At 38.7% G+C, this 901,716-nt stretch carries 761 protein-coding genes, 10 tRNA genes, 1 other RNA gene, 1 pseudogene and 1 riboswitch; of the genes and pseudogenes, 365 read left to right on the forward strand and 408 right to left on the reverse strand.

Going from position 1 to position 901,716, the window contains the following annotated elements; translation table 11 throughout:
• Positions 1-91: 91 nt before the first annotated feature.
• Entirely contained in the window at positions 92-1,213 is a 1,122-nt protein-coding gene (locus CLV48_RS00930) for a Gfo/Idh/MocA family protein (protein WP_106565368.1), read from the forward strand.
• A 186-nt stretch (positions 1,214-1,399) separates the two neighbouring features.
• Here CLV48_RS00930 and CLV48_RS20455 read toward each other — a convergent pair whose 3' ends face one another.
• From CLV48_RS20455 to CLV48_RS00985, 12 genes are all read right to left on the reverse strand, one after another.
• Positions 1,400-1,555, reverse strand: coding sequence for a hypothetical protein (locus CLV48_RS20455; RefSeq protein ID WP_170068972.1), 156 nt, complete (start codon positions 1,553-1,555; stop codon positions 1,400-1,402).
• Between the two features lie 267 nt (positions 1,556-1,822).
• Positions 1,823-3,586 (reverse strand): CocE/NonD family hydrolase, encoded by a 1,764-nt coding sequence (locus CLV48_RS00935; RefSeq protein WP_146140055.1) that lies wholly within the window; start codon positions 3,584-3,586, stop codon positions 1,823-1,825.
• A gap of 236 nt (positions 3,587-3,822) precedes the next feature.
• Positions 3,823-4,383 carry a YdeI/OmpD-associated family protein gene (locus tag CLV48_RS00940; protein WP_106565370.1) on the reverse strand — a complete coding sequence of 187 codons (561 nt, stop codon included), beginning with the start codon at positions 4,381-4,383 and terminating at the stop codon, positions 3,823-3,825.
• A gap of 4 nt (positions 4,384-4,387) precedes the next feature.
• Positions 4,388-5,548 carry an MFS transporter gene (locus tag CLV48_RS00945; protein WP_106565371.1) on the reverse strand — a complete coding sequence of 387 codons (1,161 nt, stop codon included), beginning with the start codon at positions 5,546-5,548 and terminating at the stop codon, positions 4,388-4,390.
• A 31-nt stretch (positions 5,549-5,579) separates the two neighbouring features.
• On the reverse strand, positions 5,580-7,235 hold the full coding sequence (locus CLV48_RS00950) for an amidase (protein ID WP_106565372.1): 1,656 nt from the start codon (positions 7,233-7,235) through the stop codon (positions 5,580-5,582).
• Between the two features lie 733 nt (positions 7,236-7,968).
• Positions 7,969-9,369, reverse strand: coding sequence for an aldehyde dehydrogenase family protein (locus tag CLV48_RS00955; protein WP_106565373.1), 1,401 nt, complete (start codon positions 9,367-9,369; stop codon positions 7,969-7,971).
• A complete protein-coding gene (locus CLV48_RS00960) occupies positions 9,366-11,006 on the reverse strand; it encodes an acetolactate synthase large subunit (protein ID WP_106566068.1) in 1,641 nt (546 codons plus the stop codon). The genes CLV48_RS00955 and CLV48_RS00960 overlap by 4 nt, the downstream gene beginning before the upstream one ends.
• A 94-nt stretch (positions 11,007-11,100) precedes the next feature.
• Entirely contained in the window at positions 11,101-11,931 is an 831-nt protein-coding gene (locus CLV48_RS00965; RefSeq protein WP_106565374.1) for a fumarylacetoacetate hydrolase family protein, read from the reverse strand.
• Positions 11,932-11,973: 42 nt separating this feature from the next.
• Entirely contained in the window at positions 11,974-13,224 is a 1,251-nt protein-coding gene (locus CLV48_RS00970; RefSeq protein ID WP_106565375.1) for a BamA/TamA family outer membrane protein, read from the reverse strand.
• A 187-nt stretch (positions 13,225-13,411) separates the two neighbouring features.
• Positions 13,412-13,969: a porin family protein gene (locus CLV48_RS00975; protein WP_106565376.1), complete on the reverse strand. Its 558-nt coding sequence runs from the start codon at positions 13,967-13,969 to the stop codon at positions 13,412-13,414.
• A 137-nt stretch (positions 13,970-14,106) separates the two neighbouring features.
• A complete protein-coding gene (locus tag CLV48_RS00980; protein ID WP_106565377.1) occupies positions 14,107-16,257 on the reverse strand; it encodes a tetratricopeptide repeat-containing sensor histidine kinase in 2,151 nt (716 codons plus the stop codon).
• Between the two features lie 62 nt (positions 16,258-16,319).
• Positions 16,320-16,814 carry a hypothetical protein gene (locus tag CLV48_RS00985; protein ID WP_245889444.1) on the reverse strand — a complete coding sequence of 165 codons (495 nt, stop codon included), beginning with the start codon at positions 16,812-16,814 and terminating at the stop codon, positions 16,320-16,322.
• Positions 16,815-17,160: 346 nt separating this feature from the next.
• Here CLV48_RS00985 and CLV48_RS00990 point away from each other — a divergent pair, with 346 nt between their 5' ends.
• From CLV48_RS00990 to CLV48_RS01020, 7 genes are all read left to right on the forward strand, one after another.
• A complete protein-coding gene (locus CLV48_RS00990) occupies positions 17,161-17,715 on the forward strand; it encodes a hypothetical protein (protein ID WP_106565379.1) in 555 nt (184 codons plus the stop codon).
• Positions 17,716-17,725: 10 nt separating this feature from the next.
• The gene (locus tag CLV48_RS00995) at positions 17,726-18,691 is read left to right on the forward strand and encodes an NAD(P)-dependent alcohol dehydrogenase (protein WP_211299873.1); all 966 of its coding nucleotides are present in this window, start codon (positions 17,726-17,728) and stop codon (positions 18,689-18,691) included.
• A 24-nt stretch (positions 18,692-18,715) separates the two neighbouring features.
• Positions 18,716-19,270 (forward strand): methyltransferase domain-containing protein, encoded by a 555-nt coding sequence (locus CLV48_RS01000; protein ID WP_106566070.1) that lies wholly within the window; start codon positions 18,716-18,718, stop codon positions 19,268-19,270.
• A gap of 142 nt (positions 19,271-19,412) precedes the next feature.
• A complete protein-coding gene (locus CLV48_RS01005; protein WP_245889445.1) occupies positions 19,413-21,191 on the forward strand; it encodes a PQQ-dependent sugar dehydrogenase in 1,779 nt (592 codons plus the stop codon).
• Between the two features lies 1 nt (position 21,192).
• Complete coding sequence (locus CLV48_RS01010) at positions 21,193-21,963, forward strand: carbohydrate-binding family 9-like protein (RefSeq protein WP_106565381.1); 771 nt, start codon at positions 21,193-21,195, stop codon at positions 21,961-21,963.
• Between the two features lie 231 nt (positions 21,964-22,194).
• A complete protein-coding gene (locus tag CLV48_RS01015; RefSeq protein WP_106565382.1) occupies positions 22,195-23,415 on the forward strand; it encodes a PLP-dependent transferase in 1,221 nt (406 codons plus the stop codon).
• A 16-nt stretch (positions 23,416-23,431) separates the two neighbouring features.
• The gene (locus CLV48_RS01020) at positions 23,432-24,682 is read left to right on the forward strand and encodes an amidohydrolase/deacetylase family metallohydrolase (RefSeq protein WP_106565383.1); all 1,251 of its coding nucleotides are present in this window, start codon (positions 23,432-23,434) and stop codon (positions 24,680-24,682) included.
• Positions 24,683-24,695: 13 nt separating this feature from the next.
• Here the strand turns inward: CLV48_RS01020 and CLV48_RS01025 are convergent, their stop codons facing one another.
• On the reverse strand, positions 24,696-25,157 hold the full coding sequence (locus CLV48_RS01025; RefSeq protein ID WP_106566071.1) for a RidA family protein: 462 nt from the start codon (positions 25,155-25,157) through the stop codon (positions 24,696-24,698).
• Positions 25,158-25,394: 237 nt separating this feature from the next.
• Between CLV48_RS01025 and CLV48_RS01030 the strand changes: the two genes are divergently transcribed.
• Together CLV48_RS01030 and CLV48_RS01035 are read left to right on the forward strand one after the other, a co-directional pair.
• The gene (locus tag CLV48_RS01030; protein ID WP_106565384.1) at positions 25,395-26,315 is read left to right on the forward strand and encodes an SMP-30/gluconolactonase/LRE family protein; all 921 of its coding nucleotides are present in this window, start codon (positions 25,395-25,397) and stop codon (positions 26,313-26,315) included.
• A gap of 22 nt (positions 26,316-26,337) precedes the next feature.
• Positions 26,338-26,805 carry a DoxX family protein gene (locus tag CLV48_RS01035; RefSeq protein ID WP_106565385.1) on the forward strand — a complete coding sequence of 156 codons (468 nt, stop codon included), beginning with the start codon at positions 26,338-26,340 and terminating at the stop codon, positions 26,803-26,805.
• A gap of 121 nt (positions 26,806-26,926) precedes the next feature.
• On the opposite strand, the gene CLV48_RS01040 is transcribed toward CLV48_RS01035, so the two are convergent.
• The 3 genes from CLV48_RS01040 to CLV48_RS01050 form a co-directional block, all read right to left on the reverse strand.
• A complete protein-coding gene (locus CLV48_RS01040; RefSeq protein WP_106565386.1) occupies positions 26,927-27,295 on the reverse strand; it encodes an iron chaperone in 369 nt (122 codons plus the stop codon).
• A gap of 204 nt (positions 27,296-27,499) precedes the next feature.
• Positions 27,500-29,206, reverse strand: a complete 1,707-nt coding sequence (locus CLV48_RS01045; RefSeq protein ID WP_106565387.1) for an amidohydrolase — start codon at positions 29,204-29,206, stop codon at positions 27,500-27,502.
• A gap of 86 nt (positions 29,207-29,292) precedes the next feature.
• Positions 29,293-30,162, reverse strand: coding sequence for a TraB/GumN family protein (locus CLV48_RS01050; RefSeq protein ID WP_106565388.1), 870 nt, complete (start codon positions 30,160-30,162; stop codon positions 29,293-29,295).
• A 419-nt stretch (positions 30,163-30,581) separates the two neighbouring features.
• Here CLV48_RS01050 and CLV48_RS01055 point away from each other — a divergent pair, with 419 nt between their 5' ends.
• On the forward strand, positions 30,582-32,273 hold the full coding sequence (locus CLV48_RS01055) for a bifunctional metallophosphatase/5'-nucleotidase (protein WP_106565389.1): 1,692 nt from the start codon (positions 30,582-30,584) through the stop codon (positions 32,271-32,273).
• Positions 32,274-32,345: 72 nt separating this feature from the next.
• Here CLV48_RS01055 and CLV48_RS01060 read toward each other — a convergent pair whose 3' ends face one another.
• The 3 genes from CLV48_RS01060 to CLV48_RS01070 all read right to left on the reverse strand — a co-directional run bounded on the left by CLV48_RS01060 (position 32,346) and on the right by CLV48_RS01070 (position 34,237).
• Positions 32,346-33,149 carry a universal stress protein gene (locus CLV48_RS01060; RefSeq protein ID WP_106566072.1) on the reverse strand — a complete coding sequence of 268 codons (804 nt, stop codon included), beginning with the start codon at positions 33,147-33,149 and terminating at the stop codon, positions 32,346-32,348.
• Between the two features lie 76 nt (positions 33,150-33,225).
• A complete protein-coding gene (locus CLV48_RS01065) occupies positions 33,226-33,834 on the reverse strand; it encodes a class I SAM-dependent methyltransferase (protein ID WP_106565390.1) in 609 nt (202 codons plus the stop codon).
• Positions 33,835-33,898: 64 nt separating this feature from the next.
• Positions 33,899-34,237 carry an antibiotic biosynthesis monooxygenase family protein gene (locus CLV48_RS01070; protein ID WP_106565391.1) on the reverse strand — a complete coding sequence of 113 codons (339 nt, stop codon included), beginning with the start codon at positions 34,235-34,237 and terminating at the stop codon, positions 33,899-33,901.
• A gap of 61 nt (positions 34,238-34,298) precedes the next feature.
• Between CLV48_RS01070 and CLV48_RS01075 the strand changes: the two genes are divergently transcribed.
• Positions 34,299-35,339 (forward strand): acyloxyacyl hydrolase, encoded by a 1,041-nt coding sequence (locus CLV48_RS01075; protein ID WP_106566073.1) that lies wholly within the window; start codon positions 34,299-34,301, stop codon positions 35,337-35,339.
• A gap of 16 nt (positions 35,340-35,355) precedes the next feature.
• On the opposite strand, the gene CLV48_RS01080 is transcribed toward CLV48_RS01075, so the two are convergent.
• From CLV48_RS01080 to CLV48_RS01105, 6 genes are all read right to left on the reverse strand, one after another.
• Positions 35,356-35,664, reverse strand: coding sequence for a rhodanese-like domain-containing protein (locus CLV48_RS01080; protein ID WP_106565392.1), 309 nt, complete (start codon positions 35,662-35,664; stop codon positions 35,356-35,358).
• 4 nt (positions 35,665-35,668) lie between these two features.
• Complete coding sequence (locus CLV48_RS01085) at positions 35,669-37,507, reverse strand: T9SS type A sorting domain-containing protein (RefSeq protein WP_106565393.1); 1,839 nt, start codon at positions 37,505-37,507, stop codon at positions 35,669-35,671.
• Positions 37,507-38,280 carry a PASTA domain-containing protein gene (locus tag CLV48_RS01090; protein ID WP_106565394.1) on the reverse strand — a complete coding sequence of 258 codons (774 nt, stop codon included), beginning with the start codon at positions 38,278-38,280 and terminating at the stop codon, positions 37,507-37,509. Before CLV48_RS01090 ends, CLV48_RS01085 begins: the two co-directional genes overlap by 1 nt.
• A gap of 167 nt (positions 38,281-38,447) precedes the next feature.
• A complete protein-coding gene (locus tag CLV48_RS01095; RefSeq protein WP_106565395.1) occupies positions 38,448-41,498 on the reverse strand; it encodes a M43 family zinc metalloprotease in 3,051 nt (1,016 codons plus the stop codon).
• A gap of 10 nt (positions 41,499-41,508) precedes the next feature.
• Positions 41,509-41,757 carry a NifU family protein gene (locus tag CLV48_RS01100; protein WP_106565396.1) on the reverse strand — a complete coding sequence of 83 codons (249 nt, stop codon included), beginning with the start codon at positions 41,755-41,757 and terminating at the stop codon, positions 41,509-41,511.
• A 10-nt stretch (positions 41,758-41,767) separates the two neighbouring features.
• On the reverse strand, positions 41,768-42,862 hold the full coding sequence (locus tag CLV48_RS01105; RefSeq protein ID WP_106565397.1) for an Mrp/NBP35 family ATP-binding protein: 1,095 nt from the start codon (positions 42,860-42,862) through the stop codon (positions 41,768-41,770).
• Positions 42,863-43,037: 175 nt separating this feature from the next.
• Between CLV48_RS01105 and dnaG the strand changes: the two genes are divergently transcribed.
• The 6 genes from dnaG to CLV48_RS01135 all read left to right on the forward strand — a co-directional run bounded on the left by dnaG (position 43,038) and on the right by CLV48_RS01135 (position 50,720).
• A complete protein-coding gene (dnaG, locus tag CLV48_RS01110; protein ID WP_106565398.1) occupies positions 43,038-44,975 on the forward strand; it encodes a DNA primase in 1,938 nt (645 codons plus the stop codon).
• 82 nt (positions 44,976-45,057) lie between these two features.
• Positions 45,058-46,275 carry a bifunctional 3,4-dihydroxy-2-butanone-4-phosphate synthase/GTP cyclohydrolase II gene (locus CLV48_RS01115; protein WP_106565399.1) on the forward strand — a complete coding sequence of 406 codons (1,218 nt, stop codon included), beginning with the start codon at positions 45,058-45,060 and terminating at the stop codon, positions 46,273-46,275.
• Between the two features lie 105 nt (positions 46,276-46,380).
• Positions 46,381-47,016 carry a hypothetical protein gene (locus tag CLV48_RS01120; protein ID WP_106566074.1) on the forward strand — a complete coding sequence of 212 codons (636 nt, stop codon included), beginning with the start codon at positions 46,381-46,383 and terminating at the stop codon, positions 47,014-47,016.
• A gap of 4 nt (positions 47,017-47,020) precedes the next feature.
• On the forward strand, positions 47,021-47,803 hold the full coding sequence (gene surE / locus CLV48_RS01125; RefSeq protein ID WP_106565400.1) for a 5'/3'-nucleotidase SurE: 783 nt from the start codon (positions 47,021-47,023) through the stop codon (positions 47,801-47,803).
• A 168-nt stretch (positions 47,804-47,971) separates the two neighbouring features.
• Entirely contained in the window at positions 47,972-48,709 is a 738-nt protein-coding gene (locus tag CLV48_RS01130) for a hypothetical protein (protein ID WP_106565401.1), read from the forward strand.
• Positions 48,710-48,812: 103 nt separating this feature from the next.
• Positions 48,813-50,720: an ATP-binding protein gene (locus tag CLV48_RS01135; RefSeq protein ID WP_211299875.1), complete on the forward strand. Its 1,908-nt coding sequence runs from the start codon at positions 48,813-48,815 to the stop codon at positions 50,718-50,720.
• Here the strand turns inward: CLV48_RS01135 and CLV48_RS01140 are convergent.
• The 4 genes from CLV48_RS01140 to CLV48_RS01155 all read right to left on the reverse strand — a co-directional run bounded on the left by CLV48_RS01140 (position 50,668) and on the right by CLV48_RS01155 (position 56,644).
• Positions 50,668-51,546: a type 2 periplasmic-binding domain-containing protein gene (locus CLV48_RS01140; protein WP_106565403.1), complete on the reverse strand. Its 879-nt coding sequence runs from the start codon at positions 51,544-51,546 to the stop codon at positions 50,668-50,670. The two genes, CLV48_RS01135 and CLV48_RS01140, sit on opposite strands and share 53 nt — an antisense overlap.
• Positions 51,547-51,621: 75 nt before the next feature.
• A complete protein-coding gene (locus CLV48_RS01145; RefSeq protein ID WP_106565404.1) occupies positions 51,622-52,956 on the reverse strand; it encodes an MFS transporter in 1,335 nt (444 codons plus the stop codon).
• 23 nt (positions 52,957-52,979) lie between these two features.
• Positions 52,980-55,406 carry a glycoside hydrolase family 31 protein gene (locus CLV48_RS01150; RefSeq protein WP_106565405.1) on the reverse strand — a complete coding sequence of 809 codons (2,427 nt, stop codon included), beginning with the start codon at positions 55,404-55,406 and terminating at the stop codon, positions 52,980-52,982.
• Between the two features lie 203 nt (positions 55,407-55,609).
• Entirely contained in the window at positions 55,610-56,644 is a 1,035-nt protein-coding gene (locus CLV48_RS01155; protein WP_106565406.1) for a LacI family DNA-binding transcriptional regulator, read from the reverse strand.
• 347 nt (positions 56,645-56,991) lie between these two features.
• Between CLV48_RS01155 and CLV48_RS01160 the strand changes: the two genes are divergently transcribed.
• From CLV48_RS01160 to CLV48_RS01175, 4 genes are all read left to right on the forward strand, one after another.
• Positions 56,992-58,062 (forward strand): SusE domain-containing protein, encoded by a 1,071-nt coding sequence (locus tag CLV48_RS01160; protein WP_245889446.1) that lies wholly within the window; start codon positions 56,992-56,994, stop codon positions 58,060-58,062.
• A gap of 73 nt (positions 58,063-58,135) precedes the next feature.
• On the forward strand, positions 58,136-60,925 hold the full coding sequence (locus CLV48_RS01165) for a DUF4961 domain-containing protein (RefSeq protein WP_106565407.1): 2,790 nt from the start codon (positions 58,136-58,138) through the stop codon (positions 60,923-60,925).
• An 18-nt stretch (positions 60,926-60,943) separates the two neighbouring features.
• A complete protein-coding gene (gene fbaA, locus CLV48_RS01170) occupies positions 60,944-62,005 on the forward strand; it encodes a class II fructose-bisphosphate aldolase (protein WP_106565408.1) in 1,062 nt (353 codons plus the stop codon).
• Between the two features lie 72 nt (positions 62,006-62,077).
• Entirely contained in the window at positions 62,078-63,628 is a 1,551-nt protein-coding gene (locus CLV48_RS01175; protein ID WP_106565409.1) for an alpha-amylase family glycosyl hydrolase, read from the forward strand.
• A gap of 24 nt (positions 63,629-63,652) precedes the next feature.
• Here CLV48_RS01175 and pfkA read toward each other — a convergent pair whose 3' ends face one another.
• Both pfkA and CLV48_RS01185 read right to left on the reverse strand, forming a co-directional pair.
• Positions 63,653-64,639 (reverse strand): 6-phosphofructokinase, encoded by a 987-nt coding sequence (gene pfkA / locus CLV48_RS01180; RefSeq protein WP_106565410.1) that lies wholly within the window; start codon positions 64,637-64,639, stop codon positions 63,653-63,655.
• A complete protein-coding gene (locus CLV48_RS01185; RefSeq protein WP_106565411.1) occupies positions 64,640-65,020 on the reverse strand; it encodes a methylglyoxal synthase in 381 nt (126 codons plus the stop codon). It abuts the gene before it with no gap.
• A gap of 219 nt (positions 65,021-65,239) precedes the next feature.
• On the opposite strand from CLV48_RS01185, the gene mscL reads away from it, so the two are divergent.
• Entirely contained in the window at positions 65,240-65,656 is a 417-nt protein-coding gene (gene mscL / locus CLV48_RS01190; RefSeq protein ID WP_106565412.1) for a large-conductance mechanosensitive channel protein MscL, read from the forward strand.
• A gap of 29 nt (positions 65,657-65,685) precedes the next feature.
• On the opposite strand, the gene CLV48_RS01195 is transcribed toward mscL, so the two are convergent.
• The 8 genes from CLV48_RS01195 to CLV48_RS01235 form a co-directional block, all read right to left on the reverse strand.
• Positions 65,686-66,144 (reverse strand): Spy/CpxP family protein refolding chaperone, encoded by a 459-nt coding sequence (locus tag CLV48_RS01195; protein ID WP_106565413.1) that lies wholly within the window; start codon positions 66,142-66,144, stop codon positions 65,686-65,688.
• A gap of 10 nt (positions 66,145-66,154) precedes the next feature.
• Positions 66,155-66,532, reverse strand: a complete 378-nt coding sequence (locus CLV48_RS01200; RefSeq protein ID WP_245889447.1) for a hypothetical protein — start codon at positions 66,530-66,532, stop codon at positions 66,155-66,157.
• 34 nt (positions 66,533-66,566) lie between these two features.
• A complete protein-coding gene (locus tag CLV48_RS01205; protein ID WP_106566077.1) occupies positions 66,567-67,115 on the reverse strand; it encodes an RNA polymerase sigma factor in 549 nt (182 codons plus the stop codon).
• Positions 67,116-67,202: 87 nt separating this feature from the next.
• Positions 67,203-68,126, reverse strand: a complete 924-nt coding sequence (locus CLV48_RS01210; RefSeq protein ID WP_106565414.1) for a universal stress protein — start codon at positions 68,124-68,126, stop codon at positions 67,203-67,205.
• A gap of 551 nt (positions 68,127-68,677) precedes the next feature.
• Entirely contained in the window at positions 68,678-70,156 is a 1,479-nt protein-coding gene (locus CLV48_RS01220) for a lipopolysaccharide biosynthesis protein (RefSeq protein WP_106565416.1), read from the reverse strand.
• 127 nt (positions 70,157-70,283) lie between these two features.
• On the reverse strand, positions 70,284-71,129 hold the full coding sequence (locus CLV48_RS01225; RefSeq protein ID WP_106566078.1) for an FkbM family methyltransferase: 846 nt from the start codon (positions 71,127-71,129) through the stop codon (positions 70,284-70,286).
• A 20-nt stretch (positions 71,130-71,149) separates the two neighbouring features.
• On the reverse strand, positions 71,150-72,199 hold the full coding sequence (locus CLV48_RS01230) for a glycosyltransferase family 4 protein (RefSeq protein ID WP_106565417.1): 1,050 nt from the start codon (positions 72,197-72,199) through the stop codon (positions 71,150-71,152).
• Positions 72,196-74,625, reverse strand: coding sequence for a hypothetical protein (locus CLV48_RS01235; RefSeq protein WP_106565418.1), 2,430 nt, complete (start codon positions 74,623-74,625; stop codon positions 72,196-72,198). Before CLV48_RS01235 ends, CLV48_RS01230 begins: the two co-directional genes overlap by 4 nt.
• Before the next feature lie 211 nt (positions 74,626-74,836).
• Between CLV48_RS01235 and ffh the strand changes: the two genes are divergently transcribed.
• Positions 74,837-76,174, forward strand: a complete 1,338-nt coding sequence (gene ffh / locus CLV48_RS01240) for a signal recognition particle protein (RefSeq protein WP_106565419.1) — start codon at positions 74,837-74,839, stop codon at positions 76,172-76,174.
• Positions 76,175-76,266: 92 nt separating this feature from the next.
• Here the strand turns inward: ffh and dprA are convergent, their stop codons facing one another.
• The 3 genes from dprA to CLV48_RS01255 all read right to left on the reverse strand — a co-directional run bounded on the left by dprA (position 76,267) and on the right by CLV48_RS01255 (position 78,216).
• A complete protein-coding gene (gene dprA, locus CLV48_RS01245) occupies positions 76,267-77,388 on the reverse strand; it encodes a DNA-processing protein DprA (RefSeq protein ID WP_106565420.1) in 1,122 nt (373 codons plus the stop codon).
• Positions 77,366-77,722, reverse strand: coding sequence for a MerR family transcriptional regulator (locus CLV48_RS01250; protein WP_106565421.1), 357 nt, complete (start codon positions 77,720-77,722; stop codon positions 77,366-77,368). Before CLV48_RS01250 ends, dprA begins: the two co-directional genes overlap by 23 nt.
• A gap of 161 nt (positions 77,723-77,883) precedes the next feature.
• The gene (locus tag CLV48_RS01255) at positions 77,884-78,216 is read right to left on the reverse strand and encodes an L-rhamnose mutarotase (RefSeq protein ID WP_106565422.1); all 333 of its coding nucleotides are present in this window, start codon (positions 78,214-78,216) and stop codon (positions 77,884-77,886) included.
• 86 nt (positions 78,217-78,302) lie between these two features.
• Here CLV48_RS01255 and CLV48_RS01260 point away from each other — a divergent pair, with 86 nt between their 5' ends.
• The 3 genes from CLV48_RS01260 to galE all read left to right on the forward strand — a co-directional run bounded on the left by CLV48_RS01260 (position 78,303) and on the right by galE (position 85,785).
• Positions 78,303-81,467, forward strand: coding sequence for a PKD domain-containing protein (locus CLV48_RS01260; RefSeq protein ID WP_245889448.1), 3,165 nt, complete (start codon positions 78,303-78,305; stop codon positions 81,465-81,467).
• A gap of 118 nt (positions 81,468-81,585) precedes the next feature.
• A complete protein-coding gene (locus CLV48_RS01265) occupies positions 81,586-84,732 on the forward strand; it encodes a T9SS type B sorting domain-containing protein (RefSeq protein WP_106565424.1) in 3,147 nt (1,048 codons plus the stop codon).
• Positions 84,733-84,765: 33 nt separating this feature from the next.
• A complete protein-coding gene (gene galE, locus CLV48_RS01270) occupies positions 84,766-85,785 on the forward strand; it encodes a UDP-glucose 4-epimerase GalE (RefSeq protein ID WP_106565425.1) in 1,020 nt (339 codons plus the stop codon).
• On the opposite strand, the gene CLV48_RS01275 is transcribed toward galE, so the two are convergent.
• The 12 genes from CLV48_RS01275 to CLV48_RS01330 all read right to left on the reverse strand — a co-directional run bounded on the left by CLV48_RS01275 (position 85,739) and on the right by CLV48_RS01330 (position 98,640).
• On the reverse strand, positions 85,739-87,418 hold the full coding sequence (locus CLV48_RS01275) for a glycoside hydrolase family 99-like domain-containing protein (protein ID WP_106565426.1): 1,680 nt from the start codon (positions 87,416-87,418) through the stop codon (positions 85,739-85,741). The genes galE and CLV48_RS01275 overlap by 47 nt on opposite strands.
• Before the next feature lie 101 nt (positions 87,419-87,519).
• Positions 87,520-88,488, reverse strand: a complete 969-nt coding sequence (locus CLV48_RS01280) for a transketolase family protein (protein ID WP_106565427.1) — start codon at positions 88,486-88,488, stop codon at positions 87,520-87,522.
• A gap of 1 nt (position 88,489) precedes the next feature.
• The gene (locus CLV48_RS01285; protein ID WP_106565428.1) at positions 88,490-89,341 is read right to left on the reverse strand and encodes a transketolase; all 852 of its coding nucleotides are present in this window, start codon (positions 89,339-89,341) and stop codon (positions 88,490-88,492) included.
• A 10-nt stretch (positions 89,342-89,351) separates the two neighbouring features.
• Positions 89,352-89,801, reverse strand: coding sequence for a thioredoxin-dependent thiol peroxidase (gene bcp / locus CLV48_RS01290; RefSeq protein ID WP_106565429.1), 450 nt, complete (start codon positions 89,799-89,801; stop codon positions 89,352-89,354).
• A gap of 26 nt (positions 89,802-89,827) precedes the next feature.
• On the reverse strand, positions 89,828-91,672 hold the full coding sequence (locus CLV48_RS01295) for a M23 family metallopeptidase (RefSeq protein ID WP_106565430.1): 1,845 nt from the start codon (positions 91,670-91,672) through the stop codon (positions 89,828-89,830).
• Positions 91,659-92,270 (reverse strand): fumarylacetoacetate hydrolase family protein, encoded by a 612-nt coding sequence (locus tag CLV48_RS01300; RefSeq protein WP_106565431.1) that lies wholly within the window; start codon positions 92,268-92,270, stop codon positions 91,659-91,661. Before CLV48_RS01300 ends, CLV48_RS01295 begins: the two co-directional genes overlap by 14 nt.
• Before the next feature lie 41 nt (positions 92,271-92,311).
• Positions 92,312-92,758, reverse strand: a complete 447-nt coding sequence (locus CLV48_RS01305) for a molybdenum cofactor biosynthesis protein MoaE (protein ID WP_106565432.1) — start codon at positions 92,756-92,758, stop codon at positions 92,312-92,314.
• 5 nt (positions 92,759-92,763) lie between these two features.
• Positions 92,764-93,846 carry a HesA/MoeB/ThiF family protein gene (locus CLV48_RS01310; protein WP_106565433.1) on the reverse strand — a complete coding sequence of 361 codons (1,083 nt, stop codon included), beginning with the start codon at positions 93,844-93,846 and terminating at the stop codon, positions 92,764-92,766.
• A gap of 1 nt (position 93,847) precedes the next feature.
• Positions 93,848-94,123, reverse strand: a complete 276-nt coding sequence (locus CLV48_RS01315) for a MoaD/ThiS family protein (RefSeq protein WP_245889449.1) — start codon at positions 94,121-94,123, stop codon at positions 93,848-93,850.
• A 64-nt stretch (positions 94,124-94,187) separates the two neighbouring features.
• On the reverse strand, positions 94,188-94,922 hold the full coding sequence (locus CLV48_RS01320; protein WP_106565435.1) for a sulfite exporter TauE/SafE family protein: 735 nt from the start codon (positions 94,920-94,922) through the stop codon (positions 94,188-94,190).
• Between the two features lie 60 nt (positions 94,923-94,982).
• A complete protein-coding gene (gene moaA / locus CLV48_RS01325; protein ID WP_106565436.1) occupies positions 94,983-95,963 on the reverse strand; it encodes a GTP 3',8-cyclase MoaA in 981 nt (326 codons plus the stop codon).
• A 193-nt stretch (positions 95,964-96,156) separates the two neighbouring features.
• Positions 96,157-98,640 (reverse strand): S9 family peptidase, encoded by a 2,484-nt coding sequence (locus tag CLV48_RS01330; RefSeq protein WP_106565437.1) that lies wholly within the window; start codon positions 98,638-98,640, stop codon positions 96,157-96,159.
• Between the two features lie 287 nt (positions 98,641-98,927).
• Between CLV48_RS01330 and CLV48_RS01335 the strand changes: the two genes are divergently transcribed.
• The 6 genes from CLV48_RS01335 (at position 98,928) to CLV48_RS20815 (ending at position 106,435) form a co-directional block, all read left to right on the forward strand.
• A complete protein-coding gene (locus tag CLV48_RS01335) occupies positions 98,928-100,538 on the forward strand; it encodes a DUF7133 domain-containing protein (RefSeq protein WP_106565438.1) in 1,611 nt (536 codons plus the stop codon).
• 109 nt (positions 100,539-100,647) lie between these two features.
• Positions 100,648-102,132, forward strand: a complete 1,485-nt coding sequence (locus tag CLV48_RS01340) for a S10 family peptidase (RefSeq protein WP_106565439.1) — start codon at positions 100,648-100,650, stop codon at positions 102,130-102,132.
• Between the two features lie 340 nt (positions 102,133-102,472).
• Positions 102,473-103,207 carry a LytR/AlgR family response regulator transcription factor gene (locus CLV48_RS01345; RefSeq protein WP_106565440.1) on the forward strand — a complete coding sequence of 245 codons (735 nt, stop codon included), beginning with the start codon at positions 102,473-102,475 and terminating at the stop codon, positions 103,205-103,207.
• A 124-nt stretch (positions 103,208-103,331) separates the two neighbouring features.
• Positions 103,332-103,754: an energy transducer TonB gene (locus CLV48_RS01350; protein ID WP_106565441.1), complete on the forward strand. Its 423-nt coding sequence runs from the start codon at positions 103,332-103,334 to the stop codon at positions 103,752-103,754.
• 221 nt (positions 103,755-103,975) lie between these two features.
• Complete coding sequence (locus CLV48_RS01355; RefSeq protein ID WP_106565442.1) at positions 103,976-106,192, forward strand: tetratricopeptide repeat protein; 2,217 nt, start codon at positions 103,976-103,978, stop codon at positions 106,190-106,192.
• Positions 106,193-106,306: 114 nt separating this feature from the next.
• Positions 106,307-106,435, forward strand: a complete 129-nt coding sequence (locus CLV48_RS20815) for a hypothetical protein (RefSeq protein WP_281261097.1) — start codon at positions 106,307-106,309, stop codon at positions 106,433-106,435.
• Positions 106,436-106,656: 221 nt separating this feature from the next.
• On the opposite strand, the gene CLV48_RS01360 is transcribed toward CLV48_RS20815, so the two are convergent.
• The 15 genes from CLV48_RS01360 to CLV48_RS01430 form a co-directional block, all read right to left on the reverse strand.
• On the reverse strand, positions 106,657-107,451 hold the full coding sequence (locus CLV48_RS01360; protein WP_106566079.1) for a 2-oxo acid dehydrogenase subunit E2: 795 nt from the start codon (positions 107,449-107,451) through the stop codon (positions 106,657-106,659).
• Positions 107,452-107,559: 108 nt separating this feature from the next.
• Complete coding sequence (locus CLV48_RS01365; RefSeq protein WP_106565443.1) at positions 107,560-110,784, reverse strand: type I restriction endonuclease subunit R; 3,225 nt, start codon at positions 110,782-110,784, stop codon at positions 107,560-107,562.
• Complete coding sequence (locus tag CLV48_RS01370; RefSeq protein WP_106565444.1) at positions 110,781-111,182, reverse strand: type II toxin-antitoxin system VapC family toxin; 402 nt, start codon at positions 111,180-111,182, stop codon at positions 110,781-110,783. Before CLV48_RS01370 ends, CLV48_RS01365 begins: the two co-directional genes overlap by 4 nt.
• A complete protein-coding gene (locus CLV48_RS01375) occupies positions 111,164-111,439 on the reverse strand; it encodes a hypothetical protein (RefSeq protein WP_106565445.1) in 276 nt (91 codons plus the stop codon). The genes CLV48_RS01370 and CLV48_RS01375 overlap by 19 nt, the downstream gene beginning before the upstream one ends.
• Before the next feature lie 4 nt (positions 111,440-111,443).
• Complete coding sequence (locus CLV48_RS01380) at positions 111,444-113,354, reverse strand: DUF4209 domain-containing protein (RefSeq protein ID WP_106565446.1); 1,911 nt, start codon at positions 113,352-113,354, stop codon at positions 111,444-111,446.
• Between the two features lie 399 nt (positions 113,355-113,753).
• On the reverse strand, positions 113,754-114,869 hold the full coding sequence (locus CLV48_RS01385) for a restriction endonuclease subunit S (protein WP_106565447.1): 1,116 nt from the start codon (positions 114,867-114,869) through the stop codon (positions 113,754-113,756).
• Positions 114,866-115,735 carry a virulence RhuM family protein gene (locus CLV48_RS01390; protein ID WP_106565448.1) on the reverse strand — a complete coding sequence of 290 codons (870 nt, stop codon included), beginning with the start codon at positions 115,733-115,735 and terminating at the stop codon, positions 114,866-114,868. Before CLV48_RS01390 ends, CLV48_RS01385 begins: the two co-directional genes overlap by 4 nt.
• The gene (locus tag CLV48_RS01395; RefSeq protein WP_106565449.1) at positions 115,728-117,275 is read right to left on the reverse strand and encodes a class I SAM-dependent DNA methyltransferase; all 1,548 of its coding nucleotides are present in this window, start codon (positions 117,273-117,275) and stop codon (positions 115,728-115,730) included. Before CLV48_RS01395 ends, CLV48_RS01390 begins: the two co-directional genes overlap by 8 nt.
• 10 nt (positions 117,276-117,285) lie before the next feature.
• Complete coding sequence (locus CLV48_RS01400; protein ID WP_106565450.1) at positions 117,286-118,125, reverse strand: agmatine deiminase family protein; 840 nt, start codon at positions 118,123-118,125, stop codon at positions 117,286-117,288.
• A complete protein-coding gene (locus tag CLV48_RS01405; protein ID WP_106565451.1) occupies positions 118,122-118,544 on the reverse strand; it encodes an HNH endonuclease signature motif containing protein in 423 nt (140 codons plus the stop codon). Before CLV48_RS01405 ends, CLV48_RS01400 begins: the two co-directional genes overlap by 4 nt.
• A gap of 172 nt (positions 118,545-118,716) precedes the next feature.
• Complete coding sequence (locus CLV48_RS01410; protein ID WP_106565452.1) at positions 118,717-120,462, reverse strand: DUF262 domain-containing protein; 1,746 nt, start codon at positions 120,460-120,462, stop codon at positions 118,717-118,719.
• 208 nt (positions 120,463-120,670) lie between these two features.
• Positions 120,671-121,282 (reverse strand): hypothetical protein, encoded by a 612-nt coding sequence (locus CLV48_RS01415; RefSeq protein ID WP_106565453.1) that lies wholly within the window; start codon positions 121,280-121,282, stop codon positions 120,671-120,673.
• Positions 121,263-121,607 carry an STAS-like domain-containing protein gene (locus CLV48_RS01420; protein ID WP_106565454.1) on the reverse strand — a complete coding sequence of 115 codons (345 nt, stop codon included), beginning with the start codon at positions 121,605-121,607 and terminating at the stop codon, positions 121,263-121,265. The genes CLV48_RS01415 and CLV48_RS01420 overlap by 20 nt, the downstream gene beginning before the upstream one ends.
• Positions 121,594-122,688 (reverse strand): hypothetical protein, encoded by a 1,095-nt coding sequence (locus CLV48_RS01425; protein ID WP_146140056.1) that lies wholly within the window; start codon positions 122,686-122,688, stop codon positions 121,594-121,596. The genes CLV48_RS01420 and CLV48_RS01425 overlap by 14 nt, the downstream gene beginning before the upstream one ends.
• A gap of 327 nt (positions 122,689-123,015) precedes the next feature.
• Entirely contained in the window at positions 123,016-124,473 is a 1,458-nt protein-coding gene (locus tag CLV48_RS01430) for a Gfo/Idh/MocA family protein (RefSeq protein ID WP_106565456.1), read from the reverse strand.
• A 221-nt stretch (positions 124,474-124,694) separates the two neighbouring features.
• Between CLV48_RS01430 and CLV48_RS01435 the strand changes: the two genes are divergently transcribed.
• The 4 genes from CLV48_RS01435 (at position 124,695) to CLV48_RS01450 (ending at position 131,929) form a co-directional block, all read left to right on the forward strand.
• A complete protein-coding gene (locus tag CLV48_RS01435; RefSeq protein ID WP_106565457.1) occupies positions 124,695-126,302 on the forward strand; it encodes a beta-N-acetylhexosaminidase in 1,608 nt (535 codons plus the stop codon).
• A 435-nt stretch (positions 126,303-126,737) separates the two neighbouring features.
• Complete coding sequence (locus tag CLV48_RS01440; RefSeq protein ID WP_106565458.1) at positions 126,738-128,084, forward strand: alanine/glycine:cation symporter family protein; 1,347 nt, start codon at positions 126,738-126,740, stop codon at positions 128,082-128,084.
• Positions 128,085-128,567: 483 nt separating this feature from the next.
• A complete protein-coding gene (locus CLV48_RS01445) occupies positions 128,568-129,668 on the forward strand; it encodes a glycerate kinase (RefSeq protein ID WP_106565459.1) in 1,101 nt (366 codons plus the stop codon).
• Between the two features lie 248 nt (positions 129,669-129,916).
• Entirely contained in the window at positions 129,917-131,929 is a 2,013-nt protein-coding gene (locus CLV48_RS01450) for an alpha amylase C-terminal domain-containing protein (RefSeq protein ID WP_106565460.1), read from the forward strand.
• Between the two features lie 235 nt (positions 131,930-132,164).
• Here the strand turns inward: CLV48_RS01450 and CLV48_RS01455 are convergent, their stop codons facing one another.
• Positions 132,165-133,037, reverse strand: coding sequence for an alpha/beta fold hydrolase (locus CLV48_RS01455; protein WP_170068973.1), 873 nt, complete (start codon positions 133,035-133,037; stop codon positions 132,165-132,167).
• A 417-nt stretch (positions 133,038-133,454) separates the two neighbouring features.
• Between CLV48_RS01455 and CLV48_RS01460 the strand changes: the two genes are divergently transcribed.
• Both CLV48_RS01460 and CLV48_RS01465 read left to right on the forward strand, forming a co-directional pair.
• Complete coding sequence (locus CLV48_RS01460) at positions 133,455-134,540, forward strand: sensor histidine kinase (RefSeq protein WP_106565462.1); 1,086 nt, start codon at positions 133,455-133,457, stop codon at positions 134,538-134,540.
• A 3-nt stretch (positions 134,541-134,543) separates the two neighbouring features.
• Positions 134,544-135,242 carry a LytR/AlgR family response regulator transcription factor gene (locus tag CLV48_RS01465; protein ID WP_106565463.1) on the forward strand — a complete coding sequence of 233 codons (699 nt, stop codon included), beginning with the start codon at positions 134,544-134,546 and terminating at the stop codon, positions 135,240-135,242.
• A gap of 101 nt (positions 135,243-135,343) precedes the next feature.
• Here CLV48_RS01465 and uxuA read toward each other — a convergent pair whose 3' ends face one another.
• The 3 genes from uxuA to uxaC form a co-directional block, all read right to left on the reverse strand.
• Positions 135,344-136,522 carry a mannonate dehydratase gene (uxuA, locus tag CLV48_RS01470; RefSeq protein ID WP_106565464.1) on the reverse strand — a complete coding sequence of 393 codons (1,179 nt, stop codon included), beginning with the start codon at positions 136,520-136,522 and terminating at the stop codon, positions 135,344-135,346.
• Positions 136,523-136,654: 132 nt separating this feature from the next.
• Positions 136,655-137,467, reverse strand: a complete 813-nt coding sequence (locus tag CLV48_RS01475) for an SDR family oxidoreductase (protein ID WP_106565465.1) — start codon at positions 137,465-137,467, stop codon at positions 136,655-136,657.
• Complete coding sequence (uxaC, locus tag CLV48_RS01480; RefSeq protein WP_106565466.1) at positions 137,464-138,891, reverse strand: glucuronate isomerase; 1,428 nt, start codon at positions 138,889-138,891, stop codon at positions 137,464-137,466. The genes CLV48_RS01475 and uxaC overlap by 4 nt, the downstream gene beginning before the upstream one ends.
• Before the next feature lie 205 nt (positions 138,892-139,096).
• Here uxaC and CLV48_RS01485 point away from each other — a divergent pair, with 205 nt between their 5' ends.
• Positions 139,097-140,113, forward strand: coding sequence for a LacI family DNA-binding transcriptional regulator (locus CLV48_RS01485; RefSeq protein WP_106565467.1), 1,017 nt, complete (start codon positions 139,097-139,099; stop codon positions 140,111-140,113).
• A 262-nt stretch (positions 140,114-140,375) separates the two neighbouring features.
• On the opposite strand, the gene CLV48_RS01490 is transcribed toward CLV48_RS01485, so the two are convergent.
• Together CLV48_RS01490 and CLV48_RS01495 are read right to left on the reverse strand one after the other, a co-directional pair.
• A complete protein-coding gene (locus tag CLV48_RS01490) occupies positions 140,376-141,725 on the reverse strand; it encodes a Gfo/Idh/MocA family protein (protein ID WP_106565468.1) in 1,350 nt (449 codons plus the stop codon).
• A 12-nt stretch (positions 141,726-141,737) separates the two neighbouring features.
• Entirely contained in the window at positions 141,738-143,126 is a 1,389-nt protein-coding gene (locus CLV48_RS01495; protein ID WP_106565469.1) for a 3-keto-disaccharide hydrolase, read from the reverse strand.
• Positions 143,127-143,422: 296 nt separating this feature from the next.
• Here CLV48_RS01495 and CLV48_RS01500 point away from each other — a divergent pair, with 296 nt between their 5' ends.
• The 8 genes from CLV48_RS01500 to CLV48_RS01535 all read left to right on the forward strand — a co-directional run bounded on the left by CLV48_RS01500 (position 143,423) and on the right by CLV48_RS01535 (position 152,545).
• On the forward strand, positions 143,423-146,146 hold the full coding sequence (locus tag CLV48_RS01500; RefSeq protein WP_245889450.1) for a glycoside hydrolase family 2 protein: 2,724 nt from the start codon (positions 143,423-143,425) through the stop codon (positions 146,144-146,146).
• Between the two features lie 33 nt (positions 146,147-146,179).
• Entirely contained in the window at positions 146,180-148,009 is a 1,830-nt protein-coding gene (locus CLV48_RS01505) for a glycoside hydrolase family 2 protein (protein WP_106565470.1), read from the forward strand.
• Positions 148,010-148,151: 142 nt separating this feature from the next.
• Positions 148,152-148,547: a heme-binding domain-containing protein gene (locus CLV48_RS01510; protein WP_106565471.1), complete on the forward strand. Its 396-nt coding sequence runs from the start codon at positions 148,152-148,154 to the stop codon at positions 148,545-148,547.
• Positions 148,547-149,032, forward strand: a complete 486-nt coding sequence (locus CLV48_RS01515) for a heme-binding domain-containing protein (protein WP_106565472.1) — start codon at positions 148,547-148,549, stop codon at positions 149,030-149,032. Before CLV48_RS01510 ends, CLV48_RS01515 begins: the two co-directional genes overlap by 1 nt.
• Before the next feature lie 21 nt (positions 149,033-149,053).
• Entirely contained in the window at positions 149,054-149,437 is a 384-nt protein-coding gene (locus tag CLV48_RS01520) for a hypothetical protein (RefSeq protein WP_106565473.1), read from the forward strand.
• Positions 149,438-149,563: 126 nt separating this feature from the next.
• Complete coding sequence (locus tag CLV48_RS01525; protein ID WP_245889451.1) at positions 149,564-150,316, forward strand: N-acetylmuramoyl-L-alanine amidase-like domain-containing protein; 753 nt, start codon at positions 149,564-149,566, stop codon at positions 150,314-150,316.
• 450 nt (positions 150,317-150,766) lie between these two features.
• Entirely contained in the window at positions 150,767-150,991 is a 225-nt protein-coding gene (locus CLV48_RS01530; RefSeq protein WP_106566082.1) for a CDGSH iron-sulfur domain-containing protein, read from the forward strand.
• A gap of 114 nt (positions 150,992-151,105) precedes the next feature.
• Positions 151,106-152,545, forward strand: a complete 1,440-nt coding sequence (locus CLV48_RS01535) for a DUF1593 domain-containing protein (protein ID WP_106565474.1) — start codon at positions 151,106-151,108, stop codon at positions 152,543-152,545.
• 24 nt (positions 152,546-152,569) lie between these two features.
• Here CLV48_RS01535 and CLV48_RS01540 read toward each other — a convergent pair whose 3' ends face one another.
• The 4 genes from CLV48_RS01540 to CLV48_RS01555 are packed head-to-tail and all read right to left on the reverse strand — an operon-like array spanning position 152,570 to position 156,473.
• Positions 152,570-153,448, reverse strand: a complete 879-nt coding sequence (locus CLV48_RS01540; RefSeq protein WP_106566083.1) for a 3-hydroxyacyl-CoA dehydrogenase — start codon at positions 153,446-153,448, stop codon at positions 152,570-152,572.
• A 4-nt stretch (positions 153,449-153,452) separates the two neighbouring features.
• A complete protein-coding gene (locus CLV48_RS01545; protein WP_106565475.1) occupies positions 153,453-154,487 on the reverse strand; it encodes a phosphotransferase family protein in 1,035 nt (344 codons plus the stop codon).
• Entirely contained in the window at positions 154,484-155,692 is a 1,209-nt protein-coding gene (locus tag CLV48_RS01550) for an acyl-CoA dehydrogenase family protein (RefSeq protein WP_106565476.1), read from the reverse strand. Before CLV48_RS01550 ends, CLV48_RS01545 begins: the two co-directional genes overlap by 4 nt.
• A gap of 13 nt (positions 155,693-155,705) precedes the next feature.
• A complete protein-coding gene (locus tag CLV48_RS01555) occupies positions 155,706-156,473 on the reverse strand; it encodes an SDR family NAD(P)-dependent oxidoreductase (protein WP_106566084.1) in 768 nt (255 codons plus the stop codon).
• A 137-nt stretch (positions 156,474-156,610) separates the two neighbouring features.
• Between CLV48_RS01555 and CLV48_RS01560 the strand changes: the two genes are divergently transcribed.
• Positions 156,611-157,579, forward strand: a complete 969-nt coding sequence (locus CLV48_RS01560; protein WP_106565477.1) for a zinc-dependent alcohol dehydrogenase family protein — start codon at positions 156,611-156,613, stop codon at positions 157,577-157,579.
• A gap of 180 nt (positions 157,580-157,759) precedes the next feature.
• On the opposite strand, the gene CLV48_RS01565 is transcribed toward CLV48_RS01560, so the two are convergent.
• From CLV48_RS01565 to tyrS, 3 genes are all read right to left on the reverse strand, one after another.
• Entirely contained in the window at positions 157,760-158,461 is a 702-nt protein-coding gene (locus CLV48_RS01565; protein WP_106565478.1) for a TetR/AcrR family transcriptional regulator, read from the reverse strand.
• 108 nt (positions 158,462-158,569) lie between these two features.
• Entirely contained in the window at positions 158,570-159,223 is a 654-nt protein-coding gene (locus CLV48_RS01570; RefSeq protein ID WP_106565479.1) for a hypothetical protein, read from the reverse strand.
• Positions 159,224-159,387: 164 nt separating this feature from the next.
• Positions 159,388-160,680 carry a tyrosine--tRNA ligase gene (tyrS, locus tag CLV48_RS01575; RefSeq protein ID WP_106565480.1) on the reverse strand — a complete coding sequence of 431 codons (1,293 nt, stop codon included), beginning with the start codon at positions 160,678-160,680 and terminating at the stop codon, positions 159,388-159,390.
• 200 nt (positions 160,681-160,880) lie between these two features.
• Between tyrS and CLV48_RS01580 the strand changes: the two genes are divergently transcribed.
• The 3 genes from CLV48_RS01580 (at position 160,881) to CLV48_RS01590 (ending at position 166,029) form a co-directional block, all read left to right on the forward strand.
• Positions 160,881-162,632: an ABC transporter ATP-binding protein gene (locus tag CLV48_RS01580; protein ID WP_106565481.1), complete on the forward strand. Its 1,752-nt coding sequence runs from the start codon at positions 160,881-160,883 to the stop codon at positions 162,630-162,632.
• A 349-nt stretch (positions 162,633-162,981) separates the two neighbouring features.
• On the forward strand, positions 162,982-164,832 hold the full coding sequence (locus CLV48_RS01585) for a glutamate-cysteine ligase family protein (RefSeq protein ID WP_106565482.1): 1,851 nt from the start codon (positions 162,982-162,984) through the stop codon (positions 164,830-164,832).
• Between the two features lie 3 nt (positions 164,833-164,835).
• On the forward strand, positions 164,836-166,029 hold the full coding sequence (locus tag CLV48_RS01590) for a succinylglutamate desuccinylase/aspartoacylase family protein (protein WP_106565483.1): 1,194 nt from the start codon (positions 164,836-164,838) through the stop codon (positions 166,027-166,029).
• A gap of 90 nt (positions 166,030-166,119) precedes the next feature.
• On the opposite strand, the gene CLV48_RS01595 is transcribed toward CLV48_RS01590, so the two are convergent.
• From CLV48_RS01595 to CLV48_RS01620, 6 genes are all read right to left on the reverse strand, one after another.
• Complete coding sequence (locus CLV48_RS01595) at positions 166,120-167,898, reverse strand: acyl-CoA dehydrogenase family protein (RefSeq protein ID WP_106565484.1); 1,779 nt, start codon at positions 167,896-167,898, stop codon at positions 166,120-166,122.
• A gap of 167 nt (positions 167,899-168,065) precedes the next feature.
• The gene (locus tag CLV48_RS01600) at positions 168,066-168,617 is read right to left on the reverse strand and encodes a DinB family protein (RefSeq protein ID WP_106565485.1); all 552 of its coding nucleotides are present in this window, start codon (positions 168,615-168,617) and stop codon (positions 168,066-168,068) included.
• Between the two features lie 81 nt (positions 168,618-168,698).
• Positions 168,699-169,949: a neutral/alkaline non-lysosomal ceramidase N-terminal domain-containing protein gene (locus tag CLV48_RS01605; protein WP_106566085.1), complete on the reverse strand. Its 1,251-nt coding sequence runs from the start codon at positions 169,947-169,949 to the stop codon at positions 168,699-168,701.
• 253 nt (positions 169,950-170,202) lie between these two features.
• Entirely contained in the window at positions 170,203-171,225 is a 1,023-nt protein-coding gene (gene mgrA, locus CLV48_RS01610; protein WP_106565486.1) for an L-glyceraldehyde 3-phosphate reductase, read from the reverse strand.
• Between the two features lie 82 nt (positions 171,226-171,307).
• Positions 171,308-172,639, reverse strand: coding sequence for a YfcC family protein (locus tag CLV48_RS01615; protein WP_106565487.1), 1,332 nt, complete (start codon positions 172,637-172,639; stop codon positions 171,308-171,310).
• The gene (locus tag CLV48_RS01620; protein ID WP_106566086.1) at positions 172,636-173,403 is read right to left on the reverse strand and encodes an outer membrane protein assembly factor BamD; all 768 of its coding nucleotides are present in this window, start codon (positions 173,401-173,403) and stop codon (positions 172,636-172,638) included. The genes CLV48_RS01615 and CLV48_RS01620 overlap by 4 nt, the downstream gene beginning before the upstream one ends.
• Positions 173,404-173,563: 160 nt before the next feature.
• Between CLV48_RS01620 and CLV48_RS01625 the strand changes: the two genes are divergently transcribed.
• On the forward strand, positions 173,564-174,583 hold the full coding sequence (locus CLV48_RS01625) for an alpha/beta hydrolase (protein WP_106565488.1): 1,020 nt from the start codon (positions 173,564-173,566) through the stop codon (positions 174,581-174,583).
• Complete coding sequence (locus tag CLV48_RS01630) at positions 174,573-175,826, forward strand: DNA recombination protein RmuC (RefSeq protein WP_106565489.1); 1,254 nt, start codon at positions 174,573-174,575, stop codon at positions 175,824-175,826. Before CLV48_RS01625 ends, CLV48_RS01630 begins: the two co-directional genes overlap by 11 nt.
• Positions 175,827-175,938: 112 nt before the next feature.
• Here CLV48_RS01630 and CLV48_RS01635 read toward each other — a convergent pair whose 3' ends face one another.
• The gene (locus CLV48_RS01635) at positions 175,939-177,033 is read right to left on the reverse strand and encodes a hypothetical protein (RefSeq protein WP_146140057.1); all 1,095 of its coding nucleotides are present in this window, start codon (positions 177,031-177,033) and stop codon (positions 175,939-175,941) included.
• Positions 177,034-177,220: 187 nt separating this feature from the next.
• On the opposite strand from CLV48_RS01635, the gene CLV48_RS01640 reads away from it, so the two are divergent.
• From CLV48_RS01640 to CLV48_RS01650, 3 genes are all read left to right on the forward strand, one after another.
• Positions 177,221-177,850, forward strand: a complete 630-nt coding sequence (locus CLV48_RS01640) for a tetratricopeptide repeat protein (protein WP_106566087.1) — start codon at positions 177,221-177,223, stop codon at positions 177,848-177,850.
• A gap of 107 nt (positions 177,851-177,957) precedes the next feature.
• Entirely contained in the window at positions 177,958-179,298 is a 1,341-nt protein-coding gene (gene trkA / locus CLV48_RS01645) for a Trk system potassium transporter TrkA (RefSeq protein WP_106565491.1), read from the forward strand.
• A gap of 3 nt (positions 179,299-179,301) precedes the next feature.
• A complete protein-coding gene (locus tag CLV48_RS01650; RefSeq protein ID WP_106565492.1) occupies positions 179,302-180,753 on the forward strand; it encodes a TrkH family potassium uptake protein in 1,452 nt (483 codons plus the stop codon).
• Positions 180,754-180,926: 173 nt separating this feature from the next.
• Here CLV48_RS01650 and CLV48_RS01655 read toward each other — a convergent pair whose 3' ends face one another.
• On the reverse strand, positions 180,927-183,380 hold the full coding sequence (locus CLV48_RS01655; RefSeq protein ID WP_106565493.1) for a ligase-associated DNA damage response DEXH box helicase: 2,454 nt from the start codon (positions 183,378-183,380) through the stop codon (positions 180,927-180,929).
• A complete protein-coding gene (locus CLV48_RS01660; protein WP_106565494.1) occupies positions 183,370-184,962 on the reverse strand; it encodes an ATP-dependent DNA ligase in 1,593 nt (530 codons plus the stop codon). The genes CLV48_RS01655 and CLV48_RS01660 overlap by 11 nt, the downstream gene beginning before the upstream one ends.
• A 139-nt stretch (positions 184,963-185,101) precedes the next feature.
• On the opposite strand from CLV48_RS01660, the gene CLV48_RS01665 reads away from it, so the two are divergent.
• Entirely contained in the window at positions 185,102-185,614 is a 513-nt protein-coding gene (locus CLV48_RS01665; protein ID WP_106565495.1) for a hypothetical protein, read from the forward strand.
• 63 nt (positions 185,615-185,677) lie between these two features.
• Here the strand turns inward: CLV48_RS01665 and CLV48_RS01670 are convergent, their stop codons facing one another.
• The 3 genes from CLV48_RS01670 to CLV48_RS01680 all read right to left on the reverse strand — a co-directional run bounded on the left by CLV48_RS01670 (position 185,678) and on the right by CLV48_RS01680 (position 189,140).
• Positions 185,678-186,121 carry a hypothetical protein gene (locus CLV48_RS01670; protein WP_106565496.1) on the reverse strand — a complete coding sequence of 148 codons (444 nt, stop codon included), beginning with the start codon at positions 186,119-186,121 and terminating at the stop codon, positions 185,678-185,680.
• A 64-nt stretch (positions 186,122-186,185) separates the two neighbouring features.
• A complete protein-coding gene (locus CLV48_RS01675; RefSeq protein ID WP_245889452.1) occupies positions 186,186-186,821 on the reverse strand; it encodes a hypothetical protein in 636 nt (211 codons plus the stop codon).
• 15 nt (positions 186,822-186,836) lie between these two features.
• Entirely contained in the window at positions 186,837-189,140 is a 2,304-nt protein-coding gene (locus tag CLV48_RS01680; RefSeq protein ID WP_106565497.1) for a TonB-dependent receptor, read from the reverse strand.
• A 513-nt stretch (positions 189,141-189,653) separates the two neighbouring features.
• Between CLV48_RS01680 and CLV48_RS01685 the strand changes: the two genes are divergently transcribed.
• Positions 189,654-190,880: a S8 family serine peptidase gene (locus tag CLV48_RS01685; protein WP_106565498.1), complete on the forward strand. Its 1,227-nt coding sequence runs from the start codon at positions 189,654-189,656 to the stop codon at positions 190,878-190,880.
• A 54-nt stretch (positions 190,881-190,934) separates the two neighbouring features.
• On the opposite strand, the gene CLV48_RS01690 is transcribed toward CLV48_RS01685, so the two are convergent.
• Positions 190,935-191,156: a DUF3820 family protein gene (locus CLV48_RS01690; RefSeq protein WP_106565499.1), complete on the reverse strand. Its 222-nt coding sequence runs from the start codon at positions 191,154-191,156 to the stop codon at positions 190,935-190,937.
• A gap of 45 nt (positions 191,157-191,201) precedes the next feature.
• Here CLV48_RS01690 and CLV48_RS01695 point away from each other — a divergent pair, with 45 nt between their 5' ends.
• Positions 191,202-192,611: an alpha/beta hydrolase family protein gene (locus tag CLV48_RS01695; protein ID WP_106565500.1), complete on the forward strand. Its 1,410-nt coding sequence runs from the start codon at positions 191,202-191,204 to the stop codon at positions 192,609-192,611.
• Positions 192,612-192,659: 48 nt separating this feature from the next.
• Here CLV48_RS01695 and ggt read toward each other — a convergent pair whose 3' ends face one another.
• The 3 genes from ggt to CLV48_RS01710 all read right to left on the reverse strand — a co-directional run bounded on the left by ggt (position 192,660) and on the right by CLV48_RS01710 (position 197,154).
• Entirely contained in the window at positions 192,660-194,375 is a 1,716-nt protein-coding gene (ggt, locus tag CLV48_RS01700; RefSeq protein WP_106565501.1) for a gamma-glutamyltransferase, read from the reverse strand.
• Between the two features lies 1 nt (position 194,376).
• Positions 194,377-196,737: a S9 family peptidase gene (locus CLV48_RS01705; protein ID WP_106565502.1), complete on the reverse strand. Its 2,361-nt coding sequence runs from the start codon at positions 196,735-196,737 to the stop codon at positions 194,377-194,379.
• Positions 196,738-196,821: 84 nt separating this feature from the next.
• Positions 196,822-197,154, reverse strand: coding sequence for an Hpt domain-containing protein (locus CLV48_RS01710; protein WP_106565503.1), 333 nt, complete (start codon positions 197,152-197,154; stop codon positions 196,822-196,824).
• A 378-nt stretch (positions 197,155-197,532) separates the two neighbouring features.
• Between CLV48_RS01710 and CLV48_RS01715 the strand changes: the two genes are divergently transcribed.
• Together CLV48_RS01715 and CLV48_RS01720 are read left to right on the forward strand one after the other, a co-directional pair.
• Complete coding sequence (locus CLV48_RS01715) at positions 197,533-197,991, forward strand: DUF2452 domain-containing protein (protein ID WP_106565504.1); 459 nt, start codon at positions 197,533-197,535, stop codon at positions 197,989-197,991.
• A 9-nt stretch (positions 197,992-198,000) separates the two neighbouring features.
• Positions 198,001-198,645: a DUF7255 family protein gene (locus CLV48_RS01720; protein WP_106565505.1), complete on the forward strand. Its 645-nt coding sequence runs from the start codon at positions 198,001-198,003 to the stop codon at positions 198,643-198,645.
• Between the two features lie 56 nt (positions 198,646-198,701).
• On the opposite strand, the gene CLV48_RS01725 is transcribed toward CLV48_RS01720, so the two are convergent.
• A complete protein-coding gene (locus CLV48_RS01725) occupies positions 198,702-199,319 on the reverse strand; it encodes a deoxynucleoside kinase (protein ID WP_106565506.1) in 618 nt (205 codons plus the stop codon).
• A 70-nt stretch (positions 199,320-199,389) separates the two neighbouring features.
• Positions 199,390-200,283: a 3-hydroxyacyl-CoA dehydrogenase family protein gene (locus tag CLV48_RS01730; protein WP_106566089.1), complete on the reverse strand. Its 894-nt coding sequence runs from the start codon at positions 200,281-200,283 to the stop codon at positions 199,390-199,392.
• Positions 200,284-200,433: 150 nt separating this feature from the next.
• On the opposite strand from CLV48_RS01730, the gene CLV48_RS01735 reads away from it, so the two are divergent.
• A complete protein-coding gene (locus CLV48_RS01735) occupies positions 200,434-201,261 on the forward strand; it encodes a CvfB family protein (RefSeq protein ID WP_106565507.1) in 828 nt (275 codons plus the stop codon).
• Here the strand turns inward: CLV48_RS01735 and CLV48_RS01740 are convergent.
• On the reverse strand, positions 201,258-201,617 hold the full coding sequence (locus tag CLV48_RS01740) for an arsenate reductase family protein (RefSeq protein ID WP_106565508.1): 360 nt from the start codon (positions 201,615-201,617) through the stop codon (positions 201,258-201,260). The genes CLV48_RS01735 and CLV48_RS01740 overlap by 4 nt on opposite strands.
• A gap of 208 nt (positions 201,618-201,825) precedes the next feature.
• On the opposite strand from CLV48_RS01740, the gene CLV48_RS01745 reads away from it, so the two are divergent.
• Positions 201,826-202,212: a YkgJ family cysteine cluster protein gene (locus CLV48_RS01745; RefSeq protein WP_331527610.1), complete on the forward strand. Its 387-nt coding sequence runs from the start codon at positions 201,826-201,828 to the stop codon at positions 202,210-202,212.
• A gap of 48 nt (positions 202,213-202,260) precedes the next feature.
• Complete coding sequence (locus tag CLV48_RS01750; protein ID WP_106565510.1) at positions 202,261-203,187, forward strand: ROK family protein; 927 nt, start codon at positions 202,261-202,263, stop codon at positions 203,185-203,187.
• Between the two features lie 104 nt (positions 203,188-203,291).
• Here the strand turns inward: CLV48_RS01750 and CLV48_RS01755 are convergent, their stop codons facing one another.
• Positions 203,292-203,681, reverse strand: a complete 390-nt coding sequence (locus CLV48_RS01755) for a hypothetical protein (RefSeq protein WP_170068974.1) — start codon at positions 203,679-203,681, stop codon at positions 203,292-203,294.
• Positions 203,682-203,991: 310 nt separating this feature from the next.
• On the opposite strand from CLV48_RS01755, the gene CLV48_RS01760 reads away from it, so the two are divergent.
• From CLV48_RS01760 to CLV48_RS01770, 3 genes are all read left to right on the forward strand, one after another.
• Positions 203,992-204,486: a DNA topoisomerase IV gene (locus CLV48_RS01760; RefSeq protein ID WP_106565512.1), complete on the forward strand. Its 495-nt coding sequence runs from the start codon at positions 203,992-203,994 to the stop codon at positions 204,484-204,486.
• Positions 204,487-204,528: 42 nt separating this feature from the next.
• Entirely contained in the window at positions 204,529-206,433 is a 1,905-nt protein-coding gene (locus CLV48_RS01765; RefSeq protein ID WP_106565513.1) for a DNA topoisomerase IV subunit B, read from the forward strand.
• Between the two features lie 124 nt (positions 206,434-206,557).
• Positions 206,558-209,170, forward strand: coding sequence for a DNA gyrase/topoisomerase IV subunit A (locus tag CLV48_RS01770; protein WP_106565514.1), 2,613 nt, complete (start codon positions 206,558-206,560; stop codon positions 209,168-209,170).
• A gap of 46 nt (positions 209,171-209,216) precedes the next feature.
• Here CLV48_RS01770 and smc read toward each other — a convergent pair whose 3' ends face one another.
• Entirely contained in the window at positions 209,217-212,756 is a 3,540-nt protein-coding gene (smc, locus tag CLV48_RS01775; RefSeq protein ID WP_106565515.1) for a chromosome segregation protein SMC, read from the reverse strand.
• A 111-nt stretch (positions 212,757-212,867) separates the two neighbouring features.
• Between smc and CLV48_RS01780 the strand changes: the two genes are divergently transcribed.
• The 5 genes from CLV48_RS01780 (at position 212,868) to CLV48_RS01800 (ending at position 216,445) form a co-directional block, all read left to right on the forward strand.
• Positions 212,868-213,401 (forward strand): hypothetical protein, encoded by a 534-nt coding sequence (locus tag CLV48_RS01780; protein ID WP_106565516.1) that lies wholly within the window; start codon positions 212,868-212,870, stop codon positions 213,399-213,401.
• Between the two features lie 126 nt (positions 213,402-213,527).
• Positions 213,528-214,016, forward strand: coding sequence for a QcrA and Rieske domain-containing protein (locus tag CLV48_RS01785; RefSeq protein WP_106565517.1), 489 nt, complete (start codon positions 213,528-213,530; stop codon positions 214,014-214,016).
• On the forward strand, positions 214,013-214,564 hold the full coding sequence (locus CLV48_RS01790; RefSeq protein ID WP_106565518.1) for a YceI family protein: 552 nt from the start codon (positions 214,013-214,015) through the stop codon (positions 214,562-214,564). Before CLV48_RS01785 ends, CLV48_RS01790 begins: the two co-directional genes overlap by 4 nt.
• 11 nt (positions 214,565-214,575) lie before the next feature.
• Positions 214,576-215,451 carry a DUF5777 family beta-barrel protein gene (locus tag CLV48_RS01795; RefSeq protein ID WP_106566090.1) on the forward strand — a complete coding sequence of 292 codons (876 nt, stop codon included), beginning with the start codon at positions 214,576-214,578 and terminating at the stop codon, positions 215,449-215,451.
• Positions 215,452-215,527: 76 nt separating this feature from the next.
• Positions 215,528-216,445 carry a helix-turn-helix transcriptional regulator gene (locus CLV48_RS01800; RefSeq protein WP_106565519.1) on the forward strand — a complete coding sequence of 306 codons (918 nt, stop codon included), beginning with the start codon at positions 215,528-215,530 and terminating at the stop codon, positions 216,443-216,445.
• Between the two features lie 256 nt (positions 216,446-216,701).
• On the opposite strand, the gene CLV48_RS01805 is transcribed toward CLV48_RS01800, so the two are convergent.
• Genes CLV48_RS01805 through pxpA form a run of 4 tightly spaced genes read right to left on the reverse strand, consistent with a single transcriptional unit; the run spans position 216,702 to position 220,548 of the window.
• Positions 216,702-218,216, reverse strand: a complete 1,515-nt coding sequence (locus CLV48_RS01805; RefSeq protein ID WP_106565520.1) for a DUF4301 family protein — start codon at positions 218,214-218,216, stop codon at positions 216,702-216,704.
• A gap of 34 nt (positions 218,217-218,250) precedes the next feature.
• Complete coding sequence (locus tag CLV48_RS01810; protein ID WP_106565521.1) at positions 218,251-219,120, reverse strand: 5-oxoprolinase subunit C family protein; 870 nt, start codon at positions 219,118-219,120, stop codon at positions 218,251-218,253.
• On the reverse strand, positions 219,113-219,823 hold the full coding sequence (pxpB, locus tag CLV48_RS01815; protein ID WP_106565522.1) for a 5-oxoprolinase subunit PxpB: 711 nt from the start codon (positions 219,821-219,823) through the stop codon (positions 219,113-219,115). Before pxpB ends, CLV48_RS01810 begins: the two co-directional genes overlap by 8 nt.
• A gap of 2 nt (positions 219,824-219,825) precedes the next feature.
• Positions 219,826-220,548: a 5-oxoprolinase subunit PxpA gene (gene pxpA / locus CLV48_RS01820; protein ID WP_106565523.1), complete on the reverse strand. Its 723-nt coding sequence runs from the start codon at positions 220,546-220,548 to the stop codon at positions 219,826-219,828.
• A gap of 88 nt (positions 220,549-220,636) precedes the next feature.
• Between pxpA and CLV48_RS01825 the strand changes: the two genes are divergently transcribed.
• The 7 genes from CLV48_RS01825 to CLV48_RS01855 all read left to right on the forward strand — a co-directional run bounded on the left by CLV48_RS01825 (position 220,637) and on the right by CLV48_RS01855 (position 230,153).
• The gene (locus CLV48_RS01825) at positions 220,637-221,152 is read left to right on the forward strand and encodes an acyl-CoA thioesterase (RefSeq protein WP_106565524.1); all 516 of its coding nucleotides are present in this window, start codon (positions 220,637-220,639) and stop codon (positions 221,150-221,152) included.
• Positions 221,153-221,523: 371 nt separating this feature from the next.
• On the forward strand, positions 221,524-222,105 hold the full coding sequence (locus tag CLV48_RS01830) for a DUF3244 domain-containing protein (protein WP_106565525.1): 582 nt from the start codon (positions 221,524-221,526) through the stop codon (positions 222,103-222,105).
• A gap of 143 nt (positions 222,106-222,248) precedes the next feature.
• Positions 222,249-223,787, forward strand: coding sequence for a M20/M25/M40 family metallo-hydrolase (locus CLV48_RS01835; RefSeq protein ID WP_106565526.1), 1,539 nt, complete (start codon positions 222,249-222,251; stop codon positions 223,785-223,787).
• 175 nt (positions 223,788-223,962) lie between these two features.
• Positions 223,963-225,120: an acyl-CoA dehydrogenase family protein gene (locus CLV48_RS01840; RefSeq protein ID WP_106565527.1), complete on the forward strand. Its 1,158-nt coding sequence runs from the start codon at positions 223,963-223,965 to the stop codon at positions 225,118-225,120.
• A gap of 136 nt (positions 225,121-225,256) precedes the next feature.
• Positions 225,257-226,942, forward strand: a complete 1,686-nt coding sequence (locus tag CLV48_RS01845; RefSeq protein ID WP_106565528.1) for an AMP-binding protein — start codon at positions 225,257-225,259, stop codon at positions 226,940-226,942.
• A gap of 220 nt (positions 226,943-227,162) precedes the next feature.
• Positions 227,163-228,764, forward strand: coding sequence for a GMC family oxidoreductase (locus CLV48_RS01850; protein WP_106565529.1), 1,602 nt, complete (start codon positions 227,163-227,165; stop codon positions 228,762-228,764).
• A 27-nt stretch (positions 228,765-228,791) separates the two neighbouring features.
• Complete coding sequence (locus CLV48_RS01855; protein WP_106565530.1) at positions 228,792-230,153, forward strand: AGE family epimerase/isomerase; 1,362 nt, start codon at positions 228,792-228,794, stop codon at positions 230,151-230,153.
• A 403-nt stretch (positions 230,154-230,556) separates the two neighbouring features.
• On the opposite strand, the gene CLV48_RS01860 is transcribed toward CLV48_RS01855, so the two are convergent.
• Positions 230,557-230,970 carry a nuclear transport factor 2 family protein gene (locus CLV48_RS01860; protein WP_245889453.1) on the reverse strand — a complete coding sequence of 138 codons (414 nt, stop codon included), beginning with the start codon at positions 230,968-230,970 and terminating at the stop codon, positions 230,557-230,559.
• A complete protein-coding gene (locus CLV48_RS01865; protein ID WP_106565532.1) occupies positions 230,963-231,400 on the reverse strand; it encodes a DUF6526 family protein in 438 nt (145 codons plus the stop codon). The genes CLV48_RS01860 and CLV48_RS01865 overlap by 8 nt, the downstream gene beginning before the upstream one ends.
• 145 nt (positions 231,401-231,545) lie before the next feature.
• On the opposite strand from CLV48_RS01865, the gene CLV48_RS01870 reads away from it, so the two are divergent.
• Complete coding sequence (locus CLV48_RS01870) at positions 231,546-232,859, forward strand: polysaccharide deacetylase family protein (protein ID WP_211299876.1); 1,314 nt, start codon at positions 231,546-231,548, stop codon at positions 232,857-232,859.
• Positions 232,860-232,919: 60 nt separating this feature from the next.
• Positions 232,920-233,345 (forward strand): hypothetical protein, encoded by a 426-nt coding sequence (locus CLV48_RS01875; protein WP_106565533.1) that lies wholly within the window; start codon positions 232,920-232,922, stop codon positions 233,343-233,345.
• Between the two features lie 355 nt (positions 233,346-233,700).
• Here the strand turns inward: CLV48_RS01875 and trpS are convergent, their stop codons facing one another.
• Positions 233,701-234,675 carry a tryptophan--tRNA ligase gene (gene trpS, locus CLV48_RS01880; protein WP_106565534.1) on the reverse strand — a complete coding sequence of 325 codons (975 nt, stop codon included), beginning with the start codon at positions 234,673-234,675 and terminating at the stop codon, positions 233,701-233,703.
• 73 nt (positions 234,676-234,748) lie between these two features.
• On the opposite strand from trpS, the gene CLV48_RS01885 reads away from it, so the two are divergent.
• The 3 genes from CLV48_RS01885 to CLV48_RS01895 all read left to right on the forward strand — a co-directional run bounded on the left by CLV48_RS01885 (position 234,749) and on the right by CLV48_RS01895 (position 236,955).
• On the forward strand, positions 234,749-235,840 hold the full coding sequence (locus CLV48_RS01885; protein ID WP_106565535.1) for a DUF1573 domain-containing protein: 1,092 nt from the start codon (positions 234,749-234,751) through the stop codon (positions 235,838-235,840).
• Positions 235,841-235,965: 125 nt separating this feature from the next.
• Positions 235,966-236,223: a YtxH domain-containing protein gene (locus CLV48_RS01890; protein ID WP_106565536.1), complete on the forward strand. Its 258-nt coding sequence runs from the start codon at positions 235,966-235,968 to the stop codon at positions 236,221-236,223.
• Between the two features lie 177 nt (positions 236,224-236,400).
• Positions 236,401-236,955 (forward strand): hypothetical protein, encoded by a 555-nt coding sequence (locus CLV48_RS01895; RefSeq protein WP_106565537.1) that lies wholly within the window; start codon positions 236,401-236,403, stop codon positions 236,953-236,955.
• A gap of 13 nt (positions 236,956-236,968) precedes the next feature.
• On the opposite strand, the gene CLV48_RS01900 is transcribed toward CLV48_RS01895, so the two are convergent.
• Both CLV48_RS01900 and CLV48_RS01905 read right to left on the reverse strand, forming a co-directional pair.
• Positions 236,969-237,601, reverse strand: coding sequence for a response regulator transcription factor (locus tag CLV48_RS01900; protein WP_106565538.1), 633 nt, complete (start codon positions 237,599-237,601; stop codon positions 236,969-236,971).
• 1 nt (position 237,602) lies between these two features.
• Entirely contained in the window at positions 237,603-239,426 is a 1,824-nt protein-coding gene (locus CLV48_RS01905) for a sensor histidine kinase (RefSeq protein WP_106565539.1), read from the reverse strand.
• Between the two features lie 256 nt (positions 239,427-239,682).
• Here CLV48_RS01905 and CLV48_RS01910 point away from each other — a divergent pair, with 256 nt between their 5' ends.
• The 3 genes from CLV48_RS01910 to CLV48_RS01920 all read left to right on the forward strand — a co-directional run bounded on the left by CLV48_RS01910 (position 239,683) and on the right by CLV48_RS01920 (position 246,450).
• Positions 239,683-240,129 carry a hypothetical protein gene (locus tag CLV48_RS01910; protein ID WP_146140058.1) on the forward strand — a complete coding sequence of 149 codons (447 nt, stop codon included), beginning with the start codon at positions 239,683-239,685 and terminating at the stop codon, positions 240,127-240,129.
• A 379-nt stretch (positions 240,130-240,508) separates the two neighbouring features.
• Entirely contained in the window at positions 240,509-245,428 is a 4,920-nt protein-coding gene (locus tag CLV48_RS01915; RefSeq protein WP_106565541.1) for a PKD domain-containing protein, read from the forward strand.
• The gene (locus CLV48_RS01920; RefSeq protein ID WP_106565542.1) at positions 245,425-246,450 is read left to right on the forward strand and encodes a PorP/SprF family type IX secretion system membrane protein; all 1,026 of its coding nucleotides are present in this window, start codon (positions 245,425-245,427) and stop codon (positions 246,448-246,450) included. Before CLV48_RS01915 ends, CLV48_RS01920 begins: the two co-directional genes overlap by 4 nt.
• Before the next feature lie 551 nt (positions 246,451-247,001).
• Here the strand turns inward: CLV48_RS01920 and CLV48_RS01925 are convergent.
• Positions 247,002-248,210 (reverse strand): acyl-CoA dehydrogenase family protein, encoded by a 1,209-nt coding sequence (locus CLV48_RS01925; RefSeq protein WP_106565543.1) that lies wholly within the window; start codon positions 248,208-248,210, stop codon positions 247,002-247,004.
• A gap of 291 nt (positions 248,211-248,501) precedes the next feature.
• Between CLV48_RS01925 and CLV48_RS01930 the strand changes: the two genes are divergently transcribed.
• Both CLV48_RS01930 and CLV48_RS01935 read left to right on the forward strand, forming a co-directional pair.
• Positions 248,502-249,464, forward strand: coding sequence for a tryptophan 2,3-dioxygenase family protein (locus tag CLV48_RS01930; RefSeq protein WP_106565544.1), 963 nt, complete (start codon positions 248,502-248,504; stop codon positions 249,462-249,464).
• A 272-nt stretch (positions 249,465-249,736) separates the two neighbouring features.
• Entirely contained in the window at positions 249,737-251,320 is a 1,584-nt protein-coding gene (locus CLV48_RS01935; protein ID WP_106565545.1) for an NAD(P)/FAD-dependent oxidoreductase, read from the forward strand.
• A 323-nt stretch (positions 251,321-251,643) separates the two neighbouring features.
• Here the strand turns inward: CLV48_RS01935 and CLV48_RS01940 are convergent, their stop codons facing one another.
• A complete protein-coding gene (locus tag CLV48_RS01940; RefSeq protein WP_106565546.1) occupies positions 251,644-252,843 on the reverse strand; it encodes a Gfo/Idh/MocA family protein in 1,200 nt (399 codons plus the stop codon).
• 195 nt (positions 252,844-253,038) lie between these two features.
• On the opposite strand from CLV48_RS01940, the gene CLV48_RS01945 reads away from it, so the two are divergent.
• A complete protein-coding gene (locus tag CLV48_RS01945) occupies positions 253,039-254,403 on the forward strand; it encodes an exonuclease domain-containing protein (protein ID WP_106565547.1) in 1,365 nt (454 codons plus the stop codon).
• 3 nt (positions 254,404-254,406) lie between these two features.
• Here the strand turns inward: CLV48_RS01945 and CLV48_RS01950 are convergent, their stop codons facing one another.
• The 3 genes from CLV48_RS01950 to CLV48_RS01960 form a co-directional block, all read right to left on the reverse strand.
• A complete protein-coding gene (locus CLV48_RS01950) occupies positions 254,407-255,795 on the reverse strand; it encodes a glycoside hydrolase family 30 protein (RefSeq protein WP_106565548.1) in 1,389 nt (462 codons plus the stop codon).
• Between the two features lie 127 nt (positions 255,796-255,922).
• Positions 255,923-257,149, reverse strand: coding sequence for an Nramp family divalent metal transporter (locus tag CLV48_RS01955; protein WP_106565549.1), 1,227 nt, complete (start codon positions 257,147-257,149; stop codon positions 255,923-255,925).
• Positions 257,146-258,243, reverse strand: coding sequence for a DUF2891 domain-containing protein (locus tag CLV48_RS01960; protein ID WP_106565550.1), 1,098 nt, complete (start codon positions 258,241-258,243; stop codon positions 257,146-257,148). Before CLV48_RS01960 ends, CLV48_RS01955 begins: the two co-directional genes overlap by 4 nt.
• 130 nt (positions 258,244-258,373) lie before the next feature.
• On the opposite strand from CLV48_RS01960, the gene CLV48_RS01965 reads away from it, so the two are divergent.
• The 3 genes from CLV48_RS01965 to CLV48_RS01975 are packed head-to-tail and all read left to right on the forward strand — an operon-like array spanning position 258,374 to position 261,512.
• Positions 258,374-259,912, forward strand: a complete 1,539-nt coding sequence (locus CLV48_RS01965; protein ID WP_106565551.1) for a helicase HerA-like domain-containing protein — start codon at positions 258,374-258,376, stop codon at positions 259,910-259,912.
• A 16-nt stretch (positions 259,913-259,928) separates the two neighbouring features.
• Positions 259,929-261,134, forward strand: a complete 1,206-nt coding sequence (locus CLV48_RS01970; protein WP_106565552.1) for a BaiN/RdsA family NAD(P)/FAD-dependent oxidoreductase — start codon at positions 259,929-259,931, stop codon at positions 261,132-261,134.
• 9 nt (positions 261,135-261,143) lie between these two features.
• Positions 261,144-261,512, forward strand: a complete 369-nt coding sequence (locus tag CLV48_RS01975; RefSeq protein ID WP_106565553.1) for a hypothetical protein — start codon at positions 261,144-261,146, stop codon at positions 261,510-261,512.
• Positions 261,513-261,522: 10 nt separating this feature from the next.
• On the opposite strand, the gene gap is transcribed toward CLV48_RS01975, so the two are convergent.
• Positions 261,523-262,512 carry a type I glyceraldehyde-3-phosphate dehydrogenase gene (gene gap, locus CLV48_RS01980; RefSeq protein WP_106565554.1) on the reverse strand — a complete coding sequence of 330 codons (990 nt, stop codon included), beginning with the start codon at positions 262,510-262,512 and terminating at the stop codon, positions 261,523-261,525.
• Between the two features lie 195 nt (positions 262,513-262,707).
• On the opposite strand from gap, the gene CLV48_RS01985 reads away from it, so the two are divergent.
• Both CLV48_RS01985 and CLV48_RS01990 read left to right on the forward strand, forming a co-directional pair.
• A tRNA-Glu gene (locus tag CLV48_RS01985) sits at positions 262,708-262,779 on the forward strand.
• 44 nt (positions 262,780-262,823) lie between these two features.
• Positions 262,824-262,895: transfer RNA gene (locus CLV48_RS01990), tRNA-Glu, on the forward strand.
• Positions 262,896-263,010: 115 nt separating this feature from the next.
• On the opposite strand, the gene CLV48_RS01995 is transcribed toward CLV48_RS01990, so the two are convergent.
• Both CLV48_RS01995 and CLV48_RS02000 read right to left on the reverse strand, forming a co-directional pair.
• The gene (locus tag CLV48_RS01995; RefSeq protein ID WP_106565555.1) at positions 263,011-265,215 is read right to left on the reverse strand and encodes a B12-binding domain-containing radical SAM protein; all 2,205 of its coding nucleotides are present in this window, start codon (positions 265,213-265,215) and stop codon (positions 263,011-263,013) included.
• A gap of 144 nt (positions 265,216-265,359) precedes the next feature.
• Entirely contained in the window at positions 265,360-267,900 is a 2,541-nt protein-coding gene (locus CLV48_RS02000; protein ID WP_106565556.1) for a M14 metallopeptidase family protein, read from the reverse strand.
• Between the two features lie 125 nt (positions 267,901-268,025).
• Here CLV48_RS02000 and CLV48_RS02005 point away from each other — a divergent pair, with 125 nt between their 5' ends.
• Positions 268,026-268,784: a 3-keto-disaccharide hydrolase gene (locus CLV48_RS02005; RefSeq protein WP_106565557.1), complete on the forward strand. Its 759-nt coding sequence runs from the start codon at positions 268,026-268,028 to the stop codon at positions 268,782-268,784.
• Positions 268,785-269,045: 261 nt separating this feature from the next.
• On the opposite strand, the gene CLV48_RS02010 is transcribed toward CLV48_RS02005, so the two are convergent.
• Positions 269,046-269,702: an ROK family protein gene (locus CLV48_RS02010; RefSeq protein WP_106566092.1), complete on the reverse strand. Its 657-nt coding sequence runs from the start codon at positions 269,700-269,702 to the stop codon at positions 269,046-269,048.
• Positions 269,703-270,083: 381 nt separating this feature from the next.
• Between CLV48_RS02010 and CLV48_RS02015 the strand changes: the two genes are divergently transcribed.
• From CLV48_RS02015 to CLV48_RS02065, 11 genes are all read left to right on the forward strand, one after another.
• Positions 270,084-270,566 carry a CAP domain-containing protein gene (locus CLV48_RS02015; protein ID WP_245889455.1) on the forward strand — a complete coding sequence of 161 codons (483 nt, stop codon included), beginning with the start codon at positions 270,084-270,086 and terminating at the stop codon, positions 270,564-270,566.
• A 164-nt stretch (positions 270,567-270,730) separates the two neighbouring features.
• Entirely contained in the window at positions 270,731-271,348 is a 618-nt protein-coding gene (locus CLV48_RS02020; RefSeq protein ID WP_106565559.1) for a sigma-70 family RNA polymerase sigma factor, read from the forward strand.
• Positions 271,349-271,589: 241 nt separating this feature from the next.
• The gene (locus CLV48_RS02025) at positions 271,590-272,570 is read left to right on the forward strand and encodes a FecR family protein (RefSeq protein ID WP_106565560.1); all 981 of its coding nucleotides are present in this window, start codon (positions 271,590-271,592) and stop codon (positions 272,568-272,570) included.
• A gap of 525 nt (positions 272,571-273,095) precedes the next feature.
• On the forward strand, positions 273,096-276,173 hold the full coding sequence (locus tag CLV48_RS02030) for a SusC/RagA family TonB-linked outer membrane protein (protein ID WP_211299895.1): 3,078 nt from the start codon (positions 273,096-273,098) through the stop codon (positions 276,171-276,173).
• A 12-nt stretch (positions 276,174-276,185) separates the two neighbouring features.
• Positions 276,186-277,706, forward strand: a complete 1,521-nt coding sequence (locus CLV48_RS02035) for a SusD/RagB family nutrient-binding outer membrane lipoprotein (RefSeq protein ID WP_106565561.1) — start codon at positions 276,186-276,188, stop codon at positions 277,704-277,706.
• A gap of 176 nt (positions 277,707-277,882) precedes the next feature.
• Positions 277,883-278,734: an RraA family protein gene (locus CLV48_RS02040; RefSeq protein ID WP_425430708.1), complete on the forward strand. Its 852-nt coding sequence runs from the start codon at positions 277,883-277,885 to the stop codon at positions 278,732-278,734.
• Between the two features lie 55 nt (positions 278,735-278,789).
• Positions 278,790-280,070: a mandelate racemase/muconate lactonizing enzyme family protein gene (locus CLV48_RS02045; protein ID WP_106565562.1), complete on the forward strand. Its 1,281-nt coding sequence runs from the start codon at positions 278,790-278,792 to the stop codon at positions 280,068-280,070.
• 51 nt (positions 280,071-280,121) lie between these two features.
• Positions 280,122-281,054 carry an RraA family protein gene (locus CLV48_RS02050; protein ID WP_106566095.1) on the forward strand — a complete coding sequence of 311 codons (933 nt, stop codon included), beginning with the start codon at positions 280,122-280,124 and terminating at the stop codon, positions 281,052-281,054.
• A gap of 65 nt (positions 281,055-281,119) precedes the next feature.
• Positions 281,120-282,604, forward strand: a complete 1,485-nt coding sequence (locus CLV48_RS02055; protein ID WP_106565563.1) for a mandelate racemase/muconate lactonizing enzyme family protein — start codon at positions 281,120-281,122, stop codon at positions 282,602-282,604.
• Between the two features lie 120 nt (positions 282,605-282,724).
• Complete coding sequence (locus tag CLV48_RS02060) at positions 282,725-283,801, forward strand: bile acid:sodium symporter family protein (RefSeq protein WP_245889458.1); 1,077 nt, start codon at positions 282,725-282,727, stop codon at positions 283,799-283,801.
• Between the two features lie 24 nt (positions 283,802-283,825).
• Complete coding sequence (locus CLV48_RS02065) at positions 283,826-284,269, forward strand: nuclear transport factor 2 family protein (protein ID WP_106565565.1); 444 nt, start codon at positions 283,826-283,828, stop codon at positions 284,267-284,269.
• A 402-nt stretch (positions 284,270-284,671) separates the two neighbouring features.
• On the opposite strand, the gene CLV48_RS02070 is transcribed toward CLV48_RS02065, so the two are convergent.
• The 5 genes from CLV48_RS02070 to CLV48_RS02095 form a co-directional block, all read right to left on the reverse strand.
• Positions 284,672-287,422 carry a TonB-dependent receptor gene (locus CLV48_RS02070; protein WP_106565566.1) on the reverse strand — a complete coding sequence of 917 codons (2,751 nt, stop codon included), beginning with the start codon at positions 287,420-287,422 and terminating at the stop codon, positions 284,672-284,674.
• Positions 287,423-287,701: 279 nt separating this feature from the next.
• The gene (locus tag CLV48_RS02080) at positions 287,702-289,498 is read right to left on the reverse strand and encodes an SLC13 family permease (protein WP_106565568.1); all 1,797 of its coding nucleotides are present in this window, start codon (positions 289,496-289,498) and stop codon (positions 287,702-287,704) included.
• A 575-nt stretch (positions 289,499-290,073) separates the two neighbouring features.
• Entirely contained in the window at positions 290,074-291,456 is a 1,383-nt protein-coding gene (gene mnmE / locus CLV48_RS02085) for a tRNA uridine-5-carboxymethylaminomethyl(34) synthesis GTPase MnmE (RefSeq protein ID WP_106565569.1), read from the reverse strand.
• Positions 291,457-291,459: 3 nt separating this feature from the next.
• Positions 291,460-291,909, reverse strand: a complete 450-nt coding sequence (locus CLV48_RS02090; protein WP_106565570.1) for a thioredoxin family protein — start codon at positions 291,907-291,909, stop codon at positions 291,460-291,462.
• Between the two features lie 151 nt (positions 291,910-292,060).
• Positions 292,061-292,723, reverse strand: coding sequence for a metal-dependent transcriptional regulator (locus CLV48_RS02095; protein ID WP_106565571.1), 663 nt, complete (start codon positions 292,721-292,723; stop codon positions 292,061-292,063).
• Positions 292,724-293,243: 520 nt separating this feature from the next.
• On the opposite strand from CLV48_RS02095, the gene CLV48_RS02100 reads away from it, so the two are divergent.
• Positions 293,244-294,200, forward strand: a complete 957-nt coding sequence (locus CLV48_RS02100; RefSeq protein ID WP_106565572.1) for a hypothetical protein — start codon at positions 293,244-293,246, stop codon at positions 294,198-294,200.
• A gap of 133 nt (positions 294,201-294,333) precedes the next feature.
• Here the strand turns inward: CLV48_RS02100 and CLV48_RS02105 are convergent, their stop codons facing one another.
• Positions 294,334-295,458, reverse strand: coding sequence for a glycosyltransferase (locus CLV48_RS02105; RefSeq protein ID WP_106565573.1), 1,125 nt, complete (start codon positions 295,456-295,458; stop codon positions 294,334-294,336).
• Between the two features lie 33 nt (positions 295,459-295,491).
• Between CLV48_RS02105 and CLV48_RS02110 the strand changes: the two genes are divergently transcribed.
• Positions 295,492-296,307: a 2,3,4,5-tetrahydropyridine-2,6-dicarboxylate N-succinyltransferase gene (locus CLV48_RS02110; RefSeq protein WP_106566096.1), complete on the forward strand. Its 816-nt coding sequence runs from the start codon at positions 295,492-295,494 to the stop codon at positions 296,305-296,307.
• Between the two features lie 12 nt (positions 296,308-296,319).
• The gene (locus CLV48_RS02115) at positions 296,320-296,922 is read left to right on the forward strand and encodes a tetratricopeptide repeat protein (RefSeq protein ID WP_106565574.1); all 603 of its coding nucleotides are present in this window, start codon (positions 296,320-296,322) and stop codon (positions 296,920-296,922) included.
• Positions 296,923-297,207: 285 nt separating this feature from the next.
• On the opposite strand, the gene CLV48_RS02120 is transcribed toward CLV48_RS02115, so the two are convergent.
• The 3 genes from CLV48_RS02120 to topA all read right to left on the reverse strand — a co-directional run bounded on the left by CLV48_RS02120 (position 297,208) and on the right by topA (position 301,746).
• On the reverse strand, positions 297,208-298,545 hold the full coding sequence (locus tag CLV48_RS02120) for a flavin-containing monooxygenase (RefSeq protein ID WP_106565575.1): 1,338 nt from the start codon (positions 298,543-298,545) through the stop codon (positions 297,208-297,210).
• Positions 298,538-299,236, reverse strand: coding sequence for an SIR2 family NAD-dependent protein deacylase (locus CLV48_RS02125; RefSeq protein WP_106565576.1), 699 nt, complete (start codon positions 299,234-299,236; stop codon positions 298,538-298,540). The genes CLV48_RS02120 and CLV48_RS02125 overlap by 8 nt, the downstream gene beginning before the upstream one ends.
• Positions 299,237-299,424: 188 nt before the next feature.
• On the reverse strand, positions 299,425-301,746 hold the full coding sequence (gene topA, locus CLV48_RS02130) for a type I DNA topoisomerase (protein ID WP_106565577.1): 2,322 nt from the start codon (positions 301,744-301,746) through the stop codon (positions 299,425-299,427).
• Positions 301,747-301,897: 151 nt separating this feature from the next.
• Here topA and CLV48_RS02135 point away from each other — a divergent pair, with 151 nt between their 5' ends.
• Positions 301,898-302,380 carry a SixA phosphatase family protein gene (locus tag CLV48_RS02135; RefSeq protein ID WP_106565578.1) on the forward strand — a complete coding sequence of 161 codons (483 nt, stop codon included), beginning with the start codon at positions 301,898-301,900 and terminating at the stop codon, positions 302,378-302,380.
• Positions 302,381-302,607: 227 nt separating this feature from the next.
• Positions 302,608-303,675, forward strand: a complete 1,068-nt coding sequence (locus CLV48_RS02140; RefSeq protein WP_106566097.1) for an agmatinase family protein — start codon at positions 302,608-302,610, stop codon at positions 303,673-303,675.
• A 65-nt stretch (positions 303,676-303,740) separates the two neighbouring features.
• On the opposite strand, the gene CLV48_RS02145 is transcribed toward CLV48_RS02140, so the two are convergent.
• From CLV48_RS02145 to CLV48_RS02155, 3 genes are all read right to left on the reverse strand, one after another.
• A complete protein-coding gene (locus CLV48_RS02145) occupies positions 303,741-306,023 on the reverse strand; it encodes a M56 family metallopeptidase (protein ID WP_106565579.1) in 2,283 nt (760 codons plus the stop codon).
• Between the two features lie 3 nt (positions 306,024-306,026).
• Positions 306,027-306,392: a BlaI/MecI/CopY family transcriptional regulator gene (locus CLV48_RS02150; protein WP_106565580.1), complete on the reverse strand. Its 366-nt coding sequence runs from the start codon at positions 306,390-306,392 to the stop codon at positions 306,027-306,029.
• A gap of 211 nt (positions 306,393-306,603) precedes the next feature.
• The gene (locus CLV48_RS02155; protein WP_106565581.1) at positions 306,604-307,353 is read right to left on the reverse strand and encodes an acyl-CoA desaturase; all 750 of its coding nucleotides are present in this window, start codon (positions 307,351-307,353) and stop codon (positions 306,604-306,606) included.
• A gap of 162 nt (positions 307,354-307,515) precedes the next feature.
• On the opposite strand from CLV48_RS02155, the gene CLV48_RS02160 reads away from it, so the two are divergent.
• On the forward strand, positions 307,516-307,875 hold the full coding sequence (locus tag CLV48_RS02160; RefSeq protein ID WP_106565582.1) for a phage holin family protein: 360 nt from the start codon (positions 307,516-307,518) through the stop codon (positions 307,873-307,875).
• A gap of 7 nt (positions 307,876-307,882) precedes the next feature.
• Here the strand turns inward: CLV48_RS02160 and CLV48_RS02165 are convergent, their stop codons facing one another.
• Complete coding sequence (locus tag CLV48_RS02165) at positions 307,883-308,344, reverse strand: AlbA family DNA-binding domain-containing protein (RefSeq protein WP_245889459.1); 462 nt, start codon at positions 308,342-308,344, stop codon at positions 307,883-307,885.
• A gap of 86 nt (positions 308,345-308,430) precedes the next feature.
• On the opposite strand from CLV48_RS02165, the gene CLV48_RS02170 reads away from it, so the two are divergent.
• The 6 genes from CLV48_RS02170 to CLV48_RS02195 all read left to right on the forward strand — a co-directional run bounded on the left by CLV48_RS02170 (position 308,431) and on the right by CLV48_RS02195 (position 313,938).
• Entirely contained in the window at positions 308,431-308,991 is a 561-nt protein-coding gene (locus CLV48_RS02170) for a hypothetical protein (protein WP_106565583.1), read from the forward strand.
• A 259-nt stretch (positions 308,992-309,250) separates the two neighbouring features.
• Complete coding sequence (locus tag CLV48_RS02175; protein ID WP_106565584.1) at positions 309,251-310,153, forward strand: histone deacetylase family protein; 903 nt, start codon at positions 309,251-309,253, stop codon at positions 310,151-310,153.
• A 5-nt stretch (positions 310,154-310,158) separates the two neighbouring features.
• Positions 310,159-310,395 (forward strand): hypothetical protein, encoded by a 237-nt coding sequence (locus CLV48_RS02180; RefSeq protein WP_245889460.1) that lies wholly within the window; start codon positions 310,159-310,161, stop codon positions 310,393-310,395.
• 88 nt (positions 310,396-310,483) lie between these two features.
• The gene (locus tag CLV48_RS02185) at positions 310,484-311,092 is read left to right on the forward strand and encodes an OmpH/Skp family outer membrane protein (RefSeq protein WP_106565586.1); all 609 of its coding nucleotides are present in this window, start codon (positions 310,484-310,486) and stop codon (positions 311,090-311,092) included.
• Positions 311,093-311,191: 99 nt separating this feature from the next.
• Positions 311,192-312,163 (forward strand): deoxyhypusine synthase family protein, encoded by a 972-nt coding sequence (locus CLV48_RS02190; RefSeq protein ID WP_106565587.1) that lies wholly within the window; start codon positions 311,192-311,194, stop codon positions 312,161-312,163.
• A 2-nt stretch (positions 312,164-312,165) separates the two neighbouring features.
• A complete protein-coding gene (locus CLV48_RS02195) occupies positions 312,166-313,938 on the forward strand; it encodes an OmpA family protein (protein ID WP_106565588.1) in 1,773 nt (590 codons plus the stop codon).
• Positions 313,939-313,989: 51 nt separating this feature from the next.
• Here CLV48_RS02195 and CLV48_RS02200 read toward each other — a convergent pair whose 3' ends face one another.
• The 3 genes from CLV48_RS02200 to CLV48_RS02210 are packed head-to-tail and all read right to left on the reverse strand — an operon-like array spanning position 313,990 to position 317,652.
• Positions 313,990-314,904: a carbohydrate kinase family protein gene (locus tag CLV48_RS02200; protein WP_106565589.1), complete on the reverse strand. Its 915-nt coding sequence runs from the start codon at positions 314,902-314,904 to the stop codon at positions 313,990-313,992.
• Position 314,905: 1 nt separating this feature from the next.
• On the reverse strand, positions 314,906-316,078 hold the full coding sequence (locus CLV48_RS02205; protein ID WP_106565590.1) for a glycoside hydrolase 100 family protein: 1,173 nt from the start codon (positions 316,076-316,078) through the stop codon (positions 314,906-314,908).
• Positions 316,063-317,652 (reverse strand): sodium:solute symporter, encoded by a 1,590-nt coding sequence (locus CLV48_RS02210; protein ID WP_106565591.1) that lies wholly within the window; start codon positions 317,650-317,652, stop codon positions 316,063-316,065. Before CLV48_RS02210 ends, CLV48_RS02205 begins: the two co-directional genes overlap by 16 nt.
• A gap of 203 nt (positions 317,653-317,855) precedes the next feature.
• On the opposite strand from CLV48_RS02210, the gene CLV48_RS02215 reads away from it, so the two are divergent.
• The 4 genes from CLV48_RS02215 (at position 317,856) to CLV48_RS02230 (ending at position 320,206) form a co-directional block, all read left to right on the forward strand.
• Complete coding sequence (locus CLV48_RS02215) at positions 317,856-318,899, forward strand: LacI family DNA-binding transcriptional regulator (protein ID WP_106566099.1); 1,044 nt, start codon at positions 317,856-317,858, stop codon at positions 318,897-318,899.
• 82 nt (positions 318,900-318,981) lie between these two features.
• The gene (locus tag CLV48_RS02220) at positions 318,982-319,200 is read left to right on the forward strand and encodes a hypothetical protein (protein ID WP_106565592.1); all 219 of its coding nucleotides are present in this window, start codon (positions 318,982-318,984) and stop codon (positions 319,198-319,200) included.
• A 72-nt stretch (positions 319,201-319,272) separates the two neighbouring features.
• A complete protein-coding gene (locus CLV48_RS02225) occupies positions 319,273-319,398 on the forward strand; it encodes a 30S ribosomal protein THX (protein WP_106565593.1) in 126 nt (41 codons plus the stop codon).
• Between the two features lie 112 nt (positions 319,399-319,510).
• Positions 319,511-320,206 (forward strand): TrmH family RNA methyltransferase, encoded by a 696-nt coding sequence (locus CLV48_RS02230; RefSeq protein ID WP_106565594.1) that lies wholly within the window; start codon positions 319,511-319,513, stop codon positions 320,204-320,206.
• Positions 320,207-320,265: 59 nt separating this feature from the next.
• Here CLV48_RS02230 and CLV48_RS02235 read toward each other — a convergent pair whose 3' ends face one another.
• From CLV48_RS02235 to CLV48_RS02245, 3 genes are all read right to left on the reverse strand, one after another.
• On the reverse strand, positions 320,266-322,143 hold the full coding sequence (locus tag CLV48_RS02235; RefSeq protein WP_106565595.1) for a CocE/NonD family hydrolase: 1,878 nt from the start codon (positions 322,141-322,143) through the stop codon (positions 320,266-320,268).
• 89 nt (positions 322,144-322,232) lie between these two features.
• Positions 322,233-322,841, reverse strand: coding sequence for a hypothetical protein (locus CLV48_RS02240; RefSeq protein ID WP_106565596.1), 609 nt, complete (start codon positions 322,839-322,841; stop codon positions 322,233-322,235).
• A gap of 218 nt (positions 322,842-323,059) precedes the next feature.
• Positions 323,060-323,770 (reverse strand): hypothetical protein, encoded by a 711-nt coding sequence (locus CLV48_RS02245; protein WP_106565597.1) that lies wholly within the window; start codon positions 323,768-323,770, stop codon positions 323,060-323,062.
• Between the two features lie 69 nt (positions 323,771-323,839).
• Here CLV48_RS02245 and CLV48_RS02250 point away from each other — a divergent pair, with 69 nt between their 5' ends.
• A complete protein-coding gene (locus tag CLV48_RS02250; RefSeq protein ID WP_106565598.1) occupies positions 323,840-324,367 on the forward strand; it encodes a HEAT repeat domain-containing protein in 528 nt (175 codons plus the stop codon).
• A 38-nt stretch (positions 324,368-324,405) separates the two neighbouring features.
• On the forward strand, positions 324,406-325,026 hold the full coding sequence (locus CLV48_RS02255; RefSeq protein WP_106565599.1) for a hypothetical protein: 621 nt from the start codon (positions 324,406-324,408) through the stop codon (positions 325,024-325,026).
• Between the two features lie 6 nt (positions 325,027-325,032).
• Here the strand turns inward: CLV48_RS02255 and hrpB are convergent, their stop codons facing one another.
• The 3 genes from hrpB to CLV48_RS02270 all read right to left on the reverse strand — a co-directional run bounded on the left by hrpB (position 325,033) and on the right by CLV48_RS02270 (position 329,599).
• Entirely contained in the window at positions 325,033-327,513 is a 2,481-nt protein-coding gene (hrpB, locus tag CLV48_RS02260) for an ATP-dependent helicase HrpB (RefSeq protein WP_106565600.1), read from the reverse strand.
• A 211-nt stretch (positions 327,514-327,724) separates the two neighbouring features.
• Positions 327,725-328,873, reverse strand: a complete 1,149-nt coding sequence (locus CLV48_RS02265) for a Gfo/Idh/MocA family protein (RefSeq protein ID WP_106565601.1) — start codon at positions 328,871-328,873, stop codon at positions 327,725-327,727.
• Between the two features lie 213 nt (positions 328,874-329,086).
• Entirely contained in the window at positions 329,087-329,599 is a 513-nt protein-coding gene (locus CLV48_RS02270; protein ID WP_170068975.1) for a hypothetical protein, read from the reverse strand.
• A gap of 385 nt (positions 329,600-329,984) precedes the next feature.
• Between CLV48_RS02270 and CLV48_RS02275 the strand changes: the two genes are divergently transcribed.
• Both CLV48_RS02275 and CLV48_RS02280 read left to right on the forward strand, forming a co-directional pair.
• A complete protein-coding gene (locus CLV48_RS02275; protein WP_106565603.1) occupies positions 329,985-330,443 on the forward strand; it encodes a (2Fe-2S)-binding protein in 459 nt (152 codons plus the stop codon).
• 2 nt (positions 330,444-330,445) lie between these two features.
• Positions 330,446-332,605, forward strand: coding sequence for a xanthine dehydrogenase family protein molybdopterin-binding subunit (locus CLV48_RS02280; RefSeq protein WP_106566100.1), 2,160 nt, complete (start codon positions 330,446-330,448; stop codon positions 332,603-332,605).
• A gap of 151 nt (positions 332,606-332,756) precedes the next feature.
• Here the strand turns inward: CLV48_RS02280 and CLV48_RS02285 are convergent, their stop codons facing one another.
• Positions 332,757-333,152, reverse strand: coding sequence for a hypothetical protein (locus CLV48_RS02285; protein ID WP_245889461.1), 396 nt, complete (start codon positions 333,150-333,152; stop codon positions 332,757-332,759).
• Positions 333,153-333,202: 50 nt separating this feature from the next.
• Between CLV48_RS02285 and CLV48_RS02290 the strand changes: the two genes are divergently transcribed.
• Positions 333,203-334,351 (forward strand): cysteine desulfurase family protein, encoded by a 1,149-nt coding sequence (locus CLV48_RS02290; protein ID WP_106566102.1) that lies wholly within the window; start codon positions 333,203-333,205, stop codon positions 334,349-334,351.
• Here CLV48_RS02290 and CLV48_RS02295 read toward each other — a convergent pair.
• Together CLV48_RS02295 and CLV48_RS02300 are read right to left on the reverse strand one after the other, a co-directional pair.
• The gene (locus CLV48_RS02295; RefSeq protein ID WP_106565604.1) at positions 334,327-334,959 is read right to left on the reverse strand and encodes a nucleotidyltransferase family protein; all 633 of its coding nucleotides are present in this window, start codon (positions 334,957-334,959) and stop codon (positions 334,327-334,329) included. The genes CLV48_RS02290 and CLV48_RS02295 overlap by 25 nt on opposite strands.
• Complete coding sequence (locus CLV48_RS02300) at positions 334,946-336,067, reverse strand: XdhC family protein (RefSeq protein WP_106565605.1); 1,122 nt, start codon at positions 336,065-336,067, stop codon at positions 334,946-334,948. The genes CLV48_RS02295 and CLV48_RS02300 overlap by 14 nt, the downstream gene beginning before the upstream one ends.
• A 201-nt stretch (positions 336,068-336,268) precedes the next feature.
• Here CLV48_RS02300 and CLV48_RS02305 point away from each other — a divergent pair, with 201 nt between their 5' ends.
• The 4 genes from CLV48_RS02305 (at position 336,269) to CLV48_RS02320 (ending at position 340,140) form a co-directional block, all read left to right on the forward strand.
• Positions 336,269-336,724, forward strand: coding sequence for a cold-shock protein (locus tag CLV48_RS02305; protein WP_106565606.1), 456 nt, complete (start codon positions 336,269-336,271; stop codon positions 336,722-336,724).
• 81 nt (positions 336,725-336,805) lie between these two features.
• Positions 336,806-337,282, forward strand: coding sequence for a hypothetical protein (locus CLV48_RS02310; protein WP_106565607.1), 477 nt, complete (start codon positions 336,806-336,808; stop codon positions 337,280-337,282).
• Between the two features lie 95 nt (positions 337,283-337,377).
• A complete protein-coding gene (locus CLV48_RS02315; RefSeq protein WP_106565608.1) occupies positions 337,378-338,511 on the forward strand; it encodes a DUF922 domain-containing protein in 1,134 nt (377 codons plus the stop codon).
• A 162-nt stretch (positions 338,512-338,673) separates the two neighbouring features.
• Entirely contained in the window at positions 338,674-340,140 is a 1,467-nt protein-coding gene (locus tag CLV48_RS02320; protein ID WP_106565609.1) for an SLC13 family permease, read from the forward strand.
• A 13-nt stretch (positions 340,141-340,153) separates the two neighbouring features.
• Here CLV48_RS02320 and arfB read toward each other — a convergent pair whose 3' ends face one another.
• From arfB to CLV48_RS02350, 6 genes are all read right to left on the reverse strand, one after another.
• Positions 340,154-340,570, reverse strand: a complete 417-nt coding sequence (arfB, locus tag CLV48_RS02325) for an alternative ribosome rescue aminoacyl-tRNA hydrolase ArfB (protein WP_106565610.1) — start codon at positions 340,568-340,570, stop codon at positions 340,154-340,156.
• Positions 340,571-340,580: 10 nt separating this feature from the next.
• On the reverse strand, positions 340,581-341,573 hold the full coding sequence (locus tag CLV48_RS02330; protein ID WP_106565611.1) for an MlaD family protein: 993 nt from the start codon (positions 341,571-341,573) through the stop codon (positions 340,581-340,583).
• 2 nt (positions 341,574-341,575) lie between these two features.
• A complete protein-coding gene (locus tag CLV48_RS02335) occupies positions 341,576-342,316 on the reverse strand; it encodes an ABC transporter ATP-binding protein (RefSeq protein WP_106565612.1) in 741 nt (246 codons plus the stop codon).
• Positions 342,317-342,318: 2 nt separating this feature from the next.
• The gene (locus CLV48_RS02340) at positions 342,319-343,089 is read right to left on the reverse strand and encodes an MlaE family ABC transporter permease (RefSeq protein WP_106565613.1); all 771 of its coding nucleotides are present in this window, start codon (positions 343,087-343,089) and stop codon (positions 342,319-342,321) included.
• Between the two features lie 94 nt (positions 343,090-343,183).
• Positions 343,184-345,997: a formylglycine-generating enzyme family protein gene (locus CLV48_RS02345; protein ID WP_106565614.1), complete on the reverse strand. Its 2,814-nt coding sequence runs from the start codon at positions 345,995-345,997 to the stop codon at positions 343,184-343,186.
• A gap of 192 nt (positions 345,998-346,189) precedes the next feature.
• Positions 346,190-348,871, reverse strand: a complete 2,682-nt coding sequence (locus CLV48_RS02350; RefSeq protein WP_106565615.1) for an amylo-alpha-1,6-glucosidase — start codon at positions 348,869-348,871, stop codon at positions 346,190-346,192.
• A gap of 120 nt (positions 348,872-348,991) precedes the next feature.
• Between CLV48_RS02350 and CLV48_RS02355 the strand changes: the two genes are divergently transcribed.
• Positions 348,992-349,495, forward strand: a complete 504-nt coding sequence (locus CLV48_RS02355; RefSeq protein WP_106565616.1) for a GNAT family N-acetyltransferase — start codon at positions 348,992-348,994, stop codon at positions 349,493-349,495.
• 274 nt (positions 349,496-349,769) lie between these two features.
• Here CLV48_RS02355 and trmB read toward each other — a convergent pair whose 3' ends face one another.
• From trmB to holA, 9 genes are all read right to left on the reverse strand, one after another.
• Positions 349,770-350,450, reverse strand: coding sequence for a tRNA (guanosine(46)-N7)-methyltransferase TrmB (gene trmB, locus CLV48_RS02360; protein WP_106565617.1), 681 nt, complete (start codon positions 350,448-350,450; stop codon positions 349,770-349,772).
• Positions 350,451-350,452: 2 nt separating this feature from the next.
• Positions 350,453-351,742, reverse strand: coding sequence for a bifunctional folylpolyglutamate synthase/dihydrofolate synthase (locus tag CLV48_RS02365; RefSeq protein ID WP_106565618.1), 1,290 nt, complete (start codon positions 351,740-351,742; stop codon positions 350,453-350,455).
• Between the two features lie 4 nt (positions 351,743-351,746).
• Positions 351,747-352,706, reverse strand: coding sequence for an energy transducer TonB (locus CLV48_RS02370; RefSeq protein WP_106565619.1), 960 nt, complete (start codon positions 352,704-352,706; stop codon positions 351,747-351,749).
• Positions 352,707-352,708: 2 nt separating this feature from the next.
• Entirely contained in the window at positions 352,709-353,101 is a 393-nt protein-coding gene (locus tag CLV48_RS02375) for an ExbD/TolR family protein (RefSeq protein ID WP_106565620.1), read from the reverse strand.
• 2 nt (positions 353,102-353,103) lie between these two features.
• Positions 353,104-353,793 (reverse strand): MotA/TolQ/ExbB proton channel family protein, encoded by a 690-nt coding sequence (locus tag CLV48_RS02380; RefSeq protein ID WP_106565621.1) that lies wholly within the window; start codon positions 353,791-353,793, stop codon positions 353,104-353,106.
• 1 nt (position 353,794) lies between these two features.
• Positions 353,795-354,559: an SPOR domain-containing protein gene (locus CLV48_RS02385; protein ID WP_106565622.1), complete on the reverse strand. Its 765-nt coding sequence runs from the start codon at positions 354,557-354,559 to the stop codon at positions 353,795-353,797.
• A gap of 94 nt (positions 354,560-354,653) precedes the next feature.
• Positions 354,654-356,342 (reverse strand): TonB-dependent receptor, encoded by a 1,689-nt coding sequence (locus CLV48_RS02390; protein WP_245889462.1) that lies wholly within the window; start codon positions 356,340-356,342, stop codon positions 354,654-354,656.
• An 11-nt stretch (positions 356,343-356,353) separates the two neighbouring features.
• Positions 356,354-359,341: a tetratricopeptide repeat protein gene (locus tag CLV48_RS02395; RefSeq protein ID WP_106565624.1), complete on the reverse strand. Its 2,988-nt coding sequence runs from the start codon at positions 359,339-359,341 to the stop codon at positions 356,354-356,356.
• A 16-nt stretch (positions 359,342-359,357) separates the two neighbouring features.
• Entirely contained in the window at positions 359,358-360,380 is a 1,023-nt protein-coding gene (gene holA, locus CLV48_RS02400) for a DNA polymerase III subunit delta (protein ID WP_106565625.1), read from the reverse strand.
• Positions 360,381-360,509: 129 nt separating this feature from the next.
• Here holA and CLV48_RS02405 point away from each other — a divergent pair, with 129 nt between their 5' ends.
• Positions 360,510-361,235, forward strand: a complete 726-nt coding sequence (locus CLV48_RS02405) for a tetratricopeptide repeat protein (protein ID WP_106565626.1) — start codon at positions 360,510-360,512, stop codon at positions 361,233-361,235.
• Here the strand turns inward: CLV48_RS02405 and CLV48_RS02410 are convergent.
• Positions 361,232-362,074, reverse strand: a complete 843-nt coding sequence (locus CLV48_RS02410; RefSeq protein WP_106565627.1) for a universal stress protein — start codon at positions 362,072-362,074, stop codon at positions 361,232-361,234. The two genes, CLV48_RS02405 and CLV48_RS02410, sit on opposite strands and share 4 nt — an antisense overlap.
• Before the next feature lie 11 nt (positions 362,075-362,085).
• Positions 362,086-363,006 (reverse strand): 2-hydroxyacid dehydrogenase, encoded by a 921-nt coding sequence (locus CLV48_RS02415; RefSeq protein WP_106565628.1) that lies wholly within the window; start codon positions 363,004-363,006, stop codon positions 362,086-362,088.
• A 158-nt stretch (positions 363,007-363,164) separates the two neighbouring features.
• On the opposite strand from CLV48_RS02415, the gene CLV48_RS02420 reads away from it, so the two are divergent.
• Both CLV48_RS02420 and serA read left to right on the forward strand, forming a co-directional pair.
• Positions 363,165-364,016: a DUF2911 domain-containing protein gene (locus CLV48_RS02420; protein WP_106565629.1), complete on the forward strand. Its 852-nt coding sequence runs from the start codon at positions 363,165-363,167 to the stop codon at positions 364,014-364,016.
• 261 nt (positions 364,017-364,277) lie between these two features.
• The gene (gene serA, locus CLV48_RS02425; RefSeq protein ID WP_106565630.1) at positions 364,278-366,170 is read left to right on the forward strand and encodes a phosphoglycerate dehydrogenase; all 1,893 of its coding nucleotides are present in this window, start codon (positions 364,278-364,280) and stop codon (positions 366,168-366,170) included.
• Positions 366,171-366,271: 101 nt separating this feature from the next.
• Here the strand turns inward: serA and CLV48_RS02430 are convergent, their stop codons facing one another.
• Complete coding sequence (locus CLV48_RS02430) at positions 366,272-369,091, reverse strand: TonB-dependent receptor family protein (RefSeq protein WP_211299877.1); 2,820 nt, start codon at positions 369,089-369,091, stop codon at positions 366,272-366,274.
• 57 nt (positions 369,092-369,148) lie between these two features.
• A complete protein-coding gene (locus CLV48_RS02435; RefSeq protein WP_106565631.1) occupies positions 369,149-369,892 on the reverse strand; it encodes a GLPGLI family protein in 744 nt (247 codons plus the stop codon).
• A 128-nt stretch (positions 369,893-370,020) separates the two neighbouring features.
• On the opposite strand from CLV48_RS02435, the gene CLV48_RS02440 reads away from it, so the two are divergent.
• Together CLV48_RS02440 and CLV48_RS02445 are read left to right on the forward strand one after the other, a co-directional pair.
• Positions 370,021-371,475 (forward strand): sensor histidine kinase, encoded by a 1,455-nt coding sequence (locus tag CLV48_RS02440; protein ID WP_106565632.1) that lies wholly within the window; start codon positions 370,021-370,023, stop codon positions 371,473-371,475.
• Positions 371,472-372,152, forward strand: a complete 681-nt coding sequence (locus CLV48_RS02445; RefSeq protein ID WP_106565633.1) for a response regulator transcription factor — start codon at positions 371,472-371,474, stop codon at positions 372,150-372,152. The genes CLV48_RS02440 and CLV48_RS02445 overlap by 4 nt, the downstream gene beginning before the upstream one ends.
• Before the next feature lie 11 nt (positions 372,153-372,163).
• Here the strand turns inward: CLV48_RS02445 and CLV48_RS02450 are convergent, their stop codons facing one another.
• Both CLV48_RS02450 and CLV48_RS02455 read right to left on the reverse strand, forming a co-directional pair.
• The gene (locus tag CLV48_RS02450; RefSeq protein ID WP_106565634.1) at positions 372,164-373,159 is read right to left on the reverse strand and encodes a bile acid:sodium symporter family protein; all 996 of its coding nucleotides are present in this window, start codon (positions 373,157-373,159) and stop codon (positions 372,164-372,166) included.
• Positions 373,152-373,928 carry a TrmH family RNA methyltransferase gene (locus CLV48_RS02455; RefSeq protein ID WP_106565635.1) on the reverse strand — a complete coding sequence of 259 codons (777 nt, stop codon included), beginning with the start codon at positions 373,926-373,928 and terminating at the stop codon, positions 373,152-373,154. The genes CLV48_RS02450 and CLV48_RS02455 overlap by 8 nt, the downstream gene beginning before the upstream one ends.
• Positions 373,929-373,952: 24 nt before the next feature.
• Here CLV48_RS02455 and tamL point away from each other — a divergent pair, with 24 nt between their 5' ends.
• On the forward strand, positions 373,953-376,364 hold the full coding sequence (gene tamL / locus CLV48_RS02460; RefSeq protein ID WP_211299878.1) for a translocation and assembly module lipoprotein TamL: 2,412 nt from the start codon (positions 373,953-373,955) through the stop codon (positions 376,362-376,364).
• Between the two features lie 16 nt (positions 376,365-376,380).
• On the forward strand, positions 376,381-376,674 hold the full coding sequence (locus CLV48_RS02465; protein WP_106565637.1) for a hypothetical protein: 294 nt from the start codon (positions 376,381-376,383) through the stop codon (positions 376,672-376,674).
• Between the two features lie 43 nt (positions 376,675-376,717).
• On the opposite strand, the gene CLV48_RS02470 is transcribed toward CLV48_RS02465, so the two are convergent.
• The 4 genes from CLV48_RS02470 to CLV48_RS02485 all read right to left on the reverse strand — a co-directional run bounded on the left by CLV48_RS02470 (position 376,718) and on the right by CLV48_RS02485 (position 381,311).
• Positions 376,718-377,629 carry a YihY/virulence factor BrkB family protein gene (locus CLV48_RS02470; RefSeq protein WP_106565638.1) on the reverse strand — a complete coding sequence of 304 codons (912 nt, stop codon included), beginning with the start codon at positions 377,627-377,629 and terminating at the stop codon, positions 376,718-376,720.
• A 3-nt stretch (positions 377,630-377,632) separates the two neighbouring features.
• Positions 377,633-378,589, reverse strand: coding sequence for an aldo/keto reductase (locus CLV48_RS02475; RefSeq protein WP_106565639.1), 957 nt, complete (start codon positions 378,587-378,589; stop codon positions 377,633-377,635).
• 79 nt (positions 378,590-378,668) lie between these two features.
• Positions 378,669-380,057, reverse strand: coding sequence for an NAD-dependent epimerase/dehydratase family protein (locus CLV48_RS02480; RefSeq protein ID WP_106565640.1), 1,389 nt, complete (start codon positions 380,055-380,057; stop codon positions 378,669-378,671).
• Positions 380,058-381,311: an NAD(P)/FAD-dependent oxidoreductase gene (locus tag CLV48_RS02485; protein WP_106565641.1), complete on the reverse strand. Its 1,254-nt coding sequence runs from the start codon at positions 381,309-381,311 to the stop codon at positions 380,058-380,060.
• Between the two features lie 158 nt (positions 381,312-381,469).
• On the opposite strand from CLV48_RS02485, the gene CLV48_RS02490 reads away from it, so the two are divergent.
• Complete coding sequence (locus tag CLV48_RS02490) at positions 381,470-382,696, forward strand: serine hydrolase domain-containing protein (RefSeq protein ID WP_106565642.1); 1,227 nt, start codon at positions 381,470-381,472, stop codon at positions 382,694-382,696.
• 7 nt (positions 382,697-382,703) lie between these two features.
• Here CLV48_RS02490 and CLV48_RS02495 read toward each other — a convergent pair whose 3' ends face one another.
• The 3 genes from CLV48_RS02495 to CLV48_RS02505 all read right to left on the reverse strand — a co-directional run bounded on the left by CLV48_RS02495 (position 382,704) and on the right by CLV48_RS02505 (position 384,832).
• Positions 382,704-383,759, reverse strand: a complete 1,056-nt coding sequence (locus CLV48_RS02495; RefSeq protein ID WP_211299879.1) for a formylglycine-generating enzyme family protein — start codon at positions 383,757-383,759, stop codon at positions 382,704-382,706.
• Positions 383,760-383,791: 32 nt separating this feature from the next.
• Positions 383,792-384,196 carry a hypothetical protein gene (locus CLV48_RS02500; protein ID WP_106565644.1) on the reverse strand — a complete coding sequence of 135 codons (405 nt, stop codon included), beginning with the start codon at positions 384,194-384,196 and terminating at the stop codon, positions 383,792-383,794.
• An 87-nt stretch (positions 384,197-384,283) separates the two neighbouring features.
• Positions 384,284-384,832 (reverse strand): ferritin, encoded by a 549-nt coding sequence (locus tag CLV48_RS02505; protein WP_106566104.1) that lies wholly within the window; start codon positions 384,830-384,832, stop codon positions 384,284-384,286.
• Positions 384,833-385,054: 222 nt separating this feature from the next.
• Between CLV48_RS02505 and CLV48_RS02510 the strand changes: the two genes are divergently transcribed.
• Positions 385,055-386,395 carry a Gfo/Idh/MocA family protein gene (locus CLV48_RS02510; RefSeq protein WP_106565645.1) on the forward strand — a complete coding sequence of 447 codons (1,341 nt, stop codon included), beginning with the start codon at positions 385,055-385,057 and terminating at the stop codon, positions 386,393-386,395.
• A gap of 62 nt (positions 386,396-386,457) precedes the next feature.
• Here CLV48_RS02510 and CLV48_RS02515 read toward each other — a convergent pair whose 3' ends face one another.
• Positions 386,458-387,021: a GNAT family N-acetyltransferase gene (locus tag CLV48_RS02515; protein ID WP_106565646.1), complete on the reverse strand. Its 564-nt coding sequence runs from the start codon at positions 387,019-387,021 to the stop codon at positions 386,458-386,460.
• Positions 387,021-388,145 (reverse strand): pyridoxal phosphate-dependent aminotransferase, encoded by a 1,125-nt coding sequence (locus CLV48_RS02520; protein WP_106565647.1) that lies wholly within the window; start codon positions 388,143-388,145, stop codon positions 387,021-387,023. The genes CLV48_RS02515 and CLV48_RS02520 overlap by 1 nt, the downstream gene beginning before the upstream one ends.
• A gap of 216 nt (positions 388,146-388,361) precedes the next feature.
• Between CLV48_RS02520 and CLV48_RS02530 the strand changes: the two genes are divergently transcribed.
• Positions 388,362-389,153, forward strand: a complete 792-nt coding sequence (locus tag CLV48_RS02530; RefSeq protein WP_106565649.1) for a hypothetical protein — start codon at positions 388,362-388,364, stop codon at positions 389,151-389,153.
• Positions 389,154-389,273: 120 nt separating this feature from the next.
• On the opposite strand, the gene CLV48_RS02535 is transcribed toward CLV48_RS02530, so the two are convergent.
• Together CLV48_RS02535 and CLV48_RS02540 are read right to left on the reverse strand one after the other, a co-directional pair.
• Entirely contained in the window at positions 389,274-391,118 is a 1,845-nt protein-coding gene (locus tag CLV48_RS02535; RefSeq protein ID WP_106565650.1) for a gamma-glutamyltransferase family protein, read from the reverse strand.
• A gap of 3 nt (positions 391,119-391,121) precedes the next feature.
• Positions 391,122-392,174 (reverse strand): carboxypeptidase-like regulatory domain-containing protein, encoded by a 1,053-nt coding sequence (locus CLV48_RS02540; RefSeq protein ID WP_106565651.1) that lies wholly within the window; start codon positions 392,172-392,174, stop codon positions 391,122-391,124.
• A gap of 297 nt (positions 392,175-392,471) precedes the next feature.
• Between CLV48_RS02540 and CLV48_RS02545 the strand changes: the two genes are divergently transcribed.
• Entirely contained in the window at positions 392,472-393,800 is a 1,329-nt protein-coding gene (locus CLV48_RS02545; RefSeq protein ID WP_106565652.1) for a DEAD/DEAH box helicase, read from the forward strand.
• A gap of 28 nt (positions 393,801-393,828) precedes the next feature.
• Here the strand turns inward: CLV48_RS02545 and CLV48_RS02550 are convergent, their stop codons facing one another.
• A complete protein-coding gene (locus CLV48_RS02550) occupies positions 393,829-394,800 on the reverse strand; it encodes a PorP/SprF family type IX secretion system membrane protein (RefSeq protein ID WP_106565653.1) in 972 nt (323 codons plus the stop codon).
• 10 nt (positions 394,801-394,810) lie between these two features.
• On the reverse strand, positions 394,811-399,142 hold the full coding sequence (locus tag CLV48_RS02555) for a T9SS type B sorting domain-containing protein (RefSeq protein ID WP_170068976.1): 4,332 nt from the start codon (positions 399,140-399,142) through the stop codon (positions 394,811-394,813).
• A gap of 630 nt (positions 399,143-399,772) precedes the next feature.
• On the opposite strand from CLV48_RS02555, the gene CLV48_RS02560 reads away from it, so the two are divergent.
• Together CLV48_RS02560 and CLV48_RS02565 are read left to right on the forward strand one after the other, a co-directional pair.
• A complete protein-coding gene (locus tag CLV48_RS02560) occupies positions 399,773-400,447 on the forward strand; it encodes an alpha/beta hydrolase family protein (RefSeq protein WP_106566105.1) in 675 nt (224 codons plus the stop codon).
• A gap of 27 nt (positions 400,448-400,474) precedes the next feature.
• Positions 400,475-401,122, forward strand: a complete 648-nt coding sequence (locus CLV48_RS02565) for a phosphoribosyltransferase (RefSeq protein ID WP_106565655.1) — start codon at positions 400,475-400,477, stop codon at positions 401,120-401,122.
• A 163-nt stretch (positions 401,123-401,285) separates the two neighbouring features.
• On the opposite strand, the gene CLV48_RS02570 is transcribed toward CLV48_RS02565, so the two are convergent.
• From CLV48_RS02570 to CLV48_RS02600, 7 genes are all read right to left on the reverse strand, one after another.
• Positions 401,286-403,829 (reverse strand): glycogen/starch/alpha-glucan phosphorylase, encoded by a 2,544-nt coding sequence (locus CLV48_RS02570; protein ID WP_106566106.1) that lies wholly within the window; start codon positions 403,827-403,829, stop codon positions 401,286-401,288.
• Positions 403,830-404,157: 328 nt separating this feature from the next.
• A complete protein-coding gene (locus CLV48_RS02575; RefSeq protein WP_245889463.1) occupies positions 404,158-404,910 on the reverse strand; it encodes a DUF2490 domain-containing protein in 753 nt (250 codons plus the stop codon).
• 74 nt (positions 404,911-404,984) lie between these two features.
• Positions 404,985-406,280, reverse strand: a complete 1,296-nt coding sequence (locus CLV48_RS02580) for a TRAP transporter large permease (protein WP_106565656.1) — start codon at positions 406,278-406,280, stop codon at positions 404,985-404,987.
• A gap of 6 nt (positions 406,281-406,286) precedes the next feature.
• Entirely contained in the window at positions 406,287-406,769 is a 483-nt protein-coding gene (locus tag CLV48_RS02585; RefSeq protein WP_106565657.1) for a TRAP transporter small permease, read from the reverse strand.
• A 53-nt stretch (positions 406,770-406,822) separates the two neighbouring features.
• Positions 406,823-407,854 (reverse strand): TRAP transporter substrate-binding protein, encoded by a 1,032-nt coding sequence (locus CLV48_RS02590; RefSeq protein ID WP_106565658.1) that lies wholly within the window; start codon positions 407,852-407,854, stop codon positions 406,823-406,825.
• Positions 407,851-408,507 (reverse strand): beta/alpha barrel domain-containing protein, encoded by a 657-nt coding sequence (locus CLV48_RS02595; RefSeq protein WP_106565659.1) that lies wholly within the window; start codon positions 408,505-408,507, stop codon positions 407,851-407,853. Before CLV48_RS02595 ends, CLV48_RS02590 begins: the two co-directional genes overlap by 4 nt.
• 27 nt (positions 408,508-408,534) lie before the next feature.
• The gene (locus CLV48_RS02600) at positions 408,535-409,530 is read right to left on the reverse strand and encodes a sugar kinase (protein ID WP_106565660.1); all 996 of its coding nucleotides are present in this window, start codon (positions 409,528-409,530) and stop codon (positions 408,535-408,537) included.
• A gap of 117 nt (positions 409,531-409,647) precedes the next feature.
• Between CLV48_RS02600 and CLV48_RS02605 the strand changes: the two genes are divergently transcribed.
• A complete protein-coding gene (locus tag CLV48_RS02605) occupies positions 409,648-411,288 on the forward strand; it encodes a UxaA family hydrolase (protein WP_106565661.1) in 1,641 nt (546 codons plus the stop codon).
• 10 nt (positions 411,289-411,298) lie between these two features.
• Here CLV48_RS02605 and CLV48_RS02610 read toward each other — a convergent pair whose 3' ends face one another.
• Genes CLV48_RS02610 through CLV48_RS02620 form a run of 3 tightly spaced genes read right to left on the reverse strand, consistent with a single transcriptional unit; the run spans position 411,299 to position 413,663 of the window.
• A complete protein-coding gene (locus CLV48_RS02610; RefSeq protein ID WP_106565662.1) occupies positions 411,299-412,324 on the reverse strand; it encodes a Gfo/Idh/MocA family protein in 1,026 nt (341 codons plus the stop codon).
• Positions 412,321-413,343: a 3-dehydro-L-gulonate 2-dehydrogenase gene (gene yiaK, locus CLV48_RS02615; protein ID WP_245889464.1), complete on the reverse strand. Its 1,023-nt coding sequence runs from the start codon at positions 413,341-413,343 to the stop codon at positions 412,321-412,323. The genes CLV48_RS02610 and yiaK overlap by 4 nt, the downstream gene beginning before the upstream one ends.
• A 17-nt stretch (positions 413,344-413,360) precedes the next feature.
• The gene (locus CLV48_RS02620) at positions 413,361-413,663 is read right to left on the reverse strand and encodes a DUF1330 domain-containing protein (RefSeq protein ID WP_106565663.1); all 303 of its coding nucleotides are present in this window, start codon (positions 413,661-413,663) and stop codon (positions 413,361-413,363) included.
• Positions 413,664-413,775: 112 nt separating this feature from the next.
• On the opposite strand from CLV48_RS02620, the gene CLV48_RS02625 reads away from it, so the two are divergent.
• From CLV48_RS02625 to CLV48_RS02635, 3 genes are all read left to right on the forward strand, one after another.
• Positions 413,776-414,234: a hypothetical protein gene (locus CLV48_RS02625; protein WP_106565664.1), complete on the forward strand. Its 459-nt coding sequence runs from the start codon at positions 413,776-413,778 to the stop codon at positions 414,232-414,234.
• A gap of 454 nt (positions 414,235-414,688) precedes the next feature.
• A complete protein-coding gene (locus tag CLV48_RS02630) occupies positions 414,689-422,749 on the forward strand; it encodes a T9SS type B sorting domain-containing protein (protein WP_106565665.1) in 8,061 nt (2,686 codons plus the stop codon).
• 33 nt (positions 422,750-422,782) lie between these two features.
• Entirely contained in the window at positions 422,783-423,808 is a 1,026-nt protein-coding gene (locus CLV48_RS02635; RefSeq protein WP_106565666.1) for a PorP/SprF family type IX secretion system membrane protein, read from the forward strand.
• On the opposite strand, the gene CLV48_RS02640 is transcribed toward CLV48_RS02635, so the two are convergent.
• From CLV48_RS02640 to CLV48_RS02655, 4 genes are all read right to left on the reverse strand, one after another.
• On the reverse strand, positions 423,805-424,569 hold the full coding sequence (locus CLV48_RS02640) for a DUF2490 domain-containing protein (RefSeq protein ID WP_106565667.1): 765 nt from the start codon (positions 424,567-424,569) through the stop codon (positions 423,805-423,807). The two genes, CLV48_RS02635 and CLV48_RS02640, sit on opposite strands and share 4 nt — an antisense overlap.
• 88 nt (positions 424,570-424,657) lie before the next feature.
• Entirely contained in the window at positions 424,658-425,269 is a 612-nt protein-coding gene (gene pncA / locus CLV48_RS02645) for a bifunctional nicotinamidase/pyrazinamidase (protein ID WP_106565668.1), read from the reverse strand.
• 11 nt (positions 425,270-425,280) lie between these two features.
• A complete protein-coding gene (gene prs, locus CLV48_RS02650; RefSeq protein ID WP_106565669.1) occupies positions 425,281-426,207 on the reverse strand; it encodes a ribose-phosphate diphosphokinase in 927 nt (308 codons plus the stop codon).
• On the reverse strand, positions 426,197-427,678 hold the full coding sequence (locus tag CLV48_RS02655) for a nicotinate phosphoribosyltransferase (RefSeq protein WP_106565670.1): 1,482 nt from the start codon (positions 427,676-427,678) through the stop codon (positions 426,197-426,199). The genes prs and CLV48_RS02655 overlap by 11 nt, the downstream gene beginning before the upstream one ends.
• A 271-nt stretch (positions 427,679-427,949) precedes the next feature.
• Between CLV48_RS02655 and CLV48_RS02660 the strand changes: the two genes are divergently transcribed.
• Complete coding sequence (locus tag CLV48_RS02660) at positions 427,950-428,726, forward strand: hypothetical protein (RefSeq protein ID WP_106565671.1); 777 nt, start codon at positions 427,950-427,952, stop codon at positions 428,724-428,726.
• Positions 428,727-428,804: 78 nt separating this feature from the next.
• On the opposite strand, the gene CLV48_RS02665 is transcribed toward CLV48_RS02660, so the two are convergent.
• Both CLV48_RS02665 and CLV48_RS02670 read right to left on the reverse strand, forming a co-directional pair.
• Positions 428,805-429,611, reverse strand: a complete 807-nt coding sequence (locus tag CLV48_RS02665) for a DMT family transporter (RefSeq protein WP_106565672.1) — start codon at positions 429,609-429,611, stop codon at positions 428,805-428,807.
• 117 nt (positions 429,612-429,728) lie between these two features.
• Positions 429,729-430,406, reverse strand: a complete 678-nt coding sequence (locus tag CLV48_RS02670) for an ABC transporter ATP-binding protein (RefSeq protein ID WP_106565673.1) — start codon at positions 430,404-430,406, stop codon at positions 429,729-429,731.
• A gap of 138 nt (positions 430,407-430,544) precedes the next feature.
• Between CLV48_RS02670 and sucC the strand changes: the two genes are divergently transcribed.
• The 3 genes from sucC (at position 430,545) to CLV48_RS02685 (ending at position 432,846) form a co-directional block, all read left to right on the forward strand.
• Complete coding sequence (sucC, locus tag CLV48_RS02675; RefSeq protein WP_106565674.1) at positions 430,545-431,756, forward strand: ADP-forming succinate--CoA ligase subunit beta; 1,212 nt, start codon at positions 430,545-430,547, stop codon at positions 431,754-431,756.
• 37 nt (positions 431,757-431,793) lie between these two features.
• Positions 431,794-431,867: transfer RNA gene (locus tag CLV48_RS02680), tRNA-Arg, on the forward strand.
• Between the two features lie 142 nt (positions 431,868-432,009).
• Positions 432,010-432,846, forward strand: coding sequence for a universal stress protein (locus CLV48_RS02685; protein WP_106565675.1), 837 nt, complete (start codon positions 432,010-432,012; stop codon positions 432,844-432,846).
• A 197-nt stretch (positions 432,847-433,043) separates the two neighbouring features.
• Here CLV48_RS02685 and CLV48_RS02690 read toward each other — a convergent pair whose 3' ends face one another.
• Entirely contained in the window at positions 433,044-433,943 is a 900-nt protein-coding gene (locus CLV48_RS02690) for a DUF3078 domain-containing protein (RefSeq protein ID WP_106565676.1), read from the reverse strand.
• Between the two features lie 168 nt (positions 433,944-434,111).
• On the opposite strand from CLV48_RS02690, the gene CLV48_RS02695 reads away from it, so the two are divergent.
• The 6 genes from CLV48_RS02695 to CLV48_RS20460 all read left to right on the forward strand — a co-directional run bounded on the left by CLV48_RS02695 (position 434,112) and on the right by CLV48_RS20460 (position 436,566).
• Positions 434,112-434,669 carry a DUF4136 domain-containing protein gene (locus CLV48_RS02695; protein ID WP_245889465.1) on the forward strand — a complete coding sequence of 186 codons (558 nt, stop codon included), beginning with the start codon at positions 434,112-434,114 and terminating at the stop codon, positions 434,667-434,669.
• 12 nt (positions 434,670-434,681) lie between these two features.
• Positions 434,682-434,999, forward strand: coding sequence for an Mpo1-like protein (locus tag CLV48_RS02700; protein WP_106565678.1), 318 nt, complete (start codon positions 434,682-434,684; stop codon positions 434,997-434,999).
• Positions 435,000-435,096: 97 nt separating this feature from the next.
• A complete protein-coding gene (locus CLV48_RS02705) occupies positions 435,097-435,453 on the forward strand; it encodes a response regulator (RefSeq protein WP_106565679.1) in 357 nt (118 codons plus the stop codon).
• A gap of 83 nt (positions 435,454-435,536) precedes the next feature.
• Positions 435,537-436,022: a hypothetical protein gene (locus CLV48_RS02710; RefSeq protein ID WP_106566109.1), complete on the forward strand. Its 486-nt coding sequence runs from the start codon at positions 435,537-435,539 to the stop codon at positions 436,020-436,022.
• Between the two features lie 68 nt (positions 436,023-436,090).
• Positions 436,091-436,294 carry a hypothetical protein gene (locus CLV48_RS02715; protein ID WP_106565680.1) on the forward strand — a complete coding sequence of 68 codons (204 nt, stop codon included), beginning with the start codon at positions 436,091-436,093 and terminating at the stop codon, positions 436,292-436,294.
• 122 nt (positions 436,295-436,416) lie between these two features.
• Positions 436,417-436,566 carry a hypothetical protein gene (locus CLV48_RS20460; protein WP_170068977.1) on the forward strand — a complete coding sequence of 50 codons (150 nt, stop codon included), beginning with the start codon at positions 436,417-436,419 and terminating at the stop codon, positions 436,564-436,566.
• Between the two features lie 46 nt (positions 436,567-436,612).
• On the opposite strand, the gene CLV48_RS02720 is transcribed toward CLV48_RS20460, so the two are convergent.
• Positions 436,613-438,115: a peptide MFS transporter gene (locus CLV48_RS02720; RefSeq protein ID WP_106566110.1), complete on the reverse strand. Its 1,503-nt coding sequence runs from the start codon at positions 438,113-438,115 to the stop codon at positions 436,613-436,615.
• Between the two features lie 379 nt (positions 438,116-438,494).
• Between CLV48_RS02720 and pckA the strand changes: the two genes are divergently transcribed.
• Positions 438,495-440,096, forward strand: a complete 1,602-nt coding sequence (pckA, locus tag CLV48_RS02725) for a phosphoenolpyruvate carboxykinase (ATP) (RefSeq protein WP_106565681.1) — start codon at positions 438,495-438,497, stop codon at positions 440,094-440,096.
• A gap of 116 nt (positions 440,097-440,212) precedes the next feature.
• On the forward strand, positions 440,213-440,650 hold the full coding sequence (locus tag CLV48_RS02730) for a peptidylprolyl isomerase (protein WP_106565682.1): 438 nt from the start codon (positions 440,213-440,215) through the stop codon (positions 440,648-440,650).
• A 70-nt stretch (positions 440,651-440,720) separates the two neighbouring features.
• On the opposite strand, the gene CLV48_RS02735 is transcribed toward CLV48_RS02730, so the two are convergent.
• The 4 genes from CLV48_RS02735 to CLV48_RS02750 all read right to left on the reverse strand — a co-directional run bounded on the left by CLV48_RS02735 (position 440,721) and on the right by CLV48_RS02750 (position 444,445).
• Positions 440,721-442,007, reverse strand: coding sequence for a NupC/NupG family nucleoside CNT transporter (locus CLV48_RS02735; RefSeq protein ID WP_106565683.1), 1,287 nt, complete (start codon positions 442,005-442,007; stop codon positions 440,721-440,723).
• An 84-nt stretch (positions 442,008-442,091) separates the two neighbouring features.
• The gene (locus CLV48_RS02740) at positions 442,092-442,694 is read right to left on the reverse strand and encodes a bifunctional nuclease family protein (protein WP_106565684.1); all 603 of its coding nucleotides are present in this window, start codon (positions 442,692-442,694) and stop codon (positions 442,092-442,094) included.
• Between the two features lie 9 nt (positions 442,695-442,703).
• Positions 442,704-443,672 carry an electron transfer flavoprotein subunit alpha/FixB family protein gene (locus CLV48_RS02745; protein ID WP_106565685.1) on the reverse strand — a complete coding sequence of 323 codons (969 nt, stop codon included), beginning with the start codon at positions 443,670-443,672 and terminating at the stop codon, positions 442,704-442,706.
• A 35-nt stretch (positions 443,673-443,707) separates the two neighbouring features.
• On the reverse strand, positions 443,708-444,445 hold the full coding sequence (locus CLV48_RS02750; RefSeq protein ID WP_106565686.1) for an electron transfer flavoprotein subunit beta/FixA family protein: 738 nt from the start codon (positions 444,443-444,445) through the stop codon (positions 443,708-443,710).
• Between the two features lie 73 nt (positions 444,446-444,518).
• Between CLV48_RS02750 and CLV48_RS02755 the strand changes: the two genes are divergently transcribed.
• Positions 444,519-444,854, forward strand: a complete 336-nt coding sequence (locus CLV48_RS02755; protein ID WP_106565687.1) for a tetratricopeptide repeat protein — start codon at positions 444,519-444,521, stop codon at positions 444,852-444,854.
• Positions 444,855-444,908: 54 nt separating this feature from the next.
• Here CLV48_RS02755 and CLV48_RS02760 read toward each other — a convergent pair whose 3' ends face one another.
• Both CLV48_RS02760 and dnaB read right to left on the reverse strand, forming a co-directional pair.
• On the reverse strand, positions 444,909-445,907 hold the full coding sequence (locus CLV48_RS02760; RefSeq protein ID WP_106565688.1) for a quinone oxidoreductase family protein: 999 nt from the start codon (positions 445,905-445,907) through the stop codon (positions 444,909-444,911).
• A 52-nt stretch (positions 445,908-445,959) separates the two neighbouring features.
• On the reverse strand, positions 445,960-447,546 hold the full coding sequence (gene dnaB / locus CLV48_RS02765; protein ID WP_106565689.1) for a replicative DNA helicase: 1,587 nt from the start codon (positions 447,544-447,546) through the stop codon (positions 445,960-445,962).
• Between the two features lie 261 nt (positions 447,547-447,807).
• On the opposite strand from dnaB, the gene CLV48_RS02770 reads away from it, so the two are divergent.
• Together CLV48_RS02770 and CLV48_RS02775 are read left to right on the forward strand one after the other, a co-directional pair.
• Positions 447,808-449,181: a UDP-N-acetylmuramate--L-alanine ligase gene (locus CLV48_RS02770; RefSeq protein ID WP_106565690.1), complete on the forward strand. Its 1,374-nt coding sequence runs from the start codon at positions 447,808-447,810 to the stop codon at positions 449,179-449,181.
• Positions 449,181-449,987, forward strand: a complete 807-nt coding sequence (locus tag CLV48_RS02775) for a 3'-5' exonuclease (protein ID WP_106565691.1) — start codon at positions 449,181-449,183, stop codon at positions 449,985-449,987. Before CLV48_RS02770 ends, CLV48_RS02775 begins: the two co-directional genes overlap by 1 nt.
• A gap of 287 nt (positions 449,988-450,274) precedes the next feature.
• Here the strand turns inward: CLV48_RS02775 and CLV48_RS02780 are convergent, their stop codons facing one another.
• The 3 genes from CLV48_RS02780 to CLV48_RS02790 all read right to left on the reverse strand — a co-directional run bounded on the left by CLV48_RS02780 (position 450,275) and on the right by CLV48_RS02790 (position 452,769).
• A complete protein-coding gene (locus CLV48_RS02780; RefSeq protein ID WP_106565692.1) occupies positions 450,275-451,222 on the reverse strand; it encodes an alpha/beta hydrolase in 948 nt (315 codons plus the stop codon).
• Complete coding sequence (locus CLV48_RS02785) at positions 451,201-451,764, reverse strand: hypothetical protein (RefSeq protein WP_106565693.1); 564 nt, start codon at positions 451,762-451,764, stop codon at positions 451,201-451,203. The genes CLV48_RS02780 and CLV48_RS02785 overlap by 22 nt, the downstream gene beginning before the upstream one ends.
• Before the next feature lie 201 nt (positions 451,765-451,965).
• Positions 451,966-452,769: a M48 family metallopeptidase gene (locus tag CLV48_RS02790; protein ID WP_106565694.1), complete on the reverse strand. Its 804-nt coding sequence runs from the start codon at positions 452,767-452,769 to the stop codon at positions 451,966-451,968.
• Positions 452,770-452,868: 99 nt separating this feature from the next.
• On the opposite strand from CLV48_RS02790, the gene CLV48_RS02795 reads away from it, so the two are divergent.
• Complete coding sequence (locus CLV48_RS02795) at positions 452,869-453,348, forward strand: DUF4442 domain-containing protein (protein ID WP_106565695.1); 480 nt, start codon at positions 452,869-452,871, stop codon at positions 453,346-453,348.
• A 385-nt stretch (positions 453,349-453,733) separates the two neighbouring features.
• On the opposite strand, the gene CLV48_RS02800 is transcribed toward CLV48_RS02795, so the two are convergent.
• On the reverse strand, positions 453,734-454,528 hold the full coding sequence (locus CLV48_RS02800; RefSeq protein ID WP_245889466.1) for a hypothetical protein: 795 nt from the start codon (positions 454,526-454,528) through the stop codon (positions 453,734-453,736).
• 119 nt (positions 454,529-454,647) lie between these two features.
• On the opposite strand from CLV48_RS02800, the gene CLV48_RS02805 reads away from it, so the two are divergent.
• On the forward strand, positions 454,648-455,541 hold the full coding sequence (locus CLV48_RS02805; protein WP_106566112.1) for a glutamate--tRNA ligase family protein: 894 nt from the start codon (positions 454,648-454,650) through the stop codon (positions 455,539-455,541).
• Between the two features lie 13 nt (positions 455,542-455,554).
• Here CLV48_RS02805 and CLV48_RS02810 read toward each other — a convergent pair whose 3' ends face one another.
• The 5 genes from CLV48_RS02810 to CLV48_RS02830 form a co-directional block, all read right to left on the reverse strand.
• On the reverse strand, positions 455,555-456,937 hold the full coding sequence (locus CLV48_RS02810) for a TolC family protein (protein ID WP_106565696.1): 1,383 nt from the start codon (positions 456,935-456,937) through the stop codon (positions 455,555-455,557).
• A 3-nt stretch (positions 456,938-456,940) separates the two neighbouring features.
• Positions 456,941-458,293 carry an HlyD family secretion protein gene (locus CLV48_RS02815; RefSeq protein ID WP_106565697.1) on the reverse strand — a complete coding sequence of 451 codons (1,353 nt, stop codon included), beginning with the start codon at positions 458,291-458,293 and terminating at the stop codon, positions 456,941-456,943.
• An 11-nt stretch (positions 458,294-458,304) separates the two neighbouring features.
• On the reverse strand, positions 458,305-460,005 hold the full coding sequence (locus CLV48_RS02820; RefSeq protein ID WP_106565698.1) for a peptidase domain-containing ABC transporter: 1,701 nt from the start codon (positions 460,003-460,005) through the stop codon (positions 458,305-458,307).
• Positions 459,995-460,675, reverse strand: coding sequence for a TetR/AcrR family transcriptional regulator (locus CLV48_RS02825; RefSeq protein WP_106565699.1), 681 nt, complete (start codon positions 460,673-460,675; stop codon positions 459,995-459,997). The genes CLV48_RS02820 and CLV48_RS02825 overlap by 11 nt, the downstream gene beginning before the upstream one ends.
• 222 nt (positions 460,676-460,897) lie before the next feature.
• Entirely contained in the window at positions 460,898-462,547 is a 1,650-nt protein-coding gene (locus CLV48_RS02830; protein WP_106565700.1) for a M28 family metallopeptidase, read from the reverse strand.
• A gap of 128 nt (positions 462,548-462,675) precedes the next feature.
• Between CLV48_RS02830 and CLV48_RS02835 the strand changes: the two genes are divergently transcribed.
• A complete protein-coding gene (locus tag CLV48_RS02835) occupies positions 462,676-463,710 on the forward strand; it encodes an alpha/beta hydrolase (protein WP_106565701.1) in 1,035 nt (344 codons plus the stop codon).
• On the opposite strand, the gene CLV48_RS02840 is transcribed toward CLV48_RS02835, so the two are convergent.
• A complete protein-coding gene (locus CLV48_RS02840) occupies positions 463,707-464,612 on the reverse strand; it encodes a DUF1684 domain-containing protein (protein WP_106566113.1) in 906 nt (301 codons plus the stop codon). The genes CLV48_RS02835 and CLV48_RS02840 overlap by 4 nt on opposite strands.
• A gap of 126 nt (positions 464,613-464,738) precedes the next feature.
• On the opposite strand from CLV48_RS02840, the gene CLV48_RS02845 reads away from it, so the two are divergent.
• The 5 genes from CLV48_RS02845 to CLV48_RS02865 all read left to right on the forward strand — a co-directional run bounded on the left by CLV48_RS02845 (position 464,739) and on the right by CLV48_RS02865 (position 470,479).
• The gene (locus CLV48_RS02845) at positions 464,739-465,497 is read left to right on the forward strand and encodes a 3-keto-disaccharide hydrolase (RefSeq protein ID WP_106566114.1); all 759 of its coding nucleotides are present in this window, start codon (positions 464,739-464,741) and stop codon (positions 465,495-465,497) included.
• A gap of 75 nt (positions 465,498-465,572) precedes the next feature.
• Positions 465,573-467,186, forward strand: a complete 1,614-nt coding sequence (locus tag CLV48_RS02850) for an ABC-F family ATP-binding cassette domain-containing protein (protein ID WP_106565702.1) — start codon at positions 465,573-465,575, stop codon at positions 467,184-467,186.
• 190 nt (positions 467,187-467,376) lie between these two features.
• On the forward strand, positions 467,377-468,789 hold the full coding sequence (locus CLV48_RS02855) for a high affinity choline transporter 1 (protein ID WP_106565703.1): 1,413 nt from the start codon (positions 467,377-467,379) through the stop codon (positions 468,787-468,789).
• Positions 468,758-469,939, forward strand: coding sequence for a class I SAM-dependent rRNA methyltransferase (locus CLV48_RS02860; protein WP_106565704.1), 1,182 nt, complete (start codon positions 468,758-468,760; stop codon positions 469,937-469,939). Before CLV48_RS02855 ends, CLV48_RS02860 begins: the two co-directional genes overlap by 32 nt.
• 105 nt (positions 469,940-470,044) lie before the next feature.
• Positions 470,045-470,479: a hypothetical protein gene (locus CLV48_RS02865; RefSeq protein ID WP_106565705.1), complete on the forward strand. Its 435-nt coding sequence runs from the start codon at positions 470,045-470,047 to the stop codon at positions 470,477-470,479.
• A gap of 233 nt (positions 470,480-470,712) precedes the next feature.
• Here CLV48_RS02865 and CLV48_RS02870 read toward each other — a convergent pair whose 3' ends face one another.
• The 3 genes from CLV48_RS02870 to CLV48_RS02880 form a co-directional block, all read right to left on the reverse strand.
• The gene (locus CLV48_RS02870; protein ID WP_106565706.1) at positions 470,713-473,841 is read right to left on the reverse strand and encodes an AsmA family protein; all 3,129 of its coding nucleotides are present in this window, start codon (positions 473,839-473,841) and stop codon (positions 470,713-470,715) included.
• 73 nt (positions 473,842-473,914) lie between these two features.
• Positions 473,915-475,336 (reverse strand): sulfatase family protein, encoded by a 1,422-nt coding sequence (locus CLV48_RS02875; protein WP_106565707.1) that lies wholly within the window; start codon positions 475,334-475,336, stop codon positions 473,915-473,917.
• A 178-nt stretch (positions 475,337-475,514) separates the two neighbouring features.
• Positions 475,515-476,612: a 6-phosphofructokinase gene (locus CLV48_RS02880; RefSeq protein WP_106565708.1), complete on the reverse strand. Its 1,098-nt coding sequence runs from the start codon at positions 476,610-476,612 to the stop codon at positions 475,515-475,517.
• A gap of 264 nt (positions 476,613-476,876) precedes the next feature.
• Between CLV48_RS02880 and mnmA the strand changes: the two genes are divergently transcribed.
• The gene (mnmA, locus tag CLV48_RS02885; protein WP_106566115.1) at positions 476,877-478,088 is read left to right on the forward strand and encodes a tRNA 2-thiouridine(34) synthase MnmA; all 1,212 of its coding nucleotides are present in this window, start codon (positions 476,877-476,879) and stop codon (positions 478,086-478,088) included.
• An 11-nt stretch (positions 478,089-478,099) separates the two neighbouring features.
• Entirely contained in the window at positions 478,100-478,813 is a 714-nt protein-coding gene (locus CLV48_RS02890) for a pseudouridine synthase (protein WP_106565709.1), read from the forward strand.
• Here the strand turns inward: CLV48_RS02890 and CLV48_RS02895 are convergent.
• Positions 478,800-479,525 (reverse strand): hypothetical protein, encoded by a 726-nt coding sequence (locus CLV48_RS02895; protein WP_106565710.1) that lies wholly within the window; start codon positions 479,523-479,525, stop codon positions 478,800-478,802. The genes CLV48_RS02890 and CLV48_RS02895 overlap by 14 nt on opposite strands.
• A gap of 116 nt (positions 479,526-479,641) precedes the next feature.
• Between CLV48_RS02895 and CLV48_RS02900 the strand changes: the two genes are divergently transcribed.
• A complete protein-coding gene (locus CLV48_RS02900) occupies positions 479,642-481,126 on the forward strand; it encodes a M28 family peptidase (RefSeq protein ID WP_106565711.1) in 1,485 nt (494 codons plus the stop codon).
• 15 nt (positions 481,127-481,141) lie between these two features.
• Here the strand turns inward: CLV48_RS02900 and CLV48_RS02905 are convergent, their stop codons facing one another.
• Entirely contained in the window at positions 481,142-482,005 is an 864-nt protein-coding gene (locus CLV48_RS02905) for a bile acid:sodium symporter family protein (RefSeq protein ID WP_106565712.1), read from the reverse strand.
• A 169-nt stretch (positions 482,006-482,174) separates the two neighbouring features.
• Between CLV48_RS02905 and CLV48_RS02910 the strand changes: the two genes are divergently transcribed.
• The gene (locus tag CLV48_RS02910) at positions 482,175-482,762 is read left to right on the forward strand and encodes a hypothetical protein (protein WP_146140061.1); all 588 of its coding nucleotides are present in this window, start codon (positions 482,175-482,177) and stop codon (positions 482,760-482,762) included.
• 1 nt (position 482,763) lies between these two features.
• Here the strand turns inward: CLV48_RS02910 and CLV48_RS02915 are convergent, their stop codons facing one another.
• The 9 genes from CLV48_RS02915 to CLV48_RS02955 form a co-directional block, all read right to left on the reverse strand.
• Positions 482,764-483,324: a 1-acyl-sn-glycerol-3-phosphate acyltransferase gene (locus CLV48_RS02915; RefSeq protein ID WP_106565714.1), complete on the reverse strand. Its 561-nt coding sequence runs from the start codon at positions 483,322-483,324 to the stop codon at positions 482,764-482,766.
• Positions 483,321-484,121, reverse strand: coding sequence for a patatin-like phospholipase family protein (locus CLV48_RS02920; RefSeq protein ID WP_106565715.1), 801 nt, complete (start codon positions 484,119-484,121; stop codon positions 483,321-483,323). The genes CLV48_RS02915 and CLV48_RS02920 overlap by 4 nt, the downstream gene beginning before the upstream one ends.
• Positions 484,108-484,956, reverse strand: a complete 849-nt coding sequence (locus CLV48_RS02925) for an MBL fold metallo-hydrolase (RefSeq protein WP_106565716.1) — start codon at positions 484,954-484,956, stop codon at positions 484,108-484,110. The genes CLV48_RS02920 and CLV48_RS02925 overlap by 14 nt, the downstream gene beginning before the upstream one ends.
• 87 nt (positions 484,957-485,043) lie before the next feature.
• A complete protein-coding gene (locus CLV48_RS02930) occupies positions 485,044-485,991 on the reverse strand; it encodes an acetyl-CoA carboxylase carboxyltransferase subunit alpha (RefSeq protein ID WP_106565717.1) in 948 nt (315 codons plus the stop codon).
• A gap of 230 nt (positions 485,992-486,221) precedes the next feature.
• Positions 486,222-486,295 (reverse strand) — tRNA-Asp (locus tag CLV48_RS02935).
• Positions 486,296-486,346: 51 nt separating this feature from the next.
• Positions 486,347-486,420 (reverse strand) — tRNA-Asp (locus tag CLV48_RS02940).
• Between the two features lie 72 nt (positions 486,421-486,492).
• Positions 486,493-486,565 (reverse strand) — tRNA-Thr (locus CLV48_RS02945).
• A 123-nt stretch (positions 486,566-486,688) separates the two neighbouring features.
• A complete protein-coding gene (locus CLV48_RS02950; protein ID WP_106565718.1) occupies positions 486,689-488,545 on the reverse strand; it encodes a DUF349 domain-containing protein in 1,857 nt (618 codons plus the stop codon).
• 51 nt (positions 488,546-488,596) lie between these two features.
• Positions 488,597-489,166: a YqgE/AlgH family protein gene (locus CLV48_RS02955; RefSeq protein ID WP_106565719.1), complete on the reverse strand. Its 570-nt coding sequence runs from the start codon at positions 489,164-489,166 to the stop codon at positions 488,597-488,599.
• An 87-nt stretch (positions 489,167-489,253) separates the two neighbouring features.
• Here CLV48_RS02955 and pdxH point away from each other — a divergent pair, with 87 nt between their 5' ends.
• Entirely contained in the window at positions 489,254-489,889 is a 636-nt protein-coding gene (pdxH, locus tag CLV48_RS02960; protein WP_106565720.1) for a pyridoxamine 5'-phosphate oxidase, read from the forward strand.
• 34 nt (positions 489,890-489,923) lie between these two features.
• Here the strand turns inward: pdxH and bshB1 are convergent, their stop codons facing one another.
• The 8 genes from bshB1 to CLV48_RS03000 all read right to left on the reverse strand — a co-directional run bounded on the left by bshB1 (position 489,924) and on the right by CLV48_RS03000 (position 498,693).
• Positions 489,924-490,649, reverse strand: a complete 726-nt coding sequence (gene bshB1 / locus CLV48_RS02965; RefSeq protein ID WP_106565721.1) for a bacillithiol biosynthesis deacetylase BshB1 — start codon at positions 490,647-490,649, stop codon at positions 489,924-489,926.
• Positions 490,650-490,654: 5 nt separating this feature from the next.
• Positions 490,655-491,701, reverse strand: coding sequence for a M23 family metallopeptidase (locus CLV48_RS02970; protein ID WP_106565722.1), 1,047 nt, complete (start codon positions 491,699-491,701; stop codon positions 490,655-490,657).
• Positions 491,702-491,710: 9 nt separating this feature from the next.
• On the reverse strand, positions 491,711-492,655 hold the full coding sequence (trxB, locus tag CLV48_RS02975; protein WP_106565723.1) for a thioredoxin-disulfide reductase: 945 nt from the start codon (positions 492,653-492,655) through the stop codon (positions 491,711-491,713).
• Positions 492,656-492,854: 199 nt separating this feature from the next.
• Positions 492,855-493,718 (reverse strand): sigma-70 family RNA polymerase sigma factor, encoded by an 864-nt coding sequence (locus CLV48_RS02980; RefSeq protein ID WP_009036261.1) that lies wholly within the window; start codon positions 493,716-493,718, stop codon positions 492,855-492,857.
• A gap of 88 nt (positions 493,719-493,806) precedes the next feature.
• On the reverse strand, positions 493,807-495,948 hold the full coding sequence (pnp, locus tag CLV48_RS02985; protein WP_106565724.1) for a polyribonucleotide nucleotidyltransferase: 2,142 nt from the start codon (positions 495,946-495,948) through the stop codon (positions 493,807-493,809).
• A gap of 107 nt (positions 495,949-496,055) precedes the next feature.
• Positions 496,056-496,331 (reverse strand): 30S ribosomal protein S15, encoded by a 276-nt coding sequence (gene rpsO / locus CLV48_RS02990; RefSeq protein WP_106565725.1) that lies wholly within the window; start codon positions 496,329-496,331, stop codon positions 496,056-496,058.
• A 72-nt stretch (positions 496,332-496,403) separates the two neighbouring features.
• Entirely contained in the window at positions 496,404-498,221 is a 1,818-nt protein-coding gene (locus tag CLV48_RS02995; protein WP_106565726.1) for an LptF/LptG family permease, read from the reverse strand.
• A 76-nt stretch (positions 498,222-498,297) separates the two neighbouring features.
• Positions 498,298-498,693 carry an START-like domain-containing protein gene (locus tag CLV48_RS03000; RefSeq protein WP_106565727.1) on the reverse strand — a complete coding sequence of 132 codons (396 nt, stop codon included), beginning with the start codon at positions 498,691-498,693 and terminating at the stop codon, positions 498,298-498,300.
• Positions 498,694-498,784: 91 nt separating this feature from the next.
• On the opposite strand from CLV48_RS03000, the gene CLV48_RS03005 reads away from it, so the two are divergent.
• The 3 genes from CLV48_RS03005 (at position 498,785) to CLV48_RS03015 (ending at position 499,393) form a co-directional block, all read left to right on the forward strand.
• Positions 498,785-498,858 (forward strand) — tRNA-Met (locus CLV48_RS03005).
• 43 nt (positions 498,859-498,901) lie between these two features.
• Entirely contained in the window at positions 498,902-499,156 is a 255-nt protein-coding gene (locus CLV48_RS03010; protein WP_106565728.1) for a GIY-YIG nuclease family protein, read from the forward strand.
• Positions 499,157-499,252: 96 nt separating this feature from the next.
• Positions 499,253-499,393: a GIY-YIG nuclease family protein gene (locus tag CLV48_RS03015; protein ID WP_106565729.1), complete on the forward strand. Its 141-nt coding sequence runs from the start codon at positions 499,253-499,255 to the stop codon at positions 499,391-499,393.
• Between the two features lie 131 nt (positions 499,394-499,524).
• Here CLV48_RS03015 and rplT read toward each other — a convergent pair whose 3' ends face one another.
• The 4 genes from rplT to thrS form a co-directional block, all read right to left on the reverse strand.
• Entirely contained in the window at positions 499,525-499,869 is a 345-nt protein-coding gene (gene rplT, locus CLV48_RS03020; protein ID WP_106565730.1) for a 50S ribosomal protein L20, read from the reverse strand.
• 99 nt (positions 499,870-499,968) lie between these two features.
• Positions 499,969-500,166 carry a 50S ribosomal protein L35 gene (gene rpmI, locus CLV48_RS03025; protein ID WP_009185920.1) on the reverse strand — a complete coding sequence of 66 codons (198 nt, stop codon included), beginning with the start codon at positions 500,164-500,166 and terminating at the stop codon, positions 499,969-499,971.
• Positions 500,167-500,188: 22 nt separating this feature from the next.
• Positions 500,189-500,740, reverse strand: a complete 552-nt coding sequence (gene infC, locus CLV48_RS03030; RefSeq protein WP_106565731.1) for a translation initiation factor IF-3 — start codon at positions 500,738-500,740, stop codon at positions 500,189-500,191.
• An 85-nt stretch (positions 500,741-500,825) separates the two neighbouring features.
• Positions 500,826-502,775, reverse strand: a complete 1,950-nt coding sequence (gene thrS, locus CLV48_RS03035) for a threonine--tRNA ligase (protein ID WP_106565732.1) — start codon at positions 502,773-502,775, stop codon at positions 500,826-500,828.
• 248 nt (positions 502,776-503,023) lie between these two features.
• On the opposite strand from thrS, the gene lhgO reads away from it, so the two are divergent.
• Positions 503,024-504,226, forward strand: coding sequence for an L-2-hydroxyglutarate oxidase (gene lhgO / locus CLV48_RS03040; RefSeq protein WP_106565733.1), 1,203 nt, complete (start codon positions 503,024-503,026; stop codon positions 504,224-504,226).
• Positions 504,227-504,343: 117 nt separating this feature from the next.
• Complete coding sequence (locus CLV48_RS03045; RefSeq protein WP_106565734.1) at positions 504,344-505,129, forward strand: cation efflux transmembrane domain-containing protein; 786 nt, start codon at positions 504,344-504,346, stop codon at positions 505,127-505,129.
• On the opposite strand, the gene CLV48_RS03050 is transcribed toward CLV48_RS03045, so the two are convergent.
• Positions 505,126-506,088: a YheT family hydrolase gene (locus tag CLV48_RS03050; protein ID WP_106565735.1), complete on the reverse strand. Its 963-nt coding sequence runs from the start codon at positions 506,086-506,088 to the stop codon at positions 505,126-505,128. The genes CLV48_RS03045 and CLV48_RS03050 overlap by 4 nt on opposite strands.
• Positions 506,089-506,179: 91 nt before the next feature.
• Between CLV48_RS03050 and CLV48_RS03055 the strand changes: the two genes are divergently transcribed.
• Positions 506,180-507,523, forward strand: a complete 1,344-nt coding sequence (locus CLV48_RS03055; RefSeq protein WP_106565736.1) for an amidohydrolase — start codon at positions 506,180-506,182, stop codon at positions 507,521-507,523.
• 127 nt (positions 507,524-507,650) lie between these two features.
• Here CLV48_RS03055 and CLV48_RS03060 read toward each other — a convergent pair whose 3' ends face one another.
• The gene (locus CLV48_RS03060) at positions 507,651-508,244 is read right to left on the reverse strand and encodes a DUF6134 family protein (RefSeq protein WP_106565737.1); all 594 of its coding nucleotides are present in this window, start codon (positions 508,242-508,244) and stop codon (positions 507,651-507,653) included.
• Positions 508,245-508,392: 148 nt separating this feature from the next.
• Between CLV48_RS03060 and CLV48_RS03065 the strand changes: the two genes are divergently transcribed.
• A complete protein-coding gene (locus tag CLV48_RS03065) occupies positions 508,393-509,028 on the forward strand; it encodes a peroxiredoxin (protein ID WP_106565738.1) in 636 nt (211 codons plus the stop codon).
• A gap of 140 nt (positions 509,029-509,168) precedes the next feature.
• The gene (locus CLV48_RS03070; protein WP_106565739.1) at positions 509,169-510,248 is read left to right on the forward strand and encodes a 3-oxoacyl-ACP synthase III family protein; all 1,080 of its coding nucleotides are present in this window, start codon (positions 509,169-509,171) and stop codon (positions 510,246-510,248) included.
• Positions 510,249-510,382: 134 nt separating this feature from the next.
• Here CLV48_RS03070 and CLV48_RS03075 read toward each other — a convergent pair whose 3' ends face one another.
• Entirely contained in the window at positions 510,383-511,171 is a 789-nt protein-coding gene (locus CLV48_RS03075) for a PhzF family phenazine biosynthesis protein (RefSeq protein WP_106565740.1), read from the reverse strand.
• A 113-nt stretch (positions 511,172-511,284) separates the two neighbouring features.
• Between CLV48_RS03075 and CLV48_RS03080 the strand changes: the two genes are divergently transcribed.
• Positions 511,285-512,709, forward strand: a complete 1,425-nt coding sequence (locus CLV48_RS03080) for a tagaturonate reductase (protein WP_106565741.1) — start codon at positions 511,285-511,287, stop codon at positions 512,707-512,709.
• 115 nt (positions 512,710-512,824) lie between these two features.
• On the opposite strand, the gene CLV48_RS03085 is transcribed toward CLV48_RS03080, so the two are convergent.
• Positions 512,825-516,049, reverse strand: a complete 3,225-nt coding sequence (locus tag CLV48_RS03085) for a S41 family peptidase (protein ID WP_106566116.1) — start codon at positions 516,047-516,049, stop codon at positions 512,825-512,827.
• Between the two features lie 487 nt (positions 516,050-516,536).
• Positions 516,537-516,610, reverse strand: a tRNA-Ile gene (locus CLV48_RS03090).
• 153 nt (positions 516,611-516,763) lie between these two features.
• Here CLV48_RS03090 and CLV48_RS03095 point away from each other — a divergent pair.
• Positions 516,764-517,393 carry an HAD family hydrolase gene (locus CLV48_RS03095; protein WP_106565742.1) on the forward strand — a complete coding sequence of 210 codons (630 nt, stop codon included), beginning with the start codon at positions 516,764-516,766 and terminating at the stop codon, positions 517,391-517,393.
• 15 nt (positions 517,394-517,408) lie between these two features.
• On the forward strand, positions 517,409-518,524 hold the full coding sequence (locus CLV48_RS03100; protein ID WP_106565743.1) for a site-2 protease family protein: 1,116 nt from the start codon (positions 517,409-517,411) through the stop codon (positions 518,522-518,524).
• 52 nt (positions 518,525-518,576) lie between these two features.
• Here the strand turns inward: CLV48_RS03100 and CLV48_RS03105 are convergent, their stop codons facing one another.
• Complete coding sequence (locus tag CLV48_RS03105; protein WP_106565744.1) at positions 518,577-519,773, reverse strand: esterase; 1,197 nt, start codon at positions 519,771-519,773, stop codon at positions 518,577-518,579.
• 98 nt (positions 519,774-519,871) lie between these two features.
• On the reverse strand, positions 519,872-523,189 hold the full coding sequence (locus CLV48_RS03110; protein ID WP_106566117.1) for a VCBS repeat-containing protein: 3,318 nt from the start codon (positions 523,187-523,189) through the stop codon (positions 519,872-519,874).
• A gap of 182 nt (positions 523,190-523,371) precedes the next feature.
• Here CLV48_RS03110 and CLV48_RS03115 point away from each other — a divergent pair, with 182 nt between their 5' ends.
• Complete coding sequence (locus tag CLV48_RS03115; RefSeq protein WP_106565745.1) at positions 523,372-524,892, forward strand: outer membrane protein assembly factor BamB family protein; 1,521 nt, start codon at positions 523,372-523,374, stop codon at positions 524,890-524,892.
• Between the two features lie 47 nt (positions 524,893-524,939).
• Here the strand turns inward: CLV48_RS03115 and CLV48_RS03120 are convergent, their stop codons facing one another.
• Positions 524,940-526,544, reverse strand: coding sequence for a SusD/RagB family nutrient-binding outer membrane lipoprotein (locus CLV48_RS03120; RefSeq protein ID WP_106565746.1), 1,605 nt, complete (start codon positions 526,542-526,544; stop codon positions 524,940-524,942).
• A gap of 17 nt (positions 526,545-526,561) precedes the next feature.
• The gene (locus CLV48_RS03125; RefSeq protein ID WP_106565747.1) at positions 526,562-529,789 is read right to left on the reverse strand and encodes a SusC/RagA family TonB-linked outer membrane protein; all 3,228 of its coding nucleotides are present in this window, start codon (positions 529,787-529,789) and stop codon (positions 526,562-526,564) included.
• 811 nt (positions 529,790-530,600) lie between these two features.
• Between CLV48_RS03125 and CLV48_RS03130 the strand changes: the two genes are divergently transcribed.
• The gene (locus tag CLV48_RS03130) at positions 530,601-533,024 is read left to right on the forward strand and encodes an ABC transporter permease (protein WP_106565748.1); all 2,424 of its coding nucleotides are present in this window, start codon (positions 530,601-530,603) and stop codon (positions 533,022-533,024) included.
• 158 nt (positions 533,025-533,182) lie between these two features.
• Here the strand turns inward: CLV48_RS03130 and CLV48_RS03135 are convergent, their stop codons facing one another.
• The 16 genes from CLV48_RS03135 to CLV48_RS03210 form a co-directional block, all read right to left on the reverse strand.
• The gene (locus CLV48_RS03135) at positions 533,183-534,532 is read right to left on the reverse strand and encodes a TolC family protein (RefSeq protein ID WP_106566118.1); all 1,350 of its coding nucleotides are present in this window, start codon (positions 534,530-534,532) and stop codon (positions 533,183-533,185) included.
• Between the two features lie 2 nt (positions 534,533-534,534).
• On the reverse strand, positions 534,535-535,212 hold the full coding sequence (locus tag CLV48_RS03140) for an ABC transporter ATP-binding protein (protein WP_106566119.1): 678 nt from the start codon (positions 535,210-535,212) through the stop codon (positions 534,535-534,537).
• 182 nt (positions 535,213-535,394) lie between these two features.
• Positions 535,395-537,851 carry an ABC transporter permease gene (locus CLV48_RS03145; protein ID WP_106565749.1) on the reverse strand — a complete coding sequence of 819 codons (2,457 nt, stop codon included), beginning with the start codon at positions 537,849-537,851 and terminating at the stop codon, positions 535,395-535,397.
• Between the two features lie 352 nt (positions 537,852-538,203).
• A complete protein-coding gene (gene map, locus CLV48_RS03150; RefSeq protein WP_106565750.1) occupies positions 538,204-538,968 on the reverse strand; it encodes a type I methionyl aminopeptidase in 765 nt (254 codons plus the stop codon).
• A gap of 33 nt (positions 538,969-539,001) precedes the next feature.
• The gene (locus tag CLV48_RS03155) at positions 539,002-541,407 is read right to left on the reverse strand and encodes an ABC transporter permease (protein WP_106565751.1); all 2,406 of its coding nucleotides are present in this window, start codon (positions 541,405-541,407) and stop codon (positions 539,002-539,004) included.
• A 323-nt stretch (positions 541,408-541,730) separates the two neighbouring features.
• The gene (locus CLV48_RS03160; RefSeq protein ID WP_106565752.1) at positions 541,731-544,142 is read right to left on the reverse strand and encodes an ABC transporter permease; all 2,412 of its coding nucleotides are present in this window, start codon (positions 544,140-544,142) and stop codon (positions 541,731-541,733) included.
• A gap of 287 nt (positions 544,143-544,429) precedes the next feature.
• Positions 544,430-544,822 (reverse strand): GNAT family N-acetyltransferase, encoded by a 393-nt coding sequence (locus CLV48_RS03165; protein WP_106565753.1) that lies wholly within the window; start codon positions 544,820-544,822, stop codon positions 544,430-544,432.
• A 27-nt stretch (positions 544,823-544,849) separates the two neighbouring features.
• On the reverse strand, positions 544,850-545,314 hold the full coding sequence (locus CLV48_RS03170) for a RidA family protein (RefSeq protein WP_106565754.1): 465 nt from the start codon (positions 545,312-545,314) through the stop codon (positions 544,850-544,852).
• A gap of 70 nt (positions 545,315-545,384) precedes the next feature.
• A complete protein-coding gene (locus CLV48_RS03175; protein ID WP_106565755.1) occupies positions 545,385-547,772 on the reverse strand; it encodes an ABC transporter permease in 2,388 nt (795 codons plus the stop codon).
• Positions 547,773-548,262: 490 nt separating this feature from the next.
• Positions 548,263-550,689, reverse strand: a complete 2,427-nt coding sequence (locus CLV48_RS03180; RefSeq protein ID WP_106565756.1) for an ABC transporter permease — start codon at positions 550,687-550,689, stop codon at positions 548,263-548,265.
• A 236-nt stretch (positions 550,690-550,925) separates the two neighbouring features.
• Entirely contained in the window at positions 550,926-553,325 is a 2,400-nt protein-coding gene (locus CLV48_RS03185) for an FtsX-like permease family protein (protein ID WP_106565757.1), read from the reverse strand.
• Between the two features lie 213 nt (positions 553,326-553,538).
• Complete coding sequence (locus CLV48_RS03190) at positions 553,539-553,979, reverse strand: response regulator (protein ID WP_106565758.1); 441 nt, start codon at positions 553,977-553,979, stop codon at positions 553,539-553,541.
• A gap of 311 nt (positions 553,980-554,290) precedes the next feature.
• On the reverse strand, positions 554,291-556,657 hold the full coding sequence (locus tag CLV48_RS03195; RefSeq protein ID WP_106565759.1) for an ABC transporter permease: 2,367 nt from the start codon (positions 556,655-556,657) through the stop codon (positions 554,291-554,293).
• 309 nt (positions 556,658-556,966) lie between these two features.
• Positions 556,967-557,665 carry an ABC transporter ATP-binding protein gene (locus tag CLV48_RS03200; protein WP_106565760.1) on the reverse strand — a complete coding sequence of 233 codons (699 nt, stop codon included), beginning with the start codon at positions 557,663-557,665 and terminating at the stop codon, positions 556,967-556,969.
• Positions 557,666-557,842: 177 nt separating this feature from the next.
• On the reverse strand, positions 557,843-558,655 hold the full coding sequence (locus tag CLV48_RS03205) for a glucose 1-dehydrogenase (RefSeq protein WP_106565761.1): 813 nt from the start codon (positions 558,653-558,655) through the stop codon (positions 557,843-557,845).
• A 176-nt stretch (positions 558,656-558,831) separates the two neighbouring features.
• Positions 558,832-560,082: an efflux RND transporter periplasmic adaptor subunit gene (locus tag CLV48_RS03210; protein ID WP_106565762.1), complete on the reverse strand. Its 1,251-nt coding sequence runs from the start codon at positions 560,080-560,082 to the stop codon at positions 558,832-558,834.
• Between the two features lie 375 nt (positions 560,083-560,457).
• On the opposite strand from CLV48_RS03210, the gene CLV48_RS03215 reads away from it, so the two are divergent.
• From CLV48_RS03215 to CLV48_RS03225, 3 genes are read left to right on the forward strand one after another with little or no spacing between them, the layout of a single operon-like run.
• Positions 560,458-561,846 (forward strand): sigma-54-dependent transcriptional regulator, encoded by a 1,389-nt coding sequence (locus tag CLV48_RS03215; protein ID WP_106565763.1) that lies wholly within the window; start codon positions 560,458-560,460, stop codon positions 561,844-561,846.
• Positions 561,836-563,191 carry a sensor histidine kinase gene (locus CLV48_RS03220; protein ID WP_106565764.1) on the forward strand — a complete coding sequence of 452 codons (1,356 nt, stop codon included), beginning with the start codon at positions 561,836-561,838 and terminating at the stop codon, positions 563,189-563,191. The genes CLV48_RS03215 and CLV48_RS03220 overlap by 11 nt, the downstream gene beginning before the upstream one ends.
• Positions 563,192-563,233: 42 nt before the next feature.
• Positions 563,234-563,794: a GNAT family N-acetyltransferase gene (locus tag CLV48_RS03225; protein WP_106565765.1), complete on the forward strand. Its 561-nt coding sequence runs from the start codon at positions 563,234-563,236 to the stop codon at positions 563,792-563,794.
• 51 nt (positions 563,795-563,845) lie between these two features.
• Here the strand turns inward: CLV48_RS03225 and CLV48_RS03230 are convergent, their stop codons facing one another.
• Positions 563,846-565,573: a tetratricopeptide repeat protein gene (locus CLV48_RS03230; RefSeq protein ID WP_106565766.1), complete on the reverse strand. Its 1,728-nt coding sequence runs from the start codon at positions 565,571-565,573 to the stop codon at positions 563,846-563,848.
• Positions 565,574-565,899: 326 nt separating this feature from the next.
• The gene (locus CLV48_RS03235) at positions 565,900-566,430 is read right to left on the reverse strand and encodes a hypothetical protein (protein ID WP_106565767.1); all 531 of its coding nucleotides are present in this window, start codon (positions 566,428-566,430) and stop codon (positions 565,900-565,902) included.
• A gap of 332 nt (positions 566,431-566,762) precedes the next feature.
• Here CLV48_RS03235 and CLV48_RS03245 point away from each other — a divergent pair, with 332 nt between their 5' ends.
• Together CLV48_RS03245 and CLV48_RS03250 are read left to right on the forward strand one after the other, a co-directional pair.
• Positions 566,763-568,055, forward strand: a complete 1,293-nt coding sequence (locus tag CLV48_RS03245; RefSeq protein ID WP_106565769.1) for a hypothetical protein — start codon at positions 566,763-566,765, stop codon at positions 568,053-568,055.
• A 168-nt stretch (positions 568,056-568,223) separates the two neighbouring features.
• On the forward strand, positions 568,224-568,517 hold the full coding sequence (locus CLV48_RS03250) for a Bor family protein (RefSeq protein ID WP_106565770.1): 294 nt from the start codon (positions 568,224-568,226) through the stop codon (positions 568,515-568,517).
• Positions 568,518-569,116: 599 nt separating this feature from the next.
• On the opposite strand, the gene CLV48_RS03260 is transcribed toward CLV48_RS03250, so the two are convergent.
• Positions 569,117-569,980: a phosphate/phosphite/phosphonate ABC transporter substrate-binding protein gene (locus CLV48_RS03260; RefSeq protein WP_170068978.1), complete on the reverse strand. Its 864-nt coding sequence runs from the start codon at positions 569,978-569,980 to the stop codon at positions 569,117-569,119.
• A 103-nt stretch (positions 569,981-570,083) separates the two neighbouring features.
• Complete coding sequence (locus CLV48_RS03265) at positions 570,084-570,755, reverse strand: hemerythrin domain-containing protein (protein ID WP_146140062.1); 672 nt, start codon at positions 570,753-570,755, stop codon at positions 570,084-570,086.
• A gap of 158 nt (positions 570,756-570,913) precedes the next feature.
• Between CLV48_RS03265 and CLV48_RS03270 the strand changes: the two genes are divergently transcribed.
• From CLV48_RS03270 to CLV48_RS03280, 3 genes are all read left to right on the forward strand, one after another.
• Positions 570,914-571,633, forward strand: coding sequence for a hypothetical protein (locus tag CLV48_RS03270; protein ID WP_106565774.1), 720 nt, complete (start codon positions 570,914-570,916; stop codon positions 571,631-571,633).
• Position 571,634: 1 nt separating this feature from the next.
• Positions 571,635-572,651 carry an FAD:protein FMN transferase gene (locus tag CLV48_RS03275; RefSeq protein WP_170068979.1) on the forward strand — a complete coding sequence of 339 codons (1,017 nt, stop codon included), beginning with the start codon at positions 571,635-571,637 and terminating at the stop codon, positions 572,649-572,651.
• Positions 572,652-572,880: 229 nt separating this feature from the next.
• Positions 572,881-573,330, forward strand: coding sequence for a DUF4345 domain-containing protein (locus CLV48_RS03280; protein ID WP_106565776.1), 450 nt, complete (start codon positions 572,881-572,883; stop codon positions 573,328-573,330).
• A gap of 197 nt (positions 573,331-573,527) precedes the next feature.
• On the opposite strand, the gene CLV48_RS03285 is transcribed toward CLV48_RS03280, so the two are convergent.
• From CLV48_RS03285 to CLV48_RS03320, 8 genes are all read right to left on the reverse strand, one after another.
• Positions 573,528-574,706 carry a serine hydrolase domain-containing protein gene (locus CLV48_RS03285; protein ID WP_106565777.1) on the reverse strand — a complete coding sequence of 393 codons (1,179 nt, stop codon included), beginning with the start codon at positions 574,704-574,706 and terminating at the stop codon, positions 573,528-573,530.
• A gap of 7 nt (positions 574,707-574,713) precedes the next feature.
• Positions 574,714-575,334: a hypothetical protein gene (locus CLV48_RS03290; protein WP_106565778.1), complete on the reverse strand. Its 621-nt coding sequence runs from the start codon at positions 575,332-575,334 to the stop codon at positions 574,714-574,716.
• Positions 575,335-575,432: 98 nt separating this feature from the next.
• On the reverse strand, positions 575,433-576,260 hold the full coding sequence (locus CLV48_RS03295) for a LytR/AlgR family response regulator transcription factor (RefSeq protein ID WP_106565779.1): 828 nt from the start codon (positions 576,258-576,260) through the stop codon (positions 575,433-575,435).
• Between the two features lie 228 nt (positions 576,261-576,488).
• On the reverse strand, positions 576,489-577,298 hold the full coding sequence (locus CLV48_RS03300; RefSeq protein ID WP_106565780.1) for an SH3 domain-containing protein: 810 nt from the start codon (positions 577,296-577,298) through the stop codon (positions 576,489-576,491).
• Positions 577,299-577,513: 215 nt separating this feature from the next.
• Entirely contained in the window at positions 577,514-579,085 is a 1,572-nt protein-coding gene (locus CLV48_RS03305) for a S41 family peptidase (protein ID WP_106565781.1), read from the reverse strand.
• A 261-nt stretch (positions 579,086-579,346) separates the two neighbouring features.
• Positions 579,347-579,874, reverse strand: a complete 528-nt coding sequence (locus CLV48_RS03310; protein WP_106565782.1) for a dihydrofolate reductase family protein — start codon at positions 579,872-579,874, stop codon at positions 579,347-579,349.
• 39 nt (positions 579,875-579,913) lie between these two features.
• Positions 579,914-580,369 carry a DoxX family protein gene (locus CLV48_RS03315; RefSeq protein ID WP_106565783.1) on the reverse strand — a complete coding sequence of 152 codons (456 nt, stop codon included), beginning with the start codon at positions 580,367-580,369 and terminating at the stop codon, positions 579,914-579,916.
• 66 nt (positions 580,370-580,435) lie between these two features.
• Positions 580,436-582,403: a hypothetical protein gene (locus CLV48_RS03320; RefSeq protein ID WP_146140063.1), complete on the reverse strand. Its 1,968-nt coding sequence runs from the start codon at positions 582,401-582,403 to the stop codon at positions 580,436-580,438.
• 281 nt (positions 582,404-582,684) lie between these two features.
• Between CLV48_RS03320 and CLV48_RS03325 the strand changes: the two genes are divergently transcribed.
• On the forward strand, positions 582,685-585,684 hold the full coding sequence (locus CLV48_RS03325; RefSeq protein ID WP_106565785.1) for a sensor histidine kinase: 3,000 nt from the start codon (positions 582,685-582,687) through the stop codon (positions 585,682-585,684).
• A gap of 67 nt (positions 585,685-585,751) precedes the next feature.
• Here the strand turns inward: CLV48_RS03325 and katG are convergent, their stop codons facing one another.
• Complete coding sequence (gene katG / locus CLV48_RS03330) at positions 585,752-587,953, reverse strand: catalase/peroxidase HPI (protein ID WP_106565786.1); 2,202 nt, start codon at positions 587,951-587,953, stop codon at positions 585,752-585,754.
• 333 nt (positions 587,954-588,286) lie between these two features.
• On the opposite strand from katG, the gene CLV48_RS03335 reads away from it, so the two are divergent.
• The 7 genes from CLV48_RS03335 to CLV48_RS03365 all read left to right on the forward strand — a co-directional run bounded on the left by CLV48_RS03335 (position 588,287) and on the right by CLV48_RS03365 (position 593,477).
• Positions 588,287-588,919, forward strand: a complete 633-nt coding sequence (locus CLV48_RS03335) for a response regulator (protein WP_106565787.1) — start codon at positions 588,287-588,289, stop codon at positions 588,917-588,919.
• A gap of 86 nt (positions 588,920-589,005) precedes the next feature.
• Entirely contained in the window at positions 589,006-589,443 is a 438-nt protein-coding gene (locus CLV48_RS03340) for a GNAT family N-acetyltransferase (RefSeq protein WP_106565788.1), read from the forward strand.
• Between the two features lie 396 nt (positions 589,444-589,839).
• Positions 589,840-590,409 carry an RNA polymerase sigma factor gene (locus CLV48_RS03345; protein ID WP_106565789.1) on the forward strand — a complete coding sequence of 190 codons (570 nt, stop codon included), beginning with the start codon at positions 589,840-589,842 and terminating at the stop codon, positions 590,407-590,409.
• Positions 590,410-590,443: 34 nt separating this feature from the next.
• Complete coding sequence (locus tag CLV48_RS03350) at positions 590,444-590,842, forward strand: VOC family protein (RefSeq protein ID WP_106565790.1); 399 nt, start codon at positions 590,444-590,446, stop codon at positions 590,840-590,842.
• Positions 590,843-590,896: 54 nt separating this feature from the next.
• The gene (locus CLV48_RS03355; RefSeq protein ID WP_106565791.1) at positions 590,897-592,051 is read left to right on the forward strand and encodes a hypothetical protein; all 1,155 of its coding nucleotides are present in this window, start codon (positions 590,897-590,899) and stop codon (positions 592,049-592,051) included.
• Positions 592,052-592,181: 130 nt separating this feature from the next.
• Positions 592,182-592,817, forward strand: a complete 636-nt coding sequence (locus tag CLV48_RS03360; RefSeq protein WP_106565792.1) for a protein-L-isoaspartate(D-aspartate) O-methyltransferase — start codon at positions 592,182-592,184, stop codon at positions 592,815-592,817.
• A gap of 174 nt (positions 592,818-592,991) precedes the next feature.
• Positions 592,992-593,477: a thermonuclease family protein gene (locus tag CLV48_RS03365; RefSeq protein ID WP_106565793.1), complete on the forward strand. Its 486-nt coding sequence runs from the start codon at positions 592,992-592,994 to the stop codon at positions 593,475-593,477.
• Between the two features lie 165 nt (positions 593,478-593,642).
• On the opposite strand, the gene CLV48_RS03370 is transcribed toward CLV48_RS03365, so the two are convergent.
• From CLV48_RS03370 to CLV48_RS03385, 4 genes are all read right to left on the reverse strand, one after another.
• The gene (locus CLV48_RS03370) at positions 593,643-594,359 is read right to left on the reverse strand and encodes an SDR family oxidoreductase (protein ID WP_106566120.1); all 717 of its coding nucleotides are present in this window, start codon (positions 594,357-594,359) and stop codon (positions 593,643-593,645) included.
• Between the two features lie 339 nt (positions 594,360-594,698).
• Positions 594,699-595,952: a DUF819 family protein gene (locus CLV48_RS03375; RefSeq protein ID WP_106565794.1), complete on the reverse strand. Its 1,254-nt coding sequence runs from the start codon at positions 595,950-595,952 to the stop codon at positions 594,699-594,701.
• 46 nt (positions 595,953-595,998) lie between these two features.
• Positions 595,999-596,640: an NUDIX hydrolase gene (locus tag CLV48_RS03380; protein WP_106565795.1), complete on the reverse strand. Its 642-nt coding sequence runs from the start codon at positions 596,638-596,640 to the stop codon at positions 595,999-596,001.
• On the reverse strand, positions 596,640-597,296 hold the full coding sequence (locus tag CLV48_RS03385; RefSeq protein WP_106565796.1) for a bifunctional isocitrate dehydrogenase kinase/phosphatase: 657 nt from the start codon (positions 597,294-597,296) through the stop codon (positions 596,640-596,642). Before CLV48_RS03385 ends, CLV48_RS03380 begins: the two co-directional genes overlap by 1 nt.
• A 369-nt stretch (positions 597,297-597,665) precedes the next feature.
• Here CLV48_RS03385 and aceK point away from each other — a divergent pair, with 369 nt between their 5' ends.
• Positions 597,666-599,393, forward strand: a complete 1,728-nt coding sequence (gene aceK, locus CLV48_RS03390; RefSeq protein WP_106565797.1) for a bifunctional isocitrate dehydrogenase kinase/phosphatase — start codon at positions 597,666-597,668, stop codon at positions 599,391-599,393.
• 20 nt (positions 599,394-599,413) lie between these two features.
• Here aceK and CLV48_RS03395 read toward each other — a convergent pair whose 3' ends face one another.
• From CLV48_RS03395 to CLV48_RS03405, 3 genes are all read right to left on the reverse strand, one after another.
• Positions 599,414-601,123 (reverse strand): GMC oxidoreductase, encoded by a 1,710-nt coding sequence (locus tag CLV48_RS03395; protein WP_106565798.1) that lies wholly within the window; start codon positions 601,121-601,123, stop codon positions 599,414-599,416.
• Positions 601,124-601,126: 3 nt separating this feature from the next.
• On the reverse strand, positions 601,127-601,666 hold the full coding sequence (locus CLV48_RS03400) for a gluconate 2-dehydrogenase subunit 3 family protein (protein WP_106566121.1): 540 nt from the start codon (positions 601,664-601,666) through the stop codon (positions 601,127-601,129).
• 139 nt (positions 601,667-601,805) lie between these two features.
• A complete protein-coding gene (locus tag CLV48_RS03405) occupies positions 601,806-602,363 on the reverse strand; it encodes a fasciclin domain-containing protein (protein ID WP_106565799.1) in 558 nt (185 codons plus the stop codon).
• Positions 602,364-602,610: 247 nt separating this feature from the next.
• Between CLV48_RS03405 and nrfH the strand changes: the two genes are divergently transcribed.
• The 4 genes from nrfH to CLV48_RS03425 are packed head-to-tail and all read left to right on the forward strand — an operon-like array spanning position 602,611 to position 609,266.
• Complete coding sequence (nrfH, locus tag CLV48_RS03410) at positions 602,611-603,240, forward strand: cytochrome c nitrite reductase small subunit (RefSeq protein WP_106565800.1); 630 nt, start codon at positions 602,611-602,613, stop codon at positions 603,238-603,240.
• 27 nt (positions 603,241-603,267) lie between these two features.
• Positions 603,268-604,761, forward strand: a complete 1,494-nt coding sequence (gene nrfA / locus CLV48_RS03415) for an ammonia-forming cytochrome c nitrite reductase (protein ID WP_106565801.1) — start codon at positions 603,268-603,270, stop codon at positions 604,759-604,761.
• 13 nt (positions 604,762-604,774) lie between these two features.
• On the forward strand, positions 604,775-606,100 hold the full coding sequence (locus CLV48_RS03420) for an alginate export family protein (protein ID WP_106565802.1): 1,326 nt from the start codon (positions 604,775-604,777) through the stop codon (positions 606,098-606,100).
• Between the two features lies 1 nt (position 606,101).
• A complete protein-coding gene (locus CLV48_RS03425) occupies positions 606,102-609,266 on the forward strand; it encodes a cytochrome c biogenesis protein CcsA (protein ID WP_106565803.1) in 3,165 nt (1,054 codons plus the stop codon).
• Here CLV48_RS03425 and CLV48_RS03430 read toward each other — a convergent pair.
• Positions 609,263-609,700 (reverse strand): RrF2 family transcriptional regulator, encoded by a 438-nt coding sequence (locus CLV48_RS03430; RefSeq protein WP_106565804.1) that lies wholly within the window; start codon positions 609,698-609,700, stop codon positions 609,263-609,265. The two genes, CLV48_RS03425 and CLV48_RS03430, sit on opposite strands and share 4 nt — an antisense overlap.
• Positions 609,701-609,876: 176 nt before the next feature.
• On the opposite strand from CLV48_RS03430, the gene CLV48_RS03435 reads away from it, so the two are divergent.
• The 9 genes from CLV48_RS03435 to CLV48_RS03475 are packed head-to-tail and all read left to right on the forward strand — an operon-like array spanning position 609,877 to position 618,795.
• Entirely contained in the window at positions 609,877-610,308 is a 432-nt protein-coding gene (locus CLV48_RS03435; RefSeq protein ID WP_106565805.1) for an RrF2 family transcriptional regulator, read from the forward strand.
• A gap of 41 nt (positions 610,309-610,349) precedes the next feature.
• Positions 610,350-611,069 (forward strand): iron-sulfur cluster repair di-iron protein, encoded by a 720-nt coding sequence (gene ric, locus CLV48_RS03440; RefSeq protein WP_106565806.1) that lies wholly within the window; start codon positions 610,350-610,352, stop codon positions 611,067-611,069.
• Positions 611,062-612,894, forward strand: a complete 1,833-nt coding sequence (locus tag CLV48_RS03445; RefSeq protein WP_245889468.1) for a c-type cytochrome — start codon at positions 611,062-611,064, stop codon at positions 612,892-612,894. The genes ric and CLV48_RS03445 overlap by 8 nt, the downstream gene beginning before the upstream one ends.
• Before the next feature lie 23 nt (positions 612,895-612,917).
• Complete coding sequence (gene nosZ / locus CLV48_RS03450; RefSeq protein WP_106565807.1) at positions 612,918-614,882, forward strand: Sec-dependent nitrous-oxide reductase; 1,965 nt, start codon at positions 612,918-612,920, stop codon at positions 614,880-614,882.
• Positions 614,883-614,937: 55 nt separating this feature from the next.
• Complete coding sequence (locus CLV48_RS03455) at positions 614,938-615,528, forward strand: hypothetical protein (RefSeq protein WP_106565808.1); 591 nt, start codon at positions 614,938-614,940, stop codon at positions 615,526-615,528.
• 51 nt (positions 615,529-615,579) lie between these two features.
• Positions 615,580-616,014, forward strand: a complete 435-nt coding sequence (locus CLV48_RS03460) for a nitrous oxide reductase accessory protein NosL (RefSeq protein ID WP_106566123.1) — start codon at positions 615,580-615,582, stop codon at positions 616,012-616,014.
• A 58-nt stretch (positions 616,015-616,072) separates the two neighbouring features.
• A complete protein-coding gene (locus CLV48_RS03465) occupies positions 616,073-617,317 on the forward strand; it encodes a nitrous oxide reductase family maturation protein NosD (RefSeq protein WP_106565809.1) in 1,245 nt (414 codons plus the stop codon).
• On the forward strand, positions 617,292-618,035 hold the full coding sequence (locus CLV48_RS03470) for an ABC transporter ATP-binding protein (protein WP_106565810.1): 744 nt from the start codon (positions 617,292-617,294) through the stop codon (positions 618,033-618,035). Before CLV48_RS03465 ends, CLV48_RS03470 begins: the two co-directional genes overlap by 26 nt.
• Positions 618,028-618,795, forward strand: a complete 768-nt coding sequence (locus CLV48_RS03475) for an ABC transporter permease subunit (RefSeq protein WP_106565811.1) — start codon at positions 618,028-618,030, stop codon at positions 618,793-618,795. Before CLV48_RS03470 ends, CLV48_RS03475 begins: the two co-directional genes overlap by 8 nt.
• A 313-nt stretch (positions 618,796-619,108) precedes the next feature.
• On the opposite strand, the gene CLV48_RS03485 is transcribed toward CLV48_RS03475, so the two are convergent.
• From CLV48_RS03485 to CLV48_RS03495, 3 genes are all read right to left on the reverse strand, one after another.
• Entirely contained in the window at positions 619,109-619,375 is a 267-nt protein-coding gene (locus CLV48_RS03485; protein WP_146140064.1) for a hypothetical protein, read from the reverse strand.
• Between the two features lie 108 nt (positions 619,376-619,483).
• Positions 619,484-620,593: a hypothetical protein gene (locus CLV48_RS03490; RefSeq protein WP_106565814.1), complete on the reverse strand. Its 1,110-nt coding sequence runs from the start codon at positions 620,591-620,593 to the stop codon at positions 619,484-619,486.
• Between the two features lie 153 nt (positions 620,594-620,746).
• Positions 620,747-622,534 carry a hypothetical protein gene (locus tag CLV48_RS03495; RefSeq protein ID WP_106565815.1) on the reverse strand — a complete coding sequence of 596 codons (1,788 nt, stop codon included), beginning with the start codon at positions 622,532-622,534 and terminating at the stop codon, positions 620,747-620,749.
• Positions 622,535-622,794: 260 nt separating this feature from the next.
• Between CLV48_RS03495 and CLV48_RS03500 the strand changes: the two genes are divergently transcribed.
• Positions 622,795-622,983: a hypothetical protein gene (locus CLV48_RS03500; protein ID WP_106565816.1), complete on the forward strand. Its 189-nt coding sequence runs from the start codon at positions 622,795-622,797 to the stop codon at positions 622,981-622,983.
• Positions 622,984-623,019: 36 nt separating this feature from the next.
• Here the strand turns inward: CLV48_RS03500 and CLV48_RS03505 are convergent, their stop codons facing one another.
• Positions 623,020-623,613 (reverse strand): uracil-DNA glycosylase family protein, encoded by a 594-nt coding sequence (locus CLV48_RS03505; RefSeq protein ID WP_245889469.1) that lies wholly within the window; start codon positions 623,611-623,613, stop codon positions 623,020-623,022.
• 220 nt (positions 623,614-623,833) lie between these two features.
• On the opposite strand from CLV48_RS03505, the gene CLV48_RS03510 reads away from it, so the two are divergent.
• Genes CLV48_RS03510 through CLV48_RS03520 form a run of 3 tightly spaced genes read left to right on the forward strand, consistent with a single transcriptional unit; the run spans position 623,834 to position 626,806 of the window.
• The gene (locus CLV48_RS03510) at positions 623,834-625,936 is read left to right on the forward strand and encodes a ribonucleoside triphosphate reductase (protein WP_106565817.1); all 2,103 of its coding nucleotides are present in this window, start codon (positions 623,834-623,836) and stop codon (positions 625,934-625,936) included.
• A 2-nt stretch (positions 625,937-625,938) separates the two neighbouring features.
• Positions 625,939-626,136, forward strand: coding sequence for an anaerobic ribonucleoside-triphosphate reductase (gene nrdD / locus CLV48_RS20860; RefSeq protein WP_106565818.1), 198 nt, complete (start codon positions 625,939-625,941; stop codon positions 626,134-626,136).
• Positions 626,084-626,806, forward strand: coding sequence for an anaerobic ribonucleoside-triphosphate reductase activating protein (locus CLV48_RS03520; RefSeq protein ID WP_106565819.1), 723 nt, complete (start codon positions 626,084-626,086; stop codon positions 626,804-626,806). The genes nrdD and CLV48_RS03520 overlap by 53 nt, the downstream gene beginning before the upstream one ends.
• Before the next feature lie 49 nt (positions 626,807-626,855).
• Here CLV48_RS03520 and CLV48_RS03525 read toward each other — a convergent pair whose 3' ends face one another.
• The 10 genes from CLV48_RS03525 to CLV48_RS03570 form a co-directional block, all read right to left on the reverse strand.
• Positions 626,856-627,320 carry an OsmC family protein gene (locus tag CLV48_RS03525; RefSeq protein ID WP_245889470.1) on the reverse strand — a complete coding sequence of 155 codons (465 nt, stop codon included), beginning with the start codon at positions 627,318-627,320 and terminating at the stop codon, positions 626,856-626,858.
• 7 nt (positions 627,321-627,327) lie between these two features.
• Positions 627,328-629,670 (reverse strand): nitric-oxide reductase large subunit, encoded by a 2,343-nt coding sequence (locus CLV48_RS03530; protein ID WP_106565821.1) that lies wholly within the window; start codon positions 629,668-629,670, stop codon positions 627,328-627,330.
• A 71-nt stretch (positions 629,671-629,741) separates the two neighbouring features.
• On the reverse strand, positions 629,742-630,179 hold the full coding sequence (locus tag CLV48_RS03535) for an RrF2 family transcriptional regulator (protein WP_106565822.1): 438 nt from the start codon (positions 630,177-630,179) through the stop codon (positions 629,742-629,744).
• 75 nt (positions 630,180-630,254) lie between these two features.
• Entirely contained in the window at positions 630,255-630,500 is a 246-nt protein-coding gene (locus CLV48_RS03540) for a hypothetical protein (protein WP_106565823.1), read from the reverse strand.
• Position 630,501: 1 nt separating this feature from the next.
• The gene (locus CLV48_RS03545) at positions 630,502-631,089 is read right to left on the reverse strand and encodes a cytochrome c oxidase subunit 3 (RefSeq protein WP_106565824.1); all 588 of its coding nucleotides are present in this window, start codon (positions 631,087-631,089) and stop codon (positions 630,502-630,504) included.
• Complete coding sequence (locus CLV48_RS03550; protein ID WP_106565825.1) at positions 631,080-632,045, reverse strand: DUF438 domain-containing protein; 966 nt, start codon at positions 632,043-632,045, stop codon at positions 631,080-631,082. The genes CLV48_RS03545 and CLV48_RS03550 overlap by 10 nt, the downstream gene beginning before the upstream one ends.
• A 1-nt stretch (position 632,046) precedes the next feature.
• Entirely contained in the window at positions 632,047-633,813 is a 1,767-nt protein-coding gene (locus CLV48_RS03555) for a nitric oxide reductase activation protein NorD (protein WP_106566125.1), read from the reverse strand.
• Positions 633,814-633,986: 173 nt separating this feature from the next.
• Positions 633,987-634,766: a CbbQ/NirQ/NorQ/GpvN family protein gene (locus CLV48_RS03560; RefSeq protein WP_106565826.1), complete on the reverse strand. Its 780-nt coding sequence runs from the start codon at positions 634,764-634,766 to the stop codon at positions 633,987-633,989.
• Between the two features lie 131 nt (positions 634,767-634,897).
• Positions 634,898-636,253, reverse strand: a complete 1,356-nt coding sequence (locus CLV48_RS03565; protein ID WP_106565827.1) for a cbb3-type cytochrome c oxidase subunit I — start codon at positions 636,251-636,253, stop codon at positions 634,898-634,900.
• Between the two features lie 4 nt (positions 636,254-636,257).
• Positions 636,258-636,698: a c-type cytochrome gene (locus CLV48_RS03570; protein ID WP_106565828.1), complete on the reverse strand. Its 441-nt coding sequence runs from the start codon at positions 636,696-636,698 to the stop codon at positions 636,258-636,260.
• 218 nt (positions 636,699-636,916) lie between these two features.
• Between CLV48_RS03570 and CLV48_RS03575 the strand changes: the two genes are divergently transcribed.
• The 4 genes from CLV48_RS03575 to CLV48_RS03590 all read left to right on the forward strand — a co-directional run bounded on the left by CLV48_RS03575 (position 636,917) and on the right by CLV48_RS03590 (position 640,631).
• Positions 636,917-637,609 (forward strand): Crp/Fnr family transcriptional regulator, encoded by a 693-nt coding sequence (locus CLV48_RS03575; protein ID WP_106565829.1) that lies wholly within the window; start codon positions 636,917-636,919, stop codon positions 637,607-637,609.
• A gap of 162 nt (positions 637,610-637,771) precedes the next feature.
• On the forward strand, positions 637,772-639,250 hold the full coding sequence (nirK, locus tag CLV48_RS03580; protein WP_245889472.1) for a copper-containing nitrite reductase: 1,479 nt from the start codon (positions 637,772-637,774) through the stop codon (positions 639,248-639,250).
• Positions 639,247-640,011, forward strand: a complete 765-nt coding sequence (locus tag CLV48_RS03585; protein ID WP_106565830.1) for a formylglycine-generating enzyme family protein — start codon at positions 639,247-639,249, stop codon at positions 640,009-640,011. Before nirK ends, CLV48_RS03585 begins: the two co-directional genes overlap by 4 nt.
• A 29-nt stretch (positions 640,012-640,040) precedes the next feature.
• The gene (locus CLV48_RS03590) at positions 640,041-640,631 is read left to right on the forward strand and encodes an SCO family protein (protein WP_106565831.1); all 591 of its coding nucleotides are present in this window, start codon (positions 640,041-640,043) and stop codon (positions 640,629-640,631) included.
• Positions 640,632-640,725: 94 nt separating this feature from the next.
• Here CLV48_RS03590 and CLV48_RS03595 read toward each other — a convergent pair whose 3' ends face one another.
• The 3 genes from CLV48_RS03595 to nadA all read right to left on the reverse strand — a co-directional run bounded on the left by CLV48_RS03595 (position 640,726) and on the right by nadA (position 643,261).
• The gene (locus CLV48_RS03595; RefSeq protein ID WP_106565832.1) at positions 640,726-641,763 is read right to left on the reverse strand and encodes a COX15/CtaA family protein; all 1,038 of its coding nucleotides are present in this window, start codon (positions 641,761-641,763) and stop codon (positions 640,726-640,728) included.
• Positions 641,744-642,151: a 6-pyruvoyl trahydropterin synthase family protein gene (locus CLV48_RS03600; RefSeq protein ID WP_106566127.1), complete on the reverse strand. Its 408-nt coding sequence runs from the start codon at positions 642,149-642,151 to the stop codon at positions 641,744-641,746. The genes CLV48_RS03595 and CLV48_RS03600 overlap by 20 nt, the downstream gene beginning before the upstream one ends.
• A 162-nt stretch (positions 642,152-642,313) precedes the next feature.
• Entirely contained in the window at positions 642,314-643,261 is a 948-nt protein-coding gene (gene nadA / locus CLV48_RS03605; protein WP_106565833.1) for a quinolinate synthase NadA, read from the reverse strand.
• 198 nt (positions 643,262-643,459) lie between these two features.
• Here nadA and CLV48_RS03610 point away from each other — a divergent pair, with 198 nt between their 5' ends.
• From CLV48_RS03610 to CLV48_RS03670, 12 genes are all read left to right on the forward strand, one after another.
• Positions 643,460-644,800: an MFS transporter gene (locus CLV48_RS03610; RefSeq protein ID WP_106565834.1), complete on the forward strand. Its 1,341-nt coding sequence runs from the start codon at positions 643,460-643,462 to the stop codon at positions 644,798-644,800.
• A 31-nt stretch (positions 644,801-644,831) separates the two neighbouring features.
• On the forward strand, positions 644,832-645,887 hold the full coding sequence (locus CLV48_RS03615) for an MFS transporter (RefSeq protein ID WP_106565835.1): 1,056 nt from the start codon (positions 644,832-644,834) through the stop codon (positions 645,885-645,887).
• Between the two features lie 11 nt (positions 645,888-645,898).
• Positions 645,899-648,115 carry a molybdopterin oxidoreductase family protein gene (locus CLV48_RS03620; RefSeq protein ID WP_106565836.1) on the forward strand — a complete coding sequence of 739 codons (2,217 nt, stop codon included), beginning with the start codon at positions 645,899-645,901 and terminating at the stop codon, positions 648,113-648,115.
• 20 nt (positions 648,116-648,135) lie between these two features.
• Positions 648,136-648,705 carry a 4Fe-4S dicluster domain-containing protein gene (locus tag CLV48_RS03625; protein WP_106565837.1) on the forward strand — a complete coding sequence of 190 codons (570 nt, stop codon included), beginning with the start codon at positions 648,136-648,138 and terminating at the stop codon, positions 648,703-648,705.
• 12 nt (positions 648,706-648,717) lie between these two features.
• A complete protein-coding gene (locus CLV48_RS03630) occupies positions 648,718-649,230 on the forward strand; it encodes a QcrA and Rieske domain-containing protein (protein WP_106565838.1) in 513 nt (170 codons plus the stop codon).
• Positions 649,231-649,235: 5 nt separating this feature from the next.
• Positions 649,236-649,490 carry a DUF6755 family protein gene (locus CLV48_RS03635; protein WP_106565839.1) on the forward strand — a complete coding sequence of 85 codons (255 nt, stop codon included), beginning with the start codon at positions 649,236-649,238 and terminating at the stop codon, positions 649,488-649,490.
• Positions 649,491-649,606: 116 nt separating this feature from the next.
• Positions 649,607-650,785: a molybdopterin molybdotransferase MoeA gene (locus CLV48_RS03640; RefSeq protein WP_106565840.1), complete on the forward strand. Its 1,179-nt coding sequence runs from the start codon at positions 649,607-649,609 to the stop codon at positions 650,783-650,785.
• Between the two features lie 178 nt (positions 650,786-650,963).
• Positions 650,964-651,560, forward strand: a complete 597-nt coding sequence (mobA, locus tag CLV48_RS03645; RefSeq protein WP_106565841.1) for a molybdenum cofactor guanylyltransferase — start codon at positions 650,964-650,966, stop codon at positions 651,558-651,560.
• Positions 651,561-651,596: 36 nt separating this feature from the next.
• Entirely contained in the window at positions 651,597-653,099 is a 1,503-nt protein-coding gene (locus CLV48_RS03650; RefSeq protein ID WP_106565842.1) for an MFS transporter, read from the forward strand.
• A gap of 213 nt (positions 653,100-653,312) precedes the next feature.
• The gene (gene moaCB, locus CLV48_RS03655; protein WP_106565843.1) at positions 653,313-654,230 is read left to right on the forward strand and encodes a bifunctional molybdenum cofactor biosynthesis protein MoaC/MoaB; all 918 of its coding nucleotides are present in this window, start codon (positions 653,313-653,315) and stop codon (positions 654,228-654,230) included.
• A 401-nt stretch (positions 654,231-654,631) separates the two neighbouring features.
• Entirely contained in the window at positions 654,632-655,246 is a 615-nt protein-coding gene (locus CLV48_RS03665; protein ID WP_106566128.1) for a class I SAM-dependent methyltransferase, read from the forward strand.
• 131 nt (positions 655,247-655,377) lie between these two features.
• Entirely contained in the window at positions 655,378-656,781 is a 1,404-nt protein-coding gene (locus CLV48_RS03670; RefSeq protein WP_106565845.1) for an MBL fold metallo-hydrolase, read from the forward strand.
• Positions 656,782-656,955: 174 nt separating this feature from the next.
• Here the strand turns inward: CLV48_RS03670 and CLV48_RS03675 are convergent, their stop codons facing one another.
• The 4 genes from CLV48_RS03675 to CLV48_RS03690 are packed head-to-tail and all read right to left on the reverse strand — an operon-like array spanning position 656,956 to position 664,681.
• Positions 656,956-658,077: a glycoside hydrolase family 16 protein gene (locus tag CLV48_RS03675; RefSeq protein ID WP_245889473.1), complete on the reverse strand. Its 1,122-nt coding sequence runs from the start codon at positions 658,075-658,077 to the stop codon at positions 656,956-656,958.
• A gap of 10 nt (positions 658,078-658,087) precedes the next feature.
• Positions 658,088-660,118: a PKD domain-containing protein gene (locus tag CLV48_RS03680; RefSeq protein WP_106566130.1), complete on the reverse strand. Its 2,031-nt coding sequence runs from the start codon at positions 660,116-660,118 to the stop codon at positions 658,088-658,090.
• Positions 660,119-660,128: 10 nt separating this feature from the next.
• Entirely contained in the window at positions 660,129-661,595 is a 1,467-nt protein-coding gene (locus CLV48_RS03685) for a RagB/SusD family nutrient uptake outer membrane protein (RefSeq protein WP_106565846.1), read from the reverse strand.
• Positions 661,596-661,600: 5 nt separating this feature from the next.
• Positions 661,601-664,681, reverse strand: coding sequence for a SusC/RagA family TonB-linked outer membrane protein (locus tag CLV48_RS03690; RefSeq protein ID WP_106566131.1), 3,081 nt, complete (start codon positions 664,679-664,681; stop codon positions 661,601-661,603).
• Between the two features lie 250 nt (positions 664,682-664,931).
• On the opposite strand from CLV48_RS03690, the gene CLV48_RS03695 reads away from it, so the two are divergent.
• Positions 664,932-667,805: a ligand-binding sensor domain-containing protein gene (locus CLV48_RS03695; RefSeq protein WP_106565847.1), complete on the forward strand. Its 2,874-nt coding sequence runs from the start codon at positions 664,932-664,934 to the stop codon at positions 667,803-667,805.
• Positions 667,806-668,253: 448 nt separating this feature from the next.
• Positions 668,254-668,637 (forward strand): GreA/GreB family elongation factor, encoded by a 384-nt coding sequence (locus CLV48_RS03700; protein ID WP_106565848.1) that lies wholly within the window; start codon positions 668,254-668,256, stop codon positions 668,635-668,637.
• 268 nt (positions 668,638-668,905) lie between these two features.
• On the opposite strand, the gene CLV48_RS03705 is transcribed toward CLV48_RS03700, so the two are convergent.
• The 3 genes from CLV48_RS03705 to CLV48_RS03715 form a co-directional block, all read right to left on the reverse strand.
• The gene (locus tag CLV48_RS03705; protein ID WP_106565849.1) at positions 668,906-669,337 is read right to left on the reverse strand and encodes an SRPBCC domain-containing protein; all 432 of its coding nucleotides are present in this window, start codon (positions 669,335-669,337) and stop codon (positions 668,906-668,908) included.
• A gap of 70 nt (positions 669,338-669,407) precedes the next feature.
• Complete coding sequence (locus CLV48_RS03710; protein ID WP_106565850.1) at positions 669,408-669,986, reverse strand: Crp/Fnr family transcriptional regulator; 579 nt, start codon at positions 669,984-669,986, stop codon at positions 669,408-669,410.
• A gap of 373 nt (positions 669,987-670,359) precedes the next feature.
• Positions 670,360-671,367, reverse strand: a complete 1,008-nt coding sequence (locus tag CLV48_RS03715) for a Gfo/Idh/MocA family protein (protein WP_106566132.1) — start codon at positions 671,365-671,367, stop codon at positions 670,360-670,362.
• 189 nt (positions 671,368-671,556) lie between these two features.
• Between CLV48_RS03715 and CLV48_RS03720 the strand changes: the two genes are divergently transcribed.
• The 4 genes from CLV48_RS03720 to CLV48_RS03735 all read left to right on the forward strand — a co-directional run bounded on the left by CLV48_RS03720 (position 671,557) and on the right by CLV48_RS03735 (position 675,331).
• Complete coding sequence (locus tag CLV48_RS03720) at positions 671,557-672,081, forward strand: YfiT family bacillithiol transferase (RefSeq protein ID WP_106565851.1); 525 nt, start codon at positions 671,557-671,559, stop codon at positions 672,079-672,081.
• A 55-nt stretch (positions 672,082-672,136) separates the two neighbouring features.
• The gene (locus CLV48_RS03725; protein WP_106565852.1) at positions 672,137-672,985 is read left to right on the forward strand and encodes a hydroxymethylglutaryl-CoA lyase; all 849 of its coding nucleotides are present in this window, start codon (positions 672,137-672,139) and stop codon (positions 672,983-672,985) included.
• A gap of 78 nt (positions 672,986-673,063) precedes the next feature.
• A complete protein-coding gene (locus CLV48_RS03730) occupies positions 673,064-673,621 on the forward strand; it encodes a PepSY-associated TM helix domain-containing protein (protein ID WP_106565853.1) in 558 nt (185 codons plus the stop codon).
• Positions 673,622-673,687: 66 nt separating this feature from the next.
• Positions 673,688-675,331 carry a Na/Pi cotransporter family protein gene (locus tag CLV48_RS03735; protein ID WP_106565854.1) on the forward strand — a complete coding sequence of 548 codons (1,644 nt, stop codon included), beginning with the start codon at positions 673,688-673,690 and terminating at the stop codon, positions 675,329-675,331.
• Between the two features lie 273 nt (positions 675,332-675,604).
• Here the strand turns inward: CLV48_RS03735 and CLV48_RS03740 are convergent, their stop codons facing one another.
• Entirely contained in the window at positions 675,605-676,432 is an 828-nt protein-coding gene (locus CLV48_RS03740) for a universal stress protein (RefSeq protein ID WP_106565855.1), read from the reverse strand.
• Positions 676,433-676,593: 161 nt separating this feature from the next.
• On the opposite strand from CLV48_RS03740, the gene CLV48_RS03745 reads away from it, so the two are divergent.
• Both CLV48_RS03745 and CLV48_RS03750 read left to right on the forward strand, forming a co-directional pair.
• On the forward strand, positions 676,594-677,355 hold the full coding sequence (locus CLV48_RS03745) for an SDR family NAD(P)-dependent oxidoreductase (RefSeq protein ID WP_106565856.1): 762 nt from the start codon (positions 676,594-676,596) through the stop codon (positions 677,353-677,355).
• Between the two features lie 115 nt (positions 677,356-677,470).
• The gene (locus CLV48_RS03750; RefSeq protein ID WP_106565857.1) at positions 677,471-678,127 is read left to right on the forward strand and encodes a Crp/Fnr family transcriptional regulator; all 657 of its coding nucleotides are present in this window, start codon (positions 677,471-677,473) and stop codon (positions 678,125-678,127) included.
• A 185-nt stretch (positions 678,128-678,312) separates the two neighbouring features.
• Here CLV48_RS03750 and CLV48_RS03755 read toward each other — a convergent pair whose 3' ends face one another.
• The 3 genes from CLV48_RS03755 to CLV48_RS03765 all read right to left on the reverse strand — a co-directional run bounded on the left by CLV48_RS03755 (position 678,313) and on the right by CLV48_RS03765 (position 682,256).
• Positions 678,313-678,930, reverse strand: a complete 618-nt coding sequence (locus tag CLV48_RS03755) for a carbonic anhydrase (RefSeq protein ID WP_106565858.1) — start codon at positions 678,928-678,930, stop codon at positions 678,313-678,315.
• Complete coding sequence (locus CLV48_RS03760) at positions 678,930-680,681, reverse strand: SulP family inorganic anion transporter (protein ID WP_106565859.1); 1,752 nt, start codon at positions 680,679-680,681, stop codon at positions 678,930-678,932. Before CLV48_RS03760 ends, CLV48_RS03755 begins: the two co-directional genes overlap by 1 nt.
• Before the next feature lie 375 nt (positions 680,682-681,056).
• Complete coding sequence (locus tag CLV48_RS03765; RefSeq protein ID WP_106565860.1) at positions 681,057-682,256, reverse strand: exo-beta-N-acetylmuramidase NamZ family protein; 1,200 nt, start codon at positions 682,254-682,256, stop codon at positions 681,057-681,059.
• Positions 682,257-682,296: 40 nt separating this feature from the next.
• On the opposite strand from CLV48_RS03765, the gene CLV48_RS03770 reads away from it, so the two are divergent.
• Positions 682,297-683,514: an ABC transporter permease gene (locus CLV48_RS03770; protein ID WP_106565861.1), complete on the forward strand. Its 1,218-nt coding sequence runs from the start codon at positions 682,297-682,299 to the stop codon at positions 683,512-683,514.
• Here CLV48_RS03770 and CLV48_RS03775 read toward each other — a convergent pair.
• Complete coding sequence (locus CLV48_RS03775; RefSeq protein ID WP_106565862.1) at positions 683,498-684,244, reverse strand: polyprenol monophosphomannose synthase; 747 nt, start codon at positions 684,242-684,244, stop codon at positions 683,498-683,500. The genes CLV48_RS03770 and CLV48_RS03775 overlap by 17 nt on opposite strands.
• A gap of 103 nt (positions 684,245-684,347) precedes the next feature.
• On the opposite strand from CLV48_RS03775, the gene CLV48_RS03780 reads away from it, so the two are divergent.
• The gene (locus tag CLV48_RS03780) at positions 684,348-685,232 is read left to right on the forward strand and encodes an ATP-grasp domain-containing protein (RefSeq protein ID WP_106566133.1); all 885 of its coding nucleotides are present in this window, start codon (positions 684,348-684,350) and stop codon (positions 685,230-685,232) included.
• A 541-nt stretch (positions 685,233-685,773) separates the two neighbouring features.
• On the opposite strand, the gene CLV48_RS03785 is transcribed toward CLV48_RS03780, so the two are convergent.
• From CLV48_RS03785 to priA, 6 genes are all read right to left on the reverse strand, one after another.
• Complete coding sequence (locus tag CLV48_RS03785; RefSeq protein WP_106565863.1) at positions 685,774-686,559, reverse strand: tetratricopeptide repeat protein; 786 nt, start codon at positions 686,557-686,559, stop codon at positions 685,774-685,776.
• Between the two features lie 251 nt (positions 686,560-686,810).
• A complete protein-coding gene (gene hisB, locus CLV48_RS03790; protein ID WP_106565864.1) occupies positions 686,811-687,905 on the reverse strand; it encodes a bifunctional histidinol-phosphatase/imidazoleglycerol-phosphate dehydratase HisB in 1,095 nt (364 codons plus the stop codon).
• 3 nt (positions 687,906-687,908) lie between these two features.
• Complete coding sequence (hisC, locus tag CLV48_RS03795) at positions 687,909-688,976, reverse strand: histidinol-phosphate transaminase (protein ID WP_106565865.1); 1,068 nt, start codon at positions 688,974-688,976, stop codon at positions 687,909-687,911.
• The gene (gene hisD, locus CLV48_RS03800) at positions 688,976-690,268 is read right to left on the reverse strand and encodes a histidinol dehydrogenase (RefSeq protein ID WP_106565866.1); all 1,293 of its coding nucleotides are present in this window, start codon (positions 690,266-690,268) and stop codon (positions 688,976-688,978) included. Before hisD ends, hisC begins: the two co-directional genes overlap by 1 nt.
• 284 nt (positions 690,269-690,552) lie before the next feature.
• A complete protein-coding gene (gene hisG, locus CLV48_RS03805; protein WP_106565867.1) occupies positions 690,553-691,413 on the reverse strand; it encodes an ATP phosphoribosyltransferase in 861 nt (286 codons plus the stop codon).
• A 247-nt stretch (positions 691,414-691,660) separates the two neighbouring features.
• Positions 691,661-694,180, reverse strand: a complete 2,520-nt coding sequence (gene priA, locus CLV48_RS03810) for a replication restart helicase PriA (protein WP_106565868.1) — start codon at positions 694,178-694,180, stop codon at positions 691,661-691,663.
• Positions 694,181-694,427: 247 nt separating this feature from the next.
• Here priA and CLV48_RS03815 point away from each other — a divergent pair, with 247 nt between their 5' ends.
• The gene (locus CLV48_RS03815; protein WP_106565869.1) at positions 694,428-695,474 is read left to right on the forward strand and encodes a S66 peptidase family protein; all 1,047 of its coding nucleotides are present in this window, start codon (positions 694,428-694,430) and stop codon (positions 695,472-695,474) included.
• 90 nt (positions 695,475-695,564) lie between these two features.
• Positions 695,565-696,188 carry an SGNH/GDSL hydrolase family protein gene (locus CLV48_RS03820; protein ID WP_245889474.1) on the forward strand — a complete coding sequence of 208 codons (624 nt, stop codon included), beginning with the start codon at positions 695,565-695,567 and terminating at the stop codon, positions 696,186-696,188.
• Between the two features lie 42 nt (positions 696,189-696,230).
• On the opposite strand, the gene CLV48_RS03825 is transcribed toward CLV48_RS03820, so the two are convergent.
• Both CLV48_RS03825 and CLV48_RS03830 read right to left on the reverse strand, forming a co-directional pair.
• Entirely contained in the window at positions 696,231-696,626 is a 396-nt protein-coding gene (locus CLV48_RS03825; RefSeq protein ID WP_106565871.1) for a DUF1573 domain-containing protein, read from the reverse strand.
• Between the two features lie 29 nt (positions 696,627-696,655).
• Positions 696,656-698,095 (reverse strand): ATP-dependent DNA helicase, encoded by a 1,440-nt coding sequence (locus CLV48_RS03830; protein WP_211299880.1) that lies wholly within the window; start codon positions 698,093-698,095, stop codon positions 696,656-696,658.
• Between the two features lie 23 nt (positions 698,096-698,118).
• Here CLV48_RS03830 and CLV48_RS03835 point away from each other — a divergent pair, with 23 nt between their 5' ends.
• The 4 genes from CLV48_RS03835 to coaD all read left to right on the forward strand — a co-directional run bounded on the left by CLV48_RS03835 (position 698,119) and on the right by coaD (position 700,641).
• Positions 698,119-698,622 carry an NUDIX domain-containing protein gene (locus CLV48_RS03835; protein ID WP_106565872.1) on the forward strand — a complete coding sequence of 168 codons (504 nt, stop codon included), beginning with the start codon at positions 698,119-698,121 and terminating at the stop codon, positions 698,620-698,622.
• Between the two features lie 52 nt (positions 698,623-698,674).
• On the forward strand, positions 698,675-699,256 hold the full coding sequence (locus tag CLV48_RS03840; RefSeq protein ID WP_106565873.1) for a hypothetical protein: 582 nt from the start codon (positions 698,675-698,677) through the stop codon (positions 699,254-699,256).
• Between the two features lie 26 nt (positions 699,257-699,282).
• Positions 699,283-700,092 (forward strand): DUF3822 family protein, encoded by an 810-nt coding sequence (locus CLV48_RS03845; protein WP_245889475.1) that lies wholly within the window; start codon positions 699,283-699,285, stop codon positions 700,090-700,092.
• Between the two features lie 93 nt (positions 700,093-700,185).
• Positions 700,186-700,641 (forward strand): pantetheine-phosphate adenylyltransferase, encoded by a 456-nt coding sequence (gene coaD, locus CLV48_RS03850; protein ID WP_106565875.1) that lies wholly within the window; start codon positions 700,186-700,188, stop codon positions 700,639-700,641.
• Here coaD and CLV48_RS03855 read toward each other — a convergent pair.
• Positions 700,629-701,315 (reverse strand): NUDIX hydrolase, encoded by a 687-nt coding sequence (locus tag CLV48_RS03855; protein WP_106565876.1) that lies wholly within the window; start codon positions 701,313-701,315, stop codon positions 700,629-700,631. The genes coaD and CLV48_RS03855 overlap by 13 nt on opposite strands.
• 104 nt (positions 701,316-701,419) lie before the next feature.
• Here CLV48_RS03855 and pyrE point away from each other — a divergent pair, with 104 nt between their 5' ends.
• Positions 701,420-702,073 (forward strand): orotate phosphoribosyltransferase, encoded by a 654-nt coding sequence (pyrE, locus tag CLV48_RS03860; protein WP_106565877.1) that lies wholly within the window; start codon positions 701,420-701,422, stop codon positions 702,071-702,073.
• Between the two features lie 78 nt (positions 702,074-702,151).
• Here the strand turns inward: pyrE and rfbB are convergent, their stop codons facing one another.
• The 4 genes from rfbB to CLV48_RS03880 all read right to left on the reverse strand — a co-directional run bounded on the left by rfbB (position 702,152) and on the right by CLV48_RS03880 (position 706,737).
• Positions 702,152-703,204, reverse strand: a complete 1,053-nt coding sequence (gene rfbB, locus CLV48_RS03865) for a dTDP-glucose 4,6-dehydratase (protein ID WP_106565878.1) — start codon at positions 703,202-703,204, stop codon at positions 702,152-702,154.
• Between the two features lie 57 nt (positions 703,205-703,261).
• A complete protein-coding gene (locus CLV48_RS03870; RefSeq protein WP_106565879.1) occupies positions 703,262-704,314 on the reverse strand; it encodes an NAD-dependent epimerase in 1,053 nt (350 codons plus the stop codon).
• A gap of 69 nt (positions 704,315-704,383) precedes the next feature.
• Complete coding sequence (locus tag CLV48_RS03875; RefSeq protein WP_106565880.1) at positions 704,384-705,538, reverse strand: glycosyltransferase family 4 protein; 1,155 nt, start codon at positions 705,536-705,538, stop codon at positions 704,384-704,386.
• A 68-nt stretch (positions 705,539-705,606) separates the two neighbouring features.
• Positions 705,607-706,737, reverse strand: a complete 1,131-nt coding sequence (locus CLV48_RS03880; RefSeq protein ID WP_106565881.1) for an aldose epimerase family protein — start codon at positions 706,735-706,737, stop codon at positions 705,607-705,609.
• A 128-nt stretch (positions 706,738-706,865) separates the two neighbouring features.
• On the opposite strand from CLV48_RS03880, the gene CLV48_RS03885 reads away from it, so the two are divergent.
• Positions 706,866-707,711 (forward strand): OmpA family protein, encoded by an 846-nt coding sequence (locus CLV48_RS03885; protein ID WP_106565882.1) that lies wholly within the window; start codon positions 706,866-706,868, stop codon positions 707,709-707,711.
• Between the two features lie 127 nt (positions 707,712-707,838).
• Here CLV48_RS03885 and CLV48_RS03890 read toward each other — a convergent pair whose 3' ends face one another.
• Entirely contained in the window at positions 707,839-709,281 is a 1,443-nt protein-coding gene (locus CLV48_RS03890; protein ID WP_106565883.1) for a PhoPQ-activated pathogenicity-related family protein, read from the reverse strand.
• Positions 709,282-709,374: 93 nt separating this feature from the next.
• Positions 709,375-712,089 (reverse strand): M14 family metallopeptidase, encoded by a 2,715-nt coding sequence (locus tag CLV48_RS03895; RefSeq protein WP_106565884.1) that lies wholly within the window; start codon positions 712,087-712,089, stop codon positions 709,375-709,377.
• A gap of 190 nt (positions 712,090-712,279) precedes the next feature.
• Between CLV48_RS03895 and CLV48_RS03900 the strand changes: the two genes are divergently transcribed.
• Positions 712,280-713,143, forward strand: coding sequence for a dienelactone hydrolase family protein (locus CLV48_RS03900; RefSeq protein WP_106565885.1), 864 nt, complete (start codon positions 712,280-712,282; stop codon positions 713,141-713,143).
• 111 nt (positions 713,144-713,254) lie between these two features.
• On the opposite strand, the gene CLV48_RS03905 is transcribed toward CLV48_RS03900, so the two are convergent.
• Both CLV48_RS03905 and CLV48_RS03910 read right to left on the reverse strand, forming a co-directional pair.
• The gene (locus CLV48_RS03905; RefSeq protein ID WP_106565886.1) at positions 713,255-715,951 is read right to left on the reverse strand and encodes a PQQ-dependent sugar dehydrogenase; all 2,697 of its coding nucleotides are present in this window, start codon (positions 715,949-715,951) and stop codon (positions 713,255-713,257) included.
• 106 nt (positions 715,952-716,057) lie between these two features.
• On the reverse strand, positions 716,058-716,636 hold the full coding sequence (locus tag CLV48_RS03910) for an outer membrane beta-barrel protein (RefSeq protein ID WP_106565887.1): 579 nt from the start codon (positions 716,634-716,636) through the stop codon (positions 716,058-716,060).
• A 234-nt stretch (positions 716,637-716,870) separates the two neighbouring features.
• Here CLV48_RS03910 and msrB point away from each other — a divergent pair, with 234 nt between their 5' ends.
• Positions 716,871-717,971, forward strand: coding sequence for a peptide-methionine (R)-S-oxide reductase MsrB (gene msrB / locus CLV48_RS03920; protein WP_106566135.1), 1,101 nt, complete (start codon positions 716,871-716,873; stop codon positions 717,969-717,971).
• A 138-nt stretch (positions 717,972-718,109) separates the two neighbouring features.
• Here the strand turns inward: msrB and CLV48_RS03925 are convergent, their stop codons facing one another.
• Positions 718,110-718,715: an alpha-ketoglutarate-dependent dioxygenase AlkB family protein gene (locus tag CLV48_RS03925; protein ID WP_245889476.1), complete on the reverse strand. Its 606-nt coding sequence runs from the start codon at positions 718,713-718,715 to the stop codon at positions 718,110-718,112.
• A 127-nt stretch (positions 718,716-718,842) separates the two neighbouring features.
• On the opposite strand from CLV48_RS03925, the gene CLV48_RS03930 reads away from it, so the two are divergent.
• Positions 718,843-719,253: a hypothetical protein gene (locus tag CLV48_RS03930; RefSeq protein WP_106565889.1), complete on the forward strand. Its 411-nt coding sequence runs from the start codon at positions 718,843-718,845 to the stop codon at positions 719,251-719,253.
• A 208-nt stretch (positions 719,254-719,461) separates the two neighbouring features.
• Here CLV48_RS03930 and CLV48_RS03935 read toward each other — a convergent pair whose 3' ends face one another.
• On the reverse strand, positions 719,462-719,887 hold the full coding sequence (locus CLV48_RS03935) for a Dabb family protein (RefSeq protein ID WP_106565890.1): 426 nt from the start codon (positions 719,885-719,887) through the stop codon (positions 719,462-719,464).
• Positions 719,888-719,995: 108 nt separating this feature from the next.
• Here CLV48_RS03935 and CLV48_RS03940 point away from each other — a divergent pair, with 108 nt between their 5' ends.
• Positions 719,996-722,425 carry a penicillin acylase family protein gene (locus tag CLV48_RS03940; RefSeq protein ID WP_245889477.1) on the forward strand — a complete coding sequence of 810 codons (2,430 nt, stop codon included), beginning with the start codon at positions 719,996-719,998 and terminating at the stop codon, positions 722,423-722,425.
• A 367-nt stretch (positions 722,426-722,792) separates the two neighbouring features.
• Here the strand turns inward: CLV48_RS03940 and CLV48_RS03945 are convergent, their stop codons facing one another.
• The 7 genes from CLV48_RS03945 to CLV48_RS03975 all read right to left on the reverse strand — a co-directional run bounded on the left by CLV48_RS03945 (position 722,793) and on the right by CLV48_RS03975 (position 728,255).
• Entirely contained in the window at positions 722,793-723,128 is a 336-nt protein-coding gene (locus CLV48_RS03945) for a rhodanese-like domain-containing protein (protein ID WP_106565892.1), read from the reverse strand.
• A gap of 345 nt (positions 723,129-723,473) precedes the next feature.
• Positions 723,474-723,722 (reverse strand): hypothetical protein, encoded by a 249-nt coding sequence (locus CLV48_RS03950; RefSeq protein ID WP_106565893.1) that lies wholly within the window; start codon positions 723,720-723,722, stop codon positions 723,474-723,476.
• On the reverse strand, positions 723,722-724,660 hold the full coding sequence (locus CLV48_RS03955; protein WP_106565894.1) for a sterol desaturase family protein: 939 nt from the start codon (positions 724,658-724,660) through the stop codon (positions 723,722-723,724). The genes CLV48_RS03950 and CLV48_RS03955 overlap by 1 nt, the downstream gene beginning before the upstream one ends.
• Positions 724,661-724,741: 81 nt before the next feature.
• Complete coding sequence (locus tag CLV48_RS03960) at positions 724,742-725,047, reverse strand: rhodanese-like domain-containing protein (protein ID WP_106565895.1); 306 nt, start codon at positions 725,045-725,047, stop codon at positions 724,742-724,744.
• Between the two features lie 90 nt (positions 725,048-725,137).
• Positions 725,138-726,223 carry a DNA polymerase IV gene (dinB, locus tag CLV48_RS03965; protein WP_106565896.1) on the reverse strand — a complete coding sequence of 362 codons (1,086 nt, stop codon included), beginning with the start codon at positions 726,221-726,223 and terminating at the stop codon, positions 725,138-725,140.
• Positions 726,202-727,467, reverse strand: coding sequence for an anthranilate synthase component I family protein (locus CLV48_RS03970; protein ID WP_106565897.1), 1,266 nt, complete (start codon positions 727,465-727,467; stop codon positions 726,202-726,204). The genes dinB and CLV48_RS03970 overlap by 22 nt, the downstream gene beginning before the upstream one ends.
• Positions 727,468-727,538: 71 nt before the next feature.
• Entirely contained in the window at positions 727,539-728,255 is a 717-nt protein-coding gene (locus CLV48_RS03975; protein WP_106565898.1) for a YceI family protein, read from the reverse strand.
• A gap of 140 nt (positions 728,256-728,395) precedes the next feature.
• Here CLV48_RS03975 and CLV48_RS03980 point away from each other — a divergent pair, with 140 nt between their 5' ends.
• The 6 genes from CLV48_RS03980 to CLV48_RS04005 all read left to right on the forward strand — a co-directional run bounded on the left by CLV48_RS03980 (position 728,396) and on the right by CLV48_RS04005 (position 734,147).
• Positions 728,396-728,905 carry a gamma carbonic anhydrase family protein gene (locus CLV48_RS03980; protein WP_106565899.1) on the forward strand — a complete coding sequence of 170 codons (510 nt, stop codon included), beginning with the start codon at positions 728,396-728,398 and terminating at the stop codon, positions 728,903-728,905.
• 165 nt (positions 728,906-729,070) lie between these two features.
• Positions 729,071-729,784: an esterase family protein gene (locus CLV48_RS03985; protein WP_106565900.1), complete on the forward strand. Its 714-nt coding sequence runs from the start codon at positions 729,071-729,073 to the stop codon at positions 729,782-729,784.
• A 14-nt stretch (positions 729,785-729,798) separates the two neighbouring features.
• Positions 729,799-730,755 carry an ATP-grasp domain-containing protein gene (locus CLV48_RS03990; protein WP_106565901.1) on the forward strand — a complete coding sequence of 319 codons (957 nt, stop codon included), beginning with the start codon at positions 729,799-729,801 and terminating at the stop codon, positions 730,753-730,755.
• Positions 730,756-730,757: 2 nt separating this feature from the next.
• Positions 730,758-731,864, forward strand: a complete 1,107-nt coding sequence (locus CLV48_RS03995; RefSeq protein WP_106565902.1) for a carboxylate-amine ligase — start codon at positions 730,758-730,760, stop codon at positions 731,862-731,864.
• Positions 731,865-732,115: 251 nt separating this feature from the next.
• Entirely contained in the window at positions 732,116-732,943 is an 828-nt protein-coding gene (locus CLV48_RS04000) for a type 1 glutamine amidotransferase (protein ID WP_245889478.1), read from the forward strand.
• 10 nt (positions 732,944-732,953) lie between these two features.
• Positions 732,954-734,147: a hypothetical protein gene (locus CLV48_RS04005; protein ID WP_106565904.1), complete on the forward strand. Its 1,194-nt coding sequence runs from the start codon at positions 732,954-732,956 to the stop codon at positions 734,145-734,147.
• 48 nt (positions 734,148-734,195) lie between these two features.
• Here the strand turns inward: CLV48_RS04005 and CLV48_RS04010 are convergent, their stop codons facing one another.
• Positions 734,196-734,489: a hypothetical protein gene (locus CLV48_RS04010; RefSeq protein WP_106565905.1), complete on the reverse strand. Its 294-nt coding sequence runs from the start codon at positions 734,487-734,489 to the stop codon at positions 734,196-734,198.
• Between the two features lie 142 nt (positions 734,490-734,631).
• On the opposite strand from CLV48_RS04010, the gene ffs reads away from it, so the two are divergent.
• The 10 genes from ffs to secG all read left to right on the forward strand — a co-directional run bounded on the left by ffs (position 734,632) and on the right by secG (position 742,848).
• An RNA gene (ffs, locus tag CLV48_RS04015) (signal recognition particle sRNA small type) lies at positions 734,632-734,718 on the forward strand.
• An 87-nt stretch (positions 734,719-734,805) separates the two neighbouring features.
• The gene (gene fsa, locus CLV48_RS04020) at positions 734,806-735,465 is read left to right on the forward strand and encodes a fructose-6-phosphate aldolase (protein WP_106565906.1); all 660 of its coding nucleotides are present in this window, start codon (positions 734,806-734,808) and stop codon (positions 735,463-735,465) included.
• Between the two features lie 117 nt (positions 735,466-735,582).
• A complete protein-coding gene (locus CLV48_RS04025) occupies positions 735,583-735,786 on the forward strand; it encodes a fructose-6-phosphate aldolase (protein ID WP_106565907.1) in 204 nt (67 codons plus the stop codon).
• A gap of 2 nt (positions 735,787-735,788) precedes the next feature.
• Positions 735,789-736,502, forward strand: coding sequence for a cell division ATP-binding protein FtsE (locus CLV48_RS04030; protein ID WP_106565908.1), 714 nt, complete (start codon positions 735,789-735,791; stop codon positions 736,500-736,502).
• A 101-nt stretch (positions 736,503-736,603) separates the two neighbouring features.
• A complete protein-coding gene (locus CLV48_RS04035; RefSeq protein ID WP_106565909.1) occupies positions 736,604-738,004 on the forward strand; it encodes a S41 family peptidase in 1,401 nt (466 codons plus the stop codon).
• 171 nt (positions 738,005-738,175) lie between these two features.
• Positions 738,176-739,639 (forward strand): tRNA (N6-isopentenyl adenosine(37)-C2)-methylthiotransferase MiaB, encoded by a 1,464-nt coding sequence (gene miaB, locus CLV48_RS04040; RefSeq protein WP_106565910.1) that lies wholly within the window; start codon positions 738,176-738,178, stop codon positions 739,637-739,639.
• A gap of 15 nt (positions 739,640-739,654) precedes the next feature.
• Entirely contained in the window at positions 739,655-740,938 is a 1,284-nt protein-coding gene (locus CLV48_RS04045) for a sigma-54 interaction domain-containing protein (protein WP_106565911.1), read from the forward strand.
• Positions 740,925-741,467 (forward strand): LPS assembly lipoprotein LptE, encoded by a 543-nt coding sequence (gene lptE / locus CLV48_RS04050; RefSeq protein ID WP_106565912.1) that lies wholly within the window; start codon positions 740,925-740,927, stop codon positions 741,465-741,467. The genes CLV48_RS04045 and lptE overlap by 14 nt, the downstream gene beginning before the upstream one ends.
• Before the next feature lie 37 nt (positions 741,468-741,504).
• The gene (locus CLV48_RS04055; protein WP_106565913.1) at positions 741,505-742,470 is read left to right on the forward strand and encodes a hypothetical protein; all 966 of its coding nucleotides are present in this window, start codon (positions 741,505-741,507) and stop codon (positions 742,468-742,470) included.
• Positions 742,471-742,473: 3 nt separating this feature from the next.
• Positions 742,474-742,848: a preprotein translocase subunit SecG gene (gene secG / locus CLV48_RS04060; protein WP_106565914.1), complete on the forward strand. Its 375-nt coding sequence runs from the start codon at positions 742,474-742,476 to the stop codon at positions 742,846-742,848.
• A gap of 55 nt (positions 742,849-742,903) precedes the next feature.
• On the opposite strand, the gene CLV48_RS04065 is transcribed toward secG, so the two are convergent.
• Positions 742,904-743,611, reverse strand: coding sequence for a hypothetical protein (locus CLV48_RS04065; protein ID WP_106565915.1), 708 nt, complete (start codon positions 743,609-743,611; stop codon positions 742,904-742,906).
• A 218-nt stretch (positions 743,612-743,829) separates the two neighbouring features.
• Here CLV48_RS04065 and CLV48_RS04070 point away from each other — a divergent pair, with 218 nt between their 5' ends.
• The 6 genes from CLV48_RS04070 to CLV48_RS04095 all read left to right on the forward strand — a co-directional run bounded on the left by CLV48_RS04070 (position 743,830) and on the right by CLV48_RS04095 (position 749,760).
• On the forward strand, positions 743,830-744,108 hold the full coding sequence (locus CLV48_RS04070; protein ID WP_106565916.1) for a co-chaperone GroES: 279 nt from the start codon (positions 743,830-743,832) through the stop codon (positions 744,106-744,108).
• 42 nt (positions 744,109-744,150) lie between these two features.
• Positions 744,151-745,779 carry a chaperonin GroEL gene (gene groL, locus CLV48_RS04075; protein ID WP_106565917.1) on the forward strand — a complete coding sequence of 543 codons (1,629 nt, stop codon included), beginning with the start codon at positions 744,151-744,153 and terminating at the stop codon, positions 745,777-745,779.
• Positions 745,780-745,968: 189 nt separating this feature from the next.
• Positions 745,969-746,343: a response regulator gene (locus CLV48_RS04080; protein ID WP_106566137.1), complete on the forward strand. Its 375-nt coding sequence runs from the start codon at positions 745,969-745,971 to the stop codon at positions 746,341-746,343.
• Positions 746,340-747,350: a magnesium/cobalt transporter CorA gene (corA, locus tag CLV48_RS04085; RefSeq protein ID WP_331528701.1), complete on the forward strand. Its 1,011-nt coding sequence runs from the start codon at positions 746,340-746,342 to the stop codon at positions 747,348-747,350. Before CLV48_RS04080 ends, corA begins: the two co-directional genes overlap by 4 nt.
• Positions 747,351-747,452: 102 nt before the next feature.
• The gene (gene proB, locus CLV48_RS04090) at positions 747,453-748,526 is read left to right on the forward strand and encodes a glutamate 5-kinase (RefSeq protein WP_106565919.1); all 1,074 of its coding nucleotides are present in this window, start codon (positions 747,453-747,455) and stop codon (positions 748,524-748,526) included.
• Positions 748,519-749,760 (forward strand): glutamate-5-semialdehyde dehydrogenase, encoded by a 1,242-nt coding sequence (locus tag CLV48_RS04095; RefSeq protein ID WP_106565920.1) that lies wholly within the window; start codon positions 748,519-748,521, stop codon positions 749,758-749,760. Before proB ends, CLV48_RS04095 begins: the two co-directional genes overlap by 8 nt.
• Before the next feature lie 480 nt (positions 749,761-750,240).
• Here CLV48_RS04095 and CLV48_RS04105 read toward each other — a convergent pair whose 3' ends face one another.
• Positions 750,241-750,612 (reverse strand): DUF2237 family protein, encoded by a 372-nt coding sequence (locus tag CLV48_RS04105; protein ID WP_106565922.1) that lies wholly within the window; start codon positions 750,610-750,612, stop codon positions 750,241-750,243.
• A gap of 6 nt (positions 750,613-750,618) precedes the next feature.
• Complete coding sequence (locus CLV48_RS20980; protein WP_106565923.1) at positions 750,619-750,987, reverse strand: DoxX family protein; 369 nt, start codon at positions 750,985-750,987, stop codon at positions 750,619-750,621.
• Positions 750,988-751,193: 206 nt separating this feature from the next.
• Between CLV48_RS20980 and CLV48_RS04115 the strand changes: the two genes are divergently transcribed.
• Positions 751,194-752,594: an alkaline phosphatase gene (locus CLV48_RS04115; protein ID WP_106565924.1), complete on the forward strand. Its 1,401-nt coding sequence runs from the start codon at positions 751,194-751,196 to the stop codon at positions 752,592-752,594.
• Positions 752,595-752,851: 257 nt separating this feature from the next.
• On the opposite strand, the gene CLV48_RS04120 is transcribed toward CLV48_RS04115, so the two are convergent.
• On the reverse strand, positions 752,852-753,244 hold the full coding sequence (locus CLV48_RS04120; protein ID WP_106565925.1) for a DUF983 domain-containing protein: 393 nt from the start codon (positions 753,242-753,244) through the stop codon (positions 752,852-752,854).
• A 129-nt stretch (positions 753,245-753,373) separates the two neighbouring features.
• Here CLV48_RS04120 and CLV48_RS04125 point away from each other — a divergent pair, with 129 nt between their 5' ends.
• Positions 753,374-753,751, forward strand: a complete 378-nt coding sequence (locus CLV48_RS04125; RefSeq protein ID WP_106565926.1) for a hypothetical protein — start codon at positions 753,374-753,376, stop codon at positions 753,749-753,751.
• A 260-nt stretch (positions 753,752-754,011) separates the two neighbouring features.
• Positions 754,012-754,905, forward strand: a complete 894-nt coding sequence (locus CLV48_RS04130; RefSeq protein ID WP_106565927.1) for an HAEPLYID family protein — start codon at positions 754,012-754,014, stop codon at positions 754,903-754,905.
• Positions 754,906-754,935: 30 nt separating this feature from the next.
• Here the strand turns inward: CLV48_RS04130 and CLV48_RS04135 are convergent, their stop codons facing one another.
• The 10 genes from CLV48_RS04135 to CLV48_RS04180 form a co-directional block, all read right to left on the reverse strand.
• Positions 754,936-755,175 (reverse strand): hypothetical protein, encoded by a 240-nt coding sequence (locus CLV48_RS04135; RefSeq protein WP_106565928.1) that lies wholly within the window; start codon positions 755,173-755,175, stop codon positions 754,936-754,938.
• A gap of 3 nt (positions 755,176-755,178) precedes the next feature.
• The gene (locus CLV48_RS04140; RefSeq protein ID WP_106565929.1) at positions 755,179-755,616 is read right to left on the reverse strand and encodes a hypothetical protein; all 438 of its coding nucleotides are present in this window, start codon (positions 755,614-755,616) and stop codon (positions 755,179-755,181) included.
• Positions 755,609-756,112, reverse strand: coding sequence for a DUF4920 domain-containing protein (locus CLV48_RS04145; protein WP_106566138.1), 504 nt, complete (start codon positions 756,110-756,112; stop codon positions 755,609-755,611). The genes CLV48_RS04140 and CLV48_RS04145 overlap by 8 nt, the downstream gene beginning before the upstream one ends.
• A 62-nt stretch (positions 756,113-756,174) precedes the next feature.
• Complete coding sequence (gene msrA / locus CLV48_RS04150) at positions 756,175-756,828, reverse strand: peptide-methionine (S)-S-oxide reductase MsrA (RefSeq protein WP_106565930.1); 654 nt, start codon at positions 756,826-756,828, stop codon at positions 756,175-756,177.
• 45 nt (positions 756,829-756,873) lie between these two features.
• A complete protein-coding gene (locus CLV48_RS04155) occupies positions 756,874-757,131 on the reverse strand; it encodes a DUF3253 domain-containing protein (protein ID WP_106565931.1) in 258 nt (85 codons plus the stop codon).
• A 53-nt stretch (positions 757,132-757,184) separates the two neighbouring features.
• Positions 757,185-757,541 (reverse strand): response regulator transcription factor, encoded by a 357-nt coding sequence (locus tag CLV48_RS04160; RefSeq protein ID WP_106565932.1) that lies wholly within the window; start codon positions 757,539-757,541, stop codon positions 757,185-757,187.
• Positions 757,542-757,741: 200 nt separating this feature from the next.
• Positions 757,742-759,016 (reverse strand): YaiO family outer membrane beta-barrel protein, encoded by a 1,275-nt coding sequence (locus CLV48_RS04165; RefSeq protein ID WP_106565933.1) that lies wholly within the window; start codon positions 759,014-759,016, stop codon positions 757,742-757,744.
• 2 nt (positions 759,017-759,018) lie between these two features.
• On the reverse strand, positions 759,019-760,440 hold the full coding sequence (locus tag CLV48_RS04170) for a glycosyltransferase family 2 protein (protein ID WP_106565934.1): 1,422 nt from the start codon (positions 760,438-760,440) through the stop codon (positions 759,019-759,021).
• Positions 760,440-761,576 carry a HEAT repeat domain-containing protein gene (locus CLV48_RS04175; protein WP_211299881.1) on the reverse strand — a complete coding sequence of 379 codons (1,137 nt, stop codon included), beginning with the start codon at positions 761,574-761,576 and terminating at the stop codon, positions 760,440-760,442. Before CLV48_RS04175 ends, CLV48_RS04170 begins: the two co-directional genes overlap by 1 nt.
• 75 nt (positions 761,577-761,651) lie before the next feature.
• The gene (locus tag CLV48_RS04180; protein WP_106565936.1) at positions 761,652-762,014 is read right to left on the reverse strand and encodes a response regulator transcription factor; all 363 of its coding nucleotides are present in this window, start codon (positions 762,012-762,014) and stop codon (positions 761,652-761,654) included.
• Between the two features lie 246 nt (positions 762,015-762,260).
• On the opposite strand from CLV48_RS04180, the gene CLV48_RS04185 reads away from it, so the two are divergent.
• Genes CLV48_RS04185 through CLV48_RS04200 form a run of 4 tightly spaced genes read left to right on the forward strand, consistent with a single transcriptional unit; the run spans position 762,261 to position 767,070 of the window.
• On the forward strand, positions 762,261-763,958 hold the full coding sequence (locus tag CLV48_RS04185) for an amidohydrolase family protein (protein ID WP_106565937.1): 1,698 nt from the start codon (positions 762,261-762,263) through the stop codon (positions 763,956-763,958).
• 12 nt (positions 763,959-763,970) lie between these two features.
• Entirely contained in the window at positions 763,971-765,353 is a 1,383-nt protein-coding gene (locus CLV48_RS04190) for an amidohydrolase family protein (protein WP_106565938.1), read from the forward strand.
• Positions 765,354-765,391: 38 nt separating this feature from the next.
• Complete coding sequence (locus tag CLV48_RS04195) at positions 765,392-766,684, forward strand: amidohydrolase family protein (protein ID WP_414734310.1); 1,293 nt, start codon at positions 765,392-765,394, stop codon at positions 766,682-766,684.
• 59 nt (positions 766,685-766,743) lie between these two features.
• Complete coding sequence (locus tag CLV48_RS04200) at positions 766,744-767,070, forward strand: YbjQ family protein (protein ID WP_106565940.1); 327 nt, start codon at positions 766,744-766,746, stop codon at positions 767,068-767,070.
• On the opposite strand, the gene CLV48_RS04205 is transcribed toward CLV48_RS04200, so the two are convergent.
• On the reverse strand, positions 767,063-768,058 hold the full coding sequence (locus CLV48_RS04205) for a DUF4097 family beta strand repeat-containing protein (RefSeq protein WP_106565941.1): 996 nt from the start codon (positions 768,056-768,058) through the stop codon (positions 767,063-767,065). The genes CLV48_RS04200 and CLV48_RS04205 overlap by 8 nt on opposite strands.
• A 154-nt stretch (positions 768,059-768,212) precedes the next feature.
• Positions 768,213-768,322, forward strand: a riboswitch (SAM riboswitch).
• Positions 768,323-768,497: 175 nt separating this feature from the next.
• Between CLV48_RS04205 and CLV48_RS04210 the strand changes: the two genes are divergently transcribed.
• From CLV48_RS04210 to CLV48_RS04220, 3 genes are all read left to right on the forward strand, one after another.
• Positions 768,498-769,802, forward strand: coding sequence for an O-acetylhomoserine aminocarboxypropyltransferase/cysteine synthase family protein (locus CLV48_RS04210; protein ID WP_106565942.1), 1,305 nt, complete (start codon positions 768,498-768,500; stop codon positions 769,800-769,802).
• A gap of 97 nt (positions 769,803-769,899) precedes the next feature.
• On the forward strand, positions 769,900-770,961 hold the full coding sequence (locus CLV48_RS04215; RefSeq protein WP_106565943.1) for a homoserine O-acetyltransferase family protein: 1,062 nt from the start codon (positions 769,900-769,902) through the stop codon (positions 770,959-770,961).
• Between the two features lie 4 nt (positions 770,962-770,965).
• Positions 770,966-771,355 carry a VOC family protein gene (locus CLV48_RS04220; RefSeq protein WP_106565944.1) on the forward strand — a complete coding sequence of 130 codons (390 nt, stop codon included), beginning with the start codon at positions 770,966-770,968 and terminating at the stop codon, positions 771,353-771,355.
• A gap of 7 nt (positions 771,356-771,362) precedes the next feature.
• Here the strand turns inward: CLV48_RS04220 and CLV48_RS04225 are convergent, their stop codons facing one another.
• Positions 771,363-771,800 (reverse strand): DUF2147 domain-containing protein, encoded by a 438-nt coding sequence (locus tag CLV48_RS04225; protein ID WP_106565945.1) that lies wholly within the window; start codon positions 771,798-771,800, stop codon positions 771,363-771,365.
• An 85-nt stretch (positions 771,801-771,885) separates the two neighbouring features.
• Here CLV48_RS04225 and pdeM point away from each other — a divergent pair, with 85 nt between their 5' ends.
• From pdeM to CLV48_RS04265, 8 genes are all read left to right on the forward strand, one after another.
• On the forward strand, positions 771,886-772,584 hold the full coding sequence (pdeM, locus tag CLV48_RS04230) for a ligase-associated DNA damage response endonuclease PdeM (RefSeq protein ID WP_245889480.1): 699 nt from the start codon (positions 771,886-771,888) through the stop codon (positions 772,582-772,584).
• A 51-nt stretch (positions 772,585-772,635) separates the two neighbouring features.
• Positions 772,636-773,526, forward strand: coding sequence for a cell division protein FtsX (locus CLV48_RS04235; protein WP_106565947.1), 891 nt, complete (start codon positions 772,636-772,638; stop codon positions 773,524-773,526).
• 2 nt (positions 773,527-773,528) lie between these two features.
• Complete coding sequence (locus CLV48_RS04240) at positions 773,529-773,738, forward strand: DUF3098 domain-containing protein (protein ID WP_106565948.1); 210 nt, start codon at positions 773,529-773,531, stop codon at positions 773,736-773,738.
• A 3-nt stretch (positions 773,739-773,741) separates the two neighbouring features.
• Positions 773,742-774,536 carry an undecaprenyl-diphosphate phosphatase gene (locus CLV48_RS04245; RefSeq protein ID WP_106565949.1) on the forward strand — a complete coding sequence of 265 codons (795 nt, stop codon included), beginning with the start codon at positions 773,742-773,744 and terminating at the stop codon, positions 774,534-774,536.
• Position 774,537: 1 nt separating this feature from the next.
• Positions 774,538-775,224: a tRNA pseudouridine(55) synthase TruB gene (gene truB / locus CLV48_RS04250; protein ID WP_106565950.1), complete on the forward strand. Its 687-nt coding sequence runs from the start codon at positions 774,538-774,540 to the stop codon at positions 775,222-775,224.
• A complete protein-coding gene (locus CLV48_RS04255; protein WP_106565951.1) occupies positions 775,211-776,140 on the forward strand; it encodes a bifunctional riboflavin kinase/FAD synthetase in 930 nt (309 codons plus the stop codon). Before truB ends, CLV48_RS04255 begins: the two co-directional genes overlap by 14 nt.
• A gap of 23 nt (positions 776,141-776,163) precedes the next feature.
• Entirely contained in the window at positions 776,164-776,865 is a 702-nt protein-coding gene (locus tag CLV48_RS04260) for a CoA transferase subunit A (protein ID WP_106565952.1), read from the forward strand.
• A gap of 231 nt (positions 776,866-777,096) precedes the next feature.
• Positions 777,097-777,756 (forward strand): 3-oxoacid CoA-transferase subunit B, encoded by a 660-nt coding sequence (locus CLV48_RS04265; RefSeq protein WP_106566139.1) that lies wholly within the window; start codon positions 777,097-777,099, stop codon positions 777,754-777,756.
• Positions 777,757-777,915: 159 nt separating this feature from the next.
• Here CLV48_RS04265 and purL read toward each other — a convergent pair whose 3' ends face one another.
• The 3 genes from purL to CLV48_RS04280 form a co-directional block, all read right to left on the reverse strand.
• Positions 777,916-781,596, reverse strand: a complete 3,681-nt coding sequence (gene purL, locus CLV48_RS04270; protein WP_106565953.1) for a phosphoribosylformylglycinamidine synthase — start codon at positions 781,594-781,596, stop codon at positions 777,916-777,918.
• Between the two features lie 114 nt (positions 781,597-781,710).
• On the reverse strand, positions 781,711-782,334 hold the full coding sequence (locus CLV48_RS04275; protein ID WP_106565954.1) for a LysE family translocator: 624 nt from the start codon (positions 782,332-782,334) through the stop codon (positions 781,711-781,713).
• Positions 782,331-783,881: a GH3 family acyl-acid amido synthetase gene (locus CLV48_RS04280; protein WP_106566140.1), complete on the reverse strand. Its 1,551-nt coding sequence runs from the start codon at positions 783,879-783,881 to the stop codon at positions 782,331-782,333. The genes CLV48_RS04275 and CLV48_RS04280 overlap by 4 nt, the downstream gene beginning before the upstream one ends.
• A 47-nt stretch (positions 783,882-783,928) precedes the next feature.
• Here CLV48_RS04280 and CLV48_RS04285 point away from each other — a divergent pair, with 47 nt between their 5' ends.
• The 12 genes from CLV48_RS04285 to lepB all read left to right on the forward strand — a co-directional run bounded on the left by CLV48_RS04285 (position 783,929) and on the right by lepB (position 795,429).
• A complete protein-coding gene (locus CLV48_RS04285) occupies positions 783,929-784,603 on the forward strand; it encodes a YggS family pyridoxal phosphate-dependent enzyme (RefSeq protein WP_106565955.1) in 675 nt (224 codons plus the stop codon).
• A gap of 1 nt (position 784,604) precedes the next feature.
• Entirely contained in the window at positions 784,605-784,988 is a 384-nt protein-coding gene (locus tag CLV48_RS04290; RefSeq protein ID WP_106565956.1) for a DUF423 domain-containing protein, read from the forward strand.
• Entirely contained in the window at positions 784,985-786,283 is a 1,299-nt protein-coding gene (locus CLV48_RS04295) for a D-alanyl-D-alanine carboxypeptidase (RefSeq protein ID WP_106565957.1), read from the forward strand. The genes CLV48_RS04290 and CLV48_RS04295 overlap by 4 nt, the downstream gene beginning before the upstream one ends.
• 41 nt (positions 786,284-786,324) lie before the next feature.
• Positions 786,325-786,705 carry a PH domain-containing protein gene (locus CLV48_RS04300; RefSeq protein ID WP_106565958.1) on the forward strand — a complete coding sequence of 127 codons (381 nt, stop codon included), beginning with the start codon at positions 786,325-786,327 and terminating at the stop codon, positions 786,703-786,705.
• A gap of 169 nt (positions 786,706-786,874) precedes the next feature.
• The gene (locus CLV48_RS04305; protein WP_106566141.1) at positions 786,875-788,494 is read left to right on the forward strand and encodes a CTP synthase; all 1,620 of its coding nucleotides are present in this window, start codon (positions 786,875-786,877) and stop codon (positions 788,492-788,494) included.
• A 103-nt stretch (positions 788,495-788,597) separates the two neighbouring features.
• Positions 788,598-790,406 (forward strand): membrane protein insertase YidC, encoded by a 1,809-nt coding sequence (gene yidC / locus CLV48_RS04310; RefSeq protein WP_106565959.1) that lies wholly within the window; start codon positions 788,598-788,600, stop codon positions 790,404-790,406.
• A gap of 204 nt (positions 790,407-790,610) precedes the next feature.
• On the forward strand, positions 790,611-791,294 hold the full coding sequence (locus tag CLV48_RS04315) for a metal-dependent hydrolase (RefSeq protein WP_211299882.1): 684 nt from the start codon (positions 790,611-790,613) through the stop codon (positions 791,292-791,294).
• Positions 791,295-791,302: 8 nt separating this feature from the next.
• Positions 791,303-792,082 carry a ParA family protein gene (locus CLV48_RS04320; protein ID WP_106565960.1) on the forward strand — a complete coding sequence of 260 codons (780 nt, stop codon included), beginning with the start codon at positions 791,303-791,305 and terminating at the stop codon, positions 792,080-792,082.
• Between the two features lie 10 nt (positions 792,083-792,092).
• Positions 792,093-793,010: a ParB/RepB/Spo0J family partition protein gene (locus tag CLV48_RS04325; protein WP_106565961.1), complete on the forward strand. Its 918-nt coding sequence runs from the start codon at positions 792,093-792,095 to the stop codon at positions 793,008-793,010.
• 52 nt (positions 793,011-793,062) lie between these two features.
• Positions 793,063-793,614 carry a DUF5683 domain-containing protein gene (locus tag CLV48_RS04330; protein WP_106566143.1) on the forward strand — a complete coding sequence of 184 codons (552 nt, stop codon included), beginning with the start codon at positions 793,063-793,065 and terminating at the stop codon, positions 793,612-793,614.
• Between the two features lies 1 nt (position 793,615).
• The gene (gene dapB, locus CLV48_RS04335; RefSeq protein ID WP_106565962.1) at positions 793,616-794,338 is read left to right on the forward strand and encodes a 4-hydroxy-tetrahydrodipicolinate reductase; all 723 of its coding nucleotides are present in this window, start codon (positions 793,616-793,618) and stop codon (positions 794,336-794,338) included.
• A gap of 14 nt (positions 794,339-794,352) precedes the next feature.
• On the forward strand, positions 794,353-795,429 hold the full coding sequence (gene lepB / locus CLV48_RS04340; RefSeq protein ID WP_106565963.1) for a signal peptidase I: 1,077 nt from the start codon (positions 794,353-794,355) through the stop codon (positions 795,427-795,429).
• Positions 795,430-795,466: 37 nt separating this feature from the next.
• Here the strand turns inward: lepB and ung are convergent, their stop codons facing one another.
• Positions 795,467-796,129 carry a uracil-DNA glycosylase gene (gene ung, locus CLV48_RS04345; RefSeq protein WP_106565964.1) on the reverse strand — a complete coding sequence of 221 codons (663 nt, stop codon included), beginning with the start codon at positions 796,127-796,129 and terminating at the stop codon, positions 795,467-795,469.
• A 75-nt stretch (positions 796,130-796,204) separates the two neighbouring features.
• On the opposite strand from ung, the gene apaG reads away from it, so the two are divergent.
• Both apaG and CLV48_RS04355 read left to right on the forward strand, forming a co-directional pair.
• Positions 796,205-796,591: a Co2+/Mg2+ efflux protein ApaG gene (apaG, locus tag CLV48_RS04350; RefSeq protein WP_106565965.1), complete on the forward strand. Its 387-nt coding sequence runs from the start codon at positions 796,205-796,207 to the stop codon at positions 796,589-796,591.
• A 49-nt stretch (positions 796,592-796,640) separates the two neighbouring features.
• Positions 796,641-797,375, forward strand: a complete 735-nt coding sequence (locus CLV48_RS04355; RefSeq protein ID WP_245889481.1) for a class I SAM-dependent methyltransferase — start codon at positions 796,641-796,643, stop codon at positions 797,373-797,375.
• On the opposite strand, the gene CLV48_RS04360 is transcribed toward CLV48_RS04355, so the two are convergent.
• Positions 797,372-797,953 (reverse strand): class I SAM-dependent methyltransferase, encoded by a 582-nt coding sequence (locus tag CLV48_RS04360; RefSeq protein WP_106565967.1) that lies wholly within the window; start codon positions 797,951-797,953, stop codon positions 797,372-797,374. The genes CLV48_RS04355 and CLV48_RS04360 overlap by 4 nt on opposite strands.
• Positions 797,954-797,996: 43 nt before the next feature.
• Here CLV48_RS04360 and CLV48_RS04365 point away from each other — a divergent pair, with 43 nt between their 5' ends.
• The 4 genes from CLV48_RS04365 (at position 797,997) to rplI (ending at position 800,155) form a co-directional block, all read left to right on the forward strand.
• Complete coding sequence (locus CLV48_RS04365; RefSeq protein WP_106565968.1) at positions 797,997-798,914, forward strand: hypothetical protein; 918 nt, start codon at positions 797,997-797,999, stop codon at positions 798,912-798,914.
• Between the two features lie 135 nt (positions 798,915-799,049).
• A complete protein-coding gene (rpsF, locus tag CLV48_RS04370; RefSeq protein WP_106565969.1) occupies positions 799,050-799,418 on the forward strand; it encodes a 30S ribosomal protein S6 in 369 nt (122 codons plus the stop codon).
• Entirely contained in the window at positions 799,418-799,669 is a 252-nt protein-coding gene (rpsR, locus tag CLV48_RS04375; protein ID WP_106565970.1) for a 30S ribosomal protein S18, read from the forward strand. The genes rpsF and rpsR overlap by 1 nt, the downstream gene beginning before the upstream one ends.
• 42 nt (positions 799,670-799,711) lie before the next feature.
• Entirely contained in the window at positions 799,712-800,155 is a 444-nt protein-coding gene (gene rplI, locus CLV48_RS04380) for a 50S ribosomal protein L9 (RefSeq protein WP_106565971.1), read from the forward strand.
• Positions 800,156-800,251: 96 nt separating this feature from the next.
• Here the strand turns inward: rplI and CLV48_RS04385 are convergent, their stop codons facing one another.
• On the reverse strand, positions 800,252-800,500 hold the full coding sequence (locus CLV48_RS04385; protein ID WP_106565972.1) for a hypothetical protein: 249 nt from the start codon (positions 800,498-800,500) through the stop codon (positions 800,252-800,254).
• A 187-nt stretch (positions 800,501-800,687) separates the two neighbouring features.
• Between CLV48_RS04385 and trhA the strand changes: the two genes are divergently transcribed.
• Both trhA and CLV48_RS04395 read left to right on the forward strand, forming a co-directional pair.
• The gene (gene trhA, locus CLV48_RS04390; protein WP_106565973.1) at positions 800,688-801,332 is read left to right on the forward strand and encodes a PAQR family membrane homeostasis protein TrhA; all 645 of its coding nucleotides are present in this window, start codon (positions 800,688-800,690) and stop codon (positions 801,330-801,332) included.
• Between the two features lie 122 nt (positions 801,333-801,454).
• Positions 801,455-801,527: transfer RNA gene (locus CLV48_RS04395), tRNA-Gln, on the forward strand.
• An 87-nt stretch (positions 801,528-801,614) separates the two neighbouring features.
• Here the strand turns inward: CLV48_RS04395 and CLV48_RS04400 are convergent.
• A complete protein-coding gene (locus CLV48_RS04400) occupies positions 801,615-801,899 on the reverse strand; it encodes an InlB B-repeat-containing protein (protein ID WP_106565974.1) in 285 nt (94 codons plus the stop codon).
• A gap of 393 nt (positions 801,900-802,292) precedes the next feature.
• Here CLV48_RS04400 and CLV48_RS04405 point away from each other — a divergent pair, with 393 nt between their 5' ends.
• From CLV48_RS04405 to CLV48_RS04420, 4 genes are all read left to right on the forward strand, one after another.
• Complete coding sequence (locus CLV48_RS04405) at positions 802,293-806,831, forward strand: endonuclease/exonuclease/phosphatase family protein (RefSeq protein ID WP_106565975.1); 4,539 nt, start codon at positions 802,293-802,295, stop codon at positions 806,829-806,831.
• Between the two features lie 102 nt (positions 806,832-806,933).
• Positions 806,934-808,079: a 1-acyl-sn-glycerol-3-phosphate acyltransferase gene (locus CLV48_RS04410; RefSeq protein WP_106566144.1), complete on the forward strand. Its 1,146-nt coding sequence runs from the start codon at positions 806,934-806,936 to the stop codon at positions 808,077-808,079.
• Positions 808,080-808,098: 19 nt separating this feature from the next.
• On the forward strand, positions 808,099-808,680 hold the full coding sequence (locus CLV48_RS04415) for a peptidylprolyl isomerase (protein WP_106565976.1): 582 nt from the start codon (positions 808,099-808,101) through the stop codon (positions 808,678-808,680).
• Between the two features lie 10 nt (positions 808,681-808,690).
• Complete coding sequence (locus CLV48_RS04420; RefSeq protein WP_106565977.1) at positions 808,691-809,761, forward strand: Gfo/Idh/MocA family protein; 1,071 nt, start codon at positions 808,691-808,693, stop codon at positions 809,759-809,761.
• A gap of 10 nt (positions 809,762-809,771) precedes the next feature.
• On the opposite strand, the gene CLV48_RS04425 is transcribed toward CLV48_RS04420, so the two are convergent.
• Positions 809,772-810,554, reverse strand: a complete 783-nt coding sequence (locus tag CLV48_RS04425; RefSeq protein WP_106565978.1) for a hypothetical protein — start codon at positions 810,552-810,554, stop codon at positions 809,772-809,774.
• A gap of 382 nt (positions 810,555-810,936) precedes the next feature.
• On the opposite strand from CLV48_RS04425, the gene CLV48_RS20865 reads away from it, so the two are divergent.
• Complete coding sequence (locus tag CLV48_RS20865; protein ID WP_106565979.1) at positions 810,937-814,356, forward strand: thrombospondin type 3 repeat-containing protein; 3,420 nt, start codon at positions 810,937-810,939, stop codon at positions 814,354-814,356.
• Position 814,357: 1 nt separating this feature from the next.
• Entirely contained in the window at positions 814,358-815,389 is a 1,032-nt protein-coding gene (locus tag CLV48_RS04435; protein WP_106565980.1) for a PorP/SprF family type IX secretion system membrane protein, read from the forward strand.
• Positions 815,390-815,489: 100 nt separating this feature from the next.
• On the opposite strand, the gene CLV48_RS04440 is transcribed toward CLV48_RS04435, so the two are convergent.
• Positions 815,490-816,365 (reverse strand): AraC family transcriptional regulator, encoded by an 876-nt coding sequence (locus CLV48_RS04440; protein ID WP_106565981.1) that lies wholly within the window; start codon positions 816,363-816,365, stop codon positions 815,490-815,492.
• 285 nt (positions 816,366-816,650) lie between these two features.
• Between CLV48_RS04440 and CLV48_RS04445 the strand changes: the two genes are divergently transcribed.
• From CLV48_RS04445 to fucP, 5 genes are all read left to right on the forward strand, one after another.
• Positions 816,651-817,412, forward strand: coding sequence for an SDR family NAD(P)-dependent oxidoreductase (locus tag CLV48_RS04445; RefSeq protein WP_106565982.1), 762 nt, complete (start codon positions 816,651-816,653; stop codon positions 817,410-817,412).
• Positions 817,413-817,451: 39 nt separating this feature from the next.
• Complete coding sequence (locus CLV48_RS04450) at positions 817,452-818,324, forward strand: fumarylacetoacetate hydrolase family protein (RefSeq protein ID WP_106565983.1); 873 nt, start codon at positions 817,452-817,454, stop codon at positions 818,322-818,324.
• 19 nt (positions 818,325-818,343) lie between these two features.
• Complete coding sequence (locus CLV48_RS04455; protein WP_106565984.1) at positions 818,344-819,174, forward strand: amidohydrolase family protein; 831 nt, start codon at positions 818,344-818,346, stop codon at positions 819,172-819,174.
• Between the two features lie 17 nt (positions 819,175-819,191).
• Positions 819,192-819,980 carry an L-fucose dehydrogenase gene (locus tag CLV48_RS04460; protein ID WP_106565985.1) on the forward strand — a complete coding sequence of 263 codons (789 nt, stop codon included), beginning with the start codon at positions 819,192-819,194 and terminating at the stop codon, positions 819,978-819,980.
• A gap of 79 nt (positions 819,981-820,059) precedes the next feature.
• A complete protein-coding gene (gene fucP, locus CLV48_RS04465; protein WP_106565986.1) occupies positions 820,060-821,367 on the forward strand; it encodes an L-fucose:H+ symporter permease in 1,308 nt (435 codons plus the stop codon).
• Here the strand turns inward: fucP and CLV48_RS04470 are convergent.
• The 9 genes from CLV48_RS04470 to CLV48_RS04510 all read right to left on the reverse strand — a co-directional run bounded on the left by CLV48_RS04470 (position 821,357) and on the right by CLV48_RS04510 (position 829,883).
• On the reverse strand, positions 821,357-821,770 hold the full coding sequence (locus CLV48_RS04470) for an NUDIX hydrolase (RefSeq protein ID WP_106565987.1): 414 nt from the start codon (positions 821,768-821,770) through the stop codon (positions 821,357-821,359). The two genes, fucP and CLV48_RS04470, sit on opposite strands and share 11 nt — an antisense overlap.
• Positions 821,771-821,791: 21 nt before the next feature.
• Positions 821,792-822,814 carry a DUF21 domain-containing protein gene (locus CLV48_RS04475; protein WP_106565988.1) on the reverse strand — a complete coding sequence of 341 codons (1,023 nt, stop codon included), beginning with the start codon at positions 822,812-822,814 and terminating at the stop codon, positions 821,792-821,794.
• An 82-nt stretch (positions 822,815-822,896) separates the two neighbouring features.
• Positions 822,897-823,940: a maleylacetate reductase gene (locus CLV48_RS04480; RefSeq protein WP_106565989.1), complete on the reverse strand. Its 1,044-nt coding sequence runs from the start codon at positions 823,938-823,940 to the stop codon at positions 822,897-822,899.
• A gap of 27 nt (positions 823,941-823,967) precedes the next feature.
• Positions 823,968-825,176: a 3-oxoadipyl-CoA thiolase gene (gene pcaF / locus CLV48_RS04485; RefSeq protein ID WP_106565990.1), complete on the reverse strand. Its 1,209-nt coding sequence runs from the start codon at positions 825,174-825,176 to the stop codon at positions 823,968-823,970.
• Positions 825,173-825,946, reverse strand: a complete 774-nt coding sequence (locus CLV48_RS04490) for a CoA-transferase subunit beta (protein WP_106565991.1) — start codon at positions 825,944-825,946, stop codon at positions 825,173-825,175. Before CLV48_RS04490 ends, pcaF begins: the two co-directional genes overlap by 4 nt.
• A 21-nt stretch (positions 825,947-825,967) precedes the next feature.
• Positions 825,968-826,798 (reverse strand): CoA transferase subunit A, encoded by an 831-nt coding sequence (locus CLV48_RS04495; RefSeq protein ID WP_106565992.1) that lies wholly within the window; start codon positions 826,796-826,798, stop codon positions 825,968-825,970.
• A gap of 81 nt (positions 826,799-826,879) precedes the next feature.
• The gene (locus tag CLV48_RS04500; protein ID WP_106565993.1) at positions 826,880-827,857 is read right to left on the reverse strand and encodes a VOC family protein; all 978 of its coding nucleotides are present in this window, start codon (positions 827,855-827,857) and stop codon (positions 826,880-826,882) included.
• A gap of 118 nt (positions 827,858-827,975) precedes the next feature.
• Positions 827,976-828,560, reverse strand: coding sequence for a Crp/Fnr family transcriptional regulator (locus CLV48_RS04505; protein WP_106565994.1), 585 nt, complete (start codon positions 828,558-828,560; stop codon positions 827,976-827,978).
• A 39-nt stretch (positions 828,561-828,599) separates the two neighbouring features.
• Positions 828,600-829,883, reverse strand: coding sequence for an MATE family efflux transporter (locus CLV48_RS04510; protein WP_342748286.1), 1,284 nt, complete (start codon positions 829,881-829,883; stop codon positions 828,600-828,602).
• Between the two features lie 387 nt (positions 829,884-830,270).
• Here CLV48_RS04510 and CLV48_RS04515 point away from each other — a divergent pair.
• From CLV48_RS04515 to CLV48_RS20885, 5 genes and pseudogenes are all read left to right on the forward strand, one after another.
• Positions 830,271-830,573 (forward strand): annotated as a pseudogene (locus tag CLV48_RS04515) (arsenosugar biosynthesis-associated peroxidase-like protein).
• Between the two features lie 389 nt (positions 830,574-830,962).
• Positions 830,963-831,187, forward strand: coding sequence for a hypothetical protein (locus CLV48_RS20370; RefSeq protein ID WP_146140065.1), 225 nt, complete (start codon positions 830,963-830,965; stop codon positions 831,185-831,187).
• Positions 831,188-831,442: 255 nt separating this feature from the next.
• Complete coding sequence (locus CLV48_RS04520) at positions 831,443-832,453, forward strand: hypothetical protein (protein WP_245889482.1); 1,011 nt, start codon at positions 831,443-831,445, stop codon at positions 832,451-832,453.
• Positions 832,454-832,455: 2 nt separating this feature from the next.
• Positions 832,456-833,667 carry a hypothetical protein gene (locus CLV48_RS04525; RefSeq protein ID WP_106565995.1) on the forward strand — a complete coding sequence of 404 codons (1,212 nt, stop codon included), beginning with the start codon at positions 832,456-832,458 and terminating at the stop codon, positions 833,665-833,667.
• Between the two features lie 111 nt (positions 833,668-833,778).
• Positions 833,779-833,985 carry a hypothetical protein gene (locus CLV48_RS20885; RefSeq protein ID WP_425430709.1) on the forward strand — a complete coding sequence of 69 codons (207 nt, stop codon included), beginning with the start codon at positions 833,779-833,781 and terminating at the stop codon, positions 833,983-833,985.
• Between the two features lie 575 nt (positions 833,986-834,560).
• On the opposite strand, the gene CLV48_RS04535 is transcribed toward CLV48_RS20885, so the two are convergent.
• A complete protein-coding gene (locus CLV48_RS04535) occupies positions 834,561-835,952 on the reverse strand; it encodes an MATE family efflux transporter (protein ID WP_106565997.1) in 1,392 nt (463 codons plus the stop codon).
• A gap of 294 nt (positions 835,953-836,246) precedes the next feature.
• Here CLV48_RS04535 and CLV48_RS04540 point away from each other — a divergent pair, with 294 nt between their 5' ends.
• From CLV48_RS04540 to CLV48_RS04565, 6 genes are all read left to right on the forward strand, one after another.
• The gene (locus tag CLV48_RS04540; RefSeq protein WP_106565998.1) at positions 836,247-836,579 is read left to right on the forward strand and encodes an arsenosugar biosynthesis-associated peroxidase-like protein; all 333 of its coding nucleotides are present in this window, start codon (positions 836,247-836,249) and stop codon (positions 836,577-836,579) included.
• Complete coding sequence (arsS, locus tag CLV48_RS04545) at positions 836,579-837,622, forward strand: arsenosugar biosynthesis radical SAM (seleno)protein ArsS (protein ID WP_106565999.1); 1,044 nt, start codon at positions 836,579-836,581, stop codon at positions 837,620-837,622. The genes CLV48_RS04540 and arsS overlap by 1 nt, the downstream gene beginning before the upstream one ends.
• A complete protein-coding gene (locus CLV48_RS04550; protein WP_106566000.1) occupies positions 837,622-838,230 on the forward strand; it encodes a TIGR04282 family arsenosugar biosynthesis glycosyltransferase in 609 nt (202 codons plus the stop codon). Before arsS ends, CLV48_RS04550 begins: the two co-directional genes overlap by 1 nt.
• A gap of 142 nt (positions 838,231-838,372) precedes the next feature.
• A complete protein-coding gene (locus CLV48_RS04555) occupies positions 838,373-838,612 on the forward strand; it encodes an acyl carrier protein (RefSeq protein WP_106566001.1) in 240 nt (79 codons plus the stop codon).
• A 119-nt stretch (positions 838,613-838,731) separates the two neighbouring features.
• A tRNA-Pro gene (locus CLV48_RS04560) sits at positions 838,732-838,805 on the forward strand.
• Positions 838,806-839,046: 241 nt separating this feature from the next.
• Complete coding sequence (locus CLV48_RS04565; RefSeq protein WP_106566002.1) at positions 839,047-839,463, forward strand: CBS domain-containing protein; 417 nt, start codon at positions 839,047-839,049, stop codon at positions 839,461-839,463.
• A gap of 8 nt (positions 839,464-839,471) precedes the next feature.
• Here the strand turns inward: CLV48_RS04565 and CLV48_RS04570 are convergent, their stop codons facing one another.
• From CLV48_RS04570 to CLV48_RS04590, 5 genes are all read right to left on the reverse strand, one after another.
• A complete protein-coding gene (locus tag CLV48_RS04570; RefSeq protein ID WP_106566003.1) occupies positions 839,472-839,711 on the reverse strand; it encodes a hypothetical protein in 240 nt (79 codons plus the stop codon).
• Between the two features lie 119 nt (positions 839,712-839,830).
• The gene (locus CLV48_RS04575) at positions 839,831-840,229 is read right to left on the reverse strand and encodes a DUF4174 domain-containing protein (protein ID WP_106566004.1); all 399 of its coding nucleotides are present in this window, start codon (positions 840,227-840,229) and stop codon (positions 839,831-839,833) included.
• Between the two features lie 81 nt (positions 840,230-840,310).
• Positions 840,311-841,561 carry a metallophosphoesterase gene (locus CLV48_RS04580; protein WP_106566005.1) on the reverse strand — a complete coding sequence of 417 codons (1,251 nt, stop codon included), beginning with the start codon at positions 841,559-841,561 and terminating at the stop codon, positions 840,311-840,313.
• A gap of 145 nt (positions 841,562-841,706) precedes the next feature.
• Positions 841,707-843,767 (reverse strand): methionine--tRNA ligase, encoded by a 2,061-nt coding sequence (gene metG / locus CLV48_RS04585; protein WP_106566146.1) that lies wholly within the window; start codon positions 843,765-843,767, stop codon positions 841,707-841,709.
• Between the two features lie 38 nt (positions 843,768-843,805).
• Positions 843,806-844,438 carry a TetR/AcrR family transcriptional regulator gene (locus CLV48_RS04590; protein WP_106566006.1) on the reverse strand — a complete coding sequence of 211 codons (633 nt, stop codon included), beginning with the start codon at positions 844,436-844,438 and terminating at the stop codon, positions 843,806-843,808.
• A gap of 146 nt (positions 844,439-844,584) precedes the next feature.
• On the opposite strand from CLV48_RS04590, the gene ligA reads away from it, so the two are divergent.
• From ligA to xseB, 5 genes are all read left to right on the forward strand, one after another.
• On the forward strand, positions 844,585-847,041 hold the full coding sequence (ligA, locus tag CLV48_RS04595; RefSeq protein WP_106566007.1) for an NAD-dependent DNA ligase LigA: 2,457 nt from the start codon (positions 844,585-844,587) through the stop codon (positions 847,039-847,041).
• Between the two features lie 2 nt (positions 847,042-847,043).
• Positions 847,044-847,547 carry a DUF6913 domain-containing protein gene (locus CLV48_RS04600; protein ID WP_106566008.1) on the forward strand — a complete coding sequence of 168 codons (504 nt, stop codon included), beginning with the start codon at positions 847,044-847,046 and terminating at the stop codon, positions 847,545-847,547.
• Positions 847,541-848,398: a 4-hydroxy-tetrahydrodipicolinate synthase gene (gene dapA / locus CLV48_RS04605; protein WP_106566009.1), complete on the forward strand. Its 858-nt coding sequence runs from the start codon at positions 847,541-847,543 to the stop codon at positions 848,396-848,398. Before CLV48_RS04600 ends, dapA begins: the two co-directional genes overlap by 7 nt.
• Before the next feature lie 101 nt (positions 848,399-848,499).
• Positions 848,500-849,816, forward strand: a complete 1,317-nt coding sequence (gene xseA, locus CLV48_RS04610) for an exodeoxyribonuclease VII large subunit (RefSeq protein WP_106566147.1) — start codon at positions 848,500-848,502, stop codon at positions 849,814-849,816.
• Positions 849,806-850,009 carry an exodeoxyribonuclease VII small subunit gene (xseB, locus tag CLV48_RS04615; RefSeq protein WP_106566010.1) on the forward strand — a complete coding sequence of 68 codons (204 nt, stop codon included), beginning with the start codon at positions 849,806-849,808 and terminating at the stop codon, positions 850,007-850,009. Before xseA ends, xseB begins: the two co-directional genes overlap by 11 nt.
• 180 nt (positions 850,010-850,189) lie before the next feature.
• Here the strand turns inward: xseB and CLV48_RS04620 are convergent, their stop codons facing one another.
• The 5 genes from CLV48_RS04620 to CLV48_RS04640 form a co-directional block, all read right to left on the reverse strand.
• Positions 850,190-850,690, reverse strand: coding sequence for a UpxY family transcription antiterminator (locus tag CLV48_RS04620; RefSeq protein WP_106566011.1), 501 nt, complete (start codon positions 850,688-850,690; stop codon positions 850,190-850,192).
• Between the two features lie 175 nt (positions 850,691-850,865).
• A complete protein-coding gene (locus tag CLV48_RS04625) occupies positions 850,866-854,264 on the reverse strand; it encodes an efflux RND transporter permease subunit (protein ID WP_414734297.1) in 3,399 nt (1,132 codons plus the stop codon).
• Positions 854,265-854,278: 14 nt separating this feature from the next.
• The gene (locus tag CLV48_RS04630) at positions 854,279-855,406 is read right to left on the reverse strand and encodes an efflux RND transporter periplasmic adaptor subunit (RefSeq protein WP_106566013.1); all 1,128 of its coding nucleotides are present in this window, start codon (positions 855,404-855,406) and stop codon (positions 854,279-854,281) included.
• A 31-nt stretch (positions 855,407-855,437) separates the two neighbouring features.
• Positions 855,438-856,778 carry a TolC family protein gene (locus CLV48_RS04635; RefSeq protein ID WP_245889483.1) on the reverse strand — a complete coding sequence of 447 codons (1,341 nt, stop codon included), beginning with the start codon at positions 856,776-856,778 and terminating at the stop codon, positions 855,438-855,440.
• Position 856,779: 1 nt separating this feature from the next.
• Complete coding sequence (locus tag CLV48_RS04640; protein WP_106566148.1) at positions 856,780-857,400, reverse strand: TetR/AcrR family transcriptional regulator; 621 nt, start codon at positions 857,398-857,400, stop codon at positions 856,780-856,782.
• 224 nt (positions 857,401-857,624) lie between these two features.
• On the opposite strand from CLV48_RS04640, the gene CLV48_RS04645 reads away from it, so the two are divergent.
• Positions 857,625-858,428, forward strand: coding sequence for an alpha/beta fold hydrolase (locus CLV48_RS04645; RefSeq protein WP_106566015.1), 804 nt, complete (start codon positions 857,625-857,627; stop codon positions 858,426-858,428).
• Positions 858,429-858,474: 46 nt separating this feature from the next.
• On the opposite strand, the gene CLV48_RS04650 is transcribed toward CLV48_RS04645, so the two are convergent.
• The 7 genes from CLV48_RS04650 to CLV48_RS04680 form a co-directional block, all read right to left on the reverse strand.
• A complete protein-coding gene (locus CLV48_RS04650; protein WP_106566016.1) occupies positions 858,475-859,893 on the reverse strand; it encodes a Glu/Leu/Phe/Val family dehydrogenase in 1,419 nt (472 codons plus the stop codon).
• A 213-nt stretch (positions 859,894-860,106) separates the two neighbouring features.
• Positions 860,107-861,210: a serine hydrolase domain-containing protein gene (locus tag CLV48_RS04655; RefSeq protein WP_106566017.1), complete on the reverse strand. Its 1,104-nt coding sequence runs from the start codon at positions 861,208-861,210 to the stop codon at positions 860,107-860,109.
• A gap of 128 nt (positions 861,211-861,338) precedes the next feature.
• Positions 861,339-862,022 carry an ABC transporter ATP-binding protein gene (locus CLV48_RS04660; protein ID WP_106566018.1) on the reverse strand — a complete coding sequence of 228 codons (684 nt, stop codon included), beginning with the start codon at positions 862,020-862,022 and terminating at the stop codon, positions 861,339-861,341.
• A gap of 1 nt (position 862,023) precedes the next feature.
• Positions 862,024-863,283: an ABC transporter permease gene (locus CLV48_RS04665; RefSeq protein ID WP_106566019.1), complete on the reverse strand. Its 1,260-nt coding sequence runs from the start codon at positions 863,281-863,283 to the stop codon at positions 862,024-862,026.
• Positions 863,280-864,365, reverse strand: coding sequence for an efflux RND transporter periplasmic adaptor subunit (locus tag CLV48_RS04670; RefSeq protein ID WP_106566020.1), 1,086 nt, complete (start codon positions 864,363-864,365; stop codon positions 863,280-863,282). The genes CLV48_RS04665 and CLV48_RS04670 overlap by 4 nt, the downstream gene beginning before the upstream one ends.
• Before the next feature lie 242 nt (positions 864,366-864,607).
• The gene (locus tag CLV48_RS04675; protein ID WP_106566021.1) at positions 864,608-865,606 is read right to left on the reverse strand and encodes a fasciclin domain-containing protein; all 999 of its coding nucleotides are present in this window, start codon (positions 865,604-865,606) and stop codon (positions 864,608-864,610) included.
• A gap of 171 nt (positions 865,607-865,777) precedes the next feature.
• On the reverse strand, positions 865,778-868,306 hold the full coding sequence (locus CLV48_RS04680) for a family 20 glycosylhydrolase (protein ID WP_106566022.1): 2,529 nt from the start codon (positions 868,304-868,306) through the stop codon (positions 865,778-865,780).
• Between the two features lie 168 nt (positions 868,307-868,474).
• On the opposite strand from CLV48_RS04680, the gene CLV48_RS04685 reads away from it, so the two are divergent.
• The gene (locus CLV48_RS04685; RefSeq protein WP_106566023.1) at positions 868,475-869,623 is read left to right on the forward strand and encodes an acyltransferase family protein; all 1,149 of its coding nucleotides are present in this window, start codon (positions 868,475-868,477) and stop codon (positions 869,621-869,623) included.
• Positions 869,624-869,630: 7 nt separating this feature from the next.
• Here the strand turns inward: CLV48_RS04685 and CLV48_RS04690 are convergent, their stop codons facing one another.
• Positions 869,631-872,399: a putative LPS assembly protein LptD gene (locus CLV48_RS04690; protein ID WP_106566024.1), complete on the reverse strand. Its 2,769-nt coding sequence runs from the start codon at positions 872,397-872,399 to the stop codon at positions 869,631-869,633.
• A gap of 66 nt (positions 872,400-872,465) precedes the next feature.
• Between CLV48_RS04690 and CLV48_RS04695 the strand changes: the two genes are divergently transcribed.
• Positions 872,466-873,266: an N-acetylmuramoyl-L-alanine amidase family protein gene (locus CLV48_RS04695; RefSeq protein WP_106566025.1), complete on the forward strand. Its 801-nt coding sequence runs from the start codon at positions 872,466-872,468 to the stop codon at positions 873,264-873,266.
• Positions 873,267-873,556: 290 nt separating this feature from the next.
• Here the strand turns inward: CLV48_RS04695 and CLV48_RS04700 are convergent, their stop codons facing one another.
• A complete protein-coding gene (locus tag CLV48_RS04700; RefSeq protein ID WP_106566026.1) occupies positions 873,557-874,150 on the reverse strand; it encodes a riboflavin synthase in 594 nt (197 codons plus the stop codon).
• 115 nt (positions 874,151-874,265) lie between these two features.
• Between CLV48_RS04700 and CLV48_RS04705 the strand changes: the two genes are divergently transcribed.
• From CLV48_RS04705 to CLV48_RS04715, 3 genes are all read left to right on the forward strand, one after another.
• Positions 874,266-874,922: a protein-L-isoaspartate(D-aspartate) O-methyltransferase gene (locus CLV48_RS04705; protein ID WP_106566027.1), complete on the forward strand. Its 657-nt coding sequence runs from the start codon at positions 874,266-874,268 to the stop codon at positions 874,920-874,922.
• An 81-nt stretch (positions 874,923-875,003) separates the two neighbouring features.
• Positions 875,004-875,540, forward strand: coding sequence for an acyl-CoA thioesterase (locus tag CLV48_RS04710; RefSeq protein ID WP_106566028.1), 537 nt, complete (start codon positions 875,004-875,006; stop codon positions 875,538-875,540).
• Between the two features lie 10 nt (positions 875,541-875,550).
• Positions 875,551-876,309, forward strand: a complete 759-nt coding sequence (locus CLV48_RS04715; protein ID WP_106566029.1) for a hypothetical protein — start codon at positions 875,551-875,553, stop codon at positions 876,307-876,309.
• Here the strand turns inward: CLV48_RS04715 and CLV48_RS04720 are convergent, their stop codons facing one another.
• Positions 876,310-876,750: a hypothetical protein gene (locus CLV48_RS04720; RefSeq protein WP_106566030.1), complete on the reverse strand. Its 441-nt coding sequence runs from the start codon at positions 876,748-876,750 to the stop codon at positions 876,310-876,312.
• A gap of 249 nt (positions 876,751-876,999) precedes the next feature.
• Complete coding sequence (ppsA, locus tag CLV48_RS04725; protein WP_106566031.1) at positions 877,000-879,375, reverse strand: phosphoenolpyruvate synthase; 2,376 nt, start codon at positions 879,373-879,375, stop codon at positions 877,000-877,002.
• Positions 879,376-879,532: 157 nt separating this feature from the next.
• Here ppsA and CLV48_RS04730 point away from each other — a divergent pair, with 157 nt between their 5' ends.
• From CLV48_RS04730 to CLV48_RS04755, 6 genes are read left to right on the forward strand one after another with little or no spacing between them, the layout of a single operon-like run.
• Positions 879,533-880,024 carry a hypothetical protein gene (locus CLV48_RS04730; protein WP_245889484.1) on the forward strand — a complete coding sequence of 164 codons (492 nt, stop codon included), beginning with the start codon at positions 879,533-879,535 and terminating at the stop codon, positions 880,022-880,024.
• Positions 880,021-881,439, forward strand: coding sequence for a CCA tRNA nucleotidyltransferase (locus CLV48_RS04735; protein WP_106566032.1), 1,419 nt, complete (start codon positions 880,021-880,023; stop codon positions 881,437-881,439). Before CLV48_RS04730 ends, CLV48_RS04735 begins: the two co-directional genes overlap by 4 nt.
• A gap of 8 nt (positions 881,440-881,447) precedes the next feature.
• A complete protein-coding gene (locus CLV48_RS04740; RefSeq protein WP_106566033.1) occupies positions 881,448-882,161 on the forward strand; it encodes a tetratricopeptide repeat protein in 714 nt (237 codons plus the stop codon).
• A gap of 10 nt (positions 882,162-882,171) precedes the next feature.
• A complete protein-coding gene (locus tag CLV48_RS04745; protein ID WP_146140066.1) occupies positions 882,172-882,729 on the forward strand; it encodes a hypothetical protein in 558 nt (185 codons plus the stop codon).
• 1 nt (position 882,730) lies between these two features.
• Positions 882,731-883,057, forward strand: coding sequence for a DUF3817 domain-containing protein (locus CLV48_RS04750; protein ID WP_106566035.1), 327 nt, complete (start codon positions 882,731-882,733; stop codon positions 883,055-883,057).
• 15 nt (positions 883,058-883,072) lie between these two features.
• On the forward strand, positions 883,073-884,095 hold the full coding sequence (locus CLV48_RS04755; protein WP_106566036.1) for a hypothetical protein: 1,023 nt from the start codon (positions 883,073-883,075) through the stop codon (positions 884,093-884,095).
• Between the two features lie 127 nt (positions 884,096-884,222).
• Here the strand turns inward: CLV48_RS04755 and CLV48_RS04760 are convergent, their stop codons facing one another.
• The 7 genes from CLV48_RS04760 to alaS form a co-directional block, all read right to left on the reverse strand.
• On the reverse strand, positions 884,223-886,682 hold the full coding sequence (locus CLV48_RS04760) for a leucine-rich repeat domain-containing protein (RefSeq protein ID WP_106566037.1): 2,460 nt from the start codon (positions 886,680-886,682) through the stop codon (positions 884,223-884,225).
• Positions 886,669-887,508 (reverse strand): hypothetical protein, encoded by an 840-nt coding sequence (locus CLV48_RS04765; RefSeq protein ID WP_106566038.1) that lies wholly within the window; start codon positions 887,506-887,508, stop codon positions 886,669-886,671. Before CLV48_RS04765 ends, CLV48_RS04760 begins: the two co-directional genes overlap by 14 nt.
• The gene (locus CLV48_RS04770; RefSeq protein WP_106566039.1) at positions 887,505-888,083 is read right to left on the reverse strand and encodes a hypothetical protein; all 579 of its coding nucleotides are present in this window, start codon (positions 888,081-888,083) and stop codon (positions 887,505-887,507) included. Before CLV48_RS04770 ends, CLV48_RS04765 begins: the two co-directional genes overlap by 4 nt.
• Before the next feature lie 21 nt (positions 888,084-888,104).
• Positions 888,105-888,575: a nucleoid-structuring protein H-NS gene (locus CLV48_RS04775; protein ID WP_106566040.1), complete on the reverse strand. Its 471-nt coding sequence runs from the start codon at positions 888,573-888,575 to the stop codon at positions 888,105-888,107.
• A 268-nt stretch (positions 888,576-888,843) separates the two neighbouring features.
• The gene (locus CLV48_RS04780) at positions 888,844-889,962 is read right to left on the reverse strand and encodes a TlpA disulfide reductase family protein (RefSeq protein WP_106566041.1); all 1,119 of its coding nucleotides are present in this window, start codon (positions 889,960-889,962) and stop codon (positions 888,844-888,846) included.
• 1 nt (position 889,963) lies between these two features.
• A complete protein-coding gene (gene gatB, locus CLV48_RS04785; protein WP_106566150.1) occupies positions 889,964-891,424 on the reverse strand; it encodes an Asp-tRNA(Asn)/Glu-tRNA(Gln) amidotransferase subunit GatB in 1,461 nt (486 codons plus the stop codon).
• Between the two features lie 76 nt (positions 891,425-891,500).
• Positions 891,501-894,131, reverse strand: coding sequence for an alanine--tRNA ligase (alaS, locus tag CLV48_RS04790; protein WP_106566042.1), 2,631 nt, complete (start codon positions 894,129-894,131; stop codon positions 891,501-891,503).
• Between the two features lie 121 nt (positions 894,132-894,252).
• On the opposite strand from alaS, the gene CLV48_RS04795 reads away from it, so the two are divergent.
• Positions 894,253-895,230, forward strand: coding sequence for a M23 family metallopeptidase (locus CLV48_RS04795; protein ID WP_106566043.1), 978 nt, complete (start codon positions 894,253-894,255; stop codon positions 895,228-895,230).
• A gap of 287 nt (positions 895,231-895,517) precedes the next feature.
• On the opposite strand, the gene CLV48_RS04800 is transcribed toward CLV48_RS04795, so the two are convergent.
• The 3 genes from CLV48_RS04800 to CLV48_RS04810 all read right to left on the reverse strand — a co-directional run bounded on the left by CLV48_RS04800 (position 895,518) and on the right by CLV48_RS04810 (position 900,837).
• Positions 895,518-896,048 (reverse strand): bactofilin family protein, encoded by a 531-nt coding sequence (locus tag CLV48_RS04800; RefSeq protein WP_106566044.1) that lies wholly within the window; start codon positions 896,046-896,048, stop codon positions 895,518-895,520.
• Positions 896,049-896,051: 3 nt separating this feature from the next.
• A complete protein-coding gene (locus CLV48_RS04805; RefSeq protein WP_106566045.1) occupies positions 896,052-897,080 on the reverse strand; it encodes a ParM/StbA family protein in 1,029 nt (342 codons plus the stop codon).
• 517 nt (positions 897,081-897,597) lie between these two features.
• On the reverse strand, positions 897,598-900,837 hold the full coding sequence (locus CLV48_RS04810; RefSeq protein WP_106566046.1) for a UvrD-helicase domain-containing protein: 3,240 nt from the start codon (positions 900,835-900,837) through the stop codon (positions 897,598-897,600).
• Between the two features lie 114 nt (positions 900,838-900,951).
• Here CLV48_RS04810 and CLV48_RS04815 point away from each other — a divergent pair, with 114 nt between their 5' ends.
• Positions 900,952-901,395, forward strand: a complete 444-nt coding sequence (locus CLV48_RS04815; protein ID WP_106566047.1) for a DUF6508 domain-containing protein — start codon at positions 900,952-900,954, stop codon at positions 901,393-901,395.
• Positions 901,396-901,716: the final 321 nt, after the last annotated feature.

The following is a 901,716-nucleotide window of genomic DNA, read 5'->3' on the forward strand; positions in this document are numbered from 1 at the left end:
ATTTGGAGTTCGAAGGTAAATAAATAAAGGTAAAATGGTTAAATTAGTAAATGATTATCAAAATTAATCTCAAACCCAAAAAACCTATCTTATGCATTCCAGAAGAGATTTTCTACAAAAATTAACAGCTACTGCCTTAAGTTTTCCCTTGGTATCCGGTGTTAGTACTGAGGTGTTTGCCCATTCCAAAGAAGTCCACCAAAATGAAAAAGTACTTAAAGTGGCTATTATGGGACTTGGTAGTTATGCCAATAGGGTTGCAGATGCAATGAAAGATTGCAAAAGGGCTAAGATAACAGGAGTGATCAGTGGTACACCTTCAAAGGTCAAAGATTGGCAGACCAGGTTCAATATTCCTGATAAAAATTGTTACAATTACGACAACTTTGATGCAATTAAAAATAACCCGGATATTGACGCAGTGTACATCATTACGCCTAATGCCCAACATCATCCTCAAACTCTCAGGGTAGCTGCGGCCGGTAAACATGTGATCTGTGAAAAGCCCATGTCTATTAATGCCAAAGAAGGGAAAGAAATGATTGAAGCCTGTAAAAAGGCAGAGGTTCATCTATTAATCGGTTACCGAATGCACTTTGAAGCCAATACTTTAGAAATTGTAAGGATGCAAAGGGAAGGGGAATTGGGTAAAATCCGGTTCTTCCAAGGTTTGAGTGGCTTTAGGATTGGTGATCCCACCCAATGGAGATTGAACAGGGAGTTAGCAGGAGGAGGTGCCATGATGGACATTGGAATATATGCTATAAATGGATCAAGGTATATGATAGGAGAGGATCCTTTTTGGGTGACTGCCCAAGAGGTCAAAACCGATCCTGTTAAATTTAAAGAGGGTGTTGACGAGACTATTACATTCCAGCTTGGTTTCCCTTCAGGGGCTATTGCTTCCTGCCTATCTACCTATAATATGAATTATCTGGATAAATTTTTCCTGAACGGAGACAATGGATTTGCGGAAATGCAGCCATCCACCGGATATGGTCCCATCCGTAGCTGGACGAACAAGGGGCGTTTGGATTTGCCCCATGTGACCCATCAGACCACTCAAATGGAAGAAATGGCTGCCATCATATTAGATGGTAAAAAAGCAGTCATTCCAGTTGATGGAGAAGAAGGATGGAAGGATATGGTTATTATTGATGCAATTTTTGAATCCCTCAGGACAGGTAATAAAGTAGAAATTAAATATGCTTAACTTAGGAAAAGGGATTTCAAAAGTTGGAACTGACATATCCTTTGAGGTATCTGAAACCTTAAAGTTGTATTGTTTTTGACTCAATAAATTATTACCTCCCAATAGTCGCTTGATAATAGTAAATAAGCATTATTCCCCAAAGACCTGCTGGAATACCCTGTGGTGTTCTTGCAGGTCTTTTTCGCTTTAAAGGGCCATTCGGATAGTGCGTTCATAATGGAGTTTAGAGGCTAATGCTGCATATTTATGGAAGGCGATTTTGGTGGCTTCGGCGATAGGATATCTGAAAATACCCGTAGATGCCTTGAAGTAAAATGCAATTCCTGCCCTTTTTCTCAGCAATTCTCAGGGCATTGCGACAGCAATTGGCCAACAGTTTGGCGAAAGAAGCCTTTTTATAGTCTTTGATGCTTGTTACTGGAAATGGTGGCAAGAGAATTGGTGAGGACATTGTCAGATTAAAACCACTTTTGGTCTCAAATTAGAAATAAGCCTGTATTAAGAGGGGGGATAGGAGCACAAAGATTTATTGATAAGGAAATGCTATTAAATAGAAGAAATATTCAAGGCAATATATGTTGATTTTGAACGGATCCTGAGAGGATTTTTTTAATTTGGAATAATGGGAAGATCAATAAACGATACGTTCATTTTGTTCCTGTATATACTTATTATCGGAGTTCCTTCTTCTGGAACACGATCAAACGTGTCTTTATCTGCTCCTGAAATGGCAACCCTGATAGAATGTCCTTTCTTTATCAAAATAGATGTTGGCCATAACTTTAAGCTGATTTCCTGGATTTGATCCACTGGCATAGGAGATGCATCAGATTCACGAAATGAATGGTAGGGGATACCTTCAAACATATCATTTGATGATAGTTTGCGGTTTTCAAGCAAAAGACCACCTTCAGTTAAATATCTACTTCTACCCTGTTGATCTACATCTTCTAGGTAAACAAATAATGCTCCCTCCTGATGTGTGGAAGAAAGCTGGAGGGTAATAAAAGGTGTTCCTGTTATTTGAAGATCTTCCTTTAGTGGCTCACTGGTATAAGTCAGCATCATAGAATCTGCATGATTTCTATTATCTAAATTCAGGATGGGTTTTCCTAATTGCGTAGCCCATCGGTTATTGGTTCCAGTACTGACTTCAAAGTTGACTTTATATTGATCTTCACCTGAATCATCAGCTGAGGCTATAAGTTTCAATGTGCCATTACTTCCCAAGTAATATTTCAATCTTTTTTGCCCTTTAGGAGGCCAAACATCAGATTCTTTAAATGCTTCTTCACCAAAATTGTAATACCTGATAGTCGGCCAATTTTCAACTCCAACTTGCTTACCTTTCAGGTGGAAATCAAAAAAGTCCAATTGCATTTGCATTTGTTCCCGGACAGAAGGTTCAGGGGAGATCAATTGATCCGAAACTTTAAATGGACTTGCATGGTAGGCACCACCATGTGAGGTAGGCTTCATGATGACTTTTTGGGGATTTGTGAAATGTTCCAACCTAAGTAAGCTTCCTTCCGCAGTACCAGCATCCAGCCAGCTGGTAAGTACTAACATGGGGACTTTAGATTCCTGGATTTCTTTTTTCCAGAAAAGTGGATCGCTTTCTTCATAGGTGAATTCGGCAAATTTAGAATCTCTAAATCTTGCTTTAGTTGCTGATTCCAAAACAATGGGATTGTTTGAATGCTCTTTAATCGCTTCAGTGGGAACGAATTCAGTTACACGTCTTACACTAGCTCCTAAATTTTCGGAGGAGTTTTGATCCATCCAGTTGACCATCTGACTCCATTGTGAAATGAATCCTGTTGCCAACATGCCATAAGGCCTTATTGGACTTTCAAATACATTAAAATCTGACCAACCAATCACTACTGCCTTAATGGCCATATGTCCAGTAGCACATAACAATTCAGCCGTAGTACCTGAATATGACCCTCCAAATGCTCCAATATTTCCGTCCGACCAATCTTGCTTTACCATCCAATCTACCACATGATAGGCATCTTTTACTTCGGTGGGAGTATATTCACCAGTCCTGATACCATAAGAAGCACCCGTACCTCTTACATCAACTTTGGCCAGGATATAGTCATTTTCGAGGAATAACTTATCAATTCTTCTAAGCGAGGGTTTAGGCTTACCTGTTTGTGGATCTTCACTACCCCTCCAATACCTTGTAAATTCAAACAAAACTGGAAGTTTTTGACCTTGATAGTTTTCAGGAAAATATACATCCACTGCCAATCGGACTCCATCTTCAGCAGGGACATAAAAAGATTTGAAATGCTCTGATTGACTTAAGCAGAATTGATAGGATGAAAGAAAAATTAATAACAGGGAAAGTTTTATTGTCCTCATTTCTATTTGTGATCTTTTTTTGAATATCCTATTGTTAAGAGAATTGGGTATATTATTCCAAGTGATTAAAATATCTAATTCCTGGCCCAAAATTTTTTTCAATTCCAACACATTTATTGACAGAGACAAACAAGGCTTGTCTGGTCTAGGTTTTGGTAAAATGAAAAGCTGAATCCAAAGTACGGGTTGCTATGTTTACTGAAATAGTCGTTTAGTAAATTTTCAACTTTATCATTCTATTTTTTATACTTGTCATTGAGTCCCTTTCCTTCAAGGATCATTGGACGGACCTTTGCCAAGCGCTCAATTTGTGTTTGTTCTCTTTTCGCTCCGCCAATATGTTCTGCATATTCCTTTTGCTTACCCGGGGTAAGTTTGTCAAATGCTGTTTTAAGCAGCGCATCTGATTCCAGGGCTTTTTCCAGAAATTCAGGCATTTCAAATTGCCCAGGCTTGGCCGGTACCAGCTTAATTCCCGCTTTTTCGTTTTCAATAGCCTCTTTGATATAAGCGGATACTGAAGCTTCGTCAATTTCCTCCATTGAATTGAACCTCCATTGTCGAAGTGACTTGGTTTTTCCTTCTTGGGCATTTATAAAAACTCCCTTGGGATCTTTCATAAAAACCCCATTGTAAAACCAAATTCCAACATAATTCTTGAAAGGGGCAATACCCATTACATTCTTTCCTTTGTAGGTGTACACATCAATTCCCCATTTGATGCTATGCTCTAATTCAGTTTGTTCTGCCAAAGATTTTAAAAGGGAGATTTCCTCTGCCCAAGATGACTTATCCATAACTTCATTTCAATTTTTCTTTAACAAAATAAAACAATCCAAAAACAGGTCCTAATCCCAGAACGAGAAAAAGAAAACGATTAGGAACCATAAAATTCAGAAAGTTTAATAGTTGTATACTGAGAACAGATATTCCAAATCCAATAGAATTTACAATTGTCAGAGCTGTACCTCGGTTCATTTCAGGTGAGTTTTGAGCTACCAAGGTTGAAAACATAGGTGAATCAGCGGTTACGGATAAACCCCAAATCATAAGGAATAATAAAAATACCACAGGATAGGGTTGTGACAGAATCAAAGGAGACAAGAAACAACAAATTCCCGATATAGCCAATGCGAATTTGGCTATTTGACCGGGATGGAATTTTTCGGATAGATAGCCTCCCATAGCACAGGATAATCCCCCTAATCCGATAATGGCAAAACTGATAAAGGAAATGTTCAATTCCTGCCCATGTAGTTTACCAAAATATTGGATGAATACTGGTAAAAAAGCCCAAAATGCATATAGTTCCCACATGTGGCCAAAATAGCCCAAGGCTGCAGTCCGGAATGATCTGACCTGAAATATTTTGAAAAAGACTGTGAAATCAAAGGTTTGACTGGGTTTGCGAAAAGGGCCATTTGGTACCAATATCCAAATCATTAGTCCTCCAATAACTGATAAAGTAGAAGTGGTATACAGCACGATTCGCCAAGGTAATTCATCGGAAATACTCCTTACTAAATGGGGAAAGGCAGTTCCTAATACCAAAGCACCAACCAATAAACCCAGAGATTTTCCTAAACCTTTTTGGAAATAATCAGAAGCGATTTTCATACCCACAGGATAAATTCCAGCCAGAAAAAAACCTGTCCCAAATCTTAAAAATAGAATTTGAATTCCAGTCAACCCTTTTAGGCTGATAGCAATATTAAACACTGAGGCGAGAATAGCGCTGGACAGGAATACATTGGAAGGAGAAAACTTATCTGCTATTGTAAAAATAGCAAATATCAAAGTGCCTGAAATAAAGCCTAGCTGTACTGCTGAAGTGATATTTCCCAAAAAGGCTGAGGCCAGGTTCAGTTCTGCTGCCATATCTCCAAGTACCGCATTACCTGCGAACCATAAGGAAGTACACAGAAACTGGGCGATGACAATAATGGGAAGAACATGCTTCATATTTATAGCATAAGTTAATTTTTTTGAATGATTATTTCACCGAAAGGGGAACTAGACCATGGTATTTATATGCTTCTTGGTAAATACTGGCCAAACTAACCAACTTATCTTCTCCAAAATAATTACCAATCAATGTGAGGCTGGTAGGTCTGCCTTTATCGTCAAATCCATTGGGAAGGCTAAGTGCCGGATGCCCGGTTAGGTTGGTCATTAGTAATTGATTTCCTGCATAAGTAGGTGAAAGAACCAGATCAAATTCCTTTATAAGGTCATGAAAATCCTGGATAAGCAGTGTCCTGTGCCTGTTGGCCTGCAAATATTCCACAGCAGGAATAAATCTAGATTGGCGGAGAGAATTGGCACGTGAACCTTCATGTTGCTCTTCAAGTTGATCCACTGTACCAGAGCGAACAAGTTCATCAAAAAAAGCCCCTGATTCAGCTCTTAAAATGATATCAAATACTTCAAAGGGGAAATTCTGTGGAATAGAAATTGGAATGGGGTTAATCCCTATTTTTTTCAACTCATCCAAGGTTCTTTGGTTATTATGGCCAGAAGAAGAACTATCCTTCTCAAAAAGCTCGTGGAAATAAGCGACTTTTAGTTGAGTGATATCTAACTTGTTCAAGGGTTTAAATGCTGCAGCTTTTGTTGTTCTATCTTTTGGATCCACCCCACGGATATAATCAAAAACCAAGGCACAGTCTTCTGCAGAACGACAGATTGGGCCAACTTTATCCATTGACCAGGAGAGTACCATAAATCCATGTTTGCTGACAGCACCAAAAGTGGGCCTTAAACCCGTACTTCCTGTGCGTGTGGAAGGGGCGATGATCGAACCCAATGTTTCTGTGCCAATAGAAAAAGCAACCAAACCAGCTGCAGTTGCTGCTCCTGAACCTGCTGAAGAGCCTGTGGCCCCTTGATCCAAATCCCAAGGGTTCTTGGTTTTACCGCCAAACCAAACATCCCCTCTTGCTAGACTACCTGAGACCAGTTTGCCAAGTAGGACTGCCCCTGCATCTTCCAGTTTTTTTGCTACGGTAGCTATTTCATCAATTACTTGGTTTTGGAATGGTGCAGCGCCCCATGTTGTAGGATAACCCGGGACAGCAGCTAGGTCTTTAATGCCATAAGGAATGCCGTGCAATGGACCTCTGTAAAGGCCTTTGGATAATTCATCATCTGCTTTTTGTGCCTGCTGTAAGGCCAGATCCTCAGTAATTGTTACAAAACTCAAGAGTTTAGGATCATGCTTTTGAATGCGGTTAAGGTACAATTTTGTCAGGTCAGTAGCACTGATTTTCCTTGTATAGATTAATCCCGCCAGATCTAAAAGAGGATAAAAAGCGAGTTCATCAGGGTTATCAGGCAAAACAGCCCCTTCATTTATTTTCCAAGGATTCAGACCTTCATCTTTTTTGATTACAACATCATTAGGTATTGGATCAAAAATCAAAGCTGGACTGATGGAATTGTCCAGGGGGAATTTGCGCATGCTTTCATAACCTTTAAGATTATTATTCAAATAATCCAGCATGGTAGCTATGGTTTCATTTTCGAACCTGATTCCCAGAAGTTCCTGAGCTGCCTTTACCTTTTTTCTAGTAATTTTCCCCGTAGTTTTGGCCAGGGTAAATCCAAAAATGATTCCTATGACAAGGATCAACCATCCGTGTTTTTTCATGTTTTCAAAATAGAAAAAAAGCTTGGATTGATTACTTGTTTTGAGGTAATTGGGAAGGATTCTTTTTTGGAAGGGGATTAGGGGGTATAGGACTTGAGGAGGGTAGTACAATGTACCAAGTGCCTTGAGGCAAGATGCAAGAGACTAGAAGCAGGAATCAAGTCAGGATTTCGGAAGTGGAAAGGGTGATTTCGGAAGGTGGATTTCCAAAATCCAATATCGGTCTTTATATTTCTCACATTATAAAAATCCAGCTTCTCGAAAAATTTTAATTTCGTGAAGCGATACAGCAGATTTTTAATCTGCAATCCATGTAAAATGAAATAATATTGAAATAACCTTTGAGTACGATGTGGCGCACTCAAAGGTTATTACCATTTCCTAATTCCATCCTTCACTGTTCCCCAGCTCCAACATCTGACATTTCGTCCTGCCCTTAACTTTGTGGTTTAAAATCATGCGTTGCGTTTTTAGATTTCTCCTTCGCACCAATGACAAAAAGCCATTTCTCGCGGCGATCGCTGCTCCCGCTGCGTGAAACCTTTTGTTATTTTATGATCTGAAAATGCAAAATTTTAAAATTTCGAAATGACCAGGTGAAGCCTTAGAACTTTTTGACCTGCTGAATTTTTTAAAGGCTCTTTTTAATGAAATTCTTAAATCCGAACGGTTCAAAATCCTAAGGTTTAAGAATCAATACCTAATTCCGAAATCCGATTTCAGACTTCGTGCTTTACAAGTGCTTACTTTTCACCACCATCAACTTCTCCCTTGTCATTTCATGCATGGAATAGGGGATGCCGCCTAGTCCTTCTCCTGAAGCATCACGTCCACCAAATGGCATCCAATCCACTCGGAAAGCAGTATGGTCATTGACCATAACAGCAGTAGCATTGAGTTTCTGTACTGTGTCCAATGCAATGTCCAGATCTTTGGTGAAAACAGCAGCCTGAAAATGATAGGGTAGAGAATTGGCCTGCTCAATGGCTTTTTCCCTTTCCCGATAGGGATATACACAAACTACCGGCCCAAAAATCTCTTCCTGGGACACCTTCACATTTTGGGGAGGGTTGTAAATTACAGTTGGTTCATAACAGGTGTCAGAAAGGCGCTTTCCGCCACAAAGGATTTCTCCTCCATTTTTCTTGGCTTCATTGACCCAATCTTCAACCCGGTCCACTTCTTTTGGCAAAATCAGGGGACCAACTTCCGTTTTTTCATCTAAGGGATTACCGACAATTAGCTTTTCTGCCAATTTCGCCATTTCTCCGGCTACTTTTCTGGCTAAACTTTCATGTACAAATACCTTTTGCACGGAAACACATACCTGACCAGCGTGATAAAAACCCCCTTTTACCAGAGCAGGAATCATTTCATTCAATTGGGCATCTGCTTCTACTATCACCGGGGCAGCTCCGCCGTGTTCCAGGGCGCATCGCGTCCCCGGGGCCAATTTGGATTTCAGGTACCATCCTATTTTTGCCGAACCAATAAATGATAAATAATTGACCCTCTTGTCAGTGACCAGTTTTTCTGCTTCCTCATTATCGATGATAAGGGCCTGTACCCAATCTTCCGGCACACCGGCTTCCTTGAGGAGTCCAACAAAAGACAAACAAGAAAGCGGCGTAGTGGATGCAGGCTTAACAATTACAGGGCATCCTGCCGCAAAAGCAGTTACTGTTTGATGTACAATTAAATTTAATGGGTGATTGAAGGCTGAAATTGATGCTACAACTCCTATGGGCTCTCTTGTTGTAAATGCGATCCTGTTCACTGAAGCTTGGGTTAATCCCATGGGAATTTGCTTTCCTGTTAGCCTTCCGATTTCCTCAGCAGCAATCTTGACACCATTGATGGCACGTAAAACTTCGACCTTGGAGTCCAAATATGGTTTTCCTCCTTCTGCTGCAGCAGTTTTGGTCAGGGATTCCACCCTGGATTCCATAAGCTTTTGAACTTTCTCCAATATTTCAATTCTTTTATACGCAGGAATCCATTGCTTTCGGTCTAAAAATAAGGCATATGCTTTTTGAAGAGCATTTTCTACCTCTTTCTCACCCGCCATTGGAATTTCTTTTATCAAACTTTTATCAAAAGGTGAAAAGACTTTCAATGTTTTCTTTTCGCTCATAGTTTTTGTGCTTTTTCTTTCAACATAACATTTAATATCGGATGATTCAAAGAATAATCCACTGCTAGGTCGATGAGTTTTACGCCATCTGTACTTAGACAGTTTTGTAGAATATCCTGAAAATCCTGATCAGAAACTGGTCTGAAACCTTTGGCTCCATAACTTTCCGCATATTTGACAAAATCAGGATTTTGATAATCTAAACCGAAATTGTCAAATCCCATATCTTCCTGTTTCCACTTGATCATGCCATAAGCTTGGTCATTGAGCACAATGACAGTAAGGTCTAAGCCTAGTCTTACAGCGGTTTCCATTTCCTGGGAGTTCATCATAAAACCACCATCTCCACACACAGCCACTACTTTTCTGTCAGGATAAAGCATATTGACCATCATGGCAGATGGTAATCCTGCGCCCATACTTGCCAAGGCATTATCCAGTAGTAAGGTATTGGGTTGGTGACAGGTGTAATTCCTTGCAAACCAAATTTTGTATATCCCATTGTCCAAAGTGATGATATCTTCGGAGGCCAAATACTTACGGAGGAGGTTTACCAACCTTTGGGGGAGCATGGGAAAGCGTTGGTCTTCGAAGTATTTGCTAAGATGGCCATGAACATGGGATTTTACTTTTCCGAAAAATTCAAAATCCCAATCTTTTTGGGGATGGATTTTTTGGGAAAGCCTTCTGACAGTTTGGGTAATATCGCCCACTACATTTAATTGAGGGAAGTAGACAGGATCAACTTCAGCTGGTGAGAAGTTGATATGGATGACTTTTTTTCCTCCTTTTTTCATAAAAAATGGAGGTTTTTCGATAACATCATGCCCCACGTTGATGATCAGATCCGCTGCATCAATTCCAGTATGGATAAAGTCATTGGAAGACAGAGCTGCTGTACCCAAATATCTATTGTGCCTTTCATCTATAACTCCTTTTCCCATCTGGGTAGTGAAAAAATAGATACCTGTTCGATCCACAAATTCCCTTAGTGCCTGACAGGTTATTTTTCTATTGGCACCTGCACCGATCAAAAGCAGGGGCATCTTTGCCTGATGGATCATTTCCACTGCGGCATCTATGGCCTTATCATCTGCTTTGGGAATGAGATGCCCAATGGGTTCAAATAGATCTTCGGGACAATCTTCTTGGGCAATGTCCTCAGGAAATTCTAAATGGACGGCCCCAGGTTTTTCTTCAATTGCCAATCGGAAGGCTTCTCGGATCTGGGATGCTATATTATTCGCATTGACGATTTGTTTGGTGTATTTGGTAATTGGCCTCAACATATCTACCACGTCAATAATCTGAAACCTGGCTTGCTTACTTTTCTTAATAGGTTTTTGACCTGTGATCATCAACATGGGCATGCCTCCCAATTGGGCATATGCTGCAGGGGTTACGAGATTAGTGGCACCTGGTCCCAAGGTAGATAGGCATACTCCGGGTTTTCCGGTCAGTCTTCCATATGTGGCAGCCATAAAACCGGCACCTTGTTCGTGCCGGGTTATGATAAGTCTGATTTTTGAATTTTTAAGGGACTGAAGTAAATCCAGGTTTTCTTCACCTGGTACGGCGAAGATGAATGCTACTCCTTCTTTTTCCAATGCTTTGACAAATAGGTCTGATGCTTTCATAAAATCAATTTTGGTTAGAAAAAAAAACATGGATATATTATTACAACCACAAAAAAACCAAAATGATTTACTTGAAGTCCATTTTATGGACTTTTCAGCCTATAACTACCTTATTGGTAAGTTTTCCAATTCCGTCAATTTCAATATGGATAATGTCATCAGCTTGCAACGTGAAACTGTCATCTGGAACAAGGCAAGTCCCTGTCATAAGGTAGACTCCTTTTGGAAAACTCATTTCTCTGGTCAGGTATTCAGCCAGTTCTCCATGTTTCCGTTTCATCTGGTTGATTGAAATCTGACCTTCAAATACTGTTTTCCAGTTCCTTTCGATTTTCATGTAAATTTTGGTATCAGGATCAATGGGTTCTTTGGGGATCCAAAGGCAGGGACCAATAGCTGCTGAGTAATCATAGCATTTTGCCTGCGGAAGGTAGAGGGGGTTTTCGCCTTCTATATCGCGGGAACTCATGTCATTTCCAATGGTATAGCCTACTATCTCTTTGTCCTTGTTGATAAATAGGGTAAGCTCTGGTTCAGGAACATTCCATTTGGAATCTTTGCGAATGTTCACTTGACCGCCGGGATTTGCTACCCTGTAATGGGTGGATTTGAAAAATAATTCAGGTCTTTCGGCATCATAAACTTTGGAATAAAAAACTGCTGCGCCACTTTCTTTGGATTCCTCCATTCTAGCTTCTTTACTTCGCATGTAAGTGACTCCTGCTGCCCAAATTTCCTGAGTGCCTATGGGAGCTTTTAGGTCCTTTGCTTCCCAAATGACCTCATTAAATGGGTTTATTTCTTCCTGTAGTTTTTTGTACAGGTTGCTTTGATTGACCAAATGATCCCAATCCTGCGTTTGGGCAATATAATGTTTGCCTTCGTGCGCTATGATGATTTTGTTTGCTGATCTGTAAAGTTTCATGAAAATAGGTTATATAGGTTCAGCATCGAAAGTACTAAATTATCAAAACATTTCATTCACATTAAGGAATATTCCTGAGGCTCCCCGAACCCCAAATCCATAATCAAGAGCAATATTGATCCGTTTTTTGGGTAAAACCATGTAACGCAAACCAAGACCATAGCCCAATTGGAAGTGACTGAACAAATTGATGTCTTCAGTTCGGCTGCTAGCGGTACTGCTATTCGCAAATATGACTCCACCAAACCTCTCCTTGTTTTTTTGAAGCGGAAATCTCCACTCTAGTTCGGTGTAAACCACATCTTCACCTCTGAACCTGCCTTGGGTATAAGCCCTTCCGGATCGGGCAAACATGTCCCAGCCAACAGCTGGCAAAAACATATAAGGTACTTCTCCATTGGTAACTGACCAGGCATAAGTCCACAAGGCCAGTAAATTCCTTGGTCTTTCTTTGCTTAACCTAAAGTAATCCCTGTACTCTAACCATAAGGTACCACTGTTGCTCGTACTGCCCAGAATTTCTGAAAACCCCCTCCAGGAAGCAAAGAGGTATTGACCTTTATAAGGATTGGCCACATTGTCTCTACTGTCATAAACTGCATTTAACGAAACCCCAGATTGTTTGTACCTTTTAGTAGGTAAACCTTTTTCCCTTTGAAACACTTCATGAAATGTCAGTTCTTGTGGAGACGCTTCAAGGTTAAGGCTTTTATCATCAATTTTGAACATTTGGTCATAATGGTACCCAAGACCGTAGAAAAACCGGGAGTTCTGCAATCTTTTCATGGCAATTCCATATAATCGGAGATGTCTGAAAAATATCATCTCTTTTTTAAGATCACCTGATTCCCTGCTAACACTGCCAGATTCCCAAGGTCTTTCCCAGATTTTAGTTCCTAGGCCATAGGTAGGTTGATTGTTAATATTGAACCTGAAATCGGTCAAAATAGTGTAAGAATCATCTTTCAAAAAAGCATTAGACCTAAGGGAAGTATAAAGCTGTCTTTTGGTTGTAACCAGCCCTAAGCCTAGGGCAGTTGACATACTTGTGGTTTCGGGATTGCCCATGGTCCAGGAAAATGCCGGTGCTACACCTATAATCAAACCAGAGGTGGGATCTCCAGCTATCGCTGGCAAGGGAATGATCGAAACTTTCCTTTCTCTTTTTGATATTGACGTGTCTGCGGGTTTTTCATGATCTTGGGCAATAGCCCAATAAAAATTTAAAAGAAAGGTCAGTAATGAAATTAAAACAGTTTTTTTGGGAAAAATTCTGGAAATCTTCGATTTCATACCTTGTGAATTAACAAAATTTGCTAAATAATTTGCTAAACCACAAGTTATCACTAATAATTCGAATTTTTATTCTGAAAGACCAGTAATTTTTAGTGCTTTGGAAAATAAAAAAATGGGAGCTTCGCCTTCACAAAGCTCCCGTTTTTTCACTTCACCTATATGTTTCGATAATTTGCTTTGGATTTTAGAACCTCAGACCTGCCGAAAGCTGGATGACGGAGTTTTTTACATTAGCGTCCGGTTTTACATCGGTCAATCCAAGGTTGTATCTCCCCTGAACAAATAGAGGTCCAAATAGGTGTAAAGTTACACCACCGGCAAGGGCAAAATCAAAGGTTTTTGAATCTGATATGTTGACATTTTCGGTTTCACTTAATAAAAATGAAGCTTGAGGGCCAAAATCAATACTGAATTTGTCAGGAATAAGGTAAACCCTGGCTAGTACTGGAATGGATAAGTAGCCTAATTTGTTCTCAATATCATTGCCAATTCCAGATAAGGTGGAGCCTTTGGTTGAATATAATAGCTCTGGTTGGAGGGAAAGAGTTTCAAAGAGGTTAAGCTCCACAAATGCGCCAGCATGAAAATTTGTAATGCTGTTGAAGTCATATCCATCAAATCCACTTCCCGTGTAATTTGAGAAACTTGGACCTCCTTTGATTCCGAAATGAAGACCTTGGGCAAATGTGTTCATGGAAAATAGCATGCCCAGGAAAGCGGTGAGAATGAGTGTCTTTTTCATAGCTAATGTTGGTTAAATGATACAAAATCCCTGATTTAGGGAATAAACAGGTAGTTAATTGAAAATTGTTTTTAACTTATTCAATTAATTTATCAAGCATCATGCCAGAAGAATTAGACCTTATGTTGCATTTTGTTTTAGTCTTCAATAAATGCAGGTAGTGAAAAATAAAAAACACTTCCTTTGTTCTGCTCACTTTCTACCCAAATTTTCCCTCCATTTTCTTCAATGTAAAGTTGGGTCAGGTTTAGCCCTAGACCAGTACCCTGTTCCCCCGATGTTCCTCTTTTGCTTTTTACCAGATCGGATTGGAAGAGTTGATCTGCCTCTTGTTGATTCATTCCTATTCCCTCATCTTTTACCGAAATGATAATCATCCCATCTTTTTCTAATGATTTCAGGGTAATTGTTCCATTGATTTTGCTGTATTTGATTGCATTACTTAGCAGGTTTCGCAATATCAAATCCAAATGGTTTGGATCTACCAAAACCAAAGTTCCAATTGGGATTTGGTTTCTAAAGTTCAGGTTTTTCTGTCTTAGCAAAGTGGAATTAAAGCTTTCAATTTCAATTACTTTTTCTGATAATGAAGTAGGTACAGGAACTGATTTTACCATATTCATCTGACTGATGGACCACCTGAGCAAATTGTTCAGGGTTTCCATAATCGCACCTACATTTTTATAGAGTTCCGGAACCAGCCCTTTGAACTCATTATCATCCAATCTGTTCTGTCTGTAAAGACCAAGTAGCATAAATAGACTGGCTAGTGGTCCTCTCAAGTCATGTCCTATAATACTGAACAGCTTTGCCTTGACCTGATTGGCTTTTTCTAATTCTTGGGTTTTTATTTCCAGAAGTTGTTTTGCTTTTTTCTGCTTTCGATAGTTTTGGTAAAGAATTCCAGCTATAAGGATGATTCCAAATAATGCCAATAATAAAAGCCTCTTTTGAAAATTTTGCCTTTGCAATTCTTTTTCATTTTCCAGTTCTAAGGCCTTTTGTTCTGCCTGAATGATTGCCAATTTCTTGTCATATTCATATTCTGCTTCAATCCTTGCCGTTTTCCTCTCGATTTCCTGATTGAAGACGCTGTCTGCATACTCTTGGAAGAGTTGATTATGGTGTAATGCAGCCCGATAATCACCCAAAGCTTCGAAGTTTTTGCTCAACAGTCCATTGAGGTCCCTTAATTCAGCTTTGGAGTCCAATTGTTTTGCCAAGTCTATTCCTTCTTTGGCAAGCTTAATGGATTCTTTGTAGTTTTTTAATACGTACTGGATTTGTGATAAGCTTGTTATGCTCAAGAGCATTCCCCTTTTGTTTCCGATCTCTTCATCAATTCTTTGGGATTGAAGGAAAAGCTTCATAGCTTTTTCCGTCTGTCCAAGATCCTCATAGATGCTGGCAAGGTTGTTGATTGCAGCAGAAATCCCTTCTTTTTCACCTATTTTCTCTGAAATGTTCAGGGATTTCTCCAATGCTTCTATGGCTTTGTCAAATTCTTTTTTTCTCTGGTACAAACTGCCAATATTGTTGAGGGTAGTGGCCATTCCCTGAGAATCTTCCGTTTTTTCTTTTATTGCAAGAGATTGCATGTAATAAGACAAGGCTTCGTCCCATTTGTCTTGTTTTTCATAAATCAGTGCAATATTATTGTATACAAATGATATGCCTAGGGAATCATGAAGGGATTCAGAAATCCTAAGGGCTTTTAAGTTGGTCTCTAAGGCTGCCACATAATTGTCCCTGAAATAATGGATAGAGGCGATGTTCTTCAGTGTGGAAGCAGTGCCTTTTTGATCTCCAATTTTTTCCTTTATTTCCAGCGACTTTTCATAAAACTCCAATGCCTGTTGATATTCCCCCAATCGGTTGTACACATTGGCAAGGTTATTATATCCGGATGCAAGCCCCTTATGATCCATTAATTTTTCCCGTTCTACAATGGAGGCACGGTAATATTGAATGGCCTCTTCTGAGTTCCCCAGGTAATAAGCAATGTTCCCAAGGTTATGCAGACATTCGCCGTATTTTTCAAGCTTATTTACCAACAAAAAATTCTCACTAGCTACCTTATGGTATAAAAGTGAACGTTGGAAATCACGCTCTTGATAGTAGGTCATGGCGATTTCAAATTGCAATTGTGCTATTTTTTCAAGGTTTTTAGGCCTTTGATTTTGTAGGACATCCAATACATTGAATAAAGAATCAGTCTGCCCTTTCACTATTAACTGAGCAGAAATATTGATGCAAAAAATAAACAATAAGAATGCTTTTCCTGGCATGATTAAACTTTGCTACAATGATAAGCAATCAAATAGAATTAGTTGAGAAAAAATTTTAAAGCTTAAGGAGATATTTTAAATCTTTGGTCCCGGAAAATGTAACTGTTGCCATTGTCTAAAGCTACAATGACATCAAAAATAAGCTCCAATGCAGAAATTGGCTTTTGATTGAATCTCAAATGTATTCTTACTTGCTCTTGAAACCGGTGCTCTCTTTTTAAAAAATTCTCAATTGTTTCCATTTGCTGAAAATTGGAAGTTGCTAAAAATTTATCAGTAATATCATCAGCATCTTTTAAGAACATCCCTTCTGTAATTTGGATATCCTTTCTGTTGATTATTTTAAGATTTGTCAACTTTTCTATGGAGATTTTCTCTCCTGAACTACAGTTGGCCATAACATCGGGGAAAAAATAGGTTGTTTGGGGAATTGTTCTTTTTGTTTCACTTACCTTCTTAAAGTCAGAAGCCCAAATGCCAAGATATATGCTCTGGTAAAAATAAAACACCTCTGGATCAAGCGGTACATTGGTTTCTGATCTGAAAACTGTTTCCATTGAAAGCTGGGTTATTGAAAAATTTTCAGGTTCAAAAACAGGAAAGCAGCCGCAGGGTCCATCACATGGCTGATCCACACAGGAAATAATAGGTAGAATGCCTGTAAATAGCAATAGTAAAACAACAGTGAATAACTTACATTTCATTTCTAAATACCCAGGTGTGGTAAATATTTATTTTACAGTTAGTTAACCTCATTTTCAAATGAAAGTTTTTAAAGTTAAGAAATGAATTTTAACTTATACCAAATTAGAAAGAGTATGCTGAATGCAAATACCTGAAAGTCAGATTAATTGGAATTAGGTTTCCATAGCTTTTAGTTTTTTTACAACTTAATCGTTCACTATGAAAAAATATATCCTATCCACACTGTTGATAACAGTGATTTTATTTCTATACGGAGGACTGGCCCAAATGCTTCCTTGGGGAATACCAAGTACCCAAGTGATTACTGCTCAATCTGGTGAGCAAACAGAGGCTTTTCAGGCTCCGCAGGAGAAAAAAATGGAACCGGGCTCACTTACAACTGAAAAATTTGATGAAGTCATGGTTGGGAAAATATCAACCTTGACTACAGATAAATCTTTTTCTTGGATCATAAGTGCTCCGGTTTCCCGATATAATGCAGGAACCTATTTTGCTTTAGAATTATTGACCCAATTATTGGTAGCGATATGTTTAAACCTTCTCCTTTTTCTTACCATACAGATGCAGCTTTCAAAAAGAATTTTATTTATGCTTGTAGCAGCTACTGCGGTGGTTACAAGTATTATAGGGCAACAATTAAATTGGTGGGCAATGCCTGCAATTTATGGACTTGGAGTAGGAATTAACCTGATTATCAGCTGGACGTTAGCGTATTATATTTCAGCCAGATGGATTATCAAATCGGAACAATAAATTTCTATTAATGAAAGCTGCCGTCCGACATCAATATGGAAGTCCTGATTTAATCAAGATTGAAGAAATGCCCCAACCATTACCAAAGCCTCATGAAGTTTTGATAAGGGTACTTGCCACTACTGTAAACAGGACAGATTGTAGCGTACTGAGTGGAGAGCCGTATATATTTAGATTTTTTGTAGGTTGGCCTAGACCTAGGACAGCTATCCTTGGGACAGATTTTGCAGGAATAGTAGAAAGAGTAGGTAGCCAGGTAACAAAGTTCAAGGTGGGTGATAGAGTATGGGGATTTGATGACAATGGTTTACCCTCTCAGGCGGAATATTTGGCTTATGGGGAGAATAAAAATATTTTACCCATTGCTGAAGGAGTTTCTTTTCATGAGGCTGCAGCATGCGCGGAAGGAGCACATTATGCGGTTAATTTCCTCAGATATTTCAAATTAAAACCTGATTCAAAAGTCTTGGTCAATGGTGCAACTGGAGGGATTGGTTCGGCAATGGTCCAACTATTAAAACATCAAGGTCTTTTCGTAACTGCTACGGCCAATACCAAAAACTTGGAATTGATCCGAGCTTTGGGAGTGGACCGTGTGATTGACTATGAAAAACAGGATTTTACTAAATTAGATGAAAAATTTGATGTGATATTTGACGCGGTAGGTAAAAGCACTTTTTATAAATGTAAAGAGATTCTGGAAGAAAATGGGTCTTATTTATCATCTGAATTAGGAGAGGGGATAGAGAACTTATATTTACCTTTTTTAACTAAAATAAAAGGAGGGAAAAGGGTGATTTTTCCATTCCCAATAGATATTAAAGGCAGCATGAATGTAATTCAAAAAGTAGTAATTGAAGGCGGTTTCCGACCTGTTATTGAAAAAGTTTTTACTTTGGATAAAGCCAGAGAAGCTTATCAATATGTAGCTTCGGGAAGGAAGACCGGAAATGTAGTATTAGATTTGGGTTCTTGAAAAGATTACATGAGCAATGAAATCATGAATAAATCTGTAAAATATTTTCTTTTGGCCTTTTTATTTTCATGGTTAAGCTTTAGGTCTAATGCCCAAGATACTTCTGCGGGCTTTGCTGATTTGGTTCCCTTTGTTACTACTCCATGGGAGGTTATTGAGGCTATGCTGGATATGGCCAAAATTACCAAGGATGATTATATTATAGATCTGGGTTCTGGAGATGGGAGAATTCCAATATCAGCAGCCAAAAAATTCGGTGCCAAAGGGCTTGGTATTGAAATAGATAAGGATTTGGTCAGCGATGCATTTGATTTGGCAAAAAAGGAGGGGGTGGATCATTTGGTTGACTTTAAGCAAGGGGACTTGTTTGAATTGGATTTCAGCAAGGCCACTGTACTTACCTTATACCTTTTTCCGGATATCAATTTGAAATTGAGGCCTAAAATATGGGGAATGCCATCCGGTACTCGGGTGATTTCTCATCGTTTTGACATGGGAGATTGGGAACCCACTGAGACTAGGACCATTGAATTAGCGGATGGAAAGAGGCATACTGTTTTTTTGTGGATTGTGAATTGAAATTTTTGGGTTGGATATTTTTTTAATGTGAGGAATTTTTGATAAATGGAAGTTATATTATTTTTAAAAATATTACATTTCAATAATTAAATTCTTTGGAATATAATATTTCAGAAATTATCAATATATAATTGGCCGGTTTATGAGATTTTGTCAGGGTCTTGTTTTCATGTTCCTTAGAGGAATAATTTACTTAATGGGATATTGTCTCTGCATTACTTTTTTATTTTCCTGTACTCAATACCAAAAACTTCCACCGGGAGATATAGAAAATGCGGGTCTTTTTTTACCAGATGGATTTGAGGCATTAGTTGTAGTGGACAGTATTGGTAGGGCCAGGCATTTGGCAGTGAGTGAGGCAGGTGATATCTATGTTAAACTTAGGGTTCCTGATAATGAGGGAAGGGGTCTGGTAGTCTTGAGAGATACAAGCAAAGACGGGAAAGCAGATATTATAGAATATTTTGGAGGGTATCCGGATACAGGTAATTATGGCACAGCCATGCGGATTTACAACGGTTATCTTTATTTCAGCACAGCTGGAGAGGTGTACAGGTATAAAATGGATCCCAATTCATTACTGCCCATAGGAGACCCTGAATTGATTGTAGTGGATGATTATAAGAATGCAACATATGGATATGAGCATATTGCCAAGCCCATAGCTTTTGACGGTAAAGGCAATATGTATGTGTCTTTCGGGTCTCCAGGGGATATTTGTCAGGAGTTTAACCGAAGACCTGGTTCACCCGGCATGGATCCCTGTCCACAATTGGAATGGCATGCTGGGATATGGAAATTTGATGCCAATAAGTTGAACCAAACCCAGGAAATGGGGCAAAGGTATGCAACAGGAATCAGGTCAGTGGTGGCAATGGATTGGAACTTTGAGGAGGATGAATTATATGTTGTCCAACATGGAAGGGATGACCTGAATAAATCCTGGCCACAATTTTTCTCGCCATGGCAAAGTGCTGTGTTACCTTCAGAAGAGTTTTTTAGGGTAAAAGAAGGAACCGATGGAGGTTGGCCTTATTACTACTATGACCATATTGAGGGAAAGAAAAAACTAAACCCTGAATATGGTGGTGACGGGAAAATTCTGGGAGATGCCCATTTGGTGGAACAGCCATTGATAGCATTTCCCGGCCATTTTGCACCCAATGACCTTCATTTTTATAGAGGAGATCAATTTCCGGAAAGATATAAAAATGGCGCTTTTGTAGCATTCCATGGATCAACAATAAGAGGGCCCTATCCTCAGGGAGGTTATTTTGTTGCCTTTGTTCCTTTTGAAAAAGGTAAGCCATCGGGGTCTTGGGAGGTTTTTGCCGATGGGTTTGCCGGATTGGATACCATAGTGAATACCGGGGATGCCTTAGCAAGACCTATGGGCATTGCTATGGGGCCGGATGGTTCACTTTATATTTCGGAAAGTGTTAAGGGTAAAATTTGGCGAATCATGTACAAGGGCAAAAAATCTAAATTTGGGGATGATGCATTGGCTAAATTGGAGGAAAGGAAAAGAACCAGAACCAATATCAAAGACCCGGATGAAAAATTGGATAATGTAGAGATAGGGATGGTAGAAGCCGGAGAAAAAATATATAATTTATATTGCAGTACCTGCCATCAAAAAGACGGAAAAGGAGATGGGAACCGATTTCCTCCAATCACTGAATCGAAAATGGTCAATGGGAGGAGTAAAACATTGATTGAATTGATATTAAAGGGGATGGAAGGCCCTGTCACCATTCAGGGTTTGGCTTACAATAGTGTTATGCCTGCCCATGATTTTTTAAACAATGCTGAAATTTCATCATTGCTAACCTATATCCGTAAAAATTTTGGAAATGATTCTCCCAGCATATCAGCATTAGAGGTAGGAAAAGTCAGGGAAGAATTAAGAAATAAATTATGAAATGGAAGGGAGAGCAAAAAAATTATACTATTTAATTCTATTAGGGATTTTTTCTCTTTCATTTTCTTACCCATCTGTATATGATTCAAGAGCCGGCAAAATGGGGGCTGTAGAGGAATATTTTATCCATAAGCTAGAGGGTGATTTATTGATCGATGGGAATTGGGATAAACCACAATGGCATAAAGCAGATGCCATTCATATTTTGAATAATATGGGGCAGGATCCCGGTTTTTTTCCTAAAACCCAAGCCAAATTATTATATGATGAGGATCATTTATATGGAATTTTTCAAGTCATGGATAAATATGTAAAAAGTGTGGTGGAGGATATCAATGGTCCAGTTTATACTGATTCTTGTGTGGAATTCTTTTTTTCGCCTGATGAAAACAATCCCCTTTATTATTTCAATCTCGAAATCAATTGCGGAGGGGTAGCACTGATGCAATTTTCCACAGAACCTCATAAAAAGTTTAAGTACCTATTACCTTCTGATATTGAAAAAATCGAAATCGCCCATTCCCTTCCAAAAAAAGTATTTCCAGAGATACAGGATGAAGTTGTTTGGACCATAGAATTTAAAATGCCTTTGAATATGCTGTCAGGTTATTCAAAGATCAGTGATCCGAAACCAGGTGTGGTATGGAAAGGCAATTTTTACAAGACCGCTACATTTACCAGTAATCCCCATTACATTACCTGGTCGTATGTTGATCGTCCCAAACCTGACTTTCATTTGCCACAATTCTTTGGTACATTGATTTTTCAATAACTCAATTTTTAAAATTCAGCAATCTTTATCCTTAAATCAAGAAAACTTTATTTTATATTTTTTTCAAAATAATATTATGAGAATATGATCAATATTGTGTAAATGGGATTATAATGTTCGCAGTGGTTTGCGGAATATTTTTTAAAAAATTAGATTTAACAAATTTAATTCCAATCCCTAATCCGATGAATCAAATCCTCTAGGCAGTTTGATTCTAAAAATATACACTATATGATCAACAGGAGAACGCTATTAAAAAGACTTTCTGCTTTGCCTTTTGTTGGGGCATTTGTCGGATCAGGAATTCCAATTGCCCCTGGGTTAGCGCATCCAATTTCACTCCCTAAAAGAGATCTTATCAAGGAACTTGGATTGAGGACATTTATTAATGCAGCTGGAACTTATACCGCCATGACGGCCTCCTTAATGCCCGAAGAAGTGATGGAAACCATTCAGGCTTCTTCCAAGGAATTTATCATGCTGGATGAGGTACAGGATAAAGTGGGGGAGAAAATCGCAGCACTTTGCCATGCAGAGGCAGCAACAGTCACTTCAGGGTGTTGGTCTGCCATGGTGTTGGGTCTAGCAGGGGTATTGACTGGAGCAGATAAAGAAAAAATAGCCCAGCTTCCCAATCTGAAAGGGATGAAATCACAAGTTTTAGTGCAAAAAACTCATAATGTGGCTTATGTACATGCCCTGACCAATACAGGGGTGAAATTGGTTGAAGTGGAAACCGCAGAGGATGTAGAAAAAGCCATTAATGAGCAAACCGCGATGATGTGGTTTCTGAATTACACTGCCCCGGAAGGAAAAATCCAACATGAAGAATGGGTGGCTTTAGGGAAAAAGCATAACATTCCAACCATGATTGATATTGCCGCAGATGTACCGCCGGTAGAGAATCTTTGGAAGTTCAATGATATGGGGTTTGACATGGTCTGTATTTCTGGAGGGAAAGCGATGAAAGGGCCTCAAAGTGCAGGCATACTGATGGGAAGGAAGCATATCATTGAAGCAGCAAGATTAAGTGCCCCTCCAAGAGGAAATACCATTGGAAGGGGGATGAAAGTGAACAAAGAGGAAATCCTTGGAATGTATGTGGCATTGGAGAAGTATATCAATACCGACCATGAAAAAGAATGGAAATCCTGGGAGAATAAAGTGGCATATATTGCCAATATAGTCAGCAAAGTAATCTCGGTAACTACTTCAGTATCTGTTCCTCCTGTAGCCAACCATACACCTTTCCTTAAAATTACTTGGGATCCGAAGGTGATTGGTCTGACTAGAGTACAGATGCAGGAAAAACTCAGGTTCGGAACTCCTTCCATTGAAGTTATTGGCAATGGAGATCATGAAATTAGCCTGACTGTTTTTATGTTGAGACCGGATGAAGAAAAAATAGTTGCTAGGAGAATTCAAGAAGAATTAATAGCTGCAAAAATCTAACATTTAACTTAGTGTCATGATGAGAATATTACTCAAAACATTGTTGTTGTTTTTTCTTATTGGAAGTGTTCATGCCCAAAATTATCAGTTGGTAATAAAAGGAGGACATCTGATTGATCCAAAGAACAATATTGATGAACTTATGGATATTGCTATTGAGGAAGGGAAAGTAGTCAAAGTAGCCAAAAATATAGACCCAAAAAATGCCAGGCAAGTGGTTAGAGCAAATGGTTTATTGGTGGTACCAGGCTTGATAGACATCCATGGGCATAATTTTTATGGCACCAGACCCAATAGCTACTTGAGTGATGGATTAGTGGCAGTGGATCCTGATAGCTTTACTTTCAGGACAGGAGTGACCACTATTGTCGATTGTGGTGGTCCGGGATGGAAAAATTTTCATATTTTCAAACAGAACATCATTGATCATTCCAAAACCAGAGTTTTGGCCTTCATGAATATTGTAGGTGAAGGCATGCGGGGCGGAGCCTATGAACAGGATACTTCCGATATGAATGCTGTTCTTACAGCGCAGACTGCTTTGAATTTCAAGGAACATGTGGTTGGATTCAAAGTTGCCCATTATGCCAAAAGAGATTGGATTCCTGTGGACAGGGCAGTTGAGGCAGGAAATATTGCAAACATGCCTGTGATCATTGATTTTGGAGGATCTATGGCTTTTGCCCCCTTGAGGTTAAGGGAATTGTTTTTCGATCATTTAAGACCAGGGGACATCTATACCCATGTTTTTGCAGAATTAGGAGGTGCCAGGGAACCCGTGGTAGATTATCAGACCCGTCAATTCAAACCATTTGTAAGGGAAGCTCAGGAGCGAGGGATTATTTTCGATGTTGGATATGGAGGGGCAAGTTTTGATTTCAGGCAGGCGATTCCTGCTTTGGAAGCCGGTTTTTATCCCAATACCATCAGTACTGACCTACATAAGGGAAGTATGAATGCCGCCATGAAAGATATGCTCAATGTAATGAGTACCTTTATGGCCATGGGAATGGAGATTCCACAGATTATCGAAGCCAGTACTTGGTCGCCAGCCAAGGCCATTAAAAGAGAAGAATTAGGGCACCTTTCAGAAGGTGCCATTGCTGATGTAGCGCTAATTCATGTCAGGGAAGGTCAATTTGGGGTATGGGACAAAAACGGGTACAAACTTGAAACCGATAAACGTTTTGAATGTGAAATGACCATTAAAGATGGGGAAATTGTATTCAGTGTCAATGGTTTAAGTGAGCCGGTTGTAGTCAAATAATCCTGACCCAATTTTAGATGTATGCTATACAATCCATTTCTACCAAAGAATCTCCAGGAACTCCGCCATAAGTGGCAACAGTAGTCCTTACAGGTGGTTTTTTACCGAATCTACCTTTATACACTTCATTCATTCCCTTATAATCATTCAGATCATGAAGGTAGACATTTACTTTCAGCACTTTTTCCATGGATGAACCTGCCTTTATCAGTTCCTTTTCAAGTTCTTTAAGTACGTGGTCTGTATGTGCTTTGATATCCCCATCAAAATGGGCACCTTTTCCTGCGACAAATATCATGTTTCCCAGTTTGGTGGAACCTGAAAACAAAGGAATGTCCTGATCCTGAACGACATTGAACACCTCTTTTTCAGGAGTATTATCAGGTTCTGCTTTTGCTACCATTCCGATTCCGGCAAATCCTGCCAATGAGGCAATCAATTTTTTCAAAGAGGTTCTTCTTTTAAGTTTTTCCATAATCTTGGGCTGATTTAAAGTTTGATAAACAAAACTGAATATATGGTTTTGATCCAACTACTGCAAATAAAAGATAGGGGGATGTCAAGTTATTCAAAGTAATTGTTCTATTTTTTCCATATTCGGAAAATTCTTAGTTTTTGGAGAGCAGAAAGCTTAAGATCTGTTTCAGAAAATATTTATCAGGGAATTATTCTTATATTAAGACATCTATCTTCACCAAAAAAATCTTAACCCATGTGCCGTCTTTTATTGAGTTTGTTTTTAATAATTTTTATCGGTTCCTGTAAAAATAGGGCAAAGGATCAGCAAACAACTGACTTAGGATATTCAGAATCAGAGGAATTATATATTGCAAAGCCTTTTACCCAAAACAGTCAGTTTACCAATGGTATTGAAGGACCTGCCGTTGATTCAAATGGAATATTGTATGTGGTCAATTTTGAAAATGAGGGTACTATTGGACAGGTAAATCAGGGTGGGGTGGCTTCTTTATTTATTGATCTTCCCGAGGGTAGCACAGGGAACGGGATACGCTTCGATAGCAAAGGCAATATGTTGATCGCTGACTATACGGGCCATAATATTCTGAAAGTAAATATGGAGAGTAAGGCCATTTCCGTGCATGCCCACAATGGTCAAATGAACCAGCCTAATGATATTGCCATCATGGATAATGATATTCTTTTTGCAAGTGATCCTGACTGGAAAAACAGTACTGGTCAGCTCTGGAGGATAGATGCAGATGGAAGTACTCACCTTTTAGAAAAGAATATGGGTACCACCAATGGGGTAGAGGTGAGTCCTGACAATCGAAAGCTTTATGTGAACGAATCTGTCCAAAGGAAAGTTTGGGTATATGACTTATCAGAAAAAGGTGATATCAGCAATAAAAGGCTCTTGATCCAGTTCGATGATTTTGGAATGGACGGCATGAGGTCGGATATTAATGGTAATTTATACATCACCCGACATGGGAAAGGAACTGTGGTGAAAGTTTCTCCTGAAGGTGAAATACTTCTGGAAATAGCTGTTTCAGGCAAAAAACCATCAAACATAGCCTTTGGCGGGAATGATGGGAAAACTGCTTTTGTAACCTTACAGGATAATGGAAATATAGATTATTTCCGGATTGATGCTCCAGGTAGGGAGTTTTAATAAAGAAAATATAGATTAAAAGATGAAAGCATTTTTTTATTGGTTATTCAGTACATATTCTACAGGCAAAAAGTTGGATTTCGGACTGTTGTTGCTTAGGTTATTCTTTGCTTTGCCTTTGACCATTAGACATGGATGGCCCACCCTTTTCCAATGGTGGAAAGGAGAGATCAGTTACCCTGACCCATTGGGATTAGGAGAAAACCTGACCATGCTGATTATGGGAAGCATAGAAGCATTTTGTGCTACTTTTGTTGTATTGGGCTTGTTTACCCGTATTTCTGCCTTTTTTGTAGCTGCAGGATTTACAGTTGCAGTACTTGTAGTACATGGTACAGATACATTCGCAGTCAAAGAACTGGCCTATATGTATATGGCAGGATTTTGGTCGGTATTTTTTTTAGGTTCAGGAAAATACGCTTTAGATTTTCTGATTTTTGGGAAAAGCCAAGGTAAAAGGCTATTAAAATTTCAAACCGACAATGCTTAAACTGATTCCCACGTAACTCATTCCATCTGTAAATATATTTTGCTCCTGTTGATCCCAGTAATTTAGGATCCCATTTCCTCAGGTTGGGCTTTCTTTAGGGTGGTTTCAATTGCTAGAATCTTCATTTTTTAGGTTTTCTGCTTTTATTTTCTTCTAGCCTAAATTGAACAATATCGGAAATCAAATTATATGGGATTGGTTTATCCAAGGGAAATTGTAATGTTCCTTTTCCTGTTTTGAATGATTCAACTTCCTTCTTGAAGGCCTCAATTCCTGAAGGGGCTGGATAAAATCCTATGTGTTTCTTGTAGGCCGCGAAATGGACAAGATTTCCATGCATTTTAAAGGTAGGGATACCGTAATTGATGGATTCCGTGGCCTCCGGTGCTGCTTCTCTTACCGTTTCCCTTATCTTTTGAAGTATCCTTTTGGTCTCACTGGGAAAAGCATTGATATAGTCATCTATGGTTTCGAAAGTGTTTTTTTCCATGGGGTTGAGCCAAGTATGCTTTGTAGTTTATTGGAGACCATATCTTTTTGTTTTCAAGATACGAAAAAATCAAAGCTTCAAAATACAAGCCCAAAAGTTCAAAATCAAAACATTAAGTTTAGAAAGTCAAGTTTTGGAAAAAGTCAATCTTTAAAAATTTAACCTGCCAGGTTTCTGAAACCTGGCAGGTATTCCTAAAATTTATTACTCAGCTTTATATACAATTTTTCCACCCACTACCGTCATGGCCACTTTGGTCTGAAGGATTTCATTTTCCGGAATTTCCATGATGTTTCGTTCAAAAATGGTAAAATCAGCTGCTTTTCCCACTTCTATGGATCCTTTGTAAGCTTCTTCAAACTCTGAAAATGCCCCATCCAAAGTATAGGATTTCAAAGCCTGTTCCCTAGTCATTTTCTGATCCGGTTCATAACCTCCTTCTGGAGTCATTTTTAAGGTTTTTCTGGTCACAGAAGCATAGAATGAAGGGATGGGATCCAAAGGTTCCACCGGGGCATCTGTTCCATTGGAAATTACGGCACCGGATTGTAGTAATTTTTGCCATACATAGGCCCCGTCTTTTATCCTTTTGGCCCCTAATCTGCCAATTGCCCAAGGCCTGTCTGAACTCAAATGGATGGCCTGAATAGCGGCAATTACGCCCATTTCTCCAAATCTGCTGATATCATCGGGATGCAGGTGTTGGGCATGTTCGATCCTAAAGCGGTGATCTGTTACATTTGGGAATTTAGCAAATGCCGCCTCGTAACGGTCCAAAACTTCCCTGTTGGTCCGGTCACCGATGGCATGGGAGCATACCTGAAAACCCAATTCCAAACCTTTTTCCGAAACTTCACTCACCAATGCCATAGGCATGGTCTCATGTCCTCTATGGCCCGGTTTATCTTCGTAGTCCTCCAGCAGCCAAGCACCCCAGGGTCCCAATGCCCCATCCATATTCAGTTTGATGGATCGGACGGTTACCATATGATCTGGATCTATTTTCGGCCCTCTTTTGTACCATTCCTGCAATAAATCAGGCTGGCGGCTACTCAGCATAATGTACATCCTGGAAGTCAGACGACCTTCATTTTTGAATTTTTCTACTAGATCGATCACATCCTGACCGCTTCCGGCATCATGGAAGGAAGTGATTCCCTTTTCAGCAAGTTCCTGTAAAGCCAATTCAAGGGCTTTTTCTCTTCTTTCAGGGGTGTCAACAGGAATCAATTTGCTCACCAGATAGGATGCTCTCTCGACCAGTACTCCTGTAGGATTGCCCAGTTCATCTCTTAGCACTTCCCCGCCTTCTACTACCTGTCTTGGATTTTCACTTCCCAGGGGCGTGATGCCTGCCAATTCCATGGCTTTTTGGTTGACGAAAGAGGCATGTCCTGAGGCATGGGCAAGATAAACTGGATTATTGGGGGTTACCGCACTGAGCTGATCATGGGTTTGGAATCCTTTCACGGTATTATCCGGCATTTTAATCCACTTGTCCTGATGCCAGCCTCTTCCGGTAATCCATTCTCCCGGCTCTGCTTTAGCAGCTGCCTCAGCTACCTTTTCTATCAGTTCATCATAGGTTTGGACGTACATCAGGTCGATTTCCAGTTTGTTGTATCCAATTCCCATCAAGTGGGCATGGGATTCAATAAACCCTGGAGTCATGGTCTTTCCTTTCAGATCGATGACTTCGGTTTGCTTTCCGATATACTCTTTGATTTCTTCTGAGGTTCCGACGGCCAGAATTAAACCGTCCTTTACTGCAACAGCTTCCGCCATAGGATTAATCTCATTTACTGTGTAGATTATCCCATTAATAAATACTTGGTCTGCTGATTTCTTGTTTCCTGAAACACAGGAATAAAAGAACAAACCGAGCAGGATGATAACATTGATATTTTTCATGGATTTTATATTCTGATTCGAAACTAAAAGAATTGAGTTGCTGGTGCAAAACCATTCGTGTAATCAATTCTTTTAGGATTAGGTATTTATTTTATGGCCTCTACATCGTAACCCGCATTCCGTAACAATGCGATTACACCCGTTTCAGATGCTAGATGACCTGAACCCACAGCGATGAATGTGGTTTGCTCTTTCATTAATTCTTCAATAATGGGTATCCAATTTTTATTCCTTTCATCTAATAGGATATCTTGGTAATTCTTAAAAAGATCACTTGATGCTATGATTTGGTACAACTTCTCGATGTCTTCTTCCAGATAAGCATTCACCAAAGTCTTAAACTCTTCAATTCCTTCATTTTCCATAACCATTTTACCCAGATCATTTAATTGCTCTTTAATTGGAATCTGATCAAAAATACCAATCTGGGCTGAAACAGATTCTAAGCCCACTATTGGTGTTTTTTCTTCTTGGGCTTTTTGGATAAAGAACATTTCATAAGAGCTTACCTGCTCACATGGTAACAATTTGGTCATGATCATGCTGGAAAGAACAAATGGTTTCATAATTCCCATTTGTTCAAGACCTACCCCAAATGAAGCTTTTAGAAATTCATCCACCGCAATTTGGTGATCGGGCTCAAATTCATCCTTAATGTTCAAAAAATCTTTATTTACCGATAAGCGTTGCATGTCAATCATAGCATTTGGATCGGTTAGATCTATTTCCAAAGCAATTCTTTTTGAATTTGAAAGTGCGTTTAATACCCTTTCATCCATTTTGAACTGATCTTCACAGATCAGGTGAATCGTTCCAAATAAGTAAGATTCTTTATCCAGACCGTTTCCACTTATTTTCCATAAAAGTGACTTTTCTTCACTTGTCTGTGCAAAAAGTGGTAAAGGTAGATATAAAAAAAGAAGAAAATAATGTAAAATCTTGAGTTGAATTTTCATAAGAATTGAATTAAGATTATAGGCAAATTAGTTATTTTTTATGGAAATGGAAACGATTTGTTGAATTGTCATTTTAGTAAATATGTAGTTCAGTAATGATACCTGTAATCATTATAAATGCGGTTTTTAACCACACCTATATTTATTGATATTGGAAATTCATTCTAATTTACAGGTAAACTCCTTGAAATTCAGTTAATGGTATGATTGCGGATAATCATATCAGTTAACTGCCATTCTCCATTCAGCCTGTAATAAAAGTCACATTAGGAAAACATTAAATCTGTGATATTTGAAACAGTAATTAAATTACCCTAAAACCAGACCTAAATAAAAATCCTCCTTTTTGACAAAGAAGCGTATTTTAAGTTACTGGTTTTCAGTTCTATTTCTCTGCACTTAACCCAATTTAACCAGCAATGAATACATCAAAAAGAGAATTTCTAAAAAAAATTGGAGCCCTGGGGGCAAGCACTGGCTTTTTTGCATCGAATCCGCTCGTGTCCTTGGCAAATTCAGATAATGAAAAAATAGACTTTGGGGCAGAGCCAAAAAAGAAATTTAAAGTAAGTATTTTACAGACAACGGATGTGCATTGTCAGATACATCCTCATGATGAACTCTTTTGGGAAGATGGGCAGGTTGTTTTCCGAAAAGCTGGAGGATATGCCAATTTACATTCTTTTATACAGCAAGAAAGAGCTAAGGCTGAATATTCTTTCCTCATAGATACTGGAGATATGTTTCAGGGCTCTTTGTTATCAGTAAAAACAAAAGGAAAAGCTATAGTACCTATCTTAAACAGTATGGCTTATGACCTATATCTGCCCGGCAATTGGGAAGTGGTATATAATAAAGGTCCAATGCAGGAATTGATGGGTGCTTTATTTGGTAATAAAGTTTGTGCTAACATGTACCATGATCTAGGAGATGGTAAACGTGGAAATTTGATGTTTCCTCCCTATTACATTTGGCAGATTAATGGATTGAAATTAGGATTCATTGGTTACAATGACCATTTGGTTCCAAAAAGACAATCTCCGGGCTATAGTGAAGGCATCATTTTTGCCAAGCCTGAAGAGAACCTAGCCTATTTTGTGGATGTTTTAAAAAATCAGGAGAAATGTGCATTTGTTGCTGTTTTATCCCATACGGGTCTTTCTCAGGAAATAGCACTTTCCAACCATCCTTTCTGTGAAGGAGTAGATTATATTTTGGGTGCTGATACCCATGAAAGGGTTAGAAAACCTATACAGGGAAAGTATGCAAAAGTTGTTCAGCCAGGAGCTTTTGGTTCTTTTTTAGGTAAATTGGAATTGTCATTTGATAATGGCAAGTTAGTAGATGAGCACTATGAACTCCTTGAAATACCTGGAGAAAAAATAAAACCCTCTCCAAGAATTACCAAAGTTATAGAAGAGGTAGAAGCCCCATTTAGAAATGAAATCAACAAAGTGGTTGGCTATAGTACAATTCCTTTGTATAGGTACTTCGTCATTGAAAATCCAATTGATACCATGGTACTTGACGCATTGAATTGGAAAATGCCTGAAATAGATATTGTGCTTTCAAATGGTTTTAGATTCTGTCCCCCACTTACCAGTCGGGATGAAACCGGTAATGTACCAATAACAAGAGGATTTATTTATGATATGTTACCGGTCGATTCTTTGGTCCGTAGGGGAGAAGTCACTGGGCAGCAGCTATGGGACTGGATGGAAGGTGAGCTCAACAATGTATTTGCGTCCGATGCCTCCAAGAGATTTGGAGGTTGGGTCACTAAATTCAAGGGAATGGAAGTCAGGTTCTATGCATTCGGAGAAGAAGGCAAGAGGATTCAGAGCATGACGATCAAGGGTCAAGCTGTGGATAGGAATAAAACCTACTCTATTTCTGCATGCGAACGTGAGGGAGATCCTGCAGATGTAGTTTGCAGGATCAACAACGTGAAAAATGTAAAAACTGCACAATTCAGCTTACATCAGGTCATGTTGGGTTATTTGGCTGAAAACTCACCTGTAACACCTTCCCCAAGAAGCGCAGCCGTTGCTTTGGACGCACCAGCTACATTGCTGACACAAGTTCATGGAGTGGATTATGAGTTTAGATAACTTAAATATTTGAAAAAAGGGTATTGGCTTTGATGTAAAAGACAATACCCTTTTTTATTTTAATGATAACCCTCATTTAATGACCAATAAAGGAACATGAGTATGATAAGCCATTTCCAGACTCTCACTTCGGTTAAATAGGTATTCAAAGAAAGTCTTGTCTTTACAAAACATCACCAACATAGCATCTTCATTTTCATTCAGGTAAGATTGAAGTCCAACTCCGACTTCCTTGGCCGGAATTGTTTTGAAATTCATTTTCAAATTAGGGTGCTCTTCTTTGAGGAATGCTTCAAGCCCTTTGATTTCCATATTTTTTTCGAAGTTATCTTCCACTTTAACATGAAAGAACTCATATGGTAAATTCAAGCCTTCAGTTAGTTCAAATAGCTTTCTAAAGTATTTTTCATCTTCATTTTGAAGCTCTAAACCAACTGAAATTTTTTTGATTTTTTCCCAACTTGCCATTTCAGGAACGGCTAGGATTGGCACTTTGCACTCTTTGATTACATGACCAGTGTTAGAACCCACCAATGCTTTTTTGATCCCGCTGGCGCCTTGTGTACCCATCACTACCAGATTATAATCTTCCCTGTGGGCAAGGGAGGTGGTCACAGAGGCAACTGTACCTTGTAAAAGCTTGTAGTCAACATTTAAACCTTCTTTTTTACCCGACTCAGTAGCTTTTTTTAGCTCATTTTTTGCATCTTCTTCTATTTGCCCCAATATTTCAGTTGACTGTGCTGCGAAGTCATATACTGCATAAATAGCATATAGAAGTGTTATGGATGCTTTTTTCAATTTGGCTATTTTATAGGCCAAATCCAATGCATTATTCGCATTCTCGGAGAAGTCGATGGGGACAAGGATTTTCATGGGTTTTATGGATGTTTTCATTGATGCTATGAAGCTTCAATTTACTCAAGAAAAACCAATTATAACCTGATCTTTATCAGTTTGATGGCTGTTTTTTTCCTATTAATCGGATAACATGCGCCTCTCCAGAATGTCCTTTTCCTTCTTTTAGGAGGATCGGACCGTCAAATTCATATTGCCAATTCAGGTTAGGAAAACTGGATTTGAGTTCCTCTAGTGAATAAAGCATTTCAAGATTCTTGGGTCCGCCTGATTGAAAGTTCAATTGGGGCTTTCCAAAGCCTTCCAAAATCAACAGACCATTTTCTTTCAATGCCAGCACAAATCTTTGATGAACTTTATCCCGTATTGTTAAAGGCAAATGAAAATAGATCATTGCAATGACATCAAAACTCTTGGCTTCAGGAAGATAATCCTCAACATTACATACATGGTATTTTATGTGCAGATTCGCTTTTTCTGCCTTTTCCAAGGTGTGTTTTTGAGCAATTTGACTTTGATCCAAAGCTGTCACTTCCCATCCATTTGAAGCAGCGAAAAAGGCATTTCTTCCTTCACCTTCACCTGGCAATAGTATTTTGCCTTTCTTTAGTTTATACAATTGATCCTTAAGAAATTCATTAGGTAGTTCTCCATACAGATCAGGCGAACTTGAGAATTTTTCATCCCAAAACTTACTATCCATTGACTTGTAATTATTTTTTACAAAGCAAATAAAAAGTCTAAACCCGCCCCATAACAAAAGTCACTTATCCTCCGGGTATTTCAAATTCCGATTGAAATTCATAATCCCTTTCAACCAAACAAACTCTTGTTTTAAAGAATTTGTACCAAAGGGATTTACCTTTCTCTTGGGCTATTTGGTGCTCTGCATCCATTTTCCATTTTTTGATAGCTGCTAAACTGGTCCAATAACTGACTGTGATTCCAAGGCCCTCTCTGGCTGATTCATGACCTAAATAACCTTCCTGAAGTTGTGCCAGTTCAACCATACGGTTCGCAGTATCAAGGTAATCTTCTTTTATTTCTGTACGTATACTGGTAAATATGACAGCATAGTAAGGTGGATTAGGAGTTTTAGCGATCATAATATGCTTGAAAATGTGGAATGAAAAGAAGAAATCTGAATCAAAATTATCCTTTAAGTTAGTGAAAAAGTTGGTTATTATTTACTGTTCTTTTTTTCTAATTTCTAACACTTTTGGGCAAGAAATCAAAAGATTTGGGCTGGATTCAGGTTATGGATTCATTATCAGTCATTCCCAGGCACTTAAGCCATTATCTCAAAGTAATCCGATCGGAGTATCCCTACATTACCAAAGAATGAACCTGTCCCAGAAAAGCTGGAATGCATGTAATTGTTTTCATTATTTGGGGCTTCAATTAAGTTACCATAATTTTCAAAATCCTGAGGTACTAGGATATGCAGTAAGTATTACGGGTACCTTTGAACCAATCCTTTGGCAAAAAAAATCTAGGACATTCAGTATGGTGACTGGGCTTGGCCCCAGCTTTTTGTCCAAAGTATATGATGAGGCCAACAATCCTGATAACATTTTTTTCAGCACTCCTATTAGTTTTCTTTTGTTTTTGAGTCCTAAACTGGAATATACCTTAAAAGATAATCTTGGACTACACTTGGCATTTGCATATAATCATATTTCCAATGGTGGTCAAAGTCAACCTAATAAAGGAATGAATTACCCTATGCTTGGGCTGGGATTATCCCATTTTTTTATTAAATCACCTTTCCCCGTTTATGGTAAAGAATCCATTTCACAAGATTGGACTTTTTATTTGGAGACAGGGCTTTCTACCAGAGAAGGGGAGGAGGGAAGAGCGCCTAATTTCTCTGTTGCTTTGGCATTAAAGAAACCCTTAAGCAATATTAATGGCATTGGAGCGGGCATAGAAATTAACAAAGACTATTCTTTGGAAGTAGAAAAAAACAGGTGGGAAGCCTTGATGCCAGCTCCATTTATTTCCCACCATTTTTTATTTGGAAAATTTGATTTTAATCAGAGAATGGCATGGTACACCAATAAGCCCGATAACTATCATGATTTTAGATTTTATCAGAGATATGTTTTGAGCTATTTACTTACCCGGCACTTAACCCTTGGAGTAGGACTTAAGGCACATGGGCATGTAGCAGAGCACATGGATCTAAGATTTGGATGGAGTTTTTAAATAAAAAAAAGGAGGCTTAATCCTCCTCTTCCATTTGTCTATAAGCCAAAATACCTCCAAGGAGATTTCGGACTTTTGTAAAGCCTTTGGTCTCCAGAAATTTTTTAGCATTCCCACTTCTGGAACCTGATCTGCATTGAAGCACTATTTCTTTGTCTTTATATGCCTCCAGTTCATCGAGTTCATAAGGAAGTTGACCTAAGGGGATATTGATCGCACCTAGGTTATCTTCTTCATATTCCCATTCTTCCCGTACATCAATGAAGACAAAATCTTCTTTATTCTGAAGCTTTTCTCTAAGTTCTGATACGTTTATATCTTCCATATTTTTATTTTACAAGTATGCGGATTGATTTTTGTTCTTCTCCTTTTCGGATATTAAGGAGGTATATTCCTCTTTGAAGTCCTGCAAAGTTAATCATTTTACTTTCATCTTTTCCCATTTCAACTGGAAGATTGAGAGCCCTGCCATAAGGATCCAATACTGTAAAATCATCCATTTCTCCTTCCAAAATCAACCAATCCGTAACCGGATTAGGATAAACTTTAAATCCAGCATTAGTTTCAATTTGTTCCTCGACTATTGGATTTTCGGTCAAATGGACTCTTATCATTAAAGAACCTTTAACAATATTGTTTTGCTGCCAACTTCCAGAAACATTAAAAAACACCTCACTACCATTATCATATGTTTTGTCCAGCCCCACATAAATAAAATCATTGGTGAACTGCATAAAACCTACGAAGAATGTATCATCTACCCTTACATTTTCCTCCAGTTCAAAATAAGCAAAATCATTCAAGTTATCTTTTTCTGGTATAAATATTTCCTTGGTATAGACTGGTTGATTGCTTAAGTTATTCCAAATCATCAGATCTACAATAGAGTTGAACTGATTGAAATTGGTAAAATTAATACTGATGCCTTTGACATAGGCAGGTTCAGAAACTTCAAACCTGTTGGCCAACATCCCATTTCTCTGGTTGATTCCGGCTGAGTAGTCTACTAATCCATCATCATAAGCAAAAAAATCCCGTATAGGAACGATTGTTTTTACAGTATCATTAACTCTTAAATCAACATTTCTGAATATGACACTGTCACCATTGATTACTTGGAATAGGAAACGGTCTCCAGAACTGATATAAGTAATAAGTTCAAGATCAGACTCTTGGGGCGGTAGGGGAATTGTGCCGAAATTATTGCTTGTAAAGCGCCTTCTTTCATTAGCCAACGGGACAGGATTAAATGGTGTGTTATCATTGATCCTCCTTATGGTAGCACCTGTAGTAAGATTTTTGAGAACCACGCTGTATTCCATAGCGCGAAACCTGTTTTCCAGATTTTTAAATTCATTAGAAATATTCTGCCAAATGTTAGGAGGGCTCCTTCTCAGTTCTGCCAAAGGGATCGCAGTATATTTGCCAAATGGCCTGCTGTTGGTCTGGGTTAATGCCCTATCGGGAACGAAAAGATTATTTGAATTCCTGTTTTTATTGAGATAAATATAATCCAATAACCATGAATCAAATGGACCTGAAGATCTTCCACTTACCTGGAACCTGAATTGGAAATTTTCGTGGTGAAAAGATTCAGATACTTGTATGATTTCTTGTGTAAAAAATAACTGCTCTGCTGTCAGATCTCCGGACACTGTCCACACTTGTTCCCAGATACCATTCTTATTTAGAAAAAATAATGTTAAATCATCATTGAAATCAGGCATCTCTGCTTTACCGCCTGGCTGCCAATGAAAACTCAAGAATACTGTATTTGATTCTTGAGGACTCAGGTTAGATAGGTTTATTGGTTGAGAAGTAATCCTGTCATTGAGGCCTTGCTGCACTAGTACATTGGAATATGGTCTCCCTCTTTCATCCACTCCGTCCATAAGTAAAACTCCTAAACTAGGTGGAGCATTGCCTATGGTAAATGATTGGGTAGCTCCTTCATTTATCCATTTTTTTGAATCGATCCCTGACTTAGAAAAATCATCCCAAAAAGGAAGTGGAAGTGATTCCTGCATCAACCTTTCTGAGATATTTCCTGTTTCTTGGAAATGTTTTTGTGGCGTTGGCAAAACTTGGAATTGCCCAAAAGAAACTTCTGGCAAAGCCCAAAATACACCAACCAAAAAAAATAAAAATATGACTTTTGTATTATGCATTAAAAACGGGAAATGTTTTTTATGTCTGAAATCCAGATATCAATAGGTTCTCCGGTTTTTACCTCAGCCCCTGGTGGTGGAATCTGCCTTAGAATTAAACCTGCTGGCACGGAATCTGTCTCAATATAATTGATTCTTCCCAGTCTCAAACCTGAGCCTAAAATAAGAAATTCTGCATCAACTTCATCCATTCCAATGAGATTTGGAACATCCAATATCTGATTTCCTAACCCATCGCCTACCACCAGGTCAATTTGTGAACCTTTTGGGATTTCAAATCCTTCAGGAATGTTCCTACCTCTATAACGCTGTTCTAAAACTACATTGATTCCTATATCTGGAACATAAATGATTTCTCCTCTTACCAATCCCATGTTTCCAAGTGTTTCCTGCGCATTTTTCAACAATGTATTTACAAGGTTTGGCATTCGGACAATTGGTGCATTCTGGGAATTCAAGGTAACATATATTTTTCTTCCCTGCTTTACTTTACTACCAGCCCTTGGATTTTGCTTTAAAACAGATAATGGTTTTAATTCTGCATTATATCCACTGTCCAGCGTCACCTCAAACTGCAAATCCCTTGCACCTAGGTAAGCTTCCAATTGATTATATTCGAATCCTTCCAGATCAGGGACACTCACTGTTTGACCATGATTGGTATAAATGGGAAGAAATATTTTTAAAAATAAGAAAGATAAAATAAGGATGGCAGCAAAAACCAAAACCAAATGTGTGATTATTTTTTTGGCGGAAATTTTAATTTCGCTCATATTGAATTTGTTTTTTTATTGCTTCAACGTATAAAGGTATGATTAATTTGATTTGCAAACTTAATACTTTCATCAGACTGCAACCAAACTGCTATTTATTTTAAAAAAAAATATACCGGAATTAAAAAAAGTAATTCCGGTACATAGAATTTAACTTTTAACCAATACTAATACAGAATCAACTTTCTTGTCTCTGTAATAGATTGACTGGTTATTCTTACAACAAACAGGCCTTTTGAGAAATTTTCAGCGCTGAAGGTGTAGGTTTGATTCAAAGTATTTGGATAATCTACATCATGAACAAGTGCCCCTGTAGCGGAAATTATCTGAATATTGACTGTCTCAAATCTTGGTAAATTGAACACAATATTGAACAAACCATTAGCAGGGTTTGGATAAATTCTGGTATTTCCAAGGCCAGGATCAACCGGTTCTGGATTAGCAGACAAGAACAGTTCTACATTGTTAAGGTAAACAGGATCAATATTTTCATTGGCCCCCTCAAGAACAAATGCAACCCGGACCATTGCCCTGTTTCTACCTGCAAATGCTGTTAAGTTTACGTAATCTCTTTGGTATTCTGAAGGATTATTTGGATTTACCTGACCATTTGGAACAGTGATAAGGTCACTACCTGATTTGCTGAAAACCTGCTGATAGGTAAGTCCTCCATCAGAACTTGCCAATACTCTTAAGGTAGTCCCAGGGGAAATAGTGCCACCGGCAGCCCTATCAAAGAATAATGCGGCCTGACTACTAGATGTCAGATCAAACATTGGTGAACCTAACCAATAGGTGTTGTTTTCAGTCCCTGTTATCAACCTAACTACATTTTGGGAAACTCCAGTTTGTAGAGGAGATAATTCCCAAGAAGTTCCATTTGTTTGTGGATTAATACTAACCCAAGGACTAAGACTGAAAGTATTGTTGAAATTTTGCCTCCAAGGAGAACGAATAAGTTCCTGATTAATGATAAAATATCTGTCAAGGTTAATATCGGGCCTCGGGTTTTGGTCAAAATTTGGGAATTCTAAGCGGTAAGTTAACCTATTACTTCCATTGCTAGAGGAGGACCTTGGAAGGTTGATTAAAGTACTGTCCCCCGGCAATAAATTTTGGCCTCTTGCCAAAAATGATTGTTGAGGGGCATTGTTGGAACTCCTTCTGAATACAAATCCAGATATAGCCAAATTCCCTGTATTCACCAACATGATAGACTCTTGGTCGTGATTTCCAGTAGAAATAGGGGTTGGTTTGATAAGTTCAGTCAACTTAAGATCATATCGGAATGTTTCTTGTGGAAATATTTCTATGTCCTTTAGATAAATGTTATTTCCAAAGCCATTCCTAGAAATGAATGCCAACCTTACTGACCCAAACTCCGCAAATTTGGACAGGTTTACAATTTCTCTCCTGAATTGATCCTCCCTTGATGGAATAAATTCATTTAAGGTAGGTTCAGAAGTTTGAAGAAATACCCTGTCCTTACTATATGGCGCATTTACTATTTCAAAGGTGTTTCCGCAATCAGTTGAAATGGCCACATAGAGGAAATCTCCAAAACCTTGGATATTGTATGGAGCATATGCCATTTTAAACGATAGCTGAGCATTTGGGAATGCTGACAGGTTGATTTGTGGAGATATCAAAAAATCAAGTTGGCCACTTGCATCATATTCATAATGCTGAATCCGTATGACTTCTTGGGAAGTTCCGCTAATATTCAATGCTACTTTTTCCCAAGTAAGACTGTTGTCAGGGTTGTCCACCACCCATTCATTACCAAAAGAATCCATTCTAAAACTATAAGGCAGTGTTATTTGTGCCTGAAGTACAGGATTAGAACTGACAGTATTATTTGTTGGATTTCCGTCTGCTGTCTGATTGACTTCAACAATATTGACTACAAAATTATTATTGGTATTATTTAGAGTAATAGGGTTGAATCTTACAATTTGAGTATCACCTGTTCCCAGATCCAAAGTCAAGTTGAGCCTTTGAAGCAGGGCTCCATTATTTCTGATTTCAATAGCAGCAGAACTGATACGGTTGTTACCAGCATTGAAAACCTGAACCTCAGGAACAGTCTGAACATCACAGATGAAGTTCTGCGGATTGATCAACCTTTCAATGCCAAGGTCATTAGCAACTAATATAGGTTCCCTAGTGGCACGGTTATTTACCAATGAAGCTCGGCGAGGGCTATTTTCCAAGACTATCTGCATCCTTTCTGTCTGCCCAATAGTAAATAGGTTCATACAGATGTCAGTTGTATAATCCATGTAGTTTTCGACCATATCCCTGCTTCCGCAAGTTACCCTTGGTGTAGAACGACAAATATTATTGGGACCATCCTGATTAGGAGTGTCGTTTACAAAGTCATCTACGTTACAATCTCCATCCCCCCAAATATGTCTAAGTCCAAGGAAATGTCCCACCTCATGGGTTAGGGTTCTTCCTCTTGAACCTGCTACTGCAGAACCTCCTTGACCAAAATAGCGGTAATCTACAGTTACACCATCCGTTTCTCTAGAGCTGGCGGGAAAATTAAGACCCGGTAAATTTGAAACTGGGAAACTTGCATAACCGATAAAGGGAGAAACCAACGGTACAACCCAAATATTTAGATACTCCTCCGGAGGCCAAAGTGCAATTTGTCCCAAAAGACTTGCATCATTGGGATCATAAGTGTTTTTTGGCCCCTGCACCCTGTTGATACCATCAGTAGGGAGGCCCCTTGGGTCCTGTTTAGCAAGTACAAATTCGATTTGTGTATCTGCTGCTACAGATTGGAATTCCGCTGGAGTTTGATTGATGTCTGGGTTAGTCCTTCTGAAATCCTCGTTCAGTGTTCGGATTTGTGATTGGATCTGAGATAGTGGAATATTGACTCCGACTCCGATTGCCGTTCCAGTATGAATCACATGGACAACCACTGGAATTACCTTAACAGATTCCTCTGTCCTGAATTGTGCAGCGGGCTTGGATCTTAGTTCTTTTACTTTTCCCTGCATCCATGATTCAAAATATTCTTTGCTTCCATAAATGCCCAACTGTTCTTCCTGCATCTGTTCAAGATGCGTAGCAGCACATTTTTCATCATGTATATGCTGGAAAGTCTTTCCAAAGAAATTTTGTGAAAAAATGTGGGAAACCGATAAAAAGAACAATAGGGGTATTAAAAAACATACCCTCTTTTGGAAAGTAAAATTTCTCATGCTAATCAATTTATACTACAGCGACATTCACGGCTTCCACTTTGATGATTTCAGGCACATCCCTTTTAATAGCTTCTTCCACTCCAGCCTTTAAAGTCATCGTTGACATTGGACAAGAACTGCATGTACCTGTCAGTTCAAGTTTTAAAACCATATCTGAAGTTACTTCTACAATTTTTACATTGCCTCCATCAGCTTCTAAATAAGGCCTTATGTTATTTAAAGCCCTTTCAATTCTATCTATTAACTCCATTTCCATGTTCTTTCTATCAAATATTTACCTGAACCACTTCTGTTTTGCTCATTGCTGCATTTCTAATGGCCACTTGTCTCGCAACATTTTCAGCCAATAATGAAAATGCTTCTTGAGTGATACCAGACTTTAAAACTGCCGGATAACCTGTATCACCACTTTCCCTGATACTTTGCACAATTGGAATTTCTCCTAAAAAGGGAACTCCGAATTTCTCTGCTAACCTCTGCCCCCCTTCTTTGCCAAATAAGTAATATTTATTGTTTGGCAATTCTTCCGGAGTAAAATAAGCCATATTTTCCACAACACCTAGAACAGGTACGTTAATTTGTGGCTGCTTAAACATACTGAGTCCTTTTGTCGCATCTGCAAGGGCAACCTTCTGTGGGGTTGTTACAATTACTGCTCCTGTCACCGGGACTGTTTGAACCATAGTGAGATGGATATCTGAGGTACCGGGAGGCAGGTCAATTAACAAATAATCCAACTCTCCCCAATTAACATCCCTTATAAATTGCTTAAGTGCTGAACTGGCCATAGGGCCTCTCCAAACTACAGCAGCATCAGCAGGAGTCAGAAATCCTATAGACATCAGCTTTACGCCATACTGTTCAATGGGTTCTATCACATTTTTTCCATCCAATTGTCTTACAGCTGGCTGTTCCCCTTCCACATTAAACATAGTGGGAATTGAAGGTCCTGAAATATCAGCATCAATCAGACCTACTTTTGCCCCAGATTTTGCCAAGGCTACTGCTAGGTTGCTGGATGTAGTAGATTTGCCCACTCCTCCTTTTCCAGAAGCAATGGCAATTATATTTTTGACTTTAGGCAACATAGGCGCATTGTCCCTTGCTGTTGTCACATTAGATGTCATAAAGATATCCAACTCAATATCCGAACCCAATTCCTCTTCTAATGCTTCAACACAATTGTTTTTTATAACTTCCTTCAAGGGACAGGCTGGTGTTGTCAGGACAACTTTGAAGCTGATTTTATTTCCTTCTATCTGTAGCCCTTGAATCATTCCCAAACTCACCAAGTCCTTTTTAAGATCTGGGTCATCAACTCTGGAAAGGGCTTTCAATACTATTTCTTTACTTATTGACATATCTCTGGATTATTGCCCGCAATTTAGTTTATAAATATTCTAAATAAAAAGGGCATTTTAAAGATAATAGTTTCCCAAAATTTAGAAACTTGCAATTAGGGTAAATAGTTTCGATAACCCTTTCCAAAGAAATATACTTCAATACTTTTATATTTGAGACTTGATGTGATTGATTATGGTTATAAGCAGAGCGACAACCGAGAAAGTAAGAGATAGGGCCGATATTGAAGAAATTGTAAGTGATTATGTTCCGCTGAAGAAAAAAGGTCAAAATTTATGGGCGTGTTGTCCTTTCCATAATGAAAAATCACCTTCATTTTCTGTCTCACCGGCCAAGCAGATATATAAATGTTTTGGATGTGGCAAAGCCGGTGATCCAATTCAGTTTGTGATGGATATTGAAGGTATCGGCTTTAATGAAGCGATTAGACAATTGGCTAAGAAATACGGGATAGAAATTGAGGAAGAGAAAAATGTAACTCCTGAAGAACTTCAAGCCTACAATGAAAGAGAGAGTTTATACATTGTATTAAATTATGCCAAGGATTTTTTTGTAAATAATCTGGATACAGAAGAAGGGAAGTCCATCGGTCTTAGTTACTTCAAAGAAAGGGGATTTGATAGGCAAACAATTGAAAAGTTTGACTTAGGATATGCCTTGGATGGCTGGGACCACCTTCTTCAGTCAGCAAAGAAAGCAGGCCATTCTGAAGAATTATTGTTGAAATCAGGATTAATTCTTCAAAAGGAAGGTGATGCTTCGCGTTATTATGATAGGTTCCGGGGGAGAGTGACATTTACCATCCATAACCTTTCTGGAAAAGCCATTGGTTTTGGTGCCAGAATTCTTACTCAAGATAAAAAGCAACCAAAATATATCAACTCTCCTGAGACAGAAGTTTATCATAAGAGTGATATACTTTATGGGATTTTTCAGGCCAAAAAATCAATAAGAGAAAAGGATAATTGTTACTTGGTAGAGGGATACACAGATGTCATTTCCCTTCATTTGGCCGGGATTGAAAATGTGGTGGCCTCTTCAGGTACCTCTCTAACAGAAAATCAAATCAAACTGATCAAAAGGTTTACGGATAATATTACCGTATTGTATGATGGTGATGCCGCTGGTATCCGGGCTTCTTTGAGGGGTATTGATATGATTTTGGAGGGAGGACTTAATGTAAAGGCTGTTGTTTTTCCAGAAGGTGAAGACCCTGACAGTTATGCTCGAAAGGTTGGTTCTTCAGCTTTCCAATCTTATTTAGAAAATAATTCCCAGGATTTTATCTCGTTTAAAATTAGTCTTTTTGCCGAAGAGGCTGCCAAGGATCCCATCAAACAGGCAGATTTGGTTAAGCAAGTTGTTGCAAGCATTGGAAAAATCCCGGACCCTATCATTCGGACAGTCTACATCCAGCAATCAGCACGCCTGTTGCATATGGAAGAAGAAATCATCCAGGCGGAGCTTAATAAAATTTTCTTAAAGGAACAAAAAGACCTGTTTTTTAAAGAGCAAAGGGATCAGGAGGCCAGTTTTATAGAAGACCTTTTGCCAACAAAGGAACAACCTACAACCAATTCCAAACTGATAGAAATACAGGAAAGGGAAATGTTGAGGCTCTTGGTCAATTATGGATTTGAGATGGTCTCTGAGGAACTCCATGTTTGTCAATATTTACTTCAGGAAACAGGGGATCTGAACTTTCATATCCCTGTTTATGAAAGGATTCTTAATATTTACAAAGAAGCACTTTCGGAGGGGATTCTTCCTCAACCAGAATATTTCCTTTCACATTCGGACCCAGAAGTAAAGAAGGAGGTAATCAATTTGATTACAAGAAAATATGAACTCTCTAACCTATGGGAAAGTCGTTTTCAGATTTTTACACATCATGAAGCGGATGATTTGGCCAAAACGGTATATGATAGTATTCTCCATTTGAAAAAAAGAGTGCTGAAAAAATTGTTGGAAGAGGCAAAAGTCAAAATAAAAGAAGCTGAAGAGGAAAAAGCCGATGAAAGTATCATTACTGAAAGATTGTCCATTTACATGGAATTGAAAAAATACCAGGTAGAAATAGATAAGCAGCTCGGAATTGTAATCAGTTATTAAACCAAACTTTCAACTGTTTTTTACTGTTTTCCTCAATAAAGGATGTAATTTTACCTCGACTAAACCCAAGTATTGAAATAAAATGTCAAATGAAATTAAGTTGGATTCCATTGAGGATGCCATTGAAGCCATAAAAAAAGGTGAGGTAATTATAGTAGTGGACGATGAAGACCGTGAAAATGAAGGGGATTTTATTTGTGCTGCGGAAATGGTAACACCTGAAATTATCAACTTCATGGCAACACATGGCCGAGGCCTTATCTGTGCACCTCTCATTGAGGATCGCTGTGAACAACTGGGTTTGGAGCTCATGGTTGGACAAAATACTGCGGCTTATGAAACCCCATTTACAGTTTCTGTGGATTTGATAGGTCACGGTTGTACGACCGGAATTTCTGCCAGTGATAGGGCAAAAACCATCAGGGCATTAATTGATGATAGTATACATCCAGATGAATTGGGCAAGCCTGGGCATATTTTTCCTCTTAAGGCTAAGAGGGGAGGAGTGCTCCGTAGGGCTGGACATACAGAAGCTGCTATTGATTTTGCCAGGCAGGCAGGCCTATCCCCTGCAGGTGTATTAGTGGAAATCATGAATGAAGACGGTACTATGGCACGGCTACCTGATCTGGTAAAAGTAGCAGAAAGGTTTCAGTTAAAGTTGGTTTCAATTAAGGACCTCATTGCCTACAGACTTAAAAATGAATCGCTGATCAAAAGAGAAATCGGTGTAGAGATGCCTACCTCTTGGGGTAATTTTGACCTGATTGCCTTTAAACAAACCAATACCGATGACATCCATATGGCTTTGATCAAAGGAACTTGGGAAAAAGATGAGCCTGTAATGGTAAGGGTACATTCTTCATGCGTAACAGGGGATATTTTCGGTTCTTGTAGGTGTGATTGTGGACCCCAGTTACACAAAGCCATGGAAATGGTAGAAAAAGAAGGAAAAGGAGTGGTCCTATACATGAATCAGGAAGGAAGAGGTATTGGTTTGATCAATAAACTCAAGGCCTATAAGCTTCAGGAACAGGGTTTGGATACCGTTCAGGCCAACCTTGCATTAGGCCTTCCTATGGATAAGCGTGATTATGGAGTAGGAGCACAGATTATCAGAGACCTTGGTATTTCCAAGATCAGGTTGATTTCTAATAATCCAACCAAACGTGTTGGATTAATTGGGTATGGACTGGAAATTGTAGAGCAGATTCCTATTGAAATAGCTCCCAATCCCCATAATGAAAATTACCTTAAAACCAAGCGGGATAAAATGGGGCATTCCATTTTGAAAAAATAAAAGCCCCTAGGATAAAGGAGATGGAAAATCAATTATCTTAGATTCAAATCAACAAAAAAAAAGAATTCACGTTATCATGAGGAGAGTTAAACAGTAGAACTTATGATGTACAGGGTATTTGTTTCCATATTGACGACTTTCCTGAGCCTTTCTTCTGTTTTGGCTCAAGGAAATCAATTTCCGTCTCAGGTTTGGCACCAAGGTCAGATCATAACAATGAACGGTCAGGTTTATCGTGGTCTGGTGAAATATGATTTAGAAAATAATCTTGTTCAACTACAGGATAATGGAATAACCACATTTGGATCCTCCAATGTTTCCCAGTTTGAAATTTTTGATGAAGTATATGGAGGTATTAGGTCATTTTACACTTTACCTTATTCAATGGCGGGTGATTACGATACCCCTATGTTTTTTGAGATTTTGACGGAGGGAGATGAAATAGTCCTTTTGTGTAGAGAACAAATCGTCATTGATAATAGAGGAATGGGAATGTATGGACCTATGGCGATGAATCCTTTATGGGGGCCTCCTATTGGTGGTATTTACAAACTGGCTTTCAATTATTATTTCATCAAAGACGGGAAGCTTCAAAAGTACTCCTTAAAGAAAAAAGAACTTCTGGATATCTTGGGAGATAGAGCTGACGAAATAAACCTTTTTATGAGGAAGAACAGACTTTCCCATGATAAAAGGGGTGATTTACTACGAATCACTGCCTACTACAATCAGATAAAATAATTTTATGGCAAAAAAACCATTGATTTTGGTGTCCAATGATGATGGGATCACCTCAAAAGGTATTAGGGTTTTGGTTAATATCATGAAGCAGTTGGGTGAAGTAGTAGTGGTTGCACCAGACAGCCCTCAGTCAGGTATGGGGCATGCTATTACTATTGGGGAGACCCTCCGCCTCTATGAAGAGGATATTTTTGAGGATGTTTTGGCATTCAAATCAAGTGGTACACCTGCAGATTGTGTGAAATTGGCTAAGCACTATGTTTTGAAAGACAGAAGGCCTGATTTGGTGGTCTCTGGAATAAATCATGGAAGCAACACTTCCATTTCAGTTTTATATTCAGGAACAATGTCCGCAGCTATCGAGGGCGCTTTAGAGGGACTTCCATCAATTGGCTTTAGTCTTTGCGATTACTCTTCCAAAGCTGACTTCAGCCATGTGGAAGAATATGTATTCAAAATTTCCCAACAAGTATTGAATAATGGGATTGCCAAAGGTGTTGCACTTAATGTGAATTTTCCGCCAAAAAGGAATGAAGCTATAAAAGGGGTAAAGGTCTGCCGTCAGGCCCATGCCAAATGGCAGGAAGAATTCTCTGAACGGTACGATCCCAATGGCAGGAAATATTTCTGGATGGCCGGCAATTTTGTAAATTTTGACAAAGGAGAAGATAATGATGAATGGGCAATAGCCAATAATTATATTTCAATTGTTCCCTGCCAATATGACTTGACAGCCCATCATGCAATTACCCAAATCAATGAAGACTGGGATTGGTCATCTCTATAAAAAATAAATCTTTGAATAAGCTTAATTGAACCTGATTAAATCTCAGGTTTTTTTAATTTTACAAAGAAAAATTTTAAAATAATTTGTATATTTTTTTAGTTTTTGATTAGATTTATCCATCGATTTTGACTTTATAATCTGGTGATTAACAAATTTTTAACAGAATTCATGGGGAAATTAATTTATTTTACTTTGATATGCTTTTTACTGCATGCTTGTTTTATTGAACAAGAGAATGGGGATGCAATTGAGCTGTCAAAAGAAATTTTGGAATTTCCGATTTTGAAATCTGGCCCTAATCCTGTGGATTATTTAATTGTATTTCCCGAATATCAGATGACGTTTCGAAATGACCTAGTAGGAAGTACAAGACTGAGGATAAATGAAGTGAATAATATATTGAGCAAACACCGTTTGGACCCTGAAATTGTTGATCACGTTTATGCTCTTGCTTGGTCTGACTTTTCCGGTGGAATCAAACCGGACAGATTACCAGATTTTTTTACTGGTCAAAAGGTTAGTTACATTAAACAGGATCGAAAAAGTGAACCTGGATCTCTTCCCAAATTATATAAAACTCATGATGAAGAGGGGCCTATTCTAAGCACACAAATGTTGCCTTGGAGTGTTTCAAGGTTTGGAAATCTATTCCCATTTATGGTTTCTGCTTTGGAACATGGATACAGATTTGATTCTTTTTCAAATTTGGGAAATACGGTCAAACATTCCGAATCTTTAGTAAATATCAAGTCCAAAGGGATCAATAATAAGCGTTTGAATTACTCAGAAATTTCCAAGCCTGATCACCATACTACGGGTAATAGGGGATTGTGCGAAATGGAGAGAGATGGCCACGTTTTGAATCATTCCTTTCATGATAATCATTATTTTATAGCGTTTAATTAATAAATTACATTTAGATATTTTTTTAAAAAGTATTATGTTTCGAGTTTTGTTTTTTTTGAATTGCTTAGTTTTAAGTCAATTGGTTGTCTATGGCCAATCTGACATGGAATTAGACAGCCTAAAATTTCAAATAGAAGCCCCTGAATCAAGAAGCAAGGTAGAGGTTCTGAACAGGCTTTCATTTTTATTAAGAGAACAGAATATCACAGAATCCTATGAATATGCAACCTTCGCTGAGCAATTGGCTATTTCTGAAGGCGATAGTATTAACCTTGGAAGGGCTAAAGCCAATTTGGGTTGGATTTTTTATCGTACAGGTGTTTGGGATAAAGCTTTCCGGTATTCAAGAGATGCATTTCTGATCAGTTTCAGGATTAAGGACAAGCAAGGAATGGCAATGTCTTTAAACAATTTGGGGGTGATTTATTACAAACAAAAAAACTACCAGGAAGCGATAAAAAAGTTTAGGGAGGCATATCAAATCGGGTTTGAAATTGAAGACCCTTATGTCATCATAAGAAGTTTCAATAATCTGGCGCTAAACTTTTTGGCAACTAATGAATTGGATTCTGCTTATAATTATGCATATCGTGCTCTTGAAATAAATGATAAGTATAACTCAGTTTACTATAACAGTTTTATTTATCGGGTAATAGGAGATATACAGGCTGCCAAAGGGTCAATTGATGATGCGTTGGCAACATATGATTTTGCCCTGCTGACAGATACCCATCACAGGTTGGAATCATTTGAAGCTTCAATACTGAATCGAAAAGGTAAGGCTTACAGGTTGTTGGGGCAATTTGAAATGGCTGCAGAATATTTGGAAAAGAGCAAGGAAATTTCAATAATCAAAAACTACCAGGAAGAGTTGGCCAATAGCTATAAGAATTTGGCATTGACTTATGAGGCATTGAACAAATTGGACCTGGCTTTTCATAATCAAATGGCTTATAATAAGCTGAGTGAATTATTGGAAGAAAAGGTCAATAAGGACCGGTTAGCTTTGATTTCTGCCATGTTTGAAGTAGAGAAGACAGATGCCGAATTAAGATACCTTCGCGCTGAAAATGATTTCAAAGAACTGCAAATCAAAAGTTTTAAAACTTATAACAACATTTATGTTTTCGGGACTTTGATATTGGGAATCCTTTTTATATGGTTGTTTGCTTTACATAAGAAAACCAAATCTATCAATTTAGCGCTGGTGATCAACCAAAACAAAGTCAACCAGCAAAAAGAGGAATTGGAAAAACAATCAAAAGATTTGGAAAGGTCTAATAAGTTAAAGAATAGGTTATTTTCTATCCTTGGCCATGATCTCAAAGCACCTGTAGCCCAATTACAGGGAGTCCTTGGACTTATGAATGATAATTCCTTAAGTAGGGAAGAGTTTAATGAGATTTCCTATGTATTGAAGAGGAATGTTGATGGTCTGTTTGTTACTTTAGATAATATTCTTAGTTGGTCGCGTGCCCAAATGGATGGTTTTAAGCTACATTTGAGGCCAACCTCCTGTTTATCAACAATAAACCAATGTATTGAATTGCTACAACAACATGCATCAGGTAAGGGGCTTGAATTCAATGTAAATGTGGGAAAAGAAACTAAAGTTTGGGTTGACCATGATCTTTTTCAAATTATTCTTAGGAACCTAATCAGCAATGCCATTAAATACTCCAAAAAAAATTCTTTTATAGATGTTTTTGCTTTGGAGGAAGAGGATTGTGTAATAATAAAAGTCAAGGATTATGGCATGGGTATGTCTAAGGAGATGCTAGATCAGATTAGAAACCAGAAATTCTCACTCATGGAATCCAGTAAGGGAACAGACAATGAAAGAGGTACAGGACTTGGAGTAAACCTTTGTAAAGAATTTACCAATATGATGGGAGGCACCATTCATTTTGAAAGCGCCCGCAACATTGGGACTACTGTAACTTTGAAATTCAGAAAAGTTATGTTGGTAGAAGATTCACAAGAGATTCATCCACGAAAATATTTGGTTTAATTTCTACATTCTTGATGATTTGGAGTTTTTGTAGGGTTTCAATTACCTTTTTCAAATCCGTAGAATTCATATTATTGTCTTCTGCCCAGTAAACACTTCTCATCCATGCTGCAATATCATCCTTTCCAATACCATAAAATTCACTGATTTTCCTTCCTGCCTCTGGCTCGGTTTTCAATAGCCTCGCTTCTTTATAAACCAGATCCCTTATTCTTCTGATTGTTTCACTTTTTGTGTTTAAAGCGTTCTCAGAAGCTGCCATCACAAAGCATGGCCATGGAGTAGGTATTTCACTTATTCTTTTAAATAATCCTTGATCAACCAAAGGTTTGGTTGTGAATTTTTCCCATAAAAATAACTTTGGTTCAGGATTTTCAAATGATTTTTTGGCACCTTCAAGGTTACCAATTTCTTCAAATTTGATTTGATTGGGTTTCCAGCCTTCTCTCTCAGCCAATAGGAACGCCATAAGGTGAGAACCTGATCCAAACCTACTGATCAAAAATGTTTGATTTTTTAATTCTGAGAGCTGATCGATTAGGCAAAGAGATGAGGTGTGTATTCCCCAGGTCAATGGACTTTTTACATACCAGCCAATAATTTTTCCAGGATTCCCCTCAATTTTGTCCTTAATAAAACTTTCTGTAAGGATAAGTGCAATGTCCACTTCACCATTGCGGAGGGCTTTATTCATTGCTCCTGAACCTTTTGACTCGTTGTGCCATACCAACTCAATGCCTTCATTCAGAAGAGGCTGCCTTTCAATTAATTTTATCCATGGAAAATTAAAATGTTCAGGCACTCCTACAATGTTGATCTTATTCATATTCTCTCCTTTATCAAACAAAAATACCGCTTATTTTGGGTAAGCGGTATTGGTTTTTTAAGTTTCTGGACAAAATCATCCATCATGGGTAGCTGCTCTGTTGGTAATCAAAAGATTGGATAAACCAGCAATGATCAAGGATGTGCCTGCCAACAACATGGTAAATATCACTTCTTCCCCAAAAAGGAATTTATACATAATATTGATCCCGCCTATTGCAGCTACAATTTGTGGAATTACAATAAACATATTGAATATCCCCATATAAACCCCCATTTGATTGGGATTGACTGAGCTGGAGAGCATAGCGTATGGCATGGAAAGGATACTGGCCCAAGCAATACCAACCAAAGCAAAGCAAAGATGTAGCATCCATACCTCAGAAATAAAGTAAATAAGTATAAAACCTACCCCACCAGCAATTAAACTAAACATATGTACCAGCTTCCTATTGATCTTCACTTTGGAAGTTATAAAAGCCAGTACCAGGGCAAAAATCATAGAAACTAAGCCATAAGTGCCTAGGTAATTTCCAACACTGTCTGCTGCATTATTGTATTCGATTGATGAAGTATCTGTGGCTTGGAATACATGCTCTGTAATAGCCGGAGTAGCAAAGCTCCACATGGTGAAAAATGCAAACCATGAGAAAAACTGTACGATCCCTAGTTTCAACATTACTTCGGGCATGTTTGCTATATTTCGGAATATTTCTGTGAAACCGGCAAAGAAACCTTTATTTTCTTCTTTTACTTTATTGAATGCCTTGAGGTCAGCTGGTGGATATTCTTCTGTAGTGAGAATAGTGTAAAGGATTGATGAAAAAAGGACTACAGCACCAATAGCAAACGCAAATTTAACTGAATCTGGTACTACACCTGGTTCTGCTGTATTGGGAATACCTATCTGTGTCATGAACCATGGGAGATTACTGGCAATCCATGTTCCTATTCCTATTATTAAAGTCTGAACTACAAAACCAAATGACCTTTGGCTATCAGGAAGCTTATCTGCAACCAAGGCCCTGAATGGTTCCATGCTGATGTTTATGGAAGCATCCAAAACCCAAAGTGAACCTGCTGCAATCCAAAGTGCACTTGAATATGGAGCAAAAAATAATGCCAAAGTAGATAAAATAGCACCTATAAGAAAGAATGGCCGTCTCCTTCCAAACTTTGGATGCCATGTTCTATCGCTCAGATAACCAACTATCGGCTGAACTATGAGTCCTGTCAATGGAGCTGCAATCCATAACATGGGAATGGTGTCTTTTTCAGCTCCAAGGGTTTGAAAAATCCTGGACATAAATCCTCCTTGCAAGGCAAATCCGAACTGGATTCCTAGAAATCCGAAACTCATATTCCAGATCTGCCAAAAGCTGAGTTTGGGTTTGTTTTGATCTTCAGACATTATTTTGGGTGGATTAAATTTTATTAAGGAAGATTGATTTGGAAAGCGGATTCAAAATTTGGAATGGTGACACAAGCAGTATTTTTTGCTACATGATAAGGATGTGAATGTTCAGGAAGAGGATCGAAGTCAGTCAACTTTCCAAGAAAAGCCACATCTTCTTTTTCTACCGGAAGTTTTTCCCCATTTAAAAGGATTTCTTTTGGATCCACTCCATGAATGTATAGCTTGATCTGATTAAATTTTGATTTAAAACTACCTAATGGAGAATCAAAAACAAGTTTTTTCTCATCTGCAGACCATTGAATCATCCTTTTGTAATATTGGCCATTCTGATAGCTTAAGCTTAACCCATCATCTTCATAATATAAGGACCCATTGTCCTCTTTGCCATAATAAAAATGAAGATTTAATATTCCATCAGTATTTTCTCCAGTATGGGAAATGTCGGATTGAAGTGCCAATATGGAGCCGGCTTTCACATAAACAGGTAGGTAACTTGTCGGACAGTCCTGATAAATTACTTGATTACCATGAAAAGTTTTACTGTCAAATAAATAATACCATTCTCCTTTAGGAAGGTAGACTTTTGTGATTTCTTTATAGCTTTCAACTGGAGCTACCAATAAAGAATTACAGAAAATATATTGGTTTTGAAATGCGGAGTCAAAAATCAAATGGTCGTGAGAATAGTCAATAGCTAAGCTTTTTGCCACGGGAATTCCATCCAGGCTGCTCTTATAAAAGGCACTGTAAATGGTTGGAAGAAGTCGATATCGGAGTTTCATATAATTCCTGGAAATCTCCTCAACCTCCTCTCCAAATGCCCAAGGTTCCGCATCATTGCTGTTGATCATGGAATGTGCCCGAAATAAAGGAGCAAATGCCGCAATACTTATCCATCTAGCAAAAAGTCCCTTGCTTGGTTCACCTGCAAATCCACCCACATCATATCCTGCAAAGGAAATTCCACTCAAGCCAAGGCTATTGACCAATCGGATCCCGGCAAGCATATGGTCATCACTGGACACATTATCACCGGTCCAAGCTGCTGCATAGCGTTGCACACCTGAAAAACCTGAACGGGTAAGTATAAATGGCCTCTCTTTAGGATTGTGCATTAAACTTCCCTCCATGGCACTTCTTGCCATCTGCATTCCATAAACATTTCGCGCCTTTCTGTGGCTAACCTGCTCACCTTCATAATGAAAATCGATCAAATTGGGTGTGAACTGACCCCAAGATGCGGGCTCATTCATATCAGTCCAAAAACCGACAACTCCAGCCTCATTATAAAACTGCATTTTTTCTGCCCACCAAGTTCTCGTCTCAGGTTTGGTAAAATCAGGAAAAGCACACCAGCCCGGCCATACCTGTCCCTCATAAATTTCTCCGTCAGGGTAGGTTACAAATAGATTTTTTTCTTTTCCTTCATCAAAAGGATGATAACCTTTGTCTGTTTTAATTCCTGGGTCCATGATTACCACCACCCTGAATCCTTTTTCCCTTAACTGTCTGATCATGGATTTTGGGTCAGAGAATTTTTCAAAGTCGAAAGTAAAGACTTTGTACTTTTCCATATGATGGATATCCAGATATATCACATCAGCGGGCATATCCCTGTTTCGGAAATTATTTGCTAAAGTAATTACTTCTGAATCAGGATAATAAGAGTATCGACATTGCTGAAAACCAAGTGACCAAATCGGTGGCATGAGCATCCTGCCTGTCAATTTGGTATATGCTTCGATAATTTTTGAGACATTGTCTTCATAAAAAAAATAATAGTCCAAGTCTCCATCTTCAGCACTGTAATAGATAAAACGTTTGTTGGATGCTCCAAAATTGAAGACTGTTTTATGGGTATTATCGAAAAAAATCCCATAGGCCAGTTCATTGTGCAGTCCTATGTAAAATGGGATAGACATGTACAGAGGATCATCATTGACCCCGTAAGCAAAATAATCAGTATTCCAATTGGTATATGCTTTACCAAATCGATTGAGATTGCCTGTTTTCTCTCCCAAACCTATAAATTTTTCATCCTTTTGGATTTTTTTATAGTTAGTGACCTCTGTGCCCAGCCACGAAACAGCAAATGCGCTATCGTCTTGGTTGATTATTTTACCTTCCAATGTTTTGAAAGTTAGGCTATATGGTCTCAAATTGACTTGAATTTCCATATTTTCAGTGATAAGAAGTATAGAATCTGAAGTCTCCTTGATCTGAAATCTAGGATTCTGGGGTTCTAGTATCACTGAATATGGGTTAGGTGAAAAAGTATCTTGGTCGCTTACCTGAATTCTTACTGTATGCTTATCATAAATCGAGAGGCAAAAATTAGCCTGTTCAGTATGACCTTTTAACCCTAAATTGGTCTTTTCCCAATATTGCACATTGCCTATGGCAATATTTCTTTTGCCACTGCCCTTTTTAATCAGTGTAGTCATTGTTAGTTCAACAGTTTTATGCTAAGAAAATCAGGCTAAAGCCATATATAAGGCTAATTTAGAAAGTAAAGTCAAAGTAAAAAATCATTCAGAAAGTGGAACAGTTGTACATGCTTCAGGTTATTTGGATAAGTTGTTGGAATTTTAAAAATTATGGCATATTCAAACGTTTGCACAAAAAAATGAAATTTCTTCAAAATAATTCAGGAATTTTTTAAAGAAGATTTCCTGATCAGCAATTCCGTATCCAGGACAAGATCCTCCATATTCAATGGGTTTATCACTTTGTTGTTGATCATTTCCAAAAGGATTTGTGTTGCTTTTTCACCAATTTTTGAGCCTGGTTGCATGACAGATGTTAAGGGAGGATCAATCATTGAGGCGAACTGCCAATTGGAGAAGCCTACGACGCCTACTTCCTCAGGGATTTTTAATCCTAATGACTTAACAGCCAACATAGCTCCTGCTGCGACAATATCGTGATGGGCAAAAATTGCATCAGGCCTGTTATCAGCATCCTTAAATAACTGCACACAACTTTCAAAGCTTTCTTTTTCGTTGGCAATTGGACATTCCACAATAAGTTTCTCATCAACTGGAATTCCTGCTTCATTTAGGGCAGCCAGATAGCCCTCTTTTCTTTTTTTACTTATTGTGAGGTTGGAAGGTCCTGCTAAGTGTAAAATCTTCCTATATCCTTGGTCAATTAAATGTTTTGTAGCTTGATATCCACCATTGAAATCATTAACGGTGACATTTACTGTATTTTCAATATTAGGGGTTCTGTCAAAGAAAACTATTGGCAACTCCATTTCCATTAACTTGATGAAATGAGAAAAGTCAGTGGTTTCTTTTGAATAACTTACCAAAAGTCCGTCAATTTGATTGGAAAGCATAGTTTCAACACTGCTTATCTCCCTTTCTAGTTTTTCGTTGGTTTGACATAAAATTACATTGTAGCCATTTTTATAAGCTACTTCTTCTATTCCCGAAATAACAGTTGAAAAAAAGAAATGTACCACCTCTGGAATCACTACACCGATAGTAAAAGATTTACTTTTCCTCAAACTCAAAGCGACAGCATTTGGTCGGTAATTTAATTTCTCGGCCATCTCCTTTACGCGCTTTTTTGTCTCATCGCTTATTCCAGGATAGTCCTTTAACGCACGTGAAACAGTGGATGAAGACACATTTAGTTCTCTTGCAATATCCTTAATTGTCGCTTGTGCTAATTTCATAAAAATTATCTTTTTCTAAGAATTTAAATATAAATCAAATTACGTCTATTTTCTGCAAATCATTGTTGATTTTTTTCTTAACGAGCCATTAGAAAATCCCAGTATTTGTATAAATCCTACTTAAAATAAGATTTATGCACACGTTTGCGGTGACGTTTGCAAAGTTTTTTTTAATATTTTGTTTTAAGAATATTTGATTAAATAAGGTGCTTGTAGTATTATCATAGAGTATTTTGTGTAGGAGTGGGTGCGTTAATTTTAATTTTCATGATTTGAATTGTGATTTTACAAGTATTAATAGAAAAAAACAATAACAACAATTTGATGAAACAATAAATACCAAAACAATGATGAGATTACTTTCAAAATTAACCCTGGTAGGATTATTACTACCGCTTATTTGGTCTTGCAGTGCAATAGATGAGCCACCAATTATTCCACAACTTCCTGCGACAATTGCATCAGCCCCCAGTTCAATTACTTTAATAGGTGAGGATGAGGAAGAGGTTGTAGTATTTAATGTAAATCCAGCAGATTTCGGTACACCAATGGAAGTAACTTATATTATCCAAATGGACCGTCCTGGAAATAATTTTGCCAATGCTGCAGATCTTGGATCCTCTACTTCCACTACAGTAGAAGTAAAAGCTGCCGATATAAACAGGAGAGCTGTGTCAAGAGGTATAATTGCAGGAGAAGCAGGACCTATGGAATTCAGGGTTAGAGCTGTCCCTTCCCGTTCACTATCTGCCCTTGAGGGAGCAGCTGTAACTATTAACGTGACAACATTTGCCGACCCTGTGGCATTGAGAAATCTTTTCTTAGTGGGAGAAGCTACTGCCAGAGGTTGGAACAACAATGACAATAATCCAGCACTTTTCAGGGACCCTGAAAATCCTGATTTATTTGTTTATTCTGGATTTTTTAATGCCGGAGGATTCAAGGTATTAGAGAATCTGGGAGCGTGGCAGCCTCAGTATGGTACCAATGATGGAACTTCTATTGCCGTAAACCCAGGAAATGGTTCTGATCCGGATGTGTTCAATGTACCTGCTGCTGGATACTATACGTTTACTTTTGACCTTGCTGCAGAGACCTTCTCATTGGTCCCAATAGCCAATGTGCCCGCTGTATTCGGAACTGTTGGCATTATCGGAAGTGCAACTGCAAATGGATGGGATGCAAGTACAGCAATGAACCAGCTAGCGTTTGACAAACACATTTATTATCTGACGGCCACCTTGTCGAATGGAGAAATGAAATTCAGAGCAGACAATGACTGGGCGGTTAACTGGGGCTCAAATACTGCTATTAGTGGCAGAGCTACCCAAGATGGTCCAAATATCCCTGTTGAAGCCGGAACTTTCAAAATCTGGTTTAACTCCCTAGATGGCAGATATGTCAAAATAGACCAATAATTCCTTCAGCAAAAAGGTGAAATGGGCTGCTTGAAAAAGTAGCCCTTTTCATTGAATTTATCTTAATTAAGTAATGAAAAAAATTATCTTCCTTCTTTCCTTTTTTTTAGTTGTTTGTTTTACAGCTATTGCTCAGGTTACTACTGTACCGGGTTTTCCAAGGGCTGATAGTAAAGTCAAAATCATTTATGATGCCACTAAAGGTACTACCGGTTTACAGGGTGTCAATCAAGTTTATATCCATATTGGGGCGGTCACTTCAGGACCCACATCCACTACATGGTCAATTGTCCCAACCCAATGGGGCGTAGATGATCCAAAAGCAAAAATGAAAAAAGTGGAAGGTCAAGATAATCTATGGGAATATGAATTGACCCCAAATGAATTTTTTAACCCTCCAGCAGGGCAGACTATTTTTAGATTGGGAATGGTATTCCGTAATGTAGATGGAACCAGAGAAGGTAAAACCGATACCAATCAGGATTTTTTCATCAATTTAAGCCAAGGATTTCAGGTATTTTTCCAAAGTCCAAGTAACAACACTACGCTTTTGGAATTAGGTGAATCTCAGGAAATCAGGATAGTTTCTTCTGAACCTTCAGATTTAAGCCTTTCTGTAAATGGGACTGTAGTCGCTTCAGCAGGCAATGTGGAAGCACTTCCTTACACATTTACAGCAACCAATGAAGGTGACTTTTCACTTCAGGCAATTGCCAAATCTGGAGAAGAAGAGAGTACAGCAGAAATTACTATTTCTGTGGTGGGACCTAGTCCTCAGGAAGCACTACCAGTAGGAGCAAAAAAAGGCATCAATTATATCTCAGATTCTGAAGTGATTTTGGTTTTGGAAGCACCTAGAAAAAAGAATGCTTTTGTGATCGGTGATTTCAATGATTGGGAAATCAGGTCAGAATTTCAAATGAAACAAACCCCTGATAAAGAACTATTTTGGTATCACTTAAAAGAACTTAACCCTGGCCAAGAGTATATTTTTCAATATCTTATAGATGGAAGTTTAAGAATTGGTGATCCCTATGCAGATAAGACCTCTGATCCTTTCCATGATAATGAAATTATCCAACAAAACAGGTATCCCGGATTGAAACCATATCCACAGGGCAAGACAGAGTTTCAGGCAACATTCTTACAGACTGCGCAGCAACCTTATGAATGGAAGCACTTGAATTACAATAAACCTGCACCCGAAGAACTGGTTGTATATGAATTGTTGGTCAGGGATTTCGATGACAGGCGTACGTTCAAAGCAGTAACTGAAAGGTTGGATTATCTGAAAGAACTTGGTATCAATGCCATTGAATTGATGCCTGTAAAAGAATTTGAAGGAAATATTTCCTGGGGATACAATCCTTCTTTCTTTTTTGCGGTGGATAAATTTTATGGTCCTAAAAATCATCTCAAAGAACTGATTGATGAAGCACATAAACGTGATATGGTTATAATTTTGGATATGGTGCTTAATCATGCTTTTGGACAAAGTCCTTTCGTACGTTTGTATAATGACGGTGATTTTGGTGCGCCAACAGAGGACAATCCCTGGCTTAATAGGGTAGCCAAACACCCATTCAATGTAGGTTATGATTTTAACCATGAAAGTCCATATACAAAAGCATTTGTGGATTCTGTCAATAACTATTGGTTAACTGAATACAAAGTAGATGGTTTCAGATTTGATTTAAGTAAAGGATTTACCCAAGTCAATTCGGGTGATAATGTGGGTTTGTGGAGTCAAAGAGATGAATCCAGGATTGTCATTTGGAAAAATATTTATGACCAGATTAAAAAGAATCATCCTGATGCATATGTGATTTTAGAACATTTTGCTGATAACTCTGAGGAAAGGGAATTGGCAGATTATGGTATGATGTTTTGGGGAAATCTTAATTTTGATTTTAGAGAAATGGCGAAAGGTGGTTCAAGAAATTTTGATTGGGGCTACTATCAGACCAGGGGCTGGTCAAAAAACAATCTTGTATCTTATATGGAAAGTCATGATGAGGAAAGGACCATGTGGGAGTCCCTTACTTGGGGCCAGACTTCTCCTTTAAATATCAGAAATCTCAAAAATGCCGTCAACCGGAATCAACTGATGGCTGCCTTTTTCTTTGCAATACCGGGACCAAAAATGTTATGGCAGTTTGAAGAATTTGGATATGACCTTGAGCTAAATAATGACCGCTTAGGTATCAAGCCAACAAGGTGGAATTATCTTGATAATCCGGACAGACTTCGGCTTTGGAGGTTATATAAAGCCATGATCCATCTGAAGAAAGAACATAATGCTTTCAATAAACCTGAAAATGCCATCTTGAATTTATCACAAAACCTTAAATCAATACGATTGGTGGATGGTGATTTTCAAGTGCTTCTGTTTGGGAATTTTGGACTTACAGATATCAACAATGCTAACCTGAATTTTCCAAATCCCGGCAAATGGTACAATTATTTTACTGGAGAAGAAATAGAAGTAACAGGTAATTCAAAGTCATTCCGTTTGAGGGCAAATGAGTTTTTCTTATTTACCAATAAGCCACTGGAGAAGCCTACTGGAGAGATTTTGATGGAAGACTTGATTACTTCAATAGGTCCTGAAGAAATAAACCCTTCAGCATTTAAAATTTATCCGGTTCCTGCCAGTAATTATATCTGGATCAGCTTGCCTTCTGAATACAATGAATTCAATTATAGGGTGATGGATGTTACAGGGAAAGTGCTGATAGAGAGCGTTTATACAGGTCAGGACAATATTTTGCAAGTGGATGTAAAGGATTTTAAGGCAGGTCTTTATATCTTTGAAATCTTTGATAACCGTCAGGTGGTCAGGAAAAGATTCCTAAAACAGTAATAACCTATTAAAAACATCATGAAATTCAAACCAGGAGTTAAATTCGGAGAAGAACTCAAAGACCTATTGGATTATGCGAAAGAGAGCGAGTTTGCAATGCCCGCAGTCAATGTAATCAATACCAGCACTGTCAATGCTGTATTGGAAACAGCCAAGAAAGTTAATTCACCAGTTATCATACAGTTTTCCAATGGAGGTGCTCAGTTTTATGCCGGCAAAGGTGCGGGCAATGAAAACCAAAAAGGAGCAATTCACGGCGGAATTTCAGGAGCCTTGCATGTACACAGGATGGCCGAAGCTTATGGCGTTCCAGTGATTTTGCATACTGATCATTGTGCCAAAAAGCTCCTACCTTGGATAGATGGTCTTTTGGAAGAAGGAAAGGCATATTATGCTGCATACAAAAAGCCCCTGTTCAGCTCCCATATGTTAGACCTTTCGGAAGAACCTGTTGAGGAAAATATTGAAATTTCTGTTGAGTATTTCAAAAAAATGAAAGCCCTTGAAATGGGAATTGAGATTGAATTGGGCATAACGGGCGGAGAAGAAGATGGAGTGGACAATACAGACGTGGACAGCTCAAGATTATATACCCAACCGGAAGAGGTGGCTTATGCTTATGAACACTTGAAGCAGGTAGGTGATTTGTTCACTGTGGCAGCTTCTTTTGGAAATGTTCATGGTGTGTATAAGCCTGGAAATGTAAGCCTTAAACCAGTTATCCTCAAAAACTCCCAGGATTACATTGCCAAGAAATTTGGTACAGGGCCGAAGCCGGTTTATTTCGTATTTCATGGAGGTTCTGGTTCTACCCAGGAAGAAATCAGAGAAGCTAACAGCTACGGTTCTATCAAAATGAATATTGATACTGATCAGCAGTGGGCATTCTGGGAGGGTGTTAAGAATTATTACCAAGCCAATGAAGCTTATCTACAAAGCCAATTAGGTAATCCAGAAGGTTCCGATAGCCCTAATAAAAAATATTATGACCCAAGAGTATGGCTTCGCAAAGGTGAAGAAAGCTTTATCAAAAGGCTTGAACTGGCCTTTGATATGTTGAATGCCATTGGAAGAAATTGATCATAGACTTTCATTATCATTGAAAAAGTCACTGTGTTGGTGACTTTTTCCTTTTCTAAATTAAGTTTGAATATGAAGTACCATTTTGCATCTATTATTGTCTTGTTAACCACTTTAGTTTCCTGTTCAGGTAAAAAAGCAGGGGAGGTTGAAAACCATTGGCCCTACGCCGGAATTACCTATGAAATTTTCATTCAATCTTTTTATGATTCAGACGGGGATGGAATTGGAGATTTCAACGGGGTTACAAAAAAGCTAGACCATGTCAAAGAATTGGGAGCAAATGCAATTTGGTTTATGCCTATTATGCCTTCACCAAGTTATCACAAATATGATGTAACGGATTATAAAGCTGTCCATCCGGATTACGGTACCATGGAGGATTTTAAGAATCTGATTAAGGAAGCTCATAAAAAGGACATTAAGATAGTTATTGACCTAATTATTAACCATACCAGCAGTGAACATCCTTGGTTTTTGGAGTCCAAAAGTAGCAGAGAAAATCCTTACCGGGATTATTATGTATGGGCGCAAAAGGATACCATTGCTGACTTTATCAACAAAAAAACAATAACTTTAGACAGTGACAATATCCGCCAATGGCATGATCCGGGATTTGGGGAGGATTTTTATTATGGATTTTTTTATGGTGGTATGCCGGACCTTAATTTTGATAATCCCAAAGTAAGAGAAGAAATTTATGAAATTGGAAGGTTTTGGCTTGAAGAAGTAGGGGTGGATGGTTTTAGATTAGATGCAGCAAAGCATATTTTTCCTGATGACAGACCCGAAGACAACCATGCTTTTTGGAAGGAATTCAGACAAAAAATGCAGGCAATTAAATCAGATGTCTATCTAGTAGGGGAGGTGTACGATAGAAAGGAGGTTGTGGCACCGTATTTACCTGGGCTCCCTGCATTATTTAATTTCGATTTCCACTATACCCTGATTGAGGCTTACCAGAAGGAAGATGGGATGTTGTTGGCCAAAAAGCAGAAAGAAGTCTTGGATTTTTATTTGGACATTACAAAAGACTTTATTGATGCGACTTTTTCTTCTAATCATGACCAACAAAGATTATTGAATTCACTTGACCAAAATCCAAGGAAAATGAAGCAGGCAATCAACATTCTGATGACGATGCCCGGTGCACCCTATCTTTACTATGGAGAGGAGATAGGTATGTTGGGATTGAAGCCTGATGAACATATTAGAGAGCCTTTTCTTTGGGACATCAAAGCCAATGATAAAGGGAGGGCATCATGGATAGATCCTGTTCATTCCATTGATGATATGGTAACCCCATTAGCCATTCAAAAATCAATGAGCACGAGTTATTTCAATCATTATAAAGAAATTATAAAATTAAGGAATAGCAATAGAGCACTTGCCCTTGGAAATTTGGAATTGTATGAGGGAGAGCTGGCCCAACCACTGATGGCATATTTCAGAAGCCATAAAGATCAGGCAGTTTTTGTAGCTCATAATTTAAGCGATGTGGAACAAAGCCTCGAAATTCCTGAAGAATATCAAAAAGTCCTTTACACATTTGGGTCTGCGGATTTACAAGATCAAAAAGTAAAATTGCCAGCATATTCAACCATAGTTATTGAAAGACAATAAAAAAGGAGGCCTTGGCCTCCTTTTTTATGTTGAAAGAATTCTTACAACTCTGAAATCATCTTCGTCTACTTCTTTGCTGCCTACAATCGCTTTAGCGATAGGAGTATAGACTACTTTGTTATTGATGACACCGGCCATCACATCGTATTTGCCCTGTAGTAGGCCTTCTACAGCGGCTACGCCCAATTTGCTTGCCAATACCCGGTCTAAAGCAGATGGAGCGCCTCCGCGCTGCAAATGACCCAAAATGGTCACTTTTATATCGTAATAGGGAAGTTGCTTTTTGATTTTTTCAGCAATTTCAGCTGCACCGCCACTTTTTCCCCCTTCGGCAACAATGACAATATTGGATTGTTTCATGGCCTTGGTTCTGGCTTGTAATCTTTCCACCAATTTTTCAATCGGCATTTTTTTCTCTGGAATTAAGGTGGCCGCTGCAGCACTGCCTATTCCGGCATTGATGGCGATAAATCCTGCATCTCGGCCCATCACCTCTACAAAAAAAAGCCTATCATGTGAAGTAGCTGTATCTCTGATTTTATCAATAGCCTCAATTGCCGTATTGCATGCTGTGTCAAACCCTACTGTTAGGTCAGTTCCTGCCAGGTCATTATCAATGGTTCCAGGAATACCGACAGCTGGTATACCATATTCTTTATAGAACAAGTGGGCACCTGTAAGCGATCCGTCTCCACCTATAATTACTAATGCGTCAATTCCGTGTTTTTTTAGATTTTCGTAGGCTTTTTTCCTTCCTTCCTGTGTACGGAATTCCGCACTGCGTGCAGATTTTAGGAAGGTTCCACCTCTTTCAAGGACATGGCTGATATGTTTGGATTCCAGTTTTTTGATTTCATTCTGGATCATCCCCTCATAGCCCCTATAGACACCATACATTTCCAGATTATAATAAAAGCCTGCTCTTACCACAGCCCGAATAGCAGCATTCATTCCCGGCGCATCTCCACCTGAAGTCAATACCGCAATTCTTTTTATTGTCTTTACTTCCATTTAAGATTTCAGTCTTGAGGTTAATTGTTGAAACATCAAACCCGCTGCTGCAGGATTTGTTGCAAGGGGGATATTGTGTACATCACAGATACGCATCAACATCTGTACATCAGGCTCATGAGGATGCTTATCCAAAGGATCCCTAAAAAAAATGACCATGTCCAGTTCTTTTTGAGCTGCCATTGAAGCAATCTGTGCATCTCCACCCAGTGGTCCGGAAAGCAGTCTTTGCACTTTAAAGCCTGCTTTTTCTATATGGGAACCCGTAGTGCCTGTTGCAACCAGTTCAATATCAGAATGGTTGAGCTGTTCCTTAAATCCACTCAAAAAGTGGACCATATCGGCCTTTTTACCGTCATGGGCGATTAAGGCTATTTTCATCTTGTCTTTAATAGGTTTGAATGCGAAAGTTATAAAATTTTGGAGATTTCCCGATGGTGATTGATGTTTTATCCTATTTTCCTCCAAAAGAAGTATTAAAAATCAGGGAGTCCGCAAAATCAGCGGATTTTGGTTTTTATTGAAAAAATGAAACAATTAGTAAATATTTTGATCCAATTTGTTTATTTTCAGACATAAATCATCAACTAAACACAAGCTATGGGATTATTAAAAGAATTTAAGGAATTCGCTGTCAAGGGCAATGTAGTTGACCTTGCGGTCGCTGTTATCATTGGCGGTGCTTTCGGGAAAATCGTTTCCTCCTTTGTGAACGATATTATTATGCCTCCATTAGGAGTATTATTGGGTGGGGTAGACTTCAAAGACCTTTCTTTGACCATCCGGGATGCATATACCACTGATGCTGGAGAACAAATGGCGGCTGTAGTGCTTAGCTACGGTAATTTTATCCAAAATGTAGTGGACTTCCTGATTATCGCTTTCGTGATTTTTATGGCGATAAAAGGAATGAATACCATGAAAAAGAAGAAAGAAGAAGCTCCGGCAGCTCCTCCGGCTCCTCCAAAGTCAGAAGTATTGTTAGAGGAAATCAGAGACCTTTTGAAAAACAAGTAATGAAAAAAAGCAGCGTAAAGCTGCTTTTTTTAGTTTTTATTACTTTCTCCTCTGTCTCTTCCCTGTTGCATTCTGTAAACATGCCTTGTGAAATCACGGTTTGCTCCACCCAACTTTACTGCCTGTGAAGGGCTGATTACCTGAATGATCTCATTCATAAAGCGTTTTTCCCGATTTAAGAGCTTTTCCTGGAGCTCAAATCTTTTGTTGATCAGTTCTTTTGCTTTTTCATCATCTATTTCCCTTCCTGCTTGTCTGTTCAACATGGAAAGCTCCTCCATCATGGATTTTCTTTCTTCCTGATATTGATTAAAGATCGGCCAGAATTTTTCTGCCTGCGAAGCTTTAAGGTCCAATCTGTTCGTAATAAATGCTATACGGGCTGCCTCAAATTTCTCTTGATCGTATTGCTGGTTGCCTCTTTGTGCCATGCTAAGTGAAGCAAAGCATAGGAAAAAGGCCAGGATTAGGATTGTAAGTTTCTTCATCAAAATTGAATTAATACCAAATATCTTCTTCAGGATCGGTTTCAGCCCAATCAAAGCTGCCCCATTCAGTAGCGATAATTTCATCTAATATAGAATTGGGATTGTCTGCCAGTAAAAGTATATCTTCCGCCTGCCAGTACTCAGTGTCTATGTATAAATCAATCTCCTGACTTATCATCAAGTCCATTGGATCAACCTGAGAGGTCTGGGATATAAATACCCATAATCCCAAACCCAGTATGAACACTGCTGCAGCGGCATATTTCAAAGGTTTAGAAAACCATACGGATTTCCGGCTTTCATACCTTTCCAAAATCCTATCAGGCAATTTATCAAAATAGCCTTCAGGTACTAGGTGGATTTCTTTTTTATTCAATTTTTCCATCATTCTTGTTGGTTAGACAGTATAAAATCCAAATGGTTTATTCTGATTTGATTTCCTGTTCTATTTTTTTTGCGGCATGGTGGTAGGAAGCTTTAAGTGACCCGACGCTGGTATCCGTGATTTTGCTTATTTCCTCGTAGCTCAGGTCTTCGAAATACTTCAGGTTAAAGACCAATCTTTGCTTTTCAGGCAGGTTGAGGATTGCTTTGTGAAGTTTTTTTTCGATCATATCTCCGTCTATCAGGGGTGAACTGTCAAGATATTGTTTCATGACTTCCTCGTGGTCTTCAATCTGGAAGAAAAACCTTTTTTTCTTTTGTTGCAAAAAATTCAGGCTTTCATTGGTTGCTATCCTGTACAACCAGGTAAATAGAGAGGAATGGCCCTGAAATTTATGGATATTCTTAAATGCTTTGATGAAAGTGATCTGGGTCAGATCATCTGCATCTTCATGGATAATGACCATTTTTCGGATGACACCATATACTTTTTTCTGAAACCTCTCCACCAAAAGCCTGAAACCCTTGTCTTTTGTGGTTGGGTCATTGATCAGTGCTAAAAGTTCCAGTTCGCTTATTGGTGTCATTAAGTGTTTAGACAAGACTGGTGAGTAATGGTTTAATTCAAAAATCAGAAAAGAAATTGATGAAAAAAAAGCGGGCATTCAGCCCGCTTAAATTTCAAGGATATAATCCAGAATTCCTGCATTCTTCCCCTTAGGTCTTGTGACCAAAAGAGGGAATTCGTCATTAAGTTGGATCAATCGCTCAGCCATACTTCCAATAAATAGGGCAGTGGCAGCTGTTCTCCCCTTAGCTCCAATGATTATGGCATCGGCATTGATTTCCTTTGCTTTGGCAAGGATATCTTCTACTGGATCATCGTCTTCATCCTGGGTATAAACAGGAAGGATGTGAATGTTTTTGGTGTCGATTTTACGGATAAATTTTTTGAAATTGATTTCGGCATGCATCTTCATGATAGAAGTAAACTCTTCATAACTCTTGCCTGTAAAATGGTAACCCGAAGGTACTGTAAAGACATTCTGACATACGATTTCTGTGTTTTTTCCGTACTTTTCGGCAATAAGGATTGCTTCCTCCATGGCATCTTTGGAGTAATCCGAAAAATCAGAAGGAACCAAAAGCCTGTCAATTTTTGGCACAGCATTCTCTGGAATGATCAATAGCGAACAGCTTGCTCTTCTGGCTAAGCGCTGTGAGATGACCCCGGTGCCGGGTAAGTTAACCTTCCTGCCCACAATGATCATGTCTGCCGACTTTTCATGGGCCAGTTTTAGGATTTTTTTAGATAATTGCCCTTCTTTTACAATGTAGGAAAACTCAATATCACTGACTGCTCCAAAGGTCTTTTCTACTACCTCCTTCATTTGGCCTTTCCTTTCCTCCACCATATTTTCAATAAGATTGGGGAATTCACTGAGGACCTCTTTGGGGATATTAAGGTTTCGAATAACATTAGTAAAATAAATTTTTTTGGTCTGATTAGCCTTGGCTATAAAAGAAGCAAACCTGACAAGGGTTTCATCCAAGGAGGTTTGATCCAGACAAACAATTAATTTTTTGATTTGATACATTTTATTAATGCCTTTTGGTACTGCAAAATTAATGATAATTGGGCTGAGAAGTTGAAATTTTTAGAATATTATTTTGTGCCGTCCGTATAATTTTTTCAATAATTGATTTTTTATTCTGTTGTTTCCGATATTTTGACAAACAAATCTTTCGGCTTCGTTTTTGAATTCCCTCAAATTGTTTAACTGCTTCTCAAACCTCCATAAAATTACTGTTAGGATTATTACAACAAAATCTTTTTTGGCAAGTGGGGTATAAGCTAGTTGGAAGGTTTGAAATTCAAGGACTCCCATAAACCATTTTATTCTCCCCAAAATGATCAACTTTTCCCTGAATAAATCCGTATATTTGCGCAAAGGCTCGGGTCGCTGACATGTTCCAACTTCACAATTAAAAAACAATTCCGAGTGAAGCCCTTTCCAAAAACAGGCCTCATCCCTTTCTGATAACCTGTCAGTTTTGGGACCTCGTATCTTAGGATTCAGGATAACAGTGGAAGTTTGCGGTCTTCAGGCAGCTCAAATCTTGTCTATAAAGAGGTTTGGCAACAACTCTAAGGCCTGAGCCCTTTTATTTTTTGTATCAACTCATTTTGACTTTTTTCAGCAATTTTAAACCCATATACTCCACCAATATAAAGTATTGTGATCAGTGCCGAACGAACAATCAGATCCCAAAAACCTGCATCCATCCACACCAACGAATAATATTGAGCTACGAAAACAAAGATTCCCAAGACAATTATTTTTAAAACATCCCATGTGAAAGGATCGAGATTCAACCTGATTTTTACATAATAATATTTGATAATATTGTACGATCCCATTGCCAGGAAAGAGGCTATGGCAGCCCCTTCAATACCATAAATTGGAATAAGCCATAAATTCAAAACAATGACTATGATGCTCATGACCATAGTGGCAGTGATGTTGAAAACATAATACCTTGAATAAACAATTATTTCTCCGTTTATTGAGAAAAGGATATCGATGATTTTCCCCAATCCAATCCAAAACACTACCCATTTTCCTGTTTCATAAACTTCTTTGTTTGGTATGAAGTGATAAAGGTTATTGATGTTGGCCCAGATACCTAGAAACAATAAAAGGCAAATCAATAATTGGTGAACTGCTACCTGCTTGTAAAGTCGATCGATTTTATCTATTTCATTTTTTGCGAAGTATTCAGCTACCACAGGCATCACTACCTGGGATACAGCCCTTCTTGGCATTTCAATAACAATGGCTATGGCAAAACCAATGCTGTAAATTGCATTGGCATCCAATCCCAACATGGATGCAACCATAAGACTGTCAATTTTCATGATCAAAAGTGATCCCGTGGTTCCAAGGAGGGTAATCAGGCTATATTGTAAAAACTCATTGATAAAACCTCTTGGGAAGATTTTAAAATCAAAGTTTATTTTGAAAATACCCAATCGGATCATGTAAATCATCATGCCCAAAAGTGTTGCTAGGTAAATCAAAGCAAGACTCCAAATCAATTGTTCAAATTGTATCCAATTCAAAAAATACAATAGAACAATGATCGAAACCAATATCCTCAAAAATACTTCCCTGAAAAAAGTCGGAACTGCAATTTCAAGAAATGACCTACTAAAAGCATCCAAAATTGAATTCAGCACTGAAAAAAGCATCAGAACCAAAACCACTCCAAAAAAATCGATCACTTCTGGTGAATTCGCTGCAAATGCGAGAATAAGGTAATGCTTGAAAAGCCAAAATAGTATGGCTACAAGAAAAGCTCCTACCAAGCTTAGCAATAGGCTCATTGTGAAAAATGAAAACTGATGGTCCCTGATTTTTGGATAGAATCTGGTAATCCCATTTCCCAGCCCCAATTGCGCAAAAGGAACCAAAATGAGGGCCATATCCTGGACCGTCCTGAACAATCCAAGTTGGTTCGGGTCCAACACATATGGAAGAAGCCAAAGCACATTAAAGTAACCTATCAAAACCCCCAGGTAGGAAGAAAAGGTGGTTAGGATACTCTGCTTGGCAATTATTCTCATAGGCAACAAAAATATAAAGATACTTGGATTAATATGTATATCCGTAATTTCCCCAGTTCTTCAATACCATATTGTTAGATTCAATCAGGACTTAGGGTTAGTTTCAATAGTTTCGGTTACATCGAGGTCAATTTTTTTGGTAGGCCAGGACATTACAAAAATTATTTCGGATCAGTTCTATGGACTTTAATTTTCCGCGTAAACCAATTTGTTTAAAAGAATATCCATAACCCTTTAGAAATTCCAAAATTTCATCCGCTTCATAGCCTGCTGATTGGCAAGCCTCTTTGTTGATTTCAATAATCAGGGTAGGCTTAAATTTGGAAATGCTTTTAGTTGCCCCTTTTAATACTTGAAGCTCAGCACCTTCTACATCTATTTTTATTAAGTCAACCCGGGAAGGCTGAAGTTTTTCCAATTGATTATCTAAGGTATCCAGTTCAATTTTCTGGATTAAAAAAGTGTGTTCTGGACTTGGGAAAATGGTATTGACGCCTTCATTACTACCCTCTTTTCCATAAAGGTTTATTTCTCCAGGATTATCTGATAAACCCAACTGAATCGCCTCAATGGTGTTTTTGTAGCTTGGATTCAGGGAGATATTCACCTTTAACTGGGAGAAAATTTCATCCATAGGTTCAAAAGCCAATACTTTACCACTTGCAGTGGTTTTTCTTGCAGCCCATAATGCATATTCTCCCTGATTGGCTCCAATATCAATAAAAGTTTTTCCTTTTTTGAGGAATTTTTCAAGTACAAATATGGGGCGCCAATCATGGGCACCTCTCCAATAAATGGAAGAACCCATACTTTTGGAGATATCCACTTTCATATTTATTCCTCTAAAGCTGAACGTTCTCCATTCCTTTTCTTTGTATGCTTTTGCGAAAAGGCCTTTCAAGAATTGTACTAAAAAGTAACCTCCTGGAATGATATATAGCCTCCTTGAAAATGCCGCTGCAATTCTTTCCATGTTCCTGATTTGAATCATTTCTAATAGGGAAGTACTGAAAATAATTGTTCCTTTCTCCTTCTGAGACTATAGCGCTCAATTATTCTCTGTCTAACCATATCTGTATCATTACTTGATATTGGCATTGGAATCCTCCTTTTCATGGTTTTTTCAAGCTTATTAAGATCCCTTATTGGGATAACTTCTCCATTGTCTCCCACAATTTCTGGAAGAATATTTACCTTGCTGACTATAGGAATACATCCACAAAGCATGGCTTCACAGAGCGCACAGCCAAATCCCTCAAAACTGGAAAGCTGAAAATAATAACTGTGCCTTAAAAATTCGGATTTTAGCTTTTCATGGGGTAATTTCCCCAAGAATTTTAAGTTTTCGGGAACTTCAAGGCCTTTCGGATTATCCATTCCTACGATGGTAAATTGACAGTCTTTTAATCTTTTGGCAAGTTCAACTATTAAATCACCACCTTTTAAAATAAACTGGGAGGGAGATAAAACACTGATAAATGATTTTTGGTGACGTTGTTCAGTTTTTTTCCCTTGCCAGAAAGTTTCGTCAAAGCCATTATGAATTACCTTATATGCAGTTGTTAATTTGGGAAAATGAAATAATACTCCGTTTCCAATAGGTTTTCCGTTATCTAGAAAATTGTTTTCACTACTGACCAAAGATTCGCTTACCGGCAGTAATAAGCTTGCCCATTCATAGGATTTTTTACAGAACCATTTCAAAAGAGGAATTCTTAAACTGCCATAATTTAATTGGGGAATGGAAGCACAATCTGTTCCATGTAGCACGATATAGACTGGTTTATTGAAAATCTTTCCCAAAAGTGCAGGGAAAAAAGACCAATATCCACCAAAGTGAACAAAGATAATCTTCACTTCATTGATCCGGGATAAGAGGTGCAAGAACTGGGCTATTAAATAAAACGGTGCCAATTCTTTCCTTGTCCAGTTGTAGGTATTGATAATCAAGTCATACCTTTCAGTCAATATTTTGATATCCTGAAGTACAAAAGACTGGAAAGATGGAGTTACAAAAAAAACCTTTGGCTTCCTGGATTTCATGTTTCTATTTTAGCCTGGTAAAAGCTATATCCAAGTCCTATGATTAATAGTGCAGAAATCAAATATTGCATGATTACTACTATGATTTTGGTTTTGAAATAGGACTCAGGTTCAAATTGCATAATGACTGTGGAAATTCCCTGGGGAACCTCAATACCTCTCAGTAGGTAATTGGTCCTGATAATGGAAGCATTATTCCCATTGATGCTTGCTTTCCAGCCTTTAGGGTAAAATACCTCAGAAAACACAACCAGACCACCTTCCGTTGCATCTACTTCATATTCCAAGAGATAGGGTTTTCTATTGATCAATTTTACCGTACCTCTACCGGTTTTTTGCTTTCCAAATTCGGATTCATTTACGGTTGCTGTGAATTTTGTGTCAATACTTGCGACCAAATTGATTTCCTCATCATTAGTAATCACATTTTTTATTTCAGAAGGGAACCAGGCCACCCCATTGGCCTCAGGGTTTAAGAAAACAGCATTTTCTCCTCTTCCTGCCATTAGGTATTTGGTGTTTAGCATGTTGAGGGCATTCAGCCCCTTCCAGTCGAACTCACCTTCTTGGGCTTTTTGAATGAAGGCCTGCATTTCGGGCCCCAATACATTTTCAATTAATTCCTGATAGCGCTTCATCTTGGCACCATGATATCCTCCAATACTGTTATGGTAATAACTTATCCTGGCATCATTAAAAGGATTATCAATGTTCAATACCCTGTAATAATCTTTGTCCTGGAGTATTTTTTCATCAGCTGGTGTAATGGAGAAAAATTGTTCAGATGGATTGTATTGCATAGCATCATCTCCCAAATACCTTCTGTTGACAGTCCAAAGGTCAATAATAAGCATTACTGCCATACCCAAAGCTGCTAATTGTAGGGATAACCTTTTGGTTAAAGCTGCCCAAATTAGTCCCGCAGATAGCACAATTAGTAAAATAGATTTTAAAGCACTGCTTTTTAACATGGTTTTCCTGTCTTCCATTAGGGCATCTGCCAGCCAATCAGGGAAGTTGCTGTCAATGGGTGCTCTAAAGCTGAACATTCCAGCAAATAGCCAGAAAAATGCAGCAAGCCCTGCTGTAGTACCCAGGGCGATCAATAAGTTTTTGTTGAAATTGTCTTTTAAATTGGATTTAAAAAGATTTTCAAGACCTAATACTCCCAATACCGGTATGGCAAATAAAGCCATGGACAGGGCCATGGTTACCGCTCTGAATTTGTTGTAACCAGGCAAAAAATCAAACAGAGTATAATTGAACCATTCTAGGTTCTTTCCCCAGGCTAGTAAAAGTGACAGAACTGTAATGCTGAGGAAAATTGATTTCTGTCTTTTGGGAGTGTAAAGAATGCCTAAAACAAAAAGAAATACCATAATGGCTCCTCCGTATATTGGGCCACCGGTTCCGGGTTGATCTCCCCAATACGTTCTCGCGTTCTTTACAAAATCTCTGGTCTGTGCCGCATCAATTCCATTTGATCTAAGGGCTTGTTCTGTTTTAGAGTTATCTGGTAATGCCTCTGTACTGCCTCCCCCATAAAGGTATGGTACAAGTAGGGTCAAGGTCTCTAATTTACCCTGAGACCAATTGAATGCATAATCCTTGTCCAAGCCTGATGAAGTTACTTGTGCCGAACCCAAATTTCCAGGTCCTCGGGTAGAATAGGGGCTATATTCCAACACGGTCATGAATCTGCTAAGGTTTGCGCCTACAGCTATGATCAAACCTATTATCAAAATGCCCAGTGCTTTTGCAAAAGCTCCAAAAAGCTTTGATTTATAAACATGGACCAATTCTCCAATACCATAAATCAACACTACCAAAACTGTGTAATAGGTAATCTGCAGGTGGTTAAATTTCAACTGAAGCATCAACCCAAATGCAAAAAGGGCCAAGCCAATTAAGTACTTTCTTTGGAAAGTAAGATGGATTCCCGCAAGGATGAAAGGTATAAGACAGATGGCCCAGATTTTAGCATTATGTCCTGCATCCAGACTGATCAAATGGAAGGTGTTAAAAGCAAAGGCAATTGAACCTAGGATTGAAAATTCAGGCCTGACTTTGAAACTCAAAAGTAGGATATACATGGCCACCATGCCAAAAAACAGGGAATTGACAGGATGGGGAAGACCTAGGGTGATAATTTTGGTTAATGTATTGGTGATGTCACCCGGAACTTCAAAACTCACCAAATAGGCCGGCATACCACTGAACATTCTCGAGGCCCAAAGCGCCTCATCTCCGGTTTCTTTCCTGTAGTCCAGGATTTCTTTTGAAGCGCCTTCCCATTGGAGGATATCGTATTGGAATATAATTTTCCCATCGAAGATTACTGGGGAAAAATAAAGTACAACTACCAGGTAAAAAAAGACAATACCAACCAAATGGGGCAAAATATCTTTCTTGAAATTGATCTGCATTTTTCTCGTTGCATTTTAAAGTCAGTCCGCAAATTAGGAATAAAAGGGAAAAGCATGGCCGAAAAAATCCAAATTGTATTTTCAAACACAAAAATTTCAGGAAAGGATTGGGAAAAAACCGAAGAGGTCAGGTCCCCAAAGTTCATTATGTATGCAGACATTCCGCAATAACCAAATTAATTCCTATTTTTGCCTCAAATAGAATGCAGGCATGTTTGATAATCTTAGTTTAAAATTAGATAGAGCTTTTAAGACCCTCAAGGGTACCGGTAAAATCACCGAAATCAATGTGGCCACTACTGTAAAGGAAATCCGTAGGGCCCTGATTGATGCGGACGTGAATTATAAAGTTGCCAAGGAAGTAACTGATACCATCAAAGAACAGGCATTGGGCAGGGACGTGTTGATAGCGGTATCACCAGGCCAGTTGTTGGTAAAGATCACACAGGAGGAGTTGACCAAATTGATGGGTGGATCGAAAGTGGATGTAAACATCAAAGGAGATCCAGCGGTGATTTTGATTTCGGGTTTGCAGGGTTCGGGTAAGACTACTTTTTCTGGTAAGTTTGCCAATTTATTGAAAAAACAAGGCAGACAGGTTCTATTGGCAGCTTGTGATATTTACCGACCTGCTGCGATCGACCAGTTGAAAGTATTGGGAGAGCAGATCGGAGTGGAAGTATATGCTGAGCCCGAAAATAAGAATGCCCTTGAAATTGCCAGTAGGGCAGTAGAATATGCCAAGAAAAACGGTAAGAAGATAGTCATCATCGATACTGCGGGCCGTTTGGCAGTTGACGAGCAGATGATGAAGGAAATTGAAGCCCTCAAAAAGGCCCTCAATCCTTCGGAGACGCTTTTTGTAGTGGACTCCATGACTGGTCAGGATGCAGTCAATACAGCCAAAACATTTGATGAAAGACTGAATTTTGATGGTGTAGTATTGACCAAATTGGATGGTGATACCCGTGGTGGTGCGGCCATTTCTATCCGTCACGTAGTCAATAAGCCGATCAAATTTATTTCTACAGGTGAAAAAATGGAAAACATTGATGTTTTCCACCCTGATAGGATGGCCCAGAGAATCTTGGGCATGGGAGACGTGATCTCTTTGGTAGAGCGTGCCCAACAGACATTTGACGAAGATGAAGCCAAGCGTATCAATGCCAAGATCCGTAAAAACCAGTTCAATTTTGACGATTTCCTTTCCCAACTGGAGCAGATCAAGAAAATGGGTAACATCAAGGATCTTGTGGGGATGATTCCGGGCATGGGCAAGGCCATGAAAGGATTGGATATAGATGACGACTCTTTCAAACCTATTGAAGCCATTATCAGAAGTATGACCCCTGCTGAAAGGGAGGATCCGGATATCATTGACGGAAACAGAAGAAAGAGAATTGCCAACGGCAGCGGAAGAAGTATTACAGAAGTCAATAACCTAATGAAGCAGTTTGCCGATATGCGAAAGCTGATGAAGCAGATGAATAAAATGGGCGGTGCCAAAAAGGCCATTGGAAATATGATTCCTGGAATGGGAAGAAGGTAAAGAATGGACCAGGTAAAATTTGGAAGGAGGATTTCATGAGGGTACAAGGATGTGACTCGGAAACAATTGACATCAAGTTTTCCTGATGGAAATTAAGGGCTTTTTAGCTTATATCTTTTTCCAGGTAAAGACTGTATATATCCCTCAAATTCAAGGTTTAATAACCTGATAGCTAAAGTGGAAACAGATGTATCGAGCAGCAATGCCATCGTATCTATTTCCACTTCTTTTTTTGTCTGCAAGAGGAGGATGATTTCCTGGTCTTCCTGTTCAAATTTGGAAAGGTCCCAAGTAAGGGATGCATTGTCTTTAAGGGAATGTTTGGACCAGGAAAGGCATTCTTCCAGGTCTTTGGGACCTGTATAAATAGAAGCTTTCATGCTTCTGATCAAATTATTGCATCCTTCACTGAAGGGTGCCTGAAGATTGCCCGGTACTGCCAAAACCTCTTTGTTGTAGCTGTAGGCAATTTCAGCGGTAATCAATGCCCCCCCTTTTTTAGCCGCTTCCACAACTATCAGGGCATCTGAAAGTCCGGCTATGACCCTGTTTCTTTTAGGGAAATTGGTGGGATGCATGATGGTACCTGGGGAAAATTCACTCAAAAGTCCTCCTTCTTCAAGCATGCTTTGTGCGGTTGCTTTGTGTGCTGAAGGATAGATTTGATCCACTGAGGAGCCCAAAACGGCAATTGTGGGAAGATTATGGTTGAGTGCATTTCGGTGTGCTTCAATGTCTACCCCGTAAGCCAATCCACTGATTACCGTAGGCTGATAGGGGGCAAGGTCTTCAATGATCTTTTTGGTGATGGCTTTACCATATTCCGTAATATTCCGGGTACCTACGATTCCAATCGTTCTTGCAGGATTGAAATTGATATTTCCTTTATAAAAAAGTACAACAGGACAGTCTTCCAACCCCTTTAATCTTAGCGGAAAATTTTTGTCTGAAAAAGTTACAATTTCGATGTTTTTTTTCCGGCAGGCATGAATGACGTCTTCGGCAGACTTCAGGTACTCCTGTTTATTGGCCCTAAATGAAAGCAGCTTAGGACTGATCCTGGGGATTTTAGCAGCTTTGCCGGCGGGCATTTCAAAGAAGTTTTTGGCAGAACCTGCATAACCCACGATATTCCTACAGATGGCAGGGCCTATTTGTGGTATAAAGTTGAGCGCTATTTCATATACCAGATCATCTTTCTCCTGGACCAACATGCATTTTGTCTCTAATTTCGATTAAAAAACGTTTGATTTGATGAAGCCTGTCCACCATACTTGCTTTGTCAAAAACTTGTTCCTCATCTTTTTTGATCACTTCCTGAGCACCTTGAAGCGTATATCCCTTTACCTTCACCAATTGGTAGATGTAGCGGATTTTTTCAATGTCATCTTTGGTAAACCTCCTGTTGCCCTTTTTATCCTTTTTGGGTTTGATGATGTCAAATTCACCCTCCCAATACCGAATGAGTGATGGGGCTACCTTAAACATACTGGCTACTTCGCCTATGGAGTAATACTTTTTCTCAATTTCTCTTTCTTTGTATGGCACGGCTTTCGGTTTTAGGTTTCAGTGTTCAGTTCAAATTTGGTTCCAATCTTCAAAAATTAAAGGATTATCTAAATTTACTTTGCCTTTTTCAAGAAGTAAACTGTTTTTTAATCGATTAATTTTAAATCACTGATAATCAGGCTTATATTTTCTTCCTTCTTTTATTTTTCTGTATGGAATATTCTTTTCATCAATTGCCATTTTTCACCGGATTTTGAACCAGGTAAGGCCTGTTGATAGGTGGACATTAAATTTTCCCATTGCTGTACTATCGGGCTATTGGCATCTATTTCATTTTTCCTTTCGAAAGAAAAGGAAGCATCTGTATCCATGATCAAAAACAGGCGGTTTTCCCATCGGAAAATTTCCATGGATAGGATTCCTGCTTCTTTGAAGCTGTCCAAAATTTCAGGCCAAACAGCTTGGTGGTGCTTCTCATATTCTTCGATAAGATTTGGATCATTTTTCAAATCCAGTGCTAAACAATATCTCATAAACTAAAATATTTGCGCAATAATTGGACTTTAGTGTAATTTTTAAAACATTTTTCAAAATAGGTTTTTATATTGAATAGTTAACCTTGCCTGATTTATTCATGCCTGAAAATTTTACTCGGTACTTCTTTTTCCTTTTCTTCCTTTTCCTGGGTCAGGCAAATAACAGTTTCGCCCAGCTCTCTACGGTAGGAAGGGAATTCTGGCTGGGATTTATGGAGAATAACCGGGTACAGAATTTTAATAACCCTGCCAACTCAGCTTTGGATTTTGGGATTGTTTTGATTACAGCTGCAGAACCTGCTATTGGGGTTATTCAATATGGCGGAAGGCAGGTTAACTTTAACTTACAGCAGGGAGAGCAGTTTTTTTATAAAATTACAGACCAGGATATGCTTCACCGGAGTACAGGCATTGTGGAGAGTAAAGGTGTATATGTACAATCCAGTGGGAATGTTTCAGTTTACGCTTTTAATGAACGTGCCAGGTCGGCAGATGGAACAGTAGTTTTGCCGATACCTTCATTGGGAAAGGATTATTTTGTAGTGTCACACTTTGAAACCATGACAGCTCCCACAGGTCTTCCTTATTTCCCGAATGTTAACGATGAAAGTTTGTTTTTAATAGTAGGAGTGGAAGACAATACACGCATTGAAGTCGTGCCCTCAGCATTTACTTTAAATGGAAATGCTGCAAACACACCATTTTATATCAACTTGAATGCAGGGCAATCCTATCAGGTAAAGGCAAAAGCTGATCTTACCGGTTCTAGGGTTCGTGTAGTCGGGGATAATATTGATGATTGTAAAAATATCGCAGTTTTTGGAGGGAATAAATGGACCAGCGTAGGTAATTGTGGGGGGGCTAATGATCACCTGTTTCAACAACTCTATCCTACAAAAACATGGGGGACAGATTACCTGCATATTTCTTTAGCAGGTAGGACATCTGGAGAACTTGTTAAAGTAATGGCATCTGAAAATAATACCCAAGTGATGGTTGATGGTCAACTTGTTGGCTCAATTGATGCTGGTAAATTCTTGACATTTGATTTTGAATCAGATGTTGTAAAGAGAATACAGTCAGATAAGCCTTCCTCGGTCACAGTCTTTTCCAAAAGCCAGGAATGCAATAAGCCTGGTTCCCCTTTATTTCAGGATGGAGATCCCTTTATGATCAGTTATAGTCCAACTCAACAGCTTCTTAGGTCCGTAACTTTCAATGCCATCCAATTACCTGTGGTGACTGCCCATTATGTAAATATAATTGTCAAAACAACTTCTACCGGAACTACAAGGCTTGATGGACAGAACATAGGTAATCGATTTACGCCTTTTCCCCAACAGGCTGAGTTTTCCTATGCCAGAATTCCAATCAATCAGGGAGTTCATAGCCTTTCCAACCCAGATGGCTTTATTGCTTATGTTTATGGATTTGGGGACGTGGAATCCTATGGTTATGCGGCAGGAGCTAGTTTAGATAATCTTAACTTCGAAGTTGAACCACTTTATGAATTTGATATTGAGGGGGATAAAGTAGCATGCTTAAATCAAAATGCTAAGTGGCAAATTTTTCCAGAGAATGAAATCTTCACTTATTTTCTTTGGGATTTTGGGGATGGAACTGGGCTGAAAGAGGGAAAAGAGGTAGAGCATATTTTTACTCAAAAAGGGGAATATGAGGTAAAGGTCATTGCTTCTGTTAGCCAAACGAGCTGTGACCTTCAGGAAGAAGTAGTCTTCAAGGTAGAAGTGACTGATGTTGGAGGAGAGATCATTGGCCCCACTTCAGTTTGTCCAGATGTGGAAGAAATAACCTATAATTTTAAATCTTCAGATACATTCCAAAAGGTGGACTGGCGACAAGTAGGAGGTGAGGTCATTGCTAAGGACGATAAACAAGGTTCCATTACGATTCGATGGGGAGAGGCCAATCCCAATGCAGCAATATATGCTATACCCTATACTACAGAAGGCTGCCCATTGGAAGAGATTGAGCTCCGAGTTATTATCAATCCAGTAATTCAATCAATCATACCTCAGGGGCAAAAACAGGTCTGCTTTGAACCTGAAGGAGAATATGAATACACAGTTTCCAATGCAATGAATTTCAGGGCTTATGAATGGTTTGTAGAAAATGGGACTTTCATAGGGGATTCTGAAGGATCAAAAGTAAAAATTAAATGGGATTCCCCTGGTGTGACAGGAAGGGTTTGGTACAAAGAATACAGCCTGATTGATGAATCCTGTGAAGGGGAATCACCAAGATTGGAAGTCACCGTCAATCAGGCATTTATTATGCAAAGCCCGGAAAAAACAGATGTTTCCTGTTATGGCGGAAATGATGGTCAAATTTTTTTAAACATCGAGGGGGGCGTCCTTCCTTACAAATTTGAGTGGAGTCATGATGCATCTTTGAATGCTCCCAGAGCCATTGGATTAAAAGCAGGGACATACAACGTAAAGGTAATTGATGGTTTTGGTTGTGAAATATTGGCTGAGGAGGTTGAAATCAGACAACCACAAACATTGCAAATTTCATCTATTGAGACTTTTGGTACCACATGTTTTGGAAAGGCAGATGGAAGAGCAGTGCTTTCAATCCAAGGAGGAACAGCACCTTATTTTATTAATTACCAAGATGCAATTTTTAATGAAAATTTAATTTTCTTGGAAAACTTGGAGGGGAAACAGTATTCACTTAAACTAAAAGATAGTAAAGGATGCTTTCTGAATTTGGAATTTGGGATTGATTCCCCTTTACCTGCACAATTGGAAATTACACAAACCCGCTCCAGTTGCCCCGGCCAGTCTAATGGTGAATTAATGGTCATTCCTTCCCTGGGCTTCACACCATTGCATTACCGTTGGGATTATGATGGTGGTCAGGGGCAATTACTTTCCGGTCTCCCCAAAGGAATATATCAGGTAATCGCAACCGATGCCAATGGATGTGAGGCTATCGGGACTTCTGAGGTTAGGGAAACTCCGCCGGTGGTTAGGATGCCTACTGGTTTCAAGTTAGGAGAAGATTTATTTATGGGGATATCAAATTGTGACCTCAGATTTAACCTTTCAATTTTCAGTAGGTGGGGCCAACTGGTCTATAACGGGATTGAAGGCTGGGACGGTAAAATCGATGGAGAAAATGCTCCAATGGGAACCTATTCGTATTTATTCCAATATAATTTTCTACTGGATGGAGAGGTAATAACAATGGAAAAAAGAGGTGTATTTACAATAATTCAGTGAGTTTATAACCTTTTGGTTAGACAAAAGCTTATTTAATATAATTGCTTTAGCCATTGGTTCTTAAATTCTCAAACTTGTAGAATTATTGTAAATTGTACTTGGTATTTTGATATTAAAAATGCGTCGGTCCAGTCAAATTATTTTAGGTTTCTTTTATTGGCTTTTGGCTTGGTGCCTTATTTCACCTGCCCATGCGCAACTCAGTACAATTGGTAGAGAGTTTTTTGTTGGCTTTATGGAAAACCATCGCGTAGTTCCCAATAGAATTGATCAGGCCACTATAATAATTTCTGCAGAAGAGGACGCCGATGGTTTCATCCAATATGTTAATAATACCATTAATTTTTCAATAAAAGCCGGGCAACAATTTGTTTATGATTTCCCACAAGACGGATTGGATATTATCCACAGAACTTCCAGAAGGGTGGAGAACAAATCTGTTTATATCCAATCCAATGGAAATATCTCTGTACATGCCTTCAATTTTAGAGAACGAAGTGCAGATGGAACAGTAGTACTTCCGCTTTCTTCAATAGGAAAAGATTACTGGGTTACTGCCCATTATGAGCAGTTTGCGCAAGGAACCAATCCAGGAAGCAACCAAAATTTTGAAAGTACTTTATTAATATTGGCAACAGAAGACGACACAAGAATTGAAATTTTGCTTTCTGCATTAAGTGTCGACCCCATACCTGTTCCTCCAGGTTCTACCTTGACTGTTGACCTAAAGAAAGGAGAAAGTTATCAGATCAAGGCTGTCGGTGACCTGACTGGTACTAGAGTGAGAGTAATTGGATCAACCGATGGGGATTGTAAAAATATAGCAGTTTTTGGTGGCAATAAAATGACCTCAATTGGCAGTGACTGCAATGATGCAACCACAGGGGATCACTTGTTCCAGCAGATTTACCCCACCTATTCCTGGGGTAGTGAGTATATACATATTCCTTTGGCCGGCCGGACTTCAGGTGAAATGGTCAAAGTGTTGGCCTCTGAAAACAACACCAAGGTATTTGTCAATGGTCAGGAAAGGGCTACATTAAATGCAGGCAGATTTACTACATTTTCTTTTGGAAAAGATGAATTGGCCAATATCACATCAAATAAACCCATAGCTGTCACAACTTTTGCAAAAAGTTATCGCTGTAATGAGCAACTTGGGCCTGGTGCTGGAGACGGGGATCCAACGATGATTACTTTAAGTCCAAATTCCCAACTTATCAAAAAGACCGTTTTTTCATCTGTAAAAGTGGTGGGTATAGTTGAACATTTTGTCAATATCATCACCCTATCTAGCGCTGCTGCTCAGACTATTTTGGATGGATTGAATATAGGTAACCAGTTTCTTCCTGTTCCAGGGAATACCGCATATGCTTATGCCAGGGTCAAATTGAGTGAAAGCAGCCATACCTTAACCAATCCGGTGGGAATAATTGCATATGCATATGGTTCCGGTTTTATTGAATCTTATGGTTATTCAGCCGGAGCCAGCCTCAATAACCTCAATTTTGAAACTGAAGTAGCCTATGATTTTGAAGTCATAGGGGATAAGGTGGCATGTTTAGGTGAAGTTGGCTCGTGGACAGTAATTCCAAGAGATCCTAAATTTGAAATATTTGAATGGACATTTGGTACTGGTGCTGAAGTAAAGGAAGGTCGTACTGTTGACCATTTGTTTGAAAAACCCGGAAAATATCAAATTAAAATCGTAGCCCTGACAGGTACCCGTAGCTGTGATCAGATTGAAGAAACCTTTTTCGAGGTTGAGGTTTTGGAGACCAAAGGGGAAATTACCGGGCCTGATACTGTCTGCCCCGACATTGATGAGGCATTATATGTTTTTGATAATGCAATCAATACCAAAAAGGTAATCTGGTTAATTGAAGGTGGTGAAATTATTCCGAAAGATGATTATTCCGTTAAGGTGAAATGGGGCAGTTTTAATCCAGATGCCAAAGTGATTGCAATCCCTTTAACAGAAGAAGGATGCCAGGGAAAACCCATTGAATACAAGGTAATCATCAATGAAGCAATTAACCCTGGCTTAGCCAAAGGTCAAAGTCAGATTTGTTTTGAACCGGGAGCTACCTATTCCTATCAAGTCAAAGATCAAGTTTCTAACAGACAATATAAATGGTTTGTAGAAGGAGGACAAATTTTATCCCAAGACAACAAAGAAACTGTTGAGGTTCAATGGGGAGGCATTGGAAGCACTGGAAGCATTTGGTATGAAGAATTCAGTGAAATCAATCCTTCCTGTGCCGGTATCTCTCAAAAATTACAGGTTTTTGTGAATCCTCCCTTAACTGTTTCAGTGGCTGAAATTACAAATTTTATCTGTCCGGGTTCTAATAATGGAAAAATCAAATTGGCTATTTCGGGGGGCACCGGGAATTATATCTATCAATGGTCTCATGACCCAAACTGGAATTTTGACTCTGCCGATGGGTTGGAGGCAGGAATATACGGACTAGTGATCAAAGATTCCGGAGGTTGTACAATCACCTTGGATTCATTGGAAATTAAGAATTCAGAACCAATGCAGCTTTTAGGGATGCCAAATGTTAGAAACGCAGGATGTTTTGACAGCAAAGACGGAGAAATTTATTTTAGGATTGGAGGTGGATTTGGCAATTTTAGGACAGATATGGAGAATGCCCTCGTCTTGGGAAAAGATATTCAAATTTTAGGATTGGAAAGAGGGGATTATTTGGTTACAGTTTATGATGAAAGCGGATGTTCTCTAAAAATCCCCTTTACCATTGAATCACCACCTGCGTTGGTTGTGGACTTTGAAATAGTAAATTTCGCATGTTCTGGTTTACCCAACGGGATTTTGGATGCAATACCATCAGGTGGGGTGCTCCCATACAGCATTAGCTGGGCTTGGGACGGTTCTAATAATCCCAGGCTAATCGATGTTCCATCTGGATTTTACCCGATTTCTGTGACTGATGCCAATGGATGTCAGACGCAAGGTCTTGGTCAAATGAAGGAAGGGGTGCCCCAGTTACGCATGCCAACAGGTTTTAAACCATCAGATGGCTTCTTTTTGGGTGTGAGTAACTGTGAAGTGGAATTCAAATTGTTCATCTATGATAAATGGGGTGAATTGATTTATCAAGGTAACCAAGGTTGGGACGGCACATTAAAAGGTCAGGAAGCTCCTTTGGGTTCATATTCCTATATGATTGAGTACATTTTTAGAAAAGATGGGCAAATCCAATCCAAACAACAGCGTGGGGTATTTACATTAATCCGTTAAATACCTTATTATTGTGCTTTAATTATTTAAAACATGAGGCAAATTTTGATTACGGGTGGAGCTGGTTATATAGGTTCCCATACCGCAGTATCATTAGTAAACGCTGGTTTTGAGCCGGTTATCGTTGATAATTTTTCAAATTCAGACCAATCTGTACTTAGTGGATTAAAACGGATTTTGGGCCAGGATCTACTTTGCTATGAAGGAGATTGCAATGATAGGGCACTGATGGAAAAGATTTTTCAAGAGAATAACTTTGAAGGAGTAATCCATTTTGCAGCCTATAAGGCGGTGGGTGAGAGTACAAAATTTCCTTTGAAATATTATAATAATAATCTTAACTCACTGATTATCCTTCTCGAGACAATGTCCAGTTTCGGTGTAAAGGACTTGGTTTTTTCATCCAGTTGTACGGTATATGGTCAGCCAGATGAATTGCCAGTAAAGGAAAGCACTCCTAGAAAAGAGGCAGAAAGTCCTTATGGAAATACCAAAAAAATCTGTGAGGATATGCTCAGGGACTACATCAAAAGCGGAGTGAATTCAAGGATTATTTCTTTGCGCTACTTCAACCCAGTCGGTGCGCATCCAAGTGGGGAAATTGGCGAATTACCTTTAGGGGTTCCCAATAACCTGGTGCCTTTTATAACTCAAACTGCAGCAGGAATAAGGGAAAAACTCACTGTATTTGGAAATGATTACAATACACCTGATGGAAGTTGTGTAAGGGATTATATCCATGTGATGGATTTGGCAAATGCCCATGTTAAGGCCCTTGAATACCTTTTTAAGCAAGGAGAAAATTTTTATGACCTGTTTAATGTGGGAACAGGAAATGGCAATACAGTACTTGAAGTAATCCAAACCTTTGAAAAAGTAAGTGGAAGCTCTTTGAATTATCATATAGGTCCAAGAAGACCTGGGGACATAGAAAAGGTATGGGCAAACACAGACAAAATCAATAATGTACTTGGATGGCAGGCCATTTATAGCCTTGAAGATTCTCTTAGGGATTCTTGGAACTGGCAACAGAAACTAGGGGAGAAGGGTTAAAACCCATTCTCCTTTCCAAAAAAACCTCCTTGATGGCTTCCAGATAAGAAAATCCATGTCCTTCAGTAGGTTCAATATGATTTCCTTCCAAATATTCATTCCAGCAGCATATCATGATGGTGCTTCCATTACTCGATTGATATTTTTCAGATAGCTTTTTGGCATCTTCCAATTTTGCTTTGAATGTAGCTTTATTGCTGTGCACCCTATCTTTTTCGGGTTCAGATGGGAATCCAGTTGTCTGTGGCCAAGTGCCACCTGCAGGTCTATAATCCCAACCCATAGCCACAGGAACCTGATATTCAAAATTGGGATCATTTTTGTAGAATTCACTCCATCTGTTCCAGTGACTTTGGTAGGTTCGTCTCATATCATTGAAGCTCCTGTTTTCTAGTGATAAAAAGTTGTGATATACATAAGCAGTAAGTCCTTCGAATCCCATTCCTTTGAGCCTTGGGACATAATTTTGGAAAAGCAAGCGGTTGACATATTGCCCACCCCTCCAAATTTCCTTTGAATTATTTGCACGCCATTGCGTTGGCATACCGTACTGCCTTTCACGTGGTAACATGGCCCCGGAGGCTACTGCAATAAATTTAATTCCCTTAAGGCCATTTCTTACTGCAATTACTTTTGACCTGTCAAGTAATTCCCGCATAGTAATCCCATAAAATGCAGCCCTTGATTCTGTATCCTGGGGAAAATAAATATATACAATGGGCCTGCCGTCTTCGGACTTGAGGTAGTCACTTCTCTTAAAGTATTTGTCTATCCACAACTGGGTAATTTTTTCATGAACTTTAAGATAAAGTGCTTTATCCGGTTTTTCTCCCTCATAATTTCTACCTGCACTTATACTTTCCGGAGATCCTATATCGATCCATAATCTCCATCGGTCATCGCTGTCATCGCACCAGTTGATGGCCCATTTCATTTGTTTTTCTGGAGGCAGTTTTTCATTTTCCTGCAAAAGAACTGTCAATTGTTCATTCCACTCTTCCAATCCCGGAACTGCCACTCTTCCATCTCTATTAGGATCAATTTGCCAGCCTTCAGGATAATAGAGAGTAGATTGAGGGCCAAAATAGCGGTGATAATAATAATGTCTTCCAAAAAACCAATTATAGGCAAAAAAGTCTATGCCATAGCTTTTCATATACTCCAACTGCTTTCTGGCTACTTGAGGGTCATCTCTTTTATAAAATCCTCCTAAGCTAGGATGCGGCTTCCTATCCAAAAAAGGACCCTCATAAGGATATCGGTTATCATAAACTCTACCTCTTGGTCCCCAAACCGCAGTATTTTTAATACTGGAACAATCTTCTAATCCCATGAGGCAAGACCAAAAGCTGTCAATATCCCTATTCGGGTCAGGGGATGTGTTCCAGGAAGGCATAAAATATACACCAACCAACTGATCTTTGATTGTATTATCGTTGGTCTGTCTTGCAGCTATTACTTCTGTTTCAATATCAGTAATTTTAATTTCTTCTTCAGCTTTATTATTTGGATCTGTAGGCAATTCTACTATTCTCTCCTTTGAAGATTGTATTTTACTGGACTTTTCTTCACAAGCTAAAGGGTCAAGAATAAAAATCAGGAAAAGTATCAAAGGGGGAGAAAATAGCTTCATGACTGATTATTTTTTTGTGAAACAAAAAGGAACGAAGATCAAATATAAAAAAACCGTGATGGAATATCCACCACGGCCTTGTAAATTATTTGAAAGATCAATTACTTTCTAGCGATTGCTTTCTTGGCAGCCTTCACAATATTTTCAGCATTGAGGCCGTATTTTTCCAATAACTGCGTTGGGGTACCAGATTCACCAAAGGAATCATTAACACCAATATATTCCAAAGGAGCCGGATAATTCCTTGCCAAAACCTGGGCGATGCTATCCCCAAGTCCTCCATTCACCTGGTGTTCTTCTGCGGAAACGGCACAACCTGTTTTTTGAACAGAATTCAGAATTGCTTCCTCATCCAAAGGTTTGATAGTGTGGATGTTGATCACTTCGGCAGATATACCTTCTTCCCTAAGCATTGCTTCTGCCACAACAGCTTCCCACACCAAGTGACCGTTTGCAAAGATGGTTACATCTTTACCCTCGATCATCTTTACAGCTTTGCCAATTTCAAATTTCTGGTCAGCAGGGGTAAATACTGGCCAACTTGGGCGGCCAAATCTCAAATAAGCTGGTCCAACATGGTCTACAAGTGCCAAGGTAGCTGCTTTGGTTTGATTGTAATCACATGGCACAATCACAGTCATATGTGGCAACATTTTCATCATGCCCACATCTTCCAGGATCTGGTGGGTAGCACCATCTTCTCCCAGAGTAAGTCCGGCATGCGATGCACAGATTTTTACATTTTTATCAGAATAGGCCACAGATTGACGGATCTGATCATAGACCCTTCCAGTGGAGAAGTTGGCAAAAGTACCTGTAAAAGGAATTTTACCTCCAATAGTCATCCCTGCAGCCAATCCGATCATATTGGCTTCGGCAATACCTACCTGAAAAAATCTTTCAGGGAATTCTTTCTCAAAAGCACCCATTTTCAGGGAACCGATTAAGTCAGCACATAGCCCCACTACATTGGGATTTTTTCTGCCTGCTTCCAATAAACCATCTCCGAAACCAGAACGGGTGTCTTTTTTTTCTGTGTATGTGAATTTTAAGTCCAAGGTTTTTTCCATCTTAATAGTCTCCTAATGTTTCTTCTAATTGTCCCAACGCATTTGCTAACTGCTCATCGTTCGGAGCCACTCCATGCCACTTATGTGTACCTACCATGAAGTCTACTCCGTATCCCATTTCTGTATAAAGAAGAATTAAGACAGGTTTACCTTTTCCGGTAAGGTCTTTAGCTTTTGACAATCCGTCCAAAACTGCTTCCATATCATTGCCTTTTTGGATATCGATCACCTCCCAGCCGAAAGCCTCATATTTGGCTCTCAGGTTTTTCAGGTCCATTACCTTTGCGGTAGGACCATCTATCTGCTGTCCATTGTAATCTATCGCTGCTATCAGGTTGTCCACTTTGTGGTGGGCAGCATACATGGCTGCTTCCCATACCTGACCTTCTTGTTGTTCCCCATCACCCATCATCACATAGACAAGTTTATTGTCCTGATTCAATTTCTTGACCTGGGCAGCACCGATAGCCACGGAGAGGCCCTGACCAAGGGAACCTGAGGCAATTCTTATTCCTGGTAGTCCTTCATGGGTGGCAGGATGTCCCTGCAGCCTGGAGTTGATTTTACGGAAAGTACCCAATTCATCTGTGCTGAAGTACCCGGTTCTTGCCAATACACTGTACCAAAGGGCCGATACGTGTCCATTGGATAAAAAGAACAAATCTTCGCCTTTAGCATCCATTTCGAATTTATTGTTGTGTTCCATTTCTTTGAAAAACAGGGCCACAAAATATTCCGTCAGGCCTAAAGCTGCGCCGGGGTGTCCTGATTGGACAGCATGAACCATCCTAAGGCAATCCCTTCTTACTTGAGAACAGATTTTTTTGAGTTGATCGATTGATTGATTTTCCATTGGATTGGAATTATTTGAGAATTTGATTTGTGTGCGCTTTGGTATCAACTTTTTCAATGATTTCTTCCAAATTTCCATTTTCATCAATGATGAAGGTAGTTCGGGCAGTGCCCATGTATTTCCTTCCGTACATGGATTTTTCTACCCAGGTACCATATGCTTCATGAACTTTGTGGTCCACATCGGCAATGAGTGAAAATGGAAGATTTTGTTTTTCAATGAATTTTTGGTGGGATTTCTCCGAGTCAGAGCTTACGCCAAGTACTACATAGCCTGCTTTTTGTAAGGCTTCGTAATTGTCCCTTAAATTACATGCCTGTGCCGTACATCCCGGTGTATTGTCTTTGGGGTAAAAATAGAGAACAACTTTTTTGCCTCTGAAATCACTTAATTTAATAGAATTCCCGTTTTGGTCTTTGGATTCAAAATCCGGTGCTGCTTTACCTAATTCTAATGACATTTTTTTTTAAATTTAAGGTGGATAAATTATCTAATGGTAGTGCTATACCGGGCTTCATTTCCGGCCATATCACGTACTTTCAATAAAACTTCTCCTTTGAAAGGTTGTTTATCCAACTTCTCTGACCAGATCAAATTTGACTTGTGCTCATAGCGCATCAGTACCCATTTGCCATCAACCCAAGCCTCAAAATCCCTAATTCCTGATTTTTCATCCTTGATTACAAAGCGAATTTCCTCGGAATTCACCCTTGTAGGCTGAATACTGGGAGGCACCCTGTCTTCATCGAGTACAAAAGTACCAAAATTTCTGGTTTTGAAACGGATATCTCCTGATTCCCAATCACCACCAACAAAAGTTTTTCGTCCATTAGCTGCTTGAAAATAGACATGAGTGTAATTCTGGTCACCTGAATAGCTTGGGTTTTTCCAAACTACTTCCATATTGGACTGCAAATACTCGTTTGGACTATTGATACTGATTGCATATTCCTTATGATCAACCCTCAAGAATAGATCATCCAACAAGGTGTTTTCCCAAAACTGGATTTCAATATGATTGTTGGCAAAATATAACTCCTCATTGAAAGGTATTTTCTTTATGACTTTTGGAATAACTAACTCTGTACAAATATCCAATGAATCAGGAATCCCGTAATTCATGTCCCATAAATAGGTCCTAACGCCACCTGAAGAGTATGCCGGAGGTAAATCCATCACGAAACCATTAACAAAAACTTTTGCCACAGAACCAAAATAGGAAGGGCCTGCTTCTAAGACCATCACTTCCCTTTCATACCTAATATTTGTCTTCTGGTGTAATGTTTTGCTAGCTGTTTCAAGAAATAGGGGAGATTCCTCACCTTCTACCTGGAATTCCAAGGCCCTGCTGTTTCCAAAGTAATCTTTCATCATTACCCGAAATTGTTTTTTCTCTCCGGAAAGGGCAGAAACTGCTCCTGATTGCAGAGAATCAGGTTCGTAAATCTTCAAAGGATTGTTTGGATGAAGGTAAAGTCTTGTAAAGCGGTTTTGGTAGGTATGGGTAAGAAAAAAACGCCCTTTTTCAAAATCTACATGGTTAATGTCCACCCGGAAAACAGGCTTTTGGTCTTCCAATAATTCATAAACGGCTACACCAAAAATATTGCTCACATCATCCATTCGGTCAATGGCATAGACTTCAACTCCGACTTTCCCACTGATTTTAATGGGGGATTTCAATACATATCGGTTGCCCTCTAATACAGGGGTAAATTCCTGTCTTTGAAACTTTCCGTTTACTCTGGAATCCAAATCCATTGGTCTTAATGCCACCCTGAAAAGAACAGGGGCTGAATTATCCACTATTTCCTTGAACCTAAACTGAAAAGGATCAATGGCCCTTTCAAGGGAATCCCTGATTTCGAAGTGCAGATGAGGACCTCCAGAACTTCCGGTATTTCCACCATTACCGATTATTTCGCCTCTTTTAATTGGGATTATGCCGGCTTCAGGAAACAATTCAAGCTCATTTTTTTGTGCTTTATAAATTTCCTGCTTTAAATATTGATGGATTTTGGGAGAGAAATTGCGGAGGTGGGCATAAACAGAAGATTGGCCATTGGGATGTTTGATATAAACCACATTGCCATAGCCATAAGTGGAAAGCTTGACGCGGTATACATATCCATCTGCAATGGATAAGATAGGTTCTCCATCTACACCTCCGATTTTCACATCTATCCCGGAATGGAAATGATTTGGCCTTATTTCAGAAAAATTTCCGGCCAATAAATTCCTTTGTCCGGGCTTGACTGGAAAAAGATATTCCTGGGCAAATAAGGTAATGGGGAAAAGAAGAAATAGCAGGAAGAGCTTATTTGACTTCAAAATCCAATAGTTTTTTATCTCCGATAAATCCTTCCAAACGATCCCCTATACTGACTTTTCCCACTCCTGCTGGCGTTCCCGTAAAAATCAGATCGCCTTTCTTCAAAGTAAAAAACTTAGACACATATTCAATGATGGTTCCAAAATCGAAGAGCATCATGGAAGTATTGCCTTTTTGTCTTAATTCCCCATTGATCAAAAGGTGGAAATCAATGTTTTTAAAGTCATTAAATGTATCCGTTGGCAGGAATTCGCCAACTGGTGCCGAACCGTTAAATGCTTTTGCAATTTCCCAAGGCAGCCCTTTTGATTTACACTTGTCCTGTAGGTCCCTTGCAGTAAAGTCGATCCCTAAACCAATTTCATCAAAATACCTGCTTGCAAACTGTTTTTGGATATATTTTCCTTCTTTACAAACTTTAAGCACCAGTTCCACTTCATGGTGGATATTCTGGGAAAAATCAGGGTGATAAAAAGCTGCACCATTTTTTAAAATTGCTGTGTCGGGCTTTAAAAACACAACAGGTTCACTTGGGCGCTCGTTTTTAAGTTCTTCAATATGTTCGGCATAATTCCTGCCAATGGCTATAATTTTCATATTATTAATGATCGTTCCTAAGTCACAAAGAAAATCAATTTTTACTGGTTTTCCTTCCAGACAGCTTTTTCATTATCCACCAATTCTTGGCCCCAAACTGGTAATTCTTTTTTGATTCTTTCTACCAGTTCCTCACAACTTTCAATTGCAGCTTTGCGGTGTTTGGAGGAGGTAAATACAAATAGGCAGATTTCCCCAACTTTGACTTCACCCAAACTGTGATAAATGTGCATGCATGTGAGTGGGTACTTGGCAAAAATTTCTTCTCTGATTTCAAATGCCTTTTCCAATGCCATTTCTTCATAGGCGCTATAGGCAATAGCCCTGACTTTGCCTCCTTCTTTTTCATCGGCTCGGACTTGACCTAGGAAAATGCTATGCCCCCCAATATCTGTTTTGCTACTGTGATTGGCAATGGACTGCGCAATTTTCTCGGGAGAGATTGGGCCTTCTACGAATATATTCTTGGGTTTTCGCTGCTTTTCCATGGATTTTAATTTAATGGTGATTCAGGAGATTCAATACCTCCCAGAATAGAATAAATATTTTTCCCTATAAACTTCTTTTTTAAATCCCTTGCCATTCGCAGACTCCTTATTCCTGATTGGCAAAAGAGGAAAATCGACTCTGCCTTTTCTATCTCTGATGAAATCTCATAGGAGTTTGAAACAGGCATGCTGAAGTATTTGTATCCTAAAAGTTTTGGGGTTTCATGTGGTTCTCTTACATCAATAAGTATATGTTGTGGATTGTTTTTCAATTCCCGAAGTGCGTCGTTCCAACTTACACCTTCTTCTGCATCACAGAAGAAGGCATAATTCCTGGAAGCAAGTTCTTCTGGACTCTCGGGGATCAAAGACATTGTATTTTCATTTTTGCTCAATTCAATCTGATAGGTTTGCTGGGTCAGAAGGTTATAATAAAGCATTTTATCGACCAAGTTATTACCATAACCTGTCAGAAATTTGATGGTCTCTGCCGCCTGAATGGTACCTATAATACCAGGGAGAACACCCAGAACTCCTGTTTCACTGCAATTCGGAATATCATTTTCTTTTGGGGGCTCAGGATAAAGGTCCCGGTAGTTGATCGCATATTTATAGGCATTGAAAATCGCTACTTGTCCTTCATTTTGATATATGGCCGCAAAAACCAGCGGTTTGCCCAAAAGCACACAGGTATCATTGACCAGATACCTTGTGGCGAAATTATCTGAACCGTCCACTATTATATCATATTGGCTGATCCAAGAAACAGCATTTGATGGGCTAATGAACTCAGGAATAGTATGGATCTGAATATCGCTGTATTTGGATTTAAGGTAATGGGCTGCTGCTTCTGCTTTGTTGATACCGATTTCTGCTTCTCCAAAAATTACCTGCCTATTCAGGTTACTTTCGGATACTGTATCCCCGTCCATGATGGCAATATTTCCTATGCCGGCTGCCGCCAGGTAAAGAATATTAGGACAGCCTAAGCCTCCCGCACCAATGACCAATACCTTGGCCTTTTTTAGTTTTGATTGTGCTTCAGGGCCAAAACCCGGTAAAATGACCTGTCTGGAAAATCTGCTCATATCAACCTCCGGAAAATGGGGGTAATAATGCAACTTCAGCTTCGTTGGGAATAGGGCTATCTCCTTTGACTTGCTTTCTGTTGACCGAAATGCTGAACTTGGTGTCCTTGATTTCCGGATATTGCTGAAACAAGTAACCTTTTAATACCTCTGTGCTGGGAATTCCCTCCAATTCCAACTCTGATGTTTTTAACTTTTCTGCTATCATGCCAAAAGCCAAAACTTTAAATTTATGCTCTACACTTCCCATACTGTTATCAAATTGCGGTTTGCTCAATCTGTTTTCTATTTCAATTTTATCAAACTAAAAGGAATAAACCAATTGTTTTTACATCAACGCATCAATCTAGGATTAATTTAACCGCAGCTACCAAAAGGACCAATGCCAATAATTTTTTGACCATAGGTGCCTGGAATTTGGAGGCTCCCCAATAACCGCCCAACCCACCGCCAATGATAGTCATTGGCATTACGATCCAAAGTTGAGGATCAATGGAAATAGAAAAACCACCTGCTCCCAAAAAACCACTCACAGAATTTACAAAAATGAACAGGGCAGAAATGGCCGCCGTTTCTTTGATATCAGCCCATCCAAGCAACAAAAGGATAGGGGATAAGATGATACCTCCACCTATTCCTATCAACCCGGAGACCAACCCGATTATCAATCCTAATAAACCAACCAGCCACCAATGCTTTTGGATTACAACCGACTTGGCTTTAGGAAGAACTTGGAAGAACTTTAGGATTGGGAAAATCAACAAAATTCCAAGGATTCTTTTGTACCAAAGTGTGTCTACCAATATGGTTCCGCCCAAGTATGCTGCAGGAACAGAAAAAGCTACCAACAAAAGAAAAAGCCGAAGGGGAAATACTGATGCCTTTCGGAATGACAGGAAAGCCAACATGGAGACAAACATGTTCATGATCAGTGCAGTTGGCCGGATCTGTTCGGGGGCAAAACCCATAAGCGCAAGAATCATTAAATAGGAACTCGCTCCACCATGGCCAACTGAAGCATATAAAAAAGCAATCGTAGGAAGTAAAAGGTAAAGGATTAAGTCATTGAATTCCATTAAAATATAAGGTGATTTTTAAAGATTTGATTCAATATTTAATATTGTTTTGGAAATGGATCAGCCCCCGATTTTTATCATGCTACGGTTTTCAATTTCCTCTGCTTTGGTTTTTTGATATTCAGAAGTGAATTGACCTCCGAGAATGGCATGTTTACGCTTCACAGAAAGTTTGATGAGCGGTAAGATGTCTTTTCCCTGTCTCAAAGTCCCTAAAAGATCCATTTCTTCTTTCCCAAAAAGGCAGTTTTTCATTTTACCATCAGCTGTAATTCTCAATCGGTTACAATCCCCGCAAAAATGCTCACTCATAGTGGTAATGAAGGCAAAGGTTCCCTCATGTCCAGGTACTTTATATTTCTTTGCAGTAGCATGGGGTTCATCCCTGAGTTTGACCACCTCAAATTTATCTTTGACCATTTCCAGCATCTGACTGGCAGTAATCACCTTGTCCACTTTCCAGTGGTTGCCTGCAAAAGGCATAAATTCAATGAATCTCACATGTAGTGGATATTTTTTGGTCAAAGCCACAAAATCCAGGATTTCATTTTCTATGATGCCATTCAAAGCCACAGCATTGATTTTAATTCGGAAGCCTTCTTGGAGCAACAAAAGAATATTGGTCCAAACCTGATCAAATTGATCCCTTTTCGTCAATTTATAAAAAGTGTTCCTGTTCAAAGAGTCCAAACTTACATTGAGAGTGCGCATCCCCACTTCCTTCATCAATGCTATATGTTTGTGTACCAAAATGCCATTGGTAGTCATGGTCAATTCAGTAGGGTATCTGGAAAGTTTTTTTAGGATTTCGGGAAATTCTTTCCTCACCAAAGGTTCACCACCCGTTAACCTGATTTTCTTTATCCCTTGATCCACAAAAATCCCTGCAATTTGGTCAATTTCTTCAGTGGACATTAATCTGGAGTGGGGGAGAACTTCTATTTCTTCATTGGGCATGCAATAAGCACAACGGAAATTACAACTGTCTGTCAGGGATATCCTGAGATAGTCATGGATTCTGTTGTGTTGGTCTTTTAGCATGTCCGGGATTATTGTTTACTTGAATATTGCAAATATCGGGTAATTTCTCCGGTATTTTTGAACAGTGTTGGGATTTTCAAAATTAAAGGATTTTTGAACACTTATATTTCATAATTAAAAGGGTCTTGAAAAAAAGAAGCTGTCCCCAAATTAGAAGACAGCATCTGTAATTTTTATAACTCAATTTATAAGGCTATCGGGTCTGGGGTTTTTCCCTTTGTATTTCCATCATATCCACAGGCTGAGGGGAATTGTCACCCAACAAGTGCTGGACAAAATAGTCCCCCATTCTCCAAAAGAAGTATTCGGTCATATCTCCAAATCCATGTCTTTGGCTTGGAAGAATGATGAAGTCAAAACGCTTGTTGGCTTTGATCAAAGCATTGGCCATGCGGATGGTATTGGCAGGATGCACATTATTGTCCACGTCTCCTGTTACCAAAAGCAACCTTCCTTTGAGGTTTTTGGCGATGTCCGGATTCTTTTCGATCTGGTAAACAAAAGTAGTATCTCCTTTAGGGCTGATGACTTCTTTTACTCCATGGTGTTTCTCTGACCACCAGCGGTTGTAGATGTTGTTTTCATGGTTTCCTGCTGAAGAAACGGCCACTTTAAAGAAATCAGGATAGACCAACATCGCTGCAGTGGACATAAAACCACCACCGGAATGGCCATGGATTCCCACCTTGGATTTATCGATAAAGGAATGCCTGTCGGCCAACTGTTCCACAGTTGCTTTTTTGTCTGCCAGGCCATAATCTCTTAGGTTTCCATAGCCATAATTATGGTACCATTTCGAACGGGCAGGATGGCCGCCTCTATTGCCTATGGTCACCACCACAAAACCGAACTGCGCCAATCGGTCAATCCTGTCCATTGCCCTGCCAAAAGATTTATTTACGGCTTCGGTCTGAGGTCCGGGATAGACATATTGAATGATCGGGTATTTTTTGGTGCTGTCAAAGTCAAAAGGAAGGTACATTACTCCATAGAGATCTGTGATGCCATCATCTGCTTTTACTTTGTAGGGTTGCGGGAATTTGTATCCTGCGGCAAAAAGCGAACCCAGATCTGCCGTTTCCAGGTCCATCACTTTTCTTCCCATATTGTCAAACAGGGCAGAGGCAGGAACAGTGTTGACCCTACTGAAGTTATTGACAAAGAAAGTGGCTTTGTCATTCATGGAAACTTCATGATTGAAATCCCCGGGATTGAGCAATGTGATGGGGCCGCCATTCAAGCTTACTTTATATAAGTGTAGGTAGTAAGGGTCTTCCCCTTTTTCTTTTCCATTGGCAGTGAAATACAAGACCCTGGTTTTTTCATCTACCCTTTCAATGTTTTCTGAATGGAATGGACCTGAGGTAAGCTGTCTTTTAAGCTGCCCATTGGTGCCATAGAGGTAATAATGTCCCCATCCATCCCTTTCTGACCAATGGATCATTTCGGTTCCATTATTGATGATTTCAGGTTTTTGGATATCGATGTAAGTATTGCTTCTCTCTTCTACGATGACCTCTTTCTTGCCTTCTTTGATATTCCAGCGACCGATATCAATACGCTTTAAATCTCTGGAAGTAATGGAGAAATAGAAGAAGTTGTTATCTCCCAACCATTTTAACGGTTTGAAGTCATCATCTCTATTGGAAGCCGGGATACTTTCAGACCAAAGTCCAATGGTCTGGTCTTTGAAAGTGGCCACTTCCAATTTGGAAAGTTTGTTGGAATCAAAGGAATAGTGGTAAAGCTCAGCAGTTGGCTGCTCTTTTTCTCCCGGCATGGCATACTTATAGGTTTCCAAAGTCGGTCTTGGATCTCTGGTGTTATGGATTACCCAAAGGTCTTTTACCTTTCTGGAGTCGGAGCGGGTTAATACAAACTGCTTGGAGTCCTGGGACCAGAGCACATTGGCTCTTTTTCTTTTGTCTTTATTTTTTTCCTCTTCTTCGTTGTCTTCACCCCGGCCCCAACCTCCGTAGGAGTAGTCTTTTTCACCATCTGTTGTCATTTGATATTCTACGATGGTGCTGTCCTTTTCATCCTTTACCGCTTTAAGGAAGTTTTCCTTGTCCATCCAATAGAGGTTATCATATTTCGCAAATACCACCTTGGAAGAATCGGGAGAGATATTGGCCCAGGACAACCTTTTGGCTTCTTCTTCAGGGTCCTTGATTTCTGTGAGGGTCTGGGTGTTTAAATTGTAGCGGAAAACAAAGGTTTTCTTTTCCAATGAGTCCTTGGCGCTCCTGTTTTTTGCTTTGATTTCTTCCCAGTCTTTTTTAAGAACGTCTTGGGTGCTTTTTACCTTGAATTCGATGGTGTTTTCATCTTCCAGAAATTTGAGATTGGAAATATCCAGATGTTGTCCATCAAAAGGATCTTTGACTACTTTGGTGATTTCTGCTGCCAAGCGGTCATTGTCGAAAAGTTTGGCCTTGGTTTTGGTGGCAGGGTTGACGATGTACCAGTTTTTGCCTTCAGTGGTTTCGTATTCATACCAGAATCGGTCTGATTTTTTCAGCCAATGGGCATCTACCGAAGTGCTGAAAATCATCTTTTTCAGTTTGTCGGGGGAAAACCGCGCAGCGAGTTCATAATTTCCTTTGGTTGGGACTTCCTGGGCAATTAGACTTCCCAAGCTCATCCAGCAAATAAGTAAGAGGTAAACTTTCTTCATAACTCAAAATTATATTGGTCCCGAAACTATCATTTTGATCCTTTAAAGGGCAACCGTTTGTGGAAATATGTCAAAACTTATTGTGAAATTCTGGAATTTTTGGTGGGTTAATCTCGAATGAACTTTTTTGAATTAAAGTGGTTTTTGGAGTCATAAATTTTTAAATTGACAAAATATGACAATTAAAATTTTAAGATAACTGATAAAAGTTGTCTAAAATTTTATGGGTAAGGTTTGTCCTTTTAGTTGTGTAAAGAGATTGTTGATATCCCCAAAAGCTATTTCCAATGAAAACCAACCCAAGTTTGATTTACTCTAAACTATGTTTACTACCACTGCTATCAATCCTTTTGTTGGCCTGTGCCAATCCGAAAAAAGAAAAAGATACAGTATTATATCAGGAGATTTTCCCTGTTTATGGACCTTACCGCGTCATAGCCCTTCCCATAAATAAAGGAGTTAAGGTGCTTAATCCTGTTTTTATTACCTCTGGTCCCGATGGAAAAATTTTTGCTTCAAACCAGACCGGAGAAATTTATAGTTTAGTAGATTCAGATGGAGATGGATTGGAAGATGAGGCATCGCTGTATTTCGATGTATCAGACTTGGGATTGAGGTCCCCGAGTTCAATTATTTTTAAAGGTGACACAGCATTTGTGGGGACAAGTCAATTGATTCTTGGGTTATTAGATAGGAATAAGGATGGAAAAGCAGATAGTAGTTGGGTGGTTTTTGATCAGATTCCATTTAGCCATCATCCCTATGAATGGACAACAGGTTTATGTTTTGGGGAAGATGGAAAATTGTATTTCAATCTTACAACTGATTCCTGGAATGATGGGGCTTCTCCTGACCCAAGAGGACTGAGAGGGAGTATCTTGAGGGTTACCACAGACGGCAAAAACTTTGAGCAGTTGGCCACAGGAATCCGGTCTGTTCCAAGCATGGCCTTTCATTCCTCAGGCAATCTGTTTTTTGTGGACAATGAAGGTGGTGGCAATCCAAGTGAGGAGTTGAACATACTGCAAGCGGGTGCTTTTTATGGGCATAATCCTAGAAAATATAACAATCCTAAACAATCTACAGGACCAGCATTTTCCTTAAAAACCGAACTTGCGCCTTCCGGCATTGTATTCAATTCCAGTTCAAATGATTTTGGAGGAACTTCTGGTGATTTATTTGTAGCTTTTTATGGTCCAGGTGAAAGATGGAACAGGGGCGGGGTAGGAAGGGTTAGGATTACTCATCTAGAGGATGGAGACCTTCAATTTGAAGAATTTCCAGTAGTGGATATTCCCAAACTATCTTCTTTGACTTTTTCTGAAAAGGGAGAATTGTACCTTGCCCAGCACGGAGTTTCCGATTACTGGTATAATCCAACTCAGCAAAAATCAGGAGGTTTTTACAAATTGGTTTTAGATCCAGCAATAAGTTATTTGACAGAAAAGCCACATGTTAACCAAACGGAGGATTTTAAATCTGATAATTTATTACTTGGAAAACAGCTTTATGCAGAATTGGCTTGTTTGGCTTGCCATTCCACAAATGGAGAAATGGAGTTATTAGGTCCAAATCTCAAAGACATTGGGATAAAATTGACAAGAGCGGAAATTTTGGATGAAATCAGTTATCCGTCCAACATTATCAAACCAAGTATGGTAGGGGTAAAAGTTTTTAAAAAAGATGGTCAGATTTTATTGGGAAGGCCTGTGAGCATTGATGCTGATACAATTGCATTGATGCTTATAGGGAACTATGTAGTAAGCATTCCCCGGTTGGAAATCCAAAAGACCGAAAATCTCGAAAAATCCTTAATGTATGAAGGCTTACTGACAGGTTTGAAAGACGAAGAAATCCAGGCTCTTTTGGATTACCTTATTCATCTGAGCAATGATTGATGGGTTAAGGTTTTTCCCATTTATCATGCGCAAAGATGCTCTTAAATAAATACCGATTATTCCTGTTTCGAATGGATTAAATTCGGTTTCGAATATGCAAATGATCACTATGAGAAAAAACTTACTTACTTTATTCATTTTGGCTTTCAGCATCCTGATGGTTCAGGCGCAGGAAACCAGAGAAATCAAGGTTGAATCAGCATCGGTTACCAATGGTTCAGTCACCATCAAAGGCAACCGCGTTCCTTATAAAGCCACTGCAGGCACCATGCCGGTATGGAATGGGGACGGCAAAGCTGTCGCTACTTTATTTTATACCTATTATGAAAGGACAGATGTGACAGATAAAAGTACCCGTCCATTGGTTTTTTCCTTTAACGGAGGACCTGGTTCAGGCTCCCTTTGGATGCACCTGGCCTATACAGGTCCTTATGTGCTGAACATCGATGATGAAGGTTATCCTTTGCAGCCCTATGGTGTGAAGCAAAACCCTCATTCTATTTTGGATGTTGCCGATATCGTTTACATCGATCCGGTGAACACGGGTTACTCCAGAATAGTGGATAAAGAAACCCCGAGATCTACCTTTTTTGGTATCAACTCTGATGTGAAGTATCTGGCTGATTGGGTGAAATCCTTTGTAACAAGACAGAACAGATGGCAATCTCCTAAATATTTGATCGGAGAAAGCTATGGAACCACGAGGGTTTCCGGTTTGGCATACGAACTCCAAAATTCCCACTGGATGTACCTGAATGGGGTTATTTTGGTATCTCCAACAGGTCTGGGCCTTGACAGAAGTGGTCCTGTGGCCAAGGCCAATTACCTTCCTTATTATGCAGCTACTGCCTGGTACCACAAAGTACTACCAGCAGACCTTCAGGGCAAGGATTTGGATGCCATCCTCCCTGAAGTGGAAAAATATACTTTGGAAACTGTATTGCCTGCAATAGCCAAAGGTGGTGCATTGGACCCGGCAGAGAGAAAGGCCATTGCCAAAAAGATGGCTTATTATTCAGGAATCAGCGAAGACGTTTTCCTTCAGCATGCCCTTGCTGTTCCTACCAGTTTCTTCTGGAAAGAATTGATGCGTGATAAGGGATTGACTGTTGGTAGATTGGACAGCCGATACAGGGGCATTGACCAGACAGATGCAGGTGATAGATATGATTATGATCCTGCCTTGACCGCCTGGAACCATGCTTTCTCTCCAGCGATGAATTACTATGCCAAAAACATCCTGAAGTACGAGACTGACCTGACTTATTACTTATTCGGTCCTGTACATCCATGGGACAGAAGTAATGACAATACAGGCAACCAATTGGCACAGGCCATGTTGCAAAACCCTTACCTGCATGTGATGACCCAGTCCGGGTATTTTGATGGTGGCACAGACTATTTCAATGCCAAATACAACATGTGGCAGATGGACCCTGCTGGCAAATTGCAGGACAGGATGAGCTTCAAAGGTTACAGAAGCGGTCACATGATGTACCTAAGAGCAGAAGACCTGGCCAACTCCAACGAAGATGTGAGGCAGTTTATCCTTAAGACCATACCAGCTAAGGATAAGCCGGCGAAGTACTGGTAAAAGTGAGGCGAGAGATTAGACACAAGACACAAGACTCAAGACACAAGAGCTAAGAAGGTTCTGACATAACCTGTTTTGAGCATCGGGAAGACAAGAAGGATATAAGCTAAAGCGAAATAAATAGAAGTTAGAAATCGGATTTCGAAAGTCGAAAGTCAGAGAAAGAACCAAGAAGGAGTTAAGGCAAAGAGGATTTCATTAAGTTGGAGTTCTAATTTGCTTTAGCTCCTTTTTTTATTGCTTTGTTTTGATTTTGTTTGGTAAAAACTAAATTGTGTTTGATTTGTTGAAGATAGGGGTAGATCCTTACTTTGCACTTGTTGTTTAATTCCCCAAAAAAGTGAGTAGAATAAAAATTTTGATCGTTGAAGATGAGTTGGTCATCGCGGAAGACCTTAAGGATGTTTTAGAAGACTTGGGCTATGAGGTTTGTGGTATTGCCATCAGTGCGAGGGAAGCCTTGGCCATGATAGAAGAAAAATTACCGGATATTGCCTTACTGGATATTCAGATCAAGGGAGGAAAAGACGGCATAGATCTCGCAGCAGAAATCAATGAGCAGTATCACCTGCCATTTATCATGCTGACTTCACACGCCGACCTGCAAACCATCAACAGGGCCAAGGAGGTCAACCCCTATGGCTATCTTGTCAAACCTTTCAACGAAAAGGAAATATTGGCCGGTATTGAATTGGCCTTGTCCAACTTTGCAAAGAGACATTCCAAAAAGGAAAATCAGGAAAGTCCGGAAGATTTTGTGCTCAAAGACAGTTTGTTTATCAGGACCAACGGCATGTTGGTCAAACTCAAACTTCAGGACATCACTTATCTGGAAGCAGACGCGAATTATACCCAAGTACATACCAAAGATAGGAAATTCGTAATCCGGTCCACTTTGAAAGAACTGGAAGTGAAACTGGATGCCAACCGTTTTGTACGGGTCCACAAATCTTTCTTGATCAATCTGGAAGAGATTGAAGGGATTCAAGCAGAATCTGTACACATCGCAGGAAAAGAAATCCCTATCAGCAGGAACCAATACAGCTGGTTGCTGCATCAGATCAAAATGTTATAAGACAGATTGACATTTTTTGGCACTTCTTTCACAATTGGTGTTCGTTCTTCCCTGAGGTAAATTGAAGAACCGTTATTGTAGCTAGATTCATTCATTAGTTTTGACAACCAAAAACAAATGAATCATGAAAACTACAGCAACATTATTAGTATTGGTCTTATTGACATCTTTTTCAGCATTTTCTCAGGTTGAAAATCTCATCGCAAAAAACAGTTCCGAAAAGACGATGGAGATTAAATTAAGGGAGATGGAACTGCCTGCATTTGTTGGTGGACAGGAAGCCATGGCGACTTTTATCAAATCAGAGATCAAGTATCCTGAACTGGCATTCAAACAAGGTCTGGAAGGAACAATTTTGGTGAATTTCAGAATTTCCAAAGAAGGTAAGATACTGAACCCTTATGTTTCCCAAGGGATTCATCCCAATTTGGATGAAGAAGCTTTGCGGTTGGTGGAAAATATGCCCGACTGGATTCCGGCCAGACAAAACGGGGAACCAAGGGAAGTGGCCTATCAAATTCCCGTTAGGTTTGCCTTAAGAAATTGAATTTTTTTTGCATAAGCTTTTTAAACTACTAACTGCCTTTTGGTTCAAAGGGCAGTTTTTTATGTTTAAGAATTTGGCACTTACAAACAAAAACAGGATATAGACATAGCCTATTGGATTTATATTCCTATATTTAAATAAACATCAGGCTAATAATCTATTTTGATAAAGTAAAGTGGAATTTTCCCAAGACTCCTTTTAAGCCCATTAAATCCAAATCAATGAAATTTAGAATTCAAAGTTTATTACTGTTAGCAGGCATTTTCCTTTCAAACATGGTTCATTCCCAGCAAAGTACCTTGGTGAAAGACTCTTTGTCATATTATGAAAAATCATTTTGGTCACAAGTTGGGAAAAAGGATATTGAAAAGGCCAAGGAGACATTGTATTACATTCAGGAAACATTAGGGGAGGATTTAGATCCAAAGGTTTTTGATTTTTTTACCCGTACCATAAAGAGGGAAAAAGAAATTCCTTTTCCTGAAATTATGGCAATCACCCACAGGTGCCTGGGATTGCTGGAATTTTATAGGGGAGAAGTAAAAGCCTCAAAAGAAGCTTTTATGTGGGCCAAATCTTATTATAATCGGGCAGAATTGCTGAATCATGCAGCCGGAATGGCCATGAACATCGGTGTAATGCAAGAAAAGATGGGTTACTACGATTCAGCAATAATTAATTACCGCGAGGCTTTGCCCATTTTTGAAAAATTTGAAGATATACCTTCTTTGGCCAGTGTCTATGAGAATATCGGTTGGGCATATTACAGGCAATCCCTAAATATCCCTGCTTTAGATAATTTTTTAAAAACTGAATCCTTGTTAAGCAGTTTCTTGGATTCTATGGAAATCAGATGGGTTGGTTTCTACTTGAATAAATCTAAGATACTGAAAGAATTGAACCGACAAAACGAAGGATTACAGGATCTCCTTAAAGCACTCAGTATAGCAGAACATAATGGGAATCACAATTTGATAGCCAAAACTAATAGAGGATTGGCAGAGGTATATGAGTTAAGAGGGGAATCTGGGAAACAGTACAAAGCATTGATGACAGCAAAATATTATTTCATCAACAATCAAAATCTTCTTGAAGTTGCTGATCTGAATTACGCTATTGCAAGTTTTCATTCTTTAAATGGGAACTTAGATTCTGCAGTCTATTATGTCCAAAAAAGCCTAAGTTTTTATGAACCCAACGGATTTATGGAGGAAATGGGTCTTTCACATGGACTTTTGGGAAATGTGGAATTTAAAAAAGGAAATTATAATTCAGCTATTCAATATTTCCAAAAGTCCCTTGATCAAATTCCAAAAGAAAGTACCCAGTTATATGCCGGTTACCTATTTAATATAGGTTATGCTTTCAATAAACTTGGCAATTTTAATTCAGCCATGGACTATTTGGAAAAAGCTTTGGCTATGAGGTTAGAAATCAATGACTTGGCTGGAATAGCTGAATCTTACCAAGGATTGGCAGAAGCCTATAGTCGAAAAGGGGATTACAAAAGTGCATTTGATTTCCTGACGCTTTACCAATCATATAAAGATTCTGTCTTCAATGAAACTAAGAACAGACAGTTGGCAGAATTGGAAACGCAATATGAAACAAGTAAAAAAGATCAGGCCATAGCTGTCTTGGAACAGGAGAAAGAAATCCAAAACCTCCTTTCCCAAAAGCAAAAGGCACAGATTTACTTGAGTGTTGCCGGGCTGGTGATTTTGTTTGGGGTGTCTGGTTTGTTTTTTAGACAGTCCATTATCAGAAAGAAACATAATCAGGAATTGGAAATCAAGAACGGGGAAATCGCCAAGCAAAATGCAGAGCGTGAACTGCTGCTCAAGGAAATCCATCACCGTGTAAAAAATAACCTTCAGATCATTTCAAGTCTTTTGAGCATGCAGACCAGGAGTCTAAAGGATGACAAAATGAAGGATGCTATGAAGGAGAGTCAAAGTAGGGTCAAGACCATGGCCCTGATCCACGAAAAGCTATACCAGTATGAGAATCTTTCTAAGATCAACATGCAGGAATACATGCAGCAGCTGAGTGACTTTTTGACACAGACCTACAGATCGGAGAAGCATATCCAGGTCAATGTTGCCGCAGAGGATATCAGTCTTGATATGGACATGGCGATCCCATTGGGTTTGATCACCAATGAACTCATTTCCAATTCCCTCAAGTATGCTTTTGAAGACAAGGATTTTGGTGAGATCGATATTATTTTTTCACAAAAGGAGACAGGAGCTTACAAACTTTTGATAAAAGATACCGGTAAGGGCCTGGATGAAAATCTGGATATAGACAACACCAAATCTTTGGGCTTGAAACTGGTAAGAACACTGACCAGGCAGATCAATGGAAAGCTCAAAATTATTCACCACCCCGGAGCAAGTTTTGAAATTGAATTTGCTGAGCAGGATCTGGCAGCTTGATCTGTTTGGAAGACTTTAGCCTTTAATATCCCGACATGTTTTTCAAAAAGTGAACTGAAGCGCATTCCTCAAAAGCACCGCTATCTTGTCCATTGGGTTGCTGGTCCCGGCCTTTTGAAAAAGTTGGAGATCCTTGAAGAAAGCTATGATGTGGTCATCTATGGGGCCACATCTTCAGGTATTTCAGGAACTGACATCTTGGTAGATTTAAAGCTTAAGAGTATGAAAATGCTGATTTTTTAAAGCTTGTGGGTTTAAATGGCAGTTTCTGATAATCTAGGCTGGTCCCGGGTAGTTTGACCCCGAAGGGGTCATCTATTTGTAGCATCAACGCGCTTGCTATAAACATGCGACCCCGATGGGGTCGAATAGAAAAAACAGCTCTTTAGGGTCTTGATGCCCGCATCAATTCCAATTTTCTTTGTGTCTTAGTGCCTTCGTGGCCAAATACTTCGTCCCTTTGCCTATCCATATAAATTCAATCCTCTTTCAATATTCTTACTCAACTCGGCAATAAACCTGGCCATAGGGGCACCATCCATGACATCATGGTCCATGAGTATGGACATTTTTAGGATTTCCCGGATGATGATTTGATCATTATATACGACAGGCTGCTTTACAGTGGAACTTACGCCGAAACAAACAGGATGGATAGATATCGGAATAAACCAACCCTTCACATCTCCCATCATGCCCAGTGAGGTAAAACTTACATTTCCCATTTTTTGGAAGGCCAGTTTAGGTGTGTTCAATAAATACCTCCAAAACAACCTTCTTAAAAATCCCGGGAGTTTATAATACAAGCGTTCTGATTTTTGCCGTTTTCGGTGCAGGACAATATCCTTATCTGTTAAGGGCTTCAACTTGGCATCCTGGATGAGTTTGCTGATCGCTTCAATGCTTAATTCCTGGGCTTTTTCAAGCAAGAGCGGAATAGGCACTTTTGACCCATTGATTTCTTTCTCCACCAGGATCGAGATATTGATGTCCTCAAAGATGATTTGTTTGTTTTTTCCGATGAGGTAGGAACTAGCCCTATCATGTTTTTGGAGGGTCTGGGCAATAACCGCAAGCAACCAGGCACTGAAAGAAATCTGCTCTTGATGTACTTTGTTGTATTCAGCTATTTTCTTTCTGCTTTCACTTACATCCAATTCAATCAATCCGGTGACATGGTGTTTCTGTTTCCCGATTTCGCAAATGTCCATAGTAGCCAATCGGGAATCGGGAAATTGTTGGATCCGGTATTTGGACATGGTGGAATGGAGTTTGATTATGTCAAAATACCAAAAAATGAGAAAAAACATATCGTTTTCTCCAAAGTAAGAAAACTGATAAAATCATTCAAAATTAAAAGCAGTAGATCAGGCTGCGGTCAATTCATTGGCAATCATCTCTGCCTGCTTCAATACGGTATCGGTAGCCAACATCTGCATGTCAGGTGGATAACCGTATTTTCTCAACAAGCGCTTGACGGCAACTTTCAGTTTGGCTTTGACGCTTTCCTTTATCTGCCAGTCTATAGAGGCATTTTGCCGGATCGTCTCAGTAAGTACGACGGCAAGTTCCCTGAGTTTTTCCTGCTGCATCAATTCAATGGCACTGTCATTATTGGCTACGGCAGTGTAAAAAGCATACTCATAATCCGTTAGGCCCATTTGCTTGGCCTCATTGTCCATCTCCATTATGTCTTTGCTCAAGTGGATCAGTTCATCAATCACCTCCGCAGCGGTCAGGATTTTGTTGTGGTATTTTTTGATGGAGTTTTCCAGCATTTCCAGAAAGGAACGGCTCTTGACGAGGTTCTTTTTGGCCCTGGCTTTGATCTCATCGTTCAGCAACTTCTTCAACACTTCCAAGGCAACATTCTTGTGTTCCATCCCTTTCAGTTCCATCAGGAATTCTTCCGAAAGGATGGATATATCAGGCTTCTTGATGCCTGCAGCATCAAATACATCGATCACTTGCTCGGAAACCAAAGCTTTGTCAATGACCTGTCGGATAGTGGTTTCAATTTCTTCATCTGTCTTTCCTGAACCTGTTCCGTCAAACTTTGCCAACCTTGCTTTTACTGCTTGGAAAAACGAAACTTCGTCTTTTGCATCCATTGCTTGGTCATGCGGAATGGCAATAGCAAAGGCTTTTGATAGTGCAGTTACTTCGTTGATGTATCTTTTCTTTCCATCTTCCAAACCTAAAATATGTTCTTCTGCCGAAAGAATCATAGAGAGTTTCTTTGAAGTGTCGGCTTCAAAATAGGTTTCATACTCAAAGCCGTGATATATCTGAGAAACAACTTCGAGTTTCTCCAGCATCAGCTGAACAGCCTGTTCCTGCATGATGGTAGGATCGCCCTTGCCCCCGGCATCGGAATAAAAGGCCAATGCCTTCTTCAAATCCGCTGCTATTCCCAAATAATCCACGATCAAACCACCGGGCTTGTCTTTATACACCCGGTTGACACGGGCAATTGCCTGCATAAGGTTATGCCCTTTCATGGGTTTATCAATGTAAAGGGTATGCATGCTGGGGGCATCAAAACCCGTGAGCCACATATCGCGGACGATGACCAACTGCAATTCATCATCCGGATTTTTCATCCGATCGGCCAAAAGCCTTCGCTGTTCCTTGCTGGTATGGTGTTTGGAGATTTTTGGACCATCGGAGGATGCGGAAGTCATGACCACTTTGATCACTCCCTTATTCAGGTCATCCGAATGCCATTCGGGTTTGAGCTGGATGATGGCTTCGTACAGGTCCGCTGCTATCCTGCGGCTCATGGAAACAATCATTCCTTTGCCTTCAAATACTTCCTGTCTTTGGCTGAAATGTTCAACGATATCTTTGGCAATATTTTGAATACGGTTTTCACTTCCGACCAAGGCCTCCAATTGCGTCCACTTGGCTTTGGCTTTTTGGGTATTGGTCAGGTCTTCCTGATCCAGTTCATCATCCAGATCTTCCACCAACTGCTTTCCTTCTTCGCTCAGATTCACTTTGGCCAAGCGGCTTTCGTAGAAAATCCGAACCGTAGCCCCATCCTCTACGGCTTGGGCGATATCGTAAATGTCCACATAGTTTCCAAAAACGGCCGGTGTATTGACATCAATGCTTTCGATTGGTGTGCCGGTAAAACCCAAATAGGTGGCATTGGGCAGGGCATCCCTCATGTATTTCGCAAAGCCGTACACGATTTTTTTGCCCACCACATTTCCCAGACTGTCTTTGGCATCAATGGTCTTGGGCCTGAAACCGTACTGCGTTCTATGGGCCTCATCAGCGATCACCACAATGTTTTCCCTTTCGGAAAGCAACTCATAAACATTTCCTTCTTCGGGCTGGAATTTCTGGATGGTGGTAAAGACCACGCCTCCTGAACCCACTTTCAACAGCTCTTTTAAATGCTCCCGATCTGCTGCCTGTACAGGTTCCTGCCTGAGCAACTGCTTGGAGGCAGCAAAGGTGTCAAAGAGCTGATCATCCAGGTCATTACGGTCGGTAATCACCAGGATGGTGGGATTTTCCATCAGAAGCACAATTTTCCCTGTGTAGAAAACCATAGACAGGGATTTGCCACTGCCCTGGGTATGCCAGACTACCCCGCCTTTGCGGTCTCCCAATGCCTGCTTGCTGACACCCGGCAGTCCATAAGTCTCCGGTGGTTCGGCCACCATGCTCAGGTTTTCACCTGCTTCGCTGGCATAACCCGCTGCCCTAAGGGTGGACTCCACGGCCCGGTTCACGGCATAGTACTGATGGTAGGCGGCTATTTTCTTTACTGTGAATATAGAGGTAATCCCATCTTTATCTTCCCTACTGCTTTTTTCAAAAACAATGAAATGCCGGATCAGATCGATTAGGGTTTCCTTGTTCAGCATGCCCTTGATCAGGGTTTCCAATTGGCTGACCAAATGGGAAGCTTCTATCTTGCCGTCAGCGGATTTCCAGGCCATAAAACGGCTGAAACCCGAAGAAATGGAACCTGCTTTGGCTTCCAGTCCATCAGAAATCACCACAAAAGCATTAAAAGTAAACAGGCTGGGGATGCTGGCTTTATAGGTTTCTACCTGCTTGAAAGCAGCATGTACCGTGGTATTTTCATCTGCTGCATTTTTCAGTTCGATCACTACCAAGGGTATTCCATTTACAAAGAGAATCACATCGGGTCTTTTGTTCGTCCCATTTTCGATGATGGTAAACTGATTGGCAACGATAAATTCATTGTTGTGGGGATTTTTGAAATCAATCAGCCAGACCCTGTCCCCGCGCTCATCTCCATCGATACGCTTATAAATGGGAATGCCTTCCGTCAGCAGGCGGTGAAAGGTTTCATTGTTGTTCAGCAGGTCTGGTGAGGCAATGCGCTGTATTTCCTTGATGGCTTCTGCCTGTGCATCTGGGGGGAGCTGGGGATTGATTTTTCTGATGGCCCTTTCCAGTCGGCCGATCAATAAGACCTGCTCAAAAGAATCCCTTTCCGGATTTTCTGAATCCGGGGCAATACCTGGAGCATAGATATATGCATAACCCAGCTTTTCCAGCAGTTCTATGGCATAAGACTCAATGATATTTTCTCTGAGACGGGTCATGGTTGCAAATCTGTCTTTGGGTTAAGGTACCTCAACCCTAATGCTTCTACCTTCCGGAAGTCTTTATCATTGTCTGCAATTAGAGTCAAATCATTCGTAATCGCAGTAGCGGCAATCAGTGCATCGGGAATTTTGATTTTTAATTTCCTCCGTATTTCGATAGTCGTATTAATCACGGAATGATCAATCCCAAGCACTTCGGCTGCTGAAACAAAATCATTCAAAATACTAACCTCTTTAGCATTACTTTCCCAAACTAATAGTTCAATTTGGGTAATACAGGAAATAATACATTCCCTATCTAATATCCGATCAAGAAACTGAAGTGATTCAATTGGAAATGATTCGTTTAAAAACTTAATTACAGCGCTTGTGTCAATTAAAAATTTCCTTTCCATTCACTTCGTAACTCTTCTAGTCTTTTATCTATTAGTTCCTCTTTTAGTTTTTCCATTTTTCCTCTAAGTGCGGATATTTTGGGCTTTTGGTAAGGAGCCTTGAAAAATTCTATATCTAGGGAACTTGGCTTAACATACATCGAAGATTCATCAATTCTAATCATTATAGAATTTACATTAAGAGGTAAGCCAGTTGGAAACCAAGATTTCAGACCGTAAGGTGTAACTGGTTCATTGACTATTGTTTCTGTTTCCATGGTTTCAATCCCTCCTGATGAATTTATACTTTGTTAATTTAAGAATTATGCAAAGCAAAACTATAACAAATCCCAAACTATATTCATCAGCGTCCAATAAACTATGCGCAACTTTATTGCGTAGATTGTATCCTGATTTTGATGTCATCACATACTTGATTAAGAATCGATCATCTTCATCAAAGTTTGTCTTTTGATTTGGACTTCCTTCTGGTATGTGTGCTAAATCTGCCAATAGGTCGTCCAAAAGTTTTTCCATTGCAATAGAATCCTTAAACTTGAATGTTGGGATACCAAGCCGCTCGACGAAGTAACGAATCAAACCTTCAATTTTCAAGGTTAAGCTATCTATAACTGTTACGAAATCGGGATTGTATGTATTGTCGACCCGGTATTTTTCCATCTCATCAAAGAAATACTTGATTGGTGGTTTCAAAGTATCGATTGGTTTGATTTTCACTTCTTGTCCATAATATATTCTTTCTATTTCTTCGTTAATCCATGTCGATTCAAGATGGCTTAGGATAGATTCAAAGCTTAATTTTTTGGCATGAAATGCCTCCATAAAAAATCTAACTAATGTCTGGGTCCCGATTTGGAAGTTGAATCCATAAGTTGTTAAAAAGTTGTGTTCAATTTTCTCAGCCTCTGAAGTAAATCGCTCAATAGTATTTCCAAACTTATCCAATACAACAGTCGGGATAAGGGATAAAAAAACACTTTTGCTTGCACTATCCAATGCCATTTGACGTGTCATTTCCAATGAAGGGTACCAAGGGGACCTGATTAGTAAACCTATGATCTCATATTCATTTGACATAGTGACGGATTCTTTAATCCGTCTCAAAAGGTCATCTGTCGCTTCACTTCCAATTTTTTGACTGAATTTTCCGAGTTTAAATTTCCCTCTTAGGTTTGCATATTTTTGTTGTAGTCTATCTAAGTCCGATTTGGATTTCAATTTCTTGAATAGCCTAATCGAATCCTCAATAAGGGAAACAGCTGAGTTATTCCCAGCTTTGTCAGCCTCGTCAGCCAATTCTTCGTAAAGAATGGCTTTTTTCTTTAAGGGAACATCTGTGGATTTTTCCAGCTTTTTTTGGAGACCAATACAAATGGTCAATAAAGAAATAGACCCCCATTTGTCATTGATTTTCAGGAATTCGGCTGCCTCAAGGCACCTATCGATCACCTTGTCAAAGTCTGAGTTAGTTTTTTTGAACGCATTAAAGTCCTTTAGAATAATTCCGGCCAGATCTGAAACGACCCTCAATGTGCCTGGTTTTCTAACTTCCCAATCATTAAGCGTGTCTAAAATGTAATTTACTATTTGTTGTAATTCGTCTTCAAGCCTTGCTTCGATAGCTATTTTAAGAGCCTTTTCGACTGCATCAAAAAAATATAAGGTATAGCCTTTTGGATTTTCCAGTGAACTAACCTCTTCAAAATATCTTTTGGCTAGATCAAATAGATTCTGAAATAATTGTTTCTTAAAAGTTCTATGCTTTGAAAATTCTGTCATTTTGCCAAAGTATACCAGTAACCCATACTCAGCTTTGGCATATTGGTTCATGCAATTTCTAAATCTTTCCTCGAAGTATTTAAATTCGTCAATCGTATAAGCAGATACATTAGGCCAATAGAAAGGAACAACACTTCCATTTTCCAGTGTCTGTGTCCCGCTTAATTGCCAACTAAGGCCACCAATTTTCCCATTCTCGGGTTCATTTTTATAATCAAAGGATTTTTGAATAGAAAAAGCTTCCCTTTCGAGTTCGGAAATTTTGGCATCTTCCTTTTTTGTCTCAAAGAGATGGTTACTTAGTTGTTTCAATATATCACGTATTTCCCCTTCTTTTGACTTATCAAAGTCAGAAAGGTCGAGAATATCATAAAATTCTTGCAGACTGTTCATATACACTCAATATAATTCATTTCTGATAGCGCTGTGAAAAAAGTAATCCCTAGTTGTTCTTAAACTAATTTCTGGTCAAGTTTAAAACCTATTTTTTTATCGATATCAACCCTTCATAATACACCCATGCAAATTTCCCGTCTTTGCCTACAAAGTTGGAGGCGATAGGATGGTGCACGACGGAATCGACTTCTTCCCAAGCATAAATGTAGCCTAGACGCTGCTGGCGACTCCACGGTTGGAATCTTCGCTGTATTCAAATCCATGATCGATAAGAATCTGATTCAGTGCTGAAAAGCTGATAACAATCCCTTGTCCGTAAAGCGCCACTACAAGCTTTCAGATTAGATCATACTTGTCGTTTCCAGTTGTGTTTTTCATAGTTCTTTTTGTTAATGGTTAGTGTTTTTTCTGGTGCTCGACCCTCACCTCCCCACTCATCAACTTCGGCAACAAGGTATCTCGTAAGGCTGTGAGGGTGCGGATTTGGGTTTGGTTTGATTTGATTTTTTGAAATAAGGGTTCAACTTCTTTGTTAAAATTCTTTACTCTTTCAAGTGATGGAATAGAAAAGGTAATACTTCTTAAACTTCCTAATGAAATGTATTCTTGAGTGCTCCCACTCCGATTTTCAAAAATAAATTCATTCCCTAAATCTGATTTGAGCCATAATACAGTATAGTATTTCCAAAGTGCATTTTGTGATGTTTTGAATAGTCCTATATTCTTTATTGCATAATCAATTTCATTTGATTGTTCTAAATAAATAATTCCAATTGTTCCAATCATTGAAAAAAGTATATCATCTGTATCAACTTTGCTTCTCTTATTGATTTGTTCAAAATCTTCTTCTGAAATAAAGTAAGCGCTATTAAAATCAATCGAGTGTTTTGATAGATGCTTTGATGTTATCAATTTTTTGCCAAATGCTTTTTGTTTAGGAGAATCGTGAGTACCATCCCTTATCTCAAATAAATCAGTTATTTTAACTTCCTCCCACTCCTCCTTCGCCTCTTCCACAAACCATTGTCTAAACAGTGTTTCCGCCATTTTTTCCAAGGTGGCGTTTTGGCGGTGCAGCAGGTCTATTTTGTCGTCTAAACTGCTGAGTACGGAGGCAATGGCGGTTTGAATTTCGGGATTATAGCAAATTGAAAACTCTAAGGAATTAAGTAAAGTTTGAGTAACAAGAGGATGGCTTGAACCACCTGCCCATTGATTCAAATCATTATACTTTAAAAAGAAGTAAAGAAACTTTGCATTATTTTTTCCTTTAGGTTTTGCAGATAAAGCATTATCTGAAATCCAAATTGGTCTATTTTCATAATATACTGCACCACAATAAGCCCCAACTCTACCAATTACAATAGTTTCTCCAGAGTAGTTATAGTCATCACCATAACCTAAGATTCCATTTCCACCATAAATTGGAATGTTGCCTTGATTTTTAGGTTTTACTTTTCCATTTCCAAAATCAAGAACTTCCTGTAATTTCATTTCTTTCCACTCACTCATTTTCTTCCTCCCTTATTTAATTTCACCAATACCTCATTTACCAAAGAATCCATCTTCGAAAAAGCAAACCACTTCTTACCTAAGTCCTTGAGCGAGGCACCAAAATGGTACAGTTCTCTTTCATCGATAATCAGAAATCGGTCGTGGGCTTCTTTAAACTCCTTAGCGTTAATCTCTGAGTACTGGCTGTTGTGCTTTTGAAGGTCCAGTTGGATCTGTTTGGTAATCGCCTTGGTGTAAATGGTAGCACTTACCTTTTCGCCACGCTTCGCTAACAGGGTCAGGACCGTTTCATCCACATAGTTATCAATTAGGATAATGCTGCTTTTTGCCGTTTTGATCAAATCAGCCACAAACACATAGGCATCAAATACCTGCCCATTGAAGAAGATACCTTGGGTGGGAGGCAAGGTAGCATGAATCTGAAGTTCCACTTTCTCGATTCTGTTTACCACTTCCTGCATGCTCTTTTCTAGAAGTTCTACCCTGTTATTTACAGCATACCCTTTCAGCAAATAGGATTTCAGCACTTGATTCGCCCAGATTCTGAATTGTGTGCCTCTCTTCGAATTGACCCGATAGCCTACCGAAATAATAACATCCAAACTATAATGCTGAAGGTCTCTGCTTATCATACGCTTGCCTTCCTTTCGAACTGTTCGGAAATTCCGAACAGTTGCCCCTTCTTCCAATTCGCCAGATTCGAAAATATGCTTAATATGCTCGCTGATATTGGCCTTGCTGCTTTCGAATAGTTCAATTATTTGTTGCTGTGTGAGCCATACCGTTTCATCCTCAATACGCACATCAATATGCGTACTGCCAGCATCAGGCTGATAAAACACTATTTCGTTTTGACTATTCAATGGGCATCTTAATTTTAGCGAGATTCTCTGCTATTATCTTATTCAATTGCGCTTCTTCTTGCAATTGAGCTTTCAACTCTGCTTTTAAACTGGCAAAGCGTTCAGCAAAATTGAAGTCGTCTTCTTCATCAGGTAAGCCCACATACCTGCCTGGAGTAAGGACATAGTCAAGTGCTGCTACCTTGCTGATCGGTGCAGCAGCACAAAAGCCAGGGATGTCTTCATACTGTCCATCCGTATTTCGCCAATTGTGGTAAGTCTCTGCTATTTTTTGGATATCCTCCGCAGAAAGTTCACGGGTCCTGCGGTTGATCAGATGGCCCAAGTTCCTGGCATCGATAAAGAGGATTTCGTTGCTTCTGTCCCTAAAACCTGAGCCATTGCCTTTTCTGTTGCGGTTCATAAACCACAAGCAGGCAGGAATCTGGGTGTTCAAAAACAACTTGGCCGGAAGGTTGACGATGCAGTCTATCAGTCTCGCTTCCACAAGGGCTTTTCTGATTTCTCCTTCACCAGAGGATTTGGAGGTCAGGGCGCCTTTGGCCAAGACCACACCTGCCTGACCATTGGGAGCCAGATGGTATATAAAATGCTGCATCCAGGCAAAATTGGCATTCCCGGTAGGAGGGGTGCCGTACTGCCACCGGCCATCAGTCCTCAGCAAATCCCCGCCCCAGTCACTTACATTGAAGGGAGGATTGGCAATGATATAATCAGCTTTTAGGTCTTTATGGGCATTGTTCAGGAAAGAGCCTTCATTGTTCCATTTTACCTGGGAACTGTCAATTCCCCGGATGGCCAGGTTCATCTTGGCCAATCTCCAAGTGGTCTGATTGCTTTCCTGACCATAGATGGAAATGTCGTTGACCTTTCCGGCATGGCTGTCCACAAATTTCAAGCTCTGTACGAACATCCCACCGGAACCACAACAGGGGTCAAATACCCGGCCTTTGTATGGCTCCAGCATTTCAACCAATAATTCTACAACGCTTCTTGGCGTATAGAACTGTCCGCCTTTCTTGCCTTCCGCCAGGGCAAACTCTCCCAAAAAGTATTCGAATACATGCCCCAAAATATCCGCACTTCTGGCTTTGGCATCTCCCAAGGCGATATTGCCCACCAGGTCTATCAGTTCCCCCAAACTGGTAGGATCCAGATTCTGCCGGGCAAAGACTTTGGGTAGCACGCCTTTGAGGGAAGCGTTTTCCTTCTCTATGGCATCCATGGCCTCATCCACAAACTTCCCGATTTCGGGTTGCTTGGCACGGGCCTGTAGGTAAGACCAGCGGGCTTCCTTGGGTACGAAGAAGACATTTTCCGCTTTGTATTCATCCCGGTCCTCAGGATCTGCGCCCATGGCTGCCTCTGCTTCCAGCTTGGCATAGAGCTCTTCAAAAGCATCCGAAATGTATTTCAGGAAGATCAGGCCCAATACAATATGCTTGTATTCAGCGGCATCTATGTTCTTACGCAGCTTGTCCGCCGCTTTCCATAACTGTTTCTCTAAAGGTTCTTCCTGGGTTGGTTTTTGTTTTGGCATATTGTTTTCTTTATACTTTAATATTCCATGTCAAGCAGTTAATTACTCCATTGTGCTTTGCTGGATCATTACTTGTTATGGTAATTATTTCTTTATCTGGGAATAATTCCTTTGACTTTTCAATTGCTTTTTGATCTGTCTCTTTCCCAAAAATTGGTAAAAATAGGTGCTTTTCCAATTCAAGGTAATTAAGGTAAAGTCCTGCGGCATCATTATCATCTTCATTGTCGTAAGGGTCGAAAGGAAAAGTTGTCCATTTCAGTCCTGAATTATGCAATGCTCCCAAAAAGTCAATATAATCCTTTTGCTCTTCATTACTGAAATCATTAATTAAAACTTTGTCTTTGCTGATAAACCTCGCCATTCCGTCAATGTGTCCAAGCCAATCACCTTTCTCGACTGGAACTAAAAAAATATCATCCACTTCAAGCAAGTTTTTAAGTTGTTCGATAAGTAGAAGTTCCGGTATATTTTGGTTCTCTGTAAATACCTTGGTAGTCATTAGCACTTTGTCATCCCATCTTGAAATGTTTCCTCCATCGATAACTATGTCTGATTTTATGGTTTGAATTCCAATGGCTTCACAAATTGAATCTACGTCTGAAATTGTCCTTGACCATTTTTTTGTTGAAATCAAATAGTCTGGCTTGTAGGTAAATCTAATAAACCTTTTCTCTGACACTTGAATTGGCATATAATCAACTGCCCAAACATCCTTGGTATTTGGAAGAACCCCAAATGGGATTTTTGCTTGCTCGAGTTTGGATACAAATTCTTTTGTAAACGCCGGATATTTGGTAGAGAGCGTGTCCGCTATGAATACAAAATTTGTTTGGCCGTCTCTAATCATTTCTTTTTGTTCAATAATTTTCTCAAATAGCCAACACGGTCTCTTTGAAACCCTTTGTATTCGTCCCCGTGAAAAACATCACTTTTGTCATTGTTGCAGAAATAACAGCATAACACGCAATTGTCAAGTGAATAATTGTCTTTTGGCTTTAGTCGGTCAATTTCCAACCACATTCCACGGCTTTGTCCACGGCCAAGAATACCGTTTTGAGGAAATCGGTTTGATTTTAAAATTCCTGTCACCACAATCTCTTGGCACTCCTCTTCCTGAAGTCCGCAGAAATGACACTTTTTTTCTTTCGAGTTATACCAATTTTTGAATTCTTCAAAGTCAACAAAGTCGCTTAATCCTTTTTGCTTTCTTCTTGAAAAGTCAGATTTAAGTTTGTCTTCTGGTTTTGGATTGTATTTGAACTCCATGGTGTCTTTTTAAATATTTTCAAACGTTTACTGAGCATCCGCAGTAGAGGATCAATACATCATAGCAAAAGATATCGTGATTTATTCGAGGTAGAATAATCGATTAACCACAGCCTGTACCGGACTTTCGTGGTCTCTCGACATTGAATCAAAAGCCAGTTCGTGCTTGCGTTTACTCTTTTTTTAGCAGGTTTTTCTGTTTCAGAAAATCAATAAAATGATTCAATATATTTTCAGTTCTGGCAATTATGTCTTGCTCTGTAAAATCAACTTTGTTATTTGCCAAACTCACTAGTTCAGAAATAATAGACCCTGCTTTATGTTGTCCTTTATCGTTAGTGAAACCTTTATAATATTTGATTTTGTCACTAAATCTGTAATCAGATGCTCTTATATTAATTTTGTCTTCAAGTAAAGACTTGTTACCAATTGCTTCTAGATATTTGGTATTGCTTAACGACTTGTCATTTTCTTGTCGTTTTTTTGGAAAAATATGCTCAATGTCAAAATTTGTATTGAGAGTAGGGATCTCTTGTTGGTCGTTTATAAATGCCCACCAAGTTAACATTGACCTAGTTATTGGTCTTCCGTTTTTAAATTCAAAATTACTGATTGCTGTTCGTAATGTGTGTTCGTCAAATTTATGTTCATCAAAGCTGACTGAATTATTTGTTACAATATTTATCATCTCAGCATAGACAGGGGTTCTTAATGCGTTAACGCCGGGATTTGTAAAAGCAAATGCCCACACAAATCCGATTGTTTTATTTAAAAATTCATCTAAGCTTTTTTCCTCTAATTGCTCGTTCTCTTTTTTGTTTTTTAGAAAATAAACCGACAAAAAATAAGTCCACATTCCATTTGGTGCGGAGTTTAGAATGAATAATTTTCTTAAAATATTAGGTGAAAATCTTTCCGAATTTTGGTTGTATACATCATGCCAAAAATCCACAAGAATTTTGAGATTTGGCAAGGTTTCATCTTGTTTGAGAATAGCGTATTTTCCTTTTTCATAGAACTTACGTAATGCTTCTGTTGTACTTGATTTTACGCCCTGTTTTGCTCGAACAAAATACATATATCTGGTAAAAAGTTCGTCCATGGGTGTTCCATTCAATGGTTTGAAAATTCTACCAGAAATTTCTTCAAGTTCTTTCCATTGTTCGATAAAACTATCCTTTTGATTCTTTGTGCTGTAATGTTTGTAAAATTGTGCTTTGAATATATCAGCATCAGATAAAGGCAATCCTCTGTCATTTAATGTTGAAAATATTCTCAAAGCTGTATCCTGCGACTCAGCCTCTATCGGCAATAGAATACAATTCCCTAAAATCCTTGCAGGCAAGTAGGCAAAATAGGAGGGATATTCGCTTAAAAAGTTGTCTATTTTTTCTTGAAAAAAACGATAGTTTTTAGCATAGTTACTCTTTTGATCCCGGTTTACAATACCTGTTTTGAGGATTTCTAAAAATTCATCTTTGTCATTATCCGTTGCTACTTCCGAATCAATTTTAAGAACATTTAGATTAGGTTGTCCAAATTCATTTGTTTTCCATAAACATTGGGCTATTCTTTCACGAGTGCTTTTTGAGTTCTCGTCTTGCATATTGCCAAACTTTGCATAAAAAGCTCGCAATAGCAACATCAAAGTAGTTAAACGTTGCTGTCCATCAATTACTTCCTTTTTATTCTTTTCGTTTTCAAAAGTTACTATTGAACCCAAAAAATATTCTTCATTGCTGTCAAATTTATCGCAATTGTTATCGGGAAATGCAAATGTAAAAATGTCATCCCAAAGTGTTTGGCATTGTCCTTCTTCCCAAGCATAAGGTCTTTGATAATCTGGGATAAGGAAGTCAGATTTTTTATCTGAAAAAAGCAACATGATTGTTTTTTGGTCTACATTTAGTTTTGACATATCGATCTTTTTCTTTTTAAATATATTTTTATCCTGAGTGTAGTTTTCTTTTTCGTTAAAATTTTGGTGTTTGCCGCATTGGGGTATTTAAGAGTCTCGCACGTGCGGGATCAATCATCTACAAACTTTTATAGCAGCCATTCACTTAATTAAAATCAAAACCGCCACCTTTAGGTAGGTGCTATTTGGCCGGTGGCTTTTTCATTTTTCATTTTTTATTTATATCAATCTGTAATTCAAGTAATAAATCTTTCAATGTATCAAATTTTACTTCTAACTGCGAAATGCGTTCTTTATTAAAATGTATGATGCTATCTTTAATTTCAATTGGTAAATCTTTTGAATTTAGTTGCTCATCAGTAATTGAAGGGGTGTTGGTCAATGTATTTCTTATGTCAGATAAAATTAGCCTTAGCCGGTCTTTTAAGTCAACATTTATATTAAAATGGCACTTATCGACAATCTTGTAAATAGAGTTTAGTGCGGTATTTATTCTTTTTAAAGATGATGATGCTTCAGATATATGAATTCGACCACTATTTGATTCTAATTGTAAGGATGCTGCAATGTCATAAATATTACCTACTCTGGTAATGATAAGGTCTTTTTCAACTCTATGGTCATTGTTCTTCTTTTCAAAAACAGTTGTGATTAATATCGCTAACCAAGCTGTTACTACTAAGGTCAAGATGTATGAAATATCAATTGTCTTAGAAATTTCAAAATAAGGGACTTCAATAAATCTTGTCAAAACATAACCGAAAGCTATTAATGAAATGTAAATAAACCCTTTAATTAGATTATTTCTTAGATTCTTCATAAGCGTCTTTTAAATAATCATTTACGTCATCAATCAAATAATCTTCTTCGTTCGAGATAATGGTCATTAGTTCCAAAATTCTTTGATATGATAAATCATGTATCCTTATTAATCCACCAAAAGATTCTTCTAGAAATGAAGTACCATAACCAGCAGTCCCATCCAAGTCAACTTCAAAATGAAGGTTTTTTTCTAGTGCTTCAGAAACTTTTGGAAATAGTACTTGTTGACGAAATAATTCTCCCGAAAACTTTCCTTCGTGAATGTATCTTGGTCCAGGAGTTGGGCTAAAATCTTCAAGAACACTTATTTTAATTTTCTCCATAACAATTTAAATTTTCTTTGTTTAACTCCCAATAAACGAAAGTGCCACTAAAAGATTTTGGCATAATTGTAAACAAATCTTTATCAAGACTTGCATGAACATCATTTGTAATAATATTCAAATTACTGATTTGATTTCTTTCTCTGACTTTATTTATACCAGGAAGCCCTTTCCCATGATAAGGTTTCCCTGTTGCTGTTCGGTGAAGTGTACCATCCATTATAAGTTTTAGTAATTCTGCATTATTACCAAATTTCACTCTTTCTTTAAGCTTGTCTACAATTCCAAAGAACTTGCTCCCATGTCGTTTATTGTTTAAACTCGTAAAAACACCTACCCCAAAATCAATAAAAGCAAAACTGACTTTCTTATTATGCTTGTCATGATGTACCGAAAGCCACCAATGTTTTTCGCCTTTTCTGCTATCGTCTGCATGGTTATTTGTATTAAGCATTAGCTCAATTAAAGTTCTTTGAACTCCTTGACATCTCCTTTCTGTACCCCAAATTGTTTTGCTTGCATTTTTAATAAGTTCGTTTCCAAGTTCAGAGTCAACATCTTTCCAAGCATGAGTAACTATTGAACTGTTTTGTCCAAGCTGATACCTATCTTCATTTCTAAAATTTTGGAACAAATATTTTAAAAATTTAGATTCGTCTAAGATTCTTCTAGCGTTCCCATTATCTGGGAAATCTCCATTAAAATCAATTTTGGATGCTTTAAATCGAACCATAATCGAAAGTAATACAACTATTGCATCGTATGTGATTATTTTTACATCTTTTAAAACAACAAAAACTTTTTTCTTTTCATCAAAATGGCTTTTTAACTGCGAAATAAATTCAACAACACCTTCTGAATTATCAATGAAAGAGAAGTTTTCAGGAGCATGAATTCTTTTATAATCTTTGTATGGTTCTTCAAATTTTCTCTTATAAGTTCTTGCTGGTTTACTTACACCTAAGTCAGCTTTGTTCTTAAGTTTTCTGTACTTTTTAAAAATTAATCGACTTTTAAGAGATCGTTTGGCTCTTCTCAAATTATTAATAGAATATTTTCTTGTTGAGTATAATTTTTTCAATTGTCCTTATTTATTAAGCTTACTGCCATTTGACTTATAAATTTTAAAACCTGGAAATACTAATAGGCAACTTGCAACTAAGTCAGTCCCCTCCAAAACTAACATTTCCCAAATTACCAAAAAATACCTTATACAGGGTATTTTTCACCAGAATGAAGGTAAAAAAGGGGTTCTGAAAGGGGCTGAGATAGAAGGGATGGGCTGCCATGAAGGGAATAAAAAAAGCCCGAAGCGTGGGGGCTAAGGGCTGCTGCATTGTACCAAGTACCAAGTACAAAGTACCAAGAAGGGTTCTATTGACGAGGTTTTAAAGAATGAAGTGAGTGGTTACAAACTCCAACCTTCCCTGTACTCCCTTTTTACAAACTGATTGGCGGGTTCAAAGTTGATGACTTTCATATTGGGACCGTCCCAAACCAGCTGAATGCCTCTACCGGGATAGTTGAAGCGGTTGGAACCGTCATTTCTTGGTTCTCTGTAATCATAGCTGCGGATGGCCAGGTTGCCCATCAGCACAGATTCGGTCAGGGGCCCTGCTACGGAGAAAGGTGAACTCAAACGCTCGAATTCTTTGCTGCCATAACCGGCAATACAGGCTTCTACCCAGTTGTTATAATGTCCGCTAGCTCCTCCGGGAACGCGGTACTCGGTCTGGGGAACACTGACTTCTTTGGTTCTGGAAGTGGGAAGAAGCTGTGGATTTGCACCATAAGTGCCGCACATCATCTTGCCTTTAGTACCTTCGATTATCACCCCATTGCCGCCATCGCCCATCACCTCATTCGGTCCCAGTTCATCCGGCCTGCTGGGCTGTATGCCCCCGTCCATCCAGTGGAACTGCAGGTCTTCCTTGCCTTCCCGCTTAAACCTTAGGGTAATATGGGAAGAAGGTGGGCAACTTTCTGGGAAGTACCCTCTTTGGAATTCACCTACATAGACGGAACCTACACTGCATTCTGCTGCAACAGGATAGTTCAAGTTGAGGACCCTAAAAGGAGCTTCCATGTTATGACAGGCCATATCACCCAAGGCACCTGTACCATAATCCCACCATCCTCTCCAGTTGAAAGGATGGAGGTTGTCTACATATTCCCTGTAAGGTGCTACCCCAAGCCATAGGTCCCAATCAAGGTTGGCAGGAGGGGTTGCAGGTGTTGTCGGCCATGGAATGCCCTGAGGCCATACAGGACGATCTGTCCAGCAATACACCCGGGTAGCTTCCCCAATCAGTCCCGCATTGTACCATTCTACCATTTGGCGCACGCCGTCACCTGAAGAACCTTGGTTTCCCATCTGGGTGACTACTTTATACTTCTTCTCTGCCTCTGTCAGCATCCTGGCCTCATAAATGTTATGGGTCAGGGGTTTTTGGACATACACATGTTTGCCTAATTGCATGGCCGCCATTGCCTGAACAGCATGCATATGGTCGGGAGTGGAAATAGTTACTGCATCAATACTTTTGTGCTCTTTTTCAAGCATAATCCTATAATCTTTGTAGAATTTGGCTTTTGGGTGGGCTTCTACACTGCTTTTTGCACGTAAATCATCAACATCACATAAGGCCACAAAATCTGCCTTTCCTGATGAAAAAACACCCCTTACATCCCCTGCACCCATACCACCTACACCTATGCCGGCAACTCTTAAGCGGTCAGAAGGGGCAATGAATCCTGGTCCGCCCAGTACATGCCTTGGTACAAAATAAAATCCAGCCAACGCAGTGGCTGAAGCTTTGATAAAATCCCTTCTAGGATTGCTGGAAGTATTCTCCTTTTTTTTCATTAGGATAGTGGTTTGTTATTATAAGTTGGGAAAATTCCTGATCATTATATAAAAAAATGAACTGGAAAAGGCCCAAGGAAACGATTTTGGAAAGATGGAAGATTTAAATGATAAATGGAAACGGTAAAAGGTTTTTTTAACTTTTCGATAAATAGCACAGGCTTGATTAAAAAAATTAAGTAAGTTTGAAGTCTGACTTAGACCCTAAAAAAGTTTTGACTATGAAGCAATTAAGAAACATGCTATTACTGGTATTGATGGCTATTTTATGCTTTTCCTGTGGTAAAAAGCAAGAGGTGGTTCCTATTGACAAACACAGCATCATACCTGTTCCCGTATCTGTAGCTGCTGAATCCGGCAGTTTTACCTTGAGCAATAAAACAACCATCGTCCTACAATCTGATCCTGCACAGGTACAGATGGTAGCAGAGTATCTGAAGTCTTCTATTGGAGAATTTACCGGACTGGATTTGGTCATTGGTCAAGATGATAAAGACAATGCTATTGTTTTGAGTTTGGATGGTGGCGCTTCTCCCCATGAGGAAGGATACAGCTTAAGCATTTCTGACAAGAAAATATTGATTGCAGCTCCTGCTCCTGAAGGTCTTTTTTATGGCATTCAGACCTTGAAGCAATTGATTCCTGCCCATGGGGGTAGTGCCAAAGGTTCCAACAACCAGTTTTTGATTCCTTCAGGTACTGTACAGGATCATCCTGAATATGCCTACAGGGGCATGATGTTGGATGCGGCCAGACATTTCTTCACTGTAGAGGAGGTGAAAAAACTGATCGACCAAATTGCAGTTTACAAGATCAACCATTTGCACCTACACCTATCCGATGATCAGGGTTGGAGAATTGAGATCAAATCCTGGCCCTTATTGACCACTATTGGTGGTGCCAATCAAGTTGGAGGGGGCAAGGGAGGTTTCTACACCCAGGAAGATTACAAAGAGATCGTAAGCTATGCCCAGAGCAGGTTTATCACCATTGTTCCTGAGATCGATATGCCTGGACATACCAATTCCGCTTTGAATGCTTATGGTATCCTGAATCCGGGTATTACTGTTCCTGAAAAAACGGCCGTAGCCATAGACAGAAAGGCATTGGGTTTGGAAGATGATCCAGATGCGACGCCTTATCATACCGGTATTGAGGTGGGTTTCTCCACTTTGGATACCGACAGTCCTGTCACTTATAAATTTATTGAAGATGTGATCCGTGAAATTTCTGAAATGACTCCTGGTCCTTATTTCCATATTGGTGGGGATGAGTCACATGTAACAGAGATGAAAGACTATATTCCTTTTATTGAAAAGGCACAGTCTATCGTTAGTAAATATGGTAAGAAGAGCTTGGGTTGGGATGAGGTGGCTCATGCCAAGTTGCTTCCCACATCAGTAGCCCAGTATTGGGCCAAGGCAGAGAATGCCATCCTGGCCATCGAGCAGGGGGCTCAAGTTTTGATTTCCCCTGCGGTTAAAGCCTATTTGGACATGCAGTATGATTCTACGACGCATTTGGGCTTGCATTGGGCGGCTTATATTGAGTTGGATGAAGCTTACAACTGGGATCCTACCGAGTTGGAAGAACAGATAAGAAGGGAAAATATCCTGGGCGTGGAAGCACCCCTTTGGACTGAGACCATCATCACTTATGCGGATATAGAGTACATGGTATTTCCCAGATTGGCAGCTATTGCTGAGATAGCCTGGTCTCCAAAGTCAGCCCGAAACTGGGAAGATTTTAGGAGGAGGATTGTATGGCATGGTCAGCGATGGGAAGCCCAAGGGAAGAATTTCTACCGGTCACCAATGGTGGAATGGTAGGTTGGAGAGGTTAGAAGCGAGAGATTAGACTCCAGACTCAAGATACAAGAAATAAGACTTAAGAAGAATCTAAATTCAACAGAAATTTAGTACCTATCCGAAAAGCTGACCGTATGATGGTTGGCTTTTCGGATATTTTTTTTTAAAATGGTTGGAGGTGATGAATGAAAAGCAGCTAGAAATAGACCTCTCTCTCCGTTAGATTGACAAGGTTAGGCTTTTAGCAAAAGCTGCCCTTAAACTATTTAAAGGAAGTGTTCATTTTCTGCCCATTGGAATCTCATTCCTGGTACTTAGTACTTGGAACAATTTATACCTCCAATTTGTAGGAACTTCTTTTTTAATTTAAAGAATCCCTAAGGCATCAAATTACCCATCCCATTTGTCTTTTACCAAAATTGCCATTAATATGCTGTTTCATTTGAAATATGATTCATGGGACAATATATCATTGACTTTAGTAATTGGATTTGGGATACACCAATGTTGGTTTTGCTGATGGGAGGTGGCTTTATTTTATTTGCATATTCCGGTTTTTTGCCTTTCCGTCATTTTGGACATGCCCTTAAAGTTGTCAGCGGGAAATATGACGATCAAAATCTTCCCGGTCAGATTTCTTCCCGTCAGGCGTTGTCTGCAGCTATTGCGGCCACTGTAGGGCTGGGCAATATATCAGGAGTGGCAATTGCTATCAATATGGGAGGTCCGGGAGCAATTTTTTGGATGTGGGTTTCCGCCTTTGTAGGCATGGCTACTAAATATTTCACCTGTTCCCTGGCCATCATGTATCGTGGAATAGATACCGATGGGGTCGTTCAAGGTGGTCCAATGTATGTGATTGAAGAGGGTATGGGTAAAAAATGGAAACCCTTAGCCATTTTGTTTTCTGTGGCAGGTGTTTTGGGCCTTCTCGCCATTTTTCAGGCCAATCAGTTAACAGCTGTACTGCGTTCTGTACTATTGCTCCCAAACGGTTTGGACCATGGGGATACCACCAAATGGATACTTGGTATTTCCATGATGTTGATCGTGGCGGTAGTGATATTGGGAGGAATAAAAAGGATTGCAGCTGTTGCATCCAAACTGGTTCCTTTTATGGTGCTGCTATATTTTGCAACTGTTATGATCATCATGTTCAAATTTTTCGATCAGATTCCGCACATGCTCTGGTTGATCGTGGAAGATGCCTTTACAGGAAATGCAGTTATGGGCGGGGCTGTGGGGGCTGTTATGGTCATCGGAGCAAGAAGAGCAGCTTTTTCAAATGAGGCAGGCATTGGTACAGCCCCTATGGTTCACGGAGCTTCCAAAAACAATGAACCGGTTAGAGAGGGGTTGATTGCCATGTTGGGACCATTTATCGATACTGTGGTAGTATGTACATTGACGGCTTTGGTTATTTTGTTGACAGGTGTTTGGGAAAGCACCGAAAATGATGGAGTGAGGTTGACGCTTTCAGCTTTTGAAATCGGTTTGCCTGGGATAGGAAAATACCTTTTGATGGTGGCTGTATTGGTTTTTGCACTTTCCACTATGTTCACTTACTCTTATTATGGACACAAATGCTTCAATTACCTCTTTGGAGCTGACAAAGCAAAATATTACAATTACTTCTACCTGATAACCATTGTGGCAGGTGCTGTTGTTTCTTTGGAAGTAGTAGTAAGTTTTATTGATGGCATGTATGCCATTATGGCCATTCCAACTATGATTTCCACGATTTACTTGGCGCCCAAAGTGAAGGCAGCTACGAAGGAGTATTTTGGAAGGATGAAAGGGTAGAAATTTCGGAAGTGGGAAGGCGGATTTCTGAAGTTTTGAACCATTAAGTTTTCATTAAGAGCCAAGGCAAAAGTAAAAATTAAAAGGAGGGAGTCTTTATAAGTTTGAGTTCCTCAGTTCTTTAAAAGATCGGTTCTTTTGACCGCTAAGCATAATATGGGCAAATAAGAAATAGGGTTAATTCATTCATCAGGGTTGAACTGAATAGGGCTTCTCCTTGTCACCTCGATTCCAAGAGCTGTACGGGAGAGACAACTGAAGCAACGATTGATTGGATTTCTCTCTTCTACCAATGACAAATAGCCATTTCTCGCAGCGATCTCAGCAACTGCGATGCATCCCACTGCGTGAAACCTTTTGTCTATTAATGATCTGTAAATGCTGAATTTAAAAATTTCGGAATGACAAGGATAGGCTTTCTTTTAAACTATTCTGATATTTTTTTGGCATTAAATTTAGAAATTATAAAAACGCTTAATTCAAATGAAAATCCTGATATCCCCCAATGCATTTAAAGGAACCATAGAGGCGGATGAGGCGGCGGAGATCATCCGAGGGGCAATTATGGGTGTTTATCCAAATGCGGAAACAGCGGTATTGCCCATTGCAGATGGGGGAGATGGTACCTGTTATTTATTGGGAAAAGCCTTGGGCTTGGAATCTGAGGAGATCTGGGTGCTGAATGCATTGGGCAGGTCTGTCAAGGGGTATTTCTTTTATGATACCAATAGCAAAACCGCTTACCTGGATGTTTCAACGGTTTCAGGAATCAAACACCTCCAAACCGCAGAAAGAAATCCATGGGTGGCCAGTACCTACGGGACAGGACAATTGATTCAAGCTGCCATCAAAGCAGGTGCCAATCATATTGTTTTAGGACTGGGCGGTTCGGCCACGGTGGATTTGGGAATAGGGATATTAGCTGCATTAGGATTTGGTTTTTTAAATGAAAAAGGCAGGGAAACTCCTTTGTTCTCGGATACATTTTTGGATAAAATAAATCATATCCAAAGACCAGTGCATTCATTAGACATCCGTTTTACCTGTCTTTGTGATGTTAACCATACATTTTGGGGATCAAAAGGAGCCATACCAGTATTCGGCCCACAAAAAGGTTTGTCTCCTTATGAAATTCCCAACTTGGAAAAAACCTGTGAGGGTGTTTTGGCGCTTTTATCTCAAAAAGCCAAGAAAGAGGTCCTGGATCAAAAAGGGTTTGGTGCTGCTGGAGGAATTGCTTACGGGCTTTCTTTCTTTTTTGACACAGAAATTCAAATGGGGGCCCAGTGGTTCTTTGAAAAAGTTGGCATGGAAGAAAAGGTTAAATGGGCGGATCTGGTGATTACCGGTGAGGGAAAGTATGACCACCAATCTGCAGGAGGAAAGGGGAGTTACGAGCTATTACAGTTATGTAAGCAAGCAGACAAGCCTTGTTATTTAATTACCGCAGGAGATGATTTTGAGGGTTCGGGTTTCAAAAAAGTGCTGGTTTTACCAGATCTGGATTTTTCAAGTGCTGATTTTCGACATAAGGCAAAGGAGAACCTAAGGAAATCGATTGTAGAACTAAGCACCGATGAATGATGATGAACGCAGAAGAAGGTCCAAGGCAAAAGTAAAAAGTGGAATCCGAAATGTTTGGGAGATGGTTTTTGGACTAATGTAGGTTGAATTCTTTTTTTATAAAGTTTAGACCAGGGAAGGATACTACGCAGTTAGCCCATGGGTATAATGGAAAGTATTTGGTAAAACAACATGCAAAATTAACTTACTTGTAGTTCTGTGATGTGATTTATTTTTTATCTTTAAATCTAACTAACTGCAGATTTTTTGTGGAAAATCAGAAAATTTTAGCCTTGGCCAAGGAAGAAGACTGGCTAAAGGATTATTCAGAAGATATTTATGAAAGGTACCTGAGGTACAAATATACCCTTCAGGACATTGAACAAGGCTATGGAAGCATTTTGGAATTTGCCCGGGCACATGAATACTATGGGGTAAATTTTGATCCCCTCCGCAATGGCTGGATTTATAGGGAGTGGGCTCCTAAAGCGTATAATCTATTCCTGATGGGAGATTTCAATGGCTGGAACAGGTACAGCCATCCCATGAAAAAGAACCATAGAGGGGATTGGGAGATATTTTTACCCTTTGACGAATACAAAGAACGATTTACTCATGGTTCTAAAATCAAAGTGAATGTAGAAGCGAAAAACGGAGCCTTGGACCGGATTCCCGCCTACATCAGAAGGGTGGTGCAGGATGAAAAGACGCATGATTTTGCCGGGCAACTTTGGTTTCCCACTAAGCCTTTTGTATGGACAGACCATGCTTTTGATCCTTCTGAAAATCTGATGCAGCCCCTGATTTATGAATGCCATGTGGGTATGGCCCAGGAAAAAGCAGGTGTGGGAACCTATATTGAATTTGCAGAAGAAATCTTGCCTAGGATCAAAAAAGCAGGTTACAATACCATACAGATTATGGCCATTATGGAACACCCCTATTATGGCTCATTTGGTTACCATGTATCCAATTTCTTCAGTCCATCTTCACGATTTGGAACTCCGGAAGAACTCAAATTCCTGATCAATAAAGCCCATGAAATGGGAATTTCGGTCATTATGGACCTTGTGCATTCCCATGCGGTCAAAAATGTCCTCGAAGGATTAAACGAATTTGATGGTTCTGAGCATCAGTATTTCCATCCAGGGGGAAGAGGTTACCATGAAGGTTGGGATTCCAAATTGTTTGATTATGGTAAAAAAGAAGTAAGGCAATTTTTGCTTTCCAATGTAAGATATTGGATGGAGGAATTCCATTTTGATGGATTCCGTTGGGATGGGGTTACTTCCATGCTTTACCTGCATCATGGCCATGTATCTTTTGACAATCCTGCCAAATATTTCAGGGATGGGGTAGACTGGGATGCAGTGATTTATTTGCAATTGGCCAATAAACTTATCCATGATTTTTCCAGACAGGCATTGTCTATTGCAGAAGAAGTAAGTGGTATGCCTGGATTGTGCAGGAGACACGAAGAAGGTGGTTTGGGTTTTGATTTTCGCTTGGGTATGGGTATTCCGGATTTTTGGATCAAAACACTTAAGCATAAACCTGATGAACATTGGGATATGTTTGAAATGTGGCATGAACTAAGCAACAGGCCCAAGAAAGAAAGAACCATTGCCTATGCGGAATCCCATGATCAGGCCCTAGTGGGGGATAAATCCATTGCTTTCTGGCTAATGGATAAGGAAATGTACACAAGCATGACTAAACTGCAGACAAGCCTTGTGGTGGATAGGGGTGTGGCCCTGCACAAGATGATCCGGCTGATAACCATTGCATTGGGAGGTGAAGGTTATATGAATTTTATAGGAAATGAGTTTGGGCATCCTGAATGGGTGGATTTCCCTCGTGAGGGAAATGACTGGAGTTATCAATATGCCCGAAGACAATGGTCTTTAGTAGATACAGAACACTTGCGCTACCATGATCTGAATGAATGGGATAGGGATATGGTTGAAACAGTCAAAAAACACTTTGTATTGGTGGCACCTCATGCGGAGCAGCTGTTTTTGGATCCTGACAAAAAAGTACTGGTTTTCTTTCGAGCTAATCTCATTTTTGCATTTAACTTTCATGTTTCAGAATCCTATTTTGGATTGGAATTTGAAGTGCCAGAGGCTGGACAATATCAAATAATCCTGAATTCAGACAATAAGCAATATGGAGGATTTGATAGGGTATGCGATCAGTTTGATTACCCTACTGACAAAAAAAATAAAATCAAATTGTATTTACCTAATAGGACTGCCCTGGTTCTAAAAAAAATACAATAAGTAAAAAGGGCCCCAAAAGGGCCCATTATACACAATGACTTTCATCAACTAAACTAAAAGAGAAAAGCCGTACTCTCCGTATGAGCAGTAGGAAAATCTCCTGTCATTGCATGCTATTACATGTTTTTAACGGGAGACATCCTTTAAGGTTTATGAAACTTGATCTTTCCTTAATTTTTTCTGATGAGCGGTGAATGGCAGGTTAAACCATCATTCACCTCATTTTTTGTCCCCATTATTCGGACAGAAACTTTTCTACTTGTTCATAGAACCACTCCGGTTCATCGTAGAAAATGAAATGGTAGGCTGATGAAGCCATTTCCAGTCTGGCAGCAGGGATTAAATTGATTTGATTAAGGAAGTTTGTGCTAATTGCTTCTTTGGTAAAACCATACTGTCCATAAGCTGCCCAGGAACCCAAAACCAATGTCGGAGTTCTGATTTTGCTCATTAAAGGACGAATATCAGTTGTGAACATTTCAGTATAAGCCTGCCCGACCACTTCGGGATGGCTGTTGAGGCCCATTTTAACCACTTTTTCATGTTTGTCCTTATTGCGGATCATTCCGGCAACAATCATTTCCTGATTGGCTTTAGTTTGGCCATCACTCATTTGTCTCATTCCTACTTTCATTTGATCCGCCATATTTTGAGCTACTTCTGGGGTAATCCCTGGCATTTGAGCTGCTGGAAAATAAGGAATGCCATCGACTGAGATGATGCGAGAAAGCAGTTCCTGCTCAACTGCCCCAATCCATAATCCCAAAAACCCACCCATACTATGACCGACAAATACTGCATTCTGAAGAGAATTATTTTTGATGTATGCAATGATCTCATCCCGGATTTGGGTAAGATAATGAGGGGATTCAATCTTTTCGTTGTTTCCAAATCCTTTGATGGATACCAAATGAAATTGGTACCGATCTTTGTAATTCTGTACAAATTCATCCCAAACAGAGGAATCACACGACATGCCATGTACTAGGATAAGGGGTCTTCCTTTTCCTACAACCTCAACATTGACCATGGCTGTGCTGGCATTTACAATTTGTAAGCTGCATGCAAAAAGAATTACAAGCAAGTAGTTGAATACTGATGTTTTCATGGTTTTTAGCTTTTGTTTGCTCCAAAGTTGGATGAACCATTTCATAGGGAAAAGTTTTGTTGACCAATTGCAAACCTTTTCTGACCAATTGGATCAGGGAAATGAAAAATTCCGAAAAATAGGTTCCTGGGTTTTTTTCAGCTTAATTCCTTTAATACTTGGAAATTATTCCCCTTGGTCAGGATATCCTTACAATTGGTCAATCGATCTTTAATCTTAGGCCCTGAGAATGTAAATTGTTACTTCTGATTTGCATGATTATTTTCCAATGCCAATCAATTAATTAATAGTACGGCAAAATTTCCAAAGTTCCGATTAGCCAAGGAGTTTTCAATTTGGACCTTAGTCAACTTTAGAAAAGTTGCAAACACCCTATTAGCTATTGAAAAGATATTCAAATTTTATCTAGGTTTGATTATGACATCCAATTCTTCAAATGAGGCAGTGAAAAACTTATCCTGGTATGCCATGGGACAGAAAGTGGCTAATGTTTTTGCCAAAAAGTATGTTTACCATCCCCTCTTTTGGCTCTTCTATTTTGTATTCTTTTACAATGCATACAATAAATTGTATGAGGACAAGGTATTCCTTATCGTCCTAATTTTTCTTTATGGTATTTCCCATTTTGGTTTGTATTACATCTTTCAGTATAGTTCACTAAAAAATTGGTTGAAAAACAAAAGATTTTGGCTTGTACCTGTGGTATTTGGATTTTTCGCAATTGTCTTTGGGCTCCTCAATTTTCTGTTTATTTCACTAATTTTTGACAAAGATCTCAACCAAGTATTCCAGGCATCTACGTGGTCAATAATAATTTACATGATTACTTCCAATATATTTACTCCGGTAATATTTTTGGGATTAAAAGCACAAAAAGAAGTGCGGAAATCGAGAATTCTGGAAGAGAAAAAGGAAAAGGAGAGGATAAAAGACGAGCTGCATTATTTAAAATCCCAAGTAAATCCCCATTTCCTTTTCAATACCATCAATTCCATCTATGTTTTGATCAAAATAGATCCTGACAAAGCCTCTGAGACCCTGATTAAACTGTCCAACCTATTGCGGTCCCAACTTTATGAATTTTCTGCTGAAAGGATAGACATCCAAAAGGAATTGGAGTACCTTGAAAACTATATTGAACTGGAAAAAATCCGTAAAGGTGAACGGCTCGATTTTAAATTAGAGAAAGAGGGAGACCTACAAGGCTTTCAGATAGCACCTTTGGTTTTGATACCATTTTTGGAGAATTGTTTCAAACACCTCTCCACTCACTTGGACCGGCACAATCTGATCCGGGTAAAGATTAAACGAATTGGGAACACACTTGAAGCGGAATTTTTCAATACTACGGAACAATTGTCCCAAGATCAAAAAAATCCTATTGGTGGTCTAGGGCTGGGCAATATCCGGAGAAGACTTGAGTTGGTTTATCCGGATCAATATAAGTTGAGTATCAAAAAAGGGGAGGGGGATTTCAGGGTTAATTTGAAAATTAATTTTTAACACATGAGAATAAGGACTGTTATCGTAGAGGATGAACCTTTGGCAAGAGAGGGCCTTAAGAGTTATATCAGAGAAATTGAAGTATTGGATTTGTTGGGAGCATGTGAAAATGCACTTGAAGCCAATACTGTCATTGCCAATGAAAAGCCCGATTTAATTTTCCTGGATATTCAGATGCCCAAGATTACGGGTATTGAATTTTTAAAAAGCCTGACCAATCCGCCTTTGGTAATTTTAACTACAGCTTATCCTAATTATGCCCTGGAAGGCTATGAGTTGGATGTGGTGGATTATTTGGTGAAGCCTTATCCTTTTGACCGCTTCCTCAAGGCTGTCAATAAGGCCAGGGAAAAATTAGCCCACAAGCAGCAAATTCTGGTTATCAAGGAACCGCGCGATTTTATCTATGTCAAAGTGGACAATGCTTTAAAAAGGGTCAACCTGGAAGATATTTTATTGGTGGAAGGAATGGAAAATTATGTAAAAATCTATACCCCTTCAGAAAAGTTGATTTCCCTTATGACTTTGAAAAGTATGGAAGAATCCCTTCCTAACGAAAACTTCCTCCGGGTGCATAAAACCTATATCATTGCCAAAAATAAGGTCCTGGGTATAATGGGAAATGAACTGGATATGGGCATCAAAAAAGTACCTTTTTCCAGAAACAGGAGGAATGAAATCATACGGATTTTGACAGGTTAAGGCTAATTCCTGAAAAAATAAACCCCATATTTCCATAATTCATAAGCATGCTACAGGTGAAAAGGGAAATATGGGGAAAATGATTTTTAGAAAGGCATGATTTATACCACACCCGCATAAATCAGACCAGCCTCTACACCTCTAATTTCTGCCAGTCCCTTTAATCTACCTATTGCAGTATAACCTGGGTTAACAATAGGTTTGGATATATCATCCAACATTTGATGGCCATGGTCAGGCCGCATGGGAATGGAAATTCCTCTTCTTTTTTGGACTTTCAGAATTTCATGGATTACTGCCTCCATGGGTACATCCCCTTCCAGGTGATTGTCCTCAAAAAAATTCCCTTCAGCATCTCTGGTAGTAGCTCTAAGGTGAATAAAGTGAATATAGTCCCCAAATTTCTCTACCATGGCAGGTAGGTCATTGTCTTCCCTTACGCCGTAAGAACCTGTGCAAAAAGTAAATCCATTATTGGGACTGCCATTGTCTGAAATCATCCTTTGCATATCCTCAGCTGTGCTTACTACCCGAGGTAGTCCAAAAATATCGAATGGAGGGTCATCGGGATGGATACACATTTTAACTCTATTTTGTTCAGCTACAGGTAAAATCTCATCCAAGAATTTCCTCAAGTGATCGGCTAACTCTTTGTGACCTATACCTTTGTAAGTGTCTAAGGCTTTTTGGAATTCTTCCAAGGTATAGCCTTCTTCAGAGCCAGGAAGCCCTTTAAGGATGTTGTCCTGCACCCTTTTGAGGTCTTCTTGGGAAGCATTATCAAAGAATTCTTTGGCTCTTTGAATTTCTTTTTGGGAATAGGCCCTTTCAGCCCCAGGTCTCTTAAGGATAAAAAGATCAAAGGCAATAACTTCTTTTTTTTCAAACCGCAATGCCTTGGCACCATTCGGTAAGTTCCATGCCAACTCAGTGCGTGTCCAGTCCAATATGGGCATGAAATTGTAACAAATGATGCGAACTCCTTCGGCAGCCAGGTTGGCAATAGTCTGCTTATAATTTTCAATATATTCCTGGTATTTTCCAGTTCGGGTTTTGATGTTTTCATGTACAGGGACAGACTCTACAACAGACCAGCTTAGACCAGCAGCTTCGATGATGTCTTTCCTTAATTTGATCTCTTCCCTGGACCAAACGTCACCATTGGGAATATGATGCAATGCAGAAACAATTCCTGTAGCACCAGCTTGTCGGATATCTGCCAAACTAACAGGGTCCTTGGGACCATACCAGCGCATGGTCTGCTCCATTTTGTATATCATGGGAATGTGTTAAGTTAATTAGTGGATTAGGTAATAAGTTATTGATTAATTGGTTGTAATGGTTTCTCTGTACAATTAGTTCAAGGTTCAATGTTCATAGTGCTTTGTACAAAGTTGAGCTGTTTTCCATTCTCAAACTCCAGAATATGCTGAAAACCCCCCATCTACCGGAATGATTGTGCCGGTTACAAAACGGGAAGCGTCAGAACATAACCACTGCAAAGTTCCCATGAGATCATCAGGATTGCCAAACCTGCCCATTGGGGTATGTTGTATGATTTGCTGGCCACGCTGGGTGAGTTTTCCATCAATTTCGGTCAGAAGGCTTCGGTTTTGCTCTGTTAGGAAAAAACCGGGAGCAATTGCATTTACTCTGAAATCCGGCCCATGTTTGTGGTTGAGTTCCACGGCCAACCATTTGGTCAGGTTGTCAATGGCTGCTTTAGCCGAAGCATAACCTGCCACGCGTGTCATTGGCCTGCTGGCTGCCATGGAAGAAATGTTAATGATATTTCCTGAACCATTAGCCAGCATCAGGGGCAAGAAATGTTTGGTAGGAAGAAAGGTGCCCTGGTAATTCAGATCCATAACTTTTTTCATGGCATCAGCTGAAAGATCAGCTATTGTTTGATCTGGCCTTACTACAGCTTCCGGCATATTGCCACCTGCCAGATTAATTAAAATATCTATTTTTTTGTACCTTTTTTGAATTTGAGCCGCTGCTTGGATTAAATGGTTTTCAGAAGTGACATCTGCAAGGAATGCATCAGCTTTTCCACCTAGTTCTCTGATTTCTTCGACAAGATGTTCAATTTTGGATGCAGTCCTCCCGATGATAATGATTTGTGCTCCTTCTCTGGCAAGGTGTTGTGATATTGTAGTTCCCAGAACTCCGGTGGCACCTGTAATAATTATTTTTTTATTTTTTACGGAGAATAATTTCATGATTGATTGGGGAATTGAAAATAATCCTTGGCATTATGATAGCAGATATCCTGGATAATTTTACCTATCCATTTTTCATCTTGGGGAAGCATGCCTTTTTGGATATCCTTGCCGAACAAGTTACAAAGTATTCTGCGAAAATACTCATGCCTTGGAAAGGAAAGGAAGCTCCTGGAATCAGTCAACATGCCTACGAAGGTGGCAATCAGCCCCATATTGGACAATATGTTCATTTGAGCTTCCATGCCGTCTTTCTGGTCCAAAAACCACCAGCCTGATCCGAATTGAACTTTTCCTCTTATGCTGCCATCATTGAAATTCCCGCACATGGTTGCAAAGACCTCATTATCACCTGGGTTAAGGTTATAAAGTACGGTTTTGCTGAGTTGGTCAGTACTGTCCAGTTCATTCAGAAATGCAGAAAGTCCCAAAGCCTGAGGATAATCTCCAATGGAATCGAATCCTGTATCTGGACCTATTTTTTTGAACATCCTGCTGTTATTGTTACGCATAGCTCCAAGGTGGAACTGCTGGGTCCAACCTTTGGCATGGTACATTTTGCAAAGTTCCAAAAGGGTTTTGAACTTAAAAAAGGCAACTTCCTCTTTGTCCAAAAGCAATCCGGAAAGTACTTTTTTAAACAGGATGTGCAGATCAAATGGTGCATTGCTGAAATAATAGATTTGTTCTAGGCCATGATCAGATAACCTGCAGCCATTTTGGTGAAAATAATCAATACGTTGTTTCAATGCTTCTAATAAATCATCATAAGAGTTGATGTTTATTTTTGAAACAACCTCCAGTTTTTGGAGGTAATGCCTATAACTTGCCGGATTTTCCACTGCAAAAGATTTGTCCGGTCTGAATGCAGGAAACAAGCCAAAGTTTCCAGGATTTGTGTTATAAGCTTGGTGATGTTCCAAACTGTCTGTAGGATCATCTGTAGTACATACCACTTCCACCTTCATTTTTTCCAGCAATGCGCGGGAACTGAAATCGGGACTGTTGGTCTTTGCAGAGGTGATCTCATATATTTCTTTAGCATTATTTCCATTAAGAAGATCATTAATGCCAAAATACCGTTTCAGTTCTAAGTGTGTCCAATGGTACAATGGATTTCTAACTGTAAAGGGAACTGATTCCCCCCATTTTTGGAATTTTTCCTCGTCACTACCATTTCCTGTTATATAGACCTCATTAACTCCTAAAGTTCGCATCGCCCTCCATTTGTAATGGTCTCCAGCTAACCAAATCTGGGTTGTATTTTCAAATACTTTATTTGTGGCAATTTGATCAGGCGGAAGGTGGTTATGGTAATCTATGATTGGTAAAGATTTGGCATATTCATGATAAAGGGTTTTTGCAAATTCATTTTCCAATAGAAAATCTTCATCCAAAAAGGGTTTATTGTTGGTTGCTGACATAACTGAAATAGGTTAACAGGCTAATCAAGCTTAATTTTAAGGATTAAAATGGAGTTTTTGAACCCATCCTTCATATTTAATTGTGGAATCGTTTCCGTGATTTATACTTTCAAATCTGACCACCTTCGGTTACTGAAATTTAAATTTCTTATATTTCCGAATGTTTGAAAGAGTTAAAGAATAAAACCTTTTCGGACCGCAGAAAATGACCAAGATCAATATCAAGTATTTAGCGGAAAAACTGAACATGGCACCATCCACTGTCTCAAGGGCTTTGAATGATAGCTATGAAATCAGTAAGGCTACCAAAGAGAAGGTGATGGCATTGGCCAAGGAGTTGAATTATCAGCCTAATCCTTACGCAAGGAGCCTCAGGGCTCATAGAAGCAAAACCATTGGAGTCATTATTCCGGAGCGGATCAACAATTTTTTTGCACAGGTCATTGATGGGATTGAGGAGATTACACAACAGTACGGTTACCATCTTTTGGTTTATAATTCCCATGAAGACGTTGAACAAGAGAAGAAAATCATATCTTATCTACTTGGAGGCAGGGTCGATGCTATTGTGATGTCTGTTTCAAGTCAGACCAGTAGCACGGAGCATTTGGAGCAGGTCCTCCGGCAAGGTATTCCTATTATTTTCTTCGATAGAATAGCTCAAAATATACCTACTACGAAATTCATTACCAATGATTACCAAAGTGGATTTGATGCTACCATGCACTTGATACAAAGTGGCTGCAGGAAAATTTATTTTTTACTCCTCTCCAAGGAAATCACTATCGGCAAAGAGAGGCTAAGGGGATATTTAGATGCCATAAAGGCCTCAAATCTTCCATTTTTGGAGAATTGGGTTATTCAATGTTATCAGGAAGAAAAGAAAAATTTGGAGTTAATCAAATCTTTCCTTTATCCTATGGACCGGCCTGATGGAATTTTGTCTTCAGTAGAAAAATTGGCCATTTCTGCTTATCATGCTATTAAACAGACCAAACTTCGGATCCCTGAGGATATCAAATTGATAACTTTTTCCAATTTGAAAATAGCAGATCTAATGAACCCGCCTCTCTCCACTATTTCCCAACCTGCTTATGAAATCGGTCGGGAATGTGCCAAATTGCTAATGAATAACCTTAACAAATCCAAACAGATTTCCATTGAAGACAAAGTAATTACTATTCCTTCAGTAATCCATGTTAGGTCTTCTTCTTGCTCTTGAGGGTTAAGGGATGGGTATTTGACGGGTATTTATATTTTAACTTTGCTGAACACCAATCAATTGATTGACCAAAAAGGCTGTTTATTGAAACTAAAAAAAGCTGTCCATAATGACAGCTTTTTCCATTTAATAGGTTTGAGGAATTATTTACTAAAGTCAATAATTGAAAGTGCTAATTTATTGATTTATTGTGAGATATGTTGACTGTATTTCGACAAATTTTAATTGAATATTTGCAATCTTTACCAAAACCTCCTTCTTTTTATAGTTTTGGTTCCCAGCCTTTTTCATATACTCTGGACCAAAGCTCCATACCTTTCCTGTTGTAGATATGTCCATTAGCAGGGTTGCAGTCGAAATTTTCACCGATCCTATAGGAAATATTGGCCAAATGACAGAGTAAGGTAGAAACTGCTCCTTCTTCAATGGTTGAATTCTGTTTTTCCTTGCCTCTTATAGCTTCAAAGAAATTTACCACGTGATCTGTGGTATTATCTCCACCACCACCTAAATTAGTGCTGCCTTCTTCACCACGGGATTTGACTTCCCGGATTAATTTGCCGCTTTTATCATAGAGTCTGTATAACGACCGGTTGACAAATACAGAACCTTCTGTACCATAGATTACTGTGCCCCTGTCAGCACCATAAGTCAGGTATCCATTGCGGCTCTGCCCATCCCATACAATGGTTTTATCTCCTTCAAATTTATATGTTGCATACATGGTATCATACATGGTCCAGCCATCATCCTGAAAATGGTATTTTCCAGCATCCACACTTACATGGCTAGGGAATTCCACTTGCAGGGCCCATCTTGCCACATCAAGTTCATGTGTGGCATTGTTACCGGTTTCGGCCGTGCCATAATCCCATCCATACCAGTGCCAGTTATAGTCCCAGGTATCATGTGTATATTTTCGCCTTGGTGCGGGTCCTTGGAACAATTCCCAGTCTAGACCTGCAGGAGGGGCCTGTTCCACTTGATTGGGCACCCTGCCGCGGTTATTAATATAAAAGGCTACTGCTCTGTAAGGCTTCCCGATCACTCCACCATGAATTTCTTTGATAATTTCTATGGTATGGTAAGAAGATCTCTGCTGATTGCCCATTTGAATTACCTTCTTGTATTTATTTTTAAAATCAACTAGTAATTCCCCTTCTCTTGGATTGTGACTACAGGGTTTTTCCACATAGACGTGCTTTCCTGCTGCCACAGCCAACCAAGTCCCCGGTGCATGCCAATGGTCAGGAGTAGCATTGATCAGTACATCGATTTCTTTGTTTTCGATGACTTTCAGAATACTGTTTTCCAATTTGGGCTTGTAATCAATATGCATAGCAAAACTGGCTGCCCCTTTGATCCTCTGGGATTCCATTACATCGCAGAGCGTATGCAATCTTACATTACTTTCCTTCCTTGCGATAGGTGCATAAAAAGCCCCTAATCTCCTTCCCAATCCCGCTATAGCCACATTCATGCGTTCATTGGCACCAATGATATTTCCATAACTTTTGGCAGAGAAACCTAATGCGCCAAGGGAAGACATTCCTACTGTGGCTAAAGTAGACTTTTTTAAAAATTCCCTGCGCTTATTCAAATCTTTGTCCATATGTTTTGGGTTTTATTGTAATGTTTTGATTTTGATGTTTTTGAACTGTACCTCATCCCCATGATCTTGGAGTAGGATATGTCCTTCAGGTGCCTCCCCAAATTTTTCCCAAATTTTGTATTTACTCTCGGCTACCAATGCCCTGTACTCATCGGAACCTCTAACAAACTCCACCACCTTTACGCCATTGAGGTAATGCTCTACTCTATTGTCCGGATAGACTACCACACGGCCTTTGTTCCATTCACCAGGTCCTTTGACAAAGCGAGGTGTTTTGTTGGCTTTTATCAGATCATAAAGTGATGAAAGGGTACGGTTTCCTTCTCTGCCCATTTTGGCATCGGGATGTTGGTTGTCATCCAGAATCTGATATTCGAGACCTATAGCAGAACCTGTATTTCCTTCACTCAAGGTAACAAAATATTTGACACCGGAATTGGCCCCTTCTGAAAATTTAAAATCAAAGGCCAGATCAAATGCTCTGAATTTCTCTTCTGTTACAATATCCCCATAACTCATGGACTCACTTCCGTCAGATGCCTGAATGGTAAGTATACCATCCTTTACTTTCCAGCCTTCTGATGGAAATTCTTCCTTGTAAGCCGCTTTCCACCCATCGGTATTTACGCCGTTGAACAGCAGTCTCCACCCTTGAGACTTCTCAAAATCAGTGAGTTGATTCAAAGTTGTATTTACAACAAATACATCTCCTGTAAATGGTTGAGGTACAAGATTCTCAGTTTGAATGCGAACATTCCTGAAGTAGGTCTTATTGCCCTCATCTTCAGCATTATATATACTGTGCACCTGCAGGCCAATGAGACCCTTGCTGTCCATATCATCAACTACATAGGTCACTTCTTGTCCATTGATCCATGTTTTGATTTCATTACCTATAGCTTCAATGCGGTAATGGTTCCATTCTCCCATTTTGAAAGCAGATTTGGCAGCAGGATTTAAGTCCAATGGATACAACCAACCTCTCCTTGCTTCATCATATAGTCCTCCGGACCAGGCACGAGGTGTAGGGTCAGCTTCAATTTGGTAACCATAAACCAAACCTTGTCCATCTCGTGCATTGGGATCAATCTGACCCCTTGCCATTACACCTGAATTGCTGCTCAAGTTTTCAATTTTCAATTCAAGTTCCAGGATAAAATCCGTGTAATCCTGTTCGGTGACCAAGAAAGTGTTTGGAGTATTGGCTTTGGCATATCCAATGATTTCTCCCTCTTTTACTTCAAATTCAGCAGCTCCCCCTACAACTTTCCAGCCATCGAGATTCTCTCCATTGAATAAATTGATCCAAGCATCCTCTTGCTTCTCTTTCGTTTGTGACTGACATGAGAAGGATAAGGTGAGTAGGCTAAAGATGAAATAGACGAAATTTTGTGGTTTCATTTTTTGGGTTTTAAGTGTTTTTAATTTACAGATGTGTTGAAATTCTTTATTTCGCCCAAATTTTCAAGTGAGAAATGGCTATACTTACGAAATCGATTTCGGATTTTACCCATTTTCAGTTCCAAAATCCTTAAATAGGAATTATCTTGATAAAAATAATCAATCCTTTGATCACCAGTTAATTTCACTTTACTATGATGTGTGAAGGCAGCCCTGAAATGAATAAGTTATTGTCATGCTTAATTATTTATTTTTTCCTTTTTAACACCTCAATTGGTTATGCCCAAAATTCAAATTTGTATCAAAGAATTTACCTATCGGGAAAGGATGTATCTACTGCGGTAGACTGGGATTTTATGGTAGATGGAGGAAGGAGAGCAGGAGAATGGGCAAAGATTCCTGTTCCTTCCAACTGGGAATTGCACGGTTTTGGAACCTATAATTATGGCCATGACCATAATAATAAAGATAGGGTTTTAGGTAAAGAAAGAGGCTTCTACAAATATGAATTCGATGTTCCGGACTCTTGGAAGGGGCAAATGGTTAAGTTGGTTTTTGAAGGTGCCATGACAGATACAGAAGTGAGGGTGAATGGAAAAAGTGCAGGTGAGTTATTTCAAGGTGGATTTTATAGGTTTAGTTTTGAAATTAGTAAGCTCCTCAATTTTGGTCAAAAAAACAGGTTAGAGGTAGTAGTGGCCAAACACTCGGCCAATGCTTCTGTAAATAGGGCAGAACGGGAGGCTGATTATTGGATATTCGGAGGTATTTACCGACCGGTTTATCTTGAAGTCTTGCCAAAGATTCATTTTGAGCGAATTGCAGTCAATCCACATGCTGATGGCAAATTTGAAGCAATAGTATTGCTCAATGATTACCTGAATGGTGGTGTTCTGGAGGTTGAGCTATTTGAATTGGAAAGCAAGAAGACCCTTGGTACTTTACAAGTTCCTGTTAAAGAAAAAGAAATAAACATTCAGGGTGAGTTTGTAGGCATCCAATCCTGGAATCCAGAATCACCCAAATTGTATGAGGCTGTATTCAGGTTGAAAGACAATAAACAGGCCCTTTTTGAAAAATCAGAAAGAATTGGTTTCCGAACGGTTGAACTGCGAGAGCAGGACGGTATCTATGTTAATGGCAAAAGGGTAATATTTAAAGGGGTAAACAGGCATTCTTTTTACCCAAATTCTGGAAGGGCTTTATCAGACGTGAACCATCTAGAGGATATCCTTTTGATGAAGGAAATGAATATGAATGCAGTGCGGATGTCCCACTATCCTCCAGATGAAAGGTTTTTGGATTTGTGCGACTCCTTAGGGCTTTTTGTATTGAATGAAGTGGCTGGTTGGCAACAGGGCTATGATACTCTCATTGGTCCCAAAGTGATCAAGGCAACTGTTTGGAAAGATGCTAATCACCCTTCTGTGATCATCTGGGACCATGGGAATGAGGGTGGCTGGGATTTTCAAAATGAAAAATGGTTTCATCATTATGATATCCAAAAACGCCCTGTTATTTACCCTTGGCTGATCAGAAATGGAGTAGATACCCATCATTATTTTCACTACAATGCAGGTGTTCAAAGATTGACCCATGGTCAAACACCATTTTTTCCAACTGAATTCATGCATGGGCTATATGATGGGGGCCATGGTGCAGGTTTAGAGGATTATTGGAGAGACTTTATGAGAAATCCTGTTTCTTCAGGTGGTTTTTTATGGGTATTTGCTGATGAGGCAGTGGTACGGACTGATAGGGATGGACAGCTTGATGCAGATGGAAACCATGCACCTGATGGTATTTTAGGGCCATACAAAGAAAAAGAAGGAAGTTTTTATACCATCAAAAATATATGGTCCCCTATTCAGATTAGCCCATTGGTGATCAATAGGCATTTTGATGGGAACATTTGGATAGAAAATCAATATATCTATTCCTCTTTGAAAAATTGCCAACTTGAATGGAGCTTTCACCAAATCAGGGATTTCGATAGTATGGATAAGCTGGATGAAGGAAAAATTAGCTTACCTGACATTCTTCCCGGAGAAAAGAAAATGGTAAAATTACCCATATCAACCCAAAATATGCAGGCGGACTTTATAAAACTTACTGCATATGACCGTAATGGAAATGAACTGTATAGTTGGAGCAGGGCAATTCCTGATGCCACAGCATTTGCAGCGCGTTTTAAATCTACAGGTATTCCAAAGGCTGATATGACTGTGGTAAATGAGAAGAATGATCGATTGCATATAAAGGCCGGTAAAATGGAATTTGAATTTGATTTGATTGATGGTCAATTGAAGAGGGTAGTGAAAAACGGAAAGGATCTTTCCTTTAAAGATGGTCCTATTCCTGTGGGAGTAGCTTCACATGTAGAAAAGGTAAAATGGGAAATGGATAATGAGGGAAATATCATCATTAGAAATCAGTACAGCTCCTTTCCAAAGAATAGTTTATGGAAAGTTAAGCCTGATGGGGCCTTGTATTTTGAAGCTGATGGGCCTTTGCTAAATGGTCAGCTACTTGACTATTTGGGATTTTCTTTTGGTTACCCTGAAGAAAAGGTAATTGGGGTAAAATGGATTGGAAATGGTCCTTATAGGGTATGGAGAAACAGGCAAAAAGGTGTAGAGTTCGGGCTTTGGGAGAAGGCCTACAACAATACCATTACGGGTTATAGCTATGATAATCTTGTTTATCCAGAATTCAAAGGCTACCATGCCAACATTTATGCCATGCAGTTAATTACAGAAGAAGGGAAAATTCAATTCGTCTCTGAAAGTCCGGGTATGTATTTTAAGCTTTATAACCCAGAAAATTCTCCCTTTGCTACCAATGGTGTCCGACCAGAAATGCCTTTAGGAGATATCAGTTTCTTACATCAGATCAGCCCCATCGGAAATAAATTTGCAGGTCCGGAAACCATGGGTCCAACAGGAAACAAAATCAGGGCAATAAGCCATAGTGGAGATCAGGCCTTTGCCATTAAATTGCTCATAACTTTCGAAGATTAAAAAAATTCTAAACCTAGTTATAACCGAATTCTTATGAAAAAAATCCTCTTTGGAATTTTATTGATGCTTTCGCTAGGCTCAATAGCCGAGGCACAAGAATTAAACACTGATCCAATATTAAGCCCTTGGTCAGAAAAAGTAGATCCTGCCAAGCCACTTCCGGAATATCCAAGACCCCAAATGATTAGGGAATCCTGGAGTAATTTGAATGGGTCTTGGGATTATGCCATTTTGGAAAAAGGTAGTCCCGCTCCAAATAGGTTTCAGGGAAAAATTACTGTGCCTTATCCGGTGGAATCATACCTGTCCGGTGTATTGAAGCCTGTTGGTTCTGAACAGGAATTATGGTATAAAAGGGAACTTCAGATTCCCAAGGCACAAAGGAAAGGAAGGGTGCTATTGCACTTTGGTGCAGTAGACTGGGAGGCAGAGGTATTTATCAATGGAAAGTCCGTAGGAAAACACCAGGGGGGGTATGATCCTTTTTCTTTTGATATCACTACTTATTTGAATCCCGGTCAAAGCCAGGATTTGATGGTAAGGGTCTGGGATCCAACGGACCAAGGCCCTCAGCCCAGAGGCAAACAGGTCAATAGGCCCAGAGGGATATGGTATACTCCAGTGACTGGTATATGGCAGACCGTATGGTTGGAATATGTACCTGAAAATTATATTGCAGGCTTGAAAATCAGTCCAGATTGGGACAATGGTACTTTTGAAATCCTTCCTGATGTGCATCTTGGTCAAGGAGAATATAAAATGACAGTCAGTGCAACGGACAAGGGAAAATTGGTTGGAAAAGCTGAGGCTAATCTTGGTCAGTCCATTAAATTGAAAATTAATGAGCCCAAATCATGGTCTCCCGATAATCCTCATTTGTATGATATTCAAGTCAGGTTAATGAAAGGGAATAGGAAAGTGGATGAAGTCAGGTCCTATGGTGCATTGAGAAAAATAGCTATCAGTTATGATGAAAACGGCATGCAGCGCATGGCATTAAATGGGGAAACACTTTTTCAGTATGGTCCATTGGACCAAGGCTGGTGGCCGGATGGACTGTACACTGCTCCTACAGATGAGGCATTATTGTTCGATATTGAAAAGACCAAAGAATTAGGCTTCAATATGATCAGGAAACATGTTAAAGTTGAACCTGCCAGATGGTATTATCATTGTGACAGAGTCGGAATCTTGGTATGGCAAGATATGCCCAGTGGGGACATGGGGAATGTATGGGAACCCAAACCTGGAATCTACAGAAAAGGAATGGATAAAGATAGAAGTGTGGAATCAGAGGCTATTTTCAGGAAAGAATGGAAGGCAATTATTGATGCATTTTACCATTTCCCATCCATTGTAGTTTGGGTCCCATTTAATGAGGCCTGGGGTCAGTTCAAAACCAAAGAAATCACTGAATGGACTAAGAGTTATGATCCCAGCCGCTTGGTAAACTCTGCTTCTGGAGGCAATTTTGAACTGGAGGGAAATAAATTGGTAGGAGATATTTTTGATGTCCATAATTACCCTGACCCGGTCATGCCGTCTCCTGAATTATTTGGAAAAATCAATATTCTCACTTTAGGTGAATTTGGGGGATTGGGCTTACCTATAGAGGGACATACCTGGCAGGAAAAGGACAATTGGGGATACCAGAGCTTCAAAAATGAAGAGGAGTTATGGACGAGATATCAGAGATTGATCGGGGATCTCAAATTGCTGATCCCCAAAGGGCTTGCAGCTGCGGTTTACACGCAGACTACCGATGTGGAAGTCGAAGTCAATGGACTGATGACCTATGACCGGAAAGTCATCAAATTCCCTGCTGAAGTAATGAAAAGGCTGCATCAAACTTTATATGATTAATGGAATTAAGGTATCAAAGACTTTATTTGGTCTCAATTAATAATTCCAAAATATTAAAATGCAATGATCAAATCATGTATTACTAGTTGCGAATTCCCAATAAATTGTTGAAATTTCATCTTTAACCAAAATCAATAGCACCATGAAAAAACTACTTCTTCTTCCTGTATTGGCACTTGTTGCTTTCTTCTTTTTGCATGCCAAAGTGAAAGACAATATATCTATAGATGTTAAGCCAGATGTTTTGGAAGATCAGATCCCATCACATGTCAAAGCAGTAATTGACCAAAAATGTTATGGATGTCACAATGCAGATTCTAAAAATGAAAAGGGAAAGGAAAAATTGGATTGGGATGATTTTGAGGCATCAAGAAAAGCCAAACAATTAGCAACAATGGCCAAAATCAATGAAGCATTAATTAAGGGCGATATGCCTCCGGCCAAATTCCTTGAGAACAAGCCAGAGGGTAAATTGTCCAAAGAGGAACTTGAAACTTTATTGGATTGGAGTGCTGGTAAAAAGAAATCCCCCAAATAATGAAAAGATTAACGTATATCCTGGGCTTTTTGGCTTTGGTTTTATTAGGAATTCAACTCGTTCCCAATGAATTGCCAGAAGTTCAGATTTACAATACGGGTGACCTAATTCAATCAGGACTTGTAAGTGAAGATGTGGCTGGTTTATTAAAGACTTCCTGTTACGATTGTCATAGCAATGAAACTGTATATCCTTGGTATTCCAAAGTGGCCCCAACCTCTTGGTTGGTTGCCAAGGATGTCCGAGAGGGGAGGGAGGAACTTAATTTTTCTTATTGGGCAGAAATGGACCTAATGAAACAATTGGGGAAATTGGATGATATTGCTGAAGCAGTGGAAAATGGTAAAATGCCGATGGAAATTTATGTTTGGATGCATAAATCAGCGAAACTTACAGATGCCCAACGCGAATTGATTGTGGCTTGGGCTGAAGGGGCAATGGATACATTGGTTGAAGAAGGGGAAGAGGATTTTGAATTTGAATAAAAATGAAATGGTCCAAAAAAGATGAAAAAGTTTCAATTTCTAGTTGTATTTGTGGGATTTTACATGGCCGTAAATAGTGCCAATGCACAATCCGGAACTATAGAAGCAGATATTGATAAATTATTGGTTTTACAAATTCAAAGCCAAATGAATTTGAATGATGCTACTTTTAGAAATAAAGGAAATGAGTCCATTAAGGAAATGTCAAGATTTCAAAAAGGTACATTGGTTGAATCGGATATTGTCGCTGAGGATTTGGAGATTGTTGAACCTACCCATTATCCCATGCCTTTCAAAAACCTAAATGGAAATTATAAGATGCAAATATATATTCCTGATAGTTCTATCAATTATACGATACAGATCAAAGAATTGGGACTAAGGTTTGATGGTTTTAAAAAATAGAGCATATTGATTCCCAATTCCAAAATAAAATCCCGGGCATCTATGCGAATTCTTATCCTTTTTTTACTATTTACTCCATTTCTGGTTAGTTCTCAGACAGTATGCTCATTAGAAAGTAGCCTGCGTTTGAATCAAATTCTGAAGGAATTGTCCCAAAAGGATCATTCAGAAAAGTCTATCAATGCCCTTAATCTGGAAATAGGCAAGTGGTTTCTTGGTACTCCATATGTGGAAAAGACATTGGAAATTCCAGGGGAGGAAAAACTTGTTATAGACTTTCAGGGGCTTGACTGTACAACTTATCTGGAAACTGTAGTTACTTTAAGTAGATTGGTGAAATATGGCAATCTTAATTTTGAGGATTACGAGAAAGAATTGGAGTTTCTAAGGTATAGGGATGGAAGCAATACAGGTTATCCTTCCCGTTTGCATTATTTTTCCGAGTGGATTTATGAAAACCAAAAGAAAGGGATTTTGGATGACATTACGGCTGAAATTGGGGGTAAACCTTATGCCAATAAACCTTCCTTCATGTCTTCCAATCCGCAATATTATCCCCAATTGAGTAACGCAGAATACTTGTCTCTTATCAGAGAGACTGAAAAGGAAATTGGAGTAAGAGATTATTATTACATTCCAAAGGAAGAAATTCAAAAGCTGGAGAACAAGATCAAACCTGGAGACCTTATCGCCATCACTGCTGCCAGAAATGACCTGGATATGGTGCATGTGGGTTTTGCTGTAGAAAAAAACGGCAGGGTACATCTGATGCATGCTAGCTCGGGATCGATGAAGGTGGAAATTTCCGAAAAACCCTTGAGTGAATATCTTGCTGGTTTTAGAGCTCAATCTGGAGTTATGGTTTGTAGGTTTAGATAAGGAACGAATAGAAAGAAGAATTTGGGAGGTTTGAAACCATTTTACTGTGTTTTCAACAAAGGGCTTTTGAAATGCTGAATTTATAACTCAATTTTTTGAAAATTTAAATTAGGCCAAACATCCAAATATCCATTTCCTTTAGAAAGAGTTCCGAACTGATTTTAATTATCATGATTGTCCGCTTTCTTGCCAGTAGAATCATCACAATAGAATAAACCTACGATTTCAAACCAATATCAATGTATAACTTGTCCGCCGAGGTGGATCCAATATCTATTAATTTCAGGTTGATTCAAGACCCAATTTAAATTGGTTACTGATCTAATTGCGGATATACATATTCATTATTTTAGGTCAGTAATAGTAGATGTTCAAGTTTCAAACTATTTAGATTTCATCTCTTTTTTACGTATGTTCGTTGCTTTCAAAATTATTCAAACCGAAAAAAATATGGCGAACACAAAAATCACTGTTAATCCCAATGGTTCACTCAAGATTGAAGGGGATTTTGAAATAGTGGATAATCAAGGTAATGTTTATGGCTTACAGGGAAGGACTACTCTTGGACTCTGCCGCTGCGGGCAATCTAAAAACAAACCTTTTTGCGATGGATCTCATAGAGGTAATTTTGAACATGAGGCAATAGCATTCGATTTGCCTCCCAAAAAAGTCTGATAATTGCTCAATAACTCATTCAATCCCGGCCAAAACCTTACATTTTGGCCGGGATTATTTTTTTGAATTCGTTTGTCTTTAGGCTATATTGATTTACAATTAGATTCCGGCACCATGAAAAAAATATTCATTTTAGTCCTTTTTTCTTTAGGTTTTCCCCTTTTTTGCCCGCAAGCCATTGCTCAGGATAAATACCGGGTAGTAATCTTAAGCGATATGACCCATGATGATGGAAATTCCCTCATAAGGTACCTATACTATTCACCCTATTTTGATACGGAAGCCATTATAGTAACCCAGCAGCTTCCTGATTTTAATTTCAACCAAGATGGTCCTTGGGAAAAAGTGAATAGAATTTTGGAGGCATATAAAGAAGAATTTCCCCAATTGTTAAAACATGATCCTGATTTCCCTACTTACAATTCCTTAAAAAGCATTACCAAGAGGGGTAGGGGAGCTCTTCCAATTATCTGGCTGACCAATGAAAAGAAATTTGCTTCAGAAATTGCTGGAAGGTATGTTGAAGCATCATGGGGAGATATCCGATTCCATGATTGGATTGGAGAAGGACTTAACCCTAATGGAGAATCTAAAGATTCTGAAGGTTCAGAATTCCTCATGCATATTTTTGAAAAAGAAGATGACAGGCCAATCTTTGTGCAAATGTGGGGAGGTCCTATCACCTTTGTCCAGGCACTCTACAGGTTCACGCAAAAACATGGCCAAGAGAAATACAAACAGCTTTTAGGGAAACTCCATGTATATGGAATCCTACTCCAGGATATTACTTTTGATTATCTGATTGATCTAAATGATGTACAGGCTTTAAAATGTGCCAATTTGGGTACAGTTGTTTCAACTTTTGAAGGAGAAAGGGCAGAGGTAGGGTGGCTGTTACATGATGCTGGGCACTTTTGGAAGTACCTGCGGGTTATGGAACAAAGAGAAGTGAATGGACATGGTCCCATGTCTGAAATTTATGATCACGGAGGGGAGGGGGACAGTCCTGCATTTTTATATCTTTTGAGCGGTGTATTGGGATTAAATGATCCTTTGGAACCAACACAGGGTAGTTGGGGCAGCAGGTTCCAACCTATGGGAAAAGGCTTCCCCAATGGATACTTTCATACTTGTGGCCTGGATCAAATGGAATTGGAACGCTGGATTCCTGATGCAAAAAATTCATTTTTGAACAGACTGCAATATTCTTTGAAGGAGCCAAATGAAGTGAACCATGAGCCCGTGGTTATAGTAAATGGAATAAGAGACAATAAACCCCTTGTTATTTCCGGTTTTCCCGGTAATGTCTTGGTACTGGATGCAGCTGAATCCTTTGATCCTGATGGGGATGAATTGGAATTTCATTGGTTTTTATATCCAGAGGCCTCCAGTTACAGGGGAAAAATTCAATTTTCAGAACCAAATTCCAATACCTTACAAATTGAAATCCCAAAAGACATATCAGATCAGGAAGTCCATTTGATTTTGGAAGTAAAGGATAATGGTGCTCCAAGATTGGTAGGATACAAAAGATTAATTCTTAAAGGTATTTAGGAATTTTTATACCAAACGCTGGAATCACAGCAGGAAATCTTCACTCCGAAAAGCAGGGTTGGGATATTTATAAAATCCTTCTCCTGACTTTTCACCAAGTTTCCCTTTATCAATGTAGGCTTTCAAAAGGGCAGCAAATCGCTGCGAAGCTTGATCAGGAAGTTTATTGGTAACATGCCAAGCAGTATCCAACCCTATTGAATCCAAAATCCCAAAAGGTCCCATATGCATGTGGAAGTTGACCATCCAGGATTTGTCAATATCTTCTATAGAGGCCACTTCACCCGTTAAAAGCTTCCCGGCAGCACCAATAAATGCCATGAGCATGCTGTTAAAAAGATATCCTGGATTTTCTTTTTTTACCACTACAGGTACTTGTTCCAGACTTTTTCCAAACTCCATCAGGACAGGAATCAGTGAAGGATCCGTTCCAGGGTGGGGCATAATGTCCACTACTTTGGAATAAAATACATCATGAAAATGGAACGCACAAAATCTCTCAGGCCGACCGGATATTTCTGCAAACATGGACGGTAAAAGAAAAGAGGTATTTGTCGTAAAAATAGTTTTTTCCGGTGCAATTTTACCAAATTGGTCCCATACTGCATACTTAATCTCCGGATCCTCCGTAACACTTTCATTGATGATATCAGCATCCCAAATGGCTACATTGGGATTGTCTGTAAAGGTAATTGCAGCTATTGCATTCATGCCGGCTACATCATCCAGGCCTGAATTATTCGCCAGTTGCCTGACAATTTTCTGCATCAGCTTTTGGGAATTTTCCAATGCTTTAGGTTGAATGTCAAAAATGGCAACCTGATAACCTGACAGGCCAGCCTGAAGGGCAACGCGGGTACCCAAGGTACCGGCACCTAAAATGCAGACTCTTTTAATTTTCATCAGTTCAAATTTTATGGGTTTTGATACTTTTAAAAGCTGTTTTACCACATGCTTGCACGACATGGATCAATCCGGAAAACCGTGGATCCTGTGCAAAACCTAAGGTAAATCTCTTATAAATCTGTTGGGCAATCACACCCACTTTAAAAACTCCAAAGACATAATAAAACAACATGTTGGAAAGATTCAAATTGCTGTTTTGTGAATAATAATCAATTACTTTTTCTCTACTAAAATTACCAAGCGGATAGGCAAGGTTAAACATCTTTAAAATTTCGGGATCTCCTTCCTCTGCCCAATATGCCAAACTAGTACCTAAATCCATCAAGGGATCTCCAACCGTAGCCATTTCCCAGTCCAATACCGCCTTTATTTTTGGGTTTATAGGACCATCTAAGATCAGGTTGTCATATTTATAATCATTGTGTATAAAGGCGATCTGTTGGGAATCAGGTATATTTCCTTTTAGCCAGTCTGATACTGCCTCCATTTCCTTAATCTCATCTGTTTTGGCGTTAAAATATCGGTCTGACCATCCAAAAACCTGCCTAGTCACATAACCATCTGGTTTCCCTAATTCCAACAAACCTGAATCTTTCAGTTCAAGTTGATGCAAGGCCAAAAGTCCATCCACTGTATTTTTGCTTAATTTAGCAAAAAAATCCGAACTTAGATTCATTCCTTCTGGAATTTTGTTTCTCAGAATCAAGCCATTTACTTTTTCCATTAGGAAGAATGGTACACCGATCACTCCTTCATCTTCACAACAAAGAATTGGCTTTGGAATTTTCTCATATCCGGCTTTTTGAAGTGCTTGGAGAACTCTAAATTCCCTCACCATGTCATGGGCCTTACTGATTTTAAGCCCTAGTGGTGGTCTCCTTAAAACAAATTCTCCATCGGGAGAGGTAATCAGGTATGTCAAATTGGAATATCCCCCCTTGAATTGTGTGATGACTGTTGAATTTGGGTCAAGGTTCAATTTAGAAGTGAGAAAAGGAAAGATTCCTTCTAGCCCTTTAGGCGCTGTATTGATCATGAGCCAGCGAATTGTTTGAGTATTCTTTTAGCTAATACGGACTTATGTACTTCATCCGGCCCATCATAAATTCTAGCTCCCCGCTCATGTCGGTACCAAAATGAAAGCAGGGTATCATCTGTGATTCCCAGTCCTCCATGTACCTGAATCGCACGATCCAAAGTGTTCATCAGTACATCCGAAACAAAAAATTTTATGGTCGAAATATCCTCTTTGGCCGCTTTGGCACCTTCCTCATCTATTTTCTGGGCGGTGGCCAGGACCATCAATCTAGAAGCTTTGACCGAGGCTACAGATTCAGCAATCCAATTTTGGATTGTTTGTTGACTGGCTAGGGGTTTTCCCGGATCCAGCATCCTGGTCAAGGCCCTTCTGCACATAAGTTCAATGGCCCTTTCACAGATACCTATCCAACGCATGCAATGATGGATTCTTCCTGGTCCCAATCTTTCTTGGGCCAAAGCAAAACCCTGTCCTTCTTGACCTATGAGATTGCTTGCAGGTACTCGGCAATTGATAAACTTTACTTCTCCATGTGACATGTAATCTTCACCAATATCTCCCATAATTGGAATGTTCCTTACCAGCTTGAAGCCAGGATTGTCCAATGGGACTAAAATCATGCTGGCCCTTTGGTATGGGTTGGAATTTTCTGGGTCAGTAATTGCCATAACAATGGTAAATGCTGCTCCATCAGCAGAGGAGGTAAACCATTTGTGTCCATTGATTATGTATTCATCTCCCACTTTCACTGCAGTGGTAGATAAATGTACAGGGTTGCTCCCTGCATTTTCCGGCTCTGTCATGGCAAAGCAACTCCTGATTTCTCCTTTCTGAAGTGGTTTGAGGTATTTTTCTTTTAGTTCCTTACTGGCAAACTGATGCATGAGCTCCATATTCCCGATATCCGGAGCCTGGCAGTTGAAAACATAATGCCCAATCGGGCTTTTACCCAATATTTCCGATATCCTGCCGAATTCCTGCAAGCTTAATCCCAGTCCACCTTCCTCTTTGGATAAATGAGGGGCGAATAATCCCTCTTTTTTCGCTATTTCCCTTAAAGCCTGAAGCTCAGGAAGTGAAGCCTTGAAACTCCCGTAAACAGCTTTTAATTCTAAAGGATAAATATATTGCTTCAAAAACTCATCATATCGTGCCAGTAAGGCAATGAATGTTGCACTTGTTTTATTTTGGGTCAATTCCATTGCATGCTATGATTTAAATAGTAAATCCACCGTCAGCTGTCAGTACGGTTCCTGTAGTGTATGAAGAGGCAGGAGAGGCCAGGTAAAGCGCTGCTGCACCGATTTCCTCACTTGTACCGACACGCTTAATGGCCAAGGCCTTCATCATGTGGGCCATAATTTTGTCATTACTCCAGAGGGCTTCAGAGAACTTGGTTTTGATCAGGCCTGGGCAGATTGCATTCACCCGGATCTTGTGATCTCCCCATTCCTTTGCAAAAACTTTTGTCATAGATATCAAAGCTGCCTTGCTGACAGAATAGATTCCCAAACCCGGTTCAGGAGATATTCCTCCAATGGAGGAAATATTGATTACGGAAGCATGGGATGATTCTCTTAGATAAGGAAAACAAAGTTTCATCAATTGGAATGGTGCCTTGACATTGATATCCATAATTTTATCATAAGCTTCTAAGGAAGTATCATGGGCTGGTCCGAAAACAGGATTGGAGGCTGCATTATTTACCAATACGTCAATAGTTCCGTATAGGGAAACTGTTTTATTCACCAACTCTTCCAGTTCTTCCGTTTTTCCAACATTACAGGCTATACCTGTAATTTCATAGCCTTTTGCTCTAAGCTGAGTAGCCATTTCATCCAAAGATTCCTGCTTTCTGCTGCTGATAACAACTTTGGCCCCAGCAGCAGCAAATGTCTCAGCAATGCTCAATCCTATGCCTTTGCTTGCCCCTGTAATCAGGGCAACTTTGCCCATTAATGAGAATAATGTTGAAAGATCCATGTTGATGCTTGATATAAGTTCCTTAACAAGAATAAGGATTTTAGTTTTCATTGCCAATCTATTGACGAGAAATGTTATGCATACCGAGTATTTTTTTTTAACTTCCAATCTGAAAATTTTAATCAAAACCAAGAAGAATGAAGCAGGTAGTTTTTTACAAAACCGGATTGCCAAAAGAAGTTTTGCAGCTTGAAGAAGCTCCCATGCCAGAACCAAAGGCGCATGAAGTTAGGATCAAGGTGACAGCAAGAAATATTAACCCTTCTGATATCATGTTTATCAGAGGGATGTATGGGATTACACCAAAATTACCGAGCTCTGCTGGTTTTGAGGCTGTGGGCATAGTGGATAAAAGTGATCAAAAAGGTAGCATAGCAGTGGGGACAAAAGTAATTTTCACGACAATAGGTACTTGGAAAGAGTATGTCTGTGTTCCATCCAATATGGTGATTCCAAGTCCTCCGGGTATGCCAGATGAGGTAGCTTGTCAGGCTTTTGTCAATCCCTTGACTGCTTATGGCATGTTAGAAAGCAGTGGATTGAAGGATGGGCAATGGTTGCTAGTCACAGCAGCGGCCTCAGCTTATGGGAAACTGGTCATCCAAATGGCAAAACAAAAGGGAATCAAAGTAGCCTGTACAGTAAGAAGGGATGAGCAAAAAGAACTATTAGAAAAATTAGGAGCTGACCTGGTGATCAATACAGAAAGGGAAAAACTCCAGAAAGTGATTCTGGAACAAACACAGGAAGGGGTGGACGTAGTATTTGATGCCGTAGGAGGGGTTTTAGGCGCAAGGGCTTTGGCTAGCTTGAAAACTGGAGGCAAGATGATGGTCTTTGGTTTATTGAGTCTAGAGAATATTCCATTGAATTCCGGTCTGTTGATCTTTAAAAATATTAAAGTTGAAGGATTTTGGCTGACCACCTGGATGGCAGGATTAAGTCCGGAATCTACTCAGATAGCATTTAGAACTGTTTTTACCCATTTACTCTCCCAAAAAGTCAAAGTGGATGTTGAAGCAACTTTCCGCTTAGAAAAATTCGGGGAAGCTTTGGAAGCTTATGAGAAGGAAGGCAGGAATGGGAAAATTATTTTGACTTCCTGATTAAGTGAATAGGGGTTGTTATTAGCTGCTACTAATCCACAGTCATCTTTTAATATCTTACTTTGGGCAAAATTTTAGGAAAAGACACAAAAAAGTTTTCATGCAGAGATCGCTGCGGTTTCGCTGCGTACTCTGCGTGAAATAAATTTTCATTCTTTTTTTAAATGCCAAAATCTAATCCTAAAACAAAGAGGCCTGGACTGCCTGTGGTTTTTGCGCCTGAATAGTTCCTTTGAGCATATCCTGCATAAGCTTTAAAAAGCCCGGTTTCCAATTGTCCAAATGTATTTTGACCTCCTTTTCCTCAAAAGCTACGGGTCCGGTGAGTCTTTCATAACCTATGATCATTGACCAAATGGTATAAAAAGTAACCTCAAGCTGCAATTCGGGACGGATACTTCCGTCCTTGATACCCTGAGAAACCATTTGGATACCCAGCTTGCCGCAGTCATGGTGGATGTCCAGTAATTTTTGAAAATGTTCACTTTCCAAGATTAATGGGTGGATTTGCTGTCTTCCAGATTCTTGGGTATAAAGCTGCATAATTCCCATAAAATTGAGAATTGCGTCGTTGTACATGCGATTGGCTTGGGCAAATTTGATGTAATCCGAGGCAAGGTCGGTGAGCATTTGAAGTCCTGTTCTACCTTTTTGCTTGAAAATGTCCCTAAAAACTCCTTTCAACTCATCAAAAGCTTTTTTGGTAACTGCCATGTAAAGATCTTCTTTGTTTTTGAAGTAAAAATAGCTTAAGCCTTTGCTTATTCCGGCCGTTTTTGCTACTTCATCCATAGTGGTGGCAGCATATCCTTTTTCGGTAAACAGTTTGATGGCTACCTCTAAAATTAACTTGGTTTTTTTTTCTCTTACAGAACTTGGCATAATCAGACAATATTTTGACTGAGGGTCAAATATATTAAACGGCAGCCAAAATTTCATTTAACACCGTTTCAAAAAATCAGAAAATTCTACAGATCAATTAGAAATTTTTTAATCTTTCATGCAGGAATATAGTTGACTCCACTTTTCCTCTCCGAGTACTCCCTTTAGATCAACGACTGTTTCCCTGATACAAGGCTTTATAATTTCAATATGTTTTTTTCTGAGATCTTCAATGCTGGTTTTGAATGTTTCCCGTATGGCTAACATCCCTTGATGGAATTGTTCTCTACTGATTTCTTGTTTCATTAACTTTTCCAGCAGATCCAATCTCCTTTTTTCCATGGCTGCAATAATCTCCACCATATCTTTTCTAAGTAATTGAAAAGCCTCCATCCTGCATTGTGCCATATTAAGCAGTAGCAATCGTATTTCTCTCTTTTGTGTTTCTGTGAAATCCAGTCTAATTAAACAGGAAATCAATTTACTTCTTTCAATTATACTTTCATGTTCATGGCTATTGCTATGGCTTTCTAATTGTTTTGCAAATTCAACCTCTGCTTGTTCCGGGGATGTCCTGAACCCAAAAGGTTTTGTTTCGTCCCCACCTTGGATTTCAAGGCTGATGATTTCTTCAGCCAAAATACCGGTTATGTTATCAATCTCTTGGTTGATTTTGCTTTGCAAGCCGTCTTTTTCCTGACAGGCCAAGATCAGGAAAAAAATTCCTGTCAGGATGGTCCAGCTTTTCAAATGTTTCTTCATGATGATCCAGGCAGATTTACCTAAAAATAACGATAAAAAAATGAAATATTGATGAAAAAAATATAAAAAATCACCCCATTCAGTTCTTTTTCAAACTTCCTGATTCATCTAGAGCAAAATGATGTTCAGAAAGTTGAAGATGCTAATGGGGTGATCTATCAACTTTACTTTATAGAGATAATGAAATATTGCTTTTTTCCTTTCTGTACCAAAAGGTATTTGTTCTGAAGTAAAGTATAATTATTGGAAGCATTTGGGTCACTTACTTTTTCTTTGTTGATAGCAACTCCACCTCCCTGAATCATTTTTCTTGCTTCGCCTTTGGAAGGGAATATCAGACCTTGTGATTTTTCTGACAGGAGATCCAATACATTCCCAATATTCATATATTCCTCCCTATCTATCTGGACTTGAGGCACACCATCAAATACCTGGAGAAAAGTCCTTTCATCCAAAGCAGCCAAGTCCTCAGTGGATGACTTACCAAATAGAATTTCTGAGGCCTTGACAGCCATTTCATATTCCTGTTCACCATGGATCATGGTGGTGACTTGTTTGGCAATCTCTTTCTGTAAAATCCTTAAATGTGGCGCCTCTTGGTGTTGCTTCTCCAAAATTTCTATCGAATTTTTGTCCAAAAGTGTGAAGATCCTAATGTATTTCGAAGCATCTTCATCCGACACGTTCAACCAGAATTGGTAAAATGCATAAGGGGATGTTTTATCTGGATCTAGCCATACCGACCCGCTTTCTGTTTTTCCAAACTTAGAGCCATCAGCTTTGGTGATCAAAGGTACAGTCAGGGCAAAAGCAGAACCTCCTTCCATTTTTCGGATAAGTTCTGTTCCTGTGACAATATTACCCCACTGATCAGAACCTCCAAGCTGAATGCTTACCCCTTTATTTTTCCAAAGATGAAAAAAATCGTAGCCTTGGATCAATTGATAAGAAAATTCAGTAAAGGAAAGTCCACTTCCTTCTTCCAGCCTTCTTTTCACAGAATCTTTGGCCATCATATAGTTGACAGTGATGTATTTTCCTACATCCCGGATAAATTCCAGGAAGGAAAATTGAGACATCCAATCATAATTATTGACCAATTCAGCTTTATTGGTAGTGCCTTCCTTAAAATTCAGAAACTTGGATAACTGTTTTTTAAGGCATTCCACATTATGGTCCAGTGTGGCCTTATCCAAAAGATTTCTCTCAGCTGATTTAAAGCTGGGATCACCGATCATTCCTGTCGCTCCACCAACCAGGGCAAATGGTTTATGGCCTGAACGCTGAAAGTGCAACAAAGTCATCACCCCGACCAAATGTCCAATATGCAATGAATCTGCAGTGGGATCAAAGCCCAGATAAGCAGAACGCATTCCATCATTAAGGTGCTGTTCCAATTCTGGGGTCATATCCTGGAGCATTCCCCTCCATCGCAGTTCATCAATAAAGTTATTCATGTGTATCTCTTGTTTTCAAAGCTGCAAATATAGGTTTTAGTGGATAGAGTATAAAAAGATTCAGGCAATTTAGAAAAATAGTGACCTAGAATGACCTATAGGTAAGTATTGCTAATCCTTTTCCTAAAAATCTTCGATTTTGTTTGTTAAGCACGAACTAAAGGGAAGCTAAATGATGTTTATCTTCATATTTTTAATACATGGCAACCAAAAAAAACAAGGAAAACAGGGTCACTATGGCCCATGTTTTCAAAACCATCATCTGGCCTAGAAGGAGACATTTGTTTTTAGGCTTATTTCTCATCATTATTTCAAGGCTTTCGGGTTTGGTCTTACCAGGTGCAAGTAAATTTTTGATTGATGATGTGATTCCTTCAGGGGATTTAAATCTTTTGAAATGGCTTGTTCTTGGAGTAGTGGCTGCTATTGTGGTTCAGGCAACAACTTCCTATGCCCTTACCCAGATTCTGAGTGTAGAAGCCCAGCACCTTATTGCCAAATTGAGGGCAAAGGTGCAAAAGCATATTATACAATTGCCCATACGCTTTTTTGACAATACCAAGACAGGGGAATTGGTCTCCAGGATTATGACTGATGTAGAGGGGGTTAGAAATTTAGTAGGGACTGGATTTGCCCAAATGATAGGAGGGATCTTAACTGCCATCATTTCATTGGCGCTTCTTATCTATATCAGCCCTTTGATGACCCTTTATGTGCTAGTCCCGGTGATTATCTTTGGTTTGATTTCGCTTAAAGCTTTTGGGAAAATCCGTCCGATTTTTAGAGAAAGAGGAAAAATCAATGCAGAAGTAACGGGTAGATTGACTGAGACTCTTGGAGGTATCCGGGTAATTAAAGGATTCAATGCGGAAGATCAGGAAATCAAGACCTTTGAAAGTGGGGTAGAGCGTTTGTTTTTGAATGTTAAGGCAAGTTTGACGGCCACTAGTTTTGTGACCTCTGCTGCTACATTTTTATTGGGGCTTGCTTCGGCCGGTATCATGGGAATTGGTGGTTACATGATTATGGAGGATCAAATGACCTTTGGTGATTTTCTTGCATTTACCCTTTATCTGGGGTTTATGATTGCTCCCATTCTCCAAATGAGCAATATAGGTAGTCAGTTAACAGAAGCCTTTGCAGGTTTGGATAGGACAGAGGAAATCATGAATATGCCATTGGAGAGTGATGCGAAGGAAAGGACAATTGAATTGAAAGATATTAAAGGTGATGTCCGTTTTGATCAGGTTTCTTTTGCTTATGAAGAAGGCAAAGAAGTTGTTAAAGGAATTACCTTTCATGCAGCAGAAGGCTCTGTCACTGCGTTGGTCGGTACTTCAGGGTCCGGAAAAACAACCATTGCAGGACTGGCAGCTTCTTTTTTAAATCCTGATACTGGCCGAATAACCGTAGATGGTGTGGATTTGAAAAATATTACCCTTGAGAGCTATCGTTCTCAATTGGGGGTAGTATTGCAGGATGACTTTTTGTTTGAAGGTACAATCAGGGAAAACATCCTTTTTCCACGTCCGAATTCTACTGAAGAAAAGCTAATCCAGGCGGTCAAAGCTGCTCATGTAAATGAATTTACAGACAGGTTTGAAGAAGGCTTGGACACTTTGATAGGAGAGCGCGGTGTTAAACTTTCAGGTGGTCAAAGGCAACGAATTGCCATAGCAAGAGCCATTTTGGCAGATCCAAGAATCCTGGTATTGGATGAGGCCACTTCTAATCTGGATACTGAAAGCGAATCCATGATCCAGGCAAGTTTGAAGGAACTGATGAAAAGCAGGACCACTTTTGTCATTGCTCACCGTTTGAGTACCATCAGGCAGGCTGATCAGATTTTGGTGATTGAGCAGGGTGAAATAGTTGAACATGGCAAACATGAGGAGCTGATTGAAAAACAAGGAAGGTATTATCAGTTGTACACCTATCAAGCAAGGATTTAGAAAAGCCTGAAAACACAAGCAGGATGGAACCATTATTGATTTAGGAATTTTAGTGGTTCATTAAGGCAGTTACTTAATATGCAGATATCGTATTACACTGTCAGGGTTTTAATCCCTTTACTGTAAAATCAGGTTTATATCGCGTCAAATGCTACCTTGGTTAGGCCCAGCCTGAAGTGCTATTCCCTAGGATTTTTTGGAGGTAAAACTTTTGGTTTGAATGAAAAAAAAGTTTTTAATAAAAACAGGACATGAGAGCTAAAACCGACTACAATTAGTTGACATCCTGATTCCTGTCATGTTTTAATAGCCTCATTATCATTATTTTTCTCATGCTAAAATTATGTGCATGGGAACACTAAATGTCACCAGATTATCAGGTAGGAAGGCGAAAGCAAATTATTTTCACCATTTGATCAGGGATTTGGAAGCCTTGGACAACATGGTGGAAAGCGGGCTGATTGAAAAGTCACCTATACGAATTGGTGCAGAGCAGGAATTTTTTATTGTAAAGAATGATTTTTTGCCCAACAATAATTCCCTTAAACTATTAGAGGCCATTAATGACCCTCATTTTACTACTGAAATTGGGAATTTCAATCTAGAGATCAATTTGGATCCTATCCATTTAGGAGGCGATTGCTTTTCCAGCTTACATCAAAAACTTTCTAATCTGTTGGATTTGGCAAAAAAAGAAGCAGCCAAAGAGGAGTCAAAAATCATCTTGACTGGAATCTTGCCTACATTGGCCCATACCAATATTGGACTTCAAAACATGACTCCCTTTCAAAGGTATTATGTATTGAATGAAGCAGCCAGGGAATCCAGGGCTCAGGATTTCATGATCCATATTAAAGGGGTGGACGAATTGAATCTTTTGCATGATTCAGTGATGTTGGAAAGCTGCAATACCAGCTGGCAAATGCACCTTCAGGTAGATCCTGATGAATTCATTGACATGTTCAATTGGTCACAGGCTATTGCTGGTCCGGTTCTGGCTGCCTGTTGTAACTCACCTTTGCTATTTGGAAGGGAACTTTGGAGTGAAACAAGGATAGCCCTATTTTCCCAAAGTGTAGATATACGGACCAATTCATTCCTTTTGAATGATAGTCAGTCTAGGGTGAGTTTTGAAGATAAATGGCAAAGGGGAACTGTTTCCGATATTTTTAAAGATAATATTTCCAGGTTTAGAAGTTTGCTTACTTCAGAATTTGATCTGGATAGTGTGGAGATGTTGAAACTTGGGCAGATTCCCAAACTGAAGGCACTTAACCTGCATAATGGAACAGTGTACCGTTGGAACAGGGCATGCTATGGAGTTGGAGATGGACAACCTCATTTGAGGATAGAAAACAGGTATATACCATCTGGACCTACTGTGATAGATCAGGTTGCGAATTTTGCCTTTTGGGTAGGATTGATGAAAGGAAGGACTTCCGAATTTGAGGACATTCAGGACCGTTGGGATTTTAAAGATATCAAGGCAAATTTTTACAAGGCTGCCCGATATGGAATGGCGACCCAATTTGTATGGGACAATAGGCTTGTTTCCTGTCAGGAACTACTTTTGGATACATTTATTCCCATGGCAAAAAGAGGTTTGAAATTGGCTGGTATCGTTGAGAAAGACATTGCTAAATATCTGAAAGTGATAGAAAATAGAATCCAAGGAAGAAATGGGGCGGTTTGGACAGTGGAAAGTTACAGAAACCTGCTTAAGGCAAAGAAAAAAAATGAGGCTAGACAAGTATTGACAGCCCATATGTATATCAATCAGGAAAAGAATATACCTGTATCTGAATGGGAAATCCTGGAACCTGATACGACATCAAATTTCAATATTCAAAAATTGGTTAGCCACGTGATGAGTACAGATATCTTTTCAGTTGAAGGAAAAGATCCCATTGAATTGGTTGTCAATATGATGCGATGGAACAAAATCCATCACATGCCAGTGGTAAAAGGGGACAAAGAATTGATAGGATTGCTTTCTTGGTCTGATGTTCAAAAATACCTGGATAGTCCAAAAGAAATTCAACTTTGTGTAAAGGGAGTGATGAAAAAAGAAGTTAAAGTCATCGGTCCTGAAAGCACCCTACAAGAAGCGAGGGATTTGATGGCAAAATATCAGATCAATGGCCTTCCGGTAGTAATAGAAAACAAGTTAATTGGTATGGTTACTTCCAATGATATTTAGATAATGGATATACCTTGTGAAAAAGGAAAAACTTCTAACCTAAAGAATAGGCTGATTGGACATATTCAGGGATATGCTCAAGGCCCAATTGTTTTGTTCTTTGCCGCTATTCATGGGAACGAACCCGCTGGGGTCATTGCTTTGCAAAAAATATTCATAGAACTTGAACACAGAAAAGCTGAAATCAAAGGCGATATTTATGGTATAATTGGAAATCTAAATGCTTTGAATGCTGGTCAAAGATTTATAGATGAAGATCTGAACAGGATTTGGACCAAAAATAGAATTGATCAATTGGATAAGAAAGCCAATTTACTTGATGAGGAAACGGAAATGCAGAATGTTTGGAATCTGATTCAGGATATTCTTCAAAATGCCAATGGTCCTGTTTATTTTATTGATTTCCATACTACTTCAAGTAAAACTAGTCCCTTTATCACCATCAATGATTCACTAAACAACAGGAAGTTTGCCCTTCAATATCCTGTACCTATAATTCTTGGAATAGAGGAATACCTGGATGGTACAATGCTCAATTATATCAACCAAAAAGGTTATGTGGCTATTGGTTTTGAAGGAGGGCAGAATCAGGAAGAAAAGTCAATAGCACATTTTGAAGCCTTTATTTACCTTACTTTAAACTTTGCAGGATTGATCAAAAAGCTAAGTTTTCCTTTTTTTGATCAATATTATGATTTTTTGGATAATAGTACAGGTTCCCTCCGCAAGGTTTTTGAAATTGTTTATCTTCATAAAATCAATGTTTGGGACCGCTTTATGATGTATGGGGGCTTTGAAAGTTTTCAGGTAATCCGCCAAGGAATGGATTTGGCCATTCACAATGATCAAATCGTTAAGGCACCTTATGCTGGACGTATTTTCATGCCATTGTATCAAAGTCAGGGCAATGATGGCTTTTTTATCATTCAAAAAATTCCATTTTTTGCCCTGAATCTCTCTTCATTTTTAAGGAAATTGAAAGTAGATAATCTATTGACTTTGCTGCCTGGAGTAAGGTGGGAAGTGAGGGATAAAATGATATTAAAGGTCAATTCTAGGACAGCCCGTTTTCTTACCAAACCATTTTTTCATTTATTGGGATATAGGGTCAGGCTACAGGAAGGGGATTATTTAAAATTATCCAATAGAGAACGTGTGGCGAAGAAAAAGATGTACCGAAAAGAGAAATGGTATTGAATGACTTTTTGAATTCATTTAAAACAACCAATCATTCTAATGTCATTGAGCTTTCCATATATTATTGGGCAGTATTTTAATCAATGAATTCTAAAACCACTCTTCATGCATATCCAGGGTAGGCATATCTGGGGAAACCAAACGTTTTCCTAGCGCATCCATTTTGACCAGTTCATATTCAAAGAAATACCTGAGACACATAATTTTCCCTTGATAAAATGACTTTTCAGGATTTCCTTTGTCCAATTGTTCTTGTGCGATTATGGCCTGCTTTAGCCATTGCCAGGCTATAGTCAGGATACCGTTATATTCCAGGTAAAGGCTGGCATCTGCTAAGAATTCCTCTGTTTTTATTCCGGCTTTTGATAAGAGATGGGCCGTAGTCTGTTGAGCCTTGCCCAAATATTTTTCAAGTGTATCTGCATATGAAATCAAGCTGTTTATTTCCCTAGCATCCAAGATTGTAGTTGCTATTTCTTTACCAAACAAGTGCAGGGCTTTTCCTCCTTTCATCAAAACTTTCCTTCCCAATAAATCAAGTCCGTGAATACCTGTTGTACCTTCGTGGATAGGGTGGATCCTTGCTTCTCTATAATATTGTTCAATGGGAAAATCTGTAGTGTAACCCGCACCCCCTAAAATTTGCAGCGCAGCAGAAGTACTGAGGCAACACATTTCAGAGGGATAGGATTTGGCAATTGGAGTCAAGAAATCCAGTAGAAGGGCAGCTTGCTCTTTTTCCGGTTCTTCAGCAGCATGGGCAATGTCACTCAATTTGCTGCAATAAAGCAACAAAGCCAATGAACCTTCAGTAATTGCTTTCTGAAAAAGCAGCATGCGCTTTACATCGGCGTGTTGAATGATAGGGATTTGGGGTTTTGAAAGGTCTTTTTCTCCAATTTTTCTACCCTGTGGCCTTTCTTTGGCATAAGCCAATGAGGCTTGGTAGGCTGCTGTGGCAATGGCTGTTGCATTCAGGCCGACACCTATCCGTGCTTCATTCATCATCTGGAACATGTAGGAAAGTCCATTGTGGGGTTCACCTACCAAAAAACCTTCGCTGCCATTATTGGAACCGATCATCAAGTGTACAATAGGGGCTCCTTTGTAACCCATTTTGTGATAAATACCTTCGGTCAAAACATCATTAGATTCACCGCATGGAATTCGTTTTTGAGGAACTACAAAAAGGGAAATACCTTTGACACCTGCTGGTGCGCCATGGATTCGTGCCAGCATGAGGTGGATGATATTTTCGCAGGCATCATGGTCTCCACAGGATATGTATACCTTTTGGCCTTTGATCAGGTAAACCCCTTCTTTTTCAGTTGGATACGCAGTAGTGCTGATGTCCGATAAAGAAGATCCCGCATCAGGTTCGGTCAGGGCCATAGTTCCCTGCCATTTTCCAGTATACATATTGGGGGTAAATTTTTCAATAAGTTCCTTATTTCCAAAAGTCCTTATCAGGTTGGCCGCACCAGTTGTTAAAAAAGGATATACTGAGGCTGAATAATTAGCGGCTTGAAAAATAAAGCCAGAGGCCATATGCAAGGTGGTTGGAAGCTGTTGGCCACCTTCATCATAGGGGAAGGTGGCATTGATCCATCCATTTTCACCAAATTGACGGATGATTGTTTTCATACCCTCATGGACTTTGATTTTACCGTCGACCAATTTTGGTTCCTTCCTGTCCATTTCTGTCAATATGGGTTTGAGGTAATTTTCAGCTATTTGGTCAGCTGCTTCAAGTACCATATTAAAAACTTCTTTTGTATGGTCATGGAAATAGGTATGTCTGGTAAGTTCCATTACCAGAAGATTTTCAAACAACTGAAATTCAAGGTCTCTTTTGGAATAAAATGGCATAATGAATATTTCTTTATCCTAATGTTAAACAGAACTGGTCAAAAGGTAAAATGAAATAAAAAGTCATCAGTGAAGAAAGGGCCTCTAAAATTGAACACAACCTAATCTAATATTGAATGCTCATTTTCAACTTTTGTGCCTCTTTAAATCACCGGTTAGACAATATATTATTTTTTTATTTTTTCAAGGACAGCAAGTGCCTGATTTAGGTGCCGTTTTTCATGGGCAATTACAATATCCATTGCCTGTGGCAAGGAATAAACTATTAGCTTGTTGGCAGGAGAATGGATAATGGTCTCTTTCTCTATATAAGGCTCCAATTCTTTGATCCAGTTTTTCAATTCTTCTTGATGATCCAAAAATTTCTCTATGATATCATTTTCCCCTTCATTGATCCTTGGTTCCCAAAGGGGAAATGTCCGTATTTTCTTTTTTCCTCCGTCTGAAACCGAGGTGTAGATCATATTTCCAAAGAGTTTTGTAAAAAATTTGAATTTGCCTATAAAAGCCCCTACAAAAGTTTGGTCTATCAATTGCCTGAAAATCGGAAAATAGCTGCTGTTAACTTTGATCAGATGATCCAGATTTTCTGCAATACTCCAGGATTTGCTATCGGGTTTTGTAAAAAGGATCTTATTATCAAGTCCGCCAAATACCTCCCTGATTTCCTCACTTAGTTTATCCAGTTCAATAATCCATTCTTTAAGCTTGATTTCCATAAGTGGTTTTTTATAAATTTCCGAACAGCTTCGATCTTTTGCCTTTTAAGTCAAAGGTTTTTTCTAAAATGCAATTAATTTTTATTGATTAATTGCTAATTCTTCCAAGTTAAGCATGAGCATATGTCCTGTGGATTTACCTAAAGACATTCTGGTAAGGTATTGGGCATGTGGTAGGCTTAAATCTTCAAAATATTCAGGTTTTACAATATAGCCCAAAGCGTCCTGAGCAAGACCCAAAACGAATTTGGGACCTTCAGGCATTTTAGATTTAGTGTTTAACCCATAAATGGGAGCAGTTTCTCCTGGGTGTGTTGCAAATGTTGCTTCCCCAATAGCAAACCAAGCCACTTCCGTTTCTACTACATCAGAAATGGTTCTAGGGATAATTCCAACTGCTGCCAATTGTTTCCAAACATCATTTTCTACCGGAAGATTAACTTTTTTATTGCGGAACTTCAATGATGTAGACTGGAGACTTCTTCCTTTTCTTAAAGCTGAAACTGCTACATTTGCCAATCCTTTGCCTCTATCCAGTACTTCTTCATAGGAAATGCCTTTGTCAATAGGCTGAATCCATCCACCAATGGCCCCTTGAAGGAAAAGGTGTTCACCGCCCAATTCAGATTCCATTTGCCTGTAAAATCCTGCAACATAATCAGCTGAGACTTTATCATAGACGGCATCCAAGTAGGTTGGATGGCAGGAAAAATTGGTAAGCGTTAAAATATTCTGATTTTTTTTATCCAAAAACTGTAAAACCGTCACAGATCGGTCAATTTCCTCCTCACAAATATTGGCAACCCATTCATGTCCAAATTCCGTGATTCCATATTTAACGGAAGATTTTTCCAATTTGGACGCAGCTAATTGGATTTGTTCAGCAGTTGTTTTTACTAAAAAGTCCATGTAATCCTTGTCTACACCACTCTGCGAATAGTCCTCACCCCACAATCCAACTACATCCGGACCGCTATGGGTATGCGTAGAAATGAGGACGATATTGTTGGCAGAAAGTGGAATTCCTAAATCCATTTCAGCTACTTTTTCTCTGATTTTCAACAAATCCTGATAGAGCAAACCAATACAGTCTAAGGTGATTAAGGCAAAACTTTCCTTTCCGTCAAAAAATACCGCTGCCTTAACATACAAACTATCCAATACTCCTGTAAACTTTCTGTTTTGCTTGTCGCCTGCAATAAATGAACCTAGAGGAGGATTTATAACAGCTTTTGAAACTCCAACTTTTAGTTCAATACTTTCATTAATTGTACTGGGACCACAAGTACAAAGAGAGAAAATGAGAATTATTGAAAAGAGGTATTTATTCATTGAGAGGGATGCATAAGGAATAGTGAATCCATGAATTATTTTGCCCACAACTTGTCCTGAAAGTCAGAAAAAGTTACAAAAGGATACAAAAGTGGTAGCATAAATCAATTCAACTCCTTTAAGATAGTTCACAAAGAAAGTTTAACAATTTTTGGGTTGTTATTCCCTACTTCAGCTTCTGTTTCCTTTTGTAGCTCAATATAAACTTTTCATAGATTAGACCATCTATCTTTTCACTGAATTTTTATCAACACTACTGGTTTTTCAAAATTGCTTCTATGGCCTCCAATTCATTTTTGGAAAAATGGAGGTTTTCTAAAGCTTTGACATTATCGGCAAGTTGCTCAGCCTTGCTTACACCCACCAGTACGGTTGTAATTCTTTCGTCTTTAAGTAGCCAAGCAATAGCCATCTGTGCAAGGCTCTGTCCGCGTTTTTCGGCGATACCATTCAATGCCTTAACTTTAGCCAAAACCAATTCAGAAATTTGTTCTTTTTTCAGATAACGGCCGTCTTTTGCCAATCTACTGTCTTCTGGGATTCCCTTAAGGTATTTGTCGGTCAGCACACCCTGTTCCAATGGTGAAAAGGCAATGGAACCTATTCCTTCATCTCCCAATACATCCAATAATCCATTTTCAACCCAGCGGTCAAACATACTGTACCTAGGTTGATGGATCAGTAGGGGGGTACCCATAGATTTTAGAATTTGTGAAGCCCTTAACGTATCCTCTGCTGAATACTGGGAAATCCCCACATATAAGGCTTTTCCGGACCGGACTATTTGATCCAAAGCGCCCATGGTTTCTTCGAGTGGAGTTCCAGGATCTGGTCTATGGTGGTAAAAGATGTCCACATAATCCAAGCCCATTCTTTTTAAACTCTGATCCAAAGATGCAATCAGGTATTTTCGGGAACCAAGATTTCCATAAGGGCCTGGCCACATATCCCAACCTGCTTTGGTAGAAATGATAAGTTCATCCCTGTAAGATCTGAAATCCTTTTCCATGATTCTTCCGAATGTTTCTTCAGCAGAGCCATATGGAGGACCATAATTATTTGCCAGATCAAAGTGTGTGATACCAAAATCAAAAGCTTTTCTTAAGATATTCCGTGCATTTTTAAAATCTGCATTATGCCCAAAATTATGCCAAAGGCCTAATGAAATTTGTGGAAGTAAAATCCCGCTTTTTCCGCACCTCCTGAAAGGCATTTGATCATAACGGGCCTCATTGGCTACATAAGGTGGCAAGGGTTGGTGGTCGTTGATACGCATAGGTTACTTAGGTTGAAATTTCTTGAAGCTTTGAATTTAATCAATGATTCAGGAAGAATAAACCTTTCGAAAAAATTCTTTCTCAAAGAAGGAAAATGCCCCCAATAACTGAAATTGCGGCAATTATAAAAATCATCAAAATTGGTTTCCAGGCATATTGAATCCAGTCCTTATAAGAAATACCAGCAGCGGCCAAAATGGCCATTAAGCCCCCATTGCTTGGCGTGACCATGTCCATGATACCGGCACCATATTGGTAGGCCAACACCACTACTTGTCTGGACATTCCGATCAGGTCTGCTAAAGGTGTGAGTAATGGCATAGTAAGTACTGCTTGGCCCGAGGTACTAGGAACAGGTATATGTAGTATGGCCTGGGCAATCATCATCCCAAAAGCAGAAAGGCCTAATGGTAAGCCTTCCAAGGGATTAAAAAGGGCATAGATTATGGTATCTATGATTTGTCCTTCCTGAAGGACCAGATAGATACTTCTGGCCAGTCCTACAATGATTCCAGCAAAGACCAGCTCCGCAAAACCTTCGGAATACGCTTTTGCTGTACCATTGATGCCAAGTTTTCCGATAATTCCAGCAGTCAAACCCATGGCAAAAAAGATGGCCGACATTTCATTATAATCCCAATCCCAATTACTTAGGCCATATATCATTATCCCAAAAGTGAGTGCAACCAAAATCAGGATTAAAGAATGTGACTTGGACATTTTATCAGGGACCTCTTCAGTTGGGCTTTCTTGATGCTCCGGGTTTTTACCTGTTTGAATAACATAGACTATCCAAAATCCAAGAGCTATCAACATAAAAACCATTCTGTATAATCCTGCTGAAAAAAGCGGGACCTCTGCAAAATTCTGAGCTATAAGTACCGAAAATGGATTGGAAGGACCAAATGCACCACCTATAAGGGCAGATCCTAATGAAATAGCTACACCGGCTATCGGAGTGTATCCTACTTTCCGGCTCAGGATCATCAATACCGGTACCATAGCAATGATTTCTTCCTGTAAACCGTTCAATGCTCCAGCTGTAGCGAATAAAATCCCAACCAGTGCTAATAAATAGGCTTTGGCATTTTTGAAACGATGGATCAGGCTTTCGAGGCCTGATTGAAAAGCTCCTGTTTTGTCCACCACATAGAAAGCCCCACCAATGATCAGGATCAGCACTACCACCTCAGCACCTTCAATGATGCCCTCAGGTACGCTCAGAAACATTTTTCCAAGACTTACAGGTTTGTTTTCTATTACTTTGTAACTTCCTTCTACCACCACATCCCGGCCTGTTTTTTGATCCAATACCCTGTCGAAAGAACCTGCAGGAATTAAGTAGGTCAACATTGTTGCCAATACAACAAATGAAAGCATAATGATCATGGGATGGGGAAAGGAGAATCTCATGGATGTTGTAGCCTTTTCATTTTTTCAAAAACCAGGGACATGTGTCTTGGGCCTGCTTGATGGTTACATAATTCCTCAGAGCTAACAAATCCATTGCCCTGACAGGTCCTACAATCAGAAAATTCTTTGAGATTCCCATTACATACCGGGCAACTATGTTTTCCTTGTCCTTTACATTTATCGCATTCGTAATATTCTGTCAGATTGAAAACATTTCTTTTGGTCAGCAGCCCTTTTCCAAAACATTTGTTGCAGCCTACTAGCCCTCTTCCCTTGCAGAGACTGCAGTCTTGAAGCAATTGTTTTTTGCCATCGCAGGTAGGGCAATCCTGGATTCTATAGCCTTGGTTGTTGCAATATTGACAATCCAGAATCGCTTTGATAGGGGCTTCTAATTTCTTTTCTAATTCTTTGGCCTTATCAAAATTCGGAGCGTTTCGGCCATTGATCTGAAGATATCTTTTTATGAAGTTAAGGCTATTGTCAAATTGTCCAAGTTCATAAAGCGTAACTGCAAAATGATAAGGCATTTCAGGTGATATAGGCAATCCACTTTCCACAATCTGTCGGAAATAGGCATTTGCTTCCTCATAATTACCCTTTTCCATTTCAGCCAATGCATTGGTATAAAGTCGGGAAGATCCGCCTAATGCAGGCCGAACCTGTGCACTTAGCTCTGAAAAGCCGCAGAGTAAAAAAAATACACCAAGAAATACCAGTTTAATATTTGAGCCTATATTTTTGATTGTAATGATTAATTCCATTTTTGTTTTATTCCCTTGGAAAAGTAAGGAGCTTTGATGGAATTCACAAGTAGGCTTGTATTTGGAAAAGTAAATGGATGTGAAAATCCAATAAAACAGTCTTAAAAAACGCAAGGAATTCAATATGCATAAAAATCGATTTTTAACTTAAATTGGAAAGATGAAAAATGTATTCCTCATAATAATCAAATTTATTGGTGTCCTCCTTTCGCTCCTTTTGGTTTTATTGGCCTTGGTTTACAGAGCCGATATTTCTCCTGAAAAATTAATGAGCAATTATACGGATAAGCATTCCCATTTTATCAATGTAAATGGATTAGGTATCCACGTCAAAGTGAAAGGAGAAGGAGAGCCTATTTTCTTGATTCATGGGAGCTTTTCTTCCCTGCATACTTGGGAAGAATGGGAGAAGGAACTCAGTCAGTATTTCATGACTGTTTCCATGGACCTTCCTGGTCACGGAATGACTGGCCCGGACCCAAAGAGAGCCTATGGAATCGGGGATTATGCTGATTTATTGTTTGGAATAGCCGATGAACTTGGAATAGACGAATTTCACATAGCTGGTAACAGTATGGGGGGCGGAGTTGCTTTAAAAATGGCCTCAGATCATCCCGGAAGAATTCTTAGCCTCAATTTGATAGATTCAAGTGGTGCTTCAATGCAATCCCCATCAAAAGGGGAATCTCATACACCCAGGTCAAATAGTTCAGGAGCATGGATTTTTAAGGTTGCCCAAAACCCCTTAATTAATAAATTACTTTTGAAATGTACTCCAAAATTACTGTTCAAATGGAACATGCAGCAGGTTTATTTTGATGATGCTAAAATTACTGATGAAAAAGTCACCCGATACTATGAAATGTTGAGGAGAGAAGGGAACAGAAAGGCTACTTTAGACCGATTGACTGGCCGAAAAACCTATAATATAGAATATGAGAAACTCAATATGCCTGTTTTGATTATGTGGGGTGCACAGGATAATTGGATTCCTTTGGCTCAGGGAGAAAGATTACATCAAGCTATTCCCGGATCCATCCTAAAAGTCTTTGAGAATGCGGGACATGTCCCTATGGAAGAAATTCCGACGGAAACTGTCCTAGAATACCTCCGTTTTTTAGGTATACAGGTTGATGTGGATTATCTTTCACCTCCTAAATTCTTCAGTTATGTCCATTGACTTTATCATTGTAGCCATTCTCGTTTTGCAATCTGTGCTTATCCTGTATCTTTTGGCCCAAGTTCAAAAGAAAAATTCAGCCTCTACTGAGCATAGCAGTGAATTAAGGGAATTGCGTTTGGTAATAGAAAAGCAGATGCAGTCCAACCGAACTGAAATCCAACAAGGGCTCCTGCAGCAATTTGCTTTGGTAATGGAATCGCTAAGGGCCAATTCCAAAGATCAATTGGAGGCTTTAAAGGATTTTGGCCGAATTTTCCGAGAAAATGTTCAGGAGTTCAATACATTGCAAAGGGAGAAGTTCCAGGACTTGGTCAATAGACAGGAACGCATGCTGCAATCTACTGAGGAAAGATTGGAAAAGATGCGTGAAACGGTCGATGAAAAATTGCAAAAAACATTGGAGACCAGAATAGGTCAGTCATTCGAACTGGTAAACAAACAGTTAATGGATGTCCAAAAAGGATTGGGTGAAATGCAGACCTTGGCCACAGGAGTAGGGGATTTAAAGCGGGTATTGAGTAATGTGAAAAGCAGAGGAGTTATGGGAGAGTACCAGTTGCAGGGTATTTTGGAAAATGTGCTTTCACCAGATCAATATGCATATAATGTGGCAGTAAAGAAAGGTCAATTGGAAAGGGTAGAATATGCTATAAAAATGCCTGGTAACCAAGAAGATGGTCCGGTTTATTTACCCATAGATGCCAAATTTCCTCAAGAGACATATTACCGCTTATTGGATGCGTATGATACTGGTGACAAGGTGCTTGTAGAGACAGCTCGGCAAGACCTTTTCAAAGCGATCAGGAAGGCCGCACAGGATATCAGTCAAAAGTATCTACATCCTCCTCATACCACTGATTTTGCTTTACTTTTCCTTCCTATGGAAAGTTTATATGCTGAAGTCGTCCGGGATGCTCACTTGGCCCAATCTTTACAAAGGGATTTTAAGATAGTTATTACAGGTCCTACTACACTGGCGGCCATGCTCAATAGCCTCCAAATGGGTTTTAGGACCCTTGCTATTCAGCAAAGGAGTTCTGAAGTTTGGAAGGTATTGGGGGCTGTAAAAACAGAATTCAGTAAGTTTGGGGACTTGATCAGCAAAGCCCAGAAAAAGATTTCAGAGGCCCATAACGATCTAGATCATTTGGTAGGAACACGGACTAGGATGATTCAAAGAAAGTTAAAGGAAGTAGAAGAGCTACCTGAAGAAGAGGGAAAGCAGTTTTTGGAAAGTTAAAGGCACAAAAAATTCCCAAAGGTTTTGGCCTTAGGGAATTTAAATAATTGTTTACAATACTTTTTTTGAATCCTCTTTTGAAGAAGGGTATGCTGTCGCTGAATTGGTCTTTTTAGAATAAAAGTCCCTTTGCTTTTATTTCGTAAACACCACCTTTTTCTAAAGCGACAAAAATTCTATCTGTTTCGTTCTCTGTGACAACGATCATATCAAACACTCCTCCATAATCAACTCCAGGAAACTTCTTAGTAGTCCATGTTTTACCTTGATCTTTTGAATAGTAGAGCTCAAGATCTTGTTTATCAGGCGTTTTAATCCACTTAGATGCATAAACTAACTTTGGGTCTTGGTCACTTAATCCTATTCCCATGAAAAAATGGGATTCCTCATGTCTCTCAATCAAAGTCTCCCAAGTATTCCCGTTATCAGTGGATTTCGACAATTCACCTTCCCATCCTACATAAATTGTCTGTGGACTGAGTTTATCAAATATTACTTTTTTAACCACCGTGGGATTTGGTACCAGATCATACCATTCATTTACCAAAGTTTCATCTTTAATATGTGCCAAATACCCATTTTCCAATGCTCCCTGGCCTCCAAGCCAAATTTCATTAGGCTTGACAGGATTTACAAATACCTTACCAAAATTGGCAAAGCTTTGCCAGTTCCCCCATATGGGAATCCAGGTTTTTCCTTTATCTGTGGACTGTGCCAGAACCATTCTCCCGAATCCATAAATGATATTTTCTTGGGTTGGATGCCTTTCAAAATCTACAAGTTCTTCAATTTCCTCACCGCCAAAATTGTTTTCCAGAATTTGCCATGTAAGTCCTCCATCCTTAGTTATCCAAAGCTGTGGGGATGCATTTATTTTAGGATCAATGTTTCTATAGGATATGAGGATTTCCTGATCAGAAAACACAACAGCATCCTCTATATTTTTGCCCTTAAGAGCAATATTTTTAAATTTTTCCTTAGATTTTAAATCCTTCACATAGAAGCCATTTGAGGCACATGCGTATAACTTGTCATCTTTTTTGATCAAATTATTGATTCTGGGGCCTTCAAGTCCCAAAAACTCAATGCTGAAGTTGTCATCAATTACCCTCACTGGATTCGAATCTTCTGAACATGAGAAAATAATTAAAAAGATCAAAGAAGGGATTATAGTAGACAATAATTGTGATAAAAGGTTTTTTTTCATAAAACTAATTGGTTTAGTGTTTTTGCTAAGACGGAACACATTGGAAAATGCTACAATGGTTCCGGAAAATTTTATAATCACTTTCTTTTACCTTTGGGATTTTGATAAAAAAAAATACTTTAGTGCTTTAAAAATCAAAAATATGCGTTGCAAGGTATTACCAGTTTTATCATTTTTTTTATTCCTTATGAATTTTACCAACCTTATTGCACAGGAAACTTTTGAAGTTGAAATTGAAGTAAGGGAAAACTCTTTTGTAATCAATAACACCGCTGTGGATATGATTCAAAAAGGACAATATGCTTCTGCTGCGAGGATATTGGAAAAAGTATTAGACGATGATCCTTCTTACCATGCCGCATATTTAAATTTTTACCGTGCGGGGAGCAACGTAGAAGAGAAAAAGGAAAAAGTCATTCAAGTCCTTCGGAAAGGATTACAGATCTTCAAGGAAGATGATGAAATGGCCTATTACTTGGGCAATTTACTTCAAAAGCAAAACAGATTAAAAGAGGCTATTGAAGCATATTCTGATGCCATCAACTTCAGCAAAATTAATGGGGAAGATTATCCATTGGTATGGGCTTATTATTTCAACCGTGGCAATTGTTACCTAAAAAGTAATCAGCATAGCAAAGCAATTCCTGATTACAATTACGCCCTTCAATTGAGTCCTGGTAATCCGGATATACTGACCAATAGGGGATTTTGTCATTACAAAACAAATAATAGGTCTGAAGCCTGTGCTGATTGGTATATGGCAAAGGAACTGGGAAGTTCCAGTACAGCCAGGTATATTCAATCTTTTTGTCAATAATTTTAAGATTTTTTTTGACTATCGAATTAAAACATCCTACCTTTTGAGCGATTTAAGTCTCAGCTTTTTTGATTGTACTTTAAATCTGATCAGTATCTATAACGCAAATGAATATTGTTATAGCAGGTGCCGGTGACATGGGATACCACTTGGCCGAGCATCTCAGTTTTGAAAATCAGGACATTACCCTTGTTGATTTCGACAAGGACGTTTTGGATAATGTCTCTTCCCACCTTGATGTAATGACCATCCTGGGTGATGCCACCTCACTTGAAATCCTTAAAAATGCCAATGTTAGGGATGCGGAGATGTTTATGGCTGTCACCACTTCTGAAAAAAGTAATATCGTAGCTGCGGTTTTGGCTAAGCAATTGGGTGCTAAAAGGGTGATTGCAAGGGTAAGGAACCATGATTATCTGAAGCCGGAACATGAAGTTTTCTTTAAGAATTTAGGAATTGATAATATCATTTCTCCAAGCATGCTTTGCAGTGGGGAAATTTACCGTATGATCAAAAACTCGACTTTCACAGATGTTTTTGAATTTGAAGGCGGCAAGTTGAATGTGGTAGGTTTGACTTTGGACCAATACTGTACTTTGGTCAATAAGAAGATTGCGGATATGAAACATGATCCGATTTTTGAGGACATCAAAATCATAGCAATAGTCAGGGATCAGATTACGATTATCCCTAGGGGCAATACAGTCATTCGGAACAATGACCATGTATTTTTTATTTCAAACAAAAAAGCTGTCTCTTCCATCATTGAGCTTTTGGGACAGCAGAAAGTGATCATTAAAAATATCATGATCATCGGTGGTGATGATATGGCCTATACAACAGCTCTAAAACTAGAGAATGAATATAGGGTAACCTTAGTACACAGAGATAAGGAACGATGTAAATGGCTTTCTGAGAGATTGAACCATACTTTGGTCATCAATGGGGATTATAAAAATATTGAATTGTTGATTGAAGAAGGATTGGAGAAAATGGAAGCATTTATTTCACTCACAGAATCTTCAGAAACCAACATTATTACTTCACTAAGCGCCAAAAACCATGGTGTTTACAAGGCCATTGCCCATGTGGATACAAGGGAATATATCCATATCTCACACAGTATAGGTGTCGATTCCCTAATCAATAAAAAATTAGTTGCTGCCAATCAGGTTTCCCGCTATTTACGCAAAGGCAAAGTTGAGGCCGTTTCGGGTATTTATGGAGTGGATGCTGAAATCATCCAATATATGATTACTAAAAATAACCGGGTAACAAAGCATCCATTGAGGGATTTACATTTTCCAGAAACTGCAATTGTAGCTGGAGTGATCAGAGGAGAGGAAGTTTATATTCCAAACGGTAATTTTACATTATCACTCAATGACAAAGTGATAGTCTTGGCGCTTCCTGCCGCCAAAGCTTCACTTGAAAAATTCTTTCATTGATTTATGATCCATTTCAAAGCTATCGGTAAAGTAATGGGGGCCCTTTTGATGCTTTTTGCATTGATGATGCTTCCCGGTGCCGGATTTGCCTATTATTTTGACACGGGGGACTTTGATGCGCTGTTACAATCTTCACTGATAACCTTTAGTTTTGGGTCCATAATGTTTTTTTCTTTTTCTAGGCAGGACCAGAATATAAGAAAAAGGGAAGGTTACCTTATAGTTTCTGTAAGCTGGTTACTGATGAGTATTTTTGGAATGATCCCTTATTTATTAAGCGATCTTTCCTTTGGAATAAGTGATGCAATTTTTGAAACAATTTCGGGCCTTACGACTACTGGCGCTACGATTATTAATGATATCGAAGCTGCTCCTAAAGGTATCTTATTTTGGCGATCCATGACCCAATGGATTGGTGGATTGGGTATTATTGTGCTGACTGTTGCCATATTTCCACTTTTGGGTATTGGTGGTATTGAGCTGTTTGTGGCGGAGTCACCAGGCCCAACTTCTGACAAGCTGCATCCCAGGATTCAAGAGACTGCCAAGCGATTATGGTATGTCTATATGGGCTTGACTATATTGGCAGGGGTGTTGTATTATATTGGAGGAATGACTTTTTATGATGCTGTCAACCATGCGTTAACGACTTTGGCGACAGGTGGATTTTCTACCAAAAACGCCAGTCTAGCTCATTTTACTTCACCATTTATCCATTATACTGCCATTATTTTCATGATTTTGGCAGGTACCAACTTTACTGTCATTTATTTTGGGTTGACCGGTAAATTTGCAAAGGTCTGGAAATCTGATGAGTTCAGAACTTATATCAGCGTACTGCTGATTTTAGCCTTGGGCCTTTCCGCACCTGTAATTTATTATTCCGGACAGGGTGTAGAAAAGGCATTTCGGGATACCTTGTTTCAGGTCGTTTCATTAGTGACAACAACCGGCTACGTTACCGCTGATTATACTTCATATCATTCAGGCCTTACAATGGTGTTCTTCATGTTATTGTTTTTCGGGGCATCAGCAGGGTCTACCAGTGGCGGGATTAAGTTTATCAGACACCTGGCATTTTTCAAAAACTCATGGCTGGAATTCAAAAGGATAGTACATCCCAGAGCTGTCGTACCTTTAAAAATAAACGGAGATCGGGTAACAGGTAAAATCATAACACATATCATGAACTTTCTCCTGATTTATCTTATGATTTTTACCATCAGCTCCATCATAGTATCCCTAATGGGTTATGATCTTTTGACCTCATTTGGAGCAGTTGCCACCAGTTTGGGAAATGTGGGACCTGCTATTGGAAGGGTTGGACCTATGGACAATTTCGCTTTCTTTGATCCATTTACAAAAATTTTCCTCTCTTTTATCATGCTGTTGGGTAGGTTGGAGTTGTTTACCATTTTGGTGCTTTTTACCCCTTATTTCTGGAGGGCTAACTAATCTGAGCCATTAGGAATTAAACATAATAGGAATAAACTCACTAATACAGGTTTGATTAAAAGTTTTATAGATCTCTAATCTAATCTTTTGCCTTCTTTTGATACTATAGGGGTTCAATGAAATAGTATTTCAATGTCCCACCAAGCCGAACGTTAATTTGCTAATTTTTTGGATTAACCATCTACCATATGTGCTTTCATCTTGGCAATCCTTTCCTCCAGAGACTCTGATGAAAGCTGTGCCCTCAACCTGTCTACCATGATAGGAAAAGAAAATGGGGTAAACTGTCCCGGTTTTTTAAGCACTATCTTTTGTCTATTGATTTTCCTGATGGCTTCAAGAACTTTGTCTCTTTCCATTTGCATATCCAAAACTTCTCTATGAGCCTGTTTAAGGAGGAGATTGTCGGGGTCATAATCCTCAAAAACGCCATATAAAATACCAGAATTGGCCTGAAGGTGTCTAAATTTCATGGGTTTTCCCGGATAACCTTGAAAGATCAAGCCTGATATAGTGGCTATATCCCGGAATTTTCTTTTACTCATTTCACTTTCATTGATGCAGGCAAGAATATCTTCCTCCAAGTTAACTTCTGAAAATAAATCCTCTTCCAAGAGTTCTTCTATTGGTATTGCTTGATCCGATAGCAGTTCAAATCCATAATCATTCATGGCTATACTCAGGGTCAATGAATAAGAAACTGAGATTCGATATGCCACCAATGCCCCTAAAACCTCATGGACCATTCTTCCTTCAAAAGGGAAAAAGAAAATATGGTGACCCTCTCTTGAAATGTTTTTTTCAATTAAAAAGGTGTGTTGATCAGGAATAATGGATAATTTTTGTTGTAGGTCCAAGAGCGGTGAAATAAATATGGATTCTTCAGACTCATAAATTCCATTGACGGCTTTTTCCAAAATTTCCCTGATTTTTCCGGAGAGCTTGGAGGTTAGGGATATCCTTCCGCCCATGTAGGAGGGAGTATTGCTACTTTTTTTATTGGAAAGTTGTACGTATGCGTTCATATCTTTAATTCCGATAAATTCAAGATTTCTTCCAGAAAAAAAGAAGCGGTCTCCCTGCCTTAACCGGGAAAGGAAATATTCCTCAATTAAACCCAAATAAGTTCCGTTTTTGAATTTCACTTTCAACATGGGGTCACTTACTATCGTACCCATCGAAAGCCTATGCCTCATAGCTGTTTTTTTGTCTTTGACTTTGTAGATTTTATCTTCAGCCAACTCAACTTTGGCAAATTCCTCATAACCACTTAAAGAACTTCCTCCTTCAGTAATAAATGACATTACCCATTGAAATTCCACAGGACTTATATCCTGAAATGCATGTGTGTTTTTTATCAGTCTAAAGGTTTCATCTTCCCTAAAACCATCACCCACAGCCAAAGTAACGAGAAACTGTATCAGCACATCATAAGTCAGGGTAGGGGAATGGATATTTTCAATTTCTCCCGTTTGTAAAGCATCACGAAGAGCCGCAGCTTCCACTATCTCCAAAGAATTGGTAGGTACAAAATAGATCTCACTGGGCAGGCCTGGTTGATGCCCAGAACGACCTGCCCTTTGGACAAATCTTGCAACGCCCTTAGGACTGCCAATTTGAATTACTGCATCAACTGGCCTAAAGTCAACACCCAGGTCGAGTGATGAAGTGCAGACTACTAATTTCAATTTACCTGAATGTAGGGCTTCTTCCACCCAGGTCCTGACATTTTGGTCCAACGAGCCGTGGTGTATGGCTACCAAGCCCGCCCAGTCAGGCCTTCTTTCCATGATATGGTGGTACCATATTTCACTTTGCGCGCGGGTATTGGTAAAAAGCAGCACTGATCTGTGATTTTCTATAATAGGCAAGACCTTATCTATCAATTTTATCCCAAGATGTCCTGACCAAGGGTACTTTTCTAATTCATCAGGAAATACAGTATGGAGTAAAATATTTTTATCTACCTCTGCCCGAATGATATGAATTGGTAAATTCTTTCCAAGGAGAATTCGGCATGCTTCATCCAAATTTCCTATAGTGGCAGAAATACCCCAGAGCTTAAAATTTTTGGAGCTGACCTGTCTGATATAGGATACGGCCAATTGAACTTGAATTCCCCTTTTATTTCCTACAAGCTCATGCCATTCATCAATTACAATGGCTTTAAGATTGGCAAATTGTTGATGATGGCCCTTTTGTGCCAAAAGTATATGCAAGGTTTCAGGTGTTGTTACAAGGCATTCAGGAGGATTTTTTTTCTGGGAAATCCTGTCTTTATTGTCTGTGTCTCCATTTCTAACCGAAACCTTCCAGGGCAGTCCAATCGCTATGCAGACCTCCTGCATAGCCTTTTGGATATCTTGGGCAAGTGCTCTTAATGGAGTTACCCAAATCAATTGGATTCCGTTTTTTTTAGGTTTTTGCCAGTCTTCGGGATTATTTTGGATATATTCCAGAATGACCGGAAACCAAAGGGCAAAAGTTTTCCCACTTCCAGTTGGAGCATTTAGGAGCCCTGATTTGCCATTAAGGTAATCATTCCAAGTATTGACCTGAAATTCAAAAGGTTTCCAGCCTTTTTGTGCAAAATATTGATAAGCTAAAGAGAACTCCCTATTTTCCATAGACTTCTAGTAAATCTTTTAAATCAATCAGGGTGTTAGCTTCTTCAATGGATTTGTCTTTTCTCCATCTTTTGATCCTAGGAAACCTCAGGGCTATTCCGGATTTATGCCTAGAGCTCTCTTGGATACCTTCGAAGGCTATTTCAAACACCAGTCCAGGTTTAACCGTTCTCACTGGTCCGAACCTTTCTTGGGTATTTTGCTTCACATACTTGTCCACTTCTCTGATTTCAGCATCAGTAAGGCCGGAATAGGCTTTGGTGAATGGGATTAATTTTCCATTATCCCAAACAGCCAAGGTATAATCTGTAAACAAATCTGCCCTTCTTCCATGCCCCTTTTGGGCATAAACCATAACGCCGTCAATGGTGAGGGGTTCAATTTTCCATTTCCACCAATTCCCTCTTTTCCGTCCAACCTCATAGGCAGAGTCTTTATGCTTTAGCATAAAGCCTTCAGCCATCATCTTTCTGGAATGTTTATGTATTTTTTGAAGTTGGTTCCAAGAACCGGATTCAACCAAGGGAGAAAGCCTTAAATTATTATGGCAAACGGTATAAGAGAGTTCTTCTAAAAGTGCTCGCCGGGTTTTTATTGGTAAAGCCCTGATATCCTTTCCATCAATTTCCAATAAATCATAGGCAATAAAACTCACAGGTGCTTCCATGAGGATCTTTTTTGTGAGATTTTTCCTGCCAATTCTGGTTTGCAGTAGGGAAAAAGGAAGAGGCTTATCCTTATCAAAACATAAAATTTCTCCATCCAGGACTGAACCCTCTGGCAATGTTAAAGCCATTTCAGTTAATTCAGGAAATTTGTCAGTGACAAGCTCTTCTCCTCTTGACCAAATGTATATTTCACCGTTTCTCTTGATCAATTGACCCCTGATGCCATCCCATTTCCATTCAATTTGCCAAGCGGATACCTCACCTAATTCCTCAAATTCTTTATCCAAAGAATGCGCTAAATAAAATGGGTAAGGTCTGGATAAATCATCAGAAAGATTTTTGGACAGTATTAATGAATTAAAATTGCTTGAAGATGGATCCCAATCGCCCATAATCCTGTGCGCAACTTCTGTTTTTTCCATTCCAAAAGCATCAGCAACTGCTTGAGTTACCAGATTTTGGCTGACACCGATGCGGAATCCTCCTGTAATTATTTTTGTAAAAACAAAAAGTTCCTCTTTATCCAATACTTTCCAGACCTGCATGATTTTCTCCTTCTTTTCCAGTTCATTCATCTTGTCTAAGGACTGGAGAAAATTTATCCAATAAGCAAGTGACCTATCTTGACTTTCTGTGGTTAAAGGAAGTAAAAGGGACAGGGTTTCGGCCAAGTCACCAACAGTTTGATAAGATTCTTCGAATAGCCAGTCAGGAATGCCAGACCACTCACAGGCCCACACCCTCAACAGTTTGGTATTGACCTGCCTTTTAGGTCTTTTATGGGTAAACAGTGCCAATGTCCAAAGCTTATCTTCATCTGGAGCAGATAAAAAATAGCGTTTCAAGGCCTCCAGTTTGTCAGAGGTTTTGTTGCTTTGATCAAGCTCTTGAAACAATTGGGCAAATGATCTCATATTGTCTATCCGGTAATGGATTAAGTAAAATTAGGATATTCTTACTTGGTTCAGTCCCGATCATTTATATTTGCTTATATTGAAAAAGAATTGAACAAGTTGGCCTGAATGGGCGTAATAAAGAGAAAACAAAGCTGATATGAAAAAGTTGGCAATTTTATTTGTAATGGTTATAGCTATTTATTCTTGTCAACAGGAGGAAAATTCCGATTATACCGGAAATGAAATATCTTATAACCTGTACCAAGGATCTGAATTTGCTTATACAGGTACTGTATTGGTCAAGGAGTTGAAAAATGGAGACCTTGAATTGAGTTTAAAATTATCTGGAGCAAAGGGGGATTCTGAATATTATTTTCCTGCTCACCTGCACTTTGGAGCTTATGATAACTTGGATTCTCCAATTGCTTATCTGCTTAATCCTGTTGATATCAGGAAGCTGGAAAGTGTAACAGTTTTAGGACAATTGTCTAATGGGAATAAATTAAACTTTAATGATTTTATAGCTTTTAATGGGCACATTAAAATTCATCTTGCTGATTCCGGACCCGAATATCAGGTCATTTTATCAGTTGGAAATGTAGGTAGCAATGACAATAGCGTTGAGGCTTTCAAATTGGAAAATATGACCATGTGCTCACCTTATTATTAATTAAAAAAAAGTATGCATAGAAAAAGGCCTTTCATTGATGTGAAAGGCCTTTTTTTGTGTTGTTCAATTATCTTCTGATTCATCCATTACTTTGGGAGCCAGTAAGTATTTCATTTTTTCTGCTATTTCTTCAATTTCTGCATGCATAACTTTTTGGTATTCCAGATGTTCTGCATCTGAAAATTGTTTCATTGGATTGTGTACATGATACTTTCTATGTTCCCCTTCATGATCATGGTCATGGGAATGTTCAAACCCGGGGACTTCAATGATGTCCTTGTCCCAGATTTTTAACTCTTCCTTAATTTCAGAATAATCGATTTCTCCTTCTTTAAGGGATTTCTCCAAATCCATGATTTCTTCTCTAATATCCAAGGATTTTTGGTGGATCTGATTAGCTTCTATGAGCTCTGCAGTAATATCCCTATGCTCATGTTTATGGCCGGAACAAAAGGAAAATAATGCCGAAGCAAGCAAAAGCAATGATGGTGCGATAAGTCTCCTCATGATAATTATATTTTGAGGAGCTAAATATAAAAAAAGGCTACCAGAAATGGCAGCCTTTTTAAAATTATGGATTCAATACCAATGGGAAAGTAATATCAAGATCTGTTTCACCCCCTGCTAATACAAAATCCTGCCAATTTGGATTAGTGGCTCCATTGAAGTTTTTATTATGGTCATGGCGTAATACCAATCTGAACTGGGCATTGTTAAATCCTGGAGCAGGATTGACCTGAACATATCCTTTCAATCCTATTGGATTTCCATTTTTATCAGCGTCAGCATAGGTATAAGTAAGGATCGGTGAGCCAACAAAGGCAGTTCCCAGAAAGTAAAACTGATGTTCATCTGCCTCTTCAATTATTTCTTCGGTAATATCCTCATTTTCAATACTGTTGAAAAGTTCAATTTCTAACAAGTACCTCTTCCCAACTGCCAACTGAATAGTTTCTATTGTTGGGTTGTTTCCCAGTTCAAGGCCTTGGGGATCTGATGCTTTAAATTCAAATGGATTTCCTATCGGGTTATTGCTATTGTCCACTTCGGTGAAGATCAGGGTCACGTCAGTGATGATTTCCTGCTCTTTTTCAATTTCTGGATCATCACTTGTACAAGAGGCCATCACGAATACAAAAGAAGCCAACAAAACTAGTAAGAATCTGTAATTGTGGTTTTTCATGGTAATAGATTTTAGTTGTAACATTGATATTTATTTGGTTTAAAATTCATAATTGAGCTTAATGAATAAATTTCTTCCAATTTCATCAGTGAAGTATCTGAATCTGTTCATATAATCCCTGTAAGATTGATCAAAGAGATTTAATACTTGAATACCTAAGTTCAAATGATTGTCCTTGATTTGGAATGATTTATTTATTCCAAGATTCCAAATGGAATAGGCACTGGGTGCAGGTGCAAAGTCAAAATCCGGTTCCCGATTTTGCCTTGCTACAAAAAGATTGCTGATTGTGATTTTAGGGCTATTTGATCCCTTCATTTTTTGAAATAAGAAACTCAGTCCATTTTCGGTCCTATCAGCAGGAATAAAAGGTAGATTTCCTTCATTTAAGAGGTCATTAGCTCTGATTAATGAACTCCTGGAGAAAAATTCAAATGACTTAGAAATTTCCCATTTTACACTTAAATCAGACCCATAGAGAAGTACATCTGTTTGAAGGTATTCAAAGACATTAAAAGTACCCCTCAAAGAGACAAATTGTTCTTCCCTTGGAGCAAGGAAAATAAAGTTATTGATTCTATTGATATAGCCTGTAAATTCAGCAATGAAATTACCCCTCTCAAAATTCAGTGAATTCAACCATTTAAACGACTTCTCACTGACAAAATCTGGATTTCCTAATTCAATAGCAGCCAGTCCATGGTGTAGACCTTGGGAGAAAAGTTCGTTAACATTGGGTGGCCTCCAAGCTGTGGCGAAATTGGTACTGAAAGTCCAATTTCTGTCGAATGCGTAAACGCCTCCAAGGAATGTGCTGAAGTTTTGAAAGTTCAGGTTATATTCTTCCAATTCTCTATTTACAAACCTGGCCGATTGAAGATTTCTGAAATCATACCTCAATCCACCTTCAATTTCTATCGGTCCTTTGGTGAATTTTTCAATGGCAAAGATCCCAAAATTCCACATATCAAAATTGGGGATGAGGGGAGTAACACCTGTCCCCGGAATATTGGAATTTGCCTGTTGCATCATGCTGAAGCCTATAGAACCATCCCAATTTTTACCTGTCTGATGGGTAAAATTAAAGTCCAAGGTATTGGTAAACAATTCCATGTCCAAAGAGGGACGATTATTCAATTCACCTCTTCTCCTGTCAAATTCCTGTCGGTGATTTCTCTGAAGCGCATATTGCAAATTGAGCTTGACTCCTTCATTCAAATGATAATGAGCTTTGAGTTTGAATAATTGATGGTCAACCTCCTGTTTGGGATTGTCAATTTTATAAGCAAAATCAGCCTCTCTAAACGGTCTGCCATTTGCAATAATGCTTTCAAGGTCACTTAAATTACCAGTATGGGAGTCGCTCAAAATGCCAATTGTTGATTGAAAATGACTAAAATAAGCCTCTGCTCCGAGTTTGTTGCTGCTGTATCCTAAGGCACCTGAAAAATTAAATTCCTTAATTCCGGTATTATCTAACATATAGTCAGGAGTTTGGATATTACCAGCTAATTTGGATGAGGTCTGTACTCTATATCCCAATCCCTTGATTTTTTCAGAGCCACCCTGGACCATTGCTGCTGCATTTATACCACGTCCATTTGAAAATCCTACCAGATCAAATTCACCTTTAAATTCTGGTTTCAAAGGTAGGGGAGCAGGATTGACTAGAATTACACCCCCCATTGCCTCAGGACCAAATCTTACCGTTTCAGCACCTTTGACCACAGCTATTTCTTTAGCCAAAAAAGGATCTATTTCAGGAGCATGTTCTGCACCCCATTGTTGCCCTTCCAGTCTTACCCCATTGTTCATGATAAGTATCCTGTTACTATGAAGTCCATGAATAACGGGCTTTTGAATACTTTGTCCAGTGGAGTAAGATGTAATGCCTGGAATTCTTCTAAGTACTTCTCCCAAATTCTTTCCTCTACTTTCCCTCAAAAATTCTCCATAAATAGAGGATATAGCGTTTGATGTAAGTAAAGCATCTTGGTGACCGTGGATGTCAATTCCCTCTAATCTTAAATCCTCTGCGGCTAATCTAAAAGTGATATTGAGATTAGAAATTACATCTATGGTATCAATTTTTTCTTTATGACCTATATATTGGATTTTTATGATGATTCTTTCCTGGCACAACCCAGAGATCCTGAAATTTCCTTGAGAATCACTGATTGTACCTTTTTCCTGATTTGCAATCCAAATAAATGCTCCTTCTATAGGTTCATTGTTCTCCAAATGGACAACCTTACCCCTTAAGATATGATTGCATAAATCTTGGGCGGTGGCAATTTGGAACAAGCTAAAATATATGATACTATTAAGTAAAAACCTTGTCATTTTTGAAACTATGTTGCAAATATATATCAGCCAAAGCAAAGCACAAAAAAATTTGCAACATTGTTTCATTTAATGAGAATTGCAACCAATTTGATTCATTACTTAATCTAATGTAATATCATGATTATTAAGAATGTAGTGATCGGGATAAATCTCATTCAAAGACATAATGGGAGCTTTTTTGTGTATTAAGGTTCTGTAACAAGGATTAAGGTTAAGCTTATTTTGAATTTTCTTAATGAAATAATTAATCCTTTAGAAGGCCAAGTCATTTGAGTATTTTTTGTAAACTAAAGTATAGTGATCCACAAGAAGGTAGTGACAAAAATTTCTAATTTAGGATCAGAAAAAATACCAGTTTAATCCATTCATTATCAGTAACAAAACTAAAAAATGTTTAAATAAAGTGTGTAAAAAGTCGTTTAAAATGCTTGCAAAATTAATTTTTTTGGATTTCATTAGTAGAACCAAATATAATTTTGGTTAATGTTTAACCACTAAATACAATTATTCATGCTTAAAAAGTTTTACAAATTTATTGCAAAACCAGCTTTTGCTTTTGGATTGGCGGTTGCAGTAATTACAGTATCCTGTCAGGAAAATCAGGAAGTTGCAAAAATGGATTTGGAAGATCAATTTATCCGTTATCAAAATGGTGATGTTATTCCTGGAAGTTTTATCGTTGTGCTAAATCCTGATGGCATTACTTTTAGAAAGGATGGTAGCTATGAAGGCAATCAGGCTGCTTTGAGAACTGTTGCTAACAGTTTGCTTGCTAAATACAGGATTTCAGAGGATAGGTTAGGGTATGTATATGGTACCGTTTTAGATGGATTTTCAGTAAAGTTAAGTTCTGCAGAGTTTGATGCATTAAAAAATGACCCAGCCGTGAAATTCATAGAGAATGACAGGATAATTTCCATTGCCCAAGGTAACAGGCCTGGAGGTGGCGGAGGTGGAAGTGGTTCCACTGGACAGGAGACGCCTTGGGGTATCACCAGAGTAGGTGGGTTTGTAAATTACACCGGCAATAATTTAGCCTGGGTTTTGGATACAGGTATTGAATTGACTCATCCTGATCTCAATGTCAGCACTTCAGATGGATTTACTGCATTTACCACTGGAAGAGATGCAAATTTTAATGATCTGAACGGTCACGGGACTCACGTAGCTGGAACAATAGCTGCCATCAATAATAATATTGGCGTGGTTGGTGTCGCAGCTGGAGCACCTGTAGTACCTGTTAAAGTCCTTGATGCCAGAGGTTCTGGTTCTTATTCTGGAGTCATAGCAGGCGTCAATTGGGTTGGATCAAAAGGAAAGTCTGGTGATGTGGCCAACATGTCCTTAGGAGGACCAGTCTCACAAGCTCTAGACGATGCAGTTTTAGCTGCTTCAAATAAAGGTATTAAGTTTGTTTTGGCAGCAGGAAACAGCAGTACTAATGCTAATAATTCTTCTCCTGCGAGAGTGAACGGAGAAAATATTTGGACAATTTCTGCGATGAATAGTTCTGATGTATTTGCTTCTTTCTCCAACTTTGGAAATCCACCGGTAGATTACTGTGCTCCTGGAGTAGCTATTCGCTCTACTTGGCTGAGTGGGGGCTATAATTCAATAAGCGGAACCTCCATGGCAGCACCTCATGCAGCTGGTGTGCTCTTGCTTGGAAATGCAAAAACTTCAGGATTTGTCCTAAATGATCCTGATGGCAATCCTGACCCAATAATCAGCAGATAAAAACTATAATAAAGTTTGATTCAAGTAGGCTGTTTCCTTGTTTGGGAACAGCCTTTATCTTTTTTTCATTGCTTTTAAATCAATTAAAATCCCTTCTAATCCATTGATTCTTATTTCATAAAGGGTGTTTAGCCACATGCCCAGTTTACCTTCTGGAAAACCCTGCCTATGCATCCAAACCAGGTAGTGTTCTGGAATATCGCATAATAATCTCCCTTTGTATTTTCCAAAAGGCATGGTTTTGGTTACTAAATCCATTAAAATTTCCCTATCCATATTTCAAAGTAAATCATAATTTAGCATGGTATTAATATTTCAAACATGAAAAAACTATCAGTAACTGTTCTGCTTTCAATTTTCCTGAATTCGTTTACCTTTTCTCAAAGCTTAAACGGTATTTGGGAAGGGGAATTACAGGTTATTGGACAAAATCTTCCCTTGATATTTAATTTTCAACAAGTTGAGAATGAATGGACCGGAACTATGGATAGCCCGAAACAAGGAGCCAAAGGAATAGCACTCTCAAAAGTTTTGTTTGATGGATTAATGTTACATTTTGAGGTAGGAAATGGAGTTATAATTTTTGATGGACTCTTTGTTGGAGAAAATATCCAGGGAACATTCAAACAGTCAGGAATGAATTTGCCTCTGGATCTGAAAAGGTCCAATAAAACCCTACCTGAAGAAAAAGAGCTTAAGAGACCCCAAACTCCCAAACCTCCTTACAATTATGAGTCAATTGAAATTGGGTTTTCCAATCAAATAGGGGATCAATTAAAGGGTACTATTACGAAACCCTCTGGAAAAGGACCATTTCCAGCAGTGATTTTGATAAGCGGTTCGGGGCCTCAAAATAGGAATTCAGAGATTTTTGGACATGAGCCCTTTTGGGTTATAGCGAACCATTTAAGTCAAAATGGGACTGTAGTGCTGAGATATGATGAAAGGGGCGTAGGGGAGTCTCAGGGGGACTTTTCAAATGCTACTTCCAGTGATTTTTTTAAAGATGCACAAGAAGCAATAAGGCATTTGAAATCATTTGATTTTGTAGATAAAGGCAAGGTAGGAGTAATAGGACACAGTGAGGGAGGACTAATTGCATGGATGATGGCCGCAGAGGCTGAAAATTTGGGGCTTCGATTCTCTATTTCTTTGGCCGGTCCTGTAGTTCCGATAACTGACTTGATGAGAAAGCAAACAGAAGATGTCTCCAGATCAGCAGGAAATCCTAGAGAATTGGTCGAACAACAGGTAAGTATTAATTCACGCTACTACCAAATGATTAAAGAAAGTAAGGACATTGTTGATGCCAAATCCAAGGTGAAAGACCTGATCGAATCTGAGTTTGCAAATTATGAGCTTTCACCTGAGATGAAGCAACAACAGGTCAACACACTTACTCAGGCTTTGGAAAAAAGCTTGAATCCTTGGTTTTTTTATTTTATCCGTACTGATCCAGAATTATATATTAGGCAAATTCGGATTCCGGTAATGGCTGCTTTTGGAGGTAAGGATATCCAGGTGAATGCTGCACAGAATGGTAACCGGCTTTTGGAACTTTTCGAAGGGAAAGATGAATATTTGGACCTAAAAGTTTACCCGGAGCTTAATCACCTCTTTCAAACGGCTTATACTGGTTCTATAACGGAATATGCAGAAATTGAAGAAACTTTTAATGAAAATGTTTTAAGGGATATTTCAGATTTTATTTTGAATCTAAAAAATAAGTAAATAGTCTTCGGAAAACCAAAAAACATGGTTTTCCGAAGCCATTTAATTTTAAAATCCTACAGCTGCATCGTCTCCTCTTCGGTCAGCTCCCCCTTCAAGTTTCTTATTGGGCATCACTAAAATAGCATCTACTTTTCCAAGTATCGGCGTGTAACCTTCATTGATGATATATCCTTTATTTTTTAATTCCTTGAGTACTTCCGATGAAAAACCTTCTGGTTCGAAGTTAATCAAATCGGGAAGCCACTGGTGATGAAATCTTGGAGCATCTACTGCTTCCTGCATGGTCATGCCAAACTCCACCACATTTAAAATAGTTTGCAAAACAGAGGTGATGATTGTAGAACCACCAGGTGTACCTACGACCATCAAGAGTTTGTTATCCTTTTCTACAATTGTTGGGGTCATGGAACTCAACATCCGTTTTCCGGGTGCTATGCTGTTTGCTTCTGCTCCAATAAGTCCAAACATATTCGGGATTCCAATTTTGGCACTGAAATCATCCATTTCATTGTTTAGAAAGAAACCAAGCTCATCACTGTATAATTTAGAGCCGTAAGCTCCATTTAATGTGGTCGTGACGGCTGCTGCATTACCAAATTGGTCCACGATTGAATAATGGGTAGTTTCGTCACTTTCTGCAAACTGGATCATTCCTCTTGAAATCTCTGAAGAAAGTGTAGCCTTTTCCGGATTGAAATTTGCCATTCTTTCATTCAGGTAATCTTTATCGAGAAGTGCTTCAATGGGAATCTCAACAAAGTCCGGATCGCCCAGGTAATAATTCCTATCTGCATAAGCCCTCCTTTCAGCTTCTGTCAATACCTGAATATAATTTGGCGTGTTATGGCCCATAGACTTCAAATCAAAAGGCTCTAACATTCCCAGGATCTGGGCAAGCGTAATCCCTCCAGAACTTGGTGGAGCCATGGAGATAAGTTGGTAATTTTTATAACCAAAACGTATAGGCTGCCTCCATTTGGCTTCATATTGCTCAAGGTCTTCCAATGTGATTATTCCGCCATTTGCCTGAATAAAGGCAACAAGTTTATGCGCTGTTTCCCCCTTGTAAAATTCATCTCGTCCATTTTTGGAGATTCTTCTAAAGGTTTCAGCCAGTGCTGGATATTTAATGGTATCACCAGCTTTGAACTCTTGTGCAAAAAGGGTTTTTTCTCCGCTTATTTTGATGATATCAGCCCTGTTATTTGCCAATCTTTTTTCTTGGTTTTCGGTTACAACCACTCCCTTTTCGGCCAATTCTATCACAGGTGCCAGAATTTCTTCTATGGGCAATGAGCCAAGTTTTCTGTGCACTTCAAAAACTCCGGCAATTGTTCCCGGAACCCCAACAGCTAATGCGCCCAATGTGCTTAGTCCTGGAATAACCTCCCCGTTTTCATCCAGATACATATCCCTACTAGCAGCTAAAGGAGCTTTTTCCCGATAGTCAATTGATCCAGTAGAGCCGTCGTTTAGTCTGTAAACCATAAATCCACCACCACCAATGTTTCCTGCAAATGGGAATGCCACAGCCAATGCCAATTCGGTAGCCACCATGGCATCAAAGGCATTGCCACCTTTCTCCATCATTTGTAAGCCAATCCTCGATGCCTCTTCTCTGGCAGAAACAACCATGGCTTTATCAGCAATCAGACCTCTTCCATCTTCAGAGATGAGCTCTTTTTGCTTGCAGGATTGGAAAATCAACAACAGGGTAAGAGAGATCCTAATGAAAGGATTCAACTTTCTAAGTTTATCCATATCAATCGATTAAAGTATCATTGAAGAGTTTCAATATCCTTTTATATTCATCTGTCCAGCTGCTGGGCTCTACAAATCCATGGTCTTCTACAGGATACACAGCCATTTCCCAATTTTCTTTACCCAATTCTATCAATCGTTGGGCTAACCTCACCACATCCTGGAAATGTACATTTACATCCAGCATCCCATGGGCAATCAATAAATGTCCTTTGAGTCCTTCTGCAAAATAAATCGGAGAGGATCTTTTATAAGCTATCGGATCATTAAATGGCTCATTGAGAATGTTGGAAGTATAAGGATGGTTGTAATGTGCCCAGTCAGTCACAGATCTTAAGGCTGCTCCGGATTTGAAGGTTTCGGGAGCATTAAATAAAGCCATAAGGGTGATAAATCCACCATAACTTCCCCCGTAAATCCCAACCCTTGAAGCATCCACACCATGTTCTTTGACCAGGTATTTTGCGCCATCCACTTGGTCTGAAAGGTCCTTTCCTCCCATATGTCGGTATATTCCAGTTCTCCAGTCTCTACCATATCCTGCGGAACCCCTATAATCAATATCTAAAACTGTATAACCTAAATCTGCCAAAAGGTTATGGAACATATACTCCCTAAAATAGGAAGACCACCATTTATGTACATTTTGTAGATATCCAGCACCATGAACAAAGATTACAGCTGCACCATTCTTTTTGGCAGGATCAGGTAGGTAAAGTCTGGCATGAACCATTTTACCATCTTCTGCCATAAATTGCACCAGTTCAGGATCTCTCCAGGAATAAGCTTTGAAAGCTTCGCTTTGACCATCTGTCAATTGCTTAGGGCTGGCATTGGGAAGATTTTCCTGCAGATAGATTTCCCAAGGTTTATTGCTGTAAGAGAAAAGAATAGCAAGGTATTTTTCATCAGGAGATAGCGCAACATCATTGTTTCCTGTCATAGTTGTCAGTTTCTCCATTTTACCTCCCATTAAGGGCATCATATAATAATGCCTTTCTCCTAGGTGTACTTCAGAAGTACTGAGGTACCAGAATTTTCCATTGTTTGAAATTTTGGGATCAAAAACCTCAAAATTTCCCTTTGTAAGCTGTTTCTTTTGCCCATTACTTACATCCAATATATAAAGGTGGGAATAACCGGATTCTTCAGATTGGAAATAAATGTGCTTATTATCGGGAAGCCAACCGAAAGTGCCTCCGCCCATGCTCCAACCTATTCCTGGCCCTGCAATCCATGCTTCATCCCGCTGTCTGTCCAGATTTTTCAAGGTTCCCTTTTCAAGATCTAAAAGTGATATCCAGCGGTCTTTATTGTCTACCGAACGGATATTTACCACAGCATACTTGCCATCTTTTGAAAAATAAGGGCCTGAAGGAATTACCTCTCTATTTTTTGATTCCCACTTTTGATTGGGATAATCCTTAACATAATCTGGTAAATCTTTGATTCCTTCTAAATTATCTGTATTTAAAAGATAGACGGTATCTTTTTGGATGTTGTAAATAGCAAGCTCGATTTTACTTGGTTTGTCACCAACTTTTGATCTAGTATTGAGATTGGTGGTATATCCAGAGGTATGGGTATAATCTGGGACTAGAGTACCTTTGTTGTCTACTCTGGTTATCAGGTTAAAAGTAACATAGCTTCCATCAGGTGAAACAGTAAGGTTGCTCAATTGCTTGTTGCCCAGATAAAATGTAAAAGGTTCTTTTGGGGTAATCGTTTTATTATATAAATCGCTTGCTTTCTTTGTTTCTTCCCTTTGCCTTACTACTTCAAGTAGTTTTAAATTGTCTTCTTTCAACCAGTTTTCCCTCTCTTCAGATTTTTCTGATTTTTGTTCCGGTTTTGATCCGGGAACAATTCGGGTAATCTTTGACAAACTGCTGGTTGACCTATTCAAAACATAAATATTGTTGTTGGACTGGAAAGCAATTTTGTTTTCATCATTAAGAAATTTGGCATTGGAAATTCTATCTCCAAAAGAAACAAGAGTTGTTCTTTGCCCTGTGTTTTTATCAAATAGTATCAGGTCGCCATTAGAAGCATATAATTTTAAGTTCTTGCTAAGGTTACTGTCGGCATAGCTGGGAATAATGTTTCTTTTTTCCTCGATACCTACTTTTTCAATTTTATCGGGGCTTTTGATATTAATTTTGTACAAAGAATCCGATGGATTTCCCTCGGGGTTGTAACTGAAGTAAATGACTTCTCCTTTATCATCCCAACTGATATTGGATGGAAATACTCCCATCCATTTGGGATCTTGCATGATTTTTTCGACGGTAAGAGACTGGGCAAATAATAACCCTTCTAGAAATAAAAGAGATACCAGGAATAGAAATTTAAGAACTCTCATATCAAATGGTTTTTTTTCAAATATGGATCTAAAAAAAATAATTGGACAGAAAAAAATTATGTAAGGAAAAAAAATCGTGTATCTCTATAAATTCTTTAAAAAATGAGTCAGTTCCTGTTCTATAATCTGAACTTGATCGAGAAGTTTATTATAAATTGGTCTTGAATTTTCGAGGTCGGATTCAATTTTTTCCAAAAGCTTCCTGGATTCTACAGCGCCAACATAGCTCATACTTGGCTTTGCTTTATGACACTTTTTCTTGATGGTGGCAAAATCTTCGGAGTTGTAAAATTCATCCAGATATTTTAGATCATGAAGATTGGTATCAATGATGATCTGCACCATTTCCTGTAACATTTCCTTGTCATCGTCTCCAAAATATTGAATAATTGTTTGTGGGCTGATCAGTTTGTACATAAAAATCTATTTTAGCATAAATTCTGCATTATTTATGCAAATTTATGCATTTCAAATAAATAAAAAAAATGCCTTTGGGCTTTTGATGAAATATTAATTTAGTGCTGTTTGGTGGATTAGTAGTATTGACCATTTCCAACATTTTTATTCAAAGAATTCAATATTAATTTTGCCACAAGTCAAACCGTATTTAGTTGTTCTTTGTTAGAGTAGGACAAAAGTATATGAATAAAAACAAACTTGTATTTATAATCTTGGCAGCCATCTTTATGTTGGCAATGCTTTGGATAGGAATAGATATTTCAAAGAGGACTACATTTCCTGGTTCTAAGGGAAATTTGAAGGAAAGGATGGTTCCAACCGAACAAAATAATTAAGATGACGAAGACCCGTAAAATAGATGTCAATCTGATAGATCTCGAAAGAATGAAGGAGAAGACCACAGACATCCCTGGTCTTTTACCTTATTCACATCAGACAGGAAGTGCCATTATTAAACCCGAAGATAAGGGCAAAATTACGGGAAGGGCTGTAGCTGCCATGCATTCACAAACTGATATGCAAATGGCCCAAATATATCAACAGATGCAATTACTGGCCGATCAGGCTAAAGCCATTCAGAAAAGGGTAGAGGTATCCGAAAGGATATACCAGGCCTCCATAAGTTTTGAGCCTTTAATTAACCACCATTACTTTTTATATGAAAAAGAAGATGGAAACGATTTTATGAGCATGGTCGCGCCAGAAGAATGGGGGAGAAAAAAGAGATATTCAAAATTCATTGCGGAGATTAAACTCCTTGCAGACCATACCTGGGAAATAGTCAGAGAGTTTTAATATCATTGCATGCATTTACTTAAAGTCAATCATTTATATGAAATATTGAAATCCAGCGATTTAGAGGTGGATTTTGAATTTGTTTTAGATGTAAATCCTACATTTCTAATTGGCAAAGGGGATATTTTAATCAATGAAGTTTTTGATGCCTTAGGAGGAAAAGGTGTCCGTCCTTTGCTTGAAAAACTGAAATTCGATTTCAAAGTCAACAGGTATGTTTTTATCTATGATGATGAGGTACATTTTAACAGGTACAGATTGGCTACTTTGAAGACATCCACTTATGAGGCATTTTCTTTTCCTTGGTTGGATACCTATAAAAGATTGTGCAGAATTTATGAAAAAGAATGCCAAAAAGCTGGTATGCAGGAAAGAATCTGGTTTGGTCCTCCAATTGGTGAAAAAGTGTTTGGTAAATCTGAAGAGCCTGGGGACCTATCCGGTAATGGGTCTTCTGGTTGGAAGCTAAACGCTTATAATGATGCACAATATGACTTATTAAGTAGGCTTCACGGTTACAAATTAATCAGGATACCTATGTATGAAAATCTCATGATATCAGGAAGTCTTAAGAAAATTGATGAGCTACTCCTCAATACGAATGAGACCAGCAAACAGGCAATTATAAATTGGATTAAGAGAAAAATCCAATAAAAAAGCTGCCCGGTTTACTTAACCTTAGGCAGCTTACAATTTATTAAGGTCAAAATTCAGGCAAACAAACCGTAGATTTCCCTGTCAACTCTTTCTACAATTGAAGAAAAATCCTCTTGGTATGCCACAAAGTCTAATTCATTGACATCAATAATCAGAAGTTTTCCTTTATCATATTCGGCAATCCAGTCTTCATAGTGGGAATTCAAGTTCTTTAGATAATCGATCCTTATGGCATTTTCATAATGTCTCCCTCTTTTTTCTATTTGGCCCACCAGTTTGGGTATATCGGCTTTGAGGTAGATCAATAAATCCGGGGCTTCCACATAACTTATCATAGAATGAAAGAGATTGAGGTAATTGTCATAATCTCTGTTTGAAATAAGCTGGGATTTATGAAGGTTTGCCGCAAATATATAGGCATCTTCATAAATGGTTCTATCCTGAATTACAGAATGCCCGCTTTCCCTAATTCTTTTTATCTGGTTGAATCTGCTATTGAGAAAATATACCTGCAAGTGAAAAGACCATCGCTTCATGTCCTCGTAAAAATCGGCCAAATAAGGATTGTTTTCCACCGCTTCCAATTCGGCAGTCCAGCCATAGTGTTTGGCGAGTTTAATGGCAAGCGTTGTCTTTCCACTCCCGATATTTCCAGATACTGCTATATGCATAAAATTATTGTATTGTATTGATAATCAATTATTAAGTATTGATTATTTAAAGTGTTAATTTAAAGGAATTTTACTTTCTGTTGAATTGTGGGGAAACAGTAAATTCTTTTACTCCTGGGGTATATTTATAAAATCCTTCCCCTGTTTTTACTCCCTTGAAGCCAGCTTCTACCATATTGACCAACAACGGACATGGTGCATATTTTGGATTTCCAAAACCATCATGTAAGACTCTTAGAATAGATAGACAAACATCAAGGCCTATAAAGTCTGCTAATTGCAAGGGGCCCATTGGATGGGCCATCCCAAGTTTCATTACTGTGTCAATTTCTTCTACACCTGCTACACTTTCATATAAGGTATAAATGGCTTCATTGATCATAGGCATAAGGATCCTGTTTGCTACGAAACCAGGATAATCATTTACCTCAACAGGAATTTTATCCAACTTTTTGGAAAGGTCCATGATTTTATCTGTAACTTCTTCAGAGGTGGCGTATCCCCTGATCACTTCTACCAATTTCATGACCGGAACGGGATTCATGAAATGCATACCAATGACTTTGTCCGGTCTGGAAGTAGCTGCAGCAATTTTGGTAATAGATATAGAAGAAGTATTAGTAGCTAAAATGGTCTCTTCCTTACATAATTCATCCAATTGTTTAAAAAGGTCCAATTTGATGGAAAGGTTTTCAGTTGCTGCCTCAATAACCAGATCAGCAATTTCAACCCCTTCCTTTAAGGAGGTGAATGTCTTAATTTTACTCAAAGCAGTATTTTTATCTTCCTCTGAAAGGGTTCCTTTGGTGACCTGCCTGTCCATATTTTTAGAAATAGTGGCCAATGCTTTATCTAATGCAGGCTGGTTGATATCCACTAGGGAAACTTTATATCCGTTTTGTGCAAACACATGAGCTATTCCATTGCCCATTGTGCCTGAGCCTATTACAGTAATATTATTCATGTTGATTTGGGTTAAGTATTCTGATGATAACAAAATTTCTGAAAAAATTTCCATTAAATCATGGACTTTTAATCAGTATTAATGCCCAAATCTAATTTGAATGGAAAGGAAATCCAATTCCTAATGACATAATTTAGTTACCTTTGTTTCATGAAAGAATTGGGTTTAGTGAGCAGTTTGCTCATCAATAGATTTTCTCCAAACGGAGCTTATCTTTCCTTGCATGACGGAGGAGAAGTTTTACTTCCTAAAGGTTACCTAAAGGGAACCGAAAAAGAAGGTGAAGAAATAGATGTTTTTGTCTATACAGACAGTGAAGATAGACCTGTGGCCGTCACTAACCGTCCAAATGCCCTTTTGGATGAGTTTGCAGTAATGGAAGTAAGAGAAATTACCAAATTTGGAGCTTTTATGGATTGGGGGTTGCCCAAAGATTTATTTGTACCCAAGGCAGAAATGGGAAAGCCTATGGTAAAAGGTGAAAAATACTTGGTCAGGGTATGTAAAGATTATAAGACCAACAGACTGATTGGGGTCAGTAAATACGAGGATTTCTTGATTAAGGATACAAGGGGATTTGAAAAAGGGCAGGAAACAGAAGTATTGGTTTTTGATGAGACAGATCTTGGATTTAAGGTATTGATTGAAGGAAGTTTTGAGGGACTACTTTACAAAAATGAGATTTTCACTGCGATTCAGATAGGGGATAAGGCAAGAGCATTTATAAAAAAAGTGAGGGAAGATGGGAAGATTGACCTTCAACTACTTCCAGAGGGTAGGGAAAAATATGAAGAAGGGGCAGAAAAAATCCTGGAAGTTTTAAAAGTCCGGAAGTTTTTGCCCCTTCACGATAAATCATCCCCTGAAGCCATTAAAGAATTACTGGGAATGAGTAAAAAGCACTTTAAACAATCTATTGGTCAACTCTACAAAGCAAGAAAAATTCTCATCAAAGAAAACGGAATTGAATTGGCCTAATCCAGTTCCAATACCATGTTAGGTGTAGTACACAAAACAGCTTTATTCTTTTTGATGGCAATTGGTGCTTTGATAAGATGAGGATATTTGGAAAGTATAAGCAACCAGCTTTCATCATCCCATGTTTTACCGGCAATTTTTTCCTGGTAATCAGGATGTGCGCGGTTCAACAGGTCTTTTGCCCTAAGGTTCAGCTTCTCAAGAATGGATCTCCATCCGGTGAGGGTGATATGCTCCTTCTCAATGTTGATTTCATTAACATGGTTGGCTATTGAGCGGGCATAGGCCCTCATTTGCTTATCCACGCTATGTGCTGGATTGTAGTAGAAGAACAATTCATTTGGATGTGATTTCATAACGGTCTGGTTTAGTGTATTGTAATATAGTAAAATTACAATTTAAATCAAAATATAAGTTGCTGTAAGAAGCATATTTTGAAAGATTAATACAGTATTATTGACAATGGACTTAGAAAGTTTCAATAAAGAGGCAAAAACAGAATATTCTGCTAATAAAAAACTGTTGCAACGGTTAAAGAAAGTCAAAAGCAAGGTTTTGGATAGTATGTTTGAAAATGCTCATAATGAGAAATTTAAAAAGATTAATTGCCTTGAATGTGCCAATTGTTGTAAGACTACAAGCCCAATATTCTTACAAACTGATATTGACAGGTTGGCCAAAGTATTCAGAATGAAAAGTTCAGAATTCATGGAATCCTATTTGCACAGGGATGAAGATGGGGATTATGTATTAAATGTTTCACCTTGTCCATTTCTAAATGGGGACAATACCTGCTTGGTGTATGAAGAAAGACCAAAAGCCTGTAGGGAATATCCTCATACCAACAGAAAAAATATGCATGGAATATTGGCCCTCTCGCTTAAAAATACATTGGTATGTCCTGCCGTTCTTGAAATATTTCAAGACTTTGGCAAAGATTTTAGGAAGTAAAGAAATCTCTTTGCTATTTTAGGGCATTAAACCTATTGAAGAAAAACCATGAATAAAGAAGATCAACATTTTTTGGGTGTGGATGTAGGAGGAACCCATTTAAAAATTGGGTTAGTAAACAAAAAGGGAGAAATAATTTCTTTTGAAAAAATAGATACAGCTCCTTATAGAGATGATCCCAGAGGATTTAATCCATTGTTTATTGAATGTATTGGAAAAATACTTGGTAAATATCCCGAAGTACAAAAAGTAGGTATAGGGCTGCCAGGTTTGATTTCAAAGGATCGATACACTACTTTGGAAATACCAGCTATACCAGCTCTAAACGGCTTTAACCTTAAAGGAGAGCTTAAAAAAGCCTATAATCACATTTCCTTTTATTTAGAAAATGATGCTGCTGCCGCTGCTTTAGGAGAGTACCGGTATGGAAAAAACAATCCTCCTGAAAATTTCCTTTTTATCACCATGGGTACAGGTATAGGTAGTGCGCTTGTTTTGGATGGTGAAATTTTCAAAGGTTCCAGAGGAAACGCCATGGAAATGGGGCATATGCTTTCAAGAGGAAATGAAGAGCTGGAAAAGTTGATTGGAAGAAATGGCATTTTAAGGATTTTGGAAAGATTTATAAAAGCTTATCCCAGATTGGTTGCGGATTTGGAAAACAAAGAGCTCGGAACCCATTTGTTGGTAGATACAGCTAGGGCAGGGAATGAAATCTCACTTATGGTTTTTGAAGAGGTGGGAAGAATATTGGGTGAAGCCATTGTTTCCACAATCCGTGTGTTGGATGTAACCAACGTCTATTTTGGTGGGGGTATCTCTGCAGGTTTGGAGTTTATGATGCCTGCCCTGGACAAAACAGTTAGGCAGTATCTGTCTCCTTATTATGTCAAGGACCTACAACTCATGAAAGCTTCCCTTGAAAATAATGCAGGAACTCTTGGAGCTGCTGCCCTTTGTTTTTCAAAAGAATAAAGTCAAAATTGCCACTTTGAAGAGGTGGCAATTTTTTTTCACCCATTTCAAATTTAAATTTCAGGGAACCCTAAATTATTGAAAGAGGATCTAAATAATGATTCTCAGGGGTCAAGCGTAGTGACCGTGACTTCGCTTACCTTACTGATTGCATTTAACCTGAAAATTAACTTTAGTGGTTCTTTGTTTATTGTTCCGGAATTGCATTCAGGACCCGGCTCTATGAAATAGATAAAGAATGTCTGACTTCTGTCTGCCAATTCTACCTTGTCAGGCCTTCCAAAAGTTTTGATAAGCACTTGGTTATTTTTTCCCAGAAAATCATTTTTCACCTCCCTGAATTGCTCAATTTCATTTAGTCTTAAACCCTTGCAGCCATTCCTGTCATTTTTCCACAAATCCGTATCAATACCATCAATCTCCATTTTTTGGGAACATTGGAAGAAGAATATAAATAGTAAACTGTATATCAGGTAATGTTTTCTAATAGGCATTTTTTACTTTATCAAGATTGGGGTATAATTTAAAGTACAAAGTAAAGACTGTCTTTTGGATTGATGAAACACTTCCTTACAAATAGTTTTTTTATTGATTCACTCATGCCAAGAACAGTTTTGGATCTGCCAAAAACAGCATCTCATCCACCGTTTGAAAAAAAACAATTTACAAATCATCCTAACATTCAATGGTTTTGGGCCGTCTTTGACTAAGCTACCTGATTAAAACTCAAATTGGACCAAACAGTTTCAATTGTGTATGCCTTTTAATATTTATATTAGCGGCCGTAAAATTAGCAATAAGACTATGTATTATCGTTTCGGAAAAGCATTCCATTTCCTTTCAGTCCTGTTCTTCCTTGTTTCATTTTTGTATATTTATTCAGCTTTACCAGATTTGGTTACCTATGAATTGAATGAGGAGGGATTGAGTGAAAAATTTATAAGTAAGAGTACTTTTTTCTATTCTGGAATAATATTCTTTTTGATCATGAACCTTATTCTGATCACCCCAGGAAAAATGATTGAAAATCAAAGCACACCAAATCTCAAAAGGCTGTTTCCTATGGGAGATCAATTTAGAGATTACATTTTGACTTGGATTTACAGTTTTGTGGGGGTAATAAATGTCTCTTTATCCATTCTGGGCTTGTTTATTCACAGCATCAACAATCAGAATGAAATTGCTTCGGGTGATTTTGCCTTTTTCTTTTATCTGGTACCAATATTTTTTGTAGTTTGGATTGTTGGACTGTTTTGGATTATAATAAAAAAATTCAAGTCGATTCAAAATCAAGGCTAATAATTATTTGAAAATCAGTTTGTAAAAATATTCTATTAATAAATGGCAGAAAACGTACAATATACCGAGGACAGCATTAAATCATTGGATTGGAGGGAGCATATTCGGTTGAGGCCAGGTATGTATATTGGTAAATTGGGGGATGGAAGCGCTCAGGATGATGGTATTTATGTACTTGTAAAAGAGGTGGTAGATAATAGTATCGACGAGCATATGATGGGACATGGCCGTACGATAGACATCAAAATTTCTGAGCATAGAGTTGAAGTCAGAGATTATGGTAGGGGAATTCCCTTGGGAAAAGTGATTGATTGTGTTTCAAAGATCAATACTGGAGGAAAATATGATTCCGGAGCTTTCCAAAAATCTGTGGGACTTAACGGGGTGGGTACCAAAGCTGTCAATGCTTTATCTGAGTATTTCAAAGTGCAATCATTCCGAGATGGTGAAACCAAAGTGGCAGAATTTGAAAGGGGAGTCTTGATTGAGGACAGGAAACTCGAAAAATCATCAGAAAGAAATGGTACAAAGGTGACATTTTCTCCTGACGCTTCAATTTTCAAGAATTACCATTTCATTCCTGAATATCTTGAAAACCAAATTTGGAATTATGCTTTTTTGAATGCCGGACTTACCATTAATTTCAACGGTAAAAAGTACTTTTCGGAAAAAGGGCTTTATGACCTTTTGATTAGAAAGGTGGATGAGGACAGTATCCGTTATCCCATTATCCATCTAAAAGGTCATGAAATTGAAATAGCGCTTACCCATTCCAACCAGTATGGAGAGGAATATTATTCCTTCGTCAATGGTCAGTTTACAACCCAAGGAGGTACCCATTTGGCAGCCTTTAGGGAAGCTATCGTAAAAACGATAAGGGAGTTTTATAAAAAAGACTATGATGCTTCGGACATCAGGTCTTCGATTGTTGGAGCAATTGCAGTTAGGGTCCAGGAGCCAGTCTTTGAATCCCAGACCAAAACCAAATTGGGTTCCCAGAATGTCGGTCCTGATGGTCCCACATTGAGGACTTTTGTTAATGATTTTGTAAAAACAGAGCTTGACAATTACCTACATAAAAATCCAGCAGTAGCAGATGCGCTGCTAAAGCGTATCCTTCAATCTGAAAGGGAAAGGAAAGAAATTTCCGGCATCAAAAAGCTGGCAAATGAAAGAGCGAAAAAAGCCAATCTTCACAATAAAAAGCTCAGGGACTGCCGGGTGCATTATGATGATCCCAAAGGGGATGATGAAATGAAAAACAGGACCATGCTTTTTATTACCGAGGGTGATTCTGCATCTGGTTCCATTACCAAATCCAGGGATGTGCAGACCCAAGCGGTATTTTCCCTTAGAGGAAAACCGCTTAACTGCTTCGGCATGACCAAAAAAGTGGTATATGAAAATGAAGAGTTTAACCTCCTCCAACATGCCCTGAATATTGAAGATGGGATAGAAGGTTTGAGGTACAGAAAAATAGTCATTGCTACTGATGCTGATGTGGACGGTATGCACATCAGACTCTTGATTATGACTTACTTCCTTCAATTCTTTCCTGATTTGGTTAAAAATGGGCATCTATTTATACTGGATACACCATTGTTTAGGGTCAGGAATAAAAAGGAAACCATTTATTGCTATACCGATGAAGAGAGACAAAGAGCCATACATAAACTGGGCAAAACCGCAGAAATAACCCGATTCAAAGGTTTGGGTGAAATTTCTCCGGAAGAATTTGGAAAATTCATTGGAGAAGATATCCGATTGGATCCCATTATTTTGAGTAAAGAAACTAAAATTGCTGATTTGCTTAATTTCTATATGGGGAAAAATACCCCTGACCGTCAGAACTTTATCATTGACAATTTGAAAATTGAAAAGGATATTGTTTTTGATGATCCTGCTAAGAAGGAAGGAGGAGAAACCGAAGAAAGTGAAGCAGCATAACCCAAAAGGAAGTAGGGCTAGATTGGTATTACCAAGTTTCCAGGCCTAATAATCAATTTGAATAGATCATTTTAAGCAGAGGGAAATAGAATTAATTATTCTCTCTATAAGTATAGCACATTGCATGAGTGATAAAGATACAACAAACGCTGAGGACAAAGACGAGAGTTTGCATGATTCCATCCCGGTAACAGGGATGTATAAAGACTGGTTCTTGGATTATGCTTCATATGTGATTTTGGAAAGGGCTGTACCCGCCATTGAGGATGGATTGAAACCGGTGCAAAGAAGGATCCTTCATGCTATGAAGGAGATGGATGATGGTAGGTTCAACAAAGTGGCCAATATCATCGGGCAGTCCATGCAGTACCACCCTCATGGGGATGCTTCCATAGGTGATGCCATAGTTAATCTTGGGCAAAAAGATCTTTTGATCGAAACACAAGGCAACTGGGGAGATATCCGTACTGGAGATTCAGCTGCGGCTGCGAGATATATTGAAGCCAGACTATCAAAATTCGCCTTAGAGGTAGTCTTTAACCCTCAGACAACTGACTGGCAGTTGTCCTATGATGGCAGAAAACGGGAACCGGTGACACTTCCGGTCAAATTCCCCTTACTTTTGGCCCAAGGTGTTGAAGGTATAGCTGTAGGGCTATCTACCAAAATCCTTCCCCATAACTTCATTGAGCTGATTGATGGATCCATTGCAATCCTTAAAGGAGAGAAAACCAATATCCTTCCTGATTTCCCAACAGGAGGACTTGCTGATTTCTCCGAGTACAATGAAGGTTTGAGAGGGGGTAGAATTAAAGTTAGAGCAAGAATTGAAGAGGAGGATAATAAAACTCTAATAATTAAGGATATACCATTTGGCACAACCACCAACTCCTTGATCGATTCCATTATCAAAGCCAATGATAAAGGGAAAATCAAGATCAAAAAAGTGATAGATAACACAGCAAAGGATGTTGAAATCCAGATCCAGCTGGCACCAGGACAATCTCCTGACATGACCATAGATGCTTTGTATGCATTTACAGATTGTGAAGTCAGTATATCTCCCAATGCCTGTGTGATTATCAACGAAAAGCCAGTTTTCCTCTCAGTTAATGAAATTCTGGAATACAATACCCAACAGACAAAAACTTTACTGAAAAGGGAATTGGAAATCAGAAAAGGGGAGTTGATGGAAAAGTTGCTATTCTCTTCGCTTGAAAAGATTTTTATTGAGAACAGAATTTACCGTGATATTGAGGAATGTGAGACTTGGGACGCGGTTATTGAGACCATCGATAGAGGTTTAGACCCTTTCAAACCTGATTTTTACAGGGAAATTACCACAGATGATATCATTCGTTTGACTGAAATAAAAATTAAAAGAATTTCCAAATTTGATTCTTTCAAAGCGGATGAATTGATGCGTAAACTTCAGGAAGAACTCAAAGAAGTCAATCATAACCTGAAGCACTTGACTGATTTCGCTGTCAAGTACTACGAAAATCTATTGGCCAAATATGGCAAAGGAAGGGAAAGAAAGACAGAAATCAGGACTTTTGATACCATTGAAGCAACGGTAGTTGCTGCCAATAATGCCAAACTATACGTTAACAGATCAGATGGTTTCGTAGGATATGGTCTCAAAAAAGATGAGTTTGTCTGTGATTGCTCAGACCTGGATGACATTATAGTTTTTCGAAGAGATGGAAAGTGCGTGGTCACCAAAATTCAGGAAAAAGGCTTCGTTGGCAAAGACATCATTCATGTCGGAGTATTCCGTAAGGGTGATGAACGAATGGTTTACAACCTGATATACTTAGATGGTACATCGGGCAGAGCTATGGTGAAAAGATTCCAGGTTCTTGGAGTAACAAGGGATAGGGAATATGACCTTACCAAAGGCACCAAAGGCTCAAAAGTGATGTATTTGACTGCTAATCCCAATGGAGAAGCAGAGATAGTAACTGTCTATCTTACCCAGGGTGCTAAAGCCAGAATTAAAGTATTTGATTTTGATTTTAGTACAATTGAAATCAAGGGAAGATCTGCAGGAGGTAATATTCTTACCAAATACCCAGTAAGAAAAATCCAGCTCAAGATGGAAGGTGTATCAACATTAGGTGGCTTGGATGTATTCTATGATGCTTCAATTGGGAGGTTAAATACAGACCAAAGAGGAACATGGATTGGCAATTTCTTGGGTGAAGACCGAATAATTGTCTTTTACAAAAATGGGGATTATGAGTTGACATCCTTTGAACTGACCAATCGCTATGAAGCAAACGATGTGCTTTTGATTGAAAAATTTAACCCAGAGAAAGTAATTTCTTTGGTTTATTTTGATGGTGCCAGTAAGAACTATTTTGTCAAAAGATTCCTCATTGAGACTACCACCATCAATAAGAAATTCAATGTGATTTCTGATCATAAGCAATCCAAACTACTGGTCGTATCCACAGAAAAACAACCTCAGATCAAAGTCAAAGTAGCCAAAGGAAAAGAACAGGAAGAACTGGAGTTTGACTTAGACATGCTTATTGATATCAAAGGGTGGAAAGCTATTGGAAATAAACTAACATCGCACCAAGTACTGGAAGTAAGCTTATTAGATAGCAAACCTAAAGTAGAACAGCAATCTGAACCTGAAGAAAATGACTCTGATCAGGATATAGAAATTGGCTCTACTGTATCTTTTAAAATCCAGAAAGACGAAGACGAACAGTTAGGTTTGTTTTAAATTTTCAACAATTCATACGATGACTTAAAGTCATCGTATGAATTATTTAGGCTAACTCTCTCAAATCTACCGGAACTACTCTTGATATACCGGCTTCAATCATAGTAATCCCATAAATGATATCTGTGCTGGCCATTGTACGCTTGTTGTGGGTTACAATGATAAATTGGGATTCTTTTGAAAAAGTCTGGATGATATTGTTGAACTTATCAATATTGGCATCGTCCAATGGTGCATCAACTTCATCGAAAATACAGAATGGAGCTGGTTTCAAAAGGTAAATGGAAAAGAGTAGGGAGGTTGCTGTTAAAGTTTTTTCACCACCAGATAATTGGTTAATGGTCAACGGCCTTTTGCCCTTTGGTTTTGCCATAATTTCAATTGGGCTTTCCAATGGGTTCTCCGGATCCACCAACTTGAGGTCACAATCATCTTCAGCGGTAAACAGGGAGCGGAATACTTTGACAAAGTTTTCCTTTATCTTGTCAAAAGCATCCAAAAAAGTTTCTTTGGCAACCTGATCAATTTCTTCGATAGTTTCCAACAATGAATTTTTGGCTTTGATAAGGTCTTCTTTTTGATCTTGGATAAAGGAATGTCTTTGCTTGATTTCATCATAAGCTTCCATCGCCATAGGATTGATAGGTCCTATTTTTTCCAGTCTTTCCTTTGCTTTGGATACAATCTCCCTGATTTCGGACTCACTTAACTCTAGATAAGCTTGGTCCAGATCAGGGTTTTCTTCCATTAGCTGATCAAGGTCAATTTCAAATTCAACGCTAAGTCTTTCCTTAAGACTGGCTAATTTCAATTTTACCTCATTCATGGACTGTTGCATCTCCTGGATCAAACTATCCAAGGCCTCCTTGGATTTTTGGAGTTCACGGATCTGCTTGTCATTATCATCAATTTCACCCCTGCAGGCATAGTATTCTTTTTCGGCCTCATTCACACCCCTTTCAATCAATTCTTTCTCAGCATAGAGCTCAATAAGCTCATCATCCTTGATTTCATTATTTTCCAAGAGGGTCTTTATTTCCTGGTCGATTCCACTGAGTTCTTGTTGGGATTTTTCAATCCTTTCCTTACTGCTTTCAAAAGCTGTTTGCTTGAACTCAATTTCTTGGTCCAAGGAGTGGACCCTGTTCAATTGCTGATGGTAAAGGATATTTTCCTGGTTGAATGCCGCTGATTTTTGGCTAAGCATATCGCTTTCGGATTGGAGCCTGATATTGACCTCTTCCAATTCCCTTTCCAGCTGTTCAAATACAACTTTTACCTCTTCCAATTCTGGAGTAATAGTTTCCAAACTGAACTGAAGGGTCTCAATCCTATCCAAAATATCCTCGCGTTTGTTTGCATTGGAAGATAGCAATTCACTCAGCTGTTCTTTTTTAGTCCTTACAGAGACGTATTCCTGATTGATTTCTGAGATTTCCTGTTGTAATTTTTCAATGGATGCTTTAAATGAAACCTCTTTCAATTTAAGCAGATCACTCAATTTGTTATCCAGATTGGCACGTGTAGAGGAAACTTTCTTGTTCAGTTCTTTGATTTCTTTTTCCAGCTTTTCTAGATTTTTCGCTCTACCAATCCTTTTTCCTTCAAATAGTCCCACCGAACCACCTGAAATACTGAATTTCCTTTTGGTAAACTTGCCGCTTTCTGTTATAAAGATGGCATTTTGGTCTTTAGGAAAATCCTGATACTCTCCTCGAATGATATAAACATCATCCAATATGAAACCTATAAGTCTGGCGTATTTTTCATCATATTCGATGATTTCAGTAGCAGGGATTGCATTGGGAAATAATTTGGTCTGTGAAGGCTGAAAGCTTTTAAAGTGTTCCAATACAAAGAAATTGGCTTTTCCACGGGCTGCATCACTCAAAAGGTTGACAGCAGCGATGGCCTGTGCTTCTGTATCCACTACATAATAGTTCATGTAGTTTTCCAGATAATTCTCAATTGTTACCCTGTACTTCTCCTCTGTGGTCAAAATGTCCGAAAGCAAAGGAGTATCTTTAGCCCAATTGGGACTCTTTTTGAGGAATTTGATGGCTTCAGGAAAGCCTTCGAGGTTTTCTACCAGGGATTTGGTGAGGTTGAACTCATTCTGCTTGGCATCCAGCTTTCGGGAGTTTTGGGTTACTTCTTCCCTGATCATTTCAATGATTCGATTTGCATCCTCGATTTTATTGAGCTGATCTTCTTCTTTGGCTTTTAACACACCCAATTCTGCATTCTTTGCATCTAATTCCTCTTTAAGTAGGAACATTTTATCTTCAAATTCAGCCAAATTGGATTCCTGACTGCTATCATCTGAAGCAGTTTTTTCCAACTCCTGTTTTAAGGTTGAGAGCTGTATTTGTTTGATTTCAAGTTCTTTGGTAAGTTGGTATAAGCGGTCTTTTTTGATAGTATAATCCCTTGAAAGCGTTTTTTGACTTTCCTGAATATGGACCTGCTCGGCTTTTTGAGCTTCGTAAGCAATCCTCAGTTCCTCTACAATGATTTCCTTTTCATTCAGAATTTTGCTCGCAGATTCTTTTTCCTGTTCTAATGACCTAATGCTGAATCCGGCTCTGTCATTGGATTTTCTATCTGCATCTATCTGTTCCCTGAGCTTTTGTGACCTATCCTCCAAAAACCTCAGTCTTTCATTTTTGATTTTTTTATCACTTTCAAACTGACGGATTTTATTCACATGTTCATTGAGGGTTTTTTGCCTGGAAGCCAATAACTTTTCCTTATTGATCAGTTCAGTTTTATTTTCCTCGAGTTGTGCTTCTTTCTGGGCAATTTTAGTGTTAATGCCCAATTTTCTATCTTGCTCTTCCTGGATTTTTTGATTGAGTCCTATTAGGTTGTCTGAATGCTTGCCAACCGAGCGCTTTGCCAAATTAATACTGGCCTCTTTGTATTCTTTTTTAATTTCAAAATACTTAGCGGTCTGTTTGGCCTGTTTTTCAAGACTTTTTAGGTTTTTATCAATTTCAAAAAGTACATCTTCTACGCGGTCCAGATCTGCATCTGTGTCCTCCAGTTTTCGAAGCGTTTCTCTCTTGCGTGTTTTAAATTTGGAAATCCCTGCCGCCTCTTCAAATAATTCTCTGCGGGAATTGTTTTTATCATTAAGCAGCTCATCGATCATTTTCAGCTCGATAATGGCGTAACTATTCGAATTAATTCCCGTATCCATGAAAAGATTTGTGATGTCCTTTAGACGGCATACAACGCCATTTAAAAGATATTCACTTTCCCCGCTTCTATAGTAGCGGCGGGTAATGGTAACATGGGTATATTCTGTGGGCAAGAGGTTTTTGGTATTCTCAAAGGTCAAAGACACTTCTGCCATATTGGTAGGCTTACGGTTTTTGGTGCCGTTGAAAATGACATTTTCCATTTTATCGGATCGTAACATGCGGGATTTCTGTTCTCCCAAAACCCATCGGATAGCATCCACAACGTTGGATTTGCCACATCCATTGGGCCCAACCACGCCAGTGATTCCTTTATCAAAATGGATAACCATTCTGTCCCCAAAACTCTTAAACCCTTTTATCTCAAGCTTACTAAGCAGCATCCTACAACCTTTGAAATTGAATAACGAACAAAATTAACCTATTTCAGAAATTTACCAAGGATTGGTAGGAGATGGCTTTTTTAGTTATCTTGCAATTAAAATAAATACAAAGTGGACGCAGGAAATATTATCTATTTAGTCGCAATCATCATTTATTTCATTTACACAGCTTTGAAAAAAGGAAAGCCGGAAGGTGAAATTGAAAAACCTGCTGTACCAAATGAGCAACAGGAACAAAGGAGACCTGTTTCTTTTGAAGACTTACTGAAAGAAATTAGGTCAGGTCAACAGCAATTGGAAAGAGACCTTCAGCAAACTGGTCAGGGAAAGGCAGCTGAGGAAAAACCTGTTGCTCAGATGACTTCAGCTGAAAAACCGTTAGGCAATTGTCCACAAAAAATCAAGCAGCCCAAAGCTTATGAACAGTTTCAGGGGGAAATATCTGAGAGGGAAATGCCAAAACTGAGAACCCTGAACGAGCAAATATCCCTTGAGGCATCCTTAGAGGGCATAAAATCTTCTTTGAAATCTGAAACTCTGGAAAAAGTCAAAAAGGAAAATAGGTACCGTCAATTGCTTAAAGATCCCCGATCTGTAAAAGATGCAGTTATTTTAAGTGAGGTTTTGACAAAGAAATATTTTTGATTTCAGCATTTTTACGGTTTGTTTTTAAATTTTTACAACTGATTTCCGAATTAAAACAATTTTTTGTTCGTTGAAGTTTATAGCATGTGTTGCAAAACAAATGTTTGTGCTATAAAACTTTACATTATGGAAACATCGGAAAAGGTTATCATGGGCACGCTATCTTCTGATAGGAGGGTTTTTTTAAAAAAATCAGGTGCCTTAGCAGTCGTATCATTCTTTGGAATTGGTTTCTTTACATCCTGTTCTGATGAGGACCAAAGACCTGGCTTGCCTCAGGCCCCAAGCACAGGTATAAGTGTTCAGGGAAATCAGGTCTTGGTTAATCTTGATGAGGCAACAGCATTGAATAATACTGGTGGTTGGGCCCTAGTCCCTGCCGCAAAAGTACTAATTGTCAATATTGGTAATAACCGATTCAATGCTCTAACTTCGGTATGTACACATAATAATTGCGACAGAAATTGGACTTTCTCTAATAATGTCTTCACCTGTACATGTCATGGTTCAAGATTTAATACGGATGGTTCGGTGGTAAATGGTCCTGCAATAAGACCTTTGGTCAGCTATCCGACTACAATTGATGGTAGAACTCTTATTGTTGATTTTGGATGAAAGCCCAGGTTATTTTTTGCCTTCTTTTTTTCCTTGCTTTGATAAGGCAACCTCTTGATGCCCAACAATTCGTCACAGACAATGGTAAGGTGACATTTATTTCGAAAGCTTCTTTAAGTGAATTTGAAGGCAAATCTAATCTCCTTCAAGGTGTTGTTGATTTGGATAAGAATCTTTTGGATTTTTACCTGGACTTGAACACAATAAAAACAGGTATTGGATTAAGAGATAGGCATATGAGGGAAAATTATTTGGAAACCAAAAAGTTCCCTTTTGCTGAATTTTCTGGAAAGATCCAGGATATACCAACATTAGAAATAGGTCAGGAAAAATCCGTTAGGGCGAAAGGTAAATTCAAAATTCATGGGGTTGAAAGGGAAATTGAAGTACCCGGAAAATTAAAAAAGTTAAATGAACAGGAATTGAGCCTTTCCGCTGATTTTAAAGTGCTGCTTAGTGATTACAATATATCCATCCCCAAGGTTATGTTTTATGAACTTGCAGAGGAACAGATCGTAATTATTGATGCTGTTCTGAAAAAGAAATAAAAATGCTGAAAATGGATAAGAAGATATTATTGACACTATTCCTTATTTGTTGGATATCTATGTCTTTTGCCCAGTTGGAAAGAAAATTGGCCAATGAATCACAGACAGTAGATTTGATTTTTCACGCGCCAAGAAACATCAATTTGCTAACAGTGGAGCCACTTGATAACAACACCCTACATTTTTCAATCATGCATACATTTGGGACTCTTGATGGTGGCCTCCAAAATCTTTTTGGACTGGATAATGGTGCTGTAATCCAATTAAGTTTTGAATACGCATTTAACGAAAATTTTTCTTTAGGTGCTACCAGACAGAGTAGGGATAAAGTTTACAACCTTTACAGTAGGTACCACTTATTGAAGCAAACACACGATGATAAAATACCTTTCTCATTATCATTTATGGCCGGTGCCGGAGTAAATACTGCGGACTACAGGTTTTTGCAAAATGATAATCCAAGTTTTAGTGAAAGGAGCAGTTTTGCCTTTCAGGTAATGGCCGGAAGGAGATTCACGGAAAAACTAAGTCTGCAACTGTCTCCAATGATGGCTTATTTTGTTGATCCTAACCCCATTTTTTTAATTGAAGGGGATCAAAATCTATATCTGGCTCTTGGCTTCAGCGGTAAATATAAAATCAGTGGAAAAAGCTCACTGACTATGCAGTGGATTCCAAATCTGAATAATGATCTTAGAAACAATATCGGCTTTGGTATTGACCTTGAGGCTGGCGGCCATGTATTCCAGATGTATTTTGTAACCTCCCAATTGCTCAATGAGCAATATCTATTGGCTGGGGGAAATGGTGCCCCAGGAGATCAGTTTAGGTTAGGTTTTAATGTCAATAGGGTTTTTGCTACAGGAAAAAAGAAATCTACTTGGTGAAATTATAAGACATTTTGTGTCATTTGTTTTCTGAGCCAAACAGAAATTACTTATCTTTTGCCAATTGATTCACAAAATGGCAAAATCTAACAGCATAGAACAGCAGAAAATCTTACGTGTTTTCAGATTGATCAACTTACTGAGAGGAAATATCGGTAAGCCGGTTCATAAGTTGGCAGACTCATTGGATACAGATCCAAGGACAATATACAGGTATTTTAAATTATTGGAAGCATTGGGATTTGAAATCGAAAAAAAGCATTCCAAATTTAGGATAGTTGACCGAATAGAAAATCCAGAGTCTTTTTCATTTGGTACTTTCAGTGATGAAGAGATCCAATTTTTGAATCAATTAATCGGTAAATCCAGCAAGAAAAACTTATTAAAAGAATCTATACTCCAAAAAATCAACATCAGATCTGATTTTCGCCAAAGCGTAGATCAATTGTTCAATGCCAAACTTGGAATTTCAGTAGATCTTTTATCCAAAGCTATCAAGGATGAAAATCAGGTAATTTTACATGATTATTATTCTCTGAGTTCTGATTCAGTATCAGATAGGCTGATTGAACCTGTAGCATTCAACACCAATTTTGATTTCATTTATGCCCTGGAAGTAGAAAGCAAGGAGATGAAACTGTTCAAGATTGAAAGGATAGGAGAGGTGGTATTGACTTCCAAACCTTTCAAATTCCAATCCCTTCATCAACCCCTGGAGCAAGGGCTGTTTGGATTTTCAGGCAAAAGCCAGTTTCCTGTTCATCTCAAATTAAGCAAAAAAGCTTTCCAATTGATGATGGAGGAATATCCTGACGCCAAACCCTTTACCTATACCAAAAACAGAAATCAGTATTATTTTGAAGGAAAAATTCCTCAGCTTCCAGGTTTGGCAAGATTCATTTTAGGACTTCCCGGAGAAATCAAGGTTTTGGAAGGAGAGGAGTTGAAGGATTATCTTCGGGAGCAGTTAAAAAAAGCAGAGAGTTTTTTCTAAATGCATTTTTCTAGAAAATACAAAGAGGCTGTCTCCTAAGTCAATGTTTTAATTCATTGCCCAAATTTTATTTGGCGATTAATCAGTGGAACTTTGTGTCTTAGAGCCTTTGTTGCATTTTATGTCTCAAAGACTCTAAGTCACAGTAGGATTGATTCTTAAACAGATTTTTGTTTCGGTAAAAAATCTGAAAATCTATTTATAAGACAGCCTCTTTGTTATTTGCTCTAGTCGCATTACTTCAGCAATACATTTTTCAGTTCTGATGTTCATTTCTCAATAGGTCATTGACAGTTTTGACCGGATTGAAAGTAATCAAGGGAACCTCTACAAATATGGTATTCCATCCTGCCATGGAACCGTTCCATAGACCGGGTAATTCAAGGGCTTTGAGATCTCTTCCGCTCTTTGATTTTTCGGTAATAAATCCAGTTCTCATATCCCTGAATTTCAGAAGGTCGAATTTTTGGCCTTTGTAATCTTTTGTAGCACATACCAAATCCACAGGATTGAAATGGGTGGAAGACAGCAATATTTCTTTTTGTTTGCTATCTGAAAGGTCTATTTGAGCCGTTTCTGCAATCTGTAAGGAAAGTGAGCCATCATCATCTTTTACCCAAAACGGTCCACCTCCTGGTTCTCCCGTATTTTTAACCATGCCACATACCCTAAGTGGACGGTTCAGTTTTCCATGTAAATAGCAGGCCTTCTCATCCAAGCTCATGGCGTTATAATTTTCTGGTAATTTGCCATGGCAATCATGGGTATATATCGTTTCGGCGAGTTTTACGGCAGATTCATTCTTGGTAGAATCTAGGCGTATTAGGGCCTCAAAAACCTTTTCCTGAACATCAAGCAATAATGCGCCAATGGCTATTTTATAATCTTTTGTAGTTGATTTAAGGTGATCTGGAACAACATTGTCAATATTTTTGATAAAAATAATATCTCCATCTATCTCATTCAGGTTTTCCAATAGTGCTCCGTGTCCAGCCGGTCTAAAGAGTATAGAACCGTCATCTTCCACAAAAGGCGTATTGTCCATATTTACAGCAATAGTATCAGTGGATTTTTTTTGTTGGGAATAAGTAACTTCAAATTTAATACCCAATTCTTTTTCCAATTTTGGTTGTATTGATGCAACCTCTTCTTTGAACTTTGCTTCATGCTCTGGGGAGACAGTAAAATGGAGTCTGACAGTATTTCCAGACCCTAATGCATAGAGGTAACCTTCTACGAAATGCTCATAGGTAGGGGTCCGATCGTGATCTGTATAGTGATGGAATTTTAGAAGCCCCTTTGGAAGCTGTCCATATCCCAAACCTTTTTCCTCAAGCAAATAACTGATGATCAATTGGTATTGGTTGTCGCTCAATGCTTTGGCTAGGCTAGAACCGGATTTTTTGAGGCATAAATCTAAATCCATGGAAAAGGCAAATCGTTCAAGGTTTTGAATGAATTTCTGAATAAATGGACTTTTTGAAATATCCCCATCACTTTCCAGAAATGAAAAAAGGTCTTTGAACATTCGGGATGCAGCTCCACTGGCAGGAACGAATTTTACAATTTTCTTGCTGTTGATTTTTGTAGGATAGGTGTCCTGATAATATCTGATTTCAGAGTCTGAGAAAACTTTTATGCCATTACCAATGGTGGCAGCTTCTACAATTGGAAGGAAGGGGAAACCTTCCTCGAAATTTTTTAACTGTTCTATTACATTCTTAAGGGACATGCCCTGCGCTGTAATCTGCTTTTCAAGCTCCTTATTCATGGTTAAAGTGATTTTTATTTAAAACCTTAATATATCATAAAATGCTAAATTTTATTTTGTCGCCTGATCTTTTTTGACTTAAAACATTCAGGGATACATTGTCCACCTGTAAAATCCTAGGATAGCCGCCAGTGACTTGGGCATCCCGCATTAAAATAATCAAGTTTCCACCAGGGGTAAGCTGTATGGTTCCTGGATAAACCGGAGCTGTCAAAATCTGGGGTAAATCATTGGAAATCTCTTCCTTGAGTTGGTAAGCCATCCTGTTGATCAGTTCAGACACTGTAAAAGATTTTTTTAGGATGCGGTTTTGCAGCAATTTCGGCAATAAATGCCATTCGGGGCCCGGGAAAACCTGAATGAGGTGATTTCCAAACCAATCGGATCTTACCTTTGCTTTTGGTTCTACTGAGGGATAGAACCTTTCCTCTTCTGACAGGTAGCAAATGGAATCGTTTTTTTTGATTTTAAACCTTGGCGTAATTTGGGGATACCAACTTTTGCTACCGGCTATATATTCCGTTTCAAAGCCTCCTTGTATTCCCATATAAAGCCATTGACCTTTTCTGAAATTTTTGATTTTGATTACATCCTCTTCCTGGATTTCTAAGATCTGTCCATTTTTTATTGATTTTTTTTTATTCCACAAGATATCCGCCTCTGCTCCTGCAAAAACTATTCTGGTAGGCCTTTCAAAGACCATCTCGGGTCCCAGATTTGACATTTCCAGAACAGCAGATCCTTTTGGGTTTTGTAATAAAAAGTTAACCTGCTCCAGAGAATAACGGTCCATTGCCCCTGAATAAGGGATTCCATATTGGGCCAGGTTAAAACGCCCAAGATCTTGAACGCTGGTCATAAGGCCAGGTTGGATAAAATGGATATAGGAGGGTATTTTAATCATGTTTTAGCTCATATTTTCCATTCTGAACCTGAAATTTAATTTTCTTATATGTTTCCAGATCAATGACTTTGAACCGGATGGAGTCGCCAACCTGTGCAAAAACAGGTGGTTTTTTTTGAATATCGAACAGGGGTAATGGGCAGGAACCTATTGCATTCCATCCACCCGGACTTTCTTGTGGATAAATTCCCGTTTGCTGTCCTCCAATGGCTACAGTACCTTCTTGAATCAATCTTTCAGGTCTTTCTTTCCGCTTGGTGTACAAATTGGGATTTAGGCCACCTAGGTACATAAAGCCGGGCAAAAAGCCATAAAAGTGAATTGTATAGACACTTTCACTGTGCATTTGGATGATTTCTTCAGTCTTTAGTTTGTGGATTTTTGCCAGTAGTTCAAGGTCTTTTCCATATTCACCACCATACAGCACAGGAAGGGTCCATGTTTTGGTTGGATAATCATCCGGTCCAGCTGGAATCCTTTTAAACTCTTCGATTAATTCTTGGCAATCCTCTTCGGAAATCTCCTCTTGAAGCTTTAATGAAAGGGTGTGGTATCCTTTTCGGATTTCCTTAATACCTTCCCCATATTCCTTCTCCAAATATTGCTGTACCTTGATTAAAGCCTTCAAGATTTCCTCCGAAATCAAGGGAGGCCAAATAAATTCTACTAATTTGCTGTGGGTTCTAAAAAAACGTATCTCCATACTTAAAAGGTAAGGTTTTTTCTTAGGCTTTTCAATATTTCAAGAGCATTCGGATTATCGCCGTGTATGCATATGGTGTCTGCCTTTACAGGTATTTCCATCCCTTCGATAGTTTTTATCCTTCTATTTGTCACCATATTTTGCACATGCGCCAATGCCATGGATGGATCTGTAATCACAGCATTGGGATGGCTTCTGGAAACCAAACTGTAGTCTTGATGATAATTTCTGTCTGCAAAAACCTCCAACATGATAGGAATTCCTTTTTCAGTGGCAATTTTCTCAAGTATGGAGTGAGGAGGGCAATAAAGGATTATGTTTGGGAAATCAAACATCACCAAATCCACCAACATTTCTGCCAGTTCGTGGTTTTTTGCTGCCTCATTATACAAGGCACCATGTGGTTTGATATGATGCATGGAATAATTCAGGTCATTGGTGATTTTTAGGAAACTGGATATTTGTTTAAATAAGCTTTCTTTAAGACTGACGGTAGAAATGTCTAAGACCAACCTGCCGAAATTTTCCCGATCTGGATAAGAAGGATGAGCACCAACCTTTACCTTGTATTTTTTGGCTATTGAAATTGTAGCTGCCATACTTTCCTTATCACCGGCATGACCTCCACATGCTATATTGCAGCTTTGAATCAATGGCATGATTAAGACATCATTATCCAAACCCTCCCCTAAGTCACAATTGAAATTTAGATTTAATTTGTCCATCAAATGCTAATTTATCCAATAGCTTGGAATTTTGAATTCTAAATCGAATCTTTTAATTTGAATTACATTAGTTAAAATTTATCCAGCCATGTTTGAATACAATCCGGAAAAACATTATTCCAAAGAGACTGAAAGTAGGGTAGTAATCCGATTTCAGGACTGTGATCCACTTCAGCATCTTAACAATGCCAAATACTTTGACTATTTTTTCAATGCAAGAGAAGATCAGGTTCCCAAACTCTATGGCTTGGAAATGATAGATATGATCCATAAATACAAAGCAGCATGGGTAGTGTACAACCACAATATTTCCTATGTCCGGCCAGCAAGGGTGGGGGAATGGGTTCGTATCATGAGCCGGCTACTATGGTTTAACCACAATACTGTTGTTCTCGAGTATTACATGACAGATGATTCCAAAAAAGAACTTAAAACAGTCCTTTGGACGACCATGCGTTATGTGACCATCAAAGAAGGAAAATCAACTGAGCATTCTGGAGCTGTTTTGGATTTTCTAAAAGCCACATCAGAAAATCTGGATATCTCCAATATGACCATTACGGATAGGGTTAAGTCTCTGAAACAAAAACTCTTGGAGATATAAATTGACCGTATTAATACAGAACCTGTGCGGTAGCGTACAGGTTATTTTTTTAAGGTTCATTTTTTTATTGGGACTTTAGAAAAAGTAAAATTTTTTTTCAAAAAAATTCACAGAGATCATGCAACCTTTAATGTTCCTGGAAATTTAAGTACTGGCTGATAAATTGTATGGTTAATGAACACTTTTATTGAGCGTTGTTCGCTCATGCTACAATTTTTTCAATAATCCTTCATGGATTTTAATGCCCCTTTTAAGTTCCAAATCCCTCATGAGATGAATTTTTGCCCTAAGTCAAGGCATGTGGAAAATTATTTTTTTGAATTGGTACAGATGATGGGTATAAGAAAGTACCAACTTAAATAACCACAAATATGAAAAAGATTTTAACAATGGCATTGATCGCTACACTAGGCATGAGCGGTATGGCCTTCGCAGCAAACGAAAGTGTTGAAGCATTGACAGAAGTCAGTAATAGCAACAACAGAATTAAGGTAATCCTAAAAGAAGGATTGGGTAAAGTTAATTTAGTAGTCTCAGATCTTGAGGGGAAAAAACTTCATCAACAAACTATTTTTGTAAAAAATGATGTGATGGTTCCTTATAACTTGTCTGAACTTCCAGTAGGAAAGTATCAATTGAAAGTTGAATCAGCTTCTAAAGGATTGAATTCTGATGTAGCCATTTATGAAGTTGAGAGAAAGCTGACAAAAGAGGAATTACCCTTAATGGCCTACAGGAAGGATTTGGATCAGGATTCTTTCAAACTGACAGTTATAGGTCTTGAAGAACCGGGAGTCACCGTGGAACTTAAAGACAAAAGGGGAAATATGATTTTTGAAGAAAAAATTATGGAAAAAGGAGCATTCTCAAAAATTTATTCCATGAAAAACATGAAAGCTGATGAAGTTTCCGTTCATGTGACAGATTTTAGAGGAAGGAGCAAGGCCTTTTAATTTTCTCATAAACTATAATAATTACTATACCCCGGCCAAATGCCGGGGTATTTTTTTGAGGTCTTTTATACCAACGGCATGAATTCTTTGAGTTAGTTTTAGATTTTTGGGATCATAAGCTGATTAAACTAAATGTATGTAATATGAGGAGTATAAAATTTAAAATTCCGGCTTTTGTTTTTCTGTGGATTGTAATAGTTTCTATTTCTTGGGCACAGGAAAAATTGGACCTGGATATGGTTTACCGTATTAAAACCGAAGGTATTGGTAATTCCCAAATTCAGGACCTTTCTTTTTATTTAACGGATTTTTTGGGACCTAGGCTTTCAGGTTCCACCAATTTGAGAAATTCCAGAAATTGGACTGCTGAAAAGTTCAAAGAATGGGGTCTTAGCAATGTCAGAATTGATTCTTATGGGGATTTTGGAAGAGGTTGGAATGTGAAGAAATCCTACATTGCCATGAAGGCACCTTATTATGCACAGATCATAGGCTATCCAAAAGCATGGACTAATGGAACCAATGGTTTTATTGAAGAAGAAGTTATGCTCTTGGAAATCAATACAGATGCAGATTTTGAGAAATACAAGGGCAAATTGAAAGGAAAAGTAGTCATGACACCAGCCAATCTGGAAAGCAATCCGGCCTTTGAACCGGAAGCCAGAAGGTTGACCGAATCTGATTTAGAGGACAGAAAAAATATTACAATTGGAGGGAGAACTGGAAGGTATACACCTGAGATGCTTGCCCAGCTTCGGGCGCAACGTTCCCTTGACCAAATGCTCAATGAGTTTTTATTGGCTGAAGGGGTTGGACTTAGAATAACTGGTACCAGGGGAAATTTTGGAACAGTTTTTCACACCAGGGCAGGATCTTATAGTACTGAGAAAGTTCCAACCGTACCAGAGCTTGAAATTGCTTCAGAGCATTATGGCAGGATTTATAGATTAATCAAAAAAGGAATACCTGTGAAAATTGAAGCCGAGGTAGAGGTGGAATGGTTGGATGATGATTATAAGGGATATAATGTTTTGGCCGAGATACCAGGCACAGATAAAAATCTTCGCTCTGAAATAGTCCTTTTAGGAGCTCATTTAGATAGCTGGCATGCCGGTACAGGCGGGAACGATAATGCCGCTGGTGTTGCAGTGATGATGGAAGCCATTAGGATTTTGAAGGCTTTGGGAATACAGCCAAAGAGAACTATCCGAATAGCTCTTTGGGGTGAAGAGGAACAAGGACTCTATGGATCAAGAGGATATGTTCAGAAATATGTTGCAGATAGAAACAGCAAAGAGAAAAAAGCAGAATGGGATAAGATTTCCGCTTATTATAATCTGGACAACGGTTCTGGAAAAATCCGTGGAATTTACTTGGAAGGAAATGATATGTTAGTTCCAATCTTCGAGGAATGGTTCAAACCTTTCCATGAAATGGGAGCCAAAACTATAACCAGAAGGAATACAGGATCAACGGACCATGTTCCTTTTGATGCAGTGGGAATACCTGGTTTCCAATTTATCCAAGATCCTATTGATTACGGAAGAGGATACCATACCAATATGGATGTTTATGAAAGGATGCAGTTTTCTGATATGACCCAAGCTGCTGTAATCATTGCTGCAATTGTGTATCATACTGCACAAAGGGAAGAGAAATTGCCAAGGAAACCTTGGAATTGATAGCTTAATTCAAATAAAAAAAAGGGGAGAGGTTCCCCTTTTTCTTTTCTTTTATTTTTTAGCTTCCAAATTTTTATTGGTATAACAGGATGTTATTTTTAATTTTATCCCAAACTTTATCCATATCCGGTTGGTCAACAGGATTTAATTTTGAATTGATATAAACCCAAATAAAATGTATTCTGTAATCCGTACAATATTCAATGAGGAACATGAGATGTTCCGTCAATCTTTAAAAGATTTCATTGCCAAAGAAATCACTCCCCACAATGCTGAATGGGAAAAAAATAAAATGGTTTCCCGTGAATCATGGAAAAAACTGGGTGAAAACGGTTTCCTATGTATACAAGCTCCTGAAGAATATGGTGGATTGGATATTCATGATTTTAGGTATAACGCCATTTTTGTAGAAGAATTAGGTTTAAGTGGATGTTCGGGACCTGCGATTGGCTATCCACTCCACAATGATATTGTTTTTCCTTATATCCTTCATTATGGTACTGAGGCCGCCAAAAAGAAATACATTCCAGGTATGATCAACGGTGATCTTATTTCTGCAGTGGCCATGACAGAACCAGGAGCAGGAAGTGACCTTCAGGCTATTCGTTCTACTGCTGTGGACAAAGGAGACCACTATGTTATTAATGGTTCAAAAACTTTCATTACCAATGGTTTTCTGGCCGATGTTGTTGTAGTAGCAGCTAAAACCGATCCTACCCAGGGAGCAAAGGGAATCAGTTTATTCATTGTAGATAAGAATATGGAAGGATTTTCTAAAGGTGTTCCTTTTGATAAAGTAGGATTGCATGCACAGGATACCTGTGAGCTTTTCTTTGAAGATGTAAGTGTTCCGAAGGAGAATCTTTTAGGCAATATAGGTGAAGGATTTAAATATTTGATGACCGAACTTGCCCAAGAAAGGTTAATTGTAGGTTTAGCGGCTGTGGCCTTGGCAGAATCTGCATTCCTTTCCACACTGGATTACGTTCAGCAGCGGAAAGCATTTGGAAAAAGCATTTCTGATTTTCAAAATACCAGGTTCAAATTGGCAGAGATGGGAGCTAAATTGGAACAGGGAAGGATTTATGCCGATCAATTGGTCATGCTCCACAATGACAAAAAAGTGGATTCTGCAATGGCTTCATCAGCCAAATACCTTTTGACCGAACTTCAGTGCTGGGTATCAGATGAGTGTGTTCAGCTCCATGGTGGTTATGGTTACATGTGGGAATATCCAGTTGCAAGGGCTTTTGCAGACGCAAGAGTTCAAAGAATTTATGCTGGTACCAACGAAATTATGAAGGAATTGATCGTTAGAAAATTATTAAGCTAAATAGCTGTTTGATTGTTTTAAAAACCACTTTTCAAGTCATGGAAAGTGGTTTTTTGTTTTTTGAAACAAACAATTATGCTTTATATTTAGTCCAGTTAATAACATTGAATCCAAAATCAACCTAAAATAAAAGCTTATGCATAATTTTCCCTGGTTTAAATTTTACCCATCTGAAGTAGATCCCGAAGTAAATGTGTCAGCCTACAGTTCTGTGGTTAACCTTTTTGAAGAGAGCGTTAAAAAATTTGGCAATGCCATTGCATATGAATGCATGGGCAAAACTATCACATTTAATGAAGTGGATACCCTTTCCAAAAAATTCGCCTCGTATCTTCAAAATGAGCTGAATATGAAAAAGGGGGACAGAGTTGCCATTCAAATGCCAAACTGTCTTCAATATCCTGTGGCTTTATTTGGAACATTGAGGGCAGGAATGGTGGTAGTTAACACCAACCCCCTGTATACACCCAGGGAAATGAAGCATCAGTTTGAAGATGCCGGGGTGGATGCCATAGTTATAGTAGCCAATTTTGCCAACAACTTGGAAAAAATCAGACATGAGATCCCCGCTAAACATGTAATAATAACTGAACTTGGGGATATGTTGGGTGGCTTGAAAGGAAGCATTGTGAATTTTGTGGTCAAATACATAAAAAAAATGGTTCCTGCTTATAACCTTCCAAGAGCAATTTCTTGGAAAAGTATGATGGCAGCGGCAAATGCCTCCAAATTCAAGAGAACTGAAATGACTTTGGCTGATACTGCATTCCTTCAATATACAGGAGGTACTACCGGAGTTTCAAAAGGTGCTGAACTTACCCATGGTAATATTGTAGCAAATATGCAGCAAATATCTGCTTGGATGAAGCCCAAATTAAAAGAAAGCGAAGAAATTGTTATTACAGCTTTGCCGCTTTACCACATTTTTGCACTAACAGTCAATTGCCTTGCAATGATGAAAATTGGAGCTCATAACGTTTTGATAACCAATCCTAGAGATATGCCTGGCTTCATCAAAGAATTAAAAAATCATAAGTTTACAGTAATTACAGGTGTCAATACCTTGTTCAATGGACTACTCAATCAGGAGGCATTTGCAAAAATTGATTTCAGTACCTTGAAAATAGCAGTAGGTGGCGGTATGGCGGTACAGAAAGCCACTGCTGAAAAATGGGAGAAAGTGACCGGAACACCTCTTGCTGAAGGTTATGGGCTTACTGAGACTTCCCCTGTAGCTGTATGTAACCCCATCGATGGAACCGAAAGGATAGGCACCATTGGTATTCCAATCCCGAATACAGATGTGAAAGTTATTGATGATAATGGGAATGATCTTCCTGCAGGGGAAAAAGGTGAACTTTGTATCAAGGGACCCCAGGTAATGAGGGGATATTGGAATAGGCCGGACGAGACTGCAAAAGTTATGGATGGGGAATGGTTCAAAACCGGTGATATTGCTGTTATCGATGAGGATGGATTTGTGAAAATAGTTGACAGGAAGAAAGAAATGATTCTTGTCTCAGGTTTCAATGTTTATCCCAATGAAGTAGAGAATGCAATTGCGATGCATCCCAAAGTACTTGAAACAGGAGTGATTGGAATGCCGGATGATAAATCTACTGAAAAGGTAGTAGCTTATGTCGTGCCTAAAGACAAATCTGTCACTGCAGAGGAAATTATAGCACATTGCCGAAATGAGCTGACCAATTACAAAGTCCCAAGAGAAGTTTACTTTGCAGAAGAATTACCAAAAACAAATGTTGGAAAAATTCTAAGAAGGAAAATCAAGGAAATGCACGAAAAATCAATTGGAAAGGGATAAATCCCTAAGGCTAAATATTTCTTGACAAAATTAATTTCAATTTGTGTCGCGTTTTAATGCCCTATGATCTTATTTTCATGGGGCATTTTTTTGTTTACAAAATTACCAAATAGGTACATTTTTGGCTTTTTGACCAATTTTAAGGAGATAATAATAAGGTATTGGTAAATAAATCCATTCATTATCACTATTTTAAGTGTGTCTAAACCAATTTGTCCTTATGATTTTTGACTTTATCATTATCGGTGCCGGTTCAGCAGGCTGCGTGCTGGCTAATAGGCTTTCCGAGAACCCAAGGCATACTGTTTTATTGATAGAAGCCGGTGAGAAAGATTCCAAACCGGAGATACAAATCCCTGGAGCTTATTCCCAATTAAACCGTTCTGATGTGGATTGGGCATTTTGGACAGAGCCTCAATCAGTACTAGGAGGCAGAAAACTTTATATTCCCCGAGGAAAAGTATTGGGAGGAAGCAGCAGTACAAATGCTATGGCCTATGTTAGGGGAAACAGTGAAGATTTCAATGAATGGGCTGCTCTTGGAAATTCAGGTTGGTCTTACGATGAAGTATTGCCATACTTTATCAAATCAGAACATAATGAAGACTTTCAAGGTAAATATTATGGCAAAAATGGCCCTCTTCATGTGGCTTATTCCAGGCAGCCCCATCCCTTAGGAAAGGTCTTTATTCAAGCCTGTGAAGAGCAAGGGATACCACATAATGAAGAATATAACGGTGCTGAACAGTTTGGAACTTCCATGCTTCAGTTTACCATCAAAAATAATATAAGGCACAGCACCGCGGCAGCATACCTAAAGCCTGTTCTCAACAGAAAAAACCTAACAGTCAAAACCTCAACACATGTTTCGAGAATTCTTCTTGAAAACAAAAAGGCTATAGGAGTTGAAGTGATATTGAAAAATGGAACAAAGAAAGTTTATACCTGTAATAAAGAAATTATACTCAGTGCTGGCGCCATCCAATCTCCTCAGATTTTGATGCTTTCAGGAATTGGAGATGAACCTTACCTCAAATCCTTGGGAATTGAAAGTAGACATCACCTTCCTGGTGTGGGTCAAAATTTGATTGATCATGTATGGTCCGGCCTTACGGCATGGGTAAATGTACCTACCAATAATGATGTACTCAGGCCGATGAATAAAATTTTGGCATTACTCCAACATTTACTATTCAAAAAAGGCCCATTGGGAAACAGCCCTTTGACTGCCAATGCATTTCTGGCAAGTAATGGAGCGCTGAAGAGGCCTGACCTTCAGTTTCATTTTGCTCCTTCAGGTGTCAAAGAGGATTACAGTACGGATATTCATGATATAGCAACCTATCCCCATAAAAGCGGAATAGGGATAATGGTTATCCTGATCAGGCCCGAAAGCAGGGGATTTGTTGGCTTAAGGTCTTCAGATGCCTTAGATGCACCACTCATTCAGCCCAATTTTCTTTCGGATAAAAGGGACCTAGAAGTGCTTAAAAATGGTCTGCTAAAAGCCAAAGATGTTTTGGAATCCAAACATTTTTTTAAATATCATCAAGGTAAAATTGCCTTTCCCTATAAGTTTGATGAAGAAAGTTTGGAAGAGCATATTAAAAAGAGCCTTGAAACGCTCTATCATCCTGTTGGTACCTGTAAAATGGGAAAGGATAAAATGGCAGTAGTGGATAACCGATTGAAAGTCCATGGAATTGAAAACTTGAGAGTAGCTGATGCTTCGATTATGCCAAGTATCATTTCGGGCAATACCAATGCAGCCTGCATCATGATAGGTGAAAAATCTGCAGCTATGATATTAGAAGACCAGTGATTAATTTATATACCTAATGCATATCAAATGAAAAAATTCCTAGTCCTCCCCTTGATTCTAACCGTTTTATCTATAAACGGATGTAATGCGCCCAAGAAAACTGAATCAGAATACAAACAGCTGAAAACAGAATTTGAAACTTCTTTAAAGGAAAATTTATTGGATACTTGGTATCCAAAAGCTGTAGATTGGGAATCAGGTGGGTATTTCAGTGATTTCACTTATGATTTTCAATTGAAAGAAAGTTCTCAGGAGAAAATGATTGTCACGCAGGCCAGGCACCTTTGGTCCAATTCCAAAGCATCTCTTAGGTATCCAGAGGAGGAGCATTTTAAATTTGGGGCAGAACATGGATTTAAGTTCCTAAAGGAAATAATGTGGGATAAAGAAAATGGTGGCTTCTTTCAATTGGTAGATAGGAACGGAAACCCTTTATTGGAAAAATCTCCTTTGAAAACAGCATATGGTATGAGCTTTGGCATATATGCCCTTGCAGCATATTTTGAAGCTACAGGTGACTCAGCCGGTCTTGATTTGGCAATTGAAGCATTCCACTGGTTGGAGAGTCATAGTCATGACCCAATACACAAAGGATATTTCCAGCACTTGGATCAAAAAGGGAATAGGATTCTGAGATCTGAAGATACCCCTTCCACCTCGGATTTGGGTTACAAGGACCAAAATAGCAGTATTCATCTTTTGGAGGCATTCACAGAACTATATCATGTTTGGAAAGATCCTTTGTTGAAAGAAAGGCTTGAAGAGATGCTCTTATTGGTTAGAGATGTAATACCAAATGAAAGGGGATACTTGGTCCTGTTTTTTGAGCATGATTGGACTCCGGTATCATTTATGCAATTTGATCGGGAAACTGTTCTTCGTCATAAGAGTTTGGACCATGTTTCTTTTGGTCATGATGTTGAAACTGGCTTTCTACTTTTAGAAAGTGCCCATGCGTTAGGTTGGGGAGATGATCCAAAAACTCTTGCTCAATCCAAGAAAATGATTGACCATGCGCTTAATTTTGGCTGGGATGTTGAAACAGGAGGGTTCTATGACGAGGGTTATTATTTTTTGGGCAAAGAAACTCCTGAAATCATTAAAGATTCTAAGAACTGGTGGGCTCAGGCAGAAGGGATGAATGCACTTTTGGTGATGTCAACTTATTTTCCAGATGATCCTATGGATTATTTTGGCAAATTCCGCCAGCATTGGGATTTTATTCAGAAATTCCTAATTGATCATGACCACGGAGATTGGTATCCGGGTAGTATCGATAAACAACCTCAAATGAAAACGGCCGATAAAGGCCATATCTGGAAAGCCAATTATCATCAGTTTCGGGCAATGGCACATACCATAAAAGTCTTGGGTGATCTTCAGGAGTGATTTGAAAAACTTGGAAATTTGTGAAATTAGTGTGATTCTTGCCTGAATCAGGCAGGAGTGGGTTCTTCATTTGTGTTCATCATCACCCATCGGTAGTTCCTGCTCGAAAATCGTGTCAATTCATGAGCGTTGAGCTCATGTTTTTTTAATTCATTATCTCATGACCGGTTCCTAAAAAATCATGGATCAAATCTTCATTTCAGTGCTCATATTAGAAAATATTATGTGAAATTAATGACTTCTTTATCACACAACGGTGTTTCAATCCCCCAGACTTCTACTATAATTACTGCCCTAAGCCCCAGCGCCAATTGCCTTACGTACTTCCATATTTCCAATTTTAACCTTTTTCCCTGGCTCTTATTCCAGCCTTTATATCCGTACCTGAACTCTTCTTCTTAGACTATTGCCCATCCCTGATAAAATACACTTCAGCAATTTTTCCCTCTTTGATTTTGTAAATGGCAATTGCTTTTATGGGGGGCTCTTCTTTACTGATAGTCACCTCTTCCTGATCGATTACGGTATTTCCCATCACCATCCGGTTAACCAATTTACAATGCAAATCAGGCGTACGGGAAAACATACGACCATAAAGACCGTACATTTCATCTCGGCCCTGATAAAGCAATTGATCTGGGAAGTTGAACACCTTCACATCATCTGCATAAGGAATTACAAAGGCTTCAATATCCCGGTTGTTGTACGCGTCTAACTGCTCCTGGGCCAGTCTTTCCGCAATTTTTTCTATATTTTCCTGAGCAGTCACAGTTCCGATGATTAATAAAAACAAAGCACAAATTAAATATCTAAACACGTCTTCTGTCCTCCTGCCAGTTTTCGATAGATTTTTTGATTTCTTTGGACCGCATACCTTCCTTAATAGCCCTTTCGATCAAATGTAGTAATTCCTTGTCCCCAGCAAAGCGTAAAGCAACGATTTGGGATAAACGTAACTTTCTTTCTTTTTCGCGGAAAGAAGTACCTGTTAACTCAAAATATCGCTGCCGCATTTCCATTCTAATTATTCGATCTTGATTTTTAAGCGCATAAATCCTCGTAAGTATAGGGATCAAAAATAGGATAACTGCTCCTGTAAATTGATAAATTTGCTCTTCTAATCCAATACCAGTCGATAATGCAGAAAATAGATTTATTATTGACCAGATCAGATACAACAAGGTCAAAGGTGTAATTACAAAGTGATGAAAGGGATAATAACGGGAATGGTTTTTATAATTCTGCATAAGCAATAAATAGTTTTCAATCTCAATTTAAATCAAAACTCTCCATCTGTCAAAAAGATTACAAATAGGGCTAATTTTTTTATAATTTCAAGAATTTAAAGATTCACCTTCAAAAATAAATGCTCACCCTTAACGGCCAAAGATTATGAAATCCTTTATCCAGCTGTTCTTAATAATGCTATTCCCTTTTACACTTGCTGCCCAAGAACTCAAATTCTCAACCGAAATCCTCAAATGGCCAAATGGTAAGAAGGCAGCCATTTCCATGACTTATGATGATGGAACCTATAATCAGTTTAAAATAGCGCTTCCCATCATGGAAGAATTTGATATGAGGGGTACATTTTATATCAACACAGGAGAAATACCAGGGCATAAACAGGAAGCCCGATTTTTGGGAAGGAATCCTATGGAAATTATCTCCGAAACTGCTCAAATACCCACTTCTGAGGAAAATCTATTTGAAAGAGCGAGTTTAATCCGGTTTTTAGATATGCCTGGAGCCGTTTCCTATCATGATAGGGCAGGGGCGGCATTTGAGCAGGGTAGAAAGGAAACAGCCTTTCAGTTGATCGATGAAGGATTTGCAAAGGCAAGGGAATGGAATGTTACAAAATTGAAAGCGCCTCAGATCATCGACGGACCTATGATTGGCTGGGAAGAACTGAAAACCTATGCAGCAAGGGGTCATGAATTTGGAGTCCATACCATTTCCCATCCCAGGTTGGCGGTATTGGATGAAGAAAACCTGTTGTTTGAACTGGAAAAATGTGCAGAAGATATAGAAAGGGAACTTGGAAGAAAATTTTTGTTTTCAGCTGAGTGCCCCTTTGGGACTGAAAATGAAAGGGTAATGGAATATGCTTTACACTTGTTTCCCGCTACCCGAAACAGGATGCCTGAAACTTGGCTGGAAGAAATCAACAGGTCTGGAAGATTTGATCCCAAAAATGACTATGGTACTGAATATGTACAATGGCAGCGTGGGCCATTATCCCAAACGAGTCCAGAACTGATGAATTCTTGGGTGGATGACATTTTGACTAGGGATGACACTTGGCTGGTATTGGTATTTCATGGAATAGAAGGAATTGGATGGGAGGCGATACCTGAGTCACGGATCAAGGATTATTTCCAATATATTGCCTCCAAATCAGAGGATTTATGGGTATCCACTTTTGCTGATGTAACCAAATATTTGAGACAAAGAATGTCCTCAAAGATTCAATTAAAAGCAAGCCCTGGATCTTTGGAAATTAGTCTTCAATCCAACCTTGATCCTTACTGGTATGATCAAGTTTTGTATTTAAAGACTTATTTACCAGATTCTTGGACAAATGTACAAATATTACAGGGAGGGGAATTAAGTGGATTTGAATTGGGAAAGGATGTGAATGGGAAGTTTGTTTCTTACCCTTATTTTCCCCAAAAGGGAAATGTTATAATTCATTCCCAGTAACAAGGGTTTTTGGAATGAGAGCTTAGAATTTCTACCTTCGTATTTTAACTTATAACTGAAATGGATTACAACAAACTGGAAGAAGACCTGGCAGCGATTGTAGAAAAGAGAATTGCACTGAGTAAAATTTCATATGATCACGCCTCTTATGATGATATTGAGGAAGAAATGCATGATTTGGAAGATGACTTCAACGATGAATATGGAGATGAATTAGAAGCAATTCTTGAAAAAATTTATGCACAATTGAAATCAGATAATGAAGTTTTGCTTCCTTCTGCTTACTTGGCTAATGAATATCATACTATGATGCCAGATGCCTCTGGAAAAGTCACTTATGAAGTTATCGGCAAGGAAGGAGTACCGGTAGAGTCTGAACAATTTGACAAAATGGATGTCCGCCTGGTTTTGGTTCCCAATCCGGCAAGGTTTGTCTTGCAGATCAATGGAAAATCGATGAAAGATCTTTGGGTAGCAAAGAAATAGACCTTATTTTATCAATGGCAAAAATGTAGCTCACCCTGAGATTTTAAAATGTTTACATTTTCCGAATTGGAATGTCATCATGTTTCCAACGTCATTCTGAGTTATTAAAATTTGGCATTTAAAGATCATAAAATGACAAAAGGTTTCACGCAGCGATCACCGCGAGAAATGGCGATTTGTCATTTGTAGGCGCAGCCTGCTGAATAGAAAGCCTGCCCCATTGCATTGTAGGGGATCTCCACTATTTTTGGAGACCCCCCGACAAGATCGGAGCAGGCTTTCGCTTTGCTCAGGGTGAGGGGTCCGGTAATTTGTTTTGGTTTTCATTGTGTTTCTGATCAACCAAAACAACAATTTATAAAAAGCCCAATTTTTCTCTGACCTTATGGAGGATATCCTTGGCAATTACACGGGCTTTTGCTTCCCCTTCTGCCAATTTTGCTTCCAGTTCATGAGGGTGTGACATAAAGTAATCAAATAAGCGTCTTTCTTCAGCATATTTGGATAAAATCAGGTCCAGGAATTCTTTTTTAGCATGTCCATAGCCAAAGTTCCCTTCCAGATATTTGGATCTGAGCGCTGCAGTTTTTTCAGGACTTGCCACTAACGAATACAATTTGTACACATTACAGGCGTCTGGATCTTTGGGTTCTTCCAAAGGGGTAGAATCTGTTACTATGCTGTTGATGTTTTTCTTAAGTTCTTTTTCTGGCAGGAAAATATCAATGTAATTGTTATAGGATTTGCTCATTTTTTGGCCATCTGTGCCTGGAATGATCATCACCTCTTCTGAAATTCTCGCTTCAGGAATGGTCAAAATATCTTCTTCCACTTTGTGGTTGAAGGAGCTTGCAATATCCCGGGTAATTTCAAGGTGCTGCAATTGATCTTTTCCTACAGGAACAATATTTGCAGAATACAAAAGAATATCAGCAGCCATCAGTACAGGATAAGTAAATAATCCAGCATTGACATCCGCCAAACGGTCAGATTTGTCCTTGAAGCTATGGGCATTGGCCAACATAGGAAAGGGAGTGAAACAGCTTAAATACCAAGTGAGTTCAGCTACCTCAGGAATCATTGATTGTCGGTAGAACACTGTTTTGTTGATATCAAGACCAAAAGCCAACCAGGCAGCAGCAACAGCCAGGGTGTTTTCCTTTCTCAGTTCCCCATCTTTAATAGTAGTCAGGGAGTGGAAATCTGCAATAAAAATAAAAGACTCATTATTATCTTTTTTGGTGAGCTCTATCGCCGGTACGATAGCGCCAAGTATGTTCCCAAGATGGGGTCTGCCCGAACTCTGTATTCCTGTTAGTACTCTCGCCATTCCTAATTAATTTTTCGCGCAAAATAAATAAATAAAGGTACAATTCGCTTAAAATTTCACGTTATTTGCCCATATGAAGCAGTACATTTATTTATTAATCTTAATTCCGTTTTTTATCGCACTGAGTTTACCACTTGAAGCTCAGAATATTGACAGAAAGTTATTGACCTGGGAACAAAAAACCATTCATATTGGAGCTGTATTGGAAGAAAAGGGCCCTGTTGAAACTACTTTTTATGCTTTGAATAGTAACAGAGAAGGCATCATAATTACAGATGTGATTACTGACTGTGGCTGTACTACAGTGGATTACAGCAAAGATACACTTCATCAAGAACAAATCGCATCTGTACAAGTAAGGTTTGATCCTGACCATAGAGGAGGTGAATTTTCAAAAGTTATTATTGTCAGGACGAATCAGGATATTTATGGAGACACACTTTACCTTGAAGGAATCAACATGCCAGTGGCGGAAAACGTTGAAATGGCTTATCCAATTAGGAAAGGACAGTTAGGATTTAGGCTACCGGGTATCAATCTGGGAAATGTTTTTACCAATGAACCAAAAATCAGATATGTAGAGGTCCATAACTTTGGAAAAGAAGAATTTTCATTTTCTGATATGCAGCCTCAACTACCTGATTATTTGACTTTTCGGCTTGAACCTGAACGGATTCCATCAGGTCAAAGGGGAGTATTGGTAGTAAATTATGATGGGCAAAAGAAAAATGACTTAGGTTTTTTTGATGAGAATATAAAGTTAAACCTTAGCGAAGGTGAAGAATTGGAATTGAGAATCATTGCAGTAGTTTATGAGTATTTTGCACCAATCCCGAAGAGCATGGAAAATATAGTGCCCCGGTTAACTCTCTCCGAAAATGAAGTGGATTTAAAGGAGGTTTCGGCAGGGAGAAAAGTACAAAGAAACATTACTCTCAGCAATCAGGGACAAGATGATTTGGTGATAAGAAAAATCACAGGAAACTGTGATTGTCTATCCTTTAACTTATCTAATAAAATGATTAGACAAGGAGCAAGAGCAAATTTAGAGTTTGAATTTGATACCAAGGGTAGAAGGGGTATAGATCATAAGCATATTACAATATTCAGTAATGACCCTATCAATCCCGTAAGGACAATTACCATAAAAAGTAATATAAAATAAAACTGAATGGTTGTTATTTTCGTACAAATGGTATAGAAGTTGATAGATAATAACTGGTATCAGATCCTATGTGTACTCTGAATCCCACATCTTTACTTAATTGTTCACTTTAAAAATTAACAACTATGAACGCTACAAAATTTATTCTAGGTGCTTTAGTTGGCGCTGCAGTAGGTATTCAAATCGGCATTTTAGTTGCCCCGGATAAGGGTGAAAATACAAGGAAAAAAATCACCAAAAAGGGCGGCGAATATATGGATGATTTAAGTGTTAGACTTAATGGTTTTTTTGATAATATGACCAAAAAGGTTTCCGATGTCAGTGATGAGGTAGATAAATTGGCCAAAAAAGCAAAAGCTGAGGTCAATAAAGTTACCCATTGATCTTTGAATATGTTCAAGAAGGGAGGCAAAAGCCTCCCTTTTTTATTTTGCTATCGGAGATAAGGTTAGATTTTGGGAATAATGTTTAAAAAATACCCCGAATAGGGTATTTTTCCCAGTCAAAATTATGGTTACTTTAGATGCTTCATATTCTAAAGATTATTCCCTATTTGAACTATGTTTTCAGAAATTGTATTGCCATCTTCGGAATTAGCTGATTTTGTCAAGGGCTATTATTTAGTCAATGTAGAAAACAATGATGAAGAAGCCTGTTTGAATACCTTTGAAACTGGGATATCCTTAGGTGTTCCCTTAGGAAGGCCTTTTTTCTATTATGCAGGCAAAACTTTGGATGAGTTTGAAGAAGTGCCCTACAAAATTTTTGATAAGCCCTTACTTTTTTGGGATAGTAAATCAATTGAATGTTTCAGTGTTCTAGGCAATGCTAGGGCTGTTTTTATCGTTTTGACAGACTTAGGAATAGAAATGTTTTTAAATGAAAGACAACTGGTTTGCTCAGAATCCGTCTTCCCAATCAACAGAATAGGTATTCCGATATTCAATTTGATTGTTAAAAGGAAATTACGCCTCAATCATGATAATTTTGAAGGAATAAAGATAATTGAGGATGAATTAATCCGATTTTTTAAAAGATTTTCCAAAGATGGTAGCACAGATGGTAAAATGGAAATTGAACAAAACGACAATGGAGGTTTTCCATTTGTTTCCTAATTTGAGGAACATTTCAGGTTTTGTTTTTTGCCATAAGCGCTGCCAATTGAGCTGTATTATTTAACCCAAGTTTTTGAAGTACATTTCTTCTATGGGTATTAACAGTAAACTGGCTCAAGAACAGCTTTTTAGAAATTTCCTGAGAGGTATAACCTTCAGTAATCAGGTAGGCAATCTGTTTTTCCCTACTGCTTAAAATGGAAAGCTTTTCATCCTCAGAATTGGAAATGGGCCCCTTTTTAAGTGTTTTTCGCGATGGAATATAAGGTCTGCCCAACAAAACTTCATCTATTGCTAAAAACAGCTCATTTTTATCAATGGTTTTTGGAAGAAAACCCATGATTCCAAAGGATTTGCAAATTTCAATTAAATCGGGATGGTCTTCCATAGTTAGAAAAATAATTTTCACCTCAGGTCTTTTTTCGATCATTTTCTGAGCAAGATTTAGACCTTTCCCGTCAGGTAGAAAGTAATCCAATAACACTAATTCCGGTTTTTTTTCAAGAAATAACTTCCAACCATCATTTAGATTTCCGGTATTACCCAAATAATTGATTTTTTGGTTTTCTTTTAACATGGAGCGTAGCCCCTGAAGAAAGATCATATGGTCATCAATATGGATCAATCCTACTTTTTTAGCTGTCATTTTAATTGGATTCGACGGGTAATTGTATGATGATGGTTGTTCCGTTTGGATTGGAATCCAGGTTAAATTGCCCCTTTAGGTATGCTACCCTGTTTTTAATATTGGATATTCCGATTCCTCTATGCTTATTTTCCAAATCTATACCTATTCCGTCATCTTCTACTATAAGCTCCAATATATTCCCTTTTTGGATAATTTGTAGCATAATTTCTTTTGCCTGTGCATGTTTTAACACATTCTGGAGTAATTCACTACATATTCTATATACCATCAAAGCCAAATTGGAAGGTATAGGCGTTTTTATCTTATAATAAAAATTTGTTTTGATGGCATGGTTTTCTTCAATAAACCTGAGCCTGTTTTTTAAAATTGTCTCAAGTCCAAGTTCATTTAAATGTGAAGGAGCAAGGTCATGGCTCAGGGCTCTGGATTCTTTGATGCTTTCTTTTACCAAACTTTTGAGTTTATCCAAATTCTGGGCCTGATCTATATCCTGTGAAAGTCTATCTGCCAGTATGTAAATACTGGCTAGCTGGCCTCCTAAACTATCATGTAAGTCACGTCCAATGCGGGTTCTTTCTTCCTCCTGCACTTGGATCAACTGATCTGCCAGTTCTTTTTCTTTTTGGATAATTTGAAGGCCAAGTTTTTCCTTTTCTCTTTTAAAATCAGCCGTCCTGCTCGCAAAGGCTGCAGTTATAAAAATTGTTTCACCCAATAATGAAAATGCACCTCCAAAATCAAAAATAAAACTGGATGTTCCAAAATATACACCATAATGGTTCAGCTGTGTGAAAATGCTGAAAAGTACCATAATGGATATACCAGCTAGATAATAACCAGCGTAGGGCACTTTATTTTGAATTTGACGGATAAGATATGCCAAAACCAGGAAAACCAATAAAATGGAAAGGCCAAAAGTCAGCTTCAGGAAAAAGATTTTGTCCTGAACAGGTAGTTCTAATTCGTTAATAGATAGTGTTTCCCAAATGAGAAGAAGATGTATGGCAATAAGGATCCATATACTCCACACGAGTATACTTTTTTTATTTTGGGGAGGGAAAAACCTTAATACTAAAATCAAGAAGAACATATTGGTCATAAGATTGAAAAAAGGCCGGGATTTTCCTGCCCATCCAATAGATTCTGGCCACAGAAACTGGAAACCAAGTCCCCAATGGCTGATATACCAAAGCATAATGCTGATAATAAAAAGTGCATAAAATAGAGCTCCTGATTCTTTAAGCTGAAAAGCCGTAAATACTGCAAAAATCAGGATGATGATCATCCAACCTAAGATAAAGCCCAGAAGCAGGTTTTCTAAAATAGTATTATTTACAAATTCTAACTCACTCATGATGCTAGGTTGTAAAATATTGGTTTCTCCCGACTTGTCCACCAAAAGCAGGATTTCCAATTTTTGTCCAGGGTCAATTTTTAAAGGTACTATTAGGTCTCTGTTGATAATAGGCCTTTCATAGAATGGATGTCGGTCTCCCAATATCAACTCTGGATAGTCATTATTGTCAAAGTAGACTTTCAAAAGGTTGATATGGGGATTTTTCAGGGTAAGATAATAATTGACTTCAGTGTTACTATTGTTCTCAAACTCTGTATAAATCCACCAAGGAGTAGGGCTTATTCCTTTATTAATAGGCCCAGAACTCTGAGGAAGTGAATCCATAGCCTGCCAGATAAAATTGGCATTCTCACCATGATAAGGTATTGATTTGTAGGTTAAGCTATCGTCATAGGTACTGTTGCATGATAAAAAAAAATAAGCTAAGAATATAAGGGTCAGGAATTCTTTAAAATTTTTAAGCATTTTTACCAAACAAGATTGGTTTAGGGAATTTGTACCTAATTAGGCACTAATATAAGAAGTAATTCTTTTGAAAAATACCCATTTTATGGTATTTAAAGTACAGCTAATTATCACTAATTTTAACACTTCAATATTCCTTATTCCCAGCCAATAAATGACCGGTCAAGACTTTTTATTAACCTCCTCTGATTTAAGCGAATTCGTAACAGGGTTTTTGCATTTTAAAGGAGAATATAAAAGCCCTTATCAAATTCCAATGTATGAAAATAGCTTATGCATAGGAGTTCCTTTGGGAAAACCTTTTGACCTGTATTTGGGAGGTAATGATTTAAATGATGAATCCATTTATATTGAATCTTTTGACAAGCCTTATGTGATCAATGCACTCGAGGGAGTACATCATATTTGGGTAAGTGGAAATATTAGTTTAGTCATCCCTGTTTTTACCGCTAAAGGGACTGAAATACTGCTTCAGAACTTTGTTATCCATCCTAATCAAAATATCTATCCCTTATCAAGAAACGGACTGCCAATTTTTAACCTCTTGGTCAGAAAGCAGCTTCGCGGCATACAAAGTGACCAGGAGGGTTTGGAAATTGTGGATAAGGAATTAGCGAGGTTTTTTAAGAAGTATATGTCCAAAGAACCGCATTCCAATAATGAAAATGAAAGGATCTTGGGAGAGGAAAAAGAGGTGTTATAACTAAATCTGGAGATAGAAATTCATCTTTTCAAATGTTAAGACAATGTGGCCAGATGGACAGCATTCAGAATTAGGCATTTGTAATTGGAAATCCATATTGTTATCTGAATGAAAAAATTTCTCAAAAAACGCCAGCACTTTGGTAAATAGGTTTCATTGTAATTTTTTCTAGTTAAAATTAGCTTTTGTTAAAAAAAACAAATTACTATACTTGAAATACAGATTTTTTTGTTTTAATTGTATTTTCGTCTATTAATGTAGATATTCTTGTTTTTATTTCGATTAACCTAATGAAAAGCCTTTGTATAGTTTCAATTTCCCCAAGCCTTGGCTGTGCTTTACAAACTTGTTGCTTATTAGGTAATTTGTTTTACTTAAAATGGAAATTAGAAAATCATTAATTTTTAGTTTTTTAGCCTTGGTTTTTATCCTGACAATATTCAGGTTAACCGCTATTGTCGGTACCTCAGGCTATATTTTCCCAAAAATAGCAGAGGAAGATCCTGTTGCTGATTTTACATTTGATCCTGAAGTCCTATGTGCCGATCAGGCCATAAAATTCACCAATACTTCAACAGGAGATAGTCTCAGCTATGAATGGAATTTTGGAGATGGTAAAACTTCAACTTTAAAAGATCCTAGCCATATTTTTTCAACAGTAGCAGGAGGAGGAACTCAAACCTTCAATGTAAAGCTTACAATAAAAGACAAAAGGGATAGTGTGAGATCCATTACAAAATCTGTCACAGTAAATCAGGTCCCATCTATGGCTGTAGGTTCTGATAAGGGTAGCGTCGATTTTGAAAACCTTTCTTATTTTATTCTTTGCGAAAACAGTTCTTCTGTTTTTACTTTTTATAACAATTCCACAACAAGAAGTACCAACGTCTTATATGAAATTGATTGGGGTGATGGATCAACACCATTTAGTGATTCAGATTGGACAGAGCTTTCCCATGAATACGATAGAGGCATTTATGATATCACTTACACCATTACTTCAGCCAATGGCTGTAAATTCACTAAAAAATATGGGGTTTTTGTAGGAGGAAATCCAGCTGTAGGCTTAGGTAATCCGGGAAACACCAATGTTTGTGTGGGGTCACAACTTACCTTTCCTATCACGGGTACTGAAAATAACCCTGAGGGAACCCGTTATTTTGTGTTCTTTTCTGATGATTTCAACAATCCCCAAATTTTTGAACATCCTGCTCCTCCAACGGTTACACATACTTTCGGGAGTGGTTCTTGTAGTTTTTTTGCAGATGGTTTCAATAACTCTTTTTCAGTGAGGATTATTGCAGTCAATCCCTGTTCTTCATCTGCAGCTACAGTAGTGCCCATATACGTATCTGAAAATCCAAACCCGTTGATTGATCTTCCCAAAGATCCAGTTTGTAAGGATGTTGCCGTTCAGATCAGAAATAGAAAAGAGGAAGGAAAAGAAGTGGCGACTAATGGGCAATGTTCAGACCCAAGGTTTGTCTGGGAAATTTCCCCGGCCACAGGATGGGTATTGGATGGTGGAAGCTTGGGCACCATTAACAATCCAAGCTCCCCTAATTCCTGGGTATCTGGGACAGAGTTTATTTTCCCAAGATTCACTGAAGCAGGTACATACACGATCAAATTGACAACGGGAAATAGGTGCGGAATCAAATTTAAAGAAGAAACCATTTGTGTAATTCCGGAGCCTGTTCCTGATTTTCAATTGGACAATATTTTGGTGTGCGCTCCCGATATCGTGGAAGCCACCAATACTTCAAATGTCCTTGGGGCATGTGATCTTGACTTTTTCCAATGGTCAGTGGCCTATAATGGGGGCAATTGTGGCCCGGGGGCTGATTGGAAATTCGCTGAAGGAAATGCGCAATCTCCCAATGCAAAATTTGAATTTATCAATCCTGGAAGATATACCATTACCTTGACTGCCTCTACCTCCTGCGGTACTTTCTCAAAAAGTCAAGAAGTGGTGGTCTCTACACCTCCAATAGTTGAAATCAACAATATCCAAGATCTTTGTGTCAATGGATCAATTAGTCCAAGTGCTAATGTAAGGGCCTGCGATGATGGGCAAATCAGCTACAAATGGACTTTTGAAGGAGGAATCCCCAGCTCTTCCGAAGAGGAGGTTCCAGGACAAATTTTATTTGATAGCCCTGGAGAAAAAATCATTACCCTGGAAGTAAGCTCTTCCTGTGGAACAACGATAAAAACACAGTCCATCAATGTCAACCCACTTCCTCAAGTAGATGCAGGTGCGGACATTGAGATTTGTGAAGGGGAATCACTTACTTTAAATGGGACAGTCTTGCCGGTGGGAAATTACAATTTTCAATGGACAGCTGATCCTGTTTCAAATATTATTGGTGCAAATACCTTAACGCCAACAATATCTCCCCGGGTGAATACCACCTACACCCTGAGGGCAAGAAATACAGTGACAGGCTGTGAGGAATTTGACCAGATAACAGTAACTGTGATACCTGCCCCGGTGGTGGTTTTTGATATTCCCAATCAGGTAATCTGTTCGGGGGAAAGCACTTTGCCTGTCAATATTTTCTCAGATCCAACAGGAGAGCAAATAAAATGGACCGTCAATGGAAACGGAATTGCCGGCCTGAACATTTCAGAAGGGGAGAACCTTATACCCTCTTTTACCTTGGTAAATACCTCCAACTCAGCAATTGAGTTGGTATTCACTGCCCAGATTGTCAAAGAAGATGCAGGAAACTGTACTTTGACTCCAGGAACTTATGTTATTACCGTAAAACCGGAACCTTCCTTTAAAGATGAGACTTTAGAAATATGCAGTGAACAGGACTTTTCTTACATTCCAGAAGGATTTGTTCCCGGCACTACTTTTCTATGGACATCAGCAGCACCTAATGGAATCATTGGAAACACCAATAATACCACAGTCCAACAAGCGGCTGTGACTGATAAACTGATCAATGAGACCAATGTTCCTTTAGAGCTGTTATATACCATCACACCCTTCCTTGGCGGTTGTTCCGGTGATCCCTTTCAGTTGAGTGTGACAGTATTGCCATCACCAGTTGTTGATTTTTCAATACCAGATCAGATCATTTGCACTGGTGGATTCACCGAAGAAGTAATTATCAGTTCAGATGTAGAAACAGCCCAATTTACCTGGACAGCCATAGCCAATGGAGCATTAGGCGTCATCCCTTCTGGTGTAGGCAATCTGATACCTGTCCAACAGATTATCAATCCAAGCCAGAATCCAATTATTGTTAGATTTGAGGTCTTTGGTAGCGTATCAGGTGAAAACAGCTGTGCGGGCCTGCCTAAAATTTACCGAATTACAGTCAACCCTTCTATTTCCCTGGTTTCTGAGGTTTCTGATTATTCCGGATTTCAAATCAGCTGTACAGGGGCAAATGATGGTTTTATCCGATTGAATCCAAGGGGAGGTAGTGGTAATTATACCTTTACCTGGACTGGACCAAATGGGTTCAAATCCAATCAAAAAGATATCAACAATTTACCTCCAGGTAATTACAGTGTATTGATCGAAGACGAATTTGGGTGTAGTCTGGAAAAGGATTTTACTTTGGTAGAACCCAGTCCTTTAGCTGCCGAATTGGCTTCCACCAGGGATATATTTTGTTCTGGAGAGTCAACTGGTCAGATTTTCATCAAAGTTTCAGGTGGAGTCTCAGCATTTCCTTACCAATTTAACTGGTTTAGAAATGGACAGCCTTTCAATGCCACAGGACAGAATTTAATAGACGTTCCATCAGGAATTTATGAAGTTGAGATAGCTGACCGGAATGGATGTGTGATTGCTCTTGGACCGATTGAACTCATCCAACCTGAACTCCCATTGGTGATTGGTTTTGAAAAAACAGATATTTCCTGCTATGATGCCAATGACGGATTTATCAAACTGGATATTCAGGGAGGGGTTCCTCCTTTCCGAATAGCATGGAACAATAATTCCACAAGGGATGAATTGAATAATTTGGGGCCTGGTAACTATACGGTACAGGTAAGTGATCAGGCAGGATGTGTGAAGACCCAAACCATTATCATAGAGGACGCACCACTTTTCAGAATTCTTCCTGAAGTGAGGCAAATCTCCTGTTTTGGTAAAAAAGATGGATATATAAAATTGAATTTCGAAGGGGGAGTGGGTAAGCCCATCGTCTTGTGGAATAATGGGGAGGATCGAAATGAGTTATTTAACCTAGGTCCGGGCACTTATAGTGTTTTGATAAAAGATGAAACAGACTGTGAGATCCGCAGCACATTCAACATAGTAGAACCGGCAGAATTGCTGATAGAGCCACAGATATTTGATGCCATCGATTGTATTAATCCTCAAAGTGGATCCATCAATTTAGGAATTTCAGGAGGTAGGCCACCCTACACTTATGTTTGGAGCAATGGTCAAACTTCCTCTAATCTCACAAATATTCCTGCAGGCCAATACAATGTGGTAGTAAGAGATGCTTCCGGATGTGAAATCAAAGGAACATTTGAAGTAAAAAGACCGGCACCATTAGCCATTACCTCAGTAAGGAGAACCTTTATTGCCTGTGATCCCCGTCTGATTGAAGAAGAAATTCAGGTCAGTATTTCAGGAGGAGTTGCCCCTTATAGAATTAACTGGTCAGGTGGAAAAGTCTCACAAAACGGTCAGGTCATGAACACAACCAAGGCAGGTTTATATACGGTACAAATCACCGATGGGGCAGGATGTACAACTACACAGTCTTATGAAGTCAAAAACTTAGATGTGCTTCCTGATTTAGCCATTCAGTCTCTGGCATTTGATCAGTATAAATCTTACTTGGTGAACTTTGAAATCCAATTCTGGAACAGGTCATTCGGTGAGATAGCTGGGTATTATTGGGATTTTGGGGATGGTAATTTCAGTACGGAGGAAAATCCTAAACATTCCTATTTAAAAGAAGGAGAATATGAAGTGATACTTAAAGTCACTGATATATATGGTTGTGTTTCAGAGGTAAAAAGTAGGATAAAAGTTTTTGACTATTTTCTGGTTATGCCCAATGCTTTTACTCCCAATGGTGATGGAGTCAATGATTATTTCTTTCCAAGATTTATCAATATCGCTTCATTGGAATTTTGGGTATTAAATAAATGGGGGGAGACAATATTCTACACGGACGACAAAGACTCCAAAGGATGGGACGGTACAGTTGGGGGCAAAGAAGTCCCAGCTGGAAACTACTTGTACAAGTTGAGCTTTAAGACACTTGATGGGAGAAAGCAGGATAAAACAGAGGTATTCTTATTACTCAAATGATAAAAAATTCACAAATCATTTTATTCGTCTTGTATTTCCTTTGTTCCGCAGTATTCGGGCAGGATTTCCATTATTCCCAGTTTTATGCAGCTCCTTTGTATTTGAACCCTGCAATGGCCGGTAGTACGGAACTCTCTAGGGTGGGTATCAATTACCGAAAACAATGGCCTGGCCTTGCCCATGATTTCAATTCCTATTCCGCATATTTGGATCACTATAGTTATGACCTAAGAAGTGGAATGGGTATAGCTGTGAACAGTTTTCAGGAATCCAATATGAGAATCAATACTTCTGATGTTTCCTTTTTTTATGCCTATAACCTAAGGTTGTCCGAATCCATGAATTTCAGGATGGGTAGCCAAGTTGGGATATTCAGAAGAAGCACGGCTTTGGATAACATCCTATTTGGTGATCAGATAGACTTGTTCAATAGAACGGTGAATCCCACTTCCATTGATGATATTCCAAATTTTGAACCTTATACCTACCTGGATATTTCTTTTGGAGGATTGCTTACAGGAGAGACCTTTTGGTTGGGGGCATCAGCCCACCATGTCAACCGGCCTAATCTCAGTTTTTTTCCGGACAATGAAATCGGTTACCTTCCCGTTAAATGGAGTGTGCACGGTGGTTATACCATTCCTTTGGGAACAAATGATTACTTCGGTTCCAAATTTGACAATCAGGTTTCTATATTGCTCAATTATAAAAACCAGGGGCCTTTTCGGCAGTTGGACATAGGTTCACAGTTTATGTACAAAAATGTGATTTCAGGAATCGGTTATAGGGGTATTCCAGGGGTGAGGAGTATGCCCAACCAGGACTCCATTATTTTCCTATTGGGTTTGGCCTTGGAAAATGGTATGGTTATCGGTTACAGTTATGATTTCATGATTTCTAATGTAGGTACACAGACCAGGGGAGCCCATGAAATTTCTTTGCGCTACCAATTTTTGATGGGCGATCCCAGAAAAAGAAACCAGAGAAGCAGGGTCTTGCGCTGTTTTGATTATATGATGTAATTTTTTGCTTTTAGGGTTGTAGTTTTTGTAATGCTTATGGCTGATCCAAAGGATGAGGCTGTCCTCGAGTTTGTCAATGTTGCCATAGTTCGCCTTCAATTGTATGTGGGGAGTAGTTTCCATAGTTCTAATTGTTGTAATGGGTCAGCATCGCAGTACGATGGTTATCATTTTTGTCGTAGTTGTCTTGGTTATCCCTTGAAACTTTTATCATTTAAACACTTTTCACTTAGATACAAGTAGATCTAAAAAACTATAATCTGATTTTTTATCACAACTTGTCCCGGATTCGGGAGAGAAACATAGCCCCACATAGTTATCCCTGATATCAACCGCCTGATTTTAAACACAAAGGATTGGTAATGGGTCACCTATGTTTTCTATGATCATTATGTGGTTATATATTTTTTTCACCACAAAGAAAAATAGATCAAATTGTTCTCCCGGGTTTGATCAATCTTATTTCTGAACAACAGTCAAAAAAAAGACCACCGAGGTTTCAAAAACCTCAGCGGTTCCAGTCTTATTTCTTGAGTCTTGTGTCTTAAGTCTTACTTAAACGCCGGAATACCCGTAATTTCATGACCCAAAATCAACAAATGTATATCATGGGTACCCTCATAAGTCACCACAGATTCAAGGTTCATCATATGTCTCATAATTGGATATTCGCCGGTGATACCCATACCACCATGGATCTGTCTGGCCTCCCTCGCAATTTCTAAAGCCATAGCCACATTGTTTCGTTTGGCCATGGAAATCTGAACAGTAGTAGCTTTGCCTTCATTCATCATTAAACCCAGTTTCCAGTTTAATAATTGTGCCTTAGTAATTTCGGTAAGCATTTCAGCCAGTTTTTTCTGGATCAATTGGAATGATCCGATGGGTTTGTCAAATTGAATCCTTTCCATGGCATATCTTCTGGCAGAATCGTAGCAGTCCATGGCCGCTCCCACAGCTCCCCAAGCAATACCATAACGGGCTGAATCCAGGCACATCATTGGAGCACCCAAACCGTTTTTTCCAGGCAAAAGATTCTCTTTTGGCACTTTTACATTGTCAAATACCAATTCACCAGTAGCTGATGCCCTTAGCGACCATTTACCATGGGTTTCTGGGGTAGAGAAACCTTCCATGCCTCTTTCCACAATCAAACCATGAATTCTTCCTGCTTCATTCTTGGCCCAAACCACAGCGATATCTGCTTTTGGAGAATTGGAAATCCACATTTTGGCACCGTTCAACAAGTAGTGGTCACCCATATCCTTGAAATTAGTCACCATCCCTGAAGGATTTGAACCAAAGTCAGGTTCAGTCAAGCCAAAGCAACCCAGCATTTCTCCGGATGCCAGTTTGGGGAGGTATTTTCTTTTTTGTTCCTCAGAACCAAATTTGTAAATAGGGTACATTACCAGGGAGCCCTGTACTGAAGCTGTAGAACGCATGCCTGAATCACCTCTTTCGATCTCTTGCATGATAAGGCCATAAGCAATGTAGTCCAAACCACCACCGCCATATTCTGCAGGTATCTGTGGACCAAAAGCACCCACATCTCCAAACTTCTTTACGATTTCATAGGGAAAATGGGCTTTTTGCGCCCAGCCTTCGATATAAGGACTGATTTCTTTTTTAACAAACTCCCTGATCGAAGAACGGATCAATTTATGCTCCTCGGACAATAGATCGTCCACACCATAAAAATCAACCCCCTCAAAAAGGTCCTGTTTCATTGATTTCTGCACTTCGGAAGTATGCGCCATAACTGTTTTGGTTTATTGCTAATTAAAACGGATTTTTACAGCTTGTAAACCATATTATGAATTAGTTTTCGTAGTCAGGGCTGGCCACACAAAAAAATCAGTCACTTTAGAGATTAAGCCATAGCAATGCTATACCGGATTCGAAATGTGAAGAATTAAAACAAATGATTTTTATGTGTTTTCAGCATGTCTTAGAATTTCTAATGCATATTTTGGGTTTATTCTGTATTCCTGCCTGAAATAAATAAGATCCCACTTAAAAAACTACCTTATCGCGTAAAAAATTAGCATATGAGCCCAGCACATTACCCAAAAGACGTAATAGAGAAAATAGAGCTGCTTCAAGAGAAATTTAAAGCATCCGGACAGGATCTTTCTTCTTATTTGGAAGGTCTATTATATGCGGATTATATGACCTATTGGGATTATATCAATCTGGATATTCTTCTTTCCCTTCAACAACCAAGGACCTCATTCAAAGATGAAAAGATTTTTATTATCTACCACCAGATTACTGAGCTGTATTTTAATTTGATCATTTGGGAGCTGGAACAGATTGCAGATAAGAAACCAATTGATGCCAAATTTTTTAAGGAAAGGTTGGATAGGGTGATCATGTACTTTGACCAGCTGATATCATCCTTTGCTGTCATGTGGAAAGGCATGGAAAGAGAGCAATTTTTGAAGTTCCGAATGTCCTTATTGCCTTCCAGTGGTTTTCAAAGTGCCCAATATAGAGTTATTGAACTTCAGTCAACTGATGTGCATCAACTAATTCACATCGATAAAAGAGAGGATCTGATGGGAGAAAGGGATCCAGATGTGATTTTTGACAACCTCTATTGGCAGCATGGTGCTAAGGAATTAGCCACAGGGGAAAAGACTTTAACATTGAAATCATTTGAGAAAAAATACAGTAAAGATCTGAAGGAGCTGATTGAAGTCTACCATAACAAAAATATCTGGAGGAAATACCTGGAATGTTTAGACAAAGACGAGGAATTAAAGCAAATGTTAAGGTCATTAGATTTGAAGGCCAATGTATTTTGGCCTTTGGCCCATTACAAATCTGCTGTCAGGTACCTTCAAAGAGACCCAGTGGATATTGCCGCTACAGGAGGGACAAACTGGCAGAAATACCTGCCTCCAAGGTTCCAAAAAGTCATTTTCTTTCCCGAACTTTGGAGCCAGAAAGAAATGGATGAGTGGGGCAAAGGATGGGTGGTGAAGGAAGTGTTTGGGAATGAGGAATGAGGAAAGTCGGATTTCGGATTTCGGAGGTGGGAAGTGGAAATTTTGAACTATTGAGAAGTTAAGGGAATTAAGGGTTTCATCAAGTACTTGGTGTTGTCCGGTGTTTTTAGTTCGGGACGATAAAGCCTGAGATTGCAGCTCCAATGAATAAACTTCCTTTATTCCTTCATGTTGAAACTTTCGAAATCTTATGTCTTGAGTCTTGAATCTTGAGTCTAGTATCTAATCTCTAGCATCTCGCTTTTAAATTTTAAGGATAAATACCTTACCTAATGAAAAAAGAACTGCAATTACAGCTGAGCCCTGAAGAGGCTTATGATGAAGTAATGTTCCAACAAGTGGCGCTGAAAAAAGCTGGTTTATCCGCTGATAATGTTCAGGCTATTGCCCGACAGACCAAAAGATCCATTGATGCCCGAGGAAGACAGGTTAGGGTCAATGTCACTGCTGAGATTTTTGTCAATGAACCGCTGACACCACTTTTACAAACCCCTAAGGCCTATCAAAACGTTTCGAATAAGGAGCAATTGATCATAGTAGGAGCAGGTCCTGCGGGTCTTTTCGCAGCACTCCGTGCTATAGAGCTTGGCATCAAACCTATAGTGATCGAAAGGGGAAAGGATGTGCGGGCAAGAAGAAGGGATTTAGCTGCCATCAACAAAGAACATATTGTCAATCCTGAATCCAACTATTGTTTTGGAGAAGGGGGAGCAGGCACATATTCAGATGGAAAATTATACACCCGCTCCAAAAAAAGGGGAGATATCAGAAGAATCATGGAGATATTTGTTGCCCATGGTGCAACAGAAGATATTCTAGTGGACGGACATCCCCATATTGGAACCAATAAACTCCCCAAGTTAGTAGCTGAACTCAGGGAAAGTATCCTCCTGGCAGGAGGAGAGGTTCTCTTTGAAACCAAGGTGGTAGATTTCATTTTGGAAGCTAATGAGATGAAGGGAGTGGTGACCCAAGATGGCGAAAAGATCAAAGGCATTGGGGTAATTTTGGCCACAGGACATTCAGCAAGGGATATTTTCCACTTGCTCAAACACAGAGGTATCCTGATAGAAGCTAAGCCTTTCGCATTAGGTGTAAGAATTGAACATAGCCAAAATTTAATTGACAGGATTCAATACCATTGCGAGGTGGATAGGGGACCTTATTTGCCTGCCTCCTCTTATGCTTTAGTACAGCAGACTTATTTTCAGGGTAAACAACGCGGAGTCTTTTCCTTTTGTATGTGCCCGGGAGGTTTTATTGTACCAGCAGCCACCTCACCTGGAGAAATTGTGGTCAATGGAATGAGCCCCAGTAGGAGGGACAGTAAATTTGCAAATTCTGGTATGGTTGCAGCAGTTGAATTGGATGATTTACCTCATTATCAGAAATATGGTCCTTTGGCGGCAATGATGTTTCAATCAGATGTGGAACAAATAGCCTGGAAATTGGGGGGCGAGTCCCAAACTGCTCCTGCCCAACGCATGATGGATTTTGTCAATAAAAAGGTTAGCGGTTCTCTTTTGGACACATCTTATCAACCTGGATTGAAGTCAGTAGATATGTATGAAGTTTTGCCAAATTTTATAGCAGAGAGATTGAGGCAGGGCTTCCTGGCTTTTGGTAAAACAATGAAGGGTTATCTAACCAATGATGCTCAGATTATAGGTGTAGAAAGCAGAACTTCTTCTCCTGTTAGGATTCCAAGAGACAGGGAGAGTTTTGAACACCCACAAGTGAAAAGACTTTATCCATGCGCTGAAGGTGCAGGTTATGCCGGGGGTATTGTATCCGCAGCCATGGATGGTGAAAGATGTGCGGAAAAATTGATTGCTCAGTATGTAAAATCTGTTTAAAAAAATCTTTGATTTTATTTTTGGTTTTAGTGGATGTTGAATGAAATCACTTTTGAGAGGATTTCAAAAGCAACATAGATATATAAAAATTTAAATTCTGGAGGATTATCAATAAAAAATACCACTTTTGTGGTATTTTTTATTGATGGTGAATTACCGATATTTACGTCAGTGTTTGTGCTTTGAATAAGCTATTTAAACAACATAGAGAGAACCAGCACTTTTTTTGAACTTACACTTGAAACTACCGGATCCATTTAGGATCCGGTTTTTCGTTAATGGCCAGCAATGTTTACATAACTTTATTTCTAATGCAATACGTTTCAAACCAAATCAAACTCTGGTTTCCAGTTCATTATTTTTCCTGTATAAATTGATTGATTGGCCAATGCAACTGTGATAGCAGTCTTACCACCGTTTATTGTGTTAGAATGGGGGAGTTCATTTTCTGTCAAACAACGGTAAAAATCCTCCAAGGCATAATAAGAACCATCCTTCGTTGGTTGATCCAGGATTTTTATACCTTTTTTGTCATTTGACCATGATAACCTTGTAGCACCAGAAACTCCGTCTACTTCTTCCAAGTGGGTTTTGGTGTCCGGCTCGGGATAAAAAATTCCTTCATTGGTAAGTAAGGATATCATTCCCTGACTTCCTTTTATTTTAAAGGAATAACCTTCATGCTGATTGGCGCATGTAGCCCCAAAATTTCCAACCATTCCCACATCCTCATAACGTAGAGTTACTTGTACATTATCGAAAGTTTCTCTCCCATCCTTATAATGGTCAATACCACCTACTCCGTAAATAGTACTAGGACGGGTTTCAAAAGCCCAATGTATGAAATCGATCTGATGGGAAAGCAATTCAGCCACAAGACCACCTGAATATTCCCTATACATTCTCCAATTGATCTTTCTTTCCAATTCAGTATTAGGTACTGGTCTTCTCCAATTATTGTTTCGGTCCCATCTGGCTTCAATTTGTGTCACATCCCCCAACCAGCCATTTTGAATCATCTCTTTTACCCTAAAATAAAGAGGGGAGTAGCGGTATTGATGGCCGATTTGTATTACTTGTTTTGCAAATTTTTTCTTTAAAGCATTAAGCTCCATAGCTTGATCCACATTGAATACCATGGTTTTTTCCAGAAAGAGATGCTTCCCTGAATCCAATACTGCCTTTGCATGTTCAAAGTGAAGGTAAAGCGGAGTGGCAACCAGAATGATATCCAAGTCCTTTTGGTCTAATAATTTCCTGAAATCCTGATAAAACTGAATACCATTGGGGTAATTTTTCCGGGCGTTTTCCAATCTTAATGGAAGATCATCACAGATAGCTTTTACAACAAATTTATCAGGCATTTGGCGTAAAACCTGGTGTAATCCTGAGCCCCTGTCTCCATATCCTAATATGCCGATCTGATAAACTTTATCCTTTTGCCATGCAGAAAGATTGGTAAAAGGTAATACTGTGCCTGCAGATAATAGGGAACTCAATTTGACGAAATCTCTTCTTTTCAAGGTTTATAGGTCGTTTTAGGTTAATTTTTTGTAATTTATTAAAAGTTTTGATTCTGTTATATTTCCTATTGATAAGCGCTAAAAATTGGAACAAGAAAGGAAATATTGTACAAAATAAGACATTTACTGACACTATTTTTCTACAGGAATGTTTTATTCGGAAAGCTTCTTTAAACTTGCTCCTGAATAATTAAAATGGAATTTGTAATCGTAGATATAGAAACCACAGGTGGGAATCCCAATCAGGGAGGGATAACCGAAATAGCTGCTATAGTTTCTGATGGACATAAAGTGCTTGACAAATTCCATACTTTGATCAACCCTCAAAGATTTATTCCCAATTTTATAACTGGATTGACTGGCATCAACCAAGAGATGGTGGAATCTGCCCCGACATTTGGGGAAATAGCTGAAGAGTTTTATGATTTTCTAAAGGGAAGAGTTTTTGTAGCCCACAATGTTAATTTTGATTACACCTTTATCAGGGAAGCTTTTAAGGTATGTGGACTGGACTTCAATGTTCCCAAACTGTGTACGGTTAGACTTAGCAGAAAAGCATTTCCGGGTTTAGGTTCCTATGGTCTGGGAAGGATTTGTGAGAAGCTTTCTATAACAATCAGTGCAAGACATAGGGCATTTGGAGATGCGGAAGCTACCGAACTCCTTTTTAGGAGGATTTATCAATATCAAAGTGAAATAATTCTCCAAAGTCTTAAAAAAGGAAATGGCGAAAGTTTCCTGCCTCCCCACATTACCCAAGAAAGGTATCAACAAATACCTGAAGCTACCGGGGTTTATTTTTTCCATGACAAAAATGGACAGGTCATCTATGTAGGAAAAGCACTGAATATCAAAAGCAGGTTTAAAAGTCATTTCTCGGGTAACTCCCGGGAAAAAATACTGCTCAAATCTGAAATTAATGATATCACTTGGGTATTGACAGGTTCAGAATTCCTTGCCTACCTATTGGAAACCCTGGAAATTAAAAGGATTTGGCCAAAATACAACAGGGCTTTGAAATACCAAAGCAGTAATTGGGCTTTGTTTCAATATGAAGATAGCCAAGGTTTTATACGGTTTCAGGTCAGTAAAAATAATAGTAAAATTCAAAATCTACTTGAATTTGATTCCCATTCGGAAGCTTGGAAGTATATCATGGAGCAAACTGAGCATTTTGAACTTTGCCCGAAATTGACTGGAATTCAAAAAACTGCCATGGAGTGTTATGATCATCAAATCAACAAATGTCTAGGTGCCTGCTGTGGCAAGGAAAAGGTAGAAGTATATAATAAAAGGGCCCAGAAATTTATTGACTCAATTCAATCAGAAAAAGGCAGTGTACTTATCAAAGAAAAAGGAAGATCGGTGAATGAAACCTGTGCATTGCTATTTGAGAATGGGATCCTTGCAGCATATGGATTTATTTCCCAAGAGGAGTATTTAGAAAACAATGAAGAAATCCTGAATAGATTGGAAAGGGTGAAACACATCCCGGAAACCAAGTACATTTTAAGGGCATTTTTACCCAAAATCCATTTCCGCAATATTATTCCTCTCTAATTCTCATTCAATCAAAAGGCTGATTACAGCACCAGGAGCTATTTGCAATGCAGCAGAATGTCCAGCATAGCTAACATTGAAATCCCTGTTTTCTTTGCTCTCATTTAGTATGATCAAAATTACCCCCCCATCTGGCCTTAAAAAGGCTACATTTGGAAGACCTTCAATCTCAGTAGAATCAATCCTTTTTGACCCTTGGTCAACGAATTTAGAAGCATGGGCCAAAATATAATAAGCAGGGTTTCTCGTAACTTCATCCCCATCTATGGTTATCCCACCTAAGCATTGACTGCAACCACCTCTATCAGTAAATGGCCTTAAATCAGGTGATGAACTTAGATTCCATTCCAAGACGGTCTTAGCCCAATTCTTAGTTGCTCCAATGATCAGATTCTTCACATGCCATACCAAGTCTCCTGCTAAATTCCCAGGTGCGCCAATCCATTGTTCTGTGAAATAAATATTTTTATCAGGATGTGCCCTGTGAACCTCTGAGAGTGCTTCTATCTTTCCGCCATATAAATGAAAGGCAGAACCATCTATCCATTTTTTTGCATCAGGATCATCCAAAATGCTGATAGGGTAATCAGGCCTGTCTGCATTGTGATCATAAATAATTATTTTAGTAGATATACCATGCTCCTTGAATTTTGGCCCCAAATGGTTTTTTATAAAATAACCTTGTTCTTCGGGAAGCATCAAGAGGCTGGGATTGTTACCTGGATGTAGAGGCTCATTTTGAACAGTTACTGCATCGATTATTATTCCTTCGTCCTCCATCTGTTTGATGTATTTGACAAAATAGAGGGCGTATGCATCATAATTTTCAGAAAGCAATTTACCACCACGTGTGTCTTTGTTGTCTTTCATCCAAGCAGGCGGAGACCAGGGAGAAGCCATTAATTTTATTTCAGGATTGATATCCAAAATTTCCTTCAGTATCGGAATTACATCATCTCGATCAGGCCCTAAATCGAATTTTTCCAGTTCCGGATCAATTTCTCCCTCTTCCAGGTCATGGTAAGAAAAAACAGTTTCATTTAAATCGGAAGCGGCAACTGATAATCTCAAATAATTGATACGGATACTATTTTCACCTGAACCAAAAAGTTCTTCCAAAATTGCTTTTCTCCCTTCTTCACTCATTCCTAATAAATGGATGGCTGATCCTTGGGTCAAAGTAAACCCGAAGCCATCCATTTCTTGATATTGCATTTCCGGATTAATTTCAATCACTGTTCCTGACGGGGCTGAATTGGAAAAGGAGACTTTATCCTGTTCCTGGAATAATATTCCACCTGTTGGATCGGTTAACCAAATTCTGGATTCAAATCCTACTTGGGTACATGCAGTGAACAAAAATGCGGCAAAGAGCAGAAATGGATTTTTCATTGGAAACTGAAATGATAAAGCAAAGGAAAATTAAACAAAATTTCCATTGTTTTTTAAAAATGTCCATAATTATAGGATGGATTAAATTTTCATAAGCAATAAAAAAAATTCATCCTTTACTTTTCGTTTAGATCAGTCCAAATACCTTAAGAATACTCAATATACCTAACAAAAGGGTAATCAACCAAATGATCCCACTGAGCAGATTGAGTTTAATCGAATTTTCTAAGCCTTTCATTAGTGCCTTTTTGTTAACCAGCCATATAACATATCCTGAAAGCAGCGGTAGAAGTATCCCATTGGCCAATTGTGCCAAAGTAATGAGTTGAATAGGCCGAATTCCCAAAGAAGAAAAAATCAAACCCAAGCCCAATACTACACCTATGCTGCACCTCATGGCCCATCCTTTAATGTTACTGGACCAACCGAAACATTCTGTAATGACCATTGAAGCAGCCAAAGGAGCAGTAATTGCCGAGGTTATTCCTGCTCCAAAAAGACCAAAAGCAATAAAATACTTAGCCAAATTACCTCCCAGAAGAGGTTCCAGGCCTTTTGCCAAGTCCACTGCATTATTGACTTCAAAAGCTTTTCCTGCTACACCTGTCACTACTATTGCCATAGAAACTAAGCCGCCCAGAATAACTGCAATGAGCGTATCCATACGAACATATTTTAAATCATCTAATTTTTGCCACTTTTTTGCAACCAAACCTGAATGTAAAAATAAGTTGTAAGGAACCACAGTGGTCCCGATGAGTGCAACAACTGTAATTACATGATCAATTTGAATCCTTGGCATAAATCCACCCATAATGGCATAAAAATTTGGACGGACTAAAAACGCACTGATTACAAAAGCCAAACTCATTAATATTACCAATGCGGTCAAGAACCTAGTAATTAGGACATAGCTTCCACTGAACAAGAGGATAAGCGCCATTACACCGATCAATAGGTTGAGGGGGTTGAACTGTAACTTGCCTATTTCAAAAACAGGAAGATTAATAAAAATTTCAGCCCCTAAAGCTCCTCCGCTTATATTTCCTGCTTCATAGGCAGCATTTCCGAGGACAATGGCAAAAAGGACCAGTGAAATTGAAAAGATTCGCCAACCTGATTTTTGTATGGTATTTGAAATATTTGCTGCCAATCCTCTTTGGGTGATCAAGCCAATCCTTGCAGCCATTTCCTGCAATACGATCGTTGTAATAATTGAAAGTCCAAGTGCCCAAAGCAAATCATAACCGAAATTAACACCGGCTAGCGTACATACAGTTACTGTTCCCGGCCCGATAAAAGCTGCAGCAACCAAAGGTCCGGGGCCCAGGTATTTCTTCCAGTCCTTTTTCATGGTGCCTGTTGTAAGGCATAAATAGCAAAAGATCCCAACCAATGGGTTCCCTCATAGTTGTCGTCAACGATGGAAGGCAAAGAATATGAAACATGTGCATTGGCTACCTCCATCAAATGACCATAATCAACCGGGAAATCCTTAATAAGTCCATACAATACCCAAGCCCTTGAAAAATTCAATCCATCTAAATGGACCAATTTGCCATCAGTCCTGTCACTTACTCTCCCAGGTTCGAGTTGAAAATCAGGTTTTGACAATTCAGGCATAAAGCGATTCAGCCAATCCAGAAATTCAGTGGGTTCCATGACTTTCCGCATGATATCCAACTCCTGAAAGCAAGGCGATAGAAAATCAAATCCACTGGGTTCCCAAGTAAGCGGGCAATTAGTATCAGCCTTGAACCATTCCATGGATCTGGTTTTGATTAGGTTTTTTAATTCTTCATTTTGGACTGTGACAGCATAATCGTAGGCCAATGAAAGCCCAAAAGCAATATTGGTATGTTCTCCAACCCTAATAGGATAAATGAGTTTGGGCAAAAACTCAAGGTATTTTTCCACCATCAAATCTGTCAAAGGTTGCAGGTTATTTTCTAATTCCCTTGCCAATGGATCCTCCCATAAGTGGATTTCCTCTGCCAATTTTAGTACCCATGCCCATCCATAAGTCCTTTCAAAACTGCTGTTTTGTGGAGCAAAGAAATATGCTACTTCAGCCTTAATGTTTTCTCTACTCATGTTTTCAAGTAGTTTTTGCCTGATTTCATCTTTCTTTTCCAAATCTGGAAATTGCCTCAGTAGACTTACCAGCATCCAATGGCCATGTACACTTGAATGCCAGTCAAAACATCCATAAAAAGAAGGATGGAGAGCCCTGGGACCTTTAAGATAAGATTCATTTTCAAGTGTTTGGTTTAGTTTATTTGGATACTCTTCCTGCATGCAATGCAAGGGCAACGCTGCCAACCTGTTTGCTTCTGCTAAGGTCAATTCAATGGCTTTATTTTGGGTCGCGGGTGAAGGTTCATTGGCAGTACTTTTGCAAGCAAGCATCAGAATAAATACAAGGGAAAGGTATTGGTAATTTTTCATAATGGAAAACCGGACAAAACTTGCTCAAGATAAATTGAAAAATCTTGAATCTAAAAGGAAAATTTGTTGAGCAGGAATGGATTTGTTTCATTAATTTGTAATGTAATGTTTCGCTAAAACCATTTTTGTCATGGCCAAAATCGATGAATTTAAATCCCATATCGAACAGGGATACACTTTCAAAGGGGATTCCATTATTCTTGGTACAGCGGTTTTGGACCAAGAACCAATACCACATGCCCAAATCCATATTCCTCTCAAAACACTTAACCGCCATGGACTGATTGCTGGAGCTACAGGTACAGGAAAGACCGTAACCCTACAGGTCTTTGCAGAGCAATTGTCAATGAACGGAATTCCTTGCGTACTGATGGATCTTAAGGGAGACTTATCAGGTCTTGCGATGCCAGGAAAATTGAATAGCATCATTGAAAAAAGATGTGAATTGATCGGTATTCCTTATGAACCTTCCGGTTTGCCTGTTGAACTCATGTCTATCAGTGGAGAGAAAGGTGTTAAACTTAAAGCTACAATTTCAGAGTTTGGGCCCGTTTTGATTTCACAGATTTTGGAACTTAATGATACACAGAGAGGTGTAATTGCTTTGGTTTTTAGGTATTGTGATATGCATCATTTGCCTTTGCTTGACCTTAAAGACTTGAAAAAAGTTCTCCAATATGTCATCAACGAGGGTAAGGAAGATATTCAAAAAGAGTTTGGCGCTGTATCATCCGCTACTGTTAATACTATTTTGCGAAAAATCATTGAGTTGGAGCAACAGGGTGCGGAGTGCTTTTTTGGAGAACTTTCCTTTGATGTGAATGACTTTGTGAGGACTTCAAATGGCAAAGGAGTTTTGTCTATTATCCGATTGACCGATATTCAGAACAGGCCTAAATTATTTTCAACCTTTATGCTCTCCTTATTATCAGAGATCTATGAAACATTTCCAGAGGAAGGTGATTCAGGTAAACCTAAACTTTGTCTGTTCATAGATGAGGCCCATTTGGTATTTTCAAATGCGTCCAAAGATTTGATTGACAAAATTGAGGCCATTGTCAAATTGATAAGATCCAAAGGAGTAGGGGTTTATTTTTGTACCCAGACGCCCACTGATATTCCTGAAAAGGTGCTTGGACAGCTCGGATTGAAAATTCAGCATGCCTTAAGGGCATTTACGGCAAAAGACAGAACTGCAATCAAAAAAACAGCCGAAAATTATCCCATCACCTCATTTTACAACACATCGGAAATATTGACTTCAATGGGTATTGGGGAAGCTTTAGTAACAGTGCTGAATGAAAAGGGCATCCCAACTCCCTTGGCTCATACATTGCTCAGGTCACCTATTACCAGAATGAATATCCTAAGTCAAGAAGAGATTGAAGAGTTGGTCAATAATTCATTCCTTGTAAAAAAGTACAATGTTGAAATTGATAGAAAGAGCGCTTTTGAAATTTTGGATGAAAAAATTACCAGGGCTGAAATTGATTCAGAAAAAGAAAAAGATGCTCATCCTTCACAAAGAAAGAGTCATGGGAGACCTCCAAAAGAAACCTCTATATTTGAAGAGTTGAGCAAAAACACAATGGTAAGGCAAATTGGAAGGACAATTTTCCGGGAATTGAGCCGAGGTATCATGGGTGGATTAACAGGCAAAAGGAAATAAAGGACCCAGTTCAAATATGAAAATAGGAGTCATAGGTGCAGGAGCAGCCGGATATTTTTCAGCTATCCATGCTGCATTGGCAGGTGCTGAGGTTTTTATCTTGGAAAAAACATCCAAACCGCTGGCAAAAGTAAAAATTTCCGGAGGAGGAAGATGCAATGTAACCCATGCGGCTTTTGAAAACTCAAATTTGGTGAAGAATTACCCAAGAGGAGAGAAGTTTCTGAAGAGGGTTTTTAAATATTTTTCAGTCAAAGATACCATAGATTGGTTTGAGGGCAGGGGTGTATCTCTAAAGGTAGAAAGGGACGGTAGGATGTTTCCTGTATCAGATGATTCCCAATCCATAATTGATGCTTTACAAATAGCTGCTTATGAGTTTGGGGTAAAAGTTTTGCTTAATCATGGTGTAGAAAAAATTCAAAAGAAAGGAGATTATTTTGAAGTTTTGACAAAAGAAAAACCCTTTCAATTTGACAGGATTATAATTTGTAGTGGGGGAGCTCCCAAGGCTGAAAGTTTTGGATTTATAAAGGATTTAGGCCATAGTATTGTTGATCCTATTCCCTCTTTATTTACTTTTAATACACCCCAGGAACCTATTAGGAAACTCATGGGAATAGCTGTTCCTGATGCTTTGGTAAGATTAGAAGGCACTAAATTGGCATATAAAGGACCGGTATTGATTACTCATTGGGGACTCAGTGGCCCTGCAGTACTTAAATTATCTGCATTTGGAGCCAAATGGCTTTATGATCAAAAATATGAAGCCAAGGCACATGTACGTTGGAACCAACATTGGACCGAGGATCAACTTATTCGGGATTTACAAAAATTCCGGAATGACCATCCCAAGAAAAAAATCACTGGCAGTCCATTGTTCAGTTTACCTGCAAGGCTTTGGCTCCACCTTTGTGAACAAGCAGAAATATCGACAGAAACTGTCTGGCAAAATTTGCCAAAAAAACAATTCCATAAATTAGTTCAAAATCTTTTTTCCTATATTGTAGCCGTGAAAGGAAAAACAACATTCAAAGAGGAATTCGTGACGGCCGGAGGTGTAAATTTGGATGGGGTGAATTCCGAGACCATGGAAAGTAAACTGGTAAGAGGTTTGTTTTTCGCCGGAGAAGTGCTGGATATTGATGGAATCACAGGAGGCTTTAACTTTCAGGCTGCTTGGAGTACGGGATATCTGGCCGGCATAAATGCAAGTGAATAAATTTTGAGCATGTACAATACGCCGCCTGTTAATTTTGATAAGATCCATGAAATGACTGATGGTGATGCTGACTTCAAGGCTGAGTTGGTATCTGCCATTTATACTTCATTGGTGGAGTTAAGGAATACTTATATAGAGGGGGCTTCTCTGGAAGATGAAAATACGATTCAGGAAATCCGCCATAAGGTCAAGCCTTCCCTTGTGATGTTTGAAATCAACCCATTGAACGATATACTTTCAGAAGGAAAAGATATCATTGAGTCCCATGGATTTGGACCCGAATTCTTAGTGCATTTTGAGAAATTTTTGGATGCTGTTCAGGAAGCTATAGATTTCCTGGAACCTCAATTCAATAAGACTGAAGGTACAGAAGAATAAGTGCCGCTACTTATTTTGATACCAAATCAACCAATCTATTGGAGTAACCTGCTTCGTTATCGTACCAACCCACAATTTTCACCAAGTTTCCTTTAGCTGAAGTAAGTCCCGAATCAAATATGCAGGAATGTGGATTGCCAATAATATCAATGGATACAATTGGATCTTCAACATACTCAATAATACCCTTCATTTCATTTTCAGCACTTTTTCGGAATACATGATTTACCTCCTCTGTACTGGTCTCTCGTTTAAGTACTACGATAAGGTCAGTTAAAGAACCATCCGGCACAGGCACACGCATAGCAGAGGCTTCAATTTTTCCTTTTAGGTGGGGTAAAACTATTTCCATGGCTTTTGCAGCATGGGTAGTGGTAGGTATAATGGAATACGCTGCTGCCCTAGCCCTTCTCAGATCCCTATGTGGGGCATCATGAAGATTTTGGTCATTGGTATATGAATGCACAGTAGATACAAATCCCTTCTCTATGCCAAAATGTTCATCCAACAACTTGACCATTGGTGCCAGACAATTAGTGGTACAGGAAGCATTGGAAATGATGTTTTCTTGACCCGTCAATATATGGTCATTAACACCAAGGACAATGGTAGGAACATCCTCGTCTTTGGCCGGTGCAGTAATTATAACCTTTTTGGCTCCGGCTTTAAGATGCCCTGAGGCAGAAGATTTGTCTGTGAATTTACCAGTAGATTCCAATACGATATCTACTTCCATATCAGACCATGGAATGTTTGAAGGTTCCTTCTCAGCAAAAATTCTTATTTTTTTTCCCCTGATAATAATATGTCCATCTTCAACACTTACCTTGTGGGGGTATTTTCCATGGACAGAATCATATTGTAGAAGATGCGCAAGCGTTTTTGGATCTGTAAGGTCGTTTACTGCTACCAGGTCTATACCTTCTTTTTCCAAAAGTAATTTGACTGTCAATCGGCCAATGCGTCCGCATCCATTTACCGCGACACGTTTATTCTTCATGTAGTTGGTTAGTCTTGTTTAATAAAAAGCGAAATTAAGAATTTGTTTGGCAAAGACTAAAAATATTTTTTTCTGCTAATTTTCAGCAATTTGGATGAGAGTACCAAATATTTTTTTGTCAGTTTTTGGATTGTAGATTTAACCAGCTATATTTGCATCACCGTTTCGAAAACGGGTTACCCCAAACTTAAAAATGGTCGATTCGTCTAGGGGTTAGGACGCATCCCTTTCACGGATGAAACACGGGTTCGATTCCCGTATCGACTACTGAAAACACTGGAAAACTTTCAGTGTTTTCTTTTTGAAATAGAGGTCGATTCGTCTAGGGGTTAGGACGCATCCCTTTCACGGATGAAACACGGGTTCGATTCCCGTATCGACTACAACAAATTGATGTTTTTCATCGTTCGGATTGCTTTGCAGCATGATGAATTTGTTTTATGGTTGTTAGTGGTTAAAGTGAGTGAAAACCCAGTCTTCTAGGCTGGGTTTTTCATTTTACACCAATACCAATCCTTCTTCCTCAAGTGACCTCCAGTCCAACGAATTGAAAAATTTTAAGAAATCTCCCCGGCCAGAGTTTTCAAAGATTTCTTTTAATTGAGACATGGTCATTTCCTTTTTATCTTTTGAAGGCTGGAGCAATGGAAGTGTCTCTAAGAGCCATTGCGCTTCATTTTCTGACAATTTAATTTGTGAACTACCGCTTTTGTGTTCAAAAATCAGTTTATAACCCTCTTTTAATTTACCCTTTTTTTGAAAACTATAAGTTATCAGTTCCGGCTTACTGCCTAGCCATATTACTTTGGCATTGGGTTTAAATACCATTGGGGGCTCATCCTGTAAGGCTTTGTAAATAAAATTAGCGGGTACACTGGTTTTAGGTATTCTGAAATCAAACCATTCCTGCAAGGGGAAATCGATACAGATTCCATGCATATAGTTGAATAGGGCTTTTTTGAGTCCTGAACTGAATTGATCATGATCTGTACCCAATGGATCATCATGGCTCAGGTCATTGTCTGCAAAATCACCTGGCTCAGGACCAGTTCTTACTACTTGATATGCTTTAGGGTCCAAACCTATTGGTGCATGAGAGGTCATGGCAAATAGATGCCAAAATCCAGATTGTAGGACATGATTGGCAAATAGCTGCCTTACCATTTCAAGGCTATCAATAGTTTCATTGGCAGTTTGTGTGGGAAAACCATACATAAGATACGCATGAACCATGATACCCGCTTCTGTAAAATTTCTGGCAACCCTAGCCACTTGAGCTACTGTCACACCTTTTTGCATCAATTCAAGAAGCCGATCAGAAGCCACTTCCAATCCACCTGAAACAGCTATACAACCTGAGGCCTTTAACAGACGGCAAAGATCTCTGGAAAAGCGTTCTTCAAAACGAATATTTGTCCACCAACTGATTTTAATTTTCCTTTTTAGGATTTCTATTGCCAATTCCCGCATGAGAGCAGGTGGAGCAGCCTCATCCACAAAATGGAAGCCCGTTTCACCTGTTTGGGCTATAAGCTCCTCAATTCGGTCACAGATGATGGATGCACTTACAGGTTCATAGTTTTTAATGTAATCAAGTGTTATATCACAAAAAGTACATTTTTTCCAGTAACAACCATGGGCCATAGTCAGCTTATTCCATCTTCCATCTGACCAAAGACGGTGCATGGGATTGGCAATTTCAATTACAGAAAGGTATTGTTTCAAAGGTAAACCTGTGTAATCAGGTGTACCTGTTTTACTGAACGGGATATCGCTTTCCTTGGATCCGTTATAATAGTTGACCTTTCCATCTTGAATCGCGAATGTCCGCTTTAGTTGATGGATTTCCCTCGTGCCTTCCAAATATTCCAATAGACAGGTCAAAGGTCTTTCTCCATCATCCAATGTGATAAAATCAACATATTGGAAAACCCTGGTTTCTTTCAGAGATCTTAATTCAGTATTGGGATAGCCTCCGCCCATGGCAACTTTGACTTGGGGATAATGCTTTTTGATATAACCACCACAGCGAAGCGCACCGTACAAATTACCAGGAAATGGGACCGAAAGACAAATTAGGATTGGATTGGTTTGGACAATTTCTTTTTCCAGCTCTTCAATTAAATACCGATCAATAAAAGATGGTTCAGATTGTAATGCATTATGTAGCGGATCAAAAGATACTGCTGATCTACCTAGACGCTCTGCATACCTGCTAAATCCAAAATGGGGATCTAATATCTCCTGTATGAAATCAGCTAAATCTTCCAAATACAATGTCGCTAAATGTCTTGCCTTATCCTGAATTCCCATAGTGCCAAATGCCCATTCGAGATCATCAAGTTGATCAAACCTGGATGCTTGGGGCAAAAAATCACCTTCACAAATTATATATGCCAAGGTGGGATTTTCAAATTGAAGAAATTTAATGACCGGATCAATTGTTTCAATATATTCTTCCTTTAGTTTGAATATTCTTATTGCATTGGAACTGATTTTCTTTAAAGTATGCTTTTCAGCTTCTGAAAACAATTCAATAAGTCCCGGTTTTGAAAAAATTCTCAAAATTACATTAATCCCTAAATCAGCTTGAAAAGCGGATTTACCCAAAGTGTTGAGGTAACCTTTGATGTAGGCAGTTGCAGGATAGGGGGTATTCAGCTGGGTAAATGGTGGGGTAAGAAGGAGTATGGATTTGGACACTTGATTACTATTTTCTCACAAATTTGGTGATTTTTTGTCGAGAAGCGGGAATTTCAAAGGCAAAAGTAAAAAGTGAGGTTCGGCTTTTTACTTTTGCCATCAGAAATTCTTCGATATTCGTTTTGTGTTTACTTTCAAATTAACCTACATTTTATCAGCAAAGAAGAGGGCATTTAGGAACAGTTTATTAGTTCCAAACCAAGTTCCCCTGAAATTAGGATTATCGATAAAATGGATTACCCTTCCTTGGCCCACTTGGGATACAATAACACTGGCACTTTGCTTTATTTTTTCCAAATTTGCCTTGGAAATATATCCTCCAAGGAGTGGGTCTGCTGTATATCTAACTGGTGTCTGGTACTTGTTTTTGGAAGGTTTTAAAAATATGGAGGAATTTCTGTAAACAGGAAGCTCTGTATTCCGGTAACCAAAGCCCAAAGGATGTGTAATATCCAATCGTGTCAAATAAACACTGCCTCCAATGGCCTGAGCACCTTCAAAATCTCTTCGGGAAGCAAAAGGAATAAATTCAGGCCCTTGTTCTTGGTCAGCTGAAAGAAATTCCTCTTTTATAATTTCCTGAGATTGAAGCCATTGAATTGCTGTCCGTAATGAAATGATCGTTCCCCCTCGGTTTAACCAATCTTTCAAATGATTGATTTGACTTCCGCTCAAAATATTGTAGAATCCAGAAGGTAGGATTAAGGTATTAAAATCATGCAAATTTACCCTATTGAATGAACTGATATCCATTTTGGTAATTGGCATCCCGACCTTAGTATCCAGTAGATGCCATATTTCTCCTGCTTCATATTGAGAGGTCCCATTGCCTATCAGCATAATAACTTTGGGTTTCCTGACAGCAGTGACATTGTTGCTTCCTAAGTCAATTCCTTTGAGGCTAAAACCGGTTTTTGTAGCAAAAACATCTTGACCACTTGATGTTGCGGCCTGTTGCAAATGTTTCCTTAATTCTTCGGATGACATTTTTTGAAATGCAGTTGGTATAATCAAAGATCCTGCGGGAAATTCTTTGTTGCCACTATCAGTGGCCGAGGTAAATGGAAGGGAGGTTACTTCCACGTGGATCCCTGCATTCTGAATCTGGTGTAAGAATTTCGGGGCAAAATAATCTGACCAATCCAGAATGTAAGCAACATAGTTTTCTGGAGCAGGAAAATGAAGTTTTGTGTTCTCTAAAGTAACAATTTCTTTGGTGGCTGAAAAATTAGTCTGGCCGGCATAAGGAAGTCCATAGGCAAGTGCCATAGTCCATGAGGAGGCATCGTAGAAAATTGAATCTGAAAATTCTGTGACCCTTTCAAACATGCTCCTGACCATTCTGTATTGGGGCTGAGAGGTAGGGACTACCCATGATTTTCCTTTCTTAAAGGATTTTCCTTCTAAATTCTGATCCCTGTCATTTTCGTAAACTTTAATTTTATGGTCTAATAACAACTGAAGAAATAATCTGTTCCGGGATGCATCGAATTCATCTCCAAAGATATAGGACTTCACTTTTTCTTTACCTGCTTCAGTTAGAGCTGTCTGGAAAAATTCCCGAAGATATCGGTGCATATATTCTCTTTCTTTCACCCCCGCTTCCATTGTAGCTATGGAAGTTTTTAATTGGTTGCGGATTGTAAAGGCAAAAGTAATATCACCCCTCTGTGAACTTTGGATATGACCTCGGGAAGAAGCCTGTTCAAAAACCAAGCCCAGACCACCCTGTATATCCGGATAGGTTGAGCCATAACCAGGGTAGGAATTGTCAAAGACTTCTTTTGTCCAATATAGACTTCCTATTTCATCTAAGGCTTTGGCGAAATAAGTAGCAAATTTGTTGTTTATTTCCTCATAATTTTTTCTTGGGACTACAGGGTTTTCACTACCAAAAGGCTTGGTTGGTTCAAAGAAGTAAGTACTATTGGTGCCCATTTCGTGAAAATCACCTACCACATTGGGATACCAGGTATGATACCAGTCGATTTTTGACTGTAGTTCAATTTGTGCCAATGGAAGCCAGTCCCTATTAAGATCAAACCAGTAATGGTTAACCCGGCCGGAAGGCCAGATTTCATTGTGCTCTCTGTCTAAAGGATCGGACACAGGTGGATTTCCTTTATGCATATTGGCCCAATTGGTATGTCTATCCCTGCCATCAGGATTGATGGCTGGATCTATCATTACAATAGCATTTTCTCTGATTTCTCTGGCTTTTTCTGACTGAGAAGCCAGTAACCAATAAGCAGTTAAAATAGCTGCTTCACCTCCAGAGGGTTCATTGCCATGAACACTGTATGCCAAATTTATAATAGCTGGCATCCTTGAGACATCCGGTAATGGCTTTTGAGGATCCACGAGTTGCAAATGATTGAGCCTGACTTTTTCAAGGTTTTGAATATTATCTGAATTACTGATAACAAGCACCACTAATGGTCTTAATTGGTGACTTTGGCCAATAACCTGAAGCTCTGCCATAGAAGAACTATGTGCAAGTTTTTCAAAATATGCAATTAGCTTGTCATAACGGGTATGCCATTCACCGATTTCGTAGCCAAGAAATTCTTTGGGACTTGGTATAGCAGGGTCAAATTGTTCTCCAGGAAATAAATAATCTTGTTGTGCTTCCAATTGACCAAATGTCAGTAAGGCAAATAACAAGTAGAGTAGGGGTCTCTTCATAAGGAATTAAATTTCCTGAAATTATCATTTTTGTGAAGCCTGAGAAAATGAAAATACATCAACGGCTTTTGAATACATGGGAATTGAATTAATTTGGGCTAACAATTTATAAACCAAATAAACCTATGAAGACAATTTTAAAAAGTTTTTCGGTGCTTGTCCTGGCATTGGGAGCTTCTCCTCTTTTGGCCCAGCAAACAGAATTTAAATTACCACCCCAAGCCACTGAATTTTATGAGCCTGTAGTCAGAAAAGTAACTCCAGGGAAAGAAAATAGTATGGCTCCTTCTGATGCCATCATCCTGTTTGACGGAACAAGTCTCAGCAACTTTGTAAGTTCCAGGACAGGTCAAAATCCAGAATGGACAGTTCAAAATGGGGCCATGACTGTTGCACCTGGAAAAGGTGATATCCAAACTAAAATGGGCTTTGGGGATATGCAATTACATATAGAGTGGACTGCTCCAATAGTAATTAAAGGGGAAGGTCAAGGAAGAGGTAACTCTGGAATATTTTTAATGTCCCATTATGAAGTTCAGGTATTGGACTCATACGAAAGCAAGACCTATGTCAATGGGCAGGCAGCCAGTATTTACAAACAGCATCCTCCTTTGGTCAATGCCATGAAGGCTCCAGGAGAATGGAATACATATGATATTTACTTCACTGCCCCTAGATTCAATGCGGATGGTATGTTGGTTTCTCCAGCAAGGGTGACAGTTGTTCACAATGGCATCTTGGTCCAGAACAATGTAGAAATCAAAGGGCCTACAGAATATATAGGTATTCCCAATTATAAGGCCCATCCCAATGAATTACCAATCAAACTTCAGGATCATGGGGATTTGGTAAGTTTTAGAAATATTTGGGTTAGAAAGCTTTAATAAGACTAGATTTTATCTATCAAAAATTGCAGATCTAAAATCTGAAATTTAGTTACAACATAGTTATTAAGAACAATAGAAATAAGAAAGAGGCTACCTTATCTAAGGACAGCCTCTTTTTTTATAAATGTTCCGTTAGGCTAAAGTATTCATTATGCCTTTGAAAATAAAGCCTAGATTTAAAACTCTTAATTTGAAAAAATGTTTAAAATGTCCCCTTACAGCATTGGATAGATTAGTTCAAGGTTGGGGCAATCAATACTAAAGGTTGAATCTCCATAGCTTAAAACCACCTTCATATGCCAATTGATTATTTCCTAACCTACATCCACCGGGAACATTGGTGATATATTTTGATTTACCTCCACCCAATACTATATCATCCGGAAGAAATGCGTCTTTGAACCGGGATACTACAATATGTACATGTTTTTGCCATTTTTCCTGTCCCAAATTTTCAAGACCCCTTAAACCTAGGTAATCTTCAAAGGTTCCTTTACGATAGGTCAGATGTGCCAATTCCATAGGCAAAACTCTTCCGTCAACTACAATTGCAGAACCAAGTCCTGTTCCAAAACCCAAAAACAACAGCACTCCCTTACCTGAATAGGATCCTAGAGCCTGCATAGCCGCATCATTTATGATTTTAACCGGCTTTCCAAATGCTTTTCCAAAATCAAATCCCTTCCATCCAGGACCCAAATTTTTTGGTTCAGTAATGACAGTTCCGCTTTTAATTATACCGGGAAAACCTATGGATACCACATCATAATCCCAATCTTTTGTCAATTCCAGAACCCCATCCACCATTTTTTGAGGAGTCATTTCAGGGCCTGAAGGAAATTTTCTTCTTTCTTCAGGTCCTTCCACCTTGGCTTTGATATTCGTTCCGCCTACGTCTATGGTTAGTATTTTCAAAATTTCATCAGTTGGATCAAGTCCCCAATTTATAAAAATGCACCCGGCCTGCAAATAACTATTGTTTGAATGTACTTAAAATTTGGTGCATGATTCAATTTATGGAAAATTTTAAAATCCTTTTCAGTTTTGTGATGAAATGAAAAAAAATGTCAATGTAATACAGAATAATCATGTAATAAATGATTTATAGGAAAAATATAAAACTGATAGAATAAAAATTTTAGAATAATATTTGTTTTATCGAAATAATGGCACTATTTTAGCTCAACTTATTCACCCACAATTTTTTTCTTTTAGAATTGAGGAGTTCTAATTGAGAGTAATTAAAGTAAGTTTATGAGAATCACCCATTTATTCAAAAAGCAGGCGCTATTTTACATGGCAGGGATCATTTGTACCATGAGCGCCTGCGTTGAAATTCCCGAAACACTTGAAAAAGTTGAACCAGAAATCGGTTTGCTTACCCTTGAATTCGATCATCAAAAATTACTTACACATTTAAATGAAGTAAGAACCAAGGGTTGTGTCTGTGGCGATAGGGAAATGCCGCCTGTATCTCCTTTGAATTGGAACAACTTACTGGCAAAAGCCGCCCAAAAACACTCCAATGACATGTATCAGAATAATTTTTTTAATCATATAGGTTCAGATAATTCTACATTGGAAATCAGGGTCAATCAAAGTGGATATAAATGGCGTTCCCTTGGAGAAAATATTGCCAGAGGAAATATGGACGAGATAAGAGCCGTTCAGTCATGGAAAGATAGTCCGTCCCATTGCCAGCTCATGATGGATGCTGATTTTTTGGAAGTTGGAGTGGGTAAAAAAGGTGTTTTTTGGACTATGGTCCTAGCAAAATAATTAGAGTATCCAAAAAATATCAAATCATTGGACTGTCATTTTTAGGTTCAATATTCTGTTGTTTTCTTCATTTGAGAATTTTTATATTTTATTTTAACTTTTTTGTAGAAGATTAATTGATTTTTTTCTTACTTTTTACTTATTTAATTGCACATTAACCCAGAATGAAAAGAGCAAGCCTTCACAATACCGAACAATTGGTGAAATGCCTCCGAAGTGGCTGTGAAAAAAGCTATACAGAACTCTTCAACTATTTTTATCCCAAGATCATCAATACTGCTAAAAAATTTGGGCTACCTGAAGAAGAAGCTAAGGAAATGGCTCAGGAAATATTCTTAAATATTTGGAAGAGTAGAGATAACCTTAAGCCGGAATTGTCTTTTAATGCTTATTTACTTACCATATTGAAATCAAAACTTTACCAAAAAGCTAAAAGTGAGGTGCTTAAAGCTAAATATGAGAAATATGCATTGAATCACTTTGAGGTAAGTTTCAACAGTACAGACAATCAGATTGATTATGAAGAATTGGAAAAAATATCCAATGATGTAATTGAAAAACTTCCCAGCCAGCAAAAAGAGATTTTTTTCATGAGAACTATCAAGCATGTTTCTTCTGGAGAAATTTCAGACCAATTGGGTTTGTCAAAAAGGACAGTTGAAAACCATTTTTATCTGGCAACAAAAACTATTAAGAATGAACTTGAGAAACGCTTTAGATTACCTTTAAAGCCTCTCCATATCGAGGTTGCTTTTTTAATGTTCTTACCCTGGGTATTCTAAAGCATTATAACCAAAACCACTTGTATTCTGGTGGATTTTTTCCTTATTCAATGTACTTCAAAAAAAATCTTAGGTATAATCTCAGCCAATTTAATTTACATAGATCAATTATGAATTTTGAAAATTGACTTAACAGCAATTTTTAATTTTAATTTAATTGAGTTAAAAAATTTAATTTTTTTTCAAGATCATATTGAGTAAAATAATATGCTGAATACTATATATAACAAAGTAAGATTATATGAAGTATTCTCAGTGGGACTATATTAATTTTATACAGGGGAAAATGGACAGCGAAAAAGCTGCTTCATTTAAAAAATGGATGGCTACTGAAGAAGGGGAGCATACTTTTCACAAATGGGTAGAAGAGGAGTGGAAAAAAGAATGTAACGATTATGAGGATCTCCAAGTTGTTGACAAAAAAGAATCAAAGTTTGTATATCTAAATAGTAGCAAAAGAATTGAATGGAGACTTTGGGCAGCATTTATCTCAATTTTTTTAATTGCCAGTTTACTTTTATTCAATGGGAGAGAAGGAAATCTTCCAGAAGAATATAAGACAGAGATTAAAATTACAGAAGTTCTTAAGTATGCTCCAAAAGGACAAAAAACAAGAATAAAGCTTCCTGATGGCTCTTATGTATATCTCAATTCAGAGAGTAGCATTACCTATCTGACTGATTTTTCGGATAACAGGACCATTTTTTTAAAAGGGGAGGCCTTTTTTGAAGTAAAGTCTGATCCGCTTAAACCATTTACAGTAATTACTGGCCCCATATCGACAAGGGCTTTAGGTACTAGTTTCAATATCAATGCTTATGAAGAGCAGTTGGATATTCAAGTCGCACTTGCCACAGGCAAAATTAAAGTTAGTAATGAGGTAAATGGCCAAGAGTTGTTGGTTGACCCAGGAGAGGGGATTGATTTTCATCGACATACAGACATGATGTCCAAGGAAAAAGTAGATATCCAAAAGGTTTTGAATTGGAAAAATGGAATTCTTCAATTTGAAAAAGTTCCATTTCCACAGGTCATCAAAACTTTAGAAAGATGGTATGGGGTGGATTTTGAAGTCAAGAATCAAAAGGAAATGCCTCAATATAAGTGTTCAGGAACTTTTGAGCCCAATGAATACCTCAGCAATGTCTTATCTGTTCTGGCTTATTCAGTGGATTTCTCTTATACATTACAAGGAAAAAAAGTAATTCTGGAATTTAAATGATCTGCCTATGAAACATCCATAAATGAAAAAACTTAGCAAACCATATACCCAAGCTCTCAAACCTAACAATTACTTGGGAATACCATAATTATTTGTTTGTACCACTTATCAACCCAAAATATGAAACCTAACATTTACCAAACAATGATTATGGTCTTCAAATGGGCAACTTGCTTTGCCCTTTTCCTGACCATAAGTCTTCAAGCAACAGCCAGTAAAAGTGAATCGGTCCAGATAAAAAGTATTGATGAAGTAATCATTAAACTCGATATCAGGGAAGGAAACATTGAAGAGATCCTTAAAACTATTGAAGAAAAGACAGAATTCAGCTTTTTTTACACAGACAAGAATATCAAAGATGAACAGCGCCTAATGATCAGCAAAACGCGTGGCACAGTCGCTGAATTTTTAACTGAGGTAGCCAGTCAAAAGCAATTACATTTTAAACAAGTCAACCATGTAATCAGTGTCCGTTCCACTTCCGAAAATTTCAATGCTAATCGAATAGATGTAGAAATCAAGGAAATGAATGTAGAGATCCGCGGAAAAGTAATCAGCGCTTCTGGAGAGACAATACCAGGTGTGGCCATATCCGTTTTGGGAACTACATTAGGAACCGTCACTGATATTGATGGAAATTATAGAATTTCTGTTCCGGAGGGCTCAACCCTAGTGTTTTCCTATATTGGATATGCTACGCAACGCATTGCAATAGGTAACAGAACAGTTATTGACGTTATCCTGGAGCAGGAAACACAGGCTTTGGAAGAGGTAGTAATCGCTGCACTTGGAATCCAAAAAACTTCAAGGAGTATTGGTTATTCAGCTACCAACGTTGGATCTGATGATGTGACCATCAATAGAACGCCAAACTTCATGAATGCGCTTCAAGGTAAAATCGCCGGTGTAAATATTTCATCCCTAGGAACCGGTCCAGGTGGTACTTCAAAAGTAAGGATAAGAGGGCAGTCCTCTATTGCAGGTCAGAATAACCCATTGATTGTAGTTAATGGTATTCCTATTGATAATACCAACTTTGGAACAAGACCTGGTAATCAGGGTGCTGATAATGCTTTTGGCCAAAGAGGCGGCGGAGTAACCGCTGATGGAGGTGACGGTCTTAGCAGTATCAACCCAGATGATATTGAAAGTATGACTGTATTAAAAGGTGCCGCAGCTTCTGCCCTTTATGGATCAAGGGCAAAAGATGGGGTTATCATGATTAATACAAAATCCAAAGGAACAGCAAAGGGCATCGGTGTTACCTATAACATTAACCATACCATCGAGCAGCCTTTGGACTTTACAGATTATCAGTATGAATATGGACAAGGAGAGTTTGGAGTAAGACCTACCACTCCCAATCCTACTTCTGGCCAATGGTCCTTCGGTGAAAGATTTGCTCCTGGTATGACACAGGTATTGTTTGATGGGGTAGTAGTTCCCTACGAGCCTGTAAGAAACAGAATTAGAGATTTCTTCAGAAATGGACAAAACACGACAAATACCATATCCTTAGCTACCAATAATGATAAAGGTGGAATGAGTTTCTCGTTTGCGGATTTGAACAGTAAGGGGATTGTTCCAAACAATACATTCAATAGAAAGACTTTTAATTTTGGTTTTACCCATGATTTCAGCAAGAAACTGAGCTTTAGAGGTAATATCAATTATTCTATCGAGAAAAATAATAACCCTCCCAATATTGCCGATCAGGACAATTCAATTCCAACAGCAATCTATAATATGGCCAATTCCATGCCATTGGACGTGCTTAGGGAGAATGCCTTTGATGCCAATGGAAATGAGGCTGTTTATTCAAGGTTCCGAAACAGAACCAATCCTTATTTTACACTTGAAAGACAATTCAATGAAATCAAAAGGGATAGGATTTTTGGAAATATAGCAGCAGTTTATAGGTTCACAGATTGGCTTTATATTCAGGGAAGGGTAGGCCAGGATTATTGGTCCAGAACCCAAAAAGTTAATAATTTCCCGACTGGACAAGCTTCAAGGGCAGCAGCTCCTGCAGGTTTTGTGAATGGTGTACTTACCCAGGAAGCCCGTAATTTCAGAGAAATAAATGCTGATTTTATCCTATCGGCCAATAAAGAGTTTGGAGATTTTGCTGTGGATGCCAATGTTGGTGGAAATTATATGAAAAGGGAATCTGAACTTCATAGTACTCAGGTAACCGATTTTGTAATTAGAAATTTGTACACAGTTCAAAATGGTAGGGCCAAAGACCCTATTTATGATAGAGTAGAAAGGGGTGTTAATTCACTTTTTGCATTTGCTGAATTTTCTTATAAGAAATTCCTTTATATCAACGGTACTATAAGGAACGATTGGTTTTCAACCCTTTCTCCGGAAAACAGAAGCATACTTTATCCTTCCGTATCGACAAGCTGGGTTTTCACTGAGAATACTGGAAGCAATGACTGGTTTAATTTTGGAAAACTTAGGTTAGCATATGCGGAGGTGGGTAGTGATTCTGATGTTGCGCCTTATTCCAATGTCCTTTTCTATGGAATTAATGCCAACCTTTTCAATGGACAGCCTGTAGGTCAGCCTATAGGAAGTACACTTCCTAACCCTAATCTTAAACCCATGAGGGTAGCAGAGACTGAAGTAGGTCTCGAAATGAAATTGTTGCAGGGTAGGTTGATGGTTGATTTGGCGGCATACAATAAAATCACTAATGATCAGATTGTAACTGCCCAGATTTCTGATGCATCTGGCTTTATCAATACATCCATCAACAGTGGAAGCAGCCGTAATAGAGGTGTGGAAATGTTGATTACCGGCGTACCTGTAGAAGTTGGAAATTTCACTTGGGAATCCTCCTTTAATGTAGCTTACAATAAAACTTTGGTATTGAGTCTATTGACAGATAATCCAGGTGAAAGGATTACAGTAGGCACGCACGTTTTCAACGGTGAATTAAGGCAGGTAGTAGGAAAAGAAATGGGTCAGGTGACAGGATTTGGTTTCTTGAGGAATGACCAGGGTCAGAAAATATTTGGTGCCAATGGACTTCCATTGAGAACCCCAGATATGGTTGAATTTGGAAGTGCCCTTCCAAGATGGATAGGTGGATTTACCAACTCATTCAATTACAAAGGGCTGAATTTCTCCTTCCTAATTGACTTTAGACTGGGAGGTGTAATGATTTCCGGTACCAACTTCAATGCTGTACGACATGGTTTACATAAGATGACTTTGGAAGGACGTGAAGGAGGTGTTGTAGGTCAAGGAGTCAATCAAGCAGGAGAACCAAATACTGTTGTGGCTCCAGTCCAATCCTATTGGGAAATCGTAAGGTCACAAGGTTTGGTGGAACCGGTAGTATATGATGGAGGATTTTGGAAACTAAGACAGGTTACAGCAGGATATGACTTTACCAAATTCATTCCTGAAAGATGGCCTGTTTCTGGTGTCAGGTTAAATTTAGTTGCCAATAACGTTCTCATGCTGAAAAAATGGGTGGATAATATTGATCCAGAATCATTTGGATATACTTCAGATAACCTTGTAGGTATGGAAGCAACAGGTTTGCCTACTACAAGAGGATTAGGTTTCAACCTTAATGTCAAATTCTAAAACAGCATAATCATGAAAACGATATTCAAATATTTGTGGATAGTGCTTTTCCTAGGATACAGCACTTCTTGTGATCAAAATTTTGATGATCTCAATACCAACAGGGTAGCTGCCACGGCCATAGATGAAATGTTTCAGATCAACCAGGCAATCATTTCCTCAGCACCTTCTTCATTTGGTATTTTGGTTTATGAAGTTGGGGCGGTCCAACAGGTAATTTCTCCTAATTCAGGTGTACTTACCGGAGCCAATTTTAATCAGGATAACAGAAGTTCTACCCAATCTAATTGGCAACAGTATTATAGAAATGTCATTAAAAATACCAAAGATGCTTTGACCAGGATTGAGAATAACCCGGCAAGAAGTAATCTCACTCAAATGGCAAGGATCATACAGGCCTATGCGTTTATGGTGTTGACTGATACTTATGGATCTATACCTTACAGACAAGCAGGTGCGGGATTTAGTGGACAGGTATTCTTTCCGGCATATGATACCCAGGAATTTATTTACACTGACATTATCAAAGAATTAGAGGAAGCTTCTGCTGCACTTAATGCTTCTGGAAGAAGGGAAACTGCTGATGTTTTATTTGCCGGGGATGTTGAAAAATGGAGAAAATTCGGGTATTCTCTTCTGCTTCGTGCAGGTATGAGAATCGGTAAAGCAAACCCTTCATTGGCTCAACAGACAGTAGCTAAAGCTTTTGCAGGAGGGGTGATCTTAACTAACGCTGATAATGCCGCAATCAGGCACGATGCCAACTACTTAAATCCAGCTGGAAACACCCTCAATGCGACTGAGGCTGCAAATTTTTACCTGACAGAACCATTTGTCAATTTCCTCAAAAACACCAGTGACCCAAGATTACGTTCCATAGCAGTGAGATATGTAGGAGCCACTTCTGGACCTACACAAACAGTCGAAAGGCAAAGCTTTGATCCTGCTATACAAATCGGTATGCCTATGGGTAATGACAATGCAGGTGCGGTAAGGGCAGCTGCAGATAGGGGACTGGCTAGTTTCTATGATTTCAGCCAGGTAGACAGAAGGAGGATGATGAAATTGACATCGCCGACTTTTATTGTTACTGCCTCACAAAACCTCCTGTTATTAGCTGAAGCAAGACAGCTTGGATGGATTAATGCCGGAACTGTTGAGGGTTATTATAATGCAGGAGTCAGAGAACACATGCTTCAAATGGCTTCTTATGACGCTAATATGGCAATTGCAACCTCTGCTATTGATTCATATCTGGCAGCCAATCCATTCAATTCTGCCACTGCGCTCAGACAGATCAATGAGCAATACTGGATTTCTTCCTTTATGAATGGCCCAGAGGCATTTGCCAACTTCAGAAGAAGTGGATTCCCAGTATTGGCCCCTAATCCTTTCCCTGGAAGAGAGGTTCTCTTCATCAACAGGCTTACCTACCCCAACTCGGAAATATCTGTCAATGAAGATAACGTAAACGCCGCAATCAGTGCCCAAGGGCCTGATAACTTGGAAACCCGTGTATGGTGGCATAAATAAAATTGATTTCATACAGGTTTGGGTTTTTCCCAAACCTGTATTTCACAAATTTCCTATTTAACCTAACAACTTAAACCATGATGAATTTTACAATTCTCTGGAGGGTAAATTGCCTCCTGTGTACCTTCTTTTTCTTTTCTCTAACGCTTATTGCCCAGCAAATTTCCAAGGAAGAAATGTTGTTTTTGACTCAAGAGTGGAAGGGAGAAAGGTATGAAGATGGTAGGCCAAAAGTTCCTGATGGGATACTGGAAAGGATGAAGTCGGTGACTCACGAAGAAGCTTGGGCTGTAATGCGCAATGCGGGCTATAAATACCAATATGCAGATGGCTGGCAGGTTATCAATCCTGACAGTGTCCTGGTAGGAAGGGCTGTTACTGCAACCTTTATGCCGGGCAGACCTGATATCCATACTGCCATAGATGAAAGAGGAAAAAAAGAAGGTAAAAGAGGCCAAAACACTTGGCCAGTTGATATATTAATCAAAGATGACGTTTATGTGGCAGATCAGTTTGGGATTCACCTGAATGGACCAACCATTGGTGATAATGTAGGCAATGCCATATTTTCCAAAACCGGTAAAGGAATTGTTTACGATGGTGCCCTAAGAGATATCGTTGGCCTGAAAGAAATAGGGTCATTTACATCATTTTTTACCAGTTATCACCCTTCTCATCACAATCAACAGGGTGATTTAAATACGATGTTGATCGGAATCAATAAACCTACGAGGATTAAACAGGTGACCGTAATGGCAGGTGATGTGGTCTTGGGTAGAGATGGAGGAGTTTCATTTATACCCCCACATTTAGCCGAAAGGGTAGTAGTGACTTCTGAAATTGTGCGACTAAGAGACATGTTTGGCCACGAAAGAATTAAAGCAGGTATTTATACTGCAGGCCAAATTGACACAAGGTGGGCAGACGAGATAGAAAGAGATTTCTCACAATGGTTAAATGACCACATAGATGAATTGCCTGTTCCAAGAGAACAGATTCAAGAGATATTGAAAAACAGGACCTGGTAATCTAAACATCTCATACTTTAAAACCTATTCCCGAATAACGATTAAATTCAATCATATGGATTCTACAAAAAATTCAAGAAGATCATTTTTAAGAAAGGGTTTAACCGCAGGTTTGACCGGTGGTCTCTTACTTTCTCAAATGGAAACTTCTTTGGCTTCTGCAGTTGAAAGGCAGAACCCATATTCCAATCCTTCCGACCTTAAAATCACAGATATTAAATGCGGTTATGTAAGGGGTGCTTTGTACGTTAAAATATATACGAACCAAGATGTTTGGGGCTGTGGAGAAGCTGTTGATGCAATTCATGGAACATACCATTTGGTCAAAAGATTGGGCAACCAAATCAAAGGGCAAAGCCCATTAAACCCGAACCGATTGGCAGAACAGCTGAGAAAAGGGGCATTCTTCGGAGGAGCTCAATCTGGAGTATTTGTTGCTGTTTTAACAGCCATTGAAACTGCACTCTGGGATATTACCGGAAAAGTTTTTGGAGTTCCAGTTTATCAGCTTTTGGGTGGAAAATTCAGAGATAAAATCAGGGTTTATTGCGATACTGCCCTATATACTTCGACTAACCCTACGCCCAATGATTACGCTGTTGCGGCAAAAGATGCTGTGAAAAGAGGTTACAATGCCGTAAAGTTTGACGTAGATGATGGCAGGGACCCCAATAAATATGACAGATTCAACTGGACAGCAAGCCCTGCAGAGATTGATAGAATGTATAGTGCTATTGCCGCGGTCAGGGAGGCTGTAGGTCCCAGAATTGATATTTGTGTAGATATGCATGGCAGGTATGATGCTGTTACCGGTCTTAAAATGGCCAAAATGTATGAACCTTTGAATCTTATGTGGTTGGAAGAACCTATTCCTGCAGATAATCCTGAGGTTTACAAATCCATTACCTCTCAGACATCTACACCAATATGCACAGGTGAGAATATATACCTGGCATATGGATTTACCAGGCTTCTATCTGAATCAGCTGTGGATATTATTATGCCTGATATTCAAAAAGCGGGAGGATTAGGTGAAGCACAGAGAATCGCCAATCTGGCCAATCTTTACTATGTACCATTTTCCCCACACATGGTGGCTTCTTTTTTAGGTGCTATGGCTGCATGTCATGTTTGTGCTTCTGTCCCCAATTTCCAGATTCTGGAATGGCAGATCTATATGGATACAGACCAATTGTGGAAAGATATAGTCACTTATGATGGTCCAAGGACTGAGAATAGTTTTATTACAGTTTCCGAAAAGCCAGGTATAGGCGTCGAAATTAATGAGGAAGGAATGAAAAAATATGCCGTACCAGGAGTGCCTTTCTTTGAATAATAGAAGCTTCTTAAAGTAATTTAATTATTGTTATACATGAAATTCACAGTTATGATACAAAAAATTATCGCTTTCACCTTTGCCTTGGCATTATCAACCCAATTGTTGATTGCACAGCAAATTTCCCCAACAGCAGACCAAATTAAAATGCTCACTTCTCAATGGACAGGGGAAAGGTTTCCGGATGGCAGACCAAAAGTTTCAGATTCCTTATTGAAAAGATTAGGAAATGTTTCAATGGAAGAGGCATGGGGCTATCTTAGAAATAAAGGCTACCACAATCAATTCGAAAATGACTGGATTATTATCGATGACGATAGGGTAATGACAGGAAGGGCAGTAACTGCACAATATATGCCCTTACGTCCTGATATGAACGATTTGGTTAGGGAAATTGGAAAAAATGAAGGCAGGGTCCAGGCAGGAGGCACCAATTCATGGCCAATAGATGTGCTTGTTGAAGGAGATGTCTATGTCGCTGACAGTTATGCCAAAATTGTGGATGGAACCTTAATTGGAGACAATTTAGGGAATGCGATTTATGCCAAATCAAAGAGAGGAGTAGTCTTTTATGGCTCTGTAAGGGATATGGCCGGTCTGTCTGAAATAGATGGTTTCAATGGTTGGATCAAAGGACATGATCCCTCATTTATCCAGCAAATGATGCTGACTACCATTAATTATCCAATAAGGATCGGTAGGGCTTCAGTACTTCCAGGTGATGCAGTTCTGGCCAATAAATACGGGGTTATTTTTATCCCAGCGCATTTATTAGCTGATCTTGTCATCAATGCAGAGTTTATCATGCTCAGGGACCAATTTGGAATCCAAAGGTTAAAAGAAGGAAAATATACAGCAGGTGAAATTGACAGCCGTTGGTCTGAACCAATAGTCAAAGATTTTCTGGATTGGGTCAACAAAAAGAAAGATCTTCCTATGTCCCGACAAGAACTTGACAATTTCTTAAAAGATAGAAACTGGTAATCAAATTCAGCCATTAATTCCTATCAAAATACATTCAACCCATTTAACAATAACTACAGATAACCATGAAATCTTATTTAAAACAAGTAATTGAAGACAATAAAAAAAGGGAACAGCAATATGCAATCGAAAGACAGGCAGAAATCGATAATCCTAAAACCCTGGATAACAGAAGAGATTTTTTGAAAAAAACTGCCCTAGGAGGAATTTCTTTATCTGCATTGATGGGACTTTCTCTAAGTGATACCTTGGCAGAAACCACTTCAAATGTCAACCGCCTTTCTAACCCCTCTGATCTAAAAATCACAGATATGAGGTATTGTGTGACTTCCGTTCTTGGACGAACTGCGATAATCAGGATTGACACTAACCAAGGAATATACGGTTTAGGTGAAGTAAGGGACGGAGCAGATCCTAGATATGCCCTCATGTTGAAGAGTAGGATTTTAGGAGAAAATCCCTGCAATGTGGAAAGGGTTTTTAAAATTATCAAACAATTTGGAGGGCAAGGAAGGCAAGCTGGAGGAGTCTGTGGGGTTGAAATGGCACTTTGGGATTTATGCGGTAAAGCTTATAATGTTCCAGCGTGGCAATTGCTAGGGGGAAGGTACAGGGATAAAGTCAGGTTATATGCAGATACACCTGAGGGCAATAATCCAAAAGAGCAACAAGAAAGAATTAAGTATAGGACAGAAGTCCAAGGTTATACCTGGTTGAAAATGGATGTTTCGATCAGGGATATCATCAATATCCCCGGCTGCCTGGTAAACCCTGAAATAATGAAACAAGGATCCAACGCCTACCAAGGTGGCTATATGTCCTATTCAAATACTAAGCACCCCTTTACAGGTATTCAGATAACCGAAAAGGGTTTGGAAGAACTTGCAAAAAGGGTAGAAGCAGTGAGGAATATGGTTGGTTGGGAGATCCCAATTTCAACTGATCATTATGGCCATATAGATATGAATAACTGTATCCGTTTGGGCAAAGCTTTAGAAAAATACAGGTTGGCATGGCTAGAAGATATGGTTCCTTGGCAATATTGGCAACAGCACAAAACCATAACGGAAGCTTTGGAAACTCCAACATTAACAGGGGAAGACATTTATTTATTGGAAAATTTTAAAGACCTCATCCATAATCATGCTGTGGATATCGTCCATCCTGATCTTGCCAGTTCAGGAGGTCTATTGGAAACCAAAAGGATAGGTGACTATGCTGAAGAATTTGGAATTGCTATGGCTATGCACCAGGCGGGTACACCGGTTTCCTTCATGGCCAATGTGCACTGTGCTGCTGCAACCCAAAACTTCCTTTCTTTGGAGCACCACTCCGTGGATCTTCCATGGTGGGAAGATATGGTCAAAACAACATGGGGTGGTAAAATGATCGAAAAGGGCTATGCCAATGTACCCTTGACAGCGCCTGGCCTTGGTATTGAATTGAACGACGAAGTCGTCAAACAACACTTGAACAAATCAGATACAAGTTACTTCGAACCTACCACTGAATGGGATGAAAAACGTTCCTGGGACCGTACCTGGAGTTAAGAAAATGAAAATCCCGGGTATGTTTTTATCCGGGATTTTCTTCAAACAAACCCTAGATAGACCCTATATATTTGGGTAATAAGAAATAATCCTTCTCCGAATTATTAATGGATAATCAAATTGAAAAATAAATTATATCTCTCCGCTTCAGTTTTTGCACTTGTTTTCCTTGGATTGGCATCCATCATGTGGTGGCTAAAGGGCCTTCCTTCTTCTGGACCATTTTGGGTTGCTTTCCTGATCAGTTTAGCAATAGGCATCAGGTCAAGAAAAAATCTTCGGGGATATTCATACACCGTTTTCATTTTTGCGGCAGTGACTGCTTCCATGTTTTATCCTGACAATTTTGTACAGGTTGGGGAATATAAATTGAGTGGACTGATTGTTCCATTGCTACAGATCATTATGTTCGGTATGGGAACATCCATGAGTATTTCGGATTTCAAAGGAGTCGTCAAAATGCCAAAGGGCGTATTGATAGGAGTGCTGTGCCAGTTTTCTATTATGCCTCTTATTGGTTACTCCCTGGCTAAACTCAGTGGATTTCCCCCTGAAATTGCAGCCGGTATGATTCTGATTGGTTGTTCACCCAGTGGCATGGCTTCCAATGTAATGAGTTACCTGGCCAAAGCAAACCTTGCCCTTTCTATTACCATTACGGCCATCACCACTATGTTGGCACCTTTTGTGACACCGGTATTGATGGGCTTTTTAGCAGGGGAGTTTGTTGAAGTGAATGTTTGGAAAATGATGCTGGACATAGTCAAAATTGTAATTATCCCAATAGGGGCCGGATTGGTATTCAATAAGTTTTTCAGTGGTAAAGCCAAATGGCTTGATGATGCCATGCCTTTGGTTTCCATGATTGGAATAGCATTGATCATTGTTATTATTACGGCTGCCGGAAGAGATAGCCTTTTGGACATTGGCCTTCTCTTAATCTTCTTTGTCGTTTTACATAATCTCGCAGGATATACTTTGGGTTATTGGGCAGCTAAATTATTTAGAATGGATGAAAGTGATTGCAGGACCATTGCCCTAGAGGTCGGAATGCAAAATGCCGGACTGGCTTCAGGTATAGCCAAGGAAATGGCCAGAATAGCAACCGTTGGACTTGCTCCTGCGGTTTTTGGACCTTTAATGAATATTACAGGTTCAATACTGGCCTCTTATTGGCATAGAAAACCCGTCAAATAAAAATTATAAACCTAATTTCAAAAGATGAAGACATACATTATCCTCCTATTAACCTTGCTGTTTGGTCTGTCAAATTATCTGGGGCCAAATGCTATAGATAAAGATTCCAAGAATTTAGAAAGTGTTGTTGAACAGCTTTTCAATGCCATGATGAAAGCAGATAGGGGGGTATTAGAGAGCTTATTATCTGATGATTTAAGTTATGGACATTCCTCTGGAATTATTCAGAACAGGTCTGAATTCATTGAGGAAATAATGTCCGGTAAACCTATCAAACTGACTGAAATAAAAGCTGAAAACCAAACCATCACTGTTTCTGGAAATACAGCTGTGGTCCGGCATATTTTTACAGCAAATGGAAAAAATGTTGCAGGAGAGGTTAATCCCATCCGTATCGGGAATTGTTTGGTTTGGAAAAAGGAAAAAGGCAGCTGGAAACTATTTGTAAGGCAAGCTTATAGGCTTTGACTCTTATCCATTTGCACCAAGTACAAAGAACCAGGTACTTTCAGTTATGGATGTATTAGATTGTTGATTCAGGAATAAGCGAAAGGTATAAAGTTAAATTTTTGAAATTTTTGGATTGCTTTCCTAATCAACCTATAAGCTAAGCAAGCAATAAAGAATTATACTTGAAAAAGTAAAATCAAACTGATTTCCGCAATTGGATATTTTTGAGATGTTTTAAAGTCCCTTAGGACCGATATGTAACAGCCTGGGACCATATTTCCCGGGCAAAGGTTCCATAATTATTTAATGAGGTCTGAAGAAAGACAGTCTATTTTTAATTCAAATTGTAATCAAAGCGTACTTGCCATATCTCTGGAAATCGTTCATTGATTGACTTAAAAGGAATGATTTACAAACCAATCAATTCTCGGAATACATATCACTGTATGTTTTTTCATCCATGCCTTTACTGAACCTTCTAAGGTTGTAGGTAAAGCTAACCATAACATACTGTTGAAGTACATTGGATTGGAAATCTTCTACAAATGTTTCTGTGATATTCCTCCTTACATTGGCATTTTGACCGAGCAGGTCATACGCCATTATAGAGATTTCACCCCTTTGGTTGTTGAAGATTTTTTTGCCCACACTCATATTGACTAGGGTAAAATTGTTATCAAAACCTTCAGCCAGACCACTATTGATCTGGTGGTTAAGGTCAAGCCTATAAATAATTCCATTCCAGATAATCCAGTTGAAATTCACTCTCATCCTTTGTTGGAAAAATTCTGAGTTTAGATTGGAATTGAGAGTATTGCGGACATTATTGAAAGAAGATCTGGACCAGATATTGAAATCAACATTCTCGCTGATACTACTGCTAAGATTAAAACCGGTACTGAAACGGTTGGAATTGTTAAATCCAATTTGATCATTGATTTGTCCGGGGCGCTGAGTAATTCCCAGACCTGCATTGATATTGAAATTTGATTTGATAAAACTTAAAGGAAAACCATAGCTCAACCAAGATCTCAAATCTGTAAACCCATCTAAATTAACGGGTCTATTCAACTGTGACCCTTGTTGAAGTACCACACCTTGCGCTACTTCTACAGGCTCTTCTGCAATCAAAATACTGTTAGCAATAAAATTATTTGTCAGTCGTCCCTGCGCAAAAATGAACCAGTTTCTATCCTTGTCAGGATTATTTCCCCTAAATCTCATCCTTACCTGGTTGGTATATGCCTGATCCAGTTCTGGATTTCCTGTTCTCAATTGCAACGGGTTGTTATTATTGATGGCCTGTTGTAGCTGACCCACTTGAGGTTCATTTGTCCAAGTATCATAATCCAATTGGATATTGGTTTTAGGCGAAAATTTATATTCCAGTCGGGCAGTAGGCAAGGCGTTTTGGAAACGTCTGTTCAACTCTTCAGTGACAGGGAAAAACTGATCATTTTTTAAACTTGCATCCTGAAATTCCAATTCTGTCTGAATCTTTAATTTTTCAGTTTGAAACTGATAACCCAATTCAAATTGTTGCGTAAGGTAATTGCTCAAGAAGGAGTTACTTAGTGCTGTATCCAAAGCTAAATGGTCTGGACCTCCTGCTTCAGAAAGGACATTATAAAGCAATTGTTCAGAGTCATTTTTTCTGTTTCCTACGGAATACTCCAATTCCATCTGACTTTTATTTCCTAATGGCTCGGTGTAGGAAAATCTTGTGTTCCAAGAATTTCCTATACGGTCTCTAAACGTATTCTGATTCAAATTTTCAATGTTCTCTCCATCTTGTTCGAAGAAAGTATTGACGGCATTTCTTTCAGAATTATCAATATTCCACCCTTGTGTCAAATTCAATCTTGCGGTAAAGGTCCTACCCGGCTTATTGAATTTATGACTGTAAAAGAATCTATTGAAGAGGTCAAAGTCCTCATACCTTCCAATTCTGCTATTTTCTACAGTATTGATTAAGCTGATACCATTTGACGTTTCACCGAAGAAACCTGAGTTTTCATTTTCAAACCTTGCAGAAAACCTCGGGATGTATAAAATCCTGTTCCTTTCATTGAGATTGTATTCAAGGCGAAGATTTGCTTGGTGACGACGGTTTATTCTGCTGTCTTTACTGATTTCTGTGTAAAACTTATTGGATTGATCAGTAGTCACAAAATCACGGAACCTGCTTTCAATGCCTAAATTTTCTGTCACTGTGTACACATAACTTCCAGTAACTTTAATTTTTTCACCCCACACATCAGTATAATTGGCACCGATGAGATTGGTTGTGATAATACCCTGTTGGGGAGACTCATTGGTCTGAACGTTTGGATCACTGGAGTAATTGAGAATATTGATATTGTTACTCAAACCGGTAATTGTCAATCGAGTGTCTTCATCGAAAATGTTGATACTTGTTCCTCCTAAGTAGCGTTCATCAGAACCATATCCGGCTGTTGTTTTCCCAAACTGCCCCTTTCTTCGATTAGGTTTGGTGATGATATTGATGGTTTTTAGCCTTTCACCATCATCAAAACCGCTTAACTGAGCTTTTTCTGACTTTTGGTCAAAAATCTCAATACTTTGGATCATTTCTGCAGGAATATTTTGCAAAGCAGCTGTCACATCATTGCCAAAAAATGGCTTACCATCAACCAAGATCTGAGCGATATTTTCTCCTTGTGCCTGAAGGACTCCATTTTCTGAACTGATTCCAGGGAGTTTTTCAATTAAAGCCTGGGCACTTGCATCCCTCATGGTTTTGAATGCATCCGCATTGAATTGGGTAGTATCTCCTTTTTGCATTCCAGTGGATCTACGTGCTTCTATTACTACCTCACTTAAATCTGTGGCTACTTCACTGATGAATATTTTACCTAAATCTACGTTGGAACTTGCCTGGATAGACTGAAAAAAGTCTTTATATCCCATGAATTGAATTTTAAGTAAGTATTCACCCCTTTTTATGCCTGTTAATTCAAAACGCCCATCTATATCGGTAACTGTTCCACCAACTTGGGAAGAATCATTAAGAGACAAAAGTAAAATATTTACAAAAGGTAAAGATTCATTTTTGCCTTCCTCAAAAACAGATCCTTTGACTGAAAAGCCTTGGGCAAACATTTGTTTTTGAATCCCAAAAAGAAGTACAAAAAAGAAAAGGTATTTCATTGATTTTATTTGATTGAACTTTTGATTGAACAGGTGCTTCCTAGATTGCCATCTATCATAGCATACCTTATAAAAACAAAGAAAAGCCCATTTAAATTTAAGCAGGGTGATTATTTGCTGAATGGTCTAAATTTTCAAAGAACAGTCCTAAATGGCGTTTTTTTGAAAATTAATTTTCGGTCCAAAAAGGATAAGAAAATATACTGAATTGATAGATGTAAAATCAAAAGGCCATCTTATCAGTCATAAATAAAAAAATAAGCAAGAAAAATAATATCCTTACAGGTAAAATAGATAAAATACCAGAACAGTTAACACCAGAAATACCATTGTCATTCCGCTGCCTGCTCTGATATAATCTTTATTTTTATAACCGCCGGTTGACATCATCAGTGCATTGACCTGATGGGTGGGAAGAACAAAGGAATTGGAGACACTTACTGCAGCTAACAAAGTCAATGGTCTTGGGTCAAGGCCGGCAATTTCGGCCATTCCGATTACCAATGGGGCCAAAACAACTACAGCCCCTACATTGGACATAAAGAGGGAAAAGACAGTTGCAAGGACAGAAATGGCAATGACAAGCAGGAGAGGGGATTGTCCTTCGATCAGGCCCATCACGTTTTCAGCCAGAAAATATGCAGCACCTGTTTTTTGCATGGCAATACCCAATGGAATTAGTCCTGCAAGAAGAAAAACTACTTTCCAGTCTATGGATTCGTAAGCCTGTTGAATTGTGATAACCCTTGATAATATCATGGCCAATGCTCCAGTCAAAAATGCAAGGGCTATGGGAACGCCAACAAATGTCAAGAAAATACCCAATGCAAAACTAGCCACAGCAGGAATGGTTTTTGATTGGTTTTTAGGTTCCACTTCAATTGGTGTAGCAACTATAAAATCCGACCCATCTTTTAAGCTTCTAATATGATCCCAAAGTCCATAAACAATCAGCGTATCTCCCAGTTGGAAAATATGATCTGAGAAATCTCCCTTGATTTCCTCCCCATTATGGAAGACTATAAGTGGTTCTAGTCCAAATCTCCTTCTGAATCCATATTCCCTAAGGCTTTTGCCTATAATTTCTGAACTGGCTGGAAAAATGACTTCAGCAAATCCTGAGTCTTCAGGCTTATCAAGTCTACTGAAGATAGCAGGAGCAATTTCTTCTTTAAGTCCAAACGCTTCACCCATTGCTTTCACATCTTTTTCTCTCCCCAATAGTGCCATAATTTGGCCCACTTGGAAGGCAGTTTCCCTCCAAGGGGCATAAATGATATCCTGCCCTTTGGAAATTGCTATAATATTCAGCTGGAAATTCTTCCAGATTCCTGAAGTTTCAGCAGTCATGCCTACCAAAGGACTACCTTCCTCTATGGATAAATACCAGATATTTTTAGATAAACGGAGGGTTTCCATCAATTTTTCCTGGGAGGATTTTTTGATTCCTGCACCGCTGACCTTTGGGAGTACTACTTTGCCCAAAATGAAAAAGTAAAGGATACCGGCAATCAAGAGCACGGCACCAATAGGCGTTACAGCAAATAACCCATAAGGCTCAAGGTCAGCAGCTGTCAGTAAATCATTGATTAGGATAAGGTGTCCTGAACCCACCATTGTGAGAGATCCACCCAAAATGGCTGCAAAGCCCAAAGGCATAACCAATTGGGATACTGGAATTTTAGTCTTCCTTGAAATTTCAATTGTGCCCGGTAGAAAGAGTGCAGCAGCACCAATATTTTGCATAAATGCAGAAAGTGTGCCCACGGCTGATGAAATCAGGCCAATAATCTTGTTCTTATCATTCCCTACTTTTCGAAGTATAAATTCCGAAAACTTCTCCATGACCCCTGTTGTGGTAATACCATAACCCAAAATCATTACAGCGATCATTGAAATTACCGCATTACTTGAAAAGCCTTTCAGCATTTCATCAGTGGTAAGAATACCCGACCAGCCTAAGGCCAACATGGTAATGATAGCCACCACGTCGATTCTGAAAATTTCAAAGACCATCATGATGACCGTAGTCACCAAAATGCCCAAAACTATGATTACCTGAATATCTAATTCCATGAAGAAAATTTAAGGAAATTTAAGCTAAGTTAGCATTTGATTGGATTTTGAGTTTGTGCGAAATGTCACAATCCAAAAGAAAGTCTGTCAGATTATTCTTAAGTTTTTAAACAACTCCAAACCAAATTTACTTTTCTAGATAGTTATTTTTCCTCTAATTTACGATTTTAATAAAAAGTGTAATTTCTGGTTAATTAAAGTACATTCCGTAATTAATATTCAGTTTGCATATATTTTTTCCGCTGAAACATCATCAATGTTAGGACTGAGCATGGATTCTAGTTTTCATAGTTTGATGCTAGGGGAGAAGGTGTGCTCTTGATCCAGATTGTCATTACCTTAACCAATGTGCTATGATTTCAATTGCTGATGAATTCTTGGTCAAAGGGCCTGATAAAAAATAAAGCAGGTACTTTCTTTATTTCTTGGGGGTAATGGCCAAATTTAACTTTGGACCAAGCCAAATTCCTTCAGCTCTTGATTATATTATTATAGTTAATAAATATGTTCCCTGGTTTTTTTTTGATTTTGAAACTTATATGAATGGCTCACCTTTAAAATGAATTATTCATTCTTTACTTCCCGATACAGAACTTACTAAAGATATTCGCCAATAAATCGTCGGTGGTAATCTCCCCTGTGATTTCACCGAGGTAGTGAAGGGATCTACGGATATCCATGGCGAGGAAATCATTGGTAATGTGATTGTCCAAACCGGTCAAAACATCGAGCAGGGACTGACGGGTTTTTACCAAGGAATCGTAATGCCGGATATTGGTGACAATGGTATTCCCTGTTCTGAACTTGTCCAAATTCACCATTTCCAGAATCCTGTTTCGCAAGAGTTCAAGGTTTTCCTTTTGACCTGCAGAGATGAAAATAGTGTCAGGATATTTCTCTTTTAATTCATTGATAAAATGAGGATTAGCCTTGTCTATCTTATTCCCTACTTTAATAAAAGGAACACCCAGGTTTTCCAGTTTATTGATATCCCTATTGATCTCCACCATGTCTGTATCAGTCAGGTCAAAGAGGTAAAGGATCAAGGAAGCAGTCTTCATTTTTTCCTGTGTACGGCTGACCCCGATAGCTTCAATCGTGTCGGTGGTTTCTCTAAGCCCGGCCGTATCAATAAACCTGAAGATGACTCCTCCTATATTGATTTCATCCTCGATAAAGTCACGGGTAGTTCCTGCGATGTCGGAGACAATCGCCTTCTCTTCATTGAGCAAAGCATTCAATAGCGTAGACTTACCCGCATTGGGTTTGCCGGCGATTACGGTTGGCACACCGTTTTTAATCACATTACCCAGATCAAAAGAACCAATCAGTTGCTCGATTACCCGCAACAGCTGTTCAACCAAAATCCTTAAATCATCCCTGCTGGCAAACTCCACATCTTCTTCCGTGAAATCCAGTTCCAGTTCGATCATGGAGGCAAAGTGTATCAACTCAGCCCTCAACTTTGAAATCTCCCCACTGAAACCACCACGCATTTGGTTCATGGCTGCCTGATGGGAAGCCTCGGAATCGGAATGGATCAGGTCAGCCACTGCTTCTGCCTGAGCAAGATCAAACTGACCGTTGAGAAATGCCCTTTGGGTAAATTCCCCAGGTTTGGCCGGACGTGCCCCGTGTTTGATCAGAAGTTTGATCACCTGATTGACAATATAGGAAGAGCCATGGGTGGATATTTCCACCACATTTTCCTTGGTAAAGGATTTTGGTGCAATAAAAAGAGATACCAATACTTCATCGATTATCCTTTCCCCATCTCGGATGGTTCCGAAGTGAATGGTATGTGTAGGCTGTTTTTCCAGGTCTTTACCTTTAAAAACCTCATTGGTAATTTTTATTGCGTCTTTACCAGAAATCCTTACCACTGCAATGGCGCCAACACCTTGGGGTGTAGCCAATGCAATGATAGTATCTTCTTTTTCGTGAAGGGTGAAGTTCATTTATTACTTGCCAAATTTATCTAGAATACCTGTAAGTCCAGTAAGGAAAGGCTCAGGTTGCCTATAACCAGGATATTGGGTTATATTCTCCATGGTGGCATCCATGATGATGAAATTAGGGTATGACCTTACCCTCATAGTCGCAGCCATAGTTGCTTCTGTATATTCCTTGCCTCTGAACATGAATTTCCTTTTTGTGTTTTCTGCATTCATCTTCACCGCATAGAAATTTTCATTGATATAGGCCACTACTTTAGGATCAGTAAAAGTTTCTTTGTCCATTTTTTTGCACCAGCCGCACCAGTCGGTATATACATCCACAAAAACCATTTTAGGGTTTTCCTGGGTTTTTGCAGCAGCCTCTTCAAAAGTCATCCAATTGATTTTGCTTTGGGCCATTGCCATACCTCCGAGTAAAAGGAGTAAAAATGTAAGTGGTATTAATCTTTTCATTGAATTTGGGTTAAAGCTACATAAGTTAAAAACGACTATAATTTATTTCAAGTTCACTGGGTTTCAAAATCTATTCCAATTTAAAGAAGCTAGAAACAAGACTTTAAACATATCAAGTATCTTGACTCTTAAGTCTTGAGTCTTCCTTCAACTAAAGCATCACCAGCACATTTCCCGCAACATCTTTTGACATAAAAATTGTCTTCTTATTATCGACAAGGATTTCAACAGAACCGTCAAATTCAACTTTCTCCAGCAATTTGATTCTTGCTCCGATGTAAGCACCAACTTTATCCAAATAGCGTAAAAATGCTGCACTGCTGTCTTTCACTGCGACAATCTGACCGGTGGTATTGACTTCTAGATCCGAAAGAGCTACTCTTGGCCTGGCCCGGACATCACCAAATTCGTCTGGAATAGGATCACCATGAGGATCAAATTTTGGAAAACCAAGGTATTCATCCAGTCTTTGGATCAGAAGCTTGGACCTGATGTGCTCCAATTCATCTGCTACTTCATGAACCTCATCCCAGGAGAACCGAAGTTTTTCTACCAAAAATACTTCCCATAGCCGGTGCTTACGGATCGTTTGTAAAGCCAGTTTTTTTCCTGTCTCTGTGATATTTACTCCATAGTATTTTCGGTACTCAATTACTTCCTTTTCCCCCAATCTGCGAAGCATATCAGAGACCGAGGCAGGCTTGGTCTTCATTTTAAAAGAAATGTCATTGGTGGATACACTTCTCTTGCCACCTTCAGAAATATGATAAATCACTTTGAGGTAACTTTCCTCAGCAGGGGTCAATTGTTTCATTCATTAAGCTTTTGGCAAAGATAACTTTTTTAGACAAATCAAAAAATAATTTATATAAAGGCTAAAAAGGATGTGGATAACTGTTTTATTGATGTGATTTCCTTTTTAGGTTACCCTAAAAAATATTTAAGCACAATCTTATATTGGACAAATATTACTAGATTTCAGGTGTTTAATTCAATATTATCTGCCCAATATTGAATAGCAATGAAAAGTATTCAAGTTTCCAGCAAGAGAATTCCAGTTTCCATTAACAAATTCTGCTGGATAATCAGAAGTGCTCTTTTATTCCAAAGAAAATTAGTTTTCTGAAGCAATATCAATTTTTTGATTTTTAAAAATTTTAGCCCTCAGAAACCCTGAACAGGACAATCAAAATATTGATTTTCATATTGTTAAAAAAGTTTCTTTGATTTTTTAAATCATGTTTTTTGTAGTTTAAAATATTTTTTTTGCATTTCATTGCATGAATGAATCATTTCACTTTATATTTGCCGCATAAACAATCATTATTAGATAAATGAAAAATAAATTCTTTAAAAGTCCGATGAAGTCCTTAATGGCAATGTTCTTGGTTTTATTTGCTGTAGCATGTAACCAAATGGAAGATGTTCAACCATCTTTAGAAAATGAATTAATAATTAACTCCAACTCAAGTTTATTTGAGTTTAATGAATCCATTGGTGCTCCAATTTTTTGGGAGGGAATGAGAGGACCTGTCAAAGGTGGGAATTTGGAATGTTCAGATCTTCCAAACAGTTATGCTTTTACCACAGGAAGAAACAATTATGATCCGGTTACAGGCACATTTGAAAAACCTTGGCCGGCTGGCTTTACTGTAAATGTAATTAACAACAAGTTTGTGGAATGGTCTTACACTGCACCTGATGCCAATTCTTGCTTAGGAACAATGGCCGTGATTGTTAAAGGTGGTCCAGGTCATAATGTATATACCATCAATGGTGCAACTTCTGGATCCGGACTTACGGCACCTTTGGTAGGCAAGGGCAATATTGCAGACCTGAGTAACCTTACTTTTTGCTACAATTTAGTCCCTTGCCAAGATGAAGCAGAATGTGAAAATGATACGGCTTTTGCTGGTGAAAGTGGTCAAATGCTAAATAATAAGGGATGGTACTATTTAATGACTTTGGATCATAATTATTCCGCTACTAACACACTTTGGGCCGGACAAAATAAAGCAGCTGGTACTGTTAGCATTCATCCTAAAAATGGAAATTCCAACATCCTTGTAGTTGAAATTAACCTTGCAGCTGGATTCACACTTCAGACAGGTGATAATTGGTATGTACATGGTTATACATCAGCACCATCAGAAAGACCAAAAGGAGGTCAGCAAGGCAGTGCTGTAACCTGGAGTAAAGGAGAAGCATCAAGCGCACCTATTACAGTTGAGGTTAACAGAAACAGCGCAACAATCTTTGCTGTGCATGTTAACGTGAAAGAATGTAAATAACCTGTTTCAAAACTTTACTTAAAATAGGCTGTCCCGATTATAAGGACAGCTTATTTAATTTATAATGCTTAATAATCAAGAATACTGCAATACAAGCCATAAACTATTATTTTTTACCTGCATAGCCTTGTTTTCATTTTGGATTGAGTATTTTTTGAATCTGAGTCAAAAATCTTTTTTCTTCACTGGGCCAAGTCAATTCATATGTGCTCTTTCCATTGAAATAGGATTTACTTAAAAAATTTCTGAAGTGATTTTGGGCATTTTGAAGATCTTTAAAGTCTATTTCCATTCCTCCTCCATATTGGTCAACTAATTCCCTCCATTTCGTATTTGGACTAAAAATCACCGGTTTGCCCAATGCAAGGCATTCATAAAGTTTGCTGGGAATTTTAGGACTGATGCTGGGAATTTGATGATAGGGCAACAGCACAATATCAGACGTACCATAAGCGCCTAAAATCCTTTCATAGGAAATGGGTTGATAGGAAATTTCTAATTCAATTCCCTTTATTCCTTTCGACATTTCAATAAGCTTCTCCCTATAAGTAGAAATGGGGCAATGGCCTATGATTAGTAGAGAAATTTCGGGAAAGGTATGTTGTAGTATTATAAACCATTGCAAGGCTTCCCTTATTCCATAGACCTCGGTGATGGTTCCAGAAATCAAAAAGCGTAATTTGGGAAGATTTAAACGCTTATTGGGAATGATTTCTGGGACATAACCATAAAATTTATTTTCAAGAATTGTATTGGGATGAAAGGCTGGCTTTTCGTAAATATAACATTGTTCAGAAAATATAAAATGTTCAAAATAACCTTTTCCAAAATATTCAATAACCTGAATCAGGGTTTTTGCAAACCATTTTCTAATCCCTTGTGAAGTTCGGTTATATGAAATGTTTAAAGTATAATTTTCCTGAACATCATATACCAATTTGCCTCCAAATAAGAATTTACATAAAACAGCAGCTGGAATGAATTCCCAGGTACAAATGATGCAAAGTCTGGGTCTTTCATTTCTATATACTTTGTAAAAAACATACGAGGCCAAAATTCTGGAAAGCCCTTTCCTTTTTTCTAAAAAGAGAGGATGAAACTTTATATTTTTTTCATCATCCTCATTTTTTATTGAAAATCCTATGATGTTTATCAGGTATTTATTTGTTTCACGCAGTGAAAGTCCAAACCTATAATATGCCCTTGGATCTTTAAGGGGTTTTAGCGTAGAAGCTATCAAAACAGGAATGGAATGCATGGATATTAAGTTAACATGAATATGACCAAAAATATGGAATTACAATCTATTATTGAAAATGCCTGGGAAAACAGGGAACTCTTAAAAGAAAAGGACGTTGAAATCGCCATTAAAACCGTAATCAGTGATCTCGATAGCGGAACTTTGAGAGTGGCGCAGCCATTAGAGAACGGACAATGGAAGGTCAATGACTGGGTAAAAAAAGCTGTAATTCTTTATTTCCCAATCCAAAAAATGCATACAATTGAGGTCGGTCCTTTCGAATTTCATGATAAAATGGCACTGAAAACAAATTATGCCAAACAAGGTGTAAGGGTTGTTCCTCATGCTGTAGCCCGCTATGGTGCATACCTAGCAAGCGGCGTAGTTATGATGCCATCTTATGTAAATATCGGTGCTTATGTAGATAGTGGCACGATGGTTGATACATGGGCAACAGTCGGTTCTTGTGCTCAGATTGGAAAAAATGTCCACCTCAGTGGGGGTGTAGGTATAGGTGGTGTTTTGGAACCTGTACAGGCTGCTCCCGTAATAGTAGAAGATGGTGCATTTATCGGTTCAAGGGCCATTATCGTTGAAGGGGTAAGGATAGGCAAAGAGGCGGTAATTGGAGCAGGTGTAACATTGACAGCCAGTTCCAAAATTATAGATGTTACAGGTTCGGAGCCTAAGGAATACAAGGGTTATGTACCCGAAAGGTCTGTAGTAATTCCAGGCTCATTGACCAAAAAATTCCCTGCAGGTGAATTTCAGGTTCCTTGTGCACTAATTATTGGACAAAGAAAGGCTTCAACTGATCTTAAAACTTCCTTGAACGATGCATTAAGAGAAAATAATGTAGCCGTTTAAAAATAATTGATAATGAGAGTAATTCAGTGGGGTTTTGCCTCCCTTATAGGCATTATGTTCTTATTTTCTTGTTCTAATAAGGAATACAATAAAGGCGATGCTTTTTTCACCCAGGGAGCTTATGAAGAAGCCATAGCAGCATACGATGGATTTCTGGCATCTAACCCTAGAAATGTCAAAGCCCTTTATAATAGAGGTAGGGCCTATGAAGAGTTGGGTCAGTTTGAAAATGCAGAAAGAGATTTTCTAAACGCATTGGAACAGGACAGAAAAAATACACAAATTCTTTTAAGTCTTTCAAATATTTACCAAAAACAAAAGAGGCACAGTAATGCTTTACTTTATGCAGAATATGCAGTAGAAGTTCCGGGGGCACCTGCTATGGCTTATTTCATGAAAGGAAGGGCAATGCACCAATTGGGTAATACCAATGAGGCTTACAAGGAATACAGTACTGCCATCAAAATGGATAAGGATTTTGGAATGGCCTATTATTATAGAGGAATGCTTAAATTAGCGACCGACAGAAAAAAATCCGGTTGTGATGATCTAAGGGCTGCCTTAAAACTGAATTACAATGAGGCCAATGAAGCCATCAATAAATATTGCAACTAAAAAAGGCCGGAAATTCCGGCCTTTTTTTTTTAAACATAAACTGGATTTTCCAAATGGAAATGCCTTTGCAGTGCACTAAAAACTTTTTCAATAAAATCCCGCAAATATTTTCTAAATTTTAAAGCAACACTATAAGCCAATTGCCATAACTATCTTATTATCAATAATCTAATTAAAAAGATACGTTATAAGTAAAGGGCTCCATTTGAGCATATTCGAACAAAATAATCAAAACAAGATATCGGTTTCATAAAAACTTTTTGCTTCTTCCAATTTTCTCTACTCTTACCCCACTTTAAAGTTTACATCTTCTTTCAATGATTTTTTTGAAACATAATCTTTGGGCAGATGTTTTAACAAATCCTTCTTGAACTTATGAAAATCTACAGTTATGGTATGCCTGGGAGTGGAAATTTGATGATAGTGTGGTTTTTTCACTTCCAGTTCACACAATTCCTCTATGTTTTTAGGCCTGGACCATTTCCCTGCCAACTCTCTGGCCATTATTTTTGACTGAAGTTCAGCACCAGGCCAAATACAGCCCAAAGGCTGGAACATCCCAATAAAATATAGGTTTCTATACTTGGGATGGAACATTTTTAAGTAAAGGGGTACGGGACCGGATTGATAATTTATAAAATCCTTATCAAAGAATGGATGGGACAGGTAATATCCGGTACAGGCGATAATGCTATCGTATTCTTCTTCCAGGCCATTTTCGAAAATCACTTTCTTTCCTTCAAATCTTTTGATATCCAATCTTGGCTTGACTTTACCATGACGGATTTTATACAAAAGTTCATCATTGATTGTAGGATGTGTTTCTCCAAATTTAGTCTCAACCTTCCTTAGACCATAAAGGGAATTATCTCCTACCATGATATTGAGCAACAGGTCAAAGAAATAACTTCTGATCTTCAATGGGATCCAAGAACTTCTTTCTCCGATTTTATCGGAAGGTTTGCCAAAAAAGAATTTAGGAATTATCCTATATCCTCTTCTCCAGGAAATTGCAGTCATTTCACTTACCCTGCTGGTTTCTACTGCTACATCGCAAGCAGAATTACCTCCTCCAATGACCAAAACCCTTTTTCCTTCAAAGGGGGCGGCTTTTTTGAAAGAATGAGAATGAAGGAATTCTCCTGTAAAATTTCCGGGATATTCAGGCCATCTTGGATTCCAGTGGTGACCATTACATACTACCAGATCCGAAAAAATCTCTGTATTTCTGATTCCAGCTGATTCTGTCGTAACTTCCCATTTTCCTTCATTTATCCATTTGCAATGGATAATAAGCGTATTGAAACGGATATGTGGATACAAATTGAATTTGCTGGCATAAGCCTGGAAATATCTTCTCAGTTCATTATGGGAAGGATAATCAGAGGTCAGCGGGTCAAAATCATCGAATGTAAAATCCTCATATTGTGATAAAGTTTTGGAGCTGATAATATGGGTGGTCTCAAAAACACTGGAATGAGATTCATTATCACTGTAGATCCAATTACCCCCAACGTCTGAATTTATATCATAGGCCACAGCGTCCAGTCCTTGATCTAAGAGATTTTTCAAGGCCGTTATTCCGGAAGGCCCTGTACCAATGACGGCAATTTTTTTAGACATAATTTAATCTGATTTCCTCGGACATGATTTTCGTTCCCACAGATGCGGGAGCCTCAATTTTTTTTAAATTTCCAATGAACCCCGTTTCGGGTACTTTAACATCAATGATGTATTTGCAGATAGATTGCTTGGCGTATTGAATCAATCCTGCAGCAGGGTAGACCAATAGGGAAGTTCCAATCACTACAAAAATATCTGCCTCCATAGCGGCATCAATGGCAGGCTCCATCATAGGCACCATTTCCCCGAACCACACGATAAAGGGTCTGAGTTGACTCCCTTTTTCACATTTGTCTCCAATATTGATTTCCCAACCATCCATTTCGTATACCAGAGAGGGATCCAAGGTACTTTGGGATTTCAGAATCTCTCCATGCAGATGGATGATTTTAGAGGAACCTGCCTTTTCATGTAAATTATCAATATTTTGGGTAATTATTGTAACATCAAAATGTTCCTCTAACCTGGCCAATTCCAGGTGAGCTTCATTGGGTTGGCAGTTCAATACCTGTTTTCTCCTTTGGTTGTAAAAATCCAAGACCAATTTCCTATTTTTTCTCCAACCTTCCGGTGAAGCCACTTCCATGATGTCATGTCCTTCCCACAATCCCCCAGCATCACGGAAAGTACTTATTCCACTCTCGGCAGAGATGCCTGCTCCGGTCAAAACAACTAGTTTCCTTTTATTCATCGGTATTTTGCCAATGATCTAAAGGTAACAAATCAGCATTTTTTACCCAAAATTTTTTACTTTCAAAAAATTAGTTTGTAAGCTGAAAAATAGATGAATATTAAATGAACTTTTCATCATTGATGTAAAAAATTCATTGTATGCTCCTAGATTTATACTTGGAGCTTGAATTATTTAAGTCGTATAATTTATGCTTTCTTTTTAATGAACTTTCCCTTTTTCTTATCCTGCGGATTCTCAATGATTTCAATGGTTTCAGCATAAGTTAAGCTTTCAGCTTCTTTACCCTTTGGAATCTTGAAATTGTTTTTGCCAAACTTGATGTAAGGACCCCAGCGTCCATTCAAAATTTGGATTTCAGGATTTTCTTCAAAGGTTTTGATATGCTTTTTCTCATCTGCATCCCTTTTTTCTTCGATGAGTTGAATTGCCTCACTTTCAGTTATGGCCAGTGGATCCTGACCTTTTTTAAGGGAAACAAACTTTCCGTCATGCCGCACATAGGGACCAAATTTACCAACCCCTACCACCATCTTCTTTCCTTCAAATTCACCGACTTCCCTTGGAAGCTTAAACAGATCCAAGGCCTCATCCAGGGTAATATTTTCTATGAATTGCCCCTTTTTCATACTTGCAAACTGCTTTTCTTCATCCTCCTGATCACCAATTTGAACAAGAGGACCAAATCTTCCTAATCGTGCAATTACAGGTTTGCCGGTTTTGGGATCTTTGCCCAATTCCCTAGAACTGTTGATTTCAGCTCTTGCCACATTAGCAGTTTCCTCTACCCGGACATGGAATTTACCATAGAAATTCTCAATCATATCCTGCCAGTCCTGACCTCCCTGGGCGATATCATCAAATTCTTTTTCTACTTTGGCAGTGAAGGAAAAATCAATAATATTTGGAAAGTGTTCAACCAGAAAATCATTGACCACCATGGCAATATTGGTAGGGAACAATTTGTTTTTATCTGCACCAGTGATTTCTGTTTTTTCCACTTTCGAAAATCCCTCTTTGGTGATTTTCATTTCAAGATACTTTCTTTCTGTACCTTCTTTCGATTCTTTTATTACATATTCCCTTTTCTGAATGGTAGAAATTGTAGGAGCATAGGTTGAAGGTCGTCCAATACCCATTTCTTCCAATTTTTTTACTAATGATGCTTCCGTGTACCTCGGTGCTGGTCGGGAGAAAGTTTCCCTTCCTTTCATTTCAATCAAAGGAAGGACTTGACCTATAAAAAGAGGAGGGAGCAATCCTTTATTTCCATTTTCTTCATCATCCTGCTCATCATCTGTGCTCTCCAGATAGACTTTAAGAAAACCTTCAAACTTGACAACCTCACCAGTGGCAGAAAGTTTTTCAGGGGTAGTGGAAATTCCGATATTGACAACGGTCTTTTCTAATTTGGCATCTGCCATTTGAGAAGCTATTGCCCTTTTCCAGATCAATTCATACAGCCTTTGTTCATTTCTGTCGCCCGAGACTTCACTTTTGGAAAAATCTGTCGGCCTAATTGCTTCGTGTGCTTCCTGTGCACCTTCCGTTTTATTGGCGTATTTCCTTGGTTGGTGAAAATCAGATCCAAATGCAGATATAATTTCATTTTTTGCAGCCTGCATGGCTTCCTCTGAGAGATTGACACTGTCCGTTCTCATATAGGTAATTTTACCTGCTTCGTAAAGCTTTTGGGCGACGGACATGGTCTGGGCTACAGAAAAATACAATTTACGGCTGGCCTCCTGTTGCAGTGTTGAAGTAGTAAATGGAGGTGCGGGCGATTTTTTACCTGGCTTGGTTTCCAGATTTTCAATCTCAAATTTTGCCCCAAGACACTTTTTAAGGAATACTTCAGCCTCATCTTTGGTTTCAAATTTCTTAGGAAGTTCAGCTACGAGGGTTTTTCCTTCAACATCAAAGTGGGCCGTAATACGGAAAGAAGATTTGGATTTAAACTTTTCTATTTCTCTTTCCCTTTCCACGATTAATCTAACCGCTACGGACTGAACTCTTCCTGCTGAAAGGCCAGTTTTTATTTTTTTCCAAAGAATTGGAGAAAGCTCAAAACCTACCAATCGGTCAAGAATCCTTCTTGCCTGCTGGGCATTGACCAGGTCTATGTCAATTTTTCTTGGGTTCTGTATGGCTTTGACGATCGCATTTTTAGTAATTTCCCTAAATACGATTCTCTTTGTATTCTCTTCGTTTAGTTTCAGCACTTCTTTGAGGTGCCAGGAAATAGCTTCCCCTTCACGGTCATCGTCACTTGCCAGATATATGGTCTCAGCGTCTTTTGCCAAACTTTTTAACTGCTTGATCACTTCTTTTTTATCGGGAGTAACCTCATAAGTTGGTTTAAACCTGTTTTGGATATCAATGGCCTTATCACCTTTGGGAAGGTCACGGACATGTCCGTAGCTGGAAGCAACTTTAAAGTCTTTTCCTAAATAACCTTCTATAGTTTTGGCCTTGGCAGGCGACTCTACGATCACTAATTTTTTTGACATAAACGCTGAAATTTAAAGAATGGCCAACTAACACCATCCAAATAAAAACCTAAAAATAGATGGCTAAATATTCCTTTCCAAATTTAGATGTATTTCATCTGATCTTTGGAAAGATATTTTGTAGGTTTACTCTCTCCAATATTTACCAAAAGTGGATACAAAGAAAATTTTATACCTGCTCCGACATGGAGAAGCTGAACCTGGTATGGGCCAAGTAGGGGACTTTGACCGAAAGCTTACTGAACAGGGTAAAAACCAATTGATGAGATTGGCCAAGGAGCTTGCCAGGCGAAAACTTCATTTTGATCTAACTGTTTGCAGCAGTGCCAAGCGAACTTTGGAAACAGCAGAAATCATGGCTTCTGAGATTCCATGTAAAGGCACTTGGTATTCACCTGAATTATATGAAGCTGATCCCAAAATTATCTTACAGGTAATCAATCAGACTGAACGTAATTTCAAAAACTTGATGCTCATCGGCCACAATCCTGGTATTTCAGCAGTGGCAACCTTTTTGAGTGGAGACCCGTACCTCAATATGAAACCAGGCATGTTGGTCATATTGGAAATTTATCTTGATGATTGGGCTTCTGTTGGACAGAATACTGCAAGCTTAATAGAAATCATGCAATAAAAATTCAGTAAAGTTTTTAGCTTCTACCAGTCCATTGAAAGCCGGTTAACTTATCATTAATCACCCTATGATAAAATTTATAAATTTGTGAGCATATTTTCTTACATATCCCAAAATTGAACAAAAATTGCTGGGATGGCTCTGAAAGATCACTTGAAAACTTTTCTCCAAAAAGATATTTCAACATTACTCCTTCAGAAAAATCCAGCTCCTTTTATTATTTACATATGACTTTAAAGCACAGAATTATCGAATCATTTAACCCCAATGGGGTAAGTTCTCAGGAAGGTATTTTTGGATTGCCTTTTGATGAGGAAACAGCTGACCTAATACTGATCCCTGTACCTTGGGAAGTAACAGTTTCCTATTCTCCTGGTACGGCTGAAGGCCCTGAAGCCATATTAAATGCTTCCTACCAGGTTGACCTTTATCAGGATGATATACATGATGCATGGAAAATGGGCATTCATATGCTTCCAATTCCAGAAGAAATAGCTACGCTAAGCAGTAACTACAGGATTTTATCCAGGAATTATATTGAATGGCTGGAAGCAGGTTCCCCGGAGGAAGATTTGGAAAGATTTGCTGCTGTACCGGATATCATCAATAAAGCCTGTGCTGAAATGAATGATTGGGTATATGCACAAGCCAAAAAATACCGTACAATGGGTAAGTTGGTTGCTTTGGTAGGAGGAGATCACAGTACTCCACTGGGTTTAATCAAAGCGCTTAGTGAAGAATATACAAGTTTTGGAATCCTACAAATTGACGCACATGCAGATCTTCGTAAGGCCTATGAGAACTTTGAATTTTCACATGCTTCTATCTCTTACAATGCGCTAAAACTGCCACAAATCAGTAAATTGATCCAAGTAGGTATCCGCGATTATTGCCAAGATGAAGCCATTATGGCCAAAGAAAATAATAGGATATATACTTTTTATGACAAAGACATCAAAGAGGAGATGTTTGAAGGCAAAGCATGGAAAATCATCTGTGATGATATAGTGGAGCAGTTACCTCAGGATTTATATATTACCATTGATATTGACGGTCTTGATCCCAAATTATGCCCAAATACAGGAACACCGGTAGCTGGTGGTTTTGAAATGGAACAAGTATTATATCTGATGAAACAGGTGGTTAAAGCCGGGAAAAAAATTGTAGGGTTTGACCTTGTAGAAGTGGCTCCAGGACCTGAAGGGGATGAATGGAATGGGAATGTGGGAGCAAGGGTACTTTACAGAATGGCCAATCTATTTGGCGTGTCCCAGGGAAAACTTAACCTTAAATAAACAAAATAGGCTGTCTTAGGGAGCATGGGTCATTCAATAGTTCCAGCCTAAGACAGCCGCAAATTCTAATTCTTGGTATTGATTAAAATGACACCATTTGTTGCTTTTTCAGCGTTTTCAGGAAACATTTCCAAAGCCCTTTCTCCTTTTACGATTTCCATGCTTTTAATTTGATTAGGCTTTATATCCTTTTCAGGGTTGAAGTCAGGTAATGCCACCCCATCAATCACAAAAAGCACATCATTATGGGATTGCTGCCTAAATTTCACACCATGCTCCGTATTTACTGTCCAATTCGCAACAGCACCTTTAAGGCTTGGCCTTGGTTCTTCAGAATTGTACCCATGTTGGACTTCCATGGAAGAATTGGAATTTTTAGAAGTTTGTGCCATTCCTGATAGCTGGGGACCAGCCTCTTTTTCTGGAAGCTTGAACCTTACAGGCAAGCGCATTCTTACATTCACCGCTTGACCTTTTTGGTAACCAGGTATCCAGTCCGGACTTTCGCTGACTACCCTCAAGGCTTCTTGATCTAATCCAAAACCTACACCTCTCAAGATTTCCGGATTTTCAACTTTGCCATCCTTATTGATGACAAAAACAAGGTAAACAGTTCCCTCAATTCCATTCAGACGGGCAGATTCAGGGTAGGAGAGGTTGTTCCTTATATAATTGTTCCAGGCCTCAAAACCCCCTCTGAATTCAGGGGAATTTTCAACCACATCAAATACCTCCTGGTCATCATAAAATTTAGGTTGAAGCTGATTTCTTTGCGCATTGGAGCGGAAAAATTCATGGGCTTCAGTTTTGGCCACGGGCTTTTCAGGGTAAAAAGCAAAGGAAATGGAGTTGATCATGGCAACCGGTTTCCCGTTTTTCTTTGCAGGCAACCAGATATCACTTATTCCCTCAAATGCTTTGAGTACCTTTTCATCCAATCCAGCTCCAAAACTGGTTTTGATAACAGGCTGGGAAATTTCACCCGTTTCATTAATTACAAATTCTACCTCAAGAATTCCTCCAAGGCCAAGTTCAAGTTCCTTTTGAGGGCTTTCAATTCCTTTTAGGAAATTTCCATACCATCCCTCCATTCCCTGTTTTGGCCTGGCAGGTTCATCTACCTGATAGCGCTTCAGTGCATTGTCATATTGTTTTAAATGAACGGAAGTATTCCTAAGGGACTTGATCAATCCCCGGACTTTAATGTATTCTTCATCAGAATGGATATTGGAAAACTCATACAGTAATTCTCCGATCTGGGCTTGAAGCTGCCCGTTTTCAAGTTTACCTATCAATTCATAATGAACCGGATTTGGGAACTTTTTAACCTTTACATTCACATCCAGAGAATCCTGCGAGGATATCAGCTGTGAATGTATCTCATCTAAATTGGCAGTAATATTACTTACAATCAGACCTAATCCATTTTCTGTTTTCATGGATACCAGTCCCATCAATACCAGGGACATAGGTATAATCATCAGGATTTTTAACCAATTTACTTTTGCTGTATTTTTCATCATTAAGATACGTTTAAGGGTTGTTGATCTCACGAAATAATTACCGATAGGAAGATCTATTCCCTTAAATGCCATCTTGACAATCAGTTTTGGATAAATTTCTTTATTGGAAACTTTGGCCAGTACTTGATCATCTGCAAGAAATTCATGGACATCCACCAGTGCAGACCGCAACAGGTAGATGCCCGGATTGAACCAAAAAACGGTACACAATATCTGATAATAAAGGAGGTCATAAGAATGTCCCTGTCTTATATGTTCAATTTCATGTCTAAGGATCTGTTCCCTTTCCTCATTGCCCAGATTTTGGGTATCATCCCAAAATAATTTGTTGAAATGGGAAAAGAAAGGCGCTAATCCAAAGGTTGGGATCAGAAAGTAATTGTTTTTCAGGTTGTAAGTAGCCTGGTACCAACCCTTTTCTTTGAGGAATCGAAGCTGTAAAAATATCCAGAATAACCTGAAAAGTAACAGAAAAACAATCAGCAGATAGGCCAAAAAAGCATAATCTACCAAACCCCAAAGCAAAGGCAATTTAGTACTTTGCACTATCACTTCAGGAAGGCCATAAGTTGCAGCAATGTTATCGGACGCTTCCTGCAAAAAAAGCGCCCGATAAAATTGTGTTTGCTCTAAGGATATATCCGGCTTTGCAAAATTAACAGGGATTCTTACCAAAGGTAAGATCAATGCTAGCAAAGGGCTTATCAGAAGATAAATCCGAGTAAAATTCAGTGCTTTCTCATTTCTTAGGAAGATCCAATAGATCCCAAAGAAAATCAACATGCAGAATGTACTCTGCCAGATATAATCCAAAAAAACAGCCATAGGCTATTTTTTCACGTCTTCTTTCACCTCATTCAGAATCTTTTCGATTTCCTTCATATCAAGATTTTTATCTTTTGCGAAGAAAGAGGCCAATTTTGAAAATGAATTGCTGAAATAACCGGAAAGTAGGTTTTTGATGGAGAAACTTCTGTATTCGTCTTTGGACACAATAGGGAAGTACTCATGCGATTTTCCGTAAGCCTTATGGCTTACAAAGCCTTTTCTTTCAAGGATACGCACGATAGTGGATACCGTGTTATAAGCCGGTTTCGGCTCGGACATTTTTTCTAGGATATCTTTGACAAAACCTTTCTCGATATCCCATAGGATCTGCATGATTTGCTCTTCTGCTCTGGTTAATTCTCTCATAATGGTGTTTAAGTTTAAATTCGTTTCCAACTTATCAATTTAGTTTGTTAATTCCAAACATTTGGAATAAATCTTTCTATCGGTAACGGTAAATATAATACTATTAAATTAGTCTAACAACAAAAAACTTATTTTATTTTAATTTTTTAGGTGGTTTTGCAACAAAAAAAACCTGCAGGAAGCAGGCTTTTTAAACAGAATTTTATCGTACTCAGCTGGTCCTAAGTTTAATTATACCGCTGGCATGAAGTAATTTTACAATCGGATAGGTTGGGTCAAATTCATACCATTTTACAGCAAAATTAGGTCTGTTTGGCAGCTTATGGTGATTATTTTGAAATAATTCACCTAACATCAATACATCCAGCAAGAGACTGTTTTTGGATTTATCATTGTTATCAAAATTGGCATAACCATATTTATGTCCGCTCCAGTTCACAATAGCACCATGAACTGGCCCCATCAAAAAATGTATGGGTAAAAGAAAATACATCCACCAATGTGTACCAGCCAATTCAAACACCGAAATGCTAAGGACGTAAACCAAAACATAGAAAACTCCCCATCCGAATCTTGCAGCCATTGAGTCGGCAAAAAGGTCAAATTTTCCCCAATCTGGAACATCTTTAGAAAATCTTTCTTCCGGCTTCAATTTGAAAGTAAAGTAGTCATTATAAATATTTTTTGTTTTCCACATCATGGTGAAAAGGTTTTCGGTATGATGTGGACTGTGCGGGTCCTTTGGTGTATCACTGTATGCATGATGCATCCTGTGCAAAATGGCATATGCTCTTGGAGATAGATAAGAACTGCCCTGACAAATCCAAGTAAAGATGTAAAAGAACCTTTCCCAAAATTTTGTCATTGAAAACATTTGATGGGCTGCATATCTGTGTAGGAAGAAACTTTGGCAAAACAAAGAGAAATACCAATGCAGCAAGAAGAATACAATTAGAATCACTTCAGTTAAGATTTTAATAATGGTAACTCCACAAAGATAATTGTCAGGCTCGAAAAATCGAACCAAACTTTTGAAATATGTCCATAAAAAATCCGATTACCGGAGAATACATTATATATTTGGAATAGGTGGAAAATTTTTAATTCAAAAAATAACTATAATATGAGCAAATCCAGAGATACCATAAATACCCTATTGCAACTCGTATTGGCAGGAGTTGCAGTTTTGATCGCACAATATATTATTCCGGGAGTTCACGTTGAAAGTTTCCTCACCGCCTTAGTGGTGGCTGCCTTGATAGCATTGTTGAACATCACAGTCAAGCCTCTTTTAATCCTGTTAACTATACCGATCACCATTTTGACTTTGGGTCTTTTTCTTTTGGCACTTAATGCAATTTTGATCTTGATTGCAGCGGCAATCATTCCGGGATTTACAGTAGACGGCTTTTGGTGGGCTCTGTTATTTGGACTTATCCTTGGCTTGATCAATTCGCTTCTTGGAGTTTCTTTGGGTGAATAATAAAGAATCAGCCTGGCACGGATTTATCCCTTATCCTGATGTATTTTGTCAAAGTACCATCCGGATTCCGGTATTTATGTTCTAAAGAAGAAACTGCAATTTCTATGATCAAAACATGAGTTTCCTCATCTAATTCCAAATCATCTATGCGGTCAATCTCATAAACTCCATATGAAAACTCAACAGGAGGACTGCAATATTCCCTATTTGCCTTTTCGATCATAAATAATTCTTCTTCCGGATCAATTCCTGTAATTTTTTTTTGATCTGAAATTCCAATTGCTATTTTTCCGCCTTTTGTATTTGCAAATGCCACCATAGTTTTAGCTATTCTTGAAGATTTATTTATATTTTGCTTAAAATCAAGAACTTCACCTTCCTCGGCTTTCAAAAGGGAATCTATAAATTCATTGTCTTTTTTAAAGTCCATCATTTTTTTTTTCAACAAAACCTTGTAAATTAATTCCAAGTAAAAAACACAATTTTTTGTTTTTACCGTTTTCAAATTAACTATAAGAATTGTATGTTGTGTTTTAATTGACAGAACTAAATAATATGAAATATCAAAACGAAGGATTTGATCCAGAAAATATTGAAGCCCTAAAGAAAGAACTGGCTGCCTCCAAAAAAACTTACAAAATCATCGAGGGTGAAGATAATAACGATGAATTTGTAAATTTTTACTTTATTGGAATGTATGAAGGCAAAGAAGTTATTTATGATGCTGCCTTATACACCCTTCGTTTGCACCATTCATCTGAACTTTATGAATTAGCGGAGCATGAAGCAGCTAAAAAGTTCCCGAATTTTAAAGGAATCAAATATGAAGAAGATGAGAACGGGAATTTAAAACCGCTTAGCAGTGAAGAAGAAGAAATTGGCTGGTTTATCACTGAAATCATCATGGAAATGGAAGAAGATGAGTCCGTCAAGGTTCAGGAGTTTGTAGATATTGATACCAACCATGATTATGGTTTAGGTTTAGACGCGGCCCTCAATCTGGATTATATTGATGAAAAGGTCATAGCTAAATTTGTCAAGGATTTCAATGATGATACTTTGGCGCTGGACGATACCTTATATAGTTTTCAATCTGAAGAGGAGGAGGATGCCTAAATCCAAAAAAAATCATTTTATGATTGTCCGCTTTCATGCCAGTAGAATATTCACAATAGAATAAACCTACTATTTCAAACCAATATCAATGAATAACTTGTCCGCCGAGGCGGATCCAATATCTATTAATATCAGGTTGATTTAAGACCCAATTTGAATTGGTTACTGGTCTAATTGCGGATATACATAAAACATTTTAATATTACACTAACAATTCAACACTGCGCTTGTTATTTTTAGCAAGCGTTTTTTTATAGCTATGTTAAAAATTGCCTGGTCACCAAAGTATTGCCATCCTTTACCTGAGGGGCATAGATTTCCCATGGAAAAGTATAATCTTCTACCTGAGCAGTTACTTTATGAAGGGACCGTTAAGGATGAGAATTTCTTTATTCCTGAAGCTTTATCCAAAGATTGGATAATCAATACCCACAAATTAAGCTATCTGGAGAAATTGGAACAATTGTCACTCAGCAAATCTGAAATCAGAAAAACCGGTTTTCCATTAAGTAAAGAGCTTGTAGACAGAGAAATCCATATTATGCACGGCTCAGTTAATGCAGCCCTTTTTGCTTTGGAAAACGGTGTGGCTATGAATATAGCCGGAGGCACACATCATGCATTTTCAGATAGGGGAGAGGGTTTCTGCCTTTTAAATGACATTGCCATTACTGCCAATTATCTACTTGACAATAAGCTTGCCCAAAAGATATTGGTAGTAGACTTAGATGTTCATCAGGGTAATGGAACGGCTAAAATTTTTCAGTCAGAACCCAAAGTCTTTACTTTCAGTATGCATGGCGCTGATAATTACCCCATGCACAAAGAAAAATCAGATCTGGATATTGGGCTACCCGATAAAATAGGTGATCTGGAATACCTAGCTATCCTTGACCAACATCTAGAGTCCCTGATAGATAATGTAGAACCAGAATTCATTATCTTTCAATCTGGGGTGGATGTTCTTGCTTCCGATAAACTGGGCAGGCTTGGTTTGAGCCTACAAGGTTGCAAAGAAAGAGATAAGAAAGTTTTGGAAGCAGCAAAGAGACATAATATACCCATCATGTGTTGTATGGGTGGGGGGTATTCCCATAAAATAAGCCAAATTGTTGAAGCGCATGCCAATACTTTTAGATTGGCACAGGATATATTCTTTTAGAAATTATGAAAAAAAAGTTGAAGAAAAAGTGGTTAATCTTTTCGGTTGGAGGTATACTACTTATGGGCATTGGTCTTAGTTTTTTAGGAGAGGCTACTATCCTTAAATGGGACGAAGTTGGATTTCTGTTATGGTTTGGACTTGGAACCTTTGCGTTGGCCATTTTTTTTGCAGGACTGTCGCTCTTTGGGCAGGCAGTAGTATTTAAAAGTAAGCTTGATCAAAAAAAAAGAAAGCGTTAACGCAATTTAACAGTTGGGAAGGTCAGTAAAATTTGTGGTTTCGATACTTTGTTTATCTTTGCGCAAAGTTGAAAAATAAGTCATAATCGTGAAAAAATTAGCTAAAGTATTAGGTTTTTTAGGTGTCACTGCGATAACCTTAGCATCATGCAACCAACAAGGTCAGTCTTCCAATAGCAACTCCGGTTCGGAGTCAGCAGCTGAAGTCAGTATAACAGATTTGAAAATTGCTTATGTTTTGACAGACTCTGTCATTTCAAAGTTTGATTTCTACAAAGAAAAATCTGAAGAGATCACCGAAAAAGGAAGAAAGTTTGAAAGTGACCTGAATAGTAGGGCAAGAGGGTTTGAACAGGAAGTTGCCAACTTTGAACAAACTGCATCTTCTATGACAATGAACCAGGCCAGGGCAAAGCAGGAAGAACTTGTTAGGAAAGAAAGAAACCTAATGACTTACAGAGACAATCTTATGCAGGAGCTTTCTGCAGATGAGTCAAAACTGTATGCTGATGTATATGATAAGGTACAAGAATACCTGACACAATATGCTGAAGAGAAAGAACTGGAATTGATCCTTTCCTATACAAGAGGAGGAGCTATATGGTACTCTAAGAAAGCATTGGATATTACAGAAGATGTAATTGCAGGTTTGAATAAAAAATATGCTGATGATAAGAAATCAGCTGAGAAGAAATAAAATTACTTTTAAAATTTGCAAGAAAGCCCTGTCTCCTCAGGGCTTTTTTCATTTAAGATAAATTGGTACTTTTGCACCTCGTCAAAAAACAGTCCTATCATGAAAATCACAGAATTTTTAAAACATAACTACAGGCATTTCAATGCTGCTGCCTTAATTGATGCAGCAGAAGGTTATAAAGCACATTTGGACAATAATGGCAAAATGATGATTACTCTTGCTGGAGCTATGTCCACGGCTGAACTTGGTATTTCCCTGGCAGAAATGATCCGTCAGGATAAAGTTCAGATCATTTCCTGCACAGGTGCGAACCTCGAAGAAGATGTTTTTAATTTGGTTGCACATAATTATTATGAAAGAATTCCAAATTATAGAGACCTTTCGCCAGAACAGGAACAAGATTTGCTTGATCGTCATATGAATAGGGTAACTGATACCTGTATTCCTGAAATGGAAGCCATGAGAAGGATCGAAAACGTGATCCTGGAAGAATGGATGAAGGCAGACCAAGCTGGAGAAAGTTATTTCCCACATGAGTTTTTCTATAAAATCCTACTTTCAGGCAAACTGGATGAATCCTTCCAAATTGACCCAAAAAACTCCTGGCTATTGGAAGCAGCCAAAAAAAATCTACCAATGGTAGTGCCAGGTTGGGAAGACTCCACATTGGGCAACATGTATGCCGGTCACGTGATTGCTGGGGACATTAAAAATGTTCATACCGTGAGAAGTGGCATTGAGTACATGATCTTCTTGGCAGAATGGTATACCAATAATGCTAAAGATGAGAGCACTGTAGGTTTCTTCCAGATCGGGGGTGGTATTGCAGGAGATTTTCCTATTTGCGTTGTGCCGATGTTGCATCAGGATCTGCAACGAGATAATGTTCCACTTTGGGGGTATTTCTGTCAGATTTCAGATTCCACTACTTCCTATGGTTCTTATTCCGGAGCAGTTCCCAATGAAAAAATTACTTGGGGTAAACTAGGTTTGGAAACACCAAAGTATATCATTGAATCTGATGCGACCATCGTAGCACCATTAGTGTTTGCTATTGTATTGGATCAATAATAATGAAAGTTAAAAAACCCTTACATAAAGCAAGCAGCATCCTACTGCTTGCTTTTTCAGTTTTTATTACAGCCAAAGCCCAGGAAATCAGGCCTTTTTCTGATATAAATACGCCATACAATGAATCTCACGCTGTAAAGTCCCCCAATGGAGACTTGTATTTTTCTGTTGGCCATCATCCCGAAAATACCGGCGGCTCATTGGATCATGGAGATATTTGGATCAGTCAGCCAAACTTAAATGGGCGGTGGAGTAAACCTTTAAGGATTAAAGCGCTCTCTACTTCGGGAAATGATGTTGTTGTTGGTTTTCCAGATGCTTCAAATATTCTGATTTACCACGATGGTCAACAAATTCCACAGGGAATACATTTGTACACAAAGATTGGCAACAGTTGGAATTATGTGAAAAAATTGCCCATTTCTGATTTTAAAACACAGTCTTCACAATTTAGCGGAAGACTTTCTGAAGATGGAAAAATAATCATTTTGTCCCTTCAGAAAGAAGGTGGATTCGGAAATGAGGATCTATATGTCACATTCAAAAAATCAGATACTGAATGGTCCAGTCCGTTAAATTTAGGTCCTATGATTAATACTTTTGGACAGGAACAGACACCATACCTCTCAGAAGATAATTCCACAATTTATTTTTCTTCCAACTTCAAAGCCAATGGAAGAGGAAAGGAGATTTATTTTTCCAGAAGGCTTGATGATAGTTGGAGCAATTGGAGTCAACCGAGAGAACTCAGTAAAGCCAATAGCATTGGGTCAGAGTCGAATTATGCAAAAATATTCAAGGAAGAAAATATTGCTGTTTTTACAACAACAACCAATTCTGAAGGAATGGGTGATTTCATGCTGATTAGCTTTGAAAATTTGGTACTTGAAGAAACTGACAGCTTATCTTTTGTTGAGGAAACCATAGAACAGGTCATTTCGCCACAAGAAGTAATTGCCGAAAATGGCGCTATGGTTCTGACAATTGAAAATTTGAAAAAGGCAGACACTTTGTCTATTTCCAATAGGCATACTGTCCAACAGGAAATTCTAAATTCCCGTGAAGAACAAATCTCTAATTATAGGGAAGATATAGTAAAATCCGATCCTGAAAAAATAGTTGAACAAAGTTCAAAAAAAGATTCGGTCTCAACCGAAATTATGGACAATAAAGTCAATCGGGGAGAAGATTTGAACAAAGTTCAGATCATGGATAAAATCAATAAGGAACCCGTAGAGTACCTAATCACCATTGCAGATGAGCAGGTAAAAAAGGTCCTGAAAAACCAGGATGAAATGCAGGAAGAGTGGGAAAAATGGAATTGGAACTATATAGAAATATCAGCAAGAGGGTATATTCCCAATAGTTTGACCGTTGAGGAGTGGCAGCAGTTGAACAACAATACCCTAGAAATGGTACCCGCCAAAGCAGGAGCTAGATGGGTTTTGAAAAAAATACAGTTTGCACGCAGCTCTGCTGAATTTGCAGATGAAGGAACAATCCAAGAGCTTGACCTTTTGGTCAATTTCATGCAAGAAAATGAGTTGGTGAAAATTAGACTAGAAGGTCATACAGATAATGCAGGGGATCCTGTATTGAACAAGGAACTTTCATTAGCCAGGGCTTCAAAAATCAGATCTTACCTGACCATGAAAGGAATTGATTTTGAAAGGATACGGATTACAGGATGGGGAGGTTCCAAGCCGATAGCCGACAATTCAACTGAAACTGGGAGAGAAATAAACAGACGTGTTGAAATGTATATAGAAAGATAATTAAACGAAACCACTACCTTTTTTCCTTGAAATTTAAGCTATGATTATGGATTAAATGTCTACTTTATCGGGCATGGGTCCATCCAAAGATAATTTGAGTGCTGCCATTTTGGAAGCGTTTTTCAGACATTGAACCCAACTTTTACCATCTAGCCAGGCTGAAAGGAAGCCTGACCAATAAGCATCACCTGCACCTGTAGCATCTCCCATTATTTTTACCTCTTCAGCAGGAATCTCTATTTTTTCACCATCTGCTATCCAAATTTTGCTTCCTTTTTTCCCTAATGTAAAACAGACCAACTTAGCACCCCAGTCCAAGATCTGCTGCATGGCATTTTCTGGGGATATTGCCCTTTTGAAAATCCTATCTGCATCGTCTTGGCTCATTTTTACAAAAGGGGATAGGGAGCAATAATTTTCCATCACGTGCATAGCTTCCATATGGTCTGGCCATATTGCTGGAGCATAATTAAGATCTATACTTAATTGTAAACCAAAATTTGCAGCTCTGTCGGCGGCTTCCATGATCGCCCTTTGGGCAGGTTGACGGCTCAATGCAAAACATGTCGTATGATAGAGTTTGGCTTGCCTTAACACTTCGTCGGGAATGTCTTCAGGAAAAATATAATGGTCTGCTTCCCTGTAAGCAATAAAATCCGGTGTTCCTTCCGTTCTTGACAACAAAACCAATGAAGTAGGAAAGTCTTCTCTTTCTTTTATACCAGAACTATCCAGTCCTACCTTTTTCAATTCATGTATTAAATATTTTCCCATTCCGTCATTCCCTACACTGGATATCAAATGCACTTTTTTTCCCAATCGGGTAAGGTTTGCTCCCAAATTTGCAGGACTTCCTCCCTGAAACCTTCTAAATGAATGGGTTCTAAAAATCTCTTCTCTATATTCATGGCCTATCAGGTCCACCAGCAATTCTCCTATGACTATGACGTCTATATTTTTATCCATTTCAATCCAATAAATAAAATCCTTTAGTAATGGTATGCTCTAAAAGCAGTTGCCCAGCTGCACTCCAGGTACAAGAGGGAACGCCACAAGGTTCGTATGATCTTCCGTGAAAACATTCATTGAATTCCCAATCATTTTTTCTATTCAGCCCTTTGTTCAACTCCAAGATCCCTTCAGCTTCGGTTTTTCCTTTTGAAAAGTACATGGCCAATCCCCAAAATCCATTGACCATAGGCCAGACGCCTCCATTATGGAATTCATAGGGCTTATTCCTAAATTCAAAGCGATAATTTTCCTCAAGCAATTTAAAATCGGGATTATCTTGGTGGATGACAGGGGCAAATGCAGGAACACAGCCCCCTAGGTTGCGCAAACCCCAATCCAAGCAACCCACAGGATCCGGATGGATCTTGAATAAAATTGCCAAAGCATTTCCCAAGGCATCAAAATAAGGTTGGTAACCGGCAGGATGAAAAGAAGCAGATAAAAAAGGTTTCTCACCCTGTCGTTCAATGAGTTTCCTTTTTGCCATCGGATGAATCCCGGATTTGATCCAAGTTTTGTTCAGATAATAATTTTCATAAATGGCCATTTTGACCGCTTCAGCTTTATCCAGCCAATCCTGTCTTTCTAAGATTTGCCCGGTAAGTTTGAGCGCTGCATATCTAAGCACCTGATCATAAAGCACATAGCCATGCAAGACATATTCATCTGCCCAATCTCCTGCCAAAGGCACATAAATCAGGTTTTTGTTATTGTATTCCCAAGCCTGATAAAGCGAATGTATCCTGTTGATATTCTCCTTGAAATTTTCGATGATGGAATAATCTCCTGTAAATTTAGAATAAAGGCTCAATCCGATCAGCCACCAGCTTCCGGTATCAGCTCTACCGGCAAGGCCTCCGTAACTCACTTTGGATTCTTGGACATCTACATTGGAAGGAACATTTCCATAGGGACTGATATGCTTGCCCAAGGTCAGTAGGGTTCTTTTAAAAGTCTCTATCAAATCCTGTTCCCGACTTGCTAAAGCAGCTAAACCACAGATTACTCCATCCCTAGCCCATATCCTTTGGTAATTATCTGTAGGTAGGGTAGAGGCCAAAAAACCCATTTTATGGGAGGCCTTCCTCAGTAATTCCAAAGCTTTATCATTCGCTATCTGTAAATCCATACGATGATGAAAGTAATGATGAGAAGAAATACAGATAGGACCCTGTAGTTTTTATACCAAGGCAATAAGCGTAATGAGGCTGTTTCATCTGTATATATTTTATTTTTCCAGGTATAATCCTGAATTTTTTCATCAGAAGGAGGAGAACCAGCCAAACTCACCACAACATAAATAACAGAACAGATCAAAAACAATAAAGGTGCTGTATGAAGGAAATGCCATTGCGATATCGCTGAATTGGGCATACTCACTTTCAAAGAAATCAATATAGCTGCAATAAGGAACCCTGAAATCAATGCGAAAAATGCACCATCTGCATTACCTCTCTTCCAGAACATTCCCCATATAAAGACTACCACCACGGGAGGAGCAATTAAACCCACAACCATTTGAAGGTATTTAAAAAGAGAATCAAACTTTTCAATTTGCGGAGTCCACGCAGCCGCCAATAGCACCAAAATTATTGTTGAAATCTGACCTACCCTGACCAACTGTTTGCTGCTTAGGCCAGGTCTGAGGTTTTTAACAAAATCCATGGTTATTAAGGTGGATGCTGAATTTAATGTGGCACTGATACTAGATGACATGGCAGCCAATAAGCCTGCGATCAGAAGTCCTACCAATCCGGCCGGTAAAAGGTTAAATACCAATTGAGGAAAAACTGTATCAGGATTATCCAGATCAGGAAAGAGGACTCTGGCCATGGTACCAGGCAATACCATGAAAAACAATACGGGTAATTTAAGTAGGCCAGCAAATAATGCTCCCCAACGGCCATGGTTAAGGTCTTTTGCCGTCAGAACCCTCTGCACCATAAACTGATTGTTGGCCCAAAAGTAGAATCCCAATAGTGGAACCCCAAAGATAAGTCCTGTCCAAGGAACAGAAGGATCGTCAATCGGCCTGATTAAACTTACCATATCAGGAGGAGTAATCGCCATCACATTTTCCCATCCACCAACTTGTTGAAAGGTTACATACGTAAGAATGAGGGAACCCGCCAGTAAAAGTATGGCTTGAATTACTTCTGTATGCACTACTGATGAAAGTCCTCCGGGAATGGTATAAGCTGCTGCTGCAAAAGCCAAAATCATAATGATCAGAGTCATACTTACATCAGGAAAAACCATTTTAAGTATAAGGCTTCCGGCATATAGCCCTGCGGCTGTTTCAATAAGGACATTGCCGATAAGTGTAATCAAAGAAAAGTAGTACCTGCTTCTCCTATCATATCTTCTCTCCAAAAATTCTGGCATAGTAAATACCCCAGACCTTAAGTAAAATGGCAAGAAGAAAATGCTGAAAAAAACCAAGATCACAGCAGCCATCCATTCGTAGTTGTATACAGAAATTCCAGTGCTATAAGCATCACCAGCCAGCCCGATCAATGTTGTGCTTGAGATGTTTGCTGCAAAAAGGGATATGCCCACAATTGGCCAGGTCATACTCCGACCAGCTAAGAAATATTCCTCAGAGCTTTGCCGCTTGGCATGGTAAAGCCCATAGAAAATCATACCGACCAGGTAAATAATCATTATGGAAAGGTCGATACCATTTACCAATTCTAAATTCATTGGGTTATATGGGTTATAGGTTGGTGGTTTTTAAACATGATAAATAAACCTAAAAAATAGTTTCAGTCCAATAAGAAAAAAATTTCAAACGATTGTGCAATCCTTTGCAGGCACACTATTTAGAATGATTACAATTTAAAATGAAGTTTTTTGATTAGATTAGCATGGCTTTTAAATCCTTGATTGCCCATATAAGCTGTTTTATGACGGAAAAAAGAAAACTTACTTTATTGGATATTGCCAATGAGCTGAATATATCTGTTTCTACAGTTTCCCGGGCTTTAAAATCCCATCCGGATATTGCGGAAGAAACAATAAGAATGGTTAAAGAATTTGCGGAAAAGCATAATTATGTACCCAATGCTTTGGCAGTAAATTTTAGAAAGAATAAGACCTATAATATTGGACTGATTGTTCCTGAACTTGTGCATCATTTTTTTTCTACCGTGATTTCTGGGGCCATAGATTGTGCCAAGAAAAGTGGATATAATGTATTGGTCAGTCAATCAAATGATAAATTGGAAGATGAAGTTGTTGCCTGTAAAACCATGCTTGCAAGTAGTGTAGATGGCTTATTGATATCAATTTCCAACGAAACAGTAGAAGGAGAACATATAAAAGCGTTTATCGATGAGGGAAAACCTGTCATACAGTTTGACAAAATTTCAGACCTCCTTGATACACCAAAGGTTATCGTAGATGATTTTGAAGGAGCCTATAAGGCCGTAAGCCATCTAATTGACCAGGGTTATAAGAAGATCGCCCATATCAGAGGCCGCTTGGAAGTAAAAAACGCCAATGAACGTGCAAAAGGATACAAAAAGGCCCTTGAAGACAGGGGATTGGAATTTGATCCGGACTGGGTAAAAGTCTGTACTTTGATCAATGAGCAAGAAGGATATGATTTTGCAAAGGATTTACTGAATAGTAAGAATCCCCCGGATGCCATTTTTTGTATCACGGACTTGGTCGCATTGGGAGTGCTGAAATACCTCAAAGAAATTTCTGTTCAAATCCCAAAAGAAATGGGGGTATTTGGTTTCAGCAACTGGAAATTGGCAGAAATCGTCAATCCAGGCCTTAGCTCTGTAGATCAACATGGTTACCAAATGGGAGAAACAGCCGCAAAATTGCTTATTACTTTTCTGGAAAATAAAAATGAATTTATTAATGATACCTTAGAGTTAAAGACAGATTTGGTGATCAGGGGCTCTTCTTTACGTTTTGAAAATCATGCGAATCAGTAATTTCAATCCTGAATAAAAAATCCATGACCTTTCCATAAGTTAATAAAGCATTTTGCTATATTTACCTTATACATTCTGGTGTATGGAAACTCTCTTTTCATTGATATTGCTGACTGTTTTTTATGGCATGTTGATCCTTGCCATTTTCCCTGAAAAGTATTTTAGAAAACTTAGTCATTTCAACCACCATAAGCGTGTTCCAGATTATTTAAAAGTTTCCTTGTCCACACCAATTTTCTTTTCCTTTTTGATGGGATATACCCTTGCTGCTACCATGCTTTATTTCTTCCAGGGTATTTGAGTTGACATCATTGAAACGATTTTTTAAATTGCTTTACCTAAATTCATTTAATAACCAAAAAAGTTTAAAAAAATGGGAAAAGGAGATATTAAATCAAAAAAAGGAAAAATAAGCAAGGGTACTTTTGGTGCCAGCAGGCCTAAAAAAGAAAATAATAAAATCGCCAGAAAGCTAAAATTAGGCCTTTCTAAAAAATAGTCAACCCTAAAAATTCTCAAAAACGGTTGGTAATGAAATGCACTGCCAACCGTTTTACATTTTTTCACAAAGAAATTTTTTAAATAATTACAGGTTTTACGCAATTTTGATCATGGAAAAAATTGAGTATGAATTTTTGGAATATCTAAAGGGATATATTACCCCGCACAAAATCAAACTCATAGACAAAATTTTGAACCAAAGGACCAGGTATTTTACTGTAATCCTTGAAAATATTTTCAAACCCCATAACGCCTCTGCTGTTTTAAGAACGGCAGACTGTTTTGGAATACAGGACATCCATATCATAGAAAAGGAAAATTCTTATAAAATCAATCCTTATGTCACGAGGGGTGCATCTCAATGGGTTGACATTTTTAAATATGAGAACACCAATGGAACTGCTGTGAAAGATTGTTTCAGGAATTTGAAAAGCAAAGGATATCAGATTTTAGCCACTAGTCCAAGAGCTGAAAGCTTATCCATTCATGACTTAATTCCTGATAAAAAAATTGCCCTGGTATTTGGGAATGAACATGAAGGGGTAAGTGAAGAGGTTATTGCTGAAGCAGATGGTTTGGTCCATATACCCATGTACGGATTTACTGAAAGTTTCAACATTTCAGTTTCTGCTTCCATCTTTCTTTTTGATTTGCTTAGAAAAGCTCAATCACTTGAAATTCCTGATATTTTTCTATCCCCGATCGAAAAAGATGTTTTAAGGTCCAAATGGTACAGGGGCCTTGTCAATCAAGTGGAAATCCACGAAAGGGAATTTTATAAAAAGAAAGAAAAAGAGATTCAATAAAATTCTAAAAAATGGCCTTCATTTAACTATGAGGGCCATTTTTTAAACATTGAGTTGTATTATTTCTTTATTATTGGCAAGCTGATGCTGCTTGGATATCTACTTGAATGGTGGATATTATTGGTAGCGACAATACCCTCGGTTTCATCATAATTATTCCCACCTGTATTCATATTCCTGTCAAACCTTGGGAAATTAGAGGATGAAATTTCAATCCTAATCCTATGCCCCTTTTCGAAATAGTTTGAAGTGGACATAGGAGTCAAATTGACTTCGTATACTTTTCCTTTTTCCATAAAAACCTCTTTATCATATCCTTCTCTATATCTTACTCGCTGAATAGTCTCATCCAAATTGTAAGCCCTTCCATCAGGATAGACATCGATCAATTTAATGGTGAGGTCCGTATCTTTTACATCAGATGAAAGAAAAAGTTTTGCTTCAATAAAACCGCTCACTTCAATACCTTGTGCCAAAGGCTCTGAGGTATATACCAGAATATCATCTCTTAATTCCATTTCTTGTTGGTCGAAAGAACCGCCCTGCACTGCATTTCCAGTACAGCATACATTTCCTCCGTAGGAATTGACCGGATCCATGGGATCATATTGGAAAGTATCAGGATTGTCCTTTCCTGGTCTTTTGGTGGTTAGGACTCCGTTACCCAATCTACTATTGGCTTTTCCTTTACTATCCAGGTAATAAGTTAACATTTGGGCTTCTTTGGGAGGCCAGGTATCTGAAGATTGCCATTTATTGGAACCCATGGTAAAATACCGGACTTTCGGCATTTTTTGGATGATTTCGCTTTCCTCACCTTTTAGCCAGTAATCAAACCAAGCATAAGTCAGTTCATCATAAGGTAATCTGGCATCACCCATGCTTCTTTCCCCTACAATGGTATTTTCAGTTGCCCTGGTAAAAGCACAGTGTAGGGTAGGGGCAATGACCAAATACTGGTTGTCTCTTATTTTAGGGTCCTTGGCATTGGCTATGATATGATTGTACATGGCCAAATTGGGAGTAGAAGCAACATCATACCAGGATACAAACCAAAATGCCGGTTTCTCAAATTCCATGTCATCGTGGAATAAGCCACCTTCATACCATTTAGGGTCATTTGGCTTCCTGGTAATCATTTCCTCATAAATTCCCTGAGGACCATTCACATTTTTGATGATGTCCTGAACCGGTAAATGGCTTAGCCCCTGTGCCCAGTCAACTCTTGGATATCTCGGGGCCATATCATAGAAACGTTGAAGTCTAATTAAGTCTTTTTGTTCTAAGCCTTCTGGAAGTTTGGGGGCCAAAGGATCGTGTTGGGTACCATAAAGCCATGCGGTGAACAACATTTGGCCAGCACCACCTCTGTACCAATTTCCCTGTTCATACAAATTTCCAATTCTTCCTACTCCTGCTCCGTAGGCTTGTGGGACCAAAGCAGTATGGGCAGGATGGTTCAATGATGCAACTGCCATTTGCCATTCAGCAGTGGAAGAGCAGCCGATAGTGCCTATTTTTCCGTTGCTCCAAGACTGTTTGGACATCCATTCAAAGGCATCATAGCCATCGGTTAAAGGGACACCTAAGATATCCCATTCTCCTTCTGAAAAAAATCTTCCCCTTTCATTTTGGACAACATAGGCATAACCGTTTTTAACAGCCTCTAAGGCAGTCTGTAGGGTTCTTGTAACCAATTCACCATCCCTGTAGCTATTGAAATTATAAGGAGTACGGGAAAAAATGATAGGAACAGGTTTGTCCGATTTAGGCCTATAAATATCAGTGGCCAAGCGGACACCATCCCTCATTGGCATCATTACTTTCTGATCGATGATAGCAATTTCTTCCAGCTGTTGGAGTATGTTTTTTTCCTGCGCAAAGCTTTCTGCAAAAACAAACAGAAACAGAAGTAAAATCAAATTCAGCTTTTTCATAGTGAGGTTCTAGTTTTTGTGATAAATCAATTTAATCCAAAAACCATAACCCTCACTAAAATTTTATTTAAATGGAAAAAATCTGATTTCTACCTATTGTTGAACTGAAAAGTGTTCTTGAATTTATCCCCAAAAGTTTCATTATTCTTCTTCCTTTTGGCCCTTCTCTTTTTTCTCCATTTCTTATCCTGCTCCTTACTTTTGACCAAAACTGTTCTGGCCGAAATACCAACCTGACCTCTGAAAAATTCTTCCCTTCCTGCAAAGTTTACATTGGGTTTATAATCCAAAGAAAACACAGTATTGGCAACTGTAAGCTCAAGCCCTCCAATAATATCAAGCCCCATAGTAGAATTTCCATAAGTATGGATGATTTCCTTGGTTTCTTTGTCCTTAACATAACTTTCTTCCCATCCTGCGGATAATCCACCTCCATAATAATAATTCAACCTTTTGGAAATAATCGGACGGTGCCTGGCCATCAAAAGGTGACCGGTAGTATTCCTATCAAAATCAGTCTGAAGAATTCCCTCCAAGGTAAGATGACTCATAATCCTTTGTTTTCCAGTAAAGCCAATGGTTCTACTGTAGTCATTACTCCCCATTCGTAAACCTAAAGAAGTGGCATACCTTTGGCCAAATGAAAAATAAGATAAACCCATTAAGAAATAGGTTAGAAACATAAATCGTTTGATCATAATTTTTGTGATGGTTTGTTGATTGGTTCAAAAGATGATCCTATTAAAAATCAAGACCCTAAACCATTTGTTTATCCTGCTCAATTTTTGTTCCAAAAATCCATAATTTAAACTATTGACCAAAAGTCAAAAAACCTTCTGGGAGGCATTCAATGCAATTTTTTAAGTTTATCTTCGAAAAAGGAAATTTGAATTCCAAAAAACACTAAACATAAAAATTACCAATCATCCTCAATTTTTTTTTCACTATTCCCCATTCTTGATAAAAATTCATCCAATAAGCCAGTTCCCTCAGGAAATACAGTCAACTGGTTTTTCTCCAAAAAAATTTTTGTCAACTTCAAGTTTTCCAATGTTGGAGTCGCTATATGTTTAGGTATTTTAAAAATCCGTGAATCTTTTTTATCCAAAAGTAGCCTATTGCTTTCACTGAACAAATAAGGTACTAAGGTCTCTGAGCAACTTATCCCAATTTGGTCGACAGGATATGTTTTGATGTAAAGGTTTACCCTTTCTGTTATATTTTTAAAAAAAATCTCTGTCTCTGCTAACCTTACCCTAGAACCTGCTCTGGATTTTCCTTTGGTTTTGAGGTGTTTAATTTGGCTTTTGCCTTGCTTCTTTCTAACCATATAAGCCCTGAATACTTTATGGTCCAGTATTTCATGATTCTGAACCATTGCTACAGAGGCCATGCCAGAACGTATGAGTATAATCAGGTAATTTACAAACTCAGGTTCAGAAAGGACTTTTGTATCAATCTTAAATTCCAAGTTGGTTGAGAGTCTGAAAGCAACCAGTTTATTGTAATTGGAATTGTAAAAAACCAATTTCCTTTTTTTGTGAGAATACTCAGGATCCAATCCTTTGTCCTTGAGAAAATTGAAAAACAATATCATCCAATCATCCTCAAATAAATGCTTTTCCATCAAACATTTCGTTAAATTGACAAATAATGGTCCTATTTTTGTGTAAAGATAGCAACTTCATTAAAAATCATGTCCACAGAAATCCAGGGACTCATTCATAAAATGTGTAATAAAGACGAGGCAGAGGCCTATGTCTTTGCTGACCAATTGGCCAAAATAGGAACGGAAGAAGTTCTTAAGGAGCTTTTGATTATCCTTAAATCAGGGGATATGGACAATGCTTTTTTAGCAGCAAGAGCCTTAAGTCAATTAAATGAAAATCAATTGGCATTGGATGAGTTGTTAGAAGTAATTCACGATAAGAAAAACCAACATCAAAATGGCGGTCTGGTACAAATGTTGGGAGGTTTCGATCTCTCAGATAAGTTCGTGGATATTTTTAGAATTTTTCTTTTTGGGAATTTTAAGGCCTCCTTATTTGCAAAGGAATATCTGGATACCGTGGAGTTTGAAATCAGTCCAAGGGTACTGAAAAAAGTGGAAAAGCATTGGAACCACTATTTAAACAATTCCAACCCAAATGATGATCATGAAAAGATTAAAAGATCTGAAGCCGAGGAGATTATAAAGGAAATAAAGGAATTACTGAAAGATTAAAAAAATAACCTATTGGGGGATTTCCCTGTTAATAGTATATGGAATTCAAAGATGTCATATTGCTTCATGAGGATTTTCTTGCCGACTTTGGTTTTAGGCTTGATAATAGATCTCTTCACTATGTAAAAGAAATCCCTCAAGGAAAGCAAATGGTATTTTTTCACCATACCCAACACGAAGATGGTTCTTATCTAGAATACCATTTGGGAATAAGATTGGATCATGTAGAAAACATTGTCCATCGTTTTCTGCCTTCCTTAGGGGATTACAAAGAAAGAAGTATTACATTGGTCGAAACCATGGACCGAATAGATGGAAAGATGCCCAGGAGGTTTTTGGTAGAAAATGATCTGGAAATCAATGGTGTAATAAGGGAAGTAGAAGGGTTTTTAGTAAAAAAAGGTTTTCGGTTTCTTGATCAACTTTCTTCTGGAAAGGCTTTGGAGGAATATTTCAATGAAGATCCTGATACTCCTATTCTGACACAGAATTTTACTTATAGATCTGCTAGGGGTATCACCTTGACTAAGTTATTCAATCCAAAAAACTACGAAAGGAACAAAAAAACATATTTGAATATGCTGAATGAGAAGCAAGTTACTCCTTTTACACTTGCCTGCTTTATCAACTTATTGGATTTCCTTGAAAACCTTAAGTAAGGACTATTATTCCCTTTTTACTCCCCTCACTGCTTCAGCTTTAAATGGGTCTTCTGGCCAATAATGCTTTGGATACCTTCTTTTTAGTTCCTTTTTTACTTCATGGTATGTTTTATCCCAGAAACTTCTTAGGTCTGAAGTTACTTGGACCGGCTTATATCCGGGAGACAGCAAGTGCATAAGTAGAGGAGTTTTTCCCCCATTTACTTTTGGAGTATCCAACAAACCAAATACTTCTTGTAACCTCACGGCCAATATAGGAACATCTCCATCATTTCGGTATTGTATTTTTATTTGACTTCCACTAGGAACCTTTATTTTTTCAGGAGCTAAGAATTCCAAAGAATTCTGAAGGGAATAATCAAGACTATGAAGTAAAATTGAACTTAAGTCAAGTTTTTTAAAATCCTCATTCTTCTTGATTTCAGAAAGGTACGGCAGTAGCCAATCTTGGGGTTTTTGGATCAAAAGTTCTGGACTCCAATCAGGCCATGACTGATCAGGATTCCAAATTCTTAAAGAAGAAACCCTATAAATCAATTGAAGCACTGAATCGGAAAAATCCAATAGATGCAATCCATCAGCTTTGACAGCCTTGAGAAGAGCATTGTTTTTTTCTTCTAAAGTCAAGTCAGTCAAAGGTTCTGATCTGAGAATGATTCCTCCAATAGCCAAATACTTTTGAGCAATCAAACCACCTTTTTTCATTTCCCAGACTACTTGTCTTTTTTCCTTCACCATACTTTTCAGGTCTTTGGGATTCAAGGGTGAAGCAAGAAATATCTTCCCCAAATCATCCCGCGCATCAATGTGGGAAACTGCTAACCATGGTTCATGGGCCAGCTCGTCTTTATGGTCCATCATAGCCATTTTCCCATTTGAAAGTTGGAATCTTGCATTGTTACCTGGTCTGGCATGTGCGATCCTTTCAGGGTAGGCATAGGCTATCAATAAGCCTGTTTCATAGGGATCTATACTTGAATTATCCGGTTCAATTCGGAATACTTTCCGGTATTGTTTAGCTACTTTTTCAATTTTATTTAAGCCTTTGATCGAAAGGTTCTCTTTCCTGGCTCTTCTTAGCGCCTCTATTCTAAGATTGATATCCACACCTGATGTCGGCTCCAATGGGTCCCTTTCTTCCATTAAAGCAGCTAAGTCAGTACCCAATCCAATTTTACCATTTGCTTCTGCCATCAAGAGCATATGGGCAATCCTGGGATGGGCAGGAATCTGGTGGATCCTGATGCCGTGGGCAGTAATTTTCCCATCCTTTATAGCGTCTATTTTTTCCAGTAGATCCAAAGCCTGCATGACAGCACCTTGGGGAGGAGGAGAGAGCCAAGTCAGTTTTTTAACATCTTTTATACCCCATTTGAGCAAATCCAAAACCAAAAAACTCAAATCAGCTTCCAAAATCTCAGGAGTTCTAAATTCATCCAGTCCTTGATGAGTGGCTTTAGACCACATTCTATAGCAAAATCCAGGTCCTAATCTTCCTGCCCGTCCTGCTCTTTGGTCTGCAGAATCCTTAGATATACGGATGGTTTCAAGTTTGCTTAGTCCGGATCTTGGATTGAACTTAGAAGTTTTTCCCAGGCCCGAATCCACCGCTATGCTTACTCCTTCTATTGTAAGGCTGGTTTCAGCAATTGATGTGGAGAGCACTACTTTTCTTTTTCCGGACCTATTGGGCAATATCGCTTGTTTTTGTGCCAAAGGAGACAGTTGTCCATATAGAGGATGGATAGAAAAATCAGGTAGTTTTTTGCGGAGAATCGCTTCTGTTTTCTTGATTTCAGCTTGGCCAGGAAGAAATACCAAGATATCTCCTTTATGTGCTATTGCTGCTTTCAGAACAATAGATGCGACCTGTTCGGAAAGGAAATACTGGTCATAATCTCCAGTATATTGGATTTCTACCGGAAAAGCCTTTCCCTCACTTTTTACAATAGAAGCTTTCAATAGTTCTGCCAATTGGGGTAAGTCCAAAGTAGCAGACATGACCAAAATTCTTAAATCTGGTCTCAGAACTTGTTGGACCTCCCTACACAAAGCCATTGCCAAGTCTGCATGGATATTTCGCTCATGAAATTCATCAAAAATTACCAATCCTACATCTTCCAATGCATTGTCCTGTTGCATCATTCGGGTTAATATTCCCTCAGTCAATACCTCCAACCTGGTTGCAGAAGAAACTATACTTTCAAACCTGATCCTATACCCGACAGTCTGCCCAACTTCTTCCCCCAATAATTCCGCCATCCTATAAGCAATAGATTTGGCAGCTAACCTCCGTGGTTCTAGAATAAGGATTTTTTTCCCCTGGAGGAAATCCTCTTCTAACAATGTAATGGGAAGTATTGTGCTTTTTCCTGCGCCTGGAGGTGCATTGACAATTACTGTATTCTCCTGTGATAGAAGAGATAATATTTCAGGGATAACCTGAACAATTGGCAGATTGATATTTTGGTATGGAAAAGACAAGGCTTAAGATTCTTTGATCCAAAATTAAAAGAAATACCACCGCATGATGTTATTCAAGGGTGGTATCTCAAAAATTCAATTTTTTTGAAACGATTCTCTTTTTGGCAATTTAACCTTTCATTATTCTATGATTTCTTTTACAATAAACCAATAATAATGAATAGGATATTTTCATCAAGGATTGAAAATGAATCCCTGCTATGTGTTCTATTTAAATTTTTACCCAAGCCTGCTTTCTATGGCTTTCAATGATCCTTTCACAGATGAGCAATTCCCTGTAACCATCTTCAAAAGTTGGGAATGACGGATTTTCTGGCTGTTTTCCTTCTCTTACAGCTGCATAAACTTCCTTAAACATTTGTTTGGAAGTATCAGGAAATCCTTCATTATGCCCACCTGGGAAACTGATCAGACCTGCTGCATCTCTATGGAATAGGGAAGGATCTTTCATGAGGTGATGATTGGCAGTTTCCCTTTTACCGATCCAAAGCTCATTAGGTCTTTCCGAACACCATTCAAAATTAGATTTAGAACCGGCTATCTCAATATTAAGCCTGTTTTTTCTACCTGCATTGACCTGGGATACAGTGACAGAACCTTTATTGCCATTATCAAATCTCAACATTACAGTCGCATGGTCTTCGGTATTAATAGGTACTTCTTCATAGTCAGAAGCCTGCAGCATTTTCCCTGAATAGGTTTCTATTGCTTTTAAAGGTTTGAGACGGGTTTTATGGACGGTAGAAAAATCTGCCATTACCTCTGTCACTTTCAGTCCAGTCACATATTCTGTCAAATCCAGCAAATGTGATCCGATATCGGCTATTGCTCTGGAATCCCCTGATTTATCCGGTTCCAATCTCCAGTTATAATCTGTGTTAAGGAATAACCAATCCTGAAGGTAAGAGCCCATAATGCTGTAAATGTCACCCAATTCTCCATTTTCCCTCATATTTTTCATTTGACGCACCATTGGATAGTACCTTAGGTTAAAGTGAACAGCATTTACTAAACCCTTTTCTTTGGCGATAGAAACCAATTCTTCCGCTTCCTCAATTTTTGTGGCTAATGGTTTCTCACAGACCACATGTTTTCCTGCAAGTAAAGCAGCTTTGGATTGGGAGTAATGCAAAAAATTTGGGGTACATATATGAACCACATCTATACTTGCATCTTTCAGCATTTCTTCAAAAGTATAAGCATGGGGTATTCCCAATAATGCTGCTTTTTCTTTGGCCAGTTCAATGTTAACTTCACAAAGTGCTGATACTTCGATATTTGGTAATCTCCTTAAGGCTTCCAAGTGGGCAGGTCCAATAAATCCTGTTCCAACGATGGCAGCTTTGATCTTTTTTGTCATAGGTTTTTTGGTTTGATGATCAATTAATGAATGATTAAAGATAGGTGCTTGATTCGGAATTTAAAAAAGGGACCCATCAAAAATATACTTTTGCCAACAAAGGCCATTCAAAATAAAAAAACCTGATCGGAACAGTCCGACAGGTTTTTAGAGAGAACACAAAAAATCAAACGTCAGTCAGAAAAAACTTAAATTCAAATCAATTCGGTCTATTTAAAATACAAAAACAAAAAGTGATAAAAATCCACAGGAAATGCCGACAACTTTAAAAATGATTCCTGTATATATTGTCAAATTGTGGGTGATTTCAGACGATGAGTTATCAAACCATACCATTCCATTTTCGTCTTTATGAAAAAACTCATAAATACTTGTTTCTATCTGAAACTTCGTTGCTATCAATAAGCAAATGAATGCAAATATCAACTGAGTTAAGATCAACTGAATTTTGTTTGGAGAACCAAAGAAGGGAAAATTAAATCCTATCGAAGCATTTTGAGAAGAAACCCCCGGGTTCTGAATTAATTCTTCATCAATAAAATAAAACGCTTCGTTTGTAGCAAAATAATCTTCTGTAGATTCCACTTCAATGTAAGCTATCCTCTCTTCCTCATTTAAAGCTTGAGTTTCATGATATTTTAACTGTAACATGACAACTGAAGCTACCAATGCTACTAAAAACAGTAGGGCAAAGGTCAAATTCGAATAGTTCTTCAAATTGTTCATATTTAATTTTAGAGTTCGTTTGGTGCTTTCTGCACAATCGAAATAATGCATAAAAAATCTATTATCAAAATTTTTATTATAAAAAAACTTACAAAACAAAATTTTATTAACGATCTTGTTTTTTGTGTATATGAAATTTTCAAAAAACGATTTCATTAGGTGGTATCTTCGTCTATAGTCCTTTGGGGAGCAAATCTTCCGTGGAAAGTCAAACTTAATTTTGTATCTATTCATAGAGGTCTGATTAGAGGAAGGAAGGTCTAAACAGCAGTCCATTTAAATAATTCAACAACTGCTTATCAAAATACAATGCAATTTCTGTGCTGAATGTTTAGATCATGGGTAATTTTTGTTTAACTTAAAGCAAAAAATTACATTTCATAAGATGGCTAATTATAAACTTAAAATCAACGGAGAAACTTTTCAGGTTGATGTGGAAGATGATACACCATTACTATGGGTATTGAGGGATCATCTCGGCCTGGTAGGGACTAAGTTTTCCTGTGGAATCGCGCAGTGTGGATCCTGTACCGTTCATGTCAATGGTGAGGCAACATACTCTTGTACTTTACCGGTATCAAGCATTGGATCGAGTGAAGTGACTACCATTGAAGGTTTATCTAAAAACGGAGACCATCCTGTACAAAAAGCTTGGGAAGAAATTGATGTGGCCCAATGTGGGTATTGCCAGGCAGGGCAGATTATGAATGCAGCTGCATTTTTGAAAAAGAATCCCAAACCTACCTTGGAAGAAATTGAAAATGCAATGAACAGGAACCTTTGCAGATGCGGCACTTATCATAAAATCAGGGAAGCAGTAGCCCTTGCAGCTAAAATGAAATGATCATGGAGAAGCTATTAAAAACTAACAGAAGGGATTTCCTTAAGGTGGCGGCCACTGCTAGTGGTGGTTTATTTATTGGCTTTTATTGGTCAGGATGTGATTCTCCCAAGATGAAAGTACTGACTGATGAAGAAGTATTGTCACAGGCATTTGAATTCAATGCATATCTCTCAATCTCACCAAGCGGTGACATCGTCATTTATTCGCCCAATCCAGAATTAGGGCAGAATATCATGACTTCTTTTCCTATGATAGTTGCGGAGGAATTAGATGCCGATTGGACTAAAGTAAGAGTTTTCCAGGCTCCTTTGGACAATGAAAAATTTGACAGACAATTGACCGGGGGTTCTGGCGCAATGCCACATTCCTGGGAAAGACTCCGGAAGGCGGGAGCCACGGCCCGGCACCTTTTATTGACTGTTGCTGCTACTAACCTTGGCGTTTCAATTGATGAACTTAGCGCTGAAAAAAGTGCAGTTTACCATAATGGTAAAAAGAAATTTGAATACGGAGAACTTGTAGCAGAGGCAGCTAAGTTGACTGCGCCTGATGAGGTGAAACTAAAGGATCCAAAAGACTTCAAAATCATTGGAACTCCTGTAAAAAATGTGGTTAACAAGGAAATGTTTACCGGAAAGCCCTTATATGGACTTGATTTTTACAGAGAGGGTATGGTACATGCTATGATCCAACGCCCTCCATTTGGTATGAAAATCAAATCAGTGGATGATTCAGGTGCAAGGTCAGTTTCAGGAGTGACTGATGTTGTAGTATTCAAAAACAATGTTGCTGTGGTGGGCAACTCTACCTGGCCGTTGATTAAGGCAAAAAGACAGCTTAAGATTGAATATGAGCCGGATGGTGCAGTAGAAAGTAGCTTTGACCATGACCGGATCATGAAAGACCTTTTGGATAGCAAAAATGCACAGGTCATGAGAAAAGATGGTGATGTTGAAGCTGCATTCAAAACTGCTGCACAGGTGATTACAAGTGAGTACCAATGTCCATTCCTGTCACATTCACCTATGGAACCTCAAAACTTCTTTGCCCATGTAAAAGGGGATAAAGTTGAGCTTGTTGGTCCTACACAGACTCCAGACCGGGCAAGGATGGAAACTGCTCAGTTGCTTGGTATCCCTACTGAAAATATCACGGTCGAAATTACCAGGCTTGGAGGTGGATTTGGAAGAAGACTTAGGGCGGATTTCGTAGTAGAAGCTGCAGAGCTGTCCAAAATATTGGATAAACCAGTTAAAGTAAGTTGGACCAGAGAAGATGACATGACAGGTGGAGCTTACAGGCCTGCTGTTAGGTACAGGTTTCAAGCAGCTCTGGATGACAAAGGTAATATGATTGCCTATAGGCTGAGAGGAGCTGGCATCAATGCAGGTAACTCAACCCGTGAAAACAATTTCCCTTCAGGTTCGATAGACAATTTATTAATAGAAAATATAGAACATAAATCCCCAATAACAACCAATGCCTGGAGAGCCCCAATTACCAATTTCTTGGCCTATGCAGAGCAATCTTTCTTGGACGAAGTGGCACTGGCAGCCAAAAAGGATCCTGTTAAATTTAGATTGGAACTTTTGGAAAGAGCCAAAAAGAATCCAGTCGGAGAAATTCATTATGATATTGACAGAATGAAAGCTGTGATAGAGACTGCAGCGGAAAAATCCAATTGGGGCAAGAACAAAGATGTAATGCAGGGCTTCAGTGTCTATTTTTCACATAGATCATATGTTGCCCAAGTAGCCGATATCATCATGGAAGGTGGCCAACCTGTTTTGAAGAAAATTACAGCTGCTACAGATTGTGGTATTGTAGTTCATCCAACTGGGGCCAATCAACAAGTTCGTGGCGGAATAGTTGATGGTATGGGGCATGCTATGTTTACCAATATGACCTTTGAAAATGGGCTTCCAAAACAAAGAAATTTTGACACCTATAGGTTGATCAGGATGAAGGAAGTCCCTGAAATTGATGTACATTATGTAGACAGTGGCTATGACCCTACAGGACTTGGAGAACCAGCACTTCCTCCAACAGGTGGTGCCATTGCCAATGCAATTTTTGCCGCAACAGGCAGAAGGTTAAGAAGTCAGCCATTTATAGAACAAAAAGAATTTTCAGATATTAAATTGCAGATAAGAAGGACATAAGTTGCTTTCATCCAATATTACCTAGAGGCTGTCTCATAAAAAGGGACAGCCTATTTTTTGTCCTTGCAGGAAGGAATCTGAATCAAATTTCTTATTGGTAAATTTCAAGACCTTTATTTGGCTTACGATACAGCCTCTTAACTTTTTAAGCTTAAATCTCATCCATTTCCCTTTCCGGCCAATAAGGGCCTATAAGAATGAGCTGAGCATCCTCCGGAATAATTTTAAAAGTCAATTCCATTTGTTCTTTCTCATTTTCATGGATATTGAGGCAGGCATTGAAAAACACAAGGTCAAATTCTACCTGCAGTTTACCGGTTAATTTTTCTGTAAAAACAGGTGGATTTGAAACGGTTACATTTTCTGCCACAGCACCTTGCTTCTTGAAGTAATAGGAAAGAAAAATTCCCAGCTCTTTGGTATTGGACTCCAACAATTGCAATAGAGATGCTTTCGTATAAGTTGGCCCAGTATGTTCGTCAATTCTTAATTTCCAGCTTTCTTGCATAAACAAATTTACCCAAATCAGCCGAATATCCATTTTCATTTGTGGGATTAAATCTTTGCCCTTACCTTGGATTTAGAAAAAAGGAACAAATGAATTATCCCATTTACATGGATTACAATGCCACCACGCCATGTTTGGAGGAGGTGGTGCAGGCCATGTTGCCATTTTTTTCGCAACACTTTGGCAATGCTGCCAGTAAAAGCCATGCTTATGGCTGGATGGCTGAAAATGCGATTGAAAATGCCCGAGAACAGGTTGCTGACCTGATAGGTGCCAAAAGCAAGGAAATTATATTCACATCTGGTGCAACAGAAGCCATCAACTTAGCCATAAAAGGTATTTTTGAAGTTTTTAAAGGAAAAAAACAACATTATATCACCTGCCAAACAGAACATAAAGCAGTATTGGACACCTTCAAAAGTTTAGAAAAAGAAGGTGCAGAAATCAGCTATCTTTCTGTAAATCAATATGGAGAGATAGATCTAGAGGAAGTGATGTCAAGCATTCAGGAACATACCAAAATGATAGCATTGATGTGGGGAAATAATGAAACAGGCCTACTCCATCCAATGGATGATATCATAAGGATTGCCAATGAGAAAAACATCATCTTATTAACTGATGCTGTTCAGACTGTAGGGAAAATTCCTGTAAATGTATCCGGTATCCATATGATGGCATTTTCGTCACATAAATTTTATGGACCAAAGGGAGTAGGAGCCTTATACATCCGGCACAATCATCCTCTTCCAAAACCATTTCCCTTGATAGTAGGTGGTGGCCATGAAAAAGGTTACAGAAGTGGCACCCTCAATGTTCCCGGAATCGTTGGAATGGGAAAAGCCGCAGAAATTCAGCAAAAGTCTATTGAAAGTGACATGGACCGTTTATTACTTCTTAGAAATAAACTCGAAATCAACCTTTTAAAAATATCGGGGACAAAATTGAACGGAAGTCAAAAAAAGCGATTACCTCATGTGACCAATATATCATTTGAGGGGGTAGAAGGGGAGGAGTTGCTTCGGGCTGTAAATAAAAAAGTGGCTGTAAGCTCAGGATCCGCCTGTACCAGCATTTCACCAAAGCCTTCACATGTCCTTTCAGCTATGGGCCTTGATTCAGACTTAGGTAGGGCATCTATCCGCTTTAGCTTAGGTAAATTCAGCACAGAAAAAGAAATTGAAGACTGCGTTTCCCATGTGCAGCAAATCATTCAGGAACTCAGGAATAAATCCTGATCATCTTTGATTTTCAACAGTTTTTGATAATCTTCTTCAGTATCAATATCGAAAGTCCCTAGTGGAAAATCAATTTTCGCCACATCTTCCAAATTCGAAAATATGATTTTTTTAGCACCCTCTTTATTGTCCAATGCCAAAAGTTCAGGAAAATATTTTTGATCGAATAAAGCAGGAACTCCTAGGGTATCACCATAAGAACTGGTAATTATACCCTTTTGACCCAATTGAAATTGGTCAATTAGCTTATTGATCAAGGCACTGTCAGCAAAAGGTTGATCTGAAAGCATTATTATGACAGCTTCTATTTGATATTTTTCAATCAAATAGGATAGACCTATTTTCATGCTTCCTGACATCCCGCTTTTCCAATCCGGGTTATAGATGACTGAATCTTGGTCAAGATTCAGTTTTTTTTGAATTACACCAGCGTTAGCCCCAAGGACTGATATAATATGGTCAGAATTAGAAGTTTTCGCATGGAACATGGATATTTCCAAAAGTGTTTTTCCCTTAAAGGCCAGTAATTGTTTGGCACGTCCCAATCTGGCAGATTCTCCAGCGGCCAATAAAACAATCCCAATATTTTTGCGCTTATCTAAACTCATCGTGAATTGGTCCTGATTTATCTCTAAGGTGCATAATAGATTTCCTGGATAGGACAGCCTTAATTTCCGCCAAAATAGAAAGTGCAATTTCTTCAGAACCTTCTGCACCTATATCAAGACCCATTGGCCCATAAATATTTTCTGAATTTGGTTGCATTCCCTGATTTTCCAGCCTTTCAAGCAATTTCATAGATTTCTTTTTCGGCCCAAGGATACCTATATATGGTAGAGGATGCTGAATCAACCTTGATAATACTACGGCTTCATATTCAAAGTTATGTGTCATCAAGAGTGCTACGGTATGCTCATCCCATTCCAGATTTAGAATAACTTCATCTGCTGGACCTACGAGAATTTTATCAGCTGAAGGAAATCTACTGCCATTTGCATGATTTTTGCGCCCATCAATCAACCATAATTCCCATCCCATTAAATGCGCCATTTTGGCTAAAGGAATTGTATCATTTCCAGCCCCAAATAAAAGTAATCTTAAAGGTGCCTTAATGACTTCATAAAAAACAAAAAGATCATCAAAATCCGGATAATGTTTTATCTGATTTACTCCCCGTTCTATGAAATCCATGGACTCTTGCTGAATGGCCTGTCTCAGCTCATTGTTGAAATCCATGGCATTTCCAATTTCTAAGTCATCTTTGAAAAGTAACTTAGTTCCAATTTGTTCTTCTCTGGATTTTTTAAGTGAGAATACCGTGACCAATAGAGATGTTTTTCGATCAGCAAGTGCTTTTTTCAATAATTCAATCGGATTGTTATGATCCCCGGCAAGTATTGGCTCGATTAGGACTTGAATTATGCCATTACAACCCAGGCCTATTCCAAATTTTTGGTCATCTTCATCCGTTGTATCATAGGTAACAACCATGGATTTTTGCTGAAAAATTACAGATTGTGCCTTCCTTAAAGCGTCACCTTCCAGACATCCTCCCGAAATTGCGCCTGTCAAATCACCATCCTCTGTTACCAGCATCCTTGCACCGGGTCTCCTGTAAGCAGAACCATCCACTTTAACAACCGTGGCAAGCGCTGTTTTTTTGGAAATTTCTACACTGTTTTGGTATGCCTGAATAATCTGATGCAATTCTTTCATGTGGATGAATTTTAGATACTAAGCTAATTAATTTTCCAAATCGGAGAATAATTGCTTTGATAAATGGCCACATAAAGTTAAGGAGCAAGTGCAAACTATTTCTTCTTCAAGTTTTGCCTGATGGATTATTTTATAAAAGATTCTATAAAGAATGGCTCAAAAAATAGGAAAAATACCCAGAATGTGGGAATATTGTAAAATATGACAAAATCTAGGGAAACATTCAACAAAAAAGAAAAAGAGAAGCTTAGGGCAAAAAAGAAGCAAGAGAAAAAAGACCGAAAAGATGCGAGACATTCTGATGTTGAAAAATCTTCAAGTTTTGAAGATATGATCGCTTATGTCGACGAATTCGGAAATATTACTTCAACTCCTCCTGATCCAAGTAAAAAGCAAGTTATCGATGCAGATAGTATCCACATAGGGGTTCCGAAAGCCAAATCAAATGCTGAAGAAATTTCCTATAGGACTGGAAAAGTTTCTTTTTTCAATAGCTCAAAAGGCTATGGCTTCATAAAAGATGAACAAACGCAAGAAAGTTTATTTGTGCATATGAGCGGATGTATTGATGAAATCAAGGAAAATGACAAAGTAACTTTTCAAACTGAAAAAACGCCAAAAGGCATAAGTGCTATTGAGGTGAAAATCCTTAAATAGCGTAATCAGATCGGTTTCTTCCAAAAAAATATCAAGTTTTTCCGATCATTTTATCTTGAAATAATAGGCTGATTCAATATAATGCAGATTCCCTCATTAGCAGTTATAAAAAAAGAGCTGAGTTATCTGGATAAATCCGAACTGACTAATTTGATACTTGAACTCAGCAAATTCAGCAGAGACAATAAAGGCTTTCTATTTTTTAAATTGGTTGAGCGGGATCAACCGGAACTTTTTGCAGAAATGGTAAAGGAAGAATTAGATCTGGCTTTTATGGATGCCAACCTAAAAAACTACCATTTAGCAAAAAGAGCCGCTCAATCAATACGCAGAAAGCTCAACAAAAGCCTAAAACTTAACAAGAACAAGGAAGTACAGGTAGAATTAATCCTGCATTTCTGTCGGCAAATGAAGCAATATGGTTTCCTGGGTTTACGACATCCGGTCATTGATAACCTATATAAAGGTCAATTAGGTAAAATAGAAAAACTTATTGAAAAACTTCATGAAGATCTTCAATATGATTTTCGGGTTCAGCTAGAAAAACTGATGCATTAGGTCTGAAGAGAAGAGGGGAGGGCAGCTGACAAAAGGATCCATTGCCAATTTATATCACAGCCAATAAAAGCCTTTTACAATTGATTGATAACCTTATGAAAAACTTTGCAGTATATAAATCTGTGAGGAAAGCCATTTTCCTTCTGTTTATATGCAGCATTTTTCATCAAGTTTCCAGGGGACAACAATTGACTGTTGATTTGATTGCCAGTGGAAAACCTATTGAGCAAACAACTTACCAGATCACTGAGGTGATCGATTTACGGATCAATAAAAATCAGATAGGGGAAGTATTTCAATTCAATGAAAGAAAGGGGAAAGTAGTCCTAAAAAACAGCCTTGGGACATCTGCTTTGAGCTTCTTTCAAAAGAATGTTAGGCCTTATCAGAAAGAGGTCATCAAAATCCAAGCACGGGTTTATGATTTTAACTTAAGTGAAAGTAAAGCTTATGATTCAAATATATATAATGGTGATATTCAATTAATTATAGGTTTTTACAAAATTGGAAGTTTTGAACCAATTCATTTGGTAGATTATTCAGGATCAGTCCAATACCGTAGATCTGCCAACAGGTTGGAAATGATTGAAAGTACCATTAGCAGAATTTTCAGGAGTAGTTTGGAATATTTCGATGCCTGGATCAGAATGCAGGTAATGGATAACCCCAATCTGGCAAGGGTTGTAAGATTAGAGATTATTGACAAAGCAAAAGAAAGTAATAAGGATACGGTATATTATTCACCAAATCGGCCTTTAGAATGGGCTGATTTCAAAGATAGGCCAAATTCTGGAAGCAGGTATAATGCGAGTATATTCACGAGTTTTTCAATTCAGGGTAAATCACTGGTTGAAGCTGGAACAATTGTTCAGAACTTGGAAATTGACGTTTATATGTTGCCGGATCAGTCTTGGGTAAGAAATCAGAATGATTATGCCTTAAATCATGAACAAAGACATTTTGATGTGGCCAGGATTGCTGCAGATCGATTGGTGGACAAGTTAAAATCAATAGAACTGGATCCTGATTGGTATGAGGCAACAATAAATGATGAATTTTTGAATGCATACCGTGAAATGAACAGGCTACAGGAGATTTATGACAAGCAGACCAGGCATGGTATGGATACAATGGAACAAGAACGATGGAACAAGCTCCTGGATGAAGCTTTATCAGGGAATTGGACTGGAATCAATCAAGTTTTAAGTTCAAAGGACAAAGGGAAATGAGTCATTTTTTTGTTATATAATTTACATTATGTTAAATAGAATTGCCTTACTTACAAATCATGTCTTAACCATTAACCAAAGGCACTATAATATTACGCTCCCTCCAGAAAGCATTTGATTTTGCAGAAATTTTTGATAAGCTTAGCGTAGAACAATTTCTCTATGTCCCTGAACCGTACTGCTTTTCTAGGAAGAGTCACTGGCCCTCTTTTATTCTTGATAATTTTAATTTTTCTAAGGCCACAGGGACTTAGTGAATCCGGCATTGCTATGTTGGCAGTGACAGCATGGATTGCTATATGGTGGATAACTGAAGCTATTCCCATAGCCGCTACGGCTTTATTGCCTTTAGTTCTATTGCCTTCCCTAGGAGCATTACCCATGAGCAACACGGCTTCCTCCTATTCACATCCCATGGTATTGTTGTACATGGGAGGTTTTATGATAGCTATGGCCATTGAAAAATGGAATTTGCATAAAAGAATCGCACTTAATACTATATACTTAATAGGAACTAATATCCAAAGAATCATACTTGGATTCATGATTGCTACAGCTTTTTTATCTATGTGGATCTCAAATACAGCTACCTCCTTGATGATGTTGCCCATTGCTTTGGCAGTTGTTACACAACTTTCCCCTCAAACTGGCAACAAACCCTCAGAACCAAACAAAATCGGTAAAGCACTTATGCTTGGAATCGCCTATGCTGCTTCCATCGGTGGTGTCGCCACCCTGATAGGTACACCCACAAATATTATTCTTGCTGGGGTAGTGAAAGAATTGTATGGTTATGAGATAAGCTTTAATCAGTGGTTATTATTTGGATTTCCTATTGCCTTTATCCTCCTGCTTGTTTGTTGGCTTTATTTGGTTCGATTCGCCTACCCTTTTGATAAATCTTTTTCCATTTCCAGTGGAAAAGAGGAAATTGAAAAGCAACTCCTCTTGCTTGGCCCCATGACAATAGAAGAAAAGCGGGTTTCCTGGGTTTTTGGAATGGTAAGCTTTGCATGGATCAGCCGGACCTTTCTCATACAGGAATTCATTCCTGCATTGGATGATACCATGATTGCCATTGCCGGTGTAGTGATTTTATTTGTAATTCCTTCCTCCGACCGGAAAACTAAATTACTAGACTGGAAGACAGCTGAAAAAATCCCTTGGGGAATTTTAATATTATTTGGTGGCGGCTTATCTCTTGCTGAGGGTTTCAAAGTTACAGGTCTGGCATCCTGGATCGGCAATCAGTTTGTTTTCTTAGATTTCATTGCATTTGGCCTGTTTTTATTGATCATCATTGCTGCAGTAAACTTTTTGACTGAAATCACTTCCAATGTAGCTACTGCTTCGATGATACTCCCAATTTTAGCAGCAGTTTCATATTCCATGGGTGTACATCCATTCGGTCTAATGTTTGGTGCTACTTTGGCTTCAAGCTGTGCATTTATGCTTCCTGTGGCCACTCCACCAAATGCAGTGGTATTTGGTTCTGGTTACTTGAGTATTCCTGATATGTTTAAAGCGGGTTTATGGATGAATCTGCTTTCTATTCTGATTATCACCCTATTTACTTATTTTATACTTCCCCTGCTTTGGGATTTGAATTTGAATAGCTATCCCTTTTGATAATTTTAAAAAATCACCACTCCCCTTTTCTTTCTTTTTTCTTTTGTGACAATGCTTTTTTGTCAGAAATCCTTTTTTCTATAGCTGATTTGCTTGGTTTACTGGCTTTTCTGATCTTTTTTTTCTCAAAGGCCTTCCGGATAAGATCATGAAATTTTCTGATTGCGATACCTTTGTTTTGTATCTGACTCCTTTTTTCTTGTGCATGGATAATCAGATTCCCCTGATTATCCAACTTATTTGACAATTTTGTATTCAAAATTGCCTTTTTTTCATCGTCTAGTACTGTAGAGTTGCCAACATTAAAAATCAACGAAACTTTGGTATTGGTTTTGTTTACATGCTGTCCCCCTGGTCCCGAGCTCCTGCTCAATTTAAATTCTAATTCAGGTACAAGCAACCCTTCATTTATTATTTGGTTAATATTCATTCCTGCTTACTTAATTGGAGGGATTGATTTTAGCATCTCTCCTTTGCTGTTTTTCCTGTTTTCTAAAGTAACCTCTCAATAGAAAACTGTGTTTCAAAGCTTCCATATTTTCGTTAAGACCTACAGTACTCTCTTCCACATTGATGACAATATTTCTTATTGACTCTCTTACAGCTGAATCCTGAAGTACCAAGCCCGCAGTCCCTTTTCCTGACTCAAGATCCGAAAGAATATGTTTTATTTCCATTGCAATTTCCGTTGCCTGTTGGCTGACATCCACCAAATGTTCAATGGATTTTGCAAAATTCTCAGCCATTACTGAATCCTTAAATACCTTATTGACCAGCCCATCACCTTTTTCCAATGAGGAAATCATTGATTTTCCTGACTTTGCCATTGCCGCTGCATTGGTTCCTGCAATTCTAATCTGATTAATTGATAGTTTAATTTCTTCTGTCATATTTGAATCAGATAGTAATTTCCAAAGCTCTTGACTATTATTCAACTTTTCCGCAACTGAGGCTAGGTTTGAAAAAGTTTTTTCTAAGTGGCCACCTGTACTTTCTAATTTATGCAATAATTCATCTGTATCTATTCCTCTTTGGGCATATATGGTATCTCCCTCAGAAATATTATCTGCAAAACCAGGTTGGGATACAATCTGAATAATTTTATTCCCCATTAGTCCGTCTGTATTAATAGTAGTCAAGACATTCTTTTTGATAAAAGGCTTCATGTTGTTATGGATCAATAAACTTATATAGATGGAGGAATCATTTTCCATCTGAATGGATTTTACTGTCCCTACATTCATGCCCTTGAACCGAACATTATTTCCCGGTACGAGTCCGCTGACATTATCAACCACAGCTATTACGGAAAATGTTGACCCGAATAAATTCTGATTTTTCCCGATCATATACAGGGTAAAAACAAGAAATAAGATTCCAGCAATGACCAACATACCAAGCTTGGTATTGTCTAACACTTTTTTTGTTTTCATGGCTAATCGAAAAACTCTTTAACTTTTGGATCAGTGTTGAGATGAAGGCTTTCAAAGGTTCCAGAAACGTAATTTTTTCCATCAATCAACATGATTATCCTATTTGAAATCATTTTGATACAATTCAGGTCGTGAGAAATCACTATGGATGTTGCATTGTACTTTTTTTGAACATCCAACATCAACTGGCTAATTTCCCTACCGGTGATGGGATCCAATCCAGTTGTGGGTTCATCGTAAAGGATCACCTTTGGCCTAAGAATCAATGTCCTTGCCAAAGCAATCCTTTTTCTCATTCCTCCTGACAACTCCGCTGGCATCATGTTGATGGTATGGGAAAGTCCTACATCTTCCAATGCCTCTATTACCGCAGCTTCAGCTTTATCGGCCCTTTCTTCCTTCGACCAATGTCTTCTTAATGGAAATTCTAGGTTTTCTCTTACAGTCATTGAGTCATACAAGGCATTGCTCTGGAAAAGAAATCCCACTTTGGCACGCAATTCATCAAGCTTATCCTGCTCTAAATCATCAATGTTCTGTCCCAAAACATTGATGTTTCCTGAGTCTCCATCAATTAACTTTATGATGCATTTGATCAGAACTGATTTCCCTGACCCTGACTTCCCTAATATCACCAAGTTTTCACCTGAGTTCACTTCCATGGAAAAGTCTTTTAGCACATGATTGGGACCAAAAGACTTATTCAATTTTTCCACAACAATTACCGGTTCTCCGTTTTCCATGATCAAGTCAATCCTAATAAATCAGTAACCTGTACAGCAATCAGATCCAAAATAAAGACCAGCAAAGAAGCTACGATAACTGCCGTTGTAGCAGATCTACCTACTCCTTCTGTACCTTTTTGCGAATTGTACCCTTTGTAACACCCTACTATTCCTATTGCAAAACCAAAGAAAAAAGTCTTGATCAGGGATGGTAAAACATCACCAAAACTCAATGCATCAAATACCTGAAACCAATATAAATTCCAACTCACATGTCCTCTGATATTGACACCTAAATAGCCACCATACAGAGAAACAGCATTTCCAACACTGGAAAGTACCGGCACCATCAAGGTCGTAGCCCATACTCTCGTAACAACTAAGTACTTGAAAGGATTGGTTCCTGATACCTCCATGGCGTCAATCTGTTCTGTTACCCTCATTGAACCCAATTCAGCTCCCATACCTGAACCAATCTTACCTGCACAGATCAACGCAACGATTACCGGGGAAATTTCCCTTACAAGTGACACAGAAACCATGGCAGGGAGTAAGGATTCAGCTCCAAATTCCAACAATGTAGGCCTAGACTGGATTGTGAGAACTAATCCAATGATAAAAGCAGTAATTCCAACTAAAGTAAGCGTTTTATAACCAACCCAAAAACACTGATTCAGAAACACTTCCCATTCTTGATTTGGTTTGGAAGCTTCCTTAAAAAAACGAGAGGTGAACCTGCTGATTTCACCGGCTTCTTTCAAAAAAGGGCTTTCAATTTTGAAAATATCCATTCTTCCTCTAAAATCTATTTATCAAATTTCCAATTTAGATGGGATATAAGTCCCAACCTTAATCAAGAAAAAATATGATTAAAGTCATGATTTTTCAATGTAAATCGGCAACACAACGAAATCCGACAGTTTCATTTCTTTCAAATCCGGGAGACACCCTCAAAAGCATTTGCCTATAATGCGTTTCTCTTGGCCCTCCTTGGACGTACCACCAACTTGATGAGGGTCTAAAATAGCTGCCTCCTTTTAACAAAAGAATTTGGTTGGTACCATTGTCGTAAAGATCTGCAGTCAATTGCCAAACAGAACCTGTGAGATCTTCCAATCCCCAAGGATTTTGACCTTTAGGATAGCTGCCAACAGGCTCTAATTCCCCGTTTCCAAGATTGCAATATTCAGGATCAAGACCTTCCAAGTGCTCCACCGTAAGTGTATTGGTCACATATTCCAGCCTTTTCTTAACTTTCTGGACCGGATCCCAAGGCCAATCTCTTCCATCCCCTGCAGAAGCAGCATATTGCCATTCAGCTTCGGTAGGCAATCTTTTCCCTGCCCATGCAGCATACGCCTTTGCATCTTCCCAACTCACATTTACCACAGGAAAATTTTCTTTACCAATAGGAATTATTCCCTTTTCCCAATGGGCAAGAAAACGATGCTCATCAGCTGGTTGATACCCAGTAGCCTCCAGGAATGCTTTGAACTGCTGGTTAGTCACAGGATGCTTGTCCATCAAAAATGCTTGCATTTTCAACTCCTTAGGAAAACCTTGTACAGGGTAAGGAATAAATTGATCTCCTTGGGAGACTTTCATTACGAAAGTTCCACCTGGAATTTTGACCATTTCTTTTGGAATTTGATGCTTTGATATGGTTTTTTCAATTGTAGAAATCAAGCGTGGAATTCCAAACTCCATTTCTACTACTTTTACATCCAGCAATTCTTCATTTTCAAAAAGTTGGATCACCAATTTTCCTTCATAACCAGAAAATTCTTTTTTTATATCCAACTGTTGATTCCCACTAGGCAAACTGACATAAGCCTTCCCATATTCGGGTAAACCAGCCCAAACCCTGACTTCAGATCCTGAGTTTGATCTAATGTTTAGCTTATTTTGATCTAATTCAACAATCAGTATTTCAGGAATATATAGAATAGAACCCACTGCACCTTCATTATTGGTACCCAACCATTTTTTATTGAATGATTCCAAATTTACCGGAACAAAAAACCTGCCTTCAAGCTCCTCAATAAGGATTTCCTCATGATTCCAAATGTCAACATAATGCCAACCTGGATATGGTCTTTCGACTTCAAAAAGCCTGTCTTGAAATCCTTCTGGTTTTAGGCTAAAAATAGAATAGAGAATTTTGTCATGCTTTACCCATCGATTGACATAAATGCCATCTTCTAAAGTAGGATACAGAGGAGTAAAATCATAAGATATGAAACTACTATGATTTTCCCGCAAAATCCTTAAGGTCCGGCCAAAAAATCTGTAATCTTCTTCAACCCACTCAGGCCATCCTGGACGGAAAACATTCAATTCAGTCCCATATCCATTAAAAAAAGACAGGGCGTATTCCCTTCTGATCCTGTCAAATGCAAGTTCCGCCACCCTGAATATTGCAAAATCAGGTTTAATGAATTTATTTAGGTTTAACAAAGGTGGATAATATAAAGCATTATGGACCCTACCAGTTACAATGCCTGGCATATCTTTGGGAACTGCCATACCTTCACTATACATCACCACTCCGGTGCTTACCGCATCCGCTGCTTCTTGCAATTCTTTACTTGAACTTCCCTTTGTATCCAATACTACACCATTGGCACGGCTGGATCGGAGCAAATCAGCCATTCCATCCAAATGGCCCTCCAATCTTGTACTTTCATCCCATGGATTATAGGCGATAAAAAATTTTGTACCAAGTTTATTGAGACTGTCTGATACTGCAGCCAACTGGGCCAAGCCTCCAGGTAAATCCCGGTATAAATCCCATTGATTTCTTTGATCCAACCCTAACATTGGCCAAGTTGGCCATATACCAATCACATCATTTCCTCCAAAAAGATCCTTATTTTTATGCTCGAACTGGAATAAGCTAAAATCCTGTTTTTCAGTATTATAAAATTTATTATCCCAAGCCATTAATAAATGCATCGCATACGATTTCCTTATCCAATGCAGATCCTCCCTTTGATAGATATTATTATCAAAAGTTTTTAAGTCATATAGATATTTTTCCTGAAAAATTTTCTTGAGTCCGTCCTGCCATTCCGTACCTTGGAAAGCATCAATATAAATTCTATAAGTTACCGAACTATTCGGTGGAAGCAGTGTTTCGAACCTTCTCCTTAAAGCACTTTCCCAATATTTTCTTCTGGCCAAAGCAGCAAAGCCTCCTTGGCTAAGCTGTATACTTCCATAACCTAACTCCCAGGCATTATCTGGCAGAATAACATTGACAGGTTCAAGGCCTGGTCTGAAAAGCTGGGATCTGGAAAGTGGATGCTTACCTTTTCCTGTAATGTAAAAATGATCAGGTCCTTCTCCAAATGGTACAAGGTTTTCTAGGGTCAAAGTATCTTTTGAATGGTTTTCAAATCTCAAAATAGCAGTCAAATGCTCTGGCCCTTGAACCATACTGTCCAAGATGATTTCAAAATTCCCCTTGTATAAATTTTTATTGTCTTTTGGTATAAACTCATTGGAAAACAAAGTTTTACCATCTAGAACAATTGAAAACAGCGGTTTAGGCTCTTCCAATTGAACATTGTTCAATTTATAAACTACTAAATCATTGCTTATCAACCATCCATTGTCCTGGGCTACCAAGTGTAAGGAAATAAAGCTGCAGCAGGAAGCAAAAAGAAGGAAAGATGAGAAGAGTCTAAATTTGGTCATTTGCTCGTTTTTCAATTCTTATTCGGATATTAATTATCAGACAGTTCTTATTAATTAAAGTTGATAAACAGCTTAAAAGAGAAAGAATTATCTGTCTCTATTGAAAGACCAAGTATCATTTGATTGGCCATATTTTATCATTTGCTAGCTTAGTCCAAAATTTCCATCTCAAACCAGAGCCCAGTGAATGTTTCATTTCTTATTTTTATCCATTAGCATTCTATTGATTATTCCTGCCCATATATAGGTTTTGTGGTAACCAGCCCAATCTTCATCAGGACTATAAAATTCCCATAGATTATGGTTTCTTTTTAACTGTGAGATCATAATAGATGCTATTTTTTCAGTGAGCTCTTCAGCTTCCTGATGGTATCCGTAATCCTTTAGACCGCGAAAAATAAGGTAATTCCATTCTACCCAAACTGGGCCATTCCAGTATCCTTTATCGTTGTAATAGGAATCTTTAGCTGAAAGAGATGGTATTCCATTTTTTCTCCAAAATTGGTCTGGGTCGGTTAATTTCTGAACCAACCGCATTGCTTTTTCTTGGTCAGCTACACCTGCCCAAAGTGGTAAAAAACCAATGATTTCATCCCTTTTGAGATCATTATCCTTGTTGAAAGTAAAGGAATTGTCAGATTTGTTTACGTTATAATAAAAACCGTTCTTTTCATCCCAAAATACCTGATTGATAAGGGCCGTTCTTTTTTCATAGTCTTCTCGCCACTGTGATGCCTCTTTATACAATCCTAACACAGATGCCATTTTCTCCAATGCCTTGGCTTCCATAACCATCATACAATTAAGGTCTATTGACTCAAAATTGGAAGGCCACCCCACTTCGTCCCAAACAGCAACTGAAGCATCCCTGACAGACTCCAATATGGCATGTCCTCCCCATTCCAATAACCCATCACCATCTGAATCCCTCTCACTGATGTAGAAATTGTAGAATTTCTTGCTGGAAGCATACATCTCTTTCAAAAACTCCTTATCCTGAGTAATGCTGAAAATTTCCCAGTTCAACCAAGAGTACCATGGGGCAGATGATGTCAATTGTCCATTATACTCAATAATTTCATCCAAATAAGATCCTGAACGGTAATTGATATACCCGTTTTCATATTGTCTTTGGGAATATACCCTCTGTGAATTCATGGCAGATTCCGGATCCAAGTATGCATAGGCCAGCATGGTAATGCTTTCATGAAACACCTGACCGCCATGACCCCATCCCCAAGTAGGCTCTCTTGAAAAAACATAATAATTATGCTGACTTCTTCCTTCAGGCGGATACATTACCTGTCGCATCATGTTCCAAGCACTTTTATACAACAAAAGCATTTCCTGGTCGGTATAGGGTATAGCAGGTACTTTTGAAAATAGATCTTGGTTGAACTTCCAAATAGGCTCAAAACCAAGGGTTAAGTATCTTGAAATATTGTCAAATTCATTATTTGACTCACGTTCAACGCTATTGATCATCCTCCCTACCCTAATTATCTTTGATGACTTTGAACTTAATTCAAATGGTATTACAGCTGCAATTACCTTATGGTGCTCTTGCTTATTTAACATGTTATTAGTCTTAAGCCATGTAGTAAAATCTGAAGATTGAAAATTGAAAACTTCTTCAGAATGTATGCCAACAAAATCACCTACTGGCAAGATTACATAGCCATTATAACCTCTCTTGGGTTTAGATTCATCAAAATATTCAGTATTTTGAACTTCGGTCAAAAACTCATAATTCCCATTTCCTGGGTATGTTCTTTTATAAATTTTATAGGCTTTGGCTCTGGCCAATTTCTCCCAGCTAATATGAATACCGGTAGAACTAAGTGTGCTTTTTATTCCCCTTACATATTCAAAAGATATATCCTCTTTTGCTATAAAATCTATTCGCTGATTGGGTTGGGGTGAAAATTCTTTTAAACTATCCCCTACTTGCCGTTTTAGATTAAAATAAGTAAACGACAGGTCTTTAATTACAAAATCTTTAGGAAAATTACCCAATTCCAATCTAAATAAACCTGCATGGTCTATACTTGGAAGCGGATTACTCCAGATAGGAGAATTCTCCGTCAGTATAAATCTGTCATCATTGGAAGATTGTACCAATAACCGGCAATCTACACCACTTTCCAACAATCTTTCTCCATTTTTATATGCCCTTCCATAAACCTGATGTTGACTATTTCGGCTTAAGTCAAATTCAAATGCCGGCCGGAAAGCTTCCCCCGAAACAGATGAGAATGTCCCCCATTTTTCTATTTTTTCAGAAAAAAACCAGGTATTCTGAAGACTGTCTCTGTAAGGGATTTTTTGGTTTAATGACCATGAGTCTGGATACTTCTCATGAAAAAATGCTATCTCCTGTTCTCCTGGTTGGCTTACCTCCCTAAAAGCTCTGTATGAATTAGAAACAAAAGGTATAATTTCCATATTTACAGCCTTTTTCCCATGATTGATGAATTCAAATTCCTGGATAGCAATCCTTGAAGAATAAATCAAGAATGTGCCTTTTACCTCCATTCCTTCTTTGGGAAAGCAGGAAAATGAAACGATATCTGGAAAACTTTCATGTATTTGAGGTGCTTGGAAATATTCATTTATATTTTGGACCAATTGACCGTCAATTCTAAAAACTAATCCCAAAGAACCACCTTTCTGGGAGTAAAAAGTGAGCGGCTTGTCAGGATTATCATATTGGAATTCATACCCTTGATCGATCAAAAATTCAGACCTTTCCATAGCAGCGGCATAGGTGGTGTAAATAGCAGCTTTACTCCCCCAGGAATTTTCTACTTCAGGGTCTTTAGTTTCACAACTGGCAAGGATTAGGATAAAAATCCAGAATAAGACCAATTTCATTTGTTTAGGAGTTTTAGTATTCTAAAAATTAAGGAAAAAGGACCTAAAAACCAATTGTGAAAAAAGCATGAAAAAGAATTCAGGAATTGATTAGTTTCGGGAGGTAAATAGCATTTCAATATGATCACAATTAAGGAAGCTTCTCTTTCAGAATTGAAAAAAGTAAGGGATATCGCTTTAAAGACATGGCCCCTGACTTTTGCTAATATCCTTACTCCCGAACAAATCGATTACATGTTAAATTGGATGTATCAATTGGATGCTCTCACACAACAGGTTATTAAAAAGAAACATATCTTTTTGCTTGCAGAAGAAGGTGACAGAAGTCTGGGTTTTTGCTCCTATGAATTACATGCAAAAAGCCCTTCAAAAACTAAAATCCACAAGATTTATATCCTCCCTGAAGCTCAGGGAAAAGGTGTTGGGAAAAAGCTTATCCAGGAAGTAGCTCTAATTGCGAAAAAAAATGGAGATAACCATTTGTTCCTGAATGTAAATAAATACAATCAATCTGCTATTGACTTCTATTCAAAAATTGGTTTTTATGAAGATTTCAAGGAAGTCATTGATATTGGTAATGGATTTGTCATGGATGATGTGGTGATGGAATTGAAAATTTCCTAATTCCCTCAACAGGGATGCGGTAAATGTTCTATCCCCTTCAAATTTTGGATAAAATACAAATCATCGATAAGGCGCAATTACCAAATTATTAGGTACACTACCCAAGCCCAGAAATCCAAAAAAACTGGCTGGGCCAATTTATCAAAACTTGGAAATTCTTGGAATAAAAGAAACCAGTCCCATTGTCTACAACCATTACATCCTGATTGATTCTAAATCTTCAAAGCGCCTACTTCAAAGAGGTAAAGATCACTGAAGCTAAATCCCTTCATTTTTAATCCCCATCTTTACCGATCGCTTTAAACCGAAATTTCAGGTATTTGATTTTCTCCCCTTTTTCACTGAAGAGTTTTTCATATTTTGTTTTAATACCATGATGCTCATCTTTCCAGGAAGATGCATAAAAATCAAAGGTGTGAAAGATGATTTCGCAATCTTCCCTCTGCCTTACGATATCCAATGTATAATCAAATAGCCCTGTATTATCAGTTTTAAAATGAACAATCCCATCCCCCTTGATCAATGGCTTATACATATCCAAAAATCTGGGAGAGGTCAATCTTCTTTTCTCATCTCCATCTCTTGGGAATGGATCAGGAAAGGTGATCCATAATTCAGAAATTTCTCCCTTTTCAAAAAACTTATCCAAAACCTGTATTTGAGTCCTCAAAAAAGCCACATTATTCAAACCTTCCGCAATGGCTATGGTGCTTCCTTTCCAGATACGGGCTCCTTTGATATCTACTCCGATGAAGTTTTTTTCAGGATATGTGCCTGCCAGCCCAACCGTAAACTCTCCCCTTCCACAGGCCAATTCAACTACAATTGGATGATTATTTCCGAACTGAAAATTGTTCCATTGGCCTTTTATCTTCTCAAAAATCTCTTTTCCAGGCTGGACTACATTTCTGTTCTCTTCGTTCTCTTTGAACCTTTGCAGTTTCTTTCTGCTCATGTTTATAAATCCTTGATTTCGGCGACCACAAAGGTACTACCTCCAATGAAAATTAAGTCCTCTTTACCTGCCTTTTTCTTTGCCCAGGAAATGGCTTCGTTCACATCATGAATAACAATGCCCTCCAACCCGACTTCCTTTGCCTTACTTGAAAGCTCTTGAGCTGGCATTGCTCTTGGAATATCGGCTTGACAAAAAACATATTGGGCAACTTTGGGAAGCAAATTCAGAATCTTGGAAACATCCTTATCATTGACCATACCAATAACCATAATTAACTGATTATAAGAATATTCTCTTATTTGATTTAGAATATACTTTATACCATCTTCATTATGTCCTGTATCACAAATGATCCAAGGAGCATTGCCCAAAACCTGCCATCTTCCTTTTAGGCCTGTGTTTTTAATTACTTGGGCTAAGCCTTGGGATGTATGTTCATCTGTAATTTGATATCCTTTTCCTTTAAGAATTTCTATTGCTTGAAGGATTCCAGGAAGATTATTTTTTTGATAATTACCTAAAAGTTCAAACTCAAGATTCCTCATTTGACCTTTATGCTCTACTTCATAAAGTCTTTTATTATCAACAGTTTGCCCTATGGGTCTGATTTTATAATCGTTTTCTGCAAAAAATATAGGGGCATGTTGGGCCTTCGCTATCTTCTCAAAAATCTTTGTTGTCTCTATCTGTTTCGTACTGATCACTACAGGGGTATCTTTTTTGATGATTCCTGCTTTTTCACCTGCAATTTTTTCCAAAGTATCGCCTAGAAATTGCATATGATCAAATCCAATATTAGTGATCACAGACAGTTCTGGATTAATGACATTGGTACTGTCTAATCTACCACCCATCCCTACTTCAATGACTGCAATGTCAACCTCTTGTTTGGCAAAATACCAAAAAGCCATAGCTACTGTCATCTCAAAAAAGCTCGGCCTAAGCATTTCCAAAAAAGCTTTATTATTCAATACAAAATCAATGACAACCTGCTCTGGAATTTCTGCTCCATTGATTTTGATGCGTTCGGTAAACGATTTGAGGTGAGGTGAAGTATATAAGCCTACCTTATACCCTGCTTCCATCAAAACAGAACAAAGGGAATGGGAAGTACTGCCCTTGCCATTTGTCCCTGCTACATGTATACTTTTGAATTTTTTTTGAGGCTGCCCTAAGTGTTCACATAAAGCATGGGTGTTGGATAGGTCCTTTTTAAAGGCTGCAGCACCCACACGCTGGAACATGGGCAAAGCATTGAACAGAAAGTCCAATGTTTCCTGATAAGTCATGAACTTAGTCTACCTTGATGATAAAAGTGATTTTTCCAGTTGAATAATCTGCCGTTGCAGCTCCTGCTTGTCTTCTGAAATTGATCTGATTAACGACAGTCCTATAGTATGCAAGTACTTCGTTGGAGACATTGTACTCTAAAGGTACTGCCTGAACGATCCTGCCATTATCGTCTACAGTAATTCTAAAAACAATCCTTCCATTTCGGGTAGAAACATTATCTCTAATATTTGGCCTGGAAGCAAAATCCCAACCGGCCAATTCCAAATTGTAACCTGAAGCCGGACCCGGGGCTCCAGTTCCTGTACCTGATCCCATCAAAGCACGACCATCGACCGTACCTGTTGGCCTGCCCTCATCCCCTTTTTGAGTCGAGCTACCTTGAGCTGAACCTTGTGCAGGTTGGGTTCCGGTACCTGTTGTTCCTCCTGCTCCAAAAATGGCCCTTTGATCAATTTTGGGTTTTTCTTCAGCTTTAGTAGTAGTTTTTTCTGCTTCTCCTGTTGCAGGTTGTGTCACTGTAGTGGTCTCCTTTTTCGTAGGAGTTGGCTCTTTTACTGCTGGCGTAGGATTTTCACTTGCCTTTAGCGTACTAGGTAGCTTAGACTGGGACTCATACGTGTTTTTAGAAGGAGTTGTCCTAGGCTTTGCCGCTTCAGTTTTTGGCTGAGTGACAGGCACACTTGATTCGGTTGGTCTTGGCGCCTGATCTCCCGGGGCGGGGGCCTCCGTATTATTGGTTTGTACTTCGGAAGGCGGAGCAGTAGTTTGGTTATTGCCACTGCCGACATCAGTGAAACCAAGATTTAGTTCCATGCCGTATTTAGGCAATGGAGGTATTTGTTCCCTCCATACTACGATAAAATATATAGCCAAAAGCACCAATATATTTACTATAATGGTGATTATAAGCGCCTTTCTTTTATTTTCGCTTTCTTGGCTATCAATTTCCCAAATTTGCATAATTATTTGTATGGTTTTGTGGCTATAGAAACATTTGCCTCCAAACCAGCGGCTATACCACCTATTTCAACCAGAAATTCCACTGGTACCTCTTTGTCGATATGCAGCACAACCTGACCTTTTTTGTCCTGTAACAATGCTGTCAGTTCAGTTTTTATCTGATCCCTCGATACCACTCTATCATTAACGGAAAACTTGAGGTCCTTGGTTACAGTTACCGTAATTTCCTGCATGACTATGTCAGAAGTCTCACTTGATGGAAGGTTGACAGGTAGTCCTGATGGGGTGATAAAAGAAGAAGTCAACATGAAGAATATCAATAATAAGAAAATGATATCCGTCATTGAAGACATGCTGAATGCAGCATCAACTTTATGTTTTGACTGTAAGCCCATTCTTATTTATCCTGTAATAAGTCAATGAATTCCACGGAAGTATATTCCATACTATGGATCAATTTAGATACCTGGGTAACCAAATAGTTATAACCTAGATAAGCTACAATACCCACAACCAGACCTGTGGCAGTTGTAATCATCGCTTCATAGATACCGGTAGAAAGCAATTTAGGAGAAACCATTCCTTCTTCCTGGGCCACTCCTATAAAGGCCCTGATCATACCAGCTACTGTTCCCAAGAAACCAATCATTGGGGCAGCACCGGCCACTGTAGCCAATAGACCAAGATTTTTCTCCAATTTGTAGATCTCTATTTTTCCTACATTTTCAATGGAAACTTCAATATTTTTCAAAGGACTTCCAATCCTTTCAAGGCCTTTGGCTATCATATTTGCCACGGGGGTGTTTTCTCCCTGGCAAAGCATCCTGGCCTGGTCGATTTTTCCACCTTGAACAAGAATCTTTATCTGATCCATTAAATGTTTGGGCGATTTGGATGCCTTCCTAAGGGTGATCAATTTTTCTACAAAGATGAAGATCGCCAATACAAATAATATGTAAAGGGGAATCATCATGTAACCTCCTTTGATCATTAAATCCAATAAGCCAATGCTTTGTCTACCTGGCTCCATCACTGCTAGCGTATCGGCCATCATTTGGCCATCTGTACTGATTTGCGTTAGAATCATATTAATATTTCAAAATCCAAATTGATTCACCAAACTCTGCCTTACTTTTTTCCATTGCTGTCAAAGCATCTGCGAAAACAGGAAATTGGCTAATTGATACTCGATAATTTGCATTGTCTCCAAACGGATATATCACCCAAACATCGGCATTGTTTTTTAGTAAAGACTCTGCCTGTTCCAAAGCGACTTTCTGTGAAGGAGTACTCGATACAATAATAAAATAACGAACTGAAGCTCCTCTTTCTGTTATCCTGTGAACAGTTCCTGGCCCTAAAACCGATGGAGAAGGTTGTTCTTGAACAAATTCAGGGATTGTTTCCACCGGCTTATCCTCTGTTTCTGTGACTCCAATTACTTCCTCGACTTCATCTCCCTCAACCAAAAGGTCAAGATCCGCTCCACTTTCTTCAGCCTTTTCAACCAATTCTACCCTAGATGGCATTTGTTTTTGTTTTTCACCCTCAGGTAAAAAGTACAAGAAATATGCCATAGCTGATAAGATGATCAAAATCAACATGACCAGAGAAAATTGTAAAGGAACCTGGCTCCGCTTTCTTGTTGCTATTGGAGTTGGACCAGCTGTTTGTTTTTCTATTTTAATTGGGTTTTTTGAAGGAATTTCAGGTTGCTTTGGCTCTTCCACTTTTTGGTTAAGGGCTCTTGCTTTGCTTTCCTCTTTTGCCTTCAATGGCGTAATTTCAACAAAAGGAAAGCCATAATCGCTTTCATTTTGCTCAGAAAACTTTTCTTTTTTTTCTTCCGCCATAATTTCCTTTTCTATTTCATCACGAAACTATAAGATTTGATCCAAATGACAAACGGTATTAAAATATGTATGGATAAAACTTTGATAATATTTCTTAAAATTTGAAAGTTACTCCTAAAATTCCCTGGATTCCCCTTACAGGATAATTCAGAAACCGCTGGTTATTCCTATTTAAGAGGTTATTACCAACAGCAAAAGCTGAAAATCTTTCTGTAATCTGGTAATCTGCTTTAATCTGCAAATCTAAAATTGCAGGCAATTGAACCAAGTTGGTTTCTTCAGGTCCAAAATTCACTAAACCCTGAATACCCCCCATCAAATTTGCATTGAACTGGAGGAGCAATCGTTCCATGGGCATAAAATTGTTATTGATCGAAACCTCCCATTCAGGACGCATAAATGCCGCACCTAAAGTACTGGTATTGTAATAGTAATAATTAGCAGATGCTATCAATCTATAAGTATTGGCTATATGCCAGCCTATTTTAGCGTTGTAGTTAACCAACCGTGTATCATCATCATAGACCATATTAAATCTTAAAGTGTCTGAAGGGTTGTTGATGAAAAAGTGCATGTTGGTAAATTTCCCAAAAGCCAAACCCGCCTCATAAGTAAGTTCATCATTTAAAACTCCTTTAATTCCGGCTTTGGCCTTATAATTTTGAATGGTGTTCAACAAACGCTCACTTGGACCCAGAAAAGGGTTTTCCTGAACAAAATCAAAATAAGTCTTTCTTATAACATCTCCCTCAAATCCGGCGTATATTCCAAACTCATCAGCCAACATATAATGAGCATCTATTTGAGGGAAAAGATGGAAATCTGACTTTTTGTTCAGTGCTTCGTCATTTTCAAAAACTATATTCGCACCCGCCTTGATATAAATTCCTGATTTTTTGTATTGTACAAATGGATTGATGCGGAAATAATTTCTTTTAATGTTCTCATAAAACTCATCCTTTGGAGAAGTCAGGGACATATCCATATGGATTCCAGTGCTTAAATCATCATCAAACCAAAAATCCCCATATGCCTTTAGGCCCAATTCATTCTCTCTGGCTTCAAACTGATCATTGAAAGTCCTGACAAACATGCCTACATCATAATTGAAATTGTCCATTTTCTCAATGTTCTGAATTCCGCCTCGGAGCTTGAAGTTGTTCAATGTGTTTTGATTAGGGACATAATCAGCCAAAAATTCATTGGTTGGATCATAACCATAAAACTTAAACTGATGCCTATCATAATCAACTCCCCCATATAATTGGAAAAAATCCTTAAAAAGGCTTCCATCCAATTTTACCTGTGTAAAGTTCTCTGCCGAATTGCTGCCATCTATAGGTCCTGTGTAAAAACCTTCATGCTTGACCTTTACACCGAAATTATATTCCTCTTCTTCCCAGTTATTATATCTTGCTTCCAAAATTGGAGCAGAATAATTACCATACCCAAGTCTTACAAAGCCTGGAAAAAGTTCTTCTTGCTTTCTGGGCCATTGCTTTTGAGCTGCCTCAGGTCTGATAAATTCAGGAGGCAGAGAAAGAAAATAAGGCTGAACAGTATAATTGAAAGTACTACTGGATTTAGGAGTGGGCAAAACCGGAATCCTTTCAAATTTTCTTGGCTGTTTCGGTAATGTCAACACCCTATCTTTTCTGATAATAAACTCCTGGTCCCTTACTTCTCCAGCCTGTTGAGCTAAAAGTCCTGATTGATATCCAGAGAAAGCAAAAACCAAAAAGATTTTGGCTGTATGGATCAATGATTTTTTAATGTTTACCATATCCCTGAATATTATTTTATACTTGATAATTTTTCTTGTGCCATTCTTCTGATTTCTTGGTTAGTAGATCTCTCTACAATTGATTCCAATGTAGCTTTGGCCTGGAATTCTTCTCCCAGCTTCAAGTAATTTTCAGCAAGGAGAATAAAGCTTCTTCCGTACCAATAGTCATAGCTGCTGTAAGGTCCTGAGAAGTCAAAAATTATGTCATTACTTTGGTTGAAATTACCCTTTTTATGGACGGACTCCGCAAGTAAAAAGAGTCCTTCTGCTCCTTGTACTGATTTATATTCATTGATCAGGCTTCGTAATGTTTCCTCAGCCTGATTAACCTGATTGGATCTTTGGTATGCTTTGGCCTTAAGAAGCAATGCTTCAGGAATGGCATCGCCTGTGACGCTTCCCAAGGCAATCACCCTATCTGCATAAACCAAGGAAGAATCAAATCTGGACGTTTGAAAATGTGCCTGCATCAACCCATTCAATGCTTCATACTCTTCAATTTGGTTTCTTGCATTACGGGCGGATTCCCTGAGATACGGCAAAGCTTTTTGGAAATTTTTATTCTCCATTTCGATTGCCGCGATACGTTGAACAGCTCTAAGTCTTTGAGGAGAGGCTCTTTCCCTGTCTATTTGGTAAAAGTATTCCAATGCCCTTTCTTTTCTTCCAGCCCTATAATGTGATTCTCCAATAAAAAAGACTGCTTCTGATCTATTTGAAGCCTGTGGATAATTTCTCAGATAGTCTTCAAAGGCCTTAATGGATTGCTCCCATGAATTGGAGAAATAAAGGGACTTTGCAGACTCAAATTCCAGATTTTGAAGGCTTCTATTGTCTGGATTAGCGCTTCTATACCTGGAGGCATGTTGTGAGAATTCAGCAGACCTGCCCTGTAATGCCAAAGATTCCTGAAGCCCGACCAAAGCAGCCTGAGCATTGGTGGAATTAGGATGGTTCTCTAGAATCTTTTTATAGTCGTCTATAGTGGCATTATAATTCTGTAATGAGAAATTGGCCACAGCTCTTCCTTCCAATGCAAACGGAATAAAGGGGCTGTTTGGTCGGGTATTGATCAATCTGGTAAAACCATCTCTGGCCTCAGCATAGTTCGTTTCCTCCATATTGATCTGTGCCTTTTGGAATATGGCATCCTCCAAATACAAGCTGTTTGGATAATTATTGATCAGCATGTTCATCTGCTGAATGGCTTCATTGTTCCTATTTTGAAAATTGAACACTACCCCACTTCTGAAATGCGCATAATCTATGTAATCACTTCTTTCTCTAATTGCTCTTTGGAAAATATTCTGGGCATCTGTGAATTTTTTCTGAACATAATATGTGTCCCCCAAACGGATCAGTGCCTCATCATAATTTTCTTTGTCGGGCCTTCCCTGTAAGCGGTCTACATAATTCCTGAACTGCACTTCAGCCCTTGCATATTGTTCGGAGTTGAAAAGTGCATAGCCCAAACCATAATAGGATTTGATCAAATAGGGGTCATTCGCTCTTGGCCTACTGGCCTGAACTGCTTCATATGCCCGGATAGCCTGATTGAGATCACCTTTTCCGGCAAAGTTTTCTCCTTTCCAAAAATGCACCTGTACTACCAGATCACGGTCAATCGGAGTCGATAGAGACTTATCAAAATAGGTAGTGGCTAGGTCATGTTTTTTGTCTCTGTAATAAACAATCCCCTGATAAAAAGTGACTTTTTGGTAAGCTTCCCTGATCCTATCAGACTTTCTAGGCATTTTTTCAATATGCTCAATAGCCCTTAGGTAATTATTGGTATTGATCAGGGCATCTGTAAGCAGTCCCTCTGCTTCTCTTGCGTACCTGCCGTTGGGATAATTGTTCAAGTAGGTATCCAGGGCATTTACTGCATCCTGAAAGCTTCCCCTTTCCAGATTCACTTTGGCATAATTGATCAAGGCATCTTCCTTGATTGACCTGTTGGCGTCACTTTTAAAAGCAGCATTAAAACTATTGGACGCAAATTGAATATTGTTCAATTTCAAGTAGGCATGTCCAAGATAATAACTTGATACTTGGCCGATCTCGTCATTATCTACTGCCGATACTTTCAGGTAATCTGTAGCCCGTTGAAAATTTTGGATTTCAAACTGGGCTATACCTGCTTTATAGATTTGAGCACGGGTAAGTTCCCCTCTTCTTGCATTGACGAAGGCATCATAATTAGCAGCTGCTTTTGAAAAATTTCTTTTTTCGAAATAAGCCTCCGCCAAGTAAAGGTGTATTTCTTCCCTCCTGTCCAAATTTCTCATATTGGCCAGAACAGGTTCCGCATAATTGATCAGATCATCTACCTGGCCTTGTTTATAGTAAGCGCCGGCAAGCATGTAAGGTACTTTGTTGGCATAAAAGGCTGATTTGTCCGCTTCTTTAAAATCAGTTATTGCGAGTGGAAAGTTGTTCTGTTCCATCGCTATAAATCCGGCATAATAATGCGCATCAAACTTATATTGGTTGTTTTGCTGTTTGACGGCATTGAAGTAACGGATTGCATTATTATTATCCTTTAATTGGAAAAAAGCATAACCGATTTTGAAATTTACTTCAGAGCCCTTTTCAAAATCCACCTTACTGAGGTTCACTTTCTGAAATGCCCTAATGGATTCTCTATAATTCCTCTTTTCAAAAAAGAATTCACCTAATAAAAAAGCTGCCTGATTGGTGGTTGGATGATCTGGATACTTCCTCATGAAATAATATACCAGATCAGATGCTGCCGGATCCTCTATTTTGAGAGCAGAAACAGCATGTAAAAAATCAGCCTGCACCTGAGGCTCGTTATCCAAATCCTCCATCCTGAATTTATCGAATTCATATTTGGAAGCACTGAATAAGTTTTTATTATAAATTTCAAAATTATCGTCAAGCTCTTTGTATTTGCTTGTTTGGTACAGACTGGATTGTCCGTAACCTGATATGCTGATGCCGGTAAGCAATAGCAGGTAAAGGCTTTTTTTCATAGTTAAAAGCAACTGTTTAATGCATGATTTTAAATATCATTTCACGAAGTATTTCTGCCTCATCCATCCCGCCTGACTCTACACCTTTTGATCGTAAATCAGCTTCCTGAATATAGCCAAAACAATCAATAACCTTGCCTAAATGGTAGTTTTTTGCCGCTGTTTTATAATCTTTTAAAAAATAAGGGTTTATCCCTAAGATTTTGGCTAATTCTGCCTCGCCCAGGTTAGCATTTGAATTTACTAAAGCTATTTTGGAAAAATAGTTGAATATCAAAATAATCATAGGAATCAGAGGATTGCTTTTTGGATTTTGGGCGAAATAATGGATAATTTTGTTTGCCTTGACCACATCCCTAAAACCTATAGCATTCAGCAATTCGAAGTTGTTATATTCCTTATTGATACCCACATATTTTTGAATATGGTCTTTGGTAAGGGTGGTAGGTTCGGTAAAATTGATGAAAATTTTCGCCAGTTCATTGACGATAACTTCAAGGTTGTTCCCAATACTGTCAGCCAGGAATGAGGAGGTTCTGGAATCAATTACATGGTTCTGGGATTTAACATAAGCCTCAATCCATGCCGGCAATTGATAATCTTTGATTTTCTCTGAATTGACCAATACAGCTTTTTTATCCAATTCCTTTGCCAAAGGCTTTCTACCATCAAGCTTTTTATACTTATGGGCAAATACAAGAATAGTACTTGGAAGTGGATTTTGGAGGTAATTTAGCAAAAGCGTATCTACTTCATCTTTGCCTAAATTTGGAATATTCTGAGCTTCTTTTACTATGACTACCTGCCGGTCAGCCATCATAGGAAATCTCCTGGCATTACTCAGTATCACATTCATAGGCGCTTCTTTTCCATACATCAGAACCTGATTGAAACCTTTTTCATGTTCTGAAATGGCGTTCTTCTCAATGAAGTTACTGATCTGATCAATGAAAAATGGCTCCTCTCCCTGTAAAAAATAAACCGGGGCATACTTGCCACTTTTTAGATCCTTGAGTACATCTTCTGCTTTACTGGCCATATTCCTGATTTAGTTTCAAAGATATAAAGAATTCAAATTCCCAAAAGAAATTACAATTTTGGCCTGCATTATTTTTTAAACTTTATCCCCTTTATTTTTGTATAAAATAAAACTGAAATCCAATTCAAAGTGAGCAATTTTGATATTTCTATTCAATTCTTCAAAGAAGGGAAATTTGAAGAAGCATTAGTCCAGATCAATAGCTGTATTGACGAAGACGTATCAAATCCGGAATTATATTTCTTTAGGGCCAGAGTACAAAGTAGGTTGGGAAACCTTGAATCTGCCCTGGAAGACTTTGATTACCTTGTAAATAGAGAACCATATAATCCAAATTACATTAGCGATCGGGCAGTTGTCCTTCACCTTTTAAAGAGAAATGAGGAAGCTTTAGATGAATTTGACAGGGCACTGAACCTTGAACCGTTCAATGCCTATAGGTATTCAAGCCGTGCTTACTTCAAAGATAGAATCGGGGATCTTAAAGGTGCCATTGAAGATTATGAAAAAGCAATAGAACTTGATCCTGAAGATGCTGTATCCTATAACAATAAAGGTTTGGTAGAAGAAAAATTGGGATATAAAGAAAAATCACAAAGAAGCTTCAAAAAAGCCGATGATCTTATTGGGTACAAGTCTGTACCCACCAATAAAGTTCCTGAAGAAATAACAGAAAAAGGAGAATTTCCTAGGATAGGGAACTCTTCACAAAATTCTGAAAAGAGCATATCAGGCTTTGAAAAACTTACATTTTCCAAATATCTGCAAACCTTAAAAAATGTGTTTACCGATAAAAGTACTCGTCATGAATTCTTGAATTTTATCAAGGCAGGTTTCAAAAAAAGGGCTGATTAAGCCCTTTTTAATACTAAAAATGGTTTATTGATAAAATATGACATTTTTCTGGAAAGATTCTTGGTAAACACCTGTTCAAACCATGTTTTCTTCTTTGTTAATGTCACAAGAATATCTCCTTTCGCTATAATCAAATAATTTTCAAGTCCAAGACCTGGTTCATCCCGGTAGGATTTCAAAACAAAGTTTACTTTTTCATACTTGATGAAAGGCTGGATTTCCTGAACCATTAATTGGTGAAGCCCTTTGTCTATGGTTTTTTCCCGTGAACTAACGTGAACTATGTCTATTTCACTTTCAAAAAATTTAGCCATCTCCACGACTTTCTGTATAGCTATTTTATCCTCTTCTAAATAATCTGTTGCATACACAAATTTTCTTGGAGGCTTAAAATAAACCCTCCTGGGAATTATCATCACATCAATTTCGGATTTTTCAATTATTTTACTGCTTCTTGTACCAATATAATTTTGTTTGAACTCATTGACACCTTCTGTGCCCATAATAATGAGGTCAATTTTATTCTCTTCAGCAAAATTCAAAATTGTTTTAACTGTCTTTCCTTCCGAAATAATAGCTCTACAGGAATGTAAACCTTTCTGAATACTTTCTTCTGTAACAGTCTTCACAAGAGAATCTAACTTCTTTTGAATAAATGAATACTGGTCGATGGCCTTAACATCACCAACAGAAAGTTTTTGATAATCCTCCTTGTCCGGAACATGAAACAATATCAGTTCAGCCCCATATTTTTCCCCTAATTTGGCAGCATATTCAATAGCATTCAGGGAACATTCCGAAAAGTCAGTTGGGCAAAGAATCTTAAAATTATTGACCATATTATTAGAGATTAATATCCTTTATTTCTGTCAATTTTATTAACCAATGGCTGATTGTTCAACATTCGATGGTAATTTTCAACAATTTGCGGTGCAGCCGCCTCAGGATTGGTCACGCTTGCTATGTGTGGGGTAATGGTAATTTCTTCTCTTTCCCAAAAAGGATGGTCTTCAGGTAATGGTTCCTGCTGGAACACATCCAACAATGCACCTGAAATAAAACCTTCATCTAAAGCTTTCAATAAATCCATTTCCACTAAATGCTTCCCTCTAGCAACATTGATCAAATAAGTGCCTTTTTTACATCTCCTGAAAAAATCTATATTCAAGATCCCTTCTGTTTCGGGAGTAAGCGGCAACATACAAACCAAAACATTGATGCTTTTTAAAAATTCATCTGTCCGACTTCTGTCAAAATATGGATACCCGGAATTTTCTTTAATGGTATTTCCGAGTCCTGCAACTGAAATTCCCATAAATTGTAGTTTTTCAATCACATCACCGCCCAACTCACCTACTCCCATTACCCCAACAGAAATGGGAAGCTCGGGATTTGACATATCCCATACTCTTCTATTTTTATCACTTTTGTACCTGTCTATCTGCCTGTGCAGATTCAAAACTCCCATAATCACATAATTGGTCATGGAAAATGTAAGTTTGGAATCCACTATCCTTGTGATAGGCAGGTTATGGGGAATACTTTTATCTGAAAGAATATGGTCTACTCCTGCCCCCATTGAACAAACCAATTTAAGGTTAGGAAACCTGTCCAAAATTCCTTTGGGATGTTGCCATAAAATTACTGCCTCAACATTATTATCATCAGAAATATCAGGATAAACCTGAATCCTTATTTTCTGATCTATTTTTTTTATATTTTCGACCCAAACTGTAACATCCCTACCAGGTGAAATAATTGCAATACCCATTGCGTTTGTTTTAAATCAACAATTAATTATTCTTAAGAACGATCAATATAATTAGTTGGTTCGGTTTCTTCAATGACTACTAAAACAAATTTATGAGAACCATTTAAAATTCAAAAAAATTATTGTAAATAACATAAATTTATTAACAAAAAACAGAAATGAAAAACAAAACCATCTTATTCACTTTCATTGTAATGCTTTTCGGATTACCAGAAATAATGGCTCAGCAAATCCAAATGCCACAAGCGAGTCCAGCCGCTCAGATCAGTCAGAAAGTTGGACTGACTGATGTAAGCATTGAATATAGTAGGCCAAGTATGAAAGGAAGGAAAATATTTGGAGAGCTGGTCCCCTATGGTCAGGTATGGAGAACAGGAGCAAATGCTGCCACTATTTTAACTTTTTCAACAGATGTAAAAGTGGAAGGCAGAAATCTTCCTGCTGGAAGTTATGCAATTTATTCAATTCCAGGCAAATCAAGCTGGACCATTATCTTGTCTAAAAATACAAAATTGTGGGGAGCTGTTGGGTATGATGCCTCTGATGATGTAATGAGATTCTCTGTTAAACCTGGAAAAACAGGTCAAAAATATGAAACTATGGAAATTAATTTCATAGACATTACCGATACTGGAGCCTCAATAGCAATGAAATGGGAAAATACCAGAGTAAAATTCAGAATTGAAACGGAAGTGGATGGCATTGTTATGGCACAGATCAAGGAATTGGTAATTGACCGGGAGCCCCAAAATCCAGGTCTTTATTATCAGGCTGCAAACTATTATTTTACAAATAACAAAGACATCCCCAAGTCTTATGAATGGATCAAAAAATCTGTAGATGCTGACCCAAAATACTGGACAATGCACTTAAAAGCTAAAATTGAACTGGCATTGGGAATGAAAAAGGATGCAATTGAAAGTGCACAAAAATCTATGGAAATGGCTAGAGAAGCTAAAAACCCAGATTATGTTGGATTAAATGAAAGATTGATCAAATCCATCAAATAATTTCTTGTAAATGCCTAAATCGAAAGAGTGGTTTAATTAAACCACTTTTTTTTATGCCAATCGGCTAATCATCACCTTTTTAAGGACTGCTGGAAAATTTATTTTATGAAAAATAGATTAGATTATTTGGGTTTAAACGTAATTCAATCGATTTCCTTTCATAAGTGCCAAAAATCACAAAATGATTTTATTCAATAAATGGGTTTATTTTTTAATAATATTATAATTTTGAGGAGACAAGATTAAAAATCAGCAATAGAAATGCCCCACAATAAAAAATTCATTATTGATTTTGACAGTACATTTACCCAGGTCGAAGCATTGGACGTGTTGGGTGAAATTAGCTTGAAAAATGACCCGAAGAGAAATGAGAAGTTAAAGGCCATCAAAGATATTACCGATATGGGAATGGATGGCTCTCTTAATTTCAGAGAAAGTTTGGAAAGAAGGCTTGCAATCTTGGAAGCAAGTAAGTCCCAGATAACAGAACTTATTGATGCGCTCAAACCTAAGGTATCCAAATCTTTCAAAAGAAATAAAGAATTTTTGCATGAACATGCTGATGATATCATTATAATTTCCAATGGTTTCCGAGATTTCATTACTCCAATAGTAAGTGAATATGGCATCAAACCAGAAAATGTTTATGCCAATGAATTCATTTACAATGATTCAGGTAAAATTGTTGATTTCAATAGGGACAATGTACTATCCAACAATGGGGGGAAATCTGAAACAATCAAAAGACTTAATTTAGAAGGAGATATCTATGTCATAGGAGATGGATACACGGATTATGAAATCAAAGCCTCTGGACTTGCCAATAAATTCTATGCTTTCACCGAAAATGTGGAAAGGGCAAAAGTTACAGCCAAAGCAGACCATATTGCCCCTAGTTTAGATGAAATCCTATATGTCAATAAAATGAATAAAAAATTTTCCTACCCAAAAAGCCGAATCAATGTACTCCTTTTAGAAAATGTTCATCCTATTGGAATTGAACTGATGAAACATGAAGGATACAATGTCGAAGTGATATCATCTGCCCTTTCCGAAGACGAGCTGGCTGAAAAAATAAAGAATGTTAGCATTTTAGGAATCCGTTCAAAAACCAATGTCACTAAAAAAGTTCTAGAAAATGCTAATAGACTTATTTCAATTGGAGCTTTTTGTATTGGAACTAATCAGATTGACCTTGAAACCTGCACAGAAAAAGGTATAGCTGTTTTCAATGCACCTTTTAGCAATACCAGATCAGTTGTTGAAATGGCCATAGCTGAAATTATTTTCCTGATGCGCAACTTCCATGATAAAAGTTTGGGAATGCACCAAGGCAAATGGGACAAATCTGCAAGCGGAAGTTTTGAAATCAGAGGAAAAAAACTGGGGATTATAGGCTACGGAAATATAGGTGCCCAATTATCTGTACTAGCAGAAAACATGGGCATGGATGTTTACTATTATGATGTCATAGAGAAACTCGCTTTGGGTAATGCCACCAAACTGGATTCTTTGGATGAACTTTTGCTTACATGTGATGTGATCAGCCTCCATGTCGATGGAAGGAAGGAAAATAAAAACCTGATCAATGAATCTAAAATTGCATTGATGAAGAAAGGGGCTTACTTACTAAACCTCAGTAGAGGTCATGTGGTAGATATTAAAGCCTTGAAAAATGCCCTTGAAAGTGGTCATTTGGCCGGTGCTGCGGTAGATGTGTTTCCGGAAGAACCAAAAAACAATGATGAGCCATTTGTATCCGAATTAGTCGGGACCAGAAATACCATTCTTACACCGCATATTGGAGGATCAACCTTAGAAGCGCAACAGAACATTGCCCGCTTTGTCCCAGGAAAAATCATGGATTATATCAATACCGGAAATACCTTTAACTCTGTGAATTTCCCCAATATTCAATTGCCATTCCTTCAAAATGCCCATAGGTTGATCCATTTGCATCATAATGAACCAGGGGTCCTAGCAAAAATTAACCAATGCCTGGCCAAACATGAGATCAATATTGTAGGACAGTACCTCAAAACCAACGAAAAAATAGGGTATGTCATCACAGATATTGACAAAGCTTATTCTCCTGAAATCATTGATGTTATGAAAAAAATCCCAGGAACCATTAGGTTTAGGGTTTTATATTAACAAAGCATTTTAAAATATGGCAGGGATAATTCCCTGCCATTCGCTTCAAAAACACCATCCCTGAAGTCCGATATCTTTTTAAGAGAAATTGAAATCATTTTTCAATTCATCATCCGAAATGTTCTCATCCCTGAACCTGGCCGCGATAAGTTATTCATAGGGTTAAGGTTACTATTGAGTTTATAAGTAAAACTTAACATTACAATTCTTCCAAGGTTATTGGTGACAGTTTGTTCAATAAAATTTACATCTGCTCTTTGTGATACGCCTATATTTTGGTTAAGTAAATTCTGACCAGACAGTCGGATTTCTCCTTTGTTTGATTTGAGTATGAACCTGCTAATAGCTAAATTCAACAAAGGAATTGACTCGTTGAAATCTGTAGTCCTTGAATTGTACTTGAGGTAATTAAAATTGCCTGTAAAGCTGTATTGTTTGAGAAAATTGACCCCTAGTTCTGCATTATAAGTTTGGTTAAAAAATAACTGATTTTGCAGTGGACTGAAATCATAGGCTGTTTCCTGGCGACTGATATTAGCAGACAGGCCAAGATTTACAAACTCCTTCCAATTGTAATCGTACCTGATATTTCCTCCAAAATTTTTGATACGAATGATATCCTCAAGGTCATTGATCATGTTATAACCCTGGTTGTATAATAAATTTGGTCCAATATTGAATCGGCTATTAAGTGGTTTGATTGGAAAACCTAAGTTTAAATTTGTATTGGCCATCAAACTGTTTCTTACATTCATCGGGGTAATTGTTCTGACCAATCTCTCATCAATATTTTGAGAATTTACAATTGCATTTTCCGTGAAATTCAAAAAAGCACTGGCAAAAAGATTAATGAATCTACCCACGTCAAAACTATTATAATTTATTCTCCAGCTATGAACATATGCAGGTCTCAATTCTGGATTGCCTACATAGATATTAAGGGGATCGGCATTATTAATTACCGGCTGCAATTGTTCAATACTGGGTTCAGTAACCGAAGTTTGATAATTGAACATTAGATTTTTAGAATTGCTAAATCCATAATTCATTCTCAGACTAGGTAAAAAGTTCTCAAAATTGTTTTTGATGATCTCATCAAAAAGCAGTAATTCCCCATTTAACCTTGTAGCCTGCAAGGCGACACCTGCTACGAGGTTATACTTCCCAGAATTATAAGAAATATTGGCACCAGGCCTATGATAGGTATAGACAGAATTGAATTTGTTACTTAGAGACTGATTAAATACCCTATTTTCTCCTTCCACATCATAGACTTCCCTGTCCACTTCATTCAGGTTTTGTCTGAAATTATATACCAATTCCAAATACTTCCTGCCACCCAATGGCTCTGTATAGGAAAAGTTTCCTCCATAATTGTATGTGATATTCCTTTGGAAGTTGTCTTGCCTTATAATTTCCAATGCCGGTCTGCTTCCAAAGAATTCATTTTCTGCATAAAGATTTCCCACATAATCTCCTTCATTATAGCCAAAAATCAGATTGGAAGACAAGGTTCTACCGGGTTTGGAAAAACGGTGCCTGATCAATAATTCAGTGTTGAGTTGGAAATTATCTCCTCTGGTGAAATTGCTTCTTTCTCCCCTGTTCAATAAATTACCATCTCCATCTCTATTCGTACTTGTACTGTTCACCAAGCGGTCTGTAAAAGTATATTGTCCATTTGTGGTAGACCTTAAGGAATTTAAGCTGTCTATTTTATGGTCAATAATCAGGTTCAATCGGTGATTGGAAGACAAATTATCCTGATAACTGTTTTCATTGAAACCTATATCGCCATTTGGAAAGAAATTTAACCTATCCGTATTCTGTGTTATTATATGGTCAAGTTTATTGAAAAAATAACTACTCCTCATTTGGGTCTTTTTATTGAAATCCTTGTTCAGGTTGGTTCCAAATGCATTACTGTTCATCACACCATTTATTCTTTGACCGTTGTTCAATGGAATTGCAGGTTGCGCTCCCCCAGGACCTCCTACATTTATCCTTACCATTCCTCCAGCTGCACTTGCTATACTTTGTAAGCCACCTTGAAAATTGATGTAATCATCTATTGAAAATCCCTGTTCGTTTGTATTGTTTGACATTCCCAAAAATGAAAGTTGTTGCTTATCTGAAAACTTATTGAGATTTCCTCTTAAGCTATATCTGTCATCTGTACCAATTCCACCTGTAACATTTCCAAAATACCCCCTTTTATGACTATCCTTAAGCTTGAGATTGATGGTTTTTTCTCTTTGTCCATCATCTATACCTGTAAAAAGCGATTGCTCTGACCGGCGGTCAAGAATCTGGACTTTGTCAATAGCTTCTGCCAAAAGGTTTTTTGTGGCAAGTTTGGGATCATTTCCAAAAAACTCCTTGCCATCAATCAAAACTCTCCTTACAGTTTCACCCTGTGCTTTGATATTACCCTCAGAATCAATTTCCACTCCAGGAAGCCTTTTTAGCAATTCTTCAACATTGGCGTTAGGCATGGTTTTAAAAGACCCTGCATTAAACTCAATGGTATCTTTCTTAATCGTTACAGGGGCTATAGCTTCAACTGTAAATTCATCCAAGTCGGCTGTTTTTTCATTAAGAGCTATTTCCCCCAAAGCCATTAAAACAGAAGCATTAGGTTTTTGGATAAGTTTTGAGAAAGTAGAAAACCCCACAAAAGACACTTGGATCAGCAACTCTTCCTCTTTCAGATTTTTAATCTCAAAATTTCCGGTTGGATTGCTCACCCCAAATGTCACCAAAGTAGAATCTTTAGGATCTAAAATGGTTATTGTAGCTGATGGTAATGCTTTCCCATCCTTATCCTTAACAGTTCCTGACACCGACCATCTATTGGTCTGGGCAGACACTTGAACACAGGTCAAAAATATTACTAAAATTGCTAAGAATATCTTGTGCATGCTTTTCGAACTTGAAAATCGGTATCTAATTTTGTTTTTTGTTTCTTGTTTCCGAGTTTAATTCCTGATCATCATCCTAAATCCACCTTGCCCACTTTGAGCCCCCATTTTTTCCATTTGTTCCTGTACCATCGCTCTATAATCCTCCTCCGTTATTTCTTGTCCCCCTTTTGGAAGTCTAAGTTCATTTTTCTTCAGTGCTCTCAAGTCGATTTTATTTGCTGTGATGATGATATCATCCGTATTGATACTTACTTCCAGGATTAATCCAGGTAATCCATTAAAACTTTCGGGTCCTATGGGTAAGCGGATTTCTTCTGTATACCAAGCCATTATTTCCCTATTATTCTCATCAGTATAAAAGGCGTTTTTACAAAGCATGCCATGAATCTCTTTCGAATCCTGACCCAATTTCCAAGGAATCCTTGCAATTTCTTTTTGAATAATGTATTTCTTACCCATGAACTCTCTCAATTGTGTCGTGATTTCTTGGGACCTGTCAACATGTATTTCATTTTGTAAAACCATTCGCATCATCCTAGGTCCTCCTGCTCCCGGCCCCTGGTCAAAAGGATTTTCATCGATTGGTACAGGCTTATAAAGACTCTCCTCGCCGCTAAAGACCAAGAGATTTTCTGTGACGTTGAATTCAGGAACCATTTTTTTCATTTCCTCCTGTTCTGCAGGAATTCTTTTGTGTACATTGACTTTAGTGGAATATGTAATCACACCTTGCTCAACTTGCTGAGAAATGAATGCCAAGGAGGCACATACAAACATGGCTAAAAGATATTTTTTCATGATTTTGGAATTTTATTTGCCCAAAAGTAGAATAAGAAAATTTAAAAGCAGGTTAAGCAACCTGAATACAAGGTTAATTAAGGTTAATGGCTGAAAGCAAAGGAAAATAAACCCTTTATATTTGTCCTATGCAGCGAAAAAACCTCCGTTACTTGATACTTATGGTTTCCAGTGTCCTGACGATACTGGTGTTGCAGTTTTTTTGGCTTAAATCTGTTTACCAAGATTATAAGACTAGTCTAAAACAGGAGGCCACCTTATTGTTTGCAAATACAGTCACTGACATGTTGGATTCATTGGTGTTGCGCAAAATGACTCCTGTTTTTATCTCCGGTTTACCGGATTCGGCTTTTGTCACCCCTTTGAAAATAGAAAAAAAAACCGCCCAGGATACGATAAGGGCTTTTAGGATTGAAATCAGACAGGAGGAAAACCAAGCAGGGACCAAAGGCCAGGTCAATAGGCAGATTCAGGTGATTTCAAGCGGTGAAAAGATACCCATTGATTCTATAAGGGCAGTGGTTAGGCCCCTTATGTTAGGTCTAGATAGTTTGGGAGAGGGAAAAAAGTTTACTTTCAGAATGAATGAAGAATCTTTGTCCCCCGAAGAAATAGAAAGCACATTCAATGAAGCACTTATTGCAAGAGGATATGAAGTTAATGCCAAGGTTAGAAAATACCATGTGGAAGAGCCGATTGCCCAGCTGCCCAAAAATGTCATCAATTTAGAGGAAATAAGAATTCCATTTGGGGTTAGAATTCAAGGTTACCTCGATCATTACCATGTATTCCTTTACAAGAAAATGCTCGTACCTTCCCTATTTGCCCTCTTGGTAATTCTTTTTATCAGTTGGTCCATGTTGGCCATGTACAGGAACATGCTCAAGCAACAAAGGCTCAATCTTTTAAAAAATGATATTATCAGCAACATTACCCATGAATTGAAAACCCCAGTGGCAACAGTAGCCATTGTTTTGGAATCACTGGAGAATTTTGGAAGCCAACAAAAAGAAGACTTAAGGAAAGAATATATTCAGATTGCAAAAAACGAACTGAAACGACTGACCAAGATGGCAGAAAACATCCTTACTTCCAGTCTTTTGGAAAAAGACCAAAAAGTAAGTTTTAAATCCCTTGAATTGGATGTGCTGCTGGAGGAAAAAATCCAGTCTTTCAAACCAATTTTGGACCATCAAAATTTTGAATTTCAATACCTGAAAGAAGGGAGTGATTTTTCTATTAAAGGTGATTGGGAAAAACTGGGACTCGTCATCTTCAATTTACTTGACAATGCTGTCAAATACAGTAAAGGTGAAAAAAATATTAAAGTAAAACTGAACCAATCGGGAGGAAAAATCAACCTTCAGATTCAAGACAAGGGCATAGGCATTCCGGAAGCTTACCAAAAAGAAATATTTGAAAAATTCATCAGGGTACCTCAAGAAGATGTACATGATGTAAAAGGATATGGATTGGGTCTGGCACAAGTGAGAGAGATACTTCAATTACATAAAGGAAAAATTTCACTTGAATCTAAGGAAGGGCAAGGATCGGTTTTCACCATTCAATTCCAAAAATTATGACCAAGATCTTATATGTAGAAGATGAGCCCGCTTTGGGCAAAATCGTGAAAGAAAGTCTTCAAAGTAGAAATTACGACGTCATCATGGTGGAGGATGGCTTGAGTGCACTTAAAATATTCCCTAATTCCCAAGCCGACATCTGCGTATTGGACATTATGCTTCCCAAAATGGATGGGTATACATTGGCCGCTGGAATCAGAAAGCATTCCCCACAAATTCCCATATTATTTCTGACTGCAAAAAGTCAAGTCGAAGATGTACTAAAAGGATTTCAATCAGGCGGTAATGACTATCTAAAGAAACCTTTTAGTTTGGAAGAATTAATAGCAAGAATTGAAAATCTATTAATTTTGACCAACAGTCAAAAAAATAACCAAAAGCTTGAAATTCCATTTGGGAAGTTCATTTTTAACCCATCCCGTTATGAATTAAAGGAACCAAATGGTGAAATCAGAAGATTATCTCATAAAGAAGCAGGAATTTTGACCATATTGTTGGAGAATCCCAATCAGACCACTGAAAGGAAGAAAATACTTATGCAATTATGGGGAGATGACAGCTATTTCAATTCCAGAAACCTGGATGTTTACATCACTAAGCTGAGGGACTACCTGAAAGCAGATCGGCAAGTGGAAATTATCACGATCAAAGGAATAGGTTATTATTTTTCTATTTAATAGAAAGTATTTTAGTTCTTTTCCATTTTCTTCTCCCCCATCCGTTGTGCCAATGCCGAACCTGCCATCAATTGCAGTGCATGATAAATCATCAATGGCAATAAAATCACACCAAAAACCACCGGATCAGGAAACATCACTCTGCCCATTACAGCTCCCTGAACCAGGGATTTTTTACTTCCACAAAACATAACTGTAGTGGTGTCTTCACGGGAAAAGCGGAATCCTTTTGAAATAAAGTACATCAGGACAAGCATGAATCCAAAAAATGCCAACATCAAGAAACTCAGTCCAAATAGTTCAGCATTGGTATGACCTGAGAACATGTCTTCAGCAAAAGACTCAGCAAATGCTGTAAAAACTATAAGAAGAATGATACCCTGATCGAAATTTTTCAAAGTTTTCTGGTTCTTTTCTACAAAACCAATCAACTGTTTATGTAATAACAAACCAATAATCACAGGAAACAGTACCTGAAGACTCAATTTGAAAAAAGTGTCAGTTAGGTCAAAAGAAACCGAAGTCTCAGGAAGCATAATATCCATCCAGATTGGGGTAATAAAGATGCCTACCATACTGGAAATGCTGGCGTTAAAAATGGCTGCCGGCAGATTTCCTCCTGCAATGGAAACCATCACCACAGATGATGACACCGTGGAGGGTAAAGCAGCCAAATAAAAGGTTCCCAGCCAAAGGTAATTGCCTTCTTCTCCAAAAAGACCGTAAAAGATTAAAACTACAATTGGAAAAACAAAGAAAGTAGTGGCTTGCACCACAATATGTAATTTCCAATTGGCTAGCCCTTCCCATAATTTCTGCGGGCTTAATTTCACCCCATAGAAGAAGAATATAAAAGAAATCCCGGCTCCGGTAATTCCCTTCAAAGGAAGAGGGCTGTCTGAAGTTCCCCATTCAGGAAAAAACTTTGCTAAAAAAATCATCGCTATCAACAAAAAGAAAAATGTATTTAATCCAACCCTGCCGAGGTTATTTCTCAGATTAGCCATTTTGTCCTTTAATTTTTGATTGAATATGGGCTTGTCTTCTCATATTATCACAGATAACTGAAGTAGCAATCGCTACATTTAACGATTCTGCATGACCAAATTTTGGAATTGAAATTTTCTGGCTGACAAATCTGCTTACCTCTTGGCTGATCCCATTCGATTCATTACCCATTAAAATGATACCGCCTTGACCAAAATTAACATTGTAAATATTCTCACCTTCCAAAAAAGCTCCATAAATAGGATAATTCCCTTTTGAGAAAAATCCTTCCAAATCTGTATAGTAGGTGATCACCCTCGTAAAACTACCCATGCTAGCATGTAGCACTTTGGGATTGTAGATATCAGCTGATTCATTGGAAATCAATAATTTTTTTATCCCATACCAGTCTGCTATTCGGATTATTGAACCAAGATTTCCAGGATCTCTGATATCATCCAAAGCTATTGCCCATTCATTTGATTTTAATTCAAAAGATATGTTTTCCTTTATTTTTGCTACGGCTAAAGCACTATCGTTGGATTGGAAAGTCCCTGCACTTTCCAGTTCTTTTTGACTAACTTCTACTAGATTAACACCTGAACTTGGAATAAGCTGGTGGTATTCCCTGGCAAATTTCTCTGTGAATAAAAGATGGGTCACTTCAAAATCAGACTGAAGCAATTCCGTTACATTTTTGGAGCCTTCGACAAAAAAAGCCTTTTCCTCCCTACGGAATTTTTTCTGTTGCAAGGATTTAATAAACTTAAGCGTATTTTTGCTTAACATTCGGATAATTTCGGAGTAGTGAACATGTCCAAATATATAAACTTTCTTTTTCTGCTGATTTTAATTTCTTCCTGTTCTTTGACAAAAGGACTGAAAGAAGGAGAATATTTACTTTATGACATTGATGTCAAAGGTAATAAGCTGACCAATAAAAATGACCTGTTAAATCTGGCAAAGCAGGAACCCAATACCAGAATTCCACTACTCAATACTTCCATTGGAGTAACTTTATACAGATTTGGGGAATCAACTTATGACAGTATCAAACCGTTGAAAAAAAAAGCCAGGTATGAGAAAGAAAGGCTTGAATTACTTCGGATAGAATCAGATTCCGGAGGATTTACAAAAAATCAGAGGAAAAGGCTGATTAAAGTCAATAGTATCATTAGCTCCCTAAATAAGAAAATCGAGTTTGGTAATTTTTTTATGAGAACTGGAAATCCCAGGGTCGTTTTGGATTACACCAAAACAGAAGAAAGCAGGAGACAAATGGCCAATTACCTTTTGAACAATGGCTTTTTTGAGGCAGAAACTGATTTTGAGGTTCATACTAGAAAAAAAAAAGCTTATTTAACTTATCTGATTGTTGAAAACAGTCCTTATCTAGTGGATACTTTTTATACCCGGTCTGACGATGAAAACATCTACCTGATCCTGCAAAACCATAAGACAAAATCACAGATTAAACCTTCCAACCGCTACGACCAATCAGCCATTACCCGGGAAAGGCAAAGGGTTGAGGATATTCTTAAAGAAAATGGTTATTATACCTTTTCCAGATCCTACATAGAATATAATGTCTATAAAGATACCTTAGAAAAAAAAGTTGACATTGAACAAGTAATCAGAAAACCGATTTTTGCTGAAAAACATCAGGTATTTTTTCTGGATTCGGTTTATTTTTCCATTGATCCGCCTTCTACCGAATTATACGATGAGGGTAAGAAAAGTACCTTCAGGGATGTTAATTTTGAAGTTTATGAAGATAAATATTCAGAAAAAGTCATAGCCTCGAGGATTTTTTTGAATAAGGGAGATCTCTATAATAGAACGGATGTAATTGAAACACAAAGGCAATTGGCCAACCTTGATTTGTTCAGGTTTGTGAACATTGCTTTTGATACCTTAGGCAATGTACTTAGACCAAAAATCTACACCCAACCAAATCAGAAATACTTGGTTACCAACCAGTTGGGAGCGAGTATTACAGAACAAGTCCCTGGTCCTTTTTTCAGCCATTCCTTGAGAAACAGAAACCTATTTAGGGGTGCTGAAATCTTTGAATTTTTCTTCCGGGCTGGTTTGGAAGGTGTGGTATCAGCCACTAATGAAGGTGGGGTATTTCGAAGCCGGGAATTGAATACTTCAGCATCAGTTATATTTCCACAGTTTTTATTTCCATTCAATAAAAGTTCACTTCAAAAATTTGGCCGATACAATCCCAATACAAGGACTTTGATTGGTTACAATTATGTCAACAGACCTGAATATATAAGGGAAAGTGTCAATGGAATCATTGCATACAACTGGAATACCAGGAACCTAAAACAACAATACACATTCAATGTACTAGATGCCAATTTTATCCGATCCAATCTAAATAGGGATTTCAGGGCACTTCTGGAAGATTTACAAAATCAAGGTAACAACCTGATCAATTCATTCCTACCATCTTACGTGAGCAGTATTTCTGGACAGGTTATCATCAATTTCAATCAATATGGGCTTTTCCAAAGGAACAGAGCTTCTTTGTGGAGGATATTTCTCGAAAGTGGAGGAACAACGCTGAATTTTTTCAGTGAAGACTTTATTAACAATCGAAACTTGGCCTATTTCCAGTTCTTAAAATTCCAATCAGATTTTAGAAGATATATTCCAATTACTAACAACCAAACTTTTGCCTATAGACTAAATTTAGGATTGGCCAGGCCTTATGGCATCAGTAACGGTATCCTTCCCTATGAGAAGTATTTTTTTGCCGGAGGTAGTACAGGAATCAGGGCTTGGCAACCCAGACGATTAGGACCTGGTTCCTTTACCCCTGAAACTTTGGAGAATGGGGCTTTTGATTATAGATTTGAACAACCTGCCGATATTTTATTTGAAGGCATGTTTGAACTTCGTTCAAAATTATATGGATACTTTGATGGGGTATTTTTTATAGACTTGGGCAATAGCTGGACTTTTCAGGAAGACCTAACGCGACCTGGGGCTAATTTTGAATTTAACAGATTTTGGAGAGAAATTGCTGTGGGTACAGGTATAGGTTTAAGGATGGATTTCGATTTCCTCGTTTTCAGGTTAGATATGGGTGTCAAAGCTGTTGATCCTGCCAGACCACTTGGGGAAAGGTTTATTTTAGATGATTTTTTCAGAAATTTCCTTGGCTCCAGAGGTCAAACTGTATTCAATATAGGGATTGGCTATCCCTTTTAACTTAAATCTTATCACCATGGAATTTGATAGTTTCCTTCAATCAGTAAAACAGCAAAAAAAACCGGCCAATTTAAGTAGCCAATTAGAAGCTTTGTGGTATGATGGTATTGGCAATTGGAAAAAAGCTCATGATTTGGCTGACGGACCGGCAGATCAACTTTCTGCCAGAGTTCATGCCTACCTACATCGAAAAGAGGGTGATCAATGGAATGCGGATTATTGGTACAGGAGATCAGGAGAAACTAGACCCTCTTGCAGCCTTCAAGAGGAATGGGAATTATTGGTCAGAAGGATTCTTGATATCCAATAGCGTAAACCTAGCATTACTTCTTCCTAATTATTTTCAATTCAGATTAATTTGAGTCAAGTTCTTTAAGCTCTACTTTTACAGCTTGTGGAAGTGGTACCACACCACCTCCTATATGCTCTGCCAAATAATAGGTTAATTGACCACCAAAAAGGAAAATAACCAAAGAATAATATATCCATACCAAGAGTACAGCCAAAGAGCCCGCTGCACCATAGGTAGTACCCAGGTCACTGTTACCTATGTAAAGGCTGATCAGGTACTTGCCAATTCCAAAAAGTACCATAGTAATGATGGCTCCCAGCCAGGTGTCTCTCCATCTTACCCTTGCATCCGGTAATATTTTGAACATAAGAGCAAATATTATTACCAGAACCAATTGTGTTACTGCGAAGTTAATCAAAGCAAAAAGTTGAATGTTAATTTCAACTATATACTCAGTCAAATACTCACTGACTATAAGCAATGCCGCTTCCAAGATCAGGGAAGCTATCATAACTAGACCGATGGAACCAACCAATAGAAATCCGAGAAGCCTATTTACAACATATTTTAGAATGCCTTTTTTGGGTTTTGCTTTTATGTGCCAGATATGGTTGATGGCATTTTGAATGCTTATAAAAACTGTTGTGGCACTGAAGGCCAAAATCAAAAATGCGATTATGTAAGCAATTCCAAAATCTGGACTGGTAATATAATTTCCAAGGATTTCCTCTAAGGTTACACGGCTTTCCTGCCCTGCCATTGCCTCTACCTGTGACAATATTTCATCCTTCATTTTTGATTGGCTTAAAAACGTTGCTCCAAAATTGAGCAATAAAAGCAAAAGTGCCGGTAGGCTGAAAATAGTATAGAAAGCAGTTGCTGCTGCTAAATTTATGGATTCCCCATTCGAGAAATCAATGATGCTGTCTTTTAAAATTTTTAATAAACTGTATTTATTGTATTTCTCCAACATGGCTTACTCTTGTTCCCATAGGTCACTCAAACGGTAAGGACTGATAGCACCCGTAAAGAAGGAACCGCTAACGTACCGAAATGATGTACCAATTTGCGAAAGGGCCTTCATATCCTGAGTGGAAAGTCGAATGTCCATTGCGGCAAGATTTTGGGAAATCCTTTCTTTATTCACGGATTTAGGAATTACAGCAATGCCTCTTGTCAAAGAATAAGCAATTAAAACTTGAGCTGGGCTCAGGCCGGTTCTGTCTGCAATTTCCCGAACTATTTTATTTTCCAATAGACTGGGCTCATCGGGCATTTTGATGGAGGCTGATCTGTCTCCTGAACCTAATGGGGAGTAAGCTGTGAGTAAAATACCGTTCTTATTACAAAAATCAACTAGCTTATTCTGTGGCAAGAAAGGATGTAATTCAACTTGGTTCATTTCAGGGGCTAAAGATGCCGATTTCATTATTTCGGTCAATTTTGAAATATTAAAATTGGAAACCCCAATATGCTTGGTAAGCCCTGCATTAATACAATGCTCCATGCCTTCCCATGTCTGAGAAAGTGGAACATCGCTATAGGTATAATACTCCTCTCTGGTCTGGGCAAATCCGACACCATGCTTAAAACTCACAGGCCAATGTATCAGATATAAATCCAAATAATCCAGTTTCAAATCTCTAAGAGTTTTCTTCAAAGCAGGCTGAACATCCTCTAATCTATGACAACTGTTCCAGAGTTTGGAGGTAATGAAGATTTCCTCCCTTTTTACCATATTATCTTTAAATGCTTTTTCTAACGCAATGCCCACTTCTTTTTCATTATCATATATGGCTGCACAATCGATATGCCTGTAACCTGATTCGATGGCCCACAAAACTGCTTGATAAACCTCTCCAGGCTTGGATTTCCAAGTTCCTAAACCTATGATAGGCATTTTATCTCCATTTTTAAAAGTCAGAGCATTCATTTTGGTACAGAATTATTAATTAAGGTAATTTTATCAACCATTGCTTGAAGTAAATTTACGATCATTTAGTGAGAGATTTTTAAACGTCCGATTTATATTTTTCAAGGTATTTTTTAAACTGGTCCATTACCCATAAATGCAGCCTTGCCTGGGTATTGACATATAAATACCAAGGTAATCTTGGTACAAATTCATGGATGGCAGAAATCATATATTTTCCTCCAAGCACTTCCCTGAATTCCAGCCAACCGTAATCAAAGCGCTTGACCAGCCATCCTCCACTGATATAGAACAACTGCCTTTTTATATCACTACGATCAGGAATCCAAGTGAGTTGTAACATTGGATTTTTAATTGCCAATAAATAAAACCCTATGGCTCCTCTTTTATTTTCTTTGGCATGAATCAAAAATCTGAAAAAAGTAGGCAACCATACTTTATAGCGATTGGCTACCCAAAGCGCGCTACGGTGCCTGGTATTTGGAAAGCGTTGAATACTTCGAACGGTGTTCTCGATTGCCTTTTCAGATTTGAATTTCGGAATATTTGGCAATGTATTGGCAGGATATAAAGCTTGCCTGACACTTTCTTCGAAGTTTAGATAAGTTAACTCCTTTAAATTGAATTTTAAATTTTCAGATACGGTAAGTGTGTGCTTTAGACTTTCGACTAAAGGGGCAACCAACTTAGCAGGAGTTTTGCCAAAATAACTCACCCAAAGTTTGGATAGTCCAATTGAGAAAAAAGGTACTGACAAAATCAAGCGCTTTTTACCCATCACCTTGGCTGTAATTTCAAGCATACTTTTGTATGTCAGTACTTCAGGTGCACCCAATTCCAGTGATCTGTCATATAATAATTCATTTCCAATAGAGGCATCCAATATCGTCAAGGTATCCCTAAGAGAAATTGCCTGGGTCTGGGAAAGTGTCCATTTTGGACATATAAGGACAGGAAGTCTTTCAATAAGATGATGGATCATCTCAAATGAAGATCCTCCGGGACCTACTATTATTCCTGCTCTGAGACTTGTAACTGGTACACCACTGGACGACAGGGCCTCTTCCACCTCAAGCCTACTCCGTAAGTGGACGGACATCTTTTGGATCCCTAATTCCTTTGGAAGGATACCACCCAAATACAATATCTGTTTGATTCTGTTAGCGGCCGCTGCACGGGCAAAATTGTCTGCCAACAAAAGGTCTGTATCTTCAAATGAGCCTTGGTTAAGACGGGTAGATGCACTCATAGAGTGGATCAGGTATACCGCATAATCCACTCCCTTAAGAGCTTCTATGGTGGAGGTGATGGAAAAAAGCTCAACTTTTCTCCAATCCACATCTGGATCTGAGTTTTCTGCGGCCTCTCTCCTGCTGAGTGCAATGATCTTGTACTTGTCCTTGAACTGGTGTATAAACCACCTTCCTATATAGCCCCCGGCTCCTGCTATGGCAACCGTTTTTTTCAATTAATAGGTAGGTTGAAGACTTAAAATGACCGCTTCAGCCGCTTTTCGGCCCGCTGTCATGGCAGCATTGATCGAACCGTTCAACAAATAATCTCCTGCCAAGAAGACACCATCCTGAATTTTGGTGTTTCCGGAAGGAAGGCTGTATCCCATATCCTCCACTTGTGGAAGCGCTTCCTCGATCTCATAAGTTTGCAAATGCTCGAAATATTCCGCTTTGATTTTTGTGAGTGCTGAAAGCTCTATGGCGATCAATTTTGCAAGTTTATCATCTACCTCCACAGGTTTGGTAATGGATACGGATAAGAGGGCCTTGTTATTTTTTGAATAAGCTTTACTTACATCAGTCATAAAGACCAGGTTATTGGTCAAAAACTGATCATCTGTGACCAAGGCAATTTTTGGCTGGGCAATAAAAGAATGGCTCAATGAAAAATAAAGGTTTACGACTTTTCTGGAAGGCTTAAACTGACCTTGAAGCTGCGTCAAAATCTTATCTGGCCTGGTAGCAATGATAATGGCGTCAGCCTCCAAATCCTCCCCTGTTACCAGATGGATTTTTCTACCCTCCACCTTTTTGACGGGAGCATTGAATCTAAATTGACTTTTAGTCAATTTGCTTTTCAACTCATCTGGTATGGCCTGCATGCCATTTTCAGGTACAGCAGCATGTCCTAGAGAAAACATTTTGAAGACAAATTTGAACATCCTCGAGGAAGTGCTTAATTCATTTTCCAGAAAGATTCCTTTGAAAAACGGTAGGAAGAAATTATTGATTATTTTTTCCGAAAACCCAAAATCTTTCAAGAACTGAAGTGTTGTGGTGGAAGGCTCTGAAAAAATTTCTTCCTCTGTTTTTTGCTTAAGCATTTGGGTCAACTGATAAATTTTGATTTTATCCATCAATGTTCCAACAGGAGAAAAAGCCATGTTGATCAATTTAGAGGGATGTCTCAATGGATCATCAATGATAAATGAATTTCCAGGTTGGAGAATTATAGCCCCTGGATCAAAATACTTCAAATTCAAAGCCTGAAAATCAAGATACCGCTGTGCTTCAGGATAAGCGGTCAACAAAACCTGAAAACCTCTGTCCAATAAAAAGCCCTTGAATTCATCTGTCCTAACCCTTCCTCCCACTCTATCTGATGCTTCCAAAATGATTGGACTAAATCCGGCTCTTTCCAATTCATAAGCGGCAATCAGGCCAGAAATGCCTGCTCCAATGATGTAAATCTTCTGATCGTTCTTCATAATTTTTAGGTGTAACAATTAGACCAATTCCAATCAAAATTGTTTATCAGTGAATTTAATTTTTATTCCTGACCAATTAAATTTTAATTGAGGTTAATCCTGTAATATTTATTTTATGGGCATTACAAAAGACTACCTTGTATATAAAATTTGAGAACATGAGAAGAATCGTTGCAATTTGTCTTTTTTCTGCACTGCTACTGATTGTTGACAATTCAATGGCACAGAGGCATTACTTCCCAACATCAGGAGAATGGGCGGAGAAAAAACCCCAAGAACTCAATATTAACTCCCAAAAATTACAAGAGGCAATAGCTTTCGCTATTAATGAGGAAAGTGAATCGGATAAAAACCTCAAATTAGCTCATTATCAGAGTTCATTTGGAAGAGAACCCTTTGGTTATCCTGTAGGCCCAATGAAAGACCGTGGTCCGGCCACAGGATTGATCATCTACAAAGGTTACATAATAGGAAAATGGGGAGATCCTCATAGAGTTGACCTGACATTCAGTGTAGCAAAAAGTTTTTTATCCACAACGGTTGGCCTGGCTTATGATAAAGGACTCATAAAAAGTGAAAAAGACCTGGTTTATCCTTACATGGCTCCAATTATTCCCTATGAACCACATAAATTGAGCGTAAACAAATCAGATCATCTCAATGAGGAAGATGTATTTGAACTTTTTGGTACTCCCCACAATAGGAAAATTACCTGGGAACATCTACTTCAACAGACTTCAGATTGGGAAGGAAGCATATGGGGTAAGCCTGATTGGGCGGATAGACCGCAAGGCAGCTCGGAGAATTGGATAAAAAGGGATAGAAATGAACCGGGCACTGTGTACAAGTATAACGATACCAGAGTCAATGTACTGGCTTTGGCTATATTGAATGTGTGGAGAAAACCTCTTCCTCAAGTCTTAAAAGAACATATCATGGATGAAATTGGAGCAAGTCCTACTTGGCGTTGGACAGGATATGAGAACTCCTACATTGTGCTCGATGGCCAAATTGTACAATCAGTGAGCGGTGGTTCACATTGGGGAGGCGGACTTTTTATCAATGCTTATGACCAGGCTAGATTTGGTTACCTCACTTTGAGGAAAGGCAACTGGAATGGAAAACAACTGATTTCAGAAGAATGGATCAAAAAATCCAGGACTCCTACTGCCGTTCAGACCAATTATGGTTACATGAATTATTTTCTCAACACCGACAAAAAAGAAATTCCATCAGCACCTGAATCAGCTTTTTTCCATTTAGGGGCTGGGACAAACATGATATATGTTGACGAGGAAAATGACCTTATCATAGTCACCCGTTGGATCAAAAATGAAAAAAAGGCAGCGTTAGTTAAAATGATACTGGAAAGCCTTCCTAAATAATTGAATCTTATTCAAAATCCTTAACACAGCGGAACCCTATATTTGAGGTTCCGCTGTCATATGCCTGACTATGTCTGGCCGATGGCCTATAGTTGATACAATAATCATCAGCGCATAAATAAGAACCACCTTTAATGACTTTTTCCATTGCATACGGATTTGAGGGATTGTAGCAAAGATTGATACTGGAATCCAATGGAGGGGCATTTCCTGCAATTCTATTGAGTTTGATGGCATCATACCAATCTGAGGTCAATTCCCATACGTTGCCAATCATATCATAAAGGCCAAAATCATTGGGGGGAAAACTTTTTACAGGAGAAGTTCCTGAAAAGCCATCTTCTGCGATATTGTTATTTGGAAATTTACCCTGAAAAGTATTTGCCATAAATTTTCCAGCAGGTCTGAAATCATCGCCCCAAGCATATCGCTGGTGAACCCTAGCTGCCTTTGCAGCATATTCCCATTCTGTCTCAGTAGGTAATCTTTTTCCTGCCCATTTTGCATAAGCCTCTGCGTCCTCATAAGCCACATGTACTACAGGATGGTCTTCTCTGCCTTCAATACTGCTTCCCGGTCCTTCTGGATGTTTCCAATTTGCTCCCGTGACCCATTGCCACCATTGGCTGATATCGTGAAGAGGCACAGCATGGGAAGGAGGTAAAAATACAAGAGAGCCTGGTTGTAAGTCTTCATCTTTAGGTTTTGGGGAATCAGGTGGCAATTGCTTTTTGAGTTCCTCCCAGTCAACCGGTCTTTCCGCTACCGTAACGTAGCCTGTTGCCTTTACAAATTCTGAAAACTGAGCGTTGGTCACTTCTGTTTCATCCATCCAAAAACCCGTCACCTGCCTTTTAACCGCTGGTTTTTCTACCGCATAGGCCTCAGATTCATTAGTCCCCATGAAAAAAGATCCAGATGGAATCAAAATCATTCCATTTTCTTTTTTTATCTCCCTGATATCAACAATATCTGTAATTTGGTCATTATTTTCCTTTCGGCAAGCGACCAGCAAAATGACAAATAGAAAAAGTAGGCTTATAGGTTTAAAATTGGGTATCATGTCATCGGGCTTCATTGATAGTCTTTAATTAGTTACTTTTTTGGAAATGGAGCTGTAATTTTTTCCCTTACCATCTCTTTGAGAGACTCCCCTACCAGAATGACCGCCCCCAACATCAACAAAACATCTTTTATAACATGTAGAAATATAAAATTCCAAGGTACATTGGCAGATAGATCAGTGACCAACAATAAGATGGCTGAGGCCAAGAAAAACAAAAAAGTACCAATCCCTCCAATAATTCCGGTTTTTGCATTTCGGTAATGTAAAAGAGAAAGACCTGGTATAATAACCAGTACTGCCATTAAAATAGCCATCCAAAGTCTATCTTTATCCAATTGAAAGGATAATAAGACTATTGACCACATGTAAAAAGCAATACCAATTCTAAATAACAATTTTCCAAAAAACTCAATTTTCAAAATTCTATTGACCATGGCTCCTTTTTTTTGTTAAAACTATGAAAAAAATTGGGCACAAAAAAAGCGGTCTTTCAACCGCTCTCCTTGTAAGTCCTACAATCACTATGCACCTGAAGCATCTGCTGTGGTAGCATGCAGTTTGCCTAATTCCTGATCAATAGTCCATAGACCAATGCCAGCTTCACCAATAATATCAAAGAGTTCAAGTGCCCTTCTGGCCAAAGTCTCCTCTTCCCTTTGCTCAGTTACATACCATTGCATGAAACTGAATGTGGCAAAATCTTTCACTGAGAAGGCGTGGTCCACAATGGCATTAATTGATTTGGTTACTTTGATTTCATGTTCCAAAATCAATTCAAATACCTCCCTTAATGAATTAAAATGGTGTCTTATACCGGTAATTTCAGGTTGAATGGCATGACCTCCAGCTTCATTGATGTAGTGGAATATTTTCATCATATGCATACGTTCTTCGTCAGCATGGGTATACAAATACTTTGAAGCATTTTCATAACCCATCATTTGGCACCAAGATGCCATGGACAGGTAGTATGCTGACGACTTGCCCTCCATTTCAATCTGTTGGTTGAGCAGTTGTTCTGTATCATGCAGGAGAGATCTCTTAAGTGTTACGATTTCTTTACCTTTCATATCTTTTTCTTTTTTATTTTCGATGTCATTGATTACACTATCTGACTTTCGCCAGACTGATATATACAAAAATAACCAAATCACCGATTTATTTAAAAGAATTTGCAAGAGTATGGCATATTTGGAATTGGTATAAGTAAAATTCTAAAATGACAGCCATATTTATTGTTTGAAATTGCGATATTTAGAGTTTACATTAAAAACCTTTAAACCTGAATCCAAATGACCTCAAGAAGAAAATTTATCCAAACCAGCCTTTTGGCGGGTGCCGGTCTCAGCATTCCTGGAATGGTAGAAGCCGAAAGCCTAAGAAAACTTGCCAATAAAATCGCTCCTTCTGATCAACTCAATTTTGCTGTCATAGGATGTAAAGGTATGGGCTGGTCCAACATGAATGCCCACCTCAAAATCCCCAATGTCAATTGTGTTGCACTAGCAGATATTGACCAAAGTGTACTTGACCAGCGTTCAATTGATGTAGAAAAGTTACGGGGCAAAAAGCCTAAAGTCTACAAAGACTATAGAAGGTTACTGGAAGATAAAAACATTGATGTGGTTATTGTTGGTACACCTGACCATTGGCATTGTCTTAACATGGTGGACAGCCTTTCTGCAGGAAAGCATGTGTATGTTGAAAAACCAATAGCAAATACCATTGAAGAATGTAATCTCATGGTAAAAGCAAAGCAAAGGTATGGCAAAATGGTTCAGGTGGGTCAATGGCAAAGAAGTGGTTCCCAATATGCTGAAGCCATAGATTATGTGAGATCAGGAAAATTGGGACAGATCAGGTTGGTTAAAACCTGGGCATACCAAGGTTGGATGAAACCTGTACCTAAATTGCAAGATGTGCCAGTGCCAACAGGTGTGGACTACGATATGTGGTTGGGTCCTGCACCAAAACGCCCTTTTAATGAAAACCGTTTCCATTTTAATTTTAGATGGTTTTGGGATTATGCAGGGGGACTGATGACGGACTGGGGTGTGCATGAAATTGATATTGCCCTATATGCCATGGGAGTAACAGCTCCAAAATCAGTTATGGCATCAGGTGGAAAATTTGCTTACCCTGACGATGCATCTGAAACGCCGGATACCCTACAGACTGTTTATGAATATGAAGGATTCAACATGCTCTGGGAACATGCCACTGGAATTGATGGTGGTAATTATGGCACCACTGAAGGCATCGCATTTATCGGAAACAATGGTACTTTGGTAGTGAATAGGGGTGGTTGGAAAGTAATCCCAGAAACTGAAACCCGTGATGGTCAGAGGGTAAATAAAATCGAAGAAGTTCCCCATACCAGACCTAATGGCAATGCTTTAGAATTGCATGCACAGGGTTTTGTCAATGCCATCATGAAGAACGATGCTTCTCTTTTAACCTGCGGGATTGAAACAGGAAGTATAGCTGCCATCAATGCACAAATGGGGAATATTGCATATAAAACCGGGAAAAAGATCTATTGGGATGCAGGTAAAGGGCAATTTACTGATGCAGAAGCAAATGCCCTTATGAAAGCACAATATCATAATGGCTGGAAGCTGCCAAAAGTGTAAGGCGATATAATTAAATTGTCCAAAAAAGGGTGTAAGATCTATAGATCTTACACCCTTTTTGTTTACCAATCATTTTCTCTCTTAACAAAAGGCCACTCATTTTTGAGTATACTGTAAAAAATTGTATCTCTTCTTCTTCCCTTTGTCATCAAAGTATGACTTCTCAGGACACCTTCTTCTATGGCATTTATATTTTTAAGTGCTTTCCGTGCAGGTATGTTCAGCACATCAGTTTTAAACTCTACCCGCTCCATATCAAGTTTTTCAAAACAATAAGAAAGCATAAGCTTCTTCATCCTTTGATTATATCCAAGTCCTTGATATTCAAGTGAAATCCAGGTCCAGCCTATTTCTATTCGCTGATCTCGTTTTGATAGATTACCAAAGGCTGATGATCCGATGATCGTATTTATTGCCTTATCTATCAAGACAAATTGAAGCCTTTGTTTGGTTAAAGCAGGAAAGATCCAATCATTGAAATCTTCAGGGTTGCTAAGGTCATAAGTGAAATATTTCCACAGTTCTGGAAATGAAGCCAATTCCATCAGTCTTGAAATATCGTTTTCTTCCAATGGCCTCAGGAGAACTTGATCATCTTCCAAAATAAGATTGAAATCCAATTCCATCAGCCCAAAGTCTCCAATAATGCTTTATTGAAAAACGCAACTTCCTCCAATGTCCCCGTACTGACTCTGCACCAATCATTAAAAGGGGGAAAAGGCCTACCAATAATAACACCCTTTTTAGCCATTATTTCAGCAAGTTTTCTCACATCCTGTTTGGCATGGAAGAAAACAAAGTTGGCTTGTGAAGGTAAGTATTCCAAATCCAGCTGATTCAATGTGGATTCTATCATTTTCCTTGCTTCAAGGTTTTTCTGTAAGCTGAATTTATAGAATTCTTCATCATTTAGGGCTGCTTTTCCAGCTTCAATGGCCATTACATTGGTATTGGCCACAACCCTTTCATTAAGTGCTGCTGCTATATCTGGTTTGGCAACCAGATAACCCAAGCGTATTCCGGCCAAACCATATACTTTGGATAGAGTCCGGGAAACTATTACATTTTTCCCCTTTTTGACCAGTTCCACCATAGAAGGATAGTTGGGGTCTTCAATGTAATCATAATAGGCTTCATCACTGAATACTATGGTCTTTTCGCTTACCGTATCGCAGAAGTCCAAAACTTTCTGGGCAGGAAGTAATTTCCCTGTAGGATTATTGGGATTACATAGGAATACCAACTTCGTCTTTGAAGAAACCCTTTTTTCGATCTCTTCCAGGTCATAATCCATGTTTTTATCCAAAGGCACCCAATTGATATCTGCTCCCCAAATTTTGGCATATTCCATCATAGATAAGAATGTTGGCAAACCTGAAATGATCTCCTCTCCTCTCCCTGCGTAAGTTATACCTGTTATCTTTAATCCTTCTGTTGATCCTGAGACCAATACAATATGATCAGGACTTACTCCCTCCTTTTTTGCAATCATTTCTCTGAGAGGGGCATTGTAAACCCAAGGATAGCGACATCCAAGGTCAAAGTTATCCATCATAGCTTTCCTGACTATGGCAGACGGTCCATAAGGATTCTCATTAGATCCCAACCTGATGGGAGTATTGAAAGGTCTGGGATTAAACTTTTCAATCTCTTCAGCAGATAATCTTCCTATCGTAGCGGCCCCGGTCAGCATGGTCAGCCCACCAAAAAGGGAAGCACTTTTAAGCCATTCTCTTCTAGATAAACTCATATTGCATATTTTTCCAAAATCTAGCAAGTATTGGGCTTTTATCAAAGGTAAAATTTATAAGAAGGAATCCTGTCGTAATATGGTCTCTACAAATACCATTTTGCCAAATTGAAAATAGAACATTAAAATGAGGTCTAAAAATTATATTTTTTGAAATTTTGTTTGTAAATTTTAAAAGTTTCATTTTGGTTTTCTCACTTAATAAACATAACCCCTATGAAAAAGATCCTATTAATCGTCGCTGTATTTGGGATGGTCTTATCCGTTGTATACGGCCAACAATCCAGGTATCTGGTATTTGAGTTTATCAAGGTGGAGTCCAATCAGACTTATGATTTTATTGAATATAAGGAATTTATGGAAAAGCTTTATCAAGGAGCTGTAAATGATAAAAGGATTACGGGATGGGACTTTTGGTCTTTGCAGTCTGGAGCAGATCCAAGTGAATTTCAATACATTACAATCACCTATTACAAGGACCCTGTTTCCATGATGAATGGATTACAAGAAGAAGATCTTGTACGGTATGGAATGATTGCCCATCCCCATTTAACTGAAAAACAAGTCCGGGAAAAACTTAATGCTGCCTACAATTGTATGGACCTGGCACAAAGATCATACATGCAGGAAATTGCCCATTCACTTGACAATTTTCAGTTTAAAAAAGGCACCCTCGCTTCTTTCGATCTTATGAAAGCAGTTGAAGGAAGGTTTCAGGAATATGAGAAAGCTGAAAAGGAAGTATTTCTTCCAATCCACCAAAACAGGATAGAAAAAGGATTGATGGGACATTGGAGTTTGCTTAGGACGGCACTTCCCTTTGGCAGCGAGGCCAAATCCACACACCTTACCATAAATGTTTACAAAGACTATGTGCAGTTTTTCAATGCCCAGGAATATGAAGATATGGAATCAACAGCAGAGCAAAGAGCAGCCGTAGAAAAGGGCTTAAAATCCAGAGACCAAAAATGGGTTTATTTGGCAACTTTGGAGAATGCCATCAGATAAAACAAAAGAGGCTGTCCGTTGAATGGACAGCCTCTTTTATATTCAGTGTGATTTGGCCCAAATTTCATTTCCCAAATCTCAATCCTTTCAATTTAATTTTGGAACACCGGCTATTGTGTTTTACCAACCAATACCATAATCTTCCCCATGGTTACTTGAGCCTCCCCAAAAGCTATTGTGCTTCCAATCAAACCAAATGGCATTCAAGGGACCTGAAGTTCTATCCAGGTAATTGATTTTATAGCCTCTCCTTTCCAAGTCTTTTCTTACCCAAGAAGGTACTGCGGTATTCAATGTAATTGAACCTGGTTTGGATTCATGTGCACCAAATGAAGACTGCATCTGGTAATTATGGATATTGGCAGCCTCTGTTGCTTCTTGTACTGTCATTTCAAATTCCACTATATTTAAAAATAACTGTAATAAGTCTTGATCTTGGGTATCCCCTCCCTGCACTGCAAAAGACAAAAATGGTTTACCGTCTTTTAGTGCCATGCTTGGTGTTAAAGTAACTCTAGGCCTCTTTCCTGGTTCCAATACATTGAATGGGTTCAAATTTTCATCCAATACAAAACTTTGCATCCTTTGGCTCAGTCCAATTCCCGTATTGCCAGCAATAGCCGCTGGAATCCATCCGCCAGAGGGCGTTATTGAAACTACCCATCCTTCTTTATCAGCTGCCTGAATAGAGGTTGTTCCTGACTGAAATTGTTTCAGGAATGGATCTTCCGGGCCTTGAATTGGAAGTTCCGGCTGATAATAGGACAATGCATTTTTCCGCTTCTCCAATAAATGTAAAAATGGATTTTTACCGTTTTGAAAGGGATAAGGGTCTCCAGGACCAATTTCAGGATCATTTTTATCGCCAATAAGTTTTGCTCTTTCTTTTGCATATGCTTTTGAAAGTAAGCCTTTCATTGGACTTTTTGGGCTAAAATCCGGATCACCATAGTAAAAGTCCCTATCCGCAAAAGCAAGATTCATGGCCTGATAAACGGTATTGATATAATTGGCAGAATTGTACCCCATTGACTTCAGGTCAAAATTCTCCAGAATATTCAAAGCCTGTAACAAAACAGGGCCCTGTGTCCATTCCTGAAGTTTATACACTTCTATTCCTTTATAATTGGTACTCAATGGCTCTTCAATTTTAACTTTCCATTTGGCTAGGTCATCCATGGTAAAAAGCCCTCCCTGTTCACGGGTACCTCTAACAATTTCCTCTGCGATATCTCCTTTATAAAACCTGTCATAAGCTGCATAAATTGCCTCTTTTCTCGATTTTCCCTGAGCTAAAGCTTCTCTTTCAATTTCTACCAATTTCTTCAAAGTCTGATAGAGATCTTCCTGAACAAAAATTTCACCTGCATGAGGTGCTTCCCGCTCCTGTCCTAAATGGGGTAAAAATACTTTTTTAGAATAAGGCCATTCCTTGATCAAATCTTTACGGCTTTCTATCATATTGGCAGTCTGGGCTTCGATAGGATAGCCTTTGGCCATTTCCATAGCAGGTGTCAGGACCTGCTCCAAACTCATGGTACCATATTCCGCCAACATGGTCATCAGCCCTCCCGGTGTACCTGGAGTGGTGGCGGCTAAAGGACCGAACTCGGGAGGATATTGCAGGTTCCTTTCCTTGAAAAACTCAACAGTAGCCCCCGTAGGTGCTATACCCATTGCATTAATGGCTATGACCTGTTTGGTATTGGGATTATAGATCAGGGCTTGGGTCTCCCCTCCCCAACTCAGTACATCCCACATGGTGCAAACCGCAGCAAGCATTGCACAGGATGCATCAACTGCATTGCCTCCCTGTGCAAAAATCATAGCACCGGCAGTTGCTCCCAGCGGCTTTCCTGTAATGGCCATCCAATGTTTGCCATGCAAGGGGGGTTTTTGTGTACTTTGTGCGAATGTTTCTATTAGTAGAAACCCGACAAATAGCACTAAGATTATTCTTTTCATAATTTAGTTTTCTATGAATTTCGGAATTAGACTTTCAAAACCATCAAACTTACTGTTGTATTGGGTGAAAATGGTAAAATAACCTGATGGTTGGCGAATATTGACAGAGTTGGTTTTGACAAATTGTTCCAATTCCGCTCCACTTTCACCAAAGATTTTGAAGAATTTCCTTTTTTCTTTTGGTATATGTATTATTTCTCGTTCCTTAAGGTAATAATAAACATTCCTTTTAATGATTTGGTCATTCCTTTCTCCGATCATTAATGCCTGATTGTAATTAGAAGGCTTGATTACCGCTTCAGTTCTCCTTAATAAAGGCATTTGACCATCCACAAGGACTTCAAAAAAACCTGAAATAGGAGATCCATCTTCCCTAAAGTCCATTCCGTTGACAAAATATCTGGGAATATTATGTTCACTGTCTATCCAAACAATATTTTGAACCCTAAAACCCGGTATCACAGTGACCTGTTCAGAGCTTTCATCCCTCATCTCAAAATTATTGGAACTGATATTATACCGGACAAAATAGCCCTCCAAAATTTCCATATCCTTGTAAAGTAAAATTGAGGCCTTATTCCACTTTGTATCCAAATAGAAATTTCCAATTAAGCGTTTGGGCTCAGGAGGAATTCCATAAACTTGATTACCCCCCAAAAAATTTGGCCTTCTTGAAAACAGTTCTGCAATATTTGTAGCTCTGATTGTCTTTTGTAAAGCCATGTCCTCTGGATTTTCGAAGCCTGTTGGAAATAACTTAATAATACCCAAGTCCAAATCAGTTCTTACATTGATTTGGGCCTGATAGGACTGATATCCAACAATATTGATATTAAGGACAAAGCGATCCGGATACACGTTTTCAATCAAAAAATTTCCTGCTTCTTTAGAAACAGCAGAATAGGCAGTTTCACGAATGGTAATTACTGCACCTTTAACGTATTGGTCACTAAGTCCATCTTTGATTATCCCTGTAATCGAAAACCTTTCTTGAGCGAATAAGCCTCTCGAGCAACAGAATACAAACAAGGGAATTAAAAATTTTAATTTAACCATAACTAGATATACCTCTTTCCAAAATAAATCATTTTCTTTGGTTTTTAATGATTACTAGAAAATATTTGAATAAAATCCGCGCTGTAATTGCGGTATAACGGGAACAATTAATCTTCATCAAGTTTTTTTTAAAAGGCCTCCTACAGTATGGTTTTGGCAACAATTCCTTATATTTAGGCAATATTCTTGATTCTATATTCCGATACGGTCGGCTAAAAGAAAAAACACCTATTTTGGTCTTTTGCAATTTTAATAGAATTACGTAGCAATTGACACTCAAACATTAATTTTAAAAAATTGGATTTCAATCAATTTAATTTCGAACCATCTCTTAAAGAAGGGCTGGATGCCATGGGATTTGAAAAGCCCACACCTATTCAAGAGGCTGCCATTCCAATAATCATGAAAGGAAGGGACATCATAGCTTGTGCCCAAACAGGTACCGGCAAGACTGCTGCATTTATTCTTCCCGTTCTAAATAAAATTGCAAAATCACAAACTTCGGGGCTAAATACCCTAGTTTTGGCACCAACGAGGGAATTAGCCATTCAAATTGACCAACAGATACAAGGCTTTTCTTACTTTTTGGGGGTAAGCTCCATCCCTGTATATGGTGGTGGAGACGGAATTGTCTGGGAACAACAAAGAAAGGCACTAGAGACAGGGACAGAAATAATAGTGGCTACGCCTGGAAGATTGATCGCTCTACTTTCCAGCGGTAAAATCAATTTTGACAAAATTCAACATCTAATCTTGGATGAAGCAGACAGAATGCTGGATATGGGTTTCTCTGATGATATCCTAAAAATTGTCAATTATTTACCCAAAAAGCGTCAGACCATTCTTTTTTCTGCAACGATGCCCCCGAAAATCAGGCAGTTCTCCAAGAAACTTTTGCATGAGCCTGAAGAAATTAGCTTGGCTATTGGAAAAACTGCTGAGGGAATAAGCCAATCCGCATACCTGGTCTATGACCATCAAAAAGAAGAACTGGTAAAGCATATCCTTTCCCAGAAAAATTATGAAGCAGTAATCATATTTGCTTCAACTAAAGAAAAGGTTAAAAGCTTGTTTAAGACTTTGAAAAAGTCTTTTCAGGTGGAATCTTTTCATTCTGATCTGGAACAAGCAGAAAGGGAAGAAATTATGTCCAGATTCAAAAATAAATCCCTGAAAATCCTTATCGGTACTGATATCATATCACGGGGAATTGATGTAGTTGGCATTGAACTGGTAATCAACTTTGATACCCCTAATGATCCTGAAGATTATGTGCACAGGGTAGGTAGAACGGCCCGTGCTGACAGTAAAGGTGAAGCAATTACCTTTATCAATGAAAAGGATAGAAATAAATTTCGAAGAATTGAGGCCCTAATTGGGCTGGAAATTCAAAAAGTTCCATTACCGGAAGGATTTGATCAAGGTCTAAATTATCACACAGAAAATATAGGCGGAGTCAAATCCAAAAAAAAGAAAAACAAAAATACCAATAAACCTCAATTTCAGAACAAAAAACGGGAAGGAGAAAGTATGACTCCGACCAAAACTGAAAGTAAAATCAAAATTGTAGATTCAGCCGGTGATAATGTTTCAAAATTCAAAAAAAGAGCAAATTTTAAGGAATAAATAAATCCTTAATTTTAAGTCACAATGCTCAGAACCACCTGGGGTTTTTGATCCTTGACCCTCTTTTACTCAGATAATAACCCACTGAAATTTCATGGGAATCATTTCTGAAATTTTGGAGGGAATTTAGGTTTTGATCATAGGCATAACCCAGTCTAAGATCTTCAGTCACAAATACCTCCAAAATAACAGCAATTGCGTTTCTATTATTCAATTGAATCTCTGAATTATCATTTCCTAGCCTCAAATTGGACCGATAGCTGGCTCCTAGCCAAAGACGTTCATAAAAAAGTAACATGGCATTGAGGTCATAACTTATAGGCATTCCTTCTACATATTTGACCAAAATGCTCGGCTTTAAACTCAATACATCAGTCATGGGGAGCATGGCACCTGTGGTAAAATAATAGTGGATATCATGAAGTGCCAATGAAATATCCTCTCTCTCAAAAGCTTTCCTTCCTATAAGATTAAATGCGCTAATTCCTGCATAAAAACCCCATGAATGAAAAAACAGTCCTGAATTCAAATTGGGTGTAAATAAGTTCTGGTTATCAAAATTTAAATCAGGATCCAAGGGATTTACCGGTAATAAATCACTCCCATCAAGAGTATATTGATTGGCACCGGCACTTATACCAAGACTTAGATAACTATCCTCACCAGTTCTTATCCTATAGGCATATGACAATAATCCTGAATTAGTTTTGGTAGGGCCTATCTGATCACTCAACAAAGAAACACCAAATCCCATTAACCCACCGTTGGCACTAAAATCTGCTGTCATAGAAAAAGTTTTGGGTGCTCCAGGAAGATTAATCCACTGACTACGAAAGGTACTCTGAATGTAACCTTGACTTTTATAACCTGCATATGCTGGATTGATATGCAATCCATTGAACATATATTGGCTAAATTGTGGCAATTGCTGGGAAAATGAAAGATTTGGAATTCCCGTCAGAATCAAAAAGCATAATGATATATAAAAAAGATTTTTCATATTTTACAGATTATTTTTTGACCACCTGAATCCAACCCTTAAAGTCATGGTTTACTCCAAACCGATCGACTGTTCTTAAAATGTAAAAGTATGTCCCGGGTACTATACCATTAGCGTCCCAATTGTTACGGTAATTCTCCGCACGGAAAATTTCATCACCGAATCTATTGAGGATTACAAGTTCATTCTTTTCAAATCTGTTGATACCAACAATTTCAAATGTGTCATTAAAACCGTTTCCATTGGGGGTAAAAACATTAGGTATGAAGAAGGGATTAATTGCATTGATATCGGTAGCACTATTATTTTCCAAGTTTAATTCTAACTCCTCTGCAGAAACAGTGACATTATTGATCAGCGCTAAAGGTCTAGAGCCCTGTATATTATCTGGTAAAACACTTAATTTAATTTCAAAAACTGCTTTGGCAGGTAGTTCTGAAACTCTCCAAATTAACTTATTGCCTTGTTGCTCAAAATCCACCTGAAAGTTTGGTATTGAGCTTTGAGTCTCTTGTGATTCGAAACTGATACCCTCCGGCAGAAGGTCTTCAATTATCAGGTTAGTTGCATCAGTAATTCCCAAATTGGAAACAGTGATGAAATAATCAAAAACCTCTGACCCCCATATTTTTATGGCATTTGAAGTCTTTTCAATGGCCAAATCTACTTCACCAATTGCCAAAACAGTAACAAAGGCCGTACTACAGTTTTTTGGATCTTTTGCGTCACAGATATTATAAATAAGAATATATTCGCCAGATGGGGTATTCGGTGCCAAGGTAATTGTAGCGTCCTGGTTTAAAGTCAATTCCGGATTTCCACTGAGCCAGTTTAAAATGACTTCAGTTGGCTTAACAGGTTCTCCATCTATAGAATCATTTGCCAAAACATTTCCAAAAGTTGCACCTGTAATTCCGTTAAAAGGCCCATAAATATCATCATTTGCTACAATGGTAGAAACTTGGACGACCACAGTAATTGTCGCAGAATCACAAATATCCGGATCTGAAGAAGCACAAATGGAATAAACCAATACGTATGTTCCAGGATCTGTATTAGATGCAACATCTACACTTCCATCAGGATTTAGCACAACTTTGGGTTCAACTGAATTCTCAGAATTAATAAATGGCACAGGGTTGATCACCTTGTTACCATTTGCAGAAATAATTACATCTTCCGGATTTAGCGGTTCTCCATTAATTAGGTCATTATCCAAAATATTAATCAGGTTAGCCGCTCCACTTACCCCTCCTACATCCTGAACAATATCATCAATAGCTTCAAGAGTGATGGTTTCATTTTCTACAATCACAGTTACCAATGCAGCTTTACAGTTTTCCGGATTTGCTCCTTTTTCACAAATGGTATACTGAATTTCATATGAACCACTACTTATATTTCCTACCAAAATATTTCCTGTAACAGGATCGATGGTTACATCGGGGTTAGATGGTACCACAGATGATATGGATACTTGATCCAAAGTTAATTCCAGTCCGTTAATAGTGTCAGGCCCATTCCCATTATCTTCCAATACATTGCCTGCATTTGGATTATTAGAGGCAGTATTTACCACATCATCGTTTGCCACAATTAAATTATGGACCTCCACAGTTACATTAGCTGTAGCGCATCTGGTGTCTTTTGGATCGGTCCCTGACTCACAAATCGTATAGGAAATCGTATACTTACCACTACTTACATTTCCTACTAAAATATTACCTGTAGTGGGGTCTATGGTAACCTCAGGCTTGGAGGGAACCACAGAGGAAATATTGACTTGACTTATAGTCAAGTCAATGCTATTGAAAGTATCCGGTCCATTCCCATTGTCTTCCAATACATTGCCGGCATTTTGATTGTTTGAAGTAGTTTTAATTAAGTCATCCTTTGCAGCAATTACATTTATTACCTCAACAGTAACTGTAGCTGTGGAGCAAGTGGTTTCACTTGGATCTGTACCTGCCTCACAAATACTATAGGAAATCGTATACCTACCACTGCATACATTTCCTACTAAAATATTACCTGTAGTGGGGTCTATGGTAACCTCAGGGTTGGAGGGAACCACAGAGGAAATATTTACTTGACTTATAGTCAAGTCAATGCCATTGAAAGTATCCGGTCCATTCCCATTGTCATTAAATACATTACCGGCATTTTGATTGTTAGAAGTAGTATTAATTAAATCATCCTTAGCTGAAATTATATTTAAGACCTCTACAGTCACAATAGCTGTGGAGCAAGTGGTTTCACTAGGATCTGTACCTGCTTCACAAATAGTGTAAGAAATTGTGTATATACCACTGCTTACATTACCTACTGAAATATTTCCTGTGGAAGGATCTATTGTGACCTGCGGATCTGAAGATTCTATAGATTCTATGGTTATTTGATTTATTGTCAAAGGAACACCATTAAATGTATCAGGTCCATTTCCATTGTCTTCCAATACATTCCCGGCATTTTGATTGTTGGCCGTGGCGCTAACCAAATCATCCTTAGCAATAACAAAGTTCCGAACTTCAACTGTAACTGTGGCTGTGGAACAATTGGTTTCTGTAGGATCAGTACCTGACTCACAGATCAAGTACTCAATTTGATAGGAGCCTACCGGTACATCCCCTACCATAATATTACCCGTTTCAACATCTATTGTTACCAAAGGATTTGAAGATGTCACCTCCTTTATTATTACCGAAGCAATGGTGACTTTTTCTCCATTTAAAATATCAGGTCCATTTCCGTTATCTTCAAAAACATTTCCAATATTGGTATTATTGGACGAACCGATTACAGAATCATCATTGGCAATTAATTGGTTTTGGACCAGTACAGTAATAGTTGCTGAGGTGCAATTGGAATTTTCGGGTTCTGTTCCTACTTCACAGATGGTATATGTAATGGTGTAGGTGCCACTTGGTACATTTCCTACAGTTATCACTCCAGTATTGGTGTCTATTGTAACCAATGAATTGGAAGGGATAACATTGGTAATATTTACATCATCAATATTTAAAGGAAGGTTATTGATAAGGTCATTACTTATTGCATTACCTGCATTGGAATTATTTGCTGCAGAGTTTACAGTTAAATCATTGGCAGCAAGAATATTTATGGGGCGTACCCTAAATATGGAAATATTGTTTTCCAAATTGGGATCATTTGAATTTGGAGAAATTTCAGCAGTATTCGTATAATCCCCAGTTGGGTTTACCTGAACACTAATTATCAAATTCTCAACATCCCCATAATTAAAAGACCCAATGTTCCAAATTCCAGTGTTTTGATTGTAAGTTCCTTTTGAAGCAGTTGCACTTACAAAAGTAAATCCTGAAGGCAATAAATCTGAGACCTGAACTCCAGTAGTATTTAAAGTTCCATTATTAATGGCTTGAATATTAAATTCAATTAGATCTCCATAATCAGGAGTAGGATTATTGGCAACTTTTCTTACACTCAAATCTGTAGATTCTGCCCTTATCAAAAAAACTTTTCCATCACCATGATTGACAGAAGCTCCTGCATACCTGATAGAAGTTATATAAGAACCTAAGGGTGCTACTTGATCTAACCTAAAAAGGGCTATCCCTATATTTCCATTGTTGGCATTAACCCTACCTGATCTCCAATAATCAGCACCAAATGCCGGCGGACCAAATGCTGGGCCTACAATTGATGGACCAGGTCTAGCAAAAAATCTTCCTAATACAACTTCTGGCCCTCCATAAAATTCCGATCCTACCACCTCTATGTAAATACAGCTATTCGCACTTCTTGTTGATATAGCAATTATTCCATCATGATTGACTGCTTGGATATCATCATAAAAGATAGTTTGGACTTGGGTATCAGAGATCAAAGTAGCTTCAAAATTTGAACAAATATTTCTACCGTTACCATCTGATTCAAAAATAAAGTTCAGATTCGTACTGGAAAACATAGACAATGCGTTAGCATTCCAAGAAGGGCTATCACTGCCATTCACAATTACTACTCCATTTTCAACAAGTCTATTTTGAATATGGCCATTTGGTCCAATTCTAGTTAATTCATACCTTGATGGAACAGAAATCTTATTATATACTTTTTCATCCACTGTAACAGACACCAAATTGGCAGGTGAAGTTGTTGTCGGCTGGGGTCCCTCCCACTGAAAAGTTACTCCGGAAATGATACTAGGAGGCTGTTCCTGGGCAATTGATTCCTGACCAAACAAGGACACAAAAAAAACAAGGAATAAACTGATTTTTAAAAATTTAAATAGGATTCCTTCTCTTACACCTTTTTGCAATAGAGGATTCCTACACAAAAACTTAAATTTATCTGTGTAATTCATGATACAAAAAAGTTCCTCACCAAAAAAACCCTTTTTCAAAATTGCTGAATTTTTATAAGGCTTAATGGATAGATACTTTTCTTTGATAAAAAAGATAAATAAAATCATTTTTACTTTCAGTATGGATTTCAAGCCTGGTCCAAAGAGAAAAATATGGCATAAATGTAATAATATTTCTTTTATTTAATTAAAATTTCATTTTAAAATTTTTTTGTCCTAAAAAAAGGGTTTTTTCCAAAGTATCTTTTGTTATGTTTTTTGTAATTAGTAGACACTTTTTTAACTCTTGCAACTTTTTAGCCCAATCTACAATGATTAAACAATTGCAAACTAAATCTATTTTTTTTAGTCAGATCGGTTATAAAACCTGATTATCCTCCTCAAATTTTTAAAAGATCAAAGGCCATTAACTTTTGAAAAGGCCTTATTTATGTAATGAATCAATATGCTCCAAAGTAAAAAATTTTAAAATCGTCCAGCTAAACCGGGCCCAAAATTCCAAAGGACAAATCCAAAAATAACTGTAATTATAAAGGCAATTTGTTGGACTAAATGATGCATTTCATCAATGAAATCTTTAAATTTATGTACCCTAATAATTTTCATTTTTTTAATGAAACAGTACAAATTATGTTGAAGGAACTGCAAAAAATATATTTTGGCCATACCTTCTTAGAAGGAGAACTTATCATTCCTGATAATTGCAAAGGCCTGGTTATTTTTTCACATGGTAGCGGTAGCGGAAGATTTAGCCCAAGAAACAATTTTGTAGCCCAGTATTTAAATAAATTAAGTTTGGGGACCTTTCTTTTTGACCTTTTGACAAAAGAAGAAGCTTTGGATTATACGATAAGATTTGATATTCCAATTCTTACGGCAAGATTAATAAAGGTTACTAAATACCTCCTTAAGTTTACAATGATTAAACGCTTACCAATTTGTTTTTTTGGTGGCAGTACCGGAGCCACATCAGCTATGATTGCTTCAATTTCTTTGCCCAATAAGATCGCAGCAATTGTGTCAAGAGGAGGTAGACTAGACCTTACTTATGAACAATTACCCCTTGTTGATGCTCCCTCACTTCTCATTGTAGGTGAATTCGACGAAGACATATTGGAAATTAATAGGAAGGCAATCGATTTACTTCAAGTTCCAAAAAAATTGGAAATAGTTTCTGGAGCTTCACATCTATTCGAAGAAGCAGGTACCTTGGAACAAGTTGCAGAATTGGCGGGAGAATGGTTCCTTAGATATACTGGACAGCAATCGGATCTTAAAAATCAGATGTCAAAAAATACTGATTAGCAACAAAAACTTACTCAATCCTTAAGGATGTTCAAAAACAGAAAAGATGCTGCCTTACAATTGGCCAAAGCACTTGAAAAATACAAAGGAGACGATCCACTTGTCTTAGGTATTCCGCGTGGTGGTGCAGAAACTGCCTATTATGTGGCTCAAGGATTACAAGCTGAAATGGGACTTGTAATAAGCAGAAAACTTGGGCATCCCCAAAATCCGGAGTTTGCCATAGGCGCAATTGCTGAAGATGGAAGCATTTATTTGTCGCCCTATGCCAGTTCTGATGTTTCTGAACTGGAACTCGAAAAAATAAAAAAAGAACAACAGGCAGAAATAAATAGTAGAATACAAAGATTCCGGAATGGAAAGCCCCTTCCAGAATTGAAGAACCGTACGGTTATAATTGTGGATGATGGGATTGCAACTGGTTCAACCTTAATGGCTACTATCATGCTTTGCAGAAATAAAATGGCAAAAAAAATTGTGGTAGGAACTCCTGTATCCAGTAGAGAAATGGCAACTAAACTTCAATCCTTGGTGGATGATTCCATCATTTTAGAAGTTCCTTACCCTTACCATGCAGTATCTCAGGTATATGGGGAGTTTAACAACCTCGAGGACCAGGAAGCAGTAAAGTTTTTGCTGGCTTGGGAAAAAGACAAGGATAAAAAATCAAAATAGGGAAACTAGATTAAGGTAAACACAATTCACCATAAGATCTTTTTTGAATCTTATCCCAATCCCGGCCATTACTTAAAAAGCAGGTTTGGATGAAAACCAATTAAGGAATTGGTCTTAAACCTGCTTCTTTAAAAGTCCTTTCCAAATAGTTTTAAAAGGAAAGTTAGTCTTTTACATCCAAGTGTACTGATACCGATTTTACTTTCCAGATGTCATCGCAATATTCCCTGATGCTTCTATCACTAGAAAATTTACCCATTCTTGCAGTATTCAAAATGGACATTTTTGCCCATGATTTCTTATCCTGAAATGCTAAAGCTGCTTTTTCCTGGCAAGTTACATAGGAAGTGAAGTCAGCCAATACCATAAAAGGATCATGGTAAAGCAGGTTATCAACGAGGTCTTTAAAAATTGTATCATCCAAATGAGAAAAATAACCAGAAGCTATTTGGTCAATGGCCATTTTAAGTTCTTCATTTTCCAAATAATAACCATAAGGATTGTAACCTTCTTTTTTCTTTTTAGCTACTTCTTCAGCTGTCAGCCCAAATAAAAAGAAATTCTCCTCTCCCACTACTTCTCTGATTTCAACATTTGCTCCATCCAAAGTACCTATTGTTAGGGCCCCGTTCATTGATAATTTCATATTTCCGGTTCCTGAAGCTTCTTTCCCTGCTGTTGAAATCTGAATGGAAAGATCTGCCGCAGGATAGATAACCTGCGCATTGCTGACGTTATAATTAGGGTAAAAGACCACTTTCAATCTATCTCTCACATCCGGATCATTGTTTACAATTTCCCCTACTGAATTGATGAGTTTGATAATCAGTTTAGCCATTTTGTAGCCTGGTGCGGCCTTTCCGGCATAAATGAAGGTCCTGGGCACAATTTCGATATCTGGATTCTTTTTAATCCTATTGTACAATGCAATGACATGAAGGATGTTTAGGTGTTGTCTTTTATACTCATGTATCCTCTTTACATGAACATCAAACAAGGAATCCGGATTGATTTTAATTCCTGTTTTGTTCAGAATTCTATTACAAAGAATTTTTTTCATCTCATATTTCACACCCATCCACGCAAGTTGGAATTCTGGATCATCAGCAAAGGCTTCCAACTGTTTGAGTTCCTCTAAATGTTTGATCCAAGACTCACCGATTTTGCTGGAAATCAAAGAGGTCAACTTTGGGTTACTCAAAACCAGCCATCTCCTAGGAGTTACGCCATTGGTTTTGTTGCTGAATTTTTCGGGGCAGAGAGCATACCAATCTTTTAATACGGTACTCTTCAATAAATCTGTATGTAAAGCCGCTACCCCATTAATAGCAAAGCTACCTGCACAGGCAAGGTTAGCCATTTTAATAAATTTTCTAGGCCCTTCTCCAATTATAGATAGGCTATTGATTTTGTTATTATTCCCAAATACTTTTATGGTAACTTCATCCAAAAACCTCCTATTGATTTCATAAATTAGTTCCAGATGTCTTGGCAATACCGAACCAAAAAGCTCTAAATCCCAAGTCTCCAAAGCCTCTGGCAATAAGGTGTGATTGGTATAAGCAAAAGTCCTTGTAGTTACTCTCCAAGCATCTACCCATTCCAGGTCATATTCATCCACCAACAAACGCATCATCTCTGCAATTGCAATTGCTGGATGTGTATCATTTAATTGGATTGCAAAATTCACATTGAAATCTTCGATTTTGTCTCCCTGTCTCAAGTGAATACCTATCATATCCTGAAGGGAACAGGAAACAAAAAAATATTGCTGCTGCAATCTTAGAATTTTTCCACTTACAGTTTCATCATTTGGATAAAGAACCTTGCTGATATTTTCACAGACGATCTTTTGGTTTACAGCATTATTGTAATTACCAGAATTAAAAGATTGAAAATCAAAAGATTTTGGTGCTTCAGATTTCCAAAGGCGAAGCGTATTGGTAGTATTTACTTTATAGCCCAAAATTGGTGTATCATAAGCAACCCCCTTAACAGTCAATTCAGGAATCCAGTTGCTTCTAAATTTGCCATCCCGATCTATATAATGTTGGACATATCCTCCTAATTTGACTTCATAATTCAGTTCCCTTCTCGCTATTTCCCAAGGATTACCACGTCTTAGCCAATTGTCGGTATCTTCCACTTGCCAACCATTCCTTATCTCCTGTTCAAAAATTCCGAATTGATATCTTATTCCATAGCCAATGGCAGGAACTTCAAGTGTGGCCAAAGAGTCCATATAACAAGCGGCTAATCTTCCAAGCCCACCATTTCCAAGGCCTGGTTCAACTTCTTTATCGAGTAACCATTGAAGATTAATTCCCAATTCTTGGGTTGCTTGCTCTACTTCCTTATAAATTCCTAAATTGATCAAGTTATTGGCAAGGTGTGGCCCCAATAGGTATTCAGCTGACAGGTAGGATACTATCCTGTGCCTCCCATCTAAATACTGCTTAACGGAAGCTACCCACCTTTGAAGCAAACGATCCCTCACAGCATAAGCAAGTGACATATAATAATCATTTCGGGTAGCTATTTCAGGGTATTTGCCTTGAACATAAAAAAGATTGTTAAAGATGGCTTTTTTCAATGCCTCTACACTTAATCCTGTTCTTGCATCTTCTGATTGTGATAATTGCTTTGGGGTACTATCCTCCAATTTCTCCTTTTGTACAGTAGTATCCTTTATATTCTTATTTTCCATTGTTCTCGTAAAATGCCTTGTTAAGGGTTTGAATTTAAATAAAAGAACAGGCATTAAAAACCTCATACTTAAATATAAGGCAATAAATGCCCTATCATCCATTAAGGCTGTAAAATCAAATTGTTGATTTTACCAAAATAGTTAATATGTATATCCGCAATTAGACCAGTAACCAATTTAAATTGGGTCTTAAATCAACTTGATATTAATAGATATTGGATCCGCCTCGGCGGACAAGTTATTCATTGATATTGGTTTGAAATCGTAAGTTTATTCTAAAGTGATGATTCAACTGTCAAGAAGGCTGACAATCATGAAATTGAAACAATTAAATTTTATCGGCAGGAAATTCTCTGAGAAAATGTCTTTTAAAGTCTTTGAATCGGTAATTCAAATTGATCCAAAGCACAAAACCATGGAGAACCCTGACCTGCTCTGATGAAGTACTTTGGAATCGGAAATGATAACCGGGTGAAATAGTACTGGCCCCTCTTTGAATCCCGGTCAACATAAAAATCCTGTGTTCAAATGGAATATCTACAAATGATGGACCTGTCGTCAATAAGGTCTCATTGACCATACTTAAGGAAAATGTTGATTGGAGTCTTACGGATTGTCCAATATTATATCTTATAGCAGAATTAAACCTAAAGCGGTGGTTAAAATCATATGCATCCAATAATGAATTATTATCAAATTGGTTTCTGAACCTTCCATCATACCTGAATCTAAAACTCACATTATAGGGTCGCTTACTTGGAAATCTATAAATCATCTGAACCCAAGGTCTTTTTTCTGGACGTATCAATTTTCCTTGGGAATATGGGGTGGTCAATCCCAAATTTGCATATCCTGCCGTAAAATTTAACTTCTCACTTGGAGTATGGTATGTCAAGCCAGACCTTACTATAATAAAGAGTTCAGGTACATAATGTGAATCTATCCACAGAGACCACCGATCGGCAATCTGGCCTGAAGTCATCAATCCCCACCAGGATTCTGACCTATATTGAATCTGTCCTTTAGAATGTAAAGGAACAGTTACTAAAACCAAGAATGTCAGAAAGGATCTTCTAATCAAAACAAAGCATTAATCTAAACTAAAGATAAGATTAAACATTGAATTCAAAAGCCGATATTTTAATGGAGTTATTTCTATAAACCAAATAACCTCGGCAACCATAAAGTCAATCCCGGCCAAAGCGTCACTACAATCAATCCTAAAATCATCGCAATGAAGAATGGAACCAATGGCTTGATTGCTTTTTGGATGCTCATCTGAGCTACCTGCACTCCCAGAAAAAGCACAGATCCTACCGGAGGAGTACACAGACCTATACAGAGGTTCAAAATCATTATAATTCCAAAATGCACAGGATCAACTCCAAGTGAAGTCACTACCGGTAAAAAGATCGGAGTGAAAATCAAGACTGCAGGAGTCATATCCATAAATATTCCTACAAATAACAAAAGCAAGTTGATGATGATCAAGATGACAAAAATGTTGTCACTTAGGGAAAGTAAGACATTACTTATGGATTGGGGTATATCTTCACTAGACATCACCCAGGACATACTCATTGAAGTAGCCACCAGTAGTAATACCACAGCTGTGGTCTCGGAGGATTTCAATAAAATTGCAGGCAAATCTTTTAGCTTTAGCTCTTTATAAATTAAGGACAAGCCCAATGTATAGATTACTGCAATGGCTGAAGCCTCAGTAGCAGTAAAAACTCCACCAACTATCCCCCCAATTACGATAAAAAGTAATAGTAACGCTGGAAATGCTCTTACAGATTTTTGAAACAATTCCCTGAAAGAGCTAAGCTCTCCCTGGGGCAGTTTGTGTTTTTTGATAAAAATCGCTGCTGTCAACATCAGCACCAAACCGATAAAGATTCCGGGTAAATAGCCGGCCACAAAGAGTGCGGCAATTGAAACTCCACCTGAAGCCAGAGAATAAACAATCAGAATATTAGACGGGGGAATAATCAAACCGGTAGTAGAAGATGTTATATTAACTGCTGCCCCCAATCCTTTGGGGTAACCTTCCTGATCCATTCTTTTACCCAAGATACCTCCAATGGCAGAGACTGCTGCGGCAGCAGAACCAGCAATTGCCCCAAATAACATTGCAGCTATAACATTGACATACAATAAGCCACCTGGCAGTTTGCCGGTCATTGCTTTTGCCATTTCAATAAGCCTATTGGCTATTCCTCCTCTGTTCATGATTTCACCAGCCAAAACAAAAAATGGAATGGCCAATAAGGCAAAACTATCCAATCCTGTTCCCATCCTCTGGGCAATTGTAGTAGCAGAAGGTATGGCTGCAACGGATACCAATAATGTCAAAAAACTAGAAATTCCCAAGCTCCAAGCCACGGGTACCCCAATACCCATCAAGGTAATGAAGGATAAAATCAAAATGATAATGCTGATATATTCCATGTGCTATTAGGCTTTAAGCAATGATATTTGTTGTCTAATCTGATAAATCTGGTAGTATGATATGAGTAGTCCGCTAAAAGGAATGATGCTGTAGACATAGGCTAAAGGCAACTGTAGTGTAGCGGATTTTTGCTTTAAGATATAGGTGATATAAACCAAGTTACTTCCTCCTAAAACCATCACCAATACAGAAAAGGCTAATACCAGGCTATAAATGAAGATCATCAATCGCGCCTTGGATTTTCCGACTAGTTTTTGAGGTAAAATATCGATAGCCAAATGTTGGTCTTGACCCGCTACATAAGCAGCTCCCAACATTCCCAGCCAGATCAACATGTATCTGGAAAGTTCATCGGTAAATGAACTTGGGTTTTGAAAAATGTAACGGGAAACAACCTGCCAGGTCACATTTAGCACCATGATTCCCATTAATACAATGAGCAAGTAGCTCACAATTTTATCCAAATTTGATTTGAAGGATACTTTCATTCCTAGATTTTAAGATTTTTCAAACAATTGAACTATCCAAGCCACCATACCAATTAATTTAATTCCTTTTTTTCTCCTGCCTTTCTAATTTCCTCAATAATGGCATATAAATCAGGTTGGCTAAATTTAAAATTGTCATACATTACTTCTACTGCCTGACGGAATCCTGTTTGGTCTGGATAAGTTATTCTCACCCCTGCTTTTTCCATTTCCTTTAATGATAATTCGACCGATTCTGCCCAGAGTTTATATTGATACTCTGCAGATTCATCAGCCGCTTCTTGAATCCACTGCTTTTCTTCTTCATCCAGACTGTCCCATACTTTTGTGCTGATAACTACCACATCGGGGATAGCCGTATGCTCATTAATTGAATAAAATTTGCAGACTTCGTAATGCCTTGATGTATAAAGACTTGGCGGATTATTTTCAGCTGCATCCACTATACCCTGCTGTAAAGCTGTATAAAGTTCCCCATAGGAAATTGGAGTGGGTGAACCACCAAAACTTTTGATCATATTGGTAGCCATATTACTTTCCAATACCCGGATTTTTAATCCTTTCAAATCATCAGGAGAATCGACAGGTTTAGTCTTAGAATAAAATGACCTTTTTCCTGCATCATAATAACATAGTCCCCTTAACCAATATTCCTCACTTTCCAAAAGCAATTTTTTACCTATAGAGCCTTTAAGAACTTTTTCCCTGTGCTCATCATCATTGAAAAGATAAGGCATAGATAAAACCTGCATGGCTGGTGCAAAACTTTCCAAGGTCGCTGAAGATACCTTGGTCATTCCCAAACTGCCGATCTGTAACAATTCGACAAGTTCCCTTTCAGTACCCAATTGTTGATTAGGATAAACTTTTACAATCATCCTTCCTTGGGATTTTTCGGATATCTTATCTGCCATATAAACCATTGCCTCATGGACAGGATGCGTTACCCCCAAGCCATGTCCCATTTTAATAATCCTAATTCCTCCAGGACCTTGGCAGGTAGTAAATAGTAGAAGTGCTAAAAACCCAAAGGCCAATCTTTGGATCAGTTTCCCCGAATGTTTATTAACTGGGATTTTGATCATTTTCTTAAGTTTTGGATAATGGATAAAGATTTCTCAATATTCGTCTTCAATCCAGAAAAATCACCTTTTTCAAGGGCCTTAACATCAAATAATTGGGAGCCCATCCCTACACAATGAATCCCAGATTTAAACCAATTTTTGAGATTATCTTCGTTGGGCTCAACCCCACCTGTGGCCATCAGTTTGATATCCGGAATGACGGACAATACCGCCTTAATAAAAGCAGGCCCTAGCACATTCCCAGGAAAAATTTTGATCAGACTAGATCCCATTTTTTTGCCCAGATTTACTTCAGTTACTGTTGCACAGCCCGGAACATAAAAGATTCCCCTGGATTGACAGAATTCGGCAACATCTGTCACCATTGCAGGGGATATGATAAAATCAGCTCCTGCATTTTGAAACCTTTTGGCATCTGAAACTTCAAAGATGGTTCCAATCCCAAGCATCAGATCAGGATATTTTTCAGCATAGATTTTAAGTGATTTAAATACTTCGAAAGCATTATTGTGCCTATTGGTATATTCAAAAACCCTTATTCCAGAATCATAAGCTGCATCCAGTACGGATTTAGCCAATTCCAGGTCATGATGGGTAAAAAGCGGAACCAGTCCGCATTGAACAACTTTGTTCAAAATAATTTGGTGATCCATGGCTTATAGGTTTGATTATTAGCGACTTTACCTTAAAAGTTTTCCCACATTTTTATCATTCATCAAGTCAAGAATTTCATCCAACTTGACCAAATTCGCATCTCCGGGAATACTATGTTTCAACACCGTAGCAGCAGTGGCAAATTCCAGGGCTTCTTGATCATTCATATGCATCAATCCATAAATCAATCCAGCAAGGTAAGCATCCCCTCCTCCTACCCTGTCAACAATATGGGTGACTTCATATGACTTTGAATTAAGCACTTCTGTTCCATTCCAAAGCACCCCATGGAGATTATTATGGGAGGCAGAAACAGATTCTCTTTTGGTCTTGGTTATATACTTGATTTGAGGGTAATATTTTTTGGCTTCATAACAACATGTGATCCAGTCATCTTCCTGTATATCCATACAATTTTCGAAGTCTGTTTTTCCTGCTACGACCACATTTGTATAGCGAATTAATTCTGGCATTATATCCAATGGTCCCTTTCCATATTGCCAAAGGTTTCTTCGGTAATTGATATCTCCACTAACTGTTACCCCTTTTTTATTTGCTACTTTTAATGCATCCAATAAAAGATCTGCAGCCTGTTGGGAAATGGCAGGGGTAATCCCTGTCCAATGGAACCAATCGGCTTTATCTAAGACCTGATCCCAATCAATTTCTCCTCCGTCCCAAATTGAGAAAGCAGAGTCAAACCTATCATATATTATTTTTGATGAACGCTGCATGGCCCCATTTTCCAAAAAATAAAGCCCCATCCTACCTTCCTTTAAATATACTTGATCAGTCTCCAAACCCATTCTCCTCAAGTAAGCTCTAGCGGCTAGTCCAAAATCATTATCCGGAAAAGCAGTAACATGTGAGGCTTGCATCCCTAACTGGGCCAAAGAAATTGCTACGTTTGCTTCTGCTCCACCGTATGTAAGATGATAAGTATCCGCTTGTAGGAATCTTTCATAGCCAGGCGTATTGAAACGCATCATAACTTCGCCGATTGTGATAATTTTTTTGCTCATTTGACAAAATATATTCAAACCTGAAAATAAACACTTAAATTTTCATTTGCAGTATGGAACTACATACTTTATGCAAACGATTTCAAAAAAATAATTTAAAAATTTAGCCAAAGGAAGATGAAAACTCTCCAAATCCACGAAAATGACAATGTTTTGGTGGCATTGACCGATATTCAAAATGAAGAAATTATTTACCACAATGGAGTTAAAATTGTGACAAAACAGTTTATACCGGCCAAGCATAAATTCACCATAGAGGATATAGGTTTAGGTGAGCACATCCTTATGTACGGGGTAATAGTGGGCAAAGCTAAAACCAACCTAGAAAGAGGAACACTAATAACTACAAGTAATATAGGGCATGAAACCAGTGGATTTGGGAAAAAGCTTAAACAAATTCAATGGAAAGCTCCCAATATTGAAAAATACCGACACAGGAGTTTTATGGGCTACCATAGAGCAGATGGTCAAGTAGGAACAGCAAATTACTGGTTGGTTATTCCACTTGTTTTCTGCGAAAATAGAAATGTGGATATTATCCGGCAGGCTTTTGAGCAGGAATTGGGTTATGGTAAAACAAATCCCTATAAAAACCTGGTAAAACAAATGAAATCCCTCTATCAGAATGGAAGATTAGAAAGGATTGCTGATTTGACAACGGATCTAATCCAAGATAATTCGGAGGAAAAATTATTCAAAAACATTGATGGAATTAAATTTTTGACACATCAGGGAGGCTGTGGTGGAACAAGGCAAGATTCGGAAAGTCTTTGCGCATTGTTTGCAGGATACATTCATAATCCAAATGTTGCAGGAGCTACTATCCTAAGTCTTGGATGTCAAAATGCACAATTCCAGATATTACAGGAAAAATTGAAACTATTGGATCCCCAAAATACCAAACCATTGATATTCTTAGAGCAACAAAAGGAAGGAACAGAGTCCCAATTACTTTCCCAAGCTATCAAAAGAACATTTTTGGCATTAATAGAAGCCAATAAAATTGAACGTGAGTCAAGTTCATTGGATAAACTCACAATTGGTTTGGAATGTGGAGGTTCTGATGGATTTTCTGGAATTTCGGCCAACCCTGCTGTTGGGCATATTTCTGACCTAATTACAGCATTGGGTGGCAAAACCATCCTTTCCGAATTTCCGGAATTATGTGGAGTAGAACAAGAATTAATCAACAGGTGCCAAGATGAAGAATCAGCTGAAAAATTTGCTGATTTGATGCAAGCGTATTCCAATGCAGCGATTTCAGTTGGTTCGGGCTTTGATATGAATCCATCACCAGGAAACATTAAAGATGGGCTGATTACAGATGCAATCAAATCAGCCGGTGCTGCTAAGAAAGGTGGTACTTCTCCTATTTCTGATGTATTGGATTATACCGAATATGTGACAAAGCCTGGCCTGAATCTATTATGCACCCCTGGAAATGATGTAGAAAGTACCACTGCAATGGCGGGATCTGGGGCAAATATTATATTATTCACCACTGGATTGGGTACTCCGACAGGAAATCCCATTTCCCCAGTCATTAAAATTTCATCCAACACAGCATTGGCACAAAAGATGCCTGATATAATAGATGTAGATGCCGGAGGTATTATTTCGGGAGAAAAAAGCATTACTTCCTGCGGTGAAGAAATTTTGGAATACATCATTGGGGTAGCTTCCGGGCAAATCAAAACAAAATCAGACAGGCTGGATCAGAATGATTTTATTCCTTGGAAACGTGGGGTTTCATTATGATGATTGGGAATTAATAAAATATTGGTTCATTGGTTTTTGATGACTTATAAATTGTCAAAATCAATTCCAAAGATTTTCGAGCAGTTAGCCCATTTACAAGAGGTTCCCTATCTAGAAGAATAGCGGATACTATATCACGGTATTGCTCAAGGTGCAATTGAAAACCTATAGCCATGGGATCTGAAGAACCTGAAACAATTGAAAAATCTGGGGAAGAAACCTGCAAATCTTCACCTTTGATATTCCATGCAATTAATTTTCCGGCTTCCAAAATAACACTTCCCAAGCTTCCATAAATCTCTAATCTCTCCGGATAACCTGGATACAAAGCTGTGGAGGCAGTGATACTACCCAATGCCCCATTTTTGAAATTCAAAACTGCAGCCCCTATATCTTCCCCTTCTATAGTATGATAAATTGAATCAATTTTCCCAAATACCATTTTTACATCACCCATTATATCCAAAAGTAAATCTATAGTATGAATACCCTGGTTGATAAAAGCACCGCCCCCATCTCCTGACAATGTCCCTTTCCAATTGCTGGAATTATAGTATTCTTCTGTTCTGTACCAATTGATATGGGCATTCCCCATTAATAATTTTCCTAATTTTCCATCATTTACTGCTTGTTTCAATTTTATGTAATCCTGGCTAAATCGGTTTTGAAATATTACACCACATTTAACACCTGAGCTTTTGCAGGAATTAATGATTAAGTCGGCTTTTTCCAAAGTCACTTCAATGGGCTTCTCAATAAGAACATGTTTTCCGGCTTTTGCAGCAACCAAGGCATATTCCATATGGTGACCGCTTGGAGTGCATATTACCACTAAATCCAATCCTGGGATAGACAGAAAGGCATCAAGGTCAGTATAAACCTTGGTTCCAAAAGTTTGTTCTGCTTCTTTTGCATTGGCCTGGGAATAAGCCATTAAACCTAACAATTGGCCATTTTCAAGAAGATTTATTGCTTGGATATGTTTCCCTGTAATTATCCCAGTCCCAATAATTCCTATACCTACCTTTTCTTTCATTCAGATTCAACAATTATTTTATTCCAAACTTCCTGATCTACAGGAATACCCAATTCCAAATTTTTCCTCCTTAACTCCGCTATTTTCTCACCTGGAAACCTGATTTCCTTACCCTGAAAAACCGTTGAACTTTTTAAATCCTGGATTATTTGGTCTAGTTTCTGTTCAGACCAAGAATTGAAGCCGAGCAATACCGGGTCAAGGCAAAGAAACACCTGTGATAGATCAAATTCAAATCCACTTTTCCCAACTTCATGGGTAGCTGCTCCTCCTGATAAAATGCTGGCAATCATGTCCAATAACAGTGAAATACCAGCTCCTTTCCAAAGACCGACTGGTAAAGCAAGCTCATTGGAAATAATTTCGGCAGGAGATTTGGTTAAATTTCCTTGTTGATCAAATCCCGCTTCATAGGGCATTTCCTCTCCTTTTCGTAAATAAGTGTTCATTTTTCCATAAGAAAACTGAGACATGGCCATATCTAAAAGAATTATTCCATTGGCTCTGGGAATTGCAATTACCAAAGGGTTATTCCCTAATTTTGGCTCCTTTCCTCCCCATGCCGGCATATTGGGTTTGGTGTTCGTAAAGCAAATACCAACCACCCCGGACTCTGCTGCCTGCAGCCCAAAATTGCCAGCTCTCATCCAATGATTGGTATGTTGAAGAGCTACCAACCCTACACCAAATTTTTTTGAAAGTTCAATTGACCTAGCCATTGCAAAATGGGCATTTAAAGGTCCAGGTCCAAAATTCCCGTTCCACCTTTCAAATACAAGCTGTTGAAAAATACATTCAGGAACAGCATTAGGAATAATCTTGCCCTTTTTTATCATATTCAAAAATACAGGAAACCTATCCAGACCGTGGGAAGGAACACCTTCCAAACTGGCCCTTAAAAACAATTCAGCGCAGAGGTCTGCTCTATCCTCAGTAAAATCAAGTCTTCTCAAATTTTCAAGAAGTTTGATTTTCACTGTTTCATAGGGAATCCTGATTTCCATTTTTGAATTATCCATGTTCAGGTATTTGAACCCTATTGGCCAATAGGAAATAGGCTTTCAACAACTAGCATCTTTGAATTGGCAGCTTGGTACCTAATATTCTTTGCTATAGTATATTCTGGGGACGCCCACCAATCTTTAGCTGCCTGAATATCGGGAAATTCTAAAATTACCAACCTTTGAGGATTCCAATCCCCCTCAAGAGATTCAGTCTGAGCCCCTCTTACGACAAACCTACCTCCATATTTCAAAATGGTAGCTAATGTATGCTTTTTATATTCCTCGTAAAGTTCGGGATTGTGGATACTTACTTCCACCAAAACTAATGCAGCCATTGTATTTATCTAAGGGTTGAAATTCCAATGTATAAATAAATGAAAATAATTTTGGGATACAAAAAATTAATGGGATGCTTCTCTTGATTTGATTTTCCATTTTCTTTGCATTATGGAATTTCAAGAAGACATCAAACAGCAATTATTTATAGCAGCTCAAGATCTAATGAAAAAGCAAATTCAGGATCTGCAGAAACAATTGGCAGATCTTCAGGAATCTTCTGAATCAGAAGAGAAAAGTTCTGCTGGAGATAAATATGAGACGCACCAGGAAATGCTCAACCAATCAAGGGACATGCTGGAAAAAAGCCTTTCCAAAAGCAAAATGCTTTTGGGTCAATTAAACGCTGTTCCTGTTAAAGGAACTGATACTGTTCAAGAAGGTGCCTTAGTAAAACTTCCAATTGGAACTTTATGGATATCTATACCACTGGGTAAAGTCAGTCTAAATGGATCGGATTATCAATTGGTTTCAAAGGATTCACCCTTGGTAACAGCATTATGGAACTTAAAAAAAGGTGATTCATATGAATTCAGAGGTAAAAAAGAAGCCATAATCCAAATTATTTAGGAAAAATTTAAAGTATACTGCTATACAACACTCCATTTTTTCAATCAACATTAACGAAACTGTCTCAACCTTGAGGCAGTTTTTTTATGTAAGTGAATCTGGTTTTAAACGGTTTTTGTTGACTAATGTTTTAGATTTTTTTTAATTTTTTTGTGCTTACAAATAGCTCAGTTTCAACAATAAATTATTCGGAATAGTGAAATAAAAGATTTTATTTTCTAATTGTATTTTTTGTTTTTACAATTTTATTCTATTTATTAATCAATATTCCGTTTTAACAGCAATGAAAATAATGTTTATGTGAAAAACATAAAATATTATACTAAAACATGAAATACTGAATTTTATGCATAGGTTACAATAATTGCGATAAAAACTGAAAGTCTTAAGAGGCTAATCATCCAGTAAGGAGGAAAACTTTAGAAGTATCAACGTTTTTAAAAGTAAAACTAATATGAGAAAACTTTATTGGCATTTTTACATTGCTGTTTTGGGAATGCTTTGTTTGGTTGCTTTTACAAATGAAACCAAAGCCCAGCTCATCGTTCAGGACTCTTTTTTTTCTGAATGTAGAAGATCAGTAGAGTTCAGGGTGTCCGGAGGTGTTGCACCATATACTTATAGATGGTTTTTTGAAGGTGAATTAATTCAAACTGACAGTAATTTAGCAGGTTCGCAGAGTACATTGCTATCCCAGGCCCAAGCAGGAAATTATACGGTTATAGCAACTGATAATTTGGGAAGGACCTTAACGCGACATTATTCTTTTTTAGGCGTTTCCAATTTTTCATTGAATGTAGACATTTTAAGACGAGAGCAATGTGGTGAAATAACAACAGCAGTCATTACCGGTAATATAGATGGTGGATTGGCACCTTATACCATTAGGTTCATCGATCTAGATGGAAATGTGGTCAGAACTGTCAATAATTTTCCAGGGGGTCCATTGACAGTTGAAGGGATAAGGGCAGGTGAATATGTGGTGGAAGTAGAGGATGCCAATTTATGCCTTGAACTGACCAATATTGAAATACCTCCGGTAGAGCAGATTAGTTTTCAATCTTCTATTGGAATTGGCACTTTCCCAGAGACTTGTGAGGGAAATGGTGGCATTTCATTTAATCTTACAGGTTTTGAAGGTGAAGTTAGGTTTAGAATCATAGAAAGGAGAGGAAATAACAACAATAATAATAGACCGGTAACGGATTGGATTGTAGCTCCAGGTGGAGTAATCAATTATGATCAATTACCAGCAGGAAATTATATTTTAGAAGTGATTGATTTATATAGAAATCAATCATGCCCTGCCCGATTGAATTTTACAATCAATAAAGAAGTTCTCCTGGATATAAAAGCAACTGCTACAAATGTAAGCTGTGTCGGAGGCAACAATGGAACAATTACAGTCAGGGCAGATCGGGTTTTTATGAATTATCCTTTCCCTCCCCAAAACTTTAATGTTACCATAACCGGACCTAACAATTCAGTAATTGTCAACAATGTTTCAGTACCGATAGGTGCCAATTCTGGTCAACAGACCTGGACAGGTTTTGGGCCGGGAACATATACCATTAGTGTAAGTCATGGAGGTGTCAATTATCCTGTTTGTACACAGGTAATGACAGTAAGAATCGACGCACCAAATTCTCCATTGAGCCTTAACACTACTGCTAATAATGTAACCTGCTTTGGAGCAAACGATGGAAGAGCCAGTGTAAATCCTTCTGGAGGTTGGGGAAATTATACCTATTTGTGGAGTAATGGAGCAACTACCCAGACTGTCACTGGTCTTGCACCAGGTAATTACAGTGTAACAGTTACAGATAGGGAAGGTTGTACGGCAGTAGCAAATGTTACGATAACAGGGCCTCCGGCAGCTCTAACAGCCAATATAACAGGTGTAGTAGACTTAACCTGTGTGGGTTCCAATGATGGAAGAGCCACTGTAACCAACGTAGCAGGAGGATGGGGAAATTATACTTATTTATGGAGTAATGGCGAAACCACTGCTACTGCATTTAATCTTCCAGCAGGTCAAAGCACCGTGAGGGTTAGGGATTCTGGGGGCTGTGAGCTTGTACTACCTGTAAGTATTGGAGTCCCTCCTTCTCCTCAAGTAACTTCAACTCCTGTAAGCCCTACCTGTTTTGGCGCATCGGATGGAAGTCTTAGAATCCAAATTTCAGATCCTTCAAATACTTACTCAGTTACTCTTAATGGTGTAGTTAGGGTTGGGAATGATGTACTTTTCAATAACTTACCGGCAGGAAACTATGTCGTTAACATAGCTTACGAAGGTGGGAAGTGCGTAATTAATCACCAAGCCACGATAGGCAGTCCTTCTGAAATCAGATTCAATGATAATAATCTTAACATCAATCACGTGCTTTGCCATGGCAATGCCAATGGCTCAATCACAGGGTTGAGAGTTAACGGGGGTACGGGAACACTTACTTATCAATGGCAAATCAGATCTGGGAATAATTTCGTAAATATTCCTGGTCAGACAGGATTGAATATATCAAATTTATCTGGAGGTACTTATAGAATTGTGGTAAGGGATGCAAATAATTGCGAGGTTACTAGACAATTTACTATTAACGAACCTGGACCTCTTGCAGTAAGCGCCCCAATTATTACAAATGTAAATTGTTATGGTGAAGCTACTGGAGCCATATCATTTACAATTTCGGGAGGAACTGCCCCTTACACCTACCGTCTCAATGGAGGTAGTCCTACTACTGCCACTTCAAATACTGTTACCATATCAGGATTAGCCGCATCCAATAATAATTTTATAGAAGTAAGGGATGCTAATAACTGTCAGGTTCCTAATATTAATTTCAATATTACCTCATTACCACAAATCACTGTAACTAATACAAATGTTACAACTGAAACCTGTACTGGACAAAATAATGGATCAATTCAAATCAGTGTAAGTGGTGGAAGTGGTTCATTAGGGGTTCAATGGTTCAGAGCAGGAAATTTTTCAACGGTATTATCCAATAACACAACGCTTAGCAATAGAGGCCCCGGGGAATATGTAGCAAGGGTGTTCGATGTGTCCAATCCTAATTGCTTTATTTTACACAATGTTACAATTCCTCCCACACCTGAGTTGACCATCCAACTGAATGGTCAACCTACCAATGTATTATGTTTTGGGGAATCTACAGGTGCAATAAATGTAACAGCAAGTGGAGGAACTGGAGCACTGACATACAGATGGACTGGTCCTAATGGATTTACTTCCAATGCCCAAAATATTTCTAATGCACCTGCTGGCCAATATAATGTAAGGGTTACTGATGCGAATGGCTGTTTCAAAGAAATAAACAATATTCTGATAAGCCAACCTGCATCAGGAATCCAAATCAATGTATTGAATGCTATTGAACCAACTTGCCATGATGCTACAGATGGAAGAATTGAAATTCAAGCTGGAGGAGGAAATCCTGGATATAATTATTCTTGGTTTAGAGACAATGGTTCAGGAGTATTAAATGCTGTGGGTTCAAACTCCCCTACCTTGGCAAATATCGGTTCGGGTACTTACATAGTTAGGGTTACTGATGCCAATAACTGTACAAGAGAACAAAGTATTAGCCTACTTGCGCCTGATCCCATTCAGGTCAGAGTCGTCAATGTAGAAGATGTCACTTGTCATGGAAGAAATAATGGAAAAATCTTTATTGAGGTTACAGGTGGCACAGGTTTATATTTCTATAACTGGGATCATGGTTTTATAAATCAAAACCCAACTAACCTCAGTCCAGGCACATATTCAGTTACGGTCAGAGATTCCAATGGCTGTTTGGCTAGGTTGGAAAACATTGTAATTGAAGAGCCTGATCCACTGGAAATCAATTTAATAAATACCGTAACGCCTTCCTGTCTTTACAATGATGGTTCGATTGAAGTAGAATTTACAGGAGCACTACCGGGAGCGGGAACCAGCAGATGGTATAATGTAGAAACTGGAGACTTAATTGCCCAAAACACTTCATTGGTAAATGGATTGACTCCTGGATTTTATAGGGTCGAATACAGTAGCGGAGCATCCTGTACTGTTACTAAAATTATCCGATTAGACGGTCCTCCTTCTAAATTGAAGTTGGTTACTAATTCTGATGATGCAAGCTGCCCAGCTGATTTTGGAGTACTTAGTTTTACAGCCACAGGTGGTGTCCCTGGTTATACTTTCCAGATATTTTTAGGGGGGATTTGGCAAAATATCACAAATTCTATTGTATCGAACCTTTCCGTTGGTAATTATGATATTAGGGTGACAGATAGTGCAGGTTGTGTAGATACTGGAAGCATTACAATCAACCAAACGGATCCACCTTTTTACACTACAGAAGTGATCCAAGATGTTTCTTGTTTCAATGGAAATGATGGGATTATTTCATTTGGTTTATTTGGCAATTCTGAAGGAATCAATGTACAATGGTTTAGAAGAATTTCATCAGGAAATGGTATTCCTATACCTAGTTCGGATCTGAACAATCTGGTAGCCGGCACTTACTATTTTGAATTGGAATATGCCAGCGGCTGTATAATAACTTCAGAAGAATTTATCATCAACCAACCCCCACAAATTGTCACTGTTCCCCTTGCTGTTCAGCCACTTTGTGGAGATGAAAGAGGTTCTTTCAGTCTGACTGTTAATGGTGGAAAACCTGGGAAGACTATTCAAATTAATTCCATCAATGGATTTAGCAGAACCTTTGCAAATGAAAATACCGGTGTATTCAATTTTGATAATTTACCTCATGGCGAATACACATGGACAGTTGAAGATCCCGGTTGTGGAATAACTTCCGGTACATTCACCATCAATCAAATAATAAAACCCACATTTACTGTAGAATCACAAAATATAAGCTGTTTTGGAGGAAATAATGGAGTAATTAATATTACAAATACCACATTGCATCCAGGAAGAAGTTTTACAGTCTTTATCAACAATGTTTCCCAAGGTTCAAATACTTCATTTACCAACCTGGCGCCTGGAAATTATCAGGTAAGAATCATAGATAATTTTGGTTGTCTTTCTGATCCTGTATTGGTTCAAATTACCGGACCTGACAGGCCATTGGAAATTATCAATTTTACCAAAGAAAATGGTGAATGTTTTGGCACCCCAACTGGAAGGATTTCTTTTGGAATAAATGGCGGTGTACCTCTTTACAGGGCGTTATTGACTAATACAGAAGGATTTTCTACAGAATTGAATAACCTGGACAGAAATAATACTTATGAGTTCACAAATCTGGTTGCTGGACAGTATACCTTGCTAATTTTTGATCAGGAAAATATCTGTCAGGTTTCTAGGAGTTTCACAATTACCCAACCTGATTTGGTGGCTGTGACCCATATAAGCCCACCAATAGCATGTGAGCCAAATCTAACATTCATACGTCTTAATATTACAGGCGGGAAACAACCGCATAGCATCACTTGGGAAAGGTTTAATTACTCTACTTCCATTTGGGAATTGATTCCTTTCAATGGATTAGTTCTGGAGAATGTAGGAGCGGGATTGTACAGGTATACAGTTGAAGATGCAAATGCTTGCTCTTCTATAACTGAAGATGTATTGATTACACCCCCACCTGCATTTGAATTAACCTTTGCAAAAGGAGAAATCCTTTGTCATGGAGGAAATACAATTGTACAACTTACAGCGACTTTTGGTACAGCGGATAATTTCACCTATTTCGTTAACGGCAATCAGATTTTTGGCAACCAATTCATTGCTATTGCAGGGACCTATACAGCTTATGCAATCAATAATGCCTCCGGTTGCCGTTCTGAAGATGTAGTAATCCAAATTGATCAACCTGCATCACCATTGACTCTTCAAGGATTTAATTCTCAGAATCTTACATGTTATGATTCCAATAATGGTAGAATTGCATTTACCTTGGTCGGTGGTACTGCACCTTATACCATTACCTTCCAAGGACAAACTTATTCCGGAAATGATGGTGAGGAAATTGTATTCGAAAATTTAGCTGCCAATATCAACTATAGCTTCACCGCAGTAGATGCCAATGGTTGTCCGGTATTGATCCCATCCAGGACACTAACCCAACCTACACCGATTCAGGTAAATGTCACCAATACTACCATTAACTGTGCTGGCAATCTTGCCCGCATTAATCTACAGGTGACAGGAGGACAAGCTCCTTATCAAATAGATTGGGCTTATTCAACAGATGGGGTTAATTTCACTCCAAACCCAAGCTTTGAAAATGCTACTCAATTAAACAACTTAATTGGAGGATATTACAGATATACCATTACAGATCAAGGCTGTGATCCTATAGAAGATGTTGTGTTTATCCATAGTCCATTACCAATCCAAGTTGTCCCTGAAGTCATTGATGTATCCTGTTATGGGGATAGAACCGGTGAAATCCACTTGAATATTACAGGTGGAACTGGGGCATACAGTATTCAATGGAGTAATGGAAGAATAGGTAGTTCAATCACAGGACTAGCAGCTGGAACCTACACAGTTTTCATTGTGGATCAAAATTCTTGTGTGGCATCCAGAACTTACACCATTACCCAGCCAGAGTCTCCAATTGAAGTTGAAGCTGACTTCGAAACTTTCTTCTGCAATTTTGATGATGAAATATTCCTGGATATCAATGTAAGAGGTGGAACTGCTCCATATACATTTGCTTGGTCTAATGGTGCTACTACACAAAATCTTGTGGGAATTGAACCAGGATTGTATACTGTAACAATTACTGACGCTGCAGGTTGTCAAGTTCAGAGAACTTATGAAATTCCACCTAGAATATTGCCATTCGAAGTTGAACTTACTGCCAGTCAGGTACTTTGCTCCCCTGGAGAAAGAGTTCAAGTCTCCGCGAATGTCACTGGTGGTACAGGTCCATATACTTATTTATGGAATACTGGCGCGACAACTCCAACCATTTCAAACTTAGGTCCTGGTATTTATACTGTAACAGTAACAGATGCCAATGGATGTCGTGCCAGAGAGTCTATTGAAGTTCTTCCTGCACCAAATTGGAGATTGAATCTTGAGGCCCTGAATCCTGTTTCCTGTTTTGGGGGTAATGATGGTTCCATTCAATTGTCACTGTCAAATGCAAGAGAACCAGTAAGTATAAGATGGAGTCATGGAGTCGTCGATCAACTCTTTGCAGGTAACCTAAGGGCAGGTACCTATTCTGTAGAAATCACAGATGCTTTGGGATGTATCATTACATCTACTTTCAATGTTAGGGAGCCAGAAATCCTCAATATGAATGAAGTGGTTGAAAACAGTCAATGTGCTGGTTCCAATAACGGAAGTATTTCCTTGAATGTAACTGGTGGAAGTGCTCCATATACTTTCCGTTGGTCCCATGGTCCAAACAGTAGAAATTTGAGAAATCTTGGCCCGGGAACTTATTCAGTAGTGGTTACTGACCGAAACGGATGTTCAACCGCAGCATCTTATACAATACTGGAACCGGATCCTCTTGAAATGACAAGTGATTTTTCTGAAGAGCTAGCATGCCATGGAGACAGACATGGTTATATCAATGTAGGAATTACTGGCGGAATTCAACCTTATGATATTGTTTGGGCAGATAATCCAACTCTTAAAAGTCTTTCAAGAAGGGACCTTCCTGCAGGTGCTTATACCCTTCGCATTACAGATGATAATGGTTGTTCTGTCGAAAGGACATTTAATATCGGTGAACCGGAAAGATTAAGAGTAGATATTCAAACTTCATATATAGTAGATTGTGAAAACAAGGAATTGGTAGGAGTTGCCTATGCTGAAATCACAGGAGGTAAAGGAAATTACCAAATCGTCTGGAATACAGGTGAAACGAATGTGAGGGAAATTCTCTTTAATCAAGATGGAGAAATCTCGGTGATGGTGACGGATGAAAATGGTTGTATGGATGAAGCATTTGTAATGGTAGAAATGCCACTTGCATTTTCAGATGCTGATTTCATTTACTCCATCATTGCTTTGGGCCAGGAAGGAGAAATCCTGGTTGGTGATGAGGTTCAATTCATAGATAGAACCCAAGGAAATGTCATAGCATGGGAATGGAACTTTGGAGATGGTAACACCAGCAATGAACAAAACCCAGTCCATGTCTATACCAAACCTGGAAAGTATACCATCACATTGATGACTTTCGATGCATTGGGCTGTGTGTCAGAGACAAGCATAGAGGTAGAGGTCATTGCATCCTACAGGATTATGGTTCCAAATGCATTTACTCCAAATGGTGATGGACTCAATGATACCTTCATACCAAAAATGAGGGGTATCGATGAGTTTGAAATGCATATTTTCAATAAATGGGGAGAATTGGTTTATTCCACTTTCACTAGAGACGATTCAGGTTGGGATGGAACTCTGAATGGAGTCTTAAGTCCAAATGGAAATTATGTTTATAAAATTGTCTTCAAGGCCAATGATGGAACCAAGGGAAGCCAAACCGGAGTATTTACACTGGTCCATTAAATAGCAATAATTTTTAGGTTAAAATAGTCAACTATGAAAAGATTTGGTTTATTTCTTATAGGGATTTTTAGCAGTATTGGAGTCTTGGCTCAAGACTTCCAATATTCCCAATTTTATGCAGCCCCTTTATACCTGAATCCGGCTTTTACAGGGGCATCGGACCTTACCCGTGTGGGTATGAATTACAGAAATCAGTGGCCTGGTTTGGATCACTCTTTCAATACCTATTCGGCATATATTGATCATTTTATGTTTGATATAAATTCTGGAATAGGATTGATATTTAACGGAAGCATGGAAAGTAAAGCACGGCTCAACCAAAATGAAATAGGATTACTCTACTCCTATCGGGTTAAACTTGGCCATGAATCTTTCCTGAGAGTGGGTGGTCAGGTAAGCTATGTGGCACGGGATGCCTATTTTGGTGACCTAATTTTTGGCTCCCAAATGGATATAAACAGAGGAACTATTGGACCAGACAGTGGTGAAGGTTTACCAGAGGATTTCAGGCATAGGTTCGCTGACTATAATTTTGGAATGCTATTCCATACCCAGATATATTGGTTAGGTGTGTCTGCACATCATTTGACCCAACCTAATGTTTCTTTCATCGAGGATAATATCAGTAAGCTGCCAATGAGGCTTTCCGCACATGGGGGATTGAAAATTGATCTTGGTGAAGGGTCAATCAACAACTATTTCAGCAACTCCAGACAGGAAAGGTCAGCATTCATTGCTTTTAACTATAAACACCAAGATCCTTTTAACCAATTGGATATAGGAACCCAGTTTTTTATCCAGCCTTTGGTCCTGGGTGTTTGGTACAGGGGATTCCCGGTCAAATATGCCTTACCAAATAATGAATCCATTGTAGGTTTGATAGGCTTTACTTTGGAAAGTGGTCTGGATATTGGCTATAGTTATGATTTCACTGTTTCCAAAATGGCTTTAAGACAATCTGGAGGTGCACATGAGATTTCAATCCGATATTCCTTTTTGTTTGGAGATCCCAATCAAAGAAATAGAAGAAGCACTATTATCCCTTGTTTTAGATTCTAAAAGTTAAAATAAGTGTTGATGATATAGCCCTTATTTCCCTGAAACACATTCTTTCCTTCAACCAATCTGCCTAATTGTACAATCTGGTTAAAATAGCCCCCTTCAATCCTCAAAAGATCTGAGAAGCGATAACCTGTCAACAATCCGATCCTGTTCTGATCAAAAACATTTTGGTTGACATTCTTTCCAAAGCCTATCAATATTTCATCATAGGCAGCTAAGTAATGGGTTCCGTTAGTGATTATTTTACCGTTCAATGGATAATCTATGCGGACCATATTCCTTGCCCTGTTGAGATAATTATATTTGTCAGGCTTATCAAGTGTTTTGCTACTGAAAGAACCAATCCACCTTTGTTCCAGCATAAAGCGGTAAGTGATTTGAAAACGTCCGATAGGATTGGTCAAAGTCAGCATTTGATAAGTCCTGTGCTCTGGAAACTCCATCCCTAAACTATTCAATGGAATCTGGCCGTAACTGTAAGTATCTGCGAATAAATATCCAACCCTTGCTACTGCATTCTGATGCAATTTAATATTAAGTCCAGTTCTGTATAAATCCTGCTGAGGATTGGTAATAAAGCCCGTCCTCCTCCATTGAAATTCTCCATGGAATGAGAAGGTTTGGTTGATTTTATAATTAAGAAAAAAAGCATGCCAACCTATCTGATTATTGTCACTCAATCTATTGTTTTGTGCAAAACTCATGCTATTGAGGAGAAATAGAGAAAGGAAAATTATTGGAAATGTGGAAGTTTTCATGATTTCAGGCTTCAAACTATCAACTAAAATTTTGACAAATTTAGCTCTATAGACTTTTTTGAAATGTATTTTAAATCACAATTCCAAATTAAAGGTCTGATGCCTTTAGTATTGTTGCACCGGCATTTTTCATCTGTTCGATGGCCATTTCAAAATCTCCCGGTTGCAAATTAACAGCCCTCGTCGCATCAGCAATAAGATTGACCTTGAATCCTTCCTCCAGTCCATCCAAAACAGTGAACTTTACGCAATAGTCTGTTGCCAAACCACAAACAAATATTTCAGCTATACCTTGGGATTTAAGAAAAGATGACAGCCCCGTATCTCCTTGGCGGTTATTATCAAAAAAACCGCTATATGAATCTACAAGAGGGTTGGTTCCTTTTTGAAATACAGCCCGCCAATGCTTTTTTGATAAATGCGGATGAAAATCTGCTCCAGATGAACCTTGAACACAATGCACAGGCCAAAGTATTTGTTGAATACCATTCAAATCAATGAACTCCCCAATTTCTTTCCCGTGGTGATTGGACGCAAAACTCCCATGGTCTTTGGGATGCCAGTCTTGAGTAGCTACAATGAAATCAAATTTTTGCTGAATTGAATTAATGATGGGCACAATTTGATCACCTTCTTTTACTGCCAGTGCACCACCAGGGATAAAATCATTTTGAACATCAACAATTACTAATGCTTTCATATTTAAGTTAGTTATGATACCAAAGACTTTAACTGTGCCACTATCAATGGGGCTATACTTTCAACTCTAAGAAAGCCATCTTGCAGGGCAATGCTGTTAGGATGGGTATCTGTGGAAATAACCTTTTCTATCACGCCTGAATCCTGAATCCTTTTTAGGGCATTGTCTGTAAATAATCCGTGTGTGCTGATGGTATATATTTTTTTTGCTCCTGCTGCTTTGTAGGCTTTTGCGGCATTGATCAAAGAACCTCCAGTCCTGACCATATCATCATATATGACCACATCTTTGCCCTCAACATCCGCTGATATGCTGGTGACTTCTGTTTTTTCCCCTGAAATTCTTCTTTTGAAAACAAAGGCTGCGTTTACGCCCATTTCATTGGCGAGCGATTCCACCCACTTAGCCCTTCCGGCATCTGTACAGGCCATGACAAAACCATCATCCGCCAATTCCCTGGCAGCATTGATAATAATTGGCTTACAATACACATGATTGATCAAAACCTGGCCTTCAAAATAATGTGGAATACCTTCAGAATGAAGGTCAAAAAACATAAAATTGTTCCCTAAACTTGTTCTAGGCAGGGAAGAAAACATCACCGCCCTTGATTTTGCAGTCACCACCTCTCCCATGTTAACAGCCCTTTCCATAGTAGAATACCCAAAATATGGAAAGACAAGATGAATGGACTTAGCGCCGTATTTGATAAGGGCATATGCCAAATCATAAATTTCCAAAGTATCCCCATCTGAAATTGTTCCTCCAATCAGAACCACTTCTTTTCCATTGACAGAAGTCAATATGCGCTGATACCTTTCTCCATCAGGAAATAACCTAAGTTCTATTTCACCTCTATCAAAATCCCCCAATGCTACAACTTTGTCTAATAAATACGCATAAGAAGGAATGCTGAATATTATCTTTTTATGCTCCATCGTAATTTTTCATTTTGAATACCAATTGGGTTCTGAGCTCATATAGTTTTTCTTCCAGCCCCACTGGATATATATGGGGATTAACAAAGCGCTTATGGGCTTTGTCAAATAAGGCAAGATTTCTTTCTGAATTTTTCTTTATCTGATGGATGTCCGGACTTTCATACACTTTTTGTCCATTGATAAAGATTGGCTTGAGTAAAAATTCCTCATCTAATCCGATTGTATTGATTTTCTTTCTTTTCGTTGGATCTACAGGATCAATGATAATATATTGGGCAGAAGTAAGGTCCTCCCCTTCCAGGTAAATCATATCTGCAATAGCTTTTCCATTTTTGGAAAACCTGATAGCATTTTGAATTCCGGGTATATTGATTTTGATAGATTGTTGGGAAACTTTCACTTTGGGTTCCCATTCACCTTTATCGTTTTTGATTGCAGCCAACTTATATACCGCACCCAGGGCAGGTTGGTCATATGCAGTTACCAGCTTGGTCCCTACTCCCCAAACATTGATTGAAGCTTCCTGCATTTTAAGAGAGGTAATGATTTGCTCATCCAGGTCATTAGATGCCACAATTTTGACATCTGGAAAACCTGCTGCATCTAACATTTCCCGGGCAATGTTACTGTAATAGGCCAAATCCCCTGAGTCAATTCTAACACCAATCATTTCTTTTCCGCTTTCCCGGAGCAGTTTACCCACTTCAATGGCATTCCTGACCCCGTTGATGGTATCGTAGGTATCTACCAAGAAAACACATTTATCGGGGAAAGCCTCGGCATAAGCTTTAAATGCCTCCAGTTCTGTATCGAATGACATGATCCAACTGTGTGCATGTGTCCCAGAAACCGGAATTCCAAATAATTTGCCAGCCATAACATTGCTGGTAGAAGCGCAGCCTCCAATGTAAGCTGCCCTACTGGCCGCCAATGCACCATCTATTCCCTGGGCTCTTCTTAATCCAAACTCAAGTACAGCATCACCTTTAGCCGCATATACAATTCTCGCTGCTTTGGTTGCGATAAGCGTCTGAAAATTGATAATATTAAGCAATGGTGTCTCTAATAACTGGCATTGGACAAGAGGGCCTTTAATCCTAAGTAATGGTAAATGGGGAAAAACAACCGTACCTTCTTCAACAGCTTCCATATCACAGGAGAACTCCATACTTTGAAGATAATCAATAAATGCAGGTTCAAATGTAGCTGATCCATCAGCATTTCGCATCTCTTTCAGGTACTTCAGATCGTCCTGCTCAAATTTAAAATTACTACAGAAATCAATGATATAATCCAGACCAGCAGCTAAGGTATATCCCCCCTGAAAAGGATTTTTTCTGAAGAATAAATTAAAAACTGCTTCTTCTTCCGCTTTACCTGATTTCCAGTAAGCATAAGCCATAGTTAACTGGTAAAAATCTGTCAAAAGGGTTAGTGAGCCTCGATAAAGATCTTTGGTGATTTTCATTTCTTGCTAAAGTAAAAGTCAAAATTAAGGGATTAGCCTGGTTTGTATCAAAGAATCCTAAAAACCTTTATCAAACTTTGGCAAATAGTTTATTCGCCATTCAGTTTTGCGAAGTTCTGAGAGTAAAAAATACCAAAATTTCAGATTTATGCTACAAAGTTTGGACTATTAACCCAATCGAAGGTAAGAATTTTAGTTTGGGTAAATTTTTTGCTTAACAGGTATTACTGAACATTAATCAAAAATTATCAACCAACTTAACTAAGAAATTATGAAAAAATCCACAATGATCAATTTACTCGCGGTGGCTACTGGAATGTTACTTCTGTTTTCCTGTACTTATGAAACTGAAGTGCCATTACCAGGAACTGTCAGCGTAGATGTTGAATTTGCTATAGTCGAAGATGACATTCCAACCTCTAATGCGAGAGTATTGGAAGCGCTATTCATTGAAGAGGCTACCATGAATGTGAGAAAATTAGACGTTAAAGTACTGGGTAGATTGCCAGTTGGGTCTGATATTGATCGTAACTTTTCCTATGATTTTCCAGATCTGAGGCCTATTATTTACCGCAATACACCAGAGGGTCATGAAATCAATCTTGTCATGCCAAGAGCAGTTTATAGGCAAGTCATGTTTGATTTGGAGATTGAAAGTAATGAAACGTCTCCTGCGGCTTCTTTATCAGGTACCTTTAGTGCCGGTTCACTCCAAGATGTTCCAGTAAAATTTGAGTTTTGGGACCAAAGTTTCCAAGTCGATGGCAAACTTGAAGCAAAAGACAGCAATAATGTACTGGAATTTGACCAGGTACAAGAGGCCACATTAATGGTTGAGCTATATGCTAAAAACTGGTTTAAGGATGTTGGGATGGAGAGAATAGAACAAGCAGAAATGGTGGATGGTGTTATTCTCATCAATCCTGAGCACAATGTTGAAATTTATGAAATAGTGAAATCCAAGATTTATGAACTTGCAAAAGGGCAGCTCATGATCAGGATTCAGCAGAAAGGAAAACCAAATAAACCAGGGAATTCCGGTAAATAAGAATAACTCGCCTCTGCCATCTTTTTAAAAGACTTTAAAATTGTTTTTTGGGTTAGCGATAATGGCAGGGGCGATTATTTACTTTTTGGAGGCCACATTTAAAAGTACACCCGCCAATACCAATAGCATACCGGAAAAAGTGATCAGGGTAAATGTCTCCTCAAAAATAAAAAACCCAAATCCTAATGCATAGACAATCCCCAAATAACTTAGGCTCGCCACATTCGATAATTGGGAATTTTGATAAGCCAGAGTCATAAAATATTGGGCGAATTGGGTCAATATGCCAACGGCCAACAAAATCAACCAATCCCAACCAACAGGCATTACCCAAACAAAATAGGACACTATGGACACTATTGGAACAGTGATTAAGGGAAAGTAAAACATAATGACCAAGGGATGCTCCCTATTGTTTATTTTACGTATAAGGTTGTATGCTAAGCCCATAGCCATAGCTCCAATCAAACCAATTCCTAAATCTATTGCTGAAATCCTAGGGTCAAACCCCTCAATGATAACAACCCCCGTAAATGACAATCCAAAGAATAAGAACTGGATAGGCCTTACTTTCTCTTTAACTATGAAAATTCCCAAAATAGTTGTAAAAACAGGAGCCAAATAATTAATGGTCACTGCCGAAGCAAGGGGAATAGATTGAAGGTTGTAAAAAAATGAAATCAGACCTATAGAACCGACCATTCCTCTCAATACGAGCAGTTTCTTATGCGTTCCAAAAACAGGGACATTTGATTTTTTAAGTAAAAAATAAGTTAAGATCAAACTGAATACAGACCTGAAAAGAATAATTTCAATAGCTGGAATATGTGACACCAGCTTTACAGATACATTCATCAGGGAAAAAAGTACCCCTGCCAGCAACATGTGTTGAATACTGCGATTTGACAAGTCATTAAGAGTTTAATCCGGCTGGATGGTGCATATTGTAATCCCAGGAAAATAAATTGTAATGTTGATAAATTAAACGAAAGCAGTACTTCTTTATTTAACCTGTATATTTCTGTCCATGGACAAAATAGTTCCATCTTGCATGGTAAGGGTTCTGTCAGCCATTTTTGCCAGCTCTTGGTTATGGGTAACAATAACGAAAGTCTGTCCAAAATTTTCCCTTAAAGTAAAAAAAAGCTCATGGAGGGATTGCGCATTATGAGAATCCAGGTTTCCGCTTGGTTCATCTGCAAATATTATTTTTGGATCATTGATCAGGGCTCTTGCCACTGCGACCCTTTGCTGTTCACCTCCGGAAAGTTCTGAAGGCTTATGGCCTAATCTGCCTGAAAAACCCAGGAGATCGGCCAATTCTGCTGCTCTTTTTCTTAAAGCTGTATCAGACTTTTGGGCAATTAAACCAGGAATGATGATGTTTTCTTCTGCAGTAAACTCAGGAAGCAAATTATGAAACTGAAAAATAAATCCAATTTGGGAATTTCTGAAATCCGCCAATTTATCTCCTTTTAATTTAGAAATAAGTGTTTCATCTATCCAGACATCACCTTTGTCCGCTTGATCAAGTGTACCGAGGATATGCAAAAGTGTACTTTTCCCTGCACCGGAAGCTCCCACAATTGAAACTACTTCATTTTTAAATATTTCCACATCTACTCCTTTGAGTACATGTAAGTCTCCGTAGAATTTTTGAATTCCTTTTGCCTTCAGCATGCTTCTATTCTTTGCCTGCTAATTTAATTACCTCTTGTATAAAAAGGTTCAAAAATGGGATATATTTCCCAAAAAGAGCAATGCTTGACTTGAAAAATCAAACACAAGCACTTAACTTCGGGCAAAAATTTCACAAGGATGAATATACACGAATATCAAGCAAAAGAACTTTTGAAAGGCTATGGTGTTAGAATTCAGGAAGGTATCGTTGCAGATACCCCCGAAGCAGCACTTGAAGCAGCAAAAAAACTGAATGCAGAAACCGGAACTTCCTGGTATGTGATCAAAGCCCAAATCCACGCTGGAGGCAGAGGTAAGGGTAAAGTCAAAGAAACGGATTCCAATGGTGTAGTTTTAGCCAAAAAGCTTGAAGATGTCCCTGAAAAAGCAAAAAACATCCTTGGAGGAACTTTGGTGACCATCCAAACTGGCGCTGAAGGAAAAAAAGTAAATAAGATATTGGTAGCTGAGGATGTTTATTATCCTGGAGCTTCCGAACCAAAAGAATATTACCTATCCATCCTATTGGACAGAGCTAAAGGATCTAATGTCATAATGGCTTCTACTGAAGGTGGTATGGATATAGAGGAAGTCGCTGAAAAGCACCCTGAGAAAATCATCAAAGAATGGGTTGATCCAAAAATTGGCTTACAGGGATTCCAGGCAAGAAAGGTTGCATTCAAGCTTGGTTTGGAAGGTAATGCATTTAAAGAAATGGTAAAATTTATAACGTCTCTTTACAATGCTTATATCGGATCAGATGCTTCTCAATTTGAAATCAATCCGGTATTAAAAACTTCTGATGACAAGATTCTTGCTGTAGATGCCAAAGTAAATTTGGACGACAACGCATTGTACAGACACAAAGATCTGGCTGATCTCAGAGACCTTGCAGAAGAGGACCCATTGGAAGTGGAAGCTGGAAAATCTGGCTTGAATTACGTCAAACTGGACGGAAATGTGGGTTGTATGGTAAATGGTGCGGGTCTTGCTATGGCTACCATGGATATGATCAAATTATCAGGTGGAGAACCAGCCAACTTCCTTGACGTAGGAGGTGGAGCCAATGCCACAACTGTTGAAGCTGGCTTCCGAATTATCTTACAAGATCCAAACGTAAAAGCTATTTTAATTAACGTTTTTGGTGGTATTGTAAGATGTGACAGGATTGCCAATGGTGTCGTTGAAGCATATAAATCAATCGGTAATATCCCAGTTCCAATCATTGTAAGACTTCAGGGAACAAATGCTGAGGAAGGAGCAAGAATCATCGATGAATCTGGATTAAAAGTTTCTTCAGCCATCACTTTGAAGGAAGCAGCGGAGAAAGTTAGGGCCGCCATTTCATAAATAAATCTGACCGGCTCATCACGGGCCGTTCATTACCGCACCTGTAGTTCAACTGGATAGAATATCGGATTTCGGCTCCGAGGGTTGAGGGTTCGAATCCTTCCGGGTGCACAAGAAGCCTTTTGCTTTTGCAAAGGGCTTTTTTATTTCTAACTAGCTGATTTTTATCATGTTTTTTGATGATTCGGGATAGTATATATTTTTTCAAACTACTCTACCTTTATATAAATAAACAACCAAACCCCTGACAGTCATGAAAAAGATACTTGTTCCTACCGATTTTTCTACCTGTGCCAAAGCAGCTGAAAATTATGCTTTCATGTTGGCAAAAAAAATACAGGCAGAACTGATATTTATCCATGTCGTGATTACACCTGTGGACTGGACAAAATTGACAAAAGAGCAGGAGAACTTCTTCCCTGATACCAAGATTGCCATATCAAAAGCTAAAGACCAGTTGAACGAATTGGTTGATCAAGCAGAAAATGAAGGCCTTTCTGCAAGGAAAATATTGGTTTACAATGATGGAAATGAAAAAATCCACAAGTATGTAGGGGCTGAACAAATTGATTTGGTTGTTATGGGTTCCCATGGACAATATGGATTCAGAGACCATATTCTGGGTACCAATACATATAGTATGTTAAGAAGGGCTGACGTCCCAGTTTTTGTAATCAAAGAAAATAATCCTAAAGTAGAGTTGGAAAACCTTGTATTTGCGACCAACTTCAATGAAGAAACCGGCGAATCTTTTAGGACTGTAGAGAAGCTATCTGAACTTTTCGGCATAAAACTAAAAGTACTATTTGTGAATACTCCAACCTACTTTATGGAAACCAATGACATCATGAATATTGGAAAATCTTATTTAAAGGATTTCGGTAATTATGCATACGATATACATATCATTGATGCATTCAAAGAGGAAAGAGGAATATTACAATTTGCCGAAAAATCGAAAGCAGATGGAATTGCCTTGGTTACCTCAGGTAAATCAGATTTAATCCAATATTTCTCACCAAGTGTAACTGAAAACCTTATCACAATGACAGATTTACCTGTCATTAGTATTAGAAAAAGTAAAATTTAAAGCTTTAAATAATTCCCGTGAACAAAAAAACAACCAATTCTTTGGTTGTTTTTTTTATGCTAAATAAAAAAGCAGGAGAAAATCCCCTGCCCTTTATATGAAAACTAAACCAACTATTATTTAACTACCACAATTGAAACAAAAATAGCACATAAAAACAAAATTCAAAATATTTTAAAAAATTCCTCTGCCAACACCTACTTTTTATTACCTACTTTATACAAAATTCCCAATGCAAGTGCCTGGCTGAATTGGATATTGGTATCCATATCAATGTCATACACATTGATACTTGTAAAAGTCACATCTACATACTTGGTTATTTTGGCAACTAAGGTTAGATCCAACCTATGGTCAATGGTTTTGAATGCCAAAGTCTCATAATTGGCAAACATTTGGTACCTGGTATTCAGGGTAAGATTTTCCCCAAGGCTCTTGCTATAGGTCATAAATAGTTGAAAAGCCAGCCATTCTGTCCTTACCTTACTCCCAATAGGCACCCCATAGTTAGTAGGTACATTATCCGCTATGGAAGGATCAGAAACAAATGTAAGTCTAGGGGAAAAGGGTGCTAATCTTAAATTAAATTCATCATTAGGAATATATTCAAAACCTAAGCCAGTGGTAAGAAAAGCGGGTGAAAAAAATCCAGAAATCCGTAGCGGATCATCCCCAGAATAATCAAACCCATCAGTAAATTGGGTTATGAAATTCAAGGAAGCAAAATACCCCCACTTTTCTGAAAATTTATATCCTGCTTTTGAATCAAAAAAAATCCGGTCATTGGATTTTCTTAAGTCCTGACCTTCATTTCTAACTAATCCATAGATCAATTCAAGCTGGTTGGTCCAGGAATATTTACCTTTCCGGTAGTTTGACTTTCCTGTAACCAATGTGCCAAATGCAACAGAATTGACACCTCCTGCTTTCCAGTTACCGCTAAAGGCTGCTTGATTGAAATTAAAGCCTACACTTAACTCTGAATCCCAAAACTTGATTTCCTTGATGCTTGAAGGAACTGTATCTTGTTGAGCTTCTTCTTGTGCAAAACTGAAATTGAAGACAAAAAGTAAACAAAACGTAAATATTTTTTTCATAATAATATGGGTTTAGAATAAAAACTGATCTAATATAATTTTTTATTGGAACAAAATTACTGTCCGATTTTAAGTAAAAAGTCAATTTAGCTAGTTTGGAAAACATTTTCTAATATAGTTACCGTTATTAGAAATAGATCATTATCCGAATGCCTAATGAAAACTAACATGCAAAGGTTCCAAATTATTGGTATGCTCATTTTGTTCACTTCTTGTAGCTCCATTGAAATATTCAAAGAAAAAACGGAGTTTAAGCCTTATAAAAGATACCAGAATTTTGTAATATTAAACAATGAGGTAGGGCTAAAGGGATTCAATGACGATTTTCTAAATGCTATGGTAGGCGATGGCTTAAAAGTAGCACTAGAGAAAACAGGTATGAATTATGAAACAAACAATCCTGATTTAGTAGTCAGGTTTACCTCGAATGAAGACCTTAGGCAGCGTGAAGTATTTAACAATATGTATCCTATGTGGGGTTGGAGGGTTTGGGATCCATTTATGTTTGATCCCAGGTTCAATAACCGGCAAATGTACTCGACCAGAAATTATGAACTACTTCAATTGATCGTTGATTTCATTGATCCCAAAAATGACAAGATTTTAATGCAACTAACGGCAGTATCAGAGGTACATCAATCCCGTGAAAAGAAAAAGAAACTGGAAAAATCCGTTGAAAAAATCGTGGAAACTTATGTTACCCATATGGACTATAACTTACCTTAACCCAACCTGATTATGGAAAACAATTTCAAAAGCTTAAAAGAGTTTTATCCCTTTTACTTATCGGAGCATCAGAACCCAACAAGCAGGAAATTACACTTTATTGGAACTGCATTACTATTTGTTATTTTGGCCACAGCTATATTTTTTGATAATTATTGGTATCTATGGCTATTGCCTGTGATTGGTTATGGATTTGCATGGGTTGGTCATTTCTTTTTTGAAAAAAACAAACCAGCCACATTTAAACATCCATTTTACAGTCTTGCCTCCGACTTTGTTTTATTTTTTCAACTCCTTAGTGGAAAGGAAAAATTTAATCCAAAAAAATAAGTATGAAATGCAAAAAAAGAGATTTAAAGTGTTGTAAATAAATTTTTATCCATTACCTTTGTTAAGATAAACTAATAGTCTTAGCCCTATAACCCAAATGGTAAGGATAGTTCTTATAGATGATGATCCGATAAGTACCTTTGTTACGGAAAAATTAATTTCCAAGAACATCAAGGTTCCTTTTCAGATTTACAAATACAGTAATGCCATCAACGCATTGAAAGAGATTCCTGAAATTGAACCTAATTATCTTTTTTTGGACCTCAATATGCCTGAAATGACAGGATGGGATTTCCTTGAAGAGTTTCACCCTGAAAATAACAGTCCTGAAGTTTATATTCTAAGCAGTTCGGTTGATGAAAGGGACATAGACAAGGCAAGTAACTATTCATTGGTAAAAAAATACCTTTCAAAACCACTGGTTAAAAAATATATCAAGACCATCTTCCATTGATGGACTTTTTTTTTACTTTACTTTTTATTAATTTGGTTAAACACCCAGCTAAAACATTTTGTTAAATGCCAAATGAATTTATTATGGCTAAAGTTTCGGCAGAATTGATTGCAGCATTCAGAAAGACAATCTTCAAATTAAAAAACAATGCACCTTATCAATGGGGTCATATGGGTGCGTGTAATTGTGGCAACCTTGCTCAGCAAATTACGCAACTATCCAAGGCAGAAATCCATCAATATGCGATGGAAAAACATGGTGACTGGAATGATCAATTAATTGATTATTGTCCGACTTCAGGTTATCCTATGGATTTGATGATTTCAAAAATGCTTGAAGCTGGCTTGACCATAGATGAGTTAAAACACCTCGAGAAGTTATCTGATCCAAAAGTTTTGTCACATATCCCTACAGAAAAAAGACTGCTTATAAAGAAAAATAATAAAGAGGATGTAATTCTTTATCTTGAGACTTGGACCTTAGTCCTTGAAAATGAATGGTTAAAACAATTCGACCAAAAACTGATGGAAATTGAAGAAAAAAATATCAGTTCAAAGGTATTTGCATAAAGATTAATTTTACCGTATTTAGCAACATAATCCAATTATAATCTTGCACCATTAATTTAAATCACGCTATGGAGGATTTTGATGACGATTTTGAAGAATTCGATGACTTCGAGGATGAAGATGAGTTCGCTGATGAATTTCAAGATGAGGTATATGATATCGATGAAGAAAGCGAATTGATTGATGAAAATTTCATGGACTTCGAGGAGGAAGATTTTGATGACGATTTCGATGACGATGACTTCGAAGAATTTGATGACGAAATCGACTAAATCTTAAAACGGGAAAGCAGGTGCATCTTGGATTAACCTGCTTTTTTTTATTTCCGATTTTGAAGCCTAACCGTTCTGGCTTATATTGCGTAAAAATTTAGAAGAACCAAAAATTCAATTATATGACTTTATTAGAAATCTTCAGTGCTCCTATCGCTTCTGGCGCGCAGTTGTTCTTGTTGATCGTTTGTATCCTTGTTGGCTTGGGTGCGGGATTAAGTGCTATGGATTTTAGGAATACTACACCTCCAAAAGAATCAAAAGAAAAATAACAAAAAAGAGGTCCAAAAGACCTCTTTTTTGTTTGTATCCACTTTGTCAGTGAACATTTCCCATAAGTTTTCTAATAGGTTTGCTCAATAAGAGTAACAACACACCTGCACCCACAGCAGTATATACGATCATCAAATATTGATCTGGCATCTGTGCCAGAGCTTCCTCCGTACCTCCGCTTGCTTCTCCAGCTACCAATCCTGCAATAAGATTACCTAAGGAGATAGATAAAAACCATATGCCCATCATTTGGCCCCCATATTTTGCAGGAGCAAGTTTCGTAACCAAACTCAAGCCTACTGGGCTTAAACTCAATTCACCAAATGTATGCAACATATAGGTGAAAATTAACCAAGTGGGTGCTGCATACTCTCCTGAAGCAGCAATTTTAGCTGCAAAATACATGACCAAAAAACCTATTCCCAAAAGCAATAGTCCCATCGTGAATTTCAAAGGCGAACTAGGTTCCAGATTTCTCCTACCTAACCAAACCCAAAGCGCTCCAAAAAATGGAGCAAATAAGATGATAAACATAGAATTGACCGATTGGAAATAGCCTGCGGGGATTTCCCAACCAAAAAAGCTCCTATCTGTGAACCGCTCTGCAAACAAATTCAATGTAGAGCCTGCTTGTTCAAATCCCGACCAAAATAAAGCGGAGAAAATAAATAATATTGCAATTACCCCTACCTTCTTTCTTTCATCGGAATTCAACCCTCCAAATAAGATTACATATCCCAAATACACAAATGCCACTATGGCGATAATTGTACCGGAGGCTCCTGCGATTGCTCCCACATTGATCGGTACAAAACCCATAAAGAAAATAGCTAGAACAAATAGTACAATTGTACTAATTCCCAATAGATTTTTTTTCAGACTCTCTCTCTCTTTAATATCTTTTTCGGTAATTAAAGGAATTTCATCCCCAAATCCTTCCAAATTATTTCCTGTGAGTTTGTATTGAATCAATCCAAAAATCATCCCCAAACCTGCTAATCCAAATCCCAAATGCCAATCAAATGTCGCTAAGGTACTGCAAGCAATCGGAGCAATCAATGCTCCAATATTGATACCCATGTAAAAAATAGAAAAACCAGCATCCCGCTTTGAACTTCCAGCAGGATAAAGCTGACCGACTATAGAACTGATATTTGGCTTCAATAAGCCCGTACCTAAGGCAATAAGAATCAATCCAATAAAAAATGAATTGGTATCCAATGCAGACAAGCTATCCTTAGGCTCTACCGCTCCTCCAAAAAACAATTGCGCTAAGCCGGGTAGTGCCATGGTAAAATGACCAAGTGCAATGATAATTCCCCCATACCAAACCGATTTCTTTAGACCAAATAACCTGTCAGCAAACCAGCCTCCTGGCAAAGCAAATAAATAGACTCCCATAGTGTAAAGTCCATAGATAGCTCCTGAAGTTTTATCATCAAAACCTAAACCACCATCAACTATGGCAGATGTCATAAAAAGAATCAATAAGGCTCTCATCCCATAGTAGCTGAACCTTTCCCACATTTCTGTAAAAAAAAGGGTCATTAACCCTTTAGGATGACCAAATAAAGTGGGTCCAGGGAATAGATCTATTCCTCCTGCCCCTAAGTTATTACCTAGATTTTTTTCCAAAACTCGATTAGTTTATTGAGTGATTAATTCAAACATAAACACAATGATAACAGAATTTTCCAAATTCTTCAGCATCAAAAGCCCTTGCGAATAGGAGAAAAAAATTGAGATTTTTAAGTTTCACCTATTTTTTTATGCATAGATACAGATAATACATTTATCTATATTAATTTACCAATAAAAATTTCCGTAATCGATTGAATTAACAAAAAATGGCACTTTCTATTGCTTATCAATTTTATAAATACCTATCTTTGGGCCAGAATTTAAACCCAAAAGAAACACGATTCTTATGTTAGATCTTGAAATCAAGCCAGATAAAAAGTCTTTATCTGATCTAGGTATCCATACAGCCAAAAATATTTTTTGGAATCTAAGTCCTGCAGAATTGATTGAACATGCATTGGCAAACAAAGAGGGGGTTCTAACTGACACTGGTGCCCTTATGGCAGACACTGGAACTTTTACAGGCCGTTCTCCAAAAGACAGATTTATCGTCAAAGACAGTAAAACTGAAGATAGTGTTTGGTGGGGAGATATCAATATCCCTTTTGATGAGGCAAAATTTGATCGGCTTTACATAAAAATGACCGATTTCCTCAAAGGCAAAAATTTATATGTTAGGGAAGCATTTGCAGGGGCAGACACCAAGTACAGGCTTAATTTAAAAGTCATTAATACTTTAGCTTGGCATAACCTTTTCTGTTATAACATGTTTTTAAGGCCGCATGAAGAGGATCTTGAAGATTTCGAAACGGACTTTACTATTATCTGTGCCCCAGAGTTCCAAGCTGATCCAGAGGTGGATGGCACTAGACAATCCAATTTTGCCATTATCAATTTATCGAAGAGAATTCTGCTTATAGGTGGAACTGCCTATGCAGGGGAAATGAAGAAGGGGATTTTCTCCGTACTAAATTACCTGTTACCCTTTGAGCATGGTGTACTTTCCATGCACTGCTCAGCAAACGTTGGAAAGGAAGGCGATACAGCTGTCTTCTTTGGGCTTTCAGGAACAGGGAAGACAACATTATCAGCAGATCCAAACCGGTCTTTGATCGGAGATGATGAACATGGATGGAATGAAGATTCCATTTTTAATTTTGAAGGTGGTTGCTATGCAAAAGTAATCGACCTAAGTAAGGAAAAAGAACCAGAAATTTGGGATGCAATCAAATTTGGCGCAATCGTAGAAAACACAAGGTTCATTCCCGGTACCCGGACGGTGGATTATGCTAACAAAGAAGTTACAGAAAACACAAGAACCTCCTATCCAATTCATCATATCAATAATGCCCTAGTTCCTTCAAAAGCAGGAATTCCTAAAAACATTTTTTTTCTAACCGCGGATGCATTCGGGGTAATTCCGCCAATATCCAAATTAAATAAAAGCCAGGCCATGTACCACTTTATTTCTGGTTATACTGCCAAAGTAGCTGGAACTGAAGTAGGTGTTACCGAGCCCAAAACCACATTCTCTGCCTGTTTTGGTGCTGCATTTTTACCCTTGAATCCTATTGAATATGCCAGGTTATTTGGAGAGAAAATGGAAAAACATCAGGTGAATGTCTGGCTGATCAATACAGGTTGGACAGGTGGCCCATATGGTATTGGACATAGGATGAAACTTAAATACACTAGGGCTATGATTGGGGCTGCTTTGGACGGTAAGCTTGATCATGTAAATTACCGTACACACAGTGTTTTTGGAGTAAGTATCCCTGAAAATTGTCCAAACGTACCAGATGAAGTCTTAAGTCCAAGAGCAACTTGGACTGATAAAGAGGCTTACGACAAAAAAGCAAGGGAATTGGGAGCTGCTTTTATCCATAATTTTGAGAAGTTTAAAGATTTTGCCACTGAGGATATCCTTGCAGGTGCTCCAAAATGGTAACGAAAACCCTTTCGAGGACATATAAACCCAAATGAAAAGGAGTGCAAGCACTCCTTTTTCCTTTTTGGATTGGATAGAAAAGAGAGGATTTATTACTTTTGGACAAATTTACATTTATGAAAACAGCAGAAATACATACCGAAAAGGGCATGATGAAAGTGGAATTCTTTGAAAAGGATGCCCCAAAAACAGTTGATAACTTTATTTCTTTAGCTAAAAAAGGATTTTATGATGGACTTACTTTCCATAGAGTTATACCTAACTTTGTGATTCAGGGAGGTTGCCCAATCGGAAATGGTACAGGTGGTCCTGGTTACAAAATAGATTGTGAATTAGATGGGGAGAACCAATTCCATGACAAAGGAGTTTTATCCATGGCTCATGCAGGCAGAAATACTGGAGGATCTCAGTTTTTTATCTGTCACAATAGGGAGAACACCAAGCACCTGGATAGAAGGCATACCTGCTTTGGTAAAGTTGTGGAAGGCCTTGATGTGATCGATCAAATCAGACAAGGTGATGTTATTGAAAAAATACTAGTACTGGAAGATTAATCCTTTTAAGCACCAAAATAAAATAGCCCATACTGAATTTTCAATATGGGCTATTTTTTGTCTCTTGGCCTTAATCGACCAGCATTCCAGCAATGGTAGCAGTCATAAGACAGGCTATTGTAGCAGCGAGAAGCGCTCTCATACCCAATTTGGAGAGGTTTCCTTGTTGATTTGGAGCTATACTTCCTATTCCTCCAACTTGAATAGCTATTGAGCTGAAATTTGAAAACCCACACAAAGCATATGTGGCTATTACTACAGCCTTTGGTGACAAAGCATCGGCAGCCTTCATATCTGCCAGGCTCAAATACGCGACAAATTCATTGATTACCGTTTTTTGACCTAATAAAGAACCGACCTGCAAGGTTTCTCTCCACTCCACCCCAATTACCCAAGCAAAAACTCTGAAAATTTGTCCTAGAATATACTCTAATGAAAATCCATCGAACTGCCCATCAGTAGAGGCTACCACAAGGGCGTTTAATCCTGAATATTCTCCAATTAGACCGGAAAGTATAAAATTTAACGCAGCAATCACTGCTATAAATGCAAGCAGCATCCCTCCTACATTCAATGCAAGCTTCAAACCCTCAGAAGCACCAATCGACATCGCATCAATCAGATTAACCCCCATGTTTTCCTGGCTAACTTCTAGTTTGTCATTGAAAACCACTTTGTCCTGCTCTGGTATCATGATTTTGGACATCACAATTGCAGCGGGAGCATTCATGATACTTGCGCCTAATAAATATGCCGCAAACCTACTCTGTTCCTCAAGACTATCTCCTCCCAAAAATGCCACATAGCCCGCCAATACACCTCCTGCAATGGTGGCCATCCCCCCTGTCATCAAGCACATCAGTTCTGATCTTGACATGGTTGGAATAAATGGTCTGACAAGCAAAGGTGCCTCAGTCTGTCCAAGAAATATATTTCCGGCAGCAGAAAGACTTTCAGGACCAGAAAGTCTCATGGTCCTGGACATTACCCATGCAATCCCAAATACAATCTTCTGTAAAATACCTAGGTAGTACAATCCTGCAGAGACAGTAGAAAAGAAAATAATTGTGGGCAGTACTTTGAATGCGAAAATAAATCCAAATGTATCAGTAGCGAGATCCCCGAAAATGAACAAAGCGCCATCCTCTGAAAAACTCAATAATTTTACAAATGCCCTGCTGATTGTGGCAAATACCTTGGCTACAAAATCAACTTTAGTGATCATAAAACCAAATATGGCCTGAAGAATAACCCCAATACCAACCAATCTCCAATCCACCGCCCTTTTATTGGCAGAAAAAATCAATGCAAAAGCCAAAAGTAAAACAATTCCTATTAAGCCCCTGAAGTAATCCATTGAGAATAAATATGTGCTTTTTAAATTATTACTATTTTGTCAACATCAACAAAAAAAGCCTGGCTCATTACCAGGCTTCCTTGGTCAGTTTCTCCTGTTGATTTCATCCCTAATCCTGGCCGCCTTTTCATAATCTTCATTATTAATGGCTTTTTCCAATAGTTGATTCAACTTGTCCAAACTGTAATCCTTAAGAGTATCAGACGATTTGGAAGAAGATTGAGCAGCTTTTTTTGGTGGAGAAGGCTTTTCATATTCTTTCCTCTCGTCTTCTTCTATATATTCTGTCGAAAATTCTTCCATAACCCTAGATGCACAATAAATAGGTGCATCAAATCTCACTGCTATGGCGATGGCATCAGATGGCCTCGCATCAATTTCAACTGTTTTCGTACCAGTTTTACAAACTATATTGGCATAGTAAACCCCTTCTCTCATATCTGAAATCAAAATATGATTGATGGTGAAATTGAAATTCCCTGCAAAAGATTTGAACAGATCGTGGGTCATAGGCCTATTGGGAATGATCTTCTCTATTTCAATGGCAATAGCTTGAGCCTCAAACATTCCAATTACAATTGGTAAACGTCTGTTGCCACCCACTTCACCCATCACCAAGGTAAATGACCCTGATTGTGAATGATTAGATGATAATCCCAAAATCTCTAATTCAACAGTTTGGTCCACTGGATAAAATTATTTTAATGCTTTTACTGCTTCGGTTAATTTTGGCAAAACTTCAAAAGCATCACCTACGATCCCATAATCAGCTGCTTTGAAAAACGGAGCATCCGCATCCTTATTGATCACCACAATGCACTTTGAAGAATTAACACCTGCAAGATGTTGAATAGCCCCCGAAATTCCAACAGCTATATACAAAGATGGGGCAACTTTTACACCCGTTTGACCAACATGCTCATGATGAGGTCTCCATCCTATGTCAGAAACCGGTTTAGAACAACCTGTGGCAGCCCCTAATTCTTTTGCCAAGTCCTCAATCATACCCCAGTTTTCAGGTCCTTTCATTCCCCTACCCCCTGAAACGACAATATCTGCCTCCGGTAATAATACATCACCTTTAGCCTTATCTGTAGAAGTGATCTTAGTGGCAAAATTTTCAGCATGGATGTCCAAAGTCACTGTTTCAACTGCTGCATCCGATCCATCAGTTTTTAGGTCAACTGCATTTTTCTTTACTGCCAATATTTTATGCTCTTTGTTTACGATGGTTTCTGCAAAAGCTTTACCTGTGTAAATACTTCTTTTCACTTTGTAACCTGAAGCTGTAACAGGCAATTCGACCACATTGGAAACCAATCCAGCATTTAATTTTACAGCCAATCTTGCAGCGACTGCATCTCCCAAAGAAGACTTAGCCAGAATCAAGGTTTTAGCACCAACTTTCCCGTAAACTTGGGCCAGTGCTTCCGAATGGGCCTGAATAATTCCTGCATTCAGCTTTTCATCATTTACATGCACAACCTTTGATGCTCCGGCATGACCAACTTTGACAAGTTCCTCTTGGGCTACGCTTCCCAATGCAACTGCGATTACCTCACCTTCACCTTGTTTATCTGAAAGAGCTTTGGCATAAGATACCGCTTCCAAACTGTTTTTTTTAACGGAACCATCCGCATGTTCTATATAAACTAATACTGACATATAATTCTGATTTTTAGAAGTTTAAAAACAATTAATTAAAGTACTTTTGCTTCATTTTTAAGCAGTTTCACCAATTCAGCCACATTGTCCTTGTCAATAAGCTTGACGGCACCTTTGGCTGGCGGCAATTGGTAGGTCGTCACATTAGTGGCAGTTTCATCAGAAACAGGCTCAAGTACCTGCAAAGGTTTGGTCCTTGCTGACATAATGCCACGCATATTTGGTATTTTCCATTCCGCTATTGGTTCTTGACAACCAGCAATCAAAGGCAACTTAGCTTCAAGGTATTCTTTACCGCCTTCAATCTCTCTGGCCATTTTAACGGTGTCTCCATCAATCTCTAATTTCATAACGGGGGAGATAGAAGGAATGCCTAGCATTTCACCTACCATTCCATGGACCATACCTCCATTAAAATCAATGGATTCTCTTCCCATCATGATCAGGTCATAATTGTTTTGCTTGGCAATGGCTGCAATTTGGTTGGCTACAAATAACGAGTCTTTTGGGAAAGCATTGATTCTTATGGCATCATCCGCCCCAATCGCCAAAGCCTTTCTAAGAGTTGGTTCAGTTTCAGCTTCACCTACGTTCAACACTGTTAAGCTAGCTCCCAACTGCTCTTTCAGTTCCACTGCTCTGGCCAATGCATAATCATCATAAGGTCCAATGATGAACTGTACACCATTTTTATCAAATTTAGTATTATTTTCAGTAAACTGGATTTTAGAAGTTGTATCCGGCACGTGGGTTATACAAACAAGAATTTTCATGTATAAATATTTAGGTTATTTATTTTTAAATTGCGTGAATTTAGTAATTGAATGATAATTAAAAAAAGAATTTATGAGCAAATTGTCCCGCATTGAGATGTTACAATCGTTTGCAGAACAAGAGCCTGAAAACCCTTTTAACTGGTATGCCTTAGCCTTAGAATACCAAAATTCATACCCCGAAAATGCAGCCAATCTATTTCATAAACTATTAAAAGAGCACAAAGGTTACCTGCCCACTTATTATCATGCGGCACACTTTTTTGCAGAATATGGCGACCTTGATTTGGCAAAAACTATATACGAAGAGGGAATTGTATTGGCAGAACAAGAAAAACAGGAAAAAACATTAAGGGAATTGAAAAACAGCTATCAGAATTTTCTTTTTGAGAATGATTTAGGTGATTAGGGATAAAGTCAAAAATTTTTCGGATAAAATTGACTGACCTTAAACCTAAGAACGCTAGATTTTAATTACAATTTTCCCTAATTGCTGACCTGCTTTCATACGATCAAATGCTTTTTCAGCTTCCTCTAGACTAAAAACACGATCCACCAAAGGACGGATTTTATTTTGATTTACGAAAGAAAGCATTTCTGCAAAATCTTTATCACTGCCCATAGTACTTCCAATTAGTTTAATCTGATTCCAAAATACTTTCCTGGCATTGAAACCATCGGGATTTCCTTTAGTCGCTCCATAAAAAACAATCCTACCACCTGGCTTTACCACGTGGATGAGGTTATTGATGGTATCACCCATGGCACTGTCAATAATCAAATCAAACCCACCGGTTTTCTGAAGAGCAGCTTCAGCCCAATCCTCATTTTTGTAGTTAAAACCCTTTTTAACACCAAGCTGGAGGGCAGAAGCTATCTTATCATCACTGCTACTGCTTACAAATACTTCTCCACCTTTGGCTAAAGCATATTGGACTGCAAATTGGGCTACACCGCCACCAAAACCTGTTACCAATACCTTTTCTCCTTTTTGCAAACCTCCTTGAACCATCAAAGCCCTAAACGCAGTAAGGCCTCCTAATGGCAATGCGGCAGCTTCCTCCCAACTCATAAAAGAAGGTTTTGGAAAAATTCTAGAAAAATCAACATTTACAAATTCAGTTAGGGTACCATGCCCGGGCATACCTAATATCTGAAAATCCTTGCTCTGCACTTTTTCACTTTCACCCCAATTCAAAGCCGGATTGATGATCACTTCTCTACCTAACCACTCATTCAATCCTTGATGGGCAACTTCTGATACAATTCCTGCTCCATCAGAACCTAAAATTACACCGTCTTTTAAATTTGGATAAAGACCCTGCCTACACCATTCATCCCTGTGGTTCAAGGCGGCAGCTTTGATTTGCACCCTAACCTGATCTGTTCCCAATTGAGGTACCGGAAGATCAGCAAGCTCAATTTTACTTTCAGTTTCTCTATTTAAAACAATAGCTTTCAATGTCTTATAATTATATTTTCAACATAACAATTATATCTTTTTCCCTGAGAATTTAGAATGGGGCAGGATCATTACTACCCAATCCTCCTGGGAAGGAATCATCAAAATCTCCCCCATTGGCTTTGCTTTGCAACCGTATCGTGTTCCCGGAATCAAAATTCTGGGCACTTCCTCCACTTGGAAATTTGCTTCCATAAAGCGCATCCTGAGCCTTGTAAGGCACATTCAATTCCAGATCAGCAAATTTCGTGTATTTTCCAATAAACCTTAGCTTCACATTTTCCAATGAACCATTTCTATGCTTAGCAATGATCACTTCACCTACACCCATGGTAGAGTTACCGTCCTCATCCTCAGTAATCCCGTAATATTCAGGGCGGTACAGGAACATTACCATATCTGCATCCTGTTCAATAGCCCCAGACTCCCTCAAATCTGAGAGTTGTGGGCGCTTATCTCCTCCCCTTGTCTCTACGGCCCTCGATAGCTGGGAAAGTGCTATAACTGGGATATTCAATTCTTTGGCAATTTTTTTCAATGCCCTGGATATACTTGCAATTTCTTGTTCCCTGTTTCCCCCTCCCCCAGATTTGGAATCACCAGACATCAGCTGAAGGTAATCAATCACTACCATCTGAATATCATGTTGGGCTTTAAGCTTACGGCATTTGGCCCTTAATTCAAGTATTGAAAGTGCAGGGGTATCATCAACAAAGAGCGGTGCTTTTGAAAGTTTAGCTGTCTTATGCACCAATTGTTCCCACTCATAATCTGCAAGGTTACCTTTTTTGATTTTTTCTGAATCCAGCTCAGCCTCAGATGAAATCAACCTGTTTACCAACTGAACTGAAGACATTTCCAATGAAAAAATGGCAACAGGTCTGCTGTGATCCACTGCTGCATTTCTCAATACCGACAAAACAAAAGCAGTTTTTCCCATGGCAGGCCGGGCTGCGATAATCACCAAGTCAGATTTTTGCCAACCAGATGTAACCCTATCCAATGCTGTAAAACCACTTGGAACACCTGTTAATCCATCTTTTTGGCCTTTTTTGGCTTCCAACTCCATTATTGCCTCCTTCATTATGGAGCGCATATCTGCATAATTCTTCCTGATATTTTTTTCGGATATCTCAAAAAGTGACTGTTCCATTTTATCCAAAAGCTCAAATACATCTGTAGTATCTTCAAAAGCATCCTTTTGGATTTCGGAAGCAATGCTGATCATCTCCCTTTTCATGGCCTGTTCGGTTATGATCCTGGCATGGAATTCAATATTTGCCGCCGAGGAAACTTTGGATGTTAACTCAGTAATAAAAAAAGCACCCCCGGCAAGTTCCAATTGTCCTTTTTTCCTTAACTGATTGGTTACAGTAAGCAAATCAATTGGCTGTGAATCAGAAAACAGATCTAAAATGGATGTATAAATAACCTTATGGGCTTCTTTGTAAAAACTTTCCGGTTTAAGAATGTCAACCACCGTGGTCAGTGCATCTTTTTCAAGCATCAACGCACCCAAAACCGCCTCTTCTAAATCAATCGCTTGGGGAGGTAATTTCCCCAGCCCGGCTCCAAGGTTTAGGTCCGGTTTTTTTCTTCCAAAATTTCTGTTAGTAGGACTTGGTTTATTATCTGCCATAAAAACAAATGTACATCCTTTGACCTTAACTTTTTGAACAATTTATTCACTTGATATCCACATTTTAGATTTGATTTCTGAAAATCAACCTTTTACTTCAAAAGGTTTCAAAAATGACAAATCAACTTTCTGGGATTGAACAATTCCTTTGAAATTCTCATATATGGTACTTAAGGATTATTCAATCAACACTAAAAAATAAAAGGTTAATGGTTTTTGGATTGAAGCTGTTTAGTACTTTTGAATGTTTGAAATATAGTTATGTCCAAAAAGTATCATTTTATCGCCATAGGCGGGGCAGTCATGCACAATTTAGCATTGGCTCTTTTGGCCAAGGGTTATGAAGTAAGCGGTTCAGATGATGAAATCTATGAACCCTCAAAAAGCAGGTTAAGAAATGCCGGCATACTGCCAAAAGAAAAGGGCTGGTTCCCAGAAAAAATCCATTCTGAGTTAGATGGTATCATCTTGGGAATGCATGCAAGAATTGACAATCCGGAATTAATCCGGGCAAAAGAATTAAATATTCCTGTATATTCTTTTCCGGAATTCATCTACAACCAAAGCCAAAATAAGCAAAGAGTAGTAATTTCCGGAAGCCATGGCAAAACTACCATTACTTCCATGATTCTCCATGTTCTTCAATCTCTGGATATGGAATTTGATTACTTGGTCGGTGCACAAATAGAGGGTTTTGATTTAATGGTTAAACTATCGGAAGCCCCTGTAATCATCATTGAAGGAGACGAATACCTCACTTCTCCACTGGACAGAAGGCCAAAATTTTTTCATTATCATCACCATATCCTACTGATGAGCGGTATAGCATGGGATCATTTCAATGTGTTCCCTACATTTGAAAACTACAAAACCCAATTTGAAGAGTTGATAAAAATTACCCCAAAAGGCGGAACTTTTATTTACTGCGAAAATGATCCTGAGGTAAATGATTTAGCAAAAAATATTTCTCTTAAACAGGTGGATTTGATACCCTATACCAACCATGAATATTTTGTTGAAAATAGTAAAACCTTACTAAAAACAAATTTTGGAGACATTCCCATTGAGATATTTGGAAATCATAACCTCCAAAATCTCCAGGGAGCACTTGAAATCTGCAGAAAATTAGGGGTAGAGGACCAAGATTTTTATAAAGCCATACAAAATTTTAAAGGAGCAGCAAAAAGACAGGAAATCCTGGCTCAAGCAAATGACCGCATCTTCTTTAGAGATTTTGCCCATGCCCCTTCAAAACTTAAAGCCACTGTCAATGCAGTCAAAAACCAATTCCCAGACCGAAGACTGATTGCAGTTCAGGAATTACATACTTACAGTTCCCTTAACAAGGATTTTGTTCATAATTATGCCCACACTTTTGATGAGGCAGATATTGCAATTATCTATTTAAACCCAAAAGCCGTATCTTTGAAGAAACTTGAACTTATGGATGATTCAACCCTAAGGGAGGGATTCAAACGTGAAGACTTGAAAATTTTCACCGATAGTTCACAATTAAAATCCTTTTTGGAAGAACAGGACTTTAAGGATACGAATCTATTATTAATGAGTTCCGGGAACTATGATGATATGGATTTAACTATTTTAAAATCAAAACTCAATAAAAATCATTTCTAATGAATTTAAATTTAAGAACACCCATCGCCTTTTTTGACCTCGAATCCACAGGAACCAATATCGCTACAGATAGAATTGTGGAAATTTCTATTTTGAAGGTTTATCCTGATGGGAAAGAAGAAATAAAAACCACACTTGTAAATCCAACCATTCCGATTCCAAAGGAAACTTCTGTAATCCATGGGATTTATGATAAAGACGTTAAAGATGCGCCAACATTTAAATCACTTTCCAAGGAATTGCATCAATTTTTGCTTGGAGCTGATCTGGCAGGATTCAATGTATTGAAGTTTGATATTCCATTACTGGTAGAGGAGTTTTTAAGAGCTGGAATTGATTTCGATATTGATAAAAGGAATATTCTTGATGCCCAAAAAATCTTCCATATGATGGAAAAAAGAAATCTGGCTGCGGCTTACAAATTCTATTGTGGAAAAAATCTCGAAAATGCCCATAGTGCTGAGGCTGATACACTTGCCACTTATGAAGTATTTAAAGCACAGATTGAGAAATATGTAGGAGAAGAAGCTGAGGACCTTTTGGGAAATAAATTGGGAATCTTTGAGAATGACATGAAAAAAATCCACATGATTCTCAACGAAAAAATGGTAGATCTGGCAGGAAGATTCATTTTTAATGAAAAAGGAGAAGAATGCTTTAATTTTGGAAAACACAAAGGAAAAACCATAGAGGCCGTACTAAAAGAAGAGCCCTCCTATTACGATTGGATGATGAAGGGGGATTTCCCTTTGGATACCAAAAGAAAATTTACCCAGGTTAAACTCCGGGCTTTCAATCAGCGATAAATAATATTTTCAGGAAAAAACTACTGTCCATTTAAAAATTGACGGACTAATCATTTATATATATATCTGAAATGATGCCAGTAATCATTATATATGCGGCGTCTAAACATACTGATAATTATTGATTTAGGATCCGACTATGCCGACAAGTTCTTCATTCATATTGATTCTAATTTACAGGTAAGTTCTATGACTTTCAGGTAGTGGTTTGATGGCTGATAACCTTAATCCATTATGGATTGCTCATTTATTCTTTAATAAATAGGTATAGTTGCGACACTAATGCCCTAATTAACTTTGGACACAAAATCTTCAAAGGCAGTGATCTGATTAACTCTGTCCTTGGGTTGTATGCTTGGCCGTAAATTTAACCGGGTGAAAACATGAAGATCTGAATCTATCATTTCAATTTCAACCGGAGCTCCATTACTTGATTTCATACCTTTATAAATCAAAACCGCGCTTACAGGATCTGCTGTTGGATCTTTGATTGATTTGTAAACTTTGACAGAACAATTTGGGGGAAGATTAACTCCATTTTCGAGTTGCTTTCTAACTCTTGTCAATATTTTGTTCAGTTCCTGAAGGGTTTCCTGAGGCCTAAAATGATACCAATATTTATCCTCCTCAGAGGTATTATCAGCTTCTATGTAACCAATAATAGGCCCTACTAAAGGTACCAATGACAAAATTTTAGATGAAGGAATGATAATGGGATCGACCAATAATATATTTCTTGGAATCACTTTACCATGAAAAAAATTTGAATGAACCAGGTCAATTAGCAGTGTACAACTGGTTGATGAACCTATAAAATTGATATTTGAATATCCTGCGGCCATCAATCGCTCATATTCTTCTTTGATAGATTTTTGCCAATCCCTCCAAGACGCTTGTTTAAATTCCTCATAAGTCCTTCCATGACCTCCCAATAAAACAATGGAAAGAAAATAATCAGTAGTATTTCCTGACCAAGACCTGAATTCCTCCCACTCATATGTGGAAGCACTGTAACCATGCATTAATATAAAAACAGGTTTGGAGGCCTCTTCAGGAGTAGGATTAGGTTTGGAAAGTGAAAGCAGGTAATCTTCCGGTTTGTCCAATGAAGGGTCAAAAATTAACTTGCCATCCATCATGGCATCTGTGATATCAGGAGTGGTGTCACAAGAGACTAAAATAATTAGGAAACAAATTCCAACTAAAAACTGGCTTATTTTTTTAAAATTGTCCATGATACCGTTGTTTGTGTAAATAATGGATAGATTGTTCCTGCGCCCTTAGTCCCGTCACCTGTGGTCAAATTATAACCAAAACCTAGAATTACTTTTACAGGTTGCTTCTTGTTTGCATACATCAATCCAATTTCAGGTGAAAGCAAAATAGAAGAATTGGGCAACATGTCGAAAATTGAAGATTCGTAGTCTGCTATAAAGTATCCCAGATTCATTCTTGTCATGGGCCTGAGTGCCTTTTCCTTCTTGAAGAACCATGAAGACGAGAACAGAAAATTGTCCTGCTTGATCGCATTTGAATTAAGGGCTGTTCCCAACCTGCTACTAGCATAGGAAATTCCAAAATAAAGTTGATCCGGTTTGAGGTTTTTGTGCGAAAATTGAGCAGAAATTCCGTTTTCCCAATAAAGGTTGAGTGTTTTTTGGACTCGTATACCTACATCCAATATAGATTCCTGAGCAAACAATTGCAAAGGAGGAAGGAATGAGAGAAAAGATAAAACTAAAAAAAATACAAGTTTTGGCATTTTTGGGCTTTTCATATTTTACCTCCTATGTGCTGTTTCAATTCCTAATAAATCTACTTAATATTTAAACTTGCATAAAATTTCCAAGACAAAATATTTACTGCAAAAAGCTGAAAAATTTAGAATTTCTTTTAGAAACAAAATCAACACGCATAAAAAAAGCGCAGTATCAAGTCTGCGCTTTTTTTATGCGTGTTATTAATTGAAACAATTGATTTAGCGTTTAGTACTTCTTTCATAATATTCCAATGCCTTTGGCATTTGTTTTTGAAGCTCTTCTTTTCGCTTGCCCGGACCTGGGTGTGTAGATAAAAACTCCGGTGGAGCTCCGTTTCTGCCTTCACTCATCCTGTCCCAAAAGCCTGGAGCCACCCTAGGGTCATATCCTGCCATGGCCATAAAATTCAATCCCAACTGATCAGCTTCCAATTCATGCCTTCTGGAGAATTTCAGCATGCCTAATTGCCCACCTACACCAAAAGCCTGAAGGAATATACTTTGGGTCAAAGAAGGGTTTTGCCCCATAGCCGCCTGTGCACCACCTAATAAGCCATTCAACAAAAGTCCATTGGACATCCTCTCTCTACCATGATTGGCAATGGCATGCGCTACTTCATGCCCCATTACCACTGCCACTCCGGCTTCATCTTGACAGATTGGCAAAATACCAGTGTAGAAAGCCACCTTTCCACCAGGCATACACCAAGCATTGACAATATCATCCTGAATTAAATTAAACTCCCAAGCGAAACCCTCCAATTGTTTTTCATATCCCTGCTCCCTCATATACCTGTCAACTGCTTCTGCAATTCTTTTTCCTACCCTGACCACCATTTGTCCCTGATCCGTATTAGTGACTATTTTATTCTCCTTTAAAACCTGAGAATACTGTTCATATGCCAATGGTAACAATTCCTCATTGCTTACTAAAGCCAATTGATTCCTTCCGCTCATAGGAACTTTAGCACAGGAATAAATTACCAACCCTAGTGCTATTAAAAAGATTATTTTTTTCAACATAACTTTCAAATTTTACCCGAATTTGACCAAAAAAGATGCCATTTCAAATGACCTAATTACTTTTTTATTATTTTAATTGTCAGATAACAATGTAATACTATGAATCCTGAAGCTAGAAAATATCAAAAAAGAATGAGCAGCCCCATCATTTTTTGGTTGGCCATGTTATTTAAATTACCCTCTGCAGTTTTTTGGAGATTGAAAATCAAAAGTTTAACTCTTGAAAAATGCGAAGTCACCATCCCTTATTTTTGGAGATCCCAAAATCCATTTCAATCCATCTATTTTGCTGCTTTAGCAGGTGCAGCTGAATTAAGTACTGGAGCCCTTTGTCAATTAGCCATGGCTGGAAAAGGAAAATTCAGTATGCTGGTAGTGGATTTTAGGGCAGAATACCATAAAAAGGCCAATGATACAACTACCTTTTTATGTGATCAAGGCGCTGAACTGAACAAACTGATAGAAGGCCTTGCTCCTGATGAAAATGAAAAATTGACTATGGTCTCTACCGGAACAAATTCAAAGGGGGAGTTAGTAGCTAAATTTTATGTAACCTGGTCCTTTAAAAGGAAATCATAAAGAAAACTTTATATATCTATAAAATCATTTAATTGCTAAAAATGGGCATTAGGGCAACTTTTGCTGTATTTGACAGGTATAAATGTTCAAAAAGTAGTGATAAATGAACATTAATGATATTAAGTCCTGGTCCCAAAAATTTTCCGCTAGAATCATTGGGCTGTTTTGGAATTCATGGGAGTCCAGGCACCATTTATATTTTGTAACAATCCCAGTTGATGATTGTAATTCAAAATCTTTTAGTAGATAAAAGAAGTTTGCTTTATCCCCCAAATTTGAACTTGGGTTTAGCGATTTATTTTGCTGGTTGCCTTTTGTTTAGGTTAAAGGCCATCCGATGTTCGGATGGCTTTACTATTTTTTTGTTTCCTAATTAATCCATTTTTCAGTTGCCTCTTCTCTTTCGAAAATCCTGAGATTTGATATGTTCATTCTGAATATCTTCCTTTCTGTATTTAGTCCGTTGATTTAAAAAATCAGTAAGCATTTCATAGACCTTCTCTGAATTCAGATCCAAAAATTGATGGTCTAAATTTTGAAGATTAAACTCAACAATTAAGTCATCTAAATCCCTTTCAGTAAGGTTGTACTCTATTTTCAGTGTCTGCATTATTGAGTCTGATTGTATGAGATCCAGATAATCCTTTTGCCTTTCCTTTATAGCCATTTTGCGGGCATATTCCCGTTTCTGCCTTTCTGATCTCATGAAATAGGAAATGGGGCCATCTAAAGTTAATCCTGGCATCATTCCGTTTTGTTCGGAAGTTCCACCGTAAATTTTTCCCGGACCTGAAGACCTATTGCTGATCGGTCTCAAATTGGACATATTTCCCAGATTAAAAGGGATGGACGTCCTTTCACTATATAAATCGAATCGCGGAAGTGTCCTGGCATCCAAATAGATTTCTGTTAAAAAATGCTTATCCTCTCCCACAATGACTGTTTTAGGAATATAATAATTTCTTGAAATCAGTAGACTATCTCCTTTATTTCCAAATACCCGAAAGTATCCCCTCTCATTGGTCAGGCTGCTGTCCTTGGTTTGGAGATTGATTACCCAAACCTTATCAAGAAAATTCTTATCCAAACCATCAATGATATTACCGGTAACCACTTGTCCGAAAACCGGAAAGGAATTTATTGCCAAAAACAGTGATAATATAGAAAGGTGTTTATTCACAATCCGAAATTAATGACAACTTAATTCCTTTAAAATTCCGGAGAGTTAAAAATTATTAATGGGAATTGGGCCAAATGTTAAAACCTTTCATTGAATTGATTAATTTCCCAATGAAATTTATGAGTATCAGCAGTTACAATCCAATTTATTCTCTAACGCGATTTGCACCTACTCCCAGTGGATATCTTCATTTGGGAAATATATTTTCCTTTTTGACCACCTTTAAGATTGCAAAAACACATCATGCCAAAATCCTATTAAGGATAGATGACATGGACAGGGAAAGGGTCAGGAAGGAATATATTCAGGATATTTTTGACACTTTGGATTTCCTGGAAATCCCATATGATCTAGGACCAAAAAATCTCAAACACTTTGAAAGTGAATATGCTCAAAAAAATAGGATGGAGTTGTATTTGGATGCCTTAGAAACCTTAAAAAAAACCGGAAAATTATTTGCCTGTAACTGTAGTAGAAAAAAAATCCTGGATTTGAATCCAAATGGTTATTATTCAGGTTACTGCAGAGATAGATTCCTGGGTTTTAATAAAAAGAATATAGCCTGGAGATTTTGTGTGGATGCTAGGGAAAGTATATCATTCATGGATATTGAAGCTGGAATTACAGAAGGAAATCTTCCTGAAATTCTGGCGGACTTTATTGTAAGGAGAAAGGATGGTCTTCCTGCATATCAATTAAGCTCTGTGGTTGATGATCTTTATTTTGGAGTTGACCTTATAGTAAGAGGTAAGGACCTCTTGGGATCGACAATGACACAAGTTCATCTTTCTAAATTTTTATCAAATAATAGCTTTGGACAAATAGGATTTTTCCACCATTCTTTGATTAGAAAGGCTGATGGACAAAAGCTCTCAAAATCTGCTGGAGATACCTCTGTACAATTTTTAAGAAAGTCCGGTAAAAAAAAGGAAGATATTTTTGAAATGATAGGAAAACGGATGGGACAAGATACACCCATCCGTGGGTTACAGGATTTTATTTTATTGAGTTAAAATATATTGAGGTTTATTCCTCAAAACCTAAACCGGCAGCATTCAACATTTTGGCATAGGCAGTCTTTCTCTTTGCTGCCAGCTCATTGAGAGTAACTTGAGCATTAAATAAACTAACCTCCCTGGCATTGACAAGGAATAATGAACTTTCCCCAACCTCAAATCGCATCATTTCACCATCAAGCAGGCGCTGCAGTCCACTGACATTTCTGAAGAATACTTTCAATTGCTCATCTACTGTTTCATAATTGTAGATTTCACTTTCAAGTTTGTTTTTAAGTTGAACAAACTTCAGGTCCCTTTCATAATTTTTAAAATCCAATTTGGCCTTGGTCAAACCAAGACTTCCCCTTTCTTTTCTCAAAAACATGGGCATAGCAAAGGTGAAGCCCATCTTATAATTGTTTTCAAGGAATGGGGAGACCATCAAAGGATTGAAGGTTTCAGTAAGGAAGTTATAATTAAACCTCAGGACTGGTTTCAGCATTTCGGCTTTAAACCTCCTTTCCACCTCAGTACTTGCAATATCAAAGTCTTTCAACTGCAATTCTGGATGCTGAAAAACGTAAGTTCTCAAAGACTCTTTGCTATAATCAAACAGCATCTCCTCAAGTACATTCTCGGGAAATATCCCTTCTATTAAATCCATGGGATCTTCTTCTTGATCCCATAAAAATGTATTAAGGTACTGGGTAGATTTAAAGAAATTAATTTGAGCATTTTGAAATCTGTACAAACGATCCATTACCTGAGTATAAGCCTCAACTGTATCGATGGCAGGAAAATCACCTTGGATAAAACTCTCCTTTACCATTTCAAATCTTTGTTCGGCCAATCTCAGCCCCTCTTCAAAAACCTTAAGATTGTTGTAATCAGCTGCCCATTTCCAATAGGCATCAGTGGCATCAAGGTAAAGGTCGTTAAGGATTTGAATCCTTTCTGCCTTTGTTGCATCTCTAAAGATCTGTGCTTGTCTCAATGCAGCCCTTCTGTTGTCTATGAAAAGACCTTGACCTATATTCACTGAAGCACCTAGTGCCACAAGCCCATCAGCCGGTACTGTTTGTTCAGGGTTGAGGAAAACACCTGTATTCTGTTCGACAATACCCTTCAGCTCAACACCTCCCCAGGTTGGTATCCCAATACCTGCCTGACGAGTATCGTAATACTCAGTGTTTTTGAACTTCTTAGTACTGTAATCAGCGAATATTTTTGGATCAAATCCACCACGGGCAGCAAGTAATTCCTGTTCCCCAAATCGGAGGTTCACATCTGCCAATTTGGCCACGGGGTGGTTACCTCTCACCCAATCCAGGTAAGTCTCAAAAGTCAAACTTTCTTGAGCCCAAACGGAAGTGGATACCAATAAACCAATAATTATAAAATATACTCTCATCGGTTATTTTTTCTTACTGTTTTCAGCTTTTTCCCTGGATGTGTAATAATCAGGTGGGAAACCGTTGAGCTGACGCCACAATTCATACCAAAGCGGTACATCATTGAGAAGTGCAATGCCATCTGCTCCGGAGCCTATTCTTAATTTATCCGGCCATGGTTTGTCTTCCGGATCCTCTACAACCAATATCCTATATTTCCCGTTAGGCCCTGCAAAATTATCAATGGCATGTACCACTCCTCCAAAAGTACCGTTTGTGATTTGAGGCCAACCCGAAAATACAATTGCAGGCCAACCATCAAAAATAAACCTTACTTTGTTACCCAATCGGATCAGTGGAAAATCAACAGGCTCAACGAACATCTCAACAGCTAATTGGGCGTTTCCAGGTAAAATACTGATAATCTCTGCACCTTCCTTGATCGTCTCTCCTATACCGACTTGAATGGCACGCGTTATGTATCCTTCCTGAGGAGCAAGAATATACCTGTAACCTGTTCTTACCTCATAGTTGGAGTATTGATTTTCAAGTTTGGTAGCTGTAGCTTCAGCATCAAACTGTGAAGACATGGACTCATACATATCTGCTGAAGCTTTTGCCATTCTATCCCTGAAATCATTGTCAATGGCATTCAACTCAATCTGTGCTGCTATATGCGCATTGATACTTTGTAAAAGTCTATTTTCTGCAGCTATCAGATTCGCCTGAACTTCCTGGAACCTTAATTGTCTTTGTTCAAAATCAGTCAGGGAACGTAAACCTTCCTTATATAATTTTTCAGCCCTGCCCAACTGCTCCTCACCAATTTTGAAATTCACCTTGGCCTGTTCAAACTTAATGCTGTCAGAAGTTACCTGAAGCATTGCCATTTGAAGTCGGTTTTCTGCCTGTTCTCTTCTCAACTTGTTATTTTCCCTTAGTGCACCAATCTGGATTTCCAAGGATTTCACTTTTTCAGAATAAGACTTTGCTGCCATTGTTTTGGCATCCACCTGAAGTTTAGTTCTTTCCAAAAGCCTGGGATCGAAATAATCATCCTTTATTTCAGAAACTAGCAAAACAGTATCTCCTTTTTGCACATAATCTCCTTCAGCCACATACCACCTTTCAATCCTTCCTGCAATGATCGAATGTACAGTTTGAGGTCGCTGGTCAGGCCTTAGGGCCGTCACAAATCCTTTAGATCTTATGTTTTGAGTCCATGGTAAAAACAAAAACAAAAACGCACAAACTAAAAACCAAATAAGAATTTTAATTCGCTTCCTGCTTTCGTTTTTTGGAAAACTCATTCCCAAACTCTTGTAACCCTGAAAGGAAGTTTTGTCCCCGATTTTATTTTTTGAAATATCTATCATAGGGTATGGGATTAATTCATTTTACTTTTCAAATACACTTCACTGCTTCCATCAAATACCACCCGGCCTTCATCCAATGCAATGACCCTTGAGAATTTCTTGATTATTTCAGGATCTTCCGAAACCATCAACAAAGTCCAGGTGCCTGATAAAAGGTAATTGATGTAAGTTTCCTTTTCTTTTTCATCAAAGCATGAAAACAGGTCTTCCAATAAAAGGGCTTTAGGATGGTTTACCAAGCATCTCGCCAAGATGATCTTGCTGATAACAGATTTACTGAGATTTTTACCCTCTGGCATGAGGACTGTATCCCAGTCTTCAGGTAACTGATATATATATTCCTTCAATCCTACCAGCTCAATAATCTCTCTGACCTGTTTGTCAATTACATCCTTTTTTAAGGTAATATTATCATAGATAGATCCATGGAATATGGATTGATGGGAAAGACTATCACCAATATAGCTTCTTAACCTATCCAAATTCATTGTATCAATAGGTAAGCCATTTACGATAATTCTCCCTCTATAATCAGAGAATAATCCAGCCATAAGATACATCAAAGTACTTTTCCCACTTCCGCTTTTACCAGTTAGAATTACCTTCTCTCCTGAATTGATCTGGAAAGTAACATCTTTCAATATGTCAAAACTTGTGTCTTTTGATTTGAAAGAAAGATCCCTAATTTCAAATTCAAGGCTCTGTTTGTTAGTAGTTAGAGACTTTTCTGTTCCTTCTTGTCTCTCCATTGGAAGGTCCATAATCTGACCCATTTTTTCTGTAGCTGTAAGTGTATCATAAACTGAATCCAAAGAAAGGATCACTTTCTCCACTGAGCTCACCATCAAAATAATTACTACCTCTGCTGCAATAAACTGACCTATACTGATCTGGTCATTGATCAAAAGTACACTACCTACAACCAAAAGAACGGTTACAATCAATGCCTTAAACACAATCATTACCTTATACTGGAGCACAAGAACAGCAAAATGCTTATTTCTGTAATCCACATAGGACTGGAGCAACTTATCAATAGTATAAAAAGGCAACTTGGAATTTCCAGCTAATTTGAAAGTTGCCATTGTCCTACCAATTTCTTCCAACCAATAGGCTGTTTTATATTTCTGTGTAGAAACTTTGAGATTGGTTTCCATCCCTTTAGGACTGGTATAGTAAAAAATCAAAATAACCATTGCCAACAATATCACACTGAATATCAAAAAGAAAACGTTGTATAATGCCAACAGGACCATTCCAAAGAATATCTGAACCGTGGCAAAAGAAAAGTCAATCAAAATTTTTGATATCCCCTTCTGTAGGTTAACCGCATCAAAAAACCTATTGACCAATTCAGGGGTATGCTTCCACTGAAGCTCATCCATTTTCAATCTTGGCAACCTGTAAGCAAAACTGAATGCAGATTTGGTAAATACCCTTTGCTCTAGTTTCTCTGTAAGGTATAACTGGGAAATCTGCAAAAATCCCCCAAAAGTAATTCCTATGGCCACTACCAATACCATGATCAACCATGCTGTACTTACCCTACCCCCAAGGACAAAGTTAACAATGGCCTGTATTCCTAGTGGATAAATCAATGAAACTCCACCGTTCAGAAATGAGTAAAAGTATATGGCATAAACTTCCTTTTTTTCTTCTTCAAGAAATTTGAAAAACCTTCTTAAAGGTGTAAGTGCGACGTCAATTTTCATTTTCTATGGTTTTGAAAACTAATTGGTTAAAAAAATCAATTCTTTTTTCATCTCCCGGTTGATGCTCTGTAAGTCCAGGTAAATGCCTGGAATAATATGACTGCATCATACTAGATTCCATTACTGTTGAAACCAATGTTTTGGGAAATTGAAATCTTGGATTGATTTCAAGTATTATTTCTGCAATTCTTTCTCCGAGTTTGTGGTAATGATTGAAAAAACCCTTTTGATATTCTTCATCTACCTCTTTTGTCATTATGGCCTTGGTAGCTTCATCCGTCAACAACCTTCGAAGGGCAAGAGGATCAATAAAATCATTTTTGGTAAAAATTGGTCCATGTACTAGGATTCTAATTGCAATCTCCAATTTCCTCCTAGGATCAGCCATATTTGCTGTTCCGAAAATAAGGTTCTGTTGAACATAGCCCCAATACCAAGAAGTAAGGTACAACAACAATTTATGCTTATTCTCAAAATATCTGTAGACAGCAGATTCAGTACATCCGATTTTAGTTGAGAGCTTTTTGAAAGTGAAATTTTCAAAGCCCAATTCTATCATCATTTCAATGCTATTGGTGATAATTCCTCTCCCCAAATCTGAGCTAAAAGGGTCTTTAAGGAAAATATCCTCATTGACGTCTACCCTTGATTTTTGTAAGATACTCTCCATTTGTGAATGATAAACACACTCTGAACGGTAGAACTTCACAAAAAGTTTAGAATATTATATAAAAAGTTTGTAATACTCTCAAATAAAATCCCCTAGAAACAAAAAGGACAAACCTCCCTTTGTAAGAGACAGAAAATAATCTATTTAATCAATTTTGGAAAATTTTCTTAAAAACCAAAGAGGCTGTCCAATATTTACTGGACAGCCTCTTTTTTAATGCATTTACTTCTTCATGTAAGCTTCTCTGATTGCTTTAAATTCAGATCCTTCTTTCCAACTTGGCCAAACATCTTGATTTACCAATCTCTTACCAATTGAAAAGTACAATTGAATTTCATCAATTGCAGCATCAAGATCCCATTCGCCAGGAACATATTCATCCGAAGGTTTGTGGTAATGGTTCATCGTAAAATCCATCTGTTTCTGCAAACCATATGCTTTACCTTTTTCTATATGATCGATTCCAGTCCCAAAATACAAGGCGGGGATACCTATTTTGGCAAAATTAAAATGGTCAGACCTGTAATAATAACCTGCTGACGGCGTAGGTTCTGGAGCGCTGTATCTTCCAACTTTTTGAAGTTCACTTTCCAGCAAATCCTCCAGTTCGGATTGTCCAACACCAATTACTGAAACATCTTTCATTTTACCGATATGATTGACCCCGTCAATGTTAATATTAGCTATTGTTTTTTCTTTCGGAAAAATTGGATTCTCTGCATAGTATGCAGACCCCCAAAGACCTTGTTCTTCTGCAGTGACAGCCAATAACACTACAGATCTTTCAGGCTTGCTTGCCATGAATGCCTTTCCCAATGCCATCAAAGCCGCAATTCCACTTGCATTGTCCAAAGCACCATTGTAAATACTATCTCCTTTTTCATCCGGCTTACCAATTCCCAAGTGGTCCCAATGTGCAGAGTAAATTAAGTATTCATTTGGTCTTTTTGTCCCTTCCACCATAGCTACGGCATTTTTGGACATGGCATACTTAACTTCAACATCCAAACTACTGCTGGCTTTTAAACCTAATGGTAAAGGTTTAAATTCTTTGGATTTTGCAGAACTCATTACATCTTCGGCATTCACTCCGGCCATTCCAAAAAGTTGTTTTGCAATAGGAAGTGTTACCCATCCCTCAAAAACCGGCCTATATTTTTCCAGCCCTCTTGAATCCAAATAGAGTTTAGACGAATTCCATCCATTTTGCACAACATTAAAACCATATCCCGCTGGTTCGGTGTCATGAATAATAAGAACACCTAAAGCACCCTGTCTTGCAGCTTCTTCAAATTTATAAGTCCACCGACCATAATATGTCATCGTATTCCCTCTAAATAAATCTTCACCTGAACTCCCAAATCCGGGATCATTGACCATGACCAAAACTATTTTCCCTTCTACCTCCAGATTTTCATAATCGTTCCAGCCATATTCAGGGGCAACAATTCCATATCCTGCAAAAATGATTTCAGCATCCTCAAAATTTAAATATGAATCTGTCCGCTGGGTCCATAATACATAATCGTCGAAACCCTTTAAATTTACCTCATTGGTAGCAGATTTGATTGTCATTTGGGAGGCAGGTCTACTAGTGATCGACATCATGGGGACATCTTGGAAATAACTGTCTCCATTTCCTGGTTTTAAACCAATTTTTTTGAATTCCTCTTCGAGATAATTCAAGGTTAAAGTTTCCCCTTCTGTGAAAGGCATCCTCCCCAAAAACTCATCTGAAGAAAGAGCAATTACATGGGGCTCAAAATCTGAAACTTTAATCTGATAGTCTTCTTTTATTTTTTCTGAACAGGCGTAGGCCAATAAAGAAAAAGCCAGAACCACTGAAATTTTTTGATAGCTGAATTTTTCCATTTTTCTTCACATGATTTTGCCAAAAATAAAAAAATTATCCTTATCCCCACATCTCTTAATAATGGAGTGCTGATGGAAAGGGTTTTTGACTGAGAAACGTTATTTTTACATATTCAAGATCTGAATAAATGAAAACTATACTGAGAGTTTTATTAACTACTGCAATCATTGTAGCTATTATTTACATGTTTGGCCCCAAAGCAAAAATACAAACTTTGGATGGGGAATATCCAATTGTCCCAACTAGGATGATGGAATTAGAGACTTATATCAAGAGTAAAGAGGATACCGTTTTTGGTTTGAAACCTGGTAACCAGGCCAAGATTATTTGGGCTGATAGTACAAAAAAAAGCAAAACCACCTATTCTATCGTATATATTCATGGATTTGGAGCCAGTGAAATGGAAGGATCTCCAGTCAACAGGGAAGTTGCACGTTATTTCAATGCCAACTTGTATTTGGTACGGCTTCCGGAACATGGGATCAAGAGACCGGATGCCATGCGTTACATGACAGCCCAAAAGCTAGTTGACGAGGTTAGAGAGGCATACATGATAGGAAAAAGTTTGGGTGATTCTGTTATAGTGATGGGTACATCTATGGGAGGAGCTCTTTCCTTGATACTTGCATCGGAAAGTCCAGACATGAAGGCTTTGGTGCTTTACTCTCCTGCGATTCGTGAAGGCGGTGATGCATTGGAACAATTTTTTAGACCGTGGTCAAAATATATAGCTGAAAAATTCCTCTATGAAAATGGTGTTAGGTCTACACCAAGGGAAGGAGACAAAGCAAAATATTGGTCAGAGGAGTACCATGTCAATGGATTTGAAAGTCTGGCTGTTTTACTAAGAAGCAAGATGAATGTAGGCACATTTAAGAGAATAAGCATACCGGTTTTTTTGGGATACTATTTCAAAAATGATCAGGAACAGGATTTTGTCGTTTCTGTACCAAAAATGCTTGAAATGTATGACCAGTTGGCCACAAAGGATAACATGAAAAGGAAAATAGCATTTCCTGAAACCGGCGACCATGTCATTGCCTCAAGTATAACTTCAAAAGATTGGGAATCAGTGCTTAGGGAAACGATCAACTTTCTTGAAAAAGTTGCAGGTGTTAAAGTTCCAGAAAAAAATGAAGAATTAATTGAAGAAGAAGCCTAATGGTCTCCAAAATTCTTATGCCCAGCAGTAATTGCTAGATCAAGTATATTTTGCCTAGGGGGAAGCGGACAAGTAGCATGGGGTGTATAGACACAAGGTGGGTTATAGGCTTTGTTGAAATCCAGAATGATCTTACCTGTGGCATCGGCCTTTTTCACATACATATAGCGGCCTCCTCCGTAAGTCTCCCTCCCGCTGGTAGCATCTGCAAAAATCAAAAATAATTCTTCATCTTCTTCATTTCCTAATGCATCAATTTTATATGTAGATCCATCATATACAAATTTTATAGAGCCTGGAGAGAGATTTGGAGTGGTTTGTCCTATAACATTGGTGATCATAATTTCTTTTGGTGGATTATTAGGAACAAATTCAGCAATTATTCTCCAAGATATATCAACAGGATAACGGTCTACTCCTTCAAATTTTTTGATTGCCTGAGCTTCAAAGTCCCTTAATCTCAAACCATAAGCATCGGCCCTTTTGATAATAACCCAATTTAAACTCTGAAAACTGAGTGCTTCAGAAATTCCTTGATCTTGATCAAAAATTAAGGTTTTTCCATTCACTTCTCCCGCCTTAGATGTAACCCCATCAATATTAGGGGTAAAAAATACTTTTCCATCCTTCAGTTCAAATGTGCCTATTTCATCAGGAAAAATGTCTGATTCCAGCTTCAAATTCATATCAATCCCTGAACCAAATGAATTCAATCCCTCCTCCAGCCAATAAAGTCCGATCAAGTTCAACCATCCTGTTTCTGACCTGAGAGATGCCATTTGATTTTCATGCCATTGATTGATTTCTTCTAAGTGTTCCTGAGTACTGATATTCTCGGATTTGGAGGAACAGGAAATAGAAAAAATGACAAATAGGCTGATTAATGCTGAAATATTTTTCATTTGATTCATAATAGGAAAACAAAAATAATGGCTTTGTGGAAATTTTTTAATGAAAATTACATGATCAGTATCCAATACAATCGAATAATTTGCTTATTTGGGTCAGTTCACCATAAAACAATTGTAATGAAAAATCTGGTAATCCTCTCAGTTCTTCTATTCCTGAATTCCAGCATTCTTGCCCAAATTGGAGTTGGGGCCAAAAAACCTGCTAATGCTCAAATGTTATTTGATGGAAGTAGGGAAATGTTAGATGAAAAATGGACCTATTGGGAAGGTCCTCGACTGAAAGCTTCACTTCCAATCAAGTGGCAAATAGTAATTGACCCGGTAGATAGAGGATATGCAATGAACAGCAATGACCCTGCTGCTGCCGGGGGCTTATATGGGGCTGCAGATATTATCACCAAACAGGAGTTCAGAGATTTTAGATTACATGTTGAATTTTTGGTTCAAAATGAAGGTGGAAACTCAGGAGTATATCTCCAAAACAGGTATGAAATCCAGATTTTGGACGGGGATTATGGCTTACATGGTATGGCTGCCATCATCAATGAACACCTTCCTACCATTCAGGCATACAACGGAACAGGCAAGTGGAATGCGTATGACATCACCTTCAGGGCGGCAAGATTTAAAAACGGGAAACTGACTGAAAAAGCAAGGGTTACTGTCTATTTCAATGGCAAAAAAATCCATGAAAACAAAGAAATCCAACAAGTATGGGGAGGTCCTAATTCTGGGCAGGATGGTGGAAATGATGGAGGAAAAGGAATTACGGATAGGCCTGGAGGAATTAAGCTACAGGCCGAAGGCCATGATGTCCTTTACAGGAATATTTGGATTAAGGAGTTAAAAATTAAAAATCCCAAAACGGATTTTTAAATCTAAGGAAATGGAAACCTAAATAGATTAATAAAGATTTAGCTATCTTTGCAGCTTCAAAAATTAGAGCAATCCATGATTTCAGTAGATAATCTCTCCCTAAAGTTCGGTAAAAGGACCTTATTTGAAGATGTAAATTTAAAATTCACTCCTGGCAACTGTTATGGTGTTATCGGTGCCAATGGAGCAGGAAAATCCACCTTTCTAAAAATCCTTTCCGGAGAACAGGACAGTACCACTGGCAGTATCAATATTACCCCAGGTCAAAGGATGGCTGTTTTGAAACAAAATCACTTCGAATTTGATGAATTTGATGTGCTCAAAACAGTGGTCATGGGGCATAAAAAACTATATGCCATCATGGAAGAAAAAGATGCTATCTACATGAAAGCTGACTTCTCTGAAGAAGATGGTATCAGAGCTTCCGAATTGGAAGCTGAATTTGCTGAAATGGATGGTTGGAATGCAGAATCTGATGCTGCAGCACTTCTTTCTGGTTTGGGAATTTCTGAAAACTTACATTATCTGCAGATGAAAGAACTTGCGGGTAATCAAAAAGTTAGGGTACTCCTTGCCCAAGCCCTATTTGGAAATCCCGACATCCTAATTCTTGACGAACCAACGAATGACCTGGATACTGAAACCATCAGTTGGTTGGAAGATTTTTTGGTGAATTTCAAAAACCTAGTTATTGTTGTATCACATGACCGTCACTTTTTGGATGCCGTATCCACCCATATAGTTGATATCGACTTCGGAAAAATCAGAATCTATTCAGGAAACTATACTTTCTGGTATGAATCTTCGCAATTGGCAGCCAAGCAAAAATCTGATCAGAACAAGAAGGTTGAGGAAAAAAGAAAAGAACTTCAGGAGTTTATTGCTAGATTCTCTGCCAATGTGGCCAAATCCAAACAGGCTACTGCCAGGAAGAAAATGTTGGAAAAACTCAATGTAGATGAAATCCAACCATCCACACGGAAATATCCCGGAATCATTTTCAAGCCTGAAAGAGAAGCGGGAGATCAGATTTTTATGACTGAAGGCCTTGAATTGAAGGATGAAAACGCTGTCTATTTCACTGATGTTAACCTAATGGTAGACAAAGGTGACAAAGTAGCCTTTATCTCTAAAACCAAACAGGCAGTTACTAAATTCTTCCAAACGATTATGGAGGATATTCCGGTACAAAAAGGCAGTTTCAAATGGGGAGTAACCATAAACAAAGCCTATTTACCAAATGACAATTCCAGGTATTTTCAGACAGAGCTGAACCTGATCGATTGGTTAAGGCAATATTCCAGCAATCAGGAAGAAGCATATGTTAGAACCTTCCTTGGCAGAATGTTATTTACAGGAGAAGAAACATTGAAGAAAGCTTCGGTACTATCTGGAGGTGAAAAGGTAAGATGTATGATTTCCAGAATGATGCTCCAAAACCCCAATCTCTTAGTAATGGATGAACCAACTAATCACTTAGATCTGGAATCCATTACAGCTTTCAACAATGCCATTATTGAATTTAATGGAACGGTTCTTTTGTCTTCTTATGACCATGCTTTTGTTCAATCTTCTGCCAACAGGATCATTGAATTTACCCCAAAAGGGACAATTGATAGAAGAATGAGTTATGATGATTACTTGGAATCTGAGGAAATCAAGGCTTTGAGGGAGAAAATGTATAATTAGACTCAAGACTTAAGAATTAAGACTCAAGATTGATGTACCATGTACTAAATACATTTGATTCTTATTTCTTGCTTGCTTTTAAGCTCTAGCTTCTCGTCTCAAGCTTCTTATTTCTTATGTCCTTTGTCTTATGTCTTTTGTCTTATGTCTTATGTCTTATGTCTCGCCTCTAACCTAAACACAAAAGAACTTGCTTCTCACAGCAATCATAATCTATATCCTGATTACCGTAGCGATAGGTGCCTGGTCGTCCAAACTGGTCAAAAATTCCAATGACTTTGTTTTGGCGGGTAGGCAGTTACCGCTTTTTTTGTCTGCCTCTGCCCTATTTGCCACTTGGTTTGGATCTGAAACTATATTTGGTGCTTCTTCGGAATATTTGGACCATGGATTACAGGGAGTCATAGAAGATCCATTTGGAGGAGCCCTTTGCCTGATTTTATTTGGCGTATTTTACCTCAAACCCATGTACCGCATGAATGTGCTTACGATTGGGGATGTTTATAAAAAGATTTTTGGTAAAAGAGTTGAGTTTTTTGCCTCCATTTTTATGGTTCCTGTATATTTTGGATATGTAGCCGCTCAGTTGGTTGCATTATCTTTGATTTTCACCTCTGTAGCTGAAATTAGTATAGCCCAAGGAATTATCATATCAGCAGCAATTGTTGTATTTTACACATTTTTAGGTGGAATGTGGGCCATTTCTATTACGGACTTCATCCAAACTACTTTGATTGTGATAGGATTGGTTTGGGTAACTGTCCTTGTGGTTGAAAAAGCAGGTGGGATAATGCCAATTCTTGAATCGGCTCCAGAAGGAAGTTTCCAATTTTTCCCTGATCCGGATAAAATTTCCTGGTTGAATTATTTAGGAGCATGGATTATTCTGGGCTTGGGAAGCATTCCCAGTCAGGACATTTACCAGAGGGTCATGGCTTCCAAATCTGAAAAAATAGCAGTGCAATCGACTTATTTAGCTGGAATTTTTTATGTCACCATTGGATTACTTCCTTTGTTTATTGCATTAGGCGCCAAGCACTTATATCCTGAGATATACCTTGAGAACAAACAGTTATTATTGCCTCAAATGGTCTTGCTCCATAGTGGGGTTCATGTACAGATATTGTTTTTTGGAGCTTTAATTTCAGCCATCATGAGTACTACAAGCTCAGGATTATTGGCACCTTCTGCAATCGTTTCTGAAAATTTGATCCGCCCTTATTTTGGTAATCGATTGAGTGACAAACATTTTCTTTGGATTTTAAGACTCAATATTATTTGCATTGCGATTATTGCTACCATAATGGCACAATGGAAGACAAATATTTATGAATTGGTAGCCAATGCCTCTATTTTGATGCTGGTTTCCTTATTTGTTCCACTTACAGCTGGGCTTTATTGGAAAAAAGCATCTGAAATGGGCGCCATCATGTCCATTGTTTTCGGAATGATTACCTATCTTGGCCTCTTGCTTTCCGATTTACCCTATTATCCACATTTACCCGCATTGGGAGTCAGTGCAGTAGCCATGATTCTTGGTTCCGTATTATTTCCAGTAAACTCTAAAAACCATGTCAACTTATCAAAAAATAAAGCTTCATAAAGGAAAAGAGGTTTCCATATTGAGAAAGCACCATTGGGTTTTTTCTGGTGCCATTGCTAATAAAGATGAAAGCTTTGAAAATGGAGAACTGGTTGAGGTAGTTGACCATAAAGGTAATTTCCTGGGAATAGGACATTTTCAACACGGATCCATTATGGTTCGTCTGATAACTTTTGAAAATGAAAAAATCAATATTGAATTTTGGATTAAAAAACTTAAAGCTGCATACCAAGTCAGGGAAAGTTTAGGTTTGACCAATAACCCAATGACAAATGTATTTAGACTGGTGCATGGGGAAGGTGATGGTTTGCCAGGTTTAATAATTGATTATTATAACGGTACTGCAGTAGTTCAGACCCATCATATTGGCATGTTCCGTCATGTAAAGGATATTGCAAATGCTCTTCAAAGTGTTTTTGGCAATCAGTTACATGCTGTCTATGATAAAAGTGCAGAAACCTTACCAAAAAACATTGGAGTTGAAAACAGATTGGTTTGGGGTGAACCCCAGACAAATCTTGTCCTTGAATACGGCTGTCAATTTGAAATAGACTGGGAAAAAGGGCAAAAAACCGGATTTTTTGTAGACCAAAGGGAAAACAGAAATTTATTGGGTTTATATAGTAAGGGGAAAAAAGTATTGAATTCATTTTGCTATTCAGGCGGATTTTCAGTCGCTGCACTGAAAGCAGGCGCCATTGAGGTGCATTCAGTGGATATTTCCGCCAAAGCAATTGACCTTACTGATAAAAATGTAAACCTCAATGAAGGTTTTGGTGGTAAGCATTCTTCTACCGTAGCAGATGTGGTGAAATACATCCGTGAAATTGACAATGATTTTGATATCATAGTACTGGATCCTCCTGCCTTCGCTAAAAATATCAAAGCAAGGCATAATGCGGTTCAAGGCTACAAAAGGTTAAATGCCGAGGCTTTGAAAAAAATTAAACCCGGTGGAATATTATTTACATTTTCCTGCTCACAAGTGGTAGACAAACAGCTTTTTGCACATACAATTACCGCGGCAGCCTTAGAAACAGGGCGAAATGTCCGAATCCTTCATTACCTATCCCAACCAGCTGATCATCCGGTTAACATTTATCATACTGAAACAGAATATTTAAAAGGGCTTGTACTTTATGTTGACTAATTCCAAAATAATTTGAAATTAACATGCTGCCAATTTCAAATTCTAGAGTTGAAATTTGGAAAATGATCAGATATATAGCTTACTTTAAACAAAAAAATTCAAAACATGTACATTGGACTGAAACATCTTCACTCTGGACTGGCCTACTTGGCTCTTGCCGCATTGGCAATTGTGTTTATTTATGCGCTGATTGGTGCCCTGAGCAATAGGGAATTTACTGAAAAAGACAGAAAATTCGCGCTCATCGCTTTTATACTTTCACATGTTCAGCTGTTGATTGGCCTTATCCTTTATTTTGTTAGTCCCTTAGGGTTTACTTTACTTAAAGGAGGAGGAGCTATGTCAGACAGTACTGCTAGGCTTACAGCCCTGGAACATCCATTGATAAATATTTTGGCCATTGTAGTCATTACAATAGGGTACTCAAGAGCAAAGAAATTTAGTGAAAGCCGTGCAAAATTCAGATCTATCTACATGCTATATGCCATTGGCCTAGTTTTGATCATAAGTAGAATACCATGGTCCAATTGGATAGGTTAAAAACAATTAAAAAATTAATATGTATATCCGCAATTAGACCAGTAACCAATTTAAATTGGGTCTTAAATCAACCTGATATTAATAGATATTGGATCCGCCTCGGGAGACAAGTTATTCATTGATATTGGTTTGAAATCTTAGGTTTATTCTATTGTGATTATTCTACTGGCATGAAAGCGGACAATCATAAAAATTAAAAAACCGCCCTAGATTATAAAGGCGGTTTTTTAATTTCATTTGGCCCTACCCAATCCTATCTGGTAATTATCAGGTGATCCTTTCATATTGACATTGACAAAACGCACCCTTTTATCCGCATCTCTATAAACAATAGCATCCTCTCTGTCCGGATCAATTTCATCTTTACTTTTTCCACCAAATAGAGACCTAAAACCTACCTGAGTGACAAGTCCTAATGGAATTCTGATAAAATATTCCATATTCATATCCAAGCTCTGTTTTCCTGAAAGCTCAATAAAACCTAGGCTGGAATTGATATTCATCCTAGGTATATTCAATACCCCTTCCTTTAACTCAAAAGTATTGGACAAAGTGTCGAAACGAACGTTGTTCAGGTTTCTGTCTTTAAAAAATTCCCCCATTGCTTGGAGCGGTGCAAATCTTACCAATCTTCCTTGATATACTGTAAGTTCCATCTTAGCCTCAGATTTTTCGATGATCGGAGTAAGATCCGGATATACCAAAAACTTACTGACTATTGTACCTGACACCAAGCCATGCAGATTTTCATTGATCAAATAATCCTGCCCAAAATTTTCAAATTTGAACATCAACTTATCCAAGTCCAGCTTATCGGCCACCATGGTGCTATGGAAATAAATTTGATTTGGGTCAGAACCATTGAAGTACCCTTTGATTCCCAATGTGCCTTTGGCTGCCATCAGCCCCAAGGTATCCAAATAAATATAATGTTCAGGATTGGTTCTGGCATTTAACGTAACATTTTCCAACCAAAAAGAATGATAATTGAGTTTCGCCACTTTGGCGGAAAAGTCCATATCGGTAAAAGGGACTTGAAAAATGTTAAAAGTATCTTCGTGATTGCTTGGCTTGTCTAAACCTTCAAATCCCATTAAAGCATCTAAATCCAATCTATTAGACATCAAAGAAAAGTAATTCTTAAGCGTATTTCTTTCTTTAACAGAACCTAAATAATAGCCCATTTGGATATTGAAATCCGAAATACCCAATTGTCCCTGAAAGTTTTCCAAGGTGAGATAATCATTTTCAAAGTGCAACCTTCCATTAAACTTTTCAAGCCTTAAAGGATGCAATTTCATTTTTCCTTCCAGATGGTTCAACCAAAGATCCGCTGACTGAAAAACGCCATTATAGATTAATTCCAATTTACCTTTAAGCTTCAACTTATCAATTTCTTCATTCTGATAATCAGCAGGTAAATAATTTTCACCTGCATAAGAAAGAAGATCATGGATTGCAAGGTGGTTGGACACTAGGTCAAAATCAAAAATACTTTTTCCATGGGGAGTTTCCTGGAACCACTTGGAATAATTCTGAAGCTTTCCAGAAAAATGGAAGTCCGTTTTATCGATCTCTCCGGTAAAGTCGATCACAGCCAAATCATTGTCTCCAATGATCACATCTGCATGAAAATCATGAAAAGCGTGCGGATAATTCTTTAATCTTGCATGAAAATCTTCAATAAAAAATTCTCCCTTTGGCAAATATTGGTAATGCTTTAATTCCTTACCTGTTGACTCAAAAGCTAATTTGATTTCAAAATCAGAAATCACTTCTTTCCAAGCAGTTGAATCAGTTTGAAAAATCTCCTCTAGATCTATTTTGGAAGATTTGGCACTTAAATCTGCTTTTACTTTCTTGTCCTCTCCATGAAATATTGCAGGGAAATTGTGTACTTTACCTTTAATGGAGAAATCAGATCCTGCTACTCCAAAATTAGCTTTTTCAAGTAATAGATCTCCCTGAACCAAAGACGCATAGATGTTTGCATTTTTGATAGGATGAGGAAAGTCCGGTAGTTTAAAATTGAAATTATTGACTATCAGTTCACTTTTAATACTCTTATCTATTCCTGTAATTCCGGAAACTTCCAGATCTACAAGTTCATTGAAATCCATATTGACAATAACTTGACCACTGATGCCCTGTAGACCCTCTAATTCAAAAAATTCACCCAAAAATCCCAGATCGAGGTCTGCATTTAAATTGATATCTATATATGGATTTAGAAAATCCCTTATGATTAATTTCCCTTGAAATATCCCTTGTTCAGGTCTGGCATTGAAATTCAGTAATTGAAACTCAGAAGTTCTAAGGTTTCTTTCCTCTCCATTGGTATAAAATGCCGAAAACCTCAAATCTTCAACTTTCTTTTCTTTTGAAGGATTCAAAAAATAAGCATTATCACATCCAAACTCCAACCCAATGGAAGGTACTTGGCCCTCTCCCAAATTCCCTTTAATTCTTCCCTGAAAATAAACATCCCCCTCATTCTTATATTTCCTCAAATATTCACCGGTTTCTTGTGGTAAAAAGGCTGCAATCAGATTGAAATCAGGCTTTTCTCCATCAATCTTGAGGTCCATAATGAGCATTTCATCAAAGTCTATTGAACCTGTCAGGTTCAATAAGGCCCCCTCTACAGCCAATTTTGATCTCTCCAGTGTAAGCAGATCTTGATTTTGATCAAAATCCAAAGCAATATCAAGATCTAAATGCTTATTTGAAAAAAAAGTAGCTTTTCCATCAACTTCAAAATCAAAAATCAATTTGCTCAAAAGCCTTGCATGTAAATGGTCATTTTCAATTTTAAATGCAGACTCGGCAAGGCCAATATGGAAATAATAGGTATTCAGATGTTCCAAATCTTCATATTTAACTTCTACATCAGAAAGAATGATAGATGCTAAATCTAATTGAAGATCTGCTTCTTCTTCACCGTTATCTTCCATTCCTTTAGCTGTCAATAGGTTAATTTTGCCATCAGGAAATCTGACAATATTCAAATCAGCTTTTGAAATTTTTATCGAACTGATAATATTGTTTCCCCTTAGGATATCCCATATCCTAAAACCAACATAAACATCTTCAGCATAATATATAGTATCGTTATTTGACACTTTATCTCCAAAAAAAACTACATTTTCCAAATCAATCGATATATAAGGAAAATTGGCAAATGGGGCTATGTGAGAGTCCTTAACAGACAGTTCTCCAACAAAATTCTTATTCAGTGATGCAATCACATTCTGAGTTATCCCTTTCTGATTTTTATAAACTGTAAAAATGGCGGCTAAACCAACCGTTAAAAAAACTGCAAACAAGATGAAAGCAATGCTTAATGCTTTTTTGTACTTCATAAAATCGATATTTGATAACTTTCCCTAGCAAATACCAGGCTAAAACAATTGGTAAACAGCTAAAATAATCAAATTATAACACTTTTCCGGGTTTTCTAGTATTCCTTCCCTCTATTCCAACTAGGGCATTTCCCAAATCTTCCCTTGCAATTATAGCCAGATCTATCATTTTTTCCAGAATTTCAGGTTTTTCATGAATAAGGTTAAGTTTTTCAGAAGGATCACTTGGAATATGATACAACTCCATGTGTTCAATTTCCATCATCCTATATTGCAAAGGAATTCCATCATTTTTAGGCTCCTGTCCTGATTTAAGGGAGCGGTATTGATGGGGAAAAATTAACTTCCAATCCCCCATTACCATTGCCTGTAATTCATTTCTGTTGTAATAAATAAAATAAGCATCTTGGGGTGATTGGTTATGGCTATCCAAAAACATCCCTCCAATATCTTTCCCATCAATGGGCAGTTTGGGAAGATTTCCACCAACGATTTTGGCCAAAGTAGGTAGAATATCTATACTCATAGCAGGATGAGGTTGTACCAAGCCAGCCTCCCAATGATTTTTCCAATGAAAAATCGCTGGTATTTTTACTCCTCCATCCCATGAAGTACCTTTGCCTTCTCTCAAAGGATAAGCGGATCCAGCGTGTTCTGAATAAGAAATCCACGGACCATTGTCTGACAGGAAGATAACGATGGTATTTTCCTCAAGATCTAATTTTTTAAGGGTCTCCATGATTTGCCCTACTGACCAATCGATCTCCATAATTACATCCCCATAAAGGCCTTTTTTTGATTTACCTTTGAATTTATCAGAAACAAACAAAGGGACATGTGGCATTGGATGGGCCAGATAGAGAAAAAAGGGATTATTCTTATTTCTCTTGATAAAATCAATTGACTTATCAGTAAATAATGTGGTGAACATGCTTTGGTCAGACCATACCGTATCAATTATTTTATCTCCTGAATACAAGGTTAAGGGTGGATAATAATCTTTGTTTTCGGGATGATTAGGCCACATATCATTTGAGTAAGGAATGCCGAAGAATTCATCAAAACCCTGATGCAATGGAAGAAAATCTGGATGATGCCCTAAATGCCATTTGCCAAAAATTGCAGTCGCATAACCCATAGGTTTCAAAATTTCAGCAATCGTTTCTTCTTCAAGATGGAGTCCATGGCTACTGGTATGGTCCAAAGCACCATGGATTCCCAGTCGGTTCGGATAAGTTCCTGTCAGTAATGCTGCTCTTGATGCAGAACATACAGCCTGAGCCACATAAAAATTAGTGAATTGGACGCCACCTGCAGCCAAAAGGTCCAAATTAGGGGTTTCAATTTCAGAGCCAAATACCCCAACATCATTATATCCTTGGTCATCAGTAAAAATAATTATGATATTCGGGGATTTACTATTCAAAGTCGTTTCCTTCTTTGAACAGTTAAAAAGTAAAAAGGGCATCATTATCAACAGTAGGTTCCTGATCATTTTGAAAATCTTTTTGTTTCAATCTCACTAATTTTATGAGGATAAAGTTTAATGTTAATAAGCCTTTGAATTTTAAAATATTTCATCAATTGAGTATGTCTTAGGGTATAGGCATGCACCAAATGGTAATTTACATTGCTGCAAAACCACAAAGGTCATTTTCCATGGCCATATTGAATCAATCCCCAAATGAAATCCCCAAACCTTTAGCTCCTTTTACCAAAAAGCTGTCAGGTTTAATGGATTTGTTTCCTTTTGTGGCCTCTTCCAATGGAACAGATACAAACTCATTATTCTTGAATGCAGCCATTTTCCCGAATTCCCCATGCAATATCATTTCAAAAGACTTCACCCCCAATAAAGAAGCCAAAACCCTATCAAATGCAGTAGGGATGCCTCCTCTCTGAACATGACCTAGAACAGTTTCCCGTATTTCTGCTTTTATACCTGCCTGCTTAAGCTGTTGGGAAAGCTCGAAAGCTACTCCTCCCAATTTAATGTGACGTGATCCTTCTTCTCCTTTGGAGGCTGTTACTGTTCCTCCCAAAGGTTTGGCTCCTTCAGCAATGACAATATTCACAAAGCCTCTACCCTTTTCATACCGGCTTTCAATCTTCTTAACCAATTTCTCAATTTGATATGGGATTTCAGGGATTAGACAGATTTCTGCTCCTCCTGCAATGGCTGTGTGTACAGCAATCCAACCAGCATCTCTGCCCATTACCTCCATGATCATCACCCTATGGTGGCTTTCAGCAGTAGTGACCAACTTATCAAAACTGTCTGTTGCTATTTGTACTGCAGTCTGGAAGCCAAAAGTCAAATCTGTTGCTTCCAAGTCATTGTCTATTGTTTTGGGTACACCGACGATTGGAATTCCATGGTCAAACAATGCCTTGGATATCTTCTGTGAGCCATCCCCACCAATACTGATCACAGCATCAAAACCATGGAATCTGATTTTATCAGCCAATTCTTTGGTTCGGTCTTCAAAGACTATATTCCCGCTTTCATCCTTGACAGGAAAATGCAAAGGATCGGCTTTGTTGGTTGTTTTCAGAATGGTACCGCCTCTTACATGGATACCTGCTACCTTGGTTCGGTTGAGCTTAACGATCCTAAATGGTTCAAACCATACTCCATTAAATGCTTCCATACTCCCATAAACCTCCCATTCCTTCGTTTTTTTGGCCCTCTTGTAAATCCCACGTATGACAGCATTTAATCCTGGACAGTCCCCTCCACCTGTAGCAATCAAAAGTTTTTTCTTTTTCATAAACAGTTTAACTCTTTATGCAACTTACAAAAATTTCAAGCTTTAATCAGAAGGAATGGTGAGTTTTTAGGCCAAGTTTATTGTCCATTTGGAAATATTGATAGTCTTTATTGATCCTTGATTAATCCATTCTTTACACTGGCAATTGCGGAATTCTTCAAAAAATAAAAATTGATCTGCTAACTTTGTGAACCAATTGGCTTACACTGGCTGTTGGAAAGGTGAAACCTCATGGACCTTGAACCCATGAATAATTTCAAAATTATGGAAAACAAAAAAAGGGTAGTTGTAGGACTATCAGGAGGAGTGGATTCCTCCGTAGCAGCTTTTTTACTGAAAGAACAAGGTTACGAAGTCATCGGCATGTTTATGAAGAACTGGCACGATGAATCAGTAACCATCTCCAATGAATGTCCCTGGATGGAGGACAGCACAGATGCCATGCTTGTTGCAGAGAAACTTGGGATACCTTTTCAAGCCATTGATCTGAGTGAAGAGTATAGAGAAAGGATAGTGGATTACATGTTTGCTGAATATGAAGCAGGACGGACACCCAATCCAGATATTCTATGTAATAGAGAAATCAAGTTCGATATATTTCTTAAAGCGGCCCAGAAACTCAAAGCCGACTATGTGGCGACAGGACATTATTGCCAGAAAGGAAGTATAGAAAAGGAGGGAAAAATCATTTACAGACTTTTAGCTGGTTCTGACCAAAACAAGGATCAAAGCTACTTTTTATGTCAATTGAATCAAGATCAATTGGCCAAAGCCTTGTTTCCTATTGGACATCTCCAAAAATCAGAAGTCAGAAGGATCGCCAAAGAACAAGATCTCATTACTGCTGACAAAAAGGATAGTCAGGGATTATGCTTTATTGGAAAAGTAAGACTTCCAGAATTTTTGCAACAACAATTGAAACCAAGAAAGGGAAAAATCATTGTCATTCCCAATGATTTGGAAATTTTCAAAAGGCAGAAATTACCGGCCGGATTCAGTGTAGAAGATTATGATGAAGAAATTTTAGATAATATTTGTCTGCCTATACACTATCAGGAATCCGAAGGAAAACTAATTGGGGAACATAATGGTGCCCATTATTTTACAGTTGGCCAAAGAAAAGGTCTTCAAGTGGGTGGTACAGGAAAACCTTTGTTTGTAATAGCTACTGATACCCAAGAGAACAACATTTATACGGGTTTGGGAGAAGAGCATCCGGGACTGAACAGGCAAGGGCTTTTTGTTCCTAAAAAAGATGTACATTGGATACGGGAAGATTTGAAGTTAGAAATTGGGGAGACAGCACGTTATAAAGCCAGAATCAGATATAGACAACCTTTGACCTGGGCCACTTTGATCATGAAAGAAAAAGGATTGTATGTCCTGTTTGATGAAGCACAACGGGGAATTGCATCAGGTCAATTTGTTGCTTGGTATGAAGAAACCGAAAGCATTGGTTCAGGTGTAATATTTTAATCTTTGCAATCTTGAAACCATTACTGGAAATTATTTTTGAAGATGAATATTTCATTGCCATCAACAAACCTGCAGGCGTACTGGTACACCGAACACATCTGGCAAAAGAAGAGGAAACCTTACTTGCTGTTCAATTATTAAGAGATCAGATTGGACAGCACGTTTCTCCTTTACACCGGATTGACCGACCCACATCCGGCGTTCTGCTATTTGGAAAAAATTCAGAATCTACTTCTCTTCTACAACCTTTGTTTCCTACAAAACAAGTCAAGAAATTTTATCTTAGCCTTGTAAGGGGACATATGGAAGACCATGGTATTATTGATCACCCTCTGAGGAAAAAACTGCACGGAGAATTACAGGAAGCTACAACTGAATTTTGGACTTTAAGTCAAACAGAAATCCCATTTGCTTCCTCAGCAAGGTACCCTAGCAGTAGGTATTCTCTAATCAAAGTATATCCGCATACTGGTAGAATGCACCAAATAAGAAGGCATATGGCACATGCAAGGCATTATGTCATTGGAGACAATACCCACGGAGATAACAAACAAAACACCTTTTTTCGTAATAAATTTGGGCTATATAATATGCTTTTGCATGCATGGCAACTTGAATTTATTCATCCCATAACTAATCAAAAAATTACTATAGAAGCTGAACTGCCTGATTATTTCATTAAGATCTTGGAAGAAATATCAATTTGCCTTCCTAATTCAAATTAATTCCCAGGACTAGTCCAATCCAAGGTTTCTTTTGGTAAACCCAATACCTTGAATTATTATCTAAGAGCATATCATAACCCAATCCAACACCCAAATTAAGGTAATTAAAGGCAAAACTGAAGGCAATTCCATTCGACCATGTAATTCCGTCATATTCATAAGCAATCTGATCATTTGTGACCCAAGGATTGACAGAAGTAGAACCTAGCCCAGTAAATAAACCTATTGTAAGTCCATAATGTCTTGTTACCCTTTCGAATGCTCCAAAGGGGTTTTGTTTGTAGCCCAATGAATACCAATCAGATCTATACCCAAAATAAAGAGAGGCATTGAGATTGGTGTTCAACTGAGGAGGAATTCCAGCAGTCCTTCCTCTAAACTTAAAGGGGATTGAAATTAGATCTACATCAAAGGAATTTGTCTGAAAAACTTCATCGTTCAATTTTACTGCCCAACGTTCTTGGGGAAATGAGAGGTATGACCTATTTATCGTATCAAGAAAATAAACATTGTTTTTCCTATTTAGGGGAAAGACAAATAAAAAGTCCTGTTCGTTGTCAAGATAGACCCATTCTTTTTTTCCGTCAAAAATTTTAGATCTGTATATTCCATCTTCAATGAGAAATGTATTGAAATCCTTTTGTGATTTACAGGATAAAAAAGCTGGAGAAGCCAATACCACTATAAAAAACCACTTTAAACTTGTTTTCATATTGAGTTTACAAACTTTAGTATGCTTTAAAGACAGGATATTACCATTGGACTATTCCTTCAATACGAATTATTACAATAATTCATATATTAGAAAGTTAACTATTAAAATTCGAAATGAAAATCAAAGGTAGCCTCTTATTCTTGACCGCTTTATTAAGTATTTCTGCATTCTGCCAAAACGGGAAGGATGCTATAGAAAAGAATTTCAACGAAAGGGAAAGTATTTCACATTTCAGGTATTTGGCTTCCGATGAACTTATGGGTAGAGACCCCATCAGGCCTGAAATTGATGCAGCAGCAAGATATATTGCAGAACAGTTTTGGAAGTATGGAGCAAAAGAGATTCCAGGAGCCAATGCTTATTATCAACATATCCCGTTTAGGTTGTCCACCCCTCCTACCAAAGGTGAAATCACTATTGGCAATAAGACATTTACCCATGGAAGCGACATGCTGGTTTTAGATGGTTCTTCATTAGTAGGAACATATGAGTTGATCGTTCTTGGTTATGGTTTATCAGAGGATTATGCTGGCAAAAATGTAAAGGGTAAAATCGTGGTTACTAATGTAGGGGCACCAAATAGATTGAGTCCAGCGGATTTATTTGCTGTTGGACGTGAAAAAATGGCCTTGGCAAAATCAAATGGCGCTGTGGCTTTGATGGAAATGTATAATGTACCAACAGCACCTTGGAATTTTGCAGTGAGTTTCCTAAACAGAAGACAATTGACAATTGACGAAACAAAGGAAGCTAACAGTCTTCCATATATTTGGATTAATGATTTAAAAAATGTGAACATTAATGCTATTGGCCAAGGAAATTCCAATACTGCGACAATTCAAATTCTGGGAAAAGTCAATAAAAATATTATAGGTAAGAATGTAATAGCCATCATTGAGGGAACTGACCCAGTACTGAAGCAGGAATATATCATGCTTTCCGCACACTATGATCATATTGGGGTGGGAAGACCAAATGCTGATGGAGATTCCATTTATAATGGTGCAAGAGATAATGCTGTGGGCACCGTAGCAGTCATCAATGCGGCGAGGTATTTCGCTGAAAATCCTCCCAAAAGGTCAGTTCTATTGTGCGCTTGGACTGCAGAAGAAAAAGGCTTGCTGGGAAGTGCCTATTTTTCTGAGAACCCATTAATTCCACTGAAACAGATCATTTACAACCTAAATATCGATAATGCAGGATATAATGACACTTCGGTAGTGACCGTTGTGGGTCTTGGAAGAACTACTGCCGACCACCTGATTTCAGAGGCAACAGCTGCCTTTGGTTTGGAGTCCATTACTGATCCTTCACCTGAACAAGGGCTATATGACCGCTCTGACAATGTTAACTTTGCCAGAAAAGGTATTCCAGCTCCAACATTCAGCCTTGGATTCAGGGCCTTTGATGAAGAAATCAGCAGATATTATCACCAAGCCTCAGACCATGTTGATGATTTTGATATGGACTATGCTGCCAAATACTGGAAAAGCTACATCCTTGCAGCTGAAAAAATCGCTAATTGGAAAGAAAGGCCCGAATGGAATGCTGGTGACAAATATGAAAATGCAGGAAAATCCTTATACGGAACCAATTAACAAAAAAATCCCACCTTATGAAGAGTGGGATTTTTTGTTTGTAATAAAAATTATCAAAGTCGCTGTCATAAACATGATCAAACTATAAATCGCAATGGGAATGGTCATTTCAGAGTTTTTAAGCAAAGTGGCTGCAATCATGATACCTAAAGTCCCATTTTGAATTCCAGACTCGATAGCTATTGTTAACCTTTGCCTTTTAGGCAATATGAATATGCCGGCAAGAAAATAGCCTACAAGTAGGGTTAAGATATTCAGGAATAACATTACTGGACCAGAAATTATAAAAAACGAAACAATAGATTCCCGTTCTTTAAAAATCGCCGCAACAATTATTAGAGTAAAGAAAATAGCAGAAGCAATCCTTACTGGCCTATCTGCCTTTAAAGAAAGAGCAGGAAATCTTTTCTTCAAAAACATACCTATAGAAACAGGTACAATTGTAACCCCCATTATTTGAATGATCGTTTCCCCGACTGGAAGTATAACACTACCCTCTTCTCCAAAATAGGAAATTGCTAAATTTACTATCAATGGGATGGTTATAATGGTAATAAAAGAAGTAACAGCTGTCAAACTTATGGATAGTGCAATATCACCTTTGGAAAGGTGGGTGATCAGGTTGGAAGTCGGCCCACCCGGACAGGCAGCCAGGATCATAACTCCAACTGCCAATGCACCACTCAGCCCAAATAACTGCACTAGCGCAAAACCAAATATCGGCAAAAGAATTAGTTGGTTGAACAGCCCAATAATTGCAGCTTTGGGGTATAAAAATATTATTTTGAAATCTTTAATAGTAAGTGATAAGCCCATTCCAAGCATGATAAATGCAAGGGCTAAGGGTAAAAATACAGCGGTTAGGATACTATCTTGCATAAAACTTTTTCTTGATTGTTAATTATTCAATTCATCCTTATGATAAATGCCATTGAAATTATTATTAGCATTAAATATAACCAAAATCCGTTTTTTGGTTTAAAAAATCAAAAATGAAATCAAACACAAGCGTTCTTACTAACGTTACATTGCATACAAATACCTTAAGATGGTCCGTATTTACATCATATCAATACTTTTTCTTTTGTTGGGGTGTTCAGATAACAACGACATGCTCCCTTCGGGATCTCAGCTCCTAAAAAATTCCGATTTTTCAGCTAACCCAGATAACGTTTCTCCATGGGTGGCCATTTCTTCCCCTGGGTTCAATTTGGGTGTGAGCGGAGAAGTTTTCAAGAATGGTTCAAGATCAGTTTTTATAGAAAACATTGATAGTTTAAATCAAAATACAGGAAACTGGAAGCAAAGCTACACAGGACCAGCACCTAGAGCAGGTAGAACATTAAGAATGAGGGCATTTCTAAAGGGAGAAAATATTAACCTAAGAGGACCTGGAAGCAATATTTATATTTCAATGCGCGCATTCCCTGTCCAGGACAGCAGAGGAAGTTCTTTGGGGAGATTTATAAGTTCACAAGACAGAATTCTTGTTACCGGAACCTTTGATTGGAGACCAATCGAACTTGTATTGAACAATGCTCCGGAAGAAATAGACTTTATCACAGTATACCTTGTTATGGGTCCAAGAGTAACAGGAAGGGTCTATTTTGATGATGTGACTTTGACAGTAGATTAAATCAGAGAATACCTTTTTCAGGATATTTTCCGGTTACAGTTCTCCCAAAAGCCTTCATTTCCTCAATTTGTTCTTCCATTTCCCCATTAGGATAAATTACCGGCCCTATGCCTGCTTCTTTCTTTTTGTAATCAAGATATCCAATAACTACAGGTACCCCTGCAGCCAATGCGATATGATAAAAACCTGTTTTCCATTTGGGAGCATGACTTCTTGTACCTTCAGGAGTCACCATTATGACCAATTCATCAGTTTCCTTCAACATATTGGTCATTGCCTCTGTGTAAGTCTGTTTTTTTCCTCCGGGAATCCTCTTTCTGTCAATGGCAATACCGCCCAGATTTTTAATTAACCATCCCAAAGGCCCAACCATCACTTCCTTTTTGATGGTAAATTTTACAGGTATGTCCATCAGGAAAAAAGCTGCCCTTGCATAAAGTAAATCCCAATTACTGGTATGTGGTATAGCTATCAATACTGCTTTTTTCAACCCTTTGGGCCAAGCAGCATTAAGGCTCCAGCCGGCTATCCAAAACACAAATCTTGACAATAATTTCATCATACTTTTTGCTTTTGTTTTTTAATAGTTAATTCTTTTAACTCAGGGTTTTCAATTATAAAAGTTGATGCAGCTTCATATCCACTTTGAAAAATTTCCCTGGCCTTTTTTATATCAAAAACACCAAATTTTGCCAATCCCTTTGGTTCGATGAAAAAATCACATTTATCTTTTCGGCTGTAAACATTGTAATTCATTGACATGATAATACTTCTCTCTATCAGTCCTTTGATATTTTTTATATTGTGCTCAACAGGAAGGTGATTACAATTTACCCCAATGACAACATCACATACACCATCCAGAGGCTCTACTGGTAAATTGTTCAAAATACCTCCATCCAGATAATAATGTTTGTCAATGGCTATCGGGTCAAACATTCCAGGAATGCAAGAAGAAGCCATGATTGGTCGGATCAATTCTCCTTCAGAAAAATAGACTACTTTTGCCCTTTTAATATCTGTTGCAGCCACTGTCAATGGAATTTTAAGTGACTCAAAAGAATTTTCCGGTAAATATTTCTTAAAAAGTTCCTCCAATGTCTCCATTTTGAGTATTCCTGTCCAGCTTATCGCAGGCCTGAGGAATTTAAAATAGTTGGTTTTAAGGATGATCTCCAAAATTTCTTCAGGGTCGTATCCTCTCGCATATAATGCACCTGCGATGGCACCTGCACTGCTCCCGCTTATTCTATTGGGATAAATACCATATTGGTTCAGTGCTTTTAATACGCCAAGATGGGAAATGCCTCTGACGCCTCCTCCAGAAAGCGCAATACCTATTTTTCTATCCAAGCTCATTCAAAGAAAAGGTTTGGTCTAATCTAACACCTTTTTCTGTCATCTTTAAAGTACAACATTCATGAATTGGATCATGCTCAAAAAAAATAATATATTGATTGGTTACTGCTTCCTCTAGAAATTGCTTTTTCTCTTCTAATGTTACCAATGGCCTGGTATCATAACCCATAACATAGGGCAAAGGAATATGACCTGTGGATGGCAATAAATCTGCTGCAAAAACTATAGTATTTCCCTTATATTTTATCTTAGGAATCATTTGCTTATCCGTGTGACCATCTACAGTAAAAAATTCAAAATCCTCAGAAAGTTTCTTTTCTTCCAAATCCAGGAAATTCAACTGTCCACTTTGCTCCATTGGAAAAATATTTTCTTTGAGAAATGATGCTTTCTCTCTTGCATTGGGTACAGTCGCCCATTCCCAATGTTCTCTATTTGTCCAATATGTGGCATTTTTAAAGGTCATTTCCAGTTGTGAGGATTGACCATTTTTATACCTTACTCCTCCCCCACAATGATCAAAATGCAAATGGGTAAGAAAATTGTCTGTTATATCGTTTGTTGAGAAACCCTTTTTTTCCAAAGAATTAACGAGTGAATCTTCCCCGTAAAGGTAATAATTGGAAAAGAACTTTGCATCCTGCTTATCCCCAATGCCATTATCAATTAAAATAAGCCTATCTCTTGACTCTACTAAAAGACAACGCATGGCCCATGAACACAGGTTGTTTTCATCAGCAGGGTTGGTTTTTGACCAAAGTACTTTTGGAACCACACCAAACATGGCCCCACCATCCAACTTAAAAAAACCAGTATTGATTACATGTAACTTCATTTTACGGAATTATAAAATAAAACCCATAATCACATACAATACAAAATTGCCTGCATGCGATTATGGGAGAATAGAAAATGGTTGATTCTATTCAACAAAAACTCCCATTGAACAGAATTTATCAATTCTTTGCTCTATGCGTTTTTCTGGTTTAATCTTATCTAATTCTTTCAAAGCTTCCAAAATGGTAGTTTTAAGGGCTCTGGACATTGCCTTCATATCCTTATGTGCACCACCAAGTGGTTCCTGGATAATTCCATCCACTAGTCCATTGGTTTGCATATCTGTTGCAGTAAGCTTGAGAGCTTCGGCAGCTTGCTCCTTATAGTCCCAACTCCTCCAAAGTATGGACGAACAGGACTCAGGAGAAATTACCGAATACCAGGTATTTTCCAACATATACACTCTATCCCCTATGGCAATTCCAAGTGCACCACCTGATGCCCCCTCACCAATTATAATACATATTACAGGAACTTTCAGCATGAACATTTCTCTTAGGTTCTTAGCAATTGCCTCACCTTGCCCTCTTTCTTCTGCTTCAAGACCAGGAAAAGCCCCAGGAGTATCAATTAAGGTAACTATTGGCTTCCCGAATTTCTCGGCCATTTTCATCAACCTTAATGCTTTTCTATACCCTTCAGGGTTGGCCATCCCAAAATTTCTTTCTTGCCTTTGCTTGGTATTTCTGCCTTTTTGCTGACCAATAAACATCACAGTCCTTCCATCAATATCGCCTAATCCACCGATCATGGCCTTATCATCTTTCACTGTTCTATCACCATGAAGTTCAATAAAATCGTTGGTGATTTCATAAATATAATCCAAGGCATAAGGCCTATCTGCATGCCTTGATAGCTGAACACGCTGCCATCTGGTCAAGTTCTGGAAAGTCTCTTTTTTCAAAGTCTGAATTTTTTCTTCCAATGACTGAATATCGGTAGATAAATCTAAATTCCTACCTTTTGCCAAATCTTTCATTTCCTGAAGTTTAAGCTCCAAATCAGCAATTGGTTTTTCGAATTCTAGTAACATACTTGTTTTTTTTGACTAAGGCAAAGATAAAAATAATCTGAGGAAGAAAAATTTTTTATTTGATGGAGGTATTTCAAAACGTAAATACTTGTGTGGAAGATAGTGCTTCTCGAGCCTCTTCTAAGAATCTGAAGACACTCCAAGGTAAAAAGTCCAGTCTGTTTCAGATTCAATGATGTATCCGAAATAGGCCATAAAACAAAAAACCTCAGCTTTTAACTGAGGTTTTGCGGAATGGACGGGACTCGAACCCGCGACCTCCTGCGTGACAGGCAGGCATTCTAACCAGCTGAACTACCACTCCAATCAAATGGTTATTAATATTGTTAAAATTATCACTTTTGATAATTATGTGCGGAATGGACGGGACTCGAACCCGCGACCTCCTGCGTGACAGGCAGGCATTCTAACCAGCTGAACTACCACTCCTAATATTGTGATTCAAGTTATTAAGATGATTTCAGTAACAAATAAATCATTTTAACAAAGATAATAAAAAAGAGCCCCCTGCCGGGATCGAACCAGCGACCTACTGATTACAAGTCAGTTGCTCTACCAGCTGAGCTAAGGAGGCTTTTTATTTCTTTCAGACCTTTTGCTGAAATCGTGGTGCAAATATAGAGGGATAGATTAATCGTGCAAAAGGTTTTCCAAAAAAAATAAGGGAATATTTACTATCCCCTTATTTATGAGTGCATTAAAATTCACGAAGGATTGAAAGCTTTTTCTTCAACTTTTCAATTTCCTTCTCCGCCTTCTGAATTTTTTCATCAAACTGGTCTTTCAGCTTATCTGCTGTTTTGGAAGAAGCAAAAAACTCCAGGTTATTTTTCCATAAAGTGATATTGTTTTCAAGATCTGAGATCTGTTTCCTTATGCCATGCTCCTTTTTATTAAGCACTCTGTTACTGTTAGGATCAGCCTGAAGCTTATTCAAGTTAAGTCTAAACAAGAATTCTTCCTTATCACCTCCTTCAATCCCAAGCTTGTTGATATAGACATCTACGGATTCATTGAACTTGGCAAGGATATCTTTCATGTTTTTTCTAGGTACAAAACCTATGGAATTGAACTCTGCAATATATTTTTCAAGATTTGATTCTGTTAAATCAGATCCTGACGCTTCATTTAATATTTTTTTGCAAAGTTCCTCTTTGGCTTTGAGATTATGTTCAAATTCCTGATTGACCTGCTTATTGGCATTTCTTCTGTTTTCAAAAAAGGTATCACAAGCTGATTTAAACCTATTGTAAAGGTCATCTCTAACTTTTTCAGGAGTTGGACCTATTTTTTTCCATTCCTGCTGTAATCCAATCAATTTATTGGCAGTATCCTGCCAATCGGAACTTTTCATTAACTCCTCTGCCTTTGCAATCAGTTCTTCGGCTTTGTTTTTATTTTGAAGTCTGATCTCATCCAATTCTTTAAAAAACTGATTCTTGTTGTGGAAAAAATGCTTGAATAGACCCCAGAACTTTTTATTCACTTCTTTACCAAACTCTCTTGGTACTGGACCAGCAGCCTCCCACTCTTTTTGAATAGCCAGAATATCTTTGGTCTTTGCATTCCAATCTTTGATTTTCGATGCAGAGAAGTCCTTAAATTCACTCAATTTTACAATAAGTGCTTCTTTAAGCTGAAGATTTTGCTTAAAAACTTCTTTTTGACCTTCATAAAACTCTTTCCTTTTGTCATAAATAGCATCGGAAGCAGTTTTGAATTTCTGCCATAAGGGCTCTTGCTCTTCCCGTGGTACTGGACCTATATGCTTAAACTCTTCGTGTAACTCATTAAGGGATTTGATTGCTTCTTTCAGGTCATCTACTTTAATTAAAGCCTCTGCTTTTTCAACCAACTCTCTTTTATGTTCGAGGTTCTTTTTTCGGTCAAGTTCTTTCAGTTCAAAATAAATACTTCTATTATCATAGAATCTATCCATTAATGCATTATAGGAGGCCCAAAGATTTCTGTTCTGAGAACTCGGTACTGGTCCTATGCTTTTCCATTCTTCCTGGATTTGCTTGATGGTATTAATACTATGTGTAGTTTCTTCCCCATCAACCAATTCCCGAAGCTTATCTAAGATCTGGTTTTTTGCAATGAGATTCTTTTCCTTTTGTCTTTCCTGCTCTTTTAAAAATTGTGATTTCTTTTCTCTGAAATCATTGTATTGAGCAAAGAATATCTTATCATCATCAGAAGTCCTGTACTGGAAGTCATCTGCAGTACCGCCATTTTTCAAAAATTCTTTGAGAGCTTCATCTTTTTCTTTACCAAAAATTTCATCAAAATGGGCTTTAATATCATTGACCAAATTTTCAATTTTAAGGTATTTACCAGTAGAAGTGAGTTCTTTGAGTGCAGTTATCAACTCTCTTTTAGAGTAATTTGAATAATCTATCTCCTCATGTTCTTCATCTTCGGAATGACTTGAATCTTCCTCTTCTGAAGTATGATCACTTTTAAGGTTAGTTTCTTCTTTACCTTCAGCCAATGGTTGATTGTCGGCCTTGGTCACCTCATCCTTTTCAGGCATTTCCATCTCTTTGTCCATAATTATCCTGTACTTTAAATCAGCTTACCTAACAAAAGTAATAAATTGAATTTAATTTAATCTTGGGTCAATTGGATAATTTGCCAATTGCTGGAATTCTCCTCCCATATTTTTCAAAATAATCCTCCATAATTCCTCAGGTGAAGCTCTAAAAACACTTTCTGCATCGGCAGTATCGCAAACTATCCAAGTATTCTCTTCCAATTCATCTTCCAATTGGCCCGAAGCCCAACCGGAATAACCTATAAAGAACCTGATTTTACTTTCCTCAATCTTCCCAAGCTTAAGTAATTCCAAAAACTCATCAAAATCCCCTCCCCACCAAAGGTCTTCCCTCAATTGGATACTTGTATCAAATAAACAATCTCCACTGTAAATGAAATGAAGTGTATTTTGTTCTACCGGCCCCCCCACATATACCTCACATTCCAAAGGGTTAATATTATCAATTAATTCATTCAATTTTAGAATTGAAAGCTTGTTTAAGACTAACCCAAAAGATCCATTTTCATTGTTCTCACATATCAATACCACAGACCTGACAAAATTCTCGTCCTGCAAAAATGGCTCAGAAATCAAAAGATCTCCTGCTTTAACAGATTTGTTCATTTTATTTTCCATGTTGAAACAATACATTTGCGCTTAATTTATAGCTAAATTTTTTAAATACAATAAGTATGATAATTTTATAACAAAAAGTTTAAGGAGATGAAAATTTCAGACATTCGTATAGATTATTCTTTGAAGTCATTGGATATTTCAGATGTTCAGACTTCACCAATTGAGCAATTCAAAAAATGGTTTAATGAGGCAATTGACTCTAAAGTACTGGAAGTCAATGCTATGACACTTTCTACAATAAAGGAAAATGGCCGACCTAACTCAAGAGTGGTGTTATTAAAAGGTGTGGATTCAGGATTTGTGTTTTTTACGAATTACAAGAGCGCAAAAGGTCGGGAACTAGACCATCAACCTTATGTTGCTTTAAATTTTTATTGGGCAGAGCTTGAGAGACAAATTAGAATTTTGGGAAGGATAGAGAAAGTAAGCGAAAAGGAATCCGATGAATATTTTCATTCTAGACCTTATGCCAGTCAAATTGGAGCATGGGTTTCTCCACAAAGTGAACCCATTCCTAACCGGGATATTTTGGTACAAAAAGAAGAAGAGGTTAAAGAGAAATTTAGTCCTGAAACTATCAAGAGACCAGAACATTGGGGAGGATACAGAGTAATCCCTGATGAATTGGAATTTTGGCAAGGGCGACCAAGTAGGTTACATGATAGGATACATTACCAATTAGATAAATCAGGTAACTGGATTATAAACAGATTAGCTCCATAAAGTATAATTCCCGCAAACAAGCGGGAATTTTACTTTATTTCAAATCAAAAAGGTCATCTACTCCTACCATACGTTCAACAGTAAATCCTTCTCCGTATTTGACCATAATGCTATGTCCAAATTCCTGGGCCCTAGCTTCAATAAAACCTAAAAACCCTTCAGACGAAATAAAACTCTCAGGCTCTTTACTGTTAGGGTCATAAAACTGGGATTTAAATGCCTTGATGCTTTGAATTTTCTTATCCCAAAAATCAGAAATATCAACCACAAAATCGGGTTTTATGTAATTGTTTTGGATATAATGGAAAATAAATTTAGGTCTCCAGGCTTCCTGGACCACACCATCCAATATAGTTTCAATTTTTCTAAGCCCACTCATAAAACAAGCATGGGATGCTAAAGATGCACCTTTTCCATGATCAGGATGCCTATCAGAAACAGCATTTGCCAAAACTATCTCTGGTTTGTATTTCCTTATCACTTTAACTATTTCAAGTTGATGTTCTTTGTCATCTTGAAAATAAATATCCTTAAAACCTAAGTTTTCTCTTACAGACAGTCCTAGAATTTTTGATGACAATTCTGATTCCTGTAACCTTATTTCTGGCGTTCCCCTTGTACCCATTTCTCCATGCGTCAGGTCCAGAATACCAACTTTGTATCCTTTTGCTACGTGTGATGCAATGGTCCCGGAACAAGCCAATTCGGCATCATCTGGATGTGCAGCAATAACTAATATATCCAGTTTTAAATTATTCATTGGTTTTACCTAATCCTTAATCTTTGACCTACTCTTAAAATACTATTTGTGGAGATGCCATTCAATCTTGTTATGGTGCTTACCCTTACCCCATAGCGCCTTGCAATACTACTTAGAGTTTCTCCACTTCTTACTCTGTGATATACTGATTCTTGAGTTTTGACGACATGATCAAAACTGGCAGCTGTGATCATATAAACATCAGATTTAAGTTTTCCAACATTAAAATCAAACATTTCTGTTGGATTAATCGAAAGACCTTGGTACCTAACTTCAAAGTGTAAATGGGGACCTGTACTTCTTCCTGTACTACCTCCTAAACCCAAAACATCACCAGCTTTCACTTCCTGGCCAACATCTACCAAAATTTTGGACATATGTCCATAAAGTGTTTCCAGTCCATTCTTATGCCTGACAACCACATAGTAGCCATACCCATTTCTATCATATGATCGAATCCTTACAATTCCGTCAAATGTACTGTAAATTGGGTCCCCTATTCTTAATTTTAAATCGGTTCCATGATGCCACCGATACCTTCTAAATCCAAATTCAGAGGTAATTTGGGTTTGGTCCAATGGTAATCTCCAATCTGTTCCAAAAAAAGTATCATAAAGTTTGACGTAAACTGTATCCTTAAAATCCTTTGGATTGAAATCATAAATATTGATTTTTTTACTATCCCAGGAAGAAAAATATTCATAGGCAGTCACCCATATACTATCTATTTGAATTTGTTCAGAAACTTGAACCAATTGATTGGTAGGTGCCCAGACTAGCGAAAGGGTATCCTCAGCTACTATACTTAGCCTTCTTTTTAAATTGATATAATCTTTATATAAAAGTGAATCTGTTTCTCTTGTAATATCCTGAAGATACTTTTGAGGATCAAAAAGCCTTAAATCCCTGTGTAAAGGATTATTAACGGGAGCATTCCCGGTCGTTTCTTGTTTGGGTTTCTTGATAATCTTAGGAAAATTTTGTGCATGGACTCCAAAAGAACCCATGCACAAAACAAACAATAATATAAAACTAGAAAGCTTAAACTTCATCAGAATAAATTAAACCAGTTCTTTAGCAGCGAGATACCTTTCCGCATCCAATGCCGCCATACATCCCGTTCCGGCAGCAGTTACAGCCTGTCTGTAAATATGGTCTTGGGCATCTCCACAGGCAAAAACTCCTTCTACATTTGTTCTTGTAGAGCCGGGGATGGTCTTAATATAGCCATTTTCGTCCATATCTATGATATTTTTGAAAATTCCAGTATTTGGTTCATGCCCAATGGCTACAAAAAAGCCACTTACTTTAATTTCATTCGACTCTTTTGTTTTATTATTGTAAACACGCACTGCTTCAACTTCATTTTCCCCTAAAATCTCTTCCGTTTCTGTATTCCAAAGAATTTCAATCTTGGGATTATTCATCACCCTTTTCTGCATGATTTGAGATGCCCGCATTTCTTCCCTTCTCACCAACATATATACTTTTGAGCAGATATTAGCTAAATAGGAAGCTTCTTCACAGGCAGTATCTCCTGCCCCCACAATTGCTACATCTTGTCCTCTAAAAAAGAAGCCATCGCATACAGCACAGGCTGAAACACCCCTACCATTAAGCCTTTCTTCACTTTCTAAGCCAAGCCATTTGGCTGATGCTCCAGTGGAGATAATGACAGTATCAGCATGGATTTCCACTTGATCATCTACAATAACCTTATGAGGCTGAGCAGAAAAATCAACTTTTGTAACAACTCCATATCTAATCTGAGTACCAAATCTCTCTGCTTGTTTTCTGAAATCCTCCATCATTTCAGGCCCCATAATTCCATTGGGATATCCTGGATAATTTTCCACATCAGTGGTGATTGTTAACTGACCTCCTGGCTGGCCACCGGTGTATAATACGGGACTTAATCCTGCCCTTGATGCATAAATGGCAGCAGTGTAACCTGCAGGGCCTGAACCAATGATCAAAACCTTTACTTTTTCAATTTCTGAAGCCATTCTATCGTAAATTTTAAGGTTAGCAAATTTTGTTAAAATAGTTATTACAACAAAGATTAAACTTGTTAAAATTCCCTAATGCGGGAATGAAATTCCTTAACTTGATTTTAGTCAGGATTTTAACAGCTTAATCTTTTCAGATACAAAAAAAGGGGAAAACTTTCCCCTTTTCTGTAATCTTAGATACGTAATTGGAATTTTATCCCAAGTATGGTTTTAATGTTTTACTTCTAGAAGTGTGTCTTAACCTCCTGATAGCCTTTTCTTTAATTTGCCTAACTCTTTCCCTGGTCAAATTAAACTTCTCTCCAATCTCTTCCAAAGTCATGGCGTGTTCACCATTTAAACCAAAATAAAGAGTAATGACATCGGCCTCTCTTGAAGTCAAAGTAGATAATGCCCTTTGTACTTCTTTTCTTAATGAATCTGTCATCAAGCCATCATCTGGCTTTTCATCACCATCATTTTCAAGAACATCCAAGAGACTGTTTTCTTCTCCTTGAACAAAGGGAGCATCCATGGAAACATGCCTACCAGAAATCTTCATTGTATCCACAACTTCGCCTGCTGTAACTTCCAGCACTTCAGCTAATTCCTCTGGAGATGGTTCTCTTTCAAATTTTTGCTCTAGTTCACTGAAAGTCTTACTGATTTTATTCAGGGAACCCACCCTATTCAATGGCAAGCGGACAATTCTTGACTGCTCGGCCAAAGCCTGAAGAATGGACTGTCTGATCCACCATACAGCATAAGAAATAAATTTGAAACCTCTGGTCTCATCAAATCTCTGTGCGGCTTTTATCAGACCTAAGTTCCCTTCATTGATCAAATCACCCAGAGAAAGACCTTGATTTTGATATTGTTTCGCTACAGAAACCACAAATCTTAAATTGGCCTTTGTCAGTTTTTCCAATGCCAACTGATCACCTTCACGGATCCTTTTGGCTAAAACAACTTCCTCATCTGCGGTAAGCAAATCTACTTTACCGATTTCTTGAAGATACTTATCTAGGGACTGACTCTCCCTGTTGGTAATCTGTTTGCTAATTTTTAGCTGCCTCATTCGAGAATATAATTTTTATCAGTTAAGACACAATTTATAACAGAAATTCAATCAATTAAAGTTCAAAGTAATCAATTACTTATGAAACTTAATCTTTTTTATCTGTTTTTTCTGGTTTAGGCAACAAAACCTTTCTGGAAAGTTTGAATTTACCAGTCTTTTTATCGACATCAATCAATTTAACCATGATTTCTTCTCCAGGTTCCAAGACACCTTCCATATTTTCAAGTCTTTCCCACTTGATTTCTGAAATATGTAGCAACCCATCCTTACCAGGCATAAATTCTACAAACGCACCAAAAGGCATAATGTTTTTCACTTTTCCGGTATATACTTCTCCAATTTCCGGTTGAGCAACAATAGCCCTGATCCTGGATATAGCTCCATCCATAGATGGCTGGTTATTGGCAAAGATATTGATCTTACCCATATTATCTTTTTCTTCGATAACAATAGTTGCACCAGTATCTTTTTGGATTTCTTGGATTACTTTGCCACCAGGACCAATCACAGCCCCGATCAATTCTTTAGGAATTGTCATGTTAAATGACCTAGGTGCATGAGGCTTCAAGTCTGGTCTTGGCGCATCCAGTGTCTTTGTAATCTCATTCAAGATATGTAATCTGCCCTCTTTCGCCTGATACAAAGCTTCTTTTAAAACGCTGTAATCCAAGCCTTCTACTTTCAGGTCCATTTGGCAGGCAGTAATACCCTTGGCTGTTCCTGTCACTTTGAAATCCATATCACCAAGGTGGTCTTCATCACCAAGAATATCAGACAAAATCGCATATTTGCCTGTCTTAGCATCAGAGATCATACCCATTGCAATACCTGTTACAGGAGCTTTTATAGGTACACCGGCATCCATTAGAGCAAGAGATCCTGCACATACTGTAGCCATGGAAGAAGAACCATTGGATTCCAGGATATCAGAAACTACCCTGATGGTATATGGATTTTCATCATCATGGGGCATAACTTTCTTAAGTGCCCTCATGGCAAGGTTACCATGACCTACTTCTCTACGTCCAGGCCCCCTGTTAGGTTTTACCTCTCCTGTAGAAAAACCCGGAAAATTGTAATGAAGGAAAAACTTACTATATCCTGAGATTACAGCTCCATCTATCATCTGCTCATCCAACTTGGTACCTAGCGTACAAGTGGTTATAGACTGGGTTTCACCTCTAGTAAATACCGAAGAACCATGGGCAGAGGGCAGGTAATCTACCACAGACCAAATAGGCCTGATTTCGTCAAGATTTCTTCCATCCAATCTTTTCTTTTCATTAAGAGTAAGGTTCCTCGCGGCCTCTTTATGAATCTTTGCAAAATACGGACCTATAAGGGATTCCTCAAAACCATGCTCTTCTCCAAGACTCTCAACAAAAGCTTCCTTAATGGCTTTGATCCTATCAGATCTCTCTGATTTATTGGCAATTTGTAGACCTACAGCCTCATAACACTTCTGATATAATTCAGCATGCATTTTTTCAAAAAGTGCGGGATCTGATTTCTCATGAACATATTCCCTTTTTTCCTCTTTGCCTACTGCAATTGTAAGTTCTTTTTGAACCAAACAATGTTTTTTAATTTCTTCATGTGCAAACTGAAGTGCTTCAACCATCTCATCTTCGGAGATTTCGTTGGCCTCTCCCTCCACCATAAGAATATAATCCATAGAACCTGCAACGATAAACTCAAGACTTGCCTGTTCTAATTCGGCCGGGGAGGGATTAATTTTCAGATCACCATTGATTTTTGCAACCCTAACTTCAGAAATTGGGCCATTAAAAGGAATATCTGACACTGATAAGGCGGCTGATGCAGCTAATCCAGCCAAACAATCCGGTAAAACTTCCGAATCTGCTGACATCAGGGTGATATTTACTTGCGTATCTGCATGGTAATCATCTGGGAAGATCGGTCTGATAGCCCTGTCAACCAAGCGGCTTATCAAAATTTCATAATCAGAAAGCCTTCCTTCTCTTTTCAAAAATCCACCTGGAATCTTTCCAGATGCAGCAAATTTTTCCTGGTAATCTACTGAAAGTGGAAGAAAATCCACTCCTTCCATTACATCTTTTTTGGCAACAACTGTGGCCAAAAGCATAGCTTTCCCCATTCTAATTACAACAGAACCGTCCGCTTGCTTTGCTAAAGCCCCGGTTTCAATTGTAATTTCTCTTCCATCCGCTAATTGTATGGACTTGGTGATTAAATTAGGTAACATAGAATTTTGTTAATGATAATGTAGTAAAGATTTAAAAGTAAGGCTTAATATCAGGGGGAAATAAAAAAGTAAGGTTCTCTCCATGAGAACCTTACATTGAGTTGCAATTATTTTCGTATTCCGAGTTCGGCAATTACTGCTCTGTATCTTTCAATATCATTCTTGACAAGATAGTTAAGCAATCTTCTTCTTTTACCGACTAGTTTCATCAAACTAAGTCTGGATCTGTGATCCTTTTTGTTGGACTTCAAGTGCTCAGTCAAATGCTGAATTCTGAAAGTGAACAACGAAATCTGAGATTCCGGTGATCCTGTATCAGTTTCAGACTTTAACCTGCCATGATTTTTGAACAACTCCGCTTTTTTCTCTGAGGTTAAATACATGTCTAGTTAAATTAATTGTGTTTTAAAACAGCCACAAAGATAACAACTTTGATTTGATTTAAAAAACACCATTTACGTTTTGGAAAATTTTGTTTGGAAATATCTGCGTAATTTTTTGAAAAATTCCACATACATATCTGCTTCAAACAATCTCGCATCCCGTCTTGCCTGTTTCAAGAAGAAAAAGCCAATGGGCAATAGCACAATATTGGAAAACCAAGTCCCAAAAATTGGATCTGTTATACCTTCCTTGGCCCATTTTTCTCCTGTGATGGTCAACATATAATAAATGATGAAAAATATTATGGACACCAGAACCGGCATTCCCAGTCCTCCTTTCTTAATGATCGCACCAAGGGGAGCGCCGATCAAAAACATCACCACACATGCAAAAGCTGTAGTATACTTTTGGTACCATGCTATTTCAAATCTTCTATATTCCCTTTCCAAATTATCAATTTGGGCAAGCTTTGAACTGAAATTATTTTTAATCGATCTGGCGTTGTTCATAGCCACAGTTGCCCCCCTTGACTTATAATTAAATTTTTCTATTAAAGAATCCAGTTTAGTTCTAAACTCCGGGGTGAATTCAGTCATCCTTGTTGGTGATTTTACAAGTTGGTTGACAACTGAATCAGTAGGAATGACTTCTTGCCCAAAATTTTGTACTCTTGGCTGTTGTGCAGATGATGCTCTATTTATTTTAGCCTCTAATAATTTCTCAGACCCCAGGTCTTTTTGGACTTCTTGACCATTGATGCCTATTTCTTCTCTACTACTCCCTTTCTCAACGCTATCTAAAGTTACTGACTGTAAAGAATCAATCCCAACGCCGTCTAACACTTGTGTGGAATCATAAACATTCTTCGCAGAGGTGATTTTTGGCATTACCAATTGATTTGCTTCCCTAGCTTTCAGCTTTGCTTCTCTGAGAGAATCATAATGCACCTTCCTCTTTACAATATCTTGTGGTGGTTTGATTTTATTTTGTCTCCCAAAGAATGAAAAAGAAGATTCTGTTGTAGCATAATTATAATAAATGATACTATTGACTTCACCTGCGATAGAGTCAAGACCCTGTCTTAATTGGGCAATATTCATGATCGACCTATTGGTAGACCACAAATCTTCAGGAGTCCTATTGAGCTGAAATGATTCCAGGTTAAATATCATTTCATTTTGGGAGAAATTTGTTCTACTGAAATCTACAGGTTTCTCGTTGATTCCTCTTGAACTTCTGGATTCTTTATAGGAAACCCCGTTAAAAAGCATCAGTCTCATATACCTATCATTCATAAAGGATTCCATCCTTCCTGAGTCTGCTAAAATGACATTTGTATTCCCCTGCCCATCAGAATGATCATATATAATTATATCTTTTAGCCTAACCTCATCCAGTTTTTGGTTGACTTTAATGCTATAATTTGGAATTCCAGCATAGAATACTCCTTCTTTGATATCCAATGCGGGTGATTTCATCCTAATATCATATAGTAAACTAAATGTTTTAAGATTTACTTTTGGAACCAAATGGTTATTGGATAAGTATGCAATAACAGTTAGTATAATGACAAATAGACCGATTGGTCGAAGAGCCCTCAAAAGTGAAATGCCACTTGATTTAATTGCTGTAAGCTCAAAGTGTTCTCCTAAATTCCCAAAAGTCATCAGTGAAGAAAGCAAAACTGCCAGTGGCAAAGCCATTGGGGAAATACTGATCACAAAATAGGATATCAGCTCCATGTAAATCATGAATCCAAGACCCTTGCCAAATATTTCATCGAAATATTTGAGCATATTAACTGTAAGGAGTATAAAATCAACAACCAGAAAGGTCAAAAAGAAGGGTCCTATAAATGACCCAAGAATAAGCTTGTCAAGTTTTTTCATTCACTATTGTGTGCAAACCAATCTTTCCAATAACAAAGTTGGAAATAATATTGGATTTTACTTCATCTAACACACATTAACCTCCAATGATTTCTTTAAGGTGAGTGACCAAATTATCCCAGATAGACTCCAATTCTCCATCATCATAGGAATCGCTGTAATCAATTACTTTTAAGAAAAGGGTTTGTGTCAACTCATTTTCCTCAATCTTAAATTCTATATAAGAGTGGTCTGTCTCCTCTAAATTATCGGGATCAAAAAAATCAAACTTTACATGGTAATTGGTCCTTAAAGCCACAATTCTTGCATAATGTTCCTCTCCATCATAATGAAAAATATAATCCTTATCTTCATTGATTGTTACATTATCAGCAAACCACTCTGAAAGTCCACTAGCACTACTCAAATAGGGAAATAATATCTTCCTGGAAGTATTGATTTGATAATCAGATACAAACTTATTCTTTACCATAACCACTCAAATTTTGTTCATAAAAAATAACTTTTTTAAACATTTTTACTTGCAATTAATAACACAAGCCCTCATATTTGCATTCCGATTTGGCGAGGTAGCTCAGTTGGTTAGAGCGCAGGATTCATAACCCTGAGGTCAGGGGTTCAACTCCCCTCCTCGCTACAAGCCCCACTTTAGGGGCTTTTTTTATTTTACTCTTTAACCTATGTTCTGTGTTTACGTACTCTATTCTTTTTCCGCAAACAAACTCTACACCGGTGTGACATCCGACCTCATCACAAGGTTCAAATTCCACAATTCCAAATCCACCAAAGGTTTTACTCTAAGGTACAGACCATGGTACTGCTTACATACCGAATTCTTCGACTCAAAGAAGGAAGCCCTACTCAGAGAAAAAGAACTCAAATCAGGCAAAGGAAGGGACTGGATCAAAAAGCATGTCCTTCCAAACTTCCTTTAGCACAGGATTCATATCCGCCGCGGCGGACAGGGGATCAACTCCCCTCCTCGCTACAAGCCCCACTTTAGGGGCTTTTTTTATTTTACTCTTTAACCTATGTTCTGTGTTTACGTACTCTATTCTTTTTCCGCAAACAAACTCTACACCGGTGTGACATCCGACCTCATCACAAGGTTCAAATTCCACAATTCCAAATCCACCAAAGGTTCCACTTACTGGTCTTTATCGCGGTTTTGATTATAGGGGGTATAAATGTGACTGCATTTGTAATATAGTAAAAAAATGGAATTAGGCTCAGCTTTTTAAAAAAAACAAATAAAAAAGCCCCGATTTGACGGGGCTTTTCAATTAAAGTAAGCAGTGCCTTCTTACTTTACTTTTTCAACTACAGCTTTGAATGCCTCAGGATGATTCATAGCCAAATCTGCAAGAACTTTTCTGTTCAATTCGATATCAGCCTTTTTCAACATCCCCATAAATTGTGAATATGAGATACCAAATTGTCTGGCACCTGCATTGATACGCTGGATCCATAGGGCTCTGAATTCTCTTTTCTTAGCCTTTCTATCTCTGTAAGCGTACTGTAAACCTTTTTCGTATTTGTTCTTGGCTACTGTCCAAACATTTTTACCTCTTCCGAAGTAGCCTTTGGTTGCTTTAAGGATTTTCTTTCTTCTTGCTCTTGAAGCAACTGCATTTACTGATCTTGGCATAGTTTTAAATTTTTTGACCCTAGGTGCCTTTCGGACTTTATACCTGAGCGTCTGGTGAATAAATTAACCTAAATTAAATTTTGAAGTTTTGAGATGGGATTATCCTATTCTCAACATTGCTTTTACTCTTCCTTCATCTGACTCATGAACCATTCCCATTTGGGTAAGATTTCTCTTTCTCTTGGTAGATTTTTTGGTCAGGATGTGGCTTTTGTAAGCATGCTTCCTTCTGATTTTTCCGGTTCCAGTCAATTTGAACCTTTTCTTTGCACTGGATTTTGTTTTTACTTTTGGCATAACTGTATTTGTTTGTTGAAAATTATTTCTTAGAAGATTTTGGTGCCAGAAATAGGAACATCCTTTTCCCCTCCAATTTTGGGAGTTGTTCCACCTGAGCATATTCCTCAAGCTCCTGGGCAAATCTCAATAACAACATTTCTCCTCTTTCCTTAAATACAATTGACCTTCCTACGAAATGTACATAAGCTTTTACTTTAGCACCTTCTTTAAGAAAGTTGATTGCATGCTTCAGTTTAAAATTGAAATCATGGTCATCAGTATTGGGACCAAATCTAATTTCCTTTACTACAGTCTTTGAAGCATTTGCCTTAATTTCTTTTTGCTTCTTCTTCTGTTCGTACTTGAACTTAGCGTAGTCAATCACCTTACAAACAGGTGGATTGGCATTTGGAGAAATTTCTACGAGATCAAGATCATTTTCCTCTGCTAGTTTGATGGCCTGGGAAAGGGAAAGTACAGCATTGCCTCCTTCCACAAAATCCCCTACAACCCTTACCTCTCTAGCTCTGATTTTATCATTTACTCTGTATGGTTCTTCCTGTCTCGGTCTGAACGGTGTTTTTCCTTTCAAAATTAATTATGGTTGTTTTATGAAATTGCCTGCAAATATCGGAATAAATTTGAGATTTAAAAAACCTGTAAATTTTCCATTTGAATTATTTTCTCAAAGACTGGTCTATGATTGCTTTGAAATGAGCAATAAATTCATCAACAGTCAATGAACCCAGATCACCTTCACCATGCTTTCTGACAGAAACTTTGGCTTCTGCTTGCTCTTTTTCCCCAACAATCAACATAAAAGGAACTTTCTTAACCTCTGCATCTCTGATCTTTCTTCCGATTTTTTCATCACGGTTATCAATGTTGCCCATGATGTCATGTTCTTCCAAAATGGCCTTGATCTGCTCAGCATAAGCAATATATTTTTCAGAAATAGGCAAAATTGTAACCTGATCTGGTGAAAGCCATAATGGGAAATTACCAGCACAGTGCTCAATCAAAACAGCTACAAATCTTTCCAAAGAACCAAAAGGCGCCCTGTGAATCATCACCGGTCTGTGCTTTTGATTATCGCTTCCGATATATTCCAATTGGAAACGCTCTGGCAGGTTGTAATCCACCTGTATAGTTCCCAATTGCCATTTTCTACCCAAAGCATCCTTCACCATGAAGTCTAACTTTGGACCATAAAATGCTGCCTCTCCCAATTCGGTGACAGTCTGTAGACCTCTTTCTGCGGCTGCTTCGATAATCGCTGACTCCGCCTTGTTCCAAGCCTCATCAGTACCGATATATTTTTCTCTTTTTTCAGGATCTCTTAATGATATCTGAGCGGTAAAATCCTCAAAACCCAAGGCCTTGAAAACATAAAGCACCAGGTCAATCACCTTGATAAATTCCTCTTTTACCTGGTCTGGCCTACAGAAAATGTGGGCATCATCTTGCGTAAAACCTCTGACACGGGTCAAACCATGGAGCTCTCCGCTCTGTTCATACCTATAAACAGTACCAAACTCTGCATAACGGATAGGCAAGTCTTTGTATGATCTTGGCTTGTGCTTGTAAATCTCACAATGGTGAGGACAGTTCATCGGCTTAAGCAAAAACTCCTCCCCTTCATTTGGAGTAGCGATTGGCTGAAATGAGTCTTTGCCATATTTCTCATAATGGCCAGAAGTCTCATAAAGGACTTTATGGCCGATATGTGGAGTCACTACCTGCTGATAACCGGACTTATCCTGAGCCTTTTTCATGAAAGCTACAAGTCTTTCTCTCAACAAAGTTCCCTTTGGTAACCATAGAGGAAGTCCCATACCCACTTTCTCAGAGAAAGTGAAAAGTTCCAACTCCCTCCCCAATTTTCTATGGTCTCTTTTCTTGGCTTCTTCAAGCATCTGAAGGTATTCCTGAAGATCCTTGGCTTTAGGAAATGTAATTCCATAAATCCTGGTGAGCATTTTATTTTTCTCATCTCCCCTCCAATAGGCCCCGGCAATATTTAAAAGCTTGGCTGCCTTAATAAATCCGGTATTGGGGATGTGTGGCCCTCTGCAAAGATCTACAAAATTACCCTGCTCGTAAAAAGTAATGGAACCATCCTCTAGTCCTTCTAATAAGTCCAATTTATATTCATCCCCTTTTTCTTTAAAATAGGCGACTGCATCTTTTTTGGAAACTTCTTTTCGGATATAATCATTCTTTTGCTTGGCCAATTCCACCATCTTGGCCTCAATTTTTTCCAATTCAGCTCCATCCAAAGGTTGATCACCGAAATCTACATCATAATAGAAACCGTTCTCAATCGGAGGTCCGATTCCAAATTTGATTCCTGGGAAAAGCTCCTCCAGGGCTTCTGCCATAAGGTGGGCAGAGGAATGCCAAAAAGTATTTTTTCCTTCTGCATCATTCCAAGTCAATAATTGTACGGTGGCATCTTGGTTAATTGCCCTACTGGCATCCCAAACCTCGCCGTTGACTTTTGCTGCTAGTACGTTCCTGGCCAAACCCTCGCTGATACTAAGTGCAATCTGTAGCCCTGAAACTCCTTTTTCATACTCCCTGACAGAGCCGTCAGGAAGGGTAATTTTGATTTGTTGGTTAGACATTTAAAATTTTAAATAAATGAAACATCACATCTATACAAACAGATGCCTTAAGACTTGCAAATATGCAAATTCATTAGCTCATTTTAAAACTTCGTAAAAAAATGAAAGGAATAATTAAGAGTATGAAAACAAAGTGCTGGAAATTCCGATATTTGTCCTCAAACAAGTGGTTTCTTTTTAAAATAACAGAAGATTGAAAAAGATTCTTTCATTTGTTAAAAAGTTTTGAATCAATTTCTTAACACTGAATGCAATACGATATAATTATCATCGGAGGTGGAATAGTAGGACTCGCTACCGGTCTGAAAATCAAACAACAAAAACCTGATCTAAAAGTGCTGATTCTTGAAAAAGAAGCAGAAGTAGCCAAACATCAGACAGGTAATAATTCGGGGGTTATCCATTCTGGACTATACTACAAACCAGGTTCACTCAAAGCCATCAACTGTATCAATGGCTACCATGAACTTATTCAGTTTTGTGAAGTAGAAAATATTCCCTACGAATTGACCGGAAAAGTGGTGGTAGCCACAAGAGATGAACAAATTCCGATTTTAAACGGTCTTTTTGAACGTGCTCTGCAAAATGGACTAGAGGGGACAAAAAAAATTACCCTAGATGAACTGAAGGAATACGAACCCTATTGCGCTGGCGTAGCTGCCATGTTTGTTCCGCAAACAGGAATAGTGGACTATAAAGTGGTAGCGCAGGCTTATGCGAAAAAATTCGAGTCCCTGGGTGGAGAAATTTTCCTCAACAACAAAGTCGAAGGAATAAAAACATTGAATGGGGTTTCCTATGTAAGGTCATCTTACCACGAATTTTCCGCAAAATTGGTGATTAATTGCGCGGGACTTTATTCAGATAAAGTTGCCCAAATGAATCAGGATGAGCCAATTGATGTCCGAATCATTCCTTTTAGAGGAGAATATTACAAACTGAAAAAAGAAAGGGAATACTTGGTCAGAAACCTGATTTATCCTGTTCCTGACCCAAATTTCCCATTCCTGGGTGTCCATTTCACAAGAATGATGAAAGGTGGAGTTGAGGCAGGGCCTAATGCGGTTTTGGCCTTCAAAAGGGAGGGATACAGAAAATCTGATGTCAATCTAAAAGAACTTTCCGAAACCCTTTCATGGCCTGGTTTTCAAAAAGTGGCCTCCAAATACTGGAAAACAGGATTTGGAGAGTTATACCGTTCCTTTTCTAAAGCGGCCTTTACGAAAGCTTTACAGGAATTGATTCCTGATATCAATGAATCAGATCTTGTAGATGGCGGAGCCGGTGTAAGGGCCCAGGCATGTGACAGGACAGGTGGATTGTTGGATGACTTCAGCATCAGGGAAAATGAATATGCGATAAATGTCCTGAATGCGCCTTCTCCTGCGGCCACCAGCTCGCTTTCAATAGGCGGCACTGTCAGCAAGTTGGCCCTGAAAAGGTTCGATTAACAATGGTATTTTCGACTCCTTTCAATTGAAAAATAGGTTGAACCATGAAGGCACAGGAAGATATATTAAATCCTGTGCTTTTTTTCTTACTTTTTAGATCCAAAAGAACTTGACTCTATGCAGAAAAGCACCTTTAGGATTGAAAAAATGGACTGTCCTTCAGAGGAACAACTGATCAGAATGAAAATTGGGAACTTCCCTTCTGTCCATCAATTGGTTTTCGATATTTCAGGAAGAAAACTGGAGGTTTTTCATTCCGGAGAGTTGGACTTAATAAGGAGTGAACTTGACAAACTCTCTCTTCAATCCGCTTTAATAAAAAGCGAAGAAGTATCAGGTCCCTTTTCAATAACCAAAGAGACCGAAAAAAGAGTGCTTTGGGCGGTTTTGCTGATCAACTTTTCATTTTTTCTCATTGAAATGGCCACAGGGATCATCTCAAAATCCATGGGGCTTGTCGCTGATAGCCTGGACATGTTGGCCGATGCGGTGGTTTATGGATTGGCTTTGATGGCAGTGGGCAGGTCAATGAGTACTAAAAAAGCAGTAGCTAAGGTAGCAGGAATCGCCCAGATAATTCTTTCTTTGATAGGTTTTACAGAAGTCATCAGAAGATTTTTCGGATTTGAAGCCTTACCGGATTTCAAAATGATGATCATAGTGTCATTTTTTGCATTAATCGCCAATGCGTTGTGTCTTTATCTTTTGCAAAAAAGCAACAGCACAGAAGCCCATATAAAAGCAAGTATGATTTTTACCTCCAATGATATCATTATCAATACGGGGGTTATCTGCGCAGGATTGGCGGTATTGTGGAGCGGGTCTGTTATTCCAGACCTTATCATAGGGGGTATTGTATTTTTGATTGTACTTAATGGAGCAATCAGGATATTGAAGCTTTAACGGGTTAAAAACTCCAAAAAACGATGCTCTGCCCAGGTGAATTCCTGGTTTTTTACCAAAAATCCGGTATGCCCCCCTCTCTTTGGCATTTCAAGAAAGATAAACTCAGATTGCTCTGCAATTTTTGTAGGGTAACATCTGTCCATCAGAAGTGGGTCGTTCAATGCATTGATGATCAAAGTGGGAATCTGAATATCCTTGATCCAGTTATCCGCTGAAACCGACTGATAAAATTCCATTGCATCTTTGAACCCGTGAACTTTTGCCGTAAAGTGTGTATCGAAGGTATCAAAATCCTCCACCCGTTTTAAAAGGTCCAAATCAACCAATCCGGGAAATTGCTCCCCTTTAAGTTTCATTTTGGCCTTTAATTTTCCCAAAAATCTCTTTTTGTAAAAAGCATTATTTTTTAGCCTCAGGGTAGCTGCAGAATCAGGAAGGTTACAGGGGGTTGAATAGACAGCTGCACTTTTGATTTTGGGCAATAAATCCGCTCCCCTTTCACCCAGGTATTTCAAAGTCTGTGCTCCTCCCATACTGATACCTACCAGGTAGTATTCTTTGTAGCTTTGGGTTCGTTCCACATGTTTGATAACGGTATCAAGATCATAAGAAGCCCCGTGATGGTAAAGAATAGGAGCTTTGTTCATTTCACCACTGCAGGTACGGTTATTCCAAGCCAAAGCATCAATTCCGCTTTGATTAAACAACTTGGCCAAAGCTTTGGCATAGTGCCGATCAGAACTTCCCTCCAGCCCATGGGAAATGATCAAGAGTTTTTCTGATCCCACCTTTGACCAATCAATGTCCAAAAAATCCCCATCAGGAGTAGAAATCCTCTCCCTTTTATAGGTCACACCTTCAATCTTCCTAAAAACACTTGGAATAATGGTTTCAAGGTGACCATTGAAAAGGTAAGCAGGAGGTTTTCCGTAGGTGGATTTCTGGATTATCGGCATTTTAGATCATAAATTCAACCTCAAAAATAAAACATATCTTCAAGCCAGGGAATTATTTCTTTAATTTGGGAAAAATACCTCAATTTTAACTATGAAAATCACTAAAGCATTCCTTATCCTAATTTCATTCCTGATGGTTCAATTCACTGCTACAGCCCAGACAGTAGATGCTTTCATTGAAAAAATTTATCCTGAATTGGAAAGGCTTTACAAACACCTGCACCAAAATCCAGAGTTATCCCTTCAGGAAAAAGAAACTTCTGCTAGGATTGCCAAGGAATTGAGAAGCTTAGGCTACGAAGTAACCGAAGGTATAGGTGGATATGGAGTAGTTGGGGTAATAAAAAATGGAGCCGGCCCGACTTTATTGATCCGAACGGATATGGATGCCCTTCCGATGGAAGAAAAGACAGGACTCCCCTATGCGTCTACAAAAAAAGCAATTTCCAATGATGGTAAAGAAACATATGTAGCCCATTCCTGTGGGCATGATATCCACATGTCAGTTTTTATTGGGACTGCAAAGGTAATGGCTGAAAACAAAAGTTCCTGGAGGGGTACTTTGCTTATGGTTGGACAACCCGCTGAGGAAAATGGCATGGGCGCCTGGAACATGATGAATGATGGCCTATATCAAAGATTCCCACATCCTGATTATGCCATTGCTCTGCATGATGATCCATTCTTGCCCGCGGGAACAGTGGGATTTAAATCCGGCCCTTTGATGGCCGGGGTGGATATGATGAATGTAACTGTATATGGCGAAGGAGCCCATGGTGCCGCTCCACATACTGGGATTGACCCTATAGTACTCAGTGCCCAAATGATACAGGCATATCAGACCATAGTAAGCAGGAGAATTGCTCCTACAGAACCAGCTGTGGTTACTGTTGGCTCCATTCATGGAGGCACAGTCCATAACATCATTCCTGATGAAGTTACCATGCAGTTGACTTTAAGATCCTATTCTTCTGAAGTCAGGGAAGAAATGATCAGCAGCGTCAAAAGGATCAGCGAAAACCTTGCCCGGTCTGCAGGATTGCCAGAATCCAAAATGCCCACTTATTGGATCAGAGAGCCCCATACCCCGGCACTGATCAATGATTTTCAACTTACTGAACAGATGGTGAAAGTTTTTAAAGCCAATCTGGGTGAAGAAAAAGTAGTGGAAGTTAAAGCACAAATGATAGGAGAAGATTTCAGTAGATTTGGTATGCAGGATAAAAAAATCCCCATCACCATGTTTTATCTAGGAGCCAATGATCCCACATTCTTAAAAAAAGCAAAAGAAGAAGGACTTGAAATACCTGGACTGCACAGCCCTTATTTCGCCCCGCTTCCGGAGCCTACCATCAAAACGGGCGTAAAAGCAATGAGCATCTTTGCAATGGATATTTTAAGAAATAATGAAATCATGATCCAGGAGAAAAAATAAAATAATATTGCACACACCATTTGTTCACATTAGCTTAACCAAAGCTAATTTCAAAAATGCTAGGTTTGCAGTGTAAAATTTTCTTCGTAGGTATTGATGTAAAGAAGGCGGTAATTAACCGCCCTTTTTATTCTTTTCTCTTGACGACATAGTTTTTGATAGGAAACTCCATCACTGCTTTGTCCAGCTTTCCATTTACATAATAAAACCGGTTAGTGTTGCCGTTGACTATCACTTCATAATAATCCTTCACCTTCTTAATTGGTGCTGGTAAGCCATATGCTTCTGCCAAAAACTCTTTGGCCTGAGTAGGTTCTTCAAAATAAAAAACAGCAGCGCTTAAATAGAATGGTCTTTGAATTACAGTATCCAATTCGTGTTTATAATTGGTAGATTTAATCCTGTAATGGTCTCCTTGCCATTGAATATTGCTTTCAAAATTTCCTTTATTGGTTTTTGATAAAACATTTGCCTTATTCAATCTTTTTCCATGATAAATTACCTTTGTAAGGTAATCCAGGTTAATCTTACCAAAAAACCAAAAACTCACATCACTTTTTAACTCATAATGTAACTCTTCACCTTTCTTTTCTCTTTTTGCTATCATCTCCCCTATGGAAATTCCTGCTATGGAAACATCATATTTGATTATCTCCTGAGCCCTTAGGCTGTTTGTATTGAGGAGGAAAAGGATGATGAATATTCCTAACCACTTACCCATATCATTTTATCTTGTCACAAATATCCAATTATATACCTTGGTATCCAAATGACTTTTAGTATGGAAATTCTTTGAACTTTTGGTCAAAATCGATGTTAATTTAGTATATTTAGCCTATAATTTTTATAGACTAAAAAAACCAAATGTTATGACACTAAGATTAGGAGACATCGCACCGAATTTTACTGCAGAAACAACAGAAGGCAGAATTAATTTCCATGAGTATCTGGGTGATGGTTGGGGAATATTATTTTCCCATCCTGCTGATTATACCCCCGTTTGTACAACGGAATTAGGTACTGTGGCCAAACTTAAAACAGAATTTGATAGAAGAAATGTCAAAGTAATGGCTTTAAGTGTTGATGGATTGATTGACCACAGAGGCTGGATCAAAGATATTAATGAAACACAGGCTACAGTAATCAATTTTCCATTAATAGCGGATGAAGAAAGGAAAATTTCTGAACTCTATGATATGATTCATCCCAATGCAAGTGAAAATTTCACTGTAAGATCAGTCTTCGTTATTGGAAATGATAAAAAAATCAAATTGATTATTACCTACCCAGCAAGCACAGGTAGAAATTTTGATGAACTCCTTAGGGTAATAGATTCACTTCAGCTAACAGCTAATTACTCTGTGGCTACACCTGCCAACTGGAAACAAGGTGAGGATGTAGTAATTGCACCAAGTATCAAGGATGAAGATATTCCAAATAAGTTTCCAAAAGGCCATAAAGTCATCAAGCCCTATTTGAGAATTACTCCACAGCCCAACCTTTAATTTTTAATCCACAGGTCATTAAAGACCTGTGGATTATTAAATAATCTCTAGAGAAATTACTTGACTTTTTTTTATCGAAAACTGTAATTTTTTTCTACTTTTCAATTCTATATCCAAACAATCACCAAGTATTTTAAAGTATGGCAGTTTATTCAGTAATCATTGGCTCTGGGAAGTATATACCCGATGTAGTTATTAAAAATGAAGATTTTCTCAAAAAGAGTTTTATTAATGAAAAAGGAGAAAAAATCCCCAAAACCAATGAAGAGATCATAAGAAAATTTCAAGAGATAACCGATATTCAAGAAAGGAGGTACCTCAAACCTGAATACAACACTTCGGATATGGGGTATTTTGCTGCCAAAGAAGCAATTGAGACTGCCAAAATTGACCCTGAAACCATTGATTACATTATTTTTGCCCATAATTTTGGAGATATCCTACACAACAATCAAAAATCAGACTTGGTCCCTGCATTAGCATCTAGAGCCAAACATATGCTAAAAATCCAAAATCCGGATTGTGTGGCTTATGATCTGCCTTTTGGTTGTCCTGGATGGGTACAGGGCATAATTCAAGCAGACTATTATATCAAATCTGGGGATGCGAAACGTGTATTGGTAATCGGTGCAGAAAACCTGTCAAGAATCGCTGATCCACATGACATAGACAGTATGATATATTCTGATGGAGCAGGCGCTGTAATTGTTGAAGCGAGAGAGTCGGATAAACCAATAGGAATCATTTGCCATAAAACAAGATCAGACACATATTCAGAAGCCCATTTCCTAAAAATGGATATTTCCTATTATCCAGAATATGAAGATAACACCTTGTTTATGAAAATGAACGGAAGAAAACTATATGAATATGCTTTGAATACCGTACCGGGTTTAGTGGCTGAAACGATCAAAAAAGCAGGAATAAGCATACATGATATCAAAAAAGTATTGATACATCAAGCTAATGCCAAAATGGATGAGGCCATCATTCAAAGGGTGTTCAAAATTTTCGGGTTGGAAGCCATGGACTCCAAAAGCATCATGCCGATGACCATCTCCAAATTGGGAAACAATTCAGTTGCCACAGTACCGATACTCTACGATATGATCATCCGAGGTGAAATGCCCGGCCATTCAATCCATTCAGGTGACTATCTGGTCTTTGCCTCTGTAGGCGCGGGGATGAACGTAAATACTTTTGTGTATAGGGTGCCTTAATAATTTTATACCCGGGACCAATGATCATACATTTAAAAAAAAATGCTTTGAGATCAAGTTAACCTGTATAGTTTAAATGCCATATACTTGGTACTACTTATTAAGTATGTGGCACAAATTATCTTTCCTCCTATCTACAGTAAAATCCTTCCTTCCATATACGTCACTGCCTTTCCTGAAATAGCAACCCTTTCGCCCATCAACTCACAGATAAGTTCACCTCCTCTGGCAGAAAGTTGTTGCGCAATTAATTTAGTCTTGCCTAATTTTTCTGCCCAAAGCGGAATAAGAGTAGTATGCGCTGAACCCGTTACTGGATCCTCTGGCACCCCTACCTGTGGGCCAAAAAACCTTGAAACAAAATCTACATTTTCTCCTTTAGCGGTAACAATGACTCCCCTTGCAGGAATTTTTTCGATTTGGGTAAGGTCAAAACGAAGATTACGGATTTCTGTCTCAGATCGAAATACCAAAACCACATCGGATTTCCCCCTGAAAGCTTGAATTGCCCTTGGTTCAAAACAAGAAAGAAGTTCATCACTGAGTGGGATTTCTTTGATATCATCCTTTGGAAAATCTAAAGTTATCCTGCCATCCTTTAAATGTACTTTCAACTCCCCTGACCTTGGCGAATAAAAATCAATGCTGCCAAAGGGATGAGCTTCATGATGGAATAGCACATGGGCTGAGGCAAGGGTTGCGTGACCACAAAGGTCTACCTCCACAGTCGGAGTAAACCATCGGATAAGGTATTTATCTCCATCTTTTACAAAAAAAGCAGTTTCTGAGAGATTATTTTCCAATGCTATTTTTTGGAGTAAATCATCTGAAAGCCAATGCCTTAATGGAACTACAGCTGCAGGATTCCCTCCAAAAACATGATCTGTAAAGGCATCTACTTGGTAAATTTTCAATGGGGTCATGTGAATTCTTGAATTTCAACCGATAAACCTAGCAAATTCGAGTATATTTTGAAAAATTTAATAGCTTAAAATAAAACCACAAGCTCCAAACCTTTACATATAAACCATTGAATATGAACACATTGAATAAAAAATCTCTGAATTTCCCCAGTCGGCCTATTAAAATCATTCAATTTGGGGGAGGAAACTTTCTAAGGGGTTTTGTGGATTGGATGGTTGATTTGATGAATGAGAAAACAGACTTTTGCGGAAACATACAGATAGTCAAACCACTTTCCCAAGGGTCAGTAGAAAAATTTAATTCTCAGGATGGCTTATTTCATGTATTGATTCAAGGGCTGGAGAATGGAAAGATCATACAAAACACCAGGTTAATAAGCTGTGTCGAGGGACTGATAAATCCATACATGAATTATGATGGTTTTCTGGCATTGTCTGAAAATCCAAATCTTCAGTTTGTCATTTCAAACACTACGGAAGTTGGAATTACATTTGATCCAAATGATTCTTTTCAGGAAAATGCATGTCCAATATCTTTCCCAGGTAAATTGACTGCATTTCTATTTCACCGATTCAGATTTTTTAATGAAAATACCTACAAAGGCCTGAACATCCTACCATGTGAGCTGATTGAAAAAAACGGAGATCAGCTTAGGAATTGTGTATTGCAATACGCAGAATATTGGAATTTGCCAATGAACTTTGTTTTATGGATAAAAGAGTCATGCAACTTCTACAATACCCTGGTAGATAGAATTGTACCAGGCTATCCTAAGGATAATATCCGGGAAATTCATGAAAAGCTGGGATTTGAAGATCAATTCATGGTGACTGCAGAGCCTTACCATCTCTGGGTAATAGAAGGACCTGAGGGACTCGAAAACGTCTTTCCTGCTTCTCAAGCCGGGCTTCAAGTGAAATTTGTAAAAGATTTAAGTCCATATAGAACTCAAAAAGTAAGAATTCTAAACGGTTCCCATACTGCTATGGCTCCTATGGCCTACATTTTGGGATTAAAAACTGTTAGAGAAGCTGTTGATGACAAAGATTTTGGTAAAATTGTAAAGTCAATGATTTTTGATGAAATCATACCAAGCATTGACCTTCCACAAGAAGAATTGAAGAGGTTTGCATCTGATGTGCTGGACAGGTTTAGTAATCCATTTATCCACCATGAACTGATTTCTATTTCCCTAAATTCAATTTCAAAATTTAGGGTTCGTGTACTGCCCAGTATTTTTGAGTTTCAACATAAAAATGGCTTTTGGCCCCATTACCTAACTCGGTCCTTAGCGGCTTTGATTTTATTTTATTCGGGCAGAATAAATGGGGAAAATATACCCCTGAAAGACGAGGCCTATGTTTTAGAATTTTTTGAAATGGTCTGGCAGGAAGCTGATTTGGAAAAAATCATTAAATATTCGCTTCAAAATGAAGCATTTTGGGGGATAGACTTGAGTCAATTTTCAGGTTTTGCGGAACTGGTTTTGATTGAATTACAACAATTAATAGGTTTAAACAAAAGCAAAACAATTTGAAGTTAATATTCATTTCAATTTGGAAAAGTGATTCAGGGACTTAAACAGCACAAAAAACCTCTAGAAGCTGGTTGCAGCCCTAGAGGTTTTGAAGTTAATTAAAATCACTTATGAGTTATTTCACATCTTTCAATAACTCCTCTACAGCTTTTTCCAATTGTTGGTCAATGCCTTTATCAATTTTTCCAGGCATGTTTTTCACTTGGAACTGAGGTTTGGTTTCATTGTTTTCCATCCATTCACCTGCCTTATTCTTGGCTGAAATTGGTACAATACCCCATCTTCCTCCATCTGGCAACATTTCCCAACCAGCAAATGAACAGGTCCCTGGAGTTGGCATACCCACGGTCTTACCAATATTCAGGTCTGTGTAACCACATGCAAAGCAATGTCCATCGGAGTAATTTGCCTCGTTGAACATGGCCAAAGTAGGTTTGGTCCATCTGAAAGTAGGCTCATATCCTACTTCCCTATCTTCGGTAGCATATGTGATAAATCTCTCTCCGGTGAAGAACATGGCCAGGTCTGCAACAAGGTCACCTCCACCATTGAAACGAGTATCCACAATTACGCCTTTGCGGTCATGATATTTACCCATCATTTCTTCATAGGTAGTCCTGTAAGGACCATCAGCCATGCCTGGGATATGAACATATCCCAAAGTTCCGTTACTCAATTTGTCAACTTCTTCCTGGTTCTTTTTCACCCATCTCTTATAAAGCAATTGATTTTCCTGTGCCAAAGTAATCGGCTTTACTGTAATTTGTTGACGAGTATTTGTTTTGGGATCGAATACTTCCAATAAAGTAAACTTATCCGATTTTCTATTAAGATACTGCGCTACATCTTTATCTAGCTCAATGGTTTCCCCATCAATTTTTTCGATAATCATGCCAGCCTGAATTTTAAAACCGGCTTTATCCAAAGGTCCATCTTTCAATATTTCTGCAATTTTTATACCTGCTGATTTATGGCTGTAATCCATAAAAATTCCCAAAGAAGAAGTGGCATCTGCTTGAGGTATATTTCTGCTGAATCTAGCTCCTGCATGCGAAACGTTCAATTCCCCTATCAATTCGGAAACCATTTCTGCAAATTCATAGCTATTGCCAATGTATGGGAGGTATTTCTCATATTGGTCTGCCAATTCATCCCAGTCGACTCCATGAAAATCTGAAGTATAAAAAGCACCTTTGGTTCTAATTCGGATATGTTCAAACATATGGGCCCTCTCGGCATCCACATCCACAGTCATTTCACCTGCAATTTTGATGGCTTCCCTTTTGCTGCCATTGTTGGTGATTTTGGCTATAGTACCGTCAGATAATAGATAAAGATTCTTCATTTCATTATCCCACTCCAATCTACCAAAACCGGCATCAAGTTTCAGCTCCATTTTGGTTTCTTTGGTCCTAAGATCAGTACTCCAAAGATTCATTCCTTTTTCGAACCTTGCCAAATAATAGAGCTTCTCGCCATCTTTGTCAATTACAGCATCTCCCAAGGAAGAAGAATGAATGGTCAGTTTGGTTTTTCTTTCCTTTAAATCATCCCAATCTATGATCAATTCCTCAACTTTTTTGTCATCCTTCTTCTCATCTTTCTTTTCTTGTCCGTTTTTGGCAGCTTTTTCCACCTCCTTCAATAAATCAAAGTCCTCCTTGCTCAACCGGAACTTATCAAATCCTTCTTTGGTGAAAAACATGGCAAAAACATCATTTTGAGAACCTCCGCTTGTTGCAAAACCCTTAAGCCCATCCCTGTTACTGAACCAGATCATTTGTTTTCCACCATTTACCCATTTTGGTCTGGAATCCCCATAACCGCTTTGGGTAAGATTTTCTATTGGCCTTTTTCCAGAAGCATCCAACAATACCACCTCACCATTTGCCATGGTTGGCCTAAATTCCGCTAAAAGCCATTTGCTGTCAGGGCTCCAAGTGAAGTACTTGTCACCATCTTGCATATGGAAGACTTCATCAGGAGTCATTAAAGTCACTGTGGATTTGTTAGAAAGATCCATTACTTTTAGGGTTTTTCTGGCTTCCACATAGGCCAATTTTTTACCATCAGGTGACAATTGTGGCAAGTAATTGTCATGTTCATTGCTTATCAGTACTTCTTCTTTCAATAAGGTACTGGCAAAGAAGAAAGGCTCTTCTTTTTCTCTTACTTTTTTGGTCTGGAAAATCTGCCACTTGCCATTGCGTTCTGAAGCATAGACAATGGATTTACCATCAGGGGCAAATTGTACAAAACGCTCTTGTTGTGGTGTATTTGTTATTCTTTTGGTCATTGCACCATCCACAGAAGTAACAAAAACCTCTCCCCTGGCAATAAATGCTATTTCTTTTCCATCAGGTGAAATAGACATTTCCCTTACACCTCCATTGATACTTATATAACTATCTGAATTTGAAACTGGCTGGGTCTTGATGGTTACTTCAATTTTCATTGGATCCCCACCTTCTTTAAAAGTGTACAGCTCTCCATCATAAGAAAAACTCATCAAACCATTTTCTGAAATAGTCAAAAACCTAATAGGAAAATCTTTAAGGTTTGTTAAGGCTTGCCTTTGGGCTGAATTATCCAGGTTGGTTTTAAAAACATTGAAACTACCATTCTCTTCGCTTAGGTAATAGATATCACTTCCATTGGGCGCAAATACAGGGTTTCTGTCTTCTCCAGCAAAAGTAGTAATCATTTTATGGGTATTGCTGGAAGCATCAAATAACCAGATATCTCGGGTGATGGCAGATTGATGACGCTTTCTCCATTCATTTTCCCCTCCCTTTTTATCGTGGTAAACCATCCGTTTACCATCCTTGCTTACCTGAACATACTCAGCAGGAATTGTCCAAACCTGGTCTACCCTGCCCCCAATTACCGGAACTTGATATAGCTCCGGTTGGGAACCTGTAGGATATTGTCTATGTTCGGCCAAGTCCTGTCTAACACCCCCAAAAATTATGGATTTGTTATCAGCAGAAAAGCTATAGGGAGTTTCATCATTGGAATGGTAAGTCAACCTATTAGCTATGCCACCATCAGCATCCATGACAAAAACATCAAAATTGCCATAGCGATCTGATGCAAATGCAATTTGTTTACCATCTTTGCTCCATACAGGCATAAAGTCATGGGCTTCATGGAAAGTCAATTGGACTGCTCTTCCTCCTGTACTTGCCACTTTATACAAATCGCCTTTGTAGGTAAACACAATCTGTGAGCCATCGGGTGAAATGGCCGGATACCTTAGCCATTTTGGAGCCACTTCAGCCATAGAAAATCCTGAAATGGTCAATAACGCTAAGAACAAACAAATCTTTCTTAATCTCATCATTCTTTTGGGATTTTAAACCTCTAAAATATCAAAAAAACAAACCGTTCTTCAATTAAATTGATAATGGGAAGCTAATTGCTTCGATTGGCGGAATCATGATATGGATTATTTGCGAAATTTAGACTTAGATAAAGCTCCAAAGGTAAACCAATGTTGTTTCCCGAATTCCGCCGATAAAGATCTATACGAATACACTTTTCTTATCCTTAATGCGCTCTGCGGTACTTATGTGCTGTTTTAAGACAAAAAATATTAAGTACACGAAGTCATTAATGATATTTTTCTTCCCTCTTCAAAAATTAAAAATTACATGCCCTTTGACGGATCTCGAGTAAAAATGAATTGAAAACGCTGATTTTAAAGTCCTTTTAGATTAAACAATCCGGCAGTTTGTCAGCCAAATCTAGTCACGGAATAGACTCCATAGACACGCTAAGAGATTTTCAACAAAAAAGCCGCTTAGAATTTCTAAGCGGCTTGGGGGTGGGCCCACCTGGGCTCGAACCAGGGACCCCCTGATTATGAGTCAGATGCTCTAACCGGCTGAGCTATAGGCCCAAAGTCAGTTGTTGGTTGGAATACCTAACCAACTGATTCCCAAAAAGCTGTTGGGAACACTGCCTATTTGACAAGATTAAATTTTGAATAGCCATCTTGCAAATGGGACTGCAATGTTACATATTTGGAATTAAATAAGCAACCCGAAAATCCATGAGAATTCCCAAAAATATTGATTTTTTTATATTCGATTTAGGCAATGTAATTATCGATATTGATTATGATTTCAGTATCAATGAGTTGAAAAAAATATTACCAGAGAACAAACACGAGCTTTCTGGAAAGTTTTTTACATCTAAATATCATAAAGACTATGAAAAAGGGTTAATTAGTTCGGAAGAGTTCAGGAATGAAATTAGAAATCTGTATCAAGAAGATTGGACCGATGTCCAAATCGATCATGTTTGGAACAGCCTGTTAAAAAATGTCCCACAGGAACGTATTGATCTTTTGAAAAAGCTGAAATCGGATTATGGGACAGCTATTTTGAGCAATACCAATGCGATCCACATCCAAAAATTTGACGAAATACTAGTAGAACTTACCACTGAAAAAACGATCTTTGATCTTTGCCATGAGATTTTTCTAAGCCATGAAATGGGCTTAGCAAAACCAGATGTGGCGATTTATGAGGAAGTATTGGGAAAAATCAAGGTGCCTGCCAAAAACGTTTTGTTTTTCGATGATCTTACCGCCAATTTGGAAGGTGCTGAAAAGGTGGGAATTCAAACCCACCAGATTACCCATCCCATGGGATTAATGGAATTTTTTGATCTGTATTAATATTTAAAAACCAAAATGTATACACCCAAGCAATATTTTATCCATTCATTACTATTGTTATTGACCATCCTTACAACCACATTAGCAGGTGGCGAATGGCTTTTTGGAAAATCTATCCTCGTAAGCGGAGAGCATGCCCTCACTTGGGAATATTTTATAAAATCCTTGCACTTCTCCATCCCCTTTTTAGGGATTCTTTTTATTCATGAAATGGGGCATTTACTTACCTCCATTAGGCACAAAGTAAGGTCCTCCCTACCCTACTTTATACCGGGCTGGCTAGGATTCTTAGGCGCTCCTTCTATAGGCACCTTTGGGGCCATTATCCATATGAAAGGTTTTATAAATAGCCGAAGGAAATTTTTTGACATCGGAGTAGCGGGACCACTGGCAGGTTTTGCAGTAGCAATACTCGTGCTGTGGTATGGTTTTACCCATCTCCCAGAATCGGATTACATCTACAAAATACATCCGGAATATCTTGATCCGGATTTCAAAGGCCATCAGGAGGAGGAAGGATATATAACGTTAAGACTTGGTTATAATCTACTCTTTTATTTAATGGAACAAGGCCTGGCAGATCCGGAAAAAATGCCAAACATGTATGAGGTCATTCACTTTCCCTATCTGTTTGCAGGATATCTAGCATTGTTTTTTACAGCCTTGAACCTGCTGCCCATTGGCCAGTTAGATGGAGGACATGTGATTTTCGGGTTGTTTCCCAAATATCACAAGACCATTTCCCTTGTATTTTTTACTGCATTTGTTTTTTATGCAGGTTTGGGCATAATCAATCCTTTCCATGATATCAACAGGTTGTTTTTATCAATACCCTTGTATATTGGATTCTTGTATATCATTTATCGAAAAGCAAATATCTCCAGTGAGACCCGTTGGTCTATCATTCTTTTGATAGCTGCTGCACAATATTCCCTTTTGTACATATGGCCCAATTTGGAAGGTTATACAGGTTGGCTTTTGTTTGCCTTTTTATTGGGAAGAGTAATGGGCTTAGAACATCCGGAAGTCAGTGGCACGAAAGAAATGAACAGGATCAGAAAAGTTTTAGGCTGGCTTGCCATAGTGATTTTCTTATTTTGTTTCACTCCACAACCTTTTATTTTTGATTAAAAAAGAAATCCTGCCTTAAAAAGCAGGATTTTAGAAATTTTATTTTTTATGGTTATTGGAATAGTTTAGGCACAAATTCACTCAAATAAACCCTCCAATTTCTCCAGGTATGGCCTCCCTCACTTTCTACATATTGGTATTTCATACCAATATCATCCAGCATTTTCCTATAGGCTACATTGGCATCATAAAGAAAGTCTGTTTTACCAATTGCGATCCAGTACAACTTATAACCATTGTCCTTCTGGACTTTTAATGTGCCTTCAATATCACTGTAAACTTTGGAAGTGGCATCTTCCCGTGGCATAATTGCAGCAGAATAAAGTCCTACATAATCAAATGTATTTTGGTAAAACCTTGAAATATGCATGGTATGAAAACCGCCCATGGAAAGACCGGCGATGCCACGGCTAGCTTTATCTGCCTTCACCCTGTAATTGCTTTCGACAAATTTGATGATATCCATAAAATTGGCCTCATACGTTCCGTCCATGGTTTTGGGAACCATAAACTGAGGTTTGTAATACCCCATACTTCCTTCTCCTGGAGCTGCATCTTGGATTACGTTTCCATTGGGCATTACCACAATCATGGGTTTTGCTTTTCCTTGATCAATTAAATTGTCCATAATCTGTGCTGTTCTTCCTAAGGATATCCAAGCTTCTTCATCTCCCCCTGCTCCGTGAAGCAGATAAAGAACAGGATATTTCTCTGTGTTATTTTCATAACCCGGAGGGGTGTAAACAGTAATCCTTCTGTCCATACCCAGACCAGGTGAATCATACCAGCGACGGGTCACGGAACCATGGGGAATATCGTTTGTTTTGTACAATTCTGCATGGCCACCTCCGATGATAAAGATATTCGTAACAGAAGCCACATCTCTGATCAAAAATGGATTGTTAGGATCAATGGTGGTAAATCCATCAATGATAAAGGAATAATTATAAAGCTCTGGACCCAGCGATTGACTCTTAAATTCCCATACGCCATTATTCCCTTTTACTAAATCAGTTTTACCGGGACCATCCATTTGACCCATAGGGGTTTCGATTTTTACCGTAGGTAAGAAATCTCCTGTTATTTGGACAGATTGGGCATTAGGGGCTAACAATCGGAATGTAACTGAATTGTCCTGATGGATTTCCGGGCTGATGATCTGTTGGGCTCTGAATAATGCTTCTTGGGCCTGAGCACCGATCACTGTGACTATCGTCAATAGAAAAGAAAGCAAGTAGGTTTTTATCATAGAAAGGTAATTAAAGTGTCAATATGTAAAAATAACACAATGAATACTAACAAACAATAGACCCTTTAGAATTTATGACAAATCCTTTCTCTTATCATTTACTTCTTTTCATTCAACAAATAAGTCTCGATTGGTCGGTTATTTAAACCTACAACAAGGAATGTCCTACTTCCAGATTGGATCATTTTCATGGACTTGACATCACCATAGATACTCAATCCTGATTTTTTTTGTGTTATATATTGAAAATTACCATTTCCATCCCCTTTGAACAGCTGGCCAAAATTGGCATCTATTACCCCTATCCGCAGTCTACTGGAATTTTCATTTCCACCTAAAACAAGGTCCAAGTGACCATCTTTATCAAAATCATGTACAAGAATACTGCGTATTGGAGCAAATTGTGCTTGGCTAGGCAGTGGTCTTGGAATGAATCTCCCATTTTTATTTTCCAAATATACTGACCTCAATTCGGCAGCCTCTAACACTTCAGCTTTTTTCAATTGATCCGCATTTAGAATTTCTTCCAATTGGGCATCAGCATAGGAAGCATAATTGTTGAATTTACTTCGGAGGCTGTACATCTGATCCAAAAGTTCATCCCGGCTGGCAAAAGGGTAAGGTTTTCCCTGAATAAAATAAGTTAAAATGGGATCCACTGAGCCGTTATTATCAAAGTCACCGAAATATAGTCTGATAGGTTCACGTTGATTCGCTTTTAATTGGGAATTTGATCCAAAATTTCCTAAAACAAAGTCAACATCCCCATCCCCGTCGAAATCGGCCATGGCAAGTGAAGACCAAAGCCCTGTCAATGGTTTATCAAAATATGAATCTGTGGCATCAATAAATTTCTCCCCCCCCTCATTTAAGAATATTTTTACCGGCATAAACTCACCTACTACAATCAAATCAGGAAAACTATCAGCGTTAAGGTCTACCCAGGCTGCATCTGTTACCATTCCCATATATTCCATATTGGTCCCAATCTCCCCAATGACATCTCTAAATTTGCCGTTTCCATCATTGAGCAATAATTGAGACTTTGGACTTTTAGGATAATTACCAGGAACGACCCTTCCTCCAACAAATACATCTGGGTGACCGTCTCCATTAAAATCAGCAACTCTGGCGCAGGAACTGCTAGAGAAAACCGGCGGCAATGCATCCATGTCTTTTTTGAAGTTTCCGCCTCCTTGATTGATATAAATCCTATCACTTAGGCGGGGGTCATTTGCTTTGTAATCATGGTATCCACCACTTGCAATAAATAAGTCTGGTCTTCCGTCTCCATTAGCATCAAAGAATACTGCATCAGCATCTGTAAAATCTTTATCAGCCGACAAGTCTAAACCTTGGGACTGAATAAACTGTCCATTGGAAACCTGAAAAAATAATTTTCCGGGAGAGCCAAAAGACCCTCCTATAAATAAGTCAGTTAGTTTATTGTTAATAACATCTGTGGAGGCCATGACAGGTCCACAAGTTGAAATCATATTGGTCAACAATGGTTGCCTTTTAAAGTCATTGAAACCATATTCAACATGGGTATAGGTAATTTGGGGTTTTATTCGGATAAAAATTTCATCTTCTTCAGATGGATCAGTAAAATTCATACGGGCCGCCTGCTTCTGGTCCAATACCAAAACTTGGTTTGCAGCTACATTTTTCTTCTTTTCTTCCCTTCCATCCGGCCAAATTATTGAAAGGGAATCAACAATTTGTGATTTTCCCAATCCGAAATGAACCTTATGGCTCATAGAAGACTGAAATCCCCTAGTTGGTTGTTGCTCAAAAAATTGCATGTTCTTTCCGGTAAAAACAAAAATCTTAGCACCATAGCCAAAGGTATTTTTCCCATCCCCTTTTAATTCAATTTGCAAGAAATTACTTTCAGTTTGGTTTTGGTTGATATTTTTAAAAATTGATGCTGTAGCATCAAGGTTATTGACCACTAGATCAATTTTTCCATCATTATTCAGATCTGCATATGCGGCACCGTTTGAAAAATTGGGTTTGCTGAATCCCCATTCATTGCTTTTGTCTGAAAAAGTCAGGTCGCCGTTGTTTTTGAAAATATAGTTGTGTACTGGTGTAGATGACATACTGGTGACCAGGAAAAGGGTATCTGCTGGCTGTCTTTCCCTAGCCTTATTAAAGTAATAATCACCTTTGAACTTCAAAAAATCCCTATTGGTATAATCTCTGTAGTAGCCATTACTGACAAAGAGGTCCTTCCATCCATCATTATCAAAATCCACAAAAAAAGAAGCCCAGCTCCAATCGGTATTTGACACTCCTGCAAATTGACCGACTTCACTGAAAGATCCGTTACCGTTATTGAGATGCAGCATATTCCTCATGTTTTGGTGATAGAAACCTTTCATGATCATCAGGGCATATTGCTCATAATTTTCTGGTCCATATAATAGCTTTTGTCTTCGGTTATCCTCAGGCAACATATCTAAAGTGAAAATATCCGGTAGTCCATCATTATTAAAATCACTGATATCAGAACCCATAGAGAAATAGGAAATATGTTCCAGGTATTGTGCAAGTGATTCGGTAAAAGTTCCATCTCCATTATTGATATAAAGGTAATCGGGTTCTATATAGTCATTGGAAATATAAATATCAGGGTAACCATTTCCAGTGATATCAGCAACAGCAACACCAAGACCAAAGCCCATTGAATTTCCAATTATCCCTGCCTCTTTGCTTACATTTGTAAATTTTCCATTGTCATTGCGATAAAGTTTATCTCCAGCAAGTGGATTTCTGTCATTCCTTGCAGCATCAAATTCAATTTCGTTAATGACGTTGGTATTATGATTGAGCAAGTACATGTCAAGGTCCCCATCTAAGTCATAGTCAAAAAACAAAGCCTGAATACTGTTGGAATGGTCATCAAGACCATATAGAGCAGCCTCTTCTTTGAAAGTTCCGTCTTTTTGGTTTATAAAAAGTTGGTTCTTCATGGATTCAAGATTACCCCTTCCTGAGTAGCAAACATAAATATCCAGCCAGCCATCTCCATTTACATCTGCCATAGTTACGCCTGTGGTCCATGAATCCTTACCTGCTACTCCTGCCTGCTTGGTGATATCTTTAAACTTAAAATCACCTTGATTAAGATATAGTTTATTAGGAACCATATTGCCTGTAAAATAAATATCCTCCAAACCATCATTATTGATATCACCTATCGCTACACCTCCACCATTATAAAAATATTCATAGCGGAGAACATTGTTGTTTCTGTCTTCTATCAATTTATTTTGAAATTTAATCCCAGACTTATTGGCTGGAACCAATTCAAAAATTGCAGCTTGCCGGGAAATAGACGAAGATCCTAAAAACCCCAAAGATGAAATCAAAATCATGGACAGTATTAACAGGGAATTATTCAACTTCATGGAAATTATATCTCGTTTTATAAACCTCTTTTGGTATAAATGTAATCCTAGAAGATAAATTAACCAATAAAAAGAATCCCTATTTGGTGATTTGATCATTGATTACTATTTTCTTTTTTATTTTGAACAATTCACAGTTTGAAATTTTTTAACTTTCATTATTATACGAAAAAATTATCCATATGCAGAATTACAATCTGGCTTGGAACAAATCATTTTTCACACTTTCAATTGCATTGGGTGCATATTTGTTTTCTTGTCAATCCAAAAATTCCAGTGAGGTCATCTGGAAAATTGATATTCCAGTAATCGGTTCACAATCCTCACCTAGAGCAGTAGATCTTAATCGGGATGGAATATTGGATATGGTAATTGGGGCAGGAAAAAATGAATTCCAATATAGTGATTTAGGAATTCTCGCATTGGATGGGCGTGATGGAAAAATTCTTTGGAGTCATGAATCAGAAGATCAAGTATACGGTGCTGCGACCTTCCTTGATATCAATATTGATGGAATAGATGATGTGGTGATTGGTGGAAGAGGACCTCATCTAAGGGCTATTGATGGAAGTAATGGAAGTTTATTATGGAAATATGATTTCCAATTTGAAAACCATCCTATCCTTCAGTATGCAAGATATAATTTCAATACCTGTGCTTTGATTCCAGATCTAACTGGAGATGGAATCCAGGAAATTTTGGCAGTCAATGGCGGCAATGCTGTAGCAGAACCTTACGAAAATGTAGACCGGTACCCTGGGGTTATGATGGTAATAAATCCCGTAAATGGTGAGATTATTGTTGCAGATACTATGCCTGATGGAAAGGAATCATATATGTCTCCATTATATTTTGAAAACCATTTAAACAACACCAATTATATTCTTTTCGGTACAGGAGGCGAAACTATAAGTGGCAATCTGTATCTGGGCACTTTGGAAGATTTATTGGAGCAGCAACTTTCCCGTTCCAAGATTATTGCCATGGAAGAAGGCCATGGCTTCATTTCAACACCAGTGCTGGCAGATATCAACAAGGATGGCATTTTGGATATTGTTGCTATCTCGCATGCCTCTACGGCATTGGCCATTGATGGCAACACAAAAAAGGTGATCTGGAGAAACACCGTCCCCGAAACGGAATGTAGTAATAGTTTTTCAGTTGGATATTTCAACAAAGATGACATACCGGATTTTTTCACATTTGTCAGTAAAGGAGTATGGCCTGAAAATTCTGGTTCAATTCAAGTATTGTTCGATGGGCTTACCGGGGAGATCTTGTACAAAGAGAGCATGGGATGTTCTGGATTTTCTTCTCCCGTAGTATATGATCTCAATAAAGATGGAGTAGACGAAGCCATTATCAGCATCAATGAGTTTGACTGTAATAGAAAAATGGATGACCGATCATTTTTTTCAATTGAAAATAAATTGATTGCCATTGATTTCAAGAATGACCGTATTTGGCCGATAGACCAGACCAAGGGAATGAAAAATATATTCTCTACGCCTTGGATTGGGGATTTAGACGCTGATGGATTCTTGGATATTGTACACTGCCAATACTTTTCCCACTCCGATATTCTATCATTCCTTGGAATGCGGATTAAAAGAATAGATACTCCTATTAAAATAAAGCAACCTGTAATTTGGGGTGCTTACCTTGGAAGTCATTATGATGGAGTATATAAAAGAAAAAAATAAGGCCCGTAATTTCCCGGGCCTTATTTATTGAATTACAAAAAGAAGAATCAATTTCCTCCGTCCCACCAAACCTTAGTGGTAAAAATATCGGGTAATGTAGCACCAGATTGGAAATTGGCATTGGTAGCTGCTTCGGCAGCTGGATACCTCAATCTCCTCATAATTTGACCATTGGTCACATTTCCTGGGAAATTGGTAGGTGTAAGTACAGGGAAACCCGTCCTTCTCCAATCAGACCAAGCTTCCCACCAATTTAAGAATTTACTGGCCCATAACTGTTCTCCGATCATTTGAAGTGCAGGTTTACCCACTCCAAATGGATGACGGTTCAAATATGCCGTCACCTGTGCATCTGTTATGACCAAAGTATTATCATATTGAACATACATTTGCATGGCTGCTTTTACACCTGCATCATAGTGTGATTTTGCAGTTCCAGTGATACCAGATCCTATACTTCTCTGCAAAGCTTCTGCAAGAAGGAATTCAGATTCAGCATAGTTCATCAATTGATAAGGTGAATCTCTTTTCAGTAATCTGAAGTTAATTCTTGAGAACGTAGCTTCCTGATTGACAGGCCTTCCAAAAAGGGCATCCAGTCCAGCTGCATCATATCCATTTGGCATTCCTACCTGTTCCAAGGGATTGGTATTGGTAGGAGTCCATGCTACTGCACTCCAATTGGCAATACCACCACTTATTACCATAAGTCTTGGATCAACTTCATCAGCTGCAGTGGCTCCTGCTTTGAGCCAATCGATTAAAGTTTTGCTCATAAAGCTTGGTTGCCCGCCATCACCAGGGAAAAATGCTCTGGAAATTCCATTTTGATTGACCCAAAGACTAGGTCCTTCAGTCATGGGAACATAGGCATTATCTGAGTTGCTTTGCATTACACCACCGGCAGCAGCCTTGGTCACATATTCATTTGCAAGGGATGGAGCCACATTGGACACCCTCATTGCTAACCTGAGCATCAGGGAATATCCAAATCTTCTCCATTTAGCAATATCACCGTTGAAAATGATATCAGCCCTGGAAAATCCTTCATCAGGGTTGGAAGGACTTAAAGCTGCTGTAGCCTCTTCCAGTTCTTTCAATAAATGAGGATAGATTTCAGATTGTTTGTCATATTTAGGGAAATAAACCCCATCCATTCCCTGTAATGCCTCAAAATATGGAATGTTTCCATAGAAATCAGTCAATCTGTGGAAATTCAATACCCTGAGAATTCTGGCAGCATTTCTCATATTTACTTTCTTCCCTTCATCATAGCCACCTGGTCCGGTTTGACGAAGAACTTCAGAAATGTTTTTGAGTGCATCACCATACCAGAATTCGAATGGAGCATTATTGGACTCAAAATTTTCTATGTATTTGTCTCCAGGAGCTATTCCCCCACCGGCATTGGCCAAATGTTGAATAAGGTAAGCAGTCATTCCGATATTAGTTCTCCAATCAATATATCGGTTATCTCCAGCAGAACCACCTGAAGCGGATCCAAGCTGTGCTGCTGTAAAGATGAAATTCAAGTCTACCTGATTTACTGCCTGAGGATTAATATTAAGGTCATGCAAGGAATCAGTATCGCAGCCAATCAAGGGCAAGGAAAAGATCAGCAGATAAGTGATAATTCTATTTATGATTTTCATAGACATGTCATTTAAAATTAGAATGAAGCATTCAAGTTAAATCCAAAAGTCCTGGTTTGGGGCATCCCAAAGTAATCCAAGCCTTGTCCATTTCCTGAAGAGTATGCAGATTCAGGATCAATGTTTTCAACATTCTTCCAGAGAATAGCAAGATTTCGGCCTACAAAAGATAATGATAAGGAATTGAATGGTGACCTTTCAAGTATCTTTCGTGGGAAACTATAACCGAATGTCAGTTGTCTCAACTTGGCAAAAGATCCATCATAAATAAAATGGTCCTGTACCCTATTTCCCATTTGCTGCCAATAATTATAGGCTTCCCCAGGAGTTAATGTTTTGCTAATCGGCTCATAAATAGGATTTCCACCGCTATCGGTTCCTCTTTGGACTACACCATTGATCGTAATAGGTGCTTCCCCTTCTCTTCCCTGCAAACTTTGTTTATGTAAGCCCCACTGTGTCAATCTAAGATTGGTTCCCGAATACAAATCCCCTCCAATTCTAAAATCTATCAGGAAGGAAAGGTTGAATCCTTTATATGTAAAGCTGTTATTAAAACCTCCGGTCCAGTCTGGAATACCATTTCCAATAACCTCCATCTGATCAGATTGGACAGGTGCGCCATTTGGTTCGAAAACAAGTTGACCATTTGGAGCTCGTTTTTGAACCCATCCGGCAATTACACCAAACGGATATCCTGTTCTATGTTGGACAAAGACAGTTCTGGTTCTTGGCTCTTCAACATTAAGTATGTCATTACCTTCAATCAATGAGATCACCTTATTTCTATTCCGCGCCAAGTTGAGTGAAACATCCCAGTTAAATGCACCCCTTTTAAGTGGGGTTCCTGTGATCAATGCTTCAATACCCCTGTTCTGCATTTCGCCCAAATTGACCAAAGTAGAGCCAAAGCCTGATGCTCTTGAAACCTGTGCATTCAATTGGTCATTGGTACTTTTTTGAGCATAATAGGTTAAATCAAGGCCCAATCTATTTTGAAAGAACCTGACATCAAATCCAACCTCTGTCTCGGTTGAAAGCAGTGGTTTCAGAAAACGGTTTGGAATTGTTCCTGCATTGCCTTGAGCAGTTGCAAATGTAGCCATAGGTACTTGTTGCCCCTGTGCATTAAAGGCAGGTGCGCCAATTAAAGAGTAAACATTTGCAATTTGATAAGGACCTACTGTAGAGTTTCCAACTTCTGCCCAGGAAGCCCTGATTTTTCCAAAGCTTAGCCAATTAGGAAGTGACTTAAATGCATCAGTAAATACAAAACTAGCTCCCACCGAAGGATAAGTAATATTATTATTTTCAGGATCCAAAACACTGAACCAATCTGTTCTTGCGGTTGCTGTCAAGAATATAAAATTTTTGTAACTGAATTCTCCAGATGCAAAAACAGAATTGATTCCCCATTCAGAAAAGCCATATCCAAAGTTTCTGGTAACCGTATTATTGATTGCATGGAAGAAAGGTACATTAAACCTTTGGCCATAAGCTTCTATGGTTTCATCCTTTCTCCTCATTCTGTTTCCTCCCACAAAGACGTTGACTCCATAGTTTCCAAAAGTCCTATTATAACCCATGATAGCTTCCAAATTCAATTCACTCACGTTTCTGGAATTCTCACTCATTTCACCACCCCTATTATATCCTGTTCCCTGTGGAGTTAGGTTGGATCCTCTTCTGTTGAACCAGTCCAAACCTGCCCTACCTGATATATATAAATGATCCGTGATATCATACCTTAAAGAACCAGAAGTCATTATCCTATTTCTGATATCATTAACTGACAATTGATAAGTAGAAAAATATGGGTTTTGCCCCCAAGGATTATTGACCATAAGGTATTCTTCTCCTACACTAAATCCCCAAGTATTTAACAAAGCGGGATCTGTATTGGGAGTAATGGTTCCTAACCTATCTGGATTTCCTCTTCCCCACTCCACATTGACATTTGGTGGTAGAGCAAATATAGACTGAAAGGCATTTCCGGGTGAATCAGAAAGTCTTGGCCTATTTTTAGTGCTTTCATTGGAATACATCACTTTGCTATCAAAGCTGATTTTTTTACCAAATCTCCCATTTGAAGCCAAAGAAACGTTGATTCTGTCGAATCCGGCATTAGGTATTACTGAAGTACTTCTCAAATCGGTTACATTGAACCTGAAATTTTGATTCTCTCCTCCACCTGTCAATGCTATAGAATTGGTAAAGGCATGTCCGGTTTCATAAAACCTGCTCCAATTATCCCCTGCATAAACATAGGGCCTTTCTACCCCATCAAAATGCATGGAAGTGCCACTTCCTAATCTTTCACCCCATGCCTGTGTTCCCCAATCATATCCTTGCCGTACAGTAGTTGGCCTTACTGATTGTCCTGTCGCTAAATTACCTTGGAACCTTCCTGAGCCAAATGTAGTCTGAAGGTCAGTTTGGTTATTGATGCGCTCTGCAACATAGTTGGTATTGAACTCAACTCCTATTCCCTTTCTTGATTTTCCCCTTTTGGTGGTGATCAGGATAACACCATTTGCTGCTCTTGCTCCGTAAAGGGCGGCAGCACTGGCACCTTTTAAGACAGACATGGACTCTATGTCATCAGGGTTAATACTGGTCATACCATCACCTTGATCAGTACCTCCCCATACACCAGCTTGACCAAAGTTAGTGTTGTCAATAGGAATACCGTCCACTACATACAAGGGTTGGTTGTTGCCCATCAATGAAGTATTTCCTCTAATGATGACTCTGGAAGAACCTGCTGGACCTGATGCCACATTGGTTACATTGACACCTGCCACCCTACCTGCCAATTGATTGGCAATGTTGTTTTCCCTGGCTTGAACAAATTCCTCACCGCTAACCTTAGTCATTGAATACTGAAGCGCTTTGACATTTCTTTCAATTCCCAAGGCCGTTACGACTATTTCCCCCAGTTCGGAAGCATCTTCCGAAAGGGCAACATTCAGAATCGACCTGTTCCCAATCACAATTTCCTGTGGAGCAAAACCAATGTAAGAAAATATCAAGACAGTCTGGGGCCCACTGACGTTTATGGAATAATTCCCATCAATATCAGAAGCCACACCAATTGAGGTTCCTTTAACGATTACAGAAACTCCTGGGAGTGAACTGCCGTCTACAGCGCTGGTGACTTTCCCGGTGACCGTTTGGCTCATAGCACTAGCAGTAATTCCCAACAACAAAACCAAACCAATAAGTAATGATTTTACATTTTTCATGGATTTAAATTTGATTTAATTTTTTTTAAGATTTTTTGTTACTAAAACCAAAAGCTGGTTACCAAACACAACTCACAACTAAGCAATAAAATAGAATATTCTTTTAGCTATAGATATATTTTCAAAATATTAGCCTAGTAATCAAATAATAGAAACTTTGACATCGCTTAGTTACTTATGAAATTTAAAATTTTATTTTTTATTAAAAAAAAATTTGGTCAACAAAAATTTAAACTATTTAATATTTTGTTCTTATGAAAAAAAAAGATCAAAATTCTGATTTTTAAATTAAATGCTTTTTTAAGTATTTTTTTTTAAACAAAATGGATCCAATTATAGTTATTGCACTTTTTTAAGTAAAAAATTGCCAAATACATTTTGATTGGAGATTATAAGCTTTCTGAAAATTGAAAAATAAAAAAAGATAAGGCCCCGATCATATATAAAAATTTTTCCTTTCAGATTCATAATAAGAAAAAAAATTTAAATAATCCCAAAATCGGACAATTGTGAATCAAAATGAACAAATAGAAAAAACCAAATCGTTAAAGGGAATGAAATAACCTCAATATTCTCATTGGCAAGGTTTTTTAAAGAGACTAAGGAAAAGTAATATTTCCACGACTGTTACCAACTCTCAGTTGAATAATAAAATCTCCTATTGTTTAAAATAGGAGACTGAAATAAAGACATTAATCTGGATTATTGGGAAAACTGGAATATTCATTGAGCAACTGGAACAATCATAACTACTTAGTAATTGATTTTAAAATATTTGTTATGCCGCTAACCTTAAATAAATTCCTTTGGTATGTATAAAAGTTATGTAGAAATGGCATGGAGAAACCTTCTGCGTGACAAAGGCTATTCATTGATTAACATTGGAGGGCTTTGCCTTGGAATGACAGTAGCTATGTTGATTGGATTATGGGTCCATGATGAACTATCCTTCAACAAATCTCATGAAAATTATGAGAAGATTGCCATTTTCTGGGGAGGAGGCATCAATCCTGATTCTAAAGAAATTGAAGGAATGGTCTTTGTAGAATATCCTGTAGGTGATGTACTAAGAAATAATTATCCCCATTACTTCAAGCATGTATCAAAGGCATTCAGGACAGGTGAATGCACCCTTTCAAATGGGTCCGATTTTTTCAAGGCAAGGGGTCTCTTTGTGGAGGAAGATTTCCTTAGTATATTTTCCCTTAAATTGAACAATGGATCTCAAAAAGAATTTTATGATCCTAATGCTGTTTTCATTTCTGCTTCGGCCGCTAAATCAATATTTAGAGAAGAAGACCCCATCAACAAAATAATTAGACTGGAAAATTTCCTGGATCTGTCAGTTAAAGGAGTTTATGAAGATGTTCCAGACAACAGTAGCTTAAGGGAGTTTGATCTATTCTTACCTTGGTCCTTGTTACCTACTTACAAACCAGGGATAAATGATTTTGAAAATAATTGGACCAGGCAATTTGTCAATGTATATGTCCAACTACAGTCCAATACTACTATCGAAGAGGCAAATTCAGCCATATATGACTTGTATTCCCAAAATATCCCAAAGGATTATTATGCCGCAATAGAACAAAACAAACCATTCTCTCAGCTAATTCCAATGGAATTCTGGCATTTGTATTCAGAATTCAAAAACGGGAAACCTGCCGGGGGACGAATAACTTATGTGTGGCTTTTTGGAATAGTTGGATTTTTAATTTTACTGGTGGCTTGCTTCAATTTTATCAACCTAAGCACTGCACGGTCAGAAAAAAGAGCAAAGGAAGTAGGAATCCGCAAAACTATGGGTTCAAATAGAGTTCAACTGATTATTCAATTTCTGAGCGAATCTTTTATCGCTGTCCTAATTTCCTTTATTGGGGCATTATTTCTATTGGTTTTGACTATTGATTTTTTTAATGAATTGGCTGATAAGTCGATTATTATACCCTTCAAAAATCAAGCCTTCTGGATAATTTCCATTTTATTTATTCTTCTAACGGGATTATTGGCGGGGCTTTATCCTGCAATTTATTTATCCTCTTTCAAACCGGTAACAGTCCTCAAAGGATCGGTTCGAACAGGTCGGTTTGCAGCATTACCTAGAAAAGTATTGGTTATTGCCCAATTCTCCGTTGCTGTAATTTTGGTATTGGGAACAATAATGATCCATAAGCAAATAGAGTTTGCCAAAAATAGACCTGTAGGATATGACTTGCAAAGTTTGATTTCCTTGGACTTGAGCAACCCAAGGTTTAAGGAAAAAGTAAATGTTATCAAAGCAGAACTTATTCAATCTGGTACCATAATCGACGTGGCCACTTCCTCTAGCCGACTTACAGGAATAAATGCTTTTGGTGGAGGTTTTGACTGGCAGGGCAAAGACCCTTCCAGAAATATGGAAGTTATTTTTTCAAATATCTCTCCTGAGTTTGGTAAAACCTTGGGATGGAAGTTAATATCAGGCAGGGATTTTTCTGAAGACCTGACTTCTGATGAACATGACGTAATTATCATCAATCAAGCTGCTGCCAAACAAATGGGATTAGAAAATCCTATAGGGACTGAACTTATTCATAACGATGAATATGGAAATCCAATCTGGTCAAAAACTATCATTGGGGTCGTACAAGACATTGTCGTTGAATCTCCTTATCAATCAGTTAAACCAACTATTTACTACTTCAATGAAAAAGCTTCCAATGTTTTGCATTTTAAATTAAAACCTGAACTGAGCTATCATGAAGCCTTATCAATAATTGAAACCACACTCCAAAAGATTGTACCTTTGACGGTATATGATTTCATTTTTGTAGATGAGGAGTTCAGTAAAAAATTTAAGCAAGAAGTCTTACTTGGCAAGCTATCAGGAGTTTTTGCAGGGATGGCAGTCTTTATTTCAAGCCTAGGCCTATTTGGCTTATCTTCATTTGTTGCGGAGCAACGCAAAAAAGAGATAGGAATTAGGAAAGTGATGGGGGCCAGCGCTACCAATATTTGGAGTATGTTGTCGCGGGAGTTTATCCTTTTGGTCCTCTATGCTTGTATATTTGCGGTGCCACCTGGCTACATTTTGGTTAACCGGTGGCTCCAAAGATTCGACTACCACATTGAAATTTCACTACAATTGATAATCTTAACCTGCTTAATTGCTGTATTAACTACCCTGTTGACTGTAAGTTATCAATCAGTGAAAGCAGCATGGATGAATCCTACTAGGAGTTTGAGAAATGAATAATTTCCGAAATGAAAGGTATCCAAAAATTCAAAATGTTAAATTCTGGTATTTGCTAGCTAAAGATTTGGTTTAGACACCTCAATAACAGAAAACATCTTTGATTCAAAAGATCAATTTCATTTTCCAAACAAGTAAAACTGCTTATTTTATTAGTACCCTTACAGGCTTTCATTTGATATTTGAACTTCCAATACGCCCAAGGCATATCTTAAAATCACCTCTTGAAAAAAGAGGGAAAATTGGGCTTGTGCATAATCAGATTGAGCTGTAAATAGTTGTTGATTAGCTTGGGCCAAGTCAACAAAATTACTTACACCCAGTCGGAATCTTTCGGAAATAGCCAATTGTGCTTCTTTGGCAGCTGCCAATTGAACCTGTGTAGCTTCTTCTCTTTTGATTGCTGCCTTAAAATTCTCATAAGCTAATTTGACCTCTTGATTGATTCTTCTTTCCAGTGCTGTTTTATCTAATTGCTGGTTATAAAACTCCATTTTAGACCTAGTGACAAAGGCCCTGTTTTCAAAATTATTGAAAATCGGGACTGTCAGGCTGAAACCAAATGACCGCTGGGGAAAAATGGTGAAAAATTGATTGCTGAAAGTCCTTTCATCCAAAGTTGTAAAGAAGGTATTATAATTAAAAAAAGCATTCAATTGTGGCATGTAAGAGGCCTTCGCCGCTGCCAGCATTTTCTTGTTGGCATTTTCAAGTTGCTGAATCTGCCGCAAGTCCTTTCTTTCTGAAGAAGCAGTTAAATAAAGCTCCTCCAATGGCAAATTTAACCATTCACTTTCTTTACGTTCCAAATCAATGCTTTCAGGTTTTGGTAACACATTAGGGCCCAATTGAAGAATTTCTGCCAATGTCCATAAGTCTGTTTCCCATTGGATTTTGGCATTCAGGGCTACTACCTCGAGCCTTGCAACCTCAGATTTTTGATTATACAGATCAGACAATGTCCTCAAACCAGCTTCTACAAATCCATCAATCTGCTCTAATTGCCGTTTTTGGTTCTCAAGATTTTCCATTGAAATCTTGTAGAGTTCTTCATCCAATAATACTTGCAGATACTGCTGTGCAATATTGAACATCACTTCCTGCTTGGCCCTTTCAATCCCATTTTTTCCGGCATCCTCAAAACTCTTTCCAGCTTGCGTATTGTTAGTCCTTCTTAATCCATTGAAAATAGGCATATTGGCATTTATTCTTCCTGTAATGATATTGTTTACCTGATTGGTAACGATAAGCTCACCTTCTACCTGCTGGAATTGCTGGCCTATTTGCCTAAATGCATCATTAGCTAGGTTAAACCTTGGAAGATGGTTGAATTGTGCATTCAACCTTTCCATTCTTAAGACTTCTTGCTGGTTGAGCAGCTTTTGGTAATCAATATTCTGGGAAAGTCCAATTTTTACCGCCTCTTGAAAAGAAAGGGGTATTGTATCTTGAGCAATCAATCTCCATACCGATCCAACTAAAAACACCAGTGTAAATGTAAATTTTTTCATATTCATGCTAAGGAAATGTCTTTATAAATCTTCCCATCCAACATTTCTATCAATCGGCTGCCATAATCTGCATTTTCACGTGCATGGGTAGCCTGGATAATAGTAGTACCTTCTTTGTTCAACTCTTTAAATACCTGCATAATTTCTTTGGCTTGAGTTGAATGCAGATTTCCGGTAGGCTCATCTGCCAAAAGTACCCTTGGCCTACCTGCAATGGCTCTTGCAATTCCGACCAATTGCTGTTGACCACCCGAAAGCTGTTCAGGAAATAAGTCCATTTTGGCCACCATATTAAACCTATCTAATAAGTCCGCAATGATGCTTTTTCTTTCGGAAGAAGAAACATTCCGGTACAACAATGGGGTTTCAATGTTTTCATATACTGTCAGTTCATCAATAAGATGGTACGCCTGAAAAATATATCCAAATTCGTCTTTGTGTAAAGCTGACTTTTGCTTCTCTTTCATACCGTTAATTGACTTCCCGTCAAAAATGTATTTGCCTTCATAATCCTCATCCAGAAGGCCAATTATATTAAGCAGGGTGGATTTCCCCACTCCAGATGGTCCCATTAAGGTCACAAATTCCCCTTGGTCAATCTTTAAGTCAATTCCCTTAAGAATAAATATCCTTTGGAATCTGGATTCTATATATTTATCGATATTAGAAAGTGCTATCATGATAAAAGAATGGTTTTTAAGATTTTTCAGAAACAGGTAATAAGCGATTACTTGAAGCTCTGATGTTGAGATTCTAATTTTATGCCATAAAAAAAGGCTTAAATCTTGCGAAAAAGCCCTTTTTTGGTAATTTATGCTAAGGTTTCGCCGAACACCTTTGTCCGCCAGCGGACAAAGCGATTTCATTCACTTTTTAATGAATCGATCGGATTTGTATTCGCTGCCTTTAAAGATTGATAGCCCATCACAGACCAAGCAATCACAAGTACCATCATTGCTGCTATAAAAAATATACCCCAGCTTAATTCAATTCTATATTGATAATTCTCCAACCAAGATTTCATTCCCCACCAAGCTATAGGAATACCTATAATTAATGAAATAAAAACCAGCTTGGTGAATTCTTTTGACAAGAGTAAAACCAGGGTACTAACTGAAGCCCCCAAGGCTTTTCTAATACCGATTTCCTTTTTGCGCTGCTCTGCTGTAAAGGCTGCAAGTGCAAAAAGTCCCAAGCAGGCAATGAATATTGCAATACCTGTGAATACGGCAAAAATTTTCCCAATTTTAGCCTCAGCTGCATACATAGAAGCAAACCTATCATCTAAAAAATCATAAGTAAATGGTTGACCGGGAGCCAATTCACGCCATTTTCCTTCAATGTACTGAAGAACTTCCTCCACATCTTGGGACTTGAATTTAAATGAGGCTATTCCAGATGGGTTAGGATCTATATACATCAATACCGCTCCAATATTTTCCTTTAGGGACTCGAAATGGAAGTTCTCAACCACTCCTATCACTGTTTTGGTTTTAAACTGATCCTTACTCACACCTGACACATTGTCTCCCGTGAATGAAGCAATTTTTTGACCAATTGGATCTCCATCGAAGTTGAATTTTTTCAATGCTGAGGCGTTGATAATTACTGCACTTGAGTCTGAAGGAAAGTCCATCGAAAAATCCCTACCCTGGATTATTTTCATTCCCAAGGTTTCGATATAATCAAAATCTACACGCCAGTTTTGGATGGAAACAAAATTTTCCTGGTCCTGAATATCCCTTCCTAATACCCACCATGGCATATCTGACCTATTGGTTCCTGATACAGGTAAAAACCCGCTTAAGGTCCCTTTTTCTATCAATGAGTTATTCAAAACCTCTTGTTTGAATGCTTGCTTTTGGTCACCTAGAGCATAAAGATCATGCACCATAATGATTTGATCTTTATTGAATCCTAGATTTCTATTCAGAATAAAATTCATTTGGGAAAACAATCCAATCGTACAGGATATTAAAATGATGGAAATTGAAAATTGAAAAACTACCAATGAACTTCTTACAGTTGCACTTTTCATTCCATTGGAAATGTCCCCTTTCAAAACTTTGGCAGGTTTAAAACCAGATAAAAAGAGCGATGGATAGATTCCAGCTATCAGACCAACCAGAATTGAACCTAATAGAAGGCTGGAATAAAATGTAAGTGAATCAAATGGCATTGCCAAATTTCTGCCTGCAAGATCGTTGAAAAAGGGCAGCAAAAAGGAAGCTATTATAACTGCCAAAATAAAAGAAATAATACTCATCAAAAATGTCTCAGTCATAAATTGAAATATCAAATCAGACCTACCTGAACCCATACTTTTTCTAACACCTACTTCTTTGGCGCGGTTAGATGATTTGGCAGTAGCAAGGTTCATAAAATTGATACATGCAATCAACAATATAAAAACTGCTATGGCCGTAAAAAGGTAAACATAGGTTATTGAAAAATTAGCTTTAAATTCTCCTACAAGATCACTGTGTAAATGGATATCCAGCAATGGCATCAATGTATATTCTGCCTTATTGCCACTGGCTTTAAACACTTCTAAGTTGAAATCTTCCCCCATAATTTGTTTAAGCACAGGCAATAGGTGCTTTTCAGTCATGGTGGCTATTTTCCTTTCCATTTCTATTTTGTCTGCACCTGGACTTACCAAAATGTAGGTCTGAAAATTATTCCCCATCCACTGCCCAGATTTAGCCTCCGGCAGCCCCTCAGCAGAAAGCAATACATGAAAATCAAAGTGGCTGTTTTCAGGAATATCTCTATAAACGGCGGTTATTTTAAACACCAACTCATTATCTAAAACTAAACTTTGTCCCACCGCATTTTCACCTTTAAAAAACTTATCTGCCATAGTTTGACTGATTAACATGGTATTAGGTTCATCTAAGGCACCTTCCTTTTTACCTTGCATTAGAGGGATATCGAAGACTTTTAAAAAATCTTTGCCGGCATAAATAATTTTGCTTTCCTTGATGTTTTCTTCATGCCTCTTAATTAGGAAAGTTCCTTGATTTCGAAAATGTACAGCTGCTTCAACTTCGGGGATTTCTTCCAATAACGCATCAGCCATCGGAGCAGGTACAAAAGTCATTTTCATCGCATTACCTCCAAACACAAGGTCCGAAGTCACCCGGTAAATTCGTTCAGCATTAGGAAAATGTCGATCATATCCTAGTTCATTTTTTACTAGCAAAGCAATAATCAAACAAATGGAAATCCCAAGGGATAATCCCAAAATATTAATGATTGAAATGTTTTTGCTTTTCCAAAAATTTCTGAAGGCTATTTTCAAAATGTTTTGTAGCATGGTATGTAAATTTTCTTATTGCTATTTGATCTTAATTCCTTGTCTTTTTCAATACTGCCTTGGCTCAGGTAGGTACTTTTGTTTTAAATTAAGAGAAAAGTACCAAATCTGAATTTTCATTTATTGATGCCTTTTATGCCTCTACAACCGAGAAAACAGGTTTCTGAAATCCAAATTATAAATACAGCATTTCCACTTCAGTTCTTTCCCATTCCTATGCCATAAAAAAGGCCCCAAAACACTAATTTGAGGCCTTTTTGATACGTAGTTTTAATTTTTACCCGAACAACTTCGTCCGCTAGCGGACAATATTTAAAACCATATTTTTTTTGATCCAATCTATTCTTTCAGTCTAATCCCATATTCCATTATTCTTTGTAAGGATCACCGGTTCTTTATCTGTAATAAGGATGGTATGCTCATGCTGTGCCATATAGCCACCTTTATTGCCTACCATTGTCCAGCCGTCACTACTTGTCACAGCTAGGGTAGAATCCGTTGAAATAAATGTTTCTATAGCCACTACCGAATCTCTCTTGAATCTATTGACATTGTACTTATCTTTAAAGTTTGCGATTTCAGAAGGCTCTTCATGCAAGCTTCTACCAATTCCGTGTCCTGTAAGGTTTTTAATTACTTTAAAGCCCAACTTTTTAGATTCTCTTTCTATGATTGACCCAATTTCTGAAATTTTCACACCCCCGCTTATTCTGCATATCGCTTTATCCAGGATATTTCTAGAAGCATCCACAAGTTTTTGATGGCCTCTTGAATCCTCCCCCACAACAAATGAAGCGCCATTATCGGACCAAAATCCATTCAATTCAGCTGAAACATCTATGTTAATCAAGTCCCCATCTTTTAAGATTTTTTTTGAAGAAGGAATTCCATGACAGAATTCTTCACCTACACTAATACAAGTCCAACCAGGGAACCTATATGTTAAATATGGGGCTGAATTGGCTCCAAAATCTTTAAGAATACTTGCCCCGTACGCATCAAGTTCTAAGGTACTTATACCGGGTCTTGCAAAATTTTTCATTTCCCTTAAAGTTAGGGCAACAACCTCACTGACTTTCTTCATTCCAATCAGTTCGGACTCATTTTTTATAGACATAATCTCATTCAATTTGTTAAATTTTATTATAGTCTATTCACTTTTTAGACCATTCATTGTATTCATGGAAGCAGCCCTCAAGGCCTGAAATCCTACCAAAAGCATAGTGATAACTATCGCTATAACCACAACACCTAAAATAGAGGATAATGAAATTTCAGTTCGGTAAGCAAAATTATTCAACCAATTTTTCCCAAAATACCAAACTGCTGGAATGGCGATTACAGATGCTAAACAAACCAAGATCATGAATTCCTTTGAAAGCGCAAAAACTATTTGGTTTACACCAGCACCTAATACTTTCCTAATACTCATCTCTTTTGCCTTGGTCTCTATCAGAAAAGAAACTAAACCGGTTAAGCCTATCAGGGAAATCAAAAAGGTCAATCCTGAAAATAACCTGAGCATTTTTGAAACACGTAATTCATTTTGATAAAGTCGTTCAAAATCATCATTCAGGAAAAAATAGTCCAAATTTCTGCCAGAAAAGTCATTTAACCATTTATGCTGAAGATCATTTAAAATCCCTTCAGTTTTACTTGGTTCAAACCGGAGGGAAAGCCAACCTGAAAATTTGGGTTCCCAATCCATAGCTATACCATGGATGGCATTTTGTAATCCCAATTGATGGTAATCTTTTACTACCCCAATTACAGTCCCTTGAGGAGTTGTGCTTGGAGAAACAATTTTTTTTCCAATAGCTTCTTCTGGATTGTCCCAACCAAATTGTTGAACTGCTTTTTCATTTAAGACCAAACTCTCTGTTTTATCTGATTCCCTCTCCTGATCAAAAAACCTACCTGCGACCAATTGTAAGTCCATTGTTTCAAGGTAATCCTGATCAACAGAAAGATATTCCAAGCTCACAGGATTATCTTTATCATTTCCCTCCAGATAGGCAATCTGACCAATCCAACCCGGTCTTCCTGGCAACCCATTGGAATAGCTTACCTTATTTATTCCTGGAATGTTAATCAATTCGTTCTTCAAGCTTTCAATATTGTTTTTTGGAATTTTCAAAGCATTTATTACCAGTATTTCCTCCTTCGCAAAACCTAATTCCTTTTGCTGCATAAAATCGAGTTGGCGCAACACTATAATGGTTCCCAATGCCAGTGAGACAGAAATAAAAAACTGAAATACTACCAAAACCTTTCTCAGATTCATACCCGCTGACTCCTTTCCTGATTTCCCTTTTAATACCTTAAGCGGCTGTAATGAAGCAAGGTAAAGTGATGGGTAATAGCCAGAAAGTAAAGTAATTACAACTACCAACATAATCATGGCGATTATTATGTTTGGCTTTAACAAAATATCCAAGGTATAAGCCTTATTGACTAAATCATTGAATGTTGGCAATAATAAACTGATCAGTAAAATGGAGAAGAACAGACCAATCAAGGTTAAGACAAATGATTCCGTGATAAATTGCCCCATCAATGACCCCTTGGAAGATCCGACAACTTTTCTTAATCCTATTTCTTTGAATCTGTCTACTGATCTTGCAGTTGTTAGGTTAATGAAATTGATGCAGGCTAAAAGAATAGTGAAAATACAAATTCCAAATACCATATTCAGGCGATCAAGGCTCCCTAAAGATCCCAATCCATTTCCTGATTTTGATTTTAGGTAAACATCAGTCAATGGTTCAAAAAATAATTTAGCTTCCGATCCCCAAGAGCGCATCATTTCACCAACATGATCCATATAAATCATTTCAGCCTTCTGCTTAAACAGCTCTAGATCAACACCCTCTTTCAACATAACATAGTTTCCCATACTGATATTGCTCCACCCCTTCATATAGTCATCTAATCCATTTAACTTTTCAAAAGTGGCTTGGGAAAGCAAAACTTCAAACTGGATATGAGAATTTTTAGGGGCATTTTTGACCACAGCACCTACAATAGCAGGAATGGTATCCGCTAAAAAAAATTCTTTTCCCAAGCCATCCTTTCCATTAAACATCCTCATTTCCATATCCTCGGTAATTACTGCATGGTATGGCTTGGACAAAGCTTCATAAGGAAGGCCTTTTACTTGTTCAAACGAAAAAACCTCAAAAAATTCAGGACTAACATATGCCATTCTTGGGTTTAAATTTTCCTCCCCTACTTTAATATCCAATTTTGGCCAGTCAATTGTATATACTACTTCTTCGACTTCGGGGAATTCTTCTTTCAGTATTTTCCCTATAGGCCATCCATTGGTATAATTATAACCTTCCCTGCCAGTTTTAAGGTCTATAAAAATTGTATTGACCCTGAATATCCTTTCCCCATTTTTATGAAATTTATCAAAGGAAAATTCATCAAGAGCAAAGACCAACATAAAAATTCCCCCAGACAAGCCCAAAGCAAGACTAATAATATTGATTATAGCAAATCCTTTTCTCTTTTTAAGTAGGCGGACTGCAATTTTGAAATAGTTTTTTAGCATAAATAACAATTGGTTAGTCAGTATTCAATTTTTTACAATATGTATATCCGCAATTAGGCCAGTAACCAATTTAAATTGGGTCTTAAATCAACCTGATATTAATAGATATTGGATCCGCCTCGGCAGACAAGTTATTCATTGGTATTGGTTTGAAATCTTAGGTTTATTCTATTGTGATTATTCTACTGGCATGAAAGCGGACAATCATATTTCATAATCAGAAAATTCAATCTTGATTGGAATCCAATCCCTCTCAATTTCTATTTCTTATGCATCGCATGTAGCAATCACTGGATTTTGATATCAAAACTCCTAAATTCCTGTCACTCACTCTTCAAGACCTTCGCTGGATTGGTTTTAGCCACTTCATAGGAATGGAAACCTACCACTAAAAGGGCCAACAATAAAACTGCAAGTCCTACACCTGCAAATAATTGAAATGGCATATCAATCCTGTAAGCAAATCGTTGAAGCCAGTTACTGCTGAAGTAATATGCCGGAATAACTGCTAATACAAATGATACAGATACCAAAACCACATATTGTTTGGAAATCAAAGTGATCAATTGCAAAATACCTGCTCCCAATACTTTTCTGATGCTGATTTCTTTGGTCCTTAAGGAAATGGTAAAGGAAGAAAGACCAAATAAGCCCAAAACGGAAATCAAAAGGGCAATGAAGGCAGCAAACCCCAAAACTCCTCTGATTTTCTTATCATCCTCATAAAAACCTTCTACTACCTCGTCCAAAAAAGTAAATTGCCCTTCCTCGAAAGGATACACCTCATTCACCATAAATTCCAATCTTTCTTTGGCATAAGCAAGGTTTTGTTGACCGGATAACTTGACTATCAATAAGTGCTGGTAATCCGAACGATTGGTGAGGATCATGGGCATGATACCTTCACGTAAACTCCTTGCATTGAAATTATCCACTACGCCTACAATGGTATTTTCATCCCTGCCGAAGCGAATGACAGCACCTAACACCTCATGGGGATCTTCCGCTCCCAATTCCTTCAAAAAATTCCGGTTGACTACAATTTCCTGAGCTGTTTTACCTAAGGAATTTCCCGCCAATATGGGGATTTCATGCACAGTCACAAAAGCAGAATCCACATTCATCACATGTACATTGAGTTGTTTTTCCTGACCTTCCACCATAGCATAGGCATCTGAAGTCCATATGGAATTAGAAGAAGCTAAATTTCCACTTAGGCTTACTCCTTCTACAAAACTCTCATTTCGTATCCTATTGGCCAATAGTTCCCTTTGTGCTTTATCGCCCATAAATGGGAGCTGTGTGAATAATACCGCTTCTTTTGAAAAACCCAATGGTTGTGAAGTAATGTATTTCATCTGATTGCTAAGCACGGCTACCATTATGATAAAAGCAATGGAAGCTGTGAACTGAAGTACGGATAAATTCTTTCTTAAAAATACCCCTAATGAAAATCCTCTGGTTTGCGACAATTCACCTTTTAAGGCCCTTTGAGGCTGATACTTAGACAAAAATAGGGCTGGATATAATCCCGTGAGGCCAGTAAGAACCAAAGCATTGACAAACAAAAAACCTAAACTCAGGGTGTTAACGGAGGTAAACTGAAAATTGCCCGGAAAATATCCTTTAAAATAGACTTGGATCTGATCTGCCATAAAAACAGCAAATATGGAGGCGATGCCTACCAACACAAAAGTTTCACTCAAAAACTGAAATACAAGCTGTCCACGGTCTGAACCCAAGGTTTTTCGAATCCCTACTTCTTTGGCGCGGTTGATGGCCAAGGCTGTTTCAAGGTTAACAAAATTGAGACATGCCAAAAGGAGAATAATAATTCCTATATATATCAATCCATTCAACAAGGTTTTTGAAATTGCTGTATCATCGAAGTTTTCACTGAAATGCATTTCTGTCAAAGGTTCACCGATAAATTCCGGATGGCTTTCTGAATCGTTATAGTACTTTTTTGCCAAAACTGCCAGTCCTTCATCCAAACTTGCTTTCCCGGAATTGGCAGAAACTTTTACAAATAGCTGGCTGGATGTATTTAAATTGGTCCAACTTTGCAGGCCATACCAATCCTCTTTTTGACTATTTGAAATGGTACTGAAGGAAATAAAATCGGTAAAAATAAAGTCTGAATTTTCGGTATAATCTGCCACCACACCATGGACTTGGGCATAGATTGAATCTGAAGCATCAATCCATAGAATTTCTTTTCCCAGAATTTCATTGGCTTTTGAGCCTGGAAAATATTTTTCAAGGCTACTTTCAGAAATCACAGCTGAATTGGGCTCCAAAAGAGCAGTCTGTGGGTTACCGGCCAGCCATTTCCTTTGGAAAATTTCAAAAAGTCCAGGATTAGCAAAAGCTACTTTGTTACTTCTACCTACAACTTTGTTTTGCTCCGGAATAACTACCATCACCTCAAAAAGCGCATATAGTCTGCCCTTTTTCTCAATCATCGAAAGCTCCTCATCAATTACCTCCCCCAATCGCCCATTGGTACCTGAAGTCTGAAAGATGTTACCTGTCTCCCACTCTTCTATGGTATTGATCCGGAAAATCCTGTCGGAATCAGGATGAAACTTATCAAAACTGTATGCATGCCAGACCACATTGAAAATCAATAAACAGATAGCTATTCCCAATGAAAGGCCTAATAGATGAACAAAAGTGCGAAGTTTGTTTCTCCTGATATTCCTAAAAGCTATGATGAAGTAATTCTTTAGCATGATTCCAAAATTTTTTGCCTGAAAAGCCCCATCCTATTTATGCCAATTCCCATACCAAACAAAATCAGCCCTAATTGAAAAAATAGGCCTATTTAATTCAATGAAACGGGATCAATACGAACATTATTGACCGTATTCGGACAAGCAATAAAAAAATCCTTCAAAATTACCGTGGATAAATTCTTCTATCTGCTTATAATGCTAGCCATACCTAAGTTATTCTAAATTATCTTCAAGTTCTTCTATAGCACTACAGACCTCTAAAGTAAATTACCCAAAACACCAATTTATTTAGGACGCATACCTACAGAAAAAACCTCGAAACCCAACTTTTCATAATAAGGCACTAAGTTTTCTTCACAAAAAAACTGTACATGCAAATTTTGGTTTTTGCAATATTCAACTAAGTTCTTGCATAGCTCCTTACCTATTCCTCTATTTCGGTAATCTGGAAGTACCCCTAATCCACATAAATAAGCATTTGTCAGACCATCAGAAATTACCCTTCCGGTACCAAGGAGCTTGTTTGCTTCATAAGCATACAGTACATAAAAACTTTTTTCCATGGCAAAGACAAGCTTTTCCATTTCCAATTTTAAAAACCTATTCCAACCAAGTTGTTCATACAAATTGAAAATATCGGTTGGCTTTTTGAGTTTGGAAGTGAATTTTATATCCATCTAAGAAATTTTAACTCCAGAAGCTTGCTAATTTAATTGATCCTTGGGAAGGTGTGCCACCAGTTCCACTTCCAATTTGGCTTCGGGCATATACAATCCCGAAATCTGTACCCAGGTAGCCGCCGGAAAGTCATTCTTGTAAAATGACTTTCTATAGCTGTTGTATTTTTTCATGGCTTCCATATCCGTGGTATACAAGTTCTCTTTGACAACATGCTGGAAGGTAGCCCCAAAACTATTGAGGGATTGTTCCAAAGCCCGATAAACATCCGTGATGCCTTTTGGAGTCACTTCATTGGTTACCACTCCTGATATGTAGAGTACATTGTCCACTTTTACAACCTGTACATATCCAGCCGAGGAATCCTGTTTTGCCGGATTATCCCAATGCCATTTTTCTTTGACAAATCCATTATTCTGTGCAAATACCATGGTATTGAAAAGAAACAACACCAGAGATAATGGGAGTATTTTAAAATAGTCGGATTTCATAAGGAGTCAATTTTGCTATGTTATTCCTGCGACATCATTCAGGAAAAGAAATAAAATTCATCGGTATAAATTACTCACTTCTCAGAGATTTGGTAGGATTAGCTGAGATAGTTCTTTGGGAATGAATCCAAATTATCAGGAAAATCAAGGTAACTAAGGCAACCAATAGTAAACCGATGATTTGCCATGGGAAATTGATCCTATAGGCAAAACCCATCAGCCATTCTTTTCCGGCATACCAGGACAAGGGAATCGCCAATCCCAAAGCCAATAATACAGGCCAGACAAATTCGGAAACCATCACTCCCATTACTTGATTGGAAGATGCACCAAATACTCTCCTAATTCCGATTTCTTTGGTTTTCCGCATAGCATTAAAGGTCGCTAAGCCCACTATTCCGATTACTGCAGTAACAAAACAGATCAGTGAGAATATTAAGACCAATTTAGAAACCACAATATCCGACTTATAAAGGTTATCAAATGTCTGATCTTGAAACCAGTATTTCATTGTAAAATCAGGTTCAATTTCATTGTACACAGTCTTAAGTATATCAACCGCCTCTCTGGTCTTTCCTGGGGCATATTTGATATAAATGCCTGAAACCTGCTCCATAGGTTTCCTGTAGATGATCACAGGTTCCATTGAAGCTTTCATTGAATTGGTATGAAAATCATTGACTACCCCTATGATTTCACAGGTAATATAATCATAGAGGCGTATTGTTGCGCCAATTGGATCATCTAGCCCCATCATCTTTGCTGCACTCGAAGAAATAACAGCCTCTGTGGCTAAGGAATCACGGGTGGTTTTTTCTGTATGGAAATTCCTCCCTTCCAAAACCTCAAGTCCGAGAAGTTCGGGAAAGTCATACCTTCCCCCAATGACCTGGAATGATGCCTGGGTTTCAGGTGACTTGCCAGGCCAATCTACCAAAACAGTCCCTCCTCCAGCATCCAATGGATTGGCGTCGGCAGCACTCAATTTCTTGATTTCAGCATGCTTGAGCAATTCATTCTTGAAAGGCTCATAGTTTTGGAGCAGCCGGAATGTGGGCTCCAACCTGATCATATTTTCCCGGTCAAATCCAAGATTCTTCGTCTGCACAAAATCCAATTGGAAGTATATGATGCTACTGAAAAGGATAATTCCTATCGAAACTGAAAGTTGAAAAGCAATCAACGCTTTTCGGAAATTCAAAGAACCCAAATTTACCTGGACCAAGCCTTTAAGGATCTTTGCGGTACGAAGCGATGACAATAAGAATGCGGGGTAAGCACCCGAAAGCAAGGTCATTAGTAACAAAAATCCCAAGAAAAGAAGCAAAGAATGTATATTGAAAAACTGCAATAAACTAAGTTGGGCATCGACCAATAAATTAAAAGCAGGCAAAATCAACCAAGTCAGGACAAAGCCTACAACAAATGCCAATAAAACCATCAGGCAGGACTCAAACAAAAACTGAAAAATCAATGTAGCCCTATCGGCACCTATAGCCTTTTTGACTCCTATTTCTTTCCATCTCAAGGAAGACCTTGCTGTGGTGAGGTTAATAAAATTTGTTATCGCAACTAAAATAAGTAACAACCCAATTAGGCCAAACTGGATAATCTGATCAATTTTCCCTCCTTTGTTGATTCCGTTTTCATAATTACTGTTCAGGTAAAATTTAGTAAAGGGAACTGCTTCATAAACCAATCCATAAGATTTATTGCTTTCACCAATTACTCTCACATCATTGAGCTTTTCAGAAATAAGCGATGAATTTGTCCCTGCACCGGATTTGATATAAACCTCAAAGAAATTACCTGAAAGCTGTTCCTCATTGATGCCCCATTGCCTTTGAAGCATCTGCATAGGTAATGCAAAATCAAACTTAATAGAGGATTGATCAGAGATGTTCCTGAAAACTGCTGTTACAACTACTTCCTTGCTACGGTCAATTGTGATAGTTTTGCCAATAGGATCCTCTGATCCATACAAAATTTCAGCCATTTTCTCCGAAATGGCAATGGATGCAGGTGTTTTTATAGGGTCTTGCTCACCTTTGATAATCGGAAAACTAAAAGTGCTAAATAGGCTAGCACTCGCATAAACTCCATTAAAATAAACACATTCATCAACTACCCTGTCCGGCCAAAAACATAATTCATGGGGCCACCTAGAGCCGGTTGAAATATGGGTGATAGCCTCCACTTCTGGAATACCTGAAACATCTATATTGTGCCCGGCTAAAAAAAATGTCTGCTTTGTCCCTTCAGCATCCCTATGGGTAATCACTTTATATAACCTGTCAGCATCCGAATGGAATTTATCAAAAGACCATTGATGATGTCCCCATAGAAAAATCAATAAAGCACATGCAATGGCTATGGACAAGCCAATTAGGGTCAGAAATGAATGACCAGAAAACCTTTTGAAATTTCTGACAAAAATCTTTAAATAATTGAATATCATACAATTAAAATAATAGGTTAATCCAATGATAAAACTGGATTGATTAAGAATCAAATTTCCCTGAACTTAAGGAATCTCAGGAAGTCCAAGACTATTCAAATCTCCACCAATGGTTTTATTATCTATATTTTGCCAATCATTATGCCAACGAAAACCTGCCAAAAAATGTGATTTTGGCCAATTTCGAAAAGATTTTTCATTAGACCCGAACAAATCTGTCCGTGAACGGACAAAGAAAATACCTCTGATAATTTTGTGCTTCTTTTGAGAAAAACAAATAATTCAAATGAGCAGAATCTAAATATTGGTCTAAAACATAACATACTGGAGAAAATTCAAATTTTCATCCTCCAAATACCTTCCTTTTTATCAAAATAACTGGTCAGAGAAAATGAAAAGTAGCATTTATAATGACTACTTCCGAAATCCGTCTTTTGACATTCCATTGTGTATCCCGGGCTCACTTTTCGGCTTTATTTTTTAAAATCTCTCATTCCACCTTAAATGCATCCACTGGGTTGATCATGGCTGCCCGCATAGATTGGCTGCTTACTGTCAAAGCAGCGATTAATGCTGCTATAAATCCTGCCAAGGCAAAAACCAACCAGGATATGGATATGCTGTAAGCAAAGCTATCCAGCCAGGAATTCATGCCATACCAAGCGATAGGTACAGCGATTAAGAAGCCGAAAAGCACCAATTTTAGAAAATCCTTTCCTAAAAGCAGAACAATATTGCTGACACTTGCTCCCATTACTTTTCTGACACCGATTTCCTTGGTGCGCTGCTCGGTAGCATAGGCAGAAAGACCAAATAAGCCCAAAACAGAAATCAGAATGGCAAGTCCCGCAAAGAAACCGAAAACTGTTCCCACTTTTTCCTCTGCTTCATACTGTTGCTCAAACCTGTCTTCAATGGTAAAATAATTAAAAGGGAAATCTGGCCTTAATGCAATCCATTCCTCTCTCAAATAGGAAATGGCCTCTTCTTCAAATCCTTGCTTCAACCTTATTGCTACCAAATTGAACCGGGTATCCGGAATCATAAATACCATAGGGCTGATGGGTTGATGAAGTGATTCAAAATGAAAATCCTTGACCACTCCTATCACATAGCCCCTCCTTGGTCCATAATGAAGGGCTTTCCCTATGGCATCCTCTGCTGATGCCCAACCAATGGCCCTGATGGCTGATTCATTGATCAAAAATGCTTCTGTACTGTCAGATGCCAATTGAAAATCAAAATCCCGACCTGCAGCCAATTTTATCCCGAAAGTCTCCATAAAGCTATGACTGACATGAATATCTGCCAACCTGATATCCATGGTTGTAAGTTCTCCATTGACTTCGGCCCGGGTTCCCATAGCATCCAATAACCTGCCGGAAGGCACTCTGGATGCCAATGCCAATTCCTCTATACCCGAATGTTGCAAATATCTCATTCTGAGGTTTTCGTAATTCTCTACCAATTCTTGATAGGCTGGTAGTACAATGACCCTGTCCTTTTCAAAGCCAAGTTCCTTGTTCTTCATATAATCAAGCTGATGAACTACAACCAATACAGCCACAATTAATATGATAGAAATGGCAAATTGTCCAATGACCAAGCCTGATCTAAATTTTTCATGGAGAGAGCCGATTTTATAGGTACCCTTCAATACTTTAACAGGCTGGAATCCTGAGAGAAAAAGTGAAGGGTAACTGCCTGCAATCATCCCTACAAATAAAACAAGCACCAATAATCCCAATAGGTATTCAGGATGTTCAAGCATATTAATGCTCAGGTCTTTCCCTGTGAAATTACCAAAAACAGGCAACATCAGCCAGGATAAGAGCAAGGCAATACATGCAGCCATTAAAGTCATCATAATGGTCTCACTCATAAACTGCCCAATGAGCAATTTTTTCTCAGCTCCCAACACCTTTCTTAAACCTACTTCAAGTGCCCTTTTTGCTGACCTGGCGGTAGCCAAATTCATAAAATTGACACAGGCTATCAACAAAATAAAGATGGCTATGGCCGTGTAGATATACACATATTCAATGCTGCTATTCGGCTCCAGTTCGGAGTCCAGATTGGAATGCAAATGAATGTCCGTAATCAGCCAGGGGTGTAGGTTAGTCCAGGTAGATGGCAGGGCTCCATCTGTCCCAACCTGAATATGCCGGTTTAGAAATTCAGGAATCTGAGCTTCAATTGCAGCTATTTCAGTACCCTCTTTAAGCAGCAAATAAGTCCCGAAATTGTTGGAACCGAAATTTTTCATCATTTCTTCATAGCCACCATAAAAATCTGTAACCAATTCCATTGAAGCTAAAAAATCAGCTTTGAAGTGGGAATTGTCAGGAATGTCTTCCATGACAGCTCTAACCTGCATATTGGCTGATACAGGACCCACTTTCATCTCCAGAATTTTTCCCATAGGATTGGATTTGCCAAAATATTTATTGGCCATACTTTTTGTAATCACGATGCCATCCGGAAAATTTAGCGCTGACTCAGGATCTCCATCAACCACTTTCCATGAGAAAACTTTGAAGATTTCAGGATCGGAAAAGTAAAATCTCCTTTCTTCGAAAATACTAGCTTCGTCTTTCAATATTACATTAGTATTCAAAACCCGGATAACTTCTTCCACTTCCTGGGAGAAATCAGACTTGAGCAAAGGGCCAAAAGGAGGTGCTAGATGTCCCAGATGCAGATTTATCTCACCATTTTGACTAAAAAATGAACGCGAAATCCTATAAATCCTATCCGATTTTTCATGGTACCTGTCATAACTTAGTTCATGTTGAACAAATAGAAAAATCAATATACTTGCTGCCATCCCAACAGATAGGCCCAAAATATTGATCAACATATAAGCCGGATTTTTCTTAAGATTTCTTATAAAGATTTTAAAGTAATTAGTCAGCATGATATTTTATCTTGGTTGTCATCGATATGGCACTAAAATCTATTCTTCATTCTACTCTATTGTTTTTTCTTTCTTCTCATCATTTATATTTTCAATTAAAAAGGATTACCACTGACATTCCTTGACACTATTTGTGAGCGGATAGCTTCTTAATGAAAACCTTAAACCCTTAAATTTATGATTCACAACTCATTCATTCTTAATTCTAAATTCTAAATTCCAAATTCCCCGGTACCTCAGTCCTCCTTCAGGCTACTAACTGGGTTTTGAGAAAAAACCTTTAAAGTCCTGTAACCCACCGTAAGCATAGAAATAAGGAACACAAAGGCAATAGCCATCACATAAATCCATACAGGGATGGTTGTTTTATAGGCGAAATCGGACAACCAGCTATCTGAAAACCATATCCCAAAACCAATTGCCAAAAGAGCAGAAACCATCAACAACCCAAAGAAATCAGCAGAAAGCATTTTCAGCACATCACCTGCCCTTGCACCCAGCACCTTCCTGATGGATATTTCCCGGGTCCTTCGAAGGGCTACGTAAGAGACCAATCCAAATAATCCCATGCAGGCTATAAAAACTGCAATCCCTGCAAATAAGGAGAATATCGTTCCTATTCTTTCCTCTGCCCTATACATGCGTGCATATTCCTGATCAACAAACTTGTAATTGAAGGGTCTTCCAGGAAACATCGCTTTCCAGTTCTTCTCAATTTCAAACAGATATGCTGATGGATTGCCTTTGGGCAATTTGGCAAGGATCACATTGGCATTATCAGGATCAATGAGGATAGCCAAAGGTCCTACCTGATGGTGCAGAGAGTTAAAGTAAAAATTGCTAACGACAGCTTTAATTTCTGTTAGCCCACCTCCGAAATCTATTTTTTTCCCTATGGCTTCCTGCGAACTCCATCCCAATTCTCCTGCAGCGGATTCATTGAGCATACAATAGTAAATGCTTTTGGATTCAGAAGCCTGACTTCTTGAGAGATCGGATTCAACAAAATCATTGCCTTCGAGCAAGTTCAATCCTAAAGTCTGGGCGATTTTATAGTCTCCTGAATAACCGGTTATCATGATTTCTTTTTGGTTGTCCCCTCCGGGGAAAATCCTATAACCAGCCTTGATGAATATCGGCATGTCAGCTGCAAGACTTACTGATTGAACAAGCCCCTGACGCATAAGTTCATTCTGAAAACTGTCAATAGACTTCCCCATTCGGTAATGGTACCCCATGACTATAAGTTCTTCTCTCTCATAACCTAAATTGACTTCTTGCATATATTGCAGCTGTCTATGAACAACCAGAGTAGCAATCAAAAGAGAGATGGAAACAAAAAACTGAAAGATTACCAGTGATTTCCTTAACCAAGCTCCACTCCCTGCTTTTGTATGTTTACCAAGCGCTTTGAGAGGTTCCATATGAGAAAGAATCAAAGAAGGGTAAAAACCTGAAAGTAAACCCACACTTAGCAATAGGACAAACAAAAAAAACAATCCGATTGGAGTGAAAATTAGCTCTAACTGTAGTCCCACCCCTGAAAGATTTTCAAAAAATGGGTTTAAGAAATATAACAAAGTGATAGAAATGATGATCGCTGAAAGGGTAAGAAGGAAAGATTCCGAGACAAATTGCCCAAACAATTGTTTTCTGCTTGCACCTAGAACCTTTCGCATACCCACTTCTTTGTTCCTTTCTGTGGCTTCAGCAGTAGCAAGGTTGATATAATTGATCACTCCAATAAAAATCAACAACAAAGCAACTAGCCCAAAAATATATAGGTTTTTCACATCCACAGCTGGTCTTACAGCGTTGGGTGAGGAATCCCCAAGGTGTATGCTGGTCACCGGTTGATAGTGGAAAGCAGTCTGAAAACCATAACTTCTTTGCATTTCACCAAAATACTTCTCTACCATCTGGCTGATTTTCTCCTGGAAAAGCCCATGGTCAACTCCAGGTTTCAATTTGGCATAAGAAAGGTAATTGGATGGCATCCATTCCGGATTTCTTCCATGCCTGTGGGTTTTGAATGATCCCAATAGGTCAAAATCCAAATGACTATTGGAAGGAAAATCCTTCATCACTCCGGACACTACATAGTCCGCCCCATCGACCTTCAGGTTTTTTCCCATTGCATCCAGTGCATTACCAAAATATCTGGAAGCAGTACTAAAAGGCAGCACCAATTGATTGGGCTCAGTTAAAACTTTTTCCTTACTTCCTGCGAGCAATTCAAAATCAAAAACTTCAAAAAACCGTTCATCTACAAAAGCAAACCTGTCTTCTTCCACCAAAAGATCATCACCCTCCACCACTACCGAAGAAAACATACTCAGGTCAAAGACCAAAGTGGCCGTTTCCACCTCATCGAATTCCTCCAAAAGTACAGGAACAAGCATGGAAGGTGTCGATTGTACGGTCTGGATCTCCCCATTGGAAGTAAATTCTTGGTTGAATTTGTAAATCCTTTGATAATCAGTGTACATCCTATCATATGACCATTCGTGATAGATGTACAGGGAGATGGCTAAAAAGCTTAATATAGCTATAGTTAGACCCAAGACATTGATTCCTGTGTAAAGCTTTCGCTTTTTTAGATTCCTAAAGGAAATTTTGAAATAGTTTTTCCACATAGCTAACTCAAATTGTGCAATTGATCAATAATAGTTGGTGAAGCTTTCAAAGGGCATTGACCAATGAAAGGACAAAAAAATAATATCCATCGCTGTGCCATCAATAAAAATGGGAAATTGAGTAATTGAAAGGGTTTTTCTTTTAATAAGGGCTTAGGATCCGAACAGTTTTGCCCGTCAGCGGACAGAATCTAAGAACAATAAATTTAGAATTTAGCTGATTCTCTTGCCCATGGAAAACATCGCCATAATGTCTTTGAACATATTGATGGTCAATGGCTTTCTGGCAAATGCAATTACATCAGAGTAGCGTAAGGCATTTATTTTATCCTGTGGATTTGTGGAATTCGTCAACACTACAAATTTGAAATGCTTCCTTTTACATTCATGTAAAGTAAGAAACCTGTTTAAAAAATGCCATGTATTGAACTGGGGCATGTTCAAATCCAAAAAAACCAAATATTTGGTATTTGGATCTATCACTGGAAGAAAATCACTGGTAATACCAGTCAAATAGTCAAATGCAAGCTCAGAATCAAGAAAAGGTATAATATCACCTTCGAACCCAAAATGTTGGATTACAACTTTATTGATGTAGTTGACAGATTCATCGTCATCCACCAAAATGATCGCTGAAGGGCAATTTCTATCCAAGGCTCGGGTCTATTTTATTTAATCACCTAATATGGTTTATCGGTCACTATAAAGTTAAACATTTAATTCTTTCAAAACCAATATTTTATGCTTATTTCACAAAAATTGTAGTTTGAAAAAATAGCTGACTCCAATCTTGAAATAATAAATAAAAAAAATCCGGCCCCTTTTCCTCCAATTTTTGCTTGAAATGCAAAAAATAGAAGGGTAAGAGCCGGTATTTTTACCATTAACCTTAAAAAAATCTACTAGTTAAAATCAAGTCGGAATTGTAAAACCAATTGATCCATTTAATTCACGAATAATCAATATTATTCTGATTTTAAAGTGGATACTGGGTTGATCATTGATGCTTTGTATGCCTGTAAGCTGACAGTCAAATAAGCAATCGAGAAAATCACCCCTGCTGCCAATGGAATAAACCACCATTCAAAATCAATCCTATAGGCATATCCATTTAACCAATCCTGTATCAACCAATAAGCAATGGCAGAACCGATTGAAACTGAAATTGAAACAATTAATATAAATTCTTTATTAATAACATGGAGTATGGAAAGAGCAGAGGCTCCTAATACTTTCCTAATACCTATTTCCTTTGTTTTTTGCTCCGCTATGTGGGCAGAAAGGCCAAATAAACCTAAGCATGAAATCAGAATGGTCAGGATACTGAAATACTTTGCCAGCTCGCGGGTACGGATGTCTTCTTCATATAAACGGGCATAACTGTCATCCATAAAACTAAATTGAAAAGGGAATAAAGGCTCGAATGCTTCTGCCGTTTTTTTGATTTCCTCCAAAGTCGCTCTCATACTTTCCGGAGAAACTTTTATGTAGGCCCTTGTTGCAAATGAAGGATCAAGTAATATGACAGCAGGTTCCATCCCTTGATGAAAACTCTGGAAATGGAAATCTTCCACTACCCCAAGGATTTGTAAATCCTCATTCCAAGTTAAACTGGCTGGGTTGGGAGTATTTTGTGAAATAAGGTCATAAGCCCTTCTATTGATCAGGACCTTAGCCAAAGAATCTGAAGCTCTCTCAATAGAATAATCTTCTCCTTGGACCAATTTTATACCCATAGTCTCAAGGAAATCATAATCCACCCTTATGATCTCAAAAAGTGCTGTAAAATCAGGGTCTTTTCCCTCCCATGAAATTGCACCTGTATTGGAATTCCTCCCCAACAAAGAATGTGTAGACCGCGTCACAGATTGGACTTGCGGCAATTTCTTAAGTTCTTCTTTGAAAATATCAAAGTTGTAAAACAACCTTCCTTCCAGCTGCACTGTCAATAATTGATCTTTGTTGTAACCTAAATCCTTGGTCAGAGCAAAATTGATTTGCTTAAAAACGACTATGGTAGCCAAAATCAGCATGGTAGCCAAGATGAATTGAAAAAGAACAAGACCTTTTCTCGCTACAACAACTCCTTTCCCTGATTTGGTAAAATTCCTGAAAACCGAAACTACCCTGGTGGCAGATAAATAAAATGCAGGGTAGCTTCCTGCTACTATGCCAGTTATCAGAAGGACAATTAAATACTGAATCCAAAACAACCAATCAAAATAAGGTACTAACATAGCTTTACCCGTTAAGTTGTTAAAAATGGGCAAAGTCAATTCCACTAAAATCAAGGCTAATGCCCCAGCAACAAAAGAAATTAATATAGATTCGGTCAAAAACTGAAAAATCAATTCTTTTTTCTCTGCACCTACAACTTTTCTAACTCCCACCTCTTTTGATCTTTTTTGCGACTTGGCAGTAGATAGGTTCATGAAATTGATACATGCAATCAAAAGGACGAAAATCCCTATAATCGAAAATAATCTAACATATTCGATTCTCCCACCTTGCTGAAGTCCATCTTTGAAACTGCCATAAAGGTAAAGGTCCTTTTGGGGATATGCGAAAAGCTTTACATTGCTACCCTTATTTTTCTGGACAATAAAATCTTCTATTTTGGAAGAAAACTCATTCCCATCAGAACCTTTATGTAATTTTACAATGGTACTTGGACCATTATTCCCCCATTGTTTTAACCAACTGTTATAGGGCTTGTCAAACATAAATTGGTAAGGAAGGATATATTCAAAGGTATTGCTCACCTCATGTGAATTCCTTTCCACTACAGCTATTACTTGAAAAGGCGATTCCCCTTCACTTTCTTTTAGGGTGACTGTTTCACCGACAACATCCGATTTTCCAAAAAGCTTGATGGCTGCATCCTCAGTTAAAACTATATGATTTGGTTCAGTTAAAGCCAAATCCATTTTACCATGCAGAAATTTATATTGAAGGATATGAAGAAAATCAGGTTCTGCATAAAAGCCATCAAGGATTAGCCTGGAATCTCCTACAACAAAAAGTAGTTTTTCATTCCATGAATAACAAGCTGAACGCTCTACTTCAGGAAATTCTTCCTTAAGTGAAGGAGCAAGTATTCCAGGCGTGGAATTTGTAGTGAAAATATCAGAACCATAGCGCTGATGTTCCATAATGCGGTAAACCTGGTCAATCTCCGGAAATGATTGGTTCATATTCAGCTCACTTTTGACCCAAATACCAATAGAAATCGTTGCCCATAATCCCAAAGCCAAGCCAAATAGGTTGATAAAAAAAGTCAACTTATTCTTTGCAAAGCCACGAACTGCGATTTTGAAGTAGTTGGAGAACATAGTGAAAAGGGTTGTCAGATTGTCAAGTTTAATTAGACCCGTCCTGGGGTTTTGTTGTAATGGTTATAATTGTTTTCAGATCATCGATCGAAAATCTATTCACTTCAATTTGATCTCTTGGAATTCCTCGGGACAAGACCTTCGTGATTATTCTTTTGTAATTCCCACAGCCGAAATGACATTGTACAACTTGCCCGCCAAGGCGGATGGTACTCACAAATTTTCCTTCCGAAATCCGACTTATAACTTCCGCATTTGTCTTGTCTCTTATTTCTTGATTCTAAGAATCTCGCTTCTCGCTTCTCATCTCTAAATATGAAACTGCTCCCTGATGTTCTCAGTGACCACCTTACCATCAAATAGATTGATTATCCTATGGGCATAATTGGCATCATGAGGTGAGTGGGTTACCATGACAATGGTAGTTCCTTCATTGTTAAGTTCTTCTAATAGACGCATTACTTCTTCACCATTGGCAGAATCCAGGTTTCCTGTAGGTTCATCGGCCAAAATCACTGAAGGTTTTGCCACTATTGCCCTGGCAATTGCCACACGCTGCTGCTGACCGCCGGATAATTGCTGTGGAAAATGATCCCTCCTGTGCATAATATTCATTCTAGTAAGCACCTCCTCTACCCTTCTTTTTCTTTCATCTGAAGGAGTTTTTAAATAAAGTAATGGAAGCTCCACATTTTCAAATACTGTCAGCTCATCAATTAGATTGAAACTCTGAAATACAAAACCAATATTTCCTTTTCGAAGCTGCGAACGCTGCCTTTCGGAATAATTAGCAACTTCCTGTTCCAAGAAATAATATTGACCAGACTCTGGATTGTCAAGAAGTCCAATGATGTTCAGTAGGGTTGATTTTCCACAACCTGAAGGTCCCATGATGGCCACAAACTCCCCTTTTTTGATTTCAATATTGATATCATCCAAAGCGGTGGTCTCGACTTCCTCAGTTGTGTAGAGCTTTTTAAGGTTAACTGTCTTAATGATATTTTCCATAGGTATGCTGATGTTTGTCAAATGTTAAATTGTACCTGTGATTGCTAAGGCCAATCGTATGCCATAAAGAAAAAGGCCAATAATCAATAAAACAGGCCCTTTTTCACTTTTTCCTTCAAAATTTTCGTACATTTTCGTCCGCACACGGACAAACAAAAAATATATTTTAATTTTTTGTTATTCTCCCATTGGGTCAGGCTTAGCTTCGGCTCCAGCCAAAATACCCCCGTCTACGTTCAACTCGATTCCGGTCACATATTTGGACTCCTCTGAGGCAAGATACAAAGCTGCAAATGCCACATCTTCCGGTTGGCCAAAATGTCCCATCGGAATACCTTTTTCAACAGAGGCTTTGATCAGCTCCCTGACTTCCCCCTCCCCTAACATGGCATCCCACATGGGAGTCATGATGGCGGCAGGGTGGATAGAATTACACCTTATGTTGTAACCTTTTTCGGCACAATGTAAAGCTACCGACTTGGTATGGTTTCTGACAGCAGCTTTGCTTGCCGCATAGGCTGCTGCTCCCGGGATTCCCACAATGCCGCTCCTGGATGAAATATTGATGATACTTCCCCCTCCTTTTCTCTTCATCCAATCGATGGCATATTTGCAGCCCAACATGCTTCCATTAAGATTGACCGCCATGACTTCTGCCCAGGAATCGAGATCAACCATTTCTGCATCATGGGGGCCATTGGTCTCCAAAAATCCGGTAATACCGGCATTATTAACCAAAATATCCAGTCCTCCAAATTCAGAAACAATAGTTTTGGCCATTTCTTTCCACTCTTGCTCATTTTTAACATTCAAATGGAAATAAGAGGCTCTTTCTCCCAATTCGGCAACCAAGCCCTTGCCTTTGGTATCTAAAATATCGGTCACAATGACTACAGCCCCTTCCTGATGAAATTTTCTGGCAATAGAAGCTCCAATACCTCTTGCAGCTCCTGTAATCAAGGCAATTTTATTTTCAAGTCTTTTGTTCATAAATCAGTAGTAGTTTAAAGCTAACATGGATTAAAAAAAGCCGGATATTGTGCCCTTGTCTTATTTGATGAAAACAAACCCTAAACCGTTGCATCGATGAAAAAAAAAGAACCGATGGAAAATCCATCGGTCTAATTTCTAACTCTTTTACAGTAAGTTAAATAAAATCCAGTTTATCATTTAAGGTTCAGCACCTCATTTTTTCCAAAATTCTCATAGCCGCTTACGATAACCTTATCACCTGGTTTTAACCCTTCTATGACTTCATAATATTCCGGGTTCTTGCGGCCCAAGCGGATATTTCTCTTTTCAGCCTTTCCGGATTGTTGGTCGACCACAAAGACCCAATTCCCTCCTGTATCTTTGTAAAATCCTCCTGTCGGCAATAATACAGCCTGCTGGCTTTCCCCCAATTCCAACCTGATCCTTACTGTTTGCCCCCTTCTTATTCCATTGGGTACATCATCAGTAAATGCCATATCCACTTCAAATCTTCCCGAAGTTACATTGGGATAAATTTTAAAAATCTCTACTTCATAACTTCCTCCGGAAAAATTAAATGACCCCTTTAAACCCGTATAAACCCTCGGCAAATACAATTCATCAATCTGAACCCTAATTTTGAACTTATCAAGTATATCTATTTGACCAAACCTCTGTCCCGGTGTTATGGATTGTCCCACTTCAATTTGTTCAGTTGAAAGCTGCCCGGAAATTGGTGCTCTTACGGCCAAATTATCCAATATGTGCCCCACCCCATTCAGGGATTGGTTCATTCTTCTTTCGGAATCCTGCAGCTGCTTTTTTTGTATGGCACGGGACATGGAATCATTTCTATAGGCTTCGTATGTCAATTTTCTACGTTTTACATTGTATTCATATTGTTCCCTCACCTCTTCAAACTCCCTGTCTGAAACCAATTTTTTATTATGCAGCTCCCTAAATCTCTCATACTGGGGCCTGAGTAAGCTAATCTGATAATCGATTTCAGCCAATTGGGCCTGTTGATTAAGGTCATTCTGATCCAACTGCAACCTTACCTGTCTTAGATTATTGATCTGAAAATACAGACCGGATTCCCTTTCCATGACTTCTAATTGTAGTTTGGAATTTGATAACAACAAAATGGTATCCCCCCGGTTTACAATGGCTCCGGACTCTCTAACAATCTGCTGGATATTGCCTCCTTCCAAAGCATCCAGGTAAAATACCTCTCCCGGCTCTATTGTACCGCTGACAGGAATGTAATCAGTAAATTCCCCCTCCTTTACAGTGGCAATGGTGATCCGTTCCATATTGACATTCATGGATGATCTTGAATCTGCAAATATCAATTGATAAAAAATAAATCCTATCAACAGGACTCCTGATCCAAGTAAAGCGATACGTTTGGGAGTCCATGTCTTTTTTTCAATCTTTCTATCCATTATCTGGGAATCTTTTTTTTTCCTTCTCAGGTGTTTGCCAATAGTATGCCATGACTGAAAATGCCTAAATCAAGCCATTATCCCCACTTATTATTTTTTAAGCAAAAAATTCCGTACAAAATCGTCCGCCAGCGAACAAAGCCGTGCAACTTTTCCGAACATATTTCAATCTAATAAGCTGGGCTCATCTCTCCAAAAAAGCTTCATTTTAATGAAATGGACGTTTTTGATAAACAAATGAACCTTAGAATAATTTGGGAACGGGTTTTGGGAGAATTTAACTACCAAGTTATTACAGTCAAATGATGATCGTCAAGTAAGAGGCATTGATTGATTACATTGATTCAGGTAAATTTAATAAATTGTGATATACACATGAAAGAACAAAAAACCGGCAAAATCCTAATTGTCGATGACAATGAAGATTTATTAAAGGCGGCAAAGATTTTTTTAAAAAGGCACTTTGCACAGGTGGATACAGAGACCAATCCCGGTCTCCTTCCTATACTTATGGTAAATGAACAATATGATGTGATCATGTTGGATATGAATTTTACCAAAGATGTGAGCAGCGGTCAGGAAGGTTTTTATTGGCTTGACAGAATTCTCGAAATTGATTCCTCTGCAGTAGTAGTCCTCATTACTGCCTATGGGGATGTCAACACTGCCGTAAAAGCTATCAAAGAAGGGGCTACCGATTTTGTACTAAAGCCTTGGGAGAATGAAAAATTATTAGCTACCCTAAATGCTGCACTGCAATTGCGCCAGTCCAAAATGGAAGTCAATCAGCTAAAAAACCAACAACAGCAGTTTTTTGAAGACATGGACAGCAAATTCAAAGACATTATAGGGCAAAGCCCCTCAATGATCAAGGTCTTTGAAACTATTGAAAGGGTTGCTGCCACAGATGCCAATGTACTTATCCTTGGAGAAAATGGTACCGGAAAAGAGTTGATTGCACGTGCTATCCATAGAAATTCTAAGAGACACCGGGAAGCTTTTGTGGGAGTTGACCTAGGTTCAATTACTTCCACATTATTTGAAAGTGAGCTTTTTGGGCATAAGAAAGGTGCTTTTACTGATGCCAAAGAAGACAGAGCGGGGAGGTTTGAGCAAGCGCATAAAGGTTCCCTTTTTTTGGATGAAATTGGAAACCTTCCTTTGGCCCTTCAATCTAAATTATTGGCAGCACTCCAAAACAGAGAAGTCACTAGAGTTGGTGGCAATAAACCAATCCCTGTAAATATCAGACTCATTTCTGCCACCAACATGCCCATTCATAATATGGTCTTTGAAAATAAATTCAGACAGGACCTGCTCTATAGGATCAATACCATAGAATTAACTTTGCCTGCCTTACGGGACAGATTGGAAGATATACCTCTTTTAGCCAATCACTTTATTGAAATTTATTCAAAAAAATACAATAAAGACATTAGAAAAGCAGGGGAAGCCCTTATCAAACGAATGCAGAAGTACCATTGGCCCGGCAACATCAGAGAGCTTCAACACAGTATTGAAAGGGCAGTGATCATGACCACCCATGGTGTATTACAACCCGAAGACCTTTTTACCCAAAAACATATGACTCCTGAAAAACAGGAGGAAACAGTTTCCTTGGATCATTTGAATATTGAAGATGTAGAGAAAATATTGATCCGCAAAGCACTCCATAAACACAATGGTCACATTACCCGTGCTGCAGAAGAATTAGGTCTGACCCGATCATCACTTTACAGAAGACTTGAAAGGTATGGGCTTTAAATCATTTACTTTAGGAGTTCTCTTAAGGGTTTTGCTGATTGTTTTGGTCGCTTTACTTGCTGCCTACTTATTTCTCCAGAATGGTTCTATAACATACCCTATCCTAATGGTGTGGGTTTTAGTCTTACTTTCATTTAATCTTATCTCCTATGTAACTGTAACCAATAGGAAGATCAGCAGATTTTTAGAATCGATTCGTTATTCTGATTTCTCCTCCTCATTTACTAAAGATAGCATTTTGGGAAATTCCTTTAGGGAAATGAATATGTCATTTAATGAAGTGATCGAAGCTTTCAAAAAAACACGCGCTCAAAAGGAAGAACAGATGCTCTTCCTGCAGATTATGATCCAACATATCAATACTGGCATCATTTCCTTTGATAGCCAAGGAAAAATTGGAGTAATAAACGGTGCTGCCAAACAATTACTTCAGATTCCGCAGTTCAAGGATATCAACGACCTTGGAAAGTTATCTAATAACTTAAAGGAGGAAGTATTAAAACTTAAGCCGGGAGGCTCATTTGCCATAAGAATAAATTCCGAAATTCACTTGAATGTGCAATCTGCCGCCTTCAAAATGGAGGGTCAAAGTTGGACCCTTTTATCTTTCCAAAATATCAAATCAGAATTACAGAAGAACGAATTGGAGGCTTGGCAGAACCTGACCAAAGTATTAAGGCATGAGATTATGAATTCCATGACCCCAATTGCCAGTTTGGCAAGCTCATTGGGAGTCATTTTGGAAGAAGATGTAAAGGAAGGCGATGAGGGTGACTTAACCCTTGACAAAGAAAGTTTCTTAGACCTTTCTGAAGGCCTTGAAACCATCTTTAAACGAAGCAATGGATTGGTAGATTTTGTGAATGCATACAGGGATTATACCAACATCCCCCAGCCTGACTTAAAAGTTTTTCCCGTTAAACCCTTGTTTGAAAATATCCGAATTCTCTTAAAAGAGGAACTTGCTAAATCTCAAATCCACCTTATTTGCGAACTTACTCCAATAGACCTGGAAGTCATAGGTGACCAGGATCTAATACAGATGATTTTGATCAATTTGGTGAAAAATGGAAAGGAAGCCATGGAAAAAGCAGTAAACAGAAATATAATTCTAAAAGGAGGAATGGACAGTCACTCCCATCCTTTCATCCAGGTAATTGACCATGGAGAAGGTATAGTTCCTGAAGCTTTGGAAAGGATTTTTGTTCCGTTCTATACCACTAAAAAATCAGGATCAGGTATAGGATTGGCCATTTCAAGACAGATTATGAACCTACATAAAGGGAGTTTGGATGTCACTTCCAAGCCAGGAGAAAAAACAGTATTTACTTTAAGTTTCAAATAAGAATTTTGAAATCTTTCCTATCTTGACCTCAAATAATTGAGCATGGATAATGGATTTTTGAAATTTAAAACCGCTACTTCTGAGACAGATCTTCAGGGTATTTTATTACTTCAATCAGAAAACCATCTGAATAATATTAAGGATTATAAAGAAGGTTTCGTAACAGTAAAACATGACTTTAATGTGCTGAAAAAAATGAATGATCTGTCCCCCCATGTAATTGCATTGGAAAATAAAACCATCGCAGGGTATGTTTTGGCAATGACCAAAGATTCCAAAGAAGATGTGCCTATACTTGTTCCAATGTTCGAGCTATTTGATCAACTGAAATTTAAAGGAAAAAAAATTTCTACCTACAATTACCTGGTTGTAGGTCAAGTTTGTGTTGGAAAGGACTTTAGGGGAAAAGGTATTTTTGACCAACTTTATGAGACTTACAAAACGGTTCATTCCAATAAATTTGAATTTGCGGTCACGGAAATTGCTACCAATAATTTACGTTCACTAAATGCGCACAAAAGGATTGGATTTCGGGAAATCCACCGTTATTCAGATACTATCCCTATGGAATGGAGTATAGTTTTATGGGACTGGAAATCTTAAAGTTTTAAAATCATGAGAATGCAAGAATTGGCCTATAAATTTATGAACCCCTTATTTAATTCTTGAAGAACTGAGCTTTATATCTGCTGTATTCCAGGCTGATAAAAATTGACTTTTTATTTTCTCTGATTCCTTGGCATTTCCTGATTTTTCCAAAGCCACCATCAACCCATAATATGCCCAGCCATTTTTTGGGTATTCTTCCAAATCTTTTCTGAATACAGCCTCAGCCTTCTGATAATCCCCCGATTCCAAAAGCACAGCACCTAAATGATGCCGGGTAGACAAAAACCAATCCGGAGGTTCGTTATACAATAAATTATCTTCAAGCTTAGATGCTTCGTACAACTTCATGACCGCTGCATCAAAACTTTTCTTACTTGCCAAAATTTCCCCCTCCAAAATCAAAGAGGCAATCTCGAGGATAGATTGTAGGGAATTGATACCCCAAATGGTTTTTTCTTTAAGGTAATCTTTTTTGGAATATTCCTGCAATAATTGAAGTTCTCTTTCCGCTGATTGTAAGTTATTCTTACCCAAATAGGCCATACCTTTCGCATAATGCCTGATTCCTTCCTGATAATCAGTACCTTTTTCCCATAAGGATAAATTGAGCACCTCTTCCCATAATCCAAATTTCACGCGAACAAAATAAGGAATAGTTGAGAAATGCTGAATGACTTCCAGTCCCTCCTCTTCCATTAATGCAAGTTCCAAATGCTCAAATAACCTATCGGCTGCAAAAATCGCCCACTTACTGTTTCCCTCCAATATGGCTGTTCCCGCCATAAAATGATAATTGTGCGGAAAATAAGCCAAAGGATAAGTCCCCTGCGCTTTACAGGTCTCAATATAAATGCTGTCTACTTTGGCAGCCCGGAGGTTTGAAAGAGTTCCTTCATGGTAATTTCCTGTTCGGATATAAATATGGGAGGGCATATGGATCAAGTGGCCCGCCATTGGGGAAAGGCCTTGGTCAAATTTTCTTGCGGAATTTAAGCCTCGTTCTGGATTTTTTGATCCCTCTACCGCATGAATGTAAAGGTGGTGAGCGCCAGGATGATCAGGGTGTTTTGACAATACTTCCTCTAAAACATTCAATATTAACCCCGTGTTTCCTTTTGGATTACCTTCTTTGTCCCAAAGATCCCAAGGCTGAAGATCCATCAATGCCTCGCTGTAAATGGTTCCTGCATCAGGATCATCAGGATACTTTTCCCAGACTTTAGCCATTGCTTCAGCATATGCTATATCCAGGTCTGTCCTGTCTTTCCTTACTTCAGCCACATACCTTTTATCCAAAGCCATAATAAATGCTGCTTCTTTATCAGATACATTATTCAATTTTGACTTTGCTTTTTGAATAGCTGTAAATGCCAAAACGTAATGTTCAGGTTCCATACCGGCATTATAATTTGGGCCCAAGACATAAGCCTGTCCCCAATAGGCCATAGCAAAATCCGGATCCAACTTAGCTGCATATTGAAATGACCTTTCCGCCTCAGCATGGTTGAAAGCATAAGCCAGCAAAAGTCCTTGATTGAAATACTTCCTTGCTTCAGAATTATCAGTAGAAACAGGAAAGTCCAAAAGATCCATCCCTTCCAATAAAGGAGCCTTTCCTTCAGAAAAATCCCATTTCATTCCAGCTGGTACAAAACAAAGACTCATGGCCTCTTGAAAGGGATCCTTATCAAAAGCCAATTCATTCTTAGGCTTTTGGCAGGAAAATAAATTCCAAAGCAAACCTAATCCTATAATGATTATTTTTCTCTCCATGATTTCAATATGCAAATTCTAAGTTCAGTGAAAACTCTATATGTTGTTTGACAAAAATGAAATTCTAAATACCCTTAATTTATAATTCATTTACCTGATGCTAATCACAAAAAAAACAGGAACTGTCACAGTTTATAAAACACACATAAACCATTGTCTATCATAAATTTACAAATTTTATTTACACTTACAACAAAATATTTAGCCCAGGAAAACGCCCAATTCTATTCATTCACAAAATACATAAGTCAATGCTACTGGATCATTTCAAATAGATCCTGGAAAGCCCATTGCTTTCACAGAATCTATTTCAAAACCAAGGGATATTATTTGGCCAATTTGATTTTTAATTGAACCCTATATACCCCGGAGGTTTCACCGATATAGCTCATATCCCAAGACCATCCCAGTTCTAACACTTCAGGAGTAATGTTCTGAATATTGTAGAAATATCCATTTTCCCTAAGATCTAATGAATTCAAATGAAGTACAGTACCTGCATTTTGCAATTTCCAGATCCCTGAGACGCTCTCACCTTTTACTAAAGCAGTAAACATCTCCTGTCCAGCGATTTGGATCTGTGGATCATATAGGTCAATTGGGCCAAGAAAGTTAAAGCTTAAATAATCCTCTGCCGTTGAGACAGCAGATGAAGAATTTGACCTCAAAACTTCTACCCCAAATTCTTCCAGTGATTTCTCCTCACCATTGACTTTAAGCGAAAGAAAATTTTCACCATCTGCTTTCCATTCCCCAATTATGGGATTAACCTCTGGAAAATTGTCCTCCAGATTACAGGCCCCGAAACTCACACAGAGCAATAAAAAACCCAAAGGTTTAACAATTAAATTTTTCATGATACTAATAATTAGTTGGTTTAATATGGTGCTTAAAGAAAATCATTTGAGATCTTCTGGCCATTAGGATGGATAATAAAAATGGAAAGTTGCATAACACGACCAAATCAATAAAAAAAATTTGATGATGAATGGCATCCAAAATGCCTGATGAAATTTCCCTAACAAATTCATTATTCAAAATCCAATTACAGGATTCTTTAAAATTTGCCAGTTGACCCATCCTTACATGAATGGGTGAATTCAATTTTTATGGAGCAACTCTCCTATTCAAATCCCAATCCATATGACAATTTAAACAACTATCAGATTAAAAACTTAAATCTCTTTTTATGAAAAAAGCAAGTCTATTTATCTTATCATGCATTTCTGCTTTATGCCTTTCCTGCATTGGGGAATTGACGGACAACTTTCCTAATCCCCCTGCTCCTCCACCTGTTGGTGTCCCCACTGAGATAGGAACTCCCATTGGTGAAGCCATCATTCAGGAAATCAGTCCAGAAGGAGGAAGTGTTGAACTTGGCAATGGCAAAGTAAAATTCATTTTTCCTACAGGGGCCTTCTCCCAAACCACATTAGTTAAAGTTCAACCCATTTCAAAAACTTTAAACCATGCGCTTGGAGTTTCTTTTGAATTGCAACTGATTGGAAATTCACTTAGAAAACCAATAGAAGTGATTTATACCTATTCCTCAGAGGATCTTTCTGGTACCGGACCGGATTTTGTCCATATGGCCCATCAGGACGACAATAGAATCTGGAAATCCATACGCAACCTTGAAATAAATAAAAGCAATAAAACTATCAAAGGAAGGATTTCTTACCCGGGAAGGTGGTCATTCTTTGCCTCTGCCATGATTCAACCTGGCAAGAAGAGTCTAGGGGTGTCTCAAAGCCAGGATTTGGAAATTGTGGGATACGAATACGAGCTCAGCCTTAGAACTGATCCTAAATACAATGACCTTTTGGCACCTTTGGTTCCTCCGGTAAGAATACAAAACAGTTTGGTAAGCGAATGGCTGATTGATGGAAAAAAGAGTGGCATCCAACCTGAACGTGGAACCCTTGGATTTTTGAACAATAATTTATCCCTTGCGAAGTACACCGCTCCTGCTATAGTCCCAGATCAACCTAACATTATGGTCTCTGCAGAACTTTTTCTGGGCAAGGGAAAATTCCTTCTTCTTTCCCATTTGACAATTGAAAATAAAAACAGATTTGAAGTTGGCCCATATGCTTTCAGCAATGCAGAAGTATTGATCGGAAGAGCAGGAAGTGTGCTGACCATCAACATGCTGAAGTCAAGCAACAACAATTATGAAGCTTCATTGGCATTTTTGATTCCAGGATTCCAAGGAAAAGGAACTTACAGCTTCTCAAACCTTGTCAGTGGAGGAGTTGAAATCATCAATCCATCCAAAAGCTTCAACAGTATCGCTTACGATAACAACTTAGAACCTTATTTCAATGGGAGCATAGTGATCCAAGAGAGCAGTAAAGTGGCAGGAGGAACTATTGAAGGAACCATATCAGGAACCCTTTATGAAAGAAGGGAAATCAACAATATTGTAAGCTATGAGCCCCACAATTTTCAGGCTTCATTTTCCGGTACTCTGGGCAACTAAGTAGATACAATCTTCACATGAAGGTGTTATTTAACTTCACCCAAAAAAACTCAACAATCTTATTTTCAATATTTTATAAAATATTTCAGCTTCAAATTAACCCAAACATGCGATAGGTTGATCCCTGAATAAAAGTGAATTTTACAATTAAAATTAAACCAACTACAAATGAAAAAAATCATTTTTAAATCAGCTTTGATCCTGGCACTTTCAGGTTCTTTGACATCTTGTTACACGCAAACCTATATGGTAGGAAATGGGCCTCAAAAAGGAGTAGAAACTACCGAAAAAAGTCATTACCTCGTGTATGGCCTGGCACCTTTAAAAACCGCTGATCCGGTGAAAATGGCAGGGGAATCAACAGATTATTCAGTAACGATTCAACATTCATTTATTGATGGCCTACTGAATGCACTGACATTTGGTATTTATACACCTACAACGACCAAAGTGGTCAAATAAGACCGAAAATTAAATTTTGCTTCATATTTTTTGAACTTGGGGCCGAAATCAAATTTCGGTCTCTTTTTTTTTATGGCTAGAACAATCAAAAAGAAAACCGCTATTGAAACATGCCTATCCATTTATTACTGCAAATATCAAGAAGTTACTTTCCCTCAAAATAAAGGTTTATTGAAATGAGTAATAGCTGCTGATATGATTTATGCAAATAATAGGATTGTTTCTATAAGGTTTGTTTTGCAGAAAAAATCGAATAAAAAAGCTGCCCCTATTTTTGAGGCAGCTTTAGTTTTTATATTTCGGTGAAATTTAACTTTAATTATGATGAAAACGTAAATTAAAATTCAATCTGGCAGAATGAATATTTTAACATTTTCATTTCGTGACCTTTTCTCTAGAAAAAAAAGTCACCAATCCAGTATAGTTCCAGGAGCAAGAATTTTGACCCTCTTTCCTGATGACAGACCAGCATGGCTAAATCCAACCTTGACGAAAACCATTTTTGCCTTTTCCCCTTTGTCTTGGTACTTAATTACCTTCTTGTAACTGATCCCTCACTAAAAAAATCTATGAATTCAGGCTAAATAACAATGCCAAAATTATTTTAGAAACTCAAGGTAATAAGCCAAGTTTACTTTCTCAAACCTGGAAGCATGCTGGGCTTCCACCCATCCTGATTTGATGGTCTCAAATACAGTAGGTTCGGTTTGATGAAGTCCATGTAATAAGTCCTCTATTTCCTTTTTAACCCTCTCTTCTATGGTCTTGCTCACCAAAACGGGCCCAAGTGGAATCGCATCTGAAATCCAAAGTATATTGATTTCCTCTTTTCTATTTCCGAGGGCATGTAAATCATTGGCACCAAATGCTGCCAGATCGGAGTCACCTGAAAGTATGGACTCCAATGCTTTCATATGATTCCCAGAAAAATCAATACTATTAAAGTACTCATTCAAAGGAATAAGATTTTTAGATTCAAGTTGCTTTATGGGAAACATAAATCCGGAAGTTGATTTTTCATCTACAAAGGAAAATTTCAAGTCCTTTGATTTTTTCATTACTCCTTCCCAATCTGAAATTCCCGATTGCTTGGATGCAGCAATAACAGAACGGTAACTTGAGCTAGACCCCGAATCATCAATCAAGGCTCCGGCTATGTCAAAATCCTGGGCTTGTTCCAAATAACCCAAATAGCCGGATGTGCTGATAAATACTATATCCACTTCATTTTGAAGCATGGCCTGTATCAGGTCATCAACCGAGGGAAAGGAAACCGTAACAACCTTATACTCTCCATCGAGTTTTTCCTGTAACAAACTGGATAGGGGCAGAAGATTTTCCATTCTATGGTGTATTCCATAAGTGTAAGTCCCTAAAGTGAGGAATTTTTTTTCTTCCTCTGCAAAGGAAGCCCTGAAAGTCAGAGATAATAATAAGGCAAGTATTAATGAGAAAATTTTCATATTGAGGTCTTTATGATGTAGGATATTTTTATAGATCAAGATTTTCAAATAATAATAGGGAATCCAAAAACTTATCATCAGATACCCATATTACAGGTCTTTGTCAGACCAAGGTCTTTTCTTCCAAAGACTTGAGTAATTTAGAGAATACCAAAGGGTCCATTTCAGAACCTATAACATTCACTAATTGATAAAAAAATGATTTTGGGGCATTGGCTTTAAGTCCTGCCAAAGCCATCATTCTTTCGGATGGATCTAAAGCAGGAATGATATACTTGAACCATCTCAAAATCTTTTCAGGCGTAAATGAAGAAACAATGCTGTGGTGCTGTTGGATCAATTCTTCATCACTGTAATTTTCCCAAACCAACTGAAGGACCATCCTCTCCTCAAAAATCATGTGCGACAAATATTTTGAATGAAACTCAGAGAAATCCAAAAAGTAATCAAAGAAATTCTCAGGAGAATTGCCCACTTCAAGTGCATTGACTTTTTGCTCCAACTCAGCCACCATACCCTCCAAATACTCATGTTCTTCATGGTTTTCAACAGTGCTTCCAAGGCACCTTCTCTCCAGCTCGGGTAAAATCACATGATCCTCCACATGGGCATGCTGTTCCAAGAGGAAAAAAAGTTCATTGGATAACATTTTCAATTTCTTCACTTCTTCAGCTTTGGTTTGATCCAGATTACCAGCCAAAAATGACACTTTGCCAAGTAGGTACCTTAGACCTTTGTGCGGCAATAAATAGGGATTTAGTCTTAAAATTTGCATAGAACCTTTAATTTTTCTTTCCCTAAGGATGGTGAAAATCAAAGGGAAGTTGCAGGCTGTTTAAAAACCACATGATGATGTGGTTTCCTCCCAAATGACCCATCTCGGTGCAACCTAACCACCATGCCAGCCATCTTACAGAAAAACCAACTATAACCATGAATAAAATATTGTTATTTCTCCTTGTATTCTGGCTATTTACCTTATTTCAAGGAAATTCCCAGACCCTGTTGCCCCCATTAGAGGAAATGCCGTTATCCAAGAAAGCTTTTGTATTACTAAAAGACGGCAGCCAAATAAATGGAGAATTACTCAATACCACCTCTGGACGTGGCATCAATAAGGTGGTTATCAGAGATGATTCGGGACAAAGGCATGAACTTAAGGCTGATAAAATCTTTGAATTTGGAATATTTTCCAATGATCTTGTAAAAGCCCAATACCTCAACGAAAGTTCTGCTTCCATTAAAGCACTGTTTAAAACAGATCGAAGTGCAGTCAAATTAAATGACTATGTGGTTTTTAGAAATGCTCAACTGAAAGGTGGAAAAGAATTACTATTGCAGCTACTTAATCCTCATTTTGATGATAAAATCCAGGTATATCATTCTGTAAATTCAAGAAAAAGCACTGCATTGAGAAAAGGAACAATTACGGTTACAGGTGAAATGCAAAGAGCTTATTTGGTTTCAAAATATGGAGCTCAGATTTCCAAGGTTAAAAAAGAAAACTATAAAAAGGCCTTTGAAAATTTATTTGAAGACTGTCCTAATTTAATAGAAATCAGAAAACCAAAATTCCAAGACCTCGGAAAGCATATCTTTTATTACACAAATGACTGTAAAACCATTGCTGACAAATATTTTTTGGAGGAGTAAGATGAGAACAGTATCAGTGAAAAATCTCACCTGGGGTACTTTATTAATTCTTACAGCCCTAGTTGTTTGGTTACATTTTTTTAAGGATAAATCACCCAATGTTTTTATTGAAGGAAAAGCATTGGGTGTTTTCTATTCCATTTCTTTTGAAGGAGATCCACAGTTGGAAAAATCAATTGATTCTCTGATCCATGAAATTGATCTAGCGGTAAACCTTCAACTCCCCAATTCTGAAATTTCAAGGTTCAACCGTTTTGGAAGCATAGAAAATACATCAAGTCATTTGTCGACCCTCCTTGAATTATCAAATTTTTTCCATTTTTTATCAGGTGGGGCAGTGAGCCATACTATGTTGCCTTTAATTAAAGAATGGGGCCGGGAATTCTCCAATCAAAGACAGATGACCAATGAAAAAGTTGAAGAATTGGTAAGGTTATGTGACATAAGAAATGTGGAAATAGGAACTAATATGATCAAGTCCAATCAGCCGGGCATTATGCTTGATTTAAATTACCTGGATAAAGGATATCTTATTGATCAGCTTTCCGATTTCCTAATGAAAAACAATGTAAAAAACTTTCATATCGAATTCGGATTGGATGGAGTCACTTATGGCTTAGGCAAAAGAAAAAACAGTTTGAACTTTTTAAATAACCTACCTCCGGAATTCATGAAGAAATATTCAAAAAAACTAAATCACAGTTTTAACAATACAGCTTATTCAAGCTCAGGAAACCTAAACAAGTTCTATGTTGATGCCAAAGGGAATAAACATTCCCACCTGATTGATTTAAGGACTGGTTTCCCCATCTCCAATGGGATTCTGGCGACACATATTACTTCTTCCCGTTGCGTCAAAGCCGATGCTTTTGCCACAATCTGCATGATCTTGGACTTGGAGGATTCCATTCATCTGATCAACAATGATCCTGACCTGGAAGGTTTGATAGTCTATAATCTGAACGGAAATCTAGAAATTTGGAATTCTTCTGGTTTCAAAAATCCAAAAGAAAAATAGATCTAATCCTTGACCCAAATAAATGTACTTCAACTAACTCGAAATCCACTACTTTTCACTGGAGCTGGTTTTTTTTATCTATTTGAAGTCAAGAATCAAAAGCCTTAAGCAACTATTTGATCATCACACAAAAATGTGATTTTTAGCCTGTTGGAAAATTAGTTGACAACCCGGAAGGAATTAGATCCATCTACAATGAAAATAAAAAACTAACACAATATCAGAAATTATGAAAAGCAACAAAATCTTTGAAAGAACTACGAAAGTATATGTGATCTTTTCTCTTTTGAGTCTTCTTTATGTAAGTATCATGGCCCTATTTTCTCCCCAACAGGTCATGGATATGGTGCAGGTTAACCTGAACAATACTGATGCCATAAGTTCTATCCGTGGAGTGTATGGAGGTGTTGGTATTTCAATTTCTTCCATGCTAATTTTCCTGCTATTCAAAAAACATGAATGGGCTTTTGGTTTTTTGGTGATGTTTTGGGGAAGCTATGCCATAAGTAGGGTTCTGACAATACTTTTGGAAGGCAATTTGGGTGATTTTGGATCAAATTGGTTGATGATAGAGAGTTTCCTCTTCATTGTTGGTGCAGGAATCTTATTGGCTAAAAACATCTTTACTAAAACCGATGAACTGATCTACACCATGATAGACCAGAATAGGCTGTCTTGAAACTGTAAATAATAGGTCAATTAATAGATTTCTAACCTAAATAAGAGGATAAAAACCGGCTAAGTTAATTCAAATCAATTCCAGTCTCCAAAACAGCATGGATGAGATAGTAAACTTGGCGGTTTTTTTCATTAAAGCTGTTAAGTGCAAATCAGGGCTGAATCTTTGAATATTGACATTTTTTACTTTCTTAAATTTCAGTCTGAAGAAAGTAAAATACTATAGATCTCTTCCAAAATCTTCTCCGCTTCGACATGAATAGGGCTTTCGGTTACAGTACCTAAATTGATGGCCAAAAATATATAAAGTTGTTTGTCAGGAAAAAAATACAACTGGCTACCTGAACCAAGTCCCCCACCACTATGCCCCAAAGCCGGTATTCCTGAAAATTTGGTAAAAGAAATACCCAAACCATAAGCAGGTAGTCCTTTGCTATTGAAAACCGGTTCCTTCATCATTTCCAAAGTTTTGGAATTGATCAGTTTCCCTTCCATCAAACCTTTCAAAAATAACAATGCCTCTTTTGAGGTGGTTATGATTCCGTCATCTCCAATCATTGAGGCCACATTGCTGTTTTGAAGAACTGAAATATTTTCTAATTGATTGTTGCTATACCTGTCCCAATAACTTTGTACTAATCTCTGGCCAAAATCATTTCCTTGACGGATCCGGTAATGGGTATCAAGCAAACCTAGTGGTTTGAAAATCTTTTCTTGCATATATGCTTGGTGGTCTCTTGTAATATATTCGGCAATGAGAGCCAAAATCAAATAGTTAGAGTTTCGATAAGAATATTTTGACCCTGGTTCAAAATCAGGTTTTTTCCTTTTGATGTATTTCAGGTATTCCTCAGGTTCAAAAATCCTTTGAGGGTTTTGTAACAAGTTTGTTACATAATTTGGATCATTATTGTATTCAGGAATTCCCGATGTATGATTCAATAACATCCGGATACTCACCTTGCTTGCATTTGGTATCTGCACAGAAAGTGAAACAGGTAAATATTCCTCAATTGTTTTGTCCAAATCCAAGCGTCCTTCTTCCCAAAGCTGCAGAATACTAACTGCCATATAGGTTTTGGCAATACTCTGAATATAGTGAAGGTGACAACTTTCCATAGGCACTGGCTCCTCGATGGAGGCGTAACCACTGCTCCAAATCTGAAGAATTCCATCCCTATTCAACACCCCAGCTACAGCCCCCGGTATCTGATTTTGGGTCAACTTGTCCAATGCTTTCTGAACAGCTAAAGCATTTTGGCTATTATCCGAAATAGCGGTCATCTCACAGGATTTGACTTCCAAACCTTGAGAAACTAAATTTCCCCAAATAAGAAGGAGGAAAAACATTATTCCGATAAATGTTTTAATTTTCATGGTTGGGTCAGTTTTTGTGGCTTGGGCTATATGAAGGATAAATACGAAGCCCAGTCTGGATCAAGGTCTGAGGTACGATGGGTAGGGTCTTGTTGTATTTTGAAAGAAGAAGCATTTGGTAACCTGCAAATGGTGAAATGAACAGATCTGATGCATAATTATAATACCCTGTACCAATACCAATAGGCAATGCCAACATACCTTTTCTTTGTTGATCAGATTTTACCCATTGACTACCCTTTTGCTCCCAAGGTGAAGATGGATGCTTGGAGAGCATATAGCCCATTCCAAACTTAATTTCCGTAAAAAATCCATTACTGATCATCGGTCGCCATGCGGCTTGAGAAGTAAACAAAAGTCCATTTCCAATTCCTTTGTTTTTGACCCAAACCACATCAAATTGTTGCACCCAATTCCGTTCACCATTTAGACTTACTTCTGTTCCAATCCCAAATCCCACATTTTTGAAGTTTGATTTTATATCCTTGAAAGGCATTGAAAGAGAATGAAACTGCATGCTGAGTACAATTGGGAAATTTCGATATTCCCTATCCTGTTGGGACTGGCCATAGGTAAGCCGACAAGTTAATCCGAGGAGTAAAAAGAAGATAACTTTGGCCGATTTCATAGTCAAGAATTTTATCCAAAACTAAGTAGGGATATTGGGAGAAAAGTACATTTCAATTAATAGATCCGGTGAATTGTATGTAAATTACCTTCGAAATGTCAGTTCTTGGGCATAAACCAGGTACGAAATGCGGGAGCTTTTGTACGGCTTATTGTCAGGTCGGGCAATGAACTGAACTCTCCTTCAAGTTGAACCTCCAATTTCCCATTTTCAATCCTTTTGAAACCCTTTACTAATTGTCTGTGCACCAAAATCTGTCTATTGATTCTGAAAAAATCTAATTCGGGAAGCATTTTTTCAATTTTGTCCAAGGAAGAATCAAGGTAATACTTATTGTTCGAAAAGTCTGTCAATTGGACATAATCACCATCAACTTTAATGTAAAAAATCTCCGGAAATTTGACCAAGAGGTTTTTATTACCCGTTTTAACATTTAACCCAGTTCCCTTGGGGTTAAATTGATCTGAGTTTTGAATGCTCGCTTGCCATTCATGAAAAAAATACATCCCTATATAGTAACCATTGATTACAAGAAACCACACCGCTATGATCAATAGGTCCTTGGTATAGAAATCAATTGGGGCAAACTCCCCTTTTATTAAAATGCTGAGGATTTCTGTAGTGGATGCAATGAAAAAAAGTCCCGCAAAGGTCGTCAATAAAAGCTGAATAGAGATTCTTTTGATTGGGTCAGCAGAATAAGGGATTTTTTTATCTAAAGTTAAAATCAACCACCTGACAATCCACCAAGCCAAATAGCCTTGTACCAAGTCAATTAGAAAACGGTTGATGAAAAAGCTGTTGAAGGAAATATTAGCATAAGTCAAATGGAAGTTAATGGCATTTATTATGGGGATAGCAAACAAAAAAACCAAAATATCTGGATGATAGCGGTATTCTTTGTCTTTAGAATTGATTTTTTCCATTTTAATCCTTCAATGAATATGATCACCGTAATTTAAGCCATAAAACAGCTAAACAAAAGTACTGAAAAGGAGAATCGAAATTCTGGAAGGTGAAGGCCTCAGCGACTATTTAGGTAAAAACAATGCCTTTATCTTGGAAGAATAGATCGAATCTTATTCAAAAATTTCCAAAACCAAAAAGGACAGTTGACAATAAGCCAAAAAAAGGAGCCGGGCTCCTTTTTTTGTTTATTTTATAATATATCTTACTGAAACACTGCCATCTAAGAAACTACCTCTCCAATGGTTGAAATAAAAATAGGGAATCAAATCCAAGCTGATCGTAAGCGGGATTTCTTTAAACTGGTATTCCAGTCCTCCAATTCCAAGTAAACCTACTGCAGTAAAGTTTCTGTTGTAATAATATGAATCGCATCTTGGATCCCATGGGTCCCTGCACCTCCCTCTTCTCGGGTGATAGTAATAATAATATCCGTCATAAAACCCTAGCCTAGCCCCTAATCCGTAAACCCAAGAGAGCTCAGAAACACCAAAGGCTCCTGGTTTATGCCATTGGTACATTCCGGAAAGAGAAATACCATGCCATCTGGATCCTAATACCAGTTCTATGGCCCCATTTGGATTTGTAAAATGTTTAAATGATATGCCGGAAGTAAATCCACCTCTTAAACCCAATGCAGTGGTATATCCAGAACCGCCATAAGACCTGCTTCCACTTCTGGATTGGGAACTGGAATTTCTATTTGCTGAAGACCTTTGTGTGTTACTGCTTGACTTGGTTTGATTTTCAGACAATAGGGATGAACTGACATAACCTGTATTACCATTGTAACGAACTTTTGTCCAGGAACCTTCCTTACCGACAACAATTACTTGCCCATTCTGTGGGATAGTTGCAATTACTGTATTATTGGTTCCTGGACCACTTCTAAGATTTGCGCCCACACTGGAACTCACATAAAGTGTTTGGGCATTGACCTCATTGGAAATAATGAAAATCACCAATGATAAAATCAATAAACTGTAGAATTTTTTCATAGTCGTAACATATTAAGCAATTACCCAATTATGGGTAAGCATAAAGAATAAAATAGATGTGTATAGAATTAAAGGCGTAAAGAAATCAATAAATCTGAAAGTCGATCAGCAATTTTCCTGCCATAAATTCAAGTGGAATGTAAAAATGAAATGCTTAAATATCTGTCCAAATCAATCGTTCTATACTTTCTCAAAGAAATCTTCTCAAGAAAATCTTAAAATTCCAATTCAAATAGTTCAAGTGACTTTCCTATCCAATCCTCATTGGGAACAGCTCTAACCTTAGGAGGAATGCCAACAAACTCAAATTTTGCCTGCTGCTCGTACCGGGTAGTGCTCATTTTGAAATTGTAACCCAATGGGGTCTTTACTGAAAAAACATTACCATATCCCTTGTAACCACCGGAATTATCACCATAAGTAATGGCTTTTTTGCTCTGATGAGCAAGTAAAATAAAGTTTTCACAAGTGCTGGCACATCCGCGGTCCATGAGCACAACAATTTTTTCAGGCATTGAAGGCAATAATTCTTTTTGGGGATGATAGGTAAGGTTATAACGATTGTTTATCCCCATGGTGCTTTTGAAAATAAAATCCTTGGTGCCAAACCTAAAACTTATCTCTTCTATACCACTTACAACTGGATCAATCATATTGACAAATTCACCCTCCCCTGCATTTTGAATTTTTAAAATCATTTTCTCAACATGCTCAATTGTTGCTCTGCCATACCGGAGAGAATCAGCTTTCAGATTCTGTAATAGATCCTGGTATGTTATCAGATTATCTTGTGTGGCGTATATCTGTGGCAATTCATTTTTCAAGGTATCTGTATAAAATAATGGGTAGAATGGAGCCAGTAATGCATCACTTCCTCCTCCATTTCCTCTTACATCAATAATCAAATGAGGCAAATTTAAAATTTCATTCTCATGGGCATTAATAAGAGAGTCTAATTCATTTTTAAAATACCCATCAAATGTCCTAATAGCAAGGTAGCCAGTTTGTTCATCAATTTTTTTGTACTCAAAAAGTTGCTGACCTTGCCCATTTCCTGGTGATATAAAAGTTTGGCCATTCTGAGAAGCCCCCAACTTAATCCATGTTCCCAATCTGTTTTCTTCCAAACTTACTGTTTCATAATTGAGACCATAAAACTTATAATAGAAAAATCCCTCAAATAGGTTTTCATCTAATTTTTTAAGTTCAAATTTCACCTGTCCAGGTTCCCATAATCTGGTTTGCGATTCTAGAATTATACCATAATAGTCACGAAAACCATTCTGATTCCTCAATAAAGCTACCTTATATGTCCCATCCTGACTTTCATAAATACCCTCGACTAACTCAGAATTTCCTGAATGCAGGTATGCGTCAATTTCCTCGGTATCAATTGGAATCCTTTCCCTTTGTTGAAATCTAGAAGATGAAAAGAACCGTTTCATTGACTCCTCATCATTTTCATCTACCTGGACTCCCATGTCATTGATTTGACTGTGATTATCTTTAAAATATGCCAAGTATTTTTTCAAATAGATAATACAATGATCATTTATACTGTCTCTTTGGATTGCTTTGAACAGTAAATCCACAAATTCTTCATACTCGACCCGGTTTGTCTCATTTACATTGTCTCCAAATGCTGGATGGTTCCTCTCCACATAACCTTTGAGAAATTCGAATTCTTCTAAACAGGGACAAACTTCATTTGAAGAAATCAAGGGAAAAGAGAAAGATAGATTATTGAAAATCAGTAATTTAAATAAGAGTAGCACTTTTGTTTTCATGATTTTTAATCCCAGTCTAATTGAAGAATTTTTCAATTTGCCCAGAAATCAAGCCGTTGATAACTTAATGGGAAAAGCAAACGGTATGCATATAGGGAACAGGATGAAAGGTCAATCCTTTAATTGAAAAACGAATATTATGATACTTAAACAGTCGGTAAGACCCGTCTATACCTCATTGATGGTGAAAAAGCTTTATTGGTTGCATCTCAAAAATTACCACTATCATTTATTTGCATCTCATTCCTAAGAAATTTGACATTATCTTGTAAACATATAGTGAAACTGTACCAAACCACTTTCAAAATTCCTTGTACTTACAAGCTTTAAATTACTTGCCGGAATCCCCTTGGAAAAAAGAGGAATCCCGTCCCCGAGAAGAACTGGGACAATTGAAATGATCATTTCATCCATTAAGCCAGCATCAAGTACCATCTTTACTACCTGCGCGCCTCCTACAATGAATAGATTTCTTCCCTCCCTTCTCTTTAAGCGATCGATCAATGTTTCAATATCATCGGAATAAAAATGAACTTTTCCTATACTTTCTCTCAACTCTCTTGTAATGATATATGTCTCTTTGCCTGCATAGGGGAATTCTTCGACCTGGGACATTACCCACTCATAAGTCCTTCTTCCCATAATTACAGTGTCTACAGAATCTACAAATTCAGCATATCCATAATCTTCCCCTTCTTTGGCCACAGCATCCAAAAAAGAAAGATCATCACCCTCCTTGGCAATAAAGCCATCTAGACTACAGGCTATATACAAAATCACTTTTCTCATTTCTCAATTTTTACTGTTATCATTTTTAAAATATCTCCTTTACCTAATATTAACCGCAGTCAAATAAACCCAAAAAATATATAGAATTTGTATGGGTATCCTTAACCATAAATAGTCCAATCCTTTCCCATCAAAAGTACTTTTTTGAATGTCAATATGATTTACAGCGGCGTGGACGTTTGCCGGAAGAACTAATATAAAAAATACAATCAACAACCAACCGACATATTTTCTAACAGCTGGAATAAATAATCCAATTGCTGCTATGAATTCAATTATTCCCGTAAAGTAAATTATCTCTGTTTTTAATGGCACAAATGTAGGCAACATGAGGACCATTCCTTTGGTAAATAAAAAATGTCCAATTCCTGTAAATATCATCATGGCAGACATTGCAATTCTACCTGATAACTCAAGCCGGAAATTTCCATAGAAGACCCTGTTTGCTATTATGGAAATTATGAAAACACATAGTAAGAGTATTAAAGGCGTCATAATTAAGTCAATTGAACTTAAAGGGACCCCAAAATCATATGGAATCCCTGCAGGTTTTACTTTCCTCTAAAGTTTAAAATAGGAAAATGTCGAGTTGTCTAGATTGGTAATTTTCAACTCCCAAAATGCAAGTCCTGACAAAGGATGAAAAACCCTTTTGATTTCATATTTTAACTGCACAAGTCCTGGCTGGACATTTTCGTCATAGTTTTGGTCTGTCTCACAGCTTAGGTAAAATTTACTTCTCCAATAATTTTGCTGCAAAAGGAGTGTTTGGGCATTTTTTTGAAAAGTACCGTTAATATACTCGGCAGCATAAGATATGCAGGAAGGATCATTTTCATATTTTTCAGCGATCAACCACGTGAACTTGCCATCTTCTGAAAAACGGATTCCAAAACCACCTGCTTGATTGCTGTGCCAAGGGCCAGCTGCCCCACCAAACCAAAGACCGGTATTCCTATTGTAAAAATTGGGATCCAAATGGAAGAGTTCCTCATTGAAGCTCCACCAATCTACCCAATCCCCTTTAAGAGAAGGCAGTCCAGGGTTGGCCAGACTTTCAGGGAAAACGTAACCTAATGGGGTCGACCCAAAAACATTAGAAGTAGCAATATCTTCATTTACAGCCTGCAAATGAGTGGCATATACTCCATACCCTCCCGAATAATTGATTCTGGACATCCTAAGTATCAAGGTACCGGAAACTGCAATATTGGCTTTTTGGGGAATGCCTGAGAAGGAAGAAGATCCTGCAAAGGATACATCTGCCCTGGACAAAATATTATCAAGGTGGCTGCTTTGAAAGAAAATACCTTTCCAATTATGGTTACCATCCTTCACTCTTGCAGTAAAATCAATCCTCTGGGATTGATTTCCAACAGCTTTAAGATATCCATTTCCTGTTACATGGATCATTTTGCCAGCACTGATTTCAAAAGCAGCTCCGGGCATTACTTCCATTCCTGATTTGATTGTCAAATCAGAAGAAATCAAATATTTGGACCTATCATTAAATCCTGACCAAGTAACAGATGTACTGAGGTTCAACTCCCCACTAGTCTCCACTCCATCAAAGCCATTTTTATCTTTGAATCTGGAATGAAAATCCAAAAAGTGAACTTGATGAGCAGGAACAAAAGCAGCAGGACCTTCATTTTCGGAAAAACTATTGTTTTCAAACAGGGAAAGTATTGCATTGGGAGCCATATACATGCCATAGTTTTTGCTTTCCCGGATATTGGAATTAGCCAATTTCAATTGTGAAGGCTGATTTTGTCCATTGACCAGCAAGTTGGCCTTGGCTCCTGGCATCTCTAAAAATTCCGCACCTCCTCCATGGGCCATGTACACATGCTCTATTCTGTTTTCAACAGCGTTACTGTTAATTAAAACACCCTTCCAATACCCTTTGGATGGTTCTTCCCCAATCAAAAAAATTCTCTTATCCGATAGTCCTGATGCAAGGAGGGCGCCATTGACTTTCAGACCGGCATTTTCCTTGAAATGCACCACTACGCCAGGTTGGATTGTCAGATTAGCGTTTACAGCAATTTCCTTTGTGACTATGTAATCCGGAATAGCAGGATCTTCGTATTTATCTTCCCAAATGGTATCTTCATTGATATCCCTGGAAATATAGTTATTTGGCTCAAATGGAGGGTTTGAACCATCAGGTTTAGCCAAAATGGTGAGTTCATCTTTGGCCGAAATACTACCTTTGGAAACCGTAAATTCGAGTAAATAAATTCCTGAAAGGTCAGGTATAAAATTGGCTGTAATCTTGTCGCTTTCTTCAATAACAGATTGACTGCCTTCAGGCTTGGACTTAATGGCCCAATTGTAATGTAGGTTTCCAGTACCACCCTCCACTTTTCCTTGGAGCAAAACCTCTCTATTGACAACAGCCTCTTGGTTTTCCCCGGCAATAGCTTTAAGGTTAACGGGAATATTAGGTTCAATATCCTGATCACAAGATGAAAGTATACCCCATAAAAGAAAGGGCAGACACTTTAAAAACGGTAATCTTTTCATAAGAAATAATTGGTTCGGTTTAAATTTCAAAAACTCAGTCATGAGATCGAAATACATCCATTTGGATGAAAATTTGCGCAGGAAGGTTGCTTCAAAACTGGGACATCTATCAAAATCAGGCTTCTTACAGGACAGATTCAAAACCACATAATAAAAAAAAGCTTGAATTTGAGTTGAAAAACAAGATTTTGGGCTCCTATCTCATTTGATCACATAAAGATGTTATTTAACAGCCTCTTTGCTGTGATTAACCAAAGAGATCAGTAATTTTAGTCCTGAATATGAGAAGAATACTGATTTTGATGATTTCCATTTTTCTTGGTCTGACCTGCCTGGCCAATCCCAACAGATTTTTCAATAGGATCAGTACAATAGAAGGACTTGCCTCCAACAATGTTTATGCGGTATGGCAGGATAAAAAAGGCTATATGTGGATTGGTACCTCAAATGGATTACAACGCTTTGATGGAAAATATTTCCTGTATTTTTCCATCCATAAGCCCCAAATAAGACCTGCCCAACCTGTTCGTCAGATTCTTGAAGACAGGGAAGGCAACATGTGGATCCGATATGGGGATTCCTATGGTATATACAATCCTGCTGATCAAAGTTTCAAAGAAATTCCAATAGAAAAATCCGAAGTACGTTTCCATGGCGAAAGGTTATGGATAGATAACAAAGGAAGGGTGTTTTTGATCTTAAAAAGAAACAAAATCCTCTATTACGATAAATTTAAAGGGCTTTTCTCAGAATCAACCAGCCCTTTGAAATATCCGGATGGTTATCAGCCAATCACTATTTTTGAGGATGTTAAAACAGGATATTACTGGATAGGCTGTCAGCAGGGCCTTTCCGTTTTTGACCCTGAATCAGGTGAAGTTTATCACAAAAAGAACAATCCCAAACAGCTTCCTCATCTTTCCAATGAAGAAATTAAAGTAGTATTTGATTTCACTATAGACCAGGACCGGAACCATTGGGTGGTCTTTTGGAATCCAAATCAGAGATTTATCGCTTATTCTGAAAAGTCAAATTCGAATATCCCAGATGCCTTGGCTTTAACAAATACCAGTGGTGAATACCGCGAAATGAAAACTGCCCTTATTACCAATAAGGGTGAATTGTGGTATTATGGGGTCAACAGCCTTTATATCTATGATGCAAAAAGCGGGAAATTTTCATTTCCAAGAAATGAATTTTTCAAATTCTCTGAAATTTATCAGATTTTTGAGGACCGGGAAGGTGGACTTTGGTTAGCCTCAGATGAAGGCCTTTATTATTATATCGATGATTTTCCTGAAATAAGATACCGTAATTTCCCTGGAGGTAATCCAAAACATATGTTCTTGGGCGCATATGAGGTAAAATGCGGTAAAAATAAAGAGTTATGGATTCCAAGTTGGGGAAGAGGGCTCTTAATTTTGAATGAAGAACTGAATGAAATTCCGAATCAAAAACTTTATCTCAATGCCCCTCCTGACAAAGGAGCCTATCAGCCTTGGGCATTGATCCAAGAAAGCCATTCAGGCATGGTATGGACCGGCAACCAATCTGGCTGGCTTCATGTCATCGACCCTATTACCAAAGAATCCAGGTTTTACAATTTCCCCATTTTCAGTAAATCTACAATTAGAAGTATTTCTCAGGACAATGAAGGCAATGTCTGGTTCACTACCCAAAAAGGGGATTTGATAAAATACAAAGCGAAAGGAGCATTGTCAAATGAATCTTTTGAACTCATCCGCTCTTTCGATGGATTCAGTTTTGCCCATGTCGTAGATCAGGAAAAAAGAATCTGGGTTGGGACCTCAAACAATGGTGTATATTGCCTGGATACAAAAAGCAATGAAATACTAAAGCATTTAGATGAAAGTATATTGTCATCCAATAAAGTAGAAAAAGTAATCCAATTGAATGACAGCATTTTCTTCTTTGCCTATGATTTATTGAATGCTTATAATGCCAAAACCGGAGAAAACAGGATTCTTTCTTACTCTGAAGGGATGATAAGCAATGATATCCTTCACATGGTTCCTGATATGGATGGATTTTTATGGATTTATACTCCAAATGGCATTTGTAAATACAACTATTTCCAGAATTCATTTACCCATTATGGTCCAAAAGATGGATTTGGACTGATGGAGATGGATGGCTATGGCGGCATTTTAAAATCTGACGGTAAAATTCTGTTCAGTGGTTATAGTTCATTTGTTGAATTTAATCCAAGAGATTTTAACCGTTCTTTGAATCCGGACCGTCCATCTTTGACCAGCATCAAACTTTTCGATAATTACATTTTCGTTGATTCACTCAATACCGATAAAAAAAGGACATTTAACTACGATCAAAATGCATTTACATTTTACTTTAGTACCCTAAGCTACATCAATCAGGACAAACTAAAATATTATTACCGCTTATCGGGAATAGATGAAGACTGGAGGAGCAGTGGAAACTCAAGTATGGCAGTGTATTCTTTGCTACCTCCTGGAAGATACACTTTGGAATTCAGAAGCGAGAATGAGGAAGGTATGACATCTCCTATCGGTTCCTTTTATTTTAGAATTACCCCTCCCTACTACGAGACTTGGTGGTTCAGGTCATTAGTTATTATGCTGATTTTGGGGGTAATTTTCGTTATTTACAGGTTACACCTCAATAGAATTCTGGCGGTAGTGAAAGTAAGGAACAGGGTAGCAAGAGATCTTCATGATGATATGGGTTCTACTTTGAGCACCATCAATATTCTTAGCACCATGGCCAAAACCAAACTAAATACAGATCCTGTCAAATCCAGTGAGTATATCTCCAAAATATCCGATAATTCCCAAAGGATGTTGGAAGCGATGGATGACATTGTTTGGAGCATCAAGCCACAAAATGACAGCATGGAAAAAGTCATTGCAAGAATGAGAGAATTTGCCACAAATGCACTTGATGCTAAGGATATCGATTTTAGGTTTGAAGTAGAGGACAATGTTTATCAAGTAAAGCTCCCCATGGATGACCGTCGGGACTTATTTTTGATTTTCAAGGAGGCGGTCAATAACCTGATAAAATATTCCGGATGCAGCAGAGCTTTTATTCATTTTTCCATCAAGAAAAAACACTTACATATGAGGGTAAGGGATTATGGAAAAGGATTTGATATCCAAGATGCAGATACCGGTAATGGCCTGAGCAACATGCAGAAGAGAGCTGAAATGATGGGTGCCAAATTGAAAATTACATCCGAAAAAGGCGAAGGAACTGAAGTAGTTTTGGAGTTGGGAATTTGATTATAAAAAAAGGTGATCCTATCCTTAGGACCACCTTTTTTGATGAAGTTAATTAAATCAAATCAGATCAAACTAAATCAAATCTGTCAAGATTCATAACCTTGTTCCAAGCTGCCACAAAGTCTTTGACAAATTTTGTTTTACCATCTTCACAGGCGTAAACCTCAGCCAATCCTCTCAATTCAGAATTGGATCCGAAAATCAAATCTGCACGGGTGGCGGTCCACTTTGGTTCACCGGTTCTTCGGTCGCTTCCAACAAACACATTTTGCTTATCAGAAGTCGCTCTCCATGTAGTGCCCATATCAAGTAAATTCACAAAGAAATCATTGGTAAGTTTACCAGGAGAAGCGGTGAAGACTCCATGCTTACTACCGTCCCAGTTAGCGCCTAAAGCCCTCATACCCCCTACAAGCGCAGTCATCTCGGGTGCAGTCAAAGTCAGGAGTTGGGCTTTATCTACTAACATTTCTTCGGCTTTTACAGCACAATCAGCGTGAATATAATTTCTAAATCCATCTGCCCAAGGTTTAAGATAGTCAAATGATTCCACCTCAGTTTCTTCTTGAGAGGCATCAGTACGGCCAGGTGTGAATGGAACTTTTACGTCAAATCCAGCATCTTTTGCCGCTTTTTCCACTGCTGCACAACCTCCCAAAACTATCAAGTCCGCTAATGAAACTTTTTTGCCAGCTGTTGCGGCACTATTGAATTCTTCCTGAATACTGGAAAGAACACCCAATACTTTGGACAATTGGGCCGGATTATTCGCCTCCCAGTTTTTCTGAGGCTCCAGTCTGATTCGGGCACCATTAGCTCCTCCACGCTTGTCAGAACCCCTAAATGTTGAAGCAGATGCCCAGGCTGTAGAAACCAGCTCTGCCACTGTCAACCCAGAAGCAAGAATATTGGCTTTCAGACTTGCTATATCCTTCTCATCAACCAAAGGATGTTTTACAGCTGGAATAGGATCTTGCCAGATCAAATCCTCAGCAGGGACCTCAGGGCCCAAATAACGTGATTTTGGTCCCATATCACGGTGTGTAAGTTTGAACCATGCCCTTGCAAAAGCATCGGCAAATTCATCCGGATTCTCATAGAATCTTCTTGAGACCTTTTCATACTCGGGATCAAACCTCATGGACAAATCTGTAGTCAACATAAAAGGCTTGTGGAATTTGCCCGGGATATGGGCATCAGGAATAATAGCTTCGGCATTTTTGGCTACCCACTGATGTGCACCTGCTGGACTCTTTGTCAATTCCCACTCATATTCAAACAAGAACTTGAAATAATCATGTCCCCACTTGGCAGGGGTTGAAGTCCAGGCTCCTTCCAAACCTGATGTAATTGTGTCGGCACCATGGCCTGAGCCATAGGAACTGTTCCAACCTGTACTCATTTCTTCAATTGAGGCAGCAGCAGGTTCTACTCCAACATATTTTCCAGGGTCTGCTGCACCATGGGTTTTTCCAAAAGTATGGCCTCCAGCTATCAGTGCAACTGTTTCATAATCATTCATTGCCATCCTGCCAAAAGTTTCACGGATTGCCTTTGCAGCCAAAAGCGGATCTGGCACCTTATTTGGTCCCTCCGGATTGACATAGATCAGACCCATTTCGGTAGCACCTAGCGGATTCTCCAGAGCCTCAGGATTACGATGAGCAACCCATTCTTTCTCAGATCCCCAATAGATATCCTCCTCTGGTTCCCAAATGTCCTCTCGACCTCCACCAAATCCAAAAGTTTTAAAACCCATGGATTCCAAAGCCACATTACCAGTAAGAATCATTAAGTCTGCCCAAGAAAGCTTTTTACCGTATTTCTGTTTCACAGGCCAAAGGAGCAACCTTGCTTTATCGAGGTTGGCATTATCAGGCCAGGAATTCAAAGGTGCAAAACGCTGATTACCTGTTCCGGCTCCTCCACGACCATCCTGAACTCTATAGGTTCCGGCACTGTGCCAAGCCATTCTGATCATAAATGGTCCATAGTGCCCATAGTCCGCTGGCCACCAATCTTGAGAAGTAGTCAATACCTTTTCTATATCGGATTTTACTTCTGCCAGATTCAGAGATTGAAATTCCTTTGAATAATCAAAACCCTCATCCATGGGGTTGGACAATGAAGAATGTTGACGGAGAATGTTCAATTTCAATTGATTGGGCCACCAATCTACATTTTGGGTACCACGACCTGCAGCAGCAGCCATTGAACCATTGTGAAAAGGGCATTTACTGATATCGCCACTTGAATGTTTGTTATCCATAATTTTTTGTGTTAATGGTGTTCATTGATTGATGCTCAAGTTACCAAAATATTCAGTTATTTGAATTTTTTTTCAATAGATAAAATCTATGATTCTTTAGCCTTATCTATACCTATCTATTCACAGAAGATTATAGGTCAAAAGATAAGTCTCCAAGTTAAGTTCAGAATTTCTTTTGGTAACAGATCATCCAGAGTTGGAAGATTTTAACCATCCAGCAGCCAATCATTATATAACTTGTTTTGGGTCCAAATTCAAATACCCCCATTTATGTGATTGAATATCAAAAAATAAGCTCATTTCTTTGTATTATAGATTCAAATTGGAAAAAAGATGATTAAAGTCCTATTGTATGAAGACAATCCCCAACTGAGAGAAGGATTGACCATGTTGATTGATGGCAGTGAGGGATTTAATGTTTTAGGTGCATTTAAAAATTGCTCTAATATCGCTTTTGAAGTCAGTTCCTATAAACCAGATGTCATACTTATGGATATCGACATGCCTGGTGTAAACGGACTTGAAGGGCTTAGGATTGTAAGACAACAAAATACAGATGTCAGCATCCTGATGTTGACTGTTTTTGATGATAACAAGAATATATTTGAAGCTCTCCAAAATGGAGCCAATGGCTATATTCTCAAGAAAACTCCACCTGCAAAATTACTGGAATATATACAGGAAGCAGCAACAGGAGGGGCACCGATGACCGCTTCTGTTGCAGCACAGGTTCTTAAAATGTTTTCCCAGATCAATATACCTGCAGGAAATGATTACAATTTATCGGAAAGGGAAAAACAAGTACTCCAATTATTGGTCAAGGGATATTCTTATAAAATGATTGCAGCTGAAATGTTTATCGCGATGGATACGGTGAGAAGCCACATCAAAAAAATCTACGAAAAACTTCATGTGAATTCAAAATCTGAAGCAGTGGCCAAAGCGTTTAGGGATAGGATAGTCTGAAATACCATCCATCAAAAAGCAGGAAAGATCATAAATAATTTCCGGAAGTTTGGGTACTTTCAAGTCCTTATTAAGCCTGTCCGGATATGATTAAAGAAAGCAATAAACCCGAAGAACATCCTGAACTTTTAGCCATTTGGGAGGCCTCAGTGAGGGCAAGCCATGATTTTTTGACTGAGGAAAAAATTCTAGAAATCAAACAGATTATCTTAGAAGGGAATATTTTTTCGCATGTAAACCTCTTTGCTTTCCACAATGATATCGGAGAAAAGGTAGGCTTTTTGGGTTTGTCCCACTATAAAATTGAAATGCTTTTTATTCACCCCGATTATCAGGGAATGGGTATTGGAAAGCAATTGACAGACTTTGCCATATCTGAAAAGAAAGTCACGCGGGTGGATGTCAATGAACAAAACCATCAAGCGATAAGATTTTACAAAAAAATGGGCTTCCAGGTAGTCAAAAGAAACGCCTTGGACAGTCAGGGTAACCCCTTCCCTATTCTGGAAATGGAGGTCCAATAAAGTTAGAATAAATCCCTCAAATATGTGATTTCAGGGGATAAGAGGCTGAATTACCTTTGTATGGGTGATTTAAACAACTCTTTCAACTGAAATGAAAAAGCTTTTTACTATTGCTATATTTTTTTGGGCCTGCACTTTTACACAGCAGGCCCAAACTCCAAATTCAAAAGCTACATCTTCACCTTCTCAAACCACTCCACATCCAGTAATCGGAGAAGATTTAAACTCAGTTTTGAGCTCAGATTGGCTGACATAAGCTTTCTCAGGGATTTCTTTCCCCTGAATTGCAAAGAGGATTTTCACATATTTATGTGATTTCACTACCCTCTGAATATCAGCAATTTTGTACAGTTCTTTATTGAAAACAGTTTTTTAAACCAACTATTATTTACCACTATGAAACAACAGAGCTTTTATTCAGAATCAGAATTGTATTTAGGCTGTCTGGAAAGGAATCCCAATATCCAAAAGGCAGTATACAATCACTATTCTTCAAAAATGTTTGGGCTTTGCCTTCGCTATATAAAAGAGAGAGCAGCCGCAGAAGATGTCCTGATAATCGGATTTATGAAAGTTTTTGACAGGATACACCAGTTTAAAGGATCAGGAAGTTTTGGGGGCTGGATCCGTAGGATCATGGTCAACGAATGTCTGATGTATCTAGAAAAGGAAAAAAACCTCTATAATGAGATTGGAATTGATGCGGTTTTGCCTGCTCCTGTATATCATCAGCCTTCGGATGAACTGGCTGTGGAAGACATTATGAAACTCATCAATAGCCTGCCCATGGGATACAGAACAGTTTTCAACTTATATGCTATTGAAGGATACAGCCATCAGGAAATTGCACAGAAGCTTCATATCAGTGAAAACACCTCCAAGTCGCAGCTGAGCAGAGCAAGAACCCATCTACAAAAAATGCTTAACTTGAAAAGCGGTTATAAAAATCGGGAACTTGCCTGTTAGAAGTCAAGACAACCGCATTCAAGCCAATTGAAATATGATTCTGGAACACGTAGCCGTATGGACGGACAACCTGGAAAGATTGAAAGAATTCTACCAAATGTATTTTGGTGGGATTCCTAACAAACTCTACCATAACCCCAACACGGGTTTTAACAGTTATTTTCTATCATTTTCTTCGGGGGCCCGACTTGAAATCATGCAGAAAGAAGGAATTCCAGAAAATCTAAATGACCGAAAAACGAATCAGCACTTGGGTTTGATCCATTTGGCTTTCGGCGTAGGTACCAAGGAGGAAGTGGATGTCAAGGCAGCAGAATTGAAAAAAGCGGGCTTTGAAATCCTCCGTGGACCAAGGACCACAGGTGATGGGTATTACGAATTTGAAACCTTGGACCCTGATGGAAACAGGATAGAAGTTACTTTTAAGGATTGACTTGTTTTTTTATTAAGTCTTTCGTTAATTTGAAAAATTAAAAAATAGTGAATCATGAAGACGCTACTCAAGTGCCTAGCGGGATTGTTTTTAATTTCCTGCGGCAACAAAAACGTTTCTTTCAATGAACAAAGCTTAAGCTTTGAATTGATCAAAGTGGATTCTTTTGAAGTTGCGAATTTCACCCGGGTGCATATAACAGACTACAGTCCAGAGGAAGGGATATTTTTAGGGTTTTCCGAAGTGCATAATGAGATTTTGGAAGTATCCCCTAAAGGTACAATCTTGAAAAGGGTAAGCCGAAATGGAGATGGGCCAAATCATTATGGTACCTGGAATCCGCTGGGTATAGGTTTTGGTCCTGATGGAAAACGTGTTTTTCAATTTCCATTCAGGCTGATTACTTATAATTCCGATTATGAAATTGTCGAGGACTTCAGGGTACCCTCACCCCTGCCAATAAGAGCAATAATACCTATTGGAAAAATTGCCTATTTTGAGGAAAATGGAAATACCCGCTATTTAACAGGCCCTAGTACATTCATTTCGGCCCATAACCTGATTTTCACAGAAGAAGGAAGGGACACTTTACAAAACTTCACTTTACTGAAAACTGAATCCGGACAAACAAAATCTATCCTTCCCTATGAGGAGGATTCCTATTACAAAAAGACAGATCAGATTTATTACCACCTCATGGCCAAAAGTTACTTTATAGAAGGAAGTGAATTATTTTTGGTACACAACCTTGATGATGCCATCCATGTATATGATTTAACAGATGATTTTAAGTTACTCCGCAAAATACCCATCAGGCACAAACAACTTGAAAAAGCGAGTCCCTTACCCATTGGAATAGCCCCAGATGATCAAAGAGTAAAAGACCTGGCCAATTTACCTGGAAGAAACCGGCAATTGCTTAACCTGGGGAATAATACCTGGATGCTTTCTTATTATCAGGGGGTGAGTAAATCGGTTTTTGAGGCAAGGAATTCACAAGAAAAACCATTCTCTATTTTAAACCAACAGGACAAGTTAAGCTTGGTGATTTTTGAAAACGGGAAGCAATTGGAAGGTGAATTGGCATTACCTGAAGGGACAATTTTGTTTGCCCTTCCGGAAATGAAAATACTGGTAAAAGAAAAAGCAAACGAAGAAGTGGAAGAAGAGGTGACCAGGTACAGCATTTATGAATTGTGGCGAAATTAAGACATTGCTTATTTCTTAAATTTCAAATCTTGTACTTATCAAATGGGCCGCAAGGCCCTTTTTTGTTTTGGGGCAAATTTTTGTTTGAGGGTAAAATATCGTAAATTTTATAGTCAAAGGTTGATGGGCTATGAAAACAATTTGGTTTATGCTTTTGCTAATTGTATTCCAGGAAGACCAATATAAAACCCAAAGGGAAATAATGGTGGAAACACAAATTGCCCAAAGGGGCATCAAGGATAAATCTGTACTTGATGCTATGCGGAAAGTTCCAAGGCACCTTTTGGTCCCTGAAAAGGTGAGAAAATATGCTTATGATGACATGCCCTTACCTATTGGAGAGGGGCAGACCATTTCCCAACCTTACATGGTGGCCTTGATGACCGAACTTATCAAGCCCCAAAAAAACATGAAGGTCCTTGAAATCGGCACAGGTTCCGGATATCAGGCAGCCGTATTGGCTGAAATTGTGGAAGAGGTATATACGATTGAAATTTTTGAAGGGCTTGGGCTGAGGGCTGAAAGGGATCTAAAATCTTTGGGATACAAAAATATACAGGTCCGGATCGGAGATGGCTACAAAGGTTGGCCGGAAGCAGCCCCATTTGATGCCATTATTGTGACAGCTGCTCCGGAACAGATTCCACAGCCCTTGATAGACCAATTGGCAGAGGGGGGCAGAATGATCATTCCTGTCGGTGAAGAAGGGAAAATTCAGCAACTCATTTTGGGAGAAAAAATCAAGGGAAAATTCAAGACCCGCTAAATCAGCAGTGTAAGATTTGTTCCTTTTTTGCGGGATAAAAACTCGCATCGGGAAAGCAATTTAAATAATTGAAAACCATAGTACTGGCACCTCCTCCATTACAAAAGTTCATACCAAACAATTGCCATTCTTGAGACTTGCTTTATTTTTGAAAGGAAATTTACCTTGACAGATATGTTTATTCAAAACCGTTTTTATGTTTATCTTACCATTTTAGGCCTATTTTTTTCTTCAGCTATACATGCGCAAAAAGATAAGCATCAGTGGTTTGAAATTTCAAAATTTGTAGATGGCGATACTTTTTGGATTACAGATAGGTACGGAAAACCTGAAAAAATCAGATTGATCGGCATCGATGCACCGGAAGCAAGGCGGAGCGGAAGAAAAGAAATTGAACACTTTGGAAAGGAGGCCTCTGCCTATGTCGAACAACTTCTACAGGGAAAAAGCGTCCGGTTGGAGTTTGATGTAAGCAAATACGACAGGTACAAGAGGACTTTGGCCTACGTTTATTTGGAAGATGGTACTTTTCTAAATGCCCATTTGGTCAAAGAAGGTTATGCAACTGTAATGACCATCCCCCCTAATGTTAAGTATGCGGAATTGTTTTTAAAACTACAAAGGGAGGCAAGGGAAAGCAAGAGGGGGCTTTGGAGGTGATTTTCGGGTAATTATCCAAACTTATTAATTATTTAAACTTCATTAATCCTCAAAATTTGGGATTTTAACCATGGTCAACTTTTGTTTATAAAAGCAGTTATTGAGATATGAAATAATAAAACCGCAATGGATAATTGCGGTTTTAAAACATTCATCGAATAGCTATTATGCCGGCATACTTGGCCTCACCTCAATCTTGCTGGGCAGGGTTCTGGGATGCATTTGCATCAAGTCTACCACCATCTGTCCAAGATCTTCAATTTGGATTTTCCAGGCATCTTTTTCATTGGGTGTATGGTTATTGAAATAGGTTGCCACAGAACCCGGCATGATGGTGGTGCAACGGATTCCGTATTTTCTTAGGTCCAACATTGCGGCTTGGGTAAATCCAGTCACGCCAAATTTACTCGCATTGTATGCTGAACCTTGGGCAAAAAAGTTGGTACCTGCCAAGCTGGAGATGGAAACAAAGAGACCCTGACTGGCTTTCAAAGCCTCAATGGATGCCTTAATACTGTAAAATACACCGGTAAGATTGGTATCAATGGTCTCATGCCACTGGGCAAGCGTCAAATCTTCAATCGGTGCAAAATGACCAATTCCGGCATTGGCAACCAACAAATCTAAGCTCCCCCACTCGTCCAATACCTGATTTACGGCGTCTTCTTGGGAAGTATAATCGCGTACATCTGCTTCAATGGCAATCGCTTTACCCTTTCCAATTTTATTCAGTTCATTCGCGGCTTCCTGTGCAGCAGCCAAAGACCTACTGGTGATGGCTACATGCATTCCTTCTGCTACCAACGCTGCAGCAATTCCGTATCCTATTCCTTTGGACCCGCCTGTAATCAGGGCGGTCTTATTTTCTAAATTCTGACGCATAAAATATTTTGGATTTTCATGAAACATATGGGAATAACCTCCAATCCGAGAAATGGGTTCAGGGGAATTTATTCCCTTGACCTAATCTCCACATTTTCATTAAAATATAAAAGAGGTTGACTCATAAGTAAACACCTCAAATCATTGCCCAAATTTTACTTGGCGTTTACTTAGTGAAACTTTTTATCTAAGAGCCTTCGTGGCATTTTTATTCACAAAGCCACTAAATCACAAAGGAATTGATTCTTAAACATAATTTTATTTGAGTAACAAATCTGAAGAGCTATTTATAAGACAGCCTCATGATTATGAAAGGAGTGGTTTATCAATACCTTTTAATCACATATTGTGCACCAATTGCAACAAGAGTCCACAGAGATAAGCTCCGTAAGTTCCCACGGCATAGCCAAGAACGGCCATGAGTACCCCAACAGGGGCCAGAGAAGGATTAAAGGCAGAAGCCACAATAGGTGCAGAAGCTGCTCCGCCCACATTGGCTTGTGAGCCCACCGCCACAAAGAAAAATGGTGCTTTGATCAGGTAAGCCACCAATAACATAATCAGCACATGGAAAATCATCCAGAAAATACCGATCAGAAAGAAAATCGGGTTATCCAAAACAGCCATTAGGTCCATTTGCATACCGATTGTCGCTACCAGCACATAGAGGAGAACTGAACCTAAACGGGAAGCTCCGGCCCCCTCTAATTCCCTCGCTTTGGTAAAGGACAATAATAATCCACCTGTTGTAGCTACTACTACAATCCAGAAGAAAGTGGAATCCAAGGAATATTGGCTAAGAGAAGGATAATTCTGACCTATATAAGGGGCAAGGTAATCCGCTACCAGATGGGATAATCCAGTCAACGCAAAACCTATCCCAAAAATCTTCATGGTATCTGAAAGACTGGGTACTTTGAGAATGCTTTCCCGGTACTTTTCCACCTTTTCCTGAAGCTCTTGAATGGCTGAGCTATCTGCCTTGAAAATCTGATCGATCCTTCCCGGCTTGGCAGCCCAATACAGCAAAACAGCCATCCAAACATTGGCCACCAATACATCTACAGCGATCATCTGTGAAAACAAGGTCGGACTGGCACCAAAAACTTCCAACATGGCCGTCTGATTGGCTCCTCCACCTATCCAACTTCCCGCAATCGTGGCCAGCCCCCGCCATATTTCATCAGGTCCTACTCCTCCCAAAATGGAGGGACTAATAAAAGAAACCACGAATAATGCCAAGGGCCCTCCTAAGATTATTCCCACAGAGCCAGCTAAAAACATAATCAAAGCTTTTGGCCCCAATTTCAAAATTCCTTTAAAGTCTATGCTCAAGGTCAATAAAACCAAGGATGTCGGCAACAAATAACGGGATGCGACCTTATATAAACTGGACAATTCTCCTGAAATTACTCCAAAGGAATTGAGGACAGCAGGAATAAAGTAACAAAGCAAAATGGATGGAACCACCCGGTAGAATTTTTTCCAAAATGGCTGGGAGCTAGAAGATGTGGCAAATACAAATGCCAAAATTGTCATCAATATTCCAAAAACAACAGCATCATTGGTGATTAACGGGACATTTTCCTGCATGAAGTATATCTTTTTTTTACAACAATAAGCACAAAGGCCTAAAAAATCAAAAATCAAGTCTCTCCAAGAGGTAAGTAAACTCTCCTAACATCATGGCTGTAGCGCCCCAAACCATCTCGGATTCAATGTCAAAATATGGGGCCTGAAGACGATAGCCCCCACTTCCTTGGACAATCCCAGTTTTTCTCAAAGACTTATCCAACAATGTTCCAACGGGACAGTTTATAATTCTTAAAACCTCTTCAGGATCTGGATTAAATTCAGGTTGTTCAAGTGTATATCCCACAAACGGAGAAACCATGAAATTGCTTGGTGGAATATAAAGATCGGATAATTTTCCAAGTAGTTGGACTTTATTGGCATCCACTCCAATCTCCTCTTCAGTCTCCCTCAAAGCAGTAACCGAAAGGTCAGCATCTGATGCTTCCATTTTGCCTCCCGGAAAAGCAATCTGTCCACTGTGAACACCGGGATAGACTGGTCTTTTGATAAATGGCACAAAGGCCTGTTGATGAAAATCAGGATAAAACAACATCAAAACCGCACCTTTTCTATAATCTGACCTGATATTTTGATTAAAACGCTCCTCATCAACAGGTACTGGAGCCATAGTAACCTGACCTAACCTACCGGGTAAGGGTTCCTTAAGGGCGATTTCAAGTTTACTTATCAGCTTATCAAATTCCATCAAAAATCAATGTTGCTAAGTTTCCTTATTAAATACCCTTGTTTGTCCAAATTTGTTGTAATTACCGGATGTTTAAAAATTGAATACTGTTTACTTTGAATATCGACTAACCATAATTTGGGACTGACTCCTTCCTCTTCTTCAAAATAGCCTGCTACTAAAAGTTTGTCCGGGCTTACCCATACCGCCTCTTCAAAACCTCCTGATGGTCCAATAAAAAGTAACCTTTCACGCATACCGTTCTCTTTAAAAAAAATAACTTCAGAATCAGGCTGAAAACCCGGCTTACCTTCAGCCGGTACAAAAACTTTGTAGCTATAAATATCTACTACGCCTTTTCCTTCGGGATTGGGTATGAGGTATGGATAAAAAGGATTTCCTGAAACAATTGGGTTTTCCTCAGGCCATTCTAACTCCTCAAATGTTTCTTTTCTTTCCAAAGTGAAGGCAGCAGGGTTAAATGTAGGGCTTTTTTCTTTCCAGTAATCGGACCATTGTTTGATTTGTTGTAATCCATTTTCTGCCAAAATCTGCTCTTCCAAAATCTCTCCATTCTGTATATCAGAAACAGATTCCTGAGAAGACCTATCTGAAGCACAAGACCAGAACATCAATACTACAAATAGATGGATATAGAAGGTGCAAGGTTTGTTCATTTTCAAGTACAAAAAGAATACGAATGAAACACAAAATGCTGAAAAAACAAAAAAGGCCGAAACAATGTTTCAGCCTTTTTCATCTCTCAAACCTATTAAACCTATTGTAGATATTCAGTGATTGAATAACATGGACGAAAGGTATAAAATGTTTTTATATTGTCCAAACAATCGATTGCGAAAATTTTATTCTGTGATAAATAAATGATGTTAAAAACAGCAATTGAGATAGTTTTTACAGAAATAAGCCCTAAACAAATTCTAAAAATCCTGCACTTTTTAAGCTAAGTTAGGGCTTGAATAATTAAGCTTTTGTATTGAAATCAAAACGCAATACCTTTATATTCAGTTATTAATTCAACTCATCCGGTGTACCATTCTCTTCTCGATAAAACTTCCAAGATTTTAATTGAAGGATTTGAAAATTACTTTAGAAATTTCAAAGAATTGACCTCCTATACCCCCCGACATTTCCGTGAAAAAGATTGGAGGGCAATGAAAGAAAACCATAGAAAAAGATTGATGCTTTACAAAGATCAGGTTTTTACAACTAAATCAATCCTTTATGATTTGCTTAAAGAAAAGGTTGCAGATTATGATTTTTGGAAAAAGGCAAAATTGGCCTACATTCTCCTGAGCAAAGAACGAAAAGACAAAGAGTTGGCTGAAACGTTTTTCAACTCGGTTATCCGAAAATTATATCCTGATTTGGCTATAAATGAGGAATTGATGTTTGTCCATGAAGGTTTTAATTCATGTGAAATTTATCCCAATGATAATCTTTACTTCACTTATCCTGCAAATTGGGGATTACAAAAAATCATACGGTCCATCATTGCAGATTTTGACTTTGAAGCTCCTTATCTGAATAAGGAAGCAGATATTCAATTTTTGGTTAAAGCCATTCGAGAAGTAATTCTTTCCCGGTACACGACCACAGATGAAACAGTAACCCAAGTACTTAAGTCGGTATTTTACAGAAATAAGGCAGCTTATCTCATTGGAAGAACTTACGTAGGTGGCAAATGGATGCCATTTATCATCCCTTTCTTAAATGGGCCAAATGGAGTATATGTAGATACTTTGATTTTTGATCCCAAGATCATGGCCCACTTATTCAGCTTCACACGTTCCTATTTTATGGTGGATGTAGAAATCCCATCTCAAATGGTAGCATTTCTAAACTCAGTCATCACACACAAGCAGGTTCATGAACTTTATAATGCAATTGGCTTCAATAAACATGGAAAAACTGAATTTTACAGGGACTTCTTGAACCATCTCGACCATAGCGAAGACCAGTTTGTGCTTGCTGAAGGTATAAAAGGAATGGTCATGACTGTATTTACTTTACCTTCTTACAATATCGTCTTTAAGATGATTAAAGATTATTTTGATCCACCAAAGACCATGACCCGGCAGGAAGTAAGGAACAAATACAAAATGGTAGGTCAACATGACCGGGTAGGAAGAATGGCTGATACACATGAATTTGAAGAATTTCACCTTCCTTTGGACCGAATTCATCCCAACTTGATGCAGGAATTGCGAAGTACTGTAAACTCACATTTAGAAATAAGAAATAATGAACTGATTATCAAACATTTATATACCGAAAGGAAAATGATTCCTTTAAACATGTACCTGGAGCAATGTAGTCTTGAAGAGGCGAAATCAGCAGTTGAAGAATATGGAGATGCCATACTCCAATTGGCCAAAGCCAATATTTTCCCGGGGGACATGATGACCAAAAATTTTGGGGTTACCCGACAGAAAAGGATAGTTTTTTATGATTATGATGAAATCGAATTTTTAACAGATATGAATTTCAGATGGAAACCTAAACCTGAAACATTTGAACAGATTTATGCATTTGAACCATGGTATGAAATCAGACCCAATGATGTTTTCCCTGAGGATTTCAAAAAGTTTATGATAGGCCGTCAGGATGTGAAATCCCATTTTATCGAATATCATCAAAACCTATTTAATCCTGATTATTGGACAAGTATCCAAAATAGAATAAAGAACGGGGAATGGATACACGCTCTACCTTATCCTAACAAAATCAGGTTTAGACCGGAAGAAGAAGTCTGATTATAAATTTCTGGAAAACCCTACAAATTACCCCTGTTGATTTCGTCAACTGCAAAGTTTGCTGCCCTGGCTGTAATGGCCATGTATGTCAATGAGGGATTTTGGGTTGCAGTGGAAGTCATGCAGGCACCATCCGTGACGAAGACATTTTTACAATGATGCAATTGATTCCATTTATTGAGCAAGGAAGTTTTGGGGTCATTACCCATTCTTACTCCTCCCATTTCATGGATATCTGATCCTGGAGCTGATCCTGAGTCCCGGGCATTGATTTCTGTAAATCCAGCTTTTTCAAACATTTCAGTCATCTGTTCCATATAATCCTTTACCATCTTGTCGTCATTCTCTGTCCAATCACAGGAAAGCACCAATTGGGGAATACCATATTTATCTTTCAGCTCTTCATGGAGTCTCACATGATTGCTTTCTATTGGAATCACCTCACCCTGCATCCAACCAGAAACCCACCAATGTCCCAATCTTCTATCAAACAAATTCCTCTTCAACTCTTCTCCTATTCCGGCACGGGAAAATTGCACGGCTCTTGCAGATGAACCGAATCCAACCGCGTAACCCCTTAGAAAATCCGTTTCTTGACGGTTAAGATTACGGAATCTGGGGATATAACTATGGCTGGGATTTTTACCCTTGCTCATTTTATCTGAAAACTGCTCGCTTCTGGCTGAAATTTGGCCTCTGTAATTATGCCAGGAAATAAACTTCCCAAGCAGGCCATTGTCATTCCCAAGGCCATTTGGAAACCGGGAAGATGTAGAATTCAAAAGAATCAAATTGGAATTAAGAGCAGAAGCATTGCAGAATATGATTTTGGCATAATATTCATAGCTCTGCATATCATTGGCATCAATAATCCTCACTCCCACAGCACTGCCCTTTTCTTCATCGAATATTATGGAATGCACCACAGCATGTGTTCTCAGCGTCATATTTCCAGTTCTTTCTGCCCAGGGCAAAGTCGAGGCATTGGCACTGAAGTATCCCCCAAATGGACAACCTCTGTTGCATAGATTCCTATGCTGACACTTTGCCCTTCCCTGCTGCAAATGGATTTCCTGTGGTTCGGTCACGTGTGCACATCTCCCATGGATCAGATGTCTGTCTTTATAATTGGCAGCTATAACTTTTTGAAAATGCCGTTCCACACAGCTAAGATCAAATGGCTTTAAAAATTCTCCGTCAGGCAATTGTGGAAGTCCATCGTAATTACCTGCAATCCCGGAAAATTTTTCCACATGACTGTACCATGGGGCTAAATCTTGGTACCTGATAGGCCAATCTACTGCATAACCATCTCTGGCCGGGCCTTCAAAATCGAGATCCGACCATCTTTGTGTTTGTCTGGCCCAAAGCAGGGATTTACCCCCCACCTGATATCCCCTGGTCCACTGGAAGGGCTTTTCCTGAACAATTTCCTGCTCTCCTTCCTTCATCCAAAAATGAGCAGTAGATTCATGGATCCTTGCTCCTCTCCTACCAAACTCAGCCTGTTTTTCCAATGGCAATTTCCCTCCAAACTCAAATTCCCAAGGATGTTTATTGGCAGTAGGATAATCTACAATATGCTTTACATCTCTTCCCCTTTCCAAAACCAAAGTTTTCAAGCCTCTTTCACAGAGTTCTTTGGCAGCCCATCCACCACTGATACCGGAACCTATGACAATGGCATCATAAGTATTTCCTTTTTTTGCGTCTAAATTAAAATTTGGCATGGCTTAAACTTTAAAAGGTACTTCGGGTACATCCACACATCCATCATATCCACCGGGAATCATTTCGTAATTGGTGTAATTTGTAAGAAAATACTCAGAACTTGTAAAGGCGAGAATAACCTGCTCTTTGGAAAAGTCAAAAAATGATTTTCCTTCATCTGCATCCTCATTGTCCAAACCAAGAAGGATATTTTCCCTGTCCGAAATTCCCAATGAATCAAAGCTTTTCAAAAAAGTATCCTGTGCAATTCCTTCAAGTAAATCCAGACCATTGACAAATAATTTTTGCTCTTCTTCAGGATAACAATTGGCAATCAGTTTGTCCAAAAACCGATGAATATTCAATTGAACAGCGCCTAAAGTATCGGTTTCCGGTAAAAAAGTATCAACCATTTTCTCCAAATTCAATCTTTGCTTCTCGGTCAAAGGAAGACTTTTTACCAGAACATTCTCATCCATAATCTCACCAGGCTTACATCCTGGAAAAGCCATCATCCCCCATACTGTGATGGCCAAAGATTTCATCATTGTCCTTCTATCCATTCTAAAAGCAAAAAAATAATCTTCAAATTGTCTAATAAAATTGGATAAAAGGCTGAAATCGGTGGGGAAATAAAAAAAGCATGAGACAATATCCCATGCTTTTTGGTAAGAAACCAACAACCATGTAAAAACTACCTTATCAATTTGGAACTAATACCTTGTCAATTACATGAATTATGCCATTAGATGCTTCGACTGTACCGATGATTTTTCCTCCATTAATGAATACATCGCCGTTGCCATCCACTGTTACTTCCACAGATCTTCCATCAGCTGTACCCATTTTTCTGCCATTGACAAAATCACCGGGCTTGTACACACCCAATAGTACATGGTATTCCAAAATATCCCTTAACTTCCTTTGGTTCTCTTTTTTGGTCAAAGTCTCCAAAGTTCCTGCCGGTAAAGCATCAAATGCAGCATTTGTAGGCGCAAATACAGTAAATGGCCCTACATTGGTCAAAGCATCCACATAATCCGCAACCTTCAATGCCGTTACTAAAGTGCTATGGTCTTTAGATGAAACAGCTATCTGGACCACATTGGGATTGGACTGGTCATCCTTAACCCCAGATTGGCCAACATGCTGTACAGCTGATCCCCCAGCTGATGCTTGAGACTGTGTTTCCGATGTACCGCATCCAGCCAAAACCGCCAGGCTAAGTATCCATAAGAGTGTTTTAGATATTTCTTTCATTGTGATTTGGGTTTGAATATGGACGCAAGATATTAAAGGACATTTTTATCCTTTATGACTTATATCATGTTTGGAGATGAATTAAATCTGACTTTTCAATTCAAAACTCAGCGGAGTGCTTGATAAAAGGTAAATTAAAAATGTGGCTGGAAAATATTTCACATTATTTCCTCGCTTATGACAATTGTCATGTTTTTTAAAATCTATACTGGATAATTTTGTCAAGACAACTCCTGAAAACCACCACATGGGCAAGCGCCAAAAAATAAAAAGGAAACTTTTTCAGTACAATCTGATTCCTCCGCACAAATGGAGGCCTGCAGCAACAGTACTAGTGGCTGCAATTTTTGGAATCGGCATTTATTTGATAAGACTTAGCAATGCTACATCCTACCTTTCAGATGATCCTCAGGCTTGTGTCAATTGTCATATTATGACACCCCAATATATTACCTGGACCCGTAGCTCACATAGGGAAGTAGCACATTGCAATGATTGCCATGTTCCCCATGACAATATTGCCAATAAATACTTCTTCAAAGCAAAGGACGGCCTTTATCATGCATCCATATTTACATTAAGGGCAGAGCCCCAAGTGATCCGTGCCCTAGAGCCTTCCATTCAGGTGATTCAAAGCAATTGTATCCGCTGCCATGAATCACAAGTGACAGATGCCAGATTGGCCGGTTTTATTGATAATCATGTAGGCCATAGAACTGACCGGATCTGTTGGGAATGTCACAGAGAAGTACCCCATGGAAAAGTGAAAAGCTTATCTTCTGTAGGACATCAGATTGAACCTATAAAAGCACATGCACCGGCTGATTTGGAAATTATCCCAAAATGGCTCAAAGAATCTATGAATACCAGTAAATAATTAAAAGTCCCATAAAATTCCCACACTATGAAAAACTGGATCCTTTTTATAATTACCGCGGCAATTGTTTTTCTGTTGGCCATGTTGGCCTATTCTATCATGGACAGAAAGACAGAAGCAAGATTTGCCTATCAGCCAAAAGTACAAATCGATGGTATAGAGCCAAGGGATTCTGTCTGGGGCCTGAACTACCCACGGCAATACCAATCTTATATGAGGACTCAGGACACTACCTTTAAAAGCCTGTATAATACCAGTGGTTTCAAAGATGTCCTTGCCGATCAGCCTGAAATGGTTATTTTATGGGCAGGTTATGCATTCAGTAAAGATTATAACCATCCCAGAGGACATGCATGGGCCATCACTGATGTACACAATACCTTAAGAATAGGATCACCTATGGTACCTGGTGACGGACCACAGCCCTCCACCTGCTGGACATGTAAAAGTACAGATGTGCCTAGGCTAATGAGCGAGCTTGGGGTAACTGAGTATTATAGCCAAAAGCTTTCTGATATGGGGACAGATGTAATCAACCCCATTGGTTGTGCCGATTGTCATAATCCCCAGACTATGAATTTGACCATAACCCGCCCTGCATTGATTGAGGCTTTTGAGGCAATGGGCAAAGACATAAATAAAGCTTCGCATCAGGAAATGAGGTCTTTGGTCTGCGCACAGTGCCATGTGGAATATTATTTTGATAGGACCAAACAGGGAAAAGAGAAGGCAGCATATTTGACATTTCCCTGGAAGGATGGACTAAGTGTTGAAAACATAGAGGCTTATTTTGATAAAATTGATTTTGCGGATTGGGTACATCCTATCAGCAAAGCAAGGATGCTAAAAGCCCAACACCCTGATTATGAACTATACGAAATGAGTGTACATGCCAAACGTGGCGTTTCCTGTGCTGACTGCCATATGCCTTATAAAAATGAAGGAGGTCAGAAATTTACAGATCACCATATAGGTTCCCCCCTAAGCAATGTAGAAAACTCCTGCTTTGTCTGCCATAGAGAAAAACAATCAGACCTCATGACTGATGTTTATGAAAGGCAAAGAAAAGTAAAAGAAGGATCGGGCAAAGTCCAAAAATTGATTGCTATGGCACATATTGAGGCAGGAAAAGCTTGGGAATTGGGAGCCACCGAATACCAAATGAAAGATATCCTTATAGGAATTCGTCACGCACAATGGAGATGGGATTATGTCGTGGCTTCCCATGGGGGGGCTTTCCATGCTCCATTGGAATCCAGCAGGATCATTACTTCCGCCACGGATATCATCCAGGAAACCCGCATAAAACTGAGCCGACTATTAGCCTCATTGGGGCACAACAAACCTGTAGAAATGCCGGATTTTAGCAATAAAGCTGTACTACAAGCCTACATCGGTTTAGATATTCCGGCAGAAAAAGCTGCTAAATCCAAATTTCTGGATGAAGTCGTACCAATGTGGCTAAAAGAAGGAAAAGCCAGAGAAGCTAAAAAAGAGGTAAAAACAGTCTCCAGCAGATAAAACACCCAGCACCATGAAGAAGAGATTTGTAACCATATTTAGCCTGGTATTGACTATGGCTTTGAGTGATAGCTTTGCCCAGTTCAATTTGGATGGCCAGATATTACAACGTTCCGAATACCGCAATGGATTCGGCAGCTTGATTAGAGATGGCCAAGATCCTGCCCTATTTACAGCACACAGGGCTAGATTACAGGCACAGTACACTTTGGATAACCTCACATTTTATATGAGTGTACAGGATATCCGGGTATGGGGAAGTACCCCTCAAGTAAAGGCAACGGATAATTTTCTCTCTGTCCATGAGGCTTGGGCACAATTGAAAATTGGAGATTTTTGGTCTGTGAAGTTGGGACGACAGGAATTGAATTATGACAATTTTAGGTTCTTAGGCAATCTGGACTGGGCACTCCAGGCAAGAGCCCATGATTTCGCTCTGGCCAAATATGAGAAAGAAAACATGAAATTCCATTTTGGAGGTGCTTACAACCAGGCGGCACAATCACTTACAGATCAACCATTTCTAGTACCCAATCAGTACAAAATAGCCCAAATGGCGCGGTATGAAAACAAATGGGGTAAAGTCTCCTTCTCCGCTTTATTCTGGAACGATGGTAGGGAATGGCAAAATTTTGACCAAAACGGGGTATTACTGGAAAAAGGCGTGAGGTACAGGTCCACTTTGGGAATACCTACACTCAGGTATAATTCAGGTAATTCCCAAATTTCTGCCTTCTATTATCATCAACTTGGAAAGGATCTCACAGGAAAAGAACTGAATGCATATAATTTCAGCATTGCCTATAACCATACAATTCCTTTGGACAAGGAAGCTGGAAAAATCTGGACTTTATCCCTGGGTACAGAACACATCAGCGGCACCAGTAACCTTGGAGGTGACGGGAACAGATCTTATAATCCACTTTATGGCACCAACCATCTTTTTAATGGGTATATGGATTTATTTTTCGTAGGAGGAACCCATGAAAATTCCGTCGGATTAGAAGATTACTTCCTCAGGTCCAGATATGCTTTCAATAAGAAGTTTTTTCTCCAAAGTGACTACCACTTATTTTATGCCCAAAATGATGTGTTTCGCATAGGTCAACCTGAGGTCCAGCTATTGAACAGTTACTTTGGTTCGGAACTTGATCTTACCTTAGGATGGATTGTATCAGACGCTTTTTCCATTCAGGCAGGCTATAGTCAATTTTTCCACACCGATACATATGCATACCTAAAAAATGTCAGCAATGCTAAGGATACCCAAAACTGGGCATATTTAATGTTGGTTTTTAGGCCCACAATGAAAAATAAATTCATAGGCATCCTACTTTAATATGAAGATTACCAAATTTCTGCTTTCCACAAGAGTTTCCCTGGTTTTATTACTGACATATGCTGTGGCTATGGCAATAGCTACTTTTATTGAAAATGACCATGGTACACCTGTGGCCAGAGCTTTGGTTTATGATTCCTGGTGGTTTGAAATCATACAAATCTGGATGGCCATTAATTTTTTGGCACATATTAAACAGTATAAACTTTTCCATGGCAACCGCTGGCCTGTGGGACTTTTTCATGTGGCATTTGTTATTATCCTACTCGGGTCAGGTATAACAAGGTATTTTAGCCAGGAGGGAATGATGCATATACGGGAAGGTGAAGAGGAAAATACCTTTTTTACTACAGAAAAATACCTCCAGATAAAAAACGCTACAAGTGGACATACTCTGGAGAAACCACTTTTACTTCTTTCTAAAGGATTCAGCCAAAAAACAATTGATGCAGAATTGGAAGGTCAAAGTATCCAGATTGTATTTACCGATTACATTCAAGGTGCCACTGAAGCCTTTGAAGAAGGAGAAAACACTTATGTGGATCTGGCAGTTGCAATGGGTGCCGGCAGGGAAGATTATCTGATAGACAATGGCCGATTTATCCAATTGGGAGATTTGACCCTGAGTACAAAAAACGATCCCATTCATCCCATCAGAATTTATAAAGAAGAAGGCCAATGGCTGTTAGGTACAGATGTACATCTCCAAATGATGGAAATGAACAGTCAAAAAATGGGAAATATGCAACCGGGAGAAACTTCCCCCCTTCAACTAAGAACATTATATCAATGGGATGAGGGAGCTTTCTTGATAAAAAGTATCCAGGAAAATGCCAAAGTAATCTACTTGCCTGAAGAGGATGAGCAGATCGCTAAGAATCTTTTGGATGTTGTTCATTTTAGGGTTTTGGACAAGGAAGGGAAAGAATTAACGGAGGCATATACCAAAATAGTAAGTTTAAATCCCAGTTGGTCGCATTTTTCATATGAGGGTCAAACTTTCAGCATTACCTATGGCCCTAAGGCAATAACTCTCCCCTATTCCCTATACCTGAGCAAGTTTGACCTTGAAAGGTACCCAGGAAGCCAAAGCCCATCCAGTTATGCCAGTGAAGTCATGGTGATGGATGGAGAAGATGAATTTCCATACAGGATATTCATGAACAATGTACTGGATTATAGAGGCTACAGGTTTTATCAATCCTCTTACGATACCGATGAAAAAGGGACCATCCTTTCGATCAACCAGGACAGACCTGGAACATACATTACCTACCTTGGATATGCTTTGCTAACTATAGGGATGTTTTTTACTCTCTTTGCAAAAGGAAGCAGATTCCATATCCTCAATAAAAAGGTAATCAGAAGCAACGAAAAAAGTCTAAAGGAAGAAGTAACTGGCTCTAAGCTTCACCCACTGGTATTGACTTCCTTAATATTAGCCCTATTGATCTTTTCTTGGTCCATGAATGGACCCAAGAATACTGAAAAAGGATTTTGGATTCCAAAATCCCATGCCGATGCTTATGGCCGGTTAATAGTCCAGGATCTTGATGGCAGGATGAAGCCATTGAATACTTTGGCACATGAAATTGTCAGGAAAATCTCTGGCAATACTTACATTGAGATTTCCAATGAAGGGGATAACATCAGGCTCAGCCCTGAACAATTTTTACTTGCCCTTCAAATGGATCCAAAAGGATTCAGTGAGCGCCCTTTGATCAAAATAGATCAAGAAAAATCCCAAAAAGTATTTGATGTTTTGGGTATAACACCAACTAGCAAATTGAGTTTCATGGAATTTGTGAATGAGGAAGGTGAGTATAAAATCCAACATTTGGTAGAAGAAGCAAACCTCCTGAAACCTTCACAGAGAAATGATGGCCACAATGAAATTCTTAAGACAGATGAACGATTCAACATTTTCTATGGTTTGCTTACTGGGGATTTTCTAAGGCTTTTTCCCAACCGATGGGATGCCAACCAAACCTGGTTTACAGGGCAGCAATTCATGCAGGGCTTTGATGAAGAAGATGCCGTATTTGTCAAAAACATTACACCGCTTTACCTACAGGCGATTCAAAAGGCTATAGATTCAGGAAATTGGCAAGAGGCCGAAGAAACACTATCCTATATCTCCTTATACCAACAAAAAGCCGGTGAGGAGGTCTACCCCAGTCAATCAGCCATTAATGCCGAATTGCTATATACCAAACTCAATTTAGGCACCAGGCTATTTGGACCTTTTTGGTTACTTGGACTGATCATGCTAGTTTTTGCCGTTTGGATGCTGTTCCGCAAAAATCCATTTATTCAAAAATTCTGGAATTTGGGAGTCCTGTTAAGCTGGATAGGCTTTTTGATTTTTAGCTTTCATTTGGGCTTACGCTGGTACATTGCCAAGCATCCACCCTGGAGTGATGGTTTTGAAATGTTGGTTTTCGTAGCATGGGGTGTATTATTTTTTGGCTTACTCTTTGCCAAAAAATCCAAGTTTACAGTTCCCTTGGGCTTAATTTTCGCAGGTACTTTGTTATTTGTGGGCTTTTTGGATTGGTTGAACCCGGAAATAACCAACCTTATGCCTGTCTTACATTCTTATTGGCTCAAAATCCATGTAGCCATCATAGTAAGTGGCTATGCCCCTTTGGCCCTGTCAGCCATTATTGGTTTATTATGCCTAATTTTCCTGATCTTCAAACCCAAAATAGCAGAAAAGTCATGGTTTTCGAACATCCGGGAACTGCAGATAGTCAATGAAATGTCCATTACTATAGGGCTATTTCTATTGACAATCGGGACATTTTTGGGCGGGGTTTGGGCCAATGAAAGCTGGGGACGCTACTGGGCATGGGATCCAAAAGAAACTTGGGCTTTGATTTCAGTAATTGTCTATGCCATAGTATTGCATATCAGGCTGGTACCAAGCCTGAAAAGCAGCCTGCTTTATAACGTGGCCAGCCTCTGGGCATTCAGTGCCATCATCATGACTTCCTTTGGAGTCAATTACTACTTATCCGGCCTTCATTCATACGCCAAAGGAGATCCTGTTCCTGTACCTTATTGGGTTTATTGGACAGCATTTGTCCTTTTGGCAATTACCATTGGGGCAGTTGTGAAATTCAAAAAAATGAGCGAAGAGGAAAAAAGGTCCTTGATGGCCTAGATAAATCTTGCAAGGACCGTTTCTCCACTTTCCACTTCCTCTGCCAGTTGCTTAAGACTTTTAGCCGTAAGCATATGTAGAATATGGGTCCTGACCACCTTCACTTCAGTATGCAAGGGACAAGGGTTTGTTTCGGAACATTGGTTAAGTCCTAGGCTACAACCCTCAAAAAGGCCAGGGCCATCGATGGCTACTACCAGGTCTTTTAAAGTGAATTTTTCGTGAGCTTTGTCCACATAAAAGCCACCCGTCGGCCCCTTCATCGAACCGATAACCTTTTTCCTTACAAGCTCTTGAAGGATTTTAGCAGTAAAGGGCTCTGGTGCATCTACATGTTCTGCGATTTCTTTTGCACCAACTTTATTGTTATTGAGACTTTGCTTCCAAATATAAATGACAGATCTGATTCCGTATTGACAAGCTTTTGAGAACATATTAATTATTAGCTGTTTAGGATCATGAATTTATTAAGTTCCGGCAATTTATCTCTATTGCCGGTTAAAAGAAAGATATGTTCATCCTTTTATCTGCAAAAATCATAAAAAAATATTAAAGGATATTTTTGTCCTTATTATAAAAAAGGATATATTTGTCCTGTAATCAAAAAGCAATGTTCTCCAAAGCCTGTAAATATGCCATAAATGCCATGATCTATGTGGCCACATTGCCCCAAGATACAGAAAGGGCAGGATTGAAGGATATTTCTAAAGCTATCAATTCTCCGGAAGCCTTTACAGCAAAGATTCTACAAAGCTTGGTAAAGGATGAATTGTTGAGCTCCACCAAAGGCCCACATGGGGGCTTTGCACTCAATGGAAAGCCGGAAGAAATCTTTCTTTCCCAAATAGTACAATCTATTGATGGCGATTCCCTATTTGTTGGATGTGCCTTAGGTTTTGAAAATTGTTCTGAAAACCACCCCTGCCCTGTTCACCATAAGTTTAAGGCAATCAGGGACCACCTTACGGGTATGCTTTTAACCACAAGTTTAAAAGATGTGGCTGACAGGGTGAATATTGGAATTAGCTTTCTGAGATATTAAAAAAAATTTACAAAAATAAAAGACAAAAACATCTTTAAATTATGGAAACTCTAGCAGAAAAAAAGGTTGGTAAAATTGTAGCAGATAATTTCAAAACTGCAAAGGTATTTACAAAGTATGGGATAGATTTTTGCTGCAAAGGTGCCATTCCACTACAGGAAGCCTGTGAAAAGAACAGCGTCTCTTTAAATCAGATCTTAAGTGAATTAAGTCAAGCTCTAAAGGAAGAAGAGGCTTCAAACTATAAAGATTTCAACCTTTCTGAATTGATTGATCATATCATTCTCACCCATCACCAATATGTCGAAAATACTATTCCTCCTCTTAAGGCCTATTTATTGAAGCTGGCAACTGTTCATGGAGACAGGCATCCTGAATTACTGGAAATCAGAGATTTATTCTTGGAAGCTGCCGATGCTCTGACTGTTCACATGAAAAAAGAAGAGTTGATCCTCTTTCCTTATATCAAAGCTATGGAAGAGGCTGACCGATCCCATTTCACACTCTCAGCACCCCATTTTGGACATGTGAAAAATCCCATTCATATGATGGAAGAAGACCATGATTCTGAAGGGGAAAGATTCAGAATAATTTCCCAATTAAGCGATACCTACTCCACACCAGCTGATGGATGTCAGACCTATCGAGTTGCCTATGCTATGTTGAAGGAATTTGAAGAGGACCTTCACACCCATATCCATTTGGAAAACAATATCCTGTTCCCAAAGGCCATCGCGCTGTTTGAAAAATTGAATGCTTAATACCATGAGGTTCTCTAAAGTCCATATCGAATACCGCCAAGAAAATCCAAACTGGAAAAGTTCTTTGTCTATCCATTGGATGAGATGGGCGGTATTCTTTTTCTTTATGGCTTCAATATTTGGACTACTTCTAAGATATTTTTTTGTAGCTGGGTCAGGTATATTTGAATACAAACATGTGCTTCATGCCCATTCACACATTGCCATTTTGGGTTGGGGCTTCCTGTTAATTGGAGGAACTATTGTCTTTTCCTTTGTAGAAAACCAAGTAAGGCTCAAAACTTACAAAAAATTTCTGTTTGCATTTGTTTTAACCACTATTGGTATGATGCTCAGTTTCCCTGTTCAGGGTTATGGAGTATTCAGTATAGCCTTTTCTGCAATACATGTATTGATCAGCTACTTTTTTGCTTATAAATTATTTAAAGACCTTTCCCATATTTCAAATGGAACTGCTAAAAGCCTGATTCAGTATGCATTGATCTGGATGTTGGTATCAAGTATTGGTTTATGGGCTATAGCGCCTATTGGCACCCTCCTTGGAAAAATCCATCCTCTTTACTTTCTAAGCGTACAATGGTTTTTACATTTCCAGATGAATGGATGGTTTATGTATGCCATTTTGGGAATCCTCGCATATCATCTTGAATCAAAAGGTTGGGAAATCCCAATGAGCCATTCAAAGTTAGGGTTACTTCACCTCTCATTGCTATTCACATTTGCTTTTCCAACTTCCTGGAGCTACAATTTTGATTTCTTACTATATCTCAACGGGGTCGGAGTTATCCTTCAGGCAATTGCCTACGCTTGGATCCTGATGCCTTTCATTGCTCAGGCATTTCCCCGAATGGCTATGCCAGCAGGTTGGATCAACAAAATGATTTATGTTGGAATTATCAGTTTGATTTTAAAAGCACTGATCCAGTTGGCGCTCATCATTCCAGAAGTAGCATCTATCTCTTCAACTATCAGAATGTACTTCATAGGTTTTATTCACCTATTGATGCTCGGAGCATTGACCTTTGGAATCAGTGCATTAATAATCAAAAACAACGGATTGCCTAAGAATAGCTTTTGTAAATGGGGCTGGACCATTTTGATCATTGCCTTTTTGGCTACCGAGCTCTTATTATTTGGACAGGGTACATTGATCTGGGCCAAATTAGGCTTCCTTCCCCAGTACCATCTGATCTTGTTTCTGGCATCCCTCCTCTTTCCAGTAGCCCTGAGCATGGTTTTAATCGGTCTATTTCAAGCTAAAAAGAAGTCAGAAATTCCCATGACCATCATCGAAAAAAATATAACCCAAATTTCAATAAACAATCAAACTATGAAAAAAACAATGATTATGTCATTAGGAGCAGTTCTAATCCTAATGGCAAGTTGCGGAGGAAGCGGTGGATCAGATCAAGGGAAATATACTCCTCCTTCTTCAAACACAAAAGAAAAAGTGGCTGACCCTAAAGGCATCGGAGAGATCCGGAATGTGGATTTGGGCGATGGTATAGATGAGGCAATGGCTAATAATGGAAAGGCCATTTTGGACATGAAGTGTACTGCCTGCCATCAATTAAATGACAAAAGAGTTGTCGGACCTGGTTTCCAGGGAATTACCAACCGAAGAAGACCAGAGTGGATCATGAACATGATTACGAATGTCGATGTAATGCTGGACGAAGATCCGGTAGCACAGGCCCTTTTGGAGGAATGTCTCACAAGAATGCCTAATCAAAATATTTCTCTGGATGAATCAAGGGATATCCTGGAATTCCTAAGAAAAAATGACCTTGAAAAAACAGGTAGCAAGGATGCTGCAATCAAATAAAAAATCCAAAAAACCCCAATACAATGAAAACAAAATTATGGTTACTGGCAGGAGCCGCTGTAGCAATGGCTCTAGCCAATGGGTGTAAACCTAAAGGAGCGCAATCTGCCCTCTCTGGTGATGCAGCCAGTAAAGTATATGTCGCCCCAGGCCAACATGATGAATTTTACAACATCATTTCCGGAGGGTTCAATGGACAAATGTCTGTAGTAGGTCTGCCTTCAGGCAGGGTATTTAAAATATTGCCGGTTTTCTCTGTCCATCCTGAAAACGGTTGGGGCTTTTCTGAAGAAACCAAGCCAATGTTGAATACTTCCCATGGATTTGTCCCTTGGGATGATTTGCACCATATCGCCATTTCCACTACCAATGCGGAACATGATGCCAGATGGGCTTTTGGTAATGCCAACAATACCCCCAGGATCGCAAGAGTGGACTTGACTACATTCAAAACTGTAGAAATCATCGAAATCCCCAATTCAGGTGGAAATCACTCCTCTCCATTCATTACGGAAAATACAGAATATGTGGTCGCAGGTACCAGATTCTCTGTGCCTACTGGTGATGATAACCAAAGGGATGTTCCGATTGAAACTTATAAAGAGAACTTCAGAGGTACGATTTCCTTTATTTCAGTTGACAAAGAGCATGGAGATATGGATATCGCCTTCCAATTGGAAGCTCCTCCTTTCAACTTTGATTTAGCACGTGCAGGAAAGAAAAAATCCCATGGATGGTTCTTTTTCTCTACATACAATACTGAAATGGCCCATACCCTTTTGGAAGTGAATGCTTCCCAAAAAGATAAGGACTTTATCATGGCGGTTAACTGGAAAAAGGCTGAGGAATATATCAAACAAGGCAAAGGCAAGAAAGTCAAAGCAAAGTATGCCCATAACAAATGGAATGAGGAAACGCATATGGCAACTTCAGTGATCAAAGATGAGGTATTGTCTTTGGACCCGAGGGAGCTGAAAGACATTATCTACTTCATTCCTTGTCCAAAATCTCCACATGGAACCGATACTGACCCAAGTGGAGAATATATTGTGGGTTCAGGTAAGCTGGCTGCCATTATCCCAGTATTCTCATTCACCAAAATGTTGAAAGCAATCGAAAATCAAGATTTTGAAGGTTCAGTTGACGGAATGCCAGTATTGAGATACGAGTCTGTACTACACGGTGAAGTAGAAAAACCAGGTTTGGGACCTCTACACACTGAGTTTGACGGCAAAGGCAATGCCTATACTTCCTTCTTCGTTTCTTCTGAAGTAGTAAAATGGAACATTGAAACCTTGCAGGTATTGGACAGAGTCCCAACCTACTATTCTGTAGGTCACTTGATGATCCCTGGTGGACCTACCGGTAAACCCCATGGAAAATATTTGGTAGCGTACAACAAAATCACCAAAGACAGGTATTTGCCTACCGGACCAGAATTGGCTCACTCAGCACAGCTTTATGATATTTCCGGAGACAAAATGCAGCTTTTGTTAGACTTCCCTACAATAGGTGAACCTCACTACGCAGAGGCATTCCCTGCCACATTGATCAAAGACAAACAGGTGAAATTCTATCCTTTAGAGAAAAACAACCATCCAAGAGCACTGAAGGGCATCAATGATGCCAGGGTGGTTAGAGAAGGAAATAAAGTTCACGTTTACATGACTACCATCAGGTCCAATTTTAGACCGGACAATATTGAAGGTATTCGTGTAGGTGATGAGGTTTATTTCCATGTCACAAACCTAGAGCAGGATTGGGATGTGCCCCATGGATTTGCTGTCAAAGGTGCCAATACTGCTGAGTTGTTGATCATGCCAGGAGAAACCTCAACCTTAAAATGGATTCCTGACAGAGTGGGTGTGTTCCCATTCTACTGTACAGACTTCTGTTCAGCTTTGCATCAAGAAATGCAAGGTTATATCAGGGTCTCTCCAGCAGGAAGCAATGTACCGCTCAAATACAGTACCGGTGTAGCAGAATAGTTGATAATCACCCCATACCGCTGGCCCAGTGCCAGCGGTACTTTACTCCAAAAAAATGAAAAATATAAGCTCCGTTAACCGCTTACTTATCGCTTTATGCGCGGTGCTGATGATTTCAGCCTACTTTACTCCCTTGTGGCAGATCAGTCTTTGGGCACCCCAATATCCTGAAGGCCTCAATATGAAAATATGGATTGATCACTTAAGTGGGGATGTGGACATTATCAATGGTGTTAACCACTACATTGGCATGAAGCATATTGGGGTAGAAATGTTTCCTGAATTCTCTTATTTGGTCTATGTATTTGGATTCATAATAGGATTTGGCTTTTTGGCTGCGGTGATCGGGAAAAGATGGTCCTTATACACATTCTTTTCAATGATTACGCTATTGGGTATTGGTGTTCTTGTGGACATGTACCTATGGGGCTATGACTATGGCCATAATCTCGATCCAACTGCTGCCATAAAAGTTCCGGGAATGGCCTATCAGCCACCATTGATAGGCTATAAGGAATTGCTGAATTTCCTGGCCTACTCAGGACCTGACACAGGAGGCTGGATTCTTGCTGCGGTAGGTTCCATCATGCTCTATGCGGTAGTTTCAGAAAAATTAAAAAGTAAAAAAGAAAAAGCTTTGGCCTAATAGTCCAAAGACCTCTCTTTCATAACCATGACTAATTTAAATCCAAATACCATGAAAACACATATTTTGCTATTGATATCCCTCTTTTTCTTGATTTCCTGCAGCTCTGAACCAAGAGCCATCAACTATGGGGTGGATGTTTGTCATCATTGTAAAATGAAACTAATGGATCCTCATTATGGAGCTGAAGTGGTCACCAAAAAAGGAAAAGTATACATCTTCGATGATGTGAATTGCCTGATGTCCTTCCTGGAATCCGAAGAAATCAAAGAAGAAACTATCCAGCACCTGCTCATTACAGACTATGAAAATCCTGAAATTTTGACAGATGCTACCATGGCTTTCTATTTAAAATCTGATCAGTTCAAAACGCCAATGGCCAGTCAGATTGTGGCATTTTCAGATTATGAAACCCTGAAAAGTTACAAGGCCAAAAATGGAGGAGTATATATGGCCTGGGGCGAATTGACCACTCAGTTCAAGTAAAATCCATAAAAGCCTAAAGTCAGAATGGACTTGGCAATTTGACCAAAACACATCAATCATGAAAGCCACACACATCATCATAGGCCTGCTTTTGATATGGTTTATACCCACCCAAGCTGCCATCATCGAATTGAAGCCCGGAAACTCAATTCAGGAAGCCATCAATCAGGCTGCTGAAGGAGACACACTGAAAATATTACCTGGAATTTACCTGGAACATGAAATCATTATAAGAAAGCCTTTGACCCTAATTGGAGTGGATTATCCCACCATTGATGCCATGGACAAAGGCAATGTGATTATCGTTGCCGCAGAAAATGTGCATATTGAAGGGCTGAGAATCATCAGGACCGGAAAATCTAACCTGGATGATTCTGCAGGTATTAAATTTTTCGATTCAAAAAACTGTACAATTATCAACAACCGGCTGGAACAAACATTCTTTGGACTACACTTTTCCAATTCTTCCAATCTGACTATCAAAAACAACACCCTCATTTCTGTTGCAGAAAGGGAGTTCCAGACCGGAAATGGCATCCATCTTTGGAAATGCAAGGATTCATTTATTGAAAACAACTTTATCCAAGGACATAGAGATGGTATATACCTGGAATTTGTCACCAATACAGAAAGTAATCATAACATGGTATTGGAGAATAAAAGGTACGGCCTGCATTTTATGTTTTCCCATGAAAACAGTTATTACAAAAATACTTTCAAAAGAAATGGTGCGGGTGTAGCAGTGATGTACACCAGAAATGTCATCATGAAGGAGAACATTTTCGAAGAAAACTGGGGTGCCAGTGCTTACGGAATTCTCCTAAAAGACATTACCGATTCCGAGGTAATTGGAAATATCTTCAGAAAGAACACCATCGGAATTTATATGGAAGGAAGCAGCCGGACAATATTTAAGCGGAATGAATTCAACCAAAACGGCTGGGCAATAAAATTGATGGCAAGCTGCGACCAAAATACCTTTGAAGCCAATAATTTTTTAGGAAATACATTTGACATCAGTACAAATGGTTCTGTGGTCTTAAATACCCTGACCAAAAATTATTGGGACAAATATGAAGGTTATGACCTCAACAAAGACAGAATAGGTGACATTCCCTACAGACCCATCAACCTATTCAGTGTAATAGTAGAAAAAATACCTTCTGCAGTAATTCTATGGAGGAGTTTTCTGGTGACACTTTTGGATAGAATGGAAAAAGTAATACCATCCATCACACCTGAAAATATGATTGATCACTCACCTAAAATGAATCCTTATGATTTCCGTACAGCAAATTCATAAAAAATTCGGCAAACTTGAGGTTTTAAAAGACTTCAACCTTGAGTTTGAAGCCGGTAATAGCTACGCTTTGATGGGGCCTAACGGGTCCGGAAAAACAACTTTGATCAAGATCATTCTAGGTATGGTCATCCCAAATTCAGGAGATGTTTTGGTACAGGGAGAAGCTATCAAAGGAAACTATGCTTACCGATCAAAAATCGGTTATATGCCACAGATAGGCAGGTATCCCGAAAATATCAAAATAGGCCAGTTATTCTCCATGATGCAGGACATCCGCCCCGAAATCAAATCCTATGATATGGAATTGGTAAATGACTTTGGCTTGAACGAGATGTTGGACAAACCCATGCATACCCTCAGTGGGGGAACAAGGCAAAAAGTAAGTGCAGCTTTGGCTTTTATGTTCCAACCGGACATCCTTATCCTAGATGAGCCTACGGCAGGCCTTGATCCAATAGCTGTTGAACTGCTAAAAACCAAAATCAAGAAAGAACGGGAAAAAGGAAAATTGATCATCATTACCTCTCATATCCTGAGTGAATTGGAAGAATTAACCAATCATGCCATCTATATATTTGAAGGTGATGTGTTTTTCAATGATACTGTGGAAAGTCTTAAAGAGATCACAGGAGAAAACCGCTTCTCAACTGCCATTGCCAGGCTAATGGAGTGGAGTTTAAAAAAAAATACCATAAAAACTGAATTGAGCCATGTTTAAGTTATTAAAATACTCCCTTTTGGACATCGTAAAGTCAAGATTTGCCCTGCTTTACACTGTTTTTCTGATACTTGTGGCCATTTCGATCTATCAGGTTTCAGAGGATATGAGCAAGGTGTCCCTGAGTTTGTTGAATATTATGCTGATGATGGTGCCATTGATAGCTGCTATCTTCGCCACCACACATTTTTTCAACAACCTTGAATTTACAGAATTGATGCTTGCCCAGCCAGTAAAAAGAAGAGATGTATTTCTCAGCCAAATCCTTGCGGTGATTGTTGTCCTCAGTCTGGCCATAATTATTGGTTTTGGAGTTCCAATGATCCTCTGGGGTGCAGATGTCACTGTGCTTACCTTACTGGGAATAGGTATTGGTCTAAGTATCATATTTGCAGGATTGGCCTTTATGGCTTCAGTTTTGACCAGAGACAAGGCAAAGGCCATTGGGATCAGCTTATCGTTTTGGATTTACTTCTCCTTAGTTTATGACGGCTTTGTCCTCTATCTGATTTATTCCCTTTCGGATTATCCTTTAGAAAAGACCACTTTAGGACTTGTATTTTTCAATCCGGTGGACTTGGGCAGAATCATCATGCTGATGCAACTCGATATTTCAGCTCTAATGGGATACACTGGAGCATTTTTCCAGCAATTCTTCGGTTCGGCCAAAGGTATTCTCCTCTCCTCAGCGATGATGTTGATCTGGATGCTCTGGCCTATGGGAGTCGCCATGAGGGTATTCAGGAAGAAAGACTTCTAGGCTTAAATTCCATATACTTATCCTTACATTAGCCGGGTTTTGAATAAGGCCCGGCTTTTCCTTTACAAAGGGGAAGTTTATGGAATTTCATACTGATCCGGGTATTAAGTGATCTTTTTGGCTCAAAAAAGAAGTCTTGATTTGTTGAACCCTCCATCCTGCCATTTATTACCCATTCCAAAGAAAATTGAAGGTCTTCCTGGATCAAATAACAGAATGTTAAATCCTTGTTCATCAGAAATCCCTATTTGGATTCCAAAATGATAAGTCTGGCAAATGATCGGTTCATTAATGAATAGGTCCAATGAATGGCTTAGGAAATAGCTGAAGACTGTTTATTGTAATTCAACAGGATTTCTTCCTTCACATTTTGGTGATTATTTTTCTCGTTATTATTCTGCTTATCCAATCTCTTTTCCAGCTCAAAATTTCTCTCCCAGGACAATTCAGGTATTTCATTATTCTTACACAAAAGTTCTGTAAAACACTCTTTAAACAAATAGAAATCAGCCTTTATCACAGAATCCCCCATTGCATTAATCAGTAAGATCGGAGAAAGTAAAATATGAAGGAGCTTCACTGAGTTTTTCTGAACAAAATTACTTTTTCACATTGCCTTGTTAATGATTTAAATCACAGTTTTTAGAACTTCCATTGTATCAACTTGGACAGCGCCAATGCAATTTAATTACCCTTGCACCTCTTTATTCCCAGACAATATGGAAGCCTTCCTCATTATGTATTTACCCCTAAGGTTCTTACTGATGACAATTGTGGCCATTGTCACAAAAATCAGTAAGATGGACCAAGCATTCAAGACTCCAAAAGCCTTTCTCATTTCAGGAAATTCGAAAATAGAACTCAAAATTCTCCCCAACAAGGTTAATTGGAAAAAGCCCCAAAAAGGCCAGATTACAAGATGATAGGGACTTTCCTTTATATTCAAAACCATGGGGAGTATAATGGGGGCATGGGCCCAGATCATTGAGAAAGTAAAGCCTAGGAAGAAAGTATGTAAGTATAAATCATAGTAAAAAATATGATTCTGAAAGAAGAGAAGGATGATCCCATTTAGCGTCAGCCAGACATAACCCACTCTAAGACCAATGCCAATAAATTTATACTGATTTGCTTTTTTAGAAGCTATTTTGGCCATATCAAAATGGAGAAGCCAGAATGAAATAAAGATTGCCGAAGCTCCCATTAGCCAATTGCCATGCTGGTGAAATGGTGTCCAGATTCCAATCAAAAACAAAGCAAGTAAGCCATGTAGGGCATTTTTAGCCCATTTTGGAGTGGGTAAGAATTTACTTAGCTCCAACCTTTCTCCTATGATTGTAAACAAAATAAAACCTATCCACCAAGTAGTAGCAGCAGCTACAAGGCCAGTTTGAATCAGCACAAAATTACCTGCCATCCAAAATACTGCCCCCAAACTCATGATAAACTGGTGTAATGCCGGATGTTTTAGGGTTTGTAAGTACATAATAGCCAATAATCCCATACTTGCTATTAATAAAGTCCACTTCCCTGGGAAAGTCCATCCCGCCATCATCAACGGGACAGACATTCCACAAATCAAAGGAACCAACAACCAAATTCTTTGCTTCATGACCATAGCACGTTCCAGGGAAATCAATGTCCCTAAAAAACCTCCCACCATCCATATTCCATGATTTGCTGCAGCCTCTGGGATCTGAAATTCAGTGTAGCCCAATCGGATACCACCACCGGAGATTCCTGCAATCAAGCCTAAAATCACCAGAGGAAACAGAAATATTGGTTTGATGCTATTCATACTATAAAGGATATTTTTATCCTTTTTTTAAGTGTTAAAAAAGGGGAAATTCATATCCCCTTCATTTCTGTTTCAAAGCTAGCAAAATAACATTATCGGACAAATATATCCTTTATTTTTTTGATAAAATCGGGAAGAAAATTGTTTCCTGAATTAAAACCCTACTTCAGGAACCATAGCCCTCAATTCTTCTTCAAGATCTTGAAGTTGATCTTTCATAAGCTGAATTGCATTTTCAGTATCCAGGCTAACCTGATTGACAAGGTCTTTGTAATACTGAACACCTGAATGCAGGTTATCCTTGAACTTTTCCAGGTAGGCAGCATACTTGGCCGTTTGTTCAGGGAGGCTTTTTTCCATTTCCTTCTGAAGGTGCTGCACATACAATTGCAATTCCTTAATAAAGACATGAGGTCTTTCAGGATCCAATTGCAGTTGGATCTTGCCATAAATATGGTCTACCATATCTTTCAAACTGAAAATTCCTTTAAAATAGGCCATGTTGGGACCAGGACATATAGTCACCGCTTTAAGGTTTCTACGGGGCTGTTCTCCTACACTTAACAAAGCGGGGGCACTCAAACCTTCACATAGACAATCTTTTGCCAATACTTCTTCGAGTTCTTGGCTATCCACCTCTCCTGCTTCATACTGCTTCAATTTCAAATGCTGGTACTCTCTGGAAGCTGTACAAATAGGTTTGGAAGAAAATTCAGTGCTGAATGTCAGGAATTTCTTATAACAAGGACTACCCGGCCTGTTCTTCTCAATCCTGTTCTTCCTTTGTTCTTCACCGCTACTTGTGCGGAGGTTATTGAAAGGCACACCTAAAGGAGAGGCATGGCTCAAATAAAAATCCGATTTTTTGGCATTCAACAGGCGCTGTAGTGTATCTTCATCCACACTGGTAGCTTCAGGAACCAATAGGAAAGGACTCCCCCATCCTGTGCCATCCAACTCATAATAATTCATAAGAAAATTGTTTTCCTCAGAATTGCCTATACCACCCTGATAAGTAATTCTAGGAAACAGATTTTCGGGTAAAGTATGGCAGCCTTTTGCAGCCAGCACTTGGTTACAGGCATCCCTTAAAATGGTTGAGAGCTCGGATTTATTGCTTTTAAATTCTTCCAAAATTGGCCCAACCAATAATCCATCAGTGGCGAAAGCATGACCCCCACAATTCAGTCCGGACTCTATTCTGAATTCTGAAACCCATAAGCCTTTTTTTGCCAAGAATCTCCCTTGAATAAACGCAGAACGGTAATCTGAAACTTTAAGAATAATCCCTTTTTTGCATTTCCCTTCTGCATCAGGGAAAAAATCTTTAAACTGTTCTGCATAAGCAAATAAGGCAGGATTGAGGCCTGCTGAAAACACAACCGAGCCTCTGGCATTGCTCATTGCAAAGCCCCTAAGTGCAGAAAGCGCATCTGAAAACTCACGGGGCAATGCCTGCCCGGCCTGATCATGATTTATTTTGTCGACCTTGGTCATGATATTGACATCAATTTGCCCTGCTGTAATGACCTGGCGAAGTTGTTCCTGAAAAGATTTCTTTTTCTCTTCAGTAGTAAAAAGCATACTTTGATATAATTGGTGGTATGGATGGCCTGTAGGAAGTAATTGAAAGTATTGATTGATGCCTTGGTCATTATCAAAATCCTGATTCCTAATAGCTTCAATCTGTTCATCAACAATCTCCTGTAGAAGGTTCAGGTAAGCAGTTATTCTCCTGGCCCTGTAATCCTCTGTTTTCTCATTTATGAAATTATAAGGGATTTGGAATTTCCTACTGTAAACCCTGCGCATATCTTCAAGGAGGTTATCGTCCATAATAGATACTACAGATGAGATCCCATACTGTGCAATTTTTAATGGAGAATCAACTGTGAAACCCAGCCCCATGACCGGGATATGAAAAGTGTGGGGTGATGGCATAATGGATGAATTTAATGATTATTTGAAGATTCAAAGTTATGTCTATAAGCTGAAAGGGAAGAATTTAAAAAGACCATAAAATGATGATTTTTATCATGAAAAAATAACTTTCATGGTCTTTGGACCAAATTAACCGGACACTTCTTGGACAAATTGTCCAATAAAGGACAGTTGGTTTTCATTACATCCCAAAAAAATCGAATAAAACGGCTTTTTAATTTTGGTATTAGATTTGAAACCATACTTAAAAACATACGATCATGGCAACTTTTCTCCTTTGGCTTATCCTTTTGGTTATCTGTTGGCCTTTGGCCTTGTTGGCTTTTTTGCTTTATCCCATCATTTGGTTGCTGATCCTTCCATTTAGGTTGTTAGGCTTTGCTGTGGATCTTTCCTTCTCATTCATCAGGAATTTGGTCATGTTGCCCTTTAACCTCGTGAAACGATAAAGGTATTTAATTTAGGATCATTTCATTACTATTGTATTATATCAAAATTCTGACTTTTTCCCGAAGGACCGGAACTACCATTTGCTCAAACCAAGGGTTTGATTGATGCCAGAATTTATTTCTGGGAGAAGGATGAATCAAAGGAAAATAATGAGGCAGGTAATCTTCAAAACTCCGAACTGTATCGGTAAGTGTACTTTTCCTTCTCTTTCCCAGATAGTATGCATGAGCATATTGACCTATCAATAGAGTCAGTTTAATATTTGGAAGGTGTTGCCATAGCTTATTATGCCAAGTAGGCGCACATTCAGGCCTGGGAGGCAAATCCCCTCTCTTACCCCTCCCCGGATAACATAAGCCCATGGGTATAATTGAAAATATTCCGGTATCGTAAAATACTTCAGCATCAACATCCAACCACCTTCGCAGCTCCTTACCGCTCAGGTCATTCCATGGTATCCCGGTTGCATGAACTTTTGTTCCAGGTGCCTGTCCTATCACTAATATCTTACTTTCAGGACCCACAGAAAAAACTGGCTTAGGACCTAAAGGAAGTGATGATTCACAAATTCGGCAGGATTTGATTTCTCGGATAAGGTTTTCCAAAATCTCTGTATTCTGATATGACAATAAGGTATCTTATTTCAAGGAATTAACAAAAAATCATAAGATTGGTTATTCAAAAAAGAAAGACAAATTTATCTTTTATTAATGGCTAAACCTAATCTTAGACTGTTTTTTTTCCATGATTTAAGTCAATTGCAAACATGACCAAACTATTTAAGCAAAGTGTTTCTAATCATTACCTTGTCCACAATATTTACATTTTCCACCACTCAAACCTTTATGTATGGATCAATTTGTCATTAAAAGAAATGGTGAATATGCCCCTTTTGAGGCTTTTAAAATTGAAGATGCCCTGAAAATGGGTTTTCAAAGTGTGCAGGTTTCTTACGATCCCGGTATTTTCCTAAATGTTTTGAACAAACTTGAGCAACAGACAACCTGGTCGGTGGAGGACATTCAGGATATCATTGAAAAACAATTGTTTGAAGCCGGTTATTTTGAAGTGATGCGTTCTTTTATGCTATATCGGCATACCAGAAAAATGCAAAGGGAACATATAGCTGGACTCAATGAAGACACTACCTATGTGGACAGTACGCAGACCATAGAAGAATACATCATGGAAACAGATTGGCGCATCAATGCCAATGCCAATACCTCTTATTCCAATGCCGGTCTGGTCAATAATGTAGCAGGTAAAATAATTGCTAATTACTGGCTGGACAAAGTTTATAGCAAAGAAGAAGGTTATGCCCACCGTAATGGTGATATTCATATTCATGACCTTGACTGCTTGACCGGTTACTGTGCAGGATGGTCACTGAGGGTGCTTCTCAATGAAGGATTCAATGGTATAAGGGGAAGAGTGGAAAGTCGTCCACCCTCGCATTTCAGGGAAGCGCTTGGACAGATGGCCAATTTCCTGGGTATTCTCCAAAGCGAATGGGCAGGCGCACAGGCTTTCAGTTCTTTTGACACCTACTTGGCACCCTATGTATTCAAGGATAACCTAAGCCAAAAAGATGTAGAAAAGGCCATCCGTTCATTTGTCTACAACCTAAATGTTCCAGCAAGGTGGGGGCAATCTCCATTTACCAATATTACATTAGATTGGACAGTACCTGAGGATCTGAAAGACCAAATTCCCACTAAAAATGACCTTCACTTGTTCAAAGGCCTGCAAGACCCTGAATTATTGATCAGAATCATTGGCAGAGGTATACAGCATTTGGAAGAAATGACATACAAGCATTTTCAAAAGGAAATGAACATGATCAATAAGGCATATTATAAAGTCATGACAGAGGGAGATGCTTCAGGACAACCCTTTACTTTCCCTATACCGACTGTGAATATAACAGAGGATTTTGACTGGTATGGAGAAAACACTGACCTCCTTTTCGAAAATACCGCAAAAATCGGTTCCTCATATTTCCAAAATTTCATCGGAAGCCAATATACCTATGATGACAATGGCAATAAGGTGGAAAATCCGGAGGCTTACAAGCCTAATGCTGTCCGTAGTATGTGCTGTCGATTACAATTGGATTTGAGGGAACTCCTTAAAAGAGGAAATGGGCTGTTTGGTTCTGCGGAAATGACAGGAAGCATTGGAGTTGTAACCATCAACATGGCCAGATTGGGATACATTTACAAGGGGAACAAATTGGGGCTTTATGACAGACTGGATAGCCTAATGGCCATTGCGAAATCCACTCTGGAGAAAAAAAGGAAATTTATCCAAGAAATGTACGACCGGGGTCTGTATCCTTACACGAAAAGATACCTTCCTCATTTTAGAAACCACTTTTCTACCATTGGCGTCAATGGGATGAATGAAATGATCCTCAATTTCACTGATGAAAAACAGGATATAACCGGAGATTTTGGACAGCAGTTTGCTATCGAAATCCTTGAATACATCCGGACCAGAATGAAAGAATTCCAAGAAGAAACGGGTAACCTTTACAATCTTGAAGCGACTCCTGCAGAAGGCACTACCTACCGATTTGCAAAAGAAGACAGGAAGCGATTCAAGGATATCATACAGGCCGGAATAGAAGAAAACATTTATTACACCAACAGCTCCCAAATTCCAGTGGACTTTACAGATGATCCATTTGAGGCTTTGATGCTTCAAGATGAGTTGCAATGTAAGTATACAGGAGGCACTGTTCTGCATTTGTATATGCGGGAGAAACTATCCACACCGGAAGCCTGCCGGAACCTGGTCAGAAAAGTGCTTTCCAATTTTAAGTTGCCTTACATTACAGTAACACCTGTATTCAGCATTTGTCCAATCCATGGATATCTCAATGGTGAACATGAATTTTGCCCAAAATGTGATGAAATACTATTAGATCAATTTAACCATAAAACCTCTTAAACATGCAAACAAGTCAAAAAACTACTGAAAGAACCCAAAGTCAAAGCTGGCTTGAATCTAACACAGCCAAAAGAACAAAATGTCTGGTCTATACCCGGGTAATGGGTTATCACAGGCCAGTTGAAAGTTTTAATATCGGAAAAAAAGGTGAACACAAACAAAGAGAACATTTCAAAGAAGGAAAAGGAAGTTGCTGCTAAACCAATTTACAGCATTACTCCCTTTACCTTATTGGACTATCCTGATCATACAGCCTGCATCCTTTGGTTTGCAGGCTGTAATATGCGATGTGGATACTGTTACAATCCGGAAATTGTACAAGGCAAAGGAAAGGTCAGTTATGAAGAAGTACTTGAGTTCCTTCGGAATAGAAAGAACTTATTGGACGCTGTTGTTTTTAGCGGTGGTGAATGCACATTGCACCAGGACATTCCCTGGATGGCCCATCAAATTCATGAATTGGGCATGAAAGTCAAAATTGACACCAATGGCAGCAGACCTCATGTCCTTGAAAATTTAATTGACCAAAAGTTAGTAGATTATGTAGCCTTGGATTTCAAAGCTCTACCTGGTGCATACCAAAAAATTACTGCCTCAAAATTATTTGATGAGTTTGTCGAAACTCTTGACTTACTTTTATACAGCAAGATCCGCTTTGAAGTCAGAACGACCCTTCATAGTACGCTTATCAGCAAGGAAGAACTTTTTAATATGGCCCAATTCCTACATGAAAAAGGCTATAAGGGCAACTATTACCTACAGCATTTTGTATGTGAAAAGGGAAGTATTTCCCAGCTTCCGGAAAGTTCAAAAACATTTTACCCTCAAAAGATGATCAATTTTCCGGTAAATACTATTTGGAGAAATTAAAAAAGGTGAAGTCATAAACCTCACCCTTTCCTAACCGAAAACACATCATCTACATACACATTTCAGAAACCATGATAGTAGGTTCTGTTATTACCATAGATTTGATTGATTGGGTGATCAAACAAGCCTTTTCTGATTTTTCAAGAACTTTCCTGGCTTTTTCGAAGGACTCTTCCGTACAGATAGTCAATTCGGGTTTAAGGATAATTTCAGACATCATCCACTTACCCGTTGCCCTCGATAGTCTTCCAATTGCACGACAGGAAAAATGCTCATACTTAAGTTTGAAATTTTCTGCCACTGCCAAAAAAGTGGTCATAAAGCAACTGTTCACAGATGCAGTGAACAGGTGTTCAGGTGACCAGATTCCATGTACGCCTTGCGGAAATTCCGGTGGAGTAGCACATAAAATAGTTTCATCTATGCCAGGGGCACTCATTTGTCCTACTCTTCCACTTTGCCAGTGGACATTGACTTCATAGTTATAAGCTTCAAACATAATTGATATTACCATATTAGTTTTAAATTAATTCCTCCTCCCCAACTTCCAATTGAGGTTCCTCTATGAGCATTGCTGAAGAAGGCTTTAAATACTTGACACTTTTTATCACGAACCATGTTAAAGGAAACAATCCACCTACACAGAATACCGCACCTCCTATGATCCTTAACCATGTCATAGTCTGAAATGGGACACTTTGGATAAATTCCTGGGACCGAGCATACCAATATCCATTTTCCATTACAGCTATAAGCTGATGTACACCTGCTGGAAATAGATCCAATGTCACCATCAATAAAAGCCCGATATTAATTGACCAAAATGCTACCTTGACCAAAGAGGTATTCCAACCCTCCGGCCTGATCAAAAACCTTAAACAGAAAAGAATTGCAGCAATGGAAAGATTCCCATACACTCCCATCAGAGCGGCATGTCCATGGTTGACGGTGAGGTAGGTGCCATGCTCATAATAATTGGCGATTGGTAAGTTGATGATCAAACCAAATACCCCTGCCCCGAAGAAATTCCAAAAGGTAACTCCAATGATAAAAAGAAAAACTCCCGGCATGGCAAAAAGGGATGAACGCTGTCTCCCCTGCTGCTTGGAAGATAAAAGGTGGGGCATACGTTGCATCCTCCATGCTTCTAAAGTCAACAAAATCAATGGAACGACCTGCAAAGTAGAAAAGACACTGCCCAATGCCAAAGTCCCTACAGGTTTAGCATTCCAATAGAAATTATGTGAAATTCCAAGTAGTCCAGACCCCAAAAAAAGCAAGGCTGCAATATAGACCACTTTTACAACTGCCTGCCTATTGACCAAACCCATCATCACCATCATATAGCCGACAATGATGGTGGTAAACACCTCAAAAAAAGCTTCCACCCACATATGGACCACCATCCATCTCCAGAAATCAGCTATCACAAAATTGGTCTCGGGACGTGCTACAAAACCTGAAAGGAGTAGCAGTAAAATACAAACTATGGAATACATCAACCAATTGGGCAAACCCCATGGCATCCCCGGTCGAAATGTATTCTTTACCCCTCTGTAAACAATGATTGCCCACAAAGCGAAAATCGAAAGCAGAAAATACTGGTAAAGTCGGCCCAATTCCACAAACTCCCATCCTTGATGACCCAGCCATCGGGAATACTCTCCCAACATTCCCATGGGGCCTAAAAAAATCCCTATAAATGACCCCGCTACCATTACAAAGAAAATCCCAAACAGCAGATTGATCAAAAACAGTTGACCCTTAGGCTCTTTTTTGGCCAATAAAGGGAGAACGAAAAAAGATATCCCTACCCAACAGGCAGAAATCCAATACAATGACAATTGAACGTGCCAGCTCCTGGAAATGGTAACAGGCAAGATTTTCTGAATATCCCATCCAAAAAATTCGGTGAAGCCGACAAAGTCATGCACAGTGAGTACACCTGCCAATACCTGAACCAAGAAGAGTAGTACCGCTACATAAAAAAACTTGAAGGTAGCCCTTTGGGTCGGTGTGGGCCTGTATTGTTGTAACTTTTCTTCGGTAACCATTTCTGAGGCACCTTTGGAATAATACGCTTCACTTAATTGCTCGAATTGTCCATAATAATATAAGACCAAACCTAAACCCAGTACCAAACCCAATAAACCAATTATACTCCAGATCAAGGTAGATGGCGTGGCCACATTTCCGGCATATTCATCATATGGCCAATTGTGGGTATAACTGTATTTTTCACCGGGACGTTCAACACTGCAAACCCAGGATCCCCAAAAAAAGAAGGCACTTAAATCCCTTATTTCTTGAGGATCAGAAATATATCCTGTAGGTTTAAAAGCCTCATGAAAATCAGGATTAAGGAACATATCCTGATAAAAAGTCTCCAAATCCCGTATGGCTTCTACTTGAGCATTGGAAATCTTTACCTGATTCTTGTTTAGATCATAGGTGTTAACTTTAATTTCTTTTTGGACTTTCCTCAATATCCCCTCCGATTCAAACTCACTGTTACTTCCATTTTCATTTAAACTTTGTTTATAAAACTGAAACATGGATTTGGCCCTTTCATTCAGTGCCTGTGCAGTAAAATCCGGTCCACGTAAGGCGCCGTCCCCAAACATACTGCCATACTCCATCAAAGCATAACGATGGAAAATCTCCTGACCTCTTAAAATTTGGGCTTGATTGATGATTTCAACATCATTTTCATCTACATAATGGGGAATGGGCGGGGCTTCCTCATACGTCTGGTAGGCAATAAACAAAAGTCCCACTAAACTAATAACAAAAATGACCATAAATGGCAGCCACCAGTTTTTTTGCTTCATGAGGTAATTGAGAAATTTAGTGTCAGGTTTCATGTGTAAAGGGTTTAGTGCTCGATTTATTTCATATTTAAGAGTATTAATTCTTAATTAATTGTAAATTTTTTTCAATCATATAATCGTACTTCTTCTGCAACTATTTTTTCTCCCAATTGGGCAAGGCTTGTGTTTAAGAGATGTGACTTTATTTCTGATCTGATTCCTTTCCAAAAATTATGGACAGGACAGGGTTTTTCCACTCCACAACCAGGAAAGCCCAAAAGACAATTGTCAAAGTAATCATCTCCTTCTAATGCCAATACAATATCTACCAATTTAATTTGATCTGCAGGCTTAGCCAATGCAATGCCACCTGCTGGGCCTCTATAAGAATGCAAAATCCCTTTGTTGGTTAATTCCCTGAATATTTTGGTTAAGAAATGAAAAGATAGGTTCAATTCTTTGGCAATTTCTCCAATACTCACAAACTGTCCAGTACCCGGATGACTTACCACATACAGAAGTGCCCTTATACCATATTTGCTCGTTTGGGATAGTACTTTCATTCTTCTTAATTAAGACATTCAACTCTGAAATTAAGTTATTTTTTTTGTTTCAATCAAATTTTAACCTTAAAGTTTTTAAACCCAAAAACCTACAACCAGTACGATCAGTAATCCAATCAATACTGTCGCAAATTTCCAGAAGAAATGTGCCTTTCTTAAATCCATGAACGCAAATGCGACCAGAAGAAATTTTACAGCAGCTATACCCATCACCATACTGGTCAGATAATTTCCAATTTCAAGATTGAAAACATCAAGTAATGCCATTACCAGTGTAAGCCCAATCAATATAAAGAGTATGCTTAAATTCTTCTTTTCCATATTAGAATATAAGGTATAAGGAGGGGAATAAGAAAAGCCAAATCAAATCACACATATGCCAAAATGCAGCGCCAGATTCCAAATCTGCCCCCTGAACAGATGAGGGATTTGTTTTAAGATGCCACCAGCTGAAAGATAAAATAACAAGACCCACCAAAACATGTGCAAGATGGAAACCTGTCATTAACCAATAAAAGGTGAAAAACATATTATCTTCCAACTCTAGATTGCCGGTCAATTTTTCAACATATTCGTAGCATTTAAGTCCAACGAAAAGCATGCCGCCCAATATTGTCCACTTCAGGTATTTCCGGGTAGCAATAATATCACCTGATTTATGCTTGACAATTGTATTGGCCATAAAATACCCACTGATCAATAAGACCATGGTATTCACAGTGCCTATAAAAGAATTTAATTGAAGTCTTGATTGGTGAAATACTTCGGGTTCAATTCTTCCATAATACACCAAACCGGCGATACCCAATCCAAAGGTTATCAACTCCAAGATGATAATTAACCATAACAAAATCCCTCCAGGTGGATAAAAGATATCCCTATGATCGATTGCTTGAACTTTTACTTCCATTCCAACAATCTTTTCTCTCCTTGAATATGCCTGATTTCTGTGATGTCCTGTGACATTTCTACGACACCTTTGTAGTTTTTTCCGGAGTCCCTGACAGCGAAATAACGGATATAAATTAACCTTCCTTTGTAATTGATCCAAAACGAGGCTTCGTTTTGTGTTCCTTTCCTGAATTCTTCAAGAATCATCAATACAGTATGTACACTCTTTGGCGGGTGACAAAACTTTACCTCCCGGCCTATTATTCCTGCACTTCTGGGAAATGTCCTTTCCTCTCCTCTGTTGTAAAAAATAACTTTGTCATTTTCATCCACATATGTGATATCCAAAGGCATAGTCTTTAGCAAGAGGTTAACCTGTTCAATGGTCATATACCCTTCATCGTAATGCTGACTTTCAGCTTTGGTAAAGCTTAAATCTCTTTGGTGAAAATCTTCCGAGGGATGGACATAACCATAATCAGGGTAATCGGAAGGTTTTTTATCCAGCATCCACCCTATTTCATCTTCTCCTTTGCGCATCAAATGCCAATCCTCCTCTTTCAACATTTGCAGGGAGTTTGGAAAAAGAACACTTTCTTCCACCAGCATCAAGCGCCTGATATTATTGGCCAAATGATGGAAGTTTTCATTGACGCCCCTATAATCATGGGTTTCCACTTTTTCTCTTACAAATTTGAAAATGTTCCGGATGGTATCATGAAAAGACCACATGTTTTGAGAAGGACCGTTCCATCCTGCCTTTTCTAAAAAAGGAAATAGCTGGTTCTCTTTCCGCTCAAAACGTCTTTCTATATTGTTAAGTTTATTGAAAAGGTTATAGAAAACCTGGTAATTACTAGCTATATCGCATTTTTCCAGTTCATCAATTAATTGATGGATCAAGGCTGTTTCTTGTAGGTAATTATGAATTGGATGACCTTTTGGTAGGTCAATTTCTTGTTCGTAAGGGTTCATTTTACTGGTGTTTTATCCTTTCATACAATTTGACCAAAGAGCTCAGCAGCTCTACTGGAGTGGTCAAGATCTGGTAATGGTTTTGACCAAACATCTGTGGTAAGTAGTATTTGGCCTGTGCTTCAATTGCCAGTGCATAGGAATGTATCTGCCTTTCATTCAGTTCACGAAGTGCCTGTTTGATATCCTGGATACCGTATTTTCCTTCATACCGGTCATAATCATTGGGCTTACCGTCTGAAATCAGTATTACCCATTTGTTTTTGGTTTTCCTCTTATCCAACCTTGCTCCCGCATGCCTAAGCGCTGCCCCAATCCGGGTATAGCCCTGAGGTTCCACAGCACCTATTTTTTGCTTTCCTTCTTGCCAGCTCTCATCAAATTCCTTGAGCGTCAAATAGGTGGAGTAATTTCTGGTTTTGGAAAAGAAACCGTCAATGGAAAAGTCAATCTTAAACTCATTCAAAATCTCCCCAAATAGAATAGAAACCTCTTTTTCAACATCAATCACTCGGTTATTTGCAGCATAACCATCACTGGATAGGCTTACATCAAGCAGTAAGAGGATGGACAGGTCCTTCTCTTTTTTCTTTGTAGATAAGTAGATATTTTCAGAAGGGGTTTTTCTTGCATGTACATCTACATACAAGTCTGTAAGCGCATCAATATCAAATTCATTACCCTGGCTCTGCCGGCGTTGTTGCTGCATTTTATTATTGACAGAAGTAAGCATCTTCCTCAATCCCAATAATGTTCCGGCGTTTTTTGAAATCGTATTTTGATAATAGGCTAAATCAGATTTCAGCTGACTCTTGGGATAAACCTTACAAAATCTGGTCTTATAGGTTTTTTTATGAAAGTCCCATTCATCGTAGCATAGATGAAAACCTTTATCATCCCGCTCTGCACTTTCAGAAACAGTGGTATTTTCCACAAACTCTGCCTGGTAGACAGAATGAGCAGGATCATCTACCCTTACAGTAAATTTCATGCTCAGTTCATCCAATGCATCATGATGCTCTTCTAACTCATCTTTCCCATCAAAATCCCTCCACACACCATTGGCTTCTTCTGCTGTCTCTACCTTTTCAAAATTGTGCAGCAATACATAATCCTCCTGCTGCTTTTTATCTATGGTAAGATTTTTGACTTCCTCCACAGCTCTAGCCTGTATTGTAGTTGTCGGGTTTTCATCTTTTCCCTTTTTGCTACGGTCATCAAAATTGTGGAGCTCATCTTCTGAACCGAAAGAAGCATCATTATACATCCATTTTCCATAAAGCAAGCTCAAATCTGCTTGTTCTCCTGCTCTGACTTTGGATTGGAAATGGTTTTTTAGTTTTTCATGTAACTGCCCTGCAATTCTAAAATCATGGTTCAACTTATCCAGGACAGCAGGAGCGGTCTGTGCTGCCATCTGACGGGAAAGGACAATGTCATCGGTCTCCTTTGTCCAATTGTAGCCTAAGTCCTGCTGGGTACTGAGATATAAGGTTCTGAAAAAGTAGAAATAGAGATTTTCTTCCCAAGTGGGGAGTTCTGAAAATGATCTGGGTAAGAAGAAATTATTGTTTTTAAATCCTCCTTCCGCTTCTGCTGGATATATATCGATGGGTTTACCTGTAATTGCCCTGGCCAAATAAGTCAATCTTGGCCTTATATTTTCCAAATCCACCTTTTGGTGCATCTCCTGCTCAGCCTTAAGCCTGCTTTTTTTGAAATAGCGCACCAATTTCCCATATACCCATTCATCTAAATCCAATCCCATTTTACTGTTCTTTTTTTGATTCAACATTGATTCAGGAAGAGGATTGCTCCATCATTCCCTTTGAACTGCATGGCAAAACCTGAAATTATTATGTACCTATCGGTAGACTAAACCCTGTTCATATCAATTACTTCCCAGGTAAATTTCAGGCTTAACTTTGTCTTCAATTTCAATTAAATCATAAGGTCTATTAGGTCTTTCAATGACTCTCTTGCCTGCTCATCATCACTTAAGGGTTCAACTATGGCTACATGGCAGGACAATCGCTTCGGTAATCCAGAGTGGATCAATTTAGCGGCATCGACCAACAACCTTGTGGATACGGTCTCTGAAAGTCCCAATTCAATTAAATTCCTTATTTTCCCACCGATACTGACCAATTTTTTGGCAATATCCTTGTCTACCCCTGTTTCATTGACCAAAATTTCAGTTTCAATTTTTGCTTCGGGATATGCGAAGTTCAAAGCCACAAAACGTTGCCTTGTTGAAGGTTTCAATTCTTTGAATCCTCTTTGGTAACCGGGATTAAAAGAGGCTATCAGCATAAAGTTTTCATTGGCTTTTACAGTCTCCCCCAACTTATCAATAAACAGTTCCCTCCTATGGTCGGTGAGTGAGTGAATAGCTACAATGACATCGGGCCTCGCTTCCGCCACTTCATCCAGATAGAGTATTGCACCTTCTCGTACAGCTGTGGTCAATGGGCCGTCTACCCAAACAGTTTCGGCTCCTTTAATAATATATCTGCCTATCAGATCAGTAGAAGAAGTTTCTTCATGGCAGGAGACTGTGATTAACTTTTGACCTGTGGTATGGGCCATGTATTCCACAAACCTGGATTTACCAGTTCCGGTAGGTCCTTTGAGCAATAATGGAATACGGTTTCGGAAGGCATGTAAGAAAACATCCGATTCCTGATATGTCTGATGATAATAAGGTGCTTCGGTAACCATGATTTTAATTTTTTATTTGTAAAGTCAGGTTGCCAAACTTGGCAACCCGACTACAATCAGGGATCGGCAAACCTGATAAGGAAACAAACCGTCAACCGATATTAAATATTAGCAGATTGGTGAGTTGCAAATCAACTAACCAAAACTGTTTCATCTTTCTTGGTTAAAGCTTCATCTGAAGGTTTACCATATTTAATAAATTCATAAATGTAGAGTATGATACCTGTTGTAAATAGAGTAGCACAGAGTAACATGACTACAAAGTGGATTTTTGCTTCTTCTTGAGCAATCATAAAGTCCATACCTAGTCTTCTCTCGAGATAAACCTGAACAACGCCTGCAACACCAAGAGCCACGACCATTCCAAGCATGCCGATATTGGATAGCCAGAATGCCAGGTGACCATTGGTATTATCATGGCGCTTTCTTCCTGTGATATTGGGTAAGGAATAACTGATAATGGCCAATACGATCATGGCATAGGCGCCCCAGAAGGCATAGTGCCCGTGCATGGCAGTAACCAGGGTACCGTGGGTAAAGATGTTTGTCTGAGGAAGTGTATGTGCAAAACCCAATAGGCCGGCACCGATAAAGGATACGATAGAAGCTCCAATTGTCCAGAACAAAGCAATCTTGTTGGGATGTGATTTTTCCCCTTTGCGGTACATATAGACAGCAAACAGGGCCATAGCCAAAAATGCAAGCGGCTCAAGCGCGGAGAAAACACCACCTACTACCAACCAGATCTTGTTGACACCAATGTAGTAATAGTGGTGACCTGTACCAAGAATGCCGGAAAGGAAAGTCAGACCTACAATTACATACAACCATTTTTCGATGACCTCCCTATCCACTCCAGTGAGTTTGATAAGTAAGAAAGCGAGGATACCGCCCATGATCAATTCCCATACACCCTCAACCCAAAGGTGAACTACCCACCAACGGAAAAATGAATCTGTAACCTGGGAATCGAACCAGATCATTCCCGGCAGGTAAAGCAAGGCTGCAAACACCAATCCCATGGTCAATACCAGTGCAGTCGTAGTCTGCCTCTTTCCTTTGAACAAGGTGGCCAGGATGATTCCGAGAAAAAGCAACACGTTTATAACCACGAGATAATCCAGTTCACGTGGAATTTCAAGGAATTTCCTGCCTTCCCATATATTGAAATGATAACCGGTAATCGCTAAGACACCCACCACAGCCAAAGAAATCAATTGCACATAAGCAAGCTTTACACTGACAAGCTCGCGTTGGGCCTCTTCAGGAATAATATAATATGCTGCCCCCATAAATCCAGTGAGCAACCATACAACCAATAAATTTGTGTGCACTGCCCTGGCAGTGTTAAAAGGAATCCAATCATGTAGGCCATCCATGCCTATTCGGGCAAATCCCATGATAAACCCATATATAATTTGCAAGGCAAATAGCAGCATACACAAAGCAAAAAACCAGTAGGCTACCTGTTGTGATTTAAATTTCATAGTATCAGTCTTTTAATTTGTCTTTAGCCAAAGGTGAAACAACTCTATCGAAGCCGTTGAGGTCAATTTCACCTATCCATTTAAGGTACTCAATGACCGCATCGGCATCTTCATTACTCATTTCATAGGCAACCATTTTCCTTCCATTTGGAGCCCATGGCACAGGTGACTGGAGGATGGCTTTGATCAAAGGAGCTCCTCTCCTATCGATCACTTTGGTAAGTTCCGGTGCATAATATCCACCTTCACCCAAAATGGTGTGGCAGCCCATGCAATTATTGGTTTCCCAAAGGTGCTTCCCCTTAATTACCTGTTCGGTGATGTTGAGGTGGTTGGACTGATCATTGCTCGGGGCCATTGAGTAGACTGTCAGTCCGATAAATATCAGAAAGGTCACCACCGTACCACCGAGAAAGAACGTCCTTGCTTGTGATTTTGATAGCATATTGAATTGGGTTAAGGTTAAATTATCAAAGATTAAAAGACCTTTTTATCTTTTATGTTTCGAATATACTATCGGAAAACAAAAAACAAGGGATCAAGCTGGATTTTTTTTTAAAATATTGTCAAACATGACATAAATCATGTTCGCTCCTGATCCATACACAAAAATTTACCAGGAATTTTATGGGTACTTGCAAAGACCTAATAATCGCCTAAAATATGTGTCTGGAATGCTGTAATCAATCTTGTCTTATCAATAACTGTACACTTGATTGGATTGAAAAAATCTCATCAAAGAAAAATACACCCCACTATCCTAAAAACCAGTTTATATTTTTTGAAGGTAGTCTGGTTATGGGTGCCTATTTCATCAAAAGAGGCCAGGTGAAAATCATTAGTTCGAATATCAACGGGAAAGAACAAACAGTAAGGTTAGCAAAAGAAGGACATATGCTTGGCCATACAGCATTTGGATTGGAAAAATACAGTATTGGTGCTGTTACTTTATCAGAATCAGAAATTTGTTTTGTAGACAATAGAACCTTACAGGAAGCCTTCCTTGAAAATCCAAAATTCACCATTGAAGTGATGAGGTTTTATTCCCGGGAGTTGAGAAAAAGTGAAATCAGAACAAAATGCCTGGCAATGATGAATAATGAGGAAAAAGTTATCCTTGGCCTCCTTTACATAGCCGAAACTTCTAATGATCAAAATTCAAATCAGACTAAGATCTACCTTAGCAGGCAAGAAATTGCCCAGATTATCGGAACCAATTCTGAACAGGTAAGCCGTGTTATTTCCAATTTAAGAAAAGATAAACTCCTTGACACTGAAGACCGGACTATTGTTTTACATGACCTCGAGGCATTAAAAGCTACGCTCAGCCATTATTGTATTGCCATCGAATATTAATTATGGTATCTGCGAAATTGCAGGATCTTTCATGCCAAAATAAAAATATAGGATTGACAATTGTCATAAGGCAAAACCTATTTACACTTTTACTTTGCTTTCGGTTTAGAATTCAATACGCCTAATTGAATCACCCCTATAATAAACTCTAACTTAATGACTATGATTACAGCAAAACCAAATCAATTTAAAGGATATTCCTATCTTTTAATCCTTTTATCTGGAATGATCCTTTATGCCTGTACACAGGGCCAATCCAAAAATACAGGACTCTCGAAATCCATGAAAGACCACAGCAAAACCAAAGTATTTGGTGAAATGGTGGCCGAACTGACCTCACCACCTCACGTACCTCCTCCAATTGGGAATAGGCCAGCCATGAAACTTTATATGGAAATGGAAATCATTGAAGATGAAATGGTCATGGCCGATGGAGTATCCTATGTATTCTGGACTTTTGGGGGAACAGTCCCTGGTTCATTCATTCGTGCCAGAGTCGGAGATGAGGTAGAATTCAAAATTAAAAACCACCCTAATAATAAGCTTCCCCATAACATCGACCTTCACTCCGTAACCGGACAAGGAGGTGGTGCAGAAGCCTCTTTCGTTGCTCCCGGACATGAAAAAACCTTTTCCTTTAAATTGATTAACCCAGGATTATTTGTTTACCATTGTGCAACCGCACCAGTGGGCATGCATATCGCCAATGGAATGTATGGTCTTATACTTGTCGAACCAGAAGGCGGACTTCCTCCGGTAGATAAGGAATTCTATGTCATGCAAGGTGATTTTTACACTGAAGGAAAATTTGGAGAACCAGGTCTTCAGCCATTTGATATGCAAAAAGCATATGATGAGAGGCCGGATTATGTAGTATTCAATGGAAGTGTCAATTCCCTGATCGGTGAAAATGCCCTTCAGGCCAAAGCTGGAGAAACTATCAGGATTTTCTTTGGAAATGGTGGGCCTAACCTGGCTTCATCCTTCCATGTGATAGGTGAGATTTTTGACAAAGTTTATGTTGAAGGTGGAGACCAGATCAATTACAATGTGGGAACTACTTTGGTACCTGCAGGTGGTGCGGCTATTTTGGAATTCAAAGCAGAAGTACCATCCAATCTGGTGTTGGTGGACCACTCGATTTTTAGAGCCTTTAACAAAGGGGCTTTGGGTGTGATAAGTGTAACAGGGGAGAAAAACAATAAAATTTTCGCCGGTGAGATCATGGAAGGCATCTATTTACCAGAAGGAGGGACAATTCAAAAAATGCCTGTCGATGGTTCAAAAGTAACTCAGCCAAGCCCAATGAACAAATCTGAACTTATAGAAGCCGGTAAAAAAATCTATATGCAGGCCTGCTTTGCCTGTCACCAATCCAATGGTGAAGGCGTAGCTAATGCCTTCCCTCCATTGGCTAAGGCTGATTACTTAAATGCAGATGTCAACCGTGCCATAGATGTACTTCTAAACGGACTTTCAGGAGAAATTACAGTAAATGGCAAAAAATATAACAGCATCATGCCTTCCCAACAGTTAAAAGATGAAGAAGCAGCAGCTGTCCTGACTTATGTATACAATAGCTGGGGAAATAATGGTACCCATGTAACTCCGGAGATGGTAAGTAAAAGAAGGAAAAAATGAGAAAAATATTCCTTTTGCTGGCAGGATTGTTTTTGATAAACAATGCATCTGCCCAACAAAGTAATATGGCACTGGTAAAGGGGGGAATTTATACCCCCCTCTACGGGATAGTTGAACAATCCGAGGTAAAAATCAGAGATTTCTATATGGATATTAATCCTGTTACTTATGCTGATTACCTGGAATTTGTCAACAAAAATCCCAAATGGCAGAAATCCAAAGTTTCCAAATTATTTGCAGATGGAAGGTATTTGTCCAATTGGGAAAATGACTTTTCTGCCCCCAAAGAATTTTTGGACAAACCTGTGACCATGGTCTCTTGGTTTGCCGCCAAAGCCTATTGCGAATGCCAAGGCAAAAGACTTCCCACAGTGGACGAATGGGAATATGCTGCAATGGCCTCAGCAAGCAAAAAAGACGCAAGAACAGATATTTTATATAACCTTTCCATCCTTAGAAGTTATGAAGAGCCAAAAACCTTTATGAAATCAGTGGGGCTGTCTAAAGGTAATTTTTGGGGAATAAAAGATATGCATGGAATGGTTTGGGAATGGACTCAGGACTTCAATTCCATCATCCTGACAGGTGAATCCCGCAATAACGGCAATACTGATGCTGGATTATTCTGTGCCAGCGGTGCCATTGGTGCTAAGGACATGATGAATTACGCGGCATTTATGCGCTATGCCATGAGGACAAGTTTGAAAGCCAATTACTCCATCACCACCTTGGGATTTAGGTGTGCAAAAGATACTCCATAATTATCATCAGAATATTCTTTGAATCCAATATGAAATACACACATCTTATCCTCATTATATTTCTGCTGTTTTCCTGTCAAGAAAACAGCACAATAGATTACCAAATCACAGAGATAGATCAACTCGACGAATTATCGATATACCAATTGCCATCCGAATGGAAAACCCAATACGGAGAAAGCATTGAATTCAAAAATCTCAAGGGAAAAACATTAGTGGTTGTCATGATTTATACCTCTTGCAAAACTGCTTGTCCCAGACTTGTAGCTGATATGAGGATGATTGAAGAAAAAGTGACCGGAAAGAAAGGAAAAGATATACAATATGTCCTCGTGAGCATAGACCCCAAAAATGATACGCCTGAAAAATTGAAAGCTTTTGCTAAGGAAAATGGCCTGGAAGATCAAAAATGGCTGTTTTTACAGGGAAATGAAGATGACGTCAGGGATTTTGCAAATATCATGTCTGTAAAATACAAACAGATCAGCCCCATTGATTTCTCCCATTCCAATATCATTTCTGTATTTGATAAACATGGAGTGATGAAGTTCCAAAAAGAAGGATTAGGACTGGAAAATGATGAAATCGTGGAAAATATTCTGGCCATTGCAAAGCTTTGAGTCAAAGTAAAGCCACTTACTTCAACTTTCATATGCCTGATACTGAAGATAATAAGACCTTACTGGAAATAAGATTATCCTGGATTTACCCTACTTAATTCGAACTGCTTGTTTTTTTCAATAAAGCAACTAAAACCAGAAGCAGCAGAACTGCTCCAAGTTGATGCAAAACACCCAAGCTGATGGGAACAGCCCAAATCAGCGTCAATACCCCAAGAAAAAACTGAATACCTATCAAAATCAATAAAAGGTTGGCAGTTTTAATTAACCTTACATGATGTTTTTTGATCTTCCACCATAGCCAAATAACTCCTAATAGAACCAAATAGGCCAAATAGCGATGGACGAATTGTACAACTATACCATTTTCAAACAAAGAAGAAATACCGCTTATTTCAAAAGCAGTCTTGAGGTCTGAGGGAATCCATGACCTGCCCATCTTTGGAAATGTATTGTACATTTTTCCTGCCTTTAATCCCGCCACAAAAGCTCCATAAATTATCTGTATAGCCAATATAAGCATTACAGCTATTGTCGCCTGTTTGGTGTCAAAAGATCGGTGTTTTTTAAACGGCTTCCACTCCAAGGCTACCCAATAGATATAAGCCGCCAAAGCCAATGCTGTGGAAAGATGGGCGGCCAATCGGTAATGGCTGACATGTGGTATATCAACTAAACCGCTTTTTACCATGTACCAACCTAAAAACCCCTGAAAGAGCCCTCCGCAAAAAATCAAAATGACCTGCCTTTTCATTCTACGGTCAAAGGCTCCTTTGAGCCAGAAGAAAGCTCCGGGAATTAAAAATACCAATCCCACTATCCTGCCGATCAATCTATGCAGGTATTCCCAGAAATATATCTTTTTAAATTCAGACAAGCTAAAATGACTGTTGAACACCTTAAATTCCGGACTGGTCTGATAATCTGCGAACTCCTTTTGCCATTGCTTTTCAGTCAAGGGAGGGATAGTTCCCATAATGGGTTCCCAACGGACCATGGACAAGCCTGAGAGGGTAAGCCTAGTGATCCCTCCTATCACTACCAACAATAGAACTAGGACCACACCAGACATCAGCCAAGTATGAATTGATTTTTGGTATTTTACTTGTGGATCAAGGGGTCCAAGTAGCATAACATGTGGCTGTTTCGTATAGGTTAAGACTTTCTAAATTTACTTTTGGGGGTAATTTGGGAATAATCCTGTCTTTGATCCAAAGCAACATCCGTTCTGCTGTGGGTTCATCATCCATCCATAAGATCTTTTGGTCGAAACCTCCAAAATCCAATCGGTTTTTTTCGTTTTCTTTCAGGATTAATGCATGGTCGAATTGACTGATAACACCTTCCTGTAAAATACTTTTCAGCAATTTGAAGTCCAACAACATGTCATTTTCAAGCTCTTTGCCAGAAACAGTTACATGCAGCACATAACTATGTCCATGTACCTGACAGCAGGGCCCATCGTAATCCGTAATGCGGTGGGCCGATTCGAAGGTAAAAATCTTTGTAATGCTAAGCATAGTTGATATTTTGGTCCAATATGGCATTGACGGTTGAATCTCCCAAGTGATGACTTTTAGGCCTTTTCCCATGACCATAAGTATTGAAATCCAAAACCACTCAGGAGAATTTCAGTCAGTTAATTTGTCCAATTCTGCACTCAGATATTAATTTTAAACTTTTTATTTTGACAGTTCCAGCATCCGCATAAGTGGATGGAGAGCTTCTTGCTGTATATTGGGATCCAGGACAATTTCCGGATTTTCATACAAGAGACAATTATAAAGTTTCTGTAAGGTATTGACTTTCATAAAGGCACATTCGCTGCAAGCGCAGGTATTGTCCTCGGCAATAGGAATTGGTATTAAAACTTTTTCCGGAGCTTTTTTTGCCATTTGGTGAATGATTCCTGATTCTGTACCTATGAGAAATTCATTGGACTCATCTTCCTGGACAAACCTGATCATACCCGAAGTGCTTCCAATATAATCAGCTATTTTTAAGAGTGGGAAATCGGCCTCTGGATGGACAAGGATTTTTGCATTGGGATACAAAACCATCAAATCCATGACCTTTTCAAGAGAAAAAGCCTCATGGACGACACAGGATCCGTTCCATAATTTTATATCCCTCCCGGTCTTAGCAACTAGATATTTCCCAAGATTTTTATCTGGTGAAAAATATATCTTCTTGGTTTTTGGGATTGAATCAATGATTTTTTCAGCATTGGAAGAGGTGCAAATTATATCTGACATGGCCTTGACCTCAGCAGAACAATTTATGTAGGTTACAAAAACATGATCTGGATTTAAAGCTTTCTCCCTTTTAAATGCTTCAGGTGTACATGAGTCTGAAAGAGAACATCCGGCTCCCAGGTCGGGTATGAGGACTTTTTTCTTTGGATTAATGATCTTTGCCGTTTCTCCCATGAAATGCACTCCTGCAAATACGATAATAGAGGAATCGGTTTCCATTGCTTTTCTGGAAAGCTCAAGGCTGTCCCCAACAAAATCAGCGACTTCCTGGATTTCGGGTGATTGGTAATAATGGGCAAGGATTACAGCATTTTTTTCCTTCTTGATAGCTGTAATCATATTATGCAAGGTGTTCTCTGATGATCCAGGTAGCATTTGATTTACTTTTTACTGACTTTTAGAAACTGTGATCCAATTCTAAAGGACTTGTTTTTAATTATATCAATTTAGAGGACAAATTTATCCTTTACAAAATTATCAACAGGGCCATTTGAATCATAGTTTTATATGACTTTCGTCAGGTTTTGCCCTAGCGGGCTTCGGTACCTTTGTCCCCAATAAAATCAAGAAACTATGGCTACATGGCTCAAAGAATGGAATCCTGAGGATAACAACTTCTGGGAATCCACAGGAAAAAAAATCGCCTGGCGTACCCTAAGCATCACTACTATTGCATTGACATTGTCTTTTGCAACTTGGTTTATGATGAGTGCTATTGTCACAAGGCTGCCTGGTGTTGGATTTCAGTTCACCGACAACCAGCTTTTTTGGCTGGCAGCTTTACCAGGTCTAGCGGCAGGGACACTGAGGATTGTCCATACCTTTTTGATTCCTATTTATGGGACCAGGCACACGATTACCATAGCTACATTAATCAAGCTCATTCCGGTCATAGGAATCGGATTGGCGGTGATGAATCCCGGTACACCCTTTTGGATATTTGTAGTATTGGCCCTTACGGCCGGATTTGGAGGAGGTGATTTTTCTTCATTCATGCCCTCTACCAATATGTTCTTCCCTGCCAGATTGAAGGGCACTGCATTGGGTATTCAGGCAGGTCTAGGGAACTTCGGTGTAAGTATTGCACAATTTATGACACCAATTATGATTGGGGTGGCCTTATATGGAGCTCCACAGCTTTTCAAAAGCGTAGATAAGGTGACGGGAGAAAGTATTACTAAGGAAATCTATTTACAAAGTGGTGCTATGTGGTATGCTCCCCTACTGATCATTATAGCAATTATTAGCTGGAAATACCTTAAAAGCATACCCATCAAAGCTTCTTTCAAAGAACAGCTGGATATTTTCAGAGATAAACATACTTGGTATTGTACCATTACCTACTTCATGACATTTGGTACATTTGCAGGCCTTTCGGCTGCATTCCCGCTCTTGATGAAGGTACTTTATGGTAACTTCGACCCTAGCTTGGATCCATTAAAATATGCCTTTTATGGACCATTGATCGGTTCAGCTTCAAGGATTCTTTTTGGCTTTGTTGCAGACCGTACCGGTGGTGCAGTATTAACCACTATTACAGGCATTGGGCTTTTGGCCAGTGTTGCCGTAATGCTATCATTTGGCTTGGTCAATCCCACAGGAATGGAGCAATTTCCAATGTTTGTCGGCACCATGATGGCCTTGTTTTTTTTCACTGGAATTGGAAATGCCTCGACTTTTAGACAATTTCCTATTATATTTAAGCATAACCCCAGGCAAGCAGCGGGTGTAATAGGCTGGACGGCAGCCATTGCTGCCTACGGTCCATTCATATTCTCACTATCTCTTGGTGCCTTTATCGGAAGCACTGGAAATGCAGAAGGCTTTTTCTGGATATTGGGAGTTTTCCTTGTGATCGCAACCCTTATTAACTGGTACTTCTACGATAGGAAGGGCTCAGAAAGGCCATCGTAACCGATTCAAAGTAACTAACCATAACCACAATATGCTCAAGCTTTTCCAAACCCTTAATAAGGTAGCATTTATTAAAGCTACCATTGCTGCCTTAGCAGTTGTTATTTTGGTTTTTATAGGTTCCAGAAACTTACAGAATTTTGATGCTGCATTGATAACCTATCTTTTCGGTACAGTATTCGCGGTTTTTGGTATTGCTTATAGATATTCAGTCTGGCTTCAAAGACCACCTACAAGGCTTTACTGGCGAAGAAGTATGCAGTTTCTGTTCAGTAAAGACTTCTTAACTTATGCTACCAGGTCTATATACCTACTGTTCCGAAATATCCTTTTCCAAAGGTTTATAGCATACAGAAGTAAAACCCGCTGGTGGGGGCATTTCCTTTTGGCTTCCGGCTGTCTGATTTCGTTTGCCATTACAATTCCTCTGACTTTTGGATGGATCCATTTCACGCTTGAACCCGGCACTTATGATATCTATAATGCCAACTTCTTCGGATTTAAAGTTGCCTCCTTTGAATTAGGGGGACCTATTTCCATACTGGCCTTTAAAGCCCTGTTTTTCACATCCATACCGGTCATCATTGGTGCTATCATTATGATGAAGAGAAGGGTTAAAGATGGGGGTTTGATTGCTACCCAATCATTGGATGGAGATTGGCTTCCTTTGGTATTATTGATTGCCATTTCAGTCACAGGACTGGGAATTGGTTATGATTATACTTTTCTGGAAGGAAGAACCCATCAATTTATGGCTGTGACACATGCCATTACAGTAATACTCTTCTTGATCTGGATGCCTTTTGGCAAATTCTTTCACATTTTCCAAAGATTGGCCCAATTGGGTGCCAATCTATATAAAATTGAAGGAAGCAAAAGGGGCATGGCAGTATGTCCTCATACGAAAGCAGAGTTTGCTTCACAGACACATATTAATGACCTGAAAACAGTCACCAAAGAATTGGGATTTGATTTCACCTTGGCAGATGGTACAAACCACCTTGATCTGTCTCCAGAGGGAAAAAGATCTGTCCTTGCCAAAGCGCATTTTGAGGCAAGAAAGGCATCAGGAAAATTCTTTGGATAAAAATCAAAACTATGGCAAAGCTACCTATTTCAGCAGAAAAGATAATTGATAAATTCGGGCCCAAGAAGCACTACACACCAATGGGAGGCTTTGAAGGTTCCCATGAACCAGACAAATTGGTAAAGACCCATTGTTGCTTTTGCGCCATGCAATGCGGTATTCAGCTCAAAGTCAAAGATAACAAAATTGCCGGATTTGAGCCTTGGATGGAATTCCCCTTCAACGAAGGCAGACTATGTCCAAAGGGTGTACAACGCTACTTGCAAAACAACCATCCGGACCGCCTGCTCCAGCCTTATCAAAGGGTGGAAGGAAAGGGTTTTGAGCCCATCACATGGGACAATGCCATGGAACGGACCATCAGTGAAATCCGTCGAATCCAGACCCAATACGGCAATGATTCCTTTGCAATGCTGTCAGGTGTTTCCCTGACCAACGAAAAAAGCTACATGGTAGGCAAATTTGCACGCCTTGCCCTCAAAACTAAAAACCTGGATTACAATGGCCGTCTATGTATGGTAAGTGCTGGGGCAGGAAATAAAAAAGCTTTTGGACTGGACAGAATTTCCAATTCATGGGCAGACCTCAAACATGCAGAGGTCATCATCATTGCCGGGTCAAATGTCAGCGAATGTTTCCCTACCCTTACGCACTACATCTGGCAGGCCAGAGACAATGGCGCCAAATTAATAGTAGTTGATCCAAGGGTCACTCCTATAGCCAGAACTGCAGACCTCCACCTACCGGTGAAGCCTGGACGTGATTCAGCACTATTTGGCGCTATTCTAAAGCAATTGGTGGACAATGATTGGATTGATCACGAATTTATTGAGAAACATACCAATGGATTTGAGGCTGCTGCTGAGGCTGTAAAGGATTATGACCTGGATTGGGCTGAAAAGACCACAGGAATTGAAAAAGAAAAAATCCTGCAGGCTGCTACTTGGTGGGGCAAAGCCAAAACCTCCTTTCTTTTGCATGCCAGAGGTATAGAACACCATACCAAAGGGGTGGACAATGTCCTGAGCTGTATCAATATTGTATTGGCTACTGGAAGGATAGGAAAACCATACTGTGGTTATGGCACCATTACAGGTCAAGGTAATGGACAGGGAGGTAGAGAACATGGACATAAATGTGATCAGCTACCCGGAAACAGAGATATCAGCAATCCTGAACACAGGAAATATATCGCTGAGGTTTGGGGAGTTGAAGAAAAAGAAATCCCAGGTATGGGCCTCTCTGCCTATGAAATCATAGAAGCCATCCACCGTGGAGAAATCAAAGGTCTGATCAGCATTTGCTTCAATCCGATTGTTTCCCTGCCCAATAACAATTTTGTAAGGGAAGCATTTGAAAAATTGGAGTACTATGTCGCCATAGATTTTTTCCTCAACGAAACAGCAAGACATGCGGATGTGATTTTGCCGGGCTCTCTCCATGAAGAAGAAGAAGGTACAGTCACTACAGCAGAGGGCAGAGTGGTCAAAATCAACCAAGCCATTGATCCTCCGGGAGAGGCTAGAAAAGACAGTGATATCCTGATTGAAATGGCAAGGAGACTTGGAGCAGGTGACAAGTTCAATTTTGAAAACTCAGAAGCTGTTTTCAATGAACTTCGTGTCGCTTCCAAAGGTGGTACTGCAGATTACTATGGCATCAGCTATGAAAAAATAGAGAAGAACATGGGCGTATTTTGGCCATGCCCTTCTGAAGACCATCCGGGAACACCTAGACTTTGGGAAGAAAAGAAATCCGCTTTTCCAGATGGAAAGGCCAGGTTCAATCCTGTTGCGTACAAAGAGCCTGCTGAAGTAGTGGATAAAGATTTCCCAGTAATCCTGACCACAGGAAGAGTTGTCAGCCAATACTTAAGCGGAACCCAAACCAGAAGAATTGGTAAATTGGTCGACCAATATCCAGAACCCCTTTTGGAAATCCATCCCAGTTTGGCAATTCAATACAATATCCAAAACAGGGATTTGATAACTGTCAGAACGAGGCGTGGTGAGGCTACTTTTCCTGCCCAAATTGTAGAGACTATCCGACCTGATACTGTTTTCATCCCTTATCACTGGGGAGGAAGCCATTCAGCCAACCAACTGACTGTGGGTGACCTAGACCCTATTTCAAAAATTCCGGAATTTAAGGTATGTGCCTGTCAGCTAATTCCTACCGGAAAAAAAGCAGCACCAGCTGAGGAAAGAAGTGCTTACCAAAGTTCATAAACCACAAAATCTACCTTGTTATGACAGTAACCAAATACGACCAGCAAATGGGCTTTTTCATAGACATGCAGCGCTGTATTGGCTGCCATGCCTGCGAAATGGCTTGTGCTGAATGCGAAACCAACGGTCAGGAAAGCATGATCCATATTCATTATGTGGAAAGGGCCGTCTCCACACAAACTACCGTGCAGGTGTGCATGCATTGTGAAGACCCTGCCTGTGCCAATGTCTGTCCAGCAGATGCCATATCCAAAGATGAATTTGGAGTAGTACATACTGCCGAAACATCCAGATGTATAGGTTGCTCTAACTGTGTCCTTGCATGTCCATTTGGTGTTCCCCAAAAACAGGAAAAAGCAGAGCTCATGATGAAATGCAACATGTGCTATGACAGAACTTCTGCGGGTAAAAAACCAATGTGTGCAACAGTATGTCCAAGTGGTGCGCTGTTCTTTGGGACTAGAGAAGAAATTGAACTTAAAAGGCCTGACAGTGTGCCTGTAGATACCTTTATTTTCGGAAATCAAGAGGTTAAAACAAAAGTTAAAATCATGATGCCCAAAGGCAGCAATTATTTAAAAGTGCATTAATCACCGCTATTTATGAAAAAAGACAATTCAGATATAACCCCAAAATGGAAAAATGATTTTCCATTTGACAAGGAAGAAGCTACCCATGTCTCCAGAAGAGAGTTTGCAAAATTCCTTACGCTATTTTCTGGTGCTTTAGCTTTGGGCAATGGTGCCATCGTACTCAAAAGCATTGCCTTCCCGGAAAAAGAATTGGAAGGTCAGCATTTTATCTGTGAAGAAAATCAGTTGCCCATGGGTGAAATGTTGCAGTTCGACATAGAAGGAGATAAAGTCATTCCTTATATTCTGATCCATTTGGAAGATGGACAATGGAGAGCTTTTGAGCAAAAGTGCACCCATTTGGCATGTGCAGTCATTTATAGGAAAGATTTGGATCTGATAGAATGTCCTTGTCATAAAGGTTATTTTGATCCAAGGACTGGAGTAGTTACACAAGGACCTCCACCACGGCCCTTACCCCAATTGGACGTGGTAGTAGAGAATGGAAAAGTGTTTGTCAAAGCAAAAAGCCATAAAGCCTAATCACTATGAGCAATTTTAGATATTCTCAAAAAGAAGCACACCCAAATAAAACCAATACCCTAATGACAGGTATTATCCTTTTACTTGTTTTATTGGTGAGCATTCAGATTTGGTTTCTTTATTCTGCTTTGAACAATGCCTTGACAGACAACTTTAACATAGCTGTTGGCACATTCATCGGATCCTTGGTTTTATTCATTACTGCGGCTTGGCTTTTGCGTTATTTGCCGGAACCCAGAAAGCCAAGAATTAAGGAATAATACCTATTGTCTCAATATCAAAACGAAGACTCAAATTCAAACATAAACCTTTCAGAAAAGTCCATTTGGGCTTTTCTGTTTAATTTAGCTTCGTTTATCCATTTTCACTTCAAATAATGATTTCAGTAAACCAGGCAAAGGATATTTTAAAAGCTACTGTTTCAACTGGAGAGATTAAACATCTCCCCCTTTCAAAAACGTTGGATTTAATAGCAGCTGAAGACATCTTCTCTCCCATTGAGGTCCCCTCTTTTGATAATTCTGCTATGGACGGGTATGCAATTACTTGGGAGGATAATTTAGATACTTGGGAAATAACAGATGTAATTGCCGCTGGAAACGGGAAACAACATCAACTTCAATATGGTAAAGCTGGTAGAATTTTTACCGGTGCTCCGCTACCTAAAGGATCTGACACCGTAATTCCTCAGGAATTTGTTCATCGGGAAGGAAACCTTATTAGAATAATAGATAAGGGTAAATTCCAAAAAGGCAGCAATGTAAGGTTTAAGGGTGCACAGACAAAAACCGGGGAAGTCATTTTAAAAAAAGGTAGCCAAATTACCCCTGGAACCATTGGTTTACTGGCCTCTGTGGGAATATCTGAAGTACCAGTATTTTCTCCACCAAAGGTAGCCATTATCATTACCGGCAATGAATTACAGGAGATTGGAAAACCTTTGGCTTTTGGACAAATCTATAATTCTAACCGTCCGGTATTGGAATCCTATCTCAAGAAACTTGGAATCCAAGATATCTTATCCTATCAAGCTGAAGATGAACCTAAAGCCACCCAAAAGATCATAGAAGAAGCTTTAGCAAAAGCAGATTTGGTATTACTGACGGGAGGTATTTCTGTGGGGGATTATGACTTTGTGAAAAATGGCTTAGAAAATGCCGGTGTAAAGGAGTTGTTTTATAAAATCAGGCAAAAACCCGGAAAACCATTATTTGCAGGAAAAAAAGGGAGGCAAATGGTATTTGCTCTACCTGGAAATCCTGCATCAGTAATTACCTGCTTTAATCAATATGTCAGACCATCCCTGTTACAATGGATGGGGCATACATCTTCCTGGAGTGCCCATGAAGTCCTGCCAATAGCAAATGACTTCATACGGAATGCTGGACTAACCTTTTTCCTAAAGGCAAAAGTGGAACATGGAGTAGTACATATTCTGAACGGGCAAGAATCCTTTAACCTGATTTCTTTTGGTTCTGCCAATTGCCTTGCAGAAATACCGGAAGAAATTGAACAGTTGAAAGCAGGGGAAAAAATTGCCGTTTATTACTGGTAATCCATTGATAATAAGACCAAAAAGCTAATTTTCATTTAACCGGTTAACATAGGAAAACTTAACCAATGAAATTATTCTTGTTTCAAAATGATAATGGATATAGAACATTGTAATAGGTTTACAAAACACTGAAAATCAAGTATTTAATTGTGGTGAATTATCATTTATAGAAAATAGCATGGATGATTTGAGTATTTACATCTTGGCAGGGGGAAAAAGCAGACGCATGGGTCAGGATAAAGGTCTCATCGACCTCCTAGGAAAGCCTATGATCAAGCATATGCTGGACCGAGTGAGTATCTTAAACCTTCCAATAAAGATTGTAGCTCACCATGATCAATATAAGCAATTTGGTTTTCCGGTAATCAAAGACCTAATACCTGAAAAGGGACCATTGGGCGGACTTTATACCTCTTTGTGTGATGCCGTTTCAAAATTTGTGCTCTTAATGAGCTGTGACATGCCTTTTCTAAGCCTTGAGGTCATAAAAGCGCTAATTGCGCAAAAAAAGGATAATACGATTATCATTTCGGAACTGCACAATAATATTCTTCCTTTTCCAGGAATCTATCCGGCAAATCTTCGTCAGATTATCCATTTACATCTTCAAAATGAAAGATTGAAATTCCAGCAATTTATCCTCAGCACAGCTCATCTGAAGATCAACCTGGACGAAGAATATCAAAATCAACCTGAAATTTTCCAAAATATCAACAGTCCCCAAGACAAGGAGAAGGCCACGGCTTGGAGGGATAATAGACTTAAAAAAAATTAATCAGCCCATCTACTTCCATACCAAAAACCACAGACTATGCAAGAAAATATCAATTCCTTATCTTATAGAATGCTCTTCTTAAATACATTGGCATTCACTATTTGTTTTGCTGTTTGGACTTTTAACGGTGTAATGGTCACCTACCTTGTTGATAACAGTATTTTTGAGTGGGGACCGGTAGAAATTGGTTGGTTGCTAGGAATTCCTATCCTTACCGGTGCTGTATTGAGGTTACCATTAGGAATTATTACTGACAAATATGGGGGGAAATGGATATTTGCTGGCCTATTGCTGTTTTGTGCCATTCCAATGTATTTGATTGCTTATGTGGACAGCTTTATTTTTTATGCTATTTTAAGCTTTTTCTTTGGATTTGCTGGTGCTGGATTTGCTGTAGGTATTGGCTATACTTCTGTATGGTTTCCCAAAAATTGGCAGGGAAGGGCTTTGGGTATTTTCGGTGCCGGAAATGCCGGAGCAGCGCTGACTACGCTTTTGGCTCCTACCCTTTTGAACAGGTTCACTGACCATGGTTCCAACCCGGAAAACTGGCGGCTATTGCCCCAGTACTATGCCGGAGTGCTAGTATTGATGGCCTTTATATTTATTTTGTTCTCAGTAAATAAGAAGACCGGAGCACCTGCCCGCACTATGGGCCAGATCTTAAAACCACTACAAAGTATCCGCGTTTGGAGGTTTGGTTTCTATTATTTCCTTGTTTTTGGTTGTTTCATTGCATTTGCACAGTGGTTGGTGCCTTATTTTGTAAATGTCTATGGGGCAAGTTTGGTAGTAGCAGGGCTTTTTGCCTCACTATTTTCATTCCCTTCCGGGGTAATTAGGGTATTGGGAGGATGGATGAGTGACAAAATTGGAGCCAGGAGGGTCATGTTGGGCACATTCCGCTGGTCAGTGATCTTGGCAGCCCTTTTGATGGTACCTCGGATGGATATCATAACACCGGGTAAAGGAATTATGGCTGAAAGAGCAGGCCAGGTCCAATCAGTAAGTGACCGTGAAATTATAGTAGAGGAAAAAAGCTATGGATTGGCATCCAAAGCTTTGGCCAATCAAAAAATGGAAGATCCTAATACCTTGGCATCATTCCTGCCCCAAAAATATAATTGGCAGGAACCCGTAGTTACCGAAGGCCAACAAGTAGTTAAAAAAGAATTGCTTGCTAAAGGAGTGACACAGATTTCTTTTGAAGCCAATATGTGGGTTTATGCCATTCTCGTACTTTTGATCGGTATCGTCTGGGGAATTGGAAAAGCAGGTGTTTACAGGTTTATACCAGATTACTTCCCAAATGAAGTGGGCACTGTAGGTGGTATGGTAGGCGTCATCGGTGGCCTTGGAGGGTTTGTCTGCCCAATCCTCTTTGGTTACCTACTTGATTGGACAGGTCTCTGGACGAGTAGTTGGATCCTGATGTTTATCTTATCTGTACTTTGCCTATATTGGATGTTGCAGGTGACCAGAAAACTAATCAAAGCAGAATCCCCTGAAATAGCCAATAAAATTGATCGGGTGAAATAGAAAGATATTAAATTTCATTTAACCTTATTGAACCTATTTCTTGAAGAATTGTCATCAGGAAATATACTGGAAACAGGTAATTTCGTAGGCTAATCAATTGAAAAAATGTAAACCTCTTCCTAATGGAATTTGATTAATCCTGAATCTAGGGTCCAGTACAATGAATCTAACTTCATTCCAGAATTCTGGCCTCTCAATTTTAATTACTGAAAAATGATCAACATCACACATAAATCCAACACCTTAAGAAAAGCCATTGCCCAGGCCATAGTAAAGGTGAGTTCCCAGGAAACCATTCAAGCTGTAATTGAAAAGAAGGTTCCAAAAGGAGATGTCTTTGAAATGGCCAAAGTCGCAGGATTATTTGCAGCAAAGAGGACTGCGGATATGATTCCTGACTGTCATCCATTACCGGTAGAATTCACAGCAGTCAGTTATGAAATCAAAGACTTACAAATTTTCATTTTTGTTGAAATCCATACCATTTACAAAACAGGCGTAGAAGTAGAGGCCATGCATGCGGCCTCAGTAGTGGCTTTGACGATGTATGATATGCTCAAGCCATTGGATAAAGGAATCAGTATTGAGCAAATTAAACTGATAGAGAAAAAAGGAGGCAAAACTGATTTTTCAAAAGAAAACATTCAGGTTCTTAAAGCGGCTGTCATTGTATGTTCCGATTCTATAGCTGCCGGAAAGAAGGAAGACAGTGCAGGAAAAGCCATCATCAGAAAACTTGAAAATTCCAAGGTACAAATCCACGATTATCTTGTCATCCCTGATGAAGTAAACGAGATACGGAATCGGTTAAACCAATATGTGGAACAAAAAGTCAATATGGTCATTTTTACAGGAGGAACGGGACTTTCACCTAGAGATGTAACTCCTGAAGCCATCAAGCCGCTCCTAAAAACAGAAGTACCTGGAATTGAGGAAGCTATAAGGGCTTACGGTCAGCAAAGAACCCCCTACTCCATGTTATCCCGTTCTGTTGCAGGATTGATTGGCAAAACCCTTGTTCTTGCATTACCGGGATCTACAAAAGGAGCAGAAGAATCCATGGATGCTATTTTCCCTGCTATCTTGCATATTTTTAGGGTCATGGAGGGGCCGGCTTTTAGGCATGAATGAACTTGGAGATTATGAAATTGGTTAAGTTGTGGGTCTAGGGCTTGTTGGCTTAATGGATTACCTAGTTAAGAAATGGTTGATTAGACAATTGAGGGTATAGTTGTAGAGTAAATGTATTTCTGAAATACTAACAAAATAGCTATTTATTCAAAAGGGTCTCATTTTGATTCTTCAAGCGATCCATACAAGCTAAAAAATTTGAGAGGTTAAAAATCATAAGGGAGTGGGGATTGTGGTATAACTGCAAATCTCCCTCCCTTTCCAACTTTAATAATCCTCCAGTTTCTTTGCTGTAAAGGCCAGTTGTTAATCTTAGACATTCTGTCACAAACCAGTTCATAGGATTTAAGAAATTGGAAGAGTTCCATCAACTTACAAGCAACATAAAAAAAACAGAATTGATGGCAGTAACAAAGGACCACTGGGAAAATGTATATGAAACTAAGGATACCACAAAAGTTGGTTGGTTCCAGGAAAAACCAATTGTTTCTCTCGATCTAATTGAAGAATTCAGGATTAACAAAAATTCAGCTATCTTAGATGTAGGAGGTGGTGACAGTTTATTGGTTGATCATTTGTTGGCCTTAGGTTATAAGGATATATCTGTCCTTGACATTTCTTCCACCTCTTTGAAAAAAGCGAAAATAAGGTTGGGGGAAAATGCAGATAAAATCGAATGGATACATTCAGATATTATAGATTTTAATCCGGATCGGAAATATAATGTTTGGCATGACAGGGCTGTTTTCCATTTTTTGATGGATAAAGAAAAAATCGACATCTACCTTAAAATTTCATCCCTGCATATTAAACCGGGAGGATGGCTGTTTATTGGGGTCTTTTCAGAAACCGGACCAGAAACCTGCAGCGGACTTCCAGTCCAAAGGTATTCAACAGTAGCACTGGCAGAAACTTTTAGCATGTCCTTTGATTGCGTAAAAAGTTTTAATACGGATCACATTACCCCTTCCGGCGTAACTCAAAACTATAGTTTCTGCTGTCTCAAAAGGAAATAAATGGACTATCAGCTCCGGATAAATTTTGAATAAGGCTGAAAAGTAACAATTCTCACAAAAACCGAATTAGAAATTGCTGAATTTTGTCTTATAATTTCAAACAAAACGAAAAATCAAAACAGAAATAGCATATGTTCTTCGAATTAGTTTATGACAAAAGTTTGGCCCAGGCCAGTTATGTAATCGGTTGCCAGGCACATGGTGTTGCGGCAGTAATTGACCCTAAAAGAGATGTAGATACATATATTCAGATTGCCAATGCCAACAACATGAAAATCACACATATTCTGGAAACCCATATCCATGCGGATTTCTTGAGTGGTTCAAGGGAGTTGGCTGCATTGACCGGCGCTGAAATGTACCTTTCTGATGAAGGCGATGAAAACTGGAAATATGAGTTTCCCCATAATAAAATTAAAGGTGGTGATGTCGTAAAAATGGGTAATCTGACTTTTGAAGTTATCCATACTCCTGGACACACTCCAGAAAGTATCAGCTTCTTGTTGACCGACAAACCTGCATCCAGTGAACCTGTGATGCTGTTCACCGGAGACTTTGTTTTCGTTGGTGATGTAGGAAGACCTGATTTATTGGAACAAGCGGCTGGCCTCAAAGGTACGCAAGACCTAGGTGCAGCCCAAATGTATGATTCCCTCCAGGAGTTCAGCAAATTGGGTGACTTTATCCAAGTTTGGCCAGGTCATGGTGCTGGTTCTGCCTGTGGAAAAGCACTTGGTGCAGTTCCTATGACCACTGTAGGTTACGAAAAAATCAGAAATTGGGCTTTACAATTGTTAAATGATAAAACTGCATTTACCAAAGAACTATTGGCTGATCAACCTGAACCACCAAAGTACTTCGCGATGATGAAGAAATTGAACAAGGTGGAAAGAAAATTGTTGACAGCAGTTCCAAAAGTTCAAAACCTGTCCAAAGAAGCTTATGCAAAAGTAAAAGCTGAAGGATTGAAAATCATTGATACCAGACCTTGGCAGGAATATGCGGAAGGATTCCTAAGAGGTACTTACAGCATTACCAACAATAACTCTTTCTCAACCTGGATGGGTTGGTACTTGAGCTATGATGAGAACTTCGTTTTGATCGCTGAAGAAGGACAAGTGGAAGATTTGACAAGAAAACTGATGAGAATCGGTCTGGACAACTTCTACGGTTATATCTCTCCTGCACAATTGGCTGAGTATGAAAAAGGTAATTTGGAAAGTTTCCAGCCGATCGATAAAGATGCTGTAGAAGCCAAAATTGCAGAAGGTAATGTACAGGTAATTGACGTAAGAGGAGTGGCTGAGTACAAAAAAGGCCATATTGAAGGTGCAGACAACTTATTCGTAGGTAAATTACCACAGAATTTGGACAAAATTTCCAAAGAACAACAAGTAGTAATCCATTGTCAAAGTGGAGCTAGAGCAGCAATTGCCTACTCCATTTTGAAAGCCAACGGCTTCGATAATGTCGAAAACTATGCTGGTGGATGGGCAGACTGGTCTGCCAAAGAAGCAGAATTGATAAAAGGTTAATATTGAGTGAAAAAGCCCGGCATTCCGGGCTTTTTTTTTATAGAGAGGCTGTATCATTAGTCAAATGAATGGCCTGAAATTTGGCTATAAAAATTAAGACGCTGATACCTGCCTGAAAAAAAGAGGCTGTCCATTTTATGGACAGCCTCTTTTTCATTTTGGTTTAATAGATTGTTATTCCTTCTGAAAAACCCGCACATAATCTACTACCATCTGTTGCGGAAAAATGGTTGTATTGTCAGGATTGCCTGGCCAATTCCCACCAACTGCAATATTAAACAGGAAAAAGAATGATCCCCTTAATTCTGATAATGCTGAAGGTGTGATATCAATTTCATGATAAGGCTCATCGTCCATTAACCAGACAATTTTCTGCTCATCCCAAATGATAGAGAATACATGGAAATTATCATTAAATATTCCTTCTCTCAAGGTTACTGAGCCCCCAAACTCTGCATGGCTACCATTATTGTCCCAATGAACTGTTCCATGGACGGTATTGTTTCTGGCAGTTCCGGGTCCTCCTACCATTTCCATAATATCAATCTCCCCGCACCTTGGCCAACCCACCTGATCAATATTATCTCCCAACATCCAAAGGGCTGGCCAGATGCCTTGTCCTTTGGGCAGTGCTGCCCGTATATCCACTCTTCCAAATTGGAATGATTGCCTTCCCTGGGTTTTGATGCGGGAAGATGTATAATTTCTTCCTCCAGCATTTTCCTGTCTAGCCTGGATAATCAAGTGCCCATTTTCGACCCTTACATTCTCTCTTCTGTACCATTGCAGTTCATTATTACCCCATCCACAGAGCGTCGGGCATCCATCACCTAAATCAAATACCCAATCCGAAGATAAGGCATTTCCTTCAAACTCATCCCTCCAAACTAGGCGGTAACCCTCGTAACTTTCAGGACTCAGATAGCCATTTTGGGGAATCGCAAGTCCAAAAGCAGCCTCTGAAATACTGACCTGAACTTCTTCTTTAATAAAATCATTTTCAGTGGCATGTGCTTGAACTGTAATGGTAAAAGTCCCTGCCTGTCTGTAGGAAAAAGTAGCTTGATTGCCTTGCACCAATTCAGGAAACTGGTTATCAACTCCAAAACTCACCCTAAAGAAATTAGCGTTTTGAGCCGAAAAATTCACAGTTACATTTCCCCTCTCGCCTTGCAATACAGTGACCTGTAAATTCGTAGGCAATACCAATTTCGCATCAACGTCTTCTTGCTGGCAGGCCTGGGAAAGGACTGCCGCAAGAAGGAAGAGTAAGCTGTGTTTTAACTTAATCAACATAACAATCATATTAATCTGCCGGAACCAAAACATATGTCCACCACACACTGCCATTATTGGTAATATCAATCACCAATGTTAATTCTCTGGTAGTTGGATTATAATTTAAGACATCATAGGTAACAGACTCATTGGGTCTTGGTGGCCCCTGTGTATATTCACCGCCATTGAATGCCTTAGGCAGAACAATAAACGCACCTGTGCCGGTCACGGTTATTTTCGCACGGTTATTTCCGGAAGCAGCCTGGAAACTAAACTGATGAGTTCCTGATGCCCAAGCTGCCCCTGGGGTTCCCATCAGATTGGACTCAGGTTGACAGCCTCCTCCTGAAATACCCATGTAATCTTCAGCATAGATATCACCTCTTGCATCGTATTCAAAGACACCATTCTCTTTGAAGATAAACAGGTCATTGAAGAGACAAGGGCGGTCTCCGGAAATATTTTGCCCATTTGGGAAAAATTCATCACTTCCGGGTGCAGGGCCTACTCCAAAAGCACCGGCAGACGGTTTCAGCTTCCAAGCTTTGGAACCGTTTCCGATCAAATCCTGCAATCTCAGCCCGGTTTCTTCAGGATCATTTCCTGAAGGAATCAAGGTAAAGTTCCAGAAGACACCCCCATTTCCAGTAATATCTATAGACAATTGCAATTCCCCTGTGGCTCTATCGTAGCCAATAACTTCATAAGTAACTGACTCGTTTTGACGAGGTGGTCCTTGGGTATATTCACCTCCATTAAAGGCTTTTGGCAGGACTATAAAAGCACCAGTTCCAGTTACTGTGATTTTTGGTAAGCTATTGGCCGTACCTGGAGTAAAGGTGAACTGATGCTCACCAGAAGCCCAGGCAGCTCCGGGAGTTCCCGCTAAATTTGTTTCAGGCTGACATCCTTCTGACGACAAGCCCATATAAAATTCACCGAAAATATCTCCCTGCGCATCATATTCATAGGTTCCATTTTCATTGAAGATAAAGAGGTCATTAAACAGACATGGCCTATCTCCTGAAATGTCATTTCCATTAGGGAAAAAGGCATCACTACCTCTTGCTGGACCTACCCCAAATGCTCCCGCAGCGGGTTTGAGTTTCCAAGTTTTCCTTCCATTACCTACCAAATCACTTAGGCTGAAGTTTACGTTTGGATTTTCAGGCTCTGGCTGAGGGTCAACAGGTGGGGCAAACCCTGCAGGAATCAAACGAACATACCAAGCCAAAGCGCTATTTGCTTGGTCTGTAAACCTTAAGAACATCTCATTCTCAGATAAACTAAGGATCTGATAGGAACGGGTACCTGTAAAATATCCGATAAAGCCAGGAGAAGTTACACTCAAGACAGGATGCCTACCTGATTCTTCCACAATATTCCAATTTAATCCACCTGGAGATGCAAAAGGAGCTGACAAATCCCCTACTCCAGGGTCAAAAGCACCTGGAAAATTGGATCCTTGGGCGGCATTCAAATACACCAAGCCTCCTGTATTCCAATCGAATACAAAATCACGCAATTTGAAGGTATAACGCGTATTGTACATTCCACTTCCTACTTTCTCATTAGGACGGGCCTGATAAAACTCAGGAAATTCACTTCCTATAGGGCCAACTCCAAGATGACCTGCCCTAGTAGAGTCTATGGCCCAAGTTTTACCATTGATGGCATCGATACCGCCTGTAAGCAGATTGAAAACCGGTCTATCCAATAAGGTCGGATCTGTATTTTCAATCAATATGTCTTTTGAGAAAGAAACACTTCCTCCCCGGTTGTACACTGTAAGCGTAACTTTATATGTACCTGCCAAAGGATAAAATCCTGTCACCTTTCTTCCCTCTGCTTTTACACCATTCCCTAAATCCCAGACCATTAGAAAAAAGTCATTGTCTGCGGTAAATTGAAGAATATTGTCACTTTCTTCTGATGGTTCAAAGCTAAAGCCTGCCTCCTGTATCGTTGGAGGTTCTGCATCCAATCTATATTCATCTATACAAGCCCACATGAAAAGGACAGGTAATAAGAATGCTGCTAATTTGAATATTTTGTTCATTGCTTTTGAATTAATAACCTGGGTTCTGTGACCATCTGCCACCTGCTAAATCAATCTCCACCTGAGGAATAGGAAACAATTCATGCTTTCCTACCTGAAAACCGGAAATAGCTTCAGCCGCTTTTCCAGTCCTAACCAAATCCCAAAATCTGTAACCTTCACCGGAAAGCTCCAATCTCCTTTCGCGGTAAATATCTTCCAGTAATTGGTTACCTGAACTTGTAATGTCCGGCACTCCCGCCCTTTGTCGTACTTTGTTCAATTCTGTTCTTGCGCGGGCATCGTTTCCAATTTGTGCAAAGGCTTCGGCAGCCATCAATAAAACATCGGCATAACGTATCGCACGGTAATTTAAAGGGCTTGTAAGATCGTCATCCGGAAGACCTCTTTCAAAATCTCTCTTGATGTACTTATTGTTATAATAACCTGTGTGACCTCCTCCTCCAATCATGTAGGATATCTCTGAAGGGTTGGGCTGTGCAGCTATAAAGGCATCGAGATCAAGAATTGTTACTTCCCTACGAGGGTCATTCCCGAAAAAATCATATAAATTCTGAGTAGGAAGATTGTAGCTGTTGCCATCTCCATAGAAAGGTCCAACATAATTCCTGATACCATGGAAGCCAGGGGCAGGATTTCCCTGCAAGCAAACAAGGCAGCCATAATCCCCTCCCTGCAATCCGGAATGCTGAATAGTAAACACATCCTCACTGCTGTTCTGATTTGCAACCAACCACATGGATCTCATATCAGCCACCAAGGCATATCCGGCCTGATTGGTGGTGATCAATTCGTCCAATACCTGCGCTGCCTCAGCAAATTTTTGCTGGTACAACAATACCTTGCCTTTCAAGGCCATAGCAGCACCTTTTGTAATCCTACCAACTTCAGGATTGGTCCAGTTAAGCACCCGGATAGCCCGGTCCAGATCTCTTTCTATCTGCTCATATACCTGTGCTTTGGGAGTTCTATTAATTTGAAATACTTCATTGATGGATGCTCTTCTATCGACAATCAAGGGAACATCTCCAAAGTAATTCACCAAGGTAAAGTAGAAGTAAGCCCTGATAAAAGAAATCTCGGCCATCAGACGTTCTTTTGATGGAAAGTCAATTTTATTTTCATTTTCGAAGATGAAATTTGCCCGGGCAATTCCCGCATAATTAAAGCGCATCACATCCCGTAATTCATTATTGACTCCCCCATGCCTCATGCCGTCAATTTCATGAAGACCTTGGGTATCGTTTACACTTTCACCACCTGCTATGGAATTATCAGATGCGATTTCACCTATCCAAACTTGCAGGTAATTGGTCTGCATCAAATCATAAACCCCGATCACAGCCCTTTGAAAATCCTCTTCGGTATTGAAGAAATTTTCTGCATCCTGAACAAATTCAGGTTCAATATCCAACCATTGGTCACAAGAGACCAAGGACATGGTTAAGGCCAAAATAATGATATATAGCTTTTTCATGTTTCTTAAAATCTAAAGTTTAGTCCACCCATGATAACTCTCGCCTGTGGAAATATACCGTTATCCACACCTGCAAAAAGAGGATTGCCAGATCCCACATCTGGGTCAAAGCCCATATACCTGGTCAAAGTGATCAGGTTATTGGCCGCTACATAGAAACGCATGGATTTGATTCCAATCTTACCTGAAATTTGTTCAGGAAGTGTATAACCTACTTGGACGTTTCTAAGTCTTACAAAAGATCCATCTTCAACAAAGAAGTCTGAAAAAACGGTATTTCTGGTCTGTCCAGTAGTCAATCTTGGGATATCATTAGAAGTGCCCGGGCCTGTCCATCGGTTTACATTGTAAGCCAGTTGATTGGCAAAAGGCTGCTGTCTCTCATAGTTTCTGATAATATCCTGACCAATAGCGGCATACACATTTGCAGAGAAATCAAAACCTTTGTAATCCACTGACAGGTTAAGTCCCATGATAAAATCTGGGATTGGAGAACCGATCATAGTACGGTCTGAATCGTCACTGAAATTGATGACACCATCACCATTGATGTCTACAAAACGGAGATCTCCAGGTCTTGCATCAGGCTGTCTGACCGGACTAGAGGCAATTTCTTCGGCTGTCTGCCAGATTCCATCTGTTTGGAAGCCAACAAAATAACCAATTGGGAATCCTTCCTGGAACCTGGTAGCAATGTTGCCTCCGACACCAAATGCAGCCCCTGGAATAAAGTCTAAACCTTCAGGAACTTTGGTAACCCTATTCCTTATGAATGTAGCATTATAATCCACCCTAAAGTTGACCCCTTTAGGTCTGGAAGTTCCATAACCGATTTCCAGCTCGAGACCTTTATTGGATACATTACCTGCATTGATTACCGGTGGAAAACCACCTGGGCCATAAGAACCCAACAAGGCGGAAACTTCAGGTTGGAAAAGAAGGTCCCTTGTATCTTTGATGAAGTAATTAGCTGTAAAATCTATTGCTTTGAACAAAGTGAAGTCCAAACCAATATTAGTCTGAAGTGTAGTCTCCCATTTCAAATCAGGATTGCTTGTAGCTCCAATTGCTGCTCCATTTATAATGAAGTCATTGAAAACATACCTGGCCAATCCATTCATCAGACCTCTATATCTAAAAAGACCGATTTGGTCATTACCTGATACACCAAAGCTGGCACGAAGTTTCATAAAGTCAATAGCATTTGAATTGAAGAAACTTTCATCAGAAACCACCCAGCCTCCGGAAACAGTGGGGAAGTAACCAATCCTGTTGTTAGGACCAAAATTGGTTGAACCATCTCTTCTCAGTATAGCTGAAAACATATACCTGCCCTTGAATTCATATTCCCCTCTGATAAAAGATGAAATCAATCGTTGTTGGGTCTGGAAGGAGCCAGTTTGGTTCAAAAATCCTCCTGGAGCCTGATTGGCAGAAATATCAGCAAAAGCAAAATCATTATTTGGAATGTTGAATGCTGTACCATTTAGGCCCATGTTTCTATTACCAAAGTAACTTACTCCTAAAGTTCCTTTTACCCTATGTATACCATCAAATCTCCTATCATAATTCAGAAAGGATTCCAGGTTGTAGTCTAAAAATGAATCCCTGTTTTCAAAAACAGAAGCTCCCCTTTCAATCAATGTACCGCCAACATCAACCAACACTGGGTCCAGATTTTCATTTCTGGCAGTATTTGCAAATTTGCCAGGTCCAAACCACGCCAGAGGAGAAAAGGCTTTTCCATCCACCAAAGCGAAATTATATCCTGCCCTTCCGTTAAGGTTAAAGTGCTCATTTATCTTATAGGAAAGCTCCTGCTTACCTACCAGTTTATTTACAAAAGTCTCATTGAAAGTATTTTCTATTTGAGCCAATGGGTTGATGATATCTGCTACATTTTCCAGATATGAAAATCTATTTCCTACAAATACTGGCTCAGTAGGATAAGCATTGATGGTATTGAATAATACAGAACCGATTCCACCCTGAGGAATTCCACTGGTCTGTTCATGTGTATATAAAAAGACACTTGTCAATTTCAATTTTGGAGCAATTTCTGTCACAAAATTGATTCGGGCATTATACCGTTCAAAGTTGGACCTTGGACCACCCACAATCCCTTGTTGGCCGAAATATCCTCCGCCAATAGAATAAGATGTCTTTTCAGATCCTCCGTTTACTGAAATTGTATGCTCCTGAATGGGTGCAGTTTGGAAAACTTCACTTTGCCAATCCGTGCCTAAACCAAGGTTTACATTAGCAAATGGTGGAGCCATCCCACCAGCTGCAAATGCCTCGTTTTTTAATATAGCATATTCCCTTGCATTTAAAAGATTGAGTTTTCTTGCAGTTTCCTGAACACCATAATAGCTACTAAATTCCAAAGACGGCTTACTGCTCAATGAACCTTTCTTCGTTTCAATAATGATAACTCCGTTTGCAGCTCTTACTCCATAAATACCGGCAGTGCCGTCTTTGAGTACGTTAATGGATTCTATATCATTGGGATTTAGAGAATTAAGGCCGGCTGCATCAAAAATAACTCCATCGACCAAGATCAGGGGATTGTTATTTCCAAAGGTACCCAATCCACGAATTCTTATATTGGAAGTGCCTCCAGGAGCTCCGGAATTAGTTGTAATGGTAACCCCTGAAAGTTTGCCCTGTAAGGCTTGGTCAACCCTTGGCATATTCATTTTGGCTACATCCTCACCTTGGACTTGTGAAACTGCGCCAGTCAGTTCTTTCCTTGTTGCCGTACCATAACCTACGACCAAGACTTCCCCCAAAGAAGTTATTTCGGATACCAGGTTCACTTTTATGGATGGCTCGGATCCTACAGTAATAGTTTGGGGTTTAAATCCAACGAAGCTAACCCTTAATTGGTCACCAGGACTTGCTGAAAGCGTAAAATATCCGTCTAAATCGGTCACTGTACCAGTGGTCGTGCCCACCTTCAAAACGCTGGCACCCGGTATAGGATCTCCCCTATCATCAAGTACCTGTCCCCTTATGGAACCAGTCTGTGCAAACAATGAAAATTGTATGTACAGCGTAAAGAATAATGTAAATAATTTTTTCATGTATTTTGGATTTACAATGCCTGCACAATCACGACAAATGGATACAACAAACAAAAAATTCAGATACATCATAACTACATCAAATGGAAAAAACTGATTTCACAAAAACTCATCAAAAAATGAAAAAAATGTCAATTTTGATGTTTTTGAAGACCTTTTCAAATCAAAAATAAATTTCAATATCATTGACCTATTATACATCAAACTTTTTTCATAACTTTCTTATCAGGCACAATAGTCAAATGGTCCAATGAAAAAATTACTACAGGTAATTCCTTTCTTAATTCTTGCTTTACCAAGTTTTGCCCAAGAATTTGGCATTCCATTTTCAAAGTATTATTCAAGCAAAGAGTACAATGGAGGTATTCAGAATTTCTCTATTGGTCAGGATCAAAATGGTTTGATTTACGTGGCAAATAATTTTGGGCTCCTGGAATATGATGGCACTACCTGGGAAAGGCACCCCCTTCCCAATAGTACCAAAATCCGGGATTTGCTAATTGAAAACAATAAAAGGATCTACATTGCCGGGCAGGGACAATTAGGTTATTTTAGACCGAACCATATTGGCAGGATGGAATTCATTTCATGGATTACCCAACTCCCATTGAAATACCAAAATGTAGAAGAAGTCTGGAAAATTTTTAAAATCCACGAAAGGTTAATTTTCTGCACGATTAAGAATCTATTCATTTTCGATCAAAATGGAGCTTTGGTGAATATAATAGAAAGTATAGGCGAATTTGAAAGCTTTCACCTCAGCAATAACCAACTCTATTTTCAAGATTCTGAAAAGGGGCTATTGAAGCTTGAAAAAAATGAAGCAGTTCTTCTTTCAGATATGGCCAAACTGAAAACTGAACTATTGAGCGGAATTCTGGAAACTACTTCAGGGGAATTGCAGGTTTTCACCGAAAAGGGCGAAATTTACCTTTTTTCCTCTCAGAACCTAAACTCATGGAGTCCATTAAACCTGCCAAAACTTAGCAAAGTCAACAAGGCTATTAGACTAAGAAATGGGAATATTGCTGTCGGAACCCAGTATGACGGGCTGTACATTTTAAAGGAAAATGGAAGCCTTGAACTCCACATGAATCAGGAAAAAGGACTGCAAAACAATACTGTGATTTCAATTTTTGAAGATAAGAGCGGTAATTTATGGCTAGGCCATAACAATGGTATTACACTTTTGGAATTGAGTTTACCTTTTAGGTTGCTTGGCCCAGAGAAAGGGATTTTGGGTACTGGCTATGCAGCCAAACTATTCCAAGAAGATATTTATTTGGGAACCAATATAGAGACAGGAAAAATGTCGGGGAGTGGAGAAAAAATAACTAAAATCTCTAATTCTGAGGGACAGGCTTACAGCTTTGGCCAAATTGAAGGAAATTTGTTAATGGGCCATAATGAAGGAGCATTTTTGATCAAAAACGACAGAGCAGATCCTATTCCAGGAGTCAAAGGAGTCTGGGGTTTTCTCCCATTAAAAGACAGACCTAATTTGATTTTAGCAGGCACATACAAAGGCTTGGTTTTGTTTGAGGAAAAGAATGGAAACTACTTTTTTGTAAGAAAGCTTAAAGGTTTTGAGGAATCTTGCAGACTGATTCAACAGGATGAATTAGGGAATATTTGGATGTCACATGGATATAAAGGAATTTATAAATTGTCCCTATCAGATGACCTGACAGAAGTAAACTATAAGTTTTATGGAAATAAGGAAGGTTTACCTACCAATTTACTGAATTCGGTTTGGAAAATAGGTGGAAGGGTGGTTTTTACCACGGAATATGGGATATATATATACAATCCATCAACAGACAGGTTTGAAAAGGATGCTGTTTTTAGCCCCTATTTTGACAATGAATTTCTGATCACCAGTTTGGTAGAAGACCCGATTGGGAATATTTTTTATATCGGTAATAAAGAAGTGGGGGTTTTAGAAAAACAATCAGACGGCACTTTCCAAAAAAACCACCAGATTTTCAATAAGATAATTCCGCTATTGAACGATGATCTGCAAAATGTTTCACTCTTAAGGTCAAATGAGGTCCTGTTTGCTGCCAATGAGGGATTCATTTGGTACAAACTTGATATTAACAAAATCATGCCTCCTACTTATCCTGCCTTTATTAAAGCAGTATATCTGACAAAACCAGGAGATTCGCTTTTGGCTTTGGGAAAGCATATTGAAATGATGGAACAAAAGTTCGGAACAGAAGGCAAGGGACTAGAACTCCCTTTTAACCAAGCTGATATTCGTTTTGAATTTACCAATAGTATCCCCAACAATGAAAATACCACCCAATTCAGATTTTGGCTGGAAGGTCTTGAAAGTGAATATGGGGAATGGACAAATAAAAGGGACAAGGCCTATACCAATCTGAGAGAAGGAAAATACACTTTTCATGTCCAAAGCAAAGATATCTATGGACAGATAGCAGAGGCTATACCTTTCAATTTCACCGTTCTACCACCTTGGTACAGAACCTCATTGGCGTGGTTCATCTATTTGATAGCATCAGTTCTTTTCTTATTGCTTGCCTACAAAAAGGTGGATAAACAATATCAAAAAAAGACTCAGGCCTTAACCGCCAGACAAAAGAAAGAATTGGAAGAAAAATCCAAAGATCTCAGAAACTCCCAACAAGAACTTGAAAAATTGAAAACTGAAAAATTAGAAGTTGAAATTGAGAATAAAAACAAGGAACTGGCCTCTGCTACCATGCATTTACTGAATAAAAATGGTTTTATAGATCAAACGAAATCCCAACTTTCGCTGATTATCAAAAAAAGTAAAAACCAAGAGGTTAAAAATGAGCTCCAAAAAGTCATACACAGCATTGACAAGAATATTGCTGAAGATGACGATTGGAAGCAGTTTGAAATCCACTTTGATCAGGTTCATGGGGATTTTATGCACAGGTTTAAAAGGGCTTATCCAAATTTGAGCCCTCAGGAAATAAAATTGACAGCCTATTTAAGAATGAACCTTTCAACAAAAGAGATTGCCTTTTTGATGAATATTAGCCCGAGGGGAGTTGAAATTTCCCGATATAGGTTAAGAAAAAAACTGCAATTAGAAAGAAGTGACAACCTTCAGGAGTTTATTCTGAAGTTTTAATTTGATTCTCAATTACGGAAGACCCATCAACTAGAATGAAGACACAAAACATATTTTAAGCTTTCCAAATCATATAACCGGTATATGGATAGGTCTAATCCAAATATCCTCTTTTTAATTCCATACAAGCAAGGGAACCTTAAGTATTAACTCAAGGTTACTACTACTATAGGAAACCTATCCAAGTTTAGTTAACTTGTAAAACAAATTCCCAAAGGACATGTACAGAAGTTCTATAGCAAAAATTTTTTCTGCAAACCTCCAGGGTATTGCTTTGCTATACATATGTACTACACATAACAAAGCCTTTGTAAAGTAACCCCTGCTAATATTTTCTTGACTATTTAGCGGGGGAAAAATCCAAGAATTCCTTTCACTTCATTGAATCCTATTCAGAACAACAGTTTTGAAGGAATCCTATTCAAAAATTTATATAAAATCAATTTCAATGATACCTGTATTAAAAATCTCAGACCATCAGATCATTAAAAATCTGATAGAAAATGCTCACCCCAGCCAAAGAACAAAAGAAATGGGGTCCTTACAAAATGAATTGCGGAGGGCTAAAATAGTAGATGACAAAAAAATAAAAGACAATGTCATTCAGCTAAATTCTTACTTCGAAGTTAGAGAAATCAGTAGTGGTAACCGACTTTGTTTTACCTTAACCTTACCTGCTGATGCTAATCTTCAAGATAAAAAAATCTCTATTCTTTCTCCTCTTGGAGTGGCCTTGATAGGATTCCAAGAAGGAAAAGAGTTTGAATGGCAACTTCCTGCTGGTGTCCGAAAATTTTTAATTGAAAAAGTTTCAAAGTCATTACCGGTCTAAGCTTATTCCTCTTTCATTCCAACCTTGCTTTTCGAAAATTAAGAACAGCAAGGTTTTTTTATGTAGCCAATAAATTTTCATTTAAGAAAGAAATACAATCCCAATCCTATTAATCGATCTTTAGTATTTCTAATAGTGGCATTATCAGTGTGGGAATGACAGCAGCGCTATTGAATATGGCCCTTTAATTTATATGGATATTATGTTGTTGGATCCCAAAACCAATTTGCCTTTTTGTATTAATTTGCTGAAACCCTACATTGGATCCCTAATGATCTGATTCAGCAGCCTTCTTTAAGGCCTTATTCATATGTTCGAAGCTTTCCCTCGTCTGCTGGCCAATTTTCTTTAAGATCATCTTACTCATTAGGCCTGAAAAATTCTCCCCATGGATCAATTTCACCTGATTAGGGTGGATTTCTTCGATATGAAAAAAATGATGCCCATCAAAGAGTCCTTTAAACCATAATTTTCCTTGCCAATCAAAGTACTTATTGGGTTCTACTTTTAAAACCTTGGGTTTAAAAGTTATGAATCTATCGCCATTTTTCATGGTATTGACCAAATAGCTTTCAGGAATCGCCAGACCTTGACTCTTTACAATAAATGGATTCCAATGCTGATATTTATCGAAATCGGTGAGAATATCCCAAACCTTTTCTTTGGAAGCATTAATAATAATTTCTGTCCTGATTTTCATTACCTTAAGTTTAGAAGCTTATTGCAAAGGTAGATGTTGATTACCCCTGGGTTCATTAACAATTGTTAATTTATTCAGATTCCTTCAACCTTTTCCTTATCCGGCTCAGGCTCACCGGTGTGATACCTAAAAATGAAGCAATATAATGCTGCGGAACACGCAGAAGTAGGTCTTTATGTTCTTCTTCAAACTTTCGGTATCTTTCTTCCGGACTATCTAAAATAAAGGAAGACAGAATTCGCTGTGCATTGATAAAGCGCAGTTCCGCTACTTTTCTGGTAATGATATGCATTTTGGGTAAAGTCTGGTAGAGTTCCTCCATGCCCTTTTTATCAATGACCAATAACTCACATTCCTCCAAAGTTTCCAAAGTTTGATTGCTCGGTTGTTGTTTTAAAAAAGAATCATAACTGCTGGCAAAGAGGCCTTCCTGAAAAATAAAACCGGTTATCTCCTCCCCTTCTTTGGTGTAATACAAACGGATCAACCCCTTATTGATAAAATAAACCTCTTTGGCTACCTGCCCTTCTTCTGCCAATTTAAATTTTTTGGGTACCTGACGGAATACAAATGCTTCTTCCAAGATTGCTTTCTCCTTTTCAGAAAGTTCTACTAGATTTTTTAATGTGTTATGAAAAAGCTGGCGCATATAGAAAATACAGATCCAAATACAAAATAGCTAAATTGGTTAAAATCCTTCAAGCCAGTTCAAATAACTGAAATCCTTTTTAGAATCCAATTTCTTTCCTTAGCATCTATAAATCCTTAACCATTTTGTTTAATATGATCATCCGAAATCATACCACTATCTCAATTTCAAAGAATTTACATGTAAATTAGAATTAATATCCACGAATAAATGTCCGCCAAGACGGACATTTATTCATGGATATTGGTTTGAAATCGTAGGTTTATTCTATCGTGATGATTCTACTGGCAAGAAAGCGGACAATCGTGTTTTTTAATAAGATTTAGCCAGGAATCAAAGTTTTTTTTGACTGGAATTTGTTTGTTAGCCCAATTCAAAATCCATAGTAGGTTTTCACCAATTCATCCATCACCCAATTGGTCCTTGCTCCTGAATTTCCGGTACTTGGACATTTCCCCCTTCCTAAAAGGTCTTCCACAATGGATTTGATAAGAGGTTGTTGGATATGGTAAGGCAATTCCAGTTCAAAGTGCTGCCTGTCTTCCCCGTCTTTTTCCAGGGTAAATTCTCCTTTGCCAAAGATCTCGAAACTGATTTTACCTTTGCTGCCATAGATGGTAATCTCATCAACTTCAGCACTTTGAGAGGCTGTAAAACACCAGTTTCCAGAGCCTATCACTCCATTCTCAAAAACAAAACTGCCAACAACCAAATCTTCTGCTTCATAAGCCCTGGCCTGATTGACAGCGAATCCCTGGACTTTTTGAACCGGTCCAAAAAAGAAATCCAAAAGATCCAATTGATGGGAAGCCAGGTCAAAGAAATAGCCTCCGCCGGCAACTTTAGGATCGATCCTCCAATTATTCTCCAAGTGTACTACTATATCTGGCTTAAGAACCTGTTTGAGGTTGATATGGACAGTCCTTACCTCTCCTATTGCTCCTTCCTCCATCATTTTTTTGATCTGTAAAAAGTGGGGCAATGCCCTTCTGTAATAAGCCACATAGAGTGGAACATTTGCTCTTTCACAGACAGCAATCATTTCTTGGCATTCAGCATAATTCCTGGCCATGGGCTTCTCAACATACACCGGCTTACCTGCTTCTGCTGCCAATTTGGTATATGGTAAATGCATATGCGGCGGGGTAGCAATGTAAACCGCATTGACATCGGGATCATCAACAAGGTCCTGGGCTGAGGTGTACCATTTGGGAACGCCATGTCTTGCTGCATAATCTCTGACCTTATCCTCATCCCTTCGCATGACAGCGACCAGTTTGCTGTTCGGCACCAGGTTCATGGCAGGGGCAGATTTTCTTTCGCAAACATTTCCTACGCCAATCACCCCCCATCTGACCTCATTGTCTTTTATTTTTTTCATGTTTGAAATATAATCAACTTTATGAAAGCAGGAAAGCCAGCTGTCCACCCTTCTATTTATATTTAAAGCATGCTGAGCCAAAAAAATCTTTTCCTTCAACTTTTCAAAAAATTTGAAAAATCAGTTCAAAATACTTTAAATTTCAGTAGCTAAACATCGACAAGAGCACTTTTATACCGCTTCTATTTTATGACCGAACCATTGAAATACCCTGTTGGTACTTTTAGAGTACAAGGTGAATTTTCTGAAAGCCAGATCAATACCTACATTCAGGATATCAAAGAATTTCCTGGATTGCTGAAAAAAGAAGTTTCCAAACTTGATGAAAAGGACCTGGATACAACTTACAGACCAGGAGGCTGGACTTTGAGGCAAGTGATCCATCACTGTGCGGATAGCCATATGAACAGTTTTATCCGGTTCAAACTTGCACTAACTGAAGAAAACCCTACTGTTAAGCCATATCATGAAGATTTATGGGCCAAAGGACTTGATTATCTAGAAATGCCAGTATCTGATTCTATTTCCATCTTAGAAGGACTTCATGCCAGATGGGTCAAACTATTGGAAGCGATGCAAGCAAGTGATTTCAAAAGGACATTTTACCATCCCGAGATGAAAAAAGAAGTAGCCTTGGATCGAAACCTCGCCATGTATTCCTGGCATTGTAAGCATCATTTGGGGCATATCAAGATTATTTCAAGCACAAAATAAAGCCTAAATAAAAATAGATTTTGGAAATTGAACATACTGGCCTTAGTTTCAAGCCATGATTAAATTGATCGAATGCCCAAGGGATGCCATGCAGGGTAGAGAACGCTTTATTGATACAGCCATCAAAGCGGCATATATTAACCAGTTGTTGCAGGTTGGTTTTGACACAGTAGATTTCGGGAGTTTTGTAAGCCCTAAAGCCATACCCCAGATGAGGGATACTGCCGAAGTGCTTTCACTTTTGGACCTGCACCAATCCAAATCAAAATTACTTGCCATTGTCGCCAATGAAAGAGGTGCCAATGAAGCCTTATTTTTTGAAGAAATCGATTATTTGGGTTTCCCCTTATCTCTTTCAGAAACCTTCCAACAAAGAAACACCAACAAGTCCATACAAGAGGCGCTTGTTACGATAGAAGAAATACAGAATCTGTGCGAAACAAAAGGTAAAACTTTGGTGACATACCTGAGTATGGGATTTGGAAATCCTTATGGGGATCCCTATTCTCCTGATCTGGTTGCTGAATTTGTTAAAAATCTCAATGACCTTGACATAAAAATCATTTCTTTTGCGGACACGATTGGCTCGGCCGAACCTTCCCTAATAGCCGAACTCTACAAAGTAAATGCAGAGACCTATCCTACTATAGAATTCGGAATGCACCTGCATACCAGACCTCAGGACTTGAGACCAAAAATTGAAGCTGCCCTAAACGCGGGTTGCAAAAGGTTTGACGGCGCCCTCAAAGGCTTTGGAGGCTGCCCTATGGCAAAAGATGAACTCGTAGGAAATGTGGCGACAGAAAACCTGATCCGTATTTTGGAAGAAAAGGGATACGAAAACCATCTGGATAAAAATGAATTTTCCGAAGCCATGAAATTGGCCCAGGTGGTTTTTAGCTGATCAATCCCCAATTATTACCGCTTGAAGTTTAATTTTTCTTAGCTCTAAGGATAGGTATATCTTTGGGGATAGAAAGACATGAAAAGAATTTCCATCATAGCCAATCTTACCAGAATTCACCGGAGGATCCATAAGTGGGTTAGCATTCCTTTTGTGTTTTTTCTTATCCTAATAGGGGTTACTGCGATTTTACTGGCTTGGAAAAAAGAACTGCATTTGATTCCTAAGACCCAAAAAACCAAGATGGAATCACCCTCTACTTGGATTCCTGTTGAAAAAATCCTGGAGATTGGCAGTCAGTATATGAGGGATAGTTTGCATAAGGAAAGTATTATAGACCGCTTGGATATTCGACCGGAAAAAGGCATCGTTAAGATCATTTTCAAATACCATTTTACAGAAGTCCAGATAGATGGATACTCGGGAGAGATCCTATCTGTAGCCCAAAGAAATTCTGACCTTATTGAAAAAATCCACGATGGAAGCATTTTGGATTTTTGGGGAAGATCAGATTCGGAATCCAGTAAACAAATTTATTCCACTTTAACCTCCTTAGCTTTGATTGTATTGGGTATTTCCGGGTTTTATCTATGGTATAATCCCAAAAGAATGAAAAAGATTAAAAAAGGCTCTTAGTTAGGCTGCAACAAAAGGTGTTTTTTTTGCCTAATTTTTATATTTGTTGAATAGCAGGACCCCAATATGGAAAAAGAGGTTTTTGATTTTTGGCAATTCTTTGCAGGTATAGGCATATTTCTTTGGGGCATGCACCAATTGGAAAATGCCATCAAAGAGTTGGGTGGTAAATCCTTTAGAAACCTACTGCAAAAATTTACAGATTCCTCAATTAAAGGAATCTTGATAGGAACATTCATTACGGCAGTTCTACAAAGCAGTTCCCTAGTGACACTTATGGTTTTGGCTTTTTTGGGTGCAGGAATGATCCAGCTCAAAAATGCCATTGGGATAATTCTCGGTGCCAATTTAGGCACAACAGTTACCGCTTGGATTGTGGCTACGCTGGGCTTCAAACTGAGTGTTGCGGATTTTGCTATGCCGTTTTTAGCCTTTGGCAGTATTTTTTCTTTGTTCTTTTCAAGCAGGCCCCAGGTACGTGAGACCGGTGTTTTTTTGGTTGGCTTTGGTCTGCTTTTTTTAGGATTGGATTTTATGAAAACCGCCATTGAAAATGTATCTGACCATATCGACCTGGAGGCATTCCATCAATATGGTTTATGGATCTACTTACTTATAGGTATTGTGGTGACAGCTTTGATCCAATCCAGTTCTGCTATGGTGGTCATTATCCTTAGTTCTATGAACGCTGGCCTGATTTCTTTATTGGAGGGAGCAGTCCTGATCATCGGAGCCAACATAGGTACTACAATTACAGTAGCCATAGGTGCCCTGAAGGGGTCCGCTGATAAAAAAAGACTGGCCCTATCCCATTTTCTTTTCAATTTGGTTACTGGCTGTCTGGTTTTTGTTTTTATACGCCAGTTGGTAGATTTTACTATGGCCTTCTTCTCGATCAAAGATCCTTTGATGGAGTTGGTTTTTTTAAATACCATTATCAATTTGATTGGCATCATCCTGTTCTTTCCTTTCATTTCTAATTTGGAAAAATGGCTCAAAACCAGATTCCTTTCTGCTGAACCAGAAGGAGTATCACTGTATGTCAAAAATGTAAGTGTGCAGATCCCGGAAGCAGCCATTGCTGCGCTGAAAAAAGAGATCCAGGTAGCATTTGACAAGACAGTCAGTTTTATGGCCAATGTTTGGGATGGAAATTCAGCCAATAATGTCTCTATCTGGAGAAAAATATTGTTCCAACCTAAGGATTTGATGGCAGAATATAAGTCAATCAAAAAACTGGAAGATGAACTTACAGCCTATCATATCGATCTTCAGGAACAAAACCTTTCCCTTGAAGAAGCCAAATTACTGACTTCACTAATGCTTTCTTTGAGGACTATGGTCTATGCGACAAAAGATTTAAAAGATGTGATGCACAATATCGAAGATATGTCAGATGAGGATGATCCTATTGCCAGAGAATTCTACGAGGAACTTAAAAAATATACTTTTCACTTTATTGATAGGGTCAAAATATATATCCATGAGGAAGATCAGCAGGCTACAATCCCGGATTGGGTGGGAGAAAATGCCAAGCAGTACAAAAAATGGATCCATGACCTATATGAAAGGATAAAAACCACCACACCCGAATTTCCTGTTTCAACCTTGACCAATGTCATCAAACAAGTAGTTTCGAGTTTGGACAACTTGGGAAGTTCCAGTATTTACTGGAAATTGAAGAAAAAAGAAGTATTGGATATGGAATAAAAAAAGGTTACTTATCAATTTTGATTGCATTAGGCCTTGCAATCAACAAGAATCAAAGTAACCTTTAATGATTTTCCGCAATCATACCACTAACTGAATTTCATAGAATTTACCGCTAAATTAGAATCAATAACCATCAATAACTTGTTCACCAAGGCGGACCCAATATCAATTTATATCAGTATGGTTATAAACCGCATTATAAATGATTACTTGTATCATTGCGGATTTAAAGATAACCCTTTAATCAATTTGGCCTTTTCTATCTAAGATTTATCCAAATTTTACACTGAGCACAGGAATATCGGTCTTATAAAGCACTGTATCTGTTACGCCTATTTGGTACGAGGATTTGCCTGTTCTATTGGAAGAAGCAATACCGATAAATCCGATTTTATTTTTTTCAGCAAACTCAATGATCCCTTTTTCCGGTTCTTGATGACAGTAAATTTGCTTATGGATAACCATATCCTCCAAACCTTTTGCATACAAATCCATCTTTTTTTGTGCCTCACAGGAATTTACGAAAGCACTTGGCGTATTGACAAAAAGAAAATGAACCGAAGTATGGAAGGATTTAATAAAAGGTTTCATTTTTACAAAAGAAGGCTTGGATTCCTCATTGAACATAGAAGCAAATGCCATTTTCCTAAGCTGGTTTCCATTCATGACCTTTTTAACTGCCAATACAGGACAATCAGCGTTTCTAATTACTTTTTGAAGGTTTGAACCTAAAAATTTTTCTTTGCTGTGTTCTTTACCATGCGCTCCAAGAACAATTAAATCCGCCTTATGAGAATTTGCCAGTTCAACAATCACTTCATGGGGAATCCCAACTTCTACAACAGCCTCCACTGGCACCCCTCCTAATTTATGATCCATTACATAAGCTTTCAATTTATCCTTGGCCTCAGCTTCAGCATCAAGGATATCCGGAAGGGATTTCTTTTTCTCTGCACTTAGATTTTTCCAGTCCAAACCTGAACTCACCACATTGACACAAGTGATCGTGCTGTTTTCTTTGTCTGCAATTTTAAGAGCTGTCAAAAATGCACTATCAGCATAAGAAGAGTAATCGATAGGAACTATGATTCGTTTCATGGCTAGAAGGTGTTTTGGTTAACAGATTACCAAATATGCTAAAATCCCTTTTCTAAAACCCTGATGTAAATCATATAAAAGCGTGATTATTAACGCATTTATATTAGTTGACTGATACTAATTTTGAGCATAAGATTTATTAACCAAACACAAAATCAGCTATGAAATTAGAAGGAAAATATGCGATCATCACAGGTGGTGCCGGGGGTATAGGAAAAGCAACCGCCAAGCTGTTTTTAGATGAAGGAGCAGCTGGAGTACTATTGGTTGACTTATTGGAGAAAAATCTTGAAGAAGCTAAAAAAGAATTAGGAGATAAGAGAGTTTATACTTACGCCGCCAATGTGAGTAAGGCCACTGGAGTAAAAGCTTATACTGATAAAGCAGTTGATTTATTCGGGAAGATAGATGTTGTCTTTTTAAATGCAGGAACAGAAGGTGTTGTAAAATCATTGACTGAATACACTGAAGAAGAGTTTGATTTGGTCATCGATGTGAATGTCAAAGGGGTTTGGCTGGGCATGAAATACGCATTCCCCCAAATGGAAAAAAATGGTGGATCAATCATCATCACTTCTTCAGTTGCAGGATTGACCGGTACACCCAAGATGATTGCTTACACTACCAGCAAGCATGCTGTAATTGGCACCATGCGGGTGGCCGCAAAAGAAGGTGCTCCATTCAATATCCGGGTCAATACCATACATCCAGGACCAGTGGAAAACAGAATGATGCGTTCTCTGGAAGACCAAATGGCTCCTGGTGCTGGAGCCGAAGTCAAAAAAGGTTTTGAAAGCATGGTTCCTTTGGGAAGGTATGCTTTGAATGAAGATATTGCAAACATGGCGGCCTTTTTGGCTTCTGATGATGCTAAATATATTACCGGAGCGACTTTTGTTGTTGACGGTGGTTTTAGTGCTTAAATAATAGGTTTGGTGGTTGAAAAGGGCCGGGTAATTTATCCGGCCTTTTTCTATTGTAACTTTTATCACTAAATTAGAGGAAGACCTAAGGCTACTTTTAAACAAATTTTGAATTATGGAACTTGAGGACCTGAAATTAAAGCTTCCGAATATCACTGACCCCAGTTTATTGAATGCGCTGTTGGAAAATGGTACTATTCATGAATTTTCAGCAGGAAAAATCATAACTGAGCCGGGGCAATTTATCAAAATGGTGCCAATTGTTTTGGAAGGAGCCATCAAAATTCTGAGAATGGATGAAGATGGTAAGGAGTTGTTTCTCTATTATTTGGAGCCCGGCGAAACATGCGCTTTATCCCTTACTTGTTGCTCAGCATCCAAGCCAAGTGAAATCAAAGCTGTGGCAGAAGAAAAAACAGTTATCCTTGGTATACCTATAACTAAACATGAACAATGGCTGGACCAGTTCAAGCAATGGAAGGACTTTGTGGCAATGACTTACCAAAACAGGTTCCATGAAATGCTGGTAGCATTGGATGCGGTGGCCTTCAAAAGAATGGATGAAAGGCTGATGCGCTACATAGTGACCAAAATGAAGCAGCATAAGACCAATGAGCTACATATTACCCATCAGGAAATCGCCAATGAACTGGGTACTTCCAGAGAAGTAATTTCCAGGCTTCTAAAGCAGTTGGAAAAGAAAAAGTGGATTGAGTTGGGGAGAAACGTTATTTATATCAGAGACGACTTTGAGGAGTTGATCAGCGCTTAAAGGCTTCTAGAAATTTGCAATTTCGAGAAAGATACAGCGGATTAGTAATCTGTAAGATAGACATTTAAAAGAAAAGAAGGATTGGATATCCTATTTATCACTCTTCGGGATTGCAAATCCCAAAGAGCAAAAAAATGCTGCCCAGAAGGCAGCATTTTCTTCATTTTCATATGTCAATCATTATATCAAGCTGTTGCCGGTACAATATTGTATTTCTTCTTCAGGTCATGGACTAAGCCTGTGGAGAAATCAAAAACCCAAGCATGCAGATTAATTTTTTCTCCCTTGGCAATCGCTTTCTTGTAAACAGAAGTCTGTTTGATGTTCTGTATTTGTTCCAGGACATTGAGTTCAACGAGCTTGTTTAGCCTTTCATTTTCATCTGCTATCAGATTCAGTTCGGCTTTATGGTGACGGATCACATCTTTGATCGTTGCCAACCAATTGTCAATCAAACCATTGTTATTGTTTTCATAAGCAGTTTTTATCCCTCCACAACCATAATGTCCATAGACTATGATATCCTTAATACCCAAATTTTCTACAGCATACTGCATGACAGAAAGGAAGTTAAGGTCAGTATGGGACACCAAATTGGCTATATTCCTGTGAATAAATAGGTCCCCTAAATCAGTTCCCAGTACTTTGGAAGGTGACACCCGGCTATCTGAACAGCCCAGGAGAAGGGCCTTTGGGGATTGCCCCTCCTTTAGGGTATCAAAATACCCTTCTTGGGAAGCCAAGGTTTCAGCAGCCCATTGCTTATTGTATTCGAGGTATTTATTGAGATCTATCTGGCACATTATTTTGAATCGGTTTGTATGGCGTAAGGTGAATATTTTTCAAGGAAATCAACATCAATTTCGTGGTCGAAGGCTGCTACAGCTGAATTGTCATCTAGGAAGACATGGTCAGACCCCACAGATTCCAGTATTCCCCATCTGTTAAGGACATCTCTGACAGGGCCTTTGATGCTGCTCATACATACATCTATGCCTGACTTTCTCCAGGTGTTGATCCATTCATTCAATTCATGGGACCCTGTACTATCGATATTGGTTACTGATTCCATATTGAAGACAATCATTTTGACTTGGTTATTCTTTTTGGAAATCCATTTGTCAATTTTGTCTTTGATGTACTCTACATTGGCAAAATATATTGGTCCATCCACCCTTATCATCAACAAATCATCCCTTTCGATAAGGTTATTAAACCTTTTCACATTCCTGAAGATATTGGTGCCGGGCACCCTTCCCAATTGGGCCATATGGGGTCTGGAAGCCCTGTAGATGACGACAATAAGAGAAAGTACCATACCAGCAATGATTCCCGTTTCAATTCCCAAAGTCAAGGTAATGATGAAAGTAGCAATCAACATGGCAAAGTCAGACTTGTCCTTATGCCATAGGTGGATTGGTTCTTTGTAATCAATCAAACCGGATACGGCTACTAAAACCACCGCAGCCAAAATGGCACTAGGAAGGTTGTAGAATAATCCGGTAAAAAATAACAAGGTCAATACTATCAAGACAGCACTAAAGATGGATGCCAAAGCGGTTTTTGCCCCTGCATCATTATTGACTGCTGTCCTGGAAAATCCACCTGTTACAGGGTAACCCCTGAAGAAAGCTGCTCCAAAGTTGGCCATGCCCAGTCCGATCAATTCCTGATTGGCATCCAGCCTATAGTTTTTATGCTTTGCCTGAATGGTTTTGGCTACGGCAAAACTCTCTGCAAAACCCACCAGTGAAATGGTCAACGCGATAGGCAATAAAGTACTCCAAACTTCCATATCAAAGGAAGGAGAGGAAAGACTCGGCAAGCCACTTGGTACATCCCCAACAATCTTTACACCTTGAGAAGTCAGGTCAAACCCGGAGACCAATGCGATACCCACAATCACAGCTACAAGCGGTGCAGGGAAACTCTTATGGATTTTTTTTCCGTATTTGATTATAACGATACCGATGACACCTATTCCAAAAGTCAGCCAGTGGATGTCCCCTATGTTTTGGGCAATGGCTACAATCATTTCCTGAATGTGTTCAGAATTGGGAAGATTGATCCTAAAAAGGTGTTTGATCTGACTCAATCCTATGATGATCGCTGCAGCAGAAGTAAAGCCATTGATTACGGGATGGGACAGGAAATTCACGACAAAACCCAGTCTCAATAAGCCCATTCCAAACTGTATCAGGCCTACCAAAAAGGCTAAAGATAATGCATACAACAAGTATTGTTCAGGTGAAGCTGGATTCAAACTGGCAATTCCGGCAGCAGTAAGCAAGGAAACCATGGCAACAGGCCCAACAGCCAGCTGTCTGGATGTTCCGAAGATGGCATACAATAACAAAGGAACAGTTACGGCATACAGACCATGGATGGGTTCCAATCCGGCCAACATGGCATAGGCCATACCTTGAGGAATCAACATGATCCCTACTGTAAGGCCTGCAGAAAGGTCTCCCTGAAGATCTGATTTTTTGTAATTAGGCAACCAGTCCAAAATGGGCAAAAAGCCCTTGATCTTAGAGGCAATGCTATTATTCATGATGTTTTTTTCTCTTAATCTGGAAATCTAATGAAGGGATTCATTTACCCTAATTTTGATAAACAAAAGTCCAAACTTTCAAAAAGATAATCGGTGATGTTTGTTACACGTATGGTTTAAATAAAAAATTCCTTCCTCAAGTCATTGTTTTAAAATAAATTCCAATGATTCAAGGACAAGGATGTTATAAAATATTTGCAAGTAATCAATCAAATGATTGTTTGAATTCGAGCATATTAAACTTTACTTCTGGATACTTTGTCTCGATTTTGGTTGAAGCTTGCCTCAAAGAATCAAAATCAAAAAAAGAGCGATTGCGAGACCAATTTTAAATTAGGCAATTAAAATTGGGTAAAGACTAATGGTCTTGGCTCCTTAATATAATCTGTATTTGTCCCGCAACGCCATGTAAGCCTCAAGATCCTTCTGCCATCCGGCCCTAATGGCTGTCTCTGACTTTCCTGAAAGAATATCCTTTCTCAATTCATCTGTTCCGGCCAGCTTATCAAAGAAATTATTGAAGAACTTTTCCTTCTTTCCTGAAAGCTCATATGCCTTTAGGAGGTATTTGAGTGTAAATTGATGATCCAAAGGTTCATTTCGCAAATCCTCCCCATAACATAATTTACCCTGTTGGGGCGGATTTTTGGACATGCCAACAATACTTACAGGAGTAAAGGTAAAATCCCCAAATTTTGGATCAGGATAACCATATACCTGAAATGGGAAATAAGTACCCCTTCCCAAAGAGACATCCGTTCCTTCAAAATAACATAGAGATGGATAGAGCCGTATTGCGGTATCATTTGGAAGGTTTGGAGATGGCTTTACAGGTAGTGAATAAGCCAGGCTATGGTCCCAATTTTTAACAGGAATAACCTGAATGGGCGCTTGCACAACTCCTTTTAACCAACCTTCTCCATTAATCATCCCTGCCAACTCCCCTACTGTAAGTCCATGTACCACCGGAATCGGATGCATTCCCACAAAGCTCTCAAAACCTTTTTTCAAAACAGGACCGTCCACATAATTGCCATTAGGGTTAGGTCTGTCAAAAATCAATAAGGGCATATTGTTTTCAGCGCAGCTTTCCATGACATAATGCATGGTACTGATATAAGTATAAAATCTCACCCCCACATCTTGTAAATCATAAATCAGAATATCAATATCCTTTAAGGACTCTTTGGATGGTTTTTTATTTTCACCATAAAGTGACACAACGGGCAAGCCTGTGCTCTTATCCACTTCTGATTTGATGGCTTCTCCTGCATCTGCATCCCCTCTGAAACCATGTTCAGGCACAAAAACTTTCTTCACGTCCACCCCTTCCATCATCAGGAAATCTACCAAATGCATGTTGTTATGACTGGTTAATATGGAAGTCTGATTTACAACCAATCCTACCCTTTTCCCTTCCAGCAAAGGGAGATAGACATTTGGTTGGTCGGCTGCAGGAAGAATAATTTCCTTCTTTTCAGCTCCAAGTAAAGGGTTATTTTTTTGTGGATTTTTACAAAATGCCAGGGAGCTAATTAAAAAACTGAAAAGAATCATCAATTTCAAGGACTTCATAGTTATTTTGCGCTAGATTTCGACCAAATTAATAAATTCTTTGAACCTTTCTTATTTCATTGCCAAAAGAATAAGTTTTAAAAGAACTGGTGGTTTCACAGGAACCATCCACCGCATTGCTGTGGCCTCAGTGGCCATTGGTATCGCCATATCCCTGATATCTTTCATGATACTAGGAGGATTCCAAAACGAGATCTCCAACAAGGTTTTTGCTTTCACAGGACATTTTCAGGTCATGCGTTTTATGTCTGGCAATGCATTTGAAGAATCCCCAACTTCCAAAAAATCAGATTTTTTTAGAGACTATTCCGGTCAGGACTACATTGTCCATGTACAGTCATTTGCCCACAAGCCCGGTCTGCTTAAAGGTGACAATGAAGTAGAAGGAGTCTTGATGAAGGGTGTGGGACCTGAATTTGACACTTTGGCTTTCAAAAACTCAATCAAAAAAGGGCGCTTTATTCAATTTTCTGATTCCTCTGCTTCCAATGAAGTAATGCTTAGTACCAAAATTGCTAATAAGCTCTTATTGGATGTCGGGGACCGTGTGACAATGTATTTTGTGCAAGAACCTCCACGTTTTAGAAGACTGGAAATCGTAGGCCTTTATGAAACCTTATTGGAAAACTTCGACGACAAAATCATTATTGGTGACATTCAGACCATTAGAAACCTCAATGCCTGGACAGATGATCAGGTAGGTGGTTTTGAAGTATTTGTAAAGGATTCCAAAAAATTGGAGGAATACATTGATCCCTTATATGAAGTTTTGGATTATGATCTCAAACTTGTCAAAGTAAAGGACAAGTACATGGAAATTTTTGACTGGCTTCATTTACTCAACAACAATGTTTATATTTTTCTTGGACTCATTCTTTTCGTTGCTGCATTTAATATGGTTTCCATTCTATTTATCCTGATTATGGAAAGGACCCAGATGATAGGTATATTAAAAGCTCTAGGGGCAAGAAACAGTCAGATCCGTAGAATTTTTGTTTGGAATGGGATTAGGATTATTGGTAGAGGAATGCTGATCGGCAATACATTGGCTCTGGGATTTGGATGGCTTCAGGATAAGTTCAGACTGATTCCATTGGATCCGGAAAATTACTACATGAGCTTTGTTCCAATTTTTTGGAATTGGCCTGTATTTATCATACTGAATGCTATGGTCCTACTTGTAACTAGTCTGGTCTTATTTCTGCCAGCTATGGTGATCAGCAATATACAGCCTATTAAATCTATTCGCTTTGATTAGGCCTATACCGGACAAAAAGGCTTTTGAATTTCATATAAATAACCCCGAAAACTGCCTCCCTGAAGATATTGGTACTCATTTTTGAGCTTCCCTTTGTTCTATCTGTAAAAATTATGGGAATTTCAATGATTTTAAAACCCAATTTCCAGGCAGTAAACTTCATTTCTATCTGGAAAGCATAGCCGATAAACCTAATTTTATTTAAATTGATGGCCTGCAATACCCTACGGTGATAACATTTAAAGCCTGCTGTCGCATCCTTAATAGGCATCCCGGTAATAAACTGTACATATTTGCTGGCAAAAAAGGACATCAAAACCCTACCCATAGGCCAGTTGACCACATTGACACCCTTAATATACCTGGAACCAATCGCCATATCATAACCCTCCTCTTCACAAGCCTTCCACAATCTTATCAGGTCTTTGGGATCATGGGAAAAATCGGCATCCATTTCAAAAATGTATTGGTAGCCACTAACCAAGCCATAGCGGAACCCTTCTATATAGGCTGTTCCCAAACCTAATTTACCTTCCCTCTGAATCAGGTGTAACCTTTCGGGGAATTCTTTCTTAAGACCTTTTACTATTTCAGCAGTGCCATCAGGAGAATTGTCATCAATCACTAATAATTCAAAATTACCGTCCAGTCCCATGACCACACGGACCATGTCCTCCATGTTTTCCTTTTCATTGAAGGTAGGAATGATGACGAGTTTATCTTTATTCATAGAATCTAAAAGCCAAAAATATAATTTCTATCAGGTAATTACAGACCAAAAATCAAAAAATCATAAAATTCCCCTAACATTGCGCTCAAATCAGGATCAAACCATGAAAATCGCAGTCATCACCTACGAAGATAAAGGAGCATACACCTCAACGGAAGTAAACGAAGATACTATAGTTGCCTCACTACTTCAGGATTTAAATATTGACTTTACATTTGAAATTTGGTCTGATAATGAAGTCAATTGGAATAAATATTCGCATTTGCTGATTAAATCTCCCTGGGATTATTTCGACCGCTATGCTGAATTCAAGGATTGGTGCCATAAGATCCAGAGAATGGGAATTCCTACTTTCAATTCCATTGAAACCATCCTTTGGAATTCTGATAAATGGTACATGAAGACCATTGCAGAAAAGGGATTCCCTATAGTTCCAACTCATTTTGTTAAAAAGAATGAGGCCTTACATTTAGAGCCCTATTTTCAAGAATTCAATACAGACACCTTAGTAATCAAACCTTCTATAAGTGGAGGGGCCAAAAACACCCTTAAATTACATAAAAACAGCTGGCAGGAGTTTGAAGGAAAAATCAGGGAATGGCTTAAAGTAGAAGACTTTATGGTGCAGCCTTTTGTGGAAGAAGTAGCAAGAACCGGAGAATATTCTTACCTGTTTTTCAACCGGAAATTTTCCCATGCAGTATTAAAAAGGCCTAAAAAGGGGGAATTCAGGGTTCAGCATTTCTTTGGTGGAGAAATCCTCCCTGTACATCCTAGCTCTGAAGACTTGTCATACATACAGCAGATAGTGGATGCCTTTGCCTCTGACACACTTTATGCCCGGGTGGACGGGATTTGGAATGAAGGGATCTTTTATTTGATGGAACTGGAACTGATTGAGCCTTATTTATTCTTATTTACTTCAGAAAAAGCCAAAGAAAATTATAAAACTGCCCTTATGGAACGGTTAATTACAGTTAATACCTAACAATTGAGTTTTTTTATTTGATATCAAACATTTGGCCATAAGTTCCATCCAGTTCTTTTGCTATTAGGAAAATAACGGCAGTATAAGTGTATTGCTTTTTAAAAGTTCATGAGCCAATTACTTTTATTCTGTTTAACCTATATCAAGTTGTAACAAATCACTTTATATCACTTTTTTTGCCCCGGAATTTCCTTCGAATAAGAGAATTTAGGAAGAATTTCCAAGGTTTTCAAAGCCTTACAGCGGGGACCCAGCCTTTTTGAGTTGGATTTGGATGAGATCAATATTAACTGTCAAACTGTATTTTCACCTTAAAAATTTTCTAAATTTCAAGCTTGTGTATTTCTCCATTTCTTTAATAGCCTTGTGTTTATCCATTTCCTGAAGTGGTATTAACAATTCGCTAATTCGTATATAATGCACAATTAAAAAAGATTGGCTGAATCATTCCTATTTAAAAACTTGAACTAAAAAAAGCAGAACAAGCAATCCTGATTAGGTAGAAAATTAGGATTAGGGATTTAGTAAAAAAGTTCTTCTATCAATTACACATATCCTTATGTCTTTGTGCAGTGATGCTTCCCTGAGCAAAAGCTTTCATCAAATCCGAACAACCACTTGGATCTTTTAGGCTTAACTTGACCAATCCCCTTTGTGCTAAGGCTTCCATATGTCCAGGGTTCTTCTTAAGCACTGCCTCAAAATCTTCGAGTGCCCAAGAATAATAACCGATCCGCATCCTGACCAAACCTCTGTTATACTTGGCGACCAAATTATCTGGATCATAGCGCAGGGCCATATTGAAGGACCCTGCAGCTCCCAAGATATCCCCAATTTGCGAACGGGCCATACCCTGATAAAAATACACCCTCGAATCCTTGGGATTTAATTCCTTAGCTATTTGAAAGAAATCATCAGCACTTTCATGTCTCTCATTCATCAATAAAGTCCTGCCCAACAAAAAGATAATGTCAAAATCTTTAGGATCATATTTTGCTGCTAACAATAAGTGATTTTCTGCCTTTTTGTAATCTTCTAATCTCCAATAAAGTTTACCTATTCCAGCATGAGCTTGGGCATAGCTCGGTTCCAACCTCAAAATGGCTTTATAATCCTCCAGCGCATCTTCAAAAGCTTCTAGTTCCTCATAACTCCTGGCCCGCAAATGAAGAGATTTGATATCTGTCACATTTAGAAACAAGGTTTTACTAAACTCACTAATGGCCTCTTCATAAGCACCCATTCTAAATAAGCGCTCTCCCTCAGAAAAACTGCCGAAACAGGAGGAAAACAAAATCACTACAACTAATGGAACAAGGTATCTCATATGAAACTAAAAACAAACTCTTCAAAACTAATAAATCATGAATACAACTCCTAAGTTTTTAGCTGATTTTTTCATAAAAAAAGACCTTCAGGTTTTATAAACCAAAAGGTCTTTTCGGAATCCAATGAAAGCTTAAGAAATGGAAAAAAGATCTTTTACCCAACTAAACCTTCAAAATTCTACCAACCAAAATCAACAACATTCAGGCTACAATATGCCATTCTTTTCTTGGCTGATTACAATTCCCCAATTTATAAAACACCTTTGGTACTTGGTAATTGGTTCAGTGCAGTTTTATCCCTGGCCACTGCCATTTTGATAGCCCTGGCCAAACCTTTGAATATTGCTTCGATCTTATGGTGCTCATTGTTTCCTTCGGCCTTAATATTTAGGTTACATTTGGCTGTGTCGCTGAAAGATTTAAAGAAGTGGAAAAACATCTCAGTAGGCATATCACCAATTTTCTCCCTTTTAAATTCAGCATCCCAAACTATCCAAGGTCTTCCTCCAAAATCAATGGCTACTTGAGCCAGAACATCATCCATTGGCAATAAAAATCCATAACGGTAAATGCCTTTTTTATCTCCTAAAGCTTTTAAATAGGCTTCCCCTAAGGCCAAAGCAGTATCTTCAATTGTATGATGTTCATCGATATGTAAATCTCCCTTCACTTCAATGGTCAGGTCAGCACCACCATGTTTGCCCAGTTGTTCTAACATGTGGTCGAAAAATGGTAAGCCTGTAAATATCTCACACTTTCCAGAGCCATCCAGATTCACCTTGACGTGGATGTCTGTTTCAGAAGTTTTACGGAACACCTCTCCAATTCTGTCAGGCAATTTTAAATATCGGTAAATTTCATCCCAATCTTTGGTGACAAAATCAGCCCCCTTTATATCATCACCTATGAAAATGGACTTACAACCCAGATTTTGGGCGAGAAGGACATCAGTTTTTCTATCTCCTATGACAAAAGAATTTGCCAGGTCATAATTCCCGTTCATATATTGAGTCAACATGGCAGTACCTGGTTTGCGTGTAGGGAGATTTTCATGATCAAATGAACGGTCAATATGAACAGCTGCAAACCTCACCCCTTCATTCTCCAAGGTCAGTATCATCTTGTTGTGGGCAGGCCAAAAATCCTCCTCTGGAAGGGAGGCAGTTCCCAATCCATCTTGGTTTGTCACCATAACCAACTCATAATCTGTTTCTTCAGCAATCTTCCTTAAATTAGAAATTACCTTAGGAATAAATTCAAGATCTTCCAGACTATCAATTTGAAAGTCAGTTTGAGGCTCTACTATAATGGTCCCATCCCTGTCAATAAAAAGTACTTTTTTCATTACTTATAGGTTTTTGATAATAGGTTCGTATCGTTTTAATGATTCAATCAGTTGTTCATTTTCTTCTCTGGTCCCAACAGAAATTCTAAGGCAATCTTCACACAAAATCACTTTTGATCGATCCCTTATGATAATCATATCATGGATCAGGTATTCATAAATTCTTCTAGCATGGTCCATTTTGACCAAAAGGAAATTGGAATGGGAAGGGTATATTTTGAGCACAAAGGACAAATTATCAAGTTCATCTTCCAGATAAATCCTTTCAGTAAGAATTTTCTTTACAATGGCCTCGATTTTATCAGCCTGGGCCAAAGATTCCAAGACTTTTTGTTGGGTCAGGCCGGAGATATTGTAAGGAGGCTTGATAAGATTGAGAATGCGGATAATTTTATCCGATGCAAAGGCCATCCCTATTCGGAGACTGGCAAGTCCCCAAGCTTTAGAGAAAGTCTGCATCACCACTAAATTGGGATAAGCGGACAGTTCATTAGTAAAACTTGGCTCATCACTGAAATCGATATAGGCCTCATCCACTACAACTAAACCATGGAAACTGCGGATGATTTTCCTGATTGCCTCCCTATCCATCTTGTTGCCACTGGGATTATTGGGAGAACAGATAAAAATAATTTTAGTGAATGCATCCGCTGCTTCTAAAACGGCATCCGTCCTCAATTGAAAATCCTCAGACAGTTCCACTTTCTTGATTGCAATTTCATTGATTGATGCAGATACTTCATACATCCCATATGTGGGGGGCAATAAGATGATATTATCCTTACCTGGGACACAGAATGCCCTCATCAATAAATCAATCGCTTCATCACTTCCATTACCAAGGAAAATCTGAGTTCCATGAAGACCCTTGAGTTGGGCCAATTTATCCTTAATATCTGTCTGGTAGGGATCAGGATACCTGTTAAAAGCCTCTCCTGTAAGTGCCCCATATGGATTTTCATTGGCATCCAGAAAAACCCCCACTTTGCCGGTATATTCATCACGGGCTGAGGAATAAGGTTTTATCTGAAGGATATGGGGTCTTAATATTTTTTCTAATTCAAAATCCATTACTTCTTGTCTTTTAAATACTTAAGCCTTACACTGACAGCATATTTGTGGGCATCCAAAAGTTCGTTGGCCGCCATAGTTTCAATAGTGGGTCCGAGATTTTGAATACCTTTTTCAGTGATTTTCTGATAAGTGATTTTTTTGTAAAAACTGTCAAGTGAAACGCCGGAGTAATTACGTGCATAACCATAGGTCGGAAGTGTATGATTTGTTCCTGATGCATAATCTCCTGCAGATTCCGGGGTGAAATTGCCAATGAAAACCGAACCGGCATTTATTATTTGACCCACTACTTCATCTTCATTTTCAACACAGATGATCAGGTGTTCTGGAGCATAATCATTGATGAGTTCTATTGCTTTTTCCTGATTGGCCATGACCACTGTAACAGAATTGTCAAGAGCTCTTTTGGCAATATCTTTTCTTGGAAGTTTTTCGAGTTGACTTTCCAATTCTTTTTTGACTTTGGAAGCAAACTTTTCTGTGGTGGTCACGAGGACAACTTGGGAATCCACGCCATGTTCCGCCTGGGACAATAAATCTGCAGCCACAAAGGAAGGTATGGCTGTTTCATCTGCATAGACCAATACTTCTGATGGGCCAGCTGGCATATCAATGGCGACGCCGTTTTTGACCGCCAATTGTTTGGCAGCAGTTACGTATTGATTTCCTGGGCCAAAGATTTTATCAACCTTAGGTACAGATTCTGTCCCAAAAGTCATAGCCGCAACTGCCTGAGCTCCTCCGGACTTGACAATTTTATCAATTCCAATCAGGTCAGCGGTAAACAATATGGCTGGATGTATATTACCTTCTGAATCAGGAGGAGTACAGAGGACAATTTCCTCACAGCCGGCTAAGTTGGCAGGTATCCCCAACATCAAAACTGTTGAAAACAAGGGGGCAGTTCCTCCTGGGATATACAAGCCTACTTTTTGTATGGGAACAGATCTCCTCATACAGGTCACGCCTTCCATGACTTCCATTTTTAGTTCAGGACTGACCTGGGCAGCATGGAATTTTTCAATATTTCCCTTTGCCACCAGGATCGCTTTTTTAAGCTGAGGGTCAATCAAATCTTTTGATTTCATAACCTCCTCAGAAGTTACCAAAAGATTTTTTATTTGGACGTGGTCATACTCCAGGGCAAACTTCTTCAATGCCTTATCTCCTGAGCGCTTTACTTTGCGCAATATAGGCTTGACAATTTTTTCAATGTCTTTGGTTTTCTGAACCGGCCTTTTCAAGGATTTAATCCATTCTGCCTTACCTGGGTTCAATATCGTTTTCATATGTAAATCAATACTTTTCTTTTGTCAACTATTCTTTAGTGGTGCTAAGGCCATCGGAGTCCATTTTCACGCCCTTCCTTTTTGGCCCAAAAGTTTTAAAACCAAGACTTACAACTACCCTTACCAATTTCCGCACTCATTCCTCCCCTCTTGATACTTGGTACTTGGTACTTTGCCCAAACCCCTCCAACCAAACCCTAACACAATCTTTTTCTTGCTTCTAGCCTCCCGCTTCTAGTCTCAAGTCTCTCGCTTCCCGTCCCTCGCATCTAGCGTCTAGCAACTCAAATTACCATCTTCTCAATCGGGACAACCAAAATACCTTCTGCTCCTGCGGCCCTAAGCTCTTCGATTTTCTCCCAAAACTGATCTTCACTCAGCACAGAATGTACGGAGGACCAACCTTCCTCTGCCAAAGGCAGAATAGTGGGACTCCTCATTCCCGGCATTAAACTTACAATTTTATCTAAGGACTCATTGGGCGCATTTAACAACACATACTTATTGCTTTTCCCCTTTTGGACTGCATTCATCCTAAAAAGGAGTTTGTCCACAATAGCCAGCTTTTCTTCAGAAAGCGACTTATTGGCTATCAGTACCGCTTCTGATCTGAAAATTTCTTCAACCTCTTTCAGGCCATTCATCATCAGAGTCGAACCGGAACTGACAATATCACAGATGCCTTCAGCCAGGCCTATACTTGGTGCAATTTCTACTGAACCTGAAATCTCATGGATATCAGCCTGAATATTGTGTTGAGCCAGATAATCACCAAGAATCTTGGGGTATGAAGTAGCGATACTTTTCCCTTGAAAATAGTGGATATTAGTGTAGCTTTCGCTTTTTGGTATGGCCAAGGAAAGCCTACATTTAGAAAATCCCAACTTCTTAAGGACCTTAACATCTTTGTCCTTTTCAACTAGTTCATTTTCTCCAACTATACCTAAGTCAGCTACCCCATCTGCTACATAACCTGGGATATCGTCATCTCTTAGGAATAAAAACTCTACTGGAAAATTGGTGGAAACAGACTTTAGCTTACCTGTTCCATTATAAAATTTGATGCCACATTCCTTGATCAACGCCAAAGAATCTTCGCTTAATCTTCCGCTTTTCTGAACGGCTATACGGATAATAGAATTCATGAATGCAATATACGTTTACTATCAAAATGAAAATAAGAATTTTGGGATTCCGGCCGTATTAAATACCAACAGCCTACCTGGGGCGATATGTAAATAGTTTTCCTCCTTAGGAGGAATGATGAAAATGATGAACAGCACCAACAAAGATGTTGGAGTAAAAATTATTGATATTTGGGATTGTTCTGTTCATTTGCTTGCAAATATAGATTCATTGGAATAACATGCAAATGATTTTTTTGTTTTTCTATCAATAGGGATCCACATCCACAATAAATCGGATTCCCCTGAACTCTTTATGGGCTTGAAGTTCTTCCAAAATCAGAAGAAGCTCGTGTTTAAATTGGGACTGGGCATTTCCAGTCCTATCCAATTTTGCTATAGACTCAAAAATAAACTGATTCTTGATTTTCCCTATCAGGCCTTTTTCCGGGCCTAACAAAATCTTTTTAACCTGAATATCTCCCATTAGGTTATGCAGGTGCTTGGCTGCCTTCTCAGCAGTTTTGAAGTCTTTATGCCTTGTCGTTATTTTTAGCAATTTTACAAAGGGAGGATAAAAAAACCGCTGCCTTTCCCCCATCTCCTGGATGTAAAAATTCTTATAATCTCCAGCCATGATCTGCTGAAATATCTGTTGCTCAGGCCTTCTGGTCTGTATAATCACTACACCTCTTTTTTCTCTTCTACCCGCCCTACCAGCTACTTGGGTAAGTTGTTGGAAAGCACGTTCTCCCGCCCTAAAATCAGGAAAATAGAGAATTCTGTCTGCATCCATTATCCCTACTACAGTTACTTTTTCAAAATCTAGGCCTTTGGTAATCATCTGGGTTCCAACCAAAATGTCTACATTCCCAGAGCCAAAATCCTCCAGTATGCGCTGGTAGCCATATTTACTTCTGGTTGTATCCAGGTCCATCCTGGCTATTCTGGCTTCTGGAAAAAGGAGCCCAAGGCTCTCTTCAATCCTTTCTGTACCCAATCCAACAGCACTGAGTTTGGAGCTCCCACAGGCCGGACAGGAATGGGGAACCTTTTCTTTGAAACCACAGTAATGGCAACGCATTTCTGCGCCAAACTGATGATAAGTCAAACTGACATCACAATGCTCACATTCCGGAATCCAACCACAATCCTCACAGGAAATATAAGGTGCATAGCCCCTCCTGTTTTGAAAAATCAGTACCTGTTCCTGATTGTTCAGTGCATCTTGGATCTTCTCCCGCATCAATCGGGTAAAATCCAATTTCAAGAGGTTTTTTTTCTTATCCACCAACATATCTGCAAGATGATATTCCGGCAATTGAGCATCTCCATAACGCTTTTCCAAAGTCACATATCCATACTTCTTCATGCGGGCATTATAAAATGTCTCAAAAGATGGTGTTGCAGTTCCCAACAAAGTTTTGGCCTGATGTAGCCAGGACAACATAATTGCGGCATCACGCGCATGAAATCTTGGAGCTGGATCAAACTGCTTGAAGGAAATTTCATGCTCCTCATCCACAATCACCAGTCCCAAACTATCAAAAGGCAAAAAAATAGAACTTCTTACCCCTACAACAAATGAAAATTTACCGCTCAAGACGCCATTCCAGACCTCCACCCTTTCATTGTCGGAATATTTGGAATGGTACACCCCCATCTTACCACCAAAAACTTGCCTCAGGCGTCCGACTATATGGGTAGTCAAAGCAATTTCAGGCAATAATAACAATACCTGTGAGCCCCCGGCCAATGCTTCTTGTATGAGCGTAATGTACACCTCTGTTTTACCACTACCCGTAATCCCATGTAAAAGTACTGTATTCTTTTCCTCAAAAGCCGCTTTAATCTCTTGTTGGGCTTGCTGCTGCCCTTCTGATAAAACCACTCCTTCCTCCAGTGACTGTTCATCTTCAAAGCGGCTTACTATTATTTTGTACTCCTCCAAAACACCGTTTTTGATGAGGGTTTTTAAACTTGAAACCGACATACCTGCATCAATAAGCACCTTCTTTTCCAGGCCTTTTTGATTAAGCTCAGGATTTCTGTACACGGGGACCTCCTGAAGGTATTTTAGCAATATCTCTTCCTGTTTAGGTTTGCTACTGACCTCATTGAACACAGCCTCCAAAGCTTTCTTGTCCCTGGAAATTTCGGAATTCAGCCGAATCCTTGTTTCAACCTTTGGGTTATACTTTTCTTTAACCTCCTCAAACACCAAAATGGCTTCTTTGATGACCAAGCTTTTGATGATTCCATGTATGGATTTGATACCAAGCACTACTTCACAATCTTCATAGCTCATCTCTTCTTTCTGCCTCAGAGCCTGAAGAAGAAGTTCTTCTCTATCATCCAATGGATAAGGAGAAGTATCTGCATCGAAGGTAGGATTAAGCTGTATCTTACTTTCACTGCTTAATTTAAGTCCCGAAGGCAGCGCTGCATTCATGACTTCTCCTATGTGGCAACAATAATATTCGGCCATCCAAGCCCAAAAGCGAATCTGAATTGGATTAACAGAGGCATGGGCTTCCAAGACATCCAAAATTGGTTTGGCCTCATATGAAGTAGGTGGCTTTTGGTGAACTTTTGCAATGATACCTGTCAAGATTTTTTTCTTGCCAAACTGCACGATTACCCTGAAACCAATTCCAATCTCCTCTTTCAGATTTCTGGGAATCTTGTAGGTAAACATTTTCGGTATAGGTACAGGCAGAATGACATCTGCAAAAAATGCTGAATCTCCATCCTTTATTTCTTCAAGGTCGCCGAATAATGTTTCCAAAAGTTAAAAGATTTTTAATGCCAATGTCTGGATTTCGATAGACTGGAAAACTCCAATTGCACTCAGAGTATTTTTAATGGCCTAAATTAAGGGAATTCAATTGTCATTTGGAAAGATTTCAATCAAATGCCTTACAAATTTCACGACAATTTTTGTCAGTACTTGAACGACAAATCTGCATTGGCAACTTTTCCGACAGGGATTTTAAGCTTACTTTTACCAAAAGTGTTTGCAGTAAAACAAAACCATGAACAAAAGACTATTTTTAAAAACCCTGGGAATAGGACTTACAGGCTTACCTTTAGCCCAAGCCTTGGCTAATGATGAAATTGAACCTGCCAAAAAAGTTTTATTGCCAATGGGCATTCAAAAAGGCGATAAAATTGGAATAGTCAGTCCTTCTGCCGCAACTGCCGACAGAATTCAGTTTGAATTTGCAAAAGAAACTATGGAGGCGCTTGGATTTGAGGTACAGTTGGGAGAAAATCTAAAAAACAGAAGGGGCCATCTAGCCGGGACAGATGAAGAAAGGGCTAATGACATCAACAGGATGTTTGAGAATAGGGAAATCAAGGCCATAATTTGTATCAGAGGCGGATCGGGTGCTGCAAGAATATTACCCCTGCTGGATTATCAAAGCATAAAAAAGAATCCAAAGCCACTTCTTGGTTATTCAGATATTACGGCACTTCATAATGCAATCCATACAAAGACAGGACTGATTACCTTCCATGGCCCAAATGGCTCAGGAAGCTGGAACAGCTTTAATGTCAGGCAATTTGAAAATCTGTTTTTCAAAAAAGAATTGGTCCTATTCGAAAATGAACAAATTAAAGGAGATGACCTGATTGTAAAACAAAACCGCATCCAAACCATCCGCCAGGGAAAGGTAAGCGGCAAAATATTAGGAGGAAACCTGACTGTATTGACCGCTTTGTCAGGCACACCTTATCTACCGGATTTTAAGGATGCCATTTTGTTTGTAGAGGATATAGGAGAAGATCCTTATAAAATTGACCGAATGATGAGTACACTCATGCTGAATGGAACCCTTTCAAAGATCAAAGGATTTATCTTTGGGCAATGTTCAGATTGTAATCCATCAGGAGGATATGGCTCCCTTACATTGGATGATATACTAGAAGATTATATTCTCCCGTTGAATATTCCTGCTTACAAGGGGGCAATGATTGGCCATGTTCCTAAACAGTTTATCATACCTGTAGGCAGCCAGGTTGAGATGGATGCCAGTATCGGTAGATTTAAACTATTGGATAAAGTATTTAATGATTAATCACTGATAATGAATAAATTAACTTATTTTATTTTACTACTCTCAAGCATCTATTTCAACTGTACTCAGCCAAAAAGAACAGACAATCGCATGAAAGATCAGAAACTTACCTATCTGGCTTTGGGAGATTCTTACACTATAGGTGAAGGTGTGGAAGAAGCTGGCAGATATCCCAATCAGACAGTAGAATTATTAAAATCATTTGGGCTTAATTTTGAAAAACCCACCATCATTGCAAAAACCGGATGGACTACTGATGAATTAAATGCTGGCATCAATAATGCTGGGATTGAGCATAAAACTTTTGATTTGGTAACCCTTCTAATTGGTGTAAACAACCAATATAGAGGAAGATCAATAGAAAATTACCAAGAAGAATTTGAAGATTTATTAAATCAAGCAATCCGATTTGCTGATGGGGATGCAAGCCATGTTGCGGTCATTTCCATTCCAGATTGGGGAGTCACTCCTTTTGCATTGGATAAAGGCTCCAATCAACAGAAAGTGAAACAAGAAATTGACTTATTCAACAAGGTCAATGGAGAAATCTCGAAAAAAATGGGAGTACATTATATCCATATCACGGAAAGGTACAGGGAAGTTGGTTTCTTACCTGAAATGGTGGTAGAAGACAAGTTACATCCCAGCCATTTGATATATGAAGAATGGGCCATAGAATTGGCAAAAATTATTGAAAAAAAGATGCAGTTTTAAAATTAAAAAGGAGGTACAAATACCTCCTTTTTTTAGTACTGATTATTTTGTCCCTTTGGGAAGTACATTAGAAATAAGGGATACTTTTTCAATTGGTTCGGAGGCATTGGAATAAATCCTCACCACTGAATTTTGTTGGCCCATTTTACCGGCTGAGTTGAATACTACCTTCAACTCCCCTGTTGCACCTGGAGCAATAGGCTGCTTAGGCCAGTTTGGTGCAGTACAACCACAGGTAACTGCCACATTAGAAATTACCAATGGGGCATCACCTGTATTGGTAAAAACAAAAGTATGCTCAACCCTATCACCTTGTGTGATATTTCCAAAGTCAATTGATTTCTCTTTGAAATCAATGATGGCACCTTTTTTCTCGGTTTGAGCATGTACGGCAAATACCATTAAGGACATTACCGCTAGCAAAAACAACTTTTTCATAGTAATTGTATTTAGTTTTCGTTGGTTACTTATTCTTTGTTGCTAATATAAAACTTTGCATGGAAGTTTACCATAAACAACTCCTTCTTTGCTCTTGTCACCGCTGTGTACAGCCACCGGATATAATCAGTATTTACCATTTCATCTGTCAGATAGCCCTGATCTATAAAAACTGCATCCCATTGTCCCCCCTGCGACTTATGACATGTCAGTGCATACGCAAATTTAACCTGAAGAGCCGTAAGGTATGGATCTTTTTTTATCAGTTCCATCCTTTCTGCTTTATTGGCCACATCCGCATAATCCTCGGACACCTGCCTATAGAGGGACCTGTATTCTTCATTGCTCAAAGAAGGTCCTGAAGAATACAATGTATCCATGATGACTTTTGCTTCAAAGAAAGGTTCGTCTGGATAATCCAGTAATCTCAATTCCAATGTAGCAAATCTCAGGCCATACATTTCCTCAAATGACCTGATTTTGATAACCTCTACAAAATCACCATTTGCCAAAAAATTAACTTTGTCAGAATCTGCCATATAGGCATAATTGTTTTTGACAATCATCAAAAGATCACCGGCACTGATTTCATCATCATAAAAATGAATAGTTCTTCGGATATACTGATTATACTGTACGGCTGCTTTATTGGACCTGGTAACTATGGCTGTATTCTCCACCCCATATTTATTATAAGCATACCTCAATCCATCCTCTAAACGCTCCCCTGTCATCTTGAAAAAATCCTGGAAACCTGTTGTTTTAAATACTATTTCCGGATGCTTGGCCTGTATTTGGTCCCTTAAATATGTTGCATTGAACAAAATCCCCGATTCAAGTTCTTGACGCTTGACTTCTTTGAGTTCAATACTGTCTACTTTCAACCTGAAATGCCTGACCAAATAATCTGAGACCAAGGCAGGACTTTGGCTACTGCCTACCGGCGGCAGCTGCGCCGTATCGCCTACCAACAGAAGGCGGTTATTTGAATTCTGAAATACGAAATGAATGAGATCCCTTAATAAGCTTCTCCCTCCTATGAGTTCATCCGCCAACATGGAAGCTTCATCCACGATGAAAAGGGTATCTTTATAATAATTTTTGAGCAACTCAAAGCCGGCACCAGACTCGCCGATTTCATCTTTGGGGCGGTAAATTATCTTATGAATGGTAAATGCAGATTTGCTGCTATAATTTCCCATGACTTTAGCAGCCCTTCCTGTAGGCGCCAAAAGCATAGATTTCATTTTCAAGCGGGGCAAAATTTTGACCAATGCTGATATTATGGAGGTTTTACCCGTACCGGCATACCCTTTTAAAATAAATGCATGGGTTTCTTTGTTGTCTCTCCCGAAAAACAGGTCCATCTTCATGATAAAATCCATTTGGCCCCCAGTAGGTGCAAATGGAAAATATTTTAACAGAAGAGTCGAGGGCTTTATTCCTACTTCCTTATCTTTACTCATCATTAGAGGACCAATCTAAGCGTTAAATGACAAATTTGGAAAAAGAGCTTGTAGATAAATTTGGAGGAAGGCTTAGAACCAGAGTAAACGGCATCTTGATCAAGAATGAGGAAATACTAATGGTCAAACATAAAATGTCAACTGACAGTTTTTTTTGGAATGTTCCAGGTGGAGGAATGAAATATGGTTCTTCTGTGGAAAAAAATCTTGAAAGAGAATTTATAGAAGAAACGGGACTGATGATAAAAGTAAAAAAATTTATCTGTGCCCATGAATTTCTAGAGCCTCCCCTTCATGCTATCGAACTCTTTTTTGAAGTTGAGGAAATTGGAGGAAGCTTAATATTGGGAAAAGATCCCGAACTTGATGAAGGCAAGCAGTTGATCACAGAAATACGCTATTTGAACCTTGAAAAACTGAGCCTGATCAAAAATCCGGAAAAACATCCTATATTTTGGGGAATAAAATCACTGAATGATGTGAGAAAATGGAATGGATATTTTAATTTTGAAAATAATTCTATAAAATAGCACCTTATAAAATTACCATCAACCTTTATAAAAAGATTAAATCATCTTAAAAATGACGCTAACCAGAATTTTATCCGTAGTTTTCTTAGTGGGAGCTCTTGGTTTAGGCTACATGCTTTACAAGAGTGTTGACGATGTCATGCAAGAAGAAAAAAGAATTGCAGCCATCGAATCCAGAATTATTGAAAAACTCCAAATGTTAAGAGACGCCCAGATCGCATACATTGCTGCTAATGGAGAATATGCAGCTAACTGGCAGGATCTTAAAAAATTCATTGAGGATGGTGATATTTGGATTGTACAAAGGAAAGAAACAACCAAACTATTGGCATATGGTAAGGAAGAAATTACTGTAAGCTTTGATACACTTGGCTCTGTACCTGTTCTTGATTCTCTTTTCAATGAAAGAAGGTATCCAAACTTCAATTTGGAAAATTTGAACATAGTTCCTGGTTCTGGCGGAAAGGAATTTGAATTCTTTGCAGATAAGATCGAAAGAAGCCAAAGACAGATAGGCGTGTTCGAAATCAGGGATCCGGATCCGATCAACCCTAAGAGAAGAATGAATAACAAAGAAAAGGCACTTAGGGTAGGATCTAGAACAGATTCTTCTACTTCAGGAAACTGGGAGTAATTTTGGTTCAAACGACTGAAAATATCTTGAAAAAACTATACTGCGATAAATATGATTCCAAAATGGTTTCGTATTTATCGCTTTTCTTATATGATGATATAAGAATCCTTTTGGGAAAAGACATCAACAGAAAGGTTGTTGCTGTACATACCTGGAACCTTCTGGCTTCAGCTGAGAAACCTATTTCCCAAGTTTGGAAAGATGAACTCTATAAATTGGATGTTCCGACCAATGTATTTGTTCATAACCAATATTTTTCATTAGTGCCTGGTGTCGTGTTCAACCCCGACTTTTTGGATACCTACCTCGCTTTCTCCAGTGACCTTCCCGTAGATTTAAAGACTTATTACACCGGTTTGGATAGTAACAATGTACAACTCGTGGGAGGAATGGATACTAAATTGTTTCAATTGCTGAGTGATGGCAAATCATATGTTTCATTCCACCATGGGGCAAGCTCCTTTCTGTCTTACTGCCTGAATGAAAAATCGAAGCTACTCCCACAAGAAATCCTGGTTTATTTGTTTGATAAATCATTTTATATAGCAGCATTTGACAAACAATCTCTAGTTCTTTTCAATAAGTTTAATGTTCAAAGCAAAGAGGACCTATTGAAATATCTATTCGGAATCACCAATCAACTGGGTTTTGACAGAAAGCATTGCCGATTCACTTTATTTGGTAAACACGGCCTTTTTGAAATTAAGAGTAACTGGGCATTGGATTACTTCAAAAACTTTAAAATTGAGCAGATCCATTTTAACCAAAGCTACCATCCTGGAACGGAATCCTTTGCCAATACCAATCATTTTGAATCACATTGGGAAATCAACTGATACATAAGTAGATTTAAGCCTATTTCTAATTCCAGCTAATTCAGATATTTAGCGCAATTGAAAACTGATTACTTCCTTATCCCAAGACTATAAATGAAAAAAATAGCTATTTTCCCAGGATCATTTGATCCATATACCAAGGGTCATCATGACATTGTATTGAGAAGCCTCAATCTGTTCGATGAAGTAATTATCGGCATTGGGTATAATTCAGCTAAAAAGAACAGGTATTTTGATATTGAGACAATAGTATCCAAAATCGAGGAGTTATATAAAGGTGATCCAAGGGTAAGTGTGTTGGTTTATAATGACCTGACATCTACCATTGCCAAACAACATGGGGCAAATTTTTTGGTAAGAGGATTAAGAAATACCACAGATTTTGAGTATGAAAATACAATCAGCCAAATGAACCGAAAACTCAATCCTGACTTGGAAACAGTTTTTTTGATTACTTCACCTCAATATGCCACCGTAAGCTCTACCATTATCCGTGAAGTCCATCGGTATGGTGGTAATGTAAGTGATTACCTTCCTTATGAGGTATGAACCTTAGGTAGTAGTTTCAAGAATCTCTTGTACAAATAGCGCATAGAAGGATAGGAATTCACCAAAGCCACTTTGGCTTCATGATGCCTCATCCAGCGGATATCATCTATACCCTCTTCCTTTTGGGGCTTCAAACCACTATCATTGATATTTTCCATGGCAAACCAATAGGTCTTCTTCAAAATGCTCTTCCTATTATGAGTATAGGTATGCCAGGTTTTACATATCTCAGGGCCAAGTTTAACTTTGATACCGCATTCTTCCTCTACCTCCCTGACAGCACATTCCTCCGGAGTTTCTCCTTTATCAAACTTCCCCTTAGGCAGATCCCATTTTCCAAATCTATAGATAAATAAGACCTTCTGATCCTTGGTCACAACTCCCCCTGCTGCCTTGATGACAGTAAATCTGCTCTTGATGAAATCCTTGATTTCTTTTTTGTTTTCTGTAAGGATAGTAACAGAATCCAAATTCTTCAATTTTCGGGTCCTCAAAACATAAAGGAGCTTAATTATGACATCCCTACTGGGTTCAATGATCAAAATATCCTCATGAAAATCCTCTGAGGCAGGCAGATCCACGGGATGGTCATAGACACATTCATATGTCTTATCCTTCGGCAATTCTTCAGAAGAAGCAATATCCAAAGGCTTGTCATTGATAAAAACTTTCATGGCCAGATATAGTTTGGCAAAGACATTTCAACTCCTGCCAAAAATGCACAAAATTTTTTAGCCCTCACAGTACCCCCTAATTTTTTATCTTTTAATTTTGAGACATGGACATATTTGACAATCAAATAGCTGCTCAGGTAGCAGCAAAATTATTGGAAATTAAGGCAATTAGACTCCAGCCCGAAAAACCATTCACATGGGCATCTGGATGGAAATCACCAATTTATTGCGACAATAGACTCTCTCTTTCTTATCCGGAAGTAAGGTCATTTATCAAAGAGAACCTTGTGAAGGCCATTCAAACCCATTTTCCTGAAGTGGAGGCCATAGCTGGAGTGGCCACTGCCGGGATTCCTCAAGGAGCCCTGATTGCGGATAGTTTAAATCTTCCTTTCCTTTATGTTAGATCCAAGCCAAAAGGTCATGGAATGGAAAACATGATCGAAGGCAAAGTAACTGTAGGACAAAAAGTAGTAGTCGTGGAAGATTTGATTTCTACAGGAGGAAGTTCTTTGAAAGCGGTTCAGGACCTGAAAAATGCAGGATTTGAGGTTTTAGGAATGGTTGCAATTTTCACTTATGGTTTTGACATTGCCAATGATAATTTCTCTGAAGCCAATGTTAAGCTTATATGCCTGAGTAATTATTCTTCCATGCTTCCTCCGGCATTGGCAAATGATTATATAGATGACCACACCCTTGCATCTTTGGTCGAATGGCGAAAAGCACCCAACAGTTGGCAGGGTGTTGAGAAATAAAAATCAAAAGGAAGCCGGATTATAGAAAAAACCAAAATCCGACTTCCTTTTTAATAAATTCTCCTTATCAGATTTTACTTATCGGCTGTGGTAATGTTCTGTATAATATTGCTGATAAGCACCTGAAGTAACATTTTTCAGCCATTCCTCATTATTTAAGTACCAATCAATGGTCTTGGAAATCCCTTCTTCAAACTGTAGACTTGGCTCCCATCCCAGTTCTTTTTGGATTTTGGAAGCATCTATTGCATAACGGAGATCGTGCCCTGCCCTGTCTTTCACAAAAGTGATCAACTTTTCTGATGTTCCTGGTTCCCTTCCCAATTTTTCATCCATTTTCTTACAGAGAAGTCTTACGATATCAATATTCTTCCATTCATTGAAACCTCCAATGTTATAGGTCTCTCCAGCCACACCTTGGTGAAACACCACATCTATAGCCCTTGCATGGTCTACTACATACAGCCAATCTCTGACATTTTCCCCTTTGCCATAGACTGGTAATGGTTTATTGTTTTTGATATTGTGTATACAAAGCGGGATCAATTTCTCTGGAAATTGATTTGGACCATAATTATTGGAACAATTGGTAATCAGAGTTCTCAACTTATAAGTATTGGCATAAGCCCTTACAAAGTGATCAGAAGATGCCTTTGATGCAGAATAAGGCGATTGAGGATCATAGGCCGTTGTTTCAAGGAAGAAGCCCCCATCATCCAAAGAACCATATACTTCATCTGTAGAAATGTGGAAGAAGAGATGGTCCTCGTAATTTTTCCAAAAAGTCTTTGCCGTGTTTAACAGGTTTACTGTTCCGATGATATTTGTCTTTACAAAAGCCAGGGGATCAGTAATGGATCTATCCACATGAGACTCAGCAGCTAAATGGATAACATCTGTGATGGCATGCTTTTCAAACACCTCCACCAAGCCGGTTTCTTCCAAAATATTTACTTTTTCAAAGTGGTAATTTGATGCACCTTCTATTTCTTTAAGATTTTCAAGGTTACCCGCATAAGTCAGGCAGTCCAGATTTACAATGCTGTATTCAGGATATTTTTCAACGAATAATTTAACAACATGGGAGCCAATAAATCCGGCCCCTCCGGTAATCAAAATACTTTTTTTCATAGTTTTCATATATCAAACAATGTGTTTTTATGAAGTTTCAGGAATGCTTTATAGACTTTATTTTGCATAATAATCATTGTACCAAGCAACAAACTCAGCAACCCCTACTTCAACAGGAGTGCTTGGCTTATAGCCTGTATCTAACATTAGGTCTGTAACATCTGCATATGTAGCAGGCACATCTCCTGGCTGGAGAGGAAGAAGGTTTTTCTTGGATTCAATCCTGAGTGCTTTCTCCAAAGCTCCAATATAATCCATCAGCTCTACGGGATTAGAATTACCTATGTTGTACACCTTGTAGGGAGCATAAGAACTACCGGGATCCGGCTCATTTCCACTCCATTCCGGATTTCCTTTAGGTGGCCTGTCAGCTACCCTCACAATCCCTTCCACTATATCACTTACAAAGGTAAAATCCCTTTTCATTTTTCCATGGTTGAACACATCTATTGGTTCTCCTTTTTTCATAGCTTCAATAAAAAGGAAAAGTGCCATATCTGGTCTTCCCCATGGTCCATAAACTGTGAAAAATCTGAGTCCAGTAGTAGGTATTTTGAATAGATGACTATAAGTATGTGCCATCAATTCATTGGATTTTTTAGATGCCGCATACAAACTCAAAGGATGGTCCACATTGTCTGAAGTAGAAAATGGCATCTTGGTGTTTGCTCCATAAACCGAGCTGGAGGAAGCATACACCAAATGATTGACAGGATATGCTCTACATGCCTCCAAAATGTTCAAAAAACCAGTAATATTTGCCTCAATATAGGCATTGGGATTAATCAATGAATACCTTACCCCTGCCTGGGCGGCTAGATTGATCACCACATCAAACTGTTCCTTTTCAAACAAATCCAGGAGATATGCTTTATCAGTCAAATCTGCTTTCACAAAAGAATAACCTTCATATTTGCTGGACTGTACCAATCTATGCTCCTGAATTTGTTCTTTCTCGATTCCGCAATTTTTTAACCTTCCAAATTTAAGGTTAACATCATAATAGTCATTGATATTGTCAAAGCCAACAACAGTATCACCTCTCTCCAATAGCTGTTTGGCAAGGTGAAACCCAATGAACCCGGCAGAACCGGTAATTAAATATTTCATTTTGGTTTTCAAAACGTTCAAAAATTTAATTCTACAATCAATTCAAAGTTCAATTTTAATGCGTTTTTCTCATTTATCTGACAAAAGTCGCTGATAATTCTCCAGAATCAGCAAATGCATATTATCCCTTTGGTATTTTTCCAAAACTTCCAAGTAAAGGTTATCAGCAAGTTCCTGCATATAATCCCTTTTTACAAATGCAAATTCCAAAGCTTCTTTTAGAATATCTTTCTTTTTGACAGGAAAAAGCAAGCCTGTTTTCCTATGGGTGACCACATCGACATTGCCGATTATATCCGAACAAATTACCGGAACCTGCATCGCCCCAGCTTCCAGAAGGACATTGGGGAAACCTTCTCTGTGGGAAGGATGAACGAGTACATCGGCCATAGCAAGATAATGGGGTACATGATCAGACCATTCTATCTGCACAATTCTGGGATGGTCCTGAATTTTCCTTACCACCTCATTGTTGATGGGGTTAAGATCCAATTCAAAAGAACCCAAAAGCACCAGTTTGGCGTAATTTACAATTTTTGATGCCAAAAATGCCTCCACCAAATCTTCAATTCCCTTGTCCTTGACCAACCTTCCAATAGTCAAAATCAAATAATCATTTTCAGATGGTGCAATCCGCATGGTGGCGGCTATCAGGTGATTTTCGGCCAGGGATTGCCTGCTGAATTTACTCAAGTCGACACCATTGGAAGACCCTTGACCAATTATTTTTAGCTTGGACGGTTCCACTAACCTTTCATTCAGAATGAACTCCTTAAGAGAATTCGAGTTCGGCCAAACCTCAGTTGCCCAACGATAGGTGAGTTTTTCTAATTTGATGAGCAGCTTCCTTTTGTTTTTTTCGGCCACCATATAAGGCATCCCTGCTACCGTATGGATTCTCACCTTTACACCAGCTAGTTTTGCGGCCAACATAGAGAGCAAACCAGCTTTAGGTGTATGGGAATGTACAATATCCGGCTTTTCTTTTTTGAAAAGCTTATATAGCAACCAAAGACAATAAAAATCCCTGAATGGGGTGATTTTTCTTGTAAAGGGAACAATATGGTGTGGAACCCCTTCCCTTCTGGTCACTTCCTGCACCTCTCTCCCATCTGCACTCACCATCAACACTTCCCAACCTGCATCCTTCATAAACTTCATCTGTCCTGCCAATAAAAGTTTGAGGGAAAGAGGTACTGTGGTAATCCGAATTAATTTTGGCATGCAGTTTTTAAATTTTAAAAAGTCAAATTTAACTTTTTATTGCCTTTGGTGAAGAAAAAACACGAAATTTACCTTATTACCTCAAATTTATAGACAATTTGATGTTCATAAACTTCGCCAGGATTAAGCCTTGGAGAAGGAAAATGTGCTTGATTAGGGGAGTCAGGAAAAAACTGAGGTTCAAGACATAAACCGAAATTTTTGGTATAGCTTATTCCTCCTGTCACCTGATTACCATTCAGGAAATTACCGGAATAGAATTGAACTCCCGGCATATTGGAATAAAGGGTAAATTTTCTGCCAGAAGCTGTATGAATCAATTCAGCCATTTTACTCAGTTTTCCATCATGTTCTTTTTTGATTACAAAATTATGGTCATATCCCCTTCCTGTCTCTTCTATTCTTTCTCCCACTTTATGTGGGCTGGTAAAATCAAAAGGTGTCCCTGCCACAGTTGCCAGTTCTCCTGTAGGGATCAGTCCCTCATTTACCGGAGTGTAGTAGTCTGCGAAAATGGTAAGCTCGTGGTTAAGAATATCTTCTTTCATACCACTTAAATTAAAATATCCATGATGAGTCAAATTCACTATGGTAGGCTTATCAGTTTCAGATCTCATGGTAATTGAAAGTTGATTATCATGATCAAGGACAAAGGTCATGGTTGTCTTCAAAGTTCCTGGATACCCTTCTTCCCCATCCGGGCTGATATAAGTCATTTTCACCCCTATAGCATCTTCAACCTCTAGAATTTCGGCATCCCAAAACTTTTTATTAAAGCCTTCTCTTCCACCATGAAGGTGATTTTCTCCATTATTGGTTGCCAAATTGTAGGTTACTCCATCAATTTCAAATCTCCCCTTGGCAATTCTGTTGGCATATCTTCCAGCAGTCGCACCAAAAAAATATGTGTCTCTAAAGAAATCCTCGGGTTTATCATAAGTGAGGAGTATATTTTCAAGATTTCCATCCTTATCTGGAACTACAATCCTGGACAGAACTCCCCCATAACTCAACAATTCCACTTCCATCCCATTGCTGTTTTTCAGGTTAAAAACCTTGGCTTCATTTTCTCCCATTTTTATTCTTTGAATATTTATGTCAAAATTAACTTCCTTTAATTCCTTTTTTTCTTCATTGCTTTGGCAAGAAAATACTATCACCAAGGTCAAGAATAACAAGTTTAGGGAAAATCTTCTCATAGTGTTTTGTTTTGTAGGTAATTTAAAACTAAATACCTGAATATCCTGCCATTTTTAGGAACAATTCAACTACTGTTTTTTAGATGGCTTCATTTTTGGAATAAAGTTCACAAAAAATACCAACTGATATGAAAAGACTCTTTCTTTTTTCTGTAGCCATTGCTACCCTGACTGTTTCCTGTGTTTCAAAAAAGAAATACACAGAACTACAAAATGACTTATTCCGCACAGAAGCGACCCTTGCGGAAACTAGAAGCGAAAAGGAGGCCCTAGAGGCAGAAAAGAGAATCCTCGAAGACAGAATGGGGCGCATCCAAGCGAGAGTGGATGAATACAACGCGAGGATTAACTCCCTAAGAAGTGAAAATGATGCTTTGTTTGATTTGGATGGAAAAACCCCAATGTCTAAAAACACTAAACAAAAGTTGAATGCCACTTTAGCTAAAGTGAATCCCAATGACTTGGCCAATGCCAAAACTCTTGAGGATTCTGTGAACCTTGCCATATCTTATAATCTGAAGAAATCTATCTCCGATGGTTCGCCTGAACAAGATGAGGACATCAGTATAAGTGTGGACAAAACTGTGGTGATGATCAATGTTTCAGACAGGCTATTATTCAATACCGGATCCTACCAAGTCTCCAGAAATGCTGATGGGTTATTGAAAAAGTTAGCAGAAGTAATCAATGCAGAACCGGCTGTAGAAGTTATGATTGAAGGTCACACTGACCCTAGAAGTATTCAGACTGGGGTATTACAGGACAACTGGGACCTTAGTGTGAAAAGAGCTACCTCAATTGTCAGATTGCTGCAAAATAAATATAATGTAGCTCCTGAAAAACTGATTGCTGCAGGAAGGTCAAGCTATATCCCTGTAGTAGACAATGACAGTCTTGAAAACATGGCCAGAAACAGAAGAACACGTATCGTGATCATTCCTGACTTGGACAAGTTTTTTGCTTTGATAGAATAATTGAAAACCAACTGTAACCAACTCCCACAAGAAACCATTGTTTGGTACATTTTTTCATCATGTTGTTATTTGTTTGAGTAGAAATCCCCTCCTTAAGTAAGGAGGGGATTTTTTTAAAGCCATTCAATCAAAAACTACCCTTTGGCGTCTGAGATTCAAAGGCTGCAAAAGGATATGTTTTTGGGAGCACCTCCACACCAGTAGTTACCTTGATAGGGGCTTGACCAGGATAAGTGATTTCTACAAAATAGCCCGTATATCCTTTCTCTGGCTCTTTCATTGGTATCTCATACCTTCCACTCTCATTTACCAAAATTTCACTTGAAGTCCATTTCGGCCCCAAAACATCTATCCTGAAATCCCTGGCTTCTTCGTTGCTAGCAGTCCAAAGCTTGATTGAAGCTGGTTTTTGGTTGGGATCTGTTGAAATAATAATCTTATCTACTTCAATTTTCCAATCATATTTGGGTCTTGGGGTACCGTTTAAAACCGATGCATAAAAAGAAATCATATTGGGTAGAGCATCTGATTCCCTCAAGTCATGGCCAAAATTCGGAACATATTGCAAATGCTTTTCCCCTTTCAATCCGTCCCAGTAAAACTTCCAACTGTCAGGAAGGAAAAATTGGTCTCCTGCAGCATTGATCAATAGTTTGGGCATATCATAGTCCTCACGGAAAGAATAGGGCTCAGTAATTTCCAACAACCTATCATATTCTTTGCTACCCTGCCAATCCATAATTCCCTCTCTCACATAATCATCCACTGCAGGTGCCCAAAAACCATAATTTCTCCAATGATGCTGAAATGATGGCACAATATTCAAAAGGTCAATAACAATAGGAACCATAGCTACTACCCTGTCATCTACGGCAGCAGTAGTCCATGTAGTCCAACCCCTTTTGGAGGCCCCGGCTACCACATATTTGTCCAATGTTTTGCCGTGTTTTTCTTGGGCCACTTCAGTCACCACATCCATGGCGAGTTTTACAGCCTTTGTCATGGGCAACCTCGCCAACCAAATGGCATCCTCATCTTTTGCTCCGCCCTCCAAAAATTTTCTCCAGCCATAAGCGATGATGGCGTCCTCATAACGCTCACCAAAGGTATCATTTTCAAAAACCAATGGTTGGAAAGGAACATTATGGATTTGCGCTACTATTGAATTGGTCCTTGTAGCAGCTTCCAAAATCAAAGGATCAGGGTCCTCCGGCATTTTTGAGTTTTTACTTCCACCCCCTATCCACATCATACCAGTTTCAAAGGCAGCGCCCTTAGGTACTACCATGGACACCCAGTGCCACCATTCTGTTACATCTACCAAATCTCTGGTTAGCCAATTTTGGGAAACCATCTTAACAACATGGTAATCATAATCTTCATTTTCAAGGCTGTGAACGATTTCATATCTAAAGGAAGGATCAGGGGCATGTACATAATCCTTCAACAATGTGGAGGACCGGATAACTTCATTGGAATTTTCCGCAACTTTAGCTTGGCAGGAAAACAGAAAATATGCACTGAAAAGAAGTGCTACGAATAGAGAATGGTGAGAAAATCTATTGATCATAAAAGAATTGGTTTATTGGAAATTGAATCTAAAAAACAAATGGCACAAAAGTAATAACCCTTGTGCCATTTGCTTTAAAAAATTTTTATTGGATCATTTTACATACAACTGATTGAACAACAGCTTGAAGGTATTATGCGCTTGGGCTCTGAAGGTAATCTCAGGACCAAAGGCATAAAGCTTTCCTTTACCAATTGGCGCTTCAAAAGCTACCACTCCATTTTTTAGATAGGAACCTCCCCAAGCCCACCCCGAAACAAGTGGGGATTCTGTACCGAACCAAGCTAAAGGTTTTACACCTTTCAATAAAGCATCAGGGGCCAAATTGAATACAGGACTGTTGTTGAAGACCATCAGAGCCGTATCACCCATACCCCAGTTGGCTGGATGAGTTGCATCTAAATTGGCCCTTAGAATACTCCCTGGAATGTAATATTTATCTCCGGACAATTGCCTTTCTCTACCGTCAGGTAATTTCTCGGTCAAAGCATTTGTAATCGGAAGACCTAAGTCGAATGCCAAAGAAGTACTTGCACCAACAGCCACTACATTTCCCCCTGCTTCCATGAATTTCCTCAATTCCGGTAATGATTTTTCTTTGGTTAAGTTACCCAATAGTTTGTGGTATTGGGAATCTATATCTTCTGGTTTTGGCATGCCTCCCCAACTCCTTACCGTTCCTGGAGCCCCGGGACCTATAAAGAGAATTACATCATATTTGGATTTCAGGTTTCCATTATCAATATCCTGGGGAAAGATGACCTGGAATGGAAACTCATATTGTTCCAACATCCATCTCACCCAGCCTGAAGGCATAGAACCACCATAATGGTCAAATAATGCTACCCTGGCAGGTTTGATGCTTACGGAACCTGCAGGTCTTGAGGAGGCTACCATTTTCACCCCATATTCTTTGGCCGCTTTTTCAAGAATTGATCTGGAGCCGGAAACATGGAAACTGCCAGCTGGCATTCCGGACACTGAAGTAGTAGTCCTATAAACATTCGCTCCAGATTTAAGCAATTCATTTACAGCAATATAAGCATTATTCCCTCTAGCATCAATCAAGAAGCCTGAGCCACTTGGAACCCTTTGGGCAGGAAACTTCTCCTCTACCCCAATTGGCAATGCTTCAAATGGTCCTTCAAATGCATCCAAAACTCGGTCAAACTCAACTCCCATTTGGAAGGCCAATGTCCATCCTGCCGCATCGTAAGGACGTTTGGGAGGACCTCCGGGATATTCAAAATCATTAGGGTGATCCTGTGGCTCAAACATGTCCAACACATGTGGTCGAAACGCTTGGGCAGCTTTTACTACATAAGATCCTGCTGGATAATTTTTACCATTAACAGTGAACGCAGCAGTAGCTTTATGTACCTGCACCCCAGACTTTATAAGGGCATTGATAAACCTAACCGCGGTCGGAAAATCAGCTTGGTCTGCTGAAAGAATAAATCCTCTTGGATCTCTAAGGTTAGGGTCTTTGAAAACAGTATCAAAATACTTTACCGGTAATCCGCTTCTCATGCCATAAAACGCCATTTCTGGATCATCTGCCTCTGCTTTTTCTTTGGCAGCATTATAAGCTGACTGTACTTCGGCTGATCTTTTGGGATACTTGGTCCAATAGTCCATTTTTCCCCTTTCTATGCTGTTTCTGCCCATTTTATAAATATTGTGAAGCAAAGCATCACCATTGCGGCTGGCAAAATCCAAAACCGCATAATTCATGGATACAGAATAATCAATGGACTTTTTGAAATTCCATGGCTGAGGATCTATTGGATAAGGGGTAGCATGCGTTGGAATTAAGCGCTCAGGAACCAATGGAATCTCCGAAGGCGTTGGCCCACCGGTGATCTCTGTGAGGATACCTATCATGTTATGAAAATATGGAGTGGTCCTTAAGCCGCCATTCCACCAAGATGAAAACACCGAACCTCCTAACCTGGTATATCCCGGCTTTCCTTCAAGGTTTAACCTGTTGATCATGGCTGCACCAACTCCATCCAAACTCGTCATGATCAAAGGATCAAACACGTGATTAAATGGATCCCTATAGGGAGGTCCAGCCACTACCGTACCAGCTGGAGATGTCTGATGATGGTTGAAAATGATCTGAGGCAACCATTCTATATACTGCTGCCTGGAGATATTGATGGTTTCTTTCATGTTGTTCATGAAAAAATCCCTGTTATTGTCGTGGCCCACATATTTTTGATACATGTATGGAGTTCTCATGTCTCTCTTTTTGACATCTGAAGGCCCCATGTACCAATTGGTCACAATTTCATGTCCATCTGGATTGGCATGAACCACAAGGATGATCACATCATTGAGGATTCTCATGTTTTCCTCATCTGTTCTTGTCAAAAGCTCATAAACAGTAGGGATTAACTGATGGGATCCTACCGTCTCTGTAGAGTGCAATCCGCCGTCTATCCAAACCACAGGTTTCCCTTCGGCTACAAGCTTCAAAGCTTCTTCCTCATCTACTTCTGCTCTTCCAAGGGTCTGGGATATCTGCTTATAACGGTTCAATTTGCTGTGATTCTCCGGTGAGGTGATAATCAGCATTGGCATTTGTCTTCCTTCCTCTGTAGGTCCGATTTCCATAAAAACTGCCCTATCAGAAATTTCCGCTACTTTCCTAAAATAGGAATCTAAGGAAGTATAAGTAGTAAGTTTGTAATCATCCCCAATTTCAAATCCAAAGTGTTCCTTTGGGGTAGGGATTTTTTGTGCCAGTGAAATGGAAAGGCTCAGCCATCCAAAGACTACCAACAAGAAGTAAAATTTTCTCATAGCGAAGTGATTGTTTTGTAGCGTCAATTTAACAGCCTAGTCATTCTGAAACAAAAACTGAAATACAATCGGAGGGAATAAGGGTTAATTGGTATTTTCATTATTTTCTCAAATTGCCTTTGGTATAAATTTTCGTAAATTCTCAACATTTCCAATTTCCAATGAGTTAAACCATTTAAAACACGATACCATGTACAAAATAACTCTTATCTTCCAATTCAGCCTCTTAGGTTTATTAGGATGGTTGTTTTTTCAAAATGAAGAACAACCTGTATCCAATGAAATCACGATTTGTCACACCGGCCCTTCAGAAATGATCGCCTTCTTGGATGACCCTAATTTTGTTTCCTTTCATCCAGCCCCTGACCCTTTTGATTTTGAAGGCCTGGGAACAATGGTTTCATTCCCGACTGCTGATGGAAAGGATGCATCTGGCTACCTGATCAAATCCAAAGAACCTTCCAATCAATGGCTGTTTGTTTATCAGGAATGGTGGGGACTGAATGACAACATCAAGGAGGAGTCCGACAAATTTTACAATGACCTCGGAGGAAAAGTCAATGTTCTGGCTTTGGACATGTATGATGGCAAAGTAACTTCCAATCCTCAGGAAGCAGGCACTTTTATGAGGGGTACTGATGAAAAAAGGCTGGAAAGCATAGTCATGGCAGCAAAATCCTATGCTGGAAAAGACGCAAAAATAGCTAATGTAGGTTGGTGTTTTGGCGGAGCCTGGTCTTTAAAATCAGCATTATTGCTCGGACAGCAGAATATTGGGGCAATTATTTACTATGGCATGCCTGTCCGGGATGTAGAACAATTGAAGAGGCTAAATTCAGATGTCCTTGGTCTATTTGCCACTGAAGAGTACATTTCTAAAGCCGTGATTGAGGAATTTGCATCAGCAATGGACCAAGCCGGAAAAGAATTAGAATACAAGATTTTTGATGCTGTACATGGTTTTGCAAACCCTTCCAATGCCAGACATGACCAAGCAGCTACCAAAGAGGCTTATGGAATGGCATTGAACTATTTACAGGGCAAATTCAAGTAAATATGCTTATTATATTAAAATAGCCCGGCTCAAAATAGGACCGGGCTTAAATTTTTTATTCCTGTATAAAATTAAGATTGATACAAATGGATACCTTCCATTTCTATTTACTTACTTTCCCTTGAAGTAAACGGTATTCAATAAAAATGAACTCCAGATATCTACTCCCGTCTCTGTCCTGAAGACCAAATAAATATCCGAAATACTTTCCTCTCTTTGGAAAGGAACAAAGATTTCAAACCATTTTCCTTTGGCATCCTCAGGCCTGTTCTTGTTGCTGATCACATCAGTCTTTCCAATTACAGGCCCATTAGCACTTCCCAGGCGGATCTCAAACCATCCCTCTCTCCGATTTGGATCTATTGACAATGTCAATCCCTCTATTTGATTTAGGTCAACTTTTTCAAAACCTAAGAAGGAATTATTCTCTGTAAATTTGATCAGTCTTGAATCTTGGTAATTGGACTTGGCAGTTCCTTGGAAGAAATCAGCATCTGCCGCCAATAGCAATGGATGTCTTAACTGCAATTGTTCCCTTCTTAAAATTGGTCCAATACCATTGCCTCCTTTATCCCTATAGCTTGCCGTCAGAAGGTAAGTGCCCTCCTTATCATGTTGATCCAAAGTAACCTTACCCTCAATACCCAATCTGTTTTTTTGATTGACTTTTGCATTTGGAGAGAGTGAGAGGATATATTCCACCATTTGGAGAATATCGGCCTCTTTTAAGTGGGCATGAGATGGCATTAATCTTTCTCCCCAAACACCACTTCCTCCGTTAATTACTTTTTGCACTAGCAACTTAGCTGCCTCGGCGTTTGTTTCATATCGGCTGGCTACTTCATTATAGCTAGGACCTACTGAGGCATTATCAACACCATGGCAGGCATTACAGCCACTTTTGACAGCCAAGTTCTGACCGATAAGCTGAGCGGTATTCTCTCCTTGCTGATGCCCTTCACTAACCACAATCTTATCAAAACCTTCCTTCAGAAAATCCCAGACTACAATAACCTGTTCAGGCAAAATACCCCCTCCTACAAGACTTCCATCTTCTTTATCTTCCACTTTTACCCGATAAGTTTTGGTAGGCTTGCCCCAATAAAAGCTCCTGTTTCCTTCCCACTCAAAGCTGATGACCGGGGGTTCATTTCCAACTGATATGGATACCGTTGCATGACTTTTCAATCCTCCTGCATCTTTGACTGTCAGCAATGCCGTAAACTCCCCAGGTTTACCATAAGTAAAGTCCGGATTGGTTTCCTTGGAAATTTGGCTGCCATCTCCATAAAAATCCCACTCGAATTCAAGTTGGTCCCCATCGAAATCCAAGCTTCCATCACTGGAGAAACTGACTTTCATAGGAGCTGCCCCTTGCTTTTTATCTGCACTGGCTTTGGCGATTGGTTTCCTATTGCCTGCACTAAATTCAATCCTGTAAATACCGGAATCGTCATTTTGCGCACTCCAATAAGTCCCATATTCAAGAACATACAGTGATCCATCTGGTCCAAACTGCATATCTATGGGTTTGTCAAATTTGGTGCCCGGCATAAATTCTTCCATGCCTGCATAATTCCCTTCCTCATCAAAATTCACAGTGAAAATCCAATTCCTCATCCAGTCATAGACAAAGAGCTTACCGTCATAGTATTTGGGGAATTTGACATCTGATTTCGGAAAAAGGTCATGGTAATATACAGGACCTGCCATTGCATTTCTACCTCCTGATCCTAGCATGGGAAAATCTTCGGACTCCGAATAAGGATACCAGATCATGGCTTTTTGAGCTGGAGGAAGTATATTTATCCCTGTGTTATTGGGTGAATTGTTGACTGGCGCATTCGGATCGTATTCGAAAACACTTTCCTGTTTTTCAAAATCATAGTACCAATAAGGCTTGTTGTCTCCGATAAAATAAGGCCAACCAAAAAATCCTGCTGACTTGGCCTGATTGACCTCATCATATCCCCTTGGCCCCCTTGCCAAACTGTCTTTCTGAGCATCAGGCCCTACTTCTCCCCAATACAAATACCCCGTTTTAGGATCCACGGAAATCCTAAAAGGATTGCGGTTGCCCATTACATAAATTTCAGGACGGGTATTAGGAGTTCCTACAGGAAACAAATTCCCTTCAGGAATAGTATAAGTACCATCTTTTTGTGGTGTAATCCTCAATATCGCACCTCGAAGGTCATTGGAATTGGAAGAACTTCTTTGGGCATCTACATTTCCCGGCCTTCCTTCCCTTTCGTCTATAGGGTTATAATTGTCAGATTCAAAGGGAGTGGTATCATCCCCCAAAGAGAGGTAAAGATTTCCTTTACTGTCAAATTCAATTGAGCCTCCACTGTGACAACAACCTCGGAAATGGGGGATTTCCATCAGGATGACTTCGGATTCCGGAACCAATAAATCATCCAGCAATGTGAACCTGGATAACCTATTGATACTATGCTCACCCTCAGGTGAATAGTAAAGATAAATCCAATTATTACTATAAAAATCAGGATCTTTTGCCAATCCCAGCAGACCATCCTCTGCTTCGAAATACACCCTCAAAAAACCAATGTCTTTAACCAATCCTGTTTCAGGTTCAAACATCCTGATTTTGCCTTTCCTTTCTATGAAAATAATTTTGCCATCCCTGAGCACTTCTATCTCCATGGGTTCATCCAACTTCTCGATCAGTGCAATTTTTGTAAACCTGGTCTCTTCAGGTTTTTCAAAAACGAACTTTTCAGATTCTTTTTTACAGGACCATAATCCAATCAACAAAGCAAGGACCAGAACAAATTTTATTTTCATGATTTGAAGGAATTTATAGCCTCCCAAGATAAAAAAGAATGCGACAGAACAATAAAAAAATCTCCTCGATGTGAGGAGATTTGATGAGTCTGCAAATTTTATATGTCTAAAATTTCAAAGAAAGTCCAAGTATCAGCTGTTGGAATCTGAAATCCCCTTGTCCGGTAAATACATTATCAATATCTATTCTTTGTCCATTGAGTACCCTTTCGTAGCGGAGATCTAAACCTAAACTGCCTAAATTAACCCCTATTCCAAACTGGTAACCGGCATTGAATTTATCAAAATCATAGTTTCTAAGGTCATCTTCAAGATAATAGTGGAAAGAAGGGCCTGCGAAAACCGAAACCAATGGACCTATCAGATTGAGACCGACCAATACAGGAGCATCCAATCTTTGTGTCCTGAGTTTTGTTGCATTGACCTCAGAGTTCAACTGGGTATAATTCAGTTCGGGGCGTAGGAATACAGGTCCGGCATTGAGTTTGCCAAACAATCCCAAATGGTAACCCAAATTGTTCATAGGGGCGCCCCATACTGCTTCGGCATCTTTGAAATACTTGCCATTTGAATTGTAATTAAGCCCTCCTTTGATTCCAAAACCGGATCCAGTTTGGGCATCGGCCATTTGGATTGAAACCATAAAAGCCAAAAGAAGCAAAGTTGATTTGATAATCGTTTTCATAATCACCTGGTTTAAAATAGTTGGTTTACTTGATTTTAAGTGACAAAATGGACTTAGATAAAATTTTGAAAATTCAAACTACTGCTACTGAATTTTGGTTACATATTATAATCCTTATTTTGAATTGGGCAGAGTTTTCCTTTCAAATTAAGCTTTCATCCAAATCTCTTGTTTTGTTAAAATCCAAAACTGTGCCCAAATTAAATGAGTGGTCAAATAGCAAGTAAAAACAACATGAAATCATTAAGCAAAATATCCTTATTGGCAATCTTGTCCTTATTTAGTTTCGGTAATAGCAGTTGTTCAAAAGCCGAAATAAAAAGTGGAGACTCTGTTAAATCCAACAATCCTGAAGAATATTCTGGAAAGAAGGCCTATGCTACTTTCGCTGGAGGTTGTTTTTGGTGTATAGAAGCGCCTTTCGAAAATATTGATGGTGTAATTGCAGTCATATCAGGTTATGCAGGAGGCAAGGAAAAAAATCCAACTTATGAGCAGGTATCCAAGGGACAAACCAGCCATAGGGAAGCCGTGCAGATCACCTTTGACCCGGATGTAATTTCATACTCAGAACTTTTGGATATTTTCTGGCAACAGTTTGATCCTACCGATGATGGAGGCTCATTTTATGACCGCGGATTTCAATACACTTCTGCCATTTTTTATCATGACAATAGCCAAAGAGACGTGGCAAAAGCATCTATACAAAAACTCGAGAAAGCGAAAATTTTCCAAAGGCCCATCGTGACTCCCCTTATCAAATTCAGTAATTTTTATCCTGCGGAAGATTACCACCAGAATTATTATCAAAAGAACCCAAGTGAATATTATGCTTATCGCAAAGGATCAGGAAGGGATGCCTTTATTGCACAACATTGGCCGGTGAAGTTGGAAGAAAAATACAAAAAACCTTCAGATGCAGAATTGAAAAAAAGATTGACCAAGTTGCAATATGATGTGACCATGCATGAAGCAACAGAAAGGGCATTCCAAAATGAATACAATGGAAACAAAGAGCAAGGCATTTATGTCTGCATTGTGTCAGGTGCTCCACTCTTTTCCTCCGAAGACAAATATGAGTCCTATTCGGGTTGGCCAAGTTTCACCAAACCCATTGATGCCAGGTTGATAGACAAACCAACAGATGTTTCTTTTGGCATGACCCGGGTAGAAGTAAGAAGCAAACTGGGCAATTCCCATTTAGGACATGTATTCAATGATGGTCCCCAGCCCACCAATTTGCGGTATTGTATGAACTCTGCAGCCATGCGTTTTATCCCGAAGAAAGATATGGAAAAAGAGGGTTATGGTGCTTGGTTGTGGGTTTTGGATTAAATACTCCTGTTCGGAAATGGTACCGATGTTCGGGATTTGCAATCCCGAACTTTGATACTTTTGATTTAAAATCTGTTTCTATCACTTTTTGAAATTTGTAATATCGAAAAGCATTGGTCAAGTGAGAGTCCCAATTGCTTATAGAATCCGTCTAAAAGTCAGGTTAATCCTTGGGCCATGAACCTTCTTGCTTTTGGGTATCTGGTGCTCCCAGTAATGCTGGGTCTCCCCTGCCATTAGTAGAAAAGAGCCATGTCCCAGATGTATCTCCCTTTTTACAGTTTTATCATGATAAAGCCGAAACTGAAAATTTCTAGGAGTACCAAAACTGACCGAACCGATAATAGGATTTAATCCCAGTTCAGGTTCATTGTCCCTGTGCCAACCCATACTGTCCTGCCCATTTCTATAATAATTCATCAGCACATGTGTAAATTGGGTTTGGGATACTTTTTCGATCTCATTTTTTATTTCCAAAAGGACTTCATTCCAGGGAAGTGCCTGCATTTGTATTCCAGAATACCCATAAGTTACCTCAGGATTTCCATATAATGCGGTCAATCTGGGTTGCATCACTTGCCTTCCAAACATCCAGATGGGTTCCTGCTTCCAATCGATCTCTTGTTTCAACCTCTGCAGAAATATGTCACTTAGGGAAGGATTGAAAAATTCCGGGTAATAGGTAACCTCTCCCTTTTCCGGTAAGATATTACTTCCCTCCAAATTACTGAATAAATCCATCATTTTGGTAAACCCTATTTTGTCTAAAAGGTTGAATATTGCAAAAATGCTTTTGCTTTATTCCTCCATTTATGTGAAATTATACGCTTGAAACTTTTAAAAAACCATTTTTAATCAAGCAAAATTCCCCATGAAAAAATTTGTCACGATTAGTATCATAGCACTTATTCTTATCCTAACAGCAGTAACCTACTGGCGTTATTACTTTGTATTCAGCGAAGGGGTAAAAGGAGGCACATTAAATTATTTTGAAAAGAAAGGTTATGTTTTCAAGACCTGGGAAGGCAGAATTGTCCAGGAAGGTTTTCAAAGCCCAACTGCAGGAGCACTTCAGAGCAATGAGTTCAGGTTCAGCGCCAAAGGTGATGAAGTAGCCCAGCAATTGGAAAGAGCAGGAGGAAAGTTTGTAGAATTAAGATACAAAGAATACTTGAACCCCCTTCCCTGGAGAGGTGCTTCAAGCTTCATAGTCTATGAGGTTATTGAAATAGGAGAAAGGGATCGAAGTAGCAAAAGTGAGTTGCCAGTAAACCGGGATTAATGTTACATGCCTTTTTAATAAGTTATAATCCAAGGAGCTTTACCAAAGAAGGAATTCTGCCTATCTGATTTTGGAATTTTAAAGGGACTTGGAAAAAGTTTTCAATGACTATTTTAAGCCAATGGATTATAACTTTTTCAAAAAATAAAGTGTCTTTGGGATTTAGAAGCTGATCTAATAATCCCAAAGACACTAGGTGCTATTTTTCTTAATCTCTTTTTGCCCAATAATCCACCACCAATACCTTGTCCAGATGAGGGCCTAATATTTGAACAAAAGCCTTGTGTTCGGGATGAGGCAGATAAATATCCCTGTCCTCTTCAGATTTGAAAGTAACAAAAAAGCAATGGGTGAAACCTTGATCCAACCCTTCAGGACTGTTATTGGTACCCCACTCCAAATCTTCGATTTCAGAGATTTTGGACTTCAATGCCATAAAAGCATCTACTACTTTTTGAACTTCCTCTTCAGAAGATTCATCTTTGAACTTAAACAATACGACATGTCTTAAGGCTTTGTCCATCTTGATAATCTTTTTTTCAATAATTTTTTCCTCCACTTTTTCCTTTTGAGGGGCCTGACAGGCAACACCCAAAATCAACAGGAAAAGCAATGTGCTGATTTGTTTTTTCATGGTCAAATAGGTTTTTGTTTCCCGAAATTGCAAAATAAAAGACTTTGTTTTTTACCGCTTGTAGAATTTTGATATTGTACCTTATTTTTTTTGCAAATCTTTTGGGATATGAATCTTATAACTAAGTCCATGCGATTACGTTTCTTCATCTTTTTTACCATAAGCCTGATTTTCTGTAATGAGTCCAAAAGCCAAACCATTCAAGTAAATGGACTAAGGGAAGAGGTTGAGGTAATCAGGGACCAGAATGGCATCAACCATATTTATGCAAAAAATGAACATGATCTCTTTTTTAGCCAGGGCTATCTGGCTGCAAAAGACCGCCTTTTCCAATTTGAAATCTGGAGAAGAAGGGCGACCGGGACTTTGGCAGAAATTCTTGGACCGAGGGAACTGGAAAGGGACAAAGGAGTCCGGCTTTTCAGGTTCCGGGGAGATAAAGAAGAGGAACTCAGGCATTACCATCCCCATGGTGTAGAGATAGTTGATGCATTCGTTTTAGGGGTAAATACTTACATCAGGGAAGTTAGGAAAAACCCTGAATTATTACCCATTGAATTCCAATTATTGGATATTTTACCGGGAGAATGGACCTGGGAGGTGGTCGTATCCAGGCATCAGGGATTACTTGAAAATGTACAGGATGAACTCAAATACAGCAAAGTGGTGAGTTTGGTGGGGCCTGAAGAAGCCAAAACTTTTTATTACTTCCATCCAAATGAACCCAATCTGGAGATTCCTGCGGGCATTCCCCAAGAACTTCTTTTCAAAAATATTTTGGGACCTTATGATGCTTTCCGAAACAATTTAACCTTTCAACCAGAGGACATTCACCCTAAATATCGAAATGATGCCATAGCATTTTTGTCCGAAAACAGCCTTTTGGAAAGAGAAATCAAGGAAACTTTGGAATTTGAAAAATTCAACATAGGCAGCAATAACTGGATCATATCCGGCAAGTTGACAGCAAGTGGATATCCTATCATGGCCAATGATCCACATAGGCTACATGCAGTTCCCTCTTTGAGGTATTGGGTACACCTGCATGCACCAGGCTGGAATGTGGTCGGTGCCGGGGAACCTGTCATTCCTGGTGTTTCTATTGGGCATAATGAATATGGATCATGGGGGCTTACCATCTTTGAAACAGACAACGAAGATCTAAGGGTATATGACATCCATCCGGACTACCCCCACAAGTATTTTTACAAGGGAGAATGGAGAGACATGAAAGCGATTCCAGATACCATCAAGGTTAAAGGTCAAAAGGATGAAATTGTCAATCATTACTACACAATTCATGGTCCTGTAACTTTTATTGATACCGAATTAGGAAAAGCAGTGGCAGTAGAATGTGCGTGGCTGGAACCTGGTGGCGCACCTTATCTTGCCAGTTTGAGAATGGACCAATCTAAAACTTGGGAAGAATTCCGTGAAGCTTGCTTTTTTAATCATATTCCTGCTGAAAATATGATATGGGCAGATAAAGACGGGAATATAGGTTGGCAGGCCACCGGAATTACACCCATTAGAAAAAACCATTCAGGCCTGGTGGTTTCCCTTGGGGACGGCAGCATGGACTGGGAAGGATATTTGCCCATATCCGAAAGGCCCCATTTGACCAATCCGGAATCAGGCTTTTTTGTAACAGCCAATGAGCATGTCACTCCCAAAGATTATCCATTACAACATACCATTGGCTTTGAATGGGCGGATGCTTTTAGGGGAGATAGAATAAGGGAAGTTTTATCTGAAGGAAGCGGATTTACTGTTGAACAGATGGGTGCTTTGCAGAATGATTACCTGGCTTTGCCGGCTCGAAGATTAGTGCCCTTCCTCAAGACTTTAAAATTTGATCAAGGAAAATACCAAATGGCCCTATCCTACTTTAAAGATTGGGATTACAAATTAGAAATGGAATCTATTGCCGCTGGCATTTATGTTATGTGGGAAAGGAAACTAAGGGAAAACATAAAATCTTTTGCGGTTCCTGAACAAGTAAGGGAATTGGTAGGAAGCATTCAGATGACCCGAGTATTGGAATGGGCCGAACAACCTGCCCGCTTATTTGAAAATTCTCCTGAAAAGGAACGGGATAACTGGTTGAGCAAAGCCTTTGAAGATGCAGTTGAGGAGTTGGAAAGGAAATTGGGTAAAGACCAAAACAAATGGCAATATGGACAAACTGCCTTCAAACATGCCCTATTCAGGCATCCTCTCAGCCCGGCCCTGTCCCAAGAGTGGAAAGAAAAACTGGATGTAGGTCCATTACCAAGGGGAGGCTATAGCTTTACTCCTGCTGCCAATGCTTATGGTGATAACAATTCCTCCGGTGCATCATTCAGAATAGTGGTAGATACAGGAGATTGGGAAACTGTCATAGGAATCAATTCTCCTGGCCAATCCGGGAATCCGGAGAGCCCATTTTACAAAGATCTTTTTACCAAATGGGCAAATGATGAATTCTTTGTCGTCCCATTTGGCAAAGAACAGGTAGAGAAAATGGGAGTTGGGAAATTGGTTTTGGTGCCTAATTGATTTTGACTAAAAGTTTGAATGGGATCACTGATTGGTTCTTCGGGACTCCGGGATATTTGGGGCTTGCCTTTACTGGATTTCAGCAAACTGAAGTCTGGGTTGTCACAGAATGAAAATTAAGGCTTTAGCCAAAAAAAATCCACTGTTAAGAGATCCTAACGGTGGACTTTTTAACCATTTAACCCGAATTATGAATTAGGTTTCGTTGCGAGGTTTGAAATTGCAAAAAAATCAAGGTGTTTGGAGACTTAGGCATAACAGAGTTATGTCAAAGTCGAAAACAGTTGCGAAGCGAATGATTTTGAAGCAATTTCCAACAGTAGTAGAAAATCTAATTCGTATTTCGGGTTTTTAACCCAATCAATAATTAAACTATTTCATATGGCCAGCTCATGATGCCACCAGCTAGATTATATGTATTTTCGAAACCCAATTGGGACATGATATCACATGCCTGACCGCTTCTGTTTCCACTGCGGCAATAGATATAATATTTTTTATCCTTAGGGAGATTTTGGATTTGGCCCATAAATCCAGGGCTCATCAGATCGATGTTTCTTGCACCTTTGATTTTTCCGGAATGAAATTCACCGGCTGTTCTCACGTCAATGATTACTGCCTCTGGTGCAGTCATACCTTTTTTGAAATCCTCATTGGAGAGGTCTGTATAGTTTTTAGCTTGTGTTCTAAAGAAATTAAACATGGTTCTTATTGGTTTATGATACAAAATTAGCATCCCCATGTCTCCCAAAAAGTAACCTAGATCACATAGGTAAAATGAAGGGGGATTTCAGTTTAACCAGGTAAATTCTAGAAAATTTTTGCACCAAGTTAATTGAGGTTAGTTAAGAGCTACAGGTTTTGATTTTATCTATTTCTTTCGTTTAAAGAATTAAGCTAAAGCCATTTTCCTCTATCTAAAAGTAACAGTATGGTTATTTACCTTAATTGTTTGTCGTCACATACTTGTGTAATTACGGTGTAAATACACACCATAATACTATGAAAACCTATTGGCCCCAAAAGGTGTTACCAAAATTTCAACCTTTTACTTCGCTCCGTCTAAAGCTGGCTTTTTGAACTTTTCGGCCAACTTTATAATACTTAACCTGATCAATAAAACCCATGGAATCCCATGGAAAACAAAATCAAACCAATCCAAAGCAGCCATTCCCTTGGCCCCTCCGGCGATCCACTTGATCTTGCCCCAAATGTGGGGTTCAGGCACAAATGGTAGCAGTCCCAATGTCAAACTCAAAAGGATGACAAATCTCCAGTTATTGATAGTCTCTTTCATTATTTAATTTTTAAGGTTCCCTTTTTCAATGTGCCAGCCTGATGAGCCTGTACGCCATCCACATTTTTCGATTTGACAAAAGGATAGGTAATCTGGGTCCAGAAGGTTTTGGGAAACTCTTCCATTCCATCAAAACCCAAAGCCTCATCCCTTCCTTCATGGGGAATGTAATCTGTTTTGAACAAATAATCCCAAAGGCTCAAAGTAATCCCATAATTCACTCCATATTTTCTATCCTTGGGCAATTCCTTCACATGATGCCATAGGTGCATCATGGGATTATTTAAGATATACTTCAACGGACCATATGTAATTCTGAGATTGGCATGGTTCAAATGACCTATGGCCGTAGCAAAGATATGCACGATAAAAAAGTCCTCCAGACCAAACCCGATCATCGCCAAGGGAATATACTGGGCAGTTTTGTAAATAATGGTCTCCATCCAATGAAACCTCAAATGCGCCGCAAATCCCATCTCCTCCACAGAGTGGTGAACCTTGTGGAATTCCCAAAGCGCTGGTACCCTGTGAAGTAGTCGGTGCACATTCCACTGGATAAAATCAGCCAGCAAAAACAAAAGTAAAAACTGCATCCATCTTGGCCAGGTCTCAACATGAAGCGCTACCATATTTTCTATTCCAAAAATCCCCAAGAAATCATTGAAAGCTTCCACTGCCACATTGGAGATGGCATTGTAGGCAATCAATGAAAATAAGAAATAATTGAAAAACATGTAAAAACCATCTAACCAGAAGTCCTTTCTGAAAATGGCCTGCTTCTTTCTCCAAGGAAAAAAAATCTCCAAAAGCCAAACCCCAACAGATAGGCCCAAAAGCCACCAGAAATAGTTTTTCCAGGTTGGATAAAACATCTCATTGACCAGGTAATTGAAATACCCGTAGTAAGAATCCAGAATGATTTTAATGTATTTTTCCATAATTCAACTTCTCAAATTTAAAGAAAAAGGACAATCCACGCGATTGCCCTCTTTCGTTACTCCCATAAACCACAACTAATATTATTTTAAGACCATGAAATATGACTTCATATCAAGGCCTTTTGGATTTTTGAGCGCATTTTGGATGATACTGCTGCCAATTGAGGGTCGGCATCCGGTACCCCTGTGCGCCACTGTAGGTTTATCGGTAGGGAATTTCCCTACTCTATTTTTCAATTCCACTAAGGGAATATTGACCGCATCTTCAAATTGCTTGATTTTTAATTGACCAAAAGTGGCTTGATTGGCTAATGGCTCAAACTGTAATGCAAAAGTGGAATAAAAGGCATTGCTAGCCACAGAAAGTGCAATCAGTACATTTTCCATATAGTTGGGCTTATTTAGGTTATAGTTTCAAACAAAGATATTTATTACCCAAGCGGAAAAATGTGATGTAAGTTACAATAGGGTATGATTTTACTTTGGATTTTCAAAATCAATCCATAATTGCTTCCCAAAATGTGAATGCTCTATTTCAATATTAAGATTGGAAAGCCCAATTCCAAACAGTCTGACGGGCAAGCTAAGCTCTTCCTGTTCCAAAAGCTCAATTACCGCTTGACGGATTTTTTCCTCCTCCGGGTATTGTTCAAAGGTTTTGCTTCGGGTATGGATTGTAAAATCCCGGTATTTGATTTTCAAGGTTACTGTCCTTCCTTTGATACCACTCTTTTCGATCCGCCTCTTCAGTTCTTCAAAAATCTCCATCAATGCCGGAATCCATTGCTCTCTCCCCATCAGATCCTTCTCAAAAGTATTTTCTGCACTGAGTGATTTCCGGACGCGGTTGGGTTGGACTTCTGATAAATGGATTCCCCTAACTATATTATAAAAATGCAGGCCGGATTTGCCAAAGCGCTTGGTCAGGTATTGCAGAGAGTACTGCTTCAGGTCATAACCATTATGAATTCCTATTTCTTTCATTTTTTCGGCAGTAACTTTCCCAATTCCAAAAAATTTCTCAATGGGTAATTTCTCAAGAAATGCCTCAGCTTGTTTTGGAAGAATCACAGCCTGACCATTGGGTTTATTGATATCTGAGGCTGTTTTGGCCAAAAACTTATTGTAGGAAATTCCTGCAGAAGCATTAAGACCAACTTCCTCCCTGATTCTCTTCCTTATTTCCTGGGCAATCAGGGTGGCGGAAGGATTGTTGACCTTGTTTTCTGTTACATCCAAAAAAGCCTCATCTAAGGAAAGTGGCTCCACAAGATCGGTATAATCATAAAAAATATCTCTGATCCGGTAGGAAAGCTCTTTGTATCTTTCAAATCTAGGTTTGACAAAAATCAATTGAGGGCATTTCAAAGCTGCTATTTTACCGGACATGGCAGACCTCACCCCGAATTTTCTGGCTTCATAAGATGCGGCTGCCACTACCCCCCTTTCGAGGTTTCCACCAACTGCCACAGGCTTTCCTATCAGATCAGGATTATCCATTTGCTCTACAGAAGCATAAAATGCATCCATATCGACATGGATTATTTTCCTGATTTTTTCCATTCTCCATTTTTATTCAGAATCTCCAAAATGGCTGAAGCTTTGAGGTAACATTCCTCAAATTCATAGCCTGCATCTGCATCAAAGGTGATGGCACTTCCTACTGCAAAATAACCCTTCCCGGATGCCTTATCAAAAATAATACTTCTGATTACCACATTGAAATCAAAATCACCATTTTGATCAACATAACCCAAAGCCCCAGAAAACCAAGATCTTTTGAAATTTTCGTATCGATCTATCAATTCCATGCATTTGATTTTGGGGGCACCTGTCATACTGCCCATAGGAAATGAAGCATGAATGATTTCCTTGAAATTAATACCATCTTTTAATTCTGAACTGACGGTAGAAATCATCTGATGCACCCTTGGGAATGCATAAACCCCAAACAATTCATCCACCATAACCGTACCTGTCCGTGAGACTTTGGATAAGTCATTGCGCATCAGATCTACAATCATCAGGTTTTCTGCTCTTTCTTTTTCAGAAGTGAAAAGCTTGTTTTTCAATATTTCATCTTCTTCCCGATCCTTACCTCTTTTGACAGTTCCCTTAATCGGCTGTGCAATCAGCCGCTTTCCATTTTTCTTTAGAAACCGCTCGGGCGAAGCACAGATCAAAAATGTATTTTGGGCTTTAAATAAGGCTGAAAACGGCATAGGAGAAACTGAAATGAGCTCTAAAAATCCAATTATGGGACTCCAGTTTTTCTCTTCGAATTCAAATGCCATGCAATAATTCATTTCATAGATATCCCCTTCTTCGATGTGGCTCTTGATAGCAAGTACATCCTGTATATACTTTTCCTTTCCTGTTAAAGCTTCAATCGAAACCTTAGGATTGGAATGATAATGGCTTTCAAACAAACTCTCAAAATGGAGCTCCCTGCCACTTTTGAAAAAAATAAAATTTGAATCCCATTCAATAGTTAGTTCAACCACAAAGAATACCACTTCAGGGCAGTTTATCAGCTCCGTGTTGAGACTCGTACAGGACTCAATTTGGTTTTTATAATCATAAGAGATTATCCCTACAAGCTCAGACTTACCCATTAGTCCTACTGCCTGATCCATACCGACACTCAGTTGTCCAGCCTGGATTTTGTTTGGGAAGCCACCAAACGGGTACCCCACCTGATAATCTCTAAAAATACAAAAATGGCTGTAGTGCCTGTCCACCCAATCCAACAAACAAAAAAGCCAGTTGTCTTTTGGAGGAATAGGAATTTTTGAAAAGAAAGTCATGGGACAAAGTTAAAGTAAAGACAAAAAAAAGAGGAAACTTGCGCTTCCTCTTTTTCTACTAAAACTTTGGATCAGTTGGCTTGAATATCAAACTGAACACTTACTGTGTTGTAAATAAATTGATCTTTGGCTTTGTCAACAGCATTGCTTTCGTCACCATAAGCCAATCCCCAAGCTGTTCTGTCAATGTTGAAGCCGGCTTTGGCAGCTACACTACCATTGGCAATAGACACAGTTGCAGGAAATTTGATGTTTTTGGTTACTCCTCTCATGGTCAGGTTACCGGAAATCCAGTGAGTTGGATTAGAGCTCAATTCAGAGTCTTTGGCAGGAGTATATTCTGTCACAAATTCCTCTTTGTCCTGAATTGATCCGGCAGAGAATGGTTCTACTGCGGTCAATTCGAATACCGCCTGTGGGTGGTTTTCAGCATCAAAGAAGTCTGCAGACTGCAAATGACCCCAAAGTTTACCATAGAATTCATTGCTTTCCTCCATGTCTTCTATCTTTAGGCCAGTAATGTCAAATACAAACCTTGCACCTGTCAAAGACTCACCTTCTACCATTACTTCGCCTTCAGTCAAAGGGATAAAACCCCAGTGTTTTCCTGCAGGCTTGTAACCTGTCCAGTTGATTTTGCTGGAAGAAGCATCTACAGCCAAGGTCATTCCAGAACCAGCTGCTACTTCTTGAGCATCACCAGTTTCCACGGTATTGTTACCAGGACCACAAGCAACTACCATTAATGCTGCTGCAATAAACAAACCAGTTTTTTGCAATAATTTCATAATTTTTGAATTTTAGTTTCGTGAATTAAATGTATATACACGAAAAACTAAAAGCGCTAAAAAAAGTTCACAAGTCTTTAAAAAAAAATAACTTTGAAGCTTTAAAATTCATAAACATCAGAAAATCAACCTGAAAAAAAATGGCTTTAATCAAAAGTGTAAGGGGATACAATCCGGAGTTTGGAGAAAACTGCTGGTTGGCGGATAATGCAACAATTGTAGGAGATGTAAAGATGGGAAAAAACTGTACTGTCTGGTTCAATGCAGTGGTCAGGGCTGATGTAAATGAGATCCGGATCGGCAATGATACCAATATTCAGGATGGAGCAGTCATCCATTGTACTTATCAAAAAGCAGGAACCTATATTGGCAACAATGTATCTATAGCCCATAATGCCATTGTTCATGGCTGTACCATTCATGACAATGTATTAATTGGTATGGGTGCGATTGTTATGGATAATGCTGTAATCCACTCAGGAGCGGTCATTGCTGCAGGTGCTGTGGTATTAGGAGGAACAATAGTGGAAGCTAACAGCATTTATGCAGGAATGCCGGCCAAGAAAGTAAAGGACATAGGACCTGAAATGCTGGAAGTAATCCAAAGGACGGCCCGCAATTACCCTATGTATGCAGATTGGTTCAAATGACCAATTAAGAAAAAATAAAAAATTCATTTTTAGCATAAATCACCCATTCATCTGGAAGAAAATTCTGTAATTTCCTTATTTTCTTCCTCACTAAAATTCTTTGCCCATATTTTTTTGCATATCACCAAAAGCCCACTATTTTTATTTAAACGTGAATCAGAAAATATGAAAGAAGAATACTTTAAGTGGTACTCTCCCCACCTCCACCGGGAGGTAGAAATGCTGGTTTTTGGACATAAGGGTTACCCGGTTATCATTTTTCCTACCTCAATGGGTTCATTTCATGAAAACAAAGATATGGGACTTGTAGGTTCGGCCCATTGGTATCTGGAACAGGGTTTAATTCAGATTTTCTGTCCTGAAAGCAATGATCGTAACAGCTTCTACAACAAGCATATCCATCCACATCAACGGATACAAAACCACATTGCTTATGACAAATTGATTACATATGAAATTGTTGAAAAGATTAGGCACAATACAGGTACCGGAAAGGTCGCAGTGGCGGGTTGTAGCTTTGGAGGATACCATGCTGCAAATTTTGCCTTCCGCCATCCAGGATATGTAAGTCATATGTTTTCCATGTCAGGTGCTTTCGAAATCAGGAATTTCATGGACGCTTATCAACATGAGGATATATATTTCAATTCCCCAATGGAGTTTTTACCAGGATTACATGATGGTGAATTATGGAAGATGGACATTGTCCTTGGAACTTCCAATTGGGACATCTGCTTCGATTCCAATATCAAATTGAGCGATGTACTGGAATCCAAAGGGATACGCCATTGGCTGGACGTCAGAAAGGACCGTCATCATGATTGGCCGGTTTGGAAGGAAATGTTCCCCCATTATTTGTCAAGAATCAAGTTCAACTAATCAAAATATTATTTATGAAAAAAATAGGAATTCTTTTTGGCATGGAAGATACTTTTCCCCATGCGTTTGTTGAAAGGGTCAATGAAAAAAAAGTAAGTGGAATAATTGCAGAGCCGGTTTTGATAGACAAAGTTTATCAAAACAGCCTGACCGATTATGCAGTAATTATAGATAGGATTTCCCAGGATGTTCCTTTTTACAGGACTTACCTGAAAAATGCTGCACTTACAGGAACAGCGGTAATAAACAATCCATTTTGGTGGAGTGCAGATGATAAGTTTTTTAACAACTGTCTTGCAGATCAGCTAGGGGTTCCGCTTCCAAAAACAGCTATTCTTCCATCCGCTGAGCATCCTACTGATACCACCTCCAAATCATTTAGAAACCTGAAAATGCCATTGGATTGGGAAGCTATCTTTGACTATGTTCAATTTCCTGCCTACATGAAACCTTATGCAGGGGGAGGTTGGAAAAATGTGTACCGCCTTGAAAATAAAGAGGATTTTTTCCAAAAACACCGAGAAACAGGTCAGCTGGTTATGCTTCTTCAAGAAGAAATCCAGTTTGAAGAATATTTTAGGGTGTATTGTTTGGGAGGTAAAGCGGTAAGGATTATGGAATATGAACCCAGAAACCCACACCATTTACGCTATGTGGTTAACCGTCCCCCTGCTGCAAAAAAATTATTGGCCCAAGTGAAGGAATATACTATTCGGCTTTGCCAGGGATTAGGTTATGATTTCAATACTGTGGAATTCGCAGTCAGGGAGGGGATACCTTATGCCATTGATTTTGGGAACCCTGCTCCGGATGCGGATGTGAATTCTGTAGGCCAGGAAAATTTTGATTGGGTGGTGGAAGAAGCCGCCAAAATGGCCATATCCTATGCAAAGGCCCAAAAGCCCGGAAAAATCAACCTCACTTGGGGTACTTTTATGAAAGATGCAGTCAGCATGGCAAAAAGATTCTGAAAATGAGAAAATTACCCGTTTTTACTCTTGGTGTAGAAGAAGAGTATCAGATTATTGACCCCGAAACCAGGGATTTAAGGTCCCATATGTCAAAAATTGTAGATGGGGCGAAAATATTTTTAAAAGAGCAGGTAAAGGCTGAAATGCATCAATCTGTGGTGGAAGTAGGTACCAATATCTGTCAAAATGTTGCAGATGCCAGAAAAGAGGTATCCTTCTTAAGGAAAAAAATCGTAGATCTAGCAGCTGAACAAAACCTAGTTGTAGGTGCTGCGGGAACCCATCCCTTTTCGAAATGGCAGGACCAGCCTATTACTGATGATCCAAGGTACCACATGATCATCAATGAACTGCAGGATACTGCCAGGTCCAACCTGATTTTTGGTTTGCATGTGCATGTGGGTATTGAAAACAGAGAAATCGCCTTGCAGATAATGAATCAGGCCTGCTATTTTCTCCCACATATTTATGCCTTATCCACCAACTCCCCTTTTTGGGAAGGTAGATATACTGGCTTCAAAGCTTATCGGGCACATGTATTTGCCAAATTTCCAAGAACTGGCCTGCCTGAATATTTCGATTCAGTACAAGCATATGACAATTTCCTGGACACTTTGGTCAAAACAAATTGTATTGACAATCCAAAAAAAATCTGGTGGGACCTGAGGATGCACCCATTCTTCAGTACCATAGAATTTAGGATTTGCGACATGTGTCTTACCGTGGATGAAACAATCTGTATAGTAGCTCTAATTCAAGCAGTTGTAGCCAAATTATACAAAATGTATTTAATGAACACAAGCTTCAATATCTACAGGATTGCATTGATCCGAGAAAATAAATTCAGAGCAGCAAGGTATGGAACAGAAGGATTGATGATTGATTTTGGCCAGAAAAAAGAAGTAGAATACAAGGCATTAATGCTCGAATTGCTGGAATTTATTGACGATGTGGTTGATGAATTGGGTAGCCGGGATGATATTAATTATATTCATAAAATCTTAGCTGATGGTACTGGCGCTGACAGGCAGCTCAAAGTCTTTCATGAAAAACAGGACCTTAAAAATGTGGTCGATTTCATAGTAGGTGAATTTACAAAAGGGCTATAGATTCAGGGAAATTAAGGACAACTGTAAGTTGTTCTTTTGCTTTAAATTTAATCATTATGCGATTTTACATTTAGTAAAATGTACAAAGAAGGTAATGCCAATATTATACCACACACCGATCCGACACAGACGGAAAAAGGTCTCTTCAATTTTTGCGAGACTCTTACTTCTTCAGAGTGATCATTCAAATACCCTGTTATTGGTAGATAGATTGAGGAATTCGGCTTAAATTTCGGGATTCAAACTGAATCATGATGAAAGAAAAAATCAAGATTGCTTTATTGGACATGTATAATGGAAAGCCCAATCAGGGCATGCGCTGCATACATGATATTGTGGGGAGGTTTCCGGAAGAGCTAAGACTTGATGTTTTCGATGTCAGGCAAAAGCATGAATTGCCCAATTTTGAAGATTACAATTTGTTTATTTCTTCAGGAGGCCCCGGAAATCCATTGGAATGCGATGGAATCTGGGATGCAAAATTCGGTCAACTCTTGGATGATATTTACCAATGGAACCAAATTCATACCCGAAAGAAATACATGCTTTTCATTTGTCATTCATTTCAGATGGCCGTAAAGCATTTTGGTTTGGCCGAAGTGAATAAAAGGAAATCTACTTCTTTTGGTGTCCTGACTGTTCACAAGACTGAAGAAGGAATGAATGATCCTCTGTTTGAGGGATTGGAAAATCCTTTTTGGGCCATTGATTCACGTGATTACCAGGTTGTGAAACCTCATCCCAAGAAGTTCAAAGAGATGGGGGCACAAATCATCGCCTTGGAAAAAATCAGGAACCATGTGGAATATGAACGGGCAATTATGGGGGTCCGTTTTTCAGATGAATTGGTAGGAACTCAATTCCATCCAGAAGCTGATCCTGTAGGATTTTTCAACCATTTGAAAAAACATGAAGTTAGAGAGGAAATCATTGCCTTAAAGGGCAAAGCAAAATACCTTTTCATGTTGGAACATGTGGTTGAAGAACACACTATTTACAAAACGAATGAAACCCTTATCCCCAATTTCCTGAGAAGGTCCATCCAAAAAATAAGGGAGCAGGAAAGTGTTTTAGTATAATCATAAACTTATGGTAGAAAAATACCGGGAACTTTTTAACAGCAATTTTAGCCAAGAAAAATATCAGGCAATGTTAAATGACATTGCAGGTGATTTCAATTACTTGCCTACTTTTAGAATAGCAGAGACTCCTTTCTTCATTTCAGACAAATTGAAATCCCAGATTTTGGAAGGATGCAGGCAATTGATTGAATTTGTGAAGAAAGCACAATTCAAATCATTGACAGACAATTCCTTGTTAGTCAATTATAATGTCCCAAATGAGGATCAACACAGCAACTTTTTGGCGATAGATTTTGGAATCTGTGAGGAGAATGGAGAAATAGTCCCAAAACTTATTGAAGCACAAGGATTTCCTTCTATTTTTAATTTTCAGCCCAATCTTTACAAAAAATTCATTAAGTATTACCCCTTTTTGAATGGACTTACTCCTTATTTGAACGGGATAGATGAATCCACGTATTACCAATTATTAGAAAGGACTATACTCAACGGAAATGATCCTGAAAATGTAGTGCTTTTGGAAATTGAACCGGAAAAACAGAATACAAAAATTGATTTTTATTACTGCCGTAAAGAACTGGGGATATCGGTGGTATGCGTTACAGAGGTAATTAAGAAAGAAAAGCAGCTCTTTTATAAGAATCAGGAAGGAAAAGAAATTCTGATCAAAAGGATCTACAATCGGGTCATCTTTGATGAATTGGAAAGCAGAAAAGACCTTCAATTACAATTTTCCTTTATGGATGAATTGGAAGTGGAATGGGCAGGGCATCCCAATTGGTTTTACAGAATCAGCAAATTTATCCTCCCCTACCTAGAAGGCCCTTATTTTATTGAGACCAAATTGCTTAGTGAATTAAAAGAAATCCCAGAGGATTTGGAAAACTATGTACTTAAACCCCTTTTTTCTTTTTCGGGATCCGGGGTCATATACCATGTCAACCGTACCGACATTGACTCTGTCCAGGACAAAGACCTCTATGTGCTTCAGAAAAAAGTCCATTATAAACCGGTCATAAAATCCATGGAAGGCTACGTAAAAGCAGAAGTCAGAATACTTTGTCTTTGGCCTGAAAAAGATGAAAACCCAACATTTGTAGGCAATGTGGTCCGATTAAGCCGGGGAGAAATGATTGGGGTTAAATTCAATAAAGACAAGGATTGGGTAGGAGGCACCATTGGTCTTTTTGAGAAAAAATAAAGAAACCCGGGGATTTACATCACCCGGGCAAACTTAAATCCATTATTTTCAATTTCTTCGATTGCCATCGGAAGAATTTACAGGTTGGTTTTGCATCCATGCCGGAGCAAGTTCTTTTTCCTCAAGCTTGACCAATACTCCATCTTCAAAGGTGGCAAGCACATAAAATCTATCTTCCCTATTAACTCTGTAAGTCTTCTGCTTTCCATCAATTCCAGAAAGGACGGCGCCCTTATTCTGTCTCAAGAATTTATTTTCAGTCATTCCTTGCTGAAACTCAGGTCTTACCCCACAAGAACCCAATAAAACAACTGTTACCAATAAAACGAGTACTCTTTTCATAATAAAATTTGTTTTTTCCACCTAAAACCCATCAAAAACTTTGCCATAAAATTTAGTACTGAAAATTAGGGTTTTAGCATTAAACAGTCACTTATTTTTTGAAGATTATTGCAGGAATATAAAATTGACGTACCTTTGTACCCAAGCGGCACGACCAGCTCCTGCTGAATCCCCCAGGTCCGGAAGGAAGCAAGGGTAGGCGGTTGTAGCGGTGCGATGCCGCTCTTTTTTTTTACCATCTTTCGATTTTACAATCTTCCATTTCCCCATTATTCCTTTAACTTTGTTGGCTAAACAAAAAAACCACTCTTTTCCTATGAAATTCTTTATCGATACCGCCAACCTAAGTGAAATCAGAGAAGCTTATGACCTTGGTGTCTTGGATGGTGTAACTACCAATCCCTCCCTAATGGCCAAAGAAGGCATCAGTGGAGAACAAAATGTCCGAGCACATTACAAAGCTATTTGTGATATTGTGGATGACAATGTGAGTGCAGAAGTAATTGCCACTGATTTTGAAGGCATGATCAAAGAAGGCAAAGAATTGGCAAAAATTGATGATAAAATCGTCGTCAAAATCCCAATGATTAAAGATGGCGTAAAAGCCATTAAATACTTCAGCAGCGAGGGTATCCGAACAAATTGCACCTTAATTTTTGGACCAGGACAGGCTATTTTGGCAGCAAAAGCCGGTGCAACCTATGTTTCTCCTTTTGTGGGCAGATTAGATGATATTTCTTATGATGGAATTGCCCTTATTGAGCAAATTGTCAATATTTATGAAAATTACGGATTCGCTACTCAAGTATTAGCTGCATCAATAAGGCATACCATGCACCTGATCAGGTGTGCAGAAATTGGAGCTGATGTAGCTACCTGTCCTTTAAAAGTAATCACAGGATTATTGAATCATCCTTTGACTGATAGTGGTCTGGCACAGTTCCTTGCGGATCATGCCAAAGCTGCAGGAAAATAATTGAAACAATTGAGAGGTTTTTTATTTTTAAAAACCTCTCCTCTTGTTTTGAAACAAATCCAGAACTTTTGAGTAATACCTACTTGAACCATCTATTAATTAGAAAACCGCTTTTCCATGTATATCATTAAAGTCAAAGGCAAGGCCAAAATCCCGGATTACATTCAGATCAGGGATGAAAATTTCGTTTTGGTGGCTTATTTCCGGGCAGATCGTCCTATGAAAAACCTTGAAAAATTTGGTTTGGAAGGAAAAGAAGATGCCTTGGAAGCTTTGATCAATGAATTGCCTTTTGGAAAACTTCAAAAACTGGAACTATAACCATGGTCTTTACAAGTGAACCCATCATACATATACAAAAAGCCTGTGTTTTTCAAGGCCTTGATGCCATACTTCAGGATGTGGATTTCACAATTGAAAAAGATGAATTTGTTTTTTTGATTGGAAGGACGGGAAGTGGAAAAAGTTCTTTACTCAAGACACTGTATGCAGACCTTCCTTTAAAAATGGGAAAAGGGCAAATTGTAGGATTTGAACTGGACAAAATCAAAAAGAAAGAAATTCCTTTCCTAAGAAGGAAATTAGGCATTGTATTCCAGGATTTCCAACTTTTTCACGATCGGTCTGTGGCAGAAAATCTCTTTTTTGTCATGAAGGCCACAGGTTGGAAGGACAAGTCCAAAATGAAAAACCGGATGATTGAGGTACTTTTAAAAGTAGGGCTGGCAGATGCTTCTTCCAAGATGCCCCATCAACTTTCGGGTGGAGAGCAACAGCGCGTGGTAATAGCCAGGGCATTGATCAACCAACCCTCCATTTTATTGGCTGATGAGCCTACAGGTAATCTTGATCCAGATGTGGCAGATGGTATATTTAAATTGTTTCAGGAAATCAACAAAGAAGGTACGGCAGTATTGATGGCCACTCATAATCATGACCTCCTTAGAAAATATCCCTATCGGGTACTTAAGTGCGAGAAAGGCAAACTGCTGGACAGCAAAACTTCAGACATAAGCATAGACACCTCTTATTATTAAAAGGTGTTTTTTTTTTCCATTTTAGTTTCATTTTTAAAAGAATTTGATGTAATTAAACTTTAACAGTAGTTTGTTGGTTTTTATAAATAAAGAGTGCAATAATGAAAAAACATTTCAGGGAAAATCTTACTTGGCCCTTATGGGCATTTATTTTGGTATTCGCATTAGGTTCTTGCCAGGATAAAGAAGATCAGCCAATAGCCTCAGCCAATGTAGCAACTAATGAATGGATCAAGGAGGTTATGGACGAGGTTTATTATTGGTTAGAAGACATGCGTACCCCTATTTCAAAAGATTCGGATCCCGAGGATTATTTTGAGTCTTTATTGAACAGGCCCACCGATCGTTTTTCAGCAATTTATCCGGATTATCAAGAATTGATAAACAGCCTTCAGGGTGTGAGCAGAGAAGCAGGATATGAAATTCTATTGGCCAGGGAAAGTAACCAGAATGAAAATGTTCTCGCCTTCGTAGTTTATACCAAAAAAGGAAGTCCTGCCCAATCGGCTGGATTATTAAGGGGTGATATTATCACGCAGATCAATGGTCAGACGCTGACCTTGAGCAATTATCAGAATTTATTGAAACAAAGGTCATCGGCCCATACATTGAACTTCTTTAGATTTGACACTGCTAGCAACTCCTATCGTCCTCAGCCACAAGTTTCCTTGGAAACGGTAATACTTTCTGAAAATCCGAATTTTTTGGACACAATCTACACAGTTAATAATCAAAAAATAGGATATGTCATATACCATTTCTTTGCTCCTGGGGTGAATGGAGGCAACCAATATGACCAGCAAATGGATGAAATTTTCGGGAGATTTAAGGCAGAAGGAATCAATCACCTCATCTTGGATTTCAGATACAATGGAGGAGGCTTTGTGGGTAGCGCAGTCAATTTGGCAAGTTTAATAGCTCCAAATGTTACTTCTCAGGATATATTCTCGAGAACAAAATACAACAGTTTCCTTTCCCAATTTGAACAAATCCGGGATTTGGAGATAAGAAGATTCAATACCAAAATGCAGAATTTAGGAAATATCCTTGAAGGCAACAGGGTTCACATCATAACCTCGGGCAGAACAGCTTCTGCAAGTGAACTGATTATCAACGGTTTGAAACCTTTTATGAATGTATTCCTTATTGGAGGCAGGACAGTGGGCAAAAATGTTGGTTCGATCCCTTTTGAAGATGAAGATAATCCAGATAATAAATATGGAATTTTACCTATTGTAACCATGATATTCAATAGGGATGGTAACTCTGATTATATCAATGGGTTTGTTCCTAATGTAGAAGCGAATGAACTTTCACAGCAAGTGCTTTTACCTTTAGGAGATCGTAATGAGTACCTTTTAAGTTTAGCGATCCAACAAATCACCGGAGTAGGTGCGCGGGTTAAATTGGTAGAAAGGTCTGATATGGGCAGTTCATTTGAAGATAAAATCAGGTTCGGCCAAATAATCGAAAATAAAATCAGTATCAAAAATCATCCATAAGCAATCAACCATGCCTTCTACAAGCAAATAAAGGAGGCATGGTTATCATTTTTACTCTGTTCATTTTTTCAATCTCCCTAATCATTGAGGAATAATAACAATATATGTCACAAAAATCCCTGTCATTTTGTCGGTATTTTCTTATTTTCGCATCCTGAATTACGATAAAAAATGGAAAACTTCATCAAGGACATAGACTTCATCGCACCGGAAGAGGCACAGGCATGCGATTTCAAGACAACGGAAGAAGAAAATACCGGTAAATCAAAAAAGTTATACATTGAATCATATGGCTGCCAAATGAACTTCTCTGATTCTGAGATTGTGGCCTCTATTATGAAAGACAATGGATTTGATACCACATCGGACTTTGAGCAAGCAGATGTAATCTTTCTCAACACTTGCTCAATCCGTGAAAAAGCAGAACAAACAGTTAGAAACAGGCTTAGCCATTTCAATTCTGTCAAAAAAACAAAACCTGAGCTTACTATTGGTGTTCTGGGCTGCATGGCAGAGCGCTTGAAAGACAAATTGCTTGAAGAAGAAAAAATAGTGGATATTGTTGTAGGCCCAGATGCCTACAGGGATCTGCCCAATTTGGTATCTTCCGCAGAAGATGGGAATAAAGGAGTAAACACCTTCTTGTCAAGAGAAGAAACCTATGCTGATATCTCTCCTGTAAGGTTAAATTCCAACGGAGTTAGTGCATTCATTTCAATCATGAGAGGATGTGACAACATGTGCTCATTCTGTGTTGTTCCATTTACTAGAGGTAGAGAAAGAAGCCGGGATCCACATTCCATAGTAAATGAAGCTAAAGAATTATTTGAAAAAGGATACAGGGAAGTAACACTTTTAGGCCAGAATGTAGATTCTTACAAATGGTCCCCTGAAGAAAACAACAAAGCGAGGCTGAACAAAAAAGAAGTGGAAGTTTCTCAGGTAATAAATTTTGCCAATCTCCTGGAAATGGTGGCCTTAGTGGATCCTAAATTGAGGGTTAGATTTTCTACCTCACATCCTAAGGATATCACCGACGAGGTATTGTACACCATGAAGAAGTACGACAATATCTGCAAATATATCCATCTACCAGTGCAGAGTGGCAACTCCAGGGTATTGGAATTGATGAACAGAACATATGACAGAGCATGGTATTTGGACAGGGTCCGTGCTATTAGAGAAATATTAGGTGATGAGTGTGGAATTTCCTCTGATATGATAGCCGGTTTCTGCACAGAAACGGAAGAAGAGCATCAGGATACATTGACTTTGATGGACATTGTAAAATACGATTTCTCTTACATGTTCTTTTACTCTGAAAGACCGGGCACCCTTGCCGCCAAAAAGTATATAGATGACATTCCTTTGGATGTGAAGAAGAAGAGGTTGGCAGAGATCATTGAAAAACAGACAGCACTTTCTTTAGAGAGGAACAGACTGGATATAGGCAAAGTACAGGAAATCCTCATTGAAGGGAATTCAAAAAGATCTGAGGATCAACTTAAAGGAAGAAATTCAGCCAATAAAGTGGTAATTATTCCTAATGACGGTACTCTTAAAAAGGGCGATTACGTCAATGTAAGAATCCTGGATTGTTCTGCAGCCACACTTTTTGGGGAAGTTGTAGCTTAAAATCATTTCCATTCTATGTTTTCAGCATCTGAAATCCAAAGTGTAAAACAAAGATTCGGCATAATTGGCAACAGTCCATTGCTTAATCACGCCATTTCTGTGGCCATGCAGGCAGCACCAACTGACATGACTGTACTCATAACAGGGGAAAGTGGCAGTGGTAAAGAATCTTTTTCCAAGATCATCCACTCTTTGAGTACGAGGAAACATGGCAAATTTATAGCAATTAACTGCGGAGCTATTCCCGAAGGTACAATTGATTCAGAATTATTTGGACATGAGAAAGGTTCTTTCACTGGTGCACATGAAGCCAGAAAGGGATATTTTGAGGTAACGGACGGTGGATCCATTTTCTTGGATGAAATCGGAGAAATGCCCTTGGGTACCCAGGCCAGGTTGCTTAGGGTATTGGAAAACGGGGAGTTCATCAAGGTGGGTTCTTCCAAAGTACAAAAAACCAATGTCCGCGTCATTGCGGCCACTAATGTCAATCTGATCAAAGCAGTTGAAAAAGGTAAATTCAGGGAAGATTTATATTACAGGTTAAACACCGTTCCCATATATGTCCCTCCTTTAAGGGAACGAGGTGAAGACATGATACTGCTTTTCAGGAAATTCACTACAGATTTTTCTGAAAAATACAATGTAAAACCCATCTCACTGACCGAAGATGCAAAGAAGGCGTTGTTGCGTTTTCCTTTTCCGGGAAATATACGCCAGTTGAAAAACATAGCCGAACAGGTATCGTTATTGGAGCAGGAAAGGGAAGTAGATTCCCCTACCCTTTCAAAATACCTACCTACCAATCAGACAAGACTTCCTGCTGTATTTGCTGGAACAGGTGCTGGGGAATCTACGGATTTTACAGAGAGGGAATTACTTTATAAAGTCCTTTTTGACATGAAAAAGGACATGAATGAGTTAAAAAAGTTGGTTCTCGAAACCTATCAATCCGGAGGCCTCAATGCAAATATTATCAATAAGCATCAGACGCTTTTTGAAGATCTAGAATCTCCTGTTTCATTTGAGCAACATAGCCCTCCGGTCCAATCATCCAATGTACCCATTGTGTTGGATACGCAAAAATCAGCAGATGAAGATAATTTGTATGAAGATGAGGCAATAGAGGATATCATCCATGAGGAAGATGATAATTCGCTTTCCCTGGAGAAAAAAGAAAAAGAAATGATCCTTAAGGCTCTCAGGAAGCATAATAACAAAAGAAAATATGCAGCGAGTGACCTCGGTATATCTGAAAGAACTTTGTACAGAAAAATCAAACAGTATGACATCGATTAGAAATATATTGGCCGGGGTATTGCTTCTCCTAACCTTGTGGACAATACAGGCCTGTTCGATAAGTTATAGCTTTACCGGTACCAATATTGATTACAATGTCATTAAGACTTTTTCTGTAGAAAACTTCTTCAATGATTCAGGAGGGGGACCTGCCAATATGGAGCAGAACTTTACAGAATCCCTGAAGGATTTTTACCAGAGAAATACCCAATTGGAACTGGTAAGAAACAATGGTGATCTTCAATTTGCAGGGGCAATTACCAGATATACCATTACACCACAGGCCACTGTAAGTACCAGAGACCCCAATCTTCCGGACAGGGCTGGCCAGATGAGACTGAGTATAACTGTAGAGGTGGAATATGTGAATACGGTAAAAGAAGAGGAAAGTCTAAAGCGGAGCTTTTCTTTCTTCAAAGATTATGACCCTAGGACAACTTCAATTTTACAGGTTGAAAGTGTACTGATAGAGGAAATTTTCGATAGCATTATCCAGGATATTTTTACGGCCACAGTTGCCAATTGGTAAAAATTAGTAAATTGAGCAAAAAACTAAATCTAGAACAGTGAATCCGATACAGCTTCTTGGAATCATTCAAAATGCACAACATCTAAATAAAGATGATGTGACGGAACTTCTCAAGCTGCATGAGACATTCCCTTATTTCCAGATTCCTAAAGTTTTATTGGCAAAATACGAGTTCAAAAAATCTACAGGAAGTGAAATTGAAATCCTTCCTTGGGCTGCAGTAACTTCTCCGGATAGGTCATGGTTAAAAAAACTTGTTGAAACTGATCAGTTTTTTGAGGAGCAAAGCATAACCCTCTCCAAACAAATACAAGAACTGGAGGACCAGAAAAAGGCAGAGGATGGTAAAAATTTCATCGATGATCTGGAAGGTCATCTCATTCCTGACAATAAAAAAGTCGCCAGTACCAAAGATCTCACTGCAACACTGAAAAAACTTGGTGAGGACCTCGCTCAAAGTAAACTGAAAGCTTTGGAAAAGCTGGAAAGTTTAGACAAAAAGCCTGAAATCCAAAATGAATCCATCAAAACAACTACCCCAATTGTTGAAAAAGATGTGACAAAGGGCATTTCAGAAGAAAGCCCAACTGAAATAAAAGGAGAAATAAAAACTGAAGAGCAAAGCGAGGAAGCTACTAAAAAACCAAAGAGAAGAAATCATTATAAGGATGAACTGATAGAGTCAATCAAGAAGAAGGAGAAAAAAGAGATCCTGGACAAAAAGAAACTTGAGCAAATCGATATCATCAGGGCGTTCAGCAAGAAAGAAATCAAACTGGCTACACTAAAGGAAATTGAAGAAATCCAGAAACAGGATGACCTTTCTGAAAAGAGTACCCAACTGAATTCTTCTCTTATCACAGAATCCTATGCTAAAATTTTGACCAAGCAGGGGAAAAAAGATAGGGCAAAAGAAATTTATAAGAAATTAATGGTGAAGTTTCCGGATAAAAACACTTATTTTGCGGACCTGATTAAAGAATTGGAAGAAAATAAAGATTAACATATGTTTACCTTACTCATCAGTATTATAATAGTATTAGCTGTTTTGTTGGTTTTGGTCATCCTTGCACAGGATTCCAAAGGTGGTGTCGGCGCAGCTTTTGGAGGCAGTGCTTCTCAAATTATGGGTGTAACTAAAACTGGCAATATCCTTGAAAAATCAACTTGGGTACTATCTATTGCCATCTTGGTTTTATCCCTGACCTCCTCTGCATTTTACAGCAAAGAAAATGGTGGCGATTTCAGTTCACCGAATATCGAAAGCGCTAAGAAGCAGGTTATCAACCCTACTTTTGGTGATGTAGAAAGCCTACTTCCTTCCAGCAGTGATGACTCCTCTGCACAAGAAGAAGGGGAAGGAAATACAGAAAATGAATAAAATCAAAGCATATATTAGAAGAGGCTGTTACTTAACAGCCTCTTTTTTTTTGCCCCTACTCTACTGTTTTTAATAACAAGCGCTTGCTAATCGGTAGAAAACTTTCCTGTAAGGGAATGGCATGTGGGCTGTGAATCCTATATGTAGCAGGATTTGGTAGTTCTTTGTAAGTTTTAATCAGGTCCAACTTGATCTGCTCAAAAGTTTGGCTTATGCTTTTCCTTACTTTTTGAATCAGCTGCATCATGATTCCTTTGAAAGAATCCAAGCTTGTTTGGAACAGGTTGACTTTATATCTATACACATAGATTTCCTTGCTTTTTTCAAATGAAAGAAGTGCGTACCCCTCCTTTTGGTAAATGGGCGAGAGACCGACAGGTTCAATGGACATTTCCTGCTCTAGGAAATCATATATTGTTTTCCCTTCTTCAATCGCTTTCTTGATCTGGGGAAGGGAGTATGACACAATTTCCTCCAATTGCTTCATCAGTTCATCGTCAAATACCAGAGGTTTATACCTTAATTTCATTTGCTGAAGGTCAGGACCCTGGAGCAATTTGGGGAAGGAAGACTTGAGGTTTTCCTTATTCTCAGAAAAGGTCTTTAGCTTGGAATAATGCTGGATAAGCTCTGCCAATGGTGGGTAAAGTTTTACTTCCTTGAATTGATTCTCTACGTGTTGAAGGTAGGCCAATAAAATGTATTTCTTATATTCAAAATCAATCCAACCTTCTGTGATCCAATTTTCTGACAAGGTTTTCATAGGCTTATTCTTTGACAAAAATTTAAGAAAAACTGACAAAAGAAAAAAGCAGTGGGGAAAAATTGACAGAGAGATATTTTTTTGAAAAAAAAGACTGACACAAAGCTGACAGATTTTACGCCTTTATGTCATGTTTAAAATGGATAAGCAAATTGGCACAGGAAATGTTTATTTGGGTTTGTAACATTTTAGAACTAACCTTAAACAGTTTAATAATTATGTCAAAAGTTAACATCCAACCTCTTGCAGACAGAGTTCTGGTAGAACCTGCTGCAGCTGAAGAGAAAACTGCCTCCGGTCTATACATCCCGGATACTGCAAAAGAGAAACCACAAAGAGGAACTGTAGTAGCAGTAGGAAACGGCAAAAAAGATGAACCATTGACTGTAAAAGTAGGTGACACTGTACTTTATGGCAAATATGCCGGTACGGAACTATCTGTAGATGGTCATGACTACCTTATCATGAGAGAGTCAGACATCTTTGCAATTTTATAATCATCTATCAAAAACATTCAAAAAACCTAAAAGAACAAAAAAATGGCTAAAGAATTATTTTTCGATACCAACGCAAGAGACAGATTGAAGAAAGGTGTGGACGCTCTTGCCGATGCAGTAAAAGTTACCTTGGGTCCTAAAGGTAGAAATGTAATCATTGACAAAAAATTTGGTGCCCCTACCATCACTAAAGACGGTGTTTCTGTGGCAAAAGAGATCGAGTTGGCTGAGCCAATCGAAAATATGGGTGCACAATTGGTAAAAGAAGTAGCTTCCAAAACTGCAGACAATGCAGGTGACGGTACTACAACAGCAACTGTATTGACACAGGCCATCTTCAATGCGGGTATCAAAAACGTAGCTGCAGGTGCTAACCCAATGGATCTTAAGAGAGGTATTGACAAAGCTGTTGCTGCCGTAGTAGCACAATTGAAAGCGAATTCAAAAGCCATCTCAACTAGCAAAGAAATCCAGCAGGTAGCTACTGTTTCTGCCAACAACGACGATGAAATCGGTAAAATGATTGCCGATGCGATGGATAAAGTAGGCAAAGACGGTGTGATCACTGTAGAAGAAGCAAAAGGTACCGAAACCGAAGTGAGAACTGTAGAAGGTATGCAGTTTGACAGAGGTTACCTTTCTCCATATTTTGTGACCAACACTGAGAAAATGGAAGCTGAATTGGACAGGCCTTATATCCTGATCTATGACAAGAAAATTTCTTCCATGAAGGAATTGCTTCCAATTCTTGAGCCAGTGGCACAGTCCGGTAAACCGTTGTTGATCATCGCTGAAGATGTAGACGGAGAGGCTTTGGCTACTTTGGTGGTAAACAAAATCAGAGGTGCTTTGAAAGTAGCTGCTGTTAAAGCTCCAGGCTTCGGCGACAGAAGAAAAGCGATGTTGGAAGACATTGCCATCCTAACAGGTGGAACTGTTATCTCTGAAGAAAGAGGTTATAAATTGGAAAACGCTACTGTAGATTACCTAGGTACTGCAGAGAAAATCAATATTGACAAAGATAATACAACCATTGTCAATGGTGCCGGTGAGTCAAGCCATATTCAGGCTAGAATTGCTGAAATCAAGTCTCAAATAGAGAAGACTACTTCTGATTATGATAGAGAAAAACTTCAGGAAAGATTGGCCAAATTGTCAGGTGGTGTAGCTATCCTGTACATTGGTGCTGCCACTGAAGTTGAAATGAAAGAGAAAAAGGACAGAGTAGATGATGCCCTGCATGCTACAAGAGCTGCTGTACAAGAAGGTGTAGTAGTAGGTGGTGGTGTTGCTTTGGTAAGAGCTTCTTCTGCTCTGGACAATGTTAAAGGTGACAATGAAGACCAGGATACTGGTGTTAACATCGTGAGATTAGCTATCGAAGCGCCATTGAGAACCATCGTGGAAAACGCCGGTGGCGAAGGCTCTGTGGTTGTCAATAAAATTAAAGAAAACAAAGGAAACTACGGTTACAATGCGCGTACGGACGTTTACGAAGACCTATTTGAGGCCGGTGTAATCGACCCGACAAAAGTAACCAGATTGGCTTTGGAAAATGCAGCGTCTATTGCAGCCCTATTGCTGACTACTGAATGTGTGGTAGCTGATGTAAAAGAAGATTCTCCAGCTATGCCTCCAATGGGCGGCGGAGGAATGGGCGGAATGATGTAATTCAAAACCATTCAAGTGAAAAAAAGGGAGCAGATTGCTCCCTTTTTTTTCACTCTTGTAATAAACCTACTAGTTCAATAGATTTAGGAAAGAAATAAATATCATTAGCCATCAAGCTAACGTTAATTGTATATATTTGGAACTGGATTCTAAATAAACTGTTATTTTCTTTTTGTGAACCCGATGCCCATGGCTACTTATCAGTCCATTATTCTTGTAGATGATGACCCGGTCAATAACCTGATCAATAAGAGATTGATAAGAAAAATGCATATAGGGGATCAAGTTGAAGAATTTTTGGAAGCAGAAAATGCTTTGAACCGTATTAAAGAGTTTGGTAAAGACAGTAAAATTTTAATCCTACTGGACATCAATATGCCAGTAATGAATGGTTGGGATTTTTTAAATTTTTATATGGAAAAATTCAAAGACCGTAATGACAAAATAGTTGTATTATCCAGCTCCATAGATTTTCAGGACAGGGAAAAAGCATTATCTTACGGTATTGTAGAAGCGTTTTTGGAAAAACCGCTTACCGTTGAGAAAATGAAAAGTATTTTATGATGGATCCAGCTTCCAAAGAAGATAATCCTATAAGCCTTGAGTTGATCTGTTTCGGGGAAGGTCATTTTGAAAAACATCATATCACTGATCTTAAACAGATACTTCCCTTTTTAGATCAAGAGCATAAATTTTGGCTGAATATTTCCACCCTTCATAATACAGAACTCCTAAATGAAATTAAGGGCATTTTTGATATTCATAGCATGGCCCTTGAAGATATTCTTAATACTCAGGAAAGGCCAAAAGTAGAAGTTTTTGACCATTTTATTCTGGTAGTAGTTAAAATGCTTTATACCAGAACCGATATTGCTGATCTGGAAACAGAACAAATCAGTATTGTCTTCGGAAAAAACTATGTCATTTCCTTCCAGGAGAATTCCTTCGATGTTTTTGATGGGATTAGATCCAGACTTGAAAATCCCTTTGGGAAAATCCGTAAACATGGGACAGATTATTTTGCTTATACCCTCCTGGATTCGATTGTGAATGAATACTACTCCATTTTGGAAAAAATAACTAATCACATAGAAATTCTTGAGGAAAAAATAATCCATGAAGACAAAAAGATAAAACTTGGAGAAATTTATACCCAAAGAAAATCCATTCAGCTGCTCAAAAAAGTAATCTGGCCAACTAGAGAACTGCTTTCAACACTCAAAAAAACAGAATCATTCCTGATCAAAAGGAGAACAATACCCTTTATCAATGATATTTATGAACAAACGGTTCAGATCATGGATAATCTCGAGATGCAAAGAGAGTCTATCACCACACTGGTGGAGATCTTTATGACCAACATTTCCCTAAGACAAAATGATGTCATGAAAACACTGACCATCATTGCCACTATTTTTATTCCTCTTACCTTTTTGGCAGGTGTTTATGGGATGAATTTTGAAAACATGCCGGAATTGAGATGGGAATATGGTTATTGGTTTACATGGTCCATTTTTCTTGGAATTTCAATCTTGATGGTGATTTACTTTAAGAGAAAAAGGTGGTTTTAAGGATTATTTTTTCTGATTTGATCAAGAATTGGCATTTATATAGCAACATTATTAACAATAAGCTTATTTTTGTACCAATCCCACAATCAATCGACACTTCCTTTGCAAACCTGTGTAATAAAAATCGGATCTAATGTAGTTACGCAAGAAGACGGAATGCCTGATTTTTCAAGAATCAAGTCATTATGCACACAGGTTTCTTTTTTAAAAAACAAAGGTATAAAGGTTGTATTGGTGACTTCAGGGGCCGTTGCTTTTGGTAGAAAAAACATTCTATTACCAGAAAAGACCAACCCGGTCCTAAAAAAACAGATTTGGGCAGCCAATGGTCAGATAGCCTTGATCCATACTTACCAACAGTTGTTTTCCGAATTAGGACATTCAATAGCACAGATTTTAGTCACCAAGGAGGATTTTAGGGATAGAAAGCATTACCTCAATATGAAAAACTGTATTGAGGGACTACTTTCTCAAAGTATCATCCCCGTGATCAACGAAAATGATACGGTTGCGATTACAGAGTTAATGTTCACAGACAATGATGAGCTAGCAAGTTTGACGGCGGCCATGATCAATGCAGATACACTTATCCTTTTGACCAATGTGAATGGCATTTATACCGGACCTCCAGAACTTCAAGATTCGAAGCTTATCCAACACGTAGATCAGCAAACCCAAGATTTATCCAGCTTTATTCAAGCCAGTAAGTCTTCATTTGGCAGAGGTGGGATGTTGACAAAATTGAACATGGCAAAAAAATCTGCCAATCTAGGAATAAGTGTATTTATTGCCAACGGCAAAAGAGAAGCCATACTAAATGATATCCTAAATGGAAGTGCTATTTGTACCCAATTTGAACCTTCACAGGTCAAACAAAGTCCAAAAAAATGGCTGGCCCACGGGGAACAATACTACAAAGGGGAAATAAGAATCAATGAAGGAGCAAAAAATGCTTTGTTTTCAAATAAAATAAGTAGTCTTCTTCCTGTGGGGGTAATTTCCTATTCCGGTGATTTTGAAAAAGGAGATATCTTAAGAATTATAGACGAAAGAGGCAACAGGATCGGTCTTGGAAGAGCAGAATACGGTATAAAAGCCTTAATAGAAAAAACCGGTCAAAAAAAGCAGAAACCAATTATCCATTACGACTACCTATATCTTTTTACCCATGAGTGAATTTGAAAGCGTTTTTAAGGCCTTAAAAACAGCCTCCAGGAAACTTAGCCAAGTTACTGAACAGCAAATTCAAACAACATTGGATACGCTGGTAGCAATGAGCAAAATTGCCATACCTGAAATATTGGAAGCTAATCAGTTAGACCTTGCGAAAATGGATCCAAAAGACCCCAAATATGACAGGTTAATGCTGACAGGTGACAGGATTCTTTCCATTTTGGAGGAGGTAAATCAAGTTAAAAACTTACCCAGTCCATTGGGCCTTGAATTGGAAAAAAGGGTGCTTGATAATGGGCTAGAGCTCAGGAAAATCTCAGTGCCCTTAGGAGTTTTAGGAGTAATCTATGAAGCCCGTCCCAATGTGACTTTTGATGTTTTTTGCCTGGCCTTGAAGTCAGGTAATGCACTGGTACTTAAAGGAGGTTCTGATGCAACAAATTCAAATAAGGCCATCATGAAAGTCATCCATCAGGCATTGGAAAAATCTGGTTTTCCAACAGCGGCTTTTTTGTTGCTTCCCCCAGATAGAAAGGCAACACAAGCATTATTGGAAGCTGTAAACTATGTAGATATCATCATTCCGAGAGGAAGTCAAGGGCTCATTGATTTTGTAAGATCCAATTCAAAAGTACCGGTCATTGAAACAGGTGCAGGCATTGTTCACACTTATTTTGATGAAACAGGAAACTTGGAAAAAGGAAAAGCCATCATCCTGAATGCAAAAACCAGAAGACCAAGTGTCTGTAACAGCTTGGATTGCCTGATTATACATCAAAATCGAATTAATGAACTTTCACAAATTGTAGCACCACTTTTGGATAAAGGAGTAGAAGTCTATGCGGATGAAAAGGCTTTCGGGGCCCTATCTCCACATCCTTTGGTTAAGCCTGCTGAAAAAGACCATTTTGGTACAGAGTTTCTCTCATTGAAAATGGCCATTAAAACTGTCGGCAATTTGGAACAGGCTCTGGAGCATATTGCGCAAAATAGCTCTAAACACAGTGAAGCCATTATATCTGAAAACCAGGAAAATATAAGGCGCTTTTTGAATGAAGTAGATGCAGCTGCTGTATATGCCAATGCCTCAACAGCATTTACCGATGGCAATCAATTTGGATTAGGAGCAGAAATAGGCATCAGTACCCAAAAACTCCATGCAAGAGGCCCGATGGCTCTAAAAGAACTTACATCATACAAGTGGGTAATACAGGGCAATGGTCAGATCCGGGGCTGATCAGATGTTACAGCCAAAGCAGAGAAATGGCATCCAAGAAGGATCAGGAATGGCATTTCTATATTCATCTTTAATAGATGAAAAATCTACTCTGAAATTAAACCAACCATCTAAGGGTAGAAACTTATATCCACTATTCCATATTGGTGCAGCAATCAGGAAACCTTCCTCCAAATTTGATCAGGATTAGTAGGCTGAGTATTTCCCGTTTTTCAAATCCAAATCTAGCTCCCAATCCAAGTATCCCATCCCCTCTCTAAGTTCCTATCCTTATGGATTTTCACCAAACCTATAATCAAAGCTTCAGGAATATGACCACCTGAAACCAAAAATTCCTGATAAACCGATATTCTCCAAAATTCCCTGAGAGTATCCTAGATCAGGATAAAAAATTGTGCGCTTCAATGGCAAAAAACATTATCCTTATGAATATCTTATTGGATTTAACCAAATTAAGCTTTCAAGGAAATAAACTAAACATCATGTTCTTTCTTTTTTTGTGGCAAATTTCACTAATTCTTCTAATGGGAGGTATTCCAAAGTTTTTTCATGGGTAGCTTCAAGCACTACAAAAGGTGCTACTCCTGCATGGTAGGCCTCCATCCACCTGCTGGCACAAAGGCACCATCGGTCTCCTGATTTAAGACCAGGGAAGTCCCAAGTTGGTCTAGGAGTGATAAGATCATTACCCTGCCTTTGGCTAAATTCCAGAAATTCCTGGGTCATGACGGCACAAACGGTGTGCGTCCCTTGATCTTCATATCCTGTATCGCAGCAGCCATTTCTATAAAATCCTGTTACCGGATTAGAACTGCAAACCATGATTGGTTCACCAAAAACATTTTTAGCCATCTTTTTTTATTTAGTAAATATCCATGCCCAAAACATAAGGAGGGGATGGATAATCAATAACCTAATCCAAGCCAACCAAACCGGAACACACAATCCATCCGGGATACAACTACCTATCTGGATGAAATATACGTGGGAAGGAATAAAAAGGATCATCAAAATAATTATACACCAAGCAGAAATTTTTCTGAGAGACGGTAATAGAACTGCCAATCCAAGTATGATTTCTAAGAATCCCGAGGCATAATTAATTAAACTAGGCCAAGGTAAATATGGAGGAATCAATGGAAAATAAAATTCAGGTTGGATAAAATGATTCAATCCAGCAATGATAAAAAAAAGACCCAATCCAAGTACAAGAATTTTTTGAACCATGAGAGTATCCTCAATTATTGAATATGAACTTTGATTGCTTAGCTGATTAAATATAAATCTTCGGTCAGCCTTTTAGCGGTTTTCATAGCTATTAAACCCAAAATCCGGCCTTTGGTTTAATAATGAAAGGATTAGATTTCTATACCTTTTAACTTACCCTGCATTCAATTAGTAGAAGTATTAAGGTTTCACATACATCAGAAAAAATGAAAAGACGGGATTTCTTCAAAAATGGGATATTGACCACCTTGGGTTTGGGCGCTTTTGGCTCCTATCCTACCTTAGCAGCAAATCACAGAAATAATGGTATCGCTAAAAACATAATATTTTTGGTAAGTGATGGTATGAGTTCAGGTACCTTGAATATGGCTGATATCCTCATGCGTCATAAATATGGTAAGCCCTCTACCTGGATCAATCTATATGAAACAAACCAGGTCAAAAGGGCTTTAATGGAAACTGCCTCTGCCAATTCTTTCGTCACAGACTCAGCAGCTGCAGGCTCTGCCTGGGGCGGAGGAATACGCGTAAGAAATGGTGCCCTAAATATTGGACCAAATGGTGAACGCCCAGTACCAATTCTTCAAAAATTTAAGTCTATGGGAAAAGCAGTGGGATGCGTTACCAGTGTTCAGATCACACATGCCACACCTGCTTCATTTTGTGTCAACAATGGCAGCAGGAACGCCATGCCGGAAATTGCTGAAGATTACCTGCGCCTGAGATTTGACGTTATGCTTGGTGGTGGTGCAAATTATTTCAGTCCCGAAAGAAGGGAAGATAAAAGGGACCTTTTTGAAGCGTACAGGCAAACTGGCTTTGACCTGGTAAGGAACACTAAGGAACTGCAACAGACCAAAGGCGACAAACCTATTATGGGGATCTTTGCTGATGAAGGACTTCCTTATGCCATCGACAGGATCAACGACCCAGGCCTCAAAGAGACGGTGCCTTCTCTTGCTGAAATGACCACAAAAGCGCTGGACATTCTCAAAAACAAACCAAATGGTTTTGTGATGCAAGTTGAAGGTGGCAAGGTTGATTGGGCTGCCCATGGAAATGATGCCCCTGCCCTTCTTTATGACCAATTGGATTTTGATGAATCTGTCAAGGTGGCAATGGATTTTGCCATAAACAATGGAGATACCCTTGTCATCATGACCACAGACCACGGAAATTCTAACCCTGGGCTTTTCTACAGTAATCAGGCAAATAAAAACTTTGAAAGACTTTATGAAACCAAAGCCTCCAATGAATGGGTTTTGAACCAGATTGAACCCTCTTTTACTTCAGGTAGGGTCAGGGATCTATTTATGGAGTATCAAAAAATTCCATTGAAAAATGAAGAAGTTGAAGCGATTTTGGCCTCCTACAAAGTAGGGGACGATGGACTCTATAACCCTTCCAATCTTCCATTCCATCAATTGGCAGGTCTACAATCATCTTACACATCCATTCAATGGGCAGGTACAAACCATTCCGCAGACCATGTTGAATTGGCCATGTATGGACCGGGAAGCGAAAAATTGAAAGGATTTGTCCGCAATTACGAACTGCACAATTTCATGCTGGAAGCAGTTGGTGCAGAAAGGAATTTATTCCTCTAAAAGAAGTCAATCCCAAAAACGTTTTCTATTAAAAAATCTATATGTATATCCGCAATTAGACCAGTAACCAATTTAAATTGGGTCTTAAATCAACCTGATATTAATAGATATTGGATCCGCCTCGGCGGACAAGTTATTCATTGATATTGGTTTGAAATCTTAGGTTTATTCTATTGTGATTATTCTACTGGCATGAAAGCGGACAATCATACAAATCTAAAAACGAAATCAGGTAGCCAATTAACTACCTGATTTTTCTATTTCCTGATCTTTACTTTTTCGGGATTATATTTCAGCTTACCTAAGCCATAGAGGTAAAGTATTTTGGAATACCTAAGCATCGGAGGTAATAGTAAAATATTGCTGACAATAATTATTATAAGGTAAGTAGATAAAGGCGCATGATCCACCAAAATATTGATCGCAGTAAATACGGTCACCATCAATGCCACTGAAAACGCATAGGATATGTACATGGCCCCATAAAAGAAGTCCGGTTCCGGAGTCAATACGGCATCACACTTGGGACATTGATGATTAACCTCCGTCAATTTTCTATAACTAAATACCCGCGTAGGAAAAATATTTCCTTCACGACAACTTGGGCATTTACCATGGAGCATTGCTGCTCCCAAACTTTTGTTTTTCATACTCATCTCCTAACAAGACGCTAATTTAATTATTATTCAGTTCCAAAAAGTGATTATTGTCACCATTAAAAAATCATTAGAAATTTTCTAGGAAAATCTAATTAATAGAAAAATCCCTAATTTTGAAACATGTTGTTAAGATTGAAAAAAAGCAAACTCTCTAAAGTGATTGTAATGGCCCTATTGGTCAATTTCATCAATCTTACAGCAAATTTTTACCATGCTTCCGTCATGGATTCATCCTTACTTAGACATCAGGACCCTATAGATTCCCTTACTGAGCTTGTTCTGGAATTTATTTTGGAAATGGACGAAGAGACAATTCCTGATACAGAGATTCCTCACGAAAAAAAGAAAATTTCTGACCTGAAATTTCATTACTTATCCAAAAATTTAAATTCTGTTGAAAAGGTAACTTTTAAAGAGAGGACATACGGTGAGTTTTACGCCAATCTTTTTGAATCTCTAAAAAAGGATGTAAATGCTCCACCTCCACGGATGGTATAAGCACCTGAAGCCATTTTCAAAAAAGTTCAACAAGACAGAAATAAACATTTGATTATCAATGTTTTATATACTATTGACTGAATTTAAATTCAAGTATTTCCCCATGCATTTGAATTTAGATCGTGTTAAGCCAACGAATTGAATTTTTTGGAATGCTCCGGTGAAACCTTCAATAAAAAAGTGAGTAAAAACTTTCGGAAAAATGAGTTATTGAATAAATAAGCTGTTATCCGGCAAAACTGAAAAAAGCATTTTACAAAATGAAATTAAGAAGTATTTGTCTAATTATTCTCTTTTGTGCATTTGGCACAAATGTTCTTGCCCAGGATGAGATAGATAGTTTGAAAATAGAAAGGGCTATTCTGGACAGTCTTTTCCTTCAGGAATTTGAGGAGGTAAAGCCTAACCAAAAACCAAAGGTTCTCCACGCAGAGCCTTTGTATATTGACCTTATCCGGGATCTTGGCGCAAGGAAAGGAGAAAAAGAATGGAACTTGGGATTTGGAATGTTTGACAAAAGAGATTTTGATAAATATGAAGCCCTGGTGGAATATGAATGGGCCCCAATAGATCGGCTAGGATTTGAAATTGAAGTACCGATTACATTATACAGTGCGAGAGGAAGTCTTCCAAGTGATCTCGAAAAACCTTCCAATAGAGTGGAATCCCTCAAATTGGCTACACAATGGTCTTTTTTGGTTTCCGAAAAAGCCAAAACCACTTTGGCATTGGGTTATATACATGAATTTGAATTTGTAGATCTGAACAAATTTGGTCAAGGTGACCTCTTTAAAGGAAATATTTTCAATCCCTTTTTGGTAGCCGCAAAAAGATGGGGGATGAATTATCACACCCTTGTTTACACAGGACCAAGAATTGAAAAAGAATTCAACCAAAGAAGTTCATTTATCTATGACATCAATACCAATTTCCATTACATGATCACAGGAACAAGGAACTTTATCGGATTAGAAATCAATAAAGAGCTCCACCAAGGCAAACTTGAAACTGTATTAAGACCACAAATGCGCGTTGGATTGGCTGAAAACCTAATGATAGGTATAGTGACAGGGATTCCTATCAATAGGGAAAGGGAAAGTATAAGTTCCTTTGTAAGGATAATATATGAGCCAGGATTCAGAACATTCCATTAAAAAAGACCACTGAAGTGGTCTTTTTTTTATTTAAAACTGTTTGGGTATAATCCCTTTGCTTTCCATACCTATGATTTCATCCAGCTCATAATCTTTACCTTTCCCCCATCTAAGAAGCTCCTCTATGGTATAAATTTCTGTAGTGTCTATATCCTTTACTTTAAAATTGTCGGAGGATAACCTCGCCAAAACCTCCAATCTTCTTTTTTCGCCTTGATTGGTGAATTCATAGAACCTACCAACCCTCAAATTATCTAAGGCTATGGCCATAATTTATGCGGCTTCTTTATTCAACAAATTGATTCTTTTTATAGGACCAGGACAGTATTGTTGGTGGCAAGCCAAACAGGTCTGAACCACCAATCTGTAATTATCCTTGAGTAAAGCCTGTGGGCTTTCTTCCAATATTTTAAGGCTTTCCAGATATGCATTGCCCATTAATTCAAATGTTGTTGTTTTGACTTCCGGATTAGTGGGTTTAGCATGTAAAAGCTCTCCATGCTTCTTCAAGTAAGATCTGATTTCATCTCCATTTTCGATAGCATTCCGCATATCCTCCATATCCTTAAACATTTCACGCATCAAAAGGGCCAAAGGAGCATCATCATTTGGATAGAAACTTAATTTGTTTACTTCAGGTTCCTTTTTTTGGCTACAGGAAACTCCCATCAGAATCAAAAAGAAAAAAACAAATAATAAGTATTTATGCATTTTCCTGGATAATAACACCTATGGCTTCAAACGCGTACTCCTGCTTGGGAGAGGTAATAGCATCAATCTCCTCTTTAGTTTTACCTGCATCTTCGGCATAGTGCTTTAAAGTAGACACATCGGTAATTTTTTTAGTCGCAATCCCTTCGATTATCACCGGATAACCTTGAGAATTTTTAGGAACAAAAAAACCATAATCTTTGAATGTCACCCGCATGGTCTGCCCATTTGGAAGGTCTATGGTCATCCAGCACCCTTTCATGGAACACACCTCCTTGATTTCACCTTTTACTTTTCCGGTAAACTCCTCCGAATCTTCAAGAAAAGATACCAATTGCTGCAAAGAAACTACACCTGCATCATTAATTTTTTCTCCAAAAAAACCTGTTGGCAAATCATCCTTGGAGGATGCTGTAGTGGTATTATCGGCTTGGTTGCCAGCACATCCTGTCAGCAACAATAAGGTCAATAGACTGTAAATAAGTGTGTTTTTCATAGTCGGATTTTTTTCAAAACTAATCAGAATGGAATTGTTCTCCAAAACAACCTGATATACGCTTACTTTAATTTTTCCGCAAATGCTTTTTTAAATTTCTCGAGTTTTGGTCTGATGACAAACTGACAATAAGGTTGCATTCCATTGTCATTGTAATAGTTTTGATGATAATCTTCAGCAACATAAAAATTATTGAACGGCGTAATTTCTGTCACTATGGGTTTATTAAAAGCCCCTGATTCATCTAATTTCTTCTTATAAAATTCAGCCAGAGCTTTTTGATCTTCCGAATGGAAAAAGACAGCCGATCTGTACTGCGGACCCACATCTGCCCCTTGCCTGTTGAGTGTTGTAGGATCATGAGTTGACCAAAAAATTTCAAGAATTTCTTCAAAAGAGATGGTGCTAGGGTCATAATAGAATTGTATGACTTCTGCATGCCCGGTAGTCCCTGAAGTCACTTGCTTATAGGAGGGATTAGGGATATGGCCTCCACTGTAGCCCGAGCGCACCTGTTCAATGCCTTTTAGGTTTTGATAAATCGCTTCGGTACACCAAAAGCAACCAGCGCCCAAAGTTGCTATTTCCCAGCCTTGTGGCACTTCCACTACTGTTTTTGGTAATTCTTGCATAGCTTTTTCTTTTTTTGTTGGCCCTTGCGCACAGGCCGTGTTCATGATAGAAAATATTAGGCTCAGAATAGAAAGGTATTTCATGATATTGCCTCAGTTTCTTACTTAACAGAAATCACTAAGAGAAGTTTATTTTAATTTTATTCTTACAGGACCTTTTGGAATAGAATGAATATCCACAGGATTATTTTTTTGGAATACCGTAATTTTCCCCTCCCTGTATAATTTCATCATTACTTCTTTTACATCGTCCATAAAAAAGCGCCAGTCTTGAGGATACATCCATCTCACTACTTCAGATGGGCAAAATGTACCTCCTTTTCTCATTCGTCCCATTTCCAGGATGGCCATCTCAAGTATGTTATCAGCTTTCTCCTCCATTTTCATGAAACAAAAAAGGGAATTTTTGTCAAATTCCCTGTTCAATTTTCAATATAATTTCAGATATATCTCTGAATCCTCAACATCAATTCATTGGGATTAAATGGTTTGGAAATAAAATCATCAGCTCCCAATTGGAATGCCTGTTTTACCGAGTTTTCCTCCTCTCCCAAAGCAGAAAGCACAATAACTGGGGTTTTAGGATGATCCTTTTTGATCAGATATGTTACTTCTAATCCTGATTTAAAAGGTACCATTACATCTGTTATGACAAGATCAGGCTTAATATCCAAAAAGGCTTTGATTCCACTGTCACCATCTCTGGCGATATAAACCTGAAATCCCTCTTTCTTTAATTTGAACTGTACCATTTTTAGGATCAGCTCGTCGTCTTCGATTAATAATATTTTTTTCATGAACTAATTTGAGGGCTTAATCCTTTAAATGGAATAAATCAAAGCCCGGGCAAATAAATGAAAAACTTTTCAAATTGGCGTGTCATTTCATCAAAATAATACATCCCAATTCATTTTTTATCACCCAATCAAAGTCTAAAGTTACCTGAACCTAATGTAGATGCCATTCCTTTAAATTACTGTTTTCCCTTAAACCAATATTAAAATTTATACTGGAGTAGAATTGAAAATTCCAGTTCCTGCTGAGTTCTTCCCGGGTGATATTCCTGGTAATTGTACATCAGCTGGGTTCCTGTGACAAATTTTTTACCAATCAATCGGAAATAACCAACTCCCCCTCTCCAGGAATCCAAAGCAACCCTGTTCTCAAACTGCCCCAAGGTCTGTCTTTCATCTGGAGAAGTTCCATAGCCAGTAATTAGGGTGAAATAATCAAACCTGGTATTCAAATAATATCTGGTAGTCAAGGTAAATGCCGGATAATATTGATTATCCTCATTCTGCACAAACGAGCGCAGGTTGATCCACCATGAACCCACATACTTTCCTAGGCCAAAAATCAAAGACCTAAAATCCCGACGTCCCTCTGGTGGCACGACAGATGTATACCTTCCACCGATTTCCCACTCCCAACCCTTGTCAAGGTTTTGAAAGAATGAATAGCCATACCTCTGCTCTGGAAACACTGTACTTGGGCTATAAGCCAAACCTACATATGAATAGGATCTCCTCCCTGTAAAAAAGTAAGATTCCAATTCATATTGAAAACCTGAGTCAATGGTACTTCCTGAACTTAATCGGTTGGCATAATTAACTCTTCCTATCAATGAACCCCACCTTCTTTCCCTGATATATTGTAAACCTGTCAAATGCCAAGGGCCCACACCATCCCTATCAAATACTGTCAAGCTGTAGTTGGTGCCAATCCTGTCATTCTCCAATCGAAGTTCTAATAAATTCAATCTTTGCCTAAATGATGATTGCTCGGGAAAAAGGCTAATTGCTTTTTTTAGAAAGTCAAATTCTTCCCTTTCATCACGTTTCAATTGAATAAAACCATGTTTGAATGTATAAAAGCTGACTTCCTCAGGGTATTTTTCAATGGCCTGCTCCGAAACCTTCAGGCCGCTATACGCATTCCTTTCATCGTATTCCAACCTCAATAGATGGCTGAATGCATCCTTATAATCTGGATTGGCATCAATTACATAATGAAGGTAATACCTTGCACTATCTATTCCTCCTGTTTCTTTGTAAAGTCTGCCTAACAACAGATGAAAATCCAGGTAGTTTGGGGCCAAATTTGCTCCTAATCTGGCCATGGAAATTGCTTTTGTTTTTTCCTTATCTTCTTTGGCCATTTCCAGGGCAGCAAACAACAAGCTATCAGTATCAATTTGTTGTGCCTTTGCTTTAGCAAAAAACTGGCTGAAAGTGATAAGAACCAATGCTATATATATGAATCTGATTTTCATTTTTAACTCTTTTTTACTGTGTTAAATCCTTGTCTTTGCATATTGCCCCACTTTTGCTCTTTATTGGTAAAGAAATACCAATACCCTTTGATTGAAGCGTAAAGATTGAAAGGGTGATAAACTATGGGTTCAATGATGGCCTTTCCCACCAATTGAAGAAGTTCCCTCCTTTTGGCATAATGCCCATAAAAACTCTCATCCCATAACACAGAAAGGAGAGTAACGAGTAGATAAAAAAGGTAAACCACAAAGGTGATTTTAAGGAAATACATCATATTCAAATCCAAGAATATCATTGCAAGTATCAGACTTATAATACCTAAAACTTCCATGATGGGAACCAGAAATTCATAGATAAAAAAATAAGGCATGATAAGAAAACCGGTTTTTCCAAACTTTGGTCTGAACATCATATCCTTATGAAGCTGCAAGGTTTGAACCAAACCCCTTGCCCACCTTACTCTTTGCCTTATAAAGACTTCCTTGGTAGCAGGCACTTCTGTCCAACAAAGTGATTCAGGTATATATAGTATCTTAAACTTCTCCTTCCTTTCATACATCACCTTTCTCATTCTGGTGATAAGTTCCATGTCCTCTCCCAATGATCTGTGCCAATACCCCCCTGCTTCAATGGCAATTTCCCTGTCAAACATCCCTAATCCTCCAGAAACTAAGAGCAAACCATTAATCTGGCTCCAGGCCATTCTTCCCAATAAAAAAGACCGGATGTATTCCAATTCCTGAAATGATGCCCACCAATTTTTAGGAAAATGGACTTTGACCATAAAACCATCCTTTACTTCACAGGAATTTGAAGCCCGGATAGGTGCTCCGGTGGCTATCACTCTCTGCTTGTTGGTCATAAAAGGTTTGGCCAGTTTCATGATTGTATCACTCCTAAGGATACAATCTACATCTGTACAGATAAATAAAGGGTACTTAGCCGAATTGATTCCTGCATTGGAAGCATCTGCCTTACTTTTCCCATTTTCCTTATCCACAACCAAAAGCTTGGAATAAACAGGATTAGTTGATTTGTAATGCCCTTTCACTTTTTGTGTCGGTATTTTTTCATTGTAATAAAAATCCACCTTCACCAATTCAAATTTATCTATGAGCTTCTGAAGCGTATTATCCTTACTCCCATCGTTGACAATAATTACTTCAAACTTTGGATAATTTAAGGACAGTAAAGACTTAACATTATGGATAATGTTTAACTCCTCATTAAATGCAGGGGCAATAATTGAAACCCCCAGTAAATGGTTGGACTTGACTAATACTTCATCTTTTATATTGTATTTTGCATTATTATACAGTTTGATGGCCCAAAAAGATAAAATTGCCATTAAAAAATAGATGAGAATATATACGGTGGCATATCCTGCCACAAACCACTCAAATGTTTTTAGATAAAATTCCATTATACTTCCAGATACGGGTTTTTAACATGTTTTCTGACCAATTCCAACTCTTTATTATTTTGGATTTCATTTTTGATAAATCCAGCATCCAAAGACTTAAGAGCATACATGGCATTGATTTTAATTTCAGAGCCTTTATTTAGCCCCAAGATGTAATGTAAAAAATCAACAGAATCCTGGCTGCCGATTTCTTTAAGTGCACGGATAATTTCTACCTGATTTTCTTCTGGTTCATTGAAAAACATGGAGATTAAATCCTGTTCAGCATCAAAATAATAAAGCTTTCCAATGCACCTGATTGCTTCATGTCTGACTTTGCTGTTAGGTGATTCCAAGGTCTGTACAACAGCTCCAGCGGCATCCAGATCATTGTAATAAGCCACTAATTTAAGTGCAAAAATAAGTTTTGACTCCTCTTCAAATTTCAACCAATTGACAAGGTTTTTAGGCTTTTTAATCTTCCTTCTTTGAATTACTTCCATTAGATTCAAAGATTCTATATACGTTATAGAATCTCCATACTCCTCCAATACATTCAAGGGATTAACCTCGGAGAGAGAAATATATGCAATCAAAGCTGATGACCGTATATAATGGTTATCATGGAAAATCAGAGGATAAATCTTTTCAGCAGCATTACTGTAATTCAGCTCTTTCCAATAAGAAATACCTTTGGTTTTGTAATACCATGTGCTCGAATTGACCAGTTTTTCGGTATAACCCAAGAGGTCTAATTTAAAAAAAACCGAAAGCAACAGTTCTTTGCTTTGACCTTTAAGGTTTTTATCCAAATCAATAATATTCTGAATTAACAGGTCTTTGCACCAATCCTTATGGAGGGGTACCTTTTTCTTGAATTCATTGATTTTTTCATCATAATCGCTCTCCATCTGTCCATCTGAAAAAATAAGTTCGGAAAAGAACCCATTGATTTTGTACTGGACAAGCTTTTTGATTTTCTCTCGAAATAATTTTACTGACCTGATGTATAGTAAATAAACTATAACTACGCAAACTGACAAACTAAGGATTAAAATGGCCAAATCAGATAGACCTGCAAACACATAGTGTTGGCCGCCTTCTCCAAATTGAACAAAAGAATCCCACTTTGTCATTAAAGACAAGAATTCTGACATGTTGATTTTTGTTGATGTAATGTGATTAAGTAGCTGTTAATATAAAAAAGCTTAGGGAAATTTTATTGAGGCAGTTCAATTCTCAATTAATCTCTTAACTCTAAATGCTAATTCATTTGGGTGAAATGGTTTTGGCATAAAATCGGAAGCGCCTACTTGAAATGCCTTGATAACAGTGTCCTCATCTTCCCCCATACTACTCAACACTAAAACTGGACAATTAGGTCTTTTCTTTTTGGCATACTCCACAATTTCAATTCCGCCACGGTGAGGAATTAATACATCTGTAATGACAAGATCTGGTTCAGTGGAATCAAATTTCCTGATTCCATCCATCCCGTCTTCAGCAAGGGTGATATTGAATCCTTCCTTTCTTAATCTAAATATGACTAGCCCAGATATAAGCTTGTCATCTTCAATGACCAATATATTCTTCATAATCAAAAGATTTGAACGATTTACGGGATAAATATAAAAATTAAAAAATATAAAAAACAAGGGCGTGCAAACTTAAAATTGTATAAAAATTTTATAAAAAAATACAAATTAATTAATTTGTATTATGTAAGAAATTATTTGCCGTTCTTAACCGATTTAGCCTTTTAAAAAAAAATATATTTTTCCCGCGCGTTTCTTTTGTTAGCTTTCTTTTTGAATATAAAACCAAAAATCAATCCAACCAACATGAATATCCGCTTCAAACCTAAGGTATTCAGTAGCTTATTTTATTTGGTATTTTGTATCACTTCCATTTCTTTTGGTCAAAGTGATCCAACAGGAGAAAGGAGGGTTACAGGAACCTTTGCAATTACCAATGCTACTGTTACCATTGCTCCCGGAAAAACCCAACAAGGGGCTACTATCATCATCAAAAATGGACTAATTGAGGCTATTGGTTCCAATCTCAGAATACCAATAGATGCTCAGACGATTAAAGGAGATTCATTATTTGTATATCCTGGCTTCATAGATGGTGCCACCTCAATTGGTGTCCTAAGACCAAATGATCCTGAAAGACCTGCCAACTTTGACCCATCAAATCCTCCGGATGAATTTGCAGGAATTACTCCTTGGCGAAGTGTATTGGATCATTATGACATCAAAAACAGCCAAATCAACGACTGGAGAAAAGTCGGATTTACTGTGGCCCAAATTGTTCCTGAAGGCGGAATGCTTCCAGGTAAGTCTGCAATTGTCACCTATGGAGGAAAAGAATCCAACAATATACTTGCCAAAAATACAGCATTAGCAGCGAGGTTCAGAAGCACTGGTGGTGGTAGAGGAATGTATCCAGGTACCCAATTGGGTATCATGGCCAAATTCAGGGACCTTTATAAGAATGCTGAGTTATCTTCTCAGCATATGAGGCTATTCGCCTCAAATTCCGGTTTGTCCAGACCTGAAATAAACAAAACGCTTGAAGCCTTCTTCCCTGTATTAGATAAAAGCATTCCAGTGTTATATGAAGTTTCCAATGATCTGGAACTAAGAAGAGCTGTAATGCTCCAAAAAGAGAACGGTTTCAGGCTGGTAGTTGCTGGAATTACTGATATGGATTTTGCATTAGATGCCATCAAATCTTCCAATGCCCAAGTCCTGGTAAGCTTTAGGTTGCCTAATGATAAAACCGCCAATTCAAATACAGAAGGGTTATCCGATGAAATGAAAGCCCGGACTCAAAAGGTTAAGGACGCTTATATACAAATATTGGGCGAAGCAGGGAAATTAGAAGCTGCTGGAATCCCATTTGGATTTACTTCATTAGGAGGAAGAAGTAATGAGATGTATAAAAACATCAGATTGATGATTGCCAATGGCCTAAGCGAAAACGCTGCATTAGCAGCGCTAACGATTAACAATGCCAATATTCTGGGCATTCAAAAATTTGCAGGCACATTAGAAAAAGGAAAATTAGCCAATATGGTTATCAGTACTGCTCCGCTATTTGCAGAAGAAGCCCAGATCAAATATGTTGTTGCAGACGGATATGTTTTTGAATACGAGGTCAACAACAAAAAATCAAACAATAACGGGAACGGAAAAGCTGTGGATTTATCCGGGATATGGGATTATACTTCTGATACACCTGCTGGAAGTTCTGGAGGAACAATGGAAATCAAAAGAGATGGCACTTCTTATAAAGGAACAATCTCCTATGATAATCCTTCAGGAAGTGGAAAAGCGAGTTCTCCCATGAACAATATCATTTTGTCAGGGAATAATCTTTCATTCACATTCAATGTTTCTGCTGGTGGCATGTCACTTGAAGTATCAGTTTCCGGAGAAATTACTGATGGTGATTTCAGTGGAAGCATGTCCTTGAGCGAATTTGGAAGTTTCCCATTTAATGCTGTTAAAAAGCCAAACCACCTCAACCAATAATTTCGAAGAGACATGAAAATGATAAAATATATCTTAAGCGCCTTTTTGATTTTGGGTTGTTTCGTGACAATAGCTCAAACCCAAAAAGGCTCCGTTTTAATCAAAAATGCGACAGTGCTTACAGTGACCAATGGAACTCTTGAAAACACTGATGTACTTGTAGAAAATGGCATCATAAAAAGAATAGGAAAGAACCTGAATGCTTCCAATATTCAATGCATTGATGGAACGGGAAAATATCTTATGCCGGGAATAATTGATGCCCATTCCCATGTAGCATTGGATGCAGTCAATGAGGCTACTGCCCCCATCACTTCCGAAGTAAAAATGGGAGATGTGGTCAACCCTTATGACATTGGAATATACAGGGCATTGGCCGGAGGTGTTACTATCTCTCATGCTATGCATGGTTCTGCCAATGCAATAGGTGGGCAAAACATTACTCTAAAACACAGGTATGGCACTTCCAATCCTGAAGATCTCCATATGAAAGACGCTCCAAGGACAATTAAATTTGCCTTGGGAGAAAATCCAACAAGGGTCCATGGAAGGGGAAATGGCATACAGCCTAGAACCAGAATGGGCGTGGATGCTGTGATCAGAAATGGATTTAATGAAGCTATTCAGTATAAAAAAGCTTGGGCAGATTATGAAAATGCCCAAAAACAAAAAGGTGCTAAGCCTGTCCCTCCTAAATATGACAGCAGATTGGCAACATTGGCCGATGTATTGGACGGAAAAATTATAATCCATTGCCATTCTTACAGGGCAGATGAAATCTACGCCCTGATCAATACATGTAGGGAATTCGGAATCAAAAACATCGTCTTTTCCCATGTTAATGAAGGATTTAAAGTAGCACCAGAATTGGCAGAATATACCATGGGAGCTTCCGTTTTTGCAGATTGGTGGGCCTATAAATTTGAGGTTTATTATTCCACTGCTTACAACGCAGCCATCCTAATGGAAAATGGTGTCATTACCTCAATAAACTCAGATTCCGGTGAACTGATCAGGCATTTGTACCATGAAGCAGGTAAAGCCCAACGTTATGGTCAATTGGATGATGACCAGACCTTGGCCCTGATTACCATCAATCCGGCCAAGCAATTGGGCATTGCTGACAAAGTAGGATCCATTGAAGAAGGTAAACAAGCAGATTTGGTTCTATTCGACGGACATCCCCTTTCTGTATATGCTATTCCTCAGATGACTTTTGTGGATGGCGTCAAATATTTTGATATCAACGAAGATCCTGATGACATGAGATTAAAGGTAAGTGCCAGTGAGGCACTTGAGCCTATATTCCTCAGAGAACATGAGCACAGGTGCATGCACGGTGTGGATTTCTTCTTTACCAATTTTGGTAGAAACCTATTTAATCACACACATTAATTTCCTGCCAAGGATTAAATAGTTAGACCATGAAAGATATGAAAAAATTATTATACAGCCTTATCCTTGCACTTTTGCCTATTTTAGTTCAGGCACAGTTTGATGGGGAATTTGTCAAGCCAAGAACAGGGAAATTCCTGCTCCAAAATGCCACTGTTGTCACTGTGACAAAAGGAAACATAGAGAATGGAAGTGTCTTGATAGAAAACGGCAAAATCCTGGCGGTTGGAAAGAATATCCAGGCCAATGATGCAGAAGTCATAGATTGTAGCGGACAATTCATCTATCCGGGAATGATGGATGCTGGAAGCCGATTGGGACTTGTAGAAGTCAATTCTTTGCCAGAAACCCAAGATTATGCAGAAATTGGACAGGTCACCCCAAATATGCAGGCTTTGGTAGCGGTCAACCCCAATTCTGTAGCTATTCCTGTAACAAGGGTAAGTGGGGTTACAACTACTTTAGCGGTGCCTTCGGGAGGACTTTTCCCTGGAACTGCAGCATTGATTAATCTGAATGGCTATACTCCAGACCAGATGTATGCGGGATTCAAAGGTGTTGTTTTAAATTTCCCTTCTTCCGCCCGTCGCAGTACCTGGGACAGGAGAAGTGATGAAGACATCAAAAAAGAAGCTGAAGCAGCACAGAAAACCCTGAACGAAATCTGGGGCAGAGCAGAGACATATCATCAATTGCAGAAAGCCAAAGCAGAATTACAATACTATCCGGAAATGGAGCAACTTTCAAAAGTAGTGGCAGGGGAATTACCTCTACTCGTTGAGGTGAATGCAGCAACTGATATTCTTTCTGCCATTGAATGGATTCAGTCTAAAAATGCAAAAGCCATCCTAATGGGAGTAGCCGAAGGTTGGAGAGTCGCAGATAAAATTGCAGCCGCTGGCTTACCTGTAATTGTTGGCCCAATGTTATCTATACCAACCCGCCAATCCGACAGATATGACGCTGCTTATACCAATCCAGGCAAAATGGCCAAAGCTGGAGTGAAAGTTGTTATCAGAAGCAATGATGCCGAAAACACAAGGAACCTTCCTTTCAATGCCGGATTTGCAGCAGCCTACGGTATGGGTAAAGAAGAAGCTTTAAAAGCAATTACTATCAATGCTGCAGAAGTATTTGGAGTTGCAGATAAGATGGGCTCTATTGAAGTAGGAAAAGATGCTACCTTATTTGTCTCTACTGGAGATCCATTTGAAACCAAATCCCAAATCCTACATGTGTTTATTGACGGCTACAGGGTACCTATGAGCAGCAGGCATATTAAGTTGTACCAGGAATTCCTTGAAAGATCTCCAGGTTTGGAAAAAAATTAAATCTGATTTAAGTTTAGACCGCAGCCGATATTGGCTGCGGCTTTTTTTTGAATAAAATTATGATAGTCAGCACTACGCCCCACCTAGAGGGTTACAAAATCACAGCTTATTTGGGCATTGTTTCTGGTGAAACCATTATCGGCGCTAATGTTTTCAAGGATTTCTTTGCCAGTATTACAGATATTGTAGGCGGCAGATCAGGAGCCTATGAGCGGGTCTTGAGAGAAGCAAAAGCAACAGCAATGGCCGAAATGGAAATGCAGGCCAAAGCCATGGGAGCTAATGCTGTCATTGGCATTGACCTGGATTATGAGACCATTAGAGACGGCATGTTAATGGTAACGGCGGCCGGCACAGCCGTAAAAATTGAAAAAGTCTTTAATTGACTATTTCAATTTTGCCCGAACCTACTTCGCCTCTGATGGTATTGGAAGAACCATTATTGATATTCAATGTACCAGTAGCAGAAAGAGAAGTCCCTACTCTGGCTGAACCGCTTCCTACGGTAATGTTGAAATTAAAATCCCTCAGATTGCTGTTTGTCTGGATATAAATATTTCCAGATGATGCTTTTAAGGCAGTCTGAGGGCTTAACCCGGAATTGGTGGCAAACAATTGTCCTGAAGAAATAGAAATATCACCTATTCTTCTTGCATTGGCCATCTCAATCTTACCCGAAACTGTTTGGGCATTTACCAATCCAGTAACATCTTTTAGAACTATTTCACCACTGGCAGATTCTGCTTCCACATTCCCTTCCACTCTCAACACTTCAAGTTTACCAGAGGAAACACTTGTTTCTATATTGCCCAATACGTCCTCAATTTTGCCCCTACCAGACACTAAGTCCACATTAAGGCGTGGAATAGCAACGTTTTTGACAATAATTTCACCTGACCCCACCTCTATCTCAGCAGAAGGGCTGACAACATTCTCGATAATTACTTTCCCTGAACCAGCTTCTAAATTCAGCAGCATAGTCCTAGGCCCCGTCAACCTGATATGACCATCTGCCTTTGCGCCTCCACTGAATAACCTGTTGTTTGTCTCTACAGAAATAAATAGTGTACTTCCTACTACCCTATATTTCACTTCAAATTTCTTACTGGAATTAGAACGCAATTCTGCATCCAAACTCAATACTTGCCTACCGCTCGCACCGGTATACTTTACCTCGAGAAATTCCGCATCTACCTCAATATTTGTAATCCCTTCAAAATCCTGCTGGATTTCTGATACTACCGATAAATCATCGCCAAGACAGCTTGTAAGCGAACTTAAAACTAGCCCCAACAAGAATAAGCGAAATGAGTGGGCAATTTTTGATCGGAGAAACAATGGTTTAATTCCGATTGCTAATGGACTATTTTTCATGTAACAATTAAAGGTTTAACAAGTGTTATTATACTGCGAAACAAATGCCAGTTTTTCGAAAATACTAACCAAACAGAAAATATTTTCAACACTTCTCTTGCATAAGAAAAAGACCACCTTTTATTTTGTACTGTCTTTCACTTTTTGTGTGAAGGATTTATAAAGAAGAGGCGAGAGACAGGCTCTACGACCCTCTGGCAACCTGGAAAATCCAAGGTGCCAATTCCTGCCGGCCGATAATATTGTCTTCCGGAAATATAAATTCTGAACGTCATGAATTTACAAAAACCAGCATTAAAGGTTAAATCCCTAAAGTTTCTTTTCTCGTCGAAAAACAAAACGCTGCATTGTTGCATGTGATTTTGTTGTTAAATTACATCTTTCCTATTCACTCTATAGGATTGAAAAAAACATTTTCCACTATTAAATTCTTATTGTTATGTCCAACTACCGATTTGAAACCTTACAACTACATGCAGGCCAAAGCCCGGATCCTACCACCAATTCAAGGGCTGTACCTATTTATCAGACCACATCTTATGTTTTTGACTCTGCAGATCACGGAGCCAACCTTTTTGCATTGAAGGAATTCGGAAACATCTACACCCGGATCATGAACCCCACAACGGATGTATTTGAAAAAAGAGTAGCAGCCCTTGAAGGCGGGGTTGCTGCTGTGGCCACTTCCTCTGGTCAAGCAGCCCAATTCCTGGCTTTAAACAATATCCTTCAAGCGGGTGATAATTTCGTTTCCACCTCATTTCTGTATGGTGGAACTTACAACCAGTTCAAAGTCGCGTTTAAAAGAATTGGCATAGAGGCAAGGTTTGCCAATGGTAACCATCCGGCAGATTTTGAAAAGCACATTGACAAAAATACCAAGGCCATCTACCTGGAAACTATCGGCAATCCAGAATTCAATATACCTGATTTTGAAGCCATAGCCAGTCTTGCTAAAAAATACGATCTGCCATTGATTGTAGACAATACATTCGGTGCAGGAGGGTATCTTTTCCAGCCTTTAAAGCATGGTGCCCATATAGTCACCTCTTCTGCAACCAAATGGATAGGAGGCCATGGTACTTCCATAGGAGGTATCATTATTGATGGAGGAAATTACAATTGGGGCAATGGAAAGTTCCCACAGTTTACTGAACCTTCTGAAGGATATCACGGCCTTAAATTCTGGGAAATTTTTGGAGAGAACAACCCCTTAGGACTGCCCAATATTGCATTTGCCATCAGGGTACGTGTGGAAGGACTTAGGGATTTTGGTCCGGCATTAAGTCCTTTCAACTCCTTTCTTTTGCTCCAAGGCTTAGAGACCTTGTCCCTCAGGGTGCAAAGGACAGTGGATAATGCGCTCGAAATCGCTTCATGGCTGGAGTCCCATCCTCAAGTTCAAAAAGTGAATTATCCAGGACTTCCCTCCTCTCCTTATCATTCCTTGGCAAAGAAATACCTAAAAAACGGTTATGGTGGTGTCCTTAGCTTTGAGTTAAAGGGAGATAAAGCAAGTACCTCAGCCTTTATCAATAATCTTAAACTGATATCCCATCTTGCCAATGTGGGAGATGCTAAAACCCTTATTATCCAACCAGCTGCCACTACCCATCAGCAGTTAAGTGAACAAGAACAACTGGCTGCGGGTGTCACTCCGACATTATTGCGTCTATCGCTGGGCATCGAACATATTGAAGACATAAAAGAGGACTTACAACATGCCTTTACCAGTATAGCTTAATATTGAACCAAAGCTTTACCTCAATAAAACCTATTTAAACCTGTCCTTTGGGGAATAATTCCCCAAAGGACAAAAAAAAGGAACAACCCTTTCTGTAATGAATTTAGCAAGTAATTACCTGATAATTGACATGGCGCAGGAAACCTACACACATGAAGGTGTATTGGAATTGGAATCCGGTGAAAAACTGAATGGATTTGACATAGCTTATACAACACAAGGCTACCTTAGCCCCAGCAAGAACAATGTGATCTGGGTTATCCATGCCCTTACCGGAGATGCCAATGTACAGGACTGGTGGAGTGGACTGGTAGGGGAAGATAAATTTTATGATTCTTCAAAGCATTTTATTGTTTGCGCCAATTTATTGGGTTCATGTTATGGCTCCACAAATCCTCTTTCGGAAAACCCCGGTACAGGTCAACCCTATTATTATGATTTCCCCAATCTAACTACAAGAGATTTGGCCCGGACATTGGATATACTTCGAGAACATTTGGGAATAAATAAAATCCATACCCTAATAGGAGGATCACTTGGTGGTCAGGTAGCACTGGAATGGGCTTATACTTTAGGGGAAAAAGTTAAAAACACAATTATCTTGGCATCCAATGCCAAAGCTACTCCCTGGATTATTGGTTTTAATGAAAGCCAAAGAATGGCCATCGAAGCGGATGCCTCCTGGGGTGAAAAACATCCTGATGCTGGTAAAAAAGGACTGGAAGCAGCCAGGGCTATTGCCATGATTTCCTACAGACATCCAAAAGATTTCGAATTAAAACAATCCGAAAATGTGGACAAGTTTGACAACTTTAGAATTTCTTCCTATTTAAGGTATCAAGGTCAGAAACTTGCCAATCGCTTCAATGCCTTTTCTTATTGGGTATTGAGTAAAGCCATGGATAGCCATGACATAGGAAGAGGAAGAGGTGGTTATGAAAAAGCACTCTCTGAAATCAAATGCCGGATTTTAGCCATTGGAGTGGACAAAGACATTTTGTTTCTCAAAGAAGAGTCCCAACTCATTGCCAATTGCACTAAAAAAGGAAGCTACAAAGAAATCCATTCTACTTTGGGTCATGATGCATTCTTAATAGAATACGAGCAACTCCAATATAATCTTAGAAGTTTTTACCTTGAAGACAGTTCTACAGATTGATGCTATGAAATATTCACAGATTAAGGAAACCTGTTTGTACATATCAGATCTTGACCTAGCAGAGGATTTTTATGGTTACATTTTGGAAATGCCTGTGATTTCAAAAGTCGATGGAAGACATATTTTCTTTAGGTGTGGCACTTCTGTTTTGCTTTGCTTTATACCTGAAATCACAAAAAATGAAAAAACCCTTCCACTTCATTTTGCTTATGGAAAACAACATATAGCCTTTGAAGTGGATAAGGAAGATTATTTGAATACAAAAAGGAAGTTTTTGGACAAGGGTATTAAAATCACCCATGAACAATTATGGAAGAATGAACTAGAAAGTTTCTATTTTGAAGACCCATTTGGCCATGTTCTTGAAATTGTTCCTAAAGGTATTTGGGAATAAAATCTTTTTATTCCGCTCTAGTCCATTCTACAGTCCTTCCTATGAGGGATACACCTATAAATCCCCTGACTTCAAGGATACGTTCACTTTTTTGCTTGATGGTACTGGAATATGTCTTCCCATTTCTTGGATCATAAATAGTCCCATTCTCCCAAATACCACTTTTGAATTCAAAATCCTCCAAAAGTTTAAGGCCCAGAATAGGTTTGTTTCTTTTCGATCTATCCGCATTATTGCTGTCCAAAACGGGCTTCCCGTTTACCATAGGCTCTTTCAGCCAGACCACCTTTCCAAAATACCTGCCTCCTTCTTCAAAAATTTCAATTATGGCATCCTTTTCTGTATTATACCATTTACCAAGAATAGACGAAGCTCTCTGGGCAGAAGCAGCCTCTATAAAGATGGACAGCAGAAAAACCATTAACAATCCTGATCTTTTTATCATTTCTTAACTTTTTTTCATAACCGAAATTCAAAGTATTTAAATACTTTTACACTACCAATTGTTTTAAAGACATGGAACTTCAGTGATGATGGGAAATAATTCAGTTAAGGAAAAAGATTGCGTTTCCAACTATTTGGCATGTAAAATTGGGGCAATATGTTTTTACCTTTTGCCAGAGAAAGCTATTTACCTTCCTGATTATAAGGCCTTGTTGATAGCAGATCCACATTTTGGCAAAGCAGCACATTTCCGCAAAGCTGGGGTTCCTGTGCCAGAGACGGTACATTTAGAAGACTATCTTAAGATCAAGAAACTTACTGAAACTTATCATCCGAAATCAGTTATCTTTTTGGGAGATCTATTCCATAGCGATTTCAACAGTTCATGGTTAGACCTGGAAGCTTTTCGGTCAGAATTCAATCAACAGGATTTCCATCTGGTCAAAGGGAATCATGATTTACTCCCTGAAGAATTTTACCGTTCAGGATCATGGAAGGTCCATGAAGAAACTATGCAAATGGGAAGCATTCTCCTATCCCATGAACCATTGAGCGATTTGAAAGAAGGTATTGTCAACATATGTGGACATATCCATCCAGGTGTCACAATATATGGACAGGGAAGACAGAAACTCACTTTACCTTGTTTCTTTGTATCACCAAAACAGATTATTTTGCCTGCTTTTGGAAGATTTACAGGCTTGGCCAAAGTGGATTGTGGAAAACATGACAAAGTCTTTGCTGTGACAGGTAAAAAAGTTATTCAGGTCAATTTCATGTCCTAAGATTGGTTAAATTGGCCAAGCTGTTTAATTTTGACAGAATTATAGTCTATTATGAGGGTAAATCCGAGAAAAAAAACAAAGCTAGGAAGATTCAAATTTCTCTCTGTACTTTTCAGTACTACCCTTTCCCTATTTATCGTAGGACTGTTTGGAGTCATTGTGATTCAGGCAAAAACCCTGACCACATTGATCAGAGAAAATATTGAAATTCAGGTTTTTCTAAACAAAAACCTGACAGAATCACAAATCAATTCCATTGGAAAAGCATTAGAAGCCAAACCCTTTGTCCTGATAAAAGAGGATAAAAGCGGCATCAAATTTATTTCACAGGAAGAGGCAGCAAAGGTCTTTCTTGAGGATACAGGAGAAGATTTCTCTAAGTTTTTGGACGATAATCCTTTGAGAGACAGCTATACAATATCCATTGCAGAAGCGTATCAGACTTCCGAGCAAATTCAGCAGATAGTCGAAGAAATAAAAAAAACAGAGGGAGTTTTTGAAGTTACTTACATGGCAGACCTGGTAGATTCAATCAACCAAAACCTGACAAAGGTTGCCATTGTCATGGGAGGATTTATTCTCATTCTGATCTTTACGGTAGTCATGCTGATCAACAATACCATCAAATTGGCTTTATTCTCCCAACGCTTCCTCATACGCAGCATGCAATTGGTGGGTGCCACTCGAGGATTCATTAGAAAACCATTCCTGGCCAGAGCTTTCTTTTTTGGGATTTTGGCAGGTTTGATTGCTTCCGGATTGCTATTTGTAATTATTGAATACACTAAAGCCAATATTGATGGTTTTGCTCTGCTTCAGGATTACAATTTACTCTACTTCCTGTTTGGGGCTTTGGTGCTTATAGGCGCTATTTTATCCTTGTTCAGTACCTTACAGGCTGTAAATAAATATTTAAACATGTCACTGGACGAACTTTATTAAAAATGGCAAATACAAACTTCCCTTTTGAAAAACACAACTACAGGTTGATGTTGATAGGCCTTGGTATAATTGTTTTGGGCTTTGTAATAATTGGCTTGGACAAAGAACCCCATGGCTTTGGTTTCCTAGGTCTTACTTTGGGCCCATTAATTACATTGTTAGGTTTCCTTTTTCAGTTTTACGCAATCTTTAAAAAATCAGAGTCCAAATAATTTATGGAAATCCTTGATGCGATCATCCTTGGAATAATCCAAGGATTGACCGAGTTTTTACCAGTTTCCTCTAGTGGGCATTTAGAATTGGGGGCGGCAATTCTTGGCAGCCAAAAAATCCCCGAAGAAAGTCTATTGTTCACAGTGGTACTGCACTTTGCAACGGCATTGGCTACGATATTGGTATTCAGAAAAGATATAGCAGAAATTCTGGTAGGCTTATCCAAACTAAAATGGAATGAAGAAACACAGTTTTCCGCAAAAATCGTACTTTCCATGATCCCTGCAGTGATCATAGGACTATTTTTCGAAGAACAGCTTGAACAGTTCTTTGGAGGTAAAGTGACATTTGTAGGTTGCATGTTGCTGGTAACTGCTATCTTACTGTTTTTGGCCGATAAAGCTAAAAACACTGAAAAAGGGGTAAATTTCCCAAAGGCTTTACTGGTTGGCCTGTCCCAGGCTGTTGCCATGCTACCAGGGATATCCAGATCTGGGGCAACTATTTCAACCTCAGTCCTTCTGGGAATAGATAAGACCAAAGCAGCACGCTTTTCTTTTCTGATGGTGGTCCCATTGATTTTGGGAAAAATAGCCAAAGACATCCTTGATGGCGCTTTGACCTATAATGGAGATAGCTTTGGATATTTGTCTGCTGGTTTCGTAGCGGCCTTTGTTTCAGGATATTTTGCCTGTACCTGGATGATTGCCTTGGTGCGAAAAAGCAAACTGACCTATTTCGCTATTTATTGTACAATCGTAGGCCTAATAGCCATATTCGCGGGCATTTACTTATAACATGCAGGAAATTGAACCTTACGGAGAAGTCTTTTTGGTCAACAAACCCATTGAGTGGACTTCTTTTGATGTAGTCAAAAAGATAAGAAATGCCCTTAAAATCAAGAAGGTGGGCCATGCAGGTACTTTGGATCCATTGGCAACGGGACTTTTGATCGTATGTGCAGGCAAAAAAACCAAGTCCATTGAGACCTATATGGGTCAGGAAAAAGAATATACAGGCACCTTTGTACTTGGAAAAACCACAGAAAGTTTTGATCTGGAAAGAGAAGTATTTGATGTTGCAGATCCCTCAAGTCTCACATTGGAAGATGTAAAAGCTGCAGCTGTAAAACTCAGTGGGGATATCATGCAGGTACCTCCAAGCCACTCCGCAATCAAAGTAGATGGAAAAAGGGTTTATAAAGCAGCAAGGAAAGGCACAGAGGTAAAATTAGAGGCAAGGCCCGTTAGGGTATCAACTTTCGAAATTACCTCCTTTGAAAATCCTAAAGTGCACTTTAGAATTGTCTGCTCCAAAGGCACCTACATCAGAAGCTTGGCAAGAGATTTGGGTGAAATCTTGAATGTTGGCGCTTATATGTCTTCCCTATGCCGAACCAGAATCGGCGATTTTAGGTTAGAAGAAGCAAAAGAACTCGAAGAATTGATTAAAGAAATCAAAGAGAGACCCCATGAAAATATATGAGGGAACTGAACATTTTGGACCGGTCAAAAATCCGGTAGTTACAAGTGGTACATTTGACGGGGTTCATTTGGGACACCAAAAAATCCTCAAAAGAATCCGCGATTTGGCAGAAGAAATCGATGGGGAAACGGTACTTATTACTTTTTGGCCACATCCCAGACTTGTACTGTATCCCAATGAACATAACCTCAGATTGCTCAGCACCTTTGAAGAAAAAACCAAATTGCTGAGGGAGTTTGGAATTGATCATTTGTTGACTATTCCTTTCACCAAAAAATTCTCAGAACTCAGTTCCGAAGAATTCATCCAACAAATACTTATTAAAACCATTCAAACCCGTAAATTAGTAATAGGTTATGACCATCGTTTTGGGAAAAACCGAGAAGGTGGTTTTGAATACCTCAGAGGCCATATTGACCAATATAGATTTGATTTAGAGGAGATTTCCAGAGAAGATGTAGACAATGTTGGCATATCCAGTACCAAAATCAGAAAAGCATTGGAAGAAGGGAACGTCCACATTGCCAATGAATATTTGGGGAGAGAATACGAGCTAAACGGCATCATCATCAAAGGGCAGCAGTTAGGACGGTCTATTGGATTCCCAACAGCTAATATCCATATTCCCCATGATTACAAACTTATTCCTTGTGATGGGGCCTATGCTGTCACAGCCAATATAGAAGGGGAAGAATTCAAGGGAATGCTCAACATTGGTATAAGGCCTACCGTAAATGGAAATAGCCAAACCATTGAAGTTCACTTATTCGACTTTGAGGGGGATCTTTACGACAAAAGGATTTGTGTGCGCTTGAGAGCTTATTTGAGACCTGAAATGAAATTCCCGGGATTGGAAGCTTTGAAACAACAATTAAAAAAAGACAAAGCTGAGGCACTCCAACTTCTACAAACCTGAAATCAACCCAAAAATAACTTTATATGATCAATAAAACTGTTTCAAATGCCGAGGAAGCAATCAAGGATATCCCCTCAGGTGCTGTACTTATGATTGGCGGATTTGGGCTTTCCGGAATTCCAGAAAACTGCATAGCTGCACTCCTTAAGAAAGATATTAATGGATTGACCTGTATTTCCAACAATGCCGGAGTGGATGATTTCGGTATTGGACTAATGCTGAAAAAAAGTATGGTCAAAAAAATGATCTCCTCCTATGTTGGAGAAAATGCTGAATTCGAGCGTCAATTGCTCTCGGGTGAATTGGAGGTTGAGCTGATCCCTCAAGGAACTTTAGCTGAAAGGGTCAGAGCCGGTGGGGCAGGTATTCCTGCATTCTTTACACCAGCCGGAGTAGGAACTGAAGTAGCGGAAGGAAAAGAAGTGAGGGAATTTGATGGAAAACTTTACCTGATGGAGAGATGGCTTAAGGCCGATTTCGCACTAGTAAAAGCCTGGAAAGGGGACACTGCAGGAAATCTGATATACAAAGGTACAGCCAGGAATTTCAACCCAATGATGGCAGCTGCAGGAAAGATCACCATAGCAGAGGTAGAAGAATTGGTTCCAGCTGGTGAATTGGATCCCAATCAGATACATACTCCAGGAATTTACGTTCAGAGAATTTTCCAAGGAAAAAATTACGAAAAGAGGATTGAACATAGAACCATTAGGGAAAAAAGGTAGGAAAAACAAGTAACTGGAAGTCATAAAATAAACGTGTCTTAAATTTCAATTGTAAAAACCAAGGTCTTGGAGAATCATTAATTCCAAAGAATAAACAAAGGTGTTTGCTCATTATAAAGTGATTGTTTTTTGGAGGGACCTGAGTAATTACAGAAGAAATTGACAACAAAAATCTTAAGGAGCAGCATTAACCATGAGAGCGTTGATGTAGAACAAAAACAACCCAAAAACATGCTTAACAAGAACCAAATAGCCCAAAGAATAGCCAAAGAGGTAAAAAAAGGACAATATATCAACCTTGGTATTGGTATCCCAACTTTGGTTGCCAATTATATCCCTGATAACCTGGACGTAGTCCTCCAATCCGAAAACGGCCTGTTAGGTATAGGTCCTTTTCCAACTGAAGATCAGATTGATCCGGATCTGATCAATGCAGGTAAGCAGACCATCACTATGGTCAAGGGTTCATCTCTTTTCAGTTCTGCCGAATCATTTGGTATGATCCGTGGGGGACATGTGCACCTTACTATTTTAGGAGCCATGGAAGTTTCCGAAAACGGTGACATAGCCAATTGGAAAATACCTGCTAAAATGGTCAAAGGAATGGGTGGAGCAATGGACTTGGTCGCATCTGCGGAAAACATCATCGTGGCCATGCAGCACTGTAGCAAAGATGGTCAATCCAAGCTTTTAAAGAAATGTAGCCTTCCTATCACCGGCATCCGTTGTGTAAAGAAAATTGTCAGCGACCTTGCTGTATTAGAAGTATTACCTGAAGGTGGATTCAAACTTCTGGAAAGAGCCCCTGGGATTAGTGTTGAAGAAATCCGTTCCAAAACTGAAGGGCGACTGGTTGTTGAAGGTGAAATTCCCGAAATGAAATTTGACTGAAATGAAAAGAGGCTGTCCCAATTGAGGAACAGCCTCTTTTTGTTCATCTCAGCCCTCTCTCCGTAAACAACATAAAGTAAATTCTTCTTTATCCATTCAGGACGAGAAAAATTTCCCTTAGCTTATTCTAGAAACCCGAATTCCATAATCCAGCATTTCCTACCTTTCACCGACCCATTTAAAAGCATTTACAAATGCTTCCAACCAAGGAGTGATTTCTTCATTTTTTCTCTCCAAAGGATAATGGGGCCAGTTCCAAGGTTTGATAGAGCGCTCTATATGGGGCATAATGGCCAAATGTCTGCCATCTGCTGAAGCAATACCTGCCACGGCATAATCTGATCCATTTGGATTACCCGGATATGCTTCGTAGGAATAAGTCATGCCAATATGGTAGGCGTCTTTTGGCTTTGGCAAATGGAATTTACCTTCCCCATGTGCAATCCATACCCCTAAACGCTGACCTGCAAGGCTTTTAAGCATCACGGTATTGTTTTCAGGAATGCTAACATTGACAAATGAAGATTCAAATTTATGGCTGGCATTGTGCAGCATTTTAGGACGCTGATCGTGTTCAGAGGCCACAAGACCCAATTCCACCATCAACTGACAGCCGTTACATACACCTAAGCTCAATGTGTCTTTTCTGGCATAGAAATTATCCAGTGCCTGCTTTGCTTTTTCATTGTATAGGAATGCACCTGCCCAGCCTTTTGCAGAACCCAATACATCAGAATTTGAAAATCCGCCCACGAAAACAATCATCTGAACATCTTCCAGGTTTTCTCTTCCTGTGATTAGGTCGGTCATATGCACGTCCTTTACATCAAAACCGGCCAACCATAATGAATAGGCCATCTCTCTGTCACCGTTGACCCCCTTTTCCCGAATAATTGCTGCCCTCTTTCCAGAAGCAGTCCTTCGGTAAGGATCAATCCTGAATGCATCCAAAGTTCCTTTCCAATTTGTACCAAATTGATATTGCAATGGCTGGATCTTATAATGATTGAACCTGTCCAAAGCAAGTTTTTCTCCACTTTGTTTTCTGTCCATTAAATAAGAAGACCTGAACCAGGTATCTCTCATTTCAGAAACAACCAATGTCAGATCAGCTCCAAGTAGTTCCACCTTACCGTCCAAAGTAACTTCTGCAATAGAAGTATATTTTACACCATAATTTTCAAGGACTGCAATTGTCCTTTCAATATGCTGCACTTGGATCAAGACACCTGGATTTTCTGAGAACAGGGCTTTTATCAGATCCTTTTCCTCCAATCGGTCGAGTTTAACTTTCAACCCTACTTGGCTAGATGGGAAACACATTTCCAATAATGAAGTGATCATCCCTCCAGAGGAAATATCATGTCCTGCAAGGATCTCCCCTTTTTCAATTAACTTCTGAACTACCATAAAGGCAGTACTGAAGTATTGGCTGTCTTTTATATCTGGAGTTTCATTACCTATGACATTTAGAATCTGAGCAAAACTTGAACCTCCCAACTTGGCTGCATCTTTTGAAAAGTCTATGTAAAAAATTTTGCTTCCAGCCACTGGCTTCAGATCCGGAGATATGGCCATAGCTGGTGCCGAACATTCAGCGACAGTAGATATGATAACAGTACCCGGTGAGTATACGGTTTTCCCATCCGGATATTTTTGTGTCATGGAAAGGGAATCTTTACCGGTTGGCACGTTAATACCTAATTCAATAGCAAAATCTGAAATAGCTTCCACTGCCCTGTACAACCTATCATTTTCTCCAGGGTTTTTTGCAGGCCACATCCAGTTGGCACTAAGAGAAACCCCACCAAGACCTCCAGAAATGGGAGCCCAAACCAGGTTGGTCAATGCTTCAGCAATCGCCAATCTTGAACCGGCTTCGGGATTGGCTAATGCTGCAACCGGTGCATGGCCAATAGAGGTTGCAATTCCTTTCTGTCCTGTAAAATCCAATGCCATTACAGCCACATTATTGAGAGGTACCTGGATTTCACCGGTAGTTTGCTGCTTGGCAACTCGCCCAGTTACAGATCGGTCCACCTTATTGGTCAACCAATCCTTACATGCCACTGCTTCTAACTGAAGTACATCCTGTATATAGTTTCTAAGTTGATCAGCAGAATAGCTTGGCTCAGAATATTGCGTTTGTTGTGTGGTATCTTCAAGGACAGTTTTTGGGGAGCTTCCAAACATATAAGCCAAATCCCAATCCACCGGTTTTTCTCCGGTTTGCTGGTTTTCAAACTTGAAATGCATATCACCTGTAGTCTCTCCTACTACATAGAAAGGCGCTCTTTCCCTTTCAGCAATGCGTTGAAGGGTTTCTACATCTTTTGCCTTCACTACCAATCCCATTCTTTCCTGGGATTCATTCCCAATGATTTCTTTAGCAGAAAGGGTCGGATCTCCAACAGGCAATTTGTCCAGGTGAATGGTTCCGCCTGTACTTTCAACCAATTCAGAAAGACAGTTCAAATGTCCTCCGGCACCGTGATCATGTATAGATATAATTGGATTATCATGTGCTTCTGCCATGGCTCGGATCACATTAGAAACCCTCTTCTGCATTTCCGGATTGGATCGCTGTATGGCATTCAATTCAATGGCATTGGAAAATTCACCGGTTGCAACAGAAGAAACAGCTCCACCTCCCATACCGATACGGTAATTATCGCCTCCCATCACAATGATTTTATCACCTTTGCCTGGGTCATTTTTCTTAGCATATTCCTTTCTGGTAAATCCAATACCTCCTGCAAGCATTATAACTTTATCAAAACCATGAGTTTTGCCCTCTTCTTCATGCTCAAAAGTCAATACAGAACCACATATTAAGGGTTGACCAAACTTATTCCCAAAATCACTTGCTCCATTGGAAGCTTTGATAAGGATATCCATAGGTGTTTGGTACAACCACTTCCTTTCAGTAAGATTTTTCTCCCAGGTTCTTCCCTTCTCTGATCTTGGATAAGAGGTCATATACACAGCAGTACCTGCCAGAGGAATGGACGCCGTACCACCAGCCAATCTATCCCTGATTTCTCCTCCCGAGCCTGTTGCAGCACCATTGAAAGGTTCCACAGTGGTGGGAAAATTATGGGTTTCAGCTTTTAAGGATATTACAGTTTCGATTGTTTCAGGTTGGAAGAAGTCTGGTTTATCCTGAGTCTTTGGAGCAAATTGCTGTGCTTTTGGTCCATCAATAAATGCTACATTGTCTTTGTAGGCAGATACAATTCTATTGGGATGCCTTTTGGAAGTTTCTTTGATCAGTTGAAAAAGAGTCTTTTCTTTTTCCTCCCCATTGATAAGAAAGGTGCCATTAAAAATTTTATGCCGGCAATGCTCTGAATTGACCTGACTGAAACCAAATACTTCCGAATCAGTCAATGATCTTCCCAACTGTTTGCTTACTCCTTCAAGGTAATCGATCTCTTCATCTGAAAGAGCGAGACCTTCTTTTTGATTATATTCTCTGATATTGGTGACAGGAATAATGGGCTCTGGCTGCAAATGGATATCAAATATATCCTGGTCCAATCCCTCATAAACTTTCTGCAGCATGGGATCTATTTTTTCTCCTTCAGAAAGAGGATAATATTCCTCTATTCTAAGAATCCCATTAATTCCCATATTTAGGGTAATTTCGACTGCATTGGTGGACCAAGGAGTAATCATTTCTTTTCTTGGGCCTGCAAATTTACCCTCTACTTTTTCAGTTTGAAGGGGTTTGGATTGGCCAAAAAGCCAAACCAGTTTTTCTATATTTTCTTGATTAAGGGAATGTTTGGCCTGTACTGCGTAAATTTGGCCTTGAGGGGATTGGAAAAAGAGGATCATGTGCTGTTTTTTGAAGCCTTTTTTAGATTCACAAAGGTAAGGAATTGAATGGTAGTTTGAAAGCCGGAAAAGCCATTTAACCGACCATTAAAAAATCAAAATGCAAAGCCCTGACTACAAATTAAATGCATGCCAAAACAGCCTTACTCCATATAACAGTAACAGAACTCCTACTCCCCTATTCAAAACCAACATGACTTTTGGGCCGATCATCCGTTTTAATTTTTTTGCCACAAATGCTTTGATCAGATCAAAACAAAAAACCGTCCCGAGAATCCCAAAATAGTAAGCTGAAATATCAATTTTATCAAAACTTTCATTGATAGCAACCAGTCCTGCTATGGAAATCCAAAATAACAGTACAAAAGGGTTGATCCCATTAATGCTAAAACCTTTGAGAAATGCAGTCCTTTTTTTCAAAAGCTTAAAGGGTATACCTCCTGTTGATGGCCTTTCCACTATCTTTTTAAAAAAATTGGAAATACCAAAACCGATTAATATTACTCCACCGAAGATGGACAGATACCATTCAAAATTTGGAAATCCCGAGAGAAAATTTATCCCGAAATAAGTGATAAGAACATACAAGAAATCACTTGATAAAATCCCCAATGCCATGATCATGGCATACTTAAATCCTGACTCCAGACTATTTTGGATGAGGGAAAAAAATACAGGTCCTATCATGGCTGAAAGCAATAGCCCCATATAAACTCCTTCAATCAATGCCTGAATCATAGATTTACTTGCTGGGATTTAAGAAAATCCATCCACTGATTCATTTTATCTCCTTTTAGTACCCTTGGAAACTTATTCTGTCCTCCCTCTTTGCCCTGCTCCCGCATCCAATAGTAAAATAGCTTTGGTGAAACAACAGTGCAGGACACCCTTTTCAATGCATGTTTTCTCTCTGTGATGTAATCATCATTCAGGTCTTTGAGATGGGCATCTATTCTATCCATCAGTAATTGTGGATCAACATTATCATCTGTGCCCACGAACCAATGATGTCGGAATAGTGTGCCATCCGGCAAACCTACCACAGTAAACTCCCTGATATTCAGATTCATTTCTTTGGAAACCAATTCAATCGCCCTGTTCATATTGTCCATAGAAAGATGCTCTCCACAAAGACTTAGAAAATGCTTGGTCCTACCGGTGATCAGGATCTCATTTTCAGCCTTTGATTCAAAGCGTATTACATCCCCTATCTGATAGCGCCACGCACCGGCACAGGTACTTATCAATATGGCATAATCTTCTCCTTCTTTGATTTCATCAATTTTGAGGATTTGGGCATCGGGTTTCAATTCTCCATTTTCATCGAAATTACCCTCATTGAAAGGTATAAATTCATAGAAAATTCCATTGTTCAACACAAGTCGCATGGTTCTCCTATTGGGCAAAGCCTGAAAAGCGAGGAAACCCTCAGAAGCCAAATATGTTTCCATATAAATAAGTGGCTTTTCCAGAAGTTGCTCAAATCCTTTTTTATAAGGCTCAAAGGAAACTCCTCCATGTACAAAAATCTGAAGATTAGGCCAGATATCATGAATGGTTTTGACTTTATAACGGTCAATGATCCTCTCCAATAAAATCTGAAGCCAGGCAGGAACACCCACAATTATACCAATATCCCATTTTGGTGCCATTTCAACAATTTGTTCAATTTTTTCTCCCCAATCCCTGTTTTTGGAGATTTTCTTACCTGGTTTATAAAACTGCTGAAACCAGACAGGAAGCCTTCCCGCTGTGATACCGGAAAGATCACCTGAAAAATAAGTCCCATTAAAATCCAGATCGGTACTTCCTCCCAACATCAGGATTCCTTTGGTAAAAAGTGAGTCTGGTAAGTCGTATTTTGAAAGGGACAAAATTTGTCTAACTCCTGTTTTTCGGATGGCTTTTACCATATCCCTTGTAATGGGGATGTATTTGGAGGAAGCTCCTGAAGTACCTGAGGTAAGGGCAAAACACCTGATTGCCCCTGGCCAAGTGATGTTTTTCTCCCCTGCTTTGAGCCTATACCACCATTCATGATAAATTTTTTCATAATTGTAGGTAGGAACCATAGACGCAAAAGCAGTGTAAAAATCCTTATTCGGCTTTTTGAATTCCTTTAAAATCAAGTCAAAACGGTATTTTTTACCAAATTCAGTATCTTTTGCCTGTATCAACAATTTTTTCAGTTCCTGCTTTTGAAGTTCTATGGGATTGCTGTATTCCTGTTCAAGAGATTCTCTTAATCTGATACCTTTTTTTAGTAATGTACCTATTATCGCCATATCTTTGCTTACCTGAAATTTGAGTTTCAACAAACCAAAATTAAAGAATGCCTTTAAAAGAAAATCTTCTTTCTATAAAAAATACATTCATCAACACAAATTGCCTGTTGATTGCGGTCAGCAAAACCCATCCGGCTTCCTCCATCCGTGAAATTTATGATTTAGGCCATAGGGATTTTGGGGAAAATAAAGTCCAGGAGCTCACAGATAAAGCCGCCCAACTACCCCAAGATATACGCTGGCACATGATCGGGCACCTTCAAAGGAACAAAGTAAAGTACATTGCACCGTTTGTATTTTTGATCCACGGGGTAGATTCTTTGAAATTATTGCAGGAAATCGACAAACAAGCGGAAAAAAATAACCGTATCATTTCTTGTCTATTGCAGGTTCATATTGCTGAAGAAGAATCAAAATTCGGTTTTTCAGAAGAAGAATTGATGGACTTAATACATTCAGAGGAACTTAAGGCCTTAAATAATATTAAAATTATTGGTTTGATGGGAATGGCAACTTATACGGAAAATGTAGCAAAGGTCCGAAAGGAGTTTGCTGGTCTTAAGAGTTTATTTGAGAAACTGAAAGCCCTCGATTTATCCGGAAATGTGGACATGAAAGTATTATCCATGGGCATGAGCGGGGATTATCTGATTGCTCAGGAAGAAGGAAGTACAATGGTCAGGATCGGATCAGCAATTTTTGGTGAGAGAAACTACAATTAAAATGAAAAACAAGAGTTTAATTCAATTGGCGGGGCTCTTAGGGGCGCTGGCAGTAGGTATAGGAGCATTTGGAGCACATGGTTTACAGCCATTATTGGAGAGTCATGGCAGAATCGACACTTTTGAAACAGGAGTTAAATATCATTTTTATCATGCCCTGGCCATGTTGGCTGTTGGAATTTGGTCTGGATTCCAGCCGGATAGGAAATGGCTAAAACCAGCCTTATGGTCATTTTTGGTAGGTATTATTATTTTTTCAGGCTCGTTGTATATCCTATCCCTAACCGGGATCTCTTGGCTTGGAGCAATTACACCCCTTGGTGGAGTGGCCTTTATTTTGGGTTGGTTTTTTATAATTCTGGCAGCAAATATTGACAAAGCATGAAATTAAGATTGATTTTTATAAGTTTTTTTTGGCTCCTATTTCTTTCCGGATTTTCTCAGGAAGATGATGCAAGGAGGAGATTTGAGGGTTTAAATGATCTTTTGGGAGAAAATTCATTTTTTGACAATCACCTTACAGGATTCATGCTCTATGATCTGGACAGTCAATGGGTGATGTATGAAAAAAACAGTCATATGAATTTCATCCCTGCCTCGACTACAAAGTTATTGACTTTTTATGCATCAGTATTGGTTTTAAAGGACAGTACCCGCACTTTCCGCTATGTCAACAATGGAGAAGAAATTACCATCTGGGGATCCGGTGACCCATCATGGAAATACCGGCCATTGCCCCAACCAAAACTTCAGGAGTTCTTCAAGCCATACAAAAAAATCAATTTTTCTCTTGACAATTGGAATGACACTCCATTTGGATATGGATGGCAATGGGATGATTACTATTTTTCTTATTCACCGGAAAGATCTGCTTTTCCTTTGTATGGAAATATTGTGACTTTCACCAATACCAATAAATCGCCCGTCCCTGACATTCCTTTGTTCCGCTCTATGGTGGCAAGAAGTGATAGGGAATTAAGAGGCGTTCAAAGGGATTTCAATTCTAACATTTTTTATTATAATCCAGGACTCTATGTAAATCAATTTTCAACCTTACCATTTATTACCACACCAGAAGTCAAATTGAAATTAATGGAACATAGTCTGGGTAAGCCTGTCAGTCTGGTCAAAGGAAAAGCACCTGCCCACGCAAAAGTCTATAAAGGAGGACTCCTCAGTCCCCTATGGAAAGAGGTTTTACAGGAAAGCGATAATTTCGTGGCCGAACAGCTCCTGATGATGGTCTCAGATGCCTTATTTGGCGAACTTAACAGTGAAAGGGCAATTGATTATATCAAGAAAAACCACATGGCAGACTTTCCTGACAAGCCCCAATGGGTAGATGGTTCCGGTCTTTCACGCCATAACTTGGTGACACCAAGAAGTATGGTTACCCTAATGACCAGACTGGACCAATTGATGCCCAGAGCCCAGTTGATGCAGTTGCTTCCTCAGGGCGGAATCAATGGCACTTTGAAGAACAATTATGCAGCTCCAAGACCTTATGTGTTTGCCAAAACAGGTACGATCAGCAACAATCATTCTTTGGTAGGATTACTCCGGTCAGATTCAGGAAAGTTCTATGCATTTGCTTTTATGAACAATAACTACCTCAACAAAGCCTCTGAAATCAGAAGAGAAATGGAAAAGGTATTGAAATACATTAAGGCCAACTATTAATTCTGTCATTCAATATCAAGCAAGCCTCAAATAAATCTACTATGGGAATATTTTCAGCTTTAATGGGAAACGCAGGAGCGGTAAATCCAGATGAATTGTTAAAGAAGTACGGCAAATTACTTACCGAAGGAGAAAACATCGAATTAGGATTTAAATTGATAAGAGATACTTTCATTTTCACAGATAAAAGACTCATCTTGATAAATGTTCAGGGGATAACAGGCAGTAAGACCGAATTCCTCTCAATCTCTTACAAAAGCATCTCAAGATTCAGTGTAGAGACTGCAGGTACATTTGATTTGGATGCGGAATTGAAAATATGGATTTCAAGTGAACAGCACCCAAGCATCAAGAAGCAATTCAACAAATCAGTGAATGTCTATGAGGTCCAGCAGCTACTCGCCTATCATGTTTTAAAGTAAGGTCAAACATCGCCGATGACAAAACCCCTATTTTGGCTGATTATTAATTCCTTTACAAATTCAGGCAATTCTTACTCCAAAATTTCCTTTAAGATTTCAACTCTCAAATCAAATTTTTAGCGTACCTTTGAATCCCATAAGAATTCAAACAAAATTTCCTACCATTCTTATGGCTTCATCCACCAAATACATCTTTATTACCGGAGGTGTTACCTCCTCTCTTGGAAAAGGGATCATTGCAGCCTCTTTGGCTAAATTACTTCAAGCCCGTGGTTTCAGTGTGACCATTCAAAAATTCGACCCCTATCTGAACATAGATCCAGGGACCCTCAATCCTTATGAGCATGGAGAATGCTATGTAACTGAGGATGGGGCAGAAACTGATCTGGATCTTGGACATTATGAGCGATTTCTCAATAAGCCGACTTCCCAGGCAAACAATGTGACCACAGGAAGAATTTACAACAATGTCATCACCAAAGAGAGAAAAGGAGAATTTCTTGGAAAAACAGTTCAGGTTATCCCTCATATTACGGATGAAATCAAAAGGAATTTTTTCAAATTGGGTGAAGATGGAAAATACGACGTCATCATTACCGAGATTGGGGGCTGTGTCGGAGATATCGAATCTCTACCCTTCATTGAGGCCGTCAGACAGGCCAAGTGGGAAATCGGAGCCAACAACTTCCTTGTTGTACATCTTACATTAATACCATATTTGGCAGCCGCTAAAGAACTAAAGACTAAACCTACCCAGCATTCTGTAAAGCAATTGTTAGAGGCGGGTATCCAACCTGATATTTTGGTATGTAGGACTGAGCACCCTCTTCCTTTGGAGGTGAAGAAAAAACTTTCCCTATTCTGCAACGTTGAGCTAAACAGTGTTATTGAAGCAATGGACGCTGAAACGATCTACGATGTTCCTCTTTTGATGAAAAAGGAAAAACTTGATGAGCGGGTGATGTCCAAGTTGAAACTCAATGCCAAGAACAAAGCCGAGCTTGATCAATGGAAGGATTTCCTGGGAAGACTTAAAAACCCCACCCAAGAAACAAATATAGCCTTGGTAGGAAAATACGTATCCTTACCTGATGCTTACAAATCCATAATTGAGGCTTTTGTGCATGCAGGTGCAGCAGTAGAGTGCAAAGTACACCTACACCTCATTTCTTCTGAGGAAATCAACTCAGAAAACATCGCTAAAAAGCTGGAAAGCATGGATGGGATCCTGGTTGCACCTGGCTTTGGTGAAAGAGGGCTTGAAGGTAAGATAGAAACTGTTAAATTTGCCCGCGAAAACAATATTCCTTTCTTTGGAATCTGTTTGGGAATGCAGGTAGCAGTTATTGAATATGCCAGAAATGTATTGGGTCTAATTGACGCCAATAGTACAGAAATGGATTCTTTCACTCCACATCCGGTTATAGCGCTGATGGAAGAACAGAAAAATCTGGAGTTGATGGGAGGAACCATGAGATTGGGCTCCTACCCTTGCGAATTGAAAAAGGGAAGTAAAGCATCTCAGGCATATGGGAAGCAAAAAATTCAGGAAAGACATAGGCATAGATATGAGTTCAACAACCATTTTCTAAAGCAATTTGAAGAAAATGGAATGATGCCGACAGGATTCAATCCAGATACTGACCTAGTGGAAATCATGGAAATAAAGGACCATCCATGGTTTGTGGGGGTTCAATTCCACCCAGAATACAAAAGCACCGTCCTGAACCCACATCCATTATTTGTGAGGTTTATTTCGGCGACATTGGAAAATAAAAAAATAAAGTAATATTTCGGCCCTCAAAACCGATAGGTAACCCAAAGTCAAAATAGGACATTCCTATTATCTTTGAGTTACCTTTGATTTTTGAAGGACTATTAAAGTTGACAGTATGGATAGAAACCAAGCGACGGGATTGATCCTTTTCGCAGTAGTATTGCTGGTGTATTCAATTTTCTTTGCGACTACACCGGAACCGCCAAAAGAAGAAAACCCTCAAATTACTGTATCTTCTCAAATTGAGGCAGAAGAAACAGCTGAGGATATTTTAATCCAATTAACTGCAGAACCTGACAGTATTCAGGACCTCATTGCCCAAAGGCAATTCGGTATTTTCGCTCCTATGACCAGGGGAACTGAAGAGTCTGTAACTCTGGAAAATGACAAAATTATTGTTACTTTTTCAACAAAAGGAGCAGAAATATCCAGAGTAGAACTCAAGGAATACAAAACCTGGGACCAAAGGCCACTGCTTGTTCTGGATGAAAAAAGTTCGGACCTGAATTATTCCATTGAAACTGATAAAGGAACTTTAAGCCTCAATCAATTTTACTTTAATCCGACACTTTCAAGCTCCGAAACTGAAGGGGTAAAATCAACTATCTTAACGTTCACAGCTCAGGCTGGAAATGCCAGAATTACAAGAACTTACGAGTTAAAAGAAGGGCAATATACTTTAGGAAAATACCTCGAATTATCTGGAATTGGAAGTAGTTTGAAAGAAAATCAGATCCAAATTTTCTGGGATGACAGACTACAAAGACAGGAAGAAGACATCGAGGAGTCAAGAAGAAAAACAAACATTAATTTTTTCACTGCGGCAGGTTCCCATGATGATCTTAGCCTAACTTCTTCCTCAGATGAGGCAGATGTTAAAGAACCGGTCAAATGGGTCAGTTTCAGCCAAAGATTTTTCACTTCAGCTGTAATTGCAGGAAATCAATTCAATAATGTCAGCCTGAGACAAGAGACTCCATCGGACACCCTTTCGATCAAAAACATGAAGGCAAATATGCTATTACCATTAGAAAATGGAAAAGCAGAATTGACCTATTTCTTTGGCCCTAACAATTACAATATCCTAAAAAAGATTACCCCTGGTTTTGAAAACAATGTAGACATGGGTTATTTCTTTGTAAGCTGGGTCAATAAATACATCATAGTAAATTTGTTCCAGTTTTTGGAAAAGTATTTCAACAATTATGGAATAATCATCATTCTGATTGTTTTGATTATCAAATTGGCCCTCTTCCCTCTTACTTATAAGTCTTATATAGGCATGGCCAAAATGAGGGTAATCAAACCAGAAATAGATGAACTGAAAGAAAAGTATGGTGACGATCCTACCAAAATGCAGCAGGAACAAATGAAGCTGTTTGGGCAACTTGGTGTAAGTCCAATTTCAGGATGTCTGCCTATGTTGCTGCAAATGCCATTCCTGTTTGCCATGTTCTTCTTCTTTCCAAATTCAATTGAATTGAGACAAGAAGCTTTCTTATGGGCACATGACCTTTCCACCTATGATGCCTTTGTAAGACTTCCTTTTACCATTCCTTTCTATGGAGCCCATGTGAGTATGTTTACATTGTTGATGACGGTATCGCAGATTGCCTATACCCATTTCAACAATCAGTTGACTGCCCAAACTGGCCCAATGAAAAACTTAGGCTACATCATGCCTGTGGTATTCATGTTTGTACTCAACTCATTCCCTGCTGCATTAAGCTTCTACTATTTTGTATCCAACATGGTTACTTTTGGTCAGCAAGCATTGATTAAACTATTTGTGGATGATTCCAAAATCCGGGAAAAAATTGAGGACTATAGAAAGAAAAATGTCAACAAAAAGAAATCCAAGTTTCAGCAAAAGTTGGAGGAAGCCATGAAAGTTGCTGAAGCCAATAAAAAGAAAAAAGACTGATAAATTTTTAAAAAGCTGTCCCAAGATTTGTGGACAGCTTTTTTTTTGAAAGCACAATGGATATTTAAATGGTTCAAGTAGAATTAATTAGTATAAATTCATTTTTTTAAAAATATCCACAAGGCATTGTGGAAAATATTTCGTTTTAGGACTGGATTTAAATCCTATATTTGTAAGCTGAGAAAATGAAAGACCGAAAGCACCATGATTGAAATTACCTTTTACGGACATTCTTCCTTTTTGGTGAAAATTGGGAGCAAGAATATATTATTTGATCCTTTTATAAGTCCTAATGGAAAAGCAAGCCATATTGACATTTCCAAAATCAAAGCAGACTATATTTTGCTTAGTCACGGACATGAAGACCATGTAGCAGATGCAGAAAAAATTGCAAAAGCATCAAATGCCACTTTGGTTTCCAATTATGAAATTGCAGTCTGGTTTGCTCAAAAAGGAGTGGAAAAATACCACCCTATGAACCATGGAGGAAGCAAAGTTTTTGATTTTGGAAAAGTTAAATATGTAAATGCAGTCCATAGCAGCACCCTACCTGATGGAAGTTCGGGTGGTAACCCCGGTGGCTTTGTAGTTAAACATGAAAAAGGCTGTTTCTACTATGCTGGTGATACTGCACTTACCTTTGACATGAAACTCATTGGAGAGCAATTTAATATTGATTTTGCTTTCCTTCCTATTGGTGATAATTTCACAATGGGTATTGACGATGCCATCAAAGCAGCAGATTTCGTGGGAACAAAAAAGATTGTTGCCATGCATTATGATACTTTTCCTTATATAGAGATAGATCTGGATAAAGCAAAAAAAGCTGCGGAGAGGGCAGGAAAAGAATTGATTTTACTTAATATTGGAGATTCAATCACCCTTTAAATAATAAAATGGGAAAAGTTATTGCCATTGCGAACCAAAAAGGTGGAGTTGGAAAAACCACTACCGCGATGAATTTGGCTGCCAGTTTGGCAGTTTTGGAATTTAAAACTTTGGTCATTGATGCTGATCCTCAGGCCAACACCACATCAGGCTTGGGACATGATCCAAAAAATATTGACACCAGCATTTATGAATGCATGGTGGACGGCACAGATATTGAGTCGATTATCCTAAAAACAGAAATCGATAACCTGGACTTAGTACCTTCCCATATTGACTTGGTGGGCGCTGAAGTAGAAATGATCAACTTGGAAAACAGGGAAGAGAAAATGAGAGGGGTGATTTCTAAAATTAAGGACAATTATGACTTTGTCATAATTGATTGTTCACCTTCTCTTGGTCTTATTACCATCAATGCCTTGACTGCTGCAGATTCCGTCATCATACCAGTACAATGCGAATATTTTGCCCTGGAAGGTCTTGGAAAATTGCTCAACACCATCAAAATTATTCAGACAAGGCTGAACCCCAATCTGGAAATCGAAGGTATACTTCTGACCATGTACGATGTCAGATTAAGGCTGAGCAACCAAGTAGTGGACGAAGTCAAAATGCATTTTAAAAACCTTGTTTTTGACACGATAATCCCCAGGAATGTCAAATTGAGCGAATCCCCAAGCTTCGGACTTCCTGTAATTGCTTTTGATGCGGAAGGAAAAGGAGCCTTGTCTTATCTCAATCTGGCCAATGAGATTGCGACAAAAAATGGGATGGAAAGAGTAAACTGAAGAAGATATTATGGCGGACAAAAAACCTATAATAAAAAAGAATGCACTTGGAAGAGGGTTGGGAGCTTTGCTTCAGGATTCTCCACAAAAAGGGAAAGGACAGGATGAATTAATTGCTGCACCGGCAGTCGGAATTTATGAAATCCCTTTGTCGGAAATCCAGGTCAATCCTTTTCAACCAAGAACGCATTTTGACAAAGAAGCCTTACAGGAATTGTCCGATTCCATTAAAGTGCAGGGAATCATACAACCCATCACTGTCCGGAAACTAGCTGATGGAGAATACCAATTGATCTCCGGTGAAAGGAGATTCCAGGCTTCCAAAATGGCAGGGCTGGAAAAAGTACCTGCCTATGTAAGGACAGCCAATGACCAACAAATGTTGGAGATGGCGCTTATTGAGAATATTCAGCGGGAAAATCTGAATTCGCTTGAAATTGCGCATTCCTATCAAAGGTTATTGGCTGAATGTAACCTCAAACAAGAACAGCTTGGGGAAAGAGTAGGGAAAAACAGAACCACTGTCAATAACTACCTCCGGTTATTGAAGTTGCCCCCGGATATTCAGGCCGGGCTTCGTGACAATCTCATTACCATGGGACATGCCAGGGCAATTATCAATGTTGAGGATATTGACAAACAATTGGATATATACAAAAGGACCATAGCCGAAGAACTGAGTGTTCGTAAGGTAGAAGCCTTAGTAAAAGCACTGAATGAAGGACCCGAAGAGAAACCGGCTTCAAAAATCCAGGGATTGGATCCAGTAAAAAAGTACGAAATAGGTAAAATCCAACAAAGACTGGCCTCTCATTTTGGAACCAAGGTACAACTCAAAGCAGATGGCAAAAATAAAGGGGAAATCAAAATCCCTTTTCAATCTGCTGATGATCTTAACAGAATTCTTGAAATTTTGGACATAATTTAAAGCCTTGATTACGGCAGCTAACCATCCAAAAAAACAATTTTTAAAAAGAGCAATGATACTGAAAAGTCTCATTGCTGTTTTTATTTTATTGACAACTGTACCATTAGATAGTTTCTCCCAGCAAATAAAGACAGATACCATTACAATCAACCTCCGTCCCGAAGGTTACAAAGACCCCAAAAAAGCAACAATTCTTTCAGCAATTGTCCCTGGAGCAGGTCAGATTTATAATGGAAAAGCATGGAAAGTACCAATACTCTATGGAGGTTTTGCTACCAATATCTATTTTATAGATTTCAATGACCGCCGGTATAAAGCCTTAAAACAAGCGCTTTTCCAATTGGATAGGCAAGAACCTAATGACTTTCCTAACCTGAATAGGGATGGGCTGGTAAGACAGGTCAATTTTTGGAGGAGAAATAGGGACTTGAATTATTTCTTATTCATCGGTATCTATGCACTGAACATCATCGATGCACAGGTGGATGCCCACCTTTCCTCTTTTGATGTGAGTGATGATTTAAGTTTCCGTTTTGAACCAAGTTTTGAAACCTTAACAGCTGGAGGTTCTATATTTGGATTATCTATGAAAATAAATTTCTGACATGAATATACTCTTATTAGGCTATGGTAAAATGGGCAAAATAATCGGCGAAATCGCCGAGTCCAGAGGACATTACATCGTAGCTAAAATCAACATTGACAACATACAAGAACTGGACAGTTTAATTCCTGAAGAAATAGATGTAGCCATAGAGTTTAGCCAACCTGATGCTGCTTTTGAAAATATCAGTTGGGCGATCAACAAAGGCATTCCAGTAGTCTCAGGCACCACGGGATGGTTGGATAAAAAACCTGCCATTGCGGCCTTGGCTTTGGAAAAAAACACTGCATTTTTCTATGCTTCCAATTATAGCATTGGAGTTAACGTGTTTTTCAAAGTCAATAAGTTTTTAGCTTCTTTGATGAAAGACCAAAATGATTACAAAGTAAGTTTGGAGGAGATCCACCATACCGAAAAGAAAGATGCTCCAAGCGGTACTGCCATAACCCTTGCCGAGGGGATTATCCAGTCCAATTCCAATTATACAGACTGGAAACTGTCCGGTGAGCTGAACGTAAATGAACATGATGTACTGATCACTTCTAAGCGTATAGACCCTGCTCCAGGTACCCATATTATACGCTATCAATCTGAAATAGACGATATTGAAATAAGCCATACTGCCCATAGCCGCAAAGGATTCGCCCTTGGCGCAGTTTTAGTGGCAGAATGGATAAAAGATAAAAAAGGTGTATTATCAATGGATGATTTCCTATCTTTCTAAAATTTTTGAGTGAAATGAAAGTAGAAAAAAAGAAAAAATCAGCCTTAAGAGAATGGCTCGATGCTTTGGTATTTGCAGTAATTGCTGCATCTCTCATACGATGGCTCTTATTAGAACCTTTTACAATCCCTACAGCTTCTATGGAAAAATCGCTACTTGTTGGTGATTTTCTATTTGTAAGCAAAATGCATTATGGAACAAGAATTCCCAGGACTCCCCTTCAGATACCTTTAACACATCAGAAAATTTGGGGTACAGAAACCAATTCTTATGTTGACTGGATACAGCTACCCTATTTCAGATTGCCTGGATTTTCTTCTGTAAAGAGAAATGATGTAGTAGTTTTCAATTACCCTTCAGAATTTGAATTTCCGGTAGACCTGAAGACCAATTACATCAAAAGGGCCGTGGCAATTCCAGGGGACGAGATTGAAATTGTAATGACCAATGTCTTTGTCAACGGTGAACCAGCCTACAAACCTGAAGGTATTCAGTTTTCCTATGATGTTATGACCAGCAGAAATCTCAGTGCAGATTTTTTTAGTGATTATGGAATCAATCCGGAAGGATTCATGACTTTTTCTAATGGCTCAGGTTATCTTGTGATGACCACTGAAGAGACCGCCGATAGATTGAGGAAATCTCCGGCAATTGGTAATGTCATTATGCGTGCCGAAAGAGAAGAAATGGGGGATCCCAGGATTTTTCCCGATGGGGCTTATTTTGGATGGAATAAGGACAATTTTGGCCCTTTAAAAATTCCTGCTAAAGGTTGGACAATAACCATGGATGCCGATAATATCGCAAAGTACTCTTTTACAATTGAAAAATTTGAAGGACATTCCAATGTAGAAGTCCGTGACAATCAGCTCTATATCGATGGTCAAATAGTAGAAACTTACACTTTCAAACAGGATTATTACTTTATGATGGGAGATAACCGTCATGATTCCTTGGATTCTAGATACTGGGGCTTCGTTCCCGAAGACCATATAGTAGGCAAGGCCTGGTTTTTGTGGCTTTCTCTTGACAAGCACAAATCCATGTTCAGTAAAATCCGCTGGAGCAGGTTCTTCAACGGTATAAATTAAAAAATGCCCCACAGAATAAGCTGTGGGGCATTTTTTATTACCATTTAATCTTTGCCAATCCCTTTTCGGAAAGATAAGTATTTGCTTTTGAAAAATGGCCACAGCCCAGAAACCCACGATGGGCAGAAAGTGGAGAAGGGTGAGGTGCATGAAGTTTGAGGTGTTTGTCCTCTGAAATAAAAGCTGCCTTCTTTTGGGCGTAGGCACCCCAAAGCATAAAAACCAGATTTTCTTTCTCATGGGCTAATTTCTGTATCACAGCATCTGTGAAAGTTTCCCAACCCATGTTTTGGTGGGAACCCGCCTGATGCGCTCTTACTGTCAGGGTAGCATTGAGAAGCAATACCCCCTGATCTGCCCAACGGGAAAGGTCTCCATTGGAAGGCATGGATAATCCCAAATCCCTGTTGATTTCCTTAAAAATGTTCACCAAACTAGGCGGAAAAGGTACCCCTTCCCTAACGGAAAATGAAAGTCCATGTGCCTGGCCTGGACCATGATAAGGATCCTGGCCTAAAATTACCACTTTGGTTTTCTCAAAACTACAATGGCTGAAAGCATTGAAAATCTCTTTTCCCTTTGGGAAAATTTGATGGTTTTGATATTCATTCCTTATAAATTCAGCCAGATTCAAGAAATAAGGTTTTTGGAATTCATTTTCCAATCTTTGTTTCCAACTTGTCTCTATTTTGACATCCATTTTGATTGTAATCCGTTGTTATTAAAGATTTAAAATTTTAACTTTAAGCTTTTGATCAAACCCTCGTATTGATTTATGGTCACCGCCATCACAGAAGGTATAAAAGTAAGTGTTGAAACTACCTACCAGGCCGAATTTTCCAGCCCGCATCAGCACCACTATGTTTTCACTTACAAAGTAAAGATAGAAAACAACAGTAGCCATACCATACAATTAATGAGAAGAAAATGGGAAATTATTGATGCAGGGGATAATACCAAATTTGTAGAAGGAGACGGTGTGGTTGGCCTTCAGCCTGTACTTGAACCCGGAACCTCCCACGAATATGTTTCTGGATGCAACCTCAGATCCGGTTTGGGCAAGATGAGAGGCTTGTACATTATGGAAAAACTTTTCGACGGCAAATTGATTGAAGTTCGAATACCTGAATTCCAACTGATTTCCGACATTTTTGACAATTGATTTGAAAAAATACTTCTTTCCTTTTTTCGCAAGCATTAAGTACTGGCTTTTGAAGGAAGATAAATTTTCTCTTCAGGGGCCTTTCATTTCTGAGCTCTATAATGGCTTGAAGAAATACCTTCAAGATTCCAGAAGAAAGGATTTAGACTTGGAAAATTGGAGAAAGAAACTGCTTAAAGATGAAGAATCACTTGAAATTGAAGACTTTGGTGCAGGATCCAAAAAATTAAAAAAAAGCCAGTTTCGAAAAACCAAAGATGTTACGCGCTTCAGTACCACAGGTAGAAAATTTAATCAAATCTACCAATATTTCTGTCTTCTAAGCCCTGGAATCAATGTATTGGAACTGGGTACTTGTACCGGCCTCAATACCTTGTACCTTTCAAGAGTAAGCAAAGGCAGTCTTTTTACTTTTGAGGGAGCCTTAGGTTTGATCAATAAAGCACAAAAAGCTCCCGGAGTAGATAGGGTCCATTACATCCATGGTAATATCCAATATACACTTCCTCCCATACTGGAGCAGATCAAGAAAGTTGATTTCGCACTGGTAGATGCCACCCATACTTATGAGGGCACAATGGCATATTTTAATACACTCCTACCCTATCTGCATGAAGAAAGTATAGTAGCCATTGCTGATATACATTGGTCCAAAGAGATGGAATTAGCGTGGAAAAAAATTTATCAGCAGGAATGTGTCTCCCTAAGTATAGATTTTTTTGAATGTGGGATTTTGATTTTTAAAAGAGGAATTGAAAAAGCCCATTATATTTTGGATATCTAACTTTTTCTGAGCTGGACAAATAATTCGCTGCCCTGCCTGGGCGGAATGGAATTGTAGCAGGCTTCTAATTTTAAAATTTCAAATTCAGGAGTAAAATATTGAATATACTTTTCTAGAGTAGCACCAAATGGAGGACCAGGATAATCAAATTCCATTGCAAAGAGAACACCTGTAAGTTTGCCACCAGGAAGGAGTATCTCCTGCATTTTTTTTACATATTCCTTTCTCAACTGGGGATCAAGCGCACAAAAAAAAGTTTGTTCCAACACCAAATCATATTTCCCCTGGTGCATAAAGAAGTTTTCAAGAAAAATATTTGCATTTGGAAAATCAGGACAAGATTGTTTAAATTGAGCAATGGGAATAGGTGAGAAATCAAGAATGTGAACCTTTTCAAAACCTAAATCATAGGCATATTTGGCTTCATATGCATTTCCTGCTCCAGGAATCAAAATCTTTAGGCCTTTATTTGAAATTTGGTCTAAATATTGCTTAAGGGGAGTTGATGGTGATCCAATGTCCCAACCGGTGGATTTTTCATTATATCTGTTGGTCCAATATGCTTCATCTAAAAACATGTTTTTGAAATTTAGTAATAGACAAAAATACAAGTAAAATAAAATGGAAACCAATCTCCAAGACAAACCCAAAAAAGGTGAAAACGGTAAGAATATATTGATTATCGTTTTGATTATTTTGGTCTTCATCAGCGGAATCAAGCTGTATGCAGATTACAGGGATAGGACAAAAAAATCAGAAGAAATCCTTATCCTATCGGAAGAAAACAATGACCTCAATAGGAGGATAGACTCCATGACTTTTCAATTGGACCTGAGAATTCAGGAAATCGAAAAGTTAGGTGGTGATGTCAAAGCACTTGAAGAAATGAAAGAGCAGTTGTTGGCAGAAAGAAATACTGACAGGAAAAGGTCAACTGAAGAAATTGCGGCTTTAAACAGAAGGATCAATAGTTATGCAAAAACCCTTCAGGAAAAAGATGCGGAGATTTTGCAGCTTAGGGAAGCCAACCAACAGCTCCTTACAGAAAATCAAAGTTTGAGAACTACCCAGGCAGAGATTGAGGATGAGGTTGTCAAATTGAATCAGAAACAGCAGGAATTACAGGAAAAAGTCAATATTGCCGCGGTATTAAAAGCAGAAAACATCAATGTAGCAGCCGTGAATTCAAGGGGAAGGGAGCGAGAAGATGGATTCAGAAACCGTCAGATTGAAAAGCTCAAAATTTCATTTAATTTGGCAGACAACAAAGTAGCTGAGCATGGAAACAAAGATGTCTTTGTACAAGTGATCGCTCCAAATAACCAGCCGATCTTTGATGTTGCCAAAGGCAGCGGTACATTTACAATCGATGGAAGAGAGGAATTTTACACGGTACATCAGGACATCAACTTCAACAATACCAAGCAGACATTGACATACTTCTACGAAAAAGGCAGTAAGTATGCTCCGGGTACTTATGAAGTGAGAATTTTTGCAGAGGGTCATCAAATCGGAAATAAAACCTTTGAGGTAAAGTAAATTAGACCAAAGAACTCATAGAGGCTGATCTTTACAGAGGATCAGCCTTTCTTTTTTACAAGTCGGCTTGGAAATTAAAGTGTATTCGCCTAATTTTGCGGTCTGTTAAATTTATACAGATAAACTTATACAAACATGTTCCAGAAAAGTTATGAAACGGTATTCATTTTAACTCCCGTTTTGTCTGAGATTCAGATGAAGGATACCGTAGACAAGTTTGTAAACTTGTTAAAAGAAGAGGGAGCAGATGTCATCAACGTTGAAAATTGGGGTCTAAAAAAACTGGCTTATCCAATTCAGAAAAAAAGCACCGGATTCTACGTTTTAGTTGAATTCAAATCACTTCCTTCTGTGATCAATAAATTGGAGATCGAATTCAGAAGAGATGAGAAAGTAATGAGATTCCTGACCACTGTGTTGGACAAGCATTCCATTATTTATGCTGAAAGAAGAAGAAAAGGTGAATTTAACAAAAAAGCTGAAGCTAAGGAGGAGCAAGCCTAATGACACTTAAGAACGAACCAATCAACAGAGTTGAGAACAGAAAGAAATACTGCCGTTTTAAAAAACACGGTATTAAATATATTGATTACAAAGACCCTAACTTCCTTTTGAAGTTTGTCAATGAGCAAGGTAAAATCCTTCCTAGAAGATTGACCGGTAACTCTGCAAAATTTCAGAGAAAAGTAGCCAATGCAATTAAAAAAGCAAGACACTTGGCACTTCTACCATTCGTAACTGACGGATTGAAGTAATCCGTTTTTGATCGAATCATTCATTTATAAATTTGTACAACAATGGAAGTAATTCTTAAAACAGATATAAAAGGACTAGGTTATAAAAATGACATGGTTGAAGTTAAGCCAGGTTATGGAAGAAACTACCTAATTCCTCAAGGATATGCAGTTTTGGCTACTGATTCTAACAAAAAAATCTTGGCTGAAAACATCAAACAAGCTGCACACAAAGCAGAAAAAATCAAGAAAGAAGCAGAAGATATTGCAAGCAAACTATCCGGTATTACTTTGGAAATTAAAGCTAAAATCGGTGAGTCAGGAAAAATCTTCGGTAAAGTTACCACACTTCAGATTTCTGACGCCTTGGCTGAGAATGGTATCAATATTGACAGAAAGAAAATTTCTATCAATGTACCAGTACAGACAGCCGGTGAATTTGAAGCTGAAGTTGATCTTCATAGAGAAGTAAAAAGCGCAGTAAAATTTGTAGTGGTAGGTGAATAATCTCCCCTACTCTATAAAATTGAAAAAGCCATCTACCAAGTAGATGGCTTTTTTCATTCATGAGCATAATAGAAATTATCAGCTTTGACCAAAAGATCAGTTCAAAACGATTTTTTCTAGATCCTCCACCAATTTTTTGGCAACAGCCCTGCTGTTTTCTTCTCTTTTGGATTTTAAAAGCTCCAATGCTTGTTTACTTTTTTCAATCACCCCAACAGGATTTTTATCAAACTTATAGCTGTTCCAGCACCATGAAAGCTCTGCATGAAGCTTTTCATCCAAATTAAGCTTTTCAAGCTTCTCCAAAGTTGAAACAATTGTTTTTTCTGAAATTTTTACGGACATGATCTTCTAAAATTTAATTTTTTGATGCTTTTGTTTATAAATTTTCAACAAATTAAAGTATTAATTTGAAAAAATGCAAAAAATCATAACCCTTATTGATTGATTATCAGCAGGAAATCGATTTCGGAGGCCAAATACAGGAAATTATTTTTTTCAAATAGTCCTTATCTTGTAATCAAAAATCATAATGGAAAGGAAACAAAGTTTACATGAAGAATTTGCCAACAGCATTAGCCATGGTTTTGGAATTTTATTCAGTATAGTTGCCATTTCCATTTTGGTAACTTTTTCCATGATTAATGGTACTGCCATTCATATCGTCAGCTGCAGCATTTTCGGAGCTTCTATATTGATCCTATATACTTTCTCCACGCTTTATCACGCATTTCAGGAAGAGAAAATCAAATCATGGCTAAGAACCTTTGACCATATAGGCATATACTTACTCATAGCAGGTACATACACGCCTTTTTTATTACTCGCTGTAAGGGGTCTTTGGGGATGGGTATTTTTTGGAATCATTTGGGGCTTAACACTTTTTGGAGTTATTTTTAAAATATTCTATACCCATCGGTTCAAAAAAGCCTCCCTCCTACTGTATCTTGGAATGGGATGGTTGGCCATATTTCTGATTAAACCTCTATTGGAAAACCTTTCCATAACTGTCCTGACACTTATTGCTGCTGGTGGATTATGTTATACAATGGGTACGTTCTTTTACACACGTCCTCAAAAAAGGTTTGCACATACCATTTGGCATATTTTCGTTCTTGCCGGCACTATTGTTCACTTCATTGCAATCCTTTTTATGCTTACAGAAAACCAAGCTTGATTTTTTTTCAATTGAAATTTAGAAAGTTATATGACAGGCAAAAAAAACTTACTGGTGAGATTTGCAAAAAAAAGAAAGAGCCCCTACATTTGTGACACCTTTTAAAGGAAGGGTATCAAAACTGACCGATGGTGTAACTGGCAACACGTCTGATTTTGGTTCAGAAGAGTCTAGGTTCGAGCCCTAGTCGGTCAACGAAAACCCGTTTTGCTAAAGGCAAGACGGGTTTTTTCTTTTTCAATATAAGCTAAAGGAGAAATTTTTTATTGTGAAAATAGAAAATCAGTTAGTTCTTCTAAAATGCGCTGTCAAGTGGAGATCTTTAGCTGGCATGATAAACACATAAGAGGCATCAAAGCTGGTAATTTCATCACCAATGGTCCAATGGGAGAAAATAAAGCCGGACTTGGGCTCTGCAAAAACCTCAACTCTTGTACCTTCTGGAACTTCCTTTAAATCGATATTGTCTTGAGGCATATCCTCAGAAAGCCCCATATCCAAACAAGATGTAAGCAATAAACTCAATAATAAGAGTATACCTATCCTGGCCTTATTCAAACTTTTCATAAATATCCGATCTAGTTAATCTTTTAGCCAAGGAATTGGCTAAATCACTCTTCACCATTCAAGCTGTTTCCAACTTCATTTTTTATATAAGCCGTTGATTTACTGAATAAAGAAGTTGATTTTTCTACATAAACAGTACCAAAAACTAGGCCAAAAAGAAATGGTACTTGGGATTAGTTGAATTTAACAAGCTGTTTTATATGTATTTACAAAATTCTATAAAACTTCTTTTTTGTTTAATTAATAACCTGTTTTCCGAATAAAATATTAAACAAACAATTTTTTTAACACAGTGTTAACAATGATGTTTGGTTAAAATTCAAACAAATAATTTACATTTGGTTGCATTTGATAATATTTTCAATGCAATTTATTACCCTTAACCCATAATTAATGAAACTATCTTTACGAAGCACAATCATCTTGGCTTTGCTTATTTTTTTGGGCATGGTATCCGTTCATGCGCAAACAGAAATCATAGCAGGCTGGACATTTGGAACAGTTACAGGTGAGGAATCACCCCTAGCTGATCAAGGAAACCCTAATAATATTGGGATTCAAAGCATCAACCTTCTCAATGCCACACTTTCGGGATATGTTGCAGGATCTCCTGGAAGGGCCATAACCTCAAGTGGATGGAATAACTTCAGTCAGGAAAGGTATTGGTTTGTTCAGATCAATACTGCAGGTTTTGAGAACCTTACCCTTTCCTCCAAACAACAAAGCTCTAATACAGGACCTAAAGATTTCCATGTTCAATATAGCTTAAATGGAACATCTTGGATTGATATTCCTAACGGCAACGTAACTGTAGCCAATAATTTTACTTCAGGAGTTTTAAATAGAATACCTATCCCTCAAGAGGCCAACAACAAACCTGAAGTTTTTATCCGGTGGCTCAACACATCAGAAATTTCCGTTAGCCTTTCAACAATTGCTTCCGGTGGGACCAATAGAATAGATGAAATTTTTATCGAAGGTACAGCAATTGATGAGGAAATAATTCAAAATCCTGATCCGGTCCAAGCTGCCAATCTTCCCTATACCCAAGATTTTGCTGGATTTAATTTCCCATTAAACACTCCTGTACTTGAATTCGGCAATCAGAGTGAATGGACATTTACAGGACCTATCCTGAATTATACTGGAGATTTTACCAACGATAATTTGACTGCAGGTGGCTTCCGTGGTAATAACAATGTCTTGGCTTACCAACATACAGGGACTACCGGCGTTTTAATCAAGACATTGACCTTGATCAACAATACAGGAAGTACCATAAGGAGTCTTGATATTTCCTATTTAGGAAGAGTCGGTAGGGCTTCCCAGGGCAGAAGTCCTGCTTACACAGTTCTAGTAAATGGTACAGAAATCACCTCCTTGACATATTCTACTCTCAACGGTGAAGATCAAAGGGTTTCGGCAACTGTGACTGGTTTGAATATAGCGCCAAACCAAACCTTCACCATTAGCTGGAATTCTGAAAGAGGAGGTTTAAGTGGTGCCAGTAAAGTTATAGGTATAGCAGACCTTTCAGTTAAAGTCACTCCACAACCTGAACAAATACTGAACTACAATTTTGCAGGGCAGCCAGGCAACCAGCAATTCACTGCCCCTAGCTCTGTATCTGAAGGACTCACTGGGTTGAATTTTACAAGAGGCTCAGGAATTAACCCTGCCAGCGCAGCAAACTCCATAAGCTCAAATGGATGGAATGATGGTGAAAACAGGTATTTTTCATTTGGTTTCACTGTAGCTCCTGGAAAATTAGTGGACCTTTCCCAACTTCAAATAGGAACAAATTCTTCCAATACCGGACCTAGAGATATGGCTTTGGTTTACAGTGGTGACGGATTTAATACTCCATTAGCCACTTGGCAACATATTACAAATCCAAATACTAATTCAGTTCCTTTTAGCAATCTAGAAATTGATCTTTCATCACTTCAGAACCTATCAGGAGAAGTTGAGTTTAGAATTATATCAACATCCAATGTCTCTGCAAATGGCGGCTCTATAAGTTCTACTGGAACTTCCCGAGTAACCAACTATTTTTCAGGCTCCGATACAGGTGGCACCAGATTTATTGGCCTCATTAAAGACGGTGAGGGTGTTATTATCCCAAGTATCACTATAACTCCTGAAACATTGGATTTTGGAAACCTGGCCATAAATGCAGACAATCCAGTTCTTTCCTATGTGCTGGGGGCAACCAATTTAAGCGGAGATCTCAGCGTCACTGCACCGGAAAGGTTAGGAATTTCCAAAGATGGCAGCAATTTCTCTTCCTCCATCACTTTCTCTTCAGAGGAATTGACTTCAACAGTTCCGGTATATGTCAGGTTTGACAACACGGTGCCAGGTGGCTTCAATGCCCAAATCATCCACAATACTACAGGAACATTGCCCGTATCCCTTCAGGTCAATGCAAATGTGTTCGACCCTTTCAATATCATAGAAGATTTCAACACCATCTGTTCGGTCAACCTTGGCCCAATTGCAGGAGGATGGAATCAAATCAGCGTACTAGGTGATCAGACCTGGTCCTGTACCAACTTTGGTAGAGCAGGCACTACACCTACTGCATCTGCTCCATTTGGCGTTCAGATAAATGGCTTTGCCGGAGGTGCGGCCAGATTGAATGAAGATTGGCTGATCTCTCCTTCTTATGACTTGACTGAATTTGACTTCCCATTACTTCAATTCTGGAGCAGGGTAGCCTTTTCCGGACCAAGAATGAAACTACTGGTTTCTACCGATTATGTAGATGGGGATCCAAATCTAGCCACTTGGACAGAATTGGCAGACCGGTTTGCACAAGGGGATGTTTGGACCAGCTCAGGTGAAATCAACTTGGTTGCTTTTAAAGCCGCCAATGTTAGAATTGCCTTTGTATATACTTCTTCACCTGAGGCCAATGCTGCAAGATGGACTTTGGATGACTTTTCATTGAGGAATTCACAAACAGCACCTGCCCCATTCCTGACCAATACTATAGGCAATGTTGATTATTGGCATTTTGGAGTCATTCCAATAGGGTCAACATCCAATGAGGTTCGCAGCTTTAATTTCTCCTTGAGTGACGCCTTAGAAAATCTTAGCATCAGCGCAGGAGTCGGGTTTGAATTCTCCAAGGATGGAGTCAATTATGCTCCAGCCATAACCTTCACGCCAGCTGAAGCAGCAAGCACAAATACGGTAAGGGTAAGGTTCCAACCAAATTCAGAAGGTGCTTTCAGTAGCCCCATAAATTTCAAATCCGGCGATATTGAAGTTAACAGAGGATATTTGACTGGAGCAACGATAGAGAGATCCAATACCCTTGATGTGGTAACCTGGAACATAGAGTGGTTTGGATCTAGTAATCCGAATCAGGGTCCTACAGACATTAACTTGCAGCTTCAGAATGTCAAAAAAGTAATCGAAGACCTGAACGCAGATATCTATGCTTTCCAAGAAATCACCAATCTGGAAAAATTCTATGAACTTGTAGCGGCCCTGCCAGCTTACCGAGGATTCCATTCCCCAGCTGTTTCTGGTGGTGGAACTTTTGAGGATGCTCAAAAACTCACTTTCCTATATAAAACTGCCACTATTGACTCTGTAAGTACAAGGGTATTGCTTCAGGGAGTTCAGCCAGAACAATTGGTTGGCTACCCATCTACACCTGATCGATTCTGGGCAAGTGGCAGATTGCCATTCCTTTTCGAAGCCAAAGCCAAAATCAATGGTGCCGAGAAGAAAATCAACTTTGTCAATGTTCACACCCGATCAAATGGAGGCGGTGAAAGTGCTGCTAACCCAAGATATGCGATGAGAAGGTATGATGTGAATGTGCTCAAAGATTCCCTGGACCAATATTATGCCGATGTGCCCCTTGTTATTCTTGGCGATTACAATGATGATCTTGATGAAACTGTCGCTGATCAATCGGCCCCTACTGTGAATACTTCAGAAACATCCTTCATTAATTTCATCAATGACAGAGCCAACTACATTCCAGTCACTAAAAGTCTGAGTTTGGCAGGATTAAGGACCTTTCCGACTTTCGAAAATGTAATTGACCATATCATGATCTCAAATGAGTTAGAAGAAAACTGGATAGTGAATTCGGAAAGAATAATAGCTCCGTTTGACTTAATTCCAAATTACAGCAGTACAACTTCAGACCACATACCTGTAAAATTGAGGTTCAATCTTTTCTGTGACATCATACCAGCACAGATATTTGGCACAGCAGAAGTCTGTGGTACAAATAATACTGCCGAATTGATGCTTGTAGGTGGGGTCTACGAAAGTATTCTTGGATGGGAAATTTCACTAGACAGCGGCCAAACTTGGGAATTTGTGGATGAATCTGCAGGAGAAGAAATACTTCGAATCAACAACCTTAATACTTCTGCATTATTCAGGGCTATTCTTGACGCTGATTCTTGTGTCCCTGTCACCACAGAATCCTTTGAAGTAGTAGCAAGGCAGCTTCCCCAACCTGTAATCCTTTTCAATAAAGGTTTACTCTCAAGTATTGAAGGCGACTACACTTATTATTGGTACAAAGACCAACAGTTGATCGCTACTACCACCAATAATTCAATCAGAGTCAATGGTGAAGGAAATTATCAAGTGGTTATTGAAGATATATCAGGATGTCAGGCTTCATCTCCAATCTTCAGATTTCCACAGCAGATTCAGGCGACCAGCATCCGTATTTATCCCAATCCAACAAGTTCCAGGGTTTCAGTATTAATGAGAAATGTACAGGGACCCGCAACCGTTGACCTTAGGACCGGAACCGGATTGCAAGTTGCACGGCAGCTTACATCAGCCGGGTATGCTGAATTCGATCTCAGCGGCATGTTGAAAGGTATTTACCTGATTACCATCACTGATAGCTTAGGAACAACAATTGTAGAAAGATTGTTAGTTGATTAAACAAAAAATTAAATATCGTTAAAAGAGGCCGCTTCATTTAGGAGCGGCTTCTTTTTTTTGCTCAATTTTTACTTTCTTTGCATGGTGTCCAACCCTGAAATCATGTCACCCTTTGAAGATATAAGGCCTTATTACGATACAGAAGTCAATCAAGCTATCCGGCAAATCATAGATCACCCTATGCTGAAAGCCATGATGAACTTTACTTTTCCGGATTTCCAGGATAGTTATTGGAAAGATTTAATGTTGCATTGCCATTCAATCAGAGATTTTCAGATTAATTTCATTTATCCTGGAGTTAAAAAGGTTCTGGAAAAGAGTTCCGAAGGTTTAAGTACTTCGGGATTTGAAAAATTGGAAGCCAGCACTTCATACCTTTTCATATCCAACCACAGAGATATCATTTTGGATACCTCACTGCTCAATGCCAGCCTTTATGAAAAAGGCTTGTTCATGACTACTTCAGCTATAGGAGATAATCTGGTCAAAAAACCTTTTTTGAACCATCTTTCAAGACTGACAAGAAACTTCACTATCAAAAGGGGCCTTCCTGCGAGAGAATTATTGGAAAGTTCAAAAGTTGTTTCTGCTTATATCAGGCATTCTTTATTAAGAGAGAACCGATCAGTTTGGATTGCCCAAAGAGAAGGGAGAACGAAAGACGGCAATGACCTAACCCACAAAGGAGTTTTGAAAATGATATCCATGGCTTCTGATGAAGGTGAGCATTTTCTGGATTATCTTAAGCGCTTGAATGTAATTCCTGTCAGCATTTCCTATGAATATGACCCTACAGACATCCTGAAAATGCCTGAACTTTTGGCAAAAGCCAATCAGGAAACCTATATCAAAGCAGAAAATGAAGATTTTAAGACCCTCCTCAGTGGTATTATTGGTCAAAAAAAGAGAATTCACATCCACATAGGAGACCTACTCAATGATAAAATTGAGTATATCAAAAACACTGTTTCCGGTAATGTCAAACAAATGCAGGCATTGGCTGACCTGATAGACAATCAGATCATCACCGGTTATAAACTTTGGCCTACAAAGTATATAGCCTGTGACCTACTGAGCGGGACGGATCAATTTTCTTCAGAATATACCTCCGAAGAAAAGGCACTGTTTGAAGCCAGGTTTAGGAGAGGGGTTGATAAGAATAACCCTGTAGCTGTAAAAAGTTTCCTTTCCATGTATGCTAACCCTGTCCTAAACCAAAAAAGATTACTGGAAGAAATCAAAAATTAACCTGTCCAATTTTGAAACTATGAAAAAATACCTGGCATGCATCATTTTCATATTTGGGTTTATTTTTCTTGGTTATGGACAATCAAAAATCCCCGTAGGGCATATAAATACCCCAAAAGGGGAAGTATTCATCCAACTATTTGATGAAACTCCCCAACACAAACAAAGCTTCATTGACTTAGCAAAATCCGGTTATTGGGATTCATTGACTTTTAATAGGGTCATACCCAATTTTGTAGCCCAAGGAGGCTGTCCCGACACTGAAGAGGGGTTCAATGATCCCGAATACCTTTTAAACCCTGAATTTCACCCCTCACTAACCCATGTATATGGTGCAGTTGGGGCGGGAAGAGATGATAACCCTGCCAAGTTATCTGCAAGATGTCAGTTTTATATCGTTCAAAATAAAAGTGGACTTCATCGCCTGGATGGAAATTACACTGTTTTTGGCCAAGTGATCAAAGGAATGGAAGTTATTGATTCCATTGTTTCGGTCGAAAGAAATCCTTCGGATACTCCTATAGAGGCGATACCTATTAATGTTTCCATTATTTACTTGGACCAGGAAGCAATAAATTACCTTATTCAATCTAATAAATAATCACATGACCATGAAAAAAATCAAAATTTTGGTAATCGGTTGCGGCAATATGGGGGCTTCTCATGCTACTGCTTACCATCACATGGAAGAATTTGAGATTTGTGGACTGGTATCTAGAGGAGACAGTAAAAAAAGATTGAATGAAAAATTGGCTGCAAATTATCCTATTTTTGAAGATTATGTAGCTGCGCTCGAAATCACCCAACCGGATGCGGTTTGTATTTCTACCTATCCAGACACGCACGAAGAAATTGCCCTTAAGTCATTAGAAAAAGGGTGCCATATTTTTATTGAAAAACCTTTGGCAGATACTGTCGAAGGCTCAGAAAAAATAATCTCTGCTTCAAAAAAAGCAAATAAAAAGGTGGTGGTAGGTTACATCCTAAGACATCACCCTTCTTGGGAAAGATTTATTGAAGAAGCGCAGAAATTGGGAAAACCTCTAGTGATGAGAATGAATCTCAACCAACAAAGTCATGGCTTCATGTGGGATGTGCACAGGAACTTGATGAAAAGCTTAAGTCCAATTGTAGACTGTGGCGTTCATTATATAGATGTCATGTGCCAGATGACCCGCTCCAAGCCTTTGACAGTTTCAGCGATAGGGGCTAGATTGACGGAGGATATTTCAAAAAACAACTATAATTACGGCCAACTACAAATCCGATTTGAAGATGGCTCAGTAGGATGGTATGAAGCAGGTTGGGGCCCTATGGTTTCGGATAATGCCTTTTTCATCAAAGACGTATTTGGCCCCAAAGGTGCAGTTTCTATAGTAGCCAAGTCAGCCGGCGCTGCCGGAAAATCTGATAATGTAGATTCTCATACCAAAACAGAAAGTCTAAAAGTACATTTTTCAGATTTGGACGATAAAAATCACTTTGTCAAAAATGACCTTTGGATTGACATGAAAGATGAGCCCGATCATCAGGAATTATGCAACAGAGAACAAAGGTATTTCTTAAAAGCGATACAAGAAGATCTGGACTTATCAGATCACTTGGAAGATGCCCTGAACAGTTTAAAAATTGCATTTGCCTGTGACGAGTCCGTTAAAACAGGTAAAATGGTAATACTTTAATGACCCTTTTTTAATTCGCGTCTATAAATTCAGGGCTATTGACATTGGAAGGAGGACGGATATCAAAAGGTTCCGATGAAGAACTGGGTCTGGGTACGTTTGAAAACAATACCATATTTCTGTTAATCACGAGGTCAGCATCCATGATCTCTATGCTGACCACTGGTAATGAAGACGAACTTCCATCTACCCTTTCTCTAACTTCAATTACGCGAAAGGCAACTATACCTAGGTTCTCTCCCTTCAAATTCCCTTCTATTGGGGAATAATTGATACTGATATCACTATCATATACAACTGCTAATACCGTCTGTCCAACCAACATTTTTAAGGCAGTTGCTCTCAATGGAATTACATTAGGTATTTCATCCAAAAGTACCTCTCTGTCATCATCTACATTGGGAGATCCTAATCCAGGTCCCGGGGCAAGATAGTTCCTGAGACCATTTTCCGTTGGACCAGCATTGACCCACCTGTTTGGAATACTTGTTAATGCAAACCAACCCTCATCGCCCACTTGACCTGTATATAAATCAATTCTACTTCCTACATTTTGTTTGAAAAACCTGAGTTGATCTCTCAGGCCTATTCTGGCTATTTGGTCATTTACATCAACATCTGAAAAGTTATTGGGCTCATTTCCGTTATCAATACTGTCCTCATCAATCAATAAAAAAACAGCATCCCCTGACGTACTAAGATCCTGGCCATTTTCATCACTTGCATCTGACAAACAACTCCCCATCACCAAGAAAACCATCAAGCTGAAGAATCCATATCTCTTTTTAAACATATCAATTCAAATTTTGGTAAAAATTAGCATGTTCAGGGTTTACAATTTAAATGCCAAAAATTATTAACGGTGAAAATTTAATTACAAAAAAATCCATTAATGCTCATCTTTTGTGAAGCGCTTTGGAGACAAATTAAGAATGTAGCAACGTAGAATTAAGGGAATTATGGTAAAAAGAACCTGAAATGCTAAAAAATTTTAAAATTTTGTGCACATTTTTTTTTGCATTTCATCACTAAAAAAAAATAGAATATGGAACATTATTTGGTTTTTTGATATTTAAGCAAAAAATAATTTTTTGTATTTTGATTTTTTTTATGATTTTTACATCAGCTACGAACTGCAAATAACATCGACGGTTTTACATTAGATCCTTAAAAAAATGAAATTATTTCATAAGAAATATGCTTGGGGCCTTTGGCTCTGGCTGATTATTTTTCTGGTTTCCGGCAATGGGTTATATTCTTTTAATATAGACCGAACTGATTTTTCTATTTTTTCCAATGGAGCTGGACTGAGCAACCTTCAGATTAGTGAAGGTAGGTTGGAGCCAAGGTTTAACCCAGAAGTAAGTACTTACAGGGTTAACCTTGGCTTCTATACTTTTTTCACTACACTAACTCCTACCTCCATCCATAGTGATGCTAGGATTTTTATCCAAAATCAGGAAGTCAAAAGTGGAGTTAGTACAAAAAAGATTTTTTTGAATCCGGGGCAAAATGAAGTTACTGTTGAAGTCAGAAATCCTGATGGTACACAGAAAACTTATCAAATATTTTTCACGAGAAATGCCCCCACAGGAAATGGTCCTACCAATATGAGATGGGACCTTCCAGAATGCGATAGAAACAGTGAATTTTTTGATGAAGATGCATGTGCCGCTGCAACGAGGGACGATGATGGTGATGGGGTTCCAAACTTTCTTGATTTTTGTCCTGGAACCCCTCCCGGCACTATTGTGGATGAATTTGGATGCCCCTTGCCTCTGGATTCTGACGGAGATGGAGTCACTGATGATAAAGACCAATGTCCCGATACCCCAGCGGGAGAAGAAGTAGATGAAAACGGCTGTTCCCCTTCCCAAAAAGATTCTGACGGAGATGGGGTCACCGATGATAAAGACCAATGTCCTGATACTCCTGCGGGAGAAGAAGTGGATGAAAACGGCTGTTCCCCTTCCCAAAAAGATTCTGATGGAGATGGGGTCACCGATGATAAAGACCAATGTCCTGATACTCCTGCAGGAGAAGAAGTGGATGAAAACGGCTGTTCCCCTTCCCAAAAAGATTCTGACGGAGATGGGGTCACCGATGATAAAGACCATTGTCCTGATACTCCTGCGGGAGAAGAAGTGGATGAAAACGGTTGCTCTCCTTCCCAAAAAGATTCTGACGGAGATGGGGTAACCGATGATAAAGACCAATGTCCTGATACTCCTGTGGGAGAAGAAGTGGATGAAAATGGATGCTCTCCTTCTCAAAAAGATACTGACGGAGATGGGGTCACCGATGATAAAGACCAATGTCCTGATACTCCTGCGGGGGAAGAAGTGGATGAAAACGGCTGTTCCCCTTCCCAAAAAGATTCAGACGGAGATGGGGTAACCGATGATAAGGACCAATGTCCTGATACACCTACCGGAACACAAGTTGATGAGAATGGTTGTGAATTACCTGATTCAGATGGTGATGGAGTTCCTGATGCAATAGACCAATGTCCAGATACACCAGCAGGTGAAATAGTCGACGAAAATGGTTGTTCTCCTTCTCAAAAAGACACAGATGGAGATGGGGTGACAGATGATAAAGATCAGTGTCCAAATACCCCTGCAGGGGAAGAGGTAGATGAAAACGGCTGTTCAAAAGATCAGATAGACACAGATGGTGATGGAGTTCCTGATTACCTGGATCAATGTCCCAATACTCCGGCAGGGACAGCTGTTGATGAGAACGGATGCGCCCCTTCCCAGAAAGATACTGATGGAGATGGGGTGACAGATGATAAAGATCAGTGTCCAAACACACCTTTAGGGGAGGAAGTGGATGAAAACGGCTGTTCTAAAGATCAGATAGACACAGATGGTGATGGAGTTCCTGATTACCTGGATCAATGTCCCAATACTCCGGCAGGAACAGCTGTAGATGAGAGCGGTTGTGCCCCTTCTCAGAAAGATACTGACGGAGATGGTGTGACCGATGATAAAGATCAATGCCCAGATACACCTGAAGGCCAAGAAGTAGATGAAAACGGCTGTGCTCCATCACAAAAAGATTCTGATAACGATGGCGTTACAGATGACTTGGACCAATGCCCTGATACTCCGGAAGGAGCAGAGGTAGATGAGAACGGTTGTTCTATTGACCAAATAGATACTGACCAGGACGGAATTCCTGATTATTTGGATCAATGTCCCGACACACCGGCAGGTGAAGTAGCAGATGAAAATGGATGTGCCCCTTCTCAGAAGGATTCAGATGGAGATGGTATTACAGATGATAAGGATCAATGCCCCAATACACCAGAAGGTCAAGATGTAGATGAAAACGGATGTGCTCCATCACAAAAAGATTCTGATAACGATGGCGTTACAGATGACTTGGATCAATGCCCTGATACACCTGCAGGACAGGAAGTAGATGAAAACGGTTGCTCAATTGATCAAATTGATACAGATAATGATGGAATACCTGATTATTTGGATCAATGCCCTGATACGCCCCAAGGTGAAGTTGCTGATGAAAATGGTTGTGCTCCTTCTCAAAAAGACACAGATAATGATGGAATCACCGATGATTTGGACCTTTGTCCAGATACTCCTGAAGGTGCAGAAGTAGATGAAAACGGATGTGCGCTTTCTCAAAAAGACACAGATAATGATGGAGTAACCGATGACAAAGACCTTTGTCCAAATACTCCGGAAGGAGAAGAAGTAGACGAATATGGTTGCTCAGTCAATGAGCCCGAACCTACAATAGTTGTGGATTTTGAAGACTTTGAGATGATTGAGGTCCCATGGGGAACGCTATTTGACGAACTAGGATTACCTACTGAAATACAGGTAATTACAGAAGATGGGCAAATCTTTACTTTCCCCATCATTTGGAGCCCTGTTGGCTACGATCCTTATCAAAATGGCCCTTACATCCTGGAGGGAATCATCCAGTTACCAAACAGTTGGGAACCACAATTCGATAGGCTACCAAGCATTACAGTCTTGGTATTGCCAAAAGATCCACCTTTGGATCTGATCCTAAGTAATGACATTTTTGTTCAAACCAACATAAATACACCAATCTTAATTGGAGATTTCACAGTAATTGACCCAATTGATGATGTCCATATATTGGAACTTGCTCCAGGAATTGCAGATAATGATCTCTTTTCCATCATTGACGGCCAGCTTTATTGGAACAATTCAGAGCTAGTACCTGGTAAGAATGTTTTTACCATTGTGGTCACAGTTATTGATAGGGATGGAAATGTCTTTACAAAAGAATTCACAATCACAAGAAACCTTACTGAACTTTTACAGGAAATAGAGATTCCAAACACCTTTACTCCAGATGGAGATGGTATCAATGATGATTGGGGTGTACCATTATTGGAAATGTACAGTAATGTAAGGATGCATATTTATGAGAGAGGTGGATTCAGGGTATTTTTTACAACAAAACCTACGGACAGATGGGACGGAACTTACATGGGTAAACCGCTGCCAATCGATACCTACTATTATGTCATCGAGGTTGTTGACAACAATGAGTCCAGAAAGGGAATTTTGAACCTTTTAAGAAAAAATTAAGATGAAAAACCAATATACTAATCAAATATTTTGGGTATTTGGATCCATATGGGTTCCAAAAGACTCCCGAACTGCCTTTGGTTTTACCGTCCTAATGATTTTTTTACTGATTTTTACTCCCTTTTCTGAAACAAAGGCTCAGACTAGAAAATATTTTGGCCACTTTAATTCGCTTCAGAGTTATTTTAATCCGGCTCTAACAGGGTATGAAGGGTCTGTGGTAAGAGGATTGGTCCGTAATCAATGGACAGGTTTTGAAGGTGCACCACAGACCTATTTCATGAATGTGGAAATAGACCCTATGGAAATAAAAGCGGGTGAAGACGCCGCATTGTTGGGAAATACGGCAGCAGGTCTGCAATTGATTCATGATACTTTTGGACCTATAAGACAGACGGAATTGCTTTTAAGTTATGGAGCTCGGGTAAGAATTTCAAAATCTACCAACCTCCGTTTAGGCCTAGCCGCAAACTATACCAATGCAAGGTTGGACGGCAATAACCTGACTACAGAACAGGCCAACGATCCCACAGTTAATGTGTTTTTAAATCAGTTTGCAGATATGAGGGTTATGGACTTTAATGCAGGTTTAGCTATAACCCATCAAAACTACTATTTCGCTTATGGCCTCCAAAATATAGCCAGGGGAAGGCTTTATCAGGGAGATGCATTTATCAAAGAAAGGCCTTTTGTCAATGTATTGCAGACAGGCTTTAAGCAAACAATGTCATCCAATTTCAGTGTCTTGACGAACATCATGTACAGAATTCAGGATGATTTACCATATAACCTTGAATTTAATATAAAATTAATGGCAATGGACAAATTCTGGTTGGGCGTTGGTCATCGGGTCAATTATGCCAATAGCTACCATTTTGGATTCTTGATGAACAACATCAGGTTTGGATATGCTTATGAAATACCTGTAAGCAAATCCTATCTAATCCCGAATCCCACCCACGAATTTATGGTCTCTTTCTTTTTGTTCAGAAAAGGGGGGGTAAACAGTGAAGCCGGTACTTTAATCTGGTAAGACTTTTAAGGTATTTTTTGGAGCAGGCTATCTTCTATGTAGCTAACATTTTTTTAAATTGCAGTTCAATTGTTGATGTAGTGAAGATTCCTGCTCCTTTTTATTTCTTTCCTCTTTGGTGTTTGTTGAGATATTGACTTGGGGAAATGCCAATTAGGCTTTTAAATTGCCGGTTGAAATTAGAGAGGTTATTAAATCCTGATTCATACCCCACCTCTGATATATTCAGCCCTTCTTCCAATAGTAATTTACAGGCATATCCAATTCGGATTTCATTAAGAAATTTAGAATAGTTTTTCTTGGTGTATTTCTTAAAGAACCTACAAAACGCAGTCGGGTTCAAATTGGCCACATCTGCTACTTCATCTAATGTAATATTTCTTCGGAAATTATTGTAAGTAAAAGAATACACTTTGTCTATCCTAAGATCTCCGTTTTTTTCGGAAGGGTGAACAAACCCTTTGGTACTTAACTGCTGAAAATTTTTGCAGTTGGCTAGAATATATAAAAGTTCAAGAAAGAGCATCAACCTGGCAAACGCTTCAGATTCATGAACCTCTTTCATTTTATTTTTGGCTAATAAAGCGGTCTCTCGATCGAAAACCAAACCTTGCTTTGACCTTTCGAGCATTTGCTGGATTGGAATCATCTCAGGAATATCCAATAACCCACTTCCTGCAAAATCCTTCCGAAAATGGATTGTTATAGCTTCTGCTGTAAGTCCGCTTTCCTTTTGAAAATATTCCGGATCATTTTGCCACATATGGGGCAATTCCTCTCCTATCAGTACCAAATCCCCTTCTTGAAAGGGCTTAATACTATCTCCAATGAACCTAGTCCCTTTGGATTGAATGATATATACCAATTCAAACTCAGGATGGTAATGCCAAACATTCAGGAAATGAGGATAAGAATGCACATCAGAAATAAAGGATTTGTCAAATGGGCTTCTCCTCTCTAATAATTTAGCCTTCATACCCAAATTTTGCCGTTTTTTTGAAAATCACAATCAGTGATGTCAAAATAATACGTAAAATAAAGCAAATCTTGGTAGAAAGGGCTTAATAATTTGGTCAATTTGCAAAAAGGAAATCTCCATTAAAAGCTGTTCCATGCAAAATTTAATGTTATCCCAATGGAACTGAACATAATTGAAAATTCCCTAAATATTATGATAGCAGGAGGGGTAAAATTTGGAAAGAAATTCAGTAGATTGGTTTCAATTTGACATTTGAGTAATAAAATCAATTAAATATAGCACATGAAGCAAAAAAAAACGATAGTCATTACAGGTGGTGCAAGTGGAATAGGCCTTGCTATTACCAGATTGTTTGCCGAAAAAGGCCATCAGGTAATATTTCTTGACTTCAACTCAAACAGTGGAAATCAGATAGCTGAAGAAATTTCAGCTCAAGGCAAAGACGTAACTTTCATTCAGACTGACGTTTCAGATTTAAATAGTGTCAAAACTGCATTTGGACAGATGCCGGAAACCATTGATGTACTTGTCAATAATGCAGGTATATCCCATGTAGGGAATCTGGAAAAAACTTCAGAAGAGGATTTTGAAAGACTATTTCATGTCAATGTTAAGGGGATTTATACCTGTTCCATTGAAGCCATCCCCAAGCTCAGGGCAAATGGTGGGGGGGCCATTATCAACATGTGTTCTGTAGCTGCAATTATTGGGTTACCTGATCGTTTTGCCTATTCTATGACTAAAGGCGCTGTCCTTTCAATGACACTTTCCATTGCAAGGGATTATGTGACCGAACAGATCCGCTGCAACTGCATATCACCTGGAAGGGTACACACCCCATTTGTTGATGGATTCTTGGCAAAAAATTATCCGGGACAAGAAAAAGAGATGTTTGAAAAATTAGCTGCTACACAACCCATAGGAAGAATGGGCAAACCTGAGGAAATTGCCGCAATGGTTTATTATTTGGCTTCTGATGAAGCTTCTTTTATTACTGGAAGTAATTTCCCAATTGATGGAGGATTCTTGGGACTAAAAGCATGAAAATCAAAAAATAACCTAAATACATTAATAACCAGCAACATGAAATTAATAAGATTTGGTAGGCCAGGCCAAGAAAAACCAGGCATTGAAATAAATGAAACAAGGTTAGACTGCTCCGCATTTGGAGAAGACTGGAATGAACAATTTCTTGGAAGCAATGGCATAGACAGGTTAAAGACCTGGCTGGAAAGCAATATTGATAAGCTTGAAACAATTGACCAATCACAAAGATTGGGGCCACCTATTACAAGACCCTCCAAAATTATCTGCGTGGGCTTGAATTACTCACTTCATGCCAAAGAAAGTGGTATGCCTCTACCTGAGGTTCCGATATTATTTATGAAAGCTACCTCTTCCCTTTGCGGCCCAAATGACCCCATCATAATTCCAAAAAACTCCACCAAAACAGATTGGGAAGTGGAATTGGCAGTAGTGATTGGAAAAAAAGCCAGTTATGTAGAAAAAGTAAATGCTATGGATCATGTAGCAGGATATTGCCTTCATAATGATGTCAGTGAAAGGGACTTTCAATTGCACCATGGAGGACAGTGGGTAAAAGGGAAAAGTGCAGACCATTTCGCTCCGCTAGGACCTTACCTGGTCACCAAAGATGAAATTCCTGACCCGCATAACCTTAGACTGTGGCTTGATGTAAATGGTGAAAAAATGCAGGATAGCAACACTTCGGATTTGGTTTTTGACATTCCTACCCTAATCTCTTACATCAGCCAATACATGACTCTATTGCCAGGAGATATTATATCTACCGGCACTCCTTCAGGCGTTGGCTTAGGATTAAAACCGCCGAGATATTTGAAAGATGGAGATGTGGTGGAGTTAGGTATAGATGGTCTGGGAAATGCCAAACAAGTAGCAATGGACTATGGCCACTTTAGATCAATGTTTGATTAACAGTACTTCTCCAGTTTAAATGAGAATAGATGCTCATCAACATTTTTGGCACTTTGATCCTATAAGGGACAGCTGGATCAATGACAGCATGAAGGTTATTCAGCGGGATTTTTCCCCTGAAGACCTTCTATCTCATTTAATGAGCAAAAAAATTGATGGCAGCATCGCTGTTCAGGCAGATGAATCTCCACAGGAAACGCAGTATTTACTAGAACTTTCAAATAAACACACCTGGATTAAAAAAGTGGTGGGCTGGGTAGATTTATCGGCCAAAGACATCGAGGCCCAACTGGAAAGGTACCAAGAAGAAAAAAACCTTGCAGGATTTAGAAAAATATTACAGGCGTTGCCACCCTCTGCAATGGAAGAAAAATCATTCCTAAATGGCATCCGCCTACTTTCAAAATACCAATTTACCTATGACATCCTGATTTTTCCCAAACACCTAAAGGCGACAATTGAATTAGTGAAAAAATTCCCCGATCAGGCTTTTATTGTTGACCACCTTGCTAAGCCCGACATTAAGAATGGAGAATTTGAAAGCTGGGCAAAGGATATAAAAGTACTTTCTTCGAATCCCAACCTTTATTGCAAGGTGTCTGGTATGGTAACAGAAGCTGATTGGAAAGGATGGAAAAAAGAGGAATTCAAACCCTACCTGGATCATATTACCAATAGCTTTGGTACCGAAAGACTAGTTTACGGAAGCGATTGGCCAGTATGCTTGTTAGCTGCCAGTTATAATGATGTATTTGATCTGGCCTGGGATTATTTTGAGACTTTCTCTGGGGATGAAAAAGCAGGCATTTTTGGAGAGAATGCCTGCAAATTTTATAGAATCAATTCTTAATCTGAACCAAAAGTACTATGAATTTACAATTGACCAATAGGGTATTTTTGATTTCCGGAGGTGCTAAGGGCATAGGTGCCGCCATTAGTAAAACCATAGCTGAGGAAGGAGGGATACCTGTCTTCATTGATCCCTCCCATGATGAAGGGGCATTGCTTCTTTCAGAAATAGAAAGAATGAACCAAAAAGGAATGCAGATTCCTATAAGGTTAAATCTTCCAAGTGATGCTCGAAAAGCTGTTGAAAAGACTGTAGAGAAATTTGGCAGAATTGATGGGATTGTAAATAATGCTGGCGCTAATGACGGTATAGGCTTGGAAAGCGGTGATCCTGATATGTTCAGAAAATCGGTGGAAAAAAACCTTGGCCACTATTATGATCTAGTGCATTATGCCTTACCCCATTTAAAGATTACCAAAGGCAGCATTGTAAACATAAGCAGCAAAACCGCTGTCACAGGTCAAGGCAACACTAGTGCATACACAGCTGCCAAAGGGGCTCAATTGTCTTTGACAAGGGAATGGGCAGTTGAACTTTTGACTTATGGCATTAGGGTAAATGCGGTAATTCCCGCAGAAGTTATGACACCACTTTATAGGCGCTGGATAGATACCTTTGAAAACCCTCAGGAACAATTGGATTTGATCCAGTCCAGAATTCCCTTGGGAAACAGGATGACTACTGCCCAAGAAATTGCCGACACCGTAGTATTCCTGCTTTCTGATAAATCTTCCCATACCACAGGCCAATGGATTTATGTAGATGGAGGATATACCCACCTCGATAGGGCCATAGGACGGAATTGATCAATATTTTCAATGGATGCAAAAAATCACAGCTAACAAAGTTTTACCAAAACCAGTCCCAAGATGACCTAAAACAAATATGAAAAAATCTCCCTTAATCCCTGGTCAGTTACTATTTCCATTTGTACTTATCACTTCCCTTTTTGCATTATGGGGATTTGCCAATGACATTACCAACCCTATGGTGGCTGCATTTAAAAGAGTGCTTGAACTCAACAATGTCCAAGCTTCCTTGGTACAGTTGGCTTTTTATGGAGGTTATTTTACAATGGCACTACCCGCCGCATTATTTATCAAAAAATACAGTTATAAAACAGGAGTATTGATCGGGCTGGGACTGTATGCTGTTGGAGCTATACTTTTCTATCCAGCCGCTGCTTGGGAGAGTTATTTCTTTTTCCTGATAGCGCTTTATATTCTTACTTTTGGACTGGCATTTCTTGAGACAACTGCAAATCCCTATGTACTTTCCATGGGACCGGAAGAAACAGCCACCAGAAGATTGAACCTGGCACAGGCATTCAATCCTATGGGAGCACTTGCAGGACTTTTTGTAGCCAAAGAGTTTATTTTAAATGCCCTAAAATCCAATGATACCGATGAAAGTGGCAATGTGATTTTCAATTCCTTGGATGAAAGTACAAAAGCCATCATTCGCAGCAATGACCTAATGGTAATCAGAGATCCTTATGTTTTGTTGGGCTTAGTGGTGATTGGTCTTGCAGTGGTTATTGCCATTGTTAAGATGCCCGAAAATAAATCTGGAAATAACAGCCTGGACTTCTTGCCTTCCATGAAAAGACTTTCTAAAAATTCCGGATTTTTGGAAGGAGTAATAGCCCAAATGTTTTATGTAGGAGCGCAGATCATGGTTTGGACCTACATTTACCAATATGCAGAAGTCCTTGGAATTGACAATGCTTCTGCTGTCAATTATGCCTATACTGCTCTGGCTTTATTCCTGATTGGAAGATGGATTTGTACTTTCCTGTTGAGGTATCTAAAACCGGCCCGCCTATTGCTGTATTTCTCAATTTTGGCGGCTTTCTTTACTTTAGGTGCGATTTTTATTCAAGGTATGCTGGGATTGTACAGTTTAGTTGGTATCTCATTTGCCATGTCCTTGATGTTCCCTACCATTTATGGTATTGCTCTTGATGGTCTTGGTGAAGATGCTAAATATGGGGCTGCATTTTTGGTAATGGCAATCGTAGGAGGGGCGATTATGCCTACCTTACAGGGAGTAATTTTGGATTTTGGGGGATCTGGTTACAATGACATACTTATCCTGGGTGTTCCTGAGGTGAATTTTTCCTTTATTCTACCACTTTGCTGCTTTTTTATAGTGGCATGGTTTGCCTGGAGAAGGTTAAGTCCTAATAGTTAAAGTGTTTGATAAATTCCAATACATTTGGATACATCGACTCCTTTATCTGTAAGACTTCCTCTGGAGTATAAAATCTTATCTCCAAACATTCCGGGCTTGGAGTAAAATCCAGATGATGGACTTTTGTCTCGTAGACGGCATTAACAATATATTGGTTCTTGGGATTGATGGTTGGAAAAAAATAAAGGGGATGCTCTGAAATATAGGACACTTTAAGCCCCATCTCTTCCATGAGTTCACGGGTAATACCTTGTTGGGGGCTTTCCCCAAAATCCAACCCCCCTCCAGGAAGTTCCCAAAAGCCATTCTCCTCTTTTAATAGGAGGAATCTTTTTTGATCATCCAAAATCAGGGCTTTGACCGAAACACGGTAAAAACATGCTGGGACAATTAAATCATTCATCTAGGTACAGAATTTACATTATTAGCCTTCTTCAATTGCAATTTCCCGCATCAATCTCCCTAAAATATCCGATCCTGAGATGATCTTTTGGTATTTATCTGTCCAAAGGAGGGCCAGATCTTCATCTATGACATCATCCTCCGGTCCCTTTGGCTGGACCTTCCATCTTTCCAAAATTTTCCCGACAGGATAGTCCATATCATAAATTACCAAAGGAATATGGCAAAATTCTAAAGGATTACCTGACTTATTTCTAAGGAGAAAATTATTGACAAATGCATTAAAATTCAAGACCTTTCGAGGGTGCCCGTTAGCCTTATCCAGGATAATTACCCACTTTTTTCCCGATTTGGCCAATTCTTGGAGAAATGGATCTTTGGAACTTCTTTTTATTTCAGGGAAAATAGGTTTTGAACCATCAAAGGGCAAGGTAATGATACTAATCGGATCAATTTCCTCCCCTTCTTTGTATGCCGGCAAATCGTCTAACCTCAGGAAATTAACCGCTCCTCTTGCTTCCAACCTTCCAAGCTCAGTCTTGGCGTTTTTTGCCTGATATTTCAATAATGAAATCAGTTCACTCTTCCGTAACCATGGGATAGGCTCCAATCCTAAAAAATGATCTAAAAGCACACCGGAAGGTTTGGCCAATGGCCAAAGTATAACTTTATAAAATTTCAATACAGGGGAGAGTTTTGCCCCGATTTTCAATGCGTGCCTTGTAAAATAAGCCTGAGGGAATATTTCTCCTGCAAATGTGATAACAATAGTAGAAAAGAAAAAAGAACCAAGTCCAAGCAAAACAGAATCAGCCAAAAGGGTAAGTAAAACATTTACTCCTACATTACCCCATAATATGGTTGCTAAAGTAAAATTGGCATCTCTTCTTAAGGAAAGAACCCTCTTTGCCAATAAATCCCCTCCATCAGCGGCAACTTCCAGACGTAACCTGCTTAGGCTGAACAAGGCGATATTGAGCCCGGAAAAAGTGGCAGATTGGGTAATACAAACAAAAATGGCAATCCATATCCAAATTGATTCCATAAGGATGCGTTTAAGGAAAGTTAAAAAATATGAAATTGAAAAGCTATCGAACGGAAAGGAATATAAGGAAAAAAAGCGCTTTTCAATAAGCGCTTTCCAACATCATATTTAAGTGATCCCTGATCATTGGGGCAGGATTGGGATAGGTCATCTGCATCAAAAAATCCACTGCCTTTGGAATATCTTCCTTCGAAAGTCCAAGATCCTGCAAACTAAAACCTGAACCTAAATTTTCCTGTAACGCTCTCAAAGTCTTGTAGGGCAAAGGATTTTCAAATATACTCTGAAAATTCTGCTGCGTGTTTTCATTTAAAAAATCCCATTGATATTTAAGAACATATGGCAAAAGAAGGGTATGGATTTTTGAATGCTCCAAATTAAAATTGCCCCCTAAAACGTGTGCAGCTTTATGATGAAGACCCATATTTACCTCACATAGCACCTTTCCCCCAACATACGCTCCAAACATTAACTTTTCATTGATATCTGATGTCATCACTTTTTCCTCTGACAAGGACTTTAATCCTTCAAAGAGAATTTTTAACCCCAAATCTGCCAAAGCATTTATAATTGGATTGGATTCAGGGGAATAAAGCGCCTCCACCAAGTGGGCCATTGCATTAAATGCAGATGGAACAGCCAAATCAAGGGGCATTCCCAAAGAAAGAAAGGGATCATAAAATACTTTTTGTGGATGTACCCTGTCGTTCCTTTTAACGGTTTTAACACCATTGTGGGAAATACCATAAATATTGGTCATTTCTGATCCTGAATAGGTAGTAGGTACAGCCCAAAGTTCCGCACTTGAGTTCAAAATTAAGGCTTTGCCCAAACCAATAGCGGAACCACCGCCAAGGCAAAGTATAATATTCACTTCCTTGTCTTCTAGGAATTCACCGGCTTCTTCCACTAAACCTTGAGGTACATGCTGAATGACTTTGTCGAAATGAAAAACCTCTCCTACTTTTTCATGCAGCTTAAGTTTTTCTACCAGGTCCCCATACCTCCGACTTCCAATGAATGCAATATTGGGTTTATTATCAGGTAACTCCTCCTCTAATGCTTCAAAAATCGGCTTTCCAAAAATTACCTTTACGGCATGTGTTTTATAATTAAATGGAATCATCGGTATATTTTTAATAAGTTAATTCACTCAGGATACCCGTTCAACAACCACGGCATAACCCTGGCCAACACCTACACAAAGTGTGGCGATTGCATACTTTTTTTGATGGAGTACTAGCTCCTCTACTGCAGTTTGTAAAATCCGGGCTCCAGTCATACCCAATGGATGTCCCAGTGCTATGGCTCCTCCATTGGGATTGATACGGGGATCATTGTCCTTTAATTTCCATTCCCTAATGCAGGCCAAAGATTGTGCTGCAAAAGCCTCGTTGAGTTCAATCACGTCCATGTCTTCCCAGTTTAACCCTGCTTTTGCTAAGGCTTTATTTGCAGCTTCGACAGGGCCAATACCCATGATTCTCGGTTCCACTCCTACTACTTGTGAACTCAAAATCCTGGCTTTTGGCTTTAATCCGTATTTTACAACTGCATCTTCAGAGGCTATCAACATTGCAGCAGCACCATCATTCAGACCGGATGCGTTCCCTGCAGTTACAGTCCCATCCTTTTTGAAAGCTGGTTTCAATGCTGCCAATTTTTCCAAAGTAGTATCTTCCCTTATAAATTCATCTTCTTCGAACCGAAGAATTTCACCTTTCTTGGAAGCTATATCCACTGGAATTATCTCTTTGCTCAACCGTCCATTTTCTCTAGCCGAAGCTGCTTTCATCTGACTTTGATAAGCAAATAAATCCTGATCTTCTCTGGAAATACCATACATCTCTACCAAATTCTCAGCGGTAATTCCCATAGGATCTGAACCATACATTTTCTCCATCTTTGGGTTAACAAAACGCCAACCAAAACTTGAGTCATACATCTGGGCGTCATTACCGAAGGCAGAGCTCGGTTTTGCTATCACATAGGGTCCGCGGGTCATATGCTCCACCCCTCCTGCAATAAACAAATCTCCGTCACCTGCCATAATTGCCCTTTTGGCATGAACAACAGCCGATAAGCCGGAAGAACATAACCTGTTAATGGTTTCTCCTGGAACCGATACCGGAAGCCCTGCCAATAAGGACGCCATTCGGGCAACATTCCGGTTATCTTCACCCGCTTGATTATGGCAACCCAAAATCACATCATCTAAGGCATCTTTTGGTAGTTCGGGAAATCTATCCATCAAACCTTTGATGACATAAGCCGCCAGGTCATCTGCCCGCATTGAGGATAGCCCCCCTTTAAACTTTGCAATTGGGGTCCTGACTGCATCAATGATATATACGTTTCTCATTTTTGGGAATGGGTATGGGCGATAGACGTTCTATATTGTAAATCTCTCAGTACATGTAAGTACTCCAGTGACGGTACTTCTGTCACCGCTAGGTTTTCAGATATTTTCAAATCCCATCCGGTATTATCCTTTATTTCCTGTATGCTGATTCCCGGATGAATTGAAGTCAGTTCAAATTCCTTTGATTCAGGATTCGGTCTTAGGATACCCATATCTGTAATGATACATTGGGGCCCTTCTCCAGGGATTCCCATTTTTCTCCTCTCATCCCCCCCATTAAGGTAGCCTGCTGATGTGATAAAATCCACTTTTTCTACAAAAGCCCTTATGTTGTGTTTCATGATCACGAAGGTGTTCTTCGCATTGGAAGCTATTTCAGGCGCCCCACCGGCACCTGGTAAGCGGACTTTTGGTTTTTTATATGGTCCAATCACTGTAGAATTGATATTCCCAAATTTATCAATTTGTGCTCCGCCAAGGAAACCCACATCCACTTTTCCTCCCTGAAGCCAGTAATTGAAAATTTCAGGCACAGAAACTACTGTGCTGGCTGTTTCAGCCAAAATATCATCCCCAATAGAAAGGGGGAGTAGATGTGGCTTGGTATCAATTGTCCCGGACTCATAAATCAGGACAATATCAGGTGCATGGGTCAACCTGGCCAGGTTACATGCAGTACTCGGAAGTCCTATTCCTACAAAACAAACTTCCCCATTTTGAAGTAATCGGGAAGCAGTTATGATCATCATTTCTTCTTTGGTGTATTCCATTGAATTTTTTGATTGCTGGTTTTAGGGGATTTGGTTTACACTTTTGGAAAGAACATGCACATTCATCCATTCCTCAAAGTTTGCCTGGCTTCTGGAAATTTCATCCCATTGCTTGTAGAAACTATTGTCTCTTTTGTAATAGCCCATGGCATAAGAGGGTTGAGCACCATTTGGGGCCAAAGCAACGCCTGTTACCAACCAATGAGGAATGACAATTCCTTGGTTCTGGGTATCCAGTTCATCCACAACTTCTTCAACTGTCACAAGTACCTTCTTGGAAGCATAGACTACTTCTTTTTGTACTCCGGTAATACCCCAGATTTTAATATTTCCTTTTTTGTCTGCCTGCTGGGCGTGAATGATCCCTACATCGGGTCTAATTGCTTTTATGGCAGCTAATTTTTCCCCTGTAAATGGACAAGTAACCCCCTTGATGTACTCAGGGTTTTCTTTGGCCAGATCTGTTCCGGTATATCCTCTTAATACACCAAAGGGCAAACCTGAAGCTCCTGCCTGATAGGCACAGGCCATTGCAGCATGGCTATGTTCTTCAATTTCTAGTGGAGTAGGTATCCCTTTTTCCACAGCTTCTCTCAATCGGTGAAGAGAACCCACTCCTGGATTGCCCCCCCATGAAAAAACCACCTTCTTCACCAGTCCCATTCCTATCAATTGGTCATAAATCAAATCAGGGGTCATTCTGATCAGAGTGAGCTCCTTTTTACCTTGTCTGATAATTTCATGACCTGCTTCAAATGGAATTAAATGAGTAAAACCCTCCATGGCAATTTGATCTCCATCATGGATATGATTTTGGATCAAAAATGACAAGGGTTGAAATTTATCAAGCATGTGTTTTTTTAAGCTTTATCATTAAAGAAATACAATAAAGAAGCCCCAGTAAGAGACTTCTTTAAGGGAATACCATCCAAATTACTTGTTGAGATATTTTGGAAGCTGTATAGGTTCTAAAGGTTTCACAATTTCAGACCTTCTGGATTCAAATATGGGTGGCAGCAATAACTGATGACCCAAAAGGTCTGCTGGTTCATCTATTGCAAAACCAATATCGGAAGTCGCATATTCAAACAGAACTCCAGATGGGGTTCTGTTATAAATAGAGTGGAAATAATTCCTATCCTTCAACTCGGTCACATCTGTATATCCAAATCCTTCAATGTAAGCCTTCAGTTCCAGATTGTGTTCATCCTTTTCTGTCGCAAAGGCAATATGATGAGGAATACCCACCCCGAAAGTCCAAGAACCTTGCTCCATATCAGGTACATGATGCAATTCAATGGTTTTCATTGCTCCGCCCTCTTTGATGTGATAGCGATGAAAATTCCCATCCTGACCTACTTTTTTGAAGTTAAGCATTTTGGTCATGTATGCATCCATTTCAATGATGTCCCTCGTTCGGATTGTAGCTCCGAAAATGCCCCTGATTCCATTTTCTTTAGAAATTTCATCTGTCTGCCAGGCATTTCTATGGTCATTATCTACCCCTACTACTGCCATTCCTATTCCGGAACGGTCTTCAAAGCTGATCATCTTTTGACCAAATCGTTCGATGATTCCCGAATTCTCTACGCCATGATTTTTTAAATGATTTACCCAGAACTTAAGAGAATCAGTTGGTACAGAAAAGGAAGAAGTCTCTATTTGACCTGAACCTTTTCTTCCATAAACTCCGGCCTTTTTAAAGGGAAAAGTAGTCCAAACGGAGCCTACCTCAGCATCTGCATTGGCATAGTAAAGGTGGTAAATACTTGCGGATCCATCGAAAAGTACTGTCTGCTTAATCATCCGCATTCCCAAAACTTGGGTAACAAAATCAATGTCATCTTGGGCAGAGCCCACACTTACCGTAAGGTGATGAATACCCTTGATGTATTCAGCTGGATTCGTCATTTGGCTAATGGGTTTAAGTTAATAAATATGATTTTTCAACTTAAGCCTTCTACCAGATGTTTTCCTTTTTTGAGAGTTTAACTGACTTTGCCTTGATTTATTAAATTACTTTAATTTTTTAAGCTTTATTGGCCAACTTTCTTCGGATCATACTGAGAAACTCCGGAGTAATCCCCAAATAGGATGCAATGTATTTTTGGGCGATTAAAAGTTCCAGCTTGGGGAAGTTTTTTACGAAAGTCAGGTATTTTTCCTCTGCTGAAAATGAAATATTCCTGATGATTCTCTTTTGATGGCTGATAAGGGAGTTTTGAAAAAGTATCCTGAAGTACCTTTCAAAGGAAGGGTGCTCTGCACATAAGCTTTCAAAAGCATTCTTATCTAAAGTCCAAACTTCTGTATCAGACATGGCTTTAATGGTGTAACTGGAAGGCGTTCCCTGCATAAAACTCTGAAGGTCACCAGTCCACCACTTATCCAGTCCAAATTGTATCACATGGTTGAAATTTTTGCTATCGCTGTAATAAGTCATAAGGCAACCCTTCCTGATAAAAATAAATGGAGATACCGGATCGCCTTTTTCAACCAAAACTTCATTTTTTCGGTATTTTACATACTTTCCTTTACCAAAAAAATCTTTGACCTCCTCTTTGGTAAATGGAACATAAGTCCTGAAATTTTCAAGAATATCTTCATGCATCATCCTGGCAAGTTATAACAATTACCAAAACTTCCCAATGGTTTACAACTGCACCAATTTCCACCTTCCCCTACGGAATACCAAAGTGCTGACAACAGCATGGAGAGAATGGCTCAGTGCAATCGCTATAAAGACTCCTACTGCACCTAATCCGAAATGATTTGCCAAAATATAGGCTAAAGGAATTTGAAAGCCCCAAAGAACGGTTAGATTGATGATTGTGGGGGTCCTGGTATCACCAGCCCCATTGAGTGATTGCGTCATGACCATTCCATAGGCAAAGAAGATATATCCCAGGCAAATAATGGTAAGTCCCAATCGGCCAATTTCTATTACTCCTTTGTCATCATTAAAAATCCCTATAAAAAAACCTGCCCCACCTATGAAAATTATTGAACATATTCCTAAAAAAACAGCAGTAATATGGGCTGCCAACCATGCCGAACGTTCTGCCCTTCCAGGCTGCAAAGCTCCAAGATTTTGACCAACCAAGGTGGCTGCCGCATTGGAAAGCCCCCAGCCTGGCAACAGTGCAAAGATAATCAAGCGAACTGCAATGGTATAACCGGCCAAGGCAACCGAACCAGATTCAGATATGATCCTCATCAATAAAATCCAGGAAGCAGATTCAATGAGAAATTGCCCCATCCCCCCTGAAGCCACTTTGAGTATGGTCCAGATTGTACTTAGCTTCATTTGGATGTTCCTCATGGTAAACTTGATGAGGGACTTCCCATTGAGGAGGATGTAAAACTGATACAAGACGCCAATACCTCTACCTGTGGTAGTGGCCCATGCTGCCCCTTCCAAACCCATTCCAGGAATAGGTCCAAGACCAAAAATTAATAACGGATCCAATATTATGTTGAAGCCATTGGCAATCCACAGTGCCCGCATGGCAACAGCGGCATTACCAGCACCTCTGAAAATACCGTTGATCAAAAACAACAGCATTACACAAACATTCCCTCCAAAAATAATCTGAGTATACCGGTGCCCTGAATTGATTACCTCAATTTCCCCTCCCATTATGCTCAGAAGCTCTTTGGCATAGACTACACCCAAAACAGCCACAACAACTGCAAAAAACGAACATACCACTATGGCCTGAAAGGCTGCTGAAGAAGCTGCATCAGATTGTTTCTCTCCTATTCTCCTTGCTACTATTGCAGTCGCTGCCATGCTCAAGCCAATTGAAATGGAGTAAATGATTGTCAAAACAGATTCAGTCAATCCTACCGTAGCTACAGCATATACCCCCAATTTGCCTACAAAAAATATATCCACAACAGCAAACAGGGATTCCATAACCATTTCCAAAATCATAGGAATGGATAAGTAAAAAATGGCTTTTTGATGCTGATTTGGGTAAAATCCTCCTCCTTACCTGCTAAGGCTGCTTTAAAATGCTGGAAAAATGTCCTGAAAGTCATAGTAGCCTTTTATTTCCTGTTAAGAAAGTGCCCCATGGGATAGGTATCTTCCCGAATTCAATAAAATTTTAGAAACGATTACAAAACCGCACACAAAGTTGACCGAAAAAAACACCAAGTACAACACATGAATGAGGGAATATATAGCAAGTGTCCTCTTTAAAATAAAAGTCTGAAAATATACCCTTGCCTTTAAAAACAATTTACCAATTTTTGGAAGTTATAATTTGAGATCTATTATATCAATTTTGAATCAATCAATAACCTTTAAGAATAAACTATGAAAACCTACTACGATTCTGAAGACCTGAAGAAGTTTGGCAAAATAGTAGAATTTCAAAAATCCATGGCTGATAAATTTTTCGCCTATTATGGTGAAGTATTCAAGGAAGGAGCTCTGACAGCCAGGGAAAAATCCCTCATTGCGCTAGCAGTAGCCCACGCCATTCAGTGTCCGTACTGCATAGATGCTTATACTGTGGACAGTATGGAAAAAGGTTGAGATGAAGAGCAAATGATGGAAGCAGGCTATTCCCTGAATATTGTTCATGGAAATTTGTTAGTGGTCATCAAATCCTCCTAGGGCGGGCAGGCAATTACAACCAAAATCACTAATTTCAGAGGGATCCCCGCTATTCGGGGGGATAGGTGTGAAATAGTTGAACTAAGAAATAGTAGAGATTTTTTTTACAGTCTGAAGTTAGCGGTAATTCCCCCTACTTTAAAAAATTGATTTCATAAGTTAACGTTTTCATATTATAAAATTTAAAACCATCTATAAGTCAATATTTTATTTAAATTTAAATATTTTATCCAAAATTTTTACAGTTGATAATCAAATTGTTAGGAGGTTTAATGAATTATATTTTTAAGTAAAACTTGATTTTTAATTAGGGGGGGGATATGTTAAGTGCAGGTTTTGAGCGCTAAAATCTTTTTAATCAATTTATTAACAAATTAAATTTTATAATCATGAGAAAAGTGAAAATAACATTACTTGCACTTGGATTAGGTTTTATGAGTTTTAATCCACTTTCAGCTCAAACAATTGAACTACCTGATTGGCCTCCTCATCCAGAGGAGAATTTATGTCGTTGTAAATCTGGCGATTGTTATGGAGTGAACTTAATCACTTTTAGAGCAAGGTGTGGTCAAGGAGATTGTTCTTCATCTACTTCAAACTGTCCAACTGATTAATTTGACAAAGGCTAAAGCTAAATGCTTTAGCCTTTAAAATTATTATGGATCAATTTATATGTATGCTGTTTCTAACAGGTTCCTAAAAGCATAACTTTAATTTATAAATTCTTTAAAGTATCTAATATGAAAAGTTTTTCTTTCTCACTACTAATCCTCTTGTGCATAGGATGTAGTTTCAAGGATCAGAATACTGTGCGAATATTTCAAGAACAAGATATAAGTATTCGTGCTTTAACCATTGATACCTTGATTATGGAAAAAGATTATTTCTCAGGAGTAGGGTTCTTTCAAGTTGCCAAAGATCAAGTGTTCTTTGTAGATCAGATTTTCAGTACCATCACAGCATATGATCAAGATGGATCAATGCTAGGAAGCTACTTAGGAAAGGGACAAGGGCCAAACAATCAAAATGTAATTCATGGTTTTCTGCCATTTTCTTTAGATAGACAACATCTAATTCTTGATAATTTTCAGTTTGTAGTATTTGATGACAATTTTCAAAAAGTAGATGCTTATCCAATTGAATGGGACTACACCGAATCCTATGAAGACATGCTCAGCAAGCCTACTGCGGAGATGCTCGGTCTTTATGAAATCGATTGGAAACTTGGTGGCTACTATACTCCATTTATCCTAAATGAGCAAGCTAATGAGATCCTTATTCCAATGACGATGAGTCATCCAGATTTAAACGGATACATTTCTGAGGAGTATTACAAAACTGTCTATGTATTCGGAAAATATGACTTGAAGACCAAGCAAATTGGTAAAGGAATGGTGACAAGATCTCAAGTATATCTTAACCAGTTATTTGTTCCCAATTTTGATTTTTCATTTTTCTGCCAAAATGAAGACGTTCTCTTCGTTTCTTATGCCATTGATCCTTTGATACATGCCTATGATCAGGACGGCAACCTCTTGTATAAGTATGGGGTGGAGGGCAAAAATGTGAATGTTAGTTATCCAAAAACTAAAACCATTGATGATGCGTTAGATAATTATTCATCTGATCTAAGGAAGGCTGGATTTTATCATTTTCTACACCATGATATTCAAGAGAATATCACTTTCAGGACTTATTATCCTCAGGGAATCGATCAGGGTACAGCTAGACTTCAAATATACCAAAACCATGTACTTATAGGAGATGTAGAAGTACCTGAGAGATTTCAAGTACTGGGTAAAATCGGAGATTATTACTACGCAGATGGGCTTATAGATGAAGAGAAAGATATATTGGGGATATTTAAATTTAAACTATGACTATGAGAGTATTATCTACAGTTTTGTTAGTCGTTTATTCATTCGAGGTTTTATCTCAGGTATTGACTGTTGTTGATGAAAATCATCAGCCATTGCCATTTTTCACCTTATCAATAGGTAATGATAATAGTGTACTCATAGGTGACAAGTATGGAAAAGTGACCATTGATCGCCAAGATGATCATTGTGACTACACTATACGATACCTTGGTTTTGAAGACAGGAACTTCTGCCTTTCTGACCTGAAAACTGATGAAAACATCATCCAACTTACGCCTATGGTGATAGAAATGGCTGAGTCAGAAATAAAAGGCTACAAAGACAGTGAACTTATCAATCGGGCAAAAAAGCAAATACAATTAATGTCAGATAATGTCCATATAGTTAAGAGCTTTATGAGTGAATCTAACCCAAGTTACCAATTGGAGAGTTTTGGCATAATGACTTTAGGTGGCTTGAAGGATAGGAGTAAAAAAAATGACAGGTTTCATTTGGGTTACATGGGTTTTTTGGCACAGCATAGTACATTGAGAGTAGCGCCTGAACTAGAGCTTCCAATCAAATCTAAAATGGCGCTAGTATCGACATTCACTCAGGACTTACTCCTAAATATCCTTAGATCAAAGAATTCAAAGTGGGAGTTAGCTAGACTTGTCCAAAAAGATGCAGAGATTTTCTATATAGCAGGCCTTGATGTAGAAGTGCATATCAATGCAGATGGTAGCATCAAGAAAATAGGAATAATCAAGCAACCATTTAAATCCCCAAACGGCATTGACTATGATTTATCAGGTGAAATCAGCTTTATCCAAGATCAGGATTTTGCATTCTTTTCAAATTTGGAATACAAAATCGATGATCAAGCTGAGATTACGGACATCAGTTGTGTAGTTCATGACTTCCCCAAAACGGTATCCCTCCCTGAGAGGTATTTGAATCCCCCACAAAAAGATGGACTCTTCAGCTCATTCGGTGTCTATACTCAAAATCCAGATTACATATATAATGCTGCAATCTTCTCTAGGCTTCAAGCCAGTTCCGGGGCAAGATATGCCTTCCAGATAAATAAGTCACTAAAACTTGTAAGTGATAGTTATGCTTACCATGAGAAATTCAAAGGTGACGACGCTGCATCCAAAGATTACTTGGCAAAGAATTCTGCCTATATTCAAGAAGTCATAAAAACACTAAAATCTTATGACCTTGCTTGGTAAAGTATTTATTGTTAAAAGTATATCTGTTCTGTGATTTAATTTACTAAATGGATTAACTTTCAACACGAGGTATATTATGTATCTGAAGAAAATAAAGATGTACAAAACAATATAAATGTGAGATTGGACTTTGAAAATAAAAGTTATTCTGAAATAAAAATCTCATCAATAAATCCGCATTGTTCCTGTACATCTTATGAAATTTCATCTTATCATGTTCAACCCAATTCAAAAGAATATCTTTTAGTAACGGTTCCGTGGAGTCAATTGCAAAATCTAGGTCAAGTGTATGTTGTCTTAGAAACGGATTCAAAATAAAAATATATAAAGGTTTCAATAAAGGTTAAAGATTGAAATGAATATTGATCATTCTCAATTTCATATTATCTCCAAGTTAGAAAGATAAATTCCCAAATATTAGAAAGCTACTTTTGGACTAAATAAGGCTTGCTGAAAAAGTCACAGGTATACCAGATTCAAACTGGGCAAATGAAGATGTATGCTTAAACTTTGATTGAGTCCAATGAAGAAGATGGTATGCCTGAGGCTAGCCTAAAAATTTCGAGTTTTGAAATTTTCAGGAGCACGCAAATGAAGCTAGCTCATTGAATAAGCTTGCACCTGCTTAAAAAGATAATACTTGTTAAATGGGATATTCATCAAAATTTAAAGAATTTATTCGTTAGTTGGCGTTATCAGCACGCCCTAAATAGTGAATCAAGTTCTTCTAATTTTTCTCCCAGCTGGAGTTGACCTTGTTCTTACTTTTTTCCTTTACCAAAAAAATCTTTGACCTCCTCTTTGGTAAATGGAACATAAGTCCTGAAATTTTCAAGAATATCTTCATGCATCATCCTGGCAAGTTATAACAATTACCAAAACTTCCCAATGGTTTACAACTGCACCAATTTCCACCTTCCCCTACGGAATACCAAAGTGCTGACAACAGCATGGAGAGAATGGCTCAGTGCAATCGCTATAAAGACTCCTACTGCACCTAATCCGAAATGATTTGCCAAAATATAGGCTAAAGGAATTTGAAAGCCCCAAAGAACGGTTAGATTAATGATTGTGGGGGTCCTGGTATCACCAGCCCCATTGAGTGATTGCGTCATGACCATTCCATAGGCAAAGAAGATATATCCCAGGCAAATAATGGTAAGTCCCAATCGGCCAATTTCTATTACTCCTTGGTCATCATTAAAAATCCCTATAAAAAAACCTGCCCCACCTATGAAAATTATTGAACATATTCCTAAAAAAACAGCAGTAATATGGGCTGCCAACCATGCCGAACGTTCTGCCCTTCCAGGCTGCAAAGCTCCAAGATTTTGACCAACCAAGGTGGCTGCCGCATTGGAAAGCCCCCAGCCTGGCAACAGTGCAAAGATAATCAAGCGAACTGCAATGGTATAACCGGCCAAGGCAACCGAACCAGATTCAGATATGATCCTCATCAATAAAATCCAGGAAGCAGATTCAATGAGAAATTGCCCCATCCCCCCTGAAGCCACTTTGAGTATGGTCCAGATTGTACTTAGCTTCATTTGGATGTTCCTCATGGTAAACTTGATGAGGGACTTCCCATTGAGGAGGATGTAAAACTGATACAAGACGCCAATACCTCTACCTGTGGTAGTGGCCCATGCTGCCCCTTCCAAACCCATTCCAGGAATAGGTCCAAGACCAAAAATTAATAACGGATCCAATATTATGTTGAAGCCATTGGCAATCCACAGTGCCCGCATGGCAACAGCGGCATTACCAGCACCTCTGAAAATACCGTTGATCAAAAACAACAGCATTACACAAACATTACCTCCAAAAATAATCTGAGTATACCGGTGCCCAGAATTGATCACCTCAATTTCCCCTCCCATTATGCTCAGAAGCTCTTTGGCATAGACTACACCCAAAACAGCCACAACAACTGCAAAAAACGAACATACCACTATGGCCTGAAAGGCTGCTGAAGAAGCTGCATCAGGTTGTTTCTCTCCTATTCTCCTTGCTACTATTGCAGTCGCTGCCATGCTCAAGCCAATTGAAATGGAGTAAATGATTGTCAAAACAGATTCAGTCAATCCTACCGTAGCTACAGCATATACCCCCAATTTGCCTACAAAAAATATATCCACAACAGCAAACAGGGATTCCATAACCATTTCCAAAATCATAGGAATGGATAAGTAAAAAATGGCTTTCTTGATACTGATACTTGTAAAATCAGTCTCTTTGCCGCCAACGGCTTTTTTAAAATGATTTATAAAATTTCGGAAAGTCATGATAGTCCTTTTCTAAATCAAAAATTGATTTCTAAAATTAAAATCCTTAGAAGTAAGTATACATACTCGCTGAAAATTCTCATGCTTCCATAATGCTACAAAGTTGTAACAAATATCCCAACCCTACAACACATAAATGGGTGATTGTTTGATTTTATCTCCATGGACTTCAACAAGATATTAGCAAATCCAGCTTATTTGAGCCTATAACCCAAAGAAAAATGAAAACATTTTCCTTACATTGGAGCGTAAAAGCGGAATGAACATATTTAATATCTCAATTTAATCTTTACTATGAAAACATATTACGACCCGGAAGACTTAAAGAAATTTGGAAAAATTGGTGAATTTCAAAAATCAATGGCAGACAAATTTTTCGCTTATTATGGAGAAGTCTTCCAAGAAGGCGCCCTTACAGCAAGGGAAAAATCACTAATTGCATTGGCCGTTGCCCATGCCATTCAATGTCCTTATTGCATAGATGCCTACACCGTGGACGGCATGGAAAAAGGATGCGACGAAGAACAAATGATGGAGGCAGTGCATGTGGCTGCTGCTATCCGCGCTGGCGCATCGCTGGTACATAGCACCCAAATGATGAACAAAGTCAAAGAAATTTCTATGTAATGAAGTCGCTTAAGGCACAAAATCACCCATTATCCAATACCCAATATGAACTGCAGCTGCTAGAGTCCCAAAAGACTGGAATTTCCTTCTCTGAGAAACTGGCAGAATGCGGTTTGTATCCACTACTGCCGACCCAAATAGAAATATTACAGATCAATTTGGGTAAAATGTGCAACCAGGTCTGCAAACACTGTCATGTGGATGCGGGCCCAGACAGAAAAGAAATCATGGCCTTCGAAACCATGCAGGAATGCCTGGAAGTCATTAAAAAACATGATGTAGGTACTGTTGACCTTACAGGAGGAGCCCCAGAGATGAACCCCCATTTCAAGTGGTTTGTGGAAAAAATCCGCCAACTTAAACCAAAGGCCACTATCATAGTACGCTGTAATTTGACCATTATTTTGGCTAATCCTAAATTCAAGGATCTTCCTGAATTTTTCAGGCAACACCAAGTTGAAGTGGTATCGTCTCTCCCCTACTTTACTGCGATTAAAACGGATGCCCAAAGAGGAGAAGGTGTATTTGAAAAATCCATCAAAGCACTTCAAATGCTCAATATGGTTGGTTACGGTCAGGAAAATTCGGGACTGATGCTGAATTTGGTTTATAATCCGGCTGGCGCATTCCTTCCCGGTTCTCAGGAAGGTTTGGAGACGGAATTCAAAAAGCGGTTAAAAAGCCAATATGGCATTTCTTTCAATTCCCTATACACGATTACCAATTTGCCCATAAGCAGATTTTTGGAGTACCTTTTGAGAAGTGGTAACTATGAAAGCTATATGGAAAAGCTCATAGAGGCTTATAATCCTATAGCTGCATCCAATGTCATGTGCAGGAATACCATATCTGTTGGTTGGGACGGATACCTTTATGATTGTGATTTCAACCAGATGCTGGAATTGAAAGTATCCTGCCAAAACAGTCAGCATATCAAAGATTGGAATCTTGAAATCCTAAACAATAGAGAAATTGTCATCAACCAACATTGCTTTGGCTGCACAGCCGGAGCAGGATCAAGTTGCGGAGGTGCTACAGCTTAATGAATGCAATAAATACAGCCATCATTGTCTTTCAAAAAAACCCGGTTTTAGGTAGGGTTAAAACCAGAATCGCAAAGCAGTTGGGGGATGAAAAAGCCCTCGAGATTTACCGCATCCTGGTTCAAAAAACCCATGAGCAACTTTCCCTAGTGCCAGACAGTGATATCTTTTTATACTATTCTGATTATCTGGAAGATGTGTCTTGGAAACCAAAGCACGGAAAAATATTCTTTAGACTACAAAAAGGAAATGACCTTGGAGAAAAAATGAGGTGCGCCTTTGAAGATGTGTTTTCTGAAGGTTACCAAAAAGTAATAATCATAGGAACTGACTGTCCTGAAATTTCTCCATCCCTATTAACTGATGCAGCTACACTTTTGGACCTTAATGAGGTGGTGTTTGGACCGGCAATGGATGGCGGCTATTATTTATTGGGGCTGAAAAAATTACATGAGGGCCTGTTTGAAAAAATACCTTGGAGTACAGATTCTGTTATGGAATTGTCTATCCAATACCTCAAGTCAAACAATATCAGCTATCAAACACTCGTTCTATTATCTGATATTGACACTGAGGAGGATTGGAAAGCATATATAAGCTCTCCCTGATTAAAAGCATTAATCTTTGCTTTCAGCGGGACGGTAAATTTAAGATAAATTATTTTTAGAAAAATTCACATATCTAAAGCAACGTCAAAGACTTTTTTGCCGTCATCCATAAAAAATAACTCATTTTTATTGGCCTAGCACTATGAAAAATTTCGAAAAAAAGAAAAAAGCAATTGAAGTATTTCAAACTTATGGAATCCCACTGACCGGGAAGAAAAAAACAGCCGATTTTTTCCAGGAACTGAACATGGATAAGGTATTTGTGGATGGATTGATATATGAATTGGAAATCAAGCTGCAGAAAGAAATCGAATTGGAAAAAATTACAGCCCTCAGAAATCCATCTATGGTACTTGAGGAACTCCTGGCGACTATTGATTGATAATCAATGTTATGTTCAAAGAACATTATTCTGGAGGTTTGTAGGAAAAAACCAATTTGAATTTTAATGCCTTATTTTTTGGAATTAATAGCTGAACCATATTAATTTCGAAACCAATTCGGGGTGTGGCGCAGCCCGGTAGCGTACTTGCATGGGGTGCAAGTGGTCGCAGGTTCAAATCCTGTCACCCCGACTATTGTTGTAAAAGAAAAAACTCCTGTAGACAACTGTTTTACAGGAGTTTTATTTTTTTAAGAAAACCATATAGGCAAAATTTATTGGGTTATGAAATCGGTTTATTCAGGCCAATAATAAAATTCCACATTGTACATAAAGTCCAAAGTCACAAAAATCAATGCCTTATGTGATTTATATCAGGGTTTATTTCAAAGAATTAAAATAGCTTAGAACAATAAACTTAAAACCATTTAGCCATGAAAAAGAGAGAGCCAGTCAGCAAGATTATGACCAGCAAAGTCTATGCTGTACAGGAAAATGATAGCCTACAGGATGTGGTCGCCCTATTTAGAAAACATAAGATCCGACATGTACCGGTACTTTCAGGAAAGAAAATTGCAGGCATTATAAGTAGGACGGACATCAATCGGTTGACTTTTGGGGCATTATTTGAAAACCAGGAAGGTGCAGATGAGGCAGTATTGGAGATTTTAAGTATTCCTCAGGTAATGACCTCGAAACCAAAAGTTGTAAAATCTGAGGACTCCATAAGAGAAGTAGCAGAAATCTTTGCAAGTGAAGAATTCCACGCACTTCCTGTCGTTGAAAATGAGGAACTAATCGGAATCGTTACCACCACAGATATCATTCAATACATGTTGGAACAGTATTAAACAAATAATTATTTTTCTAGAGTCTGATTGGAACTCTTAAAAATATTTTTTGCTCCCTTTTGACAACAATGGGGACATAGAGAGGCATTGGGATTAAAGTGAATGGCTTTTTTCAATGCCTCTTTTGCATGTTGAAAATGCCCTACATAATCTCTTTTTTCGACAGGCGGCAATGAAAAACAACTCCTGTCATGAATTTCATAAATGCCGTTTTGGTTACTTTCAGTGGAAATGTAAAAGAATTTCATAAGCAAGTGATTATGCTCAAAATTAATCCTTACGAATCTTAAAAAAAATACCCAGTATAGGGTATTTTTTATCTATAATTAGCAAAATTATCCAGATTATAAATGAATAAATCATGTTTTCACCCAATTTCTGACCTTCTCATTGGCATGCTATCTATCGTTTTAAAAATATAAACCCAATCCAATTCTCCATCCATTCTTAATTTAATACTCCCATCAAGCCCTATAAGAACCCAACAATCATCTTTACAATTGGATTTATATTTTTTGATTAATTCTGCCACATACGCTTTCGAAAAATCTACTTCGGAATTTGTATTCAATTGCTCACCAAAAACAAAGTAGTGTATTTTCCTCTCTCTTATCCCCATATTCAATTCAGAACTCAATTCTTGAAAAAGTGTAGGGCTTTGAGGGAAGTAAAGTACAATCCGGTTTTTCCACTTAAAATCCTCGAGTTTTTTGGGTCTCTCCCCAATCATCCCAAGCATCAAAAGACTGAAAAGAAGTAATCTCATCAGCTATTAACCAAAGCACCATATGCTTGGTTTTAAAACAAAAGAAAAAAATGAGCCATCTCTCTGAAAACCAAGGAATTTTTATTTTTTCCTCAATTCAATAACAGTAATTTCTGGCCAAATACCTACCCTTCCGGAAAAAGCATGAAAACCAAAGCCGCGGTTCACATATAGGTACCTTCCATTAAAAGATGCCAAACCTGCCCAATTTGGATATCTATACTGTACCGGACTCCAACGGATAATCGGCGTTTCAATACCAAATTGCATTCCATGGGTATGCCCGGAAAGGGTCAGGTGAACCATGTTCTTCATTTTTTTTACTTCCTCATCCCAATGGGAGGGATCATGTGAAAGCAAAATTTTAAATTCATCAGTAGAAGTCCCTTCCAATGCTTTTTCCAGATCCCCTCTTGCCCCAAAGCCTACACCCCAATTTTCTACTCCCAGTAGTACTAGGTATTGACCCTCTTTTTCTATCCTTACATGCTCATTTCTAAGCAAGCGAAAGCCAATTTTCTCATGTTGACTTAAAAATTCTTTAAAATTATTTTCTTTGGCTTCTTTGTTAGGCCATGATATATAATCCCCATAATCGTGGTTTCCAATGATTGAGAATTGACCATAAGGAGATTTTATTTTCGAAAATTGGCCAATAAACGGGTCCATTTCATCAGCCCTGTGATTCACCAGATCTCCTGTAAAGACAAATAAATCAGATTCCTGCCCAATAGCCAAGTCTATGCCTTTTTGAACATGATCCGGATTTTTAAAACTTCCAATATGGATATCAGAAATTTGAGTAATTGTAAACCCATCAAATGCTTCAGGTAAATCTTCAAAATAAATAGTTTCTTTATGTACTTTAAAATTATGTTTTCCAAAAGCCATTCCATATACGAAACTGAAAAATGGAATCATAGCCACAATTACAGCAAGCAAACTCACCCATAATTTCCTTCCGGGAAACACAAAATTCTGTGCTCCATTAGACAGGTAGATTACACCTGCCTGGATGTTTCTAAATAAATCCTCTGTGAAAAGAAACACAACACAAACCAATTGAGTAACCACAACAGTTAGAAATACATTCAATAAAGTCTGTGTGGATAAGGTAAACTCCCCTGTAATGAAAATCTTGATAAAGGTATAGACATACCATGCCGAAATACCTCCAAAAATCAGCCAATAAACTATATGTACTGCATTTTTGTACTTTTCAATGGAAATCCCCTGAGAAAGTGTTTTTACGGCCTGAAAGACGTACCAGTTCAAAAAAGTGGAAAATAATAAAATCGCCAATAGGAATATAGAGGCACCCAATAGATTCATATGTTTTTGTCTAGCTCACCTCTAAATACTATGCTTACCCGAAAATGGTTCCAAAAAATATCTTTCAAATGAAAATAAAAAATCAGGCATTAGAAATCATTCGCCTTATGCCTGATATTCATTCTTTTTCCAAAGAATGAGGTCATTAAGAAATCGTTGCCCCATTAGCCAAAGCCTGATGAGGCTGTAGGAGCTTCAAACTTCCATCTCTATCTTCTGCCATCAAAATCATACCTTCTGAATCTATACCCATCATTTTTCTGGGGGCCAGATTGATCAACATAACTACTTGCTTACCGATCAGGTCCTCCGGACTGAAATGTTCTGCTACACCCGACAAAACTGTTCTCTTTCCAAGACCGGTGTCAACTGTCAGTTTCAAAAGTTTCTTGGATTTCGGCATCGGCTCTGCTGCCAATATTTGGACTATCCTCATATCCAATTTAGCGAAATCCTCATAAGTTATGATTTCTTTCATTGGCGCAACCTGAGCATTTGCCAGCTCATTTTGTTTTTTGGCTTCCAGTAGTTTATTCACCTGTGCTTCTACTACATTGTCTTCTACTTTATCAAAAAGCAAAGAGGCTTGGTTTAGCTTGGCACCTCCTTGAAGCAGATCATGTGTGCCTGCATCCCGCCACTTTAAACCTTGAAGTTGGAACATTTCAAAGATCTTTGCCGAAGTAAAAGGCAGAAAAGGCTCTGTTACAATAGCTAGATTTGCAGCAATATTTAAGGCAATATTTAGAACAGTACCGGTTCTATCGTTATCTGTTTTTATAGTTTTCCACGGCTCGGTATCTGCCAGGTATTTGTTGCCCATCCTGGCAAAATCCATTACAAAAGAAAGCGCTTCACGGAATCTGTACCGCTCGATTGAGGAAGCGATTTTTTCAGGAAAAACCTTCAACTCCTCCAACACTTCCTTATCTATTTGCTGCAATTCCCCTAAATCAGGAACATTCCCCTCAAAAAACTTATGAGTCAGAACCACGGCCCGATTCACAAAATTCCCGAAAATAGCAACAAGTTCAGAGTTATTCCTTGACTGGAAATCTTTCCATGTAAAGTCATTGTCCTTGGTTTCCGGAGCATTGGCTGTAAGTACATAACGGAGTACATCCTGCTTTCCGGGAAACTCCTTCAGGTATTCATGCAGCCAAACCGCCCAATTCCTTGAAGTAGAAATCTTATCACCCTCCAGGTTCAAAAACTCATTGGCCGGCACATTTTCAGGAAGTACATAACCTCCATGTGTTTTGAGAATTGCCGGAAATATGATGCAATGGAAAACGATATTGTCCTTTCCGATAAAATGTACCAGTTTGGTATCTTCATCCTTCCAATAAGGTTCCCAATCAATTCCTTTTTCTGCTGCCCATTCTTTAGTGGAAGAGATGTAACCTATAGGAGCATCAAACCACACATATAGCACTTTTCCCTCTGCTCCTTCTACCGGGACAGGGATTCCCCAGTCCATGTCTCTAGTCATAGATCTTGCCTGAAGTCCTTCTCCTGCTTCAAGCCATGACCTGCATTGTCCAAGCACATTATTCTTCCAATCAGATTCATGTTCAACCAAAATCCAGTTTTTCAGAAAATCAGTATACCTGGCCAGGTCAAGAAACCAATGCTTAGTTTCTTTTAGTACTGGAGTACTCCCGGACAATTTGGATTTTGGGTTGATCAATTCTGTAGGACTGAGTGAGGACCCACATTTTTCACATTGGTCACCATAGGCTCCCTCGTTCCCACACTTGGGACATGTTCCTTCTATATACCTGTCGGCCAAAAACTGACCCGCCTCTTCATCAAAATATTGCTGGGTGGCCTGTTCAAGAAACTCCCCCTTCTCGTAAAGATCTTTGAAGAATTCAGAAGCAGTTTCATGATGAATTTTGGCTGAAGTCCGGGAATAATGATCAAAGCTGATCCCAAATTCCTGGAAGCTTTGCTTCATCATCTTATGGTACCTGTCTACAACCTCCTGTGGTGAAAGTCCTTCTTTCCTTGCTTTGATCGTGATGGCTACTCCATGCTCGTCCGATCCGCAGACGAAAGCAACATCTTTGTCATTGGACCTAAGGTACCTGACATAAATATCAGATGGAATATAGCAGCCAGCCAAATGCCCTATATGAAGGGGGCCATTGGCATAAGGCAAAGCAGCAGTAATGGTATATCTTTTAAATGATTTCTGTTTCATGGATTGCAAAGATAGGGAATTGGATGATTTGGAAGTGATCAAACTTTTCGGAATTCATCCTTGGATTCATCGGTCAAAATTCCCTGATAAATGACCTGTATAATCTGATCATAAATTTCAGCTGTACTTAATCCTAGTTTTTGACTCATTTCATCAGGAAATTGGGATAAAAACCTGGGATCTATAAGATTTTGAATGGTAGAAGCATACATTAGAACCACCAGGCTTACATTTACTTGTGAGGAAACAAAACCTTTGTCAACTCCTTCTTGTATCAGCTTTTGAAAACGAAGGTAAGCTGACTGTCTGATGTATTCCTGTATTTCCTTCCAAATTTCTGGAGTATGCTCCCTTAAATCTTCCAGTAATTCTGAATTTATAGGTGCCAAGTCTGTGGCCAAAATGGTCAACATGGACTTCAATTTAGCCGGGTAGGAAATGTATTTATTGTCCACCAGACTTTCCACTTTTATAGAAAGCTTATTCTTCAGGATATCAAAAGTGGCTGCCAATAATTCCATTTTTCCAGGGTAATATTTATACAGGGTCTTTTTACTCATGGATAATTCTTGGGCAATATCATCCATGGTGGTTTTCCGGTATCCCTGAACCAAAAAAAGCCTGTAGGCAGTCTCTAATATTCTAGATTCAATTTCTGCTTTTTTACTCATAGCGGGGTTTGTGGAATCCAAATATAATTAATCCCCAAGATTTCCCTCAGTCCTCAATTAAAAAGGATGCAATCTGAAGTATTCCTTTGTGTTTACTTAGACAAAGATTAATTTTGGACGGATAGCCTAAATTTACTTTGAAAACCATGACCCCGGAGCAGGCAAAAGCTAGGATTGAAGAACTCAGCAACCAGATAAATTACCACAATCATCTTTATTATCAGGAAGATAGAATAGAAATTTCAGATTTCGAGTTTGATAAACTTTTGGAGGAATTGATTAACCTGGAAAAAGAGTATCCAGAATTTTTGGTTCCTGAAAGCCCAAGTCAAAGGGTCGGTGGGACCATCACCAAGGAATTTGAAACAGTCATTCATGAATACAGGATGCTCTCTCTGGGCAACACCTACTCAGAAGAAGAGTTGAAAGCCTTTGACGACAGGGTGGCCAAAGGTCTGGGACATAGAGATTTTGAATATTTCTGTGAGCTGAAATTTGATGGTGTTGCCATCAGCTTGGTATATGAAAACGGAAAATTGGTAAGAGCGGTGACCCGTGGGGACGGAACAAAGGGAGATGTAGTCACTGAAAATGTCAAAACTATAAAAAACATTCCCCTTCATATCAAAGGTCAGAATGTTCCAGCCAAATTCGAGGTGCGTGGGGAGATTTTTCTTCCAAGGAAAGAATTTGAAAAAATCAACACTGAAAGAGAGGCCAACGGAGAAGCCCTTCTGGCCAATCCAAGGAATGCCGCTTCAGGCACATTGAAAATGCAGGACAGTGCTGTTGTGGCAAAAAGAAGGTTGAATTGTTATTTCTACCAACTTCTGGGTGAAGATATCGGAGTGAACAGGCATGATGAGGCAATTCACCTATTGGAGAAATGGGGATTCAATGTCTCCCCTACTTACACCAAATGCAATAATATAGATGAGGTATTCCACTACATTTCTTCCTGGAAAGAGAAGCGTTTTGAAATGCCTCTTGATACAGATGGTGTGGTATTAAAAGTCAATGATTATGACCAAAGAGAAGAACTTGGTTTTACTGCCAAAATCCCACGATGGGCTATAGCTTACAAGTATCAGGCGGAAAGTGCAGAAAGCGAACTTCTTTCCATCACTTATCAGGTAGGGAGAACTGGGGCCATTACACCGGTGGCCAATTTAGCGCCAGTCCTCCTGGCAGGAACTACTGTAAAAAGAGCTTCCCTCCACAATGCCAATGAAATCGAACGCCTTGGGCTTTTTGAAGGAGATACCGTGATGGTTGAAAAAGGAGGAGAAATTATCCCCAAAATCACAGGGGTGGTTCTTGAAAAAAGGAAGCCCGGTTCCAAACCAGTAGTCTATATTGATCATTGCCCGGAATGCGAAAGCCCATTGATTAGAAAAGAAGGAGAAGCCAAACATTTTTGTCCAAATTTCAAGGGATGTCCTCCACAAATACTGGGAAGAATTGAACATTTTGTCCATAAAAGGGCCATGGATATAGACTCCTTAGGAACTGAAAGAATTCAGACTCTAATAGTTCAAAGATATATTGGCAATTTTGCGGATCTGTATGAATTGGAAAACAAAGCGAATCAACTCCTTGGATTGGAAATGAGCCAGGACCAGTACCAAAAATCTGATGACGGCTATTTGTTCATTTCATTGCCCAAGGCTTTTTTTGCACTGACAGAAGGTTTGTCGCTGGCTTCGATCCAGAAATTCTGTGAAAGATATACTGAACAACCACTTTGGGAAGTTTTGGACAATTTTGAAATGTTTATCAGGACCAACAATAAAAAGGTAGCACAGAATGTCGGTACCATTAAAAAGTTGGAAGAAATCCTATTGTCAAGTCATTTGCCTCAAATGGAGGATTACCTTCCTGTCCCTGTGGTAATGAATGTATTGATTGGCAACTGGATTTCACTGGAGAAATTGGTGGAGGCTTCTTTGCATGAAAATACTGTCCACAGCATTTTGCTCAAACTGAATCTTCCAATCACTAGGGAACAGGAAGATCGTCTCAAAAAAATGAAAGCCAATACATTCCAGGAAGGAGTAATTTCAAACATGCTTGAAGGTATCAGAGCTTCCAAAGAGCAGCCCTTTGAAAAAGTACTTTTCGCTTTGGGAATTAGGAATATCGGGGAAAATACAGCTCAAATATTAGCAAGGCACTTCAAAAAAATCGATGAGCTTCAAAAGGCAAGTACAGAACAACTCTTAGCGATCAATGGGATTGGTGAGACCTTAGTAGAAAGCATTCATGCCTATTTCAAAGATCCGGAAAATCTTGAAACTATTGAGCGCCTTAAAACACATGGCTTGAAATTTGAAGTGGATGCTACCGAAAAACCCCTGGAAAGTGAATCCTTGAAGGGCATGAAAATTCTAGCCTCCGGAAAATTGAACCATTTCAAGAGGGATGAGATTATAGATTTTATTGAGGCCAATGGCGGACAATACCTGAAGGCAGTTTCAAAATCTTTAGACTTCATCATTGAAGGTGAAGATATGGGGCCTAGCAAAAAGGAAAAAGCTGAAAAGCTTGGTGTTAAATTAATTTCAGAAGATGAGTTTCTTCAAATGGTGGGCAAAAAATCTTAAAAATGAAGCAGATTAAAGATTGGATGGTAAAGCGGCAAATAAAAGCCAAACTTCATTTGCTCAAGTCTAAAGATGTAAGGATTCCAAATGAAATTAAGACTATTGGAATTCTTGCTGCTTCATCAGAAGATTACGAATTGACAAAAGAGACCATAAGGCAGCTTTGGGGGTATACAGTGAGGATCATTGGTTATTATTATGATGAAACTAACCCAAACGCTATCGACAGTATATCCTATAAACACTTTGATATATTGGGCAACCCAACAGAATATTTCAATGCGTTTATGACCGAAAAGCTGGATATTATTTTGGTTCCTTCTTTAAACCTTAATCTATATTTACGTTATTTGCTGCTCTCAAATAAATGCAGCTTCAATTTGGGTTTTTATTCTGAAATGAATGAATCCTATCTTGACCTTATGCTCCAATATGAAGAAAGCAGCTTGGGGGAAAACATAAATCGATTGATCAATTATCTAAATAAAATACAAGAGGCATGTTAAAATTTCAGGGTACAGGTGTGGCTTTAATTACTCCCTTTCATGAGGACTATTCCATTGATTATGGAGGATTAAAAAAAGTCATAGACCATGTAATTGAAGGTGGGTCTGATTATTTGGTTGTGCAGGGCACGACCGGGGAAACTGCCACTTTAAGCAAAGAAGAAAAAAGAGCTGTATTAAAAGCTGCTATAGAATATACTGCAGGAAGGATTCCCATTGTGTACGGAATTGGCGGGAACAATACCCAGGCAATATTGGATGAAATCAAAACCACTGACTTTACAGGAGTGGATGCCATCCTTTCTGTCAGCCCGTATTACAATAAACCCTCTCAGGCAGGCATCATTTCGCATTACCTGAATATAGCTGATGCATGTCCTGTACCTGTAATTTTATACAATGTTCCCGGTAGAACAATGTCCAATCTGACTTACCAGACTACTGTTGAACTTTCCAAGCATCCTAATATTATAGGCATCAAAGAGGCAAGTGGCGACCTTTCACAATGCATGAGAATAGCGGCTAAAGTTCCGGAGGACTTTCTAATCATCTCGGGCGATGATATCCTTACTCCCTCATTAAGAGTGATCGGGGGACATGGTGTGATTTCTGTACTTGCCAATGCTTATCCAAAGATTTTCAGGGAAATCTCCCATGCAGACTACGATACTGCCAAGAAGGCGGCTTTCAAATTATTGGACGTAAATCCGATGATGTATGAGGAAGGTAATCCTGTAGGTTTGAAATACCTTATGCAAGAGTTGGGGCTTTGTGGAGAAACGGTAAGGCTTCCTTTGGTAAAAGGATCAGAAAATTTGAAGGAAAGAATCAGAAAATATATGCCCCGCTAATTTTGGGGTTTGCAGATAAAAGCCTTTCAACTTTGGAAGGCTTTTTTTTATGCAAAATAGATTTTTATTTTATTCTCCGTTTTTCATCATTATTTTTCAGCATGCATGATGCCATTTCACTTTTAGAACTCAACCAGCTAATTAAAGACACCTTGGATGAGCAGCTGGACCCTACTTACTGGGTAATTGCGGAAATCGCAGAAATCAACCACGCCAGGCAAGGTCATGCTTACCTGGAATTAGTGGAGAAGGAAGGCACCCAGATTGCTGCTAAAATACGGGCTAACATATGGTCCTACACCTATAGAAGTGTAGCTTCACGGTTTAAAGCGGTAACTGGTCAGGAATTAAAATCTGGGATGAAGGTCTTGGCACAGGTGACAGTTACTTTTCATGAAATTTATGGAATCAGTCTTAACATCAAAGAAATTGATCCTAATTATACCTTAGGCGAGCGGGCAAGAATAAGGCAGGAAATCCTTGATCGATTGAACAGGGAAGGTATGCTGGAACTTAACAAACAAATCAATCTACCTTCAGTACCACAAAAAATAGCCATAGTTTCCTCTTCCACCGCTGCAGGTTATGGGGATTTTGTCAACCAAATCAAAAACAACAGGTTTGGTTACCAGGTTCAGCTCCGGCTTTTTCAAGCTACTTTACAGGGTACAGAAGCAGCACAAACCATCATACAGGCCTTAAAGGCTATCCATGAAGCACATATTGAAAATTCTTTTGATGCTATTGTGATTATCAGGGGCGGAGGTGCACAGTTGGACCTTGATTGTTTTGATGATTACCATTTAGCAGTAGAAATCGCAAAAAGTAAACTGCCTATCATCACTGGCATAGGACATGAACGGGATGAAACCATTGCTGATCTTGTGGCCCATACCAAAATGAAAACACCAACAGCAACTGCAGAATTTATTCTATCTGGATTTAGGGAGTTTGAAGAAAATATGGAACTTATCTGGAAACAGATTGAAAGAAATGCCTCACAAATTTGGATCTGGGAAGAAAGGAAAGTAAGAGAATTGGAAAACAAATTGGCAAAGCTTTCAGGAATTTTGATTGAAAGATCTAATGAAAAATTAAATTTCATTCTTAGGCAAATCAATACACTTTCCCAAAAACAATTGACAGTCAATAAAATCACTCTTGAGAACCGGCTACTTAACCTACAAAAAGCAAGTAGGGTGATTATGAAAATTGAAAGTGAAAGATTGGAAAGGTTAAATACAGACCTAAATAGATTGAATCCTAAGCGCTTCTTTGAAATGGGGTATACGCGAACGGAAATTTCAGGAGTTCCTGTTCATAAGTTGGATCCAAAATCTGGGGACAAATTGTGTACCTATTACGGAGATATAAAAATAGAGAGTACTATTGAAACGATTGAAAAATATGGAAAATAAACACTTCAGCTACGATAAAGCAATAAGTAGAATTGAGGAAATCTTACAGGTTTTGGAATCTGGAGAAAAAGGTATGGATGAACTTTCAGAATTGGTCAAGGAAGCTGCAGAGCTGGTAAAGCAGTGCAAAGGTAAACTCAGAATGACTGAGGAAGAGATCAACAAAGCCCTTAATCAGGAAGATGACAATTAAAGCAGATGACAATTCCAGCCAATTTTACTTGAACCAATACCCATGTTTAGAAGGTCGAATCATGTATTGATTTCTTTATCTGAACGACGCGATGCCCGGTAAGACATTCAATAGAAATACTTCTAAACGTTGGGAATCTGCTCAATCCATTGGGAAAAATCAACCTGAGACTCTTAGCTGTTAACCAAGCACCTCCAAAAACTTCCTGGGAATATTGACCATCATACTCTGGTTAATCCCTGGAATCCGTATGATAAAATAATCCTTATTTCCCTTATTGACGCACTCCCCTTCCATTCCCTGAAGAGGTCCGCCCAAAATTCGGACCTGTTGCCCAGCTTCAATTTCTGAATTGTCTGTTTCTACAGCCACTCCTGTTTCCAATATCCTCCTTATGGTATCTATTTCTTCCTGGCGCACGGTGGCATGTTCACCAGCAAAATGTACAAATTTTACCGCGCCGGGGACCTGAAGAGCTTCCCAGAGTTGATTGCGGCTAGTTTTAACAAATAAATAGCCATTGAATAATGCTTTTTGTATTTTTTTCTTCCTGTCAGACCATTGACGCAACTCTTCTATCATAGGTAAAAAGACCTCAAGTCCTTTTTCCTGCAACCTTTGTGCTACCTTTTTTTCTGCTCTGGAACTGGTATATAGTACATACCAACTTAAATCGGTCATGAAAAATCAATTGTTTAACAGTCCCCAAATTTAACAATAATCGAAACCTAGAAAGTTTTTTGTGGCTGAAATTTCAAAATATCCTAGCAGAAATGTCATAAATAATCAAAAAACCCTTGGAATATTATCCCAAGGGTTTACACATTTAAAAACCACCAACCTTTACTTAATCATGCTATTTCACTCTGCGAATCAACATGTTTAATTTATCTGCCAATAAATACATGACAGGTACGATTACTAACGTTAAAAAGGTTGCAAAGGTTAGACCAAATATTACGGTCCAAGCCATTGGCCCCCAAAAGTCTGCATTGTCCCCTCCCACAAAAAATTCTGGGTCAAAAGAACTCAACAAGCTTCCAAAATTGATATTCATTCCAATAGCCAAAGGGACCAATCCTAATACAGTGGTAATCGCTGTAAGCAATACAGGTCTCAACCTGGTCTTGCCACCTTGAATAATACTGTTCAGTAATTCATCAATCGGCAAGAACTCCCCTTCAGGGGTGTTCAATTCCTCCCTTCTTCTTGCTCTTACGAGATTTGTATAGTCAATCAAAACAATGGCATTATTAACCACTACACCGGCCAGGGAAATGATACCGATACCTGTCATGATAATCACAAAGTCCATATTGAAAATCACCAATCCCAAAAATACTCCAATTGTGCTTAAGACAACTGAGGCCATGATGATGAAAGGAGTTGTGACTGAATTAAACTGGGCTACAATAATGAGGAAGATAACTGAAACCGCAATAAACAAAGCCCTGGCAAGGAAAGCAGTAGATTTTGCCTGTTCTTCCTGTTCACCTGTAAATTTGACTGTGATCCCTTCTGGAATATCATAATTGGCCACCAAATCCTTCAATTCATTATTGATTTCCGTAGCATTGTACCCATCAGTCACATTGGAGAAAATTGTAATCACTTTTTCCAGATCCTTTCTTCTTACCGAACCGTAGGTAGATCCATATTCTAAATCTGCTACTGCAGAAATAGGAATAGTTTTTTGGTTTCCAAACTTATCCCTAAAACTGATTTTTTTATTGACAAGGGAGGACAGGTCATATCTAAATTCATCCATCAATCTTAATTGTATAGGAAAATCATCTTCTCCTTCCTTGTATTTTGACACCTCAAGACCAAAAATAGCCGTCCTCAGTTCATTGGCAATGGTCACAGTGGAAAGTCCAAACCTTCTGGCTTTTTCCCTGTCTATTTTCAATACTACTTCTGGGCTTCCCAATTCCAGGTCTGTTTTAAGTTCTTCAATTCCCGGTATATTGGCACTTCCCAAATATTCTCTGAACTCAGCCACATAGGAAATCAGTTTTTCGAAATCTTCTCCACTGACCTCTATATTGATCGCCTTACCTACCGGTGGACCTGCACGTTGTTTATCAACTGTAATTAGCACACCAGGATATTTCTCCACAAGCTCACGGATATCTTCCATGACCCTGTTTGTATTGACCCCTCCTCTGAACTGATATTCCACAAAGCTGATAGTTACTTTTGCTTTGTGGGGAGTATTGGCAATACTCGGCCCTGCAGACTGGTCTCCAGTCCCCTCTCCTACCTGGGTAATGATTGACTCGATAATCTTATCATACGGCCTCAATACATCAAACAATTCTTCCTCCATATTTAACATGAAGTTATTCGTTGCCTCTGTATCTGTACCTATTGGATTTTCTATGAACACATTGACCAATGCGGGTTGGTTATCCGGAAAGAACAAAACCTGTGGAGCCCTTACAAACAAAAGCGCTACAGAAATTATCAGCAATAACACAGTCCCTCCAAAGAATAAATATGGGTTTAACCCCCTCAAGGCAAACTTTAGCGTCTTTTCATACATGTTTTCCAGGAAAACCAAGAAAACATTTTGGAACCATCTTATAGCTGCTCTTAGGACAAAAACATTGAACACTGTCAATACAGCTGCAATCGAAAAGAGATTTCCGAAAGCCCACCATCTGGCCAAATAGCTTATAATAGCCATTACAGCAAAAACCAATGCTATAATGAGACTTCTTCGTTTTGGTTTGATCACATCGACATCCTGAACCTTCATGTACAGTGACGTCAGTACTGGGTTCACAACTAAGGCCACAAAAAGGGATGAGGATAGTACAATGATAAGGGTAATCGGAAGGTATTTCATAAACTCCCCGATGATGTCATCCCAAAATGCCAAAGGCATGAATGCTGCCAGAGTAGTAGCAGTAGATGTAATAATTGGCCATGCAACCTCTCCTACACCTTCTTTGGCAGCCCTTACTGCAGATTTTCCTTCCTGCATCAAGCGGTAGATGTTTTCAACCACAACGATACCGTTGTCCACCAACATACCAAGAGCAAGGATCAGGGCAAAAAGAACCATGAGGTTCAATGTGATACCAAATGAATTCAGCACCAAAAAGGATATAAACATGGAAAGTGGTATTGCAACCCCTACAAAAAGGGCATTACGGAATCCTAAAAAGAACATCAATACCAATACTACCAGAATCACACCAAAGATGATACTGTTCTCAAGATCATTAACTTGGGAGCGGGTTGTTTTAGATTGGTCATTGGTGATAGAAACTTCCAGACCCTCTGGAAACCTTTCCCTTTTTGCCCTATCGATGATTTCTTTTATTTTATCAGAAGCATCCAGGAGATTTTCACCTGATCGTTTTACCACATTGACAGTCACAACAGGATTTTTCTTGCTACGGGCATAACTCACCCTTTCTTTGAATGTGTCCCGAACCTCTGCCACATCAGACAGATATACAATTTTATTGTTCTCCGTCTTAACGATAATGTCCTTCAATTCTTCAGGAGATTTAAATTCACCTGTAATCCTCAGTGCCTTTCTGAAATCCCCTGCAAGGATATTGCCTCCTGAAATGGTGATATTTTCTTGGGAAACTGCATCAGAAATATCACTGAAAGAAACCCCATTGGCCTCCATCTTAAATATATCCGCATCTATACGGATTTCTCTTTCCACAGTCCCGCGCAATTCAGCCTTAGAAACTTCCGGTAGTTTTTCAATCTCATCCTCAAGGTATTCACCGAATTTTTTCAACTCCTCTTCTGAAAAATTCCCCGAAAGATTGACGTTCATGATAGGGAAATCAGAAGTATTGATTTCAATCACATCCGGATCCTGGTCCAGATCTGTGGGCAATTCACTTTTGGATTTGTCCACAGCATCTTTTACATCTTGAATCGCCTTGGAAATTTCTACGCCGGGATTGAATTCTATCACTACGGAAGAAAAATCCTGAACAGAGGTGGATTTGATGCTTTTTACGTTGTTGATAGACTTCAATTCCTTTTCTATGGGCCTGGTGATCAGGTTTTCCATATCAACGGGGGAGTTACCAGGATAAGCCGTACCTACGTAAACTGTCGGTATGACAATTTCCGGAAAACTCTCTTTGGGCATAGTCCTATAGGCCATGATACCCAATATGGTGATAATAACCACCAATATGACCACGGAAGTTTGGTTGTTCACCGAAAGTGAACTCAGCCCAAATTCCCGGATTATTCCTTTTTGTTTATCTTCCATATTTACCAAAAAAATTAATTTGTGATGTTAACATTGAAATTATCCCCAACTTCTCTGAACCCTTTATCTACCAATGTTTCCGAACCATCCAGCCCTTGTACAATCTCAGCCAATTCTTTGTAGGTTCTACCTCTTTTGATGTAGCGTTTTTTGCTAAGGTTTTCATCTACAGTAAATACATAATCCCCTTTAGTGTCCTGCAAAATAAGGTAGTTGGGAATCATGACAGCATTTGGATTTTCATAATCTTTGATTTTCAACACGGAAACCATGTTGGGCTTAACATTTGGAATATTGGGTAGAAAGACCTCCACTTTAAATGTCCTGTTATTAGGATTGATGATAGCTCCTATCGCAGATACCTTGGTATTGAGCGTCTGATTGATGGAAGGGAAGTTGATTTCTACAGAATCACCTTTGGTAACAATACCCACATACCTTTCAGATACATCGGCTTCTATAAACAGGTCACTTTCTCCTACAAACTGGAACATGGGTGTTCCCGGCTGCACCAATTCTCCAAGCCTAACATTCACTGTTTCCACAGTTCCATTAAATGGGGCCCTCACTGAAGTACGGGACTCCTGGGTTCTCAAAGAAGCCAGACTTTTTTCAAGGGTTTCTTTTCTGTTTTTAGCTTCCAGGTATTGGATTTCAGTACCTATCTGCTGCTGCCATAGCCTTTGCTGTTTTTCGAAAACAACTGCAGCGAGTTCCAGCTGTTTTTCCACTTCTTCAATATTCCTTTGAATGGCCTCTGCGTCAATTCTTGCCAATACCTGGCCTTTGGAAACCCGCATGCCTTCAATGGCCATTATTTCCTGTACCCTACCGGACACTTCACCGCTTATACTGACATTTTTCTTGGAGAGTACCGAACCTGTCACATCAATAAAATGCTCGAAATGACCCACTTTTGGTTGAATAGTGGATATAAGCACAGATTTTCTGTTTTGTTTTCCAAATTCAGGATCTAAAGACCCTATTTCCTTTTCCAGATTTTCAATGGCCAGTCTTAATGCAGAAGCATCTTTTTTCATTTTGGCCAATTCTTCTTTTTTGGCTGCCAATTCATCCTTTTCACCACAGGAGGCTACCAATACAAGGATGGCAATGATTAAAAATTGAAAATTAGTTTTCATATAGATGTGTGAGATTTTGCTTAATAATTGGTTATAGTATTCCTAATGCCTTTTCGAGATCTACTTTTGCAATCAGGGCATCATAAAGTGCAGTAAAATAGTTGGTTTCAGCTTCCTTAAGTGCTGAATCCGCTTCCACAACTTCTAAGTTAGAGCCAACGCCTTCTTCATACTTGATTTTGGCCATCCTAAATACTTCCTTTGCAAGGTCCATGTTTTCAGCTTGCACTTCTAAAGCAGCAAGGCTATTGTTCAGATTGGCCCTAAATTGAAATTTTTCAAATTCAATATTGTCCTGAATAAATCTTTCTTGATTTTCCAGCTGCCTTATCTGCACTCTGTTTTGTTGGATACGGGCACTTTTTGATAAACCATCAAAAATAGGTATGGCTAAAGATCCCCCAATAAAGGCACCTGTAAACCATCTTCCGTTCTCCATTAATGATCCAAACTGCTGAGCCGCAGCATTTCTTTGATAAGTGGCAAATGCAGATAATTTTGGAATATATTGAACAGTATTATTTTTAAGATCTAATTTCACAAGTTCGATATTGGTCCTGATCTGATCCAATTCAACTCTCCTTGTACCCTCTATTTCAATCAAGCTTTTTATATCTGTCAGATCATTAAGTTCTTCCAAACTTTGTGTGAGATAAATAAAATAATCTGTTGGAAGCCCAATCTGAATTTTCAAAAGTTCAACACTGATTGCTGTGGCAGCAACGACCTTGTCAAGTTCAGATTTAATATTATTCCTTTGCACTTTAATTCTAGAGACATCAATTTTCTCAACAAAACCTGCTTCGAAAAGCGCATTGGTTTCTGACAATAAACTTTCTAATCTTTTGAGATTAGCCTCTATTAATTGCCTCCTCTGCTCGTTAACCAATACTGAAAAATAGGCCTTTTTAACCCTCTCCTTAACATCAATTTCAGATTTCAACCTGTCATATTCCGTTAACATTTTGTAGGTTTTTGCAGCTTGAAGGCCTACAAAATAAGACCCATCAAATATCATTTGAGTGGCCTGAACTGCTACTGTGGCAGTTATAGGCACCCCGAATCGAAGAGGGACAACATCCAGTTCAGAATTAGGGTCTGCAAATGGACCTTCATTGGGGAAAAATACAACTGGAATTGCTGCATTATAAGTAAAATCGACATTTCCATTGACCTGAGGAAGTCCTTGCGAACGCCTTTCAACTACCGTTGCTTTGGCAATCAAGGTTTCCAATTGGGCATTTTTTGCATCCACATTGTTCTCCAATGCGTATCTTATACTTTCCTCCAATGACAATTCAACCACCCTTTGGGCGCTGAGATGAAAAGGAGACAAAATAGCCATCAGGACAATGGGAATCCTTAATAGCATCTTAATTGTGGTTTTCATTGTACTGTTTCTTTTGGTTTAGGTAAGCTTCTCTTCCTTTTTCGGTAAAAATCCCATAAAGGAAATGTTCAAATATTTCTAATTGTAGTTCTACTGGATTAAACTTGGACATAGGAAATTTGATGGGGTCAAAAATCAGCATCATCTGCTCCATACGAAGCAAGGCCATAACTTCTGTATTGATTTCCGGTCTGAAAAATCCCTCCTCTTTACCCTTTTCTAACAGGTCTGTAATCTCTTTTAAGACATGTTCCTTTTTGAACTCTTCAAATAGCTGCCAACACTGCGGAAAATAGCGTTGGATTTCATTCAGCACCATGGGATTCATGTCAGCAAATCTCCTTCTAATATGTGCGGTTAGTCCAACTAGATGCTCAATAATCCCATCATTTATTTTAGGAAGATTTTCAAGGCAATGGATATCCTCGTTCAAGGCGGAAGAAAAGGATTCAAATACTAACTGGTTCTTGTCAGAAAACTCCTGATAAATGGTTTTTTTCGACATTCCGGCCATCCTTGCGATATCATCCATGGTCACGGACCTCACCCCAAACCGCATAAACTGCTCCTTCGCTGTCTCAATGATTTTTTCTCTGTTTTCCAAATCGATCACAATTTGGATGTAAAACTCTGGAAACTTTATGAAAGTTCAAAGTTTCTTAAGTTTTTTGTGAAATAAAATTTGAAAAACCAATTCATTAACCCACTCCATCATTAATAAATAATGCTTTTCTATTTTTTCAGGAATTATATTTTGTTATCAAAAAACACATGAAATCTAATTTACCTTGACCCTGATTTTAGGAATCAATTATTCTATTTTTGTTTATGCAGTTTTTAGAAACCTCATTTGGTCACTTGGCCTACAAGAAACATGGTCAAGGGAAAAATTACTTTTTACTATTTCATGGTTTTGGCCAAAACATGAAAGCTTATGACCTATTCCTTGAGCTGAGAAATGAAGAGGAGTGTTTTTTGGTTTTTGATATGTTCTACCATGGACAAAGTAGCTGGAAATCTGTCAACCAAAGGCTAACAAAAGAAATATGGAGAGAGATTATGGTACAGTTAATGGAAAAAGAAGGTTTTGAAAAATTTCATTTAGTAGGTTATAGCATGGGAGGTAAGTTTTGCCTGATCACATATGAAATTTTCCCAAACCTTACACAATCCCTTTTGTTGATGGCACCTGATGGAATAAAAACCGGTTTCTGGTACAATATGGCTACATTTCCTGGTGTGTTAAACAGACTTTTCAAACATGTGGTCTTTCATCCGAAGCGGTTCTTTAGGACAATGGATGCTTTGTACAGTTTAGGAATCTTGCAAAATTCATTGATCAAATTTGTGAAATCTCAAATGCAAACCAGAACCATGAGGGCTCAGGTTTATTTTACCTGGAATGTTTTCAAACCACTGAAACCCGACCTTGGGCTCATCATTAAGTATTTGAGGTTAAATAAGACTCCAGTTACTTTGTTCACGGGAGCTTATGACACCATGATCACCACCAGAAATCTAAAAAAATTCAGCAGTAAAGTTCCCCAAATCATCACATGCGAACTGCCTTGTGGACATAATACTTTGATCGAAGATACTTTTCAACATTTGAAAAAAACAAAAAAGAGGTGAGCTGATCCACCTCTCTTTTGCTTCAAAAAATCAGGATTACGGAAAATTACGGGAAAATACCCAGATCAGTATAGCTTATCACTATCCGCTCAAGAGCCAAAATGAAAGCTGCAGTCCTCAAACTCTGTAAGTTTTTTTCTTTCCTTTTTTGGTTGAGCGCTTGATAGGAAGTCACCATTGTTTCTTCCAAACCAGACAAAACTAAATCTCGCTCCGAAGCCCCTTTAATCAATGCGTCCCTTTCCATATCGGTAAATTCCTCACCTGTGGCATTTTCAATGGTACTGAGCAGTTTTCTGTATTTTTCCATATCATACCGCTTTTCCAATTTACCAAATGAAACCCTGGAAAGATTCTTAAGCCATTCAAAATAAGAGACAGTCACACCTCCTGCATTTAGATACATATCAGGTATGACCAGTTTGCCCTTTTTCAACAATACTTTTTCGGCTTCCTGGGTAACAGGTCCATTTGCGGCCTCACCAATTATTTTTGCTTGGATTTTATCAGCATTTTCTAAAGTGATCTGATTTTCTAATGCTGCTGGTACCAAAATATCACAGGGATATGTCAATAACTGCTTACTATCTTTAATAAATTCCCCTTTTGGATATCCTTTAAAGCCTTTATTTTTTGACTGATATTGCTTAAGGGCCTCGATATCTATTCCCTTTTCATCCCAAATACCTCCATTCCACTCCGCTACTCCAATAACCTTGGCCCCTGCTTCACTAAGATATTTGGCCGAAAAATAGCCCACATTTCCTAAGCCCTGTACAATGACGGTTTTATCCTTCAATCCTGGCTTCAAACCTAAGGCAGCCATATCTTCCTCCACATTGACCGCTTCCCTGATACCAAAGAAAACTCCCTGACCTGTGGCCTCAGTCCTTCCATCAATACCATGCTGAGACAATGGCTTTCCTGTTACACAGCCTTTGGCATTGATCACCTCAGGGTTGAATGCCTCAAAAGTATCCACAATCCATGCCATTTCCCTTGCACCTGTTCCATAATCCGGAGCAGGCACATCAATGGCCGGTCCAATAAATTTCTTTTTGATCAACTCAGCAGTATACCTTCTGGTAATCCGTTCAAGTTGGTATTCATTGTACTTCAAGGGATCAATCGAAACACCACCCTTCGCTCCTCCAAATGGCACATTCACCAAAGCACATTTGTAGGTCATCAATGCCGCCAATCCTTTTACCTCTTCTTCATTGACATGGGTACTATACCTAATCCCTCCCTTAGCGGGCAACTTATGCTGAGAATGCTGGATCCGATAACCGGTAATAACTTCATAACTGCCGTCATCATTCCTCAGAGGAAAGTTAAATTTATAAATGCTATTACATTGTTTTATTTGCTCGAGTAAACCAGGATGCACATCCATATACTTCGCGGCCTCATCAACGAAACCACACACATCATCAAACAAGCTGTATTCTTTCTTTTTGCTCATGGAACTTGTAGTTTTTGTACTACAACTAAGTTACAAATCATTTTAAAGAATCCTGAGTAATCCGGCATGATATTGATCATATCAGGGCCTGAGTATAAACAGTGAGAAATTATTCCTTTCTTAAAAAAACTAATTTTCAGGATAAAAGGTCATACAATCACTCTACGGCCAAAATTAAATCTCTTTACAGAGATAGGCACAGAATGAAAATTTTCAATTTTCAGGAAAAATTTTATTCAATTGTTGCCAAATCTCATCCAAGTACATCAATGGAACCAATGATTGATCGGGGTTTTCACCCATCCTGACCAACACAAGATCCAAAGAGGGTACCACGCAGACATATTGACCATCTTTACCCAATCCACAAAACATATCGTTTGGGGCATTTGGAGCCCAAGATCCCTGAAAGACATTCTGAATTATGGGTAGCATAAAAGATGGTTTCCCATTAAGCCACCAGAGATATCCATAACTTTTGTTCAGGTCTTGGGAACTATTGATCATTTCCCTCAAATATTTAGTGTCCTTGATTATTGGTTGACCATCCCAAACCCCTTCTGCCAGTAGCAATAATCCAAACCTTGCCATTGACCTCGCATTACTAAAAAAGACATTATTGAACCCAAGCTTTTGCCATGAGCCGGTCATTCCTATCCTCATTCCTAATTTCTGATTAAAGTAATTCGAAAATGAGCTTCCTGTAGCTCCTTCAATTACCTTATCCAGTAAAGTATAAGGTGCATTGTGATAAGCCCATCTGCTTCCTGGATCTGCCAAATATTTTAAATTAATTGGGGTATAATCATCACGATTGCCAACGTTTTCATCCAGGCCTGAGGTCATGGTCAATTGATGCCAAATGGTGATTTTCTTCTCTTGGTCCAGAGACATTGAAGTCCATCCTTCACCCAAATATTTTGAGGAAGACTCAGTAATTGTCAATTTTCCCTCCTCCTGCGCCAGACCAATTAAAGTGGCAGTCAGGGTCTTTCCTGCAGATGCCCAATACCAAAGTGAGTTTTGGTCAAATGGCTGATTTCCTGTCAGGCGTAAACCGAAATAAACCTCTCTAACAATTTTTCCATTTTTCAATAAAATAAATGCCCTGGTTCCGTTGGATTCAAGCAATTCATCAAGTCTATCCAGTTCCTGAATATTCCAATTTAGAATTTTGGGATCCAATGATTCCCATGTGTTTCCTGATAATGGAGGGAAATAAATATTGGAAGGTCCGGTTTTTGGTCCTTCATTTTCCGAACAGGCCATTAATCCTACACAAAAGAGAAAAAGCAATTTGATCAGTCTTTTATTCATTATTTTGAAAAGTATAATCCATTTTCAGATTTTTTTTGAACCTCCTATTATTCACGGAAAAAGGCAAGTGGGGTTTGTAGGGAAAAGGCCCATAACATTTTTGTAAGTAAAGGGCTTTGATTTCTCTTTTACCCATGGGATATTACCATCCCATCCTCCATGAGGATAGTCCTGTCTGTTTTAGAAGCCAATTCCTGGTCATGAGTTACCATCAAGATAGTCTGTTGAAATTCCTGTACAATTTCACTAAATATTCCAAAAACCATATCTGAATTCTTTTTATCAAGATTACCAGTGGGTTCATCACTCATAATGATCAAAGGATTGTTCATCAATGCCCTGGCTATAGACACTCTTTGTTTTTGGCCCCCGGACAACTGATTGGCCTTTTTGAGCGCATGGTCCTGCATGTCAAAAATCTTCAGTTTTTCCATGGCAATATGTTCCAGTTCCTCCCTTGATTTTTCATTCAATTTTAGCCCAGGGATCATGACATTTTCTAAAACCGAAAATTCATGAATCAGATAGTGGAACTGGAAAACAAAACCGATTTTTTCATTTCTCAATCTGGAAAGATAATTGGAAGATTGGCCTGTAATCAATTTATCATCTAGAAAAACCTCCCCTTCATAATCAGTATCCATAGTAGACAAAATATAAAGCAATGTGGACTTTCCACAACCTGACTTTCCCATAACTGATACAAACTCACCTTTGTTAACAGAAAAGGAAACCTCTTTCAGCACCTGGGTTTTGCCAGGGCTGAAAAAATATTTTTTGATTTTCTTGGCCTCAATAGCTTTCTTACTCATGTTACTTTCCTCGGATGATTTCAACAGGATCTATTTTACTGGCCTTACGGGAAGGAAAAAAACCTGCGAAGTAGGTGGTTACAAGGCTGAATACTCCACCAATCAAATAATATTTAGGATTGAAATTTACAGGAAAAGTCTTAATTGCCGGCAACGCTTCAGTCTCAAAAGGGATCTTTTCAATGCCCAAACATGAAATGAATCCAAAAAATAAGCCCAAAAGTCCACCGACAAATCCAATGGAAAGGGCGATAGTAATAAAGATATTTCTCACATCCGCCCCTGAAAATCCAATAGCCTTCAAAATTGCAATGGTATCCATTTTCTCATAAATCATCATGTTCAGGATATTGTAAATCCCAAAACCTGAAACCACCAATAATGTAATACCTACTGCATAACTGATGATGGAGCGGATATTTGAGCCAGTTTCAAATTGAGCATTTACTGTCTGGATATCGTCTGCATCTATCCCAAATATAGAACGGTATTCTCTTGCAAGCTCCGGGGACAGGTTGAAATCATGTAGCTTTACTTGGATATCGGTAATAAATGAGGAAGTTTCTCCCAATAACTTCTGGGCACTGGCCAGCGACACATAAGATTGTAGATTATCCAACTCACCGATACCGGACTGGTAATAGCCCACCACTTTAAGAAGCTGTCTGTTGCCTTGGGCCGTTGTTACCTGAACATAATCCCCAATTTCAGCCATCATCTTTTCAGCGGCTCCTTTTCCCAGAATAATACTATTGGAGGAATATTGAAGGTCCATGAAGTCACCTGCTACCACATAATCACTGAAAGCAAAAAGGCGGTTCTCTTCATCGACCTGAATTCCATTCAATACCCCGGGAATGTCCACATTCCCTACATTGAAAAAAACCTGAACCGCAATTTTTGGGGCAACTCCAAGAATTCTTTCATCCCCTTTGAGGGTGCGGATAATTGATTCATTGTTGTATATGCTAACCCTGCTTATTGATGGTTTGACCGAGCGGATGATATTATACCCCCCTGAAAATTCATTGGATAAATTTATTGGTTGATCCTCATTAGGCTTGATATCATTATAAAACCTGACATGGGCCGTTCTGTTCAAAATCAGGCCATCCAATAAATCATTGAGCCCATTCATGAAGCCTAGCAAAGCAATGAACATAGTGATGCTGAAAGTAACACCAACCGCCGCCACCATGGTCTGTTTCAACCTTGCAACCATCAAAGCCTTTGCTATATCTACGATCAAGCTAACCCTCATGATTTAGGCTTTTTGATTGCTGTACTCTCTTCAATACCACCCAAAATTTCTACTTTCTGGAATCCTTTCAATCCGGTCTGTACAGGTAAGGTGTCTCCTTTACTATTTATTACAAACTTTTCACCAAAAAGGAAAGCCCTAGGTATTGTCAAGACGTTTTCTTTAAACTGAATAATGATATTTGCCTCAAAATTTAGATTAGGATACAGGATTTCAGGCCTTTGTACAAACTCCCCTTCCACAGTAAAGCTTTTGTTGCGCTCATCCATTATGGGATTTATTTTGCTTACTTTGGCTTCAAAAACCTCCCCCTTGTAACTGTCCATTGTGACCAGTATCTTTTGTCCCATTTTAATTTTTACAATATCATACTCATCTACCTGCATTTCCAACAAAAAATCATCCGAACTCCCTATAATAGCCAAAGGCGTTTGGGGATTGACCATCTCACCAACTTCCACCAAAAGTGCATAAACCTTACCTACAATTTTACTTTTTAGGAAAAGGTCACTTTCCAGGGATCTGGAAAGAGCTAGGCTTTTGCCTGCATTCTTTTCATTAAAATCCATTTCCCTTTTCAAATCCCCATACCTGAGCATGGCAGAATTGAAAGCGGTTTTGGAATTATCAAAATTCAATTGCCTCTGTTCTAGGTCAATTGCTTTCCCTATGCCCTGGGCCCATAATTTTTTTTGCCTTTCAAGCAACATTGAATCATTCTCATACCTATTTTTTGCCAATTCAATATTGATTTCCAAATCTTTTAACTTAGCAAAATTCTCCCTTCGGTCTGCATATGCCAAAGCAATTTCAGCAGTCTCTCTGTTCAGCCTTGTTGCTTCATTACTGATTTCTACAATGATATCTCCTGCATTCACCTGGTCACCTTCTTTTACATATATAGATTTTAATATGCCGGAAGTATTGGCAAATGCACGGTACTGACCTTTGGACTTGATTAGTCCGGAAGCAAAAACCGACTCAGAAATATTTTCTTTTTGTGGAAATACTGTTTCTTCCTTTTGGCCGCAGGAATATCCCAAAAGGATCAAAAAAAATATTAGGTAAAACCAGGGTCTCATTTTGAATAGTTTGGTTGAGCCTAATTTAGTTTGTATTGGACAAAAAAAAACAGTTTTGTAAAACTTTAATTACAGTAACTTTTTTAAGTTTAAAAATTGAAAGTTTTTTAAAAGCTTGGGTAAAACATGATAAAAAAATGGGCAGTTCTCAAAGAAGAAACTGCCCATTTTTAAATTTGGCTAATTCAGATTAAACGAATCTCAAGAAATTAATCTATCAATGATCTAACCTATTTTATTGCTTATTCAAATGGCAAAACCACTTTATCGATCACATGGATCACCCCATTTGTTGCCTGGATATCTGTTAATACAATGTTAGCTTCCCTATCACCTAAATCTATGAGTGAAGGGCCGCTTACATCAATGATAAGTTCATCTTGTGAAAACATTCTAATGGTCGTATCAGAAAGATCACTTGAAAAAACCCTTCCAGCAAAAACATGATAAGCCAATACGCGCTGCAATCCTGCTAATCCAATACCTGTATCCTCATCAATCAATTCTTCCAAACTATCAAAACCTAATTCTTCCAATAGTTCACCAAAAGCCGCATTTGTAGGGGCAAATACAGTCAAATTATTGGTCGTTGCCAAAAGATCCCCGAATCCTGCTGCTAATACTGCATCTACAAGGATGGAGAACTCTGGATTGGCACCCAAAGCCACCTCTACAATATTTTGGCTTGGAGGCAACAATACCTGATCAATTCCATGAATTACGCCATTTCTGGCCTTTTTATCAACCAATATGATATTGGATTCATTTACTTTTGCGCCATCATTTAGACTGATTTCTACAGCTGCACCGTTTACCGTAACCACAAACCCATTTGAAAGGTCCCTGGAAAGAACGGTACCTGGTACAACATGGTAAAGAAGGATTTCCCTAAGATTTGGCAATCTTTTGATATTTCCCGGATTTAACCCCAAAGCAGCAAATGCGGCATCTGAAGGAGCAAAAACAGTCAATTCATTTCTTGCAAATACAGAAGCAAGGCCTGAACTCCCCAAAGCAGCATTAAATGTTGCATAGGTGGCCACTGCACTTTTTCTGGCATTTGCCTGACCATCTTCTCCTACTCCATTTTCTATGGATTTCAATACTTCAACCAAGCTCATTCCAGTCTCTGAGCCCTGATCTACTACTAAGTCCTGCTCCAATTCGGAACAACTCCAACTGATAACTGCAAGCATTACCATTAAGGCAGCTAAATTTTGTTTAAATTTTTTAAGCGTCATTATTATTGGGTTTTATGGTGAGATAATTGTACTTAGACCACCACTCAACCTAATGTTTCAAAAAAAGTTTTGGTATTTATTACTTTTTTCTTTGAAACCCCCTGAATTATAACTTATTGAAATCTCACTATACCAAATTACAGCATGTGATTCACCATTTATTTCCCCACATTAAGGAAATTGGGGAATAAAAACTTTCAGCTGAATACCTTCTTTATAGGGTAATGGATTCTGTAAAATCGGCGATCCATTATTGGGTATTGTTCCATCTTCGGTATATCGGATGAGTAGGCCGGGAGTTTCCACATTGGCATACAAATAACCTTCTTTAATAGAAATACCTGGTCTAGGAAGGCGGACATTGAAGCCACCAAACAGATGAGCCAATCTTGGTAGTTCTTTTTGACCTACTACATTTGCAAACCTGTTCCAGTCCTCTTCCCTCCTGATCAATCTTTTTTCCTGATCCTGAATTGAAGACCAACTTGGATCAGGGGCCCAAGCCCTTTCCACTAGGCCCAGCATTTTCGGCAATAAATAATATTCCATCATCTGTTGACCTTTGACTGTCTCAGTCCAAAGCTGTCCTTGAATTCCTTTTATATTTCTTTTCCCTACTTCTGAAAGTGTAGTTTTCCCTTTTGCCAGTTCGATTGGATCAATTGGATTACCATACATATCATAGTCATTTGAAAAAAAGTTATTCAGTGGCACCATTCTCCAAGAGGATTTCAAATCCACATAACCGGACCATTCATGACCAGGTTCATCGGGATCCAAGTTGTACGCCAAGTCAAAATAAATATTGGAAGAATTGCAAATGATTACCTCATAACCGGAATTTGCCAATTGGTTGGCCATATCTTCTCCTCCCCACCCTGCTACTGCATTCCAGGCATATACCCTGAAACCCGCATCAGCAAATATTGGATTTGGTCGTGCAATTTTTTTCCCCTTTTCTTCCACCTCTATTTGTCCTATTTCTTCCCATCCAGCAGTTTGAATCCCTTTCTTCTGAAACATTCTACTGATCCTGGTATAAAAATAATTGGGAAGGTCATGTACATGGTGAAGATCCGGATTTGCTGCAATGAAATTTTTACAGACTGGAGATCCTTCCCAAACTCCCTTTGGAACCTCATCACCTCCAGTATGGAAAGTATGAATAGGTACATTTGCCTCTTGATACATGCCAAGAATTGCATCCACTACTTTTTCATAAAATGTGAATGCGGATTCCTGACAGATACAGATGGTATTACCACGGAAATTTTGTGCGGACAGGTATACTGATTCATCATCAAAATCCTCTAATAAATATTCTTTGGCCCCTTTTTCATCGCCCTCTGCCATCTTTTGATGGTACCTTTTCCTCATAGCAATGATTGCAGCCTTTGAGTGGGCTGGAACTCCTATTTCAGGAATTACTTCTATATGCCTTTCTTTGGCATATCGGAGTATTTCCTTGAAATCCTCGACCGTATAATAACCTGTTCCATTAGGTGACTGATCCTTGTCTGGCCCAGAACCATAATAGGGCCATAGGAAATCTTTTTCATCTTTGGAATGCCCCCTTTTACTACCAACATCTGTAAGTTCAGGCAATCCTGGAATTTCAATTCTCCAGCCTTCATCATTGGCAAGGTTGAGATGAAAAACATTCAATTTATAAAAAGACATGAGGTCAAGAAGCTTGAATACGGCCTCCTTGCTCTGAAAATTCCTAGCAACATCCAAAAACAAACCCCTGTGTTCGAATCTAGGGCCATCATTTATGGAAATTTTACCAAATCGGAGTTCGTTCTGTATCCCTGAAAAAAAATCTGTCGGCATCAAAGCCAATAATGATTGAAAACCGTAAAATGCCCCTTCTTTTTGGCTTGCTTCTATGATAATCTCTTCTCCCACATCAAGCAAGTATCCTTCTTTGCCCATATCTCTCCTGCTTTGCCTGACCTTGACAGAAGCTGATTGGTGATTTCCAACAGCTACTTTTCCCTTATAATGGGATGAAAGTCGGTTAGCAAAAAAGATTGCTTCTTCTGGAAAAGGGCCTGCATCAATCCAAACATCACCCTTAATTGTCAGCTCTCCCTCTTTCCATTGATATTCTTTAGGACTTGGAAGGAAGGGACTGATGCTTCTTTGATCCATTAGATGCATATTTCTGTTTTGCTCATATAAAAATTCAGCAGTTGGAATGGGTACAGGCATTCCCTCTACTGCTTGGGAAAGCGCCGACAGATCAAATGATTTGGCAGTATAACCCTCCAAACTGTAACCCCTCTCCTGTTCGGCAAATACAATGTACAATCCATTTGGTGCATGGGAGTTTTTGGTTAGAAAATTACCGGATTGATATACAATCTCGTATTGCTCACCAGGGGCCAATACCGGAAACTCTATTTTGGGGCGGATTTTGAAATAATCTCCTGAAATATGCTCGATCTCGACTGCTCCGGAAAGAATTTCCGGCTGAAGTGACAAAAAAATGGTATTGAAATAAATTTCCCAATCAGGTAATAAACCTATTTCCCCTTGGTTAATTAAGGTGAATTTTGCCTGGTGGGATGGCTTTGGCAAAATCTTATTTTCCAATAATTCCCACTGTATTTGAATTTCATTAGGATTTATATGCTTCTTCTTAGGAACACAACCCAACAAAAGCAATACAAATAAAGGTAGATAAGCTCTTATCATATAAACAAGAAGTTGAAAGCCAAAGAATTACAAGCAACAAAAGTTAATCATTACAATTAAAAAAGCCCATTGTTTAATCAAAAAAATATTTTATTATTAAAATCTTTTCTTAAATTTTCGAGAAAGTCTTATTACCCAAACCAATACTTAACATAACCCAAAATCACTATGTCCCAACAAACACCTTTAGGAGTTCCTTTACAGGAAAGATATCTGGCTCTAGATGTACTGCGAGGGCTGACGATTGCCCTGATGGTAATTGTGAATACCCCAGGAAGCTGGTCGCATATGTATGCGCCCTTTACACATGCTTCATGGCATGGTTTTACTATTACGGATCTGGTTTTCCCCACCTTTCTTTTTGTGGTAGGAAATGCTATGAGCTTCAGCATGAAGAAGCTTGAACAAATGGAACAAGGACTATTCTTGCGGAAAGTCTTTAAAAGGACATTCCTGATCTTCATTATTGGATGGCTTTTGAATGCTTTTCCTTTTGTGGATTATAGTACAGAAACCGGCTATACGATGATCAATTGGCTGGAAGTCCGATTACTTGGAGTGCTTCAAAGAATTGCCCTTTGTTACATGTTGGCATCTTTGATTTTATATTATTTCGGGAAGCGGGGAGCCATTATGTTCAGTATCATCACCCTTCTGGCCTACTGGGGAGTTTTGTATTATTTCGGAGAAGGTGAAGACCCATATTCATTGGCTGGAAATGCTGTTGTGAAGTTGGATTTATGGCTAATTGGAGCTAAATACTTGTATATGGGAGAAGGAGTCCCATTTGAACCTGAAGGCATTCTAAGTACATTCCCTTCTGTGGTCAATGTTATTGCCGGATATTTTGCAGGTAAAGCCATACAGCTATGGGGCAACAACAACAAAAGTGTGAAAAATCTGATAATCTGGGCTTTGGGTCTGATAATTATCTGTCTGGTTTGGGATTTAGGCTTCCCAATCAACAAAAAAATATGGACTAGCTCTTATGTCCTGCTTACTGTTGGATTGGATCTTTTGCTGATAGCTTTCTTGGTGCTTTTGATCGAAGTTTGGCAAAAAAGAAACTGGACTTACCCCTTAGAGGTTTTTGGAAGAAATCCTTTGATACTCTATGTGCTTTCCGGGGTGGTAATCACTTTATTTCACATTATCCGTATCGGTGACCAAACATTGAAAGGAATCATTTATGAAAACCTGTTTACAAGCTGGCTGGGTCCAAAAGATGCCTCGCTTTTATTTTCAATTGCCTATATGTTATTGATCTGGTTGATCGGTCTCTGGATGGATAAAAAGAAAATTTACATCAAGGTCTAAATACAACTTACCTATCAAAGAAGGATCTTCGGCGGGAAACTTTCAAATCTTGAAGGATAGAAGATTTCACCCTGATATCCACATTATAGGATGTGAACCGCCCAAATGGAATCCAATTGACGTTCATTTGCCAGCAGTGTAAATCTCTCGCAATTCCGATCATCGTTTGGGTAATTTGGGCGGTTCTAAAATCATAGCCCCCATTAAAATTGATTTTCCATTTTTCGGAAATTTTCACATCCCCGTTAATATTGACGGCAGAAGTAATATTGGTCTGCCCATTTTGGGAACGGTTGTAGGCTATATTGTATCCAAATCCAAGATTCCAAGGAATATCCCAGTCAATATACTGGGAAGGATCATTGACAATCCTGTTAATTTCTTCCTCGACAAATTCATTCATCATCCCTCCCTGTTGCAAGAAATCATTGGTGATCTGTTCCCTAACCTCTCCCGGAGATCTTCCATTCTTACTTGGATTCAGGCTACCATTGATATTCATTTGGAGTGAACGCAAGGTACCTATCCCCTGCCCTGCTGTCCAGGCAAATTCATTGACCCTTCTTTCCACTAATTGATTTTGATTGTTTAGAAATTGTCTCCTTGCGTAGGGATCGATATTTCCGGAAAAGTTGAGAGAAATCTTGTCTTCAAAAAATGAAGTACGCGTATTGAAATTGAACGGCGCAAGGTTGAAAGAATCTGCCGCAAAGTTGTAATTGGTCGACAAATTCAAAGACTGAAGCAAAGGGATTTTCTTAGCTTTCCCATCACCGGAATCCTCATCACCTCTGATTTTAGCTTCGACCACATTTCTTAAATTAAAGCTAAGGGCTCTAGCTTCTCCTAGTGGAGCGCCACCAAAGATGAAGCCCTGATGCCTGGAAAAAAGTTGGGATCTTCCCGAACTATCAACCTGTACCATTTGATAATAGCCAAAAGCGGGGTTTGAAAAGTCAGGAGTATAATTAAAACCAATAGATGGCTGCATATGGTGTCGGATGGCCTCTATTTTCTTTTTACCCTTGAAATTGTAAAATCCATAAACGTTGGTATTCATGTTGAATGAGCTGTTGTAAAAACTCACTCTATTGAAGCCTGGTTCCAGTATTTTATCTACCCTGTTTTCAGCCGGATTGAAGTAAAAGTTGATTCTCTCCAAATACCAAAGCTCTGTTAAATTCATAGATGCTGTACCTGTAAAATACTTGAACAAAGTAAAATTGGAGGTAATGGGAATAGTATTTCTGGCACCGTTGTCTGCATCTGCCAAAAGTTGCGGCAAATTGGCCAGATTAAAAGGGATTACATTAGGTTGGTTAAAATCATTGAGCCCTTGATTCTGCTGCAAAACGCTATTCTCAACTCCAAAATTCGGTGTTATCCTGTTATTGATAGAATTTTGCAAATTAAAATTCCAAGCAACGTTAAAGGTCTTTAGAGGTTCAAATCTAACGTTCTGGAAAGGATTTTGACGGTTCATGTTGACCGAAATATCTGGTAAAATAAGGTTTACCTCATCCGTCTGAACATTTTGGGAATGCCTCAAATTGGCAGACATACTAAACGGAGTCCCCTGAAAAGTTTTACTATAGGAAACATTTGAAGAAAATTCAGAATTGACATTGGTAATGAAACTGGTCGGATTGATCACCACATTGTTGTAATTGGTGGTACCGGCATTGACGGAAGCAGAAAACCTGGAATTCCCTCTTGATTCGGGTTGATGGGACCATCTCACCCAAACTGTATTGTAATCCAAGGGATTCAATTCCGTCTCTGGACTTTTGAATCTTTGGTAATCCAGATCAAAGGAGCCGCTGAATCTGTACCTTTTCTTATAAATTGTAGCGGCCTTTGCACCATATCCTCCCTGCGAATATACATCCCCGGTCACACGGGTATGGATGTAATCGTTAAAAGCAAAGTAATAACCAAAATTCCTTAAGAAAAATCCCCTAACCTGCTCCTGTCCATAGGAAGGAAATACAATACCAGAGGCTTTTTCATCCGGAGTATCCGGGATTATACCAAAAGGCAAGCCTGCCGGAGTGGGAATATTGTTAAAATAAAGATTGAATGGACCGGTTACCACCTGTTTCCCCCTTATAGATTTGATTTTGGCTGCACTTATATGCCAGTGAGGCGTAGCCAGGTTACAGGTCGTATAATAGCCATGATCCAAATAAATACTGCCATCCTGGTCCTTTTTGATCGTAGTGCCACGAAGAAGCCCATCCTGCTGCTCTGTTACCACATCTTTGATAATGGCTTTCTGGCTCTTGAAATTATACCGCATTTCTTTGCGGATTTCATACGTTGTACTTCCTTCCTTAAAAATCGGGTTACCGATGATATTGCCCAAACTATCTGTCACCCCAGAAGCAAAAAGTTCACTTTTATCCCAATCGATTATGATCAAATCTGCATCTAGTCTTATATTGCCATATTCAAACCAGGCATCCTTATGGAGATAAACCCTATTCTGGGTAAAATCCGTAATTATGCTGTCTTCAGCATAGTAATTGATGGTGGTTTGGATATCACTCTTTGGGGGAGTTAGGGCTGTAGAATCTGCTTTTTGGACCGTGTCCTGGGCAAAAAGTAAGGAATCCAGGTCAGGAAGAACCAATGAGCCAGGGTTTAATACAGTATCAGGAGCAACGATTCTTCTTTCCGGCGCGGTTATTTGGCCTCTTTTTTGAGCAATAGCATTCTGGGGAATAGTCCAGAGAGGAAACAGAATCAGGAGCAAACAGATCCAAGTATTACGCACTTACTATTTCTATTTGTTTAAAAATTTATAAATTTTACGCGGGCAAAGTTAACAGTATTCACACGCATGAGAAGATTTAAAGTTAAAAATATTCTTATTATTTCGTTACTGACTACATTTTTTCTCCTTAGTGGCTTTTCAACTACTGGTTCTAAAGCACCGGAATACCGACTCAAACGTGTAGTTATTGATGCCGGACATGGAGGCAAGGATCCTGGGGCTTTGGGAACATACAGTAAGGAAAAAGACATCGCACTGGCTGTAGCATTACAGGTAGGAAAATATGTCCAGGAAAATCTACCTGGTGTAGAAGTCATATATACCAGAAAATCAGATGTATTCTTGGAATTAAAGGAAAGATCCAATATTGCCAATAGAAACAAAGCCGATCTATTCATCTCTATTCATTGCAATGCTGCTGCCAATAAAGGTGTCTATGGTACTGAAACTTTCGTAATGGGTACTAAAAACTTTGAAGCCAATTTTGATATCGTAAAAAGGGAAAACTCAGTAATCCTACTTGAGGATAATTATCAGGAAAACTACGAAGGATTCGACCCATCCTCTCCAGAATCCTACATGATGTTCAACCTGATGCAAAAAGCTTTTATTTCAAATAGCATCTCTTTAGCTGCAAAAATTGAAAACGATTTTACTTCAAGGGTTAACCGCTCCAGCAGAGGGGTCAAACAGGCGCCTTTTTATGTGCTATGGACCACAAGTATGCCTTCAGTGCTCATAGAACTGGGATTCATTTCAAATGTCAATGAAGAAAGGTTTTTGAACAGCAAAGATGGACAGACTTATCTGGCCTCTGCCATCTACCGCTCTATCAAAGCATATAAAGAGGAGCTTGAGGAACTATAAAATCCAGGAGGTTTCCTTTCAAAGTTTAAATCCGGAAAATAGTCAACCCCGAGTACAATTCACAAGCTTCAAAATTATTTAGTGATTCAATGTGATCAGAGAAAATCCGCCAAATCTGGTGGATCCGTTTTCTGTACCAATCCAGCATTCAAAAATTAGAAAAATTCGCAAAGTTCCTGTCTGCACCGGGTCAGTCACGGTTCAAAAAGACCCATTGTTTAACATAAACGGCCTACCTAAACTTCAAAGCTCCACTCAGCCGTCTCCCTCCATTCAACATTCCGAATCCCTTACGCTCCATATCCCCGGATAATCCTCTGGATATATTTGCCTATGATATCAAACTCAAGATTGACTTCATCTCCTACCTTTAACTGGTGAAAGTTGGTATGTTCATAAGTGTAGGGTATAATAGCTACTGTAAATTGTCCATTTTTTGAATTGAAACAGGTTAGACTGGTCCCATTAACAGTGATGGATCCTTTCTCTACTGTAATATTACCATTGCTGGGATCAAAAGAAAATTCGAAAAGCCAAGAACCATCCTGTTCTTTAATACTTTCTACTATCCCTGTCTGATCTACATGCCCCTGAACGATATGTCCATCAAATCTCCCATTGGCAGGCATACACCTTTCGATATTGATTTTTTTGCCGGCGGACAAAGTTTTTAGATTGGTCTTCTTCAAAGTTTCGTCTATGGCCGTGACCCGATAAACATCCCCTTTTATAGCTACCACAGTAAGACATACCCCATTGTGGGATACTGACTGGTCTATTTTTAGTTCATGGGTTATTGGGGATTGAACATCGAAATGAACATTACTGCCTTCCTTTTCAAGATTGACAACTGTTCCCAAAGTCTCTATGATTCCTGTAAACATTTTTAAATTAAATTTGCACTGAGTCAGACATTAAAAGTCTATCTTTAAATTTTGCTCAAATTTAAGCCAATTAATCCCTTAACTTCGCATCTTTATTAAAAGTTTCTCCATAGGCATGTTGAGATTAGAGGACAGTTACCGTCACAAAGGACAAAGAAGAGAATTGGTCAAATTATTGAGAAAGAAGGGCATCAAAAGTGAAGCTGTATTGGAAGCTATCAACACCCTTCCCAGACACTTTTTTTTTGATACAGCACTGGATTCACACGCCTATGAGGACAAGGCATTCCCAATTGGGGAAGGTCAGACCATATCCCAACCTTATACGGTGGCCTTTCAGACAGAACTGCTACAGGTCAAACCCGGAGACAAAGTATTGGAAATCGGCACAGGATCGGGTTATCAGGGTGCTATTCTTCACCTTCTGGGCGCTGAAGTCCACACCATAGAGTTTCAAAAAAAACTTTATGATCGCACTAAAAAATTTATGACAAAACTGGGTATCCATCTCCATTTTTATTTTGGCGATGGCTCACAGGGTATACCAGACAAAGCTCCATTTGATAAAATCCTCGTCACTGCCGGTGCGCCTATCGTTCCCAAATCTTTGTTAAAACAATTGAAAATCGGAGGTATCCTGGTAATTCCAGTAGGAGACAGGAATACCCAAAAAATGCTTAGACTGACCAAAATAACCAGTACCAAGATAGAACAGGAAGAATTTGAAAATTTTGCTTTTGTCCCGCTCTTAGGCGCGGAAGGCTGGAGATGACAAAATTTTCTATCGGGAAGAATGTGTTAATTTTTTATTTATAGATTAAAATTTCGTATTTTTGGATAAAATTTAGTTTTTATGACAAAAAAGAAAACTGCCAAGCAATCTGAAGTAGTTATGACCGAAATGGTCCTTCCAAATGACACCAACACCCTGCACAATTTAATGGGGGGAAAATTGATGCATTGGATGGATATTGTGGCCGCAATTGCCGCCCAAAAACATTCCAACCGTATTGTGGTCACTGCATCAGCAGATAGCATTTCTTTTAAACATCCAATTGCACTGGGTAATGTGGTTACCCTAAAGGCTCAGGTAACAAGGGCTTTTAATTCTTCTATGGAGGTTTTCATTGAAGTATGGGCAGAAGATATACCAGCCAATAAAAAGATTCAAACCCATCGTGCTTTTTTTACCTTTGTAGCAGTTGACCAAAACGGACGTCCGATTGAAGTGCCCGAAGTATTGCCGGAAACACCGGATGAGATTGAACTGTATGAAGGAGCATTGAGAAGAAGGCAACTTAGACTGGTCCTGGCTAAAAGGATGGACCCTAAAGATGCGGTGGAATTGAAATCCATATTCAATATCGAGGAACCAAAGGACAAAAAATAATATCCATAAAATGCATATTAGAACTGAAGATTTATCCTCTATTGAAATTGAATTTGATTCCGGAGTGGTTCCCCCTCCATACAGTCATATTTTTAAATTAAAAATCAATTTCAGTGTAAAAGCACTAGAAACCTCCTTGGACCTGATTTACACAGATCGGGAAGAACTTACCGAAGAGGAGATTTTCGATGAAGGATTTTCTTTGGACGATGATTTTCACTTTAATGGGGATATTTCCAAAATATGGGAAAAACCTTTAAAAGAACTCTATACGGCCTCCAAATGGACGAACAAAAGCCTGGATGATGAAGGTGGTATCAACTTGTCCCTAAAAGACCGCCAAGGTAAATCCAGCCTTGTTATTCCTCAAAATCAACAGGAATGGCAAATATTGGCTCAAGATTTAATTCAGGCTATTTATGAAACCAGTAAAAAAGAACTTCCGCTAAGCCTGCGCTATCTGATCAAAACAAAAACTGAGGAAACAATGATTGAATTGACCATGAAGTTTTCGATCAGAAAAGTGGAAATCAAAATAAATGGCAAGATCACAGAGGGAGCTTGGGACAAGACCAAAGACCTGCTATCCTATGTATTTCTTCCTGATTATGACTACTCCAAGGCAAAGCAACAGGTACCAAACCATAACGGAATTTTTATAGACTGTGGGGATGGCTACTGGCATGAATTAGGGAAAGGAGTCGTCAATATTGACAACTCCTTTGATGCCGTATCCAAAATCAAGGATGGTTTTCAGAAATTACTTTGATTAAGGCAGGGCATTTTTGTAAAAATCCCTGACATAAGCCAACAATTGGTTTTCCGTCAGTTTATCTGAACTTTCTACAGAGAGCCACTTGCCACTAAATGCTTTGTTCTCTCTTAACCGGTTCCTCATTTGGTCTTTGACAGTACCTGGGCCAAAAAGCAGAATATCGTCGTAGGGGTGTAATTTACCCTCCATCATTTTGAAGTACTCATTGAGTTCATTTTGGGTAATATTGTTTTTCTTATACTCATTGTTAGAGGCATGTTCAGGGTTTGAAGTAAACCTCGTTTTGTCATCTGTTTCCCCATCGTACCTTTTCATAGATTCATAAGGAGAATCTACTGTTTCTATTAATACTGCATTTCCATTCGTATAACCAATCAAATGGGCTTTGGAATGATCTATCCAAACACCAACCTGTTTAAATGAATTTCTGTCCATGATATTAGGGATTTTTTATGATTTAAATGTTTGATTCTTTTTTCTAAATAGGAATACAGTTACTTCAAGTTAGCAGTTTTTCAATAATATTCCACCGGAAACCATGTTTAAATTTAACGTATCAAATGAAGTAATATTCCATTCCCCCACTGAAAACTAAAGGGAATGGATTCATTGCTTTTCAATCTGATTTATTGTTTATTGATCAGGGAAAGCAATAAACTCAATGTTTTCTTTTTGGCTTCTTTTTTAATTCCTCTTTGACTCTGCTTCAATGATGTTTTCTATCCCTTTCAATAAAGCATCCGGATTGAAAGAAATACTGTCTATTCCCTCATCCACCAAAAACTTTGCAAATGCAGGGTAATCACTGGGTGCCTGGCCACAAAGACCGATTTTCCTACCAGCTTTTTTTGCCGTTTGGATTACAGAAGAAAGCATGGCCTTCACCGCTTTATTATTTTCGTCAAATAGATCTGAAATGATGGCCGAATCCCTATCAATTCCCAAAGTCAATTGGGTCAGGTCATTGGATCCTATTGAGAAGCCATCAAAAATTTGGGCAAAATCTTCCGCCAGGATCACATTGCTGGGAATTTCCGCCATCACATAAACCTCCAGTCCATTTTTCCCACGTTCCAAACCATAGGATTTCATGACATCCAAGACTTTTTTGCCTTCTTCAACTGTCCTACAGAAAGGAATCATCAACTTGACATTGGTGAGTCCCATCTCATCCCTCACTACTCTCATTGCTTCACATTCCAATCCGAAGCCTTCCATGTAAAGTGGATGATAGTATCTTGAGGCTCCTCTAAAACCGAGCATAGGGTTCTCCTCACTGGGTTCAAATCCTATTCCTCCCAGCAACTGGGCATATTCATTGGTTTTAAAGTCACTGAGTCGGACAATCACCTCCTTTGGATAAAATGCTGCCGCCACTATGGCAATATTCTCTGAAAGTTTCTCAACAAAGTACTTCTTCTTATCTGCATAATGATGTGTGATGGCCTCAATCGCTTTTTTGTCATTTGATTCGGGAAGTTCTTCAAAATTCACCAAAGCCATAGGATGAATCCTGATGCTATTGCTAATGATAAACTCCATCCGCAGAAGTCCAACACCTTGATTGGGGTATAATGAAAGCCTAAATGCATTAAATGGATCTGCCAGAATAAACATGGACTTGGTATGGGTTATGGGTATTTCACCTAAATCAATTTCCTTGACCGTCCATTCCAGTTTACCATCGTAAACAGAACCTTCATCCCCATCTAAGCAGGAAACTGTAATCTCTTGACCATCCCTCAATTTAGAAGTGGCATCACCAGTCCCAACCAGGGCATTTATCCCCAACTCTCTTGCAACAATAGAAGCATGACTTGTCCGTCCACCTTTGTTTGTAACAATACTTACTGCTTTCCTTAGCATGGCATTCCAATCAGGGTTGGTAATATCCGCTACAATAATGTCCCCTTGCCTGACTTTTGCAGCATCAGCAATTGACTTGACTATACATACCCTTCCTGATGCAATGGCATTTCCTACAGCTTTACCTTTTACAATTGGAGCAGATTTTTTGCCTGTGATTTTATATTCCTTGATTTTGATTCCATCTTTTGCACCATGGACGGTTTCGGGTCTTGCTTGTACTATAAAAATTTCTCCACTTTGCCCATCCTTTGCCCATTCAATATCCATTGGCATGCCATAATGCTTTTCAATCGTTAGGCACCATTCTGCCAATAAGGCTACATCATAAGGTTCCAATGAAAAATTGTCTCTTTCCAATGCACTGGTCTTTATGTTCATCACAGGCCTTTCCATACCATGTGCATAGACCATCTTATTTTCTTTAGCGCCTAGCTTTTTATAAATTACACTTTGGCTTTCCTTCTCTATTGATGGTTTAAAAACATAAAACTCATCAGGATTAACAGCTCCCTGTACTACGTTTTCTCCCAAACCCCAAGCACTTGTAATATAGATTACATTGGGAAAACCAGATTCTGGATCAATTGTAAACGCAACCCCGGCACTTCCCAAATCGGACCGGACCATTTTTTGAACCCCCACCGATAAGGCCACATGCATATGGTCAAATCCATTATCCACACGATATTTGATAGCCCGGTCATTGAATAGTGATATGTAGCACTTATGTATGGCTTCCAGCAATTGCTCCTCTCCTTCTATATTCAAAAAACTATCATGCTGACCTGCAAAGCTGGCAGTCGGTAAATCTTCGGCTGTGGCTGAGCTCCTTACCGCAACTGAAATAGGTTTACCTGCTCCTAAGATTGCATATGCCTTCAGAAAATCCCTTTTGGCTTCCTCGTTGAATTTTCCTCCCGAAATCAATGACCTGCATTTCTTCCCAATTTCTGATAAATTTCCAAGGTCATGTGTATTGAGCTTGGATAAGGATGATTCGAGCTCTTTTTCAAGTTTGTTTTCATGCAAAAAAATCCTGAATGCTTCTGCAGTGGTGGCAAATCCATCGGGAATTTTGATTCCTAAAGGAGTCAATTCGGCAATCATTTCACCCAATGATGCATTTTTTCCACCAACTTTGGCAATATCTTTACTTTTTATCTGATCAAAGAAAATAACAAATTTGCTCATTGTAATTGCTCCGAAAGGTCAAAAGTGAAGGTATAAGATAGGCCCGAATAAAAATATGATGAAAATCAGTAAAGGGAATGATTTTTTGGTAACGCTAGACCAGTGAAAGACAATTCCCGGAAATAAACCCTTAATTTGTCAATTTTCTGGGTTATTTTTGAGAAAAAAATCAACGGTGGAAATAAGGGAAGTTGTAAACAAAATCAAGGAAAACGGAAGAGTTAAAATCAAAGAAGGTAATGGTTCCATTCTTGAACTGATCGGTTTGGATCATTGGAACCCTGAAACAGATGATTACGAAGGTATTTTTCTCTTTTTTGATCTTTTTCAGATCCGCACAGTGGCCAGGCCATTTTCTGATGTTTCACTTGATATTGTAGAGTTTGCCACCAAGCCTACCATCTATCATACTCCGGTCAACAACACCCTGCATAATGGACCGATCGAGCATGGAAATATAAGGTTTTCAGTATTGAGAAAGGAATTTTGGAATAAACTCTTATTTGCCTATGCTCAACCGATTATAGTGCAATATTCCAAGATTCAAGAATTCGACTTCCAGACCGAAGAATATTTTCCATTGCTAAGTGCAGGGACTAAAGAAATGTTTTTGAGTCCCGAAGGGGATGTCAAAATCCACAGATCATGAATTTCAAAGAACACCTAGAAAGCTTAGACATATTTAGAAGGGTTGGAAAAATTGCTGATGAAATGGGAATGGAAACCTATGTCGTCGGCGGGTATGTCAGAGACCTGATTCTAAAACGCCCCTGTAAAGACATTGATTTTGTTTGTGTTGGTTCAGGAATAGCTTTGGCACAGAAAGTAGCTGACAGCTTTGAAGAGCATGTACCACTTTCTGTTTTCAAAAATTTTGGTACTGCCAATATCCGTCTCAATGATTGGGAGGTGGAATTCGTTGGAGCAAGGAGAGAATCTTACCGACATGATTCCAGAAAACCCATTGTAGAAGATGGAACACTTCAGGAAGATCAGGAAAGAAGGGATTTCACCATCAATGCAATGGCCATATCTGTCAATGCGCATAACTTCGGAGAGTTGATTGATCCCTTTGATGGATTGGGGGATATTAAGCGGAAAACCATCAAAACTCCTACGGACCCTATCCTTACTTTCTCGGATGATCCATTGCGGATGATGCGTGCGATCAGGTTTGCGGCACAACTTCATTTTGATATTGAACCGGATACTTTTCTGGCGATTGTACATGATGCCCATAGGCTTCAGATTGTTTCAGCAGAAAGGATCATGGATGAGTTGAACAAAATCATCATGACAGCGAAGCCTTCATATGGTTTCAAACTATTGTTCGTCAGCAAATTGCTGCAGCAATTTTTCCCAGAACTCGTAGAATTACAGGGAGTGGATTCAGTAGGAGACAAATCCCATAAGGATAATTTCTACCATACGCTTCAGGTATTGGACAATATTTCTGCCATGACGGACAATCTCTGGCTGAGGTGGGCGGCCATCATGCATGATATCGCCAAACCAGCCACTAAGAGATTTAACCAAAAGGTAGGTTGGACTTTTCATGGACATGAAGACAAAGGGGCCCGAATGGTTCCTGGAATTTTCAGAAGAATGAAACTGCCCATGGATGAACGGATGAAATATGTACAGAAATTGGTCCGACTTCATTTAAGGCCTATCGCATTGGTCTCAGACAAAGTAACGGATTCGGCAATCAGAAGATTGCTTTTTGATGCTGGAGATGATGTCAATGACCTGATGACACTTTGCAGAGCGGATATCACTTCAAAAAACAACAATAAAGTGCAACGCTTTTTGGCCAATTTCGATAAAGTGGAAAAAAAATTGGTCGAAGTCGAAGAAAAAGACCAAGTTAGGAATTTTCAACCTCCAGTTTCAGGAGAAGAAATCATGGAAATTTTTGATTTAAAACCTTCAAGAATTGTCGGTGATTTGAAAGAAGAAATCAAAGAAGCCATCTTGGAAGGACAAATTCAGAACAATAAAGCTGAAGCTTTGGAACTATTGTATAAATTAGCCAATCAAAAAGGATTAAAAAAGCAACACTAATTACCCATATGAATAAAACCATACTCTTACTTGCCTTGTGCCTAAGCTTTGGCACTTTTACATTTGCCCAACAGGACAACACCGCTACACAGGATCCCGAAAGCCTGAGAAGGAGGAACGAGTCTGACCAAAGAGTTTATCAGCTGGCTATGAGGTACAATGACCTCCCTGTGGCTAGGATTAAACTTATGGAATTGATCGAACGGAACCCAACCAATAACAGGTATCCAGAACTTCTTGCCACGCTATACTTCGAGGCGGGACAGTACGCCTCAGCAGCAGTCGCTTCTTTGGACTTACTCGAAAGGAATGACCAAAGTATTACCGGGCTGGAAATCGCGGCTTATTCTTTGGAACAATTGGGTGCTTTGGATAGGGCACTCCCGAATTTTGAAAGGCATTATTTGTTGACAGGAACGCTTTTCTCCCTTTACAAATCAGCTTTCCTGCAATACTCCCTCAACAGAGAAGAAGAAGCACTGAATTCAGTGAATATGCTTATTAAAGACAGGAAATCCACTGAAGACCTTGTGGGCTTCCCTACCTCCAATAATGAAACACAAGAAGTAAATATGAAGGCAGCTGCACTCAATCTTAAAGGAATGATTTATATGGGTCAAAAAAACAAAGCTGAGGCGGTGGAAGCATTCCGACAAGCAATCGAATCAGCACCAAACTTTGAACTGGCACAGGAAAACCTAAAAGAAGCACAAAAAATGTAAACCATAAAACATGGAAAACCACAGCATTCATGATATGGGCCTTTTCCTGGATTTGGAATTATTTCTTTTGCCGGAAGAAAGAAAACTGATGTTCCAAAATAATGGGATGCAGGAATATTCCTTAGACAATAAAACTGAAAATTTGAATGAATTTCAGGAAAGGGAAGAAATTGAAGAAAGTATTCCTTTGGAGTTTGAGGGGGGATTTGAAAAAGGGGTGTTGATTGTATATGAAGGTCAAACACTTTCCCAAGAACTCAGTGACCTGCTTTTTAAAATCCTGAATGCTGTGGGCTGTTCTTTGAAGGATATTGCCCTATTGAGCAATGACCAACTTGGGTCTACTGGTTTGGAAGTTATACAATCCTTGGGGCCTGAAAAGGTCATTGTATTTGGAAACCTAAAGCATGAACTCATGGGTTACAAGAGAAAAAATTATGAAATCCAGATGTTGGAAGGTGTAGAGTACCTTTTTGCAGATGACCTGGATGCCATCAATGAAAATAAAAACCTAAAAATCTCACTTTGGACCCAATTACAGACCCTATTCAATATTTCTAAAAAATAAAATGAGCAATCCTACAAGCACAAAGGCCAAATGGCTTAAACGATTCAAGTGGATCAGTATCATTGAAGGGCTTTCGTTTCTTCTCCTGCTTTTTGTGGCCATGCCTTTGAAATATGTCATGGATATGCCATTGGCAGTAACTTATGTAGGCTGGGCACATGGTATTCTATTTGTCATCTATATTTATGTGGTTTTTCCTACAGCCAGGAAATGTTCTTGGGATTTCAGTAAAACTTTATTTGCGTTAGTGGCCTCTGTACTTCCCTTTGGACCATTTGTTTTTGACCGATACCTCAGCAAAGAAGAAAGAAAGATGAGGGCTTCATAACAAGATCAAGATACTATGGCGCTGATCAGTAAGAAAAAAAAGATCTACCCCATTAGTGATACACTTAGGGCATATCTCGTCAAATACGGAAGAGTAGTAGATTTTCCAATCCATTATTCAGACCTGCTGCGCTACAGTTCTTCTATCCCCCTTTATGATTACAAAGGAAACGACACCCTTTGGGAAACAGTACTTTTTTCTGAATCTGACAGGGAAGAAATTCATTTCAACGTAAAAAAAATCTATTCCCTTCTCAAAGCTGAAGGGGATATGTCTGTTATGCAGCACCTTTACGTGGACAGGATAGACCTTTGTGTGTATGGAAATACACAGCCTTTTCGGGTCCGGATTGTCAACCGCATCAATGACAACTTTGATTATTTTTATGTAAAAATGGCTGATGCCTCCAGGGTCTATGGGCTGGAACTGGAACATTTACTGTCCCCAAACAGGATCAATTATTTGGTCCACCAGAATACCCTCATTGAGGAACATATTGCTGGAATACCCGGCGAGCAATTTATGAGGCAATATGTCAATGAAAATATTGCCAACCCCATCCGATTGGCAAAAGAATTTGTCAAATTCAATGAGCGCTGCTTCGTAAGGTTATTGGGAGATATGCATTCTTCGAATTTCGTTGTTGATATAACTCCTGATTTTGAAGAAATCCATTACCGGATCAGGGCTATAGATTTTGATCAACAGTCTTATGAAGGAAAAAAATCCATTTACCTCCCCCAATATTTTAAACAGAACAATGCCTTAATTCAGTTGGGGATCAAACACATCACGCCTGAATCTATGCAGCAATATCAGAAAGAGGAAAGGGCTCTTATTGCCCACAGGTTGAAGAGTTCTCCAAAAGAAATCGAGGATTTATTGATCAGCATGGAAAAAGACATCATTGCTCCAAAAGAAAATATTGATTTATTGAAGTCCGAACTCGCCAAGCACTATAAAAATAAGGATTTTTTGGCATGTGAAAATATGGGGCAATTATTGAGGAAGAGTCTGGAGCAAGTGCTCAAAAAATAGCCACAACCCAGCAACTGAAAAGAAAAAGGTTTAAAGCCTGGGCCTTAAACCTTTCATTAATTCTATTTTTTTTTATCTCAACTATTCAAAAACAGCCCTGATTTATACAGATCTCTGACTAAGCCCATCAATAGAACCTAACATCCGCATTGGGATTGAGCTTACGGTATGTATCCACCGCACGTTTGTTCAGTTTGGTATTGAAACAAATCAATTTTTCTATTGATATGAGTCCTTGAACAGGACGTAGTGACCGTACATTCGTATTGGCTATATCCAATTCCTGGAGATTAGATAAGGACTCTAAGCCCCTCAATACTTTAATATTTGTTCCAGAGACATTCAATTCTCTCAGTTCACGCAAAGAAGACAGCGGTCTCAAATCCTCAATACCAGTGTTGGAAAGATCCAAAATCCTTAGATTTCTTAAGAAGGATAAAGCACTTATTTCACTTACAGGAGCATTGGAAATTTTCAACTCTTCAAGAAGTTCCATGCCTCCCAGTACTTGAATATCCATCAAGGGGACATCATGGACTTCTAATCTGCGAAGGTTATTGAAAATTAGGATTGGCTGCAAATTTGAAATTGAAGATCTTCCAATTTTCAGCTCCGGACTCGCGGTCCATCGATGAAGTGCCTCACTGCCCGGTTGGGAATTCCCTCTTTCAAATTGATCAATGATCAATGTCCTCCAAGAATCTGTTAAAAGCTCCCACCACATGGACAGTGCATCGCTTCTGTAAATGATATTGATATTTGGGTTGGCCAATAGAAACTCTGGTGTTTCTTCCTGGTCAATTTTGGATCTGTCAATGTTCAAATATACCAACTCCGGTAACTCTTTGAGCGGGAGGAAATTCTCCACAGGAGCATTTTCAAAATCCAGATGCGTCAATCCTGACAAATTGGATAGTGGAGAAAGGTTCTTTACCTGACTGTTTTTTCCTGAAATGGAGATCAAAGTCTTCATATCTGAAAGTGGAGAAAGATCCTGAATCTCGGTATTATCGAAATTAAGGTAACTGATCTTTCTAAACTTAAGAACCGGTCCCAAATTAGTTATCCTGCTTCCAGATAAGTTAAGTGAATCCAAGGCCACCGTAGTGGAAAGGTCTTCCACTGTAGGAATTGCTTTGGCTAGGGAAGGATTGATAGAGATCAAAGTTTCTTTCCAACCTTCAGAAAGACCATTCCACCAAGTTTGAAGGTTCTCAACATTATGGATCAATAAGACTCTTCTGTTCCTTCTGGTAAATTCATCTGCATTGGATTCAGAAATTCTTGTTCGGTCAGCATAGACCCTTTGAAGCGTGAATTTATCATTCAAAGGGCTTAGATCAGCAATTTCCGTCTGATTGATATTGACCATTTTCAATTGGGCAAGTCCTGATAAAGGACTAAGATCAACCATATTGGTTTCCTGCAGATTGAGGTGCTCCAAGTTTTTCAACTCAGACAGCATTTCAAGGTTGATCAGGTAATTGCCGCTGATATCGAGATGAGTAAGATTTTCCAGTTCAACAATATTTTCAACATTATTGAAACCACTCTTGCTCAGATTAAGGTTTCTAAGGGACTCAAATGAATTAAGGACACCAAAACTGGCAACGGGAGTACCAGCAACTTCCAATATCTGCAGCTGCTTTAGATTGCCTAATTCACTGATGTCTCTAATCTGTGTACCGGAAATATTCAAATGCGAAAGCCTGTCTGAATATTTGATAAATTGAATATCCTGTGTTGGGGTATTGGCAATGTTCAAATAGGTCAGGAAGGTTACATTACTTATTGGGTTAAGTTCCTGAATATTGGTATTGGATATATCAATGTATTTAAGTTCCCTCAAAGCATCAATTGCTTCAAGATCTTTTACAAAGGAATTTCCGGAAAGATTGATACTATCAATTGAACTGATTTTATACAAATCATCCAAGCTCACAGAATCTGATTCACTCAAGCCTATTTTTTTTCTGAAATAACTTTCCCAGGTATAGGATAGATTTTTCCACCACTCCAGCAGTTCCTTGTCCCTGCTCAATTTGGTGGTATAGATACTGGCAATTTTCAGTTCATTGGATCTTTTGTCCACATTGACTTCAACAAACCTCGGTTTGGTATTACTGATTTTCTCCTTATTGAGACCAAGGGCTGTCAAGGTTCTGTCCATGGAAACCAAGAATGAAAGTTCACCATTGTCCCTGGCAAAGGGTTTAATTTCCCTGACCTTGAATTTAAAGTTGGCATCTTTAAAGAAAAACTCTATGTCCTTCATGTATGCCGTAATATCTTTATTGGTGATGACTTTTCTATCTAAAAGCAAGTCATCTTCCACCTGGACCTTCTCATCACGGAAGATCTTCTTATAGGATTCCCTGATTATAACATCCTTGTCCCTGGCAGGAGTATCCTGGCTGCCAAGGGTATTTAAAAAATACTCTAAAAACCTGATCTGGTCCTCCACCTTTGAGGAGAGGTCCTTGAGTTCCTGTTTGGAATATCCGGCAACATCTTGGGAAAGGCCATATTTTGGCAAGCCAAGAAAAATAGCGAACAGGAATAAGAAGAAAGGTTTATTTCTGGTCATAGATGTATCTCAATAAGGTTTCCTTATCTCCTGGTTTGAGTTTTACCAAATTGCTAATCAACCATCCGGTATTAAAACCTGGACGGTTAAATTGATTGAGTTCAAAGTACCAATTATTGATTTGGAAGAAATGGAATTTCACATCCATTATCGTTTCAAATTTTATATTACCACGCTTCATTTCATATAAAAAAAGCGTAAGATAATCTGGTTGGTATTCTTTTGGGGTAAATGCTTCGGGGGTATCTGAATCCTGGAAAGCTTTCCTAAGGTTCATAAATCCCAATTCGTGGCTTAAAGGATGGAGAAAACCTTTACTTTCTCCTTGAGGTTTGTTGAAAATTTCTTTGAATGGCTGGAAAACAACTTTATCAATTACCCATTCATAGCCCAAACCTTCCGGCTGGATTTTCAGGAAAAGGGTAACGTTTTCCCTTTTGCCTCTGTAAGTAAATATGGATTGTACTTCTGCGAACCAACCCTCCCTATGGAAATTTATATATTGAGGCATTACTTCAGAGAGTACCTCCGTCATAAATTCCTTTTTCAGCTCATTGGAAATTCCTGATGTTTCATTATCAAAAAGGATACTGATAAACTTACCTCTGAGCTCCCTATCTCTGAATAGGGCATCTCCGTTGTAATAGCGCTGACTTCCATCAACACTCTCTTCAGCATTAAACCTTCTGAAAAATTGATTAACCTGTTTGGTGGAAGCTGCAAATCTTCCATCGTCCTTAGGAGAACCGGGGCTGTACAAGCCTTGCCCCGGTGCCATCTCTAAGGTAAAGATCAATAAGAATACTGATAATATTAATTTTCTCATGCGGAGGTTTCAGTCACGCGGATATCACCCAGCATTACATCCCAGAACTCAATGGTTCTACCTGCAATCTGAGTTTGTTTTTTCTCCACGTAAATGGTAATATCTTTTTTGGTTGTATCTCTGTAATTCAGGCCAGATTCAAGAGAAGTTCCTTCAAATCTTTGGTAAACAGTTACCACACCCACATATCGGCCATCAGGCTGTCTTTCAAGGTCAGAAATGTAGTGGATATCATACCAAGTGATGTTTACTCTATCATAGTTAAGCGCCATCAATCTTTCGAAATATCTTCTTACTTTATAATAAGCGATTTCTTTTCTGTTCAAAGAAGAAACACCCATTTCAGCACCTGGAGCGAAAAGCTCTTCAGCACGGTCCATTACACGGTTAGCTTCAGAAAACTGAGTTTCTTTGCTGCCGATAATGCTGATATATTTACTCAAGTCCTTAACTTTTTCCAAAGCGAGGGAATCAATAGCCTGCTTTCTGGCAGGGCTGATATTGTCTGATTGGGCTACAGATACCGCTGCTGTGGCCAAAAACAGCAACAGAAATAGTGAGATATATTTTTTCATAATGATTAAGTTTTCTGCAGATTATTTTTTACGACGTAGTTCCAATTCGGTTACTCTACCATTTCCATCTAACCTGATGTCGCTGATAAAGTTTAGATTCTTTTTAGTGTCCTTCAGGTAGTGAAGATACTTCTCGATGGTAGTAGGCTCATCATAGTCTTTGATACCATTTTCCTGATGGATTACAATCAACACAGGAGTCTGAGAGTTAGAGAACATTCCCAATGCTTCATTGATGGTTCTGTTGGCAGCATCCACATTGGTAGACTGCGCAATGCTGTTGAAATAATTCTCCAATTTACCTACTGCAATTTCCTCAGCAGATGGCTGTGGTGCAGCTGGAGGAGGTGTCGGAGCAGGCTGTTCTACCGGAGCTGGCGCTGGTGCAGGTGCCACTTTCTTTTTACTTTTACAAGCTCCCATGGCCAATAGACCGAAAAGAGCCAAAGTAAGCAGGGTGCTTACAGGTGATTGAATTGTTCTTCTTTTCATTTTTGGTTTAATAAATTGTTTGTTTTTTCTCTGACTAAGTCCGTATTGAACAAAAAGCATTCCATAGAGGTATTTTCCATGTTTTTTTTAGGATTTTTTTAGAAACCCAAAGCTTCCTGCACCAAATGACGGAATTATTTTGCGCAAATGTATAGCAAAATAATTACACTTTGTACAAAGTATTTTGCAGGAAAATAAAATTTATTTTTTCAAATAAAAAGGCCTGATTGTTTTAACATCAGGCCTTTTGGTTTGAGCGGGATATTGATCAGTCAAACAGTTCCCTTAATTTACTCTCCAAGGATGGCCCTCTAAGGTCTTTGGCTATTATTTTCCCTTCAGGATCTAGCATATATGTGGCCGGAATCGCATTGATCTGATAAGTAGCCGCTGCTTCGGAATTGAAATATTTAAGATCAGAAACATGAGTCCATGTAAGCTTATCATCTTCTATGGCTTTGATCCAAGCTTCATGGGTCCTATCCAATGAAACTCCAAATACTTCAAAACCCTTGTCTTTATATTGGTTATACAAGCGTACAACGTTTGGGTTCTCCTCCCTGCATGGACGGCACCAAGCAGCCCAAAAATCAATCAAAACATATTTACCTCTCAAATCCGAAAGGTTGACCACATTACCTGATGGATCTGGAAGGGAAATTTCCGGAGCAACTTGGCCCACAGACAAAGCCCTCATTTCATCAAGCTGGACCATTAAATTCTGAACGGTTTTAAATCCAGGATATTTTTGGTTCATCTTCGAAATAAGTTCATCCATAAACTGGAAATCCTTTTTCGGATTGATCATTGGAAGGGCTGCCAAAGCCGCAAAACTTCCATCCATATTACTGATAAGTTCCTTTACTTTTTCTCCCAAATCTGATTCCAATCCCATTGCCCTGACCTGAATATCCCTGATCTTGTCTTGATCCCTAGCACTCATTGCCTCAAAATACTCATTGTTCAGGTTATTGATGTTTTCCTGGTACTCATTCATGATGGCTTCTATCTGTTGCATGTACTGGGAATCCTGGGAACCTTTAAGCTCCAGGCTTTTCTCATTGGAAAAGTCATAGTTTAATTCCACATCTTCAGCATATAAGGCCAATCTAACCTCTTTTTTATCCATTAGGTTGATCATGTAAAAACCAGGGCCTTCCAATGTTAATTTATATTCAAACTTACCATTGGCAGCAGGGCTGATTTCAGCAATTGTTGCTGACATCTCATCATTAATGGAAGAAAGGACAATTTTTCCTTCGGGCATATTGCTCAATTTTCCTGAAATCACAACTTGACCATCAAATTCCTTTTTGCCAATACCTCCACAGGAAAGTATTAAGATAGAAAAAGAGAATAACAACAGTAATCTAGAGAGGTTTTTCATATCAGTTTTCCAATAATTCAGTCAATATTTTTGTAGCTACTTTAGGGTCAGCCTTACCTTGGGACTTTTTCATCACTTGCCCCATAAACATCCCCATCAAACCTTTTTTACCCGATCTGTATTCTGCCACTTTGGCTGAATTTTCGGCAAGGACACTTTCCACCAAAGGCTTGATACTTTCTTCATTACTTTCCTGTATCAGATTTTGAGACTGGGCAATTTCCAAAGGTGTCTTAACCTTATCTTCCAAAAGAATTGGATAGATTTTCTGGGAGGCCGCCGAGAAACTCACCTTGCCTTCATCAATCAATTCTATCAGTTCAGCTAAGCGTCTTGGACTTATCGGAAAATCTGAAATATGTAATGTAAGCTCATTCAAATAGGATTTAACCGGGCCCATCATCCAGTTGGATGCTGCTTTGTAATTATGGATAAGCCCGCACAACTCCTCAAAATAAAGGGCAATTTCTTTGCTATCCGTCAATACGCCTGCATCATATTCTGGCAATCCATATTCACGTATAAACTTATTGTAAAGTTCTCTTGGAAGTGCAGGCATTGATTCCTGTATACTTGCCAACCATTCTTCTGAAACAATAACTGGACTTAAATCAGGCTCAGGGAAATACCTGTAATCATTCAGGTCTTCCTTGGTTCTCATTCCTGAAGTGGTGCCCGTTGTAGCATCAAAAGTCCTTGTCTCAGAAATAATTTCTATTCCGGCTTCAATCAGCTCAATCTGACGCTCAAATTCATGCTCAATAGCCCTGGATACATTTCGGAAGGAGTTCATATTTTTGACCTCTACCTTTTTTCCATACTCTTTGGCACCTCTAAGTCTTACGGAGATATTTGCATCACAGCGTAAAGAACCCTCTTCCATATTTCCATCGCAGATTTCCAAATACCTGACCAGTTTCTTGATTTCTACCAAATAGGCATATGCCTCATCAGAAGAGCGGATATCCGGCTCAGAAACAATCTCTATCAAAGGAACTCCGGCACGGTTAAAATCTACTAAAGTATCTACCTCACCCGCCAAGTGCATGGATTTACCAGCGTCTTCTTCCATATGTATCCTGGTGAGCGCTATGGATTTTTGGGTACCATCGGGTAGGGTAATCGGTACTTCCCCTCCCACACAGATAGGTCCTTTGTCCTGTGTAATCTGATAGCCCTTTGGAAGATCCGGATAGAAATAATTTTTTCTGGCAAAAATGTTTGTCCTTGTAATATTGGAATTACAGGCCAAACCCATCTTAATGGCATACTCTACTGCCTTTCTGTTGACTTTGGGAAGTGTACCCGGGTGCCCTAAAGTGATCACAGATATCTGTGTATTGGGCAGATTGCCAAATTCAGTGGAGTCGGCTGTATACATTTTGCTTTGGGTAAGCAATTGGGCGTGTACCTCCAGACCTACCACCAACTCGTATTTATTTTTTATCTCTGCGGAAATCATTTCTTCGATTTTTACTACTAAGATTCCAAAAATGGGTTCAAATTCAGGTAAAACCAAATTTGAACCCATTATTCTATCAATTGCCGGCAAACATGGCTTTGGCCTTTTCAATCACCAGAGGCAAACCTTCCAGATTTTTTCCCCCCGCGGTGGCAAAGAATGGTTGTCCTCCTCCCCCGCCTTGGATTTCTTTGGCCAGTTCTCTTACCATAATACCTGCATTCAGTCCTTTTGAACTCACCAATTCTTCATTGATCACAACAGCAATCTGTGGTTTCCCATCTATTTCTGCAGCTATGATAGCCAGTACCTGATTGACTTCATTTTTCAACTCAAAGGCAAGCTTTTTAAGTGCATCGGCCGAAGGCAGTGTTACCTGTTCAATAATCAGATTTAATCCATTGATTGGTTTAACTTTTTGGATCAGCTCAGTTTTCAAAGCGCCAGCTTGCTGAAGGTGCAAAGCCTCAATTTCTTTTTTGAGCTCATTTCTTTCATTAAGTAAAGTCTCTACAGCCTTTTTCAAGTCCTTGGGACTTTTCAACAGCTCCTGGATTTCTTTCACAAGATCCAGATTGCTTTGGATATATTCTTCTGCCGCCTTTGCTGTAATGGCTTCAATCCTTCTCACCCCTGCTGATATTGAACCTTCAGAAACTATTTTGAACAAACCTATATTACCTGTGGCAGGGACATGGGTTCCCCCGCAAAGTTCTACTGAGAATTTGTTATCAAAGGTGATTACACGCACAAAGTCCCCATATTTCTCTCCAAACAAGGCTGTTGCTCCTTGCTTTTTAGCTTCCTCGATAGGCACATTCCTTTGTTCCATCAAAGAAATATTTTCTCTGATTTTGGCATTCACAATCCGTTCCACTCTTTCTATCTCCTCTTCGCTCATCTTAGCAAAGTGGGAAAAATCAAAACGCAGAATTTCTTCATTCACCAAAGATCCTTTTTGCTGTACATGGTCTCCCAATACCTCCTTTAAAGCCGCATGAAGCAAATGTGTCGCACTATGGTTACTCATTGTCAACCTGCGCTTCTCTTCATTGACTTGAGCATAGAAAATAGCCTGTGGATTTTCTGGAATCTTGTCCACGAAATGGACTATCAGGTCATTTTCTTTTTTTGTATCCAATACTTGTATTCTGCCTTCATCGCTTTGTAACCATCCCTGATCACCAACCTGACCGCCACTTTCTGCATAAAACGGTGTTCTATCCAAGACCAATTGGAAGCGGTCACCTTTTTTATCTTTGATCTGCCTGTATTTGATAATTCTGCTCTGACTTTGGAGGAAATCATAACCTACAAATTCAACGCCTTCCTCCTCATTGACCAATACCCAATCTCCGGTCTCTTGCTCAGCTGCAGCTCTTGATCTGTTTTTCTGGATTTCCATTTCAGCAGCAAAACCTTTTTCATCCACCGAATATCCATTTTCCCGTGCAATTAAAGAGGTTAGGTCCAATGGAAATCCATAAGTATCGTACAATTCAAAGGCTATCTTTCCATCAATTACATTTTCTCCGGATCTGGAAAGATCTTCCTTGATCTGATCGAGTTTTTTCAAACCATTGTCCAAAGTCCTCAGGAATGATGCCTCTTCTTCCATGATTACCTTGGCAATAAAATCTTGCTGGGCAGCTACTTCAGGGAAAATTTCCCCAAAATTCTTGGCCAATAATGGAAGTAATTCGTGAAGAAAAGGTTTTTGAAAACCTAAGAAAGTATAGCCATATCGAACAGCCCTTCTCAGGATCCTCCTGATGACATAGCCAGCTTTGTTGTTGGATGGAAGTTGGCCATCAGCAATGGTAAATGATATCGCCCTGATATGATCTACAATCACTCTCATGGCAATATCTATCTTTTCATCCTGGCCATAAGTTTTCCCTGATTTCACTTCCAATGCCTGGATAAAGGGCATAAAAATATCCGTATCATAATTGGAAGATTTGTTCTGGATGGCCCTTACAAGACGCTCAAAACCCATTCCTGTATCCACATGCTTGGCTGGCAGTTCTTTTAAGCTGCCATCAGCTAGGCGGTTAAACTGCATAAAAACAAGGTTCCAAATTTCTATAACCTGGGGATGGTCATTATTGACAAGGTCATAACCATCCACCTGCCTGCGTTCTTCATCAGACCGGAGGTCAATGTGGATTTCCGAACATGGACCACAAGGGCCTGTGTCCCCCATTTCCCAGAAATTATCCTTTTTACTTCCAAAAAGGATCCTGTTCTCCGGAACGATTTGGCTCCAAAACTCAAAAGCCTCGGTATCTTTTTCCAGTTGATCACCTGAATCTCCCCCAAAAACAGACACATAAAGTCTATCTTTAGGTAATTTGTACACCTCTGTCAATAGTTCCCAAGCCCATTCTATAGCTTCTTTTTTGAAATAGTCACCAAAGGACCAGTTGCCCAACATTTCAAACATGGTGTGGTGGTAGGTATCTACTCCCACTTCTTCAAGATCGTTATGTTTCCCGGATACCCTGAGACATTTTTGACTATTTGCTACCCTGGCGAACTTTGGCGTTTCATTACCCAGGAAGAAATCCTTAAACTGATTCATTCCAGCGTTGGTAAACATCAGGGTAGGGTCATTCTTGACCACTATCGGAGAAGAAGGAACAAATTGATGTTGCTTTGATTGGAAAAACTCAATAAAAGTACTTCTGATTTTTTTTGCTTCCATGTAAGCTTTTGAGAATGTTCGGATTATTTAAATTAATTTCTATCTTTGCCTTTCTTCGAAAAGAAATCACCCAAAGCCTGTTAAGGGCTACAAAATTAGAAGAATTACCCTTCATATCGTAATGAGTAGAATAAAATATTACTACGACCCTGAGACATGTAAGTACGAAAGGTATGTCAGAAGCAAATGGGACATCACCCTGAACGCTTTAGGATTTTTGTCTCTTTCTTCCATGTTGGCTATTGTTTTCATTCTGGTCTTTCATGCCTATTTTGACAATCCAAAAGAATTGCTGCTCCAAAAGGAGAACAGAGAACTCAAAATTTACTATGAATTTCTGCAACAGGAAGTTGGTAAAATGAACCAAATGCTGGCGGATCTACAGCAAAGAGATGATAATTTGTATCGGATAATTTTCGAATCTGAACCCATTGCTCCTGAAATCCGACAGGCAGGTATTGGTGGTACTGACAGGTACCGCGACATCCGAGAGAAAGGTCTGAATCAGGAAAAAATGATTATCGACCTGCACGGAAAAATTGATGCTTTGAAAAGACAGTTGTATGTGCAGTCCATCAGTTATGATGAAATTACAGAAATGGCACTTAAGAAAGAAGAATACTGGGCTTCAATCCCTGCCATCCAGCCTATACTAAATGAAAAACTCAATTTGTTGGCCTCTGGTTTTGGAATGAGGGTACACCCTATACTCAAAGTAAGAAAAATGCATACCGGGGTGGATTTTACAGCTCCTAAGGGAACACCCATTTACGCTACAGGTGATGGAGTAGTGATTGATGTTAAAACCGTTTTTGGCGGCTATGGAAAATATGTTGAAATCGACCATGGTTTTGGTTTTGTGACCAGATACGCCCATATGAATGATTTCAAAGTCAAGAAAGGCCAAAAAGTAAAAAGAGGTGATCAGATTGGAACGGTTGGAAATACAGGTTCTTCTACAGCCCCACATATCCATTATGAAGTCATGAAAGATGGAAAATATGTCAATCCTGTTAATTATTTCTTCAAAGACCTCACCCCAGAAGAATATGATTTGATCTTGGAACTGGCATCTAAAGAGAACCAGTCTCTTTCATAAGGACTGGAAAAGAATTCCAGCGAAAATAATAAAAGGTCATGTCTAAGGACATGACCTTTTATTTTTAATGACTTATTTCAAAATCGACCTGGTTGGTATGAAAGGCACAGAAGGGATTAATTAAACCATTTACTGTAACAGGATTAAAATCCACTATCAACCCAAGAGCCTAGAACTTTGGCTTTTTAGTCCCTTGCCACTACGGGCTAATTTAGGAATTCCTTTCCTCTACCAATTAAGGGGTGTTAAGGAATATTTTTTAACCATTGGATTATAAAGCTAAGGGCCTAGAAAAACCCATTTAATGTTGGGTTAATATTAAATTCATTGGGATTTTTTTTGCTAGATGAGATATTTTTTGCAACCTCAGAAATTATATCTATTGGCTTATCAAATTTTTTTATGTCTGCAACTTTAATCCTTTCAACTTGAGCTAGATCCCTCTTTTCCTCCTTTGGGAAGGAATGAAGGTTTCCGAAATCTTTATTTGAATTAATTTTTCCCAAAAATTTACTGCCCTTGATTATTTCAATGGATTTGCTGGATACTTCTCCCTCAAACTGGGATTTTCCACCAAAAACCACATGTTCATCAATGGTTAAATTGCCTAAACATTTTCCATATATCTCTAAGGAATTAGCGGAAATATCTCCAGTAACACTTCCGTCCTCACTAATAATTACTTTGCCCAAAGTAATAACAGAGCCAATAACTTCTCCTTCAATCCTTATATCTGATAGCGTCTGTAAATCACCCCGTAATTTCATTTCCCTAGCTAAAATGGTGACCTCGACAATATTCTTATTAGGCTTATGCATATACTATATATTTTCATTGTTAAAAGTACAAACTATGGTAGATGAATTACCGATATCCATACCCATAGCCCTTGTTTTATCACCGCCATTAAGCAGGTAACTGTTGTAACAATATCCTATAGCTGCCAGATGTGGTGCGTTATCAGAAACCTGAATATCAATTACACCCTCAAATTCTGCTTTGAATTCATCTATTAAAGGTTCAAACATTGCCCCTCCTCCTGCAAGGTAAATCGCGTTGGCTCTTGCAAAATCATTGTCATCAAAGGCTTTCCTTAATCCTGGAGAAATTACATCAGTATAATATTGTTTGAGTACTGATTTTCTCAAATCTGTAAGATCTACCCTTCTCCTATTCAAGAAAATAAATCCATTTTTGAAGGCTGCATCTATATAATGTTCATTTTTTAAATCCAAATAATAGGTTTTCATTAATTCCGCCTCCATCAGTTTTACAGCATACCGAATCCCAAAAGTTGATAAAGATGACCTTTGGACCAAGCCTGCCTCAGTACTGAATATTGCCTCACATGTTCCATAGCCCAAACTGATAATAAAGAAATTACCGGTCCTATTTTCATGCTTTCTAAGGGCAAGTGAACATCCAATTGCTTCCGGGATTACAGCTAATTGGTCAACTTCAGCAACCAATTTTTTCTTACCTCCACCTGTATAAGGAGCAGTATCGAATTCAATATTATGGCTCTTTAAGAACAATTCTTTGGACTTCTCTTTATAAAGTTGGAATGTGGAAAATGGAAATCCCATGGTTATTGTAAGCGGATTGCCAATTTTTTGGATCCCCACCAACAGCGCCGATTTCACCAACAACTGATAATCCAATTCTTCAGGCTCTCCATTTATATTTTTATGGGGGGATATTCCTTCATTAAGTGCCAACTGACCTACTATGTAAGATTTCCCACCTTCTATAATTTTAATACCCCTTAAAAAATCTCCTGCCACAAATCGCAAATCACTGGAGTTAGTTTCTATTACACTCGGTATTTTTTCAATATTCAAATTTTCCATAATACAAAATATGTTACTTTAAAATGTTTTTTTTGACCACAAAATCCATTTAATTGTATTTAAAGACACGGATTTTAGTCCAAAAATGTAAATTAAATTGATACCTATTCCCGGCTTGACTAATAATGTAAATGAATAGTCATATTCCCGCCCAAAAAATTAAGCCTTTAAGCATCCAACCTATTGATTCTTAGTTCAAAAAAAGCTATAAGCGTACTCCATATTATTTTTGACCCATTATCGAATGGATTTATCCTATAAACAGTAACCAGTATGGATATCTGAGTACCGAAATCGAAAAAACAATAACTACTGTTCATATTCCGAAGTCAATTTTAACTCTTAGTAGAGCGAAATAGCAACGGAAATTTCACACCATTGATCGGACGTACACCATCCCATAAAAAAGACCCCAAACAAAACACCATTATCCCATATTCTTTCTGAATGTCCCTGATTAATGTTGACCGTTAGATGATTGATTCTCGTTTAAAATATTTTCAAAATCCACCTTTCCCTAATTCTTCCCTTCATGCACCTTTTCTATCTTGCTAGTTTCCAGATAGCAGAGGTATCCCTTGACTGGTTTCTTATAAAGTTGATTTACCAGTTCCATGTACTCCAAAACCTGTTTTCTATACCTATCATGCTCCTCACCTGTTTTAAAGTCCACTACGACGGCCTCACTGTCTTTGAGAATAATCCTGTCTGGTCTTTTTTGCTTTCCTCCGGGCAATAAAATCCCTTGCTCAGTCAACAAAATATTGCCGCCTTCAAACCACGAAGCAAAGAGTGAATGGCCGAAAAGTCTTTCCAATTGGGCTTCAACTTCCAGAAATTCTACTTTCACTAATCTTCCCTCAAAATAAAATTCCTGAAGCAGACTTTTGGCATCTTCCTTACTCTTAGATTTTTCAAGCAACTCATGTATCAATAAACCAAAATCCAGTCTCCTTCTCTGCATCAGGCCTTCTTGGGAAAAATCCACAGCATACTTCTTGACCTTCAATAATGAAGACCAATTCTGATAAGCCCATCGAAGCGGAACAATGTTGTTTCTATCCGGATTAGAAACAACTCTTTCAGGCCATTCCCCAAAATCAAAAACCTTTTTTTCCTGATCAAAACATGAAGAAAAATCAAACCCCGAATCCTCTACAATGCCAGAACTCAATACAATTTGAAGGTGGTAGGACAATTGGTTAATCGAACCTTCTGTACTTTTTGCGGTAAAAGGGGATAAGGACCAAAAAACTTCTTCTGCCCTAGTCAAAGCCACATAAACCAGATTGAGTGAATCCAAATAAGCAAGGAGTTTCTCTTCCTCATAGATGGATCTAAAATCTGATTTCCCTAAGTCCTTGTTTAAAGTTAAAGGAATAATTACAGAAAAATTATGCTCTTTATCTGCAAATGGGGACCAAACAACATTTCTCTTGGAAGTATCAAAGATTTTCCAATCCAAGAAAGGCATTAAAACGACCTTAAACTGAAGGCCCTTTGATTTATGGATTGTCAAAATCCGCATTGCATTATGGTTTTCCGGAATTTTCACTGTCCTCTTGTCTTTATGGTCTTCCCACCACTCCAAAAAACCCACCAAGTCGGCCCTGTTTTTTAAAGAAAAATCATAAACAGCCTCCTTAAAACCGGATATATATGCCCTTTCCAAGCTATCCTCCTGAAGTCCTAGCAGACCTATAAGCTCCTCCACTGTTTCCATCAAGGGCAATTGAAGCAGGATTTGCTCATTTTGTCTGAATTCTTCCACTTTGTCTTTCAGGTAAACAGGTAATTTATCCAAGGCGAACATATCATGGTCAATTTCTTCATTCTGAAGCAGTGACCTATAATACCACATGGTCTTGAACTGAACCATATCATCTGGACTTTGGAGATACTTCAATCCCGCTATCAAAGCTTTAACTGATGCAGATTTGTACAAAAACATTGATTCATCGGAAAGCACATCAAATTTATAAGGAAGGTTTGCATGTGCAGCTCCAAAATCCATTAGGTGATCTGCAATGAGTTCCCCTTCATCTTTGGTCCTAACCAAAAAAGCAATATCCTTCAAGGAATACCCTTTATCCTGAAGGTTCATGATCATTACTGGCAGCTTATCAAGTACCAAATTTTTGAATTTTCCACTTTCCAGCTCCTTGTCTTCTTCTAAAAATTCCAACCTTACCTTCCCTTTAAAATCAGCTTCCCTCTTGGATTCTGAAACTTTCTGAATCACATCCATGTATGCCCTGCTAAGAATATGGCCTTCTCCTTCAAGCTTTGAAAGGTCCAAAACTTCCTCAAATGAATTGGGCAGTTTTTTAAACAAAGCATTATTAAATTGAATCACATTGGGTAAGCTACGGTAATTCGTATCCAGATTTCTATTTTCAATCTGACTATTGCCGATTTGATTTTCCACCTCCTCAAGAAGCAAACGCATCTCTCCACCTCTCCAACGGTAAATGGATTGTTTGACATCTCCAACCAATAAATTGGTATTACCCTGCGATAGGGAGTTTTCCAACAAAGGCTTGAAGCTTGACCATTGAAATCCTGATGTATCCTGAAATTCATCTATCAGGTAATTTCTGAATTGGTTTCCCACTTTTTCATAAATAAAAGGAGCATCATTTTCACTGGTGATTTCTTTTAAAAATTCATTGGCATCAGAAATGAGCAACATATTTTCTTCTTCTTTGATATTTGTCAATTCCTCCAAAAGATTTCGAAATACCCCAAATACAAAAATGTTCTTAGCAATCGCCTCCAAAGTCCTCCATTTCACAAGTAAAGCTGGAATTTGTAAAAGTATATGGCCCAAACCTTGATGAAAAGCAGCAATGATGGCTTCTTTTTTATTGCTGGTCTTGGAATACCAGCCCTCTTCTGAATAGGCCAGCAATTCCTGCGACTCAGTCAATTCTGGTACGGGTTGGAACCTATCTCCCAACTTGGCAAATTTTAGGGCAAAGGACCTACTGGAACCGGAAAAATCAGTCCACTCTAATCCATTGGAAATGCGGATGCGGTCCGCCTCTTCTTTAAGTGACCTTGTTATTTTTATGAGCTCTGCTTTCCTTTCCCTGACGAATTTATGGAGGTTGGAAATGTTTTCCCTGTCTTTGAGGAATCCACGGATTTCAGGAGAGAATTTTTTGAAATTCTCCTGAAACAACTCTGAACCTAAATCCTTGATTTTTTTACGGATATCCCAGGAATTGCCCTTTTCAATTTCTTCCTTTGCATAATCAACCAGCCATTCATGCAATAAGGTATCCTCCATTACCTTTTCTACAACCCTATCCACTACCCTTTCCAAAACCGAATCCTGATCCATTTCCACTTCAAATTTGGCATTCAGATCCATTTCCCTGGCAAAGGCCCGTACTACTTTTTGGAAAAAGCTGTCAATGGTACTTACCGCAAACCGGCCATAGTCATGCAGGATAACAGTAAGGGTTTCAGTGGCCCTATTCTGAAGTCCTTGGACATCCAAACCCAAACTGTCCATCAAAACCTTATCCATGGTCTGTTCGCCTAGCAGCCCATTCCTCATCCTCATCAGCTCCCTTAGGATACGTTCCTTCATTTCCTGAGTAGCCTTATTGGTAAAAGTTACCGCCAAAATAGACCTGAATGCATCAGGATATTTAAGTGCCAGTTTCAGGTATTCCATGGTTAAGGTATAAGTTTTACCCGAACCTGCTGAAGATTTGTAAATGATAAAAGGAGCTGGGGCAGTTTTCATAATTAAAAATCAATTTTACCAAAACAAAAAAAATAAGCTCCAAAATCAAAATTGATGACAGACATTGTCCGACAAAAGTTTTAGATTTGTTAGAGGCCATTTTTGAAAAAATCAATGAAACCTGTTTTTACGCCACTGGAAGAGATAGCGTATTTTCTCGAGGGAGAAGACGGAAGACTTGTCATTCAAGGCCTGATGCCTTTTGTGCGAGAAATTGAAGAGCAGATTGAAAAATTGAAAAAAGCAATTCCTCTTCATTTAACCGAAGGAACTTTGCAAAAATACCTGGATATGGACGGTATCAAAACTGACCTTAAACGCTATATCTCTGAATCAGGCCTGCTGGTAGGTTACAATTGGGAAGATTGGATGGAAGGTAAGGAAATGTTGGACGGTGTAAGGCCCTTATCCAAAATCAATAAGATCAAGGCTTGTAAAATGTTGACTCTGGTCATCAGAAGGGATGCCTCAGAATTTGGTTATTTTGAATACCACCTGAAAAAAGGAACCATTTTGGACCTGTTGAAAAAACTGTTGGAAAAGGAAGGACTCAGTTGAAAAAATAGGGACCCAATCAAAAGCAGGGATTAAATGCAAGTTGCTTGTCCAATTGAAAGGTTCAAATGGACTGACCACCTAAAGTTTTCTATTCAATTCCTCCAGCTTTTTCTATCAAATTGTGTATCCCTGATTAGTGTAGACCGGTTTGTGATTGAATTTCATTGTTAAATATTGATGTCTATCCGTGCCCGTCAGGCCCGGTAGGTTATGCTTGAGTTTTTGCTTCAACCGGGATGGACTGCATCCATCCCTTGGTTATTTTGGCCTTTCAGGCCTTCCAACAAACTCTCCTTTAGAAACCATCTTCCCAAATTAACC

The sequence above is a fragment of the Cecembia rubra genome (assembly GCF_003014575.1).
Taxonomy (GTDB): Bacteria; Bacteroidota; Bacteroidia; order Cytophagales; family Cyclobacteriaceae; genus Cecembia_A; species Cecembia_A rubra.

Excerpts from the sequence above, each read along its gene's own strand:
- CLV48_RS00930 (WP_106565368.1), top strand. The coding sequence starts at position 92 with ATGCATTCCAGAAGAGATTTTCTACAAAAATTAACAGCTACTGCCTTA.
- CLV48_RS00935 (WP_146140055.1), bottom strand. The coding sequence starts at position 3,586 with ATGAGGACAATAAAACTTTCCCTGTTATTAATTTTTCTTTCATCCTAT.
- CLV48_RS00940 (WP_106565370.1), bottom strand. The coding sequence starts at position 4,383 with ATGGATAAGTCATCTTGGGCAGAGGAAATCTCCCTTTTAAAATCTTTG.
- CLV48_RS00945 (WP_106565371.1), bottom strand. The coding sequence starts at position 5,548 with ATGAAGCATGTTCTTCCCATTATTGTCATCGCCCAGTTTCTGTGTACT.
- CLV48_RS00950 (WP_106565372.1), bottom strand. The coding sequence starts at position 7,235 with ATGAAAAAACACGGATGGTTGATCCTTGTCATAGGAATCATTTTTGGA.
- CLV48_RS00955 (WP_106565373.1), bottom strand. The coding sequence starts at position 9,369 with ATGAGCGAAAAGAAAACATTGAAAGTCTTTTCACCTTTTGATAAAAGT.
- CLV48_RS00960 (WP_106566068.1), bottom strand. The coding sequence starts at position 11,006 with ATGAAAGCATCAGACCTATTTGTCAAAGCATTGGAAAAAGAAGGAGTA.
- CLV48_RS00965 (WP_106565374.1), bottom strand. The coding sequence starts at position 11,931 with ATGAAACTTTACAGATCAGCAAACAAAATCATCATAGCGCACGAAGGC.
- CLV48_RS00970 (WP_106565375.1), bottom strand. The coding sequence starts at position 13,224 with ATGAAATCGAAGATTTCCAGAATTTTTCCCAAAAAAACTGTTTTAATT.
- CLV48_RS00975 (WP_106565376.1), bottom strand. The coding sequence starts at position 13,969 with ATGAAAAAGACACTCATTCTCACCGCTTTCCTGGGCATGCTATTTTCC.
- CLV48_RS00980 (WP_106565377.1), bottom strand. The coding sequence starts at position 16,257 with ATGCCAGGAAAAGCATTCTTATTGTTTATTTTTTGCATCAATATTTCT.
- CLV48_RS00985 (WP_245889444.1), bottom strand. The coding sequence starts at position 16,814 with ATGGAAACAGTTTTCAGATCAGAAACCAATGTACCGCTTGATCCAGAG.
- CLV48_RS00990 (WP_106565379.1), top strand. The coding sequence starts at position 17,161 with ATGAAAAAATATATCCTATCCACACTGTTGATAACAGTGATTTTATTT.
- CLV48_RS00995 (WP_211299873.1), top strand. The coding sequence starts at position 17,726 with ATGAAAGCTGCCGTCCGACATCAATATGGAAGTCCTGATTTAATCAAG.
- CLV48_RS01000 (WP_106566070.1), top strand. The coding sequence starts at position 18,716 with ATGAATAAATCTGTAAAATATTTTCTTTTGGCCTTTTTATTTTCATGG.
- CLV48_RS01005 (WP_245889445.1), top strand. The coding sequence starts at position 19,413 with ATGAGATTTTGTCAGGGTCTTGTTTTCATGTTCCTTAGAGGAATAATT.
- CLV48_RS01010 (WP_106565381.1), top strand. The coding sequence starts at position 21,193 with ATGGAAGGGAGAGCAAAAAAATTATACTATTTAATTCTATTAGGGATT.
- CLV48_RS01015 (WP_106565382.1), top strand. The coding sequence starts at position 22,195 with ATGATCAACAGGAGAACGCTATTAAAAAGACTTTCTGCTTTGCCTTTT.
- CLV48_RS01020 (WP_106565383.1), top strand. The coding sequence starts at position 23,432 with ATGATGAGAATATTACTCAAAACATTGTTGTTGTTTTTTCTTATTGGA.
- CLV48_RS01025 (WP_106566071.1), bottom strand. The coding sequence starts at position 25,157 with ATGGAAAAACTTAAAAGAAGAACCTCTTTGAAAAAATTGATTGCCTCA.
- CLV48_RS01030 (WP_106565384.1), top strand. The coding sequence starts at position 25,395 with ATGTGCCGTCTTTTATTGAGTTTGTTTTTAATAATTTTTATCGGTTCC.
- CLV48_RS01035 (WP_106565385.1), top strand. The coding sequence starts at position 26,338 with ATGAAAGCATTTTTTTATTGGTTATTCAGTACATATTCTACAGGCAAA.
- CLV48_RS01040 (WP_106565386.1), bottom strand. The coding sequence starts at position 27,295 with ATGGAAAAAAACACTTTCGAAACCATAGATGACTATATCAATGCTTTT.
- CLV48_RS01045 (WP_106565387.1), bottom strand. The coding sequence starts at position 29,206 with ATGAAAAATATCAATGTTATCATCCTGCTCGGTTTGTTCTTTTATTCC.
- CLV48_RS01050 (WP_106565388.1), bottom strand. The coding sequence starts at position 30,162 with ATGAAAATTCAACTCAAGATTTTACATTATTTTCTTCTTTTTTTATAT.
- CLV48_RS01055 (WP_106565389.1), top strand. The coding sequence starts at position 30,582 with ATGAATACATCAAAAAGAGAATTTCTAAAAAAAATTGGAGCCCTGGGG.
- CLV48_RS01060 (WP_106566072.1), bottom strand. The coding sequence starts at position 33,149 with ATGAAAATCCTTGTCCCCATCGACTTCTCCGAGAATGCGAATAATGCA.
- CLV48_RS01065 (WP_106565390.1), bottom strand. The coding sequence starts at position 33,834 with ATGGATAGTAAGTTTTGGGATGAAAAATTCTCAAGTTCGCCTGATCTG.
- CLV48_RS01070 (WP_106565391.1), bottom strand. The coding sequence starts at position 34,237 with ATGATCGCTAAAACTCCTAATCCACCTTACTATGCTGTCATATTTACC.
- CLV48_RS01080 (WP_106565392.1), bottom strand. The coding sequence starts at position 35,664 with ATGGAAGATATAAACGTATCAGAACTTAGAGAAAAGCTTCAGAATAAA.
- CLV48_RS01085 (WP_106565393.1), bottom strand. The coding sequence starts at position 37,507 with ATGCATAATACAAAAGTCATATTTTTATTTTTTTTGGTTGGTGTATTT.
- CLV48_RS01090 (WP_106565394.1), bottom strand. The coding sequence starts at position 38,280 with ATGAGCGAAATTAAAATTTCCGCCAAAAAAATAATCACACATTTGGTT.
- CLV48_RS01095 (WP_106565395.1), bottom strand. The coding sequence starts at position 41,498 with ATGAGAAATTTTACTTTCCAAAAGAGGGTATGTTTTTTAATACCCCTA.
- CLV48_RS01100 (WP_106565396.1), bottom strand. The coding sequence starts at position 41,757 with ATGGAAATGGAGTTAATAGATAGAATTGAAAGGGCTTTAAATAACATA.
- CLV48_RS01105 (WP_106565397.1), bottom strand. The coding sequence starts at position 42,862 with ATGTCAATAAGTAAAGAAATAGTATTGAAAGCCCTTTCCAGAGTTGAT.
- dnaG (WP_106565398.1), top strand. The coding sequence starts at position 43,038 with ATGGTTATAAGCAGAGCGACAACCGAGAAAGTAAGAGATAGGGCCGAT.
- CLV48_RS01115 (WP_106565399.1), top strand. The coding sequence starts at position 45,058 with ATGTCAAATGAAATTAAGTTGGATTCCATTGAGGATGCCATTGAAGCC.
- CLV48_RS01120 (WP_106566074.1), top strand. The coding sequence starts at position 46,381 with ATGTACAGGGTATTTGTTTCCATATTGACGACTTTCCTGAGCCTTTCT.
- surE (WP_106565400.1), top strand. The coding sequence starts at position 47,021 with ATGGCAAAAAAACCATTGATTTTGGTGTCCAATGATGATGGGATCACC.
- CLV48_RS01130 (WP_106565401.1), top strand. The coding sequence starts at position 47,972 with ATGGGGAAATTAATTTATTTTACTTTGATATGCTTTTTACTGCATGCT.
- CLV48_RS01135 (WP_211299875.1), top strand. The coding sequence starts at position 48,813 with ATGGAATTAGACAGCCTAAAATTTCAAATAGAAGCCCCTGAATCAAGA.
- CLV48_RS01140 (WP_106565403.1), bottom strand. The coding sequence starts at position 51,546 with ATGAATAAGATCAACATTGTAGGAGTGCCTGAACATTTTAATTTTCCA.
- CLV48_RS01145 (WP_106565404.1), bottom strand. The coding sequence starts at position 52,956 with ATGTCTGAAGATCAAAACAAACCCAAACTCAGCTTTTGGCAGATCTGG.
- CLV48_RS01150 (WP_106565405.1), bottom strand. The coding sequence starts at position 55,406 with ATGACTACACTGATTAAAAAGGGCAGTGGCAAAAGAAATATTGCCATA.
- CLV48_RS01155 (WP_106565406.1), bottom strand. The coding sequence starts at position 56,644 with ATGAAATTAGCACAAGCGACAATTAAGGATATTGCAAGAGAACTAAAT.
- CLV48_RS01160 (WP_245889446.1), top strand. The coding sequence starts at position 56,992 with ATGATGAGATTACTTTCAAAATTAACCCTGGTAGGATTATTACTACCG.
- CLV48_RS01165 (WP_106565407.1), top strand. The coding sequence starts at position 58,136 with ATGAAAAAAATTATCTTCCTTCTTTCCTTTTTTTTAGTTGTTTGTTTT.
- fbaA (WP_106565408.1), top strand. The coding sequence starts at position 60,944 with ATGAAATTCAAACCAGGAGTTAAATTCGGAGAAGAACTCAAAGACCTA.
- CLV48_RS01175 (WP_106565409.1), top strand. The coding sequence starts at position 62,078 with ATGAAGTACCATTTTGCATCTATTATTGTCTTGTTAACCACTTTAGTT.
- pfkA (WP_106565410.1), bottom strand. The coding sequence starts at position 64,639 with ATGGAAGTAAAGACAATAAAAAGAATTGCGGTATTGACTTCAGGTGGA.
- CLV48_RS01185 (WP_106565411.1), bottom strand. The coding sequence starts at position 65,020 with ATGAAAATAGCCTTAATCGCCCATGACGGTAAAAAGGCCGATATGGTC.
- mscL (WP_106565412.1), top strand. The coding sequence starts at position 65,240 with ATGGGATTATTAAAAGAATTTAAGGAATTCGCTGTCAAGGGCAATGTA.
- CLV48_RS01195 (WP_106565413.1), bottom strand. The coding sequence starts at position 66,144 with ATGAAGAAACTTACAATCCTAATCCTGGCCTTTTTCCTATGCTTTGCT.
- CLV48_RS01200 (WP_245889447.1), bottom strand. The coding sequence starts at position 66,532 with ATGATGGAAAAATTGAATAAAAAAGAAATCCACCTAGTACCTGAAGGC.
- CLV48_RS01205 (WP_106566077.1), bottom strand. The coding sequence starts at position 67,115 with ATGACACCAATAAGCGAACTGGAACTTTTAGCACTGATCAATGACCCA.
- CLV48_RS01210 (WP_106565414.1), bottom strand. The coding sequence starts at position 68,126 with ATGTATCAAATCAAAAAATTAATTGTTTGTCTGGATCAAACCTCCTTG.
- CLV48_RS01220 (WP_106565416.1), bottom strand. The coding sequence starts at position 70,156 with ATGAGAATAATTGCCAAGCAGAGTATCCTAACCACCTTTTCTTCCTAC.
- CLV48_RS01225 (WP_106566078.1), bottom strand. The coding sequence starts at position 71,129 with ATGGAAAGAATTGCAGCGGCATTTTCAAGGAGGCTATATATCATTCCA.
- CLV48_RS01230 (WP_106565417.1), bottom strand. The coding sequence starts at position 72,199 with ATGAAATCCAGGAAGCCAAAGGTTTTTTTTGTAACTCCATCTTTCCAG.
- CLV48_RS01235 (WP_106565418.1), bottom strand. The coding sequence starts at position 74,625 with ATGCAGATCAATTTCAAGAAAGATATTTTGCCCCATTTGGTTGGTATT.
- ffh (WP_106565419.1), top strand. The coding sequence starts at position 74,837 with ATGTTTGATAATCTTAGTTTAAAATTAGATAGAGCTTTTAAGACCCTC.
- dprA (WP_106565420.1), bottom strand. The coding sequence starts at position 77,388 with ATGTTGGTCCAGGAGAAAGATGATCTGGTATATGAAATAGCGCTCAAC.
- CLV48_RS01255 (WP_106565422.1), bottom strand. The coding sequence starts at position 78,216 with ATGAGATATTGTTTAGCACTGGATTTGAAAAATGATCCAAATCTTATC.
- CLV48_RS01265 (WP_106565424.1), top strand. The coding sequence starts at position 81,586 with ATGCGTCGGTCCAGTCAAATTATTTTAGGTTTCTTTTATTGGCTTTTG.
- galE (WP_106565425.1), top strand. The coding sequence starts at position 84,766 with ATGAGGCAAATTTTGATTACGGGTGGAGCTGGTTATATAGGTTCCCAT.
- CLV48_RS01275 (WP_106565426.1), bottom strand. The coding sequence starts at position 87,418 with ATGAAGCTATTTTCTCCCCCTTTGATACTTTTCCTGATTTTTATTCTT.
- CLV48_RS01280 (WP_106565427.1), bottom strand. The coding sequence starts at position 88,488 with ATGGAAAAAACCTTGGACTTAAAATTCACATACACAGAAAAAAAAGAC.
- CLV48_RS01285 (WP_106565428.1), bottom strand. The coding sequence starts at position 89,341 with ATGGAAAATCAATCAATCGATCAACTCAAAAAAATCTGTTCTCAAGTA.
- bcp (WP_106565429.1), bottom strand. The coding sequence starts at position 89,801 with ATGTCATTAGAATTAGGTAAAGCAGCACCGGATTTTGAATCCAAAGAC.
- CLV48_RS01300 (WP_106565431.1), bottom strand. The coding sequence starts at position 92,270 with ATGAAAATTATAGCCATTGGCAGGAATTATGCCGAACATATTGAAGAA.
- CLV48_RS01305 (WP_106565432.1), bottom strand. The coding sequence starts at position 92,758 with ATGGAAAAGCAGCGAAAACCCAAGAATATATTCGTAGAAGGCCCAATC.
- CLV48_RS01310 (WP_106565433.1), bottom strand. The coding sequence starts at position 93,846 with ATGAGCAGATTTTCCAGACAGGTCATTTTACCGGGTTTTGGCCCTGAA.
- CLV48_RS01320 (WP_106565435.1), bottom strand. The coding sequence starts at position 94,922 with ATGGAATTCAATGACTTAATCCTTTACCTTTTACTTCCTACGATTGCT.
- moaA (WP_106565436.1), bottom strand. The coding sequence starts at position 95,963 with ATGCTAAAAGACCAACACAACAGAATCCATGACTATCTCAGGATATCC.
- CLV48_RS01330 (WP_106565437.1), bottom strand. The coding sequence starts at position 98,640 with ATGAAGAAAGTTTACCTCTTACTTATTTGCTGGATGAGCTTGGGAAGT.
- CLV48_RS01335 (WP_106565438.1), top strand. The coding sequence starts at position 98,928 with ATGAAAACCAACCCAAGTTTGATTTACTCTAAACTATGTTTACTACCA.
- CLV48_RS01340 (WP_106565439.1), top strand. The coding sequence starts at position 100,648 with ATGAGAAAAAACTTACTTACTTTATTCATTTTGGCTTTCAGCATCCTG.
- CLV48_RS01350 (WP_106565441.1), top strand. The coding sequence starts at position 103,332 with ATGAAAACTACAGCAACATTATTAGTATTGGTCTTATTGACATCTTTT.
- CLV48_RS01355 (WP_106565442.1), top strand. The coding sequence starts at position 103,976 with ATGAAATTTAGAATTCAAAGTTTATTACTGTTAGCAGGCATTTTCCTT.
- CLV48_RS01360 (WP_106566079.1), bottom strand. The coding sequence starts at position 107,451 with ATGTCCAAATACCGGATCCAACAATTTCCCGATTCCCGATTGGCTACT.
- CLV48_RS01365 (WP_106565443.1), bottom strand. The coding sequence starts at position 110,784 with ATGACCCGTCTCAGAGAAAATATCATTGAGTCTTATGCCATAGAACTG.
- CLV48_RS01370 (WP_106565444.1), bottom strand. The coding sequence starts at position 111,182 with ATGGAAAGGAAATTTTTAATTGACACAAGCGCTGTAATTAAGTTTTTA.
- CLV48_RS01375 (WP_106565445.1), bottom strand. The coding sequence starts at position 111,439 with ATGGAAACAGAAACAATAGTCAATGAACCAGTTACACCTTACGGTCTG.
- CLV48_RS01380 (WP_106565446.1), bottom strand. The coding sequence starts at position 113,354 with ATGAACAGTCTGCAAGAATTTTATGATATTCTCGACCTTTCTGACTTT.
- CLV48_RS01385 (WP_106565447.1), bottom strand. The coding sequence starts at position 114,869 with ATGAGTGAGTGGAAAGAAATGAAATTACAGGAAGTTCTTGATTTTGGA.
- CLV48_RS01395 (WP_106565449.1), bottom strand. The coding sequence starts at position 117,275 with ATGCCAAAACAAAAACCAACCCAGGAAGAACCTTTAGAGAAACAGTTA.
- CLV48_RS01400 (WP_106565450.1), bottom strand. The coding sequence starts at position 118,125 with ATGATTAGAGACGGCCAAACAAATTTTGTATTCATAGCGGACACGCTC.
- CLV48_RS01405 (WP_106565451.1), bottom strand. The coding sequence starts at position 118,544 with ATGGAGTTCAAATACAATCCAAAACCAGAAGACAAACTTAAATCTGAC.
- CLV48_RS01410 (WP_106565452.1), bottom strand. The coding sequence starts at position 120,462 with ATGTCAAAACTAAATGTAGACCAAAAAACAATCATGTTGCTTTTTTCA.
- CLV48_RS01415 (WP_106565453.1), bottom strand. The coding sequence starts at position 121,282 with ATGAAGAATCTAAGAAATAATCTAATTAAAGGGTTTATTTACATTTCA.
- CLV48_RS01420 (WP_106565454.1), bottom strand. The coding sequence starts at position 121,607 with ATGGAGAAAATTAAAATAAGTGTTCTTGAAGATTTTAGCCCAACTCCT.
- CLV48_RS01430 (WP_106565456.1), bottom strand. The coding sequence starts at position 124,473 with ATGAAAAAAAAGGAGAATACTTCCAGCAATCCTAGAAGGGATTTTATC.
- CLV48_RS01435 (WP_106565457.1), top strand. The coding sequence starts at position 124,695 with ATGAAGCAATTAAGAAACATGCTATTACTGGTATTGATGGCTATTTTA.
- CLV48_RS01440 (WP_106565458.1), top strand. The coding sequence starts at position 126,738 with ATGGGACAATATATCATTGACTTTAGTAATTGGATTTGGGATACACCA.
- CLV48_RS01445 (WP_106565459.1), top strand. The coding sequence starts at position 128,568 with ATGAAAATCCTGATATCCCCCAATGCATTTAAAGGAACCATAGAGGCG.
- CLV48_RS01455 (WP_170068973.1), bottom strand. The coding sequence starts at position 133,037 with ATGAAAACATCAGTATTCAACTACTTGCTTGTAATTCTTTTTGCATGC.
- CLV48_RS01460 (WP_106565462.1), top strand. The coding sequence starts at position 133,455 with ATGACATCCAATTCTTCAAATGAGGCAGTGAAAAACTTATCCTGGTAT.
- CLV48_RS01465 (WP_106565463.1), top strand. The coding sequence starts at position 134,544 with ATGAGAATAAGGACTGTTATCGTAGAGGATGAACCTTTGGCAAGAGAG.
- uxuA (WP_106565464.1), bottom strand. The coding sequence starts at position 136,522 with ATGATATACAAAATGGAGCAGACCATGCGCTGGTATGGTCCCAAGGAC.
- CLV48_RS01475 (WP_106565465.1), bottom strand. The coding sequence starts at position 137,467 with ATGAAATTATTCTCCGTAAAAAATAAAAAAATAATTATTACAGGTGCC.
- uxaC (WP_106565466.1), bottom strand. The coding sequence starts at position 138,891 with ATGTCAGCAACCAACAATAAACCCTTTTTGGATGAAGATTTTCTATTG.
- CLV48_RS01485 (WP_106565467.1), top strand. The coding sequence starts at position 139,097 with ATGACCAAGATCAATATCAAGTATTTAGCGGAAAAACTGAACATGGCA.
- CLV48_RS01490 (WP_106565468.1), bottom strand. The coding sequence starts at position 141,725 with ATGGACAAAGATTTGAATAAGCGCAGGGAATTTTTAAAAAAGTCTACT.
- CLV48_RS01495 (WP_106565469.1), bottom strand. The coding sequence starts at position 143,126 with ATGAAACCACAAAATTTCGTCTATTTCATCTTTAGCCTACTCACCTTA.
- CLV48_RS01505 (WP_106565470.1), top strand. The coding sequence starts at position 146,180 with ATGAAAAAAATCCTCTTTGGAATTTTATTGATGCTTTCGCTAGGCTCA.
- CLV48_RS01510 (WP_106565471.1), top strand. The coding sequence starts at position 148,152 with ATGAAAAAACTACTTCTTCTTCCTGTATTGGCACTTGTTGCTTTCTTC.
- CLV48_RS01515 (WP_106565472.1), top strand. The coding sequence starts at position 148,547 with ATGAAAAGATTAACGTATATCCTGGGCTTTTTGGCTTTGGTTTTATTA.
- CLV48_RS01520 (WP_106565473.1), top strand. The coding sequence starts at position 149,054 with ATGAAAAAGTTTCAATTTCTAGTTGTATTTGTGGGATTTTACATGGCC.
- CLV48_RS01530 (WP_106566082.1), top strand. The coding sequence starts at position 150,767 with ATGGCGAACACAAAAATCACTGTTAATCCCAATGGTTCACTCAAGATT.
- CLV48_RS01535 (WP_106565474.1), top strand. The coding sequence starts at position 151,106 with ATGAAAAAAATATTCATTTTAGTCCTTTTTTCTTTAGGTTTTCCCCTT.
- CLV48_RS01540 (WP_106566083.1), bottom strand. The coding sequence starts at position 153,448 with ATGAAAATTAAAAGAGTCTGCATTTTAGGTGCCGGTACCTTGGGTACC.
- CLV48_RS01545 (WP_106565475.1), bottom strand. The coding sequence starts at position 154,487 with ATGATCAATACAGCGCCTAAAGGGCTAGAAGGAATCTTTCCTTTTCTC.
- CLV48_RS01550 (WP_106565476.1), bottom strand. The coding sequence starts at position 155,692 with ATGGAATTGACCCAAAATAAAACAAGTGCAACATTCATTGCCTTACTG.
- CLV48_RS01555 (WP_106566084.1), bottom strand. The coding sequence starts at position 156,473 with ATGGATCTTTCAACATTATTCTCATTAATGGGCAAAGTTGCCCTGATT.
- CLV48_RS01560 (WP_106565477.1), top strand. The coding sequence starts at position 156,611 with ATGAAGCAGGTAGTTTTTTACAAAACCGGATTGCCAAAAGAAGTTTTG.
- CLV48_RS01565 (WP_106565478.1), bottom strand. The coding sequence starts at position 158,461 with ATGCCAAGTTCTGTAAGAGAAAAAAAAACCAAGTTAATTTTAGAGGTA.
- CLV48_RS01570 (WP_106565479.1), bottom strand. The coding sequence starts at position 159,223 with ATGAAGAAACATTTGAAAAGCTGGACCATCCTGACAGGAATTTTTTTC.
- tyrS (WP_106565480.1), bottom strand. The coding sequence starts at position 160,680 with ATGAATAACTTTATTGATGAACTGCGATGGAGGGGAATGCTCCAGGAT.
- CLV48_RS01580 (WP_106565481.1), top strand. The coding sequence starts at position 160,881 with ATGGCAACCAAAAAAAACAAGGAAAACAGGGTCACTATGGCCCATGTT.
- CLV48_RS01585 (WP_106565482.1), top strand. The coding sequence starts at position 162,982 with ATGGGAACACTAAATGTCACCAGATTATCAGGTAGGAAGGCGAAAGCA.
- CLV48_RS01590 (WP_106565483.1), top strand. The coding sequence starts at position 164,836 with ATGGATATACCTTGTGAAAAAGGAAAAACTTCTAACCTAAAGAATAGG.
- CLV48_RS01595 (WP_106565484.1), bottom strand. The coding sequence starts at position 167,898 with ATGCCATTTTATTCCAAAAGAGACCTTGAATTTCAGTTGTTTGAAAAT.
- CLV48_RS01600 (WP_106565485.1), bottom strand. The coding sequence starts at position 168,617 with ATGGAAATCAAGCTTAAAGAATGGATTATTGAACTGGATAAACTAAGT.
- CLV48_RS01605 (WP_106566085.1), bottom strand. The coding sequence starts at position 169,949 with ATGAATAAATACCTCTTTTCAATAATTCTCATTTTCTCTCTTTGTACT.
- mgrA (WP_106565486.1), bottom strand. The coding sequence starts at position 171,225 with ATGCGTATCAACGACCACCAACCCTTGCCACCTTATGTAGCCAATGAG.
- CLV48_RS01615 (WP_106565487.1), bottom strand. The coding sequence starts at position 172,639 with ATGAGATTCTCCTTTCCCCATCCCATGATCATTATGCTTTCATTTGTT.
- CLV48_RS01620 (WP_106566086.1), bottom strand. The coding sequence starts at position 173,403 with ATGGAATTAATCATTACAATCAAAAATATAGGCTCAAATATTAAACTG.
- CLV48_RS01625 (WP_106565488.1), top strand. The coding sequence starts at position 173,564 with ATGAAAAATGTATTCCTCATAATAATCAAATTTATTGGTGTCCTCCTT.
- CLV48_RS01630 (WP_106565489.1), top strand. The coding sequence starts at position 174,573 with ATGTCCATTGACTTTATCATTGTAGCCATTCTCGTTTTGCAATCTGTG.
- CLV48_RS01635 (WP_146140057.1), bottom strand. The coding sequence starts at position 177,033 with ATGAAAAAAAACCTTTTATCACAATTATTGTCTACTATAATCCCTTCT.
- CLV48_RS01640 (WP_106566087.1), top strand. The coding sequence starts at position 177,221 with ATGAATTTTACCAACCTTATTGCACAGGAAACTTTTGAAGTTGAAATT.
- trkA (WP_106565491.1), top strand. The coding sequence starts at position 177,958 with ATGAATATTGTTATAGCAGGTGCCGGTGACATGGGATACCACTTGGCC.
- CLV48_RS01650 (WP_106565492.1), top strand. The coding sequence starts at position 179,302 with ATGATCCATTTCAAAGCTATCGGTAAAGTAATGGGGGCCCTTTTGATG.
- CLV48_RS01655 (WP_106565493.1), bottom strand. The coding sequence starts at position 183,380 with ATGGAAAATAGGGAGTTCTCTTTAGCTTATCAATATTTTGCACAAAAA.
- CLV48_RS01660 (WP_106565494.1), bottom strand. The coding sequence starts at position 184,962 with ATGAGATCATTTGCCCAATTGTTTCAAGAGCTTGATCAAAGCAACAAA.
- CLV48_RS01665 (WP_106565495.1), top strand. The coding sequence starts at position 185,102 with ATGAAAAAGTTGGCAATTTTATTTGTAATGGTTATAGCTATTTATTCT.
- CLV48_RS01670 (WP_106565496.1), bottom strand. The coding sequence starts at position 186,121 with ATGAGGAGACTTATCGCACCATCATTGCTTTTGCTTGCTTCGGCATTA.
- CLV48_RS01675 (WP_245889452.1), bottom strand. The coding sequence starts at position 186,821 with ATGTTACAACTAAAATCTATTACCATGAAAAACCACAATTACAGATTC.
- CLV48_RS01680 (WP_106565497.1), bottom strand. The coding sequence starts at position 189,140 with ATGACAAGGTTTTTACTTAATAGTATCATATATTTTAGCTTGTTCCAA.
- CLV48_RS01685 (WP_106565498.1), top strand. The coding sequence starts at position 189,654 with ATGCTTAAAAAGTTTTACAAATTTATTGCAAAACCAGCTTTTGCTTTT.
- CLV48_RS01690 (WP_106565499.1), bottom strand. The coding sequence starts at position 191,156 with ATGGATAGGGAAATTTTAATGGATTTAGTAACCAAAACCATGCCTTTT.
- CLV48_RS01695 (WP_106565500.1), top strand. The coding sequence starts at position 191,202 with ATGAAAAAACTATCAGTAACTGTTCTGCTTTCAATTTTCCTGAATTCG.
- ggt (WP_106565501.1), bottom strand. The coding sequence starts at position 194,375 with ATGGATAAACTTAGAAAGTTGAATCCTTTCATTAGGATCTCTCTTACC.
- CLV48_RS01705 (WP_106565502.1), bottom strand. The coding sequence starts at position 196,737 with ATGAGAGTTCTTAAATTTCTATTCCTGGTATCTCTTTTATTTCTAGAA.
- CLV48_RS01710 (WP_106565503.1), bottom strand. The coding sequence starts at position 197,154 with ATGTACAAACTGATCAGCCCACAAACAATTATTCAATATTTTGGAGAC.
- CLV48_RS01715 (WP_106565504.1), top strand. The coding sequence starts at position 197,533 with ATGACGAAGACCCGTAAAATAGATGTCAATCTGATAGATCTCGAAAGA.
- CLV48_RS01720 (WP_106565505.1), top strand. The coding sequence starts at position 198,001 with ATGCATTTACTTAAAGTCAATCATTTATATGAAATATTGAAATCCAGC.
- CLV48_RS01725 (WP_106565506.1), bottom strand. The coding sequence starts at position 199,319 with ATGCATATAGCAGTATCTGGAAATATCGGGAGTGGAAAGACAACGCTT.
- CLV48_RS01730 (WP_106566089.1), bottom strand. The coding sequence starts at position 200,283 with ATGAATAATATTACTGTAATAGGCTCAGGCACAATGGGCAATGGAATA.
- CLV48_RS01735 (WP_106565507.1), top strand. The coding sequence starts at position 200,434 with ATGAAAGAATTGGGTTTAGTGAGCAGTTTGCTCATCAATAGATTTTCT.
- CLV48_RS01740 (WP_106565508.1), bottom strand. The coding sequence starts at position 201,617 with ATGAAATCACATCCAAATGAATTGTTCTTCTACTACAATCCAGCACAT.
- CLV48_RS01745 (WP_331527610.1), top strand. The coding sequence starts at position 201,826 with ATGTTTGAAAATGCTCATAATGAGAAATTTAAAAAGATTAATTGCCTT.
- CLV48_RS01750 (WP_106565510.1), top strand. The coding sequence starts at position 202,261 with ATGAATAAAGAAGATCAACATTTTTTGGGTGTGGATGTAGGAGGAACC.
- CLV48_RS01755 (WP_170068974.1), bottom strand. The coding sequence starts at position 203,681 with ATGCCTATTAGAAAACATTACCTGATATACAGTTTACTATTTATATTC.
- CLV48_RS01760 (WP_106565512.1), top strand. The coding sequence starts at position 203,992 with ATGTATTATCGTTTCGGAAAAGCATTCCATTTCCTTTCAGTCCTGTTC.
- CLV48_RS01765 (WP_106565513.1), top strand. The coding sequence starts at position 204,529 with ATGGCAGAAAACGTACAATATACCGAGGACAGCATTAAATCATTGGAT.
- CLV48_RS01770 (WP_106565514.1), top strand. The coding sequence starts at position 206,558 with ATGAGTGATAAAGATACAACAAACGCTGAGGACAAAGACGAGAGTTTG.
- smc (WP_106565515.1), bottom strand. The coding sequence starts at position 212,756 with ATGCTGCTTAGTAAGCTTGAGATAAAAGGGTTTAAGAGTTTTGGGGAC.
- CLV48_RS01785 (WP_106565517.1), top strand. The coding sequence starts at position 213,528 with ATGGAAACATCGGAAAAGGTTATCATGGGCACGCTATCTTCTGATAGG.
- CLV48_RS01790 (WP_106565518.1), top strand. The coding sequence starts at position 214,013 with ATGAAAGCCCAGGTTATTTTTTGCCTTCTTTTTTTCCTTGCTTTGATA.
- CLV48_RS01795 (WP_106566090.1), top strand. The coding sequence starts at position 214,576 with ATGGATAAGAAGATATTATTGACACTATTCCTTATTTGTTGGATATCT.
- CLV48_RS01800 (WP_106565519.1), top strand. The coding sequence starts at position 215,528 with ATGGCAAAATCTAACAGCATAGAACAGCAGAAAATCTTACGTGTTTTC.
- CLV48_RS01805 (WP_106565520.1), bottom strand. The coding sequence starts at position 218,216 with ATGAATAAGGAGCTTGAAAAGCAGATTACAGCGCAGGGCATGTCCCTT.
- CLV48_RS01810 (WP_106565521.1), bottom strand. The coding sequence starts at position 219,120 with ATGATTAAAATACCCTCCTATATCCATTTTATCCAACCTGGCCTTATG.
- pxpB (WP_106565522.1), bottom strand. The coding sequence starts at position 219,823 with ATGGAGATACGTTTTTTTAGAACCCACAGCAAATTAGTAGAATTTATT.
- pxpA (WP_106565523.1), bottom strand. The coding sequence starts at position 220,548 with ATGGACAAATTAAATCTAAATTTCAATTGTGACTTAGGGGAGGGTTTG.
- CLV48_RS01825 (WP_106565524.1), top strand. The coding sequence starts at position 220,637 with ATGTTTGAATACAATCCGGAAAAACATTATTCCAAAGAGACTGAAAGT.
- CLV48_RS01830 (WP_106565525.1), top strand. The coding sequence starts at position 221,524 with ATGAAAAAGATTTTAACAATGGCATTGATCGCTACACTAGGCATGAGC.
- CLV48_RS01835 (WP_106565526.1), top strand. The coding sequence starts at position 222,249 with ATGAGGAGTATAAAATTTAAAATTCCGGCTTTTGTTTTTCTGTGGATT.
- CLV48_RS01840 (WP_106565527.1), top strand. The coding sequence starts at position 223,963 with ATGTATTCTGTAATCCGTACAATATTCAATGAGGAACATGAGATGTTC.
- CLV48_RS01845 (WP_106565528.1), top strand. The coding sequence starts at position 225,257 with ATGCATAATTTTCCCTGGTTTAAATTTTACCCATCTGAAGTAGATCCC.
- CLV48_RS01850 (WP_106565529.1), top strand. The coding sequence starts at position 227,163 with ATGATTTTTGACTTTATCATTATCGGTGCCGGTTCAGCAGGCTGCGTG.
- CLV48_RS01855 (WP_106565530.1), top strand. The coding sequence starts at position 228,792 with ATGAAAAAATTCCTAGTCCTCCCCTTGATTCTAACCGTTTTATCTATA.
- CLV48_RS01865 (WP_106565532.1), bottom strand. The coding sequence starts at position 231,400 with ATGCAGAATTATAAAAACCATTCCCGTTATTATCCCTTTCATCACTTT.
- CLV48_RS01870 (WP_211299876.1), top strand. The coding sequence starts at position 231,546 with ATGAAATCCTTTATCCAGCTGTTCTTAATAATGCTATTCCCTTTTACA.
- CLV48_RS01875 (WP_106565533.1), top strand. The coding sequence starts at position 232,920 with ATGGATTACAACAAACTGGAAGAAGACCTGGCAGCGATTGTAGAAAAG.
- trpS (WP_106565534.1), bottom strand. The coding sequence starts at position 234,675 with ATGGCGAGAGTACTAACAGGAATACAGAGTTCGGGCAGACCCCATCTT.
- CLV48_RS01885 (WP_106565535.1), top strand. The coding sequence starts at position 234,749 with ATGAAGCAGTACATTTATTTATTAATCTTAATTCCGTTTTTTATCGCA.
- CLV48_RS01890 (WP_106565536.1), top strand. The coding sequence starts at position 235,966 with ATGAACGCTACAAAATTTATTCTAGGTGCTTTAGTTGGCGCTGCAGTA.
- CLV48_RS01895 (WP_106565537.1), top strand. The coding sequence starts at position 236,401 with ATGTTTTCAGAAATTGTATTGCCATCTTCGGAATTAGCTGATTTTGTC.
- CLV48_RS01900 (WP_106565538.1), bottom strand. The coding sequence starts at position 237,601 with ATGACAGCTAAAAAAGTAGGATTGATCCATATTGATGACCATATGATC.
- CLV48_RS01905 (WP_106565539.1), bottom strand. The coding sequence starts at position 239,426 with ATGCTTAAAAATTTTAAAGAATTCCTGACCCTTATATTCTTAGCTTAT.
- CLV48_RS01910 (WP_146140058.1), top strand. The coding sequence starts at position 239,683 with ATGTATGAAAATAGCTTATGCATAGGAGTTCCTTTGGGAAAACCTTTT.
- CLV48_RS01915 (WP_106565541.1), top strand. The coding sequence starts at position 240,509 with ATGGAAATTAGAAAATCATTAATTTTTAGTTTTTTAGCCTTGGTTTTT.
- CLV48_RS01920 (WP_106565542.1), top strand. The coding sequence starts at position 245,425 with ATGATAAAAAATTCACAAATCATTTTATTCGTCTTGTATTTCCTTTGT.
- CLV48_RS01925 (WP_106565543.1), bottom strand. The coding sequence starts at position 248,210 with ATGGCGCATACTTCCGAAGTGCAGAAATCAATGAAACAGGACCTTTTT.
- CLV48_RS01930 (WP_106565544.1), top strand. The coding sequence starts at position 248,502 with ATGAGCCCAGCACATTACCCAAAAGACGTAATAGAGAAAATAGAGCTG.
- CLV48_RS01935 (WP_106565545.1), top strand. The coding sequence starts at position 249,737 with ATGAAAAAAGAACTGCAATTACAGCTGAGCCCTGAAGAGGCTTATGAT.
- CLV48_RS01945 (WP_106565547.1), top strand. The coding sequence starts at position 253,039 with ATGGAATTTGTAATCGTAGATATAGAAACCACAGGTGGGAATCCCAAT.
- CLV48_RS01950 (WP_106565548.1), bottom strand. The coding sequence starts at position 255,795 with ATGAAAAATCCATTTCTGCTCTTTGCCGCATTTTTGTTCACTGCATGT.
- CLV48_RS01955 (WP_106565549.1), bottom strand. The coding sequence starts at position 257,149 with ATGAAAAAGGACTGGAAGAAATACCTGGGCCCCGGACCTTTGGTTGCT.
- CLV48_RS01960 (WP_106565550.1), bottom strand. The coding sequence starts at position 258,243 with ATGAAAAATTACCAATACCTTTCCCTTGTATTTATTCTGATGCTTGCT.
- CLV48_RS01965 (WP_106565551.1), top strand. The coding sequence starts at position 258,374 with ATGGCCAAAATCGATGAATTTAAATCCCATATCGAACAGGGATACACT.
- CLV48_RS01970 (WP_106565552.1), top strand. The coding sequence starts at position 259,929 with ATGAAAATAGGAGTCATAGGTGCAGGAGCAGCCGGATATTTTTCAGCT.
- CLV48_RS01975 (WP_106565553.1), top strand. The coding sequence starts at position 261,144 with ATGTACAATACGCCGCCTGTTAATTTTGATAAGATCCATGAAATGACT.
- gap (WP_106565554.1), bottom strand. The coding sequence starts at position 262,512 with ATGAAGAATAAACGTGTCGCGGTAAATGGATGCGGACGCATTGGCCGA.
- CLV48_RS02000 (WP_106565556.1), bottom strand. The coding sequence starts at position 267,900 with ATGAAGAGACCCCTACTCTACTTGTTATTTGCCTTACTGACATTTGGT.
- CLV48_RS02005 (WP_106565557.1), top strand. The coding sequence starts at position 268,026 with ATGAAGACAATTTTAAAAAGTTTTTCGGTGCTTGTCCTGGCATTGGGA.
- CLV48_RS02015 (WP_245889455.1), top strand. The coding sequence starts at position 270,084 with ATGGCAGGGATCATTTGTACCATGAGCGCCTGCGTTGAAATTCCCGAA.
- CLV48_RS02020 (WP_106565559.1), top strand. The coding sequence starts at position 270,731 with ATGAAAAGAGCAAGCCTTCACAATACCGAACAATTGGTGAAATGCCTC.
- CLV48_RS02025 (WP_106565560.1), top strand. The coding sequence starts at position 271,590 with ATGAAGTATTCTCAGTGGGACTATATTAATTTTATACAGGGGAAAATG.
- CLV48_RS02030 (WP_211299895.1), top strand. The coding sequence starts at position 273,096 with ATGAATGTAGAGATCCGCGGAAAAGTAATCAGCGCTTCTGGAGAGACA.
- CLV48_RS02035 (WP_106565561.1), top strand. The coding sequence starts at position 276,186 with ATGAAAACGATATTCAAATATTTGTGGATAGTGCTTTTCCTAGGATAC.
- CLV48_RS02040 (WP_425430708.1), top strand. The coding sequence starts at position 277,883 with ATGTTGTTTTTGACTCAAGAGTGGAAGGGAGAAAGGTATGAAGATGGT.
- CLV48_RS02045 (WP_106565562.1), top strand. The coding sequence starts at position 278,790 with ATGGATTCTACAAAAAATTCAAGAAGATCATTTTTAAGAAAGGGTTTA.
- CLV48_RS02050 (WP_106566095.1), top strand. The coding sequence starts at position 280,122 with ATGATACAAAAAATTATCGCTTTCACCTTTGCCTTGGCATTATCAACC.
- CLV48_RS02055 (WP_106565563.1), top strand. The coding sequence starts at position 281,120 with ATGAAATCTTATTTAAAACAAGTAATTGAAGACAATAAAAAAAGGGAA.
- CLV48_RS02065 (WP_106565565.1), top strand. The coding sequence starts at position 283,826 with ATGAAGACATACATTATCCTCCTATTAACCTTGCTGTTTGGTCTGTCA.
- CLV48_RS02070 (WP_106565566.1), bottom strand. The coding sequence starts at position 287,422 with ATGAAATACCTTTTCTTTTTTGTACTTCTTTTTGGGATTCAAAAACAA.
- CLV48_RS02080 (WP_106565568.1), bottom strand. The coding sequence starts at position 289,498 with ATGGAATTAGATATTCAGGTAATCATAGTTTTGGGCATTTTGGTGACT.
- mnmE (WP_106565569.1), bottom strand. The coding sequence starts at position 291,456 with ATGAACTTCACCCTTCACGAAAAAGAAGATACTATCATTGCATTGGCT.
- CLV48_RS02090 (WP_106565570.1), bottom strand. The coding sequence starts at position 291,909 with ATGAAAAGATTAATACCACTTACATTTTTACTCCTTTTACTCGGAGGT.
- CLV48_RS02095 (WP_106565571.1), bottom strand. The coding sequence starts at position 292,723 with ATGAAACAATTGACCCCTGCTGAGGAAAGTTACCTCAAAGTGATTTAT.
- CLV48_RS02100 (WP_106565572.1), top strand. The coding sequence starts at position 293,244 with ATGAAAAATAAATTCTTTAAAAGTCCGATGAAGTCCTTAATGGCAATG.
- CLV48_RS02105 (WP_106565573.1), bottom strand. The coding sequence starts at position 295,458 with ATGCATTCCATTCCTGTTTTGATAGCTTCTACGCTAAAACCCCTTAAA.
- CLV48_RS02110 (WP_106566096.1), top strand. The coding sequence starts at position 295,492 with ATGGAATTACAATCTATTATTGAAAATGCCTGGGAAAACAGGGAACTC.
- CLV48_RS02115 (WP_106565574.1), top strand. The coding sequence starts at position 296,320 with ATGAGAGTAATTCAGTGGGGTTTTGCCTCCCTTATAGGCATTATGTTC.
- CLV48_RS02120 (WP_106565575.1), bottom strand. The coding sequence starts at position 298,545 with ATGTCTAAAAAAATTGCCGTCATTGGTACAGGGCCTTCCGGAATAACG.
- CLV48_RS02125 (WP_106565576.1), bottom strand. The coding sequence starts at position 299,236 with ATGAATAAAAGGAAACTAGTTGTTTTGACCGGAGCAGGCATCTCTGCC.
- topA (WP_106565577.1), bottom strand. The coding sequence starts at position 301,746 with ATGTCAAAAAAATTAGTGATCGTAGAGTCGCCTGCCAAGGCCAAAACT.
- CLV48_RS02140 (WP_106566097.1), top strand. The coding sequence starts at position 302,608 with ATGACTTTAAAGCACAGAATTATCGAATCATTTAACCCCAATGGGGTA.
- CLV48_RS02145 (WP_106565579.1), bottom strand. The coding sequence starts at position 306,023 with ATGGCTGTTTTTTTGGATTATATCTGGCAGAGTACATTCTGCATGTTG.
- CLV48_RS02150 (WP_106565580.1), bottom strand. The coding sequence starts at position 306,392 with ATGAGAGAATTAACCAGAGCAGAAGAGCAAATCATGCAGATCCTATGG.
- CLV48_RS02160 (WP_106565582.1), top strand. The coding sequence starts at position 307,516 with ATGAGCAAATCCAGAGATACCATAAATACCCTATTGCAACTCGTATTG.
- CLV48_RS02170 (WP_106565583.1), top strand. The coding sequence starts at position 308,431 with ATGAAATATCAAAACGAAGGATTTGATCCAGAAAATATTGAAGCCCTA.
- CLV48_RS02175 (WP_106565584.1), top strand. The coding sequence starts at position 309,251 with ATGTTAAAAATTGCCTGGTCACCAAAGTATTGCCATCCTTTACCTGAG.
- CLV48_RS02180 (WP_245889460.1), top strand. The coding sequence starts at position 310,159 with ATGAAAAAAAAGTTGAAGAAAAAGTGGTTAATCTTTTCGGTTGGAGGT.
- CLV48_RS02190 (WP_106565587.1), top strand. The coding sequence starts at position 311,192 with ATGAAAATCACAGAATTTTTAAAACATAACTACAGGCATTTCAATGCT.
- CLV48_RS02195 (WP_106565588.1), top strand. The coding sequence starts at position 312,166 with ATGAAAGTTAAAAAACCCTTACATAAAGCAAGCAGCATCCTACTGCTT.
- CLV48_RS02200 (WP_106565589.1), bottom strand. The coding sequence starts at position 314,904 with ATGGATAAAAATATAGACGTCATAGTCATAGGAGAATTGCTGGTGGAC.
- CLV48_RS02205 (WP_106565590.1), bottom strand. The coding sequence starts at position 316,078 with ATGGATTTACAGATAGCGAATGATAAAGCTTTGGAATTACTGAGGAAG.
- CLV48_RS02210 (WP_106565591.1), bottom strand. The coding sequence starts at position 317,652 with ATGAATTTAGAATTGGTAAATGGTATCGACCTTTCCATAATGATTATT.
- CLV48_RS02215 (WP_106566099.1), top strand. The coding sequence starts at position 317,856 with ATGACGGAAAAAAGAAAACTTACTTTATTGGATATTGCCAATGAGCTG.
- CLV48_RS02220 (WP_106565592.1), top strand. The coding sequence starts at position 318,982 with ATGGAAACTCTCTTTTCATTGATATTGCTGACTGTTTTTTATGGCATG.
- CLV48_RS02225 (WP_106565593.1), top strand. The coding sequence starts at position 319,273 with ATGGGAAAAGGAGATATTAAATCAAAAAAAGGAAAAATAAGCAAGGGT.
- CLV48_RS02230 (WP_106565594.1), top strand. The coding sequence starts at position 319,511 with ATGGAAAAAATTGAGTATGAATTTTTGGAATATCTAAAGGGATATATT.
- CLV48_RS02235 (WP_106565595.1), bottom strand. The coding sequence starts at position 322,143 with ATGAAAAAGCTGAATTTGATTTTACTTCTGTTTCTGTTTGTTTTTGCA.
- CLV48_RS02240 (WP_106565596.1), bottom strand. The coding sequence starts at position 322,841 with ATGATCAAACGATTTATGTTTCTAACCTATTTCTTAATGGGTTTATCT.
- CLV48_RS02245 (WP_106565597.1), bottom strand. The coding sequence starts at position 323,770 with ATGGAAAAGCATTTATTTGAGGATGATTGGATGATATTGTTTTTCAAT.
- CLV48_RS02250 (WP_106565598.1), top strand. The coding sequence starts at position 323,840 with ATGTCCACAGAAATCCAGGGACTCATTCATAAAATGTGTAATAAAGAC.
- CLV48_RS02255 (WP_106565599.1), top strand. The coding sequence starts at position 324,406 with ATGGAATTCAAAGATGTCATATTGCTTCATGAGGATTTTCTTGCCGAC.
- CLV48_RS02265 (WP_106565601.1), bottom strand. The coding sequence starts at position 328,873 with ATGACAAAAAAGATCAAAGCTGCCATCGTTGGAACAGGATTTATTGGA.
- CLV48_RS02270 (WP_170068975.1), bottom strand. The coding sequence starts at position 329,599 with ATGAACAATTTGAAGAACTATTCGAATTTGACCTTTGCCCTACTGTTT.
- CLV48_RS02275 (WP_106565603.1), top strand. The coding sequence starts at position 329,985 with ATGGCTAATTATAAACTTAAAATCAACGGAGAAACTTTTCAGGTTGAT.
- CLV48_RS02280 (WP_106566100.1), top strand. The coding sequence starts at position 330,446 with ATGGAGAAGCTATTAAAAACTAACAGAAGGGATTTCCTTAAGGTGGCG.
- CLV48_RS02285 (WP_245889461.1), bottom strand. The coding sequence starts at position 333,152 with ATGAAAATGGATATTCGGCTGATTTGGGTAAATTTGTTTATGCAAGAA.
- CLV48_RS02290 (WP_106566102.1), top strand. The coding sequence starts at position 333,203 with ATGAATTATCCCATTTACATGGATTACAATGCCACCACGCCATGTTTG.
- CLV48_RS02295 (WP_106565604.1), bottom strand. The coding sequence starts at position 334,959 with ATGAGTTTAGATAAGCGCAAAAATATTGGGATTGTTTTATTGGCCGCT.
- CLV48_RS02300 (WP_106565605.1), bottom strand. The coding sequence starts at position 336,067 with ATGAAAGAATTGCATCAGATTATTCAGGCATACCAAAACAGTGTAGAA.
- CLV48_RS02305 (WP_106565606.1), top strand. The coding sequence starts at position 336,269 with ATGACAAAATCTAGGGAAACATTCAACAAAAAAGAAAAAGAGAAGCTT.
- CLV48_RS02310 (WP_106565607.1), top strand. The coding sequence starts at position 336,806 with ATGCAGATTCCCTCATTAGCAGTTATAAAAAAAGAGCTGAGTTATCTG.
- CLV48_RS02315 (WP_106565608.1), top strand. The coding sequence starts at position 337,378 with ATGAAAAACTTTGCAGTATATAAATCTGTGAGGAAAGCCATTTTCCTT.
- CLV48_RS02320 (WP_106565609.1), top strand. The coding sequence starts at position 338,674 with ATGTCCCTGAACCGTACTGCTTTTCTAGGAAGAGTCACTGGCCCTCTT.
- arfB (WP_106565610.1), bottom strand. The coding sequence starts at position 340,570 with ATGAATATTAACCAAATAATAAATGAAGGGTTGCTTGTACCTGAATTA.
- CLV48_RS02330 (WP_106565611.1), bottom strand. The coding sequence starts at position 341,573 with ATGAAAACAAAAAAAGTGTTAGACAATACCAAGCTTGGTATGTTGGTC.
- CLV48_RS02335 (WP_106565612.1), bottom strand. The coding sequence starts at position 342,316 with ATGGAAAACGGAGAACCGGTAATTGTTGTGGAAAAATTGAATAAGTCT.
- CLV48_RS02340 (WP_106565613.1), bottom strand. The coding sequence starts at position 343,089 with ATGGATATTTTCAAAATTGAAAGCCCTTTTTTGAAAGAAGCCGGTGAA.
- CLV48_RS02345 (WP_106565614.1), bottom strand. The coding sequence starts at position 345,997 with ATGACCAAATTTAGACTCTTCTCATCTTTCCTTCTTTTTGCTTCCTGC.
- CLV48_RS02350 (WP_106565615.1), bottom strand. The coding sequence starts at position 348,871 with ATGAAATTGGTCTTATTCTGGATTTTTATCCTAATCCTTGCCAGTTGT.
- CLV48_RS02355 (WP_106565616.1), top strand. The coding sequence starts at position 348,992 with ATGATCACAATTAAGGAAGCTTCTCTTTCAGAATTGAAAAAAGTAAGG.
- trmB (WP_106565617.1), bottom strand. The coding sequence starts at position 350,450 with ATGAGCAGAAAGAAACTGCAAAGGTTCAAAGAGAACGAAGAGAACAGA.
- CLV48_RS02365 (WP_106565618.1), bottom strand. The coding sequence starts at position 351,742 with ATGACTTATCAGGAAACATTGGACTTTCTGTTCAATGCTTTGCCCATG.
- CLV48_RS02370 (WP_106565619.1), bottom strand. The coding sequence starts at position 352,706 with ATGCAAATTTGGGAAATTGATAGCCAAGAAAGCGAAAATAAAAGAAAG.
- CLV48_RS02375 (WP_106565620.1), bottom strand. The coding sequence starts at position 353,101 with ATGGGCTTACAGTCAAAACATAAAGTTGATGCTGCATTCAGCATGTCT.
- CLV48_RS02380 (WP_106565621.1), bottom strand. The coding sequence starts at position 353,793 with ATGATTCTAACGCAAATCAGTACAGATGGCCAAATGATGGCCGATACG.
- CLV48_RS02385 (WP_106565622.1), bottom strand. The coding sequence starts at position 354,559 with ATGGCGGAAGAAAAAAAAGAAAAGTTTTCTGAGCAAAATGAAAGCGAT.
- CLV48_RS02390 (WP_245889462.1), bottom strand. The coding sequence starts at position 356,342 with ATGGTAAACATTAAAAAATCATTGATCCATACAGCCAAAATCTTTTTG.
- CLV48_RS02395 (WP_106565624.1), bottom strand. The coding sequence starts at position 359,341 with ATGAAAAAAAGCCTTTACCTGCTATTGCTTACCGGCATCAGCATATCA.
- holA (WP_106565625.1), bottom strand. The coding sequence starts at position 360,380 with ATGGCCAGTAAAGCAGAAGATGTACTCAAGGATCTAAAAAGTGGCAAG.
- CLV48_RS02410 (WP_106565627.1), bottom strand. The coding sequence starts at position 362,074 with ATGGTCAATAATTTTAAGATTCTTTGCCCAACTGACTTTTCGGAATGT.
- CLV48_RS02415 (WP_106565628.1), bottom strand. The coding sequence starts at position 363,006 with ATGGGTATTGCAATTATTTCACCTGGTAGGGATGTTACAGTTTGGGTC.
- CLV48_RS02420 (WP_106565629.1), top strand. The coding sequence starts at position 363,165 with ATGAAAAACAAAACCATCTTATTCACTTTCATTGTAATGCTTTTCGGA.
- serA (WP_106565630.1), top strand. The coding sequence starts at position 364,278 with ATGCCCCACAATAAAAAATTCATTATTGATTTTGACAGTACATTTACC.
- CLV48_RS02430 (WP_211299877.1), bottom strand. The coding sequence starts at position 369,091 with ATGCACAAGATATTCTTAGCAATTTTAGTAATATTTTTGACCTGTGTT.
- CLV48_RS02435 (WP_106565631.1), bottom strand. The coding sequence starts at position 369,892 with ATGAAAAAATATCTTTTAGCCATGTTTGTATGTGCCTCCTTGGCATTC.
- CLV48_RS02440 (WP_106565632.1), top strand. The coding sequence starts at position 370,021 with ATGCAGCGAAAAAACCTCCGTTACTTGATACTTATGGTTTCCAGTGTC.
- CLV48_RS02445 (WP_106565633.1), top strand. The coding sequence starts at position 371,472 with ATGACCAAGATCTTATATGTAGAAGATGAGCCCGCTTTGGGCAAAATC.
- CLV48_RS02450 (WP_106565634.1), bottom strand. The coding sequence starts at position 373,159 with ATGGCTAATCTGAGAAATAACCTCGGCAGGGTTGGATTAAATACATTT.
- CLV48_RS02455 (WP_106565635.1), bottom strand. The coding sequence starts at position 373,928 with ATGTTAAGCAAAAATACGCTTAAGTTTATTAAATCCTTGCAACAGAAA.
- tamL (WP_211299878.1), top strand. The coding sequence starts at position 373,953 with ATGTCCAAATATATAAACTTTCTTTTTCTGCTGATTTTAATTTCTTCC.
- CLV48_RS02465 (WP_106565637.1), top strand. The coding sequence starts at position 376,381 with ATGGAATTTGATAGTTTCCTTCAATCAGTAAAACAGCAAAAAAAACCG.
- CLV48_RS02470 (WP_106565638.1), bottom strand. The coding sequence starts at position 377,629 with ATGTTGGAGAAATACAATAAATACAGTTTATTAAAAATTTTAAAAGAC.
- CLV48_RS02475 (WP_106565639.1), bottom strand. The coding sequence starts at position 378,589 with ATGAATGCTCTGACTTTTAAAAATGGAGATAAAATGCCTATCATAGGT.
- CLV48_RS02485 (WP_106565641.1), bottom strand. The coding sequence starts at position 381,311 with ATGAAGAACGATCAGAAGATTTACATCATTGGAGCAGGCATTTCTGGC.
- CLV48_RS02490 (WP_106565642.1), top strand. The coding sequence starts at position 381,470 with ATGAGAAGAATCGTTGCAATTTGTCTTTTTTCTGCACTGCTACTGATT.
- CLV48_RS02495 (WP_211299879.1), bottom strand. The coding sequence starts at position 383,759 with ATGATACCCAATTTTAAACCTATAAGCCTACTTTTTCTATTTGTCATT.
- CLV48_RS02500 (WP_106565644.1), bottom strand. The coding sequence starts at position 384,196 with ATGGTCAATAGAATTTTGAAAATTGAGTTTTTTGGAAAATTGTTATTT.
- CLV48_RS02505 (WP_106566104.1), bottom strand. The coding sequence starts at position 384,832 with ATGAAAGGTAAAGAAATCGTAACACTTAAGAGATCTCTCCTGCATGAT.
- CLV48_RS02510 (WP_106565645.1), top strand. The coding sequence starts at position 385,055 with ATGACCTCAAGAAGAAAATTTATCCAAACCAGCCTTTTGGCGGGTGCC.
- CLV48_RS02515 (WP_106565646.1), bottom strand. The coding sequence starts at position 387,021 with ATGGAATTGGATTTCAATCTTATTTTGGAAGATGATCAAGTTCTCCTG.
- CLV48_RS02520 (WP_106565647.1), bottom strand. The coding sequence starts at position 388,145 with ATGAGTTTATCTAGAAGAGAATGGCTTAAAAGTGCTTCCCTTTTTGGT.
- CLV48_RS02530 (WP_106565649.1), top strand. The coding sequence starts at position 388,362 with ATGAAAAAGATCCTATTAATCGTCGCTGTATTTGGGATGGTCTTATCC.
- CLV48_RS02535 (WP_106565650.1), bottom strand. The coding sequence starts at position 391,118 with ATGAAAAGAATAATCTTAGTGCTATTTGTCGGGTTTCTACTAATAGAA.
- CLV48_RS02540 (WP_106565651.1), bottom strand. The coding sequence starts at position 392,174 with ATGGTTAAATTAAAATTTTTAATTCCCTTGTTTGTATTCTGTTGCTCG.
- CLV48_RS02550 (WP_106565653.1), bottom strand. The coding sequence starts at position 394,800 with ATGAAAAATCTTTTTTATATATCATTATGCTTTTTGATTCTGACGGGA.
- CLV48_RS02555 (WP_170068976.1), bottom strand. The coding sequence starts at position 399,142 with ATGAATTACACAGATAAATTTAAGTTTTTGTGTAGGAATCCTCTATTG.
- CLV48_RS02560 (WP_106566105.1), top strand. The coding sequence starts at position 399,773 with ATGTTGAAGGAACTGCAAAAAATATATTTTGGCCATACCTTCTTAGAA.
- CLV48_RS02565 (WP_106565655.1), top strand. The coding sequence starts at position 400,475 with ATGTTCAAAAACAGAAAAGATGCTGCCTTACAATTGGCCAAAGCACTT.
- CLV48_RS02570 (WP_106566106.1), bottom strand. The coding sequence starts at position 403,829 with ATGGAAAATAAGAATATAAAGGATACTACTGTACAAAAGGAGAAATTG.
- CLV48_RS02580 (WP_106565656.1), bottom strand. The coding sequence starts at position 406,280 with ATGGAATATATCAGCATTATCATTTTGATTTTATCCTTCATTACCTTG.
- CLV48_RS02585 (WP_106565657.1), bottom strand. The coding sequence starts at position 406,769 with ATGAAAGTATCCTTCAAATCAAATTTGGATAAAATTGTGAGCTACTTG.
- CLV48_RS02590 (WP_106565658.1), bottom strand. The coding sequence starts at position 407,854 with ATGATCAAAATCCCAGTTAATAAACATTCGGGGAAACTGATCCAAAGA.
- CLV48_RS02595 (WP_106565659.1), bottom strand. The coding sequence starts at position 408,507 with ATGGATCACCAAATTATTTTGAACAAAGTTGTTCAATGCGGACTGGTT.
- CLV48_RS02600 (WP_106565660.1), bottom strand. The coding sequence starts at position 409,530 with ATGAGCAAAAAAATTATCACAATCGGCGAAGTTATGATGCGTTTCAAT.
- CLV48_RS02605 (WP_106565661.1), top strand. The coding sequence starts at position 409,648 with ATGAAAACTCTCCAAATCCACGAAAATGACAATGTTTTGGTGGCATTG.
- CLV48_RS02610 (WP_106565662.1), bottom strand. The coding sequence starts at position 412,324 with ATGAAAGAAAAGGTAGGTATAGGAATTATTGGGACTGGGATAATTACA.
- yiaK (WP_245889464.1), bottom strand. The coding sequence starts at position 413,343 with ATGGATAATTCAAAAATGGAAATCAGGATTCCCTATGAAACAGTGAAA.
- CLV48_RS02620 (WP_106565663.1), bottom strand. The coding sequence starts at position 413,663 with ATGGCTGCATTAGTTTTGGTGGAAGTAAGTATCCACAATCCCGAACTT.
- CLV48_RS02625 (WP_106565664.1), top strand. The coding sequence starts at position 413,776 with ATGGAATTTCAAGAAGACATCAAACAGCAATTATTTATAGCAGCTCAA.
- CLV48_RS02630 (WP_106565665.1), top strand. The coding sequence starts at position 414,689 with ATGAGAAAACTTTATTGGCATTTTTACATTGCTGTTTTGGGAATGCTT.
- CLV48_RS02635 (WP_106565666.1), top strand. The coding sequence starts at position 422,783 with ATGAAAAGATTTGGTTTATTTCTTATAGGGATTTTTAGCAGTATTGGA.
- CLV48_RS02640 (WP_106565667.1), bottom strand. The coding sequence starts at position 424,569 with ATGAAAACTTCCACATTTCCAATAATTTTCCTTTCTCTATTTCTCCTC.
- pncA (WP_106565668.1), bottom strand. The coding sequence starts at position 425,269 with ATGAAAGCATTAGTAATTGTTGATGTTCAAAATGATTTTATCCCTGGT.
- prs (WP_106565669.1), bottom strand. The coding sequence starts at position 426,207 with ATGGAGCATAAAAAGATAATATTCAGCATTCCTTCTTATGCGTATTTA.
- CLV48_RS02655 (WP_106565670.1), bottom strand. The coding sequence starts at position 427,678 with ATGAAAATCACCAAAGATCTTTATCGAGGCTCACTAACCCTTTTGACA.
- CLV48_RS02660 (WP_106565671.1), top strand. The coding sequence starts at position 427,950 with ATGAAAAAATCCACAATGATCAATTTACTCGCGGTGGCTACTGGAATG.
- CLV48_RS02665 (WP_106565672.1), bottom strand. The coding sequence starts at position 429,611 with ATGTTGCTGGCAGGGGTACTTTTTTCCCTGATGAATGTATCTGTAAAG.
- CLV48_RS02670 (WP_106565673.1), bottom strand. The coding sequence starts at position 430,406 with ATGCTGAAGGCAAAAGGAATTCAAAAATTCTACGGAGACTTACATGTA.
- sucC (WP_106565674.1), top strand. The coding sequence starts at position 430,545 with ATGAATATACACGAATATCAAGCAAAAGAACTTTTGAAAGGCTATGGT.
- CLV48_RS02685 (WP_106565675.1), top strand. The coding sequence starts at position 432,010 with ATGAAAAAGATACTTGTTCCTACCGATTTTTCTACCTGTGCCAAAGCA.
- CLV48_RS02690 (WP_106565676.1), bottom strand. The coding sequence starts at position 433,943 with ATGAAAAAAATATTTACGTTTTGTTTACTTTTTGTCTTCAATTTCAGT.
- CLV48_RS02695 (WP_245889465.1), top strand. The coding sequence starts at position 434,112 with ATGCAAAGGTTCCAAATTATTGGTATGCTCATTTTGTTCACTTCTTGT.
- CLV48_RS02700 (WP_106565678.1), top strand. The coding sequence starts at position 434,682 with ATGGAAAACAATTTCAAAAGCTTAAAAGAGTTTTATCCCTTTTACTTA.
- CLV48_RS02705 (WP_106565679.1), top strand. The coding sequence starts at position 435,097 with ATGGTAAGGATAGTTCTTATAGATGATGATCCGATAAGTACCTTTGTT.
- CLV48_RS02710 (WP_106566109.1), top strand. The coding sequence starts at position 435,537 with ATGGCTAAAGTTTCGGCAGAATTGATTGCAGCATTCAGAAAGACAATC.
- CLV48_RS02715 (WP_106565680.1), top strand. The coding sequence starts at position 436,091 with ATGGAGGATTTTGATGACGATTTTGAAGAATTCGATGACTTCGAGGAT.
- CLV48_RS20460 (WP_170068977.1), top strand. The coding sequence starts at position 436,417 with ATGACTTTATTAGAAATCTTCAGTGCTCCTATCGCTTCTGGCGCGCAG.
- CLV48_RS02720 (WP_106566110.1), bottom strand. The coding sequence starts at position 438,115 with ATGACCCTTTTTTTTACAGAAATGTGGGAAAGGTTCAGCTACTATGGG.
- pckA (WP_106565681.1), top strand. The coding sequence starts at position 438,495 with ATGTTAGATCTTGAAATCAAGCCAGATAAAAAGTCTTTATCTGATCTA.
- CLV48_RS02730 (WP_106565682.1), top strand. The coding sequence starts at position 440,213 with ATGAAAACAGCAGAAATACATACCGAAAAGGGCATGATGAAAGTGGAA.
- CLV48_RS02735 (WP_106565683.1), bottom strand. The coding sequence starts at position 442,007 with ATGGATTACTTCAGGGGCTTAATAGGAATTGTTTTACTTTTGGCTTTT.
- CLV48_RS02745 (WP_106565685.1), bottom strand. The coding sequence starts at position 443,672 with ATGTCAGTATTAGTTTATATAGAACATGCGGATGGTTCCGTTAAAAAA.
- CLV48_RS02750 (WP_106565686.1), bottom strand. The coding sequence starts at position 444,445 with ATGAAAATTCTTGTTTGTATAACCCACGTGCCGGATACAACTTCTAAA.
- CLV48_RS02755 (WP_106565687.1), top strand. The coding sequence starts at position 444,519 with ATGAGCAAATTGTCCCGCATTGAGATGTTACAATCGTTTGCAGAACAA.
- dnaB (WP_106565689.1), bottom strand. The coding sequence starts at position 447,546 with ATGGCAGATAATAAACCAAGTCCTACTAACAGAAATTTTGGAAGAAAA.
- CLV48_RS02770 (WP_106565690.1), top strand. The coding sequence starts at position 447,808 with ATGTCCAAAAAGTATCATTTTATCGCCATAGGCGGGGCAGTCATGCAC.
- CLV48_RS02775 (WP_106565691.1), top strand. The coding sequence starts at position 449,181 with ATGAATTTAAATTTAAGAACACCCATCGCCTTTTTTGACCTCGAATCC.
- CLV48_RS02780 (WP_106565692.1), bottom strand. The coding sequence starts at position 451,222 with ATGGACAATTTTAAAAAAATAAGCCAGTTTTTAGTTGGAATTTGTTTC.
- CLV48_RS02785 (WP_106565693.1), bottom strand. The coding sequence starts at position 451,764 with ATGAAAAGCCCAAAAATGCCAAAACTTGTATTTTTTTTAGTTTTATCT.
- CLV48_RS02790 (WP_106565694.1), bottom strand. The coding sequence starts at position 452,769 with ATGTTGAAAAAAATAATCTTTTTAATAGCACTAGGGTTGGTAATTTAT.
- CLV48_RS02795 (WP_106565695.1), top strand. The coding sequence starts at position 452,869 with ATGAATCCTGAAGCTAGAAAATATCAAAAAAGAATGAGCAGCCCCATC.
- CLV48_RS02805 (WP_106566112.1), top strand. The coding sequence starts at position 454,648 with ATGAGTATCAGCAGTTACAATCCAATTTATTCTCTAACGCGATTTGCA.
- CLV48_RS02810 (WP_106565696.1), bottom strand. The coding sequence starts at position 456,937 with ATGAGAGTATATTTTATAATTATTGGTTTATTGGTATCCACTTCCGTT.
- CLV48_RS02815 (WP_106565697.1), bottom strand. The coding sequence starts at position 458,293 with ATGATAGATATTTCAAAAAATAAAATCGGGGACAAAACTTCCTTTCAG.
- CLV48_RS02820 (WP_106565698.1), bottom strand. The coding sequence starts at position 460,005 with ATGAAAATTGACGTCGCACTTACACCTTTAAGAAGGTTTTTCAAATTT.
- CLV48_RS02825 (WP_106565699.1), bottom strand. The coding sequence starts at position 460,675 with ATGGAGAGTATCTTACAAAAATCAAGGGTAGACGTCAATGAGGATATT.
- CLV48_RS02830 (WP_106565700.1), bottom strand. The coding sequence starts at position 462,547 with ATGGAAAAATTCAGCTATCAAAAAATTTCAGTGGTTCTGGCTTTTTCT.
- CLV48_RS02835 (WP_106565701.1), top strand. The coding sequence starts at position 462,676 with ATGAAAACTATACTGAGAGTTTTATTAACTACTGCAATCATTGTAGCT.
- CLV48_RS02840 (WP_106566113.1), bottom strand. The coding sequence starts at position 464,612 with ATGAAAAATATTTCAGCATTAATCAGCCTATTTGTCATTTTTTCTATT.
- CLV48_RS02845 (WP_106566114.1), top strand. The coding sequence starts at position 464,739 with ATGAAAAATCTGGTAATCCTCTCAGTTCTTCTATTCCTGAATTCCAGC.
- CLV48_RS02850 (WP_106565702.1), top strand. The coding sequence starts at position 465,573 with ATGATTTCAGTAGATAATCTCTCCCTAAAGTTCGGTAAAAGGACCTTA.
- CLV48_RS02860 (WP_106565704.1), top strand. The coding sequence starts at position 468,758 with ATGTCAACTTATCAAAAAATAAAGCTTCATAAAGGAAAAGAGGTTTCC.
- CLV48_RS02865 (WP_106565705.1), top strand. The coding sequence starts at position 470,045 with ATGTACATTGGACTGAAACATCTTCACTCTGGACTGGCCTACTTGGCT.
- CLV48_RS02870 (WP_106565706.1), bottom strand. The coding sequence starts at position 473,841 with ATGAAGTACAAAAAAGCATTAAGCATTGCTTTCATCTTGTTTGCAGTT.
- CLV48_RS02875 (WP_106565707.1), bottom strand. The coding sequence starts at position 475,336 with ATGATCAGGAACCTACTGTTGATAATGATGCCCTTTTTACTTTTTAAC.
- CLV48_RS02880 (WP_106565708.1), bottom strand. The coding sequence starts at position 476,612 with ATGAAAAAGAAAAAACTTTTGATTGCTACAGGTGGAGGGGACTGTCCA.
- mnmA (WP_106566115.1), top strand. The coding sequence starts at position 476,877 with ATGGAAAACAAAAAAAGGGTAGTTGTAGGACTATCAGGAGGAGTGGAT.
- CLV48_RS02895 (WP_106565710.1), bottom strand. The coding sequence starts at position 479,525 with ATGAAAACAAGTTTAAAGTGGTTTTTTATAGTGGTATTGGCTTCTCCA.
- CLV48_RS02900 (WP_106565711.1), top strand. The coding sequence starts at position 479,642 with ATGAAAATCAAAGGTAGCCTCTTATTCTTGACCGCTTTATTAAGTATT.
- CLV48_RS02905 (WP_106565712.1), bottom strand. The coding sequence starts at position 482,005 with ATGCAAGATAGTATCCTAACCGCTGTATTTTTACCCTTAGCCCTTGCA.
- CLV48_RS02910 (WP_146140061.1), top strand. The coding sequence starts at position 482,175 with ATGGTCCGTATTTACATCATATCAATACTTTTTCTTTTGTTGGGGTGT.
- CLV48_RS02915 (WP_106565714.1), bottom strand. The coding sequence starts at position 483,324 with ATGATGAAATTATTGTCAAGATTTGTGTTTTGGATAGCCGGCTGGAGC.
- CLV48_RS02920 (WP_106565715.1), bottom strand. The coding sequence starts at position 484,121 with ATGAGCTTGGATAGAAAAATAGGTATTGCGCTTTCTGGAGGAGGCGTC.
- CLV48_RS02925 (WP_106565716.1), bottom strand. The coding sequence starts at position 484,956 with ATGAAGTTACATGTAATCAATACTGGTTTTTTTAAGTTGGATGGTGGG.
- CLV48_RS02930 (WP_106565717.1), bottom strand. The coding sequence starts at position 485,991 with ATGTTACTAGAATTCGAAAAACCAATTGCTGATTTGGAGCTTAAACTT.
- CLV48_RS02950 (WP_106565718.1), bottom strand. The coding sequence starts at position 488,545 with ATGGACAAAGAGATGGAAATGCCTGAAAAGGATGAGGTGACCAAGGCC.
- CLV48_RS02955 (WP_106565719.1), bottom strand. The coding sequence starts at position 489,166 with ATGGAAAATAAAATGAACAAATCTGTTAAAGCAGGAGATCTTTTGATT.
- pdxH (WP_106565720.1), top strand. The coding sequence starts at position 489,254 with ATGAAAATTTCAGACATTCGTATAGATTATTCTTTGAAGTCATTGGAT.
- bshB1 (WP_106565721.1), bottom strand. The coding sequence starts at position 490,649 with ATGAATAATTTAAAACTGGATATATTAGTTATTGCTGCACATCCAGAT.
- CLV48_RS02970 (WP_106565722.1), bottom strand. The coding sequence starts at position 491,701 with ATGAAGTTTAAGCTTTCTAGTTTTATATTATTGTTTGTTTTGTGCATG.
- trxB (WP_106565723.1), bottom strand. The coding sequence starts at position 492,655 with ATGGCTTCAGAAATTGAAAAAGTAAAGGTTTTGATCATTGGTTCAGGC.
- CLV48_RS02980 (WP_009036261.1), bottom strand. The coding sequence starts at position 493,718 with ATGAGGCAGCTAAAAATTAGCAAACAGATTACCAACAGGGAGAGTCAG.
- pnp (WP_106565724.1), bottom strand. The coding sequence starts at position 495,948 with ATGTTACCTAATTTAATCACCAAGTCCATACAATTAGCGGATGGAAGA.
- rpsO (WP_106565725.1), bottom strand. The coding sequence starts at position 496,331 with ATGTATTTAACCTCAGAGAAAAAAGCGGAGTTGTTCAAAAATCATGGC.
- CLV48_RS02995 (WP_106565726.1), bottom strand. The coding sequence starts at position 498,221 with ATGAAAAAACTTGACAAGCTTATTCTTGGGTCATTTATAGGACCCTTC.
- CLV48_RS03000 (WP_106565727.1), bottom strand. The coding sequence starts at position 498,693 with ATGGTAAAGAATAAGTTTGTATCTGATTATCAAATCAATACTTCCAGG.
- CLV48_RS03010 (WP_106565728.1), top strand. The coding sequence starts at position 498,902 with ATGTTCTGTGTTTACGTACTCTATTCTTTTTCCGCAAACAAACTCTAC.
- CLV48_RS03015 (WP_106565729.1), top strand. The coding sequence starts at position 499,253 with ATGTTCTGTGTTTACGTACTCTATTCTTTTTCCGCAAACAAACTCTAC.
- rplT (WP_106565730.1), bottom strand. The coding sequence starts at position 499,869 with ATGCCAAGATCAGTAAATGCAGTTGCTTCAAGAGCAAGAAGAAAGAAA.
- rpmI (WP_009185920.1), bottom strand. The coding sequence starts at position 500,166 with ATGCCAAAAGTAAAAACAAAATCCAGTGCAAAGAAAAGGTTCAAATTG.
- thrS (WP_106565732.1), bottom strand. The coding sequence starts at position 502,775 with ATGTCTAACCAACAAATCAAAATTACCCTTCCTGACGGCTCTGTCAGG.
- lhgO (WP_106565733.1), top strand. The coding sequence starts at position 503,024 with ATGCAATACGATATAATTATCATCGGAGGTGGAATAGTAGGACTCGCT.
- CLV48_RS03045 (WP_106565734.1), top strand. The coding sequence starts at position 504,344 with ATGCAGAAAAGCACCTTTAGGATTGAAAAAATGGACTGTCCTTCAGAG.
- CLV48_RS03050 (WP_106565735.1), bottom strand. The coding sequence starts at position 506,088 with ATGCCGATAATCCAGAAATCCACCTACGGAAAACCTCCTGCTTACCTT.
- CLV48_RS03055 (WP_106565736.1), top strand. The coding sequence starts at position 506,180 with ATGAAAATCACTAAAGCATTCCTTATCCTAATTTCATTCCTGATGGTT.
- CLV48_RS03060 (WP_106565737.1), bottom strand. The coding sequence starts at position 508,244 with ATGGGTAAGTGGTTAGGAATATTCATCATCCTTTTCCTCCTCAATACA.
- CLV48_RS03065 (WP_106565738.1), top strand. The coding sequence starts at position 508,393 with ATGACACTAAGATTAGGAGACATCGCACCGAATTTTACTGCAGAAACA.
- CLV48_RS03070 (WP_106565739.1), top strand. The coding sequence starts at position 509,169 with ATGGCAGTTTATTCAGTAATCATTGGCTCTGGGAAGTATATACCCGAT.
- CLV48_RS03075 (WP_106565740.1), bottom strand. The coding sequence starts at position 511,171 with ATGACCCCATTGAAAATTTACCAAGTAGATGCCTTTACAGATCATGTT.
- CLV48_RS03080 (WP_106565741.1), top strand. The coding sequence starts at position 511,285 with ATGAACACATTGAATAAAAAATCTCTGAATTTCCCCAGTCGGCCTATT.
- CLV48_RS03085 (WP_106566116.1), bottom strand. The coding sequence starts at position 516,049 with ATGAGATTAAGAAAGATTTGTTTGTTCTTAGCGTTATTGACCATTTCA.
- CLV48_RS03095 (WP_106565742.1), top strand. The coding sequence starts at position 516,764 with ATGAGAATTCCCAAAAATATTGATTTTTTTATATTCGATTTAGGCAAT.
- CLV48_RS03100 (WP_106565743.1), top strand. The coding sequence starts at position 517,409 with ATGTATACACCCAAGCAATATTTTATCCATTCATTACTATTGTTATTG.
- CLV48_RS03105 (WP_106565744.1), bottom strand. The coding sequence starts at position 519,773 with ATGATAAAAACCTACTTGCTTTCTTTTCTATTGACGATAGTCACAGTG.
- CLV48_RS03110 (WP_106566117.1), bottom strand. The coding sequence starts at position 523,189 with ATGAAGTTGAATAATTCCCTGTTAATACTGTCCATGATTTTGATTTCA.
- CLV48_RS03115 (WP_106565745.1), top strand. The coding sequence starts at position 523,372 with ATGCAGAATTACAATCTGGCTTGGAACAAATCATTTTTCACACTTTCA.
- CLV48_RS03120 (WP_106565746.1), bottom strand. The coding sequence starts at position 526,544 with ATGAAAATCATAAATAGAATTATCACTTATCTGCTGATCTTTTCCTTG.
- CLV48_RS03125 (WP_106565747.1), bottom strand. The coding sequence starts at position 529,789 with ATGAAAAATGTAAAATCATTACTTATTGGTTTGGTTTTGTTGTTGGGA.
- CLV48_RS03130 (WP_106565748.1), top strand. The coding sequence starts at position 530,601 with ATGTATAAAAGTTATGTAGAAATGGCATGGAGAAACCTTCTGCGTGAC.
- CLV48_RS03135 (WP_106566118.1), bottom strand. The coding sequence starts at position 534,532 with ATGAAAAAATTTACATTTACACTGGTGTTTTTAGTTGGATCGGTATGG.
- CLV48_RS03140 (WP_106566119.1), bottom strand. The coding sequence starts at position 535,212 with ATGATAGCACTTTCTAATATCGATAAATATATAGAATCCAGATTCCAA.
- CLV48_RS03145 (WP_106565749.1), bottom strand. The coding sequence starts at position 537,851 with ATGCTACAAAACATTTTGAAAATAGCCTTCAGAAATTTTTGGAAAAGC.
- map (WP_106565750.1), bottom strand. The coding sequence starts at position 538,968 with ATGTCTATAAAAAATGAGTCCGAACTGATTGGAATGAAGAAAGTCAGT.
- CLV48_RS03155 (WP_106565751.1), bottom strand. The coding sequence starts at position 541,407 with ATGCTAAAAAACTATTTCAAAATTGCAGTCCGCCTACTTAAAAAGAGA.
- CLV48_RS03160 (WP_106565752.1), bottom strand. The coding sequence starts at position 544,142 with ATGCTAAAGAATTACTTCATCATAGCTTTTAGGAATATCAGGAGAAAC.
- CLV48_RS03165 (WP_106565753.1), bottom strand. The coding sequence starts at position 544,822 with ATGGATATAAAATTCACTTCCAAACTCAAAAAGCCAACCGATATTTTC.
- CLV48_RS03170 (WP_106565754.1), bottom strand. The coding sequence starts at position 545,314 with ATGAAATCCGACTATTTTAAAATACTCCCATTATCTCTGGTGTTGTTT.
- CLV48_RS03175 (WP_106565755.1), bottom strand. The coding sequence starts at position 547,772 with ATGATATTCAATTATTTAAAGATTTTTGTCAGAAATTTCAAAAGGTTT.
- CLV48_RS03180 (WP_106565756.1), bottom strand. The coding sequence starts at position 550,689 with ATGCTGACTAATTACTTTAAAATCTTTATAAGAAATCTTAAGAAAAAT.
- CLV48_RS03185 (WP_106565757.1), bottom strand. The coding sequence starts at position 553,325 with ATGTGGAAAAACTATTTCAAAATTTCCTTTAGGAATCTAAAAAAGCGA.
- CLV48_RS03195 (WP_106565759.1), bottom strand. The coding sequence starts at position 556,657 with ATGTTCTCCAACTACTTCAAAATCGCAGTTCGTGGCTTTGCAAAGAAT.
- CLV48_RS03200 (WP_106565760.1), bottom strand. The coding sequence starts at position 557,665 with ATGGAAAATATCATTAAGACAGTTAACCTTAAAAAGCTCTACACAACT.
- CLV48_RS03205 (WP_106565761.1), bottom strand. The coding sequence starts at position 558,655 with ATGAACAAAAGACTTGAAAATAAAATTGCCTTGATTACAGGAGCTGCA.
- CLV48_RS03210 (WP_106565762.1), bottom strand. The coding sequence starts at position 560,082 with ATGGATAGAAAGATTGAAAAAAAGACATGGACTCCCAAACGTATCGCT.
- CLV48_RS03215 (WP_106565763.1), top strand. The coding sequence starts at position 560,458 with ATGAAAGAACAAAAAACCGGCAAAATCCTAATTGTCGATGACAATGAA.
- CLV48_RS03220 (WP_106565764.1), top strand. The coding sequence starts at position 561,836 with ATGGGCTTTAAATCATTTACTTTAGGAGTTCTCTTAAGGGTTTTGCTG.
- CLV48_RS03225 (WP_106565765.1), top strand. The coding sequence starts at position 563,234 with ATGGATAATGGATTTTTGAAATTTAAAACCGCTACTTCTGAGACAGAT.
- CLV48_RS03230 (WP_106565766.1), bottom strand. The coding sequence starts at position 565,573 with ATGGAGAGAAAAATAATCATTATAGGATTAGGTTTGCTTTGGAATTTA.
- CLV48_RS03235 (WP_106565767.1), bottom strand. The coding sequence starts at position 566,430 with ATGAAAAATTTAATTGTTAAACCTTTGGGTTTTTTATTGCTCTGTGTG.
- CLV48_RS03245 (WP_106565769.1), top strand. The coding sequence starts at position 566,763 with ATGAAAAAAGCAAGTCTATTTATCTTATCATGCATTTCTGCTTTATGC.
- CLV48_RS03250 (WP_106565770.1), top strand. The coding sequence starts at position 568,224 with ATGAAAAAAATCATTTTTAAATCAGCTTTGATCCTGGCACTTTCAGGT.
- CLV48_RS03260 (WP_170068978.1), bottom strand. The coding sequence starts at position 569,980 with ATGAAAATTTTCTCATTAATACTTGCCTTATTATTATCTCTGACTTTC.
- CLV48_RS03265 (WP_146140062.1), bottom strand. The coding sequence starts at position 570,755 with ATGCAAATTTTAAGACTAAATCCCTATTTATTGCCGCACAAAGGTCTA.
- CLV48_RS03270 (WP_106565774.1), top strand. The coding sequence starts at position 570,914 with ATGAATAAAATATTGTTATTTCTCCTTGTATTCTGGCTATTTACCTTA.
- CLV48_RS03275 (WP_170068979.1), top strand. The coding sequence starts at position 571,635 with ATGAGAACAGTATCAGTGAAAAATCTCACCTGGGGTACTTTATTAATT.
- CLV48_RS03280 (WP_106565776.1), top strand. The coding sequence starts at position 572,881 with ATGAAAAGCAACAAAATCTTTGAAAGAACTACGAAAGTATATGTGATC.
- CLV48_RS03285 (WP_106565777.1), bottom strand. The coding sequence starts at position 574,706 with ATGAAAATTAAAACATTTATCGGAATAATGTTTTTCCTCCTTCTTATT.
- CLV48_RS03290 (WP_106565778.1), bottom strand. The coding sequence starts at position 575,334 with ATGAAATCGGCCAAAGTTATCTTCTTTTTACTCCTCGGATTAACTTGT.
- CLV48_RS03295 (WP_106565779.1), bottom strand. The coding sequence starts at position 576,260 with ATGGAAAAAATCAATTCTAAAGACAAAGAATACCGCTATCATCCAGAT.
- CLV48_RS03300 (WP_106565780.1), bottom strand. The coding sequence starts at position 577,298 with ATGAAAAAATTCTACAGTTTATTGATTTTATCATTGGTGATTTTCATT.
- CLV48_RS03305 (WP_106565781.1), bottom strand. The coding sequence starts at position 579,085 with ATGAAAACAAAAGTGCTACTCTTATTTAAATTACTGATTTTCAATAAT.
- CLV48_RS03310 (WP_106565782.1), bottom strand. The coding sequence starts at position 579,874 with ATGAGAAAAGTGATTTTGTATATAGCCTGTAGTCTAGATGGCTTTATT.
- CLV48_RS03315 (WP_106565783.1), bottom strand. The coding sequence starts at position 580,369 with ATGACGCCTTTAATACTCTTACTATGTGTTTTCATAATTTCCATAATA.
- CLV48_RS03320 (WP_146140063.1), bottom strand. The coding sequence starts at position 582,403 with ATGAAAAGATTACCGTTTTTAAAGTGTCTGCCCTTTCTTTTATGGGGT.
- CLV48_RS03325 (WP_106565785.1), top strand. The coding sequence starts at position 582,685 with ATGAGAAGAATACTGATTTTGATGATTTCCATTTTTCTTGGTCTGACC.
- katG (WP_106565786.1), bottom strand. The coding sequence starts at position 587,953 with ATGGATAACAAACATTCAAGTGGCGATATCAGTAAATGCCCTTTTCAC.
- CLV48_RS03335 (WP_106565787.1), top strand. The coding sequence starts at position 588,287 with ATGATTAAAGTCCTATTGTATGAAGACAATCCCCAACTGAGAGAAGGA.
- CLV48_RS03340 (WP_106565788.1), top strand. The coding sequence starts at position 589,006 with ATGATTAAAGAAAGCAATAAACCCGAAGAACATCCTGAACTTTTAGCC.
- CLV48_RS03345 (WP_106565789.1), top strand. The coding sequence starts at position 589,840 with ATGAAACAACAGAGCTTTTATTCAGAATCAGAATTGTATTTAGGCTGT.
- CLV48_RS03350 (WP_106565790.1), top strand. The coding sequence starts at position 590,444 with ATGATTCTGGAACACGTAGCCGTATGGACGGACAACCTGGAAAGATTG.
- CLV48_RS03355 (WP_106565791.1), top strand. The coding sequence starts at position 590,897 with ATGAAGACGCTACTCAAGTGCCTAGCGGGATTGTTTTTAATTTCCTGC.
- CLV48_RS03360 (WP_106565792.1), top strand. The coding sequence starts at position 592,182 with ATGAAAACAATTTGGTTTATGCTTTTGCTAATTGTATTCCAGGAAGAC.
- CLV48_RS03365 (WP_106565793.1), top strand. The coding sequence starts at position 592,992 with ATGTTTATTCAAAACCGTTTTTATGTTTATCTTACCATTTTAGGCCTA.
- CLV48_RS03370 (WP_106566120.1), bottom strand. The coding sequence starts at position 594,359 with ATGCGTCAGAATTTAGAAAATAAGACCGCCCTGATTACAGGCGGGTCC.
- CLV48_RS03375 (WP_106565794.1), bottom strand. The coding sequence starts at position 595,952 with ATGCAGGAAAATGTCCCGTTAATCACCAATGATGCTGTTGTTTTTGGA.
- CLV48_RS03380 (WP_106565795.1), bottom strand. The coding sequence starts at position 596,640 with ATGGAATTTGATAAGCTGATAAGTAAACTTGAAATCGCCCTTAAGGAA.
- CLV48_RS03385 (WP_106565796.1), bottom strand. The coding sequence starts at position 597,296 with ATGAACAAACCTTGCACCTTCTATATCCATCTATTTGTAGTATTGATG.
- CLV48_RS03395 (WP_106565798.1), bottom strand. The coding sequence starts at position 601,123 with ATGCCAAATTTTAATTTAGACGCAAAAAAAGGAAATACTTATGATGCC.
- CLV48_RS03400 (WP_106566121.1), bottom strand. The coding sequence starts at position 601,666 with ATGGATAGAAGGACAATGATGAAATCTTTGGCCATCACAGTATGGGGG.
- CLV48_RS03405 (WP_106565799.1), bottom strand. The coding sequence starts at position 602,363 with ATGAAAGAAATATCTAAAACACTCTTATGGATACTTAGCCTGGCGGTT.
- nrfH (WP_106565800.1), top strand. The coding sequence starts at position 602,611 with ATGGGCAAGCGCCAAAAAATAAAAAGGAAACTTTTTCAGTACAATCTG.
- nrfA (WP_106565801.1), top strand. The coding sequence starts at position 603,268 with ATGAAAAACTGGATCCTTTTTATAATTACCGCGGCAATTGTTTTTCTG.
- CLV48_RS03420 (WP_106565802.1), top strand. The coding sequence starts at position 604,775 with ATGAAGAAGAGATTTGTAACCATATTTAGCCTGGTATTGACTATGGCT.
- CLV48_RS03425 (WP_106565803.1), top strand. The coding sequence starts at position 606,102 with ATGAAGATTACCAAATTTCTGCTTTCCACAAGAGTTTCCCTGGTTTTA.
- CLV48_RS03430 (WP_106565804.1), bottom strand. The coding sequence starts at position 609,700 with ATGTTCTCAAAAGCTTGTCAATACGGAATCAGATCTGTCATTTATATT.
- CLV48_RS03435 (WP_106565805.1), top strand. The coding sequence starts at position 609,877 with ATGTTCTCCAAAGCCTGTAAATATGCCATAAATGCCATGATCTATGTG.
- ric (WP_106565806.1), top strand. The coding sequence starts at position 610,350 with ATGGAAACTCTAGCAGAAAAAAAGGTTGGTAAAATTGTAGCAGATAAT.
- CLV48_RS03445 (WP_245889468.1), top strand. The coding sequence starts at position 611,062 with ATGCTTAATACCATGAGGTTCTCTAAAGTCCATATCGAATACCGCCAA.
- nosZ (WP_106565807.1), top strand. The coding sequence starts at position 612,918 with ATGAAAACAAAATTATGGTTACTGGCAGGAGCCGCTGTAGCAATGGCT.
- CLV48_RS03455 (WP_106565808.1), top strand. The coding sequence starts at position 614,938 with ATGAAAAATATAAGCTCCGTTAACCGCTTACTTATCGCTTTATGCGCG.
- CLV48_RS03460 (WP_106566123.1), top strand. The coding sequence starts at position 615,580 with ATGAAAACACATATTTTGCTATTGATATCCCTCTTTTTCTTGATTTCC.
- CLV48_RS03465 (WP_106565809.1), top strand. The coding sequence starts at position 616,073 with ATGAAAGCCACACACATCATCATAGGCCTGCTTTTGATATGGTTTATA.
- CLV48_RS03470 (WP_106565810.1), top strand. The coding sequence starts at position 617,292 with ATGATTTCCGTACAGCAAATTCATAAAAAATTCGGCAAACTTGAGGTT.
- CLV48_RS03475 (WP_106565811.1), top strand. The coding sequence starts at position 618,028 with ATGTTTAAGTTATTAAAATACTCCCTTTTGGACATCGTAAAGTCAAGA.
- CLV48_RS03490 (WP_106565814.1), bottom strand. The coding sequence starts at position 620,593 with ATGAATAGCATCAAACCAATATTTCTGTTTCCTCTGGTGATTTTAGGC.
- CLV48_RS03495 (WP_106565815.1), bottom strand. The coding sequence starts at position 622,534 with ATGCCATCACCCCACACTTTTCATATCCCGGTCATGGGGCTGGGTTTC.
- CLV48_RS03500 (WP_106565816.1), top strand. The coding sequence starts at position 622,795 with ATGGCAACTTTTCTCCTTTGGCTTATCCTTTTGGTTATCTGTTGGCCT.
- CLV48_RS03510 (WP_106565817.1), top strand. The coding sequence starts at position 623,834 with ATGGATCAATTTGTCATTAAAAGAAATGGTGAATATGCCCCTTTTGAG.
- nrdD (WP_106565818.1), top strand. The coding sequence starts at position 625,939 with ATGCAAACAAGTCAAAAAACTACTGAAAGAACCCAAAGTCAAAGCTGG.
- CLV48_RS03525 (WP_245889470.1), bottom strand. The coding sequence starts at position 627,320 with ATGGTAATATCAATTATGTTTGAAGCTTATAACTATGAAGTCAATGTC.
- CLV48_RS03530 (WP_106565821.1), bottom strand. The coding sequence starts at position 629,670 with ATGAAACCTGACACTAAATTTCTCAATTACCTCATGAAGCAAAAAAAC.
- CLV48_RS03535 (WP_106565822.1), bottom strand. The coding sequence starts at position 630,179 with ATGAAAGTACTATCCCAAACGAGCAAATATGGTATAAGGGCACTTCTG.
- CLV48_RS03540 (WP_106565823.1), bottom strand. The coding sequence starts at position 630,500 with ATGGAAAAGAAGAATTTAAGCATACTCTTTATATTGATTGGGCTTACA.
- CLV48_RS03545 (WP_106565824.1), bottom strand. The coding sequence starts at position 631,089 with ATGGAAGTAAAAGTTCAAGCAATCGATCATAGGGATATCTTTTATCCA.
- CLV48_RS03550 (WP_106565825.1), bottom strand. The coding sequence starts at position 632,045 with ATGAACCCTTACGAACAAGAAATTGACCTACCAAAAGGTCATCCAATT.
- CLV48_RS03555 (WP_106566125.1), bottom strand. The coding sequence starts at position 633,813 with ATGGGATTGGATTTAGATGAATGGGTATATGGGAAATTGGTGCGCTAT.
- CLV48_RS03560 (WP_106565826.1), bottom strand. The coding sequence starts at position 634,766 with ATGGTTACCGAAGCACCTTATTATCATCAGACATATCAGGAATCGGAT.
- CLV48_RS03565 (WP_106565827.1), bottom strand. The coding sequence starts at position 636,253 with ATGAAATTTAAATCACAACAGGTAGCCTACTGGTTTTTTGCTTTGTGT.
- CLV48_RS03570 (WP_106565828.1), bottom strand. The coding sequence starts at position 636,698 with ATGCTATCAAAATCACAAGCAAGGACGTTCTTTCTCGGTGGTACGGTG.
- CLV48_RS03575 (WP_106565829.1), top strand. The coding sequence starts at position 636,917 with ATGTGTCTGGAATGCTGTAATCAATCTTGTCTTATCAATAACTGTACA.
- nirK (WP_245889472.1), top strand. The coding sequence starts at position 637,772 with ATGATTACAGCAAAACCAAATCAATTTAAAGGATATTCCTATCTTTTA.
- CLV48_RS03585 (WP_106565830.1), top strand. The coding sequence starts at position 639,247 with ATGAGAAAAATATTCCTTTTGCTGGCAGGATTGTTTTTGATAAACAAT.
- CLV48_RS03590 (WP_106565831.1), top strand. The coding sequence starts at position 640,041 with ATGAAATACACACATCTTATCCTCATTATATTTCTGCTGTTTTCCTGT.
- CLV48_RS03595 (WP_106565832.1), bottom strand. The coding sequence starts at position 641,763 with ATGCTACTTGGACCCCTTGATCCACAAGTAAAATACCAAAAATCAATT.
- CLV48_RS03600 (WP_106566127.1), bottom strand. The coding sequence starts at position 642,151 with ATGCTTAGCATTACAAAGATTTTTACCTTCGAATCGGCCCACCGCATT.
- nadA (WP_106565833.1), bottom strand. The coding sequence starts at position 643,261 with ATGCTACCTGGATCATCAGAGAACACCTTGCATAATATGATTACAGCT.
- CLV48_RS03610 (WP_106565834.1), top strand. The coding sequence starts at position 643,460 with ATGGCTACATGGCTCAAAGAATGGAATCCTGAGGATAACAACTTCTGG.
- CLV48_RS03615 (WP_106565835.1), top strand. The coding sequence starts at position 644,832 with ATGCTCAAGCTTTTCCAAACCCTTAATAAGGTAGCATTTATTAAAGCT.
- CLV48_RS03620 (WP_106565836.1), top strand. The coding sequence starts at position 645,899 with ATGGCAAAGCTACCTATTTCAGCAGAAAAGATAATTGATAAATTCGGG.
- CLV48_RS03625 (WP_106565837.1), top strand. The coding sequence starts at position 648,136 with ATGACAGTAACCAAATACGACCAGCAAATGGGCTTTTTCATAGACATG.
- CLV48_RS03630 (WP_106565838.1), top strand. The coding sequence starts at position 648,718 with ATGAAAAAAGACAATTCAGATATAACCCCAAAATGGAAAAATGATTTT.
- CLV48_RS03635 (WP_106565839.1), top strand. The coding sequence starts at position 649,236 with ATGAGCAATTTTAGATATTCTCAAAAAGAAGCACACCCAAATAAAACC.
- CLV48_RS03640 (WP_106565840.1), top strand. The coding sequence starts at position 649,607 with ATGATTTCAGTAAACCAGGCAAAGGATATTTTAAAAGCTACTGTTTCA.
- mobA (WP_106565841.1), top strand. The coding sequence starts at position 650,964 with ATGGATGATTTGAGTATTTACATCTTGGCAGGGGGAAAAAGCAGACGC.
- CLV48_RS03650 (WP_106565842.1), top strand. The coding sequence starts at position 651,597 with ATGCAAGAAAATATCAATTCCTTATCTTATAGAATGCTCTTCTTAAAT.
- moaCB (WP_106565843.1), top strand. The coding sequence starts at position 653,313 with ATGATCAACATCACACATAAATCCAACACCTTAAGAAAAGCCATTGCC.
- CLV48_RS03665 (WP_106566128.1), top strand. The coding sequence starts at position 654,632 with ATGGCAGTAACAAAGGACCACTGGGAAAATGTATATGAAACTAAGGAT.
- CLV48_RS03670 (WP_106565845.1), top strand. The coding sequence starts at position 655,378 with ATGTTCTTCGAATTAGTTTATGACAAAAGTTTGGCCCAGGCCAGTTAT.
- CLV48_RS03675 (WP_245889473.1), bottom strand. The coding sequence starts at position 658,077 with ATGTTGATTAAGTTAAAACACAGCTTACTCTTCCTTCTTGCGGCAGTC.
- CLV48_RS03680 (WP_106566130.1), bottom strand. The coding sequence starts at position 660,118 with ATGAACAAAATATTCAAATTAGCAGCATTCTTATTACCTGTCCTTTTC.
- CLV48_RS03685 (WP_106565846.1), bottom strand. The coding sequence starts at position 661,595 with ATGAAAAAGCTATATATCATTATTTTGGCCTTAACCATGTCCTTGGTC.
- CLV48_RS03690 (WP_106566131.1), bottom strand. The coding sequence starts at position 664,681 with ATGAAAAAATTATTTACATTATTCTTTACGCTGTACATACAATTTTCA.
- CLV48_RS03695 (WP_106565847.1), top strand. The coding sequence starts at position 664,932 with ATGAAAAAATTACTACAGGTAATTCCTTTCTTAATTCTTGCTTTACCA.
- CLV48_RS03700 (WP_106565848.1), top strand. The coding sequence starts at position 668,254 with ATGATACCTGTATTAAAAATCTCAGACCATCAGATCATTAAAAATCTG.
- CLV48_RS03705 (WP_106565849.1), bottom strand. The coding sequence starts at position 669,337 with ATGAAAATCAGGACAGAAATTATTATTAATGCTTCCAAAGAAAAGGTT.
- CLV48_RS03710 (WP_106565850.1), bottom strand. The coding sequence starts at position 669,986 with ATGCGCCAGCTTTTTCATAACACATTAAAAAATCTAGTAGAACTTTCT.
- CLV48_RS03715 (WP_106566132.1), bottom strand. The coding sequence starts at position 671,367 with ATGAAAAAAATAAAAGACAATGAGGTCAGATGGGGGGTGATTGGCGTA.
- CLV48_RS03720 (WP_106565851.1), top strand. The coding sequence starts at position 671,557 with ATGACCGAACCATTGAAATACCCTGTTGGTACTTTTAGAGTACAAGGT.
- CLV48_RS03725 (WP_106565852.1), top strand. The coding sequence starts at position 672,137 with ATGATTAAATTGATCGAATGCCCAAGGGATGCCATGCAGGGTAGAGAA.
- CLV48_RS03730 (WP_106565853.1), top strand. The coding sequence starts at position 673,064 with ATGAAAAGAATTTCCATCATAGCCAATCTTACCAGAATTCACCGGAGG.
- CLV48_RS03735 (WP_106565854.1), top strand. The coding sequence starts at position 673,688 with ATGGAAAAAGAGGTTTTTGATTTTTGGCAATTCTTTGCAGGTATAGGC.
- CLV48_RS03740 (WP_106565855.1), bottom strand. The coding sequence starts at position 676,432 with ATGAAACGAATCATAGTTCCTATCGATTACTCTTCTTATGCTGATAGT.
- CLV48_RS03745 (WP_106565856.1), top strand. The coding sequence starts at position 676,594 with ATGAAATTAGAAGGAAAATATGCGATCATCACAGGTGGTGCCGGGGGT.
- CLV48_RS03750 (WP_106565857.1), top strand. The coding sequence starts at position 677,471 with ATGGAACTTGAGGACCTGAAATTAAAGCTTCCGAATATCACTGACCCC.
- CLV48_RS03755 (WP_106565858.1), bottom strand. The coding sequence starts at position 678,930 with ATGTGCCAGATAGATCTCAATAAATACCTCGAATACAATAAGCAATGG.
- CLV48_RS03760 (WP_106565859.1), bottom strand. The coding sequence starts at position 680,681 with ATGAATAATAGCATTGCCTCTAAGATCAAGGGCTTTTTGCCCATTTTG.
- CLV48_RS03765 (WP_106565860.1), bottom strand. The coding sequence starts at position 682,256 with ATGAAGTCCTTGAAATTGATGATTCTTTTCAGTTTTTTAATTAGCTCC.
- CLV48_RS03775 (WP_106565862.1), bottom strand. The coding sequence starts at position 684,244 with ATGAATAAAGATAAACTCGTCATCATTCCTACCTTCAATGAAAAGGAA.
- CLV48_RS03780 (WP_106566133.1), top strand. The coding sequence starts at position 684,348 with ATGAAAATCGCAGTCATCACCTACGAAGATAAAGGAGCATACACCTCA.
- CLV48_RS03785 (WP_106565863.1), bottom strand. The coding sequence starts at position 686,559 with ATGAGATACCTTGTTCCATTAGTTGTAGTGATTTTGTTTTCCTCCTGT.
- hisB (WP_106565864.1), bottom strand. The coding sequence starts at position 687,905 with ATGAAAAAAGTACTTTTTATTGACAGGGATGGGACCATTATAGTAGAG.
- hisC (WP_106565865.1), bottom strand. The coding sequence starts at position 688,976 with ATGGATTTTGAATTAGAAAAAATATTAAGACCCCATATCCTTCAGATA.
- hisD (WP_106565866.1), bottom strand. The coding sequence starts at position 690,268 with ATGAAAACGATATTGAACCCAGGTAAGGCAGAATGGATTAAATCCTTG.
- hisG (WP_106565867.1), bottom strand. The coding sequence starts at position 691,413 with ATGAATTCTATTATCCGTATAGCCGTTCAGAAAAGCGGAAGATTAAGC.
- CLV48_RS03815 (WP_106565869.1), top strand. The coding sequence starts at position 694,428 with ATGAACAAAAGACTATTTTTAAAAACCCTGGGAATAGGACTTACAGGC.
- CLV48_RS03820 (WP_245889474.1), top strand. The coding sequence starts at position 695,565 with ATGAAAGATCAGAAACTTACCTATCTGGCTTTGGGAGATTCTTACACT.
- CLV48_RS03825 (WP_106565871.1), bottom strand. The coding sequence starts at position 696,626 with ATGAAAAAGTTGTTTTTGCTAGCGGTAATGTCCTTAATGGTATTTGCC.
- CLV48_RS03830 (WP_211299880.1), bottom strand. The coding sequence starts at position 698,095 with ATGATGAGTAAAGATAAGGAAGTAGGAATAAAGCCCTCGACTCTTCTG.
- CLV48_RS03835 (WP_106565872.1), top strand. The coding sequence starts at position 698,119 with ATGACAAATTTGGAAAAAGAGCTTGTAGATAAATTTGGAGGAAGGCTT.
- CLV48_RS03840 (WP_106565873.1), top strand. The coding sequence starts at position 698,675 with ATGACGCTAACCAGAATTTTATCCGTAGTTTTCTTAGTGGGAGCTCTT.
- coaD (WP_106565875.1), top strand. The coding sequence starts at position 700,186 with ATGAAAAAAATAGCTATTTTCCCAGGATCATTTGATCCATATACCAAG.
- CLV48_RS03855 (WP_106565876.1), bottom strand. The coding sequence starts at position 701,315 with ATGAAAGTTTTTATCAATGACAAGCCTTTGGATATTGCTTCTTCTGAA.
- pyrE (WP_106565877.1), top strand. The coding sequence starts at position 701,420 with ATGGACATATTTGACAATCAAATAGCTGCTCAGGTAGCAGCAAAATTA.
- rfbB (WP_106565878.1), bottom strand. The coding sequence starts at position 703,204 with ATGAAAAAAAGTATTTTGATTACCGGAGGGGCCGGATTTATTGGCTCC.
- CLV48_RS03870 (WP_106565879.1), bottom strand. The coding sequence starts at position 704,314 with ATGAAATATTTAATTACCGGTTCTGCCGGGTTCATTGGGTTTCACCTT.
- CLV48_RS03875 (WP_106565880.1), bottom strand. The coding sequence starts at position 705,538 with ATGCCAAAATTAATTCGGATTACCACAGTACCTCTTTCCCTCAAACTT.
- CLV48_RS03880 (WP_106565881.1), bottom strand. The coding sequence starts at position 706,737 with ATGAGAAGATTTTCCCTAAACTTGTTATTCTTGACCTTGGTGATAGTA.
- CLV48_RS03885 (WP_106565882.1), top strand. The coding sequence starts at position 706,866 with ATGAAAAGACTCTTTCTTTTTTCTGTAGCCATTGCTACCCTGACTGTT.
- CLV48_RS03890 (WP_106565883.1), bottom strand. The coding sequence starts at position 709,281 with ATGATCAATAGATTTTCTCACCATTCTCTATTCGTAGCACTTCTTTTC.
- CLV48_RS03895 (WP_106565884.1), bottom strand. The coding sequence starts at position 712,089 with ATGAGAAAATTTTACTTCTTGTTGGTAGTCTTTGGATGGCTGAGCCTT.
- CLV48_RS03900 (WP_106565885.1), top strand. The coding sequence starts at position 712,280 with ATGTACAAAATAACTCTTATCTTCCAATTCAGCCTCTTAGGTTTATTA.
- CLV48_RS03905 (WP_106565886.1), bottom strand. The coding sequence starts at position 715,951 with ATGAAAATAAAATTTGTTCTGGTCCTTGCTTTGTTGATTGGATTATGG.
- CLV48_RS03910 (WP_106565887.1), bottom strand. The coding sequence starts at position 716,636 with ATGAAAACGATTATCAAATCAACTTTGCTTCTTTTGGCTTTTATGGTT.
- msrB (WP_106566135.1), top strand. The coding sequence starts at position 716,871 with ATGAAATCATTAAGCAAAATATCCTTATTGGCAATCTTGTCCTTATTT.
- CLV48_RS03925 (WP_245889476.1), bottom strand. The coding sequence starts at position 718,715 with ATGATGGATTTATTCAGTAATTTGGAGGGAAGTAATATCTTACCGGAA.
- CLV48_RS03930 (WP_106565889.1), top strand. The coding sequence starts at position 718,843 with ATGAAAAAATTTGTCACGATTAGTATCATAGCACTTATTCTTATCCTA.
- CLV48_RS03935 (WP_106565890.1), bottom strand. The coding sequence starts at position 719,887 with ATGAAAAAACAAATCAGCACATTGCTTTTCCTGTTGATTTTGGGTGTT.
- CLV48_RS03940 (WP_245889477.1), top strand. The coding sequence starts at position 719,996 with ATGAATCTTATAACTAAGTCCATGCGATTACGTTTCTTCATCTTTTTT.
- CLV48_RS03945 (WP_106565892.1), bottom strand. The coding sequence starts at position 723,128 with ATGTTTAATTTCTTTAGAACACAAGCTAAAAACTATACAGACCTCTCC.
- CLV48_RS03950 (WP_106565893.1), bottom strand. The coding sequence starts at position 723,722 with ATGAAAGAGACTATCAATAACTGGAGATTTGTCATCCTTTTGAGTTTG.
- CLV48_RS03955 (WP_106565894.1), bottom strand. The coding sequence starts at position 724,660 with ATGGAAAAATACATTAAAATCATTCTGGATTCTTACTACGGGTATTTC.
- CLV48_RS03960 (WP_106565895.1), bottom strand. The coding sequence starts at position 725,047 with ATGGAAAATGTACTGATTGCACTTTCTGTGGCTAGCAATGCCTTTTAT.
- dinB (WP_106565896.1), bottom strand. The coding sequence starts at position 726,223 with ATGGAAAAAATCAGGAAAATAATCCATGTCGATATGGATGCATTTTAT.
- CLV48_RS03970 (WP_106565897.1), bottom strand. The coding sequence starts at position 727,467 with ATGACTTTCTTTTCAAAAATTCCTATTCCTCCAAAAGACAACTGGCTT.
- CLV48_RS03975 (WP_106565898.1), bottom strand. The coding sequence starts at position 728,255 with ATGAAATTATTGCAAAAAACTGGTTTGTTTATTGCAGCAGCATTAATG.
- CLV48_RS03980 (WP_106565899.1), top strand. The coding sequence starts at position 728,396 with ATGGCTTTAATCAAAAGTGTAAGGGGATACAATCCGGAGTTTGGAGAA.
- CLV48_RS03985 (WP_106565900.1), top strand. The coding sequence starts at position 729,071 with ATGAAAGAAGAATACTTTAAGTGGTACTCTCCCCACCTCCACCGGGAG.
- CLV48_RS03990 (WP_106565901.1), top strand. The coding sequence starts at position 729,799 with ATGAAAAAAATAGGAATTCTTTTTGGCATGGAAGATACTTTTCCCCAT.
- CLV48_RS03995 (WP_106565902.1), top strand. The coding sequence starts at position 730,758 with ATGAGAAAATTACCCGTTTTTACTCTTGGTGTAGAAGAAGAGTATCAG.
- CLV48_RS04000 (WP_245889478.1), top strand. The coding sequence starts at position 732,116 with ATGATGAAAGAAAAAATCAAGATTGCTTTATTGGACATGTATAATGGA.
- CLV48_RS04005 (WP_106565904.1), top strand. The coding sequence starts at position 732,954 with ATGGTAGAAAAATACCGGGAACTTTTTAACAGCAATTTTAGCCAAGAA.
- CLV48_RS04010 (WP_106565905.1), bottom strand. The coding sequence starts at position 734,489 with ATGAAAAGAGTACTCGTTTTATTGGTAACAGTTGTTTTATTGGGTTCT.
- fsa (WP_106565906.1), top strand. The coding sequence starts at position 734,806 with ATGAAATTCTTTATCGATACCGCCAACCTAAGTGAAATCAGAGAAGCT.
- CLV48_RS04025 (WP_106565907.1), top strand. The coding sequence starts at position 735,583 with ATGTATATCATTAAAGTCAAAGGCAAGGCCAAAATCCCGGATTACATT.
- CLV48_RS04030 (WP_106565908.1), top strand. The coding sequence starts at position 735,789 with ATGGTCTTTACAAGTGAACCCATCATACATATACAAAAAGCCTGTGTT.
- CLV48_RS04035 (WP_106565909.1), top strand. The coding sequence starts at position 736,604 with ATGAAAAAACATTTCAGGGAAAATCTTACTTGGCCCTTATGGGCATTT.
- miaB (WP_106565910.1), top strand. The coding sequence starts at position 738,176 with ATGGAAAACTTCATCAAGGACATAGACTTCATCGCACCGGAAGAGGCA.
- CLV48_RS04045 (WP_106565911.1), top strand. The coding sequence starts at position 739,655 with ATGTTTTCAGCATCTGAAATCCAAAGTGTAAAACAAAGATTCGGCATA.
- lptE (WP_106565912.1), top strand. The coding sequence starts at position 740,925 with ATGACATCGATTAGAAATATATTGGCCGGGGTATTGCTTCTCCTAACC.
- secG (WP_106565914.1), top strand. The coding sequence starts at position 742,474 with ATGTTTACCTTACTCATCAGTATTATAATAGTATTAGCTGTTTTGTTG.
- CLV48_RS04065 (WP_106565915.1), bottom strand. The coding sequence starts at position 743,611 with ATGAAAACCTTGTCAGAAAATTGGATCACAGAAGGTTGGATTGATTTT.
- CLV48_RS04070 (WP_106565916.1), top strand. The coding sequence starts at position 743,830 with ATGTCAAAAGTTAACATCCAACCTCTTGCAGACAGAGTTCTGGTAGAA.
- groL (WP_106565917.1), top strand. The coding sequence starts at position 744,151 with ATGGCTAAAGAATTATTTTTCGATACCAACGCAAGAGACAGATTGAAG.
- CLV48_RS04080 (WP_106566137.1), top strand. The coding sequence starts at position 745,969 with ATGGCTACTTATCAGTCCATTATTCTTGTAGATGATGACCCGGTCAAT.
- corA (WP_331528701.1), top strand. The coding sequence starts at position 746,340 with ATGATGGATCCAGCTTCCAAAGAAGATAATCCTATAAGCCTTGAGTTG.
- CLV48_RS04095 (WP_106565920.1), top strand. The coding sequence starts at position 748,519 with ATGAGTGAATTTGAAAGCGTTTTTAAGGCCTTAAAAACAGCCTCCAGG.
- CLV48_RS04105 (WP_106565922.1), bottom strand. The coding sequence starts at position 750,612 with ATGGCTAAAAATGTTTTTGGTGAACCAATCATGGTTTGCAGTTCTAAT.
- CLV48_RS20980 (WP_106565923.1), bottom strand. The coding sequence starts at position 750,987 with ATGGTTCAAAAAATTCTTGTACTTGGATTGGGTCTTTTTTTTATCATT.
- CLV48_RS04115 (WP_106565924.1), top strand. The coding sequence starts at position 751,194 with ATGAAAAGACGGGATTTCTTCAAAAATGGGATATTGACCACCTTGGGT.
- CLV48_RS04120 (WP_106565925.1), bottom strand. The coding sequence starts at position 753,244 with ATGAAAAACAAAAGTTTGGGAGCAGCAATGCTCCATGGTAAATGCCCA.
- CLV48_RS04125 (WP_106565926.1), top strand. The coding sequence starts at position 753,374 with ATGTTGTTAAGATTGAAAAAAAGCAAACTCTCTAAAGTGATTGTAATG.
- CLV48_RS04130 (WP_106565927.1), top strand. The coding sequence starts at position 754,012 with ATGAAATTAAGAAGTATTTGTCTAATTATTCTCTTTTGTGCATTTGGC.
- CLV48_RS04135 (WP_106565928.1), bottom strand. The coding sequence starts at position 755,175 with ATGGCCATAGCCTTAGATAATTTGAGGGTTGGTAGGTTCTATGAATTC.
- CLV48_RS04140 (WP_106565929.1), bottom strand. The coding sequence starts at position 755,616 with ATGCATAAATACTTATTATTTGTTTTTTTCTTTTTGATTCTGATGGGA.
- CLV48_RS04145 (WP_106566138.1), bottom strand. The coding sequence starts at position 756,112 with ATGAAAAACACACTTATTTACAGTCTATTGACCTTATTGTTGCTGACA.
- msrA (WP_106565930.1), bottom strand. The coding sequence starts at position 756,828 with ATGAAATACCTTTCTATTCTGAGCCTAATATTTTCTATCATGAACACG.
- CLV48_RS04155 (WP_106565931.1), bottom strand. The coding sequence starts at position 757,131 with ATGAAAATGGAGGAGAAAGCTGATAACATACTTGAGATGGCCATCCTG.
- CLV48_RS04160 (WP_106565932.1), bottom strand. The coding sequence starts at position 757,541 with ATGAAAAAAATATTATTAATCGAAGACGACGAGCTGATCCTAAAAATG.
- CLV48_RS04165 (WP_106565933.1), bottom strand. The coding sequence starts at position 759,016 with ATGAAAATCAGATTCATATATATAGCATTGGTTCTTATCACTTTCAGC.
- CLV48_RS04170 (WP_106565934.1), bottom strand. The coding sequence starts at position 760,440 with ATGGAATTTTATCTAAAAACATTTGAGTGGTTTGTGGCAGGATATGCC.
- CLV48_RS04175 (WP_211299881.1), bottom strand. The coding sequence starts at position 761,576 with ATGTCAGAATTCTTGTCTTTAATGACAAAGTGGGATTCTTTTGTTCAA.
- CLV48_RS04180 (WP_106565936.1), bottom strand. The coding sequence starts at position 762,014 with ATGAAGAATATATTGGTCATTGAAGATGACAAGCTTATATCTGGGCTA.
- CLV48_RS04185 (WP_106565937.1), top strand. The coding sequence starts at position 762,261 with ATGAATATCCGCTTCAAACCTAAGGTATTCAGTAGCTTATTTTATTTG.
- CLV48_RS04190 (WP_106565938.1), top strand. The coding sequence starts at position 763,971 with ATGAAAATGATAAAATATATCTTAAGCGCCTTTTTGATTTTGGGTTGT.
- CLV48_RS04195 (WP_414734310.1), top strand. The coding sequence starts at position 765,392 with ATGAAAAAATTATTATACAGCCTTATCCTTGCACTTTTGCCTATTTTA.
- CLV48_RS04200 (WP_106565940.1), top strand. The coding sequence starts at position 766,744 with ATGATAGTCAGCACTACGCCCCACCTAGAGGGTTACAAAATCACAGCT.
- CLV48_RS04205 (WP_106565941.1), bottom strand. The coding sequence starts at position 768,058 with ATGAAAAATAGTCCATTAGCAATCGGAATTAAACCATTGTTTCTCCGA.
- CLV48_RS04210 (WP_106565942.1), top strand. The coding sequence starts at position 768,498 with ATGTCCAACTACCGATTTGAAACCTTACAACTACATGCAGGCCAAAGC.
- CLV48_RS04215 (WP_106565943.1), top strand. The coding sequence starts at position 769,900 with ATGAATTTAGCAAGTAATTACCTGATAATTGACATGGCGCAGGAAACC.
- CLV48_RS04220 (WP_106565944.1), top strand. The coding sequence starts at position 770,966 with ATGAAATATTCACAGATTAAGGAAACCTGTTTGTACATATCAGATCTT.
- CLV48_RS04225 (WP_106565945.1), bottom strand. The coding sequence starts at position 771,800 with ATGATAAAAAGATCAGGATTGTTAATGGTTTTTCTGCTGTCCATCTTT.
- pdeM (WP_245889480.1), top strand. The coding sequence starts at position 771,886 with ATGATGGGAAATAATTCAGTTAAGGAAAAAGATTGCGTTTCCAACTAT.
- CLV48_RS04235 (WP_106565947.1), top strand. The coding sequence starts at position 772,636 with ATGAGGGTAAATCCGAGAAAAAAAACAAAGCTAGGAAGATTCAAATTT.
- CLV48_RS04240 (WP_106565948.1), top strand. The coding sequence starts at position 773,529 with ATGGCAAATACAAACTTCCCTTTTGAAAAACACAACTACAGGTTGATG.
- CLV48_RS04245 (WP_106565949.1), top strand. The coding sequence starts at position 773,742 with ATGGAAATCCTTGATGCGATCATCCTTGGAATAATCCAAGGATTGACC.
- truB (WP_106565950.1), top strand. The coding sequence starts at position 774,538 with ATGCAGGAAATTGAACCTTACGGAGAAGTCTTTTTGGTCAACAAACCC.
- CLV48_RS04255 (WP_106565951.1), top strand. The coding sequence starts at position 775,211 with ATGAAAATATATGAGGGAACTGAACATTTTGGACCGGTCAAAAATCCG.
- CLV48_RS04260 (WP_106565952.1), top strand. The coding sequence starts at position 776,164 with ATGATCAATAAAACTGTTTCAAATGCCGAGGAAGCAATCAAGGATATC.
- CLV48_RS04265 (WP_106566139.1), top strand. The coding sequence starts at position 777,097 with ATGCTTAACAAGAACCAAATAGCCCAAAGAATAGCCAAAGAGGTAAAA.
- purL (WP_106565953.1), bottom strand. The coding sequence starts at position 781,596 with ATGATCCTCTTTTTCCAATCCCCTCAAGGCCAAATTTACGCAGTACAG.
- CLV48_RS04275 (WP_106565954.1), bottom strand. The coding sequence starts at position 782,334 with ATGATTCAGGCATTGATTGAAGGAGTTTATATGGGGCTATTGCTTTCA.
- CLV48_RS04280 (WP_106566140.1), bottom strand. The coding sequence starts at position 783,881 with ATGGCGATAATAGGTACATTACTAAAAAAAGGTATCAGATTAAGAGAA.
- CLV48_RS04285 (WP_106565955.1), top strand. The coding sequence starts at position 783,929 with ATGCCTTTAAAAGAAAATCTTCTTTCTATAAAAAATACATTCATCAAC.
- CLV48_RS04290 (WP_106565956.1), top strand. The coding sequence starts at position 784,605 with ATGAAAAACAAGAGTTTAATTCAATTGGCGGGGCTCTTAGGGGCGCTG.
- CLV48_RS04295 (WP_106565957.1), top strand. The coding sequence starts at position 784,985 with ATGAAATTAAGATTGATTTTTATAAGTTTTTTTTGGCTCCTATTTCTT.
- CLV48_RS04300 (WP_106565958.1), top strand. The coding sequence starts at position 786,325 with ATGGGAATATTTTCAGCTTTAATGGGAAACGCAGGAGCGGTAAATCCA.
- CLV48_RS04305 (WP_106566141.1), top strand. The coding sequence starts at position 786,875 with ATGGCTTCATCCACCAAATACATCTTTATTACCGGAGGTGTTACCTCC.
- yidC (WP_106565959.1), top strand. The coding sequence starts at position 788,598 with ATGGATAGAAACCAAGCGACGGGATTGATCCTTTTCGCAGTAGTATTG.
- CLV48_RS04315 (WP_211299882.1), top strand. The coding sequence starts at position 790,611 with ATGATTGAAATTACCTTTTACGGACATTCTTCCTTTTTGGTGAAAATT.
- CLV48_RS04320 (WP_106565960.1), top strand. The coding sequence starts at position 791,303 with ATGGGAAAAGTTATTGCCATTGCGAACCAAAAAGGTGGAGTTGGAAAA.
- CLV48_RS04325 (WP_106565961.1), top strand. The coding sequence starts at position 792,093 with ATGGCGGACAAAAAACCTATAATAAAAAAGAATGCACTTGGAAGAGGG.
- CLV48_RS04330 (WP_106566143.1), top strand. The coding sequence starts at position 793,063 with ATGATACTGAAAAGTCTCATTGCTGTTTTTATTTTATTGACAACTGTA.
- dapB (WP_106565962.1), top strand. The coding sequence starts at position 793,616 with ATGAATATACTCTTATTAGGCTATGGTAAAATGGGCAAAATAATCGGC.
- lepB (WP_106565963.1), top strand. The coding sequence starts at position 794,353 with ATGAAAGTAGAAAAAAAGAAAAAATCAGCCTTAAGAGAATGGCTCGAT.
- ung (WP_106565964.1), bottom strand. The coding sequence starts at position 796,129 with ATGGATGTCAAAATAGAGACAAGTTGGAAACAAAGATTGGAAAATGAA.
- apaG (WP_106565965.1), top strand. The coding sequence starts at position 796,205 with ATGGTCACCGCCATCACAGAAGGTATAAAAGTAAGTGTTGAAACTACC.
- CLV48_RS04360 (WP_106565967.1), bottom strand. The coding sequence starts at position 797,953 with ATGTTTTTAGATGAAGCATATTGGACCAACAGATATAATGAAAAATCC.
- CLV48_RS04365 (WP_106565968.1), top strand. The coding sequence starts at position 797,997 with ATGGAAACCAATCTCCAAGACAAACCCAAAAAAGGTGAAAACGGTAAG.
- rpsF (WP_106565969.1), top strand. The coding sequence starts at position 799,050 with ATGTTCCAGAAAAGTTATGAAACGGTATTCATTTTAACTCCCGTTTTG.
- rpsR (WP_106565970.1), top strand. The coding sequence starts at position 799,418 with ATGACACTTAAGAACGAACCAATCAACAGAGTTGAGAACAGAAAGAAA.
- rplI (WP_106565971.1), top strand. The coding sequence starts at position 799,712 with ATGGAAGTAATTCTTAAAACAGATATAAAAGGACTAGGTTATAAAAAT.
- CLV48_RS04385 (WP_106565972.1), bottom strand. The coding sequence starts at position 800,500 with ATGTCCGTAAAAATTTCAGAAAAAACAATTGTTTCAACTTTGGAGAAG.
- trhA (WP_106565973.1), top strand. The coding sequence starts at position 800,688 with ATGGAAAGGAAACAAAGTTTACATGAAGAATTTGCCAACAGCATTAGC.
- CLV48_RS04400 (WP_106565974.1), bottom strand. The coding sequence starts at position 801,899 with ATGAAAAGTTTGAATAAGGCCAGGATAGGTATACTCTTATTATTGAGT.
- CLV48_RS04405 (WP_106565975.1), top strand. The coding sequence starts at position 802,293 with ATGAAACTATCTTTACGAAGCACAATCATCTTGGCTTTGCTTATTTTT.
- CLV48_RS04410 (WP_106566144.1), top strand. The coding sequence starts at position 806,934 with ATGTCACCCTTTGAAGATATAAGGCCTTATTACGATACAGAAGTCAAT.
- CLV48_RS04415 (WP_106565976.1), top strand. The coding sequence starts at position 808,099 with ATGAAAAAATACCTGGCATGCATCATTTTCATATTTGGGTTTATTTTT.
- CLV48_RS04420 (WP_106565977.1), top strand. The coding sequence starts at position 808,691 with ATGAAAAAAATCAAAATTTTGGTAATCGGTTGCGGCAATATGGGGGCT.
- CLV48_RS04425 (WP_106565978.1), bottom strand. The coding sequence starts at position 810,554 with ATGTTTAAAAAGAGATATGGATTCTTCAGCTTGATGGTTTTCTTGGTG.
- CLV48_RS20865 (WP_106565979.1), top strand. The coding sequence starts at position 810,937 with ATGAAATTATTTCATAAGAAATATGCTTGGGGCCTTTGGCTCTGGCTG.
- CLV48_RS04435 (WP_106565980.1), top strand. The coding sequence starts at position 814,358 with ATGAAAAACCAATATACTAATCAAATATTTTGGGTATTTGGATCCATA.
- CLV48_RS04440 (WP_106565981.1), bottom strand. The coding sequence starts at position 816,365 with ATGAAGGCTAAATTATTAGAGAGGAGAAGCCCATTTGACAAATCCTTT.
- CLV48_RS04445 (WP_106565982.1), top strand. The coding sequence starts at position 816,651 with ATGAAGCAAAAAAAAACGATAGTCATTACAGGTGGTGCAAGTGGAATA.
- CLV48_RS04450 (WP_106565983.1), top strand. The coding sequence starts at position 817,452 with ATGAAATTAATAAGATTTGGTAGGCCAGGCCAAGAAAAACCAGGCATT.
- CLV48_RS04455 (WP_106565984.1), top strand. The coding sequence starts at position 818,344 with ATGAGAATAGATGCTCATCAACATTTTTGGCACTTTGATCCTATAAGG.
- CLV48_RS04460 (WP_106565985.1), top strand. The coding sequence starts at position 819,192 with ATGAATTTACAATTGACCAATAGGGTATTTTTGATTTCCGGAGGTGCT.
- fucP (WP_106565986.1), top strand. The coding sequence starts at position 820,060 with ATGAAAAAATCTCCCTTAATCCCTGGTCAGTTACTATTTCCATTTGTA.
- CLV48_RS04470 (WP_106565987.1), bottom strand. The coding sequence starts at position 821,770 with ATGAATGATTTAATTGTCCCAGCATGTTTTTACCGTGTTTCGGTCAAA.
- CLV48_RS04475 (WP_106565988.1), bottom strand. The coding sequence starts at position 822,814 with ATGGAATCAATTTGGATATGGATTGCCATTTTTGTTTGTATTACCCAA.
- CLV48_RS04480 (WP_106565989.1), bottom strand. The coding sequence starts at position 823,940 with ATGATTCCATTTAATTATAAAACACATGCCGTAAAGGTAATTTTTGGA.
- pcaF (WP_106565990.1), bottom strand. The coding sequence starts at position 825,176 with ATGAGAAACGTATATATCATTGATGCAGTCAGGACCCCAATTGCAAAG.
- CLV48_RS04490 (WP_106565991.1), bottom strand. The coding sequence starts at position 825,946 with ATGGAATACACCAAAGAAGAAATGATGATCATAACTGCTTCCCGATTA.
- CLV48_RS04495 (WP_106565992.1), bottom strand. The coding sequence starts at position 826,798 with ATGCTTGATAAATTTCAACCCTTGTCATTTTTGATCCAAAATCATATC.
- CLV48_RS04500 (WP_106565993.1), bottom strand. The coding sequence starts at position 827,857 with ATGACGAATCCAGCTGAATACATCAAGGGTATTCATCACCTTACGGTA.
- CLV48_RS04505 (WP_106565994.1), bottom strand. The coding sequence starts at position 828,560 with ATGATGCATGAAGATATTCTTGAAAATTTCAGGACTTATGTTCCATTT.
- CLV48_RS04510 (WP_342748286.1), bottom strand. The coding sequence starts at position 829,883 with ATGATTTTGGAAATGGTTATGGAATCCCTGTTTGCTGTTGTGGATATA.
- CLV48_RS20370 (WP_146140065.1), top strand. The coding sequence starts at position 830,963 with ATGAGAAAAGTGAAAATAACATTACTTGCACTTGGATTAGGTTTTATG.
- CLV48_RS04520 (WP_245889482.1), top strand. The coding sequence starts at position 831,443 with ATGGAAAAAGATTATTTCTCAGGAGTAGGGTTCTTTCAAGTTGCCAAA.
- CLV48_RS04525 (WP_106565995.1), top strand. The coding sequence starts at position 832,456 with ATGAGAGTATTATCTACAGTTTTGTTAGTCGTTTATTCATTCGAGGTT.
- CLV48_RS04535 (WP_106565997.1), bottom strand. The coding sequence starts at position 835,952 with ATGACTTTCCGAAATTTTATAAATCATTTTAAAAAAGCCGTTGGCGGC.
- CLV48_RS04540 (WP_106565998.1), top strand. The coding sequence starts at position 836,247 with ATGAAAACATATTACGACCCGGAAGACTTAAAGAAATTTGGAAAAATT.
- arsS (WP_106565999.1), top strand. The coding sequence starts at position 836,579 with ATGAAGTCGCTTAAGGCACAAAATCACCCATTATCCAATACCCAATAT.
- CLV48_RS04550 (WP_106566000.1), top strand. The coding sequence starts at position 837,622 with ATGAATGCAATAAATACAGCCATCATTGTCTTTCAAAAAAACCCGGTT.
- CLV48_RS04555 (WP_106566001.1), top strand. The coding sequence starts at position 838,373 with ATGAAAAATTTCGAAAAAAAGAAAAAAGCAATTGAAGTATTTCAAACT.
- CLV48_RS04565 (WP_106566002.1), top strand. The coding sequence starts at position 839,047 with ATGAAAAAGAGAGAGCCAGTCAGCAAGATTATGACCAGCAAAGTCTAT.
- CLV48_RS04570 (WP_106566003.1), bottom strand. The coding sequence starts at position 839,711 with ATGAAATTCTTTTACATTTCCACTGAAAGTAACCAAAACGGCATTTAT.
- CLV48_RS04575 (WP_106566004.1), bottom strand. The coding sequence starts at position 840,229 with ATGAGATTACTTCTTTTCAGTCTTTTGATGCTTGGGATGATTGGGGAG.
- CLV48_RS04580 (WP_106566005.1), bottom strand. The coding sequence starts at position 841,561 with ATGAATCTATTGGGTGCCTCTATATTCCTATTGGCGATTTTATTATTT.
- metG (WP_106566146.1), bottom strand. The coding sequence starts at position 843,767 with ATGAAACAGAAATCATTTAAAAGATATACCATTACTGCTGCTTTGCCT.
- CLV48_RS04590 (WP_106566006.1), bottom strand. The coding sequence starts at position 844,438 with ATGAGTAAAAAAGCAGAAATTGAATCTAGAATATTAGAGACTGCCTAC.
- ligA (WP_106566007.1), top strand. The coding sequence starts at position 844,585 with ATGACCCCGGAGCAGGCAAAAGCTAGGATTGAAGAACTCAGCAACCAG.
- CLV48_RS04600 (WP_106566008.1), top strand. The coding sequence starts at position 847,044 with ATGAAGCAGATTAAAGATTGGATGGTAAAGCGGCAAATAAAAGCCAAA.
- dapA (WP_106566009.1), top strand. The coding sequence starts at position 847,541 with ATGTTAAAATTTCAGGGTACAGGTGTGGCTTTAATTACTCCCTTTCAT.
- xseA (WP_106566147.1), top strand. The coding sequence starts at position 848,500 with ATGCATGATGCCATTTCACTTTTAGAACTCAACCAGCTAATTAAAGAC.
- xseB (WP_106566010.1), top strand. The coding sequence starts at position 849,806 with ATGGAAAATAAACACTTCAGCTACGATAAAGCAATAAGTAGAATTGAG.
- CLV48_RS04620 (WP_106566011.1), bottom strand. The coding sequence starts at position 850,690 with ATGACCGATTTAAGTTGGTATGTACTATATACCAGTTCCAGAGCAGAA.
- CLV48_RS04625 (WP_414734297.1), bottom strand. The coding sequence starts at position 854,264 with ATGGAAGATAAACAAAAAGGAATAATCCGGGAATTTGGGCTGAGTTCA.
- CLV48_RS04630 (WP_106566013.1), bottom strand. The coding sequence starts at position 855,406 with ATGAAAACTAATTTTCAATTTTTAATCATTGCCATCCTTGTATTGGTA.
- CLV48_RS04635 (WP_245889483.1), bottom strand. The coding sequence starts at position 856,778 with ATGCTATTAAGGATTCCCATTGTCCTGATGGCTATTTTGTCTCCTTTT.
- CLV48_RS04645 (WP_106566015.1), top strand. The coding sequence starts at position 857,625 with ATGCAGTTTTTAGAAACCTCATTTGGTCACTTGGCCTACAAGAAACAT.
- CLV48_RS04650 (WP_106566016.1), bottom strand. The coding sequence starts at position 859,893 with ATGAGCAAAAAGAAAGAATACAGCTTGTTTGATGATGTGTGTGGTTTC.
- CLV48_RS04655 (WP_106566017.1), bottom strand. The coding sequence starts at position 861,210 with ATGAATAAAAGACTGATCAAATTGCTTTTTCTCTTTTGTGTAGGATTA.
- CLV48_RS04660 (WP_106566018.1), bottom strand. The coding sequence starts at position 862,022 with ATGAGTAAGAAAGCTATTGAGGCCAAGAAAATCAAAAAATATTTTTTC.
- CLV48_RS04665 (WP_106566019.1), bottom strand. The coding sequence starts at position 863,283 with ATGAGGGTTAGCTTGATCGTAGATATAGCAAAGGCTTTGATGGTTGCA.
- CLV48_RS04670 (WP_106566020.1), bottom strand. The coding sequence starts at position 864,365 with ATGAGACCCTGGTTTTACCTAATATTTTTTTTGATCCTTTTGGGATAT.
- CLV48_RS04675 (WP_106566021.1), bottom strand. The coding sequence starts at position 865,606 with ATGACGCTTAAAAAATTTAAACAAAATTTAGCTGCCTTAATGGTAATG.
- CLV48_RS04680 (WP_106566022.1), bottom strand. The coding sequence starts at position 868,306 with ATGATAAGAGCTTATCTACCTTTATTTGTATTGCTTTTGTTGGGTTGT.
- CLV48_RS04685 (WP_106566023.1), top strand. The coding sequence starts at position 868,475 with ATGTCCCAACAAACACCTTTAGGAGTTCCTTTACAGGAAAGATATCTG.
- CLV48_RS04695 (WP_106566025.1), top strand. The coding sequence starts at position 872,466 with ATGAGAAGATTTAAAGTTAAAAATATTCTTATTATTTCGTTACTGACT.
- CLV48_RS04700 (WP_106566026.1), bottom strand. The coding sequence starts at position 874,150 with ATGTTTACAGGAATCATAGAGACTTTGGGAACAGTTGTCAATCTTGAA.
- CLV48_RS04705 (WP_106566027.1), top strand. The coding sequence starts at position 874,266 with ATGTTGAGATTAGAGGACAGTTACCGTCACAAAGGACAAAGAAGAGAA.
- CLV48_RS04710 (WP_106566028.1), top strand. The coding sequence starts at position 875,004 with ATGACAAAAAAGAAAACTGCCAAGCAATCTGAAGTAGTTATGACCGAA.
- CLV48_RS04715 (WP_106566029.1), top strand. The coding sequence starts at position 875,551 with ATGCATATTAGAACTGAAGATTTATCCTCTATTGAAATTGAATTTGAT.
- CLV48_RS04720 (WP_106566030.1), bottom strand. The coding sequence starts at position 876,750 with ATGGACAGAAATTCATTTAAACAGGTTGGTGTTTGGATAGATCATTCC.
- ppsA (WP_106566031.1), bottom strand. The coding sequence starts at position 879,375 with ATGAGCAAATTTGTTATTTTCTTTGATCAGATAAAAAGTAAAGATATT.
- CLV48_RS04735 (WP_106566032.1), top strand. The coding sequence starts at position 880,021 with ATGAATTTCAAAGAACACCTAGAAAGCTTAGACATATTTAGAAGGGTT.
- CLV48_RS04740 (WP_106566033.1), top strand. The coding sequence starts at position 881,448 with ATGAATAAAACCATACTCTTACTTGCCTTGTGCCTAAGCTTTGGCACT.
- CLV48_RS04745 (WP_146140066.1), top strand. The coding sequence starts at position 882,172 with ATGGAAAACCACAGCATTCATGATATGGGCCTTTTCCTGGATTTGGAA.
- CLV48_RS04750 (WP_106566035.1), top strand. The coding sequence starts at position 882,731 with ATGAGCAATCCTACAAGCACAAAGGCCAAATGGCTTAAACGATTCAAG.
- CLV48_RS04755 (WP_106566036.1), top strand. The coding sequence starts at position 883,073 with ATGGCGCTGATCAGTAAGAAAAAAAAGATCTACCCCATTAGTGATACA.
- CLV48_RS04760 (WP_106566037.1), bottom strand. The coding sequence starts at position 886,682 with ATGACCAGAAATAAACCTTTCTTCTTATTCCTGTTCGCTATTTTTCTT.
- CLV48_RS04765 (WP_106566038.1), bottom strand. The coding sequence starts at position 887,508 with ATGAGAAAATTAATATTATCAGTATTCTTATTGATCTTTACCTTAGAG.
- CLV48_RS04770 (WP_106566039.1), bottom strand. The coding sequence starts at position 888,083 with ATGAAAAAATATATCTCACTATTTCTGTTGCTGTTTTTGGCCACAGCA.
- CLV48_RS04775 (WP_106566040.1), bottom strand. The coding sequence starts at position 888,575 with ATGAAAAGAAGAACAATTCAATCACCTGTAAGCACCCTGCTTACTTTG.
- CLV48_RS04780 (WP_106566041.1), bottom strand. The coding sequence starts at position 889,962 with ATGAAAAACCTCTCTAGATTACTGTTGTTATTCTCTTTTTCTATCTTA.
- gatB (WP_106566150.1), bottom strand. The coding sequence starts at position 891,424 with ATGATTTCCGCAGAGATAAAAAATAAATACGAGTTGGTGGTAGGTCTG.
- alaS (WP_106566042.1), bottom strand. The coding sequence starts at position 894,131 with ATGGAAGCAAAAAAAATCAGAAGTACTTTTATTGAGTTTTTCCAATCA.
- CLV48_RS04795 (WP_106566043.1), top strand. The coding sequence starts at position 894,253 with ATGAGTAGAATAAAATATTACTACGACCCTGAGACATGTAAGTACGAA.
- CLV48_RS04800 (WP_106566044.1), bottom strand. The coding sequence starts at position 896,048 with ATGCATAAGCCTAATAAGAATATTGTCGAGGTCACCATTTTAGCTAGG.
- CLV48_RS04805 (WP_106566045.1), bottom strand. The coding sequence starts at position 897,080 with ATGGAAAATTTGAATATTGAAAAAATACCGAGTGTAATAGAAACTAAC.
- CLV48_RS04810 (WP_106566046.1), bottom strand. The coding sequence starts at position 900,837 with ATGAAAACTGCCCCAGCTCCTTTTATCATTTACAAATCTTCAGCAGGT.
- CLV48_RS04815 (WP_106566047.1), top strand. The coding sequence starts at position 900,952 with ATGAAACCTGTTTTTACGCCACTGGAAGAGATAGCGTATTTTCTCGAG.